The 824,573-nt window shown below is 34.5% G+C and carries 791 protein-coding genes, 1 tRNA gene, 81 pseudogenes, 8 riboswitches and 7 other annotated features; of the genes and pseudogenes, 335 read left to right on the top strand and 538 right to left on the bottom strand.

Annotated elements, in window-relative coordinates; translation table 11 throughout:
* The 8 genes from ORL93_RS04965 to ORL93_RS04930 form a co-directional block, all read left to right on the top strand.
* The coding region (locus ORL93_RS04965; protein WP_265958721.1) for an ABC transporter permease at positions 1-368 on the top strand (368 nt) is incomplete at its 5' end.
* A 1,034-nt stretch (positions 369-1,402) separates the two neighbouring features.
* The gene (locus tag ORL93_RS04960) at positions 1,403-1,726 is read left to right on the top strand and encodes a hypothetical protein (RefSeq protein WP_006097453.1); all 324 of its coding nucleotides are present in this window, start codon (positions 1,403-1,405) and stop codon (positions 1,724-1,726) included.
* Positions 1,727-1,840: 114 nt separating this feature from the next.
* The gene (locus ORL93_RS04955) at positions 1,841-3,103 is read left to right on the top strand and encodes an MFS transporter (RefSeq protein ID WP_003209780.1); all 1,263 of its coding nucleotides are present in this window, start codon (positions 1,841-1,843) and stop codon (positions 3,101-3,103) included.
* 14 nt (positions 3,104-3,117) lie between these two features.
* A complete protein-coding gene (locus ORL93_RS04950; RefSeq protein ID WP_265958720.1) occupies positions 3,118-7,677 on the top strand; it encodes a non-ribosomal peptide synthetase in 4,560 nt (1,519 codons plus the stop codon).
* Between the two features lie 2 nt (positions 7,678-7,679).
* Positions 7,680-14,150: a non-ribosomal peptide synthetase gene (locus tag ORL93_RS04945; RefSeq protein WP_265958719.1), complete on the top strand. Its 6,471-nt coding sequence runs from the start codon at positions 7,680-7,682 to the stop codon at positions 14,148-14,150.
* A complete protein-coding gene (locus tag ORL93_RS04940) occupies positions 14,147-29,032 on the top strand; it encodes a non-ribosomal peptide synthetase (RefSeq protein WP_265958718.1) in 14,886 nt (4,961 codons plus the stop codon). Before ORL93_RS04945 ends, ORL93_RS04940 begins: the two co-directional genes overlap by 4 nt.
* A 429-nt stretch (positions 29,033-29,461) precedes the next feature.
* Positions 29,462-30,136, top strand: a complete 675-nt coding sequence (locus ORL93_RS04935) for a 4'-phosphopantetheinyl transferase family protein (protein ID WP_098339767.1) — start codon at positions 29,462-29,464, stop codon at positions 30,134-30,136.
* Between the two features lie 15 nt (positions 30,137-30,151).
* Entirely contained in the window at positions 30,152-30,874 is a 723-nt protein-coding gene (locus tag ORL93_RS04930; RefSeq protein ID WP_098928940.1) for a thioesterase II family protein, read from the top strand.
* A gap of 377 nt (positions 30,875-31,251) precedes the next feature.
* Here the strand turns inward: ORL93_RS04930 and ORL93_RS04925 are convergent.
* Positions 31,252-31,365, bottom strand: a pseudogene (locus ORL93_RS04925) (MerR family DNA-binding transcriptional regulator); the annotation flags it as partial.
* Positions 31,366-31,463: 98 nt separating this feature from the next.
* On the opposite strand from ORL93_RS04925, the pseudogene ORL93_RS04920 reads away from it, so the two are divergent.
* From ORL93_RS04920 to ORL93_RS04900, 5 genes and pseudogenes are all read left to right on the top strand, one after another.
* Positions 31,464-31,550 (top strand): annotated as a pseudogene (locus ORL93_RS04920) (GNAT family acetyltransferase); the annotation flags it as partial.
* Positions 31,551-31,796: 246 nt separating this feature from the next.
* On the top strand, positions 31,797-32,414 hold the full coding sequence (locus ORL93_RS04915; protein ID WP_265958717.1) for a DedA family protein: 618 nt from the start codon (positions 31,797-31,799) through the stop codon (positions 32,412-32,414).
* A 255-nt stretch (positions 32,415-32,669) separates the two neighbouring features.
* Positions 32,670-35,500, top strand: a pseudogene (locus tag ORL93_RS04910) (AAA domain-containing protein).
* Between the two features lie 96 nt (positions 35,501-35,596).
* A pseudogene (locus ORL93_RS04905) lies at positions 35,597-36,093 on the top strand (hypothetical protein).
* Between the two features lie 466 nt (positions 36,094-36,559).
* Positions 36,560-37,105 (top strand): annotated as a pseudogene (locus ORL93_RS04900) (Rpn family recombination-promoting nuclease/putative transposase); the annotation flags it as partial.
* Between the two features lie 249 nt (positions 37,106-37,354).
* On the opposite strand, the gene ORL93_RS04895 reads toward ORL93_RS04900, so the two are convergent.
* Positions 37,355-37,582 carry a hypothetical protein gene (locus ORL93_RS04895; protein ID WP_003197554.1) on the bottom strand — a complete coding sequence of 76 codons (228 nt, stop codon included), beginning with the start codon at positions 37,580-37,582 and terminating at the stop codon, positions 37,355-37,357.
* Complete coding sequence (locus ORL93_RS04890; RefSeq protein ID WP_098018950.1) at positions 37,582-39,903, bottom strand: S9 family peptidase; 2,322 nt, start codon at positions 39,901-39,903, stop codon at positions 37,582-37,584. Before ORL93_RS04890 ends, ORL93_RS04895 begins: the two co-directional genes overlap by 1 nt.
* 416 nt (positions 39,904-40,319) lie before the next feature.
* Here ORL93_RS04890 and ORL93_RS04885 point away from each other — a divergent pair, with 416 nt between their 5' ends.
* Both ORL93_RS04885 and ORL93_RS04880 read left to right on the top strand, forming a co-directional pair.
* Positions 40,320-41,036, top strand: a complete 717-nt coding sequence (locus ORL93_RS04885; RefSeq protein WP_006094802.1) for a response regulator transcription factor — start codon at positions 40,320-40,322, stop codon at positions 41,034-41,036.
* Positions 41,026-42,456, top strand: coding sequence for a sensor histidine kinase (locus ORL93_RS04880; protein ID WP_018767190.1), 1,431 nt, complete (start codon positions 41,026-41,028; stop codon positions 42,454-42,456). The genes ORL93_RS04885 and ORL93_RS04880 overlap by 11 nt, the downstream gene beginning before the upstream one ends.
* A 28-nt stretch (positions 42,457-42,484) precedes the next feature.
* Here the strand turns inward: ORL93_RS04880 and ORL93_RS04875 are convergent.
* A pseudogene (locus tag ORL93_RS04875) lies at positions 42,485-42,694 on the bottom strand (IS3-like element ISBt2 family transposase); the annotation flags it as partial.
* Between the two features lie 335 nt (positions 42,695-43,029).
* On the opposite strand from ORL93_RS04875, the gene ORL93_RS04870 reads away from it, so the two are divergent.
* Positions 43,030-43,242 carry a YqaE/Pmp3 family membrane protein gene (locus tag ORL93_RS04870; RefSeq protein WP_033797484.1) on the top strand — a complete coding sequence of 71 codons (213 nt, stop codon included), beginning with the start codon at positions 43,030-43,032 and terminating at the stop codon, positions 43,240-43,242.
* Positions 43,243-43,454: 212 nt separating this feature from the next.
* On the opposite strand, the gene ORL93_RS04865 is transcribed toward ORL93_RS04870, so the two are convergent.
* The gene (locus ORL93_RS04865) at positions 43,455-43,598 is read right to left on the bottom strand and encodes a hypothetical protein (RefSeq protein WP_003197566.1); all 144 of its coding nucleotides are present in this window, start codon (positions 43,596-43,598) and stop codon (positions 43,455-43,457) included.
* 683 nt (positions 43,599-44,281) lie between these two features.
* Between ORL93_RS04865 and ORL93_RS04860 the strand changes: the two genes are divergently transcribed.
* On the top strand, positions 44,282-45,286 hold the full coding sequence (locus ORL93_RS04860; RefSeq protein ID WP_265958716.1) for a GH25 family lysozyme: 1,005 nt from the start codon (positions 44,282-44,284) through the stop codon (positions 45,284-45,286).
* A 199-nt stretch (positions 45,287-45,485) separates the two neighbouring features.
* On the opposite strand, the gene ORL93_RS04855 is transcribed toward ORL93_RS04860, so the two are convergent.
* Complete coding sequence (locus tag ORL93_RS04855) at positions 45,486-45,692, bottom strand: KTSC domain-containing protein (RefSeq protein ID WP_018767192.1); 207 nt, start codon at positions 45,690-45,692, stop codon at positions 45,486-45,488.
* A 655-nt stretch (positions 45,693-46,347) separates the two neighbouring features.
* On the opposite strand from ORL93_RS04855, the gene ORL93_RS04850 reads away from it, so the two are divergent.
* A complete protein-coding gene (locus ORL93_RS04850; RefSeq protein ID WP_265958715.1) occupies positions 46,348-48,873 on the top strand; it encodes a PBP1A family penicillin-binding protein in 2,526 nt (841 codons plus the stop codon).
* Positions 48,874-49,017: 144 nt separating this feature from the next.
* On the opposite strand, the gene ORL93_RS04845 is transcribed toward ORL93_RS04850, so the two are convergent.
* Both ORL93_RS04845 and ORL93_RS04840 read right to left on the bottom strand, forming a co-directional pair.
* Positions 49,018-49,308 carry a hypothetical protein gene (locus ORL93_RS04845; RefSeq protein WP_006094811.1) on the bottom strand — a complete coding sequence of 97 codons (291 nt, stop codon included), beginning with the start codon at positions 49,306-49,308 and terminating at the stop codon, positions 49,018-49,020.
* Between the two features lie 166 nt (positions 49,309-49,474).
* Entirely contained in the window at positions 49,475-49,912 is a 438-nt protein-coding gene (locus tag ORL93_RS04840; protein WP_026008695.1) for a hypothetical protein, read from the bottom strand.
* Between the two features lie 324 nt (positions 49,913-50,236).
* Between ORL93_RS04840 and ORL93_RS04835 the strand changes: the two are divergent.
* The 8 genes and pseudogenes from ORL93_RS04835 to ORL93_RS04800 form a co-directional block, all read left to right on the top strand.
* Positions 50,237-50,439, top strand: a pseudogene (locus tag ORL93_RS04835) (HesB/YadR/YfhF family protein); the annotation flags it as partial.
* 421 nt (positions 50,440-50,860) lie between these two features.
* Complete coding sequence (gene mmgD, locus ORL93_RS04830; RefSeq protein ID WP_018767194.1) at positions 50,861-51,979, top strand: citrate synthase; 1,119 nt, start codon at positions 50,861-50,863, stop codon at positions 51,977-51,979.
* Between the two features lie 98 nt (positions 51,980-52,077).
* Positions 52,078-53,514 (top strand): 2-methylcitrate dehydratase, encoded by a 1,437-nt coding sequence (prpD, locus tag ORL93_RS04825; protein WP_016114807.1) that lies wholly within the window; start codon positions 52,078-52,080, stop codon positions 53,512-53,514.
* 17 nt (positions 53,515-53,531) lie between these two features.
* Positions 53,532-54,440 (top strand): methylisocitrate lyase, encoded by a 909-nt coding sequence (prpB, locus tag ORL93_RS04820; protein ID WP_006094816.1) that lies wholly within the window; start codon positions 53,532-53,534, stop codon positions 54,438-54,440.
* A gap of 112 nt (positions 54,441-54,552) precedes the next feature.
* The gene (locus ORL93_RS04815) at positions 54,553-56,313 is read left to right on the top strand and encodes a sigma 54-interacting transcriptional regulator (RefSeq protein ID WP_097795287.1); all 1,761 of its coding nucleotides are present in this window, start codon (positions 54,553-54,555) and stop codon (positions 56,311-56,313) included.
* A 140-nt stretch (positions 56,314-56,453) separates the two neighbouring features.
* The gene (locus ORL93_RS04810) at positions 56,454-58,169 is read left to right on the top strand and encodes an acyl-CoA dehydrogenase family protein (RefSeq protein WP_003197589.1); all 1,716 of its coding nucleotides are present in this window, start codon (positions 56,454-56,456) and stop codon (positions 58,167-58,169) included.
* A gap of 16 nt (positions 58,170-58,185) precedes the next feature.
* Positions 58,186-59,076: an NAD(P)-dependent oxidoreductase gene (locus ORL93_RS04805; RefSeq protein ID WP_003207149.1), complete on the top strand. Its 891-nt coding sequence runs from the start codon at positions 58,186-58,188 to the stop codon at positions 59,074-59,076.
* 75 nt (positions 59,077-59,151) lie between these two features.
* A complete protein-coding gene (locus ORL93_RS04800) occupies positions 59,152-60,612 on the top strand; it encodes a CoA-acylating methylmalonate-semialdehyde dehydrogenase (RefSeq protein WP_003197594.1) in 1,461 nt (486 codons plus the stop codon).
* Between the two features lie 80 nt (positions 60,613-60,692).
* Here ORL93_RS04800 and ORL93_RS04795 read toward each other — a convergent pair whose 3' ends face one another.
* Positions 60,693-61,325, bottom strand: coding sequence for a LysE family translocator (locus ORL93_RS04795; RefSeq protein ID WP_033799652.1), 633 nt, complete (start codon positions 61,323-61,325; stop codon positions 60,693-60,695).
* A gap of 131 nt (positions 61,326-61,456) precedes the next feature.
* Between ORL93_RS04795 and ORL93_RS04790 the strand changes: the two genes are divergently transcribed.
* A complete protein-coding gene (locus ORL93_RS04790; RefSeq protein ID WP_003197601.1) occupies positions 61,457-62,002 on the top strand; it encodes a helix-turn-helix domain-containing protein in 546 nt (181 codons plus the stop codon).
* A gap of 83 nt (positions 62,003-62,085) precedes the next feature.
* Here ORL93_RS04790 and ORL93_RS04785 read toward each other — a convergent pair whose 3' ends face one another.
* Positions 62,086-63,138, bottom strand: a complete 1,053-nt coding sequence (locus ORL93_RS04785; protein ID WP_006094830.1) for an enoyl-CoA hydratase/isomerase family protein — start codon at positions 63,136-63,138, stop codon at positions 62,086-62,088.
* 457 nt (positions 63,139-63,595) lie between these two features.
* Between ORL93_RS04785 and ORL93_RS04780 the strand changes: the two genes are divergently transcribed.
* The 13 genes from ORL93_RS04780 to ORL93_RS04720 all read left to right on the top strand — a co-directional run bounded on the left by ORL93_RS04780 (position 63,596) and on the right by ORL93_RS04720 (position 84,638).
* Positions 63,596-63,853: a hypothetical protein gene (locus tag ORL93_RS04780; protein WP_003197605.1), complete on the top strand. Its 258-nt coding sequence runs from the start codon at positions 63,596-63,598 to the stop codon at positions 63,851-63,853.
* A gap of 475 nt (positions 63,854-64,328) precedes the next feature.
* Positions 64,329-64,568, top strand: a complete 240-nt coding sequence (locus ORL93_RS04775) for a DUF2584 family protein (RefSeq protein ID WP_040119556.1) — start codon at positions 64,329-64,331, stop codon at positions 64,566-64,568.
* Positions 64,569-64,589: 21 nt separating this feature from the next.
* The gene (locus ORL93_RS04770; protein WP_040119557.1) at positions 64,590-65,747 is read left to right on the top strand and encodes an exonuclease SbcCD subunit D; all 1,158 of its coding nucleotides are present in this window, start codon (positions 64,590-64,592) and stop codon (positions 65,745-65,747) included.
* On the top strand, positions 65,744-68,833 hold the full coding sequence (locus ORL93_RS04765; RefSeq protein ID WP_097795286.1) for an AAA family ATPase: 3,090 nt from the start codon (positions 65,744-65,746) through the stop codon (positions 68,831-68,833). The genes ORL93_RS04770 and ORL93_RS04765 overlap by 4 nt, the downstream gene beginning before the upstream one ends.
* 742 nt (positions 68,834-69,575) lie before the next feature.
* Entirely contained in the window at positions 69,576-70,361 is a 786-nt protein-coding gene (locus ORL93_RS04760) for a 2,3-dihydro-2,3-dihydroxybenzoate dehydrogenase (RefSeq protein WP_265958712.1), read from the top strand.
* Positions 70,362-70,386: 25 nt separating this feature from the next.
* Complete coding sequence (gene dhbC / locus ORL93_RS04755; RefSeq protein ID WP_265958711.1) at positions 70,387-71,604, top strand: isochorismate synthase DhbC; 1,218 nt, start codon at positions 70,387-70,389, stop codon at positions 71,602-71,604.
* Positions 71,605-71,622: 18 nt separating this feature from the next.
* On the top strand, positions 71,623-73,239 hold the full coding sequence (locus tag ORL93_RS04750; RefSeq protein ID WP_097795285.1) for a (2,3-dihydroxybenzoyl)adenylate synthase: 1,617 nt from the start codon (positions 71,623-71,625) through the stop codon (positions 73,237-73,239).
* A 46-nt stretch (positions 73,240-73,285) separates the two neighbouring features.
* Positions 73,286-74,206, top strand: coding sequence for an isochorismatase (locus ORL93_RS04745; protein WP_265958710.1), 921 nt, complete (start codon positions 73,286-73,288; stop codon positions 74,204-74,206).
* A 14-nt stretch (positions 74,207-74,220) separates the two neighbouring features.
* Positions 74,221-81,375 (top strand): amino acid adenylation domain-containing protein, encoded by a 7,155-nt coding sequence (locus ORL93_RS04740; protein ID WP_265958709.1) that lies wholly within the window; start codon positions 74,221-74,223, stop codon positions 81,373-81,375.
* Positions 81,372-81,593: an MbtH family protein gene (locus tag ORL93_RS04735; RefSeq protein ID WP_016114820.1), complete on the top strand. Its 222-nt coding sequence runs from the start codon at positions 81,372-81,374 to the stop codon at positions 81,591-81,593. The genes ORL93_RS04740 and ORL93_RS04735 overlap by 4 nt, the downstream gene beginning before the upstream one ends.
* Positions 81,594-81,595: 2 nt before the next feature.
* Positions 81,596-83,050: an MDR family MFS transporter gene (locus tag ORL93_RS04730; protein WP_097795282.1), complete on the top strand. Its 1,455-nt coding sequence runs from the start codon at positions 81,596-81,598 to the stop codon at positions 83,048-83,050.
* Between the two features lie 161 nt (positions 83,051-83,211).
* Positions 83,212-83,976, top strand: coding sequence for a 4'-phosphopantetheinyl transferase family protein (locus ORL93_RS04725; RefSeq protein WP_033797011.1), 765 nt, complete (start codon positions 83,212-83,214; stop codon positions 83,974-83,976).
* Positions 83,977-84,089: 113 nt separating this feature from the next.
* On the top strand, positions 84,090-84,638 hold the full coding sequence (locus tag ORL93_RS04720) for a cold-shock protein (protein ID WP_097795281.1): 549 nt from the start codon (positions 84,090-84,092) through the stop codon (positions 84,636-84,638).
* Between the two features lie 33 nt (positions 84,639-84,671).
* Here the strand turns inward: ORL93_RS04720 and ORL93_RS04715 are convergent, their stop codons facing one another.
* Entirely contained in the window at positions 84,672-84,944 is a 273-nt protein-coding gene (locus tag ORL93_RS04715) for an HU family DNA-binding protein (protein WP_097795280.1), read from the bottom strand.
* Between the two features lie 238 nt (positions 84,945-85,182).
* On the opposite strand from ORL93_RS04715, the gene ORL93_RS04710 reads away from it, so the two are divergent.
* From ORL93_RS04710 to ORL93_RS04700, 3 genes are read left to right on the top strand one after another with little or no spacing between them, the layout of a single operon-like run.
* Complete coding sequence (locus ORL93_RS04710; RefSeq protein WP_003197634.1) at positions 85,183-85,947, top strand: DUF3891 family protein; 765 nt, start codon at positions 85,183-85,185, stop codon at positions 85,945-85,947.
* A 39-nt stretch (positions 85,948-85,986) separates the two neighbouring features.
* Positions 85,987-86,499, top strand: coding sequence for a DinB family protein (locus ORL93_RS04705; protein ID WP_003207154.1), 513 nt, complete (start codon positions 85,987-85,989; stop codon positions 86,497-86,499).
* A gap of 57 nt (positions 86,500-86,556) precedes the next feature.
* Positions 86,557-87,504 carry an MBL fold metallo-hydrolase gene (locus ORL93_RS04700; RefSeq protein ID WP_097795279.1) on the top strand — a complete coding sequence of 316 codons (948 nt, stop codon included), beginning with the start codon at positions 86,557-86,559 and terminating at the stop codon, positions 87,502-87,504.
* A 74-nt stretch (positions 87,505-87,578) separates the two neighbouring features.
* Here ORL93_RS04700 and ORL93_RS04695 read toward each other — a convergent pair whose 3' ends face one another.
* Both ORL93_RS04695 and ORL93_RS04690 read right to left on the bottom strand, forming a co-directional pair.
* Positions 87,579-88,946, bottom strand: a complete 1,368-nt coding sequence (locus ORL93_RS04695) for an alanine/glycine:cation symporter family protein (RefSeq protein WP_098161701.1) — start codon at positions 88,944-88,946, stop codon at positions 87,579-87,581.
* Between the two features lie 106 nt (positions 88,947-89,052).
* Positions 89,053-89,175: riboswitch (glycine riboswitch) on the bottom strand.
* A gap of 270 nt (positions 89,176-89,445) precedes the next feature.
* Positions 89,446-90,030, bottom strand: coding sequence for a hypothetical protein (locus tag ORL93_RS04690; protein ID WP_097795277.1), 585 nt, complete (start codon positions 90,028-90,030; stop codon positions 89,446-89,448).
* Between the two features lie 199 nt (positions 90,031-90,229).
* Between ORL93_RS04690 and ORL93_RS04685 the strand changes: the two genes are divergently transcribed.
* Entirely contained in the window at positions 90,230-90,538 is a 309-nt protein-coding gene (locus tag ORL93_RS04685) for a hypothetical protein (protein WP_097795276.1), read from the top strand.
* A 64-nt stretch (positions 90,539-90,602) separates the two neighbouring features.
* Here ORL93_RS04685 and ORL93_RS04680 read toward each other — a convergent pair whose 3' ends face one another.
* Positions 90,603-91,385: a hypothetical protein gene (locus tag ORL93_RS04680; protein WP_097795275.1), complete on the bottom strand. Its 783-nt coding sequence runs from the start codon at positions 91,383-91,385 to the stop codon at positions 90,603-90,605.
* Between the two features lie 142 nt (positions 91,386-91,527).
* Here ORL93_RS04680 and ORL93_RS04675 point away from each other — a divergent pair, with 142 nt between their 5' ends.
* The 7 genes and pseudogenes from ORL93_RS04675 to ORL93_RS31230 all read left to right on the top strand — a co-directional run.
* On the top strand, positions 91,528-92,355 hold the full coding sequence (locus tag ORL93_RS04675; RefSeq protein ID WP_097795274.1) for a nucleotidyltransferase: 828 nt from the start codon (positions 91,528-91,530) through the stop codon (positions 92,353-92,355).
* 101 nt (positions 92,356-92,456) lie between these two features.
* Positions 92,457-93,077, top strand: a complete 621-nt coding sequence (locus tag ORL93_RS04670) for a DUF4937 domain-containing protein (RefSeq protein WP_097795273.1) — start codon at positions 92,457-92,459, stop codon at positions 93,075-93,077.
* Positions 93,078-93,359: 282 nt separating this feature from the next.
* Positions 93,360-94,067 carry a 23S rRNA pseudouridine(2604) synthase RluF gene (rluF, locus tag ORL93_RS04665; protein WP_141556356.1) on the top strand — a complete coding sequence of 236 codons (708 nt, stop codon included), beginning with the start codon at positions 93,360-93,362 and terminating at the stop codon, positions 94,065-94,067.
* 258 nt (positions 94,068-94,325) lie between these two features.
* Positions 94,326-94,553 (top strand) — a binding site (T-box leader).
* Between the two features lie 36 nt (positions 94,554-94,589).
* Positions 94,590-94,817 (top strand) — a binding site (T-box leader).
* 46 nt (positions 94,818-94,863) lie between these two features.
* Entirely contained in the window at positions 94,864-96,789 is a 1,926-nt protein-coding gene (gene thrS, locus ORL93_RS04660) for a threonine--tRNA ligase (protein WP_265958708.1), read from the top strand.
* 548 nt (positions 96,790-97,337) lie between these two features.
* Complete coding sequence (locus ORL93_RS04655; RefSeq protein WP_029426823.1) at positions 97,338-98,105, top strand: ABC transporter ATP-binding protein; 768 nt, start codon at positions 97,338-97,340, stop codon at positions 98,103-98,105.
* Positions 98,106-98,116: 11 nt separating this feature from the next.
* Positions 98,117-99,997, top strand: a complete 1,881-nt coding sequence (locus tag ORL93_RS04650) for an ABC transporter permease (protein ID WP_265958707.1) — start codon at positions 98,117-98,119, stop codon at positions 99,995-99,997.
* 273 nt (positions 99,998-100,270) lie between these two features.
* Positions 100,271-100,345, top strand: a pseudogene (locus ORL93_RS31230) (IS6 family transposase); the annotation flags it as partial.
* Positions 100,346-100,501: 156 nt separating this feature from the next.
* Here ORL93_RS31230 and ORL93_RS04645 read toward each other — a convergent pair.
* Positions 100,502-100,864, bottom strand: a complete 363-nt coding sequence (locus ORL93_RS04645; RefSeq protein ID WP_018780406.1) for a MerR family transcriptional regulator — start codon at positions 100,862-100,864, stop codon at positions 100,502-100,504.
* A gap of 113 nt (positions 100,865-100,977) precedes the next feature.
* On the opposite strand from ORL93_RS04645, the gene ORL93_RS04640 reads away from it, so the two are divergent.
* The 3 genes from ORL93_RS04640 to ORL93_RS04630 all read left to right on the top strand — a co-directional run bounded on the left by ORL93_RS04640 (position 100,978) and on the right by ORL93_RS04630 (position 103,433).
* Positions 100,978-101,739, top strand: coding sequence for an SDR family NAD(P)-dependent oxidoreductase (locus ORL93_RS04640; RefSeq protein ID WP_097795268.1), 762 nt, complete (start codon positions 100,978-100,980; stop codon positions 101,737-101,739).
* A gap of 461 nt (positions 101,740-102,200) precedes the next feature.
* Positions 102,201-102,485: a hypothetical protein gene (locus tag ORL93_RS04635; protein ID WP_003197665.1), complete on the top strand. Its 285-nt coding sequence runs from the start codon at positions 102,201-102,203 to the stop codon at positions 102,483-102,485.
* A 450-nt stretch (positions 102,486-102,935) separates the two neighbouring features.
* Positions 102,936-103,433 (top strand): DinB family protein, encoded by a 498-nt coding sequence (locus ORL93_RS04630; RefSeq protein ID WP_003207157.1) that lies wholly within the window; start codon positions 102,936-102,938, stop codon positions 103,431-103,433.
* 381 nt (positions 103,434-103,814) lie between these two features.
* On the opposite strand, the gene ORL93_RS04625 is transcribed toward ORL93_RS04630, so the two are convergent.
* Complete coding sequence (locus ORL93_RS04625) at positions 103,815-104,111, bottom strand: hypothetical protein (RefSeq protein ID WP_265958705.1); 297 nt, start codon at positions 104,109-104,111, stop codon at positions 103,815-103,817.
* Positions 104,112-104,538: 427 nt separating this feature from the next.
* Here ORL93_RS04625 and ORL93_RS04620 point away from each other — a divergent pair, with 427 nt between their 5' ends.
* The 5 genes and pseudogenes from ORL93_RS04620 to ORL93_RS04600 form a co-directional block, all read left to right on the top strand.
* Positions 104,539-104,673, top strand: a complete 135-nt coding sequence (locus ORL93_RS04620; protein ID WP_006096861.1) for a hypothetical protein — start codon at positions 104,539-104,541, stop codon at positions 104,671-104,673.
* A gap of 165 nt (positions 104,674-104,838) precedes the next feature.
* Positions 104,839-105,219 (top strand): BA_1872 family lipoprotein, encoded by a 381-nt coding sequence (locus ORL93_RS04615; RefSeq protein WP_033796864.1) that lies wholly within the window; start codon positions 104,839-104,841, stop codon positions 105,217-105,219.
* Positions 105,216-105,455 carry a hypothetical protein gene (locus tag ORL93_RS04610; RefSeq protein ID WP_176549078.1) on the top strand — a complete coding sequence of 80 codons (240 nt, stop codon included), beginning with the start codon at positions 105,216-105,218 and terminating at the stop codon, positions 105,453-105,455. Before ORL93_RS04615 ends, ORL93_RS04610 begins: the two co-directional genes overlap by 4 nt.
* A 269-nt stretch (positions 105,456-105,724) precedes the next feature.
* Positions 105,725-107,008 (top strand): aminopeptidase P family protein, encoded by a 1,284-nt coding sequence (locus tag ORL93_RS04605; protein ID WP_265958704.1) that lies wholly within the window; start codon positions 105,725-105,727, stop codon positions 107,006-107,008.
* 119 nt (positions 107,009-107,127) lie between these two features.
* Positions 107,128-107,295, top strand: a pseudogene (locus tag ORL93_RS04600) (multicopper oxidase family protein); the annotation flags it as partial.
* Positions 107,296-107,313: 18 nt separating this feature from the next.
* Here ORL93_RS04600 and ORL93_RS04595 read toward each other — a convergent pair.
* Positions 107,314-107,751, bottom strand: a complete 438-nt coding sequence (locus tag ORL93_RS04595) for a hypothetical protein (RefSeq protein WP_098019201.1) — start codon at positions 107,749-107,751, stop codon at positions 107,314-107,316.
* A gap of 90 nt (positions 107,752-107,841) precedes the next feature.
* Between ORL93_RS04595 and ORL93_RS04590 the strand changes: the two genes are divergently transcribed.
* Positions 107,842-108,783, top strand: a complete 942-nt coding sequence (locus tag ORL93_RS04590; RefSeq protein ID WP_098019199.1) for a helix-turn-helix transcriptional regulator — start codon at positions 107,842-107,844, stop codon at positions 108,781-108,783.
* A 350-nt stretch (positions 108,784-109,133) separates the two neighbouring features.
* Here the strand turns inward: ORL93_RS04590 and ORL93_RS04585 are convergent, their stop codons facing one another.
* Complete coding sequence (locus tag ORL93_RS04585; protein ID WP_018780422.1) at positions 109,134-109,721, bottom strand: hypothetical protein; 588 nt, start codon at positions 109,719-109,721, stop codon at positions 109,134-109,136.
* A gap of 278 nt (positions 109,722-109,999) precedes the next feature.
* Between ORL93_RS04585 and ORL93_RS04580 the strand changes: the two are divergent.
* From ORL93_RS04580 to ORL93_RS04570, 3 genes and pseudogenes are all read left to right on the top strand, one after another.
* Positions 110,000-110,284, top strand: a pseudogene (locus ORL93_RS04580) (IS4 family transposase); the annotation flags it as partial.
* Positions 110,285-110,492: 208 nt separating this feature from the next.
* Positions 110,493-110,711 carry a hypothetical protein gene (locus ORL93_RS04575; RefSeq protein WP_018780424.1) on the top strand — a complete coding sequence of 73 codons (219 nt, stop codon included), beginning with the start codon at positions 110,493-110,495 and terminating at the stop codon, positions 110,709-110,711.
* 432 nt (positions 110,712-111,143) lie between these two features.
* Positions 111,144-111,338 (top strand): hypothetical protein, encoded by a 195-nt coding sequence (locus ORL93_RS04570; RefSeq protein WP_018780426.1) that lies wholly within the window; start codon positions 111,144-111,146, stop codon positions 111,336-111,338.
* A gap of 306 nt (positions 111,339-111,644) precedes the next feature.
* Here ORL93_RS04570 and ORL93_RS04565 read toward each other — a convergent pair whose 3' ends face one another.
* Complete coding sequence (locus ORL93_RS04565) at positions 111,645-111,911, bottom strand: hypothetical protein (protein WP_265958735.1); 267 nt, start codon at positions 111,909-111,911, stop codon at positions 111,645-111,647.
* A 159-nt stretch (positions 111,912-112,070) separates the two neighbouring features.
* Between ORL93_RS04565 and ORL93_RS04560 the strand changes: the two are divergent.
* From ORL93_RS04560 to ORL93_RS04550, 3 genes and pseudogenes are all read left to right on the top strand, one after another.
* Positions 112,071-112,574 (top strand): annotated as a pseudogene (locus ORL93_RS04560) (Holliday junction resolvase RecU); the annotation flags it as partial.
* A gap of 149 nt (positions 112,575-112,723) precedes the next feature.
* A complete protein-coding gene (locus ORL93_RS04555; RefSeq protein ID WP_018780428.1) occupies positions 112,724-113,179 on the top strand; it encodes an RNA polymerase sigma factor sigma-70 region 4 domain-containing protein in 456 nt (151 codons plus the stop codon).
* A 609-nt stretch (positions 113,180-113,788) separates the two neighbouring features.
* A complete protein-coding gene (locus ORL93_RS04550; protein WP_018780430.1) occupies positions 113,789-114,040 on the top strand; it encodes a hypothetical protein in 252 nt (83 codons plus the stop codon).
* Positions 114,041-114,786: 746 nt separating this feature from the next.
* Here ORL93_RS04550 and ORL93_RS04545 read toward each other — a convergent pair.
* Entirely contained in the window at positions 114,787-115,002 is a 216-nt protein-coding gene (locus tag ORL93_RS04545; protein WP_018780432.1) for a hypothetical protein, read from the bottom strand.
* Positions 115,003-115,307: 305 nt separating this feature from the next.
* Between ORL93_RS04545 and ORL93_RS04540 the strand changes: the two genes are divergently transcribed.
* Complete coding sequence (locus ORL93_RS04540) at positions 115,308-115,502, top strand: hypothetical protein (RefSeq protein WP_078212172.1); 195 nt, start codon at positions 115,308-115,310, stop codon at positions 115,500-115,502.
* 546 nt (positions 115,503-116,048) lie between these two features.
* Here ORL93_RS04540 and ORL93_RS04535 read toward each other — a convergent pair.
* The 3 genes and pseudogenes from ORL93_RS04535 to ORL93_RS04525 all read right to left on the bottom strand — a co-directional run.
* Positions 116,049-116,633 carry a hypothetical protein gene (locus tag ORL93_RS04535; RefSeq protein ID WP_265958703.1) on the bottom strand — a complete coding sequence of 195 codons (585 nt, stop codon included), beginning with the start codon at positions 116,631-116,633 and terminating at the stop codon, positions 116,049-116,051.
* Entirely contained in the window at positions 116,620-117,426 is an 807-nt protein-coding gene (locus ORL93_RS04530) for a hypothetical protein (protein WP_006097518.1), read from the bottom strand. The genes ORL93_RS04535 and ORL93_RS04530 overlap by 14 nt, the downstream gene beginning before the upstream one ends.
* Before the next feature lie 665 nt (positions 117,427-118,091).
* A pseudogene (locus tag ORL93_RS04525) lies at positions 118,092-118,502 on the bottom strand (TGS domain-containing protein); the annotation flags it as partial.
* Between the two features lie 94 nt (positions 118,503-118,596).
* Between ORL93_RS04525 and ORL93_RS04520 the strand changes: the two are divergent.
* From ORL93_RS04520 to ORL93_RS04500, 5 genes are all read left to right on the top strand, one after another.
* Positions 118,597-119,655: a DUF4365 domain-containing protein gene (locus ORL93_RS04520; RefSeq protein ID WP_257130781.1), complete on the top strand. Its 1,059-nt coding sequence runs from the start codon at positions 118,597-118,599 to the stop codon at positions 119,653-119,655.
* Positions 119,656-119,721: 66 nt separating this feature from the next.
* On the top strand, positions 119,722-120,396 hold the full coding sequence (locus tag ORL93_RS04515; RefSeq protein ID WP_265958702.1) for a hypothetical protein: 675 nt from the start codon (positions 119,722-119,724) through the stop codon (positions 120,394-120,396).
* 401 nt (positions 120,397-120,797) lie between these two features.
* Entirely contained in the window at positions 120,798-121,112 is a 315-nt protein-coding gene (locus tag ORL93_RS04510; RefSeq protein WP_040119563.1) for a DUF3895 domain-containing protein, read from the top strand.
* A gap of 1,217 nt (positions 121,113-122,329) precedes the next feature.
* Positions 122,330-123,013, top strand: a complete 684-nt coding sequence (locus ORL93_RS04505) for a GntR family transcriptional regulator (RefSeq protein WP_098161675.1) — start codon at positions 122,330-122,332, stop codon at positions 123,011-123,013.
* A gap of 21 nt (positions 123,014-123,034) precedes the next feature.
* Positions 123,035-123,667 (top strand): sterol desaturase family protein, encoded by a 633-nt coding sequence (locus ORL93_RS04500; RefSeq protein ID WP_265958701.1) that lies wholly within the window; start codon positions 123,035-123,037, stop codon positions 123,665-123,667.
* Positions 123,668-123,793: 126 nt separating this feature from the next.
* On the opposite strand, the gene ORL93_RS04495 is transcribed toward ORL93_RS04500, so the two are convergent.
* Positions 123,794-124,234 carry a hypothetical protein gene (locus ORL93_RS04495; protein WP_265958700.1) on the bottom strand — a complete coding sequence of 147 codons (441 nt, stop codon included), beginning with the start codon at positions 124,232-124,234 and terminating at the stop codon, positions 123,794-123,796.
* Between the two features lie 98 nt (positions 124,235-124,332).
* Between ORL93_RS04495 and ORL93_RS04490 the strand changes: the two genes are divergently transcribed.
* The 4 genes and pseudogenes from ORL93_RS04490 to ORL93_RS04475 all read left to right on the top strand — a co-directional run.
* On the top strand, positions 124,333-124,929 hold the full coding sequence (locus tag ORL93_RS04490) for a helix-turn-helix domain-containing protein (RefSeq protein WP_265958699.1): 597 nt from the start codon (positions 124,333-124,335) through the stop codon (positions 124,927-124,929).
* A complete protein-coding gene (locus ORL93_RS04485) occupies positions 124,869-125,810 on the top strand; it encodes an IS3 family transposase (protein WP_323055266.1) in 942 nt (313 codons plus the stop codon). The genes ORL93_RS04490 and ORL93_RS04485 overlap by 61 nt, the downstream gene beginning before the upstream one ends.
* 312 nt (positions 125,811-126,122) lie before the next feature.
* On the top strand, positions 126,123-126,779 hold the full coding sequence (locus ORL93_RS04480) for a DUF5105 domain-containing protein (RefSeq protein WP_231382350.1): 657 nt from the start codon (positions 126,123-126,125) through the stop codon (positions 126,777-126,779).
* A gap of 381 nt (positions 126,780-127,160) precedes the next feature.
* Positions 127,161-127,856: pseudogene (locus ORL93_RS04475) on the top strand (peptide ABC transporter permease); the annotation flags it as partial.
* 46 nt (positions 127,857-127,902) lie between these two features.
* Here ORL93_RS04475 and ORL93_RS04470 read toward each other — a convergent pair.
* Both ORL93_RS04470 and ORL93_RS04465 read right to left on the bottom strand, forming a co-directional pair.
* The gene (locus ORL93_RS04470) at positions 127,903-129,603 is read right to left on the bottom strand and encodes a pyruvate oxidase (protein ID WP_265958698.1); all 1,701 of its coding nucleotides are present in this window, start codon (positions 129,601-129,603) and stop codon (positions 127,903-127,905) included.
* A gap of 83 nt (positions 129,604-129,686) precedes the next feature.
* Positions 129,687-130,424, bottom strand: a complete 738-nt coding sequence (locus tag ORL93_RS04465) for a ZIP family metal transporter (protein ID WP_018767013.1) — start codon at positions 130,422-130,424, stop codon at positions 129,687-129,689.
* 970 nt (positions 130,425-131,394) lie between these two features.
* On the opposite strand from ORL93_RS04465, the gene ORL93_RS04460 reads away from it, so the two are divergent.
* From ORL93_RS04460 to ORL93_RS04435, 6 genes are all read left to right on the top strand, one after another.
* The gene (locus ORL93_RS04460) at positions 131,395-132,627 is read left to right on the top strand and encodes an MFS transporter (protein WP_371388982.1); all 1,233 of its coding nucleotides are present in this window, start codon (positions 131,395-131,397) and stop codon (positions 132,625-132,627) included.
* A 118-nt stretch (positions 132,628-132,745) separates the two neighbouring features.
* On the top strand, positions 132,746-132,907 hold the full coding sequence (locus tag ORL93_RS04455) for a hypothetical protein (RefSeq protein WP_003204467.1): 162 nt from the start codon (positions 132,746-132,748) through the stop codon (positions 132,905-132,907).
* A gap of 183 nt (positions 132,908-133,090) precedes the next feature.
* Positions 133,091-133,933, top strand: a complete 843-nt coding sequence (locus ORL93_RS04450; RefSeq protein WP_097793850.1) for an alpha/beta fold hydrolase — start codon at positions 133,091-133,093, stop codon at positions 133,931-133,933.
* A gap of 261 nt (positions 133,934-134,194) precedes the next feature.
* The gene (tnpA, locus tag ORL93_RS04445) at positions 134,195-134,596 is read left to right on the top strand and encodes an IS200/IS605 family transposase (RefSeq protein WP_097793849.1); all 402 of its coding nucleotides are present in this window, start codon (positions 134,195-134,197) and stop codon (positions 134,594-134,596) included.
* Positions 134,597-134,600: 4 nt separating this feature from the next.
* Positions 134,601-135,683 (top strand): RNA-guided endonuclease TnpB family protein, encoded by a 1,083-nt coding sequence (locus ORL93_RS04440; RefSeq protein ID WP_097793848.1) that lies wholly within the window; start codon positions 134,601-134,603, stop codon positions 135,681-135,683.
* A gap of 347 nt (positions 135,684-136,030) precedes the next feature.
* Positions 136,031-136,567: a histidine phosphatase family protein gene (locus ORL93_RS04435; RefSeq protein ID WP_265958697.1), complete on the top strand. Its 537-nt coding sequence runs from the start codon at positions 136,031-136,033 to the stop codon at positions 136,565-136,567.
* 218 nt (positions 136,568-136,785) lie between these two features.
* On the opposite strand, the gene ORL93_RS04430 is transcribed toward ORL93_RS04435, so the two are convergent.
* On the bottom strand, positions 136,786-138,165 hold the full coding sequence (locus tag ORL93_RS04430; RefSeq protein ID WP_097787406.1) for an aldehyde dehydrogenase: 1,380 nt from the start codon (positions 138,163-138,165) through the stop codon (positions 136,786-136,788).
* Between the two features lie 542 nt (positions 138,166-138,707).
* On the bottom strand, positions 138,708-139,283 hold the full coding sequence (locus ORL93_RS04425) for a histidine phosphatase family protein (protein ID WP_098161671.1): 576 nt from the start codon (positions 139,281-139,283) through the stop codon (positions 138,708-138,710).
* A 222-nt stretch (positions 139,284-139,505) separates the two neighbouring features.
* On the opposite strand from ORL93_RS04425, the gene ORL93_RS04420 reads away from it, so the two are divergent.
* The 3 genes from ORL93_RS04420 to ORL93_RS04410 all read left to right on the top strand — a co-directional run bounded on the left by ORL93_RS04420 (position 139,506) and on the right by ORL93_RS04410 (position 142,486).
* A complete protein-coding gene (locus tag ORL93_RS04420) occupies positions 139,506-140,015 on the top strand; it encodes a GNAT family N-acetyltransferase (protein WP_003204482.1) in 510 nt (169 codons plus the stop codon).
* Between the two features lie 169 nt (positions 140,016-140,184).
* A complete protein-coding gene (locus tag ORL93_RS04415; RefSeq protein ID WP_003203953.1) occupies positions 140,185-140,334 on the top strand; it encodes an aspartyl-phosphate phosphatase Spo0E family protein in 150 nt (49 codons plus the stop codon).
* Positions 140,335-141,085: 751 nt separating this feature from the next.
* Complete coding sequence (locus ORL93_RS04410) at positions 141,086-142,486, top strand: protoporphyrinogen oxidase (protein ID WP_098161669.1); 1,401 nt, start codon at positions 141,086-141,088, stop codon at positions 142,484-142,486.
* Between the two features lie 85 nt (positions 142,487-142,571).
* On the opposite strand, the gene ORL93_RS04405 is transcribed toward ORL93_RS04410, so the two are convergent.
* Positions 142,572-143,132, bottom strand: a complete 561-nt coding sequence (locus ORL93_RS04405; protein ID WP_265958695.1) for a hypothetical protein — start codon at positions 143,130-143,132, stop codon at positions 142,572-142,574.
* Between the two features lie 552 nt (positions 143,133-143,684).
* Here ORL93_RS04405 and ORL93_RS04400 point away from each other — a divergent pair.
* On the top strand, positions 143,685-144,239 hold the full coding sequence (locus ORL93_RS04400; RefSeq protein WP_006094891.1) for a GNAT family N-acetyltransferase: 555 nt from the start codon (positions 143,685-143,687) through the stop codon (positions 144,237-144,239).
* An 84-nt stretch (positions 144,240-144,323) separates the two neighbouring features.
* Here the strand turns inward: ORL93_RS04400 and ORL93_RS04395 are convergent, their stop codons facing one another.
* Positions 144,324-144,509: a cold-shock protein gene (locus tag ORL93_RS04395; protein WP_000286203.1), complete on the bottom strand. Its 186-nt coding sequence runs from the start codon at positions 144,507-144,509 to the stop codon at positions 144,324-144,326.
* 87 nt (positions 144,510-144,596) lie between these two features.
* Positions 144,597-144,800 (bottom strand): cold-shock protein CspD, encoded by a 204-nt coding sequence (gene cspD, locus ORL93_RS04390; protein WP_003203959.1) that lies wholly within the window; start codon positions 144,798-144,800, stop codon positions 144,597-144,599.
* A gap of 503 nt (positions 144,801-145,303) precedes the next feature.
* Between cspD and ORL93_RS04385 the strand changes: the two genes are divergently transcribed.
* Positions 145,304-146,200 (top strand): CPBP family intramembrane glutamic endopeptidase, encoded by an 897-nt coding sequence (locus ORL93_RS04385; RefSeq protein ID WP_265958694.1) that lies wholly within the window; start codon positions 145,304-145,306, stop codon positions 146,198-146,200.
* Positions 146,201-146,312: 112 nt separating this feature from the next.
* Here the strand turns inward: ORL93_RS04385 and ORL93_RS31470 are convergent.
* Positions 146,313-146,493 (bottom strand): annotated as a pseudogene (locus tag ORL93_RS31470) (arginase family protein); the annotation flags it as partial.
* Positions 146,494-146,885: 392 nt separating this feature from the next.
* Between ORL93_RS31470 and ORL93_RS04380 the strand changes: the two are divergent.
* The 3 genes from ORL93_RS04380 to ORL93_RS04370 all read left to right on the top strand — a co-directional run bounded on the left by ORL93_RS04380 (position 146,886) and on the right by ORL93_RS04370 (position 149,397).
* The gene (locus ORL93_RS04380; RefSeq protein ID WP_265958693.1) at positions 146,886-147,491 is read left to right on the top strand and encodes a PRK06770 family protein; all 606 of its coding nucleotides are present in this window, start codon (positions 146,886-146,888) and stop codon (positions 147,489-147,491) included.
* Positions 147,492-147,624: 133 nt separating this feature from the next.
* Positions 147,625-148,047 carry a MarR family winged helix-turn-helix transcriptional regulator gene (locus ORL93_RS04375; protein ID WP_018780445.1) on the top strand — a complete coding sequence of 141 codons (423 nt, stop codon included), beginning with the start codon at positions 147,625-147,627 and terminating at the stop codon, positions 148,045-148,047.
* A 153-nt stretch (positions 148,048-148,200) separates the two neighbouring features.
* Positions 148,201-149,397, top strand: a complete 1,197-nt coding sequence (locus ORL93_RS04370) for an MFS transporter (protein ID WP_098161666.1) — start codon at positions 148,201-148,203, stop codon at positions 149,395-149,397.
* Between the two features lie 279 nt (positions 149,398-149,676).
* Here the strand turns inward: ORL93_RS04370 and ORL93_RS04365 are convergent, their stop codons facing one another.
* On the bottom strand, positions 149,677-150,588 hold the full coding sequence (locus tag ORL93_RS04365) for a LysR family transcriptional regulator (RefSeq protein ID WP_097793839.1): 912 nt from the start codon (positions 150,586-150,588) through the stop codon (positions 149,677-149,679).
* A 259-nt stretch (positions 150,589-150,847) separates the two neighbouring features.
* Here ORL93_RS04365 and ORL93_RS04360 point away from each other — a divergent pair.
* The 3 genes and pseudogenes from ORL93_RS04360 to gnd all read left to right on the top strand — a co-directional run.
* Positions 150,848-151,138, top strand: a pseudogene (locus ORL93_RS04360) (aminotransferase class III-fold pyridoxal phosphate-dependent enzyme); the annotation flags it as partial.
* Positions 151,138-151,827 carry an MOSC domain-containing protein gene (locus ORL93_RS04355; protein ID WP_018780448.1) on the top strand — a complete coding sequence of 230 codons (690 nt, stop codon included), beginning with the start codon at positions 151,138-151,140 and terminating at the stop codon, positions 151,825-151,827. The pseudogene ORL93_RS04360 and the gene ORL93_RS04355, both read left to right, overlap by 1 nt.
* A gap of 198 nt (positions 151,828-152,025) precedes the next feature.
* Complete coding sequence (gene gnd / locus ORL93_RS04350) at positions 152,026-152,928, top strand: phosphogluconate dehydrogenase (NAD(+)-dependent, decarboxylating) (RefSeq protein ID WP_098161664.1); 903 nt, start codon at positions 152,026-152,028, stop codon at positions 152,926-152,928.
* A gap of 79 nt (positions 152,929-153,007) precedes the next feature.
* On the opposite strand, the gene ORL93_RS04345 is transcribed toward gnd, so the two are convergent.
* Together ORL93_RS04345 and zwf are read right to left on the bottom strand one after the other, a co-directional pair.
* Complete coding sequence (locus tag ORL93_RS04345) at positions 153,008-153,622, bottom strand: cyclase family protein (protein ID WP_018767021.1); 615 nt, start codon at positions 153,620-153,622, stop codon at positions 153,008-153,010.
* The gene (gene zwf, locus ORL93_RS04340; protein WP_097793836.1) at positions 153,609-155,129 is read right to left on the bottom strand and encodes a glucose-6-phosphate dehydrogenase; all 1,521 of its coding nucleotides are present in this window, start codon (positions 155,127-155,129) and stop codon (positions 153,609-153,611) included. Before zwf ends, ORL93_RS04345 begins: the two co-directional genes overlap by 14 nt.
* Positions 155,130-155,634: 505 nt before the next feature.
* Here zwf and ORL93_RS04335 point away from each other — a divergent pair.
* From ORL93_RS04335 to ORL93_RS04325, 3 genes and pseudogenes are all read left to right on the top strand, one after another.
* On the top strand, positions 155,635-156,519 hold the full coding sequence (locus ORL93_RS04335; protein WP_098161663.1) for a GNAT family N-acetyltransferase: 885 nt from the start codon (positions 155,635-155,637) through the stop codon (positions 156,517-156,519).
* Between the two features lie 445 nt (positions 156,520-156,964).
* Entirely contained in the window at positions 156,965-158,719 is a 1,755-nt protein-coding gene (locus ORL93_RS04330; protein ID WP_097793834.1) for an ABC transporter ATP-binding protein, read from the top strand.
* Positions 158,712-160,509 (top strand): annotated as a pseudogene (locus ORL93_RS04325) (ABC transporter ATP-binding protein). Before ORL93_RS04330 ends, ORL93_RS04325 begins: the two are co-directional and overlap by 8 nt.
* 1,305 nt (positions 160,510-161,814) lie before the next feature.
* On the opposite strand, the gene ORL93_RS04320 reads toward ORL93_RS04325, so the two are convergent.
* Positions 161,815-162,456, bottom strand: a complete 642-nt coding sequence (locus tag ORL93_RS04320; RefSeq protein ID WP_097793832.1) for a cupin domain-containing protein — start codon at positions 162,454-162,456, stop codon at positions 161,815-161,817.
* A gap of 301 nt (positions 162,457-162,757) precedes the next feature.
* On the opposite strand from ORL93_RS04320, the gene ORL93_RS04315 reads away from it, so the two are divergent.
* From ORL93_RS04315 to ORL93_RS04295, 5 genes are all read left to right on the top strand, one after another.
* Positions 162,758-163,078: a luciferase domain-containing protein gene (locus tag ORL93_RS04315; RefSeq protein WP_018767029.1), complete on the top strand. Its 321-nt coding sequence runs from the start codon at positions 162,758-162,760 to the stop codon at positions 163,076-163,078.
* Positions 163,079-163,367: 289 nt separating this feature from the next.
* A complete protein-coding gene (locus ORL93_RS04310) occupies positions 163,368-163,871 on the top strand; it encodes a GNAT family N-acetyltransferase (RefSeq protein ID WP_018767030.1) in 504 nt (167 codons plus the stop codon).
* 225 nt (positions 163,872-164,096) lie between these two features.
* Entirely contained in the window at positions 164,097-165,737 is a 1,641-nt protein-coding gene (gene spoII, locus ORL93_RS04305; RefSeq protein ID WP_018780455.1) for a beta-amylase, read from the top strand.
* A 139-nt stretch (positions 165,738-165,876) separates the two neighbouring features.
* A complete protein-coding gene (locus ORL93_RS04300) occupies positions 165,877-167,160 on the top strand; it encodes a protoporphyrinogen/coproporphyrinogen oxidase (protein WP_265958690.1) in 1,284 nt (427 codons plus the stop codon).
* Positions 167,161-167,177: 17 nt separating this feature from the next.
* Positions 167,178-168,047: a sigma-70 family RNA polymerase sigma factor gene (locus tag ORL93_RS04295; protein WP_265958689.1), complete on the top strand. Its 870-nt coding sequence runs from the start codon at positions 167,178-167,180 to the stop codon at positions 168,045-168,047.
* A 54-nt stretch (positions 168,048-168,101) separates the two neighbouring features.
* Here the strand turns inward: ORL93_RS04295 and ORL93_RS04290 are convergent, their stop codons facing one another.
* The gene (locus ORL93_RS04290; protein WP_018767033.1) at positions 168,102-168,260 is read right to left on the bottom strand and encodes a hypothetical protein; all 159 of its coding nucleotides are present in this window, start codon (positions 168,258-168,260) and stop codon (positions 168,102-168,104) included.
* A 305-nt stretch (positions 168,261-168,565) separates the two neighbouring features.
* On the opposite strand from ORL93_RS04290, the gene ORL93_RS04285 reads away from it, so the two are divergent.
* The 4 genes from ORL93_RS04285 to ORL93_RS04270 all read left to right on the top strand — a co-directional run bounded on the left by ORL93_RS04285 (position 168,566) and on the right by ORL93_RS04270 (position 172,812).
* Positions 168,566-169,156, top strand: coding sequence for an O-methyltransferase (locus ORL93_RS04285; RefSeq protein ID WP_029426826.1), 591 nt, complete (start codon positions 168,566-168,568; stop codon positions 169,154-169,156).
* Between the two features lie 38 nt (positions 169,157-169,194).
* Positions 169,195-170,631, top strand: coding sequence for a class I adenylate-forming enzyme family protein (locus tag ORL93_RS04280; protein ID WP_265958688.1), 1,437 nt, complete (start codon positions 169,195-169,197; stop codon positions 170,629-170,631).
* A 213-nt stretch (positions 170,632-170,844) separates the two neighbouring features.
* Positions 170,845-171,954: a toxic anion resistance protein gene (locus ORL93_RS04275; protein ID WP_006094869.1), complete on the top strand. Its 1,110-nt coding sequence runs from the start codon at positions 170,845-170,847 to the stop codon at positions 171,952-171,954.
* 24 nt (positions 171,955-171,978) lie between these two features.
* Positions 171,979-172,812: a DUF3974 domain-containing protein gene (locus ORL93_RS04270; RefSeq protein ID WP_018767035.1), complete on the top strand. Its 834-nt coding sequence runs from the start codon at positions 171,979-171,981 to the stop codon at positions 172,810-172,812.
* A 327-nt stretch (positions 172,813-173,139) separates the two neighbouring features.
* On the opposite strand, the gene proC is transcribed toward ORL93_RS04270, so the two are convergent.
* Entirely contained in the window at positions 173,140-173,958 is an 819-nt protein-coding gene (gene proC / locus ORL93_RS04265) for a pyrroline-5-carboxylate reductase (protein ID WP_026008671.1), read from the bottom strand.
* A 749-nt stretch (positions 173,959-174,707) separates the two neighbouring features.
* Positions 174,708-174,917: a binding site (T-box leader), on the top strand.
* A 168-nt stretch (positions 174,918-175,085) separates the two neighbouring features.
* Here proC and proB point away from each other — a divergent pair.
* Positions 175,086-176,189 carry a glutamate 5-kinase gene (gene proB, locus ORL93_RS04260; RefSeq protein ID WP_003207176.1) on the top strand — a complete coding sequence of 368 codons (1,104 nt, stop codon included), beginning with the start codon at positions 175,086-175,088 and terminating at the stop codon, positions 176,187-176,189.
* Positions 176,190-176,428: 239 nt separating this feature from the next.
* Positions 176,429-177,676, top strand: a complete 1,248-nt coding sequence (locus ORL93_RS04255) for a glutamate-5-semialdehyde dehydrogenase (protein ID WP_098206100.1) — start codon at positions 176,429-176,431, stop codon at positions 177,674-177,676.
* 266 nt (positions 177,677-177,942) lie between these two features.
* Here ORL93_RS04255 and ORL93_RS04250 read toward each other — a convergent pair whose 3' ends face one another.
* On the bottom strand, positions 177,943-179,502 hold the full coding sequence (locus ORL93_RS04250; RefSeq protein WP_097793825.1) for a glycoside hydrolase family 10-like protein: 1,560 nt from the start codon (positions 179,500-179,502) through the stop codon (positions 177,943-177,945).
* Between the two features lie 250 nt (positions 179,503-179,752).
* Between ORL93_RS04250 and ORL93_RS04245 the strand changes: the two genes are divergently transcribed.
* The 6 genes and pseudogenes from ORL93_RS04245 to ORL93_RS04220 all read left to right on the top strand — a co-directional run.
* Positions 179,753-180,058 (top strand): PTS sugar transporter subunit IIB, encoded by a 306-nt coding sequence (locus ORL93_RS04245; protein WP_003197701.1) that lies wholly within the window; start codon positions 179,753-179,755, stop codon positions 180,056-180,058.
* A 12-nt stretch (positions 180,059-180,070) separates the two neighbouring features.
* Positions 180,071-181,342 carry a PTS sugar transporter subunit IIC gene (locus ORL93_RS04240; protein WP_097793824.1) on the top strand — a complete coding sequence of 424 codons (1,272 nt, stop codon included), beginning with the start codon at positions 180,071-180,073 and terminating at the stop codon, positions 181,340-181,342.
* A 95-nt stretch (positions 181,343-181,437) separates the two neighbouring features.
* Positions 181,438-182,501, top strand: a pseudogene (gene anmK / locus ORL93_RS04235) (anhydro-N-acetylmuramic acid kinase AnmK); the annotation flags it as partial.
* Positions 182,502-182,519: 18 nt separating this feature from the next.
* Entirely contained in the window at positions 182,520-183,419 is a 900-nt protein-coding gene (locus tag ORL93_RS04230; protein WP_041488428.1) for a BadF/BadG/BcrA/BcrD ATPase family protein, read from the top strand.
* Positions 183,420-183,789: 370 nt separating this feature from the next.
* Complete coding sequence (gene plsY / locus ORL93_RS04225) at positions 183,790-184,338, top strand: glycerol-3-phosphate 1-O-acyltransferase PlsY (RefSeq protein WP_097793823.1); 549 nt, start codon at positions 183,790-183,792, stop codon at positions 184,336-184,338.
* Positions 184,339-184,453: 115 nt separating this feature from the next.
* Positions 184,454-185,456: pseudogene (locus ORL93_RS04220) on the top strand (pyridoxal-phosphate-dependent aminotransferase family protein); the annotation flags it as partial.
* A gap of 44 nt (positions 185,457-185,500) precedes the next feature.
* Here the strand turns inward: ORL93_RS04220 and ORL93_RS04215 are convergent.
* Positions 185,501-185,830 (bottom strand): YkvA family protein, encoded by a 330-nt coding sequence (locus ORL93_RS04215; RefSeq protein ID WP_003197720.1) that lies wholly within the window; start codon positions 185,828-185,830, stop codon positions 185,501-185,503.
* A gap of 190 nt (positions 185,831-186,020) precedes the next feature.
* On the opposite strand from ORL93_RS04215, the gene ORL93_RS04210 reads away from it, so the two are divergent.
* The 10 genes and pseudogenes from ORL93_RS04210 to spoIISB all read left to right on the top strand — a co-directional run bounded on the left by ORL93_RS04210 (position 186,021) and on the right by spoIISB (position 193,647).
* A complete protein-coding gene (locus tag ORL93_RS04210; protein WP_097793820.1) occupies positions 186,021-186,290 on the top strand; it encodes a hypothetical protein in 270 nt (89 codons plus the stop codon).
* A gap of 74 nt (positions 186,291-186,364) precedes the next feature.
* Entirely contained in the window at positions 186,365-187,675 is a 1,311-nt protein-coding gene (locus ORL93_RS04205) for a DEAD/DEAH box helicase (protein WP_265958686.1), read from the top strand.
* A gap of 269 nt (positions 187,676-187,944) precedes the next feature.
* Positions 187,945-188,580: a TetR/AcrR family transcriptional regulator gene (locus tag ORL93_RS04200; RefSeq protein ID WP_006094853.1), complete on the top strand. Its 636-nt coding sequence runs from the start codon at positions 187,945-187,947 to the stop codon at positions 188,578-188,580.
* A gap of 49 nt (positions 188,581-188,629) precedes the next feature.
* Positions 188,630-189,903, top strand: a pseudogene (locus tag ORL93_RS04195) (MFS transporter).
* 312 nt (positions 189,904-190,215) lie between these two features.
* Positions 190,216-190,626, top strand: coding sequence for a VOC family protein (locus ORL93_RS04190; RefSeq protein ID WP_033797597.1), 411 nt, complete (start codon positions 190,216-190,218; stop codon positions 190,624-190,626).
* A 186-nt stretch (positions 190,627-190,812) separates the two neighbouring features.
* Complete coding sequence (locus tag ORL93_RS04185; RefSeq protein WP_265958684.1) at positions 190,813-191,289, top strand: MarR family winged helix-turn-helix transcriptional regulator; 477 nt, start codon at positions 190,813-190,815, stop codon at positions 191,287-191,289.
* 179 nt (positions 191,290-191,468) lie between these two features.
* Positions 191,469-192,203, top strand: coding sequence for a 2,3-diphosphoglycerate-dependent phosphoglycerate mutase (gpmA, locus tag ORL93_RS04180; protein WP_265958683.1), 735 nt, complete (start codon positions 191,469-191,471; stop codon positions 192,201-192,203).
* Positions 192,204-192,400: 197 nt separating this feature from the next.
* Positions 192,401-193,141 (top strand): type II toxin-antitoxin system SpoIISA family toxin, encoded by a 741-nt coding sequence (locus ORL93_RS04175; RefSeq protein WP_265958682.1) that lies wholly within the window; start codon positions 192,401-192,403, stop codon positions 193,139-193,141.
* 113 nt (positions 193,142-193,254) lie between these two features.
* Positions 193,255-193,392 carry a D-alanyl-D-alanine carboxypeptidase gene (locus ORL93_RS04170; RefSeq protein ID WP_483298355.1) on the top strand — a complete coding sequence of 46 codons (138 nt, stop codon included), beginning with the start codon at positions 193,255-193,257 and terminating at the stop codon, positions 193,390-193,392.
* Positions 193,393-193,470: 78 nt separating this feature from the next.
* Positions 193,471-193,647, top strand: a complete 177-nt coding sequence (spoIISB, locus tag ORL93_RS04165; protein ID WP_003197743.1) for a stage II sporulation protein SB — start codon at positions 193,471-193,473, stop codon at positions 193,645-193,647.
* A 14-nt stretch (positions 193,648-193,661) separates the two neighbouring features.
* Here the strand turns inward: spoIISB and ORL93_RS04160 are convergent, their stop codons facing one another.
* The gene (locus tag ORL93_RS04160; protein ID WP_265958681.1) at positions 193,662-194,003 is read right to left on the bottom strand and encodes a GNAT family N-acetyltransferase; all 342 of its coding nucleotides are present in this window, start codon (positions 194,001-194,003) and stop codon (positions 193,662-193,664) included.
* A 351-nt stretch (positions 194,004-194,354) separates the two neighbouring features.
* Here ORL93_RS04160 and ORL93_RS04155 point away from each other — a divergent pair, with 351 nt between their 5' ends.
* The 6 genes and pseudogenes from ORL93_RS04155 (at position 194,355) to ORL93_RS04130 (ending at position 200,161) form a co-directional block, all read left to right on the top strand.
* Entirely contained in the window at positions 194,355-195,821 is a 1,467-nt protein-coding gene (locus tag ORL93_RS04155) for an aminoacyl-histidine dipeptidase (protein ID WP_265958680.1), read from the top strand.
* A gap of 303 nt (positions 195,822-196,124) precedes the next feature.
* A pseudogene (locus ORL93_RS04150) lies at positions 196,125-196,974 on the top strand (metallophosphoesterase).
* 305 nt (positions 196,975-197,279) lie between these two features.
* The gene (locus ORL93_RS04145; RefSeq protein ID WP_003197750.1) at positions 197,280-197,531 is read left to right on the top strand and encodes a hypothetical protein; all 252 of its coding nucleotides are present in this window, start codon (positions 197,280-197,282) and stop codon (positions 197,529-197,531) included.
* Between the two features lie 203 nt (positions 197,532-197,734).
* Positions 197,735-198,460: an ABC transporter ATP-binding protein gene (locus ORL93_RS04140; RefSeq protein ID WP_097793811.1), complete on the top strand. Its 726-nt coding sequence runs from the start codon at positions 197,735-197,737 to the stop codon at positions 198,458-198,460.
* Positions 198,457-199,476 carry an ABC transporter permease gene (locus ORL93_RS04135; protein WP_265958679.1) on the top strand — a complete coding sequence of 340 codons (1,020 nt, stop codon included), beginning with the start codon at positions 198,457-198,459 and terminating at the stop codon, positions 199,474-199,476. Before ORL93_RS04140 ends, ORL93_RS04135 begins: the two co-directional genes overlap by 4 nt.
* Positions 199,477-199,501: 25 nt before the next feature.
* Entirely contained in the window at positions 199,502-200,161 is a 660-nt protein-coding gene (locus ORL93_RS04130; RefSeq protein WP_097793809.1) for a TetR/AcrR family transcriptional regulator, read from the top strand.
* A gap of 52 nt (positions 200,162-200,213) precedes the next feature.
* Here the strand turns inward: ORL93_RS04130 and ORL93_RS31465 are convergent.
* Positions 200,214-200,909, bottom strand: a pseudogene (locus ORL93_RS31465) (site-specific integrase); the annotation flags it as partial.
* Between ORL93_RS31465 and ORL93_RS31225 the strand changes: the two are divergent.
* From ORL93_RS31225 to ORL93_RS04040, 15 genes and pseudogenes are all read left to right on the top strand, one after another.
* Positions 200,899-201,206: pseudogene (locus ORL93_RS31225) on the top strand (hypothetical protein); the annotation flags it as partial. The pseudogenes ORL93_RS31465 and ORL93_RS31225 sit on opposite strands and share 11 nt — an antisense overlap.
* A gap of 93 nt (positions 201,207-201,299) precedes the next feature.
* Entirely contained in the window at positions 201,300-201,524 is a 225-nt protein-coding gene (locus tag ORL93_RS04105; protein WP_265958676.1) for a hemolysin XhlA family protein, read from the top strand.
* Positions 201,525-201,597: 73 nt separating this feature from the next.
* Positions 201,598-201,825, top strand: a complete 228-nt coding sequence (locus ORL93_RS04100) for a BhlA/UviB family holin-like peptide (protein ID WP_265958675.1) — start codon at positions 201,598-201,600, stop codon at positions 201,823-201,825.
* A pseudogene (locus tag ORL93_RS04095) lies at positions 201,825-202,172 on the top strand (N-acetylmuramoyl-L-alanine amidase); the annotation flags it as partial. The gene ORL93_RS04100 and the pseudogene ORL93_RS04095, both read left to right, overlap by 1 nt.
* A 128-nt stretch (positions 202,173-202,300) precedes the next feature.
* Entirely contained in the window at positions 202,301-203,155 is an 855-nt protein-coding gene (locus ORL93_RS04090; RefSeq protein WP_097793807.1) for an ABC transporter ATP-binding protein, read from the top strand.
* On the top strand, positions 203,148-203,804 hold the full coding sequence (locus ORL93_RS04085) for an ABC-2 transporter permease (RefSeq protein WP_265958674.1): 657 nt from the start codon (positions 203,148-203,150) through the stop codon (positions 203,802-203,804). Before ORL93_RS04090 ends, ORL93_RS04085 begins: the two co-directional genes overlap by 8 nt.
* The gene (locus ORL93_RS04080) at positions 203,801-204,172 is read left to right on the top strand and encodes a GntR family transcriptional regulator (protein WP_018780482.1); all 372 of its coding nucleotides are present in this window, start codon (positions 203,801-203,803) and stop codon (positions 204,170-204,172) included. The genes ORL93_RS04085 and ORL93_RS04080 overlap by 4 nt, the downstream gene beginning before the upstream one ends.
* A gap of 485 nt (positions 204,173-204,657) precedes the next feature.
* Positions 204,658-205,626, top strand: a complete 969-nt coding sequence (locus tag ORL93_RS04075; RefSeq protein WP_265958673.1) for a YbgA family protein — start codon at positions 204,658-204,660, stop codon at positions 205,624-205,626.
* A 215-nt stretch (positions 205,627-205,841) separates the two neighbouring features.
* A complete protein-coding gene (locus tag ORL93_RS04070; protein WP_265958672.1) occupies positions 205,842-206,987 on the top strand; it encodes an acyl-CoA dehydrogenase in 1,146 nt (381 codons plus the stop codon).
* Positions 206,988-207,001: 14 nt separating this feature from the next.
* On the top strand, positions 207,002-208,339 hold the full coding sequence (locus ORL93_RS04065) for an acetyl-CoA carboxylase biotin carboxylase subunit (RefSeq protein WP_018780486.1): 1,338 nt from the start codon (positions 207,002-207,004) through the stop codon (positions 208,337-208,339).
* A gap of 26 nt (positions 208,340-208,365) precedes the next feature.
* The gene (locus tag ORL93_RS04060) at positions 208,366-208,581 is read left to right on the top strand and encodes an acetyl-CoA carboxylase biotin carboxyl carrier protein subunit (protein ID WP_003197789.1); all 216 of its coding nucleotides are present in this window, start codon (positions 208,366-208,368) and stop codon (positions 208,579-208,581) included.
* Between the two features lie 22 nt (positions 208,582-208,603).
* Positions 208,604-209,515 carry a hydroxymethylglutaryl-CoA lyase gene (locus ORL93_RS04055; protein ID WP_265958671.1) on the top strand — a complete coding sequence of 304 codons (912 nt, stop codon included), beginning with the start codon at positions 208,604-208,606 and terminating at the stop codon, positions 209,513-209,515.
* 4 nt (positions 209,516-209,519) lie between these two features.
* A complete protein-coding gene (locus ORL93_RS04050) occupies positions 209,520-210,308 on the top strand; it encodes an enoyl-CoA hydratase (RefSeq protein WP_018780487.1) in 789 nt (262 codons plus the stop codon).
* Between the two features lie 2 nt (positions 210,309-210,310).
* Positions 210,311-211,852 carry an acyl-CoA carboxylase subunit beta gene (locus tag ORL93_RS04045; protein WP_265958670.1) on the top strand — a complete coding sequence of 514 codons (1,542 nt, stop codon included), beginning with the start codon at positions 210,311-210,313 and terminating at the stop codon, positions 211,850-211,852.
* Between the two features lie 48 nt (positions 211,853-211,900).
* Positions 211,901-213,841, top strand: coding sequence for an AMP-binding protein (locus ORL93_RS04040; RefSeq protein ID WP_265958669.1), 1,941 nt, complete (start codon positions 211,901-211,903; stop codon positions 213,839-213,841).
* Between the two features lie 201 nt (positions 213,842-214,042).
* On the opposite strand, the gene ORL93_RS04035 is transcribed toward ORL93_RS04040, so the two are convergent.
* Positions 214,043-214,723: an ArsR/SmtB family transcription factor gene (locus ORL93_RS04035; protein WP_018780490.1), complete on the bottom strand. Its 681-nt coding sequence runs from the start codon at positions 214,721-214,723 to the stop codon at positions 214,043-214,045.
* Positions 214,724-214,817: 94 nt separating this feature from the next.
* On the opposite strand from ORL93_RS04035, the pseudogene ORL93_RS04030 reads away from it, so the two are divergent.
* The 4 genes and pseudogenes from ORL93_RS04030 (at position 214,818) to ORL93_RS04015 (ending at position 217,821) form a co-directional block, all read left to right on the top strand.
* Positions 214,818-215,428: pseudogene (locus ORL93_RS04030) on the top strand (flavin reductase family protein).
* 320 nt (positions 215,429-215,748) lie between these two features.
* Complete coding sequence (locus ORL93_RS04025) at positions 215,749-216,234, top strand: DinB family protein (RefSeq protein ID WP_003197807.1); 486 nt, start codon at positions 215,749-215,751, stop codon at positions 216,232-216,234.
* Positions 216,235-216,257: 23 nt separating this feature from the next.
* A complete protein-coding gene (locus ORL93_RS04020) occupies positions 216,258-216,788 on the top strand; it encodes a shikimate kinase (protein WP_265958667.1) in 531 nt (176 codons plus the stop codon).
* 265 nt (positions 216,789-217,053) lie between these two features.
* Positions 217,054-217,821: a glycosyltransferase gene (locus ORL93_RS04015; protein WP_265958666.1), complete on the top strand. Its 768-nt coding sequence runs from the start codon at positions 217,054-217,056 to the stop codon at positions 217,819-217,821.
* Between the two features lie 60 nt (positions 217,822-217,881).
* On the opposite strand, the gene ORL93_RS04010 is transcribed toward ORL93_RS04015, so the two are convergent.
* From ORL93_RS04010 to ORL93_RS04000, 3 genes are all read right to left on the bottom strand, one after another.
* Positions 217,882-218,892 (bottom strand): D-alanyl-D-alanine carboxypeptidase family protein, encoded by a 1,011-nt coding sequence (locus ORL93_RS04010; protein ID WP_265958665.1) that lies wholly within the window; start codon positions 218,890-218,892, stop codon positions 217,882-217,884.
* 705 nt (positions 218,893-219,597) lie between these two features.
* A complete protein-coding gene (locus tag ORL93_RS04005) occupies positions 219,598-220,755 on the bottom strand; it encodes a sensor histidine kinase (protein ID WP_265958664.1) in 1,158 nt (385 codons plus the stop codon).
* The gene (locus tag ORL93_RS04000; RefSeq protein ID WP_026008582.1) at positions 220,745-221,437 is read right to left on the bottom strand and encodes a response regulator transcription factor; all 693 of its coding nucleotides are present in this window, start codon (positions 221,435-221,437) and stop codon (positions 220,745-220,747) included. Before ORL93_RS04000 ends, ORL93_RS04005 begins: the two co-directional genes overlap by 11 nt.
* A 474-nt stretch (positions 221,438-221,911) precedes the next feature.
* Between ORL93_RS04000 and mtnN the strand changes: the two genes are divergently transcribed.
* From mtnN to ORL93_RS03970, 6 genes and pseudogenes are all read left to right on the top strand, one after another.
* The gene (gene mtnN / locus ORL93_RS03995; protein WP_018765925.1) at positions 221,912-222,619 is read left to right on the top strand and encodes a 5'-methylthioadenosine/S-adenosylhomocysteine nucleosidase; all 708 of its coding nucleotides are present in this window, start codon (positions 221,912-221,914) and stop codon (positions 222,617-222,619) included.
* A gap of 46 nt (positions 222,620-222,665) precedes the next feature.
* Positions 222,666-223,303 (top strand): annotated as a pseudogene (locus ORL93_RS03990) (SDR family oxidoreductase).
* 26 nt (positions 223,304-223,329) lie between these two features.
* Positions 223,330-224,181 carry a GNAT family N-acetyltransferase gene (locus tag ORL93_RS03985; RefSeq protein WP_265958661.1) on the top strand — a complete coding sequence of 284 codons (852 nt, stop codon included), beginning with the start codon at positions 223,330-223,332 and terminating at the stop codon, positions 224,179-224,181.
* Between the two features lie 168 nt (positions 224,182-224,349).
* On the top strand, positions 224,350-224,847 hold the full coding sequence (locus ORL93_RS03980) for an SRPBCC family protein (protein WP_097793792.1): 498 nt from the start codon (positions 224,350-224,352) through the stop codon (positions 224,845-224,847).
* Between the two features lie 452 nt (positions 224,848-225,299).
* On the top strand, positions 225,300-225,866 hold the full coding sequence (locus ORL93_RS03975; protein WP_265958658.1) for a GNAT family N-acetyltransferase: 567 nt from the start codon (positions 225,300-225,302) through the stop codon (positions 225,864-225,866).
* A gap of 595 nt (positions 225,867-226,461) precedes the next feature.
* On the top strand, positions 226,462-227,268 hold the full coding sequence (locus tag ORL93_RS03970) for a PspC-like choline-binding domain-containing protein (RefSeq protein ID WP_003207203.1): 807 nt from the start codon (positions 226,462-226,464) through the stop codon (positions 227,266-227,268).
* A gap of 484 nt (positions 227,269-227,752) precedes the next feature.
* Here the strand turns inward: ORL93_RS03970 and ORL93_RS03965 are convergent.
* Together ORL93_RS03965 and ORL93_RS03960 are read right to left on the bottom strand one after the other, a co-directional pair.
* A pseudogene (locus ORL93_RS03965) lies at positions 227,753-229,415 on the bottom strand (M3 family oligoendopeptidase).
* Between the two features lie 17 nt (positions 229,416-229,432).
* On the bottom strand, positions 229,433-230,371 hold the full coding sequence (locus tag ORL93_RS03960; RefSeq protein WP_265958655.1) for a DMT family transporter: 939 nt from the start codon (positions 230,369-230,371) through the stop codon (positions 229,433-229,435).
* A 125-nt stretch (positions 230,372-230,496) separates the two neighbouring features.
* Between ORL93_RS03960 and ORL93_RS03955 the strand changes: the two genes are divergently transcribed.
* The 4 genes from ORL93_RS03955 to ORL93_RS03940 all read left to right on the top strand — a co-directional run bounded on the left by ORL93_RS03955 (position 230,497) and on the right by ORL93_RS03940 (position 233,574).
* Positions 230,497-231,867: an aminotransferase-like domain-containing protein gene (locus tag ORL93_RS03955; RefSeq protein WP_098206879.1), complete on the top strand. Its 1,371-nt coding sequence runs from the start codon at positions 230,497-230,499 to the stop codon at positions 231,865-231,867.
* A 22-nt stretch (positions 231,868-231,889) separates the two neighbouring features.
* Positions 231,890-232,237 carry a hypothetical protein gene (locus tag ORL93_RS03950; RefSeq protein ID WP_097793787.1) on the top strand — a complete coding sequence of 116 codons (348 nt, stop codon included), beginning with the start codon at positions 231,890-231,892 and terminating at the stop codon, positions 232,235-232,237.
* Between the two features lie 12 nt (positions 232,238-232,249).
* Positions 232,250-233,128, top strand: coding sequence for an SDR family oxidoreductase (locus ORL93_RS03945; protein ID WP_265958654.1), 879 nt, complete (start codon positions 232,250-232,252; stop codon positions 233,126-233,128).
* Positions 233,129-233,337: 209 nt separating this feature from the next.
* Complete coding sequence (locus ORL93_RS03940) at positions 233,338-233,574, top strand: DUF3947 family protein (protein ID WP_006094922.1); 237 nt, start codon at positions 233,338-233,340, stop codon at positions 233,572-233,574.
* Positions 233,575-233,600: 26 nt separating this feature from the next.
* On the opposite strand, the gene ORL93_RS03935 is transcribed toward ORL93_RS03940, so the two are convergent.
* Positions 233,601-233,816 carry a spore germination protein gene (locus ORL93_RS03935; RefSeq protein WP_003207198.1) on the bottom strand — a complete coding sequence of 72 codons (216 nt, stop codon included), beginning with the start codon at positions 233,814-233,816 and terminating at the stop codon, positions 233,601-233,603.
* 320 nt (positions 233,817-234,136) lie between these two features.
* On the opposite strand from ORL93_RS03935, the gene ORL93_RS03930 reads away from it, so the two are divergent.
* From ORL93_RS03930 to ORL93_RS03920, 3 genes are all read left to right on the top strand, one after another.
* A complete protein-coding gene (locus ORL93_RS03930) occupies positions 234,137-234,589 on the top strand; it encodes a CHRD domain-containing protein (protein ID WP_080740374.1) in 453 nt (150 codons plus the stop codon).
* Positions 234,590-234,961: 372 nt separating this feature from the next.
* The gene (locus ORL93_RS03925) at positions 234,962-235,516 is read left to right on the top strand and encodes an undecaprenyl-diphosphatase (RefSeq protein ID WP_265958652.1); all 555 of its coding nucleotides are present in this window, start codon (positions 234,962-234,964) and stop codon (positions 235,514-235,516) included.
* 285 nt (positions 235,517-235,801) lie between these two features.
* Positions 235,802-236,299: a DUF421 domain-containing protein gene (locus ORL93_RS03920; RefSeq protein ID WP_265958651.1), complete on the top strand. Its 498-nt coding sequence runs from the start codon at positions 235,802-235,804 to the stop codon at positions 236,297-236,299.
* On the opposite strand, the gene pdxR (ORL93_RS03915) is transcribed toward ORL93_RS03920, so the two are convergent.
* Complete coding sequence (gene pdxR / locus ORL93_RS03915; RefSeq protein ID WP_265958650.1) at positions 236,300-237,769, bottom strand: MocR-like pyridoxine biosynthesis transcription factor PdxR; 1,470 nt, start codon at positions 237,767-237,769, stop codon at positions 236,300-236,302. It abuts the gene before it with no gap.
* Between the two features lie 148 nt (positions 237,770-237,917).
* Here pdxR (ORL93_RS03915) and ORL93_RS03910 point away from each other — a divergent pair, with 148 nt between their 5' ends.
* A complete protein-coding gene (locus tag ORL93_RS03910) occupies positions 237,918-238,835 on the top strand; it encodes a DMT family transporter (protein ID WP_265958649.1) in 918 nt (305 codons plus the stop codon).
* A gap of 180 nt (positions 238,836-239,015) precedes the next feature.
* Here the strand turns inward: ORL93_RS03910 and secY are convergent, their stop codons facing one another.
* Complete coding sequence (gene secY / locus ORL93_RS03905) at positions 239,016-240,320, bottom strand: preprotein translocase subunit SecY (protein WP_018780511.1); 1,305 nt, start codon at positions 240,318-240,320, stop codon at positions 239,016-239,018.
* Positions 240,321-240,976: 656 nt separating this feature from the next.
* Here secY and ORL93_RS03900 point away from each other — a divergent pair.
* The 11 genes from ORL93_RS03900 (at position 240,977) to ORL93_RS03850 (ending at position 250,256) form a co-directional block, all read left to right on the top strand.
* Positions 240,977-241,768: an arylamine N-acetyltransferase family protein gene (locus ORL93_RS03900; RefSeq protein ID WP_018780512.1), complete on the top strand. Its 792-nt coding sequence runs from the start codon at positions 240,977-240,979 to the stop codon at positions 241,766-241,768.
* Positions 241,769-241,919: 151 nt separating this feature from the next.
* Positions 241,920-242,570: a YdeI/OmpD-associated family protein gene (locus tag ORL93_RS03895; protein ID WP_097793782.1), complete on the top strand. Its 651-nt coding sequence runs from the start codon at positions 241,920-241,922 to the stop codon at positions 242,568-242,570.
* Between the two features lie 326 nt (positions 242,571-242,896).
* The gene (locus ORL93_RS03890; protein ID WP_018780514.1) at positions 242,897-244,012 is read left to right on the top strand and encodes an NAD(P)/FAD-dependent oxidoreductase; all 1,116 of its coding nucleotides are present in this window, start codon (positions 242,897-242,899) and stop codon (positions 244,010-244,012) included.
* A 189-nt stretch (positions 244,013-244,201) separates the two neighbouring features.
* A complete protein-coding gene (locus ORL93_RS03885; protein ID WP_265958646.1) occupies positions 244,202-244,762 on the top strand; it encodes a GNAT family N-acetyltransferase in 561 nt (186 codons plus the stop codon).
* 126 nt (positions 244,763-244,888) lie between these two features.
* Entirely contained in the window at positions 244,889-245,263 is a 375-nt protein-coding gene (locus tag ORL93_RS03880) for a nucleotide excision repair endonuclease (protein WP_006094986.1), read from the top strand.
* A gap of 175 nt (positions 245,264-245,438) precedes the next feature.
* A complete protein-coding gene (locus ORL93_RS03875) occupies positions 245,439-246,062 on the top strand; it encodes a DUF4352 domain-containing protein (RefSeq protein ID WP_265958643.1) in 624 nt (207 codons plus the stop codon).
* 142 nt (positions 246,063-246,204) lie between these two features.
* Positions 246,205-246,984, top strand: a complete 780-nt coding sequence (locus ORL93_RS03870) for an undecaprenyl-diphosphate phosphatase (protein ID WP_018780517.1) — start codon at positions 246,205-246,207, stop codon at positions 246,982-246,984.
* Positions 246,985-247,288: 304 nt separating this feature from the next.
* Entirely contained in the window at positions 247,289-248,620 is a 1,332-nt protein-coding gene (locus ORL93_RS03865) for an NAD(P)/FAD-dependent oxidoreductase (protein ID WP_265958641.1), read from the top strand.
* 81 nt (positions 248,621-248,701) lie between these two features.
* Entirely contained in the window at positions 248,702-249,223 is a 522-nt protein-coding gene (locus tag ORL93_RS03860; protein WP_097793778.1) for a GNAT family N-acetyltransferase, read from the top strand.
* 32 nt (positions 249,224-249,255) lie between these two features.
* Positions 249,256-249,777, top strand: a complete 522-nt coding sequence (locus tag ORL93_RS03855; RefSeq protein WP_003197899.1) for a YfiT family bacillithiol transferase — start codon at positions 249,256-249,258, stop codon at positions 249,775-249,777.
* Positions 249,717-250,256 carry a GNAT family N-acetyltransferase gene (locus ORL93_RS03850; RefSeq protein ID WP_176524665.1) on the top strand — a complete coding sequence of 180 codons (540 nt, stop codon included), beginning with the start codon at positions 249,717-249,719 and terminating at the stop codon, positions 250,254-250,256. The genes ORL93_RS03855 and ORL93_RS03850 overlap by 61 nt, the downstream gene beginning before the upstream one ends.
* A gap of 177 nt (positions 250,257-250,433) precedes the next feature.
* On the opposite strand, the gene ORL93_RS03845 is transcribed toward ORL93_RS03850, so the two are convergent.
* Positions 250,434-250,811, bottom strand: coding sequence for a PH domain-containing protein (locus ORL93_RS03845; protein ID WP_003197904.1), 378 nt, complete (start codon positions 250,809-250,811; stop codon positions 250,434-250,436).
* Between the two features lie 191 nt (positions 250,812-251,002).
* Between ORL93_RS03845 and ORL93_RS03840 the strand changes: the two genes are divergently transcribed.
* The 4 genes and pseudogenes from ORL93_RS03840 to ORL93_RS03825 all read left to right on the top strand — a co-directional run.
* The gene (locus ORL93_RS03840) at positions 251,003-251,854 is read left to right on the top strand and encodes a patatin-like phospholipase family protein (protein ID WP_018780522.1); all 852 of its coding nucleotides are present in this window, start codon (positions 251,003-251,005) and stop codon (positions 251,852-251,854) included.
* Between the two features lie 181 nt (positions 251,855-252,035).
* On the top strand, positions 252,036-253,229 hold the full coding sequence (locus ORL93_RS03835) for an alpha/beta hydrolase (protein ID WP_144568658.1): 1,194 nt from the start codon (positions 252,036-252,038) through the stop codon (positions 253,227-253,229).
* 21 nt (positions 253,230-253,250) lie between these two features.
* Positions 253,251-253,658, top strand: coding sequence for a DnaJ family domain-containing protein (locus ORL93_RS03830; RefSeq protein WP_098060004.1), 408 nt, complete (start codon positions 253,251-253,253; stop codon positions 253,656-253,658).
* Positions 253,659-253,749: 91 nt separating this feature from the next.
* Positions 253,750-254,454, top strand: a pseudogene (locus ORL93_RS03825) (YwqG family protein); the annotation flags it as partial.
* Positions 254,455-255,227: 773 nt separating this feature from the next.
* Here ORL93_RS03825 and ORL93_RS03820 read toward each other — a convergent pair.
* Positions 255,228-256,055 (bottom strand): LAGLIDADG family homing endonuclease, encoded by an 828-nt coding sequence (locus tag ORL93_RS03820; RefSeq protein WP_265958631.1) that lies wholly within the window; start codon positions 256,053-256,055, stop codon positions 255,228-255,230.
* 461 nt (positions 256,056-256,516) lie between these two features.
* On the opposite strand from ORL93_RS03820, the gene ORL93_RS03815 reads away from it, so the two are divergent.
* Positions 256,517-256,894, top strand: a complete 378-nt coding sequence (locus ORL93_RS03815) for an erythromycin esterase family protein (RefSeq protein WP_265958629.1) — start codon at positions 256,517-256,519, stop codon at positions 256,892-256,894.
* 3 nt (positions 256,895-256,897) lie between these two features.
* A complete protein-coding gene (locus ORL93_RS03810) occupies positions 256,898-257,593 on the top strand; it encodes an erythromycin esterase family protein (RefSeq protein WP_265958628.1) in 696 nt (231 codons plus the stop codon).
* 545 nt (positions 257,594-258,138) lie between these two features.
* On the opposite strand, the gene ORL93_RS03805 is transcribed toward ORL93_RS03810, so the two are convergent.
* From ORL93_RS03805 to ORL93_RS03790, 4 genes are all read right to left on the bottom strand, one after another.
* Positions 258,139-258,915, bottom strand: a complete 777-nt coding sequence (locus tag ORL93_RS03805) for a Cof-type HAD-IIB family hydrolase (protein WP_265958627.1) — start codon at positions 258,913-258,915, stop codon at positions 258,139-258,141.
* Positions 258,916-259,095: 180 nt separating this feature from the next.
* Complete coding sequence (locus ORL93_RS03800; RefSeq protein WP_265958732.1) at positions 259,096-259,590, bottom strand: NUDIX hydrolase; 495 nt, start codon at positions 259,588-259,590, stop codon at positions 259,096-259,098.
* Positions 259,591-259,629: 39 nt separating this feature from the next.
* Positions 259,630-260,187 carry a hypothetical protein gene (locus ORL93_RS03795; RefSeq protein WP_265958626.1) on the bottom strand — a complete coding sequence of 186 codons (558 nt, stop codon included), beginning with the start codon at positions 260,185-260,187 and terminating at the stop codon, positions 259,630-259,632.
* Positions 260,188-260,273: 86 nt separating this feature from the next.
* Positions 260,274-260,711: an NUDIX hydrolase gene (locus tag ORL93_RS03790; protein ID WP_006094969.1), complete on the bottom strand. Its 438-nt coding sequence runs from the start codon at positions 260,709-260,711 to the stop codon at positions 260,274-260,276.
* Positions 260,712-260,862: 151 nt separating this feature from the next.
* Here ORL93_RS03790 and ORL93_RS03785 point away from each other — a divergent pair, with 151 nt between their 5' ends.
* Positions 260,863-261,315: a hypothetical protein gene (locus tag ORL93_RS03785; RefSeq protein ID WP_003197926.1), complete on the top strand. Its 453-nt coding sequence runs from the start codon at positions 260,863-260,865 to the stop codon at positions 261,313-261,315.
* A gap of 43 nt (positions 261,316-261,358) precedes the next feature.
* On the opposite strand, the gene ORL93_RS03780 is transcribed toward ORL93_RS03785, so the two are convergent.
* The 9 genes and pseudogenes from ORL93_RS03780 to ORL93_RS03735 all read right to left on the bottom strand — a co-directional run bounded on the left by ORL93_RS03780 (position 261,359) and on the right by ORL93_RS03735 (position 267,978).
* Positions 261,359-262,567, bottom strand: coding sequence for an L-lactate MFS transporter (locus tag ORL93_RS03780; RefSeq protein ID WP_265958625.1), 1,209 nt, complete (start codon positions 262,565-262,567; stop codon positions 261,359-261,361).
* A gap of 305 nt (positions 262,568-262,872) precedes the next feature.
* Complete coding sequence (locus ORL93_RS03775) at positions 262,873-263,016, bottom strand: hypothetical protein (RefSeq protein WP_003197930.1); 144 nt, start codon at positions 263,014-263,016, stop codon at positions 262,873-262,875.
* Between the two features lie 53 nt (positions 263,017-263,069).
* A complete protein-coding gene (locus ORL93_RS03770; protein ID WP_265958624.1) occupies positions 263,070-264,092 on the bottom strand; it encodes a serine hydrolase domain-containing protein in 1,023 nt (340 codons plus the stop codon).
* A gap of 167 nt (positions 264,093-264,259) precedes the next feature.
* On the bottom strand, positions 264,260-264,523 hold the full coding sequence (locus tag ORL93_RS03765) for a heterocycloanthracin/sonorensin family bacteriocin (protein WP_003207258.1): 264 nt from the start codon (positions 264,521-264,523) through the stop codon (positions 264,260-264,262).
* 465 nt (positions 264,524-264,988) lie between these two features.
* Positions 264,989-265,435, bottom strand: a complete 447-nt coding sequence (locus ORL93_RS03760; protein ID WP_003207257.1) for an NUDIX domain-containing protein — start codon at positions 265,433-265,435, stop codon at positions 264,989-264,991.
* A gap of 379 nt (positions 265,436-265,814) precedes the next feature.
* On the bottom strand, positions 265,815-266,105 hold the full coding sequence (locus tag ORL93_RS03750) for a heterocycloanthracin/sonorensin family bacteriocin (RefSeq protein WP_265958731.1): 291 nt from the start codon (positions 266,103-266,105) through the stop codon (positions 265,815-265,817).
* 414 nt (positions 266,106-266,519) lie between these two features.
* Positions 266,520-266,966 (bottom strand): NUDIX domain-containing protein, encoded by a 447-nt coding sequence (locus ORL93_RS03745; protein ID WP_003197936.1) that lies wholly within the window; start codon positions 266,964-266,966, stop codon positions 266,520-266,522.
* A gap of 178 nt (positions 266,967-267,144) precedes the next feature.
* Positions 267,145-267,488, bottom strand: a pseudogene (locus tag ORL93_RS03740) (cytochrome C biogenesis protein).
* Positions 267,489-267,519: 31 nt separating this feature from the next.
* A complete protein-coding gene (locus tag ORL93_RS03735; RefSeq protein ID WP_003207254.1) occupies positions 267,520-267,978 on the bottom strand; it encodes a GNAT family N-acetyltransferase in 459 nt (152 codons plus the stop codon).
* Positions 267,979-268,117: 139 nt separating this feature from the next.
* Between ORL93_RS03735 and ORL93_RS03730 the strand changes: the two are divergent.
* Positions 268,118-269,408, top strand: a pseudogene (locus ORL93_RS03730) (aminotransferase-like domain-containing protein); the annotation flags it as partial.
* Positions 269,409-269,657: 249 nt separating this feature from the next.
* Here ORL93_RS03730 and ORL93_RS03725 read toward each other — a convergent pair.
* Entirely contained in the window at positions 269,658-270,182 is a 525-nt protein-coding gene (locus tag ORL93_RS03725) for a GrpB family protein (protein WP_098161636.1), read from the bottom strand.
* Between the two features lie 272 nt (positions 270,183-270,454).
* Here ORL93_RS03725 and ORL93_RS03720 point away from each other — a divergent pair, with 272 nt between their 5' ends.
* Positions 270,455-270,922, top strand: a complete 468-nt coding sequence (locus ORL93_RS03720) for a DUF2306 domain-containing protein (RefSeq protein WP_018765964.1) — start codon at positions 270,455-270,457, stop codon at positions 270,920-270,922.
* A 214-nt stretch (positions 270,923-271,136) separates the two neighbouring features.
* On the opposite strand, the gene mle is transcribed toward ORL93_RS03720, so the two are convergent.
* The 3 genes from mle to ORL93_RS03705 form a co-directional block, all read right to left on the bottom strand.
* Entirely contained in the window at positions 271,137-271,991 is an 855-nt protein-coding gene (gene mle, locus ORL93_RS03715) for an alpha/beta fold macrolide esterase (protein ID WP_098161635.1), read from the bottom strand.
* 211 nt (positions 271,992-272,202) lie between these two features.
* Positions 272,203-273,108, bottom strand: coding sequence for a glycerophosphodiester phosphodiesterase (locus ORL93_RS03710; protein WP_098161634.1), 906 nt, complete (start codon positions 273,106-273,108; stop codon positions 272,203-272,205).
* Positions 273,109-273,311: 203 nt separating this feature from the next.
* Entirely contained in the window at positions 273,312-274,517 is a 1,206-nt protein-coding gene (locus ORL93_RS03705; RefSeq protein WP_098161633.1) for an MFS transporter, read from the bottom strand.
* 563 nt (positions 274,518-275,080) lie between these two features.
* On the opposite strand from ORL93_RS03705, the gene ORL93_RS03700 reads away from it, so the two are divergent.
* Positions 275,081-275,791 (top strand): hypothetical protein, encoded by a 711-nt coding sequence (locus ORL93_RS03700; RefSeq protein WP_176524667.1) that lies wholly within the window; start codon positions 275,081-275,083, stop codon positions 275,789-275,791.
* Positions 275,792-275,825: 34 nt separating this feature from the next.
* On the opposite strand, the gene ORL93_RS03695 is transcribed toward ORL93_RS03700, so the two are convergent.
* Together ORL93_RS03695 and ORL93_RS31460 are read right to left on the bottom strand one after the other, a co-directional pair.
* Complete coding sequence (locus tag ORL93_RS03695; protein WP_018765970.1) at positions 275,826-276,332, bottom strand: DUF3189 family protein; 507 nt, start codon at positions 276,330-276,332, stop codon at positions 275,826-275,828.
* Positions 276,333-276,412: 80 nt separating this feature from the next.
* Positions 276,413-276,529 (bottom strand): annotated as a pseudogene (locus ORL93_RS31460) (DUF1453 domain-containing protein); the annotation flags it as partial.
* Positions 276,530-276,619: 90 nt separating this feature from the next.
* On the opposite strand from ORL93_RS31460, the gene ORL93_RS03690 reads away from it, so the two are divergent.
* A complete protein-coding gene (locus ORL93_RS03690) occupies positions 276,620-277,144 on the top strand; it encodes a GNAT family N-acetyltransferase (protein ID WP_098161631.1) in 525 nt (174 codons plus the stop codon).
* Positions 277,145-277,249: 105 nt separating this feature from the next.
* On the opposite strand, the gene ORL93_RS03685 is transcribed toward ORL93_RS03690, so the two are convergent.
* Positions 277,250-277,993, bottom strand: a complete 744-nt coding sequence (locus ORL93_RS03685) for a YrrS family protein (protein WP_098161630.1) — start codon at positions 277,991-277,993, stop codon at positions 277,250-277,252.
* 513 nt (positions 277,994-278,506) lie between these two features.
* On the opposite strand from ORL93_RS03685, the gene ORL93_RS03680 reads away from it, so the two are divergent.
* Entirely contained in the window at positions 278,507-279,457 is a 951-nt protein-coding gene (locus tag ORL93_RS03680) for a nucleoside hydrolase (RefSeq protein WP_097793763.1), read from the top strand.
* Positions 279,458-280,174: 717 nt separating this feature from the next.
* Here ORL93_RS03680 and speD read toward each other — a convergent pair.
* A complete protein-coding gene (gene speD / locus ORL93_RS03675; RefSeq protein ID WP_018780543.1) occupies positions 280,175-281,008 on the bottom strand; it encodes an adenosylmethionine decarboxylase in 834 nt (277 codons plus the stop codon).
* A 389-nt stretch (positions 281,009-281,397) separates the two neighbouring features.
* Positions 281,398-281,523, bottom strand: coding sequence for a hypothetical protein (locus tag ORL93_RS03670; RefSeq protein ID WP_255262441.1), 126 nt, complete (start codon positions 281,521-281,523; stop codon positions 281,398-281,400).
* Between the two features lie 170 nt (positions 281,524-281,693).
* Between ORL93_RS03670 and ORL93_RS03665 the strand changes: the two genes are divergently transcribed.
* Complete coding sequence (locus ORL93_RS03665; protein WP_018765975.1) at positions 281,694-282,017, top strand: hypothetical protein; 324 nt, start codon at positions 281,694-281,696, stop codon at positions 282,015-282,017.
* A gap of 285 nt (positions 282,018-282,302) precedes the next feature.
* Here ORL93_RS03665 and ORL93_RS03660 read toward each other — a convergent pair whose 3' ends face one another.
* From ORL93_RS03660 to ORL93_RS03640, 5 genes are all read right to left on the bottom strand, one after another.
* Positions 282,303-282,902 (bottom strand): undecaprenyl-diphosphatase, encoded by a 600-nt coding sequence (locus ORL93_RS03660; RefSeq protein WP_098160308.1) that lies wholly within the window; start codon positions 282,900-282,902, stop codon positions 282,303-282,305.
* A 109-nt stretch (positions 282,903-283,011) separates the two neighbouring features.
* Positions 283,012-284,439 (bottom strand): HAMP domain-containing sensor histidine kinase, encoded by a 1,428-nt coding sequence (locus tag ORL93_RS03655; RefSeq protein ID WP_265958622.1) that lies wholly within the window; start codon positions 284,437-284,439, stop codon positions 283,012-283,014.
* Entirely contained in the window at positions 284,436-285,110 is a 675-nt protein-coding gene (locus ORL93_RS03650; RefSeq protein WP_003203539.1) for a response regulator transcription factor, read from the bottom strand. Before ORL93_RS03650 ends, ORL93_RS03655 begins: the two co-directional genes overlap by 4 nt.
* A 12-nt stretch (positions 285,111-285,122) precedes the next feature.
* A complete protein-coding gene (locus ORL93_RS03645) occupies positions 285,123-285,653 on the bottom strand; it encodes a hypothetical protein (RefSeq protein ID WP_097793760.1) in 531 nt (176 codons plus the stop codon).
* A 140-nt stretch (positions 285,654-285,793) separates the two neighbouring features.
* Positions 285,794-286,312 carry a GrpB family protein gene (locus tag ORL93_RS03640; protein WP_265958621.1) on the bottom strand — a complete coding sequence of 173 codons (519 nt, stop codon included), beginning with the start codon at positions 286,310-286,312 and terminating at the stop codon, positions 285,794-285,796.
* A 129-nt stretch (positions 286,313-286,441) separates the two neighbouring features.
* On the opposite strand from ORL93_RS03640, the gene ORL93_RS03635 reads away from it, so the two are divergent.
* Entirely contained in the window at positions 286,442-287,314 is an 873-nt protein-coding gene (locus ORL93_RS03635) for a protein kinase family protein (RefSeq protein WP_003203550.1), read from the top strand.
* Positions 287,315-287,424: 110 nt separating this feature from the next.
* Entirely contained in the window at positions 287,425-288,690 is a 1,266-nt protein-coding gene (locus ORL93_RS03630; RefSeq protein ID WP_097793758.1) for a sensor histidine kinase, read from the top strand.
* A 545-nt stretch (positions 288,691-289,235) separates the two neighbouring features.
* Here ORL93_RS03630 and ORL93_RS03625 read toward each other — a convergent pair.
* Entirely contained in the window at positions 289,236-290,030 is a 795-nt protein-coding gene (locus ORL93_RS03625; RefSeq protein ID WP_097793757.1) for an alpha/beta fold hydrolase, read from the bottom strand.
* A gap of 682 nt (positions 290,031-290,712) precedes the next feature.
* On the opposite strand from ORL93_RS03625, the gene ORL93_RS03620 reads away from it, so the two are divergent.
* Positions 290,713-291,024 (top strand): hypothetical protein, encoded by a 312-nt coding sequence (locus ORL93_RS03620; protein ID WP_033798893.1) that lies wholly within the window; start codon positions 290,713-290,715, stop codon positions 291,022-291,024.
* A gap of 248 nt (positions 291,025-291,272) precedes the next feature.
* Here the strand turns inward: ORL93_RS03620 and ORL93_RS03615 are convergent, their stop codons facing one another.
* The 4 genes from ORL93_RS03615 to ORL93_RS03600 form a co-directional block, all read right to left on the bottom strand.
* Positions 291,273-291,371, bottom strand: coding sequence for a YjcZ family sporulation protein (locus ORL93_RS03615; protein ID WP_018765986.1), 99 nt, complete (start codon positions 291,369-291,371; stop codon positions 291,273-291,275).
* A gap of 168 nt (positions 291,372-291,539) precedes the next feature.
* Positions 291,540-292,367, bottom strand: a complete 828-nt coding sequence (locus ORL93_RS03610) for an energy-coupling factor transporter transmembrane component T family protein (RefSeq protein ID WP_033796175.1) — start codon at positions 292,365-292,367, stop codon at positions 291,540-291,542.
* Entirely contained in the window at positions 292,360-294,060 is a 1,701-nt protein-coding gene (locus tag ORL93_RS03605) for an ABC transporter ATP-binding protein (RefSeq protein ID WP_265958620.1), read from the bottom strand. The genes ORL93_RS03610 and ORL93_RS03605 overlap by 8 nt, the downstream gene beginning before the upstream one ends.
* 10 nt (positions 294,061-294,070) lie before the next feature.
* Entirely contained in the window at positions 294,071-294,619 is a 549-nt protein-coding gene (locus tag ORL93_RS03600; protein WP_097793755.1) for an ECF-type riboflavin transporter substrate-binding protein, read from the bottom strand.
* A gap of 146 nt (positions 294,620-294,765) precedes the next feature.
* A riboswitch (SAM riboswitch) is annotated at positions 294,766-294,883 on the bottom strand.
* Positions 294,884-295,040: 157 nt separating this feature from the next.
* On the opposite strand from ORL93_RS03600, the gene ORL93_RS03595 reads away from it, so the two are divergent.
* Complete coding sequence (locus ORL93_RS03595; RefSeq protein ID WP_097793754.1) at positions 295,041-295,721, top strand: aspartate/glutamate racemase family protein; 681 nt, start codon at positions 295,041-295,043, stop codon at positions 295,719-295,721.
* A 131-nt stretch (positions 295,722-295,852) separates the two neighbouring features.
* Here ORL93_RS03595 and ORL93_RS03590 read toward each other — a convergent pair whose 3' ends face one another.
* From ORL93_RS03590 to ORL93_RS03580, 3 genes are all read right to left on the bottom strand, one after another.
* Positions 295,853-297,634 (bottom strand): PAS domain-containing sensor histidine kinase, encoded by a 1,782-nt coding sequence (locus tag ORL93_RS03590; RefSeq protein WP_018780555.1) that lies wholly within the window; start codon positions 297,632-297,634, stop codon positions 295,853-295,855.
* Positions 297,635-297,965: 331 nt separating this feature from the next.
* Positions 297,966-298,826, bottom strand: coding sequence for a Cof-type HAD-IIB family hydrolase (locus ORL93_RS03585; RefSeq protein WP_265958619.1), 861 nt, complete (start codon positions 298,824-298,826; stop codon positions 297,966-297,968).
* A 341-nt stretch (positions 298,827-299,167) separates the two neighbouring features.
* Positions 299,168-300,379, bottom strand: a complete 1,212-nt coding sequence (locus tag ORL93_RS03580; protein ID WP_265958618.1) for a cytochrome P450 — start codon at positions 300,377-300,379, stop codon at positions 299,168-299,170.
* Positions 300,380-300,517: 138 nt separating this feature from the next.
* Here ORL93_RS03580 and ORL93_RS03575 point away from each other — a divergent pair, with 138 nt between their 5' ends.
* A complete protein-coding gene (locus ORL93_RS03575) occupies positions 300,518-301,015 on the top strand; it encodes a PadR family transcriptional regulator (protein WP_265958617.1) in 498 nt (165 codons plus the stop codon).
* A 97-nt stretch (positions 301,016-301,112) separates the two neighbouring features.
* On the opposite strand, the gene ORL93_RS03570 is transcribed toward ORL93_RS03575, so the two are convergent.
* Complete coding sequence (locus ORL93_RS03570; RefSeq protein WP_003204488.1) at positions 301,113-301,268, bottom strand: DUF1540 domain-containing protein; 156 nt, start codon at positions 301,266-301,268, stop codon at positions 301,113-301,115.
* Positions 301,269-301,458: 190 nt separating this feature from the next.
* Between ORL93_RS03570 and ORL93_RS03565 the strand changes: the two genes are divergently transcribed.
* On the top strand, positions 301,459-301,872 hold the full coding sequence (locus ORL93_RS03565) for a hypothetical protein (RefSeq protein WP_018780558.1): 414 nt from the start codon (positions 301,459-301,461) through the stop codon (positions 301,870-301,872).
* Positions 301,873-301,897: 25 nt separating this feature from the next.
* Here ORL93_RS03565 and ORL93_RS03560 read toward each other — a convergent pair whose 3' ends face one another.
* The 19 genes from ORL93_RS03560 to ORL93_RS03470 all read right to left on the bottom strand — a co-directional run bounded on the left by ORL93_RS03560 (position 301,898) and on the right by ORL93_RS03470 (position 322,431).
* Complete coding sequence (locus tag ORL93_RS03560; RefSeq protein ID WP_033798888.1) at positions 301,898-302,536, bottom strand: Vat family streptogramin A O-acetyltransferase; 639 nt, start codon at positions 302,534-302,536, stop codon at positions 301,898-301,900.
* Complete coding sequence (locus ORL93_RS03555) at positions 302,526-303,797, bottom strand: MFS transporter (RefSeq protein ID WP_018780560.1); 1,272 nt, start codon at positions 303,795-303,797, stop codon at positions 302,526-302,528. Before ORL93_RS03555 ends, ORL93_RS03560 begins: the two co-directional genes overlap by 11 nt.
* Before the next feature lie 276 nt (positions 303,798-304,073).
* Positions 304,074-305,309 carry a cytochrome P450 family protein gene (locus ORL93_RS03550; protein ID WP_265958616.1) on the bottom strand — a complete coding sequence of 412 codons (1,236 nt, stop codon included), beginning with the start codon at positions 305,307-305,309 and terminating at the stop codon, positions 304,074-304,076.
* A gap of 200 nt (positions 305,310-305,509) precedes the next feature.
* Positions 305,510-305,926 carry a hypothetical protein gene (locus ORL93_RS03545; RefSeq protein WP_003204498.1) on the bottom strand — a complete coding sequence of 139 codons (417 nt, stop codon included), beginning with the start codon at positions 305,924-305,926 and terminating at the stop codon, positions 305,510-305,512.
* A gap of 231 nt (positions 305,927-306,157) precedes the next feature.
* Entirely contained in the window at positions 306,158-307,171 is a 1,014-nt protein-coding gene (locus ORL93_RS03540; RefSeq protein ID WP_098018708.1) for a DUF1835 domain-containing protein, read from the bottom strand.
* A 73-nt stretch (positions 307,172-307,244) separates the two neighbouring features.
* Positions 307,245-307,661, bottom strand: a complete 417-nt coding sequence (locus tag ORL93_RS03535) for a DUF3995 domain-containing protein (RefSeq protein WP_142308424.1) — start codon at positions 307,659-307,661, stop codon at positions 307,245-307,247.
* Positions 307,662-307,920: 259 nt separating this feature from the next.
* Positions 307,921-308,187, bottom strand: coding sequence for a hypothetical protein (locus tag ORL93_RS03530; RefSeq protein ID WP_265958614.1), 267 nt, complete (start codon positions 308,185-308,187; stop codon positions 307,921-307,923).
* Between the two features lie 154 nt (positions 308,188-308,341).
* Positions 308,342-309,109 (bottom strand): DUF3959 family protein, encoded by a 768-nt coding sequence (locus tag ORL93_RS03525; protein WP_018780565.1) that lies wholly within the window; start codon positions 309,107-309,109, stop codon positions 308,342-308,344.
* 385 nt (positions 309,110-309,494) lie between these two features.
* Positions 309,495-310,415: a macrolide 2'-phosphotransferase gene (locus tag ORL93_RS03520; RefSeq protein WP_006094989.1), complete on the bottom strand. Its 921-nt coding sequence runs from the start codon at positions 310,413-310,415 to the stop codon at positions 309,495-309,497.
* Positions 310,416-310,521: 106 nt separating this feature from the next.
* Entirely contained in the window at positions 310,522-312,054 is a 1,533-nt protein-coding gene (locus ORL93_RS03515; RefSeq protein WP_098018713.1) for an alpha/beta hydrolase, read from the bottom strand.
* A 328-nt stretch (positions 312,055-312,382) separates the two neighbouring features.
* Positions 312,383-313,072 carry a thiaminase II gene (gene tenA / locus ORL93_RS03510; protein WP_098160296.1) on the bottom strand — a complete coding sequence of 230 codons (690 nt, stop codon included), beginning with the start codon at positions 313,070-313,072 and terminating at the stop codon, positions 312,383-312,385.
* A 178-nt stretch (positions 313,073-313,250) separates the two neighbouring features.
* A riboswitch (TPP riboswitch) is annotated at positions 313,251-313,357 on the bottom strand.
* Positions 313,358-313,537: 180 nt separating this feature from the next.
* The gene (locus ORL93_RS03505; protein WP_097793748.1) at positions 313,538-314,260 is read right to left on the bottom strand and encodes an MBL fold metallo-hydrolase; all 723 of its coding nucleotides are present in this window, start codon (positions 314,258-314,260) and stop codon (positions 313,538-313,540) included.
* 169 nt (positions 314,261-314,429) lie between these two features.
* Positions 314,430-315,455, bottom strand: a complete 1,026-nt coding sequence (locus ORL93_RS03500; protein WP_098160294.1) for a homoserine dehydrogenase — start codon at positions 315,453-315,455, stop codon at positions 314,430-314,432.
* 186 nt (positions 315,456-315,641) lie between these two features.
* The gene (locus tag ORL93_RS03495; RefSeq protein ID WP_097793746.1) at positions 315,642-316,883 is read right to left on the bottom strand and encodes an esterase/lipase family protein; all 1,242 of its coding nucleotides are present in this window, start codon (positions 316,881-316,883) and stop codon (positions 315,642-315,644) included.
* Between the two features lie 250 nt (positions 316,884-317,133).
* Positions 317,134-317,814 (bottom strand): lipoprotein BA_5634 family protein, encoded by a 681-nt coding sequence (locus ORL93_RS03490; protein ID WP_097793745.1) that lies wholly within the window; start codon positions 317,812-317,814, stop codon positions 317,134-317,136.
* A gap of 97 nt (positions 317,815-317,911) precedes the next feature.
* Positions 317,912-319,855 carry an ABC transporter permease gene (locus tag ORL93_RS03485; RefSeq protein WP_097793744.1) on the bottom strand — a complete coding sequence of 648 codons (1,944 nt, stop codon included), beginning with the start codon at positions 319,853-319,855 and terminating at the stop codon, positions 317,912-317,914.
* Positions 319,830-320,600 carry an ABC transporter ATP-binding protein gene (locus ORL93_RS03480; protein WP_016131456.1) on the bottom strand — a complete coding sequence of 257 codons (771 nt, stop codon included), beginning with the start codon at positions 320,598-320,600 and terminating at the stop codon, positions 319,830-319,832. The genes ORL93_RS03485 and ORL93_RS03480 overlap by 26 nt, the downstream gene beginning before the upstream one ends.
* A 143-nt stretch (positions 320,601-320,743) precedes the next feature.
* Positions 320,744-321,727, bottom strand: coding sequence for a sensor histidine kinase (locus tag ORL93_RS03475; RefSeq protein ID WP_141556411.1), 984 nt, complete (start codon positions 321,725-321,727; stop codon positions 320,744-320,746).
* Positions 321,724-322,431, bottom strand: coding sequence for a response regulator transcription factor (locus ORL93_RS03470; RefSeq protein WP_265958612.1), 708 nt, complete (start codon positions 322,429-322,431; stop codon positions 321,724-321,726). Before ORL93_RS03470 ends, ORL93_RS03475 begins: the two co-directional genes overlap by 4 nt.
* 209 nt (positions 322,432-322,640) lie before the next feature.
* On the opposite strand from ORL93_RS03470, the gene ORL93_RS03465 reads away from it, so the two are divergent.
* The 5 genes from ORL93_RS03465 (at position 322,641) to ORL93_RS03445 (ending at position 327,205) form a co-directional block, all read left to right on the top strand.
* Positions 322,641-323,783: a DUF418 domain-containing protein gene (locus ORL93_RS03465; protein ID WP_033798905.1), complete on the top strand. Its 1,143-nt coding sequence runs from the start codon at positions 322,641-322,643 to the stop codon at positions 323,781-323,783.
* Positions 323,784-323,907: 124 nt separating this feature from the next.
* Positions 323,908-325,026, top strand: coding sequence for a sensor histidine kinase (locus tag ORL93_RS03460; protein ID WP_265958611.1), 1,119 nt, complete (start codon positions 323,908-323,910; stop codon positions 325,024-325,026).
* A gap of 34 nt (positions 325,027-325,060) precedes the next feature.
* Positions 325,061-325,666 (top strand): response regulator transcription factor, encoded by a 606-nt coding sequence (locus tag ORL93_RS03455; RefSeq protein ID WP_265958610.1) that lies wholly within the window; start codon positions 325,061-325,063, stop codon positions 325,664-325,666.
* 205 nt (positions 325,667-325,871) lie between these two features.
* Entirely contained in the window at positions 325,872-326,510 is a 639-nt protein-coding gene (locus tag ORL93_RS03450; RefSeq protein WP_265958609.1) for a class I SAM-dependent methyltransferase, read from the top strand.
* A 266-nt stretch (positions 326,511-326,776) separates the two neighbouring features.
* On the top strand, positions 326,777-327,205 hold the full coding sequence (locus tag ORL93_RS03445) for a cell wall hydrolase (RefSeq protein WP_003204532.1): 429 nt from the start codon (positions 326,777-326,779) through the stop codon (positions 327,203-327,205).
* A 152-nt stretch (positions 327,206-327,357) separates the two neighbouring features.
* Here the strand turns inward: ORL93_RS03445 and lysS are convergent, their stop codons facing one another.
* Positions 327,358-328,917, bottom strand: a complete 1,560-nt coding sequence (gene lysS, locus ORL93_RS03440; protein WP_265958608.1) for a lysine--tRNA ligase — start codon at positions 328,915-328,917, stop codon at positions 327,358-327,360.
* 83 nt (positions 328,918-329,000) lie between these two features.
* Positions 329,001-329,258, bottom strand: a binding site (T-box leader).
* A gap of 127 nt (positions 329,259-329,385) precedes the next feature.
* Between lysS and ORL93_RS03435 the strand changes: the two genes are divergently transcribed.
* A complete protein-coding gene (locus tag ORL93_RS03435; RefSeq protein WP_265958607.1) occupies positions 329,386-330,285 on the top strand; it encodes an SMP-30/gluconolactonase/LRE family protein in 900 nt (299 codons plus the stop codon).
* Positions 330,286-330,506: 221 nt separating this feature from the next.
* Here the strand turns inward: ORL93_RS03435 and ORL93_RS03430 are convergent, their stop codons facing one another.
* Positions 330,507-330,842, bottom strand: a complete 336-nt coding sequence (locus ORL93_RS03430; RefSeq protein WP_006095004.1) for a hypothetical protein — start codon at positions 330,840-330,842, stop codon at positions 330,507-330,509.
* A gap of 11 nt (positions 330,843-330,853) precedes the next feature.
* On the bottom strand, positions 330,854-332,023 hold the full coding sequence (locus ORL93_RS03425) for a ParM/StbA family protein (protein WP_003204545.1): 1,170 nt from the start codon (positions 332,021-332,023) through the stop codon (positions 330,854-330,856).
* Positions 332,024-332,263: 240 nt separating this feature from the next.
* On the opposite strand from ORL93_RS03425, the gene ORL93_RS03420 reads away from it, so the two are divergent.
* Entirely contained in the window at positions 332,264-332,668 is a 405-nt protein-coding gene (locus tag ORL93_RS03420; RefSeq protein WP_097793737.1) for a hypothetical protein, read from the top strand.
* A gap of 239 nt (positions 332,669-332,907) precedes the next feature.
* On the opposite strand, the gene ORL93_RS03415 is transcribed toward ORL93_RS03420, so the two are convergent.
* The 5 genes and pseudogenes from ORL93_RS03415 to sleB form a co-directional block, all read right to left on the bottom strand.
* The gene (locus ORL93_RS03415; RefSeq protein WP_018766012.1) at positions 332,908-333,396 is read right to left on the bottom strand and encodes a GNAT family N-acetyltransferase; all 489 of its coding nucleotides are present in this window, start codon (positions 333,394-333,396) and stop codon (positions 332,908-332,910) included.
* Between the two features lie 26 nt (positions 333,397-333,422).
* Positions 333,423-333,781, bottom strand: a pseudogene (locus ORL93_RS03410) (hypothetical protein).
* Positions 333,782-334,034: 253 nt separating this feature from the next.
* Positions 334,035-334,631: a YhcN/YlaJ family sporulation lipoprotein gene (locus tag ORL93_RS03405; RefSeq protein ID WP_018780585.1), complete on the bottom strand. Its 597-nt coding sequence runs from the start codon at positions 334,629-334,631 to the stop codon at positions 334,035-334,037.
* A gap of 26 nt (positions 334,632-334,657) precedes the next feature.
* Positions 334,658-335,998 (bottom strand): germination protein YpeB, encoded by a 1,341-nt coding sequence (gene ypeB / locus ORL93_RS03400; RefSeq protein WP_265958606.1) that lies wholly within the window; start codon positions 335,996-335,998, stop codon positions 334,658-334,660.
* A gap of 15 nt (positions 335,999-336,013) precedes the next feature.
* Positions 336,014-336,769, bottom strand: a complete 756-nt coding sequence (sleB, locus tag ORL93_RS03395; protein ID WP_003204560.1) for a spore cortex-lytic enzyme — start codon at positions 336,767-336,769, stop codon at positions 336,014-336,016.
* Between the two features lie 145 nt (positions 336,770-336,914).
* Between sleB and ORL93_RS03390 the strand changes: the two genes are divergently transcribed.
* The gene (locus ORL93_RS03390) at positions 336,915-337,247 is read left to right on the top strand and encodes a DUF3889 domain-containing protein (RefSeq protein ID WP_003204562.1); all 333 of its coding nucleotides are present in this window, start codon (positions 336,915-336,917) and stop codon (positions 337,245-337,247) included.
* Between the two features lie 186 nt (positions 337,248-337,433).
* Here ORL93_RS03390 and ORL93_RS03385 read toward each other — a convergent pair whose 3' ends face one another.
* Entirely contained in the window at positions 337,434-338,351 is a 918-nt protein-coding gene (locus tag ORL93_RS03385; protein WP_265958605.1) for a serine hydrolase domain-containing protein, read from the bottom strand.
* Positions 338,352-338,869: 518 nt separating this feature from the next.
* Between ORL93_RS03385 and ORL93_RS03380 the strand changes: the two genes are divergently transcribed.
* Positions 338,870-339,535 (top strand): HAD family hydrolase, encoded by a 666-nt coding sequence (locus ORL93_RS03380; protein WP_018780588.1) that lies wholly within the window; start codon positions 338,870-338,872, stop codon positions 339,533-339,535.
* Between the two features lie 204 nt (positions 339,536-339,739).
* Here the strand turns inward: ORL93_RS03380 and kynA are convergent, their stop codons facing one another.
* From kynA to kynU, 3 genes are read right to left on the bottom strand one after another with little or no spacing between them, the layout of a single operon-like run.
* Positions 339,740-340,579, bottom strand: coding sequence for a tryptophan 2,3-dioxygenase (gene kynA, locus ORL93_RS03375; RefSeq protein WP_097793735.1), 840 nt, complete (start codon positions 340,577-340,579; stop codon positions 339,740-339,742).
* A gap of 38 nt (positions 340,580-340,617) precedes the next feature.
* Positions 340,618-341,247: an arylformamidase gene (gene kynB / locus ORL93_RS03370; RefSeq protein WP_006095014.1), complete on the bottom strand. Its 630-nt coding sequence runs from the start codon at positions 341,245-341,247 to the stop codon at positions 340,618-340,620.
* A gap of 3 nt (positions 341,248-341,250) precedes the next feature.
* Positions 341,251-342,537, bottom strand: a complete 1,287-nt coding sequence (gene kynU, locus ORL93_RS03365) for a kynureninase (protein WP_265958604.1) — start codon at positions 342,535-342,537, stop codon at positions 341,251-341,253.
* A gap of 160 nt (positions 342,538-342,697) precedes the next feature.
* On the opposite strand from kynU, the gene ORL93_RS03360 reads away from it, so the two are divergent.
* Entirely contained in the window at positions 342,698-343,315 is a 618-nt protein-coding gene (locus tag ORL93_RS03360) for a TetR/AcrR family transcriptional regulator (protein WP_018780591.1), read from the top strand.
* A 41-nt stretch (positions 343,316-343,356) separates the two neighbouring features.
* Here the strand turns inward: ORL93_RS03360 and ORL93_RS03355 are convergent, their stop codons facing one another.
* Complete coding sequence (locus tag ORL93_RS03355) at positions 343,357-343,794, bottom strand: NUDIX domain-containing protein (protein WP_018780592.1); 438 nt, start codon at positions 343,792-343,794, stop codon at positions 343,357-343,359.
* A gap of 36 nt (positions 343,795-343,830) precedes the next feature.
* The gene (locus ORL93_RS03350) at positions 343,831-344,073 is read right to left on the bottom strand and encodes a DUF3977 family protein (protein ID WP_003207301.1); all 243 of its coding nucleotides are present in this window, start codon (positions 344,071-344,073) and stop codon (positions 343,831-343,833) included.
* Positions 344,074-344,290: 217 nt separating this feature from the next.
* Here ORL93_RS03350 and ORL93_RS03345 point away from each other — a divergent pair, with 217 nt between their 5' ends.
* The gene (locus tag ORL93_RS03345) at positions 344,291-344,842 is read left to right on the top strand and encodes a hypothetical protein (RefSeq protein ID WP_097793733.1); all 552 of its coding nucleotides are present in this window, start codon (positions 344,291-344,293) and stop codon (positions 344,840-344,842) included.
* A 133-nt stretch (positions 344,843-344,975) separates the two neighbouring features.
* On the opposite strand, the pseudogene ORL93_RS03340 reads toward ORL93_RS03345, so the two are convergent.
* The 3 genes and pseudogenes from ORL93_RS03340 to ORL93_RS31455 all read right to left on the bottom strand — a co-directional run.
* A pseudogene (locus ORL93_RS03340) lies at positions 344,976-345,116 on the bottom strand (helix-turn-helix domain-containing protein); the annotation flags it as partial.
* Positions 345,117-345,119: 3 nt separating this feature from the next.
* Positions 345,120-345,665 carry a GNAT family N-acetyltransferase gene (locus tag ORL93_RS03335; protein WP_006095019.1) on the bottom strand — a complete coding sequence of 182 codons (546 nt, stop codon included), beginning with the start codon at positions 345,663-345,665 and terminating at the stop codon, positions 345,120-345,122.
* 316 nt (positions 345,666-345,981) lie between these two features.
* Positions 345,982-346,257: pseudogene (locus ORL93_RS31455) on the bottom strand (transketolase C-terminal domain-containing protein); the annotation flags it as partial.
* A gap of 105 nt (positions 346,258-346,362) precedes the next feature.
* On the opposite strand from ORL93_RS31455, the gene ORL93_RS03320 reads away from it, so the two are divergent.
* On the top strand, positions 346,363-347,205 hold the full coding sequence (locus tag ORL93_RS03320) for an oxidoreductase (protein ID WP_097793731.1): 843 nt from the start codon (positions 346,363-346,365) through the stop codon (positions 347,203-347,205).
* Positions 347,206-347,282: 77 nt separating this feature from the next.
* On the opposite strand, the gene ORL93_RS03315 is transcribed toward ORL93_RS03320, so the two are convergent.
* From ORL93_RS03315 to ORL93_RS03300, 4 genes are read right to left on the bottom strand one after another with little or no spacing between them, the layout of a single operon-like run.
* Positions 347,283-347,645 carry a DUF4181 domain-containing protein gene (locus ORL93_RS03315; RefSeq protein WP_097793730.1) on the bottom strand — a complete coding sequence of 121 codons (363 nt, stop codon included), beginning with the start codon at positions 347,643-347,645 and terminating at the stop codon, positions 347,283-347,285.
* Positions 347,646-347,701: 56 nt separating this feature from the next.
* Complete coding sequence (locus ORL93_RS03310; protein ID WP_003207291.1) at positions 347,702-348,148, bottom strand: NUDIX domain-containing protein; 447 nt, start codon at positions 348,146-348,148, stop codon at positions 347,702-347,704.
* A gap of 18 nt (positions 348,149-348,166) precedes the next feature.
* Positions 348,167-349,009: a PP2C family serine/threonine-protein phosphatase gene (locus ORL93_RS03305; RefSeq protein ID WP_098160282.1), complete on the bottom strand. Its 843-nt coding sequence runs from the start codon at positions 349,007-349,009 to the stop codon at positions 348,167-348,169.
* A complete protein-coding gene (locus tag ORL93_RS03300; protein ID WP_018780599.1) occupies positions 348,987-349,466 on the bottom strand; it encodes an HIT family protein in 480 nt (159 codons plus the stop codon). The genes ORL93_RS03305 and ORL93_RS03300 overlap by 23 nt, the downstream gene beginning before the upstream one ends.
* 209 nt (positions 349,467-349,675) lie before the next feature.
* On the opposite strand from ORL93_RS03300, the gene ORL93_RS03295 reads away from it, so the two are divergent.
* On the top strand, positions 349,676-349,921 hold the full coding sequence (locus ORL93_RS03295) for a hypothetical protein (protein ID WP_033796190.1): 246 nt from the start codon (positions 349,676-349,678) through the stop codon (positions 349,919-349,921).
* A gap of 72 nt (positions 349,922-349,993) precedes the next feature.
* On the opposite strand, the gene ORL93_RS03290 is transcribed toward ORL93_RS03295, so the two are convergent.
* Positions 349,994-350,833 carry an ABC transporter permease gene (locus ORL93_RS03290; protein ID WP_018766032.1) on the bottom strand — a complete coding sequence of 280 codons (840 nt, stop codon included), beginning with the start codon at positions 350,831-350,833 and terminating at the stop codon, positions 349,994-349,996.
* Positions 350,826-352,031 carry a quaternary amine ABC transporter ATP-binding protein gene (locus ORL93_RS03285; RefSeq protein WP_003207288.1) on the bottom strand — a complete coding sequence of 402 codons (1,206 nt, stop codon included), beginning with the start codon at positions 352,029-352,031 and terminating at the stop codon, positions 350,826-350,828. The genes ORL93_RS03290 and ORL93_RS03285 overlap by 8 nt, the downstream gene beginning before the upstream one ends.
* 190 nt (positions 352,032-352,221) lie before the next feature.
* Between ORL93_RS03285 and ORL93_RS03280 the strand changes: the two genes are divergently transcribed.
* Positions 352,222-353,079: a glycine betaine ABC transporter substrate-binding protein gene (locus tag ORL93_RS03280; RefSeq protein WP_018780602.1), complete on the top strand. Its 858-nt coding sequence runs from the start codon at positions 352,222-352,224 to the stop codon at positions 353,077-353,079.
* 53 nt (positions 353,080-353,132) lie between these two features.
* On the opposite strand, the gene clpP is transcribed toward ORL93_RS03280, so the two are convergent.
* On the bottom strand, positions 353,133-353,714 hold the full coding sequence (gene clpP / locus ORL93_RS03275) for an ATP-dependent Clp endopeptidase proteolytic subunit ClpP (protein ID WP_018766034.1): 582 nt from the start codon (positions 353,712-353,714) through the stop codon (positions 353,133-353,135).
* Positions 353,715-353,735: 21 nt separating this feature from the next.
* On the bottom strand, positions 353,736-354,434 hold the full coding sequence (locus ORL93_RS03270) for an RNA polymerase subunit sigma-70 (protein WP_265958603.1): 699 nt from the start codon (positions 354,432-354,434) through the stop codon (positions 353,736-353,738).
* Between the two features lie 148 nt (positions 354,435-354,582).
* Here ORL93_RS03270 and ORL93_RS03265 point away from each other — a divergent pair, with 148 nt between their 5' ends.
* On the top strand, positions 354,583-354,903 hold the full coding sequence (locus tag ORL93_RS03265; RefSeq protein WP_006095036.1) for a 2Fe-2S iron-sulfur cluster-binding protein: 321 nt from the start codon (positions 354,583-354,585) through the stop codon (positions 354,901-354,903).
* A gap of 12 nt (positions 354,904-354,915) precedes the next feature.
* The gene (gene rpiA / locus ORL93_RS03260) at positions 354,916-355,581 is read left to right on the top strand and encodes a ribose 5-phosphate isomerase A (RefSeq protein ID WP_018780605.1); all 666 of its coding nucleotides are present in this window, start codon (positions 354,916-354,918) and stop codon (positions 355,579-355,581) included.
* 106 nt (positions 355,582-355,687) lie between these two features.
* On the opposite strand, the gene ORL93_RS03255 is transcribed toward rpiA, so the two are convergent.
* Together ORL93_RS03255 and ORL93_RS03250 are read right to left on the bottom strand one after the other, a co-directional pair.
* Positions 355,688-355,951, bottom strand: coding sequence for a Gp49 family protein (locus ORL93_RS03255; protein ID WP_006095034.1), 264 nt, complete (start codon positions 355,949-355,951; stop codon positions 355,688-355,690).
* Positions 355,951-356,061: pseudogene (locus ORL93_RS03250) on the bottom strand (Thoeris anti-defense Tad2 family protein); the annotation flags it as partial. The pseudogene ORL93_RS03250 and the gene ORL93_RS03255, both read right to left, overlap by 1 nt.
* Before the next feature lie 153 nt (positions 356,062-356,214).
* Here ORL93_RS03250 and ORL93_RS03245 point away from each other — a divergent pair.
* Together ORL93_RS03245 and ORL93_RS03240 are read left to right on the top strand one after the other, a co-directional pair.
* Entirely contained in the window at positions 356,215-356,391 is a 177-nt protein-coding gene (locus ORL93_RS03245; RefSeq protein ID WP_231398616.1) for a hypothetical protein, read from the top strand.
* 45 nt (positions 356,392-356,436) lie between these two features.
* The gene (locus ORL93_RS03240; RefSeq protein WP_003204617.1) at positions 356,437-356,889 is read left to right on the top strand and encodes a GNAT family N-acetyltransferase; all 453 of its coding nucleotides are present in this window, start codon (positions 356,437-356,439) and stop codon (positions 356,887-356,889) included.
* A 98-nt stretch (positions 356,890-356,987) separates the two neighbouring features.
* Here the strand turns inward: ORL93_RS03240 and ORL93_RS03235 are convergent.
* The 13 genes and pseudogenes from ORL93_RS03235 to ORL93_RS03175 all read right to left on the bottom strand — a co-directional run.
* Positions 356,988-357,916, bottom strand: a pseudogene (locus ORL93_RS03235) (phosphotransferase enzyme family protein).
* A gap of 34 nt (positions 357,917-357,950) precedes the next feature.
* Positions 357,951-358,337 (bottom strand): ribosomal maturation YjgA family protein, encoded by a 387-nt coding sequence (locus ORL93_RS03230; RefSeq protein WP_097793727.1) that lies wholly within the window; start codon positions 358,335-358,337, stop codon positions 357,951-357,953.
* Between the two features lie 31 nt (positions 358,338-358,368).
* The gene (locus ORL93_RS03225; protein WP_255262449.1) at positions 358,369-358,521 is read right to left on the bottom strand and encodes a GNAT family N-acetyltransferase; all 153 of its coding nucleotides are present in this window, start codon (positions 358,519-358,521) and stop codon (positions 358,369-358,371) included.
* A 29-nt stretch (positions 358,522-358,550) separates the two neighbouring features.
* A complete protein-coding gene (locus ORL93_RS03220) occupies positions 358,551-358,697 on the bottom strand; it encodes a hypothetical protein (RefSeq protein ID WP_255262442.1) in 147 nt (48 codons plus the stop codon).
* Positions 358,698-358,844: 147 nt separating this feature from the next.
* Positions 358,845-359,459, bottom strand: coding sequence for a DUF4241 domain-containing protein (locus ORL93_RS03215; protein ID WP_097793726.1), 615 nt, complete (start codon positions 359,457-359,459; stop codon positions 358,845-358,847).
* Positions 359,460-359,514: 55 nt separating this feature from the next.
* Positions 359,515-360,108 (bottom strand): DUF2441 domain-containing protein, encoded by a 594-nt coding sequence (locus ORL93_RS03210; RefSeq protein ID WP_018780609.1) that lies wholly within the window; start codon positions 360,106-360,108, stop codon positions 359,515-359,517.
* 221 nt (positions 360,109-360,329) lie between these two features.
* Positions 360,330-360,677, bottom strand: a complete 348-nt coding sequence (locus tag ORL93_RS03205; protein WP_255262450.1) for a GNAT family N-acetyltransferase — start codon at positions 360,675-360,677, stop codon at positions 360,330-360,332.
* A 90-nt stretch (positions 360,678-360,767) separates the two neighbouring features.
* A complete protein-coding gene (locus ORL93_RS03200; RefSeq protein WP_265958602.1) occupies positions 360,768-361,532 on the bottom strand; it encodes a serine hydrolase in 765 nt (254 codons plus the stop codon).
* Between the two features lie 93 nt (positions 361,533-361,625).
* On the bottom strand, positions 361,626-361,964 hold the full coding sequence (locus tag ORL93_RS03195; protein WP_098160280.1) for a DUF952 domain-containing protein: 339 nt from the start codon (positions 361,962-361,964) through the stop codon (positions 361,626-361,628).
* Positions 361,965-362,447: 483 nt separating this feature from the next.
* Positions 362,448-363,161, bottom strand: coding sequence for a class I SAM-dependent methyltransferase (locus ORL93_RS03190; RefSeq protein WP_265958601.1), 714 nt, complete (start codon positions 363,159-363,161; stop codon positions 362,448-362,450).
* 395 nt (positions 363,162-363,556) lie between these two features.
* Positions 363,557-363,919, bottom strand: a pseudogene (locus tag ORL93_RS03185) (hemolysin); the annotation flags it as partial.
* Positions 363,916-364,710: pseudogene (locus ORL93_RS03180) on the bottom strand (helix-turn-helix transcriptional regulator); the annotation flags it as partial. The pseudogenes ORL93_RS03180 and ORL93_RS03185, both read right to left, overlap by 4 nt.
* Positions 364,711-365,011: 301 nt before the next feature.
* Positions 365,012-365,140 (bottom strand): annotated as a pseudogene (locus tag ORL93_RS03175) (IS6 family transposase); the annotation flags it as partial.
* A gap of 367 nt (positions 365,141-365,507) precedes the next feature.
* Between ORL93_RS03175 and ORL93_RS03170 the strand changes: the two are divergent.
* Positions 365,508-366,413 carry an excalibur calcium-binding domain-containing protein gene (locus ORL93_RS03170; protein ID WP_098160277.1) on the top strand — a complete coding sequence of 302 codons (906 nt, stop codon included), beginning with the start codon at positions 365,508-365,510 and terminating at the stop codon, positions 366,411-366,413.
* A 435-nt stretch (positions 366,414-366,848) separates the two neighbouring features.
* Here ORL93_RS03170 and ORL93_RS03165 read toward each other — a convergent pair whose 3' ends face one another.
* The gene (locus tag ORL93_RS03165; RefSeq protein WP_257130801.1) at positions 366,849-367,199 is read right to left on the bottom strand and encodes a YolD-like family protein; all 351 of its coding nucleotides are present in this window, start codon (positions 367,197-367,199) and stop codon (positions 366,849-366,851) included.
* Positions 367,196-367,771: pseudogene (locus ORL93_RS03160) on the bottom strand (DinB/UmuC family translesion DNA polymerase); the annotation flags it as partial. The pseudogene ORL93_RS03160 and the gene ORL93_RS03165, both read right to left, overlap by 4 nt.
* 26 nt (positions 367,772-367,797) lie before the next feature.
* Here ORL93_RS03160 and ORL93_RS03155 point away from each other — a divergent pair.
* On the top strand, positions 367,798-368,100 hold the full coding sequence (locus tag ORL93_RS03155) for a hypothetical protein (protein WP_141550047.1): 303 nt from the start codon (positions 367,798-367,800) through the stop codon (positions 368,098-368,100).
* Positions 368,097-368,366 (top strand): hypothetical protein, encoded by a 270-nt coding sequence (locus ORL93_RS03150; protein ID WP_257130800.1) that lies wholly within the window; start codon positions 368,097-368,099, stop codon positions 368,364-368,366. Before ORL93_RS03155 ends, ORL93_RS03150 begins: the two co-directional genes overlap by 4 nt.
* Before the next feature lie 157 nt (positions 368,367-368,523).
* Here the strand turns inward: ORL93_RS03150 and ORL93_RS03140 are convergent, their stop codons facing one another.
* The 3 genes from ORL93_RS03140 to ORL93_RS03125 all read right to left on the bottom strand — a co-directional run bounded on the left by ORL93_RS03140 (position 368,524) and on the right by ORL93_RS03125 (position 370,827).
* Complete coding sequence (locus ORL93_RS03140) at positions 368,524-369,513, bottom strand: trypsin-like serine peptidase (protein WP_098160275.1); 990 nt, start codon at positions 369,511-369,513, stop codon at positions 368,524-368,526.
* Between the two features lie 601 nt (positions 369,514-370,114).
* Positions 370,115-370,561: a GNAT family N-acetyltransferase gene (locus tag ORL93_RS03130; RefSeq protein ID WP_098160274.1), complete on the bottom strand. Its 447-nt coding sequence runs from the start codon at positions 370,559-370,561 to the stop codon at positions 370,115-370,117.
* A gap of 50 nt (positions 370,562-370,611) precedes the next feature.
* Positions 370,612-370,827 (bottom strand): C45 family peptidase, encoded by a 216-nt coding sequence (locus ORL93_RS03125; RefSeq protein WP_257130799.1) that lies wholly within the window; start codon positions 370,825-370,827, stop codon positions 370,612-370,614.
* An 821-nt stretch (positions 370,828-371,648) separates the two neighbouring features.
* Between ORL93_RS03125 and ORL93_RS03120 the strand changes: the two genes are divergently transcribed.
* Both ORL93_RS03120 and ORL93_RS03115 read left to right on the top strand, forming a co-directional pair.
* Positions 371,649-372,062: a hypothetical protein gene (locus ORL93_RS03120; RefSeq protein WP_018780615.1), complete on the top strand. Its 414-nt coding sequence runs from the start codon at positions 371,649-371,651 to the stop codon at positions 372,060-372,062.
* Positions 372,063-372,525: 463 nt separating this feature from the next.
* Positions 372,526-372,873: a YkgJ family cysteine cluster protein gene (locus ORL93_RS03115; RefSeq protein WP_006097101.1), complete on the top strand. Its 348-nt coding sequence runs from the start codon at positions 372,526-372,528 to the stop codon at positions 372,871-372,873.
* Between the two features lie 297 nt (positions 372,874-373,170).
* Here ORL93_RS03115 and ORL93_RS03110 read toward each other — a convergent pair whose 3' ends face one another.
* From ORL93_RS03110 to ORL93_RS03095, 4 genes are all read right to left on the bottom strand, one after another.
* Positions 373,171-373,698: a hypothetical protein gene (locus tag ORL93_RS03110; protein WP_033799391.1), complete on the bottom strand. Its 528-nt coding sequence runs from the start codon at positions 373,696-373,698 to the stop codon at positions 373,171-373,173.
* Between the two features lie 188 nt (positions 373,699-373,886).
* Positions 373,887-374,054 (bottom strand): hypothetical protein, encoded by a 168-nt coding sequence (locus tag ORL93_RS03105; RefSeq protein WP_003210128.1) that lies wholly within the window; start codon positions 374,052-374,054, stop codon positions 373,887-373,889.
* A 287-nt stretch (positions 374,055-374,341) separates the two neighbouring features.
* Entirely contained in the window at positions 374,342-376,345 is a 2,004-nt protein-coding gene (locus ORL93_RS03100; RefSeq protein WP_265958594.1) for a serine hydrolase domain-containing protein, read from the bottom strand.
* A gap of 218 nt (positions 376,346-376,563) precedes the next feature.
* Entirely contained in the window at positions 376,564-377,025 is a 462-nt protein-coding gene (locus tag ORL93_RS03095) for a hypothetical protein (protein WP_257130807.1), read from the bottom strand.
* On the opposite strand from ORL93_RS03095, the pseudogene ORL93_RS03090 reads away from it, so the two are divergent.
* From ORL93_RS03090 to ORL93_RS03080, 3 genes and pseudogenes are all read left to right on the top strand, one after another.
* Positions 377,013-377,102, top strand: a pseudogene (locus tag ORL93_RS03090) (class D sortase); the annotation flags it as partial. The gene ORL93_RS03095 and the pseudogene ORL93_RS03090 overlap by 13 nt on opposite strands.
* Before the next feature lie 269 nt (positions 377,103-377,371).
* A tRNA-Ile gene (locus ORL93_RS03085) sits at positions 377,372-377,445 on the top strand.
* A gap of 285 nt (positions 377,446-377,730) precedes the next feature.
* The gene (locus tag ORL93_RS03080; protein WP_098160270.1) at positions 377,731-378,096 is read left to right on the top strand and encodes a hypothetical protein; all 366 of its coding nucleotides are present in this window, start codon (positions 377,731-377,733) and stop codon (positions 378,094-378,096) included.
* A gap of 287 nt (positions 378,097-378,383) precedes the next feature.
* Here the strand turns inward: ORL93_RS03080 and ORL93_RS03075 are convergent, their stop codons facing one another.
* Positions 378,384-379,157 (bottom strand): class I SAM-dependent methyltransferase, encoded by a 774-nt coding sequence (locus tag ORL93_RS03075; protein ID WP_033799817.1) that lies wholly within the window; start codon positions 379,155-379,157, stop codon positions 378,384-378,386.
* Positions 379,158-379,574: 417 nt separating this feature from the next.
* Here ORL93_RS03075 and ORL93_RS03070 point away from each other — a divergent pair, with 417 nt between their 5' ends.
* Positions 379,575-379,964, top strand: coding sequence for a hypothetical protein (locus ORL93_RS03070; RefSeq protein ID WP_018766068.1), 390 nt, complete (start codon positions 379,575-379,577; stop codon positions 379,962-379,964).
* 840 nt (positions 379,965-380,804) lie between these two features.
* Here ORL93_RS03070 and ORL93_RS03065 read toward each other — a convergent pair.
* The 4 genes from ORL93_RS03065 to hblC form a co-directional block, all read right to left on the bottom strand.
* Entirely contained in the window at positions 380,805-381,932 is a 1,128-nt protein-coding gene (locus tag ORL93_RS03065) for a ClyA family alpha-helical pore-forming toxin (protein WP_265958591.1), read from the bottom strand.
* A 281-nt stretch (positions 381,933-382,213) separates the two neighbouring features.
* Positions 382,214-383,341, bottom strand: a complete 1,128-nt coding sequence (hblA, locus tag ORL93_RS03060; protein ID WP_018780621.1) for a hemolysin BL binding component B — start codon at positions 383,339-383,341, stop codon at positions 382,214-382,216.
* Between the two features lie 36 nt (positions 383,342-383,377).
* A complete protein-coding gene (gene hblD, locus ORL93_RS03055; RefSeq protein ID WP_018765647.1) occupies positions 383,378-384,598 on the bottom strand; it encodes a hemolysin BL lytic component L1 in 1,221 nt (406 codons plus the stop codon).
* Between the two features lie 70 nt (positions 384,599-384,668).
* Entirely contained in the window at positions 384,669-385,988 is a 1,320-nt protein-coding gene (hblC, locus tag ORL93_RS03050; protein ID WP_018780622.1) for a hemolysin BL lytic component L2, read from the bottom strand.
* A gap of 739 nt (positions 385,989-386,727) precedes the next feature.
* Between hblC and ORL93_RS03045 the strand changes: the two are divergent.
* Positions 386,728-387,054 (top strand): annotated as a pseudogene (locus ORL93_RS03045) (zinc dependent phospholipase C family protein); the annotation flags it as partial.
* Positions 387,055-387,491: 437 nt separating this feature from the next.
* Here ORL93_RS03045 and ORL93_RS03040 read toward each other — a convergent pair.
* From ORL93_RS03040 to ORL93_RS03000, 9 genes are all read right to left on the bottom strand, one after another.
* Complete coding sequence (locus tag ORL93_RS03040; RefSeq protein ID WP_006095044.1) at positions 387,492-387,620, bottom strand: hypothetical protein; 129 nt, start codon at positions 387,618-387,620, stop codon at positions 387,492-387,494.
* A gap of 5 nt (positions 387,621-387,625) precedes the next feature.
* On the bottom strand, positions 387,626-388,696 hold the full coding sequence (locus ORL93_RS03035) for a Rap family tetratricopeptide repeat protein (protein ID WP_033797826.1): 1,071 nt from the start codon (positions 388,694-388,696) through the stop codon (positions 387,626-387,628).
* 204 nt (positions 388,697-388,900) lie between these two features.
* Entirely contained in the window at positions 388,901-390,604 is a 1,704-nt protein-coding gene (locus tag ORL93_RS03030; protein WP_097796077.1) for a M4 family metallopeptidase, read from the bottom strand.
* A 683-nt stretch (positions 390,605-391,287) separates the two neighbouring features.
* Complete coding sequence (locus ORL93_RS03025) at positions 391,288-393,384, bottom strand: HelD family protein (protein WP_097794897.1); 2,097 nt, start codon at positions 393,382-393,384, stop codon at positions 391,288-391,290.
* A 338-nt stretch (positions 393,385-393,722) separates the two neighbouring features.
* Positions 393,723-394,709, bottom strand: coding sequence for an LLM class flavin-dependent oxidoreductase (locus ORL93_RS03020; RefSeq protein ID WP_097794898.1), 987 nt, complete (start codon positions 394,707-394,709; stop codon positions 393,723-393,725).
* Between the two features lie 92 nt (positions 394,710-394,801).
* Positions 394,802-395,089: a hypothetical protein gene (locus ORL93_RS03015; protein ID WP_003197969.1), complete on the bottom strand. Its 288-nt coding sequence runs from the start codon at positions 395,087-395,089 to the stop codon at positions 394,802-394,804.
* A gap of 468 nt (positions 395,090-395,557) precedes the next feature.
* Positions 395,558-395,935 (bottom strand): gamma-glutamylcyclotransferase family protein, encoded by a 378-nt coding sequence (locus ORL93_RS03010; protein WP_097794899.1) that lies wholly within the window; start codon positions 395,933-395,935, stop codon positions 395,558-395,560.
* 23 nt (positions 395,936-395,958) lie between these two features.
* A complete protein-coding gene (gene recQ / locus ORL93_RS03005) occupies positions 395,959-398,076 on the bottom strand; it encodes a DNA helicase RecQ (protein ID WP_097794900.1) in 2,118 nt (705 codons plus the stop codon).
* 49 nt (positions 398,077-398,125) lie between these two features.
* Positions 398,126-399,040, bottom strand: a complete 915-nt coding sequence (locus ORL93_RS03000; RefSeq protein WP_097794901.1) for a LysR family transcriptional regulator — start codon at positions 399,038-399,040, stop codon at positions 398,126-398,128.
* 125 nt (positions 399,041-399,165) lie between these two features.
* Here ORL93_RS03000 and ORL93_RS02995 point away from each other — a divergent pair, with 125 nt between their 5' ends.
* On the top strand, positions 399,166-400,428 hold the full coding sequence (locus ORL93_RS02995; RefSeq protein ID WP_033796208.1) for an APC family permease: 1,263 nt from the start codon (positions 399,166-399,168) through the stop codon (positions 400,426-400,428).
* 978 nt (positions 400,429-401,406) lie between these two features.
* Positions 401,407-401,769 carry a cytoplasmic protein gene (locus ORL93_RS02990; protein WP_098160267.1) on the top strand — a complete coding sequence of 121 codons (363 nt, stop codon included), beginning with the start codon at positions 401,407-401,409 and terminating at the stop codon, positions 401,767-401,769.
* A 342-nt stretch (positions 401,770-402,111) separates the two neighbouring features.
* Here ORL93_RS02990 and ORL93_RS02985 read toward each other — a convergent pair whose 3' ends face one another.
* Both ORL93_RS02985 and ppaC read right to left on the bottom strand, forming a co-directional pair.
* The gene (locus ORL93_RS02985) at positions 402,112-402,564 is read right to left on the bottom strand and encodes a DUF6884 domain-containing protein (RefSeq protein WP_040119601.1); all 453 of its coding nucleotides are present in this window, start codon (positions 402,562-402,564) and stop codon (positions 402,112-402,114) included.
* Between the two features lie 282 nt (positions 402,565-402,846).
* Positions 402,847-403,779, bottom strand: coding sequence for a manganese-dependent inorganic pyrophosphatase (gene ppaC, locus ORL93_RS02980; protein WP_097794903.1), 933 nt, complete (start codon positions 403,777-403,779; stop codon positions 402,847-402,849).
* A gap of 199 nt (positions 403,780-403,978) precedes the next feature.
* Here ppaC and ORL93_RS02975 point away from each other — a divergent pair, with 199 nt between their 5' ends.
* The gene (locus ORL93_RS02975; RefSeq protein ID WP_018780632.1) at positions 403,979-404,785 is read left to right on the top strand and encodes an alpha/beta fold hydrolase; all 807 of its coding nucleotides are present in this window, start codon (positions 403,979-403,981) and stop codon (positions 404,783-404,785) included.
* 367 nt (positions 404,786-405,152) lie between these two features.
* Here ORL93_RS02975 and ORL93_RS02970 read toward each other — a convergent pair.
* The 7 genes and pseudogenes from ORL93_RS02970 to ORL93_RS02940 form a co-directional block, all read right to left on the bottom strand.
* Positions 405,153-405,335 (bottom strand): annotated as a pseudogene (locus ORL93_RS02970) (carboxymuconolactone decarboxylase family protein); the annotation flags it as partial.
* 46 nt (positions 405,336-405,381) lie between these two features.
* The gene (locus ORL93_RS02965; RefSeq protein ID WP_097794904.1) at positions 405,382-406,872 is read right to left on the bottom strand and encodes an alanine/glycine:cation symporter family protein; all 1,491 of its coding nucleotides are present in this window, start codon (positions 406,870-406,872) and stop codon (positions 405,382-405,384) included.
* A 113-nt stretch (positions 406,873-406,985) separates the two neighbouring features.
* On the bottom strand, positions 406,986-408,470 hold the full coding sequence (locus ORL93_RS02960; protein ID WP_097794905.1) for an aldehyde dehydrogenase family protein: 1,485 nt from the start codon (positions 408,468-408,470) through the stop codon (positions 406,986-406,988).
* A gap of 21 nt (positions 408,471-408,491) precedes the next feature.
* On the bottom strand, positions 408,492-409,388 hold the full coding sequence (gene dapA, locus ORL93_RS02955; protein WP_097794906.1) for a 4-hydroxy-tetrahydrodipicolinate synthase: 897 nt from the start codon (positions 409,386-409,388) through the stop codon (positions 408,492-408,494).
* 52 nt (positions 409,389-409,440) lie between these two features.
* Positions 409,441-410,394: a proline racemase family protein gene (locus tag ORL93_RS02950; protein WP_097794907.1), complete on the bottom strand. Its 954-nt coding sequence runs from the start codon at positions 410,392-410,394 to the stop codon at positions 409,441-409,443.
* A complete protein-coding gene (locus ORL93_RS02945) occupies positions 410,391-411,428 on the bottom strand; it encodes a proline racemase family protein (protein ID WP_018780638.1) in 1,038 nt (345 codons plus the stop codon). Before ORL93_RS02945 ends, ORL93_RS02950 begins: the two co-directional genes overlap by 4 nt.
* Positions 411,425-412,600 (bottom strand): NAD(P)/FAD-dependent oxidoreductase, encoded by a 1,176-nt coding sequence (locus ORL93_RS02940; protein ID WP_097794908.1) that lies wholly within the window; start codon positions 412,598-412,600, stop codon positions 411,425-411,427. The genes ORL93_RS02945 and ORL93_RS02940 overlap by 4 nt, the downstream gene beginning before the upstream one ends.
* Before the next feature lie 180 nt (positions 412,601-412,780).
* On the opposite strand from ORL93_RS02940, the gene ORL93_RS02935 reads away from it, so the two are divergent.
* From ORL93_RS02935 to ORL93_RS02920, 4 genes are all read left to right on the top strand, one after another.
* Positions 412,781-414,442: a sigma-54 interaction domain-containing protein gene (locus tag ORL93_RS02935; RefSeq protein WP_097794909.1), complete on the top strand. Its 1,662-nt coding sequence runs from the start codon at positions 412,781-412,783 to the stop codon at positions 414,440-414,442.
* Positions 414,443-414,515: 73 nt separating this feature from the next.
* The gene (locus ORL93_RS02930) at positions 414,516-414,788 is read left to right on the top strand and encodes a (2Fe-2S)-binding protein (RefSeq protein ID WP_097794910.1); all 273 of its coding nucleotides are present in this window, start codon (positions 414,516-414,518) and stop codon (positions 414,786-414,788) included.
* Positions 414,785-415,117 (top strand): (2Fe-2S)-binding protein, encoded by a 333-nt coding sequence (locus ORL93_RS02925; protein WP_018780641.1) that lies wholly within the window; start codon positions 414,785-414,787, stop codon positions 415,115-415,117. Before ORL93_RS02930 ends, ORL93_RS02925 begins: the two co-directional genes overlap by 4 nt.
* Positions 415,114-416,358, top strand: coding sequence for an NAD(P)/FAD-dependent oxidoreductase (locus ORL93_RS02920; RefSeq protein WP_097794911.1), 1,245 nt, complete (start codon positions 415,114-415,116; stop codon positions 416,356-416,358). The genes ORL93_RS02925 and ORL93_RS02920 overlap by 4 nt, the downstream gene beginning before the upstream one ends.
* Positions 416,359-416,510: 152 nt before the next feature.
* On the opposite strand, the gene ORL93_RS02915 is transcribed toward ORL93_RS02920, so the two are convergent.
* Both ORL93_RS02915 and ORL93_RS02910 read right to left on the bottom strand, forming a co-directional pair.
* Positions 416,511-416,819, bottom strand: coding sequence for a YxcD family protein (locus ORL93_RS02915; RefSeq protein ID WP_097794912.1), 309 nt, complete (start codon positions 416,817-416,819; stop codon positions 416,511-416,513).
* Positions 416,807-417,256 carry a hypothetical protein gene (locus ORL93_RS02910; protein ID WP_003198066.1) on the bottom strand — a complete coding sequence of 150 codons (450 nt, stop codon included), beginning with the start codon at positions 417,254-417,256 and terminating at the stop codon, positions 416,807-416,809. The genes ORL93_RS02915 and ORL93_RS02910 overlap by 13 nt, the downstream gene beginning before the upstream one ends.
* A gap of 265 nt (positions 417,257-417,521) precedes the next feature.
* Between ORL93_RS02910 and ORL93_RS02905 the strand changes: the two genes are divergently transcribed.
* Complete coding sequence (locus ORL93_RS02905; protein WP_006095061.1) at positions 417,522-418,286, top strand: DUF1836 domain-containing protein; 765 nt, start codon at positions 417,522-417,524, stop codon at positions 418,284-418,286.
* 43 nt (positions 418,287-418,329) lie between these two features.
* Here the strand turns inward: ORL93_RS02905 and ORL93_RS02900 are convergent.
* A pseudogene (locus ORL93_RS02900) lies at positions 418,330-419,457 on the bottom strand (HD domain-containing protein).
* Positions 419,458-420,028: 571 nt separating this feature from the next.
* Here ORL93_RS02900 and uptA point away from each other — a divergent pair.
* A complete protein-coding gene (gene uptA, locus ORL93_RS02895; protein ID WP_265958590.1) occupies positions 420,029-420,634 on the top strand; it encodes an undecaprenyl phosphate transporter UptA in 606 nt (201 codons plus the stop codon).
* 305 nt (positions 420,635-420,939) lie between these two features.
* On the top strand, positions 420,940-421,164 hold the full coding sequence (locus ORL93_RS02890) for a hypothetical protein (protein WP_006095066.1): 225 nt from the start codon (positions 420,940-420,942) through the stop codon (positions 421,162-421,164).
* 52 nt (positions 421,165-421,216) lie between these two features.
* Here the strand turns inward: ORL93_RS02890 and dltD are convergent, their stop codons facing one another.
* The 8 genes from dltD to ORL93_RS02850 all read right to left on the bottom strand — a co-directional run bounded on the left by dltD (position 421,217) and on the right by ORL93_RS02850 (position 429,040).
* On the bottom strand, positions 421,217-422,398 hold the full coding sequence (gene dltD / locus ORL93_RS02885; protein WP_018765678.1) for a D-alanyl-lipoteichoic acid biosynthesis protein DltD: 1,182 nt from the start codon (positions 422,396-422,398) through the stop codon (positions 421,217-421,219).
* Positions 422,399-422,766: 368 nt separating this feature from the next.
* Entirely contained in the window at positions 422,767-423,291 is a 525-nt protein-coding gene (locus ORL93_RS02880; protein ID WP_040119603.1) for a GNAT family N-acetyltransferase, read from the bottom strand.
* A gap of 149 nt (positions 423,292-423,440) precedes the next feature.
* Positions 423,441-425,063 carry a peptide ABC transporter substrate-binding protein gene (locus ORL93_RS02875; RefSeq protein WP_097794915.1) on the bottom strand — a complete coding sequence of 541 codons (1,623 nt, stop codon included), beginning with the start codon at positions 425,061-425,063 and terminating at the stop codon, positions 423,441-423,443.
* A gap of 39 nt (positions 425,064-425,102) precedes the next feature.
* Positions 425,103-426,104 carry a C40 family peptidase gene (locus ORL93_RS02870; protein ID WP_097794916.1) on the bottom strand — a complete coding sequence of 334 codons (1,002 nt, stop codon included), beginning with the start codon at positions 426,102-426,104 and terminating at the stop codon, positions 425,103-425,105.
* 78 nt (positions 426,105-426,182) lie between these two features.
* Complete coding sequence (locus ORL93_RS02865; protein ID WP_003198044.1) at positions 426,183-427,232, bottom strand: dipeptide epimerase; 1,050 nt, start codon at positions 427,230-427,232, stop codon at positions 426,183-426,185.
* Positions 427,233-427,300: 68 nt separating this feature from the next.
* Positions 427,301-427,627 carry a DUF3870 domain-containing protein gene (locus ORL93_RS02860; protein WP_003198042.1) on the bottom strand — a complete coding sequence of 109 codons (327 nt, stop codon included), beginning with the start codon at positions 427,625-427,627 and terminating at the stop codon, positions 427,301-427,303.
* Between the two features lie 129 nt (positions 427,628-427,756).
* Complete coding sequence (locus ORL93_RS02855) at positions 427,757-428,509, bottom strand: serine hydrolase (RefSeq protein WP_018780649.1); 753 nt, start codon at positions 428,507-428,509, stop codon at positions 427,757-427,759.
* 177 nt (positions 428,510-428,686) lie between these two features.
* Positions 428,687-429,040 (bottom strand): FtsB family cell division protein, encoded by a 354-nt coding sequence (locus tag ORL93_RS02850; protein ID WP_018780650.1) that lies wholly within the window; start codon positions 429,038-429,040, stop codon positions 428,687-428,689.
* Between the two features lie 283 nt (positions 429,041-429,323).
* On the opposite strand from ORL93_RS02850, the gene ORL93_RS02845 reads away from it, so the two are divergent.
* A complete protein-coding gene (locus ORL93_RS02845; RefSeq protein WP_018780651.1) occupies positions 429,324-430,250 on the top strand; it encodes an aldo/keto reductase in 927 nt (308 codons plus the stop codon).
* A 76-nt stretch (positions 430,251-430,326) separates the two neighbouring features.
* Here the strand turns inward: ORL93_RS02845 and ORL93_RS31215 are convergent.
* The 7 genes and pseudogenes from ORL93_RS31215 to ORL93_RS02815 form a co-directional block, all read right to left on the bottom strand.
* Positions 430,327-430,482, bottom strand: a pseudogene (locus tag ORL93_RS31215) (DJ-1/PfpI family protein); the annotation flags it as partial.
* 505 nt (positions 430,483-430,987) lie between these two features.
* Positions 430,988-431,218, bottom strand: a complete 231-nt coding sequence (locus tag ORL93_RS02840) for a hypothetical protein (RefSeq protein WP_003198034.1) — start codon at positions 431,216-431,218, stop codon at positions 430,988-430,990.
* 248 nt (positions 431,219-431,466) lie between these two features.
* Positions 431,467-433,263: a Xaa-Pro dipeptidyl-peptidase gene (locus ORL93_RS02835; RefSeq protein WP_265958589.1), complete on the bottom strand. Its 1,797-nt coding sequence runs from the start codon at positions 433,261-433,263 to the stop codon at positions 431,467-431,469.
* 103 nt (positions 433,264-433,366) lie between these two features.
* A complete protein-coding gene (locus ORL93_RS02830) occupies positions 433,367-433,861 on the bottom strand; it encodes a transglycosylase SLT domain-containing protein (protein WP_097794920.1) in 495 nt (164 codons plus the stop codon).
* Positions 433,862-434,153: 292 nt separating this feature from the next.
* Positions 434,154-434,582, bottom strand: a complete 429-nt coding sequence (locus ORL93_RS02825) for a cell wall hydrolase (RefSeq protein ID WP_006095076.1) — start codon at positions 434,580-434,582, stop codon at positions 434,154-434,156.
* Between the two features lie 118 nt (positions 434,583-434,700).
* Positions 434,701-436,098 (bottom strand): sensor histidine kinase, encoded by a 1,398-nt coding sequence (locus ORL93_RS02820; RefSeq protein ID WP_018780653.1) that lies wholly within the window; start codon positions 436,096-436,098, stop codon positions 434,701-434,703.
* Positions 436,091-436,738, bottom strand: a complete 648-nt coding sequence (locus ORL93_RS02815) for a response regulator transcription factor (protein ID WP_097794921.1) — start codon at positions 436,736-436,738, stop codon at positions 436,091-436,093. Before ORL93_RS02815 ends, ORL93_RS02820 begins: the two co-directional genes overlap by 8 nt.
* 174 nt (positions 436,739-436,912) lie before the next feature.
* On the opposite strand from ORL93_RS02815, the gene ORL93_RS02810 reads away from it, so the two are divergent.
* Positions 436,913-437,332, top strand: a complete 420-nt coding sequence (locus ORL93_RS02810; RefSeq protein ID WP_018780654.1) for a hypothetical protein — start codon at positions 436,913-436,915, stop codon at positions 437,330-437,332.
* Positions 437,333-437,383: 51 nt separating this feature from the next.
* Here the strand turns inward: ORL93_RS02810 and ORL93_RS02805 are convergent, their stop codons facing one another.
* The 5 genes and pseudogenes from ORL93_RS02805 to ORL93_RS02785 all read right to left on the bottom strand — a co-directional run.
* Positions 437,384-437,833 (bottom strand): GNAT family N-acetyltransferase, encoded by a 450-nt coding sequence (locus tag ORL93_RS02805; protein WP_371399142.1) that lies wholly within the window; start codon positions 437,831-437,833, stop codon positions 437,384-437,386.
* Positions 437,834-437,909: 76 nt separating this feature from the next.
* Positions 437,910-438,611 carry a 5'-methylthioadenosine/adenosylhomocysteine nucleosidase gene (locus ORL93_RS02800; protein WP_097794922.1) on the bottom strand — a complete coding sequence of 234 codons (702 nt, stop codon included), beginning with the start codon at positions 438,609-438,611 and terminating at the stop codon, positions 437,910-437,912.
* A gap of 49 nt (positions 438,612-438,660) precedes the next feature.
* Positions 438,661-439,413 (bottom strand): WecB/TagA/CpsF family glycosyltransferase, encoded by a 753-nt coding sequence (locus ORL93_RS02795; protein ID WP_018780657.1) that lies wholly within the window; start codon positions 439,411-439,413, stop codon positions 438,661-438,663.
* A gap of 44 nt (positions 439,414-439,457) precedes the next feature.
* Positions 439,458-441,098 (bottom strand): M3 family metallopeptidase, encoded by a 1,641-nt coding sequence (locus ORL93_RS02790; protein ID WP_097794923.1) that lies wholly within the window; start codon positions 441,096-441,098, stop codon positions 439,458-439,460.
* A 144-nt stretch (positions 441,099-441,242) separates the two neighbouring features.
* A pseudogene (locus ORL93_RS02785) lies at positions 441,243-442,117 on the bottom strand (APC family permease); the annotation flags it as partial.
* A 403-nt stretch (positions 442,118-442,520) separates the two neighbouring features.
* On the opposite strand from ORL93_RS02785, the gene ORL93_RS02780 reads away from it, so the two are divergent.
* Positions 442,521-443,420 carry a LysR substrate-binding domain-containing protein gene (locus ORL93_RS02780; protein ID WP_029426842.1) on the top strand — a complete coding sequence of 300 codons (900 nt, stop codon included), beginning with the start codon at positions 442,521-442,523 and terminating at the stop codon, positions 443,418-443,420.
* 122 nt (positions 443,421-443,542) lie between these two features.
* On the opposite strand, the gene ORL93_RS02775 is transcribed toward ORL93_RS02780, so the two are convergent.
* Entirely contained in the window at positions 443,543-444,532 is a 990-nt protein-coding gene (locus ORL93_RS02775) for an aldo/keto reductase family protein (RefSeq protein WP_018780661.1), read from the bottom strand.
* Between the two features lie 436 nt (positions 444,533-444,968).
* Complete coding sequence (locus ORL93_RS02770) at positions 444,969-445,655, bottom strand: PspC-like choline-binding domain-containing protein (protein WP_018780662.1); 687 nt, start codon at positions 445,653-445,655, stop codon at positions 444,969-444,971.
* A 311-nt stretch (positions 445,656-445,966) separates the two neighbouring features.
* On the opposite strand from ORL93_RS02770, the gene ORL93_RS02765 reads away from it, so the two are divergent.
* Positions 445,967-446,116 (top strand): hypothetical protein, encoded by a 150-nt coding sequence (locus ORL93_RS02765; RefSeq protein ID WP_158319624.1) that lies wholly within the window; start codon positions 445,967-445,969, stop codon positions 446,114-446,116.
* A 295-nt stretch (positions 446,117-446,411) separates the two neighbouring features.
* Here ORL93_RS02765 and ORL93_RS02760 read toward each other — a convergent pair whose 3' ends face one another.
* Both ORL93_RS02760 and ORL93_RS02755 read right to left on the bottom strand, forming a co-directional pair.
* On the bottom strand, positions 446,412-447,260 hold the full coding sequence (locus ORL93_RS02760; protein ID WP_003198008.1) for an endonuclease I family protein: 849 nt from the start codon (positions 447,258-447,260) through the stop codon (positions 446,412-446,414).
* Positions 447,261-447,372: 112 nt separating this feature from the next.
* A complete protein-coding gene (locus ORL93_RS02755; protein ID WP_003198006.1) occupies positions 447,373-448,794 on the bottom strand; it encodes a zinc dependent phospholipase C family protein in 1,422 nt (473 codons plus the stop codon).
* Between the two features lie 211 nt (positions 448,795-449,005).
* On the opposite strand from ORL93_RS02755, the gene ORL93_RS02750 reads away from it, so the two are divergent.
* A complete protein-coding gene (locus tag ORL93_RS02750; RefSeq protein ID WP_018780664.1) occupies positions 449,006-449,209 on the top strand; it encodes a hypothetical protein in 204 nt (67 codons plus the stop codon).
* Between the two features lie 151 nt (positions 449,210-449,360).
* Here ORL93_RS02750 and ORL93_RS02745 read toward each other — a convergent pair whose 3' ends face one another.
* Positions 449,361-450,221 (bottom strand): DegV family protein, encoded by an 861-nt coding sequence (locus ORL93_RS02745; protein WP_006095090.1) that lies wholly within the window; start codon positions 450,219-450,221, stop codon positions 449,361-449,363.
* A gap of 263 nt (positions 450,222-450,484) precedes the next feature.
* Between ORL93_RS02745 and ORL93_RS02740 the strand changes: the two genes are divergently transcribed.
* The gene (locus ORL93_RS02740; protein ID WP_003198003.1) at positions 450,485-450,916 is read left to right on the top strand and encodes a GNAT family N-acetyltransferase; all 432 of its coding nucleotides are present in this window, start codon (positions 450,485-450,487) and stop codon (positions 450,914-450,916) included.
* Positions 450,917-451,026: 110 nt separating this feature from the next.
* Here the strand turns inward: ORL93_RS02740 and ORL93_RS02735 are convergent, their stop codons facing one another.
* Positions 451,027-451,425 carry a YxeA family protein gene (locus ORL93_RS02735; protein WP_018765696.1) on the bottom strand — a complete coding sequence of 133 codons (399 nt, stop codon included), beginning with the start codon at positions 451,423-451,425 and terminating at the stop codon, positions 451,027-451,029.
* A 292-nt stretch (positions 451,426-451,717) separates the two neighbouring features.
* Here ORL93_RS02735 and ORL93_RS02730 point away from each other — a divergent pair, with 292 nt between their 5' ends.
* Complete coding sequence (locus tag ORL93_RS02730; RefSeq protein WP_003197999.1) at positions 451,718-452,038, top strand: hypothetical protein; 321 nt, start codon at positions 451,718-451,720, stop codon at positions 452,036-452,038.
* A gap of 57 nt (positions 452,039-452,095) precedes the next feature.
* Here ORL93_RS02730 and ORL93_RS02725 read toward each other — a convergent pair whose 3' ends face one another.
* The 5 genes from ORL93_RS02725 to ORL93_RS02705 all read right to left on the bottom strand — a co-directional run bounded on the left by ORL93_RS02725 (position 452,096) and on the right by ORL93_RS02705 (position 457,687).
* Positions 452,096-453,631 (bottom strand): MDR family MFS transporter, encoded by a 1,536-nt coding sequence (locus ORL93_RS02725; RefSeq protein WP_265958587.1) that lies wholly within the window; start codon positions 453,629-453,631, stop codon positions 452,096-452,098.
* A 23-nt stretch (positions 453,632-453,654) separates the two neighbouring features.
* Positions 453,655-454,362, bottom strand: coding sequence for a hypothetical protein (locus tag ORL93_RS02720; protein WP_018780666.1), 708 nt, complete (start codon positions 454,360-454,362; stop codon positions 453,655-453,657).
* 25 nt (positions 454,363-454,387) lie between these two features.
* Positions 454,388-455,098, bottom strand: coding sequence for a polymer-forming cytoskeletal protein (locus ORL93_RS02715; RefSeq protein ID WP_006095093.1), 711 nt, complete (start codon positions 455,096-455,098; stop codon positions 454,388-454,390).
* A gap of 13 nt (positions 455,099-455,111) precedes the next feature.
* Positions 455,112-455,735 (bottom strand): YhbD family protein, encoded by a 624-nt coding sequence (locus ORL93_RS02710; protein ID WP_018780667.1) that lies wholly within the window; start codon positions 455,733-455,735, stop codon positions 455,112-455,114.
* Positions 455,736-455,896: 161 nt separating this feature from the next.
* On the bottom strand, positions 455,897-457,687 hold the full coding sequence (locus ORL93_RS02705; protein WP_006095094.1) for an ABC transporter substrate-binding protein: 1,791 nt from the start codon (positions 457,685-457,687) through the stop codon (positions 455,897-455,899).
* A 48-nt stretch (positions 457,688-457,735) separates the two neighbouring features.
* Here ORL93_RS02705 and ORL93_RS02700 point away from each other — a divergent pair, with 48 nt between their 5' ends.
* The gene (locus ORL93_RS02700) at positions 457,736-458,941 is read left to right on the top strand and encodes an MDR family MFS transporter (protein WP_018780669.1); all 1,206 of its coding nucleotides are present in this window, start codon (positions 457,736-457,738) and stop codon (positions 458,939-458,941) included.
* A gap of 198 nt (positions 458,942-459,139) precedes the next feature.
* Positions 459,140-459,502: a hypothetical protein gene (locus ORL93_RS02695; RefSeq protein WP_018780670.1), complete on the top strand. Its 363-nt coding sequence runs from the start codon at positions 459,140-459,142 to the stop codon at positions 459,500-459,502.
* A 246-nt stretch (positions 459,503-459,748) separates the two neighbouring features.
* Here ORL93_RS02695 and ORL93_RS02690 read toward each other — a convergent pair whose 3' ends face one another.
* From ORL93_RS02690 to ORL93_RS02640, 10 genes and pseudogenes are all read right to left on the bottom strand, one after another.
* Positions 459,749-460,144 carry a hypothetical protein gene (locus ORL93_RS02690; RefSeq protein WP_003197987.1) on the bottom strand — a complete coding sequence of 132 codons (396 nt, stop codon included), beginning with the start codon at positions 460,142-460,144 and terminating at the stop codon, positions 459,749-459,751.
* 95 nt (positions 460,145-460,239) lie between these two features.
* Complete coding sequence (locus ORL93_RS02685; protein ID WP_003197984.1) at positions 460,240-460,488, bottom strand: GlsB/YeaQ/YmgE family stress response membrane protein; 249 nt, start codon at positions 460,486-460,488, stop codon at positions 460,240-460,242.
* 207 nt (positions 460,489-460,695) lie between these two features.
* A pseudogene (locus tag ORL93_RS02680) lies at positions 460,696-461,418 on the bottom strand (nucleoside hydrolase); the annotation flags it as partial.
* A gap of 243 nt (positions 461,419-461,661) precedes the next feature.
* Positions 461,662-462,387, bottom strand: a complete 726-nt coding sequence (locus ORL93_RS02670) for an ABC transporter permease (protein ID WP_018780671.1) — start codon at positions 462,385-462,387, stop codon at positions 461,662-461,664.
* The gene (locus tag ORL93_RS02665; RefSeq protein WP_265958586.1) at positions 462,384-463,112 is read right to left on the bottom strand and encodes an ABC transporter ATP-binding protein; all 729 of its coding nucleotides are present in this window, start codon (positions 463,110-463,112) and stop codon (positions 462,384-462,386) included. The genes ORL93_RS02670 and ORL93_RS02665 overlap by 4 nt, the downstream gene beginning before the upstream one ends.
* Positions 463,112-463,582 (bottom strand): DUF3021 domain-containing protein, encoded by a 471-nt coding sequence (locus ORL93_RS02660; RefSeq protein WP_144568741.1) that lies wholly within the window; start codon positions 463,580-463,582, stop codon positions 463,112-463,114. The genes ORL93_RS02665 and ORL93_RS02660 overlap by 1 nt, the downstream gene beginning before the upstream one ends.
* Positions 463,583-463,594: 12 nt before the next feature.
* Positions 463,595-464,035 (bottom strand): LytTR family DNA-binding domain-containing protein, encoded by a 441-nt coding sequence (locus tag ORL93_RS02655; RefSeq protein ID WP_003198186.1) that lies wholly within the window; start codon positions 464,033-464,035, stop codon positions 463,595-463,597.
* Between the two features lie 422 nt (positions 464,036-464,457).
* Positions 464,458-464,649 (bottom strand): YvzF family protein, encoded by a 192-nt coding sequence (locus ORL93_RS02650; protein ID WP_003198184.1) that lies wholly within the window; start codon positions 464,647-464,649, stop codon positions 464,458-464,460.
* A 69-nt stretch (positions 464,650-464,718) separates the two neighbouring features.
* Positions 464,719-465,504 carry a class I SAM-dependent methyltransferase gene (locus tag ORL93_RS02645; RefSeq protein WP_033671902.1) on the bottom strand — a complete coding sequence of 262 codons (786 nt, stop codon included), beginning with the start codon at positions 465,502-465,504 and terminating at the stop codon, positions 464,719-464,721.
* A 70-nt stretch (positions 465,505-465,574) separates the two neighbouring features.
* Positions 465,575-466,162, bottom strand: coding sequence for a hypothetical protein (locus ORL93_RS02640; RefSeq protein WP_006095101.1), 588 nt, complete (start codon positions 466,160-466,162; stop codon positions 465,575-465,577).
* Positions 466,163-466,393: 231 nt separating this feature from the next.
* Between ORL93_RS02640 and ORL93_RS02635 the strand changes: the two genes are divergently transcribed.
* Positions 466,394-467,596: an MFS transporter gene (locus ORL93_RS02635; RefSeq protein WP_265958582.1), complete on the top strand. Its 1,203-nt coding sequence runs from the start codon at positions 466,394-466,396 to the stop codon at positions 467,594-467,596.
* A gap of 32 nt (positions 467,597-467,628) precedes the next feature.
* Here the strand turns inward: ORL93_RS02635 and pduL are convergent, their stop codons facing one another.
* Positions 467,629-468,198, bottom strand: coding sequence for a phosphate propanoyltransferase (gene pduL, locus ORL93_RS02630; RefSeq protein WP_018780675.1), 570 nt, complete (start codon positions 468,196-468,198; stop codon positions 467,629-467,631).
* A 182-nt stretch (positions 468,199-468,380) separates the two neighbouring features.
* On the opposite strand from pduL, the gene ORL93_RS02625 reads away from it, so the two are divergent.
* From ORL93_RS02625 to coaW, 3 genes are all read left to right on the top strand, one after another.
* Positions 468,381-469,580: an LL-diaminopimelate aminotransferase gene (locus ORL93_RS02625; RefSeq protein WP_097794926.1), complete on the top strand. Its 1,200-nt coding sequence runs from the start codon at positions 468,381-468,383 to the stop codon at positions 469,578-469,580.
* Between the two features lie 72 nt (positions 469,581-469,652).
* Positions 469,653-470,060 carry a 3-hydroxyacyl-ACP dehydratase FabZ family protein gene (locus ORL93_RS02620; RefSeq protein WP_003207393.1) on the top strand — a complete coding sequence of 136 codons (408 nt, stop codon included), beginning with the start codon at positions 469,653-469,655 and terminating at the stop codon, positions 470,058-470,060.
* A 39-nt stretch (positions 470,061-470,099) separates the two neighbouring features.
* Positions 470,100-470,921, top strand: coding sequence for a type II pantothenate kinase (coaW, locus tag ORL93_RS02615; protein WP_265958581.1), 822 nt, complete (start codon positions 470,100-470,102; stop codon positions 470,919-470,921).
* A gap of 98 nt (positions 470,922-471,019) precedes the next feature.
* On the opposite strand, the gene ORL93_RS02610 is transcribed toward coaW, so the two are convergent.
* From ORL93_RS02610 to ORL93_RS02580, 7 genes are all read right to left on the bottom strand, one after another.
* Positions 471,020-471,325 (bottom strand): hypothetical protein, encoded by a 306-nt coding sequence (locus ORL93_RS02610; RefSeq protein ID WP_018780678.1) that lies wholly within the window; start codon positions 471,323-471,325, stop codon positions 471,020-471,022.
* A gap of 64 nt (positions 471,326-471,389) precedes the next feature.
* On the bottom strand, positions 471,390-473,738 hold the full coding sequence (gene helD, locus ORL93_RS02605) for an RNA polymerase recycling motor HelD (protein WP_097794928.1): 2,349 nt from the start codon (positions 473,736-473,738) through the stop codon (positions 471,390-471,392).
* Between the two features lie 211 nt (positions 473,739-473,949).
* Positions 473,950-474,456: a 2'-5' RNA ligase family protein gene (locus ORL93_RS02600; RefSeq protein WP_265958579.1), complete on the bottom strand. Its 507-nt coding sequence runs from the start codon at positions 474,454-474,456 to the stop codon at positions 473,950-473,952.
* A gap of 37 nt (positions 474,457-474,493) precedes the next feature.
* Positions 474,494-474,961 carry a CcdC family protein gene (locus tag ORL93_RS02595; protein WP_098017709.1) on the bottom strand — a complete coding sequence of 156 codons (468 nt, stop codon included), beginning with the start codon at positions 474,959-474,961 and terminating at the stop codon, positions 474,494-474,496.
* A 51-nt stretch (positions 474,962-475,012) separates the two neighbouring features.
* Positions 475,013-475,672, bottom strand: coding sequence for a DUF4052 family protein (locus ORL93_RS02590; protein WP_033794338.1), 660 nt, complete (start codon positions 475,670-475,672; stop codon positions 475,013-475,015).
* Between the two features lie 2 nt (positions 475,673-475,674).
* Complete coding sequence (locus tag ORL93_RS02585) at positions 475,675-476,550, bottom strand: ABC transporter ATP-binding protein (RefSeq protein ID WP_018780683.1); 876 nt, start codon at positions 476,548-476,550, stop codon at positions 475,675-475,677.
* Positions 476,547-476,924: a GntR family transcriptional regulator gene (locus ORL93_RS02580; protein ID WP_265958578.1), complete on the bottom strand. Its 378-nt coding sequence runs from the start codon at positions 476,922-476,924 to the stop codon at positions 476,547-476,549. The genes ORL93_RS02585 and ORL93_RS02580 overlap by 4 nt, the downstream gene beginning before the upstream one ends.
* 645 nt (positions 476,925-477,569) lie before the next feature.
* Between ORL93_RS02580 and ORL93_RS02575 the strand changes: the two genes are divergently transcribed.
* From ORL93_RS02575 to ORL93_RS02555, 5 genes are read left to right on the top strand one after another with little or no spacing between them, the layout of a single operon-like run.
* Complete coding sequence (locus ORL93_RS02575) at positions 477,570-477,710, top strand: YrzI family small protein (protein WP_098160240.1); 141 nt, start codon at positions 477,570-477,572, stop codon at positions 477,708-477,710.
* A gap of 27 nt (positions 477,711-477,737) precedes the next feature.
* On the top strand, positions 477,738-477,881 hold the full coding sequence (locus ORL93_RS02570) for a YrzI family small protein (RefSeq protein WP_265958577.1): 144 nt from the start codon (positions 477,738-477,740) through the stop codon (positions 477,879-477,881).
* A 30-nt stretch (positions 477,882-477,911) separates the two neighbouring features.
* The gene (locus ORL93_RS02565; protein WP_265958576.1) at positions 477,912-478,055 is read left to right on the top strand and encodes a YrzI family small protein; all 144 of its coding nucleotides are present in this window, start codon (positions 477,912-477,914) and stop codon (positions 478,053-478,055) included.
* A 29-nt stretch (positions 478,056-478,084) separates the two neighbouring features.
* Positions 478,085-478,225: a YrzI family small protein gene (locus tag ORL93_RS02560; RefSeq protein WP_003198148.1), complete on the top strand. Its 141-nt coding sequence runs from the start codon at positions 478,085-478,087 to the stop codon at positions 478,223-478,225.
* 27 nt (positions 478,226-478,252) lie between these two features.
* Complete coding sequence (locus tag ORL93_RS02555) at positions 478,253-478,393, top strand: YrzI family small protein (protein WP_016115193.1); 141 nt, start codon at positions 478,253-478,255, stop codon at positions 478,391-478,393.
* Positions 478,394-478,670: 277 nt separating this feature from the next.
* Here ORL93_RS02555 and ORL93_RS02550 read toward each other — a convergent pair whose 3' ends face one another.
* The gene (locus ORL93_RS02550) at positions 478,671-478,916 is read right to left on the bottom strand and encodes a hypothetical protein (protein WP_265958575.1); all 246 of its coding nucleotides are present in this window, start codon (positions 478,914-478,916) and stop codon (positions 478,671-478,673) included.
* 202 nt (positions 478,917-479,118) lie between these two features.
* Positions 479,119-480,204 carry an AI-2E family transporter gene (locus tag ORL93_RS02545; RefSeq protein WP_018765716.1) on the bottom strand — a complete coding sequence of 362 codons (1,086 nt, stop codon included), beginning with the start codon at positions 480,202-480,204 and terminating at the stop codon, positions 479,119-479,121.
* A 151-nt stretch (positions 480,205-480,355) separates the two neighbouring features.
* Between ORL93_RS02545 and ORL93_RS02540 the strand changes: the two genes are divergently transcribed.
* Positions 480,356-481,183, top strand: a complete 828-nt coding sequence (locus tag ORL93_RS02540) for an HNH endonuclease (protein ID WP_003207379.1) — start codon at positions 480,356-480,358, stop codon at positions 481,181-481,183.
* Between the two features lie 229 nt (positions 481,184-481,412).
* On the opposite strand, the gene ORL93_RS02535 is transcribed toward ORL93_RS02540, so the two are convergent.
* From ORL93_RS02535 to ORL93_RS02510, 6 genes are all read right to left on the bottom strand, one after another.
* Entirely contained in the window at positions 481,413-481,505 is a 93-nt protein-coding gene (locus tag ORL93_RS02535) for a putative holin-like toxin (RefSeq protein ID WP_001289320.1), read from the bottom strand.
* 148 nt (positions 481,506-481,653) lie between these two features.
* Complete coding sequence (locus ORL93_RS02530; RefSeq protein WP_265958573.1) at positions 481,654-482,715, bottom strand: hypothetical protein; 1,062 nt, start codon at positions 482,713-482,715, stop codon at positions 481,654-481,656.
* Between the two features lie 14 nt (positions 482,716-482,729).
* Positions 482,730-483,209, bottom strand: coding sequence for a tetratricopeptide repeat protein (locus ORL93_RS02525; RefSeq protein WP_224796282.1), 480 nt, complete (start codon positions 483,207-483,209; stop codon positions 482,730-482,732).
* Positions 483,187-483,990 (bottom strand): Cof-type HAD-IIB family hydrolase, encoded by an 804-nt coding sequence (locus ORL93_RS02520; RefSeq protein WP_018780686.1) that lies wholly within the window; start codon positions 483,988-483,990, stop codon positions 483,187-483,189. The genes ORL93_RS02525 and ORL93_RS02520 overlap by 23 nt, the downstream gene beginning before the upstream one ends.
* 16 nt (positions 483,991-484,006) lie before the next feature.
* Complete coding sequence (locus ORL93_RS02515; RefSeq protein WP_097794931.1) at positions 484,007-484,720, bottom strand: phosphopantothenoylcysteine decarboxylase domain-containing protein; 714 nt, start codon at positions 484,718-484,720, stop codon at positions 484,007-484,009.
* A 3-nt stretch (positions 484,721-484,723) separates the two neighbouring features.
* Positions 484,724-485,530: an AAC(3) family N-acetyltransferase gene (locus ORL93_RS02510; protein WP_018780688.1), complete on the bottom strand. Its 807-nt coding sequence runs from the start codon at positions 485,528-485,530 to the stop codon at positions 484,724-484,726.
* Between the two features lie 330 nt (positions 485,531-485,860).
* On the opposite strand from ORL93_RS02510, the gene ORL93_RS02505 reads away from it, so the two are divergent.
* Positions 485,861-486,589, top strand: coding sequence for a CPBP family intramembrane glutamic endopeptidase (locus ORL93_RS02505; protein ID WP_097794932.1), 729 nt, complete (start codon positions 485,861-485,863; stop codon positions 486,587-486,589).
* Positions 486,590-486,695: 106 nt separating this feature from the next.
* On the opposite strand, the gene ORL93_RS02500 is transcribed toward ORL93_RS02505, so the two are convergent.
* The 9 genes from ORL93_RS02500 to ORL93_RS02460 form a co-directional block, all read right to left on the bottom strand.
* Complete coding sequence (locus ORL93_RS02500; RefSeq protein ID WP_018780690.1) at positions 486,696-487,910, bottom strand: GNAT family N-acetyltransferase; 1,215 nt, start codon at positions 487,908-487,910, stop codon at positions 486,696-486,698.
* Between the two features lie 120 nt (positions 487,911-488,030).
* A complete protein-coding gene (locus ORL93_RS02495; RefSeq protein ID WP_018780691.1) occupies positions 488,031-488,759 on the bottom strand; it encodes a histidine phosphatase family protein in 729 nt (242 codons plus the stop codon).
* 232 nt (positions 488,760-488,991) lie between these two features.
* A complete protein-coding gene (locus ORL93_RS02490; protein WP_006095128.1) occupies positions 488,992-489,930 on the bottom strand; it encodes a DMT family transporter in 939 nt (312 codons plus the stop codon).
* A gap of 93 nt (positions 489,931-490,023) precedes the next feature.
* Positions 490,024-490,539 (bottom strand): DinB family protein, encoded by a 516-nt coding sequence (locus ORL93_RS02485; protein WP_098160232.1) that lies wholly within the window; start codon positions 490,537-490,539, stop codon positions 490,024-490,026.
* The gene (locus tag ORL93_RS02480; RefSeq protein WP_265958571.1) at positions 490,536-491,483 is read right to left on the bottom strand and encodes an alpha/beta hydrolase; all 948 of its coding nucleotides are present in this window, start codon (positions 491,481-491,483) and stop codon (positions 490,536-490,538) included. The genes ORL93_RS02485 and ORL93_RS02480 overlap by 4 nt, the downstream gene beginning before the upstream one ends.
* A 6-nt stretch (positions 491,484-491,489) precedes the next feature.
* A complete protein-coding gene (locus ORL93_RS02475; RefSeq protein ID WP_018765729.1) occupies positions 491,490-491,990 on the bottom strand; it encodes a GNAT family N-acetyltransferase in 501 nt (166 codons plus the stop codon).
* 62 nt (positions 491,991-492,052) lie between these two features.
* Complete coding sequence (locus ORL93_RS02470) at positions 492,053-492,607, bottom strand: GNAT family N-acetyltransferase (RefSeq protein ID WP_098160230.1); 555 nt, start codon at positions 492,605-492,607, stop codon at positions 492,053-492,055.
* A gap of 15 nt (positions 492,608-492,622) precedes the next feature.
* The gene (locus ORL93_RS02465) at positions 492,623-493,324 is read right to left on the bottom strand and encodes a nucleotidyltransferase domain-containing protein (RefSeq protein ID WP_098160229.1); all 702 of its coding nucleotides are present in this window, start codon (positions 493,322-493,324) and stop codon (positions 492,623-492,625) included.
* Positions 493,325-493,339: 15 nt separating this feature from the next.
* Positions 493,340-494,023, bottom strand: a complete 684-nt coding sequence (locus ORL93_RS02460; protein WP_098160228.1) for a DNA alkylation repair protein — start codon at positions 494,021-494,023, stop codon at positions 493,340-493,342.
* A 247-nt stretch (positions 494,024-494,270) separates the two neighbouring features.
* On the opposite strand from ORL93_RS02460, the gene ORL93_RS02455 reads away from it, so the two are divergent.
* Positions 494,271-494,927 (top strand): GNAT family N-acetyltransferase, encoded by a 657-nt coding sequence (locus tag ORL93_RS02455; RefSeq protein ID WP_098160312.1) that lies wholly within the window; start codon positions 494,271-494,273, stop codon positions 494,925-494,927.
* Here ORL93_RS02455 and ORL93_RS02450 read toward each other — a convergent pair.
* Positions 494,886-495,137, bottom strand: coding sequence for a hypothetical protein (locus tag ORL93_RS02450; RefSeq protein ID WP_033796209.1), 252 nt, complete (start codon positions 495,135-495,137; stop codon positions 494,886-494,888). The genes ORL93_RS02455 and ORL93_RS02450 overlap by 42 nt on opposite strands.
* 264 nt (positions 495,138-495,401) lie before the next feature.
* On the opposite strand from ORL93_RS02450, the gene ORL93_RS02445 reads away from it, so the two are divergent.
* Positions 495,402-496,229, top strand: a complete 828-nt coding sequence (locus tag ORL93_RS02445) for a peptidoglycan-N-acetylglucosamine deacetylase (RefSeq protein WP_098160227.1) — start codon at positions 495,402-495,404, stop codon at positions 496,227-496,229.
* 336 nt (positions 496,230-496,565) lie between these two features.
* On the opposite strand, the gene ltaS is transcribed toward ORL93_RS02445, so the two are convergent.
* The 9 genes from ltaS to ORL93_RS02400 form a co-directional block, all read right to left on the bottom strand.
* Positions 496,566-498,530 carry a lipoteichoic acid synthase gene (ltaS, locus tag ORL93_RS02440; RefSeq protein WP_265958567.1) on the bottom strand — a complete coding sequence of 655 codons (1,965 nt, stop codon included), beginning with the start codon at positions 498,528-498,530 and terminating at the stop codon, positions 496,566-496,568.
* Positions 498,531-499,354: 824 nt separating this feature from the next.
* Complete coding sequence (locus tag ORL93_RS02435) at positions 499,355-500,980, bottom strand: ABC-F family ATP-binding cassette domain-containing protein (RefSeq protein WP_006095166.1); 1,626 nt, start codon at positions 500,978-500,980, stop codon at positions 499,355-499,357.
* 140 nt (positions 500,981-501,120) lie between these two features.
* On the bottom strand, positions 501,121-502,293 hold the full coding sequence (locus ORL93_RS02430; protein ID WP_098160225.1) for a GNAT family N-acetyltransferase: 1,173 nt from the start codon (positions 502,291-502,293) through the stop codon (positions 501,121-501,123).
* Between the two features lie 220 nt (positions 502,294-502,513).
* Positions 502,514-503,818, bottom strand: coding sequence for a 3-phosphoshikimate 1-carboxyvinyltransferase (aroA, locus tag ORL93_RS02425; protein WP_098160224.1), 1,305 nt, complete (start codon positions 503,816-503,818; stop codon positions 502,514-502,516).
* Positions 503,819-503,834: 16 nt separating this feature from the next.
* A complete protein-coding gene (gene tyrA, locus ORL93_RS02420; protein WP_098160223.1) occupies positions 503,835-504,935 on the bottom strand; it encodes a prephenate dehydrogenase in 1,101 nt (366 codons plus the stop codon).
* Positions 504,928-506,028, bottom strand: coding sequence for a histidinol-phosphate transaminase (gene hisC, locus ORL93_RS02415; protein WP_265958566.1), 1,101 nt, complete (start codon positions 506,026-506,028; stop codon positions 504,928-504,930). Before hisC ends, tyrA begins: the two co-directional genes overlap by 8 nt.
* Before the next feature lie 16 nt (positions 506,029-506,044).
* A complete protein-coding gene (gene aroC / locus ORL93_RS02410) occupies positions 506,045-507,217 on the bottom strand; it encodes a chorismate synthase (RefSeq protein WP_098160221.1) in 1,173 nt (390 codons plus the stop codon).
* Between the two features lie 53 nt (positions 507,218-507,270).
* Positions 507,271-507,506: a binding site (T-box leader), on the bottom strand.
* 9 nt (positions 507,507-507,515) lie between these two features.
* Complete coding sequence (locus ORL93_RS02405) at positions 507,516-508,592, bottom strand: bifunctional 3-deoxy-7-phosphoheptulonate synthase/chorismate mutase (RefSeq protein WP_003198427.1); 1,077 nt, start codon at positions 508,590-508,592, stop codon at positions 507,516-507,518.
* Between the two features lie 139 nt (positions 508,593-508,731).
* Positions 508,732-508,965, bottom strand: a binding site (T-box leader).
* A 55-nt stretch (positions 508,966-509,020) separates the two neighbouring features.
* Positions 509,021-509,253: a binding site (T-box leader), on the bottom strand.
* Positions 509,254-509,368: 115 nt separating this feature from the next.
* Positions 509,369-512,863, bottom strand: a complete 3,495-nt coding sequence (locus ORL93_RS02400) for a DUF4020 domain-containing protein (protein WP_265958565.1) — start codon at positions 512,861-512,863, stop codon at positions 509,369-509,371.
* A 188-nt stretch (positions 512,864-513,051) separates the two neighbouring features.
* Between ORL93_RS02400 and ORL93_RS02395 the strand changes: the two genes are divergently transcribed.
* Positions 513,052-513,489 carry a YndM family protein gene (locus tag ORL93_RS02395; RefSeq protein ID WP_018765744.1) on the top strand — a complete coding sequence of 146 codons (438 nt, stop codon included), beginning with the start codon at positions 513,052-513,054 and terminating at the stop codon, positions 513,487-513,489.
* Between the two features lie 49 nt (positions 513,490-513,538).
* On the opposite strand, the gene ORL93_RS02390 is transcribed toward ORL93_RS02395, so the two are convergent.
* The 3 genes from ORL93_RS02390 to ORL93_RS02380 form a co-directional block, all read right to left on the bottom strand.
* The gene (locus ORL93_RS02390; RefSeq protein WP_003198421.1) at positions 513,539-513,661 is read right to left on the bottom strand and encodes a hypothetical protein; all 123 of its coding nucleotides are present in this window, start codon (positions 513,659-513,661) and stop codon (positions 513,539-513,541) included.
* A 490-nt stretch (positions 513,662-514,151) separates the two neighbouring features.
* The gene (locus tag ORL93_RS02385; protein ID WP_265958564.1) at positions 514,152-514,784 is read right to left on the bottom strand and encodes a DUF6985 domain-containing protein; all 633 of its coding nucleotides are present in this window, start codon (positions 514,782-514,784) and stop codon (positions 514,152-514,154) included.
* 335 nt (positions 514,785-515,119) lie between these two features.
* Positions 515,120-515,656, bottom strand: a complete 537-nt coding sequence (locus ORL93_RS02380; protein WP_006095158.1) for a GNAT family N-acetyltransferase — start codon at positions 515,654-515,656, stop codon at positions 515,120-515,122.
* 212 nt (positions 515,657-515,868) lie between these two features.
* Here ORL93_RS02380 and ORL93_RS02375 point away from each other — a divergent pair, with 212 nt between their 5' ends.
* Both ORL93_RS02375 and ORL93_RS02370 read left to right on the top strand, forming a co-directional pair.
* Complete coding sequence (locus ORL93_RS02375) at positions 515,869-516,288, top strand: SgcJ/EcaC family oxidoreductase (protein WP_097795537.1); 420 nt, start codon at positions 515,869-515,871, stop codon at positions 516,286-516,288.
* Positions 516,289-516,328: 40 nt separating this feature from the next.
* Entirely contained in the window at positions 516,329-516,796 is a 468-nt protein-coding gene (locus ORL93_RS02370) for a GNAT family N-acetyltransferase (RefSeq protein WP_265958562.1), read from the top strand.
* Between the two features lie 80 nt (positions 516,797-516,876).
* Here the strand turns inward: ORL93_RS02370 and ORL93_RS02365 are convergent, their stop codons facing one another.
* Positions 516,877-517,455 (bottom strand): GNAT family N-acetyltransferase, encoded by a 579-nt coding sequence (locus ORL93_RS02365; RefSeq protein ID WP_097795536.1) that lies wholly within the window; start codon positions 517,453-517,455, stop codon positions 516,877-516,879.
* Between the two features lie 44 nt (positions 517,456-517,499).
* Positions 517,500-517,751 (bottom strand): annotated as a pseudogene (locus tag ORL93_RS02360) (nitroreductase); the annotation flags it as partial.
* Between the two features lie 247 nt (positions 517,752-517,998).
* Here ORL93_RS02360 and ORL93_RS02355 point away from each other — a divergent pair.
* Positions 517,999-518,469, top strand: a complete 471-nt coding sequence (locus ORL93_RS02355; protein WP_097795535.1) for a DinB family protein — start codon at positions 517,999-518,001, stop codon at positions 518,467-518,469.
* A 444-nt stretch (positions 518,470-518,913) separates the two neighbouring features.
* On the top strand, positions 518,914-519,294 hold the full coding sequence (locus ORL93_RS02350; RefSeq protein WP_097795534.1) for a VOC family protein: 381 nt from the start codon (positions 518,914-518,916) through the stop codon (positions 519,292-519,294).
* A gap of 137 nt (positions 519,295-519,431) precedes the next feature.
* Here ORL93_RS02350 and ORL93_RS02345 read toward each other — a convergent pair whose 3' ends face one another.
* The 10 genes from ORL93_RS02345 to ORL93_RS02300 form a co-directional block, all read right to left on the bottom strand.
* The gene (locus ORL93_RS02345) at positions 519,432-520,184 is read right to left on the bottom strand and encodes an aminoglycoside phosphotransferase family protein (RefSeq protein ID WP_097795533.1); all 753 of its coding nucleotides are present in this window, start codon (positions 520,182-520,184) and stop codon (positions 519,432-519,434) included.
* Positions 520,185-520,479: 295 nt separating this feature from the next.
* Positions 520,480-520,956, bottom strand: a complete 477-nt coding sequence (locus tag ORL93_RS02340) for a small multi-drug export protein (protein ID WP_097795532.1) — start codon at positions 520,954-520,956, stop codon at positions 520,480-520,482.
* A 27-nt stretch (positions 520,957-520,983) separates the two neighbouring features.
* On the bottom strand, positions 520,984-521,415 hold the full coding sequence (locus ORL93_RS02335; protein WP_097795543.1) for a hypothetical protein: 432 nt from the start codon (positions 521,413-521,415) through the stop codon (positions 520,984-520,986).
* 2 nt (positions 521,416-521,417) lie between these two features.
* Complete coding sequence (locus ORL93_RS02330) at positions 521,418-521,621, bottom strand: helix-turn-helix transcriptional regulator (RefSeq protein ID WP_026008563.1); 204 nt, start codon at positions 521,619-521,621, stop codon at positions 521,418-521,420.
* A 168-nt stretch (positions 521,622-521,789) separates the two neighbouring features.
* Complete coding sequence (locus ORL93_RS02325) at positions 521,790-522,170, bottom strand: VOC family protein (protein WP_265958730.1); 381 nt, start codon at positions 522,168-522,170, stop codon at positions 521,790-521,792.
* A 221-nt stretch (positions 522,171-522,391) separates the two neighbouring features.
* The gene (locus ORL93_RS02320) at positions 522,392-523,945 is read right to left on the bottom strand and encodes an MFS transporter (protein WP_097795531.1); all 1,554 of its coding nucleotides are present in this window, start codon (positions 523,943-523,945) and stop codon (positions 522,392-522,394) included.
* 18 nt (positions 523,946-523,963) lie between these two features.
* The gene (locus ORL93_RS02315) at positions 523,964-524,545 is read right to left on the bottom strand and encodes a TetR/AcrR family transcriptional regulator (protein ID WP_016132943.1); all 582 of its coding nucleotides are present in this window, start codon (positions 524,543-524,545) and stop codon (positions 523,964-523,966) included.
* Positions 524,546-524,711: 166 nt separating this feature from the next.
* A complete protein-coding gene (locus ORL93_RS02310; protein ID WP_097795530.1) occupies positions 524,712-525,686 on the bottom strand; it encodes a hypothetical protein in 975 nt (324 codons plus the stop codon).
* Positions 525,676-526,251, bottom strand: coding sequence for a sigma-70 family RNA polymerase sigma factor (locus ORL93_RS02305; protein WP_097795529.1), 576 nt, complete (start codon positions 526,249-526,251; stop codon positions 525,676-525,678). The genes ORL93_RS02310 and ORL93_RS02305 overlap by 11 nt, the downstream gene beginning before the upstream one ends.
* Before the next feature lie 154 nt (positions 526,252-526,405).
* Positions 526,406-527,452 (bottom strand): DUF2332 domain-containing protein, encoded by a 1,047-nt coding sequence (locus tag ORL93_RS02300; RefSeq protein ID WP_265958559.1) that lies wholly within the window; start codon positions 527,450-527,452, stop codon positions 526,406-526,408.
* Positions 527,453-527,574: 122 nt separating this feature from the next.
* Between ORL93_RS02300 and ORL93_RS02295 the strand changes: the two genes are divergently transcribed.
* On the top strand, positions 527,575-528,126 hold the full coding sequence (locus tag ORL93_RS02295) for a hypothetical protein (RefSeq protein ID WP_097795527.1): 552 nt from the start codon (positions 527,575-527,577) through the stop codon (positions 528,124-528,126).
* Positions 528,127-528,153: 27 nt separating this feature from the next.
* Here the strand turns inward: ORL93_RS02295 and lsrB are convergent, their stop codons facing one another.
* The 4 genes from lsrB to ORL93_RS02275 are packed head-to-tail and all read right to left on the bottom strand — an operon-like array spanning position 528,154 to position 532,656.
* Positions 528,154-529,197, bottom strand: coding sequence for an autoinducer 2 ABC transporter substrate-binding protein LsrB (gene lsrB, locus ORL93_RS02290; protein ID WP_098160213.1), 1,044 nt, complete (start codon positions 529,195-529,197; stop codon positions 528,154-528,156).
* Positions 529,194-530,192 carry an ABC transporter permease gene (locus ORL93_RS02285; RefSeq protein WP_142308421.1) on the bottom strand — a complete coding sequence of 333 codons (999 nt, stop codon included), beginning with the start codon at positions 530,190-530,192 and terminating at the stop codon, positions 529,194-529,196. Before ORL93_RS02285 ends, lsrB begins: the two co-directional genes overlap by 4 nt.
* Positions 530,189-531,166, bottom strand: a complete 978-nt coding sequence (locus ORL93_RS02280; RefSeq protein ID WP_018780718.1) for an ABC transporter permease subunit — start codon at positions 531,164-531,166, stop codon at positions 530,189-530,191. The genes ORL93_RS02285 and ORL93_RS02280 overlap by 4 nt, the downstream gene beginning before the upstream one ends.
* Positions 531,163-532,656, bottom strand: coding sequence for a sugar ABC transporter ATP-binding protein (locus ORL93_RS02275; protein WP_265958556.1), 1,494 nt, complete (start codon positions 532,654-532,656; stop codon positions 531,163-531,165). The genes ORL93_RS02280 and ORL93_RS02275 overlap by 4 nt, the downstream gene beginning before the upstream one ends.
* A 179-nt stretch (positions 532,657-532,835) precedes the next feature.
* Between ORL93_RS02275 and ORL93_RS02270 the strand changes: the two genes are divergently transcribed.
* The 4 genes from ORL93_RS02270 to lsrF are packed head-to-tail and all read left to right on the top strand — an operon-like array spanning position 532,836 to position 536,524.
* A complete protein-coding gene (locus ORL93_RS02270; RefSeq protein WP_176524672.1) occupies positions 532,836-533,786 on the top strand; it encodes a sugar-binding transcriptional regulator in 951 nt (316 codons plus the stop codon).
* Positions 533,786-535,348 (top strand): autoinducer-2 kinase, encoded by a 1,563-nt coding sequence (gene lsrK / locus ORL93_RS02265; RefSeq protein ID WP_141556417.1) that lies wholly within the window; start codon positions 533,786-533,788, stop codon positions 535,346-535,348. Before ORL93_RS02270 ends, lsrK begins: the two co-directional genes overlap by 1 nt.
* A gap of 24 nt (positions 535,349-535,372) precedes the next feature.
* The gene (locus ORL93_RS02260; protein WP_006095139.1) at positions 535,373-535,735 is read left to right on the top strand and encodes a cupin domain-containing protein; all 363 of its coding nucleotides are present in this window, start codon (positions 535,373-535,375) and stop codon (positions 535,733-535,735) included.
* A 6-nt stretch (positions 535,736-535,741) separates the two neighbouring features.
* Complete coding sequence (gene lsrF, locus ORL93_RS02255; protein WP_003198352.1) at positions 535,742-536,524, top strand: 3-hydroxy-5-phosphonooxypentane-2,4-dione thiolase; 783 nt, start codon at positions 535,742-535,744, stop codon at positions 536,522-536,524.
* Between the two features lie 83 nt (positions 536,525-536,607).
* On the opposite strand, the gene ORL93_RS02250 is transcribed toward lsrF, so the two are convergent.
* The 3 genes from ORL93_RS02250 to bla all read right to left on the bottom strand — a co-directional run bounded on the left by ORL93_RS02250 (position 536,608) and on the right by bla (position 542,328).
* Positions 536,608-538,587 (bottom strand): penicillin-binding transpeptidase domain-containing protein, encoded by a 1,980-nt coding sequence (locus ORL93_RS02250; RefSeq protein WP_265958555.1) that lies wholly within the window; start codon positions 538,585-538,587, stop codon positions 536,608-536,610.
* Positions 538,588-539,014: 427 nt separating this feature from the next.
* Positions 539,015-541,147 (bottom strand): peptidoglycan D,D-transpeptidase FtsI family protein, encoded by a 2,133-nt coding sequence (locus tag ORL93_RS02245; RefSeq protein WP_097795521.1) that lies wholly within the window; start codon positions 541,145-541,147, stop codon positions 539,015-539,017.
* 392 nt (positions 541,148-541,539) lie between these two features.
* Positions 541,540-542,328: a subclass B1 metallo-beta-lactamase gene (gene bla, locus ORL93_RS02240; RefSeq protein ID WP_018765769.1), complete on the bottom strand. Its 789-nt coding sequence runs from the start codon at positions 542,326-542,328 to the stop codon at positions 541,540-541,542.
* A 144-nt stretch (positions 542,329-542,472) separates the two neighbouring features.
* Here bla and ORL93_RS02235 point away from each other — a divergent pair.
* Positions 542,473-544,252, top strand: a pseudogene (locus ORL93_RS02235) (peptidoglycan D,D-transpeptidase FtsI family protein).
* 11 nt (positions 544,253-544,263) lie between these two features.
* On the opposite strand, the gene ORL93_RS02230 reads toward ORL93_RS02235, so the two are convergent.
* The 5 genes from ORL93_RS02230 to ORL93_RS02210 all read right to left on the bottom strand — a co-directional run bounded on the left by ORL93_RS02230 (position 544,264) and on the right by ORL93_RS02210 (position 548,963).
* Positions 544,264-545,091: an SH3 domain-containing protein gene (locus tag ORL93_RS02230; RefSeq protein WP_018765771.1), complete on the bottom strand. Its 828-nt coding sequence runs from the start codon at positions 545,089-545,091 to the stop codon at positions 544,264-544,266.
* On the bottom strand, positions 545,088-545,612 hold the full coding sequence (locus ORL93_RS02225) for an RNA polymerase sigma factor (RefSeq protein WP_003198341.1): 525 nt from the start codon (positions 545,610-545,612) through the stop codon (positions 545,088-545,090). Before ORL93_RS02225 ends, ORL93_RS02230 begins: the two co-directional genes overlap by 4 nt.
* A gap of 582 nt (positions 545,613-546,194) precedes the next feature.
* A complete protein-coding gene (locus tag ORL93_RS02220; protein ID WP_097795520.1) occupies positions 546,195-546,521 on the bottom strand; it encodes an antibiotic biosynthesis monooxygenase family protein in 327 nt (108 codons plus the stop codon).
* Between the two features lie 83 nt (positions 546,522-546,604).
* Positions 546,605-547,822, bottom strand: a complete 1,218-nt coding sequence (locus ORL93_RS02215) for an MFS transporter (RefSeq protein WP_097795519.1) — start codon at positions 547,820-547,822, stop codon at positions 546,605-546,607.
* Between the two features lie 97 nt (positions 547,823-547,919).
* Positions 547,920-548,963 (bottom strand): ArsR/SmtB family transcription factor, encoded by a 1,044-nt coding sequence (locus tag ORL93_RS02210; RefSeq protein WP_097795518.1) that lies wholly within the window; start codon positions 548,961-548,963, stop codon positions 547,920-547,922.
* Between the two features lie 276 nt (positions 548,964-549,239).
* Between ORL93_RS02210 and ORL93_RS02205 the strand changes: the two genes are divergently transcribed.
* Positions 549,240-549,830 carry a hypothetical protein gene (locus ORL93_RS02205; RefSeq protein ID WP_097795517.1) on the top strand — a complete coding sequence of 197 codons (591 nt, stop codon included), beginning with the start codon at positions 549,240-549,242 and terminating at the stop codon, positions 549,828-549,830.
* Between the two features lie 86 nt (positions 549,831-549,916).
* On the opposite strand, the gene ORL93_RS02200 is transcribed toward ORL93_RS02205, so the two are convergent.
* From ORL93_RS02200 to ORL93_RS02190, 3 genes are read right to left on the bottom strand one after another with little or no spacing between them, the layout of a single operon-like run.
* The gene (locus tag ORL93_RS02200; protein ID WP_097795516.1) at positions 549,917-550,498 is read right to left on the bottom strand and encodes a kinase; all 582 of its coding nucleotides are present in this window, start codon (positions 550,496-550,498) and stop codon (positions 549,917-549,919) included.
* Complete coding sequence (locus ORL93_RS02195) at positions 550,498-551,040, bottom strand: GNAT family N-acetyltransferase (protein ID WP_097795515.1); 543 nt, start codon at positions 551,038-551,040, stop codon at positions 550,498-550,500. The genes ORL93_RS02200 and ORL93_RS02195 overlap by 1 nt, the downstream gene beginning before the upstream one ends.
* A 14-nt stretch (positions 551,041-551,054) precedes the next feature.
* Positions 551,055-551,438: a VOC family protein gene (locus tag ORL93_RS02190; RefSeq protein WP_097795514.1), complete on the bottom strand. Its 384-nt coding sequence runs from the start codon at positions 551,436-551,438 to the stop codon at positions 551,055-551,057.
* 336 nt (positions 551,439-551,774) lie between these two features.
* Between ORL93_RS02190 and ORL93_RS02185 the strand changes: the two genes are divergently transcribed.
* Positions 551,775-552,020, top strand: coding sequence for a hypothetical protein (locus ORL93_RS02185; protein WP_003198313.1), 246 nt, complete (start codon positions 551,775-551,777; stop codon positions 552,018-552,020).
* Between the two features lie 78 nt (positions 552,021-552,098).
* On the opposite strand, the gene ORL93_RS02180 is transcribed toward ORL93_RS02185, so the two are convergent.
* The 3 genes from ORL93_RS02180 to ORL93_RS02170 form a co-directional block, all read right to left on the bottom strand.
* Entirely contained in the window at positions 552,099-553,484 is a 1,386-nt protein-coding gene (locus tag ORL93_RS02180) for a VWA domain-containing protein (RefSeq protein WP_097795513.1), read from the bottom strand.
* A gap of 384 nt (positions 553,485-553,868) precedes the next feature.
* Complete coding sequence (locus ORL93_RS02175) at positions 553,869-554,405, bottom strand: DUF2812 domain-containing protein (RefSeq protein ID WP_265958553.1); 537 nt, start codon at positions 554,403-554,405, stop codon at positions 553,869-553,871.
* Positions 554,406-554,412: 7 nt separating this feature from the next.
* A complete protein-coding gene (locus ORL93_RS02170) occupies positions 554,413-554,730 on the bottom strand; it encodes a PadR family transcriptional regulator (protein ID WP_018780735.1) in 318 nt (105 codons plus the stop codon).
* A 161-nt stretch (positions 554,731-554,891) separates the two neighbouring features.
* On the opposite strand from ORL93_RS02170, the gene ORL93_RS02165 reads away from it, so the two are divergent.
* Genes ORL93_RS02165 through ORL93_RS02155 form a run of 3 tightly spaced genes read left to right on the top strand, consistent with a single transcriptional unit; the run spans position 554,892 to position 558,110 of the window.
* A complete protein-coding gene (locus tag ORL93_RS02165; RefSeq protein ID WP_255262445.1) occupies positions 554,892-555,872 on the top strand; it encodes an AAA family ATPase in 981 nt (326 codons plus the stop codon).
* Positions 555,869-557,035, top strand: a complete 1,167-nt coding sequence (locus tag ORL93_RS02160; protein WP_097795510.1) for a DUF58 domain-containing protein — start codon at positions 555,869-555,871, stop codon at positions 557,033-557,035. Before ORL93_RS02165 ends, ORL93_RS02160 begins: the two co-directional genes overlap by 4 nt.
* The gene (locus tag ORL93_RS02155; RefSeq protein ID WP_097795509.1) at positions 557,007-558,110 is read left to right on the top strand and encodes a DUF4018 domain-containing protein; all 1,104 of its coding nucleotides are present in this window, start codon (positions 557,007-557,009) and stop codon (positions 558,108-558,110) included. The genes ORL93_RS02160 and ORL93_RS02155 overlap by 29 nt, the downstream gene beginning before the upstream one ends.
* A gap of 47 nt (positions 558,111-558,157) precedes the next feature.
* Here ORL93_RS02155 and ORL93_RS02150 read toward each other — a convergent pair whose 3' ends face one another.
* Genes ORL93_RS02150 through ORL93_RS02140 form a run of 3 tightly spaced genes read right to left on the bottom strand, consistent with a single transcriptional unit; the run spans position 558,158 to position 559,587 of the window.
* A complete protein-coding gene (locus ORL93_RS02150; RefSeq protein WP_097795508.1) occupies positions 558,158-558,451 on the bottom strand; it encodes a putative quinol monooxygenase in 294 nt (97 codons plus the stop codon).
* A 38-nt stretch (positions 558,452-558,489) separates the two neighbouring features.
* The gene (locus ORL93_RS02145) at positions 558,490-559,128 is read right to left on the bottom strand and encodes a nitroreductase family protein (RefSeq protein ID WP_097795507.1); all 639 of its coding nucleotides are present in this window, start codon (positions 559,126-559,128) and stop codon (positions 558,490-558,492) included.
* Between the two features lie 30 nt (positions 559,129-559,158).
* Positions 559,159-559,587: a MarR family winged helix-turn-helix transcriptional regulator gene (locus ORL93_RS02140; RefSeq protein WP_003198290.1), complete on the bottom strand. Its 429-nt coding sequence runs from the start codon at positions 559,585-559,587 to the stop codon at positions 559,159-559,161.
* A gap of 515 nt (positions 559,588-560,102) precedes the next feature.
* Here ORL93_RS02140 and tet point away from each other — a divergent pair.
* Entirely contained in the window at positions 560,103-562,076 is a 1,974-nt protein-coding gene (tet, locus tag ORL93_RS02135) for a tetracycline resistance ribosomal protection protein (RefSeq protein ID WP_265958549.1), read from the top strand.
* Positions 562,077-562,455: 379 nt separating this feature from the next.
* Here the strand turns inward: tet and ORL93_RS02130 are convergent.
* The 10 genes and pseudogenes from ORL93_RS02130 to ORL93_RS02085 form a co-directional block, all read right to left on the bottom strand.
* Positions 562,456-562,658 (bottom strand): annotated as a pseudogene (locus ORL93_RS02130) (SMI1/KNR4 family protein); the annotation flags it as partial.
* Positions 562,659-562,800: 142 nt separating this feature from the next.
* Positions 562,801-563,904: a lipocalin-like domain-containing protein gene (locus ORL93_RS02125; RefSeq protein ID WP_097795504.1), complete on the bottom strand. Its 1,104-nt coding sequence runs from the start codon at positions 563,902-563,904 to the stop codon at positions 562,801-562,803.
* 826 nt (positions 563,905-564,730) lie between these two features.
* Positions 564,731-565,714, bottom strand: coding sequence for a DUF4003 domain-containing protein (locus tag ORL93_RS02120; protein WP_265958548.1), 984 nt, complete (start codon positions 565,712-565,714; stop codon positions 564,731-564,733).
* Between the two features lie 170 nt (positions 565,715-565,884).
* Positions 565,885-566,352: an NUDIX hydrolase gene (locus ORL93_RS02115; protein ID WP_265958547.1), complete on the bottom strand. Its 468-nt coding sequence runs from the start codon at positions 566,350-566,352 to the stop codon at positions 565,885-565,887.
* 31 nt (positions 566,353-566,383) lie between these two features.
* Positions 566,384-567,853 carry a serine hydrolase domain-containing protein gene (locus ORL93_RS02110; RefSeq protein WP_265958546.1) on the bottom strand — a complete coding sequence of 490 codons (1,470 nt, stop codon included), beginning with the start codon at positions 567,851-567,853 and terminating at the stop codon, positions 566,384-566,386.
* An 8-nt stretch (positions 567,854-567,861) separates the two neighbouring features.
* Positions 567,862-568,374 carry a hypothetical protein gene (locus tag ORL93_RS02105; protein WP_098135904.1) on the bottom strand — a complete coding sequence of 171 codons (513 nt, stop codon included), beginning with the start codon at positions 568,372-568,374 and terminating at the stop codon, positions 567,862-567,864.
* On the bottom strand, positions 568,371-568,712 hold the full coding sequence (locus ORL93_RS02100) for a PadR family transcriptional regulator (protein ID WP_029426849.1): 342 nt from the start codon (positions 568,710-568,712) through the stop codon (positions 568,371-568,373). Before ORL93_RS02100 ends, ORL93_RS02105 begins: the two co-directional genes overlap by 4 nt.
* 256 nt (positions 568,713-568,968) lie before the next feature.
* Complete coding sequence (locus ORL93_RS02095; protein WP_265958544.1) at positions 568,969-570,006, bottom strand: SDR family oxidoreductase; 1,038 nt, start codon at positions 570,004-570,006, stop codon at positions 568,969-568,971.
* Positions 570,007-570,319: 313 nt separating this feature from the next.
* On the bottom strand, positions 570,320-570,892 hold the full coding sequence (locus ORL93_RS02090; RefSeq protein ID WP_265958543.1) for a histidine phosphatase family protein: 573 nt from the start codon (positions 570,890-570,892) through the stop codon (positions 570,320-570,322).
* Positions 570,893-570,901: 9 nt separating this feature from the next.
* Positions 570,902-571,372, bottom strand: a complete 471-nt coding sequence (locus ORL93_RS02085; protein WP_265958542.1) for a GNAT family N-acetyltransferase — start codon at positions 571,370-571,372, stop codon at positions 570,902-570,904.
* A gap of 233 nt (positions 571,373-571,605) precedes the next feature.
* On the opposite strand from ORL93_RS02085, the pseudogene ORL93_RS02080 reads away from it, so the two are divergent.
* The 5 genes and pseudogenes from ORL93_RS02080 to ORL93_RS02060 all read left to right on the top strand — a co-directional run bounded on the left by ORL93_RS02080 (position 571,606) and on the right by ORL93_RS02060 (position 575,755).
* A pseudogene (locus tag ORL93_RS02080) lies at positions 571,606-572,907 on the top strand (MFS transporter).
* Between the two features lie 53 nt (positions 572,908-572,960).
* Positions 572,961-573,938, top strand: a complete 978-nt coding sequence (locus ORL93_RS02075; RefSeq protein ID WP_098161560.1) for an ornithine cyclodeaminase family protein — start codon at positions 572,961-572,963, stop codon at positions 573,936-573,938.
* Positions 573,939-574,013: 75 nt separating this feature from the next.
* Complete coding sequence (locus tag ORL93_RS02070; protein ID WP_265958541.1) at positions 574,014-574,703, top strand: HAD family hydrolase; 690 nt, start codon at positions 574,014-574,016, stop codon at positions 574,701-574,703.
* Between the two features lie 340 nt (positions 574,704-575,043).
* Positions 575,044-575,526 (top strand): DUF2975 domain-containing protein, encoded by a 483-nt coding sequence (locus tag ORL93_RS02065; RefSeq protein ID WP_265958540.1) that lies wholly within the window; start codon positions 575,044-575,046, stop codon positions 575,524-575,526.
* Between the two features lie 10 nt (positions 575,527-575,536).
* Positions 575,537-575,755 (top strand): helix-turn-helix domain-containing protein, encoded by a 219-nt coding sequence (locus tag ORL93_RS02060; protein ID WP_004434885.1) that lies wholly within the window; start codon positions 575,537-575,539, stop codon positions 575,753-575,755.
* A 295-nt stretch (positions 575,756-576,050) separates the two neighbouring features.
* Here ORL93_RS02060 and ORL93_RS02055 read toward each other — a convergent pair whose 3' ends face one another.
* The 4 genes from ORL93_RS02055 to ORL93_RS02040 form a co-directional block, all read right to left on the bottom strand.
* Positions 576,051-576,299, bottom strand: a complete 249-nt coding sequence (locus ORL93_RS02055) for a hypothetical protein (protein WP_029426850.1) — start codon at positions 576,297-576,299, stop codon at positions 576,051-576,053.
* Positions 576,300-576,847: 548 nt separating this feature from the next.
* Positions 576,848-577,981 (bottom strand): RNA-guided endonuclease InsQ/TnpB family protein, encoded by a 1,134-nt coding sequence (locus ORL93_RS02050; protein ID WP_265958538.1) that lies wholly within the window; start codon positions 577,979-577,981, stop codon positions 576,848-576,850.
* Between the two features lie 606 nt (positions 577,982-578,587).
* Positions 578,588-580,018, bottom strand: coding sequence for an Ig-like domain-containing protein (locus ORL93_RS02045; protein WP_265958537.1), 1,431 nt, complete (start codon positions 580,016-580,018; stop codon positions 578,588-578,590).
* Positions 580,019-580,172: 154 nt separating this feature from the next.
* Entirely contained in the window at positions 580,173-580,466 is a 294-nt protein-coding gene (locus ORL93_RS02040; protein WP_176524693.1) for a hypothetical protein, read from the bottom strand.
* 126 nt (positions 580,467-580,592) lie between these two features.
* On the opposite strand from ORL93_RS02040, the gene ORL93_RS02035 reads away from it, so the two are divergent.
* Positions 580,593-580,814 carry a hypothetical protein gene (locus tag ORL93_RS02035; protein ID WP_003198239.1) on the top strand — a complete coding sequence of 74 codons (222 nt, stop codon included), beginning with the start codon at positions 580,593-580,595 and terminating at the stop codon, positions 580,812-580,814.
* Positions 580,815-580,960: 146 nt separating this feature from the next.
* Here the strand turns inward: ORL93_RS02035 and ORL93_RS02030 are convergent, their stop codons facing one another.
* Positions 580,961-581,872, bottom strand: a complete 912-nt coding sequence (locus ORL93_RS02030) for a DMT family transporter (protein WP_097795043.1) — start codon at positions 581,870-581,872, stop codon at positions 580,961-580,963.
* 127 nt (positions 581,873-581,999) lie between these two features.
* On the opposite strand from ORL93_RS02030, the gene pdxR (ORL93_RS02025) reads away from it, so the two are divergent.
* The gene (pdxR, locus tag ORL93_RS02025; protein WP_265958536.1) at positions 582,000-583,442 is read left to right on the top strand and encodes a MocR-like pyridoxine biosynthesis transcription factor PdxR; all 1,443 of its coding nucleotides are present in this window, start codon (positions 582,000-582,002) and stop codon (positions 583,440-583,442) included.
* A gap of 396 nt (positions 583,443-583,838) precedes the next feature.
* Here the strand turns inward: pdxR (ORL93_RS02025) and ORL93_RS02020 are convergent.
* The 4 genes and pseudogenes from ORL93_RS02020 to ORL93_RS02005 all read right to left on the bottom strand — a co-directional run bounded on the left by ORL93_RS02020 (position 583,839) and on the right by ORL93_RS02005 (position 587,553).
* Positions 583,839-584,719 (bottom strand): annotated as a pseudogene (locus tag ORL93_RS02020) (DMT family transporter).
* A 322-nt stretch (positions 584,720-585,041) separates the two neighbouring features.
* Positions 585,042-585,779 (bottom strand): metallophosphoesterase family protein, encoded by a 738-nt coding sequence (locus tag ORL93_RS02015; RefSeq protein WP_003198232.1) that lies wholly within the window; start codon positions 585,777-585,779, stop codon positions 585,042-585,044.
* A gap of 14 nt (positions 585,780-585,793) precedes the next feature.
* Positions 585,794-586,735 (bottom strand): aminoglycoside phosphotransferase family protein, encoded by a 942-nt coding sequence (locus ORL93_RS02010; RefSeq protein ID WP_098018190.1) that lies wholly within the window; start codon positions 586,733-586,735, stop codon positions 585,794-585,796.
* A 14-nt stretch (positions 586,736-586,749) separates the two neighbouring features.
* Complete coding sequence (locus tag ORL93_RS02005; protein WP_265958535.1) at positions 586,750-587,553, bottom strand: VOC family protein; 804 nt, start codon at positions 587,551-587,553, stop codon at positions 586,750-586,752.
* Between the two features lie 210 nt (positions 587,554-587,763).
* Between ORL93_RS02005 and ORL93_RS02000 the strand changes: the two genes are divergently transcribed.
* The 4 genes from ORL93_RS02000 (at position 587,764) to ORL93_RS01985 (ending at position 591,844) form a co-directional block, all read left to right on the top strand.
* Complete coding sequence (locus ORL93_RS02000; RefSeq protein WP_309534096.1) at positions 587,764-588,663, top strand: sulfite exporter TauE/SafE family protein; 900 nt, start codon at positions 587,764-587,766, stop codon at positions 588,661-588,663.
* Between the two features lie 359 nt (positions 588,664-589,022).
* Positions 589,023-589,215, top strand: a riboswitch (Lysine riboswitch).
* A gap of 112 nt (positions 589,216-589,327) precedes the next feature.
* Positions 589,328-590,791, top strand: a complete 1,464-nt coding sequence (locus ORL93_RS01995; protein WP_018767512.1) for an amino acid permease — start codon at positions 589,328-589,330, stop codon at positions 590,789-590,791.
* 140 nt (positions 590,792-590,931) lie between these two features.
* A complete protein-coding gene (locus tag ORL93_RS01990; protein ID WP_097795038.1) occupies positions 590,932-591,441 on the top strand; it encodes a GNAT family N-acetyltransferase in 510 nt (169 codons plus the stop codon).
* Between the two features lie 97 nt (positions 591,442-591,538).
* Positions 591,539-591,844, top strand: coding sequence for an iron-sulfur cluster biosynthesis family protein (locus ORL93_RS01985; protein WP_018780761.1), 306 nt, complete (start codon positions 591,539-591,541; stop codon positions 591,842-591,844).
* Between the two features lie 148 nt (positions 591,845-591,992).
* On the opposite strand, the gene ycaC is transcribed toward ORL93_RS01985, so the two are convergent.
* Positions 591,993-592,628: an isochorismate family cysteine hydrolase YcaC gene (ycaC, locus tag ORL93_RS01980; protein WP_018767514.1), complete on the bottom strand. Its 636-nt coding sequence runs from the start codon at positions 592,626-592,628 to the stop codon at positions 591,993-591,995.
* A 600-nt stretch (positions 592,629-593,228) separates the two neighbouring features.
* Between ycaC and pssA the strand changes: the two genes are divergently transcribed.
* The 3 genes and pseudogenes from pssA to ORL93_RS01970 all read left to right on the top strand — a co-directional run bounded on the left by pssA (position 593,229) and on the right by ORL93_RS01970 (position 594,236).
* Positions 593,229-593,720, top strand: coding sequence for a CDP-diacylglycerol--serine O-phosphatidyltransferase (gene pssA, locus ORL93_RS01975; protein WP_265958533.1), 492 nt, complete (start codon positions 593,229-593,231; stop codon positions 593,718-593,720).
* Between the two features lie 26 nt (positions 593,721-593,746).
* Positions 593,747-593,861: pseudogene (locus ORL93_RS31450) on the top strand (Tn3 family transposase); the annotation flags it as partial.
* Between the two features lie 174 nt (positions 593,862-594,035).
* Positions 594,036-594,236, top strand: coding sequence for a DUF1657 domain-containing protein (locus ORL93_RS01970; RefSeq protein ID WP_006095189.1), 201 nt, complete (start codon positions 594,036-594,038; stop codon positions 594,234-594,236).
* A gap of 513 nt (positions 594,237-594,749) precedes the next feature.
* On the opposite strand, the gene ORL93_RS01965 is transcribed toward ORL93_RS01970, so the two are convergent.
* From ORL93_RS01965 to ORL93_RS31445, 3 genes and pseudogenes are all read right to left on the bottom strand, one after another.
* The gene (locus ORL93_RS01965; RefSeq protein ID WP_265958532.1) at positions 594,750-595,943 is read right to left on the bottom strand and encodes a serine hydrolase domain-containing protein; all 1,194 of its coding nucleotides are present in this window, start codon (positions 595,941-595,943) and stop codon (positions 594,750-594,752) included.
* A gap of 329 nt (positions 595,944-596,272) precedes the next feature.
* Entirely contained in the window at positions 596,273-597,430 is a 1,158-nt protein-coding gene (locus tag ORL93_RS01960) for a serine hydrolase domain-containing protein (RefSeq protein ID WP_265958531.1), read from the bottom strand.
* A 102-nt stretch (positions 597,431-597,532) separates the two neighbouring features.
* Positions 597,533-597,652, bottom strand: a pseudogene (locus tag ORL93_RS31445) (ABC transporter ATP-binding protein); the annotation flags it as partial.
* 718 nt (positions 597,653-598,370) lie between these two features.
* Between ORL93_RS31445 and ORL93_RS01955 the strand changes: the two are divergent.
* Entirely contained in the window at positions 598,371-598,862 is a 492-nt protein-coding gene (locus tag ORL93_RS01955; RefSeq protein ID WP_098161556.1) for a DinB family protein, read from the top strand.
* 174 nt (positions 598,863-599,036) lie between these two features.
* On the opposite strand, the pseudogene ORL93_RS01950 reads toward ORL93_RS01955, so the two are convergent.
* Positions 599,037-599,549: pseudogene (locus ORL93_RS01950) on the bottom strand (IS110 family RNA-guided transposase); the annotation flags it as partial.
* 219 nt (positions 599,550-599,768) lie between these two features.
* Positions 599,769-600,401, bottom strand: a complete 633-nt coding sequence (locus ORL93_RS01945) for a type 1 glutamine amidotransferase family protein (protein WP_098161555.1) — start codon at positions 600,399-600,401, stop codon at positions 599,769-599,771.
* A gap of 244 nt (positions 600,402-600,645) precedes the next feature.
* Here ORL93_RS01945 and ORL93_RS01940 point away from each other — a divergent pair, with 244 nt between their 5' ends.
* Both ORL93_RS01940 and ORL93_RS01935 read left to right on the top strand, forming a co-directional pair.
* Positions 600,646-600,942 carry a hypothetical protein gene (locus tag ORL93_RS01940; protein WP_006095477.1) on the top strand — a complete coding sequence of 99 codons (297 nt, stop codon included), beginning with the start codon at positions 600,646-600,648 and terminating at the stop codon, positions 600,940-600,942.
* Between the two features lie 149 nt (positions 600,943-601,091).
* Entirely contained in the window at positions 601,092-601,208 is a 117-nt protein-coding gene (locus tag ORL93_RS01935) for a YjcZ family sporulation protein (protein WP_003209912.1), read from the top strand.
* A 128-nt stretch (positions 601,209-601,336) separates the two neighbouring features.
* Here the strand turns inward: ORL93_RS01935 and ORL93_RS01930 are convergent, their stop codons facing one another.
* Positions 601,337-602,335, bottom strand: coding sequence for an HAAS signaling domain-containing protein (locus ORL93_RS01930; RefSeq protein ID WP_098161554.1), 999 nt, complete (start codon positions 602,333-602,335; stop codon positions 601,337-601,339).
* A complete protein-coding gene (locus ORL93_RS01925; protein ID WP_006095475.1) occupies positions 602,322-602,669 on the bottom strand; it encodes a PadR family transcriptional regulator in 348 nt (115 codons plus the stop codon). Before ORL93_RS01925 ends, ORL93_RS01930 begins: the two co-directional genes overlap by 14 nt.
* Positions 602,670-603,179: 510 nt before the next feature.
* Here ORL93_RS01925 and ORL93_RS01920 point away from each other — a divergent pair.
* Positions 603,180-603,944, top strand: coding sequence for a class I SAM-dependent methyltransferase (locus tag ORL93_RS01920; protein WP_018783120.1), 765 nt, complete (start codon positions 603,180-603,182; stop codon positions 603,942-603,944).
* Between the two features lie 260 nt (positions 603,945-604,204).
* On the opposite strand, the gene ORL93_RS01915 is transcribed toward ORL93_RS01920, so the two are convergent.
* The 11 genes from ORL93_RS01915 to ORL93_RS01865 form a co-directional block, all read right to left on the bottom strand.
* On the bottom strand, positions 604,205-606,367 hold the full coding sequence (locus tag ORL93_RS01915) for a peptidoglycan D,D-transpeptidase FtsI family protein (RefSeq protein WP_018766833.1): 2,163 nt from the start codon (positions 606,365-606,367) through the stop codon (positions 604,205-604,207).
* A 212-nt stretch (positions 606,368-606,579) separates the two neighbouring features.
* The gene (locus ORL93_RS01910) at positions 606,580-607,296 is read right to left on the bottom strand and encodes an NAD-dependent protein deacylase (RefSeq protein ID WP_265958528.1); all 717 of its coding nucleotides are present in this window, start codon (positions 607,294-607,296) and stop codon (positions 606,580-606,582) included.
* 69 nt (positions 607,297-607,365) lie between these two features.
* Positions 607,366-608,013: a pyroglutamyl-peptidase I gene (pcp, locus tag ORL93_RS01905; RefSeq protein ID WP_098161551.1), complete on the bottom strand. Its 648-nt coding sequence runs from the start codon at positions 608,011-608,013 to the stop codon at positions 607,366-607,368.
* Between the two features lie 15 nt (positions 608,014-608,028).
* On the bottom strand, positions 608,029-608,991 hold the full coding sequence (locus tag ORL93_RS01900; RefSeq protein ID WP_003198510.1) for a DUF979 domain-containing protein: 963 nt from the start codon (positions 608,989-608,991) through the stop codon (positions 608,029-608,031).
* A 1-nt stretch (position 608,992) separates the two neighbouring features.
* Positions 608,993-609,688: a DUF969 domain-containing protein gene (locus ORL93_RS01895; RefSeq protein WP_098161550.1), complete on the bottom strand. Its 696-nt coding sequence runs from the start codon at positions 609,686-609,688 to the stop codon at positions 608,993-608,995.
* 20 nt (positions 609,689-609,708) lie between these two features.
* Positions 609,709-610,467, bottom strand: coding sequence for a 5-oxoprolinase subunit PxpA (pxpA, locus tag ORL93_RS01890; protein ID WP_098161549.1), 759 nt, complete (start codon positions 610,465-610,467; stop codon positions 609,709-609,711).
* A gap of 20 nt (positions 610,468-610,487) precedes the next feature.
* Positions 610,488-611,477: a 5-oxoprolinase subunit C family protein gene (locus ORL93_RS01885; RefSeq protein ID WP_265958527.1), complete on the bottom strand. Its 990-nt coding sequence runs from the start codon at positions 611,475-611,477 to the stop codon at positions 610,488-610,490.
* Positions 611,474-612,181: a 5-oxoprolinase subunit PxpB gene (gene pxpB, locus ORL93_RS01880; RefSeq protein ID WP_097794545.1), complete on the bottom strand. Its 708-nt coding sequence runs from the start codon at positions 612,179-612,181 to the stop codon at positions 611,474-611,476. Before pxpB ends, ORL93_RS01885 begins: the two co-directional genes overlap by 4 nt.
* Complete coding sequence (locus tag ORL93_RS01875) at positions 612,181-612,948, bottom strand: IclR family transcriptional regulator (RefSeq protein ID WP_097794544.1); 768 nt, start codon at positions 612,946-612,948, stop codon at positions 612,181-612,183. Before ORL93_RS01875 ends, pxpB begins: the two co-directional genes overlap by 1 nt.
* 171 nt (positions 612,949-613,119) lie before the next feature.
* Positions 613,120-613,674, bottom strand: a complete 555-nt coding sequence (lepB, locus tag ORL93_RS01870; RefSeq protein WP_003207624.1) for a signal peptidase I — start codon at positions 613,672-613,674, stop codon at positions 613,120-613,122.
* 21 nt (positions 613,675-613,695) lie between these two features.
* Complete coding sequence (locus tag ORL93_RS01865; RefSeq protein ID WP_098161546.1) at positions 613,696-614,379, bottom strand: copper homeostasis protein CutC; 684 nt, start codon at positions 614,377-614,379, stop codon at positions 613,696-613,698.
* Positions 614,380-614,755: 376 nt separating this feature from the next.
* On the opposite strand from ORL93_RS01865, the gene ORL93_RS01860 reads away from it, so the two are divergent.
* On the top strand, positions 614,756-615,904 hold the full coding sequence (locus ORL93_RS01860) for an SH3 domain-containing protein (RefSeq protein WP_265958525.1): 1,149 nt from the start codon (positions 614,756-614,758) through the stop codon (positions 615,902-615,904).
* Between the two features lie 583 nt (positions 615,905-616,487).
* Here the strand turns inward: ORL93_RS01860 and ORL93_RS01855 are convergent.
* From ORL93_RS01855 to ORL93_RS01820, 8 genes are all read right to left on the bottom strand, one after another.
* Entirely contained in the window at positions 616,488-616,709 is a 222-nt protein-coding gene (locus tag ORL93_RS01855; protein WP_003198493.1) for a YdbC family protein, read from the bottom strand.
* A gap of 201 nt (positions 616,710-616,910) precedes the next feature.
* Positions 616,911-617,573, bottom strand: a complete 663-nt coding sequence (locus ORL93_RS01850; protein ID WP_018783129.1) for a methionine ABC transporter permease — start codon at positions 617,571-617,573, stop codon at positions 616,911-616,913.
* Positions 617,563-618,324, bottom strand: a complete 762-nt coding sequence (locus ORL93_RS01845) for a methionine ABC transporter ATP-binding protein (RefSeq protein ID WP_265958524.1) — start codon at positions 618,322-618,324, stop codon at positions 617,563-617,565. Before ORL93_RS01845 ends, ORL93_RS01850 begins: the two co-directional genes overlap by 11 nt.
* Positions 618,325-618,330: 6 nt before the next feature.
* Entirely contained in the window at positions 618,331-619,491 is a 1,161-nt protein-coding gene (locus ORL93_RS01840) for an acyl-CoA dehydrogenase family protein (RefSeq protein ID WP_097794538.1), read from the bottom strand.
* Between the two features lie 13 nt (positions 619,492-619,504).
* Complete coding sequence (locus ORL93_RS01835) at positions 619,505-620,323, bottom strand: MetQ/NlpA family ABC transporter substrate-binding protein (protein WP_098161544.1); 819 nt, start codon at positions 620,321-620,323, stop codon at positions 619,505-619,507.
* Between the two features lie 59 nt (positions 620,324-620,382).
* Positions 620,383-620,472, bottom strand: a riboswitch (SAM riboswitch).
* A gap of 171 nt (positions 620,473-620,643) precedes the next feature.
* Positions 620,644-621,273, bottom strand: a complete 630-nt coding sequence (locus tag ORL93_RS01830; protein ID WP_018766823.1) for a YdcF family protein — start codon at positions 621,271-621,273, stop codon at positions 620,644-620,646.
* A gap of 329 nt (positions 621,274-621,602) precedes the next feature.
* Entirely contained in the window at positions 621,603-622,100 is a 498-nt protein-coding gene (locus ORL93_RS01825) for a GNAT family N-acetyltransferase (protein ID WP_006095460.1), read from the bottom strand.
* 9 nt (positions 622,101-622,109) lie between these two features.
* Positions 622,110-622,688, bottom strand: coding sequence for a GNAT family N-acetyltransferase (locus ORL93_RS01820; RefSeq protein ID WP_265958523.1), 579 nt, complete (start codon positions 622,686-622,688; stop codon positions 622,110-622,112).
* 442 nt (positions 622,689-623,130) lie between these two features.
* Between ORL93_RS01820 and ORL93_RS01815 the strand changes: the two genes are divergently transcribed.
* The gene (locus tag ORL93_RS01815; protein ID WP_098161543.1) at positions 623,131-623,553 is read left to right on the top strand and encodes an e9imm peptide; all 423 of its coding nucleotides are present in this window, start codon (positions 623,131-623,133) and stop codon (positions 623,551-623,553) included.
* A 594-nt stretch (positions 623,554-624,147) separates the two neighbouring features.
* On the opposite strand, the gene ORL93_RS01810 is transcribed toward ORL93_RS01815, so the two are convergent.
* Both ORL93_RS01810 and ORL93_RS01805 read right to left on the bottom strand, forming a co-directional pair.
* Positions 624,148-625,350: a M20 family metallopeptidase gene (locus ORL93_RS01810; RefSeq protein ID WP_265958522.1), complete on the bottom strand. Its 1,203-nt coding sequence runs from the start codon at positions 625,348-625,350 to the stop codon at positions 624,148-624,150.
* Between the two features lie 91 nt (positions 625,351-625,441).
* A riboswitch (SAM riboswitch) is annotated at positions 625,442-625,546 on the bottom strand.
* Between the two features lie 86 nt (positions 625,547-625,632).
* A complete protein-coding gene (locus ORL93_RS01805; protein WP_265958521.1) occupies positions 625,633-627,942 on the bottom strand; it encodes an AAA domain-containing protein in 2,310 nt (769 codons plus the stop codon).
* Between the two features lie 113 nt (positions 627,943-628,055).
* Here ORL93_RS01805 and ORL93_RS01800 point away from each other — a divergent pair, with 113 nt between their 5' ends.
* Entirely contained in the window at positions 628,056-628,445 is a 390-nt protein-coding gene (locus ORL93_RS01800; RefSeq protein ID WP_098124620.1) for a VOC family protein, read from the top strand.
* 70 nt (positions 628,446-628,515) lie between these two features.
* Positions 628,516-629,184 carry an alpha/beta hydrolase family protein gene (locus ORL93_RS01795; RefSeq protein WP_265958519.1) on the top strand — a complete coding sequence of 223 codons (669 nt, stop codon included), beginning with the start codon at positions 628,516-628,518 and terminating at the stop codon, positions 629,182-629,184.
* 150 nt (positions 629,185-629,334) lie between these two features.
* Here the strand turns inward: ORL93_RS01795 and cuyA are convergent, their stop codons facing one another.
* From cuyA to ORL93_RS01745, 10 genes and pseudogenes are all read right to left on the bottom strand, one after another.
* Complete coding sequence (gene cuyA / locus ORL93_RS01790; RefSeq protein WP_003207601.1) at positions 629,335-630,330, bottom strand: D-cysteate sulfo-lyase; 996 nt, start codon at positions 630,328-630,330, stop codon at positions 629,335-629,337.
* Between the two features lie 339 nt (positions 630,331-630,669).
* Positions 630,670-630,921 (bottom strand): annotated as a pseudogene (locus ORL93_RS01785) (DUF4073 domain-containing protein); the annotation flags it as partial.
* A gap of 155 nt (positions 630,922-631,076) precedes the next feature.
* Complete coding sequence (locus ORL93_RS01780) at positions 631,077-631,838, bottom strand: CPBP family intramembrane glutamic endopeptidase (RefSeq protein WP_265958518.1); 762 nt, start codon at positions 631,836-631,838, stop codon at positions 631,077-631,079.
* A gap of 98 nt (positions 631,839-631,936) precedes the next feature.
* Positions 631,937-632,284: a DUF4260 domain-containing protein gene (locus ORL93_RS01775; protein ID WP_003198457.1), complete on the bottom strand. Its 348-nt coding sequence runs from the start codon at positions 632,282-632,284 to the stop codon at positions 631,937-631,939.
* A gap of 130 nt (positions 632,285-632,414) precedes the next feature.
* On the bottom strand, positions 632,415-633,086 hold the full coding sequence (locus ORL93_RS01770) for an ABC transporter ATP-binding protein (protein ID WP_003198455.1): 672 nt from the start codon (positions 633,084-633,086) through the stop codon (positions 632,415-632,417).
* Complete coding sequence (locus ORL93_RS01765) at positions 633,086-634,150, bottom strand: ABC transporter permease (protein ID WP_265958517.1); 1,065 nt, start codon at positions 634,148-634,150, stop codon at positions 633,086-633,088. The genes ORL93_RS01770 and ORL93_RS01765 overlap by 1 nt, the downstream gene beginning before the upstream one ends.
* 131 nt (positions 634,151-634,281) lie before the next feature.
* Positions 634,282-634,905 (bottom strand): response regulator transcription factor, encoded by a 624-nt coding sequence (locus ORL93_RS01760; protein WP_265958515.1) that lies wholly within the window; start codon positions 634,903-634,905, stop codon positions 634,282-634,284.
* The gene (locus tag ORL93_RS01755; protein WP_265958514.1) at positions 634,874-636,460 is read right to left on the bottom strand and encodes an ATP-binding protein; all 1,587 of its coding nucleotides are present in this window, start codon (positions 636,458-636,460) and stop codon (positions 634,874-634,876) included. The genes ORL93_RS01760 and ORL93_RS01755 overlap by 32 nt, the downstream gene beginning before the upstream one ends.
* A gap of 78 nt (positions 636,461-636,538) precedes the next feature.
* Positions 636,539-638,509 (bottom strand): FtsX-like permease family protein, encoded by a 1,971-nt coding sequence (locus tag ORL93_RS01750; RefSeq protein ID WP_265958513.1) that lies wholly within the window; start codon positions 638,507-638,509, stop codon positions 636,539-636,541.
* Between the two features lie 23 nt (positions 638,510-638,532).
* On the bottom strand, positions 638,533-639,288 hold the full coding sequence (locus ORL93_RS01745; RefSeq protein WP_097794528.1) for an ABC transporter ATP-binding protein: 756 nt from the start codon (positions 639,286-639,288) through the stop codon (positions 638,533-638,535).
* Positions 639,289-639,439: 151 nt separating this feature from the next.
* Here ORL93_RS01745 and ORL93_RS01740 point away from each other — a divergent pair.
* The 4 genes and pseudogenes from ORL93_RS01740 to ORL93_RS01720 form a co-directional block, all read left to right on the top strand.
* Positions 639,440-639,796: pseudogene (locus ORL93_RS01740) on the top strand (DDE-type integrase/transposase/recombinase); the annotation flags it as partial.
* A gap of 356 nt (positions 639,797-640,152) precedes the next feature.
* Positions 640,153-641,460, top strand: coding sequence for a condensation domain-containing protein (locus tag ORL93_RS01730; RefSeq protein WP_098125494.1), 1,308 nt, complete (start codon positions 640,153-640,155; stop codon positions 641,458-641,460).
* Between the two features lie 194 nt (positions 641,461-641,654).
* Positions 641,655-642,563, top strand: coding sequence for an alpha/beta fold hydrolase (locus tag ORL93_RS01725; RefSeq protein ID WP_265958512.1), 909 nt, complete (start codon positions 641,655-641,657; stop codon positions 642,561-642,563).
* A gap of 65 nt (positions 642,564-642,628) precedes the next feature.
* Positions 642,629-642,715, top strand: a pseudogene (locus ORL93_RS01720) (IS6 family transposase); the annotation flags it as partial.
* Positions 642,716-642,920: 205 nt separating this feature from the next.
* On the opposite strand, the gene ORL93_RS01715 reads toward ORL93_RS01720, so the two are convergent.
* The 39 genes from ORL93_RS01715 to ORL93_RS01525 form a co-directional block, all read right to left on the bottom strand.
* A complete protein-coding gene (locus ORL93_RS01715) occupies positions 642,921-644,297 on the bottom strand; it encodes a sensor histidine kinase (protein ID WP_265958511.1) in 1,377 nt (458 codons plus the stop codon).
* Between the two features lies 1 nt (position 644,298).
* Positions 644,299-644,970: a response regulator transcription factor gene (locus ORL93_RS01710; protein WP_003198595.1), complete on the bottom strand. Its 672-nt coding sequence runs from the start codon at positions 644,968-644,970 to the stop codon at positions 644,299-644,301.
* 234 nt (positions 644,971-645,204) lie between these two features.
* Entirely contained in the window at positions 645,205-645,891 is a 687-nt protein-coding gene (locus ORL93_RS01705) for a formylglycine-generating enzyme family protein (protein ID WP_003198593.1), read from the bottom strand.
* 359 nt (positions 645,892-646,250) lie between these two features.
* Positions 646,251-647,498: a DUF1015 domain-containing protein gene (locus tag ORL93_RS01700; RefSeq protein ID WP_265958510.1), complete on the bottom strand. Its 1,248-nt coding sequence runs from the start codon at positions 647,496-647,498 to the stop codon at positions 646,251-646,253.
* A 13-nt stretch (positions 647,499-647,511) separates the two neighbouring features.
* Positions 647,512-648,684, bottom strand: coding sequence for a phosphoglycerate dehydrogenase (locus ORL93_RS01695; RefSeq protein WP_018783283.1), 1,173 nt, complete (start codon positions 648,682-648,684; stop codon positions 647,512-647,514).
* 12 nt (positions 648,685-648,696) lie between these two features.
* A complete protein-coding gene (serC, locus tag ORL93_RS01690; RefSeq protein WP_265958509.1) occupies positions 648,697-649,779 on the bottom strand; it encodes a 3-phosphoserine/phosphohydroxythreonine transaminase in 1,083 nt (360 codons plus the stop codon).
* Positions 649,780-649,986: 207 nt separating this feature from the next.
* Positions 649,987-650,178 carry a DUF378 domain-containing protein gene (locus ORL93_RS01685; RefSeq protein ID WP_016115354.1) on the bottom strand — a complete coding sequence of 64 codons (192 nt, stop codon included), beginning with the start codon at positions 650,176-650,178 and terminating at the stop codon, positions 649,987-649,989.
* Between the two features lie 207 nt (positions 650,179-650,385).
* On the bottom strand, positions 650,386-652,125 hold the full coding sequence (locus tag ORL93_RS01680; RefSeq protein ID WP_265958507.1) for a tetratricopeptide repeat protein: 1,740 nt from the start codon (positions 652,123-652,125) through the stop codon (positions 650,386-650,388).
* 25 nt (positions 652,126-652,150) lie between these two features.
* Positions 652,151-653,095 carry an ATP-binding protein gene (locus tag ORL93_RS01675; RefSeq protein WP_033796253.1) on the bottom strand — a complete coding sequence of 315 codons (945 nt, stop codon included), beginning with the start codon at positions 653,093-653,095 and terminating at the stop codon, positions 652,151-652,153.
* Between the two features lie 233 nt (positions 653,096-653,328).
* Complete coding sequence (locus ORL93_RS01670; RefSeq protein WP_265958506.1) at positions 653,329-654,045, bottom strand: endonuclease V; 717 nt, start codon at positions 654,043-654,045, stop codon at positions 653,329-653,331.
* Between the two features lie 32 nt (positions 654,046-654,077).
* The gene (locus ORL93_RS01665; protein WP_265958505.1) at positions 654,078-654,470 is read right to left on the bottom strand and encodes an immunity 22 family protein; all 393 of its coding nucleotides are present in this window, start codon (positions 654,468-654,470) and stop codon (positions 654,078-654,080) included.
* Between the two features lie 66 nt (positions 654,471-654,536).
* Positions 654,537-655,226 (bottom strand): SMI1/KNR4 family protein, encoded by a 690-nt coding sequence (locus ORL93_RS01660; protein ID WP_265958504.1) that lies wholly within the window; start codon positions 655,224-655,226, stop codon positions 654,537-654,539.
* A 61-nt stretch (positions 655,227-655,287) separates the two neighbouring features.
* A complete protein-coding gene (locus ORL93_RS01655) occupies positions 655,288-655,812 on the bottom strand; it encodes a hypothetical protein (protein ID WP_265958503.1) in 525 nt (174 codons plus the stop codon).
* Positions 655,813-655,868: 56 nt separating this feature from the next.
* Positions 655,869-656,387 (bottom strand): SecY-interacting protein Syd, encoded by a 519-nt coding sequence (locus tag ORL93_RS01650; RefSeq protein ID WP_265958502.1) that lies wholly within the window; start codon positions 656,385-656,387, stop codon positions 655,869-655,871.
* 148 nt (positions 656,388-656,535) lie between these two features.
* On the bottom strand, positions 656,536-656,883 hold the full coding sequence (locus ORL93_RS01645) for a DUF2185 domain-containing protein (protein WP_098160447.1): 348 nt from the start codon (positions 656,881-656,883) through the stop codon (positions 656,536-656,538).
* A gap of 213 nt (positions 656,884-657,096) precedes the next feature.
* Positions 657,097-657,540 (bottom strand): hypothetical protein, encoded by a 444-nt coding sequence (locus ORL93_RS01640; RefSeq protein ID WP_098160448.1) that lies wholly within the window; start codon positions 657,538-657,540, stop codon positions 657,097-657,099.
* 296 nt (positions 657,541-657,836) lie between these two features.
* A complete protein-coding gene (locus ORL93_RS01635; RefSeq protein ID WP_265958501.1) occupies positions 657,837-660,224 on the bottom strand; it encodes a penicillin acylase family protein in 2,388 nt (795 codons plus the stop codon).
* 224 nt (positions 660,225-660,448) lie between these two features.
* Positions 660,449-660,829 (bottom strand): hypothetical protein, encoded by a 381-nt coding sequence (locus ORL93_RS01630; RefSeq protein ID WP_003198562.1) that lies wholly within the window; start codon positions 660,827-660,829, stop codon positions 660,449-660,451.
* Between the two features lie 121 nt (positions 660,830-660,950).
* Positions 660,951-661,565: an immunity protein Imm33 domain-containing protein gene (locus ORL93_RS01625; RefSeq protein WP_265958498.1), complete on the bottom strand. Its 615-nt coding sequence runs from the start codon at positions 661,563-661,565 to the stop codon at positions 660,951-660,953.
* 33 nt (positions 661,566-661,598) lie between these two features.
* On the bottom strand, positions 661,599-662,165 hold the full coding sequence (locus ORL93_RS01620; RefSeq protein ID WP_018783297.1) for a DUF1444 domain-containing protein: 567 nt from the start codon (positions 662,163-662,165) through the stop codon (positions 661,599-661,601).
* A gap of 124 nt (positions 662,166-662,289) precedes the next feature.
* Positions 662,290-662,826 (bottom strand): SecY-interacting protein Syd, encoded by a 537-nt coding sequence (locus tag ORL93_RS01615; protein ID WP_098125486.1) that lies wholly within the window; start codon positions 662,824-662,826, stop codon positions 662,290-662,292.
* A gap of 226 nt (positions 662,827-663,052) precedes the next feature.
* A complete protein-coding gene (locus tag ORL93_RS01610; RefSeq protein ID WP_098125485.1) occupies positions 663,053-663,784 on the bottom strand; it encodes a DUF4261 domain-containing protein in 732 nt (243 codons plus the stop codon).
* Positions 663,785-663,867: 83 nt separating this feature from the next.
* Complete coding sequence (locus tag ORL93_RS01605) at positions 663,868-664,086, bottom strand: bacteriocin immunity protein (protein ID WP_029427848.1); 219 nt, start codon at positions 664,084-664,086, stop codon at positions 663,868-663,870.
* 252 nt (positions 664,087-664,338) lie between these two features.
* Positions 664,339-664,812, bottom strand: coding sequence for an SMI1/KNR4 family protein (locus tag ORL93_RS01600; protein ID WP_018766796.1), 474 nt, complete (start codon positions 664,810-664,812; stop codon positions 664,339-664,341).
* 47 nt (positions 664,813-664,859) lie between these two features.
* Complete coding sequence (locus ORL93_RS01595) at positions 664,860-665,249, bottom strand: immunity 22 family protein (RefSeq protein ID WP_265958496.1); 390 nt, start codon at positions 665,247-665,249, stop codon at positions 664,860-664,862.
* Between the two features lie 108 nt (positions 665,250-665,357).
* Positions 665,358-665,834 (bottom strand): DUF6985 domain-containing protein, encoded by a 477-nt coding sequence (locus tag ORL93_RS01590; protein ID WP_265958495.1) that lies wholly within the window; start codon positions 665,832-665,834, stop codon positions 665,358-665,360.
* A gap of 100 nt (positions 665,835-665,934) precedes the next feature.
* Positions 665,935-666,441 (bottom strand): hypothetical protein, encoded by a 507-nt coding sequence (locus ORL93_RS01585; protein WP_309534112.1) that lies wholly within the window; start codon positions 666,439-666,441, stop codon positions 665,935-665,937.
* Between the two features lie 745 nt (positions 666,442-667,186).
* The gene (locus ORL93_RS01580; protein WP_006095418.1) at positions 667,187-668,029 is read right to left on the bottom strand and encodes an SDR family oxidoreductase; all 843 of its coding nucleotides are present in this window, start codon (positions 668,027-668,029) and stop codon (positions 667,187-667,189) included.
* Between the two features lie 237 nt (positions 668,030-668,266).
* Positions 668,267-668,662, bottom strand: coding sequence for an immunity 22 family protein (locus ORL93_RS01575; RefSeq protein WP_176545573.1), 396 nt, complete (start codon positions 668,660-668,662; stop codon positions 668,267-668,269).
* Between the two features lie 13 nt (positions 668,663-668,675).
* Positions 668,676-669,227 (bottom strand): SUKH-4 family immunity protein, encoded by a 552-nt coding sequence (locus tag ORL93_RS01570; RefSeq protein WP_265958493.1) that lies wholly within the window; start codon positions 669,225-669,227, stop codon positions 668,676-668,678.
* Positions 669,228-669,295: 68 nt separating this feature from the next.
* The gene (locus ORL93_RS01565; RefSeq protein ID WP_098135602.1) at positions 669,296-669,844 is read right to left on the bottom strand and encodes an SUKH-4 family immunity protein; all 549 of its coding nucleotides are present in this window, start codon (positions 669,842-669,844) and stop codon (positions 669,296-669,298) included.
* A gap of 94 nt (positions 669,845-669,938) precedes the next feature.
* Complete coding sequence (locus ORL93_RS01560; protein ID WP_098135563.1) at positions 669,939-670,295, bottom strand: Imm3 family immunity protein; 357 nt, start codon at positions 670,293-670,295, stop codon at positions 669,939-669,941.
* Between the two features lie 237 nt (positions 670,296-670,532).
* Positions 670,533-671,030: an SMI1/KNR4 family protein gene (locus tag ORL93_RS01555; RefSeq protein ID WP_097795567.1), complete on the bottom strand. Its 498-nt coding sequence runs from the start codon at positions 671,028-671,030 to the stop codon at positions 670,533-670,535.
* 110 nt (positions 671,031-671,140) lie between these two features.
* Positions 671,141-671,626 carry an Imm30 family immunity protein gene (locus ORL93_RS01550; RefSeq protein WP_097795568.1) on the bottom strand — a complete coding sequence of 162 codons (486 nt, stop codon included), beginning with the start codon at positions 671,624-671,626 and terminating at the stop codon, positions 671,141-671,143.
* Positions 671,627-671,738: 112 nt separating this feature from the next.
* Positions 671,739-672,104, bottom strand: coding sequence for a hypothetical protein (locus ORL93_RS01545; RefSeq protein WP_097795569.1), 366 nt, complete (start codon positions 672,102-672,104; stop codon positions 671,739-671,741).
* Between the two features lie 224 nt (positions 672,105-672,328).
* A complete protein-coding gene (pulA, locus tag ORL93_RS01540; protein ID WP_265958492.1) occupies positions 672,329-674,899 on the bottom strand; it encodes a type I pullulanase in 2,571 nt (856 codons plus the stop codon).
* 541 nt (positions 674,900-675,440) lie between these two features.
* Entirely contained in the window at positions 675,441-675,935 is a 495-nt protein-coding gene (locus tag ORL93_RS01535) for a hypothetical protein (RefSeq protein WP_006095407.1), read from the bottom strand.
* Positions 675,936-676,028: 93 nt separating this feature from the next.
* Complete coding sequence (locus ORL93_RS01530) at positions 676,029-676,511, bottom strand: hypothetical protein (protein ID WP_097795571.1); 483 nt, start codon at positions 676,509-676,511, stop codon at positions 676,029-676,031.
* A gap of 72 nt (positions 676,512-676,583) precedes the next feature.
* Positions 676,584-677,087 (bottom strand): SMI1/KNR4 family protein, encoded by a 504-nt coding sequence (locus tag ORL93_RS01525; RefSeq protein WP_098160461.1) that lies wholly within the window; start codon positions 677,085-677,087, stop codon positions 676,584-676,586.
* A gap of 444 nt (positions 677,088-677,531) precedes the next feature.
* On the opposite strand from ORL93_RS01525, the gene ORL93_RS01520 reads away from it, so the two are divergent.
* On the top strand, positions 677,532-678,155 hold the full coding sequence (locus tag ORL93_RS01520) for an ImmA/IrrE family metallo-endopeptidase (RefSeq protein WP_003207559.1): 624 nt from the start codon (positions 677,532-677,534) through the stop codon (positions 678,153-678,155).
* Between the two features lie 490 nt (positions 678,156-678,645).
* On the opposite strand, the gene ORL93_RS01515 is transcribed toward ORL93_RS01520, so the two are convergent.
* On the bottom strand, positions 678,646-679,188 hold the full coding sequence (locus ORL93_RS01515) for a tubby C-terminal domain-like protein (RefSeq protein WP_097795574.1): 543 nt from the start codon (positions 679,186-679,188) through the stop codon (positions 678,646-678,648).
* 144 nt (positions 679,189-679,332) lie between these two features.
* Positions 679,333-679,530 (bottom strand): annotated as a pseudogene (locus ORL93_RS01510) (GNAT family N-acetyltransferase); the annotation flags it as partial.
* Between the two features lie 349 nt (positions 679,531-679,879).
* On the opposite strand from ORL93_RS01510, the pseudogene ORL93_RS01500 reads away from it, so the two are divergent.
* The 3 genes and pseudogenes from ORL93_RS01500 to ORL93_RS01490 form a co-directional block, all read left to right on the top strand.
* Positions 679,880-681,384 (top strand): annotated as a pseudogene (locus ORL93_RS01500) (sialidase family protein).
* Positions 681,385-681,559: 175 nt separating this feature from the next.
* Positions 681,560-681,700 carry a hypothetical protein gene (locus ORL93_RS01495; RefSeq protein WP_176519834.1) on the top strand — a complete coding sequence of 47 codons (141 nt, stop codon included), beginning with the start codon at positions 681,560-681,562 and terminating at the stop codon, positions 681,698-681,700.
* 194 nt (positions 681,701-681,894) lie between these two features.
* A pseudogene (locus tag ORL93_RS01490) lies at positions 681,895-682,143 on the top strand (IS4 family transposase); the annotation flags it as partial.
* Positions 682,144-682,374: 231 nt separating this feature from the next.
* Here ORL93_RS01490 and ORL93_RS01485 read toward each other — a convergent pair.
* From ORL93_RS01485 to ORL93_RS01380, 22 genes are all read right to left on the bottom strand, one after another.
* Entirely contained in the window at positions 682,375-682,812 is a 438-nt protein-coding gene (locus ORL93_RS01485) for a DoxX family protein (protein WP_003203688.1), read from the bottom strand.
* 553 nt (positions 682,813-683,365) lie between these two features.
* Entirely contained in the window at positions 683,366-683,779 is a 414-nt protein-coding gene (locus ORL93_RS01480) for a hypothetical protein (protein WP_255299247.1), read from the bottom strand.
* 186 nt (positions 683,780-683,965) lie between these two features.
* The gene (locus ORL93_RS01475) at positions 683,966-684,163 is read right to left on the bottom strand and encodes an alpha/beta fold hydrolase (RefSeq protein ID WP_257127897.1); all 198 of its coding nucleotides are present in this window, start codon (positions 684,161-684,163) and stop codon (positions 683,966-683,968) included.
* A 119-nt stretch (positions 684,164-684,282) separates the two neighbouring features.
* On the bottom strand, positions 684,283-684,465 hold the full coding sequence (locus ORL93_RS01470; RefSeq protein ID WP_257152109.1) for a hypothetical protein: 183 nt from the start codon (positions 684,463-684,465) through the stop codon (positions 684,283-684,285).
* A gap of 19 nt (positions 684,466-684,484) precedes the next feature.
* A complete protein-coding gene (locus ORL93_RS01465; protein ID WP_255262436.1) occupies positions 684,485-684,616 on the bottom strand; it encodes a hypothetical protein in 132 nt (43 codons plus the stop codon).
* Between the two features lie 54 nt (positions 684,617-684,670).
* The gene (imm47, locus tag ORL93_RS01460) at positions 684,671-685,465 is read right to left on the bottom strand and encodes an Imm47 family immunity protein (RefSeq protein WP_097795576.1); all 795 of its coding nucleotides are present in this window, start codon (positions 685,463-685,465) and stop codon (positions 684,671-684,673) included.
* Between the two features lie 30 nt (positions 685,466-685,495).
* Positions 685,496-686,629, bottom strand: coding sequence for a suppressor of fused domain protein (locus ORL93_RS01455; RefSeq protein ID WP_097795577.1), 1,134 nt, complete (start codon positions 686,627-686,629; stop codon positions 685,496-685,498).
* A gap of 182 nt (positions 686,630-686,811) precedes the next feature.
* Entirely contained in the window at positions 686,812-687,303 is a 492-nt protein-coding gene (locus ORL93_RS01450; protein ID WP_097795578.1) for an immunity 22 family protein, read from the bottom strand.
* A 119-nt stretch (positions 687,304-687,422) separates the two neighbouring features.
* Positions 687,423-687,992: a suppressor of fused domain protein gene (locus ORL93_RS01445; RefSeq protein ID WP_097795579.1), complete on the bottom strand. Its 570-nt coding sequence runs from the start codon at positions 687,990-687,992 to the stop codon at positions 687,423-687,425.
* A 69-nt stretch (positions 687,993-688,061) separates the two neighbouring features.
* Positions 688,062-688,490: an SMI1/KNR4 family protein gene (locus tag ORL93_RS01440; RefSeq protein ID WP_265958489.1), complete on the bottom strand. Its 429-nt coding sequence runs from the start codon at positions 688,488-688,490 to the stop codon at positions 688,062-688,064.
* Between the two features lie 149 nt (positions 688,491-688,639).
* A complete protein-coding gene (locus ORL93_RS01435) occupies positions 688,640-689,146 on the bottom strand; it encodes a hypothetical protein (RefSeq protein ID WP_240516999.1) in 507 nt (168 codons plus the stop codon).
* Between the two features lie 137 nt (positions 689,147-689,283).
* Positions 689,284-689,751 carry a DUF6985 domain-containing protein gene (locus ORL93_RS01430; protein WP_033798990.1) on the bottom strand — a complete coding sequence of 156 codons (468 nt, stop codon included), beginning with the start codon at positions 689,749-689,751 and terminating at the stop codon, positions 689,284-689,286.
* A gap of 59 nt (positions 689,752-689,810) precedes the next feature.
* On the bottom strand, positions 689,811-689,999 hold the full coding sequence (locus ORL93_RS01425) for a DnaB-like helicase N-terminal domain-containing protein (protein ID WP_265958488.1): 189 nt from the start codon (positions 689,997-689,999) through the stop codon (positions 689,811-689,813).
* Positions 689,996-690,868, bottom strand: coding sequence for a DnaD domain-containing protein (locus ORL93_RS01420; protein ID WP_006095390.1), 873 nt, complete (start codon positions 690,866-690,868; stop codon positions 689,996-689,998). Before ORL93_RS01420 ends, ORL93_RS01425 begins: the two co-directional genes overlap by 4 nt.
* Positions 690,869-691,146: 278 nt before the next feature.
* On the bottom strand, positions 691,147-691,491 hold the full coding sequence (locus tag ORL93_RS01415; protein ID WP_033798988.1) for an immunity protein Imm33 domain-containing protein: 345 nt from the start codon (positions 691,489-691,491) through the stop codon (positions 691,147-691,149).
* 313 nt (positions 691,492-691,804) lie between these two features.
* On the bottom strand, positions 691,805-693,274 hold the full coding sequence (locus tag ORL93_RS01410; protein ID WP_006095388.1) for a TROVE domain-containing protein: 1,470 nt from the start codon (positions 693,272-693,274) through the stop codon (positions 691,805-691,807).
* 787 nt (positions 693,275-694,061) lie between these two features.
* Entirely contained in the window at positions 694,062-694,340 is a 279-nt protein-coding gene (locus ORL93_RS01405) for a hypothetical protein (RefSeq protein ID WP_018766753.1), read from the bottom strand.
* A complete protein-coding gene (locus tag ORL93_RS01400) occupies positions 694,315-695,949 on the bottom strand; it encodes an SWIM zinc finger family protein (protein WP_265958486.1) in 1,635 nt (544 codons plus the stop codon). Before ORL93_RS01400 ends, ORL93_RS01405 begins: the two co-directional genes overlap by 26 nt.
* Positions 695,925-697,031, bottom strand: coding sequence for a VWA domain-containing protein (locus tag ORL93_RS01395; RefSeq protein ID WP_033798986.1), 1,107 nt, complete (start codon positions 697,029-697,031; stop codon positions 695,925-695,927). Before ORL93_RS01395 ends, ORL93_RS01400 begins: the two co-directional genes overlap by 25 nt.
* Positions 697,021-699,327, bottom strand: coding sequence for a DUF5682 family protein (locus tag ORL93_RS01390; RefSeq protein WP_265958484.1), 2,307 nt, complete (start codon positions 699,325-699,327; stop codon positions 697,021-697,023). The genes ORL93_RS01395 and ORL93_RS01390 overlap by 11 nt, the downstream gene beginning before the upstream one ends.
* Positions 699,288-700,394 carry an ATP-binding protein gene (locus ORL93_RS01385; protein WP_097795583.1) on the bottom strand — a complete coding sequence of 369 codons (1,107 nt, stop codon included), beginning with the start codon at positions 700,392-700,394 and terminating at the stop codon, positions 699,288-699,290. Before ORL93_RS01385 ends, ORL93_RS01390 begins: the two co-directional genes overlap by 40 nt.
* Before the next feature lie 15 nt (positions 700,395-700,409).
* A complete protein-coding gene (locus ORL93_RS01380; RefSeq protein ID WP_265958481.1) occupies positions 700,410-703,838 on the bottom strand; it encodes a DUF4132 domain-containing protein in 3,429 nt (1,142 codons plus the stop codon).
* A 261-nt stretch (positions 703,839-704,099) separates the two neighbouring features.
* Here ORL93_RS01380 and ORL93_RS01375 point away from each other — a divergent pair, with 261 nt between their 5' ends.
* Positions 704,100-704,402, top strand: coding sequence for a hypothetical protein (locus tag ORL93_RS01375; protein ID WP_003202614.1), 303 nt, complete (start codon positions 704,100-704,102; stop codon positions 704,400-704,402).
* A gap of 186 nt (positions 704,403-704,588) precedes the next feature.
* Positions 704,589-705,128, top strand: coding sequence for an STM3941 family protein (locus tag ORL93_RS01370; RefSeq protein WP_097795584.1), 540 nt, complete (start codon positions 704,589-704,591; stop codon positions 705,126-705,128).
* A gap of 501 nt (positions 705,129-705,629) precedes the next feature.
* Here ORL93_RS01370 and ORL93_RS01365 read toward each other — a convergent pair.
* The 4 genes from ORL93_RS01365 to ORL93_RS01350 all read right to left on the bottom strand — a co-directional run bounded on the left by ORL93_RS01365 (position 705,630) and on the right by ORL93_RS01350 (position 709,897).
* Complete coding sequence (locus tag ORL93_RS01365; RefSeq protein ID WP_373926170.1) at positions 705,630-705,869, bottom strand: PoNe immunity protein domain-containing protein; 240 nt, start codon at positions 705,867-705,869, stop codon at positions 705,630-705,632.
* A 275-nt stretch (positions 705,870-706,144) separates the two neighbouring features.
* Complete coding sequence (locus tag ORL93_RS01360; RefSeq protein ID WP_265958477.1) at positions 706,145-707,740, bottom strand: multicopper oxidase family protein; 1,596 nt, start codon at positions 707,738-707,740, stop codon at positions 706,145-706,147.
* Positions 707,741-707,859: 119 nt separating this feature from the next.
* Positions 707,860-709,143, bottom strand: a complete 1,284-nt coding sequence (locus ORL93_RS01355) for an aminopeptidase P family protein (protein WP_006095377.1) — start codon at positions 709,141-709,143, stop codon at positions 707,860-707,862.
* A gap of 178 nt (positions 709,144-709,321) precedes the next feature.
* Positions 709,322-709,897: a hypothetical protein gene (locus tag ORL93_RS01350; protein ID WP_006095376.1), complete on the bottom strand. Its 576-nt coding sequence runs from the start codon at positions 709,895-709,897 to the stop codon at positions 709,322-709,324.
* 221 nt (positions 709,898-710,118) lie between these two features.
* On the opposite strand from ORL93_RS01350, the gene ORL93_RS01345 reads away from it, so the two are divergent.
* Positions 710,119-711,141: a hypothetical protein gene (locus ORL93_RS01345; protein WP_265958473.1), complete on the top strand. Its 1,023-nt coding sequence runs from the start codon at positions 710,119-710,121 to the stop codon at positions 711,139-711,141.
* Between the two features lie 274 nt (positions 711,142-711,415).
* On the opposite strand, the gene ORL93_RS01340 is transcribed toward ORL93_RS01345, so the two are convergent.
* The 18 genes and pseudogenes from ORL93_RS01340 to ORL93_RS01260 all read right to left on the bottom strand — a co-directional run bounded on the left by ORL93_RS01340 (position 711,416) and on the right by ORL93_RS01260 (position 722,839).
* Complete coding sequence (locus ORL93_RS01340; RefSeq protein ID WP_265958471.1) at positions 711,416-712,387, bottom strand: DUF3994 domain-containing protein; 972 nt, start codon at positions 712,385-712,387, stop codon at positions 711,416-711,418.
* Positions 712,388-712,714: 327 nt separating this feature from the next.
* Positions 712,715-712,864 (bottom strand): annotated as a pseudogene (locus tag ORL93_RS31440) (DNA/RNA non-specific endonuclease); the annotation flags it as partial.
* A 96-nt stretch (positions 712,865-712,960) separates the two neighbouring features.
* A pseudogene (locus ORL93_RS01335) lies at positions 712,961-713,504 on the bottom strand (T6SS immunity protein Tdi1 domain-containing protein).
* Positions 713,505-713,991: 487 nt separating this feature from the next.
* Positions 713,992-714,123, bottom strand: a pseudogene (locus ORL93_RS01330) (PoNe immunity protein domain-containing protein); the annotation flags it as partial.
* 174 nt (positions 714,124-714,297) lie between these two features.
* A complete protein-coding gene (locus ORL93_RS01325) occupies positions 714,298-714,732 on the bottom strand; it encodes an SMI1/KNR4 family protein (RefSeq protein ID WP_006095372.1) in 435 nt (144 codons plus the stop codon).
* 43 nt (positions 714,733-714,775) lie between these two features.
* Positions 714,776-715,306, bottom strand: coding sequence for a suppressor of fused domain protein (locus ORL93_RS01320; RefSeq protein ID WP_006095371.1), 531 nt, complete (start codon positions 715,304-715,306; stop codon positions 714,776-714,778).
* Between the two features lie 26 nt (positions 715,307-715,332).
* Positions 715,333-715,800 carry a DUF2004 domain-containing protein gene (locus ORL93_RS01315; RefSeq protein WP_006095370.1) on the bottom strand — a complete coding sequence of 156 codons (468 nt, stop codon included), beginning with the start codon at positions 715,798-715,800 and terminating at the stop codon, positions 715,333-715,335.
* 195 nt (positions 715,801-715,995) lie between these two features.
* A complete protein-coding gene (locus ORL93_RS01310; RefSeq protein WP_018781697.1) occupies positions 715,996-716,649 on the bottom strand; it encodes an SMI1/KNR4 family protein in 654 nt (217 codons plus the stop codon).
* 39 nt (positions 716,650-716,688) lie between these two features.
* Entirely contained in the window at positions 716,689-716,808 is a 120-nt protein-coding gene (locus ORL93_RS01305; protein ID WP_265958468.1) for a hypothetical protein, read from the bottom strand.
* 273 nt (positions 716,809-717,081) lie between these two features.
* A complete protein-coding gene (locus ORL93_RS01300) occupies positions 717,082-717,690 on the bottom strand; it encodes a hypothetical protein (RefSeq protein WP_006095368.1) in 609 nt (202 codons plus the stop codon).
* Between the two features lie 13 nt (positions 717,691-717,703).
* A pseudogene (locus ORL93_RS01295) lies at positions 717,704-717,865 on the bottom strand (glycohydrolase toxin TNT-related protein); the annotation flags it as partial.
* Between the two features lie 15 nt (positions 717,866-717,880).
* Positions 717,881-718,357, bottom strand: coding sequence for a hypothetical protein (locus tag ORL93_RS01290; RefSeq protein ID WP_033798980.1), 477 nt, complete (start codon positions 718,355-718,357; stop codon positions 717,881-717,883).
* Positions 718,358-718,996: 639 nt separating this feature from the next.
* Positions 718,997-719,257 (bottom strand): hypothetical protein, encoded by a 261-nt coding sequence (locus ORL93_RS01285; protein ID WP_006095365.1) that lies wholly within the window; start codon positions 719,255-719,257, stop codon positions 718,997-718,999.
* A gap of 138 nt (positions 719,258-719,395) precedes the next feature.
* Positions 719,396-719,836 (bottom strand): hypothetical protein, encoded by a 441-nt coding sequence (locus ORL93_RS01280; RefSeq protein WP_265958467.1) that lies wholly within the window; start codon positions 719,834-719,836, stop codon positions 719,396-719,398.
* A gap of 449 nt (positions 719,837-720,285) precedes the next feature.
* Positions 720,286-720,771 (bottom strand): hypothetical protein, encoded by a 486-nt coding sequence (locus tag ORL93_RS01275; RefSeq protein ID WP_098135523.1) that lies wholly within the window; start codon positions 720,769-720,771, stop codon positions 720,286-720,288.
* Between the two features lie 148 nt (positions 720,772-720,919).
* Complete coding sequence (locus ORL93_RS01270) at positions 720,920-721,279, bottom strand: Imm3 family immunity protein (RefSeq protein WP_265958465.1); 360 nt, start codon at positions 721,277-721,279, stop codon at positions 720,920-720,922.
* 310 nt (positions 721,280-721,589) lie between these two features.
* Entirely contained in the window at positions 721,590-721,922 is a 333-nt protein-coding gene (locus tag ORL93_RS01265) for a hypothetical protein (RefSeq protein ID WP_265958464.1), read from the bottom strand.
* A complete protein-coding gene (locus tag ORL93_RS01260) occupies positions 721,919-722,839 on the bottom strand; it encodes a hypothetical protein (protein WP_265958463.1) in 921 nt (306 codons plus the stop codon). Before ORL93_RS01260 ends, ORL93_RS01265 begins: the two co-directional genes overlap by 4 nt.
* Positions 722,840-723,053: 214 nt before the next feature.
* On the opposite strand from ORL93_RS01260, the pseudogene ORL93_RS01255 reads away from it, so the two are divergent.
* Both ORL93_RS01255 and ORL93_RS31360 read left to right on the top strand, forming a co-directional pair.
* Positions 723,054-723,272: pseudogene (locus ORL93_RS01255) on the top strand (integrase core domain-containing protein); the annotation flags it as partial.
* 136 nt (positions 723,273-723,408) lie between these two features.
* Positions 723,409-723,612 carry an integrase core domain-containing protein gene (locus ORL93_RS31360; protein ID WP_368493481.1) on the top strand — a complete coding sequence of 68 codons (204 nt, stop codon included), beginning with the start codon at positions 723,409-723,411 and terminating at the stop codon, positions 723,610-723,612.
* A 446-nt stretch (positions 723,613-724,058) separates the two neighbouring features.
* Here the strand turns inward: ORL93_RS31360 and ORL93_RS01250 are convergent, their stop codons facing one another.
* The 24 genes and pseudogenes from ORL93_RS01250 to ORL93_RS01130 form a co-directional block, all read right to left on the bottom strand.
* A complete protein-coding gene (locus ORL93_RS01250; protein ID WP_265958462.1) occupies positions 724,059-724,634 on the bottom strand; it encodes a hypothetical protein in 576 nt (191 codons plus the stop codon).
* Positions 724,635-724,685: 51 nt separating this feature from the next.
* Positions 724,686-725,006, bottom strand: a pseudogene (locus tag ORL93_RS01245) (zincin-like metallopeptidase toxin domain-containing protein).
* 76 nt (positions 725,007-725,082) lie between these two features.
* Positions 725,083-725,262 (bottom strand): hypothetical protein, encoded by a 180-nt coding sequence (locus ORL93_RS01240; protein ID WP_018781725.1) that lies wholly within the window; start codon positions 725,260-725,262, stop codon positions 725,083-725,085.
* 120 nt (positions 725,263-725,382) lie between these two features.
* Positions 725,383-725,871 carry an SMI1/KNR4 family protein gene (locus ORL93_RS01235; RefSeq protein ID WP_018781726.1) on the bottom strand — a complete coding sequence of 163 codons (489 nt, stop codon included), beginning with the start codon at positions 725,869-725,871 and terminating at the stop codon, positions 725,383-725,385.
* Positions 725,868-726,217: pseudogene (locus ORL93_RS31210) on the bottom strand (HNH endonuclease); the annotation flags it as partial. The pseudogene ORL93_RS31210 and the gene ORL93_RS01235, both read right to left, overlap by 4 nt.
* A 335-nt stretch (positions 726,218-726,552) precedes the next feature.
* Complete coding sequence (gene imm48 / locus ORL93_RS01220; RefSeq protein WP_006095351.1) at positions 726,553-726,954, bottom strand: Imm48 family immunity protein; 402 nt, start codon at positions 726,952-726,954, stop codon at positions 726,553-726,555.
* Between the two features lie 10 nt (positions 726,955-726,964).
* Positions 726,965-727,456 carry a hypothetical protein gene (locus ORL93_RS01215; RefSeq protein WP_265958461.1) on the bottom strand — a complete coding sequence of 164 codons (492 nt, stop codon included), beginning with the start codon at positions 727,454-727,456 and terminating at the stop codon, positions 726,965-726,967.
* Between the two features lie 366 nt (positions 727,457-727,822).
* Positions 727,823-728,206 carry a ribonuclease toxin immunity protein CdiI gene (gene cdiI / locus ORL93_RS01210; protein WP_006095348.1) on the bottom strand — a complete coding sequence of 128 codons (384 nt, stop codon included), beginning with the start codon at positions 728,204-728,206 and terminating at the stop codon, positions 727,823-727,825.
* Positions 728,207-728,366: 160 nt separating this feature from the next.
* Entirely contained in the window at positions 728,367-728,642 is a 276-nt protein-coding gene (locus ORL93_RS01205) for a CdiA family toxin C-terminal domain-containing protein (RefSeq protein ID WP_033798979.1), read from the bottom strand.
* Positions 728,618-729,070: a hypothetical protein gene (locus tag ORL93_RS01200; protein WP_006095346.1), complete on the bottom strand. Its 453-nt coding sequence runs from the start codon at positions 729,068-729,070 to the stop codon at positions 728,618-728,620. The genes ORL93_RS01205 and ORL93_RS01200 overlap by 25 nt, the downstream gene beginning before the upstream one ends.
* A gap of 525 nt (positions 729,071-729,595) precedes the next feature.
* Positions 729,596-729,946 carry a hypothetical protein gene (locus ORL93_RS01195; protein ID WP_097795660.1) on the bottom strand — a complete coding sequence of 117 codons (351 nt, stop codon included), beginning with the start codon at positions 729,944-729,946 and terminating at the stop codon, positions 729,596-729,598.
* A 2-nt stretch (positions 729,947-729,948) separates the two neighbouring features.
* The gene (locus ORL93_RS01190; protein WP_050774410.1) at positions 729,949-730,812 is read right to left on the bottom strand and encodes a zincin-like metallopeptidase toxin domain-containing protein; all 864 of its coding nucleotides are present in this window, start codon (positions 730,810-730,812) and stop codon (positions 729,949-729,951) included.
* Between the two features lie 611 nt (positions 730,813-731,423).
* Entirely contained in the window at positions 731,424-731,765 is a 342-nt protein-coding gene (locus ORL93_RS01185; protein ID WP_018781703.1) for a hypothetical protein, read from the bottom strand.
* Between the two features lie 362 nt (positions 731,766-732,127).
* Positions 732,128-732,499: a hypothetical protein gene (locus ORL93_RS01180; protein WP_003209528.1), complete on the bottom strand. Its 372-nt coding sequence runs from the start codon at positions 732,497-732,499 to the stop codon at positions 732,128-732,130.
* 578 nt (positions 732,500-733,077) lie between these two features.
* A complete protein-coding gene (locus ORL93_RS01175; protein ID WP_006095340.1) occupies positions 733,078-733,506 on the bottom strand; it encodes an SMI1/KNR4 family protein in 429 nt (142 codons plus the stop codon).
* 54 nt (positions 733,507-733,560) lie between these two features.
* Positions 733,561-733,716 (bottom strand): hypothetical protein, encoded by a 156-nt coding sequence (locus ORL93_RS01170; protein WP_018781706.1) that lies wholly within the window; start codon positions 733,714-733,716, stop codon positions 733,561-733,563.
* Positions 733,717-734,185: 469 nt separating this feature from the next.
* On the bottom strand, positions 734,186-734,638 hold the full coding sequence (locus tag ORL93_RS01165; protein WP_097795659.1) for an SUKH-3 domain-containing protein: 453 nt from the start codon (positions 734,636-734,638) through the stop codon (positions 734,186-734,188).
* 470 nt (positions 734,639-735,108) lie between these two features.
* Positions 735,109-735,525 carry a hypothetical protein gene (locus ORL93_RS01160; protein WP_003209525.1) on the bottom strand — a complete coding sequence of 139 codons (417 nt, stop codon included), beginning with the start codon at positions 735,523-735,525 and terminating at the stop codon, positions 735,109-735,111.
* 22 nt (positions 735,526-735,547) lie between these two features.
* Entirely contained in the window at positions 735,548-735,817 is a 270-nt protein-coding gene (locus tag ORL93_RS01155) for a deaminase domain-containing protein (protein WP_003209524.1), read from the bottom strand.
* Positions 735,818-735,868: 51 nt separating this feature from the next.
* On the bottom strand, positions 735,869-736,375 hold the full coding sequence (locus tag ORL93_RS01150) for a hypothetical protein (protein WP_003209523.1): 507 nt from the start codon (positions 736,373-736,375) through the stop codon (positions 735,869-735,871).
* A gap of 172 nt (positions 736,376-736,547) precedes the next feature.
* On the bottom strand, positions 736,548-737,036 hold the full coding sequence (locus tag ORL93_RS01145; RefSeq protein WP_097795657.1) for an SMI1/KNR4 family protein: 489 nt from the start codon (positions 737,034-737,036) through the stop codon (positions 736,548-736,550).
* A complete protein-coding gene (locus ORL93_RS01140; protein ID WP_113745401.1) occupies positions 737,033-737,152 on the bottom strand; it encodes an HNH endonuclease in 120 nt (39 codons plus the stop codon). Before ORL93_RS01140 ends, ORL93_RS01145 begins: the two co-directional genes overlap by 4 nt.
* A gap of 138 nt (positions 737,153-737,290) precedes the next feature.
* Positions 737,291-737,764 (bottom strand): hypothetical protein, encoded by a 474-nt coding sequence (locus tag ORL93_RS01135; RefSeq protein WP_003209520.1) that lies wholly within the window; start codon positions 737,762-737,764, stop codon positions 737,291-737,293.
* A gap of 23 nt (positions 737,765-737,787) precedes the next feature.
* Positions 737,788-738,375 (bottom strand): deaminase domain-containing protein, encoded by a 588-nt coding sequence (locus ORL93_RS01130; RefSeq protein ID WP_003209517.1) that lies wholly within the window; start codon positions 738,373-738,375, stop codon positions 737,788-737,790.
* A gap of 214 nt (positions 738,376-738,589) precedes the next feature.
* Between ORL93_RS01130 and tnpA (ORL93_RS01125) the strand changes: the two genes are divergently transcribed.
* The 3 genes and pseudogenes from tnpA (ORL93_RS01125) to tnpC all read left to right on the top strand — a co-directional run.
* Positions 738,590-738,871 (top strand): IS66 family insertion sequence element accessory protein TnpA, encoded by a 282-nt coding sequence (gene tnpA / locus ORL93_RS01125; protein ID WP_412676681.1) that lies wholly within the window; start codon positions 738,590-738,592, stop codon positions 738,869-738,871.
* The gene (gene tnpB / locus ORL93_RS01120) at positions 738,868-739,119 is read left to right on the top strand and encodes an IS66 family insertion sequence element accessory protein TnpB (RefSeq protein ID WP_003209515.1); all 252 of its coding nucleotides are present in this window, start codon (positions 738,868-738,870) and stop codon (positions 739,117-739,119) included. Before tnpA (ORL93_RS01125) ends, tnpB begins: the two co-directional genes overlap by 4 nt.
* Before the next feature lie 112 nt (positions 739,120-739,231).
* A pseudogene (gene tnpC, locus ORL93_RS01115) lies at positions 739,232-740,791 on the top strand (IS66 family transposase); the annotation flags it as partial.
* Between the two features lie 233 nt (positions 740,792-741,024).
* Here tnpC and ORL93_RS01110 read toward each other — a convergent pair.
* From ORL93_RS01110 to ORL93_RS01050, 13 genes are all read right to left on the bottom strand, one after another.
* Positions 741,025-741,474, bottom strand: a complete 450-nt coding sequence (locus tag ORL93_RS01110; protein WP_098059841.1) for an SUKH-3 domain-containing protein — start codon at positions 741,472-741,474, stop codon at positions 741,025-741,027.
* Between the two features lie 640 nt (positions 741,475-742,114).
* Complete coding sequence (locus tag ORL93_RS01105; protein WP_003209509.1) at positions 742,115-742,567, bottom strand: hypothetical protein; 453 nt, start codon at positions 742,565-742,567, stop codon at positions 742,115-742,117.
* 12 nt (positions 742,568-742,579) lie between these two features.
* Positions 742,580-743,338 carry a hypothetical protein gene (locus tag ORL93_RS01100; RefSeq protein WP_097795667.1) on the bottom strand — a complete coding sequence of 253 codons (759 nt, stop codon included), beginning with the start codon at positions 743,336-743,338 and terminating at the stop codon, positions 742,580-742,582.
* A 796-nt stretch (positions 743,339-744,134) separates the two neighbouring features.
* Positions 744,135-744,560, bottom strand: coding sequence for a hypothetical protein (locus ORL93_RS01095; RefSeq protein WP_003209504.1), 426 nt, complete (start codon positions 744,558-744,560; stop codon positions 744,135-744,137).
* Between the two features lie 15 nt (positions 744,561-744,575).
* Complete coding sequence (locus ORL93_RS01090; protein WP_257130479.1) at positions 744,576-745,397, bottom strand: hypothetical protein; 822 nt, start codon at positions 745,395-745,397, stop codon at positions 744,576-744,578.
* 590 nt (positions 745,398-745,987) lie between these two features.
* Positions 745,988-746,401 (bottom strand): ribonuclease toxin immunity protein CdiI, encoded by a 414-nt coding sequence (gene cdiI, locus ORL93_RS01085; protein ID WP_018781744.1) that lies wholly within the window; start codon positions 746,399-746,401, stop codon positions 745,988-745,990.
* 129 nt (positions 746,402-746,530) lie between these two features.
* On the bottom strand, positions 746,531-747,106 hold the full coding sequence (locus ORL93_RS01080) for a CdiA family toxin C-terminal domain-containing protein (RefSeq protein ID WP_265958459.1): 576 nt from the start codon (positions 747,104-747,106) through the stop codon (positions 746,531-746,533).
* A gap of 633 nt (positions 747,107-747,739) precedes the next feature.
* The gene (locus ORL93_RS01075) at positions 747,740-748,285 is read right to left on the bottom strand and encodes a SecY-interacting protein Syd (RefSeq protein ID WP_018781746.1); all 546 of its coding nucleotides are present in this window, start codon (positions 748,283-748,285) and stop codon (positions 747,740-747,742) included.
* Between the two features lie 18 nt (positions 748,286-748,303).
* On the bottom strand, positions 748,304-750,055 hold the full coding sequence (locus tag ORL93_RS01070) for a hypothetical protein (RefSeq protein ID WP_018781747.1): 1,752 nt from the start codon (positions 750,053-750,055) through the stop codon (positions 748,304-748,306).
* Positions 750,056-750,090: 35 nt separating this feature from the next.
* On the bottom strand, positions 750,091-750,420 hold the full coding sequence (locus ORL93_RS01065; protein WP_006095325.1) for a hypothetical protein: 330 nt from the start codon (positions 750,418-750,420) through the stop codon (positions 750,091-750,093).
* Positions 750,420-751,151, bottom strand: a complete 732-nt coding sequence (locus ORL93_RS01060; RefSeq protein ID WP_018781748.1) for a DUF5081 family protein — start codon at positions 751,149-751,151, stop codon at positions 750,420-750,422. The genes ORL93_RS01065 and ORL93_RS01060 overlap by 1 nt, the downstream gene beginning before the upstream one ends.
* Positions 751,152-751,168: 17 nt before the next feature.
* Positions 751,169-751,477 (bottom strand): WXG100 family type VII secretion target, encoded by a 309-nt coding sequence (locus ORL93_RS01055; protein ID WP_018766320.1) that lies wholly within the window; start codon positions 751,475-751,477, stop codon positions 751,169-751,171.
* Between the two features lie 52 nt (positions 751,478-751,529).
* The gene (locus ORL93_RS01050) at positions 751,530-751,934 is read right to left on the bottom strand and encodes a hypothetical protein (protein WP_018781749.1); all 405 of its coding nucleotides are present in this window, start codon (positions 751,932-751,934) and stop codon (positions 751,530-751,532) included.
* A 519-nt stretch (positions 751,935-752,453) separates the two neighbouring features.
* Between ORL93_RS01050 and ORL93_RS01045 the strand changes: the two genes are divergently transcribed.
* Positions 752,454-752,966: a GNAT family N-acetyltransferase gene (locus ORL93_RS01045; RefSeq protein WP_029427251.1), complete on the top strand. Its 513-nt coding sequence runs from the start codon at positions 752,454-752,456 to the stop codon at positions 752,964-752,966.
* 128 nt (positions 752,967-753,094) lie between these two features.
* Here ORL93_RS01045 and ORL93_RS01040 read toward each other — a convergent pair whose 3' ends face one another.
* The 4 genes from ORL93_RS01040 to phaZ all read right to left on the bottom strand — a co-directional run bounded on the left by ORL93_RS01040 (position 753,095) and on the right by phaZ (position 755,974).
* Complete coding sequence (locus ORL93_RS01040; protein WP_018766317.1) at positions 753,095-753,295, bottom strand: NETI motif-containing protein; 201 nt, start codon at positions 753,293-753,295, stop codon at positions 753,095-753,097.
* Positions 753,279-754,475, bottom strand: coding sequence for an MFS transporter (locus ORL93_RS01035; RefSeq protein WP_018781751.1), 1,197 nt, complete (start codon positions 754,473-754,475; stop codon positions 753,279-753,281). The genes ORL93_RS01040 and ORL93_RS01035 overlap by 17 nt, the downstream gene beginning before the upstream one ends.
* A 266-nt stretch (positions 754,476-754,741) precedes the next feature.
* Positions 754,742-754,996 carry a hypothetical protein gene (locus ORL93_RS01030; protein ID WP_050774409.1) on the bottom strand — a complete coding sequence of 85 codons (255 nt, stop codon included), beginning with the start codon at positions 754,994-754,996 and terminating at the stop codon, positions 754,742-754,744.
* 63 nt (positions 754,997-755,059) lie between these two features.
* A complete protein-coding gene (gene phaZ / locus ORL93_RS01025) occupies positions 755,060-755,974 on the bottom strand; it encodes an intracellular short-chain-length polyhydroxyalkanoate depolymerase (RefSeq protein ID WP_265958458.1) in 915 nt (304 codons plus the stop codon).
* A 174-nt stretch (positions 755,975-756,148) separates the two neighbouring features.
* On the opposite strand from phaZ, the gene ORL93_RS01020 reads away from it, so the two are divergent.
* From ORL93_RS01020 to ORL93_RS01005, 4 genes and pseudogenes are all read left to right on the top strand, one after another.
* Complete coding sequence (locus tag ORL93_RS01020) at positions 756,149-756,568, top strand: MarR family winged helix-turn-helix transcriptional regulator (RefSeq protein ID WP_003202902.1); 420 nt, start codon at positions 756,149-756,151, stop codon at positions 756,566-756,568.
* Positions 756,569-756,582: 14 nt separating this feature from the next.
* Positions 756,583-757,782, top strand: coding sequence for an MFS transporter (locus tag ORL93_RS01015; protein WP_265958457.1), 1,200 nt, complete (start codon positions 756,583-756,585; stop codon positions 757,780-757,782).
* A gap of 100 nt (positions 757,783-757,882) precedes the next feature.
* Positions 757,883-759,145, top strand: coding sequence for a serine hydrolase domain-containing protein (locus ORL93_RS01010; protein WP_265958456.1), 1,263 nt, complete (start codon positions 757,883-757,885; stop codon positions 759,143-759,145).
* A gap of 37 nt (positions 759,146-759,182) precedes the next feature.
* Positions 759,183-759,474, top strand: a pseudogene (locus ORL93_RS01005) (TIGR00366 family protein); the annotation flags it as partial.
* A gap of 209 nt (positions 759,475-759,683) precedes the next feature.
* On the opposite strand, the gene ORL93_RS01000 reads toward ORL93_RS01005, so the two are convergent.
* The 3 genes from ORL93_RS01000 to ORL93_RS00990 form a co-directional block, all read right to left on the bottom strand.
* Entirely contained in the window at positions 759,684-760,046 is a 363-nt protein-coding gene (locus ORL93_RS01000) for a hypothetical protein (protein ID WP_018766312.1), read from the bottom strand.
* Positions 760,043-760,618 carry an NAD(P)H-dependent oxidoreductase gene (locus ORL93_RS00995; RefSeq protein WP_265958455.1) on the bottom strand — a complete coding sequence of 192 codons (576 nt, stop codon included), beginning with the start codon at positions 760,616-760,618 and terminating at the stop codon, positions 760,043-760,045. Before ORL93_RS00995 ends, ORL93_RS01000 begins: the two co-directional genes overlap by 4 nt.
* A 283-nt stretch (positions 760,619-760,901) precedes the next feature.
* Positions 760,902-761,162 (bottom strand): hypothetical protein, encoded by a 261-nt coding sequence (locus ORL93_RS00990; protein WP_003202914.1) that lies wholly within the window; start codon positions 761,160-761,162, stop codon positions 760,902-760,904.
* Positions 761,163-761,264: 102 nt separating this feature from the next.
* Positions 761,265-761,363, bottom strand: a riboswitch (SAM riboswitch).
* A 334-nt stretch (positions 761,364-761,697) separates the two neighbouring features.
* On the opposite strand from ORL93_RS00990, the gene ORL93_RS00985 reads away from it, so the two are divergent.
* Positions 761,698-761,889 (top strand): hypothetical protein, encoded by a 192-nt coding sequence (locus ORL93_RS00985; RefSeq protein WP_006095316.1) that lies wholly within the window; start codon positions 761,698-761,700, stop codon positions 761,887-761,889.
* Between the two features lie 46 nt (positions 761,890-761,935).
* Here the strand turns inward: ORL93_RS00985 and ORL93_RS00980 are convergent, their stop codons facing one another.
* The 7 genes from ORL93_RS00980 to rraA form a co-directional block, all read right to left on the bottom strand.
* Positions 761,936-762,646: a YwiC-like family protein gene (locus ORL93_RS00980; protein WP_265958454.1), complete on the bottom strand. Its 711-nt coding sequence runs from the start codon at positions 762,644-762,646 to the stop codon at positions 761,936-761,938.
* Between the two features lie 214 nt (positions 762,647-762,860).
* Positions 762,861-763,583, bottom strand: a complete 723-nt coding sequence (locus ORL93_RS00975) for an ECF transporter S component (protein WP_018766309.1) — start codon at positions 763,581-763,583, stop codon at positions 762,861-762,863.
* Positions 763,556-765,217, bottom strand: a complete 1,662-nt coding sequence (locus ORL93_RS00970; RefSeq protein ID WP_176519489.1) for an ABC transporter ATP-binding protein — start codon at positions 765,215-765,217, stop codon at positions 763,556-763,558. Before ORL93_RS00970 ends, ORL93_RS00975 begins: the two co-directional genes overlap by 28 nt.
* Complete coding sequence (locus ORL93_RS00965) at positions 765,190-766,068, bottom strand: energy-coupling factor transporter transmembrane component T (protein WP_098124934.1); 879 nt, start codon at positions 766,066-766,068, stop codon at positions 765,190-765,192. The genes ORL93_RS00970 and ORL93_RS00965 overlap by 28 nt, the downstream gene beginning before the upstream one ends.
* Positions 766,069-766,090: 22 nt before the next feature.
* Positions 766,091-766,921: a DUF4430 domain-containing protein gene (locus tag ORL93_RS00960; protein ID WP_018766306.1), complete on the bottom strand. Its 831-nt coding sequence runs from the start codon at positions 766,919-766,921 to the stop codon at positions 766,091-766,093.
* Positions 766,922-766,976: 55 nt separating this feature from the next.
* Positions 766,977-768,806, bottom strand: a complete 1,830-nt coding sequence (locus ORL93_RS00955) for a DUF4430 domain-containing protein (RefSeq protein WP_018766305.1) — start codon at positions 768,804-768,806, stop codon at positions 766,977-766,979.
* Between the two features lie 385 nt (positions 768,807-769,191).
* Positions 769,192-769,677 carry a ribonuclease E activity regulator RraA gene (gene rraA / locus ORL93_RS00950; protein WP_018766304.1) on the bottom strand — a complete coding sequence of 162 codons (486 nt, stop codon included), beginning with the start codon at positions 769,675-769,677 and terminating at the stop codon, positions 769,192-769,194.
* A gap of 521 nt (positions 769,678-770,198) precedes the next feature.
* Here rraA and ORL93_RS00945 point away from each other — a divergent pair.
* Positions 770,199-770,407, top strand: a pseudogene (locus ORL93_RS00945) (hypothetical protein).
* A gap of 150 nt (positions 770,408-770,557) precedes the next feature.
* On the opposite strand, the gene ybaK reads toward ORL93_RS00945, so the two are convergent.
* Entirely contained in the window at positions 770,558-771,031 is a 474-nt protein-coding gene (gene ybaK, locus ORL93_RS00940) for a Cys-tRNA(Pro) deacylase (RefSeq protein ID WP_018766302.1), read from the bottom strand.
* Positions 771,032-771,475: 444 nt separating this feature from the next.
* Here ybaK and ORL93_RS00935 point away from each other — a divergent pair, with 444 nt between their 5' ends.
* Entirely contained in the window at positions 771,476-772,792 is a 1,317-nt protein-coding gene (locus ORL93_RS00935) for a histidine--tRNA ligase (protein ID WP_265958447.1), read from the top strand.
* Between the two features lie 187 nt (positions 772,793-772,979).
* Here ORL93_RS00935 and ORL93_RS00930 read toward each other — a convergent pair whose 3' ends face one another.
* The 7 genes and pseudogenes from ORL93_RS00930 to ORL93_RS00900 all read right to left on the bottom strand — a co-directional run bounded on the left by ORL93_RS00930 (position 772,980) and on the right by ORL93_RS00900 (position 779,451).
* Complete coding sequence (locus ORL93_RS00930) at positions 772,980-773,966, bottom strand: NAD(P)-dependent alcohol dehydrogenase (RefSeq protein ID WP_006095302.1); 987 nt, start codon at positions 773,964-773,966, stop codon at positions 772,980-772,982.
* A 274-nt stretch (positions 773,967-774,240) separates the two neighbouring features.
* Positions 774,241-774,497, bottom strand: a pseudogene (locus ORL93_RS00925) (aromatic ring-hydroxylating oxygenase subunit alpha); the annotation flags it as partial.
* Positions 774,498-774,609: 112 nt separating this feature from the next.
* Positions 774,610-775,263: a hypothetical protein gene (locus ORL93_RS00920; protein WP_006095300.1), complete on the bottom strand. Its 654-nt coding sequence runs from the start codon at positions 775,261-775,263 to the stop codon at positions 774,610-774,612.
* Positions 775,264-775,650: 387 nt separating this feature from the next.
* A complete protein-coding gene (locus ORL93_RS00915; RefSeq protein WP_018766298.1) occupies positions 775,651-776,409 on the bottom strand; it encodes an SDR family oxidoreductase in 759 nt (252 codons plus the stop codon).
* Positions 776,410-776,521: 112 nt separating this feature from the next.
* Positions 776,522-778,177: a putative ABC transporter permease subunit gene (locus ORL93_RS00910; protein ID WP_018766297.1), complete on the bottom strand. Its 1,656-nt coding sequence runs from the start codon at positions 778,175-778,177 to the stop codon at positions 776,522-776,524.
* Positions 778,170-778,895, bottom strand: coding sequence for an ABC transporter ATP-binding protein (locus ORL93_RS00905; RefSeq protein ID WP_017151715.1), 726 nt, complete (start codon positions 778,893-778,895; stop codon positions 778,170-778,172). The genes ORL93_RS00910 and ORL93_RS00905 overlap by 8 nt, the downstream gene beginning before the upstream one ends.
* A gap of 361 nt (positions 778,896-779,256) precedes the next feature.
* On the bottom strand, positions 779,257-779,451 hold the full coding sequence (locus tag ORL93_RS00900; protein WP_026008613.1) for a hypothetical protein: 195 nt from the start codon (positions 779,449-779,451) through the stop codon (positions 779,257-779,259).
* Between the two features lie 117 nt (positions 779,452-779,568).
* Here ORL93_RS00900 and ORL93_RS31435 point away from each other — a divergent pair.
* Both ORL93_RS31435 and ORL93_RS00895 read left to right on the top strand, forming a co-directional pair.
* Positions 779,569-779,670, top strand: a pseudogene (locus ORL93_RS31435) (DUF3796 domain-containing protein); the annotation flags it as partial.
* A complete protein-coding gene (locus ORL93_RS00895) occupies positions 779,649-779,852 on the top strand; it encodes a helix-turn-helix transcriptional regulator (RefSeq protein ID WP_265958446.1) in 204 nt (67 codons plus the stop codon). The pseudogene ORL93_RS31435 and the gene ORL93_RS00895, both read left to right, overlap by 22 nt.
* A gap of 104 nt (positions 779,853-779,956) precedes the next feature.
* Here ORL93_RS00895 and ORL93_RS00890 read toward each other — a convergent pair whose 3' ends face one another.
* From ORL93_RS00890 to ORL93_RS00880, 3 genes are all read right to left on the bottom strand, one after another.
* Entirely contained in the window at positions 779,957-780,652 is a 696-nt protein-coding gene (locus ORL93_RS00890; protein ID WP_018766292.1) for a YjjG family noncanonical pyrimidine nucleotidase, read from the bottom strand.
* A gap of 252 nt (positions 780,653-780,904) precedes the next feature.
* On the bottom strand, positions 780,905-781,927 hold the full coding sequence (locus ORL93_RS00885) for a tyrosine-protein phosphatase (protein WP_018766291.1): 1,023 nt from the start codon (positions 781,925-781,927) through the stop codon (positions 780,905-780,907).
* Between the two features lie 122 nt (positions 781,928-782,049).
* Entirely contained in the window at positions 782,050-782,883 is an 834-nt protein-coding gene (locus ORL93_RS00880) for a hypothetical protein (RefSeq protein WP_006095295.1), read from the bottom strand.
* A gap of 127 nt (positions 782,884-783,010) precedes the next feature.
* Between ORL93_RS00880 and ORL93_RS00875 the strand changes: the two genes are divergently transcribed.
* From ORL93_RS00875 to ORL93_RS00865, 3 genes and pseudogenes are all read left to right on the top strand, one after another.
* On the top strand, positions 783,011-783,850 hold the full coding sequence (locus ORL93_RS00875; RefSeq protein ID WP_018766290.1) for a DUF2785 domain-containing protein: 840 nt from the start codon (positions 783,011-783,013) through the stop codon (positions 783,848-783,850).
* Positions 783,851-783,869: 19 nt separating this feature from the next.
* A pseudogene (locus ORL93_RS00870) lies at positions 783,870-784,052 on the top strand (NUDIX domain-containing protein); the annotation flags it as partial.
* Between the two features lie 44 nt (positions 784,053-784,096).
* A pseudogene (locus tag ORL93_RS00865) lies at positions 784,097-784,381 on the top strand (1-deoxy-D-xylulose 5-phosphate reductoisomerase); the annotation flags it as partial.
* Between the two features lie 43 nt (positions 784,382-784,424).
* Here the strand turns inward: ORL93_RS00865 and ORL93_RS00860 are convergent.
* Positions 784,425-785,546: an AI-2E family transporter gene (locus ORL93_RS00860; RefSeq protein WP_018766287.1), complete on the bottom strand. Its 1,122-nt coding sequence runs from the start codon at positions 785,544-785,546 to the stop codon at positions 784,425-784,427.
* Positions 785,547-786,099: 553 nt separating this feature from the next.
* On the opposite strand from ORL93_RS00860, the gene ORL93_RS00855 reads away from it, so the two are divergent.
* A complete protein-coding gene (locus ORL93_RS00855; RefSeq protein WP_006095290.1) occupies positions 786,100-786,558 on the top strand; it encodes a GNAT family N-acetyltransferase in 459 nt (152 codons plus the stop codon).
* A gap of 42 nt (positions 786,559-786,600) precedes the next feature.
* Positions 786,601-786,744, top strand: a riboswitch (cyclic di-AMP (ydaO/yuaA leader).
* Positions 786,745-786,843: 99 nt separating this feature from the next.
* Positions 786,844-786,987: a hypothetical protein gene (locus ORL93_RS00850; RefSeq protein ID WP_003198661.1), complete on the top strand. Its 144-nt coding sequence runs from the start codon at positions 786,844-786,846 to the stop codon at positions 786,985-786,987.
* Between the two features lie 316 nt (positions 786,988-787,303).
* Here the strand turns inward: ORL93_RS00850 and ORL93_RS00845 are convergent, their stop codons facing one another.
* The 5 genes and pseudogenes from ORL93_RS00845 to ORL93_RS00820 all read right to left on the bottom strand — a co-directional run bounded on the left by ORL93_RS00845 (position 787,304) and on the right by ORL93_RS00820 (position 790,735).
* The gene (locus ORL93_RS00845; RefSeq protein ID WP_231382332.1) at positions 787,304-787,558 is read right to left on the bottom strand and encodes a PepSY domain-containing protein; all 255 of its coding nucleotides are present in this window, start codon (positions 787,556-787,558) and stop codon (positions 787,304-787,306) included.
* Positions 787,530-787,964, bottom strand: a complete 435-nt coding sequence (locus ORL93_RS00840; protein WP_265958442.1) for a PepSY-associated TM helix domain-containing protein — start codon at positions 787,962-787,964, stop codon at positions 787,530-787,532. The genes ORL93_RS00845 and ORL93_RS00840 overlap by 29 nt, the downstream gene beginning before the upstream one ends.
* Positions 787,965-788,179: 215 nt before the next feature.
* A pseudogene (locus ORL93_RS00830) lies at positions 788,180-789,850 on the bottom strand (IS200/IS605 family accessory protein TnpB-related protein).
* Positions 789,851-789,983: 133 nt separating this feature from the next.
* Positions 789,984-790,109: pseudogene (locus ORL93_RS00825) on the bottom strand (class I SAM-dependent methyltransferase); the annotation flags it as partial.
* A gap of 71 nt (positions 790,110-790,180) precedes the next feature.
* Entirely contained in the window at positions 790,181-790,735 is a 555-nt protein-coding gene (locus ORL93_RS00820) for a CGNR zinc finger domain-containing protein (protein WP_006095284.1), read from the bottom strand.
* Positions 790,736-790,840: 105 nt separating this feature from the next.
* Between ORL93_RS00820 and ORL93_RS00815 the strand changes: the two genes are divergently transcribed.
* Positions 790,841-792,025 carry an MDR family MFS transporter gene (locus ORL93_RS00815; RefSeq protein WP_018781778.1) on the top strand — a complete coding sequence of 395 codons (1,185 nt, stop codon included), beginning with the start codon at positions 790,841-790,843 and terminating at the stop codon, positions 792,023-792,025.
* Between the two features lie 61 nt (positions 792,026-792,086).
* On the opposite strand, the gene ORL93_RS00810 is transcribed toward ORL93_RS00815, so the two are convergent.
* Complete coding sequence (locus ORL93_RS00810) at positions 792,087-792,557, bottom strand: GNAT family N-acetyltransferase (RefSeq protein ID WP_003198671.1); 471 nt, start codon at positions 792,555-792,557, stop codon at positions 792,087-792,089.
* 230 nt (positions 792,558-792,787) lie between these two features.
* Positions 792,788-793,660 carry a YitT family protein gene (locus tag ORL93_RS00805; RefSeq protein WP_026008611.1) on the bottom strand — a complete coding sequence of 291 codons (873 nt, stop codon included), beginning with the start codon at positions 793,658-793,660 and terminating at the stop codon, positions 792,788-792,790.
* A gap of 418 nt (positions 793,661-794,078) precedes the next feature.
* Here ORL93_RS00805 and ORL93_RS00800 point away from each other — a divergent pair, with 418 nt between their 5' ends.
* The gene (locus ORL93_RS00800; RefSeq protein ID WP_000915549.1) at positions 794,079-794,594 is read left to right on the top strand and encodes a DinB family protein; all 516 of its coding nucleotides are present in this window, start codon (positions 794,079-794,081) and stop codon (positions 794,592-794,594) included.
* A 216-nt stretch (positions 794,595-794,810) separates the two neighbouring features.
* Here the strand turns inward: ORL93_RS00800 and ORL93_RS00795 are convergent, their stop codons facing one another.
* The 9 genes and pseudogenes from ORL93_RS00795 to ORL93_RS00755 all read right to left on the bottom strand — a co-directional run bounded on the left by ORL93_RS00795 (position 794,811) and on the right by ORL93_RS00755 (position 802,975).
* Positions 794,811-795,251, bottom strand: coding sequence for a YaiI/YqxD family protein (locus ORL93_RS00795; protein WP_033796284.1), 441 nt, complete (start codon positions 795,249-795,251; stop codon positions 794,811-794,813).
* A 489-nt stretch (positions 795,252-795,740) separates the two neighbouring features.
* A complete protein-coding gene (locus ORL93_RS00790; RefSeq protein ID WP_003198678.1) occupies positions 795,741-797,288 on the bottom strand; it encodes a malate:quinone oxidoreductase in 1,548 nt (515 codons plus the stop codon).
* Between the two features lie 352 nt (positions 797,289-797,640).
* Positions 797,641-798,258, bottom strand: coding sequence for a hypothetical protein (locus ORL93_RS00785; RefSeq protein WP_018781781.1), 618 nt, complete (start codon positions 798,256-798,258; stop codon positions 797,641-797,643).
* Between the two features lie 466 nt (positions 798,259-798,724).
* Positions 798,725-799,270: a DUF2179 domain-containing protein gene (locus ORL93_RS00780; RefSeq protein ID WP_018766277.1), complete on the bottom strand. Its 546-nt coding sequence runs from the start codon at positions 799,268-799,270 to the stop codon at positions 798,725-798,727.
* 233 nt (positions 799,271-799,503) lie between these two features.
* A complete protein-coding gene (locus ORL93_RS00775) occupies positions 799,504-799,914 on the bottom strand; it encodes an ATP synthase subunit I (protein ID WP_016115482.1) in 411 nt (136 codons plus the stop codon).
* A gap of 53 nt (positions 799,915-799,967) precedes the next feature.
* A complete protein-coding gene (locus ORL93_RS00770) occupies positions 799,968-801,290 on the bottom strand; it encodes a hemolysin family protein (protein WP_018766275.1) in 1,323 nt (440 codons plus the stop codon).
* A 124-nt stretch (positions 801,291-801,414) separates the two neighbouring features.
* Positions 801,415-801,822, bottom strand: a complete 408-nt coding sequence (locus ORL93_RS00765) for a MerR family transcriptional regulator (RefSeq protein ID WP_018766274.1) — start codon at positions 801,820-801,822, stop codon at positions 801,415-801,417.
* Positions 801,823-801,957: 135 nt separating this feature from the next.
* Positions 801,958-802,405 (bottom strand): annotated as a pseudogene (locus ORL93_RS00760) (SRPBCC family protein).
* Positions 802,406-802,600: 195 nt separating this feature from the next.
* Positions 802,601-802,975, bottom strand: coding sequence for an SH3 domain-containing protein (locus ORL93_RS00755; RefSeq protein WP_006095274.1), 375 nt, complete (start codon positions 802,973-802,975; stop codon positions 802,601-802,603).
* A 239-nt stretch (positions 802,976-803,214) separates the two neighbouring features.
* On the opposite strand from ORL93_RS00755, the gene ORL93_RS00750 reads away from it, so the two are divergent.
* Positions 803,215-804,102, top strand: coding sequence for a DMT family transporter (locus ORL93_RS00750; protein ID WP_097794018.1), 888 nt, complete (start codon positions 803,215-803,217; stop codon positions 804,100-804,102).
* A gap of 108 nt (positions 804,103-804,210) precedes the next feature.
* On the opposite strand, the gene ORL93_RS00745 is transcribed toward ORL93_RS00750, so the two are convergent.
* Positions 804,211-805,080, bottom strand: coding sequence for a pentapeptide repeat-containing protein (locus ORL93_RS00745; protein WP_097794019.1), 870 nt, complete (start codon positions 805,078-805,080; stop codon positions 804,211-804,213).
* 92 nt (positions 805,081-805,172) lie between these two features.
* Positions 805,173-806,033 carry a LysR family transcriptional regulator gene (locus ORL93_RS00740; protein ID WP_033798965.1) on the bottom strand — a complete coding sequence of 287 codons (861 nt, stop codon included), beginning with the start codon at positions 806,031-806,033 and terminating at the stop codon, positions 805,173-805,175.
* Positions 806,034-806,159: 126 nt separating this feature from the next.
* Between ORL93_RS00740 and ORL93_RS00735 the strand changes: the two genes are divergently transcribed.
* Positions 806,160-806,720: a cysteine hydrolase family protein gene (locus ORL93_RS00735; RefSeq protein WP_097794020.1), complete on the top strand. Its 561-nt coding sequence runs from the start codon at positions 806,160-806,162 to the stop codon at positions 806,718-806,720.
* A gap of 174 nt (positions 806,721-806,894) precedes the next feature.
* Positions 806,895-807,071 (top strand): DUF1272 domain-containing protein, encoded by a 177-nt coding sequence (locus tag ORL93_RS00730; RefSeq protein WP_006095268.1) that lies wholly within the window; start codon positions 806,895-806,897, stop codon positions 807,069-807,071.
* Positions 807,072-807,112: 41 nt separating this feature from the next.
* Here the strand turns inward: ORL93_RS00730 and ORL93_RS00725 are convergent, their stop codons facing one another.
* The 5 genes and pseudogenes from ORL93_RS00725 to ORL93_RS00705 form a co-directional block, all read right to left on the bottom strand.
* Entirely contained in the window at positions 807,113-807,682 is a 570-nt protein-coding gene (locus ORL93_RS00725; RefSeq protein WP_097794021.1) for an SGNH/GDSL hydrolase family protein, read from the bottom strand.
* A gap of 14 nt (positions 807,683-807,696) precedes the next feature.
* A complete protein-coding gene (locus ORL93_RS00720) occupies positions 807,697-808,521 on the bottom strand; it encodes an MBL fold metallo-hydrolase (RefSeq protein WP_097794022.1) in 825 nt (274 codons plus the stop codon).
* A 73-nt stretch (positions 808,522-808,594) separates the two neighbouring features.
* Entirely contained in the window at positions 808,595-809,446 is an 852-nt protein-coding gene (locus ORL93_RS00715) for an aminoglycoside phosphotransferase family protein (protein WP_265958727.1), read from the bottom strand.
* A gap of 125 nt (positions 809,447-809,571) precedes the next feature.
* Positions 809,572-810,071 (bottom strand): annotated as a pseudogene (locus ORL93_RS00710) (NUDIX domain-containing protein).
* Between the two features lie 8 nt (positions 810,072-810,079).
* Positions 810,080-810,829, bottom strand: coding sequence for a Nif3-like dinuclear metal center hexameric protein (locus ORL93_RS00705; RefSeq protein ID WP_097794024.1), 750 nt, complete (start codon positions 810,827-810,829; stop codon positions 810,080-810,082).
* Positions 810,830-811,006: 177 nt separating this feature from the next.
* On the opposite strand from ORL93_RS00705, the gene ORL93_RS00700 reads away from it, so the two are divergent.
* Positions 811,007-811,216, top strand: a complete 210-nt coding sequence (locus tag ORL93_RS00700; RefSeq protein ID WP_003198717.1) for a hypothetical protein — start codon at positions 811,007-811,009, stop codon at positions 811,214-811,216.
* A 29-nt stretch (positions 811,217-811,245) separates the two neighbouring features.
* On the opposite strand, the gene ORL93_RS00695 is transcribed toward ORL93_RS00700, so the two are convergent.
* The 3 genes and pseudogenes from ORL93_RS00695 to ORL93_RS00685 all read right to left on the bottom strand — a co-directional run bounded on the left by ORL93_RS00695 (position 811,246) and on the right by ORL93_RS00685 (position 813,437).
* The gene (locus ORL93_RS00695; RefSeq protein ID WP_003207769.1) at positions 811,246-812,145 is read right to left on the bottom strand and encodes a PhzF family phenazine biosynthesis protein; all 900 of its coding nucleotides are present in this window, start codon (positions 812,143-812,145) and stop codon (positions 811,246-811,248) included.
* Between the two features lie 17 nt (positions 812,146-812,162).
* Positions 812,163-812,930 (bottom strand): GNAT family N-acetyltransferase, encoded by a 768-nt coding sequence (locus tag ORL93_RS00690; RefSeq protein WP_097794025.1) that lies wholly within the window; start codon positions 812,928-812,930, stop codon positions 812,163-812,165.
* Between the two features lie 58 nt (positions 812,931-812,988).
* A pseudogene (locus ORL93_RS00685) lies at positions 812,989-813,437 on the bottom strand (GNAT family N-acetyltransferase).
* 405 nt (positions 813,438-813,842) lie between these two features.
* Between ORL93_RS00685 and ORL93_RS00680 the strand changes: the two are divergent.
* Complete coding sequence (locus ORL93_RS00680; RefSeq protein WP_018766260.1) at positions 813,843-814,262, top strand: VOC family protein; 420 nt, start codon at positions 813,843-813,845, stop codon at positions 814,260-814,262.
* Positions 814,263-814,425: 163 nt separating this feature from the next.
* Here ORL93_RS00680 and ORL93_RS00675 read toward each other — a convergent pair whose 3' ends face one another.
* On the bottom strand, positions 814,426-814,956 hold the full coding sequence (locus ORL93_RS00675; protein WP_097794026.1) for an NAD(P)H-dependent oxidoreductase: 531 nt from the start codon (positions 814,954-814,956) through the stop codon (positions 814,426-814,428).
* 124 nt (positions 814,957-815,080) lie between these two features.
* Here ORL93_RS00675 and ORL93_RS00670 point away from each other — a divergent pair, with 124 nt between their 5' ends.
* Entirely contained in the window at positions 815,081-815,404 is a 324-nt protein-coding gene (locus ORL93_RS00670) for a winged helix-turn-helix transcriptional regulator (protein ID WP_003207774.1), read from the top strand.
* A gap of 44 nt (positions 815,405-815,448) precedes the next feature.
* Here the strand turns inward: ORL93_RS00670 and ORL93_RS00665 are convergent.
* From ORL93_RS00665 to ORL93_RS00625, 9 genes and pseudogenes are all read right to left on the bottom strand, one after another.
* Positions 815,449-815,688 (bottom strand): annotated as a pseudogene (locus ORL93_RS00665) (MBL fold metallo-hydrolase); the annotation flags it as partial.
* A gap of 199 nt (positions 815,689-815,887) precedes the next feature.
* Positions 815,888-816,553 (bottom strand): HAD family hydrolase, encoded by a 666-nt coding sequence (locus ORL93_RS00660; RefSeq protein ID WP_003198733.1) that lies wholly within the window; start codon positions 816,551-816,553, stop codon positions 815,888-815,890.
* 84 nt (positions 816,554-816,637) lie between these two features.
* Positions 816,638-816,919, bottom strand: coding sequence for a MazG nucleotide pyrophosphohydrolase domain-containing protein (locus ORL93_RS00655; RefSeq protein WP_006095256.1), 282 nt, complete (start codon positions 816,917-816,919; stop codon positions 816,638-816,640).
* 1 nt (position 816,920) lies between these two features.
* The gene (locus tag ORL93_RS00650; protein WP_231398750.1) at positions 816,921-817,079 is read right to left on the bottom strand and encodes a hypothetical protein; all 159 of its coding nucleotides are present in this window, start codon (positions 817,077-817,079) and stop codon (positions 816,921-816,923) included.
* Positions 817,080-817,095: 16 nt separating this feature from the next.
* Positions 817,096-817,221 carry a MerR family DNA-binding transcriptional regulator gene (locus ORL93_RS00645; protein ID WP_006095255.1) on the bottom strand — a complete coding sequence of 42 codons (126 nt, stop codon included), beginning with the start codon at positions 817,219-817,221 and terminating at the stop codon, positions 817,096-817,098.
* Positions 817,222-817,351: 130 nt separating this feature from the next.
* Positions 817,352-818,701, bottom strand: coding sequence for an MFS transporter (locus ORL93_RS00640; protein WP_097794070.1), 1,350 nt, complete (start codon positions 818,699-818,701; stop codon positions 817,352-817,354).
* A gap of 40 nt (positions 818,702-818,741) precedes the next feature.
* Positions 818,742-819,431, bottom strand: coding sequence for a LutC/YkgG family protein (locus ORL93_RS00635; RefSeq protein WP_265958427.1), 690 nt, complete (start codon positions 819,429-819,431; stop codon positions 818,742-818,744).
* 1 nt (position 819,432) lies between these two features.
* Positions 819,433-820,845: a LutB/LldF family L-lactate oxidation iron-sulfur protein gene (locus tag ORL93_RS00630; protein ID WP_097794028.1), complete on the bottom strand. Its 1,413-nt coding sequence runs from the start codon at positions 820,843-820,845 to the stop codon at positions 819,433-819,435.
* Complete coding sequence (locus ORL93_RS00625; protein ID WP_265958426.1) at positions 820,842-821,570, bottom strand: (Fe-S)-binding protein; 729 nt, start codon at positions 821,568-821,570, stop codon at positions 820,842-820,844. Before ORL93_RS00625 ends, ORL93_RS00630 begins: the two co-directional genes overlap by 4 nt.
* A 184-nt stretch (positions 821,571-821,754) precedes the next feature.
* Between ORL93_RS00625 and ORL93_RS00620 the strand changes: the two genes are divergently transcribed.
* From ORL93_RS00620 to ORL93_RS00605, 4 genes and pseudogenes are all read left to right on the top strand, one after another.
* Complete coding sequence (locus ORL93_RS00620) at positions 821,755-822,627, top strand: LysR family transcriptional regulator (RefSeq protein WP_265958425.1); 873 nt, start codon at positions 821,755-821,757, stop codon at positions 822,625-822,627.
* 174 nt (positions 822,628-822,801) lie between these two features.
* On the top strand, positions 822,802-823,092 hold the full coding sequence (locus ORL93_RS00615) for a DUF3784 domain-containing protein (RefSeq protein WP_265958726.1): 291 nt from the start codon (positions 822,802-822,804) through the stop codon (positions 823,090-823,092).
* A gap of 35 nt (positions 823,093-823,127) precedes the next feature.
* A pseudogene (locus ORL93_RS00610) lies at positions 823,128-823,271 on the top strand (IS1595 family transposase); the annotation flags it as partial.
* 143 nt (positions 823,272-823,414) lie between these two features.
* Positions 823,415-823,792 carry a hotdog domain-containing protein gene (locus ORL93_RS00605; RefSeq protein ID WP_003198751.1) on the top strand — a complete coding sequence of 126 codons (378 nt, stop codon included), beginning with the start codon at positions 823,415-823,417 and terminating at the stop codon, positions 823,790-823,792.
* 159 nt (positions 823,793-823,951) lie between these two features.
* Here ORL93_RS00605 and ORL93_RS00600 read toward each other — a convergent pair whose 3' ends face one another.
* Entirely contained in the window at positions 823,952-824,233 is a 282-nt protein-coding gene (locus ORL93_RS00600; protein WP_097794032.1) for a hypothetical protein, read from the bottom strand.
* A 113-nt stretch (positions 824,234-824,346) separates the two neighbouring features.
* On the opposite strand from ORL93_RS00600, the gene ORL93_RS00595 reads away from it, so the two are divergent.
* A complete protein-coding gene (locus tag ORL93_RS00595; protein ID WP_098160618.1) occupies positions 824,347-824,535 on the top strand; it encodes a hypothetical protein in 189 nt (62 codons plus the stop codon).
* Positions 824,536-824,573: the final 38 nt, after the last annotated feature.

Raw genomic sequence — 824,573 nt, 5'->3', positions numbered from 1 at the left:
CCAGCGCTGATATCCTGGATTGGCTCGCGGTAGCTGGGATACTCGGGCTGTTTACGCTGGCGCTGACATGGCTGGCTGTCATTCCCGGATTGACAGCGAAGTCTATGGAAGGGGCGACAGCCTACTCATACCCGCTGATTTTCCTGCCGTTTATCAGTTCGGCCTTTGTTCCCACTGAAACCATGCCTAAAATTGTCCGTGCGTTCGCTGAGAACCAGCCCGTGACTTCAATAGTGAATACGATTCGTGCCCTCTTGTATGAAGGGTCTGTTGGCAACGGTATCTGGATCGCGCTTGCCTGGTGTGTCGGCATCATAGTCATCGCTTACTTCTTCGCCAGTAAAGCATTTAAACGCCAGTTAGGGTAAGTACACCATCGGTTCGGTGTCTCATGGCAACTAAAACTTCCGAAATAAAATATATGTTTGGAAAAGCACGGGAAATTTTTCCGTGCTTTAATTATTTGTCATGTTCTCAGGATAACTATTGTCGATATAACACCTTCATGTTTTTTAACAATTGGACGCTATTGCGGAAGATCTAAGGTGAAAAATGAACAAACTTTTTTATAAAATCGAAACTTAAATCTTTTTTTAAACAGGCTCTTTCTTTTTGTTCGTTTTTCAAGGTTATTTGCATTAATTTGAACAAACTTTATTCTAAAACAATAGCTTAAAAAAGTAATGTGTCTAACTTTGGCTTTTGTTTTGTTACTCTATCTTTATGTATTTGGCCAGATTGCGGAGTGACGGATTGCGCAAATAATGGAAACTTGAAATCATTTGGGGTACCGTCATATGCCCATCAACTTAAGAATATCAACTACCCTCAATTGTACAAAAACGTTATTCTTTCTAAGCAAGGTTATTAGAAAGGATGACGCCTTTTTGTATTTAAGGGTATTAAAATCTCTTAAGGTGAGGGTATGTATGATGATTGGTTGATTGATTTTGCCACATATTAGGTGTTTTTTTACGGAATATTCAAAATAGCATCTCGATGGCATAATATTATATTGCTTATATTTACGAATGCTTAACAGTGGATTAATCCGATATTTACATTATTTGGGTATTCTAAATAAGTAAACAAGTAACAAAAAATACAATGTGAATAGGAGGGAACTTAAATCGATTCAAATGACAGAAGTTGGGCATAGTGTAAACTTATTTGAATTTTTTATTTAATAAAAATCTATCAATCATTATATAAAAATAGCTTAGTAGTCTTATTGATAAGTAGGATATTTTAATGACGGTAGTAAATAAAATGGGTCTATTGATGTATTTTTATCTGAATTTTCTAATTTGATTATTTCAACCTTATGATGATAGTAGGAGGGAATTTTGTGTGATAGTATGTGGGGTATAAAGTGTAGAGAATTCTGAAAAAGGGATGTGGATTGGATGTTCAAACTACTGTAAATAATAAAGTTACAGAACTATTAAATCATTATTTTCATCGAGTGAAGGTGAATCTTGTAGAAGAGGAAAATCAAAGAGAATTATATGAACATGAATTGATTAATGAACTATTCCCGTTGTTTAATGTTGCAGGAAATGACAACATGAATAGAGATTTTCTAATTCGCTTTCGTTTATTTGTAAGGGAGATTATTTCAGAGCAAGAACAGAAAATGAAAGAACTTGAAAAAACAAGAGATGAAGAGATAAATGTATTTGATTTAGTAGAGCGAAAAAAGATAATGAACTTTATGATTAATTGAAGTTTGAATTGTATTAAAGTTTAAATGAAAATATTTAGAGTGATTAATTATATCCAATAAAGGGCCCATGTACGCAAAAACATCCATTTTAGTAAACTTAAGGAGATCGTTTTTATGAAAACTACCGACTCAAAAAGTCTATGGGGAAATACAATTTATTTACAAGTTTTCTCTGCGTATTCACTGATTATGCTCGGAGTATTTATTGATATGTTAGCCATTATGACCATTGTTGGTTTTGAATGGGAAGTAGACCCTACTATGATTGGATTGATTCCCGTTGCGTATGCACTTCCTGGAATTTTATTTAGTTCATGGGCAGGTGTGATTGCTGATCGCTTTAGAAAAATTCCAATTATGATGTTTAGTAATCTAATGGTTGGTCTATTAACAATCGTTCTTTTATTTGTCCAAAATATTCATTGGCTTTTGTTAGCTTTAATGATTCGATCCATTTTTACCGTTTTCTATTATCCTGCACAGCAAACACTAACACGACAAATTGTATCCCCTGATTTACTTACCAAAGCGGTAAGTATCAACGGTATAGTTGAGCAAGGAACCAAGATAGTGGGTCCGCTTATAGGTGGAGTGTTACTGAGCTGGTTTCAGCCAGAGTTTTGTCTTGTAATAAGGGCAATATGTAGTTTACTAGCTGCTTTGGTTTTATTGCCCACAATAAGGTTTAAGGAATCTCTGTCAAGAGAATATATAGAAAAGCAACAGCAAAGCACTTGGACTGCCTGGTTACAAGGTTGGAGTTATGTATTATCCAATCGGATGATATTATCAACCATGATTTTCTTTACAATAGGTATGGCAGTATTACAATTAGTAGACTCGCAGTTCCCTACGTTATTTAAGAGTTTGTTCCCAAATGATAAGAGTAAAATGGGATATATCATTTCTATTATTGGTATTGGGGGAATACTTGGTGCATTCTTAACACAAAAAATAAAACATTTTCAATACGGTTGGGTAGTATGTGGGGGCATTGCTTTAATGGGAATTGGCTTTGGCGGGATTAGTCTGATAAGTCTGGTAAGTCCCGGTACATCCCTTATTTTTGGCTATCTGATTAGTTTTATCGCTGGTATTGGAAGTGGACTTATGCTTGTATCCAATCAAGTCATTCTGCAAATAGAATCTCATCAAGAACAGGTCGGAAGAGTGTTTGGAATTCAAAGCAGTTTAGCAAATGCAGTCCTCATCATTTCTCCAGCTATGAGCGGACCACTAGTTCACCTTTTCGGAGTAATTCAACTCTATCTTTATGTAGGTATTGGGCTCATCATCATTGGAGTAATTGGGGTTTCATTACAAAAATATTTTTGGGTTAAACATGAAAACGAACACATAAAAGTAACTAATCTTTGAAGGGAGATTTCTTTATGTCCAATGAGGAGCGTTATCTTTTAAGTCATCCACAGAGGAGAATATGGTATACAGAAGTTATTTATTCAGGTAAAGGTATATGTAATCTAAAATTCTTGTTCAAGATCCATCGAAAAATGGATTATTCATTATTAAATCGAGCCATGAATCGTGTTATTAGTGAAAACGATGGTTTGTGTATCAGGCTGAAAGAACATGGACATCAGGAACCTGAGCAATATTTTGTTAAACATCAAGAACGAGAATTTGACTTCTTTGATTTCAGTTCTGAGAGAGATTCAGATTTGCTGGAAAAATGGATTGAGCAGAAGGCGCAAGAGACGTTTACGTTATTTGATTCTGATTTATACTATTTCGCTTTAATAAAATTAAGCGATAATGAGTGTGCCGTCTTTGGCAATGTCCATCACATTATCATGGATGGTTTGTCAATCCAAATTTTTACTAGTCAGATTGCTAAATATTATCATAAGTTTCATAGTGAGACAGATGTGAGCATACCTAGGAACTCATATGTTCAGTTTCTAGTCAATGAACAGACATACTTGAACAGCAGTCGTTTTCAAAAGGATCAAAACTTTTGGTTAGAGGAATTCAATACACTTCCATCCGTGACGGGATTGAAACCCTATGATGCTTACCAAGTTAGTACGAGAGCATCACGTGAGACGTTTACATTATCGGAACATTTGAAGAAAAAGATAGAGAAATTTTCTGAATATTACAAATTTAGTATATATACTTTTTTTGTTGCTGCGCTTTCGTTGTCGATGTATCGATGGACCTCATCGCTTGATATTGCCTTGGGAATGGCTTACGGCAATCGTATGACTAAAATGGAGCGGGAATTAATTGGAATGATGGTGAGTACAGTTCCTCTAAGAATGGATATCGATCCTGAAGAAGAAGTACTCTCATTTATTGGTCGAGTGTCTAGAAAACAAAGTAAATCATTACGACATCAGAAATATCCATTTGATTTGTTATTAAAACAGATTAATAAAGAGAATAACAGTAATGTTCGACTTTTTGGAACTACGATTGATTATAGAGAACGTGCTGAAAGTGGTGATTCTCTTTGGATTCCAAATCGTGAAGAGGTGCAAGACTTTGCAGTACATATCGAAAATTTGACTGATATAGACTCTTTACAAGTACATGTTGATTATCGTGAAGAGCTATTTTCCAAAGAAGAGATAATTCGCTTTTTTAACACCATGCTAGCATTAATGGAAAACACATTTAAAAATCCGAAGCAGAAGGTTGCTGAGATCGAAATTATTTCAGAAGAAGATAAAAGAAAAAGTCTAGTAGAGTTCAACGATCCTAAGCTTGACTTTCCACCTCAAGCAACCATCCATGAGTTGTTTGAGCAGCAAGCGACGATTCATCCCAATGCCATTGCAGTTGTGTATGAAAAGGAGGGGCTTACCTATAGTGAGCTTAATGAACGTGCGAATCAGTTAGCTCACTATCTACAGAAAAAGGGAGTAGGACCTGATTCATTGGTTGGGCTTTGTGTTGAACGTTCTCTTGAAATGATTGTAGGTATTTTGGGGATTCTGAAGGCTGGTGGAGCTTATGTTCCACTTGATCCAACATATCCAGAGCAGCGACTTCAGTATATTTTAGAGGATGCTAGCATTCAGTTAGTCGTAACGCAAGAGAGTTTAAAAGAATCGAAATGGTTACCAGAGAATATTAAATCGATTTGCCTTGATCGAGATCAGGTTGAGATTGAGAAAGAAAGTACTGCTTTACCGATTTCTGATGTAAGTCCCCAACATCTCGCTTATGTGATCTATACTTCGGGATCAACAGGGAATCCGAAGGGAGTGATGGTAGAGCATCACAATGTGATTCGTTTATTTAAATCAACGGAATGTTGGTATCAGTTTGATGAAAAAGATACTTGGACGCTTTTCCATTCTTATGCGTTTGACTTCTCAGTTTGGGAAATTTGGGGAGCATTGCTCTATGGAGGAAGATTGGTTGTTGTTCCTTACTGGATTAGTCGATCGCCCAAGGATTTCTATCAACTGTTAGTAAAGGAAAAGGTTACGGTTCTTAATCAGACACCATCCGCATTTCGACAATTGATACAAGTGTGTGAACAAGAAGATGAGAATAAAAACTTGCATCTGCGCTATGTCATATTTGGTGGGGAAGCACTTGATCCTACTAGCTTGCTACCGTGGTTTCAAAGGTATGGAGAGCAGAACACGCAGCTAATTAATATGTATGGAATCACAGAAACCACCGTTCATGTTACGTATTATCCAATTACTCAGGATGATGTAAAGCATTCTTCAAGAAGTAATATCGGAAAGCGGATTCCAGATTTAGAAGTGTATGTGCTAGACAATTGTCAACAGCCTGTGCCTATTGGCGTATCTGGTGAACTATATATTGGTGGAGCGGGACTCGCACGTGGGTATTTAAACAGACCTGAATTGACTGCAGAACGTTTCATTCCTCATCCATTCAGTAGTGACCCGGGAGCGCGATTATATCGGACAGGAGACTTAGCGAGATACTTGCCGGATAGAAATCTAGATTATCTTGGGCGGATTGATCACCAGGTGAAAATCCGTGGTTTCCGAATTGAGCTCGGGGAAATTGAATCTGCTTTAAACGCACATGCATCCGTAAAAGAGGCTGTTGTAATTGTTCGAGAAGATCAGCCGGGTGATAAACGATTGGTGGCATATGTCGTGGGTGATGGGAATGTAGGTGAGTGGAGAGATTATCTCAAGGCGGAACTACCAAGCCATATGGTTCCTTCAGGATTTGTGATGATGGAAGCTATTCCACTAACTGCTAACGGTAAAGTTGATCGTGAGGCCTTGCCTGTACCGGAGGAGAGGGAAATTGAAAGTAAATGTGTTGCACCCAGGAATGGTAAAGAAGAAACACTGGCTACCATTTGGAAGCAAGTATTAGGGATTAAAAAGGTGGGAATCCATGATAACTTCTTTGAAATTGGTGGGGACTCGATTCTCAGCATTCAGATCATATCACAAGCGAGTCAATTGGGATTAAAACTTACACCCAAGCAAATGTTTGAATGCCCAACGATTGCCGAGTTGGCGCAAGTAGTCAAAGAAGATCAGGGAGTACAAGCGGATCAGGGGGTTGTGACGGGAGAGGTACCGCTTACTCCAATTCAGTATTGGTTCTTCGAGCAAGAACATCCGCGTCCACAACATTGGAATCAATCGATGCTTTTAAGAGTAAGAGAGAGATTGGATGTGGAGTTATTAGAGGAAGCCCTATTAAACTTACTCAAACATCATGATGCCTTACGTTTCCGGTATGAACAGTTACCAAATGCAACCTGGAAGCAGAGAAATGAGGGAATCGATGAACAGTCTGTACTTCGTGTGGTAAAGCGGAACGATGCTGATCAACAAGCGTGGAATCAAGTGATACAAGAAGAGATGGATATCACTCAAGCCAGTTTCAATTTACTTACAGGGCCGTTGATGAAAGTAGTGTACTTTGATGACGGTTCGAATGGGAACGATCGATTATTCTGGACGATTCATCATTTAGTAGTAGATGGGGTATCATGGCGAATTCTATTGGAAGATTTACAGGCCGTATACAACCAGATGAAACAAGATCAGAAGGTTCAGTTACCTGCGAAAAGTACATCCTTTAAAGAATGGTCGGAACGACTACAGGCATACAGTGAGTCAGATCTTTCAAAAGAAGTAAAAGATTATTGGCATGAACAGGCAGAAAAACAAGTGATGACGATTCCGATGGACTACCCTATACAGGAAACGACAGAAGCATCGATTGATCAAGTGACGATAACGTTGGGAGTAGAAGAGACCCACGCGTTGTTACAAGAAGTTCCGATGACTCATAAGACAAGGATTAACGAGGTACTATTGACGGCATTAGTACAAGCTATAGCTGACTGTACAAATCAGCATAAAGTTTCTGTTCACTTGGAAGGACATGGGAGAGAAGAGGTGATTGAAGGCGTTGATCTATCGCGGACAGTGGGTTGGTTCACGAGTATTTATCCCGTTCACCTTGATCTTCAAGGAACAACAACACCTATTGAGGGATTAAAGGCTGTGAAAGAGCAATTGCGTCGAATTCCGAATCAGGGCATTGATTATGGCATTTTACGCTACTTGAGCAGAGAATTGCTTCCGTTTTATCAGCAGCAAAAACCATCAATAAGCTTTAACTATTTGGGACAATTTGATCAAGTGTTTTCCAAAGAATCTTTGTTTATGCAAGAGACAGGGTTTACACGCTTAGACCATGCTCCAGAATCGAAACCATCTCACCCGATTGATGTTGTTGGTATGGTGAAAGATGGGAAGTTACATTTTGTTTGGATGTATAGTAGAAAACAGTTTTCTAGATTGACGATTAAAGCGATAGCAGATGCCATGTTGAATCAACTTCGTCTACTGATAAATCCACCAACGACAGAGTCTGCTTTTACGGTATCTGACTTTGCTGATGCAGAGGCTCTTACGGAAGAAAGCTTGAGTAAAGTATTACTTAAATTAACAAAGAAGAGGGTGTAACGATGGGGGACATTATCGATATATACGGATTATCACCTTTGCAAAAAGGGATACTGTTTCATACTTTATATGATCAAGATGATGAGCATTCTTTTTCCTACATTGTACAGGTAGGTTTCTTACTCGGTGATCGATTGGATGTTGCTATTTTCGAAAAGGCCTGGGAATACGTCATTCACCGACATGAGATTCTACGTTCTGTTTTTGTGTGGGAGGAAGTAGAAAAGCCATTGCAAGCTGTTTATCAACGTCTTCCTTTTACTATTCGTCGAGAAGACTGGAGCGCTCTTTCATGTGGAGATAGGGAAAAGAAATTACACCAGTTTTTGAATGCTGATCGGAGAAAAGGGTTTTCGTTAGACGAAGCACCGTTGATGAGAATCACTGTGATTAAAGAAGCAGAAGAAGAAACGAGAATCATTTGGACGCATCATCATATTTTGTTGGATGGGTGGAGTGTGTCCCTGATCTTCGGTGAAGTGATGGGAGTTTATCTCAAGATGATAAAGGGAGAAGCATTCGATCTTCCAAAGTCTCTTCCCTATAAAAAATATATCCAGTGGATTAATAAACAAGATCGAAGTAAAGCTGAGAAATTCTGGACAGAAGAATTAAAAGGATTTCATGCACCTACGCCATTAGCGATGGAAAGAAGTGACCAGGAGCAGGAGAAGGGTTATGGAGAGAGTGTTTATCAGCTATCTGAGGAACTGACTGAAACTTTACAAGAGTGGGTACGAAATAGTCAGCTAACATTAAATACGTTAGTGCAAGGAGCCTGGGCTTACTTGATGAGCCGGTATAGCGGTGAAAGCGATATCGTATTTGGTGTGACTAGCTCTGGACGTCCTACTGAATTAGCAGGGGCAGAGAAAATGGTTGGTCTATTCATTAACACATTGCCTACCCGAATTCATGTAAAGAATGATACATCAGTAGTAGACTGGCTCCGTAAGATACAGATGAAAGAAATGGAACGGAGACAATACGAGTATAATTCGTTGGTCGATATTCAAGGGTGGAGTGAAGTTCCAAGGAGCAGTACTTTATTTCATACCTTGTATGTGTTCGAAAATTACCCGATCCAAGGAGAGCGCAATGCTGATTTAAGATTACTAGAGGTCCAAAGTGCAGAACAAACAAATTATCCTTTGACGCTCATTGCAATGCCAGGTAAGGAATTTACTTTGAAGTTGATGTATGACCGCCATCATTTTGATGAAGAGACCATTCATCGGATTCAGGATCATCTATCGCAAACATTAATTCAGATGACGAAAAGCTCAGATTCAAAGCTATCCGAAATTACCCATTTAACAATGGAAGAGCAGGTACAACTGCTAGAGAAATGGAATGATACCCAAGTAGAATATTCATCTGAAAGCATGATTCATACGTTATTTGAGCAGCAAGTGGAGAAAACGCCAGAAGCGATCGCGGTTATTTATGAAAATGAGAAACTTACCTATAGAGAGCTGAATGAGCGTGCTAATCAGCTAGCTCACTATTTACAGAAGCGTAGTGTAGGTCCAGAGTCTTTAGTCGGTGTATATATGGAAAGATCGCCAAAAATGATGATAGCGTTGCTAGGGGTTCTAAAGTCAGGAGGAGCTTATGTTCCACTTGATCCTACGTATCCCGAGAATCGGCTACGCTATATATTAGAAGATGCTAGAATCGAAGTACTAGTGACGCAAGAAAAGTTAGAAAAAATAGGTATATCCGAACAAATCGAAACAATTTGTATGGATCAAGATCGCATTGCGATTGAACAGGAAGAACCGATCGCATGTACAAGCAGTGTAACAGGAAAAAATTTAGCATACGTTATGTACACTTCAGGATCTACAGGTAATCCAAAGGGAGTGATGATTGAGCATCATTCGGTGATTAATTATCTTGAATGGATGCAACATCAATATCCACTCTCTGAAAAGGATGTGGTCTTGCAGAAAACACCATTCTCATTTGATGTATCGGTGTGGGAGTTATTTTGGGGTATTAGTGTAGGAGCATGTGTATCCTTCCTGCCTCCAGGTGGAGAAAAGGATCCTTCTATAATAGCTGAAGTGATAGAGAAGCATCAGGTTACTGTTGTCCAATTTGTTCCTTCGATGCTATCTGTTTTCTTAGATCATTTCGATCATATTGATTTGAAACTGAAATGTTCGTCCGTGCGTCATGTGTTTTCTGGTGGGGAAGAGCTAAGTCCAGGGTTGGTTAGACGATTTCAACAGCACTGGAATCAGAGCGGACAAGTAAAATTGACCAACTTTTATGGACCAACAGAAGCAACCATTTACGTGAATGCATTTGACTGTCAACCCCATCAAGAATTTGTTTGTATTGGTAATCCAATACAAAATATTCAGCTGTATGTATTAGATCAGAATCAGTGCTTGCAATCGATAGGGATAGAGGGTGAGTTGTATATTGGTGGTGCAGGTTTAGCACGTGGTTACTTAAACCGACCTGATCTCACTGCTGAAAGATTCGTTCCGCATCCGTTTCAATTAGGAGAACGGCTATATCGAACCGGAGATTCAGTAAGATATCTAACTGATGGGAATTTAGAATTTATAGGCAGAATGGACCATCAAGTGAAAGTGCGTGGCTTTCGGATTGAGCTTGGAGAAATTGAAGCGACTTTAGAAAGGCATTCGTCTATTAAAGAGACTGTCGTGCTAGTGAGAGAAGATCGCCCTGGTGATCAGCGATTGGTAGCGTATGTGATAAGCGATGGAAATATCCAAAATTGGCGAGCGTATCTCCAGGACCAATTACCGAATTACATGGTTCCAGCACACCTTGTAGAGTTGGAATATTTCCCACTTACTCCGAATGGAAAAATCGACCGAAAAGCCTTACCAGCGCCGGAAGGACAATCTATGGGAGAGTTTAACGTCCTACCAAGAACGTCATCGGAAGAGCTCATCGCCTCGGTTTGGAGTCAAGTGTTAGGAATAGAAAATATCGGCATTCAGGACTCTTTTTTTGAACGTGGTGGGCACTCATTACTCGCTACCCAAATCGTCTCTCGATTACAAGAAGCATTCCAGATCAAAATCCCGCTACGTGAACTTTTCAAGTACGATACGGTGGAGGCACTGTCGAAGCGACTGGATCAGTTGTGTAAAGGAGATAAAAAACGAGAGATTCCACCACTTGTACCTATGTCGCGGGAAGAATCTATTCCGCTTTCTTACGCACAGAAACGCCTATGGTTCATTGATCAATTAATGCCAAATAGTGCGATGTACAATATTCATGCAGCATGTCGACTGACAGGGAAATGGTCACTTGAAGCATTGGAGACGGGATGGAATCAGTTGATTGAACGTCATGAATCATTGCGGACGGTAATTCAAGAGCGAGAGGGTGAACCCGTTCAACAGGTTCAGTCGCATGTTTTCAGACCTCTCCCTCAAATGGATCTAACAACTCTCCCTCTGGAAGACAGAGAAAGAGAGTTGAAGCGGCTCGTTCAAAACGAGGCGGAGGAACCATTTCATTTGGGACAAGGTCCTTTGATCCGAACACGAATTTTGAAAGTGGACAAAGAGGAATGGGTACTTCTTTGTACGATGCATCATATTGTTTCGGATGGGTGGTCAATGGGAATCTTACTCGAAGAATGGATGGCTTTTTATGAAGGAGCCATTAGTGGAAAACCAGTTGAACTGAGGGAGTTACCTGTTCAATATGCGGACTTTGCCATGTGGCAAAAAGAATGGCAAAAAGAAGAGAATCTTGATCAGCACCTTCAATATTGGAAGGAAGAATTGGCTGGTGAGTTACCGGTCTTGCAATTACCGATGGATCGTCCTCGACCTGCTGTTCAAACCCACCGTGGTGCAAGTCAATCTCTGATGGTGGCGAATTCCTTACGGGAAAAGCTCAAGGAATTAAGTCTGCAAGAAGACTCCACCTTATTTATGACCTTGATGGCGGCGTATCAAAGCTTCCTTTCTCGTTATACGGGACAAGATGACATCTTGGCTGGAAGCCCGATTGCGAACCGGAATGTTAAAGAGATTGAAGGATTAATAGGTTTCTTTGCAAATACGTTGGTTTATCGAGCTGATTTCAGTGGAAATCCGACGTTCCAAGAACTTCTGTCGCAGATACGAAAAAAAGCACTAAAAGCATACGAGTATCAGGACATTCCGTTTGAGAAAGTGGTAGAAGCCGTAAAACCTGAACGGAATACCAGTCATTCGCCGATTTTCCAAACCATGTTTACCTTACAGAATATGAAACAAGAGTTACCTCAGCTATCTGAAAGAAACATGGAGCTGATGGAAAATCATACTTCGGTTGCCAAATTTGATTTGAGTTTATTTGCATCGGAGACGGAAGAAGGGTTATTGCTAACTTTTGAATATAATACCGATTTGTTTAATGCTGCAACTATTGAACGAATGGCAGGTCATTTTGAACATTGGTTATATGAAATTGTATCTCATCCAAAAGATTCACTATCAAAGCTGGATATGCTATCGAAAGCAGAATATAAGAGGTTACTAGAGGAATGGAATGATACAGGTGTCGTGGCTATACGTGAAAGCACGATTCATACATTGTTTGAGGAACAAGTGGAGAAAACGCCAGAAGCGATCGCGGTAGTGTGCGAAGATGAGGAGCTAACGTATCAAGAACTGAACGAACGCTCCAATCAGTTGGCCCATTATCTTCAAAAGAGGGGTGTGGGATGCGAATCATTGGTTGGGATCAGCGTTACACGTTCATCCGAGATGATTGTCGGTCTTTTAGGAATCATGAAAGCAGGAGGAGCGTATGTTCCGATTGATCCTGCGTATCCGGAGAGTCGGATACGGTATATTTTAGCGGATGCTCAAATCGAGGTACTGGTGACACAGGACAAGTTGCAGCAAAAAATGACGTTACCTGAATCGGTTAATATGATTTGTATCGATCGTGATCGAGCAGCGATCGAACAGGAAGTAACGACCGTATGTACGAGTGAAGTGACAAGCGATAACTTAGCTTATATCATCTATACCTCAGGATCCACTGGCAATCCTAAGGGAGTGATGATTGAGCATCGGAGTACGTTGGCGATGATCCATTGGGCACATCAAACCTATTCCCGACAGGAATTAGCAGGAGTGCTGGCTTCAACTTCACTATCCTTTGATCTATCGGTTTTTGAAGTATTTGTTCCTTTGACGAGGGGTGGCAAGGTAATTGTCGCTGAAAGTGCCCTTCATCTGGACAAGTTGTCTACGAAGGATGTGACCTTGGTCAATACTGTGCCATCAGCAGCGAAGGAACTGGTTCGAGCAAAGTTAATCCCTTCTTCGGTAAAAGTGATGAATTTGGCTGGAGAACCGTTGCCACAGTCACTGGTCCAGCACTTGTATGAGAGAAGTCCGATTGAAAAGGTGTACAACCTATACGGTCCATCCGAAGATACTACTTATTCTACGTATATGAAGCTAGAAAAGGACGTCATGCACAAGGTGCCACCGATTGGTAGACCCATCTCTAACACAGAAGTATATGTACTCAGTGCAAACCAGCAAATGGTCCCGATTGGTGTAGTGGGTGAGCTTTACCTTGGGGGATCAGGCTTGGCGCGTGGCTACTTAAATCGCCCTGACTTAACAAACGAGCGTTTTATCCCGCATCCATTTAAAGAAGGGGAGCGAGTATACCGGACGGGAGATCTTGTGAGATATCTACCGGACGGGAATTTGGATTATCTCGGTCGGATCGATCATCAAGTGAAGATCCGTGGATTCCGGATTGAGCTAGGGGAGATTGAAGCGACGTTACAAAGTCATTCATCAGTTAACGAAGTCGTTGTGATGGTACGCGAAGATCATCCGGGTGATCAGCGTTTAGTTGCCTATGTAGTGGGAGAAGGAAATGCTCATGCGTGGCGTGATTATCTCAAGACCCAGTTACCAAATTACATGGTTCCGGCACACTTTGTCGAATTGACAGCATTCCCACTCACCCCAAATGGAAAAATCGATCGGAAAGCCTTACCTGCACCAGAGAGCAAGGAAGCAGAGGGTGGTTATGTTGCCCCTCGTACCCCTACAGAAGAAGCGATTGTTTCGATATGGCATCAAATTTTAGGCACTGAAAATATCGGGATTCATGATTCGTTTTTTGAACTAGGTGGCCATTCATTACTCGCTACACAAGCTGTTTCTAATCTGAATGAAACCTTTGGAATTGAGTTACCACTGCATGATTTATTTACGTATACTACGGTGCAGGAATTGGCAGAACGGGTTAATCAGTTGCGCTGTAGTGGAAATGAGCAAACGCAGAATGATAGTAAGGAGAATGTAAGTTTTCAAGACTATATTCAAAATGAAGCAGCAGCGAGTAATGATGAAGAGTTACTTGAACTTCTTAAGCAATTGGAAGAGTTATCAGAGGAAGAAGCGCAAGATATATTCGAGAGAAACTTGGTTGAGGAAGGTGTGAAAAAATGAGAAGTGATTTACTTGCAAAGTTGAATTCGCTTTCTCCTGAGAAGAGAGCGTGGCTTCAGAAGCAGATGCAGAAAAAGGAGAATAAAGAAGCGCTTCCGTTGTCCTATGCACAACAACGTTTGTTGTTTATGGACCGATTTAACCCAAACAGTTCAGTATATAATATTCCGACAGTATGGCGTCTAAAAGGAAATTGGATACCTGAAGCATTGGAAAAGGGATTAAATCGACTCATTGAGCGTCATGAATCATTACGCACCGTTTTTAAGGAAGTTGGAGACCAACCTATGCAACATATTGTGGAATTCCTTCCTAGAAAACTACCTGTAGAGGATTATTCTCACCTTCCTCTGGAAGTAAAGGAAAAAGAGATAGAGAGTTTGATTGCTAGAGAAGCGCAGGATCCGTTTGATTTAATGAATGGCCCTTTGATTCGTAATCAACTGGTTCAATTAGGGAAAGAGGAATGGTTATTGCTATGTACCATGCACCATATTATTTCTGATGCGTGGTCCATCGGCATATTGATCAATGAATTGCTTGCCTTCTATGAGGAAGAAATGAGTGGGAAGCCTGCTGGACTAAGTTCGCTATCGATTCAATATGCAGACTTTGCGAAATGGCAAAGGCAGTGGTTGCAGGGTGAAGTGCTAGATCGACAACTTACGTATTGGCAGGAAGAATTGTCCGGTGAGCTTCCTATACTACAACTGCCAGTGGATCGCCCTCGACCGGTTACGCAAACGTACGCTGGGGACACGTATCATGTGATTCTTCCTCACACACTACTCAGTTCATTGAAGGATTTAAGTCGACGAGAAGGATCTACCTTATTCATGACCTTAATGGCTGCATATCAGAGCTTTCTTGCTCGCTATACGGGGCAAGAAGATATTCTTGTCGGAAGTCCGATTGCGAATCGGAACCATAAAGGAGTAGAGGGATTAATCGGCTTCTTTGTTAATACGTTAGTCTATCGAGCGGATCTCAGTGGAAATCCGACGTTCCGGGAGATTTTGTCTCAGATAAAGAAAAAGGCGTTGAAAGCGTATGAATATCAAGATATTCCGTTTGAAAAAGTGGTAGAAGCTGTACAACCTGAACGGAGTACGAGTCATTCGCCCATCTTCCAGACCATGTTTACGCTACAGAATATAAAACAAGAACGAATAGAGCTGTCTGGGAGAAGTTTGGAAATGATAGAAAGTAATATTTCCATCGCGAAATTTGATTTGAGTTTAACCGCTTATGAGGTGGAAGAAGGTCTATTTGTCTCTTTTGAATACAATACAGATTTATTTGACAGTAGAACCATTGCACGTATGGCAGGGCATTTTGAAAACTGGTTGAACGAAATTGTTCATCATCCAGATGAATCATTTACAAAGCTGTCGATGCTAGCGGACACAGAACAGAAGCAGCTCTTGGAAGAATGGAATGACACTGACGTAGTTTATTCACATGAGAGCATGATTCACGAACTGTTTGAGCAGCAGGTTGCGCGTACACCTGGAGCGGTGGCGGTAGTGTATGAAGGTGGACAGCTGACGTATCAAGAACTCAACGAGAAAGTGAACCAATTGGCACATTATTTACAGAAACGGGATATAGGACCTGAGTCATTGGTCGGTATATGTGTCGAGCGTTCACCCGAAATGATTATTGGTCTCTTAGGGATTCTCAAAGCAGGTGGGGCTTATGTCCCACTGGATCCGAGTTATCCTGAAAATCGCCTGAGATACATTTTAGAGAACTCGCAGATCCAAGTGCTTTTAACAAAGGAAGCGTTACAGGGTTGGTTGCCTGAAGGCATCCAAGCGATTTGTTTGGATCGAGATCAAGCAGCGATTTCTAAAGAGAGTAGCTTGGCACCAGTGAGCGGAGTGACAGCAAACAACTTGGCGTATATCATTTACACTTCGGGTTCGACAGGGAATCCTAAGGGAGTGATGATTGAACACCACTCGGTTATCAACCGATTACAGTGGATGCAAAAAAACTATCCATTATCTGAACAGGATACGATTCTTCAAAAAACGCCGTTTTCGTTTGATGTCTCTGTCTGGGAATTATTTTGGTGGTCATTTGTAGGAGCACGTGTTTGTTTACTTCCACCGGGTGGCGAGAAGGATCCTGCAATGATTGAGGAGTGTATTGAGCGATATCGTGTGACCACGATGCACTTTGTTCCGTCGATGTTATCTACTTTCTTGGATTATATGGAACAATTCAAAGCGAAAAAGGACGTATCGTCTTTGTGTCAGGTTTTCACCAGTGGAGAAGCGTTAAATACCGAACAAGTTCGCCGGTTTAAGGGTGTGTTTTATGATTCTCAGCAAACGAAGTTAAGCAACTTGTATGGTCCTACAGAAGCAACTGTAGATGTCACTTACTATGATTGTGATTTAGAAAAAGAACCGTTGCTTATTCCGATTGGTCGTCCGATTGATAATACCGAATTGTATGTGCTAGATCAAAGCCAACAGGTGGTACCGATAGGTGTGGCTGGGGAACTTTACCTTGGTGGTGTAGGCTTGGCACGTGGTTACTTCAATCGTCCAGAGCTAACTGCTGAACGTTTTATTCCGCATCCATTTAAGGAAGGGGAACGGCTCTATCGGACGGGGGACCTGGTGAGGTATCTGAATGATCGCAATGTGGAGTATATCGGAAGAATAGATAACCAAGTGAAAATCAGAGGATTCCGGATTGAGCTGGGAGAGATTGAAGCGGTCCTACACGATCATTCATCTGTGAAAGAGGCTGTTGTGTTAGTGAAGGAAGATCATCCTGGAGACAAGCGGTTAGTAGCTTATGTGGTGGGTGAAGGAGACACTGGAGAATGGCGTGAGCACCTCAAGACGCAATTACCGAATTACATGATTCCGGCATACTTTGTCGAGATGGAAGTGATGCCACTCACTCCGAATGGCAAAATCGATCGCAAAGCCTTACTGGCATTGGATGGACAGCCCATGAGCGTAAATATTGTCTCACCGCGAACACCAGTGGAAGAGCTCGTCGCATCGGTATGGAGTCAAGTGTTAGGCATAGAAAATATTGGTGTTCAGGATTCCTTCTTCGAGCTTGGTGGCCACTCGCTACTCGCTACCCAAGTTGTCTCACGTTTACAAGAAGTCTTCCAAATCGAACTACCGGTGCGTGAACTTTTTGAGTTTACAACGGTGGAGGCACTGGCGAAGCGACTGGATCAGTTGCGTAAAGGGGACAAAAAACGAGAGATTCCACCGCTTATGCCGATGGAACGGGGAGAAGCCATTTCGCTCTCTTATGCCCAACAGCGCCTGTGGTTTATTGACCAATTCACGCCTAATAGTGCACTTTATAATATGCCGATGGTATGCCGTCTTACAGGAAATTGGGTACCTGAAGCATTGGAGACGGGATGGAATCAGCTGATAGAGCGTCATGAATCTTTACGGACTGTGTTCCATGAAATGGATGGTCATCCTGTGCAGCAGATTCAACCGTATGCTTTCCGGTCCCTTCCTCAAATGGATTTAACTATGCTTTCTCCGGAAGAGCGAGACGCAGAAGTTAATCGTTTAATTCAGCAAGAAACAGAAGTGCCATTTGACTTAGGAGAGGGCCCACTGATTCGGACAATCGTCTTGCGAGTGGGAGAAGAGGAATGGATCCTCCTCTGCACCCTGCATCATATCGTTTCGGACGGATGGTCGATGGGAGTCCTACTTGAAGAATGGATAGCTTTCTATGAGGAAGCAACGGATGAGAAGGTAGCAGAACTTGAACCATTACCGATCCAATATGCGGACTTTGCTCAGTGGCAAAAGGGATGGTTGAAGGAAGAAGTGCTTGAACAGCGACTCCACTATTGGCAGGAAGAATTGTCTGGTGAGCTTCCTGTGCTACAACTGCCGATGGATCACCCGCGTCCTGCGGTGCAAACCCATCGTGGATCGACACACACTGTGTTGCTGTCACGTTCGTTACGCGACAAACTGAACGAACTCAGTCGTCAAGAAGGGTCGACGCTCTTTATGACCCTGTTGGCTGCGTATCAAAGCTTCCTTTCTCGTTATACAGGACAAGAAGATATTCTCGTCGGAAGTCCAATTGCGAATCGTAATTACAGAGAGATTGAAGGATTAATCGGTTTCTTCGTCAACACGTTGGTTTATCGGGCTGATCTGAGTGGCGCACCGACATTTCAAGAGTTGTTGTCTCAGGTGCGTCAAAAGGCACTGAAAGCATATGAATATCAAGATATTCCATTTGAAAAAATTGTGGAAGTTGTGCAACCTGAGCGGAGTACAAGTCATTCTCCGATCTTCCAGACGATGTTCATCTTACAAAATATGAAACAAGAGCTTCCGGTGTTGTCTGGTAGAAGAATCGAAATGATAGAAAACCATAATTCGATCGCAAAATTTGATTTAAGTGTAATGGCAGCCGAGGCGGAAGAAGGATTAATTTTCTCTTTTGAATACAATAAGGATTTATTTGATGTTACAACCATCGAACGAATGGCAGGACATTTTGAGAACTGGCTACATGAAGTTTCTCATCATCCACAAAAACCGTTGAATAGTTTGAGTATGCTCTCCGAATTTGAGCGTGATTTGTTATTAGAGACATGGAATGACACTGCAATGGAAATGTCCCAAGAGGGTCTTATTTGCGACAGATTTGAGGACAAAGTAGCACGACGTCCCGATGCGATTGCAGTGGTCGATCAAATGAGAGAGTGGACCTATGGTGAACTGGATACGCGGGCAAATCAGTTGGCACATGTTTTGCAGAGAAAAGGGGTTGGTCCTGAATCAGTTGTGGGTGTCTACCTCCCGAGATCGGCTGAGCTCATGTCAAGTTTACTTGGCATATTAAAAGCTGGCGGGGCCTATGTCGTTCTAGATCCGTTGTATCCGAAATCACGGTTACAATACATGATTGAAGATGCAGGGATCCAAATCGTAGTGACGACAGCAGCGCAAGAAAGCCTTTCCGAACAGGTCGAAACGGTGAGATTAGAAGAAATAACAGATGAAAGCGTGATCGCACCGAAGCGGCAAGTGAAACCCGAGCACTTAGCTTATATCGTCTACACCTCTGGTTCCACAGGAAAGCCAAAGGGTGTCATGGTCGAATATCGGTCATTGATGAATATGGTCTCTTGGCATCAAGCGGTATACCAAATTACAGAACAGGATCGTGCGACTCAAATTGCGGGGATTGCCTTTGACTCAGCCGTCCAGGAGATTTGGCCTTATCTCACTGCTGGTGCAGCACTATACCTGTCGACAGAAGAGTTGCGAATCAATCCGGAGGCTCTACGAGATTGGCTCATTGATTCACGGATTACGGCTAGCTTTGCGCCTACACCTATTCTGGAAAGACTCTTGAAATTATCTTGGCCAGAGAAGACGGATCTCCGTTTTATCATTACGGGAGGAGATCAGTTAACACAGTATCCATCTGAACAAATCCCTTTTGCGGTGATTAATCAGTATGGTCCATCGGAAAATACCGTCGTTACCACTGATTGTTATGTGCCTGTAGGAATGACAACAGGTACTCCGTCGATTGGTCGACCGATTGCGAATACAGAAGTATATGTGTTAGATTCTCACCTTCAGCCGGTGCCAGTGGGTGTGATTGGAGATCTCTATATCGGAGGAAAGAGTCTTGCTCGTGGCTATGCTAATCGTCAGGAACTCACAGAGGAAAAATTCATTCCGCATCCGTTTAAGTCAGGGGAACGTCTCTATTACACTGGGGACAAAGCAAGTTATCTTCCTGACGGTGATCTCCAGTTCCATGGTCGTATGGATGACCAAGTAAAAATTCGTGGTTTCCGGATTGAACTGGGAGAAGTTGAAGCAACTTTGCAGGCGCATTTGTCTGTAAAAGAAGCTGTTGTACTGGTAAGAGAGGATCATCCAGGAGACAAACGATTGGTAGCTTATGTAGTTGGTGAAGGAAGTGTAAATGAATGGCGGGAGCATCTGCAAACACATTTACCGAATTACATGGTTCCGGCACACTTTGTCGAGATGGCATTTTTACCACTCACACCGAATGGAAAACTCGATTTAAAAGCATTGCCTGTACCTGATGAACCATCTACTGAAAATACTGTATACCCACGAACTCCGATGGAAGAGCTCGTTGCATCGGTATGGAGTCAAGTGCTAGGCATAGAAAATATTGGTGTCCAGGATTCCTTCTTCGATCGAGGTGGCCACTCGTTGCTCGCTACCCAAGTTGTATCTCGGTTAAAAGAGGCATTACAAATCGAACTGTTAGTACGTGAACTGTTTGAGTATTCAACAGTAGAGGCGTTGGCGAAGCGACTGGATCAATTGCGTAAAGGAGACAAAATACGAGAAATTCCACCGCTTATGCCGATGGAACGGGGAGAAGCCATTTCGCTCTCTTATGCCCAACAGCGCCTGTGGTTCATTGACCAATTCACGCCTAATAGTGCACTTTATAATATACCGATGGTATGCCGTCTTACAGGGAATTGGGTACCCAAAGCATTGGAGACGGGATGGAATCAGCTGATAGAGCGTCATGAATCTTTGCGAACGGTGTTCCATGAAATGGATGGTCATCCTGTGCAGCAGATTCAACCATATGCTTTCCGGTTCCTTCCCCAAATAGATCTAACTACGCTTTCCTCCGAAGAGAGAGAAAGCGTAATGGAAAAATGGATCCAAAACGAAGCCGAAGCGCCATTTGACTTAGGACAAGGTCCGTTGATCCGTGGGCAAATCGTGCAAATCGCAGAAGAAGAATGGATTCTTCTTTGTACCATGCATCATATTATCTCGGATGGCTGGTCGATGGAAATCTTGCTCCAAGAATGGATGGCATTCTATGAAGAAGCGGTTGGTGGAAAACCAGCAGAACTCGCACCATTACCGGTTCAATATGCCGACTTTGCCCAATGGCAAAGGGAATGGATGAAAGAAGAAGTACTTGATCAGCAGCTTGCATATTGGAAGGAAGAGCTGTCTGGCGAGTTACCAGTCTTAATGTTGCCGATGGATCGTCCTCGTTCTGCGGTGCAAACCCATCGTGGATCGACACACACTGTGTTGTTGTCACGCTCGTTACGCGACAAACTGAACGAACTTAGTCGTCAAGAAGAGTCGACGCTCTTCATGACCTTACTGGCATCGTATCAAAGCTTCCTCGCTCGTTATACAGGACAATCGGATATTCTTGTCGGAAGCCCGATTGCAAACCGGAATTATCGTGAGATTGAAGGGTTGATTGGTTTCTTCGTCAACACGTTGGTTTATCGGGCTGATCTGAGTGGCGCACCGACATTCCAAGAGTTGTTGTCTCAGGTACGGACAAAAGCATTGAAGGCGTATGAATACCAAGATGTTCCGTTTGAAAAGATTGTAGATGTCATACAACCCGAGCGAAGTACAAGTCATTCTCCGATCTTCCAAACCATGTTTACCTTGCAAAACACGCAACAAGAGCTTCCAGAGCTTCATGGAAGAAGTTTAGAAGCGATGGAAAGTCATACTTCGATCGCCAAGTTTGATTTGAGTTTAAGCGCCGCAGAGGTGGAAGAGGGTTTATTCCTTTGTTTTAACTATAAGAATGATTTATTTGATGTTGTAACGATCAGACGTATGGCTGAGCATTTTGAAAACTGGTTGAAGGAAATCGTGGAACATCCCGATAAAACACTGACGAAGTTGACGATGCTATCGGAATTAGAGAAGCAATTGATGGAAGAGTGGAATGATAATGCTGTAGCGTATCCACGTGAGAGTGTGATCCATAAACTGTTTGAAGATCAAGTGAATCGTACACCTGACACGGTGGCGGTGGTGGATGGAAATCAGCAGTTGACGTATCGAGAGCTGAATGAGAAAGCAAACCAATTGGCCCATTATCTCCAGAAATGTGGGATTGGGACCGAATCATTGGTCGGTCTCTGCTTCCAGCGTTCAGTTGAGATGATTGTTGGTCTCATGGGGATCTTGAAAGCTGGGGCAGCCTATGTTCCATTGGATCCATCGTATCCAGAAAGTCGCCTACGATATATTCTGGAGGACACAGGGATTCAAGTATTGGTCACGAGCGAAGCATTAGTTGGTTGGATACCTGAAGAAATCGAAGCAGTTTGTTTGGATCGGGATCAAGCAATGATCTCACGAGAAAGCATTCTTTCACCAATATGTGAAGTGACAGGAGAAAATTTGGCGTATGTAATCTATACTTCGGGATCAACGGGGAATCCGAAGGGAGTGATGGTAGAGCATCACAATGTGATTCGTTTATTTAAATCAACGGAATGTTGGTATCAGTTTGATGAAAAAGATACTTGGACGCTTTTCCATTCTTATGCGTTTGACTTCTCGGTATGGGAGATTTGGGGAGCATTGCTCTATGGAGGAAGACTGGTTGTTGTTCCTTACTGGATTAGTCGATCGCCCAAGGATTTCTATCAACTGTTAGTAGAGGAAGAGGTTACGGTTCTTAATCAGACACCATCCGCATTTCGACAATTGATACAAGTGTGTGAACAAGAAGATGAGAATAAAAACTTGCATCTGCGCTATGTCATATTTGGTGGGGAAGCACTTGATCCTACTAGCTTGCTACCGTGGTTTCAAAGGTATGGAGAGCAGAACACGCAGCTAATTAATATGTATGGAATCACAGAAACCACCGTTCATGTTACGTATTATCCAATTACTCAGGATGATGTAAAGCATTCTTCAAGAAGTAATATCGGAAAGCGGATTCCAGATTTAGAAGTGTATGTGCTAGACAATTGTCAACAGCCTGTGCCTATTGGCGTATCTGGTGAACTATATATTGGTGGAGCGGGACTCGCACGTGGGTATTTAAACAGACCTGAATTGACTGCAGAACGTTTCATTCCTCATCCATTCAGTAGTGACCCGGGAGCGCGATTATATCGGACAGGAGACTTAGCGAGATACTTGCCAGATGGAAATCTAGATTATCTTGGACGGATTGATCACCAGGTGAAAATCCGTGGTTTCCGAATTGAGCTCGGGGAAATTGAATCTGCTTTAAACGCGCATGCATCCGTAAAAGAGGCTGTTGTAATTGTTCGAGAGGATCAGCCGGGTGATAAACGATTGGTGGCATATGTCGTGGGTGATGGGAATGTAGGTGAGTGGAGAGATTATCTCAAGGCGGAACTACCAAGCCATATGGTTCCTTCAGGATTTGTGATGATGGAAGCTATTCCACTAACTGCTAACGGTAAAGTTGATCGTGAGGCCTTGCCTGTACCGGAGGAGAGGGAAATTGAAAGTAAATGTGTTGCACCCCGGAATGGTAAAGAAGAAACACTGGCTACCATTTGGAAGCAAGTATTAGGGATTAAAAAGGTGGGAATCCATGATAACTTCTTTGAAATTGGTGGAGACTCGATTCTCAGCATTCAGATTGTCTCTTGTGCGAAGCAAGCAGATTTGCATTTGACACCAAAGCAAATGTTTGAACACCAAACGATTGCCGAGTTGGCGCAAGTAGTCAAAGAAGAACAGGGTGTACAAGCAGAGCAGGGAGTTGTAACTGGAGAACTGATCCTTACACCAATCCAGCAATGGTTTTTTGCACAAGATCATCCTAACCCACACCATTGGAATCAATCCATGTTTTTTAGAACAAAAGAGCGACTGGATATAGTATTACTGGAGAAAGCTGTGCGTACCCTTCTAATCCATCACGATGCCTTGCGTTTAAGATATGAACGATTACCGGATGGAGCTTGGAAACAGCGGAACGAAGGGATCGAAGAACAATCGACGCTGACCGTGATTTCATTAGACGAAGTACCGCAAGCAGAATGGCATCAAGTGATTCAAACGGAGATTGACGCTGCACAAGCAAGCTTACACTTACACGCAGGGCCGCTAATGAGAATGGTGTATTTTGATGAAGGCGAGAAGAAGGCTGGCCGATTATTCTGGGTGATTCATCACTTAGCAGTGGATGGTGTTTCTTGGCGGATTTTATTGGAAGATCTGCAAACAGCATATACTCAAGCAATTCAGGGGCAGAAAATCCAATTACCTATGAAGAGTACATCCTTTAAAGCGTGGTCGGAGAAATTACATCATTACGCTGAATCTGGAATATCGCAAGGAGTGCGGAATTACTGGGAGCAGCAGTCCGAACAAGAAGTAGTTATGCTACCAGTAGATGTTACTGTTAGTGATTCAGTAAACGCAGTAACTGAGGAAATTACCGTGGTGCTAGATGAGAAAGAGACCCGTATGTTATTGCAAGGGATTTTAAGCACTCATCGTGTCCAAATTAATGAAGTACTATTAGCAGCATTGGTACAAGCTACGGCAGTATGGACAGGACATCCGACGCTGACCGTGGATCTAGAGGGGCATGGTCGAGAAGACATTATTGAAGACGTTGACTTATCGAGAACCGTGGGATGGTTTACAAGTATTTATCCTGTTCACTTAAATGTTACTGGTGCCGACACGCCAATTGCAGCATTAAAAGCAGTTAAAGAACAGGTGCGCAAAATTCCTAATAAGGGTGTTGACTATGGAGTGTTGCGTTATCTGAACGCAACAATGTGTGAGCAATTGGGGTCTCAACATACACCGTCCATTAGTTTTAACTATCTTGGACAATTTGACCAAATGTTTTCTGACGATGCGATGCTTGTTCCGGAGACCGGGTTTACGCGCTTAGACCATGCTCCTGGTTCCAAGCGATCACATTTAATCGATGTAATCGGGATTGTAACCGATGGAAAACTTCAGTTCACTTGGGTATACAATGTTGGACAGTTTGCGAAGTCAACCATTCAAAGTGTTGCAGAGAATATGCTCCATCAACTGAGCAGATTGATTCAATCTTCGGATGGAGAATCTGCACTGACTGTTTCGGATTTTGCGATGGCTAATCTTAACCAAACAGGTTTGACAAAAGTACTAACCAAGATGAATCGTGGAAAGAACTATTCAATTACCGATTTATATCCACTATCGCCTTTGCAAGAAGGTATGATTTTCCATACATTGCATGACCAAGGGGATGAACATGTAGCGCCGTATATAGTGCAATTAAGTTTCATGATTAGAGGAGAATTGGATATTCCTACTTTCGAACAGGCGTGGAAATCGGTAATCCAGCGGCATGAAATACTTCGTTCAGCATTCGTTTGGGATGAAGTTGAAGAGCCTTTACAAGTGGTGTATGAGAGTATTCCATTTAAGGTGAATGTAGAAGATTGGCGTGCGCTGACTGCTGAAGAAAAAGAGGAGAAAAGAAAAGCCTTTTTGGCATTGGATCGAAAACAAGCCATTCTTTTTGATAAAGCGCCATTGATGCGGGTGACTGTCATTCAAGAAGGTGAGGAAGAATATCGGATTGTTTGGACACATCATCATATCCTGTTGGATGGATGGAGTCTACCACTGGTCTTTAACGAATTGCTTACAGTGTACCAGAAGAGAATGAATGGAGAAGCTGTGAATTTACCTAAGTCATCGCCATACAAGAAATATATTCAATGGCTTAGAGAACAGAATCAGGAGCAGGCGGAGCGATTCTGGAGAGAGAAACTTAAAGGTTTTACAGCGCCAACCCTGCTGGGCTTAGAAAGTAAAGTGCAAGAAAAAGGTTACACAGAGAAGGTAACTTATTTATCAGAAGAGCAAACCCAAGCGTTACAAAACTGGGCGAAGCGCAATAGGCTCACTTTAAATACGGTAATTCAAGGTGCGTGGGCGTATCTCATGAGCCGGTATAGTGGAGAAGATGACATTGTCTATGGTGTAACTAGCTCAGGACGCCCTACGGAGATTATTGATGTTGAAAATATTGTAGGTCCTTTTATTACCACATCACCGACGCGAATTCAGTTGATAGATGATATAAAAGTAATGGATTGGTTGCAGAAGATACAAGAGGAAGAGATAGAAAGAAGACAATATGAATACGCTTCTTTGACAGAGATTCAAGGATGGAGTGAAGTTCCTAGAGGAATCCCGCTGTTCCATAGCTTGTATGTGTTTGAAAACTATCCAGTGAAAGAGGAGTCTTCAGGAAATCTAGAAATTGGTGAGTTGGAAGGAGTAGAGCAAACTCACTATACATTAGGATTGACAGTTGTTCCAGAAAGCCAGTTGTTGTTAAAGTTGAAGTATGATCGTAGCAAGTTTAATGGCCTCACCATTGAACGGATGTTGGGTCATTTAAGCCAGGTGTTAAAGCAAATGATCGAGAACGTTGATCAAACTCTGTCGGAGCTGGTGTATGTTACGGAAATAGAACAGAAACAACTACTGGAAGAATGGAATGATAATGCAGCAGCGTATCCACGTGAGAGTGTAATCCATAAACTGTTTGAAGATCAAGTGAATTGTACACCTGATGCGGTGGCAGTGGTGGATGAAAATCAGCAGTTGACGTATCGAGAGCTAAATGAGAAAGCAAACCAATTGGCCCATTATCTCCAGAAATGTGGGATTGGGACCGAGTCATTGGTCGGTCTCTGCTTCCAGCGTTCAGTTGAGATGATTGTTGGTCTCATGGGGATCTTGAAAGCTGGTGCAGCCTATGTTCCATTGGATCCATCGTATCCAGAAAGTCGCCTACGATATATTCTGGAGGACACAGGAATTCAAATATTGGTTACGAACGAAGTATCACAAGGTTGGATACCTGAAGAAGTTGAAACAGTTTGTTTGGACCGGGATCAAGCAATTATTTCGCAAGAAAACACCCTTTCACCAATATGTAAAGTGACAGGAGAAAACTTGGCGTATGTTATCTACACTTCAGGTTCGACTGGGAATCCAAAAGGGGTTTTGGTGCAGCATCATTCGGTATTAAATCTATCCTATGGTTTACAGAAAGAGGTTTTTTCACATCGGACACCTGTTAACATGCGTGTTGGTCTAAATGCCTCAATCGCCTTTGATTCATCCGTTAAACAATTACAAATGCTTTTGTATGGTTCTAGTTTGTATATTATTTCAAACGAAGTTCGCAGTGATCCTCAACAATTTGTATCTTATATTCGGGAGAATAAGTTGGAAATGTTCGATACAACACCTTCACTACTCCAATTACTCATAGATGAGGGGTTGTTAGAAACAAACGATAGCGTTCATGTTCCAAGCAAGGTACTGGTCGGTGGAGAAGCGATTATGCCATCACTGTGGAAACAACTAGCAGCGGCTGAAAAAATTGATTTTTATAATGTATATGGTCCTACAGAATGTACGGTTGATGCGACATGCTATCGTATCAAAAAAGATAGTAAGAGAGTAACCATTGGGCGTCCGTTGCCGAACGTTCAAGCCTATGTATTGGATGAGAATTTGTTACCTGTTTCAGTTGGTGTAACGGGTGAACTTTATATCGGTGGAGCAGGCCTAGCGAGAGGATACTTGAATCGTCCAGAGTTAACGTCCGAACGTTTTATTCCTCATCCATTTAATGAAGGGGAACGGTTATACCGGACGGGAGATCTAGTCCGCTATTTAGTTGATGGCCATTTGGATTATCTGGGAAGAATCGATAATCAAGTGAAAATTCGAGGCTTCCGGATTGAGCTTGGAGAGATTGAAGCGAATTTAGAAAGTCATCCATCGGTGAAAGAGGCAGTAGTCTTGATAAGAGAGGACCAACCAGGAGATCAGAGATTGGTTGCATATGTGGTGGGTGAAGGAAGTATGCATGAATGGCGTGAGCATCTCAAGAGACAAGTACCGAATTATATGGTTCCTGCACACTTTATTGAGGTAGACGCGATTCCGCTTACAACAAATGGGAAGGTTGATCGAAAGGCACTGAACAGCTTAACGATTCAAAGAGAAAGTACCTTTTCTACACCAATCATCCCAAGGGATGAAATCGAGTATCAGCTGATTACGATCTGGCAGGATTTGCTACAGATAGAAGATGTCCATGTAAACGATGATTTCTTCAATAGAGGGGGTCACTCTCTCCTTGTAATCAAATTGATTTCAAAGGTCAGAGAGAAATTTGGAAAAGAGATTAAGGTGTCCGCACTTATTAAGAACCCGACAGTGGAAGGGATCGCTTGTCTCATCCGTGACAATCATGGTATGGAAAAATCGGTATCGGTTCTGGTTCCACTACAAGAATCAGAGAAAAGACCTTTCTTCTGTGTTCATCCGTTTATGGGTAATGTACTCTGTTATATTCAGCTAGCAAGATTACTCAAGGATCACTGCTCATTTTATGGTCTACAGAATCCTCTCGTAGGGAAAGAAGGAATGAAAGGATTGACTTTATCGGAAGTAGTTCAACTCTACATCGAGGAAATGAAGCGCGCTCAGCCAGAGGGGCCGTATCGTCTGGGAGGATGGTCTCTGGGCGGTGCCATCGCCTATGAAATCGCAACTATGCTACGGAACCAGGGAGAAGAAGTTGAGGTGTTGGTACTCATGGATACCAAGGTGCCTTCAGAACGGGATTACAAGACAGAGGATGAAATGCTATCTTATATATTGGAGCATTTCATCCATTCAGAGCTAGTGGAGCAGGAAGAAGAGCTCGTTCATCAACAGGACATGCTTGTTGAGCGATTAATTGTGGAAGGAGTGCTCCCGCCGGATGCAGATCTTACGAATTTGAAGCAAATTATCAATGCTCACAGGAAGTGTCTGAATTTGATGGCAGAGCATGATTTGGAACCATATTTTGGGAAAGTTATCTACTTTAGTGCTGAGGAAGGTAAAGAGTTGTTTACGGATTGGGAGCCCTTATTAAAAGGGAGAGTGAATAAGTATTCTGTCCCTGGATCACACGAAGAAATAGTAGCCTCCCCGGCAGTGGAAAAGATAGCTAAAGGAATAAAAGAGGCTTCTCTTTCGTTAACTGGAAAGTAGAGAGCCCCAAAGATGCAACTTTATGAACGAAAATTGTCATTATCAAAGTTGTTATTTGCGAGTAGTAATGTATATGAAAAAGGCGGTCTAATAACTGCACATCAAGTGTAAGAAATTACGAGTATATCAAGAGCATTACTTTATAAGGGGCTAATGCAAAAATTGCTTGATAGGGACATAGAAACATACATGAGCTGTTAAATAACATAGTATGATGCAAATTCCCTGAAGTTTTTGTACCAGAAGCGGATGCTTTGATGATACTGCTGAGGAAAGGTGTATATTTTCATTGATATGTAAATATGCACCTTTTCTACTATATATGCACTTGAATAAAGGCAAGATATAATATGAAATTGAATTTCTATAACGTATACATAGGAAGCCATCCTTATAAAAAGGAAGTGATTTATCATACAAATTCACGCTGTGAAAATACCAAAGAATATTGAAAATCATTTGTTTAATCAATTTAGTTATTTAATTTCAAATGAGAAGAGAGAACGAATAAAGCGTTTAATAAATTTAGACGATGCTAATAGGGTTTTGATAGGAGATTTGTTAGTCCGTTCTTTAATCTGCCAAAAATATAAAATTAATAATGACGAAATTAATTTTATATATAATGAGTACGGAAAACCTTTTGCTGAAAGTTTTTCTGACTTTCATTTTAATATTTCGCATTCAGGAGAATGGGTGGTCTGTGCCACTGCTAATTCTAATGTAGGTATTGATATAGAAAAAATTTCGGAAATAGAGGCTCTTAAATTAGCAAATGAATTTTTTTCAGAGGAAGAATTTTATGATTTATCTAATATGAATTCTAATGAACAAATTAATTATTTTTTTGATCTTTGGACATTAAAAGAAAGTTATATAAAAACTATTGGGAAAGGGCTTTATATCCCGTTAAATTCATTCTCTATAAAAAAAGAATCTCAAACTTTAATTTCGTACAAGAATATACCTCAAAACCTTCACTTTAGACAATATAATATTGAGTCAAATTATAAGGTATCTGCTTGTGCAACACGGGATGAATTACCGCAGGAGATAATAATTAAAGACATTTATACAATTTGTCAAAATATAAACAAATTTTAATTGAAGGAGACAGTAATGACAAAGGTTAAAATTTTTTGTTTGCCACATGCTGGGGGATCTGCGTTTAGTTACTCAAAATGGAAAAATTACTTTAATCCATATATTGAAGTAGTCCCAATAGAGTTAGCTGGTAGAGGATATAGAATTGAAGAAAGCTGTTATCATAGTATGGAAGAGGCTGTAAATGATGTCTATAAAATTATTTTTAATCAGCTAAATAATTCACCATATATTCTATATGGGCATAGCATGGGGAGTTTGATTGCCTATGAATTAGCCAGGAAAATACAAATCTCCAATAACGTATTGCCTGAGTTTCTTGTTTTGTCTGGTAGAAATCATCCAAATAGCAAAATAAAAGATATCCGACACAATCTACCTGACGAACAATTTAAAAATGAAGTTATTGCTATGGGTGGTACACCATCCGAGGTGTTTCAATCAGAAGAATTAATGGAAATTTTTCTCCCCATTCTAAGAGCGGATTTTAAAATCGTAGAGACATATATACATAATAATAATATACAAGTATGTGACATTGATTTTCTGATCTTAAATGGAAAAAATGATGAATTAACTTCATATGAAGAGGTAAAAAAATGGGAGCAATACACAAATAAAATGTGTACATTCCACTCTTTTGAAGGTAAGCATTTCTTTCTACATGAAAACATCGAGGAAATAGCAAGCATAATTATAAGAAAGTTAGTTTCTCAAAGATCCTTAATGTATTTTTAGAATTTTCTAAATCGGTTTTAAGACTGGAAAAAATATCAAAGGTAAAAAAATCAGGTTCTAATACAAAAATCATTTGATAGAGACATAGAGATCTACATGGACAGTTCAATGACAGATTATGATGTAATTCAAAACAATTTATCATGTTTCGACAGAAGACTCCTTCTTCAAAAATGTGAAGGTGTGAAACAACAATTTTAGGTGAGAGATGAATGTTCTTAGGCGTGAGCCTATGCGTTTTTGAATACTGTAGTCAAAAACCACTTAGCATATAGGCTTGTCTTTTGTTGTTAGTAATCTAAGAGTAGTTTGGGTCTAACGATATTCTTTCTGTAAATTCCTACAAAAAGAATATCGTTTTTTTTGCATTAATGTTATCCCATTTTATGATAATATCTTAACGCTTTTATGGTAATGTCCTTTATTTTAGCAACTTCTCCAATAGAAAATAAGTTTTTCACCCTAATCACTTCCTTTATATTTTTTCTAATATTACCGTTGACTCTCCTCTTAGAGGAGACATTATTATTATAATAAGATATTTACATACGAAATGAAAATTTACTTATATAAAAGGGAGTTTACAAAGATGGATAAAGTAATATACAGAAGTCTAGTTAAAGAAGATTATGAGTCTATTAAAAAATTGATTGGTGAAGCATTTGGCTTCAATGAAGGCAAAACTTAATGTATTTTATACTGTTATGATTTTTAAATAATAGTAAAAACCGTATCCCTCATTTGTGATACGGTTTTCCGCTTTATACCTTTATGGTTAGGTTGAACTTCTATTTTCTTAATTATCGCTCTCAGTAAAGGCTTGAAACTACTCAGCATTGAAATGCCGAGATTCCTACGAACGCCAGTGTAATCACTAGTTATTGTACGTAATTAATGCTGTAGAAAAAAAGGAGAAAACAACATGGAATGGGTTTATGAATTATTTCAGCAATATGGCTACTATGTAGTACTTGTTGGAACATTGTTAGAATATATTGCATTTCCGTTTCCGGGGGAGCCGACGTTAGTGTATGCGGGTTATTTGGCACATAAAGGAGATTTAGAATTACCGCTTTTAATTATTTTATCATTTATTGGTACAAGCGCTGGGATGACAATTCAGTACTTTTTAGGCAATAAACTTGGTATGCCTTTTGTACAGAAATATGGAAAATATGTATTTTTAACACAAAGAAAAATTGATTTAACGAGAATGTGGTTTGATAAATATGGATATTTCCTTATCTTTATTGGATTTTTCGTCCCAGGTGTACGTCATTTTACTGGTTACTTTGCAGGGATTATTAATTTACCCCTCAGTCGTTTTGCCATAACGATCTACTCTGGTGCTCTATTCTGGGTATCTTTCTTTTTAATCGGTGGCTATTGGCTAGGAGGAAACTTACATGATATATTTGAAGTGCTTGGACAGCACATTGGGAAAATTATCTTCGGAGCGATAATCATTGTAGCCATTACGTTAGGTATTCATTTTCGAAAAAAATTAAAGAGTGTATTTGTAAAAAGTATTGGCTATTAAAATAAAGTAGTAGATTGAAAAGGTGTTTTCTAATCATGAAAGCACCTTTTTATTATCAAAACCAAACCTCACAAACGGGTCTTTTTTCATTTTGACAAATTACTTACATTATCCTAGAACCGGGAAAAGATATATTTTATATAAAAAATCAATTATGAATATCCATACAAATAATTGAAAGAAAAAGAATTGTATTAAATAATCTAAGTATAATTTGGTATAATTTAGGTAAATTCTGCTACTAGGAGGCTAATAATGAAGGGATTAAAGAAAATATTTCCATTCTTTTTTCAAAACAAAAGGAAAGATACAGATAAAGAAAAAACGAATTATAAAGAGACGGCAACAAAAACACTTAACTATTTTATTGAATTAGAGCATTTCAATTTCATGAATTGCGATAAAGAGTCTATAACTATGCATTCATTTAAAAGTTTTTTTCACAAAGAACCTAATATTCATATACCAGATTTTATCAATCCTAATGGAACTCCACATCAGGATATGCAAATATTCCTTCAAAAAAAGGAAATAGCGCAAAAGGAAAATATCTTGCAGATAATAATGCGTCATTATTTTATTTACCAGTAGCAAAAAATGAAGTATTAAGGTATTTCTCGAATGAATCTAAACAAAAAGCGAGTTTTACTGATTTTCAAAAGGACCCGAATAGTTTTTTGATCCATATTCAACTAAATCAGATGCTTAAGCTAATCCCTGATACCTCGCTCGAATCTAGTGTGGTGGTTAGTCCGATTGTGAAGTACTTTCTACGTACAGGGAAGAGTCTAAAGGAGCTAGAATCAGATTTAATCAATACGATATCATCTGTAATTGAAAGTGATAATTATGGAAAAAAAGACAAAACGCTTGAATTTAGTGGGTTAAAAGAACAAGATTCTTTAGAAAAAGATATCAATTATATACATATCAGATTTAAAAATTGGGAAGAGCTGACACGGAATATTCAAAGTATATTGCAATCATATATTTCAAAGAGACATTTCGATAAAGATGGTGTATTTCGGTTTTGCAGTGAAAAAGAATATGAAAAATATGTCCGTCTAACATATAAAGAACATGTAGGCGTAAACAGTTTTTATATAAATGATTTAGAAAAAGTAAAATATGAAATTAAAGATAGCTCTGTTGGTAAAGCTTTAGAAACCTATTTATCTTTAAGTAACTGGGAAGCATTAAAAAACTCAGGTGAGAGGGTGGATTTATTTAAGAATGAAAGTATAAGTGAAATGAAGAGCATATTACGAAAAATACCAATTACGAGATGGCCCTCGGAATTTCCATTAGGACTTATGCAGCAGGTTGCTTTAAATCTTATTATTGCAGAATCAAAAGAAGATAATGGCTTTATTTTTTCTGTTAATGGGCCACCGGGAACAGGTAAAACGACGTTGTTAAAAGACGTATTTGCGAATATTTTATTTGAAAAAGTAAAGTTTCTAAAAGAGGCCACAGATGTATTCTCAAAAGTGCAATTTGCGGAGGGACAAGAAGATTATTATTATTCCTTTCACCCTAAACTTAAGGAGTATCGTATTTTAGTAACATCTAATAATAATTCTGCAGTTGAAAATATAAGCGTGGATTTACCAAAAGATAAAGATTTACTGAAAAACGGTTATCAATTCTTGGGATTCGACAAAGAGAAAAAATGCTGGGGGAAAATTTCTGCGGCAATGGGAAAAACTGCAAATATAAAGGAATACTTCACTACAATTACAGAGGATTTACAGCGTGTTGGTGATTTAGAGCATGAAAACGTATATTCATTTAAACAATTAGAACAAAATGTGCTGAAAAAGATAGCTACGGTAAAAGAGAATGATGTCTTTCATAATGTTAATGAAAAGAAATGGCAAACATCAGAGGAACAATTTGTGAATATCGACGGTGAAAACAAAAATGAGCGGATGAATTGCGAGCGGAGTAAACTTTTTGCAAAGTTAATGAGTGAATATAATGCTTTTTTAATTGCAAATCAAGGCAGGATTGAAAAGAACTTATCTTTAGCAAAAACCTATTTTTTAGGCGGTAAAGAAAAAGGAAATCTTGATCCTCAAATTAACGAAGCCCAAAGAGACAATTTCATTCAAGCTATGTTTGATACTGTATTTTTACTCACTCCAATTATCTCATCAACATTTGCTTCCATTGCAAGGTTTTTAAAAGATTTAAAGACGGAGGATATAGGTTGGTTGTTTATTGATGAAGCAGGCCAAGCTACTCCCCAATCTGCAATAGGTGCGATTTGGCGCTCTAGGAATGTTGTTGTAGGAGATCCCTTGCAAATTCCTCCTGTTGTTACATTAAGTGATGACCAACTTAAACTAATTGCAAATGACAGTGCTGGAATACATGAGCAATATAATTTCTATTATCGTTTAACTAGAAATGAAGTCAGTGTTCAAGAGTTTGCTGATCTTAATAATAGATATGGAGGCGAGATGATTGACTCGAATCAGAATAAAACATGGTTAGGGTCACCTCTGCGTGTTCATAGAAGATGTGAAAATCCAATGTTTTCAATATGTAATGAAACAACGTATCAAGGTAAAATGTTCTACGGATTAACGGATACTAAAAGTAAAGAAAGTAAGCCTCAATATGTTAGCCAATGGTTAGATATAGGTGGGAAAACATATGGGTCAGGAAATCACTTTATTCCCGAACAAGGTGAAAAAGCAATTGAGATTGCAAAAAAATTCTCGCAAGATAACCCAGATAAATCTTGCTATATTATTTCACCTTTTGTAAGTGTTGTTCAAAAATTAAAGCAACTAAAACAACAAAAACTACCTGGGAAAGAGTATGAAAATATTGAAATTGGGACTGTGCACACTTTTCAAGGGAAAGAGGCACCAATGGTTATTTTTGTATTAGGAGTAGATAATCAAAAACAAGGTCCACTAAAATGGGCTTCTAGTACGCCAAATTTACTCAATGTTGCAGCAAGTAGAGCAAAAGAGGTATTCGTAGTGATTGGGAATGCAGAAAGTTGGGGGAAACAAGAGTATTTTGACATTGCTTATCGATATTTAGCAAAAGAATTAGCTGAAATAAAATGAAATAGACAACCTTATGAATTTTTAGAAATAGGAGCTGTAATGGTAAATTTACAGCTCTTTTTTGTTTTTGATTTAGAGACAGATTTTAAAAAATTAATTACTTATTCAAATATATTTTTCAGAAAGGGGATGAATGATTTGGAGGTGTTGTATTCCGCTGCTTCTCCTAAAACGAAAAGCGAAGATCTACCATTTGATATTTCCTGGCTTACAGATTGGTTCGTATCTTTATTTAAGGGAACCGGGGATTATATTTTTGTTTTACTCTCTATCGTTATATTAATTTCGCTTTTAGTTTTTGGGGCTTCCTTATGGTTTAAGCACATTAAATGGAAGAAAAGATCTATCTATTTTGGTGTAGGTTCCATACTATTGATTTGGATTATACCAGTATTGGTATTAACGACACACTCTTTTAATTTTCAAAGCTTTATGTCTAATATGGTTGGATTGAAATTTTTTCGTACTACCAAGGCTATTCTTTCTGGAATAGAAGCGATGCATATGATAAAAAAGAGAAAATTATTTTACAGGACAAGTCTGTTCAAAATCAGAAAGAGTTTATTCCTCAAGTGTTTGGACTTATAGCATAAAATACGAGAACCTACTACCATCCATGTTCTTCTTCATATATCTGCACCAGAACCCGAAAAAGTGCATAAAGAAAAAAGAGAGTAAAACGTAATTTCCCTTAACAAAGTAATGTGCTGAATTCATTTTCTCAACACACAATATAGATAGATATGGTAAAATGGTAATTGGATGGGAGTCCAGCACTTATATTATTAAAATTAAAGTGGTTATCAAGTCAGAAAAAGGCACATTATAGGTGTCTTTTTTATTTTTTCAGATTTCTTCATTAGCAAAATAGTAAAACCTCATTCTCCCATCAAAAAATACAATTATCATATATAATTTCACGTACTATATTGAATTAATAAAATAAATTTCAGAAATAGGAGAAATCTAACAGTCCTTAACAAATTTTGAAGTAGGTACGGTGGTGTTACGTTCTGATGTGAAGAGGTTAGATATAGGAGAGAAGGAAACTTAGAAATGATTGATTTATTAGATTTTATTTTGTTTTCTCACGATGAAGCATTTCAAACTATCGGACAATTATGGAATACAAAAACGCAACAAATCTTAAGTGATGACATTGAAATACATTTTTCAGAAATACCAAAACTTGTAAAATAATGACGTGAAGAAAAAGTGAATCCGTGGGAAAATGCGTTTGCTCGTTGGATGTTATTACTGCCAGCACATGAAGACGAACATTTAACTCAAACATTGGAGGAGATTACGATGAATCAAGATCCAATTTTAAAGAAGGCAATGAATAAATGGGAGAATATAAGCCATGACTCTACATTCCGAACAGCGTATGAAGTTTGTGAGAAAGTACTTCTAGATGAACAAGCTAAAATAGCGCATTCTTGTGAAGAAGGTTTAGAGGAGGGGCTAGAAAAGGGCTTAGAAAAAGGGAGTGAACAAGGAAAAATACAATTAATTCGTGGTATGCATAAGAATGATATGCCGTTAGAAGACATTGCAAAATTCACTGGTCTAAGTATTGAAGAAATTCACAAATTGTTATTATAATACATGGAATTATAAAAGTCTTTTATCCTTAAAGGTGAAAGTAAAAATTAGAAGGGGATATGCAACAGTTACACATATGAAAAAAATAATGAGGCAAGTAAACGTACTGAGCTAACGGGTGTGATTAAATTATAAGGTCAACCGGATTTTCTGGTTGACCTTATTTATTTTGCTGGGCGAATAATAGCAGTAGCCTAGGGTATCCAAACTTCAATTTTATGCTGGATTAGTTATTCAGTTATATATGGTTTAGTTGCCAAAGTTTTTGTGAAAAGCTCTGGTAATCATAGCCGCTGCTTCCTGGTGGGTCATATTTCTTTTCGCATAATATCTTACCGCGCCATCTCGATATTTCGTCACTTCGGGACCATATAACTCTAAAGCAACTACCGTTTTGACCGCTTGTTCAGCCCATGGAGCTACTTTATCTTTTAGTTTAGCATTTCCATCTTTTAAGCCAGGACTGAGTATCTTCATCATCCTGGAAACATAGGATCTTTAATCGCATACTCTTTTGGTGGTTCTACGCCCATTAAATTTCGTATAAAATAGTCCCATCGTCGACGTATAAAGTAAACATCTACAGAAATCCCATGCTGCCGATTAGGGAGAATCAGTAGGTCAAAGTCTTTGTTTTCTTTAATCAAAGCATTTACCATTCGCATGGTTAAAGCAGGATGGACATTATCATCCAGGTCTCCTGTTACCAAAAGTAACTTTCCATTTAGGTTCTTAACCAATCTAGTATTATCTTGTTCACGGTATAGTTCTGAATTGAAAAGTCCTTGAAATCGTTCTCCCCAAGCCGCTAAGTATAAGCGTTGATCATGGTTCCCGCACCCAGATACTGCTACCTTATACACATCCGGATAAGTCAGTATAGCTCGAGCGGCTGCATATCCACCTCCAGATTCGCCGTAAATACCTACTTTTTCTGAATCTAAAAAAGGATACTGTTCCGCAAGTTGCTTAATAGCTACTACATGATCTTCAATTCCTGCAGACCATTCCAGCTTCCCATCAGAAAAATCATGAAAGCCCTTTGACCTGTAAGGTGTGCCTCTTCCATCCATTAGAATAACGGCGAAGCCAAGCTGTGCAAAAGATTGGGCACCGCCGACTAGATCAATCGGTTGTTCTACTGAATACTCCCCTCCCCAAATGAATTCTTTTGGCGTGTGGAGTAGTTGAGGACCACCGTAGATATAATCCAAGATGGGATACTTACACTTTGTGTTTGTGCTTGCAGGAGGAATCAGTACTCCGTACAAATCAGTCATCCCATCGGCAGCCTTGACAGTAAAACGTTCTGGTATTTGATATCCATTTGATAAGAGAAGTTCAATATCAGCTTGTTCCAGTTCACAAACTAATTTTCCATCGGTTGAACGCAATACAGATTTAGGTGGTATATCTACACGTGAAAAAGTATCTACAAAAAAACAATAATCAGGAGAAATAAACACGTCATGCTCAGCATCCTCAGGTGTAAGGAGCACTAAGTCTGATCCATCTAGCCGAACTCGATAAAGATGCTGAAAATAAGGATCCCGTCCCGGCTCTCGGCCGCTAGCAGTAAAATACACCCAACTTTTTTGTTCATCAACACCAATTAATCGACGGACTGTCCAGGATCCAGAGGTAATTCTGTTTTTAAGTCTTCCTGTACGACTATCATAAAGATAAAGGTGTGACCATCCGTCACGCTCGGAATGCCAAATAAAAGTGTTATCATGGCATAACCATTGGACATTTATACCTTTTCCACTTTTGATGTTGTAGAGATCTGTAAATAGGAAAGTCTCACTTTTCTCCTCTAACAAAGTTTGAATTTCACCAGTTTTTGCATTAGCGACAACAAATTGCATAGATCGATAGTCACGAGACATTTTTGTGAAATAAACAAAGTCGCTGTTGTTTGTCCAAAAAGCTGTTTGACAACTAGGACTGAGCGGTGATACTAATCCCGTAATCATAGGTTCTGTATCCAATTGAATCATCAATTGCTGTTCAATATCGTAAATTACAAATTGGGCTAATGGAAGGTGTTTATCTCCGACTAGTGGATAACGATACGAATGGATGACAGGCGGCTTTGCTTCTTCAGGAGGAACTGACTGTAGAAGAGACATTTTTCGTACCTTGCGTTGATCAAGCCGGTGCGTCAAGATTTGTTTGGAATCCGGTGACCAGAGTGCTGCTGGTGGAATTTTAGGATTATATAATCGTTTAACGACAGCGGAAATTTCTGATTCCGGTTGAATACCATAATCATAGTATCGCGTACCATCATGAGTTAGTTGGATGATTTTCCCTGTTTCTAAAGAACGTACAAATAAATTATATCCTTTGATAAACGCAGACCAGCGCCCGTCAGGGGATCGAAGTTCATGCGCAGGTACTTTTTTAGTCCTGATTTGTTTGCACTGGTATTTAGCTAAATCGTAAATCCACGTGGATTCATCTACTTCAAATTGAATTGCTTTCTCTTCATTGATATAAGTAAAGGAATTGAAGGGAAGGTTATCTGGGTCGACCTGACGGTTAATTACATTTGAGAGGGACTCTGCAAGCCTAGCATGATCAAAAGCGGATTCTTTAGTGTTTAATCGTGGATTAACTAATACAAATTGTTTGCCGCATTCACTTTCTTTTTGTATATCTCTTTGATACCAAAAACGGCTTCCTTTATCTAACCAATTAGGAAAAACCTTACCGTTACATACATCTTTTACAGTGTTCCAAGAAAGCAGACGCTCTGCTTTCTCATACTGTTCATAGGTTACTGATAATGACATATCTATCACTCCTTTAACTATTTAAAACATCCACTCTAGTACACTAGAAACATAGAAACATTCATTTTTCACATTCGAGGATTTGATTATGATACGAATCTAAACATCTTAGGGGTAAATTCTTTTTGTACTGAGCAGATTTTACATGTGCTGGTTCACCTACTTTTTTAATCAAATGCATAACTGGAAGCCACTTAACATACAAGTATCATGATGTTCAAGTTTTCTAGATTTATTCGGTAGTTAGCTTTTTTAGTTTGCATTTCTTTATAAGTTTTTCCAGTTGCCTTTCGTTTAAGATAACTCCACCTTACAATGTTAATCTTTCCCTTAACTGTCATTTATCTTACAATAATCTTACAAAAGGGAAATGTTAGTTTTAAGCAAGATTTTAACTAGTAGAAACGGGGGAGAAGATGGTGAGAACTATTTTAATCGTTGATGATGAGCCTGAAATCATAGAGATACTAAGACTTTTTTTGGAAATGGAAGGCTTTTCGATACTGGAAGCGCGTGATGGTAAATCAGCTTTAAATTTTATACAGAAATTTAAAATTGATCTAGCTATTATTGACATTATGATGCCGAATATTAATGGGTACGAATTGATTAAAATAGTTCGGAAAGAATATAAAATGCCTATTATTATTCTTTCTGCCAAAAATCAAGAAATGGATAAAATTATGGGACTAGGGCTAGGAGCAGATGATTTTATATCGAAACCATTCAGCTTGTTGGAGGTATTAGCGCGAATCCAAGCTCAACTTCGAAGAACATATGATTTTAATACTGACTCACTTAATCAAGAGGGTTCTCAAACATGTATTGATGACCTAGTGTTGGATCACCACTCTTGTATTCTTGACAAGCGGGGACACGAAATTAAACTTAGCGCCCTTGAGTATAAATTATTGAAGCTATTTATGGGGGAGCCAGGTCGTATTTTTACGAAAAAACAAATCTTTGAGAACGTGTGGTCCGATCATTATTATTCGGATGACAATACTATTATGGTTCAAATCAGTAGATTGAGAGAAAAAATTGAAGATCATCCGAGAAATCCAGTTTATTTAAAAACTATACGAGGCTTAGGTTATCGATTTGCTAAAAAGGAAGAATTGAATGAGCGATAAAAATAAGATATTTAACACCTTAATTAAAACTTATGTTTTCTTCTCGTTGACCGTTGGAATTACTGTCGTTATCTTGCTGGTCATTTTAAATTTTCAAATGATACAGAAATTCGATAATACTATGTTGTCTAATTTAAAAGCGACTGAAATCGTACGACAGAACTATGCAGACATCCCCTCTGAGGCAATTGAGTCATTTGATGGTTGGGTAGAAATTCTCGATGAAAATCTGCAAGTTATTTATGTTAAAGGAAAAAAACAAGATAAATCCTCCGCCTATACGGAAAAAGAATTAAACACCCTTTTTTACGACCAAGAGGAGAATCCGTACTACTCTTCTCTAGCACCATTTAAAACGAAAGACGGGAAAACAGCTTATTGTCTCGTTAAGATTCCAAAAACATATGTAAAGAAAGAGTTCTCGATAACAAGTGCAGCGAAAGACCATATTACAGCTTTTACAAAATTGCTACTTCAAACCTTTGTCCTTTTTCTCCTTTTATTCGGGCTTAATGTATATATATATAGTCGCTGGATGGCTATGAAAATAACAAATCCTTTACGTTCAATTGCTGATGGAATTAGAAACATCACAAATGGCTATTACTACAAAAGGCTTCGTTTTAAATCCAACTATGAATTAATGCAAATACAGAATGACTTTAACCTAATGGCTGAAAAACTAGAAAAAACAGAAATTGAGAAAAAACAATTAGAAAAAAGCAAGCAGCGCATGCTTGTCCATATCTCTCACGATTTAAAAACTCCTATTACAACTATTCAGAGCTATGTTGAAGCACTACAATTGGGTCTTATTAAGGAGGAAGCGAGGAAACAGCAAGCTTTACATACCATACATACAAAAGCACGACTCGTTACAGAATTAATTGAGGATGTCTTTGAGTTGTCTAAACTTGAAAGCCCTGACTATCCATTTCCAACTGACACATTGGATATTTGTGAATTTATTCGTGAAATAGCTGCCGAATATTATAGCCTGTTTGAAGAAAAACAATTTAATTTTCAATTTGAAATCCCTTTTCAGAAAATATACGTTTTGTTTAACTATACATTGTTATATCGTGCCGTTTCTAACGTACTGTCCAATGCCCTAAAATACAACCCAGAAGGAACAAACATTCTTATTTCACTAATTGAAGATACTCAAAAGATACATATCAATATCATCGATGATGGCATCGGCATTCCTTATGCGGTAAAAGAAAAAGTATTTGAAGCATTTTTTAGGGGAGATCAATCAAGAAAAAGCGACGGGGGAACAGGTCTTGGTTTAACCATTTCAAAACATATCGTGGAGAAACACGGAGGCCAAATTTATTTACATACAGACGAAGGGAAAACGAGATTTCAAATCACCCTTCCTAAGACTGGTTACAATAAGACTCTATTGCAAAAATAATGAAGTTCTTTTTAACTAAAATCTGAAAGCTTATCACCCAACTAATAATTTCACGATTAAAAGGCATCCATGATGGTGGAAAGATACAAGATGCGTTCTCCAAATGTCAAGTATGTCACATCAGTAAACCATTTTCATTGGGAGCTGATACTTTAAATTGTCGTTCTAAGAGATGTGGTACTACCACAACTTCAGCACCATTGCTATACTTCTTTTTCTCTCGACGTACCCGTGATAGTAAATTGTAATGTTTCATAATACATAATAGGGATCACTATACATACCCATCAAGCTAATATTTTGAAGTGTCCCCAAAACGAAAATTTTATTATTTTACAGTTATTTATGAGAATTCAACTCATTTTCTTCGTTTTGGGGTATTTGCTTTTCTTAACTTGATGGCGATGGTCCAATAGGATGCTTTTTATCATTTGATTATTAGCCCGCATCAATGGGGCTTTACGGATAGTTCATACATAACCTCTTTGCTTTAGCTGAATTTTGAAGTGGGAGTGTTACTGTCCGTCGATGCGGGATAAATTAACAAGTAAATGATAAGGAGAGCTGATAAGAATGATGTATTTATTAGCAATTCTTTTTCCACCACTTGCGGTTCTACTTTGCGAAAAACCGTTTCAAGCAATTATAAACTTCTTTTTGACATTGATTGTTTGGGTACCAGGAGTTATCCATGCGATTCTTGTGGTGAATGATAAAAAAGCAGATAGGCGTCTTGAAAAACAAATTAGAGCATATGACAAAATCAATAATAGAAATAAAGATTAAGTGGTATGTCTAAAAGCTCATATTACAAAGTCTTATTTTTTGAAGGAAGCCGACTTTTATTTAAAAAAGTCGGCTTTTGTGTTACATATCAAATTCAATTGTTTTTTCTTCACCAATTGTACAGAGTCTTTATTTTGTGGTGCTTTAAATACTAATTTTAAATGATTAATTTTTTCGGGATCACCATCGAGAAGGAAGACTACACTGCCTTCTTATTTTTCTTTGCCAGTAAATTCACCACCAATTTGCTGACTTAATAACGGATGAGCTTCTTTTTGTTCACCATCATTTGTTATAATTGTAGCTTTGTTTGGAAAAAAGGAATTTGTATCATCTGCTTTGTTTTCTGCTAGCATATAAATTGTAACAATCGTTCCTCATATTAAGTATAACAAATGAGAATAGGTTATTTGCAGAATTTTATATTTAAAGGTCTTTTTGCTGGGGAGTCATGCTTTATATGTTCTTGTTAAACTCTTTTAAGTTGTAGCATGAGAAAAAAGAATCTGTTACAGATTCTTTTTTCTTTTATACATATTGGATTAGGAGAGTATGTTAAATCCTTGAAGGGAGCAAGGATTTAACGGTAATAGTAACCGTGGTATTAATGTAACATAGTTGACTCATATAGTTAATTGATAATGTTTGTATTGAATATTACCAATGTTTAGTATAGATACTTACTACTATAGGCATAGTGGTAAGTAATTTTTAGGATTGTTTCTTAAAAAGTGTACGATGAAAATTGTTTTTATAGAAGGTATATAACTGAGTCATGATAGGGCGATAACATTTTATATCCTGATTGAATATTTAATTTATCCCTCTATTCGCGGGTAGTAAGCTCCCCACTGATTAAAGTTTCACTTTAGCGTTCGATAAAGTATTAAATCGAACTGGCAAAACACACACCTATTTTAATCGATTCCTACTATATTCATATTGTCGGAATCGATCAAGTATATGGACAAGTTGGAGGGGAGATTGAAGTATTTCTCTAAGTATTTAAATGTGATATTACAAAAGGAGGAGATGAATAATGGGCAAACATATTATTGATATTTCTAAGTGGAATGGTAATATCGATTGGGATGTGGTAGCACCTCAGATTGATCTTGCAATATGCCGTGTGCAGTATGGTTCGAGAACAGTTGATGAGCGGTATACAAGCTATGTAACGAATCTGGAACAACGTGGTATTTCACATGCAGCATATGCTTATGGTTGTTATGTTTCTGTTAAAGATGCAATTGTAGAAGCAAAAGATTTTATGGCAAGAGTAAGTGCTAACGCTAAATTTCTTGTTCTTGATGTTGAAGATGATACGTTAAAAAGTTGTGGTCCTGATCAGTTAGCTGAAGCATCCCAAGCGTTTATTGATACTTGTAAAGCTGCGGGTTGGAAAGTTGGATTGTACGTAGGTCATCACATGTATAATAAGTATGGTTTAAGTGGGGTGAGAGCGGATTTCCTTTGGATTCCGCGATATGGTGGTAATAAACCAGCATATCCATGTGATATATGGCAATATACTGAAACAGGAAATATTGACGGGATAGGAAAAGTTGATTTGAATTATTTAGTTAGCGATAAGTCACTTTCATGGTTTATAGATGGTACAAGTCAGGTGCAGGACAATTTAGGACAACCAGTAGGTATTGGAATTGCTATTTCGAAATACCCTGAAGGTTACGGAATTAATCTATATAAGAATCCTGAAGAGCCTATATTTACTGGACATATCACAAATAAAATTCCGTATCTAATTTTTGAAGGATATTGGGGTGGTGGAGATAAGGATATGATTAAATTAGGAAACGAGAAACAGTGGGTGAAATTAGAGCACTTTGATGTAGAGTGGTTCCATGCATATTCAAACTACCCTGTTGGATATGGAATTAATTATTATGCAGAATCTGAATGTATAAATTTTAAAGGTTTGATTGATGGTTCAAGTTCTTATCGTGTTTGGGCAAGAAAAGAGGGTGCTATTGATATTGGACAAAGCAGCTGGATTAAAGAGGAGCAAGTAGTGATCAAGTAGTATTGGAAGCTATATTTAAATTTTAAAAATGGTATTACATTCGATAAACAATGTAATACCATTTTTGTTTTACATAAGATAATCATTTATACAATGATATAAATTGCTTCCTATTTATCATGCTCTTTGCAGACAGTAATATCACTACTTCGAAAGTCAGTGCAAGAAAAGAAGTTAGGAGAATGAGGAACCTTACTGATTAAATTTTAGTGTGACGATAGGAATTTCTAATATAGGTGTCATAATAATAGCTTTTGGATTGCGCGTTTCGTAATCCTGTGTATATACTTTCTGGTACATCGTAAAAATCATATGTGCCATTTCTGAATTCAATTCGTAAAATCATAGAGGATGGATTATAACCTACAGCGACTAAATTTTTAGAAATTACTGGATATAAAGTCATGTTAGTTCATCTCCCTTCTTCAATATGTTTAGCTGTTAAGAAAGGAAAATCCTGCTAATTTATAGAATTATAATACTTAGATGCTATACATTGCATATTATATATCCATTTTGATTTTCCGACATATAAGTCGCTGCTATGAAGAACAAAGGGTGGCCTGCACTCATTTTCTATGAGGTAGGAAGAGGATCTGATCGCTTCTATGCATGGCCGGATGCTCTCTTTTACCTAAAAAAGAAAGGTTTTATGTCGGTTTTTCAATTTGTATTTATATAGTACTGTTTTTTGTGATCACTTAGTTTATTGTGAGTTCACACGAAATTCATATTGGTGTGATATTTTTATTTCACTATTGATTTACTAGTAATAGTTTTTCAAATAAAAAAGTTTGACCAAATGAAAAAAAAGTATATTATTTATACGAGGTTATATGTTTTTTTATACTTTGCTGTTTAAAATTTTCGAATTAACTTATGCCAAAAGCAAAATGAAAGCCAACCTCTTATATTATATGTGTTACATGTAAGTATTATTAGAAAGATAGAGGGGAAAAAGTTGTCCAAAGTATATAGGCTTATTTGTTGAGGTGAAATCAAGATGTTGGTTTCATTTTCGTGTAAATCAACGGGAGAATTGAAAGGCAGGAGAAAGCAAGATGTCAGAAAATTATCGCTCTCGAGAAGAGCGAAGACAAGTACAAAAGAAAAAGCAACCAAGTGCTAATGTAGAAAAAACGAAAGGTAAAACATCGTTTTTTCGTAAATTTTTAATTGGATGTTTAATACTTGGAATCGTGGCGCTCGTAGGAGGAGTAACTACTTTTTTCATTATGATAAAAGATGCTCCGAAACTTGAAAAGGAAAAGCTTGTCAATCCATTATCAGCAAAAATTTATGATAAAGATAAAAAGCTGATATATGAATATGGGAAAGAGAAACGAACAAATATTACGTATGATCAAGTACCTAAATTAATAGAAAATGCATTTTTAGCTACAGAGGATGCACGTTTTTATGATCATAGTGGTGTTGACTTCAAAGGGACTGCACGTGCTGTTTTAGTCAGCCTTACTGGGAATTATGGCTCACAAGGCGGAAGTACAATTACCCAACAGGTTATTAAAAACTATTTCTTGTCTATGGATAAAACCCCTAAGCGTAAGGCACAAGAAATATTTTTAGCTTATAAGTTAGAACAGCAATATTCAAAACATGAAATATTAGAAATGTATTTAAATAAGATTAATTTAGGGAACCGCTCATATGGTATTGCAACAGCAGCTGAAAACTATTATGGAAAAGAATTAAAGGACTTAACTTTACCACAGGCTGCGATGCTTGCAGGACTACCAAAAGGCCCTAGTATTTATGATCCAACAAAACCACAAAATGTAGAGCGGGCAACAGAGCGTAGAAATGTTGTCTTACATTTAATGAATCGACATGGATATATTTCGAAAAAACAAATGGAAGAAGCATCGAAGGTCCCTGTAACCGACGGACTACTTCCTCCTAAAGAAGTTACAGAAATGCCATATCCAGCATTTATAGACGCTGTTGTGAAGGAAGTAGAGAAAGAGTTACCAGATGCAAACGTTGGATCTGATGGGTTATCTATTTACACAACTTTAGACCAAGAAGCGCAGAAATATGCTGATGATCTTTTAAACAAAAATATTATTAGTTATCCAAATGATAAATTCCAAGGTGCTTTTACATTTATGGATACAAAAACTGGAGAAATTCGCGCTATAGGTAGTGGACGTGGTGAAAATAAAGCGACATTCAAAGGGCATAATATGGCAATTGAACTAGATCGTTCAGCAGGTTCAACAATGAAGCCAATTTTTGACTATGGTCCAGCAATTGAATATTTAAAATGGCCAACTTATCATCAACTCGATGATTCAGCATATAAATATTCGACAGGACAACAGGTTCAAAATGCTGATAAAACGTATAAAGGTATGATAACAATGCGTGAGTCTCTTAAATGGTCTCGTAACATACCAGCAATTAAAACAGCAAAAGAGGTAGGATTAAGTAAAGCACAAAGCTTTGCAGAAAGCTTAGGTATTCCATTTAAAAAAGATGCAGTTGAGTCAACAGCAATTGGTACAAATGAAGTATCGCCAACTGAAATTGCAGGAGCATATGCTACATTTGGTAATGATGGTAAATATACAAAACCACACTTTGTTAAAAAAGTGGTTTATCCTGATGGGAAATCACAAAGTTTTGAACCAAAATCGAAACGTGTTATGGAAGATTATACAGCATATATGATCACAGATATGCTACGTTCTGTTGTGAGTTCTGGTACTGGTACAGCAGCTAATGTAAGTTCTTTAGATGTGGCAGGTAAAACAGGAACAACAAACTATTCATCTGAACAAATATCGAAATATGGTATACCATCTAGTGCATCGCGTGATAGTTGGTTTGCGGGTTACACACCGCAGTATACAATGGCAGTTTGGACTGGATATATGAAAGATAGTCCTGAAGATTATATAAGCAGCAAAAATACGAAAATTGCACAACAGATTTTTAAAGAAATGATGAGTAAATTTGGAACAAATACGTCACGCTTTAAGGCGCCAAGTAGTGTTGTTCAAGAGGGTGATGAATTACGTGTGAAAGGTGCAAAACGAGATTCTTCTCCAAATCCGAGCACGTCAAATTCAAACTCAAGTGAACAGCAGAAAAATGATGGTCAAAATAAACAGCAAGAACAGCAGCAACAAACAGATGGAGATAAAAAACAACAAGAGCAAAAACAAAATGAAGAAAATAAGCAAAATAATGATCAAAATAAACAAAATGAAGACAATGCAACAAATAATCAAGGTGGAAATGATCAAGGGAATACAACCCCGCCGAGCAATGGAAATGGTCAAGGGAATACAACTCCGCCGAGCAATGGAAACGGCCAAGGAAATACAACTCCACCAGGCAGTGGAAACGGCCAAGGAAATACAACTCCACCAGGCAGTGGAAATGGCCAAGGGAATACAACCCCGCCAGGCAGCGGAAATGGCCAGGGGAATACAACCCCGCCAGGCAGCGGAAATGGCCAGGGGAATACAACTCCACCAAGCGGTGGAAACGGCCATGAAAATGCAACACAATCGAGCAATGGAAATGGTCAAGGAGAGGCAACTCCAAATGGTGGTCAATAAATATAATGTTTTTTAAAGTTTCAATCATATAAAAGTGTATGGAAAACACCTAGGATACCGGAGATCGATCGGTAACTTAGGTGTTTTTTTGTATGCTATCATGTATAAAAATACTGTATATGAAATGGAAGAATATATATATGTTCAAATGTTGAAGGTCCCATAAAAATTTTGAAAATAAATTGATGGGAAATGATAGAAAATCTGGAGAGGTGGATACGGAGAATGGGGAGGATGACCATAATAGGTAGTGCCACTAGGAGGTGTGCCGTGATGCCAAAATGAAGGTGTTACTCCACCTGATAATTGATATTGCTGCCAAGTTGCTGGGAGTTCAATGCCAACATCAGAAGTTGCTGTATGAACGGGAACAGAATGGACAGAAGGAGAGGCAACTGGGGCTACAACGGCAATTCTTGTTGGAAATAAATACATAAAAGAATCACCCCTAAATCGTATTGTATAGCAGTATATTCTTGCACGAGCTGCAAATGTGCACGCGAATTTTTACAGAGTATAGAATGTATATAAAAAAGAACAAGAAAGAACAGAAATGAGTTCTTTCTTGTTGGAAAGACATTTAGATATTGTAGTAGTTTCATTAACAGCAATCGTGGTCGTTGCCAATAGCTAACGCGCTAAAAGAAACCGGACCTACTATTGCAGCTTCGGCACCAGCAGTCATATTTTCAACAGTAAGCGTGTAAATATGAGTTCCGGATCTTAGATCTTTGTCAATTGCTTGGAAGGTTACAGCATAAAATTGTTCTGAATCAGTGGATTCGATCCCAACTTGAGTGTTGAAAATCTCAGTATTATCGCGGAAAATACGAAATACGATTTGAGCGATGTTTGTAACTCCTTCAACTCCAACTGTTGCGATTAATTCTACTGTGTTGTCACGGGAGTCTCTACGTGGAATATTTACTCGTAACTGAGCAACTGAATTTCTTTTTGGAGAATGGTCAATTGGAATTGGTTGTCTTGCATTTGTTTTACTACGTGGCTGAATAGCTTGAAAATCAATAATATGCGTTATAATTCTCACCACCTATTGTTTGATACCTTATAATATGAAGACTCTAGAGAATAGCTTGGACATTCTTACTAAAAAGGTATATAAGCTCTACAGAAAACTTTATTAAAAAATCGTATTGGGGGCATGAAGTTAAAATGAAGAGCCGCTTTCAATAATTATATTCAAAAAAAATATAAACTTATTTAATAGTTCAATAGTCGAAAGACTAACTCCAACTATAGATGGTGGACTTTTTTTATAAAAACACATCTATTTACGGAAGGAAGTTCCTGTATAAAAAGATACAATATGATTGTAATAAATAATACCTTTTATGAGTTTTTATATGGAGATAATAGCACCATTCAGCCTAGTTATTCTTTAGGAGTGGCTTTTGAGGTGTCAGAAGATATAGCCGCATCTGTTGAACAGGATGGCATTCAATTTTTTTTGTCGATTCCGACGATATTTGGTATTTTCGGGACTGTGATTTAGTAGTAAGTTATCATAAGAAAATGGACGAAATTGAATTTAACTATGTAAAATAATAATTTTATTAAAAATGAAAATATTTTATATAAAAATTGTATTTAATTAATATCGATATATAAAATAAGTGTGAGCGAGTTGTGTATATGTACAACTCGCTTTTTTGTGTGCTGAAAAAAGATAATAAAATATACGGAGTAAATTGTTTGTTGTATAAGCTTTATATGGAATTTTATTGAAAATCAATATATTTCGGTTTGAAAGAAAAAGAAGGGACAACGGGCTTTTTGATAAAAAATTTAGACGTTATTCTTAAAAAACAATTTTATTACAGCAGGAAAAGTATAGGAAACTTATCATTATAAAATAAATTGAAATCTTCTAAAAACTCTGATACATTGAAATAGAAATGTAGTTCACAATGTTGTAAAGGCTTACAGTTATGTGCACGAAGATCTATTAGGATTGGAGGAAATGATAATGAAAGCTGAAGAAAAATTTTCCCCGGGATTAGATGGTGTAGTCGCAGCGGAGACGAAAATTTCGTTTCTCGATACGGTAAAAGGTGAAATTGTTATTCAAGGATATGACTTAATTGAACTATCAAAGACAAAAGGTTATTTAGACATTGTGCACCTTTTATTAGAAGAACATCTACCAAATGAGGATGAAAAGGAAAAACTTGAAAAGAAATTGAAGGAAGAATATGAAGTACCAGAAGGTGTATTCAATGTTTTAAAAGCATTGCCAAAAGAAACACACCCGATGGATGGGTTACGTACAGGTGTATCAGCATTAGCTGGTTATGATAACGATATTGAAAACCGTTCGCTAGAAGTGAACAAAAGTCGTGGTTATAAATTGTTAAGCAAAGTGCCAAATATTGTTGCGAACAGTTATCATATTTTAAACAATGAAGAGCCAATTGGGCCGCTTCAGGAGTTATCGTATAGTGCGAATTTCTTCTATATGTTAACTGGTAAAAAACCGACTGAGCTTGAAGAGAAAATCTTCGACCGCTCTTTAGTTTTATATAGTGAACATGAAATGCCAAACTCTACATTCACAGCTCGCGTTATCGCATCTACGCAATCAGACTTATATGGTGCTTTAACAGGAGCAGTCGCATCCTTAAAAGGAAGCCTACATGGCGGTGCAAATGAAGCAGTTATGTATATGCTGTTAGAAGCTGGAAATGTTGAGAAATTTGAAGAGTTACTGCAAAAAAAATTATATAACAAAGAAAAAATCATGGGATTTGGACATCGCGTCTACATGAAGAAGATAGATCCAAGAGCACTCATGATGAAAGAAGCTTTAAAACAGTTATGTGATGTAAAAGGTGATTATACATTATATGAAATGTGTGAAGCTGGAGAGAAAATTATGGAGAAGGAAAAAGGAATCTATCCGAATCTAGATTATTATGCAGCTCCAGTATATTGGATGTTAGGTATTCCAATTCAACTGTACACGCCAATCTTTTTCAGTTCTAGAACAGTAGGCTTATGTGCGCATGTTATTGAACAGCATACAAACAATCGCTTGTTCCGCCCACGTGTAAATTATATCGGCGAGCGACATGTGCTTAGCAAATAAAAACAACTGGGGAGTTGTTAAGGCCGCCCGCCAGGTGGGTGTTTGACCGACACCCATCCTCAATAATAACGAATTTTCGACAGAAAGGGAAGGATAGCATGATTAAAACAAATGAAATTAAACAAAAAGATGCAATTTTAGAAGAGATTACGGATTATGTATTAAATAAAGAGGTGACGAGCTCAGAAGCATTTAGCACAGCACGCTATGTGTTACTTGATACGCTTGGATGCGGAATTTTAGCGCTGCAATATCCTGAATGTACGAAACTCCTTGGACCAGTTGTACCAGGAACAGTTGTGCCAAATGGTACACGTGTACCAGGAACATCATTTGTACTTGATCCAGTACGCGGTGCTTTTAATATTGGATGTATGATTCGTTGGCTGGATTATAACGATACATGGCTTGCTGCAGAATGGGGACACCCGTCTGATAATTTAGGTGGAATTTTAGCTGTTGCAGATTATGTGAGCCGCGTTCGTATTTCAGAAGGAAAAGAACCATTAAAAGTACGCGATGTACTTGAAATGATGATTAAAGCTCATGAAATCCAAGGTGTACTTGCATTAGAAAATAGTTTAAACCGCGTTGGTCTTGACCATGTATTATATGTAAAAGTAGCGACAACAGCAGTTGTTACAAAAATGCTTGGTGGCACGCGTGAAGAAATCTTTAACGCATTGTCTCATGCATGGATTGATAACTCTAGTCTTCGTACATATCGTCATGCCCCAAATACAGGTTCACGTAAATCATGGGCAGCTGGGGATGCAACAAGCCGTGGTGTTTACCTTGCACTTACTGCATTAAAAGGTGAAATGGGTTATCCAACAGCATTATCTGCACCAGGATGGGGATTCCAAGATGTATTATTTAATAAGCAGGAACTAAAATTAGCAAGACCTTTAGATTCTTATGTAATGGAAAATGTATTGTTTAAAGTATCATATCCAGCAGAATTCCATGCTCAAACAGCTGCAGAATGCGCAGTGAAATTACATCCAGAAGTGAAAGAGCGATTAGAGGAAATTGACCGTATTACAATTACAACACATGAATCGGCGGTTCGTATTATTGATAAAGAAGGTCCATTAAATAACCCAGCTGACCGCGATCATTGCTTACAATACATTACTGCAATTGGTCTATTAAAAGGCGATATCGTTGCAGATGACTATGAGGATGAAGTTGCATTTGACCCTCGTGTAGATGAATTACGAAATAAGATGGTTGTTGTAGAAAATAAACAGTATAGTTTGGATTACCTTGATCCGAACAAGCGCTCAATCGCCAACGCTGTTCAAGTTCATTTTAAAGATGGCACAGTAACAGAAAACGTAGAGTGTGAATACCCATTAGGTCACCGTTTCCGTAGAGACGAAGCGATTCCAAAGGTTGTTCAAAAGTTTTCTGCAAATATGGCTGTTCATTATTCTAATAAACAGCAAGAAAAAATTCATGAAGCTTGTTTGAATGAAGAAAAGTTAGAAAATATGAATGTAAATGAATTTGTAGATCTTTTCTTAATTTAAGTATAGGGGGAATAAGAATGGCTTGGGTTGTGAATAAACCGTCAACACAAGAAGAGCTTGCTAATCGATTCCGAGCTTTAGTAGAGGCACCTGAAATTTTACAAATCCCTGGTGCTCATGATGCAATGGCTGCTCTTGTTGCAAAAAACACTGGGTTTTCAGCTCTTTATTTATCGGGAGCTGCTTATACAGCAAGTAAGGGTTTGCCAGATTTAGGTATTGTAACGTCTACTGAAGTAGCTGACAGAGCAAGAGATCTTGTTAGAGCAACGGACTTACCTCTTCTTGTCGATATTGATACAGGATTTGGTGGAGTGTTAAATGTAGCAAGAACGGCTGTAGAGATGGTGGAAGCAAATGTAGCCGCTGTCCAAATTGAAGATCAACAATTACCGAAAAAATGTGGACACTTAAATGGAAAAAAACTTGTTTCCACTGAGGAATTAGTACAGAAGATTAAAGCGATTAAAGAAGTAGCACCAACACTTGTTGTTGTAGCACGTACAGATGCTCGCGGTGTAGAAGGATTAGATGCAGCAATTGAAAGAGCGATTGCTTATGTAAAAGCAGGTGCAGATGCTGTTTTCCCGGAAGCACTTCAATCCGAAGAAGAATTCCGTTTGTTCAACAGTAAAGTAAATGTTCCGTTGCTTGCGAACATGACTGAATTTGGGAAAACTCCATATTATAGTGCAGAAGAATTTGCAAATATGGGCTTCCAAATGGTGATTTATCCGGTTACATCACTTCGCGTTGCAGCAAAAGCATATGAGCGTGTGTTTATGCTAATTAAAGAAACAGGCTCACAAAAAGAAGGGTTATCTAACATGCAAACGAGAAGTGAATTGTATGAAACAATTTCGTATCATGATTTTGAGGAATTAGATAACGGAATTGCAAAAACAGTTTTATCTGAAGATCAATAGAACAGAGAAGAAAGGCGATGATGGGACATCTTGGGCAAGAACAACTGCTTGATGTGAGAATTCATCGCCTTTTTATATGATTTGAATTGTTGTATACAAGAGGTGAGAAGATATGAGTTCTACAAAAGATTTCTCTGTAGAAAAATGGATGCAGCAAGATTTCCAGTTTGTGAGAAGTAACGATACGATTACTGAAACAGTTAAACTTCTTATTAAAATATCAAAGGATGAACTTCCTGTGCTAGATGGAAAGCAAATGATTGGCATTGTAAAACTAACAGATTGTATTCAGTGGATACAACAAAAAAGTGATAAAAGTATGTTAGTTCATATGATTGTCACTAATTCTATTAATAAGGGTAGTATGAAAACAACTATGAACGAATTACAGGAGATACCATTTTATGTGACAACTGAACAAGACGGAGTACTTGTAGGAATCATAGACAAGCCTGAACTTTTCGCTTTTCAAAAGTTTCTAAAACAGCAATTAAAAGAATCACAACAATTAATTGAATGGTTTCGTTTGTCTTTCGACACTGCGTATGAAGGCATTGCGATTGTGGATGAAAACGGCGTCATTCAAATGTTTAATGATACGTATAGCCGCTTTGTCGGAGTATCGAAAGAAGAAGCAATTGGACAACTGGCCGAAAATGTAATTGAGAATACGAGGCTTCCAGTTGTATTAAAAACAGGGGTACCAGAAAGAAATCAAGTGCATCGTTTGCAAGGCCAAAATTTAGTTGTGCATCGGATGCCGATTTGGAAGCAAGGAAGAGTGATAGGTGCTGTAGGCATGCTTATTCATGAAGGGATTTCAGATATTTATAAAATACTAGAGAGGTTTGATCAAAAAGATAGTGCTGTCAAACCGTTATTTTCTAAACCGAAGAAGAAGCAAATTCGATTCGAAGATATTCTTGGAGAAAGTCAGACGATCTCTGAAACGAAAAAAATGGCTCGAAAAGCAGCTGGGTCGAAAGCGTCTGTGTTAATTACTGGAGAAAGTGGTGTTGGTAAAGAGCAATTTGCAAGAGCTATACATGATACAGGTATAACAAAAAACGGTCCATTTATCAGTGTGAACTGTGCTGCTATTCCTGATAATTTACTAGAATCCGAACTGTTTGGTTATGCAGAAGGTGCTTTTACAGGTGCGAAAAAGAACGGGAAAGCAGGGAAGTTTGAACTTGCGAATCATGGCACGTTATTTTTAGACGAAATCGGTGATATGTCTCTATTAACACAGGTGAAAATTTTACGTGTTTTACAAGAAAGGGAGATAGAAAGAATTGGTGGTACACATCCAATTCCAGTTGATTTTAGGCTAATTGCAGCGACAAATAAAGATTTAAAACAAATGGTTAGAGAAGGTACATTTAGAGAAGATTTATATCATCGTCTTCATGTTATTCCGATTCATATTCCACCACTTCGTTTTCGAAAGCAAGACATCCCACTCATTGTCGAAGAACATTTACAAAAGTTATGTCAAATGTATGGTGCTAAAGAAAAGACACTTGATAAAGAAGTATTACGCCTTATGTTCCATTACAATTGGCCAGGAAATGTTCGGGAATTAATCAATGTGTTAGAAAGACTATTTGCACTATCGGATGATGTACATATACGAGCTAAGGATTTACCAGAAGAATTCTATTATCGGGATATGGAACAGAAGAAATTAGTACCTATGATTCAGTCTTTACCAGCAAAGCAAGAAGCGATGAAAGTGGTACGTGAAGAGGAAGAGCGAGGATTAATTGAACGCGTTTTAAAAGAAGCAAAAGGGAATAAGTCAAAGGCAGCAGCATTGTTAGGGATTTCTAGGGCGACTCTTTATAACAAATTATCACGATTCAAAATCTAGACAAATTGTTATAAACAGTGTAAAACTGTCTAGACAGTTTTACGTTTTCTATTTATTTAGCCCAGGTTCTATCAAGTTTTTAGTTTGGCATAGATTTTGCATATAAAGAAAATGAAGACCGAAATGATAGGGGGATACAGATGGAGAAAACAAAGTTGCAATGGGACGAATTTTTTTCGCTGAATAAGAATCTTAATACAACTTTTTTTACACCGGAAGATTTTTCAGGTGATGAAGATTTAATCGCAAAAACAACAGAACAGTTTGTTAAGCAGGAAATTGTTCCTCAAATTGAAAATATCGAGCAGCACAATTATCAAGTTTCTCGCGGGTTGTTTGAAAAGGCCGGAGAACTTGGGTTGTTAAGTATAGAGGTACCAGAAGAATATGGTGGGTTCGAATTAGGAAAGGCAGTTTCTGGCCTTGTAGCAGAAAAGATGGGATATGCAGGAGCATTTAGTGTTTCCTTTAATATTCATGCTGGTGTAGGAACATTGCCATATATATACTATGGCACAAACGAGCAGAAGGAAAAATACTTACCTAAAATTGCATCAGGCGAATGGATTGGAGCGTATGCATTAACAGAACCTAATGCTGGATCAGATGCATTAAGTGCAAAAACAAGCGCTGTATTAAATGAAGAAGGAACAACTTGGAAATTAAATGGGGAAAAGCAGTGGATTACAAATGCTCATATGGCTGATGTATATGTTGTTTTTGCAAAGACAAATAAAGGAATGACAGCATTTATTGTCGAAAGAACATGTGAAGGTGTTTCAATTGGCTTAGAAGAAAAGAAAATGGGCATTAAAGGATCTTCGACTGCGACACTCATTTTAGAGGATGTTGTAATTCCAGTTGAAAATGTATTAGGGGAAGTTGGAAAGGGTCATTACGTAGCCCTTAATATCCTCAATTTCGCTAGATTGAAACTCGCTTTTGGAAATATTGGAACAGCAAAACAAGCAATTGGTTTATCTGTTCAATACGGAAAAGAACGAAAACAGTTTCAAACAGAATTAGTTGATTTCACGATGATTCAAGAGAAAATTGCAAATATGATTATCGCTACATACGGTGCAGAGAGTGCAGCTTATCGAACAGCAGGCGTAATTGACGAGGCAATTCATGAGACAAATGGGGATGGAAGCATCATGCAGAAAATGTCTCAATTTGCAATGGAGTGTGCCATTAATAAAGTGAATGCTTCGGAAACACTAGGAAATATTGTGGATGAAGCTGTACAAATTCATGGTGGCTACGGTTATATGCAAGAATATGAAGTAGAACGATTATATCGTGATGCTAGAATTAGCCGTATATTTGAAGGAACGAATGAAATTAACCGCTTAACAGTTGCGAAAATGTTAATGAAACAAACGAAGCAAATAGGAGATCAAGTAGACGAAGGCACATTTGAAAATATAGAACGAAACCATCGTTATATTTTATTATCGAAACAGTTGTTGAAGCAATCTTTGAAAACGCTATCTCAAACTCCTGAATTAAAAATCGAGCAAGAACAAGAATATTCACGCGTATTAGCAGACATGTTGAAAGATGTGTATGTAATGGAATCAGCATTTTTACGTACGAAGAAAGCAGTGAGTAAAAATGGTGAAGAAAAAGAACGTACAAAACAGTTCGTAACAGATGTTCTTTGTGAGGAAGGATATCGTAAAGTAGAATCAGCGGCAATGGTTCTTCTTTCTGCAGCAGTACAAGAAGAGCAAAATAGAAACGCTATTCTAGATGAAATTCGTCAACTGTCAATACCTCTATATACGAACATATTTATGAAAAAGAGAGAAATTGCAAAAGCCATTATAAATCGCGGAAAATATATTGTTTAAATAGGAGGAGAACAATATGAAAAAGATTGGTTTTATTGGTTTAGGTAATATGGGCCTTCCAATGTCTAAAAATTTAGTTAAATCAAATTACACTGTATATGGCGTCGATTTGAATAAAGATGCTGAGGCTTCTTTTGAGAAAGATGGAGGAATCATCGGCTTATCAATTGCAAACTTGGCAGAAACATGTGATTTGATTTTTACAAGTTTACCATCTCCGCGAGCTGTGGAAGCGGTTTATTTTGGAGAAGAGGGTTTAATTGAGAATAGTCATCCGAATGTTGTTCTAATTGATACCAGTACAGTAGCACCGCAATTGAATAAAAGATTAGCAGAAGCTGCTAATGATAAAAAAGTAGATTTCTTAGCAGCACCGGTTAGTGGTGGGGTGATTGGAGCAGAAAATCGCACATTAACTTTTATGGTCGGTGGATCAAAAGAAGTATATGAAAAAGGTTTACCAGTGATGGAAGTATTAGGGGCAAATGTGTTTCATGTAAGTGAACAAATTGATAGTGGCACGACTGTAAAGCTTATTAATAACTTATTGATAGGTTTCTACACAGCGGGTGTAAGTGAAGCTTTGACTTTAGCGAAGAAAAACAATATGGATTTAGAGAAAATGTTTGATATTCTAAATGTGAGTTACGGACAAAGTAGAATTTATGAGCGCAACTATAAAAGCTTTATTGCACCAGAAAACTATGAGCCAGGTTTTACTGTAAATCTATTAAAGAAAGATTTAGGATTTGCGGTTGATTTAGCAAAAGAAAGTGAACTTCACTTACCAGTAAGTGAAATGCTGTTGAACTTGTATGATGAAGCGGGTAAAGCGGGGTATGGGGAAAAAGACATGGCTGCTTTATATAAGAAGATAAGTGAACAAGTAATCTCTAGTCATGAATAATGAATGGTTATAGCGTCGAATTATAAATTGTGAGAAACAATTCGAACTTATAACAATAAAAAAGGAGCGAATACAATGATTACAACAGAAATTAAACGAGTGAAAAATCATATTAATGGTGAATGGGTAGAATCTACTGGTACGGAAGTTGAAGCTGTTCCAAATCCTGCAACTGGGAAAATAATCGCTTATGTTCCGCTTTCTCCAAAAGAAGATGTGGAGCGTGCTGTTGAAGCTGCAAAAACAGCTTATGAAACATGGTCTAAAGTGCCGGTTCCAAATCGTTCAAGACAGCTATACAAATATTTACAACTTTTGCAAGAAAATAAAGATGAGCTTGCGAAAATTATCACATTAGAAAATGGAAAAACATTAAAAGATGCGAGTGGTGAAGTACAGCGTGGTATTGAGGCTGTAGAATTGGCAACATCAACACCAAATTTAATGATGGGGCAAGCACTCCCGAACATTGCAGGTGGAATTGATGGTTCGATTTGGCGTTACCCAATTGGAGTTGTTGCTGGTATTACACCGTTTAACTTCCCAATGATGATTCCATTATGGATGTTCCCATTAGCAATTGCTTGCGGTAACACATTCGTATTAAAAACATCTGAAAGAACACCACTTTTAGCTGAGAGACTGGTAGAGTTATTCTATGAAGCAGGTTTCCCAAAAGGAGTTTTAAATTTAGTGCAAGGCGGAAAAGACGTTGTAAATAGCATTCTAGAAAATAAGGACATTCAAGCGGTTTCATTCGTTGGATCTGAGCCAGTTGCACGTTATGTATACGAAACAGGAACAAAATATGGAAAACGAGTACAAGCACTCGCAGGAGCGAAAAATCATGCGATTGTTATGCCAGATTGCAATCTTGAAAAAACAGTACAAGGTGTTATTGGTTCTGCATTTGCGAGCAGTGGAGAGCGCTGCATGGCATGTTCTGTTGTAGCTGTTGTGGATGAAATTGCTGATGAGTTTATTGATGTACTAGTAGCGGAAACACGTAAATTAAAAGTTGGCGATGGTTTCCATGAAGATAATTATGTAGGTCCATTAATTCGTGAATCTCATAAAGAGCGTGTACTAGGCTATATTAATAGTGGTGTAGCAGATGGGGCTACTTTATTAGTAGATGGTCGTAAAATTAATGAAGAAGCCCGTGAAGGATATTTTGTTGGAGCAACAATCTTTGATGGTGTGAATCAAGATATGAAAATCTGGCAAGATGAAATTTTTGCTCCAGTTTTAAGTATTGTGAGAGTAAAAGATTTAGAAGAAGGCATTAAACTTACAAATCAATCCAAATTTGCAAATGGTGCAGTTATTTATACATCAAGCGGTAAACATGCGCAAACATTCCGTGATAATATCGATGCAGGAATGATTGGTGTAAACGTTAACGTTCCAGCACCGATGGCATTCTTCGCATTTGCTGGAAATAAAGCATCCTTCTATGGTGATCTTGGAACAAATGGAACAGACGGTGTTCAATTCTATACACGTAAAAAAGTTGTGACAGAGCGCTGGTTTTAATAGATGAATAGCATATACATGTAACTTGTTACATGTACAAAAAGTACCCCCCTCATTAGAGAGGGGGGTACTTTTCATCGTTAACTATTCTTTTCAAAAGCTAATTTGATACCAAATCCAATTAATACAATACCAGTAAGTCCTTGGATGTATATTTGAGTAGCTGGTTTTTTCATGAAAACACTGATTTTATCAATTAAGAAGATATAAAAGGCAAACCATATCACGGTTAAAACGAGATAGGTAAGACCCATGGTTAGAAATTGAATGAATGTATTATGGTTAGGATTTAAAAATTGTGGTAAAAAGGTCAAAAAGAATACAGCGACTTTAGGATTTAAAAGATTAGTAAGAAACCCTTGGCGAAAACAAGAGCTGTTTTCATCTGCACGTTTCATAGGTAACTCATTTGTATCTATGCTGTTTTTGCTTTTTAAAGATAAAAGTGCTTTTATTCCTAAATAGACTAGATAAATGGCACCAACATATTTAAAAATAGAAAATAAGAGAGCAGATTTAACAATGATAGCGGAAAGCCCAATTACAGCAGCTAAAGTATGAATTAAAAGGGCGATACATGTGCCGAAAACCGTTTTTACACCTCCTATTTTTCCTGAAGTAAGAGTGTTTTTTGTAGCCATTGCAGTATCAGGACCGGGTAAAATAATAAGACAAATAGACATGATAATAAAAAGAAGATAGTTCTCCACAATCACTCCACCTTTCTGTGCTTGTTTTTCAGAAAATTTAATTAAAAATAGTTTAACACAATTTAAGTGATATGATAAATAAAATTTAAGCATGTTAAAATATATCTATCATATTGTTTGAAGGAGCATGAGGTATGGAAAATATAAATATCGGAAAAAAGGTGAAAGAGCTTCGGGAATATAAGGAGCTGAGTATGCGAGAGTTAGCTAAAATGGCAGAAATAACACCTTCTATGTTAAGTCAAATTGAACGAGGATTAGCTAATCCTTCGATTCAAACATTGAAATTGCTAGCCAAGGCTTTAGAAGTTCCAACTTTTAGTTTTCTCATTGAAGATACGAACACGGATGATCTAGTTATAAGAGCGAATGCACGTAAAAAAATGATCGTAGGAAATTTATCCTATGAATTATTATCACCAGATTTAACGGGTGCTTTGGCAGTATCTTTAATGACTTTGCCACCTAATTCTGTTTCCTCCGAAAAACTTTTAGAGCATAAAGGAGAGGAAATTGCTCATGTTTTAGAAGGACAGATTATCTTGTATTTACAGCAAGATATATACACTTTATACCCCGGGGATAGTGTGAAAATCCCTTCTTACATGAAACATAAATGGGAGAATCTATTTGATCAAGATGCCGTTATTTTATTCGCTGTAACGCCTCCATCGTTCTGATAATGAAGATACATAATACATATGTCTAGAAAGAAAAAAGCTAGATGAAGCAGCAAATAGGTTGCTTTCATCTAGCTTTTTGATTAGGCATTAAGCAGATTGAAGAAGCGATTGACATCTTCATCTGAAACATCACTTAATTGTTTATATTTATACTTTGGATTTTGATCTTTGTCGACAACGACTGAACGTACTCCTTCAAAGAAATCTTCGTGCCTCATGAAATTTTTAGCGAGCACGAGATCTGTTGCAAAGCATTCTTCTATCGATTTTTCCTTTCCGTCAATAAGTTGTTTTAATGTTACTTTTAATGAGAACGGAGATTTTGATAGTAATGTTTCTTTCGTTTTTGAAGCGAAGGATCCGTCAGCATTATCTAATGAATGGATGATATCTTCAACTGTATGGAATGAAAAATGTTGATCAATTTCTTCTAATAAGGAAACAAGTTCACTTTCTACACTAGGAGCTGTTTCATATTTATTAATGAGTTCTTTTAAAGTGATATGTATATTTTGATCATGCCAATTTACCTTTTCGATTGCATCTAGGAAAGTAGGTAAAGTTTCCGATGGCATATAATGATCAGCAGCTTTTATATATAATACATCAGCAGCTTTTAAAACAGATGCTGTTAACGCAACATACCGACCAGTCTGCCCAGGAGCCTTGTTTAAGAAATAAGCAGCTCCAACGTCTGGGAAAAAACCAATGTTCATCTCAGGCATGGCCCATTTTGTACGATCTGTTACAATTCTATATTTTGCCCCATTCGTAAGACCGACGCCACCACCCATTACAATTCCATCTAAACAAGCAATAATTGGTTTTGGATAATGATATATATAAGTATCTATTTCGTATTCTTCTTCAAAAAAATGTTCAGCATGCTGTAATGCAACTTCATTTGAACGTGCTTCGTATAATGTTTTTATATCACCGCCAGCGCAAAATCCTTTCGTGCCAGCACCTTTCAAGATTACTACGGCAATACGATCATCTTTTTCCCATTCTTTTAGTTTCTGACCAATCGGATGTAACATATCATAAGATAAAGAGTTAAGTGCTTTTGGGCGATTTAAAGTGATTGACGCGACGCCATTTTCGTGAATGGAAAATAAAACATTTTCAGTCATTTTGAATCCTCCTCTTATATATCTTCTCATTCTTATTTCTCGATACAAGCTAAAATGTCCTTTATAATTTATTTGATATTGCAAGTAGCGTGCCAGTTTAATGTCCTTAATTAAGAAGAAATGCCAGTAATAAAGTGTCTAACTGTCTAAACAAATGGACATTTAGACGTCGAACTAGATACTTTTTAGAATGGTGCATATTTTGACGAGTTATATTTGCAGGATTTCAACATATGAAAATGAATATTACAACATCAGTCATTTAAAATGTAGGGGTATTGTTTGTAACTTGAAAATGAAGGGAATACTATATACCATATTTAATTTGAAAGAAAATGAGTAATTGGAATGAATTCAATATGGATAGCAACTTCACTTTGTTTTATTTACTGAATTGTCTTGCTTTTAACGAAGTGAGAGTTTGTATATAATAGGAGTAGAGAAAGGGGAGATCGGAATGCCAGGGCCTTTGCTATTATCGGTTATTATTTTGTCTTCTCTCATGGTAGGAATTACACAGTATTTTCATCGTACAGATACGACAGAAGAAATTAAAGATAAAGTACGTCTCGTATTTCCGGTTTTTATATTATCTATCTCACTGTGTTATGTGTTAAATAAAGATGGATATATCGTGGCATCATTCTCATTTTTTATAGCAATTGTTTTAATAACTGTATTGTACTATATAATGAAAGAGTATTTGCAAAAATAAAGATGCCTGAAAAGGCATCTTTATTTTTATGAAATTAAACAATTTATACCGGAATTTGAAGATGTGAATTCATATTACTGTTTACCTGCTTTTCTAAAATTGCTTTCTGTATACTTGTTTTTTAAGCTATTATTGCTTTGACTTTAGGATATTAATAAACTTATTGAATCATATTTTTATTGGGACTGTTTTTTGTATCATATAAAATCATTCAACTTGTAGAACATTCAGCTCATTCTTCTTTTCCAAACGGTCACGCGACATCAGCGATTCTATTTTAAACATCGTGACTTAATTTCAAATCCACATGAAACATTGTTAATTTCACATACCGTATTATAATTTAAAAAATACATATAGCATAAAAAAATAAAATGAATGTGAAAGTGAATTCTTCATCATGTATTCACTTGTCAATCGTGAATAGCCGCTATACTATTAAAGTATAGAGAACTGGAAAAGGGGTTGTATTTATATGAAATTTGAGATGCATACAAAGATTATTTCAAATGAAAAAGAAATGAGATTACATATAGAAGAAAATATATTTCAATTAATATTAGACGGTTATCATTTATTTGCTGTGGATGAAATGTTACCTTTATATAAATCTGATCAAGAAAGAATCGGTAGTGCAATCGTTCAAAAGTTAGAGTGGGAAGATGGGAGGACAACACTTAACTACCAACTGGTTTCATTACAATCAGTAAATTAAAAGAGAGAAAGGAAGGAAAAGATGAAGTTTTTTCATACAGCGGATTGGCATTTAGGAAAACTTGTTCACGGTGTGTATATGACCGAAGATCAACGAATTGTATTAGATCAGTTCGTTCAAGCTGTGGAAGAAGAAAAACCAGATGCCGTAATTATTGCAGGTGATTTGTATGACCGAGCGATTCCTCCAACAGAAGCAGTAGATTTACTAAATGATGTATTAAAAAAGATAGTGATTGATTTACAAACGCCAGTAATTGCAGTAGCAGGGAATCATGATAGTCCAGACCGTATTCATTTTGGCAGCAGTTTAATGAAAAAACAAGGGTTACATATTGTTGGCCAATTTCAATTTCCGTATGAACCAGTTGTTTTACATGATAAGTATGGGGAAGTTCATTTCCATTTAATCCCATATGCGGATCCAAGTATTGTAAGACATGTGATGAAAAATGAAGATATTCGGTCGCATGATGATGCGATGCGTATTTTCATGAATGAACTTTCAGAAACGATGAATCAAGAAGCAAGACACGTATTTGTAGGCCATGCATTTGTCACTTCTTCAGGTGAAGCAGAAGAAAATACGAGTGATGCAGAGCGTCCGCTTTCCATCGGCGGTGCTGAATACGTAAATAGTCATTATTTTGATAAGTTTCATTACACAGCACTTGGGCATTTGCACCAAGCGCACTTTGTACGTAATGAAACGATTCGTTATTCTGGTTCACCACTTGCGTATTCTATTTCTGAAGAGCGGCATAAAAAAGGGTATTATATTGTGGAATTAGACGAAACAGGTCAAGTGGAAATAGAAAAGTGTTTATTTACACCTCGTCGCCAAATGCGAACAGTAGAAGCGAAAATAGATGATTTATTAAAGTATCCAACAAGTGAAGATTATGTCTTCGTAAAGTTATTAGATGAAAATCCTGTACTGCAGCCAATGGAAAAAATTCGTTCTGTATATCCAAATGCTATGCATGTTGAACGTTCTATGCAAAGACGAGAATTTACAGAAACCAATGAAGTTACTGTTTCTAGACATAAAACAGATGATCTATCCCTTTTGAAAGCTTTTTATAGAGAAATGAAGGGCTCAGATTTATCAGAAGAGAAAGAACGTCTTTTCTTAGACGTATTACAAACAGTGCAGGAACGGGAAGGTGAACGAGGATGAGACCACTTCAGCTTATTATGACCGCATTTGGTCCGTATAAACAGCGAGAAGTTATCGATTTCAGCGATCTTGGCGATCACCGTATTTTTGCTATTTCAGGAAATACGGGAGCTGGGAAAACAACGATATTTGATGCGATTTGTTATGTATTATATGGGGAAGCGAGCGGAGAAGAACGTAGTGATACGAGTATGCTACGTAGCCAATTTGCTGATGATAATATATACACAAGTGTAGAATTAACCTTCCGTTTGAAAGGAAAGCAATACGAAATAAAAAGACAGCTCGGTCATAAAAAACAAGGGAATAAAACAGTTACAGGGCATGCTGTTGAGCTATATGAAGTAATAGGTGATGAGAAGGTTCCATGTGTGGATCGTTTTCATGTGACAGATGTGAACAAAAAGGTTGAAGATTTAATCGGACTTAGCAAACATCAATTTAGTCAAATTGTTATGCTTCCGCAAGGAGAATTCCGAAAACTATTAACGTCTGAAACAGAAAATAAAGAAGAAATTTTACGTCGTATTTTTAAAACAGATCGTTATAAATTAATGCGTGAATTGTTAGATCAAAAACGTAAACAGTGGAAAGACGTCTTACAAGAAAAGCAAAAAGAAAGAGAACTGTACTTCCGTAATGTTTTTAAATTACCGGTTCGAGATGATTCATTATTAGAGACATTAGTTCAACAGGAACATGTAAATACGCACCAAGTAGTCGAAGCGCTTGAACAAGAAAAAAATTGCTATGAGGCGGAAGTTGAACAATTACAAGCGCAGCAAACATTGCAAACGCAGCAATTAAAAAAAGCCGAAGATCGTTTTCATACAGCTAAGTCTATTAATGAAAAGTTCAAAGATTTACAGCAAAAACAAGAGAAACAAGCAGTTTTACAAGCAAATCGAGAACAAATAGAAACAGAAGAACAACGCTTTAAACTTGCTGAACAAGCGAAACGATTATTACCATTTGAACAATGGTATGAAGAAGCGGTACAGAGTGAACAAAATGCTGAACAATTATTGAAACAAATATCTGTAAAAAAAGAAAAGACGGTTAAGGCGTTTGAACTTGCTTATGAGAAATATGAAGAATTAAAGGGTAAAGAGTCTGTTCGTGAAGAAGGTAAGAAAACTGTACAAAGATTAGAAGAGTTACAGCCAATTATTGCTTCATTAGCAGAGAAAAAATCAAAATTGCAACAGGCAGAACTTCAAAGTGGGAAATTGAAGGAAGGTATTCAGAAGTTTGAGAAACAGCTAGAAGGACAGATTTCTCAAAAACAACAAATTGCCGGAGAATTACAACAGCTAGAGGTTGCACTTGAGCAATATGTAGCAAAAGTAGAAGAGCTAACAAATATGCGGGAAGATGCAAAAGTACTAAAGCAAGCATATGACGTTTGGCAAGAAAAGCAAAAATATGAACAAGAAAAAGAAGTTGCAAATCAAAAGATGGAGGTTGCAGTTAAAGCATATGAAGAGATGGAGCATCGTTGGTTAAATGAGCAAGCAGGAATGTTAGCTCTTCATCTTCATGAAGGTGAATCTTGTCCTGTATGTGGTAGCATAGATCATCCAAAGAAAGCTACAGAACGTGGAGATTCCATTGATGAAAAACAGCTAAATGAACTGCGCGAAAAGAAAACAGTTGCTGAAAAATTACATGTTCAAGTAGAAGAGAAATGGAATTTCTACAGATTACAATATGAGCAAGTAATAGATGAAGTCGTAAAACGAGGATACCGTTCAGAAGAGTTAGTTGAAACATACCGTACGCTAGTGCAAAACGGAAAACAACTAGCAGCTGAGGTAAACACATTAAAGGAAAGTGAAGAAAAACGTAAACAGCTAGCGTTAAGTGTAAAAGGATTAGAAGAAAAAGTAGAAGAATTACAGAAGCAAAAACGCGAAGCTGAAGTGATGCAGCATCGTACTGAAATGGAGTGCATGCAACTTCGTACGTCCTATGAACATGATCAGCAAAAAACCCATGAGGACTTACAAACGTTAGAAGCCTGGAAAAAACAATTTGATCAAGCTGTTAGCACACTTCGCTTTATGGAAGAGGAGTGGAAGAAAGTACAAGAAGCTTATCAATATTGGCAAAATGAAAATATACGCATACAAGCTGAGTATGGTGGTGCTCTAAAGCAAGTAAGTCATGCAAAAGAAAAGCAAGAAGAGACTTTACTTCGCTTTACGACAGAGCTTGAACAAGGTGGATTTATCGACCAACAAGCTTATAAAGAAGCAAAATTAACAGATGTAGAAATGAAGCATTTGCATGAGCAAATTCAAGAGTACTATTCATCCTTAGAAGTATTGGCTAAACAAATTGAGGAACTAGTAAATGAATTAAGCGGGAAAGAATGGACGGACATTACAGCTCTAGAAGAACAAATGAAAGAGTTAGGAATTCAGCTTGATATTACAAAAGAAAAGCGCCAGCGTGCCCAAAGTGCAGTTGCATACATTACCGATTTGCATGAAAACATTAGACGAATTGATGAACAAATTCATGAAGAAGAAAAAGCTTTCCAAGAACTTGTTGATTTATATGAAGTCATGAAAGGGGATAACGAAAGTCGTATTTCGTTTGAACGTTACATTTTAATTGAGTATTTAGAACAAATTGTTCAAATTGCTAACGAAAGACTTCGTAAACTATCAAACGGCCAGTTCTATTTAAAACGAAGTGAAAGAGTTGAAAAACGAAATCGTCAAAGTGGACTAGGATTAGATGTATATGACGCATATACAGGTCAAACACGTGACGTAAAAACATTGTCTGGCGGGGAAAAATTTAATGCATCGCTTTGTCTAGCACTTGGTATGGCAGATGTGATCCAGGCATATGAAGGCGGTATTTCTATCGAAACCATGTTTATCGATGAAGGATTTGGCTCGCTAGATGAAGAGTCATTAACAAAAGCGATCGATGCATTGATTGATTTACAAAAATCAGGACGATTTATTGGCGTTATTTCACACGTTCAAGAGTTGAAAAACGCAATGCCAGCAGTTTTAGAGGTAACGAAGCAGAAGAATGGTTGTAGTGAGACTCGGTTTGTGGTGAAATAATAAAACTAATAAAAAGGTTAATAGTAAATTTTAATTATGAGAGGACATATGCTTAATAGTGGGCATATGTCCTTTTTTCATATAGTTATATCGGTATGATTTATGTTTGAAGGAAGTGTTGTTTAGAGAAAAAGATGTAAATAGTTATTTTTAAATAAATTTCTTAATAAAATTTTTTCAGAAATTTATTGAGAAATTAAATGTTCAATATGATGGTTTTTATTATAAAATAAAGATTTTTATGTAATTAATGATAAAATGTATGATTATTAATTAGGAAATTTGAAAGTTTCAATTTAATTTTTTAAATCTATTATTTTCACAGAAAATAGGATGAAAAAAGTTTATATTTACAATAAAAGCAGAGATTTTTATGCAGATAAGTATGGGGACATAATAAAATATTTTATCTGAAAAATAAAAAAAGATTGACAAGACTGTTGATAAACATTATCATTTCGGTGTACAAAAGAAAATGAAAATCATTATCAATTAATACTAAGTGAGTATTACCTAGTTTATTGAGACTGAAATTAAGATTAAATTGCACTTGACTGATAAGTTTAATATGTGTATGATTTTCGTAAATATAATGATAATGATTATCAATATCATTATTAGTTGGTGATGTTTGTTTAAATATTTTCTTTGCACAGATTAATTAGGTTAACTTTATTAATCTGCAATTGAGAATATACAAGATAAACTAGATCGATTCGTTGTAAGGAAAGGAATTGAGAATATGGATTTTGGGGAATTTGATGGGAAGATTGCATTAGTTACTGGTGCAGCACAAGGAATTGGAGAGACTGTAGCGAACATGCTTGCGGAAAGAGGGGCAAAAGTTGCAGCGGTTGATAAGAATATTTTAGAACTCAATAAGCTTTCAGATTATCATGCAACAAGAGGCAGCTCTTTGAAAGTATTCGCTTTAGATGTGAGTGATAGTTCCGCAGTGGAAAATACAGTAAATCAGATTGAGGATACAATGGGGCAAATTGATATTTTAGTTAATGTTGCTGGTGTTTTGAAGATGAATGCAATTCACTCTTTAAGTGATGAAGATTGGGACAAGACTTTTTCTGTAAATGCTACAGGGGTGTTTTATGTATCACGATCTGTGAGTAGACGTATGATGTCACGGCAGTCTGGTGCGATTGTAACTGTAGGGTCAAATGCTGCCAGTGTACCTAGAATGGAAATGGCTGCGTATGTAGCATCGAAAGCTGCTGCAACGATGTTTACAAAATGTCTTGGTCTTGAGCTTGCAGAATATAATATTCGCTGTAATTTAGTTTCTCCTGGTTCAACTGAGACAGAGATGCAGAGGTTACTTTGGATAGATGAAAATGGGGCTGAAAAAATTATTGCAGGCTCACAAGATACATATAGATTAGGAATTCCATTAAAAAAAATAGCAACGCCTTCAGAGATTGCTGAAGCAGTTCTATTTTTAGCGTCAGATAAAGCAAGCCATATTACGATGCATAATCTATGCATTGATGGCGGCGCTACTTTAGGAATCTAAATTACATATAGGGGGCTTTAAAATAATGAATCATACAACTGCTTTAAAGGAGTTAGCGACAAAATTACTAGATGACTATAGAGCTGGATCTTCATTCTTTTTTGCTTCACCGTATCGTACAATACTTGCCGAAGGAACATTTGCAACGGTGAAACATAGTCAGGCAGAAAATTTTCCTGAGCTAGTTCGTGCTGTATTAAGCAATGCGAAACAAGCTGGCCATCCTAATCCAATTGTTGTAGGAGCGCTACCTTTTGATCGTACAAAATCGGTACAGCTCGTTGTACCTCGGGAGAGCAGGCTAGCAGATCGTCTGCAATTTGATTTTACAGATCGAATCCAGCAATCACCTGCACTTACATATGAAATGAACCCTATTCCGTCATCTTCAGAATATATGCGTGGTGTAGAGCAAGGAGTAGCTAAAATAAAGAGCGGTGACCTAAAGAAAATCGTTCTATCTAGATTATTGGATTTGAAATCTCCAGAAAAGGTTGACATTCAAAAACTACTTTGTGATTTAGCGCAGCACAATAAACAGGGGTATACGTTTGCGGTAGATTTACCGAAGAGTGAAGAAATAGAGAATTGTGATGCTTCACCAAAGCGTAGTCATACACTCATAGGAGCGAGTCCAGAGTTACTTGTCTCACGGAGTGGAATGCAAATCATTTCTAATCCGCTTGCAGGCTCTAGACCTCGAAGTAAAGACCCTGAAGAAGATAAGAGACGAGCAGATGAGTTGCTTTCTTCAGCTAAAGATTTACATGAACATGCTGTTGTTGTTGAAGCAGTAGCTGCGGCGCTTCGTCCGTACTGTCGTACATTGCATGTTCCGGAAAAACCATCATTAATAAATAGTGAAGCAATGTGGCATTTATCTACTGAAGTAAAAGGAGAATTACTAGACGTATCAGTGTCTGCATTAGAATTAGCACTTGCGCTTCATCCTACACCAGCAGTTTGTGGAACTCCGACAGAAAAAGCTCGAGAGGCTATTAACGAAATTGAACCGTTTGATCGAGAATTTTTCACGGGAATGCTTGGTTGGAGTGATCTGAATGGTGACGGTGAATGGATTGTTACGATTCGTTGTGCGGAGGTTGAAGAGAATTCCCTTCGTTTATTCGCAGGAGCTGGTATTGTTGCGGAGTCAAAACCTGAAGATGAGCTAGCTGAAACATCAGCTAAGTTTCGTACAATGCTTCGGGCTATGGGATTAAATGATGAATCTTTGAAATAGAAGTTAGGGGGATAAATGATGTTAACAGGATGCCAGGAGTGGCCAAAGGAATTTGCAGATCGATATAAAGAAGAGGGGTGCTGGCGCGGAGAGACCTTTGGAGAGATGCTGCGAGAACGTGCGATGAAACATGGTGACCAGATTGCAGTGACAAGTGGCGAAAAACACTTAAGCTATAGTGAACTGGACAAAAGAGTAGATCAATTAGCTGCAGGATTTCTAAATTTAGGAATTAAACAAACGGATCGAGTGGTTCTTCATTTACCAAATATTACGGAGTTTTTCGAAGTCTGCTTTGCGCTTTTTCGCATTGGTGCAGTTCCAGTTTTTGCTTTGCCGTCACACCGAAGTAGTGAAATAAGCTATTTTTGTGAATTTGCTGAAGCAACGGCTTATATTATTTCTGATAAACAGCTTGGATTCGACTATCGAAAACTTGCAAGAGAAATAAAAGAAAAAGTTCCAACGTTGCAACATGTAATTGTTGTAGGAGAGGCGGAGGAATTTGTAGGAATTCGTGATCTTTATATGAATCCGGTCAATCTGTCAGAAGTAAAATCTAGCGATGTAGCTTTCTTGCAACTATCAGGCGGAACAACAGGATTATCTAAATTAATTCCCAGAACACATGATGACTATATTTATAGTTTAAGAGTGAGTGCTCAAATTTGTAAATTGGATCAAGATAGTGTGTATCTTGCTGTGCTTCCAGTTGCACATAACTATCCGCTTAGTTCGCCGGGGACTCTTGGGACGTTATATGCAGGTGGGCGGATTGTTCTAGCTTCTGGGGGAAGTCCAGATGAAGCGTTCTCTCTTATTGAGAAGGAACGTGTCACGATTACAGCACTTGTGCCACCCCTTGCAATGGTATGGCTTGACGCAATAGCTTCACGCAATAATGATTTATCTAGCCTGCAAGTTTTACAGGTAGGCGGTGCAAAGTTTAGCGCGGAAGTGGCCAAGCGTATACGCCCGGCATTCGGTTGTACATTGCAACAAGTTTTTGGTATGGCCGAAGGGTTAGTGAATTATACGAGACTTGATGATGCAGAAGATATCATTATTCATACGCAAGGAAGACCAATGTCAGAGTTTGATGAAGTTCGTGTAGTTGATGAATATGATAATGACGTAGAGCCAGGTCAAGTGGGGAGTTTATTAACTCGTGGACCATATACAATTCGTGGATACTATAAAGCTGAAGAGCATAACGCTAAATCCTTTACTTCGGATGGTTTTTACCGCACAGGCGATCTTGTCAAAATAAATGAGCAAGGTTATTTAGTGGTTGAAGGACGCGATAAGGATCAGATTAATCGTGGTGGAGAGAAAGTTGCGGCTGAAGAAGTTGAAAATCATCTGTTAGCTCATGCAGCGGTACACGATGTTGCAATAGTATCTATGCCAGACGATTATTTAGGTGAACGTACTTGTGCTTTCGTTATAGCTCGCGGGGAAACACCGACTGTAGGGCATTTGAAAATGTTTTTAAGAGATCGAGGAATTGCGGCATATAAAATTCCAGATCGAATTGAATTTATAGACTCGTTTCCACAGACTGGTGTCGGAAAAGTGAGTAAGAAAGAATTACGGAAGGCAATTGCTGAAAAACTTAAATCTATCATGAAGTAATAAATGACAAATAAATATTCTTAACAATTCGAAAGGAAGTGATTAGATGGCTATTCCAGCTATCTCAGTATACCCAATGCCATTAGAGTCAGATTTACCAAATAATAAAGTAACGTGGAAGCCAGATACGAAACGTGCTGTTCTTCTTATTCATGACATGCAAGAGTATTTTCTTGATGCATATCATGCAGAGGAATCACCAAGAGTAGAACTGATTTCAAATATTCAATCTATCAGAAAAACATGTAAGGAAATTGGTGTTCCTGTCGTTTATACTGCACAACCAGGTGGACAAACGCTAGAGCAAAGAGGATTATTGCAAGATTTTTGGGGGGCGGGTATTCCTGATGGGCCTCACAAGAAGAAAATTGTAGATGAGCTCACTCCTGATGAGGATGATATTTTCCTTACAAAATGGAGATATAGTGCTTTTAAGAAAACAAATCTTCTAGAGATTTTACGTGAACAAGGGCGTGATCAGCTTATTATTTGTGGGGTTTATGCACATATTGGATGTCTTTTAACGGCATGCGAAGCATTTATGGATGGGATACAACCATTCTTCGTCGCTGATGCGGTTGCTGATTTTTCACAAGAACATCATAAACAAGCTTTGCAGTACGCATCTGATCGATGTGCAGTAACTATAATAACGAATTTATTATTAAAAGATTTACAAAGTTTAAAAGAAACGTCTGCAGCAGAAGAAAATACAGGATTCACATTACAATCGGTACGTGAACAAGTTGCTGAATTGCTTCGTGAATTACCAGTGGATATTGGAGAGAACGAAGATTTATTAAATAGAGGGCTTGACTCAGTTAGAATTATGAGTTTAGTAGAGAAATGGCGCCAAATAGGTGTAGAAGTTACATTCGCAGATTTGGCTGAGCGTCCAACAATTTATGACTGGTTTAATTTGGTGTCCTCTCAAGAGGAAAAGGTGCTATCAAATACAGATAGATAAAGGGGTAAATACGAATGTCTCATTGTCAAAAGGTTCGTCATTCATTGTCAGGTGCGCAAACGGGTATGTGGTTTGCGCAGCAACTTGATCCAAAAAATCCAATTTATAATACGGGTGAATACATAGAAATACATGGTTCAGTTGATGTGAAAACATTTGAATTAGCTGTGCGTAAAGTTGTAATGGAAGCTGAATCTTTACATGTTCACTTTGAAGAAGATGCGAAAGGGCCATGGCAAGTTATCGATGATTCACCTGAATTTCATATGCATATTATTGATGTTAGTACTGAAGAAAATCCCCAAAAAGCCGCTGAAGCGTGGATGCAAGTGGATTTATCTACGCCAGTGAATCTGAAAAAGGACAAGCTGTATACGGAGGCGCTTTTTAAAGTCGCTTCCAATCGTTTCTTTTGGTATCAGCGCATCCATCACATAGTGATGGATGGATACGGATTTTCTTTACTTGCGCAAAGAGTAGCAAGAGTATATACGGCATTCATGAATAATCAATCGTATGATGAGAGATCATTTGGTTCTTTATATACCATTTTAAAGGAGGATGCTGCGTATCGTGCATCGGAGCAATTTGAGAAAGATCATAGCTTTTGGTTAGAACGGTTCCAAGATCAACCAGAAGTAGTAAGTTTAGCGGAACGTGCTCCTAGAACATCGAAGACATTTCTTCGCCAACCAGCACATTTGTCTCGTTTAAGTACAGAATCTTTGCGGAAGGTTGCACATGATTGTAATGCGAATTGGCCGGATCTTATCATAGCTGCAACTGCGATTTATATACATAAATTAACAAGTACACAGGATATAGTTCTAGGTTTACCGATGATGGGACGTTTAGGATCAGCATCGATCAATATCCCTGGTATGGTCATGAATGTAGTCCCGCTCCGCTTGTCTATAAGCTCTAATATGAGTCTTGCTGAGGTTGTCGGGCAGGTTTCTAATGAGGTTCTTGATATTCGTTTTCATCATAAGTATCGTCATGAAGAATTACGCCGAGATCTTAAATTATTGGGAGAAAATCAAAGGTTATTTGGTCCAATGATTAATGTGATGCCATTTGACTATGCCTTGAGTTTTGCAGGAAATCATGGGGTTAAACATAATCTTTCGGCAGGACCGGTTGATGATCTTTCAATAAATGTGTCAAACGAGTTTGACGAAAATGGCTTAAGGATTCATTTTGATGCAAACCCTGAAGTATATAGATTAGAAGAGTTAATAAATCATAAAAAAAGATTTGTGAATCTTCTGGAAGATATATCGGATCTTCAGGTAGATTCACCGATTGGAAAACTGGAACTCTTACTTCATGAGGAACGCAAGCATTTAGTAGAGTGGAATCAAACTATGAAAGAAAGTTCATTCGTAAGTGTACCTGCTCTCATTGAAAAACAAGTAAGTAAATCTCCTGATTCTATTGCTGTCATATGTGATGGAATAGAACTTACTTATAAAGAATTAAATGAACAAGTAAATCAACTTGCTCATTTCTTGTTAGAACGAGGAGTTCAATCTAAGGAATTTGTAGCGTTAGCATTTCCAAGATCTGTAGAGATGGTTATCGGAATGTTAGCAGTTCTTAAGACGGGAGCAGCATATTTACCAATCGACCCAGAATATCCAGAGGATCGAATTACGTATATATTAAGCGATGCTAAGCCTGCTTGTATTCTAACACATTCTTCTGTTTTAGGTGATTTACCGAATGGGGATCATATAACAAGAGTTGTGCTTGATAATCAGGATACAAAAGAAGAGTTAAGAGGATACCAGAAAAATAACCTAGATTCATTTGATGGAGCAGCACCCTTAAATCCTGCGTATACAATTTATACTTCGGGGTCAACAGGTAAGCCAAAAGGTGTCGTTGTGCCGATGCAAAGCTTAAGCAACTTTTTATTGGCGATGCAAGATCAATTCTCATTACATGTAAATGATCGTTTGTTGGCTGTTACAACCTTTGCGTTTGATATTTCAGCTTTAGAAATTTATTTACCACTTATTAGTGGAGCAAGCGTTCAAATTGCCCAAAAAGAAGCAGTTCAAGATTCTTCAGCATTAACAGAAATCATTCAAAAGGAAAACATCACAATTATGCAAGCTACACCAACACTTTGGCATGCGCTTGTAACAGATTATCCAGAAAGATTAATAGGACTTAAAGTTCTTGTTGGTGGTGAGGCGCTTCCATCGAATCTAGCGTCTCGGTTAAAAGAATTAAATTGTCATGTTACAAATCTTTATGGACCAACTGAAACAACAATTTGGTCAACTTTCATGGATATGAATGAAGAAGAGAGTGGTACACCTTCTATTGGAAGACCAATTTGGAATACTGAAGTATATGTACTAGATGCAGGTTTACAACCTGTACCACCAGGAGTGGTGGGAGAATTATATATTGCTGGTACGGGGCTTGCCAATGGATATTTAGGAAGACCAGAATTAACAGCTGAACGATTTGTTGCTAATCCATTTGGGAAACTTGGTACACGAATGTACCGTACGGGCGATCTTGTTAAATGGCGTAAGGATGGTTCGTTAGATTATGTGAGTCGTGCAGATCATCAAATTAAGATTCATGGATTCCGTATCGAGTTATCTGAAGTGGAAACTGTATTATCTCAGCACCCTCATGTTGAGCAAGTCGTTGTAATCGTTCGAGAAGATCGACCTGGCGATAAACGTTTGGTTGCTTACATTGTACCTGATGCTGATGGAAATCTTGACCTTGCAGAAATTCGAACATATGCAGAAGGGAGCCTACCAGGTTATATGATACCGTCAGCAATTATGATGATGTCTGAATTGCCATTGACACCGAACGGAAAGATTAATCGGAAAGTGTTACCAGCACCTGACTTCAATTTACTTGTTAGTGAACGCGTAGCTAGAAATCCACAAGAAGAAATTTTATGTGATTTATTTGCGGAAGTGCTTAGTATAGCGCGGATTGGAATCGATGATAACTTCTTTGAAATAGGCGGACATTCTCTGTTAGCTTCCCGGTTAATGGGACGTATTCGTGAAACATTAGGTGTGGAATTAGGCATTGAAAAACTATTTGAATCACCTACAGTCGCTGAACTAGTTAAACAATTAGATAGCACGCAGAGTGCAAGGCCAGCTATTCAGAAAGTAGAGCGTCCAAGAGAAGTTCCTCTTTCTTTTGCACAGCGTCGTTTATGGTTCTTGAATTGTTTAGAAGGTCCAAGCCCAACTTACAATATTCCAGTAGTCATTCGAATGTCTGGTGAATTAAATCGAGAAGCTTTACAAGCTGCATTTTATGATATCGTCGATCGACATGAGACACTTCGAACTATTTTTCCTAACACGCTTGGTACGTCACATCAGCAAATTTTGGAGACAAATGAGGCAAATCCTACTTTAATTGTTACGCAGACTACTGATTCAGAATTACCTAAAGTACTTGCTGAAGCTGTAAGATATAGCTTTAATCTTGCAGAAGAGCCAGCTATCCGTATGGAGCTTTTTGAAATAAATCCGGATGAACATGTGTTACTTGTATTATTGCATCATATTGTAGGGGATGGATGGTCATTAAACCCATTGTCAAGAGACATAGCAACTGCGTATCAAGCACATTGTAAAGGTGAATCAGTTCAGTGGAAGTCACTGCCAGTACAGTATGCCGATTATGCCCTTTGGCAACAAGAACTATTAGGAAATGAGAGTGCACAAGGTAGTCTCATTTCACAACAAATTGAGTTTTGGAAAGAAGAATTGAAGGGGTTACCAGCCCAACTTGAGTTACCTACAGATTATCAACGTCCTGTGGAAACGAGCTATTGCGGAGAAACGATAGATTTTCATGTGAATCCAGAGTTACATGAACGATTATTAGAGCTTGCTCGTAAAAATGGTGTTAGTTTGTTTATGATCCTACAATCCGGACTTGCTGCATTACTTACACGATTAGGGGCTGGAACGGATATTCCAATAGGTAGTCCAATTGCTGGGCGTAGTGATGATGCGCTTGGAGATATTGTCGGATTGTTCGTAAATACACTCGTTTTACGTACAGATACGTCTGGAGATCCTAGCTTTAGTGAACTGTTAAGCAGGGTGCGTAAAGTTAACCTTTCAGCATATGAACATCAAGATGTTCCATTTGAAAGACTTGTTGAAGTGTTGAACCCTGTGCGTTCGAGAAATAGTCATCCACTATTCCAAATTATGTTAGCTTTTCAAAATACACCAGAGGCTACACTTGATATACCGAATCTAGAAACGCATCTTGAGATTAAGAGTGTTGGTTCTTCGAAGTTTGATATGACGATAGAAATAAGTGAACGTAGTACGTCTGAAGGTCAGCCAAATGGATTACATGGTTTACTTGAATTTAGTACAGATTTATTTAAGCGTGAGACAGCTCAGAAACTTGTGAGTCGTTTCATTCATTTATTAGAAGACGCAGTAGAAGATCCAGAACAACCTATTGGGCGTTTGGAAATTTTGGACGAAGAAGAGCGTCAAACAGTACTTGAAAAATGGAATGGCGGCTTTCAAATTGCGCCTGAAATGACCTTACCGGAATTATTTGAGAAACAAGTTCGCTTAACGCCAGATGCAACCGCTGTCGTATTTGAGGACACTACGCTAACTTATGAAGAGTTAAATAAGAGATCGAATAAACTTGCACGTCTGTTAATTGAAAAAGGAGTAGGTCCAGAGCAAATGGTTGCTTTAGCGATACCAAGATCTGTTGATATGGTTGTGAGTTTGTTAGCAGTTTTGAAAGCGGGGGCAGGATATTTACCGCTAGATCCTGATTATCCATCGGATCGGATTTCATTCATGCTAAGTGATGCTAGGCCTGTCTGTATGATTACGAACACACAAGTGACAATAGAGAGTGCAGAGACCGTAACGATTGTAGTAGACGATTTCAAAATAATGGAGACATTAAACAAATATGGTGAAGAGAATATAGAAAATGTGGAACGAATACAGCCACTATCACCTTTACACATTGCTTATGTAATTTATACATCAGGTTCAACAGGAAGACCAAAAGGTGTAATGATTCCTCATCAGAATGTTATAAGGCTACTTGGGGCAACTGACCATTGGTTCCAATTTGATTCGGAAGATGTTTGGACAATGTTCCATTCTTATGCTTTTGATTTTTCAGTTTGGGAAATTTGGGGGCCGCTATTGTATGGGGGACGTCTTGTTGTCGTACCACACACTGTGAGTCGTTCACCTAGAGAATTTTTAAATCTGCTTGTCCAGGAAAAGGTAACAGTTTTAAATCAGACACCATCAGCATTTTATCAACTTATGCAAGCAGATCGCGAAAATGTTGAATTAGGGCAAAAGCTTTCCTTACGATATGTCGTTTTTGGCGGAGAAGCACTGGAATTAAGTCGTCTAGAAGATTGGTATAGTCGTCATCCAGAAAATTCGCCTAAGCTTATTAATATGTATGGTATTACAGAAACAACTGTACATGTAAGCTATATCGAGCTGGATCAAAATATTGTATCTTTACGAGCAAACAGCTTAATAGGATGTAGTATACCAGATCTTAAAGTATACGTATTAGATAATTACTTACAACCTGTACCACCAGGAGTGGTAGGAGAAATGTATGTTGCAGGAGCAGGGCTTGCTCGTGGGTATTTAGGTCGTGCAGGGTTAACTGCGGAACGATTTATAGCAGATCCATACGGGAAACCTGGTACTCGAATGTATCGTACAGGAGATTTGGCGCGTTGGTGTCAAGATGGCACATTAGACTATATCGGTCGTGCAGACCATCAAATTAAGATTCGAGGTTTCCGAATTGAACTTGGCGAAATTGAAGCCGTTATTATGCAGCACTCTCATGTTGAACAAGTAGCTGTCATTGTACGTGAAGATCAGCCTGGTGATAAGCGATTAGTTTCCTATATTGTTTCGTCAGAACATGTAAACATTGATACAGCTGAAATGCGCCAATATGTAGGACTTAGTCTACCTGATTATATGGTACCATATGCTTTCGTTATGATAAGTGAATTACCTTTAACTCCAAATGGTAAGTTAGATCGTAAAGCATTACCAGCACCTGAATTCATGGTATCTACGATAAGCCGAGGACCAAGAACACCAAAAGAGGAAATTTTATGTGATTTATTTACAGAGGTTTTGAATTTACCTCGAATTGGCATTGATGATGGTTTCTTTGATCTTGGCGGTCATTCCTTACTTGCTGTGCAGTTAATGAGCCGGATCAGGGAAGCGCTAGGAGTAGAGTTAAGTATTGGTAGCTTATTTGCGGTACCGACAGTTGCAGGGCTTGCTGAAATACTTGAGATGGGGACGAGCCAAAGTGCGCTAGATGTAATCTTGCCATTAAGAACAAGCGGTGAAGAGTTACCTATGTTCTGTGTACATCCAGCAGGTGGACTTAGCTGGTGTTATGCAGGATTAATGAAGTCTTTAGGAAGCAATCATCCAATTTATGGTGTACAGGCACGCGGCATTGCAAAAAGTGAAGAACTTCCAAAATCATTAGACGAAATGGCTGCTGACTATCTTGAGCACATTCGTGAGATACAGCCACATGGGCCGTACAGGTTGTTAGGTTGGTCTCTCGGAGGAAACGTTGTTCATGCAATGGCAACTCATTTGCAAAATCAAGGAGAAGAAGTTGAACTGCTTGTTATGTTGGATTCTTATCCCGGTCACTTTTTACCAAATACAGAAGCGCCTAGTGAGGAAGAAGCGCTTATTGCCCTACTTGCATTAGGAGGATACGACCCAGATAACATGGATGGAAAACCACTTGATATGGCAAACGCTATTGATATACTTCGCAGGGATGGCAGTGCATTAGCGAGTCTGGAAGAGGAAACAATTTTGAACTTGAAAGAAACATACGTAAATTCTGTTGGTCTTTTAGGAAAGTATGTTCCAAAACAATTTCATGGAAACCTTGTATTCTTTAGATCAACAATCATACCAGAATGGTTTGATCCGATTTCTCCAGATACATGGCTTAGTTATATAGATGGGGAAATTGAACAATATGATATTGATTGCCGACATAAAGATTTATGTCAGCCAGGACCACTTACAGAAATCGGACAAGTATTAGCTAGTAGACAGCAAGCGATGAAAGGGGTAAATAAAGTATGACGAATCCATTTGAAAACGATAACTTTATGTATAAAGTGTTAGTAAATAAGGAAGGCCAGCATTCTGTCTGGCCAGCCTTTCTCGATGTACCAGCCGGGTGGGATGTTGTTCATGAACAAGATAGTAGACAAGCTTGTCTTGCGTATATCGAATTACACTGGAGTGATATGCAGCCAAAGAGTCTTCACTCACTTGAGTGCGTTTCAGTAGGGGAGTAGTAATGAATTTGAAGCTGAATCCGAAAATTGTTGTTAGTGTTGTATATGTAACGGCTATGTTTATGGCTGCTATGGATGCAACGATTGTAAATGTAGCTCTGCAAACGATTAGTCATGAACTACAAGTTCCACCTTCAGCAATGGGGACAGTCAATGTTGGATATTTAGTAAGTTTGGCTGTGTTTTTACCTATTTCTGGGTGGCTTGGAGATCGGTTTGGTACAAAGCGAGTATTCCTAATCGCTCTTTCTGTATTTACAGCTGCTTCCGCGCTATGCGGAATTGCTGATAATATTACTGCCTTAAATATATTCCGTATCATACAAGGTGCTGGCGGAGGATTATTGGCGCCAGTAGGAATGGCAATGTTATTTCGAACATTTTCACCACAAGAAAGACTGAAGATTTCTAGGTTCATCGTCTTGCCTATTGCTGTTGCGCCTGCAATAGGACCAATTGTTAGCGGGTTCTTTGTGGATCATATGTCTTGGCGCTGGGCATTTTATATTAATTTACCGTTTGGAATAGTAGCTTTACTAATTGGTGCGTTATTTTTAGTAGAGCATATTGAAAAAACTGCTGGGCGGTTAGATTTACCTGGTTTTATGCTTTCCGCACCAGGATTTGCAATGTTGATATATGCAATGAGTCAAGGGCCATCAAAAGGATGGGGTTCCTCAGAAATAATAGGGACAGGATTAGGTGGACTTTTGCTTATTATTCTCTTTGTATTTGTTGAACTTCGTGTGAAGCAGCCGATGCTAGACTTATGTTTGCTGCAAGATCGTTTATTTCGGAATATGAGTCTCATTTCGTTATTTTCGGCTGCTGGATTACTGGGCATGTTATTTATATTCCCACTTATGTATCAAAATGTATTACATGCGTCGGCACTAGAAACAGGTCTTACAACATTTCCAGAAGCAATCGGGTTAATGATTGCTTCGCAAATTGTGCCTTTGTCTTACAAAAGACTTGGGCCACGTAAGTTGATTTCTACCGGTTTGCTATGTGCAGCGATTATATTTGTTGTTTTAAGCTTCGTGAATCAGGAAACAAACCCTTGGCTGGTCCGTATTCTATTGTTTGGCATAGGATTTTTCCTAGGTCATTCTGTAGGAGCTGTACAATTTTCAGCTTTTAATAATATTCATCCGTCTTCAATGGGGAGGGCGACAACTATTTTTAATGTGCAAAATCGATTAGGTTCTGCCATCGGTGTTGCGATTCTTGCAAGTCTGTTAGCTGCTTTTGGAAATAAAAGTGTAGGTGAAGCGGGAAATGAGAGTGCTAGTATTGTAGCGTATCAAATGGCCCTGCTTGGTGCAGCTGTATTCCTATTCGTAGCATTATTATTTGCATTACGTATTCGTGATACGGATGCAATAGCTACATCAAAGAAAAAAACGGCAGTCCAATCAAATGAGGCTCATTCAAAAGCAGTTGCAGGTGAATAATGGAGTGAAAAATCTAGGTAGGATTCTCTATTACAATAGTAATAATGAAAAATTAGGATGGGATACTCCCCGTATACTAGTGGAGATATTTGTTGAAGGCTGGAATAGATTCCATACTTTTCTTAGTATGGGATATTGAATATGAAAAGGGGAGAATTTTTATGAAAGATTGGGAGATTGTAGATTCAGTACCAGAGCTAAGAAGTCATCACTGTCAAGTATGGTGGGCGCAAATTTCAGATTTGCAATGTTGGCACTATAATTTACTAAATGAAATCGAGCGTGAGAAAGCAAATTTGTTCCATCATTCCGAGGACCGAGCAAGATTTATGCTTGGATGTGCAATTAGTCGATTGGTACTGGGAAAACAACTCACAATGTCCCCGCTTCAAGTACCAATTGATCGAACCTGTTCAGTTTGTAAGCTAGCCCATGGACGCCCACAATTACCTGTAGGCATGCCACAGCTATCTGTATCACATTCAGGAGAACGAGTTGCTGTCGCGTTTACAACATCTACACCTATTGGTATAGATGTAGAACAAATAAATTCTAATATTGATGTACTTAAAATGGCAGTAGGAGTATTAACAGATATAGAAATTGCTCAGTTAATGCAACTGCCAGTTGAAAGGCGAATTGAAGGGTTTTTAACATATTGGACGCGGAAGGAAGCTATACTTAAGGCTACTGGAGAAGGCTTAATGATATCACCTTCTAATCTGACTGTATCAACTCCAGATCATTTACCGGAACTACTTGTTTTTCAAGATAAGCCACAGCTTGTTGAGATTACAACTTTGATGAATTTGCAACCTGGCTCAGACTATGTTGCTTCAATAGCTTTATTAAACAAAGATGTAACAGAAATGAGGCAATTTGATGCCGGAAAGCTTTTGCAGAGTAGTAGACTTCTCCCTCATTAATGAATAGTAATACTTTAATTGACGAAGGTGTGTACGAATAATACAGATACCTAGAGTGAAAATGCTCGCTTGAGTGCCTGCTAGATTATATAAATATAGAAGAGGTGTTAGTCATGTTAGTAGTGGAAAATAGAAAAAGAGAATTGGCTGATGCTACAGTAGTTAAAATGGTTAAAGATTTATTGTTTTCTAAAGAGACGTCATCTATTACGTCTTTAGAAAATATTGTGAAAGATATAGTTCAGTTCAATGTTGTGGAACAAGAAATGTTAGATAGGGAATATATTCCAAAAGAAACGAAAAGCTTTTTTGATAAAAATGGAACATTTCTTTACCGAGTTTCATCCATTAGTTACAAAGGAAAGGTGTTATCTGAAAATCTAATTTTTACTGATACCTCACTATTACCAAGTGAAATTGTGAAAGAGTTAGAAGACGGAAACGTTCCTATTGAAAACCTAGTTGAGCAAATGGAAGTAAGAAAAAACATGCTATATCAAGGATATCAGCCTTCTGGAAATATTATTGAACTGTTTGATGGCTGCTTATTACAATCTAGTATATACCCTACGAGAAAATATCAAATCGTAAGCAACTGTAGATGCTTATTTTATATTTGTGAAGTATATCATGAGGATAATATATATGCGGTCATGAAATAAAACAATAAACCAGCCTAATTGGCTGGTTTATTGTTATTTTACAGCTTCTTTTAATTCTTTTCCGGCTTTAAAGGCAGGAACTTTACCAGCTGCAATTTGAATTTCCTCACCTGTTTGTGGGTTTCGGCCAGTACGTGCAGCTCTTTCCCGTACTTCGAATGTGCCAAAACCAATAAGTTGCACTTTGTCACCAGCTTGTAAAGCATTCGCAATTGTATCAAATACAGATTGGACAGCTGCTGAAGCTTCCTTTTGGGAGATATCGGCAGTTTGGGCTACATTTTTAATTAATTCAGTTTTGTTCATTTTTTTCACCTCATATTAATTTTTTGTCTAAGTCTATTTTTGGAATGAGTGATATGATAGAGAAATTTTTGTTAATGTAAAATATTGATAGGATTGCATTGTTATCTTAATTTCGGTGAAAGAGGCGGAATCCCTGCAAAGTATAAAGGAATTTATTTGAATTGTTTCTTGAAAAAAGAGGATATATATAGATTATAGTACAATCGATATATAAAATAGAAGTAAGGAGGATTCTATAATGATTATTCGCACAAAGCTAGAAGAATTAATAGTAATTCGGCAGCATGATCATGGTTTTTTGGCAGGAGAATTTGCAAAAAAATTTAGAAAAGATGTATTTGAAGATAAAACATATTTAAAAGAGTGTATTGATGCGATTTATGAACATGATAGGGGATGGATTGGCTTAGATACAACGCCAATTTGGAATGATGCTAAAAATTCACCTTATACGTTTATGGATTGTCCAAGTTCATTGAGATTTGTTTTTTATACATTAGGGTTGAATGAGATTGAACATACAAATCCTTATGGTGCTATACTTTGTAGTAAACATTTCATATCATTTCCTCTTAATCAAGAAGACGATGAAATGATAAAGTTTTATAAACAGGAATTGGATCGTCAAAAGAAATTTTTGAAAACGTTAACAACAGAGCAGTATGATATGTTCGATATACACTATAAACTTTTAAAGTTTTGTGATGAGCTATCGTTATATGCTTGTATGAATGAACCTGGTGTAAAGAAAGAAAAAGAAATTGATTTATTTAAAGAGGGATTTGAAGGAACTGAAACTTTTAATAAGAACACAAATGAACGATTAAAGGCAGAGTGGTTAGATAAAGAAACGATTCGTATTATACCGTTCCCTTTTGAAGGCGAGTTTAAAACGTATGTAAAATATAAATCTGTGCTAACGAATAGAATAGAGGAGATTGGTATTGTTAAGGCGGATAAGGAGGTAGAATCCCAGAAATTAGATTTATATTTTGTGAGGTAAGAATGTAGTTACGTGAAAATAAGGAAAGGAGAATAGAATATGAAACAATATATGATAAAACAATTTGATTATCATACATGGGCAAATAAAAGAATACTTGAGCATTTAAGGGAGCTCCCTAAAGAGGTGTATTATCAAGAAGTTCAAAGTGTATTTCCTTCTATAGAAAAGGTACTGATTCATATTTATGTAGTGGATTGTGTATGGTTACATGTTTTAAATGGTAAAAGTATGGCTGAAGCGTTACAGGTAGGAAAGGAGTTACAAGAGCAAGTCGAAAACAAAACAATGGATGAATTGAAAAATCTGTTCCACAAAGTAACGCAGCAGTATAAAGTGTTTTTGGATAAACAAAAGGATATGAATCAGGTAATTCTACTTGATAATCCATACGCTGGAAGATTAAAAACCTCTGTATCTGAATTAGTGCAGCATGTTGTAAATCATGGAACATATCATAGAGGAAATATAACAGCTATGTTGCGGCAACTAGGTTATCCATCTACTATGACGGACTTTGTATTTTATTTACATGCAGAACAAAAATCTTAATGGAGAAAATGATAGCTTAGTATTCAAATACACTGAGAATAGAAGGAGAGGAAAGAAATGTATAAAGAATGTAGTAGCGAACATTTTACGATTGAGAAATTAAATGATGGTATTTACGCGGCAATTGCAAAAGAAGGAGGAGGCTCCTTAGCCAATGCCGGTTTTGTTGATATAGGAGATCAAACGATTATTTTTGATACGTTTAACACACAACAAGCAGCTGCAGATTTAAAAGAGCTAGCAGAAAAAATAACAGGTCACTCTATATCATGGGTTATTAACAGTCATTGGCATGGAGACCATATTCGTGGAAATCAAGTTTTTAAAAATTGTAATATCATATCTAGTCATAAAACATACGAGCAAATGGCAGAAATTCATCCTTCCAAAATTGATAAACAGAAACAAGACATAGAAGGTTTACATACATATATACAATCCCTACAAGATCAATTCACTCAAACAAATGATGAAAGCTTACGAAAACAGATTTCATTCTTAAATCAGTTAGCGATTTCATTACCTACACTGCGACTTGTATTACCTCAATATTCTTTCCAAAATGAATTTACTATACATGGTTCGAAGAGAACTGCAAAATTGATTACGTTAGGTGGAGGCCATTCCGTTTGTGATACGATTCTTTACCTACCTAAAGAGAAGGTTTGTTTTATGGGTGATTTGTTATTTGTGAAATCACATCCTACTTTTTTTGAAGAATCTAATCTTCAAGAATGGAAGCATATGTTAGAAATGATTGAGGAATTTGAAATTGATAAAGCAGTACCAGGACATGGCCCTGTAGGTGTAAAAACAGACTTGAGAAAAGTAATAGAATACATTGAAGAATTAACAGTTTTAGTTAGAGAGAATACAAGTATTGATGAGGTCAAATGTCCGAGTGCATATATAAATTGGCATGCTCCTGAAGTTTTCACATCAAACTTAAAGCATGTAAAGAAAGTAATGGAATTATCAATTTTACAAAGTAATAGTACGACATAAAGAAATTATATAAGAGTGATACAAGCAAAGGGCACACCATTTCCGTATGGGATACCCTTTGCTTAAAAAATGTATTAACTTGCAATTTTTTTATTTGAGTTTTTTAATTTCTCAGCTTGTAAGAATCGATTTGTTTCTGCTACCACAACACTGCTTAATCCAATTAACCCAATTAAGTTTGGAATTGCCATAAGTCCGTTTGCGATATCAGCAAACGTCCATACGATTCCGAGTTTTAAATTGGCACCAATTGCGATCATCACAATGAAGATGGCTTTATAATATTGTACGGCACCTTGTCCAAATAAATAAGCTACGCATTTTTCACCATAATAAGACCATCCTAAAATAGTGGAGTAGGCGAATAGAATGATTGCAATACCAAGAATCATGCTACCAGTATGGCCAAATACAGATTGGAAAGCGAGCGTTGTTGCTCCAACACCAGTTTTTCCAGATTTCCAGGCACCTGTTGTAATTAATACTAAACCAGTAATTGTACAAACAATAAATGTATCGAGGAAAGTTCCTGTCATCGACACAAGCGCTTGTTTGGCAGGTGAATCTGTTTTTGCAGCAGCAGCAGCAATTGGAGCGCTTCCTAAGCCTGCTTCATTGGCAAATACTCCGCGTGCCATCCCAATTTGAATAGCGGAAGCAACCGTTGCACCGATAAAACCACCAGCCGCTGCAGTACCTTGAAATGCACCAGAAAAAATAAGTGAAAATGCTTCTGGGACTTGATCAAAGTGATAAAAAATAATAATGAGACCAGAAATTACATAAAAGAAAGCTTTAAGTGGAACGAAAAATCCAGTGACTTTCCCGATTTTTTTTACGCCACCTAAAATAACAATCGCAATTAAGAAAGCCATTAATATACCAGTTAAAGCAGGGGGAAACGAAAAGTTTATTCTCATAGCTTCTGCAACGGAATTCGATTGCACCATATTTCCGATTCCAAAAGAAGCGGTTGTTCCGAAAATGGCAAATAAAATAGCAAGCCATTTTTTCCCTAAACCACGTTCTAAGTAATACATTGGACCACCGGAATATTCGCCGTTTTCATTACTTACACGATATTTTACCGCGAGGATTGCTTCTGCATATTTCGTGGCCATACCGAACAAGGCAGTGATCCACATCCAAAATATTGCCCCTGGCCCACCGATTGTAACAGCTGTTGCGACACCGGCTATATTTCCCATCCCAATAGTTGCGGCCATTGCGGTCATTAGTGCTTGGAAATGACTAATATCTCCTGAAGAAGATATGTCTTCTGATTTTCGAAATGCTAGTTTGTGAGCGTATAATAGTCTACTAAACTGTAAACCTTTTAGGCGCACTGTGAGAATGATTCCAGTTCCGACTAGAAGGAATAAGGTCGGTAATCCCCATACGTAGTGATTGATTTGTTCTAATACTTTACTTACTGTCTCCATCTTTATTCTCCTTTTAGAAAAAATAAAAAACCACTTCACATAAATGAAATGGTCTCTGGAGAAACAAGGAATAGAAAAATAAACCGATACAAATCGGCGTTTTCTTTCGCTTGTCTCTGTCCTTTTACCTGAGAGATTATCCGCTAATATAAGCGGATTTGCTCCTTCGGTGCCCTGTTTCCTCTGCACTATATGATAGGCGAGAGGGAGTCTCTCCAGAGATTCGTCCCCATGCAGTTCTACTTGTAACCAAGACCTGAGAGTTTCAAAGTTGAATCATCAACTTTTTGCCCCGTCGGTAGATCAATTGATCTTCTCCTGAATGGTTCATCCGAATTATGTGATTAAAAACTTAATTATATTGATATGAAATGATTTTTACATAATCAATAAACAACATTATAGGTTCCTTATAAATGAATTGCAATTATTTTTTATTGGAAGATACTTTTGAACAAAAATTTTATCTCTTGAAATGGAAGGGGATGATGTCGTCAATTTATTTTTTTATTATCCCTAATATACCTTCTAGTTCAGCTAACGTAGATAAAGCCATGACAATGTTTTGATCAGCAAGACCTAAAGATTGCGTAGCATTTTCTAGACTATCTTTTAAAGCTTTCTCATTGTTTAAGCCTTGCGTAACAGATAATGCGGCATTTTCCATACAATTTGAAGCGGCTATAAACGCGGTTTTAAAATGATTTATTTTCTGCTTCAGTGCAGGGTCTTTCATTTTTTCTTCAGCTTTAAATATCTCCGTGTTTTTAGAAATCTCGTTGAATTGGTTTGCTATATGATTCATTTTATCCAGTAATTCAGTTGTATTTATGTTACCTGATTTTGAATTTAGTTCAGTCCATGTTGGTAACCATTCCTGTTCTACAATATTATCGTACTTTGTAGTGAGTGAATCGATTTGAGATTTTAATTCTTGTTGATAGATTTTTTTATCGACAGGCTCATTCGTAACTTGTGTTTTTATTTCCTTCATGAAGTTCAAAAAAATAGTAAGTCCAAGGCTAGTAAGTATCAGTATGCTAAAAAGCCAAAACCACCACTTTTTATGGAATGATTTCTTCATCTAGTAATACCTCCTAATATGCAAAAAAACGAGATGTAATTAACTTATCATAACAAGTTATGCATTAAAATTATGTTGTATTTTGTCGAAAAAAAGAAGAGATTTTTTTAGAAGAACATAAAAAATTAGTGGGATTACATAATTGAAATTGGTAAAATACCAGGGGTTGTAAAATGGAAAGTGTGGGGAAGAAGTATTTATGGAGAAAAAGAAGAGGGAAAACCACTGGAATATTATTATATGGATAGTTCTATGCGGATTAGGATGCTTAATATTTATGACGAAAGAATCAAAGATTAAAGACTTTCCAGTTCCTATGTCAGCTATTCATATTGAAGATGGCAATCAAGCAGATTATAAATATATAAGTCTAATGCCTATATTAAAAGCAAAGGGATGGGAAAACCTTGGAGAAGATGGGCATACTGTAGTATTTCAAAAAGGAGATAGGAAGGTAATTGTATTACATTATCCAGGGGAAAATATGTATTACTTGTTTGAAGAGTAGATTAAGATATCAGGGGAATAGGACATAAACAGGATGATTACTTTGTTTGTGTCCTATTTATTATTTAAGATAACAATCCGAGTTCCTTTGCATGTAGTGGGGAAAGACTTAATTTCTGAACGAAAAATGCATGAAGTGAGATTTGTTCTTTGATTTCAACCCATTCGTGATAACAGGAAAATAATGCTTGAATATCATTATTAAAATATTGTTCTACTAGTATACGAATCAATTTCGTACTTCGCCAATAATCATAAAAAGCTCCCGCATATGATCCACTTTCCGCAGACTTACCGAACTCATTTAAAGGGTAATTACTAAATTCAGCTTGATATATGCTAATTAATTCATCTTCTACCTGCATAATTGCTTTAAATTGTTCATGTGACATCATTAGTTTTCTTGGTAAATAAAAGTATACGCCTTCTTCAAACCACATCGATTCTTCATCAATTTCATCAAAATCACTATGGAATTCTTCAGCGTGATGTACAAATTCATGTGCAGCAATAGTTGCGATGTCGAGTATAGTAAGTTGCTTATAATATTGCTGAGCTTTTTCAAGTTCTTTTCCGTCAGTTACTGATAAGTAGATATTTTTCCATACATCAATAAGTGGTGTAATATGAATCAAATCACGTGAAGTATAAGCTGGCATAAGGATATTTGAATAAACTTGTGTTGCAGATTCTAAATCGTGAAATACGATTCCTTTTGGTGGTGAGAGGATTGTAACCTTTTCTTGCAATAAGGGTATGAAGCTTTGTAATTCGTTTAGTAGTTTCAAACCTTCTGCTTCAATCTTTTGAATATGAGTTGAATCAGTTACTGAGAATGCGGGTTTCATTGTCAACATACTCCTTTTATTGGATTATTTAGTAAATGCATTATAATCATGCTACGATAAGGTGTATTTTTGTTTTTATTCTTAATTTTTTGATTTATAATTAATTTGTATATAACACTTTATATAGAAATGAGCTGATTGATTGTCAATTATTAAGAAAATAGGTCGGTTTTGTCCTGTAGATGACAAAGGATACATTATTAATGATTCACATATGAATAATATTCAACCAGTCTTTCTCAAAGTTATACAAGAAGTACAGGATATATGTTTTCATATGCTGCAGGATGACCTCCATAGCATTTACATTAGAGGGTCTGTTCCAAGAGGGATTGGAATAGAGGGGATTGCAGATATAGATACAATTATATTAGTTCGAAAAGATCCGAAGGCACTAGACTTGGAATGGATCGAAAGTATAGAACAACAAGTGCTCCAAAAATTTGATTGTATATCTGGGGTGGAATTAAGTTTTTATGATGTTGAAGAAGTGTTACATTCCAGTCGTTTGTCGTTTATAAGTTTTATGATTCAAACACATGGAGTATGTATACTCGGTGAAGATATAAGGTCACAGCTACCTAAATATAAAGTAAGTCAAGAATTAGCTCGTGAACATCTTATACATTTACAGCCACAAATCGAACAAGCATGTGAAGAGTTAATTCATAATAAAGGTAGGGATGATATAACCGACTGTTGTCGCTGGATTATGAAGATAGTAGTTAGAGCGGGATTAGCATTAACAATTGATAAAGAAGGGCTTTATTCTAGGGATCTTTATCCAGCGTATGAGTTATTTAGTAAGCATTTTCCAGAGCAAGAACAAAATATGAGGAAAGCGCTACAATATGCAGTTAATCCTATAGAGGACATAATAGAAATTTTAGCGTTTTTAGATAATTTTGGAGGTTGGATATTAATAGAAGCGGATCAATATTTAAATAATAGCGAATTGAATAGATTGTAATTTTATTATGTAAACAAAAGTGTTTGCTTTTTTAAATAGTGGGTGAAGGAATAGCAATCATTGCAAAAGGAATACAGAATGTATAATAAAGGGGGATCTATATGTTATTAAAAACGATATTTTGTCAGGTAGAAAAAGAGAAAAAGGGTTTGTTTTCAGAGGCACAAGAGAAATGGAGAGGTTTACAAAAGCTAGAGGGATTTTATGGACAATTCGGAGGCTGGGATGAAGATGAAGCTTGTGTATTTTCTGTTTGGGAAAGTATGAGTACGTATCAAGCATTCATGAATGGAGTACACGATACAATTTTTTTAAATAGTAATCAAGAGGATACATATGTTTCATGTGAAATAGAGAAATTTCAAACGTTATATGACATAACAAGTATTCCTTTTATGGATGCAATTGCTAAAGGTTCATTTGTAAGAATCGCAATTTGTGATGTGAAGAGTGGAAATGAGCAACATTTTTTACATGTACAAGAAACGATTTGGAATAAAGGGATGGAACATGTAGAAGGAATGTTAGGTGGCGTTGTAGGAAGATCGATTACAAACTCAAATCGTTATGTAGTTCTATCTTATTGGCAAGATGAAATGGCACATCAACGTTATGCGAAAGAAATTTTCCCGGAGCTATATAAGTTAGCTAATGTAAAAGAGTATGTTGAAAATATAAATGGAAAGCAGGTTGCGTGTATAAAAGAATGGTCTGTATATTAATTATAAAAAAAGTGAATAAATGGTGTATATCTAGGATGAATGATTTTAGTAGTTATAGTTGTATGAATTATTAGTTTAAAAGTAGAAGGCATGCAGCGAATGTATTATTGGTATGTAGTTCAATAAGACGAACTCTTTTCTTTTAAACATGAAAATTATAGAAGACGTCAGATACCCTTTCGTGTTAATATATTTAAGTTATATTAGGAGGCTTACCCTTTTGTTATTGTACGGTAGAAGCAGTGTGAGCTTGAAATTTTTAGAAAAAAGGATGTGCCTAACTTGCGTATAAATAAATTTATTAGTGAATCTGGAAAAGCATCTAGACGCGGAGCAGATAAGTTAATTAATGAAAGAAGAGTAATTATTAACGGAAAGGTTGCAAAAATAGGTGACCAAGTACAACCAGGTGATGACGTGCGAGTAAATGGAGAGCAGCTTCGAATTGCTCGAGACCATGTGTATATCGCTTTAAATAAACCAGTAGGTATTACATGTACAAGTGAAAAGGCAGTTAAAGGTAACATTATCGATTTAGTGAATCATCCTTTACGAATTAATCACGTTGGACGTCTTGATAAAGATTCAGACGGTTTAATTTTGTTAACGAATGATGGCGATATTATTAATGAAATTTTACGTGCTGAAAATAAACATGAAAAAGAATATATTGTTTCAGTAGATAAACCGATTACGCCTGAATTTTTAAAAGAAATGGAAGCGGGTGTTAAAATTTTAGGAACAAAAACACTTCCTTGTGAAATAACACAGTTATCAAAATATGAATTCCAAATTATTTTAACACAAGGATTGAATCGCCAAATTCGTCGTATGTGTGAAGCTTTAGGTTATCAAGTATACACATTAAAACGTACGCGAATTATGAATATCCAGTTGAATAATTTACCAGTTGGGCAGTGGAGAGATTTAACGAAGAAAGAGAAAAAAAGATTATTCGCAGACTTAAACTACGAACCACAAGATTGGTAAAAAAGAGAGGGTAACCCGAAACAGTGAATTGTTTTGGTTTATTCTCTCTTTTTTTATCCCGCATTAACGGGCAGTAAGACCCCCACCTCAAGATTCAGAGAAAAACGAGGAAGATTGTTTGGGAATCAACTGCCCGTAAAAGCCCCCACTGATTAAAGTTTCACTTTATGTTTGGAAATCTTTTTTTATTTTTATTTTTAAAACACTTGCCAAAATAAATGGAATAGGATATATTAAATAACAATTAATGGATGTATTGTAAAAGCAAAGAAAAGGACACGAGTTATTTTTAACGGTTATACAGAGAGGGAAGGAATGCTGAGAACTTCCTAACGCAGTGAAATAACTTACCACCTTAGAGCTGCACTAGGGAAAATAAAAGTATCTAGTGCCGTGTAAGCGACGTTACCGCAAAAGAAGCCATTGTATGTTTAATATGATGGGAATCTGGGTGGAACCACGAATATAAGCATATTCGTCCCTATTATTAGGGATGAGTATGCTTTTTTATTTTTAATTTCATAATAAGCGAAGAAAAGGACACGAGTTATTTTTAACGGTTATACAGAGAGGGAAGGAGTGCTGAGAACTTCCTAACGCAGTGAAATAACTTACCACCTTAGAGCTGCACTGGGGAAAATAAAAGTATCTAGTGCCGTGTAAGCGACGTTACCGCAAAAGAAGCCGTTGTATGTTTAGTATGATGGGAATCTGGGTGGAACCACGGGTAAAAGCACGCTCGTCCCTATTATTAGGGATGAGTGTGCTTTTTTATTTATGAAATGGAGCGATTAAAATGAGAGAACAGATGATTAACATTATTTTTCCAGATGGTAGTGCCAAAGAATATGTAAAAGGAATTACTCTAGAAGAGATTGCAGCCTCAATTAGTTCAAGTTTAAAAAAGAAAGCAGTAGCCGGAAAGGTGAATGGTCAATTATTTGACTTGCGTCGAAATATCGAACAGGATGCAGAAATTCAAATTATAACTATGGATTCAGAGGAAGGAATAGAAGTTGCAAGACATACTTCTGCACATATATTAGCGCAAGCTGCAAAGAGAATATACGGTGATGTAAAACTTGGCGTAGGACCTGTTATAGAAAATGGTTTTTATTATGATATGGATCTTCCAAGTAGTATAGGTATTGAAGACTTACCTAAACTTGAAAAAGAAATGAAGAATATTGTGAATGAAAATTTGAAAATAGAGCGAGTTGAAATCACTCGAAAAGAAGCAGAAAAGCTTTTCCAAGATGTAAATGATCACCTAAAGTTGGAGCTTTTAGAAGCAATCCCTGAAAATGAGATTGTAACAATTTATAAACAAGGAGAATTTGTTGATTTATGTCGTGGTCCACATTTACCGTCAACTGGCTACTTGAAAGCATTTCAATTAACTCACGTTTCCGGTGCATATTGGCGCGGGGATAGTAATAATCAAGTGCTTCAGCGTATATATGGCGTTGCGTTTTCTTCTCAAAAAGAATTAGAAAACTATTTGCATTTTGTAGAAGAAGCAGCAAAGAGAAACCATCGTAAGTTAGGAAATGAACTTGAATTATTTATGTTCTCGGAAGAAGCACCAGGAATGCCTTTTTATTTACCGAAAGGACAAATCGTTCGAAATGAATTAGAGTCTTTTTTAAGAGAAATACAACAAAACTACGATTACCAAGAAGTCCGTACTCCCATTATGATGAATCAGGGGCTATGGGAAGAATCAGGGCACTGGGATCATTATAAAGATAATATGTATTTTTCAGAGGTAGACAACAAAAGCTTTGCATTAAAACCGATGAATTGCCCTGGACACATGCTTATTTTTAAAGATAAGCTACATTCATATCGCGATTTACCAATTCGAATGTGTGAATTTGGTCAAGTGCATCGCCACGAATTCAGCGGTGCATTAAATGGATTATTAAGAGTTCGTACATTTTGTCAGGATGATGCACATTTATTTGTGACACCTGAGCAAATAGAAAGTGAAATAAAGTCAGTGTTAAAACAAATTGACTATGTCTATAGAACATTCGGTTTTGAATATGAAGTGGAGCTTTCAACAAGACCTGAAGATTCAATGGGTGATGATGAGCTATGGAACCAAGCTGAATTGTCTCTCGAGAATGTGCTGAAATCATTAAATTATAACTATAGAGTGAACGAAGGAGATGGCGCATTTTATGGACCTAAAATTGATTTTCATATTAAAGATGCTTTACAAAGAAGCCATCAATGTGGAACAGTTCAGCTTGATTTCCAAATGCCAGAGAAATTTGACTTGAATTATATTGATGAAAGAAATGAGAAAAGAAGACCGGTTGTTATTCACCGTGCTGTATTAGGCTCTTTTGATCGTTTCCTAGGAATACTAATTGAACATTTCGGAGGGGCATTCCCAACATGGTTGGCTCCGGTTCAAATAAAGGTGATTCCTGTTTCCAATCAAGTACATGAACAATATACAAAGGAAATTGAAGAAAAGTTAAAGAGCGTTGGCCTTCGCGCCGAACGAGATGCTCGTAGTGAAAAACTAGGGTATAAAATACGAGAGGCACAGCTCCAAAAGATACCATACATTCTTGTTATTGGGGATAAAGAAATGGAAAATGGATCTGTAAATGTGCGTAAATATGGTGAAGAAAAATCTGAAGTGGTTTCGCTATCTGCATTTATGGAAAGTATACGGAAGGAAGTTTATAATAAAGGATCTAAGTAATAAATCATAAATCAATCGGGTTGAAACACACTACTTTAAGTAAGTAGTGTGTTTTTTACTATCATAAAGAAATTATTTGAAGTTGTTCGTCGTTAAAAATCATTTTTAACCTGTTTATTTTCTACTTTCCATCCATCATTCTTCTTTTTAATCTCTAAAACTATATTCATTCCACTAGATTCCTTGTAAAGGATATAACCATGGTCTGATTTAATATATGTCGACGGCTCTCCTCTCCATTTTTACTTATTTTAAATTATGTTTGTCTTAATATATTTAGAAGCGCCCGCTTCTCAGCAAAGTGTAGGTGGGGGATTTTAGGTTGTTATTTTTGCCCCTTACAAAAATGTAAGGTGAATGTAAGATAAATCGCAGGAAGATTGTGAGTAAAAGTGAGAATATTAAAAAAGAAAGTAAAGGATATAAGATTTTTTATCAATTTTGTTATAAAAAAATGAAAAATTAAAAAAATCTTAAGAATTTATGTAGGAGAAATCTAAGAAATGTATGACAAAGTAATGATATACAAAAGGGATGGAGTGATAGGAATGGCAACAAATGTAGTGACAGTAGAAAGTGTGGAGAAAACATATGGCAAAAGAAATGAAAGCCAGTCAAAAGCATTAAGAGGGGTATCGCTTACGATACAAGAAGGGGAATTCGTTGGGATTATGGGACCTTCTGGATCTGGAAAAACGACACTACTAAATGTAATTAGTACACTTGATCATGCGACAGGAGGAAGTGTGACGATAGCAGGCACAGATATTACTTCAATGAAGGGGAACGTTTTATCAGATTTCCGTTCTCAAAAACTGGGGTTTATTTTTCAAGATTTTAATTTGCTTGAAAATCTCTCGATCTATGAGAATATTGCTTTGCCACTTTCACTACAAGGAGTGCCTTCAAGTGAGATAAGCGGGAAAGTAAATGAGGTTGCACAGAAATTAGATATTGTTGAAATTTTAACAAAATATCCATCAGCTGTCTCTGGTGGACAAAAACAAAGAACAGCTGCAGCACGAGCTTTAGTACATAATCCGGCCATTGTATTAGCGGATGAACCAACAGGAGCACTTGATAGCAAAAATGCGAAGAGTTTATTAGAAGCGATGCAAGACTTACATGAAAATCATGGAGTAAGTATATTAATGGTAACGCATGATGCATTTAGTGCAAGTTATTGTGAGCGGATTCTATTTATTCAAGATGGGCTACTCTATAAAGAATTGAAACGCCAAGGAACACGAGAGGATTTCTATCAAGATATTTTAGGTGTGCTTGCTCATATGGGCTCAGCGGCTGAATCCAAGTAGGGGGCGAGATCATGTTATTGAAATTATCACGTCATAGTATGAAAAAAATGTTAAAGGACTATCTTGTTTTGCTTGTTGGTCTTGTCATTAGTATAAGTATTTTCTATATGTTTCAAACGATGGCGATTAACAGCCAATTTACAAAAGATAATAGTATGATTAATAGTATTCGCCTTGTATTTTGGGTTGGTGCTGTCTTACTTTCCTTCATTACGGTCTTTTATATCGTATATGCGAATTCCTTTTTACTTACATTGCGCAGGAAAGAGCTTGGTATGTATATGATGCTCGGTGCAAAGAAGAAAAAAGTAGCCCAGTTATTATTTATCGAAACATTCGGTATGGGAATTATCAGCATTATTATTGGGATTATTGTAGGAATATTACTAGCAAGTGCAGCGGGGAATTTTTTAATGAATGGTTTAGAAATTCCGGCGAAAGGCTATGCACCATTTTATATACCTGCAGTTCTTGTTACATGTGGATTCTTCTTGGTCTTATTTATTATTACTGGATTTATCAATAGTATACGGTTATTGCGTCAAACTGAACTTGAGCTACTTCGTGAAGATGAAACACAAGATGCAATAGAAAAGAATAAACGTCGCGTTATCATTTTTACTGTAATGGGAGTGTTACTGTTAGGGACAGGATACTATTCTATACTGCATATAGACAAGTTACGTGAAATAGGATTTATACTAGCAACGGGTGCTACAACGATAGGGACATATTTTATTTTTAGTTCATTGTTACCATTGTTTGTAACAAAGTTAAAAAGCAACAAAAAACGAAATGAAACAGGTTTAAATAGTTTTACATATGCTCAGCTTCGTTTTCGAATAAATAGTTTATCTCGGGTACTTGGGACTGTCGCGATGCTAATTGCACTTGGTGCAGGGGCGATGACAGCTGGAATGGCTTTTCAAAAAAATGTTGGTATTATGACGGATTTTTCTCGAGTCTATGATGCGACAATTCATGATCCGAATGAAAAAGATACAGCGGCATTAAAACAAATGAAAATTGAAGAGCAACGAACTTATAAATATAAAGTGGACGGGGAAGCAGTCTATTATTTACGAGAAGATTTAACTGCAAAGCCACCACTCATTTCTGATCATCAAGATACAAAGAATGTCAAAGAGCCTATACGTAAACGTGTAAAAGAACCATTAACGGAACCGCTTTATACATCTATGGAAGCACCTGAGGCAGCAAGTAAACTTCCACATATGCCAAGTGATTGGAATGATGCAATCATAAGAGAAGTTCAAGTTACACACAATCAATTCAACGGGAAACCTGTTCGAATTGCAGATAAGGACCATTATAAAAACATTCAAGGAACAGAACATAGTGTCACGCTAGTGCAAGTGGATGACTTACAAAAATATAAACCGTTGTTAATAGATCTTGATCAACGACAAAAAGAGTTAGTAGAAAAAGCAAAAGGCGGAAAAGTAGAATTATATACAAAAATGACAACTTACCAATTTATGAATAGTTTCATGAGCGGTACGATGTTTATGGGGTTCTTCCTTGGAGTTGCATTCTTAGCTATGATGGCGAGCTCTCTTATGTTTAAAATTTTAACAGGAGCTTCTCGTGATGTACGTCGCTATGAAATGCTTCGAAAAATTGGAGTACGCCGTAGTATGTTGTCGCGTAGTATCTATAAAGAAATTTCATATCTCTTTATCTTCCCGGCTATCATTGGTATTTCACATATTTTAGTAGGACTTAACTTGTTCCGCCTCTTCTTAGTTGATCCGTTTGTAAAAGTGTGGATGCCAATTGGAATTTTTCTTATTATTTATGTTGTATATTACTGGATAACGGTGCAACTATATAAAGGAATGGTTTTGCCAAAAGAACAAGTTTCAAAGTAATAATGAATGAGATAATTTGCTGGCAGAATGAAAAAACACGCTTACTTTCATTATCAAGACCTAAAAGTTAAAAATCCTCAAAAAATAAAGGTAAGTACATATTAGTTATGTTAAATATGTACTTACCTCTTATTTCTCCTTAAACTAAGGCTCCACATAGGCTTAAATATTTCAATGAGCTTCTAATGGAATATTCCCAATATCCGAAACGGGTTCTGTTGCAAAGTTTTCTAAATGAGATCACACTCTAGAAAAAAAGAGTAAGGAGAAACACAAATGCGAAGTTTTCAAAGAGACTCCGCCTTTTCAACGTACAATGAACTTCAACAATTACTGGCTACTTCCTAAACATTGTTCCTCATTTACCAACCTGTTTATGCTTTTTTCAAACTTTGCAACAGAACCCTCAATTTTTATATTTATTGGACAGATGAGTACTCCAAAATCGATGGATGCTCCTTCTACCCTATGGAGATGTGGTGATTACCCTTATAGAGCCTGCATCTAATCTCGTTTACTGATGAAATCTTTATAAGCGGCAATTTTATATTCAAGCATCTCATCTGCAGCTTTTAATGTTCTGATTTGTTTCTTAATAGCGTCTTTATGTTCTTCTAAAAGGCTTAATCGCTCTAGTGTAGTATGTTCTCCTTCTAAAACTAATGAAGCATACTTTTTTATTTTCGCGATAGGCATTTGTGTTTCTTTTAACTTGATAACAAATTGTAGCCATTTAATATGTGAATCGTTATATCGCCTGTCTCCGCTGGCATCACGAACAGGAGTTATAATTTTTTCCTTTTCGTAATACCGCAATGTATGTGTACTTATCCCTAAAATTTTAGCCACTTCACCAATGGTGTGCATAAGAAACCTCCAGATTAATTTTTTTCTTGACTTAGAGTTAACTCTAATCATTATAATCAACTCATAGTTCGTTCACAATAAAATCAATTGGATAAAATTCAGGAGGGATTTATATGAAATATACAGTTATTACGGGTGCCAGTTCAGGAATTGGGTATGAAACGGCTCTTGCTTTTGCGGCTCGCGGAAAAAACTTAATCATAGCAGCTCGCAGAACGGAGGAATTGGAAAAGCTAAAATCAAAAGTGGCTGACGTTAACGCAGACCTGGATGTTGTCATTCGAACTGTTGATTTATCTGTTACCACAAATGTTTATGCATTCTATGAAAGTCTTCAGGACTATCAGATCGAGACCTGGATCAACAATGCTGGATTTGGAAACTTTGCTTCCGTTGGGGAACAAAATTTAAATAAGATTGGGACGATGCTTCATTTGAATATTGAAGCCTTAACCTTGTTGTCCTCTCTTTATGTGCGTGACTATGCAGATGTTAAAGAAACGCAAATCATCAATATTTCTTCAGGAGGAGGATATCTGATTGTTGCCGATGCTGTGACCTACTGCGCGACAAAGTTCTATGTAAGTGCCTTTACAGAAGGGCTTGCACAAGAATTGAAAGGAAAAGGAGCAGCCATGCAAGCAAAAGTCTTGGCTCCTGCTGCAACAGAGACCGAATTTGCGAAACGCTCCTATGATGTTGATAATTTTGAATATGATGGTATTGTTCCAAAGTTCCATACAGCTGAACAAATGGCCGGTTTCTTACTGGATTTATATGACAGTGAGAAGGTGGTAGGAATTGTGAATGGAGAAACGTATGACTTCGAATTAAGAGATCCGATTTATCCGTATGTGACGCGGACAAGAAACTAGTCTTTTAAAATCCAAACATAACAAAAAGCCGATAGTTCCTTAGCGTATATTTTCGTTAAAATGTGGCGGTAATTCTAGTAAATCTTTTGCATTTACGATAGATATATTAAAAATAATCATTTAGTTTTAACACAATATTATCGTTGGTATCAAGTATATGAAGTTTCGCTTAACAAAGCTCGTCTAGAAAATCAGTTAGACATTTTAGAGGATGAAATTGAAATTTTATCAAGCTGGAACTTCGAAAGGTAAAATTGGTTTAGTAGACAGATTAAAAATGTTTGAAGGATGGAAAAATGCGCATCATGTTGAAAACACATCAATCAGTTGAACGATGAGGTACTTTCATTAGAAGCTAATATTCTTTATCAAAATATACGTCCAGATAATAGTAGATAAAGCTGATTCATTATTCGACAATTCTGAAGCTTCTAGATAACGAATTACCTCTTTTTACAAAAGTGCATTTAGAACCAACAGGTACTGTAGAAAATCCACAATTTAAATCTGCCTATGCAGAAAATAGAGCAAAATCATTTATGCATTACTGGTTATATTTAATGAAAACAGCATCTGTGAACAGTGACAAATTCAAAGAACTATTAGCAGATCAATTTGAGTTAAATTTAAGTACGACTTCTAAAGTTAATACATTAAAAGGGTTTAATGAATGGTTAGCAACCATTTCTAACCAAGTAAAACAAAGCGGACATTATCCGGAAAATTTTCAGTTACAGAAAATGTAAATAACACGATGGATGCTTCTGTAGATTTTGAATGGGAAGGTGTTTCTGCTGAGAATAAGCCAATGATTGCGGAAACACATCATGAATGGGATACTTGAAAATAATTTAGATGAGCGATTTACTCGTATGAAAATGATGAAAGCAATTCAGACAAAGCCATTTCAAACAGTAGAATAATTTAAAATATAGATTTTTTCTTTTATGATAGATAAAAGAAAAAGGCTACAGGCTTGATACGAACAAAAAAAGAAAATTGTACGTTAAGGTACTATGTAAATAAAAATCACCGATTTCCTGTACGTTAAAAAGTCAGTGATTCTTGTTATTTTTTTCTTATTTTGTTTTCTCTTAATGGTCGTAAATCTTCTATAATATATTTAGTGCATATAAAAGAGACGGAACCATAAAATCAGCAAATTAGAAAATAAAACAGGATGGGAGTCGGTTATTATGGAGCAATCAAATAAAGCGTTTAGCGAGGCATTAGTAAAATCGTTAAGAGGAGAACGAGGACATCTTCCTATCAAGAATGCTTTGTCGGATATAGACTTGGCGCTTGCGGGAAAACGCAGAGAGGAACTGCCTTATTCTATTTATCAATTAGTGAAACACATGACATACTGGCAAGATTTTCTCTTATTATCCGCTCAGGGGGAGAAGCCTGCATTGCCTGCCCATGTGAAAGAGAGCTGGCCTGAAGAAGAATGTCCTGGCAGTGAGGAAGAGTGGAAACAAATTATTCATTATTTTCTTCAAGGGATTGAACAGGCATGCACGATTGCCCAAACTGTTCAATTGGACAAACCATTGGAGAAATGGCCTGGTGAAACCCCGGGTGGTGTGCTACGCAATATTGCATCTCACAACTCCTACCATTTAGGAGAAATAGTGCTGATTCGCAGATTATTTAGTGCTTGGCCACCGCCAACAGGCGGATATCCGGTCTAAACAAGGTTATGGGTGGAACCCTTTCCTTTGAATTGATTCAATATAGTTATATTGCGGATATTAAGTGGATTTTGAGGGGAATGGAAAGTTGTAAGAAGAGTTGAACACTATTATGTGAAGAGACACCGCCTGTTAAAACAGGTGGTTTTTTGCTCTCGACCTATATTCTTTTAGGGGTTCTGTTGCAAAGTTTTCTAAATGAGACTACACTCTAGAAAAAAAGAGTAAGGAGAAACACAAATGCGATATTTTAAGTAAGCGTCAAATCGTCCCACATTTTAATATTCAATTAATGATGAGATAATCTCCTCTAAGTATTTATATACTTGAGGAGATTGAACATCTTTTGTAATTTTATTTAAAATCTATTTACGATTAGTCTTAATTCCTATTTCTAGTATAATGAGTTCCTCTTATTACAATAGTATTTGTGTTTTCGTCCTTTCCACGCTTAAGGTTTCTGGTAAGCTTAGCCATAATGAGCTGGGATTCTGCATCATCTGCACCTTCGATTTTATATAAAAATTTCTTTGCATTTTCACCTGAGAGTACTTTTATAAGCTTATCATACCAATAAATAAGCACCTTATCGTCTTTCTTAACATCATATGAAAAAATTATATCGTTAGTTTGATTCTTACCTTTATCGAACATAGCTATTCCATTCCTTTCGACCATAATGACTATTCATACTTTAGTGGGTGGTAAATAACTTTCTATTGTTAGTTTTCATAGTCGTATTCATGATTATATATATTCGTAATATCTAACCAAAAACCTTCACTATTAGACAAAAATTTCACTGTTATATGATTGTTTGGGCAAGAACTTCTTGATATCCTTGTTTTTGGTTAAAAGGTACCCATATCAAGTATCCAACATAATTGTCTTCTAGTTACAGCAAGTGGGGACAGTTTGATGCTTACGTATATACTTATCTAATGTTCCAAATTTGTTATGTTTCATATTTAAAATAGAAAGATAACTTTTCTGGAACCAATCCTAGGAAAAATGAATTTTAAAAATTTCTTTGTTTGATTTACGTTTTTCATTTTGCATATATAAACATAAAGTAAGAGAAATAAATGATTCGGAGGAACTAGATATGGAAAATGAAATTTATGTAAGTGACGTAATTACTACAGATGTGTATGTGTCAAAGTTCTATAATGAAAATAAAAATGAAATCGAACGTTCAAGAGAATCTGTATTAAAATTTACAAAAAGAAATGTAGATTAAGTAAATTTACGGGAGTTTATTAGGCTGACAGGATGCGGATGTCATACAGGTTATCAGTAAATAACAATTTTTAAATTTGATGAGTATGTTGGCTTATCAAAAAATGATAAAATAGTTACCGCAATGGTAAAATTTTATCATGATAAAAAAGAAAGGGGAATCTCTATGAAATTGCTACGTTCATTTCTCATTCTCACTCTTGTTGTATTGTTAAGCGCATGCAATACAGTAACAAAAGTCACAAAGGTTCAAAAAAATGGCGAAACGACTTTAAAAATTGGCTCCCTGCAAGGGTATCACGATGTGCAAACGATTAAAGCTGAAAAAGGAAATGTGGAAATTCCTTATGAGGCAGCCGTTGAAGAAGGTACGATTTTATTGCAAGTCACAAAAGACGATAAGGTCATTTATGAAGAAGAAGTCACTTCTCAAAAAGAAGGTTTGCTTTCTTTTGAAGCGCCAAAATCCGGATCATATGATTTAATTGTACGCGTGAAGGGTGAAGAAGAGAAAGCGAAAGGAATTCAAATACATACGAAGCTATGAAAAATCGGCAAGCGGAGTGTACTCGCTTGCCGTTTCCATTTCCAGTTGGTTCTGGCACAACACATGCTCATCAATTTACTCAGTTATTGTATATTGTTTGGCGGAATCGTATTTGCTATTTCTTTATTTTTGGGCTGAGATTGAACCGTTTCTTTTTTACTAGTTGTGTTTCTACATTGTTAGAACAACCTGTAATTATAAATAAAGAAGTAATTGCTAATCCTGTTGCTACATAATATTTTACGTTTTTAGACTCCTTTCCTATATGTACGAGATTTCAAGTATATGGAATAAATGTCAAGAAATTATAGAGTGATATGCATGATTTCGAGTGAAAAGGAATCGTTGGGGAATCTGTATCTCGCTTAAACTGGCAGTAGGACGCTCACTGATTAATGTTTTACTTTCTACACGATAATTATTAATTGACGAAAAATTATAACAATAATAAAATGAATTACATTGGATAATTTGTTTTGATACATAGAATTCAAGGGGGATTATTATGAAGCCAACATTTTTTGCCCAAAATAGAGAACGATTAACGAGAACATTGCCAGATGAATCGATTACTATTTTATTTGCCGGACAGGCACCACATATGTCAGCTGATGCACACTATAAATTTGTGCCGAATCGAAATTTTTACTATTTAACGGGAATCGATGAGCCAAATGTTATTTTTATTTTAAAAAAGTTTGGAGATAGTGTAGAAGAAACTCTTTTCATTGAAAAACCAGATCCAGTGCTTGAAAAATGGGTTGGTAAAACCGTTTCGAAAGAAGAAGCAGAAAATATTTCTGGTATTAAGAAGGTTGTATATATAGAAAGTTTTGAAGTAACAATTGCGAATACACTTTTCGCAGAAAATGTGAAACATGTGTATTTAGATTTAGAACGTCGTAATTGGAAAGGTACTGAGACGAAGGCGCTAGCATTTGCGAAGCACGTAAGAGAACAGTATCCTCATCTTTCAATTGGGAATGTCTATCCGAACATTTGTGAATTACGAGTGTTCAAAACAGATGAAGAAATAAAAAAAATAAAAGAAGCAATTGAGGTTACTCAAGAGGGTATTTATAATGTGCTGAAACAAGCGAAAGCAGGCATAATGGAATATGAATTAGAAGCGCATTTTGATTTCACATTAAAATCGTCTGGTATTAAATATCATGCATTCGATACAATTTTGGCGAGTGGTAAAAATGCTACTGTGCTGCATTATGAAGATAATGATGCAAAAGTGCAACAAGGTGATTTAGTACTGCTCGATTTAGGTGCTCAAAAAGACTACTACAATGCTGATATTAGTTACACATTCCCAGCTAGTGGAACATTCTCTAATCGCCAAAAACAAATATATAATATTGTATTAAAGGCATTAAAAGAAACAACTGAACTTATAAAGCCAGGATTAAAATTCGCTGCATTAAATGAACATACAAAAAAAGTACTGGCAGAAGAGTGTAAAGAAATTGGTTTAATTCAAGAAGATGAGGAACTATCTAAATATTATTATCATGGTGTGAGCCATTTCCTCGGTTTAGATACTCATGATGTAGGAACATACAAAGATAGAGTATTAGAAGAAGGTATGGTCATTACAATAGAACCAGGTTTGTATCTTGAAGAAGAATCAATTGGAATTCGTATTGAAGATGATATTCTTGTCACAAAGGACGGGTATGAAAACTTGTCAAAAGATATCATTAGAACGGTTGAAGAGATTGAAGAGTTTATGAGAGAAAATAATGAAAACGTTAAGGAAAGACAAGTTGTTACAAAATAGTAAATGTAAAAGACGCTCAATTTTTGGGCGTCTTTTTATTTTGTTCATTTGGCATCTCCATATTTTCTGGAAAATCGTCTTATATAATAATCTTGAAAAAGAAAAAGGAGGAATTTTCCATGAAGAGATTTGTATTAATAGCAGTTACAGTCTCCGTAATATCTTTAATTGCTGCATGTTCTGTGATCACAAATACAACAAATGATTATAAAAATATGAATGATAAAAAAACAGCACAGACTGAAACGGCTACAAAACCATTGAAAGTTGTAAAAGGACCAGAAGTAGGCTTTTTTGTATACGCTTTATTTTGCACATTCACAATCATCTAAATAATATACAACAAATATTTCCCGGTCTTCATCTATTTCTGATGCACATCTTTTTAATGGCTTTCCCTGTAGAGAAGGATTAAAAATTAAAAGATGAGGTAGTAAGTCAGAAGTACTTTCCTTCTCAAGAAAATGAAGCACCTCTCTTTGTGATGGATCATCTTCATATTTTCGGTATTCAACAAATCTAAAGTTGTATTTCTTTGATTGAGTTAGGTAAGTTTTTTCTTCCTCCAACTTTTTAAGTTTAATTCTCACAACGTTATCAACCCAAGAGCCTATATTCTCGTAAACTACACCTTTACTCACAATGTAATCGGCTATTAATCTCGCAGATATCTCTTCGTTTTTTAAGTCTTTACGTGAAAATAAAACTTCTTTTGCTTCAGTAATATATTCGATGGTATTCATTTTTCCATCAGCCTCCTTCACTAACTTTAAAATTAGCTTATACTTATAAATAAGACAGATTTTGTCATATTTTTGGAAAAAGGTGATTAAATGTCTAAAACTAAACGTATTATTAGAATCATGTTGGCATTAAACAATAATAATTCCATTACTGCGAAGGAACTTGCTAAATACGAAGGAGTCTCAGAGAGAACAATCCTCCGAGATATACAGGAGTTAAGTGAAATTTACTTTCCGGTTTATTCAGAAAGAGGTAGAAATGGAGGATTTAGTACACTTAAAAATAAAATGATCCCTCCTATTTGGTTTAGTGAGGATGAAATAATAGCTTTATTTTTTGCGATAGATGCCATTCAATATGTTGGCTCCACACCTTTTTCTTCTTCGTATGAAGTAATTTTAAATAAACTATTCAATATGATTCCTCAGGAAACTTCCGATGTAATTGAGAATACTAGAGACAAAGTCTTGATGTGGCAACCAAATATTAAAGTAGATGAAAGGACGCTAAGAAACCTTTATGATGCATCTGTAGAAGAGAAAACTGTAAGTATCTTATATGAAACAGAAGATGAAATATACAGGGAAATAGAACCTATGGGCCTATACGTATATAACGGATACTGGTACTGTCCCTCTTACTGTAGAATGAGAAGAGACATAAGGCTTTTCAGAGTAGATCGAATAAAAAAAACGATTATCAATTCTAACTCTCATTCCAGAAATATCCATTTGAACGTTAAAGAATGGTTGTATTCTGAGTATGAATCTAATCCCATAAAGCTCGAAGTGAATTTAAACAAAGAGGGAAAAAGAAAAGCTGAGAGCATGTCATGGTTAAGAGATAATATGGAATACAATTCAGATGGAACCGCAAAAATAACAAAAAATATTACCCCTTCAGAAGAGTGGTTTTATGTTGACCTACTTTGGAGTATTGGACATGAGGCGGAAATAATAGAACCTTATTCTATAAAAAATAAGCTTATTGAAAGGGCTAAATCAATCATAACGAAATATAATAACTTGTAGCTTAATTTGCATTTAATTTTATACTAATAGAAATGATTGCTACATTAGGTGATTGTTCATTTATTCAACTAAAGGGTAAGATTGTGGCATAATATAGATTAAAAATAATCAAACTTTATTTCAAGTCTACAATGGATGATGTTCTTATTAGCAATGAATTGTAGTTATCTTCTAAAGTCTATTAAAACGCCATACCCCCCTACTCTTGGCCTAGAAAGTAGGGGGGAAAGGATTTGTCGTTTTTTCTTAAAGCACTACACTACATTAAAAAATAGTTGTAGACTGAAATAGAGTTCAATATACACCACCTTCATTTTGAAGTTGAAGGTGGTGTATATACGATTAAATATCTATTTCAAAGGGGTTAATTTTTCTTCTTGGTTTGTTACTTCAATAGAAATAGGAGGAAGTTTCTTATCCCCAATTACAACATACAAATTCCATTTACCGTTCTCAGGAAATTTCATACTTATTGCTTGATGTGAAATAAGCTTTATATTGTTTTTTTTAACAAAATGGCTTAGTGGTAGTAAGGATAAGTTAGTTTTTTCATAGAAAGAGTGGATAGATTGATCATAGTGGCTCATATGCTTTATGTCTGCAATTTGAATTTCTTGTTTTGTATTTGGATGAATAGCGGTAATTTTAAGTGGTTCATTAGCTATTTGTTTCTCAGTTCCCCATAGAAACCAATCATATGTTTCACCTTTATTTACAACTATAGGTTTCTTAATAAAACCTATCTGGTTTTCGATACCATACAAATCATAAATCCAATGTATACCTTGTTCATGTTCTCTAACTTCAAAAGATGATACATTTTTATTCTCATGTACAGCCTCAGTTGTTCCATTCCATCCAATGATACCTGTAACAAAGATCCCTATGCTAACACAACCTATAACAATATATGATTTGTATTTAGCCAGTAAGACCACCTCTTTCTAATTATGGTTATATTTTACAAAATAGGTGTGTATTTATTGTGAATTTAAAATCAATTATTCATATAATTTCTGTTCTTAGAACTGTCTTATTTCTCGTTTGAAAATCACATATTAGCTATTTAGTCTAATACTTTATATTATTTTTTATAGGTGGAAGCCAGTGTAACAATTTATAGTCTACAACTATTTTTGTGTAGAGTAACAATCTTTAGGAGATGAAAAGTTGTTATAGCATATAGTTGGAGTCTAATACATTTTTTAAAACTAACATGTGCTCCTCTACTATGTTTAAAATGCGCCAACTTCTTTTGCAAAAGAAGAAAAGAGAATTAAGCGAATATAAAGCGATAGGAATGAACCAAGATTATCTATATCTCTTGTATCAAGCTATACAGAAAGACACCCAAGAAATAACAAAGATTCTAATCCGTCTATTCCACCTACTACAGAAAAATGGGCGGAAATCTCATCGATATGAGAAGAAAACAGTCTTTGATATTATGGGTGTTGTCTATGAGTATAGTGGACTTAGAAAACAGAAGAAAGCTGCATAATTTTTAAAAATGATACCTATCTAGGTTTATTTAGCATGCTCATTTTTAATGAATAAAAAGTGTTTTAAGAGTGTTGTAGTTTATTTGAACGAAAGTTCATTTTGTTTCCGTTCTTAAGTTGATGGGCATGGGATGCCCCCCTTACGAAGCGGCAACGAAACCAGCACGTAAATATAAGAAGAAACAGATCAGCTAAGGGGGAACAGCCATGACAGTTAAAGAGAAAGCCAGATTAAGAGGTTTCTGGACACATAAACAAACTGGGCAGCATATCGCTGTAACGCGTGTGACGATGTATAGCGAGGTTCATGCGAGGAAAGTGGATTCGCTAGGTCATGAAGTGGGACCAAAGGAAATTATGTTGCTAAGAGATTCAAAGGAAGACTATGTGAAGGGCATGAGGTTATTTCACTTGCGAAAAATGTAAAAATATAACAAAGTGATACAAAAAAGCGAGAGATTAGGATGGGGGAATTAAACCAAAGCGTTATTTTACAGAAAAAGAACAGCTAGCAAAAGCTAACTGCTGTACTTAATTTATGGCTGATTCCAAAAAAGTGACATACCAACAAAATATAAAGTTATTAAAAGGAAAATTGCTATGAAAATAATTAAAGGAATCTTTATCCATAAATTTTTCATCAGTAGACCCCCTTTATTAAGAATATTAACATCTATCTAAAATTTGAACAAAATAGTTATTTAAATGCCAAAACCCTAACGGGGGAGTTAGGGTTTTGGATAAATATTATACATCATGATTAATTAGTCAGATGAATCGACATTAGAAATAACATCATATATTTTATAATATATTAATATACAAATGTTAAGAAAATGTGAAAAAGGAAGTTGAAAAGTGAACCGAAAGGAATATGCCGTTTATAAAGGTGAATCGCTCATATGTATCGGTACCATAAAGGAATGCGCTCAACATATGGGCGTGCTTCCTAAGACGATTCACTTCTATAAGACACCAGCATATCAAAGAAGATTGTCAGAAAGAAAGAATCCTAGGAATTACTTAACTGTTACGGAACTTGAGGAAGATTAGTATAAAAATTTCATTTTGTTTTAAAACAAAAACCCTAGCTCTGTACATACAGTGCTAGGGAGAAGGTATAACAGCTCACTTTATTTGTTCTTTTTTATTCTAACGTAATATTACGTTAGAAGCATCAGGTAAATGTAACCAATTGTATAACAAAGCAGCTAGCAAAAGCTAACTGCTCAGCCCTTAGGGGAAAGGGAGAAAGAGATTAGGGAACTACAGATTTGGATTATAGCTGTTTATCAGCCTACTTACAGTATGGACGGGATTTTGAGATTTATTCAGGGGGAGATACTTAAGGAATGCTTTTTAACTTAATGCATATCCAACAACCAAAGTAAGCGTTAAAAACACAGATAATAAAAATGTTAGTAGAACTGTTACTATGCTTCTAAGCATTGCTATCCAATTATTCATCTTAGAGAATCCTATAATGCCAGCAAAAAAGGTTCCTATTGTAAAAACTAGTAAAAAAAATAAAGGGTGGACATGTATTAAATTCATAAAAGATTTAAACATTTCAGGCGAAACTTCAAAATACAAGCGGAATAAACCGATGCAAATTAATGAACAAATAAAGGACTATAGATTGATGTTATGTTTCATGTTTTCTCCTTCGTTGGCAAAGTAATTTTCATTTAATTTTAATGGAAAATATAAGAAAAAGATACTAGATATGAATTTGAATAAAGTTTTTAACAAAATAATCCTTTTAGAAGAAAGTGAGGAATAACAATGGGCTTAGGAAACCGAGGAATGGCATTTGAGATGCTTATCAATCTATTGAATGAAATGTACCAACGTGAGGGAGTAGCGCTTATAAACAAGCGTCCGACTCCTGTGAAGGTGTTGAAAAGTAAAGGTGGACGGGTGTTAAACGGATTCTATGAATCTAAAAGTACAGTGGATTATGACGGTGTTTATAAAGGACGAGCTGTTGCATTTGAAGCGAAATCAACACAAAGTCTTACAAGATTTGATTTAAGTAACATCGCACAGCACCAATTAGATTATTTGGAGAAAGCGGAGAAGATGGGAGCGGTGTGTTTCTTCCTTATAGAATTCAGTAAGGATCAGACAGTATTCCTTGTATCATCTTCAGTAATTCAATCTTATGTAAAGATGTCGCATCAGCCAAATGGGAAGAAGTCTATACCAAGAGCAGATTTCGATATTTATGGATACTTAGTGGATCAGACGGAAAGAGCGCCAGTTGATTACTTACGATATGTTGATGAATTAGCGGTTTAAATGGATAACGGAACCATGACTAACAGTGTGGTGGGGGCTGTATTGTAGTTATCGTTCCCTTATTCAGAAAATAAGTATTAAAATTTCACATACCTTATGTGATTGTAAAAACTAAAATTGAAATAGGGGGATTTAACATGACAGGCATTTACCAAGACTTAGGCGAAGAAATCGAAATGATGAAGATTCAATTGAAAGATTTGGAGATTGAGCATAAATATCTGTTGAAAAACATGGAAATGAATGCTCCTAAGTTTAATGGAGTGACGGATTATCGTGCGGAACGTGTTACTGGGGGACAAGTGCCTTTAGCATTAGATGAGATTGCAGGTCGTCATGATCGCATTATGGAGAAGTCACAGTACTTACAACAGCGTATTGCGGATAAACAGTCGGTGATGGGAGAATTGCGTTTTGTTATGAGTAAGAAGAAGGGGTTAGAGCAACAAATTGTATATATGCGTGATGTATTAGGGTTAACATTGAAAGAGATTGCTAGTGAGACAGGATATAGCTACCAACACATTAGACGAGTAAGTAGTAACATGAAGAAGTGCTACAATCATGCTACAAACGTGCAACACTGCTCTTGATTAATCACTGATATACTATTAGTAGTGAGAGGTGCACACGACCACCGTCTTGCGTCATGCCGTTTCATGTTTTCTACATTTGAAAATGGAATGGGGTGGTTCGCATGATTGAATGAATCGCACATTTCAAAAACTGTAGTACAAGAACAAAATCTTCGTCGATTTGAACGGCATTACACTTTTATCGATTACTCACGAATTTTCGATAAGCAGAGAGCTTCCGCTCTTTGTTTGAGCCAATACAGTGGTTATCCCCTCCGCCTAAATGTGTTGGTTCACGCAAGGCGTCGGAAGAAATGATACGTCTTGATATAGGTTAAAGGACCTTTATAAGAAAGGACCCATACCTCTCGAAGTTTACGGACTATAAACGAGAAGACTTTCGTTCTTCTCCCAGTCACTGACACGATATAGTATTGATGCGGTGACTTGGAGAAGATTGAGAGTAATCTTGACCTTGAATTGATTCATTTTCGAAATTCTCCTTTCGTGAATGTTTCTCCCATCCCTTTGGAAAGCTGTCACTTCGGTGATAGGTTCTTGTTTAGTTGAATAAAAGGATAATTATAGTTTTTGTTGAATAAATAGATTGGGAAAGGTGGAGAAATTATGCAATATGTAGAAATGTTGAAAGAATTAGCGATTGGAGGAATATATACCGAAAAACAAATTTCTAATTTGTTATGCAATAATAGAAAAGAATTAACTATTTTATGCGATTCTGTATCAAAATTCGGTGAATCTGAAACAGAAAGATTTCAAGTGATGGGTAAATATGAAATATACGTTCATAGAAATGAAGGTTACTCTTATCATGCACCATCAAGAAAGACAATGGTTTATGTTATAGAAAAGATTTAAAAGCATCCATAACGGTTGCTTTTTTCTTTGTTATATAGAAATTACACAATAAACGTAATTGAAGAATGATTTAGGTATAACACGAATTGATAAATCATAAAGTGATAAAGAACGGACCTCAACATGTTACCCCATATATTTCACGAGAGAGCACTTACTGGGGTAGTGCTCTCTTTCGTTTGCACATAAGGAAGTTCTTGGCATACAATATTAGGTCAACATAAATACACCATTACTCGCATAAAGAGCTCTATAAATAGGGATAGAGCTCTTTTATTTGCACCTTTTGAGATGGACAAGCATATATTATAGTGTGGGACAACCTCTCTCAGGTCCTATTCAATACTCATTGAAAACTCCTACACATTTGGGCATCTACTGATGTGGATGCTCTCTTTTTATGCACGATTCGAATAGTACAAGCATATACTGCTTGTACCTCATTAACTTTAGTAACATTAACTTTCGTTAATAGGGATTCTCATAATCCTTTAAAGGGCGCTCGCGGAAACGGGTGCTCTTTTTATTTTGGACAAATGGACATTTGAATGGATGGATAATAATGTGGAAACTGAAACATTGGTTGATTAAAGTATTGGCAGGTAAAGATTCTGTTATGTTGAATATGGACGTTAGCGGAGAAATGGAAATAAATAATAAACCCGATAACAGAATGCTTATTAAACACAATACATTTAGAAATATATAAAAGAGGTGCAACTGTAGATGAGTTACACCACTTTTGTTTATTTTGTTTCATTTCCGCTAAATCCACCATCTTCTGATCTGACGCGCATGTTTTCTTTGTTACAACCTACAAATTTTCCGCATGAAGGACAATTTACTGTATTACCTGCTAGCATACTAGTATCAAGTGAATTCATGTCACCGAAGAAGATAGGAGATGGAAACCAAGTTTTGCAATTAGTACATTGGATTTCTAGAGTTTTTACTTTAGACATGTATTTCACCTCCTTCAAAAATACATACTTCGACTTTTGGTGACATAAATCCTGCTAGAATGTGGGGGGATTTAAAAGAGGTAATGAGATGTATATAACAATAACTATCTTAGGCGCTGCCGTGATCGGTACAGCGTCTTATTTGTTGTTAAGGGATGATAAGGGTGAACTAGATTTACAATTTGAAGATTAAATACGAATATTATTACTCTAAAATGCAGAATATAGACTAGTAAACAAGCCGTTTTTAACTTTTAATCATAGAATATGATGAATTCTATTATTAAGAGGAGGTAATCATATTTATGGGATGCAATGGTAATTTCAGACATTTCCGTGATTGTAATAGATTTTGGGATGATTTAATGTTTTGCAGACGCAGACATAGAGATTTTGATGACTGTCGTTGTAGACGTGACCGTGATTGCGATTGTGATGAATGTCGTCGCAGACGTAACCATCATCATGACTGTGATCGTGATAATCGTCGGGATTGGTAAAGTCCTTTGAATGAGTGCGCTTCTTCACAGCACTCTTTTTTTGTTTATGGGTTTTCTGAATTAATACTCATTAAATATGAAAAATCTAGTTGCAATTCGATTTAAGGCATAACAAAACAAACGAAAATAGAGATAGTTAACAAGGTGAAGTTTATGTAGGAAATAACGGTGTTTGGGTGCTGAAAATAGTGTAAAATCAGCAATGTATAAAGGGTACGGAAGGGTAACTTTCTCGAAAGTGGAACAAACGTTGATATGACGGCATATTTCCCAGAAATCTAGTTTACATAACCTTTATTATACCAGTGAAACCCCTTCAGTTTAAAGGTGAAGGGGTTTCTTGTAGAATTATATATAGATACACTTACTATTTGGCCCAGTACCAGCGTTGCTGTAACCAGGGACAAAGTAATTTGATTTGTAAAAGAACGAACGTTTTTGATTAAACTTAATTTTAAAGGTAAACTTTTTTCGTTTTTGAAATATGATTTTATCTTACCTTGGTGGCGATGGGGCATGGCCGACAAAATGATTATACGAACCAACCTAATTGTCCCTAGGTGTTGAAAAGTATTGCAGGATACCCTGTACAACCTTGCTTTGAATGTCACTATGATGTTGAAAGTGCACCAATTCATAGGACCAGAAGTGACATACTGTAGTATCTCCATTCTCTATCCATGGCTGTGTTTCTATGTGGTTTCCAGTCACATCTATTTGTTCAGATGTGTTAGTCTCAAAAATTGCGTACTTTAACCACCAATAGTAAAGCTTTTTCTTTAACTCTATAGATGTGTAAGGTTCGGGTAGAGTGAATACACCTACGTTTACAGTAGGTCCTAAAGTCGGATAATTAGTATGGTAAAACTGTACGTTTACAAACACAACTTTAAGGTGTTGCTCTGCAACCTTAACATACACTCTGCACATGAACTGGGGAAAGAACGTGTTAAACTGTTCCGTCGTTTGGGTTATACTTTTGCTGGTTTCGGAGCCAAGAGTGTTTCCAAACAAAGGCATCAAATTAAGCTTTGATAGTTGTGTGTCAACATCCCGTAGGATTAATATACTATTAGAATACATCTCTCTTACATTCTGAATAGACATCTTTAAAATCTCATTTGCATTCATGTGCATCTCCTCCATATTTCCAGTCTAGTGGTTCATGTGTTTGTAAGGAACTCCAATCAAGGGCGTTGTTAGAGTGGGTAACATATGCCCAGGTGCTAAATGTTACCGATTGAAGAGGAGTAGGCTGTGTAAAACAAACAAGCTCCTTCTTTTCTAGATATTGTCTTAAAATGTCCAGTATCCTTCTATCTTTGTTGATCATAGTGGAAGAATTCTGATGGATTGCGCTATAAAATTCTTTCCACGGCAACCAGTATAAATGATGTTTTTGGCCAGCATTAGATATTTGAATGCTGGAAGAACTTTGGTTTAACTCTTCAACTGGCAGGGCTGTATCATTAGTTAGGTAGAGTAAGATGGTTCCAGCTATTTCAGAAGGGTTAATAGAAAACGTCCTGTAAAACTCTTGTGTATGTATGTCTTCATATTCTCTAGCCAATTGGTCACGTTGTTGTACAGTTCTTTCCTCAATGGCTACAGTCTTATCTTCTTCGCTGGATTTCTTAGAGAAATACTTAGCTTCTATACAGACGACATACAGGGTTTCGGCAGCTGTCTTTAATAACACAATGACATCTGGTTCACTTAGCGGAAGCCGCGGCCAGAAATAGAATCGAGCATCCTGAAACTCCTCATTAAGCTGAGGATGCTGTCCCTCTGTGTTCATAGCTTTTTGTAAAACAGCTACAAGAAAAGCAGGGGAGGATAGAAACTGTAAAGAGCCGATTACCGAGGAGGTAAGTAAATCCTCACTGGTACTAGAGAACTTTGCATTAATCTCTGCCTGTAACATGAAAAACCTCCTTTTAGGAGTAATGTGTTGTTATAAATGAAAATTAAGGCTGTTTACTTGCATCAACCTTACCCTGGAGTTGTCCCCTCACCATCAACTTAAAGTAGTTAAGTACTCCGTATAGTTCAGATAAAACCCCTATCTACATACAGGTGATAAACCTTATTATATCAACGTTTTAACATGTGTATCAATCAACATTTTACAGCGAACCATCGATCGTGTTTTTGTATTTTCTCTAAACATACTTAAAGACCTGGATTTAAAATAAAGTTACGATGTTTCTATAATCTTTTAATAATAAATTAGTTGAAAATAAAATACTACATACTATACGCGAAAGAGTATAAAACAGAAAAATTATGTATAAAGGGTTGATTGGTTTTGGAGGAGGAAGAAGCTCATAGCGGGAGGCGTATCCGCAGATGCGTAGCATCGAGGACCTAAGAAAATAAGAATAATTAACTAAACAAGCGATTATAGATTAAATAAAATAATCAGCTATCTAGACAAACGGGTGAGTTATTCACTAATATATATCCTTAAAAATTTATTTTAGACTATAGGAAAAAATGGTAGACTGTTAAAAAATAGTTGTAGAATAATAAAGGTGTTTTCCATATGTGAAAACACCTTTTGCTAACATATATTCCGCTATCAGAAGTTTATCTTTTTAACTCTTTATAAATTTCAAGTTGAGCTTTAGAGCTATTAGCGAAATTTAACCAATCATTCCTCACATTACTTTTATTATCAGTAACCAAAAGTTCTACAATATCTAGATGTGAAACATTTGTTGTTATTGATTTTGTTACCCCATTAATTTTAGCACCTGACATATGCTTAGCCGTCTCATGATTTAGTGCAAAAGCAAAGTCAATTACAGTAGCGCCTTGTGGCAGATGAATAGGATCTAATTTAGGTGTAAATACAACGATGGTGTCTTGAAATAATTCAAATGATACTAAATCATAAAATTCGAGAGCGTCTTGAGTGACTAAATCATTAGTTATAATAAACTGGTCCATCAACTTATAAATAATATCTTGCATGTCCTTATCAGTTATACTTTTTGTGGGCAATTATTCGGAATTTTATGTATGCTGAATTAGATTATGGAGATTACACTTGATATAATTATATAAATAAACAAATAACAGAGGTGTGGAAATGGCAAAGTTGTCTAGTGCAAAATTAGAAAGGATAGCTGTCGAAGCAATTACTGCGTTTGCGAATAAACCAGATGCCTTTCTCAGATCGAATATTCCAGTAGGAGATAAAGGAATATCATTTGATGGTGATATTGAGGTTTTTAAAGATGATTCAGAATCTGTAGGTTCATTGCTTGGCAAAGTGCCAGTACAAGTAAAAGGAACGGAAGTAAAAGAATTTACGAGGGGAATTCGAACGTTTTCAATTGGTTTGGATCATTACCGAAATTACTATAATAGTCAGGGTGTAGTGTTTTTTGTGGTCGAAATAAAAAGAAATGGAGACTCAGAGATTTTCTACAAACAACTACTACCTACTGAAATCAACGAAGTTCTTAAAAAATATGGGGAAGAAAAAGAACAAAAAGAAAGACGCATTGAACTGAGAGCTCTTAGTGAAACGGATTTAACTAGTGTATGTACCAAGTTCTTGGCTGAATCAAAGAAACAACCAATCATTCTTATTGAAAAAAGTCCCTTTAGTCGTGAGGATTATCATACATTTGAATTAACGAGCTTAACTTATAACCCTACAAAAACATCTACAAGAAATATATTCGAGCATGATTTTACTATGTATGGTGTTCATGGTGAATTATCCGTTCCACTTAATCAAGGTCGAATAGAGGCGGTTTTACTTGAAATACAGGAAACGGTGACGATAGATGGATGTTTATATGAATTACAAGTAAATGTAGCGGAAGAGGAAAAGAAAGTCGTCCTGTTAATTGAAAATTCTTTGGAATTTTCATATGAAAAAGGAAGTACAAAGTTCAATTTCAAAATTATAAAGCTGCACTCTTTGGCTAGTCAGCTTAAAGTATTACCGTTGCTTTTACATATTTTTTCTGGAAAAATCATCTCATTCGAAGAGTTAAAGTTAACGTTTGATATTGGGGCTATGAGTAAACGTGAAGAAATTTATGGAGCCATTGTGAAACTGCATACTACGTTCCTAACTTTGAAGGAAGTCTTTCAACAATTAGAGATAAATGAAGAAACTGTATTTGGAGATTAAGATACAGATATTGGTAGATTTGTTGATCAAATCGAGGCGTTTAATAAGATGATACTTGAGGATGATATGAGTAATTATAAAATAGATGAACTGCATGAAGCTAAGTTTGTAGTATTTAATATTGGCTCAATCAAAAAAATTTTATTCTACAATCCATCATCAACGCCAAAATTAATAAATGCTTTTTCAGAAGAGTTGTTAAACGGGCGAACTCATATTATCAATGAAGATGTTCAATTATGCTATACTCCCTATGTATTATTAAATTCGTCAGGAATGGCATATGGGGTGAATGTAAAGAAAAAAGTAATTAAAGAGTCGTTTAACCGCATTAATCCATATGAAACCCCAGAACTAGCAAACTGTACAAATCATTTTTGTTTGATGTGCATGACTGTATTCGATCTTACAGAAGATGCGGAATGGCTCCATTTAGCAGAACATTTGTATAGCAAATATTCAGGGGAGCACTTAACAGATGCTATTGTTTTCATTAATCAACTTCAAATCAAATTACGAAGAGAAAGGGTTATTACAGAAGCAGAAATGAGGCAACTATTTAAATTTAAACAAAGAAATACAGAAAATCTAGAAATGCAGTTTTGTGCCAACGTATTGTTGGGAAGTGCACGTGAAGCGAAATTATTATTCGAACAATTTGAAACGGCGGATCAGGAGCGTTATAAGGAGTTACCAATTTACAAACTCTTTAATGATATGAGTGCTACAGTACCTGTATAGTATCTATACTATACTACATCTCACAATGTGTAGCAGGTGTGAAATAGAGTAATTGAAATAGGATACATAAACATTTCTGATCTAGAAATTGTTCATGTATCCTATTTTTTATGTTATTTTAATGAGTTCAAATTATATATAACGTAAGAAATCTCTTTCTAAAAAAGTATCCATATTCTTGTCTTTCTACAATAATAAAGAAATAGGGTAATGGAAAACTTCTGCCAGCGCTGTCCATCCTTTTATAATGAACTCTTCAATAGATGCCAGAACGTATATTTGGTATAATCAAAACATGCTACTAGAAGCTTAATAGTATGGAAATTAAGCTTTGCAAGTATTAATAGAATAAGCGAACAATTTATACTTTGCAAAGTCATTGTTAGAAAGGAATAGATGAGATGAATCAAATTTCATTTGAAGATTTATTTGATGAGAATGTAGTGGAGGCGACCGAGATAGAAATACCTTTATCTTCACTGCAGAAAGATATCTTGGAATTGCTCAATTCTGAAGAAATAAGTGCAATGAAGCTATGTGAAAAATTAATACTATCAGGAAAAATACCTAATGAAAGATTCACAACCGATAAGCCTAAAGCTTACGGACAAGTATGCTTAATTCTTGAAGGTTTTGTTACTGAAGGAAAGCTTACTTTTATAAAAAATGATGAGAAAAGAGATAGATTATATAAAATGAAAGAAGAAGTTTCTTAATGCTTCAAAAGCGTATAATACCCAGATTAAATACGCTTAAAATAACGTGTTTTTCTATTTAAGTGGGAAGATTTCTGTCATTTTTTATGACACAATTATACCAACATTATACGCAATTGACAGAATTATACCCACTTACTCTACGATCTATATTATGCTTTACGCAGTCTAAGACTCCTTTTGCTTTCAAAATAAATAGACAGGAGAATAGAATGGGATATCAATATGAAATATTTATGTTTTGGTATGTAGGTTTTATTTTCTGGGTGTTACTATTAATTTCTTTAATAACTTTTATTGTCGCTATAAAACGAGAATCTTGGATAATGACACTTGTCAGCCTCATTTTAATAATTCCTAATGTTATATTCATGCTAATAGAATAGATAAGTTGGAATTAATTATATATCTAGCTTTAATTTTACCTATCTTACAAATTTTAATGGTAGTTAAATTTATAAAAAAGGCATGGGTTTAACATGAAAAGTTAAAAAAGTTAGAGAGGGAATTTTCAGTCATAGAAGCAGCTTGATTATGCGTATCTGCATTTCGAATTTAAAGTTAATTTTAAGGATAGTCCTAGATCTTTAAATTTTATTGAAAATATCGTGTATTTGTTGATTTGAAATAAAGTTCAACCGTTTTGAAATTATCAATGCCTAAAACGTAAAAAGTCATAAAAAATAAAGGGTGATACATATTATACATATTAGTCATGTATAATATGTATCACCCTTGTAATTCTTGTTCCACAATCGCGCCCTTTAATGGAATAACTAAAACATGGTCTCAATCTTTAAATTCAATTAATTCTTCTTTCACTATAGCACCCGTTACTTTAAGTATAATTCTTCACATACTTTAAAATATAAAAGGTTGATCATCTATTTTGAACAGATATTCTAACATTCATTCTTATAAATTATGTAGTTGCTAAAACTAATAATTTTCATAAGGTTGAATAAAAACCTCATTTACTTTATGATACGGTTCTCCGTTGTATATCTAAATGAGTTTTTTTCTCTTTTATAAATATCCTAACAACGCATTTAAGCAATCATTTTCCATCCTACTAAGTAGTTTACGGGCTTGTTCGATAATTCTATTTATAAAAATCCGCTCCTTTTTTATTGACAGAAAATTCAAATTCATTATATAATTTTTGGTATTACCAATGTCTTTAACATGTATTACCATAAAATAAAGGGGACGATGGCTTGAAAGAAAAGGAACGCTCCTCAGATAAAATTGAGAATGAATTAATTAGATCCATATTGGCTGGTGTTTATTCTGTAGGAAGTACTTTACCGCCGGAAAGAGAGCTTGCGAAAGAATTTGGTGTTGGTCGCCCAACTATTCGGGAGGCGCTTCAACGTTTAGGAAGGAGTGGATGGATAACAGGAAGAAAAGGAATGCCAGCGCGTATTAGTGATTATTGGAGCAATGGGAATCTAACGACACTTATTAATATTGTTGAGAATCATCATACCATTACAGATGAATTTATTATGTACTTATTAGAATTTAGAAGTTCGTTGACTCCGACTTATATTCGTGATGCTGTTACGTTTAATCAACCTAAAGTGGTTGCTCTCCTTGCCAATCTTGAGCAGCTTGAAGATAGTGCAGAAAGCTATGCAGCATTTGATTGGGATTTGCAAAAAAGGTGTGCTGGGCTTGCGGCCAATCCGATCTTTCTACTCATTTTAAATAGCTTCGATTCCATTTATGTAGATATGGGGAAAAGATATTTTTCTGTAAAAGATCATCGTGGGTTGTCCTTCAACTATTACCACGACTTATTAAAAGCTGCATTAAAGGGAGATGCAATTGAAGCGGAAAGATTGTGTAAGACAACAATGGAGAAAAGCTTGGCTCTCTGGAAAGATAGAAAAAAATAAAGAAAGCTGGAGGCGTAATAAATGAAACTAAAATATTTTAAAGAATATTTTTCCTACCCTGATATATTGATCATGAGCTGTTTTTTCCTCATTAGCTTTGGATTTATGATTCTACATTTAATCTCTATCGGAATTTGGGGTGCTTTTATTTTGGGAATGATTATGTATTCCGTAGCTGAGTACGCTACTCACAGGTTTATTTTTCATCTAAAGCCACCAAAGAATGCATTTTTATTAAAAATGCTTAAGCGCCTACATTATGACCACCATACAAATCCGAATGAATTACATTTATTATTTTTACCCTTATGGTATAGTGTACCCAACATTGCAATTGCAGGAGCAATTTTTTATTTTCTTTCATCCAGCTTTGTCATGACAAACGCATTTATTGCAGGTATTATGCTCTTTTTATTATTTTATGAGTGGAAGCATTATATCGCGCATCGCCCCCTTCAACCAATATCACCATGGGGGCGATGGATGAAAAAGGTTCATTTATGGCATCACTTCAAAAATGAAAATTACTGGTATGGTGTTACGAACCCAGCCTATGATTTTCTCATGGGCACCTTTAAAGACCAAAAGGATGTTGCCCATAGTAAAACTGCTAAAAATCTAGAAAAACGTGGTGACCAGAAAATAGAATTATAAAAAATAATCCATTGTCATCATCCTGGAAATGTCGAATGAATTTTGCAGCTTCGACATTTCTCAGGGAGTGACAGGCATTTTTTCCTATTGAGTAGTAAGCATGGTAATAGATTGCATAAGACTCGTTTAAAAGTTTTTCTTACCGAAAAATGCATCCGCTTTGTTCTGTATTTCTCTTAGCATTGCGTCATTTTCACGAAGTGTTTCGTGGATTCTATCTACAATCTGCATCACGTTTGCCCCAGTGATTTCTTTAGCGACTCGTTCCAGAAGAATCTTTGTATCAACAGAAAATCTCCGCGTAAAGCTATGGCACCTGCCAATGTTATTGCGGAGAAACTCGGAATATTCAGGCGTGAAAGCACGACGAATACAGCCCCTCATCCCTGCATAACCATAGGAAATCTCCGATGCGGCCCGATAAAACAAAATCATCCCGTCAGCACGGCTTGATTCAGGGTGCAACCTGAGTTCCGTAATATACGAAACTAAGCGCTTCACCACTACTGTCCCTTGCTCAGTCGCTTCCCACCATTCTAATAAACGCTGTTGTTTCTCTTCAGTCATCCATGTATAACTTGTTCAACAAACCTTTATAATCTTTTTTTACTTCCCCAAAATAATTAAAAAACTGCTTTAGGGCATAACAGTATGTTTTTAGTGTATTGCTGCTTTTTTCTGTTGATCCTGGTACGATTAGAGATTGGAAGAGAAGATATGAAATGAATGGTGAAGACGGTTTAACAGAAGCGACTTCTTGGAAGTCTTATTCAAAAGAGCTAAAGTTAGCAGCGGTCAATGATTATCTATCAGGACACTATTCGTTAAGCAAGGTTATCCAAAAATACAATATATCCAGTACTGCGGTTTTGGGAAAATGGATTAAAAAGTATAATAGTCATAGAGAATTAAATGATACTGGTAAAGGAATGAAAAACTCTATGACAAGTAGAAGAAAAACAACATTAGAAGAACGAATTCAAATTGTAAATTACTGTCTACAACATCAGAAAAACTATCAACTCGCAGCCAAAAGCTATGAAGTTTCTTATCAACAGGTATATCAATGGGTCAAGAAGTTTGAAGCACATGGTGAAAAAGCACTACAAGACAAACGCGGTCGAAAGAAAGAGGAATATGAATTAACAGATGAAGAAAAGTTTAAGCTGGAAATGAAACGATTAGAGCGAGAAAATGAACGATTACGTGCAGAAAATGCTTTTTTAAAAAAGTTAGAGGAACTCGAAAGGAGGCGTCGTTAACAAGCATTCGTCTACAAAATAAATATAAAGCAATTCAAGATTTACATGCGAACGAAAATCTGCCAGTGATCCTTTTATGTGAAATTGCCGGTGTATCTCGTGCCGCTTATTACAAATGGCTACAACGTACGCCAACAGCTAGAGAGTTAGAAAATGAAGCAATTCTTCAAGATATTCAAGCTATTTATGAACAAGTAGGAGGCATTTATGGGTATCGAAGAATGAAATTAAATATTAATAGAAGATACCATAAAAAGTTTAACCATAAACGCATTTATCGCTTAATGCACATCGCTGGATTACAGTCCGTTATTCGTCGGAAAAGAAAACGCTATGTTCCCTCGTCAGCGCAATATGTCGCTGAAAATCGCCTCAATCGTGAATTTACTGCAAGCAAGCCTAATGAAAAATGGGTAACAGATGTCACAGAGTTCAAATTAAGAAACGGAAGAAAAACATATTTAAGCGCCATTTTAGATCTTTATGATGGCTCTATTATTAGCTATGTATTGGGTCATTCAAACAATAATAAATTGGTATTTCAAACATTGGACCAAGCTATCACTATATTAAAAGAGAATGAAAAACCATTGATTCATAGTGATCGAGGGTATCAATATACGTCACATGGGTTTAAGAGAAAAATAGAAAAAGCAAACATGATTCATAGCATGTCCCGTGTAGGAAAATGTATAGATAATGGACCAATGGAATCGTTTTGGGGAACATTGAAATGTGAAAAATATTACCTACATAAATATGAAACATTTGAAGCGTTACAACAAGCAATAGATGATTATATCCAGTTTTACAATAACGAACGTTACCAAGAAAGATTAAACGGCTTAAGCCCATTGGAATACAGGGTTCAAGCCGCTTAAAGTATTTTTATTATTTCCACTGTCTACTTGACAGGGAGCTGTTCAAGATTAATCAAGATGGTTTCTTTTTGTGTATTGCATAGGGATTTAGTAGGGTCATTTTAATTAAACTTTATCCCAGTGCTATAGATAACGGCGCACCTTGAAATAAAATAGGGTGTGATGTTTAGTGGTTTTTACATTTTAATAATTGTATATAAATAAAATATGCTATAGAGCACCGAGATATAATGGTATGATATTACTGTAATTCATAATTTATACAGAAAAGGATAGGGATAGAATATGCTATATTCCAAAAAGTTAGTAGGTATGAGTTTGATAGTATCACTTACGATAGGTGGGCTAAGTGCTTGTAATACATATGTAGATTCATCGAAAGTAAAACAAGGAAGTGTATCTAAAAAGAGTGATAATGCAAATAGACCAGCTGAAGCTCTAACAGCTTACATGAATGCGGGCTTCTATGATAAAGACATAGACAAAATGAGTAAATTAACAGGTGAAGATGGAAAACAATTTAATGAAGCGATGGCGGAAAAGGTTAGAAAAGCAATCCTATATAATTATGAAGGCGTATCTAGTATTACAGAAGAATCAGTAGATAACTATTTTAAAAATTTTAAAGAAGCAATACGGCAAAAGGTGAAATTTGAAACGAATGTTGTATATATAGACGGAGAAGGTAAAACTGCAGGAGTGGAAATAAAATCAAAGCCAATATTGATATCAAGTTTGAGAACAAAAGTTGAAGATGAGCAAAAAAGAATATTAAGTGAAAACCCATCAATATCTAACCCAAAATTAATAAAGCAACTACATGATTATTCATCTTCAATATTACTTGAAGCAGATATATCTTCTACGGAAGAATCAGTAAGGGTTGATATGTATAATAAAGGTGACGATAAGTGGCATATAAATGGAGAGGATATAACGAAACTTCCAAGGATTTTATACAAACCATAATATATTATTAAACTCTTTATAAAAAAGATACTATTAATTCGATATACAGGTTTACTCAAACGATTTTCGAATTTTCTGTATTGTAAAAGGTAAGAATTTTTCTTGGAGCGAAGTTATGCAGAAACAACATATTGTGGGAACTATTGTAGGTTTGAAACAAAGTTTGATTAAAAACACCTCACAAACCCGTATTGTACGATAATAAAAAGAATCCATTTTGAAAAAAAGTTTGATCATTATCTAATCCTTATTCAACAGCACAGACAGCTTTCGCTAAATAAAACAATGTCCAGAGAACAGTATTTGAAATTCACGATATAACATGTTGGTAAGTTATATCCCTTAATATGGGATGTAAGGTTTGATGAGGGGAAACTCAAAATAGGTTTCCTTCTTGGTATATATAGTAAACGTTCTTTTCCGGTTATTTTTTCATTTTTTGATCCATTTAGTATTGTTCCGATGATCATGATTTCTTATTTTATGTTAAAGGAAGTTTTAGTCTTTCAAAGTGGAACAGTCCCTGCTCCGTTTACAATGCGAGTTCTGTTTCAAATTAGTATTCTCACATGCTTGGCTGTGCCGACTGTCATGCTGTATACGGCGCAAGAAGTCCAGCGTGTAAAAAGAGAAGAGTTTATGATGGCAACAACGGTACTTGGAGGAAGTAACTGGAATCAATTATGTCGACAAGTTTGGCCACATCTGTTGCCATCTTTTTTCTTACTGGTTGCGCAGCAATTTGTTAGTATGTTATTGCTACTTTTACATCTTGGTTTACTCCATTTGTTTTTTGGAGGAACTATATCATATAGCGGTGATACAGATAGTGTGACGAAGGAGTGGACAGGACTGATTGGACAAAATTCCCGTCATTTGACCACACATACTTGGATCGTTCTTGTACCGATTTTTTTCTATAGCCTGACAATTTTGGCAGGAAATTTTATAAGTAATAGTCTACAAGGGGCGATTGGAATAGGAAATCTGAGGAGAAGGAAAGTAGGAGAGAAAGTTGAGAAACAGGCGAAAAGTGAAAGAGAAGATTTTTCCTTCCATCAAGAAGTATCTAAATAAAAAAGATAGATGAGAACAATCTGTTTTCATCTATCTTTTTTCGATTTTACAAAGGTGGTAAATCAATTTTTCCTTCTTCAAATAACTCTTTTAGCATATGTTTCGTATATCCGGCAGCTTGCCCAAATGTAATTTTTGCAGGCATTGGTGCTTCATTTACATCTACTACTACATCAATAATACATGGCTTATCTTGTTTTACTGCATTTTCAAAAGCAGGGAGAAGTTCATCTAAGTGTTCTACACGGTAGCCAACTCCACCGCATGCTTCTGCATATTTTGCAAAATTAGGGTTTGTTAAATCTGTACCAAACTCAATATTTCCCATTACTTCTTGTTCGAATTTAATCATTGCAATTTTATGGTTGTTGAGTACAACAACCACAATTGGTAATTTATATTTTACTGCAGTGACAAAATCATTCATTGTCATTCCAAATCCACCATCACCACAAATTGCAAAGACTTGTTTATCTGGATAAGCGATTTGACCAGCAATTGCTCCAGGTAGACCACATCCGAGTGTAGCGAGCCAACTAGAGATGATAAATTGTTGATTCGTCATCCGAAAATGACGAGCAGCCCATACTGTTACATTCCCAACATCTACTGATAAAATGGCATCATCATGAGCGACATGTTGCAAGGCATGCATAACTCTTTGTGGTTTAATTGGAGTAGAAGAGTCCTCTTCTTGATTATGCAATTTTTCTTCCCATTTCTTCATCAGTTCTTGATGATATTCTAGGAATGAATGATCCTCATGCTTCTCCACATTTTCTAAAAACCATTTCAATGTTTTATCTGCATCACCAGCTAATCCGATATCTGTCGCATAACGCTTCCCAATTTGTGCAGGATCCGTATCAATATGAAGCGTTTTTGCTTTTTCGGGTAAAAAACCAGTGAAAGGGTAAGAAGTACCAATCATGATTAATGTATCTGCATGCTTCATTGCTTCGTAAGATGGTTTTGTTCCAATTAACCCTAATCCGCCTATACAAAGGGGATGTTCATCAGGAATAATTCCTTTAGCTGGAAGTGTTAAAACAATTGGTGCGCCAATATGTTCTGCGAATGCAAGTAAAGATTCCTTCGCATGTTTTGCTCCTTTTCCAGCTAAAATAACAGGTTTTTTTGCGTTATTTAATGCTAGTTTTGCTAACTTTAGATCCTCTTCTTGCGGAAAGAGTTCGGGTAATGTAAAAGAAGAACTTGTTATACGTGCGCCAGCTTCTACTTTAAACTTCGGAACATCATCTGGTATGGTAAGAACAGATACACCTTTCTTTGTATATGCCATACGAATCGCTTGGTTTACAACCGCAGGGAGTTGTTCTGCTGACATAATTCGTTGATTATAAACAGCGACATCATCAAACATTCTTTCTAAGTTTACCTCTTGGAAAAATCCTGTTCCGAGTAAATCTGATTCAACTTGACCTGTAATTGCGAGAACGGGTGCTTGATCTAGTTTTGCATCATATAATCCATTTAGTAAGTGGATCGCACCAGGCCCAGCGATAGCCATACAAACGCCTAATTTTCCTGTTAATTTTGCATAAGATGCAGCCGCTAATGCACCGGCTTCTTCATGGCGAACTTGAATGAATTTAATTTGGTCTTGTTTTTTTCGAAGTGGCTCAATAATAGAATTGATCGAATCACCGGGCATACCGTAAATGTGATCAACGCCCCATTCGATAAGCAAATCAACAAGCGCTTCACCTGCTGTTTTTCGAAACATGAAAGATCCTCCTTACATACTGTGATACTATTATGTTTCGAAAAAAAAGGTAAAATATACAAATAATAAATAAAAGTGCAGTTCTAATGGTGTCCTGCGAAGAATGTAAAGGCTGTTATGAGTAAAAAACCGCTCATAGACCAGGATAAGAAGGGAAGTAAAGCGAGGTGTTTCTTCGCTTTCCAAAGCATTTCATGTATTGTGACATATCCTAAAGAACCGATTGCACTTCCCATTATCATCCCTTGTAAATGAATCGCTTTCCCGTTCATCATCATCCCAAAGATTGTGCCAGTGCCGAGGATAATTGATAATAACAGAATTGTTAATAGAAATGAGAGATATTTATGCTGTGTAAATAAAAATGGAATGATTAAAGCTAATCCTTCTGGAATATGGTGTATAACAATCGCAAATAAGAAGGGAATGGCAGTTTCATTATGGTTTGTAAAAGCAGCGCCTAATGCAAAGCCGCTCGGCATATTGTGAATAAAAATAGCGAAGGAGAGAAATAAAAAAGTTTGCCATGCTTGCTGGTCTTTTTTATGTATGATAGGGTGATGGCAATAATTATCTAGTAAACTCATAATTAATAAACCAATGGCAATTCCGAGCATAGGACCCATGATTTCATAGCTTGAAAAAGTTTCTGGAATGATTTCTAGTGATAATAGACCGAGTAAGATACCGCCGCATAGCGCATATAAACGATGCATTTTCTCTTCTATCAGTTGACGTGTGGCAAGTCCGACAGCGCCACCTAATAGTAATCCACCAAACGAAAAAAACGTAACGATCATCGGAATCCATAATCGTTCCATAGAATCACACTCCATTTTTATGGTCTTCATTTTCAGCTTACTGTGTGAAAGGGGAGATTAGTCCAAATTATTTGGAAGTAATTCTAGATTATTGAGATTCGAAGTATCCGAATAATATGGTAAAAAATCGTTAGTCTGAAACAACGGGAGATTGTATTTGTTTTAGAGAAAAGCGAGTCTGTTCATATACAATCCAATCAGAATATATTGATAGCTATTGAATCAACTTGAACTTGTAGAGTTTTCTAATGAAGTGTAATGATTGATATCTGTAAGTAGAATTTGTATAAAAAATTTCAAAATGATAGACTTTCAAACTTGTGAGATATTTATTCAAATATATGGTTTATATGAAAAAAAGGGAGAATAAGGTGAAAAATAAATTATTATTTGCTTGTTAAAAAGCAAAAATACTTTTGACTTGAAGAAGTTTAAAAAGAATCTACTTTTAATATTACAGACGAGGGATTATGTATCGAGATCGGAATTAAAATAAACTAAAAAGGGCAAATATATTAGACTTACATAATATGTTGATTGCTTTTTTCTATAAGAAGTTGAAGACAGTTCTTCAATCACATTAATGTTGTCTTTTCATTCAATCCATGATGTATACACTTCTCTTATATAAAACATAAAACGTTCATTATTTAAAAAAGTAATTCTTATAATGATAGGAGCAAGTATTAAGTAATGTAAGGATTTTTGGATATTTTGTAGAATTTTATAATTATCAAGCACTTAATCAGCTTTTTGAAGAACATTTATCCCGCTATTTGTGGGCAGACCCCTACCTCAAAATTCAACAAAAGCAAAGAAGTTGGGTGGGGGATCAACTGCCTGTAAAAGCCCGATTGGTCAGGCTAATAATCAGTAGGATGCTTACTACCCATAAATACATACCAAAATTCACCTGTTAAAGGGGGATATAGTTTTGACAATTAAAAAGGAGACAAATCTTAATTCACCGCTGCAATCCAAAGAAACAAGTGGAAATGTGCTTTCAACAATTACACAGTTGCCTAGTATATACGTGATTTTTGTTTTTGGCTTACTGATTTCCAGGGTTGGTGATTCCCTTTATACGTTTGCCCTTCCTTGGATTGCCTATGAGTTGACTGGTTCAGCAGTAATAATGAGTTCTCTTTTTGCTATTGGTGTGCTACCCATTGTTTTATTTGGTCCAATAGTAGGAGTAGTGGTAGATCGTTGTGACCGACGAAAATTAATGTGGACCGCTGATCTAGGATGTATTGCTTTGGTAGCATTCATTCCCATTCTTCATATGCTAGGTCTTCTCCAAATCTGGCATCTATACGTTGTTTCTTTTATTTTAGCAATACTATCCATGTTGTTTGATGTAGCTACTGTTACAGTAATTCCACATATCGCAGGTCAGTCGTTAACAAGAGCCAATTCGGCATACCAAATGGTTAATCAAATTGCTAGTTTAACAGGACCCGCATTAGCGGGCATTATAATTGCTGTAATAGGAGGACTTAACGCTCTCTGGATAAATGTCCTCTCTTTTGTAGCTACTTTAATTGTAGTCTTGCTATTACCAAAAATCGAAAAAAGAAAACCCATGGATAAAGCGGGAAATCTATTGGGGAACCTAGAGAACGATATGAAAGAGGGATTTAAATGGCTATTAAATGATCGTCTTAACCTTGCTTTATCTTTTCAAGCAATGGTAGGTAACTTTGGCGCTAGTGCCATACTGGGAGCACTTATGTATTACTTGCTTTCAACATTACACTTATCTGCTGAACAAAGTGGTCTTAATTATACGTTGATCGGAGTAGGTGGCCTTTTAGGAAGTATCATTGTTGTTCCGCTCGAACAACGTTTTAGACGTGGAATTCTTATTCCTGTTCTTTTAGGTATAGGTGCGATTGGATTGACCTATGCCATATGGAGTAAATATTGGCTTGCACCAGGTATTGCATTTGGTATTGCTATGATTTGTAATATAGCTTGGAATACCATTGTAGCATCGGTCCGACAGGAAACTGTACCTACCGATATGCAAGGAAGAGTTTTAGGATTCTCAAGAGTGCTTACCCGTCTGGCTATGCCGTTAGGAGCATTAGCGGGTGGAGTGATTTCTGACTTTAACCCAGTTGCAATATTTATACTAGCATCAGCTACAAAGTTCATTGAAGTCATAATTGCACTTACGAGTCCTATACGTAAACTATGAGTATTTGATTCAGATGAAAATCCATTAGAATGTTGTCAAGGGCATATTCAATCGGATATTAAGATACCTAGAGTATAAATCTAACGTAAATCCAACTGAGAATTTTGGTGAGAGTGCAATGAAGCTTCAATGTAAAGATACCAAAGGGAATTTATATACGGAATATGTTATTGGATATTTTGAAAGAGGTTATTCTGGAAATGCTGTAATAACGATAAAATTTGTTGATGCAAATGGAAAACTTGACATAGAAATCAAAGATACTACATCTTTATATTGAAATGTACAATTCTCCAATTCTTCCTCGTTTCTTTATCAATCTTGAGGTGAAAGTCCTACTGCCTGTTAATATGGGATAAAATAATAACCTGTTACTAAAAAAGTATGTGATAGTCAAGACGCATAGATGAAAAATGTATTCGAAATGAGTAGTAGTCGTATTAAAATTTTTGGGGGGAATATTTTGAAACGCTATTTTATCAATAATGGGAACATAGATGTACAAATTACAGAATGGGGGAGTAAAAATAATCCCGTAATTTTTTGTTTACATGGATTAGGAAGCACGAGTCTTAGTTTTATAGAAATTGCTGAGCAGCTCAAAGCGGAGTATAGATTGATTTCAATTGATGTGCCTGGACACGGTAAAACTTCTCCGTTTGAAAGTGCTGAAGAATATGAAATGCCTCGTTTAGCAACATGGTTAAACGACCTATTGAATCATCTTGAAATTGAACAATTTTATTTCTTATCACATTCTTGGGGAAGTTTGGTGTCTTTGTTTTATTTGATGGAATACCCCGAAAGAGTAAAAGGTAGTATTCTCATCGATGGAGGATATCAAACAAAAAGACTTAAAGAAGAAACTGTAGAAGAAGAAATAGCTTACTATGAAAAAGATTTTGAAGAATATGTATTTAATGATTGGAAATCTTTCTTCAAAAGTGAAAAAGCAGCATATACAAGATGGTCTGCCTTGTTAGAACTGGCCGTAAAAGAACTTGGTTTAGAAAATGACAATAAAGTGTATTGGCATGCAAGAGGTGTAACAGCCGGTCATATCATTAAAGCTATGCATAAACATGAAACAATAGATATTTATGAAAATTTGCCGTCCAACATCCTATTATTAAGGGCTACATTACCCAATAGCTGGGATGCATATAGAAGTAAGACAGCAAACATCTTTAAACAGAAAACAGGAGGAACAGTAAAATTAATTCCTAATACTACTCATATGCTACATTGGGATAAACCAGAGGTTGTAGTGGAAGAAATAAGAAAGTGCTGGTCTCATTCTTATTAAACAAATAGATGTTTTAGTTGAATAAGTCAAAGAAAAAATCGATTCCTTTCAAGTTCAGGGAATCGATTTTTTAGGTGTGTGAATTCAATAAGGATATTATTACAGATTTTCCGAACGGGAAAGCCCATCGTCTTTAGGCATGGGATGAAAGTGAGGTTAGATACGGAGTGTCACTAAATCCGTAAGGTTTGTGACGCTTCAAGTATCTAAAGTACTTTCATCTTTGTTGTAGTTGTGTGTTATAACTGATACGATGTGAATATGCTAAATGATTATAGAAGAACTAAAACAACAGTATCATTAATTAACTATCATTTTGTATTTTGCCCACGATATAGAAGAAAGATTTTTCTTAACACAAAGGTAGAAGAACGTTTCAAAATATTGGTTCAAGAAATGTGTAATGAGCTGAATATTGCCATTGTCGCAATGGAGTGTGACAAAGACCATGTTCACTTATTCTTAAATACACTACCAACGCTTAGTCCTGCGGATATTATGGCAAAAATAAAAGGAGTGACTTCTAAAAAATTGAGAGAGGAATTTCCTCATCTCGGGCACCTGCCAAGCCTTTGGACACGCTCGTATTTCGTTTCTACCGAAGGAAATGTATCGAGTGAGACAATCAAACGTTATGTTGAAAATCAAAAAACAAGGGGGTGAAAAGATGTCGCAGACGATAACGGTTAAAGTTAAACTGGTTCCAACAAAAGAACAAGTTAAACTATTAGAAGAGAGTGGTCACGAATATATCAAAGTTATTAACGCACTTGTATCTGAAATGGTCGAAGCAAAGAAAAGTACCAAGAAAAGTACAAAAGATATTGAAGCTAATATCCCAAGTGCAGTGAAGAATCAAGCGATTAAGGATGCTAAAAGTGTGTTTTCTACAAAGGTGAAGAAAAGTAAATATAAAATCATTCCCGTTCTAAAGAAACCTGTTTGCGTGTGGAATAATCAAAACTATTCATTCGACTTCGCCCATATTTCAATTCCTTTTATGGTAAAGGGAAAGTCAACTCGTTTAAAGATTCGAGCTTTGTTAGCCGATAAGAACAATCGTAACTTTGATTTGCTGAAACATCATAAGTTAGGCACACTCCGTATAATGAAAAAATCACATAAATGGGTTGCTCAAATATCTGTCACGATTCCTACAAATGAAAATACAGGAACACAAATAATGGGTGTCGATTTGGGTTTAAAAGTCCCTGCTGTTGCCGTAACAGACGATGATAAAGTTCGATTCTTTGGGAACGGTAGGCAAAATAAATATATAAAACGAAAGTTTCGTAGTGTTCGAAAGAAGTTAGGGGAACAAAAGAAACTAAACGCTATTCGTAATTTCGATGATAAAGAACAGAGATACATGAAAGACCAAGACCATAAGGTTAGTCGTGCAATCATAAATTTTGCTAAAGAGAACAATATTTCTGTCATTCGATTAGAACAACTAACGAATATAAGACAGACGGCAAGAACAAGCCGTAAAAACGAAAAGAATTTGCATAGCTGGTCATTTTATCGCTTATCTCAATTCATTGAGTACAAAGCAAATTTAGAAGGTATCAAAGTTGAATTTGTGAATCCTGCCTACACGAGTCAAACATGCCCTGTTTGTTCAGAACAAAATAAGGCACAAGACAGAAAATACAAGTGTAAATGTGGATTTGAAAAACACCGTGATATTGTTGGGGCGATGAATATTCGCTACGTAACTGTGATTGATGGTAATAGTCAATCAGCCTAAGCACCTATAGGGTCTGGCTTAGGAGGGGCAATGAGATGCCCTTATCTTGAAGGCTGTTCAAAACAGAAATGGACTGCGAATGTTTAGTCATTCAAGAATCCCACCCGTTAATCCGTAAGGATCAGGGCTTGCGACTTTAGTCGTGGGAGTCTCAATTGTTATATCTTTTTTACATATTGAAAATGAGAATAGAACTCTTAATTTATTGAATGAAAATGTTAAAATTATAAATATTAAATCAATAAAAAGTGATAGATATATTTGATTCTGTATCATAGGAATTTAGAATAGTAATCAAAAGCAATTATTGAATTAAAGGGGATAAAAATAACAGGGAGGGGATAGCCATGATTTATGTAATTAGACATGGGCAAACAGATTTGAACAAAGAAGGAAGACTGCAAGGGAGATTAGGATTACCATTAAATGAGTATGGTATAGAACAAGCAGAATGTTTAAGAGATAAGCTTAAACATATAAAATTTGATTATGTATTTTCTTCTCCGCAAGAAAGAGCAGTTGAAACAGCAGAAATCGTAACGGGTATAAAAGCAATAACCGATAAAAGACTTGATGTTTTTGATTTAGGAGAGGCAGACGGATTAAGAAAAGACGAAGTAAAAATGGCTGGAGGTGCTCCTGATTCTAGAGCTTATAATGGAGTTGAAGATAGTAACAGCTATGTGCAAAAAATTTTTAACTTTATGCATGATCTTGAAGTGAACTATAGAAAAAGAGAGTTAAATATTTTGTTATCTGGACACAGGTGTACAACTGGCTGTATCGGTGCTTATTTTGAGGGGATTCCAGAAGACAGAAATATTTTAAAGTTTTCATCCAATAATGGAGAATATAAAGTATATAAATTTAATCGTAACTCGTGATATAAAGGCTTATGAAATATTGTATTTTTGGGTTTAATGTTAACGTTAATGTTAATTGAATAAACTAAAACTCAAAAAGGCATCTGCTGATTCTCAGTGGATGCCTTTTTAGTATTGCGAATGCGGGGGCAGATTTTATAAATAATAATGGTAATAGTTAACCCCCTATTTTACTTTTGATTGCCATACCCTATGTTCAGCAAACAGTGTCTTTCTTATTACTTAAAAATCTTTCGCAAAATTTTAATTTTGTTCCTATACGGTGGAAATACAAACCCTAAATCTATCCTTGAGCTTTTCTTTAAAATGCTTTTACGATGTGTAAAAGTATCAAAACTATGTTTGCCATGATAGGAACCGAATCCTGCATTTCCTACTCCACCAAAGGGTAAGTGGAGATTAGCCATATGTGACATTGTATCATTGACGCATCCTCCTCCAAAAGAAATTCGTCCTAATACCTGTTTTTCAACATTTTTATTTTCAGTAAACACATACAAGGCTAACGGTTTAGGATGGTTGTTAACCATGTGAATGACCCCATCTAAGTCGTTGTACTCCATAATTGGTAAAATTGGTCCGAAAATTTCTTCTTTCATAGCTGCATCATCCCATGATTTTACTTCAAGAAGTGTTGGTTCAATATATAAATGACTTCTAGATGAATTTCCACCAAATATTATATGATTTTGGCCTTTTTCTAATATAGAAATAAGTCTATCAAATTGTCTCTCATTGACAATTCGACCATAATCATTGCTTTTTGATACATCCGATCCATAAAAGCGGGTGATTATTTCTTTCATCTTCGAAATCAGTTTTACCTTAACAGATTTGTGTGCAATAACATAATCGGGTGCAATACAGGATTGCCCAGCGTTTATGAATTTTCCCCAGATAATACGTTTGGCTGCTATATCGAGGTTAGCTGTTTCATCGACAATAGCTGGTCCTTTTCCACCAAGTTCTAATGTTACTGGTACAAGATTTTTTGCCGCAGCTTCCATGACAATTTTTCCAACTTGAACGCTACCAGTAAAAAAGATATAGTCAAATGGTGCATGAATTAATAAAGAAGTTGTTTCTCTGTCGCCTTCAATTACACGAATATATTGCTTATCAAACGTTTCACTTATTATTTTGTTAATTACAGTTGAAACATTTGGTGCATTTTCTGAAGGTTTGAGAACTACACAGTTTCCTGCCGCAATTGCCCCAATAAGAGGTTCAATTAATGATTGGAATGGATAATTAAAAGGTCCAATAATTAGCACTGTACCATATGGCTCTTTTATTATGTAGCTTTTGGAAGGTAAAAAGTGAATAGGTGTTTTTACTTTTTGTGGTTTCATCCACTGTTTTAGGTATTTCATTATAAAGTTGATACTGTTTAATGTGAAACCAATTTCTGCAGCATAAGCTTCAAACTCGCTTTTGTGTAAATCTTGATATAATGCGCTCAGCACTTGATTTTCATATTGTTGAATAGAAATTTTTAATTTTTCTAACTGTTTAAGGCGGAATTGAAGACTATTTGTATAATCATTATGGAAAAATTGTCTATGCTCTTGAATAAGTTGTTGAATATTATCAACCATTAGGAAATCCCTCCAATAGAAAGAAAATATTTAAATACTATGTATATCAATTATAGAGAGTATTTGCTCCATATATTCTATTCACTAATGCATCCGTTTGCTGAAAAAAGCTACTGTTAAACTAAGAGTGGTTATCTTAGAATTGGGTAAATTCTATAAATATTACATAGTATTTCAAAACATGCTCTTCATATTTGCTTTTATATCAAGGTTAAAACCGTTAATTTAATCAAACTTTACTTTAAAGCTACACGTGAACGTTTTTGTATTAACAATAAGAAAGAAATTATAGATAGAATATTTTATTTCAATATTCTTTAATTTTTAATTTTTTTATAAACACAGTAACTGCTATGATTTTTTTATTAGGAGGGGATTTGTGGTGAATATAGTACCAATACAGAAAGGTGATGTTCCTTATGTTATTATGGGAAAAGATTTAAGCACTATATAATAGCGAATATCTCATATTTGTAGGAAACTATAAAACAAAAAAGAAGACTTGCTACTAAGAGCTTCTTTTTTGTTAGAATTTTAAACATTTAATCTAAATGTACCGTGCAATTATATAATTCTGAATCCCATCCGTTCTCTATTTTTATAATTTTAGTTATTGATGTATTTTTAGGAGATTCTATCATGCTCAAATGAGGTACTAATTCTTTGAGAAGCTGCTTAATGAATGAGCCATGACTAACGATTAAGATGTTTTTGTTAGGATATTTATATGTAATTTCTTCAATAAAAGGTATAGCTCTTGCTTTAACGCTATCAGCACTTTCGATTCCTAAATCAAGCTCTCTCCAATTATCTCCCCACTTCGAAATTCGTTCGTCTTCGGTCGTTCCTTCAATTTGTCCACCGCTTACTTCGCGAAGTCTAGGGTCTAAATGGATTTCTATATTTTCAACGTTTTTTTCTATTGCCTCAGCAGTTTGTTTCGCTCTTAATAAATCGCTAGAGTAGATTACATTCCACTTCTCTGTAGCTAAACGTTCTGCAAGTTTATAAGCTTCAGATAATCCAGCTTGATCAAGTGGAATATTTGAATTTCCTTGTGCTCTACCTTCTTTATTCCAATGTGTGCTGCCGTGCCGGATAATACCGAGTGTAGTCATATGAAAACCTCCAAACTATAGTTTTTAGAAAAATAAAAATCATCCCGTTATTATATGACAATTCAGGAAATAAAAAAAGGAAATTTTATATTTTCTATACAAAAGTTTTAAGAATATTGTTATGCAAACAGATGAATTAGGAGATTTAAAGATAAATGCAAGTAGGATTCTTGTATAGAAATAAAGAACCTTTAATGTATTAGTTGAAAAGGAGGTAAAGTGATGGAGGTTACGATTCGTGCAGTAGAAATACAAGATGCTAGAGCAATTCATCGTATATGCATACAAAATGATGTTTTACCATATATGGTTTTCTTGCCTAGTATGCGAGTGGATGCGATGGAAAATAGGATTCGAAATCTAGCGCCGAATCAATTTGAATTTGTTGCTGAGTATGATGGAAAAGTCGTTGGGTTTATTGGTTTAACGCAAGGGCAAGGACGAAGGTCACATTCGGGAGATTTATTTATCGGTGTAGATAGTGAATATCATAATAAAGGCATTGGGAAAGGTTTGATGACGAAAATGCTGGATCTTACAGATAATTGGTTAATGCTAGAGAGAGTAGAACTTGGTGTTTTGGAAATAAATCCTGGTGCAAAAGTACTATATGAAAAATTTGGATTTAGGGAAGAAGGTATAAAAAGGGGGAATCTAAAAGCTCATGGTAAGTTCATTGATGAAATTATGATGAGTCGTCTTCGGCCCAATGGTTTAATTGTACATAATTAAAAATTACAAGAAAAAGAATGCTTTTTTTGTAAAGCATTCTTTTTCTTGTAATGGGGAGTAGCTTTTTCTTAAAGATGTAAGATTTACATAAACATAACACTTTTACTTATTATGTAAGTAGTCTATACTAGAGTACATATATTTTCAAATTGGAGCGAGTAAATAAAACATGGAGCTGAGAAAATTAGAACATATCATTGAAGTGAAAAAAGAAGAACTTTTTGCACTTGTTTCAAATTATGGATTTCAACACCAAAAAGTACTTGAAATGAGCCAGGAATTAGACAAGTTAATAAATTATTTTATGTTATTAAAATAAAGAGCGGTCACTTTATACAGAAATAATGATTGAGTGATAGTTGGTTATTTTAATTGTTAGTTTATTAGCTGTAAATATTAAAAAGTATAATTATTTCCTTATTTAAATATATCTTCTAACATCATTAAGCGTTACGAACCTCATTTTAGAATCTCATCATGTTATAAACACTACTGTAATATGAAGTGTGTTTTATTTAAATAATTTAATGAAAGAAAGTAAATAGATTAGCGATATTTTTGTTTATGAAAAGACCACCAAGTAAAATGAAATCATTAACTTTTGTTGATGTTTTTTCCAGTTCAACCATAGAATTGAGAAGAAACCTTATAACAAGAAGCTGTGCATCATAAAAAATGTTTGAAAATGAAGAAGTAGTTTCGTATATGAATGAAATTCATGAGAATAGTGCTGGGAGAACTTTCATTCAATTATGGAATGAAACGAATCGTTATCCTTTTTGTGAAACTAGTGATGTTTCTAATCTTTAAGTGCCTGCATTATGTATTGCTGGAGGGAGTTCGGAGGATGAGTCTTCAGCTGCTATATCTTTTAAACAACTAAATTCGGAGATTCATATTGCTATCTTTCCTTTTGCTTAATCATTTAGTGTATAATGATCAATCTGAAATGTATTCACATACATTGTATACCTTTTCAAGAACTTTGAAAGTTGCTAGTCGAGAAAGCTCATTTTTGGGTATAATAATAAAGGAATTTATTTATAGTATCGGTTAGGAGCGTAGCAGGTATGAAAACAGTTGTTGTCATAGGTGGAGGTATTACAGGACTTTCTACTATGTATCATTTAGAAAGATTAAAAAAGGATTACGATATAGATTTGAAATTAATCCTTGTAGAACAGAATGAATATTTGGGCGGGAAAATTCACAGTGTGAAAGAAAAAGATTTCATCCTGGAAACAGGAGCCGATTCAATCGTTGCACGAAATGAAACTGTTATGCCATTTGTAAAAGAACTGAATTTAGAAGATGAAATGGTATATAACGAAACAGGTATTTCATATATTTACTTAAATGATACGTTACATCCGATTCCTGCTGACACAGTATTTGGTATACCGATGAGTGTAGAGTCGTTATTTAGTAGTACGTTAGTTTCAACGAAAGGGAAAATCATTGCACTGAAAGACTTTATTACAAAGAATAAAGATTTTACGAAAGATACATCACTCGCTGTATTTTTAGAAAGTTTTTTAGGAAAAGAGTTGGTTGAAAAACAGATTTCCCCCGTTCTTTCAGGAGTGTATTCTGGTAAATTAAATGAGCTTACAATGGCTTCTACACTACCATATTTACTTGATTACAAAAATACATACGGCAGTATTATAAAAGGTTTTGAAGTAAATAAAAAACAATTTCAGGCTGCTGGGAATAAGAAGTTTTTATCATTTAAAAATGGACTTTCTACGATTATTAATCGTTTAGAAGAGGAATTAGCTGAGACAGATATACGAAAAGGAGTAACAACGACGAAGGTAAATAGAGTTGATGATGGATATGAAGTTTCTTTTTCAAATCAAGAGACAATAAAAGCGGATTACGTTGTTATAGCTACTCCACATGATGTTGCACAAACATTATTAAGTTCTAATGAATTAGATGATGATTTCAATAAACTGAAAAATTCTTCGTTAATTAGCATTTATTTAGGGTTTGAAATAGCTGATGAACAATTACCGGTAGATGGAACTGGTTTCATTGTTTCAGAAAATAGTGATTTACTTTGTGATGCATGCACGTGGACAAGCAGGAAATGGAAGCATACATCAGATAAACAAAATTTATTGGTGAGATTGTTTTATAAAAGTTCGAATCCTGCTTATGAAAAAATGAAACATAAAAGTAAGGAAGAATTGATTCAAGTTGCCTTATCTGATATTGAGAAAAGCCTTAGAATTCAGGGAGAACCGCAAATTGTTGAAGTTACGGACTGGAAAGATTTAATGCCAAATTATCATTTAGAACATAACCATGCAGTTCAATCTTTAAATGAGAAATTATTAGATGTTTTTCCAAATATGTATCTAGCGGGGGCTTCATACTATGGTGTAGGCATTGGGGCTTGTATAGGAAATGGAAAGAAAACGGCAGAGAAGATTATTGAAGTATTGAATAATCACTTTGAATAACGTAACCTTTATATTTTTGACGAAATCCCTCTCTAGTATAAGAGTGGGATTTCGTCTGTTTTTTACTAAAAATTGTATCTATCGTTTATTCTTTAATTTTGATTAGGGTTTCTGCACGTTTCGTTTTATTTTCTGTAATTGTTAATGTGACGTTACCAGCTTCTTTAAATGAATAAGGGGAGAGTTGATAAATCTCTTTTATGTTATATTTTTCTTTTATTTCTTTTGTGGATGTATTTTTTATTAGGGAAATATTCGGTTTCCAAGTTTCGGTTTTACCAGAAGGGTAGTTTATGATAATTTGAGGTTTTTCTAAACTCAGTGTTTTCCAAGAAGTGAAATAAAGTTCGGTTTCTTTTTCTTTTTTGATTATTTGTTCTGAGAAATAACCAAATTCACCAATATCACCTGAAACGATATATTGTGTATTGTTTAGTTTAATGTCTAGCAAGGAAGGTTGATAAGTGGCTGCGTGATAAAATCCATATGAAAGTGATAATACCGAGGTGATTACAAGCCCAATTATAAATTTTTTCAAGCTGTTTCCTTTGAAACTTGTCATCATCGCCGAGTTTGGTGCGAATCGCTGTGCGAATAAAAAAACAAGTGAAATGAACAAGAGGGCAATGCCTATAAAAATATACATGATTTTCGGTCACCTCCGTTAATACAACTCTTATTTCTGCGTTGAATAATAACGTGATGTATTGTTCACTAATATTTTAACATAAATATCCAATTGATATTGGATATGGGGAAGCTTTCGAGAAACAAATGTATATAGTTCATTTTTAAAGAGGTGCTTGTTATATTAAGCACCTCTTTAAATAAAGAAACATTAATTCTTATTTTTATTTGTTAATTCCATTTTCCGTGTTCCGAATAATAGTAAGAATCCGATTATGGTAATCATAATAATTGCAGTTACTATTAAATCAGTAAACATCAGATTTTGGTTTTGAATTTCTTTTCCGGTAAGTGTTAGAAATACTTGAAAGATATTAATTTAGAGTATTAATTCTGTTAGATTTAAAACGAATTAAATACTGTGTATAAACCGAATAAATTAAGAAAACCATGGGGGAAGCCTGTTTCATCTATTTAGAAAACAGGCTTTTATTTATGATGAAACTTCCGATTGGAGAAGATTTTTCTGATATAATAAATCAGTAAAAAGAAAAACATTAGGAGGATTTTAATGGCATTTCCTGTTTTAGAAACAGAACGGTTACGTTTAGTTGAAATTGATCAATCTTATTGTCAAAAAATATATGAAATCTTTTCGCTTGAAGAAGTAACGCGCTATTATGGAATGAATTCCTTTACAGAATTTGGTCAGGCTTCGCGTATGATTGAATCTTTTTCAAAAAATTTTTTTGAAAAACGTGCAATTCGATGGGGAATTGTATTGAAGGAAACAGGTATTTTAATTGGTACAATTGGATTAAATAATTTACAACTTTGGAGTAAACGTTCTGAGATTGGTTATGATTTACATCCTTCTTACTGGAGAAAAGGCTATGCAACGGAAGCTGTGCAAAAAATCATTACCTATAGTTTTCAGGAGCTAGGGATATTCAGAATCGGTGCAATTACATATCCTGAAAATGTAGCATCTTGTAAGATGTTGTCCAAAATAGGATTTCAGAAAGAAGGACTATTAAGAGGGTATATTCATCAAGGAGATCAACAACGAGATGTATATATATATTCTATTATACGAACAGATATAGAAAAGAACCATGAGATATAGTACGCATGGTTTTTCTTTTATAATTAGATAGTAATGAAAAATAACGAACCCCTCTTATCAAAAGATAAGAGGGGAATGAAGCAATTAACCTAATTTAGGTAATAAACGTTCTCCGCTTTTCATGCTACTTTTACATAAAGGGCATTTTGGCTCTTCTTCAAATGAAAAGTTCTTTCTCATCCATCCTAAACAATCCTCTGATTCACATTCCCAAACAGGGGTTTGTTCTGGTGGTACTTCTGCTACATCGTTCTTTCGATTGCGATACATGTGACCACTCCTTTTATGTAAAAATTTTAATTATATATTAAAAAGGTTGTTAACCGTGCGATGGTAACAACCTTTTTATTGTTTAAATTATAGCTTTACAACGTTTTTTGCTTGAGGTCCGCGGTTGCCTTCTTCAACTTCGAAGCTAACTTCTTGACCTTCGTCAAGAGATTTGAAACCTTCGCCAGTGATAGCTGAGAAGTGAACGAATACATCGCTACCGTCTTCAACTTCGATGAAACCGAAACCTTTTTCGCTGTTAAACCATTTTACTTTACCTGTTAATGTCATGGTAAATGCCTCCTAAAAATAAGAAAAATAAATTACAATATGATCCGTCTTATTTCAACGAAAATAAAAATTCACATATTATCAAAAAACCATTAGGAATACTTATTATTCTTAATAGATGCTTGATAATATGTAAAGTTAAGCTTTTATAAATTTGACCTTAAGACCTATCTTACAACAAATGGTGAGAAATAGCAAGTGTTGGAAGGAAATAGGATATTTTTAAGAGCGAGTGCTTCAATAATGCTATTGGTATAGGGATTTGATTGTATTTCATGTAGCTAAGTTTTTTATTAACAAGATTAAAAATATTCACTTTTATGTATTATTCCTGGTTCGAAAATATGTGAAAATACTCCAGATGATTACGAGTGGCATTCCTTGTTGTATTTTTTAATTTATGGATATGAATTTTAAATGGGGATATAAAAGTATAAAAAATAATAAATTTAGTGTAAAATAGGAAGTATTTGTAAGTTATAGGAGGGAAGGGAGGAGTAGTTTTGAATAATAGTCGATTTAAAACAATTGAAGCAGCAAAGGAATGTCGAAAAAAAGTACACCCAATTTTAGCAGTAATATTATCGATTGTATTTTTAACACTTGGTGAGTTATTCATGCTATTTATGTTGTTTTTACCAAAAGCAGAAACGACATTGATGAAAGGGATTTATGATAACTTAAGGATGTTATTAACATTTGGCGGAGCAATTTTATTTGTATTTTTATGGGTTCGTTTTGTGGAAAAACGTCCATTTTCATCAATTGGTTTTTGGAAAGATAAAGCTTTAAAAAAATACTTACGCGGAGCATTCATTGGGCTTACATTTATAACAATACCCGTTTTAATTTTAGTTTTAAGTGGTTCTGTTACCTTACATATACAACAGATTTCAAGTACAGTCATATTGGGAATGGTAGGTTCTTTAATAGCATTTTTAGTACAAGGTGCCACAGAAGAAATTGTTGTACGTGGTTGGTTATTTCCAGTTATTTCAGTTAGAAGTCGGGTATGGATTGGAGTTGCTGTTACCTCATTACTATTTGGATTTCTCCATCTACTGAATCCAGGCATTACAGTTCTTTCTATATCAAATATCATATTAGTTGGTGTATTCGCAGCGTTTTATGTATTAAAGGAAAATAGTCTTTGGGGTATATGTGCTTGGCATTCTATATGGAACTGGGCTCAATATAATATATATGGTTTTGCGGTAAGTGGTACAACAATATACTCTACATCTCTGTTTAAATCAACAACAAGCGGTCCGAAATCGTTACATGGAGGAACTTTTGGGATTGAAGGAAGTGTAATCACAACAATTATGCTTGCTGTTGCCTGCATTGTATTATGGAAACAATTGTGGGGAAGAAAATTGAAACAACATAATATTGGGTAATTTATGGGGGATAGTTATATTGTGATTAGAATAACATCGTGCATAATGTGAAAAGTAATGAGTATGACTATAACGTTTAGATGTTTGATAGAAGGTTCCTAAGATTATTATATTTGATTTTTTTATTATGCAACTGTTCTTTGATATGATACAGGATATTTTTTACAATATAAATTTGAGTGTTCTAGATGCCTAAAATCAATATCTTCATGTGGATAAGAATGAAGTTTATTTTGTAATTCATACGTTTCGTCAAAATGAAGGAATGTTATACCTTTATGTAATAAACTCATTTCAGTCATCTTCTTTACGTACTAATCTAGCACAAATTTAAATGACTTAAAAATAAAATGCTTTCTTAATTCAACTGATTTCAAAGGGTATAGTCTGGATAAAGCTAACCGTATTTTGCCGAGCAGAGATGGAGTGTGGAAAAATTCTTATATGAATTTTAGAAATCATAATCCTTTTACAGAATAATCTTGCAATATGAAACTGAATAGAAATACAATAAAAGGAAACCTATGAAAGATTTTGATCAAATGTTATTTTGGGGGAGAGAATGGATGGAGAATTTTTAAGAAAAAGCATTTTTAAAGAATAATTTATAACAAGTTATTTTTGAAAAACGCAATAGGTAGGAAAAAAATGAGTGATGGAATGTTGGGGGGAGGAAATATGTACAATGAAAACACTATTAAAAATACTAGGGATAATTGCTGGAATGGTAGTAATCGGTGTGGCACTTACTTACGGAATTTTATATTATCTCAATCATAGTAAACCAACCGCTAAAAAAACACCAACTGCGGCTCCGGCAGTGGAAGTGTTAGCTGATAGTAAAGTAAAAGCAGAGAACGCAAAGCTGTTAGATAATGGTAATTATTCGTTGCCAAATAGTGATTTTAATAAAGGCTTTAAGTGGACTGATGAAAAATTACAAATCGCATTACATGAAATGGCACATCAAAAAGTAAAAGCGGATCAAAAGTGGGGTTATATTTTTATAACGCAAGAACGAATTGAAAGTTTATTGGGGATTGTTAAGAGTAGTGATATGAATTATAAAAATACATATATAGATATTTTAGAAAGATGGAAACAAGGGAAATACGAGAAAGTTGATGCGGATCATAATACGATTTGGAAATTACAAAGCGGTAATCTTGGCGAAGGTAAGGGTGTAATGTCACAAAATGAGCAGAAAGAGTTGGTTAATAAAGTCTTCATGCAAAAGGAGACATTCTCAGGAAGCATGTTAATAGCAGGTGGTGAACAAGTTAAAAAATAGTTTTGAAAATTTGATAGATAAGGATAAATACGTAGCGAAATATAAAAGTTCCGCTGCGTATTCGCTTTATTTGACATATGAAATAAATGGGAATAAGATTCATATATGAAATAAAAAAGGAAGGCTTTTTCGAATGGATATGAAAAAAAGAGAATTATATGGAAATATTCGAGATGTCTATCATCAACTGCAAAGAAATTTGGATAAAGCGATAGAAGAGCACGATATAAGTTATGTTCAATTTGGTGTGATACAAGTACTTGCGAAGTCTGGAAAGGTTTCTATGTCTAAGCTAATTGAAAATATGGGGTGTGTTCCAAGTAATATGACAACGATGATCCAAAGGATGAAACGAGATGGTTACGTTGCGACAGAGAAAAATCCAAATGATCAACGTGAAACACTTGTGTATTTAACTGAAAAGGGAGAAATAGCTAGGGAAAAAGTCGATGTAAAATATGCAGGTTTTTTAGAAGAAAATTGTAGCTGTTTTACTGATGAAGAAGAACAGAAGCTACAAGAGCTATTATTAAAATGGAAGCATTGTATAGTTTAATTGTGATATATATGAAAAAGTGTAACATTCTGTTACATTTTTCTTTATATAAATAATTCATATATGAAATAAAATAACGTATATAAAATCGGAGGTGTGAGGAGGAATTTAAATGATTATTTCATATATGAAGTAAAAAGAGGGGAATACAAGTTGCAAGTAAAATCAATGTTACGTATTTTAGCAGTTATCGCGTTTTTTATCGGTTTAGATTCTTTAATTGTTTCACCATTATTGCCTGCGATTTCACAGACAACAGGAATGCCTGCTGAAAAGGGAGGGCTTTTAATTACAGCATACGCACTATGCTATGGGATAACAGCTCCATTTTTTGGACCATTGTCTGATAAGGTGGGGAGAAAGCAAATGATTGTCACAGGTCTTATCATTTTTTCAGCCGCTACATTTTGTACCGGGCTTACGAAGCATTTTGAAATACTCTTATTGTTTCGTGGACTGACTGGTTTATCCGGAGCTATGATCATGCCAAGTGTATTTGCATTAGTAGGAGATAAAGTACCGTACCAGTCACGAGGAAAAGCGATGGGGATGATTATGGGAGCAATGGTTGGATCGACGGTATTAGGTGTCCCTATCGGTGCGTTTTTATCTGAGGTAGGAAACTGGCAATGGACATTTTATATTATAGGATTACTAGCTTTGATTGTTACGTTAATTACAAGTCGATTGTTACAAAAAGAGATTCCGAAAAACCAGTTATCAATTTCTGCACCCAAAGCAATGATTGGATCTTGTAAAATCGTATTTACAAATTTCTCTGTTTTCTTTGCGTTATTAGCAACGTTTTTATGGACTGTAGGACTACATGGTATGTTCTCATACATAGGTGTGTATTATGGAAGAAATTTTGGGTTTACAATTGGACAGATTGGAATTGTTATTTTCTTTGCTGGTTTAGGAAGTGTAATTGGTAATGTAGCTGGTGGGAAATTGGCGGATAAAATAGGTAAGAAAGTTGTGGTTTCAATCGCAAGTATATTTGCTTCTATAAGTGTGATTTTATTTTCTGTATATATTGGAAATGTAAAATATGCGATTACCGCACATATGATCTGGAGTATATGTATTGGGTTTGGTCAGGCTTCACTCACTGCCTTGATTTCAGAATTAAATCCAGCTATACGAGGGACAGTTATGGCATTAAATAGTTCTGCAATGTATATCGGAATGACGATTGCTTCAAGTGTTGCATCTTTTGCTTTAAGTAAAGGTTTACCGTTCTTTGTCTTAGGAATAATTTGTGCAATTGCTAGTTTACTCGTCCTTCCGAGCATATATTTTCTTGTTCAAGAGAAGGCTACAACTAAGAAAAATCAAATTGGCATATAAAATGGGAAGGGAAAAGAAGGTATACGTTATAGGTGAGAAATGAATGAAATTCCAAAAAGAGTTGGTATCCTTCAACAGAGACAATCAACTCTTTTTCTTTGTTTACTTTACTTTTGTTGTTTCACCTATGTGTTCTCCCAATAGAGTAAGGAAAGATTGTAGTACGGGAGATATCCATTCATTCTTAGGGTTCACTCCAATACAGAAAGAATGGCGTTTATTACGATTTTTTCTGTTTCAGATGAAATGAATCTATAAACGATAAATCTCTGTTTATATTTAAATTTCTATTTTTTGAAAAGAAGCTACAATCTTTTGTAACTGCTCAATAAACATTCGTGTAGCGGCACACATATATTTATCCTTTCTATAAATAATTCCAATTTCTATTGTTGCAGTAGGATTTTTGATTTTAATAGCTTGAATAGAGTTACTCTGTAGAAAGTCTATATATGGTTTAGGCAACACTGTAATTCCCATTCCTTTTGACACCATGTGAATTAATGATTCCATTGTACTTATTTCTAAAATTGGTTTTGGTGTAAAGTTAAAGTTTTGACAATGCGAACGAATAAGCTGTGTTAAAAAGAAATTTTTGGGAAGAAGGATAATAGGATATTTCTGTAACACTCCCATCGTTACAGTAGTGTGTTGTGTTAATTCATGATTAGTTGGCACTACTAAAGTAAGTTCATTTTGATAAAGCGGAATAGATATGATTTCTTTGTCTTGAACAGGAAGAAATGTAATGCCAATATCTAATTCATTTTGTAACAATTTTTCACGAATTTCCCCAGTACGAAGACCTAATACGGAAAGTTCAATATTGGGATATAACTCATTAAAATTCAAAATGGCTGGTGGTAATAAGTAGTTTACGGTCGTCAATAGAGCACCAATGGTTAACTTTCCTTGCTGAAGCCCGTTTAAATCTTGAATTGCAGCATACGCTTGTTCTACTTCGTGAAAGACTTTTTTACTATGTGAAAGCAAAATTCTTCCCGCTTCTGTTAAAGAGATTTTTTTGCCAATTCGATCAAAAAGAGGCATACCAATTTCATGTTCAAGTGCACGAATCTGTTGACTCAGTGAAGGTTGTGAAATGTTTAATTTTTCAGCTGCTTTTGTAAAATGTAATTCGTTTGAAACAGCTACAAAGTATTCTAATTGTCTTAACTCGATGGGAATCACCTCTAATGATAGGTTTTACCTATCATTATCATATAAATAATTGAATTGAACAATGATCATCTTGAAATTATACTCACATTAGTAGAACAGCAAAGTAATCATTGTAAAAAATAGATGAGGTGATGAAATGATACCAGCATTAAAATCTAATACATTACCAGGTAATTATTCTCAAGAACTTCATAAGAGATATCAATAAGCTGTACCAATAGGGGTATATAATTTAACACCTTTGTACGTACAATCGGAAAAAGAAGCAATGATAACAGATGTAGATGGAAATAACTTTATTGATTTTGCGGGTGGAATTGGTGCAATGGAGCTAGTGACCGATCATGTAACGACAGAACCCGCAAAAGAATTAACAGCGCAGTTAATTAAGGAGTTTTGGGAAAATGGGCTTATAAGCATTGGGGCGGGTATACATGATAATGTTCTTCGATTTTTACCACCACTTGTAATTTCGAATGAAGAAATTGATAAGGGGTTTGAGATAATAAATCAAGCTTTTGAAGCGCTTTGTCAAAATAGTAAAAGGAGTGGGGAATGATGCCAAGGTCGTATGACTTGAGGTCTCTTAATGTAGGTATGCCAAAAGAAGTGTCATATGGTGGGAAATTAATTCAAACGGGTATTAATAAATCACGGGTAAGTGAGCCTGTTTTTTTATCATCACTAAAATTTAACGGAGATGGGCAAGCTGATTTAGTCCATCATGGAGGAATAGATAAAGCAGTTTGTGTTTATTCCTATAACCATTATCCGTATTGGGAAAAGGAATTGAATCGAAAGCTTGTATACGGTGCTTTTGGAGAGAATATGACAGTGCAAGACATGCTTGAGGAAGATGTTTGTATAGGTGATATATTTCAAATTGGCGAAGCGGTGGTACAAGTAAGTCAACCAAGGCAACCTTGTTTTAAATTAGCAAAAAAGTATGATATACCGCAATTACCACTCTACTTCCAAAACACAGGGTATACGGGATTTTATTTTCGTGTTCTAAAAGAGGCGTGGGTATCACCAACAGATTCTCTTACGCAACTTGAGTCTGATCGTAAAGGGATTTCAATCGCTTTTGCAAACCATATAATGCATAAAGAAAAACGTAACTTTGAGGGAGTACGAAGGATTTTAGGAGTAGAGGCCCTTTCAGCAAGTTGGAGAAAAACATTTGAAAAACGTTTGAAAGGAGAAGAAGGAAGTACGAAGGAGAGATTAGAAGGGATTAGTGAATAACGGGGTAGGAACTGTAATGTTTTTTATACTGTAATGTTAAAGTATAAATATTAAGTGACTCCTATGCATCTACCAGAGCTGATTCGTGCAAAATATATCCGTAGTGAAAAAATTTGGATAAATATTGATTGTTCAAATGAAGAAAGATAAACAAAGGATTAGCGAATCTCACTTAGGTATTTTTAGGAGGAGTTAAAGATGAAAATAGGGTTAATCGGTCTAGGGAAAATGGGATTAAATTTGGGTCAAAATTTAATTGATAAGAATCATGAAGTAGTGGCGTATGATGTAAATACAGATGCTATAAAAGAAATAAAAGAATATGGAGCTATAGGTACATCTAGTCTATCTGAACTTATTCAATCTCTCGAAAAACCAAGAATTCTATGGATTATGGTGCCACATGCTGTTGTTGATACTGTTATTAATGAAATTACACCGCTTTTAAGTCAAGGAGATATTGTGATTGAAGCGGGTAATTCCTATTATAAGGAATCCATTCGTCGTTATGATGAGTTTAAAAAAGCTGGTGTACATTTTATGGATGCAGGAACGTCTGGTGGAACAGAAGGTGCTCGTAATGGTGCTTGTTATATGATTGGAGGAGACCCGGAAGCGTGGAAAACTGTTGAGACTGTATTTCGAGATACAGCTGTAGAAAATGGATATTTATATGCAGGAAAAGCAGGAAGTGGTCATTTTTTAAAAATGGTTCATAATGGGATTGAATATGGTATGATGGCTGCTATTGGTGAGGGATTTGAAGTGTTAGAGAAAAGCGGGTTTGATTATGACTATGAAAAAGTAGCAAGAGTATGGAATAATGGTTCAGTTATTCGTTCATGGCTCATGGATTTAACGGAACACGCATTTTCAAAGGATGCAAAGTTAGATGACATTAAAGGAATCATGCATTCTTCAGGAGAAGGAAAATGGACAGTTGAAACGGCTCTTGATTTACAAACAGCGACACCTGTTATTGCCCTGTCCTTATTAATGAGGTATCGTTCATTAGAAAATGATACATTTACAGGTAAAGTTGTTGCAGCACTCCGTAATGAATTTGGCGGACATGCGGTAGAAAAAAGTGACAAAAAATGAGTCGTTATCTTAATGTAATTGAAAAACGTTTTCTACATAAAAACAACCTCGTACTTAAAAGAACGGGGTTGTTTATTATTTATATATCTTTAAAAAGAAGAACACGTGCTGGAGAGGCATCAGTTCCAACTAGTTTTAATGGTGCAGCTACCATAAAATACTGATCTGCCGGCACGTTTTTTAAACGTAATCCTTCAATGACGATAATATTTGCATCGAATAATGCCTTATGAGTTGGGTGTCCTGGTTGGCTACGTTCCACCCCGAGAGCATCAATACCAACTCCTCTAATGTTTCGCTTCGCTAGATAATGGGCACCGTCTTCTTTTAAAAAAATAAATTCATAATTAAACTCGTCTTCAAAAGAATTACGAGTTTTAAATAAGATAAAGTCATTCTCTTGAATATCGAGGTGTTGTAAATCAGTTATTGTAATTCCATCTTCAACAGTTGTTAAATCAAAAACTTTAACAGGTCCCACTAATTTTTCTAATGGAATACTTTCAAAGGTTGCTCCTTCGTTAATCATATGTAATGGTGCATCAATATGTGTACCTGTATGGACGTCTAATGTAATACGTGACTCCGTGACATGCGCATTTGTTGTTCTTGAAAATTGTGGTTGTTTTTCAGGCTTATTTTTGTAAACAGTCATCCCTTCAAATATAGGTGCTGTAATATCATATATTTTCATTGTAACTTTCTCCTTTCAAATGAGAGGTTATCGTTGGCCACCAATGGAAGCGATCTCTTTCTAATAAAGCATCAGATTCTTTAGGGCCCATTGACCCAGACTCATAGTTAGGAAAATGTTTCGCCGGTTTATTACGCCAAACACTCGAGATTGTATCAACGAATTTCCAAGAAAGACATACTTCGTCCCAATGTGTAAAGTTAGTTGAATCACCACGCATACAATCGTATAGAAGAACCTGATATGCTTCAGGTGTATTCATTTTGTCCATACAGTTATTACAATAACTTAATTGGATGGGTGTCGAAGTAGTACCGCTATCGGTTTTTTGCGCATTTAAATGGAGGGTAATTCCTTCTTCCGGTTGAATATGAATGACCAATAAATTAGGATGAACTTTTTTTTCCTTATTAAAATATAGATTCATTGGTAAGTCTTTAAATTGTATGACAATTTCAGTTGATTTTTCTTGCATACGTTTCCCAGTTCGAATATAGAAAGGAACTCCTGACCACCTGAAGTCTTCAATCATTAATTTACCAGAAACGAATGTTTCTGTGTTCGATTCTGAATCTACTGCGTTCTCTTCACGGTAGCTAATTACTTTTTCTTCGTCTATCATACCTGGTCCATACTGTCCTCGTACAAAATTATGTTCTACTGTTTCTTCTGAAAGTGGCTGTAAAGCACGTAGTACTTTGACTTTTTCACTTCGGATTTCATTTGCGGTTAGCTTTATTGGTGGTTCCATTGCAAGGAGTGCCACCATTTGTAACATATGATTTTGGACCATATCACGTAGTGCACCTGAATCTTCGTAATAGCGGCCTCGCTCCTCTACTCCTAAAGTTTCACTTGAAGTAATTTGGATGTTAGCTATATATTGATTATTCCAAAGGGGTTCGAAAATTGCATTCGCAAATCGAATGACTTTAATGTTTTGAACCATTTCTTTACCTAAATAGTGGTCAATACGATAAATTTCATCTTCTGTGAAGGCATGGCGAATTTGATCATTTAATGCTTGTGCTGATTCATAATCATGTCCAAATGGCTTTTCAATCACTAAACGAATCCAACCTTCTGTTGAAGTTAATCCTTCTGATTTTAAATTCGTGGCAATTGTGCCGAAAAAATCAGGGGCCATTGCTAAATAAAACATACGATTCCCTTCGGTAAAATACCTTCCATCTAGAGTGATTAATAAACTTTTTAGCTCCTGATAAGAAGATAAATTCGTTACATCAAAAGGATGATAATAAAAATGGGAAGCGAATGTATCATGAGTCATGTTTTCTTCTTGTAAATTGTGAATAGATTGTTTAACATTTTCACGAAATTCTTCAGTAGATAATGGTCTTCTTGCCACACCAACAACGGCAAAGTTTTCAGAGATTTTCCCTTGTCGAAAGAGCCTGAAAAGAGACGGGAATAATTTGCGCTTTGCTAAATCACCTGTCGCACCAAAAATAACGATAATACATTTAGGAGTAGTATAATTTTTCATGGTTAAATAGCCCTCACTTTAAATGAAATTAGTTCCCACTTAGTATGGTGATTATTGAACAATACATGTAAGAGTAAGATAAAATAATTTTTATCCCGCTATTCGCGGGCAGTAAGACCCCCCACCTCAAAATTCAGCGAAAGTACAGGAATTGAGTCGGAGATAAACTGCCCGTAAAAGCCTGATTGGTGAGGGCTAATAATCAGTGGGGGACCCGAACTGATTAAAGTTTCACTTTATCTGACATATATCGGTTAGCTGTTAAATATAAAAATTATAAAAGTGTTGTAATACTAAAAAAATAATTCCTTAGAGTTTTACTGAAAAGAACTTGTCTGAATCATAAAGGGAAAAAACAGGTGGATTAGTATTCGGAGTTATCTTGAAAATCTTAACTTATTTTGGTATATTTTGTGATGATGCGTTGAGTTGTAAGAAGACTTACTTGATTTAAACACAATAGAAAACAATTACATTGATAAGAATGAACTTATGGAGGAACAATATGGGGAATCTTATTCTTTCTGAAAACTTTTTTGTGGAGGAATCGAAAAAGGAACCGTTATTTCAATTATTTGAAGAAGTGTTTCGTATTCCTGTTCAAACGTTACAAAATTTTGAGGCCAATGGATTTTGGGACACTACATACAAACCTTTTTCATATTTACAAGAAGGTCAAGTAATAGCAAATGTGTCTATGTTTTCACTACCGATTTTTGTAAATGGAGAACGGATTTATGCAGCTGGTATTCAATCTGTCATGACACATCCAGAATATCGGAGAAAAGGCTTGATGAAGCAGCTGTTTTGTAAAGTATTACAAGAAATAGATACAAAGTATGAATGTGCAATATTATTTACAGAGAAACCGGAATTATATGAACCATTTGGTTTTCGAGTCGTACAAGAATATCTGATGACATTATCATATGATAATACTCTACCTCACTCGTCTTCACTTCGAAAATTAAACTTTTATGATGAAAAAGATATGGAACTTATAAAGGGAATAATAGAAAACGCTCAACAGCTTTCAATGGAATTTTCAACATTAAACTATCAGTCTTCTTTTTATTTTAATATGTACGATGCGAAATGGAATGAAAAACTATATTATTCAAAGAAACTCGACGCGCTTATTGTATTTGAAGTGAAAAATCAAGTACTGAAACTATTTGGTATTTTCGCACAAATCTTTCCGATTTTAGATGATATATGTGCTGAAATATCTGAGCCATTTACAGAGATTGAATTTTACTTTTACCCTGATGAGTTAGGGCTTGAAGAGGTAGCGCACAAAGAGTTTCAATCTAAAAAACATTTGATGGTTCGCGGTGGTGAAAAGATCGATTTTAAAGGATATAAATTTCCAGTTTTGACTGAATTTTAAATAGAATCTTAATCTAGAAGTAACTATTAACAGATACTTTTTGATTGGATTACAGGAAATGATAGATAAGTGAATTATGGAATGTTTAAGAAATTATACTTGTAGTCCATCAAAAGATAATGGATTTGAAACAGAATTTTTGGATTTTACAATTGAGCATACATAATTAAAATTAGCCGCATTCTATTATGAAAGAATGCGGCTTTTTGTTATTGTCTTGAAATAGAGTTAAATAAGCGTCCATAAAGTTTTGTGATAAAAGTCTTATTTTCCATCAAATTAAGGCACTTTGATTGACGAATGTATAATTAATACTTATCATTTAATAATGTTAAATATTAATCTGTAGAACATAATTGTAGTAGTGATGAAAATGTCCAGATGAATAGAATGGAGGGGGATTTGAGTTATAAAATGACAATTTCATAAGAAAAGGAGACAATGTATGAAATCATTTCGCAAATTGTTACAGTATTTAAAACCATACATGTTCTTCGCCGTTATTGGACCACTGTTTATGGTAATTGAGGTTGCGATGGATTTAATTCAGCCGACAATTATGCAACATATTATTGATGTTGGAATTGCTAATCAAGATTTTCATTATGTAATTAAAATGGGAATTTTTATGATAGGAGCAGCAGCACTAGGATTAATTGGTGGGCTTGGATGTATGATGTATTCTACGAAAGCGGCTGTTAACTTCGCAACGGATATAAGAAAAGATGTTTTTACAAAAATCGAGACGTTTTCTAGTGAAAATCGAGAATCATTTGGGACTGGAAAATTACTAACGATTGTTACAAATGATATTACATCCATTCAAGCAGCCATGACGATGACATTACGCGTTCTTGTTCGTGGCCCATTATTATTTATAGGCAGTATCATTATTGTTTTTGTTACAGCAAAAGATCTATTTTCTATTCTACTGGTTGTTGTCCCTATTCTTTTAGTTGCAATTGTTTTTATCGCTGGGAATGCAAGTGGATCCTTTAGAAGGGTACAAGAAGCGCTAGATAAAGTGAATACAAAACTACAAGAAAATCTATCTGGTGTTCGCGTTGTAAAGGCTTATGTAAGACAGAATCATGAAATTTCTCAGTTTGAAAAAGTAAATAAAAACTTAACGGGCATTAATATTCGTGCAGTACAAATCATTTCATTAATGATGCCGATCATCATGCTCGTTGTAAATGGTGGTATTGTAGCTACCTTATGGATAGGTGGCGTGAAAATTTTTAATGGTACACTACAAGTTGGAGCGATTTTGGCATTTATTAACTATTTGAATATGATATTAATGTCACTTATGTCCATCAGTATGGTATTTATTCAAATTGCGCGTGCTTTCCCATCCGCTGATCGTGTGCAACAAGTACTAGAAACTAATGTTGATATTGAAAATGAAAAAAATGTGTATCAGCCGGAGGAAGTAAAGGGAAATGTTGAATTTAAGCATGTAAGTTACAGTTACAGTAAAAATAATGAATATGTTTTAAAAGATATTTCATTTACCGCAAGAAAAGGTGAAAAAATAGGGATTATTGGTCCTACAGGAAGTGGGAAATCTACTTTAGTTAAATTACTTCCACGTTTATATGATGTTGATCAAGGTGCGATTTTTGTTGATGGTGTCGATGTCAAAGAATACGATTTACAGGTGCTTCGCTCTTCAATCGGATTTGTTCTACAAAAGGCATTGCTGTTTTCAGGGAGTATTGAAGAAAATATGCGATATGGTAAAGAAGAAGCAACGCAAGGTGAAATAGAATCTGCATCAGGGGCAGCTTGTGCGACGGAGTTTATTAATAAGCTTGAAAATACATATCAGTATAACTTAACGCAAGGCGCAACGAACCTTTCTGGTGGTCAAAAACAGCGTCTTTCTATCGCAAGGGCACTTGTTCGAAAGCCATCTATCCTTGTGTTAGATGATTCTACATCTGCAGTTGATGCAAAAGCAGAGGGAATTATACAAACAGCATTGAAAGAAGAACACACAGAAACGACAACATTTTTAATTGCCTCAAAAATATCATCTGTTATAGATGCTGATCAAATTCTAGTTTTAGATCATGGTGAGTTAGTTGGAAGTGGGACGCACGAATATTTAATAGAAACATGTGAAGTGTATCAAGATATATATCTTTCCCAAGGTGGTAGTTTGCATCAAGAAAGGGGGGAAGAGCATGCGTAATTTTCAAGGACAGTTCGGAAATAAAGGTGGACGTAGCAATTCCAAATCAGGAAAACCAAAAGATACACAAGGAACTGTAATGAGGATTTGGAACTATATGGGTTATCAAAAAGCAGCTCTTATGTTCGTTACTGTTCTTGTATTTGTCACAACATTACTTGGTTTACTAGGTCCATATTATATGGGAGTTATTATTGATGAATATATTATACCAAGAGATTTAAATGGGACAGCAAGAATGTGTATGCTGCTCATTGGGATTTATGGCGTTACGGTATTATTAACGTGGCTGCAAACATACTTAATGGTTAATGTTGCATTAAAAACGATACAAAAAATAAGGCAAGATATTTTTGAAAAAATCCAAACGCTTTCTCTTCGTTTCTTTGATGTTCGTTCACAGGGAGATTTAATGAGTCGCGTTACAAATGATATCGATAGTTTAAACCAAGCGTTAACACAAAGTGTCGTGCAAATCATTTCGTCTGCTTTAACATTTGTTGGTGTGACGATTGCAATGTTTTCACTAGATTGGATTTTAGCAATTGTGACACTCATTACAGTACCCATCATGTTTTTTGTAACAAAAAAATTGGTTGCATATAGTGGTGAAAACTTTGCGAAGCGCCAAAAAGATTTAGGAGAATTGAACGGTTTTATTGAAGAAGCGATTACAGGTGCAGATGTTATTACGTTGTACGGAAAAGAAAAAGAAACAGTAAATAAATTTCATGCGATTAATGAACAACTTAGAATTTCTGCTACAAAAGCTGATACATTTTCAGCGTTTATCTTCCCAAGTATGAACTTTATTAACAACTTAGGGATGGGACTTGTTATCTTAGCAGGTGCTATTATGGTTTTAAATGGTATGACAACAGTTGGTGTCATCGCAGCTTTTATTAACTATTCTCGTCAATTCTCAAGACCACTTAGTCAGTTTGCAACGCTTATGAATACAATTCAAGCTGCAGTTGCTGGGGGAGAGCGAGTTTTTGAAATTATGGATGAAGTTCCAGAAATTCAAAACAAAAAAGATGCAATTGTTGTTCAGAATCTAAAAGGAAATGTTTCTTTCGAACATGTATCATTTGGATATACGAAAGAAAAAGAAATTTTAAAAGATGTAAACTTACATGCGCATCCAGGAGAAACGATTGCACTTGTTGGCCCCACTGGATCAGGAAAAACAACAGTCATTAATTTATTAACACGCTTTTATGATATTCATAAGGGCCAAATTAAGATTGATGGAAAAGATATAAAAGATTACGATATTAGCTCCTTACGAAGTAAAATAGGAGTCGTCTTGCAAGATACATATCTTTTTGCTGGTACAATTATGGATAATATCCGTTATGGACGGCTAGATGCAAGTAATGAAGAAGTTATTGCTGCAGCAAAAGCAGCCTCTGCACATTTCTTTATTAAACATTTACCAAATCAATATGAAACAGAGATTGCTTCAGAAGGATCGAATTTAAGTCAGGGGCAAAAGCAACTGCTTGCAATTGCGAGAGCAATTGCAAGCAGATGCAGATATTTTAGTTCTTGATGAAGCAACATCAAACATTGATACAAGAACAGAACTCCAAATTCAATCTGGATTAAACAATTTGATGAAGGGACGCACAAGCTTTGTAATTGCCCATCGATTAAAAACAATTGAAAAAGCGGATCAAATTTTGGTTATTCAAGATGGAGAAATTATTGAGAGGGGCAATCATGAATCTTTAATTGAAAGTCAAGGGTTCTATTATGGACTGTATACGAGTCAGTTTAAAATTTAAATTTAAATGTTGATGTAATGCGGTTTCTTGTATTTGAGAAACCGCATTTTTTTGTGATTGCAAACATCAGAAGTACAAAAAAACAAAAGAAGGCGAAGAACCAAAATACGGATTCAAGCCAGTTGGTTTTTATTCATCTGTTGAAAAGGCGTGTATTGCTTTTTTGGATAAAGAATTGAAAGATAGTTAGGTCACAAGTTGAATTTATAAGCAATAGTAAGTTATCTCCTGAGAGTAAGAGGGTCATTAAGGCATTTATTAAATCTTTAGTTTATGCAAAAGGCGTTGGATATGATAAACCAATGTATGAAGCTATGCTGGAGATAGAAAATGATTATACCTTATTTTCTTTGTTATATAGAAATTACACAATGGACTAGTAAACAACTTAATGAGACAAGCATATTATGAAGTGTGGGACGAGTTATCATAATTGAGATGATACTTGGAGCTCCATACTCCTTTCGCAAAAGAGTACCTAATGGCGGGTACTCTATTTTATTGAACAAAATGGACATTTGAATTGAAAGGATGATGGCAGTGGAAATAATTAATAAATTCGTTGATTACTTGAAGAAATTGGCTGAAAATAAAAAGGGAGTTATTGAAGAAGAGGATGTAAAAGATGTTTGCTGAGGATATAGAAGTTTATTTAAACAATAACGGACATATCTACTCTTACAGTGGAAAAGTAAAAAAACGGCAGATTTTCTATATAAATGTTCTTTCAAAATGAATAATCATTTACTTATTTTATAAGAGAAAGAGCATCTGTTATGGATGCTCTTTTTTGATGTGTATATATTACACAGTAAATACAATTCTGAATAAAGTGAAAAATTCTATTTGTTTTTACCGCAATTACATCCTTTTTTCTTTACATATCCTTGGCGATATAGGTTTTGTGATGATTGGTAATTGGAAGATTGTGAAGATGAAGTGCGGATATCTTTATTGTTAGAAGAATCTTTGTTAGAATCGTACTCTTTATTCATGATACCATCACCTCCAGTTTGATATATAAATAGTATATGTGAAAACTCTAGTAATCGTTACGGTAGTTTAAGGTAATGAAACAAGATGAAAATATGATTCGTACATACAAGATTTTTACAGTTCTAAAAAGATGTTTACAGAGTAAGTAAACATCTTTTTAGAACTCATTTTTCAGCTTATTAACTCAAGTAAAATTCAATGTAATTTCTATAGGGTCTTAAGTGAAAGATACTTAAACTCTAATTTACTGGATAAAGAATAGCTTTGGAATTTTCATATATTTATAAAATTTAATGATAACTCCTTCTATTAATACCCCCAATATGGATGAAATGGAAACTGTTGTTGGTAGTATGAAGGTGGCTGCTTGGGATAGGTTGGGTTTTGAGGTAGTGTATTGTACATAGTATTTCGATTTTGAGTGCAGTTTGCCGGAGGTCCAATTACAGTAGTTGATTGAATAGGAGATATTGCTTCCTTCCACTCTTGTTCATCAAGACAATAGGTATGAGCCATTACATTTGAGGGTGTCAGCCTTAAAATATCTGAACCAAATATAACTTCTGGTGTAGGAGCGTTAAAAATTGCTAATAAATGTGTATTGTCTACAGAGGCAATTTCATAATGCCACCAACCTTGGGGTACGTTGGCAACTTGCCCTGGTTTAATAGGGAGATTAAGAATTTGATTCGTAAACGGGTTAAGTAATGAAACAATAGCTGCTCCAGAAATACAGTAAACAAGTTCAGCTGCATTTTGATGTACATGAGGTTCAACGACGTTACCAGTGCTTAAAAAAATATCTAATAACGATGTATTGTCTAATGTATTTAATTGTTTAATTCCCAGTACATTTATATAATTTTGCTCATCTTTTTTAAAAAAATTACTCGTACTTAGATCATGAGTGAAACGGACAGAGGGAGAGGTGTAATCTATATAAGAAGTCATTTATTCTTCCTGCCTTTCTGTTTTGAAATAGGATTAAGTATACGAATTAGGATATGAGTCTAGTTATTTTAGTGTGCAGTATTGATTGTACCTATTCGTATACAATGAATGTATGTTTGAATCAAATATAAAATAGAATTAGAGCGAATAAATGATGGTTTTTTTGAAAAAGCATGAGTTTCATTTACCTTGCAAATATCAAACTATTTTCGTAAATACATTGATACCTTTGAGTGATGTAACGTTTAAAGAAAAAAGGTATCGTATTCTTACATTCAGAATGATAAAGGAGTGAATGGCCATGTCATATAGTGAAATGATTAGAAAAGAAGTGCTGAGCTGGGAAGGGGTTTCTGAAAAACCACATCGATTTGGTGGTATTGAATTAAATTATAAAAAGAAAGAGTTAGGTCATCTTCATGGAGATACATTAGCTGATCTTCCATTTCCAAAATTAAAACGGGATGAATTGGTTAACCAAGGGTTAGCGCAGCCCCATCATGTATTACCTGAATCAGGATGGATTAGTTATCATATAAAAAGCGAAGAGGATCTTCCGGTTGTCATTGAACTTTTTCGGATGCAATATGATAGATTCACAAAAAAATTAGAGAAAAGATGAAGTTGGTATTTCATTTAAACACAAAATAACTAGGTATTTATACCTAGTTATTTTGTAAATTACAGAGGAATTTTGATTAATTCTTTGGAAAATAAATATGACCCGTACATACCTAATATTCTGGATAAAATATTATTAATATAAAAATAAGGTAGTAAATTAATAATGTTTTTGAAAGTTATAAAAGGATAAAAAATATTAGATTTATACAATTCATGTTTGAATTATATGTATGAATTCAGTTAATATATGAAAAAATAGAATATTAACTGAGGAGTGTGAGTTGTTTATGAAAGAAGATATTAAGATTAGAGATGCCCAAATTGAAGATTTATCTAGTATAGTAGATATATATAATTCAACTATTTCAAGTAGAATGGTAACTGCTGATACAGAACCTGTCACTGTTACGAGTAGAGAACAATGGTTTAATGAGCATTCACCTTCTTTTAGACCTCTATGGGTAATAGAATCTCAAGATGAGATATGCGGATGGGTTAGTTTCCAATCCTTTTACGGTCGACCTGCTTATAATGGAACAGCTGAAATAAGTATATACATTCATCAAATGTATAGAGGTAGGGGGATAGGTAAACATATACTACATAAAGTGTTAGATACTTGTCCAAAGCTCCAGATTAAAACATTACTAGCATTTATATTTGCTCATAATAAAGCTAGTCTTCAACTATTTTCTTGTTTTGATTTTGAAAAATGGGCGCATCTGCCTAACGTTGCAGAATTAGATGGGGTTGAAAGGGATTTAATCATTCTTGGTAAAAGGGTTTTATGATATTTTAATAAAATATGAAAAAAGTAGTATAACAAGTTCAGTAAAATAAGAAATGATATTTGTATATGAAAGTAGATAGTATGCATCTGGATATTAAAATAAACAAGTAGACTAATCTAGCTTGTTTATTTTAATATTATGCATTATTACATGCAAACGATTGCGTCTTTCCGTTTATAATGAAAGCGAATACATGAAATTTGTAAATTAAAGGGGAGAGAAGCAATGAAAAATCAGTTTCAATATTGTTGTATTGTCATTTTGTCTGTAGTGATGTTATTTGTATCATTATTAATTCCGCAAGCGAGTTCGGCAGCTGTAAATGGAAAAGGAATGAATCCAGATTACAAAGCATATTTAATGGCGCCATTAAAAAAGATACCGGAAGTAACAAATTGGGAGACATTTGAAAATGATTTACGATGGGCAAAACAAAATGGTTTTTATGCTATTACAGTTGATTTTTGGTGGGGGGATATGGAAAAGAACGGAGATCAGCAATTTGATTTTTCATACGCACAGCGCTTTGCTCAATCGGTAAAAAATGCAGGTATGAAAATGATTCCTATTATTTCCACACATCAGTGCGGTGGAAATGTTGGGGATGATTGCAATGTACCAATTCCTTCATGGGTTTGGAATCAAAAATCCGATGATAGCCTTTATTTTAAGTCTGAAACAGGAACTGTCAATAAAGAAACATTAAATCCACTTGCTTCAGATGTAATTCGAAAGGAATATGGTGAACTATATACAGCATTCGCAGCAGCTATGAAACCGTATAAAGATGTAATTGCAAAAATATATTTATCTGGAGGACCAGCTGGTGAACTAAGATATCCTTCATATACAACTTCCGATGGGACAGGATATCCCTCACGTGGAAAGTTTCAAGCGTATACAGAGTTTGCAAAATCTAAATTTCGTTTATGGGTATTAAATAAATATGGTTCTCTAAATGAAGTGAATAAAGCATGGGGCACGAAACTGATTTCAGAGTTAGCAATTTTACCACCAAGCGATGGGGAACAATTCTTAATGAATGGATATCTTTCTATGTATGGAAAAGACTATTTAGAATGGTATCAGGGCATCTTGGAAAATCATACAAAATTAATTGGTGAATTAGCACATAACGCATTTGACACAACTTTCCAAGTACCAATTGGTGCAAAAATTGCAGGCGTACATTGGCAATATAATAACCCAACAATACCTCATGGAGCTGAAAAGCCTGCAGGGTATAATGATTATAGCCATTTACTTGATGCTTTCAAAAGTGCAAAGCTAGATGTAACATTTACTTGCTTAGAAATGACAGATAAAGGTAGTTATCCGGAATATTCAATGCCAAAAACATTGGTACAAAATATTGCAACATTAGCCAATGAAAAGGGAATTGTATTAAACGGTGAAAATGCTTTAAGTATCGGAAATGAAGAAGAGTATAAAAGAGTTGCAGAAATGGCTTTCAATTATAATTTTGCTGGATTTACGTTACTTCGTTATCAAGATGTAATGTATAACAATTCATTAATGGGGAAATTTAAAGATTTATTAGGTGTAACCCCTGTTATGCAAACGATTGTAGTAAAAAATGTTCCTACAACAATAGGAGATACTGTTTATATTACTGGGAATCGTGCGGAATTAGGAAGTTGGGACACAAAACAGTATCCAATTCAATTATATTATGATTCTCATAGTAATGATTGGAGAGGAAATGTTGTGTTGCCAGCTGAAAGAAATATAGAATTTAAAGCATTTATTAAAAGTAAAGATGGAACGGTTAAATCATGGCAAACAATACAACAAAGTTGGAATCCAGTGCCACTAAAGACTACCTCTCATACAAGTAGTTGGTAATTATATTATGTAAACAAAAAGATCCTTTAGTATGTGATAAAGGATCTTTTTGTTTTTGAAGGAAAAATAAATCTTAAAAGATGTCACATTCCTCTTTCTTCATCCGTCTTGTGTGTAGAACAATAAGGAGGGAATATATATGGAGAACTTTAATGTGGCAATTATAGGCGGGGGACTTGCTGGATTAACAGCTTCGATTTATTTAGCTAGGGAAGGTAAAAAAGTTGTTGTATTAGAGAAATCAAGTCGCTTTGGTGGAAGAGCAATAACAACGAATAAAAACGGAGTCCTTATGAATCTTGGGGCGCACGCTTTATATCGCGGGGGAGAAGCACTATCAACTTTTGAGGAACTTGGAATTAACATTCCAGGAGACATACCTTCAACTAGCGCGCATGGTATATGGAAAAATGATGTGTATACAATACCGACAGATTTTCGATCAATCTTATCTACACCATTACTTTCATGGGCGGCTAAAATACAATTTTCTCATCTGATGTTAAAGCTAGGGAAATTAGATTTAAATACAATTCCTAAAATGAGTCTGAGTGTATGGACAGAAAAAGAAATTAAAGATCCCATGGTAAGAAATATGTTTTATGCATTATGCCGAACATCAACTTACACATATGCTCGGACAATACAGTTAGCATCTTCTGTACTAAAACAAATACAACGATCAATGAAAGAAGGAGTCTTTTATGTAGATGGCGGATGGGAGACAATCATAACAAAGTTAAGAGAAGATGCTACAAATGCTGGAGTTCATTTTTTAGAGAGCAAAAATGTAGTTGAAATTGAGCACTGTGGTCATATTCAAAGAATTCGTTGTTCTGGTGACGAATTCTTTGAAGTCCCTACGGTTGTTATTACTATACCACCAAAAGAGGCTTGTGAAATTGTAAAAGGTGCAAGAGACACTATGCTGCGTATATGGGAAGAACAATCAGTGCCAGTTACAGTAGCTTCCTTAGATCTTGGCCTAAGAAAATTACCCAATCCATCATATCAATTTGCCTTAGGATTAGATCAACCTTTGTTTTTTACGAATCAATCGAGAGCCGCTAAGCTGAGTGACGATGGAACGGTAGTAGTGGGATTGATAAAATATCATAATCATGCATTACAGACTAGTAATTTTAATGATGATAAAACTTTGTTAGAACATACAATGGATTTATTACATCCGAAATGGCAACAGGAGTTAGTTGAAAAGCAATATTTACCTAAAATAACAGTTGTCTATGATTTTCCTCATATTGGCCGTACTGAAAATCCAGGGCCTAGGGTTCCTGAAATGCCAGGGATATATGTTGCAGGAGATGGGACTGGGCATGATGAATTATTAGCTGACGCTGCGGTTGCTAGCGGTAAACGAGCAGCACTACAAATTTTAGAACAAAGTAAAGTCACAAATTGAAAGAGGGTCATGTTAGTGTGGAAATGGAACAATTGTATCAAGCATATAAACCTTTATTGTTTTCTTTAGCCTATCGTATGCTCGGGAGTGTTATGGATGCTGAAGATATTGTTCATGATACATTTCTTGCATTAAGTCAAATAGAAGAGCTAGAGTCTGTTGATAATGTAAAAGCGTATTTGTGTAAGATGGTTATGAATCGTGCAATCGATAAATTACGTTCAACGGCACATAAACGAAATGTTTATGTTGGCATGTGGTTACCTGAACCACTTGTTGAAGAAAATGATGATCCCTCAATGACATATATAATGAAGGAGTCTATTTCTACAGCGTATCTTTTGCTTTTACAACAGTTATCTGAAGTTGAACGAGCGGTGTTTATATTACGAGAAGTCTTTGGCTATGATTATGATGAAATCGCATCAATTGTCGAGAAGAGTAGTGTGAACTGTCGACAAATCTTTCATCGGGCCAGAAAAAGTATAATAGATAAACCGAAAGCCTCAAAATTAAGTACAAAGAAAATGGCTGCATATGTAGAACAATTCGTTGCATCTTTGCAGCGAGGAGACGTACAGGAAATGTTAGGAATCTTAAAAACAGATGCAATATTTAAATCCGATGGTGGTGGAAAGGTTACAACGGCTCTTAAACCAGTTTACACACCTGAAAGGATTGTTCGCTTATTCTTAGGGATTACCAAAAAGTTACCAGAAGGACATTCCATTGCATTTAGAATGGTAAATGGTACACCAGGTATTATTGTAAATATAAATAATCGCGCTACGTATGTGCTTTCGTTTGAGTTTCAAGAAAAGAAAATCGCATCTATTTATATGATGATGAATCCAGAAAAGCTTATTCATTTAAATCAGAATGTATAGAATGAAAAAGACGCATCTCAAGAGAGATGCGTCTTCGATTTAAGATCATGTAATTTACTTCTCTAACATTTCAAGAGGAACATCCTTTTCGCCTAATACCTCGCACTTAATTTCTCCGTCCTCTTCGTAAATACGTTTAATAATCGGTATAGTTATCATTTGCTTTTTGTACTGCTTACGTTTTCTAGCAGCTTCTAAATTAATCACGTTCATGTTCAAAGCATCCTTTCTTACATACAGTTATAAACAAAAGAAAATGCGTCCGAAAAGGGCGCTTTTTTAATGTGAAATACCGATTAAAAATGATTTTATGATTGCATTTTGATTGTAAAATAATGTGAATGGAATAATTACACGTAGAAATTAACTTTACCAAAAAATGAAACAATATGCTACAAAAAATTTCAATTCTTTGTTTTATAACAGGAAAAAGATTTTCGTTTCGCATATAATGAAAAGTAGACAAACATAATCAACTTTCTCATCAATTTTTAATCATTAAATTTGTTAGAAAGGCGATGAATAGTATGAATTCATTAGAATTATTGTTGCTAGAACTTGAAAAGTATGGGGAAGAGCATGATAGCAAAAAAGAAAAGCGAGAAGAAAAGTTAAGAAATGTTTCTCGTGAGATGGGACAATTTTTATCTATTTTAATAAAAGGGTGTAGTGCACAAAAAATTTTAGAAATTGGTACTTCAAATGGATATTCAACATTATGGCTGGCAAATGCGGCTGAAGAAACAAAAGGAAATGTTACAACTGTTGAGCTTTCTTCAGAAAGGGTTGCAGAGGCACTTATGAATTTTGAAAAGGCAAATCTTAGATATCGGATTGATATTCATAATCAAGAAGCAGGAGCGTTTCTAGATGTACAAGTAAATCGTTCATTTGATTTTATTTTTCTAGATTCAGAGCGTACGCAATATATGTGGTGGTGGGAAAATATAAAACGCATATTAGAACCACAAGGATTTCTTGTCATTGATAATGCGACTTCGCATGCAGAAGAGTTAGCAGAATTTATTCAGATGATTGAAGAAGACGATACGTTTGAAACTGTATTACTAGCCTTTCAAAAAGGAGCGTTTGTAGCACGAAAAAAATAAAAAATATAGCCATAACAAACAAGGAGATTTAATAAAAAATGCGAATACATTCTTATTTCTATGAGCAGGCACAAAAATATCCTGATCGCGTTGTGCTTTCGGAACAACATAATAGTTGGACTTACAAAGAGTTGGTGCAATGTGTTTCAAATCGCGCATCAGCTCTTATGCAAGACGGAGCGATACCAGGGCATATTTTTATTATCAAGTTAGAAAATTGTATGGAATGGATTCAAGATGCACTTGCGGTTTCAAAAATTGGTGGAATTATAATGCCGGTTCATCCAGACGTTACCGAAATTGAATGGCAAACAATTATAAGTAGTACGGAGCCTAATTGGATTATCACATCCAAAGAGACTTTATGTCAAACAATGGAGCCTAATACCATCCCATTTCCTCTTAGACATGTGAATAGTAAGGATGAGTTATACTTCTTTGGTTATACTTCAGGTTCAACAGGTACATCGAAAGGGTTTGTTAAAAGTCATCAATCATGGACTAGTAGTTTTGAAGGGTGGAGTAAGGCATTTTCACTAATTGAAAGCGATCGTGTAGTAGTTCCGCTACATTTATCTTATTCAGCCCAGCTATATCCGGCACTTCAGGCATTAGCTATAGGATCTGAGATTGTTTTATTATCTAAGTTCACACCAGAAGCCTTTTTAAAAGCGAAAGGATCGTGTGCTTCTATCACACCAGCTTTAATTGAACTTTTAATTCGCCATGCAAAGCAAAAACGAAGTGTGCAGGAAATGATTCCGAGGTGTATGATTTCAGTTGGGACAAAATTATCGCCTATACAAAGACAAAAATTTGAAGAATGTTTTCCTAAATCATTTTTGTATGAATATTACGGATCATCAGAAATGGGCTATGCCTCACTGTTAACACCGGAAGATGCAAGAACTGCACCTGAAACAGTCGGGATACCATTCCCAGATGTAGAGATTGCCTTTTTTAATGAGAAAAAAGAACGAATAGTAACTAATAAAGAAAACTTTGGGAAATTATTTGTTCGATCTGGTCAGGCTTTTGAAGGATATATTGAAAATGAAAAGCAAACAAAAGCAACTTTCATAGAAGATTGGGTAACATCACATGATATTGGTTTCCAAAGAGAAGATGGAAAAATTGTTTTAGTAGGTAGAGACCGAGATGTTATAAAAGCTGCTGGGAGTTTTGTGTATGCTGGTGAAATAGAGGATGTATTACTTGGAATCACCGGGGTTATAGAAGCAGTAGTGTTTTCGGAAAAAGATGAGAATCGCGGGGAAATTATACGGGCTGTTATCGTTAAGGAAGTTTCTCGAGAATTAGTAGATATTCAGAAAGAGTGCCGTCAAAAACTAATAGCATATAAGCAGCCAAGAAATTGGACTGTACTATCACGTTTACCGAAGAAGCCGAACGGAAAGGTAGACAAAATGAAATTGAGGGCCGAATTGCTAAGTAATAAACTGTATAACATGTGAAGAATCCGTCTTCCGCACGTAGCCTTCTAGGTCTTAAGTCTGAGGAAAATAATGTACGAAACAGGTATACTTAGGATAAGAAACAGGGAATGACTGCATAAGCAGGAGTTTATTAAAAATCGATTTTAAACAAGTATCATACATGTTGAATACGATATATTAGATGAAATATAGTGCAAATAAATTCGCACATATAAATAAAGGAGCGATTTTGTGACTGAATTAGAGAAAAAAGAACATGTATCAGTAGTAAAAGATAATATGCAAGTAGTTGTTGATACAGTTATTAAAGATGAAGAGCTTGTTGAACTGAATAAAGAAGCTGATTTATATGTACAAAAGTTAAATAGTGAACAAAATACTGACCTTTCAAAAGTATTATCCCAGCTGGGAGATTTAGGAGATAAAGAGCAGCAAGCAGCAGGGCAAACATTATCAGCACTAAAACGTCCTGTTACTGCAATGATGAATGGAAAGAATGAAGAAATTCCAAATACGTTGTTAGAATTACGTAAAGTGGTATCAGAACTCGATCCCAATTCAATGAAAGCATCGGGAATGAAGAAGTTTATGTTTAAGGTTTTCAAGAAAAACCCACTTGAAACGTATGTGCATAAATATCAATCTATAGATAAACAAATTGAAGAAATCATACGAGCGTTGCTTATTGGGCGTGACAACTTACAAGAGGATACAGTTGGTTTAGAAATGTTAAAAGAGCAATCACATGATAAAATTCATGCGCTTGATAAACAAGTATATTTAGGACGAAAGCTCGCTGGCATGCTTGAAGTAGAAAAGCAAAATCCAGATCGTCAAAAGGATATTCCATTAATCAATGATGCGTTAGAAAAAATTCTTGTACGTACGCGTAACATGCAGCAAGCGAAAAGTGTATTACTGCAGTCTATTGCATCTGTAGACATTATTAAGAAGAATAATGAAAAGTTGACAGAAGCAATTCGTAATGCGATTACAATGACGCAAAACGTAGTTACTGTTTCAGCAGCGATTCAGCTGGCATTAACAAATCAACGTAAGACGATTGATGCAGTGAATGCGACAAACGAAGCAATTGAATCAATGGTGTTAAGTAACTCACAAGCATTAAAACAGAATACAGAAGAAACAACACAGTTACTTGAAAACCCAGCAATCAGCATGGATAAGCTACGCGAATCATTCCAAAATGTGTTTGCAGCTATTGAAGCATCTGAGAAATCATCAGAGCGTATTATTGAATCTAGTAAAAAATTTGTTATTGAACTCGACACATTTAATGATGAAATGAAGCAGAAGCTCATTCAGCGTCCAAAGAAATAAAGAATCGTTAGAGGAGGTGAAAAAATGGGCTTCTTTAAATTAGTTTTAATACTAATTGGAGTATTGCTTTTAGTAGGATTTACAATTGTTGTCTTGCTTGTGTATTTCGGCCGGAAATTTTATTTATCATGGGCGAAACCGTATAAACGAGCGAATGAATCAATTGAAAAATTATCAAATAAATCAACACCGTTCTTACAAGAATTTACGCAGAATCCGCTTTTTTATCGCTGGATTCGTACAGAGGGGAAAAAAGAAAAACAAACATTGAATACTCTTTTCTGTGCGGCGGATCAACGTACAAGAGAACAAGTTTTCTCTATGTTACCGAAAGATAAACAGAAAAAGGTACACGCTATGGCAAAAACAACGAAAAAAGTGACGAATGAAGATATCGATGTAGCAGCGATGAAAGTAAAAGATTTTTTACGACAAGAATCACAACAATCATCTAAGCCAACAGATTTATCGTTTTATAAATTGTATTTTTATGACCGTTATCCAGATGCATTAAATACAATTCAAGCGTATAAACGCGCAATCAATCCGTCACTACAAAGAACAGTCGATGAAATTACAATTGCCGTATTAAACGCACTTCCGTATTACCAAGAACATCGCATGTTTGAACAACAACACAAACTTGAAACTTTCTTAATGAAAGATTTAACGGATATGCTGTCACTAGTGGCTCAGCTACCGCCATCACAGCGTCCTGAAAAAGAAGAAGAATTGCAGGTTTACTTACAAAACTTCCAAAAAGAAATGGAAGCAGTAGAGCGTGATATTCGTGACTCCATTGATCATGATTTGAATGTGAAAATGAGAGCGGCGAAGGAAAAATTTAAGAATAAGTAAAAGAAAGCCTCTTGAGTCACGTACTCAAGAGGTTTTTGTAGTTTAACTATTAAGTTTGAATTGTATCCAAACTTACGCGTGCCTAATTTTTCTTTATATAGGCTTTCAATTTCAAGCACTTCAAGAGGTGTTAATGTTTTAGAGAGTGTTTGAAGATGAGAAAAAGAAAAATTATATTTGTAATCAGGATTTTTATTAATTAATGATATTAACTGAACAGTATTCCTAGAAGTTGCTCCTTATTATCTGTAAATATAGGAGGAAATAAATAATTGTTTTCTTAGTATAGAATTTTTTGTTGCTATGGTACATTCTATAAGTTATTTCTTATTTATTAGTTAACTTGGATATTTCAATAGATTTTTGAGTGCAATGCTTCATAGCCGAAATAATAGCTGTTCTTAATCCTTTCTCTTCTAACGTTGCTACAGCTTCTATTGTCGTTCCACCTGGAGAACAAACCATGTCTTTAAGTGCACCTGGGTGTATTCCTGTTTCAAGTACCATTTTTGCAGAACCTAATACAGCTTGGGCTGCGAATTTATATGCTTGAGTTCTTGGCATACCATCTAGTACAGCAGCATCTGCCATAGCTTCTATAAACATATATACATATGCTGGAGAAGAACCACTTACAGATGTTACAACGTCCATTAATCTTTCATGTACTATCTCTGTTTGGCCAAAACTATTAAATATAGTTAGTATATCTTCTAGGTCTTTTTCCGTAACCATTTTATTAGCACATAATGCAGACATTCCTTCTCCAACAAGAGCAGGTGTATTAGGCATTACTCTAACAACTTTTAACTTTCTGCCAAAGGCGTCCTCAGTACTCTTAATGTTTTTCCCTGCAGCAATAGTTACTACTATTACATCGCTTTTTATCTGCTCTTTTATTTGGTTAATTACTGATGAGTATAGGTCTGGTTTGATTGATAAAATTAAAATATCAGCATTGTTAGCTACTTTATTGTTGTCAGTAGTTGTGATTATATCGTATTTTTCACTAGCATTTTTTAAATTAATGACATTTAAATCTGAACAAATTATTTTATCTGAGGAAACTATATTTTTGTTAATCATTCCACCTATCATAGCGATACCCATATTTCCGCATCCTATGAATCCTATTTGTTTGTTCATAATAATTCGCTCTCGCTCCTTTTAGTATAAATTTCATTAGATCGAAATTTATTATTCTAAAAAACTTTGTGATATCCTGTAAAATAGAAATAGGCATTATAAATAATATCGAGATTACTATAAAAAAATATTTTAAGAGAGTACATTGTTTTTTGCAATACCAAATATGCATAGAAATCACTTTTATTGTGTACTAAACAAGCACATTTTCTATAGTTTGAAATTTTTATTATATTTCACTCTATAACATCTTAAATACTTTTGGAGAATATAACATATCATTATCAGTAGTATAATGAAAAGGGGAAATTGAAAGGATTGCTACGTAAAATATTTGAAAAAAAGCAATTTGATATACAGAGTACTTATGAAGCACTATATTCTTTCGGGAAAATTATACGTGTTAATACAAAATACCTCTTTTGTTGTACGTTAAGAGATATTTGTTCAGAAAACTATATCAACGTTTTCTAGATATAATCAAGTTAATAAAGTACGTACAAGATTCAGTGATCAATTAATTTTTGGCGTTTTCTTTCTGAACATGTGGTTATCCTTTAAGAACGTTGTCATAGTAAATTTTTCTAGTCCTTAGCGTGCAATTTTCCAAGAATGGTGTTGTATTTTTATAAACCCCGATAATTTCCATTTATCAATAAAAATTAAATATGCAGCCTTCTTTGTTTTTTAAAACATCTCTTGACATAAAAATCCACTGTATTGCATAATATAAAAAATTAAAATTAAAATTAAAATCGTTGAAGGGAACTAGTACATATGTTTTCTTGCGCAAGAGAGTGGAATCCGCAGGCTGAAAGATTCCTCGCAAAGAAACTATCGAACCTATCCCCGAGTTTTAAACGAAAGTTTAAGCGTATGCCTGCGTTACAGGCGACAAGCGGATATGGATCATATCAATGAAGGTGGTACCGCGGAACGATGACCGTTTCGTCCTTTTTAAGGGCGGAGCGGTCTTTTTATTTGAATTTTTGTTGCGAAATGGGCATCATTGGCGGGGGATTTTTCCCTGCAAATTGCACGCGGTAGAAGAGTATTTTGTTTCCATTCGAAAAAAGAAGCGGCACACCTTATAAAAAAATTTTCATTTTAGACGAGGAGGTACAAAAGTGAAAAAACAACGAATTGTCATAAAAATTGGAAGCAGTTCTTTGGCAGCGAATCAAGGCGGCATCTCTAGCGAACAGCTTTCAGATCACGTTGCCGCCTTGGCACGGCTGAAACAGGAAGGACATGAAATTTTGCTGATTACATCCGGGGCCGTTGCCGCAGGCTTCTCTGCTCTTGGGTATCCCGGACGGCCTGTGACAATCAAAGGAAAACAGGCTGCCGCCGCTGTCGGGCAAAGTCTCTTAATGCAGGCGTATACAGAGGAATTCCTCAAATATGGGATTGTTACCGCGCAGCTTCTACTAACAAGAAGCGATTTTTCTAGAAAAGAACAATACAGCAATGCCTATGCAACTTTATCAGAGCTGCTGGATCGCTCTGCCTTGCCTATTATCAATGAAAACGATTCTATTTCTGTAGAGGAGCTAACGTTCGGAGATAATGACATGCTGTCGGCTTTAGTAAGCGGGCTCGTGTCGGCAGATATGCTCATGATTTTTACGGATGTGAACGGTTTGTACGACCGGAATCCTCAGAAAAATCCGGACGCGAAAAAGTATTACTTTCTTCCTGACGTTACGGAAGAAATTGACGCTCTTGCCGGAGATGCTGGCTCAAAGCTCGGTACCGGTGGCATGAGATCGAAAATCGATGCGGCGAAGACGGCGCTGTCTCTCGGTGTGAGCGTATTCATCGGAACAGGACGCGGACAGGAGAAGTTTTTAGATGTTTTGAAAGGCAAAGGTGACGGAACGTACATCGGTAATACGCCGCAAAAAGTGATCAAGATGAACAAGCAATGGATTGCATTGCATTCGCTCGTGAGAGGACAAATCGAGGTGGATGCTGGCGCAGCCGCTGCTATCGTCCATCATGGAAAAAGTCTTCTGCCCGCTGGTGTTACCGGCGTGTTCGGGATCTTTCAGGCCGGCGAAGTGGTGGAGGTCATCACGCAAAAAGGACGCGTAATCGGCAAAGGGCAGTGCAGATATAGCGCAGAGGAATTGCGGGCGCTGAAAGGCATGCGGAGCCGTGACATTCAAGCGCGAGAAGAAAGGCATAGCTACGAGGTCATTCATAGGGATAATTGGGTTTCATCTTAAGAAAAACAGAAGCCGGCTTGTTTAGGTGCAAAAACCAAGGCTTTTCGTCTTAACTGGCGTTTTTTGCCTTTTCTCTGCTCAAAGCGTCAGTAACTTGAATGTTTAGACAGGATGAGCAACAGAACGTTAAGAGCCCGGTCGATTCAACTAATATCTGTGTAGGAGAGTTTTGGGTTGCAGTGCCTAGCTGGCGGAGTTAGACACGTCTCAAATTTTATCTTTAAAAGGGGGAAGCGAAAATGAACGAAGTATTAGCAAAGGGACAAAAAGCGAAAGCGGTTATGAGAGAGCTTGTGGCCAAATCGACGGATCAAAAAAATAAGGCGCTGGCGGCTATCGCTGAGAAATTGATGGCGGAGACATCCTACATTTTGACGGAAAACAAACGGGATATCGAACAAGGAAAAGCGAAAGGAATGTCTGCATCACTCCTTGACCGCCTCCTGTTGAACGAACAGCGCATCATTGACATGGCAGAGGGCATCCGGCAGCTGATTGATTTGCGTGACCCTGTCGGAGAGTGCGTGGCGGCATGGGAACGGCCGAACGGATTGTCCATTCAGGAGGTGCGCGTGCCACTCGGCGTTGTGGGGATGATTTACGAGGCGAGGCCAAATGTGACGGTGGATGCGGCCACGATTTGCTTGAAAACAGGAAACGCGGTGATTCTGCGCGGTAGTTCTTCCGCCATTTATTCCAACAAAGCCATTGTCGCTGTCATTCACCGGGCACTCGAACAAACTAGCCTGCCTCCAGACAGCGTACAGCTCATTGAAGATACGTCACGTGAAAGCGCAAAGCAGCTGTTTACATTGAACGAGTACTTAGATGTTCTTATTCCAAGAGGCGGCAAGCAGCTGATTGATATGGTAGTGAGAGAAGCGTCTGTCCCTGTATTAGAAACAGGTGCGGGAAATTGTCACATTTTCATTGATGAAACAGCAGATAAACAGATGGCATTCGACATTATTGTAAACGCTAAAACACAGCGCCCGTCCGTATGCAACGCTATTGAAACAATTGTACTTCATGAGAATTGGGTGGAGCGTTACGGTACTGAGCTGTTTTCCTTCTTGAAGGAAAAAGGAGTGGAGCTACGCGGGGATAAGAAAGCTTTGACAATTGATTCATCTCTTGTCCCTGCTTCAGAAGAAGACTGGCAAACAGAGTTTTTGTCTCTTACGCTGGCAGTCAAAATCGTTTCCTCGGTTGAAGAAGCGATTCGCCACATCAATGCTTATGGCTCCAAGCATTCCGAAGCGATTATTACAGAAAACGAAGGAAATGTCAGTAAATTTTTCATTTCCGTCGATGCCGCGGCGCTGTACCATAATGCTTCGACTCGCTTTACGGACGGCTTTGAATTTGGCTTCGGCGCCGAAATCGGCATCAGCACGCAAAAGCTGCACGCGCGGGGGCCGATGGGATTGCCTGCATTGACTTCCACGAAATATGTGATTCGTGGGAATGGACAGATTCGGGGATAAGAAGCAGAGGGCAGATGCAAAGCCCCTCCTGCTTTATTTTTGCTTTTGTTTGTACAGCCACTTATATGTTAATGAAAAAACGTTTAAAGGTAAATGACAGCAATATCGCCGGATACTACCTTTAACCCTATTAGAACCATATAATATGAAAAAATGGATGAACAGATCAAATATAGTAAATGCATACCCTTCCTAAGCCTGGGTAGTTTGTTTTTTGAATATGCGTAAGGTAAAATCCCTCATATATAGAGTGAGGGATTTTATGATTACTTCGCTGGTATAGTAGTTTTGCTAGAAGGGATACTCTCGTTATGCAACCGATCCAAAGCAGTCACCACATACGTATACGTCTTACCAGACACAGCTGTTTTATCTACATAAATTTCCCCAGGTTTTGTTTTTCGTACAGTAGTAAGTAAGTTTTCAGCTTTTTGAATGTCAACGTCATTCTTTTCATTTACTCGATAGATTGCATAATACGTAGAATCATTGTTTCTATCATCGATGATTCCTAAGGCAATACCATCATTTCTTGCAATAGCACCTTTTAAAGTAGGTTGCTTAGGTGGATCGTGATCTAGCCAAGGCATTGGTGGAATTAATGCAGGATGTGTATAAATATCTTTTTGTAGTCGATCTTTTATTCCTAATGGATTGTTATTTATATCTTTAAGGCTAAAGTGCATGCTACCTTTTATTTGTGAATATTGATGATTTAATGCAATTTGCCTTGGATATTCTTCAGGGTCTGACCAAGCGGGGACTGAGTTATTATTAATTTTATATGCAGCTTGTCCAATATATAGGTGAATTTGTTTGTTTTCTGTTTCTTTTATCCACCAATCTAGTAAAACGTCATATGCTGCAGGTGCAAAACCGATATTCCAATAGATTTGTGGTGTAATATAGTCAATATATCCTTTTTGTATCCATTCTCGTGTGTCAGCATATAGGTCATCATAATTTCTTTGTCCAGCAGTTGTATTAGAACCGGTTGGATCATCAGCAATATTCCTCCATACTCCAAATGGACTAATTCCAAATTTGACATAAGATTTTTCTTGTTTAATAGCAGTATTTAATCCGTTTACAAGTTGGTTCACATTATCACGACGCCAGTCTTCAATGTTAGAAAATCGCCCATTATTATATGTTTCATATGTGTTTTGATCTGGAATTTCCTCACCCGCTACTTTGTAGGGATAAAAATAATCGTCCATGTGAAGTGCGTCAATGTCATAATTTTGTACAATTTCCAATGCACCTTCCGTTATAAAAGCTTTCACTTCTGGAATACCAGGATTATAGTATAGTTTCCCGCCGTAGGGTATGACCCAATCGGGATGTTGCTTTGCTGGGTGGTTTTCTGCTAATCGGTTTATATCGGTATGATTCATCGTTATTCTGTAGGGATTAATCCAAGCGTGGAATTCAAGATTTCTTTTATGTGCTTCTTCAATCATAAATGCGAGTGGATCATAACCGGGGTCTTTTCCTTGTATGCCTGTGAGATATTCGGACCAAGGGCCATATTGGGAAGGGTAAAAAGCGTCTGCGGTTGGTTTAATTTGAACAACAACTGCATTCATACCTAGATTTTTTACATCATCTAGTAGTTTGATAAATTCTTGTTTCAACTTTTCGATAGGTAATCCTGGCTTAGAGGGCCAATCAATGTTGAGAACAGATGCAATCCATGCGGCGCGTAATTCATGTTTTTGATACGTAGTAGGTACTTCAGCTTGTGTGAACCTAGAGCTTATGAACAAGAAGGGAATAATCAAGATGACGCTACAACAACTCATCAATAATTTTCTGAAAATAATCGTACGCCTCCTTACATATTCTATTATCGAGACTACTATATCACGTGAATATAAGATTCACAATTGAGAAAGTAGGGGCTGAAACTTTGATTTAACATAAAAAATTTTTTTCTGAAATTTCATTTCGTCAGAACTAATTTGTCTACATTCTTCATATGATTTTTAATAACGTGAAACTTCCTTTCGTTGGTGGTTTGACAGTCCTTGAAAAAGGATAAAAATTACTTAAAGCATATAGGAGGATTATGAAATGAAAGTTCTGTTTGTATGCTCTGGAGGAATGTCCAGTTCAATTGTTGTAAACGCTTTAAAAAAAGAAGCGGAGAAGAAGGGAATTAATATGGATGTACACGCAATTGGAACGAGTGAAGTGGAAGAAGAGGTTAAGAACGGCTGGGACGTTGTAATGGTTGCTCCGCAAGTAAGGCATAGATTTGATGCAGTGAAAAAAATAGCAGATGAGCAGTCTGTTCCTTGTGGTATAATTCCGCCACAAGCTTATACACCACTTGGTGGACCGACGCTATTAAAGGCTGTGAATGAATTAATCCGTTAGGAGGGAAGTTTGATGAATAAGTTTGTCTCATTTCTTGAGAATAACTTATCTGGTCCAATGGCGAGGCTTTCTGAGCAAAGGCATTTACAAGCAATTCGTGATGGTGTAATTTCAGCATTACCGTTTATTATTGTAGGAAGTTTCTTTCTAATTGTGGCGTTTCCGCCTCTTCCAAAGGATAGTTTTATTTCACTATGGGCAGCCAAACATCAAACGAGTATTTTAATACCGTATCGGTTAACGATGTTTATTATGTCGCTCTATATCGCCTTTGGTATTGGATATAATTTAGCGAAAAGTTACAAATTAGATGCCTTATCAGGAGCGCAGCTTGCAGTCTGCTCATTACTTCTTACATTGACACCTGAACTCATTGATAAGAAAGGATTTATGCTCCCAATGACAAACCTTGGAGGGCATGGGTTATTTGTTACAATGATTGTTTCCATTTTATCGGTTGAGATTTTGAGATTCTGTAAGACGAAAAATGTGATGATTAAAATGCCAGAGCAAGTACCACCGTCTGTATCTCGTTCTTTTGAAGCACTTATACCTGCTGCTTTCGTTATTATTATTATGAGTATTATTACTGTTGTTTTTAGCATTGATTTACATCATTTAGTTGATAAGCTAGCTGCACCATTAGTAAAAGCTGGTGATAGTTATTTTGGAGTTATTCTACCTGTGTTTCTAATTACATTCTTCTGGTCATTTGGCATACATGGTGTTTCTGTTGTTGGGACAGTTGCCCGTCCTTTATGGGAAGTTTATCTTGGTAAAAACTCTGCTGCAGTTGCAGATGGAGCAAGCAGTATACCATTTATTGCACCAGAACCATTATACCAATGGTTTATATGGATTGGTGGTTCCGGAGCTACATTAGGGCTTGTATTAGCCATGATTGTCTTCGGTAGATCAAAGTATTCCAAAGCGCTGTCAAGAACGTGTATTATACCGGGTATTTTTAATATTAATGAGCCAGTTATATTTGGGCTTCCAATCGTGTTAAACCCGATTTTAATTATTCCTTTTATTATTACACCATTAGTAACAGCGACAATTGCTTATACTGCAACAGCAATAGGACTCGTTACACCAACTTATATTATGCCGCCATGGACATTACCAGCTCCAATTGGTGCATATTTAGCGACGGGTGGAGATTGGAGAGCTGTTGTGTTAGTCTTCATTAATATAGCAATCTCATTCCTTATCTATCTGCCATTTTTTAAAATGTACGATAAAAATATGATTGAAGTCGAAAAGAGTGGTGATGGCGAGTGAGGTTCTGTGAACGTGTAATGATGCGAAATATGAAGAAATCATACAGATATGTATTAGAGTGATAGGCAACTAGTCTATCACTTCTTTCATGATTAAAGGTGAAACTAATCAGCTTTATTACAGTACCGTTTTCAAAAGAAATAACAAATGAAATTTAGCAAGCCTTATCTATAGAAGCTTCTAACGTACAACTTATATGTAGTTTGAATTTTAAGCTCGGGCTATGTTTTGCGAATGCAGTGAAAAAAGTCTGTAAACAATCTGATTTTCCAATAGAACAATTAGATTTAATTGGCTCGCATGGTCAAACGATTTATCATCAGCCTGTTCAAGAGAAGACGATTGTTCCATCGACACTACAAATCGGAGAACCCGCAGTTATAGCCTATGAAACAGGAACAACAGTCATTTCAAATTTTCGAACGATGGATATGGCGGCTGGTGGTCAAGGAGCCCCTCTTGTTCCATATTCAGAACTTATTTTATATAGAGACCAAAATAAAAATCGATTACTTTAAAAAATTGGTAGGATAGGGAATGTAACTGTAATTCCAAGCCGAGTATCTAAACAAGAAGTGATTGCCTTTGATACGGGGCCAGGAAATATGGTGATAGATGAAGTATGTCAGCGATTATTTCAGTACTCGTTTGATAAAAATGGTGAGATAGCAAGACAAGGAAGTGTCATAAATGAAATGCTTTATTCTTGTATGAGCCATTCGTTTTTTAAAACTGTTCCACCTAAGTCAACAGGAAGAGAGCAGTTTGGAGAAGAGTTTACAGATGAATTGCTAAAGCGATTTAAGGAGCACCGTAAGGAAGATATTGTAGCTACTGTAACGATGTTTACAGCAAACTCGATTGTTCATCATTATCAAAAAATTATTTCTCCTTATTATCATATTGATGAAGTTATTCTTGACGGAGGTGGAAGTTATAATAAAACACTTGTAGAAATGATAAAAGAGAGTTTGAAGGAGGCGCCCTGTAAAGTACTTATACAAGAGGAAATTGGGTATTCATCATCCGCAAAAGAAGCAATTGCTTTTGCTGTGCTAGCAAATGAAACATATCATCGTAATCCGAGTAATGTACCAAGTGCTACAGAAGACATCCTGTCGTTTTAGGTAATGTAACATTCCCTCCAATTGTGAGGTAAGAAAAAGTGGGTGGAAAGATGAAGTATATGATAGGTGTAGACGGTGGTGGGACGAAGACAGAAGCGATTGCATTTGACCAAAATGGTAAAGAAATAGCAAGAAGTATGAGCTGTTTCGGAAATGTTTTACTAGATTATGAGAAAGCTTTATCGCATATTATGGAGGCAATTGAATATTGTCAACAAAGCTTGTCTAAAGAGGACTGCGTTTGTATTTGTTTAGGGCTGGCGGGTGTGAAAAGTATAGATATTAATGTGTTAAAGGAACGTTTAATAGCGAGATATCAAACAAATATTGAAATTTATGATGATGCAGTAATTGCACATGCGGCCTTATTAGGAGGAAACGATGGTATTTTAACAATAGCGGGAACAGGTGCTATCTGCTTAGGGAAAAAAGGAGCAGAATATGAGTATAGTGGAGGATGGGGCCATATTTTAGGAGATGAAGGAAGTGGGTATTGGATTGCTTTGCAGGCGTTAAGAAGGATGACAATCGAGTATGATAAAGGTGAGCAATTTTGCAATCTTAGCAGAGTAATACAAAAGCAAGTTCCTATTCATACACCATTTGATATAAAACAACTTGTATATTCCTCACAGAAAGATCAGGTTGCTGCGATTGCCCCCCTTGTAATAGAGGAAGCAAGGAAAGGTAATGATGATGCGTTCAAAATTATATCAAAAGCTAGTGAAGAATTAGCCAGAATTACAGTTGACGTGTATAAGAAAATGTCATTTGAAGTACCAATTTCAATTGCAGTAAAAGGTGGAATTTTGTGCTCTGTACCAGAAATATATGCTGAATTTAAGAGGTATTGCGAAAACTATATTAATGAAATAAATTTTATTCAAAGTGAAATTTCATCAGCAAAAGGAGCTTATTTTTTAGCTGTAAAAAAATCTACTTTATTTTAAATACAGTTTTTCCATATAGCAGTCTTCTTTAAAAAGGAGGTGTTATATGGATTTTGGGATTAAAATATGGATTTTTTTATTTAGAATTTCATTTTCGATCTTCTTGCTTATCGTATGTATGAATATTATAGCCATTATAGGAATTGATAAGGTTCCGGTGCATAAACCGCAAGTTATAATACTTGTAAGTTTGTTTATAGCCTGGTCAATAAGATATATTTTACAATATATTAAATCCGTACGTGTTATTGCATGGAATTTGATAGGAATTCAACGGTAGCAAGTTTCATATTTTATTGTATGGCTTACTTCTATGCCACTTATGCTTGAAGAGTGTATTGAGAATAGTAAATAGAAAGTGAATGATTATATGATTCATATCAACCAGTTTCTGTATGTAATAGGTGCTTATATGCTTGGGAACATATTAACAGCATATATGATTATAAAATGGAAATACGGGATAGATATTCATGATGTTGGTAGTGGAAATCCTGGTGCGAGGAATATGGGGCGTTTATACGGAAAAGTATATTTTCTTGCTACATTTCTAGGAGATGCCCTTAAAGGGGCAATTGTTGTTTATGTAGCAAGAATCTTATTTGGGGAGTCTATATTTCTATTAATCTCGCTACTAGCAGTTGTTGTAGGTCATATATATCCAATTTTCTTTAAATATAAAGGCGGAAAGGGAATTTCGACATTTATTGGCGGACTGATTGTGTTCAATTATTTGATAGCGCTCACTCTGGTACTTATATTTATTTTGTTTTATTTAATTTTTAAGAGTTTTACAAAGGCTGGTTTAATTACAATCGCTTGTTTACCACTTTGTATGATTGTATACTCTTATTCTATGGTAGCGATTGTATTAAGTGTTTGCATTATTATATTGATTTTGTACGCACATAGAAAATAAAGGGGATTAAAACATGGGGGTAATGTATAAAATTGCTGATCAAGCATGGGAGTTTGAAAGTATTCATAAACTAAATTATAAAACATTCGTAGAAGAAATTCCGCAGCATGAACAAACAGAAGAGCGCAAACGCATAGATTTGTTCCATGAAGAAAATACGTATTTAAATACCTCATTTAGATGAGTGGTTACCAGAACGTGGTAATCGTGTATATGAAATTCGTTTATTAGCTGTGGAGCAAGAATATCGAAACGGAAGAGCTTTACTCGGATTGATTCGATTTTTGCATCGCTATTTGCTTCTAAATGGGTGTGATTTAGCGCTCATTTTAGCCGATGTATATCACCCGAAAAATGCTTGAACAATCTAGTATTACAAGTCTTGTGACGAAAGAATATACATTTTGACCCGGACCCGTAGAAATCGCAGAAAATGTCCAGCAAGCATTTGCTTCTAATCCAATTTCGCATCGTTCCATTCAATTTAAAGCTGCGATGGAGAATGTGAAAAAACGATTATTGCTAATGATTCAATCGCTTTACAGCTAAAGTTATTAAAGGGACGTGGATTCGTTTTAACAAATGGTGAGACCATTTTTATACAATGGAATAGAGGAATTAGCGGAAAAGCAATTGGAGCATACACTGGGCTCTCTTTTGTATTTTATAATCATACTGTAAATCCGACTGCAACTTTATCTGTGTACATGGATATAGGAATGTACACAGAGAACAGAAGTGTACCGTACTCTCAGTCTTGGAATTTAATATGCGCCTTACAAGAAGCATTAAAGAATTTTAAAGATGAAAACAAATTTAAGAAAATATATAAGATGTATACCTTTATCGAAGAAGCTGTTACCAATATGGAATTACAACTTGTATCTCAAAAAAAGTATGCTTCATCTATCATTCTTACAATTGCATTAGATAAAGAACTTTCTTCTAAGGAAATAGGAGATTCATTAGCATTGCAAGGGTTTATTATCCATTATGAATCAAACTATTTACAACAAAATAACTGGATTCAAATTGCTTGCTTAAATCACTATAAAGAACGTGAAATGAAAAGAATGTTGGATTGCTTACAAATGCAGATAGAACAAGTACATGTATAGTACAGAAAAGACGGTTATGAAGACCGTCTTTCTTGTTTGATGCATTATGTATGTGTCGCTCCAAATAAGGATTCCATCTTTACTTTTCCTTTTTCTCGAATTTCTGCATTTGTATGTACCATGATATATCTATGTGCCCAAGCAATTGCGATAACATCATCTAACAGGCCGATTCCAATAATAGCTGCTAAATCTGGGATGAAATCGATTGACCATACATAATAGGAAAGCGCAGCTAATATAATTATTTTGGCTTTAGTAGGCAGTCCGTTCTTTTTTAAAGTGTAATATAAAATAATGCTCTCATACACACCGGATTTTCCTAATTTCGTTGCACCTTCATTTAATTTTTTCCATAATTTCTGTTTCTCCATATAATCACTCCTTATTTCGTTTTTTCATTAATTTTGTAAAAGTATATTTAACATTATGTAAATGCGCTTAAAAATATAGATTTTTTAAAAGGATAGACAAACAATCGACAAAATAACCCTTTTTATCATTTCTTTCTTGTTGTTCATACTCATATGAGTATGAACAACAAGAATATTGTGGGGAGAAAACATGTGGCTTTTGTTTGATGTAATAGCCGATATTATTCTGTTCTATCCGAGGACTGACGCGAAATTAAAATATCATATTGCGCAGCTAAGTGAACAAGAATGGTTTCGAGATGTACATGAAGATACAAGGTATACAGGGCTCATTTGGAATAATCGGAAAATCAAGAGGCTGATTTTGTCACCTACAAATATGAAATTGCTAACAAAATCAAAAGAAAAACAGAAAGAACTAATCCAAATCATTCATAGTGAGCATGAAAAAAGGAGATAAGAATTATCTTATTTTTCATATTTAGCGAAACAAGTGGTACAATGAGAGCTTAATGTGAAAAATGAGGAAAAGAAGTGATCTGTTTGAAAAACTTTTTAGAATTAGGAATTAGTGAGACATTTAATCATACATTACGTGAAAATGGGATTGCTGAAGCAACGCCAATTCAAGAGAAAGCAATCCCGGTTGTTATGGCTGGAAAAGATATAATTGGGCAAGCAAAAACAGGAACAGGGAAGACATTGGCGTTCGTCTTACCAATTCTAGAAAAAATTGATCCTGAGTCAAGTGATGTACAGGCTTTAATTGTTGCACCAACTAGAGAATTAGCACTGCAAATCACAACTGAAATTGAAAAAATGCTTGTTCATCAAGAAAATATCAATGTTCTTGCGATATATGGTGGTCAAGATGTTGCGCAGCAAATGAGAAAGTTAAAAGGAAATACGCACATTGTTGTGGCAACACCAGGACGTTTATTAGACCATTTGCGCCGCGAAACGATTGTATTATCCAATGTTTCTATGCTTGTATTAGATGAAGCAGATCAAATGCTTCATTTCGGCTTTTTATATGATATAGAAGACATTTTAGAAGAAACACCTGAGAGTAAACAAACGATGTTATTTTCAGCGACGATGCCAAAAGATATTAAAAAGCTTGCGAAGCGCTATATGAAAGAACCTGAGATGATTCAAATTCAAAGTGCGGAAGTAACGGTGAATAATATTAAGCAACGTGTTATTGAAACAACAGATCGGGCAAAGCAAGATGCACTGCGCCATGTGATGGACCGGGATCAGCCATTTTTAGCAGTTATTTTTTGTCGTACAAAGCGTAGAGCGAGTAAGTTATATGATGATTTAAAAGGGTACGGCTATAACTGCGATGAGCTTCATGGTGATTTATCTCAAGGAAAACGGGAACGAGTAATGAAGAGTTTTCGTGATGCGAAAATTCAATATTTAATCGCAACAGATGTAGCAGCTCGTGGATTAGATGTAGAAGGCGTAACACATGTATTTAACTATGACATTCCAGAAGATGTAGAGAGTTACATACACCGAATTGGCCGAACTGGACGCGCTGGTGGATCAGGCCTTGCAATTACATTCGTTGCACCGAAAGATGAAATGTATTTAAAAGAGGTTGAAAAAGGAATTGGCGCAACGTTGCAAAGACAAGAGTTGGAACTACCTGTTAAACAAAACGATGATGCGAGTGAAAAAAAGAAAAAACAGCAAATCAAAAAACCAAAGAAAACAGGTCAATACGGTCAAAAAGATAACCCTGGGGGATCAAAGAATACAAAACAACGATCATTTCATAAACCAAGTGAAAAGAAAAATAGCAAAAAGCCAGGTCAGCAGAGACGCGGTAGATAATATAGAGTAAGTGTTTATAGTGAAAAGTCGTTTCCTTTTAAAGAAGGGAACGGCTTTTTTTGTTTTTGTGTACAGCAGGTAAATAGATGTAAAGAATTCTTTTTTGTTCATTAAAGTAGAAGGATAATTTAATTAGGATGTTGTATACATCATTAGGAAACATGTGGTAAAAACAACTTGATTCATTTTAATTTGTATGACACTTTTTCACAGGCTACGCATATATTTATACTAGACCGACAGTCGGTCTAGATGAAAGGAGTTTCTTTGTGAGAACAGTAAAAGAATATGAAGAACGTAGAAATGAAATTCTGGATACAGCAGAAAAACTGTTCGTTTCTAAAGGGTATATGAAAACAACTGTAAATGATATTTTACGAGAAATTGGTATTGCGAAAGGAACATTTTATCATTATTTCAAATCAAAAGAGGAAGTAATGGACGCTATTATTACGCGGATTGTAAATGCAGATGTAGTGGCCGCGAAAAAGATTGCCTCAAGTCCTAATATCACTGTGTTGGATAAATTGTTTCAAATTTTAATGGTGCAAGTGCCGAAAGCAGGTGGGAATAAAGAAAAAATGATTGAACAATTTCACCAGCCAAATAATGCAGAAATGCATCAAAAAAGTTTAGTGCAAGCTATTTTACATTTAACACCTGTTTTAACAGAGGTAATTGAGCAGGGAATCAAAGAAAAAATTTTTGAGACGGCTTATCCCCAGGAAACAATGGAGTTCTTGATCGCGTCTGCACAAGTCATATTCGATGAAGGATTGTTTCAATGGCAGCCGCATGAAGCAATGCAAAGAGCAAAGGCGTTTATCAATATAATGGAAACGACTTTGGGAGCTAAAAAAGGAACGTTTAATTACATTTTGGATATTTTGATGAGGCAGTCCTAAAATGATTTTTTTATAAAATTTTTAGACCGGCAGTCGGTCTAGACCCTTGATGAAAGGTGTGTATACGATGCAAAATACCATCAATATAAAATCTTTCCCTAAAGATTTTAACCTCATGGTGATTGGACAAATTGTATCTATCTTAGGTTCCACCCTTTTACGTTTTGCTTTATCACTCTATGTACTGGATATAACGGGGCGTGCGGACATTTATGCTACTTTGTATGCTATATCGAGTGTCCTTTGTTGTTGTCACCTCTTGGCGGGGCTATCGCTGATAGATTTAACCGGCGTAATTTGATGGTAATCTATGACATGATAAGTAGTGTTATTATTTTCTGCTTTCTTTTATTATTATCAGTCGGCAAGACTTCCGTGGTACTTATCGTTGTTGTTATGGTTTTGCTAGCGATTATTAGTGCAATGTATTCCCCTGTTGTTATGGCGAGTATTCCGCTGCTCGTTACGGAAAAAAAGCTAGAACAGGCAAATGGTATCGTGAATGGTGTTCAAGCTTTGTCGGGTGTAGCGGCATCTGTTTTGGGCGGAGTGCTATACGGCCTTGTAGGGTTAAAAATGCTTGTCGTGCTGAGTGGTATCACTTTTTTCTTGTCAGCAATATTAGAGACGTTTATTAAGATTCCGTTTGTTAAAAGGAAACAGGATGAGCATATTGTGCCAACAATCGCAAAAGACCTGAAAGTTGGATTTACCTATGTTGTCAAACAGCCTTATATATTGAAATCCATGATATTAGCCGCTTTGCTCAACTTGATCCTTACACCACTCTTTATTGTCGGTAGTCCCATCATTTTACGAGTAACGATGCGAAGTAGCGACACGTTGTATGGCATCGGGATGGGACTCATAGATTTTGCTACAATCTTAGGGGCTTTATCCATCGGTTTCTTTGCGAATAAGATGCAAATGAAAACAATATATCAGTGGATACTTATGATTGCTCTATTAATTGTACCGATGGCGGTCTCCATTATGCCACTTGTTCTTAGATTTGGATACTATCCGTCATTTATCCTCTTTATCTTGTGTGCAATTCTTATTACAATGGCAATGACCATTATCTCCATTTTCGTTATTACAGTCGTACAAAAGAAAACACCTAACGAGAATTTAGGAAAAGTCATGGCAATTATTACAGCGGTAGCGCAATGTATGGCACCTATAGGTCAGGTCATATATGGATTTATGTTTGAAATTTTTAGTATAAAAGTTTACTTACCTATATTGTTTGTAAGTCTTATAATGATAGTAATAGCAATTGTAACGAAGGGAATATTGAGAAATGAGGGGGAAACGGCGTGATATGATTTGGTTATTCCAATGGAAGTATTGAAACAACTATTATATTTTAATATATTTCTAATCAAATTTCCTCAATGAAATTCATGTTTGACACTTATAATTTATTTGGTACACATGTTATTGTTCTGTGATTACTACCAGTATTATTCATTTGAAACTCCTTTTTATATTGTTATTCTCTTAAAACTTAGAGGTTATTATAAGTTGACAATCCAATATTTTTTGAGGAAAATACAGTTATAGGAATGTATGTTCTGTTTGTTAGAGGACTAGCAATTTCAAGTGTATCTACATAAAAGGAGATGTTTCTAATTGAAGAATACAAGGCAAAAAATTACTACTTTTTTAATGTTTGACGGCAATGCAGAGGAGGCTATGACTTTATATACTTCTTTATTTGATCAATCAGAAATTATAAATATTTCTCGTTACGGTGCAAATGAGCCTGGTAAAGAGGGAACTGTAATGCATGCTACATTCACATTAAATAGACAAGAGTTCATGTGTATAGATAGTAGTGTGAAACATGAATTCACATTTACTCCTTCAATGTCACTATATGTAAATTGTGATACAGAGGCGGAAATTGATGAAGTCTTTAATAAGCTAGCGCAAGAAGGAGAAGTTTTAATGCCACTTGCAGTTTATCCATTTAGCAAGAAATTCGGTTGGCTTAATGATAAGTATGGTGTTTCTTGGCAGCTAAACTTTTCTGCAAACTAGGTCTATGTTAGTAAATAAAAACGTATTCTCAATCTAATGAGTAATACGTTTTTTTATTCATTTAGAATTTTGCTTTGTAAGTTCTGCTAGTGATTTTAAGTGAAATTCCCTCTTATTAAGTCAAATGGGTTGATTTAATATTTCAGAGATAAATTGTGGTATAATTTACATATAGGGGGAAAGTAGATGACACAACATAAAGAAGGACAAATGAATCAAGCACTTGCACTGTTTTATTTTGCGTATAAAACATTCACAGAAAAACCAGATGAAATTATAAAAGAGTATGGTATACAGCGAGTTCATCATCGAATCTTATTTTTTATTGCTCGTTTTCCTGAGCTTAGTATAAATGAATTGTTATCTCTGTTAGAAATAAGTAAACAAGCTCTTCACGGGCCACTCCGTCAGCTTCTTGAAAAGGGGCTTATTGAAAGCAAGGAAGCAGAACACGATCGTCGTGTGAAACAGCTTGTCCTAACGACAGAAGGAGCAGAGCTAGAGAGAAAACTAAGCGATGTACAAAGAGAACAAATGAGCAGTATTTTTTCAAAATTTGGTGAAACATGTGAAGAGAATTGGCATCAAGTTATGACTGAACTAGCAAATAGCCGTTTAGGTTTTGATGCATGGTTATCTAAGCGTGAAGAACCAGTTGATTAAAATGAGTAAATAAATCATTCATCTGTTTTTTGAGTTTGAAAAAGAACCGATTTTATCCATGTATTTTGGCAACTATGGATAAATCATAGAATAAATGGATAAAAAATTAACATTACCAGATACTTTATTACGTGTACGCATTGCAAAATTTAAATTTTCATTTCCGGAAGGGGATTATTATGATAAAACTTGTACTCATTCGTCACGGACAAAGTTTATGGAATCTTGAAAACAGATTTACAGGATGGACAGATGTAGACTTATCAAAAAATGGATTAAATGAAGCAAGAGAAGCAGGTGCAATTTTAAAAAACAATGGATATACGTTTGATGTTGCGTATACATCTGTTTTAAAACGGGCAATTCGAACGTTGTGGATTATTCTACATGAAATGGACCTTGCATGGATTCCTGTACATAAATCATGGAAGTTAAATGAAAGACATTATGGAGCATTGCAAGGATTAAATAAGGATGAGACAGCAAAGAAATATGGTGATGAGCAAGTTCATATATGGAGAAGAAGTACTGATGTAAGACCGCCAGCACTTACTGAAGATGATCCAAGGTATGAAGCTGATGATCCAAGATATAAGTTGTTGAAAAAAGGTGAGTTTCCACTTACTGAGTGCTTAGAGGATACGGAACAAAGAGTATTGGACTTTTGGCATAATGAAATTGCACCGATGTTACAATCTGGTCAAAAGGTAATCATCTCATCACACGGGAATACAATTCGTTCGCTTGTAAAATATTTAGATAATCTATCGGATGATGGTGTTGTATCATTAAATATTCCGACGAGTATACCACTCGTATATGAACTAGATGAAAATTTACGCCCAATTCGTCATTATTATTTAAGTATGGATGGTGAAGTTCCGGAAGGTGTGATTCCGAAACATATATCCTGATAAAAAATATTTGTGAAAATTTGAAATGGATGCTTGTCTACATATAAAATGTAGATTCATTATAAAAGATGTGGCTTCCTTCTCATGTATATGCAATGCAGCTAACTTTAGAAGGTTGTCCATGTCTTTTGTCATAATGAGAGGGAAAGCAGCATGTAATGATATCGTGAGAAGTTTTTGAATGGAGGGTGATGTGATTGACGGTCTCTAACATTCGAGTTGGTTTGTTTCTTCTCGTATTAGTCTTTTTATTTCTTATTTTCTTTTATTGGAAAAATGAAGAATTGTACGAAGAAAAAAAGCAACTTATTCGAAAAACATGGTATGGTGTGTTTATCACATCGGTCACAATGTATTTCATGGTGAAAGGAATTGATTTAACCCTCTGGAAAAATATTTTGATGTTCGTTGCAATGGTGGTATTTGTTGATATTGCATTTATTTTAACTCCAAACATTTCTGAAATATGGGGTGCAAAATTTAGTGATATCGGAAAGACCGTTCAATCTATTAAACGATCATTAATTGCTTCGAAAGCACGAGGTGAGATCTACACAACAATTATTCAAAATGTAAACCCAGCAGCATTTGGTACGATGGAGTGGCAAACTGAAGCAGAATATGTACAAAGTTTAAATGTATTTCTTGATACGTATGCAGAAAAAATTGGGGCGAAGATTGTGGTATTTGTGACAGAAGATGAATTAAATACGAATTTTCGTGGTATCCGTTCTCAATTTAGTATTACAGTTCCTGTGGAACATATAGAACAATTAAATGAACAGAAAGCAGTGCAAGTTGAAAATGTTGGTATCATACCAGCCAAAACAGTAAGAGATGTTTGCATTGTTATTGATGGTCAAAAGAATAATCTTCAAGACCGGGATTTTGAAAATGTATATAACTTAACAATTCATCATAGTTATTTTAGTAAGTAAGGACAGAATCTAAATTCTGTCCTTTTCCTTTATACATAATGTAGAACAAATTTCGAGAAAATGGAACAAAGTTGAATAAAATCGGACAATCATTCCTACACTAGCACGTAGAGGTGATTGTAGTGGAAAAAGAATACGGTAGTGAACTTTTCAAAGAAGAAGCTGAAGATACAACAGATTTCTCTTTAATAAAAGGAGATACAATGCAGCAAGTAGAAAATTTAGAAGAAGAATTAAAAAGAAAAGGATAAAAGTGCACCATTTTTATATTTAATATATAATAAAGATAGACAAAGATTGTATCTTTTTTACAAAAGGGGGAGGAGAAAATGCAAGAAATGAAACAGCAAAAACTTGCTTTTTTTAAGAAAGAAAAAGAAGATTCAAATACAGATTTCTCTCTTGTGAAAGGTGCATTAACGGAAAATATTAATCGACTAGAAAAGATCGTGAATGGTGATGCATCAAAATATATACAGGGAAAAAACTTGAAAGAAAATGCATAGGTGCATTTTCTTTTTTATTTTTTCTTCATTCCTATCGCAAATTCTTCGAAATCTAGCTTTTCATAGAATGGAATGTATTCAGCTGTACAAATTAATTGCAAGTGTAGGTTCTGTTTTTGGCATTCTACAATTAATTTTTGAACGATCTCCTTTCCATTTCCGCGATTTTGAAAGGAGGGATGAACGACTAATCCACATAGATAAGTGTTAATTATCCCATCTGAAATAATACGTCTGGTTCCAATTAATTGATCGTTATCATAAGCACTTATGACAAAAGTACTTTGAATGAGAGTATGATGCAATTGCTCTTTTGAAAGCTTTAAATAGTCATCCTCACTGATTATTAGTTGCATCAATCGGGCTTTTACGGGCAGTTGATCCTCCGCCTATCTTACTCGTTTTTCTTTGAATCTTGAGGTGGGGATTTTACTGCCCGTTAATGCGGGGTAAATTGAAAATGTGTTCAGGACAAGGAAAGTTTTCTGTAAAATACATATGCATTTTCCTTAATTTTTTAAATGTAGTGTAAAATTATACTGATATTCTGTGAAATGGATATGGGATAGTTTTTGATAAATAGAAGTGATAGATCTATACCTTTAATAAAAAGTAAAATGATGAAGCATGGTATAATGGTAAAGAAAAGAATAATTTGAAATTCAAAGATTTATCCAATCAGTTTTATTTAAGAGAGGAGCTTCAAAATGTATTCTAATTTAGAACAATTAACAAAGCACCCTGTATTTTATCATTTTGCAGAAATTTCAAAGATTCCAAGAGGATCTGGAAATGAAAAAGAAATTAGTGATTATTTAGTTGAATTTGCAAAAGATCGTAATTTAGATGTTGTACAAGATGAAGCATTAAATGTAGTCATTAAAAAGACAGCAACTGACGGTTATGAAAATGTTCCTGCAATTATTATTCAAGGCCATATGGACATGGTTTGCGAGAAGAACCAAGCAACTGTTCATGATTTTGAAAAAGATCCGATTGAGCTACGAATCGTTGGGGACATGCTGTATGCAAATCAAACGACTTTAGGTGCTGATAATGGTATTGCGGTTGCGTATGCATTAGCACTATTAGATTCAACGGATATTCCACATCCAGCTCTTGAGGTTGTGATTACAACAGAAGAAGAGACAACAATGGGTGGTGCTTTTGCTGTTGATGCGAAGCACTTTGATGGGAAAATATTTATTAATATCGACTCTGAAGAAGATCATAAATTACTAGTGAGCAGTGCAGGTGGAGCGAAGGCAGTTGAAACGATTCCTGTTGCTTGGGAAGAAGTACCTGCTGAACTAGAAGCATACCGTTTATATGTTGGAGGCTTAAAAGGTGGCCACTCTGGTATGGGGATTGATAAACAAAGAGGAAATGCCAATAAAGTTTTAGGACGCGTTCTTCATGATTTATCAAATGAAATTTCATTTAACATGAGTGGAATTCACGGTGGATTAAAAACAAATGCGATTCCGCGTGAAAGCGTAGCAACAATTTTATTATCTGTAAATGATGTACAAAAGGTAGAAGAGAAAGTAGCAGAATGGACACGTATTTTCCAAGACGAGCTACGTGCTGTAGATCCTGATGTACATGTTTCTCTTACAAAATTAGAAGAAAAAGTAGAAAAAGTATTTGCAACAGAAACACAGAAACAACTTATTTCTTCTTTATTCTTGATTCCAAATGGCATTCAAAGCATGAGCATGGATATTAAAGGACTTGTAGAAAGCTCAACAAACTTAGGTGTTATTGAAACGTTACATAATGAAATTAAATTAAGAAATGAAGTAAGAAGCTCTGTAAGCAGTTTAAAACAGCACATTACGAATGAAATTAAGTATATTGCAGAATTAGTTGGGGCGCAATTTGAGAAGGAATCAGAGTATCCAGAATGGCCGTACAATCCCAATTCACCAATTCGTGATTTGTTTGAAAAAGTGCATAAAGAAAAATATAACAAAGATGCTGAAATCTTTGCAGTGCACGCTGGTATTGAATGTAGTGTATTTGTTCAAAAAATGCCTGAATTGGATGCCATCTCATTCGGACCAGATATTTTCAATGTTCATACGCCAGATGAACATATTAGTATTTCATCAGTTATAAATAACTGGGGATACTTCATTGAAGTAATGAGAGAAACGAAATCACTAGCATAAATATAAATGAATCAAACTGCCTAAGGTCCCCCTTAGGCAGTTTTTTTGCTGCATTGATATAGATAAAACAAAGAAATTCTTATATAGATACAATGAAGTTGATATCTGTAATGTTAGTTAAGGAGCAAGGAACACTGCGAAAAAAAGATAATTTCACATACTGTATTGAAAGAAAAAATAAAACATTATAAAAATAAAATACTATCTATTTTGTAGAAATAGATAGTTTGATAAAATGTTAATGATATGATTAAAAAGAATTGCTAAAAATATATTTAATAGAATTTTTATAAGGGAGAAGATATGAAAAAAAGATATAAAAGGTTATTTATTATAAGTGCAATAGCAATAGGAGTCAGTGCATTCTCATACTTACAAAATAATTTAATAAATGTAAGTAAAATATCAATAACATCTAGTAAGATACCTTCTAATTTCAAGGGATTTAAAATTGTACAGTTATCGGATTTACATAGTAAAAAATTTGGAGAAAACCAAGAAGTTTTAATTGAAAAAGTAAAAAGCTTGAACCCTGATATTATCGCTATTACAGGAGATCTAATTGATAGTAAGAGGTATGATGCAGAGGCGAGTTTAAAGGTAGTGAAAGAGCTTGTAAAACACTATCCCGTTTATTTTGTTACAGGAAATCATGAATTATGGTCAGGGAGGTATGATAGTTTAGAAAAAGAGTTGAAAAGATATAATGTGACAGTTTTGAGAAATGAACATGAACGTATTCAAAAAGAGGGGCAGGAAATTTGCCTTCTCGGCATAGATGATCCGTCATTTACCGCGAAAAATAACGATGAAAATGAAGAGATGTCTACAGTGAAAAATGAAATCGTTAAAGCGAAAAATGAGGTAGATCAGGATGAATATAAAGTACTACTTTCACATAGACCTGAACTTTTACAAGTATACGCTGAGCAACAAATTGATTTAGTTTTAACAGGGCATCCATGGAGGACAAGTAAGACTACCTTTTATTGGAGGCTTAGTTGCACCTAATCAAGGCATATTACCCAAATACACAGCAGGTTCATATAAGGAACAAGGTACTTCCATGATAGTAAGCAGAGGGTTAGGGAATAGCATCATTCCTCAAAGGATTTTTAATAGACCAGAAATTGCAGTCGTACAACTGGATTAATTTGTACGACTTTTTTTTATTAGCTTTGAGTGACGTTGCGGCGGTCCATTCACTATAACTCTTTTAATAGAAAATAAGATAACAAATGTAAGTAACAGAAAATATGTATGATGAAAGATTGGTGTTTTCTAAAAAGTACAAGTATCCATTACAATTTTGTTAAATTTGTTCTACGCTACATAAACTAACAAATTTTGACGTTCTTTCTTTGTTATAGTGTAAATAATCAAAATACTCAGTTTTCATTCAGGTTAGAATGCTTATGGCTTGTGCATATAAAAAACTAATTATAAAGGAGTGTACACATGCATAAAGAATTTGAAATTGAGGAATATACTGCAATTGAAGAACAAATTCATTATTATAGTCAATGTTTATTGGTGAATCATCCTGAGCAAATTGTGAAGTATTTAGAAAAAAGGTTAGAAAAATATACAGAAACATTAAAATATGCACATTTGTATCCCGAAAAAGTTATTTTGCCTATCCAGCAGTTAGTAATTGAGTATTCTTTAGATCTTGCTAGAATTAGAAAGTATTTAAATTTAGAAACGTAGCCTATAAATAATGATTTAAAATGAAACAGAGTCGACAGTGAGAAATGAATTCTATTGTCGACTCTGTTTCATTGTTCTATAGACAATGTATTAGTTGTTAGAAAGATTGAAAAGATAATACTCATAAATATAATTTGACATATAATAATCTAAGAGTAAAATAAAAGTGAGTACTCACTCATTTTGAAAAGGAGGAGATCTTATTGCAACAACCTTCAGTCATTTTACAAGATGTATCAAAGTGTTTTGGAAAAAAAGAAGTACTGCACAATATTTCACTATCTGTAGCAGAGACAGAGATTTTTGGTTTAGTAGGTCCATCCGGGTCTGGTAAAACGACGCTTATTAAAATGATTGCTGGTATTAGTGAATCAACAGTAGGGAATGTAATAGCATTAGGGATACAAATGCCAAACTTAAACGGCATGAAGCAAATAGGTTATATGGCACAAGCCGATGCGCTGTATGAAGAATTATCAGCTTATGAAAATGCAGATTTTATCGCAACAATGTATGGATTGAAAGGTAAACATAAGAAGGAGAGAATTGAAGAAGTTTTTACATTAGTTGAATTATCAGAGCATGCTGAAAAACAAGTACAACACTTTTCAGGGGGGATGAAAAAGCGGTTATCTCTAGCGATGGCACTTTTACATGAACCAAAGCTTTTAATTTTAGATGAGCCAACGGTTGGAATTGATCCAGTTCTTCGTAAATCTATTTGGGAAAAATTTTATGAGCTCAAAGGGCAAGGAACAACGATTATTGTGACAACACATATTATGGACGAAGCTGAATTTTGTGAACGTCTTGGATTAATTAGAGATGGGAAGTTAATTGCAACAGGAACTCCAAATGATTTAAAAGATCGAACTTCATCAGGACGGATTGAAGATGTCTTTCTATTGGAAGGAGCGGTTGAATCATGAGAGTCGGTGGTGTAATTATTCGGATTATTCGTCAGTTTCTTCGGGAAAAACGGTCACTTGCGATGATGTTTGGAGCGCCAATGTTACTCCTTTGGTTATTATCGCTTGTGTTTACACAAAAGGATTACACTCCTCATATTGCATTAATAGATGTTCCAGCACCTATAGTAGAATCAATGAAAAAGCAAGATGCTACCATCTATGAGTATAGTAAAGATGAAGCGTATTCTAAATTAAAAAATCAACAAATAGATGCCATTATCGCTTTAGAACATGGAAAAGCGAATATATTGCTAGAAGGTAGTGATTCTTCAAAAAACCGTGCAGTGCTACAGACATTACAAAAGGCCACAGAAAAAAATGATATGCCCGGTATGAAACCAGAAATTGATTTTTTACATGGTTCCGCAGATTTTACGATGTTTGATGGACTTGGACCGGTATTAATTGGCTTTTTTACATTCTTCTTTGTTTTTATTTTATCAGGAGTTTCCTTTGTACGAGAACGTTTAAGTGGGACGTTGGAAAGATTATTATCTACTCCAGTGCGCCGCTGGGAAATTGTTGTTGGTTATATAATTGGATTTGGTATTTTTGCGTTTTTACAGTCTGTTATCATTGTAAGTTTCTCTGTCTATATTCTTGATTTATATGTAGCAGGGTCACCGTGGCTTACATTACTAATTACATGTATGCTTTCACTAACAGCGTTAACACTAGGTACTTTTTTATCGGCATACGCCAATAACGAATTTCAAATGATTCAGTTTATCCCACTGGTCATCGTACCGCAAATTTTCTTTTCAGGTTTATTTCCAATGGAATCAATGAATAAGTGGCTACAAATGCTAGGTAAGTTATTTCCGCTAACATATGGTGCTGATGCAATGAAACAAGTGATGATTCGTAATCAAGGATTTACTGAAATTGCGGGAGACCTTTGTGTGTTACTTCTTTTTGCGATAGTATTTACAGTAGGGAATATATTTGCTTTGAAGAAACATCGCAAAATATAATGTTTATAAAAAAGGGGCTTTACGAATGAAGAAAGATTGGCTGGAAGAATTAATTGCTGCTACAGACACAGATAAACGTAATGAACGTCAAATGCGTATATTAGAAGCGGCGGTTGATATGTTTGGAGAAAAAGGATATGCGTCAACTTCAACGAGTGAAATTGCAAAGCGTGCTGGTGTAGCGGAGGGAACAATCTTCCGCTACTATAAAACAAAAAAAGATTTACTATTAGCGGTTGTCATGCCAACATTAACAAAGTTTGCTGCTCCATTTTTTGTACAGGCTTTTGCAAAAGAAATACTGGAGAATACATATGAAACGTATAAAGAATTTTTAAGAAAAGCAATTCGAAATCGATTTGAATTTGCTAAAAAACATTTTCCAATGTTAAAAATTTTAATACAAGAAGTACCGTTTCAACCAGAATTAAAAAATGAAATACAACAATTAGTAGAGAAGGAACTTTTTTCTCGCTTTAAAAAATTAATTGTACATTTTCAAGAACAAGGACAAATTATTGAAATGCCAATCCCTTCAGTTATCCGCTTTACTTTATCAGCTATAATGGGGTTAATTTTAACTCGATTTTTATTATTACCTGAAGAAAAATGGGACGATGAAGTGGAGATTGAAAATACGATTCAATTTATATTGTATGGACTAACACCACAAACGTTGCTATAACAACGTTTGTGGGTTTTGATTTTCGTATTTGCAAACATTTTGCAAACATTGACTATCCAAAGATACTTTTTCCGAAAGTTTTAACGGCTTCTTCTTGCATGTTGGATAACACATGAGAGTAAACTCTTAATGTCATAGATATATCCGTATGACCTAATCTTTCGCTTATAATTTTAGGGTTGACCCCTTGTTTTAATAATAGCGTTGCGTGAGTATGTCTTAAATCATGGAATTTAATTTTTTCACATCAGCTCTTGTGATTACTTTAACTAAATTTTCTCTAAATGTATTCCTTTTTACTATTTCTCCAAAATCATTGCAATTAATTAAATCTAAATCTCGATAAGCGGAACCAAGTCGTAATTTATCCTTGTTAATTTTGATTTTATGTTTTCTTAACTCTTCGACTGTTTCATTAGGAATAGGAATAGTCCGTTTTGATGAATTTGTTTTAGCACTTGACTTCAATTTATTATCATTACCTAATGTCTGATTACTAGTTACTGTATGATTATCAAAATCAACATCTTGCCATCGTAAACCTAGAACCTCTCCTAAACGAAATCCTGTGGTTATTGTAAGAACAAATCCAATATGATAAGGTGATTCTTGAGAATGCAATAAAAATTTTTTTACTTCTTCCTCTGTCCAAATTCGGGTGGTTTTTTTCCTTTTTAGGTATTTCTGCATTTTCAACAGGATTCCGAAGAATAATTTGTTGCTTAACAGCTAAATTTAAAGCATTCTTTGTAAATGGTCAAGGTGGCGGAAAAGTAACGGAAGATTACTATAACGTCACGGACGAACAACAAGCGATTCAAGCTGATAGTAAAAGAATGATGAAGAAGCGCCAAATGCTTCTGAAATGAAGGCGTTCAATAAAGTAGATAAGGAAATGGCTAAGCTACGTAAAGAATACTATCAAGTGAAATCCGATACAGAAATGGATTCAGAAGTAGAACGTAATGAATTGGATCGTTTGGATGAAGAAATGCGTGCACTCGCACGAGAGGGTATTAAAATTTTTGGACCAGATTATAAGTAAGAGCTCTTTTTTATGTGATAAAGAACATTTTGTCCACTGTTAGAATAAGATATTTAGATGTTTCATATTTATTAGGAATAAAGAAGTGAAAATGTGGAAGATTTAGAACGAAAAATAGACTACTTAAAGTTAGAGCAAACAGAGATAATGAAGGATATTCGAAATTTAGAAACACGTACCACCATAAATGAAAAAGATATAGCGACAATTAATAAGCAATTAAAGAAAATTAGTATGAATACAACTTGGATTTTGCGAATTATTATTGGTGCAGTTGTAATGGGGATTTTAAGCCTAATAATCAAAGGGACAATTTGATATCAGAGAAATATATTTTTGCGAAAGAGGGACAAGTGTCTCTCTTTTTATTTTTCCAAAGGAGATGAGAACGATGGAGGAACAAATTTTTAATTCAATGATTCAACAAGGAGCATTTGTAGCGTTATTCGTGTGGATGTTTTTTACTACGCAAAAAAAGAATGAACAGCGTGCAGCACAATATCAAAAGGTCATTGAGAAAAACCAACAAGTCATCGAAGAACAAGCAAAAGCCTTTGGTTCACTATCAAAAGATGTATCAGATATCAAACAAAAAATCCTGGGGGAAGGTGATGTGTAATGGAGAAAACAATGAAACTATGTACTTCTGTTTTTGCAACGTTACTTATTTTATTTTCGTTTGTTACGGGTGCATTTGCTGATAGACTTTTAATTATTGATGGTTTATCTAAAATCCCTTATCGTTACGGTGCATATGAAGGAGTAGTGGCACATTCCACAGCCACACCTGAAGCACCAGCTATTAATATCCAAAAATACGAGTCTTGTACTTGGCGTAATGCATTTGTACATTATGCAGTTGATTGGGACGAAACAATTCAAATTGCGGATACACGTTATATTGCGTATGGTGCAGGTTCTGCAGCAAATAAGCGATTGGTACATGTAGAACTATGCGAAACAGCAAAACAACACAATTTATATTGTGATGCATGAAAAATGGGTGCATATTGGAAAATTTGATAGTTATCTTAATAAGTACTCTGGCATATATTGTGCATATACGGTATACACAATTAATAAGGAGGTTCTGTATGCTGGCACTAGACATTAGAAATTTAAATAAGAAATATCAAAATTTCGAGTTAAAGGATGTATCGTTTCAACTGGAAAAGGGTTATATTATGGGCTTTATCGGTGCCAATGGCGCAGGAAAAACAACCACCATTAAAACGATCTTGAACATGATTAATCTTGATAGCGGCGAGGTCCGCATTTTAGGCAAGAACATTGCCGAACACGAGGTTGAATTGAAACAGGAAATCGGATACACATTTAGCGGCATTGACTTTTATACTCGAAGCAAAATGAAGATGTTGACCAATGTGATTAAGAAGTTCTACACGAATTGGGATGATGAAACCTATTACAACTATTTACGAAGATTTAAATTGGATGAAAACAAAAAAATCGTTGAATTGTCGACGGGGATGAAGGTAAAGTACAGTTTGGCCCTTGCCCTATCCCATGGGGCGAAGCTTCTCATCCTAGACGAACCGACAAGCGGACTCGATCCAGCCGCAAGAGATGATCTGTTGGATATTTTTCAAGAGCTCGTGATAGATGGCGAAATCAGCATTATTTTCTCTACTCATATTACATCCGACTTGGAGAAATGCGCGGATTTTATTACCTTTATCGAAAACGGTCAAATTATCAACAGTTCTGAGAAAGATGAATTTATTGCCTCATATCGCCTACTAAATGGTAACGGAAACCAGCTAAATCAGGTGAAAGAAAAATTGATTTCCTACAAAATAAATTCATTTGGCTTTACGGGATTGATTCACTCCAAAGACTTCGATCCCTCCTCCGATATTAAAGCAACCACGCCGAGTCTCGAAGAAATCATGATTTACTTCTCAAAAAAGGAGGATATGTATGTATAACTTAGTGATGAAGGATTTAAAATTAGGCCTAAATCCCATGTTTTTTGTATTACCTGTTTTGATAGGTGCATTAATGCTTGTTCCCGGTTGGTTATATTTTATTGTCATTCTGTATTTTCGCTGGATAACGATACCGATTATGTTTGCAGGATATAGAACTCAGAACGATTTGATATTTACTACTATGATGCCTGTAACCAGAAAAGACATGGTGAAGGCGAGGGTGTTCGTTATTGTCATTCTGGAATTATTGCATATTGTTAGTGCAATTATCTTTGGAATGTTAAATATTCGCTTATATCCGAATCAAACCTACTATTTCTTCGCACCGCACATGGGTTTCTGGGGACTATGTTTTGTCATGCTCGCGATCTTCAACATCATCTTTATTTCCATGTATTACAAGACAGCGTATAAATATGGTGAAGCAACCTTCGCATCCGTTACAGCCGCAATGGTTTTTGCTGGAGTTGCACAATGGCTCGGAATCCAGAATTCTTTTGTGTCTGACATTTTCAATGGTAGCGGTGCTGACAATATGGCGCTTCAAATATCCATCCTGATCGCAGGAATCGTGATATTTAGTTTATTCACCATGATTGCTTATCGAATTGCGTATAAGCGATTCCTACAAGTGGAGATACAATGAATATAGCAATTTCGAACACATCTGAAAAGCCAATTTATCAGCAGCTTTTCGAACAAATCAGCGCCCAAATTTTGAAAGGCGAATTAGAAGGCGGCTATTGTTTACCACCCATTCGACAAGCAGCCAAGGAACTTCGTGTTAGTATCATCACCGTAAAGAAAGCTTGGGAAGAACTCGAACGATGTGGTTTGATAAATACAATAACGGGTAAAGGGTGCTTTGTAGCAGAATTCTCATCCGATGAGATACTGCGAATACGCAACGAAATGGTCATAAAGCAAATGGTTAGCGACATTTCATACTACAAATCCTTTGGTCTTACAATAGAAGAAGTTATTGAACTTTTGAAGAAGGCTTATACAGTTTAAATAAGACGTTGTGATACGAAATGTGTTCTTTTTGCGTGGCGGGAGGGAATAGAGCGGCTAACGAAATATGTTCTTGTCATCCTAACTCTCTCAACCAATGACTTCTAATGTGGCTCGTTTCGGTATCTACCATCTGCGCTACCATAACTTATAAGATGCTGCGCAAGTCAGAGGTTTGAAATGGATAGAGTTGATTCTATAACACAAGTTGATAGTATTCAGTAGATCTGAACAGGGAAACAAGAATTAATCTGATATAACGTAGAGGTAAAGATGAGAGAAGCTTATAATAGAAGAAATATAAAAAAGTGCTAACAAGTTTGCAAACGAACTTGCTAACACTTATATGAAATAGATATAAATTATCGCTGATATGTCACTGATATATAGTCATAATAAAAAGAGACAATACAAACTAACCTTGCTTAGAATACTCATCGTAGTACAATTTATATTATATGGATTAACGCCGCGGAGGTAATAAAATGCGACAATTTGCTAAACCAACAGTTGTTGTAAGTAAATGTCTAGAATTTGGTGCTTGCCGTTATAATGGAGATTTGATTCATGATGTGACAATTCGAAATCTACAGCCGTTTGTTACATTTATTCCGGTATGCCCTGAAGTGGAAATTGGATTAGGAATCCCTCGTGAAACGATTCGAATTATTGAAGATAGCGGAATCCACAAACTTGTACAACCTTCAACAAAAGAAGATGTAACAGAGAAAATGCAAAGTTTTTCTGATCAATTTTTATGTTCTTTACCAGATGTTGATGGTTTTATTTTAAAGAATCGTTCTCCAAGTTGTGGAACTAGAGATGTGAAAATTTATACAGGATATGAAAAATCACCAGTTAAAGAGAAGGGTGCTGGTTTGTTTGGTGGCGCTGTATTAAAAAAATTTTCGCATATTGCAATAGAGGAAGAAGGTAGATTGTCGAATTTTATTATCCGCGAACATTTCTTTAGGAGGCTGTTTACAATCGCTAATTTTAAAACATTAAAACATAATAGAGACTTAAAAGATCTCATTAATTTTCAGTCTGATTATAAATATTTATTTATGGCATATAATCAAGTGAAACAGAAAGAATTAGGGCGTATTATCGCGAATCAGAAAAAGGAAAAAATTGAAGTTGTTTTTGAAAATTATGAGAAGATTTTGCATGAATTGTTAATGCGAACACCTCGCTATACATCGAATATAAACGTATGTCAGCACATTTTTGGATACTTTAAAGATAAGCTAAACAAGCAAGAAAAAGAGTATTTTTTAACGCTACTTCAAAAATATGCAGATAAGAAAATACCTCTTAGCAATTTACTTGTAGTTTTAAAGTCGTGGGTCTTACGTTTTGAAGACCACTATTTATTACGACAAACATATTTTGAACCGTACCCTGAAGCATTAGTAGAAATTTCAGATTCCGGAAAAGGAAGAGATTATTAAAGAAAAAACCACATAATTCGACACTGTTATTCCTATGTTGTTGTAGAACAATGTAGGAATTTTTTTGTGCATGAGTACAGATTCTGTTTTAAAATTAAGTTATGACAGAATTATAGCAATTATCTAACTACTATTCTTGTCTTTTAAAAGCAATGTTTGTAGTACAGACTCGCACGCTGTCGAAACTCAATATTCGATAAGGGGTGTGTAGCGGAATGGAATTTACTCTAACTCGCGAAAAACAAATGATTAAAGAAATGGTACGAGACTTTGCTGAAAAGGAAATTGCACCAAAAGCTGTGTATTATGATAAAACAGCTGAATTTCCATACGAAACGTTTCAAAAAATGGGCGAACTAGGATTATTAGGAATCCAATTCCCAGAAGAGTATGGAGGTTCTGGTGGCGATACTCTATCGTATGCGTTAGCTGTTGAAGAAATTGGCCGTGCTTGTGGCGGTACAGGTTTAAGTTATGCTGCAACAATTTCATTAGGTGCTTCTCCAATTTATTACTTTGGTACAGAAGAACAAAAGCAGAAGTATTTAGTTCCAATGGCATCTGGAAAAACATTAGGTGCTTTTGGTTTAACTGAACCGAATGCTGGATCCGATGCAGGTGGCACACAAACAAAAGCATTTTTAGATGGTGATGAATATGTGATTAGCGGTGAGAAGTGTTGGATTACGAATGCAGAGTATGCAAATACAATCATTGTAACCGCTATCAATGGTGTCGAAGAAAATGGAAAAAAACGTATTTCTGCATTTATTGTGCCGACAACAAGTGAGGGATTAACGATTTCAAGTCCATACGATAAGATGGGTGTTCGTGCCTCTAATACTTGTGAAATCGTACTTGATGGTGTTCGTGTACCGAAAGAGAATATTCTTGGTGATGTAAATAAAGGATTTAAACAATTCTTATATACACTTGATGGAGGGCGTATTTCAATTGCAGCATTAGCTGTAGGAATTGCACAGTCTGCTTTTGAGCGTGCACTTCAATATGCAAAAGAGCGTCAGCAATTCGGAAAAACGATTTCTAATTTCCAAGCGATTCAATTTAAACTGGCTGATATGGCTACTGAAGTGGAATTGGCGCGTAATTTAGTACATAAAGCGGCTTGGTTAAAGGATCATGATAAACCTTTCGGTAAAGAAGCGGCTATGGCAAAGTTATTTGCATCTGAAGCAGCAAGTCGTATTGCGAATCAAGCAGTGCAAATTCATGGTGGATATGGTTATATGCGTGAATATGAAGTAGAGCGTCATATTCGTGATGCGAAGCTTTTAGAAATTGGTGAAGGAACTTCTGAAATTCAACGTCTCGTAATCGCAAGACATTTAGGGTGTAGATAAAAGGAGGATTCACTATGTTTCAAAAAATATTAATCGCTAATCGTGGCGAAATTGCAGTTCGAATTATAAAAACATGTCAAAAACTTGGAATTCGTACAGTTGCTATTTATTCAGAGGCAGATGAAAATGCACTTCATGTAAAACTAGCAAATGAGGCTTATTTGGTTGGTGGCCCACGTGTCCAAGAGAGCTATTTAAATCTCGAAAAGATTATAGAAATTGCTAAGAAAACAAATACTGAAGCGATTCATCCAGGATATGGATTGTTATCAGAAAATCCTTCCTTCGCGGTTCGCTGTAAAGAAGAAGGAATTGTATTTATTGGTCCTTCTGAAGAAATCATTGCTAAGATGGGAAGTAAAATCGAGTCACGTCTGGCAATGCAAGAAGCAAATGTTCCAGTTGTACCAGGAATCACAACGAATATTGAGACTGCTGAAGAAGCGATTGAAATTGCAAAACAAATTGGTTATCCATTAATGCTGAAGGCATCCGCGGGCGGCGGGGGCATTGGAATGCAGTTGATGGAAACTGAGCAAACGCTCACCAAAGCATTCGAGAGCAATAAAACGCGTGCACAAAACTTTTTTGGTAATGGTGAGATGTACTTAGAGCGATACATTGCAGATGCGCATCATATTGAAATTCAACTTTTAGCTGATACACATGGCAATACAGTTTATTTATGGGAACGTGAATGCTCTGTACAACGCCGGAATCAAAAAGTAATTGAAGAAGCACCGTCTCCATTTTTAGATGAAGAAACACGTAAAGCGATGGGGAAAGTTGCTGTACAAGCAGCAAAAGCTCTTGGCTATACAAATGCAGGTACGGTTGAATTTCTTGTGGATGATAAGAAAAACTTCTATTTCTTAGAGATGAATACCAGGTTACAAGTGGAGCATCCTGTTACTGAAGAAATTACTGGTCTAGATCTTGTTGAACAACAATTACTCATTGCGTCTGGTGAAAAGCTTTCCTTTACGCAGGAGGATATAAATCGTAGTGGTCATGCCATTGAAGCACGTATTTATGCAGAAGATCCAAAAACATTTTTCCCATCACCTGGGAAGATTACGGACCTAACGTTACCAGAAACAGTGCGGATTGATCACTTTTTAGAAAATAATGTTACAATCACACCGTTTTACGATCCGATGATTGCAAAAGTGATTGCTCATGGTGAAACGCGTGAAGAAGCAATTGAAAAATTACAGGATGCACTTCAAAACTTGAAAGTAGAAGGCATTAAGACAAATACATCCATGCTATTGCAAGTGCTAGAAGATGAAGTGTTCCAAAGTGGTATTTATACAACAGGTTTTGTAACAAAACAACTTGTAAAAAAATAAGGTTTATGAATATTAAAGGGGGAAAAATGATGACAAAAGTATATGCATCGATGGCAGGTAATGTTTGGAAAATTGTTGTGGGAATAGGAGATACAGTAGAAGAAGAACAGGATGTCGTCATTTTGGAATCTATGAAAATGGAAATTCCAATCGTTTCAGAAGAAGCTGGGACAGTTATGAAAATAAATGTGCAAGAGGGCGATTTTGTTAATGAAGGAGATGTATTGGTAGAGATTGAATAGGGAGAAGAAGGGGTGAAATGTATTGAAGCTACCTACTTTTGCTGTCATTAAAGAAGTGGGACCACGTGATGGTTTGCAAAATGAAAAGAAAATTGTTGGCACAAAAGATAAAGTGAAATGGATTCAATTACTTTCAGAAGCTGGATTATCATATATTGAAGTTTCCTCTTTTGTTCACCCGAAATGGGTTCCTGCTTTAGCTGATGCGAGTGATGTATTTACAGAGTTAAAGCGGAATTTAGATATTACATATGCTGCGCTTGTTCCAAATCAAAATGGTTTGGAACGAGCTCTTTTGCAAAATGTAGATGAGGTGAATGTTTTTTTATCAGCGAGTGAATCACATAATAAAAGCAATATTAATAAGTCTATTAAAGAAGCATTATCTGTCATCCAAGATATTACAAAGCAAGCAGAGTTTGCAGGTAAAAGAGTAAGAGGTTACGTTTCTACTGTATTTGGTTGTCCTTATGAAGGGGATGTGAGCATTGATGCTGTAGACGAGTTATGTAATCAACTCTTCTCATATGGTATTTATGAAGTCTCGTTGGGAGACACGATTGGTGTAGCAAATCCATTGCAAGTAGAGCGAGTATTGGAACATTTACTTAAAAAATATGATTCTTCTCAATTTGCGATGCATTTTCATAATACCTACGGGATGGCGCTTGCAAACGTCGTTCAGTCATTGGAATACGGTGTTACGACATTTGATAGTTCCTGTGGTGGGCTTGGTGGTTGTCCGTATGCACCAGGGGCATCAGGTAATGTCGCGACTGATGATTTAGTACATATGCTCCACAAAATGGGCGTACAAACAAATATAAATGAAGAAAACTTATTAAAGGCTAGTCAATTTATTCAAAGCAAGCTAAATATTCAATTGCCAAGTCATGTGTATAAAGCATTGCAACATAAAACAATAAGTAGGTGATAAAATGCTACAATTACAAAATATTTCAGTAGATTATGTAACACCGCATATCGTAAAAATAACATTAAATCGCGAACGGCAAGCAAACTCATTATCTCTTGCACTATTAGAAGAGTTGCAATCTACATTAAATCATATTAATGAAGAAGCCGATATTCGCGTTGTCATTTTAACAGGCTATGGTGAAAAAGCATTTTGTGCCGGAGCTGATTTAAAAGAACGTGCCAATATGAATGAGGAGCAAGTACGTCATGCAGTTGGGATGATTCGTTCTACAATGGATATGGTTGAGCAATTATCACAACCTGTTATTGCTGCAATAAATGGAATTGCACTTGGTGGTGGTACCGAGTTAAGTTTAGCGTGTGATTTTAGAATTGCGGCAGAAACAGCAAGCCTTGGACTCACTGAAACATCTCTAGCTATCATCCCAGGAGCTGGTGGGACGCAGCGTCTCCCAAGACTAATTGGTGTTGGCAGGGCAAAAGAATTAATTTATACAGCAAGACGTATTTCAGCGCATGAGGCGAAGGAATATGGAATGGTAGAGTTTGTGGTACCAGCTAACTTACTAGAAGAAAAAGCAATTGAAATTGCAAGAAGCATTGCGAGTAATGGACCAATTGCTATTCGATTAGCAAAAGAAGCAATCTCAAATGGGGTACAGGTAGATTTGCATACCGGATTACAAATGGAAAAGCAGGCGTATGAAGGTGTAATCCATACGAAAGATCGATTAGAAGGACTACAAGCATTTCAGGAGAAACGTAAACCAGTGTATAAGGGGGAGTAAATGTGCTAGAACAAAAACAACAATCGAATGCATTTCAAGAACGTGTTGAAACAATTAAACAAGGTGGGGCACCAAAATATCATGAACAAAATAAAGCAAAAGGAAAAATCTTTGTTCGAGATCGCTTAGCTCTTCTATTTGATAATGGTGAATATGTAGAAGATGCATTATTTGCTAATTGTGAGCAAACAGGCTTACCGGCAGATGGTGTTGTAACTGCTACTGGTAAAATACATGGTCGTACTGTATGTGTCATGGCAAATGATTCAACAGTTAAAGCAGGGTCTTGGGGTTCTCGAACTGTTGAAAAAATCTTACGCATTCAAGAAACAGCTGAAAAGTTACGTGTACCACTTTTTTATCTTGTTGATTCTGCAGGTGCTCGTATTACTGACCAAGTTGAAATGTTCCCAGGGCGCCGCGGTGCGGGACGCATTTTTTATAACCAGGTGAAGCTATCAGGTAAGGTACCACAAATTTGTTTATTGTTTGGTCCTTCTGCAGCTGGAGGTGCTTATATTCCTGCTTTCTGTGACGTTGTCATGATGGTTGAAGGAAATGCTTCTATGTATTTAGGTTCTCCGCGTATGGCTGAAATGGTTATTGGTGAAAAAGTAACACTAGAGGAAATGGGCGGCGCTCGTATGCATTGCTCGGTATCAGGATGCGGAGATGTATTATGTAAGACAGAAGAAGATGCGATTGCTCAAGCAAGACAATATATTTCATATTTTCCAAGTAACTATCAAGAAAATGCTCCTATGACTAAGCCTCAAGAACCAAAACAGTTCGAAAAAACGTTAGAACAAATCATCCCAGAAAATCAAAATGCTCCTTTTAATATGAAAGATCTTATTAATCGTATTATCGATGAAGGTTCTTTCTTTGAAGTGAAAAAATTATTTGCACAAGAACTTATTACAGGATTAGGCCGAATTGATGGGAAGTCTATTGGTATTGTTGCAAATCAACCGCGTATGAAAGGCGGTGTATTATTCCACGATTCTGCTGATAAAGCAGCGAAGTTTATTAATTTATGTGACGCATATCATATTCCATTATTATTCCTTGCGGATGTACCTGGATTTATGATTGGAACGAAAGTTGAGAGAGCTGGTATTATTCGTCACGGTGCGAAAATGATTTCTGCTATGAGTGAAGCGACAGTACCGAAAATTTCAATCGTTGTTCGTAAAGCATATGGTGCTGGTCTATATGCAATGGCAGGCCCAGCTTTCGAACCAGATTGTTGTTTAGCGTTACCAACGGCTTCCATTGCTGTAATGGGACCAGAAGCTGCTGTTAATGCCGTATATGCGAATAAAATCGCAGCATTACCAGAAGAAGAGCGTGCAAGCTTCATTGCAGAAAAACGTGAAGAGTATAAAAAAGATATCGATATTTATCGCCTAGCATCAGAAATGGTGATTGATGGTATTGTTCATCCGAATGATTTACGTGAAGAACTAAAGAAGCGTTTCGAAATGTACATGAGTAAATATCAAATGTTTACAGATCGAAAACATCCAGTTTATCCAGTATAAAAGCCCTATTAAGGGCTTTCTTGTTCGAAAAATGAGGAGGGGAAAACATTGAAACAAGCCGTTTGGTTTCCAACAGAAGAATATAAAGATAAAACACGTCTATATGGGTGGATGAAATCGCTTGGCTATGAAGATTATGAAGCATTTTATAACAAGTCAATTGAAGAAACTGGATGGTTTTGGGGAGAAGCGGAACGTGCAGTTGGCTATCAATGGATGAAGCCGTATACAGAAGTATTAGATTTAGAAAACGGTACACCATTCGCTCAGTGGTACACTGAGGGAACGTGTAATGTAGTAGAATCTGCTTTATCTCGTTGGCTTGCAGATGAAGAAATAAAACAACAACCTGCTCTCATGTACGAAGGGGAAAACGGAACAACAAAATCATTTACATATGAAGAGCTCGATAGCTGGGTGAGCCGAGTTGCAAATGGACTAAAGCATTCCGGAATTGAGAAAGGTGATCGCGTAACGATTTATATGCCAATGATTCCTGAAACAGTTGTTGCCATGCTGGCAGTAATGAAAATAGGTGCGATTATTTCTCCGATTTTCTCAGGATTTGCTTCTGATGCAGTCATGACGCGTGTACAGGCAGCAGGATCCAAAATGATTATTACAGCGGATGGATTCTCGCGCCGTGGTAAAATCGTTTCATTAAAAGATGAGGTAGATAAAGCGTGCGAACATTGTCCATCTGTTGAGAAGGTTGTAATTGTACGTCATGCTGGAAATGATTTTACACCTCATAACTATGACCTATCATGGAGTATTCTCGAAAAGGAAAAACCATTTATACACGCTGAAGAAATGAAAAGTGATGACCCGCTTATGCTCATTTATACATCAGGGACGACTGGGAAACCAAAAGGAACTGTACACACACATACTGGATTTCCTTTAAAAGCTGCATTTGACGCAGGGTTTGGTATGAATATTAAGCAAGGTGATCGTGTATTATGGGTTACTGATATGGGCTGGATGATGGGACCGTTCTTATTATTTGGTTCACTTATTAATGGTGCAACAATGGTAATGTATGAAGGTGTTCCAGATTATCCGGAAGCAGATCGATTATGGAAAACGGTTGATCGATATCAAATTACGCATCTTGGGATTTCACCAACATTAATTCGAGCATTGATGGCAAAAGGTGATGAGTATGTAAAGAAACATTCCCTAGCAAGTTTAGAAGTTTTTGCATCAACAGGTGAACCTTGGAATCCTGACCCTTGGATGTGGCTTTTTGAAACAGTTGGTAAAGGGAAGGTGCCAATTTGTAATTATTCAGGTGGAACAGAAATTTCTGGTGGGATCTTTGGAAACGTTTTAGTTAAACCAATTGCACCGATTAGTTTCAATGCATCTTTACCTGGAATGGCAGCTGTTGTATTAGATGAACAAGGTAATCCAATTCGTGATGAAGTTGGAGAATTATGTTTAGAAAAACCATGGGTCGGAATGACAAAAAGCTTCTGGGGAGATGACGAGCGCTACGTTAATACGTATTGGTCACGTTTTGAAAATAAGTGGGTGCACGGTGATTGGGTAATCTATGACGGAGAGCAATATATCATTACAGGACGTTCTGATGATACATTAAATATTGCCGGGAAGCGTATTGGACCAGCGGAATACGAATCAATTCTTGTAAAGCATCATGATGTAATAGAAGCAGCAGCAATTGGTGTACCAGATGAAGTAAAAGGCGAAGTTTGTCACTGCTTCATTGTTTTACGTGAAGGAACTATATTTACACATGAATTAAAGATAGAGTTATTAAATTTAGTAAACTCTCACATTGGAAAAGCGTTATGTCCAAAGGATATTCATGTTGTAGAAGACTTACCGAAAACACGCAATTCTAAAGTAATGAGACGAGTAATTAAAGCAGCTTACTTAGGGAGAGAATTGGGAGATTTATCTTCACTTGTAAATCCGGAAGTTGTCTCTTATATTCAGGGATTACAATCTAGTCAAATATAAAACAAGACATGAGCCCCGTATAAAAGGGGCTCATGTCTTGTTTTATGATGGATAGATTTTTTGTATTGAGAATCTCCTTTAATATGAATGAAAAGCACATACATTATCTATGCCAAATTGAAATAAAGATTAATTTTGTAGTTCCTTTGCCGAATAATTCATGTATAAGTCTATAAATATGAGAATTGTTCATCTATAAAACTAAAGTTTTATAGAAAAAGTTTCATAAATTTTTTGCTGTCCTAATGAAGTTATGTGTATCGCTCTTGATTGTTCGAACTTAGTAATCCAATTTTGTTCTAACATTCGTACCAGAATTGCATTTCCCAGTGCACCTGCAATATGGTGTTGTCTCTCGGTCCAATCTAAACAACATCTGGAGAATGCACGTCTTTTATTGTGTAATCGTTCTAAGTTCACACCGAAATCTAAAAAAAATGCTTCACCGACTTTTGTTACTGTAAATTCAGTATCCTTTTTTGTTAATATTTGTTTATTTAATAAAGCATTTGTAATTTCAACTCCTAATTTTCCTGCTAAATGATCATAGCATGTTCTTGCATATTGAATTTCTTTATTTTCTTTTGCTTGTTTAAAAGATCGAATTGGTTCGCAAGGGGCAATGTATAATAGCTTTTCTAGTGATTCTGCTAGCTCATGATTTGCCAATTTGTAATAACGATGTCTGCCATGCTTTTCTACTTCAACAATTTGTGCCTCATATAATTTATTGAGATGAAAACTGGCTGTTTGTGGTTTGATTTTTGCAACATGTGCTAATTCAGTAGCGGGATGGGCGCGCCCATCCATAAGGTGAACCAAGATAGTTGCTCGTGATGTATCACTAATTAAGGAAGCGATTTTCGCTATATTTTCATTCATCCTCTTCACTCCTTTTTTACATCCATATTTCGATGATAATGGAAGTTTTTATGTTTTACAATACAGATAAAGAATCAAAATTAGGAGTGATAATATGAATTCGGAAATAAGTAAACTATTATGCAAAGAGATACAGCCCAAGATTTTATATTATGGAATGCCAATTTATTATCAACATTAAATGAAGATGGGACAACAAATATCAGTCCAATGTCTTCTTCATGGGCATTAGGAAAATATATGATTTTAGGCATTGGTTTGGGAGGGAAATCGGTTGGAAATCTTGAAAGGAGTAGAGAATGTGTTATTAATTTCCCTTCTGCATTGCAGTGGAAACAAGTAGAAAAAATCGCACCCTATACTGGAGTAGAACATGTCCCAGTTTATAAACAAGAAATGGGGTATACATATCAAAAAGATAAATTTACAATGGCTGGTTTTACACCATTGGATTCACAGTCAGTAAAGCCACAACGCATTAAAGAATGCCCACTACAAATCGAAGCAAACGTAAAACAAATTAGGATTCCAGAATATGATCCTTTCTTTGCAATTGTTGAAACCGAGGTTGTTCATGTACATGCGCATGAAGAGATAATAAAAGGGGAAAACCATATTGATCCGCAAAAATGGAGTCCGTTATTTTATAATTTTAGACATTATTTTTCAATAGGAGAAGAGTTAGGGAAGAATTATCGAGCTTGAAATCTTAAAAGGAGTCAGGGGAAATGAGTATTTTAGAATATGAATGGTTTAATAGAATGTAACTAAAATTTATCTTAAAATGATATGATGTAACTGATGGAGAAGATATTAAACTAATTGGAAAAATTATAAAAATCTAATTTGGTTTCTTTTAAGTGCTCAGGTATAAAATTATAGCTATTTATCTTTCAAACGAATACTCTATTGATATGTTCTTGGATAGCGCTCTTTATACAAAATAGCACTATAAAATAAAAGAATTTTCTGTATAAGTAATATAATGGTATTAACTGGATACATATTAAAAGGAGCGATATTTAGTGGAAACTTTATTTCGATACAATTGGCAAGTAAGAGATCAATGGTTTGAATGGTGTAAACAGCTTTCGGAAGAAGATTTACTCTGTAAACGTGTTGGAGGAGTAGGGAGTATTTTAGAAACTTTATTTCATATTGTAGATGTAGAGTATAGCTGGATACGTGCGCTTCAAGGGAAAGCAGATTTCGAATTGAAGTTTGAAGATTATAGAACGCTAGAAAAAGTGAAGCAGCTTTCTGATTCCTTTCGAACTAAAATGGAAGACTTTACACAAACATGGTCAAGTAATTTAGAGAATAAAATATTAACAGCCTCATGGACTGATGAGACGTTCAAATATGGCGAGGTTCTACGTCATGTGATTGCTCATGAGATCCATCATATTGGTCAATTATCTATTTGGGCAAGACAATTGAATCTTCAGCCTGTGTCAGCAAATTTAATTAGAAGAGGTTTAATGAAAGAAGCTGGGAATTCTATTTTGTAAAAATCTATAAAGTGGTGGTTGTTTTGAAAAGTATTATACCTAATAAAATTCATATCATTGGTTCTGTTGGAAGTGGAAAAACAACCTTAGCAAGAGCATTATCTTATCAATTAAATATTCCTTATTATGAGCTAGATAATGTTGTTTGGAGAAGGACTAAAAATGGAGATATAAGAAATACACCTAAGGAAAGAGATGAACAACTTTACAATATTGTAAATTCAAATGCTTGGATTGTTGAAGGTGCCCATCATAAATGGGTATCGCAAAGCTTTCAAAAAGCAGATTTAATCATATTCTTAGATGTAAGTGTAGTGAAGAGGATAGTCAGAATAATAAAAAGATTTATTTTGCAGTTACTTAACCTGGAAAAGGCTAACTATAAGCCCACATTTAAAATGTTAATGAAAATGTTTAAGTGGACGAATGATTTTGAAAAAGATAGTAAATCAGAAATTTTGAGGATGTTAAAACAGCATGAGGAGAAATTGATTATTCTGAAAGATAATACAGAGATGAAAGTATCGAAAGTAGGATTGTCACGCTTAAATTGAGACATTTTAATCGGAAAAGTTGTGATTTAAATGAAGATATAAAGCGAAAACACCAAGATATTAGATGTGAGTCCTATACCTTGGTGTTTTTTTGAAAAAGTACATACATTAAGAAAAAACTTTTTGTTTTATAGACTTCAATCATTTCAAAAATAGTAAGGCTTTGTTCATAGTACAACTTGAATAAACAACGGCGTAATAAGTCGGTTGTAAATATAGTAAGAAAATGAATTGATAAATAAGATTTACATAGGAGAGATATGATATGGATAGAAATGGTTGTTTTGTCGGAACAGATGGTGAACAAGATGTTAAGTTTTCCATTATCATACCTGCACACAATGAAGAAAAATATATTGGTAGATGTCTTGATTCCATTGTGGTTGCATCTGAATTTTATAAAAATCAAGTCGAGGTAATTGTTGTATTAAATCGTTGTAGTGATTGCACAGAAGAAATTGCACAATCTTATCATTGTATAACTTTACAAGATGAGAATAAGAACCTATCTAAAATTAGAAATGCTGGGGCGAAAATAGCTCGAGGAGAAATCATTGTTACAATTGATGCTGATAGCTGGATGAGTGAGAATATGTTAAGAGAAATAGATAAGCATTTAAAAACTGGAAAATATATAGGAGGGGGAGTAAAAGGGAAATTTGAACGTATTTCATTAGGAATTATTGTTTCAGGATTATTGTTAATTATTCCTCTCATTTTCAAATATGGATTCGTTTCTGTCGGAATGTTTTGGTGTTATAGAAAGGATTTTGAAGCAATTGGTGGTTTTAATGAGGATTTATTAATGGCTGAAGATGCGGAATTTGCAATGCGTTTAAAAAAATACGGTAAGATGCATGGAAAAGGCTTTACTACCATTAAAAAAGCTTATATGACAACATCTTGTAGAAAATTTGATGAGCATGGTGATTGGACTTTAGTAAAGAGACCTCAAATTATTTTGGCATATTTAAAGGGAACAAATAAAAAGTATGCAGATGAATTATACTATGAAAAGAAAAAAGGGAAATAAGGAAAACCGACTTTTTTAGAAAATACAAGCCGGTTTTTTTATGTGAAAGAGGCTTTTTAGTTAAAAATCCTCTGAATCTTTTTTTCGTATATGTACGAATAGTGAAATGGAAATAATAACAAAAATTATTATTGTTTGTAAAAAAAGATTTTTAAACTGAAGCAGAGATATCCACGATATCAAATAATCCTTAACAGATTGAAGAGATGGAAGGTGGGTAGGCTCGGAACCATAAGTAAATAGTTTTTTTGTTTCGATAAAAGCACTATTTTCTCCATTTGCCTCCATTACAATCGAAATAAACCTCTTGTTTCCTTGTTTTGCTGTACTAGCAAAACTATATCCAGCAGGATTTGAAAAGCTAGTTTGTAAACCATCGACTCCTTTGAATTTTATTTTACTATCAAGTGAATACAACATTTTATTTGTATTGAAAACATGTATATCTTTGAAGGTGAATTGATAAGAAGTTAATTGGGTGATTTCTAATATCATAGGATAATCCGTTATTAAATGCTGGGCTAGTTTCGAGGCATCTAAGGCTGTTATTTTAGATTCTTCTTGTTTATTCATTACGCCGGTTGCATTTGCAAAATACGTTTTATTAGATAATCCTAATTGTGTCGCTTTTTCATTCATTAAATTCGTAAAGTCTTGTTCGCTTTTTGAAATATGTTCTGCTAAAAATACGGCCGCACTATTATCAGATGCAAGAACCATTGCATGAAACAAATCTCGAATCGTTATTTGATCTTCAAAAGTTATATCGATATTATTTCCTTCCATTTGAATGGAAGAATTACTTATTTTCACACGATCATCCCACTTGATTTTTCCTTTTTGTATTTGTTCTAACACAATATACTCTGTCATCATTTTTGATAAACTTGCTGAGGAGAAAGGGGTATCTTCATTTTTTTTATATACAATCTCTTCTGATGTTGCATCTATTAAAATAGCTGATTTCGCTTTAATTGAAGGTCCGTTTACATAGAAATAAAAATAAAAAACAAGAATTGCAGTAATAAGAAAAGACAATATAAGAAGCATCAAATTCTTAAAATGTTGCATAAGCTATCCTCCTTGTATATCGATATTACTAGTGTAAAAATTAATCTTTAACTAGGAGGAAAGAAAAGGTAAAGAATTTCTAAAGAATTATAAGGAATATATAAATTTTGGATAATTATGGTCATCATGAGGAAATAAACATGTATTTTCACTCACATTTAAACATAAAGAAGATTTAGTAGTAGAGGACAGGAATGAATTAGTAATGGATAAATTAAGAATTCTTAAAGAGTAAATTTTTTCAATTTATTTAACGTAGAAGTAAATTATGAAGTGGAAGTAACAGTTAGAGCTGGAGAATTTTCTTAAGTACAGTGGGGGAAAGTGAAGAATCATTTGGAATTATTGGAAAAAATCAACTTTCGCAGGTACAAACTGTTATTTAATACAATCTACTTAAATAAACAAACTGATTCCAAATCAGTTTGTTTATTTCTCGCTATTCTTTAGTCCCTAAAACATCTGTATTTGGAGGCTCATAACCCATCTGGCGTGCCATAGCTACAATCCATGTAAAATGCGTACATTCTAGGTTTTTATTTTTTATATTGATAGTGATAAGTTGATTGATAAACCCCATGGAATTTTTCCATGGGGTTTATCAATCAACACAACAAAATCACTATTATATTTAGAATATAGTACTTTTCTTGTTCTAATAGGTGATTTTTTTAGTGGATTTTTAGTTGTTGAGATAAATGCTTTTTATTGCTTATATGAAAGAAGCTTCACAGTAAATGTTGTTTGTTCAGTATTGCTATATACCTCAATCGTTCCATCGTGAATCTCCACAATACTTTTTGCAATCGCTAATCCAAGGCCTGATCCTCCCGTGTATGCAGAACGGGATTTTTCAACACGATAGAAGCGTTCAAAAATATGTACTAAATCTGTACTTGGGATAGGTTGTCCGTAATTTGTAATATCGATTACAATCATGTTTCCGTCTTGATAAGCTGTTATATCAATAAATTTCCCATCATTACCATACGTTATAGCATTCATAATTAAGTTCTCAAATACACGTACTAATTTATCTCCATCAGCAAGGACCATAAGTTTTTCTGGTGGAAATGAAAGTCTACACTCAATATTAGCTTCCTGGAATTGCATACGAAATTGAACAGATAGTTGACCAAGTAGTTCAATTATATCAATAGGTACAGTATTTAGTTGTAACTCGTTATTTTGAACACGCGTATACTCAAATAAGTCATTCATTAGCATGTTTAATCGATTTACTTTGTCATAAATAACTTGAATATAATGACGTAATTCTACTTCATCTCTGTAATTATCATGATGTATGAGATTAACATAGCCAACTATGGATGTTAGCGGTGTCCGTAAGTCATGTGATACATTTGTGATGAGTTCACTTTTGGCTTGTTCAGTTTGACGTTCTTCTTCAATTGAAACTTTTAACTGCTCTACAATGTGATTGACACCAGTTGCTAAGTCTTCTAAATAATTATGTTGTAAAATAGATACTTTATGATTAAAATTACCATCCGCAATATAACGAATTTCGTCAATCATTTGCTTTATGCATACTTCATAATATAGTTTTTTTTCGTGACGATAGAAAATATAAACATAGAATGAAAAAATTGAGAATAAAAACAGATAGGATCCCATCATTGTCCAAAGAGACTCCTTTAATCCCATATACTTTTCGTAGCCGACGATTCTGACAAATTCTCCACTTAATGCCGTTAATGTAAGGGAACTGTCAATTACACTCGTAACAAGACGGGATATGACAACCTCGGTAATTGGTGTAAGCAAAATAGATATTAAAAGCCAAAAAACAATTTTCCATTTCGGAATGACTTTTAATATGTCAAATGTCTCATTTCTCAATTTTATAACCTACTCCCCAAACAGTATGGATGAGTTTTTCACCATTCGTTCCTGTTTCAAGTTTTTCTCTTAGGTTACTAATATGAACCATTACAGTTTTATTGGAACCATAACCATCCTCATTCCAAACTCGTTCAAATATTTCCTCTGAACTAAATACTCTACCAGTATTGCTGGCAAGTAAATATAAGATATCAAATTCAATAGATGTAAGTTTAATATACTCTCCATTCACTTTCACAGTATGATTATGTTTATGTATTTCAACAGAGCGGATGCGAATAATACCATCATCATTAAGTGATGTAACTTGTTGGAATGAAGATCTACGTAATAGCGCTTTAACTCTAGCTATTAATTCTAATGGATTAAATGGCTTAATCATATAATCATCTGCACCTGTCATAAGACCTAGGATTTTATCCATATCTTCGGCTTTTGCACTTAGCATAAGAATAGGTACCGTATTTTCTTCTCTAACTTGCTGGCAAACTTCTAGTCCATTTCGTTTTGGCATCATAATATCTAATATCATAAGGTCAATCTGATGAAGTGAGAGCATGTGTAACGCTTCATCACCATCATATGCTTTATAAATGCTGTAGCCTTCATTTCGTAAATAAACGGCTAGTAATTCTACAATTTCTTTATCATCATCAATAATTAAAATGTTTCTTTCCATCATATACTTAATTCCTTTCTTTGCATTCCCTCATCATTAATATAATAACAAACATTTAGGCATTTGGGAGTTAAGATCATACATAAAATTTCATGTAACGTATTGAAAAAAATAAAAAAATACATCACGAATAAAAACAACAGGATAATTTGTTTCCTTATGATATGTTGAAACAAAGTTTTATTGAGGAGAAAGTAACGTGTTACATAAAAAAATATATACATTTGAACCCAGTGGAGCTTGGAAAAGTGATATAAAAAAGTTTTTATTAGATTGGGATTTGAAATATAAAATAAGTGGAATTTGAATTATTTAAAAGGAATAATAGATTAGAAAGGATCTAGAAGAGGATGTGAAGTACTTACGAAGAATAAAGAATTAATAAGGTATTTACATAAAAAGTGGATTCCATGTTATGAGCGAAAAAACATTGGTGAATTATTCAAATGAAAATAGGAGGAAGTGAAAAGTGTAATGAAACGTATTGCAATTGTATCCGCATGGGAACCAGAGCTTACATACTTGTATCAGTATTATCCAAGCCATCGTGTAGAAAAACGAGCTGCTTGGGAATTTCATTTTCATTCTATAAATGAATTAGAAATAATCTCTGTAATTACTGGTGTTGGAAAAGTGAACTGTGCTAGTTGCGTACAGTTACTAATAAGTGAATTTAAGCCTGAACAGTTATTTATGACAGGCATTTGCGGAAGTTTATCTGAGAAAGTAAAGAATGGTCATATTGTTGTTGCACTTAACACACTACAGCATGATGTAACCGCTGCGGGAACAGGAACGGATAGTTTCGATTTATATACTGGTAGAGCAGCTCCTATTGAAACAACGAAATACCTTGTAAGACAAATAAAAAAAGTGCGTGCTTATGATCCAGTACATTTTGGAACTTTCATATCCGGAGATCAGCGTATTCGCAGTACGGAAATGAGATATTTACTACATACTGTATATGGTGCAATAGCTGTTGATCAAGAAATAGCTGCTTTTGCATACGTATGTCATGTGAATAAAAAGCCTTTTCTTTGTTTGAAAGCAGCTTCAGATCAGGCAAATGATAAAACTGTAGAGGAACAAAAGGTGTTTAAAATGTTAGCCTGTGAGAGAGCATGTGAATATTTAATTGCGTTTTTACGCGTTTACGAATTAACTACATCTCATCAATAATACGATGTATAAATCTATATCCTTTAAAAGGAGCCTAACTTTAGTCATGAAAATAATAAATAAAGTAGCAATTATCGGTGCAAACGGAAAGGCTGGTAAATACCTTATAACTCAAGCACTACAAGAAGGATACTTTGTACGAATTCTCACACGAAATCCACAAATATTTAAAATATCGCATAAACATTTGGAAGTTGTAAAAGGAGATGCTCGCGATATTTCTGCAATACGTCGATTACTACAAGGCTGCAAGGCTGTTATTAATGCAGTGGGGAAACCTAAAAAAGAATCATATATATTTAGTACGGTGACAAATCATATTTTAAAAGTAATGGAAGAATACAGAATCAAGCGATATATTCTTGTTTCTGGAGGATCATTGGATGTACAAGGAGATCAAAAGAGTATATTAAATAAACTAGGAGCAATGTTATTTCGTGTGTTTCTTTCGAATATGATGAAAGATAAGTATAAGGAATTACAAGTGATACAAAATAGCAATGTGGATTGGACTATTGTGCGGTTACCTTTTGTTGTAGACGGACAAGGGAGTGGTAAAATCAAAGAGAGTATCAGAGATTTACCAGGGATTAAGATTCAAAATGGAGATATTGCGCCGTTTGTTATAAAGCACAAATTAATGATGAAATGTATAGCAGAAAATGTCCATTTATTTCAAATTAGTGGGAAAGGTAGATGAAAATTTTACTATGTTTCATTATAAAAAATGTAGCGAAGCAGATATAGATTTAGTATACGAAGCTTTTCGAGATGGTTTTTCTGATTACATTATAAAGATGGAAGTTTCAAAAGAAGACTTTATAAAAAGATTTTTCGGTCCAGAAGGTAATAAACTTGAGCATTCTTATATAGCGTTAGATGAAAATAAATCAATTGGAGTTATACTTAGTGGAATTAAAGAATATGAAAGTATAAAAACAATGCGATGTGGCACATTAGCGCTTCATCCGGACTATCGTGGGGTTGGCGTTAGTCATAAATTATTTGAATTTCATAAAGAAGAAGCGATAAAAAATGGATGTCAGCAACTTTTTCTTGAAGTCATTGTCGGTAATGATAGAGCGATTCAATTTTATACGAAGTTAGGGTATGAAAAAGTATATGATCTGTCTTACTATAATTTGAGGGACACTTCTATTTTGACAAGTAAGAGTGTACAAAATATAGAAATAAGGCAAATTAAGTTTGGCGAATTTCAAAACGGTATACAAAAATGGTTAAACTTCCATATAAATTGGCAAAATGATATCGATTATATGGAGAAAACTGAAAATAATACGTATTATGGAGCTTATATTAATGATGATTTAAAAGGATGTATATGTGTTAGTGACAATGGTAAGATAAGTTTATTATTTGTTGATAAAAAATATAGAAGAATTAGAGTGGCTACAAGTCTATTACAAACTGTAAGCAAAGAATTACAGCTTCCCAGTCTTTCTATTGGATTCCCTAATAATGGTTTACTTGAAGGATTTGTAAAAAAATGCGGATTCGAGAAAAGTTCGTTGGCTCAGTATGAAATGTATTATACATTGTAACGTTTAGAGGGAAATAGAAAAATCTTTTAGCTGCATACTTTAAAAGAAACTGAAGGATTTATATTTTTATAGACATCATAAGTTTTTATTTGCTTTTTCATGTGTTTTGTGTGAAATTTTAAAAAACGAGCGTATGTTTGTTTTTCGAGTTTAAATGGAGGTATGACTATGTTAGCTCTAATAGAGAAAATAGATAATGAATATGTAGCTCAATTTAACCGTTCATTAAATCATGCAGTAGAACAAGTTTGGGCTGTATTAACAGAGAATGATAAACTAGCAAGATGGATACCAAACCTTTATGTAGAGAATCTACGAAAAGGAGGTATTATAAAATTTGATATGATGGATGGCTCAGGGAATTTTATTGATATCAATATTTTAGACTGTCAAGTAAATTCTGTATTAGAATTTACTTGGGGAGAAGATCGTGTTCGATTTGAAGTACATAAAAATCCAGATGGTTGTCTATTAATATTAAAGGAATTTATTCATGAAATAAATGAACACACACCAAAAGATTTATCTGGATGGCATATATGTTTAGAAATTTTTTCTTCTGTATTAGATGGTCATGACATGGATTTTCCAAAAGATGAATGGGAAAAATGGTATAAAAGATATAAGTTAGTAATTAATAAAATCGAAAATAATGATTTAAATTAATCGTATTATTATGTGATAATTACAGATTAAAAAAGCTTTTATCGTGAAATAAAAACTGTTGATTATATTTGATATACAGAAAAGAGTACATAATTGTTAACAATAATAAAAAACAGCACATAAGTTTGATTTGCAATGTTCTCGACAAAAAATGATTAAATTACATTTCTCTTAGATTGATTAACTGATGCCTAATACAAAAAGCAACAAAACAGGAGAAAACTTGCTTTGTTGCTTTTTAAATACACTTAAATTTCATAAAGAGGAACACAGTGTAGATTGCAATATAAATGTAAAATTAGCACAAATTATCAAAAAAAACTTTTGTTTGAATTATAAAATGTGAATATACAGAGGGTTGAGGAATGTATTACTTTGAAAGAATACAAAACCTAAATATATTGAAAAGAACTTATAAGACCAATTAAGGAATAACCTAAGGAGAGAATAAAATGAATATTGAAATGGTTTTTGGAGATTTCCCAGTATTGGAATCTGTTAATCTAGTATTAAGAAAAATCGAAGAGGTACACTTACAGGAATTATATTCGATCTACGACAATGACAAGGTATTTGAATATTGCGGTATCATTCCTAAACATAACTTACAAACGGTAAGAAAGATGATTGGTCATTTTGATAGGGATTATCATAAAAAAAGCAGAATTAAATGGGGTATCTTTCAGAAGAATCAAAGTGATAAATTGGTTGGAATTATTGAATCTATGGATTTTAATCAAAAAGTGAACATGGTATCTATTGGATACTTTTTGGCAGAGGATTATTGGGGTAAGGGCATTGCAGCTGAATCTGTTCGTATGGTAGTAAAATTTTTATTTGAAGAAGTTAATGTAAACAGAATTCAAGCAGAGGTCATGCCTGTAAACGAGGTTTCAAAGAAAGTCCTCTTAAAGAACGGTTTTATAAAAGAAGGGGTGTTAAGACAAGCTTCTTTATGGTCTGGTAAAGGAGTGATCGATTTAGAAATATATGGAATCCTTAAAGAGGACTACATATAAAATTTCAATTAAAATGATACACCTATTTATTTTCATCTCGCTTTAATGGGATAAAATTTAAAGAAAGAAAAAAGTTAGGTAGTGGATAAAGCCGCGCTGATTAAAGTTTCACTTTATCAAGTAGTATTAATGTAGGTGTTATTAAATCTGATTATATCAAGATTTTATTATGTAATTATAATACCTTAAAAATAGAATTATAGATACAATTAACCCCCTAGGTAATGGTAGGTAATGGAGAATTGATTCTCACGTTATGTCATTGTTTAAATTAAATTTGTTCTTCGAAATAATAGTAATATATAGGAGAGACTAATGTTTAAAATAAGAGGTTTTTCAAAGCTATAATGAACAGAGTGGAGAAATGAAACTTTGGAGTCGTCCTGATTTTTTTATTATTTAGTTCTTATTATTATGAAAAACTTTTTTGCGAGGCAATATGTTTTTCTGAAACCATTTTATACGCAACTTGTTATATCCAAGTTCCAATGTTTTTATATTTATTTTATATTCGAACTACACTCATTGTGGTAATATATCTTAATAGAGTATATTTTTACCAAATTACTCTTAACATTATTATAGGGGGATACATATGAAAAAAAGAATAGTTTCAGTTATTTTATCGTCTGCTATTTTATTTCCTACTATTTCACATGCACAGGAAAATTCTAAGCAAGAAAAACAGAATCAAAGATTTCAAAAAACACCTGCTGTACAACAGCAAAAATCAATTCATATAAAAACAGAACTTTCACCAGAAATAAGGAATAGTGATATTAAAGGAAATAAACATGGTATTCAATACTCTAACCAAGAACGTAATACGGTCAAAGCTCCAAGAAATGGATGGTTCTCTTATAATGGATACTGGTATTATTTTAAAAACGGATCGTTATATCATGGTTGGCTACAAGACGGAGGGAAATGGTATTTTTTATTGAATGGTTCCGGGGCAATGGCAACAGGATGGTATAAGGTGGATGGCAAAAACTATTATTTTAATTCCAGTGGTCAAATGCAGACAGGTTGGGTACATGACGGTGTAAGTTGGGCATATTTTAAAGCGGACGGCTCACAGCAAACTGGTTGGTTTCAAAACGGTGGATATTGGTATTATTTACCTAAAGATAAATATATGAGTACTGGCTGGAATCATATTGATGGAAAGCTTTATTATTTTAATTCCAACGGTCAAATGCAAACAGGTTGGGTACATGATGGTGTAGGTTGGGCTTATATGAAACAAGATGGATCACAACATGTTGGATGGTTAAAATATGATGGCAAGTGGTATCATTTTTATGCAGGATATCATATGACTAGAGGTTGGATTTTATTAGATGGTTATTATTATTATTTTGATGCAAATGGTATTTTACAATATTCTCAGAAAGCTTGATGTAATTACATAGAAGGAATTTTCTACCCTTTCTTAATGAGTAGGAGTTTATGAGGATTTGTTTATTGAGATTCGATCCCCAGAAGAAGATTTTAATAAGCGGTGTTATCTGATTAAAAGTGAAGGGTTAAAACGAAAAAGCACAATAATGTGCTTTTTTCGTTTTAACAATCATTTAATAGTTCAGTTAGAAGTAAAAGCTTATCCAAAAATATCAAGGCCAATCACTTCATTATTAGCCTCATCGACGACCAAGACAATTTGTTCAGCAAATGTCTGAAAGGATCGAATAGTTAGTGATTCCTTTAAATCATCATATAAATACCAACCAGTTGGTGTTTTGCTTGTAAGTCATCATCTCGAAAAAATATAATATTATTATGTAAACTAATAATGATGAACTAAGACTCTATTTTGAAAAATATAATTTCAAAATAGAGTCTTTTAGTACAGGTTGAATTAAGTAAAACGTAGGCTTAATTACTCATATTTTTTCTAATAACGCTAATTCCTCTTCAACAAAACACATCAAATCCTTAATTGTTTCACCAGAAAAGTCAAATCGAATTCCAGCTGCTTCATATACTGTTTTTACAGACTTAGAACTACCTAAAGATAAAGCTTTTTTATAGTTTTGCAATGCTTGCTGAGGGTTTTCTTTATATTGTTTATACATTTGTAAAGCACCAATTTGTGCAATTGCGTATTCAATATAATAGAAGGGTACTTCAAAAATATGCAGAACAGATAACCATTGTGCGACGATCCAATTTTTATAGCCATCTGTATTTACGATGCTTGAATTATATAGAGAAGAAAGTTCTAAAAACTTAGCATTTCTTTCTTCGACAGTATGAGTTGGATTCTCATACAACCAGTGTAATTGGTAAATACTCTATAATTTGTGTTAATTGTTCTCGCTTAGCTTGTTTAAAATCTTCTTGATTATTATAAAAAACATCCCAGTTGTTCATTGTAAATAGTTCCATTGTCATACTTGCTAATTCAGCAGTCTCCATTGGTAAATGTTGATATTGATGTATCGAAATATCTTTCATTAAATCATGATGAATACAGTGACCCATCTCATGTAAGAAAGCAACAACATCATCTTGTGTTTTTGTTAGATTCATAAAAATAAATGATAACTTAGATGCGGGTAAATATTCACAGAATCCACCAGGTGCTTTCCCTTTTCTGCTTTCCAAATCTAGATGGTTATGCATTTTTTCTAGAAGAGCTGAAAAACTTGAATCAATCTCTGCGAAAAGTGTTTTGCTTTTTTCTATTAATTCATTTTCATTTTTTACAGGGTGTAAAGGTTTATGATCTGCAGGTACAGCATGTATATCCCACGGACGTAACGTATCTACCCCAAGCTTTTCCTGTAATTCTTTATGCATTTTTTCTTGAAGCGGCACAACGTATTTACGAATAGATTCAGCGAATTCATTGCATTGTTCGGCCGTATAATCAAAACGCTCGTATTTTTTAAACATGTAGTCACGATAATTCATTAAACCAACGTTCCTAGCTTTTTTTGTTCGAAGCACAATTAACTGATTTAAGATTTCTTGAATTTCATTCTCTACGGATAAAAACTTTTCAGAGATAGCAGTCATCGCTTTTTGACGAATGTTTCGATCAGAATCTTGTAGATATATTCTTAATTCAGAAAGGTTTACCTCTTCACCGCCCCACATAGAAGAGAGATTACCAGTGATTTCAAAATATCTTGTTATTAACTCATCTTCAGTAACCTCTAAACTAATATTTTCTTCGTTAAAGAGGCTTCGAATGTTTTGGATTTTTGTATCTAAGAATCCAAACTGAGAGGGATCTAACTGGAAGCGATAGGGTGATTCATAATATTTTTGATCTAGTAGACTTTTATAACGTTTTAATGTAGGCTGTACATTTTTTTGATCAAAGTCAAAAGCTTCTTTTACCTTTATATCATTTGTATTTCGTTGAAAAGCAATATAATGTTGCATGAGTTGCTCATTGATAGAATTTAAAGTCTGTGATTGTTGTATTAACCAATTCTCAAGTTCTTGATTAGAAGATATTGATACGTTTAATAATGTATCCAATTCTTTTGTTAGTTCAGCTATATTACTAATATTAATAGGCATTACCTGCTGCATGAAAAATCCCTCACTTTTTATTTACTAATAGAGGTATTCTTTTCTTTTATATGAATTCCTTTTTTACCTAGGAAGTTTGTACCTATTATACCAAGAACAATCATTATGGTCCCAACGATATGATAGTATGCAATTTGTTCGTGTAAGAATAATACTCCTGCAATAATTGTAATAAGTGTAGATAGATTACTAAAGACACTCATTTTAGCTGCTTCCATATAAGACAATGAATAATTTAATAAAAATGCTGTTAGCAAAGAAGACAATAATCCTAAATATAAAATAGATATAAGAAATGTTCCGTTTGTAAATGGTTTAAAGTATATATTTACAGTACCTTCATTCATATGTTCAATGATAGCGATTAAATTGAAACTAAGAAACCCAATCATTGTCATCATATATGTTAAGTCTATTAACTTAAATTTCTTTGTCATTTTTCGTGCTAAAACATTGTAGCAAGCAGATGATAACGCTGATAGCAGAATAAAAGCAACTCCTATAAAACTAGTCTCATGAGTTCCTGTGCCATTCATAACAAATATATAAATAACACCAATTACAGAAATGAGTACAGATATTTTTTGCCATGCATTTGTAAATTCTTTTAAAAAGTAAGAAGCGAAAATCATTGTGAATATCGGAATGACAGCTTGGATAATCCCAGCTTCAGACGAGCTTGTATATACTAAACCGAAAGCCTGGAACGCAAAGAATAATGCTGGGTAAAAGATTGCTAGTGGTAAAAGTGAAAGTATGTTTTTAAATGAAATATTTAATTTTACAAAACCAAAAATGATAGGAATAGTAGCTATTAAAAAAGCAACTGTGAAACGGTGTGCAAGTGTATCGAGAGGAGTTGTAACCGTTAATGCTAATTTCACAAACATAAATGAAAATCCGATAATAAAGGCATATACTAATGCGGCTGTATATGCTTTAGTTGTGTTTTTCATAATTTCACCTCATATAATTGATTTACTACTGGCCAGTATATGTACATGGTAATCTTTCTGAATCGGTGCTACAATGTGAACAAATACAAACTGTACCGGTACAAAATAGACGTTGAGGTGTAATCATGTATAAATATTTAAATGTATTAAATGATTTAGAAAGCATGATTCAAAAAGGAGAGATAAAAGAAGGTAGGAAATTACCGTCTATACGTTCACTCGTATCACAATATGAGTGCAACAAAGCAACCATTATACGTGCGCTTCATGAATTAGAGAAGCGCCATATTATTTATTCCGTACCTCAAAGTGGATATTATGTGGTGAAAAAAATGGGGAATTATGAAGAAGATGAAACAGAGAATTTTGATTTTGCATCTTCAGCTCCAGATCCTGATGTATTTCCTTACTTAGATTTTCAACATTGTATTAATAAGGCAATTGATACGTATAAGAATGATTTGTTTATATATGGTACACCTAAAGGACTGCCATCTTTAATTTCAATTGTGCAAAAACAACTAGCGAACTATCAAGTTTTCGCAAAAGAAGAAAATATCTTTATCACCTCAGGAGTTCAGCAAGCTCTAGTTATATTAACTTCAATACCCTTTCCAAATCAAAATGAAACGATACTTATTGAGCAACCGAGTTATCACTTATTTATTGAATATCTAGAAACAAATCGTACTCCTGTAATCGGAATAAAACGCACTGCTAAAGGTATTGATTTATTTGAGTTAGAAAAGATATTTCGAACGGGAAAGATAAAATTCTTTTATACCATCCCAAGATTTCATCATCCACTCGGCACTTCATATTCTAAGAAGGAAAAAGAAAAGATTATTTCTCTCGCAAAGAAATACAATGTATTTATAGTAGAAGATGATTATTTAGCAGATTTGGAACAAAACCCAAAGGTAGATCCACTATATAGTTACGATAATTCTTCACATGTAATCTATCTAAAAAGTTATTCGAAGATTATTTTCCCTGGATTACGTGTAGGTGTGGCAGTTATTCCTGCTTCTATTGCAGAAGCGTTTCATAAATATAAAAAGCTATTAGATATTGATAGTTCAATGATTTCCCAAGCTGCTTTAGAAATTTACATAAAAAGCGGGATGTTTGAACGACACAAACAAAAAATCCAATTGTCATATTACGCTAGATCTAAGGCGTTATCTGGAGCATTAGAAGAAGCTTATAAAGAAAATCAACATCTGTTTTGTAAAACAGAAAGCAAAATAGGAATACATACGTGCTTATCATTACATAAAAGTATTGTCACGGAAACGCTTATTAAAAACTTAGGGCAAAATCAAATATTTATAGAGACTGTTGATAAAAATTATTTGTCTTCTTTCCGTAAAGAAAAACTTTTAAAACTGAATGTATCAAATATGAAAGAAGATAAAATTAGGATAGGAATTCATAGAGTAATCGAGGAAATGAAACAAGTAAATCGTGTAGATTTCCATTTTAAGAAAGACTAACACTTCATATAGGAGGTTTATTATGAAGAAAAACATAATAGCCTTGTTGATATGTATTGTCGTAGGAACCGGAGTGATAGTAATGGTTATGTATAATAAAGGAAGTGAAAATTGTAAAGGGGTTGCTATTCATATAAAGTCAGTTATTGTAGATGGCAACAACCTTTCTATATCGAATGTTAAAGTTTATGCAGACTCAATCGTAAATAAAGAACTTGCTATTTCAAATTCACAAGGTGAGTTCGAATTTTACACTGGTGTTTGTGGTAAGATTACGCTACAATTTGTTACTCCGGATGAGGAAATATATACAAAAAAGTATGATAGAGAGCATGTACCTAAATTAATTAGACTGGAAAATAAACATTAAGGAGAATTGTATATGAAACCATTACAAGGAAAAGTCGCAGTTGTAGCTGGTGCAACGCGTGGTGCTGGAAGAGGTATTGCAATGATGATTGGTGAAGCAGGAGCAACTGTGTATGTAACAGGAAGAAGTACAAAGGGTAATTTATCATCAATGGGAAGAACAGAAACGATTGAAGAAACAGCAGAGCTTGTTACAAAACAAGGAGGAAAGGGGATTTCCGTACGTGTAGATCACACAGTGGAAGAGGATATTAAAGCATTATTTACAAAAATTCAAGATGAACAAAACGGCAAACTTGATATTTTAGTAAATGATGTTTGGGGCGGAGATCCGCTTACTGAATGGGGAAAACCATTTTGGGAACATGACTTACATAATGGATTACTTATGCAACAACGTGCTGTCCATTCACACATGATGACAAGTTACTATGGTACCCCCCTAATGGTGAACAATAAGAAGGGACTTGTAATTGAAATTACAGATGGTGTCGATTATCAGTACCGTGGTAACCTATATTATAGCTTAGCAAAAATCTCAACCATCCATTTGGCAGAAGCAATGGCGAAAGATTTAGAGGAACATCATATTACTGCTGTTGCGGTAAGCCCTGGATTTCTCCGTTCGGAAGCAATGTTAGATTTATTTGGTGTAACAGAAGAAAATTGGCAAGAAGGTGCAAAGAAAGATCCACACTTTATCGCATCTGAAACACCTTTCTTTATTGGTAGAGCAATCGCTGCTTTAGCAAGTGATTCGAACATTCATAATAAAACAGGAAAAGCCCTTAGTTCTTGGGGGTTAGCGAGAGAATATGGATTTAAAGATATTGATGGAAGACAACCTGATTGGGGAAAATATTTTGAAGAGAATGTTTTAAAAGGACAATGAGTATTGTATAAAATGAAATGAAGACTAAGAACCATGTATATATCGGTTCTTAGTCTTCATTTTCGTTCGTATAAATATTTTTGCTGCATCTTTATTCCTTCCAACGGTGGACAAAAGGTTGTTAAATATTGTTACGCTTTAGAACTTTTTAAAACTCATATCCATAATATATAAAACAGTGTGTGGATGATTATATAAGAGGGAGTTGAATGAATATGAATGTTCCATATTTTAATAATGAAATTCGAGTTCCTGCTGTAACATATACTTCAGCACAAGGTACACTTCAATCTGTTCAGCAGGCATTACAAGCGCAGGTACAAACAATGCAGATGCAAGGTATGCATTTTGACTATCCGTCTGTACAATATTATTATCCTACGTATATGACTCAGAATGGGATATATTTTTCAACAATTCCAATTGGTGCTGTGTACAATTTATAAAACTGATTTTATTACTCTTAATAAAATTAAGCTGTTCCAACTTGATTTTGATCTGCAACATCAGAATCAAATGTATTCGTTGCACTCACACCGTTAAAGGTATTAGTTACAAAAGCAACATTAGATGATCCTGAACCATTATAGGCTTTTGTATTTTCTTTCGGAGAAACATTATAGAAATCACCTAAGTTAAAAGAACCGTTACTATTTTGAACAACAAGATTTCCGACAACAGAGGGCATAGTCTTCACCTACTTTATTAGATTAGGGATTGTTAAAGTCACTATATGATTTATTTTTGTAAAAGTGCAGCTTAGCATAAAGCGAATTTGAGCGGAAGAGAAATGTATCGTATGAACCAAAGACATCATTGAACAAAAAATGCATAGATTTGTGGAATTGAGATGGACTCTTTTTTATTAATATTTCGTGCTATTTTGATAAATGCATTAAGAAAAAACATTGATAAGATTCCATTAACCCAAGAAAATGTAGTTATCGTTGTGCATCTAAAAGCGATAAATCTATTTATAGTAAAAGCGTGCAAGCTGTTTTCTATCAAATGAATAAAATACATTATTTAATGAATAGGGAAGTGAACTATACTTTGTCTAAATGTTTTTTAACTAGATTAACAGGGCGAGAAGAAGTGCCTCTTGTAAAAACAGATGCTTGCGGTTTAGTACTATTTAGATTTAATACTGATTTTACAGGACTTCGATTTAAATTGGTGCTTAATGATATAGAAATATTGACTGCTGTTCACATTCATCTAGGGACGCGAGGCGAAAATGGTCAGGTTGTCGCATTTCTTTTTGGACCAGTAACGCGTGGTATTAGTGTCAATAGAGGAGTGGTAACGGGAATAATTGTAGAAAGTGACCTTACTGGTCCTTTACAAGGTATGTCCTTGTTAGAACTAGCAAGAAAGATGGAAATCGGCAATTCGTATGTAAACGCTCATACGGAAAACCACCCAAACGGAGAAATTCGAGGGCAAATAAAAAGGTTTTAATCTTTCTTAACTGTATATAGTCTGTTCTTACAGGTTATAATTCCATATTTTTATTCCTTATAAGTATGATGACAAAAACCTTTAGCCATAATTATGACTAAAGGTTTTTGTTGTGGGGAAATTTATATAGAACCAATAATTTTTAAGGAGGTAAAGTTCATGGAAGATAATAAAAAATCAATTCTCGCTTTTATAGTGTTATTTCTAGGTTTAGTGTTCATTGTTGGAGGGATGGTTTATAGTTTGTGGGGACCATTTTAAATTCATTGGTGAACAATTGCCACCTAGGCAATTCAGTCATAAACTGTTTTCCATTTTTTATTAGTTAATGGACTTTATATATCATTTCAGAAATAAAGGAGAACATTTATAATGAATTATATGCTGTTTAAGGTTATAAATCGTCTTGCTGGACGAGGAACTACTATGGATGCGATAATGGTTTTTCTTTCACAGAAGACGCGTTATCTATACCTTTTCATATTAATATTTATGTGGTTTAGAAACAATTTCTACAAAAAAATTATTTTGTATGCAGGAATTTCAGCAGGAGTTACTTTATTTATAAACCGTATCATCCAACTTTTTTATTTTAAACCTCGTCCTTTTATTTTCCATCGAATTCGTTTGCTTATCCCATCAAAGAGTAATTCCTCATTTCCAAGTAAACATACTGCCTTAGCTTTTGCTGTAGCGACTTCCGTTTTACTTCGTGAACGTTTAATTGGCTCTATTATGTGGTTATTAGCAGTTTTGACAGGTTTTTCACGTATTTGGGTAGGACATCATTATCCATTTGACATAATCGGGAGTGCTGTTATAGGTAGTCTAATAAGTGTGATTATTGATAAGAATACATATACATTTCAGTCTCTTATTACTTGGATTATAAATATATATTCATCGTTCACAAAATTATTTAAATGAAAAAAAAGAAAAATTCCCTATGTCATTCTTGGGAATTGTACCAAATAAAAAGAGAACATCCGCTTCTTTTGTTTTATGGAGTAGAGCAAGAGAAGGCACAAATTGAAAATCTCTTTTGGAATTTTAAAAAATCTAGTAAGGATTGACTAGGATAACTAAAAACAAGTACATGCTAGGGAGTGCTAGTATATACTTGTTTTTAGTTTTTAGGAACTGTGTGAACAATAAAGAATTTAATTAATGGTAATGTTATTCATAAATTAGCATTAAAGGAATGGATTGTTGATGAATATTTTTTTTGAAAGCATAATTTTAATTGTTACGGGTATCCTCGCTTTAAAATTAACCGGAAGTAAATCAATTAATCAGATGACAAGAGCTGAAATTATTATCGTTGTCTCTATTGGGCGTATTATTGTAGAACCAGTGCTAAGTAGAAAAGTAGGACCGTCTATCCTTGCTGCTTGTATATTTTCAGGTGTTTTATTTATTATTCATTATGTAGAAATGAAATCAAGAAGGATGGAACAATTTTTAAATGGTAATAGCATTGTTATTGTTGAAAATGGAGAAATTTTGAAAAATAATTTGAGACGTACGAAAATGACAGAACAGCAACTGCTGATGTATTTAAGAGAACAAGGAATTCATGATATTAAAACATTACAACAAGCAACGGCAGAACCGAACGGTCGCGTTGGTTATCAACTAACAGCTGGGGCACAACCAGTTACTTGCGAAATGTTAGAAAAGATATTGCACCAAAACAACCTGAAAAAGTAGTTAATATGGAGATATATTAACTACTTTTTCAGGTTGTTTTAGGGAGTTTAGCAATACGTTATGAAATCTTTTTAATCCAATCAACATGTCTTTTTCATTTAACATAGAATAACTAATTCGTAAATAGTTATATTTTGATTCATGATTCAAAAAACAAGCCGTTCCTGGTAGAAAAGAAACGTTCGCTTCATTCGCGTTTTTAAGTAACATAAAAGCATTGATTGAATCTGGAAGTGTAATCCATAAATTAAAACCACCTAGAGGTTTTTGAAAATGAATGTCCCCTGTTAGAGAAGTTAATATTTCTAGTGTTGTATCGCGTCTTAGTTGTAATGCGGTGCGTAATTTTTCTAAATGATTTTTCATTCTTTCTGCTCGTAAAAATGGAAGAAGTGCCTTTTGTGTTAGTAACGGACTTCCTATATCCATCGAAGCTTTCACAGCATATAACCATTCAAAAATAGGTCCTTCTACAGCTAATGCTGCAATACGAAGGCCTGGCGCTAATGTTTTACTGAATCCTTTTAAATATATAACGTGACCATTTGTATCAAATGTTTTAAGTGGAGGTGGAATTATAACTTCATCAAAATATATTTCCCCAAAAGAATCATCTTCAATTATAAAAAAATGATACAGTTCTGCTAGTTCTACAAGTTCATTTCTCCTTTGGCTACTCATTATAGTACCTGTAGGGTTTTGAAAAGTAGGATTCACATATACTAAAACGGGTCTCTGTTTTTGACAAACTTCATCGATTAAATCAGAGCGAATTCCTTGTTCATCAAGCTCAATTGGTATGATTTTAACCCCTTTGTTTATAAATACATCAATTGCTGCACCGTAGCACGGGCTCTCTATTATAACTGTATCACCTGGTTGTAACAATGTTTGAGCGATTAAATCAATTCCTTGCTGGGCGCCACTTGTAATTAATAAATTAGAAGGATCTACAGCTAGTCTTTGATAATCTTTTAAGTATCTTGCAATTTCTATTCGAAGCTCTTCATCTCCTTGAACTGGTCCATAAGTTGCTAATATCATTTGATCTTTGTCTATTATTTTTTGCATTTCATCCGAAAGAAATGGATTAGGTAAAAGACGAGGATAAAGAATGGCCTGTGAAAAATCATAATATTTCCTATGTTGATTCATTACATATTGAGATCGCATGACATTGATTGATTTCGTATGTTGCCAATCATATGGCGTAGGCTGATGCTTCCGATGTTCATGTTTATGTATATACACACCTTTTCCTTGTTTAATTTGTACATAACCTTTTGTTTCCAGCTGTTTATAGGCTTTACGAACGATTAATATACTTATTTTCAAATCATCTGCTATAGTACGTAAAGAAGGTAAGGAATCACCATGTAATAACATTCCACTTTGAATCCGCTCAACAACTTGCATATAAATTTGTTGATAGAATGGTATATTAGACTCTTTGCGTAGTACAATTTTCATGATCTCACCTGAGTTTCTTTTTAATTTAATTAAATCTAAAAACATATGTAGGAGCAACTATAGATTTATCCAACTGTTATATACGTTGATATACTGTTATACACTGTTTCCTCTATACTCATCTTAAAAAACAAAAGGAGGAAACATAATGGTCATTTTTAATTATATTTTAATTTGTATGATTTTCGGCACAACATTTTTAACGATAAAAATTGGGATTGAAGCGGGGACACCACCATTATTCTCGGCGGGAATCCGTTTCTTTTTAGCAGGTGTTATTCTAATCATCGTATTTACCTTAAAACGGAAAGGTATTATACCATACCTACTTTCAAAACGAATTATATATGCTGGTTTTTGTTTAACCTTTATGACATTTGCAACATTATATTGGGCTGAACAGTATATTTCTTCGGGTTTAGCAGCTGTTCTTTCTGCAACAGGGCCAATGATGATTTTGTTATTACAATCGAAGAGAAATAAAACAAAACTACAACGGGAGCAATTTCTCGCTCTAATCATAGCGCTTATTGGAGTTGTTTGTATCTCCTTACCAGGGATGCACCAACAACTCACTTTTATATGGAGTATCGCTTGCCTTGTCATATTAGTCGGCGAATTATTTTATGGCATAGGTTCCATCCATTCAAAAGAAATACTGTCAGATCTGCCAAAAGTATCGCCGTTTCTCATTAACGGAATCCAAATGTTTTACGGTGGACTTTTTCTTCTGATTAGTTCTACTTTTATAGAACAGCCAAATCTCGATATATTAACATCTTGGAGTGTACAATGGCCCATTCTATATCTTATCTTTGTAGGGTCAATTGGTGGGCATGGTTTATATTATTGGCTCTTGTCAAAGACCAATCCAGTATTCCCATCAACTTGGCTGTATGTATCTCCATTAATTGCTGTTATTACAGGATACGTATTTTTAGGAGAACCAATTAATCCAGTAATGGGAATCGGAGCGTGTCTCATCTTGATTGGTGTATTTTTAGCAAATCGCTCTACACTTGGAGTGTACTTTAAACAGGGGAGATTATTGAAAAAAGAAATGTAACATGATTGTATTTCAGTTGTGAAATAGAAGAATAAAATAGTGTGTTTATGACAATGGAATTGATATGTAATTAAATGTTTTTTTATATGTATACTGTTGTTTTTCAAAGTTACATAAATAAAAACCCTCTCATATAGAAAATGAGAGGGTTTCATTATGCCTAATTTGTATGTAAAAATATTAGTTTACTTTCTTTATAAACCCTTTATAGTGACGCTTCACAAGCTGGCTTTCTAGTGTTTTCATTGTTTCTAACGCTACCCCTACAATGATGAGTAAACTTGTACCACCAATTTGAGCAGAAGGTGGTAAAGTAGCCACTTTCGTAAATACAATTGGTAAAATTGAAATAGCACCTAAGAAAATTGCACCAATAAACGTTAAACGATACAAAATTTTTGTTACATATTTCTCTGTCGATTTCCCTGGTCGAATACCTGGAACGTAGCCATTTTGCTTTTTCAAGTTTTCGGCCATTTGTTCAGGATTTACTTGAACAAATGCATAGAAGTATGTGAAAGCAATAATGAGTCCAACGTAAAGGATCATTCCAACTGGATGTGTAAAGTCCAGATTTGTACTTAACCATTTAGATATATCAGAGTTAGGGAATAACTGCGCAATGGTCCGTGGTGTCATTAGAAATGCAGAAGCAAAAATAACAGGAATTACACCCGCACTGTTTACTTTAAGCGGTAAATGTGTATTTTTTGCCCCTTGATATTGATTATTCCCTGAAACAGCTTTTGCATATTGAATAGGTATTTTACGAATTGCCTGTTGGATGTAAATAACACCAACAACGATCGCTAAAATAATGAGTCCAATCAATACTACTTTTACAATATGCATAAAGAGTTGATCTCCAGCATTTTGGAATTGTTGTAAATAAATTTGATTTACGACATTTGGAATCGCTGCAACAAGTCCTGCAAAGATAAGCATTGAAATTCCGTTACCTACGCCGTTTGCAGTAATTTGTTCACCTAACCAAAGTAAAAATGCAGTACCAGCAGTTAGCACTGTAGCGATAAATAAATACGTAGTCCATCCTGGATTAGAAATTAGTTGCCCGCCTGCTATATTGTTAAAGCCAATAGACATTCCAATGGCTTGAATAAATGCGAGAATGATTGTAAAGTATCGGGTAAACTGAGCTGATTTTTTACGGCCCATTTCCCCTTGCTTTGCCCACTCTGTAAATTTAGGTACAACATCCATCTGTAACAACTGTACAATAATGGAGGCTGTAATATATGGTGTGATACCTACAGCAAAGATTGAGAAGTGTTGTAAGGCTCCTCCGCCAAATACATTAAGCATACCTAAAACATTGGCTTGATCTTGTACTTTTAATACCTCTGCGTTAGTATGAGGAACTGGTATAAACGTGCCAATTCGAAAAACAATTAACATCGCAAGTGTAAAAAAGATTTTCCTTCTTATCTCAGCTACTCTCATAAAGTTTGAAATCGTACGAAACATCGTGTCGCCTCCTGTATTTTTTAGCAGTTATCTAAAAAGAAAACTGTTTTTTTATATCCTGATGAACGAACTACAAGCCTCCTTCCGTGTAGAATTCATTTGACAAATGGATTTTCATACATTTTGTAGTGTTGTTATGGATATAAAAAATACAAACGTTTTTATAAGCGATAGATTTATTTTCGTAATCATTCAATAACCATAATATAACTAATAAATAAAAAAATGTACATAGATACGCATGAAAAATGAATGAAAAGGGTAATTCTTTACATTGTTATATGAAGAGTTGGTTACATAAGTTTGTAATTGTTATCTATGTATAAGTAGAGAATTATCTACAATTGATAGCAGTCAAGTTGTGGCTGTAGCGTGGGATTAAGTGTTAATAGGAAGTGTGTTTACTCCAAGTGATATTCATACACCTTTATGGTTATGGAATCAATATTTCCGGACCTTGTTGTTCAAAACACATTAAAATAAAATGAAAAAGAAGTAGATGCTGGTGTTTCAAACATCGGTATCTACTTCTTTTTATTAAAAATCAGGAACTTTGTACCGGTACAGTTATTGTAAATGAACATTGTTGATGCTCTTCATAGCTTTTAAAATTAGCATATAATACATTCACTCTAAATATTGAAGGGGTGCTTTATATGACAGAGTTACAAGATCAGTTTTTTGCAAGGTTAAACCTAAAGAAACAACAGACTGTGAGATTTGAGGACTTGAACAAAATAATTAGCGCAATTGCGTATGAAATTCCGTTTGAGAATTTAGATATCGTAACAGGTAATACGAAAGAAATTTCTAAAGAGAATTTACAAAAGAAAATACTAATGAGTTCACGAGGTGGGCTTTGCTATGAAATGAATTCTATTCTATATTACTTATTAAAAGATTGTGGATTCGATGTGAAGTTAGCATTAGGCACAGTTTATAAAAGTGATTTAAATGTATGGGCTCTTGAAGAAAGCCATATTACAATCATTTTAAATTATGATTCAGTATCGTATTTAGCTGATGTAGGAATTGCTTCACTTGTACCTCTCACACTTGTACCGTTTACTGGTGAGATTGTTACTTCAAAAAATGGCGAATATCGTGTTAGGAGAAAAGATACAGATAAAGGAACTTATATTTTAGAAAGACGAGACACTCATTCGTGGCATGACCCACATGAAAAGATAGAATGGAAAGTATGTCATGCTTTTCGTACGGATCCTATTGATGAAACAACTTTAAATGAAGTTCAAAGAAAAGTCATAGAAGATGAGAATTCTAGTTTTAATAAAGGGCCGATTGCAGTAAAACTTACGCATTCTGGATATGTCTCTTTGACGAAAGATAGTTTGACTCAAGTAATGAATGGTCAAAAAAGGAAAAGTGTAATTACAGAGAATCACTATAAGAAGCTCTTACATGATATATTTAACATTGAAATGTAAACCTTACCTTTGCATTCAAAATAGAAATAGTATGATCCTTAATGTAAAAGCGTCATGGTAAATAAATGGTTTGGTTTGCACAGTAAGGTCATTCTCTTTTATGGTAATATAGGTACGATAAAAGTAACAATGAATAAAAAAGGAGTCTACTATGTCAGTTATCGATAAATTGAACCTTAGTAAATATAGTAATATGGCAGTGATTAATCAACCAAACGATTATGCCCTTTTTACTGAACAAGCAATTAAGTTATCTAAAGATCATGATGCTATTTTCATTTTTGTAGAAACAATTGATGAGATGGTAAAGTACACGCAACTTATTATTAATAAGCAAATATTACTCGAAAAAGGTTATTTATTTTTCGCTTATCCGAAAAAAGGTAACACTCGTTATGAAACTTTTGTTCACAGAGATGAAATATTTCCAGCAATGAACGTTGGAGAAGATGGATATGTAGATAATAGTGATATTAAGTTTGCACGGATGGTAAGTATGGATGATGTCTTTACTGTCGTTGGTTTGAAACGCGAAAAAAAGAAAGTTAAAAAGACATCTGCTGCTAGTCAATGTGTTTCTGATTATGTAGAGAATATTAAAGATGTAGAAGCATTATTAGCTAATCACCCAAATGAACTTCAGTTTTATCAAAGTTTAACACCAGGCTATCAAAAAGATTGGGCACGCCACATATTCTCAGCAAAACAGCAACAGACACGTGAAAAGCGTGCGCAGCAAATGGTTGAAATCCTTTCGCAAGGTTATAAATCAATTGATTTATTCCGCAGAAAGAAGAAATAAAGAAGATTTAATAGTAAAACTAGGATATTCAAAAAGAGTGGAATTTTTTTAAAGTGTAGTTATAGGTACCGTAAGTCTAATTTTAAGATGTAAAACATATTCTTGATCTCATCAAGAATATGTTTTTTTATGAACTTCCGTTTTCGATATCAAAATACATAATGATGACACAATTAATAGAAGAGAAAAGTTGAAAAAACATCTCCTTCAAGTATACTGAATATGATTCAGAATTTATGAGAGTGGCTTTTTACAGCACATAAAATGTGTAGAGCTCTCGTGCAGTAAATAGAATATAAAAGAATGAATAAGAAAAGGTGTTTGAAATGAAATCGTATATTGTAGTTGGAGCTGGAATTTTAGGGGCGTCTACTGCTTATCATCTCGCTAAAGAGGGAGCTCGTGTTACTTTGGTTGATCGCCAGGATTTAGGACAAGCAACGGATGCAGCAGCAGGAATTGTATGTCCATGGCTTTCACAACGGCGTAACAAAGCTTGGTATAAAATCGCGAAAGGTGGAGCGAGATATTACGCTTCTTTAATCCAGCAATTAGAAGAAGATGGTGAAATAGATACAGGTTATAATCGAGTAGGTGCTATTAGCCTACATACAGATGATAAAAAGTTAGATCAAATGGAGGAGCGAGCATATAAACGACGTGAGGATGCTCCTGAAATTGGCGAAATCACTCGTCTATCACCAGAGGAAACAAAAAAATTATTCCCGCCGTTATCGGAAGAATATGGAGCTGTGCGTATAAGCGGTGCTGCTCGGGTAAATGGACGAGCACTTCGTCAATCTCTTGTAAATGCTGCGAAAAAACATGGCGCTACCTTTATAAAGGGAGATGCTGTTTTAATTCATGAAAACAATTATGTTAAAGGTGTTCATGTAAATGGTGAAACAGTAACGGCAGATCAAGTAATTGTTACTGCAGGAGCATGGGCAAATGAGTTGTTAAAACCTCTTGGTGTTAACTTTCTTGTGACTTTCCAAAAAGCACAAATTGTTCATTTACATATGCCGAATACGAATACTGAAAATTGGCCAGTTGTTATGCCGCCAAACGATCAATATATTTTAACTTTTGAAGATGGCCGTGTAGTTGTAGGTGCAACACATGAAAATGATACTGGTCTTGATTATCGTGTTACAGCTGGTGGTTTACATGAAGTATTTGATAAAGCATTGTCTGTGGCACCAGGGTTAGAAAATAGTACGATGCTGGAAACAAGAGTTGGTTTTAGACCATTTACACCAGGTTTTCTTCCAGTCATTGGTCCGTTACCTAATTTTAAAGGTATACTAGTTGCGAACGGCCTAGGTGCTTCTGGATTAACAGCAGGTCCATACTTAGGTTCAGAACTTGCAAAACTTGCTCTTGACCAACCGATAGAATTGGATTTAAGTCATTATGATGTAGCTGGTGCACTTGAATAGTGATTAGATCTAGAAACAAAAAAAGATTAGGAATAGCTACCTAATCTTTTTTTGTTTCTTTTTATATTTGCAGAGGGAATTTTGAGCATTTTGGAGAAAAGCTATATTGATTGTAAATTTGAAATAGATAGCATGAAAATTATAAATCAATTACACATACAATTTTAGAGGATTAAGGAGTTGCCTTAAGTGTATAACGTTGAAATAAGAAGACCAATCATTGGTGATTATGAAGAGTTACATCAATTGTTTCATACAGTCATTGTAGATACGTTTGCTAGAGAAGGTTTATCGGAGTTGACTGGCGATATAGAAAATGAAATTGAAACTAAAAAACAGTACTTGAAATGTGACTTTGATAGCGACGGGAAAAATCGATATTTTTTGATCGCTGTAGACAAACATTGTAATAAAATTTTCGGCACAATTGAATTTGGGCCATCTAGTAAACTGATTAATAATTGCACAGATGGCGCATTAAAAGACTTATATGAGATAGGGACTGTATTTGTACTCCCGAATTACCAAAGACGCGGCATAGGTAATTTGCTTTTAAATGCGATTTTTCTTACCTTATTGGATAAAGGAATAAAAGAATTCTGTTTGGATAGCGGATATACTAACGCACAAAAAATATGGAAGAAAAAATTTGGAGAGCCTAACTTTTTGTTAAAGGATTATTGGGGCGAGGCGTATGATCATATGATTTGGAGAAAATGCATAAATGATATTATAATATTTAGTAGATAATGAAAGTTGTTTTAGCAAATCGATTGTATAAATTTAATTAAATTACATTTATAATCAACACGCATAGCTTTTCTTTCATACTTATGCTATTATTTACCTTTACTATAAAAGAGGACGTGAAGTAACTTGATTAAAATTGATTTACCTGCAGTTGATGTTTCTATAACAGAAAGAAAACAAGTAATAAAAGGCGATGAGCCAAGAATCACTCCAATTCATGGATTCATTGATTTCCACCTGTTTCCAAGAGATAAAGGCGGCATTTTTATGTTTTATAACATTAATGATGAACTTCTTTTTGTTGGGAAAGCACGTAAAATAAGACAGCGTATTAAAAAGCATTTTGAAGACAATGTTTCACCAATTCAAGCACATCGCGATGAAGTATATCGTATTGATGTATGTATTGTAGAAGATCCAATGGAAAGAGAAATTTACGAAACATACATCATTAATGAACTTCAAGCGAAGTATAATGTTGATAAAGTATTTTATAAATAAAATAAGAGTAATTTAAAACATGATCTTAGTATTATATTAAGGTCATGTTTTTTTATTTAATAAAAAACATTTGATCCCCTTAGACTATTCGACAAAATATAACAATGCAAAAAATTGTTTTTTGCTATGATAAATAGGAAATTTATATATTGTGTTTATCGGGGGATAAAAAAGGATGTTGAAAAAATTTACTACATGTATTTTGGGTGGCGCTTTAGTATTTAACTTATCTGGGTGTGGAAGTACATCTGACAAAACTTCTTCTGAATCTAAAGAAACCACTTCTAAGCAAGAAGAAAAGAATGTGAAAACAAACGATACAACGAAAGGGAATACAGATTCGAAAAACACGGAACAAACAAAAGAAAAGACAAAAATAAAAGAAAAAGAGTATTCATTAAACAAAACTTTTAATACGCCAAAATTTGATGTAACTGTGAAAAGACTTGTAGAAAGAGATAAGGTTGGTAAAGAAAGTATAGGGATCCAAGAGCCTGAAAATGGACATGTCTTTATTGTTATAGAGGTTGAAGGGAAAAATATCACAAACGAACCGATGAAATTAGCAGTTTTGCCATCAGTTGATTTAGTGGATGAAAATGATAATGCTTACCAAAGTGATGTGTGGGCAACTAGTAGTTATGAGGTTGAAAAAGGCGAGACCTCTACTATTAGTAAGGAATTAAAACCTGGTGATGTAAAGAGAGGAAATAAAGTTTATGTGATTAATAAAGAAAAGTTTGATACAGGTAAATGGTATGTTCTTGTTAATCATGAACATAAAGAACAAATTAAATAAAGTTTATGTTAAGAGGGTATATACCCTCTTTTTTTGTTGTTTGGAAAAGTCCTTAAATCTTGAATTCCTTTACCTTTCTTTTCTTTCATAACAGGTAAAAACAAACATATACTGGTACAAGCAAACAAGAAAGGAGACAATCATGAACTGGTTAGAAGCTTTTATATTAGGAATTATTCAGGGATTAACGGAATTTTTACCTATAAGCAGTACCGGACACTTGTATTTAGGAAGACATTTGTTTCATTTAGATGAAGCTGGGCTTTTTTTAGACACGATGCTGCATATTGGTACCCTGTTAGCGGTGTTTATTTATTATAAAAAAGAGTTTATCTATTTAATTAAAAATCCACTTTCAAAGCTTACATTTTTACTCATTGTTGGAACAATCCCAGCAGTTATAATTGGCTTATTATTTAAAGATTTCTTTGAAGAGATTTCAAAAACGGGTGTAACAATCGGATGGGAGTTTTTAGTGACAGGTTTGTTTTTATATATGGCAGAGAAACAAAAAAATGGACGTAAGAAAATGGATGACATTACATATCAAGATGCTTTTATTATTGGTTCGTTTCAAGCGTTTGCTATTTTTCCAGCAATCTCTCGTTCTGGTATGACGATTGTCGCAGCACTTTGGAGAAAATTAGATCGTGAAACAGCTGCATATTTTTCGTTTTTGTTATCTACTCCCGCTATTGTTGGAGCAATCATTTTACAGTCTGTAGACGTATTTCAAGGGAAAGCTGAAAGCATTTCAAGTACATCGTTAATCGTTGGCGCCTTATCTGCTGCATTTTTTGGATATATTGCAGTATCTTGGATGATTCAATATTTAAAGCAGCATTCTCTTAAAGTATTTGCATATTATGTTTGGGCTCTAGGCATTATCATTTTAACTTTACAGTTCACTGGCGTATTTTAAGGAGAACGACCTTGAAAAAATACAGTCATGCAATAATCTTATTTTATGCTGAGTCTTGCTGGTGAACGTTATTAGATAAACAATGCTATTTTTAGCGGAATTACATGTTGATTCTTTGCTTAAATAGTACTTGTAATTAAGGGGAAAGACGAATAAATGTTGATAAAAAAATCCTGTTGCGCAATTTTATAGCAGGATTTTTTATTTTATGATTCTATTAATATGTCAGAAGAATAAAGAGGAAAATGAAAAATTTATTTTAGCATCATGAAAGTAGCGGAAATATCTTGCGGGAGGTAAAAAAATGTTAGGAAAAGCAATCGTTATTGGTGGAAGTATAGCTGGGAAACTAGCAGCAAAAGCTTTATCTGATTATTTTCAAGAAGTAATAATTTTAGAAGCAGGCGAAGAATGGAATGAAAAAAGGCCTAGAAAAAGAGTACCTCAAAGCCATCATCCTCATGTGTTATTAAAAGGTGGTGAAGTAGCAATTGAGAAATTATTCCCGGCAATTATGAATCAATTAAAAGAAGATGGTGGTATCGAAAATAATTTTACTGGGGATTTGAAATGGCATCATTTTGGTTTATGGAAACAACCATTTATCGGAGAGTTGAATGCGGTTCAACAAAGTCGTCCTATGCTTGAGTGGCACATACAAAAAAGTATGAGTGAAGTAACTAATATTACAACAAAATATGAAACAATGGTTGAACAGTTGATAATAGATCGGCAGCATAACAAAATCTCTGGAGTAAAAGTGCGATGCGTGAAGACCGGAAATAAAGAAAATTTCCACGCAGAACTAGTTGTGGATGCAAGTGGATTTGGTTCGAAAACTATAGAATGGTTAGAAACACATGACATAGAAGTAAAAGAAGAAAAAGTATGGATTCAATTATTTTACGCGACTAGGGTATTCCGTCTAAAAAAGAATGAATATCCTGATTGGTGTAATTTACTTATTTCTCCTAGCTTTCCTGAAAATCCTTATGGCGCCTTTATTCAAACCATTGAAGACAATCGATATTTCGTGACTTTTAGCGGATACGCCAGTGAAAATGCACCAAAAACAGATGAAGAATTTCTTGCATTTGCTTATAAGTTACCTGCACCAGATGTCATTCATTTTCTTGAACAAGCAGAGCCAATTACAGATATAAAAATACATAAGATTCCATACCAAGTTCGTCGTCGATTCGATTTAGTGAAAAATATGCCAAAAGGATTTTTAGTAATTGGAGATGCTCACTGTCGCTTTGATCCAGTTTTTGGACAAGGAATTTCTGTCACTGCTATGGAAGCTGAAGAATTACAAATGTGTTTAAAGAAGGGGAAAGTGCTAGAGAAAGATTTTACGCGTGACTTTTATAAGCGAATTTCAAAAATTATTGCAACGCCGTGGGAAATGGTTACTACAGAAGCTTTCCGTCACCCTAAGATAAAAGGAGAAAAGCCTTTTATACAACCATTTCAACAATGGTATACGAAAAAAATATACCAACTTTCCGCGAGTAATACAGACGTTTACATTCGTTTAGTTAGGGTCATGAACCTTATGCGTAGTCCCCTACATCTTCTTCATCCTAAGGTATGGCTTGCTATTCTTACAACTCGAAAAAATAAAGGAGGTTAATCTCATTACAAGCAGTAGGATTTTAACTATTAAATGGAGAATTTATAAGTAGATAATTGATTAAAAAGGAATGAGTCATGAATGGAAATATACATAGAAAAATTAAAGAAACAAGATGCGGAAGAATTGTTTGCTTTTGAGAGTTATAATAGAACTTTTTTTGAAAAGATGGTACCGAGTCGTGGTGATGATTACTATGTTTATGAGACGTTTCAATCTAAACATGATGAATTGTTAAAGGAACAAAAAGAAGGCACTTCCTACTTTTATCTTATACGGAATATGGAAAAAACAATTGTAGGTCGAATAAACTTAGTAGACATAGAGAAAGATAGAGAATTGGGATATCTTGGTTATCGTGTAGGAGAAGATTTTATCGGAAATGGAATTGCAACTAAGGCCGTCCAATTACTCTTAATTCAAGCAGCAAACCATCAAATTATCGAAATTCATGCAAAGACAACAAATAATAATATTGCTTCACAACTAGTATTAGAAAAAAACGGCTTTTCACGTACCGCAATTGATAAAAAAGGTATAGAGTTAAATGGTCAAAAGATTAATTTCATTCATTACGTTTGGAAACATACTAAAGTATTATAAAGGAAATTTTAAAACAAAAGGGGAACAATACAATGCAGGACTTACGTTATCCAATTGGGAAGTTTACTTATGAAGGAAATATTACGGAGGAAATGGTAGAAAAGTGGATTCAAGAAATTGAAAATCTTCCTGCAAAACTAACAAAAGCAATTAACGGTTTAGATAAAGAACAGCTAGATACACCTTATCGAAAGGGTGGATGGACAGTACGGCAAGTTGTTCATCATGTTGTCGATAGTCATATGAATAGTTATATTCGTTTTAAGTTAGCTCTTACAGAAAATAACCCGACAATTAAACCATATATGGAAGAGAAATGGGCAGAGCTCCCTGATTCAAAATTACCTGTAGATGTTTCCCTTGTATTATTAGATTCATTACATAAAAGATGGGTAAATGTATTAAGCTCTTTAGAGCAGACAGATCTTGAAAAAACTTTTAATCATCCTGAATCAGGTGAAACAAAACTGGAGGTAGCAATTGGATTATATGCATGGCACGGTCGGCATCATACTGCACATATCACTTCTTTACGGGAGCGATTAGGGTGGTAAATGTTATGGGAATAATACTAGAAAGAGCAATAAGTTTTGATGCGGAATATATTTTCAATATTCAAGTACAAGCATTTAAACCGTTATTAGAAAAATATAAGGACTATAAAACGAATCCTGCTAATGAAACAATTGATAAAGTAATTACAAGAATAAACAATCCTTATGGTGGATTTTATAAAATATTTGTTGATAATACTCTTGCGGGAGCTATTTGTATATTTCGGAAAGAAAAGACAACGGAATTCTGGATAAGCCCTATGTTTATTTTGCCTATTTATCAAGGGAAAGGGGTAGCCCAGAAAGCACTCGTTTTAATAGAGAAGATGTTCCCACAAGCAACTAGTTGGGAATTAGCTACCATTTTAGAAGAAGAACGTAATTGTTATCTGTATGAAAAAGTGGGCTACATTCAGACGGGGTTAAGAAAGAAGTTGAATGATAATACAACACTTGTTTATTATAAGAAAATATTATAAAAATAGATTTTAAAAGGATAGATACAACAGAGTATATCTGTATTATCTATCCCTTTATTTTGGTCCTATATAATACAATGTTGCGAAGTTTTTTTGTATTTTTAAAACAAAACAATGCATGTTGTTCCAAAAAACACGGGGTTATAACTTTTGTTTTTGTATAAAAATGCAAAGGTGTTATTTTGTTGTATATTTTACTAATGCTTTTTGAACGCTTAAAATACTGTCATCACTTTTAAATTCCTTTGTAATCGGTTCATGCATACTAGATACCCAAATTTTAAGTTCTGCATCTAAATCAAAATGACCTGCTGTTTCAATGCTAAATTGTGTAATGCTTTTATATGGAATAGAATGATATTCTGTTTTCTTACCAGTTACTCCTTGTTTATCTACTAAAATCATTCGTCGATCTGTAAATACAATTAAATCTCGAATCAATTTATACGCATACTCAACTTGTTCATCATCAAGCATAATCTTCTGTAAGTCACGCTCAACATTTTCTGTACTCGTATCAGATGCATTTCCGAAAATACCACTAAATAAACCCATATAAAATTCCTCCTTTATGATCTGTGGAATGAGTTTCTTTTATTGTATCATGTTATAGACTAAGAGATTCTTACAATGCAGCAAGAGCTTTTTTAAGCAAATGCAATGAATTTATTGATACTTCATCATAATATCTTGTGCTAAAATATAAGTGTTTAGAAAATCAAGAAACAAATATAGAGGGATTATAAATGAAAAATATCGGTTTAGTATTAGAAGGTGGAGGCATGAAAGGGTTATATACAGCAGGGGTACTTGAGTACTTTATGGAAAATGATTTGTTTTTCCCATATGTAGTTGGAGTATCGGCAGGAGCATGCATGGGTGCAACTTATTTATCGCGTCAAAAAGGAAGGAATAAAAAAGTAAATACAGAGTTAGTATCTGATCATCGTTATATATCTTATCGAAACTTAATACGAAAAAGAGAATTGTTTGGTATGGACTTTCTTTTTGATGAAGTGCCTAATAAAATTGTACCATTTGACTTTCAAACTTTTTCACATGCAAATGAGCAATTTGTAATAGGCACAACAGATTGCGAGACAGGACAAGCTGTTTATTATAATAAGCAAGAGCATGGGAATGATATATTGAAAATTATTCGCGCATCAAGTTCTGTTCCATTTATTGCTCCAGCTGTGGACTATGATGGTAAAAAACTTTTAGATGGGGGGATCATTGATCCTATCCCTGTTCGAAAGGCACAAATAGATGGATTTCAAAAAAACATTGTTATTATGACAAAGCCAAAAGGATATGAGAAAAAGCGTAATAAGTTTTCACCAATGGCAAAATATTTATATAGACGATATCCGAAAGTCTCTAAGCTTTTAGTAGATCATTATCGGTTTTATAATGAGAGCATTTCATACATGTCTTCAGATGAACAAAAAGAAAACTTTTTTGTAATTCAACCAAGCATGCAGCTTCCTGTTAGTGGGATTGAAAGAAATAAGGACAAGCTTGTTAATTTATATAATCTTGGGTATCAGGATGCAAAGAATCAGTATGAGCAGTTATTAGAATGGATAGAGAAATAATAACTATAGGGGTGAACAGTGGATACTAGGAAACAGCATGTAAAATAAGAATGTAAACACACAGACTATATTGTTTGTGTGTTTTTGTTCATAAAATATACAACATTAGTACCCTGTTTATATAGGAATTTATTTACAAAAAAAGAAGTACTAATATACTGCAGTGGAGGAGGGAAAAGGAATGAAGTCAATACTAAGCCCCAAAATAACAGAGCTTACAGATCAATTAAGCAATGGAGATACACGAGCTTTTCATACATTTTTAGATGAACTCAAAGCAAATGAGACGCCACTTATAGAAACTTGTCCAATGAATAATCAGTATCATCTTATTACTTACATATGGCTAGGCGATAAAGACACAGAAAATATTTATGTATTTGGTAGTTATCCTGGTTGGGATCTTCATTCTAATCGACTAGAACGGCTTTCAGACACGAATTTATGGTACAAAACATTCAGAACGAACAAAAAGTTTATTTCTACCTATCACTTTTCAGTTAATGATTATTTTGAACAAAATTGGATAGCGCGTAGTGAACAGTATCAGTTAGATCCATTTAACAGTCATATATTTGGAGAAGGAACAGATAGAGCAGCTGTTTTAGAAATAGGAATGGAAATGCAGTACGATAAAAGATTCCCTAAAAATTATAATCCTCAGGGAAAAGTTGAAACATATTCTTTTTACAGTTCTGTTTTAGGCAATACACGAAAGATATATATTTACACACCTCATGATTATTCTCTTACATCAAGCCTTCAAAATCTTATCCTCACATTTGATGGAAACTCATTTATGCAAAATCTTTCAGCACCAGCAACACTCAATCATCTCATTCATAAACAAGAAATACCTTCGTGTATTGTTGTTGGAATTGAACACGTAGATCGATTAAATGAGCTTACTTATAACGACAAGATGAATGCATTTTTAATAGAAGAGCTACTTCCTTGGATTCAAACAAAATATCATGTATATAAGGATCCGGCGCATGCAACAATTGCTGGTTTAAGTTTAGGTGGCCTAGCGGCGTTTTATACAGCACTTCAGAATCCTCATGTTTTCGGAAATGTGCTGTCATTGTCAGGTTCTGTACATTGGAAAAAGGACGGGTATGAAGAAAAACTTCCCTGGATGGAGAAACAATTTTTATCAATTAGTAATACGCTGAGATTACGTATGTATATGGCAGCTGGAACTCTTGAGAATGAATCGCTTTTAAAAGCCAATAGGAGCCTGTATAAGACGCTTAGAGAAAAAGAATACCAAATTACCTATAGTGAGTTTCAAGGCGGTCACGACGAGATTTGGTGGCGAGAGCAACTTACTGAAGGTTTATTAGCATTAAATAATTCAAGATCGTTATCTTAAAAAGAAATGAGGAGGTAAAATATGAATCAAAAGGATTTAGATAAAGAGTTAAAAAAACAAGAGATTTTAGTAAAGGATGAGAAGGTTTGGGATTTCACGTATGAAGATCATATTAGTTCTATCGTTAAGCGGGCAGAAAAATCAGGAGCTTTTGATGACCTACCTGGCAAGGGGAAACCACTTAATATTGATAAAAGCCTTTCGTATAATCCTGAAAAACAACTTTATAAAACATTGAAAGATAATCATGTTTTACCTAGGTGGATTGAGCTTTCGAAAGAAATTGATTATTTAAAGGAAAAGCTGAAAGAGATTATAGATTCTAAAGAAGCAGCAAAGCTAGTTCGGACTATTAATAAAAAAGTTTTGGAACATAACCTTTTGTGCCCAGCATCTGCACAAAAAATGAGAGTGAAAACGGATTTTTAGTATTTTTCAATAAGCCTATTTCTTGTTATATAATTAAAATAGGCTTATTTCATATATTATGCAAAGGAGGAGTAGAGGGTGACAAATACATACCATATTTGAAAGTGAATTTGGTGGGTATCCGTATGTACCTATTCATCATGAGCATCCAAAGGATTCGAATGGACAGCCTATGATGTTACTTGTGCAGTTGAATTTTAGAGAGATTCCGCATATTGAATCTGTGCCAAAGAAAGGATTACTATAGTTTTTTGTAAGCAGAGATGCTGATCTTGTTGGGGCTGATTTTGACCATCCAACAAAACAAAAAGATTTTCGTATTATTTATCATGCAGAATTAACGCAAGATGAAACTCAAATTGTAACGGATTTTAGCTACTTAAATGCTATTGATTCAGAGAATTTTATTGTGCCTAGAGCAGCAAAGTTAAGGTTTGAAGCAGGTTATCAGCCTGTAACACTAGGAGATTATCGATTTGAAGAGTTTTTTAGAGATGCAATTCATTTAGAAGAAATCGATGACGATAGCGTAGAAATGGAATTTCATAGATTGTACAATAAACATTTTGAAAGCCAAGGGCATAAAATTGGAGGATATCCATTCTTTACACAAACGGATCCAAGAGAATGGGAAGAAACCTATCAAGAACATAACATCTTATTGCTACAAATCGATACAGATGATTCTCTAGGAATTATGTGGGGAGATTGCGGCATTGCTAACTTTTTTATACGAAAAGAAGATCTACTAAACCTAAAATTTTCAAATGTACTTTATAATTGGGATTGCTGTTAAGTCTAAAAACACCTTTAATATAGCGAAAAATAGGGAAGAGGGGTTGAAGTATTTCGCTATATCTGTGTGAATTACCGGTTATAGCAAGAATCTTAGTGTGAAATCACAATTTTAAAACTTATGTACGTAGTTACATGAATAAAAAGTCAATATAATTTACAAAAAGAAGTATAAACCAATATAAAAATTCTTCCTAAAAAATAGGGAGAATTTTTATAGGAATAGTATCGGGTTATGTTAACTAAGATAAAAAATACAACGCAATAAACAACTTGTTATAGATAAACCCTAAATTTAACCATATTAAGAAAATAAGATGTAATTATAAGGAAATGTATAATAGATGATGAAAAACTTAAATGCGCACGCGGAAACAATGTAATAACAAAAAAATTTTTAACGAATTACGTAATAAATTTATGTTCATCAATGTTTTTGTATGTTGTAAACTCAGCAAAATTTTTATTCTAAAAATGCTGTAGAGAAATTTAATCGTAAATTTACTATAAAATCTATAAAAATTTAAATAAGTAATATGTAAAGCCGATTTCATAAAAAATATCCGTTTCATCTCATTTTGTATAGTATACTTGTGTTTAGAGACAGGAAAACACTTCTTTTGTATTACTACCTATAATATATATTATGTTAACTGTGAAAATAGAAGTAACTTGTTTTTAGTTTAAATCTCCCTTTTACTTCTGTTGCTTGACAGAAAAAAGATTAGCGTTGAAATATAGCATTCACACTAATCTGTACAAGGGATTTTATTTTTAATTAATTTGTTCGAAGCTATTTTTAAATTTGGAATCACTTTGTAACCAGTTTTTGAATGTTGATTTTTTAATGCTAATATTTTCTCTTTGTAAAAATATTTCTTTATCTTTATAGATCCAATTAGAAAAAAGTTTAATAGTTCTTCGACCACTAAGTATCACACGGTAATGCGATTTTTTATTCACAAGGTTCGGCTTAAAGTTTTGCTCATGTAAAACTTCGTTTAAAAAATTCATAAAACTATGTGATCCACCTACGAAACTTACAGTATAAGTTGGATAGTTCACATAGCCATCTCCATCAAAATATCCCCTAATAAAATGATGCAGATACTCTTTTGGAACAAATGGAAATTGTACGTCGTATGATTTACAAGGCATGATTCCATGTAAGTTTATTAGATCATTTTTCATGATTTTGCTATTTAAATTTAACATATAAACACCAGTGTTCTTGTTTTTATATAATAGTTGGTTTGAATTGAGTTTTATTTTTATATCTTCTAAAATCGCTGATTCTTTTTGAGAAATACTTACAGTTTGGTTATCTTTTGTAATGACACCATCTGCAATGAAAAACCCTAAAATATATGCCATAGTATTAGACCAACGCTTAAAGTAATCTTCATTTAAGTTATATTTTCGTTTCCAGCTGCCTCTTGCTCTTTTTTCAACGTTGTTATCCGTTAGGACCATCCGAACATATCTAGGTGAAACATTAGCTAGTTTTGCAATATTTGACGTGCTCTCCCCTTTTAAATACAGTTTAATCATTTCGTCCTTTTCCAGTGCGCAATTAGATTTCTTTTTGCTCCTGTCAGTCATTTCGATTCTCTCCTTTCAATAGATATAAATGAAGTGTGCATCTTCCATATCATTATCATTATATAAAAGAACTGATGTTCCGTCTGTTTTATCTATTAAAATCGGAGTAACATTTTTATTCATTGTAGATCTTCGTATCCTCCATTTTTTCTGCTGCTATCTGCTCTATTTTTGTGGCAATTATGTAGCATATTTCCTCGAGTTCTCTTCTGAGGATTATTTTAACACTGTTTAATTTATAGAATTTTTAAATTAAACAGAAATATCCTCCTTTTCTTCTTGATTTGTATAAATTCCATCCTTTAGTATGAATATATAAATCTAATTGTTCCTATTTTGTTTAAATGAATCATAGCTGATTAGATTTATGTGATAAGGTTTATAAAAATTTAGGAGGGGTTATTGTCTTACTAGGTGAGTCTACTCATGGTTCAACAGAAATGAATCAATCAAAGGTTTAAATGATTAAGTATTTACATGAAGAAATGGGTTATGATGTACTTGCGTTTGAATCAGGATTTGCGGCAGCGAATTCCGTATATCAAAACTTAGATGATTTAACTGCTGAGCAAACCATGAAAAAATCTATTTTTGGCAATTGGTTCACAAAAGATGTAGAAGAATTATTTCAATACATAAAAGAACAAAAGGAAAAAGGAACGCCCCTTATTTTAACAGGGTTTGACATACAAATACCGTGGAATGCTTCTACTGCAACATTTGCAACTCCTGCAAATGAATGGATTGGAAAATTAAATCCGGAAATAGGAAAACAACTTGTAGAAGCAGAAGAAGAAATTGTGAAATACCGTTCCGTTTCTACTTATAAAGAATTTTAAACAATGCAGTCCTCTCTTTTACGTAAATATGAAAAAGTAAAAGAATTTATCCAACAGCATTCGAATGATTTAAAACAAGTAGCGCCTAAAGCATCATATGATGTGAATTTGCTAGAAAAGTTAATCAAGATTCGAATTGATACCCTTAAAACGTATATTCCAAATCAAGTAAAAGAAGAATTAAGCATCCCCCCTCAGCCAGTTTTTTCGGATTTTTCATATTACTCACATGACAAACAAATGGGACAAAATTTAGCGTGGTTAAGTGAACTGCAGTATAAAAACAAAAAAATGATTGTGTGGGGACATAATTATCATATACGAAAACAGAACGCTAAAATGTTAAAAACAGATCCTTATCCAATTCCATTTCCAAATATGATGGATGTTATGCCAAAATACTTGAAAGATCAAATGTATTCTGTGGGATTATATGCGTATAGCGGGAGCAGTTTAGGTTCGAATAACATTGGCCCTTTTCCTGTAAATGAAAAACATGCAGCTAATAGTATTGAAGAAATTTTGAAATCTGCGCAACATCCGCATTTAAAAGGTGAAGAAAATCGTCCTGAAACCTCTTGGATGTATATGCCAATTATCGGACTGCATTGGGGACAAAAGAAAGAAATCATGATTCCTAACCAACAATATGATGGTATTCTATGGTTAGAGCATATTACACCTTCTCAGATTAAATAAAATAAAAAGCGCACCAAGAAAATGGATGGTGCGCTTTTTATTTTATATGGTCACTAGGAGATATATTTTTCTTTAACCAATCTTCTTTATGAAGGATATAGTGATTTTCTATAAAGCTCTTCTCCCTCCTTTTATGTCTTAGGATGTTAAACAAATCATTCATGTATAGCAAACACGCATAACTATTTTAACTATCGTATGTAAATTATACACTTTTTATTTTATCTAAAACTTATTTTATGAAATTATTAGTTTAAATGTATTCTGCTTAAAATGAACAAGAAAAGACACCTTATATAGGTGTCTAAGAATCTTATGTATCATACAAATCAAATGGAATTATTCTTTTTTCTCTTCATCTGTCTTCCCGTAAGCGAAAATCTCAAAAACGAATTCACATAGACCAACTACGACTTCCCCAATTACTCCGTGCATTTTCCCACACTCCTTTTTTGTAAATCTATCTTAAGTATATGAGTGGGATGTTTTTAAGTGCTATTGGAGAAGGTGACATAAATATTACAAATTTGTAATGTTACTCTAGTTTAAATGACACCAAATTTCTTTAACGCGTAAGATATTCCTCCTTCGCTTGCTCTTTTGGTAACGAAGTCTGCTTTTTGTTTTAACGTATCTTCTCCATTTCCCATGGCAATTCCCAAACCCACATACTCCAACATGTCGATATCATTTCCGCCGTCACCGAAAGCAATGGCTTCGGATTTGCAAAAGTTGAGATGCTCCAATACTTTTTTAATCGCAGCTGATTTGGATACTTCCGTTTCTTCAAGTACATTCATTACGTAGCCATGAAAACGCTCGAATCTAAGTTTTGAAAATCTATCTAGAAATTTTTGCGCTTCACTGTCGTCCGCATACAAACATATACAGTAAATTTCGTCTGATAGGGATTTCATTTTTTCGGGATATTGTGTAAGGTTCAAAGTTTCTTTTAATGCCCCCATGACCCGCTCATCATCGGAACCCATGCCGTTCATCGTAAATAGCTTGGTAAAATAAGAAACACCGTGTCCGTTCAACTCAGCAAAAGCAGAAACATCTTGAACTGTTTCTATTGATAGTACTGATTTATGTATAACCTTCTCGTTACATGTTATAAGCGCACCATTAGCAGAAATAAACGTATCAATGCCCATAGTCTTAAACTCTTCGCACAAATTGTACGGTCTTCCTGTTGTAACTACAACTTTTAATCCTCTCTCGATTAATTTCTCAAGTGCTTCTTTTGTGCTTAACGGTATACTTCTATCCACTTCGCTTAATAGGGTGCCATCAACATCAAAAAATACAATTTTGTACATATGTAATCCCTTCCTTGTTAAATTGCACTATCTTTATACAATAACTAATAGTGTACTTTTTACAAACATCTCAAAATACGTTCTACACTCAACTAAAATGAAGCAGTTTAAGCGTTTTTTCAAAACATGGAGTTCTTCTTTCGTACGGGCCTTTTACTAAATTAAAAAACTGATGTTATCCTATTTTTTCACTAGGTTATTTAGAGGTAGGTTGTCTAACCTGTTAAATTCTTTGCATTCATATTCTACTAATGTATGATTTATAATGACACATCTATGTTCTAATATATGATGTTCATTGATCATTTTAGGTAGAAAGTGAGGTATCATCGCCCCTACCCCATAATTATACTTACTAAGTATCCATGACACGCCTTTCCAGTCTAAAATCCCTTCGGCTGTCTTTTTAGGAGTTTCGTAGTAAAAGTCATTAGGCACATCTACTACATACGCATACATGCCACCTGAATATGTATGATCCATTTCCCATGTTATGATACCTTTGAACTGGATTTGATTTCTTTTGATATCGATATCTGTTTCTTCTTTTATTTCACAAATTGCGCTTTCTAATGGCGTTTCTCCGCTCTCTATTTTTCCGCCTACTCCGTTCCATAATCCTTTAGCAGGGGCGTATTCTTTGTTTAACATGAGTATCTCATCATTTCTTTTAATAAAACATAGTTTCTAATTTTAATATAAGGCAACCATTACTTATATAATCGTATAGTCATCAAAATATTGATCGATACTTTTTAATTTCTCTACTTTAAAGTTTATAATAGCAAAAGAACTCTCATGTAAATGTAACTTTTCATCTAAGGTAATAATGTTGCCGTCTGTATCAATCAATATGAACGAATAACCCCCCTCTATAGTAGCTGTGACTTTTCCTAACGCTTTTTTATCCAACCATATAGATAATCCCGCAAACAAAGAAGCAGTAACAAACACTTTTTTATCTATTAATTCAAATTTAATATAGTCTGGACTGTCAATATCAAATAGTTCAACGTAATGACATTTCGAATTCCCGTATTCTTTTGTATAATAATCAATAAAACTACTAATAAACATTTCTTTGTTATTCAAATTTTCTAGTATTTCTCCGCTTTCATTCAGTATAAGTTCCTCAAGTTTTTCGCTTGAAAGTATTTTGTTATATATTTGCATAGTTATTTCTCCTAAGCCCCTATTATTTCTGTGCATAATAATTAAAAAGGTAACGATTTGTATTTTAATAAACCTTTTTCCATTCATGTTTTGAATCAATTACTCTAATTTATTTTCAATGGGATATTCTTGGTTATTAAGTATCTTTCTTCTCATATTTGTTTCAACTTAAAATATTAGCTTTATTATTTGTGAATAATTGTCCCATTAAAAATATATGGTACAGTTTCTTTTCTTTGCAATAGATTTTTTAAATGTTCGGGAAGTCGTAAATATGTTTCTGCAATTTGTAGTTCCATCCACGTAACTTCCTCAATCTCTTCTGGTCGTGATATATGTATTTCTCCACCTGTAATTTTCCCAATAAAGTTAATGAAAATAGCATGGTGACCTCTTTCTTCAAAAAATGCTTCACTTATTGAAAAAATCCCATCTACCTCTATATCTAATCCTGTCTCTTCTTTTACTTCGCGAATTGCTGCTTCTTCTAACGTTTCATCAAACTCGACTGCACCACCCGGTAAAGTAAAATAAGAAGCATTTGAACCTGTATTTTTAACCATTAATACTTTTTCTTGAAACTCATCGTAAAGTAGTACGTACGTTACAGTTACTTTTTTCATAGGAACCTCCTTAGTAGATCTCTAGTATACAGTTCTCTATAAAGCGATGTATCTCCTTGCTAGTAAATTTAAAATATTATTATATGGAATATTAAGGATATCTTTTGTTTTTATTTAAAGATATAATAGTAAGAAAAAACAAAGATTGTGAATGGATGAAATGAAACCGCATAAAAAGAAAAGACTTAGAAAGAAAAAACGTAATCGAAAAACATTTAAGCAAATTGTATTTCAATGCTGGATCAATATTAAGAAGTTTTTTAAAGTATTGTTTGTTTTAGTGCTTTTTGGCGCGTTTTGGGGATCTTGTTATTACATATTTGATAAAGTATCGAATCGGGAATTTACAGTTCATCTTGTTTTCGCTTTTGTAATCTGTTTTGTGTTGTCCTATATTCTAGGGCATATTATCAGCAAAGTTAAGGACTGGAATTTTTCAAATGCAGATGTGAATTTTAATGGGGATATTGGAGGTTGTTTACTAGCTCTTATTTTATTTCCATTGTTTTTGTTATTATTTGGTGTAACGTACTTTGGTGTGAACTACATTATTTATAAAATAACTGGAAATAAAAAATTTAATTCCTTCTCAAAAGAGCCCTAATGTTCATTTAGGGCTCTTTTCTATACAGAACATATGCAAAATGTTAAGCTATTTTTCGATATAACTTTTGTGTTTCTTTCTTTTTCTCCTTGCTTGGTGGTCGAATTAAAATGGAGATAATAAAGGATATAATACATAGTATACCGATTGTAATAAAAGTTGGTTGAAATCCACCTAATAGCGCTCCGATAAATGAACCTGCGAGTGCACCAAAACCAAAACCTTGATATACAATTCCATAATTTGTACTATGATTTTTCAAACCGAAGAAATCACCCACAATTGCTGGAAATATGGTAATATTTCCTCCAAAACAAAATGCGACACTTGCAACACAAGTAAAATAAATAGCGTAGTTTAAATTCATCAAACTCAGTGTAAAAACAGATAAGCCGATTACAATAAAAGTTGCTGAAACAATTTTTAATCGACCTATTTTATCTGATAATGTCCCAAGAACAATTCGGCCAACAGTATTAAAAACCGCAATCATTGCAACGGCATTAGCTGCGGTTGCTACACTAAGTCCTACGAGTTGAACTCCGATATCTTTTACCATACCGATTAAATAGAGGCCACTCATACATGATGTAAATAACATAAAAAACAATAAATAAACTTGTTTTGTGCGTAACATTTCTTTCGTTGAATAATCATTACTTAAAGTTTCAGATACTGTTTCATTCGTAGCAGCTTCACGTAAGAAGAAAGATCCCGCAAGTATTACAATCAAAACAATTATGCCCCAATATAAAAAAGCTTCCGATACACCAACTGTATCAATTAACTTTCCATTTACGTATTTAAAAATTAAGCTCCCCATTCCGTATGCTGAGACTGATATACCAGAAATGAGACCTTTACGATTTGGAAACCATTTAATTAAATTTGATAATGATGTGATATAGGCTGTACCATCTGCATAACCTACTACGACACCAGCTAGTAAATAAAGAAGTGGTAATGAGGAAACTTGTGAGCTAAGTATTAATCCAACTCCAAGAACAATTCCTGCGGTTGCGATAAGTTTACGAAGCCCCATCTTTCGTTGTAATTTACCTGCAAATAAAGTTGAAAATGATAAAGAAAAGCTGGTAATTGAGAAAGTTATCGCTACAGTATGAAGTTCCCAACCGAATTTACTTACTAACGGTTGATTAAACAAACTCCATGTATAAATCGTTCCAAGACCAATTTGCACAATGATTGTGCCTAGGACAATCAGCCATGGATTTACAGATGCTTGTTTCATGCGAACTGTCCCTTTCTTATCATGACATGTTTTATCACAATTTAGTATATCCGTGATGAAATACAAGATACTAATTTAAAACTGGAAATTAAATTGGAGTCATTGTACAAAATAAACAAAAAGACACTTCGTTAAGAAGTGCCTTTTTGTCGATTAGATTATATACGGGTTTATTGTAAAAAAGCTGTGTTAAGATAAGACATTTTCAAATGCTTATATACATTATAGTACCAAATGATGTCTTTATTTTTATGGGGCTTAAGATGTATTTTTCTTTCATAAAAAAGTCTTATAAAAAACAAAAATTAATATTCGATTTCCTCATAATCTTTTGGTTGTGGAACAGTTTGCATATTTGCAGCATCTTTTGGATCGCTATATATAGCGTTCTGCTCAACACTTGTGTCGTTGATGTTTTGTTTTTTACTTTTATTCGTTTGTTTTTTCATAAGGGTTCACTCCTTTTCTTTATAAAAGTAGTTATACCCCAATTCAAATATTTTTACAGGTATGTAAAAGATGATTTCGCGAATGTATCAGCGACTAAATTGCTAAATTCTCGTAAATAATACAGATAGTTGTCTCCTCCATAGTTATATCTTTTATTATACATTTTGGCAACGACAACATTATACTTGGGAATGACTAAAATGGTGGGTCCTGTAATGCCTAATATTTGATACGAGCCTTTAGGTACCCTTTCCCCAAGCTCGCTTTGTATAGCGGGTGTGTTTTGAACAAACCAGAAGCATCCGTTTTGTGGTAAGTCCGTGTTTTCGTATTCTGGGCTTTGAAGACTTGTTGCAATTTTAATAACCTCTTTCGGTACGATTTGTTTTCCATTTATGTATCCTTCATTTAAATGTAAATTTCCCCAATAGGCGAATTCTCTAGCAGAAACAAAAAGGTTTTTTTCCGTTCCATCATCTAATATTCCAGTACTGCATATTGCTTCTTCATGAGGATTTACTATTACCTTTACCAAATTCTCATGATACTTTTTTCTCCATCCTGTTTCTTTAAAACCTGCAGGTATAAAGATACGTTCTTTTAATAACGTAGGAAAACTTTTATCATATAGTTGATAAATAAGATGGGTCATCATACGTACGTTAATATCTCGATATGCCCACCCTTGTCCAGGTTCAAATTCTCGATAAATTGTTCCGTCTTCTTTTTCATTTAAACCATGTGAATGCGTTACTAAATGTCTTAAGGTTGTCTTACTAAGCAAATTCTCATCATAATCTTTAAAATAATTTGCTGCATAATCATCAAGATGCTTTATCTTCCCTTCATATAGTGCATAAGCAACCGCTAAACCTAAGTAACTCTTTCTAGCGGAAGCAACATTAAATTGTGAAGACGCTGTTATAGTAGCACTGTTTTCAGTATTAGAATGATTTCCACTATAATGTTCAAGTACCACTTCATTATCTTTCATAATAAAAAGTGCTGCTGCAGAGCTATGATTCCGTTCTTTTATATCTTCTACCCATGAAACTAATTTTTGGTATGTATGCAATGTCTCACCCACCTCTGTATGAAATGCTATATCAAATATTAATTTCGATGAAAATAGAAGATGTCCTTTTATTTGTTTAATTCACAAAATGAAAGAAAAGTGTCTCTACACTCTGAACATGTACATACACCTTTCTTTCATACAATAACTTCATTTATGTTACAAAGTTAAATGAACCACCAGCTCCAGCAGCTAAAGCATCCCCCGCCGCAGCCGCCGCACCCTGCACAGCCGAAACAGCCGAAACAACGTCCGCCGCAACCACCACAACGTCCGCCGCAACCGCCGCAACGTCCACAGCCGCCGCAGCGACGAGCATCTTCTTGTGCATAATAATATGGATATTGATTTTGATTATCCCAGTACACAACATTTCCAGGGTGATAATCATTTAGATTCAATGATTGCAGTTCTTGTTGAAATTCATTCATGTTTATGACCTCCGTTTATAAATTAAAGTTTCTGTCTAGCATAATTCATCGGTGCTTTTCTATATGTATCACTTGTTTAATCGGCATAATAAACAGCAATAAATATAGAAATTAGAAACCAATTTCAATACGTACAACAACAAAATATGAGGTTTCACTGGGTGACGTACCTTGTTCGGTTGCCTATTTTTAGATAGCTTGTATGTTGGATTCGTTTTTATAAACGAGATGATAAAAGAAATTTTACAAATATGGAATTATATAAATTTCTCATTTGTAAATATAGGAGAGAATCTTATATTCTTTGTAGGAGCACAATCTGAGGTTTACTTCTTTTGTACAATAAAAGTGAATCAATTATTTCATTTGATGGGGATGATGACTTTCTTTAATAGTTATTAAGAGTTAGTTGGGTACTATGCAGTATTATTAACACTTAAGTACCCAATACCCTTCAGCAATACTTTATAAATTACTAATCCAACAATTTGATAAATCTTCTTTTTGTACTTTTTCTATTAACCTTTGTACAGAGGGTTCTGGCATTATTTTATATGTAATTAGATTTTCATTGTTAGGGATGATCCAATGAAAATCTAAGTGAGACTCTTTCGAAATCGGTGTTATATCACTATGCAAGTCTTTACTATAGACTTCGAAAACATGATTTATTTCATAATGAAGAGTCTCACTATCTTGCCACTCGTTTTCAATCACTCCTAAAAAGCGCTTAACTTCACAATCTATACCTATTTCTTCTTTCAGTTCACGAATTAATGCGCATTCTGCAGGTTCTCCTAATTCCACATGACCACCTGGTAGAAAAGAATGATGCCCTTTATAATTTGCTATTAAAAGTTTGTTATCTTTTATAATGATTCCTCTTACAATATGATGAAATTTCGTTTTCAATTAGGTTTCTCCTCTTTATCCATTTTCTTAATTAAAGTTAAACAAGTAAACGGTATACTTCTTCTCTATCATAAACATGACCAAGATTTACAAAACGATAGCTTTCATATAACCTTTTTGCCCGAGTGTTCTTTTTGTGTACAATTAGACGAATCTCTTATTCCGTGCCTTTATTTCTTCTACCCATGAAACTATTTTTTGATATGTATCCAATGTACCATTCACCTCTATATGAAATGCTATATCAAATATTAATTTCGACGAAAATAGAAGATGCCCTTTTATTTGTTAAATTCACAAAATGAAAGAAAAGTGTCTCTACAGTTCATACTTGTATATACACTTTTCTTTCAAAAATATCTTTATTTATGTCACGAATTTAAATGATCCACCAGGTAGCACCATTAAAACCGTCAAAACAATTAGAGCAACCACCGCAACCACCACAACCAAAACAACTAAAGCAACCGAAGCAACCAAAACAACGGAATCCACCACAACGAAATCCACCGCAACGAAATCCACCGCAACGGCCACAACCGCCACAGCGACGAGCATCATCTTCAATATAGTAATATGGATATTGGTTTTGCTGGTCCCAATACACAACATTTCCAGACTGATAATCATTAAGGCTTAACGCTTGTAGTTCTTGTTGAAACTCATTCATTTTCATGACCTCCGTTTATAAATTAAAACCCCATCGATGCTTTCCTATATTTCTGTTCGTTAAATCTAAGTAGAAATAGCGCTATAAACTAAGTTCAATACGTACACCAACAAAATATGACCTATCACTAGATGATGCACCTTGTTCATATGCCTATTTTTAGGTTGTTTTTACTATGGGCTCATTTTTATAAATGGAAATTATAAAATATGAATTTAAACAATAACATTTAGCTTTATGTCATCATTTTCTAGTTCTATAGCTTAAGCGTGGTAGTTTTTTGCGTGATATCTTTTAGTCATAAAAAAACACAGATATTAAATTTTTAAAAAGATGAACTAAGAGTATATTAGTTTTTCGAGAAAGGGTACTTATATCATGTTTTTTTACAACGTAGTACTCTTGCATGTTATTTTATAAATTGCTAAGCCAACAACTTGATAATTCCTCTTTTTGCACCTTTTCTATTAATCCTCGGACTGAAGGTTCAGGCATTATTTTATATGCGATTAGATTTTCATTATTAGGAATAATCCAACTAAAATCCAGGTGAGACTCTTTAGAAATTGGTTCTATATCACTATGTAAGTCGTTACTATCAACTTCGAAAACATGATTAATTTCATAATGAAGTATTTCACTATCTTGCCACTGGTTTTCAATCACTCCTAAAAAGCGCTTAACTTCACAATTGATGTCCAGTTCTTCTCTAAGTTCGCGAATTAATGCGCATTCTGCAGATTCTCCTAACTCAACATGACCACCTGGTAGAAAAGAGTGATGCCCTTTGTAGTTTGCTATTAAAAGCTTTTTATCTTTTATAATTATCCCTCTTACAATATGATGAAATTTTGTTTTCAATTAAGATTCCCCTCCTTTTGTAGTAACATAGCATGTATTCTCATTAAGTCTTTATTATTATTTTTTGTTTTTCTAGACCTATCGTGAATAGATTTTGAATACACCTTTAAGTAATCTTTAACAAATGAAATTACAATACTAACTTCATGTTTTTTGAAAGTGATATCCTCCGAGAATATTAAACTTGTCCAAAATATTCATTTAGTAGTGGCATGATATAAATCATGGGTGTTTCGTAAGGGTGAATTCGATTAATTATGGTAAGTGTGTCTTTTACAATGTCTTGTTTACACCTTATTTCGACTCGACTTTACATTCTTGCCCTTCACATATTTGACCGATTTCTCCATCAAAAGGTGTTGCATTATCTAAAGGTCTCCAGTACCCTTTAACTGTGCTGTAAGATAGACAGTTATCGTAATTTCCGACCTTACAAGCGTGAATGTTATTTAATTCATCTCGTAGAGTTTCAATATATTCTTCTGGGATAAATATTTCGATTTTTACTTCATTAAATTCCATGCGCTAGATCACAACCTTTTCTAAATAAAAGTTAGACATATAAACGATATACTTGCTCTTCGTCATAAACATAATCAAGTTTTTTAAATCCATAACCTTCGTATAACCTCTTTGCAATAATATTCTCTTTATGTACAGTTAATCGAATCTCCTTACATTCCGTAAATTCATTTGTAATCCATTTAATCATTTCAGCTAAAGCAGTTTTACCATATCCTTTTCCTTGATGATGCTCATCAATCATAAATCCGTTAATCCAATACATGTCCGATGTATTTGGTTCGAATGCATGCATAATGAATCCAATCATACTATCGTCATCATATATGGCTAATGGAATGTATTCGACATTTTCACCATCCGGCTTAATATATACTTTCGCAAGTGATACTGCTACTGGTGGTACAAATGTAGTTTGTTTCTTCGATACTTGTAATTTCAGTGCTTCTTCCCAGTTATCTCTTGTTATTATTTTTAATTGGATATTCATCGTATGGACTCCTTTTTGAATAACAAATTATCCTATTTAAAAAATATCTTTCTTTCATAATTGTTTCTTTATCGGATTTTAATAGTTCGAATACACTTCCTATATATTCAACGATTCGCTATCATTTCCTCTCTAAAAGAATCGAAGTACAGTAATTATAGCGTTAGAAGAACTAACAGCAGACGGTTTACTTAGAGGACAAATGGGTATGGGAACAATTGTAATGAATAATACATGGTCATTATTAGCAACGAATCCTCCACCTAATTGGAACGAGTATGTAAAAACAGGAGTACATAAACCAAGTAAATTAATTGTTCAAGAAATTAATGAAATCGAATCAAACAAAGACTTTATTCAACTTAGTAAAGGTGAACTTTCTTCTGATATTTTTCCGTTAGAAACAATGAAATTAGTTATACATAATGTGTCTAAGGAACTAGATACTTTCGGATATGAAGAACCAAAAGGACTTTTCCCTTGACGCCAGACAATAAGTGATTATGTGAAATCATTCGGTATTCATACATCTCCGTCTTCTATACTAATCGTTTCCGGAGCATTGCAAGCACTACAGTTAATATCAGTTGGTCTTTTGCATAGGAAATCCACAGTTCTACTTGAAAAACCTTCATATTTATATTCGCTTCATGTATTTCAATCAGCAGATATACATCTTTCTGGAATATCGATGGATGAGAGTGGTATCGTACCAAGCGATTTGTCTAGACGAAGTAAATATAATAAAACGAAAAACATTTTATATTCTATCCCTTGTTTTCACAATCCAACAGGTGTCTTAATGTTGGAAAGTCGACGGAAAGAACTTATGAATGTTTGTGAAAAAGAACAACTTCCTATTATTGAAGATGATATTTATCGTGAATTATGGATTGTACCATTAAAGGCAATGGATCAAAATGGGCACGTATTGTATGTCGGTAGCTTATCGAAAACACTTAGTCCTGGATTAAGAATTGGATGGGTAATTGGTCCAGAACCTGTGATTGAAAGATTATCAGACATTAAAAATGCAAACAGATTATGGATCTAGTTCATTATCACAAAGAGTTGCTGCTGAATGGTTGTCTAGTGGTTTATATCAAAAACATGTAGCGTCCGTGAGATTGCAGCTGAAAGAACGAAGAAAAATCATGATACAAGCGCTGGACCTGTATTGTAAAGACATCGCAACATGGAATACCCCTAGCGGAGGATTGTTTATATGGTTAAAGATACAACCTAAAATTTCAATGAAAAAACTATTTTCAAAAGCATTATCTAAAGGGATTCTTCTTAACCCAGGGCGTATTTATGAAGAGGAATTTGATCAACATATTCGTTTATCGTATGGCTATGTACCTGTCCAAGATCTTACGCAAGGAATCTATCAGATAAGTCAAATTGTTAGGGAATTAATAGAACCATAGAAAAGTCCTCTTCATTTAAGGAAGAGGACTTTCAAGCGGGTACTCATACATTCATATGTTAGGTGTTGACAACTTCCTGATACATTCTTCTCTACCTTTTCATAAACTGTCCAAATCAAATCTTTGAGTTAACTTATAATTGTTTAACCATATTGGTATATAAGAAAGATGAAAATATTTTTGAAATTTCCAATTTAATTAGATTCTATTTGTTCTTCTATTACAAGTAGTAATTCCCACTTTTTCTTTTTAGTCTATATAAAGCGTCTTATTCAAAATCCCTTTTACAAAATCAGTTTTAGCTTCACAATAACCATCAATATTATATCGATAGTTCTCAGCTAATTGATATTTCAGTTCTTCATATTCTTTCCGTGCACCCTCATTTGCTGATAAATAATCCCGTAAAGCGACATGTTCTAAATAGCCTTTCCCATCCTTCGGGCAGACATAGAGGTGGTATTTCATAAAATTATCTTCATTATTTCTTTGAAAAGCTTCACGTCCTTCAACACCTAGATCTCCTTGATGGTGATAACCTTCTTTTTCTAATCGTTCTATAATGTCAGGTAATAGATCGTAACTTTCTATAACTACATCAATATCAATAATTGGTTTCGCTGCTAACCCTTCAATGGAAGTACTCCCTACATGCTCAATCCTTAAAATTAAATCTCCGATATAACTTTCAATCATCATTTTAATTTTCTTGAACTCCGTTTTCCATTCCGGATTATAAGGCATAATTTCTATTATTCTTGTTTTTTCAGCCATTATTATATTCCTCCTTATCAAGACCTAGAACTTTTGCAAAAGCAGTTTCTATTTTACACCTTTTTTAGAACTATAATATCTTTTCAAATATGAAGTAGTTTCTTAATTTACAATGTACATTTTATATCAGCAAACAAAATATGATGAAAATTATTATTGCTAGAAGATGTTCTACAAACACCTTAATTTCAATATATTAAATTGAATCAAAGATGTATTTCATCTCTTCTTTAACAAACCAAAAATATTAAAATGGCAAAGGAGGAAGTATATTGGATATTTTTCCTATACTTTTAATAATTCATATTCTATTTGGGATCATATGTTTAATTTCAGGAGCTGTCGCAATGTCTGCAAAAAAGAGAAAAGGAACTCATACAGAATGGGGTGAAGTTTATCATGCATCTTACGTTGTAATATTCATCACTGCAATTATATTGTCTATTTTACATTGGAATGAGATTGCTTATTTGTTTTATGTCGCACTTTTTTCTTATTCATTTGCTATTTATGGCTATCTTGCAAGAAAAAGACGCTGGAAAAATTGGATTCATCATCATATTAGAGGTATGCTAGGTTCATATATAGGTGCTGTAACGGCTCTTCTAGTGAACATAGGGAATTCTATACCGATATTAAATTTACTTCCTACACTATCGTTTTGGTTTTTACCAACATTGATTGGTACCCCACTTACAATAATGGTTATAAAAAAATATAAAAAGCATACAAACAAGTAAAAAGCTCTATTAATCATGCAGTAAATATTCTGCTTCGATAACTGGATTCAGCGATTTTTTTATTACTACTCAATCATTTTAGTCCAAAGAAAAAAGCCATTTAGATAAAATACAATTTATTATTCGTGAATAGTTGAAACGAAGTGTCAATAAAAAATAGACGATCTAAGGAGCAGAAAACTTCTTAAATCGTCTATTTTGACTGTGTAATTCCCTACACTCTTGAAGTATGTTTCGAAATAGCGTTAATTATATTATCCCAATCATCAAAATGAATTTCATGCCCCGTTCCCTCTAGTGGTAGTAACGACGCATTAGGAATTTCATTCGCTAGAGCTAAGCCATGCTCATACGGAAGTGCGGTATCTTCGGTGCCGTGAATAACTAAAGTAGATATATTTATTTTTTTTAATTTCCCCTCATAGTAATCATCACCTTTAAGCAGTGCATGATTAAACATGCTGAGTAGATTGTTTGCTCGTTTTATTTCTTTTGTTACCTGCTTCGTAACTCTTTGCTCATCAAATTTATGCTTTGGTCCACAGAGTAATGCTGATCCTCTAACCAAATAATTCACAACAGATTCGTTATCTGTCCAATCCAATTTACTTCCATTGGCATGATAAGCAAGAATTTTTTCATCCATTGGAGGTAAATTCCGATTGTTTTCATCAGACCCATAAATACTTGATGCAATCAATGTCATTGTTAGGACTCTTTGAGGATGCCTTACTGCGATAATTTGAGCAATCATACCTCCCAAAGACATTCCTACAATATGTGCATGATTAATATCGTATGCATCGAGTACTCCAACAGCATCATCCGCCATGTCTATCACAGTATAATGAGAACTTCCTGGCTCGTAGGTAACGGAACGTCCAACATCTCGATGATCATATCGAATAACGTATCGCCCTGTATCTGCTAATCGTTTACAGAACTCTCCATCCCAGTAAACCATCGAACACATTGCTCCCATAATCAGTAAAGTCGCTGGGTGATTAGGATTTCCAAAACTCTCTGTGCATATATCAATTCCATTAATTTTATTTATCTTTTCTTTCATAATTCATTCCTCATTTCATTCGAATTTGGTCATTTGAAAAAAGGTACATCAAGACAGCCCAAAATTCCCTTTAGAAAAATGAACGAATAGAAATGTACCTGAAATTAACGGAAACGAATGAACTTAATAATCATAATAAGCACTCTCCTTATAAGAAATGAATAAGAGGCTTAACCCCATTGCTAATTATATTATATTTTTGTAACTTAGGTTAATCTATTTCATTACTAATGGATAATGATAAAATTACATGCTGTAAACGATCCGGATAATTCGTAAACATCCCATCTACACCCCATTCAATCATTTTTTTCATATCTTCCTCTTTATCTACTGTAAATGGGTGAACTTCTAAGCCTTGTTTTTGTATTTTTGGAACATCGGTAGCATTCATATATGTATAGTTCATGCCCAAGCCTACACAATAAGTTTTATACGCCTTTAAGTCTTCATTGGTTAGTCTGACTGCTTTTTTGTGTGTTAATAATTGCACCAGCGGAATGCTAGAATTTAGACTATGAATCTTTTTTAAACTTTCTGTGCTAAATGATTGGATGATTATTTTCTCCTTTACAATAGCGGGATCACTTAGTTGGTATCGATTCAGTATTTCTAAAAGCTTTTCTTCCATTCCTAGATAGTCCTCTGGTGATTTTATTTCAATATAATAACGAGCATCATGGCCAAACGTTTCAATAATCTCTTCAAGCGTTGGTACTTTTACGTCCTTAAATTCTTCTTTTGATAGCTTGGGATGTTTTTTATTAAAGAAGCTACCAGCATCAAGTCTTTTTATTTCTTCTAATGTATGATCTTTAACAAGTCCTGATCCGTTTGTTGTTCGATTTAATGTATTATCATGCATAGCAATTAAGTGTCCATCCTTTGTCATTTGAAGATCTATTTCTATATAATCACCTTTGAATTGTTGACCTAATTTATAGGCTGATATTGTATGTTCTGGAGCATATGCAGATGCCCCTCTATGGGCAATTGTTATGACATGATCTGATCGATTCTTAGCTTTTATATAATTTATTTCTTTTGTTTGCTGTAGAATAGCAATGCTTATTCCTATCAAGATGCAAACAGTTGTAGTAATAAGTGCTTTTTTCATAGTGATATTTAAACTCCTAATCTTATACTCTATTTATATATGTTACACGATAAAATTTAAGCACGTATAAATATGTTATTAAAGCTTTGTAACAAAATCATTCAGTCTACAAAATAAACAACTGGATAGCTAATGTCTTGATAAAAAATAACCATCCTCTAAGGCTTGGATATACCTTAAAGAATGGTCGCCTTAAAACAGATTTACGATTCAATATTTTTAGGCACTTCTCTTATACCTTTAATCGGTAAGCAAGTACCTATCAGTGCAATTATAGTACAACCCATAAACATAACAGGTAACCCGTATACAGCAAGTATAGATAACGTACCAAAAATAATTAAATCCAGTACAGAATCTAGTACTGATAACAATGAAATTGTTGTTGCACGTACATGTGATGGAATTATATCATTACTCAGCTGTGAATAAATCGGATATCTTATTGCTCTTACAAATCGTAATATAATAAATGCTCCTAAAACGCTCCACAACGTATTTCCAAAGCACGCTGCTAATAGTAATCCACAGACAGCTAATGCACCTGAAAGATTTAATAAAAATATACGAGAGAATTTTCGGGTTAACCACCCTATAGAAATGGATGCAAAATATCCGCCTATTGCAGCGACTGCATATAATATGCCAATTGCAAATACGGGCACGCCTGCATTTTTCAAAAGTAATTGATCATAGTTGTCAAAAACTGCACTCGCTGGAATAAATACAAGCGATATATTTAAGAACATAATAAGTAATTGAGGTGCTCTTCGGATAACTTGTATTCCTTCGATTACTTGTGAATAAGCTGACTCATTATATTCAAATTCCACCGCCGGATTTTTTATAAATAAAAGTAAAATTAATTCTACGAAATGAAAAAGAAGTCCGAGTGTAATTAAAATAAAGAATTGCTCTTCCTTCAAATCTTTCGCAAAATAAGATCCGAAAATAACGGCAATCAACATTGAAATAAAGCTAGCGGATTGAATTTTTCCCATCGCTTTATCCATAAGATGTTGTTCATTCGTTTCTTTTAAAGATTCGTATATTAAGGCTTCATCAGCACCCGAAAAAAAAGTGACTGATAAACCATTCAATAAGCTATATAAACAAAATAGCCATATGTTATCAGCAAAGAACAAAATAGAGATACTTATAATTTTTATGCAAGCGCCTGTTATAAAAGAGAGTTTTAAACTGAAACAATCTGCAAAAATGCCTGCTGGTACTTCTCCAATTAAAACCGCTCCACTCCAGCACATCAATACAATAAAAATATTTGAAGGAGTTAATCCTCTTTCCGCATAAAACAACGTCATAACTGCTTGTAAAAAGCTAATTGTTCCAAAAAAATGTACCCAAAATAAAATAGAAATATTATGATTTGCCAGCGTATACTTATCCAAACGTTCTCCTACTTTCCGATATTTATATTCTTCGCGGAAGCAGGAGTGTTAAGTTAGCTTAAATACTATGCACTCCTCTTCCTTTACTTGAGAATGTTTTTAAAGTTTTTAACATGTTAATTCCTCCTTACATTTAATTAAGTGTATCATAACAAATATTCTTAATATTTACGAAATAAAATTATAAACTGGATAAGATTGTCGAAATGGAAAAAGTGGTATATAATAGGCAGTAACATTACTAGTAATTATTTTAGGTATTCCTAGAATAAAGGAGCGATACATATGAAAATTACTATTTATTTCGGAAGTCATGAAGATCAAGATGTACGTACAATGGATTGTCATTTAGATGTAGAAGATGCAGAAGAACTTGTCTCTGTTTCATAATATAAATCGTAAATAAAATGGGTTGAATCCTCTTCCCTATCGCATTCAGGGCACTTTTTAAAAGGTGTCTTTTTTATGTTTTTCCGGTAAAAATCCCTTTACTTTATAACGATTAAATAGTAAAATATAAATATACGAACAAACGTTCTTTTATTTCAATCGTACTTGAAGGGATGATTTTTACAATGGCTCAAAACAAACGCAGAGGAAGAAAAAAGCATACACCTACTATCTCAAATACAGGCTTTATCGGTTCTGTGTTTATTGATACATTGGAACTACAAAAAAAATCCTATTATTTTGCCCGTAAAAAGCTTCAAATTGTCCATCATGTATTAGATGGCCTTGCAGGCGCAACAAGTTCTTTATTTAAAGAGCATAATATTTCTGCACATATGTCTTGTGTGTATTTACATAAACAAAAGAAGATAGGTTTTGTTCTTTCAACAAAACCTTTTGAACACGCTGATGGTGTTGCTTATTTTAAAAATTACTTAATTGAAAAGAATTTTTATGATAAGCAAGACGCCGAATTTCAAGAAGTATTTAATACAGGCTTTATTGGGGTGGTATTTGCTGACATATCTAGTATTGATCGATTTAACTTTGATTTTGAAATGAGCATGTTATCAAAGCTAATGAAGGATATGATAATTCCTGTTAAGGAGCTATTCTTACGTCATAATACCCCCGCTTATATCTCTACTTCTCATTTAGAGGAACAAAATAAATTAGGATTTGTTTTATCTGTAAAACCTTATGATGAACGTGCAGAAGCAGATTTATATTTTGAAACATATTTAAAAGAACGTGGCTTATATATTGGGGATGAAGAAGACGAAATTGATAAGATTGTCATTCGAAAAAAAGTTGAATTGATATAGAAAAAATGCAGGATTCAAATAAATCCTGCATTTTTTATTTGAAAGTTTCATTCTCTAAAATAACAACATAATCATTAGTCATTCTACCCGCTTCTTTTGTATAATCAACAAGTCGTTGTATATTATCACAACACAGTTTTGCTCCCCATACGAGTAAGGGAACACCAATAAAATCAATATGTAATCTTCTTGAAAACAATCCTCCAAACGTCATAGGAAGTGGAACTGTTGGTGAAGTATTTGAAAAAATGATTTTTTCATTGTTTTGATACTGATGTTGAAGAATTTCCGCTAAATTTTTCATGGATGGAACAACTACTTTTGATGTCCCGTGTCCTACTGTATAAACCGGATTTCCTCCTTCGTCCCTTCCATGAAAAATTATTTTTCCCATATCAGACGTTTTAAGCTTATTAAAATAGTCCACATTTAAAATTTCTTCTTTTGTCAGTCTTCGATCAGTGGGGAGTTTGTTTAAATGATATGCTGCTGCAAGTGAAGTTGTATGTGTTCCGCCAAAATCTGTATAAATAAAAATCATAATACCATCCCTTATCATAAACGTTTCATAGTTATTAGTATCACCATCTCATCATTTACTAATCAAGTGAAGCTTTGATTTTATAACTTACTTGTTAATTCGTGATATTTTCTCCAAATATAATATCTTCTACTAATTATTGTACCAAGTGGCGTACATAAAAAAATGTTTGTTACAACGGTTAACATATAATGTGTACCTCACGAAAAAATACCCTTGAGTTTTAAGTTAATATACGATTATGATATCTAGATAGAATATAATACTGAAAGGAAGGTGTATTTCTTTTGAATATTCTCGAAACAGAGCGTCTTACTCTTCGCCTACAAACAACCGACGATGCAGCGTTTATCCTCGAGCTTTTGAATGACCCCTCTTGGTTACAATTTATAGGAGATCGCGGTGTGAGAACGTTAGAAGATGCAAGGATCTATATTTTGAATGGACCGATTCACATGTATGAGCAATTTGGTTTCTGTCTTTTTTTAGTAGAACGGAAGGAGGATCATGTTCCGATTGGAATTTGTGGTCTAGTAAAAAGAGATTCCTTGGAAGATGTAGATATTGGATTCGCCTTTCTCCCGAAGTATTGGGCTAAAGGATACGCCTATGAAGCAGCTTCTGCGGTGATGGCATATGGAAAAGATAAATTGGGGCTAAATCGTATTGTGGCGATTACTACTCCAGACAATCACGCTTCAGCCAAACTTCTTGAAAAAGTAGGGTTGCGGTTTGAACGATCGATGCAGCTGGCCAATGATTCTGAAGAACTTAACCTGTTTGCATTTGATAAACGAAAAGAAACCACATAAATAAACAGCAAAGATATCAAAAATAATAACTCATATAAAAGACTCTCCGTTTGGGAGAGTCTTTGCTTTATTTGCTGAATTTTGGCGGAATATCTGTCGGTATAATTATTTCACAGCTTGAACAGATACTGGTTTCCAGCCTTTATTTTCAATCCAATCAATATACACTTTATATTTTTTATTGCTTTGCTTATCTCGCACATTACCATAGGCCTTATTCGTTCCGTTATTTCCAATAAAATCATAAATGAGTTGTGATTCAGGAACCTCAACAGCGTAGGAAATTGCTTTTTTCATCTCATTCCAATCTGTCGTTCCCTCTTTAAATTGCATGGCAGGTTTTGCCCCTTGCTCTGTACCAACTGGATTCCATTGCTTATTTTGTTCTGTTTGATCTGCATCTCTATCTGATTGATTTTTATTTATTGTTTCTACATTAGCCTTCTGTTCTTCAATTTTATTATCCTTTTGTTCTTCTTGTTTTTTTACTAGATTTTCATTGTTCTGTTTTTCTTTTTCTTTTTCCTGTACTTTTGAGCTTTCTTTCTCTTGATTTTGCTGTTCTATTAATTTTTGTTTTTCACTTTCTTTGTTTGCTTGTTCCTTTGATGAGTCTGCTTCTGATTGTTTTGTTTTTCGTTCCTCTAATTTATTGTTTTTCGCCTCTTTAGATGCTAATTGGGCTACTTTCTTTTCTTCTGGATGTTCTTTTCCTTTTGTATGATCAGTAAAAAATAACTGATAAGATACCATGCTGACTGTCAATAATACTAAACTTAATCCAATATTAACAACACTGCGTTGTCGACGGGCTTGTTGCTTTTCTTGAAATCTACCTTCATTTCCCATTTCTGAAACCTCCATGTAACTTTTACTGTGAAACTGTATGCTTTGCTCACTATTTTAGAATCCAGTAAGTTTATATGTTGATGAACTTTAAAATTCATCTGTATAGTTGTTAACCCCTTCCTCCTTATCACTTACACACACCTTTATTGTAAATACATTTTCTTATCTAAAATAAGTACATTGTTAAACACGCTTTTTTATATTACATTTTAATATTCAGAATTTCAACAACAAAATTAATGTTAAGCTAGAATGTTTCTACTATTTTTAATAAAAGCGTCAACCACTCCAAGAATTCATCTACTTTTATTAAAATATTTTACAATTATTGGTGTATCTGCAAAAGTTGGGCATAATACACTCACCTTAACACCGTAAGTTTCCTAATGATGTTCTATTTCAACTACATATGAATAGAATTCACTCTATAGGAATACATAAAATATATATGTACAAGCCTACTCACTACATCCTTAGTGAAAATAGAACTCTATAACTTTTGGAGGAATACACATGCCAAAAAAGGTTCTCCTGTTTACAGATTTGGGAATTGATGATGCATTTGCCATCCTGTACACCTTTTTTCGTAAAGATATTCAAATTTTAGGGATTGTAGCCGATTATGGAAATGTATCAAGAGAGAATGCCATAAGAAATATTAACTATTTGAAGTACATTGCGGGAAAAAAAGAGATACTTGTATTCCTTGGTGCTTCTGTACCGTTAACGGGTATATTGGTTCAGTATTTTCCTGAGGTACATGGAAAAGTCGGATTAGGACCTATCATTCCACCTGAAATTTCTTATCCAGTTTATGCCTTAAATGATATTTACCAAATTATAAATTCAAATTTAGATGATCTTACAATTATCAATTTGGGAAGACTTTCTTCGTTAGCTACGACCTTTGTTTTAAATTTAGAAACAATGCGGAATGTAAGGGAATATATTTGCATGGGCGGAGCTTTTTTTTATCCAGGAAACGTGACTGCGGTGGCTGAAGCTAACTTTTATGCGGATCCTTATGCAGCAAACTTAATTCTGCAGCATGCGAAGAACTTGACAATTATTCCGTTAAATGTAACTCAACATGCGGTTGTTACACCCGAAATGGTCCAACAAATCGATGCATTTCATCAGGATACACAGGATATTGCAGGACTCATCATCAAGCCTATGTTAGACTACTATTATAATTTCTACTCCAAGTCGAATCCCGGTATAGGAGGAAGCCCTATGCATGATTTTGTAACAGTGTGGTATTTGCTGAATCAAGAGGCTGTTGGTCTTTCAAGAGTACCCATCAAAGTAATTCCAGATCAAGGGGAAGGATTCGGTCAAAGCATTGCAGACTTTCGTTTTGTGACTAATCCAGGTTATAAAACGCATAATGTGGCTTTTCAGTTTGATTATGAAAAATTCAAGAATGATATTATGGAAACGTTCCTAAGGAGAAGGCTGTAGCATTCTTTCGTTGAGAGATAAAACTGTTTCAAGAAATATTTACAAAAATTGTATAAGTAACCGGTATATCCCAGGGTTCTCTTTATCGAGTAATCAAAGGAAACTTCAAGAAACACAGGGATGACAAATCTTTGTGTTTCTACTTTGCGATCTATAACAGCAATCCTGTCTCTTTCCCATAAAGTAAAACTTTAATCAGTGGGGGTTTTCTTCATCCCCCACTGATTAGTAGTTGAACGAATCGGGTTTTTACGGGCAGTTTATCTCCCACCTAACTTCTTTAGAAAAGCGTAAGCGGCTCGCTCAGAATCGCAGGACGTTGGAGCCCCCGACAGAGAGGCGCTTTTTGCCTCGTCCGAGAGGGCGAAACGACCGGAGATTCTAGCCGCTAGAGCTGGATAATGTTTTCGCCGAATTTTGAGGTGGGAGTATTACTAGCCGTTAACGCGGGATAAACCAGTGGTATTCATACAAACTAGATGTTTATGCTAATTTGTTTATTTGATTTATTTATTATATAAATACAGTGCGTGAAATTGCTTGCTTGAGTATTTATCCCTCTAGAATTAGGGATACCAACAACAAAATACAAATTTCACACATTAAGCAAAATAAAAAGGTAAACAAGCTGGATTTTCACACACTAAGGATGTCCAGCCTGTTTACTTTATTGCTAAGGTGACATAGGAGTTATTTGTATTTCCCTAAAAAGAGGTATCATTCAAAACTTTCTTCTATTGATCCATGACTCATGTTTTTTCCGTAAAATATTTCATCCATTTCCGTTTTTAATTTTTTTGTAATTTCCTCTTGTTCTTTTACGGATAATTTTTCTTGTGTATATCCAAATAGATAGTTGTTTAAGTCAAATTCTTTTAGTTTACATTTTGTATGAAAGATATGCTCTTGATAAACATTGACATCAATCATGTCATAGAGACTTTTCACGTTATTTGGAATGTAATTTTGGATAGAACCTATTTCATGGTCAATAAATAACTTGTTACCTGTTATATCTCTTGTAAATCCCCGAACGCGGTAATCAATTGTCATAATATCTGTATCAAATGAGTGGATAAGGTAATTTAAAGCCTTAAGAGGTGAGATTTCACCGCATGTAGCTACATCAATATCCGCTCTAAAAGTGCTAATACCTTCATCTGGATGATATTCAGGATACGTATGAACCGTTATATGACTTTTATCTAACTGCATAACAACTGAATCAGGAAGAGGTCCAGGTGATTCAGTGAATGATTCTGTCGGCACTTCTACCACGGGACCTTCTGATACTAATATAGTTACGCTCGCCCCTTGTGGTACATAGTCTTGTTTAGCAATATTCAGTACATGCGCACCTATAATGTCCGAGACATTTTTCAAAATCTTAGTTAATCTGTCTGCATTATATTGTTCATCTATGTATTCTATATAAGCTTCTCGTTCTTCTTTTGTTCTTGTATAGCAAATATCATACATGTTAAAACTTAATGATTTTGTGAGGTTATTAAAACCATGTAATTGAATCCTTTGTTCTGGTGTTAGGTTCATGATAAAATGCCCCATTCTTTTTTCTGATTAATACTATTTTATAAATCCTTTATGAAATATAGTTCCATTCTACAATTTTTTCATGCATCTTCTTTTTGAATTGGGATTACTTGTAATATACAAGTTATTTCTAATTCGTTGGTGATGGCTAATTATTATATTGTTATGGATTATTTTGGTTTTATTGGAAAAAATACGGTAATTGAAATTTGAAATAGCAACTATGTAAAATTTGAATGAAGAAACCATTGTGAGTAAATGCATCAAAAAAGAAAAGATGTGTAAGCTTAGATTAGCTTACACATCTTTTCTTTTTTTCTATGCTTAAAACTAATTAAATACTGCGCCGATTTTTATAATTACTCTCAATTATATTCCAAATCAAAACATTACTTATTTAAATCTTTTTTCGTTACTTCACTTCTAATATTTACATCTTTTGAGAATTCAGTATCATTTTTTAGGTTATTTGGATATTTGCTTTTTTGCTTTCGATTATCATTCCGATTCGTCATGAATGATTCCTCCTCTTATAAACGTTCGTACCTATTTTGTACAAAAGGAACTATTTCATACTGATAATTTCATGAGTATAGTCCCGTTCAACTTACGCAATCCGATTTAACACAATGTTTTCAATATTTCTCCAAGCGATTTGGACATGCTAAAGAATGAGGTGACTGTTATGAAAAATGAAATATTAAAGTTAGTACCAGAAGCGGTAAAAAAGTTAATCCAGAAAGACGTTAAAGAAAGAAACAAGCGCATCATTGATTTAATTATCGATGATGCAACTGCATATGAATTTGAACCAGACCAAGTAGTTCCTTGTATCATGGCTGCTTATTATGCTTACGAGTCCACCCCTTATCCTAGTGAAATGGAAGATGAATGGATGAAGATCTTAGTTTTTCACACAGCTACTCGTTCAGCGATGAAACTTTTATCTTACGGTAAATTTAAAGCAAAACGATCAGAAAGTGGATGGATGAAGTATACAGGTCATTGAATGATCCCATTTTGAAGTGAGAGGTTCCTATTAACTAACATATTCGCTGGAATCTCTTATTTCGCAATGGAATTTTCACAGAACATATGACTGTTTCGTGCTCAATAGGCATCGTACATTTCGTTCGAAAAAATTTTCACGAAAAGTTACACATGCTATATATCTTCTAACGAGTCCTAATATTTTTTATTTTCCAATTAAATACAGTGCGTGAAATTAATGTTTGTATGCATGAAAAAGAACCCATCATTTACGAATAGGTTCTTTTTCTAGTAACTTGTATGATTAATGTGTATGGTTATATTTCGATAACAATGGAATTCGTTTTGCAATGGATGCATAAATTACAAATACCATTTGTGTTAATGGTTCTAATTTTCGCGTACTTTGCATTACTATGCCGCAAGTTATAAATGACAGGAATGCTCCACCAATTATATCTGCTGGATAATGGACACCAACGTAAATACGTGAAACTCCAACTAGTACGGCCCAAATTAATGCAATATATTTTAATCTTTCCCCTCTCAATAGCATCGTAAATGCTATTGAAAATACAAGTACAGAATGATCACTTACAAATGATGAATCTACTGCATGTGGCACTAATTGATGAACATGATAAGTTACAAAAGGTCGCGCATGATAATATACTGAATGAATGAAAACATTTAACAGCAATGAAACTCCGACTGTAAGAACAGTATATACAACAGTATATTGTTTTTGAATCGCCATTTCTTTTTTAGTATTACTAAACCATAAAATAAGCATGAAAAGAATCGCCATGTAAGGCGCGCTATTCGTAATCATAATCATGATCTTATCTGAAATGATTGAGGTTCCCGCTAAATTATTAATCCATTGAAATACTGTGTAGTTCATATCTACCCTCTCCTTATTTTCATTACATTCGTACTTTAAGAAAGTACAAGTTCTATTGGTTTACACAGTATACAACAGTAATATGAAAATACTTTGAAACTTTTCTCATCTATTTCTCATTTTCATGTAAAACATAAGGAAACGAAATTGTAACTGATGTACCTTCTTTCTCCTTACTTTCTAATATAATGTTTCCATGATATTTTTCTACAAGCCGTCTTGCGATGGAAAGCCCCAGGCCATTTCCACCCTGTTTACGACTCCTTGCTTTATCCACCCTGTAAAAACGATTAAGTACATATGGTAAATCTGATTCGGGTATTCCGACGCCATGATCTATAATACGTATAGTAATATTTTCTCTTTGCATGTTTGTTTGAATACAAATGTATCTATCATTTGCTTTGGTATATTTAATTGCGTTATCTAGTATGATAATCATTATTTGCTCTAAATAAGGTGTTGGTATAGCCACGTAAGCCTCTTCGGCATATAATTGTATATCGAATTCGAATTCAGTTTGAAGAACTTCAAAGTTTTGGATTACTTGTTTTAATACAGTATTTACATGTACAGGCTCGACTGCTAATGAGGGCATTTGCTCTGATTCTGCTCTGGATAACTCTAATAATTCTGAGACTAATTTATTCAATCTATCCACTTCTTTTAAACTAGATTGAAGTGACTTTTGTAGAATAACAGGATCATCCTTTCCCCAACGGTTTAACATGGATAAATGGCCTTGAATAATTGTAAGGGGTGTTCGAAGTTCATGTGATGCATCTTCAACAAACTGTTTTTGTTGTAAAAAAGACTTTTCTACATCATCCATTAATTCATTAAATAGAATGCCTAGCTTTGCAAGTTCATCATTATTTTCCCGTACAGGAACTCTTTCTTTTAACCCGTTTGTTTTAATTCGATTCATCGTATCAGTTATATTCTGAACACTTAATAAAAGTTGTTTAGCAATAATTGTTCCACCTAAAAAACTAAGTATAAGTCCACCAATACCAGCTGCAACCATTACAACGAAAATGATTTTCAACAAATGATCGAAAGCTTCTAAATTTTTCCCAACCTCAATTGTTCCCATAAATGTTGCTGTTTGAATCGGCATACGTTCAATTAATATTCTATCTTCTAAATGCCTCTTTATATAAGCTTCAGGTTGGATAACCGATTTAGGAGGCGCCCACCTCGGATTAAAATCACGAGAAATCGAGACAATTGGTTGTCCATCTTTATCTAAAATTCGAATAATCTGATGTTTATCATTCATATTATTAAGGAAGTCTTTACTGTTTTCAATCGTTTGGTTAGAAAGTGTTTCTTTTTTATCAGTAAAATATGCTGCTATTTCTTTCACTTGCCTGTTCATTTGTTTCTTTTCATAGTCTACTATCCATTGATTAATCACAATAAACTGTAAAACATTATATAAAGCGAACAAGATAAATAATAACGTAGTTGACCAAAGAGTTAGTTTCCATTTTATCGGAAGGTTTCGAATGCGCTGTGCAAAATTTTTGATCATCTCATCACATATCCAGCCCCTCTAACAGTCTGGATATACTCCTCCTTATCTACACCATGTAATTTGTTTCGTAAATAGCGAACATATACATCAACAATATTTGTTTCTACAATCGCATCGTAACCCCACACTTGCTCTAAAAGTATATCTCGTGTAAGTACGCGGTTAATATTCTTCATAAACATGAGTAATAACTCAAATTCTTTGTTCGTTAATTCAATGATTTCATCATTTTTTCTTAGCGTTCTTGATTCTACATGTAACTGTAAATCTTTAAAAGCAAGCAAAAGTGTTGGCTTACTTTCTTCTTTTTGTTCGCGTCTAAATATAACACGTATTCGTGCAAGGAGTTCTTCAATTGCAAATGGCTTCGGTAAGTAATCATCAGCGCCGCTATCTAATCCTGTAACACGATCCATAATACTATCACGCGCTGTTAACATAATGATGGGAGTATTCTTCGTCGCACGCAGTCTACGACATACTTCAATCCCATTGAGTCCTGGTAACATCAAATCAAGAAGTATAATATCATAGTTCTTCTCTATGGCTGCTTCCAATCCTTTTCGCCCATCGTATTGTACCTCTACTGCATATCCTTCATATTTTAATTCTAACTCTAAAAATTCAGCTAAACTTTCTTCATCTTCAATTATTAATATATGATGCAACCCTAATTCCTCCTATATTATTAAATGAATGATCAATCCTAATCCAAATAGAATCGCAATCATTTGATGTATGTTTCGATATAATACCGATTTTTTTCTGTCTTTAACCTTATTCAAAAGAATTCCAACAACTCCTAGCAATACTAAGCTACCAAAAGCAAATATGCCGCTGTAAATCTGTATCATATGGTGATTTCCCCTTATAAAAAAATAAACTCCATGTGTTGTTGCAACAGCTAATACAGCATAACCGATAAACATATGATATTTCTTTGCTAACATATATAATTCTTTCATATACTTGAATCCGGGTATTTTATTTTTGTGTAAAAACAGCCAAATATGACGTAAAAACCAAAGCGATGCAGCTGCAATCGCACCATATTCACCAAGAGAACCAAGATTTTTATTTACGCTTTTTAATCCTATTTGATCTCCTAGCATAAAGTTTACGATAAACATTGTAACACTAAATGCAATCACACAAGCTCCTGCGATCTTTATAAACAAATTAAAAATTTGACTTCCGAACGTTTTCTTCATTTTGCATCCCTCTTTCAATTTCAAAACATCACTACATTCCAAATTGTAGCAATCAAAAAAGAAAAAAGAATGAAAGAAAGATTAGAATAAGATGAGAAATACTTTATGTGAACTAAAAAACAAATTTCCCACCGTAATTTTTATATGTATAGATTTTCTTTCGCCAGTGTAATGATCCTTTGAATAAAAGGTTCTTTTGCATTAGTATACGCCACTCGATCAAATGAATACTTCATAGCAAGCTCGTATTTTAATTGTTTGTATTCCACACGTGCCCATTCATGATTTCTCATAAAATCACGAAATAATAAATTGTTTTTCCAATCTTGACCACCGTGCGTATAGATGTGTAAATGATGTGTACCTGCTCTCCATTTCCCTTTTCTAAAAAAACGCCTCTGCGGAAAATGTTTATGAAATACATATTCATATCCTATTGTTTGCAATGGTTCTATCCAATGATCAACTAATTTTAAATCTTTAACACCTATCATCATATCAATAAGAGGTTTAGCATCTAACCCTTCTACTGACGTACTTCCGATATGTTCAATCACTAAGATGTCCTTTTTTAGCAATGTGATAAATTTCTCTTTCTCCTTCACAAATTCCGTATGCCAATTTAAATTATACGGTTCAATGATTATTTCTTTATCCATCTTTTACTCCTTTCATAATAATTACATAGCTTTAAAAGTAATTCTTTTTAACTAATCAAAACAGGATTTTTATTACTCTCCTCGAATTTATTAATATTTAATCTCATTATATAAAATAAGAGGTGTAAAATGAACGAAATTCCAGTCACACTTAGCTTTGATGATGTAACTTTTAAATTAAAAGAATATCAAGATTTTGAATGGCTTGTGAAGCTTGGTAGAGTGTTTACTGTATTTGATCAACAAGATTCTGGCAATATATGCTTTGGTATTGAAATAGATGGTCAGAAAAGATTTGTTAAATATGCTGGTGCAAAAACAATGGAGTATTCGGGAAATCCAGATGCCGCTGTTACTAGATTAAAAGAAGCTATTTTTCTTTATGAAGAATTAAAACACGATCATCTAATCGAATTAATTGATCATTATGAAGTAGAAAACGGTTATGTGGCAATCTTTAATTGGTTTACCGGAGAATGCCTTCATTCCCATTGGTCATTTCCACCACTAGCGAAATATAGTAATCCTAGTTCTCCATTCTATCGCTATAAACAATTATCAATTGAAGAACGTCTTATTTCACTAGATCATATTTTTTCTTTCCATGTTCATGTTGAAAGAAAAAATTATGTAGCAATAGATTTTTATGATGGAAGCATTTTGTATGACTTTGAAACAAAGACAACAAAGATTTGTGATATCGATTTATATCAGAAGAAACCTTATATCAATACAATGGGAAGACTTTGGGGATCATCACGATTTATGTCACCTGAGGAATTCGAACTTGATGCAGTGATTGATGAGAAAACAAATGTATTTAATATGGGAGCAATCGCTTTTGCGTTCTTAGGAGGGGAACTCGATCGTTCTTTCACTAAATGGGAAGCAGGGAAAGAATTGTATGACGTAGCAGCTCGTACGATAGAAAAAAATAGAAATCAACGTTATGCATCAGTTGAAGAATTTCACTTAGCATGGGAATTTGCTCGAAACAAATAACAATTCAAAAGTAATCACAGTCCTCATTCCAATAATTAAAACATGAAGAAGTTGTATTTTTCCGGTATAATACTTATAGTACTGAAAACTACAATAATGAGGCATGCTAGATGAATTTTGTATACATTAACCAAAACGTATTAAATAATCTGCTTTACATTTTAAGCAGCATCTTTGTTTTTTATTTTATATATAATAATGAAATATTTTTTAAAAACTATAAAAAGATTCTTATCATTATGTGCACTAGTATACCATTGATTTTATGTATGAAATTCCCTATATACATAGACGAAAACTGCGTTCACGACTTAAGACAGATCCCTTTTTTAATAGGTACACTTTATGGTGGTTTACCAGTTGGGATCGCTTTATTATCTATCATGTTATTGATTCGGTTTGTTTTTTATGGTGTTAACTTTTTAACAGTTATTGTTTATATTACCATGCTTATTTTCACTGCCTATTCTTCTTCTAAATTTAATCAATTAAACAGAAGAAAGAAGCTTATCATGTCAATGACTTTACCTTTTTTCCTTGCTTTACTTACAACCTTTATCGCTGTTGTTCTGTCAGATTTCCCAATTACAAATTCATATATCACTTATTTTATTCTACTCCCTCCAATTGTCATGTTATTTGTTGTATATATAAATGAGGTTTTAAGAGATGCCGTTATTATGAGGTCTAAATTAGTAAAGATGGAGAAGATGGAGATTGTGAGTCAACTTGCTGCGAGTATTTCACATGAAGTAAGAAATCCTCTTACCGTAGTAAAAGGTTTTACTCAACTCCTTAAAACTCCAGATTTACCACAAGAATCGCGAGAACAATATATTGAACATATTCTTGGAGAGCTAAACCGCGCTCAGGTTATCATTGATGACTACTTAACATTTGCTAAGCCAGCATCACAAAAAGTTGATAACATTGTAATAGATCAAGAATTAAAAAGAATAATAAGTATGATGATGCCATTATGTAATATGAATTCTATAAATGTTTCTGAGAATTTAGTAACAGGTTCCATCACTGGGAATACACAACATTTTCAGCAATGCTTTTTAAACCTAATAAAGAACAGTATTGAAGCGATGCTAAATGGCGGAAAACTAAGTATCAAATCATCTGCTTGTGAAAACAAAATTACTATTGTCATTAAAGACAGTGGAATTGGGATGACACAAGAGCAAATCAATCGATTTGGTGAACCTTATTTTAGTACAAAAACAAGAGGAACAGGTTTAGGTACGATGGTTGCAGTAAAAATCATTGAAACGATGAATGGTACTTTAGATATAAATAGTATTGTTAATAAAGGAACCACTTTAACGATCACATTTCCACAAAATAATGAGATTGCTAAAAAACACTAACATTTTGATTTAAAAGGAGCTTCCTATGCTCCTTTTTGTTTTTCACTACATAAATTGAAATTTTAATCAATGTTTTTTCTCCATCCCCCACTTATTATTAGCCTTCACTAATCAGGTATTTACTAACATTTCATCTCCCGCCTAACTTCATTGTTTTCGATGATTTTTAAAGCGGGAATATCACTACTAGTTAATATAAAATAAGATATGCTTTTCATAAACCTTGGCTTAAATTATTTATATATGAACCCTCTTATAAAAGGTCCTGGCTATAGCTAACTTGAAGGTATTCCTTCTTTACTCCATTTTTTATTACCTAACATAGTTGTACCACTTCTCGTATATTTACTCATTAGGTTTTACATTCGCAAGACTCCATCCGCATCAATCACCGGTACGAAAAAATAATTCGAAATATTTAGGAGGGATAACTTGAGCGCTCACTACTCTTTCACATATCAATTATCAAACGGAGCCTGATAGCTCCTTTCCCATTAAATATTTAGCACAATAAACGCATATAACTTCGAAATAAATATACTTTTTTATGGGTAAAGAAAAAGTCTCATCTCAGTATGAATAAAAGCAAACTGCTGAATCATTTCATTTAGGCATCTCGCTGCTTTTGTAGGAATTTGATGCTTTACGTTATCAATGAATTTTAATTCATTACATGGCAATTTTTCATGTAGTAATTTGGCATGACTATAAAATACTTTATCTTTCTTACCATACACCAACAAAACCGGAAGCTGAATGTTTCTAAGCTGATTAGTACAATCATAATGCAAACTATAACAATAATACTGCCAGATATTTTTGGCATTCCCTTTTCGTGCCTCTTTAAACATCTTTCTGAACAATTTATGTGTATTTGAGTTGCTCCATGAAATAGACCATGCTAAAAATGAAACTGCCCCCGCTTTCGCAAGTTTCACGCCAAGTGAAATCTTATTCTTTAGATATCCATCCCTCACTTCTGACATTCCCCCGATTAGAATACCTCCTAACGCTCTTTCAGCAAAAGCCAATAAAAATTCTAATGCGACAGAGCTTCCAGTCGAATATCCACATACAAATGCTTTCTTAATCTCTAAATGATCCAACAAACATCTAATGTCTTCAGCAATCAGTGGATAGGTTATCGGTTGTTTTGAATACTGACTCCTTCCGTGTCCTCTAATATCAAAAGCAATCACCTTAAAATTTTGGGATAATCCCTCTATTTGATACTCAAAATTCACACATGTAAGTGCAGGAGGATGAATAAAAACAATAGGAACCCCTTTTCCCTTAACGATATAGTACAGACTACTACCATCTACATCCAACATTGGCATGTATGTAATCACCTCAACAATTTAAAATTATTACTCTTTTTCAAAAAAACAGTAACTCTAAAAAATGATGCATACTAAAAATTGATTTTAGTACATGAGTATTTTCCTTTTGTTATTAATTTCTTTATAATTTGTTAGCTATAAGCTGTCGATATTATTCTGTTATACGTTCCTGATAACGTTGAAGCTGATTTTCGTTTAAAAAAAATGAATTTAGTCGCTCCTCAAGTTTTTCTTTTAATCTTTTCATTTATTTAGACAGAAAAACAGATGGTCTTTTTTTTGAATGTTAGCTATAAAATAACCTCTTACAGTACACTTGACGATGTGTCTTTTCACTCATTTCTGTTATTATGTGGCACTTCTTTTTTTCTATTCTGGCAACTATTTAGAATAAATTACGATGGATTTTCCTTATGAATCACACGTAAAATTTCAATAATTCTTTTTAATCCCATTTTTCAATATACTGCATCTCATTGATTAAATAAACATTATGTAAATGAATTTCAAATCCTTATTTATCTGTGCATGTTTCCCTTTGTAATGAGTAAACTTAGGGTTTTTAGGAAAAAAGAATCAAGAAATGTTAGCATAAATTCCGATAAAATATTGCAACATAAATCATGTGAAATTGAACTTAGTGTTTCTTTTTCCTAATTATCTTTACAGGGGGTAAAAAATGAATACTCTTAACTTCTTGATGTCACTATTCAATTCTGGAAGAAGAACTCAGCAAATGTTTAAATTATTTAGAAATAGACGGAATAACAATAGAAGCTGGATTTGGTTTTCTTTACTAGGATTAGGAACAGTTTTTAGTGTAGTAGCAACACGTAATTCAAATATGATGAAACCTATTCAACGTTTGTTCCAAGGCGTTCAAAATACAACAAAAACATTTATTCCATCCAAAGTAAATTTGGCAAATATAGAATTTGCCGATGAAATTACGCCTAACAGTCAAAAGAGACTGGGTAATCAAAGCCAATAACTATCGTGAATAATAAAAACTCGCCTTTTAGTCACAAGTATTTACAATATTAAAAAATTATGTAAATTGAACGAATTTTCCGGAAATTACCTTATTATTTCGGTGAAATTTCAACATAAAAAAAGGAGCATAGCAGCTCCTTTTTTTATGTTGAATCTCGTATTGATACTAAAAAAGTATCTTTAATGTTTTTTCTGATTACATGATTCTGTGACGAATGATTCAAAAGTTATATGTTTTTAATACCCTCAGCCCCAGCAGCTGCATCCAACAATAATTAATAAAATAAATAACACAACTAATAAAGCAAAACTTCCACCAAAACCACAAGAACCACCGAAACTCATATTCTCTCCTCCTTTTAGTATAAAACTAATGGATAATGAAATTGATCGTTTATTAACAGGTTCGTATTATACAGTATGTTTCTATGCCATTTTTGAGCATGTCTTGGATAAATTTAAAAAGACATTCCTCTGAGTGCCTAAATTTCATCCCAATAACATCCAGAAAACTTACAATGGATACCAAAACCCTTTGAAAATATTGAACTTTAGGTAAATGGCCAGTACTAAAATTATAATGCCGATAACGAGCCCTAGATAATCCTCTTGTTTTGCTTTTGTTGTAAAATACCATGTTCGCTTCTCTTTTTTTCCGAATCCTCGTAAGTCCATTGCATTTGAAACTGTATCAATTCGCTCTAAAGAATGAATAACAAGTGGCCAAAAGATGAGTACCCGATTTTTAATACGTTCCCAAAAATTCGTCTCTCCTCTTTCAAATGGTACACCTCTTGCTTCTTGAGCGTGCTTAATCAATTTGTATTCCGCTTGTATATTCGGTATGTAACGAAGCGCAATGTTTATTGCATAGGCAATCTTATATGGTAAGCCAATTTTATGCAGGCTGCTAGCGAACTCACTTGGATGTGTCGTGTATATGAAAATAAGTGTAAATGGTAATAACGTAAAATACTTTAATGAGAGCGTAAGAGCATAAAATAGTGTTTCAAATGTAATCGTAGCATATCCAATATGCAAGAATGCTGTACTTGTACCAGTTAACTCAGATCCATGAGTTGGTGTAATCAATAAAATCATCATTGAATTTAGCATACTAAATGTGAAAATAACACTAAATATAATTACAATTTTTTTTATAGGGATTTTAGCGATCACTAATCCTAAACAACCAATGAAAAACAAGCATAATAAAATACGAAAATCAAAAAATATAAACGTAAGAGTCATCCAAATTATAAATAACAACAATTTAATTGCGCCGTCCATACGATGAAAATATGTATGATTATCTATATAAAATAAATCTGATTTATTCATAATCCCCTCTCCTTTTTGCCTCCATATACATTTGTACAAAAACGTCTGGAAAAGGAACTTTACTCAAATTCGCTAAAGTTGTTAGCGAACTCTCCTGTAAATTAGCTTGTTGTAATACTTCGCTATTTGTTAATACGTTTGGAACAGTATCATTAGCAAGTATTTTCCCTTTATGAAGGACAACTGCACGGTCTGCATATTCTAAAGCTAGATTCATATCATGTGTAATAAAGATGAATGATATTCCTTGTGCCGCTAGTAGGCTTATACAAGACATAAATTGTTTATAATGAAAATAATCTTGTCCTGCTGTTGGCTCGTCTAATATGATAAGCTTCGGATTCCTTGTTAAAACCGATGCAATGGTAAGCCTCTTTTTTTGTCCGTAACTTAACGCTTGAATAGGCCAATTTCGGAATGGATATAATCCACAAATTCGCAATGCATCTTCCACGCGTTTATTTATTTCTGCGCTAGAAGTCTTCTTTAATTTTAATGAAAAAGCAACTTCATCCCAAACAGTAGATTGTGTAATCATGTGATTAGGATTTTGCATGACATAGGAGATCACTTCTCCACGCTTTCGAATAGACCATGAACTTATATTTTCATTATCAAGTACAATTTCCCCTTCCTTCGCTTTGTTCATTCCCGTTAATGTATGTGCAAATGTAGACTTACCTGCACCATTATGGCCTAATAATGCTACAATTTCTCCCTTTTGTATAGAGAGTGTTATATCCCTTAATGTAAAATCTTTTTGCGAATATGAAAATGATATATTTTCTATTTCACATAAGATTTCTTTTTTTTGTTGTTCTTTAAACATGGTAGAATTTAACATCCATTGCTTAATCGCTTTATTCACATTTTCATGATCTAAACTTTCAATTGGATATAATTCTTCATCTAAAATATTCATTCTTATATTTTTTAATGCTTCAATATATACAGGTTCTCTTAACCCTATTTTTTGTAGCATGTTTGTTTGTAAAATTCTTTTTGGTGAATCAACCGCTACAATTTTCCCTTCTTCTATTAATATGATTTTATCAAGGTCTAATTTTAATATTTCTTCTATTCTATGCTCAATAATAACAACTGTTTTATTAAATTGTTGATGCACCTTTCGTATAAGTTCTACTGTGTTCAAACTACTCATGGGGTCTAAGTTTGCTAATGGCTCATCAAATAGTAATATGTCAGCTTCTGTTGTTAACAGTCCAGCAAGAGAAACAGTTTGTTTTTGACCACCAGATAATTCATGCGGGCTTCGTAGATGAAACGTATGCATCTGTACTTTCTGTAGTGAGTCCATAACAACAGCCTTCATTTTCTCCTGTTCTACACAATCGTTTTCTAATGAGAAAGCAACATCTTCTCCTACGGTTAGACCAATAAACTGAGAATCTTGATCTTGTAAAATAGTTCCTACATGCTTGCTTTGCTCAAAAATACTACCTTTTCGCGGATCCTTACCACATATTGAAATGTTCCCAGTACTTGATCCCTCATATGAAAAAGGGATAAGCCCATTTATACAATGGGCCAATGTTGATTTTCCTGATCCACTTCGACCGGCAATCAATACTTTTTCACCTGGATAAATACGGAATGTAACATCCTTTAAAGTAGGTTCTGTCACTTGTTTATATTGAAATGTAAATTGTTCAAAGGAAATAATCGGCTTCATTGTAATCTCCCTACTTTTCAATCTTCAAATGTGTATGTTTTTTATTTGCTTTCGCTAATCCCAGTGTGATTGGTAAACCAAGAATTAAGAATACAAGGATATCTGCAATCGTTGCACCGAATACTTGAATAACAATTTTATCCAAAGGTTCACCCATAACGATAATATCAAAAGCACCGGCAAATATGATTGCAACGACAATCCCGATTAAACCTGTTATAGCAAAATATGAAATATCTCGATTACGAAATGTTCCATTTTTCACACTGAAACTTGCTCGTTTTTGTACAAGTCCCATCGTAAATCCAATAATACCTGAGCTAAGTACCCATCCCCACCATATTCCCCATCCAGCGATGGTATCTGTCACTGTATGACCGATAAGACCAATCAAAAGTCCTACAATCGGCCCGAAAATCGCACCAAAAATTGTTAATATAGCCAAAGCAGGCTTTATAAATGTGTTTGGTGCAATTGAAAATCCCCATAGACCTAATACACCATATATTGCAGAACCGATTCCAATTGCTACGACTAATTTTGTAGATAATTTGTTCATATGAATTCCCCTTTCATTCTAGTTAGTTTATATTAGTCCTATATGTATAAGAAAATTAAATTATGCGTCTTCACTTCCTTTCTTCTCAATATCTCAATAAAAAATGACCCCTTTTATAAGAGGTCATTTTTTATTGAGATATGATCCTCTTATCTTTCAAAAGACAATATGTCTTTTGCGGAATTAGCACCTTCCTATTTGTATGAATAAATAGGGGTTGCTGAGGTTTCATAGGGCCGTTCCCTCCACCTCTCTGGATAAGTATTCGTTTGTAATTTGTATTATTGCATTAACGCAAGTTAATTTCAATATTTTTCTCGCTATTTTTATTTTTCTTAAAACAATCAAATAAATCATTGTATCCTTATCGGGATTATGGGATAATCGACATAACAAAACATGTTAACGGGAGGAATTCGACATGAAAGTAATCGGATTAATTGGTGGATTAAGTTGGGAATCAACGTCTCTTTATTATAAACATATTAATACACTAACTCTATCTCAGTATAATCATAATGCAAAGCTTGTTCTATATAGCATGGATTTTGGCGAAGTGACAAATTTATTACAAAATCAACAATATGAGGAAGTGCAAAATCAACTCGTTCAAGTAGCAAAAAAAATAGAGTGTTCCGGTGCAGATTGTATACTTATGTGCTCAAATACAGTACATCAATTTGCGGAAGAAGTAGAACAAGCAATCTCTATCCCCCTTCTTCATATTGGTGATGTCAGTGCTGAAGAAATTGTTGAACATGATGTGAAACGGATTGGTTTACTTGGAACAAAACAAACAATGGAACAGGACTTTTATAAAACAAGACTAGCTAATTATGGTGTTGAAACAATTATTCCGAAAGAAGATGAACGAAATTTCATTCATCATGTCATTCTTCACGAATTGAGTAAAGGGATTATTTCACAGCAATCTAAAGTACGTTTCTTACAAATCATTCAAAAACTTATTGAAAATGGTGCAGAAGGAATTTTATTAGGTTGTACAGAAATACCGTTACTTATTTCACAGAAAGACATTTCTATTCCTGTATTTGATACTGCTTTTTTACATGCAAAAACTGCTGTACAATTCGCTGGATAATAGATAAACAACTGTATAATTTATAAGAACTCTTTAACTCTCAAAATAAATTAATATATAACAAAAGCTATCTTACAAATCATAAGATAGCTTTTTAACTCTATTATTATATGAACCGGAAAGTAATATCCTCATAAAGCCCCTGTTATAGGTAACATTGCTGCACAAGAAGTAACTTGCTCACTTTGAAACATTGGTAAATAGATTGTAACTGATGTTCCTATTCCTACCTCACTCATAATACTAATTCTTCCTTGATGACTTTCAATAATTTTATAACTGAGCATTAGTCCAATCCCAGTTCCTTTCTCTTTCGTACTATAAAAAGGTTCACCAAGTCTTTTAATTCTTTCTTCAGGAATTCCTACGCCCTCATCAACCATATTAATCGTAACTTCTTCACGCTCTGATTTTTTTACATAAATAGAGATTTCTCCTCCATTTGGCATTGCTTCAATTGAGTTTTGTAAAATATTAATAAAAACTTGTTTTAATTGATTTTCGCAGCAATCAATCATTAATTCTTTTGATTCTATATGCAGATCAATTTGAATATTTGTCATGATTGCCTTCGTGTTGATTAATGAAACGACATTTTTTAATATCGAGCAGAGGTTTTTCTTTTCAGTTGAAATGACATCAGTTTTTGCAATCGATAAAAACTCATGAAGTATAGCTTCAATTCTTTCGATTTCTGATAGCATAAGATCAAAATATTTATCTTGATCTTCTTGATTAATCTGAAATAATTGAATAAATCCTTTAATCACTGTCAATGGATTTCGGACTTCATGGGCTACCCCTGCAGCTAACTGCCCAATTGCTGCAAGTGTATCTGATTTATTCAATAACTCCTCAGTCTTTTTCCGCTCGGTAATATCTCGAACGATTATCATAATCTTATCTTGTAAGAGTGGTAAACATCTAGCTTCAAAGAAACTAACACTTCCTTTAAGTGTTAACGGATACTCAACAATAACTGTCGATTCCTTTTGTTGTACTTGATGAATTGCTTCTTGAAATTGTTGTGCTACAGGTGATGGCAAGACTTCATAAAATTTCTTCCCCATAAAGGATTCTGCAGGTACGTAAAACTTAGCTGGTGAACCTGCTTTATAGTCTATAATTGTTCCATCAGCCTCAGTTAAGAAACACAAATCAGGTAATGCTTTAAAAATAAGCTCTAACTCAGAAGTTTGCTGTTTTAATTGCTCTTCAATTCCTTTTCGATGAGTAATATCAACGCCAACTGCCCAATAACTATAACCAGGTACTGGGAACTGCTCCGAAATATTTGACCACATGATTGTTTTTATTTCCCCATTTTTGCATGTTAAATTCATTTCCCAATCTCGAAAACTTTTTCCGCGAATCGAAAATTTCTTTTGAAGTTGTCTGCGATAACTTTCATCAGGATATAACAGTTCAAGTGCTTTGGGATTTCCAACGATTTCTTCTGCAGCATAGCCTGTTACGAGCTCGCATTCACGATTCCATAATATAAAATTCCCATTTTTATCAAGAGCATCGACCATAATGGGCATATTTTGTAAGATTGTATGTAGCTGTTCTTCTTTTTGAGAAAGTAAATGTATATTTTTTGTTTGGTTTTGAAGTTTATTCATTGCACCATCTACAATGAGATTTGAAAGCATTTCGAAGTATTTATAACAAGTACGGATGTCATTTTTAATTGCACAAACAATAAATGATCCAAGGTGTTGCTCATGTAAAAAGATAGGGATTTCAATTTTTGTAAGTTGTATATTTTCTTCTTGATTCATACCAAATGAAAAAACACATTCCATATTTTGATCAAGAAGTTGATGTGAAATGTTTGTTAATTTATAAAATTGTTCTGCCATGGTTTCTATTGTGTTCACATCAATGAGTTCCAATAGCCGCGCATTCATTCTCTTTCCACCTCTATATGTAAATTTAATACCAATTTTTACTCACGCTTCTCCATTATACGAATAATGTTCTCATAGGTATATAGCAAGAGCATAATTATTCAAATAAATTTTATTTTTCAATTAAAAATTATTTAAAATGATATATAATCTTATTAATATAAATATGTAATGATCTAAATATTCACAAATTATTCACAAATTACTTGGAAATCATATACAATTATTCCGATATATTCTATATAATAAAATGCAATAAGGTATTCTATGAATCTCATAGAATACCTTACCCCTAATAAAAAATAAAAAAGAATCCTTGATGGATTCTTTTTTATTTTTTTACCATGACATATTGATAAAGAGCATGTGCAACTCCATGTTCTTCATTCGATAATGTTTCATAGTGACAAATCCGTTTAATTTCGTCCACTGCATTTCCCATTGCGATAGATATATGTGCCTTTTCCATCATAGAAATGTCATTTAGCCCATCACCTATTGCAACAGTATTTTCCACCGGAATATTAAGATGTTCTGCTAAAGTATATAAACCATTCCCCTTTTGAGCATCACAATGATTAATCTCTAAATTATGCCAATACGAAGCAGTAATTGCTAGCTCTGTATTATGTTGAAAATGCATTTTTAATTTTTGTAATTTCTCTTCATTATAGGAGAATGGTAAAAGCTTATGCACATAAACCTCTTCTTCTAATATCGATTTACAACTTTCTGTGATATGAAATGCTGTATGTTCAAGATACAATGCTGCGATGACTTCAAGCTCTTGCTGATCAATATCTTTATTTGACCTTTTTATCCATTCTATTTCATGATTCACACTTTCTTCACCATATGCCGGAACGTATATACCTCGATCTGTATACAGTTGATAATACATCCGATTTTGTTCAAGATATTCAACAATTTCAAAGGCATGTGTATTTTGAATAGGGTATCTCTTCATCATTTTTTGATCCACATAAATAAGAGCACCGTTTTCTGCAATAATAGGACATTGTAAATCAGCTTCCAGTAGTAAACGTTCAATATCTACGAGAGAACGTCCTGTACAAATCGCTACTACATGCCCCTGCTCCTGGCATTTTTGAATAGCTTCTGCATTTTCTTTACTAATCATTTTATTTCTTGAAAGAAGAGTTCCATCTAAATCGATTGTAATTAGTTTCATTGTTCCGTCACCACTTTCTATAAATAAACATGCTTGTATAAAGTGAAACTTAAATCAGTGGAGCCCACTAAATATTCGTCTTCACTAATCGAGATTTTACAGGCAGTTGATTCCTCCAGTTCCTTCCACTATGATTAAAGGTGGATGGCTTCCTATTCACAAATAGCGGGATAAATACACAAATTAGGTATCGTTTCCATATTCACTTTGTCAAACACAACTTAGTTATAATTTATGAAAAGCGTTTCAGGTCAAGAAATATTTTTTAGTTTGTTAAAAAAACTTATTAAAAAAATGAAAACTCCTACTTAGAATAGGGGTTTTCATTTTTTTAATATGCTTCATTTCTTTAAAAGGATAGGAAACCACTTTAACGTTTGTTCATTCTCTAATATACAGTTCTCTAAATAAAAGGATGGTGAAAGTTCTAGCTTTTTAAAATTCCTAATAAACGTAGTTAATGCAACTTCAGCTTCTAAACGAGCAAGTGGTGCGCCTAAACAAAAGTGAGGCCCTTTGCCAAATGTTAAATGTTTTTCATTTCCAGGTCGATGTAAATCAAAGCAATCTGCTTGTGAAAATTTATTTTCATCTAAATTGGCAGCGCTTATCCACGTAACAATCATTTGTCCTTTTTTCATTTTTGGTCCAAATATTGTTGTATCTTCCGTTATAGTACGGGCTAATGTAACAGGGAAACGATAACGTAGTACCTCTTCTATCGCTTTAGGAATCAGCTCTGGACTTTCGCTTAATTCTTTGTATACCTTAGGTGCATCTACTAAAAAGCAATAAAAGCTATTAATAATAAGGTTTGTAGTGGTTTCATTCCCTGCGGCTAAAAGCCCTAATGAAAATGTCACAATTTCCTCATCAGTCAATCTTTCTCCCTCATACTCTGCTCTGATCAGGTCTGAAATAATATCTTCTTTCAAATGGTATCGTTTCTCTTGAACAATCGGGAGAAGATAAGATTTAAATTCATGTAAAGCAACTTCTTTCTGCTTATCTAAATCGCTAAACTTCTCTTTACTATATGGCATAAACAAAATATCTGACCACATCTTAATTTTTTTTCTATCTGTTGTTGGAACACCTAATAAATCAGAAATAACGGTTACAGGTAGAATTGCAGCAAACTGCTCTACAATATCAATTTCATCATAATTATTCATATCTTTCACAAGTTCATTTGCAATTGCTTGTATCTGTGGCTTCCACTGCTGAAGACTTCTTGGGGTAAATGCCTTTGAAACAATTGAGCGAACATTTCGATGCTCTGGAGGATCAGAAGAGTTTAAATTTACTCTTGTGTCTAAAGGCGGAACGGAAAATTGACGACGATCTCTTCTGCTTGAAAATAGGCGATAATCAGATAAAACACGGTTCACATCATTATATAAAAAAACATTCCATACATCCTGCTCCGCATCATAATAGACCGGATGATTTTCCCTCATATGCTTATACCACTCATAAGGGTTCCACAGCTCTTCTTTTGTTTTGAGCTTTGAAATTTCATGAACCAAAATTACATTTTCAGGCGAATTCATAGTTCTTTCCTCCCTTTTCTTTTAAAATAAAGTAATAGGTAGGCAGTTCAAAGATGTATAGACTAACATATGTTATTTTAACATATATACAGGGGATATTTACGGATATAAACTTGAGAAAAAATTAGGAGGATACATATGTATGTTGATATTTTACTACTCGCAGAATTAACTTCTGGACCAAAGTATGGTTATGAAATAAAGAAAAACATTCAAAATCGTCTTGGAGAAAATTTTGAATTGAATCATAACATGCTCTATCCTGCCCTTCGGCGTTTTGAAGATATGGGAGCAATTACAAAAAAGATTCATCAACAAATAGGTAAACCAAACCGTAACATTTACGCATTAACTCCTACAGGTGAAGAAATCTTTTATGAAATGATGCGAGAGTTTCCAGAGAAACTAGCTGCTAATGATACTGAATTTCTTGTGCGTGTTGCACTGTTTGAGAAACTGGATTACGAAGCTCGAAAAGAAGTTTTAACGACTCGTCAAAATGTGCTATACAAACAATTAGCCTCTATTCAATCCCTAGCTGAAACTTTACTTTTTATTTCTGAAGTCATACAACATAGAAAATCATGTATTGAACATGAGCTAGCTTGGATTACCTCTCTCATGAAAAAAATATAAAAAATGACAAAAAAGCAAATATAGTGAATGAAAATGAAATTTATTATCAATAATATAATTAATAAAAGGGCAACCCGGTGCGGTTACCCTTTATCGTTTAAGCTTCAGGAATAAATGTTTTGCAATCCGTTTCTTCTGTTGTAGATGCTTGGTTACCTTTATGACTTACTACATAAATTGCATCTGCATTACATTTGTTTCCGTTACCCCAATATTTGCAGTTGTTTACTTCACATAAAACATCTTGTGCCATAAGTATCACACCTCCTTATCCTTTTATCATTAACAAATTTGAGAGGTACGATACTTCTATTTTTTTCTTTGTATTGATACTACGCTTGCTAATTATCATGAAAAATTGGACAAGAAAAACATTTTCCTCAAACTTTTTCTCTATTATATAATTAACTTATTATTTAAGAAATGATAAAGGAAATTGTATAATGAAAGATCCGTGGAACCCTACAACACAAGAAATTATTGAATGGGCTTATACAGAACATGCTGTTTTCCCTGAGCAAGACTGGGACTTATCGATATGCGATAATGCAGCAGAAATTATACTGAGTATTGCAAGTGATACAAATTGTCCCAATCAAACTTTTTTTCTTCACTGTTTATATCTATTAGTTGGAGATGCTATTCGAACTCGCGGAAATACATATAATATAGAATCTCTTCAAAACATCTTACAAAGTGCAACAAATTCAACGAATTCAGATATTTTTAAATGGGTTGAACGCTCCCGAACTCTTCTAGCTAAGCCAGAAACATTTTGTTACGACTTATGGTGTGACGGTGGTTTTGTTTATAAAATTGATAAAGCGAATGAAAAAAGGAGGACTCATCTTTCGTAATGGAGCCCTCCTTTTTTCATATTTTTCACACTGAAGCGTCTGCTAATTTTTTCAACGCTTCCATATTCCCACTTACAATTACATCAATATTTTTAGAAATAATCTTAATGTCCAAGTCCCACCACTTTATTTCTAACAATTCATTTATTACATCATTTGAAAATCTCTTTTTTATCTCAGTAGCAGGATTACCACCAACAATTGTATATGGTGGAACGTCTTTTGTTATAACCGCTTTAGCAGCAATAATTGCTCCGTCCCCTATCTTCACTCCGGGCATAATCGTCGCATCCATACCAATCCATACATCATTTCCGATAACCGTATCTCCTTTAAACGGTAAATCAGAAAGTGTAGGTGTGAATTTCTCCCAGCCATGACCGAAAATATTAAATGGATACGCTGAAAATCCATCCATTTTATGGTTTGCGCCATTCATAATACATGTAACTCCAGGTGCTACGCAGCAGAATTTTCCCATAACCAATCGGTCTCCAAAAAATTCATAATGGTATAGCACTTGATCTTCGAATGTTTCTTCATTTTTTGAATCATAATAAGAATAATCTCCAACAATAATATTTGGTTTTGTTATTGTATTTTTAATGAAATGAACACTCTTATTTCCTTCAATCGGATATTGCACATTTGAATTAGGATTCATGCTGGACAGCACCACCTTCATTTGAAGTTCCTACTACTGGTTTCAAATTATATATTGGCAAAATAAATAATGAACCAATAATAAATAGTAATGCTGTTCCTTCATACATTGTGCTAAGTGAAAATACTTCTTTTAATGAACCGGCAATACTCATCGTTAATACCATCGAACCCGTAAATAAAGGACTTAAAATCCCATTTACTCGTCCGATAAAGTCTGTATCCGAGTTTTGAATAATAAGCGTATTTATTCCAATTTGGATACAAGGAAGTGCTAGACCGCTGAAAAACTGAGCAATGAGTGTAATCCATAAATTTGTAGAAAATCCGATGATACCAATGCCAACGGCCTGTGCAAACATGCCTAAAATTAACATCTTTTGCGGAGCAACATTTTTGGCAAATACCATCGCTAACGCTCCTCCAATAATCATTCCGGCTCCATTTACAGTGAGTAGCCATTGTAAACTTTCTTTTGATAAACCTAATTGTTCAGTTACGATAAAAATACCTAGTGGCTGAATCAGACCAATCCCTAATCCTGCTGCCATAAAACAAATTCCGAGTAATGTTAGTGTCTTCTTTGCCTTTACATATTTAATTCCATCCACCATCTCTTGCAATAAGCTAACTTTTTTCTTTTCTTCTTGTTCTTCAATATCTCTTGGAAGAAATAGCAAGACTAAAGCCGCAAATAAAAAAGCAATACCTGTCACAATAATAGAAGTGTAAATTCCGAAGGCTTGAAATATAAACGTGCCAAGTATAGGACCTAATACCATGAAAATCGCAAAAATGGTTTGATATAATGACATAGCTAACTGTACTTCTTCTGTAGATAGATGTTGTTTAAATAATTTCATACCTGAAGGCTGTGAAAATTGCGAAAGAATTGCAGAGATAAGTGTAACGAAAAATACTACCTTCCAAGTACCAAACATAAGTGTAAACAATACTGCAAATACTGATAACGAACTTAAGGCTTCACACCAAATCATCGTCCTTTTTGGCTTCCACCTATCTGCAAACGTTCCTCCTATAAATGAAAAGATAAAAATCGGCGCAAATTCAGCAACTGAAATCATTGAAATGGCAAACGCATCACCATTGGTCATTTCCATTACATACAGCAGTACCGCAAAGTTTCGGATCCAAATTCCTATCTGGAGAAATAATGCTGAAGCAATAATTGCTTGCACAAATCGATTTTTTAGTACTACAGATATATTACTTTTTTGTTTAGCTTCTATATTCATAGACATAATAAAGCCCCCTATTCTACATTCTGAATAGGGGGCAGCACCATCATCATATTATAAAAGTCAGTTTATTCGCAGTGCGAAAATACATCCCTTTTACATATAAAAATGTACATACTAATCCTATTCAGAAGAATATTTCGTTTTATAACGAAGATTTCTTAAAAAATAGAATTAGTTGATCATTGGGATGTCTTCACCCTTCCGTTTCGATTTTAAATGACACATACATACTCTATGTGAACGAAATACAATGTATGCACGTCTCAAATACCTATTCTAGAAAGTTAACGGCAATTCCTCTAAAGAACGCATTAAATAATTGCCTTGCCATTTAATTTTTTCGCGTTCCCCTTTTATTTGGATTTTAGGTATACGTTTTAACAATGTGGCAATTGCAATTTTTGCTTCTAAACGAGCAAGCGGGGCTCCTAAACAAAAATGACTTCCATGTCCAAATGCAATGTGGCGGTTATTTTCCCTCGTAATATCAAAAACGTCCGGATTCACAAAGACATTCTCATCACGATTTGCCGACGCTAGTGAAATGATTACCATATCCCCTTTTTGAATCTCTTGATCATGAATCATAAAAGGTTCAGTTGCCCAACGTGCCGTCGTAATTTCAACGGGAGAATAATAACGTAATCCTTCTTCAATCGCTGAATCAATAAGTTGGGGCTTTTCTTTTAATAACTGCAGTTGATCTGGATTTTCTAACAATGCTAATACCGTATTGGTTATAAGATTCACAGTCGTTTCATGTCCTGCGACAATAAGCAACATAATCATTGAATAAAGTTCTGGTGCACTTAATTTACTTCCTTCGCTTTCCACCTGAATTAATCCACTAACTAAGTCTTCTTTCGGCTCTTTCCTTTTTACATCCACTAAATATTGAAGATATGTAATAAACTCGGATAGTTTTTCTTCATTTTCCTTTATTTCCTCTGGTGTTTCAGGGGAAGCAATTACCGCATGAGACCATATTCTAAATCTTTCTTGATCATCTTTTGGAACGCCAAGCATTTCACTAATTACATTGATTGGTAATGGAAAGGCGTAGTCATTAACAAGATTTAGGGAATGCTTATATTCTACACGGTCTAATAAAGTATCCGCGATATTCTGAATACGTTCATCTAATTGTGAAATCATTTTAGGAGTAAAAGCCTTTTGAACTAGTGCTCGTAAACGACTATGATCAGGTGGATCTGAATTTAACATATGTTTCGTTAAGTGGTCACTATTTGCAAGAGAAAGAAATGGTTTTAATCTTTCTTGAGAAAATACATTTTCTGGATTTTTCTTCAAGCGAGAATCTTTTAAAAGTGGTAATGCATCTTCATATCTTGTAATAAGCCATTCTGTCCACAGTTCACTCTTATATACGAACAAAATTGGTTGTGATGCGCGTGATTCTTTATAAATTTCATAAGCATCTTCTTTAAAACCTGCAGAGGCTAACTGAATACCATCTTCTATTTTGAGGCCAACTTTGTTTTTAAAAAACATTGCATTCCCTCACTCTCATCTATTTGTAAAAAGCACTTCAACATATGAATTATAACTCATGAATAGTGGGAAAATTGTAAATTTTCCGTTGCGATCTTACTTTATATATTGAAAAATAATTCATTTCAAAAAACAAACGATAAGAAGATATTTTCTTCTTATCGCCTATTAGTGTTTCTTTCCTACATTTTGTTTTATCACTAAGCAAAGCACATGAAATTACTAATTTGCTGGTATCGGTAACTTACTTTCCGGCGACGTCCGGCTTGCCAAGTATATCCCGATACTCCATTTCTTCTCACTTCAGTTGGGAAAAACCATAAATCTCTTCCGAATGGTCCTGGTCGATGCAATCGTAAATATCCCCATCTGCCTAAACAATTACACATCCATGATTTCATATTACTACTTTGTGCAGGAGTGGCGAATGTTGATGGTAAAGATGGTACTTGTGATGGCGGTGGTGACGTCGGAGCATCTTCCGCATCATCAGGTCTATATTCTTCAAGCTCCACATCTCTTAGTTCATCAGATGTTTCATAACCAGAAGTTTGTGGGTTATAATATGCTGTTTGATTATAATCTACATATGGAAAATACGTTGGTTGATTATACATTAAAAAACTCACCTCTTATGATTAATTACTTTATCCAATCATATGTTGTATTGCTCCTATGGGAAGCTTATTTATATAGCCCAAAATAGAAGTTGAGAGATTCTATTTTGAAATAACTGTAAAACAATAGAGGTGTTCTCATTTCCTTTTCCGAACAAAAAAGCCCAATTTTTCAACTTTAATGCTGAGAAATTGGGCTTTTTAAAATGGACACTGTAAAACCGTACTTTCCTAACGGTTCCTCTTCTTCAACTTAACGCTATAATAGCGCATTGCTTTTAATGTACCTTCCATTTCAAATACACCTTGCTGGATTAATGTACGCAAGCGATATTCAAGAAAAACATCTCCAATTACTTGCTCAATATGCCCAAGAACTTCTCCTACTAACCTTGGTGCCTTACAGAAAGATCTTGTTGTTTCTAATCTTTCTGCACATTCAATAATGAAAGAATCGAAATAATCTTCTTGTACGGATTGAACTTGGTTTTCATTCCAAATTCGTAATAAATCCGTAGTTTCAGAGAGTAATTCCCATTCTTGTTCAAAAGTTTTTCGTGCTTCATTAGCCAGTGATGAATCTTTTCCGTACTTTTCATAAATAACTGCTAGTCTCTCTGAAGATAACCCTCCTGTCCCGCGTATATCATAGCCTTCTGGGAACAGTTCTCTATATGCTTCAGATGTGTTAATTACACGAATATTATCTCGATCTTGTAAATGTGCAAGGACAAAACAAAGGCCCACATGTTCATGTGCATTATCAGCTTTCCAAATTGTAATTGGTATATCTTGAGGAATAGACTGTAATTCTTTCATTGATTGTTTGAATGTTGATAAATATTCTTCTTCAAAATAAAGATCATAAGAGTTTAAACTTCTAGATAGCCATTGCTGGCGAGCTACTTGTCCAGCTTCTAACTTCAATTGATGAATTGGGCCGATAGAGAACGCATCGGAGAAAAGAATAACATAGTCTTCTGTTAAATTAGCTTGTTTCAGCATATGTTTAATACACCCAGCTGGCGAGTCACCAAATGCAATATGTACATGTTTACTCTCTTTAATATGTAGCTTAGGTTTTTGTGATTCAATGAGTTGTTTTGGGATTTCTGTTAAAATGTCCATTCTATCTTCGCTTGGCTCTGTTTCCATTAAATCAAGTTGAATTAAGATGAAGCGGAGTAATGATTTTGCTTCATCTTCTGGCATATTATCGATTACTTTACTTAAATTATCTATCATGTATTTCCCTCTATTCGTTTCTGAAATAATGTAATTTATAGTGTAACATATAATGAGACGCATGCTATTCTTTTCATCTAATAATTGCTAGGAGAAATGAAAAAGATAAAAAAGCACACAATGGAATAAACAACATTGTATCCATTTTCGCAAAATATGTATCTTTTTTTCTTTTAAATATGCCAAAGTAATTGAATTCTCCAACCACTCTTAATCCAAATACAAACATACAAATCCAAGAACCGATTTGAACGATGACATGTGGAATAAAAGAGGAAATAACATTTGCCTGTAATAATAAAAGTAACGCTGCTATACATAGTAATAGCGCAACTAATAATGTCATACCAGTTCCAGGAGTAAAAGCTTTTTCTCCTGACTTAGTTGGAATCGCTGCCTTTATTCCCCATTTCCCGCCAAATGCCCAGTAAACATGTAATAAACTAATACATACTAAGAGACATGCTGATATAGTGATGATAATGAGCAATATTAACACCTCCATCAATGTGTTTCTTTTAAGATTAAGAATATTCAACCAAACAACAATTAGCAATCTATTTCTAAATTGTTCACAATACCGCCATTTGTAATGTTATTTAATCTTCAATCTTGATATTCTGATACCGTATAAAAACAATTGAATATAAAGTCATTAAGTTTTACTTGTAATTAGCAGGCGTGTACATTGGATAAGTTGCATATTTATTTAATTCCTTTCACTGGGTTGAATTTCCTAAACGAAGATGCTATTTTAGATCATTAGATGAAATTATATGTTCTGTTTTTATATCTTCAATCTTTTTCCTTATTTCATTACTGATTTCTATTTGTTTTTCTCTTTGCTCATCTAATATCTCCTCTTTAATCCCTTCTAAATTCAGTGCAGTTTCATATATTGCTTGTAGCTTCCCTTCTACAGGTTTATTTTCAGCTTTTTGCATATAGTAAATTGTCATTCCTAAACCTACAGAAACTATAATACTTGCAATGGCCATATTACTTAATTTTCTCATAGTATTCTCTTCTTATCATTAATCATATATTCTCTTCTACGTGAAAATTTCCAATAATTAAGATGTTTAATATATTAAAGTGAAAACCCGCAATACCCCATCGAATTGTATACAGGGGCGTTGCGGGTTCAAATATTTGTATAAAAAACATCCTCTATGCATTATAACGATTTCTTCGTCGTTCCATCCTTGTTTGTCCTTGCATTGTTTCAACTTCATGATGTTGCTGCTCTGTTTGCGTTGTATGATACGTTGCTGTCTTTTCTTCACGATTTGGTTCATACGTACGTGTTTCTTTTGAGTTAGAAGATTTTCTACTAAACTTTGGCATCTTCACTTTCAATCTTGGTAAACTCGGAATACGAATTTTAAAATTCGGTTTAATTCGTTTCTTTTTTTGTTTGAATAGATTTGTTTTTTCTTGTTTTTCATTGATACTACCACGCTTTAGCATGTTGGCAAACAATCCACCAAGTAAAAATCCAACTACTAGCAAAAGTAAATACAGTCGTTCTGAAGTCAATAAGTTCATAATACGTCCAAGAACGACTAATGATTTGGCTTGTTTAATATCCCATAATAAGCCACCCCATAATGCCAGTAACCCTAAGGTAATTGCATAGGTGCGGAACCGGAATAATAATGGAATTACCGCAATACATGCAGCGATTTTTGCGTTTGCTAGTAAAGAACTAGTTGTTACGTATTGATTCCAAATTGCGAGCAAGAACGTGATAAATATAGTGTAAGCGAGCCAACTACATATTCGTGAATACATTCGTTTTGCATAATAGCTTCCAAAACTCGTGAAAAACAATAGTCCTCCTAAATAAAATGACAATTCAAGAGGAATTTTTTTCATAATACCTGCAATGGGGAACAGGAAGCTGAGTACCATTAAAAGCACATCAAGTTTCTTCAAAACTCTCATCCCTTTCAGTTTTCTATCTTTCTTCTATATAACAAAGCAAATTTTTTGTTTTTTAGCGTATTCCTCACTTCCACCAAATTATAGTGTATATGCATGCAAATAATAACATTCCTAAAAAACATCTTAATCCTACTTGTACCAAAAAGTAAACAAAAAAACAAAACTATAATTGACAATAGAGATCTAGATTTGTATAAAGAAATGACAAATCCCGCTATTTGTAAATTAGCGGGATTATCAAATTATCCTATTGTATATTTAGCGAACTTTCGCATCTTCAAACGTGTGATGGACAAGAGCTCAACAACTTGGATATACCTTTTTATATGATTATATTCCCCCCTCACAACGCAGCCGCTTTACACAATAGAATTTATTATTTCTCATTCACTCCCAAAGCCCCACGCGCCATCTCCATATGTGCCTCTTCCTTTGTCTGTAGTGCAAACAATCCAATCATGACCGGATAAGCAGCGCCAAGTTCGATAATATGTTCAAGCATTCTCGGCCAAACTTTTCCTCCTGCTTTTTCATATTCGTTTAATAATACTTTCAAATTGTCCTCTCCAAAGATTGTGAGATACAGAGTAAAGTCAGTAGCGGGATCTGTCACTTTCGCTTCTGTCCAATCTAGCAGGCCTGTTACTTTGGTATTTTCATCAACTAAAATATGCGGTGGATGTAGATCACCATGAACAAATGCAGAGTACTTTGGCCAATACGATTCATCCGCAAGCCATTTTTGCCAACGCTCCCATAGTTCGGCTGAAACACCAAGTTGTGATTTTATTTGATGCATTCTATCTACTAATAATCGCTTTGCTTCAGCAGGTTGAAGAACTTCAAGTCCATGTTTAGTAGCCTCAACATGATTAATTGAATGCAACGCAACAAGTGATTCGGCTAACGATCGAATAAACGTCATAGAAGGGGGATTATTTTGAATGTGCCACACATAATTTTGTATTTCTAAATCAATAACAGCAGCAGGATTCCCCTTTACTAATGGATAAGCAATTAATTCTGATGTGTTGATTTTCCAATTTGGTACTGCAACAGGTACATATTTTTGAACAAGCTCAAGTATTTTCCCTTCTAATGCCCCTCTTTCAATGACATCAGGTCTTCTCGGTTTCCGAAGAACCCATGAAGCGCCCTTCTCATCAGTAGCAAATACAACTTGAAAGTCCATTCCTGATTCATTTAATTCAGCGCTTTCTTTATTCAATGGTAAACCATTTTTTTCAGCGATTTTTAAAATTTCTTCTATACTTTTCTGTTCATTTGCATTTGTCATCTTTAAACACCCCTTTAAAATTCTTCATATAAGCACAAAAAACACAGGCTAATTCCCCATGTTTTTTGTAAACGGAATGCGCTCTCACAAATATACTGTACTATTTTCATTTGGCTCTTCCTTGCACCCAAGTAGCAATGTCATTTATAACATACTCAGGGATATTGGCAGGACTATTATATTCATCCGGTTTACTTAATTCCCCATCACCTTCTGTAAAGAAGTGATTTAACTTTGGATATAGTCGATAATCTACGTTATCTCGCTCTTTTAATTGTTCTTTCCAAAGAGGAATTTCGATTTTTGATTGAACTTGATAGTCTCTTTCTCCCTGAATAATAAGAAGAGGTGTCTTTTGTTCTTTGGACATTTCCGCTGCCTTAATTTTACGAATAGAATCCCAAAATACAGGTGATCCTAAATAAAAATCTTTTGGAGGATTCTGACTAGAGAAGTTAGGATCATTTAATAATTTAAATTGCTCTTTGTAAAATTTATATTCTTCAGGTTTCATTCTTCCAATAGAAAAAAGATAATCAAATTGATCTAAAACAACATCTTGGATTGTACGAGCTGGTCCTCCCATTACAATCGCCCCAGCAATATTTTGATTTTGGTCTTTTTCGATCATTTGCGGAACCATCATTCCACCTTGACTATGACCAAGAATATAAATTTGATTCTTGTCTATCATAGGTTCATTTTGAAGAAAACGAGTGGCAAGAAGTGCATCGTCCGTTGTCTCTTTATCAACTGTATAAAAAGGACTAAATTGCGTCTTCAATCCATGTTCATAGGTTCGTTTATTATAGCGAAGGACGGCAATTCCTTTTGAAGCAAGACCTTCAGCTAAATCGCGAAATGGTTTTAAAGCAAATGCAGTTTCATCTTGATCGCTTGCTCCAGATCCTTGAACAAGGATAACCACTGGGAAAGGACCATTTCCCTTTGGAACAGACAATGTTCCTGGTAATGGAAACGCGCCACTTCCGACTACTACTTCTTTTTCAACAAATGATTCAGGCTTACTATATGATGGACGTTCTGCGACAGGACTAAACGACATGCTAAATTGAAAATCATCTATTTTTCCAGATGGATCTAATTTAATTAGTAAAGGCATAGTAAATTGTTCAAAAACTAATCCAATCTCTACATTTGTATGAACGGAATTTGTCTCTTTTTGTTTTACCTCTCCAATTCCAATAAAAGAACCTGCTTGTAATTGTACTGGGAGTCCCTTCCAATAACTCTCCAGCCATTTTTCAGATATTATCTTCTGTAAAGATCGAGAAGTTAAATCAAATGCAGATTTATAATTTTCAGCATGCATATCACGAATAAATGTAAGAGTAGTAGATATAACAGGATTTTCATCATCAACATTGTCTATTTCTTTTATATTTGTGTTTGTTTCCTTTAATGTCGAAATAAATTGGTGGTTGAACGGATTATTATATGTATTGGCATAAAAACTTGTTTTCAATACATCCATATTCCTCCCCTCATACAAACTTGAAGGACTCGCGAAATTTTTAGGTGAAATTACTTCCTCCGCATATGAAACAGAAGGAATACTTATCACACAAATTGCACTAACGAGTAAAAAAATATTTCCCATTCGTTTTCTTGTTTTCATATTTATTGATCCCTTTCCAAAATTAAATTTTTTTAATAGAACACCCCAATTATTGTAAGTGGAATAAAAAGTGTCAAAAAGATTAATAATCTTCTTTACGATTACCCTCTAACAAGTTAAAAAGGAATTATAAACAAAATTCAATAAAAACCATCTTCTCCCTCTTTTTTATTGTGTAATTTTTTTATAATATGTAATCAATTAATCACTAAAATTAATTTTCCTAAAACATAGAAATATAGATATTATTATTTTGTAAAAAAAATGACTAAACTAAGTTAGTCATTTTCTATACTCTCGCATGCTTGATGAGAGACATATCTTTTCATTATAAACTTACATCTTCTACTTGTTCTTCCACTGGCCACTTTTCTAATGTGTAAGCCATCTCCCAAAATGAATACTCATATTGACTGCTAATTACAAAATGCTGTTTCATTCGCTTACGATCAGCTTCTGTTACTGTTTCAGCAATGGCATCTAATCTAGCAATTTGCTCTTCTACTAAAGTACGGAACCAATCAGAGCCATATGCGGAAATCCATTCTTGGTAAATTGGTTCTTCAGGTTGACATTCCTTGAGTCGCTCACCAATTTCATAATAAAGCCAATAGCAAGGCAAAATTACTGCGATAACATCCCCGATATGCCCATCATATGCAGCGCGATACATATGTGATGTATACGCATAAGCCGTCGGTGCAGGAATGAACGATTCTTTTTCTTCTTTCGTAATTCCTAGTTTTTTAGCGAAATTCTCATGCAGTGATAATTCCGCTTGATATGTATTTTGTGCATGGTACGCCATACGGGCTGTCGTTTCTAATTCAATAGCTTTTGCTGCTCCTAACGATTGGATTCTTGCAAAATGACTTAAATAATATGAATCTTGCAAAACGTAATAGCGGAAACTAGCTAAATCTAATGTGCCGTCTCCTAGTTTTGTTACAAATGGATGATTAAAACTTGCTTCCCAAATTGGATTAACTTCTTTACGTACTAACTGTGAAAATGACATGAAAGACCCTCCAATAAACATTTTAATAATAAAAATGAAACAGATTTCTTAACGAATCGCTCGTTAACGACTAGACTACAGAGATTTACTTCAAATAGGTGCACAAAAATAAAAAAGCTTTCTTTACACACACGTAAAGAAAGCGGACTGGACATCATCAATATTTTAAAAATATCATCTTCTGTCACTTCCACTTCCCTACGCTGGCATTACCCAGATCAGGTCCTAAGAGTTTCAAAAATATTCTTTGATCTCAGCCTATAAAAGGCCCCCCTAGTGGATAGAAATAAACTATTTAACTTTGATACTTATCATAACATAATCCATATAACTATCAAATATAATTTGAACGTTCGAACTTCATAAAGTAAAACTTTATAAAATGGGGTATTCTTCATCATCCTTTACCAGTCGGGCTTTTATGGGCAATTTATACTGGATAAAATACGAGTTTGCATAACAACATTACTTTTCTTTTCTTACTAATGTTTCAATCTGCTCCTTCACATTCAAATCACAAACACCACCGTGATAACAAATTATCCTCTCAATATCAAACTCTAAAAATCTTCTAAGTGATTCTGTAGCTGTTTCCATATCTGATGTCGTATGTGGAACTGGCCCTTTTAGTTTTCCTTCAACACATACCATCGCGTCACCTGCAATTAATGTCTTATACTTTTCACTATATAAACTAATATGCCCCGGAGTATGTCCTGGTGTATGAATCACTTCAATGCCTCCGAGAAATAGAAGTCTTTGTCCATCTTCTAAGGTTTGATTTACTTTTGCTGTTGGAGGATTTTTATATAAAGCTTGCACAACATCTGGAAGTGCCGCCCATTTTTCTTCACTCATTTTATTTGGATCTCCTTTAATAAGGGGTAACTGTCCTTCAATATAAGGTTTGTCTAATCCATGGGCGTACACTTCAATAGAATGATCTGCCTTCTGCTGTATTTCAGGAAGACTTCCAATATGGTCTATATCTTGATGAGTTAAAATAACTGCTTGTAATTGTTCAAAAGGCACACCAATACCAATCATTGCATCGCGAATCCCTTCTAATTGACCTGGCATACCAGTATCGACTAATAGAGCTTCTTTTTCATCCCAAAGTAATGTTGGATTTAATTCAAATCCTTGAATTTTCAATTTCAAAACCGCTAGACCGTTTTCTATTTTCATACTACACGTCCCCCTCGATACATAAATTAGTGAAGTTATTTCTCTTACTAAAATGTATCACCCTAAGGGTTTGCTGTCAAATGTTAAAATTTTAATTATAACATAAAAATATTTATTTGTCAAATTGATTATTATCTTTTTCATTTTAATTGAATACTATATTTTTTCATCATACATCTTTTCGATACAAATTAATTAAATCTTTCAAAGCCGCTGCCGCTGCTCCTCTTGGGCTTGAAGCTCCTCCGGTTGAAGTAACTTTCCCCATCGTATCAGTATGAAAAGTGATTCCTTTTTCTGTTCCATTTACATGAGCCAATGGATGCCCTTTCTCTATTTCACGCGGGCATACTTCAAGTTTAAGATTTCCTGAATGATCTTTATATGCTGTTGTAATTAGTTTTAGAGATTTACCTTTTTCTTTTGCTTTCTCTATATCTTGTTTTGTAACATCCTCTATACCTTTTATAGATATACAATTCAATGAACATTCTGCTTGCAGCAAACTATTTGCCAATAATAGAAGTTTACATGCACTATCCATTCCACTTACATCTAATGAGGGGTTTGTTTCAGCTATCCCTTTGTGCTGCGCTTGATGCAATGCTTCCTGGAATGTTACATCTTCTTCATACATTTTTGTAAGAATATAATTTGTTGTTCCATTTAAAATACCTTCTATACTTTCAATTTGACATCCTGCTAAACTGAATTGTCCAATATCTAATGTAGGGAGTGCAGCAGCAGTTGCGCCGCTATAACAGATACGTACGTTTGCGAGTTTTGCCTTTTCTTTTATTTCTTTCCATGCGTTAACAAGTGCTCCTTTCGAAATAGCTACTACATCCATATGGTTTTCAATCGCTGTTTCAATGTATGTTCTTCCTGGTTCACCAGTTTGAAGATTAGTTGGTGTCGATTCAATTAATACAGTACCAAAAGGAAACTTTTCACTTTTATCAAGTGGATAGTGTTTGGTATACTTCTCTAATACATGAGAACCAGTACCATAAGTTAATAATTCTTTAATATGTAAACCTTTGTCATTATAAAGATTGACTGTACTCCCAATAATTCCAGTAAAAACAAGTTCGATGCCGTACATCTCTTTTATATATGAAGCTTTCTCAAATACCAATCTTACAAACTCTTTTCCAACAGTTCCATATCCAGATATCACCACGTTAACTCTCATATCATCACCTCGGACTATCATGCTATTTTAATGTTAACTCCATTATACTTCGAAAGTAAAATACAATTCACGAAGTAAAAACTCCCTCAGAATAATCTGAGAGAGTTTTTATATTTCGATATAAATAGGAATTCAGTCCCCCCGCTATTCGTGGACAGTAAGACCCCCAATGATTACAGTTTTACTTTATTTTGGTAAATTGGATAACTTTTCAGCGATTGTTCGGTAAAAAGCATTAATATCAGAAAACCCTAATGAGTCCGAAACACTTAGTCCAACCATATCAAGGTGATCCCAGTTTTGTTTTGTCTCAATATGGTTCCATTTTCCAAGCTCTGGTGTGTCATTATTATTTATAATCGTATCAGTTGATGGTCCCACCATTGAACTTGTATTCACTACACCATCATTTTGCCACCAAGATGAATCGATGAATGGACGATTCTGTTCGTATCTTGCATATGCCCCTAAGAAAATTGCATTTCCCATTAGTGTCTTATTCATTGTAATGTGCGGAAAATGGATTCCCGTTATAGGTGCGGCTTGTGTTGCATGTCCGCTGTAAGAGAAATAATATACATCTGGTTGCGCTTTTACCCAGTCATTTAATTCCTTCGCTCCATCTGTACTTAAATCCCATTGACTTATATCTTTCGTATCCTTCAAAATGGAACTATTTAAGACACGGTTTGAATATTGATAAAATGACTCCCCAGCTTTCTTTTTAATTCCCCATTGATCCAATTTAAAGTCGTATAGTGATAGATTGTTATTTTCTCCGATTCCAGCAGTTGCGACGAGTAATTGCTTTACAGCTGGTAGAAGTAAACTTCCATCTGCGAGGGTTGTCCCGTTGTGAGGTGTTGCCAATGTCGTTACACTATGAACATATGATTTTCCGCCCTGGAACAACGGAGACACCTTCACATCTACATGCTGTTTTGCATAATCCCTCTCTTCTTGATTTCCTTCTTTTAATATTTGAACAAGTGTACGTATCGTTTGACCACCCATACTATGTCCTACTAAATGAACCTTATTTGTCTCACTCCAATTTCCGACAAACCCTGTATATGTTCTCCCATATCGATCATGTCCATGTTTCTCAGCATGAGCCGCTCCATAATCTACTGTTCCCCCATTAATTTCAGCATATAACTCACAAGCACGATCCCAGTTGCTTGATAACGGTCCAACAGCAGCGGTATGTACACTGTATCCATCTCTCTTTAAATTCTCTTGAATATCATGTACCCCCCCCCAATACTTTACGCCCAATAATTCATCTCTTCCCCACCCTGTAAAGCCATGTACCAAAATAATAGGATTGTTATTTTTCTTTCCTTCTTCCGCATGTGTTGGTACTGGAATAATTACACTCGAAGCGATAAAACATAAAATTAAAAATCCCAAAAGTAATCTTTTCATTTTACATCCCCTTTTCTTATTCTATACCTCCCCAATAAAGCGTTTTCATTTCGCTCCTTTCTCTATGTAATAGAAAAAAAGATCCACAAAGATATACCAACGCAATTAGCAATGGCTATATAGTGTGGATCTCCAATTCTCTATCACAATTATTAACTTAAAGATACTGTAAACTATCTTATCTGAATTGTCTATTAATTATGAAACATTACATAGTTGATAAAGTTTTGTTGACAATTTCCTTTTCTTTTTAACCCTCATCCTCAAAAGTAACAAATTTGACCGATATTAATTTATGAAAATCTTTGACTTGTCTTTTTATCTTTAAATATTCATTCACTAATGTATTGTCTGTTGACATTTTAGGCTTTTCGTAGCCTAATGATTTTTTCAAGTGAATAAGTTGTAATTTTGTTTTATTCGCTTGTATTTCTTTATATACGTCATTTCTTGCAACGATAAGATACCATTGAGATTTGTAGTCACGAGAGTTTCCAATCCAAGCATTACTGACATACGAAACAGGAATCTCTTTACTATTTAAATCGATACTCGAAATATGTTTTTCCTCTTCATGCGTAAATAATAATGAAGCTCCTTTAGGGATATCCGGTAGTTTTTTTATAGGAGTATAACCGGAGTGATTATTCACATCATTTTCCCGCAAAATTTGATTTTTTATCATAGCTTTCGCTGTAGATTCATCTATAATGAGCACTTTATTTTCACCAAAAACCCCCGTTTTCACTTCAAATACCTCTTTTTCTTTTATATTTTCTTTGTAACGTTCAAAAATAGGTAAAGTGAATTGTTCGTCCCCAATCATTACCATCCCGTTCGCAGGCCGTTTATTTTCTTCAGAGGAAGAACAGGCACTTAGGCTTGTTACAATCAGGACAATTAACATAAAAAAAGATATTATTTTTTTCATTATGACTCCTTTCATTGTCTAAATTAATTTTTAAGTATACTCCAGTATGGTTATTTTCCATTTACCTTTGATACAATCAAACCTTAATAATCATATTTTACTGATCCATAGTTCTATAAAGTTTTTGGAGGTAACGCCAACGAGTCATAAAAAAATATAAGATTTGTATACATACAAATGAAATTAAGATGATAATTGAACTATTTAAAATAGAAAAATCCACTAATTGTTGCAGTGCAGTGTATGCGACTGCAGTATGGATTACCGCAACAATAATTGGTAAAAAGAACATGATTAACAACTGTCTTGTTACAACACCTTTTAGTTCTCGCTTGCTTAATCCCATTTTTGAAATCATTTTATATTGTTGCTGATCCCGATCTAAATCTGTATATAAACGGAAATAAATAAAGCTCGCTGCAAATGTAAAGAAGACAATTCCCACTAAAACACTTGCCATAAGTAACAATCCGTTTGTTTGTTTCGCTTGTAACCACTGCAACGTTAAAGCAGCGAAATAATAATTACGCTCTTCACCATCTCTATCTCTATCTAGTATGTTATTTAATTGATGTGAAATTTCTTTCGTTTTCATCCAATCATCTACAACAAATCCGTAAATACGTTCTTTAGAATGTGGTACATCTTCACGGTTAATGAAAGGAATTTTATCATAAACATCATCTTGTACTGCAATTAAAATATTTTCTACTTCATGTGGTAAAACTAAATTCTTTACAGCTTTTTTTACATGAAATGTTTTCATCCAATCCCCATGAATCACTTCAATTTCTTTTTTAAATTCACCATCTTTAAACTCTTGTTTTTGTGCTATCCATCCTGGTACTAACAAAATCTCATCTTCTCTATCAAGCGCTTCCCTTTGATAACCAAGAGCTTTCGCAAGATCATTATATTCACTTAATTTCATAACAGAGACATTACTTTCTGTATATTTAGTAGAGGCAGAGCCCATTCGATAAGGAATATTTGCCTCATTAAGAGATTTCTTAATTACAGAAAGATGCTCATTTTCCATCTTATTTTCTTCAAAACTCATATACGTAAACGTATACGGATTGGTCATTCTTGATAGTTCTTTATTTCCAAGTGCAGCAGTAGTTCCGATTGCGGTGAACGCGACTGCCGAAATAATAGATACAATAAAAAACATCGTTGCATTATCTTTCATTCGATATATCAGCTCTGAAAACGTCAATATATTTGTTTTCTTTAAAAATAAAGATTCTCGCCTTTTGGCAGCTTGCAACAGAAAAACACAGCATTGCGTATACAGAAAATAAGTACCGATTATAACCAATAACACACCTAATCCTAATAATGGAAAAGAGATAATTCTTCTAAAGTTAATATAAAGTACAATTCCATATCCCGAACTGATACTAACAAATGATAGAAGCGATAAAATAATAGAAGATTTCGGTTCAGGTTTTGGTTTTTCTTCTGCTTGAATGAGTTCCACAAGCTCTGTTACTCTTATCATTTTAAAAGTAAACAGTGATACGATTAAAAACAAGAAAATAAATGTAATAATAGTTAATAGTACTGCTTGAGTTGGAATATAGAAAGGTAGTCCATTGTTAATCATTAAAATACTCGCACTAATGAGCAGTACTAATTTTGAAAATATAAGGCCGATCATAATACCTATAAAGATTGAACCAAATCCAATTAACATATTTTCAATGAGCACTAACTTCTTTAACTGCCTCATCGACATTCCTTGCATCATTAAAATACCAAATTCTTTTTTGCGTGTTTTTAAAAATGAGCTTACTGAATATAAGATAAAGAAAAATGAAAAAACAAAAATCAAGCCCTGTGAAATTCTAAACCCAATTGTACCGAGTTCACTTATCGTTTCACTTGTCGATTTCAACTCACCCGTTAAATTAGGATGAAATAACAAAAGTGCATACGTAAAGAAAATCATGATAGAAAATGTACTACTTAAAAAATGAGCGGCGTATGTCCGTTTATTACGAAAAACATTATTAAACGCGAATTGACGAAAAGTCATGCCTTTTCCCTCCTAACAAAGAGAGAACATCCATAATCTTTTGGTAAAAAGCTTGTCTACTTTCACCGCAGTAAATTTCATTATACAATTCACCGTCTTTAATAAAGATAACGCGACTACAATAGCTCGCTGCATATGGGTCATGAGTAACAAGCATCATCGTTGCACGTTCTTTCTTGTTCAGTTCTTCTAACATACCCATCACATCATTCGAAGACTTAGAATCTAAGTTTCCCGTAGGTTCATCCGCTAGTAACAATTGTGGCTTATGAATGATTGCACGAGCAATTGCGGTTCGCTGTGCTTGACCACCTGAAATTTCATATGTTCTTTTATGCAAAATATCCAGAATGCCTAACTTTTCTGCAACTTCTTCCACCCGCTTATTCATTTCCTTTACAGCCACTCCATCTAACGTCATTGGCAACACAATATTTTCTTTTACGGTAAGCGTACTGAGAAGATTAAATGACTGAAAAACAAATCCTAATTGTTGACGACGAAATAATGCTAATTTTTCAGATGATAACTGAAAAGGATTCGTTCCATTTATTAAAATTTCACCTGATGTTGGTGAATCAATCGTCGATACCATATTTAACAATGTTGTTTTTCCACTGCCAGATGGTCCCATAATACCAACGAACTCACCCTCTTGAATAGATAAATCAATATCAGTAAGAGCTTTATAAGGAACTTTCCCCTTATATACTTTACTAATCCCTTTCGCCTGCAATATTTCCATACCACATTCTCCTTTCATTTATTCTGCTTAGTTTGAAGTGTAAAGGAGTTATCTTACATCTCATATTGATTCGTCTTTCATTTACCTTACAACTTTGTAAGATTTCTAAAAAAGCTGATGAAAAAGTCTATTTCATCAGCTTTTTATGAGATATAGAAAATAATTCGTACAGTTGTCCCTTTTCCAACTTCAGAATGCACTTCTACTTTATGACCTAAATGTTTTGCAATTTCATGCACAAGATATAGTCCCATTCCTGTAGACTCTTTAAAATCCCTGCCATTTTCTCCAGTAAAGAACGGTTGGAATACTCGTGGTATATCTTGTTTTGGTATACCTACTCCAAAATCCCTTACTTCTAAGATGACAGTCTTGTCTACGTTATATGCTTCCATTATAATTTTTTCTCTACTGCCCGCTGAATACTTAATTGCGTTAGATAGAATTTGACCAACTAAAAATTGAAGCCATTTCACATCACTTTCTACCATGATGTCTTTTTCAATATTAACTTCTGGATATACAAAATTCCGGATGAAAAAGCGCTTATGTTCATGTATTACTTCATTTACCAACTTGTATAATTGCACTCTTTCTACGTAGAAATCTTGTGTGAACGTTTCTAGACGTGCCACATATAGAGCCATTTCTAATCCCTTTTTTAATTTATCTGCTTCTTCACCGATACTCTCAAATCTAGAATCAACTTCATCTTGTGTAATCAATTCAATAACAGATAAAGGTGTTTTCATTTGATGAATCCATTGATTCATAAAAGTTAAATGCTCCTCATTTTTACGTTCCTGCACTTTTAACTGATTCTGATAGTGACGGTATTGTACTTCTAATAACTCATGTAACGCAATAGACAGGACTGCAAAATCTGATTTTTGTACAGATTCATCTAATGATTGCATCGGATTTGCTAACCTTTCATAAAAAGACTTATGCGTAAAATAGCGATATAGTAAATACGCAAGCAAAAAACATAATCCTAAAAACATTGCATAAAGCGCAGTTGTCATATGACGATAGCCATCAAACCAATAAACAAGAAAAATGGCGATGAGCTGGAAAGTTGTAAAACATAGAAGCGGAATATGCTCACGTATAAATAGTTTTATCATTTTTCTCCACCGATTTCCCATGTTATATGTAATCGATAACCGACACTACGAATGGTTTCAATTGCCCCTTGAATACCTAATGCTTGTAATTTTTTCCGAACACGCGTTGTATTCACGCTTAGTGTATTATCATCAACATATAATTCGCTATCCCAAAGTTTGTTCAATAACACTTCTCTACTTACAACGCGCGGATAATTTTTCATTAACATTTCTAACAAAATCGCTTCATTTCTTGTTACATCAATTTCTTGATTACGTAATTGTAATACTAAACGCTCCGGAAACAAAGTAAGCCCTTGCTGTTCAATCATTCGTTCTTCTATTTTTGGTGCATAGTCTCCATATGCACGCCTTAGTTGACTACGAACTTTTGCCATTACAACTTCATAATGAAACGGCTTTGGAATATAATCATCCCCACCATTTTCTAGTGCCATCACTTGATCCATTGTTCCTTCACGAGCTGAAATAAATAAAATAGGACACGTAGAAATAGCGCGGATTTGCCTGCACCAATAATATCCATCGAAACTTGGTAAATTAATATCTAGTAGCACTAATTCTGGTTTTTCTTGTAAAAAAATATCTAATACACGTTGAAAATCAACAATAACAATTGCTTGATACCCGTATTTCTCGATATAAGAAGATAATAATTTCGCAATTTTAGGATCATCTTCCACAATCATAATTTTAACCATGTTTCCATTCCTTTCTTATAATCTCTACGTAAGCATATACTACCATATTTTTTCTTACTTATTTTTAAGAATTCATTGCATGACGATTTAAACACTTCATTTTTTCGCCTATATGACAGGTGTCATTTGCTCTAACTGACACCTGTGCATACAAAACATTCCTTTTTAAAGATACAATAATGACAAAATCATTAGAAAAGAGGAAAATAATGAGAACTAACAACAAAAGAATTCGTTTGCTTGATATATTAAGGGGCTTTGCTGTGTTAGGAACACTTGGTACGAATATTTGGATTTTTGCATATCTAGGGGATATTTCTTATATCTTTACGTTCGATCATGCAATTTGGTGGACATCACTTAATGATTTTATTCGGCTGTTCGTTTTATTTTTAGTAAACGGTAAACTTCTCGGTTTATTAACAATTATGTTTGGTGTAGGACTTGAATTGAAATATCAACAATCTTTACGCAAAGGCAATACATGGCCTGGCGTTTACCTATGGACTTCTTTTATACTTTTATTAGAAGGTTTCATTCATTTCACTTTGGTTATGGAATATGATATTTTAATGAGCTATGGAATAACCGCAATTATTGTTGCTTTTATTATTAAACGTGGTGACAAATGGATTAATCGCGCTATGAAAATGATTGGTATCTTTCACGGAGCTGCTATGCTTGTCATTCTTTCTATATTTATGTATTTAAAATTCATAGGAGGTAACATTTCACTAGGTAACGCTAATGAAATTATAGCTCTTTATAGTGATGGAACTTGGTTTGAACAAATCCATTATCGACTAACAAACTTTATCGCAAATCGACTGGAAGTAATTTTTGTTATCCCAATGAATATTTTCTTATTCTTATTCGGGATACGTCTTATGCGCGCTGGCGCTTTCTCCCCTGATGAAAATGGAAAAAGAATTCGCACAAAAATGTTTAAAATCGGTATTATGATTGGCATCCCTCTCAATCTATTAATCTTTATTCCAGGTGGTGTTTTCGATTTACCAGCTCGTTATTTATTTGCACCTTTCCTTTCTATTTTGTATATTGCATTGATTGCTAAAATGATAGAAAGAGTTGAACATTTTTGGTTATGGCAACGCCTTGAAAATGTAGGAAAGATGTCTCTTAGTTGTTATGTTCTTCAAAATATTCTTTCTTCCATTCTCTTTTATGGTTGGGGCTTCAGCCTTGGTGGGAAATTGAACTCATTATCGATTGTCTTTATTTGGATCTGTATCTGTTTCTTTGAAATTTACTTCGCAACATTTTGGCTGAATAGATTTAAGTACGGACCAATGGAGGCTGCCAGAAGATACACAGCTGGTTTAATTAAGTAAAAGCGATTCTTAGTGGGACTTCACCATTTCCACTGAGAATCGTTACTTTTAAGATTTTGTGGGCTTTACCCTGAAATAGGATTTATTACAAAGCCTTATTCCCTCTTTGTAGGAGGAAAGTAGAATGTTTAAAAAAATTTATCCACACGATCAAATCGAAAAGTACTTATACTTAGATATTATTTTTATTGTTCTTTTAATTTACAATGTAATTCGAGCAGAAACGAGCATTAACTTATTCTTAAAAATTGTTCTTTTATTGCTCATTTTGTTATCTTTTTACTTCGAATTGTGGTATAAAGATTGGCGCCTTCTCCTTTCCAGTTTATGTAGCTGCTTATTATTTGCACTACTTGCAATATTCATCGAATCATGGCTACTTTTTTATGGTTTTGTCATCGGGAATTTATTAGGAAGAGCCCAATCTAAATTGTATATCGGCATCGGTACAGTAGGCATCGCAATGATGTTTTTTCTTGTTAGTTGGTATACCTTTGGTCACCCTTTTTACATATTAAAAACTTCTTTGCTTCTTGCCTTTATTCTTCAACTTGTACAACCATTTGTCATCCATATCCGGGAAAAAGCAAAATCTTTACAAAAGGAGCTAAGCGCCGCAAACTCTCAAATTGAAAGATATATTCAAGAAGAAGAAAGACACCGCATTGCAAGAGACCTTCATGATACACTCGGGCAAACATTAACAATGATTAAACTGAAAAGTGAACTGACAATAAGATTGATAGAAAAGGATCCACCACAAGCAAAACAAGAATTAAATGATATTTTAGACACATCACGTTTCGCATTAAAACAAGTACGTGAACTAGTTACTGATATGAAATATATATCGATTGAAAGTGAATTAAATCATCTACGTGAGCTATTACATACAGCCGGTATCCAATTTACGACTAATGCAAACAGAAACGCACCTTTGCTATCAAATGTTGCGGAAACAATGGTTGCTCTCTCTATAAGAGAAGCCATTACAAATATTCTAAGGCATAGCCAAGCAAACCATTGTACAATCGTTCAAGAAATGGATACAAAATGGTTTCAAATAAAAATAAACGATGATGGAATTGGCTTTCAACATGAGCCACTTGGATTCGGAGTTCAATCAATTCGGGAACGAATGAAGATGATACATGGCACAGTAGATATACATACATTAAGAAACAACGGCACAACGATTATTTTAAAGATACCTATTTCAACAAACTTAATAGAAACAAATTAACCTTGTAAAACGATACAAGAAAGGCGGCAGTAAAATGATTCGTATTGTAATTGCTGAGGATCAAAAAATGCTTCGCGGAGCCCTCGTTTCTCTATTAAAACTAGAAGAGGACATTGAAGTGGTTGCAGAAGTTTCAAATGGGCTAGATGCTTGGAACATTATTACAAAACAACAACCCGATGTGTGTCTTCTTGATATCGAGATTCCTGACATCACTGGACTGGAAATTGCAGAAAAATTAAGAACTATGGGACATCCCTGCAAAATAATGATTGTTACAACTTTTGCTCGTCCAGGATACTTACAAAAAGCGATGGACGCAAAAGTAGAAGCATATTTACTAAAGGACGAACCAATTGAATTTCTTATTGACGCGATTCATAAAGTAATGAATGGTGAACGTGTAGTAAGTACAGACCTAGCTGCTACGCTGTTTTTAAAGGAAGATAACCCACTAACTGCCCGTGAAATGGAAATACTCCGTATGGCTAAAAACGGATTGACAACGAGAGAAATCGGTAAAACATTGTATTTAACAAACGGAACTGTTAGAAATTATTTATCATCTTCCATTCAAAAACTTGAAGCTGAATCAAGATTTCAAGCCATTCGTATCGCTGATGAAAAAGGATGGATATGATGTAAGATGCGGTATAGTAAAAGGGATGCTTCTTCTACATCTTTCCTCCCTTTTAAAATACAAGTTTGTTATAAGTTAATTTAAATATTATTTTTTTATATTCAAATTTCTTATATCAAAAAATGCAGTATTTTGGAAGTCTATTCTTTTCTTAAAGCAAGTACTATAATCAAATGAAAATTATAAGAAAGGAATGAGTTAACTAATGAAACAGCAAAAACAATATTGGAACGAGGTTGCACATGAAAAACAATTTACAACTCCCTTTCGATTTGATTTGTTTCAAACACATGTAAAACAAGAAGCGAGTATCTTAGACTATGGATGTGGATATGGAAGAACATTGCGTAAGTTAAGAAAAACACAGTTTACCAATCTTTATGGCGTTGACTTCTCAGAAGAAATGATTAAAAGGGCAAAATTAGACGATATGGGGATTCATTTTAGTGTCATTGAAAATAGAAACCTAGCATTTCCTGATAATTATTTTGACTCTGTACTTTTATTCGCAGTACTAACTTGTATTCATAGTGACGAAGAACAAAGAGCGATTTTAGATGAAATTAAGAGAGTCTTAAAACCTAATGGAATAATTTATATTAATGACTTTCTATTAAATCAGGACAATCGTAATTTAAAGCGATACGACCAATTTTATCAAAAATATGATATATACGGTGTATTTGAATTACCTGACGGAGCCATTTTACGCCATCATAATGAAGAACAAGTAAAGTGCTGGATGAAGGGTTTTAAACAGCTGGCATATGAGAAAGTGGAATATACAACAATGAATGGGAATCGATCCAACGGGGTAGTTTGTATAGGGAAATTAATAAAATAAAACCTTAGAACTTGGAGTATGCTATGGTGATTTATAATCAGACTAATAATAAAAACTTTACACTTGCATATCCCCTCCTTGTTAAGACAACATTCTTTACTAAAGTTAACACAGCGAAAGAAACAATGCTTTTCTTATTCAACACAGACAGAAAATAATCAAACACTTTTATAAGCCAACTATTCTTAAAACACATTTGTAAAAGCACCACACTCATTTTCCTACATAACCTTTACTATAACCACCTCTACAAGGGAGGAACTAATATGGCTCTTATTCCTTATAATGAAAGCGATGTCGATTTATTAGCACGCTTAATCCGTGCTGAGGCTGAAGGTGAAGGTAGACAAGGCGAACAGCTTGTCGGCTGCGTTGTAGTAAACCGCGTTTTTTGTGACTGCTTAGACTTTAAACAATTACGTACCGTAAGTGATGCGGTATATCAAACTCCAGGTGGATTTGAAGCTGTACAATACGGATATTTTTATCAACGTGCTCGTGACTCAGAAAAAGAAATTGCAAGACGTGTGTTACAAGGTGAATGGCGCTGGCCAGCAAGATGGTCCCTTTGGTATTTCCGGCCGACTGGTGCTTGTCCACCGGAATGGTATAATCAACCATTTGCAGGGCAATTTAAAAGCCATTGTTTTTATGAACCAATCGGGGATGAATGCCCGAAAATGTATACGCGATAATAACTTTATAAAATTCACCACATTCTATTAGTTACAACCTTAAGAATTCAAGGACGCGCATATACAAGTCCTTGAATTCTTAGTTATACTATTAATCACCTCAAACACAGCTTGATAATATAATTTGTGTTTGAGTTAGTATTCTACTCTACTTAGTTACAAAAATCCAATAAGGACACTATTTTCTCGGCACCTATTACAGATATAAGTAACGGTATCCGTGGACCACTTGGCTGATTGATAACAAGTCTATAAATGATTCTAAAAAGTAATTTTTGATTCTCTTTCATTATCTTTTTACTTTCATTATGACAAATTTCATATATCTGTTCCATTATCTTTGGACTATCCGCATTTGTAGGAACTATTTCACAAACTTCTAAAACCCACCTTTTCTGTACCTCTTCCAATGTTTCGTAAAACTCCCAATTCTTTTCTTTATTTACTTCAATCATTTTTTGCGGTTGTAAATTTCGAATCCAGTATTCCACACGATTACTTATTTTCATAATGTCAATCAAGCTATAATCTGCATCCACTTTCGCTAATATCTCTTGTAAAATATGAATATCAAAGTTCACTAATGGCAAGACGCCTGCTATTTGATTAAATTTTGGTAAGCTGGCATTTTCATCACTAACGCCGGAAAGCCTAATTACATCACGGAACTCTTCATTATTTAACTTATTATTTTGACAACCTTCTTTATATCTTTCATACTCAGTATAATTCCGAATCACATCCTCATCCATACCAATATGAAATGCTGCATTTGGTTTATATTTTGAAAACATAAATAGAATGACTTCCGGCAAATACACATTTAATAATTCACTTGGAGTAATGATATTCCCGGCAGAACTTGACATTTTTTGATTATTACCTTTTATTCCAATGAAATCATAGGCAACATAATTCGGTGCCTCATAATTGAAAATTTTACTAGCTATCTCCTTTGAAACATTATAACTACCTGTTTCGGCTGAATGATCTCTCCCACCCGGTTCAAAAATCACATCTTCTATCATCCATCTCATCGGCCAATCAATTTTCCAATTTAATTTCATGTGACTCGTTTGCGTTACTGATAATACATTATGACTCCCACATGCACACTCATATCGGATTGTTTCCGATGTTTCATCAAAATTTGTTATTTTTGTTGAATCTTTCCCGCATTGCTCACAATATAGCGTAATTGGATAAAAAATCTCCCGCTCATCTTCAGATGGTTCACTCGTTTTGAATTTCATTAATACGTCGTAGATTTCTTTTCTTCTTTTTAATGCTTGAAGTATATGTTGATTATATCTCCCAGTTCTATATTCTTCATGTTGATAAATAAACTCCACATCAATACCAAAAGTTTCTACTGATTTTTCAAATTCTTTTTCAAAATGCTCTGCATACGATTTATGGCAACCATATGGATCTGGAATATCACAATATGGCATACCAATATATTTCTCAAATGATGAATCAACGTTTTTCGGAACCTTTCTAAATCGGTCGTAGTCATCCCATGAAAATATAAATCGTGCCTTTTTTCCTAAATCTTGAAGTGCTCTTACAACAAAATATGTCGTTATTATTTCTCGAAAATTACCAATATGAACAGACCCCGAAGGACTAATTCCGGATGCACATACAAACGTCTCTTTATTTGGATGTTTTTGAATAAGTTCATGCGCGATTTGATATGCCCAGTGCATATAATTCACCTCTTATTAATTTTTTATTTACTCTTCCACTTCCTTTTCAAAACAAAAAAACTCCCACCCCCAAGATTATTCATCTTGAGGACGAGAGTTGTTCACTTCGTGGTACCACCTCAGTTTATTAATATGTCACCATATTAATCTCTTCAGGTACGGCAATCATTTGCTTATACCCTATCTCTATAACGGGAGAACCCGTCGCATTATCCCTAAACAAGTTAGTTCTATGCGCAGCTCCAAGTCTTTTTTCATTAAGATTTTTACCCCTCCTTCTCAGCTACCGGAGTTCTCTGTATGCAATCATTCTTAACTACTCTTCTCTTCATTGCCACTTTTGTTATAAGTTATTTTCCATATAATAATTTATAATGTTATCGTTGTCAAATTTCTCCAAATTAAAGGGTTTGCTACCATTTTCATCGAATATATATAGGTTATCTTTATAGAAAGGAGAAAAATACATTGTTAGGAAAATTAGAATTAGTTATCGATGCTAAAGCAAACTTAGGAGAAGGCCCTTGTTGGGATGAAGAAAAGCAAATATTATACTGGGTTGATATTTTAGGGAAAAAGGTATGCATTTATAACCCTATTACAAATATAAATCGTAAAATTTCATTAGACCAACAAATTGGATGTGTCGTTCAAGATGCATCTGGCGGAGTTATATTAGCAATGGAGCGTGGTTTCCATTCTCTTAATCTTGAAACAGAGGAATTAAAACTTATTCATAACCCGGAGTCTCACCTGCCAGAAAATCGCTTTAACGATGGAAAGTGCGATCCCGCTGGTCGCTTTTGGGCTGGCACTACCGATTTATATGGAGTCAGCGCAGCTGATTCTTTATATTTCTTGGATACTGATTTTAGTGTAAAAAAGCAATTAGAACATGTAAATACATCCAATGGTTTAGCCTGGTCACCCGACCAGCGGTATCTTTATTTCATTGACACACCTACTAAAAAAGTCACTCGTTTTGATTATGATATACACACTGGAACAATTAGTAACCCAATAGATATCATTATTATTCCTAATAGTGAAGGATTACCTGATGGAATGACAATTGATGAGGAAGGCTGTTTGTGGATTGCACATTGGAGCGGTGCTAAAATCACAAGATGGAATCCAATGACTGGCGAAAAAATTCTAACAGTTCCTGTTCCTGCACTCAATGTAACTTCCTGTACATTTGGAGGACCTGACTTAACAGAATTATATATTACTACTGCTAGGACAAGAATGAACCAAGATCAATTAGAAGTTTATCCATATGCTGGTGGCGTATTCCGAATAAAAACACAGGTTAAAGGGTGTCCAACTTATCAGTTTAATCATAAGAAATCGCAGGTAAAAAAATGAATCGAATAGAGTACATTAGACAAGGAAAAAAGTATCATGACCTTTGTTATGAAGAATCGCTTTCAAAATTCTCCCTCCTTATTTTTTTATTTTAATAAACATCCATTTACCTTCAAAATATTCCGTACTTTCGGTTTGAATTTCGCATGATTAATGGGCAAAAAAAGCCTACCACTTAATCATATTTACAGTGGTAGGCTTTAGATATACTTTTATATGTTTTAAAAGAAGGGACAATCTATTTGATCAATAAATTCCCAAGATTTATTTTCTACACATTCGGCAGGTCCTTTCTTTTCCATTGACACTTTTCTAAGAGGATTTACTTCAAATTTAAACATAGAAGTAGGTTCAATATACATGGAAAAAACATAGCTGCTAGGTAAAGTTTTAGATACATCAATATCGCCTACTTGTTTAAACAATTGCTGGGCACCGTATAAAAAAAATTTTGTTACATCAGATTGCTTATTAATCCATGCGATCATTTCAGAAGATACAGATTTATTTAAATGGATTTTTACCCGATCACCACGCTTATACCGCTTGCGCCCCATACTCACACCAACTAACTAATTGTTAAATTCGTAAATCCCAATTCTTTTTGTTTATGTTCTCTATACCGTGGTGAACATGTGTAAACTAATAATCCACGTGCATTTGTAAATAGAGGGTTATCTACAAATATTACATTTTTTAAACGACCTTTTTGTTTTAAAATAAGTTGCAAACTGTTTTTAATGATGACAGCGCCCCCGCCATAGATAAATACATACGGATCATCTTTCATATCATCAATTTTATTAATAATATCCGTTGCAACTCGTGCAGCTAATCCTAGAAATGCCTGTTGTGACTCTTCTACTAGCATTGCATGCCTTGGGTGTTTCTCATTTAAATAAATTTGATTAAACTCTGTAATACTATCTATTGTTTTTGTCGGATGCTTCCGATTCCATCTTGTAATAATCTGCAATAAAGTTTCTTTAACTCCATAGGACAATCCTTTACTTAATTGCGGTCTAAAATTCACTCCAAATGAAACAACTTCCTCAGTTGTACCCGCACCAATATCAAAAGATAATAATGTTTTATCCACAAAATCAATCTCTGTAATAGCATCTTTTTCACTTGCAACTTTATGTTTTAAAATATTACCTTCCTCATCGTACACAATCCCCCAGGTCCCAGACGCCCCTTCTGGTAAGCATTTACAGTACTCAATGGATATATTTATCGTTACATCTCTTCCATTTGGATAATGAAAAATAATTTTATGATTTCCCATATAACGTTTAGCGTTTTCTGCTGCGATTTCTTGCGTAATAGTTTGCATTGGAAGAGCAACTGATAAATCGTAACGAATATTAATATGATCTAATTTCGGACTATGACGCATAGCGCTAATTGCTAAACCTGATAAAATCGTTAGAACCATTAATTCATCTGTAGATTTATTAGACTTCTTCTCTACTTCTGTCCCTTTCAACTGATCATTGATAACCTTTTGCCCAACAATGTAACGTACATTATTCAACATGAGTGAAGATGAATTAATCGTCACATCTATATGATTTTCCACTTCAGATATCGGTACATCCTCTTCGTCTAATAAGCCTGTCGGTTCCCCAATATACAGTGAATATATACTTGGAATATAAATCGGATTTTGGCCTTTCACCATTAACTTTAAACCGTTATTTCCAGCGTCTGCACCCGCTTTTAAAAGTATGGACATATTTACCCCCCAATTTAATCTGACATCCCTTCCAAATATATGCAAATAATAACTTTAACATTCAAACCAAATAGAAATCTTTTTCCTTTCTGTTTTTTAATGTTTATTTCTAAACTGAGAAATAAATAATTAATTTTCATAAATTTATCTATTTATGTAAAATATATTTAACATTACTCCCTGTCATTTTTATACTATTAAGTGTAAAGAGTTTTTTACACTTATAAAGAGGTGAATACGATGAATCAGAATAAGTTTATTTTCGTAGTTATTATACTATCATTACTTGGAATACTCATACATGGCGCATACAAATATACGACCGAAGGAGCCATTCTCGGAGGGACTATTTTTGGAGCTTCTTTAATAATTAGTTATTTAATAAATCATATGACATGGGGAGATCCAAACAGCGTGTCAGAAGAAAGTCAAGATGAAATGGGACAACAAATTACATATAAAAGTTTCAAAATTGGATATTTTGTATTAGTCGTTATTATGTTTATTTTATTGATTTGGTCAGAAGGATTTTCTACCTTATATTCGCTTGATAATATTCAAAATCTCCCTTTATTTATAGCGCTTTGTTCTTCATTCATTGTTATTCCACTTGTAGAATTCGTTGTTTCGAAACGATATCAATAAAGGTATACATAATAGGAGAAGGCATTCCCTTACATAGGAATGCCTTCTCTTTCTTCTTCATATTTTTTACAAACTTGTTCTAATGTTGGTCCAGTTCATCAATAAGCCGGTAATGTTTATAATCAATTTCATAACAGTTATTACGCAAAATAGCTATCATTGATATTACCACACTACGCAGCGTCTCTTTTCCTTTTGGAGACCATCTACATTCGGTCGCACGTATACTTGGTGAATTATCAAGATGGTAAATATAAAACAAGCTGCCTTCCAATTGGGCCCATTCTTCTTTGACCTCTATCTTCAAATCCTACTTTTAAATACAGCTTTTGAGCAGGAATATTTTTTTCATTTACAGCTAGTACAATTTCATTTTTATTCGGAAAATAGGATGCTACAAAGTCATGTAATAAGGCTAATCCTTTTTTTGCATACCCTTTTCCTTGTTTCTCGTAATTGATAGAAAAGGCAACTAAAAGTAAAGCATTGGGATTATCTGTGTATTCTGCTACCCTCGTTCCTGATTGTAATGCGAAAATTCCTACTGGTGTATGATTCGCTAAAATAACAACAACATTTCGAGTTGTGTCTTTTTTAGCTTTTTCAAGCAAGTCACTTGGTTTTGCTGTAAATTGAATTTGTTCACTAGGTAAAATAAATGCGTCTATAATTTCTTTATATTTTTCATCATATGGAATAAGCTGAATATCTTCTGTTTGCAAATTCATTTTTATTTCCCCTTTTCTTCTAATTACTAACTTAAACCTTGCTGTGACTTAGAACGTACTTTTCCATCTAAAAAGGTAATCTCAGCAAAGGATTGTGGTGGATTTCCTTTCCAGGCAAAAGTTTATTTATAGTTTGATGAATTTTCATTACCTTGATTTATAAGTAAATCCCCTTCAAATCCTATTAATTCTTTTACTTCGTTATATATCATTTCTTCATTTATTTGTGAGAAAATATTCATATCAATTGTTTCTCTCTTCTTTTTTTCTGTGACAGTTGAAGAAGTTGTTGTTTGTTTCTTTATTTCTTTTTATCACACGCTGTCATACCAAAAATCACACACAGACTAAGACCACAAACTATGAGTGCGCATTTATTTTTCATCATTACAACTATCTCTGGTTTAAAAATGATACCCAAGCATATCTAAATGTAATATATCGCAGAGAAACCAGGATAAACCTCCTTCTTTGTTATGTTTTTTATTCATCATTTTCAGATGGTTTTATATAGTTTTATACACGGTGGATCTGTCGTAACTTCCTAATTATTATTAAACCATATATTCCCTTTTTGATAAACTGAATATTAATAATTAACAAAAACATCTCGCGCCATATAGCACGAGATGTTTTTGTTATCTTTTAAGATGATTATTTGATTGATCTTCTTGTTCTTTTCTTAATTCATTCTCTTCATCTTTTGGTAACTGTTTGTCGTTTTCTTTAATCGGATTCGTTTCTTTATTTTCAATCATATCATTTGGTACTTGTGGCATAACACGTCCAACAATTGCAGCAAGTTCATCAAGAATTCCTTCGCCAGCTTTTCCGTGCTTAATTTGATTCCCCATTCGCTTTAATCGTTCATACGTATCAACATCCGCTACAACAACTGCATTTGCACCATTTGGATCATGTTTTAAGCTTTCAGCGACAGAATACTTGATTGATTCTACACGAGTTCGATCCAGTTTTGCCTTTACATCAATGCCAACAACAGCATATTTTCCAATAACGACTGCGGTCGCATCTTTTACACCTGGTATACTAGAAGCTAAAGAGGCTAAATGATCTGCCACTTTTTCATTCGGTTTTGTTTTATCTTTTGTATAGCTAACATTTCGCATAGATACATTTTTTTGTTCTGGTTTTTCATGAGCATTCTCTTTTTTTCCTACACTACACCCTGTGATAGCAAAACAAATCATAAGCATATATATAAGGATTTTCATCATTTTCACCACTTTATCATTGATGTTTAATCATAAATCTTTTCGACAGCCTGCATCTTTTTCACTTTTTCTTCAGTTCCGTCATTTGCATTAATAAAAATTTGGTACGTATCTTTTCCTAATGTCCCGACAAATTCATAGCACAATACTTCTTTATGCACATCATTTACAACAACCGCCTTGCGTTCTTCCATTACTTTTACATCTGGATTGATTTTCTTTCTTGCATCAGCAGCCGTTAATTTTGCAGTTGGAATGGTGCGTTTTTGATGTGATGCTAAATATTCTTTTGCTGAAAAACCAACAATTGATCCATCATCTAAAGCAATTTTCATTTGAATTGCTTCTGGATAAATACGCACATTATTCTCATTCACAACGTACGTAAACACACCAATATTATCGTACTGTGAACTATCAAAGAGCTCCATATTGGTAAACTTATGGTCCTTTAAGAAAGTTAATCCTTTACTTCCTGCGTCATTTAAGCTAATTTTTTGTTCCTTAATTTCACGGTTATTCATTACCCATATTGGATATCCACCTTTTTCGGTAATATCCATATAAAATTCATTCTTTGTTTCAGGATCTTGAATTTTCACACTATAAAATGATTCTTTAGCACCTTTTCCGCTTTTCTCAACTTCTACTTTTTCATTGCCTTTTAAATTTAAAAATGATTTTGCTATTTTTGCCGCTTCATCTTTTGAAATCGCTTTACCTTTTGCTTCAAAGCCGCCTTTTTTCGCCTTTTGCATGCTTGTGAAAGTTGGACCGAAATTATTTGAAGAATAGGCTGTTACATTTTTCTCAACCGTCTTAAGCCCGTCAATAATCGTGTTATCCGCTGGATCTTTATTTGACGCAAGCGCAAGTTCTACATCCATCCAACGTAAATTATTTTTCAAAACGAGATGCTGTACTTTTCGAAGCTCATCTTGAATGTTGCCAGCATTTGAATATAGAGTTTGAAGCGCTTTATATTCTTGATCGTTTAAAGGTTCTTTCTCTAAATCACGAATGGCAGTGCGATAACTAAAATCACCAATATTCGCTAAAAATTCCTCGGTTTTATTAAACGGCATTAATGTTAAAGGTAGTTGTCCTACATCAGAACGAGCTTCCGATGTTAAACGCCACACATCCGCTAATGCCGGTGATAAAGATGTACGTGAATTCATTGCCAGTGTTGTTCCGATTTTATCGTGTAATAAATCAACCTCATACGCTAAATCATGAAACGCACGCTGATAGCTGTTTTCTGCTCGAATTAACACCGCATTTTTTTCTTGGTGTTCTTTATAACCCCAATACCCTGTTCCAACTACGCCGATTGTTAACAATACAATTACGATACCTCTTAACATTTCTTCACCTCCGCTCTATTTACAGAAAATATGTTTGCCGATTTTTTTAATTTGTGGTCGACTCCAAATCCATTTACTCGTTGCAGTATCTGGATTGAAATAATACAGTGCATTTCCAGTAGGATCCCAACCATTAATAGCATCTAATACAGCTTTTTTCGCCGTTTCATTTGGCGTTAAATAAATTTGTCCATCAGCAACTGCTGTAAATGCACGTGGTTCAAAAATCACTCCAGATACTGTATTCGGGAATGATGCACTTGTCACACGATTCAAAATAACTGCTGCAACTGCAACTTGCCCTAAATATGGTTCACCACGGGATTCACCATAAACTGCGTTCGCCATTAATTGAATATCATTTTGTGAATAACCATTTGGCACATTTGTACCTTTATTTTGGGCTGGCTTATTACTTTGTCCACCCGTGTTCCCTTTATTAGCAGTTGATTTCTCATACTTTGTCGCTTTTACAAGCATCTGCTTCGTCTTAGCCCCCGCTAAGCCATCTACAGGTAAACCGAACTTTTGTTGAAAATTCCTTAGTGCCCAATATGTACCCCAACCAAATACACCATCTACTTTTCCCGTATAAAATCCGTTATATTTCAATCGAGACTGTAGTTCAATGACATCTTCTCCAGAGGCACCTCTTTGAATCACCTGATTAGAAAAGGCTTGGACATTTCTTGTCTGCCCGCTACTTACAATTACAGATATACCGATTAATACAAACAAAATCAGTATTTTAAAAATAACTGTATGACGCATATATTTCCCTCCTTATTTGCAGTGATGATTTCATGGTTATGTTTTGTAAATAAAACGCTTTTATGTAAAGAAGACAAAAAAATCCAAACTTATATGATTTAGACTGCATGTACACAATAAGAAAAACGGCTAAAAGGAGTTTATTATGAAGCGTATTTTTGCATGTTTTGTATTAGGAATTGTATTTGTTACAGCATATTGCAATACATATACTCATTCATCAGTTGTTCACGCACAACCACCATATGCAAAATGGGGTAAACTTGCGGTAGAAAAAACGAAAGAAAACTATCCAAAAGCGCAAATTATTGATTACCTTCATATTGGAAGAAAACCGAAGACAGTGAATATAACAACAGAAAAATTCAAATTATGGCTGCGTGAAGATGGAAAGGAATATGGTGTTTTTGTTGATGTAGAGTTTGATACAAGAACGGAGAAGTTTTTGAAGATTACATTTCAAAAGAGCAGTAGATAATGTTCAACTAACCAAGCTTTTACAGGCTTTTATTTCCCCACTTATCTTCTGTTGTTTCTTTGATTCTTGACATTAGAATCTTATTGTCAGCGAATAGCGGGATTAAAAAAGAGGAAATCATCTCGATTCCCTCTTTTTTATTACTATTTAACTTTCACTTCTTGCTAAACTATACTCTCCTTCTATTTATGTATGATTAACGTTCTCTTGTAAATGATTTATAAATAATTTTAATGGTACTAATCCACGCTTAGGCATTTGACTACTTATAATGGCTACAAGTTCTAATTTCGGAATGATGATAATGTATTGCCCTCCATATCCCATAGCAAAATATATACAATACGGTATGTGAAATCTTTCATTGTCTAATACCCACCAGTGATAACCATATGCTCCAACATGTTCATATGTTAAAAAAACAGCCTTACTCGATTGTTCAATCCAACTTGAGGATACAATCTTTTCTCCACTCCAGAATCCATTTTGTAGACATAATAATCCTATTTTTAGCAAATCCTCCGCTTTCATTTTCATGCCAAATCCACCAACATAAATACCTTGAGGATCTTGTTGCCACTCATATTCGGTAATTTGTAAAGGATTAAATAAATATTTCTTTGCAAACTGCTCCGTTGTCTTTCCAGTAGCAACTTGTAGTATATAACTTAACAGATGTGAAGAGCCTGAATTATAGTTCATTTTTGCCCCTATCTCTTCCATTAACGGCTTCTGCAAAATATAATTTATCCAATTATCTGATTCCACGAAATTATTTGGAAATACAACTCCATTTCCAAACTCCTTCCACTCTTCACCAGTTGTCATTGTTAACAAGTGATAAATGGTTAATTCCTTCTTTTCTTTCGGTACATTGGGAATCCATTTTGCTATAGGCGTATGTATATCATTTATGTAGCCTTTATCTATTGCTATACCGATTAAAATTGATACGATACTTTTCGTGATAGAATTAATTTTATATAAATTGTGTGCGCATTCTTTTGTTTTATAATATTTTGTTGTTAACTCACCTTGTTGATATACGAGAAATGCATTCACTTTCTTTTTCATAAATTGATTTTCCAACTTGTAAAAATCCAATATGTATTCCTCCAAATGTATACTATTCTTGTCTGTTTTTACTATTCTACTCAAATCAAATAAATATTTCTATTTCTATGTACTTTCTAAAAAATATCCAATTTCACGTGTGGCAAACATATACTATAGATATAAGACATGATCACTCATACTAAGTAGTTTCATTTTCGTGGAAAAACACTTAATAACATACGAATTGGTATGCTTTTTTCATTGATGTAACAATATTTCCAAGGAAAATAAGTACAAAATAGCATACCAAATAACAGCGTGACAATAGTCATTGTCATTGTTTGAATTATGGTGTTAATTTTATTGTTAAATGCTATGTTATTTCTAAAATCTTTTGAAAAAAGAGAAAGGTCATTGTAAATTTATGTTAAAATGTATATAAAGATTGTGAGAATTTGTACTTAAACTGATGAGTCAGATTAGTTGAATAGGGATTGGTTAAGTTATTCTGTCTTTATGTTAAACTTTAGAAGTTATTCAGCAATGGTAAAAAGGGAGAGAAAGTAATGTTACAATCACTGATTTTTGATATGGATGGAACTCTATTTCAAACAGAAAAAATTCTAGAATTATCACTTAATGATACTTTTAACCATTTACGGTCACTAAATTTATGGGATACAGTAACCCCCATTGATAAATACCGTGAAATTATGGGTGTACCTTTACCAAAAGTTTGGGAAGCTTTGTTACCTAATCATTCCAATGAAGTAAGAGAACAAACGGATGCTTATTTTCTGGAAAGATTAGTTGAAAACATAAGAAGTGGGAAAGGTGCTTTATATCCTAATGTAAAGGAAGTTTTCCGTTATTTAAAAGAAAATAATTGTTCAATTTACATAGCGAGTAATGGTTTAACGGAATATTTACAAGCAATTGTGAGTTATTATAATTTGGATAATTGGGTTACTGAAACATTTAGTATTCAACAAATACGAACACTCGATAAAGGAGATTTAGTTAAAACAATTATAAAAAAATATGACATAAAAAAGGCAGCGGTAGTTGGAGACCGTCTATCTGATATAAATGCAGCTAAAGATAATGGTTTAATTGCAATTGGATGTAATTTTGATTTTGCACAAGAAGATGAACTTGCTCAGGCTGATTTGGTGATAAATGACTTAATGGAGTTAAAAACAATATTGCCTGAAATGAAAATAGTTTACTAAACCAACGGGTGCTTTAACTGAATAAGCGAAATAATAAATCAACGCTCAGAATGATATATGTCTGGGCGTTTTTGTTTGTTATTAGGTATGCGATTTATAATGTGAATTACCGTGTTATTAGATATCTTTTTTACACATAATTACAAAGAAAAAAGTACACCACGCTTCAATAAGTGATGTACTAACAATTATATAATCTTTACTTTATAACTTCGTCCGCACATTCCAAAGTTCTGGGAAAAAGCGTTGATCAAGAACACGTTTTAAATAAGAAACACCAGATGATCCACCTGTTCCCATTTTATGTCCAATAATTCGCTCTACTGTTTTCATATGACGGAAGCGCCACTGCTGGAGCCAATCTTCAATATCGATTAATTTTTCTGCCAGTTGATATAAATCCCAATATTTCTTCACATCAGCATACACCTCTAACCATGCAGCTTCAACTGTCGCATCTTCTTCATAAGGCTGTGTAATATCACGATTTAAAACATTTGGATTGATTGGGAACCCTTCTTTTACAAGTGCCTGAATTGCAACATCGTAAAGACTTAGTGAATGAAGCGCTTTATGCAAACGAGCATGTAACTCTGGATCTTTTTCATAAATTTTTAATGCATGAGGTGTTTTATAACCAAGCGCATACTCAATCATACGGTATTGATAAGACTGGAATCCTGATGCTTGGCCGAGTGAATCACGAAATTCAATATATTCAGATGGTGTGAGCGTTGCAAGAATATCCCAAGATTGAATAATTTGCGATTGAATTTTTGAAACGCGCGCAAGCATTTTAAAAGCTGGAGCCAGCCTATCATTTTGAATAGATTCAATCGCTGCACTAAGCTCATGTAAAATCAACTTCATCCAAAGTTCACTCGCTTGATGAATGACAATAAACAACATTTCATCATGATGATCAGATAACCTTTTTTGACTTCCTAGCAAACTATCTAATTGTAAGTACTCTCCGTATGTCATATTTTCTTTAAAATCCGTATGAATTCCCTTTTCCATAATTACTTTTTCATTTTCTTTCATAAAAATGAACATCCCTTCTATGCATCATCTGCTTGCTCTTATAGTGGTCTTATTACAGCTCGAACTGGACTCCCATCCGCATCTGTCAATGCAAGTGGCAGGGCAATCAGTTCATAATCTCCGTCTTGTACATGGTCTAATACAACATTTTCTAAAATATGAATACCATATTTAAATAATTGGTGATGTGCCGCTAATTCTTTATCATCTAGCGGATCTACAGAAGGTACATCCACTCCAATTAATCGAATGCCTTTTTCCGAAAGAAATGGTGCAATATCAGCACGTAAATACGGAATTACTTGCGGGAATTCCTGTGCATTCCCATGCGAAGAAGTCCGAAGTAATAACCTCTCTACCCCATCTAAAGGGAATTTTTCTAATTCTTTTGCGCCAATACTTTCGATACCTGATACATCTATAATTCGAGCTTTACCAACATAGACATTAACATCTAAATCTAGTACCCTTTTTCCGTTATTATCAAAATGAAATGGCGCATCAATATGCGTACCCGTATGAATACTCATCGTTAATTTTCCAACATTAACAGATCCACTTTGTTCTTTTGCCCATGATACTTCGTATGAAAATGGCGTATCTCCTGGCCATGTCGCAATATCATTATTTAATGGTTGTGAAATATCAATCCAATCAGATTCCTTCATCGCTTATGCCACAACCTCTCGCTTATTTTCAAACTTTTTATATTCTTCATCTTTCATGATTTTCTTCAAGATTTGCACAGATTTCCACACTTCTGCGTACGTGTTATATAAAGCAACTGGCGCAAGGCGAACCCCATTTGGTGCACGAAAATCAGGAATAACTCCATTTGCTTTTAAAGCTTTACATATACGTGCAGCTTCTGGATGCTCTAAATATATATGCCCTCCGCGTTTATCATCCTCTAATGGATTTCCAATTGTAAATCCCATCCCCTTCAGTTCATGGTTGATTAAATTTAGCATATAACGAGTAATGTGTAATGATTTTCCTCGCAATCTTTCAATGCCAGCTTCTTTGAAAATCTCAAGTGAACCAATAAGTGGCGCTGTACTTAACACATGAGGTGTGCCAATTTGATATGCCCCGGCATGCTCAGCTGCTGTTAATGTATGTTCCATATCAAATTGCTTATCTTTTCTTGAACTAAACCAACCAGAAAGCCCTGGAAGACGATTGAAATGTTTTTTGTTTACATATAATCCAGCAACCCCACCAGGTCCTGCATTTAAATATTTATAATTACACCATACTGCGAAATCAACATCCCACCCTTTAAAGTCATGTGGAATTGAACCGATGGAATGGCATAAATCAAAACCAATATAGATACCACGCTTGTGCGCTTCAGCTGTTAATCGCTTCATATCAAGAATTTGTCCACTTCGATATAGCACTGCAGGCAATAAAATTAACGCAATATCATCAGTCATCGCATCAATAATATCTTCCTCTTGCAGCGTTCTACCATCCCTGCTCTTCACTCGTACAAGATGTTCATCTGGATCTAGTCCTTTTAAACGGATTTGACTTTGCAAAGCATAAATATCTGATGGGAACGTTAATTCATCCGCAAGAATCTTTGTACGAATTCCTTTCGGTTCATAAAACGTCGCAATCACTTGATGAATATTCGTCGTCGTGGAACCGGTTACAATTACCTCTTCAGGTAAAGCACCAATAAGAGGAGCAGTTAATTCGCCTAATTGTTCAGAGAGAAAAAACCAAGGATATTCTCCTTCTGTCCACCCGTCAATACCATACTCTTTCCATGAATCTAGCATAGTAAGTAAAGATTTTTCTGCTCTTTTTGAAAGTAATCCTAATGAATTACCATCTAAATATATTGTATCTGCTTTCTTATAAAATTCTTTTTGAAAATCAGCAAGTTCATCGTATTTATCACATTCCATTGCATAGTCGTAAGATGGTTCAAATGGCTCTCGATACATTCTTTCACCTTCTCTTAATTTTCTTTTTATTCTAACTAGTTGAAATATAACACTATAACTGACATGACGTCAATGATATTATGTCAGTTGACTTTTTGCATTCGCTTCTACTAGAATAAAATTATATTTTCAGATATTTCAGTATAAAGGAGTGTCCAGTTTGGGAAAAGATCTTCTTTCAACAAGACAACAGCGATCTATAGAAACGAGAAATAAATTATTAAAATCTGCCCGCAATGTTTTTTTAGAAAACGGATTTCACAAAACAACAATCTCTCAAATTATTAAACATGCTGAAACTGGTTATGGTACGGCATATGTTTATTTTAAAAATAAAGACGAGCTCCTCATAGTCCTTATGGAAGATGTTATGAATCGTTTTTACAAAATCGCTGAACGTTCCTTTTTTCCTAAAACAAAAAAAGAAGCTCACAGTATGATTGAAAATCAAGTGCGCGCTTTTTTACAATTAGCTGAAGAAGAAAGAAATATATTACAAGTCGTTGAAGAGGCTATCGGTGTGTCAAAAGAAGTTCGACAAAAGTGGAATGACATTCGAGAACGTTTTATTAGCCGAATTATACAAGATATTACCTATTCTCAAAATAATAGATTAGCTAGAAAAGAATTAAATAAAGCAATTGTGGCACGCAGTTGGTTTTATATGAATGAAGCGTTTCAGTGGGAGATTGTCCGAAATGAGATCGATGTAAATCTAGAGGAGGTTGTTTGTACATTAACAGAGCTGTATACGGCAGGCTTATATAAAAATGAATAGCACACTCTCGTCTCTATGAAGAAAGTGTGCTATTTAATCGTTTATAGGAATATTTCTTCTGGATATGGCAATGCAAGCTTTGGTCTTTCCTGTGATGAAAAGTATTGAAGTTTTAACGATTCTCCATCTATCGCTCTCAACTCTCCTCCAACTCCCTCACATTCAAACACAACAACGATATATTCCACTTGATCTCCATTTGAATATGTATGACGGAAGTCTTTCCCTCCAAAAATCCCTTTTATTTCTTTCACTTGTACTCGTAAACCGGTTTCTTCCCACACCTCACGAACAACTGCTTCTTCTGGAGTTTCACCAGGTTCAATTGCTCCTGCAGGTAAACTCCAAAATTCCCCACCGGGATATTGAAATAAGATTTCCCCTTGCTCATTTTTAATAATTGCCGCTACGCTCGGCATGAAAATAAGATCAGACCCTACTTTTTCACGGATTTGTTTGTAGTATGTAGAAATCGCCATATGCCATTCTCCTTACAGATTTTCTGTATGCTTATATTATTGTACTTTACTCACAATCCCCAAAATAAACTTATACTCATTTCGATTTTTTCTCATCTTTTTAAACCCTTCTTTTGAATCAAAAATCAAACAAGTTTTTCTAAACCAAACTCGTAAATAGCATGATTCAAAATAAATAGGTTTCACAACTCCTTTTTGCTCAAACTCTGTTCCATCTTCTCGTTCTATTTCTGTTCGAACCAACCATTTATTTCCGATTCCGGCTTCTATGTACTTCACTTACAACTCCCCTTATATGAAATACTTACATCTTCCTTAGGAAATGTTGTTCTAAGCATTCTACTATTTCCCTGGTAAGCGCAGATTTTGACAGATTCTCTATTATTTCTACTTAATTGAAATTAGCAACATTCCTGTTATAAAGAAAAAGGAAAAAGCTTCATATATACCGAATAACACAAAAATAATCCATTCTTTTGAAAGAGGTATATATGTTATGAACGATCAATTTACTACTCTCCTAAGTGAAATGACCTTTATAGAAAGACAATATGAATTTCGAAATCCAGATGTTGTTCTCTATCATCCCGGTCATTACACAGAATTAAATGAACAAATCATCACATTATTTCATGAGGAAGGCTTTAAAACAATTATGATTCCCAGTGTACATAATGCATTTTTAAATGCTAATGAGTTTATCTTTCATAAAGAAATCCTAGTTAAATCAGGAATTCCTCAAGAACTAGTTATTCCAATAACAGGAGAAGCGAATACAGCTAACGCTGTTATAAAAAACGCAATGCTTCTTCTATCAAAAACAACAGAAAACAAAAATATTTTATTAGCGGGAAAAACTTTTTTTATGAAAAGATTCTTGCTTATAGCAACTGCGTTTGCTACAAATGACATGACTATTGATGTTCTTCCATTACAAGATAATAGAAATCTTACGAAAGATACTTGGCATTTAACTGATACTGGTAAAAAAAGAGTGTTGAATGAATATCATATGATTTCCCAATTCCTTAAGCAAAATTATCTTTAATTTGTATAGCCGGAGATAAGATCATATTAGTTTTTAGAAATTATTTGACTCTACTATTTCCCCGGTAAGCGCATATTCCGACAGAACGTGCACTTACATATAAAAGAAGCAGATTGATAGAAGCCTGCTTCTTTTATATCTGAAATCGCTGCATCCGTTTATAAAAAGTACTACGCGGGACATCTAACAGTTTTGCCGCCAGTGATACATTTCCCTTTGTTTTTTGAAGTGCCTCAATCATCCCATTCCGCTGTATTTTTTCACGAAAGGTTAATTATTATCCATTAAATCTCCCCATAATAATAGTGTTATAGTATTTACCATCCGCAAGTCTTTTGTCATTTTTTAATATACCTTCAATTTCAAAACCAAGTTTTTCATACAATTTAATTGCTTTATCGTTTGTTTCTAAAACATTTAACGTCATTTTTTTTATATCATTGGCATTAGCCCAAGATATGGACTCTTTTAAAAGATTTTTCCCAATCCTATATCCCCAAAACTCTTTTAATACGCATACTCCAAATTCTACTTTATGAGAGAATCTCTTTAAATACACTCCCTCACATCTTGAAAACCCAACAATCCGATCGTTCACTACCGCGACTAAAAATAAGTTTCTTGGACTTTCAGTGTCCGTTTTGATAATTTCTTCAAATCTCGTTGTATCTATGAATCCCTCCCCTTCTTCTCTGTCCAGATTTTCAGTTTCTCCATCAATTTGTAATCTTAATTTAGACAAATCATTTGCATCTTTATCCATTGCAGATCTAACAGTATAATTAATCCCATTTACATAAAATTCTTGTTTGTTAATAATCATAATATACTCCTTTGATATTAAGTTGATTTAGAAGAATAAGACAGGTAAAGATCTTAGTAATTTACTGCAATTTTAACCAAATAACCTCCCACGATTTGTTCCATAAGATATTGTCCTATATGGTAAATCTTGATAATTTCAGTTTATCATAGGTTAGTTAAGAATAAGTAGCTATCTGTAACCACCTTTCTCTTTTAAAAATCCTTTAATCGATTTATATTAAATAAAAGTTACCTACATAAGTTAAATATATATAAAGAGAGTTAATTACTGAAATATAAAGCCTGTATCATAATCTATGATACAGGCTAGTTTTTTACACATTCTCCTTCTCGAAATTTGCAGTAAAGGGGAGTTCTCCAACGAAAATATCTCCATATTGATCACGCACTGCCTTTTCTGTTAAACCAACGTTTGCGATCTCTGGTGCTGTATAGATGCAGGGCGGATCAATTACTTCTACTTCAAATCTTTTCTTTGTTAATTGCTCCGCAGCCTCTAGAGCAGTATGAACTTGTTCCCCGATTGCTACAATTGTGACATCTGAACCTTCGCGCTTTACTTTAGCTTTTCCTAATGGAATTGTGTAGTATATAACGAGAGAATAAACTCTATGTCTGGAGGTCAATTTGACCAGAATGATAGATTTTTGAAGTATAACTCGCTATGATGTAAGAAAAAAGAAAGTGAGCGGAAAATGAGTAAAATCGTGATTATTACAGGTGCATCCAGTGGATTTGGACTTTTAACTGCCCTCGAGCTTGCGAAAAAGGACTATTTCGTCATCGCTACAATGCGTAATCTTAATAAACAAACGGAATTATTATCTCAAGCTGCTGCATTACACTTACAACAAAATATCAAAATTCATCAATTAGATGTAACAGATCAAAAATCTATACATGCATTCCAATTGTTTTTAAAAGAATTAAACCAAGTAAACATTCTCGTCAATAACGCAGGCTATGCGAGTGGTGGATTTATAGAGGAAATTCCGGTAGAAGAATATCGTAGACAATTTGAGACGAATGTATTTGGAGCAATATCCATAACTCAAATTGTATTACCTTATATGCGAAAACAAAAAAGTGGGAAAATTATTAATGTAAGTAGTATTAGTGGCCAAGTTGGATTCCCAGGTTTATCCCCCTATGTTTCTTCAAAATACGCATTAGAAGGTTGGAGTGAATCCCTTCGCCTAGAGGTAAAACCATATGGAATAGACGTTTCATTAATCGAACCCGGTTCCTATAACACAAACATATGGGAAGTTGGGAAAGAACTTGCCGAAAATTATTCAGAATCAACCTCTCCTTATAAAGCGTATATGGATAAAATACAAAATCATATTAATAATGGCAGTGATACATTTGGCAATCCAGTAGATGTTGCAAGAAAGATTGTAGCGATTGCTGAAGCAAAAAACGCAACATTACGATACCCAATTGGGAAAGGTGTAAAATTGATGATCGTTGCTAAAAAAATTCTTCCGTGGAGAGTATGGGAGTTTCTTGTTTTGAGGAGTTTTAAGAAGATGTAATGTAAAAAAGACTACTGATAAATAAGAGTCGTTATACACATTGAAATTGGGATAACGACTCTTATTATCTAGCTCTTTTAACCAATAGGTTGGAATAAATATATCATTACATTAAATGTAATCATTAAACAAAATACTCCCAATAGAGAAATTACATATTTTTTTGATTTTTCATCATATTCCCATTCCATATACGCCCGAAAAAGCTGTTGCGTACCTAAAAATATAAATAATATATATACACCCTTTATATACTCTGAAGTATAAATACAAACAAAGCCAGCCACTAAATAGATTATGATTATAATCCGCTCTCCCCATTTATGAAGCTCATTTACAGGCTCATAAATCCAGCCACTTTGTTTTGGTATATTTAATTTCTTTCTCACAAACTTTTCTAAAAGATATAGCACGAAAATCCATAGAATCAACACAATCACTATTGTGAAAATTGTTCATCCCCCCATCCTTAAAAATCCAATGTTACACATATTAATTAGGAATATACTTTTTGAGTAAGTAAATGCGCAATATTATTGCCCTTTTGTTCTATCAAAGAAACAATCCCCTCAGGATAAGTCAGTTTATCTTTTAACTCCTGTATACTTTTCCATATAAGAATAATATTCTTATGTTCTTTATGAAATAACACTTCACTTATAGACTTTACAGGTTTACACCAATGAAACAACGTACATTGATGGTGTGATTCTCCATCAACTTCAAATATGTGTTCATTTACAATCGCTAATTCTGCTACTCGAACTTGTAAATCATATTCCTCAAGTAACTCCCGTATAATCGCTTCACATGCCGATTCTCCATACTCAATCGATCCACCTGGAAAACGATAAAATGTCTCTTCTTCATTACATTGAACAAGAATTTTAGAATGCTCCTCATCTATGATAATAGCTTCCGCGCGCAATAAGGGCCTTTTCATTTCCTACCCCCTATTTTACTAATTTGAAGATCTTATTTTCTCCGGCTGATCGCTCGGATAAGTAGCATATACACGATTATCATAATCCCAACTAATTATCGTTGCACTATCTCGACCAAGTTGGTGATGAACATGCTCTAGTACATTTTGAATACATTCTGTTAGTTTCACTTTGTTTTCATATATATCTTTATATAAATGAATTGGATTTTCATAACGACGTTCTCCGTATTCTAGTACGCCATCTGTTACCATTACGATTCTATTTCTTCCTGTACGTAGCTCTCGAGCACCTGAAGAATAACATGGAACAGGTAAAGAAAATGTATTCACATTCCCAATCCATTCATAAAAATGACGTTGGTTCAGCATATACTGTCCTAGCTTATGTAACTCTTCATGAAATACATAAACGAGGCAATCTCCTATAGAAAACCACCAAATATAATTTTCTTTTCGCACACAAATTAAGCATGCTGTTTCACCCTTTACTTGCTGACACGCCTGTTGAAACGAATTAGATTGAAAAAGTGTAAGGATATGATTTTCAACAGAACGGAATGCTATTTCAATTGGTGCTTCTAATAAAACTTTTATATTTTCATAGTCATTTTGGATTGTATTTACTACTAAGGCGACACTTTCTGCACTATTGTGTCCATCTAATATCATCGCAAATTCCCAATCTCCATTTGACCAAACGAAAGCGCCATCTTCATTCTTCTTTGCGCCTGCACTCGTATTTCCACCATATCTGCCAAGCACTATATCACCATACTGCTTAACTGAAATTTCGCCTAAACACATTTCATCACTACCAACCCATGAATATTGTGTATTATTTGTTGTATGCATACTCATTCACCATATACGTTCGTATTCTTTCGCATAGTTTTTGGATTTGTTCTGCTTGTCCATAAGGTGCACCTTTCCAATTGGCGATCTTAGTTGGTGACCAAAATTCCTTCGGTGTATTTGGATAACGAGGAATTATATGCATGTGCATATGATTGACTCCATTACCGGAAACGAAAGCATAAATATGTTCTGCACCCTCGCATTCTTTTAATGCACGGCTTACTCTACTCGTAATTAAACCAAAAGCTTTCGCTTCTTCTTCTGTTAATTCAGCTAATCCTGGTGCATGTCTTTTTATATCAATCATTACATATCCGAGATACGTTTCCTCTTCTTCCCAATGAACATGCCCCACATATACGAGTTCATCTTCATAGATTGCCCCGCCTAGCACCTTAATCTCCCCTTTATGTTTCTGACATATAAAACAGTGTGCTTCAAAGTGACTTTGTGTCGACATATGCATCCCTCTATCCCTTGGATTTACCATTATAATACCATAAAACACCCTTACGTTCAGACTATTCAGAAATAAATTTATTATATATTCCTATTATTTCAATTTAACAGTATAAACCTTTGTAATTCTTTTTCATCGAGTCACCTTTAAACAGAGATGGGCATTTATTATAGAAAAAGAAATCTTTTCTTGAAGGTGGAACAAATCATATGCATCCACATTGGAATTCTCACATGAATTACCCACCAACCTCTTATTCAAACAACGCCGTACGAACTACACCACCAATCCCTAATGATTTTCATTACATGATGCAACGTATAGCGAACCTGGAACATCAATTAGCAAAATTGATCTCATTGATTGAAGAAAATAATCAATTAATAAAAGCGATGGAACAACAACAAAATCAAGTGTGTGCACCAGCTGGAAGTTCAGTAATTGTGCGTATGTAACCTTATTTCATTCAAATAAAAAACACGCATCATAATAAGTAGCCTCACTTACGATGCATGTTTCATTTCTATTTACACTCTTCTTTTCTTATGAAATCCTTGCGTAATCCGATCTAATACAATCGCAATGACTACAATAGCTAGTCCAGCCTCAAACCCCATTCCAATGTTAACCTGTGTTACAGAACGATATACATCTACCCCAAGTCCTGGTGCACCTACAAGCGAAGCTGTAACAACCATCGATAAAGAGAGCATGATACTTTGGTTTACACCAGCCATTATAGTTCCCGTTGCAAGAGGTAACTGAACTTTAAATAACTTTTGCGATGTAGTTGAACCAAATGCATTTGCAGCTTCAATTAAATCTTCTGGTACTTGCCTAATCCCTAAATCAGTAAAACGAATCGTTGGTGGCATCGCAAAAATAACAGATGCGATAATACCAGGAACAACACCTACTCCAAAGAATGTAATCGCTGGAATTAAGTATACAAATGCTGGCATTGTTTGCATAAAATCTAATGTTGGCCTCAATATTTTTGAAAATCGCTCATTTTGAGATGCTAAAATGCCGATTGGGATTCCAACAATGATGGAAATAATGACTGATGTAAGAACAAGCGCTAATGTTTGCATCGTTTGTCCCCAGTAGTTAATGTTTAGAATAAATAATAAGCCGATTAACGCAAATACCACTAAAGATATTTTCCTTGTTGTATACCAAACGAGAAAACATACGATTATAATCATTAAAAATGCTGGAATTAATGTTAAGAAATTTGTAAGTAAATCAACGAAACCACCAATGATGTATGAAAATCCTCTAAACAATCCTTCAAAATGCGCATATAAACTCGTAACAAATGCATCGACCCATTCACCTAAAGGAATACGCGGAATACTATTCATCGTCATTCACCTCTTCCTCAATATTTCCTGCAAGGGCTTGAATGACACTTTCTCGTTTTATGATGCCTCTTAACCTTTTCTTTTCATCAATGACTGGTAATGGAAGCTTCATTTCCGCCATTTTCGCATACGTTTCCTCTAGTAATGTATCTAAATATACGTGCGGAATATCTTTTAGTAACAAGTCAGCAATTGGCCACTGCTTTTGAACAGCTTTACTCGCATCATCCGCTGTTAATATCCCTAAAAACTCGTGTTTTTTATTTACAACATATACGGTAGATACCCCTGCATTTCTCATAATTTGCAGGGCCACTCGAGGGCCGCGGTCAATCAATAATGTTTCTGGTCTTTTTAAAATAGATTCAGCCGTAATCACTTTTCCTAAATTCACATCCGCAACGAATTTCTCTACGAATTCATTAGCTGGGCTTATCATAATTTCTTCTGGCGTTCCAATTTGCACAATTTCTCCGTCTTTCATTAATGCGATACGATCCCCAATTCGAAGTGCTTCATCTAAATCATGTGTAATAAAAATAATCGTTTTTTCCATTTTATCTTGTAGCTCTAACAGTTCATCTTGCATTTCTTTACGGATAAGTGGGTCTAATGCGCTAAATGACTCATCCATAAGTAAAACATCTGGATCATTCGTAAGAGCTCTTGCAATTCCAACGCGCTGCTGCATACCACCGCTTAATTGTCCTGGGAAGCTATCTTTATGATGATTCAATCCAACTAATTTAAGTGACTCCAAAGCTTTCGCTTCTCTTTCTTCTACTGGTACTCCTTGTATTTCTAATCCATAGGCAACATTTTGTATCACGGTACGATGAGGAAATAACGCAAATTTTTGGAAGACCATACTCATCTTTGTTCTTCGTACTTTCCTAAGTGCCTCTTTCCCCATTGTTGCGATATCTTCCCCATCTATGTATATGTGGCCTGCTGTTGGCTTTATAAGCTGATTGAGCATTCGAACAAGAGTTGATTTCCCGCTCCCAGATAGCCCCATAATGACAAAAATTTCTCCTGTATACACTTCAAACGTTGCTTTTTTTACCCCAACGTTCATTCCCGTTTCTTTTAATATTTCTGATTTACTTTTTCCTTCCTTTAATAAGGCGACTGCTCTTTGAGGATTTTTTCCAAATACTTTTGTTACGTTTTCAACACGTACTTTTGTATTTTCCATACAACGACTCCTTTTCTGCCTATCTATTCACATAGTGTAACGATTTTAAACAGAAATATTACATAAAGAGGATTTTTTTAAAATTCTTGTTTCCGTTCATAATAAGAAGGTTCACTTATAGATTTATTCCTACAAACAACGTGATACAAAACGGAATGAAAAATCTCTATTTACGAAACGGGAGGACTCGATGAAACAGAAAATATGGCTTATAAGCATTTTGTTATTTATCAGTATGATTATTACCTCTTGTAATGCCACAAATGCAAATACAAAAGGAAAAATTAAACTTGGTGTAACAAGTTGGAAGGAAAATATTGCGGCTGCAAATATGTGGAAAGTTTTATTAGAAGAAAAAGGATATAAAGTTGAACTCATGTATTTAGAAAAAGCAGCCATTTGGACTGGCGTCGCTCGCGGCGATGTTGATGCAAACTTAGAAGTATGGCTTCCTGTAACCGATAAGCCCTTAAATGACCGATATAAAAATGATATTGTCTTAAAATCGAAATGGTATGAGGGAACTGGACTTGGATTAGTCGTTCCTTCTTATATGAAAGACATTAACAGTATCGAGGATTTAAATTCCCATAAGGATGAATTGGATAATAAGATTATCGGAATTGAGCCTGGTAGTAGCCTTATGAATTTAACAGATAAAGCAATGAAAGAATATGATATAAAGCTAAAACTTGTCCAATCTTCAGAAGCAGCGATGATGAGTGAGCTAAAAAAAGCATATACACAAAAGAAACCCATCGCTGTAACGCTTTGGAATCCACACTGGAGCTTTTCAGAATTTGATTTAAAATATTTAAAAGACCCTAAGAAAGTATATGGTGAAAAAGACGACATTTATTACTCTGTACGAAAAGGTTTTGAAAAAGATTATCCAGAGATTGTGAAATATTTCGATAGATGGAAAATGAGTGATGAACAACTTGGTACATTGATGGTTATGTTAAATAAAACAAAGGATCCCGAAGAGGCGGCTCGAAAATGGATTAAAAAGAATCAGGCGTTAGTAAATGAGTGGATAAAAGATTAATTTATTACGCAAAAATAGGCCAGGGAGCCTAATGTTCTCTGGCCTATTTTAAGTTATTTTTTTTCAATAACAGCATCGACAATACCATATATTTTAGCTTCTTCCGCAGTCATAAAGTAGTCTCTTTCTGTATCAAGAGCTACCTTTTCAACTGGTTGACCTGTTCGATCTGATATAATTTTATTAATATCATGTTTTAACTTTAATATTCGTTTTGCAGTTATTTCGATCTCTGTCGCTTGCCCTTTCACTCCGCCAAGCGGCTGATGAATCATAATTTCACTATTTGGAAGAGCAAACCTTTTCCCTTTCGCTCCAGCGAGTAATAATAGCGCTCCAAATGAAGCTGCGAATCCCATACAAAGCGTTTGAACATCAGGTTTAATCAAATTCATTGTATCTAATATCGCAAATCCCGCTGTAGTTGAGCCTCCTGGACTATTGATATAAAGAAAAATATCCTTCTCCGCATCTTCTGCTTCTAAAAATAATAACTGTGCCACTACACTGCTTGCTACTTGATCATTAATTTCTGATCCAATCATGACAATACGGTCTTTTAACAACCTTGAATATATATCATAGGAGCGTTCTCCTAATTTTGTTTGTTCTACAACATACGGAATTGTATTCATCATAATCCCTCCATCTACTTTTTAAGCTGCGCATAGCATATAACCGTAAGAAGAAGGTGTTTTTGTATTGAATAATAACACAGGCTGCTTAGATGATAGATGTGTAAAGTCGATTGTTGGAAGAAGTCTTGTTAACAATTGTGGTTTTTGTTCACGAATAGCTGTTACAACTACTTCAACGTCATCATCCTGCCCGGCTAATTCAATCTCCTCTTCTTCACTTACCGTTTTCAATCTATTTCTACTACGAAACAACGAAGCCTTCACTGCGCCTTCTGAGATTGAACATATTTCCGCAATATCTGATAAGCTGTATTGAAAAACATCTTTTAACAAGAAGATAACGGATTGCTGTACATTTAATAAAGACAAGACTTTCTCCGCCATCTCATGCAAATCAGCAATTTTTTCATGTGGTTCTTCAAATGTAATCTCCTGCTCTAATTTCTTCTTAGCTGATTTTGCTTTCATTTGATCGAGCCATTGATTTCGAGCAATTTTATATAGAAGCGTAATACAAACATCTTTATGTTCTACACCTATATATTTTTGAAGTACTTTACAAAGCGTTTCTTGGGCCAGGTCTTCCCCATCCCATTTGCTTTTTGTTAAAAAGGTACAGTACCTTTTTAACTCCGCATAATTTTCAATGATAAAGTTTATATTTGAATGATTCATATCGATATGATTTTTTAACATTTGAGTTACTTTTGTGCACAAAATAACCACTCCTTTTCAGCGCTTACTTAATAAACGATTTTACCGATAAAAAAGTTACGGGTTTGATAAAAAAATTTTATAACGTTTATGATTACGAAAGTGGGGTCATAAATATGTTATGTAGAATTTTACATGAGGAGGCAACAATATGCCAAAATTAACCGTTATTGGTAGTGGAACATTTGATGTAAAAGAAGGAACAAAGTTAGCACTAGCACTTGAAGATAATGGTATCCATATTCTTCACCGCTGCGGCGGGAAAGCGCGTTGTACCACTTGCCGTGTAGAAATCATAGCTGGGGATTTTTGTGAACCTACACATGTTGAGAAGAACGCTATTACTGAAAAAGGTATTGAAGATCATTTGCGATTATCATGTCAAATGCATGTACATACTGATCTCACCGTTCGTCCCATATTAACAGTTGAAAATTCCGGATTAGATGCTGGGCCACGGCCTGTAGAATGAAAAGGCAACAGAATGACGGATTTAAAACGATTAGCTGGTGAATATGCTGCTGATTTTGTAAAAGACGGGATGAAAATCGGCCTTGGTACTGGTTCTACTGTATATTGGACAATGCAAAAATTAGGACAGCTAATCAGCGAAGGTTTAACGATTCAAGCTGTACCAACATCAATAGAAACTGAGAAATTAGCAGTGCAGCTTTCTATCCCTTTAATTCCTTTAAGTAACGTTGATTACCTTGATCTCACGATTGATGGTGCAGACGAGATTAACCCCAATCTACATTTAATTAAGGGGGGCGGCGGCGCTCTTCTACGTGAAAAAATAGTCGCCACTTCTTCCCAAAAACTCATTATAATCGCTGATGAATCAAAACTTGTAAAAGATTTAGGTACCTTTCCTCTTCCTATTGAAATCGTACCGTTCGCTTGGGAGCAAACTGCAAAACGAATTCAATCCTTTGGTTGCCAGACGATTTTACGTACCCAAAATAATCAACCATTTATAACAGACAATGGCAATATGATCTTAGATTGTGTTTTTCCAAACCAAATAACGAACCCAATCGAAACTCATCAGCAGGTAAAAATAGTAACTGGTGTAATTGAAACTGGTTTATTTATTAATATGGTAAATAAAGCGATTATTGCAACTGAAAAAGGAATAAAAGTATTATGACAAAACTAAAGGGCATGAGCCCGGTACAATACGAAGCCCATGCCCTTTAGTTTTGACTAATGAAGTAACCTGTCTAACTTTTTGAGATCACTTCACTAATAGCGACTTACTTAACTAATTTAGCTAATTCACATTGCAATCTATATTCTTCTAATTCCCAAATCTTATTTACAATTCGTTCTTTACAGCATTCCATACCAATATCCATATCATAATCAGCAGGGTCAACACATGCGCTGGATTCAGTTAAAATAAATCCATTTGGCAATTTCGCAACTACGACTGTACATTTGCCATGAAATTCTTCTACTGTCCATTGAGTTTTCTCTAAAATATTATCAATATCCTGTTGAGTTACCGTATTGTCCATTATTCAACAACCTCCCAATCTTCTGCTAACATATCAGTTGGTGAAGCTAACCAAGGAACAAAATGTTCTTGTACTGTTTTCATTGCAATATATGCAACATATGAGACATTATGTCCTCTATGCTTGTTTTATAAAGACCACGACACTAATACACCGTTGACCGTCTATATGAATTCCATTGGTCTTTTGTCCTAATGCGGTTTCTTACCGCCCTCTGCTCATTCTCCAAATTCATATATGATAAAATTAATTCATTCGCTAATATGTCCAAACATGTAATTTTCATAGCAATAAAATTAAAACTAGGCTTACAACGTCATTCAAAATTAGATGAAGCAAGTGCATACAATTCGAAAAAGAGTTTCAAGTGGTGTATTATTATCGATATTGAGTCAGGTCCAAAGACAGGAAAAAACCCAAAAATGGGCTTCTCGATATAAAACAGTATCTTTATATTCCCATCATATAAGAAAGGACTGAATAAGTTGAAATCAAAACAAATAAAAGAAATAACTGACTTAGAAACTGCCTTTCAAATTCGAAAAGAAGTGTTTGTCAAAGAACAAGGTGTTCCTCTGGAAGATGAATTTGATACATTCGATAAATTAAATGATGTATGTCATCATATTTTAGTTTATTTTAATGAAATACCTGTAGGGACTGGACGCATAAGATTCGTCGATAACATTGGTAAACTAGAAAGAATCTGCATATTACAACCTTATCGAAAACATGGTTTAGGCAAAGTAATTATTCAAACATTAGAAGAGATTGCTAGAGAAAAAGAAATATCCAAAGTTAAATTACATGGGCAAACACATGCAGAAGGGTTTTATAACAAACTAGGCTATCATACTTCTTCAGACGTATTTATGGAAGACGGTATTCCGCATATTCTTATGACAAAGGATTTATCGATTAAAGAAGTTAGTAAATAATAAAGTAAAATCCCCTTTCTGCACTATATAAAGGGGATTTTAAAACGATTCATTTATAAAATACTCTATCAATTCTTTCATCTATACATTGTCGTCTCTTAAACTATCTCTACTCCCTTTATTGTTTCTTCAATCGCCTCTTTATTTGTTAAAATCCAAAAGAACATTTCTTCATTTAACTTTAATAATTCTGCTGATTGAACAAAATAAGTAATGAAGATGACTTGAATACCTAGCATTACATACCAAATCGCCTGAATTTCTGCTTCTGATAAAGGATTCTGTTTATGGTATCCCTCAAAAATATTTCGAACAATATATAACCAGTCCCTTCTTAATTGTTCATCACAAAATACTTCGCTTAAAATACTAGTGAAACAGTAGCACAAATCAAACACTCTCACATTTATTTCTACAAGTTCAAAATCTATAAATCCTTGAAACTCATCTTCCTTAAAGATTAAGTTAGATAAATGCATATCTCGATGAATGAGTTGCCTTGGTAACAGCGTAATGGAGTCTTTAAAATCTTTTTGCAGCTGGTTCATAGTTTGAATGAGCTCAGGATGAACTTGCTCACTGCTTTTCAAAACAGGTGTGGCCCAATCATAAATTACATTGTACACATTACGTTCCACAAATTCGTCTACATGATTTGTGGAACAAAGTGCCTGATGTAACTTAGCAACTTCACTTCCAATAGTATTACTTAACACTTTAAGATTTTCAACAAGTTTTACCTCTACAACATTTCCCTCTACATACTCATACATACAATATATTTATCATCTTGTAAAATATAGCTTTCGTTGCCTCTCGTCTTCAAAAGCCTTTGTATTCTAATTCCTTTTTGTGCAAGTTGATTTAATACATTTGTTTCAGCCAACAACTGCTTTATCGAACCTTTTTCTTTTAATATATAATTTTGCTTATTCCTTATAATCTTTGTTACTTTCGGTTGGATTGCTTCTGTTGTTACTTGCTCGTCTTGAAACCAAAAATTTGTAATATCTAATATGTGTTCCATTGTACATATACCCCTTTATGAAATCCGAAGCCTTTTATACTTTTCGAAACATTAATTCACACAGCATACCCATTCCAACTCCAATTGTATAAGCTAATAAATCACTCCACAAAAAACCATACCCTAATACAAGTCCCCCTAAAGTCGTTGCACGAATATTATCTATCCAATCCGCATGATATAATTGACTGATTTCAATACCATAACAAAATAGTAAACTTAAAAACGCGATCTTTTTAATCTTCATTTTATGAAAAAGGAATCCAAATCCAATAAAAATCATGAGAGCCCACAGTGCATCCCCTAAATATGCATTTAATAGATTAGGTAAAGCATAAGCAAATTTCCTTGATGCCAATCCTAAAATAACTACTATTATTGTCAAGATTGCATACAGCAACCTATTTCGTTTATAACTCATTATGAAGTCCTTTCTTATTACACAAAACGTTTTACAAACCCTTTACTTTTTCAACATATCCCATACATTTATAAAATTGGTGCGCATGGTGTCTTTCCTCACGATTCCCACTATTTAAGCAAATCGAATCTATCCCTTGTTCCATCGCCCATTTCTCTGCTGCTTCTATTAAACTTTTTCCTATTCCTTGATTTCGAAACTCTTCATCTACTACTAATGCAATAATGCGAGCGTAATTCCATCTTCAGTGTAAAGTATGCCTGTACATAAGCCAATCATTCCAATAACACGCTCATTTTCTTCTGCTACCAACGTATAGTAATCTGGGTGAGAAAAAATATTTTGAAGTCTTACTTTCATTTTTTCTATAGTTGTTGGATAGCCAAGGTGTCCCATTAATGAAGTTAAATGAAGTTAAATCATGTACATCATCTAAATGTGCCTTTCTGATTTCCATGCACTCTCCCCTTCACTAGTCACATCCTTGGTTCTTATATCATCATTCATTTATTCCTCATATAACACTTGAAAATCAGTAACAAGCGAAACAATTTTCCCATTCTCATCAAATCCCCAATAAGAAGGATAAAAACCATCACCATAACCTGATCGGAACATAATAATATTACTTCCTGTTTCCTCACATACTACACAATTTCCCCACTCATCTTCATGTTCTGTTAGTACGTCGTCTATCAAATCATCATACAAACTAATGAATTCTTCTCCTAGCTCTTGTTGTAATCTATTTTCTATTTCTTCTAACTTATCAATTGCTTCCACATCTGCAAAACACCCTAGTCCCGTATCAACTGGATACCCAAAAATATATCCTTCCTTTAGTTCACTTACATTCTGTCCTGGCTTTATTGCCATCTTCCATTCTGTCACTTTTGCTTCTGATACTTTCAATTCAGCACCAGCAATTACACCATCTTCCTCGTTCAACCAAGCAACAATTGGATATGTGCCTGGTTGAATTGTTTGCTCAAAAGAATTTTTATTAAAAATAAGAGGATCACAAGCAACCATTTTACCTGAAGTAACTTTTAAATAATCTAATACTTCAGGACGTAGAACCTCACTATCCAGTTTAGATAATTCATGTAGTAGCTTTGACATAATGTTTCTCTTCCTTTCATTCTCTTATTATTAGACTATACAACTTTCCTAGAATTTAAGCTGAGAAATCATCAATAATTTCTACCACTTCAATTTTTCCGTTAATCAAAAGCTCTGGAAGCTCGTTTTTTACATTACCCTTCCAATATTCTTTAGCTTGTTCAATTTTTCGAGAGAAAGGAACACCATCTTCCTTTGGTAAAAGGTTTCCATCCCCCTCAAAAGAATTCCCAATAACTCGAAGTTTAACAATCTGCAAAACTTTCCGATTATAAGAATCAAATAATTCTTTCCATTTCAAAGCATCTTCATAGCTTTTCGCAGCGTATAAGCAAGACAATCTTGAAGGATATTCAGGATATTCTTGTAGTCTAACCATTTCTACTATTACTTCTCTAATAGCTCTGATTGTTTGGTCTACATACTTTATAGCTACTTCGGCATTTTCTTTATTCATGTTCAAGCCTTCATTTGTATAATGATCTTGTAAAATCTGAATACAGTCTTCGCCTTTAGAATTCAATTGTTCTCTCTCAAAAAAGAAGCGATATAAGGTATTGTTTTTGTTCTTGTCAAAGTTAATTATCTGCCCAAGAATCATTTTTTTCCTAGTAACAATGTGATAAACATACAATTCGTTCTCTTTCATGGTCTGTCTCCTATTGGTCTTCATCATATTGACTATATTATGTACTTTCCATCACTCTTGTCCGCAAAGAAGAGTTAGTTTCAGTTGCTTTTTTGAAAGACAGTATGTACGTGTTGATTCCATTTCTTTTTCTCCTCTTATCTGCTCTTAATTGCTTAACTGGTTACAATGCATGATTATATATCCCGAAAATTAATTTACATAACATTATTATATTATCCTTATAAACGTTTCTCTAAAAAATGCTGACTATACCCTTTAGGATGATCTTCCACTACGCCAAACTCTCTGTAACCATGTTTCTTGTAAAATTCAGGTGCCTGAAAACTAAATGAATCAAGTAATATAAGTCTACAGTTTTTCTCTTTGGCAATTTCTTCGACTTCATTTAATAGTTGACTACCATATCCTTCATGACGTACTGACTCATCCACCCATAAAAAATCAATATGAAGGTGATAGAAATATATTGTGCCTGTTATGCCCCCAAATATTTTGCCAACATCGTCTTTTAATAGAAAACTTACATGTTCTAATGGGCTTTTTACTTCATCTGATAGTACAGACATATTGTATTGGATTACTTTATTTTTAATATATTCGCTATCTTTTGAGTTATTTTGTTGTATAATTTTCAAGTCTATTCTCCTTTCTCATCACTATATATAGCATTCTGTATACTCTTTATACAAACATTGCAATGTTTCTTTTATTTTCATATCAGCTTCTTGATTTTCATAACGATTTGGTAACTCCATTCCGCCAATCACATAAAGCAATGGTTTTTCATAAAACGTTCCTAGTATACCGATATTTATAACAGCTGTAGGTAACCCACCTGTCATATGGGCTAAGTGGTACCCTGGTATTCCTTCATATTGTCCTTGTTGTCTCACCATTCCATTTATAATTGGTTCCCATAGCACCGGATTCAATTCATATCCTTGGAATATACGAATTAAAAGTTTAAGAACTTGTTTTAATTTCCCAACATTTTTCATATTCCTTGGGTCTTTCGTAATATAAATCTTTGAAAAAGAACATTGAATTCTCCTATTTACTTCTTCCCATCCACCGCAAAAGTTGACAACAGATTGTACAATACAATTGTCATGACATGCAATCATTACTTCTACAGCATCTTTGAGTGTTAATACGGTTCTTCTTTGTAAATGTGGGTATATTTCTTTACTATCTTCTTTCGGATTAAATTCGATATTTTCGATTTCATCACTCCAGCGAACTTGATTCTCTTCAACCATTTTAGCTACAGCAAATCCAATTGCAGCCTTTGCGGCAGACGCTAGTGGAACCAATATATCATCATTATATAAAGCGACAATATTTGGGCTTTCTGCCGAATAAGCAACTATACCTACTTGACCTGATTTTATCTCCTTTATTTTCTTGATTACTTCCTCCATTTGTACGCCTCTTCTCGATTTCGTTTTTATCCCTTTCAGTATTTCGATAATACGAATCAAAAATCCTTTTATGAGGTTAACAAATGCATTCTACTATTTTTGTTCCAACTCTACTGGTAAAACATAGCCGCCATTTTCTTTCTGAAGTTCTACTACTTTCACAACAGCATTAGCATTTACGGTTCCGTATATATGTGGATAGTTTTGACCATTAGAAGCCAATTCATATTTTATCTCCGCCTCAACTAACGACGGATTAATTACAAGTAATACTAACTCCCTTTCAGTACTAAAATGCTTTTCTGCCACTTGAAGAGATTGATCTAAAAAAGAACAATGAATAAACCCTTCTTGCATCAGTGAAGCTTCCATTATGTTTCCTTTTGCTTTTGCTACTTCCCATTCACTTTTTTCCATTACCTTTGTAATCATAGTCAATCTCCTTCTTCCCTACTTTATAGAAACATTAAGAGGATTTTCCCGCTCGTTACGGGGTAACACCAATGCCCATCAACCTCAGATTTTAAAATGCCCACGAAAAAAGCCGTTCTCCTAAACTATGGAAATCGGCTTTTGTAATCTAATTCATTCATATTGTATATCCACCTTCCAAAAGAGTGTAAAAACTAAGGTTCTGAGACTTGTTAATCAAACAATCCCGTACCCTCGTTTGATGATAACGGTAACTACCGCGACGTATAGTTTTCATTTCCGAAAAAGGACAGACTTCTCCCTTGATGGCTGGTATGCGTTTTTTCCAGCCCGAAAACTAGTTACTTCGAACCATACGGAAGGTCATCTTCTTCACCTCATCTGAAAGATTATATTAATTATACCCCATAACACTCTTTTGTGGACATTGTAAAATGCGAATTTTTAAATAACGGATATAAATTCTTTAGAAAACATTTTTTACTATTCAGTGGAATTTTTCGTGAATAAGGCTGTCCAAAGTCCAGAGACACCAAATACTTTATTCGATTGTTTTATCTCTTTCATTCTACGTATTTCTACTTCAGAAAAGTCTTTAAAGATGGCTCTAAGTTTTTTATCTGTAAAACCTAATCCACCTTTAAGACTTTGCAGTTTGTATACTTCCCAATCTGTTATGTCTGCTCCACCTAATTCTCCACCTTGAACAAAACAAGTGATTGCAAAATAACCACCTGGTTTTAAAGCCTTTTTCACCAAATTTATATAACTCATTCTTCTGTGTGGAGCAATATGATGAAAGCATCCTGAATCATACACAATATCGTATGTACCCTCTTCAATTTGTAAGTCAAAGATATTGTTATAAATAAAATTTATATTTACATTTTTTTCTTTTGCCCGTTCGGTTGCCCATTGAATTGATTCCTGCGATAGATCTACTGCATCAACTAAGCATCCTTTTTCAGCAAAGTAAATTGCATTCCTGCCTGGACCGCATCCGAGTTCAAGAACTTTTCCTGGATTAAGTAATTTTTTCTCGAAATAATTAACTAAGTTCTCATCTGGTTTATTAGTAAAAAAGGGAACTCCTTTTTCACGATTAGAATAAAAATCATCCCAAAATTGAGTTGGTTCACGCAATAACGAATCTAACATATCCAATAAATCTTCATAACTACTAATTGTTTTTTTCATAATAACCCCTTCTTTCCAATTAAATCTTATATTCTAATTGTACTAACAATTAGAATGTTTCGTGTTTCATCGGGGTTAACAATACTTTAAATTCAAATAAGTTTGAACTCTCTACATATGCCTATTTATGCTAATTTAACACGCATAAATGCACCTAATTTTCCTTTTATATTATTTTAAAAGTATTTACCTTACTCTTTCTGAAAATCCAATCAAACAATTAGAAATACCCTTAGAATTGGAATTTGATTTCGATTTTTCAGAATTATCATTACAATTATTGCAATAATATTACAAATGGAGTAGCTATACATTCTCATTAAATAAAGATGTTTCTTTGGTAATTTACATAAATTCCATTACTAGTAGTAAGAAAATAAGCACATGCCTTATTTTTACGGAGTGACGGGTTGCACTTTTAATTCTTTTATCCCTTCTTTTAATGTGACCACATCTGTTCTTAATCTTTTCCAACTGTCTTTAGCTGCATTCAAGTTAGGTATTAAGAATTTAAATTTATTTTGATCAGCTTTTTGAGCTGCATTATCAATATGTCCCATTACTCCCGAATATTTAGAATCTAAATCGTGCCATTGCGCGGACATATAAGTAAGATCATTAATAGCTTTATCAATCGCACTATGCATCTCACTAATATTATTAAACGCAACTCCAACTATACGATTTAATGTTGTTTTATAGTCTACAGTCTGACGTAATTCTGCTAATGTAGGCTCTAACTTAGATAAATTATCTCTTGTAAAGCATGACTAAATAACCTCTGCTGACATAAATCATCAAGCGCATGTGTCTTGCCTTTGATACGGACAGAAATGAGTTTTTCAAGTTGGTTTGAATCAGGTAAAAGGTCTTTTAGAAAGAAAGAACGTGCTGAAAATCCCAAGGGTCGGTCAAATTTTTCACCTGTTCTGGATAATGATTGAATACGATTGATTCGAAAACTTCGAATTTCTTTACGCAGATGGCAATAAGCCACCGTGTACCACTTACCTTTCCAATAAACAAGACCATAAGGATCAATATGGCGTGATTGTGGTTCGATTTCCCCACCTTTATGATAAATAATAAATACCCTATAACTTTCGGCAACAGAAATTTCTAACTCTTGAAGAATAGATTTCAAAGGCGGTTCGACAGTAGGATGGATAACTTCAAACCCTCTTAAATGACGATTAATATGATTCAATTGTTCCTCGTTTGTATACATTTTCAATTTAGAAATTGCTTCATCTAACGCTTCACTAAAGGGATACCCTGCATCTATTGCAAATTTTGCAGCATGAATAAGCGCTTTCTGCTCATCCAGATTAAAAATCAAAGGTGCCTTCTTAAACTCATTCAGTAACCTGTACCCACCATTATGTCCTGCATCTGAAATAATTGGTACTCCACTTGCACACAGAGCATCAATATAGCGGTACACCGTACGGATACTGATTTCTAATTCCTCTGCTAACTCCTTAGCAGTCATTTGGCTTCTCGTTTTGAGGAGCCATAATATAGAAAGCATATTAACCATTTTAGACATATATAGGCATTCCTTTCTCGAAGATTCAAGATAAGCATTCTACAGTAAAATATTAAACTTATTGAAAAATTTAATTGTAAATGTAAACATATGTATTACCATTTCGTTAATCACCTTACAGAGCTTACTCTGAAGAACATTCTACACTATTATAAAACATCCTGCTTCTCTATTAATCATATTCTAATTACATAATCTGGTCCGATTACGGAACAACTCTATTTTCATTCAATAATTCTGTTCTGGTGCAAATATATGAAGAAGAACGCGAATAATAGTAGATTCCTAGTGAAATCGTATTTTATGCTATAAGTCCAAACACTTGGTGTATGAACTCTTTCTGATTTTGGGCAGACTGATTCCGTAAATCAATCTGTCCCTTTTTTATCATATGCATGGCTTCAACACCGCTCAATATAGAGGGTGCTGTTTTAAGATTGATAGTATCAGTATGTCAAAGTTTTAGAGATTTCTTGCACCAAAACCAAAGGGCAAATACTCCACGAAAACATTTGGAAAAATGGTTGATTAGTTGAACATTACAGATGTTCCGAACGTGAAAGCCCACTACAGTGCGACAGCCTCCCTTTAAAGGTGGGAGTGTCAATAGCATTAGTAGATGAAAACGATGAATAGGCGTCTCTTTTTATTTTCTTACAAACAGAATATATTAAACATTCTTTTCATAATATATTCCTTGTAAATCTGTTATACTTGTACTCGGAATATACATTAATCTTACATTTTGATAATATATACAATGGTTATTATGTAAAATTTGAGAGGAGATCTAAATAATGAGTAAGAAAAAGAAAAAGCCTAATGAATCTACTCTTGCTAAACAAGCAATTGCTAAAAAGTATCAAAAAGAGTATGGAATTACACCCATTATCGTTTCTACCAACTTAGAAAGTATGCAAACTGGTTATGCTGCTGTAGCAACTGACCATATTCAATTATTCAAGTACAATAAAGTTGCAAATGATGTTGTCAGCATTGCTAAATACTACTTTATTGATTATTCCACTGTTCTAGTAGATCACTTTGCTATTAAATCCGTATTCGAGTTTAATGGATTAGGAACACCATTTCGTTTTATCCCAACGGAACAAGGAAAAGACATCGAGCGCTTTATCGAAAATAATACATCTATTGAAATACATAAGGTACGTCGTAAATGGTACAGGAAAATTCTTGGTTTCCGTTCTAATACAAAATGGAAAATAGTTATAGCATGTATTATATATTTATTTATTCTCACAGCTGGAATTAGCGGAATGGTAGATAATAAAAATGAAAATAAAGCAGCCTCAACAACAAAAGTTGTAGATACAGATGCTAATAAAAGAGATAACGAACAACAGAAACTTAACGAGCAGCGTAAACAAGAAGAATTACAAAAACAACAAGAAGAGCAAAAGAAACAAGAAGAATTACAGAAGCAACAAGAAGAGCAAAAGAAACAAGAAGAATTACAAAAGCAGCAAGAAGAGCAAAAGAAACAAGAAGAATTACAAAAGCAGCAAGCTCAACAAAAACAAAGTGTACAGCAACAACCAAACAATAATCTCCCTCAAGGAAACTACAATTTTAAAAGCTGTAAAGAGGCCAAAGCAGCTGGATTCTCAAATATCACAAGAGATCACCCTGCTTATTCCTCTAAGTTAGATAGAGATGGTGACGGATTAGCTTGTGACAAATAACAAAAAGGAACCTACATAGGTTCCTTTTTTCACCACTTACTCATATCTTATATTTTGCTATTACCGCAATGGCTCTTGCAGTTTTGTATTTTGTTGTAAAAAAATTAATGACTTAACAGGGAATATTAGATTTAAATAGAATAATTTTAACTAAAAATAAATTCTGCCGGATTGATCTACGTAAAACACCGAAATGGTGTCGCTTGTCCTGTAGATTTCAAATTCGCACACATGCTTCCCTCGCTTTACCTCTACGTTATACCACATTAACTCCTGACCGCCTGACATTTATATTTCGTATAAGTTCGACTGTACCTGTCCCATTAGCAAGACCCCTTTTACGTTAGTTTGTTACCTCATGTAAAATTTCAACAGTTAGATATTAACGTAGTGTAAAGGACATGTGAAGTTTCGTTTAATATAGTTACATACCGCCTACTCAGCGTTAATAATGTCGATAAATTTAAACGTATTCTTATAATGAAAAGCGTCCGTACATATAACGCTCTTTTTTAAAGGATCGATATCGACAACAGTCATATAACCCGAAAGTATGTAACCATCCTCGTAGTATGTAATTAGTATCTCCTCTTCGGTTAGTAACGAAGTTAGTAGATGGCTTTCAATTCGTTCCTTTTTGTCTTGCGTCACGATAGGGCGTGGCACTTTCGCATTCTCCTTAATGATAGATCTGATACCGGCGAATTGTTCCGGCATAGATGCGAATGGCTGCCATTTCACCATTCCTCTCCCCTTCGGCATCTTTGCGTTGTTTGCGTTATTCATGACTTATGTCCCCCTAATAATGTATTTCTATATCTTGCGGTTGCATTTTTCATATAGGAAACGCCCCATAATATGCTATTCTTACTGAATCGTGTTCTGATTTCGTCCATAACCCGAGTTAATCTCATTTCTTTTTCTCGTTGTATTACATTATCAAACAACGAAATCTGCTCTTCTCCTTCGGCTACTAAATTCGTTAATGAAATACTAACTGTTCGAATTGGCTCGCCCGTGTATAGAGTGTGTAAATAATATGTACAAACATGATAGATATCCACCGTTAAATTGGTCGGCCGATTAAACGTGTGTGTCTTTCGAAATCCCCCATCGTAACCCTTACTACTACCAATTGAAAGATGGATGGTTCTAGCAAGTTTCTTTTGCATCCTTAATCGATAGCAGACTTCTTCTGTATGCCCTAGCAAAATTATCGGAATTTCATCTATCGAATAATCACGTAATAGTATTTGACTCTTAGCGATAGAAGTTTCTGTCGGAATATGTTTTTCGGATATACGACTGAAATCTATACCGTTACTATGTAAGTGTAATTCTTCTCCGATTACACCGAAGTATACATAAAGGAGTGTGATTATTCATGAGCTTGAATAACGGAAGAGACTGTAGTCATTCCGCTATTTCTTGTCCTGTACCTGGTTCGGTTTCCGTCCCTTTTCCAGGCTCAGCGCCATCTACCGCTACAACTCCCCTCTTATTTTCCACTCCACTACCACCAAATCCAGATCCTGTTGACCTTCCAGCGAATACAAATAATATTCCAATTATGGAGTTCACAGTTCCTGCCCAAGCAGTAACAGGAGGAACCACTCAAGTTCAACTAAATGCAACAATCGGGACAGAAATTCTTTCCGAACCAAGCGATGATGCTTTTTTAGCGTGAATGCCATCACACATCAATTATTCCGTAATAATACGTTGCTGACAGATACACTTGTATCCGGAAACTATGGAATTACTGGGGAACAGACACTCTATACCTTTAATTCTACGTTTACATGGGTAGATGTGCCGCCAGTCTCAATAGTCCCAACCGATCCAATACATTACCGAATTGTAGCGAATACAGGGAATTATTTTCATGTGGTAAACGCTCAAGTTAGAAATCGTGGATTTACGGGTGTGATTTTTCCGCCTGTTCCTATTTAATACCTACTAAATACGTAAACCGACTCCGATTACCGAGCCGGTTTCTTTTTCGTATATCAATGCACGTTTACATACTCATTACTTGCCGTAATGTAATACGTGTTCTCTTTCGAATTGTGTACTTTATACTGAGAATAAAGAATCATATCAGATTCACTTATTTCATTTGATCAAACATTGTTTTTACATCCTTAGAATTAGGAGTAGCATACAAAGTTGGTGTTCCTGAAGTTGAACGTCGGGATGTCACTGCAAAAACATAACCAAGGTTTTCATTGATTATCGCTCTTAACCAAGGTCCGCCACTCGCTCCCCCATTCATACCGCAACTCATCTTGGCATCACTACTAAACAATCCCGCACTACTTGTTGATCCGCCACAATAATAAGGTAATTGTCCATTGTATGGATTTTCAGCGGGCCAACCCCAAATACGAACACTCGGTTGATTAGTACCATATCCAGTTGAAAGTCCATTTCCTCCGACAGTATTTATTAAATTGTTTCCACTTCTAGGATAAACAGTAAAAAACGCTTGATCATGGCTAAAATCACTATCGTTTATCCAAGAATTAAATGTACGAGCATCTTTCCAATTCCAAATCCCATACGGTGTGGAACCATTATTATATGCTGGAGCAAATGCAATATTTGAGTGCCATCCTTTCCCCTTACCTCCATGTACACAATGACCCGCTGTTATGACAAGGTTTTTATAATCATTATTAGTAGCAGAAGCAGAACAAACATAGTCCCTTCCGCTATATGAAAAAAATACTTTGCCTGCTGTAGATGGAACAACAACATTTAGTGCTTTAATTCCACCACTAGTATTAGGCGGAACTGGATCAGAAATATTACTAGGTTTTTCTGTTGAGGGAGCTTCCTGTTTTTTTGGAGTAGTTTTTTCATTAGTCTTGATTTCATCTGCTGGGATTGCATTCTGCATTTTTTCTTTTGTCCAATAACCCGAAGGATCTTCTGTATTGTTTGGATCTTGAATAGAGTATGGAATGTTAGGAGAGCTTTTAGATTGAGTAAGAGAATTTTTTTCATCAGAGGTTGCATATACAGAATTAATACTTAAACATGTTGTTAAAGTTATACTAGCTATAATCCCCGAACATAAAAATTTTAGTTTTTTCATAAATACCCCCGTTTGCATATTTTGTTAATACCATTTAATACTATATCCTGCCTTAATTTATTATTCGTAAAAAAGATAAAAAAACCTAAAAATAATACGAATATTCCGACGATATTTTATTATAAAATGAGAAAGTCTTCAACATATTATATATGTCTAATATGTTGAAGACTTGGTTATAAGGTGTGTTGAGAATTCAGCTCTTGATAATATTAATTAAGTTATTTTACTTGCTAAACTCTCTTTGGACTCTCATATAGCTTTCAATGATATTTTGATAACTAAGAAGATGTTTAGCAAGTAAAGCTCCAAAGCCGTTCTACCTTGAGCAGCTATTTGCACCTCGTCATCAAAGACCACTATAAATGTATTATCATCATATGAAACGAGCATGGCTACTTTCTTTAAGTTAAACTCAGGCAGCGCCTAGAATTACAATTATCAATTTAGTCAAAATTTATTTACCATCAAGCTAATATTTTGAAGCACCCCCTAAACAAAAAATTCACTTCTCTATAGTTAAGTATTTATGAGAATTTAGCTCGTTTTTTCCTTTTGGGGAACAACCAATTTCTTAAGTTAATGGGCATGTATAGTGCCCCTATAAGGTGAACTTCGCCAATTGTTCACCCCAAGATGATACTTCAGTTTCAACAAATCCAGCTTTCCTATAAGCAATTTTTGCTGAAAGATTTTTAGGATTATATCCAATCATGATTAGAGGAATATTTTTATCATTAATACTTCTTATCTTTTCAATAATGAGAAATATAGCCTGTATACCTATACCTTGTCCCTGGTACTCTTTATCAATCATTAGTCTATAAATCCAATAATTATTATCATCAGAGTCTATTCCAAACATCGCAAATCCTATTAGCTTATTATCAAGATATACACCATTTGCATAGAAATTATCTAAAAATTGAACCTCTGCAATAGAATAAAGATTGGAGGCGATAAATGTGCGTTGTTCTTCTTTTACTGATAATTTTATAGCCTCTTCCCAATTACTTTTGTCAATGGGTTTTAAAGATAGTTTGTTCAATATGGATACTCCTTTCGAATATAGAAGGGAACCACGTAGCTTTTGGGCTATTAAAACGTTTTCCCGTCATATGTTCCAACTAAAGCTGCCTCACCATTTGCATCCGCTAAAAGTAAATTCATATTCGTTCCCACAGGCATGTTTTTCACCGCATAGACGGCTTCTTCAATATTTTTACACGTCTCTAGTATGGCTCTAACAACCACCATAAACTGTAACCCCGTAACTACTGGTTCTCTCATACCTGGATATTTACCTATCGGCATACCACACGAAGCAAACGTTTCAATATTCCGTCAATATTATAGATACCATAATAATTTCTCCGTCCCCCTGGAGAGCCTTGAGCAGTTAGCTTTTGCTAGCTGCTCTTTTCGGTCACATTTACCATTAATAACCATTGTGATTACACCTTATAATATAGAAGCTAGATTAAATCGGGTTGTTATATCCATTACCCTAGGAAACTAGGGTTTTGTTTTGTACAAAATGAGGTTTTTATTAACTCTGTAATTTTTATCACATCTTCACCGGCAGGCCTATGTTAATATTTTTTGCGAGGTAAATTCTTTTAAACGAATGCCTCTTACTCCCTTTAGGATTCGTTTAACAAAATTTTTTACACACTTAATCGTCTCGCAAAGTAACTTCATCCTATGAAGCCCTATCTCTCAACAACTTTAGAACTTCATAGGATGGAGTTTTTATTCGCTTGTCTAGTAGCTCTATAAGAATATCCGGCTCATAATGCTCCCATTTAAAATTCACTGGTTGTTTCATCGTCGTATACGTCCTTTATTTATGAATATTTTCAGTGTGGTATTATTTAACATCAATTTAAGCACATGTTTTACAAATTTCACGATTCGGAAAAGCCCATGTAGGACTTCACACCGACATTATCGTTTTTGGGATAATCTGTTCTGTTAGCTTTATGGACATGTAGTGATACCTCTGTATGCAAAATTGCATACCACTTTCTATTGAAAATAATTATCATTGTAACTACAATAGTTACAGTAAGTAGATTTTACATTTACTTATTGTAACTATTTTATGAAAGAATATTAAAGGAGGAGTTAGAATTATGAAAAAAGCCATTTTAGCAGGAGCATTAGGAGTAGCAGTACTTTCGGGTATGAATTTACCAGGGTTAGAAGTTCCGAAAGCTAGTGCAGCAACTATGGATTTAGAAATTCAAGAGGTTACTAAATATTATTCTCTGAGTTCATATGAAGTGTCTCAAAAAGAATCTTTTAATCTTAAAAAAGGAGAAGAGCTTACAGTATTTGTAAATAATTCAGGATTCCCGATTTCTTACACAGTCTTTGACGCAGATAATCAAGTAATTGGTACATACAATGCTAATTCACCTTATGGACGCGTATTCAAAGCGCAAAAAGACGGTAATATTTCTGTACAATTTCAAGCAGGAGTGAATTCTTCATTTATGAAGAAAATGAATTTTACAGCTAAATTCGCTCTTTCTAAATTTAATTGATAGTAAGAATTATCAATAAAGTGGAAATATATACATTTTCTTCTAGCTTTACGTAGCTTCAAAATCTTTTCTATCCCTTTGCTAGTGTAGAAAAGAAACTTTGAATATTTAACAGAGATTAAAAAAATTAAAAATGATGTTTAAGAAATCTCTTTTAATTCGTCTATCGTTGTAATATTGTGATAAATCTGTTAAAATAATAATAGAGATACTTTTCTTTTTTAGAAAAAATGACATCGGGTATTTTATTTGAATAGCAGGTCAAGGTCTTTGAACCACTTGAAGAGCATTCTTCTTCAAGTGCGTCTAAAGACCTTTTTGTGTTGTTCTAAAACGATAAGAAAGGAGAATTCAAGCCAAACTCTCTGATTATAAAATGAAATCCTCTCTTTTTGGTTGCTGAACTAGAAAAACCTTATTTTTGGATTAATTATAACAATTACTTATTTTAGGAGATGATTATATGGAAGGGTTACCTTGTAATGGCTGCAAAGGAATGTGTTGCGGTCCCGTTCCAATTACAGAAGAAGAATTTAAAAAAATAAAGAAGAAAATAAAATCGATGCCTACAAAAAAACGCCTAGATTTAAAAAGTCAGCAACGATATTTTGGAACATGTATTTTCTATGACGAAATAAACGATCGTTGCGGTATTCATCCGGTACGTCCAATAATTTGCCGAGCATTTGGGTATTACAACAATCTTGTTTGTTTTCGCAAACCGGAAGTAGTTTCCGCAAAAAACTATATGAGTAACGAACAGCCCATTGGTATTTTGAGTGTTGATTTTACATGGAAAGATTTTTCTTAATGGTTTTATCTATTTTCTTAAGTTGATAGATGCAGGGTAGCACCACATCGCTATAAAGCTAAGGTTTTTCACCATCTATAAAGCAAAAAATACGTTATCATTTCCTATAATTCTATAGAAAGAATAGCGTATTTTTTTACTTTAATGGAATTTTGTTAACTTGATAGCGATGGGCGGTACCCTAAACTAAGTTAAAGCATATTTAAGTGAAATTAAACATGACAAAAAAGCATTTCACTATCAGTGAAATGCTCAGATTGTAGAAAATCTCGATGAAAATCAGTTTTTCTACTAAGCTTAATTAGATTTTACAATCGCTGATGAAACTTCATCATTCCAAGTTCTAGCTCCATCTCCCATACTAACATCAGTCAAATTAATATACTTTCCATTGTTTACAATTGCAAGTGCTCGCCCTTCTGCATTAACATGTTCATAAATAGTCGTATAATCTCCATAAGGATGTGTAAGTATAGAAGAAACATTATCATTATTAGAACCACCAAAGTTTACAACAACAACTGGGTTTCTACTTGCATTTACAGTAAAACGTGAGCCCTTCAAATCATTATCATAATAAAAAGTAGAATAAATTGATGCTAAAGGTTGCACTTTGTTGCTTTTAGGAACTGGATGGCTTTCTAAGTAATTTTCAAAATCTGTCTTGTTTTCAAATCCAATCGTTGTTTGCTCCCCATCAAATCCATCCGTTATTACTTGGTAAGGCTTTGCTGGAGAATCTGCATACGCCTGCGGGCTTGAAACACCAAATAGCATCGCGCCTGCTAATAAACCTGTAGAAAGTACTCCCATAACTCGTTTCAAATGAATCACTCCTTTATAAAATGGCTTGCAAACTAATCTTACGCCTTTTATCATTTTTTGTAATAAATGTAAAAATTTATCAACGTATTATTTTTATTCGAATAATAAGAAATATTTATTTTAATTGTTTTAACACATAATATATTTCACTTTTGTAGCCCCAATTCGTTTTTTTCGTTTTGGGGGTATCATAAAAACTTAGCTTTATGGCAATGTGGAACAGGATGTTTCTTTAGGTAATCTTCTAAATCCGTTTTGTTATCAAAACCAATAGATACTGGTTGTCCATTAAACCCTTTTGTTTTTACTTGATACGGAAACTCTTCTGCAGCAAGTGCACCTCCAGCTCCAGTCAATAGAATACCAGTTGCTAAAACCCCAACTACTAGTTTTTTTAATCTGAACGTACACTTTAGAAGACATTATATTTTTCTATAAATTGTAAATATTTAAAAATTACAGAAAAATATAATTGTTTATTCTGAATATTTAATTTAAATTTGACCATGCATAATAATACTCATTAAGGGATTTAAGGCGTATCTGTGCCAAGAAGTAAAAAATATACTTCAATAAAGAAGGATAGCATCTTTATGCTATCCCTCTTTTTCTGTTCAGATATTTATTCTATTTTTGTGGCAAATTAACTACCTAACATAACATATAATAACAAGGCCGCTGCCTCTTGCCGTTTCATTATTTGTTTTGATAAATAATCTGCTGATCCATCTTCATTATATATAACCTCTGGTCCGACTAAGTGATGACCTACAATGTTTTTCACAGACTCTATCGCCCAATCATCAGTTTCTCCTTTTAAAGTAGCTTCTGCAGCTGGAGCCTCTAGCATTTCTAAATAATGCCAAGCAATCCATGCTGCTTCTTGTCTAGTGATAGCACGATCTGGATAAAATTGTTCTCCCTCTTTTTCGTATAATATACCCAGTTCATATAAATTTTGAATATGAGATGCATACTGATGACCCTTTACATCAGAAAATACAGGGTCTTTTTTTGAAGGTGGTGCAAAGTACGCAATTTGAGACAACCAATATGAAAACTCTCCACGTGTAAGAGGGGCTTCAGGAACAAAATTCCCCTCCTTATTTGCTTTTAATATATCATATTGATGTAAAGGATCTATGAATTTAGCATATGGATGATTCACCTCTACATCTTGAAATCTCTTAGGTTCACTTAATTTCACCGCTGAACTACCAGAGTTCCAATGTATCATTTCTTTTACAGTACCATCTTTGTGAAGTTTAAACGCCATGTAATTACCCTTTTCATCTTCGAATAGTAAAGGATCTATTTGTTTTAATTCCTGTTTACCATACCTTTTATCAGCTACAAATAACTTTCCTTCGCTTATTTTCACATGCGTAATAAGGTTTTTCACCCGTAAATCACGGTACACACCTTCAAATTTCTTTAACTCTTCCTCGCTAGGTTTTAAATACTCTGGCTTCGTTTTATCTGGAAAATAGTGATTCATAAATTCATCAAATAATTTATAAGGAAGTAATGAACTATCTTTATTCGTGACAACAAAAACACCTAATTTATGTTCAGGAATTAACCACATTAAAGAAGAAAACCCTGGTATATTTCCACCTTTCCCAAAAACATATTGACCATTATGGCTTTGCGGTGAAAAGAATTCAAATCCATATGTCATATTGGGATACTTTGGATGCAACGCAAATTTTGTTTGTTGCATATCTTGCACAGTTTCTGTTTTTAGTATTTGTTTATTTTTGAATTTACCACCATTCAATTGAGCAATCATAAAATTGGCTACGTCACTTCCTGTAGAAAACATACTCCCTTGTGGCATGTCCGTCGGTCTTGTTTGATAAAATGGGATGACATCGCCTTTTTTATCGTATCCTGTTGCAAGCTTATCTTTAATAAAATTAGTCATAACAAAACTACTATTTTGCATCTCTAAAGGGTAAAAAATATTTTTCGCCATATATTTATAAAAAGGTGTGTCTGTCAAATTTTGAACAATATATCCTTGCAGCATAGAAGCAAAATTATCATATGTATACGTATCTCCTGGCTTTCTCACTACTGTGGGCATATTTTCTTCTACATAATCTTTAAGTTTTGTATAGTCATTTATTTGATCATGAATATCCCCCAATCTAGGATCCACGTCATTAAAACCTGTTGTATGGGTGAGTAAATGTTTCATTGTAACTGGTTCACCCACATTATTTTGGTACTTTAATCCCCCCATATAATTTACTATATCTTTATTTAAATCAATTTTTCCTTGTTCAACTAACTGCATTACAGCACTAGCAGTAAAAACCTTTGATACTGACGCTAATCGAAAAACGGTTTTTTTAGGATCGATGGGAATATTCTGTTCTTTGTTGGAAAAACCGTATCCTTTTTGAAATAGAATTTGATCATCTTTGACAACGACAATAGCTACACCAGGTGCATTTTCTGCTTTCATTTTCTCTGGAATTACTTTATTTGTGAAAGCTTCTACATCTTTAGCATTTAATGCTATAGAAGAAACTGTTTCAGCCTTCGAGTTATTACCACCCAAAAATACTAGAAAGAAACATAGGCTTATAACTAATAAACTTCGAAAATGATGAATAATTCTATGACTTCTTCTTTCCAAATTAATTCCCCCTTTAAAGCCAGATTTGTTGATTATTTTCTCAGTGTGCTAAACATTGATCCGGATAACACAACCATATTCTACCATAATTTATTTTGTTTACATAATTTTTTTTATATTCTGTAATTCCATCTTCCTCTAACTTTATAAACAGTTTGGTTCTGGCACAAAAATGTTAGTGAGAAACATAGAGTAGCAAATTCCTCTACATTTCCCTCTTATGAAGCTGAGCCAAACAATTTATGAATAAATTCTCTCTGGTTTTGGACGGACTTGTCCGGTAAAACAAGTTGTCCTTTTTTCATCATATGCATGGCTGTATCTGTTCTTCTCCCTTTTGCATGGGAAAAGTCTCCACTAGAGATGGTTAAGTTACCTTCCGCATGAGGTGATTCACCACTCGCTTGTGAACCTCCTCCCTCAGCGTGTGAAAAATCTCCAATGGCTCTCGTAGCCTCCCCCTCGGCGTGAGAAGATTGTCCCCTAGCTTCCGTACTAGTACCTTCCGTATGAGAAGCCGTTCCTATAGCTATTGAACCAGCACCTTCTGCATGGGCAACTTCTCCACTGGCGGTATTTATTCCTTCCGCATGGGAAGCAATTCCACTGGCAGTGGTAAAGCTCCCTTCTGCATGGGCAGCTTCTCCACTAACAATGGTACCGCTTCCTAACATTAACAACCTGTTATCCTTTTGATTATATTGGTGACGCGCCTAATCGTTATATAATTGAATCATCTTTAGTTTCTGTTCATTAAAATACTGATTTTATAGACCCTCGTTGGACGAATTCTCTCATATGTAAAATTGCATGAAAACACCAGGTAACATAATGCTATTATTTTGTTATAGATCTGCTCTATATTTTTCATTAATCATGTTGAAACCCTATAGAAAAACAATTGGTGAACTAAAGAACTGAAGGAAGGCACTCATTGAGTGTCTTTTCTTTTCATTCAAAATATTATATAATTATATCGGTATACTTCATTATTGCGATTAGCCTGGAAAACTAATCGCTTACCATGGACCTTTAGCTCAGCTGGTTAGAGCAGACGGCTCATAACCGTCCGGTCGTAGGTTCGAATCCTACAAGGTCCACTTTCACAATTCATAAACTAATTATCACAAAAAGATACTCGGAAGAGGTCTTTTCTTTTGTTTATGCCCTTCATATATAACTTGTACAAACTTTTTTCTCCTCTAATGCATATTTTATCCTTATATTTACAAATTTTCGTAGTAACCTTTTAGTATTTCAAGGAAAATCACTAAATAAGTGCATTCTTTTCTTTTTTCGACAGACACATTGCAACAAATTTAATAGAACCCTTTTGCTATTCTAATTTGGTGACTAATTGAATACTGAATGGAGTGAATTATTTTATGTTTGAAAAGCTTTCTTTGCTTTTTGTTTCCGGTGCATTATTCATGTCTTTATCAGCTTGTACACCAAATTATCAAAAAGCCTCAGCAAAGAATGAAAGTTCAGCTTCCCTGTATACCACCAAAGAATTGCAAAATGAATTCCCCATTGGGATGCCAATTGATGAATATATTGCTAAGAAAAATAAGATGAATATTAAACATCCGACTAGCATTCCTCTTCCGAATGGAAATGTAGGAAGAGTATTACAAACAACTGATGGGTTTGTTGTTATTTGTGGTAATGAAAAAGAGATTTTTAATGTAGTAGTATTTAGAACGCTGGATGAAGTAAAAGAATATGAGACGAGTTTAAGAGGAAAATAATTCCAAACGAAATGCTGGTGTTGCTTTAAAATAAAGTTTGATCAAATTGATACTAATAATCTTGATAAATAATCATAGAAAAGAGCGTGTTTTGAAAAAAGATTAATTAAAACACGCTCTTAATATTTTCAGTTGGTTTACTCTTTTGTAAAAAAGTTTGATCATTTCCTATCTATGTTGCTCCACAATAGCGCCCTATTCTTGAATAGGTATATGATCGCTCAATAAAGTAGTTGCCCTTATAATAGAGAAGTCAGCGCTATTTTCGTAAGCAAATTAGTGCACGCTTATTTCCTTCCACTCAAAATCACTGCATTTCCTAATACTTTTTTGTTCAATAAGAACTTTGGCAATTTCATTTCTTTAGCAAGCTTGTAGCTATTCAATTCAGATACACCATGTTTCTTTAAGACATTTAAGAGCTCTTTTTCATCCCCAAATATTTTTTCATCCATAAACAAATCTAAGAAGACAAATTCACCACCAGGTTTTAACACTCTTAATGCTTCTTTAATTACTTCAGTTTTATTTTCTCTATCTTTTACTTCATGAAAGGTTAGACAACTTACAATTATATCAAATTCATCATCATTAAAAGGGAGTTCTGCAGCACTTGCTTTCAGAAAATCAACCCTATCAGAGACCCCTTCTATTTCAGCATTCTGTTGACATTGAGCTTTCGAATATTCCCAATTCCCTCCCCAATAATCAATTCCAGTTAAAAAGGACTTAGGAAAAGTCTTTGCCAGTTTAATAATCAGTGAACCACTGCCTGTTCCTATATCTAGTATTTTTCCTTTTCCATCCCAATTCACCTTGGCAACAATTAAATCATGTATTTTTGACTGATAATTCCCTCCAAATGCTGCGAATTGGTAAACTGAATAAGAAAGTATGAATGCTATATACATAAAAGGCAACGCTAAAACCCCTGACAGGACTCGCAGATATAAATTAACAGGTAATAATGTTACCAAGAGAAAAATGAGTGAAATAACAAAAAAAATAAGTAGTTTGTAAATTCGTATCCAAGTTTGATATTTAGCTTTCGTTTTCAAGATATCAGCCATCCTAAAATAATCTATTTTTTGTTTGTTATAATTATATAGGAAATTAATACCCCTTTGTTAGGTCTTTAAAGATATTCTTATTAAATAATCCTGCCCTATAGTTTAACAAGTTATGTTTGCAGCAGGTGAGGTAAGAAAAATAGTTGCGGAAGAATTAGAAAAAGCGAGGATGGACCCCAGGACAGGGCGAAAACCAATGTCTTCACCAAGATTCGTGGTTCTAATGTTAGAAAAAGGCGAATAGAAATATAGGTGTACCGCCATATATCCATCAACTTAAGAAGTTTATAACGCCCATCAAAACAAAAAAATATACATTTTTTTGTTTTGGAGTACTTATATTTTCATAGCTTGATGCGCATGTAGTGATATCTCCCCATTAGTAAAATTCTCTGGAGGTGTATGGATATGGACTGGCATAGTATTACATTGACGGCAGCCGGGGTCATCGGCGGTGGTACCGCGATAGTTCACGGCATACTGATGAAACGGCTGATAATCAAGCCGATTGAGGCAGTTTTTGTGGCGAATGGGCAGATATCTGCACCGATACAAAAACTCGTACGATTGCTTTTGCATTTTACCACGCTCAACTGGTTAATCAGCGGGCTCACCTTGATTGCCGCCGCAATCTGGTTCAAGCAGGATGCAAGGCTCGTGACTGGCCTACTTGCAGGCAGCTCTTTTCTATATGGTGCTATCATCTCTTTTTGGGTAATGCGCCGCCCTCATCCTAGCTGGATTTTATTGTCCGTTGCGCTCCTTTTAATCGTCTTGGGGCTAACGCCGGTGGCCTAAGGCCCTACTTAAACTCATTAGACATGAGCGATTCCGTGGAACGAAAATCATCAAGTAGTGGAAGATGAACCTCGATTTATTTTACTAAATAAATATCAAAAGCAACGTTCAAAATGGTTAAAGGGTATAGGTTACACAGCTTTTGTTTGGCCTGCTTTATTTTGATTGATACATATTTACTGGGCAATTGGTGGTACCTTAATAGTAGCAAAGAGGATCTGTGTAGTAACGGAACAAGAACGGCAATAACTTAGATTTATGTTGGCTTGTACTACAAGTAGTTTGTTTTTAGAAAAGAAATTTTTTATTAAAAGGTTGTTTAAATAGTATGCTTAGTATTTATTGATACATAATAAAAGAGTTCAATAACATAAGTTATATGGGATACAGCCACATCACCATCAAGCTAAGAAAAAGAATTACCCCCTAGACGGAAAAAATATACTATTCCTTTAATTGAGGTCACTATACATACCAATTTAAAAGGAATAGTATATTTTTCGGTAGGATAAACCGAAGGGGTTCTCCAAATGCTGATGATGTTCCACATAAAGAAAATGCATGAACCAAAAGATAAATTTCTCACCAACAAGTAGATTTTTCTAAAGATTAAATGGAATTTGTCCATACATTATTTTTACATTTATTATACTTGCACCTAAATAGTCTTTATGACCTATTCTTTATAATTTTTGAAGACTTTTTTCAATCATTTTTAATTTTCTGCACCAGAGCCCTCAAGAGAGCAAACCGCTCTCTTTTTTATCATGGCAGAACTTTAACGTCTAACTTAAGTTTGCCATGTTTATTCAAAAGCTTTAAAAAAGAGCCGATATCTCCTTATTTTTGTGGAGTGACGGGTTGCATTTTTAATTCTTTTATCCCTTCTTTTAATGTGAACGCATCTGTTCTTACTGTTTTCCAACTGTCTTTAGCTGCATTCAAGTTGGGTAGTAAGAATTTAAATTTATTTTGATCAGCTTTTTCAGATGCCTTATCAATAAATTGTAGAACTGATCCATATTGACGATCTAAATCACTCCATTGGTCGTACATAAAAGTAAGAGATTTCAGAGCATTATCAATCGCACTATGCATCTGATCAATATTATTAAACGCAACTCCAACTACACGATTTAATGTTAGTTTATAATCTACAGTCTGACGTAATTTTGCTAATTCTGGCTCTAACCAGCCTAACTTACTTCTTGCATCACCTATCATTATACCACCCGAAATCATTACGGGAAAAAACGGAATCTTTACCATTGTCAACCCTTTAGATTCTATGTCTTTCTGATAGTTTACTTGTCCTAAAACTTCATTTAGACGCTTTTGATCGTCCTCAACCGCAGCTCCTTGGTTTTTTAAAATCGACTGCAAGAGATCTTTATCGCTTCCAAATGCTCTAACATCTTGTCCAATATCGTCTTTTAACTTAGTTAATTCTTGTATTAATTTTTGTGCATACTCTTCGTTTTGTTGAATTTCACCTCGTAAATCTGTAATCCCTTTTTTAAGAGTATCTCCGTTCCCTGTATGAATTGCCTCTACTAATGTTCCATAATGATTATCAAATTTTGTATCGTATTCAATAATGCCTGTCAATGTATCTAAAAGCTGTCCTTTTATTTGCCTATCCCATTTAACAGCATGTTCTCTTGCATTCTTTTGATCTTGTACAATTTTAATAGGTAAATCTGCATACCCATTAATAATAATCCCTTCAAAATTCACATCTGGATTATTAATTAACAAACAAGAATAGTCATTCATAGATTTTGCAAATACCCCAGCATCTTGCAAAGCTTTTTTCATCTTCTCTTCATTTGCTGAAAGAGACATATCTCCAGTGTTAGTTTGTTCAATTTCACTTGCAAAAGTTGCTACTGGTGTGACTGCATAAGTGGTTGTCATAGTTAAAAACGTTGATACAGCGAGTATTTTGTAAGGGATTTTTTTCATCATTTCATATTCCTCCTATATAGATTTTGATTGTAAGTTCATTTCTCCTTTAAAAGCGATATCTTTTGAAGCTAGTTCTGCATCGTTATGAATATCATTTCAACTTTGTTTAGCAGCCTTTAAATCATCAAGTATTAAAGAAAATTTATAGTGAAAGGCGAAGTCTTGAATCAGACTTCGCCTTTTCGTTATATAGGGATTTATTAATTATTTTATAACCATTTAACAATGTAATCATAGATTCTCTATGTTTTGAGTAACTTTGCAACGGAACCAATATTTCCTTATTTTTGAGGAGTAACAGATTCCACTTTTAATTCTTTTATCCCTTCTTTTAATGTGACAGCATCTGTTCTTAATGTTTTCCAACTGTCTTTAGCAGCATTCAAGTTAGGTTTTAAGAATTTAAATTTATTTTGATCAGCTTTTTGAGATGCATTATTAATATGTCCCAGTACTCCCGAATATTGAGAATCTAAATCATGCCATTGCGTGGACATATAAGTAAGAGCATTAATAGCATCATCAAGTGCCTTATGCATCTCACTAATATTAATATAGGCAACTCCAACTACACGATTTAATGTTATTTTATAGTCTACAGTCTGACGTAATTCTGCTAATGTAGGCTCTAACTTAGATAAATTATCTCTTGCTATACCCACTATGATACCGCCAATGATCGGTAGGCCCAAAATAGCGCCCTTCATTACATTAAATCCATCAGACTCTAATTTTTTATAATAGTTTACTGAGTCTAAAATTTGTTGTAGACGCTTTTCATCGGCCTCCACATCAGCACCTTGGTTTTTTAAAATCGAACTCAACAGCTCTTTATTGCTTCCGAATGCTCTAACATCTTTTCCAATCTCGTTTCTTAAGTTAGTTAAATCGTCTATTAATTTTTGTGCAGACTTTTGGTTTTGTTGAATCTCACCTCGTAAATCTGTAATCCCTTCTTTTAAAGTCTCTCCATCTCCTGTATTAATCGCATCTACAATTGTTTCATAATAATTGTCAAATGTTGTATCGTATTCAATAATACCTGTCAATGTATCTAAAAGTTGTTTTTTTACTTGCGTATCCCATATAACAGCATGTGCTCTTGCATTCTTTTGATCTTGTACAATTCTGCCAGGTAAATCTACATATCCATTAATATTAATTCCTTCAAAGTTCACATCTGGATTTTTGATTAACATATAAGAATAGGCATTCATAGATTTTGCAAATAACCCAGCCTTTTGCAAGGCTTCTTTCATTTTCGCTTCATTTGCTGAAAGAGACGTCTCTCCATTGTTAGTTTGTTCAATTCCACTTGCATAAGCTGCTACTGGTGAGACTACAGAAGTTGTTGTCAAGGTTAAAAATGCCGATGCAGCGATTAGTTTGTAAGGGATTTTTTTCATCATTTCATATTCCTCCAATATAGGTTTTGATTGTAAGTTCTATTCTTGTTTAAAAGCGATGTCTTTCGAAATGAATTCTGCATCTTTATGAATATCACTCCAGCTTTGTTTAGCAGCTTTTAAATCATCAAGTATTAAAGAGAATTTATGTTCTTGCATAGAGTCGATATTATCATGTAAATCTGTATAATTGGCCCCCATTTTATTCCATTGTTGTTGGATGCTTGTTAGAGACAGTATTGCTTGATCCACTGTTTGATACAGATCTGTCAAAGTTGCTTTCGCGTTAGTAAGCGAAATAACTGCTTGGCTAGCAAGATCGGCTTTCGTACTTAATTCTCCGATTTTTTTAGAAATTTCGTTATAAGAGTTCATATGATTAGACGCCGTGACACCAGCTGCTGTTCCTAAACCGATACCAGCTGCACCAAGAGCCGAAAGTCCGCCAATAACGGCCGGTGTTGCTGTACCGCCAGTCACAACAATTACTACCGCTCCTGCAATAGCTCCAATAACTAAAATGGCTGCTCCCAATCCACCACCGATTGACCATGCTAATACATTGTTAAAATGCTCTGTCTGAGTAGAACGTAGCTTCTCAATTTCAGCTTGAATTTGTGGAATTAGGGCATTATTTCCGGCTAATAGTGCCGTTAATCCACCTTTCCCATCTGGGCCACCAACATTATTTTTAAACCCTATAGAATTGTCATACAGTTTTGCTTTAAAGTCTTGTAACATCTTAATTACTTCTGTAACTTCTTTTGAATTTGTATTAATTGTAGTGATTAAATCATTTATGCCCTCTTTTAACTCTGCTTTATCTTTCTTTTGTACAGCAGCTTCCAATATATCGTAATAATTTTTAAATTGTTCATCGTAATTTACAATATTACGTGCTGTTTTTTGAATCTTCGGCTTCGCTGTATCTAACCAATAATTCGCATTGATTCGTGACAGTTCCTGATTAAGGTGAATATTTTTAATTAATTCTGCTCCTTCTGAACCTAAATCAATATTGGATAAATTTACATTTGGTTGTTTAATCATTGTTTTTGCGTACAAATCCATTACAAGAAGATTAGATCCTGTTCCAGCTAATGCTTTCTTCAGCCCTTCAGGCCCTAATTCATAATTTCCTACTTTTTGTTCTTGAGCGGTTTGTTCCTGGGCAAGTACATGAATAGTGTTACCGTTCGTAGCAGTTATAAATGTTGCTAGAGTGGCTACAGCTAGCACTTTAAATGGAAGTTTTTTCATAACTATTCTCCTTCTCAGTTTTTTGATAGATTCTTATAATCTCTATATTATTTTTATTAAATTCGAAATATTAAAACTTATAAACTTGTTCTTCAAGGTAACTTGTTACATTTTTTAATTGTCTTAATGTATCCTTTTGAGACTGCTGGTCAGTTGTATCAACATTAGTAGATAATTTTGTAATACTATTTTTGATTAGACCCAAATCTTCTTTATAGCGTTTTAGTAGGTCAAGTTCTACATCTACTTGATTTGCAAATGTATGTAAATCATTTTGCATAATAAGAAGCATAGATTTTTGTAAATCTGCTACTGTTAGGTTCTTTGTTAAATCATAAAATTTTTGGTTTTGTGTCTCTAAATCATCTAAATGCGCTCGTTGCTCTGCTGTTAGTTTATTTACTTCAGCGAAGGCACTATATGTTTTTTTAATTTTTTCAGGGTCAATAACTTTCGTAAGGTTATACTCTTTTGTCTTTGTAACTGCAGCTGCAGCTATTTCAGCTTGTTTGCTTTTCTCAATTGCTTCACGAGCTTCTTTTTTGGCAGCTTCAATCTCTAAAGCAGATTTACCTTTTTCTTTCGCTTCTTGCTCTGCTTTTTTCTCTGCTTCTAAAATAGAGTTGTTAATTTCTTTTCCTTTATTATACGCTGCCACCGCTGTTTGGGCAGCCGGTTCAATGATATCTTTTGAAAGATTATAGACTTCTTTGAATATAGTAAGTCCTTGTTCATTTAAAGCTCCCGGTAACAATGCTATTTGTTGTAAATCATTTTGAATTGATTTTTGGGTATTTTGTAATTCATTTTTTAGCTGGTCTATTTTCCCTGTTCCCTCTGAACTTAGTACACCCTGTGCTTTTGTCACATCAGTATCGAGATCTTTAAGTTTATTATCAAGCTGTAATTTAAGATCTGTTAATTCATTAATCTGACGTTGTACGTTTTCTTGGTTTGTCATAGCTTTATCTTGAAGAACTTCAAGTCTATCCAAGAACCCTTCTTTATCTTCTTTATTGTCTACAAACTGTTTTAATGTTGGGTAATAGCTATTAAATTGAGTTACAAATCCTTTACTTTTTGAATTTAATAGAATTAATTTTGGATAAAGTTCCGATGACCATTCTGTCATATCTTTCTTGATTAGGGATTGGTTCGTATTTAAAGATGGAACTTCCTCTAGCTGTACATTAGGACTCATTAAAGCTTGATCTATATATGTTTGGATTAATTTAGATTGCGCACCTAATTTTCGTAATGATGAGGAAATATCCGTGTTCTCTTGTTGCGTTTCTGCCTTAACGATTGGCGTTGCGAGAGTATTGATAGGAATAGCTGCCCCAGTAACAATGGATGTTATTAAAAATCCTTTAATTATTTTATTTTTCATTCAGTACACCTCTTTACTATTGTCTTTTTACAATCTTATTCATATATCTTGAACGACCTAGCGCTAGGCTCTCTCCTTGCACACGCTTGAGGAAGGAGAATTCTTTCGGATAGAGTGTTAAACTCTGGTTATTATTTACTTCTCATAGAATGTAAGGACCTTACTTCCCCCTCATTTAAACACTATGTTTTTAATAAGTAAACAATAAAATTCCATCATTTATATTTAATAATTCAGATATTTTATATTTATAATATAAAAAAATTATATTAAAAAAAGTTAAATACTATTAATCGCTTCACTAAGTGAAATAATTATACTATGATAATTAAACCTAAAATATAGTGATTTTCATTGATCTATATTAATCTCTTGCTAAAAAATGTTTTTAATATAATTTAATGGTACTTCATATATAATTTTACTTTATTTGGAAATGCACAATTACATATAAATATAGTCATATCAACCATAAATAACTCATACTATTATTATCTTATGAATAGTAATTTAATTTTCCATAAACATTACAGGGGAAATTTTCTTCTAGGGGTTCAGCCGAGATACGTGTAAAAACGGGGCACAGTGATATAATATTTACCAATCTATTATTATTTAGGTTGTAATTAAAATGAACATTTTTGCTATAGACAGCAATATTAAGAAATAGATTATTAAAACAGCATTCCTATTACTTTATCATCTTTATTATTTTATAAGATGGATCTAATTAACTTCCCATAACGATTTGAAAAATGCATTTTTCTATTTAGGATTATCACTTCATTATTTAGGAGATGTTAATCAACCTATGCATGCAGCAAACTTTACTAATGTTTCACTTCCAGTTGCCTTACACTCAAAATATGAAAACTTCGTCGATACTGTAAAAGACAATTATAAAGTAAAAGATGGAAATGGCTATTTGAACTGGAAAAGTGTAAATCCAGAAGACTAGGTTCACGCTTCTGCAGTTGGTGCAAAAGCTGATTTCCCATTAATTGTTCATGATAAGACGAAAGAGTTGTTTATAGATGCCACTGTATCACAAGACGCTGCTGATAAAGTGAAACTTTAATCAGTGGGGGTTTTCTCCATCCCCCACTGATTATTAGTTGAACCAATCGGACTTTTACGGGCAGTTTATCTCCCACCTAGCTTCTTTAGAAAAGCGTAAGCGGCTCGCTCAGAATCGCAGGACGTTAGAGCCCCGACAGAGAGGCGCTTTTTGCCTCGTCCGAGAGGGCGCAACGACCAGAGATTCTAGCCGCTAGAGCTGGACAATGCTTTCGCAGAATTTTGAGGCGGGAGTATTACTGCCCACAAATAGCGGAATAAACGGCGTGTTGAAGTAACACCGGTGACCGGAAAACGTTTAATGGAGGCGCAACGTATTACAGCTGGATATATCCACTTATAGTTTGATACGTATGTGAATCATAAATAATAAAATAATTGAAAAAAGAGAGTCCCTTTTCCAAAAAAGGCACTCTCTTTTTTCAATTAGATAGTTTCTCCATGATCTAAACAAAGTAGATTAGCTTTAGCTGATGGCTCTTCAATAGATTGATTAGCAACACCAAAAGATAAAATCCCTGTAAAAATCATTACAGTTAAAAGTACTTTTTTCATTATTTTTAGGCTCCCTTCTCCAAATCTTTTTTGTCAGCATCTAGGGCAATGTGAAAGAATCTACTGGCTTTTTCATCATTGCTTAGGTCATAGAATTTACTTCCGAGAATTGAAGCATATTCTTTTACATGACCCCATAGATTTTCTTTCTTGAAGTAATATATTCCTGTCATAATAACTTTCTCTAGTTCCTCAATCTCTGCTCCCTTATTCAGTTCTCTTAAGATAGCAAAATGGCACTTATATTCTTTAAGTTTTGTAAGGTTATATCCTTGTTCAATTAGATCTGCAGCAAGAAAATTTTCTCCTAACTTATAGTATTCCCTAGCTAATAAAAACATAGTTTTAGGGTTATTTTTTAAGGAATCCTTTAAATACTTAATCGCTAACTCTGAAAGGTTTTGATCAGCATATAATAATCCTAAATTATGTTTCACTTTAGCTATTAGTTGTTCTTCGCCATATTTTTCAAATATTCTAAGAGCTGAAATGAAATTTTCCTCAGCAATTTCATACAGCCTAAGTTTAGTACAAGCAAGTCCTATGGTGTTTTGACAGGAAGCAACTTTCATTTCATATCCTGTATGCTTCGAAAATACCTCTTTTGCCTTATTAGCATATTTAGCAGCCAACAACGGGTTTAAGGATTGATAATGGAATACTGCAAACATGTAATCAAATTCAGCCTTTTCTAATTCATCTGGAATAGTTGCTAAGAGTTTTTCAGCCTTCTCATATTGTTCTTTAGCTTCATTATGATTTCCAACTGAAATTGCATAAATAGCTTTGAAGAAATGATAATAATATTTTAAAAATGTTTCGGTTTGTTCTGGAAATGGAGCAATCTTTTCTAGACAGTCTTTAGAACCATCTATATCACAAACCAGTAAATTATATCTAAAGTTAAGTAGGGAATAATAGATAGAGATATTAGAGTCTTCTTCAATACTATGAATATTTCTATCAATCTCTTCTTTTAAGTGTTTAGCTTTTATTATATGTTGAGAAATAATTGCATTATACCAACTGCTTAATAATGTTATTATTTCTTCTTTTGCTATTATATGTGTATCCATAATATTCTTCATCCTATTATATTAATATTATAACAAAAAACAAATTTTCCGACATTTTATTCTGTAAAAAGCTAGATAGTACCTAAGGTACTATCTAACTTTCCATAATGTTGTCGAAACAATAGCAGAACCTGGCCTATCCTCTTGCTTATACAACCATTATGTGTTGAGTCCATCAATACGGATAAGAACTATATTTCTTACTTACTTAATTTTTGCTGCATCAAAAGCTTTTTGAACTGCTTGAACCTCAGTTGAGTTCGCCCCATATTTATTTGCTGCAACTCGAAGGCATGCCGATCTCAATTCGGAGAAACCAGAAGTCATGTTTAATTCATCAGTGTTTGCATAATGGAAAATATCAAACATTTTATCCTCGCCAATACCTTTTACAGTTACACCGTTATGAGTGCCACCTTTTGCCATTAAATACGCAACTTTATTAATAATACTTGAGTTGAAATGAACACCTCCATTATCCCATCCATTAAAATCGTTAAATTCACTATAATCATCTGGATACGGTACTCCAGTTGAAGAAGGAACTGAAGATGGATTTGCCATATCACGGAAAACTGATCCAGTTTGTTCTCCCATTGTCCAGTTAAATTTCCCCTTGTTTATATATTTCTCAATAGCTGTTCCCATAATATCAGATAACGCCTCGTTAATCGCACCAGATTCTCCGGAATATTCAAGATTAGATTCGCTAGATGTAACCGCATGTGTAAATTCATGTCCTGCTACGTCAAATGCCTTTACAATAGGATCTCCATATACAAGCATGCTACCATTATTAGCACTTAATGCGTTCTGCCAATTCTTCGGATCATTTGTATCTTCAGAATCCCAGGCATGTACAACTGAAACTACTTTTTGTCCCTTATTATCAAAACTATTACGCTTGTATTTATCTTTATAAAAATCATATACCTTTGTTGCTAAGAAATGAGCACTTACCGCTTTTGGATCATTAAATGTTGTTGAAGTGCTAGTTGCTAGTGTACCAGGGTAATAGCTTTCCTCTTTAGTAATATCTCTGTAATTCACATCATACGTTTCAATTCCTTGCCCTCTAGTGTAATCAGCAAGTGCATATTTCCCATTACTTTGTTTAGAAATACCAAATGTACGAGATATACCTAAATCATCTTTTCCTGTTCCAGTTAATGATGTAAGATTGCTTTTTCTACTTTCCTTTAAGGCTCCAACAAGCTTTTCACTTGCTTTTAAATCTGATTCTTGTACCATATTTTTTAACATATCACCATTATGAGCATTCACTAAATAGGTTCCAGATACATAGTTTGGTGTTGCAGCAGCAAATGTAACTTGGTATGCATTGCTGGCTTGTCCATTATTTTCATCAACAAAAATAACTTCCTTTACTTCTGGCTCAGAAATAAACTTGATATCATTACCGTACTTCGTATAAATATATTGTTTCGCTTCTTCTTGTGATAGATTAATAGGCTTCTTTAAATCTTCTTGTTTTAAATTTTGCGCGCTATCTCCTGAAACACTTTTAATAACACCCTTTTTATCTACGTGTGCAGTCAATTGATGCCCATATACTTCTTTTCCTTCATATGTTTGTTGCATACGCACAAGTGTAGTTCCATCATAAGAACCACGCTTTTGAAGAACCTTATAATCTACTCCCGTTTCTCCATTAACTTGTTTTGGAGACAAAGCTTGCTCTGTCTTCTCCTTAAGAGCATCTTTTACTACATTTTCTGGTGCCTTTTGTGATGGTCGTGTAAGTTCACCTGTACGAAACGAATCCTCTTGCATTTGAACTTGTAGTTGATCTGTTTCCTCTGCATGACCTAGTCCATATGGTGTTACAGTTGTTATAGCTAATCCTGTTGTTAATGCAACTGTAGCTAATGTTTTTTTATTTTTCATGTTTTTCACCTCGTATAATTTTCTGAAATATTAAACTTGTAAAAAGTATACTGTCTATTCTTGTCAAAAAAAAGGGAAAATGCCGAATTTATGTAACATTATGCAAAATTACATAATTTAATGTCGATAATTCGTTATTTAAATTCAATCATTCTAGAAAAAATTAATATTTATAATGAATGAGATATTTTAAAGGAAAACGGTTGAAGAAGGTAATTCTTTTAGTAGCCGGTTACGTGGGCTAAGAATATATATTCGAGGAGAGAAATTATACTTCATACAGTGTTCTTATCTCTTTTTTACTTTATATGATGGCAGAATGGATTGTGGAGGAAACAAATCAGGAATCGTATTTCATCAGAGTTTATACATGAAGAGATCAAAGTTTTTACTCAAGACATACTAAAAACTGCTCCTATTAAGAAGTTTAGGCTGTGGAGAAAGTCTTCTCCACAGCCTATGTTTGTTCCTGAAACGCTTAAAAAAAATATTCACTATAGGAGATAGCACTCATAGCCGTTAAGTTAAGAAATTCATTATTCTCTAAAACTAAAAAATACGCTGCATTCTCAAAAGAACTAACTGTAGAGAAAGAAAATTTTCGTTTTTGGGGTATTTAATTTCGTTAGGTTGATGACGATGGGGTGCTACCCCATTACTTGAAAATCCTCTTGAAACATCTATTATTTACTTTCATAAAACTCTTCTTGTATTCCTTGAATTAAAGGTGATGCTTCCCCAGAATAGAAAATCCGTAAATCATGGAGAGATCTCGTGCAGCCAACGTATAATAGTTTCGCATCATGCTTTGTACCTTTATAATGTACTTCATCAACATCGATAAGAAGTACCGCATCAAATTCTAGCCCTTTTGCTAAATACACAGGTACAACTGAAATACCACCCTCATATTTACTTTGGTTTGCTTCGATGACGTTAGCAGTGATTCCTGTAGCTGTTAACTTTTCATATATATCACGACATTCATCATCTGTTCTTCCTATAACAGCAATCGTCTTCACATTTTCACTCTGCATATGTTGTAGAGTCTTTACAATTGCGGCAAATTGATTGTCCGTAGAAATAACCTTTACTTTCTCACCACTACGGAAAACAGGGGTTGCGAGCCCTACTGGAATTTCAGCATTTTTAATGACTTCATTTGCAAATTCAATAATTTCTTTTGTAGAACGATAACTCCTCGTCAGTTCATAATAACCGGTTTCTTGAAATACTTCTTTAAAGTCATTCCAGTCTTCAATCCCTTGATAATCATATATTGCTTGCGATAAATCACCTAAAATCGTAAACGAGTTACCCATTGTAATTTCTTTTAATATATAAATTTGGAATGGTGAAAAATCTTGTGCTTCATCTATAACAACATGGTGGAATTTTTGCCCGATTTCGATACCTGCTAATCGATGGTGAATATGAATAAGAGGTGCTAAATCTTCTACATACACTTCTTTTTTACGACAATTTTTTTCTGTTTCCTGAACAAGTTCTTCAGGTAAAACTTCCAATATTTCTTTTTGCTTCATCATCGAACTATAAAATGATAACGGGCTCATTTTAGGCCAAAATTTCATATAGGCATTTAATCTCTTTGTAGCTTCTTTTTTTAATGCTTTTTTCTCATTTGTTCCTTCAAACTTTTTAAGTTCAATCTCAATCCAGCGCTTTATTCGGCCGACTAATCTTTCTCTACGCTTCCTTAATGGATAGTGCTTATATTCCACTTGCATCCATTTTCTAATTTCTTCTACTGTAATAGATGCTTTATCCCATGCCTCAAAATCTTTTGTTGGTAATAAATTCTTTTCAAATTGAACAATATTTTCTTCAATAAATGACTTAAATTTCATCGTTCCTTTTAATTTACCGAGCATAACCTTTTTATCATCGCGATTTATCGAAAAAGCTTCTTTCAACTTTTCGTCAGTATCTTTCAATTTCACCGCATCATCTAATGTATTTAGCGCCCAATCTTGAAATGTTGTTTGCCTAATATTTCCTACACCAAGTTCAGGAAGTACACTAGAAATATAATCTAAAAACAAACTGTTTGGAGCAAATACAATCATTCTCTCTGCCTCTAGCTGCTCGCGATATTCATAAATTAAAAAAGCAAGGCGATGTAAAGCGATTGTTGTTTTTCCGCTTCCTGCAACCCCTTGAATTAATAATGGCATGTTTTTCTCTGCACGAATAATGTCATTTTGTTCAGATTGTATCGTCGAAACGATATCTTTTAATTTATTATCCTTGTTTTCACCTAATCGATATAGAAGGAAATCATCTGCAAGAGATACATCTTCACTTCCTTTTACATATGTATCAACAACACGTTCCAGTTCTCTTTTGCGAATAGCAATGTTCCTTTTTAAATACACATCGCCCTCTACTAAGCCATCTGGTGAATGATAAAAAGCCAGTTCTTCACCACCAGTAAACGAATAAAACATACTAGCAACAGGTGCGCGCCAGTCAATAACAATTGGTTTCATCGTTTCTTCATCAGAAACACCTACTTTACCAATATAAATCGGGTTTGGTTCTGGCTGTCCATCCTCCTGAAAATCTAATCGCCCAAAGTATGGTTCTTGCACACCAATACGTAGGTTTTGCCGATTTGACTCCCTCATACTTTCAAGTATTTGTTCTTTAAAATCCTCGCCATAGTAAACTGGAATTTTTTCCAATTTGTCTAGTTGTTCATCCATTGTAGATAAAGTTTTTTTCATCCGCTGTAATTCTTCTTCAAATATAGTACTCATAATGCTGATTCCCTCCTGTCCGTTCGAATTTTTCAGTCGAGATACAATTGTATAAAAAATACATTTATAAAGTCAATAGTTCGAGCTGGAATTTTCTAAAATATAAGAATACAAGAAAAAATTCCGCCTTTTTTCACTATTCATTATTTAATTTTTTTCTTTTATACGATAAACATTCGTACAAAAATGTTCATTGATAAAATAGATAAAGGCATAAATAAAATCCCATCGCCATCAAATATGAAATTTATATGCTAAATTCACTTATTAAGCTATTAATTCCCAGTCGGAGTAAATAAAACCATCTTTTTTGAAGTGTAATTGGTCCTATCAATTTTTCACTTACATACTGGAACTACATACTTGCCAAATAAGTCTAAGGATGAAAGCACTTTATGATGTTCTAATCCACCAAAATTCATTACTGCCATAAAATTCGTAACACCTATTTCCCTGTAGGACTGAATTTGTTTAATAACTTCATCAGGACTTCCTATTACTGGATTGAATTTATGTTTAAGGTCTTCATATGAGATATTCGTCCCACGCGGAGTATTCATAAATAGTTGATAAGGATCTTTTGCATTGGATTCAGCATCTACATATGTTTCACCAACATGAACATGAAATGCAACAGGGATTTCCAACTCTTCTGGATTACCGTATCCTGATTTCAGATACATATTTTTGTATGTATCAATCAGCTTTGCTAATTCATCCCGTGATTTACTAAACCCAAGGCCCATGAAATTGCTTCCCATACTAGCAACATGACTAACACCTTTTTCACTAGAGGTTGCAATCCAGTGAGGCGGAAACGGAGCTTGTATTGGCTGGACATTAAGTTTAAGATCATTGTATTGAAAAAACTTTCCTTGATGGGAAAAAGGCTTACCTGACCACGCCTTACGTAACACTTCTAGAGATTCGTTAAAACGCTCAGTTTTGTCCTCCAATGAAATATTATAACCATCAAATTCCTTCTGTGCATATCCACTACCTAACCCCAAATCTAATCTTCCGTTTGATAAAAGATCAACCATCGCATAATCTTCAGCAACTCGTATAGGGTTGTGTAATGGAAGTACTGAAACACCCACACCAAGGCGAATTCTATTCGTCCTTTGAGATACCGCAGCGAGCAGAACTGCTGGAGAGGGATTAATACCAAAATCTGAGAAATGATGTTCTGTAAACCATACTCCGTCAAAATTCATTTCTTCAGCCCGAATGGCTTGCTCCAATACCTCATTATAGAATTGTCTAGAAGTTCGGGATAATTGATCGGGGTAATTGTCGAATATTGTTAATGTACTAAATTTCATTTCATATCGCTCCTGATAATTTTATTTAGCTTCTTTATTTCACGGATTGTTTTCAAGAAATCTAGATGATAATGCACTTAAAAATAATCACTCTAATTTTCCGAATCATTCCACCTACGGCTGATTTCTAAACCATAATCCATATCATAAACTTCTTTTATAGCTTTAACCTTTTCAAGACTCTCTTGGCTAAATACAGGTTTGTTTTCAAAAGCATGAAGAACTATTCTTTCAAGAAGAACGCCTAGTGAAATATCATGATACTCTGCCATCGCTTTCAAAACTTTTACCATTCTTTTTTCCATTCTAATGCCAGTTTGTACACGTTCAACTTTAATTTTTTGATCTTTTCCACTCATTTTTTCATTATGTTGTTTCATAATTACACACCCTTCTCGCTAAAAAAACAATATTTTGTTACCTATATAACAGTGTACCATTATAACAATATCGCGTATTTTGTCAATTGTATCATTATATTATCGATTTAACATAATGGAGTCTCGCCCCATCACTATCAAGATAATATAAAGTGAAACTTTAATCAGTGGGGGTTGTCTTCATCCCCCACTGATTATTAGTTGAACGAATCGGGCTTTTACGGGCAGTTGATCCCCCAGCTAACTTCTTTGCTTTCGCTGAATTTTGAGGTGGGGGTCTTACTGCCCATTAATGCGGGATAAATTTCTATCCACATAATGAAAAAAAACGCTATTCTTTTTGTAGAAATATACAGAAAGAATGGCGTTTTTGATATAAATTTATCGATTTCTGATGAACTAGAATTGGTTTCTAAAGAATTGCAACGATGCATGTATACGGGATAATTCCTTACTTCCCTTATCAATTCAATTTCGATAACTCGCCCAATCACCAGTAATTATTAGTCTCTGTAACATCCCGTCATTTTGTGCAATATAGACATATGCCCCTATACTTCTATCCTCAAAATAGATGGTCTGTGTAATCCGATCATATAAATCTTTTTCTGGATTACCTGTATATTCTTCAAGTTCATCTAACTTTTTTAAAATCTCATCACTTACTTCATATACTTCTCCATATACCTTATTATCACTCGAAAGAATCATTGCAGGATAACCTTGATTTGTATCAAATAGTTTCCCATGAGTCCATGCTTCTTCAGCTATACATGTTGCCTCATGTAAATAATGGGCATTTGCTTGTTGTTTTCTTAAAGTGCCATAAACAAAAACATACTGCATTTCCCTGTCCCCTTAATACTTCTCTATTTTCTTATTTGTAAATAAGCACGAATCATAAAGTAACTCACTTCATCTGGAAGTTGTTCTTTAATAGATTTTAATCCGCCTTCTGCATGTTGTACTGCTGATTCAATAAGAGATTCGTATTCTGCTGGAACGAAACTTGGCCAATCTACTTCCATACCTTCTTCATAACAACGAATTAAGTGGTTTTCGACAGTTTGGCGTGATAAGTCTCGTTCTTTGGCAATTGTACTTAACTCGGTTCCCTGTTTATACATTTCATACGTTTCTAAGTGAGAATTTGCTGATGCTTTTCCAGATTTTTTTCGTTCCGTAACAACTTCTGTTTTCATTGTTTCAGCGTAATCTGGGTTTTGTTCCATAAAATCAATAACTGCTTGTAAGAAGTGGGAACCATACTTCGCAAGTTTATGCTCCCCAATCCCTTTTACTTGTAGTAATTCATTTTCACTTTGTGGCATTTTCGCACACATATCTTTTAACGTTTGATCAGAGAAAATAACAAACGGTGGTACGCCTTCTCCTTGTGCAATTTCTTTCCGCACTTCACGTAATATCTCAAACAGTGGATGGTCCCCTACAATCTGTCTTGTTTCTACTCTTTCTTTCCGTAACACATTTTCATTTCCGAGTAATACTTCTTTCCCTTTGGCTGTCACTTTTAAGGTTGGATACGTCCCATGTTCCACCGCAATTAATTCTTCTGAAATTAAAAACTCAATAAACTCACTTACTTCTTTTACGCTACGGTTCGATAAAAGACCGTAAGTTGGTAATGTGTGAAAATTAAATTCAATTACTTTTTTATTTTTTGATCCCGTTAATACTTGTGCAATCATTTGCTTTCCAAATCGCTGGTTTGTTCGAATCATACACGATAAGACCATTTGTGATTCTCTCGTAACGTCGACGCTCTCACGTTCATCCGTACAATTCCCGCAGCGTCCACAATCTTCTTTCGGCTCTTCTCCAAAGTACTCTAGAATAAATGATTGTAAACATTGTTCTGTATGGCAGTAATCTGTCATATGTTGCAGTTTTTCAAGTTCATTTGAGAAACGTGATTCTCCAGTAGATTGATCAATTAAAAAACGCTGCACTTGTACATCCTGAGAAGAATATAACAAAATACATTCACTATCTAATCCATCACGACCAGCACGTCCTGCTTCTTGATAATAACTTTCCATATTTTTCGGGAGTTGATAATGAATCACATAACGAATGTTTGATTTATCTATCCCCATACCAAATGCAGATGTCGCTACCATAACACTCACTTCATCACGTAAAAATCGCTCTTGCTGTTCATTTCGATCATGATCATTCATTCCAGCATGATAACGTGCAACTGAAACGCCTGCTTTATATAAATCTTCATACAACTGATCAACAACTTTTCTTGTCGCTGCATAAATAATTCCAGATTCCTTTTTATTTTGACGAATATAATCCGCTAAATATGCATTTCGGTCCTGTCCTTTGATTACCGAGAACGATAAATTTTCCCGTTCAAACGTTGTCATAATTGTATTCTTTTGATCAATTTCTAGCGTACGACAAATATCTTCACGCACTTGCGGTGTTGCAGTCGCAGTTAACGCAAGTACAAGTGGTTTTTCTGGAAGATAGTCCAATATACGATGTATATGTAAATAACTTGGACGGAAATCATGTCCCCACTGCGAAATACAGTGGGCTTCGTCAATTGCGATCATCGGTATCTTCATATCAATTAATTGATCTACAAATTCCATTGAATCAAGACGCTCCGGCGCCACATATAACAACTTATAATGACCTTGTTTCGCTAATTGGATTCGTTGATTTGCTTCTGTAATTGAAATAGAACTATTAATATATGTAGCTGAAATCCCGTTTTGTACTAATGTATCTACTTGATCTTTCATAAGTGAGATCAAAGGTGAGATAACTAATGTCGTCCCCTCAAATACTAGTGCTGGAATTTGATAACAAATTGATTTGCCACCGCCTGTTGGCATAATACAAACTGTATCTTTTCCAGCCAATACATTTTTAATTGTTTCATCCTGCCCTCTACGGAATGACGAGTAGCCAAAATAGGAAGCTAAAAGTTCTTGTGCTTTTGTAAACAAAAAAGATTCACCTGCTTTTCTTAGTCTTTCATCTATTAATATTATATCATTAGTTAAAAGTTACTGTACTCTCTACTTCTCTCCATCCCTTCGCATGCTTACGAATAATCATTAAAAACTCATGTAAAGCTGGAGAAAACCATTTATTTTTATGATATACAAGTTGTGTTGCAAACTTTGCTTCATTTAAAATAACAGCTTGTAGTTTCTTGTCTTTCTGCTCTTGCTGGGCCGTAATAATTGGTAATAAAGAAATTCCTAATCCGCACATGACACATTGCTTTATCGCCTCAATGCTCCAAAATTCAAATGTACTTTCATGCTGAATGCCTTGTCTTTGTAAATAATGCTCAAAAAATGCTCGATAACTGCAACCACGTTCCGTATACAAAAACGTTTCCTCTTGAGAAAATTGGACATCTTGCGAATCTGTTTGTGTCACAGTGTAATCTTTTGGAAAAACAAATGCCATTTGCTCCATGACAAGTTGCTCAATATGTAAATCCTCTTCATGACGCTCAGTGTCTAAGAGGAAAGCAATATCTATATTTCCACTCTTTAAATCATTTCTCAATTCCCGACACGTTGAAGCTTTTAATGTAATTTTTACTTTTGGATACTTCTTTTTATATTCATGAAGAATAGAGGGCAAGCGGTAAATTGTTAATGATTCTGGGGCACCAATTACAATTTTTCCAGTAATCTCATTATCCACACTTGGGATTTGTTTTGCTTTCTCAGACAAAGCAATCATTTCATTTGCATAAGGCAGTAGATGCTTTCCTACATCTGTTAACACCATTTTTTTCCCTAATCGATTGAATAAAGGCTGTCCCATTTCTTGTTCAATTGCTTGAATATGCCCTGTTACAGTAGATTGTGCATATCCTAAATAGTCGGCTGCCCGTGTATATCCTCCTAACTCAACAATTGTTTTAAATGTTTTTAAATGCCGAATCTCCATCTCAATCTCTCCATTCTAACATCGCAATTTCCGATTAATAACTTCATATATATCTATTTTACTGATAGATAAACTCGAATTACAATAGAAGAAACACAATTTTTCAAAAGGAGATGTATACATATATGAGAAAGAAAAAATTAGGACCAGTACTGCTCAGCGGTTTAATTATTGGTCCAATTTTAGGGTCTGGGATTATTTTACTTCCTCCACTGATCTACAAAACAACTGGAGATTATGCCATTATCGCTTGGCTACTTATTATGGGAATTGGTTTTCTATTCGCTTCCTTATTTGGTAAGTTAAGTATTCTCTTCCCTAGTGAATCTGGGGTTGCACATGCGGTAGATCAAGCTTTTGGACCTTCTATGAAGCAATTAACTTCTATTTTCTTTATCATAGCAGGTTGTCTAGGACCTACAGCTGTTCTTATGACAGCCAGTCAATATATAGCGGCTTTATTTTCAAACTTTAAAGTTCCATTAGAGGGAATTGGTTTTCTTTTAATGTGCCTTTGTGTATTGATTTTATTATTAGATATATCATCTATTGGAAAAATATCATTTGTATTTTCAACAGCTGCAACCGTTCTTTTATTGAGCGGTGGAATTCGTTCTATCCCTCATTTTCGATCGGAACAGCTAGTTCAAACATCTTTTTCTTTTGGAGATTTTGGATATAGTATTTTATTGCTCTTTTGGGCTTTAGTAGGTTGGGAGATTATTGGGAATTACAGTATGGATGTCAAAAATCGAAAAAAAACCATCCCACAAGCAATTACGATAAGCACACTTACTGTAACGGTTGTTTGTCTTGTCGTGGCAGGCGCCACACAATGGATTGTAATTCCTAGTTCACATCAAGAAGACTTACGAATAACAGCCATATTAGCTACTTTATTTGGAGAGTTTGCTGTTCCTCTTATCGCTTTTATTACTACTGTTCTTTGCATGAGTACATATTTATTAGTTGTTGGCGGGGTCTCGCGTCTTATCGCTTCCGAAGCAAAATATATAAAGAAATTATATACACTTTCCTATCGTACGAAATCGAATGTATCAATCTATTCTTTACTTTTCTTAATCGGCGTACATACCATTGTATTTATCTGTCTTTATAACGATTTCATTACAGTAGAACAAATTGTAGCCATTGCAAATGCTTTCTTTATCTGTAATGCCATTTGTGGAATCTTTGCAGCATATAAATTATTACCAGGTCTCTTTAACAAAATTCTTTCTTTAAGTTTGATTGTCTGTTTTCTTATCATTCTCTCTTTCTCTTCCATCTGGATTTTAATAAGTATTGGAATACTAGTTGGTTTCTATGGGTTACAGTACTTCAAAAACAGACCAAATACTTATGAAAAGGAAATTTCAATACGATAATGAAAAGAAAAGATTCTCATTTAAACTATTTCTCACACAAATTACAGATTCATTCCCATAATATATCCGCATCAAACTAAGGGAGGTTTATTTATGAAACGCAACAATAATCTAATTGTTTTTCGCTCTTCGAATAAACAACTCAAGGTTTCTAATCGTGATGCTTGGAAATATGAATCTCTTTATAAATATAGAACTTTATTCTCGTATAGGAAGATTTTCACAGCTCTTTTCAATCTCTTTTTCAAGAATACAAAACGTTAATATCTTTCATATAAAGTTTCTCAACATATAACCTATGGACTTCATTCATTACAATTGATAACGTTTAATTAATCTGTTGGATTAAAGCCCCTTCTTACGACCTGCTTCTTACTTGCAGGTCTTTTTTATTCCTTCATTACTCTATGAATTGAACACAAGCGTAAAAATTCGACATATATATGGCTACCGTAAATGTCTGCTTAAAATTTTTTCTCAATACACAAAACCCTTTCCATTTGTTACGATAAAAGTACTCCAGATGGGTTATTGCTCATCAACATTATCTAGTTAAAGGGACCTGCTGCGGGAAGTAGGTCTCTTTGACTTTGTCTGAAAGGTTTCTTATAGCCCCCATACTAGACATTCATTTGGACACATTTACCAGGTTTCTTTCCAAGAAATTCATGCTAAGATTACTTTGTCGAGTTCGACATTCTCGACAATACCCTTATGAATCCCTGCAACTTCCCTTGCAGGGATTCATTTCTTTTATATTCACTTTTAATAACATCTACTTCAACTAAATTCCCTATAATTTACTCAAGAATATTTTCTTTAAAATTCTGCATAAATCCAACTCTATAATATTTTTTATCTTCTAGAAATCCCTTAATAATATTTACAGTAATCTTTTACCATTTGCCTTACCACTTTACATTTAACATGTATCGATATATTTTATTAATATCTTTTTTATTTGTAGGAGGAAACGTATTGATTAATGCACTAGGTCTCGCTTTTATTCTTTCTAATAAACCTGAAAAGAAGAAAAAAGTCTATCTTAATGATAGATTTGCACTAATAGACATTATTGAATCTAAAGATGTATATGATTCTGAAGGTAACCCACTAGTAGAGCTAACATGTAAATATAGTATTTATTTGGATGAAAAATACTATTGTAAATCTCTCGAAGACTACACTGGACAAGTATTTCCTTTCCTAAGTGCAAAAATTGGAAGAGGTCTTGTTAGAAATTTAAATTATTATTTTTCATATGTTGATGTATACGATAAAAAACCACCAGTTAAAGAGATAAGAAACCTTATGAAGCAAATAATAAACTATAACGTTTAGTATGTTCTAAATGGAAATTCTCTTAAAAATAGAAGCACCCAATTTGGGTGCTTTCCACTTATATTCTTTTGTTTTGGTTGTTGTACTAAAGACTGACAATATCTACATAACATAATTACCTCTCCCACTAACCCATTCCATGTTCAGCTGTATGCACTGGGAAATTAACATCTTTTACATCAACAAAAAATGGATCGCCCATTAACTCCTCATCTAGCTTTTTTCCTTATAAATCTATATTTCTAACGATACATAGCACCCTGATGTACAATATAAAGTGAAACTTTAATCAGCGGGGGCTTACTGCCCGTTAATGCGGGATAAATCGAGTTCTTTTAACTTTTACTGAATCTCGTTATGATTTTCAACCGCCCACTTCAACCTCTGCAGCATATATCCAATTCCTTTACAGCCTTCTAACGGATAGGAAATCATTTCTTCCGGATATAACTTTGTCACTATTTTTTTATGCTTCTTGCCTGCAAGCAGGACAATTTCATTAAAGTCTAATAATTTCTTTTCAATCATTTGTCTTTTTAGTTGTTCCATACTAATAATCTCATTACTTTTCGAATTAAAAGCAAGATCATAGTTTTTTTCTACTATATCAGTTGGCAGTATAAATCCATGTTTAGCTGATAAAATAACCCAGTGTGAAAAAAATTGCGAAGCATATGCTTGGCATGCTTTTCCGAATGGACTAATGTATACATCCTTTGCTTCTGTTGGTCCCTTATCAGGATACTGATCCCAGATTTTCTTTTTTCCACATGGAATGATGCATAGCCTTTTCATTATTCCCTTTTTCCCTCTTTTCTCTTTCGATCCTATATATAATTTGTTTTATTTTTTCATTATTACTTTTAAGACATAGTAATTACTAATGAAATCATAGCATTTTTAATTCACAGATAAAAATATCAGGTTTTTCTTTTCTTCCTACCCAAGTTCCATTTTCCCTAAATGAAACATTAAAATAACAGACCTTAATATCCGAAATTTTATGCTTCCTAAAAACAAAAAAGGACAAGCAGACTATATATCTGTTTGTCCTTTCCTTTTCATCCAAAACTTCTCTTATAGAGTTTGGAACGTTTCTGTTAATACAGGAACGATTTGTTTTTTACGAGATACAACACCTTTTAAAGTTGCTGTATTGTTTTCTAATGTTACGTTGTATGCTTTTTCAACAACTTGTGTCGCTTTACCGATAGCAAGACCAACAGAATCGTTAGTTAAGATATCAGTCACAACGAATAAGAATAGGTCTAAACCTTTTTCTTCTACTACTGCAGAGATTACTTTTTCTAATTCCGCTTGGTGTACAAGAACGTCGTTTGTATCAACAGCGTTTACTTGTGCGATTTCAACTTTTGCATCGCCCATTTGGAATTCTTTTGCGTCAAGAGAGATTAATTGCTCCATTGTTTTACCGCTTAAATCTGCACCAGCTTTTAACATTTCTAAGCCGTAGCTTTCCGCGTCAACACCAGCGATTTCCGCTAATTCACGAGCTGCAGCTATGTCTTGTTCTGTGCAAGTTGGAGATTTAAATAGTAAAGAATCTGAGATAATTGCAGATAACATTAAACCTGCAACTTCTTTACGAATTGCAACGCCATTTTCTTTGTACATTTTGTTTAAGATTGTAGCTGTACAACCAACTGGCTCGCAACGGTAGTATAAAGGATCGCTTGTCTCAAAGTTAGCAATACGGTGATGATCGATAACTTCTAACACACGAACAGATTCGATATCGTTAGCACTTTGTTGACGTTCGTTATGGTCAACTAAAATCACGTTGTCCACTTCGTTTGCTACTGTTTCAACAAAACGCGGTCCTTCTACTTTAAAATGATCTAACGCAAATTGAGTTTCACCGCTGATTTCACCTAAACGTACAGGCTCAGCATTCATTCCTAATTCTTTTTTCAGCTCTGCATAAGCAATTGCAGAACAAATTGCATCTGTGTCTGGGTTTTTATGCCCGAAAACTAGTACTTTTTCCATGATTTCCACCTCTTCATGAAAAGGATATCTTAAAGAAGCAAATATGACAATATTTTAAACACATTTTTTATAAATAAAATAAAGGTTCTGCCCTATTTTACACAAAAAAACATCTTACTTCTCCTATATAAGAGGAAAAAAACATGAAAAGCAGAATAAAATCATAAAAAGTCCATTTATTAAAAGGAGGCTTTCCGTTATGCCTATTATCAAGCTTGAAAATGGTGTGAACTTATACTACGAAGAGCGCGGAGAAGGTACGCCCATTCTTTTTATTCACGGCGTCTGGATGAGCAGCCGTTTTTTTCATAAACAAATCCCTTATTTCAGTGAAAAATATCGTGCGATTTCAATTGACTTACGAAGTCACGGGCGCTCTCCCCATATTGAAACTGGACATACAATTACAAACTATGCCCATGATGTGCATGCTTTTATAGAAAGTTTATCTTTAAAAGATGTTATCTTAGTCGGTTGGTCAATGGGAGCATTTGTTGTATGGGAATATATAAAGCAATTTGGAGAACAAAATATTAAAGGTTCTGTTATTGTTGATGAATTAGCATCAGATTTTAAATGGCCCGATTTCCCTATTGGTGCCTTTGATTTCCCAACACTTATTCATTTCATGAGAGAAGTTCAAACAAATCAAGTTGAGTTTCTAAAGGGTTTTATCCCTCTCATGTTTAAAAATCCCCTTTCTACAGAAGATTCAACTTGGATACTTGAGGAGGTAACAAAGGTTCCAGCATCTATTGCGAGCGCGATTTTATTCGATCAATCTGTTGTTGATTATCGGAAAGAATTAAATGCAATTACAAAACCAACTTTACTTTGTTTCGGTAGAGAAGAAAAATTAATTCCAGTTGCTGCGGGCGAACATTTACACGCACATATTAATAACTCTCAACTCGTTATTTTCGAAAACAGCTGTCATTGTCCATTTCTAGAAGAAGCTGACCATTTTAACAATGTGCTACATTCTTTTATTCAATCACTGTCATAACGTATTTTTCAAAGGACCTAGTATGTTAAAACTTTAAAACTCATTTTTTAATCAAAACAAAAAGGCCATTTAAAACAATGGCCTTTAAAATTAATTTCTGCACAATTCCTTTTACTCAAAATTTTTATCTTCTATTTTATTAAGTTCGCCCCTTACCCACGATGCTTCTAAAGTACCTTCTAGGAAACGAGAAACCAACTTTAATTCATTTGGATTATATCTATTTAAAAATCGAATAACTTCTCTATTACTTACATCATGCAACGCCTGGTGTAAGTAAAACAGTTCTTTTCCTAAAGAGGTTGTTTTAAATAAGATTTCCTTTTTATTATTTGGAATCGTTTTTGTCGTGATTAATTTTTTAGTAACTAATCCCTAACGCAATGAGCTGTTTTTCGCGTTTTGTTAATGCACCTTCCTGGAAACAAGCTTGTGTAAATGCATGATATGTTTCTGTGATTTCTGGAATTGGTTTTAAAAAATTTCCAATGCCCTCTTTGTAATGAAGTAATACATCATTTATAAAACCATGTTGTTGATATATTATCATAAAAAAGATAGAATTTTCAGTTTTTTAACCTTAAAAATATATAACGCTACAATTTCACACTATCATCTACTGGTACTTTTCTTCTAGAAATTTCATTTTCACCTTCTTTACACTTTTCTTCCCAAAATACAACACCTTCAAGCCCTACTTTTTTAGGGTCAAATATTGGATCTTTCCCTTCTTTTTTCTGCGTTTCATAATCTTTTAATACTTTTAATGCCGTCTTATTTAACAATAAAATCGCTAAAAGATTCAGCCATGCCATACTACCTATCCCTAAATCTCCAAGATTCCATAAAAGTGAAGCTGATTCCACACTACCGACGTAAACCATAATTAAAAATCCGAATTTCAAAATCGTTTTTAACCATTTAAATTTCAATTTATGATCCAAGTAAGTAAGTGTAGTTTCGGCAATATAGTAATATGCTAGTAGAGTTGTGAATGCAAAGAAAAAGATTGCGATTGAAATAAATAATGGACCAAAACCTGTCATAACAGTTTCAACTGCTTGTTGTGTGTAAATTGGCCCTGCTTCAACATTCCCCATATTTTTCACAATGGCGCTCTTTCCTTCAGGTATGACATTATACATCCCTGTTATTAAAACCATGAGAGCTGTTGCTGTACACACAACAATTGTATCGATGTAAACCGAAAATGCTTGTACTAATCCTTGTTTAGCAGGATGTGATACTTCAGCAGCTGCAGAGCTATACGTTGCTTCTCCAACACCAGCAACATTTGAAAATACAGCTCGTTTCACTCCCCATGCAATGGCTGCCCCAACAATTCCGCCAAACATTTCATCGATTCCAAATGCACTTGAGAAAATAAGTGTGAACATATTAGGGATTTCCGTTATATTAGCAATTAAAACGATACATGTAACAATTACATAACCAATTGCCATAAACGGCACTAGAGTTTGAGAAACAGCAGCAATTCTCTTTACTCCGCCAAAAATAATCGCTGCCAGCAATACAACTAAAAATACACCAGTCATATATTTACTAATACCAGAAGAATTTTCAAATCCAACCGCAATGCTACTTGATTGAATCCCTGGCAATAAAACGCCGTATGAAATCGTCACGACAACCGCTACAATGACGGCAAACCATTTTATTTTTAAGCCTTTTTCAATAAAATATGGTGTACCACCTCGATATTCATTTCCTACCTTACTTTTATACACTTGAGCAAGCGTTGACTCAACGAATGCACTAGCTGCTCCTAATAGAGCCATCACCCACATCCAAAACACAGCTCCTGGACCACCAAAAGCAATAGCTGTCGCTACACCAGCAATATTTCCAATTCCGACCCGGCCCGATAACGCTAAACAAAATGCTTGAAATGAAGATATCCCGGTCTCTGAGCTCTTTCCTTCAAATAATAGTTTGATCATCTCTTTAAAATACCGAATTTGTAAAAAACGAGTAGCAATTGTGAAATACACGCCTGCTCCTAACGCAAAAATAACTAATCCTATACTCCATACTTGTCCTACTAACCACTCTACTAACTTTTCCATCCCAATCCCCCTCATAATTGTGTGAAAAAGAGTTATTTATTGCGTGCTTAAAAAATAAAACGGACAACCTCACCGTTCATTCAAGTTGTCCGTTCACTCTTCCTATTTGATCATTATTTTATATTAACCCAAACACTCTTTACTTCCGTGTAGTTATCAAGTGCATACGACCCTAATTCGCGTCCAATTCCGGATTGTTTATATCCGCCAAATGGTGCCGCTGCATTTTCTAAATTATAATCATTAATCCAAACGGTTCCTGCCTTTAATTTATTTGCGACTTGATGTCCAGTTTTAATATTTTGTGTCCATACACCTGCTGCTAATCCGTAAGAAGAGCTATTCGCTCTTTCAATTACTTCCTCAGTCGAATCAAATGGCATAACTACAACGACTGGTCCAAATATTTCTTCCTTTGCGATTGTCATATCATCTGTAACATTTGTAAAAACTGTGGGCTGCACAAAATAACCTTTTTCAAATGCCCGTTCTCCCCCAGCTACAACTGTTGCTCCTTCAGCCATTCCTTGTTCAATATACTTTAGCACACGCTCTTGTTGTTTTTTAGATACGAGCGGGCCCATTTCTGTATCCTTTTCCATACCGGCACCAAGCTTAACTTTATTCGCCATTTCTACAAGTTCATCTACTACTCTTTCATAATGTTTCCGATGAACGAACACACGAGATCCTGCGCTACAGTTTTGACCATGATTATACATAATGCCTTGGAAGGCACCATTAATAGCTTCAGATAAATCGGCATCTTCTAAAATAATATTTGGTGACTTACCTCCAAGTTCTAACGTTACATGTTTAATTGTTTCAGCAGATTGACGCATAATATATTTCCCTGTAACTGTCGAACCTGTGAAAGCTACTTTATTAATATCATGATGGTTTACGATTGCTGCTCCTGCTTCTTGTCCGAAACCTGGAACAAAGTTTACAACACCGTTTGGAAATCCCGCCTCTTTAAAAAGCTTTGCAGCATATAGTAAAGATAACGGTGTTTGCTCTGCTGGTTTTAATACAATCGTACATCCTGTCGCAAGAGCAGCACCCATTTTCCAAGCGGACATAACTAACGGATAATTCCAAGGAATAATTTGACCAACAACCCCAATCGGTTCATGACGTGTATAATTTAAATAATCTTTTGAAATAGGAATTGTTTGTCCTACAATTTTTGTAGTCCAACCAGCATAATACCGGTAATTTTCTACTGTCGCTGGAATATCATCTTCAAGCGCAATTTGATACGGTTTCCCATTATCTAAAGCTTCTAGCTGCGCTAATTCTTCTTTATGTTCTTCAATTAAATCAGCTAATTTATATATAAGATGTGCTCTTTCTCCAGTAGTCATTTCAGACCAAGGGCCCGTTTCAAAAGCTTCTCTTGCAGCTTTCGTCGCTACATCAATATCTTCCGCTTGCGCCTCACTCACTACCGCAAGAACATCCTCTGTAGCCGGATTATATGTTTTAAACGTCTTTCCACTAATAGAAGGAACAAATTCACCATTAATAAACAATTTGATTTCTTCATTTAAAAACGCTTTTACTTTTGATTTTAGCTCCATGTTTGTCGTTAACATATTTTCCCCCTCCTCCTTAGTTTAAACAGCTGAATTAGCCGTTATTTGTAATAAAATCTGTTGAAGTTTTTGATCTTCTTCCTGTGTCAATCCTAATCTTGGATAACGAGATGGACCTCCAGTTTGTCCGTGTAACTCCATTGCACGTTTAACAATTTGTACGTATTTCCCTGACCCTTCTAGGAATTCACAAAGAGGCAAAATTGTATCATTAATCTCCCATGCATTTTCGAACTCTCCATTTTGAAAATGCTCATACATTTTTGTAACAAGTCCCGGAACGATATTACCCGCCACAGAGACCCATCCAGTAGCACCAACTAAATATGATTCCATAACTAAATCTTCGGATCCGCAAAAGACTTGAAAAGCACTCTCTCCTTTTCTTACTAAATCTCTCACTTTACGAATATCTCCGCTAGATTCTTTAATATGTGTAACATTTTCACATTCTTTTCCTATTCGAAGCATAAGCTCTATACTCATATCAACACCAGAGGTAAACGGGTTATTGTATAACATAATTGGTATATTTACAGCATTTGAGATTTCTTTAAAATGAAAGTAGATTTCTTCTTCTTTCGGTTTACAATAATAAGAGTTAATAATTAATGCACAATCTGCGCCATGAGCTTCTGCATGCTTCGTATATTCAATCGTTTCTTTCGTCGTCTCTGCAGCAGTTCCAACAATTACAGGAATGCGTCCATCAACTTCTTTTAATACCGTTTCCACCATCTTAAATCGTTCTTTTTTTGATAAACTAACAAATTCTCCCGTACTTCCATTAATGATGATGCCGGCAACCTTCTGCTCAATAAAATAGTTTACGTTCTGTTTCACTCCGTTCCAATCAATCTCTTGAAATTCATCCATCGGAGTAATTAATACTGGAAATGCTCCTTTTATACTTTTCATCATATTCTCTCCCTTACATTTCATTTGTTTTTTCCACATACTGTATTAACCGTTATTTTAATAAAAAGCCTACTGGAAATGGATCAGTAGGGTCTAATACAAATGTTTGCATACCTGTAATAAACCCTCTGCTTGTGAAAGTAAATGTATATCCTTTCTCTTCCTTATTCACTTTTTGCACCTTCACAAAACTATTAAAAATACTCTCATTAATAAAAGGTTCTTCCGTACGTACATCACCTATAGAAAGGCTACTTATATACGAAACACTTGTTGATGCGAATCCAGGCGAACGCACAATATAGTCGTCATCCTGAAACGTAATTGTTTTTATACGATTCTCTTTTATGTGGGAAGAATCTACTAAAACGATTCTTTTTATAAGTGGCTGCTTTGGCATGGACTCAAGTATAGCTTTCCCCCAGTTCTTTAATTCAAAAATGTTTTCAATACAAATTTCCGGAGAACATTCCTCTTTCTGAAACACTGCATATACTTGATCAGCTTGTATGAGAGAGTAGTGTATATTTCCAATAGGACTATGTAGTGGTAGATTCTCTTCGATTGAGTAACACACTTTACTTTCTAGCGATACAGAAACGACTTCATCCTTTTCTACATGTGCACGGACTAAAAACACACCGCATAGCGTTTCAATTTTGTATTGATTTGAATCGCTTTGTTTTAAGTGTCCACTTTCAAGTAACATAGTTACTACCGCGACAATCCCACCGTAATGAAGAGGAATTGATCCTTTATGATTAAAAAATAATACAGCTGCATCAACTTCACTATGAATAGAAGGAACGACAACACATCCGTTTAAACCTATGAACCCACGTGGTTCATTTAATAAAAGCTGCATTTCCTCTGCTAATTCACCAGAAATTTGTTCATTTAGTTGTTCCAAACTATGATAGTATTTACACGGTACGTCTTTAATTATACGAAACGCTTCACCAGCTACGTGTACATCTACTGTCATATACATTTTTTGAATCTTCATTTCACTTCCTCCGTTTCATGTTCCATCGGCGGAATTAGCAAAAATCCTTCTTTCAGTGGATCCTCTTCATTGTAAAAAAATCTATGCATTCCCATTAGCCAAGCTGAACCAGTGATCTTTGTTACTACAGCTTCAATGTTCTCCACATATGTTGTATCTATTACACTTCCTTTAAATAACGAGCCAACAATACTTTCATGAACAAATTCTTCTTGCATTGCAATTTTTTTATTAGCGTATAATACAGCTAGCTTCGCAGATGTTCCCGTACCGCACGGAGAACGATCAATTCCTCCCGGTGGAACAACAACGGTATTTTTTACATGTGCCGTTTCATGGGTAGGATCTGTGTAAAATTCAATATGTGTTACCCCTTTTATAAATGAATATTGCGGATGAATAACTTCAAATTTTTCATTAATCGTATTTCTTATTTGGATCGCTTTATCAATTATTGTAGAAGCATTTTCTGGCACTAACTCTAGACCAAGCGCTTCCCCATCGATAATGGCATAAAAGTTTCCGCCATATGCGATATCAACATCTACATTTCCAATCCCTTCAACATGGACAGAAATACTCTTTAGTAAAAAAGCTGGTATATTACAAAAAGATACTTCTTTTGCTTTACCGTCTTGAACAGAAATATCCACTTCAACAAGACCAGCTGGTGTATCCAATTTCAAAGAAGTTATCGGCTCATATACAGGTATTAAACCTGATTCAACTAAAGCCGTACATACACCGATCGTATCGTGACCACACATCGGTAAATATCCACCTGTCTCTATGTAGATGACACCTATATCCGCTTCTGGATGACACGGATCTGTTAATAACGCCCCAGACATCACATCATGACCGCGCGGTTCATTCATTAACAATTTACGGATCCAGTCGTACTCTTTCTTCATATGAAGCATTTTTTCTGCCATGTTCTCTCCTATTAACTTTGGAAGTCCGCTAATTAACGTCCTCGTAGGATTTCCACCTGTATGCGTATCAATCGTCGTAAAGACTCTTTGTGACCTCATCCGTTTAACACCCTTTCTGTAAAACGATTCAAACGAAGCGGTTCAATCGGAATTGATGTTTCTCTTTCGTTTAAGAGCTCTTCAATAACTTTCCCTGTAACTGCTGCGAGACTAATTCCATCCCCTTCATGTCCTGCAGCGATATAATAGTTTGGAATATGTTCTACTCGTGAAATGATCGGCAAATGATCTTCTGTCCATGGACGCAGGCCAGCGTAAGAACGAATAACCATCATATCTGCCATTTTTGGATAAAAACGAATCGCTCGATTCGCAATACACTTAATTACTTCGTTGTTTATCCTCGTATGAAATCCTACAAATTCTCTACTACTACCAATTAAAAAATTTTGACTTTCTGTTGGTTCAAACACGAGAGCTACACCGTATTTTTCAGTCAAAACATCGACTTTCCGTTTCCCACCAAACTTAGAAATTAAATAACCAAATTCCATTACTTTGCGAGAGCCTACATGTTGTTGCCTTGAAGCTACGATAATATGTCCTTTTCTTGGCTCAATCGGTATAGATAGGTCCAACATTTCTCCAATTTTAGGGGCCCATACTCCCGCTGCGTTCACAATTTGCTTTGCAGTAAACGTTCCATTTGTCGTTTCTACAATAAAGGAACCATCTATGGCTCTCCTCATTTCTTTTACTTCTGTATGCTTAAAAGATTTTGCCCCCAATTTTTCCGCTTCTGCAAGAAGTGAAAAAGCAAGGAGATACGGATTTACAGTCGAATCTGTTGCACATTCTAAACCACCTAATAAATCATCAGCGAAAAACGGTGATTCTTCTCTTATGTCTTGTCTATCAAGCATCCGAAACGGTAAGCCAGCTTCTTTTTGACGATTCACCCATTTTTGAGCTGCCTCCATTTCCTCCTCTGACTCACAGACAAGAATACTTCCTGGCGCTCGGTATTCAAACGAATGTTCCAATTCTTCACTTAATTCCGTTACTAATTTTTGACTTACTAGCGACATCTGACTATCAAAGCCTGGGTCTTTATCAATGGCTAAAATGTTGCCGTCACACCGTGAAGACGTGCCACTGACAAATTCCCCCTTGTCAATGATTGTTACGTCTCTTCCATATTTTGAAGTGTAATAAGCAATAGAACAGCCAATAATTCCACCGCCTAGTATTAAAACGTCACAGTGTCTCATGCAGCCCCCTCCTTTCTTTCAAATCTCTCATCCTCTATTTATGCAATTGGTATGCCAACTCAAAATATATTTATTTTCATATGTGAGAAAAATAGATGTAAAAATATTTTGAATTTAACAGAAATAAGTGTATTATTTTTTTATCAGTGTCTAAAATTTTTCACACTACAGGAGGATAATATGGCATTTTCATTCCCATCAATAAAAGAACTTATAAAATATTTTTCAACAAATCATACATTCGACATAAGTCACATCAAACAAAAAAATGGCGAATTTTATTACCTTACTGCACATACGAAAGAATTACTTTGTGCAACTTTATATGAAGAAGACTCCTTCTCTAATTTAATCAAAGCATTTTCTAATCATTTTGCAGTCGTTATTCTCAATAAAACACAAGATCCAACACACTGTATAACTGTTACCCAAATGGTCCCTTTTCTCTATAATTCTTACAATCAATTACAGGCATTTTACAATACCGTTCTTCAAACGACAGATTCTTCAGTTACTGTTATCGACGATAATGAACGTGTTCGTACATGGACAGATGGAGCCGAAAAAATATTTTCAGTAAAATATGGGGACATTATCGGACAACCTATTACTCATTTTTTTGATTATAAAGATCTAGAAATTTTACAATCATTACATAAAGGAAAACGTATAATAGCTCAGTATCATCAACCTCGCTCCGATCTATTTGTATTAATTAATTCAAATCCTGTTTATTGCGACAACAAAATTATCGGTGCAGTCGTTTCTGAAACGGATGTTACAAGTCAGGTTGTACTAAATGAAAAGTTATTTAATATGTCACATGAAGTGCACCGCTTAGAACAAGAAGTAGCAAAATATAAAGACACATCCGATCCCTTTCATTCCATGAAAGGAAAGAGTGCTGTCATACAGAGAACGATCCAATTGGCTAGGAAAGTTTGCTCTGTTAAATCGACCGTTTTAATACTAGGAGAAAGCGGTGTCGGAAAAGAAGTATTTGCGAAAGCGATTCATGAAGCAAGTGAGAAAGAAAATGCTCCTTTCATTTCGATTAACTGTGGTGCAATTCCAGAAGCATTATTTGAAAGTGAATTATTCGGCTATGAGCGCGGAGCTTTTTCTGGAGCGAATAGTAAAGGAAAGAAAGGCAAAATAGAACTTGCACAAGGTGGCACTTTATTTCTCGATGAAATAGGCGAAATGCCACTCGATATGCAAGTTAAGCTTTTGCGTGTACTGCAAGAACGAAAATATTATCGTGTCGGTGGAGAAAAAGAAATTAATATTGATTTTCGTGTTATTGCAGCTACAAATCGCGATTTACAAGAAGAGATGAAAAAAGGAACATTTCGTGAAGATTTATATTATCGCTTAAATGTAGTTAGCTTACACATTCCACCATTACGTGAAAGACGAGAAGACATTATAGAATTAACCTATTCTTTTTTAAACGACTTTTCAATAAATTACAAAAGGCCAATTCATGATTTCCCCCCAGAAATTATGCACGAACTCCTTCATTACGATTGGCGGGGGAATATTCGCGAGCTGCGCAACGTTATAGAAAGACTCGTCGTATTTGCAACGGACGGCATTATAAAGCAAGAATATTTACCCTTTCATACAAACAGTACTCCAGAGGAAATAGCATCTCATTATTCATTAGTCAGTAACAACAACACGATTTTTTCCTTACAAGAAGAGATGGATCAACACGAGAAAAAAGTGATCAAAAGAGCTTTACGAATTTTAAATGGTAATAAATTAGAATGTGCGAAACAACTTGGTGTAACAAGAGCTACTTTATACAACCGCTTAAAAAGACTCGGGTTACAATAAAACCTCCCCTCCTCTATATTGGCATACCTTTTGCATTATAATTTTTATAAACCGAACTAGAGGAGGAATATACATGTCTAATAAAGAGAATTTAATTATTTGTCGTTGTGAAGAAGTTACATACGGACAACTTCAATCGACAATTACTGCATATAATTGCTCGGCTCGGGAGCTAAAACTAAGAACACGTGCTGGGATGGGCTTTTGCGGGGGGCGTACATGTAGAACGACAATAGATCAAATGATAGAAATTGCAAATCCTGGAACATCACCTCATGAGATTCCATTAAAATATCAACCACCAATACGCGCAGTAACTTTTGGAGCGGTAGGTGCAAAGCAATGAATAGAATTTTACATCATCCTATTTTAGGAAACTTAGACGATAGAAAACGTATTTCATTTCAATTTAACGATAAAGAATACGAAGCATATGAAAATGAAACGATTGCTGCTGCCCTTCTTGCAAATGGAATTAGAACGTTACGCGTTCACGAAGATAGTGGTACACCTAGAGGAATTTACTGTAACATTGGACATTGTTCTGAATGCCGCGTAACAGTTAATAATCAAATGAACGTCCGAGCGTGCTTAACTGTTGTAGAAAACGAAATGATTGTTGAAAGTGGGAAACAGCATCCAAATATTATTAGAAAGATGGTGGAAAAGCGATGATGGATGTAATTGTAATTGGCGCGGGACCAGCAGGATTAGCTGGTGCAATTGCTTGCGCTAGTTCTGGACTTAACGTACTTGTTATTGATGAATTTATGAAGCCTGGCGGACGATTGTTAGGACAATTACATCAAGAACCAACTGGAGAATGGTGGAACGGAATAAAAGAATCCGAACGCCTTCATCAAGATGCAAAAGCACTCTCAGTAGATATTCGATGCGGTGTGTCAGTATACAATTTAGAAAAAGACGAAAACATTTGGTATGTACATACAAGCATAGGTACAATTGAAGCCCCCTTTGTACTACTTGCTACCGGGGCTGCTGAATACTCTATCCCACTTCCTGGCTGGACTCTTCCAGGAGTCATGTCAATTGGCGCTGCTCAAGTTATGACAAATGTTCATAGAGTCCAAGTTGGGAAAAAAGGAATTATTATCGGAGCCAATATTTTATCATTTGCAATTTTAAATGAATTACAACTAGCTGGTATTACTGTTGATCATATCGTACTCCCTGAAAAGGGTGACCTTAGCCAAAAAGCTGGTGAACCAGAGGAAGTTTTAAAGTCACTATTAAACGCTGCCCACCTTGCCCCATCAGCTTTACTACGCATCGGAAGTCGTTTTATGAAACATGATTGGATTCGAAAAGCTGGTTTAACCTTTTATCCGAATAACGGTATAAAAATAAATGGTACACCACTCCACCTTCGCAAAGCTGCAATTGAAATTATCGGAACGGATAAAGTAGAGGGTGTTCGTGTTGCTAACATTGATTCGAAAGGAAATATTATAAAAGGATCAGAAGAAATATATGAAGCAGACTTTGTTTGTATCGCAGGAGGATTATATCCACTTGCAGAGCTCGCTGCCGTAGCAGGATGCCCATTCCATTACATTCCTGAACTGGGTGGACATGTCCCATTCCATTCAGAGACAATGGAAACCCCTCTTCACGGATTATTTGTAGCTGGAAATATTACTGGAATTGAAAGTGGGAAAATTGCTATGGCGCAAGGAACTGTTGCCGGTCTTTCAATTGTTAAGCATGCTTGTACAGAATTAAACTCAGTCGGACAACAATTACAGCAAGCTATCCAGAATGTCCAGGCTGTCCGCGAACAAGCTGCAATTCAATTTAACCCAATGGTTACCGCTGGTAGACGTAAAATGAATGAACTTTGGAGTCATTTTTGTTTAAATCAGGATGATCAAAATCCGCCTCAAGAAGTTATATAATTCATTGCCTAGAGAATAGTGCCCAGCTTAGCTGGGCACACAAATGAAGAAGCAAAGGTATTCACCCTTACTTAACTACTAGGTTCATTATTTCATTAAAAATGTGCATACTAAAAGGAGCTGTTGAAATTAATCTCAACAGCTCCTTTTGACTACTCATCCGAGTTATTTAAATTCGCCAATGCGAAAATACCTTCTTCATCATCTAACTCAAGCTGTAACCTTGCCGCAAACGGATTGACATTGTATTCCCTATCAAGCCATAAGCGAAGTGCTTCAATTAAGTTTGCTTGAATTAAAATTTGCCCGCGACCATTTACTTCTACTTCAGCAGAAAAACCATAGTCATCATCGTACATTAGTTCAACTAAAACTGCTTCTGGGCCAACTTGTCGCTTTTCTGCGATATACACACATAGTGCGTTTATCAGCTCTTGTTCAGAAATTTTTATCGTTTCCATACTGCTTCTTCTGCCTGTTTCTTACGTTGATTTTTGAAATATTTAAATGCTCGAATCGCTAACATTACGATACCAGCCATTACTAGCATATTTACCATGAACGCTAATACAGAACCAAGTGCTCCCATGTTTGCAAATAAACTTCCCATTAGTAGACCACCAAGACCACCTAGTAATAAACCTTTCATAAAGCTCCCTTTATTACTCTTCGGTGCTGTGTTTGATGCTTTTGTTTTTGTATCAGGGTTTGTTTTCTGTGCATTCACATTAGAATCTTTTTTGTTTAAATCAACTTTTGATTTTTGTCCTGAACTTGGTGTAAATGATTTTTGACCTGACTTGTAACTTTTCGCTGCCGCATGATCTACGAAAACAAAGCTACTAGCCCCAAAAACAACCATTAATGCAGTCATTACTGTAACGATTTTTTTCAACATATTATATCCATTCTCCTTTTACTATAGATATATGTGAAATCTATCTTTCTTTAAAATAAGAATGATAGATTTATTTTAAAGTTAAACAAAAAGTTCTTATGAACCTATTATATGAACTTTTTCTATAATAAGCAAGTGTTATTTATTTAACTTTATTAACAATTTATAAAATGACAGGAAAAATAATGAAAAACAGAATTGACTTTACAAGCAACAAAACATATTATAAGTTCATAAGAACTTTTATAATTTTGGAGGTGAAAAGATGGAAACATTTCATCTCACACGAAACGAAATGGCAATGCTCCTTCTTTCTCTTAGAGGATGGAATGCAAAAAAGCCTCTCGTTATTTTACAAGAAGCTTGGGCAAAGTCACATAAAAAAGATATTGAATGTGGACAAAGTGTTACAGCTTTTATTACAACCGCTCTTTCACCTATTTTTGAAAAGCTCATTAAAATTGAAGATACAGATATTGGCTTTTCTTTAAATGAGATCGTTGCGCTTGGTAATCAAATTGAAAATACCAGTTTTTCTGTAACAGCTATGCAAAACTGGGTAAAACGAGATATAAAAGAAATGATTGGTTCACCACAAAAAGGAAAAAAATATTCTATCGAACAAGCAGCTTTATTATTCATTGTTGAAGATTTAAAAACAGCACTTGATTTTGAATCCATTCGTAAGCTGTTAAGACTCATCGTAAATGATCCAGCAGATCGAAGTGATGATTTAATCAATCCTGTTCATTTATACGTCGCTTATTCTTCTTTATTTGAGGAATTGAATCAAGGTGGTTGTTTACAATTAAACGCGACTGATACCATTCGTACAATTGAAAATATTGTAAAAGAAAAAGCAGATAAAATCGCAAGTCAGTTTGATCAAATCAACAATGAGCAACGAGAAGCCATTCGTAATGCGATTATTATCGCAACACTTTCTGTACATACGGCATATGTACAAATGTTAGCGAAACGCTATGTTTCTGCAACATTATTTTTACAAAATTTAGATGTAAAGCCATAAAAAAAAGAGGAGCGCAAAGCGCTCCTCTTTTTTGTTTATCCTGCTATAAATAGTACATGTACCCTCTTTTGGGTAAAGCAGTTACTTCTTGAATGTATTTAGAAGTCTCTAAAATGTCCTCAAAACGTGCATTTCTATTTATATAAATTCCGCCTATGTATGAACTATAACCTTTATTCTCACTCATAACTTCAGAAATATATCGAGCTTCTTTTTTACAATTCTTAAAATCACCTTCTTTTCCCTCTTTCCAATTCAAACTTTTTGATGCTGAAAGATATAATTGAGCTAGTTTTGCTAATTCCTCATGTTCAGATTTTGCAACGCACTGTAACTCGTTTAAAATAACTTGATCATTTAAAGGGAGGAAATCATTCACTTTCAGTTCTTCTCTCTTATGAAAGAAGTTTTGTAATATCGGATTATACAAAGGAAGCTGTAACTCTTGGATTTTCTGAAAAATAAGTAGTAATAACAAATCTTTTCCCACTACAAACGGATGGCCAAATCCATTGTGATAAAGAGAGCTTTTCACCTTTACAAGATGCTCTATATATGGTATCCCTGTTTCTTCAATAACAAGCTTTTGATTGATCATACGCATAGTAGAAATAAGCTTTTCAATGGGACCTCTTTCTAATTCCAATGATGAATAATGCAAATCCCGATTCCAAAAATCAAGCTGATCCATGCCTAATGATAAAAATAAAATTTCATCTATAATTGGAAAAACATTTTCTTCTGACAAAGCTTTAATTACATCTTCTAATAAATCAGATGTCCGTTCTAAGATAGTACGTATTTCTCTATCTTCTTGAATAATTCGTATCGTCCAATCACCATGATCTTGACCTGATATTCGTTGGAAACAATGTGAATATGGCCCGTGACCAATATCATGAAGAAGAGCTACAACAGAAACAACTTTCCTTTCATATTCTGAGAAAGTAATATCTCCTATTTCAATGAGATGATCTATAACTTTATTCACAAGCACATATACTCCGATAGAATGTTCTATCCTTGTATGTGTCGCATTTGAATGTACATAGTATGTATGCCCTTGTTATTTAATATAAGCTAATCTTTGAAATACTTTCGTTTCTATTAATTCAATTATGTCTCTATCATGAATAGAAATCACTCCATAAATGGAATCTGTAATCTCCATTATTTCTCACCCTTCCAAAATAAATTTCTGCATTATTATAACGATTTTTTCTTTTTTTCGAATTTTTTATCTTCTCCCTTATAAAACACCCATGTTATTAGTGAATTTCATTCCTATTGATAATTAAATCGATCTGGATTTTACTAGCTGTTAGCTCTACCTGTCTCTCTGACTTCCACTTCCCTATTAATTATAAGATGAGTGTCTTATCACCGGCGAATAACGGGATAAAATCCCCTTTACTACAATATGAGAAATTTCTAACATACTTTTCATTCTCTCTTCACGAAATTCTAATTTCTATACTTTACTATAAGAAAGATAATACAGATAAAAACCAAATTTATAAGTTGTAAGCATCATATAAACACTTCTCACTCATTTTATTTTCTTGAATGAAAGCGCGATTTCTCTTTCGTAATCATGTTAAAAATGAAATCTTAAAATAGCTATAAAATCAACAATTAAGGTATAATCTGTATATAAGAAATTGTGTACATATTATTTTTTATTAGTAAGTAGTATTTCTCCTCTTACCATTTGAAAAAATCTATTAAATAGAAGGTGCAACATGTTAGGTAGTTTTATTCATTCTGTATTACTATTTTTAGAAGGACTAGGTTATTGGGGCATAATGTTTGGACTCATGATTGAGATTATTCCAAGTGAAATCGTTCTCGCTTATGCAGGTTATTTAGTATCTTCAGGAAACATCTCATTTATAGGCGCCATTGCATTTGGTACTATTGGTGGTGTTATCGCACAAATCTTTATTTATTGGATTGGGCGTTACGGAGGAAGACCTGTACTAGAGCGTTATGGCAAGTACATTTTCATTCATAAAAAACAAATCGATCCTGCAGAAGCATGGTTTAATCGTTATGGAACCGGTGTTATTTTCACAGCACGCTTCATTCCAGTCGTTCGTCATGCCATTTCAATCCCTGCCGGCATTACAAAAATGTCACCTATCCGATTTATTACCCTTACAGCGCTTGCGATTATCCCGTGGTCAATCATCTTTATCTATTTAGGTGAAAAGCTAGGAGAAAATTGGGGCAATATCAATGAAGTTGCTGGGCCGTATGTAACATCGTTTGCAATTGGCGGAGTAATACTAATTGTTTTGTATTTCACTTTAAAAATATGGCTAAAGAAACGAAGAAAACTTGTTTAAATGAATCATTCGAGACAATGAATTTGAAATAAAACGCCATACATTCAATTAGATGTATGATGTTTTATTTCATTTTTCTTTTATTCTTACTTTTATAATTTGATATGCTTATCTTCTAAAAGATCCCAAATTTCTTCTTTATGCTTTAAATCCTGTTGAACAAGATCCAAGAAATAATCATTTAATTTCATACTTTCTTTCCCAAATTGATAATAAGTATTAAAATCCTCCTATGTAAAATTAACTAGATAAGCAACCATTCCTTCTCTAAGTTTGTATATTATCTTAAAAGGAGGGATATACACATGCATTGGCAACAAAAAGTACAATATTTAATTGGTCAGCCCGTTGGTGTTTCTCTCGTAAATGGTCAGGGTACATCTGGAGTTTTATGCGGTGTGCATGGTGGACATATTTATTTGTATGAATACTTGTATCAAGCGCAATTCGCAATGAAACATTATGACTTTAGGCAAATTCAAGATATACATCCATTTCCTAATTGTCCACATCAGAATCCTTTGTATTAAAAAACAGGAGCAGCTTAAAAAGCCGTTCCTGTTTTTGGTTTAATCTTAAAATTTATTTCCCTGCATGAAATTGTTGTAATGCTTCATCCACATATACCCAGCCTTTCCATCCTAAATGAATGGTATCTTTTAGAAAGTATTTGTCATATTCATGACTAGTAAAATCTGCAACTGGAAATCCAGCTTTCTCAACTTGTTCTCGAACTTTCTTATAATAAACATCACGACGTTCTTTTGGGAACCCTGCGTAATCATACCAAGGTCCATTTACAGGAACAGAAATGAAAAGCGGTTTCACTTTCTTTTGCTTAAAAATATCTAAAATAATTTGTAAATCTTCATATTCTGGCGATTCATCATAAGATTCTTTTGCCTTATATCCTTTTAATCCATGTAATTTCTTTTGAAATTTGTTTTTATAGTAATATGGATTTTCAATTCCAAATGTATTTGATGTAGACTCTACTTTCCCAACCTGTTCAGCATGCCTTCTTGTTTCTTCCCAGGAAAGTGAACGTAATTCCATATTTCTTTGTTCTTTTTTTGGCTTTATATTGAATATAGATGTCACTAAATCTTTATGATCCGCAATGTTTCGGTTTATATAGGCAATCGGCTTCAATACTCCCGCTTTTATCTTATGAGTTGTATCATTATATACAATACCTTCTAGTGAGCTTTTTAATATAGAATCTTTGCGGACAACATTAAAATCTAGCAACCGCTTCGCAATTTTCTTTTTCATTTCAGGTTTTATTTGATCATTAAAAATAAAATGATATGTTTGCTGTTTAGAAAAGTTACTACTAAAGTTCCCTTCATTTACCCCCTGCTTGGTAAACCATTGTGGTGAAAGAATAAATACTACTTTTTTTCCTTCTAATTGATCCATTGTGGAAGTCACATTTAAAATATGAGCAAGACTCTGCGTTCCGCCAGTTCCTATTAGAAACGGTGTAAATCCTTCGGGTTTTACTTTAAAATAGTTAGACGGATGATATGCATCCATTCGGGAAAATTCAGATGAACCGTACATCGGCAAATAATTCAAATTCTCCAACATTTTTTGTTGTAAAAAAACACCTTGTAATTTTTCTTTTTGTAATGAAGTCGCCGCATCTTCTACCTTTTCATTACTAATAAGTGAAACTAGATATTTAGATGGAATAAGCAATATAACGATAAAGATTATACATGCTAAAATGATTGGGCCAAAAGCATGCTTCATCTTCATTTGTTTACCCACCTTACACTAGAACCACTTACAATCATTCTCTTATTACCTCGATATTGCATGTCTACTAATAATTCTAACCCTTGCTTACAACACGTCATCATTCTTTCTCTTCTCCTTTATTCCGTAAAAATGCTCCATTCTATTCATCTATCATTTACATGTATTTCCCCCTCTTATCACAACTTATGTACGCATCCATTATAAGAAATGTTTCCAAGTAAACATTTTAATTATACAAGATTTTGTATTTCTTTCACACTCTAAATTCAGTAATGATTTTATCTTTCGACAAGTTAAACTTGTATATAAATCTATACGATGTTTACAAACTATCTGGGTAATTTGTATGAATATTCAAATTTCCATCAGAATAAATTCTTATACTCATAATATGATAATTGATGTCCATCAAAATCCACATCATGTGTGTACTTAAATCCAGCCTTTTCTAAAACATTCTTTGACTTCTCATTGGCAATTCTAATTCTTGCAGTTAATTTTTTGACTTTCAAATCATGAAAAGCATATTGAATCGATGCATGGGCTGCTTCTGTAGCATATCCTTTTCCCCAAAACTTCGGATCGAGAAGATACATGATTTCTAAATCTTCTGTTCCATCAATATACCTTAAACCACAGTGTCCCATCATTTCCCTCGTGATAGGATTGAATATAAGCCATACACCAAAATTATGTTCATTCCAATGCGCTATGAACTTTCCAATATATTGTTCAGTTTCTTCTCGTGACATACCTCTAGATATCGCAAGCCACTTACCTACCTCATTGTTTTTTACAATTTGATAGAAAGCATCCACATCTTCTAAACGAGGTTTTCTCATATAGAGTCTTTTCGTATTCATTGATTTTACATTCACATGAATAAACATATCCTTTCCCCCTTCAATAAAATCTTAATTTTTATCCTGGTAAATTATAGCATGATTTTTCTCTCTTTTATTAATTTCAATAATGAAACATTGTTATATACAAAAACAGACTGTTCTCTAGGCACAGTCTGTTTTTTGTATATTTCATTTTATTTTTTCACATTTGCCCATTTCAAGCTAGTCGCGGGTCCGAATTGATGTACATATAAATCTTTCACATATGGTTTTTGTAAATAAGATAATCCGCGCTGGAACACCGGTGCAATTACCGCATCATCCAATAGCATTTTCTCTGCATCTTGCATCGCTTTCCAACGTGCCTTTTCGTCATTTCCTAATTCCATTTTTGTCTTTTTAATTAATGCATCATATTCTGGATTTGCATAGCCAGTATTATTGACACCACTTTCTGAAATAAAGACATCTAAGTAAGTCATTGGATCTGGATAATCCGGTAACCAACGCGATAATGACATTTCGTATTCTTTCTTTTTCTCTAACGCTAGTTTTTGAGAATGTGGTTGTAGTTTCACTTTTATCGTCAATCCTGGTAAGTTTTTCTCTAATTGTTCTTTAATATATTCTCCTACTTTTTTAAAGTTTTCTAAATCATAGTTTAACATTTCCAACGTAACTTCATTCGTTCCTGTTTCTTGCTTGGCCTTCTCCCAATATTCCTTTGTCTTGTTCACATTCGTTTTATTAAACTCTGTCGTTGTTTCCCTGAAATCTTTTTTATCTGGCCCTTTTAAAAAGCCATTTGGAACATAGTAGTTTGCAGGTACTGATCCATCGTTTAAAAATGAAGTCGCAAGTCCCTTTTTATCAAAAGCCATGCTAAGTGCGAGGCGGGCATTTTTGTTTTTTAGAATTGGTACATTTTCATTAAATCGGAAGAAATACATAACCGGATCTGTATATTGTTTCAATTCTTTATCATTTTTATATTTATCAACAAATTCTGTTGAAATAACAGCACGATCAATTTTATCTGTTTGATATAGATTTACTACGGTCGAAATTTCTTTAACAATTTGGTAATTTACTTCATCTAATTTCACTTCTTTTTTATCCCAATATTGATTGTTTTTCTTCATTGTAAAACTTGCTTCATGCTTCCATTCTGATAATGTAAATGGTCCATTATATAGAGTTTTATTTGCTTCTAAACCATATTTATTTCCTTGTTCTTTCGCATACTTCTCATTAATTGGATAAAAGGATGGTAAACAAAGTAATTTTGTAAAATAAGGGACAGGATGTTCTAACTCTACAGTAAACGTTTTATCATCTTGAGCTTTTACTCCTAATTCATCCAATCCAATTTGTTTCTTATTTATCTTTTCTGCATTTTTCACATCATACATGATATATGCATATTCAGAGCCCGTTTCTGGATTAACAAGTTGCTTCCAAGCATATATAAAATCATGTGCTGTTACAGGATCACCGTTAGACCATTTCGCATCACGCAAATGAAATGTATATGTTTTCCCATCTTTACTAACCTCATGCTTTTGAGCAATTCCAGGAATGACCTCATCATTTTTTGAAAGTCTAAATAATCCTTCCATTACATTATTTAATACGTTAAATGAAACAGCGTCTGTTACTTTTAAGGAATTTAATGATGGAATTTCTCCTGTTTCTGTTAACTGCAATACTTTCTTCTCTTCTCTTGGTTTTGTCGTGGACTTTTCTTTTCCACAACCAGCTAAAAACGAAGAAAGAAGTAACGTACTAACTAATGAAAAGCGAATAACCTTTTTCACTTTAAAACCCCCTTTTTAAATTCCTACTAATCTTTCACATTAAGGTAAATAGCGACGTGCCCCTGCATATTCTTCAATGTAACCTGGTGTATCTACTGGTATAATTTCAACTGTTTTTGCTGCATTTGGAGAATGTATCATTTTCCCATCTCCAATATACATTCCTACGTGGTGAACACTTCCTTTTCCTTGATTGTAAGCAAAAAACAGCAAATCACCTTTTTGCAAGTTTTCTCTTTCAACAGCAATACCTGCTTTTGATTGTGGACCAGAATCACGCGGGATTGTAATACCATGAGATTTGTAAATTGTATGTGTAAAACCAGAACAATCAAAGCCAAAACCACTTGTTCCAGCCCATATATACGGCAATCCTAAAAATAACTTCCCAGTATTCACTAAATCATCTCCCGTTGGAATAGGGATTTCATTTTGTGATTTATAAACCTTTCCATCATTTTTCCGTAACCATGCTTTTTGTCCGTTTGGTAATAATACACGAAACGACATATTATCTTCACTTATTAGCGGTAAGCGTGTGTTATAACTAACCTCTAAAGATTTATATTTATCAGATGGATTGATGTATAAAATAGCTGTCGGTTTTGTAATAAGAACAAATGGTTGTTCCTTTTTCCCTGCAAATTCTTGATTATAGGTTAGCTGTTTTACCGAGACCCATCCTGGATATCCCGCTTCATTTCTTGGCGTTGGCTGGCCATGAACAACTACTTTTGCCCACTCACCTTGCCGATCAATGATTGTTACTTCTTGCCCTAATAAAGCTTGTGTTTCTAATTTATTTGTACTTGTTAACCAAAGCTTTTCATCGAGCGTCATCGATTTCGTCCATTTCCATAGATTAACAGGATTCATCGCACTTGGTTCATCAATTGGACGAAGCAAATTTGGCCCAGTCCATAATGTTGCTGCTGCCACATCTACATACGCTTGATTACTTTTTACCTCTTCAGCATTTGCAACTGAAATAGATGAAAATACTAACAAACAACTAAAAAGCAAAGTAATGGATTTTCTCATAAACACATCCTCCTTTTATTAATATGCCTCCCTGTTCAAGCAAAGTGTGACATCAAAAACAACTCTTCTGCCGAAACTTTATTCTATATTCACTGCGTGATGCAGGTTTACCCTTGGTCCGTTATATGTGATTCCGCTTGGCTCTTCCATTAACCATAAAGGAGCATCAAGATCAAAGTAGTGAATATTTGGATGAGCGGCTGCTACATGTGCAATTGCCGCCACAGAAAGCGATGATTCCATCATGCTACCAACCATGCATTTTACACCGGCAGCGCCAGCAATATCGGCAATCTTCCATGCTTCCCGTATCCCGCCACATTTCATTAATTTAATATTTAATAAATCGGCGTATTGCCCTTGAACAAGCTTTAAAGCGTCTTGCGCCGAGAAAGCACTTTCATCAGCCATGATTGGTGTTTGCACATGATCTTTTACATATTTCATTCCTTCCCAATCTTTCGCATGAACGGGCTGTTCTACAAATTCTATATTTAAATTTCTATTTTCCATTTCTCGAATAATCGATACAGCTTCTTTTGGACTCCATCCTTGATTTGCATCTAATCGCAAAGTTACATCCTTCGGCACAACATTTCTGATCGCTTCAATACGTTCTAAATCCAATTCTGTTGATTTACCAACTTTAATTTTTAATGTGTTAAAGCCTTTTTCCACATGACTTTTTGCTTCTTTCGCCATTAATAAAGGTTCATCAACACTTACTGTAATATCTGTTTGAATCTCTTTCTTTCCACCTAATAACGCATATAATGGGATATTATGAAATTGACAATACACATCATATACAGCCATATCTACTGCTGCCTTCGCACTCGTATTGCCTACACAGCTCATTTGGATTTGTAACAACAACGTTTGAAATTGCTGCAATTCTTTCCCGATTAACACAGAGCGGATTGGCCCTAAAATAGCTTCTCCCATTCCACTCGCAAAATCCCCAGTAATAACTGGAGTCGCAGTCCCAGCCCCTTTTCCTACAATTCCTTCATCTGTGTGAATAAAAACATCAATACTTTCAATTTCTGTTACAGTGCGCAAAGCTGTTTTAAATGGTGTATGAAGCTTAATATAGCGACGTTTTACTGTTAGATCCATGATTTTCATTTCTATTCATCCTTTCTGTCCAATAAAAAAATCCAGCCATAAGAATGAATCTTATGGCTGGATTTTGTCTATGAATGTGTAGACAAAGCAGCAATTTGATTATATTTTTTTTGTGCATCTTTTAATGCTACAAGCAATGCTTTTTGAGATGATCCGAAATAACGATTTTTAATTTCTTCTACTAATTGTGGATCATTCATATTTCTATGTAGAAATAAATGTTTTACAAATTGAGCAGTTAATGAAATGGTTGCTGAACAATCCGCATCTACAATTTTCCCTGTATCTTTTTCAACAACAAATGCAACAAAATAGCTTTTAAATTTTTCTGTAATTGGATTGTTTTGAGGTGCTTTTGCGTCCCCTACGATATAAATCGTATTAGAAGCGTACACATAAATCTTCCTTTCTTATACAAGGATAACGGTTTTCTTAACAGGCGGATAAGCTGTAGACTCATCGTTAATTAAGAAATGTATCCGCTTACTGTATATTATATACAATTAACAGAATTTTAACAATATTTATTTTAGTAAATATTGTACAATTAAATGTCCAATCTCTGAAAATATATAATTCGTATGATTTACACATTCAACATTCGAACTTAAAACAGCTACATATACCGTTTTGTTATTTATGTTTAGTCGTGCAGCATCATGTGTAACAGTTTGCAGTTCTCCTGTTTTGTTTGCTATGGAAAGTCCTTCAATCCCCTCTAAATTCCCACATAATTTATGAGTTAATTGTTGTTTTTCAAGTGGGTAATAAAATTGTTCATCGTTATCATAATGCTTTAGAAGAGATATAATATCTTCAGCTGTTGTGAAATTATCCTTTCCCGTTTCTTTAGGTGTTTGCATCATATATCGTTGTAGTTTCGTTCCATTTAGCTGCAGTGAATCAATATGTTTTTGAATATCATTTATTTTCAACTTATTTATAAGCCAATTTGTCGCAGTGTTATCAGAAACTGTAATCATCAACGTAATGAGATCTTGTATCGTTACATTTGGTGTATGTAATGCAGCAACAATGCCACTTCCTCCAGTCTTTTCGAGGGATGAAATAGGAATTAATTCATATGGATTTAAGGTTCCATCCTTCATGTTTTCTATAGCACATGAAAGAATAGGTAACTTAATAAGGCTAGCTGATGGATGCACCAATTGTTCATTGTACCGATACATAATTTCCCCTTGGATCATGATACTTACGTCTCCGTTTATACTTTCAATCCGTTTCTCTAATTCATATATAAAGTCTGCTTTTTTCATATTACCCTCTCCTTTTTTGAGAATTATACCATCTATACAGATTCTCAGTTATGACATATCTTTTTATAAAATAAGAAAGTATTACTGCCTACAAAGAACGAATAAAAATATTTAATATAAAAAAACAGTTAGCTATTTGCTAACTGTTACAGATGTTTTCCTTTCATTACTGTATATCTACTTAGGTAGTACAAATATAGTTTCATTCGGCTTAGAGAATTGATACTCTTTCCTCGCAAACTTTAAAATTTCTTCTTCATTATCTGTCAAATTTTCAACTTTACTCTTTAAATAACGCGAATCTTTTTCTAAAGAAAGTAATTGCTTTTGCTGGTTTTTAATCGTATCTCGCTTTTCTACAATCATTTCTTGTTGCTTAGTAAGGATATATTGAACATAAAAAGTTGCTAAAAAAATAAAAATAAAAGCTAAAATAAACCGACGCAATTTTCTCTTATTCATAACTCGGTATTCATTAGACTGTGTTTGTTGTGGTGTATTAGGAACATTTACTTTCTTGAGTTTCCTCATTTTTTAAATCCCCCTAACCCATTTTATTTCACTACCACAGGCATACTTTCTTACTAACCTAAATTCTCTTCTCGTAAAATAAGCTCCTCCATAAAAAAATCTCATAAATTAACCAATTAGAGATAGCTTTCGACGACATCTCTATATTTCAGATGAAAATTTTATTTTTTGTGCTATATATTAGTGTTTTATGTTTTTAAGCTAAGCAAAAAGATCTCACAAACACATTCGCTTTTTCAGTGAATAATTTATTAGGGATTCCTTTTATTAAGGAGGTAAACAAATGAAATACCGCGCATTAGGAAAAACCAGTTTAACCGTTTCTGAAATTGGATTTGGCGCTTGGGCAATTGGTGGCGATGAATGGGGTCCTGTAAATGACAAACATTCTATCTCTGCAATGAAAAAAGCAATTGAATGCGGAGTAAATTTTATTGATACCGCTGATGTATATGGTTTAGGTCATAGTGAAAAATTAGTGGCACAAGCAATCAAAGAACATCGTAATGATATCATCCTTTCCACAAAGGGAGGTTTAATTGGTCATCACTATGATCCTGATGGAGAACCTGTCTACGATACAGCAGCAAAAGTAATTGCAGTATTTGAAACTAGTTTACTTCGCCTGCAAACAGATTACATTGATGTTTACTTTTGTCATATTTGGTGGGATAAAAAAGAAGAAACCGAAGCGTTCCTTCGCGCATTTGAAATTTTAAAAAGAGATGGAAAAGTAAGAGCAGTTGGTGTTTCTACGCATGATTTACAATATATTAAAAATTTTAATAAAGACGGGCAGATTGATGTTATACAACTTGACTACAGCATACTTAACCGAGAACCTGAAAATGATATTTTACCTTACTTACAAGAGAAAAACTTAGGAGCTGTCATTCGTGGACCATTAAAAATGGGAATATTAACAGGAAAATTTACTGATCAAACAACATTCCCTGATGGTGATTTACGACAAGATTGGCCAAAAGAAACATGGTTTCAAGATGATTTACGAAAGGTTGAACAATTGAGATCCCTTTCAAACCCTAAACAAACTTTGGGGCAGTTGGCCCTTCGTTATGTGCTCTCGCATCCTGCTGTATCTGTTGCTATTCCCGGAGCAAAAACAGCTAATCAAGCAGCCGAAAATGCCGCTGCTTCTGTACGACCACTTCTATTAGAAGAAGAATTAGCATATATACGAAAGCTTTAAACAAAAAAAGATCAGTAACAATTCATTGTTACTGATCTTTTTTATCCCACTACATAAATAAGACTTTCATATTCAACTAATTGCACAACTCAATATCATACTCCATTCTTTTTGCTATTGCTTCTGCAATTTCTACCCCTAATAAATTTTTCACTATATGAAATGACATATTAATTCCGGACGAAATTCCTCCAGAAGTAATAATATGTCCTTCATCAACAAACTTTACATTTGTTCTCCATTCATTACAGCATTTGTAATTGCTACAATTGGATTCATCTTTATCCCCCTCTTACATAGACTCGTTTCATTTTTTAACTATGAAATAATTCTATTAAACATGGAGAATTCCTTTTCAACCCATTATAGTTTACATAATAATATTATAAATATTAAACCTCATTTTCATTACTTTGTTACCAAATAAAAAAATAATTCATTTTTAGAATAAACTGTTTGGGTTTAATCAAAAATATATTTTTGTATCTTTCTATAAAATAAACCGCCGCGTTTATATAGAAATAAAAAAACTCCGTACCGCAGTGACTTTATTACATTTCATTTTTTTATTTCGAATATCTTTTTAAAAACACGAAAATGATTAATTAGTTTTAATATAAAAACAATCATTAGTAGGTGCCTATTTAAATTGTATTTTTTCAAATAAAATTCGAAAATGTTTTTTTGTATTTCATTTAAAAAATGATTTTTATATTCTTTTATAGATACAATAATTTTTACATTAGCCTATAGCAATTTTGCCTTCTTCCCTTCCCCGTCTCTTTTAATACATATGATTTTACTACGAGTTCAGTTAATGAATCCGTTAATGTTTTATATGATAAATTAGATAGTGCTAGCAGATCATTTGTATATAGAATTCTATGTTTTTCTAATAGTAATAATACTAATCGTTCAGATGGCTTTAATGTTTCGTCACTTTCTAGTATAAAATCTACATCTTTCATAGGATATTACATTCTCCTTATTTTAAAAATTACTATTCTCCATTATTAATACGAAAATATTATATAATAAATCTATTGTTATTTCAAAATAACATAATACTTATACTAAGAATGTAGGGTATCCTTCTAGTTAGAAATACTCTCTTCGTTTCTTTCATTCCCTTTCTAACATCCTTTCGGCAATTTGATGTTAGAATCCATCCCCTTTTTTCAGTACAAAAAAAGCCTCCACATTCGGAGGCTTCCTTCTATTTTACAATTGGCAGTGTTAATTCACTTAATTTTACTGTAAGTTTCGTCCCTGCTTTTGGACGAATCGTATAGTCATAATCACTTGCAATTAATACGACTCCGATTTGATGGCCGGCTTGGAATACATAATCATCCGGCTGCATGTCCCATGTAAATGTGTAATCTTTTCCTGGTATAATTGGTGTTGACTCTTCTTTTCCATTCAAGTTTTGTGGATCCATCCATCCTCTCGTCACAATTTCTGGTTTCTCACCACCATAATCAACAAGTAATGCGGTTAAATTTGAAACTGGACGATCAATACTCCCCTTAAATGAAATTTTTGGTGTACCACTTATTCTCATTTCTTTTTCGAGCTTAGGCATTACATATACTAACCGATTTGGTGATTCTAATTCTGGATTTGTTAGTAATTGATTCGATTTAATTTTTGCATCATCTAACAATGAAGACACTTGTTGTACCGCACCCATTCGAAGCGGTAAATCTACTGCTTTATTACTTAAAAGCATACGTATTTTAGACGGAGCTGCTGCAGGGTCTGGCCAATTTTTTAATTTTTGCCACGTTTTATTTTCTCGCTGTACATCTACCATCGGTTCATTCATAATTCCATTTTCAATTCCGTATAACCAATAATCAAACCATTTATTTTGTGTTTGCTGCCAGTTATTACTAGATGTTTCCCCATGCCCTCCTTGATGTAACCACATTTTACGTGGCACATTATTTTCTCCTAAAGCTTCCCACCATTGTGAAAACTGTTTTGTCTTTACATTCCAATCGTTTAAACCATGTACAACAAATACACTTGCCTTTATATTTTTTGCATCCTTCACGTAGTTACGCTTGTCCCAAAAATCATTATAATCTCCTGTTTTTCGGTCCTGCCCATCAGTAAGCTCTTTAATGATTTTTTGACAAACTTCAGGATTTTTTCTCGTTAATACTGCTTCGGCCATATTATCTGTATCTTCACCTTGATAACCACCTGGTGCAACAACTGCACCATTTGCACGGTAATAATCATACCAACTGCTAATCGCGGCAATAGGAATAATTGCTTTTAACCCTTCAACTCCTGTTGTTGCAACAGCATTCGGCAATGTGCCATTATATGAAGCACCTGTCATCCCGACATTTCCTGTAGACCAATCCGCCTGTATTTCCTCACCATATTCTGTGAATGCTTTTGCTCTTCCATTTACCCAATCAATAACAGATTTTGTACCGATAATTTCTTGTTCGTCACCAGTTGTTGGACATCCATTTGATTTCCCAGTACCAATGCTTTCACCTAAAATAACGGCATATCCACGAGGAACATAATAATTTCCATATGAACCGAGGTTAGCTGGTCCTGCATAAGGTTTACCTTCCGTAGGATGTAATTCTTCATCTACATTATAAACTGGTACATTATTTATCCCTGAACGATAAGGACTCATTTCATAAATAACAGGAACTTTCACACCCGGTTCTGTTTTCGGTCGCATTACCTTTACCGATACACGATCTTTTTTACCATCTCGGTCACTATCAATCTCTGTTTCTACAAATAAATTTTCTACAATTGCCTCATCAAGTGAATAAATTGGTTTCGTCATTCCATTTTCTAACTCAATCTTTGCCGATTGAGCTAACGTTTCTGGTACTTTCCCATTTAGCGGTAAAGTAAATTTCTTTGAATTCTCTTCTTTCTGCTCTGCATGTACCGTAATACTAGATATGCCAGATGTAAGTGTTAGAGAAAACATTGCTGAAAGCGCAATTACAAACTGTTTTTTCCTCAAATTCCTTCCCCCTTTATATTCTTCTACCACTTCTTTCACTATACAGCAAAATAACAGAAAATTCAGTTTATAAGAGGTGAAAACTTGAGGAATTTGTTATATTTTACTCTCCCTTATATAGCTCATAGGATTTCTCTAACCCAACATTATATTTCGTATTATTATTTGTCCAATCTTCTCCTAAATTTCCAGGCCATCCCGATGTATTGGCAACATATTTTAAAAGAGCTAATTCTGTTAATCCTTTGTTTACTCCACGTTTATAGGAACTCACCATATGTGAGATTGCTATTGTTGCATTCGTTTTTGCATCTTTTAAGTTCTCTTCTGATAATTGTGCAGGTGCTAATCCGCCCCGATGTAACTGAAATAGCCCAAAAGATGTCCCTTTATCTCCAACAGCTTTTCGATTAAATTTTGTTTCATGATCAGCAATTGCAAGTGGAATCCAGTCTGGTATACCGTACTGCTTCGAGATTTCAGTAATTACTAATTTATTATTTTCAATTTCTTTTTGTTTTTCATACTTCATATAAGCTGCATAACATAAAAGCGTCAACGTGCAAATTACTACTATATATTTTAATAATTGTTTCATAGATTCATATCTCCTATATCGTTTATGCTCAATCCTTGTATACCTATACTATAAAATGTTCATGTGACATCTATTTGACAGAATACAATTTAAAAAAATAAAAAGAACTTACGAAAGTTATCTGAACTGTACCCCGAATCGTGGGCACTCAAAAAGATGGTTCCGGTACAATACCGGAACCATCTTTTAAGTGCTTAATTTCTAAAGGTCTTTTTATTAAACTGTCCACTTTATAAGGTACAGTTCATTTTTGGATTGGTTTTTCTGTAATTACAGACTTTTTTATCAGTGTTTAAAATGTGTTATAAACTTGTTCACAGGTTTCGGCTGTTGGTTGAAAAAAACAGTGTTTTTTATAACGTCCTACAAAGGGCTGATTATACCATTGTTGAGGACAATCGCCTGGTGGCCTAAAATACCACAAACTAAATTTTCCAGGCCAGTACCTCTCTCCATTGATAACTCGACGAGCTAAACGTTTTTCACTTTCTCTTGCTCTTTGATAGAAATATCCATGCGTAACAGCTTCAAATGCATGTTCTTGGAAAATCATTTGTCTAATGGTACGAAGGTTTTTAAAGTCAGAACAATTTGCTCTTAGTCGGTTAATTCCTACATTTCCGACGAGTAACATACCCTGAGTTCCTTCTCCTTCGGCTTCTGCTCTGAGTAATCTTGCTAAAAGTGCAATATCTGCATCTGTAGCGTTAACAACTCCCATGACTCCACCCCCATTATATTTTTCTCTTTATAGTATTGTTTATTGGTCAGGATAATGACTTGTTTAATATAGGTTGTTTTCTAAATTAATTTATATTGGACATGGTATCCTCTTCAAATTATCGTATGTTTAACTTTCGTAAACTCTTTTCCATATACATATAAAATTGTATTTCCTCTTTTATAATGGAGACACCATACTCAAAACCATGTCGTTCTAAAATACTCTTTACAATGGCTAATCCTAATCCAGTTCCTGATATTTCTTTATTACGTGAAGCTTCTAATACATAAAATGGTTCCCAAATTTTTTCGATATCTGTACTTACTTCAGGAGCAATTCCATTTTGGATACTAAAATATACATAATCTTTTCTCTCTTCCAATACAATCTTGATATTTTGATTTGTTGTATATTTGATTGCATTTGAAATTAAATTATTACATACCATTTTCATTTTATCCAAATCTACATAAACACTAGCATCTCTCGCACGACAATCTATTTGTAAATGTATACCTTTTGCGTGGAACTCAATTTCATGTTTATCAATTATACTTTTAATAAGGGGTTCTATCTGCACTTCTTCTTTTTGTAACAAGTCTCTTTCTAATTTCGAAAAACGTAATAACTCTTCTATTAAATTTGAAATTTGATCAGTTTGTTTAATAATTGTATCTAAATATGTCCCATCATCGAGACCGTCTTTAATCCCCATAGAATATGCTTTGACTAAAGCGATGGGGGTCTTTAATTCATGAGTAATGTCCCCCATAAACCGTTTTAAATGTTCATTTCTATTCGTTAAATCTTGATGAGCTTCATATAATTTATCACTCATAATATTAATACTATTGGCTAAATCGCCAATTTCATCGTTTGTTTTCACTTTTGCTTTCTTAAATTCTAGATTGGAAATATCTTCTGCAACATCGCTTAATTCTTTCAACGGTGTTGTAATCGTTTTTGATAATATCCAAACAAGTACAATGACAAGAAATATTGAAAAACCAAAAATATATATATTAAATGTATTAAGTGTCTCGATTAGTTCATTCGAATGAGCGATAGATACTCCTACTAAGATTAACATTTCATTTTTCGAAATAAATTTCGCAAAAAAGCTCGCTTTTAGCTTCTCTTGATCATATAATTTATTTGCTTGTCCAGAAGTTTTTACTTTCATTACGTCTTCTTTTGTAATCCAAAACTTGTTCAATGTTACTCTTTTTTTTATAAGCCCAGAGCGTAACGATTCATTAATTTCATCCTCTGTATTTTTTATAGGAGTATACACAATTGTTACGTTATTCTCATTCTCAATTTGATTTATAGTAGCTGTTAAGTGTTCAACAGACGAAGACTGGATTTGATCTGTAATGATATTTAATTTTTCTCGTGTTTTGTATATATTATATTTCGGTAAAAAATAGTTCATTAACAATAATGAAATAGTAAATATAAGAACGATTGTTAACGATATACTAAAAAAAAGTTTTTTACCAAGCTTATTCACGTTCATCCTCCAAACTGTAACCTAAACCGCGGTGCGTTTTAATAATATCTTCCCCTATTTTTTTTCGCAATCGTCTAACATGTGTATCCACTGTTCGCTCATCTCCAAAATAATCAAATCCCCATACGATATCTAGTAATTTTTCACGTGTTAATATTGTACCTTTATGATTTAAAAAACATTTAATTAATTCTAACTCTGTTTTTGTAATTTCTAATTCTTTATCACTTTTATATACTTTATTCTTTATCAAATCTATTTTTAGATTTTGAACTTGTATGACTTCATCTTGATTCAGTAGTTTTTTAGCTCTTGCAAGTAAAATCCCTGGATGAAATGGCTTTTTCACATATTCATCCGCCCCGCTTTGTAAGGCCGCAAGTTCATCTTCATTTTCACTTTTAGCAGTAAGCATTAATACTTTCACACTCGAGTTCTTTTTTATTTCCTGGCATACAGTGATCCCATTCCTTTTTGGCATCATCCAGTCTAAAATTGCTAAATCAATTTTCACTTCATAAAATATTTCAAGTGCTTCTTCTCCATCCTTTGCTAAAAGAACTTGGAACCCTTCTTTCTCAAAATAAGCTTTTAAAATTTTAAGCATATCCTGCTCATCATCTGCGATTAATACTCTCACTCGTACCTTCCTCCATTAACTATATATATGTGCCTTATAAATTGTAATCATTTTCATAACAAAGTAACATGAATTTCTTATTTTACTTTGTTATGTTACAACATTTTTGTTACATGAATGTGACAAAAAATATTTATAGGGTTTGGGGGTATAGTAAATATGAGGTGTTGTTCCATGTTTAAAAAAATAGGATTCATTTTTCTGTTTTCATTTTTATTATCCACAACTGTTCTCGCAGAAACAAATAAACAAATTGAGGTATTTGATTGTCAAAAGGAAATGGTCATACAAAAACAATCTCTAAACACAGAAATTCAAAAAGAGGCGATACAATATGCAAAATCAATTACCGGAGCATTTAAAAATCTAAATGTTGTCCCTAAAACTGGACATATGGTGAAAATCCCTTTATCTAAACCTGTAGTCATCACAAATCAATGGATACATACAACGATAGATGAAGTTCTTGTACTCCTTCCGCTTAACGAAAAGCCATATATCATGATTTATGATGATGAAAATAATCCACACTTTTATTATGTACAAGGTCATCCTGAAAATTTATTAAAGCATTTGAAAGTTACATCATCATAATCACTAATAGAAAGAGAAAGATTCCATAAAACATCGTCTATGGAATCTTTTTTATAATTTTACATAATGGGTTGATCCTTTATATTCTTCACTTTTCAGAAATCCATTTGAAGTGTAAAATTGACTAGCTCGTTCTGTGTCTGTATATAGAACGACAATTTGAAAATGTTCTCTTGCATCAGATAGTATCCTCTTTAATAATAAGTTTCCTAGCCCTTTCCTTCGATATGCTTTGGAAATATAAAACCTTCTTAACCGTCCAATCGTTTCAGTTTTCGTATATGGATCTTTATTTAAGCCACCAATTCCAATTAGAGTATCTCCTTGGAAAATACCATATAAGCCTTCCCCTACCTTACTAAAGGTGTTCGTTTTGCTTTTGTATTCATTTACTAATTTCAGAAGAAAATGAAATCCCTCTTCTTTACTTTCTTTTATAAGATGAGTGATATCAAGTTGTGAAAGGTCTATAATCTTTTTAATTTCTACACTCTTTATTATAATCACCTCTCTGTTAAAAATTTCTTTTAACTTAACAAGGCCTCTTTTATTAAAGAGGCCCTTCTTTACATATAAATCATACAACTGTGTTACTTGATATATTCTTAATCATTTCCATTATAACTCTTGAAGATTGATCGGCTGTAATTTTTGCAAAGTTTTCATAAGAACTAGTTGCATCATCATCCGCACTGTCAGAAATACTTCTAATTATAAGAAACGGTATATCGTTGATAAAGGCAACATGCCCAATTGCTGATCCTTCCATTTCAGTGCAATGAGGCGCATATTCATCCAGCAATTTCTCTTTTAGCTTTGCATCTTCAACAAAGCATTCCCCACTTACAATTCTTCCTTCATGAACATTTATGTCTAAACCACTGGTATTACATGCTTTTCGTGCAAGTTCTCTTAATTCCTGATTTGCAATAAATGTTTCTTGGAATGGAAACAGATTCTTCATTTGATTTTTATTTACATCATGATGTGTAACGTTCGTAGAAATAACTAGATCACCAACTTTAACATCAGGATGTAACCCTCCCGCAATACCTGTATTAATCATGCAATCCACTTCAAATTTGTCTATTAAAATTTGTGTACATGAAGCGGCATTGACCTTCCCAATACCACAGCGAGTAACAATAATCTCTTTATCCATAAATATTCCTTTATAAAAAGGCATTCTTGCAATTGTATATTCTTCGTGAACATCTAACTTTTCCAAAAGTAAGTCTATTTCAATTTGCATGGCTCCAATAATACCGATTTTTTTCATTTGTCGTCTACCTCTTCTCGATTATATATGAAGTTTCTATTATAAAAAGTTACTGCACGCTTTTTCTAACTCTCTCAGCCATAACCGATAGTAAAAATTTCGGAAGTATTAACTGTCGTTTTATTCTTTTAGGCTGTGTTACTAACCTATATAACCATTCTGTACCAGTATCCCTCATTAGTTTCGGAGCTCGTTTTACCGTGCCGGATAAAATATCAATCATACCTCCAATACCAATAGATAAAGGTACGTTTAATTCTTGAAGATTTTCATAGATGAATACCTCTTGCTTAGGAGATCCTAATCCTACCAATAGCAAGTGTGGCTCGAATTGTTGAATTCGAACTTTGACTTCTTCTATCTGCTCATTTTTCACAAAGCCATGCTGTCCTTCGAAAACCGCATGTGGAAAACGTATTTTCAAATTTTCTAATGCTTTCTCATTACTTTCTGGTGCAGCACCAAAAAGAAACACCCGGTATCCCTCTTGATTACAATACTCTATTAAGTCATGAGTTAAATCTGCACCTGTAACGCGCTCCTTTAATTTTCCTTTTAAAATTTTAGAACCAAGTATTACTCCTATTCCATCCGCTGTTATTAAGTCCGCTGATAACAAAATCTTTTTAAAACGTACAGATACAGCTGAAGTTTCTTTAGCAGACATTACAATTTCGGGATTTGCCGTAACAATAAACTTTGGTTTATTTTCCTTTTCAGATAACCAATTTTTTAATAAATCTATTACTCTCTTATACTCTAAGCTACAAAATGGTATGCCTTTTATGTACTGTTGTTCCATTTCTTATATACACTTCCCCTATGTGTTCTCTTATAATAAATGACTTAAACTTCCTCTTGTACAAACTGTAAATACTCATCAATATCCTTATTTATTTGAAGTAATGCTTTCTCCCAAAACTCATTATCAGCAAGGTCGATGTGAAAGTATTGTTTCACCAACTCTTCGACTGGGCGTTTTCCAGTCTCACACAAGAATTTTTTGTATTTAGAATGAAACTCACTACCATCTTGTTTTGCAATTTCTAATAATCCTAAACTTAGTAGATAACCAAATGTATATGGATAATTGTAAAAAGGAACACTCGCTGTATAAAATTGACCATATTTCATCCAAACAAAAGGTTGATATTCTGTTAAAGAATTTCCATAAGCTGCTTTTTGTGAAAGTATAGATAATCTCTCTAATTCATCCGCACTTAAAGGTCCCTTTTGACTTTCTTCATAAAATGTTTGCTCAAATTGAAATGAAGCTCGAATGGCTATTACATAATTAAAGCTATTTCTGATTTTCCAGCTAAGCAATGATTTTCTCAGTTCTTCACTTTCTGCTCTTTTAACTAAGTAATCTACAAGTACCATCTCAAAGAAAATAGATGCTGATTCTGCCATACACATTGGAAGGTAGTCATCTAAAAAAGCAGTAGACTGCTCATTGCTCATTACATAAAAATGCCATGCATGCCCTAATTCATGAGCTAATATTCTTACACTATCAATTGTTTCATCATACCGTAATGAAATTCGAGATTCTCCTTCACTTAAAAAAGGAGCGCAAAATCCACTAGGTGGCTTATTATCTCTTGGCTCAGCATCAACCCAACCATTCATAATAGCGTGCTGTGCAAATTGAGCTAGTTCTTCATCGATATCCTTTAAGGCCTCATATATATTTTCTACTGCTATTGAAAACGGAATTTGAACCTGATTATTTTCTTCCAATGTCATCAAATCATGCCAAGTAAACGTCTCCTTACTTCTTTTATGAAACGCTATAACACTCGATAACTTTTCAAGATTCCCTTCAATAGCATTCCACATTTCCAATAATGCATTTTTAGAAATACCGTTTGCTTGAAGCGATTGTGACAATACCTCCTTTTCTTGTAACAGGTTACTTTTTAGGTTACGCAATCTACCTATTTGATTAAGTACGCTAGCAAATACTGTTTTCTCCTTTTCCAATGCCTCTGTAAGAGAAGAAAATACCGCTAATCTTTCATGATGAGTTTCACCATTCATCGCAAGATAATTTGCTTTTCCAAATGATAATATCTCGTTATTATGATGTACTTCTAATCTATTTCGTAATTGTATGTACATGTCTTCCCAAGCTTTTAATTCATTTTCTATAAAGTTGATATTTTGATTTTCGAAGAAGTTACTTTTTTCATGATTCGATTCTTGTAGTAATAAACGAACCTCTGTTTTCAACTTATTTATTTTTGTATGAGGTAAAGCAGCTGTAAATTCATCTGCGTGTTCAGCAGAAAGACAATAAAAGTAATACTCTGCCTTTTCAATTCTTTGTATAATTCTTGAGAGGATTGCTGGGTCGCTATTTTCTTTATATGTTCCTATTAATTGTTCGATTATCTCTATTTCTGTAGAAAACGTAGGATCTTTTGTTTCAGGATATAACCTTTCCAAATCCCATCGCGTTGGATGATTGATCATTTGATTCATTTTATAGCCTCCTGTTTTTACAGATAGTTACAATAATGCATTCATTAGCTAATTATATATGAATCACTTAAATTTCAACATCTTGAAATATTCCGACTTTTGTGCAGGTATTTTAAATAGTATTACTTTCACTCCTTTCCTATTCTATTTCTTCTTATTTATATAGCGTGTATTTACTACCTTTTCTTTTTGATATATATACACCAAACACATCAATACAACTACAATCGGAATGGCAATTACATCACCAATAAACGGATATACCATTACGCAACATGTGAATGCTGTTACAGAAAAAATCTTTCCTAGTCTATTCTTGATTAGCTTTATTCCCGCTGCAGTACCTACAATATATGTAACAATTCCTAATGAATTAGGGATTAGCACTAATTGATCTACGCGAATATGAAAAAAGAAGCTTATTAAAAGCCCTGTTATTGCGATGAAACCTACTATCATTAAAGCATTCGTTGGTGTATTGCTTTTGTTATTCAAATACCCCAGATATTCAGGTGCAAATTCTTCTTTTCCTAGAGAATAACCCAGCCGACTCATACTTGCTATACATGCATTTGTTGTACCTAAACAAATCATGAAAGCTACTAATCCAACTAACCATACAAATTGGTCACCTAATGTATTTTTTATAACGATTACAAGAGCGGTACTATTATCAGACTTTATAGAATATTCTCCTGTCCCAATTACTGAAATAGCAATTCCTATATAAATAAGGCCAATAATAATAATCGCAGCACCTGTTGAAAAAAAGATATTTCTTTTTCTCGGAGATTTGAATTCAGGCGCTAAACTTGAAATTGCTTCCCATCCAAAAAAGACTAAAATATTAATAATGTAGCATGTAAAATAGGGTGTATTTCATTTAATGAAATGTTTATATTTATGTTTTCCATTTCAATATAAGGCAATGAACAAACAATTGTTATGAGTAAGATAAGAAAAGTTAATGCATCTATGCATACTTGAAATACTCCACTCATTTTTAACCCGAAGAAATTTGAACAAATAAGATGATTTTTAATTGGATATTTATGTTAATATCACTATAAAGATTGTGAAGAAATGTACTTAAACTAACGATGCAGGTTAGTTGCAGAAGGAGAAAAACTTTTAATCTACCTTTTTTCTTTCATCCCCTATTCAGAAAATTTCGATTCAAAAGTGGGATATTATGTTAAAGTGGGTTTGTGTAATTACTTAACTAACTGACAGGTTATTTGAAGAGAGGTATTTTTCCCCTTATCTATGGAACTGATCGATAAACTCTAAAACATCTCCTCTCTCTAATACCAAAGAGCCGTAAAACATAAAAAGCATGGCTACGAAAATACTAGGCACCTAAATAAGTTTGATAATAAAAGAGAAGTCCTTATTAGATTTTAGTAGAAGGGATGGATGAAAATGGATATTAGGAAAATGCGATATTTCATAATGGTGGCAGAAGAATTGAATTTTAGTCGTGCAGCAGAACGTCTTAGGATGGCACAACCTCCTCTAAGCCAAGAAATTCGTAAATTAGAAGAAGAATTGGGAGTTCAACTTTTTCATCGAACAAAAAGAATGGTTGAGCTTACGGATGCTGGGAAGATATTTTTAGAAGGATCTCAACAAACACTGTTTCAATTAGAAAGAGCCATAAAAGAAACACAACTTGCAGCTGAAGGAAAAATAGGGAACTTAATAATCGGTTTTGTCGATTCCACAGAAATCGTTATAGAAGTTCTTAATAAATTTCGAGAACGCTTTCCTAAAATCCATCTTATATTGCGTGAAATGACAACGGAGCAGCAACTAAAAGCACTCTATGAGAAACAAATTCATATTGGATTTATTCGTTCTAAACAGAACAACGGGATACTATCTTCTGAAGTTTGTTCTGAAGAATCTTTAAGATTGGTTTTACATCAAGATCACCCTTTCACCTCATTGCCCGAAATTCCACTCCAATTGTTAATTGATGAACCATTTATTTTGTTTCCTCGTCATTTTGGTCCAAATTTTTATGATTTAATTATTAACTATTTTGGGGATCATGGTGTAAGTTTAAATGTTGTTCAAGAAGCTGTTCAAATGCAAACTATTGTTAATTTAGTTGCAACAGGAATGGGAGTTTCTGTCGTTCCATCGTCGGTGGAAAGTTATAAACGCCCTGGGGTTATCTATAAAAAAATCCAAGAGACTACACCAAAAGTAAATCTATATGTTGGATGGAGACAGGATGAAAAATCTGCAGTAGTAGATCATTTCTTAACAGTTGTTAGAGAGGTGTATTCGATTTTACAACTTGATCACCAAGAATAAAAGCCCACCCTGATGGGATGGGTAGTAAAATATTACAAAGGAAGAATTCTAATTTAACTTAAGTTTTAAAGTAAGACTACAAAGATTTTTTATATATTTCTGATTAAGTCACGTGCAAAAACTTAACCTGTTTTACTCGGATCGTACTCAACGAAACCTTCTAGTACTTTGTCAATCTGATTCATTATTTCAGGTTTCAGTTTGACATCAGAAGCGAACACATTCTCTCTTACCTGTTCCGGTCTCGAGGCACCGATAATTGCTGAGGAAACATTCTGGTTTTGTAGTACCCAAGCTACTGCGAGTTGAGCGAGGGTAAGATCAATCTCTTGTGCGATGGGTTTGAGCTTCTGGATAGCAGTGAGCACATTGTCATTCATCCAACGTTGTGCAAGATTATAAAAAAATGGTTTGCCAGCAGGGGAATTAGCACGTGATTGAGTTGGTACTGGTTTTTTGGGGTGATATTTTCCAGTGAGAACACCTTGTGCGAGAGGCGACCATACTACTTGCCCAAGTCCCTCACGTTGACAGGTTGGTATCACATCGGTTTCGATAACTCTCCACAACATTGAATACTGGGGTTGGCTAGCGATGAGCGGAATATTCAATTCCCGTGAAAGTGTTGCACCACGGGTGATTTGTTCTGCTGTCCACTCACTTACACCGATATAAAGCACTTTACCTTGTCTTACAAGATCTGCGAAAGCTAACATCGTTTCTTCAAGAGGAGTAGTTGGGTCAAATCTGTGTGCATAATAGACATCAATATAGTCGGTCTGTAACCGACGCAGCGATGCATTACAATTTTCTAGAATATGTTTTCGTGATAAACCTTTATCGTTTTGCCCATTCCCAGTCGGATGGCACACCTTTGTACATAGTTCAATGCTCTCCCGTCGTATACCTTGTAAAGACCGGCCGAGTACTTCTTCAGCTTTAGTGTCTGAATAAACATCAGCAGTATCGAATGTTGTTATACCGACATCTAGTGCTGCTTTAACACACTCCTTTGCAGTATCCTCATCTACTTTACCCCCATGATTTATCCAGTTTCCGTATGCAATCTTGCTTATTGTTAATCCGCTATTGCCAAGTTTACTAAACTCCATTCTAGTTCCTCCTTTTAAAAGTGATATCTTCATTATAAAGACCACATTTTAATACGGATAATATATTATTAATAATGAATTTATATAAAATTTATATAAGAATGCAGTGCCCTTCTGTGTAATCAGAAGTTTGCAAGGCTATTGGGTATTACCACATTGCTATCAAGCCAATAATGATGCCTATCTAGGTTTATTTGGCATGCACATTTTTAAGAGTGTACCTCTACTTTAAGAATATCTTATTTCTGATAAACGGAAGTTCATTTTGTTTTTGTTCTTAAGTTGATGGCGATGTGGTAGGACCCCAATAATATATAAGTAAACAAAAAAATAACTCCAAAATTAACTTTTATTGTATATTTTGAAGTTACTTTATGTTTATTTATTTAGATTAAATGAAAGATACTATCTAGTATTTGAACCGCTTAACCGCTTACTATTCTGAGTACTGCCAAACCCCATTGTGAGCAAAGTAATGGAATTTCCCATCAATTATATCCCAACCGGTAGACATGTAATAATAGTTAGGATTTAAGTAGTACCATGAGTTCCCCTCTTTTAACCAGCCGCCATGTGCCTTACCATTCCCATTCATATACATCCAATTATATCCATTAAATGCCCAACCCGTCTTCATTGCTCCACTTTGATTATCTAAGTAATATAAATCTTTTCCATCGTAGAGTTCTCCTGTATGCATATAACCATTTTCTTGATTTAAATAATACCATGAACCTCCACTATTTAACCAACCTTTCTTCATTGCTCCAGTTCCCTCAAAATAATACCAGTTGTATCCAACAAACATCCAACCTGTTTGCATTGCCCCGCTGCTCTCGTCTAAATAATACTCATTGTATCCATCGTTATACCAACCTGTGTGCATATAACCATAATTTTTATCTAAGTAATACCATGAACCCCCACTATTTAGCCAACCTTTCTTTTTCACACCGTTTTCATAGTAATACCACACTCCATATTCATTCACCCAGCCTTTATTACTTTGTACAGCTTGTTGTACAATATTGTTACTTTCAGCTTGTACATTTCTTTCCCCATAAAAAGAAGCTGGCACTAATAAACTAGCGGCTACACAAATTGATAGTATTCTTTTCTTCATACGACAAAATTCCTCTCCATAATATATATTATTCCTCATTTTAACAATAAAAATGTTTGTTTTCTATGTTTTAATAAAAATATAATTCTCTTTTTCCATATTTAAAGTAATCGCCAAAAAATAAAATTGCATTCTTGAAAATCTATAAACTCCTTGTTCTTGCTTCATTCTTTTGCTTCGAGAAGAAGATCCCTCTGCTATTCAAGTTTGATGAATTTTTAAGTACATCCCAAAAGTGGAAGAAAGAATATAAGAAATTGAAATCAAAGATAAAAAAATAAATGGGTTCTAGTGCAAAAACTCTAAAACTTTTGCACCAGAATCAAAAAGAGAAAGGTATCATACAAGAAGAATCGCTACACCATATTTCACCGCTAGGATGGGAACATATTAACTTCCTTGATGAGTATAAATTTAAGCAATCAACCACTTTAGAATCATTACGGCCACTTCGAAAGTAAAACATAAAAGCCGAATTCCTTAACGAGGGAAAGTCAGCTTTTTCTCTTCTAAAAAATGTATTAGCGTGGGTTTTATGTCATTTGGTTGGCGGGACCCCATGTCCATCAACTTAAGAATTTTATAACACCCCTAAAACAAAAAATTGTACATTTTCACCGGGAGATGCCAATTTTCTCGTTTTGGGGTATTTGCTTTTCTTAGGTTGATTGTGATGGGAGTAAACGCCAAAAAAGGAGTGATTCTTATGATCACTCCTTTCTACTTTAAAATTTACCCAGGTATGATTTTACTTATTTATTTCCAAATTTCATTTGCCCATTCAGGATGATCAATAAATGGATTACGATTATGTTGATATTTTGTAAAAATAACTTCATTACGCTTTCGTTCCAAATCATCGACAGGGTCTTGTTCATTCCATTTTAGTAAAACAGATAGTTTCCCCATATATGGATCTTTATTGTTATTCACTTTTTCATTAAGCTCTAAATCTACTTCGCCATTGTCTCCTTCATAACGAACAGCCATGTAAAATAACATTCTAGCAATATCCCCTTTTACACTATCACGAGGTTCCCAAGAATCACTATCGTATTTACATTCTGTTGCTTCTGAATGACTCACACCGCCATTATCAAAATCCAAATTCCCACGTGAACTATTGACAGATACATCCGTAGCTCTTAAATGGTGAAGGTCCGTTCCTGGTCCTGCAGCTGTCCCAAAATCACCGTGAGATTTTGCCCAAACATGCTCTCGGTTCCAATTATCGACCCCTGAACCATTTGTAAATTTCCCTTGCGAACGTCCTGTATATAAGAGAAGAACATTGTTTTTATTATTTGGATCTTCATCAGTATCTCTTAGTGCTTCCCAAACCGCACTGTATGATATCTTTGTATGATTATCAATAATATTATGAAGCTCCTTTTTTAATTCTGAACCCGCTTTTCCCTTTGCGCTATTATAATATGTATCATCATAATTTTTTACAGTAACCTCTTGTGTTAAAATCATCTCTGCTTTCGGAGACGCAGACACTACTTCAGCATATGTAGTATCTGTAAATGATAAGGACGAGGAACCTAAAATAAAGAATGAAGAAATAGCAACCATACTTAGTTTTATTTTTTGAAATGGCATATACACAAATCCCCTTTAAAATTAGATGCTAGTTAATGAACAAAAAACTCATTCTAAATACATGAAGTATTATTAAAATATATAAATTTTTCTTTCTCTCTTCTAGGAAATCCTATTCAGCCTGTATAAATTTCCATGCTTTTGGTTGATCCGTTTTCTTTCCTAACACAATCCAGCTCTTCCCTTTACCATTTTCTTGATAATTTACTGGGTATCCATCTGTATATAGGTAATATTCAGCTGAATTATTCGGATTTGGATACACTTTAAACTGTGCAGTATTTGCTTTTTGTTTCGCAAGATGTACCCAATTTGTCATGTTGGAGTAATTAAGAAATACGTAATTATCATAGTTGGATTGCGTCATTTTCAGCAGTACACTTTCTCCGCGATGGAGGATTCCATTATTCTCTTTATCAAATACAAACTGAACAGGTGTACCGTGAACTTTATTATCATCTACATGATTAGATAATAGTGCGTAATCATTCGCAGCATATACTTCAAAGGTCAAACCTCTATTTAGAAACTCACTTGGTACTACGAAGTATTTTTTATTATCTTGTATTGCTTCTCCTTTAGAATCTTTTACTATCGTATTTTCAATATCTTCAGCAGCAGTATTTCCAACAAATGTGTTAAACCATAAATGAATAAATCCCGCTGTATTTCTTTGAGCTTTTTCTAAACTTCTCTGAACAGCTGGCATAACTTCTTCTTGCCAAAGAGCATTGTTTCCTTTATTATAGTGAGATTTAATCTCGTCATTGGTAATGTTCCCGATTTCCACTTTTGCGAGTTTCGCTGTTTCATGGATCCACTGTTTTGGATCATTAGAATTCACTAAATTATATACGCCCTCACCATCAGATACTTCATACTGTGTCTGAATTGTCGTCACATAATTTTCAAAAGCGCTATGAAACTTTAAAGCACTCATGTCGACGGCTGTAAAATTAGCAGCATGCATTGGCTGAGTAGCATCTGTGAAGTAGTGCGTCGCAACACCTAAATAATAAAAAGCTTGTTTTCGGTCATCCTTCTTAAAGTATTCACCTGCTAATTTAAAATATTTATCTCCTTGCGAGAGAGCTGTTGGTTCTTCTTCTCCTTTATAGTTCTTTCTCGTATCAGGATCGTAGAAGTGAGATTTCCATCCTCCCTTAATTAGCCCATCAATGCCTATCGTACCTGTACCGCCATCGTTAAATTCATCAAGGTAATCGGCATCATAAAGACCTCTTTCAAATAACTCCTTATATTCAGGAGTATTTAAAAATTGTAATTCATTTGCTTGAACCGTCTTATCTTGATTACGACCCATAATTTGAATTGCGTTTCGTGCAATCCATAAATGTGTGCTTTCATTAGGATGGTGCGGATGCTCCGCAGACCATCTTTTCACACGTTTGTGCTCTTGGTTTTCCTGTTTCATTACTTCGTCAATTCCACAAGCATATGTTTCTGTTGGAATTGTCATTGCAATAGAAGATATTGCTGTTACAAAAGCTAGTGTACATAATTTCTTTTTCATACGATTCTCCTAAATTTCAATTTCATCAATAACGTAAACGATTTTACTTTTAAACAAAAATACCCTTCCACATTAAAAATGTAGTTTAATAATAACCTATATATTTCAATTTTTTTATGCAATTATACATATTTAGTTGCTAGCTAAAAAGACTACAGTTTATCGATGATTGAAATCAAAAATATTTATTAAATAAGAAAGAGGGACGAATATGATTTTGAGAACAAATGACAAAAAGGCGCGAAAAACAGTAAGATATGTTGCAGAATTTGTTATACTTTTAATACTAGTATCCTTTATATATCAATGGAATAACGGTTTAGAGATTGATACGACTGAGAGAGTTTCTTTCATACTAGTTCTCACTAGTTTCCTTTCTACCTTCTTGCCTGTTAGAAAAAAAGCTAGTGAATAATAAAAAAGTTACGTCTGCTACTGTAAATCGTTTGTATTACATATATTCTTTATTGCATTTGATATATTAATTCCTCCTACGATGTTATCCTCATCTATTTCGTACAAAGCTATGATTGTAAAAAAAAAGATTGATCAAAAAGATCAATCCTTTACTCTACTTCATTTAAGAAGAACAATGTTAAAACACCTGGTCCTGTATGCGCACCGATTGCTGCTCCAATTGTATTTACAATAAACACATCACAGCCAAATTTTTCAGTAATTAACGCTTTTAATGCATTCGCAGTTTCTAAATCATCACCATGTGTAATGCCAACTGTTTGACCTTTAAGGTCTTTTCCTCGCTCTTCCATTATATCGACAATTCGGCCTAAAACTTTCTTTCTACCTCTAATCTTTTCAAGTGGTACAAGCTTTCCTTCTTCCACATTTAGAATCGGCTTAATATTTAATAAACCACCAATAAATCCAGCTACCTTACTTAAACGACCACCTCTAACAAGATACTGCAAATCAGCAACTGTAAAGATATGCTCCATATGTTTTGTTAGAAAAGCAATTCGTTTCAAAATTTCTTCTTTGGATGCACCTTCTTTAGCCATTTTCGCAGCTTCTAATACAACAAGACCTTGACCAAGTGAAGCGCATTTTGTATCAATAATTTCTAAATCGAAATCTGCATATGTTTCTTGTACTTCTTCTTTAATCACTACTGAAGATTGATATGTACCAGAAAGTTCAGAAGAGAAAGCTACATATATACAAGGTGTACTTTGCTTTGCATATGTAACGAACTTTTCTTGGAATGTTTCTAATGATGGCAGCGATGTCTTAAATACCTCGCCTTCTCTCATCTTTTGTAATAATTGAACCGAATCTAATGTTACTCCATCTAAATACTCTGTTTCTGCCTCATCATATACACGGAGTGGAATCAAATCTATATCATAAGCTTGCAGCAATTCTTTTGGTAAATCAGCAGCACTATCCGTAATGATTTTAACGCTCATTTTTAAACCTCTATTCTATTATAAGTATACTAAAATAAGAACAATTACCTTTAAATTATATACGTAAAACACTTATGAAGAAAGAGAAAGTATTATTAAACTATTCTATATTCTATGCGTGGAATGTGGAGAAATTAACTTCATGATCAAATCAATTTCTCAAACGAGTTATATCTAATTGAACCAAGTACCATTATTTCATTACAAATCATTTTGTTTCCTATACAATAGAAATATCAGAATTTTTCAAGGAGTGTATTTTTATGAAAATAAAATTTGCTTCACCAGAGGATTTAGAATGGATTAACAGTCAGTATAAATCAGTTGGATTTGTGCCAAGTGATTTAAAAAAAGATAAAGTGGCAATTGTGACATACAACGGAGAATATGTTGGACTTGGACGTTTAGTTAAAATTGATCAAAGCACGTTAGAAATGGGCGGTATTTATATACTTCCTAAATTCAGGGGCTATAAATTAGCAGGCGATCTCCTTTCTTTCTTAGTAGACGAAGCAAAGCAATCCAATGTACCTAATATTTATTGCATTCCTTTTGAAGAACTGGCAGCTTTTTATAAAAAATATGGTTTTAAAGAAATTAATACTGATCAAGAGGGTGTTCATCCTACTGTATTAAATAAATACAATTGGTGTTTACGGGAATATGATAAAAATGTTTTGTTGTTTAAATTATAAGCACTTTTAAATTCAAACTTCATTTCATACCATTATTTTCTTCTTCAAACAAAAAGGCAGCATGTACAATTATACATGCTGCCTTTTCATCTATGAACAATCCTTATATATTAGTTTTTATCCATCTGCTTTAGTGCTTTTTTAGGAATTTCATTTTGTTGGACTTCTTCATATGTTGAAATCCCTTTATATCCCTCACTATTTGGTTCATCAAATACATACACACGTAAAAAAGCATTTAGCTTTAAATTTTTATTAGCATCGAACTTAATACTCGTCTTATTTCCATCTTTATCATATGCAATTACGTTATACTCGTAACGCTTCCAAGTAGGATCATCTTTATCTACCTGATATTCTTTTCCGTTCTCCGTAATATGAACATACATTTTATCTTTGCCCAATTTTTGCTTCATTTCAGCTAAATCCCAATCAAAGCTTACAAAAGCAGTCATTAAAAGACCTAATAATACGAGAAAAGCAATCAAAGTTATTAACAGTTTCTTCATGTTTTCAACCTCTTGTTTTAATAGTATGTGACACCTCGTATACTATCAGAAACCTTATGATCTATTTATCTATTTTCCTTACAAAAACCTTACACTTTTGTAATAAATTCGAACCAATTTTGAATTAGCAAGGATTTCCTTTCCCTTCACTGAATAGCACTTCTCCTACCCGAACTTTTGGATGCGAATATTATAATTGAGAATGATAATAAGGAAACAATTTCATCTTTCCACTAAAAAACGTTATAATAAACTGTAGCCTCTACGATTACGTTATAAAGGAGATTAAAAAATGGCTAAAATTAAAGTGTATCAAGTAAAAGAAGAAAATATGGATGCAGTAAAAAACATCATTGATGTTGAAGAACAAAACCCATCTACTGCAGATTTACAAAATCTATACACATGTGTATTAGATACAGAGGATATGGCATTGCCTGAATCATATATCGAAGAAGATATTTTAATCGATTCTATTGAAGTAATGGTAAATGTGTCTCAAAATAAATTAAGAGACCTAGGCACATACGATGTAATTGAAGTACAAAACAAAGGTAAAAAAACACAGATTTTATTATTAGCAGACGAAGAATATGAAGTAATCGAAGGTTAATTTGTAAAGTTACATACAAAAAAGCTCCTTTCTATTTGAGAAAGGAGCTTTTTTCTTCTATGCTTTTGATGTTTCAGCCTTTATCTTACCTTGTTCTTTCTTATATACCATTCGTTCATTCCCCATAAAGAAAATAAACACGAATGCTAAACCTGCTGGAACTAACGCCCACATAAAAGTATGAACGATAGAACTTGAAAGGGCTTCAATAATTTTATCTAATATTTGTGGCGGAATTTGAGATCTTGCGCCTTCTGAAAGAATTGCTCTTGAATTCCCTAGAGCGTTGCTATTTATTCCGCCATCCATTCCTTTAAATGCTTCTTCTAATTGATCTTGAAAACCTGTTCTTTGAATCATACCAAATATTGTAATCCCAAGGGTCATTCCTAATGAGCGGATAAAGTTACTCGTTGAAGTTGCTGATCCCCTCTGGTTCATACCGAAATTATGAATTGCAGCCATACTTAATACAGAGAATGAGAAACCTACGCCAAAACCAATAATAATCATACAAATGGTTAACCATACACGGCTCGTTTCTGGTGTTAATGTACTTAATAAGAACAATCCACCAAGCATAATCACAGCTGAAATAATCATGATATTACGGTAACTTAGCTTTGACGTTAAAAATCCACCTAACTGTGCTGTAACTACTGATCCTAACATCATTGGCAATAGTAATAAGCCAGAATTCGTTGCCGATCCGCCATATACACCTTGAATGAACAAAGGAATATATACAGTTGCTGACATAAAAGCAGCCCCGTAAAATAAAGCGATAATTGTACTCATCCCGAATAAGCGCTGTTTAAACATTTCAAACGATATGATAGGTTCTACCACTTTTCTTTCAATAAAAATAAACATAATAATTAAAATAGCAAATGCCGCAAATAAACTTAAAATAAAAGTAGAGTCCCAATCATACTTCTGTCCACCAAGTTCTAATGCGAACATTAAACAAACAACTGCACCGACTAGTGTAATTGCACCAAACCAATCAATCTTTTGTTTTTGATGAACGCGCGATTCTTTATAAAAGAATACAATAAAAATAAGTGATAGAATACCAAGCGGTAAGTTAATATAAAACACCCAGTGCCAGCTAATGTAGTCTGTAATATATGCGCCAAGTAAAGGACCGAAAATACTAGATAATCCAAAGACCGCACCAAATAATCCACCCATTTTCCCGCGCTTTTCGGGCGGAAAAATATCAAAAACAATAGTAAAGGCAATTGGAACAAGTGCCCCGCCACCAATACCTTGGATCGCACGATAAATACCTAACTGCGTAATATTTTCTGCGGTACCACAAAGTGCCGAACCAATCATAAAGACAATTAAGCCGAAAATAAAGAATCTTTTTCTACCATACATATCTGATAGTTTTCCGAAAATCGGCATTCCTGCCATTTCTGCTACCATATACGCCGATACAACCCAAACAAAGTTTTCTAATCCGCCTAAATCGCCAACAATTGTTCCCATCGCTGTAACAACAATGGTATTATCCATTGATGCCATTAAAATCCCTAGCAATAAACCAGCAACTACAAAGCTAAGTTTACTATTCTTTGCAACCATATATCTTGCTCTCCCTCTTACAACTATATTTGTTTATGTTCTTTTACAACTGATTTGCCTTTTTGATTAAAGCTAGTATGATATTCAACAACACTTATTTCACAGCCAGGGCCAATTGTAACATTGTTCCCCCTCACTACTTCAGCTATTGTATGCTCTAAATAAATGTCATCACCTTCAATAATTGATGTTTGAAGATTACCAGTATGACTTGTAAAAGGAATAAATCTAGCTTTTTTTCGTACTGTAATCTTTTTCCCACCAATTTCTCTTACTTTACTTCCTTCATAACGCAAGATAATGTTAATATTTTCAGCATTTAAAAGCCCTTCACTTTCAAGACCACCCGTTAATAAAAATTCTTCAACTTCAATATCTTCTTTTACAGTCAGCCCTCCTTTAATGTCCACAAAGTTTCCGAATAACTTTCCATTCACTTCGAACATTCCTCGAATTTTTATTTTGTTAATGTGACAATCATTCTGCACTTGTGTATTACCATATACTTTCACATACTCAGCATGCAAACCACCTTGTACTTCACTATCTCCATACACAATATATGAATTTGTCGTCATATCACCACGAACATCGCTCGTTCCATATGCTTTAAATTCATTGCAGTTCACATCATTTGAAATTGTTCCTTCTCCTCGAATTTTCACCTTATTATAGATTCCACCTGATGAACTACCAGAACCATTCAATGTAAGACTATTTCGCTTTTCCATTTACATTCCTCTCTCTATAAAAAAATTAAACTTGCTGAATTTCTTTTACTTTTGCATTTTTATCGACATGAAGAACTCCCGTATATTCTATAAGTCCAATCTCACAATTCGGCCCCACTGTAACATTGTTACCTCTTACAGTTTTAATTTGCACGTAATCAATATCAATATTGTCACCTTCTAACAATTCAGCTTCTAAATGTGATCCAAACACCGTTTTAAAAAGCCCACTAAATGCTGTTGGTCTGTGTCTTACTTTAATTGTTTGACCACCTATTTCTTTTACTCTACATGTACCATGAATATCGATGTCAATTTCATCTGCGCTTAGTAAGCCACCAATTGTGAATTGCCCTTCTGACGAAAAGATATCTACTTCACAATTACCGTCAATAGTCGCTTGCCCACGGATTTTAAGCTCTTCTCCTGTCAAAGTACCACCAATTGTTCCTTTTCCAGCAATCTTTAAATTGTTAGCCTTTACATCTTTTGTAATCGTTGCTTTTCCATCAATTCGCATATTTTCAGTGCTTACTGTACCGTCAACTTTACCGGATCCACTAATTTTTGTGTTCTCGCTTTTTAAATCACCATTTACACTACCTGACCCATTACATTCAAATTCATCACAGTCAATATTTCCATTAACAGTTCCTTTTCCATTTAACTGTACTTTATGGAACTCTCCACCATTTGAAGAACCATAGCCATTTATAATTAATTTTTCTGTATGCATTATTTCTCCTCCACTACAATAGTTTTGATTTTAATGCTTCTGTATATTGCATGATTGTTAAACGTACGACTATCTTCGTACCTTTTTCAAAAAATAGATCTTCCACATTTGAAACTAAGAGACATGTAGCAATACCTAGTTTTCGAACCACAACTAATTCACTATTCTTTTGTTTCATGATTTCATAGTGCTCATGCAGCACTTGTAGTATCATCTTACCTTCTTCTAAACTAATTTCTCCAGATTGCAGTAATTCTTCTAAAATGTATACATAGAGAATATCAACAAATTGAAATTCTACCGGTTTATTCGTTTGTTCTATAAAAAACTGCACAACCGGTTCGGAGGCAATACCCTTTCGTATCATGTCTTCTTTCGTTAAAGAAACCTCTGTTACACTTGGTGAAAACATATTCGCTAATTCATCTAGAGACAAATCCTCTTTCATTGTTTGAATTTTATCAATACGTTCTAATATCTTTTCTTTCGGAAAAAATGTTTCTTGCCCTGTAAAAGTTGATTTTCTTACAAACCAATCTTCTGGTATTAAATTCTTTCTTTTCCACCTATATAGCTGTCCGTATGAAATACCAGTCAGTTCTAATAAATCCTTTTTTGAAATTAAATCCGTACTCAACTGTATAACACTCCTTCCTGATAACAATGTAACATAACACTGTTACACTGTAAATGGGTGTTTATAAAAAATGTGCGAAACAACGTTCAAAATCAAAATGTAATTCCATACAAAAAGGCCCTTTTGATTTTTCAAAAGAACCTTTATTAAATGCTTATATATTAAGGTTTAAACCATATATTATAAAAATCAATCCAACCTTGAGCGTTGATGATTATATTTTGTACTTTTTCATGTGTACGTATGTGTTGTTTATTACGATATAAAGGAACAATATGAATATTACGTAACAATGTGTCCTCTATATCGCGTAACAGTGTAATTCGCTTTTCAAAATTAGGTTCAATAAAATATGAATGTAATTGCTCATTAAAATCCAGAGAGCTATGCTGATAAATAAAACTATTTTTTGAAAGAAACATATATAGAAAACTGCTTTCTGTTTGCTCGCTAATGGTAGCACTATCATGAATGATATCTGCTTGCTTTATCATTTGAACCTGTAATAATTCCTGTGTATCAAGAAAAGCTATTTCAATTACAATTCCATATTTGGCACATTCTTTTTGAATCCAATATGAATCTTCTACATGATCTTGTCCTTTAAATGTGTATAAATTTAATATTTCATTATTATACTTACTATTTTGAACCAAGATTTGAATATCCTCTTTTATTCTTGGCATAAAAAAATTCGTCAATAATAATTCCCCTGCTACCTCGCCACGCTCTCCCTCTAACTCACCTATTATTTTGCTGCTATGAATAATTTTATACAACGCTTTGCGAAATGTAATATCTTGCATAGGTCCTTGTTTCTCAGTGTTTAACGTTATATATGTTACATTGGATTCCAGTATAGAAAGTTCCTTATGATACTTTTCTAATTCTTTATGTTGCGCCTTTACGAAAACATCATATGTATCAATACTTTGTGGCACATTCCATAATTCAATCCGATCGAGAAAGGGTCGTTCACGAAAATACAAATCATGAGCTTCTAATACAAAAATAGACTCATTATTTTCACACAGTTTAAACGGTCCTGTTCCAATTAATTTGTCTTCCTCATCTTCCATTACAATAGAACACTGTTCTGAGCTTAAAGCATGTAATAACAATTGATTTTCCGTATGCAAGTGCATTTCTACAATATATTCATTTACAATACGAACACTTTCAACATGTTGAAGCATCCATGAATACGGATTATCCTCTTTATTCATAAACCTACCAAATGTATATACAACATCATGAGCTGTAAATCGTTTTCCATTATGAAATCGAACCCCCTTTCGTAAATAAAAAGTCCATAGTTTTAGATTGTCATTATATTCCCAATGAAAAGCGAGTCTCGGTTCTATTGTATTTGTGCTCTCATTAACATAAATAAGCGTGTCATATAGATGTTTTACCATATGACACTCCGAACGCATTGTAGCATATACAGGATCTAAAGAAATTTTCAGGTTCATTTCAACTTGTAAACGCAGTACATCTTGTCTTCCTCGAGAAGTCATTTCAATTTGATAACCAAATATCGAATCTATCCAAGCTTGGAATTGTTTTTCTAATATGGGGAAATATGAGCTATATTGCTCAACAAATGCTTTTCCACCCTTTACATCCCCTTGTTTCGTTATTTCTTTCCCCTGTTCTAAAATTAAAGAAATAGGATTTTTTTGAAACGATAACTTTGATCGATTCCCTCTTCCGCGTCCTGGAAACCAACAAATCCACGCTAACTCTTCTAATTTTTTTATAATAAATTTACTATTACGATCCGTACAAAACAATGTTTCCGATATATTTTGTAATGATATTTCTATTTTTTCTTCCTCTGTTCTCCCTTTTCCATACTGGACCCACAGCTGTATGTACTGCTCCAAAATAACCATACTTTTCCCCCTAAAAGATGAAAAATCTCCTTCTTTCATTCTACCCTTTTTCATTTCTTGCTTCTATCTTAAGATTTCTATATAGAAAGGGGGAAATGAAGAATGAATCATCTTATAAAACGCTATAATAAACCAATCCGGATTCGATTATTAGGTGAGTTGTTAACTAGAACAACTGAGGCCATGTTAGCAATTATTTTTATTGTCCATGTCAATAAAGCACTAGAAGGTAATGTGATTATGACAATGCTTCTGTTTGGATTGCAGCCACTTTCTGATATTGTGTTCACAATCATTGCTGGAGGTGTAACAGATCGCTACGGTAGAAAGAAAATTATGTTACTCGGATTATTCGTGCAAGCAATTGCAATAGGCGGATTTGTTTTTGCTGAATCAGTCCTATTCTTTGCTTTGTTATATGTAATGAACGGTATTGGCCGCTCCTTATATATTCCTGCTCAGCGTGCACAAATTGCCGATTTAACTGAACAAAAACAACAAGCTGAAATATTCGCTGTTCTTCAAACAGTAGGAGCTATCGGTGCTGTGATTGGTCCATTCATCGGTGCCTTTTTTTACAATAGTCACCCTGAATACTTATTTGTCATTCAAGCTGTAACTCTCCTGCTGTATGCCATTCTCGTTTGGACACAACTGCCAGAAACAGCTCCAATCATTCAAACTAATGAAAAATCAGCACAAGTAACAACACGTACACAGTTTATTTTTAAGCATTATGCTATATTTGGACTCATGATATCTACTCTTCCGATTAGCTTTTTCTATGCCCAAACTGAAACAAATTATCGTGTATTCGCAGAAGATATCTTTCCAAATTTCTTATTTGTTCTCGCATTTATCTCGACTTGTAAAGCTGTAATGGAAATCATCCTGCAAGTTGGTCTTGTCAAATGGTCTGAACGATTTTCAATGCCTAAAATAATTGTAATTTCATATATTTGTTATACATTCGCTGCTATTGGTTATGGTTATTCTACAACATTATGGTCACTCTTCTTCACATTGCTTTTCCTGACAATTGGTGAAAGTATTGCTTTAAATCACTTACTACGATTTGTTTCCAGAATAGCACCAAGTCACAAGCGGGGATTATATTTTTCTATCTACGGCATACACTGGGATATTTCTCGAACGTGCGGTCCTGCTATAGGTGCAGTTATATTAAGTCATGTAAACGGCAGTACCCTATTTTATATTTGTGCCTGCTTATTAATAATTGGTGGAATCATTCAAACTTATTTTGTATATTCAGTAGAGCGTAATAAATCAAAAGAGCTGTTCTTATAACAGAACAGCTCTTTTTCTTATATCAACTACCCTGCCATATTATTAACACTGTCCTCTGTGGAAAACTCTACATGTATATATTCTTTATTCATAATTTCTTCCTTAAAACATATCCCATTTATTTGTTATACTGAATAGATAATAGGAAAATTTTACTGGGTTTGATAACCATTTTATTCACTTTAAAGGAGAGGTATAATGAATAAAGCTATCGACATACAATATCTGTGTCATTTAATATATCAAACATTTTCAATTCCTGTTCATTTTTTATCTACAAATAATGATATCTTATATGAATTTATTTCTAACGATAGTTGTAGTCCTTTTTATTCCTCTAAGAAAGAACAACTAAATGACCTTTATCAAAAAAATGATCCCTATAACTTTCCACTCATCAAGATCAATCGTTATCTAGAAAATTTTGTTTTAATTCACATAGTAGATCATGAATACATGGAAGGAACTCTTATCATTGGCCCTTCTGCATACCCACGTTTATCAGAAGATATGGTTATTGAACTCATGAATGAATTTGCACACAATTGCAATAAAGGCTGACTTCTAGTGCACTCTTTCACTCGGTTATGTTGGATAATTTTTATCTTTTACAAGTAAAAAGCTTCACTTTTCAAATGTCCGAAGAAACTTTTTCATGGTATGGATGCTCCTTTGAGCAGATATCCTCCTTCTCTACTAATAAATTGTTATTTTTTTAGATTTCTGCTAACAATTTGTATAACCATTTTTGTGAAATTTATCCAAAATAAAAAAGCCGCCCTATTAAAGGCAGCTTTAGCTATGTATTTATACTTCAATACTTTTTCCATCTTCAACGATGTGGTAAAGTAAATGAGCTAAATGATGAATTGGACCATATTCTTCCTCTTCTTCATCTGTTTCACCTTGGAATTCAAGGTCATTTAAGTAAAGTGCTAAAAATTGATAGAATAATTTCAAATCAAATCCGTAGCAAGCACTTGGCTCTTCATGATCTCCTTCATATTGCAACATTAAGTATTGTTCATTGCCTTCTGCATCTTCTGCATCAAAGAATACAAAGAAACCAACATTTGTATCTAGATCAAATAGATGACGAGTACCGTTTTCTGTTACTTTATTGAAGTCCTCTTCACTTAACTTATGTACTGTTGTTGCTTTTGCATTGTCTTCTTGATGAAAGTTTACTGTAAATGATTTCAATGCTTACACCTCCTGATTGTATAACAGTAGCATAACAGATTAGGACAAATAATACAAAAATGGATCGCTGACAATTTTCAGCGATCCACCTAATTTCATTTTCGCATTGCACGCAGTAATAAGCTGACAATAAAAATTAAAACAATGGCACCAATTAATGCTGGAATAATTGCATACCCTCCGATAACCGGTCCAAACGTACCCAATAACAATGTTCCAAGCCAAGAACCGATTATCCCAGCAATAATATTTCCAATCACACCACCAGGTACATCTTTACCAACGATTAAACTTGCTAGCCATCCTAAAATACCACCAACAATTAAAGACCATATAAATGCCATATCACTATACCTCCTTAATTTTACAAAACAAAAATAATTCCTATAAATTATTGCTTACCATTAGTTATGCTACTATTTTTGATAAGTTATACCTTAAATGCCACGTATAGCTTTTTATACAATTGAATTAGTACAGTTTTGTATCCATTCAAAATAAATTATTTTTCCAAACCATATTATTCCTCGATGATCTCATAGCCTTATTCCCTAAGAACAATCTGGTTTCAACATTGTTCTCATAAATTTTTTTAAAACGTTTGATAGTTAAAATCAATGGCCATTCTTTGTACAGACCGATTATCAAATCTTATGGGTTCAGCAATCTTTCTAAAATCAGCTACACTTTGTCCTCGAGTTTCGTCATTTGTTGTACTTATCCATACAGCAGACTTTTTATATTCAAAGATATTATCATTCATTAATGAAATAAACGGTAATAAATCATGAATGGGACTTCTACCAATTCCACGGTATTCTTTTTTATAAAAGTTCTCATAATAAAAATCAATCATTGGCTTAATTAGTTTTGCTAGCCCTGTTCCCTTTTCATTAATAATGTTTCCATTTCAGGAGTAATAAGTGCCTGCTGCGTTACATTTAACGGATAAACACTAACATTCTTGGCATATTTCATGACAATATTAGTTGCAATTGGATCTCCATAAAGTGAACCTTTAATCAGTGGGGATTTTCTTCATCCCCCTCTGATTATTAGTTGAACGAATCGGGCTTTTATGGGCAGTTGGTTCCCCACCTAACTTCTTTGCTTTCGCTGAACTTTGAGGTGGGGGTCTTACTGCCCGTTAATGCGGGGTAAAAGTTAGCTTCTGAAACAGGAGTAACATTACCTGGAAATAAAAATGCGCCACCCATTATATAATAAGCGCATACTTGGTCCATTACATCTGGATACAAAAGAAATAATATTGCATGTTTTATCGGCATAAATTAAAGCAACTGCATCATCGATACCCAAATCTCCAAAAAAGATTTTTTATTAACTCCTCTCACCCTCCTCATCATTTTCTACTATTATTATTATGCGAAAAAGACAAGGCGGTGAAACAGTATCAAATAAAAAAACCGCCTATTTACTGGCGGTTATATGGAGATAATAAAATTGTTTATATTTTATTCAACTATCGTGTATTTTTCACTATGAATACAATTTATTTACCTTTTCATTTTCCTCTTAAAGCCCAAAACAGCGATTACGAAGATAATGATTATATAACCAACTACCCATAATAAAGGTACAACAAGATCACCATATTCACCAGATAAAGCAAATCGTGTAGCATCAACCGCATGAGCAAATGGCAATGCATAACCGACTGTTTTAAACGTACCACCAATCATATCTAACTTAAACCAAGTGCCACTTAACCATGTTGTAAGATTAACAAAAATCGCAAAAATCCCACCAACTTGCTTATCCGTAAAATACGTACCAAGTAGTAGACCAAATCCAATATAAAGCATTGCAATGATAATGAGTAGAATAGTGGCACCTAATACATTCGCATTAAATGATAGACCTAAGAAGAATGCTGAAATAAAGCAAATAACAATTTGAAGAATGGCAACCGGTAATAGTGGAAGAGCGTACCCAGTAATATAATCAGAGGCAGACATAGGGGAAGCAAAAATCCGCATTAAAAATGAACTGCTTTTATCCTTACCAATCAGCATCCCTGAAAATAACGTAATAAAAGAAAAACTGAAAACGATTACACCTGGCGTTAAGTTTTCTATATGATAAAGGTCCAAAGGCATATTTTTCTGCATGATTGAAAAAAGACACATAATAATAACCGGAAGCACAATCCCAAAAAGAAGCGTCAGAGGATCTCGTAAAATCTCCTTACGATTACGTGAAGCAAATGCTAAATATCTCATAGTCCGCCTCCCTCTTCAGTTAGTGTAAGGAAAATATCTTCTAAAGAAGATTGTCCCGTATTTTCTTTTAACTCATCAATCGTTCCAAGTGCATGCAATTTACCACCATGCATAATACCGACGCGATCAGCAAGTGCGTCTACTTCTTCTAGATAGTGCGTCGTTAAAATAATCGTGATTTTACCCTTTAATTCAAGTAGAGTCTTCCACAGATCATGTCTAGCACGAATATCAAGTCCTAGTGTTGGCTCATCTAAAAAAATGATTTGGGGAGACGAAATAAGTGCCATCGCAATGCTTAGCCGGCGCTGCAACCCACCTGATAATGTTTTTGCTTTATTTTTTGCTCGCTCCGAAAGTCCAAACTTTGTCATCATTTCCACCGCTTTTTGCTTAGCCTCTTGCTTATTGCTTCCATAGATACTCGAGATGAATTCTAAATTTCCCTTTACAGAAAGATTCGGAGCTACCGCAGTTTCTTGCGGAGAAATGTTTATTTTTTGTTTTACTGCCGTAGGGTTTTTGATGATACTATCTCCTAACATCAGTGCATCGCCACTTGTAGGTGTAAGTAAGCAACTAAGCATTTTAATCGTTGTTGTTTTTCCAGCAGCATTTTGCCCTAAAAGTGCGAAGAATTCTCCCTTCTTAATCGTCAGTGAAAGATTGTCAACAGCTGTGCGCTCTTTAAATTTTTTCGTTAGATTTTTTATAATTATGGCCATTATTCATCACTTCTCCCTTCAAATTGCCTTGATTGAATCGCAGCATTAATTTTTTTTATATCATTCTTTGAAATCATGTATTGAATAGCCCATGTGATGACATACGTACCTAAAAAACCAATAAAAAAAATCAGTGTGCCTATAGATGTTTTGGGCATCCACAGTAGCGTTACAATCGGCCCCCATACTAGTGCTGTTATACAAAAATGAACGATGTACTGTTTTAGTAGACTCCACTTCACTATGTCAAAAACAAGCGAACTTGTAGCGAATGTGACCCCAATCAGCCCTGTTAACAGTATTTGTACCGTGACAGCTGACATCTTACTAACAAATAAAGAGCGAAACTGTTCCACAACTGGCATATATTCTCCTTGACCTAATGGGAGCGAAATAAGGAGTTGTACGATTTGTCCAATAATCACACCGATAACAAAACCACCAACAACTCGACTAATTATATTTTTCAAGATATTTTCACCTCATATTCCGAACAGTTTCTTAATTTTTGAAACATAGCGTCGAGAAGCATACGTTTTGATATTCCCTGTTAATGACACGCCAATTGTTCCTGTCATACTAATATCCATATTCGTAATCATTTTAATGTTAACAATCTCTGAATTTGAAATACGAACAAAAAATTGACTATTTAATTTCTCTTCCAGTTCATATAACCTTGAGCGAACGGTATAAATACCAGCAGCGGTTTGGAGAAATACCTTCTGTTTCTCTGTATAGATTCTAACGATATCTTTACATTCAACAATTTCAACACCTCTTTCTGAAAATACAGCTAATGAATCCATATGAGTCTCCGATAGTCGCTTCATAATATCAGATATCTCATCTGTCATTTTATCCGTTAGAATGATAATTTTCGGCTCTTTATAAGATGGATCAATCGACACTTCAAACTTCACTTCACCACTTCCCTTTCACTCGCTCTAAATATAAAAGCTATTTAAGTTACTGTAAATGGATTTTCGATAACCGGTTGTTTTCACACGATAACTGGTCAAAAAACAAATATAACAATTAGATACTCCAGGAACATATTCTTTCTTTACAATAAATAGGCACACAAAACAGATCTTCTGTGTGCTGATTCAACTTATGTATTTCTAAATAAAAATCAATTTATTAAATTATTTTTTCATATAGATGTATAGCTTATATAGGAAGGAACGAAATATTCAAAATACTTTTTCATTAAAAAATTCTCCCCTATTAATTAAATAACTTTTTACATTTCTATTATACATGAATAGAAAAAACGACACTGTATTTTGTGTCGTTTCGGCTCTCTATCATTAAACAATTTTATTGTTTTTAAAGGACTTTATTATTTGTGAACAGCATTTTCCATCTTTTTATACGACAAATATGCTAATACATTCTTACTTGTATCATATTTAGGATTGTTTCCTTTTTTCGGCTCTCTAACATGTGTCTTTTCAAACCCAGGAATTTCAGGCATTTTCTCCAAAAATTCAACAATCTCTTTTTCCGTTCCCTCAACGCGTACACGAATCATTGTTATTACTCCTCAATTCTCTATTTCTCTGTACTAAGTATAGCGTACTGAGAAAAGACTGCAAGAAAATTATCTTTTTAGCGTTGAACTTTTATGACATACAAACAGTGCCATCTCCGTATAAAATGATTCTACTTTATTATTGTTAAATTGTATGTTGAAGAACTCCTTCATTTCATTTGACGCTTTCATCATACAATCCGTTAACTTGGAGCGTGTTGGCGATGGGACATCCATCATGTTACACCACCAATCAAAATTAAATTGTTTTTCAAATGTGAAACATGATTGCATTTGTAAACCTTGCTTTTCTAATAATGAAATCCACTCTGTTTTTCTAAGCGCTCTCCTGTGACTTGGATCTCGCTTTTTCTCAATAAAATTATAAAATGTATCATATTCTAGGTTTTCTGGGGAGACATTATCAATTAATATAAATAATCCGTTCTCTTCTAACTTTCGATGTACTTCAAAAATAAATTGAGAAGGGTTTGAAAAATGATGCGCTGCAATGCGACAAATAATCGTATCAAACGATTGATTAGAAAAGGGTAAATCCTCTGCATTTCCTACTACAAATGATACATTTTCATGTCCGTTTGTCTGGATAAATGCTTTCGCTTTTTCTAACATTTTTTCTGTTAAATCGAGCGCAACAACCTCTTTAAATATCGGGGCTAATAAATTAGCAACATGACCGCCACCTGTAGCGATATCAAGAAGACGAATATTTTTACGATTTTTTACTTGTTGAACGACATACTGTAAATCTGGTCCTTTTGCATGAATTTGACTATTCACATACTTTTCAGCATTACTACCAAATTGTGTTTTCACAAGTTCTTCGTTACTCATTTCAACCATCTTCTTTCTACATATATTTACATATTCTTTTTCAGCAAGAATATATAAATATCCTCTTTATTCAATGAACTAAGCACTCTATTTCCTTCCGATTTTCTTCTTGTTTTATATATTTACATACATTTATACCATATGCTTGTACAATGAAGGGAAGTGACAATACAAATAGTTCTTTTAACACATTCTCTTCGTATTCATCAACCCAATCCTTTGTTTCTGTACAATAATTAAAAATCAACGTATAGAAACTTCCGCATTCAATTTCTGTTTTACCTACACCTATTTCTCTTAATAACTCTTTACATAATAACGAATGTCCATCAATAAAGCGTGGAAAGTAATAAGCATAAATCATTTCACGACACTTCTCCCTAATCATTTCCTCAAATTTAATATAGTATATTCTACTTTCAAAATAGAACGCTCCTCTTGTTTTCCCACTATACTCGCGTAAAAAATCTCCAATTGTATCATACGTATAGCCTTCATGCGTTTGATTCATATGTACTAAAATACCACTAGAATTCACCATATATTTTGGGACTGATATGTAATAATAGACAATCCAAAAACAAAGCTTTGCTATTATTTCCTCTTCCTGCTTCTCTAAAAACTGGTCGAACAATTTTTTGAAAAATTGTTGAATCATAAGTATCCCTCCCTCGTACATTTTAAATTTATTCCAATTTATTTTCTAATATGTAAATTTGATTTTTTAGCTCTATAAAAGCAACGTTTTATCCAAATCAAAAAGATTGAACTTTCATTATCAAACACGTAATATAGACTCTGACTCTAAAAAATAATGATTCAAATGTATGAATGAAGAGGAGGATTTATATACGATTTTTCCTATTTTATAAGACTGAGAGGTTTTGTTATGTGGCGTAATAAAAATGTCTGGATTGTTCTAATCGGTGAGTTTATCGCTGGGCTTGGTTTGTGGCTTGGGATTCTTGGCAATCTAGAATTTATGCAGAAGTATGTACCTTCTGATTTTATGAAGTCGGTTATTTTATTTATTGGATTATTAGCCGGTGTTCTTGTTGGTCCGATGGCTGGTCGTGTTATCGATCAATACGAAAAAAAGAAAGTCCTTCTTTATGCTGGTTTCGGCCGTGTTATCAGTGTTATTTTTATGTTCTTCGCTATTCAATATGAAAGTATCGCCTTTATGATTGCCTTTATGATTGCCCTTCAAATTTCAGCGGCTTTTTATTTCCCTGCATTGCAGTCTGTTATTCCGCTTATTGTTCGTGAACATGAACTATTACAGATGAATGGTGTCCATATGAATATCGGAACAATCGCTCGTATTGCTGGAACCTCACTAGGTGGTGTTCTTCTTGTCGTTATGAGTTTACAGTACATGTACGCGTTCTCAATGGCAGCATACGCTTTATTATTCCTTTCGACCTTTTTCCTACAATTTGAAGATCAAAAATCAAATACATCAAGTAAAAAAGCAGCAAAAGATAATAGCTTTATGGAAGTATTTCGGATTTTAAGAGGAATCCCAGTTGCATTTCGGGCACTTATTTTAAGTATTATTCCCCTTTTATTCATCGCTGGTTTCAATTTAATGGTTATTAACATTAGCGAAATGCAACATGATCCGACAATTAAAGGGTTTATTTATACCATTGAAGGTGTGGCTTTTATGTTAGGAGCTTTCGTAATTAAGCGTTTATCTGATCATTTCCCACCTGATAAATTACTTTATTTCTTCGCCTTCTGTACTGCTTTTGCGCATCTCTCATTGTTCTTTAGTGATGTGAAATGGATGGCACTTGTATCATTTGGTCTATTTGGATTTAGCGTTGGCTGTTTCTTCCCTATCATGTCAACAATTTTCCAAACAAAAGTTGAAAAAAGTTATCATGGACGTCTTTTCTCATTCCGTAATATGTTTGAAAGGGTAATGTTCCAAATTGTCTTACTTGGAACTGGATTCTTCTTAGACACAATTGGGTTACGATATATGGTTCTTATTTTTGGCGCTATTTCATTATTAATTATTTTCATGTCGTTATCAAAGCACAAGCAGGCAAGTAAAAACATTTCCCAAGTATCGAACATGTAAAATCCATCTCCAAATTGAGATGGATTTTTCTCTTATTGTAAGAGATGACCTAAGTCTCCTGTTGTTATATTCCCACTATTTGCTTCATCTGTATCAATATGCATATCTAAGGCGTATGTATCTTTTACACGAATTAACACTTGATTAAAAATCAATCCTCTGTTTCCTTCTACTTTCACACTTGCATATTGTCCATCTTTCACTTGAAATTTTTCAGCATCTTGAGGTGTCATATGGATATGGCGCTCAGCGATGATTACACCTTTTTCAATTTTTAAAGAACCCTTTGGACCAATAAGAGTAATCCCTGGTGTTCCATCAATATTGCCTGATGCTCGAATCGGAGCATCCACTCCTAATTTACGTGCATCTGTTTTTGAAATTTCAACCTGTGTAAACTTTCGAATAGGACCAAGGATACGGACTTTTGGGATTTCCGCCTTTTCAGTCTTAATCGTTACTGTTTCTTTCGCTGCAAACTCTCCTGGTTGTGAAAGTTCTTTTGCAACCAGGAGCTCATATCCTTCCCCAAAAAGTTTTTCTAAATCTTCGCTTGTCAGATGGACATGCCGATTTGATACACCAATTGGAATTTGTTTCACCTTTAACACCTCTTCATTATGTGGTAGTATTCATACTCTTTAGCCTTCCCTTCTTTTTCTTTTTACACAACTGCGTTTTGAATTCTGACTCAAAAGTGATAAAATATAATTATGTGTTTTCAGAATAATAAAAGAATATAAAATTCAGAAAATGAAAGCACAGTTTTTTAGGAGGGGTTTTGATGACTTATACGTTAGCAGCTAGAATGAAAGCATTTCAATCTTCTATATTCAGTGAATTAGCAGCTTATAAAAAGGAAAAAATTGCAGCAGGTCACAAAATGATTGATTTGAGTATCGGCAATCCAGATATGCCTCCTGCTGATATTGTAAGAGAAGCTATGGTACATACAGCAAATGAAAAAGAAAGTTACGGTTATACTTTAACAGGTATTCAAGAATTTCATGAGTCAGTAACTGAATATTACGATAACAATCACAATGTTAAATTAGATCCAAACAATGAAGTTTTATTATTAATGGGTTCCCAAGATGGACTCGTTCACTTGCCTATGATTTTTGCAAATCCAGGTGATCTTATTTTAGTACCTGATCCTGGATATACAGCATATGAGACGGGTATTCAAATGGCAGGTGCAAAGCCTTACTTCATGCCTTTAAAGAAGGAAAATGATTTTTTACCTAATTTACAAGACGTTCCTGAGGAAATTGCTAAACAAGCAAAAATGATGATATTAAACTTCCCTGGAAATCCAGTTCCGGCAATGGCTCATGAAGATTTCTTCAAAGAGGTCATTGCATTCGCAAAACAGCACAATATCATTGTGGTACATGATTTCGCCTATGCAGAATTTTATTACGATGGAAAGAAACCAATCAGTTTCTTATCTGTTCCTGGCGCCAAAGAAGTTGGTGTTGAAATTAATTCCCTATCCAAAAGCTATAGCTTAGCTGGTAGCCGTATTGGTTATATGATTGGAAATGAAGAAATTGTAGGTGCACTAGCGCAATTTAAATCAAACACAGACTACGGCGTGTTCTTGCCAATTCAAAAGGCCGCATCAGTTGCCTTACGTAAAGGGGCCGATTTCTGCGCCAAAAATCGGATTATCTACCAAGAACGTAGAGATACTTTAGTTGATGGATTTGCTTCTTTCGGATGGCATGTTGATAGACCAGCTGGTAGTATGTTTGTTTGGGCTGAAATCCCAAAAGGCTGGACCTCATTAGACTTTACCTATGCACTAATGGATCGTGCGCATGTTGTTGTAACCCCTGGTCATGCTTTTGGACCACATGGTGAAGGATTCGTTCGTATCGCACTTGTCCAAAATAAAGAAGTGTTACAACAAGTTGTTGAAAATATTGAAAATAGCGGTATTTTCTCTCCCGAAAAAGCAGATGCATTAGTCAATAATTAATTACAAATCCCCTGCTTATTTTTAGCAGGGGCTATTATTTTCCCATTTAAGGAGTAAAGATCGGAGACCTTTATGAATATCAAAAATATTAACGATACACTTCCTCATCGCTACCCATTTTTAATGATTGATAGAATCACAGAAATTGAAAATGAAAAATCCGTAAAAGGATATAAATTAATCACAAGTAACGAATGGTTTATAAATCCGAATCAAAACAGCATGCCACACATGCTAATTGTAGAGGCCCTTGCACAGCTTGGAGCATTTGTAGGAACAAGTGAGTCTACCGGATTAGGATTCCTCTCCTCATTAGACGGTGTAACATTTAATGGCACTGCTATACCTGGTGACAAGCTAGATTTACAATATGAAGTTCTGCGGAATAAACGAGGATTTGTTCTGGGGAAAGGAATTGCTTCTGTAAACGGAAAAACGATTGTTACAATCGAAAAATTACTAGTTTATATCACAAAATAAAGGTTTTATTATAACTATACAATGACAAGGAGTACAAGAATGAAGAGCGCTGTCGGTATTGATGCTGGTGGAACATTAACGAAAATTGCTTATTTTAATGAAAACAATACATTGCATTTTAAAAAATTTTACTCCTATGAACAAAACAAAATTAAAGATTGGTTACATAATCATACACATATTAATAGATTATCTATAACTGGTGGTAAAGCCGAACAGTTACAAACATTATTTTTAGAAAAATACACTATAGAGTATGTTGCAGAATTCGATGCCACACTTGCAGGCGTTCATTACCTCATTAATAAAGAAAAACACTTTATCAATAACTTTGTTTTAACAAATATCGGTACAGGAACGTCCATTCACTATGTCCATAACAAAAAATATATCCGTGCTGGTGGAACTGGCATTGGCGGAGGGACAATCACGGGGTTATCAAAGCTGTTAACAAACATAGATTGTTTTGAAGAAGTCATTCAACATACAAAACTAGGATCTAGACAGAATCTCGATATAACAGTTGGAGATATTTATAGCGAGATTCTATCTCCTATTGATAGTAATTTAACAGCTAGTAATTTCGGAAAAGCTGCTATGAGTGAAGCGGATTATAACAACCCCGATTTACTCGCTACCCTTCAAGGTCTTGTTGGTGAAGTAGTTACTGCATTAAGCCTTCAATTTGCAGAAGCAAAAGATATTGATCATATCGTTTATATTGGATCTACACTATCAAATAATACACATCTACAAGAAATTATAGGTAGTTATACTTTGTATCAAAATAAAAAACCTATCTTCTTAGAAGATCACGGTTTTAGCGGGGCTATTGGTGCTTTATTGAGTGCGGTAAAATAAATATATTACAAAGAAAAGAGCCTCTGTGAAAGAGAAAACATGAGTCAAAATTTCACATAATAAAAAAGCTGGTTTTTAGACCAGCTTTTTTATTTGAACTATAGCTCTACATATCCTTTTTCTCCACCAAGATATTGAAAACGATTTACACCAAACGCTTGCGCTACATATCCTCTCATCGCTTCAAACCCTTCACCAAAATAAGGAATAGGGTTTTTCAAAAACGAGATTGTTTTTTCCCCATCATAAATTTTAGCTTTTATTATATCTTTGTCTGAATGAAACGATATATATATTCCCTTATAATAATATTCATAATATCCCTCTTCATCCTGTTCACTCTTGTCTTCAAAAGGTATACATTCCATTTTATAAGTATCCCCATTAATATTTATTAATTCCATGTAATCCGCCCCTTTAAGGAAAACTTAGGTACATTAACATGTAACAACCTCTTTTATTCCGCTTCTATATTTTCTTGTAACAATACGTTTTTGGAGAAACAGACTGTAAAAATTCATTCATCTCCCCTACAGAATAAATATATAACTCATGCATCGCACGCGTACAAGCGGTATAAAATAACTTACGTTCACTTTCTCGGCTGTATTTTTCCTCTGATGCATCGTAGATAATGACCGCATCAAACTCTACCCCTTTCGATAAATACGATGGGATAATCAAAATACCTTCATCAAACGAACTCGTTTCTTTCTTAATGAGGCGAACTGGTAATGATGTTTGTAGGGCATAGTACGCTTCTTCGCTTTCTTCCGCTGTTTTACAAATAACCGCGATTGTTCTGTGACCACTTTGCTTCAAGTGTTCGATTTGGTCCACAATCTTTTTATGATGAGCTTCTCCTTCTTTCACTTCTGTTATAATCGGTTGTTTTCCTTCACGCTGAAACGGTTCAATTTCATCACCGTCAATTAACTGCTTCGTAAATTCAATAATTTGCTTTGTAGAGCGATAACTACGTGTAAGAACAATTTTTTCACTTAGTTCTTCCCCATACAAGGTACTTAACTGTGAAAATTCATTCTCTGACGCATGTTCATAAATGGTCTGATTAAAATCGCCTAGTATCGTCATTTTTGTATGAGGGAATATTCGTTTTAAAAATGCATATTGAAATGCAGAATAATCCTGCGCTTCATCAATAAATATGTGCTGCACAGATGTATTTTTTTGTAATTCTTCTAGTTGGTCTTTCATGTATAAATAAGGCGTTGCATCTTCATACGCCATATAAAAACCTTGCATTTTTTCTATTGTTTCTCCGCATATTTCATCCCATTTTTGTGGTAATTTATATTCTTCTACAAGTTGCTTAGCAAACTCGGGATCTTTAAATAACTGTATATAGAGTGCTGATGTATGAATAAATTGTAATTTTTTCACACGTCTTCGGAGCGGTTTAAAATATTTTTTCACAACAATAGCTGCTAACATATTTTGTTCACGTTCAAAATCATCAAACGTACCATCGGAATATTCTTGTCTTTTCTGTAATTTCCGATGAACTTTTGCGTATGTTTCTTTATCTAATAACTGTACTTCTTCTTCCACCCAAAGTTTTTTTCTCTCTATTTTTTCTTGCTCCTTCAGCTCCTTTAACAACCACTCAGAAATTAACTTTATTCGATTCGGAATCCGTATTGAAGGATCAAATTTATAAAATTGTTCTTTTATTTGTTCTTTAGAGATTAATACTTCCCCTCTAAATTTTATATCTTTAAATAACATACCTTCTCGTTTTAAATAAGATACATACTGATCTACTACTTCAATAAAATCAGAACTTGCTTTATATCTAATCCCTTCTAATCGTGTTTTATAACTCTTTTCTTCCATTCTTGTCAGTACATATTCCATTTGTGTAAATGGATCTTCTAATTCAAATTTCTTATCAATATGACGCTCTAAGTATTCTTGGAATGTCGTTTGCTTCATATTGTCTTCACCAAGTTCCGGCAATACTGTAGATACATAGCTATTAAACATCGAGTTTGGAGAAAAGAGAACGATTTGATCGGCGTGTAATGTCTCTCGATAACGATATAATAAATATGCAACGCGCTGAAGAGCTGCCGATGTTTTACCGCTTCCTGCAGCTCCTTGAACAACAAGTAAACGACTCTTTTCATTCCGGATAATTTGGTTTTGTTCCTTTTGAATTGTTGAAACGATGCTTTTCATTTGTGTATTGGCGTTATTTCCTAATACTTCTTGTAACAATTTATCGCCAATCGTCACTCCTGTATCAAACATACTTACAATTCGACCATTCCGTATAACATATTGCCTTTTTAATGTCATCTCACCCGAAATCGTATCATTAGGTGCTTCGTATTTAGCTCTTCCTACAGAATAGTCATAATACAAACTTGATATAGGGGCTCGCCAGTCATACACAAGAAATTGTTCTGTCTGTTCATCGTAGAATGAGTGAATACCAAGATAAATAGCATCCTCACTTTTTTCACCGTCTTCTAAAAAATCTACCCTTCCAAAGTATGGTGATTGCTGTAATCTTTGTAATCCTTTTAGTTGATTGTAAGCATGGCGGTGACTTTGCTCTCGTTCAGATAATAACTCTGCTTGTTGTTTGATACTTGCTGCCGTTTCGATAGCCTCTTCTGTATTATCAACATTCACAGTTACATCGTCCCAAAAATGTTTTCGAATCTGGACAACATCTTTTGTTGCTGCACTTGTATATTGCTCTAATGTATCAATATGTTTTTCAATCTTTCCAACTACTTCTTTCACACGATGTTGTTCCTGTTTCCACTCTTGACCTGTTTTCCCCATATTGCCACTCCTTATCAACTAATCGTTCTGATGCTCATTGTTTGATGCTATAACAAATTCAATAAAAAGTTTGACAAACAAGCAATTAATTTGTTATAATTAAATTGGGTAATTATTGAGTTTTCGCAAAAATAAACGATGAGCGTTTTTCCATTTTAACACATATATATGAAAAATCAATAAAAAGGAGATACAAATTTGTATCTCCTTTTTATTTTGGAAGTTCCACTTCAAATTCTATTATTGATTCTCCGTCTTCTCCAATACGTTCAACACTTACTTTTTCAATTATACATTGCAATCGCGTGCTTAATTTCAGCATCTTCTCTGCGATTTTTATTGCCCGTTGTTCATTTTCTTTTCGTCCAACTGTAACGTGTGGTATATAAGGTATATCACTTCGCAAAAATTCCGTCAAAGGCCCTTTGTATAACTCATCATGTAACTCCCTTACCTGTTCCCTTCCCTTTTCAACATGTAAGAACAAGTACTCACCTTCATGACTTATTCGATCAATAAGCTCAATTTCTATTGGATGAATCCCTTGCAATTTCCGGGCTATATGCGCTCTTAGTTCATCATTAGAAAGTGCACTTTCAAAAGGAAACACAAGTGTAATATGTGGTTGAATGAATCCAAATAAAGGATCATGCTTTTTTCTAATTGCTTCAATTTCATCTATTTGCGCCTCACCTAGAAAAAGTAAAATAGTACGCACTCTCCACCCTCCCTCCAACGAAACAAAAAACTCAGCTCTATGAAACTGCACGAAAAACTTTTCTAAACTTCATATAACAAGCAATTCTCCATGGAACTATATAAGAAATCGCAACAACATAAAACAATAACCCTATCATTTGCTGATCCAAATCAATTATATATTGCCTAGAAACGTACCTTAAAATTACAATCCCAATAAAAGTAATGAGAAAAGCTACACTTTTCTTCGTATAGACATTCCCATCTTCTCTTCTCTCATAATTTGTAAGTATAATAAGTGGAATCGCGAAAAGAATTCCAAATAACATCGCAAAGCCAATGTATACTGCAGCCGGATGAATAGGACCAAAAAACATTAAAATTCCTGGTGATAAAAAAAGCAATGGTAATAAAATTCGCTTACCATTTCCCTTTATCGGTCTATGCATAGAGCGATAACGCCGCCATAAAATCAATAATGCAATACATAAAAACATCGTTATTAACGAAGATGTATCTCCCATATGTTTGCCTTCTCTCCTAAAATATTTTATCTAACACTACTATACAATTTATTAAACCGTTTGTTCTAAAGAAATTTTCCGAATACATATGCCACTAATCACAAAGTAAAACACAATTAGCCCACTGGAAATGATTATGAACGAAGGTATATTCATCAAAACTTCAGTTTTTGTAAGGGTCAATTTTAGTCCACTGTCATAACATACGCTTGTTAAGCCTATAAAAAAGATTGAACCAACTCCACATCCAATCCAGTTAAATCTCTGCTGAAAAATAACAATTCCTTGAAAAAGACTCGCTATAGTAACATAAAGTAAAAACTGTACAAAAAACTGCTCAATTGAACCTCCTATCAAACTAGCACTTTCCACACGATAAAATAAGTCCTGTAAGAAAACCATTTGAAACAGTGAAAAAAGCGCTGATTGTAAAGCAATATAACAAACTGATCCAATGAAAAACTGTAACCTTGTTGTCCCAAACGAAACAGCTAAGCGAAATACATCTAGCTGTATAAAGAAAGTGCTCACTACAATAAAAAATATAATGGCAATAGAAGGATTGTTGAAAACATCTTGTAAAAAGCCAACTCGTATATCTTTTATATCTATTAAACTCGTTGAACCTTTTATGATTAACGCTACAATCCAAAATATTAAAATAGCTTTATAATGATAATTAATGTGTAATTTCAACTGATTCATTAGCATCTTCACTTTACGTCACCATCCGTTATATAAATAAATAATTTCTGAAGCGACACTCCCTCAATTTCTAACTCTTCACTTTCAAGATATTTATAGTCTTCTTTAGAAAGCTCTCCCCATATAACACCAATCCTTTTATTTCCAAACAATTCTCGGTATACAACATTTTTATTTATCATAAATTCATCCACTTTATCTTTTCGCCCTGATATGTAATGGCCTTGCTGTAATAAATCTTCAACTGCTGATTGAACAACTACTTCTCCTTCTTTCAAAATCAGCACATCTTCTACAACATGCGCTACCTCTTCTACTAAATGCGTTGATAAAATAATTGTTCGGGGATGATTGCCATAGTCTTCTAACAACATACTGTAAAATAATTCTCGGTGCGCTGCATCCAAACCGGTAGTCGGCTCATCAAAAATGGTAATAGGTGCCCTACTTGCTAATCCTTTAATGATTCCGACAACAGTCTGCATGCCATGTGATAATTTATCGTACTTTTGGTTTACATCTATTTGAAACTTTACTGCAAGTTCCTCCGCAAACTTCTGATCCCAATTTTTATAAAACATGTTACATAACTTAAAAATTTCTTTCACTTTATAATTCGAATAAATCTCTTCTTTCACTTTTACAAAACAAATATTTTGTAATGCATGACTATTTTCATACACATTTTCATTAAATATTGATACACTACCTTTACTTGAAACGATTTGTCCAGTAAGAAGGTGAAGTAGCGTTGTTTTCCCCGCTCCATTTCTACCAAGCAAACCATATATTTTATGCTCTTCCAATGAAAAGGTTAATCCATTTATAGCCATCTTTTTCTTATATTGTTTTGTCAATTCTTCAGTTTTCACTACAATTGTCATTCTTTTCCCCCCTTTGTAACCATTTGAATCATTTTGATTAGCTCTTCTTTAGAGATTTCAAGTACCTCCGCTTCCTTCCACACTTTAGGCAAAAATTCATTCCTAAAAGCACTTTGTCGCTTCTTTAGTACCACTTCCTTCGCTCCCTTTGCAACAAACATCCCAACCCCTCTCTTTTTATATAAAATACCTTCATCGACTAACAAATTTACTCCTTTCGCCGCTGTCGCCGGATTGATTTGCAGCAATTTTGCAAATTGATTTGTTGACGGAACCTTTTCTTCTTCAAGCAGTATTCCCTTTAAAATATCCGACTCAATGGTTTCTGCAATTTGTATGTATATTAACTTATTTTGTTCAAGAGATTGTTTCATACCTTCCCCCTTAGGTTCATAGGTTCATTACTTATGTAATTAACCATATCACAAGAATATATTTCCATTCAATATTTTTCCATAATTTTTTCGCAAAAAAGAAGTATCATACCTTAAAGAATGATACTTCTTTATAAAACCGTTGTATTTTCTATACTGAACCTCAAGTTCTTTTCATTCAAACCATTTTGACAAAAATCAAACTTCTTTCCCTTTAATAATTTTGTTCGATCTACTACCTGTCCTAAATGATAACTTGTATGTTCAATACCTTATCAAAACTTCCTTTCAAAACATACGCATTTTAATCAAAATTAAAAATTTTCATTTTTTATGTTTACAATTATCCATTAATTGTATATACTTACTAACGTAAGAAAAAAATTCTAAAAGGAGGTCGAATAAAATGATGAAATTACAATTACATGTTGCATCTATTTTACAATTAAATATGAATTCGACCACCCTAATGGAGAATTGAAAATCGTTCGGTATTTTCTTTAATTAGCAAATTCGCTACAGGAGGTCGTATACTTTCCTGTGGCTTTTTCATGCCTGTCACAGGAGAATTATATCTTCCTGTGGCTTTTTTGTGCGATTTTTTAATCTCTAACACTATTTCTTTTCGGAAGGAGCAAATATTCAATGACTTTTCACGTACTTTTTTTCAGTATTACAATCCAACGAAAGCAATTATCTGAAGTTGAAATGTTACACGATCAACACATTAAAAAGACTATGAATGACATAAAGGAGCGTCAATGTCCTTACAGTAGTCACCTGTAATTCCTTTACGAAAGGAGGAATTCATTTATGGCGATTCATATTTTCTTTTTTACGTTTGCTCTTCAGAAAAAATCTTTATCTGAAACTGAGATTTTACGTAAACAACAATTAAAAGCGATTACGGACGAAGTAAAAGATCGCAAGAGTTCTTATTATAATCAAATGTATTAAAAATTAATTTATAAAAGGAGCAATCTTCTGATGAAATTTCGAGTATTCTTTTTAACCATTACTGTTCACAAAAGTAAAGTCTCTGGAACTGAAATTTTACAAGAACAGCAAATCAAAAAAATGATGGATGAAGTGAAAGAACGTCAAATTTCTTATTACAACCATATGTACTAAAAATTTATATAAAAAGGAGCAATCACCTTATGAAATTCCAAGTTTTCTTTTTAACGATTACAATTCACAAAAACAAATTTTCCGAGTTCGAAATGTTACACGATCAACACATTAAAAATGCTATGGATGAAGTGAAAGAACGTCAAGTCCCTTATTGTAGTCACCTATAATTCCTTTACGAAAGGAGGAATTCATTTATGAAATTTCATGTTTTCTTTTTAACGATTACCATTCAAAAGATGCGATTATCTGAAGCTGAAATTGTGCAAGAACAGCAATATAAAAAGATTATGGATGACATTCGAGATCGTAGAAGCAAATATTATACACATCTATAATGATGCGATTTAAATCTTATGAGAGGAGAGGATTAAGATGTTAATGACGCGTTGTAAAGAAATGATTTGGATTATTGAGAGGGATTCCACATAGTCCAATGTATGATATTTTAAAAGGCTATTTTTTTCAAATAAACACGAAAAAATCACACAATAAAAACGCCTAATTCCCATTTAAAACTAGGTGTTTTTATTGTGATACCTAAAGTTAACTTTCATCCTCATTTATAACAAGATAGTAATTTTCTCTAGTATTCCCACGTCTTCAAGTAATCTTTTAAATCATGCGGATGAACTTTCGCACAGCCCCCACCCCAATGCGGGTATATACTTGTGCAATTACCTCTTCTATTAATCTTGAGTTTTCGACCTTCAAATCGTTCAATTGCGAAAATGCCGTAAATAACGTCTCTGTGTCTAGATTATTTGGTGAGGAACAAAATGCGTATGTAAAATCATAAAATAATGACCCCACCATCGGCGAAGGATCAATAATTCCATTCAACACTTCATGCTGAAACAAAAAATTATGAATACTGGCGTCATCATGCAAAAAATATTTTTCTTCTTGATCTTCCCATTTTGATCAGGAATGAACAAAAGCTATCACTTTCTCATTGTCTTCTTTTGGTAATACGCCACTCGTGATACCTCCCCTCTATAAAATCAAAAAAGATACATCGCTTAACAAGCAATGTATCCTTCTTGATTCATATGAATTCTTTTTATTTCCGATTATTTCTTTTCATCTTAAATAATCTCACCAAGTTTGAAACAACTGTTTTTGTCACAGCGTAAGCTGGTACTGCTAAAATCATCCCAACAATACCCGCGAAATTACCTACACCAAGAATTAACACAATAATTGTTAAAGGATGGATATTTAATTTCGAACTCATAATACGCGGTGAAATGATGTTACTCTCAAATTGTTGTACAATTGTTACGATAACAATTACCCAGAATGCTTGCATTGGAGATACAAATAATCCAACAATTACAGCTGGTGCTGCCCCAATAAAAGGTCCTAAATTCGGGATAATATTTGTAAATGCCGCTATAATACCTAAAACAAAAGCATATGGCAAATCAATGATGACATATCCGATAAATGTAAATGCACCGACGAATAAACAAACGAGCGCTTGCCCCTGAATATAGGCAGACAACGTTTCACCTGTTTCTTTTATAATACGAAGTCCTTCTTCACGATACGACTCTGGTAAAAAACTAACAGCTTTTCCTGGAAATGCATGACCATCTTTAAACATGTAAAACAAGATAAATGGTACTGTAAATACGACTAATGCAACGTTTGTAATAATACCGAATAAAGCCGTTGCACTCGACGTTATTGTATTGGGTATCTCTTTTAAATACTCAATTGCGTTTTTTTCAATCGTTTCAATTGATACATAATCTTGTGTAGCCAGCCATTCAAATAGCCTATGATGAGATAATTCTTGTATGTATACTTTCCCCTCTTTAATATATGTTGGCATGTTTTTCACTAGGTCCATTAGCTGCTGTGAAATCGTTGGAACGACTACACCAATTGCAACTGCTGCCAGTGTAATGATAAAAACATATAACAACAATATCGCTAAACTTCTAGGAACTTTTTTCGCCTCTAAAAACACTAACACTGGATTAAAGATGAAATATAAAAACATAGCGATTAAAATCGGGAAAAATAAAGTGGAAATGAATATGCCAATCGGTTGAAATAAAAATGATATTTTTGTGCAAATAAATATAATTCCTACAACCATTAGCACTTCTAATGTCCAAAAGTGCACTTTCGATTTCAAAAAAACGTCCTCCTTTAAACTAGCACTTCCCTATATTGTATCAAAACATCCATGAATTTTACATGCTATTTTCACCTTCAATGTTCCAAAATGCGAATAAATACACTACAATGAGATTACATACAAATTTGCAGGGTAAAAGGTGATAAATATGACGCAATGTATTATTTGCAGAAAAGAAACGAAAGAACTTAGTGAACAACATGTTATCCCAGAGATTTTATGTGGACATTATTTTACAAATTCAATTTGTGATACTTGTTATGAACATCTCATAACAAACGTGGATCGACCATTAATTCGGCATAAACTGATTCAATATAAAATCGAACAAATGAAGCAACAAATTGATTCTCCTCTTTATACGAATGAATATGGTCAAGAATTAGCTGCGGCAGAAACTGAAGAAGTTGAAACAAACGATGAAATATACTACTCTAATGAATTAATTATGAAACTATGTAAAAAACATGATATTTCATTACACAATGAAATTTGGAAAGAAGAGCGCGTAACAAAAGTAGCAAGCTCAATTCAACGTGAATTACTTTTAGATAACCGTAAATATAAAATGAGTATCTTAAAAATGGCTTATACATTCGCAGTACATACAATTGACGGTTATTTTAATGATCCAGATGCGATTGATATTTCTACTATTATATCGAATGTTGACTTTATCGAATTAAAAGAACGAAGCATTGTTCGTGATCTAAGTAAAAGTTCATTGTGGAATACCCTCAATACAACTAGCGATAATCACTACTTTATTTTATTAAGTGACAAAGATGGTCTATTCTGCTTCATTCGTCTATTTGATATTTTTGATGTTGTTGTCCATCTTTCTAGAAAAAAATATCAACTTCCATCTCCAATTGTTGGAGTGAATGATATAGAAAAACAAGAATTCTATATTGAGAATTTAAAACAATACATGGATAAGTTATTTAAACAAAAAAGCCCAAAAACTCATATCTAATTACAAACCAGAACATACGGTCTCCTTTCTTGATGAAAAGACACTATGCTATAATGAGTATGAAAAGAACAATACAATCACATAAAACAATTATAAATTGTATATAAATAAAAAAGACTAGTGTGCGGCTACACACCAGTCTATGTAACTTAGCAGATTGGATTGTTCATTTATCCTATTTGTTTCTTACAAACGAGACAACCCACATTCTATTGGCATAGGTGGGTTGTTATTTTTTGAGCTTGTCAATTAATACGACAACAAACGTTAACAATGCAACGAGAAATAATCCACCTTGCAGTAACAACGCAATTTCACTCATTTATTATCACCTCCCTTCTATCCGGAGAAGTGATAATTGAACAACCAACCATACCATAAGTTACCTCTTAATTTTATCATATTTTCTAATCTTTTACGATGAAAACCGGCAAGTCTCTCGCTTGCCGGTTTTACTGATTCCTATTCTTTTATTCTCCATCTTGCACTAGTTTTCCAACAATCGCTTCATAAAATTCACGCTCATCATCCACATTTACATGTACACGATTCACCTTTTTGGTAAACCCATATAATAACTGCGCTGTTAACGGCTCTTTTAATTTTATTTCAAAAGTAGCCGGTTCCTTTATAAATTCCATTACCGTTGCTTCGAATACTTCTTTTCCTTCTTCCTTCGTTAATACCTCGCCTTTATAAAATGTAATCTCCTTTATTTGAGTAAATGGGATTATGATTTTCTTCCCAAATCCAACTTGGATAATTACTTCCATTTCCGTCATCATATATGGATTCGTACGAATTGCTTGTATCTCAGCTAAAAAATAAAGAATTCCATATATATTTACAATAAGTAAGCCCCAAGCAACTACCTCATTCCACTGATGAAGTAAATAATGAAATCCAATTGATTCAATTAATGTTGCGTGAATCAGCATAATATAAAACGGGATTGCTCCGCTCTTTTTATGATATGAAAAAACATGCTGACTTTCCGGCATCTTTGTACGCCACGAAAATAAAGCGTAGTAAAATAATTTACATTCCGAAACAATAACATCTACTACAGTATTTCTTTTCAACACAGTATCAAAGGCTTTATCAATTGCAAAGGAGAATGATGGATATTCGTTCTTATATTGTTTATAACATCGTATAACCGTAGGCAAAGCTCTAGCAATCTTATACAGCATAAATAACTCTAAACCTATAAACGCAATTTCTCCTGCCACTAAAATATAAGAAACAAACGAAAACGACTGTAAATAATCGCTTGGAATAACAAATCTTGCGGCAATATAGCCTGCTATTACAACTGGAAATATATAAGTTAACGAATAGCGTTTACGTATAATAAAGAAATACGTAATGACTGGAATGACAATAAGAAAATCTAACAAGGACCCTAACACCATTTCCTTCGGTACAGCGGGTACAATAGGAAGTGTATATGCTAGATAATTTGATATTACAATTAAAGCTATAAAACCAATCGAAATATTTCTTCTTTTACGTGAAATGGATTTACTCATATAATCCCACCTTTTTATTTAAAAATCTCATTAAGATGATCTTTATAGAACAAAATAGCTCGTTCATATTCTTTTACACCTTCTAGTTTTACAACAGTTTCAAGCAATAATTTCATTGCTTCTTCATATTCTTTAATGTTATATTTGGCAATGGAAAGAAATACTTTCATGGTATCATTGTCTGGAAACTGTTTGATTCCAGCTTCTAACGTAACAATCGCTTTATTATATTGACCAATACAGCGATATGTGCTACCGAGTCCAATATATGCCCCACATAATGATTCTCCTTTAAGTCCATTTACAATTGCTTTTTCGTAAAATGGAACAGCTTCTGTTTCAAGTCCCATTACATCATGTATACAAGCGCATTCATAGAGGACTTCTGGATTTTGAGTAAAGTTAGTTAACCCAATGAGTATGTCCCTTGCTTGTGCATATTTTTTTTCATTCCGAAATTGAATCGCTTGCTCAAATAACTGTTTCACCTGCATCGCTCCTTATTTGATCCAGAATAGATGCTACACCATGCTCTTCATTACTATCCGTAATATAATATGCTAATTCTTTTAACTCTGAAATTGCATTTTCCATTGCAATTGGATAACCACATTCTTGGAACAAACCGATATCATTCCAATCATCACCAAATACCATGACTTGCTCTGCACTTATCTCTTGCCTTTGGCACCAATTTAACACAGCATTCTCTTTCGAAACATTATGCCCCATAATTTGGACAAGCTGATTTTGATCTGTACAAATTACATTTACTTTATGTCGAAATTGTTCTTCTAATTTCTCATGATGAGAAAACGAGTGTAACAGTATTTTAGATACAGAGCGTTGCTTCATTTCTTCATTTGTAATCACAATAGGCTTTGTTGCTGTTATAAAATTTGTTTTTATATTTTGATTAATGTAACATGTATCTTCCACCTCAATAGCGATGAAAGAATCAGGTTCCTTCTGCGTAACAAAATTGATAATTTCTGCGGTATACATAGCATCAATTGGGTAATGGTAATTCATTTTTGTTATTTGATCCCGTAATAGAGCGCCATTGTAATACACCATCATGCCAATATTCTGTAATTCCTTGGGAAGAAACTGCTTTACAGAACGAGGAGCTCTTGCTGTCGCAAAAATGATATGTATACCTTTTCTATGGCAATCCATAACCGCTTTTATATTTCTCTCTGATACCTTCTTTTCGTTATTTAATAATGTGCCATCTAAATCTAATACAATAACTTTTATATTTTTAAAAAGCATAAGCTCCTCCTTCTATTTACATATGACCAATACTTATTTCGTTTACACGATTACACAAATCTTCTAACCTGTTTACAATCTCTTTCGCTGTTTCATCTTTCCCTTCACAAACCCAAACATTGCCATCTTCTCCAATCACATGATGAATGGCTGCATGTGAATACAGTGAATGCGGAGAATTTGCTATCATCAGATTTGCTTTTGCCTGTTCCATTCTTTCACTTGCTCGTTGGATTAATCCAGCTTCTGTGACATCGCTTTCAAGTTTAAATCCAACTAAAATCGTTTCCGGATCCCATTGTTTAATTTGTTTTAATATTTTAGGTGCCTTTTGAAAATAAACGATTGGTGCTATATCACTCGAAATCTTCCCATTCTTATCAAGTTCATTTCCTTCTTGATCACAAATTTTATCAACAATCCAATCCGATCCAGCTGCCGCCATAATCACAGCATCGATTTTCTCATGTGTAATGATACTTTTCATTTTATCTTGTAAATCAATAATACCTTCAAATGGATGTAATTCTAATTCGCTATTTGTAGCATTCGGTTTTTCAGCAAAATAACCATGTAAGTATATGACATGTGCTCCTTTTGACATCGCTTCTTCAGCAAGAATTTTTCCGATTGTACCTTTTGCTAAATTCGTATGACCACGTACTTGATCCCATTTTTCTAAACAGCCACCACTCGTAATTAAAATCTTTTTCCCCTTCATCATAACCATCCCTTACTTATTTTTCGAACGAAACCATTGTACACCAAAGTCAACAATTTCTCGTTGTTTCATTAATCTACACGTTGCATTTCCCACTTTACCAATTGTTACAGCGTTTATATGTTCAAACTCTTTTCCAATCTCAACAAACAAGTCAGAATCATAGTCCATTTCATCGAACTCTTTCCATACTCTGACACCGTTTTCTATAATAGGCGCCCCCACTTTCACCAATTCACGTGCACCTGTACGTATTTCAGATAAGTGAATCGATGTATTAGAATCGTAGCCTACACCTATCAACAATACATATCCATCTAAATCATATATTTTCTTTAGTGGTGAGTACTCTCCAAAACTAATTGAAAGTGAATGCTCCGCTATAATAGCCTCCGCATGTTTCCCCCATGCAGCAAAACTATTTAACGGATGCTTACTACGTTTTACATTTGGATATGTACGAAAACATTCTACAACTTTCCCCATCGCGCGTGTTGGAGTTATATCCGGATGAAACGCTGGAACATTGTCTCGAATAATTTGCCACCAGTTTTCTGGAACGGGTGGCCTTAGCCAGTTTTTCGGATCAGACAAATCCGACGTTTGAGTTGGCATGATAATCGTACCTTCTTCAGTAATTACATTCATTAAAGCTTCAACTACGGCGACGGCCCCACCAGATACCCAGCCAATTGAGCTCAAAGAAGAATGGACGATCACTGTCATTCCTGTTTTAAGTCCTAATGCCTGTAAATCATTCGATACAGTTTCAATTGTATTTGGTAATTGCGTTTCTGCCACAATGTCGTTTATTTTCATGATTACTCCCCCATAAGGTTCTCTCTACGCTTATAAACTATCAAATTGAATTTTAAATCTCATCAATATATTATCATATTTTTCTTAATTTTTAATCCAAACGCCAAAGAGACCTCCTAAAAAATTCTGTTCATACTGACTTATGTATCCTAGACAACTGAACCATAGCACTACTCCATATACACTTGTATTATTATGGTAAATATTATACAATAAAACCGACTGGTCGGTCTATAAAAAGAAGAATTATGAAAGACTATCACAACTTTGCATAGCGTCAACATACATAAAAGGTCTTTCTTAGTCTATTTTCAAGGGAGATGAAACCATATGTTCAACTGGATCTTTGTATTCAGCATTGCTATACCAGGAATTGTTACAATGAGCTTAGCGGAACAAAAAATAAACAAAAAGTTAGAAAACACTCCAGAAACACCCTCTATCTACCTAAGTCTTTTTATCCATACTCTACTCGTTTTACTTTTTTCCGGAATGGGTGCATTTTTCTTATCAAAGATCCAAGATGGAAATATTATTTTACCGAGCAACATTGGTGAAGCAGTTCTAATTGGAGTAATTTGCTCCTTCGGACACGTTATTATATATTATGGATTCTTTAGAAAAGTTATTGATAAAGAAACGTTTCTACAAATTGAACATCAGCGCCATAGTGTAGGATTAGGAGCCAGAGTCCTATATGGCGGAGTTGTTGAAGAAATCATCTTCCGGTGGGGTCTTATGTCACTTTTCATCACGTTGATGAGTTTTTTTCATGCTGTCACTCAGATTATTGTAGTTCTTGGAATTATCCTATCTAGTATTCTATTTGCAGTCACACACTTTCTAGGTGTAAAAGGAATGAAAAAATCAAGATGGCTATATTCTTATGCTGTATTAGGAAATTTGTGGGTAGGTATTTTTTGTGGCTGGCAATTCTGGTCGAATGGTTTAATTGCCGCTATCATTGTTCATATGCTTTTCCACCTATTATTGTATCCTTGTGAACTGTGGTATCGTAAAAAGCTAGGGAATGATGAAACGACTGCTGTAAACATGTAACATTTTTCTTGCCCCATTAAAGGTGCAATAATTGAACATGTATGAATTACCTACATATGATAAAAGCCCCCTTTTGTATTCACTTTAGAAGAAGGCTTTCAATCGTTTAAAAATAATCAAAAAAGCATGGCGGTGAATCCGGAATTAAATTCTCAAGCACCTCTATCATTTCATGACTTCCTTTTATTCTTCCGATATCATACAAAAATGCAGGGCTTTTATAACTTAATAACATAGTTGTTAATGTTTGAATCGTTAAGGACATTCCCTCCATATTATTTGGTTCTTTCTCATATGTTATATGTAATTGTTTGTCATAATCCCACTTTAAAGAAAAAGTCCCTTTATTCCACTCCAACATTGGATCATCTATATGTAAAATTAGCTTTTCATTTTTTACATGTTTAAATGGATATTGTTTCAGAAAACCAACTACATCGACAATTCTTCCCATATAGTAAGGGGCGATTGTCTGTTTTATTTCACTATCTTCAAGTAAGAAAGCAACCGGTTCATGAACGCATGTCTTTCCTTTAACATAATACACCATTGAAAAGTGTGCACTAATGAAATTCCATAACCCTCTTCTCGCCTCTTCATTTAAGTAAATCATTTCTTCTATATAAAACTTCTCTTCAAGGACACGATAAAATAAATAGCCATGTGGAATATCTTCATCTGTATAATAAATTGCTAATTGCAAATCAATTGTTTCCTCACGAAATCGTTCTTCCCATGCAAGTGTATTTCGAACCATCGCTCCATTTGTTTTTCTAGCAAACTCATCATAAACTTTTTCTTTTTCTTTACTTTTCAATTCAACTCGCCTTACTCGGCCACTAATGTTTCCACGATACTTAGGAAGCTGTGTATCTTTAATTTGGTATTCGATGATATCAGAAATAATTTCCCAGCCTTTTTTGCGATAATAAGGAATCGAGTAAGGGAACAAATAAGAAATATATTGTCCATTTTCTCTCATCGTTTTTAAGCTTTCTTTCATTAATGAGTTCATTAATCCATGCCCTGCATATTCTGGATATGTACCAACTCCAGTAACTCCTCCCATTTCATAAATCACACCATGGATATTTATTTGGAATGGCAAAACAACAATTTGAGAAATTAATTTATCATGATCAAACCAGCCTAATGCAGTCCCTGGCTTTAATTGATGGCTTTTCTTTTGTACCATCTTTTCTTCATCATTAATCATCTTTTTAGAAACTTGAAACACATATTTCATTAAGTTTGAAAACTGATCCACTTCACTTTCCTTAATAGGTCTCATAATCAAACCTTTATAATACTTCTCATTCATTTTCATATGCTCCTTTGTAACACAAACTAAAATATCATATTATTTTTATCATTTAGTTAGTATATACAAAAGATAATGAAAACACGCATACAGCATTATCAAGACTGTATGCGCGCATTTTTATAATTCCACAATTTCTCTTCCTTTTTCAGCATAACTCATATCGCCAACAGATTCGACTTTATATGCCCCATCTTTATAGAGAATTTTAGTGACACTTGCATTTTCTACTCCCATTTTTGTTTTACTACTATCAAGCATTTCTACTAATGTAGTGATCATCAGTCCATGAGATACGACTAAAACGTTACCTCCTCCATCTTTAGCGGTGTCTTCACTAATTTTATCGATTTCTTTTTTTATACGAGTTGAAAATACTTCCCAATTTTCAGCTTGTTTCGTAGTGTCTGCTTCTGCAATGAAATTCGTAATTTCTTTAATAGAGAACTTCATTAATTCAGATACTGCTTTAACACCAGCAGTATCTTGCATAGCCTTCCACATATTTTCAATCTTATCGCCTTCAAAAATCCCAAAATTCAATTCACGTAAATCTTTCCGTTGTTCAAATTTTAACTTTGATTGTCCACTATACTTTAGTACTAAGTTAGCAGTTTCAATTGCACGGCCACTATCACTACTATACGCATCAACAAAAGGTATATCTTGTAGTCCATTTCCTAAACCCTTCGCTATTTCAATGCCCTTCTCTACTAATGGAGAATCTGCCCAGCCTTGTACACGTTCACTAGTGTTTAACATTGTTTTTCCATGTCTAGTAATATATAACGTAACGGTATTATCCTTGTTATTATTTGTTAAGTTCATATCTTTTTCCATATTCATCATTCATGTCTCTCCCTTTAGAGTAATCCATTGCTTGTAAAGTCACTGCTTCTTATCGACCAAAACTTAAAAATCTACTTCCTTTACTAACAACTATATTATAATTTTATCAAAATAGTTTCATACGTGGATAAAATATATAATTTTAGTTTCCATCAATTCATATTTTTCAAACGAAACAAAAAAAAACAGACCCTTATAATTACGAATCCATTCCTTTTCTATCTTTCATTTTTTATGCTGTTATCTTTTCTTCCTTTTTCATAACAACTGCAACATAACTATGCAGAATCATTCCTACAACAACTAAACTCATTCCAATCCATGATAATGATGATGGAAATGGAGCAGATAGCCAGATTAATTCTCCGAGTAATGCAAATAAAACTTCACCTGACTGCGTTGCTTCTACTGTTGCCAATTTCTGCGGATCATCCTTTACAAGATCTGTTGCAAAGAAAAATAATACAGTCGCAATTAAACCAGAACTAATTGCTACGATGAAGCATTGAAAAACTTGGTCACTTGATGGTAATCCATTTGTAGAAACCTCATAGCCTGATAACAAAAACCAAAATGGTAAACTTGCGAGTGTCATTCCAAGAACTCGTTGAAAAACATCTAACTCTCCTTTACATACTTGCATCATTTTTCGATTTCCAAGCGGGTAAGCAAATGCTGCTACAATTACGGGCACCACACATAAAACTGTTTCACGAATCCCTAAAGAAGAAGCATGTTCCACTTGCATAAGAAGCACACCTAATAATATGACAGCAGACATCATCAATTCTTTCATTGGAATTTTTTTATGTAGCGAATTTGTTGCAAATAATGGTGTTAATAAAATCCCTGCTATAATTGTAATTTGCCATGTTGAGGCAACGAGCCATCCTGGTCCAAATGCACCTGCGAAACTAAGTGGTGCGTAAAAAAGACCGAAGCCAACAATACTCCATAACAACCACTCTTTCGGATTACTTTTCATATATTGAAAGAGTTGCTTTAAATTCCCTCTATACATGACAATAATTAAAAGTAGTGGAACCATAAAGTAATATCGTAACGATGCACTCCAAATCCAGCTTCCGCCTTGTAAATCCATCGCACGGTTTAAAATAAATGTAAAGGCAAAGAAAAACGATGCCAATACCCCCGCTGCAATTGCTTTCATCCTAAAACCCCTTATACATTTTTTCTTCTACTATATAACAGAACACAATTAATTTAAAATAAATTTCATACTACAAGTGATATCTTTGTACATTTATCTAGAATCATATCGGTACAATTTCCGCAATCGACTTATATGAGCTTGATGATACCGATTATGATCAGCTATATGCCAGATTCCCCACCTAATCGTAGCAGTTTCACCATCTCCATAATATACTTCTCGTGTTAAGTCTGCTTCTGTTAGCTTCATACATTCGTCATAAAACATATTTTGAACACCTTCATAATCTCGCATGATTTCTCGCAAAGAACCTTTTGTTGTATTAGGTAATTCTCCTTTTTCATCAAGTATAGGACCATATTTTTCTTGTAATGATAATGGAACTTGCGCACCTTTCAAGCGATATACCCAATGTAAATCTACAACTGCTAGATGTTGAAGAATCTGCCCAATGTTATTTTCATCATTAGAAGAACCTTTGTAATGTAGTTCTTCTTTCCCTACATCCTTTACTAATTCTCTTAATCTTTTGAATGTATCACTTACAGTAGCATATAACACTGCAACGTAAGGGTTCATATCCCTTTCTACATATAAATCTTTCACTGCAATTCTCCTATCCAACTCTTAATCCTTTCATTGATCTCATGTGCCTTTTCATGATGAATATAATGCTTTGTATTTGGAAATATAATCTGTTCCGTTCTTGAAGATATTTTTAACAGTTCATTCTGCGTTTTCTCCCAATTTTCATATCCATTATTTGTTGCGAAAAATTGCAATACTGGCAGAGTTCCTAGATCCCCTTGTTCTATTACCTTTTTACCATTTCTACTCATCCACTCTAATTCTTCTTTCATATTTCGATTATTTGTATTTTTAAGAGCCATTGAAATTTTAAGTTCTTGTAATTCTTTTGGTAAATTAGGGATATCTATAAATACGTTATCCATGATTCCAAACAATGATAACGTACGCAATATGCCGATATTTTTAGCTGTATTCATTGTGTGCCAACTAACTTTCATACCTATATCCATTTCAAAATTCTGTGCGTATTCCGGACTAATTCCATCGATAAAAACTAATCCCTCAATTTCATTTGGATATAATTGTGCATAACGAATACTTTCTAATGCTCCCATTGAATGTCCTACTAATATAAAGGGAGGTTTCTCATCAGACTCTATTAATAATGCATGCAATTCGCTTACAACTGTATCAATATCCCTACTTCTCTCTGTTTTTTCACTGTATCCGTAGCCAGGTCGCTCATACACAACTACTCTATTTTCTTTTTCTAACTTATTATACAGTGGATAAAAATCTGCATACGGTGTAGTTGTTCCACTTCCTGCTGTCATAACTATCACTGGTTTATCCTCACGTTTTCCTGTTGCAAAAATGTGCATATCATGATTGTTAACTTCAATTATCTTACCAGGTACTTCCGTATAATTATTTACACAAATAACTTGGTACATTGCACTAGCAACCAAAACAATTGACACGATAAACAAAGCAATACGCTTCTTACTTTTAAACATCATATACGCTTAGAGAAATAAAACCATATGTTCATCATCGCGGTATATGCCATTCATTTTTAGTGCCTTTTTTTCTATCCCATACGTTGTAAAACTCATTGATTGATACAATTTTTTTGCTGCTTCATTATCTGAAACAACCCCTAAACTAATTTGCTCTATTTTTAGTTCTCTTGCCTTTTCAATTAACGCTCGAATTAAGCATTTTGCTAAGCCTTTCCCCCTACTTTGATGATCTACATACATGGCAACAAGATGCCCCTTATGCTTATATGCTGCTTTTTGTTCCGTTAGTAACGTTACTACACCCATTAGTTGATTCTCTTTATTAAAAGCACCGAATGTGTAACTAGTTTTTGAATTTAAATTTCGAACAACTTCCTCAACAGGATTTTCTTTTTGCATCGCTTCTTCATAAGTTGTCACGAATGATTCTGGATTCATTTGTAGTGCTTGTAAGCGTAAGTTCCAATATTGTACTGCATCTAAGTCTGATAAAACTCGAATCATTTGTATGCATCCTCTCATCATTAAATTTCTAAACTTAATCCACTTTTGTTTACATAATAATATTATATGTTCAAAACTTTTTTATTAATAATTTCATATTCTTCTTTCAACATACTAAAACGATACCGATTAATAAATGCACCTTCTCGTAATCTATCATTTCTCATGATTCCTTCACAAACAAACCCAGCCTTTTCATAACTTTTTATCGCATTTATGTTATCCGCATCAACACGTAGCCACACTTTCTCTAGACCAAATTCATAAAATCCAATTTGTAACATGCTGTATAGCGCCGCAATACCATATCTTCGCCCCCAATATTCTTTGTTACCAATTGCAATTCCTAATTCAGCATTTTTATTCGTTGTATCAAAGTTTTTTAAATCGACCCAGCCGATATGCACACCATCTCTAGTAACAATAGCTCGTTGTTCATACCCATTTTCTCGATTCATACACATCTCAATCCATCTTTTTGTCTCATCACGTGTAAACGGTGGATATTGATCAGGTACAACTAAATGTTTTGTTACTTCTTTATCTAATGACCATTGATATCGATCTTCTACATCGTCTAATGTAAATTCTCTTAATTTAATAACTGGTACATTCATTTCTCCATCTCCCTTTTATTTCCCTACAGAAAATCCCTCAAACAATCTGCCTCCATAGTTTTCTAAAGTGCTCTCGACAAAGGCAATCAGTTTCTTCTTCTCCCCAGTTCTATAAAATTGATCAAAAACTGCAACAAACTCTTCTGCAAATGATGTATCATATTTCCTTAACACCCTAATAAACCATTTAGAATTGCCAACCCATTGTCCATTTACTCGAAGTACAAATTCATGAACTAAATCAGCCAAAAGATTAGCAATAAACAATTCTTCTTCCCTCTTTGTCGCACCAATAAAATCGTCTAGTGCATCCGTAATAAAGTAACGCTTCTGTCTGATAAGTTCTTCTGTCCATTTTTCAGGCCCTTTATCTAATAATTGCCGTGCTTCCAGTTTTAAGCTAGTTACAATTCCTTCCTCCCCTTTTAAAATAATCCCTTCCGAAACTAATTGTGGTAAACTAGGTCTCCCACGCTTGCAGTCACCTTTAAAATATTCTTTATATGTTTTAAAATTATGTACAAACACTTCAACTGGCCAACCATTGCTAAAAAAAGATTCACGATAACAATGAGATAGACTATCATCCAATATTATAATATCAAGATCAGATGTTTTGGTTGCTTCTCCCCTTGCAATACTTCCTCCTAATAAAGCGACGTCGCAATGTGGAAATTGTGATTCAATAATTTTTTGTGCAGCGTCAATTGCTTTCATGCTGTTCTCCTTCTTTCATTTTCTTTTTTTATTTCTTTCTCTATCCCGTGCTTTTATAATATATGCCTCTGCTTCAGGTGTTTTACATGAAGTGGCACCATGATCAACATCAACCTTTCCAATTTCACGTGCAATTGTGATTGCTTTTTGCTCAAGCTCATCATTTCGAATTCCAATCGCAATAAGTGCACTATTCATTGCTTCTTTTTTTCGATTTTTTTCAGTATGTATATGAGCCTTAATTTCTTTTAAAAATGGTAGAAAAAATTCATCTTCTAACGATTTATCCTTTATAGCAACATGAGCGAGTAAAGACCAACCCGCTCTACCAATCCATTCATCTTGAGATGCTGTCCACTTTTTCAATTTCTCTATTGCAATTGGAGACGAACTTACAGCTGACATGAGTACATCCATCAAACAATAATAATCAACCTCTTGTACCCATTCATCCAACTGCTCTGACGTGAATTTTTTTGGATCAACAATCATTGTAGCTAATGTCATTGCATCCATATTTTTTGTTTCCCATAATGACATGGCTAATTCATGATCTTTTTTGATTTTCTTCTTTAATTGTTTTAAATTTGCAAAACTAACACCGAATAGTGGCTCTTTTGCCCCATGGTTCTTATATGTTTTACGATTTTGTTCTGTTCCACATTCCTCAAGCTGATGCATGACTTCTTCTAATATCATTTGGGCACCTCGTTTTTATGTTATTTCTCCTTGCCTTAAATACGCACTTACGATATATTCGACATTATTTATTATTTTCCTAGTTTTTATTTTTAAATACGGTATGTGAAATTAAATAAACCTAAAAAAAGATGCAATGAAATATCTTACCTAACTAAAGAAGGAATTTTGATTTTTATGTTATATAATATTACACATATGCAATGAATAAGGGGTGAATGATACATTGCTTTCGAATTTTGAATTAATGTCTATTCAGACTGAAGTTTTATTTTCTCATAATCAATTTGGAAAAATAACAAGTATTAACGAACCTGAAAGCACAGTTGCACCTCGTTTTTTTCTTGGTCATACAAAAGATGGTACGATTAGACGATATCGCTTTGATCTACCCAACGTTCTAACAAATGAGATTGAAGAATTATTTACCAATCATCCTAATCACATAGATTTAGCAAAAATTATGCACATACTAAGCGGAGAACAGCCGATACATAAAATCTGGATAGGGCCTGCTTTTGTATTTCCAAATAAGCTAGATAATCCTATCCGAGCAATAAAGATTACGGAGACAAATAAAGAACTTCTTCAATACAGCTTTCCAAATTTATTACATCAGTTAAAATGGCGACAACCTTGTTTTGCAATTCTTGAAAACGAGATGATTGTTTCTATATGCTGTAGTGCAAGAAGTACAACTATAGCCGCTGAAGCAAGTGTAGAAACATTAGTGTCCTTCCAAGGGAAAGGATATGGCTATAATGTTGTAGCAACTTGGGCGAAAGCCGTACAAAATGAAGGTCGTATTCCTCTTTATAGCACTTCTTGGGATAATTTCGCTTCACAAGCAGTAGCAAAAAAATTAAAACTGATTAACTATGGAACTGACATTCACTTCTCTTAAAACTGCATCTATATTACTTTCTGCTATCCATTTCAGCTGATTTTTCAACTTGTTTTGAGCTTGAGCCCTTCCAAACCCCTTATCATTTTCTATCCTCCTTGACAAGATGGGATCCACAAAATGAATTAATTCTACCTCCAATACTTCAAATGCTCTTTCTATATATTCAATATTTGAATGATGGGCATGTAAACAAGCTATTTTTTTCACTTTTATCACACCTTTTTCATTTTAAAAACGCATATGTACAATTATAGAATTTAGATTTTTTAACCAACGCATTTCTGTTTTTTGTCCATTTCTCTTTTCATTCTCAAAAACCTGCTAAGCAAGAATAATTATCACAGTAAAAACAACAAAATCTTGCATACTTTTTTACAAACTTTTTTGTACTTGTAAAAATCTTTTTTTGCATTTACCTACCTAAAATTGCTAATATAGTAGAGTAGAACTATTATAGAGAGAAGGAAAACTATGCACAATGGAATTCGAATGACAACCTTAGTAAAAAGGGCATTGTTAATTTGCGTCGGGGTATTATTTTTATACGAAGCAATGTACGGTCCAACTCATATTGCTCGGGCAAGTACGGAAGATGAAACAAAATCTGTTCAACTTGTAAGTGAAATTCAAACTGCTCTAGCTCCGAAAGAAGCTCCAAAACAATATAACGGGCAAGTTAGAAAAGTTGCTTACTTAACATTTGACGATGGTCCTGGAAAGTACACTGCTGAGCTATTAGAAATGTTGAAAAAAGAAGATGCGAAAGCTACATTTTTCCTAATTGGAGCAAACGTTAAAGCATTTCCAGATCTTGTGAAACAAGAATTAGCCGAAGGACATTATGTTGGTATGCACAGTATGACACATAACTACAAAAAGCTATATACTGAAGGACATTATGTGGATGAAATGAAAGAAGATCAAAGTTTAATTGCTGGGATTATCGGAAAATCCCCTATCTTAACACGTCCACCATATGGCTCAATGCCAGGATTGAATGAAGTGCTCCGCAATAAAGTTGCTGAAGGTGGTTTTAAGGTTTGGGATTGGACAATTGACTCTTTAGACTGGAGATATAATAAAATGCCAGTAGATGCTGCCTCGGCGCAAATTGTACAAAATGTTCTTGCTGGTGCTACAAATCCAATCGAGGTCGTGTTAATGCATGATATTCACCCACAATCAGTAAAAGCTGTGCCTGGGATCATTAAAGGTCTAAAAGAAAAAGGTTATGAACTGGAAAGTTATCAAGAAGATGAACATTTCCCATTAAACTTCTGGCATGATAAACGTATGTAATAAAAAAAGACTTGATTTTCTTTATAGGAAAATCAAGTCTTTTTTTATTTTTATTTGTTTAGAAAATAGAAGTTATTAATTTTACAAGTATAGATACTAACTTTGCAAAATTAGATTGTTTCAATCACTTTCTACTAATATAGTATCTTGTATCTCCCATTAAATTAAGTCCAAATTATCGTTTCTGTAGTGTGCAATAATTGTGCTCTTTTCATACATTCATTATACTCTATCAATACGGTATGTGAAATTATCAAATGTCTCCAAAATAGAAAAGCCTCCTCACAAGGATATTTATCCTTATAAGGAGACTAACGTTGATTTATTTTATTACGTTTAACCTTCTTGCGTAGTTTTTACTTTCGTCTTATTTTTATCACGATGATTATAGTTATATTTCGAACGATCTACTGGTGTAAATCCTTCTGGTGTGTAGAATCGTAATAAATCTCCGTTTACAACTTCATCAGAAAATTCAAGTTTCTGTTGAACCATTTTTTCATTTTGTTTGATTTCATCCGTTGCTTCTACTGGTTTTCCAGTGGTTGTGTCATAATACTTTCCATTAAGCGCAGTAACGGCCGGACTTACATAGTTACCATTACGGAATGGAACAACTTGTTGATGCTCTGGTGATAATAAATCTGTACCAAATTGGATATAATTCTTTGTATCGGTACCTAGTAAATGTAACAGCGTTGGAAGAACATCGATTTCTCCGCCATATTGGTGTTGAACTCCGCCCTTCATTCCTGGAACATGAATGATTAAAGGTACACGTTGTAATTGTGCATTTTCAAATGAATTAATTTCTTTACCCATGATTTGTGACATCGCTGCATTATGATTATCTGAAATACCATAATGGTCTCCATACATCACAATGATCGAATTGTCATATAAACCAGATTGCTTCAAGTAATCCATAAAGCTTTTTACAGATTCATCTAAATAACGTGCTGTTTGGAAATACGTATCTACAGATGAATCACCAGTTTTTGCTGGTTCAATTGTCGCTTCATCCTTATTAATTGGATAAGGGAAGTGATTTGATAACGTAATAAACTTCGCATAGAACGGTTGTTTTAATGTTTGTAACATTGGAATAGACTCATTAAAGAATGGTTTATCTTTCAGACCATAGTTTACAACATCTTTTTCATTCATATCATAATATGATGCATCAAAGAATTTATTAAATCCAAATGATTTATAAATATCATCGCGATTCCAGAATGTTTTATAGTTACCATGGAACACCGCAGATGTATAGCCCTGCTGTCCTAAAATAGCTGGTGCTGCTTGATACGTATTATGAGCTTTGTTTGTAAATACAGACCCTTGTGGTAAACCGAATAGTGAGTTCTCTAACATAAACTCCGCATCAGATGTTTTACCTTGTCCTGTTTGATGGAAGAAGTTATCAAAATACAGTGTATTTGCATCTTGTGTAAATGAATTTAAGAATGGTGTAACTTCTTGTCCGTTCAACTTGTAATTAATTAAAAAGTTTTGGAACGACTCTAAATGAATATAGATAACGTTCATACCTTTCCCCTTACCAAAATACTCTGGGTTAGGGCTTGCATAGTTCGATGTAATATAGTTTCTTACACCTGTCATGCTATCTCCATCCGCTAAAGCACGTTCTGTCGATGCTTTCATACTTTGGATGCCATCATAAATTGTATAGTTGTACGCACCTAAGTATTTGACAATGTAGTTGCGGTCAAACGTTCTTGTTAGTAATTCAGGACGATCAGATTCTGCTAAACCTAAGTTGATGCTAAAAATCAAAATCCCCATAATAAATACAAGTGACAATTTATATTTTGCAACACGAATTGGTTTTGGATTAGCGAATTTTGTTATTACCAACACAAGCAAGATAATTGTGTCTAAGAAATATAATGGATCATATAGATGTAATAACGCTAAAATACTACCACCTAAATCTCCAAAGTTATTCGTTTGTGTTAATGTCGGGAACGTAATAAAATCGCTGAAAAAGCGATAATATACTACGTTTGAGTATAAGATAATTGACAGTAACAAATTAATAATAATTAACCAAATATAAGATCGTTTCCCTTTTGCAAATAATGCAAGTCCTAAAAATAGGACAGCTGAGCTTAGCGGGTTAAAAAATAGCAAGAATTTTTGGATTGTGTTCGATATTCCTAAGTCGAATTCTGTAACATATGCTGCATATGTTTTTAACCAGAATAAAACAACTGCAAAAATAAAGAACCCAAAATGATTACTTAACACACGTTTGCTCTTTAATAATAATTGTTTCATCTCTCCACCTCTTTTAATCATCCAAGGTTTATTTTTTATAAGTCTACCTCTGTTTTGAATTTACTTTCCCAAAACAACCCTCACTTTTCTTTAACCTTATGAAGAATATTAGTAATTATAAGTTTAAGGTTGTATTTATTCAACTATTTCTTATTAAATATGTTGACCTAGATATATATTTAATAAAATGCATTTGTAACATTTTTTATTTCTATCTAACTTTCTAAAAATCCGTCCGGTTATTAGGACACTCCCCACTATAAACTTTTATTCTTCACTCCGCAAACATTCTTATTTCCAAAATTACCAATTGGATTTATTGCTGCTAATTTATTCATTCTGAGAAAATTTCTTCTTACTGCGTCCTTTATATGTAAAAAATTATAATTCACATACATATTTTTTATTATTAACTTCTATAAACAACATTTAATTCCATTATTTCTCCTGTACATTTAACATTAGCTTTGTGATACGAAAAGAATATATTTAATCTGAACAGACCGGTTCCGTTTGGAAAGACATGTAATTTTTCATTATATGTAACTTCTTTTCAATATAATTTCATGAATATTGAAAAAAATGTACACATTTATATATATACAAATCCCTGCTATGCAGAATAAAAAGTAACTTACACTCGTTTGCTCTTTCTGTTTTTACTTCGCATGTGGCAGAAAAAGGCCCTGACCGCTTCTATGCATGGCCAGAAGCTCTCCCCCACCTAAAAAAAGGGGTTTTATGTCGGTTTTTTAATTGATGTACATATAGTAAAAAAACAAAACCCTCGCTCTATTCTAAGTGCGAGGGTTTTGTTTTACAGATTATTTCCCTTGATACATTGCATCTACTTGCTTTTGAAGTTCTACATTTTCTAAGAACTCATCGTATGTTGCTTCTTTATCGATTACACCGTTTGGTGTCACTTCGATAATACGATTTGCAATTGTTTGTACGAACTGATGGTCATGAGATGTAAATAGTAATGTTCCTTTAAATGCGATTAAACCGTTGTTTAATGCTGTGATAGACTCAAGGTCTAAATGGTTCGTTGGATCATCAAGTGTTAATACGTTTGCTCCGCTTAACATCATTTTAGAAAGCATACAACGAACTTTTTCTCCACCTGACAATACAGAAACATTTTTCTTTACTTCTTCACCAGAGAATAGCATACGACCTAAGAAGCCACGCAAGAAACTTTCTGTTTCATCTTGCGGAGAGAACTGACGTAACCATTCAACTAAGTTATATTCACTGTTCTCGAAGTACTTAGAGTTATCTCTTGGGAAGTAAGCTTGAGATGTTGTAACGCCCCACTTAAATGAACCGCTATCTGGCTCCATTTCACCCATAAGAATTTTAAATAATGTTGTCATCGCAATATCATTGCGTCCGATAAATGCAACTTTATCACCTTTTGATAATGTGAAGTACACATTATCTAACACTTTTTCTCCATCAATCGTTTTTGAAAGACCTTCTACAGTTAATAAGTCATTTCCTACTTCACGCTCTGGTGTGAAGCCAACGAATGGATAACGGCGTGATGATGGTTTAATATCATCTAATGTAATTTTATCTAATAATTTTTTACGAGAAGTCGCTTGCTTCGCTTTAGATGCGTTTGAACTAAAGCGTGCAATGAAGTTTTGTAACTCTTTTACTTTCTCTTCTTTTTTCTTATTTGCATCTTGTGTTAGTTTTAATGCTAATTGGCTTGATTCATACCAGAAGTCATAGTTACCAACATACAATTGAATTTTACCGAAATCAAGATCCGCCATGTGCGTACATACTTTATTTAAGAAGTGACGGTCATGGGATACAACGATAACTGTATTTTCAAAGTTCATTAAGAAGTTCTCTAACCATTGAATCGCTTTTAAGTCTAAGTGGTTGGTAGGCTCATCTAATAATAGAATGTCAGGTTGACCGAATAATGCTTGAGCAAGTAATACTTTTACTTTCTCTGCCCCTGTTAATTCTGACAATTTTTTGTCATGAACGTCTTCTCCAATGCCTAGGCCTTTTAAAAGAATTGCAGCTTCAGATTCAGCTTCCCAACCGTTTAGCTCAGCAAATTCACCTTCCAGTTCTGCAGCACGCATACCGTCTTCATCACTGAAATCTTCTTTCATGTAAATTGCATTTTTTTCTTGCATTACTTTGTAAAGACGTGTGTGACCCATAATTACTGTTTCTAATACAGGAAACTCTTCGTATTCGAAGTGGTTCTGTTTTAATACTGCTAAACGCTCACCTGGCGTGATGTTTACATCACCTGTTGATGGATCAATTTCTCCAGATAAAATCTTTAGAAATGTTGATTTACCAGCACCGTTTGCTCCGATTAAACCGTAGCAGTTACCTGGTGTGAATTTTATGTTAACATCATCAAATAATTTTCTGTCCGCAAAGCGCAATCCTACGTTACTAACTGTAATCATGTGTTTCCTCCAATTTCGATACTTTTATATACATACTTCACTTACTATAACATACTTAGGCATCTAAAGGTATATCTAATCATCTTTCTATTTCAACAAAATAAAAAGCACTTTTCAAATCGTGCTTTTTATTTGAAATTTTAAAAGAAATCATAAATAAACGGCTTATGTAATGGAATCAAATGTTCAAGTGTTTTTACTTCTTCCTCACTCCCTAAAATATGGTCCATTTCGTATAACTCTAATAGACGCTTATATCCGAATAACATTGCTGATAAATCATTTATATTTAAATGGATTCCTCTACTGTTCCATTTTTCTGTTTCTTCTTTATTAATAATTACTACTTCTTTACTTTGTAATTTAACCGTCACATTATTCCATGAGGCAAATGAGTCTGAAATATGTAAAATGACATTATTTTGTTGATTACTCCAAACAAATGGATATTGATTTAAAAACTGCTCCACATCTACGATTCGAGCCATAAAATAAGGAGTAATTTCAGTCTTCACTCGAGGCTCTTGTAAAGTATAAAGTAATGGCTCTGTTTCACTTAGTATCATCTTAAGCTCTTTTATCATAGAATCATGTTGGCAAATAAAATTCCAAAGTCCATTTCGAGCTTCATTATTTAGCGGTACAAATTCTTCCACTGTCATTTTTGAATCATTTATTTTGTACAGCATATAACCAGTAGCTTCATCTTTTTCATTGTAATAGACCGCTGCCGTCAAATCATGGTAAACTGCTTGCGTCCACCAATCCGTACTTCGAACTAGCATACCAACGAATCGCTTTGCAAATTGCTCATATACTGCTTCTATTTCTTTTGGATGTGAATCTTTATTAAAACGTCTCACATTCCCTTTCACATGCTTCTGCATCACTAAATCACTCTTCGTCATGGAACATATGAAACGATTGGCAAATAGTTCCCATCCATACTTTCTATAGAATGAAACTGCAAATGGATGTAACATTGATACACTAAATCCATCTTGTTTCATTTTTTGTAGCACATACTTCAGTAATTCTTTTACATGCCCACTCCGTCTATACTCTGGGTATGTCGCTACTCCTGCAATTCCACCCATTTTAAACATTTCATCACCAATATTTATTTCGAATGGAAGAAGGTGCAGTTTTGCTGCGAGTTGATCTCCTTCCAAAATTCCAAATAGTTGATGGTGTTTTTTCATTAATGTAAGACGCTTTTCAATTTGATCTTCCGGTACCTTATATTGAAAGGCATATTCAGATAAAGCAATCGCTTCTCTATATTGTCGCTCTGCTAATTCAATTACTTTCATGACTTTCTCCTCCTATTCCCTTTATTACATTCGTACTCATGCGGATAAAATCCTATCTAAAAAATCAGAAAGGTCGATGGAATATACATCGACCTTTCTATAATTATTATATCTCGATATAACACACACTATCTTCCAAATAAAGATTTACCATAAAACAAAAAGCTGTACTTACTAATTACTTTTATCATGTCCCCTGTATACCATATAAAGTTTCACTTTATGCTTTTTCCAATTCGGTTTGTAGTTTGCTCAATTCCTGAAAGAATGTAGGATACGATACACCTACTGCTTCTGCATCTTGAATCGTTGTTTTTCCTTCAGCTATACAGCCGGCGATTGCAAGCATCATTCCAATGCGGTGATCACCGTAACTATGTACTGTATTGCCTTTTAAAGTTGATTTACCGTAAATAATCATTCCGTCATCTGTTGCTTCAATACGAGCTCCTAGTTTCGTTAGTTCAGCAACAACTGTGTCAATACGATTCGTTTCTTTCACTTTTAGCTCACGTGCATCTTTAATAACCGTAATTCCTTCAGCTTGCGTTGCCGCTAATGCGATAATCGGAATTTCATCGATTAATCTTGGAATAATATCCCCGCCAATTTCGATTCCTTTTAGTGAAGATGTTTCAATAGTAATGTTTGCAGCTGGTTCTGATGCTCCTTCGTTAATTGGTTCTATAGTGAACGTAGCACCCATTCTCTCTAAAACATCTATAATACCTGTACGAGTCGGATTCATTCCTACATTTTGTAGTTGTATTTTACTATTTGGAATAATGGCTCCTGCTACTAAGAAAAATGCCGCTGATGATACGTCACCTGGAACTTGAACGTCTATTCCAGTTAATTTCTGGCCACCTGCTAGTTTTACAGTTTTCCCTTCACGAGTTACTGTAACACCAAACGCCTCAAGCATTCTTTCCGTATGATCGCGTGAAATGTGCGGTTCTGTAACAGCTGTTACACCTTCTGCACGAAGACCTGCAAGTAAAATAGCTGACTTTACTTGTGCGCTTGCAACTGGGGAAGTGTATTGGATTGCTTTTAATGCTCCACCTCTTATTGTTAGCGGTGTGTACGTCCCGTCTTCTCGGCCATCAATGTTTGCGCCCATTTGCTTTAATGGATTGGTTACGCGTTTCATCGGTCTTTTTGCGATAGAAGCATCACCTTGTACGCAAGAAAAGAATGGCGTGTTTGCCAATATTCCTGATATTAATCGTATCGTAGTTCCAGAATTACCAACATCTAATACAGCTTTTGGTTCTTGTAAACCTTCAATTCCTTTTCCGATTACAATAACTTCATCACCGTTTTGCATAATGTCTACTCCCATTTCTTTAAAACAAGAAATAGTACTTAAACAGTCTGCACCAGGTAGAAAGCCTTTAATTGTTGTTCTTCCCTCTGCAATTGCGCCAAACATAACAGCGCGGTGTGAAATGGATTTATCACCAGGAATTGTAATGGTTCCATTCAATCCGTTATTAACAGGTTGTATTGTTCTTTCTTTCACGTTTTCACCTTCTCATTTAAATTGTTTCATATGTTTGGTATTCTTCTTTTCCAAGCGCTAGTTTTGCTTTCATACGATCTTCTTCTCTTTGGAAGCTAATACGTAATACCCCAAGCAACCCTTCACGCGCTTCCAATATTTGTAAGTTCGTAATGCTAATTTCTTCTCGCGCAAGAATACTCGTAATATGAGCTAATGCCCCTACTTTATCTAAAACATCGACGTATAAGTCGTGATAGGCAGGAATAGCTCCTCTTTTTCTCACTGGTAAAGAATCACGATATTCTTTCGCATCTGCAAAGTAGTTTTGTATTTCGCCTGCATCTCCTATAGAAACCGTCTTATATAACTCTTCCATTTCAGAGATCCACTCTTTTAATAATACCATTAAATGCTCACGATTTTGCTTTACAATGTCACTCCACATTTTCGGACTGCTAGATGCGATACGTGTAATATCTTTAAATCCACCTGCAGCTAGTTGATGAATGAGTGGATTATCTCCTGCATGTTTCTCGACTTGTTTTACTAAACCTGCCGCAATAAGATGCGGAAAATGACTAACGATTCCTGTTACATAATCGTGTTCTTCTGTATTTAAGACGAGAAAATGTGATCCTGTTCCTTTCAACCATACTTTTAGCTCTTCCACTTGATCATTTGGCACATGATTCATCGGTGTTAAAATGTAAAATGCATTTTCAAATAAATGCGCCTTTGCACTTTCAACACCAGTTTTATGAGACCCTGCCATCGGATGTCCGCCAATAAAAGAAACTTTCTTTGAAAATAAAGCTTCCGCTTCATTCATAATTGTTCCTTTTGTACTTCCAACATCGGTCACTATTACATCATCCCGTAAACGAAATGACGCTAGTTTGTGTAATAACTTCTTCGTTTCTTCAACTGGAGAGGCAAAAATAATTAAATTTGCCTCTTCGCATGCACGCTGTAAATCTATTGCTACTTCATCTAATACATGTAATTCTTTCGCACGCTCTACCTGCTCTTTAAATAAATCATAACCTGTTATCGTTACATCGTGCTCTTTCTTAATTGCTAATGCGAGAGAGCCTCCTATTAATCCTGTTCCAATTAATACTACCTTTTTACACATTGGCCTCATCTCGAGACTTATGTTTTTTATTTTCAAAGTGTTGTTTTAACACTGAAATCACTCCTTCATTTTGTTCCCTTGTTCCGATTGTAATACGGACACCATTTGGAAACGGACGAATAATAAACCCTGCGTGCGCGCAAGCTTCATAAATTTCTCCCGCATCATCTACCGGCAAGAAGATGAAGTTTGTTTGCGACGGATAGAATGGAATTTCATTTCTCTTACAAAAACTTTCGTATTGTTGCAGCCCCTCTGTATTAACACGTACTATCTTTTCAATAAATGACTCATCGCTTAAGGCAATCGTTGCTGCATTTTGTGCCAATGAAGATACGTTAAACGGCAAACGTACAACATTTAATTTCTCGATTAACTCTTCATGTCCAATCGAATACCCAACACGGAATGATGCTAATCCATATGCTTTAGAAAACGTTCTTAGTATAAGAATGTTTTTATGTTTTTCTAGAAGCGGTAATGTCTCTGGGAAATCTTTTGCTGTTACGTATTCATAGTACGCTTCATCAATGACAATTAACGTATTTTTACTAATTCCCTCAATGAATTGAGTCAATTTTCGCTCATTTACATATGTGCCTGTCGGATTGTTCGGATTACAAATCCAAACGATTTTTGTATTGTTATCAACCTCTGAAGAAATTTCGTCTAAGTCATATACACCGTTATTTAAAGCTACTTCTTTCACTTCGCACCCTTCAATAACTGCATGATGACGATATTGCGGGAAAGTTTCTCCTGCTGTTACTACATTATCACCCTTACAAAGTACCACACGGCTTATAATTTGAATGACTTCATCAAGTCCGCTTCCACATATAATTTGTTCCTTTTGAACTTGTAGTTTTTCTGCAATTGTTTGGCGAAGTTCTACAGCTCCTCCATCTGGATATAAGGCATGTTCATGCCATGCTTTTTGCAACTCTTCTATAACACGTGGTGAACAACCGAATGGATTTTCATTTGATGCTAATTTTACAAATGAATGATCCCCATATATCTCTTTCATTTGCTGCGCCGATTTACCTGGTTTATATGGCTGTAATGATGATAATTGCTCTTTTACCTTCATCTGGCATCCATCCTTTTTAAAATTCTTTTGCATATTTGTTATGCTGCGTAATATTTTGCTTGATTAATTCCATGCGGTCTTTTCCGAATTGTTCAACTAATGCATCCGCAAGCTCCCATGCAACCACAGCTTCTGCAACAACACTTGCAGCTGGTACTGCACAACTATCAGATCGTTCAATACTTGCTTGGAATGTTTCTTTCGTATCAATATCTACACTCGCAAGTGGCTTATATAATGTAGGAATCGGCTTCATTACACCTCTTACTACAATTGGCATTCCTGTAGTCATACCACCTTCTAATCCACCTGCATGATTTGTTTTTCTTGTATAGCCTTTTTCTTCATCCCATAGGATTTCATCGTGCACTAAGCTTCCTGGCTGCCTTGCCGCCTCAAATCCAATCCCAATTTCAGCACCTTTAAAAGCATTAATACTCATAATTGCTCCCGCGAGTTTTGCATCTAATTTACGATCATAATGTACGTAGCTACCAACACCAATTGGCATCCCTTCCGCAATTACTTCTACAATTCCACCTATTGAATCCCCACTTCTTTTTGCAGTATCGATAGCATCCATCATCTTTTGCTCTACCTCTTTATCTAGGCAACGCACAGGTGAATTTTCTGTAATTGTTTGAATTTCTTCTATTAGTAGTCGGCCTACACGATTTGCTTGTATCCCGCCAATCTCAAGAACATGTCCTGCAATTTGCACACCTAATTCTTTTAAAATTTGTTTTGCAACTGCACCAGCAGCTACTCTTACAGTTGTCTCCCTTGCAGAAGAACGTTCCAAAACATTTCGTATATCACGGTGACCATATTTAATTGCACCATTTAAATCAGCATGTCCTGGACGTGGTTTTGTAATTGTACGTTTCATTTCTTTACTTTCTTGCTCCGAAATAGGTTCAGCCCCCATTACTTTCGTCCAATGTTTGAAATCATCATTTTTTACGATTAATGTAATTGGTGAACCAAGTGTTATTCCGTGGCGCACACCACTTACAATCTCTACTGTATCCGTTTCAATTTGCATGCGTCTCCCGCGACCATGCCCTTTTTGTCTTCTTAATAATTCCTTATTAATATGTTCTGCTTGTAACGATAATCCTGCAGGTACACCTTCTAAAATAACAGTTAACTGCGGACCATGTGATTCTCCAGCTGTAATATATCTCATTTCTCTTACCCCTTTATTATTTTTTTGTACAAAAAAGTCCCTACTGAGCGCTCAGTAGGGACGATTCATATCGCGGTACCACCCTAATTGTAGACTATTTTTTTGTCTACCTCTTATCATTGTTAACGATCTATGAGACCGTCTTTCCCTTCATAAAGATATGATCTTTACTACGAAAAAGATGCTCTAGGGCTGTAATTCATGCTTATCTTTGTACTGATTCTCACCGGCCATCAGCTCTCTATAAACAGGGAGATAAGCACTACTGTTTCCCTTTCTACGCATATTCAATATGAAATTAAGATAATTTATTTTTAAATCCTTTTAACTCTTCCATGAATTTATGGAACTCTGGAATATCCATTTGCTGTGCAGAATCAGATAATGCAACTGCTGGGTCTGGATGTACTTCTGCCATGACTGCATCTGCTCCAATTGCTAGTGCTGCTTTTGCAGTAGGTAATAATAAATCTCTACGTCCTGTAGAATGCGTTACGTCCACAACAACAGGTAAGTGTGTTTCTTTCTTTAAAATCGGTACTGCTGAAATGTCTAATGTGTTACGTGTCGCTCTTTCGTATGTGCGGATACCGCGCTCACATAGTATAATTTGATCATTTCCTTGTGCGATGATGTATTCAGCTGCATTAATGAATTCATCAATTGTCGCTGCTAAACCACGTTTTAATAATACAGGTTTATTTACTTTACCCACAGCTCTTAATAAATCGAAGTTTTGCATGTTTCGTGCCCCAACTTGAATGACATCAACGTAATCAAGAGCCATTTCTACATCATTTGGATTTAAAATCTCACTGATAATCGCTAAATCGAATTCATCAGCTACTTGGCGTAAAATTTGTAAGCCTTCAACCCCTAATCCTTGGAAGTCGTATGGTGACGTTCTCGGTTTGAAAGCACCGCCGCGCATTAATTTTAATCCTTGTGCTTTCATCGCTTGCCCCACTTGGCGAACTTGCTCTAAACTTTCTACCGCACAAGGACCCATGATGAATGTTTGTGTTCCATTTCCTAATAATTCACCTTTTACATCAACAATTGTATTTTCTTTTTTCTTTTTACGTGAAACAAGTAATGCTTTACGGTTGTCATCTTCTTGCAATTCTAAGCTCGCTTTGAAAATCGTTTTGAAAATGTGTTGAACTGTTGAAGTTTCGAATGGCCCTTCATTATGTTCTGCGATCATATCCAGTACTTCACGCTCACGAACTGGGTCAAAACGTTTCGTACCTTGCACTTGTTTTTGTTCCCCAATCTTCTGAACAATTTTACCTCGTTCATTTAAAAGCTCTAGTAACTGTAAATTGATTTTATCCACCTGTTTACGTAATTGTTCTAACTCATGATTTGCCATTTTAAAATCCTCCTTTTAATGTTTAAAACTATGTGAAGAGAATAAAAATTCCCTATTTTCTGAATTGAAACTCCACAAAAACTTATTATGAGATCGATTCCGCCTTTTATGTGTACAAAAAATCCCTACTGATCTACTCAGTAGGGACGATATTTATCGCGATACCACCCTAGTTGCAGACTTATTTCGTCTACCTCTCTTCACTGTTAACGATCATTCGACCGTCTTTCCCTTCATAAAGACAATTATCTTTACTACGAAAAAGATGCTCCAGGACTGTAATTCGCACTTGTCTTTGTACTGGTTCACACCAACCACCAGCTCTCTGTTACAGGGAAACAACTACTACTTCTTTTCCTTTCACCGCATGTTATATTCCATTTTCAAGTTGGGCCACAAAAATACAAAAAGTCCCTACTGATCCAATCAGTAGGGACGATATTTATCGCGGTACCACCCTAGTTGTAGACTTATTTCGTCTACCTCTCTTCACTGTTAACGATCATTTGACCGCCTTTCCTTCATAAAGAAAACAAATCTTTACTACGAAAAAGATGCTCCAAGACTGTAATTCATGATTATCCCTGTACTGATTCACACCAACCATCAGCTCTCTGTTACAGTAAGATCCTCACTACTGTGATCTCTTCATTGCACTTTGTTTATTCAAATGTTTTTGAAATTGAATAAGTTATGATTCGTATTATAGAATGCTTTTTTAAATACTGTCAACACCTTTTTAGTTATTTTTTAAAAATTCCACTCTTTACCCACTATTAATCTTGTAAATTTGTCGTCACAAGTCCAATACGAATCATTTCGTTTTGAATAGATATTAGCAAATGTTTCTCCACTTGGTACTCTGTTAACAATTGTTTAATCTCAATGATTTCATTTTCAAAAGAATTTGCCTCATGAAGGTTTTGTAATAACGAAAAAAACAACTCACCATAGGCTTCTACATGATATTTCATATTATTTTTCTTTTCCAAAATAGACAAAAATAGTTGTTTCATTTCCGCTTGATCGTAACGTTCTGATGGTGGAGAGAAACGAGTAAGAATTGTTTGTAATCCTTTTTCGGCAACTTCATCCATACATAATACAAAACGTAAAAACATGACATATTCCCTACCAGTTACGGAACTCATTTTTGGACGTTCAATTAAAAATCCAGCTAACCAAGCTTCCCAAAATTTTTGTTGTTCTCTCACGCTTAATGTTTTCACATAATAACATAAATGTTCCATAAACTTAATTTTGTCATTTTCCGTTTCCTGTATAAAAAGCGGATATAACCAATCTGCTCGCTGTTCCCAATATAATACACATTTTATAAAAACAAAGCTGAGCCACTTTAAGAATACTTCTTTTGTATGTGGATGTAACAAATATAAATGCTCGACTGCATATTTAATATGTCGCTTTATCTCTGTAAATAACGGTAAATTTATTTGTGTATAGCAAAGTCCTGCCCATGCATATTTTATTGATTTTTCTTGTTTTTTTAAATCGAGATAAGGTAGCAAATTTTTTCTACACCATTGTTTCTCAATATGATATAAAAATGTTATATCTGCTGTTAATCGTGCAAACATGAAGTTTGTACTCTGTGAAAATGTTCGCATTTGTTCTTCAAATAAAAACAAGTATTCATGAATATTCCGATCGTATAAGTGGTCATATGCTAGTAACTTTAATAATACTGACGTCATCTTTCCAATAGGATGTTGAATAGATTCATTATAAAAATCATGCTCTTCTATCTTAAAATTCGGATCACCTTTCATTACTTGAGGAAATAAAGAAAAGGCAAAACGTTTCACCACACGTATACTATTCTCTTGGAATTCTTCTAATCGATTGCTGATTTCATAAAGAAAACTGCTAATTAACCAATGAAAAGATGTATTTCTTACAAATTGTTGCAGGAGTGGAATGATTTTTTGTATTTGTTGATTTGTAAGCTTACGATTATTTCTCCATGCCCGAATACAGACAAACCATACTTCATTACTTACATTACTTTCCCCTACTAATTGATACGCAAGCGAAATACTCCACTCTGTATCCAATTTACATGCTTTTGATAACATTTCTAAAAAATGACGCTGTTCAAAAATACCATCATGAGAAAAAAGCCTAACTTGTTTCATCATTTCATGGTCTTTCAACTGCAATAATCCATCGGCCGTTACGTTGCATGTAATACTTTGTACAGCATCCTCTACTCGTTTTTCACCGTAACGTTCTGGGGAAAAATGAGGATGTTTTTGTTTCATTTTTTTATATGCTTGTACTGTACAATTACTATTTGGATCACATGTATAAAGTAAATCCATAATAAGACAAACATCAAAAGCCCTCTCATTAACAAGGTGTTTCATAACCTTTTGTAACACTTCTTGCTTTCTTTGTTCCGAGGTAAATGGATAATGCTTCTTTAAAAATTTAAATACTTCATGCCTATATGTAACATGTAAAAGTAATTTTTGTTCTAGTAGCCATTTGATTTTTTCATCGTCAGTTACAAATAAATTTTTACTCATCGCAGCTATTGCAATCCGTTTTTGTACTATACTATCTGTTTCTATCATTTGGGCGATATAGTAGTTTGCCTTTCTCTTATTATTTTCACATAAATAGGCGAGACATTCTTTTACAATACGAATTAAAAATGTAAAATCTTTCGGCTGTAAATCATGCTCTGAAAATTCGACTGTATTATATGTCACACCGTCCTTTTTCTGCAGTGCAGTCTGCCTTAAAAATAACATTTGGATTTTTTCTAACCCCATAACCATAATTGGGTCAGCAAAATATGCGATATGCGGTTTCATTCTTTCATCCCAGATTCTTTGTACAAATGCAAATACGGGAACTGGTAAACGGCTTGTCTCCTCTAATTCAATTGAATCTTGCATATCGTGTTCCCATCTTCTGACACGCTTTAATTTAATTTTCCCATCCAAAATAAACGCCAACAATAAGACGAAAATTTCTTTATGATCAGGAAAGGAACATTTATGTAACAAATATGAAACCAATTCTATAGAGCTACTATTTTTTTCTGCTGTTTCCAGTAAGAGCAATGTCCATTTTGCGAATAATAGCGGTTCAATTGGCTCTTTTGCTTCGTTTAAATACGTACAAATCGTTCGCCATAACAAAGGAGAAATTTTTGAGTGATTTTTATAAATAAGCTGAAATAATTCTTTTTGGTGGCTAAAAAGAAATTGTTTGACGAGCCACTCGGCCAACAATTCATCCTCTTCACTATGAATAGTGGAAAGCAAAAATAAATTTTGGATTTTGCCTTCTGCCTCTAACCATTCTACCCATCCATAATCGCGAGCAAATTCTATAAAATACCGGAGTGTTTCAATTTTTTTTACTGATTGTTTTATATATGATAATTGCTCTTGTTCAACTGATGGTGGAACTGTCACGATATCACGAATCCGCATTCTTTTTGTAATATAATTATCTCCCATTAATTCAGCCCAGCGCTTCACCGCTTGAACAAGTGCCTGATGATTGTTCGCCTTATTTGGATAAACAATGGGCCTTACTCCTAAATGCTCCCAGTGATATGTATTATCTCCTTGTGCAACAAATGCATAACGTTTTGTACTCGGTGGTAAACCTGTTGCTAAATATTTCATGACAGGATCATTATGACTATATCCGATGAATAACACCGTATAATTTGAAAATAAATCAACTAAAAATCTTCTTGCCCAACCCTCTGTTAAGTAAGCCCTTCCAAAATCGCCATCCGTTAATATTAAATTTTCTTTTTCCTGTTCTACATTGCCGTGTATATATGCTAAACCTTTAAACGCTCTACCTGTTGGAAGTGCAGGTGCGTAATATATATTAATATCTGGATTCATTTCCCGAATTACACTTGTAAAATGCTGATCAAAATTTGTAGTAACGATGCGAACATCAATATCATCTGAAAAAAGCCGTGGAATGGCATAGTGTAATGGATTCGGTTTTGAATTTTTCACATCAACAAGATCTTGTGCAACTTGATGTACATCTTTCGTCTTCGCAACTTTTCCAAGATAATAATCATGCGGTTCTGTATTTTCACGCTTTTCAACATATAAAGCTTCCGCAATTTCATCAACTAAATCATCGAAATTTGGTAAGTTTGATTTCCCTTTCATAGAAACTCCTGCTCCGACAAATAATACAAGCCTTCCTTGTTCAAGATTATCAAATAGTTCATCTGGAATTTCTACTTCTGAAGTAATCCACATTTGGATCCCCCCTTACCTAAAAATGTCATACACTCTCATTTTACTATAACATTTTTCGTTTATTTTTTTAATATTTTGACAAGATGTTCAACATGAAAAAATTTTATTTGCAGCTATGTACATACATAAGAAATGTATGAACTTCTTGTTTTATACCAAAACTATATAAAAAACGGGAGGTGTGCAATTTGAGCAATTTTACGATTGTGCTTATCAAATTTATATCGTGTATCATTGCTTTTGCTATCGGACTTGATTTATTTTTTGATGCAACAATTGTTGATGTTATTTCCTTTAGCCTGTTTGTAACAATCGTTTCTTATATGTTTGTTGATAAAATCCTTTTGAATCGTATTGGCAATTCCGCCGCTATTATGGCTGACTTTTTGTTAACATATTTAAGTGTGTGGATTTTCGGTAATATTTTATTGGACAATTATATGCAGATTGCATGGGGTAGTATTCTATCCGCTATTGTCTTTACATTATCTGAAGTGTTTGTGCATCGTTTTTCTCATACGCATGAACGGCTCAACAATGAACGAATTAATATGAATGGCCGCTTCGCGTATGGAACTGAGTTTGCTGAAGAACAAAACATCTTAGATAAAGATAAGAAAAAATAAAAAAGAAGGATGTCATTATACTGGTAATGACATCCTTCTTTTACACTAACTATTCTTCCTTCCACCCTTTTACATCCACTGACATATGTACAATTACTTGAAAGCCTAAGCTACCTGTAGAGCCAACTGCAATTGAATATTGAGAAAAAACTCTCGAAATGCAGCATTTCATAAATGACCTCACATATGTACTAATTTCCCTTTAATCAAATCTGATGACACTTCTCTTTCCTCCCAAATCTAAAACTGTAGGTTTCGAATAAAGTTTGATCAAATTAATGCTATTAACCGTAATAGAAGAACAAAAGAAAAGAGCGTGTTTTGAAAAAAAGATTAATCAAAACATGCTCTTATAGTATTTAATCGGATTATTCTTTTATAAAAAAGATTGATCTTTTTTATAATCCTTCAATATTTCGGATATCAGGAATAATTGCATGAACTTCAACAACTTTAACCAAAAAACATTCCATTTTATAAAAAATTTGTTTGAAGCTTTCGTAGAATTCTTTAATTGAAAGAAGTGAAGTTTCGTGACTTTATTCAAAGCAACAATAACAGAAAATAAAACCTAGCAACATAACGCTATGCTGCTAGGTTTTATAACGCTAAAAATTATCATCAGTTTTGTTTTTAAGATTTCTGTTTAAAAACTAAGAGGGTTATTTACTTTTCAACCACTTGGCTCTAACCAATTCTCTATCGTTTAATAGATTGTTCTTAGCTAGTTCATAACACACTAACCAAAAATCTTTTTGCCACTTTGTACAATCTTCCTCGTAATCCATAAGCATCTGAAGCATACAATATGAATCAGAAGGCTGAATATGAATCATATCATTTTTAAAAAATAAAGCTATGAGACCATGTTCAATAGATAGCAAGCAACCTTCATCAAATGAAATTGCAAAGTAAGCATAGTTATCCTTCGTATAGTCAGGTAAAATCTCAAATGTAGGAGTTCCTATATAAGGATGGATTTCTTCCATACTATTAAAAGTAATGGGACTAAAGGAATGATCATTTTCATTATATATCTCGTAACTCATTAAATCTTTACATTGCAATTCAAATAGACCCTTTAGTATATTTTCATAAACAATATCAAAGTGTTCCTTTAAATAACATAGCGTATTATAAGATTCTTTTGTTAAAGGTTGATTACTCTCTAAATACCCCTTTATCTCAATTTTTTTTTGTTCAAAAAACGAAACGGAACAATTTACGTTTATAGACCCATCCCAACAGTCGTATTTTTCAGAAAAGTTAAAACTTCCCACTTTATATACCAACATTCACACCTACCTAATTAAATTTTATTATTCATAATTAACGCCCTCTTATTATGTCACAACCGAAGCATAGCGGAGGGCGTAGTATAATTGTAATTAATCTACAAAATGGAAAGCAATTTTTAATCTTGAAAAATAGCTATAATCCTTATAAAACCCATCAAAAATAAATAACACCCCTTTAAATACTAAATCCAAAGGGTAGAGCTGTATATATACCTTCTTGAACATCTATTACTACCAAAGCTTTCTTCATCACACATCGCTCCCCTTTTTAATGCAGATTTATATATATTAATAATATGTAACTTTAATAAAATTAAAATCACTACATACCTTTATCGTCTATACTCCATCATCCAGCAATCTTCTAGTTTCCCTTCATGAAGTTCATGTTTTATTAACCTTTTTATCTTTTGAAATCCACACTTTTCATAACAACAAATCGCACGTTCATTGCTCACTCTTGGATCCATCGCAATTGCTTCTGCCCCTAACTCATCGGTGATATATGTAATTGCTGCTTTCACAAGCTCTGTACCGATTCCCTTATTCCAATATGCTGTGTCCCCAATAAATTGGTCCATCCCACATATATTTTGATTTTCTCTATATCCATATAACTTTTTCCATTCTGAATCGATCAGGTAAATTTGTATATAACCAATCGGTTCTTCAGCATGTTCTACTAAACATCTTTTCTCAGCACTCTTTGGGTCATGAATAAAATGAGTACGAACTTGCTCTGGAGATTGCGGATTATCTCTGCCTTCGTAATACTGTAAAACTTCTGGATTTGTTAACCATTTTGAAATGGTATTCACATCATCTTCTATAACATATCTAATCGATAAACTCCCTTTTTGAAATAACATATTTCACCTCCTTATTCATAACGTTATAATATCCTAGACTCATTGAGATAACGAATACGATTTAGAGAAAAATATAAATATAAGTATATAAAACCATCTTTCCATCATACCTTCGTATAAGTCTCTCCTCAGAAAATGCTACTATTGCTGGATGTTATAGCACCTTTACTTTAGTAATCTATAGATATCAAACCAACATTGGAGGAATGAATATGTCTAAAGGTTATGATTCAAAAGAACATCAGCAAAGAGAAATACATGCAATCCAGCAAACGATCACCGAAATAGAAAGTGCATTTAATGCACATGATGCAGATGAATTAGATCGCTACTTCACTTTAAATGCCACATGGGTCAATGTATTTGGCAAGCGGCTTTCAGGTTGGAAGCAAATCAATGAGACACACAAAGTTCTTTTACCAGGACCTCTTCGGGACTCATACGCTTGTTATACAGTTGAAAGTATTAACTTTATTCGCTCTGATGTAGCTATCGCACATATTAGACAATACCCAACAACCTCTGAAGGAAAAATAATAGAAAATGAACAAGGCAGTTTAGCTGTTTATGTGATGGTTAAAGAAAAAGAAACATGGAGAATTGCTGCTGGGCAAAATACGCTTGTTCAATAGCTCTTCCCATATTCCCTATTTAAACTGGAGGTTTCAACTTATGTCTCAAGTAACTCTGAAAAAAATAACTTCTGACAACTGGCGAGAGGCTCTCACGCTTTCTGTAAATATTGAACAACAAAAGTTTGTTTCTGAAGTTACACCACCTGTTGCTATTGCACTTGCTAAAGCGTATATTAGGCCGGATGATAGAATGATTGAACCTTTTGGAATTTATCATAACGAGAAAATGGTTGGTTTCTTTAATCTACATTACGAACTAGATTGTCAAAAGGACTTTTGGCTGTTTCATTTTTTTATCGACAAAGGACATCAAAGAAAAGGATTTGGAGCCGCGGCAATAAAAGCGTTAATTAACCATTTAAAAATCGTTCATCCATCTTGCCATCGTATTCGCTTAACTGTGCATCCTGAAAATGATTCGGGTCAAAAATTCTATTCTAATCAGGGGTTTACCAATGATGAAATTCTCACATACGGTGAACTAACCTATTCCTTGTATCTTTAGAATTTTTTTAGCATAATAACGAACAAAGAGTGCCATAAAAATCTCTAAAGACACTCTTTGTTCGCGTGAAGCGCTATAGGTTATATCGGACTGTCTTTAAATCTCAAATACCAATATATTGCAACTTCATCATTTTGCTCATGAATGCCTTTATATACAAGAAAATCAAAGCCTCCTATAACAAAGCCACAACTTTCATAAAATTTGCATGCTTTAACATTATTGTTCTGTGTCTCCAGCATGATTCCTGGCATTTCACAAGCTTGCGCCCAATGCTTTGCCTGCTCAATTAATTTCCTACCAACTCCAAGTTGTCTAAACTGCTTATCTACTTTTATATCTTCCACGTAAGCAAAACCATTCCAGTTTCTCTTTACTATAATCATTCCAATTATTTGGTGATTCATAAACGCCAAATAAATTATCTTATCTGGATTATTAACATATTCACTATAATCTAAATCATTCTCTTGATCCTCTTTATATATATCTTCTGAATAATTTTTCTCATAGCTTTGTATTTCTTGCACGGTGTATTCTATTCGTTGATCCATCGCTACTAATGAAAGGAATAGCTTAGAATCAACCGTAAAACTATCATCAATTTCAGGAATTCCATTCAAATCATGTATTTCTAGTTTTCTAATAAAAATGTCCATCCTTATCTCCTCAAAGTAAAGTAAAATATAATATATTCCTCATACTAAATATTTATAGCAATTGCTGCAATGAATAAACTAACTATTATTAGAAAAGGCGTACCAATCATTGCTCCTCTTAGATGTATCTTATAATCTTTATATCCCTTCATCCCTTCTGTACTAGGAATAACAACAAATCTCGGGGTAATCCAACAAAATATAAGCCAATCTATAATGAGTAAATCAACCAAGTTAAAAATCATTAAAATTCCAAAAGAATGCAAGAAAGCATCTATAAACAATAATTTCTCATATCGCTGAAGTACGCAAGCTGAAGGTGGATTGAAAGCTATTAAAGAACAGCTTCCTGATTATATTAGTTATTTTATGATTCGTGCTTATATACAAATGAACAAATAATAACTTTTATAAAGTCATTCCGCTTTACACAATATGAATGATTCGTATAGAATATAATCGATCTTTATCTCATGTCACTTCTAATTTATCCAGATTTTTAATACGGTAATGAATGAGAGGGATTTGAAAGGGGTGTAAGGTATGAATAAACTAATATTTAAACAATTTGCGATGACAAGAAGTTATTTTATTAAAAACGTAGAATCATTTTCGAAGGAAATAACAAATGTACAGCCAGACGGTTTTAACAATACGATCCAATGGCATATCGGCCATGTATTAACGGTTACTGAACAGTTTATGCTCGGCTTTCCACATAAAACGACGCATCTTCCTGCAAATTATATCGAATTATTTGGAAACGGTACAAAGCCGGCTGATTGGAAGGGAGATGTACCTACCGTAGATAAACTCATTATAGAGTTGAAAGATCAATTAGTTCGTCTCCAACAAATTCCTGCTGAACAGTTAAATGAAACGCTGGAAAAATCATTTATGGGATTGGAAACCTTTGGAGAATTAGCCGGCCTTACATTAATGCATGAAGCAAATCATTTGGGGCAAATTCAAGCAATGAATCGCATTATTGAACACGCGGGACTAAAGAACTAACAAAATCCAAAAAATAATTTGATGACTTTCAAAAGGAGTTATTCTCACATGAGATAGCTCCTTTTGATTTTGCAAAAACACTTATATGATTCTTTTTGATTTAATGTTCAAAAAAACCAACAAATAAAATTGACATAGGGAAAATGACAAGATTTTATTTCGAAAAAATAAAAATAGTGGTGCTGTAAACTTGCGTGACTAAAACCTTTTCCACTGTGAACTGTATTAGCAGCCATCCCCATTTGCGTAGCAATTTGTGCTGCCGTTTGAAAATCACTTAATTTTAGCTTGATGGGTCTGAGCAGTCATCCTTATTTCTTGACATATCATTTCAAACTTCATAAAGTGAAACTCTAATCGTTGTTTTTCATCTTCACTGATTATTAGCCCACAATACTTAATTAACTTATATAAATTTACATAGGAATAGGACAGGTGAAATAAATGAAAATCGAACATATAGCTATTTGGGTAAATGATTTAGAGGCAATGCGCACTTTCTATACACAATACTTTAATGGAGAGGCAAATTCTTTATATCACAATAAAGCTAAACACTTCGAATCTTATTTTATTACTTTTGAATCTGGAGCACGCCTTGAAATTATGCGAAAGAAAGGAATAGGAGATAAACCTAGTTCTAACCTAACTGGATATGCCCATATCGCTTTCTCTGTTGGTAGTGAAGAAAATGTGAATCAACTAACCAAAGCATTAAAAGAAGCTGGATATCCTGTATTAAATGGACCACGTTTCACTGGAGATGGCTATTATGAGAGCGTAATTAGTGATCCAGAAGGAAATCAAATCGAAATAACTATCTAGCATAACTTCTCAATATATAAGTTAAAAAATAATATAACAACCAAAAACCGTTCGAAAATTTTGAACGGTTTTATTATCTAATACTGTCGCATTAAAAAATTTTGATCATTACAGAAATGCTAGTTCTATCGTGTTCCTTAATGACAATACTGGTCTACTAATCTCTTTAGATGTTCTATGTTTTCTGAAGATACTTTTTCTGACAATCTTGCCCCAGCAATAATAGGAGCCCACTTTATAACTTCATCCCTTGATAAACCAGCATTTTTGCAATATATACGTAAATACATTTCAGCCAACTCTACTGAAGCCTGGGCATACAACAAATATGTTCGGTAGACATCGGCACGAATATCTCCCGCGCTAGCATCCACCCAATCAATAATTTTCACATTATCATTACTCAAAATCAAATTAAATGGATGAAAATCCCCATGACATAGCCTAGGTTCAAATACCATTGAATCCAATTTCCTTAACAATTTACCCTTTTGTTTCTCATCTAGATTCTGTACTGATTCAATTTGACGACGTAGCTTTTCTAACATCGGTTCAAGTAAATCCGAATCAACAACAACAGCATGCACCTTTTGTTGTGCATTAACACAAATACTTATGTAATGCTCAGCTCGTTCCATATTATGAATTAAGAGATCACCTACTGTTTTCCCTTTTACATATTCCATTATAATTGCTTGTCTATTCTCTATTTCTGTGACTTCTAGTACCTTTGGAACATTGAGCCCACATGAATAAGCGTATTCTTGTTTCTTTGCTTCATATAACGATTCTGTATTTGGAAAGTGTTTTTTAAACACTTTCACAATTTTATTATCATAAAGATATATCTTTGCTGTATTCCCAATAGCTATCGGATTACCTAGGTTCAATTATTTTCTCTCCTTACAATATAGTGAATTTTTATATTTTAACGAGATCTTTTCTAATGCAATATATACAGTTTTTTTCATATTCCATTATTCTCCCTTAGTCACTTCTATCAGTGTAATCGGAGAAGAACCTAGATCCATTCCTATTAGATCCTAATAATCGATCGGAAAATTCATACTTTAATAATCTTAAATTGGACACTTCTTCTTATTTTGACTTCCATATTCAATCTACGACGTTTTTTCTTCATCCCTCTTACTTCATTACTATATTCATAGACAGTTTTATATCATCCTAAATAATATGTAAAAGGCTAAATCCATACATCGAAGCAACTACAAAAATGATTGTCCATACCGCTAGACTGACTGTCATCCAACTTATGACGTGTGTCTTGTTAGATCCAAATGTTAAAGCTAATACGGCTGCAATATCAGTTCCTACGAGAATGGGAGCAAGCAATGCCAAACCAGGAATACCATATCGTTCCCATATTCGCCTTGATCTAGTTTCTTTTTTAGAAGGTGTTGTTATACCTTTTTTTAACTTTCTTGTCGCTTGCCATTTTGCATACTGCTTAAAGAAGAATCCCAATAATAGAACCAAGATAAGATTCCCTGCAAATGCAGTCACCCCTACTGCAAATGGTTGCAATCCCCATGCGATACCAAGTGGTACAACGATTGATACATCCATCCATGGAGCAAAAGCTAATAGAAATAAAACGACATATTGCCACATTTCACCTGCATTTTGAGCCCACTCTAGCATATTGTTTCATCCCCTTTTTTCTTTAGATTAAATACGATTTAAAATAAGAATAGTAGTTAACCAATAGACCATGTATTGGCCTGCACCTAATACACCAATGCACAGTAATGGAACAAAATTATGTTGAGAAAAGAAGAAGATCCCTGCCGTTACTGGAAGTGCAACGCTATAGTAAATATATACATTTCGGCAAGCCTTATAAGTTACCCACTGCTGCCCTTCATCTATTTCACGAAATTCGGATGGTATAAAGCTAAATAATCTAATCTTATCATCCGAATTCTTTCGATTATAAAGCTTTGTGAGAATGAACCAGAAAACAGTAACCGTCACTAGAATCCAAAAACATAATCTAGCTAAAACGACCTGTGTACTCATAAGAGAAAATAGTAAAAATGCAATAATCAAAACAAATATACCGGCCCCTATAAGCGGAGATTTTAAAACCTGTTTCATTATAATCATTCCTTTCCCTTTAAATAAAAAACATCTTCTACTGTAAGTTGAAACGCGGCAGCTATTTTTAACGCCATGGTGACAGAGGGAGAATAATCACCTTTTTCAATTAACCCAATTGTCTGCCTCGTCACTCCAATTGCATCAGCCAAGTCTTGCTGAGTCCACCTAAATCTTGCCCGTAATTCTCTAACTCTGTTTTCAAGCATCCTAACTTCACTTCCCTCCTTTTCAAACACTCTCATTGTAAATGATTACCAACAAAATGTAAATAATCATTTGCATTTTGTAATAAATAATTGCTCAAAAACTATAAAACAACACCATCTATAAAATGGTGTTGTTTCGTTTAAAGATCAAGTTAGTCAATTTTATACTTACTTCTTTTCCATAATTGCAAAGTAATTTTTCTCATGATCAGCAAAATTAAACGCTCTACCAGACGGCATATTTACAAGTTCTCCAACTGTAATTTCTTTCTCTACAAACTCTTTATATAATTTATCGATATCTTCAGTGAAAAACAACATGGATGGTGTACTAAGATTTAATTCAGGCTGCATCTTCGCAATTAATTCTTTATTATGTAGAACCATACTCGTTTCTGCTTTCTCTGTTGGCGTGATTTCAATCCATCTAAATCCTTGACCGTTATCTTCATCAGCAACTAAGTGGAAACCTACTTTTTCTGTCCAAAATTGCACAGCCTCATCTTGATTATTTACATATAGCATAATTTGACCAACTTTATGAATCATCATCTTCTCTTCCCTTCTACTTCAATTGTATTAAGTATATACGAACTAACGTTCTTTTTAAAGTTTTTTATGGTAAACTTTCACTTCAAACATTTTCACACACTGTTTTTATCTCTTTCTTACTATCTTGACATGAGGGTTATCAAATAAATAATAGCATCCTTAAACATCTTAACCATAATTATATTATGTAAATAGTGTTATTGTATTATATCTTCCTTTTAACATGTGGCTCTTAATTTATTCCCTCTCTTTCTCTTCATATATATTTCTAGCACACTACAAATAAGTGCCAAAAAGAAAATAAATGCTCCTATTAAAAAAGTTTTATTAAAACTACGAATAACCCCGTATTTATATTTCCATTTAATTTGTTCGTAGAGTTTATTTCCTTCCTCTGATTCCATGCTTACATATTTCTTCTCATCACTTGTTTGTATTACGTGTAGTATTTTTTGTTTTTCAAAGTCTGTTTGATCGCCTTTTTGAATCATCGCTTTCACTTGTTGCTTTATTTCTTCTTTTTCGATAGATAATTGATGATTTAAAATCACAACTAATATCGCTACACCTACTATACTTCCTACTGTTCTAGAAATATTAGATATACTTGACGCAATACCTGATTTTTCGGTTGAAACACTTAAAACGGCAGTTGTTGTCAATGGAGCAAGCGTACACCCTGCACCAAAACCTACAACCACGAGTCGCCAAATATAATCCCAATTTGAAAAGCCTGATTCCATATGACCAAATAAATACGAAGCGATTATAAATGCGATAATTCCTATAATACCGATAACACTACTTCCATGTTTTGCAGCAATGGGTGTCATAATCGCGGTAACTACCATTGATACTATCGCAAGTGTACTAATAATCATCCCTGATTGAAGCTCGCTCATTCCATCTACTTGAACTAAATAAAATGCAAAAATAAATAAAAAGTTCATTAAACCCATGCCTACAAAAAATAATGAAAGATTTGAAAACGAAAACTCTTTATATGAGAATAAATATAGGGGTAACATCGGATTTTTACTTTTCTTTTCAATAAAGATAAACAATATAAAGCTTATAAAAGAAATAACAAAGAGAAGACTTACACTTAGCGGACTTAAACTCGAGTTATTTACTTGTATCAGAGCGTATACAAGTAAAAACAATGCACATGATGAAGTAACCATACCTGCCCAATCTATTTTAGAACTAGCTGTATGATCATATGATTCTTTAATAAAAAGCAAGACGAAGATTAAGGATAGAATACCAACTGGAACATTAATAAAAAATACCCAGTTCCAGCTTAGTTTATCTGTTAAAACACCTCCAAGTGATGGACCAATCGCTGCAGCTAATCCGCCAAAAGCCCCCATAATTCCCCCTATCATACCTTGTTTTTCTTTTGGCACAAGTCCAAGTCCAAGCGGTATCGCAACAGGAACAATGATAGCGGCAGATACTCCTTGCAACACACGAAAAATTACCAATGTATAAAAAGATGATGCTATTCCGCACATGAGTGAGCTAATAGAAAATCCTAATAAACCAATAACATACAGCTTCTTGCGGCCAAATTGATCCGCAAGACGAGCTGCTATTAATAAACAAGTAACAAAAGCGACATTATATCCATTTGCAATCCAAGAAATTGTATCAATAGACGTATGAAATGTTTTTGTCATTTCCGGCAATGCAATATTTACAATATTTGAATCTAAAATTGCCATGAAGAATCCTGCAACTAATGCAAATAGCGCAAATAATTTTCTCATGTTTCCATTTCCTCTCTCTTAATTTTTCTTATTTGAAATCCCGTTAATAAATAGAGTTACACATGTCTCTATGTACTCTTCTAATTGAATATCCTCTTCCGTTATACTAACATTCATAATATATAGGAATAATTGTCCATAAAACATGTTCGCTATTAAACGATAGTTACATGTAATAATATGTCCCTTCTCTCCAAGTAGCTGTAAATATGTTTCTAAATGGTCAACTAAATGTGAATTTAATTCATGAAGTAATCGTTTCATTTCACTATTCTGTCTAGATTCTAGTAATGCTGCCCAAATATAATTTAATTTTGGTAAGTTTACCTGAATGTATGTTTCTGCAATCTTTGTAAGGTCTTTATTTAAATCACCTGTAAACTGTTCTTCTAATTCCTCTAATAAAGCAACTGGGGTTGTTCGCAAAATAATACTTTCCCGAAATAAATTTTCCTTGTTTTTAAAATTACGAAAAATTGTCAACTCGCTTACCCCTGCTTTTTCTGCAACTTCACGAATTGTTGTGGCCGTATATCCCTTTTCACCAAATAATAAAGTCGCTGCTTCCATAACTTTTTCTCTCGCTGTTGGTTTTCCCATTCTAATTCCCCCATCCAATATGTAAGTAAGTGATTACTAACATATTATCATAAACAAAAATGAAAGTAACTAGTTACTTTCATTTTTGTTTATTTACTTCTATATAGCAAAATAATATAGAACTCTTAATTCATTCACTCCTGAATAGCTACTTTGCACTATCTATTCATTTCACCATTGAAAATAATACTTTTTCAAGCTCCTTTTTTGATAACTTGCTATCAGTGACAAAAATTCGATACTCACTTCTATCATTTTTTGCTGGTACAATTATTCTCATACCAATTATATTTCCAAATTTATATTCTCCTAATGTTACCCTACACCCATCGATTGTATAGTTTGATAGTCGATCGAAAGGTTGTTCATCGAAATCATCTGAATTTTGTTCATGTGGTGTCTTTTTCACTTCAAAAATTTCAGACTGTTTGATTTGGACTACATCTTCAAAACTACCACTTTTTGAACTTAATTCACCTTTCACATAAGTCAGCATTATGAACGGTTTCGGCTTCCCAGAAGTAATTTCCGCTCTTGCCTCTTCTTCATATAATCTATAATTTTTTGGTATGTAGGCTGGATATTTTATAGGAAAGTTAACCAATTTTTGCGCTTCATTTATCGTATATTTGAACTTTCCATATATTTTTTCCTCATAAGGTCGTAACTTTTCATTTACTTCATCATATCTTTTTAACTCTTCTTTACTAAGTCGAGCTGTGCTTCGACTTGTTCTTTCCCCATCAACTACAATTGCCTTTTTATTTAATGCTTGTGATTCTTTCCACAGCTTAGAAAATTTTTCAAATTCCTCTTTAGTGAACAATTGACTTGCTATCTCAAATATTTCGTTGAATTCTTTATATTCTTCTTCAACTGCACCAAATTGTTCCTTTGCCTCTTCTGGAGTACCAATAACTTTACTAACCAAAGTAGGTCCTACAAAAGTACCCGTCGGTATAAGAACAGCAGCAGCTATTAATCCGACTAACAGCCTTTTCTTCATTGATCGTCTCCCCTTCTCATTTTCTTGATAGTATGTATCAAAAGAGCTTTTCACCCTTTTTCGCAGATTACTAGATGGCTCCATTACTTCGGATTTCCTTTGTAATTCATCCCTCAAATGCTTTTCAAAATCCATTCACTTCGCCCTCCTGTATAGCTGGTACATTCTCCATTTCTATTCGTAAACGCTTCAATGCTGTATGTAATCGAGATTTCACTGTACCAACAGGTTTATTAAGAAGCGTTGCAATTTCATCCAAACTGTATTCATGAAAATAACGCATAATAATCACTTCACGGTGCTTATATGAAAGCTTTTGTACAAGTTCTCCTAACTCATTACGTGTTTCTTTATGTAAAATATCTTCATCTACTATGTAAAACTGATCTTGCGCATACATTTTCTTTTTTTCAAAAATACGAAAGCGTCGCCATGATTTACGCCGCCAACCCTGTACTTGCTTTACAATTAATCCGTGTAACCAAAAACAGAAAGACCGATTCACATCATAATTAACTACAGATTTCCATATTTGAATATACACTTCATTCACAATATCCTCTACATCCTGCTTATCTACTACTAAAAAAGCTACTGTTCTATAAATATCTTTACATGTAAATTCATAAATAACCTGAAAGGCTTGTTGATCTCCAAAGGCCATTCTCTGTAACCATTCCTTTAGTTCTATTTCATCCAATTCTCGTTCCCCTCTCATGTTTTAAACAATCTTTCACACTATATTCGCTCGTTTCTCACAAAAGGTTCATTTTACATGAAAATTTATGTATTACAATAAAGAAGGAACAACTCATGTAAGTTGTCCCTTCTTTATACACCGTTAAAATATCAATCTAACAAAGCGATTTATCGCCCAACCTCCAACTAAACCAACGCGCATGGCCATCCGTTTCTCCAACAGTTTCATTGTATTCTTTCCCATTCATAAAATAATCAAGATGAAGATCTCTATCCCACATATTGTTATAAAGATGGAAAACATCTCGTTTCGCACCAATTTCTTTAACTTTTTCTACTAATTTATGTTTTACACTCTCTGGTATTTGATTCGCTACATGTGTATGGAAAACACAAATCACCGAATCCTCTGGAATTTGTTCTGCAATGTCTGAAAGAAGAGATACTCCATCTCCTTCTATTAATTTTACAGTTTGTTCTTTTAAACAAGCTGCTGCGTGATCAAACATTTCAAGTCGTTCTTTATGCTCAGGCCAAATAAGTGAGCGTAACCATAAATAATCTTCCTCATTATTTAAATCATTTATATGTAAATCAAGTCCGATTCTTTCTACGACAGGTGGACTTTGTTGTAAGAAAAATGGCTGATTCTCCCCTTTTATTTCTGATTTTAAATGAACTTTAGAGTCTTTATTTCCAAACACCTCTCCTGTTCCATAAGAATATCTATATTGATCCCAGAACAGCTGTAAACCAGCACTTGTCCCAATTTCAATTAGCGCTAAAGGCTTATTCACTTTATTAAACATATAACAAAAACTCGGATATAAATATGTACATCGTCTTACTTCGTTCGTCTGCACTAGCTTTGTTTTTAAAATATTGATTATCTCTTCCCTATGAATCTGACAAAAATCTTTAAAATGTTGAAAAGCATGTTCTAGATTTTTTTCTGGAGCAGAAACAAGGCTACCATAGTATTGTTTTAATACATGATTATTCCCTTTCAGTAATAAATAGTGAACGGCACCAAGTAATAAGTTAGGAGTTGGCTGACCAAGTTGTGCGTGTGACGCTAATGTAAGGATTTCCTCATCTTCTGAAATTTCCAATGATAAATGTTCGTATAAACCGCTCGATCCTTTACCTTCTTTTATAGAAAAATTTCTAAATAAGTTGGAGATTTGTTCTTGTGTAAGCAAATCGATTCCTCCAATCACATAATTTAATATTCAGAATAATTTTAACATAAATACAATTATTAGGACATTTCTACTTATTCTGCTAAAAAGACTTATCCTTCAAAATAAAAGGAGGTAGCAAGTTGAATAGAAATATAACCTATACTTTCCTCATATTAATCACATTTCTTATTAGCTGTTCAAAAGAGCAATCCTTTTATATGTACTTCCATGAAAAGATGCAAAAAATGCATTTTGGACAAAAGAACAATTCCTACACTCTCATTCATACAGAAATGAATGTTTCACAAGAAAATGATGCCGTAGCAATATTTACAGAACATAATCAGCAAGGAGAACAAATATTCATTGCTTATTTTGAAAAGGAAAATGGCAAGTGGAATTGGATAAGAACTACAGGAACTGAATGGAATAGCCCTGTAAGATGGACTTCCATGCATCAAATCCCTTACATTTATGCTGGAACAATTCGTGATAACGCTATTACTAAAGTTTATGTCGGGAACAAAAATGCAAAAATCATTACTGTTGAAGGAACGAAAAGGTTTTGGTATGTCGTTAGTAATACAGAATGGGCTGAGGTTAGAATTGAAAAAGGTGATGGTACACAAGAAGCAGTTGGACAAATTGATGAAGAGATTCTAAAAGATTGGCATAATAAAAACGTCCGATAAAAATACCGGACGTTTTTCATTTCAATATTAAAAATTATACTTATCAATATTATCCTTCGTAAATACAACTCTTTCTGGTAATACAATGATTCCATTTCCATCTGCTTCGTAGTCATAACCTTGAATAGAATTCGGTTCCACCTTTACTTTACCTATATTCGGAACTTCAAAGCTATCGCCAACTTTTAATTTCTTTCCTTTTACCACAATTTCATTTGCCACATATGTTGCGAGTGCACCTTGCTGTTTTACATCCCATAACCCAAATTGCTGAACAGTTCCTCGTTTTACATAATCACGCATTACGTTTGGAGTTGAAAATCCCGTCACAACTACTTTTTTATCCATTTTTAAGTTTTCAGCAGCTTGCGCCATCGCTGGAAGTGCCGTTGCATCTGGACAAATTACCGCATTGATATCTGGATAAGTCTTTAAAATGCTTTCTCCAACTGATAATGATTTTTGTGCGTTATTTTCTCCGTACTGCGTCGTTACAATTTCCCACTTCGGATATTTTTCTTTTATGATTTCTTTTGCTTTTGTTACCCACTGGTTCTGATCTGTTACAGTCGGACTTGAATAGAAGAATGCTACTTTTCCTTTATCTCCAATTTGTGATGAAGTCATTTGAATTAATAGATTTGCAAGTTGCTCCGGCGTTCCTTGGCTTATATAAAATGAACGATCTTTCGGATTCACATCAGAATCCCATGTTAAAACTGTCATTCCCTTTTTCTTAGCGCGTTGTAATGATTGTGAAAGTCCATCAACCGATGTAGATGAAACCATTAACGCATCATAGTTTTGATTAATAAAATTATTTATATATTTCACTTGCCCTGATACACTCGCCTCTGACGGCCCATCATATTTCACTTGTACCCCTAATGTATCTCCCATTTCTTTTGCCCCTTCACCACCTGATGTAAAGAAGCCAACCCCTGTCAATTTCGGAATGAATGCAAATTTCACATCATCTACTTTTTTCTTGTCTGCTGTTTTGCTAGAACATGCGATTAAACCGATGATACAAACACATATAATGATAAAAATCCCCAGTTTTCTTTTCATGACATTTCCCCCTTATGCAATTTCCTTCTTTTCCACATAGTGAGTTGCTGTAACTTGAAATGCCTAATAATAACAGAGAGGATAAGTATAATACCAATAACTACATTTGACTGTTCGTTCGTTAAACCTGTCATTTGTAAACCGTACTGCATCATTCCAATAAATATACTTGCTAGTACTGTTCCAAGAATACTTCCTTTTCCCCCAGTGATGAGTGTCCCACCTAATACAACTGCCGTAATAACCGGCAGAATTGTCTCGCTTCCAATATCAGCTCGAGCTGAGCCAAAATATGCTGTTAAAAAAGCTCCTCCTAATCCACCTCCTAACCCAGAAAGAATATAGGCAAGAATAACTACTTTTTTTGTTTTGATACCAGAATATTGTGCTGCCTTTTCATTCGCACCTGTCAACAAGACATAACGTCCGTACCTTGTTCGATGAAGTAAGAGTGTAAACAAAACAGTCAAAACGACAAGTAACCATACTAAATTAGGAATTCCTATAAAACTTCCATTTGCAAGTTGCACGTAAGAATCCGATAAACCACTTATCCCTTCATATCCACTGGCATTTGAGCCACCCGAGATAACAAGTGCAATTCCTGAATATAAAAACATCGTTCCAAGTGTAACAACAAGAGGTTCTACCTCTGTCGTTTTAATAATCACCCCGTTGATACAACCCGCTAGACAACTGATAAACAAGGCAATAATTACAGCTAAAATAACCGGAATTCCATTCATCCAGAGTACACCAATAAGAATTGAAGTAAGCCCCATAATCGATCCTACAGATACATCGATTCCACCTGTTATAATTACAAAAGTCATTGGAATTGCGGCAATCGTAATAAAAACGAAGTCATTCATACTGAAAAGTAAATTACTAATATTTAAAAAATCACTGTTTAACAAACCAAAGAGAATGAACTCTATAATAAGTAATACAATAAGAACTCCTTCCCATCTTAAAAATCCACGTGCAGACTTCATAGATTCATCCTTCTTTCTTCCAACTGTCTTATTCCCTTCCATTTTTTTAAGATGCTGTCTAATATAATAATAAGTAACAGTAAGAATCCTGATATAGCACTATTCCAAAAAGCAGGTATTTTTAAAAAGACTAGTGAACTACTTATAACTTCTAAAAAAATCGCTCCCAGTGCTGCTCCAAATATAGAACCTGTTCCACCTTTTAGATGAATTCCGCCGAGAACAGCGGCAGCAATTACTTGTAACTCAATTCCTGTACCAGTTTGATTTGGCACAAAGCCGATATTCATAACAAATATGCACCCTGCAACCCCTGCGCTCATCCCAGAAATAATAAATGCATATATTTTCACCTTGTCTACCGGTATTCCAATGAGGCGTGCTCCGTCTTCGTTATCTCCGGCAGCATAAAAATATCTTCCAAAAGGTGCTTTCGTTAAAAAGATATATAATAATAGTAAAATAGCCAAAATGATCCATACTGTAACTGGAAGCCCTAGTATCATGACAGAAGACATCTGTTTATAAGACTTAGGAATATCTTCAATCCATTTGCCACCTGTATAGATCAACATCGCTCCTCTAATAATCCCTAACATTCCTAATGTCATAATAATTGCCGGTACACGAAACTTCGTAACCCCAACGCCATTTATCATTCCAATCACAGCTCCAAGCAAGATTGCAACAATGATTGAAATTAAGATGCTATTACCATTTGTCAAAAACATCCCACAAATTGCTGCACTTAATCCCATAATAGAACCGACTGAAACATCAATATTTTTAGTAAATAATACGAATGATTGACCAATAGCTAGTATGACTAAAATAAGACTTGATTTCATAATTAAAGAAAGCGAACTAAACTGAACAAAACTAGGATTAATAATTCCTACGAGGGCTATGTAAATAAGTAATAAAATAATAATGGATGTTTCATGCATTTTAACTATATTTAAAAAACGTTTCATTCCGTTACACCTTCCCTTCCCACATATGCAAGGCGTGTAACTTCATCTATACAAACTTCTCCTTTCTCTAAATGAGAAACAAGTTTTCCATTCCTCATCACATATACCCGGTTTGCTAATTGAACAATTTCTTCTACATCTGAGGAAATTAATAAAATCGCAAGCCCTGATTGTTTTAAACTTTGAATTGCCTCATATACTTCTAATCTTGCTTTTGCATCAATCCCGCGCGTTGGTTCATCAAGAATAATTAATTTAGGTTCACAAGCAAGATATTTTGCTAATACAACTTTTTGTTGGTTTCCACCTGATAAAGATGTCATTTTTTCATCTACATTGGAAACAACTATCCGAAACTTTTTCATATACAACTCTGTTAAAGCGCTTTCTTTTTTATACTTTAAAAAGAATGGGCTCATTTGGTGTAAAGAAGCTGCCGTTATATTTTCTTTAACAGACCGAATTGAAAAAATACCATTCCCTGCCCTATCCTCTGGAACATATACCATCCCTTTATCTAATCGTTTGCTCGTAGAACACTTTGCAATTGACTCCCCTTCTAATAAAATATCCCCTGACCGTATGGGCCTTATCCCATATAACACTTCTGCTAATTCCGTTCTACCCGATCCAACAACACCAGCAATCCCTACGATCTCTCCAGCATGTACATTTAGTGATATATTCTGAAATGCATAACTCGACAGATTTGTTACCTCTAATACTTGTTGAGAAAGTTTCATCGTTTCTTGAGGTGCCACTTTTTTCTCCTCTTGTTTATAATCTTTTGGCAATAATCCCTCCATTAGCATGTCATATGTATAATCTGATACATCCCCTTGACTCACTATCATTCCATCACGCAAAATAGCTACTTTATTCGCAATCTCAAAGATTTCCGGAAAACGATGCGTAATATAAATCATTCCGATTCCCTTTTCTTTTAAGTCTTTTATCAGCACAAAAAGACTCTTTATTTCATGAATTGTTAATGTCGATGTTGGCTCATCTAAAATAAGAATCTCTGCTTCTCTTATTAATCCTCTTAATATTTCTACTAATTGTTGCTGTGCAATTGATAATGAACTTCCAATTGCACTCGGTTCTATGTTCCACCCTAAACTTTTTATCAAATCTTTTATCTTTGTACGAAGTTCCTTCTTCTTTGCTTTTATTCCGATACATATATTTTCTTCAATTGTCATATGAGAAAAAATTAACGGTTCTTGTGGAATTAAATAAATACCATTTAAATGTGCTTCCGCTGGATTAGAAAAACTTTGCACTACTCCCTTTACATACATCTCCCCGGCATCATAAGAGTATAAACCTGTTAATATTTTCATCAATGTTGATTTCCCAGCACCGTTTCCGCCAACTAAAGCATATACATCGCCATAGTCTAATTCTAAATTCACTTCTTTTAGTACCCTTTGTTCTGAGAATGATTTACTCATTTGCCTCACTTTTAATAAGGGGGCATTCTCCACATCTTGTCACCTGCCTTTATACAGAACAATTTTTGAGAAAATGATTTTTTGTTCTACTTGTTTTGTAGCATTGTATATCCCTTTTTTCATATCTAGAACAAATTTTTCTTGAACACAATTACTACTTCTATCGGTATAAACAAAAAAATAAGCACATATGTTTAAGCATCGGTCAATTGTTGAAAGGGATGAAGAGAATGTCACAGTTGAACTTTGAAGAAAATTTGTTAACAAAAGTAGCCTGGTATTACTATAAAGATCATTTAACGCAGCAGGAAATCGCTTCTTTGCTTCACATTTCACGAAATAAGGTCGTTCGGTTATTAGATAAAGCTCGAGCTGAAGGTGTCGTTACATTTCATGTAAAAGGTACGGGTTTACATTGCTTAAGCATTGAACGTGAACTAATTAAAAGATTTCATTTAAAAGACTCTTTTATTATCCCTACGCTAATGGAAAATTCCCCTTCTTCTTTAGGGAAAGCTGCAGCGCAATATGTAGAAACATATTTACAACAAGGAGATTTACTCGGCATTGGTTGGGGGGAAACGATATCAAAAATGTTAGAAAACATCCATTTTGAAGCATCTATACAACTTTCAATCGTTACTCTTACAGGTGGTGTAAATCATTACCTTCCTAGAAAACAAAACTATCTCAATCACATGCAAGGCGAACTTCATATCATTCCTACGCCATTTTTAGCATCCACAACCGAAATGGCACAAAGTATCCTTTCCGAACCAGCCGTTAAAGATATGCTACATGTCGCTTCACTTGCTAATACAGCAATAGTTGGTATTGGTGGTTTATCTCATGATGCAACCATTGTAAAAGAAGAAAAATTAACGCTTCGTGAAATGACCTATATACGAAGTCAAAATGGTGCCGGAGATATTCTAGGACAATTTTATAATACACATGGAGAATTACTAGAACTTCCCCATCACGACCGCCTAATTGGTACACCTCTTTCAGCTCTTCAAAAGATGAAACACGTAGTCGGTGTAGCTGGCGGTGAAGAAAAAATAGATGCAATTTACGGAGCCTTAAAAGGTAGATTCATTCATACATTAATTACCGATGAGGACACAGCACTCTCCCTATTAAGAAAGGAAGGTGAATCATAATGTCTTCTCTATTAGCTTATGACGCGGGTACTGGTAGTATCAGGGCCGTCCTTTTCGATTTACAAGGAAATCAGCTTGCTGTGAGTCAAAAAGAGTGGGTTCATAAACCCGACTCTCGTTATCCTGGTTCTATGAATTTTGATGTGATAGAGAATTGGAAACTCGTTCAAGAATGCACAAAAGATGTACTTCAAAAAAGCAACATATCCCCTTCTTCTATTAAAGGGATTAGTGCAACAAGTATGCGCGAAGGATTTGTTTTATATGATAAAAGTGGGCAAGAAATATGGGCATGTGCGAACGTTGATGGCCGTGCTTCTTCTGAAGTAAGTCAATTAAAACAGATCCGCTCCTATCTTGAAGAAGATTTATATATGAAATCAGGGCAAACTTTTGCACTTGGCGCTCTGCCTAGGCTACTTTGGATTCAAAAACATCAACCTGATATATATGATAAAATCTATTCCTTTACAATGTTAAACGATTGGATTTTATATAAATTGTGCGGGGTATTACAAATAGACCCTTCCAATGGATGTACATCTGGTATTTTTGATTTAGAAAATAGAACTTGGGATAATTCGATTGCTGAGCAATGCCGTCTAAACTTATCATTTTCTCCAAATGTAAATGAAGCGGGGACAGTTATTGGTAATATCACAAAACAAAGTGCAGAACTAACAGGTTTACATGTAGGAACACCGGTAGTTGCTGGGGGCGGAGATGCCCAGATGGCTTCACTCGGTTCGGGAGTCGTACATCCTGAACAAACATTTATTTGCGGAGGGAGCTTTTGGCAACAAGAAGTAAATATAACAAGTCCAAAAACAGATTCAAATGCTCGTATTCGCGTCAATTGCCACGCTATCCCTACACTTTGGCAATATGAAACAATCGCTTTTTTCCCTGGGCTTGTGATGAGATGGTTTCGAGATGGTTTTTGCCAAGAAGAACAAGAACTTGCTACTAAACTAGGTGTAGATGCTTATGAATTATTAGAGGAACAAGCAAAACATGTGCCAGTCGGATCATATGGCATTATTCCTATATTTTCAAATGTAATGAACTACATTTCATGGCGCCATGCCGCACCTTCTTTCATTAATTTAAGCTTAGATGCTAATAAATGCGGAAAGAAAGAACTGTTCCGTGCACTCGAAGAAAATGCTGCATTTATAACACTTGGAAATTTAAAATTAATAGAATCATTAACAGGAAAGTTCCCTTCTGAAGTGATATTTGCTGGGGGTGCTGCCAAAGGCAAGCTCTGGCCCCAAATTGTTGCGGATGTTCTCGGAATTTCTGTTAAAGTACCAGTTGTAAAAGAAGCGGCCGCCTTAGGAACAGCAATTGCGGCAGGAGTTGGTGCCGGAATATATGACTCTATGGAAACAATCTCTCAGGAATTTGTAAAGTGGGAAAGCACCTATGAACCGAATGCTGAAAATTATAAATTATATCAAAATTTCTATCAAACGTGGAAATCTGTTTATGAAAAACAACTCCCGCTAGCGGATGAAGGCTTCACATCACATATGTGGATTGCACCAGGTGCACTGTAACACATTCATAAAGGAGTGAACAATATGCTCAAAGTAAATGAAGAGGATTTCTCCTATCGCTTTGGTAACAACGGCCCAAAATATTTAATAAAGGGCCCTAACATTGACCTTGGCATTGTAGTCATTCAGCCTGGGCAAGAGTTTCAAAATCATTATCATACTACATGCGAAGAAATTTTTTATGCCCTAGAAGGTGAAATTGATTTCTATATTGATAATGAAAGAGTTCCTGTAAAACAAGGTGACGTCTTGCAAGTTCGCCCTCATGAATCTCACTATCTTATTAACCACTCAGATCAAATCTTTAAAGCTGTTTTTATTAAGTCACCACATTTACAAGAAAAAGATACTGTACAAACAGAAAATCCAAATTTAACGAAGGAGTGATTCACAATGACTTGGGGATTTCAAAATCGATTAAATACGATTCTGCCTGATGGAAAAGCAGTTATGTTAGCAATTGATCACGGTTACTTTTTAGGTCCAATTCATGGATTAGAACAACCATTAGAAACAGTAAAAAACTTACTTCCCTATACAGATTCTCTCTTTTTAACAAGGGGTGTACTCAATTCCTGCATTCCTAAAGACTGCAAAACACCAATGGTTTTACGTGTTTCAGGCGGTCCAACTGTCGTTGGTAAAGATTTAGCAAACGAGACCATTGTTACACCAATTAAAGAAGCACTGCGGCAAAATGTAGTCGGAGTTGGTGTATCTGTTTTTGTCGGTTCAGAATATGAAACACAAACTGTTTCAAATCTAGCAAACGTAGTTTCCGAGGCTCATGATTACGGTTTACCTGTTCTCGGTATTACGGCCGTTGCAAAAGAACTACAAAAACGAGAAGCACGCTTTTTAGCACTTGCATCGCGTGTATGTGTGGAGATGGGTGCTGATATTATTAAAACGTATTACTGCGAAGGATTTGAAAAAATTACGAGCACATGCCCTGCCCCAGTCGTCATTGCAGGTGGCCCAAAATTAGATTCGATCGAAGACGCTTTAACAATTACATACCAAGCATTGCAAGAGGGTGCGATTGGAGTTGATATGGGACGAAATATTTGGCAGTCAGAACATCCAGCTGCGATGATTCAAGCGATTCATGGCATCGTCAAAAATGGCTTGAATGTGAAAGAAGGGCTAGAGTTGTATGATGAAGTAAAAAATTAAATTAGTTGATTAAATAATGTATTTTTACTTAAAAAAGAACCCTCTTTATTAAAAGGGTTCTTTTTAATGATAAAATCTAAGTATCACTTCTGAAAAATATGTTTTATTTTTTCACCTGGAACATTACTACCCCCTCTTCCTTTCACATCTTCAATCATCATTGTAACAATCATATCTGGCGCATTTGCATCGAAAGCTGCAAACCATCCGAGTTCTTTTCCATCTGCTTCTTTTGATTCTTTTAGTTCTGCCGTACCTGTTTTACCAGCAAGAGTCATATCATCAATCCTAGCAATTTTCCCGGCACCATCGGAATCATTAATTACTTTTATTAACGCACTTTTTAATATTCTTTGACTTTCTTTAGAAATCACATTCTCTTTCCAATTCTTCACTTCTTTTTGTATCAGATGTGGAGATGGAATATTCCCTTCATTTACAATCGGTGCATATGTTAAAGCTAAATGAAGAGGTGTCATTAATACTTGTCCTTGACCGTATCCTGTATCTGCCAGTTGAATATCGTTTTTTATCCCATCTTTTGCAATGATTGACATAGGAAATTCGTATTCAATCGGCAATTTTTCATGAAATCCGAACTTCTTAAGCATGCTTTCATACTGATCTTTTCCTATTTTTAAAGCTTGTTGTGCAAAATAAATATTGTCAGAGTACTTCATTGCCTTATCGAAATCAATCGGACTAGCATCTTTCACACGTGTTACATAATAATTTCCCCATGATGAATCTTTTGTCCACTTTAATCCTTCAATTTTAAACTCTTCCGTTGGATTTATAACGTTTGCTTCCAAACCAATTGCCCCTGTAATTGTTTTAAATACAGATCCTGGTACAACTGCCTGTGTGAAACGGTTTATCATTGGATTTTTCAAATCATTATTCCATACTTCACGTTGCGCTTTTGATGCCCCTCTAACTATTATATTTGGATTATAAGCTGGACTACTTACAAGGGCAATTGTTTCACCCGTTTTTGGATTAATCGCTGCACTAGATCCTGCTTCATTTTTCATTTCATTATAGATTTTTTTTTGAATTGAGGCATCGATTGTTAATGTAACATTCTCTCCATCTCTTGCTTCTGTTTTTGCTAAGTTTTTAATCTCTTTTCCGTTCTCATCTTCCATAAATACGCGTCCACCCTTTTCACCGCGCAATTTATTTTCTAAGACTTTTTCTAATCCTGTCTTACCTACTAAATCATCCGCTTGATATCCTTTTTTCTGAAGCAATTTTAACTCTTCTGCATTTACTTCTCCTATATATCCCGTTAAGTGTGCTGCCGCTTCTCCTAATGGATATGTACGGACTTTTACTGGACGAGACGAAACACCTTCCAACGAAATATAATCACTTTGTGTTCGTCCTTCTGGTAAAATACCAATTGGTACATAGGAATCTGGTTTAATCCATTTCGCTGTAAGCTTCTGATCGACTTCTTCGATAGACATATTAAGTAATTGCGCTATTATTTCTTTCGTTTGTGTTGCAGTATCTCCTAATTTTTCTGGAATAATTCCAACCTCAGTTGCCTTTCCATTCACTACAAGCCCTTTTCCATTTCGATCATATATTTCACCGCGTTTTCCTTGCTCTGTCTGCAGACGGACTTTATAATTTTTTTTCATCCCTGGAAAGATAAAGTCTGGGGTCCAATTTATTTTCCAGGATTTCTTATCTCCATCTTTTTCTTTCACAAGTGTTGCTTCATGTGAAAAAGAAATTTCTCCTCCTGCAGTATCCATACTTACGGTAAAAAGAATGACCTTACTTTCCGTTTCATCTTTACTTACTTTCTCTCTTTTAATTTTTAAATTCTCAACTCCAATACCTTCGTAAATTTTTTCATTTTTCTCTGTAAATTCTTTTTTTGAAATGGATTCTTTTGCGTGTTTTGACAGTTGATCATACATATCTGCAAATTTTTTGTCATTCCATAATTTTATATATGCTTCAAATGCTTGTTCTGAAGTTTCACCTTTATTGCATCCTACCAATATAAATGTGAAACAAAAGAAAAGTAGTATCCATATTTTTTTCAATTCAAACTTCTCCTTTAAATAAATCAAAATAGCTTAAATAATTCTTATAATCCTTTTTACATGAGTAACTTGCTATAAATAGTGTACATCCGCTCGTTTTCTACTGATTAATATGAACCTGAGATTTAATAATGTTCTATATCTTGGTAACAAAGTTATGATTAAAAACCTGTGAAATAGCAACTATACTAGCTGCTATTCCACAAATTCACCTTAATTCTTTTATTCAAAAAGCTTCTTAATATAAAGTACAACCTTAATAAGCCCGCTCTAACCAGGCTTTTACAGACAATTGAGTCCCACCTAAACTTGTTTGCTTTCGCCGAAATTTGAGGTGAGAGTCTTACTGCCCGCGAATAACTGGATAAACAATATAACTTGGATCCTAGTAATCATTACCTTCCCTACAGAGAACGAAATTTCACTATTACTGATTAGGATTCACTATATTAGTAGCTTCACCATTCATACGTTGCTTTTTCAAGTCAAAGTATATATCTAATATATCCTTTCCAATTAATGAATTAATACCGCCTTTATCATTGTGAACCCAAGGGACTACTACAGAAAATGCTATTTCTGGATTATCATATGGAGCATATCCAACTAATGTTAAATTGTAACACTCAATACGTTCTCCCTTCTCATTCCTTCCAATTTTACTATCTCCTCCATATACTGTTTGAGCTGTTCCTGTTTTCCCAGCTGGTTTATACGGAGCCTTTTGGAAATATTTCACACCAGTTCCATCGCCTTCTTGAAATACCCATCTAAACCCTTCTTTTACTCGATCAATATATTCCGATTTCACATCCACTCGATTTAACACAACAGGTTCTATAGATTGTACAACTTTTCCAATTTCTTCTTTTTTTGTTGTTTGTTCTCGAATCTCTTGGACAATTTGAGGTTGCATTCGGTATCCATCATTCGCAATAGTTGAAATATATTGTGCCAATTGTAGTGGTGTATACGTATCATACTGTCCAATAGAAAAATCTAATAAAAATCCAGGTTGGCTATCTTTTTGTCTTGTTTGTCCAGTTATTTCATTCGGTAAATTAATTCCTGTTGGAACCCCTAAACCAAATTGTTTAAAATAATAACGCATTGTATCAAATGCTGCTTGTTTAATATCCAATGAACTATTTGGTACATAATTCACTCCAGCTATTTGTAACGCTGTATGAAACATGTATACATTAGATGATACTTGTAAAGCTCTTAAATCATTAATATTCCCAAATCCAGATACATTCCATGATTTTTTAACTCTCGTACCTTTAAACTTCATAGGTGCATCATAAAATTGAGTCCCTGGTTGTATAGCTCCTGTTTGGTATCCAGTTAATAAAGTAGCACCTTTTACAGCTGATCCTAACTCATAAGAAGTTACCATGTTACCTAATGCAAAATCTTCTACTTCTACTTTCCCATCTTTTTCTACAAATCTCTTACCAGCCATAGATAAAAGTTGTCCAGTTTTTGGATCCATCATGACAACAAAAGCACGATCCATTAATGGTTCAGAACTCTTAAAAGCTTTTAAATTTTTTTCTATACTTTCTTCTACTTTCTTTTGTAACTCCATATCAATTGTTAAAGTTAAATTGTTACCACTTTTTCCTTTAGAGACTGTTTCCGTTTGAACAACATTTCCTGCTTTATCAATATTATTTTTAACTTCTTCTTTTGTTCCATGTAATACATCTTCATATCGCTGTTCAATATAACTTTTCCCCACGCGATCGTTCCGATTATATCCGCGGACCAAATAAGAATCTAAGTGTTCTTTTGGCAACCCTTCTTCAGCACTTGTTATATTACCTAATACCGAACGGAATAAATCACCATTTACATAGTTTCGTTCCCAATCAACTGTCGCATCTATCCCTGGAAATTTCGCTAAATTTTCACTTATCCTCGTATACTCTTGCTCTGTCACGTCTTTTTTTATAACTTGTGGTGTCATTTGATAACCAGAACTCATTTTACTTTTAATAACTAACACTTGTAAGTCTTGTGGCGTGAGCTCTCCTAATTCTTCTTCTGTAATGCGTTTTCGTCTTAACTCTTCGATTCTTTTGTCTAACTCTTTCCCTTCTATACCCTTTTCTCTAAATTTTTCCTCTTCTTGCTTCGTGATCTTTGCTTTAGCACGCTTTTTATTTAATTGCATCCAAAAATCTTTTTTATCTACTTCCGTTAATTTATTTATTTCTTCTTCTGATATTTCAAGTATATTTGCAATATCTTTTGCAGTTTTTAAAATGTCTTCAGAGCTTACACCCTTCAATCTTGTATACGTAATCGTACGAAGTGCTCTATTATCAACAACCTGTTTCCCTTCTCGATCATAAATTTTCCCACGGGGAACTGGTATACTCGTTGTTGCATTTTCATTTTTTTCTACTTGATTTTTATAGGTCTCTCCATCAACAATTTGTACTTTTCCTAGCTGAAAAATAATAGCCGAAAATAGTATAAATACGCAGAAAAATAGGATGTTTAATCGGATAGATATCGATGTCTTCTGCTTCTTTCCTGTTTGCTTTTTCATATATCCTCCATTTTTTAATGAGTTTCATTCAGATTACAGTTTCATATACAAATTCACGCATATGTGTTATTCGATCTTTATACAAAGAAAACTAAAAGGTAGCGGTTCATTCAATTAATGAATTGAATAGATGAAAATGGAATCGTTCCTCTATTTACATAAAGTGAAACTTCCATCAGTGGGCGTTTTCTTCATCCCTCACTGATGGTTAGCCCTCACCTCTCTTCCTCGTTTCTCTCTGCCTCTTAAGCCGAGGGGCTTACTACCCGTTAATGCGGGATAAATAATAAGAGAAACTGCATTCAATCATAAGCAGTTCCCCTTATTTTTTATTAATATATCTAAAACAAAAATTAGGCTATTCCTCTATATTACGTGGCCGTCACACCCTATTAATTTTCATTATTTTTTAACAAGTTCAACGTATGAGTAAATAAACGACTATCTCCGGGATCTCCATGTCCTGGTACAATAATATTTATATCGCTGTATTTCTTTTCTACTTTTTTAATTGCCTTTGACCAATTAGATACATATGAACCTGGAGTTTGTACAATCTCTTGCGTATCTAGTGATTTTATTAAACATCCTCCAAATAGGATTTTATACTTTGGTAACCATACTGTTATGTTATCTTGTGTATGTCCTTTTCCTGGATAAAATGTTTCCACGTTTATATCACCAAATCGCATATTATCGCGTTTCTTCAAGTCTCCAAGAGGCTTATCAAAACCTTGTTTCTCTGCTAAATCAGCAGTTAAAGCCGTACTGTGTACCTTGACGCCTTTTTTAGTCAGCGTTTTAATTCCTCCTATACGATCGTCATGAGCATGAGTCACAATTGCTTCTGTGACCTCTTTTGTAGGAAATTGCTTTTTTAGTATTTGAAGCAGTTGATCTGTAAGATCATCATTCCAAGGTGTATCAATTAGTACTAGTCCTTTAGACGTTTCAAGAATTAAACCATTTGCAGGAATACGTGTTCCATTTACCACTCCAATGCTTGTATGCATCCAGACCTTTGGATACAATTGTGAAATGGATACATCTTTCTCTTGATCTTTATTTTTTATTTGCTCTACTTTTTCGGCAGCTTGTACTGGAAATATTGAACTGGCAAATTGGCTAATCCCTAATATACTTGCGCATAGACCTACTTTTAATATCAGTTTCTTTTTCATTTTCATTGCTCCTTTCCTAGCAGCTTACTTCTCTAAAAGCGCTACTACACTTAATAGACAATCCAAATGATAAAGTTGTTCCCACATTTACAAAAAAAATAATAAATTTTAATATAGAATAGAATCTGGGTAAGGGAGGATTTTATGTTACATAAAAAATCAAAGAGGTGGATAATTTTAGCAGTTTCATTCATTTTAGGAGTTATTTTGATGTTTTTATTCAAAACGAGTTTTATTTCGTTTACTATCAAAACTTCTGCAGCTGAAAGAGGAAAAATTATTGACCAAAATGGAGTCATACTAGCCACAAATAAAAAAGTAAAATCTTTGTATTATGTCTATAATATTGATTGTCCAGCCGATCAAGAAGTAGCGAAGATATCAAATTTTCTAAATCAGTTTTCATCCAAGTTTAACCATAAGATTTCAGTAGATGATATAAATTCACAATTACAAAAATCTTGTAAACATCATGATAAAAATGAAATACGATTACATGCAAACTTAAATGATAAAGAATTCGCATTTATAAACGAAAACAACTTCAAAAATATAAAAGTAAAAAATGAGTGGATACGTGTTTATCCACATCATGAAATTGCTTCACAAGTAATTGGGTATGTTGACTATGAAAAAAATAACTCGGATTCTAATTATGTTCCTGTTGGTAAAAACGGAATTGAACTTCAATATGAAAACGATTTAAAAGGGAAACCAGGAAAAACTCTCACTTTTAAAATAAAAAATAAAAAGTTCTTATGGAACATACAAAGTCCTCAAAGAGGAAAAGATATTCAGCTAGCACTGGACTATAAACTTCAGCAAAAAACTGAAAAAGCACTAAGATCCCAAATTCAGAAAACCCCTGATGCTACTGCTGGTTATGCTGTGGTGATAGATGTTAAAACAGGAGAAATATTAACTATGGCTAACTCGCCAGTTTTTGATCCAAATATATTCAATACTCCTTTATCATCGTCTGAAAAAGAAAACATCCAATTACTTGCTCAAAATAAAACAATCCAAAAATTAAAGTATGGTGATTCCTATGTAAATATGGCATCAACTATAAAACCGCTTACTATATTAATTGGGTTAAACGAAAAGCTTTTTCAGCCTGAAGATACATATTTAGATAAAGGTCGCTTTCAGTATAATAATCAAAATAACATCACCAATGCTGCTGGAACTCCAACTGGTGAAATTACACCGAGTCAAGCTATCATTAACTCATCAAATACATTTATGACAGCAAAAGTAGCAATTCCACTATTCAATCAAAATAATGGAAATTTAGAAAAAGTGGCAACCGTGTGGACGAGTTATTTAAAACAATTCGGTCTTCGCTCCAAAACTGGGATTGATTTGCCCTTTGAAGAAGAAGGACAATATAAGTTACATGCATCTAGTAATTTTGAAAGTGGGATTTCTGCTTTATTGAATGCTTCTTGGGGCGCAAATGAAGTACACACTACTCTCCAACTCGCTCAATATGCGGCTGCTCTTGCAAATAAAGGGGACAAATACAAACCTCAAATCGTGAATGCAATTATGGAAAACGGTGATAAAAAAACAAAAGAATTTAAACCAATTTTAGAAAGTTCAAATCGTTATCCTTCAAGATTCTGGAATGTTTTACAAAGTGGAATGAGTCAAAACATACAAGAAATTAAAAACTTACCCTTTGACGTTGCTGGTAAAACGGGAATAACAAGTTCGCCGAATGAACAAGAGAAAGTTATAAATCATTCTCTATTTATTTCATATGCCCCTACTAAAAATCCGCATATTGCTATTTCTGTCATTATTCCTGGTGGTAATTCTGAAAGAAATAGTGCAGCACTTGTTGCAGCGGAAATTTTAAAGGAGTGGGATACTCTCCAAAAAGAGAATAAAAAATAAAGAGAAAGGTTCAATAAAGTGAACCTTTCTCTTTTACCATATAGAATCTATACTCTTTATTTTCCACATACCATCATTTTGTTTTTCAAAAATGAAAGAATACTGGATATCTATTGATACATGGTCTTCTTTTACGTAGCCAGTATAACCATTCATTGTAGTTATTTTTATATATCCATCATTCTTCACTTTCTCCGGAATCCATGCTTTTACAGTTTCGTTAGATACCCGATATAAAACGCGTGAATCATGTTTTGGTTGAGTTAAAATTTTTGTTTCTTCACCAACAACAGTAGCATATAAATAACGTTCTTGCTTCGTTTGGTTACTTTCTGCCAATCCACTTGGTATCTTATATAATGTTTTCGTATCATTCACAAATTCTCCCCCCATTGCAAGAGCTACTTGTAAATCATGAAAAATATCATCATCAAACTTCCATTCATTTTTACTATACTTTTCTCCCTTAAAAACAAATTCTTCATCCAATACTCTATATAAATCGTTCTTATTTTTTAAGCTTGTGTTTTGATTTAATTCATCCATAAATTGTTTTAGTGATTGATCTTGATTAGATTCATCTTTCATCTTAACTTCAATTTGAGTGCTACTTTGCACAGGCGGTTCATTTTTTCCAAACCAGAATTGTTGAAAGTTAAACAGCACAGCCGTAAAAACTAGAACAGCTGCAACAGTGAATGTCTTTATACGAAATGGCCTTCTAATTTTAGGGAAACCTTCCTCCCTATTTTGGTATATAGATTGTTTTATTTTATAAATAAATTCCTCTTCGTCTTGAGGCTGTTTCATAGGCCCACCTTTTAATTCTTTATACCAATCCGGCTTTCTATCATTGTTCATAATTCATCCTCCGATAATATTTTTGAAACTCGTGCACGAGCGCGATGTAGCCTAGATTTCACAGTTCCAATAGACACGCCTAATGTTTCAGCAATTTCATCATAAGATAATTCATATTTTGCATCTAGTATTAATACTTCACGATGTTTTTGGGGCAAATTTAATACGGTGTCCCAAACTTCATTCATAGTTTCTTTTTGTAAAAATTGTTTTTCTGCTGACGGATATTCCTTATCATGTCGAAAAAAACTTACTAAAGAAATCCTCTTAAAATAGGAGGACTTTAAATAATTTAAAGCTGTATTCCTTGTAATTTTTAATAACCATGTCTTAACAGAGGACTCATTCCGAAATGAATCCCACTTTTTAAATACTTTTATAAACACCTCTTGCGTTATATCATCTGATAAATGTGTATCTTTTGTAATAATGAATGAATAATTCCATACGTCTTGCCAATGTTCTCTTATAACATTATCAATTTCATCATGATTGCAATTTTCAATAACCTTATGTTCCATCTCAACACCTCAAGCTTATTTGCATAAGCATAAACACCTTTCCTCATGTTTTATAATTGACTCCCTTATATAGACAAGATAAAAGTTTCTTTTGTTCCATTTTCTATTGAAAATCATACGAAAGAGTTCTGTCATCAAAATCCCAAGATACTTGTATGCAATCTTTTAACATTTGACATACGAATTGCTTCTCTTTTTCAAGTGCTCATATATCCAATTCCTTGTATAGAATCTACCATTGCCGTCCAACAGGTTGTATCATGTGGAGGTATGTACATTCACACTATATGTGGATAAAATTATCATTTCATGTCTATTTAGCTTAACTTATCTTTTCAAAAATACTGGTAATACCCTATCAACGGCAAGTTAAGATTGAGTCTCCAAAGGATTTTCTCTCATGTTGTTTACATGTTTAATATTATTCGTGTTTGTTTACACATTTACACATACCAAGTGAATAAAAAAGTACACCACTATGTGTGATGTACTTTTTTCATATATTATAAACAAAACATTGATATTAAAAAACTTTATGACACTCCATGTCTTATATTTTACAAAATTTATTTCCTTTTTTGATTAAGACTGCTGATAAGCAGATTTCGATGATTTCACATAATATACCGCATGCTCCGATTTCAAAATATGATCCGGTTTTGGTTTTCCGCGACTTGCTCTATGCCCTGCTAAATGCTCTTCACTTGTCTCCCAGTTTTTCCATGCTTCTTCAGATTCCCAGCGAATCATAACTACGACTTCTTCGTCCCCTCTTCTCACCTTTTTAACAAGAACACTTAAGTCGATAAACCCTTCAAATTTTTCAATAATACCTTCTCCAGAAAAACGCTGAACAACAAGGTCTGAAGTTCCTTCTTTAACTGTAATTGTTTTCGTTTCGATAAACATATATCCCACTCCCTTTGTATGCAAATAAATATATTATTGTTTTATTATAATTGATTTCGATAATCATTTTCAATTAAAATGTTTCAAGCTGATTTTTCTCGAATCGATTCATTGAGAAATTTAAAATACGGAAGGACTATTCCAGCTAAAGAAGTTACACATATGATAGAGCCAATTAATATATATAACGTTCTTACTCCCCATATCTCACTCAATACTCCTCCAACTAAAACACCTAGTGGCATCGCACCCCTTATTAAAAATAAGCGTACCGAAAATACCTTCCCCATCATATCATTTGGCACAGTTTGCTGGCATATTGTCGTGTTATGGACATTAAAAAACGCCATGCATACGCCCGCTACAACTTCAATCATAACTGCTAAAATGATGCTATGATTTAGGCCTAGTGAAATATATGTGATTCCTCCTACCAATAGCGCCCCAAGCATGAGAAGACGTCGACTATGATACTGAACTTTCCCAACAAGTATAGAGCCAATTACATATCCAAGGGGAAAACCTGCCATAAAATATCCATAATCAGCATAACTTGCCGAAAGCTCATCTATTATATATGGAAGGTTGATAACCATCGTTACACCGACTCCAAATTGAACAAATGTGAGAAAAACACCTAACCAAACGATAATGGGTTGTTTAAAATAATAGGTGAATCCCTCAATAGATTGTTTTAGCCAACTTTTACGAATTGTTTGAGCTACTCTATGTTCCTGTATAAATAACAGTAAAGTACCACTTATAAATAGAAATAAACAAACGAAAAATAAAGTTAGCTTTACGCCTATAAACTCAATAACAATTCCCCCTAATACAGGGGCTAAAAACATCATAAGACGAACCATACCATCAATATAAGCGTTCGCTGTTTGTAGCTCTTCCCTTGATACAATTATTGGTGTAATCGCTTGATTGGCTGGTACATAGAATGGGGTGATAAGCCCCACGATTATTTGTACAACAAAAATATGCCATGTTTCTATATTTCCAATGATTATCATACATAGAGGGAGTAAAAAAGCTAGCCCACGTGTCCACTGAGATACAAACATAATCCATTTCCGGCTCCACTTATCAATGAAAGGACCAATGACAAGCTGTAAAAGAAGCGATGGGATAAAGTAAAGTAGCCACATACTTCCTAAGGCCATTTTCGAGCCCGTTAATTGATAAATAAGAATGGAATTACATAGGGTACCAAATGCACCGCCTAATTCAGAAATCGCGCTACCAATCCACATAAAGAAAAACGATCGATTTTTTAAAATATTTCTCCCCATTTTGCACCAACTTTTATTTTTAGTTCTCCTCCTATTGTGTATATTCTATAAAAGTAAAATTATTTTATCTTTTACCTTTGGATGTACAAATTTATAATTAATGATTTAAATAGAATTCCAACTCTTTCGATATAGCCTCTAGTGCTTTCTTTTTCAAAATATACTTTGCATCTTGAATATCAACTAACTTCGCAGATCTTAAAATTTTCAAATGATGATGAATTGTTGACTTCCCAAGATTTAATTGTTCCGTTATCTCCTGCAATGTACGATCTTTTTCAAATAACAATTTTACAATTCTCAATCTTGCTTCATCACTTAAAGCCTTATGTTTATGAACTAAAAAATAACTTGGCTGATATGGATCTTCTGGATGTATACTTTCATTTGCGATTGGATAATGAAATATTTTTGTATCTTCTATATCTGCTTCGATATTCCAAGGTCGATACGTGTATTGTGGAATAAGAAGAACATGATGTACACTTGGCTCTGGAGAATAGGTAACACCGCCTGTTGCCCATTCAACAAATTCTTCGGCCTTCATCTTTTCGTTCATTTTACATTTCGTTTCATAGTCTTGTTTTAGTATAAGTGATAGCTTTTCTGCTTCCTGTTCAATAATAGCTTCATACCAGCCTGTCATCACTGCAATGAAATGCTCTTTAAGCATTTTTATATCCGCTTTACAGATGAAATCAATATAAGCAGGAAAAAATGGATTGCTACTTGTTAACTCTTTTAAGTCCTGAACTGCTTTCATCTCTCCATTTGCTGCCTTCCTTCTTTTTTCTTGATATGTATAGCCGACAAATGGAATGCATATATACTTTAAATCTTCTTCTGATAACGTGGTTACATACTGGATAAACTCAGGTAAATTCGTAAAATCTTCTTGATATAATAGTTGTAACAAGGCTTTCCACGTGTTATGTTTCTCCACGAAATGTAACTGCTCTATCATTTCCGCTGATAATGATTGTCTTATCTCCTCCCACTCACTTTGAGATTTTTCTAACGTATCAATCAGCCTTTTATGAGTGATCGCCGCAATCCCGAGCGCACACTCAAACAGTAATGAATACTTGATTTGAACGTCATATGTCTCCTTTTTTCTACTTGTCAAATTCAATACTTCCATTGTATCCCTCCTTATTTTGTTATTATTTTAAATTCTATAAATATCGAATTTATCCTTTCATATTTTTAGAATTTTAAACTTTTCAAAAAAGACTCGTAAATTAACATATTGCTCATTATATAAAACCAAGAAAAGGATAGATAAGGAAAAAACATTTATGCCTTATCTATCCTTTGTTGCACTACATATTTAATTTATAATATAATAGAAATACAATAATCCGGAACATTCCCACTAAAATGATATGTTTTTCAGGATGGAAAGGACATACAGAATATGAATAAAAACTTAACAAAAATTACAATAACAAGTGGTCTCATTCTTATTTTCTATCATTTTTTTCAATGGTATTTAGTAGAATTTCTTACACCATTTGCTATGCCGTTTTTATCAATAGCAATTCACGGATGGTTTTTCGTAATGTTAATCCTTACGATTATACATGTTATCAAATATAAAAGTTGGAAACCTTTTATTATTCAAATAACGATAATAGTTATTTGGCTATGTACACCATTTACACTAATCTATCTCAAACTAGATTTTATATTCTACAAAGAAAACCGTAAAGAAGTTGTAGAACTTATAAATCGCAAAGAGTTAGCTCCTAATATTAATCATGATAGTAGCCAAATTCATTTACCTGAACGATTTGCAGCTACTTCAAAAGGCGGTGGAGATGTACTTATACAGCATAATAAAAATGGTACCTTAGTTTTCTTTTTTACTTATCGTGGTATATTAGATAACTTTTCAGGGTTTATTTACACACCAAATGATATAAAACCAAACAAAAATGATTTTAATAGCGAATATAAAGAAATCACAAAAATCGAGAAAAATTGGTATTATGTCACGTCGTATTAAAAATGATACAAATATTAGAAATACAAAAAGCTAGCATTTTGCTAGCTTTTTAACAATTATAATTATCTATGAATGGGTAGGAACATTCATTTTATAACTAAATTAGCATTTTGCTTCGGAAATTCCGTTTTTAAATAAAAATCTTCCGCTTTCCAATATCTATGTTCAAACTTTAGGAGATTCTTTTGTGTTTCTTCATTTTCACGAAGAAACCTTTGTTCCCTTGGGCAATCCAAATACACCATGTAATCAAAGTATTCTCGCCACTCTTTACGCTGAAGAAATATTCCTTCAATTACGATCACACAAGGATTAGGTATGATTAGCTCTCTCATTTCACAGAAATCCGTTTGATGATCATAGAACGGAATGGTTAGCTGATTTGCCATTCTTAATTTATGAAACAAATGCTGTTGCAACCATTCAACATCCCATTGTAGTTGATAATACTCATACCATTCTTCATGTTTCGTATTATAGCGCTTGCTACGCTCCACAATATGATCATCAATATGAAAAATATGAAATGGAATATCTTTTTGTTTCAATTCGTCTTCTAGCTGCTTGACTAATGTTGTTTTTCCCGAACGACTCAGACCATCTATACCTAGAATAAAACGATTACTTGTATTTTCAGCAATCACTTTTACTAATTCGTTTGAATTCATTATCTTTTCCACTCTTCTTCTAATAATGAATAGATTACAGTATCATGAGCTACACCATTTTGAATCATATATTTTCGAAGTAATCCTTCTTCCTGAAAACCAGCTCTTTTCAGTAATCGATGTGAAGCCTCATTTTCTGTATACACAACTGCTGCAATCCTTATTAGCTGTAGTGTTTCAAATCCATATGTAAGAATTGCCTGTAAAGCCTCAGATGCATACCCTTTTCCCCAATACGTATCATCTAATTCATAGCCAATTTCGGCTCTCTTATGATTTGGATTGATTAAATGAAATCCAAATGTACCAATTAATTGATTTGTTCCTTTTAGCTCTATCCCCCAGCGTAAAACATTTCCCTCTTCATACCTTTTTCTAAAAGTTTGAATCGTATTTTTCACTTGTTCCATATTTTGAAAAGACTCCATCCCAAAATAACGAATAACAGATTCCTTTTCAAAATAATAAAACATTGTTTCAGCATCTAATAATGTTAATTCCCGTAATTTTAAACGCTCTGTTTCTAAAGTTGGAAACCCCATTCCCTTTTCTCCCTCTACTCTAATGAGCTGCAAATTTCGATGTAATTACCATCTGGGTCTGACACATAAGCAATCGTTTGTCCCCATGGTTTCGTGATTGGCTCCACCAATACTTTTACACCTTGTTCTCTTAATCCCGAAATCGTTTCGTTAACATCCTCCACAACAAATCCAATTTCAAAATTAGAGGATTCTGATTCACCCTTTGGAATTGATAATCCCGTTAACTCCCGTACGTTCTCTCTGCTATTCATCGCTAAAATTGTTGCTCCGGTATCAAACTCAATGTATGTACCATGTTCGCCTTTTATCGGTAAGCATAAAAGATCTTTATAAAACCGAAGACATTCTTCATATCGCTCCACATATAAAATGACATATTTCATTTTTAAGTTCATTGTAATCCCCCTTTCAAATTCTCTTCTAAAAATTCGACAAAGGACGTAGAAAACCTTGTTTATATGACAGTATTCATAATTATAAACAAAAAAAAGAAGACCGATTTCTCGGTCTCAAACATATTGGCATAAAACAGGAGATTGGTTTGGACATAACCAGTTCATACTTTTATTATATTTTATCTTTTCTGAATTTTAAATATAATAATCAACGATTTATGTTGAGAAACTTTTTTTTACAGGGATGGTTAAATATAATTGCTTGTACATCAATAACTTTTGCTTTTGAATAAATTTCTTCATATAAAGAGATGCTAAAAATGGAGGTGTATACATATGGAACCAATGCTTTGCCCAAGTTGTAAAACAAATCGCACTCGCTTTAATATTCTTGAGCAGCAAATAAAACCAGTAAAATTAAATCCACAAACTGGTCAAATTGAAGAAGAATATACGAACGAAACAATGAATGCTTTTCATATGGCATATCAAGGACCTTCCTATCGTGTCCAATGTGCAGTATGCGGGCTTGTTGAGAACCCAGAACAATTTATTAAACCTGCGCAAAACCAATCATTCTAACACTTGGAAACTTGATTCATATTTCCTAATCCAAAAGGTAACATAAAATCTCTCATTACCTTTTGGATTATCTATCAATTACTCGCTTTTAATCGACCTACTCATCTCTTCATAATGCTTTTTTATTTTTTCTTGGAATTGACTATATGCCATTTCCACTTGTTTCTCTTGCTTCTCGGTTAAATCGTTTATCTTTTTCTCTATTTCATCAGCTAGTTGTTGACTCATTTTTTCGTCTTTATGTAGAATTGTAACCGTATGCTTCATAGCAATCTGAACGCTTCTTATATTTTCTTTCGTTTTCCGTTCATATTCATCAAGTTTCATTTTATCACTGACGCTAGCCATATTTAAATCTACTTGAGCTCCACCAGCCTTTAATCTACGACTCGTAATATCTTTTCCTGTTTCTTTAAACTGATCTTGTAACTCTTTTGCATTATTTGCTACTACGTATTTCCCCTTACTTACTTCCGCGATCTCTTTTAATTGTTTTTCTGCTTCATGATCTACTTGAAATCCAATAATATTCATAATAGGTTTTATGTTTGAATTCGAAACTTTCTGAGCCTCTTCAACTGGATTTCCTCCACATGTTTCCACTCCATCACTTACAACATACATTATATTTTTATCATTTGCTTTTGCAGATTGGAACGTTTCTGTAGATCTTTTAATTGCTTCAGCGAGCGGTGTCCACCCTACCGGCTGAAACCCATCTAATGATTGACGGAACGTTGTTTGATTATACTTTTGTAAAGTATATACATTTTCAATTGCTCCGCATGAAGCCGTTTTATCCTTCTCATCATTTGATCCTTTATGTCCATATACTCGTAACGAAACATTAACAGCCTCTGGTAAATCAGAAACAAATTGCTGAATTGCCTCTTTTGCAATATCCATCTTCATTTTTCCATCGATTTTACCAGCCATACTCCCACTAGCATCTAATAGTATTTCAATATTATAGTTTCCCCTGTCCTCTTTATTTTTTTGCTCTCCCTTTGTTCCATTGCTTTTCTTTTCTTCATCCTCAACTCTGCCTATTTCTAAAATTTGTAATGGCATTTTATCAAATGGTATAATCTCCTGTTTTAACAAGCTATACATCGTATGTACATATAAGTCCGCTTGCTCACTATTAGATTTATTCTTCAAATCGGCAGATTTTACATTCTCTTCCGTATCATGAGCTACCTCTTTCATAATCGGTTCCGATTCTTTCGATATGTCCAATAACCCCACTTTATACTTCCCGTTATATTTTCCATTCGGATATTTCGTCATTTCTTCAAATGTAACAGGAATAGAATGAACAACCTGTTTTTCATTATCTATTTTCTTACTTTCTTTCTGGCTTACATTCTTGTTCTCTGTTTTCGTTGTTTCTGTTTGTGTACCACAAGCATTACAAAAGATAAAAATGATACATATCAATGTCAGTTTATATACCCTTTGCACATTTCTTCCCCCTAACTATATCCATATACAATTAATCCCATTTACGAATGATTATAACAGAATAATCTTATCTTTCTGAAAAATAAACAAAAAAATTACATATACTCCTATAAAATTTCCTTACAACTCTTTCTGAAACCAATAAAAAACGCCACTTGTTTTCCAAGTAACGTTTTTAATTTTATTCTTCATCTATTCTTTCAACTCACTGTAAAATTACTTCCCCTTTTAATACAACTAATCGAACGAGTACAAGCAAATCAATTATTATATGTAGTAGCATGGATGGATAAATGGATCCTATGGTCATATACAATCGTCAGGAACTGTTCAAAGTAACGCTCAGTGAGATGCAACTGTACTATTGTTTTAGAACCGAGTCCTTCACAAAACCTCTTTTTTTAATTTTCTTATCTTCCAAAATAGCCTTACAAATATATACACATACATGCATCCGAAAAACCCCATCATAATTTTCATCCAAATAGGACTATTAGATTCTGAAGGTCCTAAGAGATTCAAATACATCCCCGGTATCATAATGACAAAGATAAGTGCAAAAAATCTCGTTAAATCCATAAGTTTTTCAATCTTTGTTTCTTTCTTAGAATAAATATCCGGTAATTCATCATCATCTGTTACTTCTTTAGAAAAATAGTGCCATTTCTTAAAACTTGTTACATGCTTCCAGCCAGACATCTCATATATTTCAATGTATTCTTTTTGATTCATTTGTGAGTTTCGATTATCTAGTTTGAAATCGGCTTTATAAACAACATCCTTCGGCTCTGTTTTCTTAAATGTGTACATAAAATTGTAGTTTTGGAATGCCCAGCCCTTTTGGTGCATTTTTCTTAAATACGCCTCTTCTTTTTCTAGGTTCCACGCCGCAAAAAATTTGAATGTCTTCTTAATCTCCATACTGTCTTCACTCCCCTAGAATATTTTCCCCATTTTGAACAGAACGTTGTAACCTTTTAAATTCAAGTTCTAACACTTCTCTACCAAATGGGGTTAACACATAACATTTCTTTCTATCTGTAGATGCTACTTCCACAATTAGTTTTTCTTTCAATAACTTTGTCGTGTTCCCATATAACGTACCAGGTCCGAGTTTTACTTCTCCATTCGTCATTTCTTCCACCATTTGCATAATCCCATAACCATGCAGAGGCTTTACTAATGACAACAAAATGTAATACGTCGCCTCTGTTAATGGAATATATTTCTGCGCTTTCACACTCATTATAACTACCTCCGATACATCGATATATGATATATCGCCTCACGATACATCGTATATCGATATTGTATATCGTATTCCAAATAAATACAGCTAAAAACGAATCTGTTTTTTGAAATTTTATATTTATTCTATATAAAAATATTATTAATTTTCAGAAAAATTTGTTAAAATATAACAAATACACTTGTCTACTTTTTGAAAGGATGATACATATGATAAATAAATTAAAAGAAAATATAAGTTCTGTTTTTGTCGGAAAAGAAAACGTGGTTGATTTACTCCTTGTTTCATTACTTGCGGATGGTCATGTATTGCTTGAGGATGTACCTGGTACTGGAAAGACATTACTCGCTAAAACAATTGCAAAAAGTATTGGCGGCGGATTTTCTCGTGTTCAATTCACTCCCGATGTACTTCCGAGTGACGTGACAGGCATTGAATATTTCAATCCTAAAACGAGTGAATTTGAATTAAGATTTGGACCAGTCATGACAAATATATTGTTAGCAGATGAAATAAATCGGGCTATGCCTAGAACACAATCTAGTTTATTAGAAGCAATGGAAGAGCGCCAAGTAACTCTCGAAAAACAGTCCACGCCTCTTCCTAAACCTTTCTTTGTTATTGCAACGCAAAATCCAATTGAATCACAAGGGACTTTTCCTCTTCCGGATGCACAGCTAGATCGTTTTTTAATGACCATTTCAATTGGCTATCCTTCTCCAGAAGATGAACTAAAAATGATGCGCCGTTTTCGAAATAACAAGCCTTTAGATGCCATTCGCCCCGTTATAAATTTAGAAGAAATTTTACAAGTACAACAAAAAGCAAAAGAAATATACGTATCTGAATCGTTAGAGCACTATATCATTCAACTAGCCAACGCTACACGAAATCATGATTATATCGCCAACGGTGTCAGCCCGCGTGCAACACTTGCCTTAGTCAGGGCGATACAAGCATTGGCCTTTTTACATGGTCGTGAATACTGTACGCCTGAAGATATACAACTCTTACTTCCTTACGTATGGAAACATCGTCTCATTTTATCAATGGAGGGTGCGCTGCGAACAACAAAACAGAAGTTAATTGAAAGTATTTTAACTGACGTAGACGTTCCTGTGGAGATTGAGCAATCATGAATGGACAACGCGTTGTAACTGTTCCTTTATTTTTTCAAACTCATATTATTCAATTAACTATTCCAATCGCTTCACTATTTACATTTGTGCTACCGCAACGATTTTTCATGTTTCTATTTTTCTTTTATTATTTGTTTGCATTTTTTATTTATCGATATGTCACTTATATTGAGAACCGGTTCCAAATAATAAATGATAAGCAAACCACTCGTCTTTTTCCAAATGAGACCGGTACATTACATATCCGTTTGAAGAATAGAGCTAAATTACCACTTGTCAATGGTGCATGTTATTTTCATTTAAACCCATTCTTACTTCCACATACGGACCAAGGGATGACAAAAATATCAAAGACATTGTTTTCTTTTCCATTTTCCCAACCTGCTCATTCACAGCAAAATTGGGAGTTAACATTAACAGCTACAAAACGAGGAGTGTTTCAAATTGAACAATTTGAATGTGTTCTTGGAGATCCATTTCAAATCATATCTGTACATTTACCAATTTTAGATAAATTAAAAATGGAAATTATCGTTTACCCTACTCCCAAAAAGGTAGCTGGTTTACAAGAAATTCAACAATTATTAACGGGATCTTATAAAACAAACTTTTCCTTTTTCCAAGATGAAACATCAATTATTGGCGTAAAGCAATACGAACGTGAATCTTTTCGCTCCATCCATTGGAAGGCATCTGCAAAAATGCAAAGTTTACAAGCAAAACGATATGAACCTGTTAAAAATTATAGCTGGACAATTTGCCTTTCGTTAGCTGCCGAACGAGGAATCGGCTGGAAACATAATATTGAAGATCTCATATCTTTTGCAACATATATTTGTCAATACGCAACAAAACATCAAATTCCGTTTGAATTATTTATTAGTGTTTTAGTAGAGGGGGGCCCTATACATTTACCAGTAAATGAGGGGCATATACACTATGCGAAAGCATTAGAAGAGCTAGCTCGTGTTTCAGATGACAGTACGTTACTACCACAGCAAGGATTTCTTCACTATATAATGCGAAAAAGAGAGCGTTCTTCCACAATGATTTATCTCGGTATTCCTAAGGAACATGTACCTCTCACAATGCAGCCTACTTTTCTCATTCATCATGAAGGGATGGTGGAACCATTTGAAAATGCTACTACAATACGTTCATGATTTCATTCTCCTTCTGCTTCTTTCTCTACTTACGGAAAGAGATGAAATGATAAGTATAGTGATATTTTTATCGGTTAGTTACGTAGCATTATTTGCTTTAAATGCATTTATAAAAAAGAAAAATATAGGATTAATCATACTCTTAATCCTTCAAATTATTGGCTGCGCTATTTTTCTATCGTTTTCTGTTTTAGGTACAATACTTTTACCGCTATTCTTTTTTATCGTACATGCAACAGAGTTCGGTTCTCCAGTCCAAAAATCAATTGGTGCTATTGTATGGTTTGTAGTTTCAGCGTTATTTTATCCTCCATTTCCGCCTTTATGGAAGTTGATGTTACTAGTATTACATATTCTACTAACCTTTTGGCTGACTGGAGCAAATCGAAACCAACAACTAGTACGCTTTATTTCTATCATTACTATTGGAATCATCAGCGCTTTGCTTATCCCAATATTTCCGTATATTCGTCTGATTTTATCTTATATTGTTGAAAAAATCGCTTTAGGGTTTGGTTTTGCTTTAAGCCCACTGTTCTCAGCAGCTGAATTAAAAGATACAGATGATTTTTGGAATAATAAGGGACATATAAATAAACCACAAATTGAAGAAGGTAGTCCAAAAGAATTTGACCCAATAATTGTAAATAGTATTACAATTATCATTATCACTTGTATCGCATTTTATATCATTTGGAAAGTATATAAAAAGCGCGAGTATTTTAAATTACCTAATATCCCTATTTTCGAATCTATTTTGATTACAGATAAAGAAGGAACAAACCAAAAACCAATACGATACAATAAACCACCAAAAAATGAAGTTCGCAAAGAAATTTTCAAACTAGAAAAAAAATTAACACCACCATTAAATCGGAAGCGTGGTGAAACGGTTGACGCGTGGATGGAGCGAATTCAGACAGAAGAAGATGTCTCTATTCAGGTTGACACAATTATAAAAGCGTACAATACAGTACGCTACGCGAATCAAGAAAATAATGAACTTTTTAGGCAGTTTAAAGAAGAAGTAAATAAGCTCTATGCCTATCAAAAAACATTGAAAAAGAAAAAATAAAATCCCCCCTCGAGGGCTCTATTTTAGAGTAATCGAGGAGGTGTTTCTTATTTTAATCGTTGCCCATCATAAACCTTAATATCTAATGGTGCTGTCAAAAATTGATTTGCTTTACTAACAAAAGAAGTAAAATGTTCACTCGTATTGTGGCTAGCAACCGCTTCTGCATCTTGCCAAACTTCTACCATTGTATATACATTTTCTTTTTCAGTATCTTTATATAAATCATATGATACGTTTCCACTTTCTTCTCTTGAACCATGAATCAACGGTTGAATTTCTTCTAAAAATGCTTGTTGTTTTGCTGGATCCACTTGAAATACTGCGTGAATGATAATCATAGTGCTTCCCCTCTCATATTCTACGTATCTTTATAAAATTACTTCCACTGAGCAATTTTATCAATCGGCAGACGAACTGATTTGTATCCACTATCAGCTGCTTTTCCAATTGAAATCAACATAACTGGTACATAACGGTCTTTATCTAATCCGAAAGCTTCTGCAATTTTGTCCTTCTCAAAACCACCAATTGGACATGTGTCATATCCATGAGCGCGAGCTGCCAGCATAAATTGCATTGATGCAAGGCCACCATCAATTAATACTGTATCCTTCATTACTTCTGGTGAAACTGAAGAGAAATACGCAGAAAGCTTTTGCATTTGAGCTTGTTTCACTTCAGCTGGCATAAGCCCACGTTCAACCGCTGTGCCATAAATCTCTTCTGCATTATCAAAGTTTTGTAAATCACCAAATACAGCGATCATTGCTGAAGATGTTTCTACTTGAAGTTGATTGAATTTCGCAAGAGGTGCAAGCGTTGCTTTTCCTTCTTCACTATCGATTACAAGAAAACGCCAAGGCTGCATATTTACTGAAGATGGTGCAAGTGTTGCTTCAGTCAGAATTTCTGTCATTTCTTCTTTACTAATTTTCACAGCTGGGTCGTATTTGCGAATTGAACGACGTCCTGTTAAAATTTCTGTAAAATCATTGATTTTCGTTACGTTATTCATAGATGTAATCTCCCTTTTTCAATTTTATATTTAGATTTCCTGAATATTTGCTTCAATGCGATTTAACATATTTAAAAGGTTATCTCGCTCTTCTTCACTTAAACCTTTTAGCGCTGAAGCTGCAAAACGCTCTTTCTCTTCTTGAAAGGCATGAATTTTATTTCGTCCATCTTTCGTAAGAGAGACTAAAGTAATCCTGTTATCATCTGGATTTTTACGTCGTGTAATCATTCCATTTGCTTCAAGCTGTTTTAAATGCCTTGTAATCGCAGCATTATCAATATTCACTTCTTTTTGAAGTGCTTTTTGACTAATTTCATCTACTTCATATAACTGAAGTATAAGCTCAAGCCTAGATTGACTCATACCTGTACAACCTTCAAACTTTGAACTCACTTCTTTATTAAGAAAGTGTAATTTATATAAAATAATCGCTTCCTTTGAACATGAATTTGTCAAATTATCCCTCCTTTGCAAAGGCAACACATAATTATTTGACATATCAATAATTGATACATCAAATAATATACCCGATTAAAATTTTAAATGCAACCATTTTGTTTTTCACTTATTTATTTTTTGCCTACATAAAAAAATAAAACCTCTTTCCTTTTACAAAGAGGTTTTATTCATTCCGATTAAATTATAAATTTCTCTCTAACAATATTCCCACCTGTTCTGCAATTACACGTGATGGTTCATTTCATTCATTCGTGTATTCGTGCACAAATCATTTAAAAATGTGTAATTATGATAAATCGCATGTATATAAGAAGTGAAACTTTAATATCAACCTCATTAGTAATCTTACCTTGCCATTTTTCCAAAATTAAGTATTTCACCAGATTACAAATAAGGAAAATTTCCCTATAATAGAAATATCATGAAAGACTGGAGAGTGATTGTAATGCGGCAATTTATTACGAAAAGAAATGAGGAAATGAACATGAAAAACGAAATGAGGATTTTAATACATGAAAACAATAAATATAGGGATTGTAGCGCATGTAGACGCTGGAAAGACGAGTTTGACTGAGCGTATTCTTTATGAAACTAATGTGATTCAGGAAATCGGTCAAGTAGATAAAGGAAGCACACAAACGGATTCGATGGAGTTAGAAAAGCAACGTGGTATTACAATTAAAGCATCTGTCGTTTCATTTTTTATAAATGATCTGAAGGTAAATGTAATTGACACACCCGGCCATGCGGATTTTATTGCTGAAGTGGAGCGATCTTTTCGTGTTCTAGATGGAGCCGTTTTAGTTATATCTGCAGTTGAGGGCATTCAGGCACAAACCAAAATTTTAATGAGAACTCTGCAGAAACTGCGCATTCCGACCATACTATTCGTCAATAAAATTGATCGGAGTGGTGCCCAAACTACTAAAGTGATCCAACAAATACGGGAAATGCTTACCAATCAAGTACTTCCATTATATAAAGTGAAAAATGAAGGGACAAAAGATGCATGTATGATTCAAAATGAAGTACATGCTGATGTATATGATGAATATATTGAACTTCTAGCAACACATAATGAATCGTTACTTGAATCCTATGTAAATGGCGAAGTATTAACTACAGCCACTTTAAGAAATGAATTATGGGATCAAATTCAGCATGCAACTGTATATCCAATCTTTTTCGGTTCGGCAATGACTGGAATAGGAATCACTGAATTACTCGAAGGTATCTCAGTAATGATTCCCAAAAATAATTGTGACAATGATATAAATACACCTTTATCTGGGATTATTTTTAAAATCGAAAGAGAACTTACCGGGGAAAAAATTGCTTACGTACGAATATTCTCAGGCTGTTTACACGTAAGAAAATATGTTGATATTAATCGAAAACAAAGTGACTTAAAGACCCTTTCACACAAAGAAAAAATCAAAAAGCTTCATATATTTCATAATGGAAGTGCTATTCAATCCCCTACTGCTGGAACGGGAGAGTTTTGTAAAGTATGGGGGCTTAGCGACATTAGAATCGGTGACGTGATCGGTGAATGGTCAGATAAAATGAAAGATATTCACTTTGCAGAACCTCAAATGGAAGCTGCAATTGAAGCACGGCCAAAAGGGGAAAATCACAACCTATATCAAGCACTCGTAGAACTCTCAGAAGAAGATCCACTTATAAAAGTAGTGAAAGATGATATTCACAATGAAATCTATATTCGGCTTTTTGGTGAAGTTCAAAAAGAAGTGATTGAAACAACTTTACAGGAAAAATATAATTTAAATGTTTCTTTCTCAGACACAAGAATTGTATGTATAGAAAAACCAATTGGAATCGGAAATGCACTAGAAATAATGGGTGAAAAGAATAACCCTTTCTATGCAACAATTGGTTTTCACATGAAGCCTAGTGCACCAGGTTCTGGTATCACTTATAACTTAGAAGTCGAGCTTGGCTCATTGCCTTTAGCATTTCATAAAGCCATTGAAGACACTGTATTCCAAACGTTAAAACAAGGCTTATATGGATGGGAAGTCACTGACATTGCCGTAACATTAACCCATACCGGTTATGCAAGTCCCGTAACGACAGCTGGTGATTTTAGAAAACTAACACCTCTTGTCTTGGTGGATGCTTTAAAGCAAGCTGGAACAAATGTATACGAACCAGTAAATGAATTTGAATTAACAGTACCAACAAATTCAATTAGCACAGCAATGTATAAATTATCGGCAATACACGCTACTTTTAAAGACCCTGTACTGCATAACAATTCCTTTTATTTAACAGGAACTCTGCCTATGGCCAAAACGGAAAATTTTAAGCGCGGCCTACATTCTTTCACTGAAGGCGAAGGTGTTTTTATCGCTAGACCTTGCGGATATAGTAAAATCGAATCAAATTTCCCGTCGCGAAAACGAGTAGATTATAATCCACTGAATCGAAAAGATTATTTACTACATGTGCTTCGTGCTTATTAAGTGAAGATACTAGCATGCTCTGTTGTTCCCATAATCAACCTCCTTTTATACTAATTTGTTAAAAGAAAACAAATTTATCAACTTGAGCATATAAAGTGAAACTTTAATCAGTGAGGGGTCTCCATCCCCCACTGATTATTAGTTGAACCAATCGGGCTTTTACGGACAGTTCATCTCCCACCTAACTTCTTCGCTTTCGCTGAATTTTGAGGTGGGAGTGTTACTGTCCTTTAATGCGGGATAAAATAAAAAAGCGAATCTAAAGAAAGTTTAATTCCTTAGATTCGCTTTTTCTATAATATTTCACGAGTGATATGACACTTTTATCGGGGCGTTTAAAGCATCATAACTAAGTAGAGAATTTATTATCAAATTATACTTAAAAACCAATTACTATCCATTCATCGACAACATTCCAGAAATTTAAATTGTACTTAGGTGGCTTATTTTTAAACCACAAGGTTGAATTCACATCAATTTTAATGGGTTCATCTCATTCTTCGATAATGCCCCAATCATTTGATACTTCATCTTCGGGAACTCCCCCATAGTATGACTGACATAATAGTAGACACCAATATGCTTTCAACTCGTATTCCGAAACTTCACAAACAGGAAATAAAAAGAGCGCTCGATCTAGATAAGCTCGAAAAACAAGGTTTTGTAAACAGTCTGATCTTTCACAAATTATGAGTGAAAAGTGAAGCTATTCATTCTCTCTTAGCTAATTGTTGATGATAGCATATTTATTATTCCCGAAGAACATTTGATCCCATAAACCCTCAGCTTTATAAATTTTTTTCACACCATTCAATTCATGAGTCAGGTGGACATCCCCTAAGATACGAGTATAGGTAGGATTAGCCCCTGACTTTTTGGCTATCAAAGCCTGAGTAGAATCCAAATTGTCTAATAAACTTATTGAAACAATATCCCTATTTCTAATAAATTCTACTGTATAAGACTCAAAACTTGAAATAGGTTGAAGGTATATTAAATGATTATCCATAAACTTTTTAGTTTCGGGATGTTCTATAATATTTTCTCTCTGAATTTTAGTAAGAGATTGATCGTCCGATATTATTTTTCCATCTTTGGCTAACATAAACACAGGCAACCTTTTGTAGTTATAATTCTTCTCAGCAATAATATCGCAAGCAATGATGTCAAAACCATCAACTTTAGCTCTTCCCCAATACCAATGATTCATCAATTTCTCCATGCCGATATTGCCCCAGTTATGATCATGGTAACCAGTCCCATTTAATTGAATCATTTTATCACCAATAGTCAAAGTAGCTTCGATTGTCGCGGATGGTTGAGCAATAAACCATGCAAAGAAGTGCTCATCTTGGTCTCCGTAGAACCAATGACCGGTGTTTGGACGCCACATCGGTAATTTTGACGTCATTGTAGCATGATATTTAATATATCCTTCTTCAAAATGAAGGACATATTGTCCATCTTGGTATTTGAGGTAGGATTTGTTGATATTGACATCACAAATATCTTTTTTAGCGTTAAGCCTGCTGCCTTTAGCCTCTTGAGAAGACATAAGGATTTTGGTGCCATCAGGATATGTAATATCAATTTGGACTGTAGGCCATGCTGGTCCAAGAACATCAAAGTGGTTTTTGGTGTAAAAGGTAGTCACTACAGTTGTTCCGTCCTCAAATTCGGCATCAGTATACCACCACTCAAAAGAACCCTCCCTTCCATCTGTGCGCATGCCATCCTCTTTTGGCTGCGGTTCTGTAGGATGAATATTTAACTTTCTATAAGTTTCATCATCATTTGCCAATCTAACTTGTTCTACGTTTACACTCATTGTAACAACCTCCATTTTGTAATGTGCTAACGACCGAAAACTGATGCTTGTAATCAAGAGAAACTTTAATCAGTGGGGGTTTTCTCCACCCCTCATTGATTATCACCCCTCACCAATCGGGCTTTTACGGACAGTTCATCTCCCACCTAACTTCTTTGCTTTCGCTGAATTTTGAGGTGGGAGTGTTACTATCCGTTAATGCGGGATAAAATTGATAATTGTAATGTTTCTTGTATACAGTATAGAAAAAAACACCATATAATATATTATAATTTTCTAAATATATGTTCATTTATTTTCTTTCATATTATTGAAGTTTATGTTTTTTTAAGAATAAAAGATTTTATCATTAACAGGAGATTTAAATGATAGAGGGATACTAGAAAAAGTTATTGAATAGCATTTCTTATACTTACTGCACTTATATGAAACCGATATACAACTTCCTAAAAATGCAAATATTTTTTAGTGATTTAACATCTTTCGATAAAGTGAAACTTTAATCAGCCCTCACCAATCGGGCTTTTACGGACAGTCGATCTCCCACCTAACTTCTTTGTTTTGCCGAATTTTGAGGTGGGAGTCTTACTGTCCTAAAATAGCGGGATAAAATTGGTGGAGAAGCCAAATTTGGATTAAAAAACTCCACATGTAACATATAGTATGTAAGGAGATTATCTCATGGGCTATTTACAAAAAGTAGGTGGGGAATATTTGACGCTTACCTCATTAATTTAACATAGACTAAGAAGTCGCTTGTCAGCAGACAAGCGACTTCTCAGTCTATGTAACCCTTTTTGAAAAAGTTCATGCCGCGCATTGCACGTTATGATCCACTGCTAGCTGATGCCGCTGCTGTAGAAGCTGTAATTGCTGCGATCATAGCAGCCTGCTGTGCCTGTATAAGAACCTCTATCATTGTTTGTAAACCTGTGTTGGCAGCCTGACTTTCCGCACCTTTCTGACTTACGAACAATTGGATAGCAATAAGAATATTTGCATCCGTATGCCAGCGGAATAATTTGTCCCCCTGCAATTTTTCAATGAATGCTCGAATAGAATGAACCTCTTTCTCTCCATCCTCAAGCAACGCTAGTAGCCCGATAGCCGGATAATGCATTTGTTTTACTTTTACCTTTTCTCGCTTTAGCAGATTCCATATGTTTGTGCACTGTGCTACTAAAATATCTTCACTGACATCCTTCTTTAGAGAAAGAATATGACTTAAAAATTGAAGATTATTCCCTTTGTACATACCAGCTGCCGCCAGCTTCTGATAGAGACGTTCCACTCGATTCATAAGCGTCTCTACTTTCTCTGATTGTCCTGCTAGTAAAATAGCGAGCGGGTAATCATCTGTACTTGTAAGAAAGAAGTGATCCTCTTTCATGCGCTTATATACTTGCATTGACCGCTGAATGCGTACGTCATGCTGTCCAGTTTCTTCTGGTAAAAGCGCAGCTGCTGCCAAATAAGTAAATATACTCCGGCTAAAACCACCAGCGACTAATCGTTCATATAAGTCTAGAAACTTCTGAAACGCTTCTTTGTAATGTGTAAAGTGAATATCTAATGTTGCGGCAACCACAAAGCGATGATAGGACTTTAAATAGGAAAACATCCCTACCTGATCCTTAATATAATTACTGATTTCTAAAAAACGCTCAAGATGAAACAACTTATCACTGCCTGCATACATAGCGGCAATCATCATCCCTGTCCGAGAATCACTAGTTTTCCATTTTAGTTCCCCTTTTAACTGTGCATATATATGTGTGTATTGCTCCAGCTTTTGTTGCAATGTAATCATAGCTGTTCCCCTCATTTCCTTGTGTTTCTCTTCTATTATACTATAATTCCATATTTAGGAATATTGTTTTTTCATACAGACTTTGTAAGCTTATACTTTTCTTGTTATTCCCCCCATAATCATCCTATTAGTTATAAGTAAAGTCCCAATTCCCTTCTTCTTATCTCTTTTTATTCACTCCTAACAATATGTTCCATATGAATAGGCAAATCATTCACTTTATCCTTTAGAAAATCCGGTTTCAAGTTATATTCACTTACACGCTCTAAAGGTACCCATTGAAATACATACCTTTTGCCGTCTTCTTCAAGAAAGAAAGAATCCTCTCCCTTTGCAGGCAGCTCCAGTAAATTCACTTCATAATAAAAGCTGATTTCATGAAATTGATGTTCATCATATGTGAAAAAATTTTCAGCCATCCATAGCAGACTCTTCACATCAACATCTACTCCTAGTTCCTCTCTAAGCTCTCTTTTCACTGCCGATTCACTGCTTTCTAGCATCTGTACTCGTCCACCCGGTACATACCAGAAATCTTCTCCTTCATTTTGAATCATTAACATTTTATTATTATGTTTACATATTGCACCGACTCGATAGTTAAAACACGTTTTTTCTGATTTGAATGTAAGATCCATTATTCTGTATCCCCTTTATATGATTTGATATTTAACTACTAATATACTTCACTTGCAAATTTTGTTTATAAGCGATCATGATAGAAAACAATCCATTAAGAGCAAACAAGATAACTACTCCAATTGATAAATAAGCTAAATCTGGCGAAAACACATAAATCGCATGCCATGGAGAATCCGTAATATAGGTTAATCCCGGGATTATCGCAATAGATAGCACCAAGAAAATGATACCGTAAATGTACCATATGCTTCTTTTACGAACTTTTTTTGATCTCATCTTTACCAACAAATAAACAAGCATTAGAAAAAGTAAACATATTACCCCAATTGTAATTAATTGAACAATAGGAGTATTTGAAGGAATATCAACAGGTTCATCTCCATTTATTATATTTATAATACCTTGCTTCAAATAGAAAAGCGCCTCTTCTTCCAGAATATGATTTTTATTGGTGAGAATCACGCCACCCCAACCTGTTTTCGGTATAAAAAACATTTCAGCATGCGAATCAGGAGTTGAGCCTGAATGCCATATCATTTTCTCCTCAGAATCTGGATTTGTAATTCTTAGTCCTAGGCTATAGAAACGGTTTTCACCAGTTTGAATATGAGGTGATACATAAAGATTCATAGTATTTTCAGTTAAAAAATTGTCATTCTCTTGTCGACTAAGGAATTTGATGTATTGAACCATATCTTCTGCACTTGCCGTTATGTACCCATACGGTGTTCCCCCATTATCATATGTTACCGTACTTTTTCTAGGAATCCCAAACCATGATTGATAACCAGCAAGATATCCTTTTTTATATGCAGTATCATGATCAGCTGCTGCATTCTTCATACCTAATGGTAAAAAAATCTCCTGCTTCATGTAGTCAGAATACGTTTGATTGGTAACTTCTTCAATAAGAGAACCAAGAATTAAGAAATTCGCATCACTATATTGATGCTTTTCTCCAGGTAGAGCGGTAAGCGCAACATTTGATAGACTTTCCACATTATCTTTTATAGCGTTGAGCCCGTCAGATTCTTTGTCTGATATTGCTAAACCCGAATAAGTACTAATTCCACTTGAATGGGTAAGCAAATGTTTGATTGTTATTTTGGATGTTGCTTCTTTATCTTTCAGTGTAAACCACGAAATATATTTTTTGACTGGATCTTCTAGGTTAACGGTACCTTCTTCAATTAATTTCATTATGGCTAAACCTGTTAATGATTTACTTATCGATCCTATAGTAAAGGGCGTTTCAGCAGTTACTTTTTCTTCAGTTTCCCCCGTTACACCCCAAGCTTTAGAATAAAATAAATCATTTTCATGAACGATAGCAATCGAGGCTCCTGGAATTCGATGTTCTTTTAAAAAGGTTTCTACGTAGTTATCTATCGCATTCTTAATATCTTTTTCTGCGGAAACTTTCGAGGCTGGTAGAAATAAAATAACCATATTCCATAATAAGTATATAAAAATGACCATGAATTTTAGTATTTTCATATTAACTTTCACCTGCTTATCGTTACCTTTCGTATATAAAAAACTACCAACGTGGCCATTAATATAGAAATAGAAATGCTAGTAATCATTAACAGAGAATTCCACCAAGAATTATCTGCTATCTGGTACAAAATATTATAGTCAAATGAATTATTAGTATGAAGTAGGTTGAATGATTCTGTTAAAAACATAGATAGTAGAAGTTGTGAAATGAGGTAGGTAACAATTGAAGTGAAAAATCCAATCACATATAAAATGCCTGTTCTATTTTTTGATTTTCGTATCTGTTTTATTTCAGAATGAAGATCAATTTCATGTATTTCTAAAAAATCTTTGATAAATGTTGTTGTATCTCCTAAATCATTTAGACTATTTTGGCCGTGTTCACGACATTCGTGAATATGTTCTAAAAGTTGCTGTTTAATAACTTTTCTGTTCTTTGAACTTACTTTGTATTGTTTTAACTCTTCAAGAACTTCATTTAAGAATTGTGTTTCTTCCATATTCAATCTCATGTTCATTCGAAATGTTCTCCTTTCAAACCACTTTGCAGTAGGGATTTTATATCCTGTTGTAACTCCAACCACTCGTTGATTTTTTTCTGAAGATACATTTCCCCTTTTTCATTCATTTCATAATAAACTCTAACCTTACCACTCTCTGTCATTTCACGGTAAGTGTGAACACATTCTTGATCTTTGAGCTTAGTCAAAATGGGATAAATGCTTCCTACTCCTTTCAGTTTTAAATTGTGTTTTTCTAACTCCTTCATAATTTCATATCCATAACTTTTACCCTTTGACAAAATAGATAACACACACATCTCTAAATGCCCTTTAATTAGACTTGTTCTATCCATAGGATAAATCTAACAAAAATATATACTTCATTCAAGTATATATTTAGAATTTTTTTACTTTTCTTAATCAAAATTACATTCATTTGATTTTAAATCCCTAAACACGTAAAACCCCGTCTAATTTTAGGACGGGGCAAAAATGAATTTTTTAAACCTTATTTTTATTACACAAGCATATTAGATTTTGAGAACTCCTAATTTAGAAGAGCCGATTTCCTAAATAAATTCTCCTCTGTTTGATAAATATATTCCCTCATCAAAATTTCTTCTTCTGAAACCACGCCTCTAGCAATTCTCCCTCTCTTTCTCTTGATATGCCTGCCTTTCGTTCTGTATCCTGTCTCGATTTCTCCCATTGATATATATCACAAATAGTATCTTCAATAGACCTGAATGAAAGACCAGCGTTAACAGCTTTTTCTATACTGATGAAAAAACCACCTTTCCATGGTTCTGTTTCCCCTTCTAACGGGAAAGTTTCAGGAATCCATAAAGGCATCTCCGTCCATGGCTGTACGTTATTCTCTAGTAAAAATTGTTCTTCTACCCACACAAATTCAGCATCGCTATTTGTTACCTCTTTACAAGTATTTAATAGTTCTTCTATCGTCAACTCATCATTCGGTCCTGTTACATTAAACTTGCCTACTTTTCTGTTCTCCACCATATCGAACGCCCAAGTTGCCACATCTTTTACGTCAATCAATTGAACAGGACGGTCCGAGCGTCCCGGCACCAATACTTTTCCACCTTGCGCTACACGCTGAACCCAGTATGGAAGTCGATCTGAATAATCAAATGCTCCAACAAGAAGCCCTGCTCTTATATGCAAAACACGCCCCGGCCAATACTTTTCTACTTCTTCCTCACATAAAACTTTCAACGCTCCATAATACTCGTAAGGTGAGATTTCTCCTGCCTCAATCGCTTTCAACTTATCACTAGGCGGCATAGACTGTACATGATAGTCTTCCTTAATATGAAATGGAATCCAATCTTTATAAGTAGAGATACTTGATATAAAAGTATAATGTTCGATGTTGTCTCCAAGTACAGCAGCAATTTTTTTAATTTGATGGGGAGCAAATCCACATGTGTCCATTACAACATCCCATTTTCGATTTGCTAAACATGATACATCACTGTCTCTATTGCCGATTAACTGCTCTACTTCAGGAAATACATCTTTATTCGTGCCACGATTGAATAAGGTAACTTCATGCCCTCTACTCAATGCTTCTTCAACCAAAGCTCTTCCTAAAAAACGAGTACCTCCTAATATAAGGACCTTCATAATTTTCCCCCATTCATTTTCATAACCTATAAATTTAACATTCATTTTATATAACGATTTTCCTAGTTAAAAAGTTACGGGGGTGATGAAAAAAAGGTGCTTGCTTATTATGCTCTATAAAAAATGTTGTTGCTTTTCTTCAATTCCCAAAGCCATGAAAATTAATGAAATTGCTAACATTTTTGACCTCTAAAATTTATAAATGTAACTATGTTTGCGAATAGGTGTAGTAATAGTTTCAAGAGAATTCCATTATACAAATATCCTTTTTCCAAACCACGATTTTAGATAGTAGGGTAAATAAACACTTCTATTAACATTTCCACAACCTATTAACTTCCACCAATTCCTGATCATGAAATTCCATTCTGTATATATCCGGTTTTGATGTATGTAGTAAAAAGTTCAAATCGTACTGATTGTCATAATACCCCATCATCAAAGTCATAACAGCTCCATGAGTGTCTAATACTACTTTCTGGCCCCGATAAGTCTTTAATAATTCTTTTAAAACTTTTATAGCTCGGTTCTGACAAACTGCATTATACTCTCCTCCCTTTAAAGCGAAGTTTGGATCAGAAAATGATTTTTTTAACAAAGGTAATAATTCCTTATCAGATATTCGCTTGTCTTCAGCAGAAAAAACCCTCTCTTTTAGATCTTCAAATACTAAAACTTCTTGCCCTAAACGTTTAGCTAACTCCTGAATAGTTAGGATGGATCGGTGGTATGGGCTTGAAACAAAAACCTCAATACCTTCCCCTTGTAATATATCAGTTATTCGATAAGTATCTAATTTCCCTTTTTCAGTTAACCCTCTTGTTCTTTCATTTTCTTCTGTTTTTGGTGATTCGCCATGTCTCACCATGTAAATGAAAGTTTTCATAATACTTTTCTACATCTTCTTCACAAATAATACCCTGCTCCCTCCATCCCCATCATAATTTGTATGTACAGATACTCCATCTACTTCCCCATCACCTATTTCAATTTCAAATCCAATTTCTTGATGGAATTGAATTGATTTTTTATTTACCGGAGAAGTTACCGCTTTTACAATATGACGATTATTTGCGCGAGCTGCATCGAAAAAATAAGAGTATAATGTAGAAGCTATGCCCTTTCTTCGATGTTTTGGATTTACTCCAATAAAATGAACATATGCTTCATCGCTATATGTTTGTGAGAAAAATCCACATAAAAATCCTGTAATCTCCCCATCCTGCTCGATAATAAAACTTGTTTCTCGGAAATGAACGAAAAAAAGTTTCGGCAACATATCAGCCATATTTCTCCCGCCCCACCACTCATTAAGCACGGAATGAATCGTTACATAATCTTCGTCTTGAAGGTGTCTTACTTTCATTTCTCTCTTCCTCTCATCCTATTATTCCCCATTTTATCTACACTTCTGATTACTAGGTAAATACAAATATCTACTATTACATAGACCCCTTCCATTCTAATGAAAAACATCACTTTATAATATTTACTATTTATAACAATACTTCCTCCACGTCCTAAAACTTTGACATATAAAAACATTTTATATAAAATATTTTTAATAATTAGAATATTAAAAACAAATGAGGTGAACTGATGAATCAACAAAACTCTGTCCAGAAAAAAGCACTCATAGCTAGTTTAATTGGTAGTTCTATCGAATGGTTTGATTTCTTCTTATATGGAACTGCTGCCACACTTGTATTTAACAAATTGTTTTTTGTAAACGAAGATCCCCTTGTCGCACTCATGCTTTCTTATCTTTCTTTTGGTATTCCATTTTTTATCCGTCCACTTGGAGGGATTATCTTTAGTCATATCGGTGACAAAATCGGACGAAAAAAGACACTTGTGTTAACCCTATCTCTGATGGGAGGGGCGACAGTATGCATTGGTTTGCTTCCTTCATACGAAACTATCGGTATACTAGCTCCTATTCTTTTAATATTACTAAGAATTATTCAAGGATTAGGAATTGGCGGCGAATGGGGTGGTGCTTTACTATTAGCCGTAGAATATGCACCGAAGGAAAAAAAAGGACTTTTTGGTAGCATCCCTCAAACAGGTGTAACAATTGGAATGTTACTCGGAACTGCTGCGATCTCTTTCATGACAATGATTTCTGGTGATAATTTTGTAACGTGGGGATGGCGAGTTCCATTTATTTTAAGTGCCGTATTGGTATTCATAGGGTTATGAATTCGAAACGGATTAGATGAAACACCAGATTTCAAAAAAGCAAAAGAAAGCGGAAATATTTCAAAACTACCTATTGCTGACACTTTACGTCATCATTGGAAATCTGTACTTATCGCTACAGGAGCAAAGGTAGCGGAAACAGGTCCCTTCTATATTTTCTCGACATTCATTGTTTCTTATGGGACATCGCAGCTAAAACTACCCAATACAACTGTCTTAAACGCAGTTACAATCGCTATGCTCATTACTACTATTATGATTCCGATTATGGGAAAACTTTCAGATTCAATTGGAAGAAAGAAAATGTACATATGGGGCACGATTGCAATTCTCTTATATGCTTTTCCCTATTTCTTAATACTAAACCAAGGAACAACTTTCTCTATCATTCTCGCAACTGTTATCGGTTTAGGTATTTTATGGGCACCTGTAACCGCCGTATTAGGTACATTATTCTCTGAAATTTTCTCCACTCAAGTACGCTATACTGGCGTTACGCTAGGTTATCAATTAGGAGCTGCATTAGCTGGTGGGACAGCACCGATGATTGCTGCTTATTTAATGAATGTGTATAACAATTCTTGGGTTCCGGTAGCTTTATATATTGTACTTACTTGCTGCATTTCTTTAATCGCTATCACTGCCGTTTCAACAAAGCAAATTGCAGAAAATGTACAAAAGCAAGATATACAAGCCTAGTCAATTGGGGGATTTTCAACTCCCCCTTTTCTATTAAAAGGAGGATAATTGAAATGATTCATATTACAGAAGAAATGGTACAAGAAACTTATAAAATGAAAGATTGCTTGCAAGACGTCGAAAAGGCATTCCAGTACTATATGAACAATGAGATTACAACACCTGTAAGGCTAAATATACAACACTCTCAAGAAGAGGCAAACTCCCTTTATATGCCCTCTTATGTAGCTCCAATTGAGTTTGCATCTACGAAAATCGTTAGTATCTTCCCTCAAAATACGCAAAAAGGGAAAAAAGCACTACAAAGCTTAATCGTTTTAACAGAAACAAATACTGGAGATCATGTCGCGACAATTGAAGCTTCCTATTTAACAACACTTCGCACAGGAGCAATGAGTGGTATTGCGACAAATCATTTCGCTCGTCAAGATGCTAGCATCTGCGTTGTCATCGGATGCGGCGCTCAAGCACTCGGGCAAATACAAGCTGTTATGGAAGTTCGTTCTCTAACTCGTATTCTCCTTGTAAACCGTACAATGCAAAAAGCATTTGAATTTAAAAATCAGTTACTCTCCTTATATCCAAATTGGAAAGGATCCATTGAAATTATGGAATCAGCTGACGAAGCTGTTGCAATGGCTGATATTGTCATTTGTAGTACCACCTCCACTACTCCTGTGTTTGATGGAAAATACATTAAACCTGGTACTCATATTAATGGAATCGGTTCTTACCAACCTCATATGCAAGAACTCGATTTCACTACATTACAGCGCAGCGATAAAATTATTGTAGATACATTAGAAGGTGTACAGCATGAAGCTGGTGATTTCTTGATTGCAAGCGAAAAAAATGAATGGGATTTTTCAAATGTACATAGTGAGCTCGGGGATATTATTTTAGGTCATAAACAAGGACGTTCAAACTCTGATGAAATTACTCTATTTAAATCAGTTGGGGTAGCTTTTTTAGATACAGTGGTGGCTAGTTCGATCTATCAAAAATATATGGAAAAATCATCCTTAAAGTGATTCGTCACCATAACACTAGGGATTATTTATATAATGTGAGAAAGGCTGTGAAGTTGTTTGAGGGGTTATAAAGCAATGCTATTTGATTTAGATGATACCTTACTTGATAGGGATAAGGCAGTAGATAACTTGTTTTCAATTATTTTAGAGAAGTGCTATGGGGATGTTAAACAACATTCAGTAAAAAACGAAATGTTGCAGAAATTCAAGGAATATGATAAAAGAAGCTATGGCTACAGTGACAAAGTAAAAGTTTTGGAATCATTTTTTGAGGAATTCCCACCAAAATATAGATTGCCATGGAATTACATTCAAGATTTTTGGAATAATAATTTTCCTCATTGTTTTTCTATAAACCAAAATACTATAAATATCATAAATACTATAAAGATGCATGTTAAAGTTGCAATTATAACAAACGGCTCAACTCAGAGACAAAAGGCTAAAATAATTAACACCAATTTAAATAGTTGTTTTGATATAATAATTATTTCTGAAGAAGTGGGATTTAGTAAACCTGACAAACGTATATTTGAATTAGCATTAAATAAGCTTAATGTGCAACCGGAAGCAGCATTATTCGTTGGAGATGACATAGAAAAAGATATTGGTGGCTGTCAAAATGCGAATATAAAGGGCATATGGTTCAATCCTTATATGATCAAGAATGATACCGAAATAAAACCATATGCCGAGATCAATTCTTTTGATAGATTATTAAGTTATTTTACATATTGGGGTCTCGCCACATCACCATCAAGCTAAGAAAAGCAAATACCCCAAAACACAAATTTCATCTCACTTTTTTGTTTTATAAGTTATTAATTTCTTTTAACACATGAAGATTTTTCATTTGAAGGTTCTGTTATCTTTCGTTGTTGATTTACTTTATTAAACTATTTGGAAGTTTTGTTGAACAAGTTGTAAATTTAACATCTTAAAGTAAGAGCATTTCTTTGTAATGAGAAATGCTTTTTATTTTTGTCAAAATTAAAAGGATATTTCAATAACAATAATAATATAATAAAAAACAATATGAATTTATTGTAAAACGATAAATCACATGATAAAATCATGTTGTCATTAAATAAGCGAGGTGCTTTTTATGAAACAAGTTACGACACTCTTTTTAAAGCTAGCTGTTATTTTTATAGGAATCCCAGTTCTTGCATTGTGCATATTTTTGGTGCCTAAGTTCGGGAATTTTGCTGGAGAATTGTATCCAGATATTGCTTATATGAAATCTCTCGTTTTAATCGATATGTACGCGGCAGCGATACCTTTTTACTTTGCTCTGTATCAAGCTTTTAAACTTTTAAGCTATATTGATAAGAACCAAGCGTTCTCGGAATTATCGGTAAAGGTTTTAAAGAATATAAAATACTGTACCATCACGATCAGTACCTTGTACTTGCTAGGTATGCCACTCTACTATCTCATAGCGGAAAGAGTTGACCCTCCAAGTATCATACCAATCGGATTGGTCATTATTTTCGCCTCTATGGTGATCGCCGTTTTTGCTGCTGTTCTCCAAAGACTTTTACAAGAAGCTATTAATATAAAATCAGAAAATGATTTAACGGTCTGAGGTGGAGGATATGGCAATTATTATTAATATTGATGTGATGTTAGCAAAACGGAAAATGAGCGTAACGGAGCTTTCGGAGAGGGTTGGGATTACGATGGCGAATCTTTCCATTCTGAAAAATGGGAAAGCAAAAGCGGTTCGTTTTTCAACATTAGAAGCGATATGTAAGACTTTGGATTGTCAACCAGGTGATATTTTGGAGTACAAAAGCGATGAAGACACTCAATAAAAACAGACAACAACTTTCTTCAACCAATGGGATTAGATAGTGAAATTAAGATGAAGGGATAGCGATTAAGCTATCCCTTCTCTGCGTTTATTATTGTTATTTAATTAGAGAATTCCATTGAGAAAAGGTTGATTGAACAAGCCAAAAGAGAAAAAAAGAAAGGGATTACCTATAAGGAACGTAGTAAACGGTTAAGTGGAATCAACGTGTATATTACGAACCTTTTTAGCAGCTTCTAACTTTCCTATCTTAATCATCACACTCAGACATGATAAAGACTTCAATTCTAATTAATTCAATCTTTTAACACGTCTGTATTAAGATTTTCTCTAGAACACTCTTTCAACTGTTCAATAGCTATCTTTCGCGCATGTTCTTCACAATCTATCAAAGACAGCCCTTGAGACATAAAACTCCAAAACTCATATCCACAATCCTCCATCCACCGATAGACTTCCGTTGTATATAAGTCATCTTTTCGTTTTATTATTTGAACTTTATATTTTTTACTTGGAGAAAAAAACTCTGCTATTACCTGCTCCATAACTAAATTCACCCCTTTCAAATATTCATGTACAAGCAGTATAATTTTTATTTTTTAGAATCCTATTTTATACCTTTATATTCACTTATGTCCGCATCATGGAACGCCTCTCGCCATACATCAAATGTTTTACAGAGTTCCCTAGTACCCTTCTTATGTAGATGAACATACTTATACCCATATTCATCTCCTTTTTTATGACGAACTTGGTTATTTTTTTTATTATAATTCTACCAGATCGGGTAACATCGTATTGTTCTTCATATCCTGTAACACTTCTTCTCTCTTCCACCATATCTTTCACCTCTAATAAATTGAGATTTTTTTAACTAGTTACATTTTTAAATCTGATTTATGAGTATTTATATTTTCATATTAACATAGACCTCTATTCACTCAGTGAATGACCCCTCCTTAACACTCTTACGAGTCGTTTGAAGAAGAGGCTTCCTGTTTCATAGAGCGTTGCTGCTTGGGAACCCAAGCAGTCTTACATACTCTCCACAGGCGTCGTTTATACTGTTTGGACACAACCTTGCCCTACAGTTTCATTCTTCGGTCGTTCTCACAAGTAATTGCTCTAATCCTTTCCGCAAAATGTTTAGACTTGCATTATAATCTCTGTCTAACACCGTTCCACACTTTGTACAAATATGTGTCCGAATCGAAAGTGATTTTTTCACACGATTCCCACAGCTAGAACAATCTTGTGATGTGTACGCTGGGTCTACTCTCACAAGTAAACCGCCAAATTTCTCACACTTATACAAAAGCATCTTACGAAAAGCGCCCCAGCCTGCATCAGAGATCGACTTCGAAACTTTTCGATTCCGAACCATCTTTCGAATATCAAGATTTTCTATACAAATCACCGAATACATTTGCGTGAGATGATAACTTAATTTGTGTAAGAAATCTTTTCTTTGATTCGCTACCTTTTCATGAAGGATCTGAATTCGTTCTACTTGCTTCTTATAGTTCGCAGCATCCTTCTTTTTCTTCGAAAGGTTACGCTGTGCTTTGCGCAGTTGTTTTTCTTTTTGCAGAAGAAATCTTGGATTTTCAAATACCGTTCTATTTGAAAGAACAGCGTATTGATTCAGTCCTACATCTATACCAATTGCATTTTCTATATCAATAGAGGGAGGTACATCCTGTCTTTCGACACTAAAAATAGCGTACCATCTCTTCGATTGGCGTTTCAGAATCAACTGTTTGATCGTTCCTTCTATCGGCCGATGCAGATGAATCTCTATTTCTCCTAACTGTTTGTTATATAAATTTCCGTTATCTGAAAATGACATCACAAAGCGGTGTTTCCCATTCGATTTGAATCCAAATTGAGGGAAAGTGAGACTATTATAGTCTTTATACTTTTTCAATTTAGGATAATTTGTATCCCCACTCAAAAAGCCATCATATGCCTTTTTGAGTCGTAAAAATACTTCTTGTAAGGGCTGTGATGGCACTTCTTTCAGAAAAGGATATCTCTTCTTATCGATTACTTGTTGCTTTTGCATGTCAGAACGTGTATACAATTGCTTATTTTCTTTATATTTTCTCTGTTTATCTAAAAGAGCAGAGTTATAGGTTTGACGACAATATTGTAGCCAACGTTCTAACATTTCTTTCTGTTCTTTCGTTGGTAAAATTTCATATTTTTGGCTCAACAACATTGTCATCACCTTCCTCTTTTTTCACTGTAGTGCTTCAGATCCCTAAAAACAAAGAAACGAATATACGTTCCCCTCACTACTAATATACATGAAGTTACAGAAAGAGGAAATGAAAACTTCGTGCTGTGCACGACCAACATTCATCCCCTCCCTACCACTGGACTATGTCCTGCACGCGCTTGAGGAAGGGGACTTCTGTTGGAGTACTGTTAAAAATCTATCCTATCTTCAACTTATAAGCCAATTCATAAAATCTGCTTCTTATCTGTACAACAGGAAATACGAACAAAGGTGCTTTAGTTGAATAAAGCTTAAACATAGTATATAAAAACGTTTGGATAATCCCAAGCGTTTTTATATGCTAAATATACTATTATTTAATATGCAAATTGTGTTGCAAAATCATGCGCTATTTATACTGTGATTAGGCTTTTTCTCCATGTTATCTGAACTACTTACACCCAAACAGGTGGTGTTTTAAATATCGTTTATGAACATTTTACTTTAACAGAGCCAATACAAGTAGGACCGATCTATTTCGATCCTACTTGTAAATACTTTACATATTTCACTTACTTACTTACTTACTTACTTACTTACTTACTTACTTACTTACTTACTTACTTCTATTACCTTGGATGGGCTATAATTCCCCGCACTATCTCTTACTACTACGCTTACTCTCGTTCCCATTTTTTGTACTGGTATCTTAATTGAAAACTGTCCTTTTGAGTTTGCCTTTCCTTTACCAATAAGAGTTGAAGCCACTTTTACATTCACATCTGTATTAGGCTCAGTTGTTCCTGTTATCACTGTATCCTTACTGGTCAGTTTATTTACATTTGGGATAGTTGGAGGTGTTTTATCTAGTACGCTTATTGTTGTAAATGGGCTGCTATTGCCTGCACTATCCTTTACTATTACACTTATTCTTGTCCCTGCTTTTTGTAAAGGTATCACAATTGAGAATACTCCTTGTGAATTCGCTTTTCCTTTACCAATAAATGTCGTTCCAGATTTTACAGAGATACTAGAATTAGGTTCAGCTGTTCCTGTCACTACCTTATCTTTATCTGTGACCGCATTCACCTTTGTAGGTAAAGGTACACCTTTTTTCATAATGTACGCAGAAGAAATATAACCTACTAGTTTTTGATCTGCCGTTTTGACTGGATACCATACAAACTGATTATTACTGTTTAAAGATTCATCATATGCAAAGTTCCCCTGAATAATCAAGTTCGTATTTTTACTTAACGGCTTCCCACTTGATGCGGAAGTGGGTTTGGATCTTAAGTTCACTCCATCTCTTGTTACAAGTACTTGGTCGCCTGTTTTAAGATGGTATGTAGAGGGATGTAAACCTGTTAGTGTGTACTCTTTCTTTTTAAATACAATATTTTTGCTAGTGTTAGGGTCATATTCGAAATCAGCTGTACGGAAAGGGAACTGTGCCAATTTCGTATCATTTAAAAAACTGTATTGTTCAAGAATAGCAAATACTTTTTCTTGATAAGCGTTTGAATTTTTCTGGCCATTAGCCTTATATAAAGGGCTATTTGCAGGTTTTGTTCCATTATAAGCCATAACAGGGAAGTACCAGTTTTCAATTACTTCTGGTCCAGCAGACTTTATCTTAGGAAGATCCGTTCGCTGATACATACCACGAAGAACTTCAACACCCGCTTGAATATTATACTCAATATCGTATTTTAACTTTTGTTGATCGTACTTGGACTGATTTGTAATTTGCATAATCCCAATTCCGCCGTCTTGCGCTATGATTGGCCGGCCGTTTCCATCAAATTGTTTCCAGCCACTTTCTTGTGCAGCCACAGCTTTTACAACTTCAGGAGGAACATTTGCTTTTAATGCTGCGTTCGTTAGTAAGCAATTCATGTGCTGACGAGAGGGATTTTGATTCGGCTTAATTTGACCGTACGGCCCACACGTAGATGCTGCAGAAGCGGGAACCTCTTCATAAGACCAACATAAAAGCATAAAACTAGTCAGTACCCCCGCTTTTAGTAAGTTTAATTTCATTCTGCCATTCTCCAATCTATGTAATAATCAATATTTATATAGTATATTTTACCATGATATATTGTTAATTTTCTATAATATAATAATTAGCTTATTAAACTAACAAAATAAAACCAAATCTACAGAGGAACTAACTTTTTCATCTCATAAAACCCTATAATACATCTTTAACTGCAATATCTGTCCTTTCTATTTTACGTTTCAATTCCGATTTCCCTAGACAATTATCAGCGAAATAGAGCACGCATATCCGAAATAATACGTATACCACCGCCCACTCCGTAACAAGTAGACATTTCCATATCGTTAAAGAGTATCGCCTTCTTTTTACTCGTAATTCATCAGATAAAAACAACTCTACAAACCACATACGTTCCTCTACCGATTCTACTTTTTGATTTGTATAATAAAATGCTGTAACCTTTTTTGCGTCTTCAGCTTCCTTCATTTCCACGCCCTGTACATTTAAAAATATAAACTAGTAAACTAATTAGTATTACTGGGTTATTAATCCAAACATTCTATTTGATTGATTAATATATTAATAGTAAATCGAGAAAAGGAGGTTTTTTATATGACTAAGCATACAAAATGTGCCTGCGAACAATTAGAAAGATTACAGTTAGGTACAGAAGTAGATGTTTTTCTTACAGGAACAACACTAGAGGATCTTATTTTCACTAACTTTAATCCAGATAATTTTTGCGCAACCTTTGTGGATAACACAACAGAACCTGGCTCTGTAATTGTTTTGGACTGTCGTGATATTCAAGCACTTAGAATTGAAGCTAATTAGAATAAACATAGGGCTTTGAAAAAAGCCCTATGTTACAATTCCATACGTATATTTCTATATAAATTATAAAACAATGGGCAGTGAAACAAGCGCTATCTTTACAAAAATAAAAATGACCTCTTTCATAGAAAGAGGTCATTTTTACATTAACTTACTTTTTTCAAATTGAAAGCGGGCTTTTTTACCGCTCCTTTTTTCACAACGTACAAACCAATAAATATAACAAGTCCGCCAAGCAATTGCATCGTATTTATTCTTTCTCCAATTGTTACTGCGGCAAAAATGACAGCAAACAACGGGACAAGATACATATAGACCATTACTTTTGTAGAGCCAATTTTGCTAATACCAACGTACCACATCGCTAGTCCAAAGACTGTTGCAAAGAGGATTGAATAACCTAATGAACCCCAGCTTAACGTATCTGTCGGCCATGTTAGTGCATTTACGTTGAATAAACAATATACGACAAGTGGCACAATGCCAATTAATGTAGACCAAGATGTTACTCGCATTGCCGAATATTTTGTAATAAGTGGCTGTGCAAGAATTGGATACCAACCCCAAGCAATCGCAGCAACTAATCCAATTAGATTTCCAAGCCAAGCATACTCATATGTCGATTGATTCGTATGCCCTGTTAATAAAACAAGTGCTGCGCCGCTAAAGGATACTAAAGAACCGATTTGAATCTTCATCGAAAAACGTTCTTGTTTGTGTAACACTGCTAAAATCCCTGTAAAAATAGGTGACATCGCAATTAATAGTGACGCATTTGTTGCTGATGTATATTTTACAGATAACATAAATAATGTTTGATACAATGTTGTTCCAACTATCCCAACTACTAATAATCTTAACCAATCTTTTCTCTCAATTCGTAGCGATCGTTCCATAAAAAATGTAATCAATAATAATACCGGAGATGCAACTAAAAATCGTAAACTATTAAATTGAATGGATGACATATACGCCACTCCATATTTTCCAATTGTATAATTCGCTCCCCATACTAAAGCAACTGATATTAGGAGCCATTCCATTTGCCATCGTTTCATCCGAATCTCCCCTTCCACTACCTTAGCATAGTAAAATTGGCTGGATACCACACCGTCCAATTGGCTGTTTTTTCACCCAGCCAATTTGTTATAATAAAACTAGATAAAGAATAAGGGGACGTTATAAATGGAATGGAAGTTAGATACCCACAGTAAGATTCCGATTTATCAACAAGTTGTTGATTTTATTGAAAGACGTATTATGTACGGAGAGCTTCCTCCTGGTAGTTTTCTCCCTTCGGAACGAAAATTAGCAATCCAACTGAATGTAAACAGAAGTACTGTTACAACTGCTTATAATGAACTGCGTGCTATGGGAATTGTGGACAGCACAACTGGAAGAGGTACACGTGTAAGTACACATATGTGGGGCGTTTCTCCAACATTAACACCGAACTGGAGAGGATTCGTAGAAGGTGGTACTTTTTTACCAAATTTACCACTACTTCGACATATTCGAGAACAAGTCCAGCAAAATGAAAATATAATTGATTTCGCAAATGGAGAACTTGGTTGTAACCTGTTTCCCCATGAACAGTTACAAAGCATTTTACGTGAGCAACCTTTAACGCAATCACTTAGCTACGATCATCCACTAGGCTATCTACCATTAAGACAAGCGGCAGCGAAATATATGAGAGATTATCTAAAAATTGAAGCAACAGAGCAATCGATTATGATTACTTCTGGGGCACAACAAGCGCTTCATCTTATCGTTCAATGCTTATTAAACCCAGGTGATGCAGTTGCTTTTGAAAGCCCCTCACATTGCTATTCATTACCCCTCTTCCAATCAGCGGGGATTCGTATTTTCCCGTTACCTGTTGATGAACATGGAGTGAATCCTGAAGATGTGCATGAACTATATCGAAAGCACCGAATTAAAATGATTTTTTTAAATCCAAATTTCCAAAACCCAACAGGTACGATGCTTCATCCAAATCGAAGAAAAAAACTTTTATCGTTATGTGCAGACCTACGTATTCCAATCGTTGAGGATGATCCATCTAGTTTATTAGCATTAGAAAATAAACAGCCTTGCCCTACTTTAAAATCCATTGATGAAAATGGAACCGTCATCTATGTGCATTCACTATCCAAAATGATTGCACCGGGCCTTCGCATCGGTTGGCTTGTTGCTCCACAGTCAGTAGTAGAAAGGTTATCAGATGCACGGCATCAAATGGAATTAGGACTGAGTATATTTCCTCAATGGCTCATGCAGCAATTTTTTGAAACTGTTCCATTTGATACGCATATAACGCAATTACGCAATCAGTTAGCACAAAAAAGAGATGTCATTGTCGATGCCCTAAATTATTATCTTCAAGATAAGATTTCTTTTTCAAATCCTAATGGCGGGATTTACATATGGGGAAAATTAAAGGAGCCTATTAACGAAAAACAGCTTATAATGCAAAGTTTAAAACAGCAAGTAGCCTTTATGCCTGGCAGTATTTTTGGAGCAAAAGATGGCTATATTCGGTTATCGTATGGGAAAGTAAATATCAATCAAATAGATGACGGAATTTCTCGTTTACATACCGCCATTGAATTTTGTCAAAAATAAAAAAACATTTTTCATGGAGCATTAACGCTCCATGAAAAATGCTTTAGACTACGAAAACAAGTATGAAACTATAACAAATAACTGTGGACTGAAAAGGTGCTTTCTAGACGTGAAAACACCTTTTTGTTACTATAATCAAATGTGATTTACTTAAAGTTTTTATTTTTAGAAATTCATAAGCATATTTTTTTCAAAAATAGTCCACCTCAGTTAAATATTTACAAAACATTAAGAGATTTTATCGTTGATTTTTATTACTATAAAAATTATACCATATTTGCTACAAACACTAACTATTAGCATAAAACTACTTATCAAAAGTAAATCTGATGTATATGAGCTAAAATGATATAAATGAATATTCTCAACTTGAACGTATTATAAAAAACATCTATCCTATATTTTTTTATAATTTGTTTTTAATAAACTTTTAAAATCTAGTTCAGCGATTACTACACTTAATAATATAAGAGTTGCACCTAAATAACCTTTAGCTGTGAGAGTTTCACCTGTGAAAACGAAAGCAAAACCCGCTGAAAAAACAGGTTCTAATGAAAAAATAAGACCTGTATGTGTAGGACTCGTATATTGCTGTGCAATGATTTGAACAATGAAAGCCATTACTGTACAAAATATGCTTAATACTAAGATTGAAAACCATGATTCAACAGTACTAGGAAGTTTAGGATTTTCCATAAACATTGAGAAAATACTACTAAATAGACCGACAAAACCAAGTTGTAAAACTCCAAGGCTAATTGAATTAACCTGCTTCGTTATTGTTCCAGTAATAATGATATGGACTGCATAAAATAGAGCACATAAAATACATAATATATCGCCATAACCTATTTTTAATTGGCTATTTAACGTTAATAACCCTATCCCTACTATTGTTAAAACAACTCCCAATATAACTTTTTTTCAGGTCTTTGTTTTAAAAAGATAGATGATAATACTGGAATAAATATCACTGTAAGACTCATTAAAAAACCAGCATTAGAAACCGATGTATACTTTGTACCAAAAGTCGCAAAAATATAAACTATAAACAAGATAACAGCTAATATAAAAGCATATTTAATAGTTCTAAAATCAATTTTGATTAAATGCTTATAAAACACTATACCTGACAAAAGAAAAGCAATAATAAAACGTAATGAGATTAAATTATATTCTTGCATGTAATTGAGGCCAACTTTTGTAAGTAAGATGGATGCCCCCCAAAAAAATGTAACCAATAGTAACATTAAATCCGCCTTTAATTGTATTTTCATCTCTATTCCCTCGTTAGTTTTTAACTTTTAGCATATTTCATCATTTATTAAGGTTACTATACACCTTTTGAATACAGACATGAGCTGCCAACCTAAGGATTTTTAACCATGCCTATTTGGAGAAAAATCATTGTATCTAATGATTTCGCTATTTCTAATTCTCTCTATTTAGAAGTTATAATTACTTTCCCAATCATTTATCTAACTTTTTATTTTAAATATTCGAAATAATTATTTTGGAATATTCCCTCCCCTATAGTTAATATTTTTAAGTATTTATACAGAACTGTATGTTGATTTATCGAATATATTTTGTCTAATTCTACTTTAATCCCCGATACTTAGCTGTCGTCAATTCTTGTATGTACGCATCAATCTCAGGCATTTCTTCTTCTCTAGCCAATCGGATCGCAAGCTCTATATCATAAGGAACTCTTACAAGTTGAATTGAGAAACTTGCTGCCTCTTTTTGGCCATATACACCTTCAAAAATCAAATAAGAGGCTTGCGTAATCTCAAGTGGGTTACCCACACTTCCTGCATTACACAAAGTTTTCCCACGAAAATTTTGCACATAAGCTTGATGAATATCTCCGTAGCAAACGACATCCGGTTTCCTTTCACCTTCAATGTTTTCTGTAAGATTACTATTTTCAAATAAACTAACACGTTGTTCCATTGGAGCTCCGGGCTGAACTCTTTCATATAGGCTTCTAGGTGATGCATGGAACATTCTAATTAGTTTCCCACTCATTATAAATTCAATTGAAAATGGTAATTCCCTTAAATAATTCCGCTGCTGTTCTGATAATTGTTTTTGATGCCATTGTAATGTTTCGAAATCACTAGGCTTTGTAATAAAATCATCCCAATTTCCCATTACAACATGCTCACATTCTTTCCGAATAATCTCAATTGCTTCACTAGAATGTGGTCCTTTCCCTACTAGATCACCTAAGCACACAATACGTTCTATCCCTTTTAATTTGATGTCTTTAAGAACTGCTTCTAAAGCAGGAATATTACCATGAATATCTGAAATAACCGCTATTTTATCCAAATCAACACCCCCAACTATTCTATATTTATTATATCTTTATTAAAAGATTTATACCAATTTGGAATATAAGAAGTAAAATCATTCTGATCGTCTACAATCCGCTTCAACCTCCCCTTCATTCCATCTAATAAATTTGGTGTTACTTTATGTGCCCAAACAATATCTGCTGGAAAAATCATCGCTGCATACAGTGAATATAGTTTCCAAAAATGAAGTGACGGCTCCCCATCACAATACCCATGGACTTGTCCAACAGCAAATGGTTCACTTATATCAATTGTAAACAAGGCCGTTTTATAAAAATCATGAATGGGATCCCCAAAATCAAACCTCGCAAAATCGATTACTGAACGAAATTCATTATGATGAATCATAATATTTGCTGGGTGAAAATCATCATGCAGAAACACAGTAGGACGATTTCGCAATAAATTCTTATGATTTTCTACAAAGGTTAACACCGATTGCAAGTCAATAAAATCCACCTCGTATTCCACTAATAATTGCAAATATCTCTCGTATTTATTCCATCGAGCTGTTTCCCAAGATTCTTCTACATTCTTTTTCTTCACTGTATGAATTGTCTTTAAGACTTCTCCCGCCCTTTTTCCAGCCAAATATTGCTCTTTCTCAGTCAACTTTCCAAGTATATCTTCACCATCTTCTCCGTTAACCCATTCAAATACTTGTACACATTGATTTAATCTAACAAGCCTTATAAAATGAACTGGTTTTGGTATCGGTATACCTAATGATTCAAAATGACGCGTATATTCATATTCTTCGCGCTTACGTTCACTAGTTGACATATCACACACTTTAATAAAATAGCGTTCATCATTTTCTAATTCAATTTTATATTTTTTATCAAATGAAAAACCTTTTGGAATCAAAGTACATTTTACTATACGAGGCCAATCCAATTGTTGTTCTAACTCCCTTAGCACCTCTTCCACATAGACCACTCCAATTAATATATGTATACATTCCCTAAAATTTGTTGTTTTTTCTTCTGTGTATTTGCTCCTTGAAATTCAGCCGCAAAAGGAAGTTCTCCATATTTTAACAAACATTCTTGCACGAACCCTTCACTAATAGGTTCACAAAACTGCACATTTACATTTTCAAGCAATACACTTTGACAAAGCGCATTCCATTCTTGATGAATTTCAGGTAAAGTCACTTGTACTTCGAGTATCTCTTTCCATCTTTCTACTGTTGCACGTGCATTTTTCACAGCATAATATATTGTCTGAATTTCTTTTACCTCGTTGCTATGCGGGACAATGACGCCCACTTCTTGTAAATCGAATCTCCTACTCTCATCAGATTCTTCCCACTGTATAAAGAAAGGTAATTTCGGTCCACTATCTTCCTGTTCCACAAATAACATTTTCCATTTGATAAGATGACCGTCATTTCTCATTCGTTTTCCTTCAAACGGCCCTTTAACTTGTAACCCTTTTTCCATGAACCTTACCGCAAGTTCTTCAATATGATCTGTACGAAGAGCAATTTGCAGCATTCCTTCTCTATCTCGTAATTTCTCTACAGTTTCCTGAACAAGTGGATTATCCGCTTGTTTCGCTGTATCTTCATGTTGCACTGCTAAAAATTCAATATAAGATAAGTCAAAATAACATAAACTATTCCATGTCCCCCAGTTTGTATGTTCTCCGCCCTGTACCGTATGAAATCCAAACTCCTCCATTCGCTTTTCTGCTTCCTTTGGTGTGCACCTAACGGTATGAACGAGATGATCAAATGCTAACATAATTTTCCCCTCCCTTTATTTACATCCTTTTATTATATAACTGTTCTGTTATTTCAATCAATTTAAAAAACTTTTAAAACCTAGTTGCTTTATGAGATTAATATGCATTATAATAATAAAAAATTAACGTTAAGCTGATTGGAAAAACCAAAGGCTCTTTTCTCACTCGAGAAAAGAGCCTTTTTATTTATTATTACAGGGGGATTTTATATGCAAAAATTAATTGTCTTTGCTATTATTGGTTTTTTTGCTCAACTGATTGATGGGGCACTTGGAATGGCTTACGGAGTAACGTCTTCCTCATTATTATTAATGTTTGGCATTGCACCTGCTGTCGCTTCCGCATCCGTTCATTTAGCTGAAGTTGTTACCACTGCAGCTTCTGGCGTATCTCATATTCGATTTGGAAACGTTGATAAATACACTGTTTCCAGACTAACATTACCAGGTGCAGTTGGTGCTTTTGTTGGTGCTTGTTTTTTAAGCAATTTACCGGGTGATTTAATTAAACCGTACATTTCTATCTTTTTATTTACTTTAGGTGTCTATATTTTATTACGATTTATTATTCAAAAACAAATTGTCCAATCAAATAAACGTATGTCTGGTAAGCAACTTATACCACTCGGGTTGTTTGCGGGATTTGTTGATTCAACTGGTGGAGGTGGCTGGGGACCTATCACTACACCAGTACTTCTCGCACGTGGAAATGAAGCAAGAAAAGTCATTGGTTCCGTTGATACGAGTGAGTTTCCTGTCTCATTAGCTGCAACTATTGGATTTTTCATTTCATTAGGCTGGGAACAAGTAAGCTGGTTTTGGGTATTTGCTCTTATGCTCGGCGGCATTATCGCCGCACCAATCGCTGCATGGTTAGTACGAATTGTACCTTCACATTTACTTGGTGTACTCGTTGGTGGACTGATTATTTTTACAAATATCCGGACACTGCTTACATCATTTAAAGTGGATCCAACAATTATTAACCTTTCCTATATTGCAGTGGGTCTTGTCGTTATCATTGCACTATTCATTTCGGTTAGAAATCACTCCCAGCTTACAAAACAAAACGTTGAATATACGACTGGACAAAAACGAGTTTTGCCTTAAAACAGAAATAATTATAAAGTGGTGTGAAATACTATGGTAAGCAAATGATAAGTTTGCTTACCTTTTTTAATCTCTTTAGCACTCTTTATTTTGCTTATAATCAATGTCGAATTTATTTTTTCTGAATTTTCTTTTAATTTTAGAGGATTTTCCATATCTTTTTGCGAAACATTTGTATAACAATTTTTTCTTCATTTTTTTACATATCAAGTAGGTTCGGGTGGAATTTTGAAACGTTTCCTATACAATAACCGATTTTTTTTGATATTTTCCTACAAAAATTCCTTGCAATATTTTCAGAAACTAATTACAATTGCCATATATTAAAAATCACAGCAATAAATAAATCCTCATCAATCCGATGAGGTAGAGGTTGCGGCTTTTATTAGTAGAACGGATTAGACACAGAGAATGTCAATGACTCCGTTTGAAAGGAAATGCTGCCGAAGTTTGTATTTCTTCTCTGGAAGTACGAGCTGGGGCTGTCTCCAAACAGGAACAGAACTGTCACGTTTACAAAGTACCGTGTAAACGTGGGGTGCTATCTTAACGGAAGGGTATGATGGGGTGGTTATTTGTGAAACGTTCCGCCAAATTCCTTTGGCGGTTTTTTGTATTTTTCTCCCCGTTCCTTCCTAATCTTACAAGAAAAGGAGTGTTGAACATGAATAGCGCAACGAATCAAGCTACCTCTACAAAACAATCTACACAAGGACAAGGTGAATTAAGACGCGGGTTAAAATCTCGTCACCTTACGATGATTTCTCTCGGCGGTACAATCGGTACCGGACTATTTCTTGCAAGTGGTGGTGTCATTCACACAGCAGGGCCTGGCGGAGCTCTCATCGCATATGCGGCAATCGGAATTATGGTTTACTTCTTAATGACAAGTTTAGCTGAATTAGCAGCTTACATGCCTGTCACTGGATCTTTTAGCACATACGCGACAAAATTTGTCGATCCATCACTTGGATTTGCACTCGGCTGGAATTATTGGTATAACTGGGCAATTACCATTGCCGCTGAACTTGCAGCCGTAACATTAATTATGAAGTTTTGGTTCCCAAATACACCTTCCCTTATTTGGAGTGGCCTTTGTTTAGTCATTATGTTTCTTTTAAATTACTTATCTGTTAAAGGGTTTGGTGAAGCGGAATATTGGTTCGCACTTATTAAAGTAGCTACTGTTATTATCTTTTTAATCGTTGGATTTATGATGATTTTTGGTATTATGGGTGGCGAACCTGTTGGATTTAAAAACTTTACTGTTGCAGATGCACCATTTAACGGTGGTATTATGGCAATTATCGGTGTATTTATGGCTGCTGGTTTTTCATTCCAAGGAACTGAATTATTAGGTGTAGCTGCTGGTGAAACTGCCGATCCAGAGCGTAGCATTCCAAAAGCAATTCGCTCAATCTTTTGGCGTATTCTATTATTCTACATCTTTGCAATACTTGTTATCGGTTTATTAATTCCGTATACAACTGAAAGTCTTGCAGCTAGCGATGTAACAGTAAGTCCATTTACACTTGTATTTGAAAAAGCAGGAGTTGCATTTGCCGCTTCTGTTATGAACGCAGTTATTTTAACTGCAGTTTTATCTGCTGGTAACTCAGGTATGTACGCATCAGCTCGTATGCTTTGGGATTTAGCAAGACAAGGAAAAGCACCGAAATTTTTAGGTAAATTAAATAGCCGCGGCGTACCTGTTAACGCGTTAATCGCAACTTCAGTAGTTGGCTGTGCCGCTTTCCTAGCTTCCTTATTCGGCGACGGTGTTGTATATATTTGGTTATTAAATGCATCTGGAATGTCCGGATTTATTGCATGGGTCGGAATTGCTATTAGTCATTATCGTTTCCGAAAAGCATATATTGCACAAGGAAAAGATTTAAATGATTTACCGTATAAAGCCAAATGGTTCCCATTTGGTCCAATCTTCGCATTCGCACTTTGTGTCATTGTCATTTTAGGACAAAATTACGGAGCATTTATAGGTGAGTCTATCGATTGGAATGGTGTACTTGTTTCCTATATCGGCTTACCTCTCTTCCTTGCGATGTGGTTAGGATATAAATTTACAAAGAAAACAAAAGTAATTCCTCTTGATAAATGTGAACTTTAAGTGATAAAAGGTCAGCAAACATCAATCATGTTTGCTGACCTTTTTTATTGGAATGAATCCTTCACCTTCAAAGGATATGTTTTCTTTATGTCGAATGGTTTACTGCATAGAGGAATTATTTAAAAAAGGGTGGGATTAAAATGAACGTCGCGTTAGAAATTGTCTCCACAGAACAACTTAAAATATTAAAGAATTTTTATGCTCTATATTTACATGATTTATCTGAATTCTCCCCTACCCTTCATCCAAATGAAAATGGATTTTTTGAATTTGATGCTTTTGAACTTATTTGTAACCGAGATGAGCTTTCTCCTTACTTCATTACATATGAAGAAAAATATGTCGGGTTTCTACTATTCGCGAAATCACCATTCACAGATCCTGAAACAGATTTCTGCATTAACGATCTTTTCTTATTAAAAGCCTACCGCGGAAAAAAGATAGCAGATCAAGCGATTTTAGAACTTTTAAAACAGCACAAAGGAACCTATTATGTAATGCAATTAAAAAACAATAAAACAGCGGTGAACTTTTGGAAAAAGTTCTACCAAAAGAATGAGATAAAGTATCAAGAAGTTGAGAAAATAAGTGATGACGAGTTATGCTTAACACAAACATTTACGGTTCCATCCTTACTTTTCAAATCGTAATCCCTATACGTTTATCATTCATTGAAACCCTTTACTTCCCTATTTCTAATGTTTTTGCAATAATAGAATAAGAACTATAAACAAAGGTTGGGATTCCATGAACATTCGCGTAACTGATGAGGCAAAAGCCGTATTACATAAATTAAACGCAAATAACAAAAACATCGTACGTATTAGAGGTACAATGACAAATTCTTGTAGTATATTTGTTGATGTTGATTTAATTTTCGATGAGTATAATCCAAATGAAATCGCTTATGAAGATGAGCAACTTATTATTCAAATGGATGATTTTACAAAAGACTATATAGGAAATACATTAAAGCTTGATTATAAAATGACAGGTTTTAGTATTACGACTCCTAGCGAAACACTTGTATATGGATTATCAGTTAAAAAATGAAGAATGCCCTTGTTTCTTGACTGAAGCAAGGGCATTCTTTATTTTTATCAAGCCTAATAGGGGTCACCATACATCACCATCAAGTTAAAAAATTGGTTGCTCCCCAAAACGAAAAAAATGAAACAGTACAACTATTAATTAAGTCATTTTACTTGCTAAGCTCTCTTTGAGCTCTCATATAGCTTTCCATGATATTTTGATAACTAGGAAGATGTTTAGCAAGTAAAGCTCCAAAACCTTCAACGTCATTTCGCCAGTCACGATGTAATTCTGCTGCAACGCTAAACCAGTTCATTAATTGGACTCCTCCATGAGCCATACGCATAAGGGCAGCATCTGCAACTTGTTTACTAAAAGTCCCTGATGCATCAGTTACAACGAATACCTCATATCCTGCGTTTACAGCAGATAGTGCTGGGAACGCAACACAAACATCAGTAACAACCCCTGCGATAATTAGTTGCTTTTTACCTGTTGCTTCGATGGCTTTAACAAATTCTTCATTGTCCCATGCATTAATTTGTCCAGGCCGAGCTATTTTTGGCGCACCAGGAAAGAGCTCAACCAATTCATGCATTAGTGGGCCGTTCGGTCCGCTTTCAAAGCTTGTTGTTAAAATAACTGGTAAATCAAAAAACTTAGCGGTATTAGCAAGAGCCAAAACATTGTTCTTAAATTCATCAACACCATAATCACGCACTAGACTGGAAATAAGACCAGTTTGATGATCCACTAGAAGAACAGCGGCATCATTTTTGGAAAGACGAGAATAGAGATCAGACATTTTTATAGTCCTCCTTAAACTAATGTAATAGAAGAAAGTTCATATATCGGTAAATTCTTCTTAAATCTCATTCGCTTGTTACAATCATTTTCCTTTTATTGTTAAGTAATTGATTTATTTCTCAATAAAATGACCATCGATTGTTTAGATGATGAGTTATATCCCTTGGAAAAGGTACCTTGCAGCAGGAGGTACCTTTTCTTTGTTTACACTAAAATAATTTCATGCATCATAATTACAATATAATCAAAATTACTTTTAACAAGGGGATTACTGCATTCTATATTCATAAACTGAGAACCTTACATCAAATTACACTTTTCAAGTTTTCACCTCTCTCCTCTTTCCCCTTTTCTATTTTAGAGCCTGTTTTGATTAATCTTTTTTCAAAAACAGGCTTTTTATATTAGGTAAATCAACAGTAATAGACTTACCCATGATCAAACATTTTTATAAACCAACATAACGTACAGGAAATCGGCCTTTCTCTTGTCGAAATTTACTTGGCGTACAGTGGTCATATATTTTTAAGAATAACGGAAGAATATATAGAAAATGCTACATAAATGTGAAGTTTGATCAACTTAGGGGGGGACAACCTTGTTCAATCAGATAGTAAAAGCTGTACCCAATTTATTTACGATCGGAAATTTATTGTGCGGTGTTTTTTCAATTACCAGGAATATGAGTGACTATTTGGAAGCAGCCTCCATTTTTATTTTCTTTTCAGCTGTTTTAGATCTTCTTGATGGAAGGATTGCGAGAAAATTAAAAGTGAACAGTGAGTTTGGTGTAGAGTTGGATTCCTTAGCTGATATTGTTAGTTTCGGAGTTGCTCCTGCACTTTTATTTCATTCGATAGCAACACCATCTATTTTAACTTCTTTGGCATTTATCCTTTTCCCAACGATGGGTGCTTTAAGATTAGCAAAATTTAGTGTTAAACCAACCATTGGATATTTTAAGGGATTACCTATTCCAGCTGCAGGATTACCATTGGCTGGTATGGGATTGTTTTTATATAGCAATGCATGGATTACATTAATCCTCGCTCTCTTAATGGTAAGTCCAATTAGGTTTAAAAAACTTTAATTGGAGTCCCGCCCATCGCCATCAAGACTTTATGGAATATCGTTTATTTGAGTAAGACTATAGAAGTATTAAAGAGTAAGTATGATTTCAATGAGGAATTACTAGAACACATTTCACCACTTGGGATGGGAGCATATAAACGGTTCTGTTGCAAAGTTACCCAAAACATAGAGAATCTAGGGTTGCATCGTTAAATGGTTATGCAACCATTAATAATTCCTGTAATTCGTTATACACCGAAAATTGGAAATCGTACTATGATAACAAAATAGGCATTCTATATTTTGAAGTACATTTACAAGGAGGAAATACTACATGACAGTAAGCACTAAACTTAAACAAACTATCGCTGGATTAAAGAGTGCTCAAGCATGCCTAGAAGGATTTGTTCTTGATACTGATAACCAGGAAGCAAAACAATTATATAAAGGTGCAGCACAACAAACTCAAGAAATTATTGAATCTTTAAATCCTCGTCTTCAGCAAATTGAACAAGAAGAGCCTCAGTACAAGTAATAACATAATACCTTTCACATAGAATATCGTCCAAATGGAAGAGTGCTCAGCTTAGATAACGATTATCAAAATGATGATTACAATTAAAGGGTTTCACCACATCACTATCAAGATAAGAAAAGCAAGTGTCCCAAAACAAAAAAATGTACATTTTTTCGTTTTGGGTGTGTTATAAAATTCTTAAGTTGATGGATGTGTGGCGGTACCCCATGCCAATCAAGCTAAAGCGAAATTGTATCCATAATACGAAAAACACCTCCATTAAAATCATAACTGATACTTACGATTTAGAGAGGTGTTTTTTATTGTCTCTTTCTCAGGGGCACTCCAATAGGAGCGGATGACGTATTTTTTCATTTTAGGGAAGATTTTGTTTTATTAGCTTAATAGCATTGAAGTGCCACCGTAATTCCAAAAATTATTTTTTAGAGTAAGTTGGGGGTTTTTGAACCAGAAAGGTATATTTTCAACTATAAAAACTATGAAAAAATTCATCCTGTTTTCCTTTTTTGCCTACTTGCTAAATTCAGCAAGTAAAATATTTTTAAAAGGGTCAGGACTGTTAGCTTTACCCATGCTGTTCAAATTGACGGCCAACGTATGCTTGCCTCCAAGTGTACCTCCAGCAAAAGTAAGAAACCCTGGAATGCTACCTCCGTGTCCCCATATCGAGACACCGTTTGAAAGCTTAGTTTCAAAGATTCCAAGACCACATTCTCCTAATTCAGCTATTTCTGTAGGAACTGTAGTAAGCATTTGTTTTAGTTGCTGTTCCTTCAGTAATTTGCCACTGAGTAAGTAAGAGAAGAATTTGTTTAAGTCGTCAGCAGTAGAAATCATCTCTCCAGCCGATCTACCCATACTTGGGTTATAATAAGTAACGTCTTTTAGCTCACTTGCTCCGTCTGGTTGGAAATATCCACGGGCATGCTTGGTGCCTGGAATAACGCTTGAATTGCCAGGTAGGAATGTATTCGACAATTCAAGTGGTTCAACAATCCGATTTTCAATCTCTTCCGCATAGCTGTTTCCAGTTACTTTTTCAATAAGGATACCCAGTAATACGTATCCTGTATTTGAATAAGACCAGCCCTTTCCTGGGGCAAAGTCTGGGGGCAGAGAAATCCCCATCTTTACTAATTCCTCAGCCGCATACGATTTTTTTGTATCCATAAGATCAAAGTCTTTTGATCTTGAGTATTCAGCGATACCACTTGTATGGTTCAATATCTGCCGGATAGTAATCTGTTTATCATCATATCCGTTTCCTTGAATGACACCAGGCAACCATTTTTCGATGGAGTCGTCTAGATTCAAGCGGTTCTCTCCAGCTAATTGAAGTACAACCGTTGCGGTGAACGTCTTCGTCACGCTGCCAATGCGAAAGCGAAAATCTGTTTTCATTGGTTTCTGGGTTCTCAGATCCGCTATCCCAGCGGCATAACTCCACGTTTTTCCACCCTCGGAAGTTTTAGCAAGTATCCCCGGGAATCCAAGTTGCAATGTATCCCGCATTGCTTGTTTGACGGAATTACGATCTCGTTGAGTGCTTGTTTGTAACGAACTAGATACATTTTGAGTGGACTCCGCTTTTACAATTGAGGTTGGCGTTGTGTATAATAGGGAACTTCCAGCTATTAAAAGGGCCAGACTTGCACATGTAATTTGACTACGTGTTTTCATAAGGCATTCCTCTCCTCTATTCATATTGGATAGGTGGTTGCTTGCTGTTTCGTACTAACCACACAGTTATCATCTCTACCAGTGACAAAAGGTCAACATTGAATTCGTAATCATCTTCATAATGATTATTTTTACAAACGCTATTCTGTCCTAACAAACGGTAAATCCCTCTTTTTTTACATGTATGTTAACCCCAGAAATTACTTCTTTTCCTTGAATAACATTGGGGTGCCACCGTAATTCCAAAAAAACCCAAAAATTATTTTTTAGAGTAAGTTGGGGGTTTTTGAACCAGAAAGGTATATTTTCAACTATAAAAATCATGAAAAAATTCATCCTGTTTTCCTTTTTGCCTACTTGCTAAATTCAGCAAGTAAAATATTTTTAAAGTTAGCTTTACCCATACTGTTCAAATTGACGGCCAACGTATGCTTGCCTCCAAGTGTACCCCCAACAAGAGTAACAAACCCTGGAATGCTACCTGTGTGTCCCCATATCGAGACACCGTTTGGAAGCTTAGTTTCATAGATTCCAAGACCATATCCGCTTATTTCAGCACTTCCTGTAGGAACTGTAGTAAGCATTTGTTTTAATTGCTGTTCCTTCAGTAATTTGCCACTGAGTAAGTAAGAGAAGAATTTGTTTAAGTCGTCAGCAGTAGAGATCATATCTCCAGCCGAGCTAGCTATACTTGGGTTATAATAAGTAACGTCTTTTAGCTCACTTGCTCCGTCTGGTTGGACATATCCACGGGCATGGTTGGTGCCTGGAATAACGCTTGAATTGCCCGGTAGGAATGTATTCGACAATTCAAGCGGTTCAATAATCCGATTTTCAATCTCTTCCGCATAGCTGTTCCCGGTTACTTTTTCAATAAGGATACCCAGTAATACGTATCCTGTGTCTGAATAAGACCAGCCCTTTCCTGGGGCAAAGTCTGGAGGCAGAGAAAGCCCAATCTTTACTAATTCTTCAGCCGTATATGTTTTTTTTGTATTCATCATATCAGCGTCTTTTGACCTTAAGTATTCAGCGATACCACTTGTATGGTTCAATATCTGCCGGATAGTAATCTGGTTACCATCATATCCGTTTCCTTGAATGACACCAGGCAACCATTTTTCGATGGAGTCGTCTAGATTCAGGCGGTTCTCTCCAGCTAATTGAAGTACAACTGTTGCGGTGAACGTCTTCGTCACGCTGCCAATGCGAAAGCGAAAATCTGTTTTCATTGGTTTCTTGGTTCTCAGATCCGCTATCCCAGCGGCATAACCCCACGTTTTTCCACCCTCAGAAGTTTTAGCAAGTATCCCCGGGATTCCAAGTTGCAATATATCCCGCATTGCTTGCTTGACGGAATTACGATCTCGTTGAGTGCTTGTTTGTAAAGAACTAGATACATTTTGAGTGGGCTCTGCTTTTACAATTGAGGTTGGCGTTGTGTATAATAGGGAACTTCCAGCTATTAAGAGGGCCACACTTGCAAATGTAATTTGACTACGTGTTTTCATAAGACATTCCTCTCCTCTATTCATATTGGATAGGTGGTTGCTTGCTGTTTCGTACTAACCACACAGTTATCATCTCCACCAATGACAAAAGGTCAACATTGAATTCGTAATCATCTTCATAATGATTATTTTTACAAACGCCATTCTGTCCTAACAAACGGTAAATCCCTCTTTTTTCACATGTATGTTAACCACAGAAATTACTTCTTTTCCTTGAAACACTCTTGTTAACTGGTTTGTTTTTCATATATAAGTCATATCTGTTCCGCCTTTCATGCTTCTTTATATTTTGATCATACACAATGAAAATCTCTTTTTCCTTACCTATTCCTTACAAATCCCTTACGTTCAAAATAGCTTCTATAATAGGGTAGAAGAAATATCTATGCCTGAAAGTTCAAAGTATTTTCCAATAAATATATGAATCAAAAAGAAACACAGAGGTTTTTCACTTCTATGTTTCTTTTTTTCGTCCTTTAAATATTAAAGATTCGGTTTACTCTTAACAGGATGAATTCCGGCTCTTTTCTAATGTGATTTTTCTTCTTGCGATACAACATAAATGACATTGTGCTGCATGAAACACTCCTAACGTTGTTAAAATCACTTGTTTCTAAGTCGAAATTTATTTAACTAGGGGGGGACTCCATATTCATCAGCTTAAGAAAAATAAACGCCCTCAAAACGAAAAAATAAGCTGCCTTTTCAAAGTAACTACCTGTAGAAAAAGAAAATTTTCATTTAGGGGGTATATTAAAACCTTAGCTTGATGGCGATGTGGTAGGACCCCCTTATGAAAAAATAATGAAGGGATTAACTTAATATAAGAGAATTAATAGAACTAGGTAGTCGATTTATTACATTTGAGGCCTGAATTTTACCACTACTTTGGTTTTTAACTTGAATAAATCAGAAAAAAATTATTAGGAGTGTGGAGAGCATGTTTCATGCAAAAGACGTCTTATCCGATCAGTTATTAGCTAATGCTAATGATCCTAGCTGGTACCTTCCATTTTCTGAATCGGTCGAAAATTTGTCAGAGGAAGAAGCATTTTGGAAGCCTAACGAAAATTGTAATAGTATTGCTGAAATTGTGCAGCACCTACTTTATTGGAATGAAACATGGCAAACTAGGTACCAAAAATCTCATGTTAATGCTGTACCTTCCATAGGTGATAATAATAAAAGTTTTATAATTCCCGAAAATAAAAGTTTTAGTAACTTAAAAGAACGACTTTTAGAGGTGTTGTTACAATGGCAAGATTTATTAACGGAAGAAAAAGTTGAGAGTGAAGTAAATGGCTTCCCTGCACATGCGAAGTGGTGGGAGATACTTGGAAATGTATCCACTCATAACGCATATCACATTGGTCAAATCATCTTTATTCGAAAACTGCAAAATAGCTGGAAAGTGAATGTTGTTAAAGTGTAGTCATTTAAACATGTAGTTAATATTCATTTATTCAATTATATCAGCTAATATAAGTCAATACTTTTGGCTTAATATTGATTCATAAGTAATGATACAATAAAAAAAAGGCATGACAAAGAGACTTCAAAACAACAATTTGAAGTTTTTTTAATTAATGTAATTATTAGTTATTTGTCATGCTATGAAACTCTCTTTATGCTTGAGAATGGCATAAATCCAATGTAATAGCTTGTTGGCGCAGGCTATTATCGCTACTTTGTGAGGTTTTCCCTCACTTCTTTTTTTGTCGTAAAACTCTCTGAGTTTGGTGTTTCGATTATTCGTTAATCCACACTGAACGGCTGTATATAAAGCTTGTCGTAGCTTGGAAGAGCCTCTTTTCGTGATGCGGTTTATGGTAGCTGTAAACTTACCTGATTGATAGATCCTGGGGTCAATTCCTGCATAGGCCACTAGCTTTTTAGGGTGACTAAACTGCTTAATTTCCCCGATTTCGGAGATGAGCGTAGCCGCAATCTTACATCCTACTCCCGGTATAGAACGGAGAATCTCATACTCTTCAAACTGCATGGCTAATTCATCAATCTCTTGCTCTAGGATGGATAGAAACTCTTTTTGTTGAAAAAGCATTTGGATGTACATCTTTAAGGTCACTAAATGGCTCTGATATAGGGTTTTCTTAAATGGGGTATCGTCAGGAAAATGCGGATTTACAACGTTAAGGAAATTTCAATATTAAAAAGAGATTGAGTTACCAGTTCTATTTATAACAACTTCAGGAGTGCTTTGTAATTTTTTTACTTCTATAAACATTTTTAAGTTATACACAAAAACCATGCTTTGACATCGTCTAAAGCATGGTAATTATTTGAACTAATATAAAACTGCTAAGTTGATTTTTTCAGCTCATCTATTTATTGAATTCATTAACTGGAAGAAGTATTCAGGGTTATGAGTCTTATTTAAGTTATACCATGCATGTAATGTATCAGATGCAAATACATCTAATTTTTTCAGTACTTCCATCGTAAATTCCAGAGGTGCTACTCCTGATGCAGTAACCAAATTCTCACCAGATACCGCAGGTCTCATCTCATAAAACTTTTCTCCTTTATAATTAGGACAGACCATTTTAATATACTCTAAGTCATTGCTTGTGTGCTTTCTAAAATCTAAGTATCCCATATTCGCGAGGGCCTCAGTTGCACCACAAATTGCAGCAACAATAGTGCCAATCTTTAAGGCTTCATCAATTTTTTTTAAGATAGGTTGATGAATATCTTCTCTCCAAGTATTCCCTCCAGGTAAGACTAAAAGGTCTTTACTCTCAAGAGTACATTCATCAAGGGACATATCTGGTTGTATGCTCAGCCCTCCCATCGTAGTAATACCTTCTTTATTCGTTCCTACTGTAACTACTTTTAAAGGTGCTACATCTTTTTTGAAATATCTTCCTGAGTTTAATTCAGCAATTAAATACCCATATTCCCAGTCTGACATTGTATTAAATACATAAAGATAAACCTTTTTTGTTTGCATCCAATAACACTCCTATCACTATTGATATAGCCTATTATAATATAACTTCCCTGACAGATAACGTCAGGGAAGTATATTACTTGATGAAATTTTATTAATTCCGATATTTTTAACAGAGACTTATTGCACCATATGTCACCTCTAGGTTGGGAACATATTAATTTACTTGGAGAATACCATTTTAATTCAGAAAAAATGGTCTCGTTAGATTCTTTAAGACGATTCCCCATTTAGGAGTGAAATCATGGGTATTTTTGGTGCGAAAAATCCAAAAGCAATAACTGATAACAAATTCACATGGAAAAATAACGTAATTGAGATTACAGAGGATGGATATTTACTTACATCTGGAATCATTGGGATTGTTCGTATCCCAGTTCGCCATATCGAAACAGTTACATACACAATGAATCCATTAAAACCATCTATAGACATAGATATAAATTTAATCGGTAAAGGTGTAGTCCTTGGTAAGATCATCGTGGGAATGGATTTGAAAGATGAAGTCCAAGATTGGCTACTAGAAAGAATTGAAGAATAATACACGTATCTTGGCTGAACCACGTAAGGGTGTCTTTCTTTATTTCTTAAAGGACCTGCTCATATATTGTTTAAAAACATAAAGTAATGTGTATCCGTTAAAACACATGTGCATCCCAGTTGGCCCCTCTTACTCAAGGAGGAAATATTATGAGCTTTGGTGGTAGTTGTGGTGGTTTTGGTGGCGGATTCGCTTTACTAATTGTGCTGTTCATTCTATTAATCATTATTGGATGCAGCTGTTCAGGTGGCGGATTCGGTTGCTAGTTAAGATCAGGCACTCATTAGAGTGTCTTTTCTTTATGGGGTACAGTTCACCTGTACGCTAAGAATCCGACTTTTTTAAGGGATGGCTTGTTAAACTAAACCCCATTATTGTAATAGACGAATGCTGATTAATGAATTTTAGCCTTGCGGATACCATCAAATACACTGATTGCCGCAGATAACATAAAGAAGAAAATTGCACCGCCAACTATCCGCGATTCAAGTTGTTTAGTAGTAATAGTGAATAAATCAGCTGTATACGTAATAAAATCTTGGTTCATTACATTTGGATTCGTTACTATCACAATGAATACAATGGTTCCAATAAGCTGGAAAGCTGTATTAAATATTGCTATTCCTTTTGTCCATTGTCCCTTAATTAATTTATAAATAGATAATACTATTTCTAAACCGATTACAACAAGAACGATTGGCCAATACTGAAGCAATACATCCTGATTAAGAGCTGGAGCCGCAAAATCAAGTCCGTGTGTACTACTTCGATATATACCTACAAGATGATTTGCGTAAAAATAAACTGTTGCCCAAATAGCAGTCCATAATAAACTTCCAAATACTTCGAATTTCGTGATGACTTTTTTCTTAGGAATATAAGGTGTGTTTTTTAAATCATCAGCTGTCCATTTGGTAAACTTTGTTGTGAATGGGTGACTTCCTTTCGAATGATTTACTCGTTCAATAAGCGCGAAAACAAGTGTCAGCCAGAAAAAGACGTGCATACCTACTTCAACGATTCTCCCTATACAAAAACCAATAATATCATAACTCACATTAATTACTGCTTCTTCGCCATGATACCCTATAAAATATTCGGGAATGATCGAGATTAGAGAAATAATAGCAGCAATCGGTAAAATCATTTTTAATAACGTAACATATGTCTCAAAATAGTAAGGACCAATAAGATGCATTGGTTGATCGCGGTATTTACTAGCTAATATAGCGGGATTCCCTAATGTTTCAAGGACCCCTTTTATATTTTTTTCACTGTAATCATCAAGTAACATATCCTCAATGGTTGATCTTAACTCGAGAGCAATATCTTCACGATTTTTTTCAGGCAGTCTTCGAGTCACTTCTTGTATATAAATCTCAATTAGATTCATCATCTTTCTCCCCTTTTAACACTTCTAAGAGTTTTTTAGAATTGTCCATCCATTCCCTTTTTAACTGTAAAAAAATCTCCAAACCATATTCGCTTAGAACATAGTACTTACGCGGTCTACTCTCAGATGTATCCCAACTACTTGTTACTAACTCTTGTTTTTCTAAGCGGCGTAGCAATGGATATAAAGTACTTTGATCAATATTAATACCTGACTGTTCCAACAATTGAACAAGTGAATATCCGTACTGGGGCTTTTGTAATTGACTTAAAACAGCTAACGTTAAAGTTCCTCTCCTAAGCTCTGTCGTTAATGAATTCAATAAAGTATCCATTCATTCACCTCTTTTCTTGGTGTATGTTATACGGTATATGTTTTATACTATGCGTCATACACCATTATTGTTCCAACATCAATGTAAAAAAATAATTCGGTAAGAAACACATAAAAATACAATATTTTTCGAATTATATTTAGGTTAAAATAAAAAGAATCCACAAATTAGGTAGTCTAAAACGTGGATTCCTTTATTGGTGTTGGCTTAAGTATATTTCTTCTCTATCCTAACATATATATCCAATCTAGTTTCCTTAAAAAATACCGAAAACGGCCGTTTATGGGACTTTATTTATTACCACTGTACAGCTACATCTATTTTATTTTTTACTTTTAGAAGGTATTATACTCATAAATCTAGAAGGTAAAACAACATACTTTTGCCAGGAGTGATTTCATATGAAAATACTAGAACATGAAACGTAACAACCGTATATTGTAATTAGAGGTCCTCCTCCTGTTTATTATCTTCACCCTATTTCGAATATAATAAACAGGAGGATTTAACATGAAGAATGATAAATTATTTTTCACCTTATTAGAAAATGCAAACGCAAGCTTTACTGGATGGGATTTTTCTTTTATTACAGAAACTGATCGTATGAAGAGTCAATTACTTTCTTGGTCCTACGGTAGCATGGCCTTTTCCCTTATTCAAAACACGAATTCTATGCTTGATATGGGAACAGGTGGTGGAGAATTCTTATCCATGCTAAGACCATTCCCTCCTTCTATTTATGCGACTGAAGGGTATTCTCCAAATATCCCATTAGCAAAAAAGAATTTAGAACCTTTAGGTGTAAAGGTTCTAGAAGTAACCAATGATGAGACTTTACCATTTGATGATGGACAATTCGATTTGATTTTAAATCAACACGAATCCTACTCTGTTTCCGAAGTAAAAAGGATCCTTTCTCCAAATGGCATCTTTCTTACGCAGCAAGTAGGTGGCTTAGATTGTGCGGAAATCAATGAAGCACTAGGGGCACCACTCAATTCTGAATTTACAAATTGGAATTTAGAAACTGCTCTAAGTGAACTCGAGCAACATGGTTTTAAAGTTTTAACATATAAAGAAGAGTTTCCCGTTCAAAGGTTTTATGATATCAGTGCTCTCGTCTATTATTTACAAGCAATTCCTTGGCAAGTGCCTGATTTTAAAACTGAAACATATGTAAATGAATTGTACAAAATACATCAACTTATCCTACAAAAAGGGTATTTTGATGTGAAACAACACCGTTTTTTTATTAAAACGATAAGAATATCATAATAAAAGAGTCCTAACAGGTATGCTCCATTACCTTTTAGGACTCTTTTTCGGATGAATTGTTATTCTAAAATCTTAGCTTTAGAAAAAGGATAATACACAAATTCTACTTTACACAATGTAAAAGACTGAATTATAACAATTATAACGAATACAAGCAAAATAAGTTTGTCCCACTCTTTTCTAGTAATCTGCTCCATGGCTTTCCTTCATCCCCTAAAATGCCTCACTGTCCTGTTATTCTATGTAAATGTAAAAATCTTTTATTGCTGTTTATTCGGCTGTTCCATAGGCACTGGATTTCCACCCACTCTTTTCACTTTCAAATCAAAATATGCGTCTAAAATTTCTCTTCCAATTTTAGAATTAATCCCTGATTTATCATCGTTTACCCATGGTACAACAACAGAAAATGCCACTTCTGGATCAGAGTCATAAGGTGCGTAACCAGCTAAGGTTAAATTATAACACTTTTTTCTATCTCCATTTTCATCCTTACCTATATTACTATCACCACCATACACTGTTTCTGCTGTTCCTGTTTTTCCAGCAGGCTTATACGGTAGATTTTGAAAGTGTGCTACACCGGTTCCATCGCCTTCTTGAAACACTTTCTTAAATCCTTCTTTCACTTGATTAATATAGGATATGTCCATGTCTACACGATTTAAGATGACCGGTTCCATTGATTGAACTACCTTACCTATATCCTCAGCTTTATTCGGTTGCTCTCTAATTTCTTGTACAATTTGTGGTTTCATACGATAACCACCATTCGCAATCGTCGAAATATATTGCGCAAGCTGAAGCGGTGTATACGTATCATATTGACCGATTGAATAATCAAGTAAGAATCCTGGTGTATTATCTTTTCTTCCACGTTGCCCCGCAGTCTCATTGGGTAGATCAATCCCCGTTGGAACGCCTAAACCAAATTGCCCAAAATGATAACGCATTTTATTAAAAACTTCTTGTTTCACATTTAACGGACTATTCGGTACGTAATCAATCCCCGCAATCTTTAAAGCTGTGTTAAACATATATACGTTAGAAGATACTTGTAAAGCTCTGACATCATCAATATCACCAAAATCTTTCCATGATTTCTTTGCTTTTGTTGTCCCTTTAAATGTCATCGGTGCATCGTAAAAATGAGTAAATGGTTTGATCGCACCCGTTTGATAACCTGTTAGTAGCGTAGCTCCCTTGACTGTTGAACCTAATTCATATGAACTTGTCATTGTACCAAGGGCATAATCCTCTACTTGAATATTTCCATCTTTATTTACTAGTTTTTTTCCTGAAATTGACAAAAGTTGTCCGTTTTTAGGATTCATCATTACCACAAAGGCACGATCCAACATTGGTTCTACAGCTTTGAACGCCATTAAGTTTTTTTCAATGCTTTCCTCAACTTTCTTTTGCAATTCCATATCAATTGTTAGCATTAAATTATTGCCACTTCTCCCTTTCGTAATTTGTTCAGTACGAAGTATTTTCCCTTCTTTATCTGTAATATTTTTCGATTGCGCTTTCATACCATGTAGGGCGTCTTCGTATTGCCTTTCAATATAACTCTTTCCAACCCGATCATTGCGGTTATAATCACGAACTAAATAATAATCTAATTGCTCTTTCGGTAGTCCTTCATCAGCACTTGAAACGTTTCCAAGTACTGAACGAAGTATTTTATCATATGGATACTCACGTTCCCAATCTACGGTCGTATCCACACCTGGAAGATTTGCTAAATTTTCACTAATTACTGCATATTCTTCTGGTTTTACATCTTTTTTTATTATTTTAGGAGTCATATTATATCCTGCATTCATTTTACTTTTAATAGCTAATACTTCTATATCTTGTGGGGTAAGTTCATTTAACTCTTCCGCTGTAATTCGCTCACGTCTAATTTCTTCCACCTTTTTATCTAATTCTTTTCCCTCTATTTTTTTTGCTCTTAATTTATTTTCATCCTCCTTTGTAACCTTTTCTGCTGCACGTTTCTTATGTAATTGCATCCAAAAATCTTTCTTATCTACCTCGGTTAACTTATTTATAGCCTCCTGCGGCATTTCAATCATCTTCGCAAGTTGTCTTGCCGTATTTAAAATCTCTTCTGAATTAACACCTTTCATTTTTGTATATGTAATTGTCCGTAATGGTTTATTATCAACAATCGAGTGACCTTCTCGATCAAAAATTTTCCCACGTGGAACGGGAGTACTAACCGTTAAATCTCCCTTTTTTTCCACCTCATTTTTATAAGTCTCACCATCAATAATTTGAACCTTACCTAATTGAACAATAACAGTTGAAAACATAAGAAATACAAAGAAAAACAACACATTTAATCGGAAAGGAATATGGGTTTTCTTTTTCCGTTTCTTTTTCTGTTCTTTCTTTTTCTGTTCTTTCTTTTTCATTATGCTCTCCTCTTTCTATGGTCTAAAGTATCTTTATCTTATAAATAACAAAAATTAAACCATACTTTCTCATCCGGATATAAAAATCTCCTCTATTAATAATATTAAAGCACATAGATAATATAATTTATAGTATTTTTAAAGAAAATTAAGAAAATTTAAACTCCAAAAAACCGAGATAAATACCTCTTATCTCGGTTTTCCTACATCATTTAAAATCGATCTACAAACTGCCCGATTTTTTGCTGAAAGATATAATCAAAATAATACTCTTGACCCGTTAACTCTTCATTCACTAAAATAGTCGTTGTCCCTACTTCTCTTTTTGCAATTTGCGGGAACGATGCAACCGGCTGCACTTTTAATGAGGTTCCCATAACAAGTAATACATCTGTTTCATATAAACGCTGTATTGCATTTTGATATTGTGGTAATGTATCACCATATAAAACAACATCTGGATTTAAAATAAAATTACATGTTTCACATCGTGGTACCTCATGGTCTATCATATATTGCAAATCATATTTCGTTTTGCATTTTGGACAATGAGCCGTTTGGAGTGTACCATGCAAATCTATCACATGCTTACTCCCTCCTAATTGGTGCAGACCATCAATATTTTGTGTTAACACCACAATATCTTTTCCTTGCTCTTCTATACTTGCTAAAAATTGATGCCCACGGTTTGGTTTGTATTGATGGAAAGTATTAATTTGAAATATTTCTTTGTAATGCTTCCAAAATTCTTTTGGATTACGGTTATAATATCCTCTAGATAAGTACATTTCAACTTTAGCATCTGCATATAAACCATTGGCTGAGCGAAAATCAGGAATGTCACTTTCTGTACTTGCACCAGCACCTGTTAATACCGTTATCTTATTTGCTTTTTCTATAACAGAACGAACTTCTTCATATTGCTGCATTGCTCTCACCTCTATGTATAATCCTTCCTTTATTATAACATTTGTCCATAGCAGGTGTTGTACTTTTGTTTAGTGTGTGGTCCCGCCACATTCTATAATATCCATTTCTACTTCTAATGCGACCCGTACCAATAATTCAATTCCAGTTGTAATAGTTGAAAGCGACATACTCGGTTGTCCGGGATGTTTACTTGCTTGCTCTGGCAAAAATGGAATATGTATAAAACCACCACGAGCCCCGTTTTCACCTTTTGCTAAAATGTCCATAAGTCCATAAAAGAGATGATTACAAACAAATGTACCTGCAGTTTGAGAAACAGAAGCAGGTATTCCTTCTTCACGAAGTTTTTTTACAGTAGCTTTTATAGGAAGTGTAGACCAATACGCAACGGGCCCCCCTTCTACAATAGATACATCAACCGGTTGGTTTCCTTCATTGTCAGTGATTCTTGCATCATCTACATTTATTGCAACTCGTTCCACTGTAATATCTGGACGTCCTCCTGCTTGCCCGATACATATAACAAGCTCCGGTTCTATTTCTTCCATATAAGACTTTAACGCTTGTAATGATTTATGAAACACAGTTGGAACTTGTTTACTAACAATCTTGTAATCTCCAAAGCTTTGTCCATCAAGCTGCTTTACAACTTCCCAGGCAGGATTAATCTCCTCTCCACCAAAAGGTTCGAATCCTGTTAACAATACTGTCTTCATCATTCCCACTCCTTACTAAAATCGATATACGAGCCCATACATGATGAACATATTAATAACAAAAATGGTAATAGCAATTGGTGCTTGGGCTTTAATTACCGCATTTTTATCTTTTAATTCTAATAGCATCGCTGGTACAATATTAAAATTTGCAGCCATTGGTGTTATCAATGTACCGCAGTACCCTGCAAACATTCCAAGTGCGGCCATGATCGCTGGATTACCACCATGCATTTGAACGATAAGCGGTAAACCAATTCCTCCTGTAATAACAGCAAATGCGGCAAAGGCATTCCCCATTACAACTGTAAACAACATCATACCTAAACAATATGCCATAACAGCAACGAATGGATACTCTGTTGGCAATACTTGTCCTACTAAATCTGAGACAACTTGACCCACACCAGACTTTGCAAAAATACCGCCAAGCGCAGCTAACATTTGTGGTAAAATAACTGCCCAGCCGACAGCTTGTAATAATCTGCTTCCCTCTTGTACAGGCGCTGTTATTTTTGCTTTTGTGATTCCCATTGCTGCTACAAAAGCAAGCAATGCCCCAAGAGCTAATGCAATTAATGTGACTTTCTCAGGATCAACAAGAAATACATTTCCAAACTTTAGCTTTCCTAAAGTTAAAGTACCAATAATCGTAAAAATAGGAATTAAAATAGCGGGCATAAAAATTTTATTTCTCAGTTTTTCTGCATGTTTCACTCGTTCTTCAGTAGGTGCTTCTTTTTCATTGGACTTCGTTACTTTATTCAATGATGCTAAAATGACCATTGCTAATACAATACAACCGATATAAAATGATGGAATCATATTTCCAAATAAAAATGTAATAGAAAATAATGCCCAAAATAAACTAGAACCAAAGCGATTTGGATGTTGGCGATCAAAAGCGACACGAATCGCGACAAAGGCAACAATAATACCTAATAAATAATAGATTGTATCAAGTGTAATAATATTCATCCTATATCGCCTCCTTTTGTTGGCTTTCTTCTTTTTTCATCGTTTTTTCAATATACTTATCGAATTGTTTAAAACGAATCCAACTTACAATAAAAGCTGAGATTGCCGTAGGAATTCCCCAAAGCGCCATATCCCACACACCAACATGCATTCCTACAGAATCAAAGAATCCTTTCATTAATAGAATCGCTCCTGTTGCGATAAAAATATCTTCACCAAAAAACCATGCCGTATTTTCAGCTGCCGCTGCATTCGCTTTAATCTTTTCTTTTAATTTTTCTGGTAGTTTTCCATAACGTCCATGAGCTGCACCTTCTGCCATCGGTGCAACAAGAGGCCTTACTGTTTGAGCATGTCCCCCAATATTTAGTCCTACCGCTGCCGAAGCCTCACGAATTGTAAAATATGACATTAATACTCTACCAGTCGTTGCTCCCTTAGATTTTAATATCAATGCTTCTGCACGTTCCTTCAGTCCATATCGTTCTAAAATTCCAATTACAGGCAAAGTTAATAATATTGGCATAGACATATATCGGTTTTCTATAAAAAACTTTCCAAACATACTTATGACATCATAAAAACTCATCCCCGCAACCATACCAGTAACAATTCCTGCAACCATTACAACCAATAACGTATTAAGGCGAAATAAAAATCCAACAGCTACAAGCAATATTCCAATTAGTTTCAACATCTATGTATCTCCTCCTTATTCTACTTTGGTGCACAAATAGAAATATCATTTAATCTAAATGTTCTGTATATTCTTTCTGCAAATTGAACTGCATGCTCACCATCACCGTGTATGCAAATTGTTTGTACATCGATATTGATAATCTTTCCACCAACTGCTTTTACATTTCTTTCCTTAGCCATCTGCAACACTTGTTCAATTGCTATATCTTCATTTTTTATGAGTGCATTTTCTTCTGTTCGGCTTGTTAATGTTCCATCTAATTGATACGTACGATCGGCAAATGCTTCCTGCACGAGTTTCAGTTCATATTTTTCAGCTGCTTGTATAAATTTACTTTTCGCTAATCCATACAGAAATAAATCTGGATTTATATGATAAATTGCTTTTGCAATTGCATCCGCAATCTCTTGATCAGTGGCTGCCATATTATAAAGTGCACCGTGCGGTTTTACATGGTGCATCCTTCCTCCTGCCGCTCTTATAAATCCATCTAATGCCCCTATTTGATATAAAACATAATCATAGACCTCTTCTGGCGAAATATACATCATTCTTCTACCAAATCCAATTAAGTCCGGAAACCCTGGATGTGCTCCTATTTCCACATTGTGGTACAACGCTTTTTCAACAGTTTGACGCATGACAGTTGGATCACCAGCATGAAAACCGCATGCAATATTTACTGATGAAACAAACGGAAGAATTTTATCATCGTTTCCTATCTTATATGCACCAAAGCCTTCTCCTAAATCACAATTTAAGTCAACGGTAACCATACGCTATCTCTCCTCCTGCTTTACGCTTGTAAAGCGATGAACTTCTTTAATAGATTCATATTTTGTTCTTGCTCGATGTAAAGCTCCGTCGCTTCTGTTATAGAAGTCTTTGCAAACGTGACATAATCACCTGGTTTCAATTGCGCAAGAATAGGTAAATCAACTGATATGACATTACCAATTAACGGATATCCACCTGTCGTTTGTCTATCTGCCATTAAGATGATTGGATGACCACCAGATGGCACTTGAATTGTTCCAAATGTAACTGCACTCGATAGAATCTCAGATTGTTCTATTCTTTTTAATTTTTCACCTTCAAATCGATAGCCCATACGGTCAGCATAATTGGAAACTTTATATTCCTTTGTAAAAAACGACTCTAAACTCTCACTCTTAAATTGATCCCATTCAAAACCTGGAATAACACGAATGATTGGGCTGCGACTATATTTGGGTAGAACATGATTACATATACCCCAACGTGTTTCTATTCTGTCTTCATCCATCAATTTCTTTATCATACAAGTAGCAAATTTTGATGGTGTACCAATTTGAAAAAGGTCGCCCTTTTTAAGCGCTCGTCCTTCTAGTCCACCTATAGCTGCTTTTACATATGTACTTTTGCTTCCCATACTACTTGCAACATCAATTCCACCTGCAAATGTCACATATGTCCTACACCCAAACTGCGTCTTCCCGAAGCAAAGCATGCTACCTTCTTTCACTAAAACTGGTCGCCACAATGGAATGGGTTCTCCGTTTAACAGAGGCTCCATATTCGCACCACCAATTGCTAGCAATGTCGTTTTCTTTATAAGAAGCTTTGGTCCCATCATTGTAATTTCTAATCCAGCTTCATTCTCTTCATTTCCAACTAACATATTTATCATTCTTAATGCTGCCTGATCCATAGCACCGCCAACAGGCACGCCATATTGTTGATAGCGATATCTTCCTAAATCTTGAACAGTTGTAAACATCCCAGCATGTAAAACCTCAACATTCATTTCCTAGCTCCCTCCATAACCAGGTACTCTTCCTCTGTTATTGGGATAAAACGTAAATACATTCCGCTCTGCACATATGTAGGCTTTTCTTCATTTGGCTGAAACAACGCAATCGGTGTTCGGCCAATAATATTCCAGCCGCCTGGTGTTTCTAATGGATATATTCCAGTTTGACTTCCACCAATTCCAACTGAACCAGGTGTTATTTGTAGACGTGGTGTTTGTTTTCTAGGTGTTTCTAGCTCTTTGGGCATACCACCCAAATACGGAAAGCCTGGTGTAAATCCTAACATATAAACAAAATAAGTCACTTCACTATGAAGACGAATCACCTCATTTGCACATAACCCATGATACGCCGCAACCTCTTCTAAATCAGGTCCATATTTCCCGCCATAACAAACTGGAATTGAAATACAATCATATTGTTTTTGTGTTTTATTTTGATTATGACTAAACAATCGATTCATGTATTCACATACAAACTCATACGGTGCTACCTTTCTTTCATTTTTCCTCCATAACTTATATACATCATAGTAAACCGTTAAAGAAGTAAAAGAAGGTACACACTCAACCATTCCAAGAAATGGATTTCCCTTTAATAGTCGATGTAAATTTTGCACATTTTCATATATATCCAAATCAATTTTTTCTCCAAACGTAACAACAACTGCTTGATCCCCTAGTGCTGAAAATTTCATCATATACCTTCCTTTTCACCTATCCAGCCAAGTTCTTTCGAAATTTGATGCGCTGTTTCTTTTACTTTTGTAATAAAGTTTGGAATTGTCGATTCATTATACTCTATTTCTAATCCCGAAATACTAATACCAGCTATTACACTACCATCACTTGCAAAAATAGGGGCTGCAATTGCAGCTGTATGATTCTCAAGTTCCGAATAACTGATCGTATATCCTTCTCTTTTAGCCTTACATAATAGGCTTTGCAACTCTTCTTTATCCACTATCGTTCCATCTGCAAATTGTTGTAATTGCACTTTCTCTATATACTGCATTTGATCGTCTTCCGAAAAATACGAAAGTAAAATACGCGGACATGCTCCGGCATATAAAGGAGCTCGCCGTCCTATCTCTGTGTATACTCTTACTGGTTGATCTCCATCCATTTTTTCAATATAAATTGCCTCATTCGCATCTTGAATAATTAAATTGACAGCTTGACCAAGAGAGTCTCTAAGCTTTTTCATATATGGCTTTGCAATATTTCGTACTGACAATCGCCTCGAAACGAGTTGACCGAACCTTAAAAATACTAATCCAAGCCTATATGTTCCCCTTGTTGTCTTTTGTAAAAAGCCCATTTCTTCAAGCGAACCAATTAAACGGTATACAGATGTTTTAGGCATTCCCGTCTGATGAACCATTTCCGTTAACGTTAGCTCTTCATGTCCATAAAATAGTTCTAAAATATCCATCGTCTTTACTGCCGTTTTATTTACACTCATCTTAGCTCCCTTAAGTTCCGTAATTCGGAACAATAATTCCGTTTTTTGAAACAAACATATAATTTAAAATTATAAAATATTCTTTCTATTTAAACAATATTTTTCTCAAATAAAAAAAGCATTGAACGTAAAATTCAATGCTTTTTTAACGCGTATACGTAAACTCTCTCTTTAATGCAATGCTCTCACTTGTTGCAACGGCCAAAATACCGCTTCACCTTTTCCGACAATTTGATCTTCAGAAACAAAACCAAACATGCGACTATCTTTTGAAACTTGACGATTATCTCCTAACACAAACACTTGACCTTCTGGAACTTTTGTTTTCCCAGTTTTTTGTTCTAATGTAAAATCAGGAGTCAATTTCCCTTTCGATACCTCGTCCTTATAATCTGCTAAATATGGTTCATCAACCGCTTTTCCATTCACGTACAATACGTCGTTTTTATATTCAATCGTATCTCCTGGTAAGCCAATTACTCGCTTCACTAAATCATATCCTTCTTTTCCATGAAAAACGATAATATCAAAACGATTTAATCCTTGTACATTAAAACCAATTTTATTTACAAGTACACGCTCGTTATTTTCTAAAGTAGGCATCATAGACTCACCTTGTACGAGTGAAGGAGTAAATAAAATACCACGTACAATTAAAGCGATTCCTAGTGTAATCCCTATTGTTTTAACCCATGAAACGATTTCTTTTTTCTTGCTTTTCTCCATCTTTTTCCCTCTTCTCTAGTATTATAATGATTTTGTTAATACCACTAGATCTTGTACAGATTTTTGATCTACTTCAGCAAAACAAGATTTACCTTCTCGGACTGCAGTACCAACATGCGCTTCTGAAATTCCTGTTTCGTTCAATATTCGCTTTATATTTTCTTTTGTCACACCACTTCCAACAATGAGCTGGATATCCCCTTTACTTACTCTTTGCATTTCATGAAGTACAGGTATATTTTCCTCTATCGTCCCTTGACCACCAGAAGTTAAAATATGAGTTATCTTTTCAAAATTACGTAATATTTTAACTGCACCAATAAGATCATCCACTTCATCTATCGCACGATGAAATGTGATATTAATCCCATCTACAACAGATAATAAATTAGCTAATTTTTTTTCATCAACTTGATTCTGCTCATTTAATACACCTAAAACAACACCTGCTGCACCAAGTTCTTGTGCAATTAAAACATCTTCTTTCATCATTTCGATTTCTTCTGTTGTATATATAAATGACTTAGCATGGGGACGAATCATAACATGGATAGGTATGCTTGCTACTTTCACCGCTTTTTTTATAAAAGCATAACTTGGCGTTAATCCACCTTCTGTATATGCTGAAATTAACTCAATTCGATTTCCACCAGCTTTTTCAATTTGCTTCACATCTTCTAAACAAGTTGCAATGACTTCGAGCATGAAACTACCTCTTTTCGTACTTTTTCCACATTATTATACCGCAGCATAAATAAGAAACCTAGGTTTCTCATATAAAACATAAAAAAAGGCATTGAAAAGAAAGATTTCGAAACTCCTTAACAGATTCATTATTTTCTCAAAATTGTTACGTTTATCACATGAAGTCTGTGAATTCTATAAAACAGTTAATCTTCCTAGAAAATATCGGATAATTTCCACGCCTCATTTAAACCATCAAATATTATCGTACGAATAAATCTTATGTTGAGAAAAACAAAAATCTCTTTCATTTATTTCCATATTCTTTATATTTCTGTTATTCTTGTAATATAATTCTAAATTTTACCACAAATTATACAAGGGGGCTCATTATACGATGAATATGAAAGTTACAACATTGACAGCAGCAACTGTCGCGGTTACTTCTCTTCTCCCATCAATTACTGAAGCGGATATGAAAACAGCTGCTGTACAACCAAAAAACAACGTAAAAATCGGACATGTAAAACTTGATAAAGTCCAACTATATCAAGAAAATACAACAAATGGTGATTCCCTTGGCAGTATTTCATACAATACACCTGTTACCATTCTCGAAACTACACGTGACTGGTATAAAGTAAACGCTCAAAACAAAATTGGTTACATACAAAAATCTAATTTATCTTTGGCGAAATTAAATCAACAGCGTAACCAACATATCGTAAATGCAAGCGCCTTAAACCTTCGTTCAGAACCAAGTATACAATCATCCATCTTTGACGTATTACCAAATGGGACATTTATCTCCGTTCAAGAAACACTTAATGACTGGTATCTCATCTCTTACAACGGAAAAATAGGATATGTGAAAAAAGAATTTGTATCACATAACTCACAACCATTCGTTAAAGGAATCACTATACAAAATAATTCTTATTATGTTGCAACCCCTAAACTAAGGGTAAGAAATGGTGCAGGAACAAATACTGCTGTTATTGGTTCTTTGCAAAATGGGACACAAATACAAGTAGTAGGCACAGTAGGTACATGGTATAAAATTCGTTTCGGCTCTGGATATGGATATGTTACAAAGCAATATGTATTACAAAATAAACAACAAGAACAGTCTGCGTCACCTTCAATACCTGCTGTTTTTAAATTTCCAACACAAGGACAAGTTAGCTCAAACTTCGAAGTCAGATGGGGGCAAATGCATTATGGTGTCGATTTTACGGCAGCTGGAGATAAGCCTATTCGTGCTGCAGCTGCTGGAAAAGTTATCAAATCCTACTATTCTAGCAGCTACGGAAACGTCGTATTCGTCACTCATTACATAAAAGGAAAATTATATACAACTGTTTATGCACATATGAAAAACCGATCTGTACAAGCTGGAGATCGCGTTCAAACTGGACAAGTGTTGGGGCAGATGGGGAATACTGGACATTCAACTGGGCAACATCTTCATTTCGAATTACATAATGGGGAATGGAATTTTGAAAAAACAAATGCCGTTGATCCACTTCCTTACTTAGTACGGTAACATCTTATGCTACGTAATATTCCATTACTCATTGAATACCTAGCTTTTTTCGGCCTAATCTGTTGTTTCATTATTTATGATACAAATGTAATTTTTTTAAGTATGCTCATCCTATTTGTATGCTGTGAAATATTGCGAGAGGTATATAAAATACGATTAAGAAAACACATTTCTCATCTATTTACATCACTCATTATTATCGTTTGTCTAATCACTAATTTAAAGATTGATGGTCTATTTATATCAAGTATGTTCCCTATATTTTTTATAAGCGTTCTCCTTATCGTATCCCAATATATCTATGTACCTGAACATCACAAGAAAGAAGATAAAGAGGTAAAGATTATATAGTCTTTTCCGACATATACGTCCATACAAAAAGCCACTTTTGAAATAATGATTCAAAAGTGGTTTTCTCTGCACAAATCATTTCGTTTTTATCCCGCATTAACGGACAGTAACACTCCCGCCTCAAAATTCAGTAAAAGCAAAGAAGTTAGGCGGGAGATGAACTGTCCGTAAAATTCCGATTGGTGAGGGCTGATAATCAGTGGGGATAGCCCCCACTGATTAAAGTTTTACTTTATAACTCCATACGATTTAAAATATCTTTTAATGCCTTTAACTCTTCAACCGTCAATGTAACACCTTTTCCCATTTTGTCATGCTCTGGTGCCCAATCACGCAGATCATATTTTGGCTCTTTTCCGTTCCAACTGATTAAATTGAGCTCTTTATTCCAGCCTTTAGGTGATTGTGATAAAGTTCCAAAAATTTCTTTAATATCAAATTTAATTTCCGCCACTGTTATTCCCCCTTTAAAGTATATATTCCCTATTTAGATCTCCTACATTCTCTCATATCTATATCGATAGGGCTAATTTCCCACACATCTACCTCTGATTCATTATGAACTACACTGATTTTTTGAACTTAGCAGAATACCCTCAGCAATTCATCTTTCACTATAAAAAGGCTCGGTGTATACCGAAGCCTTTTTTCATACTTACCGTTTATCAATTTTTGCAGCAATCCTATTCCCAATGAATTGAACAGATTGAACGAGAATAACAAGCATAAGTACTGTAACAATCATAACGTCTGTTTGAAAACGATAATATCCAAAACGAATTGCTAAATCGCCGACACCGCCTCCGCCAACAACACCTGCCATGGCTGAGTAGGAAATAAAACTTACTGTTAAAACTGTTAAGCTTAATACAAGGCCTGAACGCGCTTCAACGAGCAATACTTTCCACACAATTTGCAGTGGCGTCGCTCCCATTGCCTCAGCAGCTTCAATTACACCTTTTGGAACCTCGCGTAATGCTTGCTCTACGAGTCTCGCAAAATAGGGAATGGCTGCTACTGATAATGGAATCGTTGCAGCGATTGGACCAATTGTAGTTCCTAATAATATTCTTGTAAGTGGCACAAGAGCCACTAGTAAAATGATAAATGGAAATGAGCGAATAATATTTACAATGCCGTTTAAAATACGATGGACAATATTTTGTTCCAAAATTTGTCCTTTACTTGTAAAATATAAAATTACACCTAAAGGAACACCTAAAATAATTGCTGCTCCAACTGAAAGTCCAACCATTAATAATGTTTGTAAAAGTGATGTCCAAATCTCTGGAAGCAGTGGGATAACATTATTGAACATGTGCAATGCCCCTCTCTTGTTCTACACCTAATAGAAGTTTTGCAATTTCTGTTGTTGGTTTTAGATGTTGGTCACGTAAGTGGAAAGATTCAACAACTTCTCCTTCTTCCATCACCGCTACTTTATTACAAATTTGTTTAATTACATTCATTTCATGCGTTACAATTACGATTGTAACTCCTAACTCTTTATTTATCTTTTGTAAAAATTGCAAAATAGATCGTGTCGTTTTCGGATCGAGTGCCGATGTCGGTTCATCACAAAGCAATACCTTGGGATCATTTGCTAATGCACGAGCAATCGCAACACGCTGTTTTTGTCCACCACTTAGTTGAGAAGGAAAATGATGCGCTTTATCACTTAAGCCAACAATCTCCAAACACTCTCTTACACGTTTTTCTCTCTCTTCTTTTGAAACTGATTTCAATTCTAATGGTAAAGCAATATTATCCGATACGTTTTTATTATGAAGAAGATGAAAATGCTGAAAAATCATACCAATTGACTGTCTTGCTGTTCGTAAATCTTTCTTGGATAACTTTGTTAAATCTTTTCCATTTACAATAACTGCACCTGAAACTGGTTTTTCCAATAAATTCATTGTACGTAATAATGTAGACTTTCCAGCACCACTTAATCCAGCAATTCCATATATATCATGTTCCTCAATTTGCAAAGAGACTGATTTTACACCGTGAAATAAACCTTCTTTCGTCTGAAACGTTTTATTGATATCGCGTAACGTTATCATTTTCACTCACTCCTTTTCAATTGATTTAAACGCATCATCTGCTAGTAATGAGAGTGTTACATCATCCATCGGTGGATTGTGTAAACCCGCGCGAACATTTAAATAATAGCGGTGCAGTGGATTCTTTTCAGATAAGCTTTTTGCCCCTACAATTCTCATTGCCTTATCAACAATTGAAATCGCCGCATTCGTCGCAATATATTTCGCTGCTGCTAATTCCGCTTGTAAAGATTGTTTATTTTCCACCTCATCATATTTTTTCGCAACTTGGTATAAAAAAGTACGAGCTTGCAAGAGTTCCAGCTCTAATTCGCCTACTAATCTTCTAACGTTTGGAAGCAAACTAATTGGGTGATTTAAACTATTCGGTTGATATGCTTTCGCAAAATCAATCGCATAATTTCTTGCAGCCTGCGCAATCCCTAAATAACATGCTGGTATATGAAGTAACCATCCAATTCCTTTCGGTTTCGCCTGTGAACCTTTTACATCTGTAAAAAATTTATGCGGGATTTCAACATTCTGTAATACAAGATCATGGCTAGCCGTTCCACGCATCGCAACACTATCCCATGTCTCTTCAATCAACACACCCTTTTCGTGTCTTGGAATCACAAATTCTCCTATCTCATCTCGCCCTTCAATGCTTGCAGATATGATGAAATAATCAAGTACTGGCGCCATCGTTGTGAACGTTTTTCTTCCGTTTATAATCCACTTATCGCCTTTTTGTACAGCTAATGTTTCTGGTTTTCCTCCCCGAGTAGGACTCCCTGTCTTCGGTTCAGTTGCCGCCCTGTTAAAAAGGGCGCCTTTTTTTACTTCTTCACAAAACCAAGAAAACATCTCAGGTTTCCATGAGCGATTTTCCGCAAGTTCCTTCACAATTCCAAGATGCCATCCAATAGACAAAGCTGTTGCTCCATCTCCCTCTGCAATCTTCTCTTGAAATAAAACAAAATCATATAATGAAATTGCCTTCCCACCAAAATCCTTCGGAAGAGTTAACTTTGTATAACCAATACTTTGTAAGTCTTTAATATTTTCAAAAGGAAAAGAGCCTAGTTCGCTCAGTTGATGTTCCCTTCCTGCAAATTGCGGAATGAATTCTGTTATCTTCTCCAATACGAGAACTTGTTCTTCTGTTTCTATAAATGATAATGTCATGTCAAGATCTCCTTTACTTTAAGTAGTCAGGAAGCACAAACCCTTCAAATTGTTCTTCAGACTGAATCATCTTTTTGAACTCTGGTGAATGGTATGCTTCAATTAAATCTTTCGCAAATTGTTTTTCTTTATCTTCATCACGAACCGTAACAATAATTCTATGTTGTGAAGGTGTTTTTTCTAATTCCAGTGCCTCTTTTAACTTATGTCCAGATGAAATGACAAGATTTCCGTTAATAATGCCGTAATCTAAATCTTTCATTGCCCTTGGGATTTGTGGTGATTCAAGTGGTACTAATTTGAAATCTTTCTTTTTAAACGTTATATCTTTTTCGGAAATTGTTAAAATATTTACATTTCCTTTTAATTTCACCCAGCCAATCCCTTCTAAAATACGTAATGCCCGTTCTAAATTAACTGGATCATTTGGTACCCCAATCTTCATTCCATCTTTCAAATCATCTAATGATTTATGTTTTTCAGAGTATACACCTTGAGGTGCTGATGGAACTTGAATAATACTTGAAATTTTCGCATTATTTTCTTTTGCGTAAGACTTCATAAAAGCAGTACTTTGAAATATATTTGCATCAATATCCTTATTCGTTAATGCTGGATTTGTTTCGTTTGGTGAATTAAACTCAACAATTTTAATTTTGTATCCCTTTTTCTCTAAGTACGGTTGTACCGCTTTTTTCACTTGATCACTGTACGGACCAGGTGTAAAACCTAAACGAATTTCTTTTTGATCGCCCCCTGATGTCTGCGTGCAACCCGTAATGATAAATAAACTACATACAATACTTACAAGTGCAAAAAATAAACGTTTCATCCCTTCTCCTCCTACTAAAAAACAACCTTACATATTAAGAAGGTTGTCATCTCTTTTCCTTCTTATCTACTCGGAATTAGCACCTTTTTTATTACAGATAGGTTGCTGAAGCTTCATTGGGCCGTTCCCTCCACTTCTCTCGATAAGATTATATTTGATTATGCATTCTATTGTGTCACTATTCCGATGAAAATACAAGGTTTTTATTGAAAGTTTTTTCTATAATTTGTAAAGTTATAGAAAATCCAAAGCATATTTGCATAAAAAAAGGATATACTCCGTAGAACCACTCTACCTTTGTCTATCCTTTTCTTTATTTTTTAATCACCTTTCAATATACGCAAAGGTAACGATGCAACATATCCAATATAAGAACATAATTCTTTAAAGAAAAATGGAATTTCCGTATCTAATGTTTTATATGCTGATGTTGGCGTTGGTGATGCATATGCATCTATCCCAATATGCTTCGCTATTCTCATCGCTCGCTTCATATGAAGAGGATCACTTACAATCGTATACGTATGTAAGCCATTATCAATTCCAACCTGTTTCGCATTCTTTAAATTATCTTCTGTAAAACGCGACTGTGTTTCAATTAATATATCTTCATCCTTTACGTTATGCTTTAATGCATACGCTTTCGCAGTACGTGCTTCTTCCTGCTCTGCTTCAAATTTAGTACCACCTGTAAAAATAATTTTTTTAATACTTCCATTCTTATACAAAGAAATCGCATGATTGATTCTTTCACGAAATACAGGAGATGGTTTTCCGTTCCAAGAAGCTGCTCCTAGTACAATAGCAGCATCTGTATCCACCTCATCCGTTTTAAAGCGATAACTCCAAATATCGTAAGCTGCATAACTTACAAATAGAATGATAGAACTAACCATGAGCAAGAACACTTGCAAGACTCTTCTTTTTTTACTTTTCTTATTTTGTTTCATTTGTACTGGCCCCCGTGCATTATCCATACTTCTAAAAAATAATCTATTTTAAATCATTATATTTGAGTTCATTTGAAAGAAGGCACTTTTCTCAACAATTGATTCGTGCTATAAAGGGTTTTCATTCAAATAGAGGATTTTTAATTTACTATTTTTTGTGGTGCATATTTTATGAATTTAATTAGTGTACAAAATTTCTCATACAACTCCATTGTAACGAATTTTTTCACAGAAGGGAATGATGAAACAAAAGTATATAAAAGAAGTAATCATTTTGTAAGAAAAAGAGGTATATTTTTTCCCTCTTAGGGACGTATACCTCTTCCACTTCACTTTACAATCCAATATTTCATATGTTGTTCCTCAAGCACACATGTAAAACCGGCTTTTTCTAACACTCTACTTGAAGCGGCATTACTCGTTAAACAATCTGCTTGAATCGTTTGCACTTCTTCATTCCGTTCTAACCATTCAACGAAAGCTTTTGCCATTTCAGTCGCATAACCCTTCCCTTGATATTCTGGTACAATACTATATCCGATCTCTACTGTACCAGTTGGATCGGGCGCACCTTTACAACCCATATCACCAATAATAACATTATCTTCCTTATGAACAATCAGTCCACTCCACTTACTTTGTTCCGGATTTTTCCGTAAGCCTTCAGCAACCCATGGTAAAATATCTTTATAATCAGGCATTGGCCATTCTAAAGATATTTTATATGGTATGATTTCTTGCAGCTCTTCTCTGCCTTTTATCGTTGCCTCAACAAGTTCTAATGTAAAAGGAATCATCTTTAGTCTTTTTGTTTCAATATTTGTCATGTTTGCCTCCTATTTATACAGGTCCATTTTGTGCAGTAATCGATCTTTCACGATTGGCCACTCGCTTGCAATGATGCTATATACTACCGCATCCCTTATATAACCGCTTGGTAACCTTCTCTCATTTCGTAATATCCCTTCTTTTACTGCACCTAGCCGTTCAATTGCTCGTTGTGCTTTTTCATTTCGCAAGTCTGTTTTTATTTGCACGCGCAGCATTTGTAATTCTTCAAACGCATATTGCAATAACATATACTTACATTCCGTATTTATACTCGTTCTCTGTACACTCAGATGATACCACGTTTGACCAAGTTCAACAGTCTTGCTTTCTGTTGATATATTGTACAAACGTGTACTGCCGACAACTTCATTCGTTTTTTGATCTATCACAACAAATGGTAAATCCGTTCCCTTTTCATATCGTTTTACTGCCGTTTCAACATATCGCTCCATATCTTGATAGCTATCCATTTTAGCTATTAAATACGTCCAGATTTCTTTATTTCCTTCCACAATTGAAAATAATTTTTCTACATCATTTGTATCTATTAATCGTAACATTGCTCGTTCATTTGTTATTTGCATGAACAATTCCCCTTTTCTATATATCTAGCTGTATTATAATTAAAAATGCACCATCTATCAAAATATTTAAAATTTATTTTCTATCACTTAAAATCCAATAATACAGAAAAAAAGACTCACTTTTATAACATTAACGGGTTCGGTTTTCGAGTACAAAACACGAAATAGCATACTAATTAACAGACCAAATCACATCTGATTTGGTCTGTTCTTATTCCTTGTTATATCAACGTTTATCTGTTTTTAACATATAAATTAGCATAAGGAATAACACCCCAAATAACATGTTGACAATAGCTATTGTCAACGCGTTAAATACTATGTTAATTATAATGCTATTTGCTATGTTAATTTTGATAAATCAAAAGGGTAATTGTAATTTTATGTTAAAATGAATATAGAAAATGTGAAGAAATGTACTTAGATTAATGAGGCAGTTATCTTGAACAAAGGGAGTGAGGAATTGGACGAAAAGAAACTATTAAAATTAGTTTTAGAAATTCAAGAGCTACAAGATTTGGGGAAAGATTTTGAACATAAACTTACTGTATTTGAAAATAGTGTTCCCTATCCATATGCAAAAGAATTATTTTTTGCTGACTACGGTGCAGAATACATTGTAAAAAGAGCTATTAACCATAAAACTATAAAGTTAGGTGAGTTAAGTAAAGACGAGTTAATTACCTTGGTTCAAAAACTTATGGATGGGGAAGGAGAAGAATGGGAGCTGACAATTTGGTTGGACATGGTTGAATCGTCTGTTGTTGACCCTAAAATAAGTGATTATATTTTCTGGAGCGATGAAGAATTAACCGCCAGAGAAATTATAGACAAAGCATTGGCTTATAAACCATTACAATTATAAAGTGTGTTGCTCCAAGTATAGTTAACGCTCTTTTTTAAGAATGAATTGTGTAAAATCAATATGTTTAGAACTTTGTTTGAGTTTGGTCTTTAATTTTAATTAAGCTAAAGGGTACTCTAATTGAATAAGACAATAAAAGACGCTCAGAGTTTTTTTAACTCTGGGCGTTTTCATATACTAATTATAATGTGATTTTGCAGGTCAATTCGGTTTCTAATTTTATTGTGAATTTATCTTCTAAATATAATTTTGCACTTCAAAACTGAACTCGTTATTATAACATAAATGAGCCTTTTTCATCTCTCAAAGTAAAATATAGAGAATATATTTAATCCATTTCCTCCGAATTATTATTTTTGTGCTCTAAATTTTTTTCTAACAACCTTTCAATAGATTGTAATTTCCATTTAATTTGAAGTCCGATCATGATGATACTAAATATAATTCCTCACAGTAGTCCAAATAACAAAGAATCCATATTATCCTTCTCCCATTATTTATTTCAATTTATAACTAAAAAAGGCTTAGAGATTTCTCCAAACCTTTTTTATCTAAATAGAATTCTAGAAAACTACTTCTCCAATACTAATCACATTACTGATTTCGCTGCGCCCCTCTAAACTCCTCCTTAATTTGATCAAGCGTTCCTTCTTCTGTAATTAATCGATATGCTACATACGCTAATGCTTTTGCGGATGTAACTAATGCTTTATCGCCAAGTTCCGAACGAGCTGCTTCTCTAAATTCATTCGTATGTACAACTAAATTATCCGGCCCAATTTTAATATAAGGATGAACCGTTGGTACGACTTGACTCACATTTCCTGCATCTGTTGAACCGATTCCAAGTCTCTCTTTACGATTTACATCTTCACCAAGGTTTTCTAATTCCTCAGCAACCACCTCATTAAATGTCTTCGTCACTAATAATTCATCAATTTCATTTTGAAATTGATTGATTTTTACTGTTGTTCCTGTTGCTAGCGCTGCACCTTGCGCAATATTTCGTACCTTTTCAGTTATTTCAACACATCTTTTACGTGTTGCTGCTCGAATAAAGAAACGGGCTGATGCGTAATCCGGAATAATATTCGGTGCCTTACCACCCTCAGTAATGACACCATGAATTTTCACATCTGATGGAAGCTGCTGACGAAGTGCGTTAATCCCATTGTAAAGCTGAATCACCGCGTCTAATGCATTAATTCCTTCTTCAGGTGAAGCAGCCGCATGTGCCGACTTTCCATAAAAATGAAAATCAAGTGGATCAACTGCGAGTGACGGACTTGTTGTTGCTGTTTTTCCACTAGGGTGAATCATAAGTGCTGCATCAATATTGTTAAACAAACCTGCCTTCACATAACTTGCTTTTGCACTTCCATTCGGCCCACCTTCTTCTGCTGGTGTTCCGAATACAACGATTTCACCGCCGATTTCTTCAATTGTTTCCGATAATGCAATGGCTGCTGCAACGCTAATTGTACCAATTAAATTATGACCACACGCATGGCCTAATCCAGGCAAAGCGTCATACTCTGCTAAAAAGGCAATTGTCGGCCCTTGTTTCCCTGAACTTTTCCGTGCAATAAATCCTGTTTCATGTCCTGCGATATTGTGCTGAAGCTGAAATCCTGCACTTCCTAAAAGTAAACTTAACGCTCTAGATGCAAAGAATTCTTGATTACCAATTTCAGGATTCGCATGTATATCATGACTTGTTTTTAAGTATTTTTCTCTATTTCTTTCTATACTTTCCGTAATACTATTTCGGTGTGACGTTACTTGTGTTGTTCCCATTTCCCATTCCTCCTTTAAATTTGCACATAAAAAAGCCTCTTTCTAAAAGATAGAAAGAGGCTTGAACATACAGATTCAAAAATGGCCTTCTTTCTTATCTTTCAAGTCTTTCACTTGCTGGAATTGGCACAGTATTCATATTGAATCCGCTGCCGAGGTTTCATAGGGCCAGTCCCTCCACCTCTCGTGATAAGAAAATCGTTTTTATTTTCATAAAATTATATTAAATTATTTTCATTCTAGTTTTATTCCGAGTAAATGTCAAGGAATTCCGATCAGATTTTAACGAATATCTAAAAATCCTTTTAAAACGCCAATCGTTTCAGGCCCCTGCATTCTTGCACATATATAAGGGAATTCTGGACTTCCTTCAAACATCATTTGCGATGTTAACGGAGCACCTACCCAAAAGATCTCATCATCAATACATACAAATGGGAGTGATTTATTTTGCCTTTGTACTCTCACATTTTTTAATGGAATTGGTCCATCGCTATAGATTGTTACCTGCGCTGTTGTACGCATTAACGCCTGCCATACCCTTTTATCTACTTGTCTTGTACTTGGGAGCGAAATAATAATTTTTTGTTTTGCTGACAGAATGTCTTTTAATAATGCTTTCGTCTCTTCCAAATTCATTTGCATAAACCATCTCAAGCGTTTTGTAATTTTCCGTTCTAACAATGGACGTGATGTTGTACGATCATATACATTTCCGTGTCTTTCTATGTGAGAAGTTAAGTGAGATAACGCTTGTTTTCTAGAAAGATTTTTCCGCATATATTGACAGTCCGATAACTGAATGAGCTTTCCTCTTGCTCTCGTTACCGCAACATTTACAAGACGATGATTCTTATGATCAAAGAATAACACGCTAGGACGCTCCTGCGGATAACTATCTACTGTATCAAAAATCATCATATCGCGTTCAGATCCTTGAAATTTATGAACCGTCGCTGCTAGAATAGGTGTATTTCGATACTTTGTTTTTTGCAATATTTCTCTTATACATGTTGATAAGAAACGGGACTGCGCACGATATGGCGTTACAACTCCAATCGATTGAACGCCATCTAATAATCCAATTAAAATCATCTGCATTGCAACGAAACCGGACATAATATTAAAACGAGAACCAGAAGCGGCATCTTTTAAAGAGTAAGCTCCCATTAAACTTGTATCAAACAGAGCTGTCGCTTCGTTTGCAAACGGCTGTAATTTCGCTAATTCTTGTCTTGCCGAAATAGAAGGATGGTCGAACACTCTATTCTTATAAATAAATGAGTTTGTAAATTTAGATATATCCGCATGCATACGTCTTTGTTCTTGCAGCATAAATAGATTCGGATGTGTCTCGCACTTGTTTACGGATTGGACAATCCCTGCATGATAAAACATATCTTCTCCTAACCACTTTCTAACAAGCTCATGATTTGCCATCGCAATTGGTGGCAACTGTAAAAAATCACCACAAACGACAATTCGCTTACCAAGAGAAGCAGCTAATGCGATTTGTGGCACATATGCCATACTCACTTCATCTACAACAACTAAGTCAAATGTTCGTTCATAAATAAGAGAATCAATTGCACACTTAGATAGTGTCGCACCAATGACCTTTGCATTTTCAATATATTCTCTTTCTACTTCTTTAATTTTCGCTCTTTGTTTTCTAAGATCTCCTTCAATTTCTTGCATACGCTTTTTATCAGAAGCAGTTGCCTTATAAGATAAGATCTTTTGACGAAGATCTTGGCGCATTTCTTCTAAATAAAGCTTCTCTTCTCCCCATGAACCATTCGTTGTTTCCACTAATCTAGAAGCTAACAATGTTTCATGGTTACGTATATGTTCATGTTGACTAAATCCATACCGGACGATTTCTCCTGGTGCCCATTTCTCTTTCTTTTCTATTTGCTTTGTGACTTCACTCATTAATACATCAACTGCTGCATTACTATGAGCAAGTACAAGTACTGATTTTCCTTTTTGATAGTGCGCTGAAATAATACGTGATAAATTATAAGATTTCCCTGTTCCAGGCGGTCCCCAAACATATGTTGTCGGATTATAAAAAGAACGATATGCAAGTTCATTCTTCGGATTTTTCATCTTTTCAATATGCTTTGGCGCACTCTTTCCATCCAAAAGACGTTTTACACGCTGACGCTTTTGCTTATCTTTTCGAACTTCTTTCAACCGCTCTTGTAATTTTTCTAATAACTGCCATGGTTCACTATATAAACTAGCTTCTCTTATTTCACCTTGTATATAATCATTCAATTTCAGCTCAATTTCTAGCCCATGTACAGATAGTACTTCTCCTGTTGCTTCCTCACCATCAAATTCAATTCGGATTGGTGTACCATCAGGTAAGCTTACTTCCGAAATAAGCTGAAATACATAAACTGTACTCTCATAATCTGTATATAAAAAACGGCCATTTATAATCGATAGCTTACTACCGCCTATCGTTTTCCAATGTTTAATCTCATATGCTAATGCTTGATGCCACTCTTTCATCGTTTCCGTTAATGAAGGAGTTTGTAAAGTTATGTTCATTGAGTTGTCTCCTTCCTTCTTTCCAAACATACTTTCTCACTATATCATAGAACATCATAAAATTTGTAAGGTTTTTATCTTGCTTATTTTCTTAATTTTCAATATTATGATACACAAGAAATTTATGGGAAGAAGGAATCGACATGCCAGTAAGAAGAATTGAACACGTTGGAATTATGGTTGCAAACATAGCAACATCTATTTCATTTTACGAAAAAGTTATTGGACTAAAACTTATCAAACGCATGGGACATCCGAATCCAAACTTAAAACTCGCTTTTTTAGGTGTAGAAGAATCACAAGAAACCATTCTTGAATTAATTGAAGGCTATAATCCTTCTCTTCCAACAGAAGGAAAAGTGCATCATATTTGCTTTAAAGTAGACTCTCTAGAAGATGAAATTGAAAGACTGAAGAAGTTAGGAGTAACTTTTTTATTAACAGAGGAAATTGAAACATTACCTGATGGAACACGTTACATTTTCTTCTCTGGCCCTGATGGAGAATGGATTGAGTTTTTTGAGACGGAGTGATAAGGTAAAGCTTTTATCAGTAAGGGCATTCATTCCCTCGCTTATTTATTTATGGAGGTGAACCGATACATTGAATCAAACAGACATTCAACTAGGAAACATACATGGTCTCTTATTACAGCCCACAAAACAGGATAAAAAAATAACAATCGTTTTCTATCATGGATGGGGATCTAGCATTTATCATCAAATCTTTTTAGGTACCATCTTAACTAACTTTGGATATACCGTAATTATTCCAGAAATTATTTATCACGATTCACGGACAGCTTTAGAAAATCATTTTTCTAGACCGATAATGGAACAATATTTCTGGAAAACCATTTTGCATACTGTTAAACATGATATAAATGATTTATTTACTAGTATCTATGAGAGTGAATACTGCTTAGGTCATAAAATTGTAGTTCTCGGAAGTTCAATGGGTGGATTCATATCCTCAGGAGCTTTTATCAAAGATTCAAAAATTGATGCACTTATTAATATAAATGGTTCAGGAGCTTGGATAACTTCTGAAGAGATTTTTCAAAAGCAAGGCTCAAATATCGCCAATGAAATTCATATGATTAGAAAAATGGATCCTATTCAATTTATCGAACGCATTCATAATCGACCTATACTATTATTACACGGGGCAAGTGATGCTGTTGTCTCGCCTCTTGGACAACAAACATTTTATGAAAAAGTACAATCACACCATCAAGATACAACAGCTAACATTACATTTATGCTATACTAAAATATCAATCATTCTATAAGTATTCCAATGATTGAAAAAATAGTAAACTGGTTAGATGAGCAATTTGTTCTTTATAGCTAATTAAGACAGACAAGTAAAGCTTACATAAAAAATCAGCACCACTTATTTTGGTGCTGATTTTCTTACATATTAGGAAAATAGTGATGTATTCGCATATAACGCCGGAGAACCACCTGAATGTACAAATAGAATGTTATCTTCTTTCTTAAATGTACCTTTTCGAATTAGGTCGATCAGTCCAGCTACTGCTTTCCCTGTATATACTGGATCCAGTAAAACCCCTTCTGTTTTTGCTAAAAGCTGAACAGCTTCTACCATTTCAGGTGTTGGTAAAGCGTATCCTGGTCCAACGTATTCATCAAAACATGTCACGGCCTCACGCGGAATACTGTTTAGAATACCAACATGCGCTGAAGTTTCTTGCACAAGCTTACATACCTTTTCTTCTTGTTCAGCTTTCCCGCGGCTCACATTCATTCCAATTACCGGAATCCCTGTTTGTCTTCCATAAAATCCAGTGATCAAACCAGCATGCATGCCCCCGCTGCCACTTACACAAACAACCGTATTGAAATCTATCCCTTGCTCAAACGATTGAGCCATAATTTCCTCTGCACATGCAATATATCCCATTGCACCGGTAGGATTGGATCCTCCAACTGGAATGACGTATGGTGTATGCCCTTTTTCAGTTACTTCTTTGGCCACTTTTTGCATCTCATCCATAAGGTCAGTTCCGTTTGGCACAACGATTACATTTTCAGCACCTAATAAATGATATAAGAAGTAATTCCCATTAAAGTCTGGTTTTTCTTCTGGTTCAAGTCCTTCTTCTAATACAAGAATGCATTTCATCTTCTCTTTTACCGCAGCCGCTAATGTTAATCGGCAATGATTGGACTGAATACCGCCAGCAGTAATTAACGTATCTGCACCTTTCGCCTGTGCATCCGCCACAAGGAATTCTAATTTTCTTGTTTTATTTCCACCAGCTGTTAAACCAAGTAAATCATCTCGTTTAAAATAAATAGAAGGTCCTCCTAGGACTTCAGAAAAGTGATTTAATTTTTCAATTGGCGTATATGATTCTGTATATTTTTTTCTAGGGAATTTTGCTAAATTCATACTAACTCTCCTTATTTACTCTTTATCTAAAATTAAAATAGTAATTCAAATATCCATCAAGCATTATCTGTTCACTAATCATAACTCTTACACTTTTATTAGAAAAGTCTTCAGTAACCAAACAACCCTAATGGATTTTTAGCCTGAATTATTTTCAGGAAACATTTCTCAGTATACTTGATTCATTGTAGTAAAGCGACTCTAATGATTTAAAAAACATGATTTCCCCTAACATTTCACTTACTTTTTTATAAACGCACAAAAAAGAGCTTTATCATAACATAAAAGCCCTTTTTATATAGAAGATATACATTATTACTTTCATACTACTTTTCTAAACTATTTATTAGCTGAAAAATGAACAATCCGTGTTAAACCTGGATGTAAATTCCTTTCTCCTTTATGGCGCACATATACCGTTTGATCCCCTTCAAATTTTGGAGGATTCCCCGCATTATATGTATGACATTCGTTTGTTCCTTCTATAGAGAATTCCATGTACTCTATTGCACCGACAAGAATATTCTTTTTATCATCAGCTATTACATCGAGTTCCATTTGCGTCATTTTCCCATCATGAATAGATTGCTTTATCACGCTGCAGACAGCGTTCGCAAAATAAAATTGTGCCCAGAGAGCAGCATTTAAAATCCACGATATAACATGTCGGTAAGTTATATCCCTTAATAGGGGACTTAAGGTTTGATGAAGGGAAACTCGAAATAGGTTTCCTTGCTTTATCTTTGTTAACCTGTTAATAAAGTACTTTTTCTTTTTATCACTAATTTATACACTATAAAGACGCAAATTCCAAAGATAAGAGTTGAACAGGCTGGTAAAATCTTATCATTTGGCACGTATACGCTCCAAAAAGAATTCATAAGTGCATGGAAAACTAGACACATAAAAATACTTTTAGTTGCATTATAAATTGTAGTATATATGAAGGATACGGCAATTATCGTGATTATAAAGTATATAAAATTTATTTGAGACTGGTTAGTGCCTGGAATGAACCATAACGGCAGGTGCCAAACAGCCCATATTATGCTCACAATCATGGTGCTTAAAAATGAAGAAAACCTTTTTTGAAGTGCAGGTTGCAAGAATCCCCTCCATCCGATTTCCTCAACTCCACCACCAATAATCATCATTGGAAAATTAAATAATGCAACGTATAATGGCTTTTGCATCGTTGCCCCACCAAATAGCGTTGGCAGATAACAGCTAATAAAAGCTAGAACAATGAGCAGAATATACCATGCAAAATGATGTTTAGCGTTAACAATGTTTTTGATAAAAACTCTAAACTCCTCTTTTGATCCATATTTTTTCTTTAAACTAATTGCACTAATTGCTGGCATGATACCTCCGAAAACAAACAATATCATTGCTAATGGAGTACCGAATGTGGTAATGTCCCATTTTATCAAGCTAATTAATAGTCCCCAGAGTATCCATGTAAATATGAACGTGCATATTAAGTATCGTTTCATATCATTATTCATATACCTATCCCTCTTTGTCGCGATTAGATTTTAAAATGAATATAGCTTGGTACATAAAAAGATTCATATGTATGATAAACGTTTATTCCTACTGTATTTTATAACTTCTGAATATGCGTATCCTTAAAATCCGTTTGATATTTAAGACCATATCCGAACAGACGATCCATTCCAATATGAGCTGTCCAAATTAAGCCGATCATAAGAGTCACATCTGATTTTAGAAATAAACCGATCAAAATCAGTAATATTGATACTATGTAAGTATGAAACAGGTTATAAATCTGCGCACCAATACGATTATTAATAAGATATGCTAGCATTGAAACATCAGGTACTAAAAGCAACAAGAAGAATATTAACCAGCTAAACTCATTTAATGCATATATATAAATGGTCGCTATTAAGACAATAAGCCCTTCCATATGTATGATTTTTTTCTCCATATTTTATCCTCCTCCCTTATAAATGACGGAATAATAAGACTATTATAACATTTAATTCCAAAACCAGTCTAAACGAATTATCATGTACAAAAAAGCACAGGAATCCACCCTGCGCTTTTTCTTATACTACCTATACTAACTTTCCGTCACGTAATGTTAAGATACGATCACATACATCCAGCATTCTTTCGTCATGTGTAATCATAATCGCTGCTTTTTGACTTTCTTTTACTTCTCGTTTCATCATTTCGACAACTTCGCGCCCACGTTTTGAATCAAGGCTTGCTGTTGGTTCATCCGCTAATATTAAATCCGGATTATTCATGAAAGCACGAGCAATTGCAACCCTTTGTTTTTCTCCGCCAGATAATTGATTTGGATAATGATTTTTTCTTTGAGATAATCCAAATGCAGCTAACAAATGATCCACACGCTTTTCGGATTCTTTTCGGTCTTCTTTCTTTAATTTTGCAATGTAGAGTAATTGTTCTTTTACATTTAAATAGGGAACAAGATTTGCAAACTGAAAAATGAACCCGATTTTTCTTAAACGAATATCTGTCATTTCCTTTTCTGATAAACGCGTAATATTTTGTTCACGAATGTAAATGTTTCCTTTTGATGGTGATAATAACGCACCAGCAATTGATAACAAAGTACTTTTCCCTGATCCAGAGGGACCAACAATACCGATAAACTCTCCCGCCTTCACATCAAGTGAAATTGGATGTAGAGCAGTTACTTCGGTATTTCCTTCTCCGTACACTTTACTTACTTCCTCTAATTTTAATAATGAAGTCATTACATGCCACCTCCAATTGCTTCTAGTGCATCAACTTTTAACACTTGATATAAGGAAATAAGTGTTCCTAGAATACTAATGACAATAAAGATTCCTGCATATTGGCCAATCATTGTCGTTGTTAATAAAAATGGCATGCTTTCTGGCAAAATCTTTTGCAATCCTTCTACTAATACAATACTTATCCCCATTGCAACAACAGATAAGAATAATGCTTGCACAACTAAAGTATTTGCTAAATACGAATTTTTCGTTCCAATTGCTTTTAATACACCTAATTGCTGCGTTTTTTGTAATGTAATGACATAGAAGAACACACCGATTAATAAAGCAGCAATCACAAGCAAGAACGCAATAATCATTGTTAATGTTCCTTGTTCTTCTTTATACCCTGGAATACTTTGAAGAACTTCTTTTTTCTCAATCACATGTGCATTTTTCACTTCTTTATCAGTACGAAGTGCAATTGCGCTATAATCCTTTTGATTTGGCTGCGCAATTTGTCCCCATACATCTTGATTCACATAAACAACAGGTGTGTGACTAAACATTTGATCTTTCGTAAAGCCAACGATTTTGAATTCCTTTTTCGAAACTGGATCAATAATTGTATCGCCAATATCTATGCCTTTTTCTTTAATCGATTCGTCAGCAACCAGTTCATCTTGTGCTGTTCCTAATGCATTCCCTTTCACAATCTTTGGTTCCAAGAACGTGTCACGTTCACTTGCAAAAATTGCAATATCAACCTTTTTTGAACTATCCTTCTTTTCATACGTAGAAACCTTCACATGAAATGGCACAGCATCTTTTGCATCTACTTGCCCTACTACATCATCCACATCTTCTTTCTTTATTTGTGAACGGAGTAATTTATTTTCTGCATCATCTGCTAATACAAATTTTGTTGCATCCATATTTTGAATTGATGATGCATTATCATACGATAAACCATTTGCTAATCCAGAAATCACAAGAACTAAAAATGATAATAAAATCATGATGAGCCCGATTAATCCATATCTTAATTTTGATTGTTTTAATTCACGCAGAGCTAAAAACATTTCGCTCGCTCCTTCCTATTTCTTTCTATGTACTCATCTTAAAAAAGAAATATGAACGGAATATGAACAAAAGATTACAATCAAAAAATTACCATTGAATGAAATGTATTGGATTCAAGCCCATAGTTTCATTAACGATTTCTATAATGAGGTTGAATATATCCTAATTGTATTCCTTTTGTTACAGCTTCTAATGAAGATGAAACATCCAATTTATCAAACATATGTTGAATATGGTTTGAAATTGTGCGTTCACTAGCATATAACATAGTAGCAATTTCTTTACGCTTATATCCACCACATAGTAACTGTAAAATTTGTTTCTCACTATCGGTTAATTCTTCAACATAGTCCATAGACATTGGAAAATAACAAATACCTTCGTTAATTTTAATTAAAATTTCCAACAACTTATCTGGCATAATATTTTTATTAATAAAGCCACTTACACCAATTTTTTGAGCTTCATATCGATAAACAGGCAAATCATAGCCTGTTAATATAGCTATTTTCGTGCCACATTTACTATCTAAAATAGTTTTTGCTATTTCTAAACCATCTTCGCTACTAATATTGCTTAAATTTATATCTACTAAAATAATATCTGGCTTAAACTCATTAATGATTGTGATAACATTTTCAACATTTTGTAATGAATAGAATTCATCTATCTCAGGATAATCTTCTAAAGCTATCTCCAAACTTTTTGAAAACAAAGCATGGTCATCTATTAATAAAATATTGATAGGAATCATCTCCTTTCATAGGAATAAAAATATCAATACATAAACCAGAAGGATTACATTCTGAAATTGTCATGTTACCGTTTAACAAAAACAGTTGTTCTTTAATCGAATTCAACCCTCTATGTTCATTAGGAATATGCTTCTCATTTCCCATACCTATCCCATTATCTTTTACTATAAGCTCTATTTTGTTATTTTCTTGTACCAAACTCAAAACTAACTTAGAACATTTAGAATGTTTGAACGCATTTGTTACTAATTCTTTTAAAATTCGATATATAACAAGATTATAAGGTTCAACTAAGAATAAATTATCATTACAATTAAAAGATATATCAATATTTTTCATTCCGTATTTTTGCTGGATCATCTCAAGCAGATTACTATAATTCTTTTTTAATGTGAGTGTCTTTAATAACGTTGGGTGGTATTCTTGCATTTGTACACGTATAGACTGGTTTAAGTCATCTAGCGTTTTTACTATCATTTCATGAATTTCTTCTTTATTAGATTTATTCATCATATTTTTAACTGCTAATATATCTTGTAATATTTCATCATGCAGATAATCAGAAAATTCACTTTTCAACTTCTCCTCTTTAGCTATCTGTAAAAGATTTTGAACGTAAGAGCTTTCTGGCAAGGGTTTAGGTTCTTCTGCATCCACATTTAAGATCGTATCTTTTATGTCTTGAAATAATAGTGTGAAATAAAGAAGAACAAACCAAAAAATCGTATGTATAATGATAAAATAGGTAATCATACTAAATTTAAACAACAGCCCAAGCAAACTAATAAAAACAATAAAGCATAAAAACATGAATATCATTTTACCTTCCTTTAAAAGTAAATATTGCTTCATAAATGTATGGCTTTTAAAAGCAATCGCATGAATACTAAATAAGGGTAGCAGGATCACGATATACCACCCTAAATTACTTAAATATTCAGGGCTTCCTGCAAACAACATAGCATATACAATAAAGAGAGCGATAAGAATAGCAACAGATTTAAATAACTGCTTTTTTTCGCTTTTGAAGATAAATTTAATTCGTTCTCGATTTTTCAAAAATAGAAAAATAATACAAATAAAACTAAAAATCCATTGACATGAAAATAGAGCGGCAAATATTTTATCGTTTATCAATTTCGCAACCAATGTTAATACACATGTAATCTTTAAAATCCAGTCTGTCTCTTTTTTATAAGCATAAATAGAATCTTGGAAAAAGAACAAAAGCAAAAATTGTACTGTCTTATATAGAATTACTACACTAAGTAGTATACTTAGTGTATAAGAAATTTGACTCCCGTTAAGCGTAAGTAAAAATTGCCATGAAGCAAAAAATAGCAATTTGGAGAATTTTGATAGCGTGTTATTTTCTTTTATGTTTACAAAACTAATATATGCCCCATATATGACCATTATTGTTATAAACGTTAGTGGAAGTAACTTTGCTGTTCCTGCAATCTTACCTTGCAAAAATTCATAGCATAAAAAAATAATCATACAAAGTTGATTCATTAAAATAAAGATTTGTTTTTGCTCATAGTATTTTTTCATAGACTCACTTACCTTTACTAGATTACATACAGATAAAGCTGATGTTTGTTTATTATCATCAGCTTTATCTGTAAATTTTTACTTTTTATCGTTAAATATAATTTTATAGCATGCTCTTTTTGTTAACAAATAATAAATGATATAAACCACAGTAAAAATAATTAATGCAAAAAGAATAGGTAATATAAAGGCACTACCTTTTCCTAATAAATCGTCCATTAAAGCAGTTTTGTATGCCACCAGTGCAAAAATACTATGCGCTGCCCCTAATATATAAGGGATGCTAAATAACGTAAAGATTTCTTTTCTTATTATCCTTTTTATCTTTTTCTTGTTATATCCCATTCTTTGTAAAATTGTAAATTCATTTTCATTTGACATTATACTCGAAAGATTATGGAAATAGAGTATGCTACCTGTTGCAATAAAAAAGATGATAGTGACAAAGCTAATGAGCAGGAATGTTGAGCTATTCTGCTGGATAATGTAATCATTTTTTTGATAACTACTTGTAAAATAGATATTATCTTTAAATAGTGGAGCTAAGTTTTCATAAACTTCTTTGTTATCTCTCATATCTGTTCCGTTAATGCTCATCATAGTCTTTTCTGGAAGCCCTAATGCTTTTATTTCTTTGTAAAGTTTGTCAGAAATAATAAGGGTTCCTACACTATTCGCAAATCCAATTGGGTTAAGTAATGTAGTCTCTTTCACTTTCACATCCACACTCTTTATAGATGTTAAGTTCAAAGTATATGTATTCTCTTTATCTAACTTTTCTTTTTCAGGCCTATATTTCACTAAAATACTTTCATGTTTAGCTAAATTCTCAAATTCTACCTTTTTCCCTTGAAAATTTATTAGATCCCTGTAATCCGACTCAGAGATTAGATCAAATCCATGTTCTTTCTTCATACTATATTCTTTAGGCAAATTTTCAGAAGAGGATGTTCCTTGAATAATAGTCGTTTCTTTGTATTTCATGTTTTCTTTTCCGACAGTATCTTGCACAGCTTTAATTGCTTTATTAGCCGATTCTTTATCTTCCAACGGGAACTCAATAGCTGACGGTACGATACGTTCTGTAGCAGCAATTGGATAGTAAAGCGTTAGTATAGTAGCGCCAAATATAGCCAAAGTTCCTGCAGCTAATAAAGTTAACAAAATTAAAGTCTTTGCCTTCGAACGGATTTTAAATATAAAGTTTGGAATGATAATAATATTCGATTCCTTATAAAACCATTTTTTCTTTTTCTTCAATTTTTGAATAACAAAAGGTAAAAAGGAGTGAATAAAGAAGATTGTCCCTAATACCACACTTAACATTGTTAAAAGTGCGATTGGTGAAAACCCTATCGTTTTCCACAATGATTCGGTTCCTCTTATAATATCAATAGCTAAGAAATAGCCTACCAAAATCAAGAATAGTCCTAATAGGGATAAAGCTGTACTAACTTTCATCTGCTTTTCTTCCTTTTTCTCCATACGTACCAAAGTAAGTAAGGAACTTTTTCGAAGGATTATCCAGTTTGATAAGAATAAGACAGTCAAAACAGCAAATATAAAAATAAAAGTGAATAGTACCGAATCAAGATTAATTAATGGCACTTCAGAAGTATTAATGTTTAATTTTAGTACTTTGACTACCACCTCAATAATTCCTTTATGAGCAACAGCACCCAGCACGATACCTACAATTAGAGCAGTAAAAGAAATTATAATATTTTCAAAGGTTAATAATTTTACCATGGTTGACTTTCGATACCCCAAGAGCGAATAAATTCCCAGTTCTTTCATTCTTTTTTTCATAAAGAAAGTATTGGAGTATGACATATAGAATAGTACAAATGCCATAACGAAGATTGCCACCGTTCTCGACATTGTTTCTACTCTACCATCAGACGAAATCTTTTCCATGATAATATCGTTCATGGAAAAAGAAATAAAGGCGAAAAACACCATCAAAACAAAAGCCACTGAAACGAAATAGAACGAATAGAAGGAAAAGTTATTCTTCAGATTCTTTGTTGCTATTGTTAATAATCCCACAGTCATGCCTTCCTTTCACACTCTTAGTTATATCGATTTTCATCAATTTTTGAGATTTCCTTTAATATCTCTTCAAAAAATTCTTTTCTACCCTTTTCGTTTCTTTTTAATTCTTTCAAAATATTCCCATCCTTGAATATTAAGATTCTACTTGAAAAACTTGCTGCATAAGCGTCATGGGTTACCATCAAAATTGTTGTATGAAGATCCTCATTAGCCTCTCTTAACTTTTGAAGCAGCTCTGTTGCAGAGTTTGAATCTAACGCGCCGGTTGGTTCATCTGCAAATAATATACTTGGCTGTTTCGCAATGGCTCTTGCTGCCGCAACCCTCTGCTTTTGTCCTCCAGAAAGTTGACTAGGGTACTTTGATAATTGTTCGAATATGCCAAAACGCTTTGCTAAACTTTCTATAGTCGATTCGATTTCGTTTGGAGATTTGTTTAACAGAGTAAGTGGCACAGCAATATTTTCCTGCACCGTTAAACTATCAAGTAAAAAATACTCTTGAAAAATAAAGCCTAAATGATCCTTCCTAAAATCCGCAGTTTTGTTATCATTAAGTGTTTTAATATTGACACCATTTATCAAAACATCTCCATCTGTCGGTGTATCAATAGTTGATAGTATATTTAATAAAGTTGTCTTTCCAGATCCTGAAGCACCCATAATACCAATAAATTCACCTGATTCAATATCAAAAGATACTTTATTCAGTCCAGGCAATTGATTCTTATTGTAAATTTTTGTAACATTTTTTGCAGATAATAATGTATTCATCCTATTTGCTCCTTTCAATTTGTTGATATATTAATTTTATTCTTCAATATATAAAGAAGCATGAGTAAAAAACGCAATCTTCTACTTACATTACAAATTCACTTTATTTGCCCTCCCGTTTAGCTGTCCCCTAGATAATGAACACTTTTAAAAAGTTGCCTATGCCTTCATGAAAAGATTAGTAAAACATTTTGGAGAACCAACTGTTCTCACTACAGACAAAACGCCGGCATTACTTTGCGCATTTAACAAATTAAGAAAACAAGGATTTTATCAAACTACAATCCATTGTACAATCAAGCATTTAAACAATCTTATTGAACAGGATCATAGGCATGTAAAGAGACGTTTTGCTAAATCCGCAGGATTTCAAAATCTTCGTCATGCTTCACGTACGATAAAAGGTATTGAAACCATTCATGCTCTATATAAACAAAGGCGAAGTCTTCAAAGAGACTCCGCCTTTTCAACGTACAATGAACTTCAACAATTACTAGCTACTTCTTAAACATTGCTCCTCATTTACCAACCTGTTTATGCTTTTTTCAAACTTCGCAACAGAACCATTCGTTTGGTTTTTTGACAATATCCAAACGTTATTATAAAATGTTTATATATGTGTAAACGAAATAAATTTATGTTTATTTATATTCATAAGAGATAGGAAATGTTAATAACAATAAAGAAATGGGTATACCACCAACAAAGAGCTGCAAAAAGAATGGAACCAGTACGGAAAAGATGCTTTCATGATTGACATACTAGAAAAATAGAAAAGAAGAATTATTAGCTCTTGAAGAAAAGTTACAACCATATGGAGAACGGGGTTATAACCAAAAATAGTCTTAAAAAGGGGAGAAAATTATGGAACAAAGAAAGTATCCAGTAACACCTCAAGATCGAATGAATTATATATTAGGTCTTTATTCGGCAAATCAACAAATTAATGCAGTTCTTTATTTTCCTGTAGGTATATCAAAGAACATACTTGAACAATCAGTAAGGATAACGTTACAATTGCAGCCGGTTTTGAACAGCCGTTTTGTAGAAAGTGATATTCCTTACTGGGAGGAACATTCATCTGGTACTAACTCACCTATTTGTCTTTTTGCAGAAGGAAATGATCAAGAACTTGAAATGATGGCAATAGATTTTATTAAGGAATCTGGAGATCGTATTCAGGGGCCTATGGTTCAAACAAAATTATTACGAGGCACTACAACAAATATGTTAGTGGTGAAATTATCCCATCTATGTTCAGATGGTGCAGGAGTCAAGGAATATATTAATTTGTTGGGAGCAATTTATACTCAACTTTACCTGGGAAAATCTAAGGATCAAATTATAAAGGAATTTGGTGAGGGGAATGAGAGTTTTCGTGATCAATCACCTGTTTTCAAATATGCTGGAATACCAGACGTAAAAAGTGCCTATCGTCCTAACCAAGAACAACAGGCATCGTTATGGTCTTTTCCATCTCAACCGAACAAAAATATATACCCAAAAATGTCGGTACGGCGGTTGAGCCATGAGCAAACTCTACGTCTAATCCAATGGACAAAAGCACAACAGGCTACCTTGAATGATGCAATCATGACTGCATACTTCCGAGCTTTATCACGTTTCACTGTGTATGCAGAACCTCGCACCGCAGAAAAAATGATCGGTTTAACAATTGATTTACGCCGATATCTTCCTAATCATACAACTGGTGCTATTTGCAACTTATCCGGTATGGAAATGCCAGTGATTAAAATGGAAGATGATGAATCATTTAATCAGACTCTAGCTCGAGTCAAACAATCAATGGATAAAATAAAATCTCAAAATCCAGGTCTTTCTTCAGCAGCAGGAATGGAGCTACTGGCAGGTATAAAGCTATCTGCGGTGAAAGAAATATATAAGCAGCAATACGAACAGGCTTTACAGATGGGGATGGCATTACCGTTACTTACAAATTTCGGGGTGATAGCAGATGAACCTATTAAGTTTGGTGAAGTTCAAGCTGAGGACGGGTATATGACATCACCTATTATGTATGCACCATTCTTTACAATGGGGGCAAGCTCTTATAATGGAAGACTTACATTTACGATTGGTTATCATACGCCGGATACATCAAAAGAAAAAGTAGACCAATTTTTAGAAAGTGTGGTTAATCAACTATCATAATTGTAATAATCATTACGTAATAGGGGTATCACCCCACACCCAACAAGCTAAGCTTATATAAGTTTAATTTTACGTGAGATTTTTCTTTTTTCTAAAAGAGAGTTTTGGCTTAAAGAAGATAAATTTTTAATGGATTATTGCCATGAATATATTGATAAAGTTCATCAATATATTTGTAGAAAGGAGGAACTAAAATGAAGAGAGATGATAATAAGATTGGTCACTTTACATCTGAAAAAGGAAAGGAAGACTTTCAAATTGCCTACGATGAATCAATGGCACTTCTTCCAAAGCCTAACGATACGAAAGATATAAAAACTAAATATGGCACAATTCGTGCTTATTACTTTACTAAAGAGGAAAACAAACATAAGGAACCAATACTCTTACTCCCTGGACGTGGTGCATCTACTCCAATGTGGGTACCCAATTTAGAAGGGCTAAGGGAGAAAAGGCCTGTTTACACGATAGATTTACTCGGTGAACCTGGAATGAGTGTGCAAACGAAGGTGATTGAAAACCAAAAACAACAAGCAGAATGGTTAAATGAAGTAATTGAAGGATTAGGTTTAGAAAAAGTGCATATCGTGGGTGTCTCCATTGGCGGTTGGACAACAATGAATTTGGCCAGATATAATCCAGAGCATATTGCTACGGCTAGTTTATTGGACCCAGTCTTTGTATTTGCGCAAATGCCCATAAAGATGATTCTAGCATCTATTCCAGCTTCCGTCCCTATTGTACCTAAGTTTATAAGAGAAAAGATGTTAAGCTATGTATCTGGAGGAGCAGAAACAAATGACGATGAGCCTATTGCTAAATCAATCGAGTCGGGTATGCGTAACTATAAACTTAAAACACCAGCGCCTGATCTATTTAGTAAAGAAGACTTAAAAAATATCAACGTTCCAGTGCTTGCATTAATGGCTGAAAAAAGTACAATGCACAATTCAGTAAAAGCAGTTGAAACTGGGAAAAAATATGTTGAAGATATCGATATAGTTAACTGGAAAAATGCATCTCACGCAATCAATGGTGAGTTCTCTAACGAAGTTAATGCCAGGATCCTTGATTTTGTAGAAAAACATTCTAATGACAACTAAGTTGAAAGTGGAAAATATGTTGTAATAACAACTTTACATTATCACTTTCATTTTTCATAATCGGTATAAAAAAGGGACAGATTGATTTACGGAATCAGTCTGCCCAAAATCAAAAAGAGTTCATCCACCAAGTGTTTGGGCTTATAGCATAAAATACGATTTCACTAGGAATCTACTATTATCCGCGTTCTTCTTCATATATTTGCACCAGAACCGAAAATGACGTACCCATTTCCAAATGGCTACTTCCAACAATCTACCTCAAATGATTTACATATTTTCTTTTAACATTTTTATCATTTTATCTTATAAAAAAAGACTGATTTAAAGATTTCCTCTTCAAATCAGTCCTTCTCATCATTTCGGTAATTCAATTCGAAATGTCGTACCTTCTCCTCTTATACTCTCCACTGAAATTTCTCCATGGTGCAGTTCAACAATTTTTTGCACAATGGATAAGCCTAAGCCACTTCCTTCCACATTACGAGCCCTCGCTGTATCCACCTTATAAAACCGATCAAAAATCCGCTCTACTTCTTCTTGCTCCATACCAATCCCGCTATCTGAAATTGAAATCACTACACTCGCTTCTAATTCTTCTACAGCAAATCCAATCGTTCCACCACGATCTGTAAACTTAATACTATTTGTAAAGATATTTGTCCAAACTTGATGAAGTAAATTTTCATCGCCTCTTACATTTATGCTAGGTACGTCAAATTCAACCGCTATGTCTTTTTCACGCCATTTCCATTCCAACATAAAAATGACATCTTTCATTTGTTTGTGCACATCAAATTCTTTTATTTGAAGAACCTTTTCCTCTTTATCTAAAGAAGCAAGTGTAAGTAACTGCTTACATAAACTAGACATCCGCTTACTTTCACCCTCAATAATTTGTAAATAACGTTTTCTTTCATCTTCTGTCATCTTTTCTGACTGTAGAGTTTTAGAAAAACCTTGAATCGAGGAAAGTGGAGATTGAAATTCATGAGACACGTTAGAAACGAACTCTTGTCTCATTTGATCTAACTCTTTTATACTTTTTGTCATTTTTTTAAAACTCGTAGATAATGTCCCAATCTCATCTTTTCGCCCTTCTTCTAATTCAATATCATATTCACCATTCGCAATTTTTTGCGTCGCTTTTGTAAATATGCGAATCGGACGAACGATATACCGCGCTGCGATTGCAATAAAAACGATACTTAATACAACAATAAATCCAAGCAATACCGCTAAGAAAATCCTCATTTCGCCGAATTGTTGCTGAATATCAGGACGAATAAATAAGGCATATTGCTTATCACCATGTTTCAGCGGAACCCCTACGCTATTAATTAATTCATTATCAAAAAAGCCTGTTATAAATAGACGAGTTGGATAGGTAGAAACACCATTGTATGTTTTCCCTTGTAAGACTTTGTCAATGGTAGCATCACTAATCTTTATAGTCCGAAAAGCATTTCCAATTCGTTTCCCCTGTTTTTGATCATCTACTACATAAATCTCATAACCTAATTTCGCAATAGAATGTAAATACTCATCCTTATTTTCCTCAGTCTGTTTTTCATATAAATGTTTTACTTCCTCAGCGTAACGTAAAATCTTTTCACTATTATACGGTTTTAATTTCACTTGATAATAAACATTGGTTAATAAAAAACCAATGATGCTACTAAGAAGCATAATCCCAATCGTAATCAATGCAAATCTAGAATAAAGTGACTTCATCTTATTTCAGCTCCAACTTATAACCAAGTCCACGTACCGTTTTAATTTGAAAATCATCTGTTCGTTTTGAAAAACGATCTCGAAGACGTTTAATATGAACATCGACTGTCCGTTCATCTCCTTCAAAGTCCATCCCCCAAACAAGTTCAATCAACTCTTCTCTTGAAAACGTTCTTCCAGGATACCCTGCAAGTTGTGATAACAATTCAAATTCCTTTAAAGGAAGTAAAATCGTTTGGTCATTACATTTTACCTCAAAGCTTTTTCTATCAATCGTTGTTCCGTGAAGCGTGATAACGTCCGCACTCAGCATTTGATAACGACGAAGTAAAGCTTTCATACGGAAAATAACTTCCGCTGGTTCGAATGGCTTTACAATATAATCATCTGTTCCTGAAATAAATCCTTTTTCTTTATCCACCAATTGATCTTTAGCAGTTAATAAAATAACAGGTATATCATGATACTTTCTAATTTCTTCGCACAAAGTATATCCGTCAATAAATGGCATCATGATATCGACAACGGCCAGGTGAATATTTTCTTTTTCTAATATGGATTGCGCTACCTTTCCATCCTCAGCTTCAAAAACTTTATAGCCTTCCTTTTGTAAGTGGTAATGTAATAATTCTCTAATATGCCCGTCATCATCCGCTAATAAAATATGTATCATATTCGTTAAATCCTTCCTTGTTTATCCTTCTACACTATTACATTAAGAAACAATTGTGTTTTTTGCAAGAAAAAGCCCGCATTTAAAATTAAATATATACAAATATTAACAAATATTACAAATGAAAGCCTGCATCTTCGATTACTAAGTAATTTTCGATACAGGCTTTTTTATTTAACCTTAGCTCTCCGTTCGTTAAGCTGTAAAACCCGAAAATCCGCTTGTTTGTAGGCGCTAAAAAGACCGAGCAAGACGGAATCCAAGGTCGTCAATGTAAAATGTCGGATGGCTACGACGACGACACGAAGCCCCACACCCCCTGGCCTCTTCAGCCCAGCTACCTCCTCGGAAAATTCGGTAGGATCCGTACACTTGTTCATCATATAAATCAAAGCACCACTCCCAAACATTCCCTAACATATCATATAGACCCCATGCATTCGGTTCCTTTCTTCCTACTTCATGGATTTTGCCCCCTGAATTTTCATTGTACCAGGCAATCTTATCAAGCTCTCCATATCTATAACCAGTAGTCCCGGCTTTACATGCATATTGCCACTCTGCTTCTGAAGGAAGTCGATAACCGTCAGATTCCCAATTACAAATAATGTTTTCACCATCATTACTTATAGAATAACACTCTTTCAGTCCAGCTTTCTGTGAAAGTAGATTACAAAAAGAAATTGCATCATTCCAAGAAATATTCACAAATGGTTTTAGATCTCCGTCAAAAGAATTGGATGACTTATTTGTAATAGCATAGTATAGATCCATAGTTACAGGATACCTTGCAAGAAGAAACGGTCTTATTTCAACTTTCCATTTGCTTTTTATTCTATCGTCTCTTAATTCTATTTCTCCCCCTGGAATTTTCACCATCTGATTGTCAATGTAACTCATTATTTCATTTGACACTCCCATTTCCTCCTAACAATCTTAATGCCGTAAATTTCATTACATCTAGAACCATTAGATCAATACAAAAATCATGTTGTTTTTGTAGATAACTACCTGTTATCCATTCATACAGCACAGGTACTACACCATAGAAGATGAAAATGGATAGAATGTGTTCATACTATTTTATGGTTGGAAGAGGAATTTCAATCAACTACGGTACTTTAGAACCTATCCCTTAGTTGAAGAAAGAATAGTGTATAGCGTATTTTCATAAGTCGTCAATTATTACTATGTATCTTTAATTTGTACTTATAGTTTAAAAAAGATAGTAGGGATATTTAATCCTTACTATCTTTACTCCTAATCTTATGTCTTTTTGTTTAATTTAAAGAATGTATGAAAAGCCCACTACGAAGCTTCGGTTCAAACCAAGTGGACTTTGGTGGCATAACTTCCCCCGCATCAGCAATTGCTAATAAATCTTCCATTGATGTAGGATATAAAGCAAACGCTACTTTATAATCACCACGATTTACAAGGCGCTCTAGCTCCTCTAAACCTCGAATACCACCAACAAAATCAATGCGGCTATCTGCACGTGGATCGTGAATTTGTAATACTTGACTCAATAAGTGATCTTGTAAAATAGAAACATCTAAACGTTTTACAACATCATAGGCATCAAATGTTTCTTCTTTCACAGTGAGTTTATACCACCACTGATCCAAATACATACCAAATGATTTTGGTTCAGTTGGTTTATATGGAGATACATAAGCTCTTTCTACATAAAAATAGTGTGAAATTTGCTGTAAAAATTGGTCCTGTGATAAACCATTTAAATCTTTCACAACACGATTATAATCCCAAATTGATAATTCATCATGAGGGAATAAAACAGATAAAAAGAAATTAAATTCTTCTTCTCCTGTATAGTTCGGATATTGTTCCCTACGCATTAACCCAACTTTCACAGCAGATGCTGATCGATGATGTCCATCTGCAATATATAAGGAAGGAATCTCTTCGAATGATTCTACTAATGCAGAAATCGCATCAATTTCTGCGATTTTCCATATTACATGCTCCACACCGTCATCTGCAGTAAATTGATAAATTGGCGTGTGATTTTTTTGCCACGTTGCAATTAACTTTGTTACGTCTTCTTTCGCACGATATGTTGAAAAAATTGGACCTGTATTCGCATTACATATATCAACATGACGAATGCGATCTTGTTCTTTTTCATGACGGGTCCGCTCATGCTTTTTAATTGTATTATCAGTATACTCATCAATTGATGTACAAACGACAAGTCCAGACTGCATTCTCCCTTGCATTGTTAATTGATAAATATAAAGACATGGCTCTTCATCTTGAATCAATACTTCTTCTTGCATTAAACGTTGTAGATTTTCACTTGCCTTTTCATATACACTGTTATCATATGGTGAAACAGCCGGATCTAAGTCTATTTCAGCTTTATCAATATGCAAAAAGGAATATGGGTTTCCCTTTACAACTTCTCTTGCTTCTTCACTATTTAACACATCATACGGCAGTGCTGCAACTTGTGCAGCTTTATCAGATACTGGACGAATTGCCCTGAATGGTCGAATTGTCACCAAATCTCTCTCTCCTTTATACAATCATTCGAACAGCTACTACACCTGTGATTTTCTTTATGTTTTCAACTACATTTTCTTTAATTATATCATCAATTCCATTATCGATATCAATCATTGTATATGCAAAAGAGCCTTTACTACGGTTTATCATATCAGCAATATTAATATGATGTTCCGCTAAACATCCTGTAATTTGCCCCACCATATTCGGAACGTTTTGATGCATAATCGTAATTCGTTTCTTTCCGACATAAGGAAGTTCTACATTTGGATAATTTACTGAATTACGGATATTTCCTGTTTCTAAATAGTCTCGTAATTGACGAGCGGCCATAACTGCACAATTCTCTTCAGATTCATACGTTGAAGCTCCAAGATGGGGTGTTGCCGTTACATTTCTCATTTTTATTACATTTTCATTTGGAAAATCAGTTACGTAATGATTAATAATCCCTTCTTCTAAAGCTTTTGCTAACGTAACTTCATCCACAAGTTCTCCTCTTGAGAAGTTAAAGAGACGGACACCTTTTTTCATCGTTTGTATAGCGTGTTCTCCAATTATCCCTCTCGTTTGATCTGTCAGTGGAATATGCAATGTAATATAGTCACATGTTGCAAAGATTTCATCTAAACTAAATGCACGTTGTACGTGTGTTGATAAGCGCCATGCTGTTTCAACAGATATATATGGATCGTATCCAACGACATCCATACCAAGAGATAATGCGTCATTTGCGACAAGAGCACCAATGGCACCAAGTCCAATAACACCAAGTCGTTTGCCTGCTATCTCTGAACCAACGAATTGTTTTTTTCCTGCTTCTACAAGCTGCGGAACTTCTTCACCTTCTAATCCCGCTGTCCAACCAACCCCACTTATAATATTACGTGATGACATAATAAGACTGGCAAGAATAAGTTCTTTCACTGCATTCGCATTTGCCCCTGGGGTATTAAAAACAACGATACCTCTTTCTGTACAACGTTCTACAGGAATGTTATTTACACCAGCTCCTGCTCTTGCAATTGCCTTTAAATCTTTTGAAAATTCTTCTTGATGTAAGGAAAAACTTCGAAGTAGTATACCATCTGGATGTTCTAAGCCTTCTCCAACCTCATATCGCTCTCCACCAAAAATTTGCAAGCCCTTTTCAGCAATCTGATTTAATGTTTGAACGCGAAACATTTCCCCATCTCCCTATCTATTCTCTAGCTCAAAATCCTTCATGTAATCTACTAATTGTTGAACACCTTCTACCGGCATTGCATTATAAATACTCGCTCGCATGCCACAAACTGAACGATGGCCTTTTAATGTAACAAGCCCTAGTGTCTTAGCTTTTTGTAAAAATTGCTCATTTAAATCATTGGATGGTGTTGTAAATGGAATATTCATAAGCGAACGATATGCAGGATCAACCGGTGAAGTAAATAATTTTGATTCATCTAAGAAATCGTATAGAAGAGCTGCTTTTTTTCTATTTTGTTCTTCAATCGCGGATACGCCGCCCTGCTCCTTTAACCATTCTAATACTAGCTTCGCCACATAAATACTAAAGGATGGTGGTGTATTATATAAGGAATTATTTTTACTGTAAGTTTCATAGTTTAACATTGTCGGACAAGAAGTATCAGCTTTACCAATTAAGTCTTTTCTAATAATTGCAATTGTTAGTCCTGCTGGTCCTAAATTCTTTTGTGCTCCTGCATAAATGAAACCAAATTTCTCTATATCGTATTCTTCAGATAAAATATTTGAAGACATATCAGCAATAAGTGGAATATTCTCTAATTTCGGCAATTGAACATATTTCGTTCCTTCAATCGTATTATTCGTTGTTATATGTACATAATCTAGTTCTTTCGGAATCATTGAAACATCAACATGTGGAATCGTTGAAAAATGATTTTCTTCCGATGAAGCAATAACTTCTACTTCTCCAGTTTTCTTAGCCTCCTGTAAGGCTTTCTTAGACCATGACCCTGTAAGGACATATCCAGCTCTTTTATGTTCATTCATTAAATTTAATGGAACCATTGAAAACTGTAACGATGCCCCTCCCTGTAAAAATAGCACGTCGTAATTCTCAGGAATGTGCATCAATTCACGAAGCAAGCTACTTGCTTCATCTATAATATTTTGAAACTCTGAAGACCGGTGACTCATTTCAATAACAGACATGCCTGTCCGATTATAATTCAAAAGCTCCTTTTGCACTTTTTCTAAAACTGGCAAAGGGAGTATAGATGGTCCTGCCGAAAAATTGTAAACTCTCTCCATCAACTGTATGACCTCCCTGTTTCTATATTTATTATTTTTTAAACTTTCTGAATTATAACCCATATAAAATATACGGTCAATTTGTTTTGCTTTATTAGGGTGCAAGACGCAATGGAACCGTTTGCAGATGCATTTACTTTTATAAACATACAAAAAAGTGTTAAGCATTTTATCTCGCTTAACACTCCATTCATAAATTTATAAGAGCTAATTGTCCGTAAAGAACCGATCATAAATTTGATAAAGAGCAGAAAGACCAAAAAGCCAATAAATGGTATCAACAAGAGCTGGTGTAGAACCAAACCATTTCTCAACTACATTATAATCCAGCGCAACAAACAACCAATTCAAACCGCCAAGAATCACCAGAATTACTGTAAGGTAAGACAAAAACTTCATTATGATTGCCCCCTAGGTGATAAAATGGTGAAAGGCCTTTCACTAAAATATATGTAACAAATCAAAAAACTTTCTTATTTTTTAATTAAATTTATCACACATTAACGAGCAGTAATATCCCTTCCTCAACATTCAGCAAAAACTAAAAGGAGGACATTTGTCCCCCTTACTTGTTATATAAAAGCAAACAATGTAACCTATATGATTTTATTTTGTTCCTACTGCAATACCTTGTGTATCAATTTTCGTAATTAACTCATGATATCTCTGCATCTCTCGCTCACTATTATCCCAACTTTCACCGTAAATGTGACTTATTTTTGTTGCTCGGATTTCTAAAAGAAACGTGCCCTCCTCATCTTGCAATAATGCATATGTAATTGTTCCTTCTTTATAAAATTTAGTTGGATGTGCATTTTTTAATTTCTCGACACTAGGTTGGCCAACCTTTCCCATCACAACTGGAACATAACCTTCTTCAACAAATTGCTGAAGGGATTTCTCACTAAAATCACTTCTTTTCAATGAATATAAAATAGATTCCACCGTATACTTATTGAATTTTTCTTTTTGTTCTTCGAGCGCTCTATCCTGATATTCAACAATCGATTGTTTTGTTTCTTGGCTGATATGTGGCGTTGTATTTCCGGTTTCCCTCTGATACAGGTTGTATAATTTTTCAGCGCGATAAATAAGAGTAAAAGAGAAAATAATGACTAGACAGATTCCCCATTTATTATACCGTGGAGATTTAATATCTGAATACGATTGAATTTGTTTATGCTCTTCAGACGATAATTGTGATCGAGCAACCGTGGGCGCTACCTCTGCGACTTGTTGTTTTTCAAACATGGCTTCTTTTCCCCAAAAACTTGCTAATTGCGACTCAATCTCTTCTGGTGACAGCTTTTGTGTCGATACATTTACAGGCTCTACTTTCCCAACTTCACGTTTCATTTTAGAGATTTCTCGATCTCTAATAGATTGATTCTGGCGCAGATTCGTTCTCCAATCTGAAGGCATACTTAGTCCAGCTTCTTTATATATCTTCCCTTTAATGATAGAAGAAACAAGACACATCACAAGAACAACAAAATAGATAATACCTGCATACCCTCCTATCACATATATAGGAAGAATAAGCCATCCAATAAAACTTAATACGATTAAAAAAGTATACACATACCGATTTAGATCATATACAAATCCAAATAACGAGCAAAATTTAGAAAAAGCTCGTACTAAAATTTGTGAAAATCCCATAGTAAAAGCACAAAATTTATTTTTCGTTACAATTGTATCTTTATAAATCCCTCTAACATCTTCATCATTTGGATCTAGTTTCATCGCAGTTTCAGCTAGCATTCTTGCTTTTTTAAAATTCCTCTTCTCCTTCGCTATACTTGCAAAACAGAAAAGATTCGTTATATTTTCTGGATTTAATTCTAAAGCACGCTTTTCAGCCTTTAATCCCTCTTCTTTTCGTTTTGGGAAATGTTTCAAAAGGATATAAGCATACCTACCTACATACGTTTCATTTTCAGGGTCTAATTCCATCGCCTTTTCTAGGTAAACAAGTACATTCTTCATTCCTTCAAGATGCATGACAGCTTCGCTCATATAGAAATAATATGGTCCCTCTTCAGGGTAGTTTCTTATACCAATTTCCGCTATTTCTCTTAATCTTGTAAAATTACTTTGCGCAGTAAAAATATCTAATCCTGCTAAAAGAACAAATTCATTTAAGTGATCTAATTTAAGCGCTTCTTCTATATATTCACTTGCAATATCACATTCATGAAGCCCATAGAAATATACATAGCTTAAGCTGAGATATCCATAAACATCTTCTGGATCTTCCCTAACCATAAGTTCCGCTTCTTCTTTGGCACGCTCAACATCACCAAGTTTCAGCAAATAATAAACCCTTCTAAAATTGTCTTCCATTCCCTCATCCCCTGCTTCTTACCTGCTATTTCAATCTGTGTTCTTTCATATAATCTAGCACTTTATCAAAATCCTTATTCACATCGCTAAATGTCGCATAATTTTTTGCTGTTGAAAACCAATCTAAAGTCGTTGGCTGACGTTTTTTCATCGCTTCTAGTAAGTCTTCATTTGAAAGAGGTTGTAATTGCCCTGTTTCAAATGAACGCTGAATCGCTTGATTAATCGCATCCTCAACTAAATATGTTAAATCGGCACCCGAAAAATGCTCTGCATACTTTGCGACCAAGTCAAGCTGTAATTCTGTTTTCGGCTTATCTTTTGTTTTCAAATCCAGGATTGTTAATCGTTCCTCATAAGTCGGCGGTGCAACAAAAACAAGAGAATTAAAGCGTCCTGGACGGCGCAATGCAGGGTCAATATACCATGGTGTATTTGTTGCACCAATAATATAAACTCCTTCATTAAAAGAATTACTTCCATCCATTTCTACTAGCAATTGATTTACTAGTGTCCGCTGATGATGAGAACCCATTTTTTGTCTATTCCCTCCAAATGCATCTAATTCATCAATAAACAAAATACATGGCTTTGTTCTCCGTGCTTCCTCAAAAATCTCATGTAAATTTTTCTCAGACTCACCCGTCCACATAGAAAGTATAGCTTGCAGTTCCAAATGAATAAAATTCGCATCAATTTCCCCAGCTACTGCACGTGCTAAAAATGTCTTCCCGCAACCAGGCGGTCCATAAAATAATAAGCTTCCACCTGTTTTCTTACCAAACGCTTGAAAGTATTCAGGATTTTTAATTGGCATAATAAAATCCATATTAATTTTCTTCTTAATCTCTTCCATTCCGCCAACATCGGCGAAAGTCATTTTACTTTCTTCCACTTCCACCATTCTATTTTGTTCTCTATCAAAAGAAATTACCTTAATTTTTTTGCGATATTTCTCCATTTCATCCATCTTCTTATCCATTCCCCTCTAAATAAACACTTTGATTCTAACTAATGTTGTCATGTTGTTTGTAGAGTGAATCTCTCCAAAAACACCATAAAGAATAGCTAATACAACTCATTATTATAAAAATGAAATATTCCAAAAAACATCATAGCAAATAAAGTTTTTATGCGTTGTCGTATTTCGTCGAATACAACAAAAAAAGGGATCATCCTCCTATCCCTTTTTACATAGACCTATCACCTATCATTTTCCCTCTTGTCTCTTCTCACCTTATGCGTTTCTAAATCTGCCAATCTCACTGGAATTGGTAATCTACTTTCTTTCCCGATTAAATTCGATACAATTTGAATACTCGTATCTAAATCGATATTATTTCCACAAGAAACAAAAATAGGTTTTACATTCTCCTTCGTTCTTAAAACTCTTCCATATACCTCGTCATCGATCATAATATCACTAAAAGTAAACGCCTTATTCTCTGGCATGATAAAATCAACATCTTTAATCTTAAGATAACTTTTCGCTACACCGATTGTAGGTTTTTGTAAGAAAAAAGAAGCATGTGTCGCAATCCCCATATGTTTATAGTGTAAATAGCCATTTCCATCGAACATAAATATATCTGGATTAGAAGTAAGCTTTTTGGCTGCTTCTATTACTAAAGGCAACTCACGAAATGCTAAAAAACCTGGTATATACGGTACCGTTACCTCCCCATAACTATAGACCTTCTCCACTTCCTTCTTCGTATGATAATCAATAACAACAATACAGCAAGTTCCATAGTGCTTATCATCTTTTTCCCAATAAGCTAAATCTACTCCAGCTATTAAACTTACATCTTCTAGATGAAAGTTATTTTTCAATTCAATTCTATGTATCAATTTATCTTGAATTTCAGAAAATTCTTTTTCTGAATGTAGATTAAATGAATGTACTTCTCTAACTTCCATGTTCTCATCCTCTTTTTTCTATTTTTGTTGTATTATTTATATGGAACTGCCCCTATGTATTTCATTGTATAAAAATCTTCGTTTTTATTTGTTATTTCACCACTGTATTCATAGTTATATATCATAATAGTTGTGTTGTGTTTCATCTCTAGTATACTCGAAGCAAATCTTTTCATCTGTGGTATCACAACTTCTTCATAAGAACACCCGGCTAGCAAAGCTTCTAGGTTATCACTTCGCTTTAAATAAAATTCTTTTTCAATAAAGTCCTCATCAATATCATACATACAAATATGAAAGTCTTTTATAAATGGTGATGGTATGGAATCACCATCATCTGTATATTTTATACTGAAATAATTCTCTAAAAAATCTTGAGATTCCATGTTTCCTAGCCATAATGAGACCATGCCTTCTTTTTCCATGCATACACCATCCATTCATATATCGTTTTTTCAGGACACAAAAGTAATTCTTAAACCCTCTACATACTACACTTCAAAACCAATTACGATCCATTCATCTACTACATCCCAAAAATCAACATTATATTTTGGCTGATCGTTTGCAAACCATAATGTAGCTTTATCAAATTTACAATTGTTATAATCAATAGCTACATAACCGCCCGCTCCACTTTTAAAAAATCCAAAGGTTGTTTTCAAATCAATTTGTAAGGGCGCCTCTAATTCTTCAATAATTCCCCACTCATCATCATCAAAATAAGTAACACATTCAAAAGGCACTAATCCCATAGCACCGCTCGCATAATAATAAAAACCATTATGAACCTTTTCATAAAAATTCCGAACTGAAATGGGAATTCTATCCCACGAAACTTCTAGCACTTCATTATGAAATCTATCCATAGGATTTCCTGCTTCATAATACTCTATTTCACCATCCGACGTCTCCAGTATATATAACATCGAATACATACCATTATTTTCTATTAACTCCACATTGAGAAGGTGCTCTTCTAAATATGAGATTGTGTTTCTCAATTCTCTTCCTACGTATGTTCTCCAAATCTCTAAAACCATTTTTATTCTCTTGTTGCTATCGTGTTCTTTAAAAATTTCATACCAAATACTAGGTATGACTTTATTATCTATTTTATCTATTGATTGAAGCTTTACATTTCTTTTATATTTTCTTAAATATGCAAGTTCTGCTTCCATATAGCCATCCCCTTTCATTTCTACTTCTCTAAAGTAAAAAGGTTTTCACCACTAAATACCTTTAAACTAATCTATTCAATTCTAACAGTTTATACCATTCGTCATCTTTACTTCCAATGGGATTCATTATTCCACCCGCTTCAGCAAAAGACAGCCAAATATCAATATATTTGCTTCCTAAAAAATAATTTTCTAAAAAACTGCTAAAATCACCGTAGGATTCAATAACAAAATTTTGATCAATTAAATCTCCAAACAAACAAGATACTTCTCCATCAATTTTATTTATAAATAATGGATAATTTTCTACTGTTCCTATACAAATCCATTTATCAGCACCATCTGGCATATCTTCCACATAAAACTGAATACTTTCAAGTTTTTGATGGCCGTATACAGTAATTACTCCACCATTCAATATGTTGTATTTTCCTGCAATAAAATAATAATCTTTTAAAATATGATCTTCTAATTTTTCATCTATTTGGTTTTCTTCTTCCACAATTTCACCAATAACCAAACTAAATGGATCATCACCTAAAATATCTTTGACTAATTCTATTTTTTCTAATACTGATTTACTCATATCCATTACCTCTTAACTTATATTTCGAATTGAATCCTATATAATATATACTTTCATTAGAGCATTGAAATGAGTTCTGCTAAACTATTACTAATAACTTCAAAAGTCCCCTTTTCATAATCTTCTATCTTCACTTGTCCATTTTCATTATCTACAACAACTAAAAGCCCATTACACTCCATACCTATAGGAATATTTCCCCACTCATTATGGTGCGCTTTTTTATAACCTTGTAAAAAGATATAGAAATCTCGAAGTTCAATTCCTGGTATAACGGGATTTAGCTCTATGTTATACTCTAAATAACTACCTGCTAAATCTAAAAACCAGTAGGAATTATAATATTCTTTAATCGAATGATGTAATTGTACTGCTAATTTCTTTTCTATATCAGAAAAGTCATGAAAGAAATCTTTTTCTATAGGCTTCCAAAAAATATATTCCTCTGCATCTGGTTCCCCTACATATATAAAAGAATCTGCTTCTTCTATCCATACGGATTTTGGTAATGAATGATTATAGTTTTTCCATTCCTTAAATAATTTATGAAAATACTGCTCCATTTCTCTTTTCATTTTCACTTCTCCCAAACCATTATCTATTCCCTACTTCATACAATTCACTAATAAGTTCAGTACAACTTCGTGTAGCATAATATACATTTTCTCTTTGTACAGAATCTATCTGGCTACAAGTTATTATTCCTCTTTAGAGGATGTTATTTTAATGGTACAAAAACTCGATAACTTCTTCTGTTATATTATCAATAAAATAACATTTCCCATTCTCTACAACTAATTGTAGGTCACTTCCAACCGGAAAGGAATAAACCGCTAGAATAGCAGGTTCAATTTGGGCTACCGTATTAAAATCGCATACTACTAAATTATTCGGATCGTTTACGTAATCGTCATCATCAATATCCGAAAAAAATCTCCATCCATTATCAACACTATTTACAGATTCATCTCTAACCAACCATTTCAATTTTCCATTTCCATCTAAAATATTTTTCGATACGATACAGCCGCCTGCATGTTTGATAAATTCTGACTTTACGTAATTGGACATATTCCCTCACCCTTTCTGTGGCTTCTTTTTATGATTTATTCTATTCCATATATTTCATTGATTGTTATGTAACTTGGATTCTTTCAACCTTATATAACTAAATGAAAACTATCTACAATTTTATACGTATTTCCGTGTTTATTTGATTTTTCAAAACTAAATGCATAGTTACAATAAGAAAATCTATCACTATACCTTTAACTATGGTAAATTCTATACGCTCTCATCGATAATTTTGAATCCACTATACTCAATCAACGCTCTAAACACATCGCTTCCGCCGTATGGCCATGCATAGGGATAAAATTCAATTCTTCCAATATTGTTCGATACCTTTTCACAAGAGACTAATTCATATTCTCCACAAGCAAATGCATCAATCATAGATTCAAAATCCCATGGGGTCGTAAGCTCAGGATCTGTTAAACGTTTTTCTATGGGAGTTTGTTCCCATAACATCTGATAGTTACGTAATTCTTCTTCAGTCGGCCACCAGAACTGTTTCAATACATCTTCTTCAAAATAATCTAGCCACATAGAATCACTACAATCTATCATCTCTTTTTCTTTCTCTTCTTTAAGATTGTAAAAAAATTTTCTTAGTCTATGAAAACAAGACTCTTTATGTATTACAAATTCAAAATAACAATTGCTCATGTACTCACCTCTATATATGTATAACTATGAAACTCTCTTCCCAAATTATAACATTCCATACTTTAATTATGGTACACTGTCGTTTTATAAGAAAGCTATTTATGATACGAAAAAGACTCTTACAAACGTAAGAGTCCTATAAAGTACAACTTTCATCAGTGAGTTTTTTCTTCATCCCCCACTGGTGGTTAGATGAACCAATCAGGCTTTTACGGGCAGTTATCCCTCACCTATCTTCCTCATTCCTCTCTGAAGCTTTAGGTGGGGTCTTCTTTCCCGTTAATCCGGGATAAATCTTATTGTGGTTTTAAAGTTAATATTTTACCGTCAATTCGATCTGTACGAAGCGTAGTAGCATGATAGTTTCCATTTACCCAATCTTCTATTTGATCATGATACCAGTCACTTTTAAAATGTCCTGATTGTCCTGGTCCTACAATATGATAACCATTTGACATATCCTTTGTATCTATTACAAATCGCCAAGATGCTCCGTGATTCACAATCCCATCATCTCCATAACTTGCTGCTTGAACTGTAATATTACTTCCCCCAACTGGCACAGCCTTTTCACGATTGAAAAAAAAACCAAGTAACTGAGAGGATTGGGACATAGGATGCGTAAAAGAAAGCTTATGGTATTCTCCCCACTTCCATTTCGTTACGTCTGATCCATATTGTTTTTCAAGCTTTTTCATTACCTTTGAATACGATGTATGTAAAACTTCTTTGAAGCCTCCATGTTTAGAAAACCATACACTGTTTTCCCCATTCATCTGCTTCCGTATCAATTGATCCACAACTTGTTGCTTACCTTCAAATAAACCCATTACATCCTTTGGTATCTCCTTTGAAAATAAAGTATTGGATATTTCTTTCATCCATAAATGAAAGATTAACGGGGCAGCTTTCTCTTTATTATCGTAAAAATCCCAATTTGTCAGCTCTTTTAACCCTTGTTTCTCCACGTCTGATACGTTTACTTTATTCAGTTCTTTCACAAACACTGGAACAAACTCTCTTGCCTGAAGGTTCTTTTGATCCATTTGCAAAGTTTGTAAATCCTTCGTAGTCAATTTATCCTTTTCCCGTAAAAATTCTTGAATACGCATTTGACGATACGACTGCGCCCAAATATGACTAATATGATACGGATAATCATCATTTATTATTTTATTATTGGCTGTTGATATAAAGCCTTGTTCTGGGTTTATCACCTTTGGAAGTTTATCAAAGGGAATGTAACCTTCCCATTCATATTCATCTGTCCATCCAGGAACAGGTAAAATTCCATCTCCCTTTTTACGTATCGGTATGTTTCCGTTTGCTTTATAAGCAATTGTGCCATCTGTTGATGCAAATAAGAAATTTTGAGTAGGGGTATGAAAATCTTCCAGCGCTGATTCAAATTCAGTCCAATTTGTTGCTTTGTTCATATTTAATATGGCCTTTAATTCCGCTGAAGGTTCCAATGCCGTCCATCTAAGCGCAAAAACAGCCTCATTTTTATTTTTATAAGCAAATTCTGAAATGACTGGACCGTGTCTAGTAATCGTCACTTCGTAAGGAATTGTTTTTTCACCTTTCACTTTTATAGGTTCATTCACAATCGTAGCTTTTTCCCATTTATCGTTATACAAAAACTCATTGGGATTATCCGGGTTTCTTTTTTCTATATATAAATCTTGTACGTCCGGACCTGTATTCGTGACACCCCAAGCAATTTGTTTGTTATGCCCTAACATAACACCTGGAACCCCTGCAAAAATAACTCCGCTCACATTTATGTCTTTCATCTCCAAATGTGTTTGATACCATATCGATGGTGTCGCCAAAGAAAGATGGGGATCATCTGCTAATATAGGCATTCCTGATGCACTTTTTTCTCCACTTACAACCCAATTATTGCTCCCGTTAGATTCTGGTGGAATAATTGCTTTTGCAAAACCACTGGCCACATTCACATCCAGATTATTTAACAGCGCTAATAGTCTAGGAGCATCCGTTGGATAAGTTGGAAATAATTCATAGGCCTGCTCTTTCGAAAGATGTTGAAGTGCCCAAAATCGAAATGCTTCTCCATGCCAATGACCACCTAAGTCAAAAGCCATATACTTGCCAATCGTTAAAGAATCAACCGGAGTCCATTCAGCAGGCTCGTATCCTAGTAAATGAAACTCTACTGGTAGTTTCCCGTCCTTTTTTGCTTCCTTTATAAATGCATTTACTCCATCAGCAAACGACTCCAATGCATCTTTTGCTTCGCCAGTATATTGGCTTACTGATGCTTCTGCTGCTCGCCTTAGCCCAAGGGTTCGGAACAATTTATCTTTATCTAGCGCCGCCTTCCCAACCACTTCGCCTAATGTTCCAGATGCTTGTCTTCTACTTAAGTCCATTTGAAACAACCGATCTTGCGCCTGAACATATCCTTGTGAAAAATATAAATCATGCTCATTCTCAGCTTTAATATGAGGTACCCCTCTTTCATCTCGTGTTACTTGAACCGATTTTTGCAATCCACTGACATGAACCGTCCCTTCTACCTTTGGCATTGACTTCATCACGAATGCATTTACAAAAACTGCCGCGATAACAAGTAAAAAAAGAAGAATACTACCAAACCAAATGACAATTTTTTTCCCCTTACCTCTTTTCTTCCGCTGTTTCACAACAACTTCCATACAAACTCCCTCCTTTTTCAATCTATTCGCTCATATTAGGAGAGAAACCTTTCAGATTGAAGAGAGTTGTCATGTACCATCCATCTTTGATATGTAGAATACTATTTATTTTTTACATTCTTATCGTGAACTGTCTCACTCAAAAGATAACGATAAACAAAAAGCCCCAGTAAATTTCGATTTACTGAGACTTTTTGTTTCTTGAATACTCAATAGTAAACTCTTTATCTTGAAAGCATGTCCAATAAAGGAATTTTAAATGCACCAAAAAATCTTGGAATGACAAATGCAACAATCAGAAAAAGCACTTCCACAGCTACCTTTTTCCACTTAGAATTTGGTGCGTACTTCTGATAGAAATAACAGCTGACAAAAGCTAAAAATATACATATCCCACCGATGAGAACTGGATATAAATACGGCATAACTATTGGCGCATATTCTGTACTCATATCAGCATTCGGATCGTCCCAAAACAAAGCTACCGTAACTGCAAAAAAGAAGAAAAATGCAAAATTTATCATATGGAAAACAGTAAGTAAAATAAACATAGTTAATATAATTTTATCCTTAACAACATGAAATAAACTATCTTTATAAGCCACAAATGTTCCTCCCTAAGTAATTGCTCCAATATGTAATAAGGCTCATCCTACACGATTCGATTTTTACACTTTATTGAGATACTAACATTAACAAATGGCTGGGTCTTTTTTCTATACCAGATTATTTATCGTTAATCCTATCCAAAATGTTCACATTATTTTCATCTACCACTGCTTTCACTACATCTTTTTCAAAGATTACAAGAAATCCAGAAGGTAATGTTAATACTTGGATAAGCGAAGGCTTCAATTTTAGTAATTCATATGCATAAAACGCTTCGTACTCTTCTGTATCATCCTCATCATTAATAGGACCTATATACCAACCGGAGTCACCTTTTTCACAATCTTTTGTTCTTTCTAAGTAAATATCATCTAACTTTAATACATTTTTGGCAGCGACAATTTTATCACAAAATCGCAGCAATTCCCCTTCAATTGTTAATGGTTTTAAAAAACTCACTTGTGTTAATAGTATCCATAATGAAATCGTCAAATCATCTGTCATATCTTCAAATGGATTCTTCGTATAATCATGTACAGTAATATGAAATCCATCTTCCCTTTTATCAAGAAAATAAATCGACCAACCAACTTGTATAGAAAACCCATCTATTAATCGATCATTTTCTACTTCAGTTAAAAAATGAAATAACCCTTCTACCTGCACTGCGAAGATCTTTTCCGCCTGAGCAATGAAAGTTTTATCCCCTATCTTCTTAATAAAATTTCCCACTAATTTCTTCCCCTTTTCCTATGTGCTTCATTTTCACTCTGAATAACTCCATTTCCCCTCACTTCTCACCAAAATTTTATCAATCAGTAAATGATCTCCATCTTCCCAAACCTTTTCTATTATTCCTCTCATTTTTTCAATCCCGTTACTAGCATTACAATCACAAAAAACAAGAATATCTCTCGCTGGTATCGCAACTGCATACCCATTTGATACGAATTCTTTTAATGAGTGCTCCCATAAATCGTCTAGAACAATTAAGCTAGCCTCGAAATTCCCGTCAAGAATTAAAGCAAAACACCCTTCCGATAGCGTGTGAACCCGTAGTTCTTTTTCATCTGCTAATTTATAAAGATTATTGATCCCGATTTCTAATAACTGCTTCTCATCCAATCCTTCTCCTGACATATGCTTATTTTGAACATATTGAAAATAAGCGTTTTGATGATCCTCAACTAAAAAGGTAATCATTAAATCTTCATTATAAAATGTATGGACAAAACTATTTTCTTCAGATAAAGTAATGCACTCTTCCTCAAGATCCTCTTTTACTATTGGTTTTAAGTATGCAACTGCTTCCTTACAAAACCGGATTGTCATATAAATACGCCCCTTTACTTTCTATAACAATACACACCAATTAACAGATATAAAGCCAATAAAACACTACTAATTCATTGGAAGCTTAATCGAGAAATGAGTTCCTTTAAACTTACACTAACTATCACCTCTTCAAACGTAAATTCAAAATCAATTCTTGTATATTTTCTGAAATTGTTTCAAATGAACTTCTCTCAAAATCTTCTAATTTCACTTTCCCATTTTCATTGTCAATCACAACTAACATTCCGTTACCTTCAATACCTATTGGGATATGTTTTAATCTCTCTTGAAGGTTCCCCTTATAGCCCTTTAACCGTTCTTTAAATGAATGCAATTCAATATTCGGCAATACCGCTTCTAATTCAATATAATAATTTTTATAAAAACCATTTAATTCAGCAAACCAATAGGAATTAAAGTACGTAATAACCGTTTGATGAAAGTGAATATCCATTTCTTGTTCTAAATGAATAAAGTCGTGTACGATATTTTTTTCTACTGGTTTCCATAGAATATAACCTTCCTCATCTATTTCCCCATCATAAAGAATAGGATTCACTTCTTCAAGAACTGGTGTTTTTAATAGAAAATCTAAACCTTCGTGCGCTAATTTTATTCTTAACCTAAAGTATTGTTGCATTGCATTTTTAATAGACACGCATATTCCCCTTTACTTTACTTCACTTAATTTTCCCCCTACAAATCTATCATCAAAAATGGATTTATACCTCTTCAGTAAATGCCTAAGTAAATATGCCCCTAAATTAGAAGTACTCCATTCTTATTCACCAGTATCCATATCAACTCTCATCATTTTTACAGTTAGTTATTTACAACAAATCGGATTTCCTGCACCATCTATTCCTATCACAACAAATTTTATACTACTCTTTTTTTACTAACGCCCAAATACCATACTGATTATAAAACAATTCATCTTCTGAAAAATGTTTACACTCCGTATGTTGCAATATAAAATGAGGGTTATTTTCATCTAGGCTGAATGTAGAATAGTCCGTTAAGCTAGGCTTTTCAATCAGATTATACAGACAAAAAACGTTCATTAATTCTTGAGCATATTGCGGGGTTACTTGATCTTTAAAAGTAATTACATCCGGCAGCCCAAAGCAATGCATACCACACGTATAGTAAAAATCATCTTCTGCGACTACTGTTACAAAAGCTTTGAATAATTGGACTTCATCATCTGTATGATACATATCCTTCCAACTTTCAATTGTATTTGCAGTACCTGAGGATTCAACTTTCACGCCCAGCCCTCCAGCTTTTACAAGTGCATTTGCAGCATCAACTAACTTCCTTATCTTTTCAATGGAACCTCCTTCCCCAATTAAATACAGTGCTAAAGAATGTTTTCTAATAAGATCAAGGTCTTCCTCAGTAAATGAATTGTATCCAGCAATTTCAAACGCTTCTGCTACTCGCTCGTCATGTTCATATATATCAACTTCAAAAAAAATACTCGGATTCCCTAGTTTACTCATATAATTCCCAGCAAACATATATCCCTCACTTTTTCTTACAATCGCCTCAATAAGTTCACTTCTATTCTTCCATAAACCAGGTATACATAATACAACTTTTGAACTTTCCATCTAACCCTCTCCTTATTTACAACATTTCTCTATGTAAATACTAATACAATCTCCTTCTAAACTCTCTCATCTACTTATTAAAGTTATTCTTTTTCTTTCTTATAACTTAATGCAAATTCTACTACTTCTTCAGGTGTTAATTCTATATCATTCCAAAATATTAAATCACTAGGTGCTGGATGTGGAACACCGCTATTATTGAATTGTTTCACATATTCGCTATGTTCTGTTTCTGGTAAATCAAGATTATAGATCTTTTTTACAAGTTCAATAAGTTCCTCTCTGTTCATTTTACTTTTCATATCTTCCAACCTTTCAAATTACAAAAATCGCTCCACTGTTCTTTCTATTCCAATTAAACTTTACATTACATTTATTGTACTATATTTCTATTTTATATTTTTACGTTTGATAGTTATATTATTGTTAAAAAACACGAAATCCCTAGGTACATTCCGTTCACTAGGGATTCCAATTCATCATATAATTTTATCAAGAAAATATGTATACGAGCTTCTTACATAAAATACGTTTTATCTTGCAGTTTTTTCAACTTATTCTGATAACATTTCAAAAAACTCATTTATATTATTCGCTATTTTTTCAGTGAATGGTTCAAATTCATCTGAATCCTCATGATACCAAATACAAATCTCTGGACTCATTTGATTTTCCCGATAATCTATACAAACAAAATCTCCCGCATATAGAGCCGCAATAGGAACTATCTCCGCACCAGTTAAATCCTCATCCGAAATAATTCGTTCATCCAATTGACTAAACACTACTTTCATATCATACATACCTTTTGGATTTTCACTTGGGTTATCCAATAAACATAGGAAACGCTCTACTACATACCGATTGTTTTTATGTGCAAAATACTTTGTGATGGGAATCGCTCCATTATTTTTCTTAATAAACATACAAAATTCTGAAGGGAATTTAACTTCCAGATTTCCCTCTATTCTTTCTAGCAACGTATCATCTGGGAGAGGATAAATAATACTTTCCGTTTGTATTTTCATTTTTTCCTCCTTGATGTTTTGATATTTCATTAAATACCTAAAAATCATTAATTATAAGGTACAGCACCAATAAATATAAATTCTAAACCCTCATATGTATCTTCTACTTTCTCAGCATCGTATTGAAAATCATAAAGCACTATAGCAGAATTCATCCTGTCCTCTACATTTACTTTTTTCATCAAATCTTTAAATCTCGGAATAATTACCTCACTATAAGAGAAATCCAGTAAAATCTCTTCTATATGTATTTTAGGTTCCTCATAAAACATAATTTCGATTTGATCTTCATCATAGTAACCAAAACCGAAATTCACTCCAAATTTTGAATCTATACTATCTCCATCTTCTGTATATTCTATATCAACATATTCTTGAAGATGCTGAAATGATTGACTCGTTCCAAGCCACAACGAAGACATTCCTTTATATTCCATATTGCCTCTCCTTATCATACTCTCCATCGTATAGAAACCTGTTCTCTTACTGTGAACGCCCTTATCTTGCAAAACTTTATTCATATGTAAGTTTTCTCGTTCTACAATTTAAATAACAATATCTTGATAACCAACTTTAGCAACTTCTTCATTTTCAAACTTCACACCAATACCGTCCTCTTCCCATGTACAATTGAATATTAACCCTATCCTTCTAACTCCATCTTCGAAATCTGGTAAAATAATAATTCCTATAGGATCAACTAAATTTCCTAATTGTTGGGCAGTTATTATAATTGGGGCTATTTCATCAGCAGATTCATCACCTAACATAGCTCTATATTCTAAACACTCTTCTTGATAATATTCAAATATAGCTTGTTCAGCTTCTTGTATAAGTCTATTTGTATCAGCGACGAATTTGCTATAAGCTTCTTCTTGAATTGCAGAAAATACATCATGTTCTTCCCCATCAATAGTTAAAGGAACTATTTTGTCATGACCCAAAATAGCTATTTTTTGTTTTCCGGTCCAATATCCATCATAGATAAGTTCACCAAATAATTTATGGTTTATTTTTTTCATCTATTCATTCTCCTATCGGATACTACTATTCTATTTTCTTGCTAATTACTTATACCGAAGTACAAATACATTCCCTAGCAAAACATAACCAAAACATTCGTTAAAAACTACACCAAAAGACACGATCTACTGTTTGTTGGAAAACAGGCACTTTCATAAAATTTAATAGTATATCTTTCTCATTTGTCCCAACATATTCATCGTTATCTACATTGTAAAATTGAAGAACTTCCACTTTATATACTCCATTTTCGATATCAATTTTATAATTGGAGCAATTTTCATCAGGTACTTTCTCATCTTCAAATTGTGCAGCCATTGTAAGGCAGTCATAATCAACTAAATATAATTGGTTCTCAGTTATTCTAATATACCCTTCTGCTTTTCTGAAGCACTCCTGCTTTATTGGTTCTTCTCCAATTTTTACTTCTACATTCCACGAGTGCTCAATACCTTCTTCAGTCATCTGAAATACTAAAATATTTCCGTTTTTCATTTCATTAGTAAAATGCTGTAGCAACATTTCAAATTCCCAATCCTCATCCACAAATGACTTGTATCGCTCCGCATTTACAACCCCAATAAAATTCGTATCGCCGAATTTCATACAAAACCGCATGTTTATCCTCCTTAATATAAATAACCCTTATTTTTAATATCTACATTATTTAATATTGTATAGAAGTACGTGTAAATTCCTAAACTTGTATCCGCTTCTTCTATCTCATCCTCATTTAGCTGCCACTTCCACTTTACTCAATTGAGATTTGAAACCATAATCAATTGGACCCCATTCTTGAATTACAGATTTCGCGATATGGGAAAGCCCATGCAGGACTTTAGTCCGCCTTTAGGCATGGGATGAAAGTATCGCTTTTTCGTATAAAAACACTTGTTTTTTAGGTATACTTCAACTATAGACAAGAACAAGTCTTTAAAACGCTTATGTGTTCATTGAAAACAGAATATAGTATGAGGTTCGATAGTCTAATTCACGCTATCGGTAAAACTATATGTGTCGTCAAGAACAAGACGCTAAAACATTTGAACACGCAACTAGCTGTATGGTATGGTCACAGTACCGTAGCTCACGAACCTATATGGTCTGTCGTGAGAGTGGTGATGGCACACCGCAATCTTGCACGTCAGCGATATCAGAAATGAACTTCGCCTTTGGTAGCAAGAATCCCACTGACATTAGCCAGCTTGCCCCTTTAGGGGTGGGGGTGGGAGTATCAATTGTCCCTTTCTTTCAATTTTTCTTCCTTCCTGTTTAAATTGTATACTTCAAACTAGACTCAAACCAACTTAAAACAAAGAACAATAACAATTAATATTAGTTTTGTAAGTATTTAGCCGTTTACAATTTCCCCACCATTCACGTGCAGAATTTGCCCTGATATGTAAGATGCATCATCGGAGGCCAAGAATACATAAGCAGGTGCCACTTCAAACGGTTGACCAGCTCGCTTCATAGGAACATGGTCTCCAAATGTGGCAAGCCATTCTGGAGGTAAGGAAGATGGAATTAATGGCGTCCAAATTGGTCCTGGGGCCACACCATTAACTCGAATCCCTTGCGATGCCAGTGACGATGACAGCGAACGTGTAAATGAAACAATAGCCCCTTTAGATGCCGCGTAGTCAATTGCATCTTGATCTCCATCATAAGCACTAAGGGATGTTGTATTTATTATGGAGCTCCCTGAATTCATGTATGGCAAAGCAGCTTTCGTAAAAATAAACTGAGAAAAAACATTTGTGTGAAAGGTACTTGCTCGTTGGTTCGAATCTACATCAAGTAAACTATTCCTTATGTATAGTACACCGGCATTATTCACCAAAATGTCAATACGGCCAAATTGGTGAATGGTTTGCATTACTGCTTGTTGGCAATGCTGCTCATACCCAATATCACCTGGAATGGTAATGCAACTACGGCCGTACTTTTTGACATAGAACGCCGTTTCTTTTGCATCGCTGTGTTCATTTAAATATGAGATTGCTATGTCTGCACCCTCTTTCGCGAATGCTACAGCGACAGCTCTACCAATTCCACTATCTCCACCAGTTATAAGTGCTACCTTATTTATAAGCTTACCGGCTGGTTTGTAATTGGGGTTATCAAATATAGGTCTGGGTATCATTAATGATTCAATGCCAGGTCTACCTTGTTGTTGAGGCGGGAAACCCATCACATACACCCCTCTCAGCATTTTTCTATAATGTATTATGATATACAAGAAAATATATCCTTTTCAAAAAATTAAATAGAGGAAGTTTTCATGCGTTCATACTCTCCGAATATTTCTAGTAGCCTTATATTTTTCATTAAAGATTAAACGAAAAATTTAAAACACACTTATTATGCTTTGAGCGTTTCACCACATTATAAGCAGCAGATACTTTGACCATAAATGTCTTCACCAATATTATTCTTCCCACTCTTCATAAATAACTGCGCCAGCATAAACAAGGTGCTTATTTTCAACAGCATTAGCTTCGTTATATTCAAAATCATACACTCTAATCACTGTGTTATAACTCTCTAACATATGTTCCCCATAATAATCTATGAATTGAGATATAATCTTTTCATAATAAGATGCGCCTTCTAATAATAACTGTAAAGATGTAGTTGAAATATCAATAAATGTGATTTCCAATAGATCTTCATTGTAATTTATAAAATCAATTTGAAAATCTCTCATAAATTGTGATGGGATTCTGTCTCCCTGTTCATCAAATTGTATTTCCACATACTTTTGCAGCATTTCTTTACTCTTGAAATTCCCTAGCCATAGAGATATTACTCCTGGATTTTCGATGTTACCTCCTCCTTTATTCAGTAAGATTTTCAAGCTCCTCAGACCAAAATGTATTCTTTTCTATAGCCTTTGGATCGATACGCCTTAATTCATTTTCAAACCAAATACACACTGACTCTGGAATTTCATTATCTAAAAAAGCAAATTCACCATTTAAGTGAATCGCTTCATCAATTAACTTAGAAAACAATAGAAGGCTTTCTGCAAATTGATGAATGGAAGAATTAATGAAGATTTCTTCATAATTGTTGTCGTGATGTAAATAGACTACCTTATTTGTTCTTTCATCAATACATAGAGGATCCCCAGAACCAGTCGTACCCATAAACCAATAAAACTCAAAATCTATTGGCATGCCAAATTTTCGAGTTACATTCTGCATTAATTCAGTTGCGTTATCAAACTCTATAAATGGAGCAGCTGATGCTGGAAGACCCGCTTCGCTTAAAAACCTTCTCGTATCACTAGATAAATTTGTGTGCTGTAACATATCTCGATCTAATTTTTTTAATGGCCCGTCTCTTTTTTCATTCCATCTATCACAAAATTCTTTAGGTGCAATCATTTCATTACCCCTTTCCTTTTTTCATCCCCATCATTTACTCCTGCATATCCTGTTCCTCTTTATAAGTTCTAATCTTTATGAAAAAGATTTATTTCTTCATTCCAAAAAGTATTATGATTTAGACAATCCTTATCAATTTCAATGAGTTTTTCAATAATAACTTCTAACTCTTCCTTCTTACATTCTCTATTCAAATATGCATGTCTACCATTCGCTTCTTTTATTCTCTTTATAAACTCACTATACTCCAACATGCATTCAGCTAATTGTGGTATAGATTGATTTACATATACTTCTTCCATTGTTTCATGATCGACACATGCGATTATTCCTGAAGGCTCTTTAATGGATAAAATATTTCCTTCACCTGTAAACCCTAAATATATATTCCTCTCATAACTTGCATCTACATTATATTTTTCTTTTAAGCTTAATAAGCTGCCATTTTTTGTTGAGTCAAAATTCAAAAATGGTGCTGCTGATTCAGGTAATCCAGCTTTCAATAAAAAATGTTTACATGCTACAGGTATATCTAAATTTTTGAGTTTATCTTCTTCATAATGAACGAATGGATATACTTTTTGGTTCCATCTTTTACGAAATTCATTAGGATTCATCAATTTAAACCCATCCCTCCATGCAAATATAGCTTTTCTCCTACTCGTTTACCTTCAAATACTTCCTCTTCAGCACGAAAGAGAATAAACCGCGCTATTCTGCTGAAGGATTATAATCAATCTCTACTTTTTCAAGACCTTCCAATACTTTATGTATTCTGTTAGATAAATCTCTTATTTCTTCTTGTGTTAATTCCCCCATTGCGTCTAGTGGATTAAACTTGCTTAATCTCTTTGTTATCCCTTCAATATATCCAATAAAAACTTTATCATGAGTTAACACTATTTCACCTACAGCTGTATCAACAATTACGTCTTCTATTTCTCCGAGATTTATATACTCATAACAAGTTCTCGCAATTGCATCTTTCTGTCCTCTATCTAAAGTTAAAAAGTCATTATAGGCTTCATTAATGGCTTCAAACAATTCATTGTATTCCCAGTTTTCCATTTCAGATTCCTCCATTAGGCATTAATTATCATGTTGAATTTAAAGTAATTGTTTAGGCATGAAAAGCTAAGTCTAATTTAAAATCACCATGTCAGTTCTCCTTTTCGTATCTTTCTCCCATCATTTTGATTATCTACCACTACATTTTACAATCCTAGCAATTTTCAAATCAAAAAACTTGAAAGGCATTGTACAATCAAGTTTTTTACTACTGTTTATTTAAAAATTTATGAACGTTTATATGAGTCCATCATAAGCATCTCCAAGTGATACAAAATCACTCTGCATCCAATACCAATACTTCCCCTTATTATGTATAAGTCTTTCAAGTAGATCTATAAACGATGTTGCAATGATTTGTGATTCCCCTGCAATTCCATGACGATCAAAGAAGCTATCATAACATTTCCCCAATCTATTTCGATTTAGGTCAATTGTTAAGTATTCCTCTTTTCCATCATTACATATAATATACCAATTGGAAGTAATATCATCTTCACACAGCTCACTTATTATTACTGGATTTGCTAAAATAAATTCTTGTGGGGAGACAATATAAATTGGATACTCCTCATTCTCGAACAAAACCGCTCCTCCGCAAAGACTGTAAAATCCCTTTACATCCTCAGGTAGGATATGCTTCTTCTCATTAATTATCGGTAATCCTGCAGGCTCAAGCACACGACAATCAGATAAAGACTCTATTTGTGCAATGAGTTGACTCATTTTTTTCATTTCTATCACTCCTAAAGTGATATTGATTATATTCTTATTAGCGAATTTGAGTACATTTTTATAGCTACCTTCCTCTCATTTATTGCCACTCAAATTTCTTTTGTACAGTTTCAATTCACTTCATTGATTGCGGAATGACTTAATATAAAATCAACCTTTTCCGCAAATAACTCCGGCATCTCACTCTTTACATTACATAAAATATCTTTCACTATTTGTTTCGTATACTCATCAACCTGTTGTAAAGCTTTAATATATGGCAAAATTAACTCTTCTGAATTTAAAAGTGTTCGATGAATTCTATCTGCCCAAAATTCTGCCTGGGGTAACATATTTGTTATTCCATTCGCTAACTGTACAAGTCCATCCTCTAATCCATTCCGGCTTGCAATATAAAAAATGGTTTCAATTACATCGCTGTCTGCAGAAGGTTCCGCTACCTTGTCTTCAAATATTTTACAAAGTTCTGGAATCACTTCATTTCCTGCATGAAATGATAGTTCATTTAATATTTCTTCAAATTCTTCAATATCATCGCCTTCATTTTCCATAAAGCGCATTTTATATAAAATAGCAAGTTGTTCTTTATAACTCATGATGTACCTCCCGATTTTATTGTTACTCACTAATTATTAGAATACAAAACACTATTTAAACAATTATGATGTAAAAAAACAGCAGAGTTTTTAAAACCTCTGCTGTTTCCTGTTATTTAACTTCTAACGTGAACCAATTATTTATTGAATAGACAAGCGTTACCAAACAGCCGATTACACCAAACCAAACAGCATTAGGATCAATCTTTGAACCAAATAATACTGCTATTAACGATACCATACACAATAGCATCGCTAGACCATTAATCTTAATTTCGACTATATCGCCACTTTTTACTTGCTTTTCTTTACTTCCAAAAAATAATTGATTTGCTTTTATCTTCGCTTCTTTTACATCAGAAGGGAGCGTGTACTCTTCATTATTTTCTAATTTCATTACAACTTCATTATCCACTTTTAAAGCTACTCTTGTAGCCCCACCCATCATACCTGTTGCCCTTATTACTTTTATAGCCATTTTAAACTCCTCTTAAACTTTTGTTCGTCTAATAAAAACCTTCCTACTTTTCAGTCTAGTATATTCCCTACAATTTTTCATCTTTTTTCCATAATTTATATTATCATATTTGGAATTAATTTATTAATAGGAGTATGATTGTTTCTACCTTTTACTTTATAGTCTATGATAAGAATCCTGTTTCTCTCCAGATATGGTTAGTGGATGTTTTAAATCATCTATTCTTATTTAATCGTTTTCTCTGTTTTTAAAACAAATGAACTTAATGCGGGAACCTTAATCTTATTATCATGGAAAACATAAAGTACTTTACTTCCTGCACGTTCACCATCTACTAGCACTTTCCAAGGACCTTTTGATGGAAGAGTAATTTCCACCGCTTCTCTATTCGCATTGTGAGCCACAACAAAATATTCGTTTTTATTACCATTTGCTTTGCCATCTAATGTATAAGCTACAACATTTTTTGGCGCATCAATGAACGTTAGATGTTTTTTTATTTGTTCAACAGATGTCATGCGAAAAGCTGAATGGTTGTTACGCAACTCTATTAAGCCTTTCATATACTCTACTTCTTTATCAAATGCTGCACGGCGCACCCAATCCATTCGGTTAATAGAATCAGGAGATTTGTAGCTATTATGATCACCATATTTTGTACGCATGAACTCTTGGCCTGCATGCAAGAATGAAACCCCTTGCGATGTTAATATGATGGAAGAAGACAACTTGTGCATTTGTTTACGTACTTCCTCACTGTCGCCAGGATTAGTCAACTGAAGCTTATCCCATAATGTATGGTTGTCATGTGCTTCAACATATGTCAAGACCTGCTCAGGATCCTGATAAGTATACACTTTTTTATCATAGTCCATACCAGCCGTAATTCCTTTTTTAATGCGTTCTTCCATGTTTTGCATTCCGTTCACAAAACCATTATCCTTATCCCCGAATACGCTTCCTTTCAATCCATCACGAATATCGTCATTAAAATGAGCGATTCCTTTCATTTTCTCCGCATTTTTTTGATTTGCTTTTAACTCAGGCGCTAGAGGCGTATTTAAATCCCAACCTTCTCCATGAAGAATAATAGAAGGATCAATTTGATTAATGGCTTTACGTATCGTATTCATTGTTTCGACATCATGAATACCCATCAAATCAAAACGGAACCCATCTAAATTATACTCTTTTGCCCAATACACGACGGAATCTATCATAAATTTCCTCATCATCTTTCGTTCAGAAGCCGTATCATTCCCTACCCCTGTTCCATTTGCGAGTGAACCATCCTCATTGTAACGATAATAATAACCTGGAACTAACTTGTGGAAATTGGATTCAGCCGCATTGTACATATGATTATATACAACGTCCATCACAACACGAAGATTATTATCATGAAGTGTTTGAATCATCTGCTTTAATTCAGTAATTCGAACAGTGGGCTCATAAGGATTAGTAGAATATGAGCCTTCTGGTACATTGTAATTTTTCGGATCATATCCCCAGTTATATTGTGGTTCGTTTAATTTTTCTTCATTTACTGAAGCATAATCAAATATCGGTAAAAACTGGACATGAGTAACACCAAGATCCTTAATATGATCAAGACCTGTTTTTACGCCTTCGGGTCCTCTCGTTCCTTTTTCTGTTACACCAAGATATTTTCCTTTTTGTTTAATACCACTTTCAGGTTGAATGGAAAGATCACGTACTTGTAACTCATAAATAATAGCATCTTCCGGATTTTTAAATTTCGGCTTTTTGTTCCCCTTCCAATTTTTTGGATTTGTTTCTTTTAAATCAACGACTGCACCTTTATCACCGTTAACAGAGGCAGCACGCACATATGGATCAACGGCCTCAGTCCATTTGTCCCCAATCTTCACCTTATATGTATAAAAAAGGCCTTTTTGATCACCTGTCAGTTTTGCAGTCCAAGTTCCTTTTTCACCTTGATCCATGCTTATTTCAGTACCTTTTTCATCATTCCATTTTTTATAAGTAACCAATTTTGCCTCGCTCGCAGTGGGAGCCCACAAACGAAACTTTGTTTCCTGTGGCGTATATATATTACCTAAATCACTACCATCATAATAAAATAAATGATCGAATTCCTCGCTACGAATTACTTTACCAATTTCAGTATTAGCTTCAATGGAATTTCCCATTTTGATTTTGTATGTTTTTTTTAAATCAAGATTCTTTTCTGTAATGATTTTAATCTTATTAGTACTATCTCCATCATTTGTATCATAAGGACTAACTTTCTCAATGTTAACGCCCTCAATTTCAATTTTTTGCTCCTTAATATTGAATGGAGCATTGGTAGTTACAGTGATTTCATTGAAGCTATCAATGGTTGCTTTCTGAATAGAAAGTTCAGAAGAAGGCTTAGAATCGTATACTTTATCATCGCCCGAAAGAACCCATACTTCAGCACGGCCATCCTTAATATTTTCAATCCAACGATCACCACCGTCTTTTTCCCATTCTTTCGTACGAACTATAAATCCGACACGATTATAGTCACCATCTATTTTCACCTTAGCATACTTACCAAACTCATCTTCCCCAGTAAATTCATAGGATTGACCATTCGTATTTTCGGCCCACATCCAAAGATTCCAATCTTTTATATTTCCAGACTTCCCCTTATAATGAACGATAATTTCAGTTGTTTTCGTATTTGATTCTGCTTGTACACTCTGAAAAGAAAAACTAGATAATAGCATAGCAATTACAGTAAGTAATAAAAACGTCTTGTTTATTAATTTTTTTGTAATATACACTCCATTCACCCTTTCTTAAAATATTACGAATAATTCATTATGAGTAACCCTGCATAAGTTAATCTAGAAATCGCTTTTATAACACCTCCGTATTGAATGTTTTTACTTATTTATTTCAATGATCTTTTAATAGAAAAATCAAAGATATAAAGGAGTAAGAAATTAACGAAAACGTTTGCATTAAACGCTAAAAAAAAGACTTACTTATTCCTTGTTATATCTCTAAATATCAAAAAGATCACGGAAACCATTTTTAAGAAAACGTTTGTTATCGCTTTCAATTTTATAGCACGAACCATAAAGAGGTCAATATATTATTAATTTTCTGTTTTTACCCTATGTACATGTTGTTAACATGTACAGTTGTAACCCCTTGAAGATAGTAAACATGGACATATTTTGACTTTAAGACTTCATCTCTACGTCAACACATAATAAAAACTCTCCTAAATACATTCACGTATTTAGGAGAGTTTGGGATTACTTTATTTTACAAGATTCATGAATTGAATCCTCGTTCTTTATAACTCGCTTGTATGAACTATCTCTTTTCAAAATAAGCGATGATTCTTCCATTACCAGGGTACTCTCCGTTCCAGCCACAAGGAAAGCCACCTGCTTTATAGATTTCAAACATAGTTTCAAAGAAATCATTCTTCTTCCCATTGATAGCACGGCTAAAAGCACAATTATTGAGATCAGCTACGACATCATTGAAAAATCCATCCATTCTAACTGCACTCTGCCTTACATGATTGTCAATAACCTCTAACATAGTATGTAATTCCTTTGGTCTTTCAATTTCTGATAACCTATAATACACTCCCCGAACTTTACTCTTTTCTAACTCCCTTATATCTGTCCACGTGTATTCATCTTCACCATATGCTTCCTCATAAGCGAGCAATTCCGCTTGCTGCATATCGTTAACGATAGCTATTTTATTCGAAAGTTTTTTGGTTAAAGAAGCAAACTGAAAATCTTTTGAGAAATCTACTACCTCTTGTACCAATTCATTATATTCCTCACCGTTCATTCCTTATTAAACCACCTTTCTTGATGCTTAATTACACCTCATTGAGACCATTCATAAACGAAACGCTCGAAAACTGTTCTCAAAAATCATTACCTATTCTTTTTCATATAATGATATTAACTCCCGTTTAAACTCTTCATAGAGTACAAAAGCTTCTTTTAATATTTCTTCTAATTCTTCGTAACTACGGAAAACAGGCATCTTTATTCTCATACTGGGATTTATTAATAACCTCGGGTAAATACTCCAAGGACTCCCTAATCGAACTTCGCCATTATAATAAGCAACCCAAATGAATTCTGTCATTCCATGTTCTAGACTAATATTAAACCAGATCATATATTGCGGTGAATGATCAACGACTCCTACTTTAAAAAATCTCTCTTTATAATCAAATGTTACCTCATATCCAAAATGTTTCAGTACTTCTATCACTTTTTGAATGTTGTAACTTCCTAATCTATCATCGAAATCGTTAGAATTCTCTCGAAATCGATTAGACATCGCTTGATATCTATCAATAAAATTTATTTTTTCTAAAACCTTTTTTATTTCTGGCTTCATTTCTATAGCCATACTTATCGTTTCACCCATCTCATTTCAATATTATATTTTTCATTACACATATTACTCTTTTCTTTCTCCAATTTATTCATCATCTTCATCAGCATATAATTTATTTAGAAATTCGGTAAATGATTGAGCTACATAAAATACATTTTCCCTCGCCACTTCCTCTGCCTCTTCTGCTGTGATTCCTTCGCTTTCCATCAGCATTTCTTTTTCCCATGCATCTTCATGCTCCCAAAAAACGACTATTGGATTCTCTTCATGGTTTTTATAATCAAAACAAATTAAGTTTCCAGCTGGATCAAAAGCAAACGGGATTAATCCATTTGGTAATGTATCATTGAAGTCATTATATACATCTGCAATATACTCACCACTATTTTCATCAAAAGATAATAACGTACCAAACACTCTTTCTATTCCTTGGACGTCAAAAAGTTCTGGTTCCACATTTGCTCCATTATTCTTCGATACACACTCAACATACTCATGAGGAAAATTAAAGCCTAATTCTTTCCCAATTTTCTTTACATATTCATCACTTACAGCTTCATCAGCAAATTGCCATTCTACTTTACTCATTTCATTCCATCCCCCAGTCACCTAAATCATTTCCATAATGTATATCTAAAATAACTAACTGCACCGTATTACTCTATTTTTATTTTTAAATTCTTTATTAATTCAACAAGTGAATTTTTTTAAGCCTACAAATTATTAGGCGTAGATTTTTCAGAACCTATTCTGGAAAATGTCCCCTTTAAAAATCCCACTGTAAATTTAGGTAAGTTTGTAGAGGTACGTTTAAAACAAATGATATTTGATGGTCCATCGTTGCAAGGTGCTAACATAAAGTTACGCTATCCCGTAGAAAGAACTATAACCCCAATCCTTTTCTATGGCTCCGTTTAAGTCTATCATTTTGCATATAATTTGTAACTTTTAGTAGGAACACTAGTTTTTTGTACAAGCCATACTTTATATCTTTGAATATTTTATAGTATTACAATAAAAGGAGATGAGAGAATGGTAGTACCCTGTCTAATTTTAGACGTGTATATTACACCAGGATCAGATATGACCCAAGACCTTTTTATCAATCAAATTGATTGGGTTAATTATGTTTATGGAGTCCCTAATACTTTCTACGGAGATCGAACACCAAATCCATGTAACATCGATATAAGATGGCGTTTTAGGAATGACCAAGGAGAAGCGGTTATGTCACAGATCAATGACCCATTTGTTGATCAAGATGTACTCCAATGCATCGGATACGAGGACCTCAATGAATATTTTCAATATTGGTTGAATGTTAGACCGCCAGGACCAGGACCTTATGGACAAACTGATACACTGGATATTGCTGTATATTTTGTACAAGGTCCATTTGCAGGTGGTTTTGTAGGATGTGCACCTTATAACACTCCTAATGGTCCAGTTATCGTAATATCAAATGCTCCTGAAGGACAATTCCGATTCGGACAAACTCTCGCGCATGAATTAGGACATGTTTTATTAGGACCGGAACATGTAGACGATGAAAACAACCTTATGTATGGAGGGGCATCGGAAAATGCTTATAGACTGACACCTGAACAGTGCGCGCAAGCAAGTAATAGCCCGTATTTTCGAAATTGCCCAGAATGATGACACGAAAACTATGTAAAAACCAAAGAAAGGGGTGATTAAAATAAAAAGACATCATAGAAATCTTAAGCGTAGTCTAAATAATAGTTTTTTGATACCACCTTCCAATAATGATTGCAATGGTCCACCATCTAATACCCCCCCATCCTCCAATAATGATTGCGATTGTCCACCACCAAATATTCCACCAGGTAATCCTCCGTGTATTCCAGTCCCAGTACCACCTCCTAGTCAGCCTAAAAATTGTTAAGTGTATCCACTCAAAACTTCTTATCGAATGATACAATATCGGGACACCCTAGCTGGTCTTAGCCAGCTAGGGGCAGCAGAGACACCAAATAATCATATTGATTTCTGAACTACATAATTCATAACGCATTAAATAACGTTTTATAGCTTTTAATTTCTCTTCAATTGTAAATTTAGCCATAAGAAAAGCACCTCACTCAAAAAAAAAAAACAAATCGGATATATAATAATGTTTTTAAATTTAATGCCCCGCAGCATGTAAATATGAATGGAATATACCTATCAATAATAAAACTTTATCTTTATAAGATTCCTCTAATAATTTAAAAGTAATATTAAAAGGAGGCTTAATAGGCTCTTTCCATTCTGCAATAATCAAATTAGTATTTAAATTGGTTATTTTTGCCCATTCAAAAGGTCTTTGATTTAATTCATACATTTCTCCTGCAAATTCAAATGTAGTTATTTCACCAAAATCAAAGGTCTTTTTATCTATTAAATGTATTTGATATTCTTCTCTTTCAACATAATAGTTAAGAAAAAATTGTGTTCTTTTTCGAAAATCTATATCCTTTTTCGCTTTTAATTGTAAATTCTCTTTAGAATCATATATCTCATATTCCAAAAAATACGTCCCTTTGAATAATATTAAATCTATTATCCTTATACACTGATTGCTATACGTTTTTTTTATTGTACCTATTATATTGTTGTTCTCATCATATATTTGTGTTGGTTTAACCGAATAAAAACTTCTCCATTTATAATAATACAAAATAATCACTTCTTAATATTTGTATATAGAGTTTTTGAATATTATAACACAAGAAAAGAACGGCTTTATAGCTGTCCTTCGTTAACATAACACCACTTATCAGCAGTCACTATATCTAAAAACTTAAAAAAGTCCCTTCAGATCTTCGAAGGGACCTTTCTTAGCTGTTTCAATCGTATTTTCTAAAAAAATACGAGTTTCATCTTTATTTTTGTGTACCTCTCGAAGTACATATGTAGTTGTTTGAAGATCCGAATAGACTTCAAATAAATCATCTAAATCATGAAAATCTAGTTTTTTTAATAAAAGACGCTTTGTTCCTAATTTGGGAATTTCATATGTATTTTCCATACTCTCACCTCAGTTAATCGTTATTTTTATATTATATATCTTATTCATGTGAAGTTTACATAACCTATCATTATCGGCAACAAAAAGAGATTGGGTACCTTTTAGACATCCAAAAGGTACCCAATCTCCTTTCTTCGTTGACATAATCGAGGATTATCAGCAATCTAACAACTCTTGGATTCTATTAAAAATGTGCTAATGAAGAAGAATAGAAGCCCATTCCTTTTTTTGTAATAACCATATGATAGAAGTACATTGGTTCTTGTCCAAAAAGAATGCGACCTCAAAACCACAATAAATTCAAGCATGATTTCAGAACCAATGAATAACTAAAAAAGGTGGGGAAGTTATGTACTATAAAGGAAACAAGTACAAAAGTTATAAATATAAAAGTAAATGTACAGATACAATCGAAAATAGGGAAGATGATTGTCATGAAAAAAAAGATTCCGATTGTAGTGATAAGAAACATGATGACGCTTGTTCTATACTACTAGAGAGACAGGTTAATAATCCGGCAAATGATGTAACTAATTTTCCTCGAATCACCCAAAGTGAGACAAGCATTGCCCATTTTAAAGATTTTATACTTTATGGATTTAATGATAGTAATGCTGGTACAGGAGGACTGGGGACTTTTAGTTTTTCAGGCTTTGCTTTTTCCAATGATTTAGGTAATACCTGGACTGATGGGGGTTGAATTCCGGTGATCCTGTTATAGCTGTTGATAGAAATGGTGTTTTCTATTATGGTCAAATCGGAATAGAAACTATTGGGAGTGTTACACAAGGTGTTATCAGTGTTTCAACAGGAACCATTACTCCGAACGAAACAATCACAATGAATGCGCCTCAAGTCGTTGGACGCGGGCAAAACCCTTCTGCGAATATTAATCAAGATAAGGATTGGATTACAGTAGGTCCCGATGCTGATAATCCAGGGAATGAAGCACTATATATTACGTGGACTGATTTCACTGCTACTCCGAGCCCTAATATTCGCTTTTCAAAATATACTACTGGTGTCAACTTAACTCCAATTATTACAGATCAGGTTATTGTCACTGGTGGCACTAATTTTATTCAAGGGTCTTTTGTGGTCGTTGATGATCTCGGAGGTATCTATGTCTTTTATGAAGAAATATCGGCATTTAATACTTTGGGGCAGCCAAACAGGACCATTCGTATGGTTAAATCAACTGACGGTGGGAATACTTTCCCAATTAACGTGGCAGTTTCAACTCCATTTGCTGCAGCCGCAACTGATACAGCACTTTGTGGCCGCCCATCTATCGGTGTTGATAACACCAGAAGGATTCGTATGAATGAATTCCCTCATGCAGCGATTGGACCAGATGGCACTTTATATGCCGTATGGAACGCTGGCAGAGTGGTTGGAGATACGACCTTTATTGATATCTTTTTAGCTTATAGTACAGACAAAGGAAATACTTGGAATAGAGTGAATGTTACTTCAAATACTAGAACTTTTCCATTCTTCCCGTCCGTTGCAGTTAATAAAAATGGAGCCCATATTCAGTATAATCGTTTTAATGACCGTGGAGGCACTCTTGCCGGTATAGGTGATGGGACATTTGCGATATTTTTGAAAAGCTTTTCTCTTTGTAATGGATTAAGTAAAGAGAAAATGGTAAGTACTGCATTTTCTCCAGTGCCGGTTACGAATCCAAGCCCTGATACTGCCAATTGTTATATGGGGGATTACAATCAAATTATTGCTGGTCCCGGGAACTGCTTACTTCACTCTTGGGGTGATAATCGCAATGTTATTATTCAAGGCGCTATTCAACGGGATAATCCTGATGTTTTTTTTACCATAACAACCCCAGATTAAAAGAAATATGACTGTTGTTGTGAATAGGAAAAAATAATCCTTGTTTACTGGTCATTAAAAATTTCAGAGCCTTTCTCCAACCAATATCAAAATGTCTTTCTATAAACTAGATCATCCTTACAAAAATGTAAAGGCAGCAATATAATATATATTTGAAAAAAGGGAGGTTATATCGATGGATTGTAAACCTTGTGAAAATAATAACGAAATTAAAAATGATTCCTCGAACTATACTAAATTTATTTCTGCAGCAGTTCCTGATCACATCATTTTTAAGGAAGTCGATACGAATTTATCTCAGGAAGAGAATGATTAGTTTTCAATATAGACGGTATAACAGAAACCTAGCTTCTTATTCAGAACTTGATACCCCAAAAAAATTATTGATCTAATAATAAATCCCTTTTAGGGGTATCTCCACATCCATCAACTTAAGGATTTAGACTAATTTTGAAGTTAAACGCACGTTACTATTCTCTTATGTTAATGAGAAAGGGGGACGTGCTTTTTATGAATATGCATCAAAAACAAGAGTTGTCTTTATTTTCCGAAGAGTTATATCGATATATGTCTCCTGCTACACTTAATCAATTAGCCATAGAAGTGGTCGGAATGAAACGAAAACGTAAATGCCATGGGCACCATTTTTTATCTTTGTGTGTATGGTTAAATCAGCAAATCGCTACTACTTCTCTGACTCAACTTTGTAGTCAATTAGAAACTTCAATAGGAATTTTATTAAGTCCTGAGGGACTTAATTGACGATTTAACTCGGTGTAATTTTGAAATAAAGTTTGATCATTTCTACCTATGTTGTTCCACAATCGCACCCTTTAATGGAATACCAAAAAGAAAAACACAGATGCAAATAAGCTTATTATCTTCTCTTACACCAGTAATTAGTTCACATACATTATTTCGCATTCTTTTGAAAATAAAGCCTCCTAGTTCTTTTATATAAAACTTTAATTTCTTGTTTGGGAGATTTGATTAACAATTTGGCTCAATGCCTCGTTTATTGGTGTAGAAGATGCGGCTTTGTGGTCTCAACGCCCATGAAGCGAAATTGAGTGCAGCATATGAAAGCGGAAGGATAATATGAAACCCGTAATCACCATAATCGTTAGCAAATGCATGAGATAAAGCCGCACCAGTCATTAAAAAGAAGATACCAGCGTGAGCCCATTCTTTAAGCCGAGGAAAACCTGGCACAACGAGAGCGATGACTCCAAGCACTTTCCAAATTCCGAGAATGGTCAAGATGTATAATGGGTAACCAAGATTCGTCACTAACTCGACGTTTCCCCCATATTGCATCAGTTGCCCGATACCACTTAACATAATAGCTGCTGCGAGTAGTAATGTGACCGTCCAATAAGCAATCCTTTTTCCTTTTGTTTTCATCCTTTGACCCCTTCCTTTAATCATTGATTTAAAAATGAAATACCATTACTGTGGTAGTTCCTTACAACTCTTCACATTCGTCAGAACAATCGGCTTAGCGTTGTAAATCCGCATTTTTCTGACGGTTCCCCTATTATATTGTCTCTTCTTGAAATCTATTTTCATCCTCACGTTTTATTCCTGTTTCTTTTATATAGGATTCAATGTACTTGTTTAATTGACTATTATCGTTTTAGGTTACTTGATGATGATGGAAACATATATTTATACGGTCTAAGTGATTGTGATTCGGATTTTATCCCTTTAGACCATTATTATTATGTTTATGGCTGCACGGAAATTCAATATCGTGATGAAAATACTCAAATATATAAAACCCTTTAAAATTCTTAAATACATAGGTGTAGCTTTTATAAAAAGATTGATCAAAAATACCTCGCAAACCTACATTTTATGCTGCATAAAATGAAGCCATTATGAAAAAAGTCTGACCAAAGTGGCTTCTTATCCAGCACATTTAAGTTTAGTTTTTATAAAAAAGTTTGATCATATTTAAAATACTTAAGCATTCTATTCATTAAAATGCATCTATAAAATCATTAATGGTTTCACTCATTTCCTTATAACGAGACCAATGTAGGTAGTAATGACCTTCTAATACAACGAGCTTATTAGAAGGTAAATGGCTTATTTGCGTTTGATAAAAAGATACAATTGTTTTCCCATCTTCCGTCACTCTGTCATCTTTGTCAGTAAATATCATGACAGGAATCTCTGAAGGAAATAACATATTAATCGTTTTATCGATATTATGTTTCATTTCATTTACTTCAGAAACTATATTTTTATTAGCTAGATTCCAGGCAGAAATGCTCTTAATCATCTTTAAATTATCATCAGAATAAGTTCCTTTATCCGTAATGGGAAGGTACTTCTCTGGATTCATATTTACTGCCAGCCTTGCAATTCCAGTCGGGGATAAAACGCTCAAATACCGGAGCAGGTTCATTAAAATACTCTACCACTTGCGGTAAAGTACAATCAATACCTATGATTTCCTTAATTTCATCAGGGTATTTATTAGCATAATACATGCTGTAAATGCCAGAAACGGAATGAGGCATTAATATGTATGGCCCTTCTATATTGGCTTTTTTAAGTGCGTCTCTTATTTCCTCTACGATATGTTTTCAACTGTTCGTTCCTTATTTGTGATATCACTCCAGCCATATCCAAATGTCTCTATCACTACTATTCTATTATTCTTTGATATTTCATTCATTAAAGGTTCATAATCCAATGCGGGTGCTGCCATACCCGCACCACTTAATAAGACAATAGTGTTTTCACCTTCACCCTTTGTATATACATGCATTTTCTCACCATTCACGTCAACTAATTGACCTAACGGAGGATATTTATTTCGTTCATTTAATAAAGACAAATAAAAACTAGCAAAATGAAATTTGCTAGTTTTTATTTACTTCGGGACTACTATTCATCAGAATCATCCCTAAACATTACATTATCAATTGCTTCCCTGTCTTTTGCAATACCTTCTATTGTCCCAATTAAATTTCTTACCATCTCAAGTGTAATCCATTCTTCCTCTTCATAAATTTTTATACTTGCTCCCATTGAAAGTAATTCCTCAGCACATTTCACTAAAGATCTCAATTGATCTGCATCATCATAATTACATTACAGGCTTTTCTGTTTTCATATTTTGTTTGATTTCACTTATCGATTTAGACGTTTTCTTTCTAATCAAAGGCAGATACTTATTAGAATTCGAATCATGAAGCACTACTAGATTCACAGTAGCCAACTTAACTATCCCTCCTCCAATTAAAATTCTATTATTCCATCATTTCAACCACTATTATAATTTAAATCCATAAAAATATTTTTGACCTCTTTCCCAACTTCTTTTCGAGATAGTATCTATATAGATTACAAAATCTTTATAGTTATCATTACGAATTATCGTATGATAATCAGCAGGTACTTTCTCTCCTGTCCATATTGATAATAAGGATGGTATCAACTCCATTTTTAATGGTTCTTCATGATTTGCTGCTCTTATGACTCTTTCAAACAGTTTCTTTGTTAAATCCCCAGGAAACGCTGGGCTCTGATAGCAATAATACTTTTCCATATCACAGTCTTTTGTCTGATTAAGATAAAATTCACCAATCTCGTCTATACTTGCTTCTTCTCCAATGATATCTTGGTAATTTATATAAAAATCAATGGAATCCCTTATGATCATCGAAGTATCTGTGATTTCATCCCACTCTTCAAGTAACACTAATAAATACGGAATAACCTCCATAGATAGCGATGTTACAGCTGCGGATGAAAATGTATCTACTGCGTATTCACTTGCTAAAGCTAAAAATGTAAGATTATTAGAATTCCTAATATCTTCATGTGTAGCAATAGAACAAAAAATTCGAATACATAAGTTTAATATTTGTTCATCATTCGTATGATTCATTAGTTGAATTAGTAATTGTTTTTGTGAAAAATCACCAGCCTTAAACAGCTCTATTACATTTAGCAAAACTTCCTTTTCTGTTTTAGCATTCAAAACCCTCTTTTTTATATCTGAAATCGATTCAATTGGTCTATTCCCATACCAAATACGATTCATTATATTTGTACCTTCAATCAAAACATCCAACTCCCTTGTAATGACCGTTTTCTATACCCCCACATTTACTCTTTTCATATCAAGAATATCTGTGATTCCTTTTTCATTCATTTTATTTAATAAGTATGTATAACCTTTCTCTAAAGCAAGATTTCTTTCTTCTTCATAAATAGGTAAAAGTGTATAAAAATTAATGATATTACCTTCTAGAGTCACTAATTTCTCCAACCCCTTTTCTTGCACTTTACATATCATAATACAGGATAGCTTTGTATGAGACGCAAAAGGCTGCGGTGGTTCTCCATTTGGAAGAATCACTCCTTCGGTTAGCCATCCGTCATAACTATGAGGAATATGGGCTGTTTTTCTTAACCATCCTAGAGGCCAATAAATATTTTGATCCTTCAAATCCTCTTTATTCATCGGCCAGTCTACAGGTAACTTTTGTATCAATTCAGCATACTTAAACTCACTTGCTTCTTCCGAATTGTCCATCGGATAATCACTCATCCCAGTAGTCACAAGCGTTATGAAATGATTCTCTTTAGATGGTGGTATGATATGAATATGAATCCCTACTCTACTTCCAGGTATGATTTCACTTATAGTCGTAACTGGAGATCCGAAGTATTTTGCTACATGTTCTAAAATTTTATCATGTTGATCTTGATTATCGTAATTCGTTCTATTCGAATTACTCTCATTCATGTTTTCTAATAATGTAACAACGTCAGTTTGTCCCTGCTCTCGAGCAAAAGCCAATGCATCCCTATCACCACTATACTTCACACTTGAATCAATACCACTTTTGATTAGAAGCTCTGCAATATCTACATGACCATTACTTATTGCACCAAATAACGGATTCCTTTCTGGTTCAGTGACATCCATCTTTGCGCCGCAAGACAATAAATATGTAACAATATCTATATGTCCTCCTGAAGCTGCCTCGTTGATTGCCCCGCCGCCGTATACACCACCATTTCGATTCACGTCTGCTCCTAAGGCTATAAGCTGCTTAACAATCTCAATTCTTCCTTTCGAAGCTGCTACATGAAGCCATGTTCCAAAAGGTGTCATCATATGTAATCTCTCAATATCATTACCAATTAGTTCAACAACTCTTTCCGTATTACCTAGCTTAATTGCTGAGCGAATTTCTTTTGCAGTGTGTATATGATTCATAACTTATAATCCCCTCCATTTCGTTACATTATCTAATTGTTTAATGCTATTCTTATATAAAAAATTTATTAGTATATTAAATAGAAACTACATATTATGAAAGTTTCTTAAGAGTTCACAATATTAATTATATTACATATATACTTGGCGTAAACTTCAATTCACTCAAAAACAAAGAGGATCTAAAATACGAGATCCTCTTCAATTTCCTGTATAACCCTCCAATCCACACCGTCTTCTAACTCATTTTCAAGTTCTTCTAATAGCCGAGTCCCTTCTTGTTCAATACCCGCTTCATATCCATGAACCTCAAAATATCTTTTTTTATATTTTGTATACCAATAATATGTACTATACATAATCTTATGTTTATCTTCTTTCGCGATCAAATTCATTGCAGTATTACTTTCTTTATTAAAGTTAATATTATCAAATTGTTCAGTAAATTGTTCGTAATATGAAAAGCCCTTCAATAAATCTTGAATATTATTTGTAAGTGGTTGAAAAATCCATTTCTTTTCGACTAAATCACGATCATAATAACCTAGGTTAAAATGTTGTTCGAATATAGAAGGTATACTATCCCCATCTTCTGTATATTTAATATTCGTATAGTTTTCAAACTCATCATTACTCTCAAAATTCCCAATCCATACTGTTACTTTTTCATTCATCTTATACTCCCCTTTTATTCTTTTGGCGAGGTGATGTTTCGGTTCTTTAATTTATCTTTTCTATGATAGGTACTATTTCGTTTAAACCATAATAGACCTTTATCAGGACTAGCTAATCCTCAATTTATAGACTCCCTGCTAACATGAAAAGGATCCACATGATTCTCTTCTAATAATTCCTCAAATTTCTCTGTCCCATATTTCAGAAAATATTCATATTCCGCCTGCGAAATAAAAAATGCCAGCAAAATTCCCCCATCCTTTTCTGCATTTCCAGTAAGTACATAGCCGTATTCCTCTGGGAAAGCGAACGGTTCAGTAAAGTAAACCGCACTTTTATTGTATTTTCGAACAAAAGACTTATCGATACTTTCAATGCCACTAATTGCTGTTCCACGACCTATTTCTATTCGATTCGCTATACAATAAAATAAAGCATTTGCCAAAATATATCCTACACTACGAAATGCCCCATCAACTACCATGGAAACTTCAACATTATCTCCTACTATTTCTTCATATCTACTAAACCCAAGTGTATGAAAAACAAGACATTCTTCAAATACATTTTCATATTTCAAAATTTGTATACTCGGCATGTCCTCGCCATTTTTAAATACTTCCCGGTCGATTGGCTCACCTAGGTATTTACTATAATGGTCATAATACAGCTCTCCATAATGAATCATTCTTTGAATTCCCCTTTATACACATGAATTTTTATTCTATTCCCCTGAAGGCTATATAACTGTTTAACTTTACTCCTCATATAAATGATCAAGAAATTCATTTATATTGTTGGCTAAAAAATACATATTTTTCATGCCGTCGTACTCTTCATCATGAGCCCAATGAAAGATTTTTTCACAGTATTCCTCATTGATCCCCAAACATATTTGGTTACCGCCAGGATCATCTGCAATTGGTATAAATCCCATATCTAAAAGATCATCAAAAAAATCAATTATTTTATCCAAATTATCATACATACCGCCAATTCCATAGAAAATATTTAATACACTTTCTCCTGCATCATCAGAGATTTTATACATACTTGCCTTTGGATAGCCTCCATTATATTTTAATAAAAACTCTCTATAATACTTCGGTAATCGCAACTGATGTTTTTCCTCAAAAGCTTCTAACTCTTCTAATGATAATTTTTCATGAATCATTTCAATCTCCAACGTAGTTCCACTCCTTGGTAAATTATTTTCACCATCTCTTTTTGATTGTGTATCATCGGCATAAGTTCGTTAGACATATCCTCTTTCAGTAAAAATCATTTTTCTCTATTCTGTGATACTCTAAAAAACAAGCCGTTATCTTTTGCGTATTAATCCCACCACTTTTCCTCATCAGAAACCCATATATTTTTCTGCAAGTCAAATGATTGATTAGCATCATGAAAACCACAATAGGCAGGTAATTTTATACTTCCTCCATTTGCTTTATTCCAGCAATCAATAAACCATTCCACAATGATTTTTTCCTCATCTTCCGATATGATCTCATCGTTTTCTTCATAAAACTCCCAGAACTCGTCTGATTTATCATAAGAAAGGTTATAGTATGATATACGTTCGAGTAATTCATGACTTCCTGCAAAAACACTGCTATCGTTTCCTTCGTAAAAAACCTCACTTGCTTCTCTATTCATAGAAAACATCATGATAGAAAGGTCAAACGATCCGATAAAAATCATAAAATCTACTAACTCTATTTTACTGTAATAATTAAAATTAAGAATTTCCCTTATATTATGAATCAACCTTTCTGAATTTTTTTCAAGATTTTCTTTTACCGAGCTAATGTATGTATCTTTTGTAAACAATTCATTCACCTCATGCTTCATTTAAATTTAAATTTAAATTTAAATTAAAACTCTTTACACATAATATAATTGAGCGCCTTCTTTTCTTCATCAATTTCATATTTTAAAAGAAAACTCTAAGCTATCTTTATATTACTTCACCCTATTCAAATCGCAACATCCTGATAGCCCACTTCGGTTACCTTTTCATTTATAAGAAGAAGACCTAAACCATTTTCCATATCCCATGTACAGTCGAAGGTGAGTCCGATCCCTCGACCTTCAAAAATACCCGCATACGGAACAACAATTCCAACTAAACTTATCCTATTAAGAAGTTGATCAGTTGTTTCAATTAAAGGATAATGTTCATTAAATTCAATATCATAACCAAGCTCATACCTTTTTTGTTTATAATAATCTAAAATCGGTTGCAAAATACTTTGTTGCACTTGCTCCCAATTTTCCATCAATGAATCATATGATTCATATTGTTCTTTATCAAATCCACTTTCCTCTTCGCCATCTACCATTAACGCTATCTTAGCTTCCTTTCCACAAAACGTTATAGTAGTGTACCTTACCCATCCGTAATTATATTCAAGTTCACCAAAAACGGCATCGTTTATTATCATTTTAAGATCTCCTTTTTCTAATTCTTCAAGCTCCATCCAAAACTAGCATGCAAGTTAATCTACTTAAGTAAAATTATCTTGTCTAACTGCAGCCCGTCTTCCTTTATTTTTCGTATCGAATTGAATATAGTTTGATACACACCCATAGAAAAGTACCGCTTAATCAGGTGACACTCCTTAATTAGTTCACCATCAAGAAGCAAAGATCCTAACACCATTTGTTCCGCCTCGATATGTTGAATACTCACGGCTGCCACCCTTGTTCCTGCAAGAACTTCTGTAATTCTTCCTCAGACGGAACATTCTTCTTCCACTCTTCACACTCCTCCAAAAACTTCTCCGTCTCATAAAGAATAGACGGCTCCTTCTTTCGAAACTTCGCTGCTGCTTCCTCTATTTCACTGAGCTTCGTATATCCTTTCCCATGCCAATCTCGTAAAATCCCCTTCACATAAGCAAGCGTCCGCTTATTATTTTCATAGGCAATCTGAAGTGCCTTTAGTACAAGCTCCTCCGACAAATCCGTAACCCATTCACTTAATTCCTTCGCTGCATATGATGACAAACTACCGAAGTTTTGTTCATAAAATGTGAATACACTGCTACCTGGATTCGCTTTTTCTTCTACTTCTTCTACTTTCTCATCCTGTGCACAACCTTGAAAAACTTCTTGCGGAATCACATCAGATACTTCAACTGGCATTCCGAAATGTTCTAACAATAACGGAATATTCAACTCTTCCTCGAGGCATCTTTGAAGAAACATATGTACAAACTCTTTATTTTTCACAGTCTTTAACTCACGTAACACACACTTTTCTATGTTCGTATTTGTAACAGGGTTATAACGTAACCAATTTAGAACATATAACTCCTTCGTTTTCGCGTCATATAATATTTTTCCATACGCAACAAACCTTTGCAACAACTTCTCAACAGTTTCACGGTTATACCCCGTTTCCATCTCTACCAAACGTAGTGGCAGTGAGTAAATCCCGCATTGTGTCGTCTTCGAACATGTCAGCAAATACATATAAAAATAGCGCTCCTCTGGCGTTAAATCAAGTACAAACTCATCTTGCCAAAAATTCACCTGTACACTCCGGTATACTCCCATGTTTCTTCCTCCCGCCTTTTTAGTGGTAAATATAGAATTGGTTACTCCTTCTATATATAGGATTGCAGGCAGGAATTTGGTGGATTTATTTTATAATTTTTACTAGTACTAGAATGTTACTTTTTTATTTTTTCATAGTAGTTCTTGTAGTTGTTTTTTCTTTTGTTTATTTAATGATTTATTACTTGGTAGGGGTTTATAAGGGGGTTGGAAGGGGCTTATAAGGGGCTTGTTTGTCATCTACTAAAGAACTTATAAAATAGAGCTACATGAAAAAACTAGTTTTGTTTTATAAGTTCATTAATGGTCACTTCTTTATCGGCGACTACATCATAAAATCCAATATGAACTCCTTCTTCATATAGCCAGCATAGATCCGTTCCAAAAGGAGCTTCAAAAATCTCAAACATTACAGGGACGATTTTAAAAATAGATTCCGCGTTTAAGATGATAAAATTTTCCGCATGATTCACATAGTCATCAGTATCATCTATAGCATACAAATTCCAGCCATTTAATTGCGGGATAGAACTTTCTTGTCTAAATGAATATCTAACTGGTTTTCCAGCCAGAATATTTTTTGAAACGACAAAACCACCATACTCACTATTATTTATTTTCATTTTCAAACTCCTTAATACTGGAATTAACAGCATGCTTTATTAAAATTTCATAAACTAGTTTTATCTTATCAGTAGGCAATTTATTGTTTGTTACTATCCAGTTGCTTTTGTAGTTAATCTATCCTCGCCAAGATTAGCTAACGGCTCAAATCATAGAAATGGACGAGCAGCTCCAGGTAACCCTGCTTTCATTAGAAAATCATTGGTTTCTTAAAATAAAGATTATGAGTTTCTTTTTTATTGCATCATGGTTAACTAGACCTGCCGTTATCCTAATTATTCCTTCTTCTAAATAAAAAGAGTGTAACAAAAATTATTGATAATTTTCGATAGCTGAAATAAGGGAACCTGTTCCTTCTTCCGCATAATGAATGAAGTCCAAACATTTTTCACTCCAGCCACCGATTAAATTTGTTTTCTCTCCTACGAATTGTTGATTACCGTAACTATTTAAATTGAAAGAGTGAACCCAAACATCAGGATTCATTTCACGACGATATGTTTCAAGAAGAATTTGTGAAGAATTGTCTCCATACCTATCTCCGTACACTTGCTCATCAGAGAAGACAAGAATGCGGTCAACTTTGATTTTGTGATCTAATAAATATTTGATAGAAAGATGTAAGTTTGTTCCATATCCATGTTTATTAACTTCTGATAAAAATGTGTTCATGTTCTCTAAAATACCAGAACGGGTAGAAACATTTATCGCTTTGAAATCAGTTGCGAATACAGATGTAATAGAATTATCACAGAAGGAGTGTGCCATTGCCATCATTAGTGTAGCAATATCTGCACATTTAACACTCCCATCTTTTGAAACAGGATAACATGTCATAGATCCTGAGATATCTGCTGTCATAAATGTTGTTCCTGATAATCTCGGCATGTTTGTAACAGATGCTTCAATTGCGTCATTCAATATATCTAATAATTCGCTTCCTGCTTGTGGTAATTTTTCTTGCACAACACGATATGCTGAAAAAAAGCGAAATGGTAATTGTTTTGATTTTTTTACTCGCTCAGGATCGCGAAGAATGTTATATACTGTATCAATATTTGAGGCACCTGAATTTACGATATTGCGAAGGTTACGAAGTAAGGCCATATAACCCACTTTTCCGCTATCAATTAATTCTTCCCACACTTCTTTTTTGTTTCCTTTTTGAGAAAGCTGTGTTTCCCATGTATATGGTACTTGCAGTGTGTTTTCTAACAAACGTTTATAAAGTTCGTAACGTTCTGTTCCTTTTTTGGCAGATGGGCTTACTAAACGGAATACATCTTTCAATGTAACGTCTTTTCCTGTGCGATTGTATTTTGCTAATTGATATTCATCAAATGTAGAAAAGGCATCTGCTAACCCCTTTTTCAAAGAGTTTGGAATTGGATTTTTCCGACCATATACCCCTAATTGATATGCCATTATTTCTGTTACATCATCCGGACGCTGCGCAATACGAGAAACTGTTTGACGAGCATATTTACGACCTTCAGGGTGGTTTGCAAGTTCCACTGCTAATACATGTGTAACAGAACGCATGTAGAACACTTCACGTGCATAGACTGCTAAACTTGCAACAAATTTAGGGTCTCTGTCCATGATTTGTTTTGCAGTAGTAACTAATTCTTCGCTGTTATTACCATAAAATTTTGGCTCATTAAAGAAAGATGTTAATACCATCGTAACTAATTTATCTTTATCATACATTTTATAAGCTTTTCCGCCCTCTTTTGTATATGTTTGACGGCTTCCTTGAGAAGAATGATTAAACTTTGACATTATGATCTACCCCCAGAGATTTTTTGACACTGCTGGTTGAAATACAAATAAAAAAGGCAACGTATATACGTTGCTCTTTTCACTCATTCCTAACACTTAAGAAATATTCAAAACAGGAATCGAATCCCACAAACACAATCCCTATATGACGAAGTAACTCCTACCTTAGTGTTATGAATCAAAGAAAAGTACGAATTCGGTGCGGACCTTTCCGCATCGATTAGGATCGAATCTATAGCACTTAATATTAGCAAACGAAGCATGGGCTATCTACACTGTTCCTGTTATATATAATGTTTAAAGATTTGGGAGATAAGCGAAAAGGCTCATTACGTTGCTCTACCACTGAGCTACCTTCCAAAATGGGAAGGATGGGATTCGAACCCATGACACACGGCACCCAAAGCGAAGAAATCCTTCTCTACACTGCCCAAATCTATTAAATATGAATTATAAAAAAGGGAGATAGGCGGAAAGACTCAATATGTTGCTCTACCAAACTGAGCTACTCCCCTAATGTTAATAAAACATCAGGGAAGGCAAGGATTCGAACCTGCGACCTACCGCGTGAAAGGCGAAGAAATTCTTTCCTACACTGCCCTTTTCTTTTTATCACTCATCGTTCTTACTATTATTATACTTGCAAATTAATATTTTGGAAATTATTAGTACTTTCGGAAAATCAGTACAATTTCTCCCCACTGCGAGCGTTTTCGTTTCTTCTTCAGCATACTTCTAGCGAAAACCTTTTTATTTAAATTCAATATTCATCTACTAACCCAGCTATTTATAAATGCAGCATTTCAGCCTTTATAACTTGAATATATTCCTGCAACTTACAAAATGCTTCTGTCAGTTTGTTTGTTTCTTCTTTATGAAGAAAGCGGGCCTTGTTTCGCTCTTCCTCTATGATAAGCACCTGCGTGGCAGCATAAGAAAGACCATACTTTTCGCATTCTCGTTTTATATCCTGAAAAAAGGAAAGAGGGACAGTCCCTGCTCCTGAGACAAGCATCTCATCTAGAACTTCTTCCAATTCATCAATTAGGCGCATTAACTCGATCATAGAACGTTCCCCCTTCACTCAGTGTAGTATTTATAATCTCTCCTGCTTCTGTATATAAAATGATAGGTGTAACAACGAGCTTTGTTCCTTCCTGATAAGGATGAACTAGCATTCTCTTTATATGCAACGAGTCCATATATATTTTTACAAGTCGAATCATTCGCTCATTTTCTGGTCGTTTCATCATTTGCATTTGCAATGTTTTCCCATTCTTATCGATAAGAGGTATGATCCATTTTTGTTCTTGCTTCTGAAACTTCCATTCTCCTATTTCAGCAACTTCGATACAAAAGATTCCTTGTTTATTTGCCTCTAACCTTTGCTCTTTTACTTTTTTTAATAGTTCTTCCCATGAGGTTAAAAAGAGAGATTGCCACTCTGCCACATTTGTTTTTCCTTCCACTTCTCCTACTGTCTGTGAGCTAGATGACAATTGAAAATCGACGTTAAGTTTTGCCTGCTTCAATCGGACAGATGAACGAGATAGTTCGTATCCTTTCCCTGCAATTCCCCATGGAACTTGCCTTTCATGGAGTTCTTCAGGAGTTGTGCTGCTCCCTTCATAAAACATGGGGCGCGACTGTGTGTATGTAATCCACTTTTCCTGTTCTCGATTATAGAAATAATACGTCACACCAACATAACCAGACTTCGTTTGCCAGCCAGACGCACCAAAAGCATGCAAAATAAGTGGTGGAACTTCGTAATATTCCGAACGAAACGGACTCTCTTGCAGATGGTGGCGCTCCAACAACAAAATGTGTTCATAAATCGCGGACACCGTTTGCCGATAAGATGCCATTTGAAAAGATGCATGCTTCGTCCGATATAGCCCAATATCCGCCCCGAGCTTACGAAATAAATTCTCTAACTTTGCGAGTTTCAAAGAACGTGCTTTTACAGAAAGTTGTTCTATTTCATAGATTGTATTTTCGGTAAGGCGTGTTAATCCAAAGTGAACAATTTGCTCGATCATTTCTTTGAAAATAGATAGCTTATCCGGCGCAATGATAAGAGGATGCATCTGTTTCGTTTCGTGCGAGATTCCCTTCTCTTTTTGATACCAATATACCGCTTCCGCCTTATGCCGGCATATCCCCTCTGCTTTGCACGTACAGATCGCATCCGCTACCGATTCAGCTGTTAGAAAGCGAACTGTTATATTCTCTTCTGGGAAAGTGGCAATTAAAGCCCCCTCTTCTTCTAAAACAAACTTTTGCTGAAATGTTTCGCGAAACATCATTTCAGCCCACATTTTTTCGGAGACAATATTGCGAACGTTCACATTCAAAAGAGCAGAGAAATCAACTTTTATGTTCTCTTCACCTTCGTACATCTTCTTTGCTTCTAATAGAGCCATAATGACATGTTTACAAATCGAACGGGCTTCACAACTACAAGAGTAACTGCGTATATCACCCGTAAACGTTACAGTAATTCCGTCATCAAGATGTATTTGCGCTGCACCCTCTTCTACGTCCATTTTGACATTTGATACAACGGCCAAATCCTTCATTGCTCTCTTATATGTTCCTTTGTTAGACATGGCAATTAAGTATGTTTCATCAATAGAGGAAAGAACATTTAAGAAATGATTGTTGCGATCCATTGTGCCAACCTCCCTGGTGTTAACGCCGCTACATGAGCACCGAGCGCCGCCATTTTTTTAGCTGCCTGTTTATCATAAAAAGGCTGTGCAGTCGGATCCAGAGATGTTAGCACGATCAACTTTGCTCCTGATTCTACAATCTTCATCGCTTCTCGGTACATTTCATTGTAACTGCCACCTTCATATAAGTCTGTTACAAGCACGACAATTGTTTTATGAGGCATCTCGATTTTATTCGTTGCGTAGCGCAGCGCCTGAGCAATATATGTTCCTCCCCCAAGCTGTACGCTCATAAGCGTTTCCACCGGGTCGTCAATACGATCCGTTAAATCAACAACAGCTGTATCAAAGATGAACAGATCTGTCTTAATCGTCGGTAAGCTTGCAAAAATACCCGCCATAACTGCGCTATGAATAACAGAATCAATCATACTTCCGCTCTCGTCTACTGCGAGGATCACACGCCATGGGCTAACGTGCTTCGTGGCAGCATAAAAGTACGGTTTTTCAATATGAATGGCGTTTGTTTCCTTGTCAAAATGCTTTAAGTTCTTTCGAATCGTTTTCTTAAAATCAAAGTTGCGCATCGTGCGAACGCGACTAGAACGATTTCGATCTGGTCTACCGCTTAATGCGTGCTTCACTTCTTGCTCTAAATTACGCCGCAACTCCTCAGCGACTTTCGCTACAATACGTTTAGCTGTGTCTAATACATCCGGTTTTACATAATCTTTAAATTGTAAAATGCATTTTAATAAATTCATATTCGGCTCCATTTTTTCAAGCGTTTGCTTATCTTGCAATAGAGCCGTTAATTCATACTTTTCTAGCGCATGATTTTCCATAATCTCAATGGTTTCTTTCGGAAATAACTCCCGCACTTTCGAAATCCAAGTCGGCACTGTTAGCTGAGAGGGATCCAACGACCCGCCGCGTTCTTCTCCGCGTTCTCTCTCGTACAAAAACTCCAGTACCTCATCCATTGCTCTGTATGCAGGGTCTTCTTCCTGAAATGTGATTTGGTCATCTGCATGTTTCCCAAGAACAAGACGCCAGCGATTTAAAGAAATGTTATTCTCCATCTTCTAGCCCCCGTCTCATTAAAATTTCCCGTGCCTTGCGATCTAACTGTATTGCATACGTCAGCACTTCTTCGGAAATTGCTTCTTCTTTTATCACTTCTTCTGTGGCTCCATATAACCGCGCAATCTGTTTAGCAATCGTATCCACCTCAAGCGGCGTGAATTGACTGAACAAGAGGCGCAACTGCGGCAATACTTGTAAAAATGTCTCTTCATCAAGTTCTTCTAGAACATGAGACATTCCGTCAAGCAGCGATTCGTTATATAAGAAGATATCTTTTGCGCCAGCAAACAAACCATTCAAAAATATCGGAGCTTGCTTTTGCATATCGCCACTTCCATAAAAATATCCTTCTGCCACTTGCATTACCTCATCGATTTTCCGCTTCCCTAAAGAAGTTAACAGCCCAAATACTGCCCCTTCTACTTGGCTTTCTCGTTTTTCCCTTTGCAAATAAAGCTCCAGTGCTTCAATAAATTGCTGGTCTGCAGGCTGCATTGTATACAAATCGATAAGTTTTTCCGCAATAATTGCTGGTTCGCCCCCATCTAAAACAGAAAATAACGAAAGTGCTTTATGTCTAGCATGATCCGCTTGCTGATTTACTTTTTCTATTTGTGATAAATAGTAAGCACAATCTGCCATAGAAGCAAAATCTCCATCCGCCTGTATTGCTTCATCTATAAACTGATTGTACATAGCGAAATCGGAAAACAAACCGCTTAAGTAGGCCTCTAGCAATAAAAGAGCCACCTCTCCAGCCCGTCCCTTTGCCTTATACAGCTTTGCCCTTAGCATTTCCTGCGCAGCTTCTCTCACCGTTCCGCCATACACAGATAAATCAATCAGAGCACTTTCTACTTGTGCTGAAAAACGATACTTCCAAGTTTCTCGCATAAGATTAATATTCTGCTTTCTAGCTAGGTTTGGACCGCGCAGCTTCTCGCAAAACGGGACTCCTAAAAAAGCGAGGCAATGAAAGAATTGACTTAAACGCTGGTGTCGTTCGTTCTTGTATATGTCAAGAATCGTCTCCTGTGGTACAGTAGAACGCACCGGAAGACGAAACGAACGAACAGAAGCACGAAAATCATGCACGAGCGGCGGCACATCCGCTTCTTTTGACAATTCCCCGCGCTTCGCCCCTTGCAAACTCTTCTGAAGCAGCGCTAAAGGCTTATTTGCCGAGAATATCTCACCTTTCACGAATGCACTACGCACTGCATCCATCAGTTCATACAATCCAGGTTGCATCTTTCCCCGAAGCAGTGCAAGTTCACGTATCATTCGTGCAGCTTCAATCTCATCTGCCATTGATATTCCTTCTGCCTTTAGCTGTCTAGCAATTCGTATCATAAATTGCTCAGCTACCGCTTCATCCCTGTTCTCCCAAATATGTTGGTAAAAAGCAGGTGCAGGCATACCGCTCTCATAGCCACGCATCTGATCGCTTTCCAAAAAGGAATACGGCATAAGATAGTTTTTGGCATACGCTTTAGATAATGGGCTTTTGGACAGCTTTTTCTTTTTCCCTTCCAATTCAAGAAGCCCTTTCACATGAAAGCCTCCGGTAATAACGAGCACCTTGTCATACACTTTACGCGCTTTTTCAATTTCCTTTGCCATGTGTATCTCCCTGGCTTCGCATCCGTCTTCTGTCAACATCTCCTGCGTATAGTCCGCGCGCGTATAATAACAATAATCGAAGAGCTGACGGACAAACTCCTCGCTTGTCATATGAAAGCCTTGCAACTCAAAGTATTTCTCCCAAAATTCATGAAAGCTTCGGCACCCCGTTTTTTCCGAAAGCATACGGACATATTGACTGTGCCGGAAATATTGCTCGTCATACTTCCCATTCTCTTCCTCATTTTTCGTTGCAAACAAATATTCTTTATAAGGAAGATCAATAAATGAAACTGGAATATTGCGCGTAGCTCCTTCCCGCAGCGCGACAAGTTCCGGTGAATAGTCGAGAAAGGGATAGTACGCACGGTACTTTCCACTTTCTCCTCTTTCAAGCACATCCGTTTTATCATCATAACTGCAATATATACAAATTGGAGCCTCACTTTCTGCACTCACAATATGCGGAATAAGAGGGTTGCAATCTATCGGTCCTTCTATAAGAATCGCATCCGGTTTATAGAATTTAACGATCTTTTGTACATGAAAAGAGCACGCAGGACTATGATGGCGAATCGGCACATATACGACGTTGTGATCTAAATTGTAAGCTCTTTGAAACAATGCATTTACTTCAGCTGATTGCGAGCTTCGAAAAACGACTTCCATACCTCTCCTCCTACTTGACCTCGCGCCCTAACGATGCTTGTAAAGTAACTGCGCAGCTTTTCTAAATCATCCTTGTTTTCTTTCGCAATTGTGCCCGATAAATACCGAACAAGCGCATCCATCTTCACTTGTCCGCTTCCATAATAATACGCATCCATTGCGCTTTGATAATATACCGATACTGCTTCTGCAGTACTCATAACAGAAGATGGCTGATCGATTCGTTTTCCTTCAGCAGTTACACCTTCCCGTAGTTCATGAAAAACAGTCGCTAACAGCTGAACAACCGTCTCATCCACTTTTGGTGTGATGCCTGATGCTCCTAATAAGCGCGTTACTTGTGACTCTATTATTTTTGCTTCAAGCTTTACATCCTTAATCGGATGCACCGTTTCAAAATTAAAACGACGCTTCAATGCACTACTCATCTCATTCACACCGCGATCTCGTGTGTTAGCCGTCGCAATAATATTAAATCCAGGCTTAGCTGTAAGAATTCCTTGCTCCCCAAACTCCGGAATATTTAGTACTTTATCGCTCAGAACGCTGATCAATGAATCTTGCACTTCCTGCGGACAGCGAGTCAATTCTTCAAATCTAGTTAATATCCCTTGTTCCATCCCAACAAAGAGAGGTCCTGGCACAAGCGCCCCCCTTACAGGCCCTTTCGCAAGAAGAAGTGCATAGTTCCACGAATACTTAATCGTATCTTCCATCGTAGCAGCTGTTCCTTGCACAGTGTTACGGCTATTTCTGCATATTGCGGCAGAAAGCAGCTCGCTTAGCATCGTCTTTGCTGTTCCTGGCTCTCCGATTAACATAAGTCCTCGGTTTCCTGCTAATGTGACAATTGCTCGTTCCACAAGCGCATCATTACCATAAAACTTACGACTAATTTCCACTTCTTTTCCTTCTAAAAGAAGCGGTTCTTCTTGTCCGATAATAAACGTCCGAACGGCACGCGGTGACAATCGCCAGTTAGGTGGTTTCGGAAACGAATCATTCGCTTCTAACGCATTCAATTCTATTTCATATAATTCTTCCATTAATGGTTTACTAGACTGCATATGTCAGTTCCTTTCTTATCGCTTGCTGCGCCAGTTTTCATCACGGCCAAGATTCGATTCTGTTGCCCGTTTTATATCATATAAAATTTCACTGAAAAAGCGTTCCGATACTTGCTTCGGTAAAACGCGTCTCTCATGATCAATTTCGTCGTAGTCATATGAACCGCGGCTCACCGTGCCTGCTTTGTAAAATTGAATTTCAAAAACGCACACATCCTCCTCACCTTCATATCCAACCGGTGCCCCTTCAAACGCAAGCTCCGCCCCTAGTCCGGCGCGAGTATCTTCTTTATAGAATGTATAATATACACCGGCATCTTGAACCGATCCACGACTCCAGCCGTACTTCGTCATCTTACCAAACAGCGAACGGCCATTGATCTGGATACCAGCAAACCTTTCCACAGTGACTTCCTCATTCTCCTCAACCTGAAATACTTCGCGGTCAATTTGCGGAAATGGCTGAGTAACCTCATAATCTTCTAGCTGTTCCTTCCATAATTCCCTTTCGTCCTCGGACAATTCTAACGGATGAATTAGACCGATAACAGTGTCTGGCGTAAGTTCATGCTCTTCTTCTTCAATCGTATTAAACGTGCCATCCTCCATATAGCGGAACATCGCAAGCAACTTTCCTTCCTTATACTCACCCCAAATAAGGGAGATAGCAAACTGCTGCAGAATTGGATTTTCTACAAACAGAGACTTCCATGTATTTTGTGACCAATAGCGATTCAGAGAAAGTGCTGTTTCAAGACGCTGCGTTTGCATCGTAATCATAGTTCGGAGCTGCTTCTTTATAGAGGATAACTCCGCCTTAGCCTCCTCAGCTTTTTCCGCATCATCTTTTGCATTTGGTTTCGGAAGCGACTTTATTCGTTTTCCTTCTCCCGTTTTTAGCTCAATTTTCAAGTTTGGAGTTAAATAGGCAGTAAATGTTCTGCTGCCGTAATCAATTGTCTTTTCACCGCGCTTATTAAACCCAAGGTCTGGGACAAGCTGATCTTCTAGCTCTTCTTCTGTAATACCACGCGTTTTAGCAGCGAGACTCAGCGCTTCTTTCGCAGCATTACGCACTTGCTTATGTTTATACTTAAATGCCATCGCATGGATAGACATTAGCCCAATATGTGATTGGGACAACGCTAGCGCCTGAACAGCTGCAGCAGCAATCGCTCCGCGCATACCAAGCGCCCACTCATCAATCTGCTTTTTGAGTTGCATCGCCATTTCATCATCACTGTAAATACCGTACAACGAAAGAATACCGCGTTTCTTCGATTCCGCGCCTTGAGAAACCCAAAGCTGATAGATCGCTTGTATATTTTCCTTCAAATCTTGTTCGTTAAGAGCAGCGCTTATTGCTTCTGCTACTTCCTTCTTCTCAATAACAGAATCTGATACGTACTGCTGAAAATATGCAAGAGGAATCATTGCATCTGCAATGGTATCGGAATCGCGGAGACGAATTTGCGGTTCAAATCCGATCCACTGCACAAGTGCATTCCTTTTTTGCGGCGTTAAAATACGCGTGCAAAGAGCTTCTATACTTCCTGATGCTCCTTCTAATTCCCCGTCACCAAGCAATGGGGCAAACTTCTCCGTCAAAGAAGCGTTTTTCTTTTCTTGTAAAGCTTCCTGTACAAGCTTTGTATATTTGTCAGTTTTATAATATAAAAGTGTTTGCATTGCATTTTCGCGAACAACTTTCTTTTTATGATTTAATTCCTTTGCTACATCTTCTGCAGCTTCCGTATCTTTTGTAAGAAGTTCAACTGCAGCGGTACGTACCTTTTTAGAGGAATCCCCAAGACTTTGAATGAGAAGATCCCGCATCTGAACTGCGTTATCCTTTGCCAACTCATCCAAAATAAAAATCCGTTCATCTGCAGAATACTCAGGAAATTCACCTTTCACATACGCTCGTTCTTTTACAAACAAACGAACGAGTGCCTCCGTCGCCTTATCTCGCTTCTCACTATGCCCGGAAGCTTGTTCAATGGAATAAGAAACGAGCTTCTCCATCGATAAACCGTAGGTAAGCAGATCTTCCAGCACCTGTTCTGGCGAGTTCTCCATAGCAGCATACCGCTGCAGAAGTTCATATAAACTATAGTTATACCCTTTCCCAAGTTGAAGCGTAAGAGTGGCTTCCCTCTTTGCTGCTTCCTCTATATCCCAAAGTAATGCAATTTCTAAAACAGGCATTCTCCAGTAATTATTTCTAAACTTCGAGCTTTCGAACCATTGCTTCATATCCTCAAATGATAAAGTGCCTAATAGATAGTCACGATATGTACCACGTATGTCAGATGATTTCGTTTGAAGGACAACCGTTAAAAACTCTTCACGTACTTTGTTTCTATGTAGCTCGTACCCTTTTTCCGCTAAAAGCATTGATACGAAAAGGTAATGACTTTGACTTAAATATTGCAGTGTACGCTGCACAAATTCCGGTTGTTCTTCCACCATTCGAAGCAACAATTGATATTCATATACGCGATCAAAATCAACAACACCTAAATGATGCTGCGTAAGGCGATATGCAAAAAATCTTTCCTCTGAAATACCGAATTGTTCACACAAATCTCGAGTTGTTTCATACAATTGTGCATAAAAACTTTTTGTTTTTTTGTAATTTCCAGACTGTTCAAGAGTATGGCTGACATGTGAAATTGCATAATTCATAAAATTTTTTACAGAGCATTTCACTAACAATTCCATATATCTTCTTGCAACATCCGAATGCGGATACATACGAAAAATTTGCTGCCAAGTAAAGTCAGGTAAAGATGACCCAGCAAATACTTTACTAACAGCTTCACCTCGAACGTACCTTTGAGCTGCTTCAATCTTCTCTTCCGCTCCACTTAACCTCAATATATACTCCGCATGCTCTTCCAATTCTTCTTCCAGTAAAGAACGATAGGGAAGAAATCTCTCATAATCTGCATCTAACATAACTAGAAGCAAAAGTAATTTTTGCTGACCTGTTATAACTTGCAACTGTTCTTCTATATACTTCGGATTCTCCCTTATTAATTGTCTAAGAAAAACATCAGCTTCATTTACAGAACGCGAAAGATTCGTTAAATACTTACAAGCAAATACTACAAGTCTATCGAATGAAAGACCGCTTTTTTCGAAATAAACCTTTATATCTGGAAAACTCATATATGAAAAACGCACGAGAAGAACATTCAACAATTGATCCTCAAGTAAATGATAGAATAACCGAAAAAACACTGGATCTTTCTTATATGTTTTCCTAAAGTCATTCATGAACTGCCAAGCAAAATCACTACGCTTATTTTCGCGAATGGTCGTTTGTTCTATATGCTTTAAAACTTCTTCATCTCTCGTCTGCAAGTAACGCAATGCTAATTCTTCTTGTGCTCCTGTCATATTAAGGTGTTGAAACAACTGATATGTACTGACTGCCATCCTCTCTGCCTCCCTAGTTCTTTTATAAATTCATCGTTATATCATATACATATGATATAACCTATTCTCTCGCATATCTGAAATTCCAGATATAAAAACACGGAATATATTTACATTATTAGTATATCATATCAACCCGAACACGAACATACGTTTCTTTAAAACGATCATTAAAAATTTGATATAAAGATAAACAAAGTAAGTGATAAGCGTTTTCATGGTATGATGTATAGGTACTAATTTTTTAAATTATAAGTTTTTATGAAAAAACGTATGGAGGCATTGATTGGCAAATATCAACTAACATATGAAAGAAGAGCTATTGGCGATGTTTGTAAATGTATAAAAGTTGTGCCAAGACATGAGGAAGCATTACCGATAGGTTGTTCGAAAATGGGGAGAGCTCTTAATTTACCCGTATTATTTATGTATCCTACATATAAAGAGCATCCCCTTCATTTTATCACTCAATTAAATTTAGAAGAATTGCACAACGAACAAACACGCAAAATGGTTTACCGGAAAGTAGAATGTTATATTTTTGGATTTCAAATGAAGATTTAAAACATCGCCGCTTTGAGAATGTGTGTTGTATGTTGCAGTCCTGTTGGGCGAAATAGATTATATATAAATTGAAAAGGCACATAAACTTTTCAATTTATATAGGATAGGCATTTTGCTTTTGGTTCTGCATAGCGATGACGAATATGTTGGAAAATCAAGATGGATTTATATGAGTGGGGGAATCGTATGAGAAAATATGATATTTATGAGTCAAAGAGAAAAGTAGTCGGATTATTTTTTTTGACTTCGGTAGTTGAAGTGATGTTTCTCTTTATTGTTATGTATGCATTTTCGTCTGAGGAGCCTAATTTCATAGTTGGATTTTTATTTGGAGCTCTTGCATTCGTTGTACTAATTGCTCTTTGGAAAGTTATCCAAAAAATGCTTACGAAAAAACCAGCCATCATTTTAGAACAAGAATACATTACAATTATTAACAATCCAAAATATCCTGTGAAAATTGCTTTGGAGGATGTATTAGGCGTTTTACCTTATGCAATCCAAGGGCAAAAGTATTTAGGAATTGTGATGGAAGATGATGTTGAAGATCGATATATTGCCTCTATACCTTCAAAAGGACAACGACTGTATCGAGTTAATAAGCGCGCTGGATTTATACCATTTAATATTCATATGAATTTATTGAAAATCGACGGAGAAACATTACTTGAGAAGTTAGATGAGTATGATATAAGCTTTTTAATTCCTGAAGATGAAGCGAAATAATATAACAAAAGAATTAATTTAGATATATGAAAAAAAAGAACATCTTGATAAAAAAGATGTTCTTTTTTATTTTTAATTTTAGAACCATTAGCTTTATAACCCGTTTATATGTTTACAATAACAGTTATTAAAATCACTCCATAGCATTTAACCTTCTCAAATTAAACCTCGTCAGCCTGTATCTGTTTAAGTACGTCTGGCTTTACCTCTTCTAAGGATATTCCTTTATCAGTTTTTCTTACCCTCTCCGCAAGCGAAGCCTCTCCACCTTAATCTCATCATTGATTTTCTTACTGCTGTCTACATGATACTTATTGACTCATTCGGTAACCTTTCCTGGTCCACCGCCTTGCTTTCCTGCCAATGTACCGTTTCCAACTCAACTGGTATAGCCTTTGAAGGAAGCTAATTCTGCTTCATTTGGAAACTTACTAATTTTACCTAATTAAACGACCGAAAAATAGAAAAATATATCATCATGCTTTATATTGGAGAATCAAGCTATTTAGCTTTAAAATGCACCATATCATACGGATAATAAGGAACATTTTTTAATATACTATCATCCAATTCTAAAATTTTTACAATTGCTCCACTTTCAAAAATCCAATAGCCAAAATATAGTTTTTCATGATGTTTATGACAATCATACCCCCCCATGTCTTTATGCCCAGCATACCATTCTTCTATCAAGTATTTCTCCATGAGTTTACTAGCTTTTGTATCATCTTTGCACATAATGACATTAACAAGACTTTTAAATGGTTTTTCAAATAACCAAATACTGTTTTGAGAGTTCCCTTCTTCTCTACTAAATTTACAAGAATATTAAATGTATTCTTATCAATTTCTAACATAATACCTATAGAAAGGTATTCGTAACATTCCCAGATCATACTCCTCCACCTTCATCCGGGCATGATCAACATATGCATTAACACTAGCAACCAAAATTAATAAAGCAGCTATCCATAAAATAACTGCTTTATATTATTATGAACTACATGAATTTTATATTATTCTGGCTTATTTGGAATGTTAGAGTTTGGAACATAATCAGATTTGTAATCTGTATATTTCACTTCTGTTACCATCCCTGCTGAAGCATGGTGTAAATCATGACAGTGGAACATCCATTCCCCCGGATTATCTGCTACAAAGGCTACATCATATTCTTCTCCAGGTTTCAAGTTCAAAGTATCTTTAACAATTGGAGAACCTTCTATCGTTTTTCCATCTTTACTTAATACTTGGAAGAAATGACCGTGTAAATGCATCGGGTGATCATCTGTTTTAGAGCGATTTACTAATTTTACTTTTACTAAGTCACCCTTTTTCACTGGAATTGGGTCGATATCCGGAAATACTTTACCGTTAATTGTATATACCATTTCATTTCCATTCATTTGAGTATTCAAGTCCATATTATATGTGACAGTAAACTGCTGGTCTAACGTGAAATCACCTAATTTTTTAGCACCATATTTCGTCATATCTAATTTTGGTAGTTTTTCTTTTTCATTTGCCTTGTCTTTCATCTCTTTGCTGCCATCATATTCAATAACAGCTTTCATTCCTTTTGCACCTTTATCTTCTGAATGGTCCTCAACATACCATTTCCCAGGGTTGTTAGCAGTAAATTCAACATCATAACGTTCACCTGGTGCAATTGAAATTACTTTGTCCCTAATAACTTTTGGATCATTAATTGGTTGGCCATCTGTCGCAATTACTTTAATATCATGACCATGAACATGGATATCATGTGATAGGTAACCAGCATTAACTAGTCGAAGTCGAACTTTGTCTCCCTTGTTCACTTTTAATGGCTCCACTAAATCCCCGCTTTTACCATTGATTGTGAATAAGTCATACATGCTCATATCATGACCTTTCATCCTCATATTCCCATGATCCATTCCTTTCATATCATCATTCTTTTTCGTATTTTTATTATCCATACTAGATTTATTACCGTCTGCTTTTTCTGTTTTCCCTTTTGTCATTTCTTTTAACTGCTTATCGATTTCTTTTTTATCTGTTACCCATTCATCTAACATTAATGTGTAATCTTTATCATACTTTTCATTTGTATCTTCTACAACGAGAGCACCATACAAGCCTCTATCTAGTTGATTTACAGAATCTTGATGCGAATGATACCAATACGTTCCTGGTACGTTCACTTTAAATTCATAGGTGAAACTTTTTCCAGATTCAACCGCATCTTGTGTCACACCTGGAATTCCATCCATGTTATTTGGGACAGGATACCCATGCCAATGAATAGATACTGGTGCAGATAATTCATTTTTTAATGTCACTTTAACCTTTTCACCTTTTTTCACCCTAATTTCTGGTCCAGGAGATGAACCATTAAATGTCCAGACTGGAACAATAACACCGTTACTTAGCTTTTGTTTTTCTTCTTTCGCTATTAAAGTAACTTCTGATCCTTTTACAACTTTCAATGGTTTTGTAGCCGTTTCAGTCTGTGCTGTTTTTTTATCATTCATATTTTTATAATCATTTGTTGTATTTGTGATCGCAGAACATGCAGCAATTAAAGATATTACGGAGACTGTAACTGCTGTTAATACAAATCTCTTCATGGAAAATCCCTCCTTTTGCTTTTTCAAGATTATTATATAAGACGATTTTCGAGAAAATATGGAGATGCCAAATGAACAAAATAAAAAGACGCCCAAAAATTGAGCGTCTTTTACATTTACTATTTTGTAACAACTTGTCTTTCCTTAACGTTTTCATTAGTTTCTCTCATAAACTCTTCAATCTCTTCAACCGTTCTAATGATATCTTTTGACAAATTTTCATACCCGTCCTTTGTGACAAGAATATCATCTTCAATACGAATTCCAATTGATTCTTCTTCAATATACAAACCTGGTTCTATCGTAATGACCATACCTTCTTCTAATACTCTATCTTTGTATGTTCCTACATCATGAGTATCTAAACCGAGGAAATGGCTCACACCATGATAATAATATTTAGATAGTTCCTCATCTTCTTGAATTAAACCAATTTCTTTACACTCTTCTGCCAGTACTTTTTTTGTATGTTCATTTAATGCGGCGAATTTTAATCCTGGCTTTATAAGTTCAGTCGTTTCTTTTAATGCCTTTAATACAATATTATATATTTGTTTTTGGCGATTAGAGAATGTTCCACTAGCTGGGAATGTGTAACTAATATCAGCATTGTAGTAGTCTTTTTGAGCACCTAAATCGAGCAGTACTAAATCACCTTGTTGCACTTTTGCATCATTATCTTCATAATGCAGCACAGTAGCATTTTTACCACTCGCCAAAATTGTATCGAATGCATGATATTTAATACCAGACGATTTTAATGTGAAATCAAAATGCGCTTCTAATTCATATTCCATTATGCCTGCTTTCGCTTGTTTCAGCACATTATAAATACCCTCTCGAGTAACCTCAATTGCTTCTTTTATTTTTTTAATTTCTTCATCTGTTTTGAACACTCGTAATTCACAAATGTTCGGATAGACATTCCCAATTGAAAGATGAGGATACTGTTCTCTTACGTGCTTCGCAAATGCTAGCGCCTTCGTCTCAGTACCTTTCCAATTACGACGTTCTAAATCTAAATACACATGTTTCACATTTTCTGCGAAAAGTGTATTCGCAATTGTTACTTCAAAACTTTCTATATATACAACCTTCTTAATACCAGAAATATTTTCTGCTTCTTCTTTCGAAACGGTTTTACCAACCCATTTTTCAAGCACTGGATCTGGTTTTTCAATGAAAAGAGTTTCTTCTACACTATCTCCAAACTTTTTTAAAATAAAAATAACATTTGGCTCATCGATTCCCGTTAAATAGTAAAAATTTCGATTCGGCACAAATTTATAGTGTGCATCAGCTGACATATGTGGTGCCTGTCCGGCAAATAAAATAGTAATCGATTCATCTGGCAATGTTCTCGTTAATCGTTCTCTATTTTGGGCAAAAAATGTTGGCTTCATAATAATCCCCCTTGAATTCTATGTATCAAAACAAATTATCCAATGTAATTCATTTTATTATTAATTTTTCGTCAATTAACAATTATCGTGTAGAAAGTAAAACATTAATCAGTGAGCGTCCTACTGCCAGCCATTTCTATCACGCCTATTCCTTATCTAGCTAAATACTGTTAGATTTTTAAGAGATTGATGGATACCAAGAAAATTTTGTATCACTATCAAGTGGTGTATCCTGGGTTTCCTTTTTGATTATGCTGAACCATTTGTTTAATATTTGAGCTTTTGGTAATTGTGAGGCAGGGTCGTCTTCCCAGATGATGTGTGAAAACCAGGCCTTTGTTTCCCATTCAAATTGCAGTTCTGCAAACGAAATTGTAGGATGGTCCGCTTCATAAAATTGTCGATTTACTGCATCTGAAACTTCCGAAGCTTGTGGTAACAACTCATTCTTAATTCTATTTTTAATCGTCTGATTTTCTAACTGATCCCAAAAATACAATTGCCCGTTCATTTGATAAAAAATATCAAATGAAGCCTCACCATTTTTCAAATTAAGCAATATAAAAGCACGTTCCACATTATTGTCAGCAGCTTTTACAGTATTGATAATTAAATTTTGTGCAATTGAGACCCAATAGCTATTGGCTTCTTCTAATGGGGATTCAACATACAATTCTTCATTTAATTCATTGAGGGTTGCCTCATTATTGTTTACTTGTTCCACTTTCTTAAAAAATCTATTGAAAAAACCCATGATTTCTCCTCCTCTTTTTCATTCCCTTATAATACATTTGAATAATTAGATAATATTGACAATGCAATCATATCATTTTCAAATGAGGTATGAAACCAATTTAATGAATGGAGTTTGTTCTTGTATTTACTTTGTATATTTGAGAAACTGAATTTAAACAAAACCTTTGTTTAAATTAAGGATGGAAATTAGAAGTTCAATTTTGCAAAGATGGTGGGAAAATGGAAGAGAAAAAAACAAGAAGTAAGAAATATTATAGAATTGCTTTTCTTGTATCAACAAGTTACATTTGGTTTTTGATTCTAGCGGCATACAGTATGGGGATTCCGCAATATATCAAGTTGCTCGGGGAGATCGCTCTAATAACAGCCTTTACATGTTACTTTTCCGTGCCTATTTTTTATATTGCTTTGCCTTTAGTATATATTCGCGTTGTACTTTCCTGTTTCCGTATATACACTTCAGAGCGAATGTTGGCTTATTATGCACTTTCTTGTTTTGTTTTAGGGCTTGCTTTATTTCTTCCTTTAAAAATTTATGGTTTTTATGAGGAGAACTACATATTCACGAAGCAGGTTCATGATCAACGTATTGAAGAAAAAATAAAACAAGCGATTGAAAAAAATAATGGTCCCATTCAGATTACATATGTGACAAGGGAAAGTGTACTGCAATCGAATGAAGGTTCAGGAAGTCCTGTATATCCCAAAATAAACATTCATTTTGAGTTATTAAACTGTGCTAAACAAAATGGTGGAGGCAGTGGCTTTTCATGTGAATCTTCTGTCGAAGCATACTACAAAGATAAAAAGTGGTTGGTAGATTATAATTCAAAAGAAAATACAGGTGTTATGAATCTATCTAAAAATAACCAACGTGCTGTAGAAGTAGAAAAGCAGCTAGCTCTTACTCCTGAGGAAGAGGTGAATATCTGTAACAGTACTGAATCAAAAGCGATTCAATATGTGAAAAATGAGTATAATTCAGATTTAACAATTGTTAAAAAAACGTTTAATAAGCATACAAGTTCCTACAAGAAAGAAAATAGACCATCGAATGCAATTCATGCGCTAACCATTAATGGATATTTAAACACGGATTCCCAAAAAGATATCACGGTTAGGGTAGAATATGATCCGATTGCAAGGGAATATTGGTCTCATATCTATGAAATGAGCGATGGAGCTAAAAAGGAGATAGAAAAACAAATCGAATTAAAAAAAGAGATACATAATAAAAAATGAAATAGCAAAGCAAACATCCCCCATGTCTTCTGTCATATATAGTGAACCACTGGTTGAGGTGTTTGTGTTTGTTTTCGTTCTAGAAACAATCTATAATTTCTCTTCAATTGTAAATTTAGCCATAAGAAAAGCACCTCCAATTGTTAGACTGTGTCTAACAATTGGGGTGTACTTCACTAAAGGTGGATTTCTAATTTTTATATTTATCTTTCTCCTGTTAACAAACTATTTTATATTCATTTAATATCTTCTTCAGCAATTATTATTTCATTTATTAACTTTGTTTCACATACCTAGTTGTATTAAATGATTTATCGTTGAATAATTGCAAGTTCTTTCTATCATAGTTTTGAACTTTATAATCTATGTCTTTTTGAACAACCTCTGCTTCTACACCGTTTGACATTTGTTTTGTGATATGTAGTTTTAATGTTAAACTAGCTTTATCATATTCCCATGTACCTTCTATATGGTTCGTTTTCTTTGGATACTCTTCTGCATTGTAAACTTCGAAAGTTTTAGGACTTCCACCTTTTAAGATAAATGATGGTTTAAATCCGTCAGAAGTCTGTACACCCCAGTTACCAATTAATTCAGTACCATCTATTACGTTCTTCTGTACCGCATCATAGTCGATTCCGGCTTTCTTATCTAAGTCTTTAATATCTTTAACCGATACTGTACCATCACCGACTTTTGTATTCTTATCTTTAAGTGAGTTAATTGCTTTATACCAGTATTCGTCACCTTGTTTCAGAATCTTCTCTGACTCTTCAACCATTTCTTTGTCAGTCTTTTCGCCTTTTTCTCTAGTTGATTTTCTAGTAAACACTTCTTCTACTATTTTGGAGGACTCTCTAAAGTAACCAGTCGCTTTTTCAAGGTTTTTCTGTTCTTCTATATACTCTTTAGGTGGATCTATAGATTCAATCTTATCTAATACCCCATCCAGTTCTTTTATTGAATCTAATACGTCTGATTTCTTTTTCTTGCCGTCAAAGAGTTCTCCTATTGTATCATTATGCTTCTTAAATATAGTATCAAACTCTTCAACTAGTCCAACTACCCTAGTTGTGTAGTCTTCTTTTGATACCTTCACTTTCTTAACAGAAGACTTCTTTTCATCTTCTTTAGCGGATTTAGACTCTTCTGTCTTTGTTTCCTTAGATTCAGTTTTATCCGATACCCCACAACCGAATAATAACATAACTGGAATTGCTACACCTACTAGTTTCTTTGCTTCCATGACTAATTTATCCCCTTTAAATTTTACTGATTAAAACCGTTTTCGTTACTTCCACCATATCCATATTATTCCTATATATCGTACCATTCACCTTCTTCAACGTCAAAGTGTCTTTCCTTGAAGTCTTCATTTCTTCTATAGGGATTTTCAAAGGTTTGTTAACACAATGGCTTTATGTTAACAAAAGGTGCTTTCATATACAGAAAACACCTTTTCAATCTACAACTATTTTTTATAATCTATTACTTTTTTCTATAGTCTAAAACATTTTTTAAATCAAAAAAATTTTCTCAATCTTATTAGTGACCTATATAAGTCACTAATAAAACCATCATCAGTCTTCAATCTATTCGGCCGTCCTGCTGCAACTTGCATTCCTTTGTTTCGTTTTCCTTTTTTAAGTATTAAATTTCCCACCTCAACTTCTACTATTCTACCAAGTTCATCTGTTGTATATTTATAACCTTCCTTCTTTAATTATAGGCATACAAATAGGCTCTCAAGTGCCCTATTTATATATTTTCTACATCTATACTTTCCATTTCATTATGAAAATAGCATTACACCTAACAGTTATTCAATCGGTCCCATAAATTGAGTAATTAAATAAATATGCTCGATCAATTTAACTTTTTGCAGATTCTCTACTTTTTCTGCGCCCCCCTAATCCAAGAAGAGGAACATAGCCAAAACACTCATTATAAGCTGGAATTCCGTAATTCTGAATAGCTACTAAATAGGGATTCCATTCCATATATTCTTCTAAATATTCTTCTTCCTCAAGAAATCTTAAAAACAGGTTGAATTTAGAGGCAATAACTTTTGATTTTCCTTTACGATAATTTAATTGAATAATATATGATTTATCACCATACTTCTCAAATAAAAGGATATCCCCCATGCTTGTCGTAAACAACGGTATTGTATTTTGATTTCTAATATACGTTTCTTTAACAATTTCAAAGTACTCTTCTGGATTAATCAACCTAAGATAGCCATTTAAAACCTTTCCAAATCCATAGTTTTCCCAAATATTAATTAACGTTTCAGGAAGTACATTAGAATACTTTTCGACTAAACTTTCAGGAACTCTTTTTTCCAATTCAAAGTCCTTCATTATTTTTAAGTTAGTTATACAAAACTATTCCCCCTTTTCAATTGTTCCTCATCATGTTCGGTGATATTTATTGAATTTTTTCATCCAAAGTTTCTATTCGATGCCCTGATGGAGAACATAGTAAAGCGTTCATACTAATATCCTACATGCCCCACTATTAGCTGCGTATCTCCCAGTTACTTAATCTGGATTATGTATAGCTGTCTGCTAATATGTCTTACTTTCTATTGCGCTATCTTCATCAAGAAGTCGTTTACGATTTTTCAAATATTCATTTACCTTTAATATTTCCTTAAGCTTTAAACTGTCTTACAAATTCTTCAGAATCAAATTTAGTATTTTAGTTAAAATCCACTTGAATTTCTACTTCATCTCACCTCTTAGCCCTTTTAACTCCTTTACTAACTTCATAAACCGACTTAGTATGATGCTTAATTGAGCATAAAAAATCCACAGTTTAAAAGTTTTTCAATGTGGATTCTTACATTTATTTTTCTCGATAATGCACCATATCATAAGGATAATATGGAGTATCTCTCAAGGTTGAGTCATCTAAATTTAATATTTTTGCGATTGCTCCACTTTCAAAACTCCAGTAACCACTAAAAATCTGACTTCGAATGTTCACTATAGAAGTATTATGGGATTCTGTTATTTTTCCGCTAAAATCTCATCTGTTAATCCTTAACAATAGACTATAGCCATTTTCATTTGTTTATCCATTTCTAGTCTACCTAAAATCCATAGTTTAATAAAAGAATACACTTCTAGGATACAAATCAATTTTTTGATATTAATTCAAATAGGTTGGTAATTGATTTAACCAGTCTTCAAAATTATCCGCTTCTTTGGTTACACCATGTTCTTCATGAAAATAATAGTAAACTCCCGTTTGGTGGCACTCTTTTGAATGAAGACAAAAGTAGTCTCCATTACCTATACTGTAAAAAGGGATTAGTTCGTTTTTCCAAAAGCCTTCTTTCATTTCATAATCATAAGTAAATTCAATAGTAGCATTTCCGTTCGTTTTACCACTAGAAACATTTAAAATCTCTCCTGGAAAGACATATTCAGACATTAGTTCAATAAAGTATTTAAATTCTTTAGGAAATTGACATCCAAACTTTTTCTCAATTTTTACCCAATCATTAGCTGAAGGGGAATCTAAATCCCCTAGTTCTTTATCTAACATACTTTCTAATAAATTTGCAATTTCATCTTTTGTCACTAACTTTTCCTCCCTTATACTAGAAAAACGAGGGAGTTCTCTCTTATTTACAAGTATTCCCTCGATTAAAATCAAATGCCGCTTCAACACCATTTTTCATTAACTTTTGTAATAACGTATCAAGTCCATCTTTGCAATAACAATGGATTTCCTCTTTATATAATGGTAATAATGTATGGAAGTAGATTGGCCAGTCACCCTCTATTCTTTTAACATCCTCACGAAATTCCATTTTGAATGTACTTGAACATTGTGGCAGCGGCGGTACAATCATAACAACAGAAAATCCCGTCTCTTTATCATATGGATGAATTGACGCATTTGGATCCCACTTCATTTCACCTAATTGGACTCCATACGTCTGTTTTAAATATCCCTCTGATTGATTCGGAAATACAAGCCACTGTCCTAAGCCATATCCATTTCGCCGTACATTTTCCCCAAGCTGTCGTAAAAGGCGCAAGGGCCAACCGTATTTCGCACTATCCAAAGCAGATGTTGATACTTCCCAATCTTTTGGCAGATGCATGACAAGTTCTGCATAACCACTATCTACACTTGATGGAGTAGGCATACGGAAATAGCTATTTCGATTAAGATTTAAATGGCAACGTCTTGGTAACCCACTTCAGTTACTTTTTCATTTAATAGACGAATCCCTAGTCCATTTTCTGTGTCCCATGTACAATCAAAAGTTATCCCAATATCTCGCTCTTCATAAATATCTCCATATGGAACTACAATTCCAACTAAAGTTATCATCTCAAGTAATTGATCAGTTGTTTCGATGTGTGGATAATTTTCATTAAATTCAATATCATACCCTAGTTCTTGACGCTCTTGTTTGTAATAGTCTAATATCGCTTGTAAAAAACCTTGCTGTAATTGTTCCCAATTTTGCACTAATGAGTTATAAGCAGTATATTGTTCTTCATCAAACTTACCGTCTTCTTCACCTTTAACCATCAATGCTATTTCAGCTTCTTTCCCACAAAATTCAATGGTAATATACTTAACCCATCCATATGTATATTCAAGCTCACCAAAAACCACATCATTTATTATCATTTTCAAACTCTCCCTTTTTATTTATCAGAAAATCTCTTGGGCCAAGATTTACTTCTCTGATAGTACAAAAGTCATCCTCTTCATTAACATTATTTTTATTGTAAAACTAATCTACTCTGCTATAAAGTTGTTTAAATTAAAAACTTTGAAGGACTTTAAACCAATTAAAAAGTTGTTCTATCCTACTCTCTAATATTAATTGTTATTACCAATAGGTTCTATACTCAGTACCGTACCACTGGTTCCTAGTTTTTCAATTAGTTTTTTTGCCTTACCATATGGAAATCTCTCTACTAATATATAAGGAGGATTTTTTGAACCCTTTAGCAAATCTGCAGTGGAAATCTCAATCCCTAATACGTTCTTTATTCTTATTAAATCTGTCAAGCCTTCATTAGGAGTTTTTGCTAACACTATATTACAAATATCAGATGGCTTAATTATTGTTTTCTGTTCTATTTCACTTAAACAACCACTATTCACCCATTTGTTAAAATCAGAGGTAATTATAGTAGCATGGTTTGGATTCATATCCCCAGAATCAATAACTAATACCTCTTTCCCCTCTGCATCTTGAGACATTAAAAAAACATTACCTCCACCGTCATCACCAATCGAGATATACCCAATTGCATATTCATCTACTTCCCAAACCTCATTTCTTTCTACAATATGCTCCGTACCATAAATAACTAACCCACCACCGATTGAAAAACCATTTGTACATCTTAATAAACCCTTATATACATTGGGGAATTTAACTTTCATACGATCTTCTACTTCTTGGATTTCAATATCACTTGCTGCCGTTTTTTTTATCAAGTCTGGAACCTTGGATAGATTAATCATTTGACAAATCCTCCTAAACTATCAAGATATTTATATGCATCAATCATTGCCTTTCGTGCCGTTTTTTGATCCTGCTTTAATCATTTGCCTATAGATCTCATTAAATTCATAACGTATATCAGTATTCAAGCCTTCATTTTTTCTCCGTTTCCTCTGCATAGAAGAAATTATTGCACGTGATCGGCCAAAGCTTGAAGGGAGAAGTATTACAGAAGCTTAATTTTCCTTATAATCAAAAAGCCTCCCTCTTTAGCCCATCCTTTTACCTATTCATTTTGCAATGGATAATGAGACTATATTCGATTATCAGAAGCAATATCTTTATTTCCTGGTGCACGATTATCCTCTGGACTGACTCTACCTATGAGTAAGCAACAACCTGCTTTAGATTGTTGCTTACTCAATAGTTTCAAAGATATATATTTGCATTCTTCAACCCAAAAGATATAATTCTTTTAGAGTTTCTATAAAATCAGAATCCGTTTTTACTTCAATCATATTAATAAGATCATAAAATCGGCTTAGTTTAAAAGAAAAATTGTATAGAACAACCGCGGCACTATTCAATTTCCTAAATCTATCTATATAAATCTTAGAGCCACTTTTCCCTAAAAATAAAACATTATATCTATCATTTGTGCTTTTTTCTAAAATTATTCTATCTGGCTTAAGTTCGAAAAAAGAATGATACTGTTCATCTGAAAAAGTTTTGAATATCTTTTGAATATTATTTATTGATGTTGCAATCTCGATTTCATTTTGAACATTTGTATCATATTTTCTTACTTCTAATTTATTTTTCGAAAAAATATATAAAGCCAATGCTGATTTATATTTATCTGAAAATGTATCTACTTTGTATTCTTTTCCTCTAACAACTTCAAAAAGCTCATAATGATTATTTGCTTCATTAAAAGTTAACTTAACAATAGTTTCAGGATGATCTTCCCCACCTAATGGTGCAACACAAATAATATCTTTTTCCCTTTTGATCACTTTAATTTCTGTTTCAATTAAATTATATATACCACTTAAGTCCATATTTCACACTCCTTTATGGCTTTATTTGTTTAATAACTTTAAGCTCTATTAATTCCTCTATAGAGTAAGGTCGACCATTAGATTTATATTTAATAATTTGCGTTCCTCCACTTGGCTGATTAAACCAAGGAACAATTTTCTCTGAAGTTACTTCAAAATCATCAATAACCTCATAAACATTATAAGGCGCTTATTCACTATGCGGAGCCAAAACCCTACTTGGGAACGAATCTCTTTCAGGAGCTAAAGAGAAACCTGCTGAATTACCATATCTACCTAGTCTCATTTCGGGATGTAATGTTTCCACTTTTTGAGTTCCCGAAACAAATCCATCATTAGGCGGCCAATGAATTTCTCCTGTTTTTTGGTCATAGTATTTTGGATTCTTATATAATCCTTCATTAGGTGGATAATCCCATTTCTTTATATTTTCAAGGATTTTCACATCATCTACATGTTTTCCAGCCTCACTAGCTCCCTTACCAACATTACCCGTACCCTTAACTCCACTAACTTCCTTACTAACCTCTGAACCACCATTCCCTAATCTCGTAGCAAGCGAAGCCTTAAGCCCCTGAATCTTACCATCCATAAACTTACTACTCTCTGCATGGCGTACATTAACCCACTCGGTAAGCTTCCCTGGGCCAGCTTGCTTCACTATCATTGTACCGTCTTTAGCTACTTCAACACTTTTGAGTGTAGATGTTACATAATCTACACCCTCGACTATTTTTTAGCCAATCTGATACATTTTGTCATTTCCGGATTTTCCTGTTTTTAATCCAACCAATGTGAAATAATCTAATTATTATTTTACCTATATGAATTTTTGATTGAAACCATTTTTATACTAAAGCAAAAGGGCTATCCCATAAGCAAGTGAAACCAACTTATGGAACAGCCCTTTTATTTTAAATACCTGTTAATCATGTGATTTTTTTAGTTCGTATTTTACTGATTGTGTTTTAAGCCCCTGCTACCTGCTAATTGGATCGTAAAATATAATACTGAGACCCAATTTATTTGGGACATTTATCTAGAAAATATGCACAAAATATTTGCGAACTCGATTCATTCATCGGTAGACATTGCTATAAGCTTAATTTTCTTTCTCTAAAACACTAGCTTTTATTCTGTGCTTTAATTATTTCCATACCCTTCATAAATTTCTTAATAGAATCCTCATTCTTCATTAATCCACTTAAGTATAACAATACATCAAATTCTTCAGGGTCTGCATCATAATATATCATTCCTGGATCGATAAAAGGCTCATAAACTATATTACATATATTTTGTCCCCCTATTTGTATATTAAAACATCTTTCCAATTTGGAAATATAACTATTTTTACAAATTGGAAAGATGTTTCAAATGATTGTCCATTGTAGAAAAAAAATAGTTTGTCATCTTGAACATAAATACCAACTACCTGTCCATCTTCACTTATCCCACCAATCCCTAGTACTGTTTTATACCTATCCCCAGTTTCTTTTATTGAATACGTATTATTATCAATTAATATGTATGATTCCAGTTTTGGATAATTATGCAATGTTATCATAATGATTATACTCCTTTCCAAATAGAAGACATTATTATTTCACTGCCATACATTGTTATTTTCTATTTTGATTATAAGTTAGGAATTCAGATAATTTATGACTTTGCAGCAAAATTATACTCCTGATGTTAAAATTTCTTATGAGTTTTTTAATCTATTCATTCCTTTAATAAAACTTAACATGGAATCTTTACTTAACATCAAATTACTTAGATATAGGAAATAATCGAATTCATCCTCATCATCGCCAAAAGTTAAAACGAATGGGCTTATATATGGTTTATATGTAATATCACACACAACCTTATCTGTTATTTTAACTTGAAAATTACGTTTTCCATTATCAGTTCTCTCATTTATACAGATAATCTCATCAGGAATTGCCTCATATTTCTTCTCATTATATATAAAAAAGAATTTATTTGCATCAACAGAAATACCTATCAATTGTCCATCTTCACTAAATCCTCCCACACCTTGCCTAACTAACTGTACTTTATTTTTTTCAACTATTGAATATCCACTAGGTTCTAATATAATATATGTGCCAGTCTTAGAGTAATTATTCAGTATTATCATAAGTTACACCTCCTAATGTACTAATCCTAATAGTGTATTTATTGCATCTTTTTGCATTGATTTTTCAATTATAATTTTCCATACTTGTTCATCTCATTCATAAATTCCTTTATCAATGTATGAATCTTTTATCTTATTAAACATACTCTCAGCTGTTGTTCCTATTGGATTACCGTATTTTTAATATTTCTTTCCTCTAAACCAGCTCTCTCCTCTGCAGTCATATTTCCCCTTGCTGTAATTTTTGCCGATTACACGCTTCTACAACTTGCACCATAAAAAAGCAGCAGAGATTTCTAGTATTTATCTCTGCTACTTTTTTCATTACCTTCCAAAACAAACTAATTTTCATTCCTCATAATCGTACAAATACTTTTCAGATAAGATTATCTAATGAGAGCTTCTTATTTCTTTCATAACTTTTTGAATTATCTTACTTATGTCTCAACTCACTCAAATTCATCTAAACTATTCAGAGTTTTATCACTTATGTCAGAAGGTTCAAATTCCTCCCAATTGTTTAATTGAAACGATACTCCATCTACATTTACAAAGCCACTTCTCTTATAGAAATAACCACCGCGTTCATAAAGTTTTATTACTGGCTCAAATAGATCTTTGTTTTCAATAGCGATTTGATTTCCCTCATCTATAAGTGCATTTAGTTCAAGGAAACTTGTAACTATTGCATTTTGATAACTATTCTTCACTTCATTAATTAATTCAATTCCTTCTATATTTACTTGCGGTGATGTGATTGAATTAGAAATACTTATAAAGGGGTAAACACATTTACCTGGATATGTCCGGAAAAATATCGCAGTTCTTCTTAAATACTCTTTGCACAATTGGACATTCGATTTTCTTTCTATTTCCCCAATACGACTCCAATCAATTGCTGAAATCCGCTTAATTGCTCGGTTTAAATTCCCCAAATATTTTCACCCTTTACATTCATCGCCCATTATAATGTCATCTCGCCTAAGCCTATTTTTCTCATCCTATTGTTATGCACGATGTTTCACCCGTCATGAGCTTTCGATTTTTATATAATCAGCTAATGGACTTAATCTCTTATAAATATCACTGTTCTGCTGAGGGATTATAATCAACCTCTGCATTTTTTAATCTTTCTATTACTTTATTTATTCGTCTCGATAATTCATTTATTTCTTCTGATGTTAATTCACCTTCTGCTTCTTGTGGATTAAACAAACTTAAAGTCTTTGTTATACCTTCAACGTAACCAATGAAAACTTTATCATAAGTAATTAAAATCTCTCCTATAGCAACATCAACGATAATATCCTCTATTTTACCTAAGTTATTGAAATCGTCTACTATTCTTGCTATTGTGTGTCTATGCCCTCTATTTTGAGATAAAAATTCTTTATATACCCCTTGAATTGTTTCAAACAACTCGTTGTATGTCCAGTCTTCCATTAAAAATCTCTCCATTACCCATTAATTTGGTTTTAATCTTTCCCCATTATTATGTATTATCTCTAATTGTTATTACTTCCTACAATTTCTTTGCATGAGAAAAAGAGATAATGTTTCTTATTTGAAACACTACCTCTTTTCATTGTTATAACATATATTTACTTTTAGTTACACTTTACTACATTACTACATTATTACAATTATGCAGTTAATTAATTTAACTATTTTATTATTTTATCAAACAACACTTTTATGTTGTTACTTTATTATATAATGCATTCAATATTATAAAACTATTTATGCGTATATTTTAATTCCACCCTTTAACACCCAATTTTGGGCTAATCATCTTATCTGCATCATGTTCTTCAATAAAAAAATAAATTAAATCTACAAAAAGCCTTAAGTCTTTCTTGTCTACAATATAATACCACTCTTGCATATGATCTCCACCTATACAATACTTAAGTTCTCTTTCAGAAACTTCATCATCAAATCCCCACATTCCCATTGGCATTATAATGTTATACCCATTATAATTCAACCAAATATTCACTTTATCTTCATTTACTTTTATCTTCAATCGACACTTATCACTGGTATACCATAAAAAATCTTTTTTATCTTCTATTTTCCAAATCATTTCAACTTTCCCCCATGATATATATCATATAATCCAACACAAGCATCCATACCTGGATTACTACTTACAGATGCATTAACAACTCCCTCCCATGAACCATATTTTTCAAAAAAAGACTCTGGTGTTGGACCGTCTGCATTATTATAAGTTTGTAAATTACTCTTTCTTACTAATTCATATCCCTCCATATCACCTTTCTCAATATAGCTATTTAACCTATTTGCATTGCGTTCATTAACCATCTTTCTTGCAATATCTTCTGTAGAATATCCCTGACTATAAAGATTATTCAACATTTTCTCATTAGCCTCGTGATATGCCTGTCTTGTCTGTTTTGCAATTTCAACTTGATCAAAATCGCTCCAATCTATTTTATTTGCATATTTACCTATACGAGTTGAATCAGGATTAGGTGAAAAACCATAAACTGCATCTGGATTTTCAAGTATATCTTTTACCGCCTTTGGATTATCCATAGGATTATTCTTATAGGTAAATTTAGCATCTCCCGTACCCTTAGCAAGCGAAGCCTCAATCCCCTGAATCTCATCATTAATTTTCTTACTACTCTCTGCATGGCGTGCATGAACCCACTCGGTAACCTTTCCTGGACCGCCTTGTTTCCTTGCTACTACACCGTCTCCAACTATTTCATGACCCTTGTTGAAGAAGGCAAGTGTATTCTCCATTCCTTGGGTCATTTTTCCGCCAAGCTGATACATTTTTTCATTTCCGTATTTTTCTGCTTTTAGGCCTGCTAGTCTCACGCGGTCAAGCGCAATATTTTTGTTGTCTCGCAATGATTGTACTATATTTGGATTAAAACTAGTTTCTCCAGTTCGCAGTTTCGCTAATAATCCAAGGTTAGTTGTTACTTTGATCCTTTTTACAACTTTGTTTCTACTATCGTCGTACACTGTACATAACCATTATAATCCATAAAAACAGCACCAAAGATGTAACACTTAGTGCATTTATAAAATTGTAATGAATCCTTTAAATTAAACTCTATGCTTAAACGCAAAAAAGCACTTGTTGTCTTTAGTAGACAATCAAGTGCTTTAAGTTCATGTATATCCGTATGGTCCTATGGACGCAATTTCATGAAGTTCTTACTTTTTACAATAGATTTCAAAGAGGAAGTGTCCGTATGATAACACTTGTATCAAGTCGTTTCATGCCATTTTAAAGAAAGGAGAAGTATATCGTACACAATACGTCACATTTGAACAGGCAAATCTGGCACTATTTCAATATATTGAAGGGTTTTATAACCGCAAGCGAATTCATAGTAGCATTGGTTATAAAACTCCTCAAGCAATAGAAGATCTAGCTAAAAAGGTAGCTTAGATTTAACTTTCTCGTGTCCAAAATATTGACTCAAATCCAGTATCCTTATACCTCGGAAATTCAACTACTACATAATTTTTGAAGATACGCTCACTTTGAAAAAGTGTGCTAGACTTGTGAGGTCGAGCACAAATGAATTCCACCGAAGACACCAAATATGAACGCCCCTATTGAATCATTTCATTGTTTACTGGAGTACGAATGCCTGAATCGCTACATGTTTCAAACATATGCCGAAGCTTATCAAGTAATAGCTACATATATTGAGTTTTACAACAACCGCAGAATCCATTCTAATATTTTGGATTTATCACCAAATGAATTTTATCGACGAACGTAAACAGAAACGTTAAAAATCAAAGAAGTTAGAGCATGAGACGAGATTTTTTCTTGTCTCATATGAAAAAAGAAGCAACTTGCCAAAATAAAGAGCAACTCTATGAAACAATAAGTTAAGGATAGTATATGTCCAAAATTAGGGGAGAATCCGCAAAACCGATGTTTTGAAGGGCGTACCTAGATTCAGAAGGAATCCACAAATATTAGATGAAGATTAAGGTATTTTTCAAATCTCAAGAGATTTCCCATTTTCACTTTGGAAATCACAGAAAAAGAGATTCAATAATTGTAGAATTCTTAAAGATAGAAAAAACAAGAGAACCCTCGTGTGTTCTCTTATGTCCGTTTGCATTCTAGGTTTGATCCGAGCATGTCTCAATGAAGACTTTTCCTTTAAGCTGGTACCCCATGGATGTTAATTCATTATTTCTGCGAAATATTAATTGATTAATCATCATATTCATCTGAATCATCATCTAAATGCGAAGTTACAGGGTAGCCTGATGGATCATATATATATTCAACACATGATTTTTCATCAGAAATAATAAGATACACATTATCATCACCACCAAAAGGTGAAGGTGGTACCTTCATTTTAACTTGCCATGCATAGCCATTAAAACCATCATAACGTTCATAAAAAGCTATCGATTCTCTAATATTTGTGGGGAGTACCCCTTCCAAATGATTCTCCTCATTGTAATCTTGAGCAATTTGAATCACTCTGTCTATATTTAATTTAGGATGTATACTTGGTATTTTGTTTTTATCAACTCCTATTATTAAAAACTCAATAGCTTTTTTTTTATCAGAAATAACCAAAAACCTGTCAAAATCCTGAAAATCTAATTCAGCAAGCCATACGCAACCATCAATTGCAAAAAACTTATTATAAAATTGAATTGATTGACTTGTATCATTATTTATTGTCCATGGAAGGTAATTCTTATTACGTTCATTTAAATATTCTTGTACAACATGTAGTGCTTCCGTTACAGTTAGTCTGGGTTCATTACTCATCTAAACCCCCCTTAAATATTTCAGAATCAGCGGGTGGCCATTTCTAAGCGCTTAAATATAACGTTCAGTAGCAATTATCTCAGCTCTTGTGAAGTTTGCTCTATTCTCCATAATTTTATTGTATACATGCTCTTCTCTTTGTAAAACGGTTTATTTCAAGTAATTCTCTTTTCCCAACTCTAACCATTGTTGCGCATGTACATTTTCATGATAAGCAGCGATTTGTGACGGTCTTCCTCTAAAATAAATTTTACCTGTCTCAGGATCGAAACCACCAGCTTTTCCTCTTGGTACTATTTTTTTATCAATTACAACTTCAATTCCATGTTTACTTAACTCCTCTCTATAGGCTTTAAAATCAGCTACTCGCATTATTCTATTTCCATTTTTATCAAGTTTAAATACATTCCCACTAACTCTTTTTGTATCCCAATTAGCGAAATCTAATTTATTTACCATCCATAAACTTACTACTCTCTGCATGGCGCGTATTAACCCACTCCGTAACCTTTCCTGGGCCACCGCCTTGCTTCACTATCAATGTACCGTCTTCAGCTACTTCAACACCTTTGAATATAGCTGTTATGTAATCCACACCCTCGGCCATTTTTCCGCCAAGCTGATACATTTTGTGTTTTCTATATTTTTCTATTTTTAATCTGACCAGCTGGAAATACTCTAATTATTATTTTACCTATATGAATTTTTTATTGAAACTATTTTTATACTAAAACAAAAGGGCTATCTATTAATCATGCAATTTATTTAAAAAATCAGTGAAACTACTTGCCACATAAAATACATTTTCTCTTGCTACTTCCTCTGCTTCTTCTGCTGTAATTCCTTCACTTTCCATCAGTGCTTCTTTTTCCCATGCATCTTCATGTTCCCAAAAGACAACAATTGGATTGTCTGCATGATTTTTATAATCAAAGCAGATTAAATTTCCTGCTGGATCGATTCCAAAAGGAATTACACCATTAGGCAAAGTAGCACGATAGTTATTATAATCTGTTACAATGTAATCACTACTTCCCTCATCAAACGAAAGTAATGAACCAAAGACTCTTTCTATTCCTTCAACATCAAAACAATATGGTATTACATTAGCGCCATGATTCACTTTTGCACACTCGATATAGTCTTTCGGAAACTTAATCCCCATTGATTTACCTATTTTTCCAATAATTTCTTCAGTAACCAGATCATCTGCATACTTCCATTCTAAATTTTTCATCTAATTCCGCCTCCCTATAACTTATTTCCCCTAAATGATTTACACTGTGAGTTTCGGATACTACTAACTGCATTTTCCCAGGTATTTGATGGTGACGCCAAGTTAAATCTGATATACGTGGCAACCCTATTTTTATTTCTTTTAACTGTTTGGGAGTGAATATATCTTTTGGAATTTCCCCCTTCTCTATCACCTCCTTTAGCATTCAAGTAAACTCTTTAAAGTGTGTATCATCTGGCTTAATATATAAATCTTTCTCTAATCTCATTGTAAACTTAACATCATTCCCTTTAAATATTGGGAATCCTAAAATATCAAAATCTACTCCTTTTTTCACATGCGTTCCTCTACATTTACTGTTTGTAAAAATTTAAAACTTTGTGAACTTATAAAATTATAATATGTCTACTTATTTCTATCCTAAAACGCAAAAAAGCACTCATCGTCTATTGAAGATAATTTATCCTCTTTCCTTAATAATCTTTTTCACCAATAATAAAAAGTTTTCTATCCATCTATTCCCTTAACATTTTTTGATCCAATGCGTATATACGATGATCACTAATTTTAGTATAAGTTCCACTTTCCATATTAATCCAGACCAGCCTACAATCCCTTTTATTGGTGCTATGCACAAAGGCATTAACTAAGATTAAATTTCCTCAGTCAATGCCCTTAATTTTAATGATTCTTTACTACTTCAATCACATTCTCAATATTATCTTTTAACTCATTATTTTTAGCTTCTTCATATTGATAATACCCTTGAATTCCTCTATGAATGATAGAATGCATAGTTGGATGAAATGATTTATCTGTACACTCAATTAAAAAATTACAGAATTCCGCACTAGCTGCTGGAGAATAAAAGAACATTTCTATCAATATATCAATTGTAGCTCCCTGTATTTGTATGGCGTTCTTTTTATTTTTTAAAGAATAACCATTTATCATACCAAAACAAAATGTTGCTATTATTTGCTTTTCTTGTTCGTTTAATATTTCTGGAACCAATTGTGAAGTATTTAAAAACTGCTGAATCATTTTTTTCACTTCACTGTAATATTCTACATCATTAGTCATTTTTGTCCCCCTAATATATAAATATATTTCCTTCTGGATACTTTCCATTCCATCCACAAGGAATATGTCCACTTAAATAGATTTCTAGCATTTCGTTATAAAATGCTGACTTATAATATTCTTCATAAGATAGTACCATTATTATACTTACTATATCGAATTTAATAGCATTTAATATATCTTTTGGTAACCCCAATATCATTATTTGTTTTTCAATATTGTCAGTAATTTTTGGTAATACCTCTGCTTTGATTTTTTTAACTAAGGTGTTCCAATTTTTATTATATATTTCTGGTTCATTCTTTGCTAAATAACCCGTTAAATTATTACTTTCTTCAAGACAAATATTTTCCCATTCTATCCCATTCACACTCTTAACCATTTTCTTTTTATTTGATAAATAGGTATACTCAATTCCTTGAGGCAAATTACTCTCTGTTCCACAATGTTTTAACCAATTACTAGACAATACCGCTTCCACTACAGAAGTATTTAATTCCATGTAAATGCTCCTTTATTTAAGTTTTGGTAAATTAATTCTACCAGGAATCCTTGGAACAAGTGAATCTCCAGTTATTGTTGTTCCATTTCTCGTTGAACAGCCTTCTGAGCTTGTGCATCACTCAAACCAGCTGACTTTAAAGTTATATATTAGACCTTACTTTTGCTATACCTACTTTTTCCTTTTCCTCCTTGCCTTTTTTGCATGCAAAAAAGACCCATTCCAACTCATCACTCAAGTTGGAATAAGCCTTTTAAATTTATTAAGCGTGTTTGACAAATTTTTTAGCGTTTGATTTGTTGATTGTATCGTACAATCCTACTTCTAAAAAGTAAACCCACGAATTGATTTTCATGTACATAGTGTTTATCCAATATTAAATTTATGTCTAATTTCTTTCAAGCAAGCTTCAACTTCCTCTGCATTATGTTTATTCCGAGATACATAATTTTCACTGACCTCTTTTAAATAATTATAAAATGTTTCATAGTCTACAATTGCATAGACTTCCACACTTGTTACTGGCGGAATCGTAGTAAAGTTGACTCCAGTATCTCCAAAATACTCCTCATCATGTAGTTGACATTCGGTAGCAAAGTAGCAACTTGTAAATCCAATTCCAAATCCTTTAGCAAGTTTAAAATGATGTAATGCTTCTAAGAAATATCCGTCTCCAATGGTATTAAAATAAGCTTCCATATTCTGAACTTTTTCCTCAAAATTTTCTACGTAATAAATTTCATCATCCATTATCAACATTCTCCTTAGACTATTGTTTAGGAAACACATGGAAGAAATTTTTAACCTCTCCAGTTGTTTTATCAATATACCCTATAAATTGTAACTTTTCTCCTCCTATATCTGCATATCCAACAACTTCATTGGAAACAGCATTAGGCCGAGAATCTATTTAAATTCTGTTATTGCTTATTCCTTCAGCCATCGCCTCCCTCCCCCACTTTAATATTTGTTCATCAGAAATTACATTAGGGTCATAAACAGTTTTAGGATTCTTATACTCTTTCCACTGACCTGTAAAATTCCCTTTTCCACCATTTGCCGTACTCAATCCATCATAAGCTGGTAGTTTATATTTTATCTCGTATATACCATCGATATTTTGGTGAGGTGTCTTGGTTACAATAGCTTGATTGATATCCGTTATTTGGTTGCCGAAATTATCCAAAACAAATTTCTTGAAATTGTCAAATTGTGACCTCCTTTAACACCAATTGTTGGTTTTGCCTTGAAACCTTCTACCTCTATTAAATGGGTATCATATCCTGGCTTAAAAATAATATTTTCACCCATACCCTTAACTCCACTAACTTCCTTACTAACTCCTGAACCAGCATTCCCTATTCTCGTAGCAAGTGAAGCCTCAATCCCCTGAATCTTACCATCCATAAACTTAGTACTCTCTGCATGGCGTGCATTAACCCACTCGGTAATTTTCCCTGGGCCAACTTGCTTCCCTATCAATGTACCGTCTCCAGCTGCTTCAACACCTTTGAGTGTAGCTGTTACATAATCTACACCCCCGGCTATTTTTCCGCCAAGCTGATACATTTTTTCATTTCCGTATTTTTCTACTTTTAGGCTTTCTAGTCTCACGCGGTCAGGCCTAATATTTTTGCTGTCTTGGAATGATTGTACTATATTTGAATGAAGAGTAGTTTCTCCATCTCACCTTTTCGCTAATAATCCAAAGTTTATTATTACTTTGACCCCTTTTACAATTTTCCTCTACTATCTCCGTATACTGTACATAACCATTACAAACTATAAAAATTTAATGAATCTTTTAATTCTATACTTAAATGCAAAAAGCACTCGTTGCCTTTCGCAATCAAGTGCTTTTTTGCTAACTATATGAATTAATTTGTTACAATTCTTATCCTCAAACCAATGGTCCTATTTAATTTCGTAAGTTTATGGTTTGTTCTCTGCGAAAATAAGTCGTATATTTAAAATTGCTTTTCGTCTACGTATCGTTCTTATTTTCATAAATAAATATCGTTATATAATTCCATAATTGCCTAACCATCATGAGTTCTTCATTCTACATATTTATTTCCTTATATTCTTAGTAAAAAGATCTATTCACTACTTGGTAGCCCAAAAATAAATAAGTACTTTTTACTTAATCTCATCGTCATTAAAAATGGCTTCAAACTCCTCATCAGTATAATCTCTATTACTTGATAGATGATAACGATGAGGTATCCCGTTATGGTCTAGAACATGATCTACAACACCTTCTTCATCAGAAACAACAAAAGTAATTTCATCATCACCTTCATATGTCTTGGGTGTGATATCTGCCAAAACGAGCCAAGCACTTCCTTTAATTCTATAAAATTCACTATAAAATCTTACGGACCTTTCTATATCCTCATGTATGATCCCATGTATATTATGCTTTTTCTGATATCGCTTAGCAATTTGAATAGCTTGACTTGCAGTTATATTTGTTTCCTTTTGTTCCATCACTATTTCTCATATCCTTTCCAATTAGGTAATGGCCATTGTTTGTTTCTAATGAAGAAAATATATCTTTGTGCTTCATATATCTCTTCAGCAATAAATTTTTCCTTATTCTTCATAATTTCATTATAAACGTACTCTTCTCTTTCTGATCTTGATTGTTTCAAATAATTTTCTTGTCCAAGTTCTCTAAATTGTTTAGCATGGTAGGATTCATGAAGGGCACTTAAAAGTGATGCGTCAGTTCTCAAAACCATTTGTTCAGTATAGGGGTCAAAGCCCCTCGCAACATTTCTAGGGAGAATTTTCTCCTTTTTGTCAAGAATAATTTTAATACCGATTTCATTCATGTCTTTCTTAAATTTCTTTAAATCTCGAATACTCATAATTCTTAATCCATCAGCTGTTAGACGAGCTTGACCACCAACAGGCATATCTTCCCACTCTTTAAAATCAAGATTACCCTTAGTAGATTCTTTTAATTCTAAATCCTTCGAACCACTCTTCAAATTCAACCCATCAAAAAACTCCGCCGATTTCTTCTCAAACACTGGCGCATTTTCCACAGATGTTTTCTTTTCTATATTCAGCGAAAGATTGCCTGATTTCTCTCCAGATAACCGGTTTGCATTTTGCGCTTGCCCCTTAGCAAGCGAAGCCTCAATCCCCTGAATCTCATCATTGATTTTCTTACTACTCTCAGTATGACGCGTATTAACCCACTTGGTAACATTTCCTGGGCTCCCTGCCAATGCACCGCTTCCAACTGGTTCAACGCCCTTGAAGAAGGCAAATGCATTATCCACACCCTCGGCCATTTTCCCGCCGAGCCGATACATTTTTTGAACAATATCTATTATTAAGGTCACTAGTTTGAGAAGGTCTAAAATCTACATACTCCAACTGAACAGTTCATTTTTTTATTTTAATCAAGAAAATTATTAATACCTATAAACCTATTCATCAAATTCTAACTCTTCCTTAATACATTTTCCATTTTTATCCTATTATGTTATCTCTAATTTACAAAATAAAACACCTAAATAACTTAAATTGTTTAGATGTCTTTATTACCGCATTTACTTATTTAATATTACTCATCATCTTCATCATAAAATAATTTTTTAGAAATTCAGTAAATGATCCCGCTATATAAAAATATTTTCTCGAGCAGTTTCTTCTATGACATAGTATTATCCTCTTGCTTTATTTAAAATTTCACGCATAACCGGTTCCTTTCCTTGAATATGATATTCCACCATGAACGAATCCCGTTTTATAGGTTTCCCACTATATACTGGTTCAATCCTTCCTGGCACTGTGAATAAAATTGTACGTAAAGATTCAAACGAACTTAAAGATAATAAGATTATGAAAGAGAATCCAGAGGACTAACTCCCGGATTTTTTTGTTAGAAAAATAATATCTAGCTAAAAGTTCTGCTTTCCAAGTATTTTATAGCATCAGAAAAAGGTCATATTTATGCATACCACTCATTATCTGAAAACTGGTCAGCATTTTCATTAGGTTTTACGTTAAATTCATTAATGAACCTTTTTATTTCCGACATAATTATTACTTGGTCTTTTCTGTCTATAATAAAACCTCTATGATTATTCCAACTCTTATCAATCTCCAAGTTTATACTTATCTCTCGCTCACACCAATCCATAAAATCATACATAATCAATGTAAAACAAATGTTTAACTTATCAATTGCCATCCACAGTTTCGCCTTTCCATCCTCTATTTCTTGTATGCGGATTCTTAAATTATTATCCACATACCACCGTGTATTTTGATTTTGTTTTTCCTCAATCATAATCATAACCTCCTGCTACTTATACAAACCCATTAACACATCTATTGCTGGAGTTGATTTTGTGCTGCCGTATATTACATCTTCTCATGAACCATATTTGTCAAAAAGTTGTTTTGGTGTAGGTTCTTTCTCTCTACCATACTTTTATTACATTTAGTCCCTCAAGGTTATTGGAATCAAGATATGATTGTATTCTATCCAAATTTCGCTTTTCAACCTTCTTTCTTGCAATTTCTTCAATCGACATTCCTTCATTTTGAAGTTTAGTAACCTACCTCATTTGTAAGCTGATTGCTTTTTTATTCCAATTTCTTAAGATACTTCAAGTTCTTGCAAAAGCAACTTCCTCTAGATTAATCGATTCAGAATTTATCTATAGGCGACCCTTGTTTATGTGAATATCCATAAACAGCATCAGAGTTAGCCTCAATTTCTTTTGCTATTTTAGGATTACTTAGAGGATCTATTTTACCTGCAACACCACTATCCTCCTTACCTAAACCACCATTTTTTATTCTCTCCACAAGCGAATCCTCAATCCCCTGAATCTCATCATTGATTTTCTTACCGCTCTCTGCATGGCGTGCATTAACCCTACTCGGTAACCTTCCCTGGTGTCCACCACCTTGCTTCTCTATCAATGTACCGCATCCAGCTGACAGTTTCACAAATAATCCAAGGCCAGTTGTTACTTTGATCCTTTTTACAACTTTCTCCTTACTATCATCGTACACTGTACATGGCCATTATAATCTATAAAAACAGCAACAAAGATGTAACACTTAGTGCACTTATAAAATTATAATGTATCTTTTCTATGCTAAAGCGCGAAAAAGCACTCGTCGTCTATTGTAGACAATGAACTGCACCCCAATTGTTAGACACGACTAACAATTGGGGTGCAGTTCATATCAAGCGCTTTAAGTTCGTAAGTTTTATAGCGACAGTATGACACCTATTACATGTTGTAACAAGTAATACATTAATACTTACGACTTTGTACGAGTTCGTTAGTTTAACTTCCATGTCATTGTATTTGTTACCCAGTAAAATGTCGTCTCGTCTAAACTTGTACTCCTCTTTCAATTAAATCATTGCATATAGTAGCCCATGATGGTACAACCATCATGAGTCTCTACTTTTAAACAACTGATTCATTTTTTATCAACTTCAAATAAATTCTCTTCACCTGTATGTTTAAAGAGCTTTATCGTTTTCATACATATATAAGCTTATAAAGTTACTATAACCCCTTGCGCCTACTTAGCATCATGAATAAAATCATTTTATCCAACATTAACTTAATCTCCATCTAACAGTTAAAATATTCTTTTAAAAACACATAAAATGCTGGCCAAGTTTCCTTTAACTCTCCGCTTAAAAGTAGCTCATCTCCACCTTCAAAATTAACCGAGTAAACTTTATCAGTTACACTATCAAGTACTAGTACAGCATTTGCTGACATTTCACTTAAAACTAGATACTTTTTAGGAAATCCATGTTCATTTCGAGCAATAATTGTGTATGATTCAATACTATTCTCTTCATCTACAACATCTAGTAACTCGTAAGGAACGTGTTCTTCCCAAAAAGGTCCTGCATATCGATAATAAAATTCTCTGAATGTATCAGATACTTCTACACCTAGGTTAGTTAATGTCTCCTTCACTTTATTCTTATCTTCACGTTTATAAATATCTTCTTCAAGAGCTTGGTCTAATTCATCAGGCAAAGCATTCATTGTAATTCCCTCCTAAAACTTCATTCCCTCTAGATTTCCAATAATTTATAGAATCTACTTTTTGAGTGCTCTTCTTATTGGCTCATCCATGGGATAAAATGGATTTAACTTCCCTTTATACGGATGTAATGGTGCCCTTTTGGCATTACTAATGTTATGATACCTAGTCGATGTTTCAAATAATGGACCCACTCCCTTTGTTCGAACCATATTCCAATCAATATCTCCTCTTTGATAGACTTTATAACTAAAGCCTTTTCCTTCTTTACCTGCATTATACTCTACACTTAAAAGCTCCTGCTGGCTGCAGCCTTGAATCCAGATTTTCTCTAACTATTTTTACGTTTGTATATGGTCATATCTGTTTTTCTTTCTACATTCAGATACATTATTATTAATCCTCCCAGCTTCTTTGCATAAAAATAGAACCAACGCTTCTTCTATTAGAAACATTGGTTCTATTCTTAGTTATAATATAAATCTATTTCTTCTTTTCATTACATCTTTAATTTAGAGCAAAAGGTGGTTAAATAGCAGAATATTTTAAAACTTTTTTTTAGTTTCATCAACTTAAAACTACTTTTTAATTTTATCTACCACTCTGCTCCTTTTCCCCTACTCACTGCTTAATTACAGTTACGCAGTAGGTTAGGACAGAATTTTGCATTGAAAAATATTATTACCCTTCAAATTTATCCCAAATCACTGTTCCTTTTCCAAGAATAATATTATCAAATGCCTCCAAAGCATTGTCTCCTACCCACCCTGTTGATTTGAATAATCTTCCTGATTCTGATATGTATAAATCTAACCCGAAATCATATAATGAACCTATAGGAATAACTTTATCATCAATAAAATCATCTAAGCCAAAACACGAACTATCTAACACACCTATGACTTCCTTAATACAAGTGGTATGTTCAGATATGTCCTTAGTAACCCCATCTGGCCAAATCCTTTCAACATTGAATTGTAATTCTCCAAACTCCTCCATAAATTTTTTTGCACTTTCAAAAACTTCAAAGTCTCTTTCTTCAAGAAACTTTACATTTTCTAATATGTCTATTTTTCTATCCTCATACCATCCCGCTTTTTTTAATTCTTCTATTGTCTTATTTGATATTTTCATTTTCATTCCTCCTATTAATCAATATTATAGAAATCCAAAAACGTTCTACTACAATTCTTACAAGGTTTAGCAAAGCCACCTGGTAAGTTTTCTGTTCTAAGCACAAAATTATTATAGTGCTCATAAACAAGTTGTTGGAAATGAAGATATTAGCAATATTTAATCATGTTTTCCTTTAACTTCCCATACTCTATGTCTACCTTTTCCATTTAATTCATTTTCCTATACTTGTCTGGCCATTCCCCTTTCTTCTTTTGATTTTTGACATACAAAAAGCTCATTCCTTCTCCTTTTCAAGTTGGAACAAGCCTTTGAAATTTCATCAAATATGTTTATCAGTTTTTTACATTTAATTTATTGATTGCACTGTATAAACTTACTTCTACCCCGTAAATCTTTTATATCGTTAGAAAATATTTATTAGATCAATTTAAACAAAACCCTTGTGAAACGCTCGACTAGCGCATTCTTTAATCAATAGAAAAGTTGTATCTTTCCAAAAACTTATTTAGTAATGTATCTTTATTAGATATAACATTTTCAATTTTTTCATAAGGTGTATCACCGTACTCTTCTATAATTTGTTCATTCAAATCAAGCAAAACTTCTTTAACTCTTTGATGTATACTTTCTCGACATCTTATCACAATTGCATAGTACCAATCTTTTTTATTAAATTTAATCAAAATAAAACTTTTTGGTTCTTTAAGACTCTTTATTAAACGAATAATCTCTGTTTCAGATTCATAATCTTGTATGTGCTCCATCTTATTTTCTCTTGTTAAATCAATGGGAATTCCCATTATCTCGCCTATTTGCTCCACTAGTTCATCAGTATATTCGTTAGGAAATTCATATTCATATTGCACTAAAAAACCTTGTTCCATATATCCTCTCTCCTCAATAAAATTAATCTGTAATGATGCTACCATTTCTCAGCTTATATATATTCCCTAAAGCATCATAAATATTTAAGGTAATATTTTTATAATCTGTACTAAAAGATTTTAATACATTATCGCAACTTAAACATACATCTCTTTCTGTATATAAATGTATTACTCCTTCAGCATCATAATTATCCTTCAGTTTATCACTAATACCTTCTATTATCTTATACTCTGTGTCTTTATCCCTTAAATATCCTTTCTCTAAATCAATTTGATTGTCTGAATTCACCTTAAGCACATCTTTATAGTATCTTCTATCTTCTAATTTTTTCGAAGAAACTCAGCCAGGTACTGACGTTACCTCTCCATTTTTGTTAAGGTTTCCATATTTGCTAAAGGATTTTAATTCTCCTTCAAAATGATTTTTGATATTTACCTCAGCATAAGCAGTATTACCAAGTTTAAATCCTGTCATATCCTCTTTTTGATATTTAGGTGGCAATAAACTTCTAGATGCATCTGCTTTATCCTTCAATCGTCGATAGTTATTTAAAGTTTTATCCAATCCCTCCGTAGGAACTTTCTGCTCACTCTTCAAATTCAACTCATCAAAAAACTCCGCCGATTTCTTTTCCAATACAGGTTCATTTCCCACAGATGCTTTCTTCTCTATATTCAGCGAAAGATTATCGAGTTTCTCCCCAGATAACCGGTTCGCATTTTGCGCTCGCCGCCCTGGGCCAACTTGCTTCCTTATCAATGTACCGTCTTCAGCTGCTTCAACGCCTTTGAGTGTAGCTGTTATATAATCTACATCTCCCGCTATTTTTTGGCCGAGCTGATACATTTTGTTTTTTCTATGTTTTTCTATTTTTAATCTGACCAGCTGGAAATAATCTAATTATTATTTTACCTATATGAATTGTTGATTGAAACTATTTTTACACTAAAACAAAAGAGGCTATCCCATAAGCAAGTGAAACCAACTTATGGAACAGCCCTTTTATTTTGAATACCTATTAATCATGTAATTTGTTTAAAAACTCAGTGAAAGTACTTGCTACATAAAATACATTTTCTCTTGCTACTTCCTCTGCTTCTTCCGCAGTAATCCCTTCACTTTCCATCGGTGCTTCTTTTTCCCATGCATCTTCATGTTCCCAAAAGACAACAATTGGATTGTCTTCATAATTTTTATAATCAAAGCAGATTAAATTTCTAGCTGGATCAATTCCAAATGGTACTAGTTCCTTTGGTAATGTATCTTTATATTCATTGTAAATATTATAAATTCCCGTGTGACTTTCTGAATTATATTTTAATAATGATCCGAAAACACGTTCTTGTCCATTTACATGGAATACTTCTGGTTCCGGATATGCCCCATGATTTATTTTTACACATTCAATATAATCATTCGGAAAAGCCACTCCAATTTTCCGACTAACTTCTACACTATCCTTCTCACTTACTTCATCTCTTTTAAAATCCCATTGTATTTTTGTCATCTAACTCCACCTCCCCAAAGTCTATTTCCACCTAAATGATTTACACTGTGAGTATCATATATTACTAACTGCATTTTTCCAGGTATTTGATGATGACGCCAAGTTAAATCTGATATACGTGGTAATTAGGGATAAAAAAGAGGCTACCCCATGGTTATTAAACCTTCTAGGGAACCCCTTTCAAATTCAAAACTGTCCAAAAAATTATTGAGAGAATCTACACGAACGTATTAGAAGGCCTTCATTTAGAGTAATCATATATTAGGAATAAGCTCAACTTCAATTTCGTATATCCCAAACTTCTTGTCACTATAATAAATACTTCTGTCTATCTTATCCATTTTAGATATTTGTAAAAGTAAATCATTATCTATTATCTTAAAATACTGTCCTAATGGTTTTGTAGATACTTCTTCAAAACAACCTAGTAAAAGATCTTTTACCTTTTCTTTCTTCCTTGTTTCACATCTTACTCCGATATACATCATTTCAAATTGATCGTCAGGAACTAAAAATGTATCAATTACTATGAATTCTTCTGTTTCTTCATTTTTCAAAATATATACTTTACCAGTTCCATAATCACTTGGAGAAAATTCTCCTCCAAAAAAAAGCTTATCTTCTATGAACTCTTCTGTAATTGTAACATTTATTTCCTTAGCCATTTGAATTAAAACTTCATCTTCGATATTACTTCTCTCATAATGAAGAAGGTATTCCGTAAACATATTCTCGATCCCCCATTTCAGATTTAATTATGATATTGTTTATCATAATTAAGGTTAATTTTAATATTTGGATATCTATCCATAAATTGCGAAATTACTCCTCTACAACTAGCACATGGTGATAATTGTGTATATAAATCAATGCTGCCTTTGACATCATAGTTATCACCTAATTTTCCGGCGATATTTTCTAACAATTTAGCTTTTGTATCAAAGAGTGCATCTTGATTGTCTATTTTTGATGTCTCGAAAACTCTTTTATCTTCAGGTTTTAACAGAGCTATATTTTCATTTTCTACAAATTGTTTCACTTCTGCAGGAGATAAACTCCCGCCCTTCCCAATATCATCTAGACTAGAAAACTTACTGAAAGATTTAATCTTCGTGTTTAGGTCTCCTACTTTAACATCTATCATTGAGTAATTACCCCCATTACCTCTTTTTTGCTTTTTTGTTAAAATAGGCTGAATGGTATCTTTAAATTGTTCAATAGAATTCTTAAGCTGAGAATGTACTAAGGGATCATTACCTATTAATTCTTTAATTCTAATCTCTGCAATAGCTTCAGATATATTCTTTGAGTAACCTGTTATGGCGCTAATCTCATTCATTTTCCCTTTAATTTCTAATGAACTGATTTCATTTCCAATTTTAAGGAGTATATGTTCATTATTATTTAAAATGTGTACAACCTCGTCTGAAGAGTAAGCGTCAAATATTCCCCACCTGTCATTTGTAAATAACCCATGAGAAAATCTCCTTACATACTACATGTGGAGGTTTTTTATGGGAAAACACCTATTAGAAAAAGAATGAGAAGCTTATATTCAAGACTATAAAAACAGTGGATTATCAAAAGTTGCTTGGTGTAAAAAACAGAACCTACCGGCTCATCGGCTTTACTATTGGTTGAAAAAATTATCACCTCAAACAGAAAATCAGAATAAGAATGAGCGTGTGGATTGGCTCTCTATGAATGTCCCTGTCATAGAAGAAAAAATACGTGCCACCATTCGAATTCATATGAAAGAAGCAACCATTGAACTGGATGTGCCCTTTACTCCACAGGTACTCCTACAAGTGATGCAGACGGTGAAACAACAATGATATCAGAAGTATCGATTGAAAAAGTATATCTTGCACAAGGAGCAACAGATTTACGTAAATCGATTGATGGATTAGCGGCTATTGTAAAAGAAGAATTTGAGTTAGATCCCTTTTCTTCTTGTTTATTTGTTTTTTGCAATCGCTCACGCGATAAATTAAAAATTCTTGTTTGGGAACATAATGGTTTCTGGTTACACTATCGCAGATTGGAAAAGGGAACGTTCTTACCATATCAAAGCGACAATTGAGATGGCTTCTTGATGGATTTGCTTTTCACCAAAAACAAGGGCATCAAGCTGTACATGCGAGAACCATTTTATAAAAATCATATATGAAAAGGAATTTGGATGATTTTGTCGAATGTGCTTATCTATGAAAACAACACTTTCTCATTCAAATCAACCTACAATTGAATCACTTCAAGCTCAAGTAGAAGAACTCACGGCAAAAGTGAGATGGTATGAAGAATAATTTCGTTTGAGTCAACAAAAACGGTTTGGTACGTCTAGCGAAAAAATACCTAATAATCAACTCGCTTTAGAACTGTTTAATGAGGCTGAGAAAGAAAGTGATTCTGAAACACCCGAACCAGCTGTTGAAACGATTACCTATCGTCGCAAAAAGAAACGTGGTCATAGGGCTGAGTCTGTCCAAAACCTTCCGATTGAAACGGTTGAATATCGTTTACTTGATGAGGAACAGGTTTGTTCGTGCTGTGGTGGTGCTTTGCATGAGATGAGTGTAGAAGTCCGAAAGGAACTGACGATTGTTCCTGCGGAAGTAAAGGTAACAGAACATAAGAGATACGTATACGCTTGTCGTAAATGTGAATTAGACGAGATATCCACACCGATTGTAACGGCCAAGATGCCAGCTCCTGCCTTTCCTAAAAGTATCGCTTCCCCATCGATTATGTCCTATACTATGACACAAAAATATGTAGAAGGGTTGCCTCTTTATCGTCAGGAAAAGCATTTTGAGCGAATGGGGATCTTTTTATCACGACAAACGATGGGAAATTGGTTATTATATGGGGCTGATCGATGGTTAGCGGTTTTGTATGAAAGGATGCATGAACATCTACTTATTCAAACTATTCTTCATGCGGACGAAATAACCTTCCAAGTCTTACGCGAACCCGAGCGGGCCGCAACAACCAAGTCCTATCTATGGTTATATCGTACAGGACGAGAGGATACCTCTATTGTTCTCTATGACTATCAGCCCACAAGAGCAGGAGAACATCCGAAGCGTTTTTTAACTGGTTTTCAAGGGTATTTACAAGTAGATGGATATAGTGGTTATCATCAAGTACCGGATGTCACTCTTGTGGGATGTTGGGCGCATGCCAGACGGAAGTTTGATGAAGCCTTAAAGGCTTTACCTGATTCACAGAAGGGGAAAAAAGTGAAGGCGAGCGAAGGTTTGCACTTCTGTAATCAACTCTATTCGATCGAAAGGAAGCTCAAACATGTCAACCCTACCGAGCGATATGAGCAGCGTCTTAAGCAAAGCAGGCCCATTCTGGACCTTTTTTCGGTATGGCTTCATGAACAGAAAGATCGTGTTTTACCAAAAAGCGCTCTAGGAAAAGCTATCACTTATTGTTTGAATCAATGGAATCATCTTGAAGCTTTTTTATTAGACGGTCGTTTAGAAATCGATAATAACAAAAGTGAACGCTCTATTAAACCATTTGTGATCGGAAGAAAAAATTGGATGTTCTCAAATACACCGAGAGGTGCTAGAGGAAGTGCCATCATGTATAGTGTGGTTGAAACCGCAAAAGAGAACAATTTAAGTCCCTATCATTATCTTCTATATTTGTTTGAAACGCTCCCAAATATCGATTTAAACAATAAAGAGGAAATTGATAAAGTCTTACCGTGGTCAATGGATTTACCATCTAGTTGCAAAGTACCGAAAAAAGTGAAGAAAACAAAAAGTAACTCTAAAATCAACCTTTGTTGTATATTTTGGAGTTACTTGACGTTTACAAAGATGATTAAGTGGCAAGGTATTTTAAAACTAGTTTTCAGTTCCATCAACTTAAAATCACTTTTTAATTTTTTTCTATTACTCTTCCACCTACTCACTGCTTAATTACAATTATGCAGTAGGTTAGGACATAATTTTTCATTAGAAAATTATTATTATCCTTCAAATTTATCCCAAATCAATGTTCCTTTTTCACGAAAAATATTATCCAATGCTTCTAAAGCATTCTCTCCTGCCCAACCTGTTGATTCAAATATTCTTCCTGATTCCGATATGTATAAATTTAGCCCGAAATCATATAGTGAACCTATAGGAATAACTTTATCATCAATAAAATCATCTAAGCCAAAACACGAACTATCTAACACACCTATGACTTCCTTAATACAAGTGGTATGTTCAGATATTGTCTTAGACCCATTTGAACGAATCTTTTCAACATTGATTCGTAATTCTCCAAACTCCTCCATAAATTTTTTTGCACTTTCAAAAACTTCAAAGCCTCTTTCTTCAAGAAACTTTACATTTTCTGATATGTCTATTTTTCTCCCCTCGTACCATCCCGCTTTTTTTAATTCTTCTATTGTCTTATTTGATATTTTCATTTTCATTCCCCCTAGTAATCAATGTTATAGAATCCAGAAAACGTTCTACTACAATTATCACAAGGTTCAGCAAAGCCACCTTGTAGGTTTTCCGTTCTAATCATAAAATTATCATAATGGTCGTAAACACATTGTTGGAAATGAAGATATCATTCATAGTGATTTTGTCTTTGACGCGCTCTGTCGTTTGGACATAGGAACAGCAATTGTTTCTTTCATGCCGATGATATTTCGAGTTTTATATTTATCAATCGTTAAATCTCATATGAAGGGAGCATACTCCCTATATTTGGATTTATTATATGATTTCTATGCCAATTTTTTATCTGTTAGCATCCTGAAATTGGAGTTATAATCTAATAACCTTTAACTAGTCATTTTTTATTCATATTCTTAAAAACTCTTTTATGAAACTGTCCATATTTATAGCATATGTTAACTACTAAAAAAACAATGAATCAGCCTACTTAAATTTCAGCTGATTCATTTAATCTTTTCACTGCATTATTACAATTATGAATTCATCTATATATAGTATTCTCCTAGTTTTTATACCATTTATTAATTCTGTTAGTTTATGCATCTAGGTACTACTTAATTTTGCAGTAAAAAACTATTTGTAAAATAGAATTTCTCTTTCTTAGATATTAGAATAATATTGCTTTAAATTATTTATGCCCTTAATAAAATTTATAATAGAATTTTCATCTGCCATTAAATTACTTAAATAAAGTAAAAAATCAAATTCATCTTCATCATCTCCGAAGGTTAAAACGAATGGGCTTATATATGGTTTGTATATAATATTACAGACAAGGACTTCCTTTATTTTCATTCTGAAATTACGCTTACCATCATCTAATATTTCATTTGTGCAATTTATTTCATCTGGCTTAGTTTCATACCTTTTATCATTATATTGGAAATATAATTTGCCATCGTCAATATATAGCCCTAATAGCTCACCATCTTCACTAAATCCACCTTCTCCATTTTCTATATCATTTATACTATTTGCATCAACTAGTGAATATCCTTCTGGTGTTATATTAATATATGTGTTCTTTTTAGAATAATTATCTAAAAATATCATAACTAACTCCTCCTAATGAATTAACCCTAATAGTGTATTTATTACATCATCTTTTTTCATGGATTTTTTAATAATACTACTCCAAATTTCGTCGTCATTTATATATGTGCCTTCTTTAATTAATTTCTTCTTAGTTTTATTAAATAACCATTGTGAATCTGGACCTATTGGATTATCATATTTTTCCATATTCCTCGCTTCTAATCCTGCTCTTTCTTCTGCTGTCATGTCTGCTCTAGCTGTAACTTTCTGTTGATTACGTGCATCAACAACATGTTTTGCTATGTCTTCTTTAGAAAATCCTTCCGAAGTCATTCTTTTAATATCAATTTCTAATTGTTTAGATGCTTCAAGATAATCCTTCCTAACATTTTGCATTCCTTTTACCCAATCAACATCAGTAAAATCATATTCTGGTTTATTGTATACAGTACCTTCATTTGGTAAATACCCATATGCTCCATTATCATCAGGGTGTATCTGATTAAGTACATCTGGCTTTACTTCTTCTAAGGGTATTCCTTCACCAGTTTTATCTACTCCAGCTTTTCTTATCCCCTCTTCAGGAACTTTCTCCCCAGATAACCGGTTCGCATTTTGCGCTTGCAAATGTTCAACATAGTAGCCTTCTTTAAATTTAAGATTATCCGTACCCTTGGCAAGCGAAGCCTCAATCCCCTTAATCTTACCATCCATAAACTTAGTACTCTCTGCATGGCGTGCATTAACCCACTCGGTAACTTTCCCTGGACCAACTTGCTTCCCTATCAATGTACCATCTTCAGTAAATTCAACGCCTTTGAGTGTAACTGTTACATAATCTACACCCCCGGCTATTTTTTTGCCAAGCTGATACAGTTTTTATTTTTCAGATTTTTCTACTTTTAGGCTTTCTGGTCTCACACGGTCAAGCGTAATATTTTTGCTATCTCGTAATGAGAGCACTACATTTAGGTTGAAACTAATTTCTCCATCTCACAATTTTGCTAGTACTCTAAGATTATTTGTTGCTTTGACACTTTTTACAATGTTTCTCTACTATCGTCTTACACTGTATATAGCCATTAAAATCTATAAAACAGCATTAAAATTTAACACTTCATGCATTTATAAAAATATAATGTATCTTTTCTATGCTAAAGCGCAAAGAAGCACTCGTCGTCTATTGTAGACAATCAAGTGCTTTAAGTTCATTTATATTCTTATGGTCATATGGACGCAATTTCATGAAGTTCTTACTTCTCACAATAGATTTCAAAGAGGAAGTGTCCGTATGATAACACTTGTATCAAGTCGTTTCATGCCATTCTAAAAAAAGAATTACACTGCACACAATATGTCATGTTTAAGCAAACAACTCTAGCATTATTGCAATACATTGAGAGATTTTATAACTGTAAGCGAATCTATATTTACACCCGTTATAAAACTCCTCAAGCAATAAAAAATTGGGTTAAAGAAATCGCTTAGATTTAACTTTTTTGTGTCCACGCTATTGACTCCAATTCACACATACCTTAATAATACATCTTATTTTATATTTTTTTATCAAAATCTATACTAACAATTAACCCCTTTTACTCATTGCCTCAACAAATTTACTAATTGTTTCATTATCCTTTAACAAACTACTAATATATAACAAAACATCAAATTCCTCTTCGTCAATATCATAATACATCATTCCTGGGTCAACAACTGGTTCATATTGAATTTCACATACCTTTTGATTCGAACTTAATATAATAAATAATCTATCAGTTTTAGTAATGTATTTATTACTACAATTGATATTATTTTTATTAAGCTCATATGATTTTGTATTTATTACAAAAAATAATTTTTTATTATAAACATATAAACCATATAATATATTATTATCCGTTATCCCTCCAACTCCATTTATAATACTATTAATATTCTCTATTTTGTACTCGTTGTCATGCAATACTATTTTTGAATCTATATCAAAATAATTCCTTAAAATAATCACACTATATACCCTCCTTTAATGCTTTAATCCTAACAAAGTATTCAATACATCATCTTTTTTCATAGAACCATTTATAACTGCATCCCATACTTCATCATCAGTAGGATTCAATTTCAAATCTTCCAACTTAGCCTTCTTAGATTTAAATAACCATGTTGCATCCGGACCTACCTTATTTCCATACATTTTCATATTCCTTGCTTCAATAGGTGCTAAATCTTCTGGGTTCATTTTTGCTCTTGACAATATTTTATCTTGATTTCTCATTTCGACCACTTTATTGGCTATTTCTTGTTTACTGGCTCCATTTACAACCATTAAATCAATTTCTCCTTGTATCTTCCGTGATTGTTCTAGGTATTCTTTTCTAATAATATGATTATTTTTAGTTGCCTCTATATCTGTAAAATCATACTTTGAATATGTTGTACCTTCATTAGGTGAATAACCATATGCTGCCTTTTTATCAACATGAATTTCTTTAAGTACCTTTTCACTTACTTCTTCTATAGGAATCCCTTCACCAGTAACACCTATTCCAGTTTTTCTTATCCTCTCCGCAAGCGAAGCCTCAATCCCCTGAATCTTACCATCCATAAACTTAGTACTCTCTGCATGGCGCGTATTAACCCACTCGGTAACCTTCCCTGGGCCAGCTTGCTTCCCTATCAATGTACCGTCTTCAGCTGCTTCAACGCCTTTGAGTGTAGCTGTTACATAATCTACACCCCCGGCTATTGTTTGGCCAAGTTGATACATTTTTTCTTTTTCAGATTTTTCTACTTTTAGGCTTTCTAGTCTCACGCGGTCAAGCGTAATATTTTTTCCATCTTGCAATGATTGTACTATATTTGAATGAAAAAAATTCCCCTCATTCACTTTTTGTGAATAAATCCAAGATTAGTTGTTAATTTAATCCCTTTTATATTTTTCTCTATGACCGTCATACACTGTACATAGCCGTTACAAACTATAAAAATTGCTATAAAATTTTAGCCCTTCATGCTTTTATAAAATTATAATGAACCTCTTAATTTCTATACTAAAACAAAAAAAGCACTTGTTGCCTTTACTAGACAATCAAATGCTTTAAGTTTATATGTTTTTAAGTAGGATTAAATTTGTACTGTCTTTTGATTATATGGTTACACATAGTACCCTATAATGAGTCTTTACTTTTAAATAGCATACTTTTTTGTCCGCTTCAAAAGTAAATCCTTTTTATCTGTGTATATTTAACTTTAACAACAAAAGTTTTGTCGTTCTCATGTGTAAATATATACCGAGCAGTAAGTGTTATTTTTATTTTTTGTCACAGGTTTACTCATCTTCATGAGTTTTGATTCAGATATCAGGGTATTTTAACTATAAAATTTTTTAAGTAAAAAACCTTGAAAAGCATTTAGCCAATCAAAGTATGTAAAACTTTAATTTTCTTTAATCTGATATTTCCCTTTTATTTGTTCTAATAAATTTTTAACTTCAACTTTTTTATCAGGGTATTTCTTAATATAGAAGTCACAAGCCACTCCTAAATAGTCACAAAGTTCTTCATGGTTGACAATATCCTCTTGTGTTTCATCTAATCCGTAGTAATAATAAAATAATACTTTATCCTCTCCAAAGTATTCATCATCGTCAGGATCAAATTCATCAGAATACACAACACCTAATGTATCTCTTCTTACAACATTTTCAACTAAAAATCCTTGTAAAATTTCTATGAAGTTATAATCTAGAGTTAATTCTACTAAAACATTTATTACATTTTGCTTTTTTAAATTTTTATTAGTGTAAGTATCTCTAAATAATTTTCGTTCTGATTTAAAGTTTTCGTTCATACGTATCCATCCTTTATTTATCAAATTAAATAACTGGATAAAAGTTACTAATTTCGCCTGTTTCTTTGTTTCTAAACCCTTCAAACTTAAGTCCGTTACTGGATGTTCCCCATATTTTATCTTGATATCCTAATCTATTTGTTTTTTCAGAAGACCATCTTCCATAGCTTCTTTACCAAGTTTGATAATTTGTTCATTTGAAATCACACTAGGATCATATACGGTCTTGCGTAAGGGGTCTTTTCCTTCCTTCGGTACAAATTTAAATTCCCCGGTCCCTTGACCTCTATAATCTTTTATCTCAATTTTCAATCTATACTCTATATCATATATACCTTTAATATCTGAGTGCTCAACTCTCTTGACTTCTTCCAATTTATATTGGTCACTGTTATCAAAGTATTTTTTAAATTGATCATAGTTATGTCCACCACTTACACCGTGACGGTTTGTACACTTTTCTACTTCTCCAGTTAAATGTTCAACATAGTAGCCTTCTTTAAATTTAAGATTATCCGTACCCTTAGCAAGCGAAGCCTCAATCCCCTGAATCTTACCATCCATAAACTTAGTACTCTCTGCATGGCGTGCATTAACCCACTCGGTAACTTTCCCTGGACCAACTTGCTTCCCTATCAATGTACCGTCTCCAGCTGCTTCAACGCCTTTGAGTGTAGCTGTTACATAATCTACACCCCCAGCCATTTTTCCGCCAAGCTGATACAGTTTTTATTTTTCTGTTTTTAATCTTGCTAGTCACATGCGGTCAGGCGAAATATTTTTGTTGTCTCACAATGATTATACTATATTTGGATTAAAACTAGTTTCTCCACCTCACCTTTTCGCTAATAATCCAAAGTTTGTTATTACTTTGGCACCTTTTACAATTTCCCTCTACTATCTTCGTATACTGTACATAGCCATTACAAACTATAAAAATTTAATACTTTGTGCACTTATAAAATTATAGTTCTCTTTTTTAAATTTCACGTTAAAACACAAAAAGCACTCGTTGCCTTTAATTGACAATCAAGTGCTTTAAGTTCATCTATTTTTAAGTAGCATATATTTGTAAATTTTGTAGTAACAGCATGACACCTTTTATATGTCGTGACAACTACTATGTTAAAACTTACTAGTTTGTACGAGTTCGTTAGTTTAATATGCATTCCATGTGTTTATATTCATCGCCCAGTAAAATGTCATCTCGCCTAAGCTCGTACTTCGTTTTCCATTCTTTCATTGCACGTAATACATCGGTGTACTTCTATAATGAAATTAGATTATTTAATCAGTAAAACAAATTTCCATATAGAGTTTACATAATAGTAATACCTCTTAAACTTCCAATTCAACTTTTAAATTATTTATCAATTCAGCAAGTGAATTAGCAAGAAATTCGTTTTCTTCTGTTTCAAAATTCTCTATCAATATCTGTCCTGTTTCATTGTCAAAGATAATAGCCATATCTTCTGGAGAGACAAATCCTATTTGTATATATCTAAGTTCTCTTCCATTTTTCTCTTCATATTGTTTCATTACTTGAAAAAATTCTAATATAGATTTACCTGGTTCTACAGGTTCGAGATTAACTAATCTTGAGCCGTAAAAGCCTTGTAAGCTTAAGAACCAATACGAATTAAAGTATTCTTTCATTGCATGGTGAATATTCATACCCAGTTTTTTTTCAATTTCTGTAAAATTATCTAAATCAATTTTTTCAATAGGTTTCCAATATACATATTCTTCTTCATCTGGATTACTTAAATACAATAGAGGATCAATCTCTTCATCCCACGGTACTTTAGGATATGTACCATATTTTGTACCCCATACATTTATAAGTTCTTTATAATAATGTTCTAATGCTTTTTTTATTTCCATGTTATACCTCCAACAAAATTACTTAATAAATACTTGAAGACGTTCAGCATTTCCCTGATCTTTCCCCCATATACCTATTTGTTTCTCTATATTATGGATTCCTCCACTCCCCGGATGCAACGGTTGTGGAATAGCCATCGCTTGTCCGCCACCACCAATATGATGATGCACTAAAGGTTTTCCTTTTAATCCCACAATATCATACTGAGGGAAATGCCTCCTAAAGACTGCATCATTTACAATAGCCCATCCATTATTAAGATTTTTGATGTTTGCATCGCTAAAATACTCAGGATGTAATTTATATAGTTCATTAAAATAATACTTGTTATCTCTAAGCCAGCCTTCTGAATTTGTACTTTGCTTCCCTTTACCTATATAAGGCATGTCCACAACAAGTTTTTCATCTGCTACTATTTTAGTAACAAATGTTCCTTTTCTAGTAATTATTTCATACTCTTTATTTAAAACGCTGTCATTGATATCACGGTATACTCTCACTGGATGGTTTGTATTACCCGTACCCTTAGCTCCACTAACTCCTGAACTACCATTCCCTATCCTCTCCGCAAGCGAAACCTCAATCCCCTGTATCTCATCATTAATTTTCTTACTGCTCTCTGCATGGCGTGCATTAACCCACTCAGTAACCTTCCCTGGGCCAGCTTGCTTCCCTATCAATGTACCGTCTTCAGCTGCTTCAACGCCTTTGAGTGTAGCTGTTACATAATCTACACCCCCAGCCATTTTTCCGCCAAGCTGATACATTTTTTCATTTCCGTATTTTTCTGCTTTTAGGCCTGCTAGTCTCATGCGGTCAAGCGTAATATTTTTTCCGTCTTGCAATGATTGTACCATATTTTTCCCTGCATTTGGCTTGAAACTCGTTACTTCCCCTTGCAATTTCCCAAATGATCCAAGGGTTTTAAATCCTTTTACAATTCCTCCGACACCACCCGTGAAGACATCAAGGCCACCCGAAACATATCTTTCTACTTTTTCTCCTTGACTTAATTTCCGGTGTGTTCCCCAGTCTTCTCCGTCATGGGCACTTTTTACTTGGAGCCCGCCAAATACCAGTGATGCTGCAACCCCTAATGGTGGACAAATGAACATTGCTCCGACTGTTAGAACTCCTAATCCAAAGTCACGCCATGCCTCTAGTTGTTTTTGCTCATCCTCTATTGATCTGTATTCAAACCCTCGCGTCGAAGGAACACGTTTTCTGTATTCTTCATATTCAAGCTTCATGTTTGGATCTTTTCTTTTCCATTCTTCATATTCAGCATGAAGAACTTTATCAAATGCACGTGAGTCTTTGAAAATATCATCCACCGTTATTTTAGGTTTTGTTGTTGTGATCGTTTGCGGTGTGTTACCGTAACTATATGAACCTGGTACTGTAGTTGTTGTTGTAGAGCCAATTCGGTTTGTAGTTTCAAAGTTTTTAATTGATAAATCTCTCATTTTTTGTGCAAATTGATCCATTGTTACTAAAAATGGTTTATCAATATGATCATAAACGACTCCTCCTGCGTCATCACAATATTTTTGTAGAGTCGTATATGCAACATGTAATTCCGCAATTGTTTCAGTCTGATCTTTATGATGAAAATAAATACTTCCATCTGAATCAAGATCATGTATTCTTTCCTGTACATCTTTTAAAAGACCATTCGCTTGATGTAATTTTACGAATGTATCTTTTGTGATTTGGTTCAAGCCATCTTTCATATCTACCCAATCTTTCGGCTTATAACTAACATCCATTTTTCTTCCATCCCCCATTCCCGTATCAGCCGTAGTTATTCTTGAGGTTGTAATTTATTATGTAATTCTTCATCTTGTGTTTTCATTTCTTGGCGAACAACCTCTACAATGGATGCCGCTCGGTTATAATGGTCTGCTAGTTCCAATATTTTATTTAATATTTTCGGATACACGTCTATAACTCGCATCGCTTCTCCTTCAAGATAGAATTGACACTTCTCTAGATTTTTCGCATTTGTCGCTATAGCACCTGAATAAATGTTATATATGCTTTGAAGACGTCTTATAATGTCTTCTATCTCATCATAATTCAATACAATTTCTGAACTGCTACTTGCTCCGCCATCTTCCATTGGTATTTGCATTAATTTCGTCCTCCTAACGAGAATTGTCGTGGATCACTTATTTTCTTATACGGCATTTTTAAAACATCATATAATTTCTTATTCACCGCATACAGACTAGCCCATTCATAACGCTTACGTTCTACTTCTATTTGAATAAAGTCTTCCCCCTCTGTAAAGTACAAGAAGCATTCCCATTTCCCTCTATCTTCTGCTCTTCGGCTTCGCGGGCGAGACACTGTTTCGATAGCTAGTAAATCCTTTTCAGATAAATCCATTTCTTCAAAAGTTTGCTGCTCTTTTTCTGTCATCTTCTTTGTAAAGAAGGTATCTTCAATTTCTCTTGGTTCTCGCATTAAAAATGGAATCCGTTCTAGTAATGAAAAATAGACATCTCGCTTCGCTATGTAATGAATTTCATATTCTTCATTTTGTTTTCGTTCTGTTAAGACAGCTACTCTGTCTTTATCTTGTGGCAAAAATCCAATTAATAGATTATTAATTCGCGTATACTCTTGGCTTTCTTGATATGCCCTCAGTAATTCAATCAGCTGAAAAGCCGCTGGTGTCAGCCCATTATTCTCTGTAATAAGCCCTTTCTCTTTCAATTCCGCTGTTGCTTTCGTTATGCAATCTTCATCGGTTAAAGCAAGAATTTCACGCTCTTGTAAGCCAAATATGTACGTGACTCCAGCTGCACCAGCTAATGTGTACAGTTCAGCAGGTGTAAAGCTCCACACTTCTCTTCCCATCTGTTTTATCCTCCTCTCTATTTCAATCTTTTTATATTTTCTACTTCATCCCTATTTGTAAAGGAATGAATGTTCTTATCAAGCTCCTTAAGCGCCTTCGTCTGTCCTTCAAGTGCATCTGCGACTTCAGAATTGTACTGGATGAGCAATTCTAAATAACATAAAAAGGCATCTCGTGTTTTCCCATTCCAACGAGAACCGGTTACATGTGATTTTAGTTCATTTGCTTGCTGGAGTGATTCTTTTACTCCCTTTTCAATCTGCTCTGCATAAGAAATGGCACTCGATATTTCATTTCCATGAATCTCAATTTCTTGACGATGCATTCCCATTCCCCTTTTCCTTCAATACTTTATACAATTTTCTACTCCACTATCTCTAAGAGTTTTTTAACCTATTTTTTTCTGCTTCTATAGCTGCTGCAGCTGTTTGTTCTTCTGAAATTGCTTGTGCCTTATATTCCTCCCATTTTTGATATGCCCTGCTTTTAGCAGACCTTACATTACCTAGGGCTTCGCGAAAATAACTGATTGTCTTGGAGTATTCTTGATCCTTTTGAGGACGTTTTACTTCAAATTCACGAGCTGGAATTTTATCAGATGATAATCCACCATTTTTCGCATCATACCTTTTCTTTGCTGATTCAATCTCTTCAATCAATTTTTCTAATTCTTTTTCCTTACTTTTTAAGTAATCATGCAATTTATCATATTGATCACGCTTCCGTTTACTTTCTGTATACCCGAAAAACTCTAAAAACGAATCCACCAAACTTCCCGACATCATGATCCCCCTTATTTACCTTGATAAGATAATATATTTTTCAATATATTTCGTATAGAATTTCTTGCGATTATATTCTGATTTATTAATATATAATGAATCTTTTTTTATATCAATATTTTACCAAAAAATGATAGTCATTTCACTATCTATTAAGATAGAACACTTCATCATGCCCACTTTGTAAATAGCAAGTAATTTTATAAAGCTATACAACCCAGAAACTTCCATCAGTAGAATACTTACTGCCAGCGAATAGCAGGTTAAAAATGCGTCTTGTTGAAGAATCTCTTAATTCGAGTTATGGTTATTCTACTCTTTTGAAAAAATACGGTATTCCTTCATTTGAACTGGTTAGTCAATGGATGAAACTGTCTGAAAGGTTTAGTGCTAGAAAATTAAACTACTCCCCTGCTTACTCTGTTCGATTTATTCTAAATATTATAAACTATAATGAGTTAGAGCAAGTAAGTAAGACAGTGTAATGTAAAAAAATGATATAGGAGAAAGATGATGACAATGCAGTTAGTGAAACCAACACACCAGCATAGCAAACAAATCATGGCTTATCGGCAAGCATTCCTAGATGCAAGAGAACAACCGCATGGTAGTTGTTCCTTACAACAATTTGATTCCTTTGACGAATGGCTTGAAAAAGTCACAATCCAAGAAAAGGGAGAAAATTTACCACTAAATCGAGTTCCATCTACTCAGTTTTTGAGCATTGAAAAGGGGAAATTAATCGGTTTCATCAATATCCGCCATCGATTAACACCAGAATTACTGATGGAGAGCGGACATATCGGTTATAGCGTGCACCCGGGCGAACGTCGAAAGGGTTACGCCACTGGGCAACTTCAGCTTTCCTTATTTGAAGCGAAAAAATTAGGATTGGAGAAAGTGTTGATAACTTGTGACAAAGCAAATATCGCCTCTGCCAAAACCATTCAAAAAGTTGGAGGTATCTTAGAAGATGAAGTAATTTCCCAGAATACTGGCGAAATTGTTCAGCGTTACTGGATCAAACTATGATTCCATAAACCCCCAAGAGTCATACTTGAAATCGTATCGAAACTGGATTAAAACGAAAAGAAAAATCGGAGTGAGGAATCACTCCGATTAAAGTCTAACTTTTGAGGTTCAGTACAAAGAACCTCTCCTTATTTCAACTTTCCTTCAAAAACAATTTTTCTTCCGCACGGTTCTACAACTGTTTGTCCATCTTTCTTCACTTCATGAAAGATCGGCTCTTCCATGCGGCGCGAAGGTGCATATCCTTCACGTTCCATACGTGCTAAACAATCTGTAATGCTTTCGTTCTCTTGTACTTCAAATTTTTTCTTATTAGGTTGTTTTGTCATGCCCTAACCTACTTTCTATTTTTCTTGATGCGAATTGACTTTTCATATATGTGATATATAGAAGTGCAATAATTGCCATTATTATCATAACTGCTATAAAAAAGCTTGTATACTGTATTTTTTCTATAAATACGCCTCCTAATACAGGTCCCATAATACTTCCTATACTAAAGGCAATTCCGGATAATATATTCCCTGCTGGCAGTAAGTGTCTTGGTAATAAATCCGTCATAAAGCCAAGTCCTAATGAGAAACATGAACCGATTACCATTCCAGCTAAGAGCATGCACCCAAATACAATCCAATAATACCCGTCAAACACCGCAGCAAGTAAGAAAACTACTGTACTGATGCTGAATGTCCACGTTAAAATGCGATCTCTTCCATATTTATCACTTAATATACCAAGTGGAATTTGTGTAATAATTCCCCCGATTGCAAATGCGGGTAATAAGAAGGATACATCAGAAACAGACCAACCTTTTCGAAGTGCATATACTGGCAAATTACTATTCAGCATTGCTTCTAACGCACCGTATGCCAAAGGTCCCATAAGTGCAATCCACGCAAGTACAAATACTTGCTTATAACGAGAAAGCGATGATTCATTTTCTTTCCCTGTTTCATCTTGAGCTGGAAAAGCATTTTTAGTTGGAAGTAATAGCAACCACCCTATTAAGCAAAGAATCGTCGATACAATAAATGGAGTTGCAAGTCCATATTGAACAGTACTCGCTAAGTATGGTCCTACTGCAAAACCGATACCAAAAAACACTCCATATATAGATACTTGTCTTCCAATTTTACTTGGATCAGATGTCGTTGTAATCCACGTTTGCGTTCCAACATGTAACATATGATCCCCTATTCCTACTAGAAAGCGAAGTAAAAACCATATCCAGAATGAAAATGTTTGTGTAAAAAAGAATAATGAAATGATAACGAGAAATCCACCGATTACGATAATTGGCTTCATTCCAAACCGTTGCATCGGTTTTTCAAGCCATGGCGAAATAAATAATATTCCAATATATAACGCAGTTGCATGGATTCCATTAATACTGGAACGAATTCCTTCTTGTTCAAAAATCATTGCGATAGCTGGTAGAAGCATCCCTTGCGATAATCCAGAAATCGCAACAATCCCCACCATAATCCAAAATGTAAATCGTATTGACATCCTGTTCCCTCTCCCTTTTCAAGCTCACCAATTTTCATTATAAAGTGAAACTTTAATCAGTGGGGGGTTTTTTTCATCCCCACTGATTATTAGCCCTCATCAATCGGATTTTTACGGACAGCCCGTCCCCCACCTAACTTCTTTGCTCTTGCTGAATTTTGAGGTGGGGGTCTTACTGCCCGCAAATAGCGGGATAAACTTTTTTCAAGAATGATTGTGTGAATATCAACATAAAAAAGAAGTTAAAAGATTACTCTTCTAACTTCTTAGCCATCCCAAATTTGTGCTTTTACAATATGATTAAAATGTTTAAAAAACGGACTTCCATATAAGATAGGACCATAAAAGAAATTATACATAGCAACACTTGGTATAAGCTGTACTTGCGATTGTGGAGCAAAAGGTTGCTCATAAACTTGTATATACATAGGATGGACAAATACTTTTGTATATGCATGACTACTATATGGTGAGTGAAATATAAGAGAAGGTTCATGTATTCTTTCTGTAAAAACATTCATTGCAAATTCCCCTTTAGATACAAATATTATAGTATATGTAACATTGGGGTCTTTGGGAATGTACTATTTCTCTAACCAATTTGTAACATGCTGCGTAAATTCATCTAAACAGTCAACAAACGGCGAATGCCCACAATCCTCTAATATGACTAGCTCAGCATCCGGGAGATGTTTTGCTAATTCTTCTCCTACCACTTGCGGTATAACGTAATCGCGATTTCCTTGTACGACAAGAGTTGGAACTTGCAGACGGTGGATATATCCATTTCCAGGAACGACTCCATTATGTTCATCTGAAATATTAAATGTAATTAAAGCATAGTTTACATCAACAAAATTACGCTGCGTTAACATATCATCTAAATATTTTTCATAGCGCTCTGGATCTGGTTTGTTATGTGTATAAATGAGTAAGTCCCAAACCGTTCGATAATAAAGCTTGTTCATATTTTTAATGGCATCTAGTACAGGAGCAATTTGAACAGGATCTTGCGCAATTTCTTCTTTTGTTTTTAATAACGTGGATACGATAGGCTGACCATTAATATCCTTTTTAAAGATTGGATATCCTTTCATTCCGACTGATTCTACCAAAATAAGTTTCTCTACAAGCTCCGTATGGCAAGCCGTAAACTCCATTGCGACGCCACCACCCATTGACCAGCCCATCAGTGAAAACTTCTTCAATTGTAGCTCGTCTATAAATAACTTTACATCATCTGCAAAATCTTGCAATGAATCTATTGGCTTATTGTATGTTGATTTCCCAAAGCCTCTTAAATCAATGGCATAAATATGATATTCATCTTGTAATTTCTCAATGACTAAATCCCAATGCTGTGAAGATGTCATATTCCCGTGAATGAGTATAAGTATTTCTTTATTTCGCCTTCCAACTTCTTGGTATGCGATTGTTTCTCCATTTGATAACGAAACAAATTCCATTGTTGCAGGCTTAATCATCACACATTCCCCCATCCAACTATAATAGAAAGAAAATTGTAAACTTATTTTCAGAATACCATATAGAATGTATGTTCTCAATACGAAAACTATACAAAATTTTTACATAAAACAACATATCTATTGCTAGACAATTATGGTAAAGAGGTATATAGTTAGCTAGGTAACTAATTTGAAAGGATTAAATACATGGACGAAAAACAACATTTTTTTCACATTGTCAGTCAAACTTCTCGAAAGTTTACTAAGAAATTTAATGAACGTGTGTCACCAACAGGTTTATTTAGTGCACAATGGGCTGTTATTTTCCGAATCAATCAAACGGGGCCTTGTACACAAACTGAGCTATGTCAATACTTAAACGTTGAATCTCCAACGATGACTCGTACATTAACACGTATGGAAACGATGGGATGGATCATTCGAACTGAGGGGAAAGATCGCCGTGAAAAGCTCATTTCCTTATCAGAAACAGCATTAGAAATGATTCCAGTATGGCAAGAAGAAGTTGATACTTTTGAAGAAAAAACGTTGCAGGATATTAATGAAGAAGACTTGCAGCGAGCATTTCAAGTACTAGAAGCTATTATTAAAAATTTAGATGATTAATTGGAGGGATGACGATGCAAAGTGAGAGACTTTGGACGAAGGACTTCCTTGGAACTTGTTTTAGTAGTCTGTTTCTCTTTTTAACGTTTTACATGCTTATGACCACCCTGCCCGTCTATGTAATAGACGGATTGAAAGGAAAACCAGAAGAAATTGGTTTAGTCGCAACAGTATTCCTTATTTCTTCTGTCCTATGCCGCCCATTTACCGGAAAGTGGCTTGACGATTTAGGGAGAAAGAAAATATTATTTATTTCACTTTCGTTATTTTTAGCTGCTACCGTGATGTATTTCGGTGCACAAAGTTTATTTTTATTACTTACCCTGCGCTTCCTTCATGGTATTGGATTTGGAATGGCGACTACAGCAACAGGTACAATTGTCACAGATGTCGCACCACCGCATCGCCGCGGTGAAGCACTTGCCTATTTTGGTGTATTTATGAGTCTGCCGATGGTAATCGGTCCTTTTTTAGGTTTAACGATTATTTCGCACTTTTCATTCACTATTCTATTTATCGTTTGTTCTGTATTTTCATTACTAGCATTTCTATTAGGTTTACTTGTAAATATTCCACATGAAAAGCCAGTAAGTAAACAAAAACGTGAACGAATGAAATGGAAAGATTTAATTGAACCTTCTTCAGTTCCAATTGCACTAACCGGCTTTGTTTTAGCATTTTCTTATAGTGGCATTTTATCTTTTATTCCTATTTATGCAAAAGAAATTGGTTTAGGAGAAGTTGCAAGTTACTTCTTTATTGTGTACGCACTCGTTGTTGTACTTTCTCGTCCATTCACAGGGAAAATATTTGATCGTTTCGGTGAAAATATACTTGTTTATCCTTCGATTATTATTTTTACAATTGGAATGTTCATCTTAAGCCATGCACAAACGTCATTTTGGTTCCTTGGTGCAGGTGTATTAATTGGTTTAGGCTACGGAACATTAATTCCAAGTTTCCAAACCATTGCTATTTCCGCGGCTCCAAACCATCGACGCGGCTCAGCAACAGCCACTTATTTCTCATTCTTTGATAGCGGTATTGGTTTCGGTTCTTTCATATTAGGTATCATCGCTGCAAAATCAAGTTATCATAATATGTATTTCATTGCTGCCATTATCGTTGCATTCACATTACTTATTTATTATGGTCTACATGGCAGAAAACAAAAGTTCAAAAAGCAACATACAGACAGAAAATTATCAGCTTAATGTTAATAAGGAAAGTAAACTCCTCTGTTTACTTTCCTTATTTTGTATTTCTAAGAAAACGAGCGTATACTTACTGTAGAAATAACAAGGAGGTACATAGATGAACTTTAAAAAATCTCCCCTTTTATTGCTCATACTTACACTACTATTTATAGTAACTGGGCTTGGATTTGCATTTTTCAAACAAAACAAAGTCTCTCCTTCTAAAGAGAACGTGACAAAAGAAAATTGGTTACAAGATCCCTACTTACGTTGGTCATACACACATATGAAAGAATTAGCGTTAACGAGCGAAGTGAAAAATAATCCTATGCAAGTATCCCCATTCCCTACTGCATTACAAAACTTAGATGATTTTTCTGTTAAAAAGGAAAATGGAGGCAATATTCCTTTAAAAAAACTATTAGATGAGAATAAAACAGATGCATTTGTCGTTGTACATAACGGAAAACTTGTTTACGAGCATTATTTCAATGGATATAAACAAAATGGGCCGCATGGAATGGCCTCTTTAGCAAAAGTATTTACTGGTGCACTTGTACAATCATTAACCGAAGAAGGACTCATCAATGTACACAAGACCGCTGAAACATATGTCAAAGAATTACGAAATACACCTTTCGGGAAAGCAACAATTCAACAATTAATGGACATGCAGGTTTCTGCTGAATACCCGACACATGGGTATATACAACCGGGATTAGAAAATCAAGATGCACAGTTATATTTAGCTAGTAATATTCTTCCTCGTGCTAAAAACTATGATGGCCCAATGAAAATTTATGATATGTTACGAGAAGCAAAAGAAACAGCATCACCTGGAACTGCATTTTCATATAATAACGGCTCATCTGAAACACTCGGCTGGATTATACGGACAGTGACCTGCAAATCATTAGCCGAAAATGTAAGTGAACGAATTTGGTCCAAAATAGGTATGGAAGAAAATGCGTATTATGTTACGGATGAAACAGGAGTTGAACAGGCAAGCGCCGGTTTAAACGCCACTGCAAGAGATATAGCCAGATTTGGACAATTGATTTTACATAACGGTCGCTATCATGACGTGCAAGTTCTCCCTTCCTCTATTTCGGAAAGTGTAAAGATCGTACAAGAAGGAGAATTACCAATCGGGCCAGGTGCACCTATTTCTTATCATAATCAATGGTGGATTCCTCATAACGAACAGGGCGCTTTTGAAGTGTTAGGAAGTTACGGACAATGCCTCTATATCGATCCAAAAGCAAATATGGTGATTGTACACTTTTCATCAAATGCTAGTCCGAGCAGTGATGTCCATTCTACTTACTCCAATATGTATATACAAATTGCAAAACACTTAGAAAAGCTTTCACAAGAGTGAAAGCTTTTCTTTATTTATGATTCATCAAAACATTCAATTACTCACATTTTTAAGCTCGAGAATTGTAAATGTTTTTGTTCCATCTAGAGGCGGACAATGAGTCGTTCAAGTCCCTAAAATGATCCCAGCTGGCACAGAACTTGGTGTACCTACCGCGAAAACTGTGATGGCAATCGCTTAGAGCGATGCTTGGACGAACTTAATACAGCCTTTCTGGGCATTACCTGTATTAGCCATTGTCGGTTTAGGTGCGCGATATTATAGGGTTTTGTGTTGTTAATTTACTATATGCAGGGGTAATCATCAGTTTATGCTTTCTTTTTATTTAAATCAAAATGATACTAAATAAAACAATTACGAAACAACTAAAAAATTTCCTATATATCGTTTGCCAGAAGGGGAGTGTTCTTAGAAGAAAAATGAAATAACTTTATTATTTCTACACAATCTCAATAAAAACGAAAAAGTAACTCTTTCCCCTCGCTGATTTGAAAACGATATGACTTAGTTTTATACTAGCTTTTTTACATAATAACTATTATTGTGATTGTTCATTTTCAATACATATAATCACATTTTCCCATTCCCTAGTAGTGAAATTTAAACTCCCATACCCAAATAATTCTGTACATACATTTTCTATACTCGAAGGGTTTGCTCGTAAAAGATCCCACCGTAATGCTTTGGGTAAGTCATACATCTTATACTCCTTACTTTCTTTAATAACCCCATCGACTTCCCGTTCACAAATTCCCCTTACTAAATAATCAACTCTTAGTTCTTGATACACTTTTTGAAACATCTCGCTATGGTGTTTCAATTGAAGCAAACAAGCAATATATGTACGGAACAATTCATCAGTACGATTACAGCATCTCATTATGTTTTCTATTTCACTCATAATTTTTTAGCATTTTCTTGTATTTCTAGCAGCCACTTTTCCCGTTTTATCGCTTTACTTGTTTTTACAGATTGAAAGACTGAACGTTTTATTTGGCGTATACCACAAAATCGTAAAATCCCCTTTTTCATAATCACCCAATCAGCAGAGCGATATAAGAGTGCCACGTACCATAACGGCGAATCTAAAGTATTAATAACCCATGCTTTTTTTCCTATGAGTAATCCTTTTGGTAACGCCCCTTCATATTTATAAGCAAATCCTGTAACAAAAACGCGATCAATAAACCCTTTCAAAATAGCTGGCATTCCCCACCACCATATTGGATAAATAAAAATAAAAAAATCTGTCTCTTTGATCAATCTTCTGTATTTTTCTGTCTCTCCTTCATATACTAAATCACGTCTTCTCTTATCTTCATTAAAAATAAGTACTGGGTTAAATTGTTCTTTATATAGGTCAAGCAATGTAACAAAATGATTTGTTTTTTGCAGTCCTTTTTGTACATGTTCTAATATAGCTGCATTGAAACTAGATGGATTGGGATGTGCATATATGATTAGTACATTCATCTCCAAACAACACCTTTCCTTAAATTCCCTTTTGACTCCGCCTGGTTTGCATGATATTCTAATACATGTCAAGTAGCAAGCCTACATGACACAACAACTGACACCTACTCGGCGAAGGTGTCTCTTTTCGTTTTTAGCCGAATGAAATGCCTCTTTCAGGGCATATTCAACTTTTGACACTACACACTCAACACCATTCCCTTGTATCAGGCTGCTTCTGCAGTCTTTTACTCTACATACTCCTTTTAATTTTCAGATAAATTATAGCATGAAAAAAGAGAGCCTAGCTCCCTTTTCGCGCCTTATAATATACCCCTTTTTCAGCATAGAGGTATTCTTCATCAGCTAAAGTAATTTTCCCATCCAGTTTCAATTCGTCTAATAACCTTGATAAATAAAATTGGTGTAACATTTTTTTCGTGAATTTTCCTTCATGATGCGAAACGATATGTTCTTGAATATCTAATAGTGATATTGGTTTATCTTGCTCCATCATATATTCATATACTGCATTACGCAGCTTTACGTATTTTTCAAGTGTCACAGTACAATTGCAACCCCTTTCTTCTTATTCTGTTGTTTTTAGAATCGGTTTTTTTGCAACAAAAAAACCTCTTCGATAAGAAGAAGTTACGTATATATCTTCGTCTTATCTCCCAGAACAAATATGTTCTGCTGGAATTAGCACCTGCATCGCGGTTGCTGGGTTTCATCGGGCCAGTCCCTCCACCTCTCTGGATAAGAAAATATTCACTTTATAGCCTACTATAGCCATTTTCATTTCAATTGTCAAATCATATAAAGTGAAACTTTAATCAATTGAACCATTACTATCTGTAATAGCAGGGATAAAACATTTAAAACAAGTTATATTTTCTTTTCTAACGCTCATACTAGAAGTGTATGCAATAGAGTGGAACTTTAATCAGTGGGGGTTTTCTACATCCCCCACTGATTATTAGCCCGACCAATCGAGCTTTTACGGGCAGTTTAACTCCCACCTAACTTCTTTTCTTTCACCGAATTTTGAGGTAGGAGTATTACTGCCCACAAATAGCGGGATAAAGGAGGAATATATAATGAGCAAAAACGCACGTGGATATGTTCAAGATTCTTATCATTCTTTACATGAAGCAAAACAATCTTTAGAAAACGCATTACAAACAGTCGAAAAAAGTGATAATCGAGAACGTATAGAACAATCCTTACAGGCTGTGGAGCACGCCTTACAAAAATGTGATCATGCGGTTCATATTTTGGAACAAGAATAAATACATCCCATCTATTTACTAGATGGGATGTAACTCAAATGGCATACTAAAACAGTATTGCCGTGACAATTAAAAAATATACAGAATTAACGATTTCTAAAACCCCTACTTTTAAAATAGATATTTTCTTACCATATAATATAATTGCTCGAACTAGACTAGGTATAAAAACTAGAGAAAGCCATGGGTTTACTACAAACAATGCAACAGTTAAGAAAATGTGATATCCCCATGATACATAGCGATATGTCGGGTTATTCTTTTCACGTATCATTGTTTTCACATAAAATGTACTACCTAAAAAGTATAAAAAAGAAGTTGCTGCAATCCAACATGCTGTTTCATCAATTGTTTTCATTGAAAAATAATAACTAATCAAACCGCCCGTGCAGAAAACAAGTATTGCACAAATATCATTTACTAAAGCTCGTTCCCTTTTTTGACGAGCAAAATATATATTCACAAAAAAGAGCGGAATCATAACAGCTGCGAGGAAAAGAATTCTCCACTCGTATAGTAAAGATAGTATACCGAAGACACATGCAATAATAAAATAAATAATTGCTGAATGTAAAAATTCTTTCTTTCGCGGTTGCTTCATGTACATTAAAAATGGATATGTTGCTAAATAGATAAATAACCAAGCGATAAAGAGTGGAATATGATAGAAAGTAGCTTTACCAAATATTACACTAAGTATAAATGGAATCAACAGCATCCCCCATGCACCGTGCTGCTTTGGAACAACTAGCTTCATGAATAAGGCATCTCCTCTTTGAATTTTTTCTCATTTACTATTATATAAAAAATCTCATATAAAAATCGAAGCATATTAAATCGATTTCTTGACATTTTTCACAATATAATATGTATGAAAAAATGCTTCTCACCAGTGGTAAGAAGCATGAAAGAGGCAAACGAATATGTAAGTCGCGACCCTACTTTATATTCTTATGCTTTATGATATGTACTTATGCTTTGTTTACTTGAGATAATAGCTCTTTATCATCATCTAAAATTCCATATTTCTTTTTAAACCTTGTAATAATTCTAATCCACGATGAGCTAAACAAAACAAGAAAAATTACATTTGAGAGTGCATGAGCTAGATCAAAGTAAAAACTTGCAGCGTAGTATGCAATAAAGTCTTTCCATGTTAATCCTTCTAAAAAGCCAAGTATCCCCCACAAGTTCATAATCCAGCCAAAAACAAAGCCGGCTATGAACCCATAGATGACTCTCCCCCATAACTTTCTCATTATAAATGTATTTCGAAGTAAACCAGCTATAAAGCCTATCATTCCCCAAGAAAACATTTGCCACGGTGTCCAAGGCCCCTGTCCTAAAAATATATTAGATACAAGTGCTGCCGTTGCCCCAATCATAAAGCCTGTTTCACTTCCAAAAACAATTGCAGATACAATAATAACAAAAGATGTTGGTTGTACACTCGGCATAATGGAAAACGGTACACGACTAACTGCTGCTATTGCTGCTAAAACAGCTACAATGACTATTTCACGTGAAACAAATGCTTTCCTCTCAAATCGTATATAAAAAGGTAACATGATAATGGATAATAAAAATAAACTACACCAAATATAATATTTATCTGTTACAAAAGAAGTAAAGAGAAGCGTACTTATTACAATAATGAAACTAAGCATTATGAGAGCAAAATATCGCTTGGACACGATTTGTACACATCCTCCCACGTTAATGCATAAGGTAATTGCTTGCGAATAAAGCGATTAATAGATGTTGTATAAAAGAAATTATCACTAAAGAATTTCTTTGGTGTATCATCCATAATTACGTTCCCATCAAATAACATCATACAATGATCAACATATTTAGCTGCAAATTCAATGTCATGTGTTGCCATCACAATTGTTGTTCCTTCTTTTTGTAACTCTTGAAACAGCACACCTAATTTTTCTTTTTTTTCTGGATCAAGCCCTTTTGTCGGTTCGTCTAGTAATAATAAATTTGGCTTCGATAATAAAGCCGTACATAGTGCGATTAACTGTTGTTCTCCCCCACTACAATCATGTGGATGACGATCTCGAATAGAATGAAGCCAAAATCTTTTCAACATATCTTCTGCGATTTCTTTCCCTATATCACCATATAATTCAGTTGCTCTTTCAAAAACTTCATCCCACACCGTCTCAAATGTAAAATGATAATATGGATGTTGCGATACAAAACCTATTCTTTTAAATCGTTCCTTTGAATCAATTTTATGAATCTCCGTTCCGTTCCACCGTACTTTTCCTCTTCTAGTTTTGTTTAATCCTGCCAAGATGGTTAAAAGTGTTGATTTTCCAGTACCATTTTTCCCAACAAGCGCAGTCCACTTCCCTTGTTCAATTGATAAGGTTAAGTCCCGTAAAATAAAAGGGCTATTTTTTTCATATTGAAAGGATATATGTTTTACTTGTAAAATCACTTCTTTTTTTTCTGTTTGCGATATAACTGGCACTTCATGTTCGATAGGTAACTCGGAATGAATTTGTGTTTGTGCTCCCTTTACCGTAAAGGGTATTTGCTCTACATTCCATTCTAAAAACAATCTTGGAATTTGAGGAATAAACGGTCGGAATTCTTCTACTGTCCACATTTTAGATATAACCTGTTGCGGAATTCCATCATAAATAATTTCCCCAGCATTCATAAACACAACTCGAGTTGCTAGTGGCATTACTTCGTCTAAACGATGTTCACTCATGATAATTGTAATCCCGAGTTCTTCGTTAATTCGTTTCAATAACCCTAAAAAATCTTTTGCTGCAATTGGATCAAGCTGTGCTGTCGGTTCATCAAGCAGTAACAATTTAGGTTGCAAAACAAGAACTGCCGCTAAATTAACAAGTTGTTTTTGTCCTCCCGATAACGTGTGAACAGACTGGTGTAACAAATCTTGAAAACCTAAAAAACTAATTAATTCAGCGATTCTCTTTTGAATTATACTTGTCTCTAAACCAACATTTTCAAGAGAAAATGCCAATTCTTGAATTACCGTATCCATAACAAGTTGATTTTCTGGATTTTGAAACACCATTCCCACTTCTTGTGCTGACAATAAGTCTGGCATCTCCAGTAAAGAAGTTCCATTATAATACATACTACCTGTGCGCTTTCCAATTGGGAGTAACTCTTTCTTAAAATGTTTCAAAAGTGTTGTCTTACCACATCCTGAACCACCAGCGAGCACAATAAATTCACCTTGAGAAACCGCTAAGGAAACGCCTGTTAATGCTTGTACTTTTTCATCAGCATACGTAAATGCTAAGTTTTTTATTTCTGCATGCGCCACCATAACCATTCCCTCCCTTCCATTATGATTGGTAAACTAATAAACAGTATAAATAACACGAATAATAGTCCATCATATTGCTGAAATACAAGTGATTCCACCCTTGGATAGATTAATAGTTTACCAGCACCACAATAATTAAACACAAAACAGCTTAGTAATAAAATCACTAAACAGGCAAGTATATACCAATCTTGCCTTTCCATTCGATATCGAATGTACGTACTACGCTTCGTCACTCCAAATCCACGCGCTTGCATAGAATCTGCCGTTTGTAATGCATCTTCTAGAGAACAAACAAGCAACACCTGCAAGAGTTTCATTCCATTTTTGATTCTCCCTATGAATGAGCCTGAATCTAATTGAACACCTTTTGTTTTTTGAACAAGTGTAATTTGTCTTAAACGCCGGATGAATAAAGGAACAAAACGCACTGTTATCATTGTCAATAGCGCCACTTTCGGTGAAATCCGTGAAAATAAATACAAAAATTTATGACTTGAAATCATGTCATTGTAGGAAGTAAATGTGAACATAATAGTAAGTAATAATAATCCCATTATTAACCCATACATGCACGCTTCTAATGTAATTCGATTATCCCCTAAACGAAACAATGTAGTCGCTCCCCTATGCGTTAGCAAAGGATTTAACACAATCACCATTACAAAGAAAACAAATGTGCTTGGTAACATTGTTCTTATTTTCTCGCCATTTCCTTGCATGATGTTTAACAGTACAATCATAATAATCGCACCCATTAAAAAAAGAGGGTGAAGACACATCGTACATAGTATCATCACCCCAATATAATAGAAAAAATTCACAAAAGGATGTAAAGAAGAAAAAATGATTTTCATAACCTTTACCTAAAGCCCTTTCCTAATTTAACACATATACCCATTCGATTTTATCTCCTGGTTTTACTTTATATGCACCTGCACTTCGGTTTGGAAAAGTACCATTGACACGGTATTTCCATCCACTTTTCGGTCCTTTGTCAAATTCATATAAGTCATTGATTCCTTTTATATATTTACTATTTCCAGATCCAGTTGAATCAATCTCCAATCCCGTATTCTTTAGTACATCAAAAACTGTAGTTCCTTCTTGCATATCTACTTTTTTCGCACCTAATAAATACCCCTGATCTCCATGTACCGAAATGGTAACTTGCTTTTCCTCTGGTTTTGGTGGTGGTACCGGATCTGGTTTTCCCTCTCCTTCTGATGGTACAGGACTTGGTATAACCGTTCCAGAAACAGAATCTCCTCCTTGAGTTGTTTCTTTAGCCTTGGGATCTTTCTGCTGTTCCTGCTTCGGTGTTTCTTTCGGCTGATTTACTACTTTAGCCTCTTCTTTTGCTTCTGGCGCTTTCGCTGGCTCAGGTTGTTCTTGCTGCGCTTTTGTTTGTCCTTGTTGTTTTTGCTGAGCAACTGGTTCTTGCTCTTTTTTCTCTTCGTTCTTTATTTCAGGTTGTTCTTGCGATTTTTGTTCCTGATTGTCCTTTTGTAGCTCTTCTTGTTGCTTTTTCTCTACTGATTCTTGCTGTTCTTCCGGTTTACTTTCTTCCTTTTTCTCTTCTTGTTTCAGTTTCTCTTTTTGTTCCGTTTTTGAAATTGCTTTTTGTTCAGATTTCGATTCATTTTGGCTACATCCAACAAGCAATCCAAATGAAAGGACAACTGAGAATAACCATTTCATCATATTCATGTTTTTCTCACCTTTCCTAATAAAATTAGGAGCAAATCATTGCTCCTAATTTTTGTTAAGCTGCTTTTCGTCTCCATAAAACATATGCTGAAGCGATACATAATACGCCCATTCCTACTGGCATAGCAGTATCCCAAGCAGATGCTCCTGTTTTTGGTAACTGACGATTTTTCGCAGTTTTTTCATTATTTACTGTGTTATCTTTCGTAACAACACGAGAGTTCTCATCGTTTGTTTGTTTCTCTTGTTTTTGAATGACTTCTTGCTTTTCAATCACATTGCTCTCATCCACTACAGGTTCCTTCGGCTCATCAACTAAGTTTATATCATCTTCAGTTGATGAATTTGTCCAATCATATATAGAACCTTTACCATTTACAAATGCCTTATATTGAACAAGTGCTAAAAGTGCTTGTTCAGTAGCCATACTACTACCCTCTTCGTCGCTTGGCAACCATTTAAATTCACCATTTGCAAGTTGGTATGATATTAAATTTTGAACTGCGTTTACATTATTTTTAGTAAATGCTTCACTAGTTGGATCAATCCCTGTAATAGTAAGTCCAATAATCGCTTGTGCAACACTATTAGAATTTTCTTGGCCATCAGCTTCGAATCCGCCAGTGTTCAATTGTTTATTTGATAAATATTTTACTGCTTTTTTTACAGCTTGCTTTACCTCTGGTTGTTTCTGATATGGCGCTAATGCCGATAAAACCATACCCGTTACATCAATATTACTAGCTTCATTCTTACTACTTTCAACATTGTATGTCCAACCACCGTCTGTATGCTGTCCATTTAAAATCTCTTTTACTAAAGCCGCACGATTCCACTTTGCTCCAGCCGGTACTTCATATTTTTTTGTATCAAGTGCAAGTAAAGCAAATGTATAACCAGTAACAGAATTTAGTTTTTCAGATTGATATAGTTTTTGAACTAAATTCTTTCCTGCAACATTTGTTGGATTTCCATTTACCGCTGATACCGCTAAAACAGTCCTTGCTATATCTGTAGCGCTAAATCGTTCCACACGTTTTTCCACTTTTTGTGTTAAAGATTGTAAATAACTAATCTTTGTTTCTACTGGAATATTATTTCCTGAACGAGCAAGTGCAATTGCTACCCAATCACTATCGATTCCATCTTCCATCATTTTTTTTGATGTTTTAGCAATCGCTTGATCTAATTGCTTCATTAGTAATTCATTTTTGATTGGCTCTTTCAACTCATTAGGCTTTTGTTCTTGTGGCTTCTGAGCTTCAGGTTTTTGTCCATCCGGCTTTTGTTCTTCTGGTTTTTGTCCATCTGGCTTTTGTTCTTCTGGTTTTTTCTCCTCAGGCTTTTGTCCATCCGGCTTTTGTTCTTCTGGTTTTTGTCCCTCTGGTTTTTGTTCTTCTGGTTTTGCTGTACCTGAATCTTTTTTACAAGTTCCATTCTTATCGAGTACTTGTTGCAACTTTTCTATGCTCATATTGTCCCAATTTACAACAAAACGAAATGCAACAACATCTCCAGATTCTAATTTATAACTATCTGCCCCTACCATGGCAGCTTGATCATTTACATCATATGCCCATCCGCTTGTAGCACTTATATCACCAGCCATTAAACCGTCAATACCTTTAACATACATACCATACTTCGTATTCTCAGCTGTTACTTTAGTCCCCATAACTTTTTGTAACAAACTATAGGCTGTTTCTCCATCTTCAATTGACACTTCTTTCGGACATAAAATAACTCCTTTTTGCGATTCCCCAATGATCGCAAGTGTTGCTGTTTTCCCTTCAGCAAACGTAATATGTACAGTATTTGTAAATGAAACAAATACTAATGCCACTGCCATTATCAACGTAAGCAGCCATTTTTTTATCATTGCCATCCTTGGTTATTCCTCCCTTTGCTTACATATACATAAAAAAAGGCCCTTCAAGGGCGTGCAATAGCACTCTACCGTGAGTGCTAAACCAAAATGCACAACACCTCCTCCTATCCGCATAGGTAGCGGTTGTATTTGTATAGGAAAGATCATGTAGCTGATGAATGTATCATTGTGATAACATTCACTTTTAGCGGCGAACCCATTTTTATTTCCACCAATTTCCTTTTAAAGTTATCGTATAAACGACATACCTATACATTCATCAAATTATAAATTTCTGTATTATTTTACTATTGACACGAGATTTTGTCTATGTTTTCTCTGATTTATTTTCTAAGAATAATAGCCGGTTACATTAAATTATAAAGCTTCTATTATATAGATACTACAGGTTACTATGAATCGGTTGTTCACATACTATAATACCATCTTCATCAGCATACACATACTGATTAGGAATCCACTCAATTTCTCCAAATTGCAAAGGAATTTCTGTTTCTCCTTTTCCTTCTTTTCTACTTCTCTTCGGCATTGTACCTAATGCTAAAATACCAATATTTATGTTTCGCAGTTCCTTAGAATCACGAACACATCCATATACAATAATCCCTGCTATATTTCGTTCCTTTGCAATGTTTGCCAAGTTATCTCCAAGTAACGCACAGTTCGTAGAAGAACCTCCATCAACTACTAACACAGTCCCCTCTGGTAAAGTTTGCAGTGCTTCCTTTACTAATACATTATCATCTTTCACTTTAACCGTTGCAATTCTCCCATGAAATTGTTCTTTCTTTCCATATGATTGAAAAATAGGCTTACATACTTGTACGTCCCCTTCAAAAGCATCACAAAGATCTGTCGTTCTCCACATCTTTCTCCCTCTCTTCTTTTTCAATATATGTTACATATTCTTGTCGTTTTATTTTTCACCTGTCTTATATTGCGAAATTTTGTATACTAATAAGAAGAAATACATATAAAGAACAATCAGAAAACCTCTCATTCAGAAACTTCATATTAACTTCAGTTACATGATCAGAAATCTTCTATACTTTCACTTTCTCTCCCTCCTGTATAATATTTCAAATTCCGTACATACTGTATAAAGGCTGGTGAATAGCTTTTATACAATTTTGTAGTACCTACAATCTTTTCTCCCTTTCCTTGGGGGCTGAGCAGTTAGCTTTTACTAGCTGCTCTTTTGTTTTTATAATGAAGCTTTTGTTAAAAAGCTAGTTAACCTCTTTTTACTTTTTAATCATCAACACTGAAATTAGATAACTATTATGTAGTCATGAGTGAATATGACACCCTTTCCTTTTGACCACTCCCACGGCTAAAGCACGTGGGCTTTCCCGCTCACAAATTCTGTAAAAGGATAAGGATGTGACAATATTGAATAGAAAAAATGATCAAATTGTTATTCATATAATAAAAGGCTCAACTATAAAAAAGTTTTTAATCTTAGATTTGGTTACTGGAACAGGAATTTATTATGTAGTCAAATTTTTTCTTCAAGCGTATTAATTGCACTTATTGGCAGTATCATAGGAACCGAAGGCATTAAAAAGATACCGAAATTCCAAAATAATACGAATTAAATTTCAGTACCTAGCCCCACTATCTTCACTCCATTAAAAAGAGCAAGCCTTCTCAATAAAATAATAAAAAGAGCCAAATGGCTCTTTTTATTACATTCCAGTACATGGATCTATTATATCTCCAACTCAATCATCGGAATTAATAATATACTACTCAACTACAATATCGTGTAGTTCAAAGCGAATTATTTTTTTAAATTCATCTAGTCCTAGTTCAACTTGATACCCTATCTTCCCGGCACTAAAGATTATTGTATCCAACTCCATAGCACTATTATCAATGACCGTAGGGAAATATTTTTTCATTCCAATCGGTGAACAGCCACCATGAATATAGCCGGTGAGCGAGAGTAAATCTTTAGATTTCAGCATGCTTATTGATTTTTCACGAACGCTAGAAGCTGCTTTTTTCAAATCTAATTCTTTATTTACAGGTACAACAAAAACATAGTGCTGCCCTGATTTCCCCATGGTGACTAGTGTTTTAAATACTTGATTAGGAGATTGTCCTAATACCAAAGCAACATCTATTCCACTAATCGCATCAGTATCCACATAGCTATAATGTTTATAATTGATTTTTTTCTTATCTAATAACCGCATTACATTCGTTTTGTATTCCATTGTGCTAAAATCCTCCTGCAACAAATTTATATGTACTATTTAATATATGAATTGAGATAAAGACATTGGAAATATAATTTCAAATACATAAATATTGTAGCTTACTTTGCTATTTTTTAACAAGTAATGACAAGCATATTCTATGACTCAAACTGTTTATATACAGTAGGATTAATTCATCCATTAATCTTGTTTTTATTTTCAAAAAACATTGATATTTCAAAAATCATTTGTTATACTTTTGAAAAAACTTAAGGAGAGATTGAATATGTTTAATTCTAATACTTCTTTCCAACTTCATCATCATACATAATGCCGTGTATCCGAAGAATTTTTTCTTCGTGGGTACAGGGCTTTTCCTGTTACCCACGAAGCATTCATAAAGCTATGTGGGTATTTTTATACCTGCATAGCTTTTTTTAATTTAAAAAAGGAGTGATTCAAATGGATGTAAGAAATGTAAAAGGAACAAAAGATTATTTACCCGCAGAACAGTTGTTACGAAATAAAATTAAACGTGCTTGTGAAGAGACTTTTGAACGATATGGTTGTAAACCGCTTGAAACACCTACATTAAATATGTATGAACTTATGGCTTATAAATATGGAGGCGGTGCTGAAATTTTAAAAGAAATGTACACACTACGTGATCAAGGAAATCGTGAAATCGCTCTTCGGTATGATTTAACGATTCCATTTGCAAAAGTAGTAGCAATGAATCCGGATATCAGGCTGCCTTTTAAACGCTATGAAATTGGAAAGGTCTTTCGTGATGGACCAATAAAACAAGGAAGGTTTCGTGAATTTATTCAATGCGACGTTGATATAGTCGGCGTAGAATCTGTTATTGCTGAAGCTGAATTAATGGCCATGGCATTTGATCTTTTCAAAACTTTAAACTTAGATGTTACAATTCAATATAATAATCGGAAGTTATTAACAGGTATTCTTAAATCAGTTGAAATTCAAGATGAACAAACAAACGATGTTATTTTATCATTAGATAAACTTGAAAAAATCGGAATTGACGGTGTACGGAAGGATTTACAAAGCCGCGGAATAGTACATGACACTATAGAGGTTGTTTGTCATACAGTTGAATCTTGTATGACATTAGAACTTAATGAGTTTAAACAAATTTTCTCAAATTCACTTGTTACGGAAGGAATCAATGAACTACAGCAATTACAACAATACCTTCTTGCACTTGGTATCCAAGACAATACTGTTTTCAATCCATTCTTAGCAAGAGGACTTACAATGTATACAGGCACAGTTTATGAAATTTTTTTAACAGATGGAAGCATTACTTCAAGTATTGGTAGTGGCGGACGTTATGATAATATAATTGGAGCCTTTCGTAACGACAATACATCCTATCCAACAGTAGGGATTTCCTTTGGCTTGGATGTTATTTATACAGCTCTTACGCAAAAAGAAACGGAATCTACTTGTGCTGATATTTTCATTATTCCTATTAACACCGAAGTGGAATGTTTACGAATTACACAACTTTTGCGTTCTAAAAGTACCTTCAAAGTTGAGCTGGAACTTGCTGGACGTAAATTAAAACGGTCCCTTAATTACGCAAATAAAGAGAATATCCCTTACGTGCTTATTATCGGTGATATTGAAATCTCTACAGAAACCATTGTTTTACGTAATATGAAGGAAGGTACCGAAATGAAGCTCCCCCTATCTTGCATTGAAGAGGGAACTTTAAAGGACTATTTTAAAAAAAGTAGCCTCCTAAAAGGTTAAGCCGTTCTCTTTTGAAGTATCCGCAGTAGATAAAAAACAGAGCAATTCGCACATGAATTCGCTCTGCTTTTTTATTGTTATATCAATGTTTTTTGTGTTATTAGAGGGTTTAATCACATGTATAAATGCCATACTGTTTAGCAGCTGCCAAAAAAATTGTTATTCACCTCAGAGCATTCTTCATTTATTAGGATTTGTTATTATGCTCCACATTTATGACAACATTTCCCTTCTTGTGTCCCTGCTCGACATATCTATGAGCTTCCACAATCTCTTCAAACGAATAGTACCTGTCAATAACCGCTTTTATCCTCCCCGTCTCAACAAGTTCTTTAAGGAAGTCTAATGCTTCGGAAGTTTCAGGTGCATTTTGACCTAATATTAGTTTCTTACTACTTGTCAATTTAGTCCATAGCATTCGAACACTTGGCAACGGTTCAACGACATTTATATAGGTACCGTCCTTCTTTAACAATTTGATACAATCTGAAAATGTGCTTTTGTTTACCGCTTCAAAGATAACATCATAAGTCTCGTCTGTAGTAGAAAAATCTTTTGCAGTGTAATCAATCACCTGGTCGGCTCCCAGAGATTTTACCAATTCTACATTTGTGTTACTGCACACCCCTGTAACTTTTGCTCCGAAATACTTAGAAATCTGTACCGCATAACTTCCTACACTTCCAGAAGCTCCATAGACAAGAACACTTTGACCGCTCTGAACGTTAGCTTTTCTAAGAAAAAACAAGGCTGTACGTGCCCCAATTGGAATGGCAGCGGCTTCCTCATAGGTTATATTAGAAGGTTTAATAGATACTGCTCCATCTTCAGGCAAACAAATATACTCGGCATAAGAACCAAAACCCACTTGGGTAGCCGCAAAAACCTGGTCTCCTTCCTTAAACCGCTTGACATCTTTCCCTACTGACTCAACTTCTCCAGCTAACTCCATTCCTAATATTTTTCTTTTAGGTTGGCTAAAACCAAGTGTGATTCGAGCTGGTAACCAAACAGAAGGAGGAACCGTAAAACTCCGTGATCGAATATCTCCTGCTGTTACGGTTGTTGCTTTTATTTTGACCAGTATTTCATTTTGCTTAGGAACAGGTTTCTCTACCTCTTTCAGTTGAAGAACGTCGGGGGGACCGTAATTTGTGTACACAATTACTTTCATTAATCTTCCTCCATTTTGTTCTATTTATTAATATCATACGGATAATATGAATAAATAGAACAATGGTTCACTCTTCAATAATTGTTCTAAACTATCCTGTCCTATTAATTAAAAAATGTATTTAAATCATACTTATTTTTATATATACTTTTTCCAATTCGGGTATCTCAAAAGAGGACGGCTTACTAAAAGGTTGGCCACTTTTTTCTAAATAATCTTTTAGCTATAATTCCAAATAAAGTTTACATAACAATTTTATGGTATTCTTATTTTATCAATCGAAATAGCAAGTTCGTCCTTCACTTGTTAAAAATTGAAACCATCTCTGCCTAAACTTCATTTGCGCTGCATCTGCGTATACATGTGCCTCCATTTTTAAAGCTTCCGGAATTGGTCTTGAGTGCTGACTTTCTACTACCACTTGATCTTCTTGAAGAACTTTCAAACTATACCGGCTAAAATATGTAGGAACGGAATTTTTTTCGCAAAATTTCTACCTGCTAATCCAAAAATTATTGTTTCTTCTTCATCATATGTACGTTTTATAGTATGAAAATTCGAGCTTTAATAGACACAAATAAAAGAAGAAACCTATATTGTTTCTCCTTTTCTATAAAATATTCTATTTTATAACCAAATTATATTATGAGAGTTTGTTTAATAGTTGATTCAAATCTTGCTTTGTTTTCGTCGTTAATGATTTTATTCGTTTCACATCTATTTTTTCTTTTTCAGCTGCAACAATTAAAGGATACATGCTTTGTCCAATTGTTTTATAATCAGTTGGATGAGTCGCTTCTAACTCTTTTTCGATTACATCCCATTTTTCATTTATTTGCTTCCCTAGTTTGTTCACTGTATCTAACTTAGGGTTTGCAGCTAATTGTTTATCCAAACTGTCAATAAGTTGCGCAACTGCTTTCACATTCGTTTTCACAGCCACGCCTTTATTTGTATCTTTCGTTTCAGTTTTTCCATTAGTAGCTTGGTCTGTTGTTTTTGTACTTGTTTCTTTTTCTTTCGTTTTCTCATTTGTTGTTTTCGCACTACTCTCAGTTCCAGATGATTCTTTGGAATTCTTTTGATCTTTCTCTGTTTTTTCGTTAGTAGATGTGTTTGTTTCTTTCTCATCGTTTTTCATTGTAGATGTTTCATCAGCATTCGTTGTTTTCGCTTCTTCCTGCGCGTTCGTTTGTTCCTTTTTCACTTGATCTTTTTCTGTGGAGGTATTACAAGCTGTAATGGAGAGCATTGTACCAATTGCTAGTGATGCAATTGTTATTTTTTTCATTTTCATAAAAAGCCTCCTATATTTACATTTTTATCCTCCTCTTTACGATTCTATTTATCCATAAAAATTCCTTTTTGTTCTAGCCATCATCTCTCCGACAGAAATCTTCATATTTATACGACACTTAACTATGAATCTAATTTTAAAATCCGCGTTTTTTCTACTCTATATAACATGCTTTATACGATACTTTCTTCAATAAAAATCGGAGGATGTATTGACCTATAAAGAACCACGAAAAATAACCCATATATTCACAATTACATTTTTCACTATCAGAAGTCCCCATTTTCTGACAATACAATTATTTTACACAGAAAATAAATTCATAAAATATTTCTCACTTCGTATTATTTCTCAACATTTTTGTTTACATAATATAATTATAAATTATCAATAAAATCCACCATTCGAATGAATGATCTGTCCTGTTATCCATTTTGCTTCTTCACTTACTAAAAACGTTATTAAACGTGCTACATCCACCGACTCTCCTATTCTTCCAGCAGGAAATCTGGTTACTAAATATGCCTTCATTTCTTCTGTCATCCCCCCTGTATTGGTTGGTCCTGGATCAACAGCATTTACAGTAATCCCCTTCTTCATTGCAACTGGTGCTACTGAAGTAGTAAAAGCTTCAATCGCTCCTTTCGTTGCTATATAAGCAAGTTCATTCGGCATTGGTCCAAGCGATTGTCCAGAGGTAAGATTGACAATACTTCCACTCGTTTCAAACGTGTAATTTTTAATAAATAATGTACTTAATAGCATCGTAGCGCGCACATTGACCGTATAATGTTTATCTAACTGTTCTACATCTAACCCTTCAACATTTGTATCCGTAGAATACGCAGCATTGTTAATCAGAATAGACGGTTCTCCTAATCGTTCTGATACCATATATAATAAGCGGTTAGGTGCATAGGACTGAGCTAAATTTACCTCAGCCATTTCACAGCGAACACCAAAATTTTCAATCTCTCTTTTCAATAAAAATGGTTCCTGATCATTCATACTCCACGGCATTTCCTTATCATACCGAGGCCAGTACGTGAAAAAAATATCAATGCCATTTTGAGCAAGCGACTTGCAAATCGCTGCTCCAATTCCATTTAAACGTGTCGCTCCTGTAACAATTGCTATTTTCGTCACTTGTTTCTCCCCCTATTTTACAAAATAAAATATACCTTCTAGTAAATTAGAATCATGCGTAATATTCCTTACAAATAAATCCCCTGCATGAATACAGAGGATTTATCGTTTTTTATTTAATATTTGCTAGAATGCGCTCTGCTCCTAATTGTAAACTGCGTGTTACTATTACATTTATAATAGTAAATACGATTAATAGAATGCTAAACATGCCCCACATACCGATTCCAAAGAAGTAGTATAATCCAACAACCACGCCTACGATTACTAGATCCATCGCAATATTTGCAAGGAAATTCCACAGAGTTGTATACCTGCTTTTAAACAACTTCTGCTCTGAATCCCAATGTATATCCGCCGTTTGAGCGTCCCAACGTGTACCGATTAAATTCGTTAACCAAAGGCCATTTGCACTTAGTAAAAACCATAACAACATAAAGAGTGGTGAAACACCGGCAACAATTGTCATGATAAGACCAAACACAGCTAAAATTGTTATATTTATAAGCCATGCTGTAAAGACTTTTGCAAAAAATATATCTGCTGCCTTTACTGGTAAATAACGATTAACAAACCACGAGCTTCCATCCCTAGAAAAAGACGTTGTAGCAATGACATTACTTCCCATTAAGAATAGTCCTGCACAAAAACCTATGCCAAGAGCTAGACCAGACCATTCTGGCTCTTTTATAAATTTTGTTAACCACTTTAAGTTTCCCTCTTGTACGAAAAGAATAAAGAATAGCATAATTGGCATCACGAAAGTTTGCACAATACAATTTATAAAAAATTGTGGTGTTCGGAATAAAATTTTGAACTCTTTTTTTACATAAGCCTTTATATGTGAACTTTGTACAGTCGATTTTTTTAAGTTCTCTGCTGAGATAGCCTCTTTTTTTGCAGTACTCGTCGAAAGTCCGATAACTCCTTTTAAATATGTACGCTGTGCAACATAGAAGAACAACCCAAAAAACGCTAAGGAAATCGCTGCAAAAATCACAACGTATATAATTCCTTTCCAAGAGGCATTTTCTATTAATCCCATTGCACCAAAGTATGTTGTTGGAAAATAATTTGTCATTTGAACGAACAGAGACGATTGGTTATCAGCAAAGTAATTTGCAACCATATCCCCTGATACTGCACTTTTGTTTCTCCACTGAATAAATACATTAATACCTACGACGAATAACAGAGTTAATATTCCGATAAATATATTACTGCGATCTTTATTCTTGGCTATATTTGTATAACGCATAATAACTGTCATTAAGAGTGATGCGAGTACTAATGGAATAACAGGGAAAAATATGTAAATTAATAGTGCATATAAATAGTATGTAATAAATGCACCACTTTGCAAACCGTAAACAATAAAGAGTGGAAATAAAATAAAAGATCCCATTACATATTGTGTAATTAATACCGTAATGAATTTCGCCGTAATAATTTGTGATGGTTGTAGTGGTAAAGGTAATAGGGTTTCAACATCATTATTATAATAAAATACAGTTAAAATGTTCGTAATACTAATTACAAATACCCATATGCTCGCAACAGCTAATCCCATTCCGATTATCGATGTTTCCTGACCAATTGATTTCATTCCAACATACATTCCATATGTAAGTGGACCAATAAATATAAAGCCCGCAAATAGTAATGCTAAAAATGAAAATGCATACGCCCACCGTTTCTTTTTATCCGTTATGATATCTGCATAATTTAATTTCAATAATACTTTTGTTAATGTCCAAATTTTATTCATTTCCTGTCATCTCCAAGAACATTTTTTCAAGTGATTCATTGGATTTAAAATGATCTCGCATTTCATTTAAATTTCCTTGGAACTGCAAATTTCCCTTATTAATAATCGCTACGCGATCACATAACTTCTCGGCTACTTCTAGTACGTGTGTAGAGAAGAATACCGTTTTTCCTTTATCTGCATGCTCCCTCATCATCTGTTTTAAAATAAATGCTGATTTTGGATCAAGCCCTGTCATTGGCTCATCTAAAATCCATACATCTGGATCATGCAGAAGAACACCGATAATAATAATTTTCTGTCTCATTCCGTGTGAATAACTTTGAATTTGGTCAGACAATGCATTGTAAAGATCAAATCTCTCTGCTAAAAATTGAATTTTTTCCTGTCTAATTGCATTCGGCACCTCATACATATCAGCCATAAAATTCAAATATTCTATCCCTTTTAATCGCAGAAACATATCTGGACTATCCGGAACATAACCAAATGTTTTCTTTGCCTCCATAGGCTCTTTCATCACATCTTTTCCGTTGATCGAAATTGTTCCTTTATCTATTGCATGAATACCTGTTACCATCTTAATTGTTGTTGATTTCCCAGCACCATTCGGCCCTAAAAATCCAAAAATTTCTCCACTAGGTACTGTTAAACTTAAATCTTTCACAGCATAGGAAGAACCATTATAACTTTTTGACACATTCACAATTTCAATCATTTTATCCAATCCTTTCCTCATTTACCAATAAACTATATCTCTATTATAGCATACTTGTATTTTTAGATTTTTACATTTTTTCAGATTGAATAATCTTTCACAAAATCTTTTTATAATTTATTTATGCATTCAGAAAAAGGAATTCACTATTATTCCTATAGTAAGTATATATATTCCTTTTGATTTTCCGACATGTACATCACAGCCGCGAAAATAAAAAGGAATCCCCACTCGTTTTCTCCATTTGGTTTCACGTGGCATAGGGCTAAAAAAGGCATTGACCGCTTCTATCCAAAGACGGACGCTCTCTCCCACCTAAAAGGAAAGTTTTATATCGGTATTTCAATCTATATATAGTTCCTTAGCCATTAAAATATATATATATACCTAGACCAACAATTAAAACAACTGCTAACAAAAGGTAAATCATTGTAAGCCTTGTAATATTCCCTTTCGTTGATTTACTATAATTTTCATCTCCATTTTTCCCGACTACTATTGTTCCAACAACAATTACTGCCACAATCAATAAAACAATTAACATCCACTTAATCATGTGTTCCATTTCCCCCTTCCTCTTGCAACCATTTTACAATATTTTTACTGTTTATAACTTTTAAATATTATCATTTTTCTGAACTTTAATTATATATATTATTCACTTTTCATTTACCTATTTGTTTTACTTATTCTTACGTTTGGATTCTCTATTTATTTATACAACAAACCAATTGATGAAATGGAAGATGCGCCATGGCATTCACAACAAAAATAAAAGAATACCACACCCATTCACATATAACCCAAGATGATTTAGCAAAGCTTATTGGTGTTCGACGCGAAACCATTAGTCATTTGGAAAAGAGAAAATATAACCCTTCTTTACAATTGGCTTATGATATTGCAAAAGCATTGAACGCTTCTATTGAGGAAATATTCATTTTTGATGAAGTATAGTAAATCCCCCTCTCTACTATGACGTAGAAAGCGGGATTTTTGTAAAATTTGCACCTATTGTTGAGAATAGCCCAGTGTAGCTAAAAGAATTCATTAAAAAACCCTTAGTTCCCCGTCTTTCCTACAATCCTTATAATATCGGTTAAATCACGAATTTCATATGTTGGTTTAATGCCCATATTATTTTCCTTGCGATACGGGTTGAACCAGCACGTATCAATCCCGTAATTTATTCCTCCTTGAATATCGGAAGTTAATGAGTCACCGATAATTAATACGCTCTCTTTATCTGTAATCTGCAGCTTTGAAAATGCATAATCAAAAATCCCTCGCGCTGGTTTTTGAAATCCAACCTCTTCCGAAATGATAATATGCTCAAAAGTATCACAGAGAGGCGACCCCTTGATTCTAGATTTCTGCACATCTGTGAACCCATTCGTGATAATAGCTAGCCGACAATCAGCAAGCGTTTTACACAAGTCTACAGCTCCTGATACCATATGTATTTCTGTCCCTAAATAGCCAAGATATATACTGTTGAATATGTCAGCATTTATTTCAAGCTTATGAGCTAGAAATAATCTCCTAAATCTCTCCACTCCCAATTCAGATAAAGTTAGAATCCCCTGCTCTAAATCCCTCCATAATACTCTGTTAATCTCTTTATAGCTGTCTTCATAATCTACCAACCCCGTAGGTAATCCGAAATCTACAAACGTTTTATTTAATGCCTTTTTTTCAGACATACTAAAATCAAATAATGTATCATCCACATCGAATAAGATAACTTTATATTTCATAGGTACCTCCATTACTCACTACTGCTCTAGTTTGAATATATATTTCAATTTCTGTTCATAATCAGAACGTCTATAAACCTACCTATATTTTTTCTCTATCTTCTACTACATATTGTGTAGCTGATCCTGGATTTCCCCTTCGAAATTCAGTTCTTTTACTACAGATTTGTTCATTTATTCTGACTCATTCTTCATTTAATAAAACTATATTATATACATAATACAGGATTTCCCATCAAAACAATTTACATGTTACCTCTCTTCTAGTAACAATGTTTTCATATTTTCTAGTTGTTCTTTTGTAAAGCCAAGTCCTTTTTCAGCATAGATTTCAATACTGCCAAATTTATGGGTAATTTCATCAATTGCTGCCTGTAAATACTCTGCACGAGCTTCAAACATAGCCCCTAATATCTCTTTACTTTCCTCATTTTGTAACTTTGCACCTAAAAAGGCCATCATTTTTTGATTTAACTTTTCACGGAATCCGTTACTTAATAAATAATCTTGCATCACCGTTTCTTCCGGGACACCAAGAAGAAGTAATAATAAAGCAGAACCGAACCCTGTTCGATCTTTACCAGCTGTACAATGATTAACTAGCGGTAAATTTCCCGGATCTTGAGCTAGCTGTAGAAAGCGTACAAATGCTTCATTACCCTCTACAAAGCCTTTGTTCATTTTCACTAAATATTCACCTGGTTTTCCAAGCATTGATAAATCTCCGACTTGGAAAAACTCATTAATATTTAGATCTTTTGCTATATCTTGCATGACTGGTAAACAAACTTGACGAACACCAGTGATACTTGGGTTTGGTTTATGCTTTACTTCAAAATCTGTTCGGTAATCACATACTAGTTTTAAACCAGACTGTTGTAAATAAGCAATATCCCATTCTGTTAATCCTGCTAATTCCTCTGAACGATATAAATTGCCCCACTTTACTTTGCGGCCATCACTTGTCTCATAACCACCTAAATCACGGAAATTAAATGCTCCTTGTAGTGATAACCTACGTTCAGCTACAGTAACTACTTGTCCATTATTTGCTACTAATCGAAAATAAGGACGTGCTTTAGGGCTTGGATCTTCTATCGTACAAGAAGATGCTTTTGATACTCTTAATAAAAATTGTCCATTTTCCACAATCTTTTCTGATGAAGTACTCCAATAAATAGCAACTTCCTCTACTTCATCTTCCCATAATATATGTAACTTATTATCTAGATTTCGTTCTACACTTGCTTGTAACCAGCTTTTATGTTGTTTCATCATTTCACCAATACTTTCTCTATATAATCCGTTAAATCAAGCAATACTCTATTTTATTGTATTACAAATATACTAGTTCTGTCGTGACTATATTTATGACACTCCCTTGTCTTTCTTAGAAATTAAGAAAAGATTTCTTGTACTTTTAAGAATGTTGTAGTTGGAATACCACGAAATACATAGGCAATCTGCTCGTCACCTAAATCTTGATATACAACTGTGCCACGCTGAGGATGTGTATAAAATTCTAGTCCATTTATCATTTGCATTGAACTGTAATTTTTAATCCATGAAGATGCCGGATAGTAATTACGCTTCACATGGCGACACGCCCAAAGTGCATATAGTTGTTCTTTTACATCCCAGTACACATATTGCATTTCATTATTTCCTAAACCAATAGATTCGATTCGCCAAGAATTGGAGACTGTAATTGGTAAAGCGTTATATTGTATTTCATTTGGTGAAAACCATTTACTACATCTGCTTATTTCACCACCATTTGGTACTCTTGCTTGAAAACTTAATTGATGAAACGGTTTATTGATTTGTTTTTTTGCCTTCTCTAAATCTAATGGTTGCAAACCTTCCAAGAACTTTTCCATTTCTTGTTGTTGCACAAACCCTTCATCGATCGAAATTTCAATCTGCGTTTTCCATTTAGATATGGCATAACTAACTTTACCTTTATAATTCAGCCCCCTCCAATATACAAGACCATTATACTGAAAGCATTCACCTTGTGCTTGATACATACAACTATCAGGAAATGTTGGCTCCATAATATCTAGAAAAAACTCTTTTACTCGAAATACTCCTGTTCGTGTAAAAACTTGAAACCAAAGTGTTTCCCATTTCTCTCCTTCTTGACGTTCCGATACATTTTCAATATGCCAACCATCAAACAATACAACTGGGTATAGTGCAATCATATGTTTAAGCTTTTGTTTTAACATAATAAGCTCCCTCCTTGTTGACTACTTCGGGAGAGGTTATTATTTATCCTTGCATGAGCAGGATTGTCCTCGAATATATAGAATACTAGGAAACAATTCATTACTAAAGCACAGAGGAGGAGGAGCTTTGGATATCATTGCATTGCAACAACAATTGGAGCTCATCCAGCAAAATGACTATACACAGATGCAGAACATCGATCTTAACGAGTTAAGTTCCCATATGATTCAAAACATTGGCACGACTGATAGCTATGTACGTGATCAATTAATATATAAATGTTTTTCACACTTTATTCAAAATGAATTCCTACCCCATGATCAATTGGAGACTTTATTAACAACCTGTCTAAGTAATAATTACTTATATCGAGAAATTGCCTCTCCAAATACGGATGGAGTTTTCACTCGTTCTTATACCACTTTATTAATAGGTTTAATTATACAGTTCGATAATTCTCATTCATTTTTATTACAAGAAACAGTACAAAAAGTAAAAGAAAAGCTTATTACATATATGAATCTTGAAATAGATTACCGTGGATATGTACAAGATAAAGGCTGGGCTCATAGCATTGCCCATGCATCTGATGTTTTTAACGAACTCGTACACAATCCACATATTACCTGTTCCTGCTATGAAGAGATTGCTCATTGCATATTAAATAAAATTTTCATTTACTCTACCGTATATCATAATAACGAAGATGAAAGAATTGTAACCACCCTCCTATCTATGCTTTATTATGATTTCTCAAGAGATCAACTTTTTTCGATTATTTATAAAAAAATAAAACGTTTACCACAGCTCAAAAAAAGACTCTCTTGTCATGAATACTGTAAATTATGTGCAAATTTAAAAACTTTTTTACGAACCTTATTTTTCAGAACAAAAATAGACCCAAACCTTTCTTCTGTAGCAAATCGAGCAGAAAAAATGTTACAAGAATTACATAAGTATTGCTAATTCTAAAGGAGAAAAGAAAATGAGATATATCAAAGACATGCGGAAGCTCGTAGGTAATCACCCGCTTATACTAATTGGTTCACACGTTATTATTGTAAATGAGATATCACTTCAACTCCGCACTGATTTTAATATGTGGGGCATTATTGGTGGTGCTCTTGAATATGGAGAAACATTAGAAGAAGCTGCAAAACGAGAAGTATAGGTTTGCAGAAAAGGATTCTACAACTTTGGAGGAATTATCATGGTAAAATATATTTCGAAAAACCAGATTTCAAAAAATCCCCTTGCCTACATTATGCTTATGAATCTGGAAAAACTGGTGGTACAACACCTGCAGTCTTAAATGCAGCTAATGAAATTGCAAATGTACTATATTTTAAAAATGAAATTTCATTTTTTGATATTGAAAAAACAATTTATTCTACACTTGAGGCACATCACAGCATCACGAATCCCTCTTTAGAAACAGTATTAGAAGCGGATCGTTGGGCACGCGAATATGCAAATCAATTATTAGTTAAAAAATGAAAAAGAGCTAAAACAGACACATTCTCTGTTTTAGCTCTTTTCTTTACGTGTTTAATTTAATAAATCGATACCCATGTGTAACAAGCACTTTTAATATCGCATATCCCGGAATCGCTAAGATGACTCCCATAATTCCAAATAGATTACCCGCTGTTAAAATAATAAAAATAATCGTAATTGGGTGAATATCTAATTTTTTCCCCATGACTTGCGGTGAAATAAACTTTCCTTCTGCCAATTGTACAATCATCATCACAATAATGACTTTTAGAATCATTGCTGGTGAATCAATAAAGGCAATGATTAAAGCAGGTAGAATGGCAATAATCGGTCCTACATATGGTACAACGTTTACAATCATCGCTAAAACTGCAAGTAACACGGCGTATTTAATCCCAATAATTAAATAACCAATTAATAACATAATACCAATAAATAGGCTAACAATAATTTGCCCTCTAATATATGAGCTAATGGCGTAATGCATATCATCTAATATAAGCTTAGCTGAAGATCGTCTTTGTTCCGGAATAAATCTCAAAAAGTATCTTGGTAATTGTTCACCGTCTTTTAAGAGATAGAACAATATAAAAGGAACCATTACAAATGTAAGAACTACTTCTGTAAGTGTACTTAAGAACCCAGTTACATTCCCTGTCACTGATGATAGTGAATTTGTAAAATTTATTGTAGAATCTTTTACAATACTACCTACATCAATATTTAAGCTATCTTGAATCTTTCCAATTATATTACTTTCTCCAAATCTACGTGCTGCCCTTTCAACTTCATGACCGAAATATGGCAAGTTATCTATTAATGCATTTACTTGATCTTTAATAATCGGAATAACTGTTACAACAAGAAAAACAAACAACCCGATTACAAGTATGTATATAGAAGCAATGGAAATGATTCTAGAAACACCTTTTCTTTCTAAAAGCGAAACAAATGGATGTAAAATATAAAATAGTACACCAGCTAACAACACTGGAAAAAAGATTGTTTTTAAAAAGACAATGAACGGTGTAAATACAAACGAAATTTTTGTTAGTAATAATATATTCACAAATAGTAAGGCAAATCCAAGTAGCACCGCTAAATAATTTTGCTCTTTAAAAAACTTTTTCAGTTTATCTCTCTTTCGTAAATTTATTTTCTCCAAATATACCACCTCTCTAAGTATGAAAAGCCCTTAAAAAGGGCTTTATGAGACAATCAGTAATATATTTCTATTTACATGTAGCTTTTACTACAAATGATACAATTAAAGCCGATACAATTGCACCTAATAAACCAACAATAATATTACCAAACATGCCATGAAGAAATCCCTTCCCTTATCTGCTATAATACCTATAATAGCCCCAACGAAAAATGTGATAATCCATCCCATTTTCCGTTCTCTTTTTCTATTAGGATGTTAATTTATAATTAAATACAAAAGTTATAAACCACCTTATTTAATTACTAGCGCTTTGTAATTCCCATTGAATTATAACTATTCACAAAAGGAGATTTACTACAATAACACGAAATTATGTACATACATTGTATCCAAAAAAACTAAATTCTGTCAAACAACATGGAGATTATAAGTATATTAAAATATCTTTTTTCATTCTAAATTAGGATTTTAGCACGATTCGATGTGAATTGTATCTTATTTCAAGACAAAAACCAACCTACGCTCCCTCTTTCAGAAAGGAGATCGACAAATGATTTTTAAAATGAATCCTGCTTCTATTGAAGTTGCATCCGCTATTTTAGCAATCCAAATTCCTGCTTATCAGGTGGAGGCAAAATACATTAACAGTGTAGCAATCCCACGTTTATATGATACTGTGAAAGACATTCAAAATTGTAATGAGACATTTTATGGATACATCCTTGAAAATAAACTAATAGGTTTTATTTCTTTTGTAAATGAAGGAGCAATTATTGATATCCATCGCCTAGTTGTATCACCCGACTATTTCCATAGAAGAATTGCAACAAAGTTACTCCTTCATTTATTTAGCGCATCCCCTGATACAAGTAAATATATTGTACAAACAGGGAAAGCAAACATCCCTGCCCTTTCTCTATATAAAAAACACGGCTTTGTTGAAGTAAACGACATTGTAGTACCCGACGGAATCGTCCTTACTCAATTAGAAAAAGACAGAAAAAAATAAATAGTTTGACTTGTGTGTTTTATTATGTTATTTTTTACTTTATAAAACCTTTTGCTGAATCCAAATTTTGGAACGGGGGAACCATTTATGTAGCTTATGCTACTTGGGGCGAATCTTTTTTAAGTAGGGGAACTCTCACTTCCCGAGTCCGACAGCTAACCTCGTAAGCGTAATGGGAGAGGGAAGGTGCTTTTTACCTATGTTACACTGTATCCCTCCTTAACTATAAAGTGTATGGAATCGTTATCACAAAAAACTATATTTATAGTAAAGGAGACTTGTACAATGTTACGTTTATCAGATCATGAAATAAAAATGATGGAGCAACGCCTCCGATTGGAGCAACAGCGTACGTATCAAGCAAACAAAATTGTAGATAGTTTACATCACAAATATTTTTTTCAACATATTTTTCAGCCGAAAAGATAAATTAACATGTTAAAATTGCTAATAGGTAAAGATAGAAACGTTATAAATTAAAAAACTATGCTGCACTTTACTAAGTTAGACCTTTCATGCTTTTTCTTTCTTTAAGTGAAAAAACATTATTCGATTTATTCAGAAAAACAAAACTTCATTACCATGTGTAATGAAGTTTTGTTTGCTACTGAATCACTTAGAACATACGTCCTTTTAGTTCTCATATAATCTCTCTTTCTTACTAAGCCTCCTTATTATGATTATATAGGCACAAAACAAAGCACACTTTCCAAACAAGCAACTGCAAAGTTTGTAAAATAAGATACTATGCTGCAGTTACTAAATTTCTTTTCTGCTTTCTCCTATTCTTTTTCTTGTACCACCACATATATATTCCAGTAAACATTAAAATAGATGGAGTAAGTCCACCGATTACATATAAGACTTTTGTAAATAGTCCACCAAATGTCCCTGTATGTAACGGAAGATGCCAAGTTTGATAGGTAAGTCCACGATCTACATTGGGATCCATCTTTGCGATTACTTTTCCACTATACTGGTCCATCCACACCTGGATCATACGAGCGGCTCATACGAATTTCGATAGCCCCTTCTGCCTTTCCTTGTTTCACCTTCTCTGGAATTCTCACTTGCATAATTGTTCCTTCTGGCACTTCTTTTTCAGCTGTATGTAACAATCGATCAAGAAGAATCTTTCCTCCTGAAAGAGGTTTAGAAATTAGCTTTTCTTTCGCTGGCATCACAGTAGCCTTTGCACCAAACCATCCAAAAATAGTTTTATCATACACAAAAAGACCTCCCGTTAACGAAACGATAAGTAAAAATGGAACAGAAACTGCACCAATAACTCTATGTAGATCAAATTGCTTTACATATTGATTCTTGCTTTGACGAATATTGAACTCCCCCCCACCTACCTCTACACGAGCCCGAGGTGGAGGATTCTCCTGTTTCGGCCCTAGCAAAAACAGTTCCTCTCATTCAACAAAGAGGATACAACGATATAGAAGTTCCGTAGTGTCCCTAAGACGACCCATTCGATCTTCCGAGGAAAACAAAAGAGGTACAGCTACTTTTTTCTTATATCGAGAGTAGAACACCTTGTCATGCATCCAGTTCCTAGACTTGTTATCTGCTCTGGTAATAAGCGTAGGAGACTGGGACAAAGCGTCCTTTTTTATCATGCAAGTAGCTTTGCTAGTTTTTTCTTTTCACTTTTAAACAAGTGTAACCTTTCGATTTGTAAGGCTTCTTTCGGCTGATCTACATCGTATAGCTGATAGAAATGATGCGTGCGAATATCCAATCGATTATTCAGTTGATGCCAATGACTCCAGTGATGTGCATCTTTCTTTGGAATATAAGGCTGCAGAACCCGCGGCACTTTTTCTTTGTATCCTAATCCCCGGCGCCCAATCGTAAAAGCAGCAGATTGATGAATAGAGATACCGAATTTTCGCATATATTTCATCTTTCCTGCAATCGAAGTGTAAGCGGGATTGACTTGAAAGACAGCCACGCCCCTTTTATCCGCGCGGCCTAGAATTGCACTTGTCATCTTTTTATAAGCGAACATACTCTTCATTCGATTCGCTCACTTATTTCCATAACGATCCCCTGTTTTCGATTGGGTTGTATCTAACTTCTCGATGACAATTGGCTTGTTATACCGCTCCGCTAAGTCTACTAAGCGAACGGCCTCCGCTTCGATTATCTTTGTGATTTGTCCGGTGGATTTACCTAGAATTGAAAAACGGGGGGCACCACTTCCTTTGTAATTCCCGTCCTTCGTTACATTCGCCCAAGCAAAATGTTCGAGATTGCAATCCACACCAATTGCGCCATCTGATGTACTATAATTCGTATGAGAATTTTCTGGCACATCGACTAAACATTTCACAATGTAATACTCCCCATGATCTTCCACAGACCACGCAATCGGTTTGCCATGTTTTTTCTTATTCTTACACTGTAATTGGGTTGTGATTACTTCTTTTATGATTTCTTGTCCATACGGGAATGTAACAGCTGGGAACTTAATTGTTTTTCCGGAACTTGTCGTCATCCATAATTCCTGTGTCTCAGGCACATACTGAAACCCAAAATTTCCATATTTGGCATCTTTACGGCCAGATAGAATGAGTTGTTTATTTCGAGCACGAGAAAATAATATTTTCCATTTGTCATGGTTACGTACAAACTCATCGATGGTAAATCGAAAGCGAAACAGTTTTTTGCTTCCAAATACTGCGCTTGGAATATGCGTTTTATATGATGCAAGTTTCTGTGTTAAACGAAGTTGTCTGTGGGTTAAAAGGCCGATTTTCGCCTGGATTCTTTTGATTTGAGCATCTAAGTACTGGTGTTCAAACAGAGATTCATTCAGCCAAATTAAGGTGTCTTTTTTACGAGATAAGGAGATGAGGTTGTTGTGCTTCACGAAGCGGGTGTTTTTTAGAAACGTCAGCTTTCCTTTCACACAACTTTGTTTGATTTTGCGAAGATTTGCCAGTTTTGTCCGTTCTTGTTTCAACTTTTTCTTTAGTTTCTTAACCTTCTCCTGTGTTTGTTTCTCATATATTTTTTGTAACTCCATTAAACCTGTAAACAATGCCTTCGCTTCTTGCGTCGCACTGTTTGCATAGTAATCATTCAATTGATAATTCCGCTTGAGAACAAGATGAAGACTATCCGCATGCATCTTTCGGTTCCAACGTTTTTCCCGAACAATCGTTTGAAATGCAAAGCGTTTCGCCCGATTACATGTTTCGATTGTCTGTGTTAATGCCTCTACCATTTCATATGGTAAATCTGTCTTATAGATTCGTTTCGAAAAATACGCTTTCTTCACCTGTTCTCACCTCATTTTGTTTGATAAGATCATTATACAACAAAACAAACATACGTTCTTTCAAAAAAGACAAAACCGAGAAGACCTCCACCTTCACTTCGTTTAGAGGAGGGGGTCTTCTCGGTTAAAATGATAAATGAATCTCATCTTCAGAAGCAGTATACGGACCGTACTTTGGCAAAGAATCTACTAAAAAAAAGCAAGGTGCTACTACATCCCAACACCTTTTATTGAGCTCTAACATTTTTGTCTGCTCCATTTCTCATTCCCCCAGCTTTCTCAATCCTATTTATAAACGACATTTCTCCACTTCTCATTCCTCTCTAAAATTCACATCATATAACCTGAACGTCCGTTTCTCTTCGCCCGATAATTTTTCACTTTCGCAATCGTACCACACGCTCTCCCATCTTTACCTCCAGCATACATACCACACCAACGTTTACTCCCATTACGAGAATAATCATAAAAAACCCAGCGGCAATCTGGACATGCTTTTAACCGGCTCCATCTCTTTTGATCAATAGCAACCAAAATACTTTGTAAAATCATCGTATACAAATTTTCTTCTCCAATTGGTTCATATGCAACAGAATCCATATTCTCTGTCACACATACTCGAAACGGATACTTTCTAAACCATTCTTGTAGTGTCCCTTTCTCCTCAACCACGAAACGAATTCCATCTCTAAATTGCTTCAGCTCATCCAACGTACCAAAAGAGAGTTCCTCATCAAAATGGTTTCTCATAAATTGAAGTACATCATCTACTGTATTAAGCTCATCTACCTGCTTTCTTGTGTCATTTGGAATTCTCCATGTATTTAAAAAATCTCTTACAACTTCTAATTGTCCTGGTGCCTCTTGGCCGTGACTCAAATTCATTCACCATCTTTCTAAAATTTACTTTTTTCTGACTTTATGTATAATTATAATATAAAACAGTTAACCATTAAAATGTTTTAATGGTTACATCACAGGAGGGATTTTATGAAGAACTTTTCAATACCCATACGTTTTATACTCATTTCTTCCTTTTTCATGGCATTTGGATACTTTGCTGTGTATGCCTTTCTCGCTATTTATTTATCTAATTTTTTACACTTTTCTGCCATGCAAGTAGGAACAATTTTAACAATTATGACTATCACATCACGAGTTATCCCTTTATTTTCTGGTATCATTGCCGACAAAGTAGGCTATATGATTATGATGATATCTGGTTTACTATTAAGAGGCATTGGCTTTATTTGTTTAGGGATATTTTCAGAGTTTCATACTATTTCAATTTCTGCTTCACTAATTGGATTTGGAACTGCATTTTATGAACCCGCTGCACGCGCTGTATTTGGCTCACAACCTGCTCGTATCCGAAAAGATTTATTTACATACTTAAATCTTGCTTTTAACAGCGGAGCTATTATCGGCCCAATTGCTGGCAGCCTGTTACTCATATGGAATCCTTTGTATCCATTTATACTTACCGGATCACTCATGTTATTATTTGCTGTCCTTTTTTATCTTCTTAGAAATCACTTTCAAGTTTCTACAGAAAATGTACAGCTCTTATCTGGATTCAAAGTCGTCTTTGAAAACAAGCATTTCCTCTCATTCTCAGGCATCATGATTTTCTTTTACATTATGTTCACTCAACTTACTGTTGCTCTTCCTCTTCATATGACCAACATCAGTCATAATGAAAAATTAGGAGGAATTGTTATTACATTGAATGCTATTACAGGCGTTTTATTTATGATCGCCTTTAGGAAAATCTTTCACAAATACAATACACTATCGATTGTAAAATATGGCGTTCTATTAATGGGAATTTCTTTTTTACTAATCCCCTTATTTCAAGATCCGTATTGGCTATTTGTTTGTGTTATTTTATTTACAATCGGTGAAACGCTTGTATTGCCTAATGCTGACATTACAATTGCGAATTATAGTAATGAATCTTATACAGCTACATATTTTGGTTTTTATCAGCTCTCACTTGCTATTGGCTTTATAATTGGAAACTATACAGGAACATGGCTTACATCACAGATGCAAGGGACGTATACACCTTGGTTTATTTTGGGAACACTTGGTGTTACAGGTTTTATTTTGCTTCATATTTTAAAAAATATGGAGCAAAAACATGAAAAAGAGATGATTCATACAGGATTATAAACGTATATAATGCAATGAAAAGCACCGTCCAGTCTATTGAACGGTGCTTTTCATAAAATAATTATAATTTTTTTATCATTTTAAAATTAGTCAGTGTAACACCTTTACGCTCTACAGTTTGTGAACAAACAATTTTGTAGCCTCCATGTTCAAAAAATGGCTTAGCTGTAATACTTGCTTCTGTATCAATTTCTAAAAGATTTAATTTTTTCGCCTCAGATTCAAGCATATTTACTAAAGCTGTGGCTATACCTTGTCCTTGATAATCTTTATGAACATACAGTCTATCTAAGTGGCCAGTATGCGTTAGATCGCTAAATCCAACAATTTTATCATTAACTTTTGTAACAAATGTTATATTTCGATCTAATGATTCTTTCCAAGATTTCATTTTAGATTCTTTTTCATCTCTTGGCGCCCAAGCATCCAATTCTAATTGAGAATAATCTTTCAAATTTACTGAATGAACCGTTTCATAAAACAAAGAAATAATCTCTTCAGTATCAGCTTCCTTAAACTTTATAATCTTCACTTTTTGTTATGTCTCCTCTTATTATAATAAGCATATTCTCATATATTTAAAATTTCACCACCAATTTCTTCTTCCACACAACTGCTCTATCGTTCAATAAGAACAAACGAAATGTAGATCATTCCGGTTCATCTTTTTATAAACGGTTAAACTGTATTTCAAACCCACAATAATATCCAGTATAAAAAACACCTTTTAGTAAAACTAAAAGGTGTTTTTTTGTGAAACCATTAATGAATATCATGTTTTTTGAAATTACCGCCCTTTACTTCTGCTACGTCATATACAGTAATAAAGGCATTTTCATCAATTTCATGAATGAGTTCTTTCATTTTACTTTCTTCTAAACGGTTAATGACACAAGTGATTTCTTTAAATTGTTCCTTTGAATAACCGCCGTAAACTTCATTATACGTTGCACTTCGACCTAAGCGATCTCGAATTGTTTCTACCATTAATTCAGGTTCTTTTGTGATAATTTTAAAGGTTTTAGAACCACTTAAACCTACTTCAACGATGTGAATTACTTTAGAAGCAATAAAGTAAGCAATTGCCGAAAGAATAGCTCCTTGAAGACCAAATACTGTTGAGACAAAAATAAAGACAAACATGTTTAAAAATAAGATGAGATCACTTGTCCCAAAAGGTAATTTTCGAGAAAGTAATACGGCTAACATATCAATTCCATCTAATGCGCCACCGTTACGCAATGCTAACCCCATACCAAAGCCGATGATAATTCCCCCAACAACGGTAATTAACAATGTATCCCCTTCAATAATAGTTGGTACTTGGTGCATAAGAACAGTACCGATTGCTAGTGAAGCAATACCGATAACCGAATAAACAGCAAAACTTTTACCAATTTGCTTATATCCTAACCAAACAAAAGGGATGTTAATGACTGCAATTAGAATTCCTAATGGTAATCCAAATAGTTCTGAGCTAACGATACTTAAGCCCGTCACACCACCATCTGATACGTTGTTTGGGATTAATACTGATTCTAGTCCATATGCTGTTATAAATGCCCCAATAATAATCATTAATGCTCGTAAAACGATTTTTAGTTTATGGGACTTGTTCTTTTTGATTGTACTCATATCATTTCCTCGCTTCAAACTTTTTTCTCTTCATTACTACACATTTTTAATCAGTTAGACTCATTCCTAATAACTATTCTAACACATTTCCATCAGAATATTTCTTGAAGTATTTTTCCTCTTTAAGTGATTTTTTTCACAATCTCTTCTAACATGTAAAAAAGATAACCAATTTTCTTTTAAGCTGTTATTCAACAAGGTGCCCGATTGTGGAATTACAGAACGGGCATATTGGTGAATGACTTTATTGTAAGAGTTAAATGCGAGATCGGCCGTTATCCGTCCCTGCTTGTTCAACAAACGGGCCAGTTTGTTGAGGATTTTAACAGGCTTTTTTAGAGTTATTATTTAAAAAAGGATTTTGAAGTCTTTTGGTGAAAATTAAATATTAAATCTATAAAAGATGGAGGTTGTTGTGATGTTGAAACTGTTTCAATATAACTGGCAAGTTCGTGATGATTGGTTTACATTGTGCGAAGACATACCGGATGAAGAACTATTAAAGAAACGGGTCGGTGGGTTCGGCAGTATCCTACATACCCTATTTCACATTGTAGATGTGGAATATATGTGGATCTTAGGTTTGCGAGGTGAACCAGTGCCTGAGGAGCCATTGTTTGAGGATTATGCTAGCTTACAAAAAGTGAAAAATCTTTCAGCTCAATACCATGAGAAAGTGAAACCATTTGTGACATCTTGGACAAATGAAATGGATTCTCGGAAACTTTCAGAAACTGATTTCAATGAAGAACCGATTAGCTCTAGAGACGCACCAATCAGGCGCCGAGTCATTGAATGTACACACGGAGAAATCATACGTCATGTCATTGTCCACGAAATCCACCATATTGGTCAGTTATCTATATGGGCACGTGAAATAGGAAAGGAGCCTGTTTCCGCAAATCTGAGAGGAAGAGGGCTATTCGATAATTAGACTGCCTTTGCCAATTTCACAAACGGGCGCGTTTATTTAGAAAAGCGTCTTTTCTTGTATATTAAGTCATTTGATAGAATATGGTACCATTAATATGCTACATCAAATATTTATAATGTTGATTCATGTGAGTGTAGTGTAAGGCTTAAAAAAGAACTGAAATACTTGTCAAAATATTACTTTTCTTGGTTTTCCTTAAAAATGAACGGTTCTTTTTTAAAGTGAAATCGCTCTTTTAAAAAGCTCCCTAAATTTCTCCCTATCTTCTGATGTAAATGGTTTTGGCCCCTTTGTACGCTTTCCACTTTTTCGAGCCATTGCACTCAAATAACGTGTTTGTAATAATTGGTCAATGTTTTCATTTGTATAGCTATACCCTTTATGGTGAAGAACCGTACACCCCTTTGCTAAACCTAGCGAAGCAAGACCATAATCTTGCGTAACGATTATGTCTCCTTTTTCTGCTAACTTCATAATCCGATAATCCGCAGCATCTGCTCCAGAATCAACATAAATCGTTTCCACTCCTGATGGTTGTTCCGCATTAGAAAAATGAGAAAAGCTAGTAACAAGGATAACAGGAATTTCAGCATTCGTACCTTCAGAGATAATAATATCTTTTACCGGACAAGCATCTGCATCAACATAAATTTTCATCTTTATCACTCCCATAAATAAGTTCGAGTTGATGATAATGGTAGATTTAGCTTTTGTCAAACGAAGATGCTTTACCTAAAATCATTAAAAAAACAGATATTCTATTAAAGGGCGCGATTGTGGAACAAGAATTACAAGGGTGATACATATTATACATGACTAATATGTATCACCCTTTATTTTTTATGACTTTTTTTGATTTAGGTCTTGATAATATTTGTTAAACAACTTTATTGTCAATCAACACAATTGTTATAGAATTAGTATTTCATATTTTATAATGTAAAACCTTTAACACTAACTTCTTCAGATAAAACACTAACTATTTATCAGATATTTGTTTTTTATTTGCTTACAAATTACTTATAGTCTCTTTTGTGTATTTCATTTTCTTTCTTCTTTATTTTTCCTAGTATAATCTCTTTACCATTTATTTTTTTATTGAACTGTTTAACTTCCTTAAATACCCTTGTTCCTACATCCAAAGAATTAACTGTAAACTAGTTCTTTTTGGCTTAGATCAAGCGTCTGCGCTGTTGAAGTATGAATCTCTTGGAAAAGCTCTGGGTTTTCCGCTAGTGACACGCCATAAGAAGGAATCATTTCTTTTATTTTCAGTTCCCACTCTTTCATATGTTGTGGGAAGCATTTTTCTAATACCTCAAGCATAACGTGAACAGCAGTAGAAGCACCCGGGGAAGCGCCGAGCAATGCAGCTATCGAGCCATCAGCGGCACTAACAACTTCCGTACCAAATTGAAGTGTTCCTTTACCACCGGCATCAGTATCTTTGATAACTTGCACACGTTGTCCCGCTACCACTATATCCCAATCCTCGCTTTTGGCGTTCGGAATAAACTCGCGTAATTCTTCCATGCGCTTTTCATTCGATAACATAACTTGCTGGATCAAGTATTTTGTCAATGACATCTCTTTTACGCCTGCCGCCATCATAGTGAGGACATTATTCGGTTTTACGGAACCTATCAAATCAAAATTCGAACCAGTTTTTAAGAACTTTGGTGAGAAGCCGGCAAACGGTCCAAACAGCAATGTTTTTTTGTTGTCAATATATCTTGTATCAAGATGCGGAACAGACATTGGCGGAGCACCAACCTTAGCCTTACCGTATACTTTTGCATGGTGCTGCGCTGCAACTTCCGGATTGTTACATACCATAAATAATCCGCTTACCGGGAACCCTCCAATATGTTTTGACTCAGGAATACCGGTTTTTTGTAGTAAAGGCAGACTTCCGCCCCCACCGCCGATAAAGACGAATTTTGCAGTATGGTATTCGATTTTACTACTATTCATATCATGCACTTTCACTTCCCATGATCCGTCGCTAGCACGTTTAATATTCTCGACACTATGTTTGTAGTTTATTTCGACATTTTTACTCTGCAAGTGGTCAAACAACATACGTGTTAAAGCACCAAAGTTGACATCCGTTCCAGAATCGATTTTCGTTGCCGCTATTGGCTCATTCGATGTACGCCCTTCCATAATAAGTGGCATCCACTCCTCCAGCTTTTCATGGTCATCAGAAAATTCCATTCCTTGAAACAGCGGACTGTTTGAAAGCGCTTCAAAACGCTTTTTCAAAAACGTTACATTTTCTTCCCCTTGCACCATACTCATATGAGGTATTGGCATGATAAAGTCTTGCGGATTACGAATCAGATTACTATTTACAAGATAAGACCAAAATTGTCTTGAAAGCTGAAACTGTTCATTAATTTTGATAGCTTTGCGAATATCTATAGATCCATCAGATTTTTCGGATGTATAGTTCAGTTCACAAAGTGCAGCGTGGCCCGTTCCCGCATTATTCCATTCGTTAGAACTTTCTTCTCCTGCGTTTGCGAGTTTCTCGAACACTTTGATTTCCCATTCAGGTACTAACTCTTTCAGTAATGATCCCAAAGTCGCGCTCATGATTCCGGCACCAATTAAGATAACGTCTGTTTTTTGCTGCATGTTGCTCATGATAATCTCTCCATCCCCTATATTAGCAAAAAAGAGTAGGTGCATCTGCTTAAAGGTCGCAAAAAGCAAAGCGTCGCCTAGACCCCTACCTAGGAACCTATCTCTCCTGCCTCAAATATAACCATCTCATACTCTATTATAATAATTAATAGACTAAAATATCTAGTATTATCTGATAATTATTAACGATTTAAGAGAGAATATAGATTTTTTACAAAAATAAATTCTACTTTTCTACATAAAAAGGAGAAGTCTACTCTTACAGAATAAAGAAAAACTATATAAGGTTACACATTATATATCCATTGGTACACCATTTATCTAAAGTGATGTACTTTTTTCTTTTATAAACCTCTTTATTCGCCTTCTTATGATTTCCTATTTCAGAACATATTCATTATAATAAGAGAGAAAAAGCTTTTTCCAATTCTTCCAAAACCTCTGTGTAATGTCGAATCCCAGGGTATTGTTGTGGAGAAAGTGCTTTTGACTCTATTGGAAAATCATGAATGAAATCCAGGTCCTTATACTCCTTTAAATGCAGTTGATTCAATGCAGTTAGAACGTCACTTTTGTTTTCACTCCACACTTGAAAGGTTTTAAAGCTTGTCACAAAAATTTCATTATAGGATGTACCATCTTCAGTCGCGATTCCAAATTGGAGAAATCCATCATTTGTAAGTTCAAATTTATATTCTTTGAAAAGATTCATGATTCGGTCAGATTCAGTAAAGCGACTAAGAACGGGCTCTTCCCCTTTCATTCCTACAATTCCATAAGCTATCCCTTCTTTAATCATTGTATTAACTAATGTTACAAACAAGTGCCAAATTCTATCAGCATCAATATTGATTTCGGTAAAATACTGAAACTTTTCACCTTCAATCTCTCTCATCTTGTATCCTTCCACAATGTTCGCTCTCGCCCGTTTTTGTTGTATAGTGTGGTAATCATCCCCCCCAATTCGATCTGGTATTCGATCTGGTATTTGTAAGCCTAACGGTAATTTATACACGCTTTTTCCTCCTCGTCTTCAATAAATATCATTATGTTGGAATAAAACAGTTTATAGATTCTCAACATATTCTCTTTTGGTAATGCAAATCCCTTCTCCAATTAACTGATCATATTCTTTCATACATCTTCGCATATGCGATTTTCAGCTGTTTCCGCAATTCCTTATCTTCTTATACGCACTGTAACGAAAAAATGATGTCTAGAACAAAATATCTCTTGAGTATTTAAAAATAAAAGATGACGATGCGAAACAAATATCAAATTTATTTAAAACTTTCTTTTTCAGCTATTATATCAACAAGTCACCCTTCCATACTACAAACCATTTATGTTGTAGTAGCAAATGAACTCTTTTGTGGCAAAAAAAAAAGAATAGATCACTCAGATTGCTTCTGCCTGCATCTATCCTTTTCTTTTTATACAATGTGTAACACTATTAAATCAAAAGAAATTAGCTAATTTTTTTATGAAGCATGATCTTTCTTCTTCATCAATGCTCGTTTTTTCATCGCTTTTGTTAAGTAGCCGCCTTTGAAAGAGCGAATCTCATAGGAAGACATAAACGCTTTCGGTGCAATTCGATTAATAATGTCCAAAAGCTCTTTCTCGCGGGAACGTTTCGCAACAATATCTAAACGGTAGCGTACGGAATTTATCCCTTCCCCTTCAAATACAGTTACACCAAATCCTGAATGTCTTAACTCATCAACTAACTCATTGCAACGATCTAGTAAACTAACTTGGTATGTAATATACCCAATTGCCAATTTATTTTCTATATAACCGCCTAATAAAAGTCCGGCACTAAAACCGATCACATAGGCTATAATATTCATCCAATTTGATAAATCTTGAAACACAATTCCTAAACTTACAATATAGATTGCCCCTTCTAGTAATCCCACACCAGCAGCGGATCTTGTTTGATTCTTTACAAGCAAAATCGTCCTGATCGTTAAAACTGGAACATAAATAATTTGAAGTACAAAAATAAGTAGCGCTTGTAACATTTGCATCCACCTCTTTCAAAAAGTCTTTTGTCATAATAACATACATAACCTTTAGAAAGCGATGGGTTTTCTAATTTTTTTTATTTTCCCATGAAAAAATAAGAAAATAAAAAAAGAACCGTTTTCGGTTCCCTTTTATCCCGCATTAACGGGCAGTAAGACCCCGATTGGTTCAACTAATAATCAGTGGGAGATAAAGAACCCCCCACTGATTAAAGTTTCACTTTATCTTCTTATTTTGAATCCTGTGTAACCCTTTTTCTTTTTTCCTCTTCTTCTCTTACTAACTGCATATTCGCATAAGCTAAATTCGCAATCATTAAAAAGTGACCACCTAAAATGCCCGTACCAAATGCCCACATTTCCATTTCATGTTCAATTTCATACATAATGATCGCACCTAGTATCGCAGCTGCAAAACGATTTAAAATTCCTAATCCAGGCGCACGTTGTTTTAATACAATACTTTTCCCAATCTTTTCAACTCGCCTGGCTAACAACCAAAGACAGTATGCACTTACAGCTAATCCGATCCCGAATCCAGTAACTTGCTTTGAAAAAGGCGTTATCGTCCATAGAAGTAGTAAACCACTAAAGATCATATATAATTGTAGTTTGTATACTCGTAACGCAACTTCAATCAAAATATCCGCTCCTTGTTTCAAGTTTTGCGATAGGTGAAAAAGAAAGCAGCAACCTATACAGTTGCTGCTTTCTCTTGTTGATGATCAATTTTTCGAATTTCAACGCGCTTAATTTGATATGCATCTTTTTCAAGAACTTTAAACTCATATCCCTCTGCTTCGACACATTGTCCTTCTTCAATTTCATGATTCTGCATCATAATCCATCCACCAATTGTATCCACATCTTCTTCCTCGATGTGTAGACCAAATAAATCTTTCACTTCTGAAATTAACACTTTTCCATCAACAATTTTATGATGTTCATTTACGTGTTGAATTGGTGGATGTTCATCTTCATCATATTCATCACGAATTTCGCCGACGATTTCTTCCAATATATCTTCAAGCGTTACAATTCCGGCTGTACCTCCGTACTCATCATATAATACAGCCATTGGAATTCGCTTTTTCTGCATTTGCAGAAGTAAATCATGAATTGGAGTTGTTTCCATCACTTCAATAATCGGACGCATATACGTACGAATAGATGATAAATCTTCTGTATCGCCTTTCATATATCGAATAAAGAAGTCTTTTACGTTGACCATACCGATAATATCATCTTTATCTTCTCCAAAGATTGGATAACGTGTGTATCGTTCGCTTTGAATAATTTTCATGTGTTCTTCTACTGAATCTTCGAGATAGAAACCGACGATTTCTGTCCGTGGTACCATAATCTCTTTCGCAATGCGATTATCAAATTCAAAGATATTATTTACATACTTATATTCTGCTTGATTAATTTCTCCACTTTCATAGCTCTCTGAAAGAATAAGACGTAACTCTTCTTCCGTATGTGCTACTTCATGTTCAGAAGCTGGTTTCAAACCGAATAAGCCAGTTACGACACGCGCTGAACTATTTAGTACCCAAATAAACGGATACATCACTTTGTAGAACATCATTAAAGGTCCAGCAAATAATAAAGTTACTCTTTCAGCCTTTTGAATTGCCATTGTTTTCGGAGCTAATTCCCCTACTACAACGTGCAAATACGTCATTGTCATAAATGCAAGGCCAAAAGTCAATACTTGTGAAATAGAAGGGTTTAAGTTCCATTTCTCAAATAATGGATGCAATAGCTTTTCTATTGTCGGTTCACCTAACCAACCAAGTCCCATTGCCGTTACTGTAATTCCTAACTGACAAGCAGATAAATATTCATCTAAATTTGTTGTTACCTTTTTTGCTGCTAACGCACCGCGTTTTCCTTCCGCAACAAGCTGATCTATACGACTTGAACGTACCTTAACAATCGCAAACTCTGCTGCTACGAAAAATCCAGTAAATGCGATTAAAATCGCAACCATGACTAAATTAAATATTTCCAATGAATCCCCTTAGTAAAAAAACTAAGGTGTTCACCTCCTGTATACTTATAATGTTTTCTTATTCTCTGTTTCTTTAGAAAACATAGCCCTATACAGAAATTAAAAGAGTTGGATCCAACTTCAACTATAAAAATAGTATCAGTGTTTGTATTAAAGCTGTCGTTTGACCCGATAAAGATTTCGATATTTTTTCACGTTGTGAATCTGTTAACCCATCTAACAGAGGTTTCAACTGTGTTAGCTCTGTTTCTAATCGATGGATATGGTTTGTCACTTCATTCACTTGTTTCGAAACGTGTTCATTGATACCGAGCAGCTTCTTCCTCTCCTCGATCCTCTCTTTAATCTCACAAAGCGGCATATGCATTTCCTTGCATTTCTCAATAAATTGTAATGTTTCAAATGCTGTTTCGTCGTAATAGCGATAATTAGATTGAGATCGCTCCGCTTTTAAGATACCTAGATTCGTATAATAATCAATCGTTCGTTTCGATACGTGAGCCAAGTGAGCCAACTGTCCGATTCGATACACCTTCCCAACGATTTTTCCCTCCCCATTTATGTTAAGAACATCATACAATACATAAACTATACAGTCAAACGTGACGGTTTATTATTCACAATATATGCAAAAAAGATCCGCTATATGTTGCAGATCTCCTTCTTCCTATATTTCTTTTTCTTTATTATGAGTAGCTTCTACACACTCTGCTAAACGTTCAAGCTGATCCATACATCCAACCTGTTAATTTATATAAAATACGATAGAATAGATTGCTAGGTGTATACTCAACAATTAATGTAAGAAGTGTGCCTTCCTCTTCTTACAATATGTATGTTGTAGTAGAATATCCTTGTTTCATCTCACCGCCAAGAGTAATGATATACGGTGCTTCATATTCTAAAAATTCCACTTCCGACTCAAATATTTTCTTACCCATTTTTTGAACGGAAATAAATGTATCTCCTACACGTGGATTTTCTTTCACTCGCTCTAACGGATAACGATTTTCGATTAAAAATGTATTCCATTCCTTCGTTTTTTCATCATCTTTTACATATTCAAACACGACATCAATTGCTGCTTGAATTAAAACTTCAATAGCAAAACTCATTCATTTTCTCCTTTTACATACCCTTATTTTTCTATATATTTTGCGACAAAATGATTATGCCATATTTTATCCAGTGAAATACAAGGGTTATTTTACTATTATTTCTCTTATTTAGAGTTTCATGAGTTTGAATTTATAATTTATAACACAAGGGCGAAAAGAATTGAGTTATATTTTTATCCATATTTCATCATATTAATTTTCAAAATACATCTTTTGCTTTAACCGTACATTTACTTTCGGAATCCAACCAACTTCTTCACATTCTATTTTCTTGCACCATAGCCAACCATTTAATTCCTTTAAACCAATGAGAATATCTCCTTTTTCTACATTTAATTCTTTCGCCGTATATGTTTCAAGCACAATACCAGAATCACTGTTTTCACATGTTATTATTTGCTTTGGAACCCATCCCGCCAGACCACTATGCTCAGCACGGCAATATACCCAATTGTTCCAGTTTTCTGGCCCTGAATATATATTACCAACTCGCACTTGATCTCCTTTTTCTAAACTAATTGGTTCTGGATAATTACTAGTGTGAGACTGAATCACAACACATTTCATTTTATCCCTCCAATAATCTGAAAATTAAGTTATACTTTTATTATAAAACTTATTTATGATAAACAAATACAAAATATTGAGAGGAGAAATTCTTATGTACTACAACAACCTATTTGAAAACGATCAACCTGTAATCCGTCTATAATCTAAGACGGGCATACGTATTTTTTATAAAAAAACATGCCTCGTCTTAGGATTCCCTATTTTACAATCCTATAAATAGACGGAGGTATTTCACAATGAAACAAACAATTTTAGGCGCTATATGTTTATCACTTGCAGCAAGTATTTGGGGTGGTATGTATGTTGTTAGTAAATATGTACTAGACTTTATTCCGCCTCTCACACTTGTCTGGCTTCGCTTTATTATTGCCTTTGTAGTTTTGTACATGATTTTAAAAACGACAAAACGAAAACAAAAAACAACGATACAAATAAATAAAAAAGATTGGCTACTCTTTGCTTGGATTGGCTTCATCGGCTACTTTGTTTCAATTACGTGCCAATTTGTTGGAACAAAATTATCAGATGCGCACACAGGCTCTTTAGTTACATCGGCCACTCCAGCATTTATGGTCGTGTTTGCTACATTGATTTTGAAAGAAAAGTTAACGACTCGCAGAATACTCTCTACCGTCTTAGCTACACTAGGCGTCACAATTGTTATTGGGTGGGATATAGAAGTTGGCTCTTATTTTATCGGCACAATCATTTTAGTGGGGGCTGCGATTACATGGGCTCTACTATCTATTTATGTAAAGATTGCTTCTCAACAATTTTCATCTTTAGTCATTACAACGTACGCAATCTTCTTTTCACTATTTTTCATTACACCCTGCATGATTTTGGAATTACAATCTAATCCAATTGGGGACTTAAATACCACTATCATTTTAGGTATTTTATATTTAGGAATCATCTCGACCGCTGGAGCCTTTTTTCTTTGGAATAAAGGACTTGAGTTAATGGATGCCAGCATCGGTTCATTGTTTTTCTTTTTCCAGCCTATTGTTGGTTCATTATTAGGCTGGTTACTTTTAAATGAAACGTTGAATCGTAACTTTTTTATTGGTGGTGCTCTTATTATATTTAGTGTAATCATTGCCACATTTGAGAAGAAAAACTAACAATATCAAAAACACAGGCTATAAAAAAAATACGGCCTGTGTTTTTGATTATAAAGCTATTACATACATTTATATTGAATTAAACCTAATGTTTCATTTACCTTTTTCTCAAGCAGACCAGTGCGCTGGACGAGAAAGTAAACTTGGTAATTTCGTGTTTGCGTCCCCTTTCGCTGCATTAATCTGGACTTGAGTTAGAAAAATAGTGTCTGTTAGATTTGCTCCACTTAAGTCAGCATCTCGTAAATCAGCACCGATAAAGTCAGCCATTCTTAAATCAGCACCTCGAAGATCAGCAGCAATGAGGTATGCTCCTCTTAAATTCGCTCCCCTAAGATCTGCCCTTCTAAGCTTTATCCCCATGAGATTTGCTCCTCGGTAGTCAGTTCTCTTATTTTTTTTCGTCCCTTTATACCGGTGACGTGACTCCATCCATACTAGTTCACTCGTCCTTAAAAGAAGAGTATTTACATCTGCTCGGTGTAATGGAACATTTATTTTCATTAGTAAATCTGGACTAAGCCTTGAAAGTCGTTCTGTCTCCTCAATCGCGTCACGAAGCTCCCCATAAATCGGACTTGTCACCTTTAACGTTAAAGCTTCATTCAAATACCAAAGCATCTCATGAAGTTGGTGCATAATTGGAAAAACATCATACATTTTCTTTGCCTGTTCTGGACCTTTGCGCCAATCAACTCCCTCAAAGGTAACTTGAGAAACTTTTTGCCCCGCACCAAAGCACTCAAATACAGTACATCCTTTAAAACCTTTCTGCCTAAGGTTTTTATGAATACTGCAACGAAAATCTGATTGTAGATTAGAGCACGGCTTACCACCATCTTTATTAACAGCAAAATCGGCTGAAGCTGCAAAAGGAAGCGCAACACAGCACAAGCCGAAGCAATTCTCACAGTCAGCGCGTAAACTGTTAAAACTCACACCACTTTTTGAATCCAAAAAATTATTATTCTCTAACAAAACATGTACCCCCTGTTGCTGTATTACTTGTTCAATTTTGTATAAATATGTATATAAAAGAAATAGTTTGTAATAAAAGTACCTTCCAACAATTACAAAGCAGTTCCTGTAAACATCTTAAAGAGAGCTTTACCAATCCTTTCATTTCGTGCAATCAAATATATTGCTCTTTGTTTTTGAAAATCCCGGATGGGTATCGTACGCAGTGGCAAATGTTCAATACGTTCTGAAATCGTCCGTGGAACAATTGTAATTCCCGCCCCTGCAGCAACCATCCCAAGAATAAAGTCTCGAAACGATACCTCAGAACTAATATTAGGTTTTACTTCCAATCTTTCAAACTCATCCATAATCGCTCTTCGAATATCGCAACCGATTGGATACATAACTAAATTCTCCGATAACAGCTCCTTTATGGTTACATTTTCTCTTTTACTAAGCGGATGTGTCTTTTGAAAAACTACATCATATGGTTCCACAAACAACTGCCTATTCCAAAGCTTTTTTGGTACCCATTTTTCATCTACTAAACCTACATCTAATTTCCCTGATAAAATATCTTCCATAATCTCTTTAGACATATCATATACTTTCGTTTCTAAATTCATATTCTCACTTTGGCTTCCAACAAGTTTTTCTGGAAGATAGAATGCTGCAAGACTAGGGAGTAAACCTAATATTACACGTACGGATTCTCCCATGTCTTTCATTTCTTGTTTAATGCCATCCCATTCTTTAACGAATGGAATTATTCTTTTTTGAAAATACATACCAGCCTCTGTTAATTCTATACCTTGTGGAGATCTACTTAATAATTCCACTTCTAATTCAGCTTCTAATTTCTTTATCTGCTTACTTACTGCAGGTTGTGTCATATGAAAATGCTCTGCTACTTTTGAAAAACTTTTATACTCTGAGCAAAGTAAAAAACATCGTAACCACTCAATCTCCATCCTCTTTATCCCCTTGTTCAAACTTTTTGTTATACCCTTCAAAAATACTGGAAATTCTCTACTTTTACAATAATTGATATCATTACCATATGGAAAATAAATCATTTTTGAAAAGGAGAATAACAAATGCATCGATTACCTAAAAATGCTGCACTTATTCTAGTTGATATTCAAAAAGGATTCGATGATTCTTACTGGGGACAACGCAATAATATACATGCTGAAACAAACATGGAGCTTATATTACAAACATGGAGAAAAACAAATCGTCCTGTAATTCATGTGCAGCACATCTCAAATAAAGAAAATCACCCATTAAGAAAAGAAAGCAGCGGAAGTGAATTTAAAGACTTTGCTACTCCACTTCCAAATGAACCAGTATTTCAAAAAAATGTGAATAGCGCTTTTATCGGAACCAATTTAGAAGCATATTTACGAGAACACAATTATGAAACTGCCGTCATTATCGGTTTAACAACGGACTATTGCGTATCCACTTCAGCACGTATGGCTGGTAATTTAGGTTTTTCAACTTATGTCGTTTCAGATGCGACAGCTACATTTGGTAGAATCTCATATGATGGAAATTATCATCATGCAGAAGATATCCATAAGCTTGCATTAGTAAGTCTTCATGAAATGTTTGCTACCGTTTTAGCAACTAACAAACTTATAGATTTGCTTTAAATCCCCCTTAATGCATCTTTAAAAGTCACTAAACAATCAATTTCAAAATAAAATAGCACATTTCATTGCAAATGCTAATTTAACTTCCAAATATACTTTCATATGAAAAAGACATATTCTCCCGTTTATATTATCATTAAATTACAAACATTCATACAAGTAGGAGGAAATCATATGGCATTAGAAATGAAAACAAACTGTCAAACTTGCAACACTTCACTTCAAACAGATTCGGAGGCTTATATTTGTACGTATGAATGTACATTTTGTGCACCATGCACAGAAAAAACGAATCAAGTGTGTCCAAACTGCGGTGGTGAATTAGTACGTAGACCAAAAAGGAAACAATAAAAGCAAAGCTACCAGTAGCTTTGCTTTTTCTTTTCCACCGTTTATTCTAAAATTCCTTTTAACTTCTCCCCGATTAACGCTGATAAGTATTCATAGCCAGTCTCTCCAAAATGCAGCCCATCACGATCTTCATTTTCTACAAACTTCTTATACTCTAATTCTTGAATCATATGAGAATGTAAATCAAGAAAATAACTTCCTGTTTGTTTTGCCACTTCTTCCACCACTTTTGCATACTGTGATAGTACTTCATTTGTTCTTGCGTGCTGTCTTTCCTCATCCACTGGTGCCGGGCTAATTAGCAGCACCTTTTCTGGTGAGATTTTTTTCACAATCTCGATTAAATTTCCTTTATATTCTTGTAGTGATACTTGTTTATGAAACGCTGCATCATTCGCACCAAAAAAGGCTGTTACAAATGTCGGCTCATAAGATAACACATCTTCTTCTATTCTTCTCAAAGCATCGAACGTATTATCACCAGAAACACCTGCATTTACTATTTTCCAATCAGGAAATAAATCTTGTAAACGCGGAGTTAATCTAGGTTCGCCATTCCAGAATATTTCACCATCTGTAATACTATCACCAAAACATACTAATGTGTTCATTTCCGTTTCCCCTTTTATGTATGAAATAATTTCCCTTCTAAGGCTGAAATATAGCGCTGTGCCGAACGCTGAACCGCCTCATTTGCATCATCTTTTACTACTCGGTGAAAAGCGTTGTATAAACGATTAAAAGGCAGTGACTTTACTCTTTTAGCCATTTCTTCAACTTTATTTGCTGGTAACGGAATTAAATTTGGATAGCTGTACATAAAGCTCACCCACTGCTGGTCCGCTACAACTTGAATAATATCGCCTGTTAATAAAATCCCTTTCCCTTCACTCCCCTGTGACCAGTGTAAAACAGAACCACCTTTAAAATGTCCGCCTAGACGATGTATAGTGAGTCCATCAGCTAATTGCAATGATTCTCCTGACCAAAAAACAATATGTTTACTCGGACGCATAACCCACTGTTTATCATCTTCATGTATATAGATTGGTACATCGAACCGTTCTGCCCATTCAACTTGAGTAGAATAATAGTGTGGATGGGATAACGCAATCGCATCTAACCCTCCTAATTCTTTTACCTTTTCAATTGTATTTTCATCAAAATAAGTAATACAGTCCCATAATAAATTATATGAATCTGTTTTTACCAAATAAGTTGTTTGGCCAATCGCAAATTCTGGTTTTGTTGTAATACTATAAAGCCCTGTTTCTTCTTCAATGATTTCATTTTTATATGTATTACTCTCTTGTAAATCCTCCAGTGTTGTCCAAGATTGACCTTTCGGATTAATATACTGTCTCTCCTCATTGCAAATCATACAATTCACTGGTTCTTCTACACTTGCTGCATATTGTACGCCACATGTTGTACAAATAAAGTTTTTCATAACATTTCTCCTATCCCCATTTTGTTTTCGATTCTTTTAAGCTGTTATTCTAAAAATAAAGCATTTTATTTCTTTACTGAAGCTCATTTATCCAATAACGCCATGCTATTAAATAGGCTTCTAAATCTTCAGGATGATGTCTGATACAAGTTTCTAATCGAAGGTACAACCCTATTAGTACTTCTTCATATAAAACTTTTCCCTTTGTATTCTTATGAAATACACATTGTTCTACTACATAGTCTATAGTTTCTTTCGTTAAATCTTCAGGCGTCGAACAAAATGCATAAATTAAATCATATATTGGATCTCCCAAAACTGGTAAAGGATCAATCACACCATATAATTTATGCTCCTTAAATATAAAATTATGGAATCCACAATCCCCATGTAATACATATGGTTGATTACTATGTGCCGTTCTATTTGGACTGTGTACTAATTTAAGAACACTATGAAACTCTTCTTGTGTAATGTAAGATTTTACATTCTCATTAGCCTCCATCACTCTGTTTAAAAGAAAATCCTGCCAAGAGTCTACCGGTCCTTCTTTCCATCCCCACTGATCCATACTCATAGCTGTTTTATATCTATCAATCACTTTCTGTACAAGTGTACAAAGAATATCTCTTTTATCCCGAGCATGATAACTTGTGGAACCAGGGATAAATGAATAGACCATATATCTATTGAGCGGGTCTATATACAAAAGCTTAGGAAATATACTTTCATTTTCATAAAAATCAAGAAAATACGCTTCTTCTTCAATGACCTTTGGTTCATTCAACTTTACAACACACTGCTCTTTTCCTTCTAGAAGATACAGTCTACTTGTAGTACCACCAGTTAATTTTTTGTACCCTTTCGGATAATCAGTAATAACTTCATTAACAACCAATTGTTCAATAATTTCCGAAATATTCATTTTTCTCATTCCTATTCTGCACCCGTACTTGAATATCACTACTATTAAATGAAACGACTTTATAATTATTTGACAAATATAAGAAAAAACCTTTAAAAATCCTTATATTATAAAAGAAGGAATCTCTATCTTTCTGAAACCAATAATGCAGCAGCTACTATTTCATCATAAATCTCATTCCACTTTGGATAATACAATGTAACCTCGCTCGGCTTCACAAATATTCTTCTATTCGATTCATACTCTCCATTAAAATCATGAACTTCTGTAATATCCATCCGGTAAAACGGTTGATATCCTATTTTGGGATATGAATCATTTTCATTCCAATTTGGATTTTCACTATGGTCTACAATGATATATCCAAGCAAGGTACATTCCCCTTTCACATACCCTTCTTCCCATGCCTCTCTCTGAAAACATTCTTCTGGCGTTTCCTTCTGTTCAAGATGCCCTCCAGGAAAATCCCAACTACGACTATGATGATCTATTAATACAACCTTATCTTTATAAAAACAAAAACCATGGACACTCGTATAATCCCTTCATAATCTGGTAATGTATTTGCTTTTAGCCATGTTAACTTCCCCCTTGATTCCCCATAGTTCGCGTATATCGTTGGCATTCTCTCCCTCACTCCAAATGCTCTTCATATAATCTAGTAATTTCTAATGCCCGATTTAGCTCTTTTAATTTATAAGCTAAACTTTCCACTCCAAAAACTTCCGTAAACGTATGACTACCAACAATAAGATTGATTCCCTTAAATTTTGCATATTGAACTGTATATAACGTTTTCTCTCCCGTTATATATGTATCGCAACCTTTTTCCAATGCTCTTTTTATAATATTTGTGTTGTTCCCTGCTCCTGTTAAGATTGCTACTCGTTTCACCGGACGATTATGATTCTTCCACGCTTTTACCTTTTCCTCTAATCTCTCTTCTACTCTTTCCACTAAATCATAAAATAAAATAGGAGATTCATATTCTCCAATCCCAGGTAACTCTTCTTCCTCATACGAAGAATATTCGAGTATTTTATCAATCTCAATTTCGTTAAATAATGAAGTGCAAGTTCCAAAATTCACAAAATCTAAAGGTAAGTGTATCCAAAAATGATTGATTTCATATTCTTTTAATTTCTCAACACAAGATTCTTCCATACCGAATAAAAAGCTCCACGGTGCATGATGTGTAATGATCATATCGACTTGATTTACTCGTGCTTCTTCGATTGTTTCCAGCGTTAGGTTCGTTGTATAACCTATTTTACAAAATTCCTCTTTGCTAATATTGGTGAAGCCATATTCATCATCACCATATTTATGAAGATGCTCTCCAAATAACATTTCAATCGAATTTTTAAACCCTGCTATATTCATTTCAATTCTCCTTTTCACACTTCTTTCCCTCATATATATTTTATTTTCACGTAATGAAAACCTGCTTCGAATTAGAAGTATGAAACAATGAGCCCTTCTTGTATTCCCGCCAACTTTTAATTTTGATAAATACGGGCATGCTATAAAAAAATACCTGTACATATTAGGAGGATATATATGAAACCCGATTTTTTACAAGCTGTAAATGAGGCTATCGGTAAGGTTGAGCATCTCCACATTGAAGAAAGCGGAGCAGATAGTTTACTAATTCATCATGATGATGTGAGACAGTTAAAACAGGTTGCCGAAACGTTAGAAAATAACAATTTTCATTCTGTAATGAGACAAAATGGAAATGCCTCTTTTATTGAAGTTTTAAACAGATGAAAAAAGTTCGGTATATGACCGGACTTTTTTCAAATCGAAATTTGAAATTCTTTTACATACACTGCAGTTCCAGAAATCTCAATTTGTAGGGACTCATCTTCCTGCTTCTTTGTTACATAAACAGCGACCCGACCATCTTTATTCATTTCTTGCCCTTGTTCCACAATGAATTTCATTTCACTATTAAAATCTTTTTTCAAAAACTTAGCATAGTAAGCTCCCATTACCCCAGAAGCAGTTCCCGTCACTGGGTCTTCTATCGTTCCAGAATAAGGTGATGAAAAATGACGGCCATGCATATGTGCTGCTTCATCATACGTCTCTAAACAAAGAGGATGAATCGATGCCTTCGGTACTTCTTTTAGAATAGATGGAAACTCTTCATTATTTGGTTTCATTCTTTGAAAAGCATCCAACGTTTTAATTGGAACTAATAAAGTCCAAATTCCAGTACTCCCATACACAATTGGTAGCGTTTCATCTAAATCATTCCCATGAAGTCCAATGCTGTGCGCTAACTCTTCAATGGAACCATCAAACTTTTGAAACTGTGGCGCCGTTTGTCTCATTTTAATAAATGATTCTCCATTTTCATCTATATCTATATGTACTGGTAAAACACTCGCTTTCGTTTCGATTGTGAGATTTCGTTTCCCCTTCAGTAGCCCTCTTTCGTGAAGTGCAAATATAGTTCCCACTGTCGCATGTCCACAAAGATTCATTTCATGCCCTGGTGTAAAATAACGGATCCTTATATCCGCTACATTCGAAGGAAGCACAAAAGACGTTTCGTTAAATCCTACTTTTTTTGCAATAAGCTGCATTTCATCATTAGTTAATCCTTCTGCATCTATTACAAGCCCAGCTGGATTTCCCATATTCGGCTTTGTACTAAATGCATCATAATGGAAAACTTTTATTTCCTTCATTTTCTCATCTCCTGAATTTATTTAAATATTTTGCAATACAATTCCGTTTCTGTCCTTATAGAGCATCCGTTTTTCCAAAAAACCTTTTGCATTTTTTCATTTGTCATATGAGTACTTCCAATATAATAAGTAGCCCCCATCTGTTCTAACATGTATAAAGATTGAAGATGGATATGAGCACTAAGTCCTTTTCCACGTTCCTCCGGCAATAGTCCAAAATAAAATAATCGACCTTCATTCTTCGTACCAGGTTCAATATGAGGAATGGATATTCCAATCGGTTGCTCTTTATCATAAAAAACAATACATGATTTTTCCCACCCCTTACCTAATTCTGCTTGTATAGCATGAAAATGTTCATTAATGTTAAGACTTGATGATTTGTTGTCCGAATCTGACATACATCGTTCCCAAAGCGACTTAAATTCCTCTTCAGACAACGTCCCTACGTCTATAGAGCAAAAATCATACTGTTTTTCTAGAGTTACGCTATCCGAAAGCTTACGAAACACCTCTATTTTCGCTGCATAAAGCTCAAAGCCAAATTCACGTAACACTTTTGCACTCAGAGTATAACTGTTGAAACTTTTATCTAGTAAAATGCTTGCTCTTTTTACATTCCAATTTGAACAAAGCTCTTCAAACTTTTTTATCTGCTCTTTATAATTTTGAGCATCATAAAAAGAATCTTCATCCATTTCTTCAATTGTTACTGCATTTGGCAAACCATTTAATACTTTTTTCGAGGGGCCAAATATGTTTTGAATAGTTGTAAGATTGTACATTGTGTTCACCCTTCTATACAAAAATTGAAACTACCAATCTAACTCTCCTAAAGATGGATCAAACCTCTTCAGGACGATTTTTATAATAAATTAAATAATCAGTCCATTTTGCGTTCTCAAGAGAAAACGCTTTTCTTGTACATTCAAAAACGAATCCTGCTCTTTCCGCCAGACGAATCGATGGCTCGTTATCAACATTTATATGCAGTTCAATGCGATGGAATTTAAGATGATCAAAGAATAAGTCCATAGCGGCCCGTACACTTTCTAAGCTACAGCCCATTTTCCCGTACTGATTATGGATTGAATACCCTATCATCGCCCATTGATAATCCATTCAGTAAACCATTCTTTTGTTGAAGACGACATATCTCGATAACCATCATCATACTTATATTGAGGTGGTAAACGATTGTTGAAACCTTCATACCAACTTATATAATCTTCTTTTAGAACAGGACGGATCATAAGCCTTTCGGTTTCTACTTGTAACAATGGCTGTTTCAATTTTTATCTCTTCCTTTATACTCAAAGACTGAAATTTACGAATCATACTTCCTGCCAAATAATTTATATTATTGGAATTTTCTTTATCATTTTAAATGAAATACAGAATTTAGTAAATTAATAAACATATTCATCATTTCTTGTTCACTTCCCATTATTCCCCCCATTCTAACCGCTAAACCCTGTACAGGGTTAGCAAGAATAGATTCACTAGTTTGTTGTTCTATTTCTAGTAAAGATCAAAAGGTACGAATAGAATAATTATGATGTTACATAGCATATATATAGTCTAGTTGCCTTAACTATAACTAAACAGAAAGCCATGACCGTAACATTCAAATACTTGTCTATTCCCTTTCAAATGTTACTAATATAGGGATTTCCTGTTTAAAAGGAGATGATTGAATGAGGTTAAACCATTTAAATCTATGTGTTGATGATTTATCAGAAGCTAGACATTTCTTTGAGACATTTTTTGATTTTCAATTTTTAGAACAAAAAGGAAAGGCTCTTGTAGTAATGAGTGATGAGAATGGATTTATTCTCGTGTTAAGTGACCCGAAAGCATTCAAAGGGCAAAAGGCTGTTAGATATCCTGAAGCTTTTCATATTGGATTTTTAGTGGAAACTTCAAGTGAAGTTGATCAAGCATATAATCGCTTAGTAGCTGGAGGCATTGAAATAGACAAGGAACCTTATACAATGAGAGGTAGTAGTTATGGATTTTATTTTACAGTATTTAATGGTTTATTAATTGAAGTTTCTTGTCTTGACTATAAAGATGGTAAGAAAGTTTCAAAACCCACTAACACATCTCTTACATAACAACTTTCAACCGAACAAGTCATATCTCATATGAATTAGTCATGAAAAAGGGCCCTCTTTTTTCTATCCGGAGATTTTTTATATTGGAATCCATTCTGTTCAAACTTTATTTCAAACCAATAAAAATATCCCGATACCTATAAAGGATCGGGATATTTTTAAATCATATATAAAGATTACTTTTATTCATAATATAGTTAATATACTCAGCTGCACTTCTTTCGATATCTTCATCCTTTAGTTGGTATTCTGCTCCATACAACGTAAATGTTGGTATGAACTTCATTCCTGTGTATAGACAAGTTGCCTGAAATGGTTTTGTTAGTTCGTTCATTGTAAACCCATCTTTATACTGCGTTTCTAATCCCCCTATAGAAATCGCCAAACCAAATTCTTTATTACGTACTTTATCCCCTGTAGAACCATATGCAAAACCGTACGTCAGCACATCATCAAACCACTTTTTTAATAATGGCGGTGAACTATACCAATAGAACGGAAATTGAAATATATAACGATCGTGTTCTAATAATAGTCTTTGTTCATAATCAACATCGAATTCCCAATTGGGAGCTGCTTTATACAATTCATGTACTGTTATCTCATTAGAATATTTCTCCAATTCTTCTACCCATCTTTTATTAATTCTTGATTTTTCAATATCTGGATGTGCTACAATTACAAGTGTTTTCATAAATTCCCTTCCCCCTTATAAATAAATGAAATCCTTTAGTATTAGTATGTATTAGTTACATACAATTGAAAAGTACGTACTTTCAGGTGCTATAGGAACCTCAAAGTACCTATGGAGGTGTAATATGAAGATGAATCAGAACTTCCCTATCGCTACTACCCTTGAAGTCATCGGAGGAAAATGGAAGAGTAGTATTTTATGCATTCTCATGAACGGAAAGCAGCGGACACACGAACTGAAACGTGCGATCCCAGATATTACACAAAAAGTTCTGACGCAACAATTGCGACAACTTGAAGCTGATGGGATTATCCATCGTACTGTATATCAAGAAGTTCCACCAAGAGTTGAATACACAATAAGCGAATACGGAAAATCTTTAATTCAAATTATGAATGAACTGTGTGAATGGGGAAAAGATCATCAAGTCAAAAGATTATCAAAATAAAAGAACCCTTAAAAGGGTTCTTTTCTATCACTCTTTCAATTTCTCTATTTTATTTGTAATAAATCTAACGTATAAGAAAACAAACTTTTATCCCCTACATCTCCATGCCCTGGGACAACTAATTGTATATTTTCATATCGGTTTATTACATTTCCAACTGAATATGACCATTCGTCTACATATGCATCCGCAACATTCCCTAAATTTTTCGCACCTGCTGATTTTACTAAACAACCTCCAAAAAGAATATTATATTGAGGGAGCCATACTGTTATATTGTCTTCCCCCTAATAAAGCTATACATACAAAAATCAACAAAAACTAACGGGATCTTCTTATCTTCATACTTTTCTAATCGTACAGTTACATAATCTATTCACTCTTGAAATGTGCTATTTGTTCAATAGAACACCTACAATTATTCTAATATCTGCGATGTAGCATAAAAAAAGAACTTGGTGTTTCCCAAGTTCTTTCTCCTCTTTACTCATTAAAGATAAATTCTTTAAACTTCTCTACACTCTCAAAATAATAATCTGATTCCTCTTCCATTCGCTTTCTAATTTTCGGAATATGATGCGACCAACCAGCTGCTGCAAATGTAACGTTGCAGCTCTTTGCCATTTCTAGTGCAGGCTTCAAGTCATCTAATACGATGACTTCATCTTCATGTAGATGAAACATAGACAAAATCTTTTTCACTGGATACGGATGTGGCTTTCTCTGATTTTCTTCTAACTCCCATCCAAACACTGCATCTGGGACAAATCCACAATGCTTTTCATAATCCCTCTTAATGCGACTACTTTCAGAGTGAGAAACAACCGTTACAATTCCGCCCTGTCTCTTGAACTCCCGTACCAATTCAGGAAACCCTTCATAAAAGTCTGGAATTTTCGATTCGGTGTATTTTTTCCAAACTTTTTGTTGGTGCTCTTGCTCTTCTGGTGTAAAACGAATAATATCTTTACATAAACTCAAAAAACCAGGATGAAAACAATTTGAAACAAACTCTTCTAATGATAATGGCGTTTCATTAGGTCTTAAATCTTTTAAAGCTTCTACAAATGATGGATAATGTATATCCGGTGTACTTTTTACTGCTGTATCATCATGATCTAGTATTAAACATTTATATTTTAAGTTCACTTTCTTCCTCCATTACAATCCTACCTATTGCATTCCTTTCTCTATTATCTCATGTTAGCGTCATACCATCCACACTTTCTATCTTTACCACTCTCTATCTCGATTGATTTCCATCTTTTCCTGAAATGCTTCCTCTAAATCAATTTCTAATTTATTCGCTAAATCACACACATTCCAAATTACATCAAACATTTCTAAGCCTATTTCTCTTTTTATATTATCATCATCATTTCGCCTTAATACCGCTTCTGTTAGTTCCCCTAGTTCAGCCATCAAATACATTGTACGCTCCTCAATTGTCGTATCCGCAAACCCTTTTTCTTTACTAAAATTTGATACATACTGCTGAAATTCAGAAAGCTTCACTTTATATTCCCCTTCTCTTTTTATAAATTTCTTCTACCAATCTTTTATCTTCTTTATATTTACAACGATTCGGTTGTCCTTCTGCACGATGGATTCTCAAATTATTTAACTCATACACGACCGAATATAATGTCCCAAAATTATATTTTTTCAGATTCAAACATACATGCTCTTTACTATTCGATAAAATATCCTGTTACAGAATCAGTATGCAGCGGTTTCACAAGATGAATTTCATCATAATAATGTAACGTTTTAATGGATACACCACATATTGTTGAAAACTGTCCAACTGTATACATGTACGATCCCAGCCTTTATTTTCAATTTTTTCCCACTTAATTCATATTTTACTATAGAAAACATTCGTTTCAGACAAATAAAAAACGAGTTTGTATACAACTCGTTTTTTACACCACTTATTCTAATCATTTAAATATTTGTACGAGGCTCCTCCAATCTCTCCTTACTCTTCCAATTGAACAAACTTTCAGCCTTAGTTTGCTGCCCTGGCTTCACAAATAACATCGCTCCCATTGCTATAGCGGCCAAAATGGCAGCTACGATAAACATAGAAGGATAGCCATAACTTACAACTAAGTATCCAGTTAAGGTCGGGGCTAAGATTGTCGCGATATTCGCAATAAAATGCATAATTCCACTATAAGTTCCTGCTTGAACAGGAGCTGTGTCGACAATGATTGCCCAAAATAATGAACTTGGTAAAAAAGCAAATGCATTCCCAAGTGACATAAGTGCTAATGCAGCTACATAATTATCCATCGCTGGAATGAAACTAAAGCAAACCGCTGTAAGGAATAAAGCGATAATCGGCAATCCTGTTCGAGCTAAACGAAGATTTCCTGTTTTACGTAAAATACGATCGGATAGCTTCGCCCCTAACGGTAATGTAATACAAGCTCCAAGCCAAGGAATCATGCCAAGATACCAAAGAGAAGATAATTGAAAATGGAATACATCTTGCAGATATTTCGGTGTCCAAGTTAATATTAAGAAATTGATATATTGAAAGCAAAAATACGCTAACGTAACCATGACGAATGTCGGAACTTTAAAAAAAGAATACCACGGCTCTTTTTGGATCCTTTTCTCTACTTTTACTGATTGAAGCACACCTTCAGAGCTACGAATTTCAGCTAGTTCTTCTTTCGTCACTCGCGGATGATCTTCAGGCATATTTGTAAAAGTAAAATACCAAATAATCGCCCATACAATCCCAATTGCACCAAGGATGAAAAACATCATTTTCCAACTTGTAAAAGAGAGTAACATAACCGCTACTGGTGCAGTTAATACTGCGCCTAACGGAACACCAACAAAACCAAGGGATGTTAGAAAAGCTCTTTCTTTTGGTGCTGCCCAGTTTGCTGCTGTCTTATTCGAAACCACGAAAGATGGACCTTCTGTGAATCCAAATAAAACTCGGAACAGAGCAAATCCTGCTAAAGCAGAGCCTCCAAAAACAGCCATCCCTATTTCTCCAGCAAAAGCGGTCGCAATTTCAAAAATAGACCAAGCGGTTGCTGCTACAATCCATACAAACTTTGGTCCTTTTTTATCCGAAAAAATACCTCCTAATAAAGAACCAAGCATGTAACCGTAACCAAAATAGCCTAATATAGCTCCCCATTCTTTCGGGTCAAATCCATATTCTTTTATAATAAAAGACTGTGCATAAGCAATGGCCCCACGATCAATATAATTCACCATCGTAATTAACGTAAGCATCGCAAAAACATAATAGCGGAATTTATTCTTCATCAAACGCCTCACTCCCCCTCGTATACTTTTGTTTTTCTCTCTAATCCTTTAATAAAATGACATGAACCTTTCCAGGACCATGAACTCCAAAAGCTAATTCCATTTCAATATCACCCGTCCGGCTTGGACCAGTTATAAAATTAATACAAGCAGGTAATCCATTTGGAACGTGTTCATGCACTGCAATCACTCCTTCTGTCAAACGTCTATAAATTGTATGTTCCGAAAGGATCACTACATAAACTGGCGGCAAAACACTAACTAAACGACCACGCCCACCACCATTCCACAAAACAACTGTTCCAGTTTCAGCTAGCCCCATTTCGGCATATGTAATTCCCATATCAACTCGAGCTACATAGTCTCGTAGTTCTCTTTCATCTTCTTTATTCTGCCAAATTCGATAAGGAACGAAATTTTTTGTTAAATACTTTCCTATTTCAAGCTGGTGTAATCTATCATCATCCCAGTACACCGCAGATTGAACATCAAATTTTCCTGCAACATACTGAAGGGCATTCTCTATTTCTGAGCGGTATATATGACTTACTTCTGTATGTAATGCATTCAAGTTTGCAATAAACTGTTCTACTAAACTCTCGTGATCTATCTCTTTAGAAAAATACCTAAGTGGATCGTTATTCCACTTAGGAGGAGTTATCCCGGAGCGACGATTTCGCCCTAGTTTACGTGCGATATTGTTTAAAAAAGATTCTTGTACATCCGTCATGTTATGAATCCCTCTTTTCTTTTTCCCACCAATCTCGGAATGATTGTTTCGCAGGTTTTGGAAAATCTCTGCTTTCTGTCCACCCTTTTAATGGACCAGGGCCATTCGCAATATAACCATCTTTTGCAAATATCGATAAACCAGTGCGAGCCATTTTAACGGCTTTCTCGTAAACAAAAGGATGACTCGCCATAAACGAAAAACCTTTAAAGGCCAGTTGCTCAAATTTCGTTACAAATCCTTGTTCCACCTCATCTTTACGATGCTCAATGAGAAGGTCATGTAATGGAATTCTCACCGGGCAAACATCTGTACATGCGCCGCACAAACTTGATGCAAAAGGCAATTCTTTTAATTCCACATACCCTTCTAATAAAGGAGCTAGTACCGCACCAATTGGTCCGCTATAAGTACTTCCATACGCATGTCCTCCAATATTACGATATACAGGACAAACATTCACACACGCTCCGCACCGAATACACTTCAACACTTCTTGATAAGCGGTTCCTAAAATATTAGAACGACCATTATCTAAAATGATTAAATGAAATTCTTCAGGTCCATCCATATCTTCAGGTAAGCGAGGCCCATTCATTCCCGTTACATAGGATGTAATTTTTTGACCGGTAGCACTTCTAGTTAACATCGAAACGACAACATCAAGATCTTGCCATGTCGGAACAAGGCGCTCCATTCCCATAATAGCAATATGAACTTTTGGCAATGTAGTGGTAAGGCGAGCATTTCCTTCATTACTTATTAGAACAACGGATCCAGATTCTGCCACAGCAAAATTACAACCTGAGATACCAATATCAGCCTCTAAAAATTCTTTACGCAATTGCTCCCGAGCAAATTGTAGTAATTGATTTGTATCAACTGGTATTTCCCTTCCAGCCTCCTTAGAAAAAAGCTCTGCTACTTGTTCCTTCGTCTTATGAATAGCTGGAGCAATTAAATGTGATGGAGCTTCTCCCGCTAATTGAATGATATACTCTCCGAGATCGGACTCTACCACTTTTACCCCCATTTCTTCTAAGTTTTTATTGAGATGTATTTCTTCCGAAACCATGGACTTCGATTTAATAATTGTTTTTGCTCTTTTTTTTCTCACGATTTCAGAAACATACAATACGGCATCTTCTGCTTTGAAAGCAAAATGGACATGCCCCCCATTTTCCCGAACATTTGTAGCTAATTGTTCCAAATAACTATCTAAATTTTCAATTGTATGCATCCGAATTTCAGATGCTGCCTCACGCCATTCCTCAAGATTTCCTAATTCATGTGTAGCTTGTTCCCGTCCCATCCGAAGCCTATCTTGTGTAAATGGAACCGCACTTCTCATCTGCGAATCGTGTATGGCTTTATCTACTCTTTCCAAAAATTCTAGTTCTCCCACTACACTCATTTGTTCAGCTCCTTCGCCAGTACTTCTGCTATATGTAACACTTGAATGTCTTTATTTTTTCTGCGTAGCCGCCCTCCAATATTCATAAGACATCCCAAATCTGCCCCGATTAAGAGATTGGCTTCTGCTGCCTCAATATGTTTTATCTTTTCATCAACCATTGTTTCAGAAATCGGGCTCATTTTCACTGCAAAAGTACCACCAAAACCGCAGCAATCTTGGCAATATGGTAATTCTTTTACGTCTAGGTCTTCTACTTGTGATAGTAACTTAAGTGGTTCATCTTTTATCCCAAGTCCGCGACTCATATGACACGATTGATGAAAAACGGCTGTCTCAGCTAGCTTAGATTTTAAATTACTTGTTCCGAGTACATTCATTAAAAAATCCGTCAGCTCATACGTCCTATCCACTAAACGAACTGCTTTTTCATACCATTCACTATCATCTTTAAACATTTCTTTATAATAATGATGGATCATGCTAGCACAAGATCCTGAAGGAGTCACAATATATTCACTATGCTCAAATGCTTTTATCATTTGTTTCGCTGCCGCTTTAGCTTCTTTTTGATATCCACTATTGTAGGCAGGTTGCCCGCAGCAAGTTTGTCCTTCAGGAAAATCTATTTCTACTCCACATTGCTCCATAACTTCCACAACACTCTTACCTACTTGAGGAAAAAACACATCGGATAAACATGTAATGAATAACGAAACTTTCATAAATATTCCTCCTCAGAACGATACAATCTACTTTCAAGTTATTAATACACCGAAAAAATATTTTTAATTTTTAGAATTTTCTACATTTAATTTGTTTTATTTATGATATCATGTGACGTATTATATAAAAACTATTTATAAGGTTGTTTTTGTATATAAAAAAGGTATAGAAAGAGGGTTGGAAATGGATATAAGACAACTTCGTTACTTTATTGTAATCGCCGAAGAAAGACAGCTTACCCGTGCTGCTCATCGACTTCATATGGCACAGCCACCTCTAAGTAGACAACTATCGTTACTAGAACAAGAATTATCAGTAAGCCTCTTTGAAAGAAACGGTCGAAATATGCATTTAACTGAAGAAGGTAAAATATTATATAGGAAAGCAAAAAGTATTATCCAACAATTAGAGGAAACAATTACAGAGATTAAAGATACCGGTGAAGGATTACGAGGAAATCTGTCTATTGGCGCATTTCATTCGTGCATTCCTTTTTTATCTGAAAAAATCAGCTATTTTCAAGAGAACTATCCAAATGTAAACTTAAAAATATGGGAAGGTGGTCCTTTATACTTAATAGAGCAATTAGAAAATCGGAATATTGAACTCGCTGTCTTACGTACCCCTTTTAATAAGAAGGCTTTTTCTAGTATTTGTGTATCAAAGGAGCCATTCGTATTAGTCATGCCTGCAAAATGGGAGCTTCATCATTCAAATCTTCCAATCTCCATAACTAAACTAGATCATATCCCCCTCTTACTTTTACATAAAGATAAAGAAGACAGTTACCATCAGCTCGTCATTGATGAATGCAATCGTCATGGTATAAAATTAAATATAGCATGTGAATGTCCCGACTCTGCATTTGTACTTATGCTCATCATGGCTGGGATCGGAGCCTCGATTCTACCTAAAAGTGCTGTATCTTATATCCCGCAAGAATTTATCAGAATAGTAGATTTAATAGATTTCCCATTCCAATCTGAATCATCAATAATCTGGTTGAAAGATCGGAAACTCTCTAACAGTGCTAGACGATTTATAGAATGCACATAAAGTGAAACTTTAATCAGTGGGGGTTTTCTCCATCCCCCACTGATTATTAGTTGAACCAATCGGGCTTTTACGAACAGTTCATCTCCCACCTAACTTCTTCGCTTCCGCTGAATTTTGAGGTGGGAGTGTTACTGCCTGTTAATGCGGGATAAGAATGATTTCGGAGGTGTAATCATGGCCCTATTCGCTTCTCCATCATTATGTATCATCGCTATAATTTCTTTCGCATCATCTTACTTTGTAGGAGTAAAACAGTATACTTGGCTCTTATCTGGATTTAACGAAAAGCGTGTACAAGATAAGCAAAAACTAGCAAACATGGTTGGGCTTTATAACTTAGCAGCTGGTGTTATTGCGGCAATTGGTAGCGTCTTCACTACGCCCAACATACAAATTATTGTTCCTATTATTATCGTTGGACATGTTGTATTAGCAGCTTATGTGAACACAAGAATGGTTCACTAATCCTTCTAAAAAGAAGGCTCTGTTAAGGGGAAATGGTGAACAAAGCATTTAATAACTTATTAAAGCATATGGACAAACTATCTCAAACGAAAAAAGAGCAAGCTTTTCAATGAGAGAAACACTCTGTTGAACCTACATCCTCTGTTGGTGGTCGTCTAATCAATGAAATGAGAAAAACGTATGACGGTTTACGCTTATCAAAATTCAATATGTAGTCCTTATTGAACTAACAGTCGGAATGGTTGAACACCGTTCGATATTGTTATAATATTCAGATTAAACCTGACCATAGCAGTATTTAAACTTCAGGGAGGAGATTTATATGTCTTTAAAAGTCGGAGATATAATTACGTTTGAACGAACTTTTACAGTAAAAGATGTTGAATTATTTACAGAGGTTTCAGGTGATGAAGGGATTCACCATATAACCCCAGATGAACAGGGAAGACTTGTAACTCAAGGGTTACTAACGGCAACTCTACCAACGAAAATAGGTGGAGATAATAACGTACTGGCTCGTACTATGAATTTTGAGTTTTTAAGACCTGTATTTACAGGGGATACAATAATTTGTGAAGCTAAAATTGAAAAGTACGAAAGGCAAGAAAATCATAGAACAGCTATTATCGCATCCTTTTTATGTAAAAATCAGAATAAAAAAGTAGTATTAAAAGGCAACTTTTCAGGTGTAATACTGTGAATTCTTTCTACCTTCTTCAATTAACTGGAGCGTTAGAATCTGATTAGCAACATTAAAATTTAACAGAGCGAAAAAGAAAAAAGATAAGCAAATTTGCTTATCTTTTTTCTGCTTTCCATTCAGTATAATCCATATTAAGATATGGATCTATTTATATTGTTATAAAGAATCCACATATTCTTTCGCTTCCAGCAATGAATACCCAAATGCTTCGCGCGCTTTCTTAACTGCTGTAATTGTTTTTCCATCTTTCACAAGCTGCCGCAGTTCATTATTAATTTCGGGCTCTACCTCTCTAATTCCCATTTGTTTTGTTATTAATTCTAATCTAGTTTCCATACGCTTTAGTCTAGCATCCGTTCTTTTTTCCATTTGCTTTAATTTTTCTCCAATATAAATGGCTCCAAAAACAATAAATGGTATTACAATCCAAAATTCCATATTCTCCTCTCCTTACAATCTATGTATTTCGCACCAATGTTCAATATCAAAATTTTACCATGAAATGAATTTCATATATAGTTATTACATTGATGTGAAGGAGGACATCCACTATGATTCGTTACCTCAAATTTTCATTGCAATTTGTCGTCCTTTGCATTGTATTGACTTTACTATTCGATATGATTGGCTGGTTCATTTTCAAAAAAAAAATCGAAAATAAAACAGTTATCATCCCGCTCATTATGGCAGGATGGACTTTATACATATTTCGATACAAGACTCCCTCAAAAACACCATAATACTACTGCCCTCATCTTAAACAAATGAGGGCATTTAT

The sequence above is a fragment of the Bacillus sp. DHT2 genome (assembly GCF_026241455.1).
Lineage (GTDB): Bacteria > Bacillota > Bacilli > Bacillales > Bacillaceae_G > Bacillus_A > Bacillus_A pseudomycoides.
The sequence above is the reverse complement of the archived record's forward strand: the minus strand, read 5'-3'. Positions and strand labels throughout refer to the sequence as shown.

Coding starts and splice junctions, on each gene's coding strand:
- ORL93_RS04955 (WP_003209780.1), top strand. CDS start 1,841: ATGAAAACTACCGACTCAAAAAGTCTATGGGGAAATACAATTTATTTA.
- ORL93_RS04950 (WP_265958720.1), top strand. CDS start 3,118: ATGTCCAATGAGGAGCGTTATCTTTTAAGTCATCCACAGAGGAGAATA.
- ORL93_RS04945 (WP_265958719.1), top strand. CDS start 7,680: ATGGGGGACATTATCGATATATACGGATTATCACCTTTGCAAAAAGGG.
- ORL93_RS04940 (WP_265958718.1), top strand. CDS start 14,147: ATGAGAAGTGATTTACTTGCAAAGTTGAATTCGCTTTCTCCTGAGAAG.
- ORL93_RS04930 (WP_098928940.1), top strand. CDS start 30,152: ATGACAAAGGTTAAAATTTTTTGTTTGCCACATGCTGGGGGATCTGCG.
- ORL93_RS04915 (WP_265958717.1), top strand. CDS start 31,797: ATGGAATGGGTTTATGAATTATTTCAGCAATATGGCTACTATGTAGTA.
- ORL93_RS04895 (WP_003197554.1), bottom strand. CDS start 37,582: ATGAAGATACTCAGTCCTGGCTTAAAAGATGGAAATGCTAAACTAAAA.
- ORL93_RS04890 (WP_098018950.1), bottom strand. CDS start 39,903: ATGTCATTATCAGTAACCTATGAACAGTATGAGAAAGCAGAGCGTCTG.
- ORL93_RS04885 (WP_006094802.1), top strand. CDS start 40,320: ATGGTGAGAACTATTTTAATCGTTGATGATGAGCCTGAAATCATAGAG.
- ORL93_RS04880 (WP_018767190.1), top strand. CDS start 41,026: ATGAGCGATAAAAATAAGATATTTAACACCTTAATTAAAACTTATGTT.
- ORL93_RS04870 (WP_033797484.1), top strand. CDS start 43,030: ATGATGTATTTATTAGCAATTCTTTTTCCACCACTTGCGGTTCTACTT.
- ORL93_RS04865 (WP_003197566.1), bottom strand. CDS start 43,598: ATGCTAGCAGAAAACAAAGCAGATGATACAAATTCCTTTTTTCCAAAC.
- ORL93_RS04860 (WP_265958716.1), top strand. CDS start 44,282: ATGGGCAAACATATTATTGATATTTCTAAGTGGAATGGTAATATCGAT.
- ORL93_RS04855 (WP_018767192.1), bottom strand. CDS start 45,692: ATGACTTTATATCCAGTAATTTCTAAAAATTTAGTCGCTGTAGGTTAT.
- ORL93_RS04850 (WP_265958715.1), top strand. CDS start 46,348: ATGTCAGAAAATTATCGCTCTCGAGAAGAGCGAAGACAAGTACAAAAG.
- ORL93_RS04845 (WP_006094811.1), bottom strand. CDS start 49,308: ATGTATTTATTTCCAACAAGAATTGCCGTTGTAGCCCCAGTTGCCTCT.
- mmgD (WP_018767194.1), top strand. CDS start 50,861: ATGAAAGCTGAAGAAAAATTTTCCCCGGGATTAGATGGTGTAGTCGCA.
- prpD (WP_016114807.1), top strand. CDS start 52,078: ATGATTAAAACAAATGAAATTAAACAAAAAGATGCAATTTTAGAAGAG.
- prpB (WP_006094816.1), top strand. CDS start 53,532: ATGGCTTGGGTTGTGAATAAACCGTCAACACAAGAAGAGCTTGCTAAT.
- ORL93_RS04815 (WP_097795287.1), top strand. CDS start 54,553: ATGAGTTCTACAAAAGATTTCTCTGTAGAAAAATGGATGCAGCAAGAT.
- ORL93_RS04810 (WP_003197589.1), top strand. CDS start 56,454: ATGGAGAAAACAAAGTTGCAATGGGACGAATTTTTTTCGCTGAATAAG.
- ORL93_RS04805 (WP_003207149.1), top strand. CDS start 58,186: ATGAAAAAGATTGGTTTTATTGGTTTAGGTAATATGGGCCTTCCAATG.
- ORL93_RS04800 (WP_003197594.1), top strand. CDS start 59,152: ATGATTACAACAGAAATTAAACGAGTGAAAAATCATATTAATGGTGAA.
- ORL93_RS04790 (WP_003197601.1), top strand. CDS start 61,457: ATGGAAAATATAAATATCGGAAAAAAGGTGAAAGAGCTTCGGGAATAT.
- ORL93_RS04785 (WP_006094830.1), bottom strand. CDS start 63,138: ATGACTGAAAATGTTTTATTTTCCATTCACGAAAATGGCGTCGCGTCA.
- ORL93_RS04780 (WP_003197605.1), top strand. CDS start 63,596: ATGCCAGGGCCTTTGCTATTATCGGTTATTATTTTGTCTTCTCTCATG.
- ORL93_RS04775 (WP_040119556.1), top strand. CDS start 64,329: ATGAAATTTGAGATGCATACAAAGATTATTTCAAATGAAAAAGAAATG.
- ORL93_RS04770 (WP_040119557.1), top strand. CDS start 64,590: ATGAAGTTTTTTCATACAGCGGATTGGCATTTAGGAAAACTTGTTCAC.
- ORL93_RS04765 (WP_097795286.1), top strand. CDS start 65,744: ATGAGACCACTTCAGCTTATTATGACCGCATTTGGTCCGTATAAACAG.
- ORL93_RS04760 (WP_265958712.1), top strand. CDS start 69,576: ATGGATTTTGGGGAATTTGATGGGAAGATTGCATTAGTTACTGGTGCA.
- dhbC (WP_265958711.1), top strand. CDS start 70,387: ATGAATCATACAACTGCTTTAAAGGAGTTAGCGACAAAATTACTAGAT.
- ORL93_RS04750 (WP_097795285.1), top strand. CDS start 71,623: ATGTTAACAGGATGCCAGGAGTGGCCAAAGGAATTTGCAGATCGATAT.
- ORL93_RS04745 (WP_265958710.1), top strand. CDS start 73,286: ATGGCTATTCCAGCTATCTCAGTATACCCAATGCCATTAGAGTCAGAT.
- ORL93_RS04740 (WP_265958709.1), top strand. CDS start 74,221: ATGTCTCATTGTCAAAAGGTTCGTCATTCATTGTCAGGTGCGCAAACG.
- ORL93_RS04735 (WP_016114820.1), top strand. CDS start 81,372: ATGACGAATCCATTTGAAAACGATAACTTTATGTATAAAGTGTTAGTA.
- ORL93_RS04730 (WP_097795282.1), top strand. CDS start 81,596: ATGAATTTGAAGCTGAATCCGAAAATTGTTGTTAGTGTTGTATATGTA.
- ORL93_RS04725 (WP_033797011.1), top strand. CDS start 83,212: ATGAAAGATTGGGAGATTGTAGATTCAGTACCAGAGCTAAGAAGTCAT.
- ORL93_RS04720 (WP_097795281.1), top strand. CDS start 84,090: ATGTTAGTAGTGGAAAATAGAAAAAGAGAATTGGCTGATGCTACAGTA.
- ORL93_RS04715 (WP_097795280.1), bottom strand. CDS start 84,944: ATGAACAAAACTGAATTAATTAAAAATGTAGCCCAAACTGCCGATATC.
- ORL93_RS04710 (WP_003197634.1), top strand. CDS start 85,183: ATGATTATTCGCACAAAGCTAGAAGAATTAATAGTAATTCGGCAGCAT.
- ORL93_RS04705 (WP_003207154.1), top strand. CDS start 85,987: ATGAAACAATATATGATAAAACAATTTGATTATCATACATGGGCAAAT.
- ORL93_RS04700 (WP_097795279.1), top strand. CDS start 86,557: ATGTATAAAGAATGTAGTAGCGAACATTTTACGATTGAGAAATTAAAT.
- ORL93_RS04695 (WP_098161701.1), bottom strand. CDS start 88,946: ATGGAGACAGTAAGTAAAGTATTAGAACAAATCAATCACTACGTATGG.
- ORL93_RS04690 (WP_097795277.1), bottom strand. CDS start 90,030: ATGAAGAAATCATTCCATAAAAAGTGGTGGTTTTGGCTTTTTAGCATA.
- ORL93_RS04685 (WP_097795276.1), top strand. CDS start 90,230: ATGGAGAAAAAGAAGAGGGAAAACCACTGGAATATTATTATATGGATA.
- ORL93_RS04680 (WP_097795275.1), bottom strand. CDS start 91,385: ATGAAACCCGCATTCTCAGTAACTGATTCAACTCATATTCAAAAGATT.
- ORL93_RS04670 (WP_097795273.1), top strand. CDS start 92,457: ATGTTATTAAAAACGATATTTTGTCAGGTAGAAAAAGAGAAAAAGGGT.
- thrS (WP_265958708.1), top strand. CDS start 94,864: ATGAGAGAACAGATGATTAACATTATTTTTCCAGATGGTAGTGCCAAA.
- ORL93_RS04655 (WP_029426823.1), top strand. CDS start 97,338: ATGGCAACAAATGTAGTGACAGTAGAAAGTGTGGAGAAAACATATGGC.
- ORL93_RS04650 (WP_265958707.1), top strand. CDS start 98,117: ATGTTATTGAAATTATCACGTCATAGTATGAAAAAAATGTTAAAGGAC.
- ORL93_RS04645 (WP_018780406.1), bottom strand. CDS start 100,864: ATGCACACCATTGGTGAAGTGGCTAAAATTTTAGGGATAAGTACACAT.
- ORL93_RS04640 (WP_097795268.1), top strand. CDS start 100,978: ATGAAATATACAGTTATTACGGGTGCCAGTTCAGGAATTGGGTATGAA.
- ORL93_RS04630 (WP_003207157.1), top strand. CDS start 102,936: ATGGAGCAATCAAATAAAGCGTTTAGCGAGGCATTAGTAAAATCGTTA.
- ORL93_RS04625 (WP_265958705.1), bottom strand. CDS start 104,111: ATGGTCGAAAGGAATGGAATAGCTATGTTCGATAAAGGTAAGAATCAA.
- ORL93_RS04620 (WP_006096861.1), top strand. CDS start 104,539: ATGGAAAATGAAATTTATGTAAGTGACGTAATTACTACAGATGTGTAT.
- ORL93_RS04615 (WP_033796864.1), top strand. CDS start 104,839: ATGAAATTGCTACGTTCATTTCTCATTCTCACTCTTGTTGTATTGTTA.
- ORL93_RS04610 (WP_176549078.1), top strand. CDS start 105,216: ATGAAAAATCGGCAAGCGGAGTGTACTCGCTTGCCGTTTCCATTTCCA.
- ORL93_RS04605 (WP_265958704.1), top strand. CDS start 105,725: ATGAAGCCAACATTTTTTGCCCAAAATAGAGAACGATTAACGAGAACA.
- ORL93_RS04595 (WP_098019201.1), bottom strand. CDS start 107,751: ATGAATACCATCGAATATATTACTGAAGCAAAAGAAGTTTTATTTTCA.
- ORL93_RS04590 (WP_098019199.1), top strand. CDS start 107,842: ATGTCTAAAACTAAACGTATTATTAGAATCATGTTGGCATTAAACAAT.
- ORL93_RS04575 (WP_018780424.1), top strand. CDS start 110,493: ATGACAGTTAAAGAGAAAGCCAGATTAAGAGGTTTCTGGACACATAAA.
- ORL93_RS04555 (WP_018780428.1), top strand. CDS start 112,724: ATGACAGGCATTTACCAAGACTTAGGCGAAGAAATCGAAATGATGAAG.
- ORL93_RS04550 (WP_018780430.1), top strand. CDS start 113,789: ATGCAATATGTAGAAATGTTGAAAGAATTAGCGATTGGAGGAATATAT.
- ORL93_RS04545 (WP_018780432.1), bottom strand. CDS start 115,002: ATGTCTAAAGTAAAAACTCTAGAAATCCAATGTACTAATTGCAAAACT.
- ORL93_RS04540 (WP_078212172.1), top strand. CDS start 115,308: ATGGGATGCAATGGTAATTTCAGACATTTCCGTGATTGTAATAGATTT.
- ORL93_RS04535 (WP_265958703.1), bottom strand. CDS start 116,633: ATGAATGCAAATGAGATTTTAAAGATGTCTATTCAGAATGTAAGAGAG.
- ORL93_RS04530 (WP_006097518.1), bottom strand. CDS start 117,426: ATGTTACAGGCAGAGATTAATGCAAAGTTCTCTAGTACCAGTGAGGAT.
- ORL93_RS04520 (WP_257130781.1), top strand. CDS start 118,597: ATGGCAAAGTTGTCTAGTGCAAAATTAGAAAGGATAGCTGTCGAAGCA.
- ORL93_RS04515 (WP_265958702.1), top strand. CDS start 119,722: ATGAGTAATTATAAAATAGATGAACTGCATGAAGCTAAGTTTGTAGTA.
- ORL93_RS04510 (WP_040119563.1), top strand. CDS start 120,798: ATGAATCAAATTTCATTTGAAGATTTATTTGATGAGAATGTAGTGGAG.
- ORL93_RS04500 (WP_265958701.1), top strand. CDS start 123,035: ATGAAACTAAAATATTTTAAAGAATATTTTTCCTACCCTGATATATTG.
- ORL93_RS04495 (WP_265958700.1), bottom strand. CDS start 124,234: ATGACTGAAGAGAAACAACAGCGTTTATTAGAATGGTGGGAAGCGACT.
- ORL93_RS04480 (WP_231382350.1), top strand. CDS start 126,123: ATGAGTTTGATAGTATCACTTACGATAGGTGGGCTAAGTGCTTGTAAT.
- ORL93_RS04470 (WP_265958698.1), bottom strand. CDS start 129,603: ATGTTTCGAAAAACAGCAGGTGAAGCGCTTGTTGATTTGCTTATCGAA.
- ORL93_RS04465 (WP_018767013.1), bottom strand. CDS start 130,424: ATGGAACGATTATGGATTCCGATGATCGTTACGTTTTTTTCGTTTGGT.
- ORL93_RS04455 (WP_003204467.1), top strand. CDS start 132,746: ATGAAGCTTCAATGTAAAGATACCAAAGGGAATTTATATACGGAATAT.
- tnpA (WP_097793849.1), top strand. CDS start 134,195: ATGCTAAATGATTATAGAAGAACTAAAACAACAGTATCATTAATTAAC.
- ORL93_RS04440 (WP_097793848.1), top strand. CDS start 134,601: ATGTCGCAGACGATAACGGTTAAAGTTAAACTGGTTCCAACAAAAGAA.
- ORL93_RS04435 (WP_265958697.1), top strand. CDS start 136,031: ATGATTTATGTAATTAGACATGGGCAAACAGATTTGAACAAAGAAGGA.
- ORL93_RS04430 (WP_097787406.1), bottom strand. CDS start 138,165: ATGGTTGATAATATTCAACAACTTATTCAAGAGCATAGACAATTTTTC.
- ORL93_RS04425 (WP_098161671.1), bottom strand. CDS start 139,283: ATGACTACACTCGGTATTATCCGGCACGGCAGCACACATTGGAATAAA.
- ORL93_RS04420 (WP_003204482.1), top strand. CDS start 139,506: ATGGAGGTTACGATTCGTGCAGTAGAAATACAAGATGCTAGAGCAATT.
- ORL93_RS04415 (WP_003203953.1), top strand. CDS start 140,185: ATGGAGCTGAGAAAATTAGAACATATCATTGAAGTGAAAAAAGAAGAA.
- ORL93_RS04410 (WP_098161669.1), top strand. CDS start 141,086: ATGAAAACAGTTGTTGTCATAGGTGGAGGTATTACAGGACTTTCTACT.
- ORL93_RS04405 (WP_265958695.1), bottom strand. CDS start 143,132: ATGTATATTTTTATAGGCATTGCCCTCTTGTTCATTTCACTTGTTTTT.
- ORL93_RS04400 (WP_006094891.1), top strand. CDS start 143,685: ATGGCATTTCCTGTTTTAGAAACAGAACGGTTACGTTTAGTTGAAATT.
- ORL93_RS04395 (WP_000286203.1), bottom strand. CDS start 144,509: ATGTATCGCAATCGAAAGAACGATGTAGCAGAAGTACCACCAGAACAA.
- cspD (WP_003203959.1), bottom strand. CDS start 144,800: ATGACATTAACAGGTAAAGTAAAATGGTTTAACAGCGAAAAAGGTTTC.
- ORL93_RS04380 (WP_265958693.1), top strand. CDS start 146,886: ATGAAAACACTATTAAAAATACTAGGGATAATTGCTGGAATGGTAGTA.
- ORL93_RS04375 (WP_018780445.1), top strand. CDS start 147,625: ATGGATATGAAAAAAAGAGAATTATATGGAAATATTCGAGATGTCTAT.
- ORL93_RS04355 (WP_018780448.1), top strand. CDS start 151,138: ATGCCAAGGTCGTATGACTTGAGGTCTCTTAATGTAGGTATGCCAAAA.
- gnd (WP_098161664.1), top strand. CDS start 152,026: ATGAAAATAGGGTTAATCGGTCTAGGGAAAATGGGATTAAATTTGGGT.
- ORL93_RS04345 (WP_018767021.1), bottom strand. CDS start 153,622: ATGAAAATATATGATATTACAGCACCTATATTTGAAGGGATGACTGTT.
- zwf (WP_097793836.1), bottom strand. CDS start 155,129: ATGAAAAATTATACTACTCCTAAATGTATTATCGTTATTTTTGGTGCG.
- ORL93_RS04335 (WP_098161663.1), top strand. CDS start 155,635: ATGGGGAATCTTATTCTTTCTGAAAACTTTTTTGTGGAGGAATCGAAA.
- ORL93_RS04330 (WP_097793834.1), top strand. CDS start 156,965: ATGAAATCATTTCGCAAATTGTTACAGTATTTAAAACCATACATGTTC.
- ORL93_RS04320 (WP_097793832.1), bottom strand. CDS start 162,456: ATGACTTCTTATATAGATTACACCTCTCCCTCTGTCCGTTTCACTCAT.
- ORL93_RS04315 (WP_018767029.1), top strand. CDS start 162,758: ATGTCATATAGTGAAATGATTAGAAAAGAAGTGCTGAGCTGGGAAGGG.
- ORL93_RS04310 (WP_018767030.1), top strand. CDS start 163,368: ATGAAAGAAGATATTAAGATTAGAGATGCCCAAATTGAAGATTTATCT.
- spoII (WP_018780455.1), top strand. CDS start 164,097: ATGAAAAATCAGTTTCAATATTGTTGTATTGTCATTTTGTCTGTAGTG.
- ORL93_RS04300 (WP_265958690.1), top strand. CDS start 165,877: ATGGAGAACTTTAATGTGGCAATTATAGGCGGGGGACTTGCTGGATTA.
- ORL93_RS04290 (WP_018767033.1), bottom strand. CDS start 168,260: ATGAACGTGATTAATTTAGAAGCTGCTAGAAAACGTAAGCAGTACAAA.
- ORL93_RS04285 (WP_029426826.1), top strand. CDS start 168,566: ATGAATAGTATGAATTCATTAGAATTATTGTTGCTAGAACTTGAAAAG.
- ORL93_RS04280 (WP_265958688.1), top strand. CDS start 169,195: ATGCGAATACATTCTTATTTCTATGAGCAGGCACAAAAATATCCTGAT.
- ORL93_RS04270 (WP_018767035.1), top strand. CDS start 171,979: ATGGGCTTCTTTAAATTAGTTTTAATACTAATTGGAGTATTGCTTTTA.
- proC (WP_026008671.1), bottom strand. CDS start 173,958: ATGAACAAACAAATAGGATTCATAGGATGCGGAAATATGGGTATCGCT.
- ORL93_RS04255 (WP_098206100.1), top strand. CDS start 176,429: ATGAACGAAGTATTAGCAAAGGGACAAAAAGCGAAAGCGGTTATGAGA.
- ORL93_RS04245 (WP_003197701.1), top strand. CDS start 179,753: ATGAAAGTTCTGTTTGTATGCTCTGGAGGAATGTCCAGTTCAATTGTT.
- ORL93_RS04240 (WP_097793824.1), top strand. CDS start 180,071: ATGAATAAGTTTGTCTCATTTCTTGAGAATAACTTATCTGGTCCAATG.
- ORL93_RS04230 (WP_041488428.1), top strand. CDS start 182,520: ATGAAGTATATGATAGGTGTAGACGGTGGTGGGACGAAGACAGAAGCG.
- plsY (WP_097793823.1), top strand. CDS start 183,790: ATGATTCATATCAACCAGTTTCTGTATGTAATAGGTGCTTATATGCTT.
- ORL93_RS04215 (WP_003197720.1), bottom strand. CDS start 185,830: ATGGAGAAACAGAAATTATGGAAAAAATTAAATGAAGGTGCAACGAAA.
- ORL93_RS04210 (WP_097793820.1), top strand. CDS start 186,021: ATGTGGCTTTTGTTTGATGTAATAGCCGATATTATTCTGTTCTATCCG.
- ORL93_RS04185 (WP_265958684.1), top strand. CDS start 190,813: ATGACACAACATAAAGAAGGACAAATGAATCAAGCACTTGCACTGTTT.
- gpmA (WP_265958683.1), top strand. CDS start 191,469: ATGATAAAACTTGTACTCATTCGTCACGGACAAAGTTTATGGAATCTT.
- spoIISB (WP_003197743.1), top strand. CDS start 193,471: ATGCAAGAAATGAAACAGCAAAAACTTGCTTTTTTTAAGAAAGAAAAA.
- ORL93_RS04160 (WP_265958681.1), bottom strand. CDS start 194,003: ATGCAACTAATAATCAGTGAGGATGACTATTTAAAGCTTTCAAAAGAG.
- ORL93_RS04155 (WP_265958680.1), top strand. CDS start 194,355: ATGTATTCTAATTTAGAACAATTAACAAAGCACCCTGTATTTTATCAT.
- ORL93_RS04145 (WP_003197750.1), top strand. CDS start 197,280: ATGCATAAAGAATTTGAAATTGAGGAATATACTGCAATTGAAGAACAA.
- ORL93_RS04135 (WP_265958679.1), top strand. CDS start 198,457: ATGAGAGTCGGTGGTGTAATTATTCGGATTATTCGTCAGTTTCTTCGG.
- ORL93_RS04130 (WP_097793809.1), top strand. CDS start 199,502: ATGAAGAAAGATTGGCTGGAAGAATTAATTGCTGCTACAGACACAGAT.
- ORL93_RS04100 (WP_265958675.1), top strand. CDS start 201,598: ATGGAGGAACAAATTTTTAATTCAATGATTCAACAAGGAGCATTTGTA.
- ORL93_RS04090 (WP_097793807.1), top strand. CDS start 202,301: ATGCTGGCACTAGACATTAGAAATTTAAATAAGAAATATCAAAATTTC.
- ORL93_RS04085 (WP_265958674.1), top strand. CDS start 203,148: ATGTATAACTTAGTGATGAAGGATTTAAAATTAGGCCTAAATCCCATG.
- ORL93_RS04080 (WP_018780482.1), top strand. CDS start 203,801: ATGAATATAGCAATTTCGAACACATCTGAAAAGCCAATTTATCAGCAG.
- ORL93_RS04075 (WP_265958673.1), top strand. CDS start 204,658: ATGCGACAATTTGCTAAACCAACAGTTGTTGTAAGTAAATGTCTAGAA.
- ORL93_RS04070 (WP_265958672.1), top strand. CDS start 205,842: ATGGAATTTACTCTAACTCGCGAAAAACAAATGATTAAAGAAATGGTA.
- ORL93_RS04065 (WP_018780486.1), top strand. CDS start 207,002: ATGTTTCAAAAAATATTAATCGCTAATCGTGGCGAAATTGCAGTTCGA.
- ORL93_RS04060 (WP_003197789.1), top strand. CDS start 208,366: ATGATGACAAAAGTATATGCATCGATGGCAGGTAATGTTTGGAAAATT.
- ORL93_RS04050 (WP_018780487.1), top strand. CDS start 209,520: ATGCTACAATTACAAAATATTTCAGTAGATTATGTAACACCGCATATC.
- ORL93_RS04035 (WP_018780490.1), bottom strand. CDS start 214,723: ATGAATGAAAATATAGCGAAAATCGCTTCCTTAATTAGTGATACATCA.
- ORL93_RS04015 (WP_265958666.1), top strand. CDS start 217,054: ATGGATAGAAATGGTTGTTTTGTCGGAACAGATGGTGAACAAGATGTT.
- ORL93_RS04010 (WP_265958665.1), bottom strand. CDS start 218,892: ATGCAACATTTTAAGAATTTGATGCTTCTTATATTGTCTTTTCTTATT.
- ORL93_RS04000 (WP_026008582.1), bottom strand. CDS start 221,437: ATGGAAAGAAACATTTTAATTATTGATGATGATAAAGAAATTGTAGAA.
- mtnN (WP_018765925.1), top strand. CDS start 221,912: ATGAAACGTATTGCAATTGTATCCGCATGGGAACCAGAGCTTACATAC.
- ORL93_RS03985 (WP_265958661.1), top strand. CDS start 223,330: ATGTTTCATTATAAAAAATGTAGCGAAGCAGATATAGATTTAGTATAC.
- ORL93_RS03980 (WP_097793792.1), top strand. CDS start 224,350: ATGTTAGCTCTAATAGAGAAAATAGATAATGAATATGTAGCTCAATTT.
- ORL93_RS03975 (WP_265958658.1), top strand. CDS start 225,300: ATGAATATTGAAATGGTTTTTGGAGATTTCCCAGTATTGGAATCTGTT.
- ORL93_RS03970 (WP_003207203.1), top strand. CDS start 226,462: ATGAAAAAAAGAATAGTTTCAGTTATTTTATCGTCTGCTATTTTATTT.
- ORL93_RS03960 (WP_265958655.1), bottom strand. CDS start 230,371: ATGAAAAACACAACTAAAGCATATACAGCCGCATTAGTATATGCCTTT.
- ORL93_RS03955 (WP_098206879.1), top strand. CDS start 230,497: ATGTATAAATATTTAAATGTATTAAATGATTTAGAAAGCATGATTCAA.
- ORL93_RS03950 (WP_097793787.1), top strand. CDS start 231,890: ATGAAGAAAAACATAATAGCCTTGTTGATATGTATTGTCGTAGGAACC.
- ORL93_RS03945 (WP_265958654.1), top strand. CDS start 232,250: ATGAAACCATTACAAGGAAAAGTCGCAGTTGTAGCTGGTGCAACGCGT.
- ORL93_RS03940 (WP_006094922.1), top strand. CDS start 233,338: ATGAATATGAATGTTCCATATTTTAATAATGAAATTCGAGTTCCTGCT.
- ORL93_RS03935 (WP_003207198.1), bottom strand. CDS start 233,816: ATGCCCTCTGTTGTCGGAAATCTTGTTGTTCAAAATAGTAACGGTTCT.
- ORL93_RS03930 (WP_080740374.1), top strand. CDS start 234,137: ATGAATAAAATACATTATTTAATGAATAGGGAAGTGAACTATACTTTG.
- ORL93_RS03925 (WP_265958652.1), top strand. CDS start 234,962: ATGAATTATATGCTGTTTAAGGTTATAAATCGTCTTGCTGGACGAGGA.
- ORL93_RS03920 (WP_265958651.1), top strand. CDS start 235,802: ATGAATATTTTTTTTGAAAGCATAATTTTAATTGTTACGGGTATCCTC.
- pdxR (WP_265958650.1), bottom strand. CDS start 237,769: ATGAAAATTGTACTACGCAAAGAGTCTAATATACCATTCTATCAACAA.
- ORL93_RS03910 (WP_265958649.1), top strand. CDS start 237,918: ATGGTCATTTTTAATTATATTTTAATTTGTATGATTTTCGGCACAACA.
- secY (WP_018780511.1), bottom strand. CDS start 240,320: ATGTTTCGTACGATTTCAAACTTTATGAGAGTAGCTGAGATAAGAAGG.
- ORL93_RS03900 (WP_018780512.1), top strand. CDS start 240,977: ATGACAGAGTTACAAGATCAGTTTTTTGCAAGGTTAAACCTAAAGAAA.
- ORL93_RS03895 (WP_097793782.1), top strand. CDS start 241,920: ATGTCAGTTATCGATAAATTGAACCTTAGTAAATATAGTAATATGGCA.
- ORL93_RS03890 (WP_018780514.1), top strand. CDS start 242,897: ATGAAATCGTATATTGTAGTTGGAGCTGGAATTTTAGGGGCGTCTACT.
- ORL93_RS03875 (WP_265958643.1), top strand. CDS start 245,439: ATGTTGAAAAAATTTACTACATGTATTTTGGGTGGCGCTTTAGTATTT.
- ORL93_RS03870 (WP_018780517.1), top strand. CDS start 246,205: ATGAACTGGTTAGAAGCTTTTATATTAGGAATTATTCAGGGATTAACG.
- ORL93_RS03865 (WP_265958641.1), top strand. CDS start 247,289: ATGTTAGGAAAAGCAATCGTTATTGGTGGAAGTATAGCTGGGAAACTA.
- ORL93_RS03860 (WP_097793778.1), top strand. CDS start 248,702: ATGGAAATATACATAGAAAAATTAAAGAAACAAGATGCGGAAGAATTG.
- ORL93_RS03855 (WP_003197899.1), top strand. CDS start 249,256: ATGCAGGACTTACGTTATCCAATTGGGAAGTTTACTTATGAAGGAAAT.
- ORL93_RS03850 (WP_176524665.1), top strand. CDS start 249,717: ATGGCACGGTCGGCATCATACTGCACATATCACTTCTTTACGGGAGCG.
- ORL93_RS03845 (WP_003197904.1), bottom strand. CDS start 250,811: ATGGGTTTATTTAGTGGTATTTTCGGAAATGCATCTGATACGAGTACA.
- ORL93_RS03840 (WP_018780522.1), top strand. CDS start 251,003: ATGAAAAATATCGGTTTAGTATTAGAAGGTGGAGGCATGAAAGGGTTA.
- ORL93_RS03835 (WP_144568658.1), top strand. CDS start 252,036: ATGAAGTCAATACTAAGCCCCAAAATAACAGAGCTTACAGATCAATTA.
- ORL93_RS03830 (WP_098060004.1), top strand. CDS start 253,251: ATGAATCAAAAGGATTTAGATAAAGAGTTAAAAAAACAAGAGATTTTA.
- ORL93_RS03820 (WP_265958631.1), bottom strand. CDS start 256,055: ATGACTGACAGGAGCAAAAAGAAATCTAATTGCGCACTGGAAAAGGAC.
- ORL93_RS03815 (WP_265958629.1), top strand. CDS start 256,517: ATGATTAAGTATTTACATGAAGAAATGGGTTATGATGTACTTGCGTTT.
- ORL93_RS03810 (WP_265958628.1), top strand. CDS start 256,898: ATGCAGTCCTCTCTTTTACGTAAATATGAAAAAGTAAAAGAATTTATC.
- ORL93_RS03805 (WP_265958627.1), bottom strand. CDS start 258,915: ATGTACAAAATTGTATTTTTTGATGTTGATGGCACCCTATTAAGCGAA.
- ORL93_RS03790 (WP_006094969.1), bottom strand. CDS start 260,711: ATGAAAAAAGTAACTGTAACGTACGTACTACTTTACGATGAGTTTCAA.
- ORL93_RS03785 (WP_003197926.1), top strand. CDS start 260,863: ATGGATGAAATGAAACCGCATAAAAAGAAAAGACTTAGAAAGAAAAAA.
- ORL93_RS03780 (WP_265958625.1), bottom strand. CDS start 262,567: ATGAAACAAGCATCTGTAAATCCATGGCTGATTGTCCTAGGCACAATC.
- ORL93_RS03775 (WP_003197930.1), bottom strand. CDS start 263,016: ATGAAAAAACAAACGAATAAAAGTAAAAAACAAAACATCAACGACACA.
- ORL93_RS03765 (WP_003207258.1), bottom strand. CDS start 264,523: ATGAATGAATTTCAACAAGAACTGCAATCATTGAATCTAAATGATTAT.
- ORL93_RS03750 (WP_265958731.1), bottom strand. CDS start 266,105: ATGAATGAGTTTCAACAAGAACTACAAGCGTTAAGCCTTAATGATTAT.
- ORL93_RS03735 (WP_003207254.1), bottom strand. CDS start 267,978: ATGAATATCCAATTAAAAATAATAACAAGAGATAACTGGGAAGAAGCA.
- ORL93_RS03725 (WP_098161636.1), bottom strand. CDS start 270,182: ATGGCTGAAAAAACAAGAATAATAGAAATTATGCCTTATAATCCGGAA.
- mle (WP_098161635.1), bottom strand. CDS start 271,991: ATGAAAGAAAAGATAAATAAAATTAATGGAATTGATATATGCACAGAG.
- ORL93_RS03710 (WP_098161634.1), bottom strand. CDS start 273,108: ATGAAAAAAGCACTTATTACTACAACTGTTTGCATCTTGATAGGAATA.
- ORL93_RS03700 (WP_176524667.1), top strand. CDS start 275,081: ATGATTTTTACAATGGCTCAAAACAAACGCAGAGGAAGAAAAAAGCAT.
- ORL93_RS03695 (WP_018765970.1), bottom strand. CDS start 276,332: ATGATTTTTATTTATACAGATTTTGGCGGAACACATACAACTTCACTT.
- ORL93_RS03685 (WP_098161630.1), bottom strand. CDS start 277,993: ATGGGAAATGAAGGTAGATTTCAAGAAAAGCAACAAGCCCGTCGACAA.
- ORL93_RS03680 (WP_097793763.1), top strand. CDS start 278,507: ATGCCAAAAAAGGTTCTCCTGTTTACAGATTTGGGAATTGATGATGCA.
- speD (WP_018780543.1), bottom strand. CDS start 281,008: ATGAACCTAACACCAGAACAAAGGATTCAATTACATGGTTTTAATAAC.
- ORL93_RS03670 (WP_255262441.1), bottom strand. CDS start 281,523: ATGACGAATCGGAATGATAATCGAAAGCAAAAAAGCAAATATCCAAAT.
- ORL93_RS03665 (WP_018765975.1), top strand. CDS start 281,694: ATGAAAAATGAAATATTAAAGTTAGTACCAGAAGCGGTAAAAAAGTTA.
- ORL93_RS03660 (WP_098160308.1), bottom strand. CDS start 282,902: ATGAACTACACAGTATTTCAATGGATTAATAATTTAGCGGGAACCTCA.
- ORL93_RS03655 (WP_265958622.1), bottom strand. CDS start 284,439: ATGATCAAAAATTTTGCACAGCGCATTCGAAACCTTCCGATAAAATGG.
- ORL93_RS03645 (WP_097793760.1), bottom strand. CDS start 285,653: ATGAAGAAAACGTTCGGAAGTCAAATTTTTAATTTGTTTATAAAGATC.
- ORL93_RS03640 (WP_265958621.1), bottom strand. CDS start 286,312: ATGGATAAAGAAATAATCATTGAACCGTATAATTTAAATTGGCATACG.
- ORL93_RS03635 (WP_003203550.1), top strand. CDS start 286,442: ATGAACGAAATTCCAGTCACACTTAGCTTTGATGATGTAACTTTTAAA.
- ORL93_RS03630 (WP_097793758.1), top strand. CDS start 287,425: ATGAATTTTGTATACATTAACCAAAACGTATTAAATAATCTGCTTTAC.
- ORL93_RS03625 (WP_097793757.1), bottom strand. CDS start 290,030: ATGCCAATGTTGGATGTAGATGGTAGTAGTCTGTACTATATCGTTAAG.
- ORL93_RS03620 (WP_033798893.1), top strand. CDS start 290,713: ATGAATACTCTTAACTTCTTGATGTCACTATTCAATTCTGGAAGAAGA.
- ORL93_RS03615 (WP_018765986.1), bottom strand. CDS start 291,371: ATGAGTTTCGGTGGTTCTTGTGGTTTTGGTGGAAGTTTTGCTTTATTA.
- ORL93_RS03610 (WP_033796175.1), bottom strand. CDS start 292,367: ATGAATAAATCAGATTTATTTTATATAGATAATCATACATATTTTCAT.
- ORL93_RS03605 (WP_265958620.1), bottom strand. CDS start 294,060: ATGAAGCCGATTATTTCCTTTGAACAATTTACATTTCAATATAAACAA.
- ORL93_RS03600 (WP_097793755.1), bottom strand. CDS start 294,619: ATGAACAAATTATCTACAAAATTAGTCGTAGCAATTGGAATCGGTTCT.
- ORL93_RS03595 (WP_097793754.1), top strand. CDS start 295,041: ATGAAAGTAATCGGATTAATTGGTGGATTAAGTTGGGAATCAACGTCT.
- ORL93_RS03590 (WP_018780555.1), bottom strand. CDS start 297,634: ATGAATGCGCGGCTATTGGAACTCATTGATGTGAACACAATAGAAACC.
- ORL93_RS03585 (WP_265958619.1), bottom strand. CDS start 298,826: ATGAAACTAATTACAATCGATTTAGATGGAACTCTTCTTTCAAGAAAT.
- ORL93_RS03580 (WP_265958618.1), bottom strand. CDS start 300,379: ATGAATTCGCCTGAAAATGTAATTTTGGTTCATGAAATTTCAAAGCTC.
- ORL93_RS03575 (WP_265958617.1), top strand. CDS start 300,518: ATGTATGTTGATATTTTACTACTCGCAGAATTAACTTCTGGACCAAAG.
- ORL93_RS03570 (WP_003204488.1), bottom strand. CDS start 301,268: ATGGCACAAGATGTTTTATGTGAAGTAAACAACTGCAAATATTGGGGT.
- ORL93_RS03565 (WP_018780558.1), top strand. CDS start 301,459: ATGAAAGATCCGTGGAACCCTACAACACAAGAAATTATTGAATGGGCT.
- ORL93_RS03560 (WP_033798888.1), bottom strand. CDS start 302,536: ATGAATCCTAATTCAAATGTGCAATATCCGATTGAAGGAAATAAGAGT.
- ORL93_RS03555 (WP_018780560.1), bottom strand. CDS start 303,797: ATGTCTATGAATATAGAAGCTAAACAAAAAAGTAATATATCTGTAGTA.
- ORL93_RS03550 (WP_265958616.1), bottom strand. CDS start 305,309: ATGTTTTTTAAAAACAAAGTTGGCCTCAAAATAGAAGATGGTATTCAG.
- ORL93_RS03545 (WP_003204498.1), bottom strand. CDS start 305,926: ATGTATAATCAACCAACGTATTTTCCATATGTAGATTATAATCAAACA.
- ORL93_RS03540 (WP_098018708.1), bottom strand. CDS start 307,171: ATGATAGATAATTTAAGTAAAGTAATCGATAATATGCCAGAAGATGAA.
- ORL93_RS03530 (WP_265958614.1), bottom strand. CDS start 308,187: ATGAGAAAATTAAGTAATATGGCCATTGCAAGTATTATAGTTTCTGTA.
- ORL93_RS03520 (WP_006094989.1), bottom strand. CDS start 310,415: ATGACAAATGCAAATGAACAGAAAAGTATAGAAGAAATTTTAAAAATC.
- ORL93_RS03515 (WP_098018713.1), bottom strand. CDS start 312,054: ATGAAAACAAGAAAACGAATGGGAAATATTTTTTTACTCGTTAGTGCA.
- tenA (WP_098160296.1), bottom strand. CDS start 313,072: ATGTCATTTTCACAGTTAGTACGTAAAGAAGTTAATCCAATTTGGGAA.
- ORL93_RS03505 (WP_097793748.1), bottom strand. CDS start 314,260: ATGAAAATAGAAAACGGTCTAGCGGTTTTGAAATTGAAAATTCAAGGA.
- ORL93_RS03500 (WP_098160294.1), bottom strand. CDS start 315,455: ATGAGAGTTAACGTGGTGATATCTGGATATGGAACTGTTGGAAAAGAG.
- ORL93_RS03495 (WP_097793746.1), bottom strand. CDS start 316,883: ATGAAAAGATTACTTTTGGGATTTTTAATTTTATGTTTTATCGCTTCG.
- ORL93_RS03490 (WP_097793745.1), bottom strand. CDS start 317,814: ATGAAAAAAATAATATCTTTTTTTATGTTAATTGTCCTGATTGTAACA.
- ORL93_RS03485 (WP_097793744.1), bottom strand. CDS start 319,855: ATGACTTTTCGTCAATTCGCGTTTAATAATGTTTTTCGTAATAAACGG.
- ORL93_RS03480 (WP_016131456.1), bottom strand. CDS start 320,600: ATGGAAATATTGCAGGCGAAAGGGATTAGTAAAGTATATAAGGGGAAA.
- ORL93_RS03475 (WP_141556411.1), bottom strand. CDS start 321,727: ATGATAAAACTATTTATACGTGAGCATATTCCGCTTCTATGTTTTACA.
- ORL93_RS03470 (WP_265958612.1), bottom strand. CDS start 322,431: ATGGTTAAAATTATGATTGTGGAAGATGATCCTAAAATTGCGAAATTA.
- ORL93_RS03465 (WP_033798905.1), top strand. CDS start 322,641: ATGAGAACTAACAACAAAAGAATTCGTTTGCTTGATATATTAAGGGGC.
- ORL93_RS03460 (WP_265958611.1), top strand. CDS start 323,908: ATGTTTAAAAAAATTTATCCACACGATCAAATCGAAAAGTACTTATAC.
- ORL93_RS03455 (WP_265958610.1), top strand. CDS start 325,061: ATGATTCGTATTGTAATTGCTGAGGATCAAAAAATGCTTCGCGGAGCC.
- ORL93_RS03450 (WP_265958609.1), top strand. CDS start 325,872: ATGAAACAGCAAAAACAATATTGGAACGAGGTTGCACATGAAAAACAA.
- ORL93_RS03445 (WP_003204532.1), top strand. CDS start 326,777: ATGGCTCTTATTCCTTATAATGAAAGCGATGTCGATTTATTAGCACGC.
- lysS (WP_265958608.1), bottom strand. CDS start 328,917: ATGCACTGGGCATATCAAATCGCGCATGAACTTATTCAAAAACATCCA.
- ORL93_RS03430 (WP_006095004.1), bottom strand. CDS start 330,842: ATGGGGCGCAAGCGGTATAAGCGTGGTGATCGGGTAAAAATCCATTTA.
- ORL93_RS03425 (WP_003204545.1), bottom strand. CDS start 332,023: ATGTCCATACTTTTAAAAGCGGGTGCAGACGCTGGAAATAACGGTTTA.
- ORL93_RS03420 (WP_097793737.1), top strand. CDS start 332,264: ATGAATCAGAATAAGTTTATTTTCGTAGTTATTATACTATCATTACTT.
- ORL93_RS03415 (WP_018766012.1), bottom strand. CDS start 333,396: ATGAATTTGCAAACAGAAGATATTCAGCTTATTCCATATGATGAAAAA.
- ORL93_RS03405 (WP_018780585.1), bottom strand. CDS start 334,631: ATGAAAATCCTTATATATATGCTTATGATTTGTTTTGCTATCACAGGG.
- ypeB (WP_265958606.1), bottom strand. CDS start 335,998: ATGTTAAGAGGTATCGTAATTGTATTGTTAACAATCGGCGTAGTTGGA.
- sleB (WP_003204560.1), bottom strand. CDS start 336,769: ATGCGTCATACAGTTATTTTTAAAATACTGATTTTGTTTGTATTAATC.
- ORL93_RS03390 (WP_003204562.1), top strand. CDS start 336,915: ATGAAGCGTATTTTTGCATGTTTTGTATTAGGAATTGTATTTGTTACA.
- ORL93_RS03380 (WP_018780588.1), top strand. CDS start 338,870: ATGTTACAATCACTGATTTTTGATATGGATGGAACTCTATTTCAAACA.
- kynA (WP_097793735.1), bottom strand. CDS start 340,579: ATGAAAGAAAATGAAAAAGTAATTATGGAAAAGGGAATTCATACGGAT.
- kynB (WP_006095014.1), bottom strand. CDS start 341,247: ATGAAGGAATCTGATTGGATTGATATTTCACAACCATTAAATAATGAT.
- kynU (WP_265958604.1), bottom strand. CDS start 342,537: ATGTATCGAGAGCCATTTGAACCATCTTACGACTATGCAATGGAATGT.
- ORL93_RS03355 (WP_018780592.1), bottom strand. CDS start 343,794: ATGGCGATTTCTACATACTACAAACAAATCCGTGAAAAAGTAGGGTCT.
- ORL93_RS03345 (WP_097793733.1), top strand. CDS start 344,291: ATGAACGATCAATTTACTACTCTCCTAAGTGAAATGACCTTTATAGAA.
- ORL93_RS03335 (WP_006095019.1), bottom strand. CDS start 345,665: ATGATTATTAACAAACAAGAATTTTATGTAAATGGGATTAATTATACT.
- ORL93_RS03320 (WP_097793731.1), top strand. CDS start 346,363: ATGAGTAAAATCGTGATTATTACAGGTGCATCCAGTGGATTTGGACTT.
- ORL93_RS03310 (WP_003207291.1), bottom strand. CDS start 348,148: ATGAAAAGGCCCTTATTGCGCGCGGAAGCTATTATCATAGATGAGGAG.
- ORL93_RS03305 (WP_098160282.1), bottom strand. CDS start 349,009: ATGAGTATGCATACAACAAATAATACACAATATTCATGGGTTGGTAGT.
- ORL93_RS03300 (WP_018780599.1), bottom strand. CDS start 349,466: ATGTCGACACAAAGTCACTTTGAAGCACACTGTTTTATATGTCAGAAA.
- ORL93_RS03295 (WP_033796190.1), top strand. CDS start 349,676: ATGCATCCACATTGGAATTCTCACATGAATTACCCACCAACCTCTTAT.
- ORL93_RS03290 (WP_018766032.1), bottom strand. CDS start 350,833: ATGAATAGTATTCCGCGTATTCCTTTAGGTGAATGGGTCGATGCATTT.
- ORL93_RS03285 (WP_003207288.1), bottom strand. CDS start 352,031: ATGGAAAATACAAAAGTACGTGTTGAAAACGTAACAAAAGTATTTGGA.
- ORL93_RS03280 (WP_018780602.1), top strand. CDS start 352,222: ATGAAACAGAAAATATGGCTTATAAGCATTTTGTTATTTATCAGTATG.
- clpP (WP_018766034.1), bottom strand. CDS start 353,714: ATGAATACAATTCCGTATGTTGTAGAACAAACAAAATTAGGAGAACGC.
- ORL93_RS03265 (WP_006095036.1), top strand. CDS start 354,583: ATGCCAAAATTAACCGTTATTGGTAGTGGAACATTTGATGTAAAAGAA.
- rpiA (WP_018780605.1), top strand. CDS start 354,916: ATGACGGATTTAAAACGATTAGCTGGTGAATATGCTGCTGATTTTGTA.
- ORL93_RS03255 (WP_006095034.1), bottom strand. CDS start 355,951: ATGGACAATACGGTAACTCAACAGGATATTGATAATATTTTAGAGAAA.
- ORL93_RS03245 (WP_231398616.1), top strand. CDS start 356,215: ATGTCCAAACATGTAATTTTCATAGCAATAAAATTAAAACTAGGCTTA.
- ORL93_RS03230 (WP_097793727.1), bottom strand. CDS start 358,337: ATGAGTTATAAACGAAATAGGTTGCTGTATGCAATCTTGACAATAATA.
- ORL93_RS03220 (WP_255262442.1), bottom strand. CDS start 358,697: ATGAAAGTAAGACTTCAAAATATTTTTTCTCACCCAGATTACTATACG.
- ORL93_RS03215 (WP_097793726.1), bottom strand. CDS start 359,459: ATGTCAAAGCTACTACATGAATTATCTAAACTGGATAGTGAGGTTCTA.
- ORL93_RS03210 (WP_018780609.1), bottom strand. CDS start 360,108: ATGAAAGAGAACGAATTGTATGTTTATCACATTGTTACTAGGAAAAAA.
- ORL93_RS03205 (WP_255262450.1), bottom strand. CDS start 360,677: ATGTCTGTACTATCAGATGAAGTAAAAAGCCCATTAGAACATGTAAGT.
- ORL93_RS03200 (WP_265958602.1), bottom strand. CDS start 361,532: ATGGAGGAAGTAATCAAGAAAATAAAGGAGATAAAATCAGGTCAAGTA.
- ORL93_RS03195 (WP_098160280.1), bottom strand. CDS start 361,964: ATGATTACAAAGGTAATGGAAAAAAGTGAATGGGAAGTAGCAAAAGCA.
- ORL93_RS03190 (WP_265958601.1), bottom strand. CDS start 363,161: ATGAAAAAAACAATTAGTAGTTATGAAGATTTATTGGATATGTTAGAT.
- ORL93_RS03170 (WP_098160277.1), top strand. CDS start 365,508: ATGAGTAAGAAAAAGAAAAAGCCTAATGAATCTACTCTTGCTAAACAA.
- ORL93_RS03165 (WP_257130801.1), bottom strand. CDS start 367,199: ATGAATAACGCAAACAACGCAAAGATGCCGAAGGGGAGAGGAATGGTG.
- ORL93_RS03155 (WP_141550047.1), top strand. CDS start 367,798: ATGAGCTTGAATAACGGAAGAGACTGTAGTCATTCCGCTATTTCTTGT.
- ORL93_RS03140 (WP_098160275.1), bottom strand. CDS start 369,513: ATGAAAAAACTAAAATTTTTATGTTCGGGGATTATAGCTAGTATAACT.
- ORL93_RS03125 (WP_257130799.1), bottom strand. CDS start 370,827: ATGCCGATAGGTAAATATCCAGGTATGAGAGAACCAGTAGTTACGGGG.
- ORL93_RS03120 (WP_018780615.1), top strand. CDS start 371,649: ATGAAAAAAGCCATTTTAGCAGGAGCATTAGGAGTAGCAGTACTTTCG.
- ORL93_RS03115 (WP_006097101.1), top strand. CDS start 372,526: ATGGAAGGGTTACCTTGTAATGGCTGCAAAGGAATGTGTTGCGGTCCC.
- ORL93_RS03080 (WP_098160270.1), top strand. CDS start 377,731: ATGTTTGAAAAGCTTTCTTTGCTTTTTGTTTCCGGTGCATTATTCATG.
- ORL93_RS03070 (WP_018766068.1), top strand. CDS start 379,575: ATGGACTGGCATAGTATTACATTGACGGCAGCCGGGGTCATCGGCGGT.
- ORL93_RS03065 (WP_265958591.1), bottom strand. CDS start 381,932: ATGATGAAAAAAATCCCTTACAAAATACTCGCTGTATCAACGTTTTTA.
- hblA (WP_018780621.1), bottom strand. CDS start 383,341: ATGATGAAAAAAATCCCTTACAAACTAATCGCTGCATCGGCATTTTTA.
- hblD (WP_018765647.1), bottom strand. CDS start 384,598: ATGAAAAAACTTCCATTTAAAGTGCTAGCTGTAGCCACTCTAGCAACA.
- hblC (WP_018780622.1), bottom strand. CDS start 385,988: ATGAAAAATAAAATAATTAAAGGATTTTTAATAACATCCATTGTTACT.
- ORL93_RS03040 (WP_006095044.1), bottom strand. CDS start 387,620: ATGAAAAAAGTACTTTTAACTGTAATGATTTTTACAGGGATTTTATCT.
- ORL93_RS03035 (WP_033797826.1), bottom strand. CDS start 388,696: ATGGATACACATATAATAGCAAAAGAAGAAATAATAACATTATTAAGC.
- ORL93_RS03030 (WP_097796077.1), bottom strand. CDS start 390,604: ATGAAAAATAAAAAAACATTAGCTACAGTTGCATTAACAACAGGATTA.
- ORL93_RS03025 (WP_097794897.1), bottom strand. CDS start 393,384: ATGAGTACTATATTTGAAGAAGAATTACAGCGGATGAAAAAAACTTTA.
- ORL93_RS03020 (WP_097794898.1), bottom strand. CDS start 394,709: ATGAAATTTAGTACATTAACAATATTCGACAATTACCCCGATCAATTA.
- ORL93_RS03015 (WP_003197969.1), bottom strand. CDS start 395,089: ATGAAACAACATAATGAAAAAATGAGTGGAAAAGATCAAAAAATTAAA.
- ORL93_RS03010 (WP_097794899.1), bottom strand. CDS start 395,935: ATGCAGTATGTTTTTGTTTATGGCACTTTAAGAAAACAACAAGCAAAT.
- ORL93_RS03000 (WP_097794901.1), bottom strand. CDS start 399,040: ATGGAGATTCGGCATTTAAAAACATTTAAAACAATTGTTGAGTTAGGA.
- ORL93_RS02995 (WP_033796208.1), top strand. CDS start 399,166: ATGAGAAAGAAAAAATTAGGACCAGTACTGCTCAGCGGTTTAATTATT.
- ORL93_RS02985 (WP_040119601.1), bottom strand. CDS start 402,564: ATGAAAAGGCTATGCATCATTCCATGTGGAAAAAAGAAAATCTGGGAT.
- ppaC (WP_097794903.1), bottom strand. CDS start 403,779: ATGGAAAAAGTACTAGTTTTCGGGCATAAAAACCCAGACACAGATGCA.
- ORL93_RS02975 (WP_018780632.1), top strand. CDS start 403,979: ATGCCTATTATCAAGCTTGAAAATGGTGTGAACTTATACTACGAAGAG.
- ORL93_RS02965 (WP_097794904.1), bottom strand. CDS start 406,872: ATGGAAAAGTTAGTAGAGTGGTTAGTAGGACAAGTATGGAGTATAGGA.
- ORL93_RS02960 (WP_097794905.1), bottom strand. CDS start 408,470: ATGTTAACGACAAACATGGAGCTAAAATCAAAAGTAAAAGCGTTTTTA.
- dapA (WP_097794906.1), bottom strand. CDS start 409,388: ATGAAAAGTATAAAAGGAGCATTTCCAGTATTAATTACTCCGATGGAT.
- ORL93_RS02950 (WP_097794907.1), bottom strand. CDS start 410,394: ATGAAGATTCAAAAAATGTATATGACAGTAGATGTACACGTAGCTGGT.
- ORL93_RS02945 (WP_018780638.1), bottom strand. CDS start 411,428: ATGAGGTCACAAAGAGTCTTTACGACGATTGATACGCATACAGGTGGA.
- ORL93_RS02940 (WP_097794908.1), bottom strand. CDS start 412,600: ATGAGACACTGTGACGTTTTAATACTAGGCGGTGGAATTATTGGCTGT.
- ORL93_RS02935 (WP_097794909.1), top strand. CDS start 412,781: ATGGCATTTTCATTCCCATCAATAAAAGAACTTATAAAATATTTTTCA.
- ORL93_RS02930 (WP_097794910.1), top strand. CDS start 414,516: ATGTCTAATAAAGAGAATTTAATTATTTGTCGTTGTGAAGAAGTTACA.
- ORL93_RS02925 (WP_018780641.1), top strand. CDS start 414,785: ATGAATAGAATTTTACATCATCCTATTTTAGGAAACTTAGACGATAGA.
- ORL93_RS02920 (WP_097794911.1), top strand. CDS start 415,114: ATGATGGATGTAATTGTAATTGGCGCGGGACCAGCAGGATTAGCTGGT.
- ORL93_RS02915 (WP_097794912.1), bottom strand. CDS start 416,819: ATGGAAACGATAAAAATTTCTGAACAAGAGCTGATAAACGCACTATGT.
- ORL93_RS02910 (WP_003198066.1), bottom strand. CDS start 417,256: ATGTTGAAAAAAATCGTTACAGTAATGACTGCATTAATGGTTGTTTTT.
- ORL93_RS02905 (WP_006095061.1), top strand. CDS start 417,522: ATGGAAACATTTCATCTCACACGAAACGAAATGGCAATGCTCCTTCTT.
- uptA (WP_265958590.1), top strand. CDS start 420,029: ATGTTAGGTAGTTTTATTCATTCTGTATTACTATTTTTAGAAGGACTA.
- ORL93_RS02890 (WP_006095066.1), top strand. CDS start 420,940: ATGCATTGGCAACAAAAAGTACAATATTTAATTGGTCAGCCCGTTGGT.
- dltD (WP_018765678.1), bottom strand. CDS start 422,398: ATGAAGATGAAGCATGCTTTTGGCCCAATCATTTTAGCATGTATAATC.
- ORL93_RS02880 (WP_040119603.1), bottom strand. CDS start 423,291: ATGTTTATTCATGTGAATGTAAAATCAATGAATACGAAAAGACTCTAT.
- ORL93_RS02870 (WP_097794916.1), bottom strand. CDS start 426,104: ATGAGAAAATCCATTACTTTGCTTTTTAGTTGTTTGTTAGTATTTTCA.
- ORL93_RS02865 (WP_003198044.1), bottom strand. CDS start 427,232: ATGAAAATCATGGATCTAACAGTAAAACGTCGCTATATTAAGCTTCAT.
- ORL93_RS02855 (WP_018780649.1), bottom strand. CDS start 428,509: ATGAAAAAAGCAGACTTTATATATGAATTAGAGAAACGGATTGAAAGT.
- ORL93_RS02850 (WP_018780650.1), bottom strand. CDS start 429,040: ATGAGGAAACTCAAGAAAGTAAATGTTCCTAATACACCACAACAAACA.
- ORL93_RS02845 (WP_018780651.1), top strand. CDS start 429,324: ATGAAATACCGCGCATTAGGAAAAACCAGTTTAACCGTTTCTGAAATT.
- ORL93_RS02840 (WP_003198034.1), bottom strand. CDS start 431,218: ATGAAAGATGTAGATTTTATACTAGAAAGTGACGAAACATTAAAGCCA.
- ORL93_RS02830 (WP_097794920.1), bottom strand. CDS start 433,861: ATGAAACAATTATTAAAATATATAGTAGTAATTTGCACGTTGACGCTT.
- ORL93_RS02825 (WP_006095076.1), bottom strand. CDS start 434,582: ATGGGAGTTGTTAACGCTACAGATGCAGATATTGCACTTTTAGCAAGA.
- ORL93_RS02810 (WP_018780654.1), top strand. CDS start 436,913: ATGTTTAAAAAAATAGGATTCATTTTTCTGTTTTCATTTTTATTATCC.
- ORL93_RS02800 (WP_097794922.1), bottom strand. CDS start 438,611: ATGAAAAAAATCGGTATTATTGGAGCCATGCAAATTGAAATAGACTTA.
- ORL93_RS02795 (WP_018780657.1), bottom strand. CDS start 439,413: ATGGAACAACAGTACATAAAAGGCATACCATTTTGTAGCTTAGAGTAT.
- ORL93_RS02790 (WP_097794923.1), bottom strand. CDS start 441,098: ATGAATCAAATGATCAATCATCCAACGCGATGGGATTTGGAAAGGTTA.
- ORL93_RS02780 (WP_029426842.1), top strand. CDS start 442,521: ATGGATATTAGGAAAATGCGATATTTCATAATGGTGGCAGAAGAATTG.
- ORL93_RS02775 (WP_018780661.1), bottom strand. CDS start 444,532: ATGGAGTTTAGTAAACTTGGCAATAGCGGATTAACAATAAGCAAGATT.
- ORL93_RS02770 (WP_018780662.1), bottom strand. CDS start 445,655: ATGAAGAAAAGAATACTATCAATTTGTGTAGCCGCTAGTTTATTAGTG.
- ORL93_RS02760 (WP_003198008.1), bottom strand. CDS start 447,260: ATGCCATTTCAAAAAATAAAACTAAGTATGGTTGCTATTTCTTCATTC.
- ORL93_RS02755 (WP_003198006.1), bottom strand. CDS start 448,794: ATGAAAAAGAAATTATGTACACTAGCTTTTGTAACAGCAATATCTTCT.
- ORL93_RS02750 (WP_018780664.1), top strand. CDS start 449,006: ATGATTTTGAGAACAAATGACAAAAAGGCGCGAAAAACAGTAAGATAT.
- ORL93_RS02745 (WP_006095090.1), bottom strand. CDS start 450,221: ATGAGCGTTAAAATCATTACGGATAGTGCTGCTGATTTACCAAAAGAA.
- ORL93_RS02740 (WP_003198003.1), top strand. CDS start 450,485: ATGAAAATAAAATTTGCTTCACCAGAGGATTTAGAATGGATTAACAGT.
- ORL93_RS02735 (WP_018765696.1), bottom strand. CDS start 451,425: ATGAAGAAACTGTTAATAACTTTGATTGCTTTTCTCGTATTATTAGGT.
- ORL93_RS02730 (WP_003197999.1), top strand. CDS start 451,718: ATGGCTAAAATTAAAGTGTATCAAGTAAAAGAAGAAAATATGGATGCA.
- ORL93_RS02725 (WP_265958587.1), bottom strand. CDS start 453,631: ATGGTTGCAAAGAATAGTAAACTTAGCTTTGTAGTTGCTGGTTTATTG.
- ORL93_RS02720 (WP_018780666.1), bottom strand. CDS start 454,362: ATGGAAAAGCGAAATAGTCTTACATTGAATGGTTCTGGTAGTTCATCA.
- ORL93_RS02715 (WP_006095093.1), bottom strand. CDS start 455,098: ATGCATACAGAAAAATTAATTATAAATGGCTATGGTTCTTCAAATGGT.
- ORL93_RS02705 (WP_006095094.1), bottom strand. CDS start 457,687: ATGAAAAAGGGTAGAATGAAAGAAGGAGATTTTTCATCTTTTAGGGGG.
- ORL93_RS02700 (WP_018780669.1), top strand. CDS start 457,736: ATGAATCATCTTATAAAACGCTATAATAAACCAATCCGGATTCGATTA.
- ORL93_RS02695 (WP_018780670.1), top strand. CDS start 459,140: ATGAATAAAGCTATCGACATACAATATCTGTGTCATTTAATATATCAA.
- ORL93_RS02685 (WP_003197984.1), bottom strand. CDS start 460,488: ATGGCATTTATATGGTCTTTAATTGTTGGTGGTATTTTAGGATGGCTA.
- ORL93_RS02670 (WP_018780671.1), bottom strand. CDS start 462,387: ATGAGATATTTAGCATTTGCTTCACGTAATCGTAAGGAGATTTTACGA.
- ORL93_RS02665 (WP_265958586.1), bottom strand. CDS start 463,112: ATGGCCATAATTATAAAAAATCTAACGAAAAAATTTAAAGAGCGCACA.
- ORL93_RS02650 (WP_003198184.1), bottom strand. CDS start 464,649: ATGATTCGTGTACGCGTTGAGGGAACGGAAAAAGAGATTGTTGAATTT.
- ORL93_RS02645 (WP_033671902.1), bottom strand. CDS start 465,504: ATGAGTAACGAAGAACTTGTGAAAACACAATTTGGTAGTAATGCTGAA.
- ORL93_RS02640 (WP_006095101.1), bottom strand. CDS start 466,162: ATGATTCAACAATTTTTCAAAAAATTGTTCGACCAGTTTTTAGAGAAG.
- ORL93_RS02635 (WP_265958582.1), top strand. CDS start 466,394: ATGTGGCGTAATAAAAATGTCTGGATTGTTCTAATCGGTGAGTTTATC.
- ORL93_RS02625 (WP_097794926.1), top strand. CDS start 468,381: ATGACTTATACGTTAGCAGCTAGAATGAAAGCATTTCAATCTTCTATA.
- ORL93_RS02620 (WP_003207393.1), top strand. CDS start 469,653: ATGAATATCAAAAATATTAACGATACACTTCCTCATCGCTACCCATTT.
- coaW (WP_265958581.1), top strand. CDS start 470,100: ATGAAGAGCGCTGTCGGTATTGATGCTGGTGGAACATTAACGAAAATT.
- ORL93_RS02610 (WP_018780678.1), bottom strand. CDS start 471,325: ATGGAATTAATAAATATTAATGGGGATACTTATAAAATGGAATGTATA.
- helD (WP_097794928.1), bottom strand. CDS start 473,738: ATGGGGAAAACAGGTCAAGAGTGGAAACAGGAACAACATCGTGTGAAA.
- ORL93_RS02595 (WP_098017709.1), bottom strand. CDS start 474,961: ATGGGAGATACATCTTCGTTAATAACGATGTTTTTATGTATTGCATTA.
- ORL93_RS02590 (WP_033794338.1), bottom strand. CDS start 475,672: ATGCTAATGAATCAGTTGAAATTACACATTAATTATCATTATAAAGCT.
- ORL93_RS02585 (WP_018780683.1), bottom strand. CDS start 476,550: ATGACAATTGTAGTGAAAACTGAAGAATTGACAAAACAATATAAGAAA.
- ORL93_RS02580 (WP_265958578.1), bottom strand. CDS start 476,924: ATGAAACAATCTCTTGAACAAAATAAGTTAATATACATACAAATTGCA.
- ORL93_RS02575 (WP_098160240.1), top strand. CDS start 477,570: ATGACTTTTCACGTACTTTTTTTCAGTATTACAATCCAACGAAAGCAA.
- ORL93_RS02570 (WP_265958577.1), top strand. CDS start 477,738: ATGGCGATTCATATTTTCTTTTTTACGTTTGCTCTTCAGAAAAAATCT.
- ORL93_RS02565 (WP_265958576.1), top strand. CDS start 477,912: ATGAAATTTCGAGTATTCTTTTTAACCATTACTGTTCACAAAAGTAAA.
- ORL93_RS02560 (WP_003198148.1), top strand. CDS start 478,085: ATGAAATTCCAAGTTTTCTTTTTAACGATTACAATTCACAAAAACAAA.
- ORL93_RS02555 (WP_016115193.1), top strand. CDS start 478,253: ATGAAATTTCATGTTTTCTTTTTAACGATTACCATTCAAAAGATGCGA.
- ORL93_RS02540 (WP_003207379.1), top strand. CDS start 480,356: ATGACGCAATGTATTATTTGCAGAAAAGAAACGAAAGAACTTAGTGAA.
- ORL93_RS02535 (WP_001289320.1), bottom strand. CDS start 481,505: ATGAGTGAAATTGCGTTGTTACTGCAAGGTGGATTATTTCTCGTTGCA.
- ORL93_RS02530 (WP_265958573.1), bottom strand. CDS start 482,715: ATGAGTAAATCCATTTCACGTAAAAGAAGAAATATTTCGATTGGTTTT.
- ORL93_RS02525 (WP_224796282.1), bottom strand. CDS start 483,209: ATGCAGGTGAAACAGTTATTTGAGCAAGCGATTCAATTTCGGAATGAA.
- ORL93_RS02520 (WP_018780686.1), bottom strand. CDS start 483,990: ATGCTTTTTAAAAATATAAAAGTTATTGTATTAGATTTAGATGGCACA.
- ORL93_RS02515 (WP_097794931.1), bottom strand. CDS start 484,720: ATGGTTATGATGAAGGGGAAAAAGATTTTAATTACGAGTGGTGGCTGT.
- ORL93_RS02510 (WP_018780688.1), bottom strand. CDS start 485,530: ATGAAAATAAACGACATTGTGGCAGAAACGCAATTACCAAATACAATT.
- ORL93_RS02505 (WP_097794932.1), top strand. CDS start 485,861: ATGTTCAACTGGATCTTTGTATTCAGCATTGCTATACCAGGAATTGTT.
- ORL93_RS02500 (WP_018780690.1), bottom strand. CDS start 487,910: ATGAATGAGAAGTATTATAAAGGTTTGATTATGAGACCTATTAAGGAA.
- ORL93_RS02495 (WP_018780691.1), bottom strand. CDS start 488,759: ATGATGAATATGGAAAAAGATATGAACTTAACAAATAATAACAAGGAT.
- ORL93_RS02490 (WP_006095128.1), bottom strand. CDS start 489,930: ATGAAAGCAATTGCAGCGGGGGTATTGGCATCGTTTTTCTTTGCCTTT.
- ORL93_RS02480 (WP_265958571.1), bottom strand. CDS start 491,483: ATGATGTTTAAAAGTAAGAAGCGTATTGCTTTGTTTATCGTGTCAATT.
- ORL93_RS02475 (WP_018765729.1), bottom strand. CDS start 491,990: ATGATTCGAGTTTTATCAGACTTAGATGCAGTACAATATTGGAACTTA.
- ORL93_RS02470 (WP_098160230.1), bottom strand. CDS start 492,607: ATGAATGTACCAGTTATTAAATTAAGAGAATTTACATTAGACGATGTA.
- ORL93_RS02465 (WP_098160229.1), bottom strand. CDS start 493,324: ATGAAAGCAATTGACGCTGCACAAAAAATTATTGAATCACAATTTCCA.
- ORL93_RS02460 (WP_098160228.1), bottom strand. CDS start 494,023: ATGATATTAGAAGAAGTCATGCATCAGCTTGAGGAATGTGGAACAGAA.
- ORL93_RS02455 (WP_098160312.1), top strand. CDS start 494,271: ATGTCTATTCAGACTGAAGTTTTATTTTCTCATAATCAATTTGGAAAA.
- ORL93_RS02445 (WP_098160227.1), top strand. CDS start 495,402: ATGCACAATGGAATTCGAATGACAACCTTAGTAAAAAGGGCATTGTTA.
- ltaS (WP_265958567.1), bottom strand. CDS start 498,530: ATGAAACAATTATTATTAAAGAGCAAACGTGTGTTAAGTAATCATTTT.
- ORL93_RS02435 (WP_006095166.1), bottom strand. CDS start 500,980: ATGATTACAGTTAGTAACGTAGGATTGCGCTTTGCGGACAGAAAATTA.
- ORL93_RS02430 (WP_098160225.1), bottom strand. CDS start 502,293: ATGAAAGTAATTGAATTAGCAGAGCGACAATATAGAGAAGCGATTGCT.
- tyrA (WP_098160223.1), bottom strand. CDS start 504,935: ATGTGTAAAAAGGTAGTATTAATTGGAACAGGATTAATAGGAGGCTCT.
- hisC (WP_265958566.1), bottom strand. CDS start 506,028: ATGAAGGTAAAAGAGCAATTATCATCATTACAGCCATATAAACCAGGT.
- aroC (WP_098160221.1), bottom strand. CDS start 507,217: ATGAGATATATTACAGCTGGAGAATCACATGGTCCGCAGTTAACTGTT.
- ORL93_RS02405 (WP_003198427.1), bottom strand. CDS start 508,592: ATGGCAAATCATGAGTTAGAACAATTACGTAAACAGGTGGATAAAATC.
- ORL93_RS02400 (WP_265958565.1), bottom strand. CDS start 512,863: ATGTGGATTACTTCAGAAGTAGAAATTCCAGATGAACTATTTGATAAT.
- ORL93_RS02390 (WP_003198421.1), bottom strand. CDS start 513,661: ATGAAATGCTGCATTTCGAGAGTTTTTTCTCAATATTCAATTGCAGTT.
- ORL93_RS02385 (WP_265958564.1), bottom strand. CDS start 514,784: ATGTTGGTATATAAAGTGGGAAGTTTTAACTTTTCTGAAAAATACGAC.
- ORL93_RS02380 (WP_006095158.1), bottom strand. CDS start 515,656: ATGTTATTTCAAAAAGGGAGTTTATCGATTAGATATGTTATAGAAGAT.
- ORL93_RS02375 (WP_097795537.1), top strand. CDS start 515,869: ATGTCTAAAGGTTATGATTCAAAAGAACATCAGCAAAGAGAAATACAT.
- ORL93_RS02370 (WP_265958562.1), top strand. CDS start 516,329: ATGTCTCAAGTAACTCTGAAAAAAATAACTTCTGACAACTGGCGAGAG.
- ORL93_RS02365 (WP_097795536.1), bottom strand. CDS start 517,455: ATGGACATTTTTATTAGAAAACTAGAAATACATGATTTGAATGGAATT.
- ORL93_RS02355 (WP_097795535.1), top strand. CDS start 517,999: ATGAATAAACTAATATTTAAACAATTTGCGATGACAAGAAGTTATTTT.
- ORL93_RS02350 (WP_097795534.1), top strand. CDS start 518,914: ATGAAAATCGAACATATAGCTATTTGGGTAAATGATTTAGAGGCAATG.
- ORL93_RS02340 (WP_097795532.1), bottom strand. CDS start 520,956: ATGCTAGAGTGGGCTCAAAATGCAGGTGAAATGTGGCAATATGTCGTT.
- ORL93_RS02330 (WP_026008563.1), bottom strand. CDS start 521,621: ATGCTTGAAAACAGAGTTAGAGAATTACGGGCAAGATTTAGGTGGACT.
- ORL93_RS02325 (WP_265958730.1), bottom strand. CDS start 522,170: ATGATTCATAAAGTTGGTCAAATTATGCTATATGTAAATAATCAAGAT.
- ORL93_RS02320 (WP_097795531.1), bottom strand. CDS start 523,945: ATGAGAAAATTATTTGCGCTATTTGCATTAGTTGCAGGATTCTTCATG.
- ORL93_RS02315 (WP_016132943.1), bottom strand. CDS start 524,545: ATGGGAAAACCAACAGCGAGAGAAAAAGTTATGGAAGCAGCGACTTTA.
- ORL93_RS02310 (WP_097795530.1), bottom strand. CDS start 525,686: ATGGATTTTGAAAAGCATTTGAGGGATGAATTACAAAGGAAATCCGAA.
- lsrB (WP_098160213.1), bottom strand. CDS start 529,197: ATGAAAAGAAAACTGGGGATTTTTATCATTATATGTGTTTGTATCATC.
- ORL93_RS02285 (WP_142308421.1), bottom strand. CDS start 530,192: ATGAAGTCTGCACGTGGATTTTTAAGATGGGAAGGAGTTCTTATTGTA.
- ORL93_RS02280 (WP_018780718.1), bottom strand. CDS start 531,166: ATGAAACGTTTTTTAAATATAGTTAAAATGCATGAAACATCCATTATT.
- lsrK (WP_141556417.1), top strand. CDS start 533,786: ATGTCTTCTCTATTAGCTTATGACGCGGGTACTGGTAGTATCAGGGCC.
- ORL93_RS02260 (WP_006095139.1), top strand. CDS start 535,373: ATGCTCAAAGTAAATGAAGAGGATTTCTCCTATCGCTTTGGTAACAAC.
- lsrF (WP_003198352.1), top strand. CDS start 535,742: ATGACTTGGGGATTTCAAAATCGATTAAATACGATTCTGCCTGATGGA.
- ORL93_RS02245 (WP_097795521.1), bottom strand. CDS start 541,147: ATGAAAAAGCAAACAGGAAAGAAGCAGAAGACATCGATATCTATCCGA.
- bla (WP_018765769.1), bottom strand. CDS start 542,328: ATGAAAAAGAAACTGATATTAAAAGTAGGTCTATGCGCAAGTATATTA.
- ORL93_RS02230 (WP_018765771.1), bottom strand. CDS start 545,091: ATGAACAATGATAGAAAGCCGGATTGGTATAAAGAATTAAAAGGTGGG.
- ORL93_RS02225 (WP_003198341.1), bottom strand. CDS start 545,612: ATGGAACATAAGGTTATTGAAAATTGCAATCATGATGAAATTGATAAT.
- ORL93_RS02220 (WP_097795520.1), bottom strand. CDS start 546,521: ATGTTTATCGAAACGAAAACAATTACAGTTAAAGAAGGAACTTCAGAC.
- ORL93_RS02215 (WP_097795519.1), bottom strand. CDS start 547,822: ATGGGGAGAAATATTTTAAAAAATCGATCGTTTTTCTTTATGTGGATT.
- ORL93_RS02210 (WP_097795518.1), bottom strand. CDS start 548,963: ATGGAAGTATTGAATTTGACAAGTAGAAAAAAGGAGACATATGACGTT.
- ORL93_RS02205 (WP_097795517.1), top strand. CDS start 549,240: ATGAATAAAAACTTAACAAAAATTACAATAACAAGTGGTCTCATTCTT.
- ORL93_RS02200 (WP_097795516.1), bottom strand. CDS start 550,498: ATGAATTCAAACGAATTAGTAAAAGTGATTGCTGAAAATACAAGTAAT.
- ORL93_RS02195 (WP_097795515.1), bottom strand. CDS start 551,040: ATGGGGTTTCCAACTTTAGAAACAGAGCGTTTAAAATTACGGGAATTA.
- ORL93_RS02190 (WP_097795514.1), bottom strand. CDS start 551,438: ATGAACTTAAAAATGAAATATGTCATTTTATATGTGGAGCGATATGAA.
- ORL93_RS02185 (WP_003198313.1), top strand. CDS start 551,775: ATGGAACCAATGCTTTGCCCAAGTTGTAAAACAAATCGCACTCGCTTT.
- ORL93_RS02175 (WP_265958553.1), bottom strand. CDS start 554,405: ATGGAGATTAAGAAGACATTCAAATTTTTTGCGGCGTGGAACCTAGAA.
- ORL93_RS02170 (WP_018780735.1), bottom strand. CDS start 554,730: ATGAGTGTGAAAGCGCAGAAATATATTCCATTAACAGAGGCGACGTAT.
- ORL93_RS02160 (WP_097795510.1), top strand. CDS start 555,869: ATGAATGGACAACGCGTTGTAACTGTTCCTTTATTTTTTCAAACTCAT.
- ORL93_RS02150 (WP_097795508.1), bottom strand. CDS start 558,451: ATGATTATCATTCACGCAGTATTTCAAGTGGATCCAGCAAAACAACAA.
- ORL93_RS02145 (WP_097795507.1), bottom strand. CDS start 559,128: ATGAATAACGTAACGAAAATCAATGATTTTACAGAAATTTTAACAGGA.
- tet (WP_265958549.1), top strand. CDS start 560,103: ATGAAAACAATAAATATAGGGATTGTAGCGCATGTAGACGCTGGAAAG.
- ORL93_RS02125 (WP_097795504.1), bottom strand. CDS start 563,904: ATGAGTGTAAACGTAGAACAAGTTAGATTGGCAAATGATGATGAAACT.
- ORL93_RS02120 (WP_265958548.1), bottom strand. CDS start 565,714: ATGATTACATTGCAACAAAAGCTGGAGCAATACACACATATATATGCA.
- ORL93_RS02115 (WP_265958547.1), bottom strand. CDS start 566,352: ATGGATCTTACATTCAAATCAGAAAAAACGTGTTTTAACTATCGAGTC.
- ORL93_RS02110 (WP_265958546.1), bottom strand. CDS start 567,853: ATGAAAATACTAAAATTCATGGTCATTTTTATATACTTATTATGGAAT.
- ORL93_RS02105 (WP_098135904.1), bottom strand. CDS start 568,374: ATGAACATGAGATTGAATATGGAAGAAACACAATTCTTAAATGAAGTT.
- ORL93_RS02100 (WP_029426849.1), bottom strand. CDS start 568,712: ATGGATAGAACAAGTCTAATTAAAGGGCATTTAGAGATGTGTGTGTTA.
- ORL93_RS02095 (WP_265958544.1), bottom strand. CDS start 570,006: ATGAAGGTCCTTATATTAGGAGGTACTCGTTTTTTAGGAAGAGCTTTG.
- ORL93_RS02090 (WP_265958543.1), bottom strand. CDS start 570,892: ATGAAAACTTTCATTTACATGGTGAGACATGGCGAATCACCAAAAACA.
- ORL93_RS02085 (WP_265958542.1), bottom strand. CDS start 571,372: ATGAAAGTAAGACACCTTCAAGACGAAGATTATGTAACGATTCATTCC.
- ORL93_RS02075 (WP_098161560.1), top strand. CDS start 572,961: ATGATTCATATTACAGAAGAAATGGTACAAGAAACTTATAAAATGAAA.
- ORL93_RS02070 (WP_265958541.1), top strand. CDS start 574,014: ATGCTATTTGATTTAGATGATACCTTACTTGATAGGGATAAGGCAGTA.
- ORL93_RS02065 (WP_265958540.1), top strand. CDS start 575,044: ATGAAACAAGTTACGACACTCTTTTTAAAGCTAGCTGTTATTTTTATA.
- ORL93_RS02060 (WP_004434885.1), top strand. CDS start 575,537: ATGGCAATTATTATTAATATTGATGTGATGTTAGCAAAACGGAAAATG.
- ORL93_RS02055 (WP_029426850.1), bottom strand. CDS start 576,299: ATGGAGCAGGTAATAGCAGAGTTTTTTTCTCCAAGTAAAAAATATAAA.
- ORL93_RS02050 (WP_265958538.1), bottom strand. CDS start 577,981: ATGACAATGTTGTTGAGCCAAAAATATGAAATTTTACCAACGAAAGAA.
- ORL93_RS02045 (WP_265958537.1), bottom strand. CDS start 580,018: ATGAAATTAAACTTACTAAAAGCGGGGGTACTGACTAGTTTTATGCTT.
- ORL93_RS02040 (WP_176524693.1), bottom strand. CDS start 580,466: ATGAAGGAAGCTGAAGACGCAAAAAAGGTTACAGCATTTTATTATACA.
- ORL93_RS02035 (WP_003198239.1), top strand. CDS start 580,593: ATGACTAAGCATACAAAATGTGCCTGCGAACAATTAGAAAGATTACAG.
- ORL93_RS02030 (WP_097795043.1), bottom strand. CDS start 581,872: ATGAAACGATGGCAAATGGAATGGCTCCTAATATCAGTTGCTTTAGTA.
- pdxR (WP_265958536.1), top strand. CDS start 582,000: ATGGAATGGAAGTTAGATACCCACAGTAAGATTCCGATTTATCAACAA.
- ORL93_RS02005 (WP_265958535.1), bottom strand. CDS start 587,553: ATGTTAGCATTTGATCATCTCGTTCATACCGTTAGGTGCACACCAAAG.
- ORL93_RS02000 (WP_309534096.1), top strand. CDS start 587,764: ATGCAAAAATTAATTGTCTTTGCTATTATTGGTTTTTTTGCTCAACTG.
- ORL93_RS01995 (WP_018767512.1), top strand. CDS start 589,328: ATGAATAGCGCAACGAATCAAGCTACCTCTACAAAACAATCTACACAA.
- ORL93_RS01990 (WP_097795038.1), top strand. CDS start 590,932: ATGAACGTCGCGTTAGAAATTGTCTCCACAGAACAACTTAAAATATTA.
- ORL93_RS01985 (WP_018780761.1), top strand. CDS start 591,539: ATGAACATTCGCGTAACTGATGAGGCAAAAGCCGTATTACATAAATTA.
- ycaC (WP_018767514.1), bottom strand. CDS start 592,628: ATGTCTGATCTCTATTCTCGTCTTTCCAAAAATGATGCCGCTGTTCTT.
- ORL93_RS01970 (WP_006095189.1), top strand. CDS start 594,036: ATGACAGTAAGCACTAAACTTAAACAAACTATCGCTGGATTAAAGAGT.
- ORL93_RS01965 (WP_265958532.1), bottom strand. CDS start 595,943: ATGAATAGAGGAGAGGAATGCCTTATGAAAACACGTAGTCAAATTACA.
- ORL93_RS01960 (WP_265958531.1), bottom strand. CDS start 597,430: ATGAAAACACGTAGTCAAATTACATTTGCAAGTGTGGCCCTCTTAATA.
- ORL93_RS01955 (WP_098161556.1), top strand. CDS start 598,371: ATGTTTCATGCAAAAGACGTCTTATCCGATCAGTTATTAGCTAATGCT.
- ORL93_RS01945 (WP_098161555.1), bottom strand. CDS start 600,401: ATGCAAACAAAAAAGGTTTATCTTTATGTATTTAATACAATGTCAGAC.
- ORL93_RS01940 (WP_006095477.1), top strand. CDS start 600,646: ATGGGTATTTTTGGTGCGAAAAATCCAAAAGCAATAACTGATAACAAA.
- ORL93_RS01935 (WP_003209912.1), top strand. CDS start 601,092: ATGAGCTTTGGTGGTAGTTGTGGTGGTTTTGGTGGCGGATTCGCTTTA.
- ORL93_RS01930 (WP_098161554.1), bottom strand. CDS start 602,335: ATGAATCTAATTGAGATTTATATACAAGAAGTGACTCGAAGACTGCCT.
- ORL93_RS01925 (WP_006095475.1), bottom strand. CDS start 602,669: ATGGATACTTTATTGAATTCATTAACGACAGAGCTTAGGAGAGGAACT.
- ORL93_RS01920 (WP_018783120.1), top strand. CDS start 603,180: ATGAAGAATGATAAATTATTTTTCACCTTATTAGAAAATGCAAACGCA.
- ORL93_RS01915 (WP_018766833.1), bottom strand. CDS start 606,367: ATGAAAAAGAAAGAACAGAAAAAGAAAGAACAGAAAAAGAAACGGAAA.
- ORL93_RS01910 (WP_265958528.1), bottom strand. CDS start 607,296: ATGCAGCAATATGAAGAAGTTCGTTCTGTTATAGAAAAAGCAAATAAG.
- pcp (WP_098161551.1), bottom strand. CDS start 608,013: ATGAAGACAGTATTGTTAACAGGATTCGAACCTTTTGGTGGAGAGGAG.
- ORL93_RS01900 (WP_003198510.1), bottom strand. CDS start 608,991: ATGAATATTATTACACTTGATACAATCTATTATTTATTAGGTATTATT.
- ORL93_RS01895 (WP_098161550.1), bottom strand. CDS start 609,688: ATGTTGAAACTAATTGGAATATTGCTTGTAGCTGTTGGATTTTTATTT.
- pxpA (WP_098161549.1), bottom strand. CDS start 610,467: ATGGTTACCGTTGACTTAAATTGTGATTTAGGAGAAGGCTTTGGTGCA.
- ORL93_RS01885 (WP_265958527.1), bottom strand. CDS start 611,477: ATGAATGTTGAGGTTTTACATGCTGGGATGTTTACAACTGTTCAAGAT.
- pxpB (WP_097794545.1), bottom strand. CDS start 612,181: ATGAAATTTTCAGCACTAGGGGATCAAGCAGTTGTTGTTACGTTTGGA.
- ORL93_RS01875 (WP_097794544.1), bottom strand. CDS start 612,948: ATGAGTGTAAATAAAACGGCAGTAAAGACGATGGATATTTTAGAACTA.
- lepB (WP_003207624.1), bottom strand. CDS start 613,674: ATGGAGAAAAGCAAGAAAAAAGAAATCGTTTCATGGGTTAAAACAATA.
- ORL93_RS01865 (WP_098161546.1), bottom strand. CDS start 614,379: ATGCTCGAAGTCATTGCAACTTGTTTAGAAGATGTGAAGCAAATTGAA.
- ORL93_RS01860 (WP_265958525.1), top strand. CDS start 614,756: ATGAATATGAAAGTTACAACATTGACAGCAGCAACTGTCGCGGTTACT.
- ORL93_RS01850 (WP_018783129.1), bottom strand. CDS start 617,573: ATGTTCAATAATGTTATCCCACTGCTTCCAGAGATTTGGACATCACTT.
- ORL93_RS01845 (WP_265958524.1), bottom strand. CDS start 618,324: ATGATAACGTTACGCGATATCAATAAAACGTTTCAGACGAAAGAAGGT.
- ORL93_RS01840 (WP_097794538.1), bottom strand. CDS start 619,491: ATGACATTATCATTTATAGAAACAGAAGAACAAGTTCTCGTATTGGAG.
- ORL93_RS01835 (WP_098161544.1), bottom strand. CDS start 620,323: ATGAAACGTTTATTTTTTGCACTTGTAAGTATTGTATGTAGTTTATTT.
- ORL93_RS01830 (WP_018766823.1), bottom strand. CDS start 621,273: ATGAAACAAAATAAGAAAAGTAAAAAAAGAAGAGTCTTGCAAGTGTTC.
- ORL93_RS01825 (WP_006095460.1), bottom strand. CDS start 622,100: ATGACAAATATTGAAACAAAAAGACTAAAGATGATTCCTTTTACATTA.
- ORL93_RS01820 (WP_265958523.1), bottom strand. CDS start 622,688: ATGCAAATAACAAATGAACGAGCAATGTTACGATTAATAGATACAAAT.
- ORL93_RS01810 (WP_265958522.1), bottom strand. CDS start 625,350: ATGGGAACAACACAAGTAACGTCACACCGAAATAGTATTACGGAAAGT.
- ORL93_RS01805 (WP_265958521.1), bottom strand. CDS start 627,942: ATGTTTGGAAAGAAGGAAGGAGACAACTCAATGAACATAACTTTACAA.
- ORL93_RS01800 (WP_098124620.1), top strand. CDS start 628,056: ATGCCAGTAAGAAGAATTGAACACGTTGGAATTATGGTTGCAAACATA.
- cuyA (WP_003207601.1), bottom strand. CDS start 630,330: ATGAATTTAGCAAAATTCCCTAGAAAAAAATATACAGAATCATATACG.
- ORL93_RS01780 (WP_265958518.1), bottom strand. CDS start 631,838: ATGAATAATGATATGAAACGATACTTAATATGCACGTTCATATTTACA.
- ORL93_RS01775 (WP_003198457.1), bottom strand. CDS start 632,284: ATGGAGAAAAAAATCATACATATGGAAGGGCTTATTGTCTTAATAGCG.
- ORL93_RS01770 (WP_003198455.1), bottom strand. CDS start 633,086: ATGACTTCATTATTAAAATTAGAGGAAGTAAGTAAAGTGTACGGAGAA.
- ORL93_RS01765 (WP_265958517.1), bottom strand. CDS start 634,150: ATGTTTTTAGCTCTGCGTGAATTAAAACAATCAAAATTAAGATATGGA.
- ORL93_RS01760 (WP_265958515.1), bottom strand. CDS start 634,905: ATGATTCCTATCAATATTTTATTAATAGATGACCATGCTTTGTTTTCA.
- ORL93_RS01755 (WP_265958514.1), bottom strand. CDS start 636,460: ATGAAAAAATACTATGAGCAAAAACAAATCTTTATTTTAATGAATCAA.
- ORL93_RS01745 (WP_097794528.1), bottom strand. CDS start 639,288: ATGAATACATTATTATCTGCAAAAAATGTTACAAAAATTTACAATAAG.
- ORL93_RS01730 (WP_098125494.1), top strand. CDS start 640,153: ATGGAACAAAGAAAGTATCCAGTAACACCTCAAGATCGAATGAATTAT.
- ORL93_RS01725 (WP_265958512.1), top strand. CDS start 641,655: ATGAAGAGAGATGATAATAAGATTGGTCACTTTACATCTGAAAAAGGA.
- ORL93_RS01715 (WP_265958511.1), bottom strand. CDS start 644,297: ATGAAGTCACTTTATTCTAGATTTGCATTGATTACGATTGGGATTATG.
- ORL93_RS01710 (WP_003198595.1), bottom strand. CDS start 644,970: ATGATACATATTTTATTAGCGGATGATGACGGGCATATTAGAGAATTA.
- ORL93_RS01705 (WP_003198593.1), bottom strand. CDS start 645,891: ATGGGAGTGTCAAATGAAATAATGAGTTACATTGACAATCAGATGGTG.
- ORL93_RS01695 (WP_018783283.1), bottom strand. CDS start 648,684: ATGTTTCGCGTTCAAACATTAAATCAGATTGCTGAAAAGGGCTTGCAA.
- serC (WP_265958509.1), bottom strand. CDS start 649,779: ATGGAGAGAGTTTACAATTTTTCGGCAGGACCATCTATACTCCCTTTG.
- ORL93_RS01685 (WP_016115354.1), bottom strand. CDS start 650,178: ATGAAGTTTTTGTCTTACCTTACAGTAATTCTGGTGATTCTTGGCGGT.
- ORL93_RS01680 (WP_265958507.1), bottom strand. CDS start 652,125: ATGGAAGACAATTTTAGAAGGGTTTATTATTTGCTGAAACTTGGTGAT.
- ORL93_RS01675 (WP_033796253.1), bottom strand. CDS start 653,095: ATGGATGAAATGGAGAAATATCGCAAAAAAATTAAGGTAATTTCTTTT.
- ORL93_RS01670 (WP_265958506.1), bottom strand. CDS start 654,045: ATGGAAGTTAGAGAAGTACATTCATTTAATCTACATTCAGAAAAAGAA.
- ORL93_RS01665 (WP_265958505.1), bottom strand. CDS start 654,470: ATGGAAAAAGAAGGCATGGTCTCATTATGGCTAGGAAACATGGAATCT.
- ORL93_RS01660 (WP_265958504.1), bottom strand. CDS start 655,226: ATGGAAGCAGAACTTGCATATTTAAGAAAATATAAAAGAAATGTAAAG.
- ORL93_RS01655 (WP_265958503.1), bottom strand. CDS start 655,812: ATGAGTAAATCAGTATTAGAAAAAATAGAATTAGTCAAAGATATTTTA.
- ORL93_RS01650 (WP_265958502.1), bottom strand. CDS start 656,387: ATGAAAAGAGAAATGGAGCAGTATTTTCATAAATTATTTAAGGAATGG.
- ORL93_RS01645 (WP_098160447.1), bottom strand. CDS start 656,883: ATGTCCAATTACGTAAAGTCAGAATTTATCAAACATGCAGGCGGCTGT.
- ORL93_RS01640 (WP_098160448.1), bottom strand. CDS start 657,540: ATGAGCAATTGTTATTTTGAATTTGTAATACATAAAGAGTCTTGTTTT.
- ORL93_RS01635 (WP_265958501.1), bottom strand. CDS start 660,224: ATGGAAGTTGTTGTGAAACAGCGGAAGAAAAGAGGTAAGGGGAAAAAA.
- ORL93_RS01620 (WP_018783297.1), bottom strand. CDS start 662,165: ATGACAATCCGGTTTTGTAAGGAAGCAGTTGCATACTTAAAACCAATA.
- ORL93_RS01610 (WP_098125485.1), bottom strand. CDS start 663,784: ATGGAAAGTTCAAAAGTTGTATTATGTATACCTGGTTTATGGAAGAAT.
- ORL93_RS01605 (WP_029427848.1), bottom strand. CDS start 664,086: ATGAAAAGTAAAATGAACAGAGAGGAACTTATTGAACTTGTAAAAAAG.
- ORL93_RS01600 (WP_018766796.1), bottom strand. CDS start 664,812: ATGAAAATACAAACGGAAAGTATTATTTATCCTCTCCCAGATGATACG.
- ORL93_RS01595 (WP_265958496.1), bottom strand. CDS start 665,249: ATGGAATATAAAGGAATGTCTTCGTTGTGGCTTGGAACGAGTCAATCA.
- ORL93_RS01590 (WP_265958495.1), bottom strand. CDS start 665,834: ATGAAAAAAATAAACCATAAATTATTTGGTGAACTTATCTATGATGGA.
- ORL93_RS01585 (WP_309534112.1), bottom strand. CDS start 666,441: ATGAAATTCGGCGATACGAATTTTATTGGGGTTGTAAATGCGGAGCGA.
- ORL93_RS01580 (WP_006095418.1), bottom strand. CDS start 668,029: ATGGGTTTCCCGCCTCAACAACAAGGTAGACCTGGCATTGAATCATTA.
- ORL93_RS01570 (WP_265958493.1), bottom strand. CDS start 669,227: ATGATTGCACCTAAAGAATTTTGTGATAGATGGAATGAAAAAAGAGAC.
- ORL93_RS01565 (WP_098135602.1), bottom strand. CDS start 669,844: ATGAATCCTAATGAATTTCGTAAAAGATGGAACCAAAAAGTATATCCA.
- ORL93_RS01560 (WP_098135563.1), bottom strand. CDS start 670,295: ATGGAAAACTGGGAATACAATGAATTGTTTGAAGCCATTAATGAAGCC.
- ORL93_RS01555 (WP_097795567.1), bottom strand. CDS start 671,030: ATGAAAAAAATGAGTCAACTCATTGCACAAATAGAGTCTTTATCTGAT.
- ORL93_RS01550 (WP_097795568.1), bottom strand. CDS start 671,626: ATGAGTTATAAAGAACAACTTGCTATTTTATATAAAATGCGCTTTATG.
- ORL93_RS01545 (WP_097795569.1), bottom strand. CDS start 672,104: ATGGCTATAAAAGTAATAAGGGCAACAGGTATGATGGGTGGGGCTACA.
- ORL93_RS01535 (WP_006095407.1), bottom strand. CDS start 675,935: ATGAACGGTGAGGAATATAATGAATTGGTACAAGAGGTAGTAGATTTC.
- ORL93_RS01530 (WP_097795571.1), bottom strand. CDS start 676,511: ATGGCTATAGAAATGAAGCCAGAAATAAAAAAGGTTTTAGAAAAAATA.
- ORL93_RS01525 (WP_098160461.1), bottom strand. CDS start 677,087: ATGAGTAAAGTAGAATGGCAATTTGCTGATGAAGCTGTAAGTGATGAA.
- ORL93_RS01520 (WP_003207559.1), top strand. CDS start 677,532: ATGGTAGTACCCTGTCTAATTTTAGACGTGTATATTACACCAGGATCA.
- ORL93_RS01495 (WP_176519834.1), top strand. CDS start 681,560: ATGGATTGTAAACCTTGTGAAAATAATAACGAAATTAAAAATGATTCC.
- ORL93_RS01485 (WP_003203688.1), bottom strand. CDS start 682,812: ATGATTAAAGGAAGGGGTCAAAGGATGAAAACAAAAGGAAAAAGGATT.
- ORL93_RS01475 (WP_257127897.1), bottom strand. CDS start 684,163: ATGCATGTATATACAAAGGGTGAAGGTGAAAACACTATTGTCTTATTA.
- ORL93_RS01455 (WP_097795577.1), bottom strand. CDS start 686,629: ATGAATCATATACACACTGCAAAAGAAATTCGCTCAGCAATTAAGCTA.
- ORL93_RS01450 (WP_097795578.1), bottom strand. CDS start 687,303: ATGAATGAAAAAGTAACAGTATGGATTGGGAATTTTGAGAGTAATGAT.
- ORL93_RS01445 (WP_097795579.1), bottom strand. CDS start 687,992: ATGATTCATTATGGAGAGCTGTATTATGACCATTATAGTAAATACCTA.
- ORL93_RS01430 (WP_033798990.1), bottom strand. CDS start 689,751: ATGATAATAAACGATGCCGTTTTTGGTGAACTTGAATATAATTACGGA.
- ORL93_RS01420 (WP_006095390.1), bottom strand. CDS start 690,868: ATGGGAGTATACCGGAGTGTACAGGTGAATTTTTGGCAAGATGAGTTT.
- ORL93_RS01415 (WP_033798988.1), bottom strand. CDS start 691,491: ATGAAAATAAATAATAGTGAGTATGGTGGTTTTGTCGTTTCAAAAAAT.
- ORL93_RS01410 (WP_006095388.1), bottom strand. CDS start 693,274: ATGTCAAAGTTTAATCATTCTTCTCAAGGAAGCCGTCAAACATATACA.
- ORL93_RS01405 (WP_018766753.1), bottom strand. CDS start 694,340: ATGATCGAGTTAATGCGCCTAATTGATGAATTGGAAGAAGTTCTAGAT.
- ORL93_RS01400 (WP_265958486.1), bottom strand. CDS start 695,949: ATGGATCGCAACAATCATTTCTTAAATGTTCTTTCCTCTATTGATGAA.
- ORL93_RS01395 (WP_033798986.1), bottom strand. CDS start 697,031: ATGGAGAATAACATTTCTTTAAATCGCTGGCGTCTTGTTCTTGGGAAA.
- ORL93_RS01390 (WP_265958484.1), bottom strand. CDS start 699,327: ATGGAAGTCGTTTTTCGAAGCTCGCAATCAGCTGAAGTAAATGCATTG.
- ORL93_RS01385 (WP_097795583.1), bottom strand. CDS start 700,394: ATGCAGTCTAGTAAACCATTAATGGAAGAATTATATGAAATAGAATTG.
- ORL93_RS01380 (WP_265958481.1), bottom strand. CDS start 703,838: ATGGCAGTCAGTACATATCAGTTGTTTCAACACCTTAATATGACAGGA.
- ORL93_RS01375 (WP_003202614.1), top strand. CDS start 704,100: ATGAAAAAACGTATGGAGGCATTGATTGGCAAATATCAACTAACATAT.
- ORL93_RS01370 (WP_097795584.1), top strand. CDS start 704,589: ATGAGAAAATATGATATTTATGAGTCAAAGAGAAAAGTAGTCGGATTA.
- ORL93_RS01360 (WP_265958477.1), bottom strand. CDS start 707,740: ATGAAGAGATTTGTATTAACAGCAGTTACAGTCTCCGTAATATCTTTA.
- ORL93_RS01355 (WP_006095377.1), bottom strand. CDS start 709,143: ATGAAGCCAACATTTTTTGCCCAAAATAGAGAACGATTAACGAGAACA.
- ORL93_RS01350 (WP_006095376.1), bottom strand. CDS start 709,897: ATGGGTTTTTTCAATAGATTTTTTAAGAAAGTGGAACAAGTAAACAAT.
- ORL93_RS01345 (WP_265958473.1), top strand. CDS start 710,119: ATGGAAGAGAAAAAAACAAGAAGTAAGAAATATTATAGAATTGCTTTT.
- ORL93_RS01340 (WP_265958471.1), bottom strand. CDS start 712,387: ATGGAAGCAAAGAAACTAGTAGGTGTAGCAATTCCAGTTATGTTATTA.
- ORL93_RS01320 (WP_006095371.1), bottom strand. CDS start 715,306: ATGCCTACTCCATCAAGTGTAGATAGTGGTTATGCAGAACTTGTCATG.
- ORL93_RS01315 (WP_006095370.1), bottom strand. CDS start 715,800: ATGATAATAAATGATGTGGTTTTTGGTGAGCTTGAATATACATATGGA.
- ORL93_RS01310 (WP_018781697.1), bottom strand. CDS start 716,649: ATGATTAATCTATCCAAGGTTCCAGACTTGATAAAAAAAACGGCAGCA.
- ORL93_RS01305 (WP_265958468.1), bottom strand. CDS start 716,808: ATGCAGAGGAAACGGAGAAAAAATGAAGGCTTGAATACTGATATACGT.
- ORL93_RS01300 (WP_006095368.1), bottom strand. CDS start 717,690: ATGGACTTAAGTGGTATATATAATTTAATTGAAACAGAAATTAAAGTG.
- ORL93_RS01290 (WP_033798980.1), bottom strand. CDS start 718,357: ATGATAGTGAAGCAAGCTGGCCCAGGGAAGCTTACCGAGTGGGTTAAT.
- ORL93_RS01285 (WP_006095365.1), bottom strand. CDS start 719,257: ATGATAACATTGCATAATTATCCAAAACTGGAATCATACATATTAATT.
- ORL93_RS01280 (WP_265958467.1), bottom strand. CDS start 719,836: ATGATAATACTGAATAATTACTCTAAGACTGGCACATATATTATATTA.
- ORL93_RS01270 (WP_265958465.1), bottom strand. CDS start 721,279: ATGGAAGACTGGACATACAACGAGTTGTTTGAAACAATTCAAGGGGTA.
- ORL93_RS01265 (WP_265958464.1), bottom strand. CDS start 721,922: ATGATTTGGAAAATAGAAGATAAAAAAGATTTTTTATGGTATACCAGT.
- ORL93_RS01250 (WP_265958462.1), bottom strand. CDS start 724,634: ATGAGTAATGAACCCAGACTAACTGTAACGGAAGCACTACATGTTGTA.
- ORL93_RS01240 (WP_018781725.1), bottom strand. CDS start 725,262: ATGTATCAGCTTGGCGGAAAAATGGCCGAGGGTGTGGATTACATAACA.
- ORL93_RS01235 (WP_018781726.1), bottom strand. CDS start 725,871: ATGAAAAATTTAGAATGGAAGTATGCAGATGATCTGGTTACTGAAGAA.
- imm48 (WP_006095351.1), bottom strand. CDS start 726,954: ATGACTAATGATGTAGAATATTACAGTGAAGTGAAAAAAATGATTCAG.
- ORL93_RS01215 (WP_265958461.1), bottom strand. CDS start 727,456: ATGGAATTAAATACTTCTGTAGTGGAAGCGGTATTGTCTAGTAATTGG.
- cdiI (WP_006095348.1), bottom strand. CDS start 728,206: ATGGATGATGAAATTTATTACGTAGAAAATTTTGAGGAAAAAGTTCAG.
- ORL93_RS01195 (WP_097795660.1), bottom strand. CDS start 729,946: ATGGAACAAAAGGAAACAAATATAACTGCAAGTCAAGCTATTCAAATT.
- ORL93_RS01185 (WP_018781703.1), bottom strand. CDS start 731,765: ATGATTGAGGAAAAACAAAATCAAAATACACGGTGGTATGTGGATAAT.
- ORL93_RS01175 (WP_006095340.1), bottom strand. CDS start 733,506: ATGAATGCTTTGCCTGATGAATTAGACCAAGCTCTTGAAGAAGATATT.
- ORL93_RS01170 (WP_018781706.1), bottom strand. CDS start 733,716: ATGGTTCGAACAAAGGGAGTGGGTCCATTATTTGAAACATCGACTAGG.
- ORL93_RS01165 (WP_097795659.1), bottom strand. CDS start 734,638: ATGAAAATATCAAATAAGACAATAGAAGAATTAAAAAAAGCGGGATGG.
- ORL93_RS01160 (WP_003209525.1), bottom strand. CDS start 735,525: ATGGAACAAGGTTTTTTAGTGCAATATGAATATGAATTTCCTAACGAA.
- ORL93_RS01150 (WP_003209523.1), bottom strand. CDS start 736,375: ATGTATCAGCTCGGCCAAAAAATAGCGGGAGATGTAGATTATATAACA.
- ORL93_RS01145 (WP_097795657.1), bottom strand. CDS start 737,036: ATGACAAAAATACAATGGGATTTTAAAAGAGATGAAGTAAGTGAGAAG.
- ORL93_RS01135 (WP_003209520.1), bottom strand. CDS start 737,764: ATGTTTACGGAATACCTTCTTCATTATGAGAGAAGTAATATCGAAGAT.
- ORL93_RS01130 (WP_003209517.1), bottom strand. CDS start 738,375: ATGAATGAGATTAGCGCCATAACAGGTTACTCAAAGAATATATCTGAA.
- tnpB (WP_003209515.1), top strand. CDS start 738,868: ATGATATCAGAAGTATCGATTGAAAAAGTATATCTTGCACAAGGAGCA.
- ORL93_RS01110 (WP_098059841.1), bottom strand. CDS start 741,474: ATGAAAATATCAAATAAGACAATAGAAGAATTAAAAAAAGCGGGATGG.
- ORL93_RS01105 (WP_003209509.1), bottom strand. CDS start 742,567: ATGATATTTTTAGATAATTATTCTAAAAAGAACACATATATTAATATA.
- cdiI (WP_018781744.1), bottom strand. CDS start 746,401: ATGAACGAAAACTTTAAATCAGAACGAAAATTATTTAGAGATACTTAC.
- ORL93_RS01080 (WP_265958459.1), bottom strand. CDS start 747,106: ATGGCTGGGGGTGTAGATTATGTAACAGCTACACTCAAAGGCGTTGAA.
- ORL93_RS01075 (WP_018781746.1), bottom strand. CDS start 748,285: ATGGAAATAAAAAAAGCATTAGAACATTATTATAAAGAACTTATAAAT.
- ORL93_RS01070 (WP_018781747.1), bottom strand. CDS start 750,055: ATGGATGTTAGTTATAAGCCGAAAGATTGGGTAGATATGAAAGATGGC.
- ORL93_RS01065 (WP_006095325.1), bottom strand. CDS start 750,420: ATGCAAATACCAATGGAAGATGGCGGAGCAAGTAGCAGTTCAGAAATT.
- ORL93_RS01060 (WP_018781748.1), bottom strand. CDS start 751,151: ATGGGAAGAGAAGTGTGGAGCTTTACACCTGCTGAACTGTACACATTA.
- ORL93_RS01055 (WP_018766320.1), bottom strand. CDS start 751,477: ATGCATCGTCAAGAAATTGAGATTCATGGAAATGAAATATCGAGTGCC.
- ORL93_RS01050 (WP_018781749.1), bottom strand. CDS start 751,934: ATGTCGGGAAGTTTGGTGGATTCGTTTTTAGAGTTTTTCGGGTATACA.
- ORL93_RS01045 (WP_029427251.1), top strand. CDS start 752,454: ATGCAGTTAGTGAAACCAACACACCAGCATAGCAAACAAATCATGGCT.
- ORL93_RS01040 (WP_018766317.1), bottom strand. CDS start 753,295: ATGACAAAACAACCTAATAAGAAAAAATTTGAAGTACAAGAGAACGAA.
- ORL93_RS01035 (WP_018781751.1), bottom strand. CDS start 754,475: ATGTCAATACGATTTACATTTTGGATTATGGTGGGGATTGTTGCGATT.
- ORL93_RS01030 (WP_050774409.1), bottom strand. CDS start 754,996: ATGAATGTTTTTACAGAAAGAATACATGAACCTTCTCTTATATTTCAC.
- phaZ (WP_265958458.1), bottom strand. CDS start 755,974: ATGGGGGAATGTGTGATGATTAAGCCTGCAACAATGGAATTTGTTTCG.
- ORL93_RS01020 (WP_003202902.1), top strand. CDS start 756,149: ATGGACGAAAAACAACATTTTTTTCACATTGTCAGTCAAACTTCTCGA.
- ORL93_RS01015 (WP_265958457.1), top strand. CDS start 756,583: ATGCAAAGTGAGAGACTTTGGACGAAGGACTTCCTTGGAACTTGTTTT.
- ORL93_RS01010 (WP_265958456.1), top strand. CDS start 757,883: ATGAACTTTAAAAAATCTCCCCTTTTATTGCTCATACTTACACTACTA.
- ORL93_RS01000 (WP_018766312.1), bottom strand. CDS start 760,046: ATGAGTGAAATAGAAAACATAATGAGATGCTGTAATCGTACTGATGAA.
- ORL93_RS00995 (WP_265958455.1), bottom strand. CDS start 760,618: ATGAATGTACTAATCATATATGCACATCCCAATCCATCTAGTTTCAAT.
- ORL93_RS00985 (WP_006095316.1), top strand. CDS start 761,698: ATGAGCAAAAACGCACGTGGATATGTTCAAGATTCTTATCATTCTTTA.
- ORL93_RS00980 (WP_265958454.1), bottom strand. CDS start 762,646: ATGAAGCTAGTTGTTCCAAAGCAGCACGGTGCATGGGGGATGCTGTTG.
- ORL93_RS00970 (WP_176519489.1), bottom strand. CDS start 765,217: ATGGTTATGGTGGCGCATGCAGAAATAAAAAACTTAGCATTTACGTAT.
- ORL93_RS00965 (WP_098124934.1), bottom strand. CDS start 766,068: ATGAAAATCATTTTTTCTTCTTTACATCCTTTTGTGAATTTTTTCTAT.
- ORL93_RS00960 (WP_018766306.1), bottom strand. CDS start 766,921: ATGAATATGATGAAATGGTTATTCTCAGTTGTCCTTTCATTTGGATTG.
- ORL93_RS00955 (WP_018766305.1), bottom strand. CDS start 768,806: ATGGCAATGATAAAAAAATGGCTGCTTACGTTGATAATGGCAGTGGCA.
- rraA (WP_018766304.1), bottom strand. CDS start 769,677: ATGTGGAGAACGACAGATCTTTGTGATGCTTTTGAAGGGGACGTACAA.
- ybaK (WP_018766302.1), bottom strand. CDS start 771,031: ATGGAATACAAAACGAATGTAATGCGGTTATTAGATAAGAAAAAAATC.
- ORL93_RS00935 (WP_265958447.1), top strand. CDS start 771,476: ATGGATGTAAGAAATGTAAAAGGAACAAAAGATTATTTACCCGCAGAA.
- ORL93_RS00930 (WP_006095302.1), bottom strand. CDS start 773,966: ATGAAAGTAATTGTGTACACAAATTACGGTCCCCCCGACGTTCTTCAA.
- ORL93_RS00920 (WP_006095300.1), bottom strand. CDS start 775,263: ATGAAAATGAAAAAAATAACAATTGCATCACTAGCAATTGGTACAATG.
- ORL93_RS00910 (WP_018766297.1), bottom strand. CDS start 778,177: ATGAATAAAATTTGGACATTAACAAAAGTATTATTGAAATTAAATTAT.
- ORL93_RS00905 (WP_017151715.1), bottom strand. CDS start 778,895: ATGATTGAAATTGTGAATGTGTCAAAAAGTTATAATGGTTCTTCCTAT.
- ORL93_RS00900 (WP_026008613.1), bottom strand. CDS start 779,451: ATGATTAAGTGGATGTTAATTGTTTTATTGATTGTGGCAGTAATTGTT.
- ORL93_RS00895 (WP_265958446.1), top strand. CDS start 779,649: ATGGCATTCACAACAAAAATAAAAGAATACCACACCCATTCACATATA.
- ORL93_RS00890 (WP_018766292.1), bottom strand. CDS start 780,652: ATGAAATATAAAGTTATCTTATTCGATGTGGATGATACATTATTTGAT.
- ORL93_RS00885 (WP_018766291.1), bottom strand. CDS start 781,927: ATGAAACAACATAAAAGCTGGTTACAAGCAAGTGTAGAACGAAATCTA.
- ORL93_RS00880 (WP_006095295.1), bottom strand. CDS start 782,883: ATGTTAAAACAAAAGCTTAAACATATGATTGCACTATACCCAGTTGTA.
- ORL93_RS00855 (WP_006095290.1), top strand. CDS start 786,100: ATGATTTTTAAAATGAATCCTGCTTCTATTGAAGTTGCATCCGCTATT.
- ORL93_RS00850 (WP_003198661.1), top strand. CDS start 786,844: ATGTTACGTTTATCAGATCATGAAATAAAAATGATGGAGCAACGCCTC.
- ORL93_RS00845 (WP_231382332.1), bottom strand. CDS start 787,558: ATGATCCAGGTGTGGATGGACCAGTATAGTGGAAAAGTAATCGCAAAG.
- ORL93_RS00820 (WP_006095284.1), bottom strand. CDS start 790,735: ATGAATTTGAGTCACGGCCAAGAGGCACCAGGACAATTAGAAGTTGTA.
- ORL93_RS00815 (WP_018781778.1), top strand. CDS start 790,841: ATGAAGAACTTTTCAATACCCATACGTTTTATACTCATTTCTTCCTTT.
- ORL93_RS00805 (WP_026008611.1), bottom strand. CDS start 793,660: ATGAGTACAATCAAAAAGAACAAGTCCCATAAACTAAAAATCGTTTTA.
- ORL93_RS00800 (WP_000915549.1), top strand. CDS start 794,079: ATGTTGAAACTGTTTCAATATAACTGGCAAGTTCGTGATGATTGGTTT.
- ORL93_RS00795 (WP_033796284.1), bottom strand. CDS start 795,251: ATGAAAATTTATGTTGATGCAGATGCTTGTCCGGTAAAAGATATTATT.
- ORL93_RS00790 (WP_003198678.1), bottom strand. CDS start 797,288: ATGCACCTACTCTTTTTTGCTAATATAGGGGATGGAGAGATTATCATG.
- ORL93_RS00780 (WP_018766277.1), bottom strand. CDS start 799,270: ATGTTACAAGCGCTACTTATTTTTGTACTTCAAATTATTTATGTTCCA.
- ORL93_RS00755 (WP_006095274.1), bottom strand. CDS start 802,975: ATGAAATGTGTTGTGATTCAGTCTCACACTAGTAATTATCCAGAACCA.
- ORL93_RS00750 (WP_097794018.1), top strand. CDS start 803,215: ATGAAACAAACAATTTTAGGCGCTATATGTTTATCACTTGCAGCAAGT.
- ORL93_RS00740 (WP_033798965.1), bottom strand. CDS start 806,033: ATGGAGATTGAGTGGTTACGATGTTTTTTACTTTGCTCAGAGTATAAA.
- ORL93_RS00735 (WP_097794020.1), top strand. CDS start 806,160: ATGCATCGATTACCTAAAAATGCTGCACTTATTCTAGTTGATATTCAA.
- ORL93_RS00730 (WP_006095268.1), top strand. CDS start 806,895: ATGGCATTAGAAATGAAAACAAACTGTCAAACTTGCAACACTTCACTT.
- ORL93_RS00725 (WP_097794021.1), bottom strand. CDS start 807,682: ATGAACACATTAGTATGTTTTGGTGATAGTATTACAGATGGTGAAATA.
- ORL93_RS00720 (WP_097794022.1), bottom strand. CDS start 808,521: ATGAAAAACTTTATTTGTACAACATGTGGCGTACAATATGCAGCAAGT.
- ORL93_RS00715 (WP_265958727.1), bottom strand. CDS start 809,446: ATGAATATTTCGGAAATTATTGAACAATTGGTTGTTAATGAAGTTATT.
- ORL93_RS00705 (WP_097794024.1), bottom strand. CDS start 810,829: ATGAATATAGCAGGGTTTAAAAATTCGATTGAAATGTTATTTGGAGAG.
- ORL93_RS00700 (WP_003198717.1), top strand. CDS start 811,007: ATGAAACCCGATTTTTTACAAGCTGTAAATGAGGCTATCGGTAAGGTT.
- ORL93_RS00695 (WP_003207769.1), bottom strand. CDS start 812,145: ATGAAGGAAATAAAAGTTTTCCATTATGATGCATTTAGTACAAAGCCG.
- ORL93_RS00690 (WP_097794025.1), bottom strand. CDS start 812,930: ATGTACAATCTTACAACTATTCAAAACATATTTGGCCCCTCGAAAAAA.
- ORL93_RS00680 (WP_018766260.1), top strand. CDS start 813,843: ATGAGGTTAAACCATTTAAATCTATGTGTTGATGATTTATCAGAAGCT.
- ORL93_RS00675 (WP_097794026.1), bottom strand. CDS start 814,956: ATGAAAACACTTGTAATTGTAGCACATCCAGATATTGAAAAATCAAGA.
- ORL93_RS00670 (WP_003207774.1), top strand. CDS start 815,081: ATGAAGATGAATCAGAACTTCCCTATCGCTACTACCCTTGAAGTCATC.
- ORL93_RS00645 (WP_006095255.1), bottom strand. CDS start 817,221: ATGTATACAGTTGGACAGTTTTCAACAATATGTGGTGTATCCATTAAA.
- ORL93_RS00640 (WP_097794070.1), bottom strand. CDS start 818,701: ATGAAGAATAAATTCCGCTATTATGTTTTTGCGATGCTTACGTTAATT.
- ORL93_RS00635 (WP_265958427.1), bottom strand. CDS start 819,431: ATGACGGATGTACAAGAATCTTTTTTAAACAATATCGCACGTAAACTA.
- ORL93_RS00630 (WP_097794028.1), bottom strand. CDS start 820,845: ATGAGTGTAGTGGGAGAACTAGAATTTTTGGAAAGAGTAGATAAAGCC.
- ORL93_RS00625 (WP_265958426.1), bottom strand. CDS start 821,570: ATGAAAGTTTCGTTATTCATTACATGTTTATCCGATGTGTTTTTTCCT.
- ORL93_RS00620 (WP_265958425.1), top strand. CDS start 821,755: ATGGATATAAGACAACTTCGTTACTTTATTGTAATCGCCGAAGAAAGA.
- ORL93_RS00615 (WP_265958726.1), top strand. CDS start 822,802: ATGGCCCTATTCGCTTCTCCATCATTATGTATCATCGCTATAATTTCT.
- ORL93_RS00605 (WP_003198751.1), top strand. CDS start 823,415: ATGTCTTTAAAAGTCGGAGATATAATTACGTTTGAACGAACTTTTACA.
- ORL93_RS00600 (WP_097794032.1), bottom strand. CDS start 824,233: ATGGAATTTTGGATTGTAATACCATTTATTGTTTTTGGAGCCATTTAT.
- ORL93_RS00595 (WP_098160618.1), top strand. CDS start 824,347: ATGATTCGTTACCTCAAATTTTCATTGCAATTTGTCGTCCTTTGCATT.